This window comes from Niallia circulans, from assembly GCF_003726095.1.
In the GTDB taxonomy this organism is placed as follows: domain Bacteria; phylum Bacillota; class Bacilli; order Bacillales; family Cytobacillaceae; genus Niallia; species Niallia circulans_A.
This window is the reverse complement of the sequence record NZ_CP026031.1, coordinates 2,422,206-3,344,951: the sequence shown is the minus strand read 5'-3', so window position 1 is coordinate 3,344,951 and position 922,746 is coordinate 2,422,206. Positions and strand designations below refer to the sequence as shown.

The 922,746-nt window shown below is 35.5% G+C and carries 829 protein-coding genes, 23 tRNA genes, 3 rRNA genes, 1 other RNA gene, 10 pseudogenes, 9 riboswitches and 2 other annotated features (2 of these 877 running past the window's edge); of the genes and pseudogenes, 666 read left to right on the top strand and 200 right to left on the bottom strand.

Going from position 1 to position 922,746, the window contains the following annotated elements; genetic code table 11:
* From C2I06_RS16015 to C2I06_RS15955, 13 genes are all read left to right on the top strand, one after another.
* Window positions 1-299 carry the 3' portion of a nitroreductase family protein gene (locus C2I06_RS16015; protein ID WP_123258421.1) on the top strand. 703 nt of this gene lie to the left of the window's left edge, so the window shows 299 of its 1,002 coding nt (coding positions 704-1,002); its start codon lies beyond the left edge, outside the window; it ends in the stop codon at window positions 297-299.
* 131 nt (window positions 300-430) lie between these two features.
* Window positions 431-1,372, top strand: coding sequence for a glycosyltransferase family 2 protein (locus tag C2I06_RS16010; RefSeq protein ID WP_123258420.1), 942 nt, complete (start codon window positions 431-433; stop codon window positions 1,370-1,372).
* Between the two features lie 342 nt (window positions 1,373-1,714).
* Window positions 1,715-2,644: a glycosyltransferase family 2 protein gene (locus C2I06_RS16005; RefSeq protein ID WP_123258419.1), complete on the top strand. Its 930-nt coding sequence runs from the start codon at window positions 1,715-1,717 to the stop codon at window positions 2,642-2,644.
* 102 nt (window positions 2,645-2,746) lie between these two features.
* The gene (locus C2I06_RS16000; protein WP_123258418.1) at window positions 2,747-3,928 is read left to right on the top strand and encodes an O-antigen ligase family protein; all 1,182 of its coding nucleotides are present in this window, start codon (window positions 2,747-2,749) and stop codon (window positions 3,926-3,928) included.
* Window positions 3,929-3,941: 13 nt separating this feature from the next.
* Window positions 3,942-4,769 (top strand): polysaccharide pyruvyl transferase family protein, encoded by an 828-nt coding sequence (locus C2I06_RS15995; RefSeq protein WP_095332685.1) that lies wholly within the window; start codon window positions 3,942-3,944, stop codon window positions 4,767-4,769.
* A gap of 158 nt (window positions 4,770-4,927) precedes the next feature.
* On the top strand, window positions 4,928-6,484 hold the full coding sequence (locus C2I06_RS15990; RefSeq protein WP_176474240.1) for a lipopolysaccharide biosynthesis protein: 1,557 nt from the start codon (window positions 4,928-4,930) through the stop codon (window positions 6,482-6,484).
* Window positions 6,485-6,575: 91 nt separating this feature from the next.
* Complete coding sequence (locus tag C2I06_RS15985; protein WP_123258417.1) at window positions 6,576-7,607, top strand: glycosyltransferase; 1,032 nt, start codon at window positions 6,576-6,578, stop codon at window positions 7,605-7,607.
* Window positions 7,608-8,056: 449 nt separating this feature from the next.
* Entirely contained in the window at window positions 8,057-9,223 is a 1,167-nt protein-coding gene (locus tag C2I06_RS15980) for a nucleotide sugar dehydrogenase (RefSeq protein ID WP_123258416.1), read from the top strand.
* Window positions 9,224-9,394: 171 nt separating this feature from the next.
* The gene (locus tag C2I06_RS15975) at window positions 9,395-11,314 is read left to right on the top strand and encodes a heparinase II/III domain-containing protein (protein WP_164463723.1); all 1,920 of its coding nucleotides are present in this window, start codon (window positions 9,395-9,397) and stop codon (window positions 11,312-11,314) included.
* A gap of 662 nt (window positions 11,315-11,976) precedes the next feature.
* Entirely contained in the window at window positions 11,977-14,061 is a 2,085-nt protein-coding gene (locus tag C2I06_RS15970) for a BglG family transcription antiterminator (protein ID WP_123258414.1), read from the top strand.
* A gap of 15 nt (window positions 14,062-14,076) precedes the next feature.
* On the top strand, window positions 14,077-14,367 hold the full coding sequence (locus tag C2I06_RS15965) for a PTS sugar transporter subunit IIB (protein WP_095332703.1): 291 nt from the start codon (window positions 14,077-14,079) through the stop codon (window positions 14,365-14,367).
* 23 nt (window positions 14,368-14,390) lie between these two features.
* Window positions 14,391-15,776, top strand: coding sequence for a PTS ascorbate transporter subunit IIC (locus tag C2I06_RS15960; RefSeq protein ID WP_123258413.1), 1,386 nt, complete (start codon window positions 14,391-14,393; stop codon window positions 15,774-15,776).
* 24 nt (window positions 15,777-15,800) lie between these two features.
* Window positions 15,801-16,511 carry a transaldolase gene (locus tag C2I06_RS15955; RefSeq protein WP_206428001.1) on the top strand — a complete coding sequence of 237 codons (711 nt, stop codon included), beginning with the start codon at window positions 15,801-15,803 and terminating at the stop codon, window positions 16,509-16,511.
* 172 nt (window positions 16,512-16,683) lie between these two features.
* On the opposite strand, the gene C2I06_RS15950 is transcribed toward C2I06_RS15955, so the two are convergent.
* The 3 genes from C2I06_RS15950 to C2I06_RS15940 all read right to left on the bottom strand — a co-directional run bounded on the left by C2I06_RS15950 (window position 16,684) and on the right by C2I06_RS15940 (window position 20,092).
* Entirely contained in the window at window positions 16,684-17,217 is a 534-nt protein-coding gene (locus C2I06_RS15950) for a phosphoribosyltransferase family protein (RefSeq protein WP_206427975.1), read from the bottom strand.
* Between the two features lie 18 nt (window positions 17,218-17,235).
* Window positions 17,236-18,309 carry a solute carrier family 23 protein gene (locus C2I06_RS15945; RefSeq protein ID WP_047941938.1) on the bottom strand — a complete coding sequence of 358 codons (1,074 nt, stop codon included), beginning with the start codon at window positions 18,307-18,309 and terminating at the stop codon, window positions 17,236-17,238.
* Window positions 18,310-18,382: 73 nt separating this feature from the next.
* Window positions 18,383-18,484, bottom strand: a riboswitch (purine riboswitch).
* Between the two features lie 189 nt (window positions 18,485-18,673).
* Window positions 18,674-20,092, bottom strand: a complete 1,419-nt coding sequence (locus C2I06_RS15940; protein WP_123258410.1) for a PTS transporter subunit IIC — start codon at window positions 20,090-20,092, stop codon at window positions 18,674-18,676.
* A gap of 293 nt (window positions 20,093-20,385) precedes the next feature.
* Between C2I06_RS15940 and C2I06_RS15935 the strand changes: the two genes are divergently transcribed.
* From C2I06_RS15935 to C2I06_RS15915, 5 genes are all read left to right on the top strand, one after another.
* Window positions 20,386-21,402, top strand: coding sequence for a LacI family DNA-binding transcriptional regulator (locus C2I06_RS15935; protein ID WP_095332715.1), 1,017 nt, complete (start codon window positions 20,386-20,388; stop codon window positions 21,400-21,402).
* On the top strand, window positions 21,395-22,054 hold the full coding sequence (gene rpe, locus C2I06_RS15930; RefSeq protein WP_123258409.1) for a ribulose-phosphate 3-epimerase: 660 nt from the start codon (window positions 21,395-21,397) through the stop codon (window positions 22,052-22,054). Before C2I06_RS15935 ends, rpe begins: the two co-directional genes overlap by 8 nt.
* A 22-nt stretch (window positions 22,055-22,076) precedes the next feature.
* Window positions 22,077-22,991 (top strand): ribokinase, encoded by a 915-nt coding sequence (gene rbsK / locus C2I06_RS15925; protein WP_095332719.1) that lies wholly within the window; start codon window positions 22,077-22,079, stop codon window positions 22,989-22,991.
* A 327-nt stretch (window positions 22,992-23,318) separates the two neighbouring features.
* The gene (locus tag C2I06_RS15920) at window positions 23,319-24,962 is read left to right on the top strand and encodes a PTS transporter subunit IIBC (protein WP_206427974.1); all 1,644 of its coding nucleotides are present in this window, start codon (window positions 23,319-23,321) and stop codon (window positions 24,960-24,962) included.
* Window positions 24,959-25,798 carry an endonuclease/exonuclease/phosphatase family protein gene (locus C2I06_RS15915; protein ID WP_095332721.1) on the top strand — a complete coding sequence of 280 codons (840 nt, stop codon included), beginning with the start codon at window positions 24,959-24,961 and terminating at the stop codon, window positions 25,796-25,798. The genes C2I06_RS15920 and C2I06_RS15915 overlap by 4 nt, the downstream gene beginning before the upstream one ends.
* 135 nt (window positions 25,799-25,933) lie before the next feature.
* Here C2I06_RS15915 and guaD read toward each other — a convergent pair whose 3' ends face one another.
* Complete coding sequence (guaD, locus tag C2I06_RS15910) at window positions 25,934-27,301, bottom strand: guanine deaminase (RefSeq protein WP_123258408.1); 1,368 nt, start codon at window positions 27,299-27,301, stop codon at window positions 25,934-25,936.
* A gap of 158 nt (window positions 27,302-27,459) precedes the next feature.
* A riboswitch (purine riboswitch) is annotated at window positions 27,460-27,561 on the top strand.
* 182 nt (window positions 27,562-27,743) lie between these two features.
* Here guaD and C2I06_RS15905 point away from each other — a divergent pair.
* From C2I06_RS15905 to C2I06_RS15895, 3 genes are all read left to right on the top strand, one after another.
* Complete coding sequence (locus tag C2I06_RS15905) at window positions 27,744-29,102, top strand: solute carrier family 23 protein (protein WP_249928235.1); 1,359 nt, start codon at window positions 27,744-27,746, stop codon at window positions 29,100-29,102.
* A 25-nt stretch (window positions 29,103-29,127) separates the two neighbouring features.
* Window positions 29,128-30,132, top strand: a complete 1,005-nt coding sequence (locus C2I06_RS15900; RefSeq protein WP_095332725.1) for an aromatic ring-hydroxylating dioxygenase subunit alpha — start codon at window positions 29,128-29,130, stop codon at window positions 30,130-30,132.
* Between the two features lie 228 nt (window positions 30,133-30,360).
* Window positions 30,361-30,921: a transposase gene (locus tag C2I06_RS15895; RefSeq protein WP_123258407.1), complete on the top strand. Its 561-nt coding sequence runs from the start codon at window positions 30,361-30,363 to the stop codon at window positions 30,919-30,921.
* A 235-nt stretch (window positions 30,922-31,156) separates the two neighbouring features.
* Here C2I06_RS15895 and C2I06_RS15890 read toward each other — a convergent pair whose 3' ends face one another.
* Window positions 31,157-31,498: a hypothetical protein gene (locus tag C2I06_RS15890; RefSeq protein WP_095332729.1), complete on the bottom strand. Its 342-nt coding sequence runs from the start codon at window positions 31,496-31,498 to the stop codon at window positions 31,157-31,159.
* Between the two features lie 178 nt (window positions 31,499-31,676).
* On the opposite strand from C2I06_RS15890, the gene C2I06_RS15885 reads away from it, so the two are divergent.
* From C2I06_RS15885 to C2I06_RS15835, 11 genes are all read left to right on the top strand, one after another.
* A complete protein-coding gene (locus C2I06_RS15885; RefSeq protein WP_095332731.1) occupies window positions 31,677-32,177 on the top strand; it encodes a hypothetical protein in 501 nt (166 codons plus the stop codon).
* 893 nt (window positions 32,178-33,070) lie between these two features.
* Window positions 33,071-34,768 carry an NAD-dependent malic enzyme gene (locus C2I06_RS15880; protein ID WP_095332733.1) on the top strand — a complete coding sequence of 566 codons (1,698 nt, stop codon included), beginning with the start codon at window positions 33,071-33,073 and terminating at the stop codon, window positions 34,766-34,768.
* Window positions 34,769-34,858: 90 nt separating this feature from the next.
* Window positions 34,859-35,806 carry an AEC family transporter gene (locus C2I06_RS15875; RefSeq protein WP_095332735.1) on the top strand — a complete coding sequence of 316 codons (948 nt, stop codon included), beginning with the start codon at window positions 34,859-34,861 and terminating at the stop codon, window positions 35,804-35,806.
* 208 nt (window positions 35,807-36,014) lie between these two features.
* Window positions 36,015-36,245 carry a hypothetical protein gene (locus C2I06_RS15870; RefSeq protein ID WP_123258406.1) on the top strand — a complete coding sequence of 77 codons (231 nt, stop codon included), beginning with the start codon at window positions 36,015-36,017 and terminating at the stop codon, window positions 36,243-36,245.
* A 493-nt stretch (window positions 36,246-36,738) separates the two neighbouring features.
* On the top strand, window positions 36,739-37,974 hold the full coding sequence (locus C2I06_RS15865; RefSeq protein ID WP_123258405.1) for an MFS transporter: 1,236 nt from the start codon (window positions 36,739-36,741) through the stop codon (window positions 37,972-37,974).
* A 121-nt stretch (window positions 37,975-38,095) separates the two neighbouring features.
* Window positions 38,096-38,869, top strand: coding sequence for an IclR family transcriptional regulator (locus C2I06_RS15860; protein WP_095332743.1), 774 nt, complete (start codon window positions 38,096-38,098; stop codon window positions 38,867-38,869).
* 45 nt (window positions 38,870-38,914) lie between these two features.
* The gene (locus C2I06_RS15855) at window positions 38,915-40,153 is read left to right on the top strand and encodes a M20 family metallo-hydrolase (RefSeq protein WP_123258404.1); all 1,239 of its coding nucleotides are present in this window, start codon (window positions 38,915-38,917) and stop codon (window positions 40,151-40,153) included.
* A gap of 22 nt (window positions 40,154-40,175) precedes the next feature.
* On the top strand, window positions 40,176-40,961 hold the full coding sequence (locus tag C2I06_RS15850; RefSeq protein ID WP_095332747.1) for a dihydroorotate dehydrogenase electron transfer subunit: 786 nt from the start codon (window positions 40,176-40,178) through the stop codon (window positions 40,959-40,961).
* On the top strand, window positions 40,958-41,869 hold the full coding sequence (locus tag C2I06_RS15845; RefSeq protein WP_123258403.1) for a dihydroorotate dehydrogenase: 912 nt from the start codon (window positions 40,958-40,960) through the stop codon (window positions 41,867-41,869). The genes C2I06_RS15850 and C2I06_RS15845 overlap by 4 nt, the downstream gene beginning before the upstream one ends.
* 16 nt (window positions 41,870-41,885) lie before the next feature.
* On the top strand, window positions 41,886-43,439 hold the full coding sequence (locus C2I06_RS15840) for a dihydroorotase (protein ID WP_249928234.1): 1,554 nt from the start codon (window positions 41,886-41,888) through the stop codon (window positions 43,437-43,439).
* Between the two features lie 64 nt (window positions 43,440-43,503).
* Window positions 43,504-43,689: a hypothetical protein gene (locus tag C2I06_RS15835; protein ID WP_095332753.1), complete on the top strand. Its 186-nt coding sequence runs from the start codon at window positions 43,504-43,506 to the stop codon at window positions 43,687-43,689.
* 103 nt (window positions 43,690-43,792) lie between these two features.
* On the opposite strand, the gene C2I06_RS15830 is transcribed toward C2I06_RS15835, so the two are convergent.
* A complete protein-coding gene (locus tag C2I06_RS15830) occupies window positions 43,793-44,701 on the bottom strand; it encodes a helix-turn-helix transcriptional regulator (protein WP_095332755.1) in 909 nt (302 codons plus the stop codon).
* 77 nt (window positions 44,702-44,778) lie between these two features.
* On the opposite strand from C2I06_RS15830, the gene C2I06_RS15825 reads away from it, so the two are divergent.
* The gene (locus C2I06_RS15825; protein WP_123259169.1) at window positions 44,779-45,231 is read left to right on the top strand and encodes a VOC family protein; all 453 of its coding nucleotides are present in this window, start codon (window positions 44,779-44,781) and stop codon (window positions 45,229-45,231) included.
* A 175-nt stretch (window positions 45,232-45,406) separates the two neighbouring features.
* On the opposite strand, the gene C2I06_RS15820 is transcribed toward C2I06_RS15825, so the two are convergent.
* From C2I06_RS15820 to C2I06_RS15810, 3 genes are all read right to left on the bottom strand, one after another.
* Entirely contained in the window at window positions 45,407-46,006 is a 600-nt protein-coding gene (locus C2I06_RS15820; protein ID WP_123258402.1) for a class D sortase, read from the bottom strand.
* Window positions 46,007-46,027: 21 nt separating this feature from the next.
* On the bottom strand, window positions 46,028-47,689 hold the full coding sequence (locus tag C2I06_RS15815) for a glycoside hydrolase family protein (RefSeq protein ID WP_123258401.1): 1,662 nt from the start codon (window positions 47,687-47,689) through the stop codon (window positions 46,028-46,030).
* Between the two features lie 96 nt (window positions 47,690-47,785).
* The gene (locus C2I06_RS15810; protein WP_123258400.1) at window positions 47,786-50,617 is read right to left on the bottom strand and encodes an adhesive domain-containing protein; all 2,832 of its coding nucleotides are present in this window, start codon (window positions 50,615-50,617) and stop codon (window positions 47,786-47,788) included.
* Window positions 50,618-50,985: 368 nt separating this feature from the next.
* On the opposite strand from C2I06_RS15810, the gene C2I06_RS15805 reads away from it, so the two are divergent.
* The 4 genes from C2I06_RS15805 to C2I06_RS25105 all read left to right on the top strand — a co-directional run bounded on the left by C2I06_RS15805 (window position 50,986) and on the right by C2I06_RS25105 (window position 54,440).
* The gene (locus C2I06_RS15805; protein ID WP_123258399.1) at window positions 50,986-53,172 is read left to right on the top strand and encodes a UDP-N-acetylmuramoyl-tripeptide--D-alanyl-D-alanine ligase; all 2,187 of its coding nucleotides are present in this window, start codon (window positions 50,986-50,988) and stop codon (window positions 53,170-53,172) included.
* Window positions 53,173-53,177: 5 nt separating this feature from the next.
* Entirely contained in the window at window positions 53,178-53,393 is a 216-nt protein-coding gene (locus tag C2I06_RS15800; protein ID WP_123258398.1) for a hypothetical protein, read from the top strand.
* 461 nt (window positions 53,394-53,854) lie between these two features.
* Window positions 53,855-54,028: an aspartyl-phosphate phosphatase Spo0E family protein gene (locus C2I06_RS15795; RefSeq protein ID WP_123258397.1), complete on the top strand. Its 174-nt coding sequence runs from the start codon at window positions 53,855-53,857 to the stop codon at window positions 54,026-54,028.
* 274 nt (window positions 54,029-54,302) lie between these two features.
* A complete protein-coding gene (locus tag C2I06_RS25105; protein WP_164463722.1) occupies window positions 54,303-54,440 on the top strand; it encodes a hypothetical protein in 138 nt (45 codons plus the stop codon).
* A 72-nt stretch (window positions 54,441-54,512) separates the two neighbouring features.
* On the opposite strand, the gene C2I06_RS15790 is transcribed toward C2I06_RS25105, so the two are convergent.
* The 3 genes from C2I06_RS15790 to C2I06_RS15775 form a co-directional block, all read right to left on the bottom strand.
* Window positions 54,513-54,743, bottom strand: a complete 231-nt coding sequence (locus tag C2I06_RS15790; protein WP_123258396.1) for a substrate-binding domain-containing protein — start codon at window positions 54,741-54,743, stop codon at window positions 54,513-54,515.
* A 367-nt stretch (window positions 54,744-55,110) separates the two neighbouring features.
* Complete coding sequence (locus C2I06_RS15780) at window positions 55,111-55,839, bottom strand: SIS domain-containing protein (protein WP_123258394.1); 729 nt, start codon at window positions 55,837-55,839, stop codon at window positions 55,111-55,113.
* 60 nt (window positions 55,840-55,899) lie between these two features.
* A complete protein-coding gene (locus tag C2I06_RS15775; protein WP_123258393.1) occupies window positions 55,900-57,291 on the bottom strand; it encodes a nucleotidyltransferase family protein in 1,392 nt (463 codons plus the stop codon).
* A gap of 231 nt (window positions 57,292-57,522) precedes the next feature.
* On the opposite strand from C2I06_RS15775, the gene C2I06_RS15770 reads away from it, so the two are divergent.
* The 8 genes from C2I06_RS15770 (at window position 57,523) to C2I06_RS15740 (ending at window position 62,789) form a co-directional block, all read left to right on the top strand.
* Entirely contained in the window at window positions 57,523-58,236 is a 714-nt protein-coding gene (locus C2I06_RS15770) for a GntR family transcriptional regulator (RefSeq protein ID WP_123258392.1), read from the top strand.
* 343 nt (window positions 58,237-58,579) lie between these two features.
* Window positions 58,580-59,569, top strand: a complete 990-nt coding sequence (locus C2I06_RS15765) for an ROK family protein (protein ID WP_164463721.1) — start codon at window positions 58,580-58,582, stop codon at window positions 59,567-59,569.
* On the top strand, window positions 59,557-60,282 hold the full coding sequence (chbG, locus tag C2I06_RS15760) for a chitin disaccharide deacetylase (RefSeq protein ID WP_123258390.1): 726 nt from the start codon (window positions 59,557-59,559) through the stop codon (window positions 60,280-60,282). The genes C2I06_RS15765 and chbG overlap by 13 nt, the downstream gene beginning before the upstream one ends.
* Before the next feature lie 73 nt (window positions 60,283-60,355).
* On the top strand, window positions 60,356-60,550 hold the full coding sequence (locus C2I06_RS25100; RefSeq protein ID WP_164463589.1) for a hypothetical protein: 195 nt from the start codon (window positions 60,356-60,358) through the stop codon (window positions 60,548-60,550).
* The gene (locus C2I06_RS26020; RefSeq protein ID WP_164463720.1) at window positions 60,502-60,609 is read left to right on the top strand and encodes a PTS system mannose/fructose/sorbose family transporter subunit IID; all 108 of its coding nucleotides are present in this window, start codon (window positions 60,502-60,504) and stop codon (window positions 60,607-60,609) included. Before C2I06_RS25100 ends, C2I06_RS26020 begins: the two co-directional genes overlap by 49 nt.
* Entirely contained in the window at window positions 60,590-60,919 is a 330-nt protein-coding gene (locus C2I06_RS15750; RefSeq protein ID WP_123258388.1) for a PTS system mannose/fructose/sorbose family transporter subunit IID, read from the top strand. Before C2I06_RS26020 ends, C2I06_RS15750 begins: the two co-directional genes overlap by 20 nt.
* A gap of 119 nt (window positions 60,920-61,038) precedes the next feature.
* Window positions 61,039-62,334, top strand: coding sequence for a neutral/alkaline non-lysosomal ceramidase N-terminal domain-containing protein (locus C2I06_RS15745; protein WP_123258387.1), 1,296 nt, complete (start codon window positions 61,039-61,041; stop codon window positions 62,332-62,334).
* A gap of 80 nt (window positions 62,335-62,414) precedes the next feature.
* Window positions 62,415-62,789: a PTS sugar transporter subunit IIA gene (locus C2I06_RS15740; protein ID WP_164463719.1), complete on the top strand. Its 375-nt coding sequence runs from the start codon at window positions 62,415-62,417 to the stop codon at window positions 62,787-62,789.
* A 6-nt stretch (window positions 62,790-62,795) separates the two neighbouring features.
* Here C2I06_RS15740 and C2I06_RS25575 read toward each other — a convergent pair.
* Window positions 62,796-62,912 (bottom strand): annotated as a pseudogene (locus C2I06_RS25575) (AsnC family transcriptional regulator); the annotation flags it as partial.
* Window positions 62,913-63,033: 121 nt separating this feature from the next.
* On the opposite strand from C2I06_RS25575, the gene C2I06_RS15730 reads away from it, so the two are divergent.
* Window positions 63,034-63,450 carry a carboxymuconolactone decarboxylase family protein gene (locus C2I06_RS15730; RefSeq protein WP_123258386.1) on the top strand — a complete coding sequence of 139 codons (417 nt, stop codon included), beginning with the start codon at window positions 63,034-63,036 and terminating at the stop codon, window positions 63,448-63,450.
* A 283-nt stretch (window positions 63,451-63,733) separates the two neighbouring features.
* Here the strand turns inward: C2I06_RS15730 and C2I06_RS25095 are convergent, their stop codons facing one another.
* On the bottom strand, window positions 63,734-63,889 hold the full coding sequence (locus tag C2I06_RS25095) for a hypothetical protein (protein ID WP_164463718.1): 156 nt from the start codon (window positions 63,887-63,889) through the stop codon (window positions 63,734-63,736).
* Window positions 63,890-64,272: 383 nt separating this feature from the next.
* Here C2I06_RS25095 and C2I06_RS15725 point away from each other — a divergent pair, with 383 nt between their 5' ends.
* The 4 genes from C2I06_RS15725 (at window position 64,273) to C2I06_RS15710 (ending at window position 69,935) form a co-directional block, all read left to right on the top strand.
* Window positions 64,273-65,682, top strand: a complete 1,410-nt coding sequence (locus C2I06_RS15725) for an FAD-dependent oxidoreductase (RefSeq protein WP_123258385.1) — start codon at window positions 64,273-64,275, stop codon at window positions 65,680-65,682.
* A gap of 10 nt (window positions 65,683-65,692) precedes the next feature.
* The gene (locus C2I06_RS15720) at window positions 65,693-66,973 is read left to right on the top strand and encodes a citrate transporter (protein WP_123258384.1); all 1,281 of its coding nucleotides are present in this window, start codon (window positions 65,693-65,695) and stop codon (window positions 66,971-66,973) included.
* Between the two features lie 149 nt (window positions 66,974-67,122).
* Entirely contained in the window at window positions 67,123-69,255 is a 2,133-nt protein-coding gene (locus C2I06_RS15715; protein ID WP_123258383.1) for a hydantoinase/oxoprolinase family protein, read from the top strand.
* Window positions 69,256-69,266: 11 nt separating this feature from the next.
* On the top strand, window positions 69,267-69,935 hold the full coding sequence (locus C2I06_RS15710) for a hypothetical protein (protein ID WP_206427973.1): 669 nt from the start codon (window positions 69,267-69,269) through the stop codon (window positions 69,933-69,935).
* Window positions 69,936-70,685: 750 nt separating this feature from the next.
* On the opposite strand, the gene C2I06_RS15705 is transcribed toward C2I06_RS15710, so the two are convergent.
* Window positions 70,686-71,540 (bottom strand): MurR/RpiR family transcriptional regulator, encoded by an 855-nt coding sequence (locus tag C2I06_RS15705; RefSeq protein ID WP_123258382.1) that lies wholly within the window; start codon window positions 71,538-71,540, stop codon window positions 70,686-70,688.
* A gap of 566 nt (window positions 71,541-72,106) precedes the next feature.
* Here C2I06_RS15705 and C2I06_RS15700 point away from each other — a divergent pair.
* Together C2I06_RS15700 and C2I06_RS15695 are read left to right on the top strand one after the other, a co-directional pair.
* A complete protein-coding gene (locus tag C2I06_RS15700) occupies window positions 72,107-73,555 on the top strand; it encodes a DUF1565 domain-containing protein (RefSeq protein ID WP_249928233.1) in 1,449 nt (482 codons plus the stop codon).
* A gap of 941 nt (window positions 73,556-74,496) precedes the next feature.
* Window positions 74,497-74,817 (top strand): MazG nucleotide pyrophosphohydrolase domain-containing protein, encoded by a 321-nt coding sequence (locus C2I06_RS15695; protein WP_123258381.1) that lies wholly within the window; start codon window positions 74,497-74,499, stop codon window positions 74,815-74,817.
* Window positions 74,818-74,860: 43 nt separating this feature from the next.
* Here the strand turns inward: C2I06_RS15695 and C2I06_RS15690 are convergent, their stop codons facing one another.
* Window positions 74,861-75,844, bottom strand: a complete 984-nt coding sequence (locus C2I06_RS15690) for a LacI family DNA-binding transcriptional regulator (protein WP_123258380.1) — start codon at window positions 75,842-75,844, stop codon at window positions 74,861-74,863.
* 66 nt (window positions 75,845-75,910) lie between these two features.
* On the opposite strand from C2I06_RS15690, the pseudogene C2I06_RS15685 reads away from it, so the two are divergent.
* The 3 genes and pseudogenes from C2I06_RS15685 to C2I06_RS15675 all read left to right on the top strand — a co-directional run.
* Window positions 75,911-76,471: pseudogene (locus C2I06_RS15685) on the top strand (HAD-IIB family hydrolase); the annotation flags it as partial.
* A 208-nt stretch (window positions 76,472-76,679) separates the two neighbouring features.
* Window positions 76,680-77,510, top strand: coding sequence for a BglG family transcription antiterminator LicT (gene licT / locus C2I06_RS15680; protein WP_095329650.1), 831 nt, complete (start codon window positions 76,680-76,682; stop codon window positions 77,508-77,510).
* Window positions 77,511-77,756: 246 nt separating this feature from the next.
* Window positions 77,757-79,697, top strand: a complete 1,941-nt coding sequence (locus tag C2I06_RS15675; protein WP_123258379.1) for a beta-glucoside-specific PTS transporter subunit IIABC — start codon at window positions 77,757-77,759, stop codon at window positions 79,695-79,697.
* Window positions 79,698-80,014: 317 nt separating this feature from the next.
* Here C2I06_RS15675 and C2I06_RS15670 read toward each other — a convergent pair whose 3' ends face one another.
* Window positions 80,015-80,455, bottom strand: coding sequence for an Lrp/AsnC family transcriptional regulator (locus C2I06_RS15670; protein ID WP_123258378.1), 441 nt, complete (start codon window positions 80,453-80,455; stop codon window positions 80,015-80,017).
* A 121-nt stretch (window positions 80,456-80,576) separates the two neighbouring features.
* Here C2I06_RS15670 and C2I06_RS15665 point away from each other — a divergent pair, with 121 nt between their 5' ends.
* The 33 genes from C2I06_RS15665 to C2I06_RS15505 all read left to right on the top strand — a co-directional run bounded on the left by C2I06_RS15665 (window position 80,577) and on the right by C2I06_RS15505 (window position 112,144).
* The gene (locus tag C2I06_RS15665; protein ID WP_123258377.1) at window positions 80,577-80,993 is read left to right on the top strand and encodes a carboxymuconolactone decarboxylase family protein; all 417 of its coding nucleotides are present in this window, start codon (window positions 80,577-80,579) and stop codon (window positions 80,991-80,993) included.
* A 201-nt stretch (window positions 80,994-81,194) separates the two neighbouring features.
* Window positions 81,195-81,368: a YjfB family protein gene (locus C2I06_RS15660; RefSeq protein ID WP_082138312.1), complete on the top strand. Its 174-nt coding sequence runs from the start codon at window positions 81,195-81,197 to the stop codon at window positions 81,366-81,368.
* A 467-nt stretch (window positions 81,369-81,835) separates the two neighbouring features.
* Complete coding sequence (locus tag C2I06_RS15655) at window positions 81,836-82,594, top strand: IclR family transcriptional regulator (protein WP_123258376.1); 759 nt, start codon at window positions 81,836-81,838, stop codon at window positions 82,592-82,594.
* A gap of 152 nt (window positions 82,595-82,746) precedes the next feature.
* The gene (locus tag C2I06_RS15650; protein WP_123259166.1) at window positions 82,747-83,700 is read left to right on the top strand and encodes a sugar kinase; all 954 of its coding nucleotides are present in this window, start codon (window positions 82,747-82,749) and stop codon (window positions 83,698-83,700) included.
* Between the two features lie 21 nt (window positions 83,701-83,721).
* Complete coding sequence (locus C2I06_RS15645) at window positions 83,722-84,360, top strand: bifunctional 4-hydroxy-2-oxoglutarate aldolase/2-dehydro-3-deoxy-phosphogluconate aldolase (protein ID WP_123258375.1); 639 nt, start codon at window positions 83,722-83,724, stop codon at window positions 84,358-84,360.
* Between the two features lie 14 nt (window positions 84,361-84,374).
* Complete coding sequence (gene dgoD, locus C2I06_RS15640) at window positions 84,375-85,523, top strand: galactonate dehydratase (protein ID WP_123258374.1); 1,149 nt, start codon at window positions 84,375-84,377, stop codon at window positions 85,521-85,523.
* A gap of 85 nt (window positions 85,524-85,608) precedes the next feature.
* Window positions 85,609-86,919 (top strand): MFS transporter, encoded by a 1,311-nt coding sequence (locus C2I06_RS15635; RefSeq protein WP_123258373.1) that lies wholly within the window; start codon window positions 85,609-85,611, stop codon window positions 86,917-86,919.
* A gap of 378 nt (window positions 86,920-87,297) precedes the next feature.
* The gene (locus C2I06_RS15630) at window positions 87,298-88,110 is read left to right on the top strand and encodes a creatininase family protein (protein WP_123258372.1); all 813 of its coding nucleotides are present in this window, start codon (window positions 87,298-87,300) and stop codon (window positions 88,108-88,110) included.
* Window positions 88,111-88,136: 26 nt separating this feature from the next.
* Window positions 88,137-88,937, top strand: a complete 801-nt coding sequence (locus C2I06_RS15625; protein ID WP_123258371.1) for an ABC transporter ATP-binding protein — start codon at window positions 88,137-88,139, stop codon at window positions 88,935-88,937.
* Window positions 88,938-88,952: 15 nt separating this feature from the next.
* The gene (locus C2I06_RS15620) at window positions 88,953-90,290 is read left to right on the top strand and encodes an FAD-binding oxidoreductase (RefSeq protein ID WP_123258370.1); all 1,338 of its coding nucleotides are present in this window, start codon (window positions 88,953-88,955) and stop codon (window positions 90,288-90,290) included.
* 13 nt (window positions 90,291-90,303) lie between these two features.
* Complete coding sequence (locus C2I06_RS15615; protein ID WP_123258369.1) at window positions 90,304-91,152, top strand: ABC transporter permease; 849 nt, start codon at window positions 90,304-90,306, stop codon at window positions 91,150-91,152.
* Window positions 91,153-91,200: 48 nt separating this feature from the next.
* Window positions 91,201-92,196: an ABC transporter substrate-binding protein gene (locus C2I06_RS15610; protein ID WP_095329659.1), complete on the top strand. Its 996-nt coding sequence runs from the start codon at window positions 91,201-91,203 to the stop codon at window positions 92,194-92,196.
* Window position 92,197: 1 nt separating this feature from the next.
* A complete protein-coding gene (locus tag C2I06_RS15605) occupies window positions 92,198-92,449 on the top strand; it encodes a hypothetical protein (RefSeq protein WP_123258368.1) in 252 nt (83 codons plus the stop codon).
* Window positions 92,392-93,519 (top strand): amidohydrolase family protein, encoded by a 1,128-nt coding sequence (locus C2I06_RS15600; protein WP_123258367.1) that lies wholly within the window; start codon window positions 92,392-92,394, stop codon window positions 93,517-93,519. The genes C2I06_RS15605 and C2I06_RS15600 overlap by 58 nt, the downstream gene beginning before the upstream one ends.
* Before the next feature lie 21 nt (window positions 93,520-93,540).
* Window positions 93,541-94,779: an amidohydrolase family protein gene (locus C2I06_RS15595; protein WP_249928231.1), complete on the top strand. Its 1,239-nt coding sequence runs from the start codon at window positions 93,541-93,543 to the stop codon at window positions 94,777-94,779.
* A 51-nt stretch (window positions 94,780-94,830) separates the two neighbouring features.
* A complete protein-coding gene (locus tag C2I06_RS15590; protein WP_123258366.1) occupies window positions 94,831-95,067 on the top strand; it encodes a ferredoxin in 237 nt (78 codons plus the stop codon).
* A gap of 210 nt (window positions 95,068-95,277) precedes the next feature.
* Window positions 95,278-96,165, top strand: coding sequence for a hypothetical protein (locus tag C2I06_RS25315; protein WP_206427972.1), 888 nt, complete (start codon window positions 95,278-95,280; stop codon window positions 96,163-96,165).
* Between the two features lie 159 nt (window positions 96,166-96,324).
* Window positions 96,325-98,445, top strand: a complete 2,121-nt coding sequence (locus C2I06_RS15580) for a BglG family transcription antiterminator (RefSeq protein ID WP_123258365.1) — start codon at window positions 96,325-96,327, stop codon at window positions 98,443-98,445.
* 16 nt (window positions 98,446-98,461) lie between these two features.
* Window positions 98,462-98,902, top strand: coding sequence for a PTS sugar transporter subunit IIA (locus tag C2I06_RS15575; protein ID WP_095329663.1), 441 nt, complete (start codon window positions 98,462-98,464; stop codon window positions 98,900-98,902).
* The gene (locus C2I06_RS15570; protein ID WP_095329664.1) at window positions 98,902-99,168 is read left to right on the top strand and encodes a PTS sugar transporter subunit IIB; all 267 of its coding nucleotides are present in this window, start codon (window positions 98,902-98,904) and stop codon (window positions 99,166-99,168) included. The genes C2I06_RS15575 and C2I06_RS15570 overlap by 1 nt, the downstream gene beginning before the upstream one ends.
* Window positions 99,169-99,199: 31 nt before the next feature.
* The gene (locus C2I06_RS15565) at window positions 99,200-100,495 is read left to right on the top strand and encodes a PTS ascorbate transporter subunit IIC (protein WP_095329665.1); all 1,296 of its coding nucleotides are present in this window, start codon (window positions 99,200-99,202) and stop codon (window positions 100,493-100,495) included.
* 70 nt (window positions 100,496-100,565) lie between these two features.
* A complete protein-coding gene (locus C2I06_RS15560) occupies window positions 100,566-101,558 on the top strand; it encodes a phosphotriesterase family protein (RefSeq protein ID WP_095329666.1) in 993 nt (330 codons plus the stop codon).
* Between the two features lie 16 nt (window positions 101,559-101,574).
* Window positions 101,575-102,303, top strand: a complete 729-nt coding sequence (locus C2I06_RS15555; protein ID WP_095329667.1) for a creatininase family protein — start codon at window positions 101,575-101,577, stop codon at window positions 102,301-102,303.
* Between the two features lies 1 nt (window position 102,304).
* Window positions 102,305-103,018: a KDGP aldolase gene (locus tag C2I06_RS15550; RefSeq protein ID WP_123258364.1), complete on the top strand. Its 714-nt coding sequence runs from the start codon at window positions 102,305-102,307 to the stop codon at window positions 103,016-103,018.
* Window positions 103,019-103,021: 3 nt separating this feature from the next.
* Window positions 103,022-103,768 (top strand): SIS domain-containing protein, encoded by a 747-nt coding sequence (locus tag C2I06_RS15545; protein ID WP_123258363.1) that lies wholly within the window; start codon window positions 103,022-103,024, stop codon window positions 103,766-103,768.
* Between the two features lie 1,519 nt (window positions 103,769-105,287).
* A complete protein-coding gene (locus C2I06_RS15540; RefSeq protein WP_123258362.1) occupies window positions 105,288-105,965 on the top strand; it encodes a LexA family transcriptional regulator in 678 nt (225 codons plus the stop codon).
* Window positions 105,966-106,416: 451 nt separating this feature from the next.
* The gene (gene sda / locus C2I06_RS15535; protein ID WP_123258361.1) at window positions 106,417-106,587 is read left to right on the top strand and encodes a sporulation histidine kinase inhibitor Sda; all 171 of its coding nucleotides are present in this window, start codon (window positions 106,417-106,419) and stop codon (window positions 106,585-106,587) included.
* Between the two features lie 758 nt (window positions 106,588-107,345).
* Entirely contained in the window at window positions 107,346-108,464 is a 1,119-nt protein-coding gene (locus tag C2I06_RS15530; RefSeq protein ID WP_095329671.1) for an ROK family transcriptional regulator, read from the top strand.
* A gap of 30 nt (window positions 108,465-108,494) precedes the next feature.
* Window positions 108,495-108,908 (top strand): PTS sugar transporter subunit IIA, encoded by a 414-nt coding sequence (locus C2I06_RS15525; RefSeq protein WP_163185294.1) that lies wholly within the window; start codon window positions 108,495-108,497, stop codon window positions 108,906-108,908.
* 2 nt (window positions 108,909-108,910) lie between these two features.
* Window positions 108,911-109,390, top strand: coding sequence for a PTS sugar transporter subunit IIB (locus C2I06_RS15520; protein ID WP_095329673.1), 480 nt, complete (start codon window positions 108,911-108,913; stop codon window positions 109,388-109,390).
* Between the two features lie 83 nt (window positions 109,391-109,473).
* Window positions 109,474-110,262: a PTS mannose/fructose/sorbose/N-acetylgalactosamine transporter subunit IIC gene (locus C2I06_RS15515; RefSeq protein WP_095329674.1), complete on the top strand. Its 789-nt coding sequence runs from the start codon at window positions 109,474-109,476 to the stop codon at window positions 110,260-110,262.
* On the top strand, window positions 110,255-111,064 hold the full coding sequence (locus tag C2I06_RS15510; RefSeq protein ID WP_095329675.1) for a PTS system mannose/fructose/sorbose family transporter subunit IID: 810 nt from the start codon (window positions 110,255-110,257) through the stop codon (window positions 111,062-111,064). The genes C2I06_RS15515 and C2I06_RS15510 overlap by 8 nt, the downstream gene beginning before the upstream one ends.
* A gap of 15 nt (window positions 111,065-111,079) precedes the next feature.
* Window positions 111,080-112,144 carry an SIS domain-containing protein gene (locus C2I06_RS15505; protein WP_095329676.1) on the top strand — a complete coding sequence of 355 codons (1,065 nt, stop codon included), beginning with the start codon at window positions 111,080-111,082 and terminating at the stop codon, window positions 112,142-112,144.
* A gap of 121 nt (window positions 112,145-112,265) precedes the next feature.
* On the opposite strand, the gene C2I06_RS15500 is transcribed toward C2I06_RS15505, so the two are convergent.
* Window positions 112,266-113,225 (bottom strand): helix-turn-helix transcriptional regulator, encoded by a 960-nt coding sequence (locus C2I06_RS15500; RefSeq protein ID WP_095329677.1) that lies wholly within the window; start codon window positions 113,223-113,225, stop codon window positions 112,266-112,268.
* A gap of 88 nt (window positions 113,226-113,313) precedes the next feature.
* On the opposite strand from C2I06_RS15500, the gene C2I06_RS15495 reads away from it, so the two are divergent.
* From C2I06_RS15495 to C2I06_RS15475, 5 genes are all read left to right on the top strand, one after another.
* Window positions 113,314-113,844 carry a dihydrofolate reductase family protein gene (locus C2I06_RS15495; protein WP_095329678.1) on the top strand — a complete coding sequence of 177 codons (531 nt, stop codon included), beginning with the start codon at window positions 113,314-113,316 and terminating at the stop codon, window positions 113,842-113,844.
* 321 nt (window positions 113,845-114,165) lie between these two features.
* Window positions 114,166-114,822: a response regulator transcription factor gene (locus C2I06_RS15490; RefSeq protein WP_217279684.1), complete on the top strand. Its 657-nt coding sequence runs from the start codon at window positions 114,166-114,168 to the stop codon at window positions 114,820-114,822.
* On the top strand, window positions 114,819-115,751 hold the full coding sequence (locus tag C2I06_RS15485; RefSeq protein ID WP_123258360.1) for a sensor histidine kinase: 933 nt from the start codon (window positions 114,819-114,821) through the stop codon (window positions 115,749-115,751). The genes C2I06_RS15490 and C2I06_RS15485 overlap by 4 nt, the downstream gene beginning before the upstream one ends.
* 91 nt (window positions 115,752-115,842) lie before the next feature.
* The gene (locus C2I06_RS15480; protein ID WP_095329681.1) at window positions 115,843-116,766 is read left to right on the top strand and encodes an ABC transporter ATP-binding protein; all 924 of its coding nucleotides are present in this window, start codon (window positions 115,843-115,845) and stop codon (window positions 116,764-116,766) included.
* A gap of 31 nt (window positions 116,767-116,797) precedes the next feature.
* Complete coding sequence (locus tag C2I06_RS15475) at window positions 116,798-117,496, top strand: ABC transporter permease (RefSeq protein WP_163185299.1); 699 nt, start codon at window positions 116,798-116,800, stop codon at window positions 117,494-117,496.
* A 58-nt stretch (window positions 117,497-117,554) separates the two neighbouring features.
* Here C2I06_RS15475 and trmL read toward each other — a convergent pair whose 3' ends face one another.
* Window positions 117,555-118,025 carry a tRNA (uridine(34)/cytosine(34)/5-carboxymethylaminomethyluridine(34)-2'-O)-methyltransferase TrmL gene (gene trmL / locus C2I06_RS15470; RefSeq protein ID WP_047942050.1) on the bottom strand — a complete coding sequence of 157 codons (471 nt, stop codon included), beginning with the start codon at window positions 118,023-118,025 and terminating at the stop codon, window positions 117,555-117,557.
* Window positions 118,026-118,295: 270 nt separating this feature from the next.
* On the opposite strand from trmL, the gene C2I06_RS15465 reads away from it, so the two are divergent.
* The 4 genes from C2I06_RS15465 to C2I06_RS15450 all read left to right on the top strand — a co-directional run bounded on the left by C2I06_RS15465 (window position 118,296) and on the right by C2I06_RS15450 (window position 122,339).
* Window positions 118,296-118,781 carry a sigma-70 family RNA polymerase sigma factor gene (locus C2I06_RS15465; RefSeq protein ID WP_095329683.1) on the top strand — a complete coding sequence of 162 codons (486 nt, stop codon included), beginning with the start codon at window positions 118,296-118,298 and terminating at the stop codon, window positions 118,779-118,781.
* Window positions 118,782-118,930: 149 nt separating this feature from the next.
* Window positions 118,931-121,438: a bifunctional diguanylate cyclase/phosphodiesterase gene (locus C2I06_RS15460; RefSeq protein ID WP_164463717.1), complete on the top strand. Its 2,508-nt coding sequence runs from the start codon at window positions 118,931-118,933 to the stop codon at window positions 121,436-121,438.
* 145 nt (window positions 121,439-121,583) lie between these two features.
* Window positions 121,584-121,823 carry a helix-turn-helix domain-containing protein gene (locus C2I06_RS15455; protein ID WP_164463716.1) on the top strand — a complete coding sequence of 80 codons (240 nt, stop codon included), beginning with the start codon at window positions 121,584-121,586 and terminating at the stop codon, window positions 121,821-121,823.
* A gap of 30 nt (window positions 121,824-121,853) precedes the next feature.
* Window positions 121,854-122,339: a competence protein ComK gene (locus C2I06_RS15450; protein WP_123258357.1), complete on the top strand. Its 486-nt coding sequence runs from the start codon at window positions 121,854-121,856 to the stop codon at window positions 122,337-122,339.
* A gap of 233 nt (window positions 122,340-122,572) precedes the next feature.
* Here C2I06_RS15450 and C2I06_RS15445 read toward each other — a convergent pair whose 3' ends face one another.
* Window positions 122,573-123,019 carry a helix-turn-helix domain-containing protein gene (locus tag C2I06_RS15445; RefSeq protein WP_164463715.1) on the bottom strand — a complete coding sequence of 149 codons (447 nt, stop codon included), beginning with the start codon at window positions 123,017-123,019 and terminating at the stop codon, window positions 122,573-122,575.
* Between the two features lie 455 nt (window positions 123,020-123,474).
* Between C2I06_RS15445 and gnd the strand changes: the two genes are divergently transcribed.
* The 9 genes from gnd to C2I06_RS15400 all read left to right on the top strand — a co-directional run bounded on the left by gnd (window position 123,475) and on the right by C2I06_RS15400 (window position 130,558).
* A complete protein-coding gene (gnd, locus tag C2I06_RS15440) occupies window positions 123,475-124,371 on the top strand; it encodes a phosphogluconate dehydrogenase (NAD(+)-dependent, decarboxylating) (protein ID WP_123258355.1) in 897 nt (298 codons plus the stop codon).
* Window positions 124,372-124,479: 108 nt separating this feature from the next.
* Window positions 124,480-125,247 carry a PTS sugar transporter subunit IIC gene (locus C2I06_RS15435; RefSeq protein ID WP_123258354.1) on the top strand — a complete coding sequence of 256 codons (768 nt, stop codon included), beginning with the start codon at window positions 124,480-124,482 and terminating at the stop codon, window positions 125,245-125,247.
* Between the two features lie 24 nt (window positions 125,248-125,271).
* Window positions 125,272-126,141, top strand: a complete 870-nt coding sequence (locus C2I06_RS15430; protein WP_047942055.1) for a PTS system mannose/fructose/sorbose family transporter subunit IID — start codon at window positions 125,272-125,274, stop codon at window positions 126,139-126,141.
* 77 nt (window positions 126,142-126,218) lie between these two features.
* Window positions 126,219-126,632, top strand: coding sequence for a PTS sugar transporter subunit IIA (locus tag C2I06_RS15425; protein ID WP_095329689.1), 414 nt, complete (start codon window positions 126,219-126,221; stop codon window positions 126,630-126,632).
* A gap of 27 nt (window positions 126,633-126,659) precedes the next feature.
* Entirely contained in the window at window positions 126,660-127,154 is a 495-nt protein-coding gene (locus C2I06_RS15420; RefSeq protein WP_123258353.1) for a PTS sugar transporter subunit IIB, read from the top strand.
* 94 nt (window positions 127,155-127,248) lie between these two features.
* Window positions 127,249-128,241 (top strand): D-isomer specific 2-hydroxyacid dehydrogenase family protein, encoded by a 993-nt coding sequence (locus C2I06_RS15415; protein WP_095329691.1) that lies wholly within the window; start codon window positions 127,249-127,251, stop codon window positions 128,239-128,241.
* Window positions 128,242-128,280: 39 nt separating this feature from the next.
* Window positions 128,281-128,946 carry an HAD family hydrolase gene (locus C2I06_RS15410; protein ID WP_095329692.1) on the top strand — a complete coding sequence of 222 codons (666 nt, stop codon included), beginning with the start codon at window positions 128,281-128,283 and terminating at the stop codon, window positions 128,944-128,946.
* A gap of 38 nt (window positions 128,947-128,984) precedes the next feature.
* A complete protein-coding gene (locus C2I06_RS15405) occupies window positions 128,985-129,908 on the top strand; it encodes a phosphoglycerate dehydrogenase (RefSeq protein WP_095329693.1) in 924 nt (307 codons plus the stop codon).
* A 20-nt stretch (window positions 129,909-129,928) separates the two neighbouring features.
* Window positions 129,929-130,558 carry a bifunctional 2-keto-4-hydroxyglutarate aldolase/2-keto-3-deoxy-6-phosphogluconate aldolase gene (locus tag C2I06_RS15400; RefSeq protein WP_095329694.1) on the top strand — a complete coding sequence of 210 codons (630 nt, stop codon included), beginning with the start codon at window positions 129,929-129,931 and terminating at the stop codon, window positions 130,556-130,558.
* Window positions 130,559-130,619: 61 nt separating this feature from the next.
* Here the strand turns inward: C2I06_RS15400 and C2I06_RS15395 are convergent, their stop codons facing one another.
* Together C2I06_RS15395 and C2I06_RS15390 are read right to left on the bottom strand one after the other, a co-directional pair.
* Complete coding sequence (locus C2I06_RS15395; protein WP_095329695.1) at window positions 130,620-132,332, bottom strand: sensor histidine kinase; 1,713 nt, start codon at window positions 132,330-132,332, stop codon at window positions 130,620-130,622.
* The gene (locus C2I06_RS15390; RefSeq protein WP_095329696.1) at window positions 132,332-133,885 is read right to left on the bottom strand and encodes a response regulator transcription factor; all 1,554 of its coding nucleotides are present in this window, start codon (window positions 133,883-133,885) and stop codon (window positions 132,332-132,334) included. Before C2I06_RS15390 ends, C2I06_RS15395 begins: the two co-directional genes overlap by 1 nt.
* Window positions 133,886-134,101: 216 nt before the next feature.
* On the opposite strand from C2I06_RS15390, the gene C2I06_RS15385 reads away from it, so the two are divergent.
* From C2I06_RS15385 to C2I06_RS15290, 22 genes are all read left to right on the top strand, one after another.
* Window positions 134,102-135,775, top strand: a complete 1,674-nt coding sequence (locus tag C2I06_RS15385) for a type 2 periplasmic-binding domain-containing protein (RefSeq protein WP_095329697.1) — start codon at window positions 134,102-134,104, stop codon at window positions 135,773-135,775.
* Between the two features lie 199 nt (window positions 135,776-135,974).
* Window positions 135,975-136,829: an ABC transporter permease gene (locus tag C2I06_RS15380; RefSeq protein WP_095329723.1), complete on the top strand. Its 855-nt coding sequence runs from the start codon at window positions 135,975-135,977 to the stop codon at window positions 136,827-136,829.
* 13 nt (window positions 136,830-136,842) lie between these two features.
* Window positions 136,843-137,736 carry a carbohydrate ABC transporter permease gene (locus tag C2I06_RS15375; RefSeq protein ID WP_123258352.1) on the top strand — a complete coding sequence of 298 codons (894 nt, stop codon included), beginning with the start codon at window positions 136,843-136,845 and terminating at the stop codon, window positions 137,734-137,736.
* Between the two features lie 109 nt (window positions 137,737-137,845).
* Window positions 137,846-138,469, top strand: coding sequence for a YesL family protein (locus C2I06_RS15370; protein WP_163185341.1), 624 nt, complete (start codon window positions 137,846-137,848; stop codon window positions 138,467-138,469).
* 520 nt (window positions 138,470-138,989) lie between these two features.
* Window positions 138,990-139,808 carry a transporter substrate-binding domain-containing protein gene (locus tag C2I06_RS15365; RefSeq protein ID WP_095329699.1) on the top strand — a complete coding sequence of 273 codons (819 nt, stop codon included), beginning with the start codon at window positions 138,990-138,992 and terminating at the stop codon, window positions 139,806-139,808.
* Window positions 139,809-139,893: 85 nt separating this feature from the next.
* Entirely contained in the window at window positions 139,894-140,556 is a 663-nt protein-coding gene (locus C2I06_RS15360; RefSeq protein ID WP_095329700.1) for an amino acid ABC transporter permease, read from the top strand.
* Window positions 140,543-141,265, top strand: a complete 723-nt coding sequence (locus C2I06_RS15355) for an amino acid ABC transporter ATP-binding protein (protein WP_123258350.1) — start codon at window positions 140,543-140,545, stop codon at window positions 141,263-141,265. Before C2I06_RS15360 ends, C2I06_RS15355 begins: the two co-directional genes overlap by 14 nt.
* A gap of 42 nt (window positions 141,266-141,307) precedes the next feature.
* Window positions 141,308-142,138, top strand: a complete 831-nt coding sequence (locus tag C2I06_RS15350) for a sugar phosphate isomerase/epimerase family protein (protein WP_123258349.1) — start codon at window positions 141,308-141,310, stop codon at window positions 142,136-142,138.
* 119 nt (window positions 142,139-142,257) lie between these two features.
* On the top strand, window positions 142,258-143,100 hold the full coding sequence (locus tag C2I06_RS15345; RefSeq protein WP_123258348.1) for a PfkB family carbohydrate kinase: 843 nt from the start codon (window positions 142,258-142,260) through the stop codon (window positions 143,098-143,100).
* 91 nt (window positions 143,101-143,191) lie between these two features.
* Window positions 143,192-144,160: an SIS domain-containing protein gene (locus C2I06_RS15340; RefSeq protein WP_123258347.1), complete on the top strand. Its 969-nt coding sequence runs from the start codon at window positions 143,192-143,194 to the stop codon at window positions 144,158-144,160.
* A 180-nt stretch (window positions 144,161-144,340) separates the two neighbouring features.
* The gene (locus tag C2I06_RS15335) at window positions 144,341-145,078 is read left to right on the top strand and encodes a GntR family transcriptional regulator (protein ID WP_095329705.1); all 738 of its coding nucleotides are present in this window, start codon (window positions 144,341-144,343) and stop codon (window positions 145,076-145,078) included.
* Between the two features lie 340 nt (window positions 145,079-145,418).
* A complete protein-coding gene (locus C2I06_RS15330; protein WP_095329706.1) occupies window positions 145,419-146,903 on the top strand; it encodes an aldehyde dehydrogenase family protein in 1,485 nt (494 codons plus the stop codon).
* A gap of 282 nt (window positions 146,904-147,185) precedes the next feature.
* Window positions 147,186-147,716, top strand: coding sequence for a hypothetical protein (locus tag C2I06_RS15325; protein WP_095329707.1), 531 nt, complete (start codon window positions 147,186-147,188; stop codon window positions 147,714-147,716).
* 370 nt (window positions 147,717-148,086) lie between these two features.
* The gene (locus C2I06_RS15320) at window positions 148,087-150,087 is read left to right on the top strand and encodes a methyl-accepting chemotaxis protein (RefSeq protein ID WP_095329708.1); all 2,001 of its coding nucleotides are present in this window, start codon (window positions 148,087-148,089) and stop codon (window positions 150,085-150,087) included.
* Between the two features lie 217 nt (window positions 150,088-150,304).
* Complete coding sequence (locus C2I06_RS15315; protein WP_095329709.1) at window positions 150,305-150,769, top strand: hypothetical protein; 465 nt, start codon at window positions 150,305-150,307, stop codon at window positions 150,767-150,769.
* Window positions 150,770-150,969: 200 nt separating this feature from the next.
* Window positions 150,970-151,101 (top strand): hypothetical protein, encoded by a 132-nt coding sequence (locus tag C2I06_RS25845; protein WP_268877112.1) that lies wholly within the window; start codon window positions 150,970-150,972, stop codon window positions 151,099-151,101.
* A 48-nt stretch (window positions 151,102-151,149) separates the two neighbouring features.
* Window positions 151,150-151,326, top strand: a complete 177-nt coding sequence (locus C2I06_RS15310) for an ROK family protein (RefSeq protein ID WP_123258346.1) — start codon at window positions 151,150-151,152, stop codon at window positions 151,324-151,326.
* Window positions 151,323-151,499 (top strand): hypothetical protein, encoded by a 177-nt coding sequence (locus C2I06_RS25090; RefSeq protein ID WP_164463714.1) that lies wholly within the window; start codon window positions 151,323-151,325, stop codon window positions 151,497-151,499. The genes C2I06_RS15310 and C2I06_RS25090 overlap by 4 nt, the downstream gene beginning before the upstream one ends.
* The gene (gene argH / locus C2I06_RS15305) at window positions 151,499-152,965 is read left to right on the top strand and encodes an argininosuccinate lyase (protein ID WP_123258345.1); all 1,467 of its coding nucleotides are present in this window, start codon (window positions 151,499-151,501) and stop codon (window positions 152,963-152,965) included. Before C2I06_RS25090 ends, argH begins: the two co-directional genes overlap by 1 nt.
* A gap of 14 nt (window positions 152,966-152,979) precedes the next feature.
* Window positions 152,980-154,263 (top strand): sugar ABC transporter substrate-binding protein, encoded by a 1,284-nt coding sequence (locus C2I06_RS15300; RefSeq protein ID WP_249928230.1) that lies wholly within the window; start codon window positions 152,980-152,982, stop codon window positions 154,261-154,263.
* Window positions 154,264-154,322: 59 nt separating this feature from the next.
* Entirely contained in the window at window positions 154,323-155,240 is a 918-nt protein-coding gene (locus tag C2I06_RS15295; protein WP_095329711.1) for a carbohydrate ABC transporter permease, read from the top strand.
* A 20-nt stretch (window positions 155,241-155,260) separates the two neighbouring features.
* The gene (locus tag C2I06_RS15290) at window positions 155,261-156,079 is read left to right on the top strand and encodes a carbohydrate ABC transporter permease (RefSeq protein ID WP_061798203.1); all 819 of its coding nucleotides are present in this window, start codon (window positions 155,261-155,263) and stop codon (window positions 156,077-156,079) included.
* Window positions 156,080-156,230: 151 nt separating this feature from the next.
* Here the strand turns inward: C2I06_RS15290 and C2I06_RS15285 are convergent, their stop codons facing one another.
* Both C2I06_RS15285 and C2I06_RS15280 read right to left on the bottom strand, forming a co-directional pair.
* Window positions 156,231-157,481 (bottom strand): MFS transporter, encoded by a 1,251-nt coding sequence (locus C2I06_RS15285; protein WP_123258344.1) that lies wholly within the window; start codon window positions 157,479-157,481, stop codon window positions 156,231-156,233.
* Between the two features lie 43 nt (window positions 157,482-157,524).
* A complete protein-coding gene (locus C2I06_RS15280) occupies window positions 157,525-157,980 on the bottom strand; it encodes a CBS domain-containing protein (protein WP_123258343.1) in 456 nt (151 codons plus the stop codon).
* 189 nt (window positions 157,981-158,169) lie between these two features.
* Between C2I06_RS15280 and C2I06_RS15275 the strand changes: the two genes are divergently transcribed.
* The gene (locus C2I06_RS15275) at window positions 158,170-158,604 is read left to right on the top strand and encodes a MarR family winged helix-turn-helix transcriptional regulator (protein ID WP_123258342.1); all 435 of its coding nucleotides are present in this window, start codon (window positions 158,170-158,172) and stop codon (window positions 158,602-158,604) included.
* Between the two features lie 416 nt (window positions 158,605-159,020).
* Complete coding sequence (locus C2I06_RS15270) at window positions 159,021-161,390, top strand: immune inhibitor A domain-containing protein (protein ID WP_123258341.1); 2,370 nt, start codon at window positions 159,021-159,023, stop codon at window positions 161,388-161,390.
* 618 nt (window positions 161,391-162,008) lie between these two features.
* Here the strand turns inward: C2I06_RS15270 and C2I06_RS15265 are convergent.
* A complete protein-coding gene (locus C2I06_RS15265; RefSeq protein ID WP_095329714.1) occupies window positions 162,009-162,863 on the bottom strand; it encodes a helix-turn-helix domain-containing protein in 855 nt (284 codons plus the stop codon).
* 168 nt (window positions 162,864-163,031) lie between these two features.
* On the opposite strand from C2I06_RS15265, the gene gap (C2I06_RS15260) reads away from it, so the two are divergent.
* On the top strand, window positions 163,032-164,042 hold the full coding sequence (gene gap, locus C2I06_RS15260) for a type I glyceraldehyde-3-phosphate dehydrogenase (RefSeq protein WP_123258340.1): 1,011 nt from the start codon (window positions 163,032-163,034) through the stop codon (window positions 164,040-164,042).
* Window positions 164,043-164,494: 452 nt separating this feature from the next.
* Here gap (C2I06_RS15260) and C2I06_RS15255 read toward each other — a convergent pair whose 3' ends face one another.
* Window positions 164,495-164,692, bottom strand: a complete 198-nt coding sequence (locus C2I06_RS15255; RefSeq protein WP_095329716.1) for a YwbE family protein — start codon at window positions 164,690-164,692, stop codon at window positions 164,495-164,497.
* The gene (locus C2I06_RS15250; protein ID WP_095329726.1) at window positions 164,692-164,889 is read right to left on the bottom strand and encodes a hypothetical protein; all 198 of its coding nucleotides are present in this window, start codon (window positions 164,887-164,889) and stop codon (window positions 164,692-164,694) included. Before C2I06_RS15250 ends, C2I06_RS15255 begins: the two co-directional genes overlap by 1 nt.
* Window positions 164,890-165,069: 180 nt before the next feature.
* Here C2I06_RS15250 and C2I06_RS15245 point away from each other — a divergent pair, with 180 nt between their 5' ends.
* The 11 genes from C2I06_RS15245 (at window position 165,070) to C2I06_RS15200 (ending at window position 177,383) form a co-directional block, all read left to right on the top strand.
* On the top strand, window positions 165,070-167,124 hold the full coding sequence (locus C2I06_RS15245) for a metallophosphoesterase family protein (protein WP_141231337.1): 2,055 nt from the start codon (window positions 165,070-165,072) through the stop codon (window positions 167,122-167,124).
* 248 nt (window positions 167,125-167,372) lie between these two features.
* Window positions 167,373-168,485, top strand: a complete 1,113-nt coding sequence (locus C2I06_RS15240; RefSeq protein WP_123258339.1) for an iron-containing alcohol dehydrogenase family protein — start codon at window positions 167,373-167,375, stop codon at window positions 168,483-168,485.
* Window positions 168,475-169,653, top strand: a complete 1,179-nt coding sequence (locus C2I06_RS15235; RefSeq protein ID WP_123258338.1) for an aminotransferase class I/II-fold pyridoxal phosphate-dependent enzyme — start codon at window positions 168,475-168,477, stop codon at window positions 169,651-169,653. Before C2I06_RS15240 ends, C2I06_RS15235 begins: the two co-directional genes overlap by 11 nt.
* 1 nt (window position 169,654) lies before the next feature.
* Window positions 169,655-170,485: a transporter substrate-binding domain-containing protein gene (locus C2I06_RS15230; RefSeq protein WP_095329720.1), complete on the top strand. Its 831-nt coding sequence runs from the start codon at window positions 169,655-169,657 to the stop codon at window positions 170,483-170,485.
* A gap of 321 nt (window positions 170,486-170,806) precedes the next feature.
* Window positions 170,807-172,171, top strand: a complete 1,365-nt coding sequence (purB, locus tag C2I06_RS15225) for an adenylosuccinate lyase (protein ID WP_164463713.1) — start codon at window positions 170,807-170,809, stop codon at window positions 172,169-172,171.
* Window positions 172,164-172,676: a GNAT family N-acetyltransferase gene (locus C2I06_RS25085; protein WP_047942100.1), complete on the top strand. Its 513-nt coding sequence runs from the start codon at window positions 172,164-172,166 to the stop codon at window positions 172,674-172,676. The genes purB and C2I06_RS25085 overlap by 8 nt, the downstream gene beginning before the upstream one ends.
* Before the next feature lie 6 nt (window positions 172,677-172,682).
* The gene (locus C2I06_RS15220) at window positions 172,683-173,480 is read left to right on the top strand and encodes a transporter substrate-binding domain-containing protein (protein ID WP_235850250.1); all 798 of its coding nucleotides are present in this window, start codon (window positions 172,683-172,685) and stop codon (window positions 173,478-173,480) included.
* A gap of 14 nt (window positions 173,481-173,494) precedes the next feature.
* Window positions 173,495-174,172 (top strand): amino acid ABC transporter permease, encoded by a 678-nt coding sequence (locus C2I06_RS15215; RefSeq protein WP_047942102.1) that lies wholly within the window; start codon window positions 173,495-173,497, stop codon window positions 174,170-174,172.
* A gap of 12 nt (window positions 174,173-174,184) precedes the next feature.
* Window positions 174,185-174,925: an amino acid ABC transporter ATP-binding protein gene (locus C2I06_RS15210; protein ID WP_047942103.1), complete on the top strand. Its 741-nt coding sequence runs from the start codon at window positions 174,185-174,187 to the stop codon at window positions 174,923-174,925.
* Between the two features lie 3 nt (window positions 174,926-174,928).
* Window positions 174,929-176,071, top strand: coding sequence for an amidohydrolase (locus C2I06_RS15205; protein WP_275068615.1), 1,143 nt, complete (start codon window positions 174,929-174,931; stop codon window positions 176,069-176,071).
* The gene (locus C2I06_RS15200; protein ID WP_095329728.1) at window positions 176,064-177,383 is read left to right on the top strand and encodes an MmgE/PrpD family protein; all 1,320 of its coding nucleotides are present in this window, start codon (window positions 176,064-176,066) and stop codon (window positions 177,381-177,383) included. Before C2I06_RS15205 ends, C2I06_RS15200 begins: the two co-directional genes overlap by 8 nt.
* Before the next feature lie 66 nt (window positions 177,384-177,449).
* Here the strand turns inward: C2I06_RS15200 and C2I06_RS15195 are convergent, their stop codons facing one another.
* Window positions 177,450-178,340, bottom strand: coding sequence for an EamA family transporter (locus C2I06_RS15195; RefSeq protein WP_123258337.1), 891 nt, complete (start codon window positions 178,338-178,340; stop codon window positions 177,450-177,452).
* Window positions 178,341-178,718: 378 nt separating this feature from the next.
* On the opposite strand from C2I06_RS15195, the gene C2I06_RS15190 reads away from it, so the two are divergent.
* The gene (locus C2I06_RS15190; protein ID WP_095329736.1) at window positions 178,719-179,009 is read left to right on the top strand and encodes a hypothetical protein; all 291 of its coding nucleotides are present in this window, start codon (window positions 178,719-178,721) and stop codon (window positions 179,007-179,009) included.
* A gap of 54 nt (window positions 179,010-179,063) precedes the next feature.
* Here C2I06_RS15190 and C2I06_RS15185 read toward each other — a convergent pair whose 3' ends face one another.
* Window positions 179,064-179,336: a helix-turn-helix domain-containing protein gene (locus C2I06_RS15185; RefSeq protein WP_095329737.1), complete on the bottom strand. Its 273-nt coding sequence runs from the start codon at window positions 179,334-179,336 to the stop codon at window positions 179,064-179,066.
* 666 nt (window positions 179,337-180,002) lie between these two features.
* On the opposite strand from C2I06_RS15185, the pseudogene C2I06_RS15175 reads away from it, so the two are divergent.
* The 3 genes and pseudogenes from C2I06_RS15175 to C2I06_RS25080 form a co-directional block, all read left to right on the top strand.
* A pseudogene (locus tag C2I06_RS15175) lies at window positions 180,003-180,128 on the top strand (oligopeptide/dipeptide ABC transporter ATP-binding protein); the annotation flags it as partial.
* A 29-nt stretch (window positions 180,129-180,157) separates the two neighbouring features.
* Window positions 180,158-181,423 (top strand): M20/M25/M40 family metallo-hydrolase, encoded by a 1,266-nt coding sequence (locus C2I06_RS15170; RefSeq protein ID WP_123258336.1) that lies wholly within the window; start codon window positions 180,158-180,160, stop codon window positions 181,421-181,423.
* Window positions 181,424-181,831: 408 nt separating this feature from the next.
* Entirely contained in the window at window positions 181,832-182,005 is a 174-nt protein-coding gene (locus C2I06_RS25080) for a hypothetical protein (RefSeq protein ID WP_164463712.1), read from the top strand.
* Between the two features lie 107 nt (window positions 182,006-182,112).
* On the opposite strand, the gene araA is transcribed toward C2I06_RS25080, so the two are convergent.
* The 3 genes from araA to C2I06_RS15155 are packed head-to-tail and all read right to left on the bottom strand — an operon-like array spanning window position 182,113 to window position 185,899.
* Entirely contained in the window at window positions 182,113-183,531 is a 1,419-nt protein-coding gene (gene araA, locus C2I06_RS15165; protein WP_095329739.1) for an L-arabinose isomerase, read from the bottom strand.
* 40 nt (window positions 183,532-183,571) lie between these two features.
* Window positions 183,572-184,267: an L-ribulose-5-phosphate 4-epimerase gene (locus tag C2I06_RS15160; RefSeq protein WP_095329740.1), complete on the bottom strand. Its 696-nt coding sequence runs from the start codon at window positions 184,265-184,267 to the stop codon at window positions 183,572-183,574.
* Between the two features lie 21 nt (window positions 184,268-184,288).
* Window positions 184,289-185,899, bottom strand: a complete 1,611-nt coding sequence (locus tag C2I06_RS15155) for a xylulokinase (RefSeq protein ID WP_123258335.1) — start codon at window positions 185,897-185,899, stop codon at window positions 184,289-184,291.
* Between the two features lie 339 nt (window positions 185,900-186,238).
* Between C2I06_RS15155 and C2I06_RS15150 the strand changes: the two genes are divergently transcribed.
* Window positions 186,239-187,348 (top strand): GntR family transcriptional regulator, encoded by a 1,110-nt coding sequence (locus C2I06_RS15150; protein ID WP_095329742.1) that lies wholly within the window; start codon window positions 186,239-186,241, stop codon window positions 187,346-187,348.
* 153 nt (window positions 187,349-187,501) lie between these two features.
* Window positions 187,502-189,331 carry a hypothetical protein gene (locus tag C2I06_RS15145; protein WP_123258334.1) on the top strand — a complete coding sequence of 610 codons (1,830 nt, stop codon included), beginning with the start codon at window positions 187,502-187,504 and terminating at the stop codon, window positions 189,329-189,331.
* Between the two features lie 243 nt (window positions 189,332-189,574).
* Here C2I06_RS15145 and C2I06_RS15140 read toward each other — a convergent pair whose 3' ends face one another.
* Window positions 189,575-190,252, bottom strand: coding sequence for a hypothetical protein (locus tag C2I06_RS15140; RefSeq protein WP_095329744.1), 678 nt, complete (start codon window positions 190,250-190,252; stop codon window positions 189,575-189,577).
* Window positions 190,253-190,738: 486 nt separating this feature from the next.
* Here C2I06_RS15140 and C2I06_RS15135 point away from each other — a divergent pair, with 486 nt between their 5' ends.
* A complete protein-coding gene (locus tag C2I06_RS15135; RefSeq protein WP_095329745.1) occupies window positions 190,739-191,722 on the top strand; it encodes a ring-cleaving dioxygenase in 984 nt (327 codons plus the stop codon).
* 114 nt (window positions 191,723-191,836) lie between these two features.
* Here C2I06_RS15135 and C2I06_RS15130 read toward each other — a convergent pair whose 3' ends face one another.
* The 4 genes from C2I06_RS15130 to C2I06_RS15115 form a co-directional block, all read right to left on the bottom strand.
* A complete protein-coding gene (locus C2I06_RS15130; protein WP_095329746.1) occupies window positions 191,837-192,715 on the bottom strand; it encodes a VanW family protein in 879 nt (292 codons plus the stop codon).
* A gap of 77 nt (window positions 192,716-192,792) precedes the next feature.
* A complete protein-coding gene (locus C2I06_RS15125) occupies window positions 192,793-193,188 on the bottom strand; it encodes a hypothetical protein (RefSeq protein ID WP_123258333.1) in 396 nt (131 codons plus the stop codon).
* Window positions 193,189-193,224: 36 nt separating this feature from the next.
* Window positions 193,225-194,196, bottom strand: a complete 972-nt coding sequence (locus tag C2I06_RS15120; RefSeq protein WP_123258332.1) for a permease prefix domain 1-containing protein — start codon at window positions 194,194-194,196, stop codon at window positions 193,225-193,227.
* Window positions 194,189-194,524, bottom strand: a complete 336-nt coding sequence (locus C2I06_RS15115; RefSeq protein WP_095329748.1) for a PadR family transcriptional regulator — start codon at window positions 194,522-194,524, stop codon at window positions 194,189-194,191. The genes C2I06_RS15120 and C2I06_RS15115 overlap by 8 nt, the downstream gene beginning before the upstream one ends.
* 223 nt (window positions 194,525-194,747) lie before the next feature.
* On the opposite strand from C2I06_RS15115, the gene C2I06_RS15110 reads away from it, so the two are divergent.
* The 9 genes from C2I06_RS15110 to C2I06_RS15070 all read left to right on the top strand — a co-directional run bounded on the left by C2I06_RS15110 (window position 194,748) and on the right by C2I06_RS15070 (window position 209,593).
* Window positions 194,748-200,801 (top strand): lamin tail domain-containing protein, encoded by a 6,054-nt coding sequence (locus C2I06_RS15110; RefSeq protein WP_123258331.1) that lies wholly within the window; start codon window positions 194,748-194,750, stop codon window positions 200,799-200,801.
* Between the two features lie 492 nt (window positions 200,802-201,293).
* A complete protein-coding gene (locus tag C2I06_RS15105) occupies window positions 201,294-202,499 on the top strand; it encodes an ROK family transcriptional regulator (RefSeq protein ID WP_095329749.1) in 1,206 nt (401 codons plus the stop codon).
* 61 nt (window positions 202,500-202,560) lie between these two features.
* Window positions 202,561-203,817 carry an ABC transporter substrate-binding protein gene (locus C2I06_RS15100; protein ID WP_095329750.1) on the top strand — a complete coding sequence of 419 codons (1,257 nt, stop codon included), beginning with the start codon at window positions 202,561-202,563 and terminating at the stop codon, window positions 203,815-203,817.
* A gap of 97 nt (window positions 203,818-203,914) precedes the next feature.
* Window positions 203,915-204,847 (top strand): carbohydrate ABC transporter permease, encoded by a 933-nt coding sequence (locus C2I06_RS15095; RefSeq protein WP_123259162.1) that lies wholly within the window; start codon window positions 203,915-203,917, stop codon window positions 204,845-204,847.
* Between the two features lie 63 nt (window positions 204,848-204,910).
* Entirely contained in the window at window positions 204,911-205,672 is a 762-nt protein-coding gene (locus C2I06_RS15090; protein ID WP_095329812.1) for a carbohydrate ABC transporter permease, read from the top strand.
* 49 nt (window positions 205,673-205,721) lie between these two features.
* Window positions 205,722-206,735 carry a Gfo/Idh/MocA family protein gene (locus C2I06_RS15085; protein WP_123258330.1) on the top strand — a complete coding sequence of 338 codons (1,014 nt, stop codon included), beginning with the start codon at window positions 205,722-205,724 and terminating at the stop codon, window positions 206,733-206,735.
* On the top strand, window positions 206,732-207,724 hold the full coding sequence (locus tag C2I06_RS15080) for a Gfo/Idh/MocA family protein (protein WP_095329752.1): 993 nt from the start codon (window positions 206,732-206,734) through the stop codon (window positions 207,722-207,724). The genes C2I06_RS15085 and C2I06_RS15080 overlap by 4 nt, the downstream gene beginning before the upstream one ends.
* A gap of 41 nt (window positions 207,725-207,765) precedes the next feature.
* Window positions 207,766-208,599: a sugar phosphate isomerase/epimerase family protein gene (locus C2I06_RS15075; RefSeq protein ID WP_095329753.1), complete on the top strand. Its 834-nt coding sequence runs from the start codon at window positions 207,766-207,768 to the stop codon at window positions 208,597-208,599.
* 13 nt (window positions 208,600-208,612) lie between these two features.
* Complete coding sequence (locus tag C2I06_RS15070) at window positions 208,613-209,593, top strand: Gfo/Idh/MocA family protein (RefSeq protein WP_095329754.1); 981 nt, start codon at window positions 208,613-208,615, stop codon at window positions 209,591-209,593.
* A gap of 120 nt (window positions 209,594-209,713) precedes the next feature.
* Here C2I06_RS15070 and C2I06_RS15065 read toward each other — a convergent pair whose 3' ends face one another.
* The 3 genes from C2I06_RS15065 to C2I06_RS15055 form a co-directional block, all read right to left on the bottom strand.
* Window positions 209,714-210,172: a DinB family protein gene (locus tag C2I06_RS15065; RefSeq protein ID WP_095329755.1), complete on the bottom strand. Its 459-nt coding sequence runs from the start codon at window positions 210,170-210,172 to the stop codon at window positions 209,714-209,716.
* A 207-nt stretch (window positions 210,173-210,379) separates the two neighbouring features.
* Window positions 210,380-211,810, bottom strand: a complete 1,431-nt coding sequence (hpaB, locus tag C2I06_RS15060) for a 4-hydroxyphenylacetate 3-monooxygenase, oxygenase component (protein ID WP_095329756.1) — start codon at window positions 211,808-211,810, stop codon at window positions 210,380-210,382.
* 151 nt (window positions 211,811-211,961) lie between these two features.
* The gene (locus C2I06_RS15055) at window positions 211,962-212,675 is read right to left on the bottom strand and encodes a GntR family transcriptional regulator (RefSeq protein ID WP_095329757.1); all 714 of its coding nucleotides are present in this window, start codon (window positions 212,673-212,675) and stop codon (window positions 211,962-211,964) included.
* Window positions 212,676-212,836: 161 nt separating this feature from the next.
* On the opposite strand from C2I06_RS15055, the pseudogene C2I06_RS15050 reads away from it, so the two are divergent.
* The 10 genes and pseudogenes from C2I06_RS15050 to C2I06_RS15005 all read left to right on the top strand — a co-directional run bounded on the left by C2I06_RS15050 (window position 212,837) and on the right by C2I06_RS15005 (window position 220,358).
* Window positions 212,837-214,248: pseudogene (locus C2I06_RS15050) on the top strand (glycoside hydrolase family 1 protein).
* A 25-nt stretch (window positions 214,249-214,273) separates the two neighbouring features.
* On the top strand, window positions 214,274-215,593 hold the full coding sequence (locus C2I06_RS15045; RefSeq protein WP_095329759.1) for a PTS sugar transporter subunit IIC: 1,320 nt from the start codon (window positions 214,274-214,276) through the stop codon (window positions 215,591-215,593).
* A gap of 39 nt (window positions 215,594-215,632) precedes the next feature.
* Window positions 215,633-215,938 carry a PTS sugar transporter subunit IIB gene (locus C2I06_RS15040; protein ID WP_095329760.1) on the top strand — a complete coding sequence of 102 codons (306 nt, stop codon included), beginning with the start codon at window positions 215,633-215,635 and terminating at the stop codon, window positions 215,936-215,938.
* Window positions 215,939-215,962: 24 nt separating this feature from the next.
* A complete protein-coding gene (locus C2I06_RS15035; RefSeq protein ID WP_095329761.1) occupies window positions 215,963-216,280 on the top strand; it encodes a PTS sugar transporter subunit IIA in 318 nt (105 codons plus the stop codon).
* A gap of 163 nt (window positions 216,281-216,443) precedes the next feature.
* Window positions 216,444-216,833: an NAD(P)-dependent oxidoreductase gene (locus C2I06_RS15030; protein ID WP_275068547.1), complete on the top strand. Its 390-nt coding sequence runs from the start codon at window positions 216,444-216,446 to the stop codon at window positions 216,831-216,833.
* A 526-nt stretch (window positions 216,834-217,359) separates the two neighbouring features.
* Window positions 217,360-217,737, top strand: a complete 378-nt coding sequence (locus tag C2I06_RS15025) for a hypothetical protein (protein ID WP_095329762.1) — start codon at window positions 217,360-217,362, stop codon at window positions 217,735-217,737.
* 55 nt (window positions 217,738-217,792) lie between these two features.
* Entirely contained in the window at window positions 217,793-218,254 is a 462-nt protein-coding gene (locus C2I06_RS15020) for a GNAT family N-acetyltransferase (RefSeq protein WP_095329763.1), read from the top strand.
* 83 nt (window positions 218,255-218,337) lie between these two features.
* A complete protein-coding gene (locus C2I06_RS15015) occupies window positions 218,338-218,925 on the top strand; it encodes a restriction endonuclease (protein ID WP_095329764.1) in 588 nt (195 codons plus the stop codon).
* A 142-nt stretch (window positions 218,926-219,067) separates the two neighbouring features.
* The gene (locus C2I06_RS15010; RefSeq protein WP_095329765.1) at window positions 219,068-219,673 is read left to right on the top strand and encodes a hypothetical protein; all 606 of its coding nucleotides are present in this window, start codon (window positions 219,068-219,070) and stop codon (window positions 219,671-219,673) included.
* 43 nt (window positions 219,674-219,716) lie between these two features.
* The gene (locus C2I06_RS15005; protein ID WP_095329766.1) at window positions 219,717-220,358 is read left to right on the top strand and encodes a hypothetical protein; all 642 of its coding nucleotides are present in this window, start codon (window positions 219,717-219,719) and stop codon (window positions 220,356-220,358) included.
* A 204-nt stretch (window positions 220,359-220,562) separates the two neighbouring features.
* Here the strand turns inward: C2I06_RS15005 and C2I06_RS15000 are convergent, their stop codons facing one another.
* Entirely contained in the window at window positions 220,563-221,075 is a 513-nt protein-coding gene (locus C2I06_RS15000; RefSeq protein WP_164463710.1) for an MFS transporter, read from the bottom strand.
* Window positions 221,076-221,089: 14 nt separating this feature from the next.
* Between C2I06_RS15000 and C2I06_RS14995 the strand changes: the two genes are divergently transcribed.
* The gene (locus C2I06_RS14995; protein ID WP_123258328.1) at window positions 221,090-221,485 is read left to right on the top strand and encodes a hypothetical protein; all 396 of its coding nucleotides are present in this window, start codon (window positions 221,090-221,092) and stop codon (window positions 221,483-221,485) included.
* 221 nt (window positions 221,486-221,706) lie between these two features.
* Here C2I06_RS14995 and C2I06_RS14990 read toward each other — a convergent pair whose 3' ends face one another.
* The gene (locus C2I06_RS14990; RefSeq protein WP_095329769.1) at window positions 221,707-222,471 is read right to left on the bottom strand and encodes a CAP domain-containing protein; all 765 of its coding nucleotides are present in this window, start codon (window positions 222,469-222,471) and stop codon (window positions 221,707-221,709) included.
* A gap of 477 nt (window positions 222,472-222,948) precedes the next feature.
* On the opposite strand from C2I06_RS14990, the gene C2I06_RS14985 reads away from it, so the two are divergent.
* From C2I06_RS14985 to C2I06_RS14945, 9 genes and pseudogenes are all read left to right on the top strand, one after another.
* Window positions 222,949-223,887 (top strand): LCP family glycopolymer transferase, encoded by a 939-nt coding sequence (locus C2I06_RS14985; protein ID WP_095329813.1) that lies wholly within the window; start codon window positions 222,949-222,951, stop codon window positions 223,885-223,887.
* A gap of 296 nt (window positions 223,888-224,183) precedes the next feature.
* On the top strand, window positions 224,184-225,131 hold the full coding sequence (gene rfbB, locus C2I06_RS14980) for a dTDP-glucose 4,6-dehydratase (protein ID WP_095329770.1): 948 nt from the start codon (window positions 224,184-224,186) through the stop codon (window positions 225,129-225,131).
* A 202-nt stretch (window positions 225,132-225,333) separates the two neighbouring features.
* Window positions 225,334-226,335 (top strand): LLM class flavin-dependent oxidoreductase, encoded by a 1,002-nt coding sequence (locus C2I06_RS14975; protein ID WP_095329771.1) that lies wholly within the window; start codon window positions 225,334-225,336, stop codon window positions 226,333-226,335.
* Window positions 226,336-226,880: 545 nt separating this feature from the next.
* A complete protein-coding gene (locus tag C2I06_RS14970; protein ID WP_095329772.1) occupies window positions 226,881-229,004 on the top strand; it encodes a BglG family transcription antiterminator in 2,124 nt (707 codons plus the stop codon).
* 38 nt (window positions 229,005-229,042) lie between these two features.
* The gene (locus C2I06_RS14965) at window positions 229,043-229,351 is read left to right on the top strand and encodes a PTS sugar transporter subunit IIB (RefSeq protein ID WP_095329773.1); all 309 of its coding nucleotides are present in this window, start codon (window positions 229,043-229,045) and stop codon (window positions 229,349-229,351) included.
* A gap of 25 nt (window positions 229,352-229,376) precedes the next feature.
* A pseudogene (locus C2I06_RS14960) lies at window positions 229,377-230,665 on the top strand (PTS sugar transporter subunit IIC).
* A gap of 31 nt (window positions 230,666-230,696) precedes the next feature.
* Window positions 230,697-231,092, top strand: coding sequence for a tetratricopeptide repeat protein (locus tag C2I06_RS14955; RefSeq protein WP_095329775.1), 396 nt, complete (start codon window positions 230,697-230,699; stop codon window positions 231,090-231,092).
* 27 nt (window positions 231,093-231,119) lie between these two features.
* On the top strand, window positions 231,120-231,983 hold the full coding sequence (locus tag C2I06_RS14950) for a class II fructose-bisphosphate aldolase (RefSeq protein WP_095329776.1): 864 nt from the start codon (window positions 231,120-231,122) through the stop codon (window positions 231,981-231,983).
* Window positions 231,984-232,082: 99 nt separating this feature from the next.
* Complete coding sequence (locus C2I06_RS14945; RefSeq protein WP_095329777.1) at window positions 232,083-232,694, top strand: P-loop nucleotide/nucleoside kinase family protein; 612 nt, start codon at window positions 232,083-232,085, stop codon at window positions 232,692-232,694.
* A gap of 107 nt (window positions 232,695-232,801) precedes the next feature.
* On the opposite strand, the gene C2I06_RS14940 is transcribed toward C2I06_RS14945, so the two are convergent.
* Complete coding sequence (locus tag C2I06_RS14940; RefSeq protein WP_047944445.1) at window positions 232,802-232,987, bottom strand: type Z 30S ribosomal protein S14; 186 nt, start codon at window positions 232,985-232,987, stop codon at window positions 232,802-232,804.
* Window positions 232,988-233,162: 175 nt separating this feature from the next.
* Between C2I06_RS14940 and C2I06_RS14935 the strand changes: the two genes are divergently transcribed.
* Window positions 233,163-233,390, top strand: a complete 228-nt coding sequence (locus tag C2I06_RS14935) for a hypothetical protein (RefSeq protein ID WP_123258326.1) — start codon at window positions 233,163-233,165, stop codon at window positions 233,388-233,390.
* Window positions 233,391-233,517: 127 nt separating this feature from the next.
* Here C2I06_RS14935 and C2I06_RS14930 read toward each other — a convergent pair whose 3' ends face one another.
* Window positions 233,518-234,549 (bottom strand): NADH:flavin oxidoreductase/NADH oxidase, encoded by a 1,032-nt coding sequence (locus tag C2I06_RS14930; RefSeq protein WP_095329779.1) that lies wholly within the window; start codon window positions 234,547-234,549, stop codon window positions 233,518-233,520.
* Window positions 234,550-235,198: 649 nt separating this feature from the next.
* On the opposite strand from C2I06_RS14930, the gene C2I06_RS14925 reads away from it, so the two are divergent.
* From C2I06_RS14925 to C2I06_RS14905, 5 genes are all read left to right on the top strand, one after another.
* The gene (locus C2I06_RS14925) at window positions 235,199-235,897 is read left to right on the top strand and encodes an MBL fold metallo-hydrolase (RefSeq protein WP_095329780.1); all 699 of its coding nucleotides are present in this window, start codon (window positions 235,199-235,201) and stop codon (window positions 235,895-235,897) included.
* Between the two features lie 2 nt (window positions 235,898-235,899).
* Entirely contained in the window at window positions 235,900-236,466 is a 567-nt protein-coding gene (locus C2I06_RS14920) for a TetR/AcrR family transcriptional regulator (protein ID WP_123258325.1), read from the top strand.
* Between the two features lie 220 nt (window positions 236,467-236,686).
* On the top strand, window positions 236,687-237,403 hold the full coding sequence (locus C2I06_RS14915; protein WP_123258324.1) for a LytR/AlgR family response regulator transcription factor: 717 nt from the start codon (window positions 236,687-236,689) through the stop codon (window positions 237,401-237,403).
* Between the two features lie 246 nt (window positions 237,404-237,649).
* Window positions 237,650-238,366 carry an EAL domain-containing protein gene (locus C2I06_RS14910; RefSeq protein WP_095329783.1) on the top strand — a complete coding sequence of 239 codons (717 nt, stop codon included), beginning with the start codon at window positions 237,650-237,652 and terminating at the stop codon, window positions 238,364-238,366.
* Between the two features lie 397 nt (window positions 238,367-238,763).
* Window positions 238,764-239,486, top strand: coding sequence for a LytR/AlgR family response regulator transcription factor (locus C2I06_RS14905; RefSeq protein WP_095329784.1), 723 nt, complete (start codon window positions 238,764-238,766; stop codon window positions 239,484-239,486).
* 55 nt (window positions 239,487-239,541) lie between these two features.
* Here the strand turns inward: C2I06_RS14905 and C2I06_RS14900 are convergent, their stop codons facing one another.
* Window positions 239,542-240,558 carry a FecCD family ABC transporter permease gene (locus tag C2I06_RS14900; RefSeq protein WP_095329785.1) on the bottom strand — a complete coding sequence of 339 codons (1,017 nt, stop codon included), beginning with the start codon at window positions 240,556-240,558 and terminating at the stop codon, window positions 239,542-239,544.
* Complete coding sequence (locus tag C2I06_RS14895; protein WP_095329786.1) at window positions 240,558-241,595, bottom strand: FecCD family ABC transporter permease; 1,038 nt, start codon at window positions 241,593-241,595, stop codon at window positions 240,558-240,560. Before C2I06_RS14895 ends, C2I06_RS14900 begins: the two co-directional genes overlap by 1 nt.
* Window positions 241,596-241,788: 193 nt before the next feature.
* Here C2I06_RS14895 and C2I06_RS14890 point away from each other — a divergent pair, with 193 nt between their 5' ends.
* On the top strand, window positions 241,789-242,754 hold the full coding sequence (locus tag C2I06_RS14890; protein ID WP_095329787.1) for an iron-hydroxamate ABC transporter substrate-binding protein: 966 nt from the start codon (window positions 241,789-241,791) through the stop codon (window positions 242,752-242,754).
* Window positions 242,755-242,937: 183 nt separating this feature from the next.
* Here C2I06_RS14890 and C2I06_RS14885 read toward each other — a convergent pair whose 3' ends face one another.
* Complete coding sequence (locus tag C2I06_RS14885) at window positions 242,938-245,340, bottom strand: glycoside hydrolase family 2 TIM barrel-domain containing protein (RefSeq protein WP_123258323.1); 2,403 nt, start codon at window positions 245,338-245,340, stop codon at window positions 242,938-242,940.
* A gap of 299 nt (window positions 245,341-245,639) precedes the next feature.
* Window positions 245,640-246,794 (bottom strand): glycoside hydrolase family 88 protein, encoded by a 1,155-nt coding sequence (locus tag C2I06_RS14880; protein WP_095329789.1) that lies wholly within the window; start codon window positions 246,792-246,794, stop codon window positions 245,640-245,642.
* 287 nt (window positions 246,795-247,081) lie between these two features.
* Between C2I06_RS14880 and C2I06_RS14875 the strand changes: the two genes are divergently transcribed.
* A complete protein-coding gene (locus C2I06_RS14875; protein ID WP_123258322.1) occupies window positions 247,082-247,912 on the top strand; it encodes a hypothetical protein in 831 nt (276 codons plus the stop codon).
* Window positions 247,913-247,926: 14 nt separating this feature from the next.
* Here C2I06_RS14875 and C2I06_RS25310 read toward each other — a convergent pair whose 3' ends face one another.
* Both C2I06_RS25310 and C2I06_RS14870 read right to left on the bottom strand, forming a co-directional pair.
* Window positions 247,927-248,187, bottom strand: a complete 261-nt coding sequence (locus C2I06_RS25310) for a substrate-binding domain-containing protein (RefSeq protein WP_206427971.1) — start codon at window positions 248,185-248,187, stop codon at window positions 247,927-247,929.
* Complete coding sequence (locus tag C2I06_RS14870) at window positions 248,169-248,951, bottom strand: LacI family DNA-binding transcriptional regulator (protein WP_206427970.1); 783 nt, start codon at window positions 248,949-248,951, stop codon at window positions 248,169-248,171. Before C2I06_RS14870 ends, C2I06_RS25310 begins: the two co-directional genes overlap by 19 nt.
* A gap of 167 nt (window positions 248,952-249,118) precedes the next feature.
* Between C2I06_RS14870 and C2I06_RS14865 the strand changes: the two genes are divergently transcribed.
* Window positions 249,119-250,249: a DUF2264 domain-containing protein gene (locus tag C2I06_RS14865; RefSeq protein WP_249928227.1), complete on the top strand. Its 1,131-nt coding sequence runs from the start codon at window positions 249,119-249,121 to the stop codon at window positions 250,247-250,249.
* Between the two features lie 136 nt (window positions 250,250-250,385).
* Here the strand turns inward: C2I06_RS14865 and C2I06_RS14860 are convergent, their stop codons facing one another.
* On the bottom strand, window positions 250,386-251,306 hold the full coding sequence (locus tag C2I06_RS14860; protein ID WP_095329792.1) for an ArsR/SmtB family transcription factor: 921 nt from the start codon (window positions 251,304-251,306) through the stop codon (window positions 250,386-250,388).
* A 329-nt stretch (window positions 251,307-251,635) separates the two neighbouring features.
* Here C2I06_RS14860 and C2I06_RS14855 point away from each other — a divergent pair, with 329 nt between their 5' ends.
* From C2I06_RS14855 to C2I06_RS14820, 7 genes are all read left to right on the top strand, one after another.
* Window positions 251,636-252,931 carry an ABC transporter substrate-binding protein gene (locus tag C2I06_RS14855; protein WP_123258320.1) on the top strand — a complete coding sequence of 432 codons (1,296 nt, stop codon included), beginning with the start codon at window positions 251,636-251,638 and terminating at the stop codon, window positions 252,929-252,931.
* Between the two features lie 77 nt (window positions 252,932-253,008).
* Window positions 253,009-253,941 (top strand): carbohydrate ABC transporter permease, encoded by a 933-nt coding sequence (locus tag C2I06_RS14850; RefSeq protein ID WP_235850254.1) that lies wholly within the window; start codon window positions 253,009-253,011, stop codon window positions 253,939-253,941.
* 1 nt (window position 253,942) lies between these two features.
* On the top strand, window positions 253,943-254,812 hold the full coding sequence (locus tag C2I06_RS14845) for a carbohydrate ABC transporter permease (RefSeq protein ID WP_095329794.1): 870 nt from the start codon (window positions 253,943-253,945) through the stop codon (window positions 254,810-254,812).
* Window positions 254,813-254,826: 14 nt separating this feature from the next.
* Entirely contained in the window at window positions 254,827-255,504 is a 678-nt protein-coding gene (locus tag C2I06_RS14840) for a hypothetical protein (RefSeq protein ID WP_095329795.1), read from the top strand.
* A gap of 152 nt (window positions 255,505-255,656) precedes the next feature.
* The gene (locus C2I06_RS14835; protein WP_095329796.1) at window positions 255,657-256,919 is read left to right on the top strand and encodes a glycoside hydrolase family 27 protein; all 1,263 of its coding nucleotides are present in this window, start codon (window positions 255,657-255,659) and stop codon (window positions 256,917-256,919) included.
* 403 nt (window positions 256,920-257,322) lie between these two features.
* Complete coding sequence (locus tag C2I06_RS14825) at window positions 257,323-259,077, top strand: glycoside hydrolase family 35 protein (protein ID WP_123258319.1); 1,755 nt, start codon at window positions 257,323-257,325, stop codon at window positions 259,075-259,077.
* A gap of 65 nt (window positions 259,078-259,142) precedes the next feature.
* A complete protein-coding gene (locus C2I06_RS14820) occupies window positions 259,143-261,731 on the top strand; it encodes a LamG-like jellyroll fold domain-containing protein (RefSeq protein ID WP_249928226.1) in 2,589 nt (862 codons plus the stop codon).
* A gap of 114 nt (window positions 261,732-261,845) precedes the next feature.
* Here the strand turns inward: C2I06_RS14820 and C2I06_RS14815 are convergent, their stop codons facing one another.
* The 9 genes from C2I06_RS14815 to C2I06_RS14775 form a co-directional block, all read right to left on the bottom strand.
* Entirely contained in the window at window positions 261,846-262,712 is an 867-nt protein-coding gene (locus C2I06_RS14815) for a metal-dependent hydrolase (RefSeq protein WP_123258318.1), read from the bottom strand.
* 19 nt (window positions 262,713-262,731) lie between these two features.
* The gene (locus tag C2I06_RS14810; protein WP_095329801.1) at window positions 262,732-263,370 is read right to left on the bottom strand and encodes a hypothetical protein; all 639 of its coding nucleotides are present in this window, start codon (window positions 263,368-263,370) and stop codon (window positions 262,732-262,734) included.
* Between the two features lie 292 nt (window positions 263,371-263,662).
* Complete coding sequence (locus C2I06_RS14805) at window positions 263,663-265,369, bottom strand: adenine deaminase C-terminal domain-containing protein (RefSeq protein ID WP_095329802.1); 1,707 nt, start codon at window positions 265,367-265,369, stop codon at window positions 263,663-263,665.
* A gap of 13 nt (window positions 265,370-265,382) precedes the next feature.
* Window positions 265,383-266,441, bottom strand: coding sequence for an ABC transporter ATP-binding protein (locus tag C2I06_RS14800; protein ID WP_095329803.1), 1,059 nt, complete (start codon window positions 266,439-266,441; stop codon window positions 265,383-265,385).
* 12 nt (window positions 266,442-266,453) lie between these two features.
* Window positions 266,454-267,242, bottom strand: coding sequence for an ABC transporter permease (locus C2I06_RS14795; protein ID WP_047944426.1), 789 nt, complete (start codon window positions 267,240-267,242; stop codon window positions 266,454-266,456).
* A gap of 6 nt (window positions 267,243-267,248) precedes the next feature.
* Window positions 267,249-268,070, bottom strand: coding sequence for an ABC transporter permease (locus tag C2I06_RS14790; RefSeq protein ID WP_095329804.1), 822 nt, complete (start codon window positions 268,068-268,070; stop codon window positions 267,249-267,251).
* 4 nt (window positions 268,071-268,074) lie between these two features.
* Entirely contained in the window at window positions 268,075-269,022 is a 948-nt protein-coding gene (locus C2I06_RS14785; RefSeq protein WP_095329805.1) for a nucleoside hydrolase, read from the bottom strand.
* A gap of 17 nt (window positions 269,023-269,039) precedes the next feature.
* On the bottom strand, window positions 269,040-270,086 hold the full coding sequence (locus tag C2I06_RS14780; RefSeq protein ID WP_095329815.1) for an ABC transporter substrate-binding protein: 1,047 nt from the start codon (window positions 270,084-270,086) through the stop codon (window positions 269,040-269,042).
* A gap of 204 nt (window positions 270,087-270,290) precedes the next feature.
* On the bottom strand, window positions 270,291-270,611 hold the full coding sequence (locus C2I06_RS14775) for a Na-translocating system protein MpsC family protein (RefSeq protein ID WP_047944423.1): 321 nt from the start codon (window positions 270,609-270,611) through the stop codon (window positions 270,291-270,293).
* A gap of 653 nt (window positions 270,612-271,264) precedes the next feature.
* On the opposite strand from C2I06_RS14775, the gene C2I06_RS14770 reads away from it, so the two are divergent.
* Window positions 271,265-272,566 carry a GntP family permease gene (locus tag C2I06_RS14770; RefSeq protein ID WP_095329806.1) on the top strand — a complete coding sequence of 434 codons (1,302 nt, stop codon included), beginning with the start codon at window positions 271,265-271,267 and terminating at the stop codon, window positions 272,564-272,566.
* 15 nt (window positions 272,567-272,581) lie between these two features.
* The gene (locus C2I06_RS14765; RefSeq protein WP_123258317.1) at window positions 272,582-273,718 is read left to right on the top strand and encodes a glycerate kinase family protein; all 1,137 of its coding nucleotides are present in this window, start codon (window positions 272,582-272,584) and stop codon (window positions 273,716-273,718) included.
* A 57-nt stretch (window positions 273,719-273,775) separates the two neighbouring features.
* Here C2I06_RS14765 and C2I06_RS14760 read toward each other — a convergent pair whose 3' ends face one another.
* The 3 genes from C2I06_RS14760 to C2I06_RS14755 all read right to left on the bottom strand — a co-directional run bounded on the left by C2I06_RS14760 (window position 273,776) and on the right by C2I06_RS14755 (window position 275,741).
* A complete protein-coding gene (locus C2I06_RS14760; RefSeq protein WP_095329808.1) occupies window positions 273,776-274,801 on the bottom strand; it encodes a CdaR family transcriptional regulator in 1,026 nt (341 codons plus the stop codon).
* A 442-nt stretch (window positions 274,802-275,243) separates the two neighbouring features.
* Window positions 275,244-275,402 (bottom strand): hypothetical protein, encoded by a 159-nt coding sequence (locus C2I06_RS25075; protein ID WP_163188334.1) that lies wholly within the window; start codon window positions 275,400-275,402, stop codon window positions 275,244-275,246.
* Between the two features lie 75 nt (window positions 275,403-275,477).
* Complete coding sequence (locus tag C2I06_RS14755; protein ID WP_095329809.1) at window positions 275,478-275,741, bottom strand: SunI/YnzG family protein; 264 nt, start codon at window positions 275,739-275,741, stop codon at window positions 275,478-275,480.
* Between the two features lie 462 nt (window positions 275,742-276,203).
* On the opposite strand from C2I06_RS14755, the gene C2I06_RS14750 reads away from it, so the two are divergent.
* The 8 genes from C2I06_RS14750 to C2I06_RS25970 all read left to right on the top strand — a co-directional run bounded on the left by C2I06_RS14750 (window position 276,204) and on the right by C2I06_RS25970 (window position 288,873).
* Window positions 276,204-278,864, top strand: a complete 2,661-nt coding sequence (locus C2I06_RS14750) for a YhgE/Pip domain-containing protein (RefSeq protein WP_164463709.1) — start codon at window positions 276,204-276,206, stop codon at window positions 278,862-278,864.
* Window positions 278,865-279,849: 985 nt separating this feature from the next.
* The gene (treP, locus tag C2I06_RS14745) at window positions 279,850-281,250 is read left to right on the top strand and encodes a PTS system trehalose-specific EIIBC component (protein ID WP_095329816.1); all 1,401 of its coding nucleotides are present in this window, start codon (window positions 279,850-279,852) and stop codon (window positions 281,248-281,250) included.
* A 344-nt stretch (window positions 281,251-281,594) separates the two neighbouring features.
* Window positions 281,595-283,235: a sensor histidine kinase gene (locus C2I06_RS14740; RefSeq protein WP_123258315.1), complete on the top strand. Its 1,641-nt coding sequence runs from the start codon at window positions 281,595-281,597 to the stop codon at window positions 283,233-283,235.
* Window positions 283,236-283,242: 7 nt separating this feature from the next.
* Window positions 283,243-284,007 carry a response regulator transcription factor gene (locus C2I06_RS14735; protein WP_095259504.1) on the top strand — a complete coding sequence of 255 codons (765 nt, stop codon included), beginning with the start codon at window positions 283,243-283,245 and terminating at the stop codon, window positions 284,005-284,007.
* A 95-nt stretch (window positions 284,008-284,102) separates the two neighbouring features.
* The gene (locus C2I06_RS14730; RefSeq protein ID WP_123258314.1) at window positions 284,103-285,131 is read left to right on the top strand and encodes an ABC transporter substrate-binding protein; all 1,029 of its coding nucleotides are present in this window, start codon (window positions 284,103-284,105) and stop codon (window positions 285,129-285,131) included.
* Between the two features lie 24 nt (window positions 285,132-285,155).
* Complete coding sequence (locus C2I06_RS14725) at window positions 285,156-286,238, top strand: ABC transporter ATP-binding protein (RefSeq protein ID WP_123258313.1); 1,083 nt, start codon at window positions 285,156-285,158, stop codon at window positions 286,236-286,238.
* Between the two features lie 3 nt (window positions 286,239-286,241).
* Window positions 286,242-287,903: an ABC transporter permease gene (locus C2I06_RS14720; protein WP_047944411.1), complete on the top strand. Its 1,662-nt coding sequence runs from the start codon at window positions 286,242-286,244 to the stop codon at window positions 287,901-287,903.
* 274 nt (window positions 287,904-288,177) lie between these two features.
* The gene (locus tag C2I06_RS25970) at window positions 288,178-288,873 is read left to right on the top strand and encodes an excalibur calcium-binding domain-containing protein (protein ID WP_123258312.1); all 696 of its coding nucleotides are present in this window, start codon (window positions 288,178-288,180) and stop codon (window positions 288,871-288,873) included.
* An 87-nt stretch (window positions 288,874-288,960) separates the two neighbouring features.
* Here C2I06_RS25970 and C2I06_RS14710 read toward each other — a convergent pair whose 3' ends face one another.
* Window positions 288,961-290,349, bottom strand: a complete 1,389-nt coding sequence (locus C2I06_RS14710) for a PTS transporter subunit EIIC (RefSeq protein WP_095329819.1) — start codon at window positions 290,347-290,349, stop codon at window positions 288,961-288,963.
* Window positions 290,350-290,651: 302 nt separating this feature from the next.
* On the opposite strand from C2I06_RS14710, the gene C2I06_RS14705 reads away from it, so the two are divergent.
* The 10 genes from C2I06_RS14705 to C2I06_RS14660 all read left to right on the top strand — a co-directional run bounded on the left by C2I06_RS14705 (window position 290,652) and on the right by C2I06_RS14660 (window position 303,824).
* Window positions 290,652-291,851: an enolase C-terminal domain-like protein gene (locus tag C2I06_RS14705; protein WP_095329820.1), complete on the top strand. Its 1,200-nt coding sequence runs from the start codon at window positions 290,652-290,654 to the stop codon at window positions 291,849-291,851.
* Between the two features lie 117 nt (window positions 291,852-291,968).
* Window positions 291,969-292,685, top strand: coding sequence for a GntR family transcriptional regulator (locus C2I06_RS14700; RefSeq protein WP_235850255.1), 717 nt, complete (start codon window positions 291,969-291,971; stop codon window positions 292,683-292,685).
* Window positions 292,686-293,043: 358 nt separating this feature from the next.
* Window positions 293,044-294,708, top strand: a complete 1,665-nt coding sequence (locus C2I06_RS14695) for a type 2 periplasmic-binding domain-containing protein (protein ID WP_095329822.1) — start codon at window positions 293,044-293,046, stop codon at window positions 294,706-294,708.
* 121 nt (window positions 294,709-294,829) lie between these two features.
* On the top strand, window positions 294,830-295,786 hold the full coding sequence (locus C2I06_RS14690) for an ABC transporter permease (RefSeq protein ID WP_095329823.1): 957 nt from the start codon (window positions 294,830-294,832) through the stop codon (window positions 295,784-295,786).
* A gap of 16 nt (window positions 295,787-295,802) precedes the next feature.
* Window positions 295,803-296,684, top strand: a complete 882-nt coding sequence (locus C2I06_RS14685; RefSeq protein ID WP_095329863.1) for a carbohydrate ABC transporter permease — start codon at window positions 295,803-295,805, stop codon at window positions 296,682-296,684.
* Between the two features lie 68 nt (window positions 296,685-296,752).
* Window positions 296,753-297,883: a family 8 glycosyl hydrolase gene (locus tag C2I06_RS14680; RefSeq protein WP_095329824.1), complete on the top strand. Its 1,131-nt coding sequence runs from the start codon at window positions 296,753-296,755 to the stop codon at window positions 297,881-297,883.
* A 31-nt stretch (window positions 297,884-297,914) separates the two neighbouring features.
* Window positions 297,915-299,501, top strand: coding sequence for a glycoside hydrolase family 43 protein (locus tag C2I06_RS14675; RefSeq protein ID WP_095329825.1), 1,587 nt, complete (start codon window positions 297,915-297,917; stop codon window positions 299,499-299,501).
* A complete protein-coding gene (locus C2I06_RS14670; RefSeq protein ID WP_123258311.1) occupies window positions 299,494-300,099 on the top strand; it encodes a YesL family protein in 606 nt (201 codons plus the stop codon). The genes C2I06_RS14675 and C2I06_RS14670 overlap by 8 nt, the downstream gene beginning before the upstream one ends.
* 262 nt (window positions 300,100-300,361) lie before the next feature.
* Entirely contained in the window at window positions 300,362-302,116 is a 1,755-nt protein-coding gene (locus C2I06_RS14665; protein ID WP_141231340.1) for a sensor histidine kinase, read from the top strand.
* A gap of 112 nt (window positions 302,117-302,228) precedes the next feature.
* On the top strand, window positions 302,229-303,824 hold the full coding sequence (locus C2I06_RS14660) for a response regulator (RefSeq protein ID WP_095329828.1): 1,596 nt from the start codon (window positions 302,229-302,231) through the stop codon (window positions 303,822-303,824).
* Between the two features lie 118 nt (window positions 303,825-303,942).
* Here the strand turns inward: C2I06_RS14660 and C2I06_RS14655 are convergent, their stop codons facing one another.
* Complete coding sequence (locus C2I06_RS14655; protein WP_123258310.1) at window positions 303,943-304,614, bottom strand: NAD(P)H-dependent oxidoreductase; 672 nt, start codon at window positions 304,612-304,614, stop codon at window positions 303,943-303,945.
* 844 nt (window positions 304,615-305,458) lie between these two features.
* On the opposite strand from C2I06_RS14655, the gene C2I06_RS14650 reads away from it, so the two are divergent.
* A complete protein-coding gene (locus C2I06_RS14650; protein ID WP_047943829.1) occupies window positions 305,459-306,034 on the top strand; it encodes a TetR/AcrR family transcriptional regulator in 576 nt (191 codons plus the stop codon).
* Between the two features lie 34 nt (window positions 306,035-306,068).
* Entirely contained in the window at window positions 306,069-307,523 is a 1,455-nt protein-coding gene (locus tag C2I06_RS14645; RefSeq protein WP_371471514.1) for a DHA2 family efflux MFS transporter permease subunit, read from the top strand.
* A 94-nt stretch (window positions 307,524-307,617) separates the two neighbouring features.
* On the opposite strand, the pseudogene C2I06_RS14640 reads toward C2I06_RS14645, so the two are convergent.
* Window positions 307,618-308,357: pseudogene (locus tag C2I06_RS14640) on the bottom strand (SDR family oxidoreductase).
* 127 nt (window positions 308,358-308,484) lie between these two features.
* On the opposite strand from C2I06_RS14640, the gene C2I06_RS14635 reads away from it, so the two are divergent.
* The 7 genes from C2I06_RS14635 (at window position 308,485) to C2I06_RS14605 (ending at window position 316,909) form a co-directional block, all read left to right on the top strand.
* Window positions 308,485-309,387: an AraC family transcriptional regulator gene (locus C2I06_RS14635; RefSeq protein ID WP_249928225.1), complete on the top strand. Its 903-nt coding sequence runs from the start codon at window positions 308,485-308,487 to the stop codon at window positions 309,385-309,387.
* 268 nt (window positions 309,388-309,655) lie between these two features.
* Window positions 309,656-310,582 (top strand): ABC transporter permease, encoded by a 927-nt coding sequence (locus C2I06_RS14630; protein WP_047943831.1) that lies wholly within the window; start codon window positions 309,656-309,658, stop codon window positions 310,580-310,582.
* Between the two features lie 23 nt (window positions 310,583-310,605).
* Complete coding sequence (locus C2I06_RS14625) at window positions 310,606-311,523, top strand: carbohydrate ABC transporter permease (protein ID WP_123258309.1); 918 nt, start codon at window positions 310,606-310,608, stop codon at window positions 311,521-311,523.
* 24 nt (window positions 311,524-311,547) lie between these two features.
* Window positions 311,548-313,014 carry an ABC transporter substrate-binding protein gene (locus C2I06_RS14620; RefSeq protein ID WP_123258308.1) on the top strand — a complete coding sequence of 489 codons (1,467 nt, stop codon included), beginning with the start codon at window positions 311,548-311,550 and terminating at the stop codon, window positions 313,012-313,014.
* 70 nt (window positions 313,015-313,084) lie between these two features.
* Window positions 313,085-313,699 carry a DUF624 domain-containing protein gene (locus tag C2I06_RS14615; RefSeq protein ID WP_123258307.1) on the top strand — a complete coding sequence of 205 codons (615 nt, stop codon included), beginning with the start codon at window positions 313,085-313,087 and terminating at the stop codon, window positions 313,697-313,699.
* Between the two features lie 12 nt (window positions 313,700-313,711).
* Window positions 313,712-315,403: a sensor histidine kinase gene (locus tag C2I06_RS14610; RefSeq protein WP_123258306.1), complete on the top strand. Its 1,692-nt coding sequence runs from the start codon at window positions 313,712-313,714 to the stop codon at window positions 315,401-315,403.
* 15 nt (window positions 315,404-315,418) lie between these two features.
* Window positions 315,419-316,909, top strand: a complete 1,491-nt coding sequence (locus C2I06_RS14605) for a response regulator transcription factor (protein ID WP_123258305.1) — start codon at window positions 315,419-315,421, stop codon at window positions 316,907-316,909.
* A gap of 200 nt (window positions 316,910-317,109) precedes the next feature.
* On the opposite strand, the gene C2I06_RS14600 is transcribed toward C2I06_RS14605, so the two are convergent.
* Window positions 317,110-319,197 (bottom strand): GH92 family glycosyl hydrolase, encoded by a 2,088-nt coding sequence (locus C2I06_RS14600; RefSeq protein ID WP_338134259.1) that lies wholly within the window; start codon window positions 319,195-319,197, stop codon window positions 317,110-317,112.
* A gap of 12 nt (window positions 319,198-319,209) precedes the next feature.
* Window positions 319,210-320,238 carry a GntR family transcriptional regulator gene (locus C2I06_RS14595; RefSeq protein ID WP_095329837.1) on the bottom strand — a complete coding sequence of 343 codons (1,029 nt, stop codon included), beginning with the start codon at window positions 320,236-320,238 and terminating at the stop codon, window positions 319,210-319,212.
* 222 nt (window positions 320,239-320,460) lie between these two features.
* Here C2I06_RS14595 and C2I06_RS14590 point away from each other — a divergent pair, with 222 nt between their 5' ends.
* From C2I06_RS14590 to C2I06_RS14500, 20 genes are all read left to right on the top strand, one after another.
* Window positions 320,461-321,756, top strand: coding sequence for a glycoside hydrolase family 125 protein (locus tag C2I06_RS14590; protein ID WP_123258304.1), 1,296 nt, complete (start codon window positions 320,461-320,463; stop codon window positions 321,754-321,756).
* A 40-nt stretch (window positions 321,757-321,796) separates the two neighbouring features.
* The gene (locus C2I06_RS14585; RefSeq protein ID WP_123258303.1) at window positions 321,797-324,469 is read left to right on the top strand and encodes an alpha-mannosidase; all 2,673 of its coding nucleotides are present in this window, start codon (window positions 321,797-321,799) and stop codon (window positions 324,467-324,469) included.
* Window positions 324,470-324,657: 188 nt separating this feature from the next.
* On the top strand, window positions 324,658-325,854 hold the full coding sequence (locus tag C2I06_RS14580; protein WP_095329840.1) for an MFS transporter: 1,197 nt from the start codon (window positions 324,658-324,660) through the stop codon (window positions 325,852-325,854).
* Between the two features lie 163 nt (window positions 325,855-326,017).
* Window positions 326,018-327,127 (top strand): SDR family oxidoreductase, encoded by a 1,110-nt coding sequence (locus tag C2I06_RS14575; protein ID WP_095329841.1) that lies wholly within the window; start codon window positions 326,018-326,020, stop codon window positions 327,125-327,127.
* A 64-nt stretch (window positions 327,128-327,191) separates the two neighbouring features.
* Window positions 327,192-328,448 carry a CYP152 family fatty-acid peroxygenase CypC gene (locus C2I06_RS14570; protein ID WP_123258302.1) on the top strand — a complete coding sequence of 419 codons (1,257 nt, stop codon included), beginning with the start codon at window positions 327,192-327,194 and terminating at the stop codon, window positions 328,446-328,448.
* 174 nt (window positions 328,449-328,622) lie between these two features.
* Window positions 328,623-329,918: a helix-turn-helix domain-containing protein gene (locus C2I06_RS14565; RefSeq protein WP_123258301.1), complete on the top strand. Its 1,296-nt coding sequence runs from the start codon at window positions 328,623-328,625 to the stop codon at window positions 329,916-329,918.
* Window positions 329,919-330,069: 151 nt separating this feature from the next.
* On the top strand, window positions 330,070-330,198 hold the full coding sequence (locus tag C2I06_RS25840; protein WP_268877116.1) for a hypothetical protein: 129 nt from the start codon (window positions 330,070-330,072) through the stop codon (window positions 330,196-330,198).
* Window positions 330,176-330,832 carry a hypothetical protein gene (locus C2I06_RS14560; protein WP_141231341.1) on the top strand — a complete coding sequence of 219 codons (657 nt, stop codon included), beginning with the start codon at window positions 330,176-330,178 and terminating at the stop codon, window positions 330,830-330,832. Before C2I06_RS25840 ends, C2I06_RS14560 begins: the two co-directional genes overlap by 23 nt.
* A 77-nt stretch (window positions 330,833-330,909) precedes the next feature.
* Window positions 330,910-332,079 carry a hypothetical protein gene (locus C2I06_RS14555; protein WP_123258300.1) on the top strand — a complete coding sequence of 390 codons (1,170 nt, stop codon included), beginning with the start codon at window positions 330,910-330,912 and terminating at the stop codon, window positions 332,077-332,079.
* A 229-nt stretch (window positions 332,080-332,308) separates the two neighbouring features.
* Window positions 332,309-333,112, top strand: coding sequence for an undecaprenyl-diphosphate phosphatase (locus C2I06_RS14550; protein ID WP_217279731.1), 804 nt, complete (start codon window positions 332,309-332,311; stop codon window positions 333,110-333,112).
* 257 nt (window positions 333,113-333,369) lie between these two features.
* The gene (locus C2I06_RS14545; protein ID WP_095329847.1) at window positions 333,370-334,893 is read left to right on the top strand and encodes a BglG family transcription antiterminator; all 1,524 of its coding nucleotides are present in this window, start codon (window positions 333,370-333,372) and stop codon (window positions 334,891-334,893) included.
* A gap of 17 nt (window positions 334,894-334,910) precedes the next feature.
* Complete coding sequence (locus C2I06_RS14540) at window positions 334,911-335,381, top strand: PTS sugar transporter subunit IIA (RefSeq protein WP_095329866.1); 471 nt, start codon at window positions 334,911-334,913, stop codon at window positions 335,379-335,381.
* Window positions 335,382-335,423: 42 nt separating this feature from the next.
* Window positions 335,424-335,738, top strand: a complete 315-nt coding sequence (locus C2I06_RS14535) for a PTS fructose transporter subunit IIB (protein WP_047943848.1) — start codon at window positions 335,424-335,426, stop codon at window positions 335,736-335,738.
* 16 nt (window positions 335,739-335,754) lie between these two features.
* Complete coding sequence (locus tag C2I06_RS14530; RefSeq protein ID WP_123259159.1) at window positions 335,755-336,840, top strand: PTS fructose transporter subunit IIC; 1,086 nt, start codon at window positions 335,755-335,757, stop codon at window positions 336,838-336,840.
* A 57-nt stretch (window positions 336,841-336,897) separates the two neighbouring features.
* A complete protein-coding gene (locus tag C2I06_RS14525; RefSeq protein ID WP_123258299.1) occupies window positions 336,898-337,749 on the top strand; it encodes a class II fructose-bisphosphate aldolase in 852 nt (283 codons plus the stop codon).
* A 24-nt stretch (window positions 337,750-337,773) separates the two neighbouring features.
* Window positions 337,774-338,673 carry a ketose-bisphosphate aldolase gene (locus tag C2I06_RS14520; RefSeq protein ID WP_123258298.1) on the top strand — a complete coding sequence of 300 codons (900 nt, stop codon included), beginning with the start codon at window positions 337,774-337,776 and terminating at the stop codon, window positions 338,671-338,673.
* Window positions 338,674-338,920: 247 nt separating this feature from the next.
* Window positions 338,921-339,244 carry a PadR family transcriptional regulator gene (locus C2I06_RS14515; RefSeq protein ID WP_095329850.1) on the top strand — a complete coding sequence of 108 codons (324 nt, stop codon included), beginning with the start codon at window positions 338,921-338,923 and terminating at the stop codon, window positions 339,242-339,244.
* Window positions 339,237-339,797, top strand: coding sequence for an HAAS signaling domain-containing protein (locus C2I06_RS14510; RefSeq protein ID WP_095329851.1), 561 nt, complete (start codon window positions 339,237-339,239; stop codon window positions 339,795-339,797). The genes C2I06_RS14515 and C2I06_RS14510 overlap by 8 nt, the downstream gene beginning before the upstream one ends.
* Entirely contained in the window at window positions 339,790-340,587 is a 798-nt protein-coding gene (locus C2I06_RS14505) for a DUF4097 family beta strand repeat-containing protein (protein WP_123258297.1), read from the top strand. The genes C2I06_RS14510 and C2I06_RS14505 overlap by 8 nt, the downstream gene beginning before the upstream one ends.
* A gap of 171 nt (window positions 340,588-340,758) precedes the next feature.
* On the top strand, window positions 340,759-342,444 hold the full coding sequence (locus C2I06_RS14500; RefSeq protein ID WP_123258296.1) for a methyl-accepting chemotaxis protein: 1,686 nt from the start codon (window positions 340,759-340,761) through the stop codon (window positions 342,442-342,444).
* Window positions 342,445-342,665: 221 nt separating this feature from the next.
* Here the strand turns inward: C2I06_RS14500 and C2I06_RS14495 are convergent, their stop codons facing one another.
* Both C2I06_RS14495 and C2I06_RS14490 read right to left on the bottom strand, forming a co-directional pair.
* A complete protein-coding gene (locus tag C2I06_RS14495) occupies window positions 342,666-343,262 on the bottom strand; it encodes a hypothetical protein (RefSeq protein WP_123258295.1) in 597 nt (198 codons plus the stop codon).
* Window positions 343,263-343,386: 124 nt separating this feature from the next.
* Window positions 343,387-344,097: a GntR family transcriptional regulator gene (locus tag C2I06_RS14490; protein ID WP_123258294.1), complete on the bottom strand. Its 711-nt coding sequence runs from the start codon at window positions 344,095-344,097 to the stop codon at window positions 343,387-343,389.
* Window positions 344,098-344,290: 193 nt separating this feature from the next.
* On the opposite strand from C2I06_RS14490, the gene bglA reads away from it, so the two are divergent.
* A complete protein-coding gene (gene bglA / locus C2I06_RS14485; RefSeq protein ID WP_123258293.1) occupies window positions 344,291-345,730 on the top strand; it encodes a 6-phospho-beta-glucosidase BglA in 1,440 nt (479 codons plus the stop codon).
* Window positions 345,731-345,832: 102 nt separating this feature from the next.
* Here bglA and pepF read toward each other — a convergent pair whose 3' ends face one another.
* Complete coding sequence (pepF, locus tag C2I06_RS14480; protein WP_123258292.1) at window positions 345,833-347,641, bottom strand: oligoendopeptidase F; 1,809 nt, start codon at window positions 347,639-347,641, stop codon at window positions 345,833-345,835.
* A gap of 257 nt (window positions 347,642-347,898) precedes the next feature.
* Here pepF and C2I06_RS14475 point away from each other — a divergent pair, with 257 nt between their 5' ends.
* The 6 genes from C2I06_RS14475 to C2I06_RS14450 all read left to right on the top strand — a co-directional run bounded on the left by C2I06_RS14475 (window position 347,899) and on the right by C2I06_RS14450 (window position 352,038).
* Complete coding sequence (locus C2I06_RS14475; RefSeq protein ID WP_123258291.1) at window positions 347,899-348,417, top strand: VanZ family protein; 519 nt, start codon at window positions 347,899-347,901, stop codon at window positions 348,415-348,417.
* A gap of 30 nt (window positions 348,418-348,447) precedes the next feature.
* On the top strand, window positions 348,448-349,023 hold the full coding sequence (locus C2I06_RS14470) for a GNAT family N-acetyltransferase (protein ID WP_123258290.1): 576 nt from the start codon (window positions 348,448-348,450) through the stop codon (window positions 349,021-349,023).
* 183 nt (window positions 349,024-349,206) lie between these two features.
* Window positions 349,207-349,386, top strand: a complete 180-nt coding sequence (locus tag C2I06_RS25065) for a hypothetical protein (RefSeq protein ID WP_141231695.1) — start codon at window positions 349,207-349,209, stop codon at window positions 349,384-349,386.
* A 284-nt stretch (window positions 349,387-349,670) separates the two neighbouring features.
* Complete coding sequence (locus tag C2I06_RS14460) at window positions 349,671-350,246, top strand: hypothetical protein (RefSeq protein ID WP_123258289.1); 576 nt, start codon at window positions 349,671-349,673, stop codon at window positions 350,244-350,246.
* A gap of 464 nt (window positions 350,247-350,710) precedes the next feature.
* The gene (locus tag C2I06_RS14455) at window positions 350,711-350,914 is read left to right on the top strand and encodes a hypothetical protein (protein WP_164463707.1); all 204 of its coding nucleotides are present in this window, start codon (window positions 350,711-350,713) and stop codon (window positions 350,912-350,914) included.
* Between the two features lie 272 nt (window positions 350,915-351,186).
* A complete protein-coding gene (locus C2I06_RS14450) occupies window positions 351,187-352,038 on the top strand; it encodes an HAD family hydrolase (RefSeq protein ID WP_123259158.1) in 852 nt (283 codons plus the stop codon).
* A 215-nt stretch (window positions 352,039-352,253) separates the two neighbouring features.
* Here the strand turns inward: C2I06_RS14450 and C2I06_RS14445 are convergent, their stop codons facing one another.
* Entirely contained in the window at window positions 352,254-352,565 is a 312-nt protein-coding gene (locus C2I06_RS14445; protein ID WP_123258287.1) for a hypothetical protein, read from the bottom strand.
* 202 nt (window positions 352,566-352,767) lie between these two features.
* Between C2I06_RS14445 and C2I06_RS14440 the strand changes: the two genes are divergently transcribed.
* Together C2I06_RS14440 and C2I06_RS14435 are read left to right on the top strand one after the other, a co-directional pair.
* On the top strand, window positions 352,768-354,111 hold the full coding sequence (locus tag C2I06_RS14440; RefSeq protein ID WP_123258286.1) for a UDP-glucose dehydrogenase family protein: 1,344 nt from the start codon (window positions 352,768-352,770) through the stop codon (window positions 354,109-354,111).
* 243 nt (window positions 354,112-354,354) lie between these two features.
* A complete protein-coding gene (locus tag C2I06_RS14435) occupies window positions 354,355-357,483 on the top strand; it encodes an alpha-mannosidase (RefSeq protein ID WP_123258285.1) in 3,129 nt (1,042 codons plus the stop codon).
* Window positions 357,484-357,880: 397 nt separating this feature from the next.
* Here the strand turns inward: C2I06_RS14435 and C2I06_RS14430 are convergent, their stop codons facing one another.
* A complete protein-coding gene (locus tag C2I06_RS14430) occupies window positions 357,881-359,311 on the bottom strand; it encodes an alanine/glycine:cation symporter family protein (RefSeq protein ID WP_095329872.1) in 1,431 nt (476 codons plus the stop codon).
* Between the two features lie 391 nt (window positions 359,312-359,702).
* Between C2I06_RS14430 and C2I06_RS14425 the strand changes: the two genes are divergently transcribed.
* Complete coding sequence (locus C2I06_RS14425; RefSeq protein WP_095329873.1) at window positions 359,703-360,317, top strand: nitroreductase family protein; 615 nt, start codon at window positions 359,703-359,705, stop codon at window positions 360,315-360,317.
* A 52-nt stretch (window positions 360,318-360,369) separates the two neighbouring features.
* Here the strand turns inward: C2I06_RS14425 and C2I06_RS14420 are convergent, their stop codons facing one another.
* Window positions 360,370-362,130 carry a flavocytochrome c gene (locus tag C2I06_RS14420; protein WP_095329874.1) on the bottom strand — a complete coding sequence of 587 codons (1,761 nt, stop codon included), beginning with the start codon at window positions 362,128-362,130 and terminating at the stop codon, window positions 360,370-360,372.
* A gap of 220 nt (window positions 362,131-362,350) precedes the next feature.
* On the opposite strand from C2I06_RS14420, the gene C2I06_RS14415 reads away from it, so the two are divergent.
* Complete coding sequence (locus C2I06_RS14415) at window positions 362,351-363,175, top strand: aldo/keto reductase (RefSeq protein WP_095329875.1); 825 nt, start codon at window positions 362,351-362,353, stop codon at window positions 363,173-363,175.
* Window positions 363,176-363,245: 70 nt separating this feature from the next.
* Here the strand turns inward: C2I06_RS14415 and C2I06_RS14410 are convergent, their stop codons facing one another.
* Window positions 363,246-363,968, bottom strand: coding sequence for a 3-ketoacyl-ACP reductase (locus C2I06_RS14410; protein WP_123258284.1), 723 nt, complete (start codon window positions 363,966-363,968; stop codon window positions 363,246-363,248).
* 435 nt (window positions 363,969-364,403) lie between these two features.
* Here C2I06_RS14410 and C2I06_RS14405 point away from each other — a divergent pair, with 435 nt between their 5' ends.
* The 5 genes from C2I06_RS14405 (at window position 364,404) to C2I06_RS14385 (ending at window position 369,330) form a co-directional block, all read left to right on the top strand.
* On the top strand, window positions 364,404-366,005 hold the full coding sequence (locus tag C2I06_RS14405) for an alpha-glucoside-specific PTS transporter subunit IIBC (RefSeq protein WP_123258283.1): 1,602 nt from the start codon (window positions 364,404-364,406) through the stop codon (window positions 366,003-366,005).
* A gap of 12 nt (window positions 366,006-366,017) precedes the next feature.
* On the top strand, window positions 366,018-367,343 hold the full coding sequence (locus tag C2I06_RS14400) for a 6-phospho-alpha-glucosidase (protein ID WP_123258282.1): 1,326 nt from the start codon (window positions 366,018-366,020) through the stop codon (window positions 367,341-367,343).
* 108 nt (window positions 367,344-367,451) lie between these two features.
* Window positions 367,452-368,213: a MurR/RpiR family transcriptional regulator gene (locus C2I06_RS14395; protein WP_123258281.1), complete on the top strand. Its 762-nt coding sequence runs from the start codon at window positions 367,452-367,454 to the stop codon at window positions 368,211-368,213.
* A gap of 14 nt (window positions 368,214-368,227) precedes the next feature.
* Complete coding sequence (locus tag C2I06_RS14390) at window positions 368,228-368,899, top strand: YdeI/OmpD-associated family protein (RefSeq protein WP_123258280.1); 672 nt, start codon at window positions 368,228-368,230, stop codon at window positions 368,897-368,899.
* Between the two features lie 158 nt (window positions 368,900-369,057).
* Complete coding sequence (locus C2I06_RS14385; RefSeq protein WP_095329881.1) at window positions 369,058-369,330, top strand: hypothetical protein; 273 nt, start codon at window positions 369,058-369,060, stop codon at window positions 369,328-369,330.
* Window positions 369,331-369,343: 13 nt separating this feature from the next.
* On the opposite strand, the gene C2I06_RS14380 is transcribed toward C2I06_RS14385, so the two are convergent.
* Together C2I06_RS14380 and C2I06_RS14375 are read right to left on the bottom strand one after the other, a co-directional pair.
* A complete protein-coding gene (locus C2I06_RS14380) occupies window positions 369,344-370,585 on the bottom strand; it encodes an MFS transporter (RefSeq protein WP_123258279.1) in 1,242 nt (413 codons plus the stop codon).
* A gap of 51 nt (window positions 370,586-370,636) precedes the next feature.
* The gene (locus C2I06_RS14375) at window positions 370,637-371,104 is read right to left on the bottom strand and encodes a hypothetical protein (protein WP_123258278.1); all 468 of its coding nucleotides are present in this window, start codon (window positions 371,102-371,104) and stop codon (window positions 370,637-370,639) included.
* A gap of 183 nt (window positions 371,105-371,287) precedes the next feature.
* Here C2I06_RS14375 and C2I06_RS14370 point away from each other — a divergent pair, with 183 nt between their 5' ends.
* The 3 genes from C2I06_RS14370 (at window position 371,288) to C2I06_RS14360 (ending at window position 375,109) form a co-directional block, all read left to right on the top strand.
* On the top strand, window positions 371,288-372,562 hold the full coding sequence (locus C2I06_RS14370) for an ATP-binding protein (protein ID WP_123258277.1): 1,275 nt from the start codon (window positions 371,288-371,290) through the stop codon (window positions 372,560-372,562).
* A 167-nt stretch (window positions 372,563-372,729) separates the two neighbouring features.
* The gene (locus C2I06_RS14365; RefSeq protein WP_095329885.1) at window positions 372,730-373,920 is read left to right on the top strand and encodes a MalY/PatB family protein; all 1,191 of its coding nucleotides are present in this window, start codon (window positions 372,730-372,732) and stop codon (window positions 373,918-373,920) included.
* Between the two features lie 328 nt (window positions 373,921-374,248).
* Window positions 374,249-375,109, top strand: a complete 861-nt coding sequence (locus C2I06_RS14360) for a hypothetical protein (protein WP_123258276.1) — start codon at window positions 374,249-374,251, stop codon at window positions 375,107-375,109.
* Between the two features lie 60 nt (window positions 375,110-375,169).
* Here the strand turns inward: C2I06_RS14360 and C2I06_RS14355 are convergent, their stop codons facing one another.
* The 4 genes from C2I06_RS14355 to C2I06_RS14340 all read right to left on the bottom strand — a co-directional run bounded on the left by C2I06_RS14355 (window position 375,170) and on the right by C2I06_RS14340 (window position 379,675).
* Window positions 375,170-377,113 (bottom strand): ABC transporter permease, encoded by a 1,944-nt coding sequence (locus C2I06_RS14355; RefSeq protein ID WP_095329887.1) that lies wholly within the window; start codon window positions 377,111-377,113, stop codon window positions 375,170-375,172.
* Window positions 377,100-377,864 (bottom strand): ABC transporter ATP-binding protein, encoded by a 765-nt coding sequence (locus C2I06_RS14350; RefSeq protein WP_095329888.1) that lies wholly within the window; start codon window positions 377,862-377,864, stop codon window positions 377,100-377,102. The genes C2I06_RS14355 and C2I06_RS14350 overlap by 14 nt, the downstream gene beginning before the upstream one ends.
* Window positions 377,865-377,987: 123 nt before the next feature.
* On the bottom strand, window positions 377,988-378,989 hold the full coding sequence (locus C2I06_RS14345; RefSeq protein WP_123258275.1) for a sensor histidine kinase: 1,002 nt from the start codon (window positions 378,987-378,989) through the stop codon (window positions 377,988-377,990).
* Complete coding sequence (locus tag C2I06_RS14340; RefSeq protein WP_123258274.1) at window positions 378,986-379,675, bottom strand: response regulator transcription factor; 690 nt, start codon at window positions 379,673-379,675, stop codon at window positions 378,986-378,988. Before C2I06_RS14340 ends, C2I06_RS14345 begins: the two co-directional genes overlap by 4 nt.
* Window positions 379,676-379,866: 191 nt before the next feature.
* Between C2I06_RS14340 and C2I06_RS14335 the strand changes: the two genes are divergently transcribed.
* The 8 genes from C2I06_RS14335 (at window position 379,867) to C2I06_RS14300 (ending at window position 389,125) form a co-directional block, all read left to right on the top strand.
* Window positions 379,867-380,688 (top strand): methyl-accepting chemotaxis protein, encoded by an 822-nt coding sequence (locus C2I06_RS14335; protein ID WP_095329893.1) that lies wholly within the window; start codon window positions 379,867-379,869, stop codon window positions 380,686-380,688.
* 125 nt (window positions 380,689-380,813) lie between these two features.
* Window positions 380,814-380,915, top strand: a riboswitch (purine riboswitch).
* 163 nt (window positions 380,916-381,078) lie between these two features.
* On the top strand, window positions 381,079-381,687 hold the full coding sequence (locus C2I06_RS14330; RefSeq protein ID WP_095329891.1) for a xanthine phosphoribosyltransferase: 609 nt from the start codon (window positions 381,079-381,081) through the stop codon (window positions 381,685-381,687).
* A 1-nt stretch (window position 381,688) separates the two neighbouring features.
* Entirely contained in the window at window positions 381,689-382,996 is a 1,308-nt protein-coding gene (locus tag C2I06_RS14325; protein ID WP_095329892.1) for a nucleobase:cation symporter-2 family protein, read from the top strand.
* A 510-nt stretch (window positions 382,997-383,506) separates the two neighbouring features.
* Window positions 383,507-383,617, top strand: a riboswitch (SAM riboswitch).
* A gap of 140 nt (window positions 383,618-383,757) precedes the next feature.
* Window positions 383,758-384,774 carry a methionine ABC transporter ATP-binding protein gene (locus C2I06_RS14320; RefSeq protein WP_123258273.1) on the top strand — a complete coding sequence of 339 codons (1,017 nt, stop codon included), beginning with the start codon at window positions 383,758-383,760 and terminating at the stop codon, window positions 384,772-384,774.
* Window positions 384,774-385,436: a methionine ABC transporter permease gene (locus tag C2I06_RS14315; protein ID WP_047943633.1), complete on the top strand. Its 663-nt coding sequence runs from the start codon at window positions 384,774-384,776 to the stop codon at window positions 385,434-385,436. The genes C2I06_RS14320 and C2I06_RS14315 overlap by 1 nt, the downstream gene beginning before the upstream one ends.
* An 80-nt stretch (window positions 385,437-385,516) precedes the next feature.
* Complete coding sequence (locus tag C2I06_RS14310) at window positions 385,517-386,374, top strand: MetQ/NlpA family ABC transporter substrate-binding protein (protein ID WP_095329895.1); 858 nt, start codon at window positions 385,517-385,519, stop codon at window positions 386,372-386,374.
* A 12-nt stretch (window positions 386,375-386,386) separates the two neighbouring features.
* Window positions 386,387-387,595, top strand: a complete 1,209-nt coding sequence (locus C2I06_RS14305; RefSeq protein WP_123258272.1) for a M20 family metallopeptidase — start codon at window positions 386,387-386,389, stop codon at window positions 387,593-387,595.
* 348 nt (window positions 387,596-387,943) lie between these two features.
* A complete protein-coding gene (locus tag C2I06_RS14300; RefSeq protein ID WP_095329897.1) occupies window positions 387,944-389,125 on the top strand; it encodes a NupC/NupG family nucleoside CNT transporter in 1,182 nt (393 codons plus the stop codon).
* 33 nt (window positions 389,126-389,158) lie between these two features.
* Here C2I06_RS14300 and C2I06_RS14295 read toward each other — a convergent pair whose 3' ends face one another.
* Window positions 389,159-389,566, bottom strand: a complete 408-nt coding sequence (locus C2I06_RS14295; RefSeq protein ID WP_095329898.1) for a YkvA family protein — start codon at window positions 389,564-389,566, stop codon at window positions 389,159-389,161.
* A gap of 96 nt (window positions 389,567-389,662) precedes the next feature.
* The gene (locus C2I06_RS14290) at window positions 389,663-389,848 is read right to left on the bottom strand and encodes a hypothetical protein (protein WP_095329899.1); all 186 of its coding nucleotides are present in this window, start codon (window positions 389,846-389,848) and stop codon (window positions 389,663-389,665) included.
* Between the two features lie 66 nt (window positions 389,849-389,914).
* Window positions 389,915-390,016, bottom strand: a riboswitch (cyclic di-GMP riboswitch).
* Between the two features lie 847 nt (window positions 390,017-390,863).
* Here C2I06_RS14290 and C2I06_RS14285 point away from each other — a divergent pair.
* The gene (locus C2I06_RS14285; RefSeq protein ID WP_123258271.1) at window positions 390,864-391,346 is read left to right on the top strand and encodes a transporter; all 483 of its coding nucleotides are present in this window, start codon (window positions 390,864-390,866) and stop codon (window positions 391,344-391,346) included.
* A 412-nt stretch (window positions 391,347-391,758) separates the two neighbouring features.
* Here C2I06_RS14285 and C2I06_RS14280 read toward each other — a convergent pair whose 3' ends face one another.
* Both C2I06_RS14280 and C2I06_RS14275 read right to left on the bottom strand, forming a co-directional pair.
* Window positions 391,759-392,208, bottom strand: coding sequence for an AraC family transcriptional regulator (locus C2I06_RS14280; protein ID WP_123258270.1), 450 nt, complete (start codon window positions 392,206-392,208; stop codon window positions 391,759-391,761).
* Window positions 392,209-392,657: 449 nt separating this feature from the next.
* Complete coding sequence (locus C2I06_RS14275) at window positions 392,658-393,353, bottom strand: Crp/Fnr family transcriptional regulator (RefSeq protein WP_095329918.1); 696 nt, start codon at window positions 393,351-393,353, stop codon at window positions 392,658-392,660.
* 154 nt (window positions 393,354-393,507) lie between these two features.
* Between C2I06_RS14275 and ric the strand changes: the two genes are divergently transcribed.
* Complete coding sequence (ric, locus tag C2I06_RS14270; RefSeq protein WP_123258269.1) at window positions 393,508-394,197, top strand: iron-sulfur cluster repair di-iron protein; 690 nt, start codon at window positions 393,508-393,510, stop codon at window positions 394,195-394,197.
* Window positions 394,198-394,298: 101 nt separating this feature from the next.
* On the top strand, window positions 394,299-395,162 hold the full coding sequence (locus C2I06_RS14265; protein ID WP_095329924.1) for an NAD(P)-dependent oxidoreductase: 864 nt from the start codon (window positions 394,299-394,301) through the stop codon (window positions 395,160-395,162).
* A gap of 32 nt (window positions 395,163-395,194) precedes the next feature.
* Here C2I06_RS14265 and C2I06_RS14260 read toward each other — a convergent pair whose 3' ends face one another.
* Entirely contained in the window at window positions 395,195-396,283 is a 1,089-nt protein-coding gene (locus tag C2I06_RS14260) for an iron-containing alcohol dehydrogenase family protein (protein WP_123259157.1), read from the bottom strand.
* 174 nt (window positions 396,284-396,457) lie between these two features.
* On the opposite strand from C2I06_RS14260, the gene C2I06_RS14255 reads away from it, so the two are divergent.
* From C2I06_RS14255 to C2I06_RS14200, 11 genes are all read left to right on the top strand, one after another.
* Window positions 396,458-397,054 (top strand): AAA family ATPase, encoded by a 597-nt coding sequence (locus C2I06_RS14255; protein ID WP_095329920.1) that lies wholly within the window; start codon window positions 396,458-396,460, stop codon window positions 397,052-397,054.
* 312 nt (window positions 397,055-397,366) lie between these two features.
* Window positions 397,367-398,362, top strand: a complete 996-nt coding sequence (locus C2I06_RS14250; protein ID WP_095329921.1) for an acrylyl-CoA reductase family protein — start codon at window positions 397,367-397,369, stop codon at window positions 398,360-398,362.
* Window positions 398,363-398,384: 22 nt separating this feature from the next.
* Window positions 398,385-399,335: a nuclease-related domain-containing protein gene (locus C2I06_RS14245; RefSeq protein ID WP_338134258.1), complete on the top strand. Its 951-nt coding sequence runs from the start codon at window positions 398,385-398,387 to the stop codon at window positions 399,333-399,335.
* 707 nt (window positions 399,336-400,042) lie between these two features.
* The gene (locus C2I06_RS14235; RefSeq protein ID WP_123258267.1) at window positions 400,043-402,283 is read left to right on the top strand and encodes a GAP1-N2 domain-containing protein; all 2,241 of its coding nucleotides are present in this window, start codon (window positions 400,043-400,045) and stop codon (window positions 402,281-402,283) included.
* A gap of 127 nt (window positions 402,284-402,410) precedes the next feature.
* The gene (locus tag C2I06_RS14230; RefSeq protein WP_123258266.1) at window positions 402,411-403,844 is read left to right on the top strand and encodes an NAD-dependent succinate-semialdehyde dehydrogenase; all 1,434 of its coding nucleotides are present in this window, start codon (window positions 402,411-402,413) and stop codon (window positions 403,842-403,844) included.
* A 247-nt stretch (window positions 403,845-404,091) separates the two neighbouring features.
* A complete protein-coding gene (locus C2I06_RS14225) occupies window positions 404,092-404,418 on the top strand; it encodes a Na-translocating system protein MpsC family protein (protein WP_047943648.1) in 327 nt (108 codons plus the stop codon).
* A 119-nt stretch (window positions 404,419-404,537) separates the two neighbouring features.
* Window positions 404,538-405,308 carry an ABC transporter ATP-binding protein gene (locus tag C2I06_RS14220; RefSeq protein ID WP_123258265.1) on the top strand — a complete coding sequence of 257 codons (771 nt, stop codon included), beginning with the start codon at window positions 404,538-404,540 and terminating at the stop codon, window positions 405,306-405,308.
* Between the two features lie 71 nt (window positions 405,309-405,379).
* Entirely contained in the window at window positions 405,380-406,195 is an 816-nt protein-coding gene (locus C2I06_RS14215) for an ABC transporter permease (RefSeq protein WP_095329933.1), read from the top strand.
* A 44-nt stretch (window positions 406,196-406,239) separates the two neighbouring features.
* On the top strand, window positions 406,240-407,274 hold the full coding sequence (locus C2I06_RS14210; RefSeq protein WP_123258264.1) for an ABC transporter substrate-binding protein: 1,035 nt from the start codon (window positions 406,240-406,242) through the stop codon (window positions 407,272-407,274).
* Window positions 407,275-407,344: 70 nt separating this feature from the next.
* On the top strand, window positions 407,345-407,956 hold the full coding sequence (locus C2I06_RS14205; protein ID WP_095329931.1) for a cysteine hydrolase family protein: 612 nt from the start codon (window positions 407,345-407,347) through the stop codon (window positions 407,954-407,956).
* A gap of 97 nt (window positions 407,957-408,053) precedes the next feature.
* Complete coding sequence (locus C2I06_RS14200) at window positions 408,054-409,511, top strand: MFS transporter (RefSeq protein WP_123258263.1); 1,458 nt, start codon at window positions 408,054-408,056, stop codon at window positions 409,509-409,511.
* 939 nt (window positions 409,512-410,450) lie between these two features.
* On the opposite strand, the gene C2I06_RS14195 is transcribed toward C2I06_RS14200, so the two are convergent.
* Entirely contained in the window at window positions 410,451-412,133 is a 1,683-nt protein-coding gene (locus tag C2I06_RS14195; protein ID WP_164463706.1) for a methyl-accepting chemotaxis protein, read from the bottom strand.
* Between the two features lie 237 nt (window positions 412,134-412,370).
* Here C2I06_RS14195 and C2I06_RS25565 point away from each other — a divergent pair, with 237 nt between their 5' ends.
* From C2I06_RS25565 to C2I06_RS25060, 5 genes are all read left to right on the top strand, one after another.
* Entirely contained in the window at window positions 412,371-412,586 is a 216-nt protein-coding gene (locus C2I06_RS25565) for a cupin domain-containing protein (protein WP_249928224.1), read from the top strand.
* A gap of 74 nt (window positions 412,587-412,660) precedes the next feature.
* Window positions 412,661-412,876, top strand: coding sequence for a cupin domain-containing protein (locus C2I06_RS25560; protein WP_249928223.1), 216 nt, complete (start codon window positions 412,661-412,663; stop codon window positions 412,874-412,876).
* Between the two features lie 164 nt (window positions 412,877-413,040).
* A complete protein-coding gene (locus C2I06_RS14185) occupies window positions 413,041-414,777 on the top strand; it encodes a phospho-sugar mutase (protein ID WP_123258261.1) in 1,737 nt (578 codons plus the stop codon).
* A gap of 268 nt (window positions 414,778-415,045) precedes the next feature.
* Complete coding sequence (locus tag C2I06_RS14180) at window positions 415,046-415,387, top strand: single-stranded DNA-binding protein (protein WP_095329937.1); 342 nt, start codon at window positions 415,046-415,048, stop codon at window positions 415,385-415,387.
* A gap of 14 nt (window positions 415,388-415,401) precedes the next feature.
* Window positions 415,402-415,548, top strand: a complete 147-nt coding sequence (locus C2I06_RS25060; protein ID WP_164463704.1) for a hypothetical protein — start codon at window positions 415,402-415,404, stop codon at window positions 415,546-415,548.
* Window positions 415,549-415,782: 234 nt separating this feature from the next.
* Here C2I06_RS25060 and C2I06_RS14175 read toward each other — a convergent pair whose 3' ends face one another.
* Window positions 415,783-415,929, bottom strand: coding sequence for an anti-repressor SinI family protein (locus C2I06_RS14175; protein ID WP_095329938.1), 147 nt, complete (start codon window positions 415,927-415,929; stop codon window positions 415,783-415,785).
* A 24-nt stretch (window positions 415,930-415,953) separates the two neighbouring features.
* Window positions 415,954-416,042, bottom strand: a riboswitch (cyclic di-GMP riboswitch).
* A 233-nt stretch (window positions 416,043-416,275) separates the two neighbouring features.
* Between C2I06_RS14175 and C2I06_RS14170 the strand changes: the two genes are divergently transcribed.
* Entirely contained in the window at window positions 416,276-417,022 is a 747-nt protein-coding gene (locus tag C2I06_RS14170; RefSeq protein WP_095329939.1) for a WecB/TagA/CpsF family glycosyltransferase, read from the top strand.
* 39 nt (window positions 417,023-417,061) lie between these two features.
* Here C2I06_RS14170 and C2I06_RS14165 read toward each other — a convergent pair whose 3' ends face one another.
* Complete coding sequence (locus C2I06_RS14165) at window positions 417,062-420,682, bottom strand: alpha-amylase family glycosyl hydrolase (RefSeq protein WP_123258260.1); 3,621 nt, start codon at window positions 420,680-420,682, stop codon at window positions 417,062-417,064.
* A 370-nt stretch (window positions 420,683-421,052) separates the two neighbouring features.
* Between C2I06_RS14165 and galE the strand changes: the two genes are divergently transcribed.
* Together galE and gloA2 are read left to right on the top strand one after the other, a co-directional pair.
* Window positions 421,053-422,015: a UDP-glucose 4-epimerase GalE gene (galE, locus tag C2I06_RS14160; protein WP_123258259.1), complete on the top strand. Its 963-nt coding sequence runs from the start codon at window positions 421,053-421,055 to the stop codon at window positions 422,013-422,015.
* An 88-nt stretch (window positions 422,016-422,103) separates the two neighbouring features.
* A complete protein-coding gene (gene gloA2 / locus C2I06_RS14155) occupies window positions 422,104-422,493 on the top strand; it encodes an SMU1112c/YaeR family gloxylase I-like metalloprotein (protein WP_095329942.1) in 390 nt (129 codons plus the stop codon).
* Between the two features lie 273 nt (window positions 422,494-422,766).
* Here the strand turns inward: gloA2 and C2I06_RS14150 are convergent, their stop codons facing one another.
* A complete protein-coding gene (locus C2I06_RS14150; protein WP_123258258.1) occupies window positions 422,767-423,945 on the bottom strand; it encodes a CDP-glycerol glycerophosphotransferase family protein in 1,179 nt (392 codons plus the stop codon).
* Window positions 423,938-424,333, bottom strand: a complete 396-nt coding sequence (tagD, locus tag C2I06_RS14145; protein WP_095334292.1) for a glycerol-3-phosphate cytidylyltransferase — start codon at window positions 424,331-424,333, stop codon at window positions 423,938-423,940. Before tagD ends, C2I06_RS14150 begins: the two co-directional genes overlap by 8 nt.
* Before the next feature lie 534 nt (window positions 424,334-424,867).
* On the opposite strand from tagD, the gene C2I06_RS14140 reads away from it, so the two are divergent.
* Window positions 424,868-426,988, top strand: a complete 2,121-nt coding sequence (locus C2I06_RS14140; RefSeq protein ID WP_164463702.1) for a CDP-glycerol glycerophosphotransferase family protein — start codon at window positions 424,868-424,870, stop codon at window positions 426,986-426,988.
* An 83-nt stretch (window positions 426,989-427,071) separates the two neighbouring features.
* Here the strand turns inward: C2I06_RS14140 and tagU are convergent, their stop codons facing one another.
* Window positions 427,072-427,998, bottom strand: coding sequence for a polyisoprenyl-teichoic acid--peptidoglycan teichoic acid transferase TagU (tagU, locus tag C2I06_RS14135; protein ID WP_095334293.1), 927 nt, complete (start codon window positions 427,996-427,998; stop codon window positions 427,072-427,074).
* A 565-nt stretch (window positions 427,999-428,563) separates the two neighbouring features.
* On the opposite strand from tagU, the gene galU reads away from it, so the two are divergent.
* From galU to C2I06_RS14105, 6 genes are all read left to right on the top strand, one after another.
* Window positions 428,564-429,463, top strand: coding sequence for a UTP--glucose-1-phosphate uridylyltransferase GalU (gene galU, locus C2I06_RS14130; RefSeq protein WP_095334294.1), 900 nt, complete (start codon window positions 428,564-428,566; stop codon window positions 429,461-429,463).
* A gap of 317 nt (window positions 429,464-429,780) precedes the next feature.
* Complete coding sequence (locus tag C2I06_RS14125; protein WP_164463701.1) at window positions 429,781-433,665, top strand: PA14 domain-containing protein; 3,885 nt, start codon at window positions 429,781-429,783, stop codon at window positions 433,663-433,665.
* A gap of 507 nt (window positions 433,666-434,172) precedes the next feature.
* Complete coding sequence (locus C2I06_RS14120; RefSeq protein WP_095334296.1) at window positions 434,173-434,991, top strand: ABC transporter permease; 819 nt, start codon at window positions 434,173-434,175, stop codon at window positions 434,989-434,991.
* 16 nt (window positions 434,992-435,007) lie between these two features.
* Window positions 435,008-435,817, top strand: a complete 810-nt coding sequence (gene tagH, locus C2I06_RS14115) for a teichoic acids export ABC transporter ATP-binding subunit TagH (protein ID WP_095334310.1) — start codon at window positions 435,008-435,010, stop codon at window positions 435,815-435,817.
* A 161-nt stretch (window positions 435,818-435,978) separates the two neighbouring features.
* Window positions 435,979-437,532: a glycosyltransferase family 2 protein gene (locus C2I06_RS14110; protein ID WP_123258256.1), complete on the top strand. Its 1,554-nt coding sequence runs from the start codon at window positions 435,979-435,981 to the stop codon at window positions 437,530-437,532.
* A gap of 299 nt (window positions 437,533-437,831) precedes the next feature.
* Window positions 437,832-438,890, top strand: a complete 1,059-nt coding sequence (locus tag C2I06_RS14105; RefSeq protein WP_123258255.1) for a glycosyltransferase family 4 protein — start codon at window positions 437,832-437,834, stop codon at window positions 438,888-438,890.
* Window positions 438,891-438,953: 63 nt separating this feature from the next.
* Here C2I06_RS14105 and C2I06_RS25055 read toward each other — a convergent pair whose 3' ends face one another.
* The 4 genes from C2I06_RS25055 to C2I06_RS14090 form a co-directional block, all read right to left on the bottom strand.
* Entirely contained in the window at window positions 438,954-439,091 is a 138-nt protein-coding gene (locus tag C2I06_RS25055) for a hypothetical protein (protein ID WP_163186423.1), read from the bottom strand.
* A gap of 154 nt (window positions 439,092-439,245) precedes the next feature.
* On the bottom strand, window positions 439,246-441,615 hold the full coding sequence (locus C2I06_RS14100; RefSeq protein ID WP_123258254.1) for a SpoIID/LytB domain-containing protein: 2,370 nt from the start codon (window positions 441,613-441,615) through the stop codon (window positions 439,246-439,248).
* A 271-nt stretch (window positions 441,616-441,886) separates the two neighbouring features.
* Window positions 441,887-442,990 (bottom strand): LCP family protein, encoded by a 1,104-nt coding sequence (locus C2I06_RS14095; protein ID WP_095334300.1) that lies wholly within the window; start codon window positions 442,988-442,990, stop codon window positions 441,887-441,889.
* 130 nt (window positions 442,991-443,120) lie between these two features.
* Window positions 443,121-443,753, bottom strand: a complete 633-nt coding sequence (locus C2I06_RS14090; RefSeq protein ID WP_123258253.1) for a YigZ family protein — start codon at window positions 443,751-443,753, stop codon at window positions 443,121-443,123.
* Window positions 443,754-444,298: 545 nt separating this feature from the next.
* Between C2I06_RS14090 and C2I06_RS14085 the strand changes: the two genes are divergently transcribed.
* The 3 genes from C2I06_RS14085 to C2I06_RS14075 all read left to right on the top strand — a co-directional run bounded on the left by C2I06_RS14085 (window position 444,299) and on the right by C2I06_RS14075 (window position 447,452).
* Window positions 444,299-445,438 carry a sensor histidine kinase gene (locus C2I06_RS14085; RefSeq protein WP_123258252.1) on the top strand — a complete coding sequence of 380 codons (1,140 nt, stop codon included), beginning with the start codon at window positions 444,299-444,301 and terminating at the stop codon, window positions 445,436-445,438.
* 170 nt (window positions 445,439-445,608) lie between these two features.
* Entirely contained in the window at window positions 445,609-446,295 is a 687-nt protein-coding gene (locus C2I06_RS14080) for a response regulator (protein ID WP_095334303.1), read from the top strand.
* Between the two features lie 317 nt (window positions 446,296-446,612).
* Window positions 446,613-447,452, top strand: coding sequence for a DegV family protein (locus C2I06_RS14075; RefSeq protein WP_123258251.1), 840 nt, complete (start codon window positions 446,613-446,615; stop codon window positions 447,450-447,452).
* Window positions 447,453-448,013: 561 nt separating this feature from the next.
* Here C2I06_RS14075 and C2I06_RS14070 read toward each other — a convergent pair.
* On the bottom strand, window positions 448,014-448,970 hold the full coding sequence (locus C2I06_RS14070) for a hypothetical protein (protein WP_095334305.1): 957 nt from the start codon (window positions 448,968-448,970) through the stop codon (window positions 448,014-448,016).
* A 468-nt stretch (window positions 448,971-449,438) separates the two neighbouring features.
* Here C2I06_RS14070 and C2I06_RS14065 point away from each other — a divergent pair, with 468 nt between their 5' ends.
* The 34 genes from C2I06_RS14065 to C2I06_RS13900 all read left to right on the top strand — a co-directional run bounded on the left by C2I06_RS14065 (window position 449,439) and on the right by C2I06_RS13900 (window position 486,241).
* Window positions 449,439-450,938 (top strand): ATP-dependent helicase ComFA, encoded by a 1,500-nt coding sequence (locus C2I06_RS14065; protein ID WP_095334306.1) that lies wholly within the window; start codon window positions 449,439-449,441, stop codon window positions 450,936-450,938.
* Window positions 450,935-451,627, top strand: a complete 693-nt coding sequence (locus C2I06_RS14060) for a ComF family protein (RefSeq protein WP_095334307.1) — start codon at window positions 450,935-450,937, stop codon at window positions 451,625-451,627. The genes C2I06_RS14065 and C2I06_RS14060 overlap by 4 nt, the downstream gene beginning before the upstream one ends.
* 13 nt (window positions 451,628-451,640) lie before the next feature.
* On the top strand, window positions 451,641-452,054 hold the full coding sequence (locus C2I06_RS14055) for a TIGR03826 family flagellar region protein (RefSeq protein ID WP_095334308.1): 414 nt from the start codon (window positions 451,641-451,643) through the stop codon (window positions 452,052-452,054).
* A gap of 137 nt (window positions 452,055-452,191) precedes the next feature.
* On the top strand, window positions 452,192-457,318 hold the full coding sequence (locus tag C2I06_RS14050) for a hypothetical protein (RefSeq protein ID WP_123258250.1): 5,127 nt from the start codon (window positions 452,192-452,194) through the stop codon (window positions 457,316-457,318).
* A complete protein-coding gene (locus C2I06_RS14045; RefSeq protein ID WP_047944767.1) occupies window positions 457,315-457,611 on the top strand; it encodes an EscU/YscU/HrcU family type III secretion system export apparatus switch protein in 297 nt (98 codons plus the stop codon). The genes C2I06_RS14050 and C2I06_RS14045 overlap by 4 nt, the downstream gene beginning before the upstream one ends.
* Window positions 457,612-457,666: 55 nt before the next feature.
* Window positions 457,667-458,098, top strand: coding sequence for a flagellar export chaperone FliS (gene fliS / locus C2I06_RS14040; RefSeq protein ID WP_095330263.1), 432 nt, complete (start codon window positions 457,667-457,669; stop codon window positions 458,096-458,098).
* Between the two features lie 20 nt (window positions 458,099-458,118).
* Window positions 458,119-459,528, top strand: a complete 1,410-nt coding sequence (locus tag C2I06_RS14035; RefSeq protein WP_095330264.1) for a flagellin N-terminal helical domain-containing protein — start codon at window positions 458,119-458,121, stop codon at window positions 459,526-459,528.
* A gap of 165 nt (window positions 459,529-459,693) precedes the next feature.
* Window positions 459,694-460,131 (top strand): YaaR family protein, encoded by a 438-nt coding sequence (locus C2I06_RS14030; protein ID WP_095330265.1) that lies wholly within the window; start codon window positions 459,694-459,696, stop codon window positions 460,129-460,131.
* A 279-nt stretch (window positions 460,132-460,410) separates the two neighbouring features.
* A complete protein-coding gene (flgM, locus tag C2I06_RS14025) occupies window positions 460,411-460,665 on the top strand; it encodes a flagellar biosynthesis anti-sigma factor FlgM (RefSeq protein ID WP_095330266.1) in 255 nt (84 codons plus the stop codon).
* Between the two features lie 21 nt (window positions 460,666-460,686).
* Complete coding sequence (locus C2I06_RS14020; RefSeq protein ID WP_123258249.1) at window positions 460,687-461,172, top strand: flagellar protein FlgN; 486 nt, start codon at window positions 460,687-460,689, stop codon at window positions 461,170-461,172.
* Between the two features lie 11 nt (window positions 461,173-461,183).
* Window positions 461,184-462,833: a flagellar hook-associated protein FlgK gene (gene flgK, locus C2I06_RS14015; protein WP_095330268.1), complete on the top strand. Its 1,650-nt coding sequence runs from the start codon at window positions 461,184-461,186 to the stop codon at window positions 462,831-462,833.
* A gap of 45 nt (window positions 462,834-462,878) precedes the next feature.
* On the top strand, window positions 462,879-464,024 hold the full coding sequence (gene flgL, locus C2I06_RS14010; RefSeq protein WP_095330269.1) for a flagellar hook-associated protein FlgL: 1,146 nt from the start codon (window positions 462,879-462,881) through the stop codon (window positions 464,022-464,024).
* A 119-nt stretch (window positions 464,025-464,143) separates the two neighbouring features.
* On the top strand, window positions 464,144-464,593 hold the full coding sequence (gene fliW / locus C2I06_RS14005; RefSeq protein ID WP_095330270.1) for a flagellar assembly protein FliW: 450 nt from the start codon (window positions 464,144-464,146) through the stop codon (window positions 464,591-464,593).
* A complete protein-coding gene (csrA, locus tag C2I06_RS14000; protein ID WP_095330271.1) occupies window positions 464,593-464,826 on the top strand; it encodes a carbon storage regulator CsrA in 234 nt (77 codons plus the stop codon). The genes fliW and csrA overlap by 1 nt, the downstream gene beginning before the upstream one ends.
* Before the next feature lie 146 nt (window positions 464,827-464,972).
* Window positions 464,973-466,097, top strand: a complete 1,125-nt coding sequence (locus C2I06_RS13995; protein WP_123258248.1) for a flagellin N-terminal helical domain-containing protein — start codon at window positions 464,973-464,975, stop codon at window positions 466,095-466,097.
* A gap of 155 nt (window positions 466,098-466,252) precedes the next feature.
* Window positions 466,253-466,843, top strand: a complete 591-nt coding sequence (locus C2I06_RS13990; protein WP_123258247.1) for a DUF8042 domain-containing protein — start codon at window positions 466,253-466,255, stop codon at window positions 466,841-466,843.
* A 14-nt stretch (window positions 466,844-466,857) separates the two neighbouring features.
* On the top strand, window positions 466,858-467,865 hold the full coding sequence (locus tag C2I06_RS13985) for a UDP-N-acetylglucosamine 4,6-dehydratase family protein (RefSeq protein ID WP_123258246.1): 1,008 nt from the start codon (window positions 466,858-466,860) through the stop codon (window positions 467,863-467,865).
* 55 nt (window positions 467,866-467,920) lie between these two features.
* Complete coding sequence (locus C2I06_RS13980) at window positions 467,921-470,764, top strand: 6-hydroxymethylpterin diphosphokinase MptE-like protein (RefSeq protein ID WP_123258245.1); 2,844 nt, start codon at window positions 467,921-467,923, stop codon at window positions 470,762-470,764.
* A 20-nt stretch (window positions 470,765-470,784) separates the two neighbouring features.
* The gene (locus C2I06_RS13975; protein ID WP_164463700.1) at window positions 470,785-471,822 is read left to right on the top strand and encodes a TylF/MycF/NovP-related O-methyltransferase; all 1,038 of its coding nucleotides are present in this window, start codon (window positions 470,785-470,787) and stop codon (window positions 471,820-471,822) included.
* A 67-nt stretch (window positions 471,823-471,889) separates the two neighbouring features.
* On the top strand, window positions 471,890-473,314 hold the full coding sequence (locus C2I06_RS13970) for a CDP-glycerol glycerophosphotransferase family protein (protein ID WP_123258243.1): 1,425 nt from the start codon (window positions 471,890-471,892) through the stop codon (window positions 473,312-473,314).
* 24 nt (window positions 473,315-473,338) lie between these two features.
* On the top strand, window positions 473,339-474,346 hold the full coding sequence (locus tag C2I06_RS13965) for a glycosyltransferase (RefSeq protein WP_123258242.1): 1,008 nt from the start codon (window positions 473,339-473,341) through the stop codon (window positions 474,344-474,346).
* 34 nt (window positions 474,347-474,380) lie between these two features.
* Window positions 474,381-475,829, top strand: coding sequence for a CDP-glycerol glycerophosphotransferase family protein (locus C2I06_RS13960; RefSeq protein ID WP_123258241.1), 1,449 nt, complete (start codon window positions 474,381-474,383; stop codon window positions 475,827-475,829).
* A complete protein-coding gene (locus tag C2I06_RS13955; protein WP_123258240.1) occupies window positions 475,813-476,505 on the top strand; it encodes a CDP-alcohol phosphatidyltransferase family protein in 693 nt (230 codons plus the stop codon). Before C2I06_RS13960 ends, C2I06_RS13955 begins: the two co-directional genes overlap by 17 nt.
* 28 nt (window positions 476,506-476,533) lie before the next feature.
* Window positions 476,534-477,472 (top strand): ATP-grasp domain-containing protein, encoded by a 939-nt coding sequence (locus C2I06_RS13950; protein ID WP_123258239.1) that lies wholly within the window; start codon window positions 476,534-476,536, stop codon window positions 477,470-477,472.
* Window positions 477,469-478,125 carry an HAD family hydrolase gene (locus C2I06_RS13945; protein ID WP_123258238.1) on the top strand — a complete coding sequence of 219 codons (657 nt, stop codon included), beginning with the start codon at window positions 477,469-477,471 and terminating at the stop codon, window positions 478,123-478,125. Before C2I06_RS13950 ends, C2I06_RS13945 begins: the two co-directional genes overlap by 4 nt.
* 23 nt (window positions 478,126-478,148) lie before the next feature.
* On the top strand, window positions 478,149-478,874 hold the full coding sequence (locus tag C2I06_RS13940) for a cytidylyltransferase domain-containing protein (RefSeq protein WP_123258237.1): 726 nt from the start codon (window positions 478,149-478,151) through the stop codon (window positions 478,872-478,874).
* A 1-nt stretch (window position 478,875) separates the two neighbouring features.
* Complete coding sequence (gene pseG / locus C2I06_RS13935) at window positions 478,876-479,925, top strand: UDP-2,4-diacetamido-2,4,6-trideoxy-beta-L-altropyranose hydrolase (RefSeq protein WP_123258236.1); 1,050 nt, start codon at window positions 478,876-478,878, stop codon at window positions 479,923-479,925.
* Window positions 479,922-480,974 (top strand): pseudaminic acid synthase, encoded by a 1,053-nt coding sequence (pseI, locus tag C2I06_RS13930; protein ID WP_123258235.1) that lies wholly within the window; start codon window positions 479,922-479,924, stop codon window positions 480,972-480,974. The genes pseG and pseI overlap by 4 nt, the downstream gene beginning before the upstream one ends.
* 12 nt (window positions 480,975-480,986) lie before the next feature.
* Window positions 480,987-481,925 carry an SDR family NAD(P)-dependent oxidoreductase gene (locus C2I06_RS13925; protein ID WP_123258234.1) on the top strand — a complete coding sequence of 313 codons (939 nt, stop codon included), beginning with the start codon at window positions 480,987-480,989 and terminating at the stop codon, window positions 481,923-481,925.
* 30 nt (window positions 481,926-481,955) lie between these two features.
* A complete protein-coding gene (gene pseC / locus C2I06_RS13920; protein WP_123258233.1) occupies window positions 481,956-483,143 on the top strand; it encodes a UDP-4-amino-4,6-dideoxy-N-acetyl-beta-L-altrosamine transaminase in 1,188 nt (395 codons plus the stop codon).
* Window positions 483,144-483,253: 110 nt separating this feature from the next.
* Window positions 483,254-483,619 (top strand): flagellar protein FlaG, encoded by a 366-nt coding sequence (locus C2I06_RS13915; RefSeq protein WP_053215767.1) that lies wholly within the window; start codon window positions 483,254-483,256, stop codon window positions 483,617-483,619.
* Window positions 483,620-483,637: 18 nt separating this feature from the next.
* A complete protein-coding gene (gene fliD, locus C2I06_RS13910) occupies window positions 483,638-485,461 on the top strand; it encodes a flagellar filament capping protein FliD (RefSeq protein WP_123258232.1) in 1,824 nt (607 codons plus the stop codon).
* A 25-nt stretch (window positions 485,462-485,486) separates the two neighbouring features.
* A complete protein-coding gene (gene fliS, locus C2I06_RS13905; protein WP_095330289.1) occupies window positions 485,487-485,888 on the top strand; it encodes a flagellar export chaperone FliS in 402 nt (133 codons plus the stop codon).
* Window positions 485,888-486,241, top strand: coding sequence for a hypothetical protein (locus C2I06_RS13900; protein ID WP_123258231.1), 354 nt, complete (start codon window positions 485,888-485,890; stop codon window positions 486,239-486,241). The genes fliS (C2I06_RS13905) and C2I06_RS13900 overlap by 1 nt, the downstream gene beginning before the upstream one ends.
* A 48-nt stretch (window positions 486,242-486,289) precedes the next feature.
* On the opposite strand, the gene C2I06_RS13895 is transcribed toward C2I06_RS13900, so the two are convergent.
* A complete protein-coding gene (locus C2I06_RS13895) occupies window positions 486,290-487,459 on the bottom strand; it encodes a glucose-1-phosphate adenylyltransferase (protein ID WP_095322054.1) in 1,170 nt (389 codons plus the stop codon).
* Between the two features lie 868 nt (window positions 487,460-488,327).
* On the opposite strand from C2I06_RS13895, the gene hpf reads away from it, so the two are divergent.
* The 30 genes and pseudogenes from hpf (at window position 488,328) to C2I06_RS13750 (ending at window position 521,332) form a co-directional block, all read left to right on the top strand.
* The gene (gene hpf, locus C2I06_RS13890; protein ID WP_047943892.1) at window positions 488,328-488,876 is read left to right on the top strand and encodes a ribosome hibernation-promoting factor, HPF/YfiA family; all 549 of its coding nucleotides are present in this window, start codon (window positions 488,328-488,330) and stop codon (window positions 488,874-488,876) included.
* Between the two features lie 227 nt (window positions 488,877-489,103).
* A complete protein-coding gene (locus C2I06_RS13885; RefSeq protein WP_095330290.1) occupies window positions 489,104-489,553 on the top strand; it encodes an Lrp/AsnC family transcriptional regulator in 450 nt (149 codons plus the stop codon).
* 158 nt (window positions 489,554-489,711) lie between these two features.
* Window positions 489,712-490,023 (top strand): hypothetical protein, encoded by a 312-nt coding sequence (locus tag C2I06_RS13880; protein WP_095330291.1) that lies wholly within the window; start codon window positions 489,712-489,714, stop codon window positions 490,021-490,023.
* Between the two features lie 685 nt (window positions 490,024-490,708).
* Window positions 490,709-490,888 carry a hypothetical protein gene (locus C2I06_RS13875; RefSeq protein ID WP_412973421.1) on the top strand — a complete coding sequence of 60 codons (180 nt, stop codon included), beginning with the start codon at window positions 490,709-490,711 and terminating at the stop codon, window positions 490,886-490,888.
* 1 nt (window position 490,889) lies between these two features.
* Window positions 490,890-492,500 carry a gamma-glutamyltransferase family protein gene (locus C2I06_RS13870; RefSeq protein WP_123258230.1) on the top strand — a complete coding sequence of 537 codons (1,611 nt, stop codon included), beginning with the start codon at window positions 490,890-490,892 and terminating at the stop codon, window positions 492,498-492,500.
* Between the two features lie 24 nt (window positions 492,501-492,524).
* A complete protein-coding gene (locus C2I06_RS13865) occupies window positions 492,525-493,088 on the top strand; it encodes a chromate transporter (protein WP_123258229.1) in 564 nt (187 codons plus the stop codon).
* The gene (locus C2I06_RS13860; protein ID WP_123258228.1) at window positions 493,085-493,615 is read left to right on the top strand and encodes a chromate transporter; all 531 of its coding nucleotides are present in this window, start codon (window positions 493,085-493,087) and stop codon (window positions 493,613-493,615) included. Before C2I06_RS13865 ends, C2I06_RS13860 begins: the two co-directional genes overlap by 4 nt.
* A gap of 260 nt (window positions 493,616-493,875) precedes the next feature.
* Window positions 493,876-494,562 (top strand): GntR family transcriptional regulator, encoded by a 687-nt coding sequence (locus tag C2I06_RS13855; protein WP_249877893.1) that lies wholly within the window; start codon window positions 493,876-493,878, stop codon window positions 494,560-494,562.
* A 77-nt stretch (window positions 494,563-494,639) separates the two neighbouring features.
* Window positions 494,640-496,718 carry an alpha-glucuronidase family glycosyl hydrolase gene (locus C2I06_RS13850; protein ID WP_123258227.1) on the top strand — a complete coding sequence of 693 codons (2,079 nt, stop codon included), beginning with the start codon at window positions 494,640-494,642 and terminating at the stop codon, window positions 496,716-496,718.
* A gap of 547 nt (window positions 496,719-497,265) precedes the next feature.
* On the top strand, window positions 497,266-498,435 hold the full coding sequence (locus C2I06_RS13845; protein ID WP_123258226.1) for an extracellular solute-binding protein: 1,170 nt from the start codon (window positions 497,266-497,268) through the stop codon (window positions 498,433-498,435).
* Between the two features lie 60 nt (window positions 498,436-498,495).
* Window positions 498,496-499,626: an ABC transporter ATP-binding protein gene (locus C2I06_RS13840; protein WP_095330297.1), complete on the top strand. Its 1,131-nt coding sequence runs from the start codon at window positions 498,496-498,498 to the stop codon at window positions 499,624-499,626.
* A 4-nt stretch (window positions 499,627-499,630) separates the two neighbouring features.
* Window positions 499,631-500,494, top strand: coding sequence for an ABC transporter permease (locus C2I06_RS13835; RefSeq protein WP_164463699.1), 864 nt, complete (start codon window positions 499,631-499,633; stop codon window positions 500,492-500,494).
* 17 nt (window positions 500,495-500,511) lie between these two features.
* On the top strand, window positions 500,512-501,405 hold the full coding sequence (locus tag C2I06_RS13830; RefSeq protein ID WP_047943901.1) for an ABC transporter permease: 894 nt from the start codon (window positions 500,512-500,514) through the stop codon (window positions 501,403-501,405).
* Between the two features lie 186 nt (window positions 501,406-501,591).
* Complete coding sequence (locus C2I06_RS13825; RefSeq protein WP_095330300.1) at window positions 501,592-502,746, top strand: Gfo/Idh/MocA family protein; 1,155 nt, start codon at window positions 501,592-501,594, stop codon at window positions 502,744-502,746.
* A 19-nt stretch (window positions 502,747-502,765) separates the two neighbouring features.
* A pseudogene (locus C2I06_RS13820) lies at window positions 502,766-502,933 on the top strand (Gfo/Idh/MocA family protein); the annotation flags it as partial.
* A 774-nt stretch (window positions 502,934-503,707) separates the two neighbouring features.
* Window positions 503,708-504,640, top strand: a complete 933-nt coding sequence (locus C2I06_RS13810; RefSeq protein ID WP_095330301.1) for a Gfo/Idh/MocA family protein — start codon at window positions 503,708-503,710, stop codon at window positions 504,638-504,640.
* 410 nt (window positions 504,641-505,050) lie between these two features.
* Entirely contained in the window at window positions 505,051-507,570 is a 2,520-nt protein-coding gene (gene secA / locus C2I06_RS13805; RefSeq protein ID WP_095330302.1) for a preprotein translocase subunit SecA, read from the top strand.
* Between the two features lie 287 nt (window positions 507,571-507,857).
* A protein-coding gene (gene prfB / locus C2I06_RS13800; RefSeq protein WP_123258225.1) for a peptide chain release factor 2 occupies window positions 507,858-508,962 on the top strand; the annotation gives its coding sequence in 2 pieces (ribosomal slippage) (window positions 507,858-507,929 and window positions 507,931-508,962; 1,104 coding nt in all).
* 245 nt (window positions 508,963-509,207) lie between these two features.
* Window positions 509,208-510,188 (top strand): glycosyltransferase family 2 protein, encoded by a 981-nt coding sequence (locus tag C2I06_RS13795; protein WP_095330303.1) that lies wholly within the window; start codon window positions 509,208-509,210, stop codon window positions 510,186-510,188.
* A complete protein-coding gene (locus C2I06_RS13790; protein WP_095330378.1) occupies window positions 510,188-510,616 on the top strand; it encodes a GtrA family protein in 429 nt (142 codons plus the stop codon). The genes C2I06_RS13795 and C2I06_RS13790 overlap by 1 nt, the downstream gene beginning before the upstream one ends.
* Entirely contained in the window at window positions 510,613-512,298 is a 1,686-nt protein-coding gene (locus C2I06_RS13785; protein ID WP_095330304.1) for a DUF6044 family protein, read from the top strand. Before C2I06_RS13790 ends, C2I06_RS13785 begins: the two co-directional genes overlap by 4 nt.
* A 142-nt stretch (window positions 512,299-512,440) precedes the next feature.
* Window positions 512,441-513,241: an undecaprenyl-diphosphate phosphatase gene (bacA, locus tag C2I06_RS13780; protein WP_123258224.1), complete on the top strand. Its 801-nt coding sequence runs from the start codon at window positions 512,441-512,443 to the stop codon at window positions 513,239-513,241.
* A gap of 380 nt (window positions 513,242-513,621) precedes the next feature.
* The gene (locus tag C2I06_RS13775) at window positions 513,622-514,440 is read left to right on the top strand and encodes a YitT family protein (protein WP_095330306.1); all 819 of its coding nucleotides are present in this window, start codon (window positions 513,622-513,624) and stop codon (window positions 514,438-514,440) included.
* 672 nt (window positions 514,441-515,112) lie between these two features.
* On the top strand, window positions 515,113-515,799 hold the full coding sequence (gene ftsE / locus C2I06_RS13770; protein ID WP_047943910.1) for a cell division ATP-binding protein FtsE: 687 nt from the start codon (window positions 515,113-515,115) through the stop codon (window positions 515,797-515,799).
* Window positions 515,789-516,682: a permease-like cell division protein FtsX gene (ftsX, locus tag C2I06_RS13765; RefSeq protein ID WP_095330307.1), complete on the top strand. Its 894-nt coding sequence runs from the start codon at window positions 515,789-515,791 to the stop codon at window positions 516,680-516,682. The genes ftsE and ftsX overlap by 11 nt, the downstream gene beginning before the upstream one ends.
* A 216-nt stretch (window positions 516,683-516,898) precedes the next feature.
* Window positions 516,899-517,225, top strand: a complete 327-nt coding sequence (locus C2I06_RS25555; protein ID WP_249928222.1) for a coiled-coil domain-containing protein — start codon at window positions 516,899-516,901, stop codon at window positions 517,223-517,225.
* 50 nt (window positions 517,226-517,275) lie between these two features.
* Complete coding sequence (locus tag C2I06_RS25550; RefSeq protein ID WP_249928221.1) at window positions 517,276-517,563, top strand: coiled-coil domain-containing protein; 288 nt, start codon at window positions 517,276-517,278, stop codon at window positions 517,561-517,563.
* Window positions 517,563-518,297 carry a M23 family metallopeptidase gene (locus tag C2I06_RS25545; RefSeq protein ID WP_249928220.1) on the top strand — a complete coding sequence of 245 codons (735 nt, stop codon included), beginning with the start codon at window positions 517,563-517,565 and terminating at the stop codon, window positions 518,295-518,297. The genes C2I06_RS25550 and C2I06_RS25545 overlap by 1 nt, the downstream gene beginning before the upstream one ends.
* A gap of 217 nt (window positions 518,298-518,514) precedes the next feature.
* Entirely contained in the window at window positions 518,515-518,853 is a 339-nt protein-coding gene (locus C2I06_RS13755; protein WP_095330309.1) for an ArsR/SmtB family transcription factor, read from the top strand.
* Between the two features lie 295 nt (window positions 518,854-519,148).
* Window positions 519,149-521,332: a heavy metal translocating P-type ATPase gene (locus tag C2I06_RS13750; protein ID WP_123259154.1), complete on the top strand. Its 2,184-nt coding sequence runs from the start codon at window positions 519,149-519,151 to the stop codon at window positions 521,330-521,332.
* A 102-nt stretch (window positions 521,333-521,434) separates the two neighbouring features.
* Here the strand turns inward: C2I06_RS13750 and C2I06_RS13745 are convergent, their stop codons facing one another.
* Window positions 521,435-522,262, bottom strand: a complete 828-nt coding sequence (locus tag C2I06_RS13745; protein ID WP_095330310.1) for a manganese catalase — start codon at window positions 522,260-522,262, stop codon at window positions 521,435-521,437.
* A gap of 155 nt (window positions 522,263-522,417) precedes the next feature.
* Here C2I06_RS13745 and C2I06_RS13740 point away from each other — a divergent pair, with 155 nt between their 5' ends.
* Window positions 522,418-523,839 carry a S41 family peptidase gene (locus C2I06_RS13740; protein ID WP_095330380.1) on the top strand — a complete coding sequence of 474 codons (1,422 nt, stop codon included), beginning with the start codon at window positions 522,418-522,420 and terminating at the stop codon, window positions 523,837-523,839.
* Window positions 523,840-524,181: 342 nt separating this feature from the next.
* Here the strand turns inward: C2I06_RS13740 and C2I06_RS13735 are convergent, their stop codons facing one another.
* Window positions 524,182-524,544, bottom strand: a complete 363-nt coding sequence (locus C2I06_RS13735) for a winged helix-turn-helix transcriptional regulator (RefSeq protein ID WP_047943915.1) — start codon at window positions 524,542-524,544, stop codon at window positions 524,182-524,184.
* Window positions 524,545-524,739: 195 nt separating this feature from the next.
* Between C2I06_RS13735 and C2I06_RS13730 the strand changes: the two genes are divergently transcribed.
* The 25 genes from C2I06_RS13730 to zupT all read left to right on the top strand — a co-directional run bounded on the left by C2I06_RS13730 (window position 524,740) and on the right by zupT (window position 554,024).
* Complete coding sequence (locus C2I06_RS13730; RefSeq protein WP_095330381.1) at window positions 524,740-525,924, top strand: MFS transporter; 1,185 nt, start codon at window positions 524,740-524,742, stop codon at window positions 525,922-525,924.
* Window positions 525,921-526,760: an aldo/keto reductase gene (locus C2I06_RS13725; protein WP_123258223.1), complete on the top strand. Its 840-nt coding sequence runs from the start codon at window positions 525,921-525,923 to the stop codon at window positions 526,758-526,760. Before C2I06_RS13730 ends, C2I06_RS13725 begins: the two co-directional genes overlap by 4 nt.
* 619 nt (window positions 526,761-527,379) lie before the next feature.
* Window positions 527,380-527,595 carry a DUF3923 family protein gene (locus tag C2I06_RS13720; protein ID WP_095330312.1) on the top strand — a complete coding sequence of 72 codons (216 nt, stop codon included), beginning with the start codon at window positions 527,380-527,382 and terminating at the stop codon, window positions 527,593-527,595.
* Window positions 527,596-527,925: 330 nt separating this feature from the next.
* Window positions 527,926-528,372 (top strand): ribose 5-phosphate isomerase B, encoded by a 447-nt coding sequence (gene rpiB, locus C2I06_RS13715; RefSeq protein ID WP_095330313.1) that lies wholly within the window; start codon window positions 527,926-527,928, stop codon window positions 528,370-528,372.
* 236 nt (window positions 528,373-528,608) lie between these two features.
* A complete protein-coding gene (locus C2I06_RS13710) occupies window positions 528,609-529,472 on the top strand; it encodes a 6-phosphofructokinase (RefSeq protein WP_235850276.1) in 864 nt (287 codons plus the stop codon).
* A gap of 72 nt (window positions 529,473-529,544) precedes the next feature.
* Window positions 529,545-531,560: a transketolase gene (gene tkt / locus C2I06_RS13705; RefSeq protein ID WP_095330315.1), complete on the top strand. Its 2,016-nt coding sequence runs from the start codon at window positions 529,545-529,547 to the stop codon at window positions 531,558-531,560.
* Window positions 531,561-531,953: 393 nt separating this feature from the next.
* Window positions 531,954-534,008 carry a BglG family transcription antiterminator gene (locus C2I06_RS13700; protein WP_095330316.1) on the top strand — a complete coding sequence of 685 codons (2,055 nt, stop codon included), beginning with the start codon at window positions 531,954-531,956 and terminating at the stop codon, window positions 534,006-534,008.
* Window positions 534,009-534,035: 27 nt separating this feature from the next.
* Entirely contained in the window at window positions 534,036-534,503 is a 468-nt protein-coding gene (locus tag C2I06_RS13695; protein ID WP_095330317.1) for a PTS sugar transporter subunit IIA, read from the top strand.
* 15 nt (window positions 534,504-534,518) lie between these two features.
* Complete coding sequence (locus C2I06_RS13690) at window positions 534,519-534,818, top strand: PTS sugar transporter subunit IIB (RefSeq protein WP_123258222.1); 300 nt, start codon at window positions 534,519-534,521, stop codon at window positions 534,816-534,818.
* 32 nt (window positions 534,819-534,850) lie between these two features.
* Window positions 534,851-535,132, top strand: a complete 282-nt coding sequence (locus tag C2I06_RS13685; RefSeq protein WP_095330319.1) for a PTS sugar transporter subunit IIB — start codon at window positions 534,851-534,853, stop codon at window positions 535,130-535,132.
* Window positions 535,133-535,228: 96 nt separating this feature from the next.
* Window positions 535,229-536,506: a PTS galactitol transporter subunit IIC gene (locus C2I06_RS13680; protein ID WP_047943924.1), complete on the top strand. Its 1,278-nt coding sequence runs from the start codon at window positions 535,229-535,231 to the stop codon at window positions 536,504-536,506.
* Window positions 536,507-536,601: 95 nt separating this feature from the next.
* On the top strand, window positions 536,602-537,654 hold the full coding sequence (locus tag C2I06_RS13675; RefSeq protein ID WP_123258221.1) for a galactitol-1-phosphate 5-dehydrogenase: 1,053 nt from the start codon (window positions 536,602-536,604) through the stop codon (window positions 537,652-537,654).
* Window positions 537,655-538,686 (top strand): zinc-binding dehydrogenase, encoded by a 1,032-nt coding sequence (locus tag C2I06_RS13670; protein WP_095330322.1) that lies wholly within the window; start codon window positions 537,655-537,657, stop codon window positions 538,684-538,686.
* A 312-nt stretch (window positions 538,687-538,998) separates the two neighbouring features.
* A complete protein-coding gene (rpiB, locus tag C2I06_RS13665; protein ID WP_123258220.1) occupies window positions 538,999-539,445 on the top strand; it encodes a ribose 5-phosphate isomerase B in 447 nt (148 codons plus the stop codon).
* Window positions 539,446-539,543: 98 nt separating this feature from the next.
* Window positions 539,544-540,431 carry a 6-phosphofructokinase gene (locus tag C2I06_RS13660; RefSeq protein WP_123258219.1) on the top strand — a complete coding sequence of 296 codons (888 nt, stop codon included), beginning with the start codon at window positions 539,544-539,546 and terminating at the stop codon, window positions 540,429-540,431.
* The gene (gene tkt, locus C2I06_RS13655; protein WP_123258218.1) at window positions 540,428-542,440 is read left to right on the top strand and encodes a transketolase; all 2,013 of its coding nucleotides are present in this window, start codon (window positions 540,428-540,430) and stop codon (window positions 542,438-542,440) included. The genes C2I06_RS13660 and tkt (C2I06_RS13655) overlap by 4 nt, the downstream gene beginning before the upstream one ends.
* Window positions 542,441-542,668: 228 nt before the next feature.
* Window positions 542,669-543,862 (top strand): PDZ domain-containing protein, encoded by a 1,194-nt coding sequence (locus C2I06_RS13650; RefSeq protein WP_095330326.1) that lies wholly within the window; start codon window positions 542,669-542,671, stop codon window positions 543,860-543,862.
* Between the two features lie 366 nt (window positions 543,863-544,228).
* Window positions 544,229-545,581, top strand: a complete 1,353-nt coding sequence (locus C2I06_RS13645) for a cytochrome ubiquinol oxidase subunit I (protein ID WP_095330327.1) — start codon at window positions 544,229-544,231, stop codon at window positions 545,579-545,581.
* Complete coding sequence (locus tag C2I06_RS13640; RefSeq protein WP_123258217.1) at window positions 545,578-546,591, top strand: cytochrome d ubiquinol oxidase subunit II; 1,014 nt, start codon at window positions 545,578-545,580, stop codon at window positions 546,589-546,591. The genes C2I06_RS13645 and C2I06_RS13640 overlap by 4 nt, the downstream gene beginning before the upstream one ends.
* 15 nt (window positions 546,592-546,606) lie before the next feature.
* The gene (gene cydD / locus C2I06_RS13635; protein WP_123258216.1) at window positions 546,607-548,337 is read left to right on the top strand and encodes a thiol reductant ABC exporter subunit CydD; all 1,731 of its coding nucleotides are present in this window, start codon (window positions 546,607-546,609) and stop codon (window positions 548,335-548,337) included.
* Window positions 548,337-550,055: a thiol reductant ABC exporter subunit CydC gene (gene cydC / locus C2I06_RS13630; protein ID WP_123258215.1), complete on the top strand. Its 1,719-nt coding sequence runs from the start codon at window positions 548,337-548,339 to the stop codon at window positions 550,053-550,055. The genes cydD and cydC overlap by 1 nt, the downstream gene beginning before the upstream one ends.
* A gap of 331 nt (window positions 550,056-550,386) precedes the next feature.
* Complete coding sequence (locus C2I06_RS13625; RefSeq protein WP_095330331.1) at window positions 550,387-550,812, top strand: MaoC family dehydratase; 426 nt, start codon at window positions 550,387-550,389, stop codon at window positions 550,810-550,812.
* Between the two features lie 194 nt (window positions 550,813-551,006).
* Window positions 551,007-552,524: a flavocytochrome c gene (locus C2I06_RS13620; protein ID WP_095330332.1), complete on the top strand. Its 1,518-nt coding sequence runs from the start codon at window positions 551,007-551,009 to the stop codon at window positions 552,522-552,524.
* 187 nt (window positions 552,525-552,711) lie between these two features.
* A complete protein-coding gene (locus C2I06_RS13615) occupies window positions 552,712-552,921 on the top strand; it encodes a hypothetical protein (protein ID WP_123258214.1) in 210 nt (69 codons plus the stop codon).
* 293 nt (window positions 552,922-553,214) lie between these two features.
* A complete protein-coding gene (gene zupT, locus C2I06_RS13610; RefSeq protein WP_095330334.1) occupies window positions 553,215-554,024 on the top strand; it encodes a zinc transporter ZupT in 810 nt (269 codons plus the stop codon).
* 106 nt (window positions 554,025-554,130) lie between these two features.
* Here the strand turns inward: zupT and C2I06_RS13605 are convergent, their stop codons facing one another.
* Window positions 554,131-554,349, bottom strand: a complete 219-nt coding sequence (locus C2I06_RS13605; RefSeq protein ID WP_095330335.1) for a hypothetical protein — start codon at window positions 554,347-554,349, stop codon at window positions 554,131-554,133.
* 389 nt (window positions 554,350-554,738) lie between these two features.
* Between C2I06_RS13605 and rpiA the strand changes: the two genes are divergently transcribed.
* Window positions 554,739-555,425, top strand: coding sequence for a ribose-5-phosphate isomerase RpiA (rpiA, locus tag C2I06_RS13600; protein ID WP_123258213.1), 687 nt, complete (start codon window positions 554,739-554,741; stop codon window positions 555,423-555,425).
* Between the two features lie 238 nt (window positions 555,426-555,663).
* Window positions 555,664-556,899 (top strand): NADP-dependent malic enzyme, encoded by a 1,236-nt coding sequence (gene ystJ, locus C2I06_RS13595; RefSeq protein WP_095330337.1) that lies wholly within the window; start codon window positions 555,664-555,666, stop codon window positions 556,897-556,899.
* Between the two features lie 46 nt (window positions 556,900-556,945).
* On the opposite strand, the gene C2I06_RS13590 is transcribed toward ystJ, so the two are convergent.
* Window positions 556,946-558,277: a nucleobase:cation symporter-2 family protein gene (locus C2I06_RS13590; protein ID WP_123258212.1), complete on the bottom strand. Its 1,332-nt coding sequence runs from the start codon at window positions 558,275-558,277 to the stop codon at window positions 556,946-556,948.
* Window positions 558,278-558,429: 152 nt separating this feature from the next.
* A complete protein-coding gene (locus tag C2I06_RS13585) occupies window positions 558,430-560,076 on the bottom strand; it encodes a PucR family transcriptional regulator (RefSeq protein WP_123258211.1) in 1,647 nt (548 codons plus the stop codon).
* A 243-nt stretch (window positions 560,077-560,319) separates the two neighbouring features.
* On the opposite strand from C2I06_RS13585, the gene allC reads away from it, so the two are divergent.
* From allC to C2I06_RS13565, 4 genes are all read left to right on the top strand, one after another.
* Complete coding sequence (gene allC / locus C2I06_RS13580; RefSeq protein WP_123258210.1) at window positions 560,320-561,555, top strand: allantoate deiminase; 1,236 nt, start codon at window positions 560,320-560,322, stop codon at window positions 561,553-561,555.
* Between the two features lie 393 nt (window positions 561,556-561,948).
* A complete protein-coding gene (locus C2I06_RS13575) occupies window positions 561,949-563,178 on the top strand; it encodes a pyridoxal-phosphate-dependent aminotransferase family protein (protein ID WP_275068545.1) in 1,230 nt (409 codons plus the stop codon).
* A 191-nt stretch (window positions 563,179-563,369) separates the two neighbouring features.
* Window positions 563,370-563,587: a binding site (T-box leader), on the top strand.
* A 91-nt stretch (window positions 563,588-563,678) separates the two neighbouring features.
* Window positions 563,679-565,112, top strand: coding sequence for a proline--tRNA ligase (gene proS, locus C2I06_RS13570; RefSeq protein ID WP_123258209.1), 1,434 nt, complete (start codon window positions 563,679-563,681; stop codon window positions 565,110-565,112).
* Between the two features lie 220 nt (window positions 565,113-565,332).
* Window positions 565,333-566,328, top strand: a complete 996-nt coding sequence (locus tag C2I06_RS13565) for a TraX family protein (protein WP_249928219.1) — start codon at window positions 565,333-565,335, stop codon at window positions 566,326-566,328.
* Here C2I06_RS13565 and C2I06_RS13560 read toward each other — a convergent pair.
* The 5 genes from C2I06_RS13560 to C2I06_RS13540 form a co-directional block, all read right to left on the bottom strand.
* Window positions 566,284-567,162: a cation diffusion facilitator family transporter gene (locus tag C2I06_RS13560; RefSeq protein ID WP_123258208.1), complete on the bottom strand. Its 879-nt coding sequence runs from the start codon at window positions 567,160-567,162 to the stop codon at window positions 566,284-566,286. The two genes, C2I06_RS13565 and C2I06_RS13560, sit on opposite strands and share 45 nt — an antisense overlap.
* Before the next feature lie 196 nt (window positions 567,163-567,358).
* The gene (rsiV, locus tag C2I06_RS13555) at window positions 567,359-568,210 is read right to left on the bottom strand and encodes an anti-sigma-V factor RsiV (RefSeq protein WP_095330344.1); all 852 of its coding nucleotides are present in this window, start codon (window positions 568,208-568,210) and stop codon (window positions 567,359-567,361) included.
* A 12-nt stretch (window positions 568,211-568,222) separates the two neighbouring features.
* The gene (locus C2I06_RS13550; protein WP_123258207.1) at window positions 568,223-568,708 is read right to left on the bottom strand and encodes an RNA polymerase sigma factor SigV; all 486 of its coding nucleotides are present in this window, start codon (window positions 568,706-568,708) and stop codon (window positions 568,223-568,225) included.
* 181 nt (window positions 568,709-568,889) lie between these two features.
* The gene (locus tag C2I06_RS13545) at window positions 568,890-571,091 is read right to left on the bottom strand and encodes an MMPL family transporter (protein ID WP_123258206.1); all 2,202 of its coding nucleotides are present in this window, start codon (window positions 571,089-571,091) and stop codon (window positions 568,890-568,892) included.
* Between the two features lie 121 nt (window positions 571,092-571,212).
* Complete coding sequence (locus C2I06_RS13540) at window positions 571,213-571,842, bottom strand: TetR/AcrR family transcriptional regulator (protein ID WP_095330346.1); 630 nt, start codon at window positions 571,840-571,842, stop codon at window positions 571,213-571,215.
* 369 nt (window positions 571,843-572,211) lie between these two features.
* Between C2I06_RS13540 and adhE the strand changes: the two genes are divergently transcribed.
* Window positions 572,212-574,824 (top strand): bifunctional acetaldehyde-CoA/alcohol dehydrogenase, encoded by a 2,613-nt coding sequence (gene adhE, locus C2I06_RS13535; RefSeq protein WP_123258205.1) that lies wholly within the window; start codon window positions 572,212-572,214, stop codon window positions 574,822-574,824.
* 57 nt (window positions 574,825-574,881) lie between these two features.
* On the opposite strand, the gene C2I06_RS13530 is transcribed toward adhE, so the two are convergent.
* The gene (locus C2I06_RS13530; RefSeq protein ID WP_095330348.1) at window positions 574,882-575,907 is read right to left on the bottom strand and encodes an HD-GYP domain-containing protein; all 1,026 of its coding nucleotides are present in this window, start codon (window positions 575,905-575,907) and stop codon (window positions 574,882-574,884) included.
* Between the two features lie 246 nt (window positions 575,908-576,153).
* Between C2I06_RS13530 and C2I06_RS13525 the strand changes: the two genes are divergently transcribed.
* The 22 genes from C2I06_RS13525 to trxB all read left to right on the top strand — a co-directional run bounded on the left by C2I06_RS13525 (window position 576,154) and on the right by trxB (window position 598,533).
* A complete protein-coding gene (locus C2I06_RS13525) occupies window positions 576,154-576,441 on the top strand; it encodes a hypothetical protein (protein WP_217279708.1) in 288 nt (95 codons plus the stop codon).
* A gap of 213 nt (window positions 576,442-576,654) precedes the next feature.
* Window positions 576,655-577,521: an STAS domain-containing protein gene (locus C2I06_RS13520; RefSeq protein WP_095330349.1), complete on the top strand. Its 867-nt coding sequence runs from the start codon at window positions 576,655-576,657 to the stop codon at window positions 577,519-577,521.
* A gap of 12 nt (window positions 577,522-577,533) precedes the next feature.
* Window positions 577,534-577,767: a CsbA family protein gene (locus tag C2I06_RS13515; RefSeq protein ID WP_095330350.1), complete on the top strand. Its 234-nt coding sequence runs from the start codon at window positions 577,534-577,536 to the stop codon at window positions 577,765-577,767.
* Window positions 577,768-578,181: 414 nt separating this feature from the next.
* Window positions 578,182-580,161 carry an excinuclease ABC subunit UvrB gene (gene uvrB / locus C2I06_RS13510; RefSeq protein ID WP_123258204.1) on the top strand — a complete coding sequence of 660 codons (1,980 nt, stop codon included), beginning with the start codon at window positions 578,182-578,184 and terminating at the stop codon, window positions 580,159-580,161.
* Window positions 580,162-580,168: 7 nt separating this feature from the next.
* Window positions 580,169-583,045: an excinuclease ABC subunit UvrA gene (uvrA, locus tag C2I06_RS13505; RefSeq protein WP_123258203.1), complete on the top strand. Its 2,877-nt coding sequence runs from the start codon at window positions 580,169-580,171 to the stop codon at window positions 583,043-583,045.
* 353 nt (window positions 583,046-583,398) lie between these two features.
* Window positions 583,399-584,523, top strand: a complete 1,125-nt coding sequence (locus C2I06_RS13500; protein ID WP_123258202.1) for a DUF4097 family beta strand repeat-containing protein — start codon at window positions 583,399-583,401, stop codon at window positions 584,521-584,523.
* A gap of 109 nt (window positions 584,524-584,632) precedes the next feature.
* Window positions 584,633-584,986, top strand: a complete 354-nt coding sequence (locus C2I06_RS13495) for a phage holin family protein (RefSeq protein ID WP_095330354.1) — start codon at window positions 584,633-584,635, stop codon at window positions 584,984-584,986.
* Between the two features lie 199 nt (window positions 584,987-585,185).
* A complete protein-coding gene (gene hprK / locus C2I06_RS13490) occupies window positions 585,186-586,115 on the top strand; it encodes an HPr(Ser) kinase/phosphatase (RefSeq protein WP_095330355.1) in 930 nt (309 codons plus the stop codon).
* 46 nt (window positions 586,116-586,161) lie between these two features.
* Window positions 586,162-586,974: a prolipoprotein diacylglyceryl transferase gene (gene lgt / locus C2I06_RS13485; protein ID WP_095330356.1), complete on the top strand. Its 813-nt coding sequence runs from the start codon at window positions 586,162-586,164 to the stop codon at window positions 586,972-586,974.
* 21 nt (window positions 586,975-586,995) lie between these two features.
* Window positions 586,996-587,649 carry a pyrophosphatase PpaX gene (ppaX, locus tag C2I06_RS13480; RefSeq protein ID WP_095330357.1) on the top strand — a complete coding sequence of 218 codons (654 nt, stop codon included), beginning with the start codon at window positions 586,996-586,998 and terminating at the stop codon, window positions 587,647-587,649.
* The gene (locus tag C2I06_RS13475; RefSeq protein ID WP_095330358.1) at window positions 587,646-588,179 is read left to right on the top strand and encodes an acyltransferase; all 534 of its coding nucleotides are present in this window, start codon (window positions 587,646-587,648) and stop codon (window positions 588,177-588,179) included. The genes ppaX and C2I06_RS13475 overlap by 4 nt, the downstream gene beginning before the upstream one ends.
* 290 nt (window positions 588,180-588,469) lie before the next feature.
* The gene (locus C2I06_RS13470; protein ID WP_095330359.1) at window positions 588,470-589,654 is read left to right on the top strand and encodes an ATP phosphoribosyltransferase regulatory subunit; all 1,185 of its coding nucleotides are present in this window, start codon (window positions 588,470-588,472) and stop codon (window positions 589,652-589,654) included.
* The gene (gene hisG, locus C2I06_RS13465) at window positions 589,651-590,295 is read left to right on the top strand and encodes an ATP phosphoribosyltransferase (RefSeq protein ID WP_123258201.1); all 645 of its coding nucleotides are present in this window, start codon (window positions 589,651-589,653) and stop codon (window positions 590,293-590,295) included. Before C2I06_RS13470 ends, hisG begins: the two co-directional genes overlap by 4 nt.
* Window positions 590,296-590,314: 19 nt before the next feature.
* A complete protein-coding gene (gene hisD / locus C2I06_RS13460; RefSeq protein ID WP_095330361.1) occupies window positions 590,315-591,589 on the top strand; it encodes a histidinol dehydrogenase in 1,275 nt (424 codons plus the stop codon).
* Between the two features lie 17 nt (window positions 591,590-591,606).
* Window positions 591,607-592,194, top strand: coding sequence for an imidazoleglycerol-phosphate dehydratase HisB (gene hisB, locus C2I06_RS13455; protein WP_095330362.1), 588 nt, complete (start codon window positions 591,607-591,609; stop codon window positions 592,192-592,194).
* On the top strand, window positions 592,195-592,818 hold the full coding sequence (hisH, locus tag C2I06_RS13450; RefSeq protein ID WP_095330363.1) for an imidazole glycerol phosphate synthase subunit HisH: 624 nt from the start codon (window positions 592,195-592,197) through the stop codon (window positions 592,816-592,818).
* A 5-nt stretch (window positions 592,819-592,823) separates the two neighbouring features.
* Window positions 592,824-593,549, top strand: coding sequence for a 1-(5-phosphoribosyl)-5-[(5-phosphoribosylamino)methylideneamino]imidazole-4-carboxamide isomerase (gene hisA / locus C2I06_RS13445; protein ID WP_095330364.1), 726 nt, complete (start codon window positions 592,824-592,826; stop codon window positions 593,547-593,549).
* Window positions 593,550-593,575: 26 nt separating this feature from the next.
* Window positions 593,576-594,334: an imidazole glycerol phosphate synthase subunit HisF gene (gene hisF, locus C2I06_RS13440; RefSeq protein ID WP_095330365.1), complete on the top strand. Its 759-nt coding sequence runs from the start codon at window positions 593,576-593,578 to the stop codon at window positions 594,332-594,334.
* Window positions 594,331-594,972 (top strand): bifunctional phosphoribosyl-AMP cyclohydrolase/phosphoribosyl-ATP diphosphatase HisIE, encoded by a 642-nt coding sequence (hisIE, locus tag C2I06_RS13435; RefSeq protein WP_095330366.1) that lies wholly within the window; start codon window positions 594,331-594,333, stop codon window positions 594,970-594,972. The genes hisF and hisIE overlap by 4 nt, the downstream gene beginning before the upstream one ends.
* Window positions 594,973-595,178: 206 nt before the next feature.
* Complete coding sequence (locus tag C2I06_RS13430; protein ID WP_095330367.1) at window positions 595,179-596,696, top strand: tetratricopeptide repeat protein; 1,518 nt, start codon at window positions 595,179-595,181, stop codon at window positions 596,694-596,696.
* A 394-nt stretch (window positions 596,697-597,090) separates the two neighbouring features.
* Entirely contained in the window at window positions 597,091-597,447 is a 357-nt protein-coding gene (locus C2I06_RS13425) for a MerR family transcriptional regulator (RefSeq protein ID WP_123258200.1), read from the top strand.
* A 135-nt stretch (window positions 597,448-597,582) separates the two neighbouring features.
* A complete protein-coding gene (gene trxB, locus C2I06_RS13420) occupies window positions 597,583-598,533 on the top strand; it encodes a thioredoxin-disulfide reductase (protein WP_095330369.1) in 951 nt (316 codons plus the stop codon).
* A 266-nt stretch (window positions 598,534-598,799) separates the two neighbouring features.
* On the opposite strand, the gene C2I06_RS13415 is transcribed toward trxB, so the two are convergent.
* Together C2I06_RS13415 and C2I06_RS13410 are read right to left on the bottom strand one after the other, a co-directional pair.
* Window positions 598,800-599,129: a hypothetical protein gene (locus C2I06_RS13415; RefSeq protein ID WP_095330370.1), complete on the bottom strand. Its 330-nt coding sequence runs from the start codon at window positions 599,127-599,129 to the stop codon at window positions 598,800-598,802.
* Between the two features lie 67 nt (window positions 599,130-599,196).
* Entirely contained in the window at window positions 599,197-599,685 is a 489-nt protein-coding gene (locus C2I06_RS13410; RefSeq protein ID WP_164463698.1) for a nuclease-related domain-containing protein, read from the bottom strand.
* Between the two features lie 169 nt (window positions 599,686-599,854).
* Here C2I06_RS13410 and C2I06_RS13405 point away from each other — a divergent pair, with 169 nt between their 5' ends.
* From C2I06_RS13405 to C2I06_RS13385, 5 genes are all read left to right on the top strand, one after another.
* Window positions 599,855-600,313: an NUDIX hydrolase gene (locus C2I06_RS13405; protein WP_047943777.1), complete on the top strand. Its 459-nt coding sequence runs from the start codon at window positions 599,855-599,857 to the stop codon at window positions 600,311-600,313.
* A gap of 21 nt (window positions 600,314-600,334) precedes the next feature.
* Window positions 600,335-601,207, top strand: coding sequence for an RNase adapter RapZ (gene rapZ, locus C2I06_RS13400; protein ID WP_047943778.1), 873 nt, complete (start codon window positions 600,335-600,337; stop codon window positions 601,205-601,207).
* The gene (locus C2I06_RS13395) at window positions 601,204-602,160 is read left to right on the top strand and encodes a gluconeogenesis factor YvcK family protein (protein ID WP_095330372.1); all 957 of its coding nucleotides are present in this window, start codon (window positions 601,204-601,206) and stop codon (window positions 602,158-602,160) included. The genes rapZ and C2I06_RS13395 overlap by 4 nt, the downstream gene beginning before the upstream one ends.
* Before the next feature lie 66 nt (window positions 602,161-602,226).
* The gene (whiA, locus tag C2I06_RS13390; RefSeq protein WP_047943780.1) at window positions 602,227-603,171 is read left to right on the top strand and encodes a DNA-binding protein WhiA; all 945 of its coding nucleotides are present in this window, start codon (window positions 602,227-602,229) and stop codon (window positions 603,169-603,171) included.
* Between the two features lie 171 nt (window positions 603,172-603,342).
* Window positions 603,343-603,591, top strand: coding sequence for an HPr family phosphocarrier protein (locus C2I06_RS13385; RefSeq protein ID WP_095330373.1), 249 nt, complete (start codon window positions 603,343-603,345; stop codon window positions 603,589-603,591).
* A 122-nt stretch (window positions 603,592-603,713) separates the two neighbouring features.
* Here the strand turns inward: C2I06_RS13385 and clpP are convergent, their stop codons facing one another.
* Entirely contained in the window at window positions 603,714-604,316 is a 603-nt protein-coding gene (gene clpP / locus C2I06_RS13380) for an ATP-dependent Clp endopeptidase proteolytic subunit ClpP (protein ID WP_047943782.1), read from the bottom strand.
* Between the two features lie 319 nt (window positions 604,317-604,635).
* Here clpP and C2I06_RS13375 point away from each other — a divergent pair.
* Window positions 604,636-604,707: transfer RNA gene (locus C2I06_RS13375), tRNA-Arg, on the top strand.
* Between the two features lie 345 nt (window positions 604,708-605,052).
* On the opposite strand, the gene C2I06_RS13370 is transcribed toward C2I06_RS13375, so the two are convergent.
* The gene (locus C2I06_RS13370; protein ID WP_123258198.1) at window positions 605,053-605,526 is read right to left on the bottom strand and encodes a hypothetical protein; all 474 of its coding nucleotides are present in this window, start codon (window positions 605,524-605,526) and stop codon (window positions 605,053-605,055) included.
* A gap of 768 nt (window positions 605,527-606,294) precedes the next feature.
* On the opposite strand from C2I06_RS13370, the gene C2I06_RS13365 reads away from it, so the two are divergent.
* From C2I06_RS13365 to C2I06_RS13275, 18 genes are all read left to right on the top strand, one after another.
* Window positions 606,295-607,311, top strand: a complete 1,017-nt coding sequence (locus C2I06_RS13365; RefSeq protein WP_095330374.1) for a sugar-binding transcriptional regulator — start codon at window positions 606,295-606,297, stop codon at window positions 607,309-607,311.
* 54 nt (window positions 607,312-607,365) lie between these two features.
* Window positions 607,366-608,376, top strand: a complete 1,011-nt coding sequence (gene gap / locus C2I06_RS13360; protein WP_047943784.1) for a type I glyceraldehyde-3-phosphate dehydrogenase — start codon at window positions 607,366-607,368, stop codon at window positions 608,374-608,376.
* A 112-nt stretch (window positions 608,377-608,488) separates the two neighbouring features.
* Window positions 608,489-609,673 carry a phosphoglycerate kinase gene (locus C2I06_RS13355; protein ID WP_123258197.1) on the top strand — a complete coding sequence of 395 codons (1,185 nt, stop codon included), beginning with the start codon at window positions 608,489-608,491 and terminating at the stop codon, window positions 609,671-609,673.
* A 34-nt stretch (window positions 609,674-609,707) separates the two neighbouring features.
* Window positions 609,708-610,469, top strand: a complete 762-nt coding sequence (gene tpiA / locus C2I06_RS13350) for a triose-phosphate isomerase (protein ID WP_047943786.1) — start codon at window positions 609,708-609,710, stop codon at window positions 610,467-610,469.
* Entirely contained in the window at window positions 610,462-611,997 is a 1,536-nt protein-coding gene (gene gpmI, locus C2I06_RS13345) for a 2,3-bisphosphoglycerate-independent phosphoglycerate mutase (protein ID WP_047943787.1), read from the top strand. The genes tpiA and gpmI overlap by 8 nt, the downstream gene beginning before the upstream one ends.
* Window positions 611,998-612,022: 25 nt before the next feature.
* Window positions 612,023-613,318 (top strand): phosphopyruvate hydratase, encoded by a 1,296-nt coding sequence (gene eno, locus C2I06_RS13340; protein ID WP_095330376.1) that lies wholly within the window; start codon window positions 612,023-612,025, stop codon window positions 613,316-613,318.
* A gap of 1,081 nt (window positions 613,319-614,399) precedes the next feature.
* Entirely contained in the window at window positions 614,400-614,633 is a 234-nt protein-coding gene (gene secG / locus C2I06_RS13330) for a preprotein translocase subunit SecG (RefSeq protein ID WP_031540682.1), read from the top strand.
* 241 nt (window positions 614,634-614,874) lie between these two features.
* Entirely contained in the window at window positions 614,875-615,618 is a 744-nt protein-coding gene (locus tag C2I06_RS13325; protein ID WP_095330384.1) for an alpha/beta hydrolase, read from the top strand.
* A 66-nt stretch (window positions 615,619-615,684) separates the two neighbouring features.
* Window positions 615,685-617,976 (top strand): ribonuclease R, encoded by a 2,292-nt coding sequence (rnr, locus tag C2I06_RS13320; protein WP_420915969.1) that lies wholly within the window; start codon window positions 615,685-615,687, stop codon window positions 617,974-617,976.
* A gap of 119 nt (window positions 617,977-618,095) precedes the next feature.
* Complete coding sequence (gene smpB / locus C2I06_RS13315) at window positions 618,096-618,563, top strand: SsrA-binding protein SmpB (RefSeq protein ID WP_016203855.1); 468 nt, start codon at window positions 618,096-618,098, stop codon at window positions 618,561-618,563.
* Between the two features lie 159 nt (window positions 618,564-618,722).
* Window positions 618,723-619,081, top strand: a transfer-messenger RNA (tmRNA) gene (ssrA, locus tag C2I06_RS13310).
* A gap of 470 nt (window positions 619,082-619,551) precedes the next feature.
* Window positions 619,552-621,402 carry a BglG family transcription antiterminator gene (locus tag C2I06_RS13305; RefSeq protein WP_095330386.1) on the top strand — a complete coding sequence of 617 codons (1,851 nt, stop codon included), beginning with the start codon at window positions 619,552-619,554 and terminating at the stop codon, window positions 621,400-621,402.
* A gap of 60 nt (window positions 621,403-621,462) precedes the next feature.
* The gene (locus C2I06_RS13300) at window positions 621,463-621,909 is read left to right on the top strand and encodes a PTS sugar transporter subunit IIA (RefSeq protein ID WP_123258194.1); all 447 of its coding nucleotides are present in this window, start codon (window positions 621,463-621,465) and stop codon (window positions 621,907-621,909) included.
* Window positions 621,910-621,934: 25 nt separating this feature from the next.
* Window positions 621,935-622,237, top strand: a complete 303-nt coding sequence (locus C2I06_RS13295) for a PTS sugar transporter subunit IIB (RefSeq protein ID WP_095330388.1) — start codon at window positions 621,935-621,937, stop codon at window positions 622,235-622,237.
* Window positions 622,238-622,255: 18 nt separating this feature from the next.
* Window positions 622,256-623,680 carry a PTS galactitol transporter subunit IIC gene (locus C2I06_RS13290; RefSeq protein ID WP_123258193.1) on the top strand — a complete coding sequence of 475 codons (1,425 nt, stop codon included), beginning with the start codon at window positions 622,256-622,258 and terminating at the stop codon, window positions 623,678-623,680.
* Between the two features lie 167 nt (window positions 623,681-623,847).
* On the top strand, window positions 623,848-624,906 hold the full coding sequence (locus C2I06_RS13285) for a galactitol-1-phosphate 5-dehydrogenase (RefSeq protein WP_123258192.1): 1,059 nt from the start codon (window positions 623,848-623,850) through the stop codon (window positions 624,904-624,906).
* A gap of 67 nt (window positions 624,907-624,973) precedes the next feature.
* Complete coding sequence (gene araD / locus C2I06_RS13280) at window positions 624,974-625,669, top strand: L-ribulose-5-phosphate 4-epimerase (RefSeq protein ID WP_123258191.1); 696 nt, start codon at window positions 624,974-624,976, stop codon at window positions 625,667-625,669.
* A 454-nt stretch (window positions 625,670-626,123) separates the two neighbouring features.
* Entirely contained in the window at window positions 626,124-627,602 is a 1,479-nt protein-coding gene (locus C2I06_RS13275; RefSeq protein ID WP_123258190.1) for an aldehyde dehydrogenase family protein, read from the top strand.
* 83 nt (window positions 627,603-627,685) lie between these two features.
* On the opposite strand, the gene C2I06_RS13270 is transcribed toward C2I06_RS13275, so the two are convergent.
* Window positions 627,686-627,892: a YozQ family protein gene (locus tag C2I06_RS13270; RefSeq protein ID WP_095330393.1), complete on the bottom strand. Its 207-nt coding sequence runs from the start codon at window positions 627,890-627,892 to the stop codon at window positions 627,686-627,688.
* 413 nt (window positions 627,893-628,305) lie between these two features.
* Here C2I06_RS13270 and C2I06_RS13265 point away from each other — a divergent pair, with 413 nt between their 5' ends.
* The 5 genes from C2I06_RS13265 to arfA all read left to right on the top strand — a co-directional run bounded on the left by C2I06_RS13265 (window position 628,306) and on the right by arfA (window position 633,755).
* Window positions 628,306-629,661 carry an ABC transporter substrate-binding protein gene (locus C2I06_RS13265; protein WP_164463697.1) on the top strand — a complete coding sequence of 452 codons (1,356 nt, stop codon included), beginning with the start codon at window positions 628,306-628,308 and terminating at the stop codon, window positions 629,659-629,661.
* 61 nt (window positions 629,662-629,722) lie between these two features.
* Complete coding sequence (locus tag C2I06_RS13260; protein ID WP_095330395.1) at window positions 629,723-630,628, top strand: carbohydrate ABC transporter permease; 906 nt, start codon at window positions 629,723-629,725, stop codon at window positions 630,626-630,628.
* A gap of 2 nt (window positions 630,629-630,630) precedes the next feature.
* On the top strand, window positions 630,631-631,521 hold the full coding sequence (locus C2I06_RS13255) for a carbohydrate ABC transporter permease (RefSeq protein WP_171509911.1): 891 nt from the start codon (window positions 630,631-630,633) through the stop codon (window positions 631,519-631,521).
* A 27-nt stretch (window positions 631,522-631,548) separates the two neighbouring features.
* The gene (locus C2I06_RS13250; RefSeq protein WP_095330396.1) at window positions 631,549-632,160 is read left to right on the top strand and encodes a YesL family protein; all 612 of its coding nucleotides are present in this window, start codon (window positions 631,549-631,551) and stop codon (window positions 632,158-632,160) included.
* Window positions 632,161-632,240: 80 nt separating this feature from the next.
* Complete coding sequence (gene arfA / locus C2I06_RS13245; protein WP_095330397.1) at window positions 632,241-633,755, top strand: arabinosylfuranosidase ArfA; 1,515 nt, start codon at window positions 632,241-632,243, stop codon at window positions 633,753-633,755.
* Window positions 633,756-633,854: 99 nt separating this feature from the next.
* Here arfA and C2I06_RS13240 read toward each other — a convergent pair whose 3' ends face one another.
* From C2I06_RS13240 to C2I06_RS13220, 5 genes are all read right to left on the bottom strand, one after another.
* Window positions 633,855-634,601, bottom strand: a complete 747-nt coding sequence (locus C2I06_RS13240; protein ID WP_095330398.1) for an amino acid ABC transporter ATP-binding protein — start codon at window positions 634,599-634,601, stop codon at window positions 633,855-633,857.
* Window positions 634,602-634,616: 15 nt separating this feature from the next.
* A complete protein-coding gene (locus C2I06_RS13235) occupies window positions 634,617-635,276 on the bottom strand; it encodes an amino acid ABC transporter permease (RefSeq protein ID WP_095330399.1) in 660 nt (219 codons plus the stop codon).
* Between the two features lie 72 nt (window positions 635,277-635,348).
* On the bottom strand, window positions 635,349-636,125 hold the full coding sequence (locus C2I06_RS13230) for an amino acid ABC transporter substrate-binding protein (protein WP_123258189.1): 777 nt from the start codon (window positions 636,123-636,125) through the stop codon (window positions 635,349-635,351).
* Window positions 636,126-636,477: 352 nt separating this feature from the next.
* The gene (locus C2I06_RS13225; protein WP_123258188.1) at window positions 636,478-637,074 is read right to left on the bottom strand and encodes an MEDS domain-containing protein; all 597 of its coding nucleotides are present in this window, start codon (window positions 637,072-637,074) and stop codon (window positions 636,478-636,480) included.
* Between the two features lie 120 nt (window positions 637,075-637,194).
* Complete coding sequence (locus C2I06_RS13220) at window positions 637,195-637,386, bottom strand: hypothetical protein (RefSeq protein WP_095330402.1); 192 nt, start codon at window positions 637,384-637,386, stop codon at window positions 637,195-637,197.
* A gap of 254 nt (window positions 637,387-637,640) precedes the next feature.
* On the opposite strand from C2I06_RS13220, the gene C2I06_RS25965 reads away from it, so the two are divergent.
* From C2I06_RS25965 to C2I06_RS13185, 7 genes are all read left to right on the top strand, one after another.
* Window positions 637,641-638,798, top strand: coding sequence for a GNAT family N-acetyltransferase (locus tag C2I06_RS25965; RefSeq protein ID WP_123258187.1), 1,158 nt, complete (start codon window positions 637,641-637,643; stop codon window positions 638,796-638,798).
* Between the two features lie 169 nt (window positions 638,799-638,967).
* Entirely contained in the window at window positions 638,968-640,155 is a 1,188-nt protein-coding gene (locus C2I06_RS13210) for an aminotransferase-like domain-containing protein (protein ID WP_123258186.1), read from the top strand.
* Window positions 640,156-640,295: 140 nt separating this feature from the next.
* The gene (locus tag C2I06_RS13205; RefSeq protein ID WP_095258633.1) at window positions 640,296-640,829 is read left to right on the top strand and encodes an NADPH-dependent FMN reductase; all 534 of its coding nucleotides are present in this window, start codon (window positions 640,296-640,298) and stop codon (window positions 640,827-640,829) included.
* Between the two features lie 149 nt (window positions 640,830-640,978).
* A complete protein-coding gene (locus C2I06_RS13200; RefSeq protein WP_095330405.1) occupies window positions 640,979-641,575 on the top strand; it encodes a nitroreductase family protein in 597 nt (198 codons plus the stop codon).
* 129 nt (window positions 641,576-641,704) lie between these two features.
* Window positions 641,705-642,430, top strand: a complete 726-nt coding sequence (locus C2I06_RS13195; RefSeq protein WP_095330406.1) for a DsbA family oxidoreductase — start codon at window positions 641,705-641,707, stop codon at window positions 642,428-642,430.
* 247 nt (window positions 642,431-642,677) lie between these two features.
* Window positions 642,678-643,391, top strand: coding sequence for a GntR family transcriptional regulator (locus C2I06_RS13190; RefSeq protein ID WP_123258185.1), 714 nt, complete (start codon window positions 642,678-642,680; stop codon window positions 643,389-643,391).
* A gap of 239 nt (window positions 643,392-643,630) precedes the next feature.
* Entirely contained in the window at window positions 643,631-644,398 is a 768-nt protein-coding gene (locus C2I06_RS13185) for a MerR family transcriptional regulator (RefSeq protein ID WP_123258184.1), read from the top strand.
* A 61-nt stretch (window positions 644,399-644,459) separates the two neighbouring features.
* On the opposite strand, the gene C2I06_RS13180 is transcribed toward C2I06_RS13185, so the two are convergent.
* The gene (locus tag C2I06_RS13180) at window positions 644,460-645,920 is read right to left on the bottom strand and encodes an MFS transporter (protein WP_235973355.1); all 1,461 of its coding nucleotides are present in this window, start codon (window positions 645,918-645,920) and stop codon (window positions 644,460-644,462) included.
* A 153-nt stretch (window positions 645,921-646,073) separates the two neighbouring features.
* On the opposite strand from C2I06_RS13180, the gene C2I06_RS13175 reads away from it, so the two are divergent.
* Complete coding sequence (locus tag C2I06_RS13175; protein WP_095330409.1) at window positions 646,074-646,544, top strand: MarR family winged helix-turn-helix transcriptional regulator; 471 nt, start codon at window positions 646,074-646,076, stop codon at window positions 646,542-646,544.
* A gap of 18 nt (window positions 646,545-646,562) precedes the next feature.
* Here the strand turns inward: C2I06_RS13175 and C2I06_RS13170 are convergent, their stop codons facing one another.
* Window positions 646,563-647,210, bottom strand: a complete 648-nt coding sequence (locus tag C2I06_RS13170; protein WP_123258183.1) for a GntR family transcriptional regulator — start codon at window positions 647,208-647,210, stop codon at window positions 646,563-646,565.
* 162 nt (window positions 647,211-647,372) lie between these two features.
* Between C2I06_RS13170 and C2I06_RS13165 the strand changes: the two genes are divergently transcribed.
* The 9 genes from C2I06_RS13165 (at window position 647,373) to C2I06_RS13125 (ending at window position 657,752) form a co-directional block, all read left to right on the top strand.
* The gene (locus tag C2I06_RS13165; RefSeq protein WP_095330414.1) at window positions 647,373-647,678 is read left to right on the top strand and encodes a metal-sensitive transcriptional regulator; all 306 of its coding nucleotides are present in this window, start codon (window positions 647,373-647,375) and stop codon (window positions 647,676-647,678) included.
* A 12-nt stretch (window positions 647,679-647,690) separates the two neighbouring features.
* The gene (gene copZ / locus C2I06_RS13160) at window positions 647,691-647,897 is read left to right on the top strand and encodes a copper chaperone CopZ (RefSeq protein ID WP_095330411.1); all 207 of its coding nucleotides are present in this window, start codon (window positions 647,691-647,693) and stop codon (window positions 647,895-647,897) included.
* 82 nt (window positions 647,898-647,979) lie between these two features.
* Window positions 647,980-650,412 (top strand): heavy metal translocating P-type ATPase, encoded by a 2,433-nt coding sequence (locus tag C2I06_RS13155; RefSeq protein WP_176474204.1) that lies wholly within the window; start codon window positions 647,980-647,982, stop codon window positions 650,410-650,412.
* Between the two features lie 93 nt (window positions 650,413-650,505).
* Complete coding sequence (locus C2I06_RS25835; RefSeq protein WP_095330412.1) at window positions 650,506-650,631, top strand: hypothetical protein; 126 nt, start codon at window positions 650,506-650,508, stop codon at window positions 650,629-650,631.
* A gap of 1,439 nt (window positions 650,632-652,070) precedes the next feature.
* The gene (locus tag C2I06_RS13145) at window positions 652,071-652,949 is read left to right on the top strand and encodes an AraC family transcriptional regulator (RefSeq protein ID WP_163187841.1); all 879 of its coding nucleotides are present in this window, start codon (window positions 652,071-652,073) and stop codon (window positions 652,947-652,949) included.
* Window positions 652,950-653,058: 109 nt separating this feature from the next.
* The gene (gene melA / locus C2I06_RS13140; RefSeq protein ID WP_123258181.1) at window positions 653,059-654,576 is read left to right on the top strand and encodes an alpha-glucosidase/alpha-galactosidase; all 1,518 of its coding nucleotides are present in this window, start codon (window positions 653,059-653,061) and stop codon (window positions 654,574-654,576) included.
* A gap of 37 nt (window positions 654,577-654,613) precedes the next feature.
* Window positions 654,614-655,927 (top strand): ABC transporter substrate-binding protein, encoded by a 1,314-nt coding sequence (locus tag C2I06_RS13135; RefSeq protein WP_235850281.1) that lies wholly within the window; start codon window positions 654,614-654,616, stop codon window positions 655,925-655,927.
* A gap of 78 nt (window positions 655,928-656,005) precedes the next feature.
* Window positions 656,006-656,878, top strand: a complete 873-nt coding sequence (locus C2I06_RS13130; protein WP_123258180.1) for a carbohydrate ABC transporter permease — start codon at window positions 656,006-656,008, stop codon at window positions 656,876-656,878.
* A gap of 61 nt (window positions 656,879-656,939) precedes the next feature.
* A complete protein-coding gene (locus C2I06_RS13125; protein WP_206426436.1) occupies window positions 656,940-657,752 on the top strand; it encodes a carbohydrate ABC transporter permease in 813 nt (270 codons plus the stop codon).
* Window positions 657,753-657,907: 155 nt separating this feature from the next.
* Here the strand turns inward: C2I06_RS13125 and C2I06_RS13120 are convergent, their stop codons facing one another.
* Entirely contained in the window at window positions 657,908-658,771 is an 864-nt protein-coding gene (locus C2I06_RS13120; protein WP_095330421.1) for an aldo/keto reductase, read from the bottom strand.
* A gap of 79 nt (window positions 658,772-658,850) precedes the next feature.
* Here C2I06_RS13120 and C2I06_RS25050 point away from each other — a divergent pair, with 79 nt between their 5' ends.
* Complete coding sequence (locus C2I06_RS25050; protein ID WP_164463695.1) at window positions 658,851-659,132, top strand: hypothetical protein; 282 nt, start codon at window positions 658,851-658,853, stop codon at window positions 659,130-659,132.
* A 151-nt stretch (window positions 659,133-659,283) separates the two neighbouring features.
* Here C2I06_RS25050 and katA read toward each other — a convergent pair whose 3' ends face one another.
* Window positions 659,284-660,738, bottom strand: a complete 1,455-nt coding sequence (gene katA, locus C2I06_RS13110; protein WP_095330423.1) for a catalase KatA — start codon at window positions 660,736-660,738, stop codon at window positions 659,284-659,286.
* 379 nt (window positions 660,739-661,117) lie between these two features.
* On the opposite strand from katA, the gene C2I06_RS13105 reads away from it, so the two are divergent.
* The 3 genes from C2I06_RS13105 to C2I06_RS13095 all read left to right on the top strand — a co-directional run bounded on the left by C2I06_RS13105 (window position 661,118) and on the right by C2I06_RS13095 (window position 663,957).
* Window positions 661,118-661,648: a shikimate kinase gene (locus C2I06_RS13105; protein WP_095330424.1), complete on the top strand. Its 531-nt coding sequence runs from the start codon at window positions 661,118-661,120 to the stop codon at window positions 661,646-661,648.
* Between the two features lie 25 nt (window positions 661,649-661,673).
* Window positions 661,674-662,438: a type I 3-dehydroquinate dehydratase gene (aroD, locus tag C2I06_RS13100; RefSeq protein ID WP_095330450.1), complete on the top strand. Its 765-nt coding sequence runs from the start codon at window positions 661,674-661,676 to the stop codon at window positions 662,436-662,438.
* A gap of 145 nt (window positions 662,439-662,583) precedes the next feature.
* Window positions 662,584-663,957 carry an aldehyde dehydrogenase gene (locus C2I06_RS13095; protein ID WP_123258178.1) on the top strand — a complete coding sequence of 458 codons (1,374 nt, stop codon included), beginning with the start codon at window positions 662,584-662,586 and terminating at the stop codon, window positions 663,955-663,957.
* Between the two features lie 66 nt (window positions 663,958-664,023).
* On the opposite strand, the gene C2I06_RS13090 is transcribed toward C2I06_RS13095, so the two are convergent.
* Window positions 664,024-664,566, bottom strand: a complete 543-nt coding sequence (locus C2I06_RS13090; RefSeq protein WP_095330426.1) for a hypothetical protein — start codon at window positions 664,564-664,566, stop codon at window positions 664,024-664,026.
* Window positions 664,567-664,716: 150 nt separating this feature from the next.
* On the opposite strand from C2I06_RS13090, the gene cdaS reads away from it, so the two are divergent.
* Window positions 664,717-665,343: a sporulation-specific diadenylate cyclase CdaS gene (gene cdaS / locus C2I06_RS13085; protein WP_095330451.1), complete on the top strand. Its 627-nt coding sequence runs from the start codon at window positions 664,717-664,719 to the stop codon at window positions 665,341-665,343.
* 240 nt (window positions 665,344-665,583) lie between these two features.
* On the opposite strand, the gene C2I06_RS13080 is transcribed toward cdaS, so the two are convergent.
* From C2I06_RS13080 to C2I06_RS13070, 3 genes are all read right to left on the bottom strand, one after another.
* Complete coding sequence (locus C2I06_RS13080) at window positions 665,584-666,405, bottom strand: STAS domain-containing protein (protein ID WP_095330427.1); 822 nt, start codon at window positions 666,403-666,405, stop codon at window positions 665,584-665,586.
* A gap of 181 nt (window positions 666,406-666,586) precedes the next feature.
* On the bottom strand, window positions 666,587-666,880 hold the full coding sequence (locus C2I06_RS13075) for a spore coat protein (RefSeq protein WP_235850282.1): 294 nt from the start codon (window positions 666,878-666,880) through the stop codon (window positions 666,587-666,589).
* A 16-nt stretch (window positions 666,881-666,896) separates the two neighbouring features.
* Window positions 666,897-667,091 (bottom strand): spore coat protein, encoded by a 195-nt coding sequence (locus tag C2I06_RS13070; protein ID WP_095330428.1) that lies wholly within the window; start codon window positions 667,089-667,091, stop codon window positions 666,897-666,899.
* Window positions 667,092-667,326: 235 nt separating this feature from the next.
* On the opposite strand from C2I06_RS13070, the gene C2I06_RS13065 reads away from it, so the two are divergent.
* The 10 genes from C2I06_RS13065 (at window position 667,327) to C2I06_RS13025 (ending at window position 679,537) form a co-directional block, all read left to right on the top strand.
* Window positions 667,327-667,749 (top strand): YesL family protein, encoded by a 423-nt coding sequence (locus C2I06_RS13065; RefSeq protein WP_123258177.1) that lies wholly within the window; start codon window positions 667,327-667,329, stop codon window positions 667,747-667,749.
* Between the two features lie 53 nt (window positions 667,750-667,802).
* Window positions 667,803-667,964 carry a hypothetical protein gene (locus C2I06_RS25045; RefSeq protein WP_164463693.1) on the top strand — a complete coding sequence of 54 codons (162 nt, stop codon included), beginning with the start codon at window positions 667,803-667,805 and terminating at the stop codon, window positions 667,962-667,964.
* Between the two features lie 18 nt (window positions 667,965-667,982).
* Window positions 667,983-669,734: a sensor histidine kinase gene (locus C2I06_RS13060; protein ID WP_123258176.1), complete on the top strand. Its 1,752-nt coding sequence runs from the start codon at window positions 667,983-667,985 to the stop codon at window positions 669,732-669,734.
* Window positions 669,735-669,738: 4 nt separating this feature from the next.
* The gene (locus C2I06_RS13055; RefSeq protein ID WP_123258175.1) at window positions 669,739-671,280 is read left to right on the top strand and encodes a response regulator transcription factor; all 1,542 of its coding nucleotides are present in this window, start codon (window positions 669,739-669,741) and stop codon (window positions 671,278-671,280) included.
* A gap of 180 nt (window positions 671,281-671,460) precedes the next feature.
* Window positions 671,461-672,750, top strand: a complete 1,290-nt coding sequence (locus tag C2I06_RS13050; RefSeq protein ID WP_095330433.1) for an ABC transporter substrate-binding protein — start codon at window positions 671,461-671,463, stop codon at window positions 672,748-672,750.
* 146 nt (window positions 672,751-672,896) lie between these two features.
* A complete protein-coding gene (locus tag C2I06_RS13045; RefSeq protein WP_095330434.1) occupies window positions 672,897-673,796 on the top strand; it encodes a carbohydrate ABC transporter permease in 900 nt (299 codons plus the stop codon).
* 38 nt (window positions 673,797-673,834) lie between these two features.
* Window positions 673,835-674,707 (top strand): carbohydrate ABC transporter permease, encoded by an 873-nt coding sequence (locus tag C2I06_RS13040; RefSeq protein WP_235850283.1) that lies wholly within the window; start codon window positions 673,835-673,837, stop codon window positions 674,705-674,707.
* Window positions 674,708-674,769: 62 nt separating this feature from the next.
* Complete coding sequence (gene bglB / locus C2I06_RS13035) at window positions 674,770-675,873, top strand: beta-galactosidase BglB (RefSeq protein WP_123258174.1); 1,104 nt, start codon at window positions 674,770-674,772, stop codon at window positions 675,871-675,873.
* A gap of 29 nt (window positions 675,874-675,902) precedes the next feature.
* The gene (locus tag C2I06_RS13030) at window positions 675,903-677,882 is read left to right on the top strand and encodes a beta-galactosidase (protein WP_164463691.1); all 1,980 of its coding nucleotides are present in this window, start codon (window positions 675,903-675,905) and stop codon (window positions 677,880-677,882) included.
* A 368-nt stretch (window positions 677,883-678,250) separates the two neighbouring features.
* The gene (locus C2I06_RS13025) at window positions 678,251-679,537 is read left to right on the top strand and encodes a Gfo/Idh/MocA family oxidoreductase (protein ID WP_123258172.1); all 1,287 of its coding nucleotides are present in this window, start codon (window positions 678,251-678,253) and stop codon (window positions 679,535-679,537) included.
* Window positions 679,538-679,591: 54 nt separating this feature from the next.
* On the opposite strand, the gene C2I06_RS13020 is transcribed toward C2I06_RS13025, so the two are convergent.
* Window positions 679,592-680,572, bottom strand: coding sequence for a LacI family DNA-binding transcriptional regulator (locus tag C2I06_RS13020; RefSeq protein WP_095330439.1), 981 nt, complete (start codon window positions 680,570-680,572; stop codon window positions 679,592-679,594).
* A 218-nt stretch (window positions 680,573-680,790) separates the two neighbouring features.
* On the opposite strand from C2I06_RS13020, the gene C2I06_RS25040 reads away from it, so the two are divergent.
* Together C2I06_RS25040 and abc-f are read left to right on the top strand one after the other, a co-directional pair.
* On the top strand, window positions 680,791-680,928 hold the full coding sequence (locus C2I06_RS25040) for an RAxF-45 family protein (protein ID WP_164463690.1): 138 nt from the start codon (window positions 680,791-680,793) through the stop codon (window positions 680,926-680,928).
* A 287-nt stretch (window positions 680,929-681,215) separates the two neighbouring features.
* The gene (abc-f, locus tag C2I06_RS13015) at window positions 681,216-683,102 is read left to right on the top strand and encodes a ribosomal protection-like ABC-F family protein (protein ID WP_123258171.1); all 1,887 of its coding nucleotides are present in this window, start codon (window positions 681,216-681,218) and stop codon (window positions 683,100-683,102) included.
* Window positions 683,103-683,154: 52 nt separating this feature from the next.
* Here abc-f and C2I06_RS13010 read toward each other — a convergent pair whose 3' ends face one another.
* Window positions 683,155-683,856, bottom strand: a complete 702-nt coding sequence (locus tag C2I06_RS13010; protein WP_095330441.1) for a YoaK family protein — start codon at window positions 683,854-683,856, stop codon at window positions 683,155-683,157.
* A 315-nt stretch (window positions 683,857-684,171) separates the two neighbouring features.
* On the opposite strand from C2I06_RS13010, the gene C2I06_RS13005 reads away from it, so the two are divergent.
* From C2I06_RS13005 to C2I06_RS12995, 3 genes are all read left to right on the top strand, one after another.
* On the top strand, window positions 684,172-685,800 hold the full coding sequence (locus C2I06_RS13005) for a Na/Pi cotransporter family protein (RefSeq protein ID WP_171509906.1): 1,629 nt from the start codon (window positions 684,172-684,174) through the stop codon (window positions 685,798-685,800).
* Between the two features lie 289 nt (window positions 685,801-686,089).
* Window positions 686,090-686,671 (top strand): class D sortase, encoded by a 582-nt coding sequence (locus C2I06_RS13000; protein WP_095330442.1) that lies wholly within the window; start codon window positions 686,090-686,092, stop codon window positions 686,669-686,671.
* Window positions 686,672-686,916: 245 nt separating this feature from the next.
* On the top strand, window positions 686,917-687,819 hold the full coding sequence (locus tag C2I06_RS12995) for a glycine-rich domain-containing protein (RefSeq protein WP_095330443.1): 903 nt from the start codon (window positions 686,917-686,919) through the stop codon (window positions 687,817-687,819).
* Between the two features lie 68 nt (window positions 687,820-687,887).
* Here the strand turns inward: C2I06_RS12995 and hxlB are convergent, their stop codons facing one another.
* A complete protein-coding gene (gene hxlB / locus C2I06_RS12990) occupies window positions 687,888-688,445 on the bottom strand; it encodes a 6-phospho-3-hexuloisomerase (RefSeq protein WP_123258170.1) in 558 nt (185 codons plus the stop codon).
* Window positions 688,446-688,449: 4 nt separating this feature from the next.
* Entirely contained in the window at window positions 688,450-689,082 is a 633-nt protein-coding gene (hxlA, locus tag C2I06_RS12985; protein WP_123258169.1) for a 3-hexulose-6-phosphate synthase, read from the bottom strand.
* A gap of 176 nt (window positions 689,083-689,258) precedes the next feature.
* Here hxlA and hxlR point away from each other — a divergent pair, with 176 nt between their 5' ends.
* From hxlR to C2I06_RS12965, 4 genes are all read left to right on the top strand, one after another.
* Entirely contained in the window at window positions 689,259-689,633 is a 375-nt protein-coding gene (gene hxlR / locus C2I06_RS12980) for a transcriptional activator HxlR (RefSeq protein ID WP_095330446.1), read from the top strand.
* 285 nt (window positions 689,634-689,918) lie between these two features.
* Window positions 689,919-690,944, top strand: coding sequence for a LacI family DNA-binding transcriptional regulator (locus C2I06_RS12975; protein ID WP_123258168.1), 1,026 nt, complete (start codon window positions 689,919-689,921; stop codon window positions 690,942-690,944).
* Between the two features lie 57 nt (window positions 690,945-691,001).
* A complete protein-coding gene (locus C2I06_RS12970; protein ID WP_123258167.1) occupies window positions 691,002-692,666 on the top strand; it encodes a glycoside hydrolase family 13 protein in 1,665 nt (554 codons plus the stop codon).
* Between the two features lie 101 nt (window positions 692,667-692,767).
* Window positions 692,768-693,031, top strand: a complete 264-nt coding sequence (locus tag C2I06_RS12965) for a hypothetical protein (RefSeq protein WP_123258166.1) — start codon at window positions 692,768-692,770, stop codon at window positions 693,029-693,031.
* A 35-nt stretch (window positions 693,032-693,066) separates the two neighbouring features.
* Here C2I06_RS12965 and C2I06_RS12960 read toward each other — a convergent pair whose 3' ends face one another.
* Window positions 693,067-693,465, bottom strand: coding sequence for a hotdog fold thioesterase (locus C2I06_RS12960; RefSeq protein ID WP_171509903.1), 399 nt, complete (start codon window positions 693,463-693,465; stop codon window positions 693,067-693,069).
* Between the two features lie 176 nt (window positions 693,466-693,641).
* Here C2I06_RS12960 and C2I06_RS12955 point away from each other — a divergent pair, with 176 nt between their 5' ends.
* The 3 genes from C2I06_RS12955 (at window position 693,642) to C2I06_RS12945 (ending at window position 698,537) form a co-directional block, all read left to right on the top strand.
* Complete coding sequence (locus C2I06_RS12955) at window positions 693,642-694,091, top strand: MarR family winged helix-turn-helix transcriptional regulator (RefSeq protein ID WP_123258165.1); 450 nt, start codon at window positions 693,642-693,644, stop codon at window positions 694,089-694,091.
* A 26-nt stretch (window positions 694,092-694,117) separates the two neighbouring features.
* Window positions 694,118-697,243 (top strand): MMPL family transporter, encoded by a 3,126-nt coding sequence (locus C2I06_RS12950; protein ID WP_123258164.1) that lies wholly within the window; start codon window positions 694,118-694,120, stop codon window positions 697,241-697,243.
* Between the two features lie 256 nt (window positions 697,244-697,499).
* Window positions 697,500-698,537: an AI-2E family transporter gene (locus C2I06_RS12945; protein WP_095330456.1), complete on the top strand. Its 1,038-nt coding sequence runs from the start codon at window positions 697,500-697,502 to the stop codon at window positions 698,535-698,537.
* A 46-nt stretch (window positions 698,538-698,583) separates the two neighbouring features.
* On the opposite strand, the gene C2I06_RS12940 is transcribed toward C2I06_RS12945, so the two are convergent.
* Window positions 698,584-699,423, bottom strand: coding sequence for an undecaprenyl-diphosphate phosphatase (locus C2I06_RS12940; protein ID WP_095330457.1), 840 nt, complete (start codon window positions 699,421-699,423; stop codon window positions 698,584-698,586).
* A 268-nt stretch (window positions 699,424-699,691) separates the two neighbouring features.
* On the opposite strand from C2I06_RS12940, the gene C2I06_RS12935 reads away from it, so the two are divergent.
* Window positions 699,692-700,657, top strand: coding sequence for a PfkB family carbohydrate kinase (locus C2I06_RS12935; RefSeq protein ID WP_123258163.1), 966 nt, complete (start codon window positions 699,692-699,694; stop codon window positions 700,655-700,657).
* A gap of 303 nt (window positions 700,658-700,960) precedes the next feature.
* A complete protein-coding gene (locus C2I06_RS12930) occupies window positions 700,961-701,506 on the top strand; it encodes a hypothetical protein (protein WP_095330459.1) in 546 nt (181 codons plus the stop codon).
* A gap of 329 nt (window positions 701,507-701,835) precedes the next feature.
* On the opposite strand, the gene rpoN is transcribed toward C2I06_RS12930, so the two are convergent.
* Window positions 701,836-703,158, bottom strand: coding sequence for an RNA polymerase factor sigma-54 (rpoN, locus tag C2I06_RS12920; protein WP_095330461.1), 1,323 nt, complete (start codon window positions 703,156-703,158; stop codon window positions 701,836-701,838).
* 811 nt (window positions 703,159-703,969) lie between these two features.
* On the opposite strand from rpoN, the gene C2I06_RS12910 reads away from it, so the two are divergent.
* The 11 genes from C2I06_RS12910 (at window position 703,970) to C2I06_RS12860 (ending at window position 719,102) form a co-directional block, all read left to right on the top strand.
* On the top strand, window positions 703,970-705,142 hold the full coding sequence (locus C2I06_RS12910) for a trans-sulfuration enzyme family protein (protein WP_095330463.1): 1,173 nt from the start codon (window positions 703,970-703,972) through the stop codon (window positions 705,140-705,142).
* A gap of 39 nt (window positions 705,143-705,181) precedes the next feature.
* Window positions 705,182-706,657 carry a sigma-54 interaction domain-containing protein gene (locus tag C2I06_RS12905; protein WP_235850284.1) on the top strand — a complete coding sequence of 492 codons (1,476 nt, stop codon included), beginning with the start codon at window positions 705,182-705,184 and terminating at the stop codon, window positions 706,655-706,657.
* A gap of 81 nt (window positions 706,658-706,738) precedes the next feature.
* Entirely contained in the window at window positions 706,739-707,680 is a 942-nt protein-coding gene (locus C2I06_RS12900; protein ID WP_095330464.1) for a trigger factor, read from the top strand.
* A 22-nt stretch (window positions 707,681-707,702) separates the two neighbouring features.
* Entirely contained in the window at window positions 707,703-708,017 is a 315-nt protein-coding gene (locus tag C2I06_RS12895) for a thioredoxin family protein (RefSeq protein ID WP_123258160.1), read from the top strand.
* Window positions 708,018-708,802: 785 nt separating this feature from the next.
* Window positions 708,803-710,575 (top strand): ABC transporter ATP-binding protein, encoded by a 1,773-nt coding sequence (locus C2I06_RS12890; protein WP_123258159.1) that lies wholly within the window; start codon window positions 708,803-708,805, stop codon window positions 710,573-710,575.
* A gap of 4 nt (window positions 710,576-710,579) precedes the next feature.
* Entirely contained in the window at window positions 710,580-712,301 is a 1,722-nt protein-coding gene (locus tag C2I06_RS12885) for an ABC transporter ATP-binding protein (RefSeq protein ID WP_164463688.1), read from the top strand.
* 159 nt (window positions 712,302-712,460) lie between these two features.
* Window positions 712,461-715,358, top strand: a complete 2,898-nt coding sequence (locus tag C2I06_RS12880; RefSeq protein WP_123258158.1) for an insulinase family protein — start codon at window positions 712,461-712,463, stop codon at window positions 715,356-715,358.
* 286 nt (window positions 715,359-715,644) lie between these two features.
* The gene (locus C2I06_RS12875) at window positions 715,645-716,181 is read left to right on the top strand and encodes a hypothetical protein (RefSeq protein ID WP_123258157.1); all 537 of its coding nucleotides are present in this window, start codon (window positions 715,645-715,647) and stop codon (window positions 716,179-716,181) included.
* A 619-nt stretch (window positions 716,182-716,800) separates the two neighbouring features.
* Window positions 716,801-717,622: an amino acid ABC transporter substrate-binding protein gene (locus C2I06_RS12870; protein ID WP_123258156.1), complete on the top strand. Its 822-nt coding sequence runs from the start codon at window positions 716,801-716,803 to the stop codon at window positions 717,620-717,622.
* Entirely contained in the window at window positions 717,609-718,310 is a 702-nt protein-coding gene (locus C2I06_RS12865; protein ID WP_095330472.1) for an amino acid ABC transporter permease, read from the top strand. The genes C2I06_RS12870 and C2I06_RS12865 overlap by 14 nt, the downstream gene beginning before the upstream one ends.
* Before the next feature lie 57 nt (window positions 718,311-718,367).
* Window positions 718,368-719,102: an amino acid ABC transporter ATP-binding protein gene (locus tag C2I06_RS12860; protein ID WP_123258155.1), complete on the top strand. Its 735-nt coding sequence runs from the start codon at window positions 718,368-718,370 to the stop codon at window positions 719,100-719,102.
* Window positions 719,103-719,251: 149 nt separating this feature from the next.
* Here C2I06_RS12860 and C2I06_RS25035 read toward each other — a convergent pair whose 3' ends face one another.
* The gene (locus tag C2I06_RS25035; protein ID WP_123260638.1) at window positions 719,252-719,443 is read right to left on the bottom strand and encodes a hypothetical protein; all 192 of its coding nucleotides are present in this window, start codon (window positions 719,441-719,443) and stop codon (window positions 719,252-719,254) included.
* Window positions 719,444-719,885: 442 nt separating this feature from the next.
* Here C2I06_RS25035 and C2I06_RS12855 point away from each other — a divergent pair, with 442 nt between their 5' ends.
* The 3 genes from C2I06_RS12855 to C2I06_RS12845 all read left to right on the top strand — a co-directional run bounded on the left by C2I06_RS12855 (window position 719,886) and on the right by C2I06_RS12845 (window position 723,124).
* The gene (locus tag C2I06_RS12855; protein WP_095330474.1) at window positions 719,886-721,172 is read left to right on the top strand and encodes a methyl-accepting chemotaxis protein; all 1,287 of its coding nucleotides are present in this window, start codon (window positions 719,886-719,888) and stop codon (window positions 721,170-721,172) included.
* A 348-nt stretch (window positions 721,173-721,520) separates the two neighbouring features.
* Window positions 721,521-722,666, top strand: coding sequence for a rod shape-determining protein RodA (gene rodA, locus C2I06_RS12850; RefSeq protein ID WP_095330475.1), 1,146 nt, complete (start codon window positions 721,521-721,523; stop codon window positions 722,664-722,666).
* A 209-nt stretch (window positions 722,667-722,875) separates the two neighbouring features.
* Complete coding sequence (locus C2I06_RS12845) at window positions 722,876-723,124, top strand: DUF2573 family protein (protein WP_095330476.1); 249 nt, start codon at window positions 722,876-722,878, stop codon at window positions 723,122-723,124.
* Window positions 723,125-723,206: 82 nt separating this feature from the next.
* On the opposite strand, the gene C2I06_RS12840 is transcribed toward C2I06_RS12845, so the two are convergent.
* The 3 genes from C2I06_RS12840 to C2I06_RS12830 all read right to left on the bottom strand — a co-directional run bounded on the left by C2I06_RS12840 (window position 723,207) and on the right by C2I06_RS12830 (window position 724,150).
* Window positions 723,207-723,545 carry a spore coat protein gene (locus tag C2I06_RS12840; protein ID WP_095330477.1) on the bottom strand — a complete coding sequence of 113 codons (339 nt, stop codon included), beginning with the start codon at window positions 723,543-723,545 and terminating at the stop codon, window positions 723,207-723,209.
* 176 nt (window positions 723,546-723,721) lie between these two features.
* Window positions 723,722-723,994, bottom strand: a complete 273-nt coding sequence (locus C2I06_RS12835) for a hypothetical protein (RefSeq protein ID WP_095330478.1) — start codon at window positions 723,992-723,994, stop codon at window positions 723,722-723,724.
* Window positions 723,995-724,015: 21 nt separating this feature from the next.
* Window positions 724,016-724,150: a YuzL family protein gene (locus C2I06_RS12830; protein WP_082138326.1), complete on the bottom strand. Its 135-nt coding sequence runs from the start codon at window positions 724,148-724,150 to the stop codon at window positions 724,016-724,018.
* A 203-nt stretch (window positions 724,151-724,353) separates the two neighbouring features.
* Between C2I06_RS12830 and C2I06_RS12825 the strand changes: the two genes are divergently transcribed.
* The 29 genes from C2I06_RS12825 (at window position 724,354) to C2I06_RS12685 (ending at window position 752,729) form a co-directional block, all read left to right on the top strand.
* Window positions 724,354-726,726 (top strand): 3-hydroxyacyl-CoA dehydrogenase/enoyl-CoA hydratase family protein, encoded by a 2,373-nt coding sequence (locus C2I06_RS12825; protein ID WP_123258154.1) that lies wholly within the window; start codon window positions 724,354-724,356, stop codon window positions 726,724-726,726.
* Window positions 726,727-726,776: 50 nt separating this feature from the next.
* Window positions 726,777-728,531: an acyl-CoA dehydrogenase family protein gene (locus C2I06_RS12820; RefSeq protein WP_095330480.1), complete on the top strand. Its 1,755-nt coding sequence runs from the start codon at window positions 726,777-726,779 to the stop codon at window positions 728,529-728,531.
* A gap of 253 nt (window positions 728,532-728,784) precedes the next feature.
* Window positions 728,785-729,141: an arsenate reductase family protein gene (locus tag C2I06_RS12815; protein ID WP_123258153.1), complete on the top strand. Its 357-nt coding sequence runs from the start codon at window positions 728,785-728,787 to the stop codon at window positions 729,139-729,141.
* Between the two features lie 67 nt (window positions 729,142-729,208).
* Window positions 729,209-729,592: a glycine cleavage system protein GcvH gene (gene gcvH, locus C2I06_RS12810; protein ID WP_095330482.1), complete on the top strand. Its 384-nt coding sequence runs from the start codon at window positions 729,209-729,211 to the stop codon at window positions 729,590-729,592.
* A 229-nt stretch (window positions 729,593-729,821) separates the two neighbouring features.
* Window positions 729,822-730,175 carry a toprim domain-containing protein gene (locus C2I06_RS12805; RefSeq protein WP_082138325.1) on the top strand — a complete coding sequence of 118 codons (354 nt, stop codon included), beginning with the start codon at window positions 729,822-729,824 and terminating at the stop codon, window positions 730,173-730,175.
* A complete protein-coding gene (locus C2I06_RS12800) occupies window positions 730,172-730,483 on the top strand; it encodes a thioredoxin family protein (protein ID WP_095330483.1) in 312 nt (103 codons plus the stop codon). The genes C2I06_RS12805 and C2I06_RS12800 overlap by 4 nt, the downstream gene beginning before the upstream one ends.
* A gap of 193 nt (window positions 730,484-730,676) precedes the next feature.
* Entirely contained in the window at window positions 730,677-731,027 is a 351-nt protein-coding gene (locus C2I06_RS12795; RefSeq protein WP_163187803.1) for an SCP2 sterol-binding domain-containing protein, read from the top strand.
* 272 nt (window positions 731,028-731,299) lie between these two features.
* Window positions 731,300-731,405: riboswitch (SAM riboswitch) on the top strand.
* 147 nt (window positions 731,406-731,552) lie between these two features.
* Window positions 731,553-732,575, top strand: a complete 1,023-nt coding sequence (locus C2I06_RS12790; protein WP_095330485.1) for a methionine ABC transporter ATP-binding protein — start codon at window positions 731,553-731,555, stop codon at window positions 732,573-732,575.
* Window positions 732,572-733,240, top strand: a complete 669-nt coding sequence (locus C2I06_RS12785) for a methionine ABC transporter permease (RefSeq protein WP_095330486.1) — start codon at window positions 732,572-732,574, stop codon at window positions 733,238-733,240. The genes C2I06_RS12790 and C2I06_RS12785 overlap by 4 nt, the downstream gene beginning before the upstream one ends.
* A gap of 12 nt (window positions 733,241-733,252) precedes the next feature.
* Window positions 733,253-734,101, top strand: coding sequence for a MetQ/NlpA family ABC transporter substrate-binding protein (locus C2I06_RS12780; protein ID WP_095330487.1), 849 nt, complete (start codon window positions 733,253-733,255; stop codon window positions 734,099-734,101).
* Window positions 734,102-734,590: 489 nt separating this feature from the next.
* A complete protein-coding gene (gene sufC / locus C2I06_RS12775; protein WP_047942270.1) occupies window positions 734,591-735,385 on the top strand; it encodes a Fe-S cluster assembly ATPase SufC in 795 nt (264 codons plus the stop codon).
* A gap of 19 nt (window positions 735,386-735,404) precedes the next feature.
* Window positions 735,405-736,712 carry a Fe-S cluster assembly protein SufD gene (sufD, locus tag C2I06_RS12770; RefSeq protein WP_095330488.1) on the top strand — a complete coding sequence of 436 codons (1,308 nt, stop codon included), beginning with the start codon at window positions 735,405-735,407 and terminating at the stop codon, window positions 736,710-736,712.
* The gene (locus tag C2I06_RS12765) at window positions 736,712-737,941 is read left to right on the top strand and encodes a cysteine desulfurase (RefSeq protein WP_123258151.1); all 1,230 of its coding nucleotides are present in this window, start codon (window positions 736,712-736,714) and stop codon (window positions 737,939-737,941) included. The genes sufD and C2I06_RS12765 overlap by 1 nt, the downstream gene beginning before the upstream one ends.
* Window positions 737,931-738,368, top strand: a complete 438-nt coding sequence (gene sufU / locus C2I06_RS12760; RefSeq protein ID WP_095330490.1) for a Fe-S cluster assembly sulfur transfer protein SufU — start codon at window positions 737,931-737,933, stop codon at window positions 738,366-738,368. Before C2I06_RS12765 ends, sufU begins: the two co-directional genes overlap by 11 nt.
* Window positions 738,369-738,407: 39 nt before the next feature.
* Complete coding sequence (gene sufB / locus C2I06_RS12755) at window positions 738,408-739,805, top strand: Fe-S cluster assembly protein SufB (protein ID WP_095330491.1); 1,398 nt, start codon at window positions 738,408-738,410, stop codon at window positions 739,803-739,805.
* A 231-nt stretch (window positions 739,806-740,036) separates the two neighbouring features.
* A complete protein-coding gene (locus tag C2I06_RS12750; RefSeq protein ID WP_206427998.1) occupies window positions 740,037-741,041 on the top strand; it encodes an ROK family transcriptional regulator in 1,005 nt (334 codons plus the stop codon).
* A gap of 33 nt (window positions 741,042-741,074) precedes the next feature.
* Window positions 741,075-742,298 carry an MFS transporter gene (locus tag C2I06_RS12745; protein ID WP_095330492.1) on the top strand — a complete coding sequence of 408 codons (1,224 nt, stop codon included), beginning with the start codon at window positions 741,075-741,077 and terminating at the stop codon, window positions 742,296-742,298.
* A 27-nt stretch (window positions 742,299-742,325) separates the two neighbouring features.
* Window positions 742,326-742,706, top strand: coding sequence for a VOC family protein (locus C2I06_RS12740; RefSeq protein WP_095330493.1), 381 nt, complete (start codon window positions 742,326-742,328; stop codon window positions 742,704-742,706).
* Between the two features lie 23 nt (window positions 742,707-742,729).
* Window positions 742,730-743,290 carry a maltose acetyltransferase domain-containing protein gene (locus C2I06_RS12735; RefSeq protein ID WP_123259152.1) on the top strand — a complete coding sequence of 187 codons (561 nt, stop codon included), beginning with the start codon at window positions 742,730-742,732 and terminating at the stop codon, window positions 743,288-743,290.
* Window positions 743,291-743,314: 24 nt separating this feature from the next.
* A complete protein-coding gene (locus C2I06_RS12730) occupies window positions 743,315-744,112 on the top strand; it encodes an HAD family hydrolase (RefSeq protein ID WP_123258149.1) in 798 nt (265 codons plus the stop codon).
* A 131-nt stretch (window positions 744,113-744,243) separates the two neighbouring features.
* Window positions 744,244-745,002: an IclR family transcriptional regulator gene (locus C2I06_RS12725; RefSeq protein ID WP_123258148.1), complete on the top strand. Its 759-nt coding sequence runs from the start codon at window positions 744,244-744,246 to the stop codon at window positions 745,000-745,002.
* A gap of 121 nt (window positions 745,003-745,123) precedes the next feature.
* Window positions 745,124-745,771, top strand: a complete 648-nt coding sequence (locus C2I06_RS12720) for a bifunctional 4-hydroxy-2-oxoglutarate aldolase/2-dehydro-3-deoxy-phosphogluconate aldolase (RefSeq protein ID WP_123258147.1) — start codon at window positions 745,124-745,126, stop codon at window positions 745,769-745,771.
* Between the two features lie 2 nt (window positions 745,772-745,773).
* Window positions 745,774-746,778, top strand: coding sequence for a sugar kinase (locus C2I06_RS12715; protein ID WP_123258146.1), 1,005 nt, complete (start codon window positions 745,774-745,776; stop codon window positions 746,776-746,778).
* Window positions 746,779-746,799: 21 nt separating this feature from the next.
* On the top strand, window positions 746,800-747,630 hold the full coding sequence (gene kduI / locus C2I06_RS12710; RefSeq protein WP_123259151.1) for a 5-dehydro-4-deoxy-D-glucuronate isomerase: 831 nt from the start codon (window positions 746,800-746,802) through the stop codon (window positions 747,628-747,630).
* Window positions 747,631-747,644: 14 nt separating this feature from the next.
* Window positions 747,645-748,448 carry a gluconate 5-dehydrogenase gene (locus C2I06_RS12705; protein ID WP_095330498.1) on the top strand — a complete coding sequence of 268 codons (804 nt, stop codon included), beginning with the start codon at window positions 747,645-747,647 and terminating at the stop codon, window positions 748,446-748,448.
* 286 nt (window positions 748,449-748,734) lie between these two features.
* Complete coding sequence (locus C2I06_RS12700; protein WP_095330499.1) at window positions 748,735-749,580, top strand: DUF72 domain-containing protein; 846 nt, start codon at window positions 748,735-748,737, stop codon at window positions 749,578-749,580.
* Between the two features lie 86 nt (window positions 749,581-749,666).
* A complete protein-coding gene (locus C2I06_RS12695; protein WP_095330500.1) occupies window positions 749,667-751,025 on the top strand; it encodes a bifunctional metallophosphatase/5'-nucleotidase in 1,359 nt (452 codons plus the stop codon).
* A gap of 102 nt (window positions 751,026-751,127) precedes the next feature.
* Complete coding sequence (locus tag C2I06_RS12690; protein WP_095330501.1) at window positions 751,128-751,430, top strand: YunC family protein; 303 nt, start codon at window positions 751,128-751,130, stop codon at window positions 751,428-751,430.
* Window positions 751,431-751,634: 204 nt separating this feature from the next.
* Window positions 751,635-752,729, top strand: coding sequence for an HD-GYP domain-containing protein (locus C2I06_RS12685; protein WP_095330502.1), 1,095 nt, complete (start codon window positions 751,635-751,637; stop codon window positions 752,727-752,729).
* 52 nt (window positions 752,730-752,781) lie between these two features.
* Here C2I06_RS12685 and C2I06_RS12680 read toward each other — a convergent pair.
* A pseudogene (locus tag C2I06_RS12680) lies at window positions 752,782-753,740 on the bottom strand (M23 family metallopeptidase).
* 285 nt (window positions 753,741-754,025) lie between these two features.
* Here C2I06_RS12680 and lipA point away from each other — a divergent pair.
* The 5 genes from lipA to C2I06_RS12655 all read left to right on the top strand — a co-directional run bounded on the left by lipA (window position 754,026) and on the right by C2I06_RS12655 (window position 758,541).
* Window positions 754,026-754,940 carry a lipoyl synthase gene (gene lipA / locus C2I06_RS12675; RefSeq protein ID WP_235844501.1) on the top strand — a complete coding sequence of 305 codons (915 nt, stop codon included), beginning with the start codon at window positions 754,026-754,028 and terminating at the stop codon, window positions 754,938-754,940.
* 369 nt (window positions 754,941-755,309) lie between these two features.
* A complete protein-coding gene (locus C2I06_RS12670) occupies window positions 755,310-755,582 on the top strand; it encodes a YutD family protein (protein ID WP_047942248.1) in 273 nt (90 codons plus the stop codon).
* 307 nt (window positions 755,583-755,889) lie between these two features.
* Window positions 755,890-757,185: an EAL domain-containing protein gene (locus C2I06_RS12665; protein WP_095330503.1), complete on the top strand. Its 1,296-nt coding sequence runs from the start codon at window positions 755,890-755,892 to the stop codon at window positions 757,183-757,185.
* A gap of 22 nt (window positions 757,186-757,207) precedes the next feature.
* Window positions 757,208-757,645: a DUF86 domain-containing protein gene (locus C2I06_RS12660; RefSeq protein WP_095330504.1), complete on the top strand. Its 438-nt coding sequence runs from the start codon at window positions 757,208-757,210 to the stop codon at window positions 757,643-757,645.
* Window positions 757,646-757,764: 119 nt separating this feature from the next.
* A complete protein-coding gene (locus C2I06_RS12655) occupies window positions 757,765-758,541 on the top strand; it encodes a TIGR01457 family HAD-type hydrolase (RefSeq protein ID WP_123258145.1) in 777 nt (258 codons plus the stop codon).
* A 73-nt stretch (window positions 758,542-758,614) separates the two neighbouring features.
* Here C2I06_RS12655 and C2I06_RS12650 read toward each other — a convergent pair whose 3' ends face one another.
* Window positions 758,615-759,106: a phosphatidylglycerophosphatase A family protein gene (locus tag C2I06_RS12650; RefSeq protein ID WP_095330506.1), complete on the bottom strand. Its 492-nt coding sequence runs from the start codon at window positions 759,104-759,106 to the stop codon at window positions 758,615-758,617.
* A 192-nt stretch (window positions 759,107-759,298) separates the two neighbouring features.
* On the opposite strand from C2I06_RS12650, the gene yutH reads away from it, so the two are divergent.
* The 4 genes from yutH to thrB all read left to right on the top strand — a co-directional run bounded on the left by yutH (window position 759,299) and on the right by thrB (window position 763,998).
* The gene (gene yutH / locus C2I06_RS12645; protein ID WP_095330507.1) at window positions 759,299-760,300 is read left to right on the top strand and encodes a spore coat putative kinase YutH; all 1,002 of its coding nucleotides are present in this window, start codon (window positions 759,299-759,301) and stop codon (window positions 760,298-760,300) included.
* 421 nt (window positions 760,301-760,721) lie between these two features.
* A complete protein-coding gene (locus tag C2I06_RS12640) occupies window positions 760,722-762,020 on the top strand; it encodes a homoserine dehydrogenase (RefSeq protein ID WP_095330508.1) in 1,299 nt (432 codons plus the stop codon).
* Window positions 762,020-763,081, top strand: a complete 1,062-nt coding sequence (thrC, locus tag C2I06_RS12635; RefSeq protein ID WP_095330509.1) for a threonine synthase — start codon at window positions 762,020-762,022, stop codon at window positions 763,079-763,081. Before C2I06_RS12640 ends, thrC begins: the two co-directional genes overlap by 1 nt.
* The gene (gene thrB / locus C2I06_RS12630) at window positions 763,078-763,998 is read left to right on the top strand and encodes a homoserine kinase (protein ID WP_123258144.1); all 921 of its coding nucleotides are present in this window, start codon (window positions 763,078-763,080) and stop codon (window positions 763,996-763,998) included. Before thrC ends, thrB begins: the two co-directional genes overlap by 4 nt.
* A 51-nt stretch (window positions 763,999-764,049) precedes the next feature.
* On the opposite strand, the gene C2I06_RS12625 is transcribed toward thrB, so the two are convergent.
* Window positions 764,050-764,286 (bottom strand): NifU family protein, encoded by a 237-nt coding sequence (locus C2I06_RS12625; RefSeq protein ID WP_047942238.1) that lies wholly within the window; start codon window positions 764,284-764,286, stop codon window positions 764,050-764,052.
* Window positions 764,287-764,453: 167 nt separating this feature from the next.
* Between C2I06_RS12625 and C2I06_RS12620 the strand changes: the two genes are divergently transcribed.
* Window positions 764,454-764,777: a YuzD family protein gene (locus C2I06_RS12620; protein ID WP_047942237.1), complete on the top strand. Its 324-nt coding sequence runs from the start codon at window positions 764,454-764,456 to the stop codon at window positions 764,775-764,777.
* 205 nt (window positions 764,778-764,982) lie between these two features.
* Here the strand turns inward: C2I06_RS12620 and C2I06_RS12615 are convergent, their stop codons facing one another.
* Window positions 764,983-766,056, bottom strand: a complete 1,074-nt coding sequence (locus C2I06_RS12615) for an NAD(P)/FAD-dependent oxidoreductase (protein WP_123258143.1) — start codon at window positions 766,054-766,056, stop codon at window positions 764,983-764,985.
* Between the two features lie 225 nt (window positions 766,057-766,281).
* Here C2I06_RS12615 and C2I06_RS12610 point away from each other — a divergent pair, with 225 nt between their 5' ends.
* The gene (locus C2I06_RS12610) at window positions 766,282-766,518 is read left to right on the top strand and encodes a DUF1450 domain-containing protein (RefSeq protein WP_095330512.1); all 237 of its coding nucleotides are present in this window, start codon (window positions 766,282-766,284) and stop codon (window positions 766,516-766,518) included.
* A gap of 52 nt (window positions 766,519-766,570) precedes the next feature.
* Here the strand turns inward: C2I06_RS12610 and C2I06_RS12605 are convergent, their stop codons facing one another.
* Window positions 766,571-767,266: a DUF2225 domain-containing protein gene (locus C2I06_RS12605; RefSeq protein WP_338134284.1), complete on the bottom strand. Its 696-nt coding sequence runs from the start codon at window positions 767,264-767,266 to the stop codon at window positions 766,571-766,573.
* 307 nt (window positions 767,267-767,573) lie between these two features.
* Here C2I06_RS12605 and C2I06_RS12600 point away from each other — a divergent pair, with 307 nt between their 5' ends.
* Both C2I06_RS12600 and C2I06_RS12595 read left to right on the top strand, forming a co-directional pair.
* Window positions 767,574-767,939 carry a HesB/IscA family protein gene (locus C2I06_RS12600; RefSeq protein ID WP_082138323.1) on the top strand — a complete coding sequence of 122 codons (366 nt, stop codon included), beginning with the start codon at window positions 767,574-767,576 and terminating at the stop codon, window positions 767,937-767,939.
* A 173-nt stretch (window positions 767,940-768,112) separates the two neighbouring features.
* On the top strand, window positions 768,113-769,144 hold the full coding sequence (locus tag C2I06_RS12595) for a tyrosine-type recombinase/integrase (protein ID WP_123258142.1): 1,032 nt from the start codon (window positions 768,113-768,115) through the stop codon (window positions 769,142-769,144).
* Between the two features lie 407 nt (window positions 769,145-769,551).
* Here the strand turns inward: C2I06_RS12595 and C2I06_RS12590 are convergent, their stop codons facing one another.
* Window positions 769,552-770,121 carry a nucleotidyltransferase family protein gene (locus C2I06_RS12590; protein ID WP_123258141.1) on the bottom strand — a complete coding sequence of 190 codons (570 nt, stop codon included), beginning with the start codon at window positions 770,119-770,121 and terminating at the stop codon, window positions 769,552-769,554.
* 1,226 nt (window positions 770,122-771,347) lie between these two features.
* Between C2I06_RS12590 and C2I06_RS12580 the strand changes: the two genes are divergently transcribed.
* The 6 genes from C2I06_RS12580 to C2I06_RS12560 all read left to right on the top strand — a co-directional run bounded on the left by C2I06_RS12580 (window position 771,348) and on the right by C2I06_RS12560 (window position 776,054).
* Window positions 771,348-772,667 carry a hypothetical protein gene (locus tag C2I06_RS12580; RefSeq protein WP_164463687.1) on the top strand — a complete coding sequence of 440 codons (1,320 nt, stop codon included), beginning with the start codon at window positions 771,348-771,350 and terminating at the stop codon, window positions 772,665-772,667.
* A 400-nt stretch (window positions 772,668-773,067) separates the two neighbouring features.
* Window positions 773,068-773,274 (top strand): hypothetical protein, encoded by a 207-nt coding sequence (locus C2I06_RS25030; protein WP_164463685.1) that lies wholly within the window; start codon window positions 773,068-773,070, stop codon window positions 773,272-773,274.
* 335 nt (window positions 773,275-773,609) lie between these two features.
* Window positions 773,610-773,870 carry a hypothetical protein gene (locus C2I06_RS12575; RefSeq protein ID WP_123258138.1) on the top strand — a complete coding sequence of 87 codons (261 nt, stop codon included), beginning with the start codon at window positions 773,610-773,612 and terminating at the stop codon, window positions 773,868-773,870.
* Between the two features lie 79 nt (window positions 773,871-773,949).
* The gene (locus tag C2I06_RS12570) at window positions 773,950-774,666 is read left to right on the top strand and encodes a hypothetical protein (RefSeq protein WP_123258137.1); all 717 of its coding nucleotides are present in this window, start codon (window positions 773,950-773,952) and stop codon (window positions 774,664-774,666) included.
* 156 nt (window positions 774,667-774,822) lie between these two features.
* The gene (locus tag C2I06_RS12565; protein WP_123258136.1) at window positions 774,823-775,728 is read left to right on the top strand and encodes a glycerol kinase; all 906 of its coding nucleotides are present in this window, start codon (window positions 774,823-774,825) and stop codon (window positions 775,726-775,728) included.
* A gap of 116 nt (window positions 775,729-775,844) precedes the next feature.
* Window positions 775,845-776,054, top strand: coding sequence for a hypothetical protein (locus tag C2I06_RS12560; protein ID WP_123258135.1), 210 nt, complete (start codon window positions 775,845-775,847; stop codon window positions 776,052-776,054).
* A gap of 311 nt (window positions 776,055-776,365) precedes the next feature.
* Here the strand turns inward: C2I06_RS12560 and C2I06_RS12555 are convergent, their stop codons facing one another.
* Both C2I06_RS12555 and C2I06_RS12550 read right to left on the bottom strand, forming a co-directional pair.
* Window positions 776,366-777,187: a GIY-YIG nuclease family protein gene (locus C2I06_RS12555; RefSeq protein ID WP_123258134.1), complete on the bottom strand. Its 822-nt coding sequence runs from the start codon at window positions 777,185-777,187 to the stop codon at window positions 776,366-776,368.
* A 22-nt stretch (window positions 777,188-777,209) separates the two neighbouring features.
* Window positions 777,210-778,046: a hypothetical protein gene (locus C2I06_RS12550; protein WP_123258133.1), complete on the bottom strand. Its 837-nt coding sequence runs from the start codon at window positions 778,044-778,046 to the stop codon at window positions 777,210-777,212.
* Between the two features lie 194 nt (window positions 778,047-778,240).
* On the opposite strand from C2I06_RS12550, the gene C2I06_RS12545 reads away from it, so the two are divergent.
* From C2I06_RS12545 to C2I06_RS12520, 6 genes and pseudogenes are all read left to right on the top strand, one after another.
* The gene (locus C2I06_RS12545) at window positions 778,241-778,498 is read left to right on the top strand and encodes a helix-turn-helix domain-containing protein (RefSeq protein WP_249928305.1); all 258 of its coding nucleotides are present in this window, start codon (window positions 778,241-778,243) and stop codon (window positions 778,496-778,498) included.
* A gap of 202 nt (window positions 778,499-778,700) precedes the next feature.
* On the top strand, window positions 778,701-779,621 hold the full coding sequence (locus C2I06_RS12540; protein WP_123258132.1) for an HNH endonuclease: 921 nt from the start codon (window positions 778,701-778,703) through the stop codon (window positions 779,619-779,621).
* 299 nt (window positions 779,622-779,920) lie between these two features.
* On the top strand, window positions 779,921-780,511 hold the full coding sequence (locus C2I06_RS12535) for a recombinase family protein (RefSeq protein ID WP_123258131.1): 591 nt from the start codon (window positions 779,921-779,923) through the stop codon (window positions 780,509-780,511).
* Window positions 780,512-780,520: 9 nt separating this feature from the next.
* A complete protein-coding gene (locus C2I06_RS12530) occupies window positions 780,521-781,615 on the top strand; it encodes a hypothetical protein (protein ID WP_123258130.1) in 1,095 nt (364 codons plus the stop codon).
* A 155-nt stretch (window positions 781,616-781,770) separates the two neighbouring features.
* Complete coding sequence (locus tag C2I06_RS12525; RefSeq protein WP_164463684.1) at window positions 781,771-783,222, top strand: competence protein CoiA; 1,452 nt, start codon at window positions 781,771-781,773, stop codon at window positions 783,220-783,222.
* Between the two features lie 202 nt (window positions 783,223-783,424).
* Window positions 783,425-783,541: pseudogene (locus C2I06_RS12520) on the top strand (iron-sulfur cluster assembly accessory protein); the annotation flags it as partial.
* A 160-nt stretch (window positions 783,542-783,701) separates the two neighbouring features.
* On the opposite strand, the gene C2I06_RS12515 reads toward C2I06_RS12520, so the two are convergent.
* Window positions 783,702-784,694, bottom strand: coding sequence for an NAD(P)/FAD-dependent oxidoreductase (locus C2I06_RS12515; protein ID WP_095330514.1), 993 nt, complete (start codon window positions 784,692-784,694; stop codon window positions 783,702-783,704).
* Between the two features lie 333 nt (window positions 784,695-785,027).
* Between C2I06_RS12515 and C2I06_RS12510 the strand changes: the two genes are divergently transcribed.
* The gene (locus C2I06_RS12510; RefSeq protein WP_123258128.1) at window positions 785,028-785,735 is read left to right on the top strand and encodes a 3D domain-containing protein; all 708 of its coding nucleotides are present in this window, start codon (window positions 785,028-785,030) and stop codon (window positions 785,733-785,735) included.
* A 160-nt stretch (window positions 785,736-785,895) separates the two neighbouring features.
* Here the strand turns inward: C2I06_RS12510 and C2I06_RS12505 are convergent, their stop codons facing one another.
* Window positions 785,896-786,372, bottom strand: a complete 477-nt coding sequence (locus tag C2I06_RS12505) for a divergent PAP2 family protein (protein WP_123258127.1) — start codon at window positions 786,370-786,372, stop codon at window positions 785,896-785,898.
* Between the two features lie 468 nt (window positions 786,373-786,840).
* Between C2I06_RS12505 and C2I06_RS12500 the strand changes: the two genes are divergently transcribed.
* Window positions 786,841-788,343: a leucyl aminopeptidase gene (locus tag C2I06_RS12500; protein WP_123258126.1), complete on the top strand. Its 1,503-nt coding sequence runs from the start codon at window positions 786,841-786,843 to the stop codon at window positions 788,341-788,343.
* A 71-nt stretch (window positions 788,344-788,414) separates the two neighbouring features.
* On the opposite strand, the gene C2I06_RS12495 is transcribed toward C2I06_RS12500, so the two are convergent.
* The 3 genes from C2I06_RS12495 to C2I06_RS12485 form a co-directional block, all read right to left on the bottom strand.
* Window positions 788,415-789,428, bottom strand: a complete 1,014-nt coding sequence (locus C2I06_RS12495) for an alpha/beta fold hydrolase (RefSeq protein ID WP_095330527.1) — start codon at window positions 789,426-789,428, stop codon at window positions 788,415-788,417.
* Between the two features lies 1 nt (window position 789,429).
* Window positions 789,430-789,927 (bottom strand): hypothetical protein, encoded by a 498-nt coding sequence (locus C2I06_RS12490; RefSeq protein ID WP_095330529.1) that lies wholly within the window; start codon window positions 789,925-789,927, stop codon window positions 789,430-789,432.
* 65 nt (window positions 789,928-789,992) lie between these two features.
* Window positions 789,993-790,760: a glucose 1-dehydrogenase gene (locus C2I06_RS12485; RefSeq protein WP_095330531.1), complete on the bottom strand. Its 768-nt coding sequence runs from the start codon at window positions 790,758-790,760 to the stop codon at window positions 789,993-789,995.
* Between the two features lie 439 nt (window positions 790,761-791,199).
* Here C2I06_RS12485 and tnpA (C2I06_RS12480) point away from each other — a divergent pair, with 439 nt between their 5' ends.
* On the top strand, window positions 791,200-791,445 hold the full coding sequence (gene tnpA / locus C2I06_RS12480) for an IS66 family insertion sequence element accessory protein TnpA (RefSeq protein ID WP_095330533.1): 246 nt from the start codon (window positions 791,200-791,202) through the stop codon (window positions 791,443-791,445).
* Between the two features lie 13 nt (window positions 791,446-791,458).
* Here tnpA (C2I06_RS12480) and C2I06_RS12475 read toward each other — a convergent pair whose 3' ends face one another.
* The 4 genes from C2I06_RS12475 to C2I06_RS12460 all read right to left on the bottom strand — a co-directional run bounded on the left by C2I06_RS12475 (window position 791,459) and on the right by C2I06_RS12460 (window position 794,667).
* Complete coding sequence (locus tag C2I06_RS12475; protein ID WP_123258125.1) at window positions 791,459-791,965, bottom strand: DUF5412 family protein; 507 nt, start codon at window positions 791,963-791,965, stop codon at window positions 791,459-791,461.
* Between the two features lie 111 nt (window positions 791,966-792,076).
* A complete protein-coding gene (locus C2I06_RS12470; RefSeq protein WP_095330536.1) occupies window positions 792,077-792,850 on the bottom strand; it encodes a polymorphic toxin type 44 domain-containing protein in 774 nt (257 codons plus the stop codon).
* 343 nt (window positions 792,851-793,193) lie between these two features.
* The gene (locus C2I06_RS12465) at window positions 793,194-793,784 is read right to left on the bottom strand and encodes a DUF5710 domain-containing protein (protein WP_123258124.1); all 591 of its coding nucleotides are present in this window, start codon (window positions 793,782-793,784) and stop codon (window positions 793,194-793,196) included.
* Window positions 793,785-794,523: 739 nt separating this feature from the next.
* Entirely contained in the window at window positions 794,524-794,667 is a 144-nt protein-coding gene (locus C2I06_RS12460; protein WP_095330540.1) for a CopG family transcriptional regulator, read from the bottom strand.
* Between the two features lie 557 nt (window positions 794,668-795,224).
* On the opposite strand from C2I06_RS12460, the gene C2I06_RS12455 reads away from it, so the two are divergent.
* Window positions 795,225-795,446: a LexA family protein gene (locus C2I06_RS12455; protein WP_095330542.1), complete on the top strand. Its 222-nt coding sequence runs from the start codon at window positions 795,225-795,227 to the stop codon at window positions 795,444-795,446.
* An 89-nt stretch (window positions 795,447-795,535) separates the two neighbouring features.
* Complete coding sequence (locus C2I06_RS12450; protein WP_095330544.1) at window positions 795,536-795,745, top strand: hypothetical protein; 210 nt, start codon at window positions 795,536-795,538, stop codon at window positions 795,743-795,745.
* Window positions 795,746-795,939: 194 nt separating this feature from the next.
* On the opposite strand, the gene C2I06_RS12445 is transcribed toward C2I06_RS12450, so the two are convergent.
* The 9 genes from C2I06_RS12445 to C2I06_RS12405 all read right to left on the bottom strand — a co-directional run bounded on the left by C2I06_RS12445 (window position 795,940) and on the right by C2I06_RS12405 (window position 802,491).
* Window positions 795,940-796,320 carry a YuzC family spore coat inner layer protein gene (locus tag C2I06_RS12445; protein WP_095330546.1) on the bottom strand — a complete coding sequence of 127 codons (381 nt, stop codon included), beginning with the start codon at window positions 796,318-796,320 and terminating at the stop codon, window positions 795,940-795,942.
* A 161-nt stretch (window positions 796,321-796,481) separates the two neighbouring features.
* On the bottom strand, window positions 796,482-796,664 hold the full coding sequence (locus C2I06_RS12440) for an asparagine synthase (RefSeq protein WP_095330548.1): 183 nt from the start codon (window positions 796,662-796,664) through the stop codon (window positions 796,482-796,484).
* Between the two features lie 109 nt (window positions 796,665-796,773).
* A complete protein-coding gene (mnhG, locus tag C2I06_RS12435; protein WP_095330550.1) occupies window positions 796,774-797,136 on the bottom strand; it encodes a monovalent cation/H(+) antiporter subunit G in 363 nt (120 codons plus the stop codon).
* Window positions 797,117-797,404: a Na(+)/H(+) antiporter subunit F1 gene (locus tag C2I06_RS12430; protein WP_095330551.1), complete on the bottom strand. Its 288-nt coding sequence runs from the start codon at window positions 797,402-797,404 to the stop codon at window positions 797,117-797,119. Before C2I06_RS12430 ends, mnhG begins: the two co-directional genes overlap by 20 nt.
* On the bottom strand, window positions 797,404-797,880 hold the full coding sequence (locus C2I06_RS12425) for a Na+/H+ antiporter subunit E (RefSeq protein ID WP_123258123.1): 477 nt from the start codon (window positions 797,878-797,880) through the stop codon (window positions 797,404-797,406). The genes C2I06_RS12430 and C2I06_RS12425 overlap by 1 nt, the downstream gene beginning before the upstream one ends.
* Window positions 797,881-797,885: 5 nt before the next feature.
* Entirely contained in the window at window positions 797,886-799,358 is a 1,473-nt protein-coding gene (locus tag C2I06_RS12420) for a Na+/H+ antiporter subunit D (protein WP_095330555.1), read from the bottom strand.
* On the bottom strand, window positions 799,351-799,689 hold the full coding sequence (locus tag C2I06_RS12415) for a Na(+)/H(+) antiporter subunit C (RefSeq protein ID WP_047942219.1): 339 nt from the start codon (window positions 799,687-799,689) through the stop codon (window positions 799,351-799,353). Before C2I06_RS12415 ends, C2I06_RS12420 begins: the two co-directional genes overlap by 8 nt.
* Entirely contained in the window at window positions 799,689-800,114 is a 426-nt protein-coding gene (locus C2I06_RS12410) for a Na(+)/H(+) antiporter subunit B (RefSeq protein ID WP_123258122.1), read from the bottom strand. Before C2I06_RS12410 ends, C2I06_RS12415 begins: the two co-directional genes overlap by 1 nt.
* On the bottom strand, window positions 800,101-802,491 hold the full coding sequence (locus C2I06_RS12405) for a Na+/H+ antiporter subunit A (protein WP_123258121.1): 2,391 nt from the start codon (window positions 802,489-802,491) through the stop codon (window positions 800,101-800,103). Before C2I06_RS12405 ends, C2I06_RS12410 begins: the two co-directional genes overlap by 14 nt.
* A gap of 226 nt (window positions 802,492-802,717) precedes the next feature.
* Here C2I06_RS12405 and C2I06_RS12400 point away from each other — a divergent pair, with 226 nt between their 5' ends.
* Both C2I06_RS12400 and kapD read left to right on the top strand, forming a co-directional pair.
* Window positions 802,718-802,924, top strand: a complete 207-nt coding sequence (locus C2I06_RS12400; protein WP_123258120.1) for a hypothetical protein — start codon at window positions 802,718-802,720, stop codon at window positions 802,922-802,924.
* 381 nt (window positions 802,925-803,305) lie between these two features.
* Entirely contained in the window at window positions 803,306-803,923 is a 618-nt protein-coding gene (gene kapD, locus C2I06_RS12395; RefSeq protein WP_047942214.1) for a 3'-5' exonuclease KapD, read from the top strand.
* 43 nt (window positions 803,924-803,966) lie between these two features.
* Here the strand turns inward: kapD and kapB are convergent, their stop codons facing one another.
* Complete coding sequence (kapB, locus tag C2I06_RS12390) at window positions 803,967-804,356, bottom strand: kinase-associated lipoprotein KapB (protein WP_047942213.1); 390 nt, start codon at window positions 804,354-804,356, stop codon at window positions 803,967-803,969.
* A gap of 128 nt (window positions 804,357-804,484) precedes the next feature.
* Here kapB and C2I06_RS12385 point away from each other — a divergent pair, with 128 nt between their 5' ends.
* The gene (locus tag C2I06_RS12385) at window positions 804,485-805,000 is read left to right on the top strand and encodes a superoxide dismutase family protein (protein WP_095330563.1); all 516 of its coding nucleotides are present in this window, start codon (window positions 804,485-804,487) and stop codon (window positions 804,998-805,000) included.
* Window positions 805,001-805,150: 150 nt separating this feature from the next.
* On the opposite strand, the gene C2I06_RS12380 is transcribed toward C2I06_RS12385, so the two are convergent.
* The 5 genes from C2I06_RS12380 to C2I06_RS12360 all read right to left on the bottom strand — a co-directional run bounded on the left by C2I06_RS12380 (window position 805,151) and on the right by C2I06_RS12360 (window position 809,989).
* Window positions 805,151-806,425 carry an Nramp family divalent metal transporter gene (locus C2I06_RS12380; RefSeq protein ID WP_095330565.1) on the bottom strand — a complete coding sequence of 425 codons (1,275 nt, stop codon included), beginning with the start codon at window positions 806,423-806,425 and terminating at the stop codon, window positions 805,151-805,153.
* A 217-nt stretch (window positions 806,426-806,642) separates the two neighbouring features.
* The gene (locus C2I06_RS12375) at window positions 806,643-807,188 is read right to left on the bottom strand and encodes a polymer-forming cytoskeletal protein (RefSeq protein ID WP_095330566.1); all 546 of its coding nucleotides are present in this window, start codon (window positions 807,186-807,188) and stop codon (window positions 806,643-806,645) included.
* A 266-nt stretch (window positions 807,189-807,454) separates the two neighbouring features.
* Window positions 807,455-808,276: a MetQ/NlpA family ABC transporter substrate-binding protein gene (locus C2I06_RS12370; RefSeq protein ID WP_095330568.1), complete on the bottom strand. Its 822-nt coding sequence runs from the start codon at window positions 808,274-808,276 to the stop codon at window positions 807,455-807,457.
* A gap of 32 nt (window positions 808,277-808,308) precedes the next feature.
* Complete coding sequence (locus C2I06_RS12365) at window positions 808,309-808,986, bottom strand: methionine ABC transporter permease (RefSeq protein WP_061799039.1); 678 nt, start codon at window positions 808,984-808,986, stop codon at window positions 808,309-808,311.
* Window positions 808,976-809,989, bottom strand: coding sequence for a methionine ABC transporter ATP-binding protein (locus tag C2I06_RS12360; protein ID WP_095330570.1), 1,014 nt, complete (start codon window positions 809,987-809,989; stop codon window positions 808,976-808,978). Before C2I06_RS12360 ends, C2I06_RS12365 begins: the two co-directional genes overlap by 11 nt.
* A gap of 155 nt (window positions 809,990-810,144) precedes the next feature.
* Window positions 810,145-810,251: riboswitch (SAM riboswitch) on the bottom strand.
* 171 nt (window positions 810,252-810,422) lie between these two features.
* On the opposite strand from C2I06_RS12360, the gene C2I06_RS12355 reads away from it, so the two are divergent.
* The 5 genes from C2I06_RS12355 (at window position 810,423) to C2I06_RS12335 (ending at window position 814,558) form a co-directional block, all read left to right on the top strand.
* Window positions 810,423-810,683, top strand: coding sequence for a DUF1871 family protein (locus tag C2I06_RS12355; protein ID WP_095330572.1), 261 nt, complete (start codon window positions 810,423-810,425; stop codon window positions 810,681-810,683).
* 145 nt (window positions 810,684-810,828) lie between these two features.
* Window positions 810,829-811,329 (top strand): Lrp/AsnC family transcriptional regulator, encoded by a 501-nt coding sequence (locus C2I06_RS12350; protein WP_123258119.1) that lies wholly within the window; start codon window positions 810,829-810,831, stop codon window positions 811,327-811,329.
* Window positions 811,329-812,501, top strand: coding sequence for an aminotransferase (locus tag C2I06_RS12345; RefSeq protein WP_123258118.1), 1,173 nt, complete (start codon window positions 811,329-811,331; stop codon window positions 812,499-812,501). The genes C2I06_RS12350 and C2I06_RS12345 overlap by 1 nt, the downstream gene beginning before the upstream one ends.
* Window positions 812,502-812,713: 212 nt before the next feature.
* The gene (gene yugI, locus C2I06_RS12340; protein ID WP_095330578.1) at window positions 812,714-813,118 is read left to right on the top strand and encodes a S1 domain-containing post-transcriptional regulator GSP13; all 405 of its coding nucleotides are present in this window, start codon (window positions 812,714-812,716) and stop codon (window positions 813,116-813,118) included.
* A 216-nt stretch (window positions 813,119-813,334) separates the two neighbouring features.
* A complete protein-coding gene (locus C2I06_RS12335) occupies window positions 813,335-814,558 on the top strand; it encodes an ornithine--oxo-acid transaminase (protein ID WP_095330580.1) in 1,224 nt (407 codons plus the stop codon).
* A gap of 93 nt (window positions 814,559-814,651) precedes the next feature.
* On the opposite strand, the gene C2I06_RS12330 is transcribed toward C2I06_RS12335, so the two are convergent.
* Window positions 814,652-814,885 (bottom strand): DUF378 domain-containing protein, encoded by a 234-nt coding sequence (locus C2I06_RS12330; protein WP_095330582.1) that lies wholly within the window; start codon window positions 814,883-814,885, stop codon window positions 814,652-814,654.
* Between the two features lie 222 nt (window positions 814,886-815,107).
* Here C2I06_RS12330 and C2I06_RS12325 point away from each other — a divergent pair, with 222 nt between their 5' ends.
* The 4 genes from C2I06_RS12325 (at window position 815,108) to C2I06_RS12310 (ending at window position 819,015) form a co-directional block, all read left to right on the top strand.
* On the top strand, window positions 815,108-816,271 hold the full coding sequence (locus C2I06_RS12325) for an iron-containing alcohol dehydrogenase (RefSeq protein ID WP_095330584.1): 1,164 nt from the start codon (window positions 815,108-815,110) through the stop codon (window positions 816,269-816,271).
* Between the two features lie 194 nt (window positions 816,272-816,465).
* Window positions 816,466-817,812, top strand: a complete 1,347-nt coding sequence (locus C2I06_RS12320; protein ID WP_095330586.1) for a glucose-6-phosphate isomerase — start codon at window positions 816,466-816,468, stop codon at window positions 817,810-817,812.
* Between the two features lie 190 nt (window positions 817,813-818,002).
* Window positions 818,003-818,458 carry an IS200/IS605 family transposase gene (gene tnpA / locus C2I06_RS12315; RefSeq protein WP_095330205.1) on the top strand — a complete coding sequence of 152 codons (456 nt, stop codon included), beginning with the start codon at window positions 818,003-818,005 and terminating at the stop codon, window positions 818,456-818,458.
* 224 nt (window positions 818,459-818,682) lie between these two features.
* Window positions 818,683-819,015: a four-helix bundle copper-binding protein gene (locus tag C2I06_RS12310; protein ID WP_123258117.1), complete on the top strand. Its 333-nt coding sequence runs from the start codon at window positions 818,683-818,685 to the stop codon at window positions 819,013-819,015.
* 168 nt (window positions 819,016-819,183) lie between these two features.
* On the opposite strand, the gene C2I06_RS12305 is transcribed toward C2I06_RS12310, so the two are convergent.
* Both C2I06_RS12305 and C2I06_RS12300 read right to left on the bottom strand, forming a co-directional pair.
* Complete coding sequence (locus C2I06_RS12305) at window positions 819,184-820,173, bottom strand: potassium channel family protein (RefSeq protein WP_095330590.1); 990 nt, start codon at window positions 820,171-820,173, stop codon at window positions 819,184-819,186.
* 90 nt (window positions 820,174-820,263) lie between these two features.
* Window positions 820,264-821,139, bottom strand: coding sequence for a TetR/AcrR family transcriptional regulator (locus tag C2I06_RS12300; RefSeq protein ID WP_164463682.1), 876 nt, complete (start codon window positions 821,137-821,139; stop codon window positions 820,264-820,266).
* Window positions 821,140-821,701: 562 nt separating this feature from the next.
* Here C2I06_RS12300 and C2I06_RS12295 point away from each other — a divergent pair.
* From C2I06_RS12295 to C2I06_RS12285, 3 genes and pseudogenes are all read left to right on the top strand, one after another.
* Window positions 821,702-822,438: pseudogene (locus C2I06_RS12295) on the top strand (GTP cyclohydrolase II).
* 12 nt (window positions 822,439-822,450) lie between these two features.
* Window positions 822,451-823,551 carry a bifunctional diaminohydroxyphosphoribosylaminopyrimidine deaminase/5-amino-6-(5-phosphoribosylamino)uracil reductase RibD gene (ribD, locus tag C2I06_RS12290; protein ID WP_095330596.1) on the top strand — a complete coding sequence of 367 codons (1,101 nt, stop codon included), beginning with the start codon at window positions 822,451-822,453 and terminating at the stop codon, window positions 823,549-823,551.
* Between the two features lie 19 nt (window positions 823,552-823,570).
* On the top strand, window positions 823,571-824,137 hold the full coding sequence (locus C2I06_RS12285; protein ID WP_095330598.1) for a 5' nucleotidase, NT5C type: 567 nt from the start codon (window positions 823,571-823,573) through the stop codon (window positions 824,135-824,137).
* Window positions 824,138-824,269: 132 nt separating this feature from the next.
* Here C2I06_RS12285 and C2I06_RS12280 read toward each other — a convergent pair whose 3' ends face one another.
* Window positions 824,270-824,809: a chromate efflux transporter ChrA gene (locus tag C2I06_RS12280; protein ID WP_095330600.1), complete on the bottom strand. Its 540-nt coding sequence runs from the start codon at window positions 824,807-824,809 to the stop codon at window positions 824,270-824,272.
* Window position 824,810: 1 nt separating this feature from the next.
* Window positions 824,811-825,377 carry a chromate efflux transporter ChrB gene (locus C2I06_RS12275; protein ID WP_095330602.1) on the bottom strand — a complete coding sequence of 189 codons (567 nt, stop codon included), beginning with the start codon at window positions 825,375-825,377 and terminating at the stop codon, window positions 824,811-824,813.
* Between the two features lie 380 nt (window positions 825,378-825,757).
* Here C2I06_RS12275 and ade point away from each other — a divergent pair, with 380 nt between their 5' ends.
* Entirely contained in the window at window positions 825,758-827,494 is a 1,737-nt protein-coding gene (ade, locus tag C2I06_RS12270; RefSeq protein ID WP_123258115.1) for an adenine deaminase, read from the top strand.
* Between the two features lie 540 nt (window positions 827,495-828,034).
* Here ade and C2I06_RS12265 read toward each other — a convergent pair.
* From C2I06_RS12265 to gsiB, 3 genes are all read right to left on the bottom strand, one after another.
* Window positions 828,035-828,355 carry an 8-amino-7-oxononanoate synthase gene (locus C2I06_RS12265; RefSeq protein ID WP_095330606.1) on the bottom strand — a complete coding sequence of 107 codons (321 nt, stop codon included), beginning with the start codon at window positions 828,353-828,355 and terminating at the stop codon, window positions 828,035-828,037.
* Complete coding sequence (locus C2I06_RS12260; protein WP_338134291.1) at window positions 828,352-829,266, bottom strand: HD domain-containing phosphohydrolase; 915 nt, start codon at window positions 829,264-829,266, stop codon at window positions 828,352-828,354. Before C2I06_RS12260 ends, C2I06_RS12265 begins: the two co-directional genes overlap by 4 nt.
* A gap of 533 nt (window positions 829,267-829,799) precedes the next feature.
* Window positions 829,800-830,171: a glucose starvation-inducible protein GsiB gene (gsiB, locus tag C2I06_RS12255; RefSeq protein WP_123258113.1), complete on the bottom strand. Its 372-nt coding sequence runs from the start codon at window positions 830,169-830,171 to the stop codon at window positions 829,800-829,802.
* Between the two features lie 125 nt (window positions 830,172-830,296).
* Here gsiB and C2I06_RS12250 point away from each other — a divergent pair, with 125 nt between their 5' ends.
* Window positions 830,297-830,665 carry a type III secretion system effector protein gene (locus tag C2I06_RS12250; protein WP_095330610.1) on the top strand — a complete coding sequence of 123 codons (369 nt, stop codon included), beginning with the start codon at window positions 830,297-830,299 and terminating at the stop codon, window positions 830,663-830,665.
* A gap of 253 nt (window positions 830,666-830,918) precedes the next feature.
* Here the strand turns inward: C2I06_RS12250 and C2I06_RS12245 are convergent, their stop codons facing one another.
* Both C2I06_RS12245 and C2I06_RS12240 read right to left on the bottom strand, forming a co-directional pair.
* The gene (locus C2I06_RS12245) at window positions 830,919-831,668 is read right to left on the bottom strand and encodes an NADPH-dependent oxidoreductase (protein WP_123258112.1); all 750 of its coding nucleotides are present in this window, start codon (window positions 831,666-831,668) and stop codon (window positions 830,919-830,921) included.
* A gap of 161 nt (window positions 831,669-831,829) precedes the next feature.
* On the bottom strand, window positions 831,830-832,612 hold the full coding sequence (locus C2I06_RS12240; RefSeq protein WP_095330613.1) for an SDR family oxidoreductase: 783 nt from the start codon (window positions 832,610-832,612) through the stop codon (window positions 831,830-831,832).
* Between the two features lie 188 nt (window positions 832,613-832,800).
* Between C2I06_RS12240 and C2I06_RS12235 the strand changes: the two genes are divergently transcribed.
* From C2I06_RS12235 to C2I06_RS12215, 5 genes are all read left to right on the top strand, one after another.
* Complete coding sequence (locus C2I06_RS12235) at window positions 832,801-833,796, top strand: zinc-dependent alcohol dehydrogenase family protein (protein ID WP_123258111.1); 996 nt, start codon at window positions 832,801-832,803, stop codon at window positions 833,794-833,796.
* Between the two features lie 84 nt (window positions 833,797-833,880).
* The gene (tlp, locus tag C2I06_RS12230) at window positions 833,881-834,114 is read left to right on the top strand and encodes a small acid-soluble spore protein Tlp (protein ID WP_047942182.1); all 234 of its coding nucleotides are present in this window, start codon (window positions 833,881-833,883) and stop codon (window positions 834,112-834,114) included.
* Window positions 834,115-834,340: 226 nt separating this feature from the next.
* Window positions 834,341-835,324, top strand: coding sequence for a beta-ketoacyl synthase N-terminal-like domain-containing protein (locus tag C2I06_RS12225; RefSeq protein WP_123258110.1), 984 nt, complete (start codon window positions 834,341-834,343; stop codon window positions 835,322-835,324).
* Window positions 835,297-835,512 carry a hypothetical protein gene (locus C2I06_RS12220; protein ID WP_249928304.1) on the top strand — a complete coding sequence of 72 codons (216 nt, stop codon included), beginning with the start codon at window positions 835,297-835,299 and terminating at the stop codon, window positions 835,510-835,512. The genes C2I06_RS12225 and C2I06_RS12220 overlap by 28 nt, the downstream gene beginning before the upstream one ends.
* A 1-nt stretch (window position 835,513) precedes the next feature.
* The gene (locus tag C2I06_RS12215; RefSeq protein ID WP_123258108.1) at window positions 835,514-837,235 is read left to right on the top strand and encodes an ATP-binding protein; all 1,722 of its coding nucleotides are present in this window, start codon (window positions 835,514-835,516) and stop codon (window positions 837,233-837,235) included.
* A gap of 88 nt (window positions 837,236-837,323) precedes the next feature.
* On the opposite strand, the gene nspC is transcribed toward C2I06_RS12215, so the two are convergent.
* The 4 genes from nspC to C2I06_RS12195 form a co-directional block, all read right to left on the bottom strand.
* Window positions 837,324-838,463, bottom strand: a complete 1,140-nt coding sequence (gene nspC, locus C2I06_RS12210) for a carboxynorspermidine decarboxylase (RefSeq protein ID WP_123258107.1) — start codon at window positions 838,461-838,463, stop codon at window positions 837,324-837,326.
* Between the two features lie 10 nt (window positions 838,464-838,473).
* Complete coding sequence (locus C2I06_RS12205; protein ID WP_123259149.1) at window positions 838,474-839,673, bottom strand: saccharopine dehydrogenase family protein; 1,200 nt, start codon at window positions 839,671-839,673, stop codon at window positions 838,474-838,476.
* Window positions 839,674-839,935: 262 nt separating this feature from the next.
* Window positions 839,936-840,011: transfer RNA gene (locus C2I06_RS12200), tRNA-Ala, on the bottom strand.
* Between the two features lie 257 nt (window positions 840,012-840,268).
* A complete protein-coding gene (locus C2I06_RS12195) occupies window positions 840,269-840,961 on the bottom strand; it encodes an MgtC/SapB family protein (protein ID WP_095330622.1) in 693 nt (230 codons plus the stop codon).
* Between the two features lie 544 nt (window positions 840,962-841,505).
* Between C2I06_RS12195 and C2I06_RS12190 the strand changes: the two genes are divergently transcribed.
* The 29 genes from C2I06_RS12190 (at window position 841,506) to C2I06_RS12045 (ending at window position 857,094) form a co-directional block, all read left to right on the top strand.
* A 16S ribosomal RNA gene (locus C2I06_RS12190) occupies window positions 841,506-843,053 on the top strand.
* A gap of 355 nt (window positions 843,054-843,408) precedes the next feature.
* Window positions 843,409-846,344: ribosomal RNA gene (locus tag C2I06_RS12185) — 23S ribosomal RNA — on the top strand.
* 159 nt (window positions 846,345-846,503) lie between these two features.
* Window positions 846,504-846,620, top strand: a 5S ribosomal RNA gene (gene rrf / locus C2I06_RS12180).
* Together the 16S, 23S and 5S rRNA genes with 21 tRNA genes alongside form the textbook arrangement of a ribosomal RNA operon.
* Window positions 846,621-846,629: 9 nt before the next feature.
* Window positions 846,630-846,705 (top strand) — tRNA-Val (locus tag C2I06_RS12175).
* 21 nt (window positions 846,706-846,726) lie between these two features.
* Window positions 846,727-846,802, top strand: a tRNA-Thr gene (locus C2I06_RS12170).
* Window positions 846,803-846,808: 6 nt separating this feature from the next.
* Window positions 846,809-846,884, top strand: a tRNA-Lys gene (locus C2I06_RS12165).
* A 24-nt stretch (window positions 846,885-846,908) separates the two neighbouring features.
* A tRNA-Leu gene (locus tag C2I06_RS12160) sits at window positions 846,909-846,993 on the top strand.
* A 22-nt stretch (window positions 846,994-847,015) separates the two neighbouring features.
* Window positions 847,016-847,090, top strand: a tRNA-Gly gene (locus C2I06_RS12155).
* A 9-nt stretch (window positions 847,091-847,099) separates the two neighbouring features.
* Window positions 847,100-847,188: transfer RNA gene (locus C2I06_RS12150), tRNA-Leu, on the top strand.
* 16 nt (window positions 847,189-847,204) lie between these two features.
* A tRNA-Arg gene (locus tag C2I06_RS12145) sits at window positions 847,205-847,281 on the top strand.
* Window positions 847,282-847,289: 8 nt separating this feature from the next.
* A tRNA-Pro gene (locus tag C2I06_RS12140) sits at window positions 847,290-847,366 on the top strand.
* 14 nt (window positions 847,367-847,380) lie between these two features.
* Window positions 847,381-847,456, top strand: a tRNA-Ala gene (locus C2I06_RS12135).
* A 22-nt stretch (window positions 847,457-847,478) separates the two neighbouring features.
* Window positions 847,479-847,555 (top strand) — tRNA-Met (locus tag C2I06_RS12130).
* A gap of 13 nt (window positions 847,556-847,568) precedes the next feature.
* Window positions 847,569-847,645 (top strand) — tRNA-Ile (locus C2I06_RS12125).
* Between the two features lie 9 nt (window positions 847,646-847,654).
* Window positions 847,655-847,747, top strand: a tRNA-Ser gene (locus C2I06_RS12120).
* Between the two features lie 23 nt (window positions 847,748-847,770).
* Window positions 847,771-847,844 (top strand) — tRNA-Met (locus tag C2I06_RS12115).
* A gap of 3 nt (window positions 847,845-847,847) precedes the next feature.
* Window positions 847,848-847,924 (top strand) — tRNA-Asp (locus tag C2I06_RS12110).
* A gap of 8 nt (window positions 847,925-847,932) precedes the next feature.
* Window positions 847,933-848,008: transfer RNA gene (locus C2I06_RS12105), tRNA-Phe, on the top strand.
* Between the two features lie 36 nt (window positions 848,009-848,044).
* A tRNA-His gene (locus C2I06_RS12100) sits at window positions 848,045-848,120 on the top strand.
* 14 nt (window positions 848,121-848,134) lie between these two features.
* A tRNA-Gly gene (locus C2I06_RS12095) sits at window positions 848,135-848,208 on the top strand.
* Between the two features lie 5 nt (window positions 848,209-848,213).
* Window positions 848,214-848,290 (top strand) — tRNA-Ile (locus C2I06_RS12090).
* A gap of 9 nt (window positions 848,291-848,299) precedes the next feature.
* A tRNA-Asn gene (locus C2I06_RS12085) sits at window positions 848,300-848,374 on the top strand.
* An 8-nt stretch (window positions 848,375-848,382) separates the two neighbouring features.
* Window positions 848,383-848,473, top strand: a tRNA-Ser gene (locus C2I06_RS12080).
* Between the two features lie 2 nt (window positions 848,474-848,475).
* Window positions 848,476-848,547: transfer RNA gene (locus C2I06_RS12075), tRNA-Glu, on the top strand.
* A gap of 618 nt (window positions 848,548-849,165) precedes the next feature.
* Window positions 849,166-851,106 carry a 1,4-alpha-glucan branching protein GlgB gene (gene glgB, locus C2I06_RS12065; RefSeq protein ID WP_123258106.1) on the top strand — a complete coding sequence of 647 codons (1,941 nt, stop codon included), beginning with the start codon at window positions 849,166-849,168 and terminating at the stop codon, window positions 851,104-851,106.
* On the top strand, window positions 851,054-852,199 hold the full coding sequence (locus C2I06_RS12060) for a glucose-1-phosphate adenylyltransferase (RefSeq protein WP_095332538.1): 1,146 nt from the start codon (window positions 851,054-851,056) through the stop codon (window positions 852,197-852,199). Before glgB ends, C2I06_RS12060 begins: the two co-directional genes overlap by 53 nt.
* 23 nt (window positions 852,200-852,222) lie before the next feature.
* On the top strand, window positions 852,223-853,251 hold the full coding sequence (locus C2I06_RS12055) for a GlgC family sugar phosphate nucleotidyltransferase (protein ID WP_095332536.1): 1,029 nt from the start codon (window positions 852,223-852,225) through the stop codon (window positions 853,249-853,251).
* Window positions 853,248-854,702 (top strand): glycogen synthase GlgA, encoded by a 1,455-nt coding sequence (gene glgA / locus C2I06_RS12050; protein ID WP_123258105.1) that lies wholly within the window; start codon window positions 853,248-853,250, stop codon window positions 854,700-854,702. Before C2I06_RS12055 ends, glgA begins: the two co-directional genes overlap by 4 nt.
* Window positions 854,692-857,094 carry a glycogen/starch/alpha-glucan phosphorylase gene (locus C2I06_RS12045; protein WP_123258104.1) on the top strand — a complete coding sequence of 801 codons (2,403 nt, stop codon included), beginning with the start codon at window positions 854,692-854,694 and terminating at the stop codon, window positions 857,092-857,094. Before glgA ends, C2I06_RS12045 begins: the two co-directional genes overlap by 11 nt.
* Before the next feature lie 342 nt (window positions 857,095-857,436).
* Here the strand turns inward: C2I06_RS12045 and C2I06_RS12040 are convergent, their stop codons facing one another.
* Window positions 857,437-858,201, bottom strand: coding sequence for a TraR/DksA C4-type zinc finger protein (locus C2I06_RS12040; RefSeq protein WP_328588013.1), 765 nt, complete (start codon window positions 858,199-858,201; stop codon window positions 857,437-857,439).
* A gap of 269 nt (window positions 858,202-858,470) precedes the next feature.
* Between C2I06_RS12040 and C2I06_RS12035 the strand changes: the two genes are divergently transcribed.
* From C2I06_RS12035 to C2I06_RS12010, 7 genes are all read left to right on the top strand, one after another.
* The gene (locus tag C2I06_RS12035) at window positions 858,471-859,844 is read left to right on the top strand and encodes an isochorismate synthase (protein WP_095332528.1); all 1,374 of its coding nucleotides are present in this window, start codon (window positions 858,471-858,473) and stop codon (window positions 859,842-859,844) included.
* 1 nt (window position 859,845) lies between these two features.
* On the top strand, window positions 859,846-860,355 hold the full coding sequence (locus C2I06_RS25960; RefSeq protein ID WP_338134283.1) for a thiamine pyrophosphate-binding protein: 510 nt from the start codon (window positions 859,846-859,848) through the stop codon (window positions 860,353-860,355).
* Window positions 860,319-861,590, top strand: a complete 1,272-nt coding sequence (gene menD, locus C2I06_RS12030) for a 2-succinyl-5-enolpyruvyl-6-hydroxy-3-cyclohexene-1-carboxylic-acid synthase (RefSeq protein WP_338134290.1) — start codon at window positions 860,319-860,321, stop codon at window positions 861,588-861,590. Before C2I06_RS25960 ends, menD begins: the two co-directional genes overlap by 37 nt.
* Window positions 861,591-861,603: 13 nt before the next feature.
* A complete protein-coding gene (gene menH / locus C2I06_RS12025) occupies window positions 861,604-862,410 on the top strand; it encodes a 2-succinyl-6-hydroxy-2,4-cyclohexadiene-1-carboxylate synthase (protein ID WP_095332524.1) in 807 nt (268 codons plus the stop codon).
* 38 nt (window positions 862,411-862,448) lie between these two features.
* Window positions 862,449-863,267 carry a 1,4-dihydroxy-2-naphthoyl-CoA synthase gene (gene menB, locus C2I06_RS12020; RefSeq protein WP_095332522.1) on the top strand — a complete coding sequence of 273 codons (819 nt, stop codon included), beginning with the start codon at window positions 862,449-862,451 and terminating at the stop codon, window positions 863,265-863,267.
* Window positions 863,268-863,432: 165 nt separating this feature from the next.
* Window positions 863,433-864,908: an o-succinylbenzoate--CoA ligase gene (locus tag C2I06_RS12015; RefSeq protein ID WP_123258103.1), complete on the top strand. Its 1,476-nt coding sequence runs from the start codon at window positions 863,433-863,435 to the stop codon at window positions 864,906-864,908.
* Between the two features lie 61 nt (window positions 864,909-864,969).
* A complete protein-coding gene (locus tag C2I06_RS12010; protein ID WP_164463680.1) occupies window positions 864,970-866,172 on the top strand; it encodes an NAD(P)/FAD-dependent oxidoreductase in 1,203 nt (400 codons plus the stop codon).
* A 58-nt stretch (window positions 866,173-866,230) separates the two neighbouring features.
* On the opposite strand, the gene C2I06_RS12005 is transcribed toward C2I06_RS12010, so the two are convergent.
* Window positions 866,231-866,395 (bottom strand): DUF1540 domain-containing protein, encoded by a 165-nt coding sequence (locus C2I06_RS12005; RefSeq protein ID WP_082138439.1) that lies wholly within the window; start codon window positions 866,393-866,395, stop codon window positions 866,231-866,233.
* Between the two features lie 290 nt (window positions 866,396-866,685).
* Between C2I06_RS12005 and C2I06_RS12000 the strand changes: the two genes are divergently transcribed.
* The gene (locus C2I06_RS12000) at window positions 866,686-867,243 is read left to right on the top strand and encodes a beta-class carbonic anhydrase (protein WP_047944541.1); all 558 of its coding nucleotides are present in this window, start codon (window positions 866,686-866,688) and stop codon (window positions 867,241-867,243) included.
* Here C2I06_RS12000 and yidD read toward each other — a convergent pair.
* Complete coding sequence (gene yidD, locus C2I06_RS11995) at window positions 867,240-867,497, bottom strand: membrane protein insertion efficiency factor YidD (protein WP_204259848.1); 258 nt, start codon at window positions 867,495-867,497, stop codon at window positions 867,240-867,242. The genes C2I06_RS12000 and yidD overlap by 4 nt on opposite strands.
* A gap of 174 nt (window positions 867,498-867,671) precedes the next feature.
* Between yidD and C2I06_RS11990 the strand changes: the two genes are divergently transcribed.
* Window positions 867,672-868,145, top strand: coding sequence for an S-ribosylhomocysteine lyase (locus tag C2I06_RS11990; RefSeq protein WP_047944539.1), 474 nt, complete (start codon window positions 867,672-867,674; stop codon window positions 868,143-868,145).
* A 140-nt stretch (window positions 868,146-868,285) separates the two neighbouring features.
* Here the strand turns inward: C2I06_RS11990 and cls are convergent, their stop codons facing one another.
* Window positions 868,286-869,740, bottom strand: coding sequence for a cardiolipin synthase (gene cls / locus C2I06_RS11985; RefSeq protein ID WP_095332512.1), 1,455 nt, complete (start codon window positions 869,738-869,740; stop codon window positions 868,286-868,288).
* 335 nt (window positions 869,741-870,075) lie between these two features.
* On the opposite strand from cls, the gene C2I06_RS11980 reads away from it, so the two are divergent.
* A complete protein-coding gene (locus tag C2I06_RS11980; protein WP_095332510.1) occupies window positions 870,076-870,846 on the top strand; it encodes a sulfite exporter TauE/SafE family protein in 771 nt (256 codons plus the stop codon).
* A 66-nt stretch (window positions 870,847-870,912) separates the two neighbouring features.
* On the opposite strand, the gene C2I06_RS11975 is transcribed toward C2I06_RS11980, so the two are convergent.
* Window positions 870,913-871,170: a DUF6154 family protein gene (locus C2I06_RS11975; protein ID WP_047944536.1), complete on the bottom strand. Its 258-nt coding sequence runs from the start codon at window positions 871,168-871,170 to the stop codon at window positions 870,913-870,915.
* Between the two features lie 350 nt (window positions 871,171-871,520).
* On the opposite strand from C2I06_RS11975, the gene ytkD reads away from it, so the two are divergent.
* From ytkD to asnB, 5 genes are all read left to right on the top strand, one after another.
* Entirely contained in the window at window positions 871,521-871,994 is a 474-nt protein-coding gene (gene ytkD, locus C2I06_RS11970) for an RNA deprotection pyrophosphohydrolase (RefSeq protein ID WP_095332508.1), read from the top strand.
* A gap of 40 nt (window positions 871,995-872,034) precedes the next feature.
* The gene (locus C2I06_RS11965; protein ID WP_095332506.1) at window positions 872,035-872,826 is read left to right on the top strand and encodes an alpha/beta hydrolase family protein; all 792 of its coding nucleotides are present in this window, start codon (window positions 872,035-872,037) and stop codon (window positions 872,824-872,826) included.
* Between the two features lie 111 nt (window positions 872,827-872,937).
* Complete coding sequence (locus C2I06_RS11960) at window positions 872,938-873,180, top strand: DUF2584 domain-containing protein (protein WP_095332504.1); 243 nt, start codon at window positions 872,938-872,940, stop codon at window positions 873,178-873,180.
* 68 nt (window positions 873,181-873,248) lie between these two features.
* Window positions 873,249-873,408, top strand: a riboswitch (SAM riboswitch).
* A 316-nt stretch (window positions 873,409-873,724) separates the two neighbouring features.
* Window positions 873,725-874,915 (top strand): methionine adenosyltransferase, encoded by a 1,191-nt coding sequence (gene metK, locus C2I06_RS11955; RefSeq protein WP_123258101.1) that lies wholly within the window; start codon window positions 873,725-873,727, stop codon window positions 874,913-874,915.
* Between the two features lie 316 nt (window positions 874,916-875,231).
* The gene (asnB, locus tag C2I06_RS11950; RefSeq protein ID WP_095332502.1) at window positions 875,232-877,133 is read left to right on the top strand and encodes an asparagine synthase (glutamine-hydrolyzing); all 1,902 of its coding nucleotides are present in this window, start codon (window positions 875,232-875,234) and stop codon (window positions 877,131-877,133) included.
* On the opposite strand, the gene C2I06_RS11945 is transcribed toward asnB, so the two are convergent.
* The gene (locus tag C2I06_RS11945) at window positions 877,123-877,974 is read right to left on the bottom strand and encodes a C39 family peptidase (RefSeq protein ID WP_095332500.1); all 852 of its coding nucleotides are present in this window, start codon (window positions 877,972-877,974) and stop codon (window positions 877,123-877,125) included. The genes asnB and C2I06_RS11945 overlap by 11 nt on opposite strands.
* Before the next feature lie 414 nt (window positions 877,975-878,388).
* Here C2I06_RS11945 and C2I06_RS11940 point away from each other — a divergent pair, with 414 nt between their 5' ends.
* Together C2I06_RS11940 and C2I06_RS11935 are read left to right on the top strand one after the other, a co-directional pair.
* Window positions 878,389-879,192, top strand: a complete 804-nt coding sequence (locus C2I06_RS11940; protein WP_047944530.1) for an alpha/beta hydrolase — start codon at window positions 878,389-878,391, stop codon at window positions 879,190-879,192.
* A 14-nt stretch (window positions 879,193-879,206) separates the two neighbouring features.
* Window positions 879,207-880,301 carry a tetraprenyl-beta-curcumene synthase family protein gene (locus C2I06_RS11935; protein ID WP_095332498.1) on the top strand — a complete coding sequence of 365 codons (1,095 nt, stop codon included), beginning with the start codon at window positions 879,207-879,209 and terminating at the stop codon, window positions 880,299-880,301.
* 584 nt (window positions 880,302-880,885) lie between these two features.
* Here C2I06_RS11935 and mnmM read toward each other — a convergent pair.
* Together mnmM and mnmL are read right to left on the bottom strand one after the other, a co-directional pair.
* On the bottom strand, window positions 880,886-881,458 hold the full coding sequence (mnmM, locus tag C2I06_RS11930) for a tRNA 5-(aminomethyl)-2-thiouridylate-methyltransferase MnmM (RefSeq protein ID WP_095332496.1): 573 nt from the start codon (window positions 881,456-881,458) through the stop codon (window positions 880,886-880,888).
* Complete coding sequence (gene mnmL / locus C2I06_RS11925) at window positions 881,455-882,420, bottom strand: tRNA modification radical SAM protein MnmL/YtqA (protein ID WP_095332494.1); 966 nt, start codon at window positions 882,418-882,420, stop codon at window positions 881,455-881,457. The genes mnmM and mnmL overlap by 4 nt, the downstream gene beginning before the upstream one ends.
* Before the next feature lie 195 nt (window positions 882,421-882,615).
* Between mnmL and C2I06_RS11920 the strand changes: the two genes are divergently transcribed.
* Together C2I06_RS11920 and C2I06_RS11915 are read left to right on the top strand one after the other, a co-directional pair.
* Complete coding sequence (locus tag C2I06_RS11920) at window positions 882,616-882,879, top strand: YtzC family protein (RefSeq protein ID WP_123258100.1); 264 nt, start codon at window positions 882,616-882,618, stop codon at window positions 882,877-882,879.
* 13 nt (window positions 882,880-882,892) lie between these two features.
* Window positions 882,893-883,057 (top strand): glycogen biosynthesis protein GlgD, encoded by a 165-nt coding sequence (locus C2I06_RS11915; RefSeq protein ID WP_095332492.1) that lies wholly within the window; start codon window positions 882,893-882,895, stop codon window positions 883,055-883,057.
* A 51-nt stretch (window positions 883,058-883,108) separates the two neighbouring features.
* Here the strand turns inward: C2I06_RS11915 and C2I06_RS11910 are convergent, their stop codons facing one another.
* Window positions 883,109-884,314: an MDR family MFS transporter gene (locus C2I06_RS11910; protein ID WP_123258099.1), complete on the bottom strand. Its 1,206-nt coding sequence runs from the start codon at window positions 884,312-884,314 to the stop codon at window positions 883,109-883,111.
* 261 nt (window positions 884,315-884,575) lie between these two features.
* Here C2I06_RS11910 and C2I06_RS11905 point away from each other — a divergent pair, with 261 nt between their 5' ends.
* From C2I06_RS11905 to C2I06_RS11875, 7 genes are all read left to right on the top strand, one after another.
* Entirely contained in the window at window positions 884,576-885,154 is a 579-nt protein-coding gene (locus tag C2I06_RS11905) for a histidine phosphatase family protein (protein WP_095332489.1), read from the top strand.
* Between the two features lie 25 nt (window positions 885,155-885,179).
* On the top strand, window positions 885,180-886,346 hold the full coding sequence (locus C2I06_RS11900) for an amidase (protein WP_123258098.1): 1,167 nt from the start codon (window positions 885,180-885,182) through the stop codon (window positions 886,344-886,346).
* A gap of 583 nt (window positions 886,347-886,929) precedes the next feature.
* Window positions 886,930-887,598: an N-acetylmannosamine-6-phosphate 2-epimerase gene (locus tag C2I06_RS11895; RefSeq protein ID WP_123258097.1), complete on the top strand. Its 669-nt coding sequence runs from the start codon at window positions 886,930-886,932 to the stop codon at window positions 887,596-887,598.
* A 67-nt stretch (window positions 887,599-887,665) separates the two neighbouring features.
* A complete protein-coding gene (locus C2I06_RS11890; protein WP_123258096.1) occupies window positions 887,666-888,217 on the top strand; it encodes a GNAT family N-acetyltransferase in 552 nt (183 codons plus the stop codon).
* Window positions 888,218-888,823: 606 nt separating this feature from the next.
* Window positions 888,824-889,048 (top strand) — a binding site (T-box leader).
* A 53-nt stretch (window positions 889,049-889,101) separates the two neighbouring features.
* A complete protein-coding gene (gene leuS, locus C2I06_RS11885) occupies window positions 889,102-891,522 on the top strand; it encodes a leucine--tRNA ligase (protein WP_095332481.1) in 2,421 nt (806 codons plus the stop codon).
* Between the two features lie 138 nt (window positions 891,523-891,660).
* Window positions 891,661-891,966 (top strand): rhodanese-like domain-containing protein, encoded by a 306-nt coding sequence (locus tag C2I06_RS11880; protein WP_095332479.1) that lies wholly within the window; start codon window positions 891,661-891,663, stop codon window positions 891,964-891,966.
* 253 nt (window positions 891,967-892,219) lie between these two features.
* Window positions 892,220-892,402, top strand: coding sequence for a sporulation protein Cse60 (locus C2I06_RS11875; RefSeq protein ID WP_047944513.1), 183 nt, complete (start codon window positions 892,220-892,222; stop codon window positions 892,400-892,402).
* Window positions 892,403-892,457: 55 nt separating this feature from the next.
* Here C2I06_RS11875 and C2I06_RS11870 read toward each other — a convergent pair whose 3' ends face one another.
* Window positions 892,458-893,726: a BaiN/RdsA family NAD(P)/FAD-dependent oxidoreductase gene (locus C2I06_RS11870; RefSeq protein ID WP_095332477.1), complete on the bottom strand. Its 1,269-nt coding sequence runs from the start codon at window positions 893,724-893,726 to the stop codon at window positions 892,458-892,460.
* A 315-nt stretch (window positions 893,727-894,041) separates the two neighbouring features.
* On the opposite strand from C2I06_RS11870, the gene C2I06_RS11865 reads away from it, so the two are divergent.
* Together C2I06_RS11865 and C2I06_RS11860 are read left to right on the top strand one after the other, a co-directional pair.
* A complete protein-coding gene (locus C2I06_RS11865; RefSeq protein WP_095332475.1) occupies window positions 894,042-895,667 on the top strand; it encodes a putative polysaccharide biosynthesis protein in 1,626 nt (541 codons plus the stop codon).
* A gap of 86 nt (window positions 895,668-895,753) precedes the next feature.
* The gene (locus C2I06_RS11860) at window positions 895,754-896,476 is read left to right on the top strand and encodes a pseudouridine synthase (RefSeq protein WP_123258095.1); all 723 of its coding nucleotides are present in this window, start codon (window positions 895,754-895,756) and stop codon (window positions 896,474-896,476) included.
* Between the two features lie 145 nt (window positions 896,477-896,621).
* Here the strand turns inward: C2I06_RS11860 and C2I06_RS11855 are convergent, their stop codons facing one another.
* Together C2I06_RS11855 and C2I06_RS11850 are read right to left on the bottom strand one after the other, a co-directional pair.
* A complete protein-coding gene (locus C2I06_RS11855) occupies window positions 896,622-896,843 on the bottom strand; it encodes a DeoR family transcriptional regulator (RefSeq protein ID WP_016202849.1) in 222 nt (73 codons plus the stop codon).
* A 399-nt stretch (window positions 896,844-897,242) separates the two neighbouring features.
* On the bottom strand, window positions 897,243-897,704 hold the full coding sequence (locus tag C2I06_RS11850; protein ID WP_095332471.1) for an NUDIX hydrolase: 462 nt from the start codon (window positions 897,702-897,704) through the stop codon (window positions 897,243-897,245).
* A gap of 178 nt (window positions 897,705-897,882) precedes the next feature.
* Between C2I06_RS11850 and pepV the strand changes: the two genes are divergently transcribed.
* From pepV to C2I06_RS11820, 6 genes are all read left to right on the top strand, one after another.
* Window positions 897,883-899,301: a dipeptidase PepV gene (gene pepV, locus C2I06_RS11845; RefSeq protein WP_095332469.1), complete on the top strand. Its 1,419-nt coding sequence runs from the start codon at window positions 897,883-897,885 to the stop codon at window positions 899,299-899,301.
* Between the two features lie 24 nt (window positions 899,302-899,325).
* Window positions 899,326-900,186, top strand: a complete 861-nt coding sequence (gene dat, locus C2I06_RS11840; protein ID WP_095332467.1) for a D-amino-acid transaminase — start codon at window positions 899,326-899,328, stop codon at window positions 900,184-900,186.
* Window positions 900,187-900,525: 339 nt separating this feature from the next.
* Window positions 900,526-901,101, top strand: a complete 576-nt coding sequence (gene thpR, locus C2I06_RS11835; RefSeq protein ID WP_123258094.1) for an RNA 2',3'-cyclic phosphodiesterase — start codon at window positions 900,526-900,528, stop codon at window positions 901,099-901,101.
* Window positions 901,102-901,129: 28 nt separating this feature from the next.
* Complete coding sequence (locus tag C2I06_RS11830) at window positions 901,130-902,104, top strand: nuclease-related domain-containing protein (RefSeq protein WP_095332463.1); 975 nt, start codon at window positions 901,130-901,132, stop codon at window positions 902,102-902,104.
* Window positions 902,105-902,162: 58 nt separating this feature from the next.
* Window positions 902,163-904,310, top strand: coding sequence for a type I pullulanase (gene pulA / locus C2I06_RS11825; RefSeq protein WP_123258093.1), 2,148 nt, complete (start codon window positions 902,163-902,165; stop codon window positions 904,308-904,310).
* Between the two features lie 455 nt (window positions 904,311-904,765).
* Window positions 904,766-905,539, top strand: a complete 774-nt coding sequence (locus C2I06_RS11820; RefSeq protein WP_123258092.1) for a phosphotransferase family protein — start codon at window positions 904,766-904,768, stop codon at window positions 905,537-905,539.
* A 15-nt stretch (window positions 905,540-905,554) separates the two neighbouring features.
* On the opposite strand, the gene C2I06_RS11815 is transcribed toward C2I06_RS11820, so the two are convergent.
* Window positions 905,555-905,833 carry a YtzH-like family protein gene (locus C2I06_RS11815; protein WP_047944503.1) on the bottom strand — a complete coding sequence of 93 codons (279 nt, stop codon included), beginning with the start codon at window positions 905,831-905,833 and terminating at the stop codon, window positions 905,555-905,557.
* A gap of 228 nt (window positions 905,834-906,061) precedes the next feature.
* Here C2I06_RS11815 and trmB point away from each other — a divergent pair, with 228 nt between their 5' ends.
* A complete protein-coding gene (trmB, locus tag C2I06_RS11810) occupies window positions 906,062-906,700 on the top strand; it encodes a tRNA (guanosine(46)-N7)-methyltransferase TrmB (RefSeq protein ID WP_047944502.1) in 639 nt (212 codons plus the stop codon).
* Between the two features lie 141 nt (window positions 906,701-906,841).
* Here trmB and C2I06_RS11805 read toward each other — a convergent pair whose 3' ends face one another.
* Window positions 906,842-907,156: a PepSY domain-containing protein gene (locus C2I06_RS11805; protein WP_095332457.1), complete on the bottom strand. Its 315-nt coding sequence runs from the start codon at window positions 907,154-907,156 to the stop codon at window positions 906,842-906,844.
* 258 nt (window positions 907,157-907,414) lie between these two features.
* Here C2I06_RS11805 and C2I06_RS11800 point away from each other — a divergent pair, with 258 nt between their 5' ends.
* From C2I06_RS11800 to murC, 6 genes are all read left to right on the top strand, one after another.
* The gene (locus C2I06_RS11800; protein ID WP_095332455.1) at window positions 907,415-908,488 is read left to right on the top strand and encodes a M42 family metallopeptidase; all 1,074 of its coding nucleotides are present in this window, start codon (window positions 907,415-907,417) and stop codon (window positions 908,486-908,488) included.
* Between the two features lie 577 nt (window positions 908,489-909,065).
* Window positions 909,066-909,578, top strand: coding sequence for a DUF84 family protein (locus C2I06_RS11795; RefSeq protein WP_123258091.1), 513 nt, complete (start codon window positions 909,066-909,068; stop codon window positions 909,576-909,578).
* 146 nt (window positions 909,579-909,724) lie between these two features.
* Entirely contained in the window at window positions 909,725-910,039 is a 315-nt protein-coding gene (locus C2I06_RS11790) for a thioredoxin family protein (protein ID WP_095332445.1), read from the top strand.
* A gap of 324 nt (window positions 910,040-910,363) precedes the next feature.
* Window positions 910,364-911,164: a DUF1444 domain-containing protein gene (locus C2I06_RS11785; protein WP_095332453.1), complete on the top strand. Its 801-nt coding sequence runs from the start codon at window positions 910,364-910,366 to the stop codon at window positions 911,162-911,164.
* A gap of 402 nt (window positions 911,165-911,566) precedes the next feature.
* The gene (locus C2I06_RS11780; RefSeq protein ID WP_123258090.1) at window positions 911,567-914,239 is read left to right on the top strand and encodes a DNA translocase FtsK; all 2,673 of its coding nucleotides are present in this window, start codon (window positions 911,567-911,569) and stop codon (window positions 914,237-914,239) included.
* Window positions 914,240-914,497: 258 nt separating this feature from the next.
* Complete coding sequence (murC, locus tag C2I06_RS11775) at window positions 914,498-915,796, top strand: UDP-N-acetylmuramate--L-alanine ligase (RefSeq protein WP_095332441.1); 1,299 nt, start codon at window positions 914,498-914,500, stop codon at window positions 915,794-915,796.
* A 49-nt stretch (window positions 915,797-915,845) separates the two neighbouring features.
* On the opposite strand, the gene C2I06_RS11770 is transcribed toward murC, so the two are convergent.
* The gene (locus C2I06_RS11770; protein WP_095332439.1) at window positions 915,846-916,961 is read right to left on the bottom strand and encodes an aminopeptidase; all 1,116 of its coding nucleotides are present in this window, start codon (window positions 916,959-916,961) and stop codon (window positions 915,846-915,848) included.
* A gap of 240 nt (window positions 916,962-917,201) precedes the next feature.
* Between C2I06_RS11770 and C2I06_RS11765 the strand changes: the two genes are divergently transcribed.
* The 3 genes from C2I06_RS11765 to ytxJ all read left to right on the top strand — a co-directional run bounded on the left by C2I06_RS11765 (window position 917,202) and on the right by ytxJ (window position 918,629).
* Window positions 917,202-917,645, top strand: a complete 444-nt coding sequence (locus tag C2I06_RS11765) for a DUF948 domain-containing protein (RefSeq protein ID WP_095332437.1) — start codon at window positions 917,202-917,204, stop codon at window positions 917,643-917,645.
* 15 nt (window positions 917,646-917,660) lie between these two features.
* Complete coding sequence (locus C2I06_RS11760) at window positions 917,661-918,128, top strand: YtxH domain-containing protein (protein ID WP_095332435.1); 468 nt, start codon at window positions 917,661-917,663, stop codon at window positions 918,126-918,128.
* Between the two features lie 168 nt (window positions 918,129-918,296).
* The gene (ytxJ, locus tag C2I06_RS11755) at window positions 918,297-918,629 is read left to right on the top strand and encodes a bacillithiol system redox-active protein YtxJ (RefSeq protein WP_095332433.1); all 333 of its coding nucleotides are present in this window, start codon (window positions 918,297-918,299) and stop codon (window positions 918,627-918,629) included.
* A 60-nt stretch (window positions 918,630-918,689) separates the two neighbouring features.
* On the opposite strand, the gene pilM is transcribed toward ytxJ, so the two are convergent.
* Window positions 918,690-920,864, bottom strand: coding sequence for a cell division protein FtsA (gene pilM / locus C2I06_RS11750; protein ID WP_123258089.1), 2,175 nt, complete (start codon window positions 920,862-920,864; stop codon window positions 918,690-918,692).
* A gap of 277 nt (window positions 920,865-921,141) precedes the next feature.
* On the opposite strand from pilM, the gene C2I06_RS11745 reads away from it, so the two are divergent.
* Together C2I06_RS11745 and ccpA are read left to right on the top strand one after the other, a co-directional pair.
* Complete coding sequence (locus C2I06_RS11745; protein ID WP_095332451.1) at window positions 921,142-922,218, top strand: bifunctional 3-deoxy-7-phosphoheptulonate synthase/chorismate mutase; 1,077 nt, start codon at window positions 921,142-921,144, stop codon at window positions 922,216-922,218.
* 352 nt (window positions 922,219-922,570) lie between these two features.
* Window positions 922,571-922,746 carry the 5' portion of a catabolite control protein A gene (ccpA, locus tag C2I06_RS11740; RefSeq protein WP_095332429.1) on the top strand. The gene runs 823 nt beyond the window's last position, so only the first 176 of its 999 coding nucleotides appear in the window; the start codon lies at window positions 922,571-922,573; its stop codon lies off the right edge, out of view.

Genomic DNA, 922,746 nt, shown 5'->3' with positions numbered 1-922,746 from the left:
TGGCAATAAGTGTTTCTAATAGTACATTTTTGAGCCCTGTAGAAAGAAATGAGGCTTTTGTTGATGGTGGCCTATTTTCAATGTCAGTGATTTATGGCTTAGAACACGAAGGCTTAGCTGCTGTCCCGTTAAACGCGATGATGAATTCTAGGGATGAAAAGGATATAAGAAAGTTAATAGAAGTTGACGATTCTGAACAACTAATATTATTTATTGCAATTGGTGACTTTAAAGAAGAGACAATTGTTCCCGCCTCTGATAGAAAAAGTATTGAAGATTATACTATTTATATAAAATAAATGAATAGTATATCTTTACTTTCCATCAGGTAAAAAAGGATATTTTTTGCAACTATTACTTTCGAATAGTATTAAAAGTAATAGATAATAAACTCTTATATTATAAAAAATTATGCTAGTAGGGGCTAAAAATGAATTCGTTGATATCTATTGTAATACCACATTTTAATTCAAGTGATAGGATAGGAAAGCTCCTTAATTCACTAATGGTGAAAGAAAAGGATAATTTTGAAATTATTATTGTTGATGATAAGAGTAGTGTTACAGAAATAGAAAACTTAAAAAGAATTGTGAAGCAATTTCCTTTAAATATATCTTTGTATGAAAACCAAACAAATAAAAAAGGTGCCGGTGTTTGTAGAAATATCGGGATTCAAAAGGCTACTTCTCCATGGATTTTGTTCGCAGACAGTGATGATCATTTTACTGATAATTTCTATAAGTTTATAGAACCGTATTTAACAGCAGATTTTGATATAGTTTATTTTCCACCTACATCTCAAGATGAAAATGGTAATATAACAACTAGACACCTTTCTTATTCCAAACCAATCGAAGAATATTTGGAAACTAGGGATAGTAGTAAAATAAAATATCAAATACAAGTGGTTTGGTCAAAATTATTTAGAGCAGAAATGATTAAAAAACATAATATTACTTTTGATTCAACGTTAAGCAGTAATGATGTTATGTTTAGTTTAAAATGTGATTATTATTCAACTTCATTTACAGTTGATTCAAATACAATTTATAGTTGGGACTTTAATTCCAAAAGTATAACTAGTGCGATGAGTAAAGAAAAATTTTCGGATATTTTGGATGTATATATAAGAAAAAATAATTTTTTCAGAGAAAAGCTAAGTACTAAAGAATATAAAAATATAAGGAATTCTGCCATAAGACTTACTGGAATGGCACTTGTAAGGTATAAGTTTGGTTTATCTTATAGCTTAGGAATTTTTATTAAATTGCTTAGAAATAAACATATATTAATTAAACTATCAGACATTAAGATTAGTAGATTAAAAAATTTTTTAAAGAATAACCAATTTTATAAACAAGAAACTGACTAATAAAATTAGTGAAAAGAATTTCGTTTTTTAGGATACATTAGCGTTATTTATGAAAAAATGAAAATTCAAAAGTTATTTTTAAGAATAACACTAAATCGTAAGGATTTTAGATAGCAAGTGGATACACTTGGGAATAAATCAAATTGCGCAGCGACCTGCGCAACGGAAGAAAAGGATGCTCACAATTTGTTGTAATAGACGCATGAAAATCTAGCCTAAGAAAACTGCTACAGCTTTTTTTCGCGTCGTTTTGCTCATATAAGATTATTGTCAAAGTGCGATTAAGCTTTCTGGTAGATAGTGTTGCATCCAAAGCTTCTTTAGAAGATAGTGGGAGGATACATGAAAATACAGGATATTCATAAATACAAACTGCCCTATAACAAAAGGATCAAGGGATTAAATTGGATATTAAATAGATTCGTTATGGTTTCGGAAAATTTACTACTTCGCAAACAGCCAATTAAAAATTGCATAGGAAAAAGTAAAGGCGAAAAAAAAATCATTCTGTCAATGACGACCTATCCAGGGCGTAATAACATAGTCGGATGGACGATTAAGTCACTTCTGAATCAGAGTGTGCCGGTCGATCGGTTTATTCTATGGCTTGCAGAAGAACAGTATCCAGAAGAAGATATTCCGCAAGAAATCCAACAATATATGCAATATGGCTTAGAGGTTAGATTTTGTAACGATTTAAGGTCGCACAAAAAATATTATTATTCCATGCTTGAAAATCCAGATGCTATTGTAATTACAGTCGATGATGACGTTATCTATCCGGAAAATACGGTTGAAAAATTGTTAAGAATGCATAAAAAGTATCCCAATACAGTGATTTGCAATCAAGCACGTTGGATTGCAGTGGAAGGGGATCGACTTGCCCCTTATGTAAAGTGGAGAACAATGCTACCAGAAAAAGTTGAGCAGCCTAGTTATCGAATTTTACCAATCGGAGAGGGGGGCATCCTCTATCCACCTGGTGTATTATATAAAGATTTGTTTTCGGAAGAATTGCTTATGTCGCTAGCTCCATCGGTTGATGATCTTTGGCTAAAATTTATGGCTGTGAAACAAGGTACACGCGCCATGGTATCGGAGCCGGAGCAAAGGGGACTTTGCCCAGTTTGGGTGGTTGGACAGCCTTCTTCTTCGTTACAATCGCAAAATGTGCAAGGCGGAAATAACGATATTGCTATTGAAAAAATTATGAGACATTATCCGGAACTGTTTGCTATTTTACAAAATGATACATCTCGCTTTGTGAAATAATTACATATATAGACTTTTCTGGATAACGAAATCGTGTTAAGTTTATATTGATTTATAATATGGGGTTTGAATAGCAAGCCTTAATTTTGGTGAGGGAAAATAATGAACTTTAGAATAAAGAAGATTACCTCAACGGATTTAATAAGTTTAGTAATCCTTATTAGTTGTATAAATATTACCTTTTTAAATTCCATTTTTAGTGAAATGACTCAAATCCTTTTTTGGATAAGAATTGTTGCGATTATAGGACTTGTCATAAGAAATTTTTTTATTAGACATAAATACACAACTACATTTAAATGGCTAAGTGTATTTATTTTATTTTCTTTATTATGTACACAATTTGGTTATGGAAATGTTGGGTATGCGTTTAGATTGTTATCTATTCCATTCTTAATTTCGCTTTGTATCGATTCCTACCAGAAAAGTATTATTCCAATTTTGAGAATATGGAAAAATACTCTATGGGTAATTATTATTGCCGATGCATTATCAATGATATTATACCCAAGTGGATTATATAGCGATGACCTATACACTGAAAACTGGTTTTTAGGGTATAAGACGGCAAGATTAGTTTATAGTTTACCACTATGCATCATTACTGCATACTTGTCAGAAGTGAAAAATAAAAAAATTAATATAGAGAGTTATCTTGCCATTATAATTTCGGCAATATGTTTGTATCACTCTAAATCAACAGCAGCCAATGTTGGTATCCTATTGATAGGTGGGTTTTTTATTTTTTTTAACCTTAGTAAAATAATAAAGGGAAGCGAAAAAATTATATATAAAATTTTAAATTATAAAGTTTTTATTCCACTTTATGGACTGCTCGTTACTTTTACCATATTAATAGATCGGTCACCTATTATGCAGTATTTTGTTGTGAATATTTTAGGAAAAAGTCCGACGCTAACAACGAGGACATTCATTTGGGAAAGTTGTTTAAATGTGATTTCTTCCAGCCCGATATATGGAGTGGGTTATTTATATGCAGAAAAATATGTAGAGATAACAGGAAATGTGTTCGCAACCTCTGCCCATAATATGGTACTTAGCATTTTGGTGTCTACTGGAGTAGTGGGGCTACTTCTTTATGTTGCGATGGTTATAAGTGCAACAAAAAGAAAAAATGGTACGTATCAGCGGCATGAAGCGGTGTTAATTGCTGGTATTATTTCATTGTTAATAGTTGGCGTTACGTCTTCAACTTTGGTGTTTAGTGCTTTTGGTTTTGCTTTTTACATTTTATTAGGAATACCATTCAAAAAAAATATGTGATGGAGGACTATATGTGTCTAGGATAAAAAGATTTTTAATGAGAAATGAGCTGTCTATTGGATATAAGAAATCGCAAAAAAATAAAGTTAACCTAGAGTGGTGGAATAAAAAGCCCAATTTAGGTGATGGATTGGCAATTGTGATATATGATTGGATGCTTGATTATTACGGCTTGGACAAAGAACAAAAGGTAAATGGTACGAAGCATTTATTAACTGTTGGCTCATTGATTGGCATGGGTGGTTTTGATGCTACAGTTTGGGGAAGTGGAATCCATAGTGTCAGTAGTATGGAAGCAGTGGTAAAACAAAAAAAAAATAGAAAATATGATATCCGTGCAGTTAGGGGACCAATAACGAGATGGTTCTTGCAAGGCATCGGATATGAATGCCCGGAGGTATATGGAGATCCAGGTATATTGCTGCCTTTAATCTATAAGCCAGAAAATGTAGAAAAAAAATACCCGATTTCGGTGATATACCATATGTCTCAGAATGGAAAAGATGGAAACCGACGAGATGATTTGAATTATATCAATATAGAAACATACGATCATAAGTCTTTTTTGAACGATGTAGTTGCATCAGAGCTTGTTATTTCGTCTACTTTGCATGGTATTATTTTGGCAGAGGCCTATGGAGTTCCGGCTATTTTTTTAAAAAAGGGAATGGATCAGGAAATTATAAAGTTTTATGACTGGTACTTCTCAACAGGAAGAACTTCAGTTAAAATGGCTGAAACGCTAGATGAAGCTCTTAAAATGCAGGCAATGGAACTACCGAACCTATCGGAAATGCAGGAACAATTGATTGCTGTTTTTCCAAAAGATATCTGGAATTAAATTTAATAGTATTTATGGAAATATTACTGAACAGAATGATATATTTATCATTCTTTATATATGTTAACTAATATGTATTAACCATTACAATTATGTTGATTGTATTGATAATGAATTTTTTCAATTCACATGAAACGTAATTGAGGGGGATTTTACAAGTGAAAATAGAACGCACAAAAAATGCAACACGTAATATCATCTTTGGCGGTATTTTGAAGATATATCAAATTATTGTACCGTTTTTAATGCGTACAGCAATGATTTATTGGATGGGTATTGAGTATCTTGGTTTGAATAGTCTGTTCACGTCGATTCTTCAAGTGTTGAATTTAGTAGAGCTGGGAATAGGATCTGCCATGGTTTTTAGTATGTATAAACCCATTGCAGAAGATGATGAAAAAACCATCAGTGCATTGCTACGCTTATATCAAATATATTACCGTGTGATTGGGTGTATTATTGCGGTTGTAGGCTTGATAATTTTACCTTTTATACCGAGCTTGATTAGTGGTGAGGTACCTGGTGGATTGAATGTTTATATTCTATATCTATTAAACCTAGGAGCAACTGTACTTTCTTATTGGCTATTTGCCTATAAAAATAGCTTGTTAAATGCACATCAACGAAATGATGTGATAAGCAAGGTACAACTGTTTACAAACACTTTTCAGTACGGTTTACAATTGTTAGTTTTGTTTATTTTACAAAATTATTACTGGTATTTAATCGTTGCACTTTTTACACAGGCGATGACCAATATTTTAACTGCCGTTGTTGCTACGAAAATGTATCCTAATTATCGTGCGAAAGGTAGACTCGAAAAAACAGTAATTAGTCAGATTAACAAAAGGATAAGAGACTTGTTTACATCAAAGGTCGGTGCGGTAATTCTGAACTCTGTAGATACAATTGTGATATCTGCATTTTTAGGTCTTACCATGTTAGCTGTTTATCAAAATTACTATTACATTCTATCTTCTTTAATTGCCTTAGTCACTATTGTATTTAATTCATGTACTGCAGGTATTGGTAATAGTTTGATTAAGGAAACAAAGGAGAAAAACGTAGAGGACCTGAAAAAATTCACATTGATTATTGTATGGATTTCCGGATTCTGTACAGTTTGCTTGTTATGTTTGTATCAGCCAATTATGAAACTTTGGGTTGGAGAAAGATATGAGCTTTCTTTTATTGCTGTAATTTATTTTTGTATTTATTACTTCATATACGAAATAAATCAACTCCTAAATTTATTTAAGGATGCAGGAGGAATTTGGAATAAGGATAGATTCCGTCCTTTAGTAACAGCTTTGGCAAATTTGATAATGAATTTGATTATGGTTCAATTTTGGGGAATATATGGAATAATTTTATCCACTGTATTAGCTACATTGTTGATAGGTATGCCTTGGCTACTACACAATATTTTTAGCGAGTTATTTGATAAAAGCGATATGTGGCCTTATTTAAGAAAACTTTTTCGATATGTCATTGTAACAATTTTGGCGTGTATTTTGACTTATATCCCTTCTAGTTTGCTACAATTTTCAGATTTTACTACGCTTGTTACTCGCGGGATACTTTGTTGTATAATTCCCAATGTCATTTTCTATCTGGCATATCATAAACAGATAGAATTTCGTCAAAGTCTTCAGCTATTTGACAAAATGACAAAGGGTAAATTAGCCTTGGAAAAACGGTTGTTACGTTATTGAAATAGTAATGATTAGGGACTATATAAGGCTTATTATGTTTATACAAATTTTCAAAAAATACTGAGGCAAGAAGAAATAAGAAGGTGATGCAATGAAAAAGGAAAAAGTATCTTTTATTATTCCGGCATATAACGCACAGAAGTATATATTGGATTGTGTCACAAGGATTCTTCAGATTCCATATGAGGAGATTGAAGTGATTGTGGTAGATGATGGCTCTACAGATTTGACACTAGAAAAACTGAAGACTATTATAGATCATCGTCTTATGGTAGTCTCACAGAAAAATAGTGGGGTATCGGCAGCTAGAAATACCGGTATTCGAAAGTCAACTGGTAACTATATTGCATTTGTGGATGCTGATGATTTAGTGCTCCCCGAACAGTACAGTAAGATCTTGAACAGTGTAGGCTTTGATAAAGAGATTTACATGTTTGCATATGCTGTTATGAACCAAAAAATAGTGAGGAAAGTACCATTACCGCTCGAACCAGGTTGCTATAACGAGGCTGATGCAAGGTTACTTTGTGAAAGGCTTTACGATGAGCCTTTCTCTAAAAACTATAAAGCAACATATTTTGGCGGGAAGGTATATCAATACCTATTTTCGCGAAAATTTTTGCTTGATAATGAGCTTGCTTTTCCAATGAATATGAGGTTTGCAGAGGACTGTATTTTCTGTTTTTCTTGTTTTAGAGTAGTTAAGAAATTTGAAGTGTTGGCAGCAGAGTCCCCTTATCTGTACGTGGTATATAGTGAAAGTGCGAGTCACTCCTATAGGTCGGACTTTTGGAATGAACTGAAAAAATCGTACATGTCCGCCTGTAACCTTGCAGGAACTGAAGTCGGGCATAAGAATGAACTATATTTCCATTATGGTAATGAAGTAGTTCGTCGTACTGTACTGCATTTTTCCAATTGGAATCAGAAGAGGCAAGCTTTGGAGAAGATTCGTGAGGTCATGCAAGATCAGGAGTTCCTGGAGGCAGTAAAGGGAGTTCAGTTTGATAGTTGGACGTTTAAAGAACGTATGTTTCTGAGCTTGTATCGAAAACAGAAAGTGGAATTTGTCTACCTGATGATGAGGGTAAATAATATATTAAAAGAGTATTTAAAGAGATGAAGAACGATAGTATTACTCACGTTTAAGTAGATGATTTGTTCATCTTCTGACAAAGTGAGTGAAACATGAAATTCATGCTCTATCAGAGTTGAAGTTTACTGAAGTTCAAACTGGTTAGGTTTTATAAAATTAGATATCGGGCTTCTCAAAAAGACAACAAACAAATTAGATAAAGAGAAGGGAAAATGAACTTTCGCTATAGTTTCTTTTCTTAATTTTTATTGAAAGAAACAGGAATAATACTAATTAATTACTAGTTTACAAGTGAAGAAAACCCGCCAAAGGCTTGCTAGAGAAGAATATGGTTAGGTTAGAAAATGTTAGTAACAGGATTGATGAGAGCAAATTATTTGTGGAGAATATCAGGCATATTTCGAGAAGCAGTATACGCTTAAAAAATTTTTGTTTTTTATTTGAATACTAGTTTATCAAGGGAGAGATATAATTAAATGAAAATAACAGTTGCAGGCACTGGCTATGTTGGATTGTCTAATGCTATTCTTCTAGCTCAACATAATGAAGTTATAGCACTTGATATTATTCAAGAAAAGGTGGATTTGATCAATAATAAGAAGTCACCGATAATTGATAATGAAATTGAGGAATATTTAGCGACAAAGGATTTAAATTTGACAGCAACAACAGATAATTATGCTGCATTTAAAGACGCAGAATATGTAATTATATCTACTCCAACTAACTATGATCCGGAAAAAAACTATTTTAATACAAGAACGGTTGAAGCCGTAATTGCGAATGTATTATCCATTAATCCAGAAGCTATTATGGTTATCAAGTCAACTGTTCCTGTTGGATACACAGAGAAGATTAAAGAAAAGTTTGAAACGGATAATATTATCTTTTCACCAGAGTTTTTAAGAGAAGGTAAAGCACTATATGACAACTTGTATCCATCTCGAATTGTATTGGGAGAACAATCAGAAAGAGCAAAGGTGTTTGCTAATATGTTAGTCCAAGGTGCAATTAAAGAGAATATAGATGTTTTATTCACAAATTCTACTGAAGCAGAAGCTATTAAATTATTCGCTAATACATATTTAGCGATGAGAGTTGCATTCTTTAACGAACTCGATTCTTATGCTGAAGTAAGAGGTTTAGATTCAAAGCAAATTATTGATGGTGTAGGCCTAGATCCAAGAATCGGAACCCATTATAATAACCCTTCCTTTGGTTATGGCGGTTACTGTTTACCAAAAGATACAAAGCAGCTACTAGCTAACTATGCAGATGTTCCTAATAATATTATGACAGCAATTGTTGATGCTAATAGAACAAGAAAAGATCATATTGCAGAAATGATTATCAAAAAGAATCCAAAAGTTGTTGGTATTTATCGCTTAACAATGAAAATGGATTCAGACAACTTTAGACAATCAGCCATACAAGGTGTCATGAAACGTATTAAAGCAAAAGGTATTGAAGTGGTTGTTTATGAACCAGCATTGCAGGAAGAGACTTTCTATAATTCAAGAGTGATTAATGATTTCGATCAATTTAAAGAAATTTCTGATGTGATTGTTGCCAATAGATTATCTAGCGATTTAGCAGATGTTGAAGACAAGGTTTATACGAGGGATTTATTTAGTAGAGATTAGAAATAAAATTATAAAATACTCTTTACCAATATAGGTAGGAGTATTTTATTTTTATTAAATAAGACTAATACTGGGAAATAAAAGTAAATATTTAACGTTTAAATGTGAGAGTAATTATTTTGAGTTAATCAACAAATATAGAAATAATATAAAATGAATGGGAGGTTTGGGATGAAAATAAAAAAGAAATTTTCATATTTTGTATTAATTCTTATTATTTTTTTTAGTAGTGTAACCATCCATAGGGATAGCTCACAACAGAATAATGTTGAATATAAAGGAAAAAATAATATTTCTTCTTTAAAGGAACCAGCAGCACAAGTGATTATAAATGACCTAAAGAGAGTATCTCCTAATAAAAAGCATCCCAGACTATTAGCAACAAGTGAAGATTTTGAAAAAATAAAAGAATCTCTAAAAACTGATTCAAATTTAAAGCGTTGGTATAAAGAGCTGACAATAAATGCTAATAATTTATTAGAAAAGCCTGTGGTGACATATGAAAAATCAGATGGTGTGAGATTACTGCCAATTAGTAGAACTGTCTTAGACAGAACCCTAACATTGTCTTTAATGTATAGGTTGAGTGGTAATAAGTTATATGCTGAAAGAGCTTGGAAAGAGTTGGAGCGAGTATCTGATCGAAATAGGTTCTATGATTGGAACCCTGCACATTTTTTAGATACAGCTGAGATGGCTGCGGCAGTAGGAATTGGTTTTGATTGGCTTTATGATTATTTAAATCAGAACCAAAAGGATATTCTAAAACAGTCCATACTTAAAAAGGCACTTAATCCAGCACTTATAGTATATAATGATCAAAATAGTCAAGCTCAAATACCTACTTTTTGGAGAGATGGAAGTAATAATTGGAATACAGTTTCTAATAGCGGTATATTAATTAGTGCCTTGGCAATCGCAGATGAATCACCATTTACCGAAAGAATTACTGGTGAAATTATTCAAAAGTCTCTTTCTTCATTAAAAACTTCTTTAATGTCGTATGGTGACGATGGAGGAACGGAAGAAGGACCTGGATATTGGAATTATGCAACAAAATATTTGGCATTGCTTTTCTCCTCTTTAGAAACTTCTTTAGGTACAGATTATGAGTTTTCCAAAGTAAAAGGAATAGCCAATACTGGATATTATGCAATCTATACCAAAGGAAATAATGGCGCATTTAATATAGGTGATTCTCAAGAAGATAACTTTATTAAATCACCACAATTATTTTGGTTTTCTAATAAATTTAATAAGCCGGAATTGGCAGATAGTGTGCTAAAAACATATAGTCCTCTAAATATGATTTGGTACAGACCAAAAGAAGAAAAAAATTATCCCCTTCCATTAGACAAAATGTTCAATGGTAGTGCTGGTATTGTAACTATGAGAAGTTCATGGGATTCAAAGTCATCTTTTGTAGGCATACATGCTGGTGATAATCAAGCTAGTCATGGCGATTTAGATATAGGGACATTTGTAATTGATGCATTAGGTGAGAGATGGGCTATTGATCTTGGTATGGATAATTATAATCTTCCAGGCTACTTTGATAAGAAAAGCAAGCGCTGGAATTATTATAGGAAAAGAGCAGAGGGTCAAAATACACTAGTGATAAATCCAGATGAAGGTCCAGATCAAAATATTTTTGCAAAAGGAAAAATAATAGACTTTACTTCAAAGAAAAATGAGGCTAGTACCCTTATTGATATGACAGATGCGTATAAAAATGCAAAATCTATCCAAAGAAGAGCATCTTTGATTAATGATAGAAATGACATACTTATAGAGGATAATATTACATTAAGTACTCCATCAGAAATTTATTGGTTTATGCATACTCGAGCAAATATTGGTCTAAGTGTAGATCGAAAAACAGCTATATTGGTAATGGGTGAAAAATTCATTACAGTAACAATAAAGAACCCTTCTAATGCTAAATTCTCAGTAATGGATGCTAAACCATTATCTAGTTCGCTTGGTGAAAACCAAAAACAAAATAATAATATTAAGAAATTAGCTATTCATTTAGAAAATGTTAAGGAAACGCAGATTTCAATAGAGTTCGAGACCCAGTTTACTAAATAGCAGGCTGATAATCTGTAAACATAAAGAAATTCCTCTGCTACATTTATTGATGGACTCAGGTAGGAGGGAGCAGAGGATGGCATTCTAAGAGGTAAATCCTTCACAAAAACCGTTCCCTACATTCCAATCTATTAAAAAAAGCATCAACTATTTTCTATTCTCAGTTTTCTCTAGAAGTAGGGCAATCAAAACTAGTACAGGCGCAAATATTTCTTGATCTAATTGTTCACGACTCCTATAAAGCCCTGGTTTATGGCGGATTTTTGATGAAGGAACCTCATGGATTAAGCGTATCTATATAATTCTCACAGAAGTTAAAAATCGTATAACAAGGTATCTTATGCATAAAGATTCAGATAATACAAGCGGCCATTGGAACGAATATTGTTCTAATGGCTCTTTAATTACTTTGTATTTTTAATAACAGTAGCTTTTCCCCCGCACTTCCTGGCTCAGATATCCGTAAATAGTGGCTCAAACTCCTCACTGTCTGCTTGCTATACTCCCTCTTAATTAGAATTAGGACCTTCCATATAAGTAAAAAACAATAGACCCCAAAATCAATCCAATCTTGTTCAAACGAGCTAGCCACAATTCGGACCAAATGAATACGCTTTCTTTCGTTGGAATATTTTATACTGTACGTAGAAGGAGGTAGGAAGATGTTGGATCAGAGGGCGGCTGCTTTATTACAGGTATTAAAAAATTATGGTCCTCAAAGAATCAAGAGATTGGAAAAGGAGTTAGGGTGTACGCGGCGGCAAATTACGTATGATGTGAAGAAAATCAATAATTGGTTAATAGATCAGGGGATGCCCCCTATTAAAAATGATCGTTCAAAAGGGTTAATCTTTCCTAATCAATGGAAGGAACAGGAAGAAGGAAAGATACCGGTCGTAAAGACAAATACTTATATTGCTTCACCAACGGAAAGAAAAGGGTTAATTCTATTAAAAATATTTACGAATACAGAATATGTGTCTGTGAATCACTTCATTGATCTTCTTAAGGTCAGCAAAAATACGGTCCTTACTTCTATTAAAGAAGCATCTAAGCTCGCTGAACAATATCATGTAATTATTAAGTATACAAGAAGGCATGGTTACGAATTGGTTGGGGAGGAAGGTAATATAAGGTTTCTCATGATGCTTTGCATTTCAGAATTTATACGTTATGAGGAAGGATCTGAGCTATTAAAGGACTTATACAATCAAGAAAATGGCCAAGGGGCTTATGAACATAGTCACAAAAAGATTGCTGCTATTATAGCAGAAATGGAAAAACAGCTTGGCATTAAATACGTTGAAGAAAAGGTCCAAGAAGTAATCGTCTTTCTGCTTTTTCTTCTATTGAGAATACAAAAAGGAGGCAGTATTTTCTATCCAGATGATAGGAGAGAAATCATTGCGAACTTAAACGAGTATAAGGTTATTTCTGAAAAAGTCACCAAACTTGGCATTTCAAAGGAGACTGATGAACACCTTTATATAACAAGCGTTCTGATAGGATTGCAATGCAAGGATAGCCATCTAAACGAAGCTTCATTCTTAATGGAAAGGCAATTATTTGCGTTGACACAAGTAATCATTCAAGAATTCGAACTGCTAGCCTGTGTGTCGATTTCCAATCAGAAGGAGTTAGCTCACTCCCTTTATTATCATATTAGACCGGCTTACTATCGAATGTTATTTCATATTCCAATCGTCAATCCATTATTAAAGCAAATAAAGGAAGAATTTCCGGATTTGTTTGTGTTAGTAAAAAAGGCGCTCAAGCCATTAGAGGAATTCGTAAACCGTTCCATTTCGGAGGAGGAGGTAGGTTATATTACCTTGCATTTTGGTTCCTATGTGGATGCGGCAAATATTCAAGTGGATCTGCGTAAAAAGGCAGTCATTGTTTGCCCGAATGGAATGGGGACATCTAATATGCTCAAATACCAGATAGAAAAGCTTTTGCCAGAGGTAGAAATACTAGCTATTTATTCCCTAAGTGACTATGACTATCAAAGGGAAGATGAATTTGATTTGTTGTTTTCAACCATTCCTTTTCAAACAACAAAACCAATTATTATGGTTAATCCTATTTTAACAGCGTTAGATAAAGCGCGTATTCTTCAGGAATTTGATTTTCGTGTTCTCAGGAAAAAGGATTTAAAAGGAGTCAGCGTTAATCAAATAATGGAAGTCATCAAGCCTTTTACGACCATCCATAATGAAAATGGACTCTATGAAGCACTTTGTGATTTAGTAATGGGGCATACTGCTGCTCAGTTTAGGGGGTACAAACCAGTGATAAGTGATCTGTTAAAACGAGAATTGATTCAAATAAAAGATAAGGTAGATAGTTGGCAGGAGGCAATTCGCGTTGCTTCGTCACCATTGCTTGACATACAAGCGATAGAACCACGCTATATCGATGCAATGATTACCAATATTGAAAAGCTGGGCTCTTATGTTGTTCTCGCACCAAATGTAGCGATTCCACATGCGAGACCAGAAGAAGGGGTGAAAAAATTAGGCATGAGTCTACTTAAATTGCACGAACCTATTTCTTTTTCACCAGATGATCCAGAGAAAAATGTTCACTTGATTTTTGTATTGGCTGCTGTAGATAATCATTCGCACTTAAAAGCATTAAGTCAGCTAACAGAATTATTAGAGGAAGAGGAGAATATCGACCAAATGATAGAAATGACAGCAACTGAATCATTTCTCGAGCTTATTCAAAGCTATAGTGAATTATAAAGGAGATGTTTAACAATGATTACAATTGTAACCGTTTGCGGAAATGGGATTGGCAGTAGTTTAATGTTGAAAATGAAGATAGAAGAAATTTGTGCAGAATTGGGAATTCCAGCACAGGTCGAATCATCTGACTTTAATGGAGCCAAGGGAAGAAACTGTGACTTAGTCGTGACGATTGATGAATTAGCAAAACAATTTGATAGCACGGCGCAAAGAGTTTGTGTGGTAAGGAGCTATATAAATAAGAAGAAAATTAAAGCGGATGTCCAGGAAGTGTTGCAAGAGGTTGCTTCTAATAAAAAATAACATACGGTTGAGGGGGCTTTAAAATGGGCTTATTAACAAATGTTTTAGAATTTCTTAAGGATATTCTCTCAGAGCCAGCACTTTTAATAGGGTTAATTGCATTCATTGGCCTTGTTGCATTGCGGAAACCATTTCATAAAGTTTTAACCGGTACACTTGGTCCTATTCTCGGTTATATTATGCTGAGTGCAGGTGCATCCTTTATTGTTGCTAATCTGGAGCCATTGGGAGCAATGATAGAAAAAGGGTTTAACATCCAAGGGGTTGTTCCCAATAATGAAGCAGTAGTTGCTACCGCTCAAAAAATGCTTGGTGTAGAAACGATGTCGATTTTATTACTAGGTCTCATTCTTAATATCGTCATAGCAAGGTTTACAAAGTACAAATATGTATTTCTAACCGGTCACCATAGCTTTTTCATGGCTTGCTTGTTATCCGCAGTGCTAGGTGCATCTGGTTTATCAGGAGCATTACTCGTTATGATCGGTGGCTTTATTTTAGGCGCATGGAGTGCGATTTCCCCAGCAATCGGGCAGAAATATACATTAAAAGTTACGGATGGGGATGATATTGCGATGGGCCATTTTGGGAGCATCGGATACTATCTGTCTGCATGGGTTGGAAAGTTTGTGGGAAGTCCAAAGGATAGTACGGAGAAAATTAATATTCCGGAGCAATGGTCCTTTTTAAGAAATACAACCTTATCTACGGCACTAACGATGTGTGTTATTTATCTTATAGCAGCAATCGCAGCTGGTTCAGAATTTGTTAACACGCTATCGGACGGGGTGTCCCCTTATTTATTTGCTATTATGAGTGCTTTGAAATTTGCCATTGGTGTAACGATCGTTTATAACGGGGTGCGGATGATTCTTGCAGACCTTATTCCGTCCTTCCAAGGAATTGCTACAAGGATAATCCCAAATGCAGTTCCAGCAGTAGATTGTGCCGTCTTCTTCCCATATGCACAAACAGCGGTAATCATTGGCTTCATCTGTAGCTTTGCAGGAGGAATTATTGGAATGCTCATTCTTGGATTTGCTGGCGGTGTATTAATTATTCCAGGGCTCGTTCCTCATTTTTTCTGTGGAGCTACGGCTGGCGTCTATGGAAATGCAACAGGCGGAAGAAAAGGAGCAATGCTTGGTTCTTTTGTAAATGGGTTGGCACTAACCTTCTTACCTGCATTACTTCTCCCTGTATTAGGAGATTTAGGCTTTGCCAATTCTACGTTCGGTGATGTGGATTTTGCTCTAATTGGGATACTTCTTGGGCAAGCAGGAAACCTATTTACCACAGCTGGCATCTACGCGATTGTCTTTTTGCTAGTACTCATTTTAATTATTCCAAACTTCATTAAAACGAAAACTGTTACGATCAATCATGTCGATGAAGATACCAATATGTAGGAGTGAAGCAGAATGGATAAATTAATCGATCAATTAAACGTCAAAATCTATGCAGATGGAGCAGTATTAGCTGATATGTTAGAAGCATATAAAAGTGGAATCATCCATGGATTTACGACAAATCCAAGTCTAATGAAAAAAGCCGGTATTCAAGACTATGAAGCATTTGCAGTCGAAGCACTTCGCCATATACCAGATTTGCCAATATCTTTTGAAGTATTTTCCGATGACTTTGCCATCATGGAAAAAGAAGCAGAAAAGATAAATAGCTGGGGAGAAAATGTCTATATTAAAATACCAATTACGAATTCGATTGGGGAATCTTCTATTCCATTAATTCAAAAACTATCCAGTAAAGGAATGCAATTAAACATTACAGCCATTTTAACACTAGACCAAGTCGAAGAAACGGTTCAAGCCTTCAAATCTGGAACAAAGAATATTGTTTCCGTATTCGCCGGCAGAATTGCAGATTCAGGAATCGATCCTATCCCCACTATGAAAGAAGCTGCCAAAATATGCAGTAAAAAAGAAGGAACAGAGCTATTATGGGCCAGTTCGAGAGAGCTATTAAACATCATGCAAGCAGACGCATGTGGCTGCTCAATCATCACCTGCTCCCCAGACATCCTTAATAAACTAGCAAACGTAGGAAGAGACCTAAAAACTATATCCCTCGATACAGTAAAAATGTTTAATAAAGACATACAAGAACTAGGGTATTCCATTATTTAGCGGGACGGTTCCTCCTGATTTCTTTTTTTGGGGAGTATTGTAGAAGTTTCGGCGTTGTTTTTAAAGTGAATAAAATAATGAAGAGCCATTAGAACAATGTTTGTTCCAATGGCTGTTTTTCCTACACGATTTTTTTAATCCCTCACAAAACCATCCTCTGTATCCCAACCTATCAAAACACAGGCAACTTCTCTAAATAAACGATATCATCTCTTTCTGCAGCATCTCCTTCAGCAAGAATGGCAGCTTTGGAAACAACGATTCCTCCTGCTTTGGTAACTAGTTCTTCTAATACTCGTATTGACTCTCCAGTGCTAATGACATCATCAATTATGGCAATGCGTTTTCCTTTAATCTTGGCGGCGTCTTTTCCATCTAAACAGAGTAATTGTTCTTTTTGTGTGGTAATGGACACGACTTGATTGATTAGTGGTTCGTCCATGTAGGGTTTTACACTTTTTCGAGCAACGACATATTCTGGCATGTTTAGTTGTTTCGATAATTCATGGACGAGGGGAATTCCTTTTGCCTCAGCTGTTACTAAATAATCGATGTCTTTCAATTGCTCAGCTAAGAGGGAAGCGGCTGCAACGACGATTTCTGTATCGCCTAAAATAACAAAGCTTGCAATCTTTAAATCATTTGAAATAGGGATAATCGGTAACTCTCTTTTTACTCCAGCAACAGTAAGTGAATAAGTCTCCATCATAAATTCTCCTTTTTCTTAAACTCCAAAGAGTCCTAGTAAAAATTCCATCACAACGCCAGCTAATAACCCTAAAAATGGATCGGCAATGGCTGTTACGATGATAGTAATGGCTCCAACAATAGGGGAACTAGCTTCTGTACCAGTTAGTGCAGCTGTTGCATTGCCTGGTAATGTCACAATCGCCCCTAAGACGAAAAGGAAACCGGCAATGGATGAACTAGGTACATATTTTCCAATCTTCGGCAAAAGTTTGAAGAACAGGATCGCTGCCATGATGGCCATTGTTAGAACTCCTGCCCATACTGCATGGGGAGCAGAGGCAGTAGCGGAAATAATGATTTCCACAGGTCCTCCACCAAATAGAGAAGAGACCATATCTGCTAAACTACTAATAATCGTTAGCGTGTCAATATTTACATTTGCTCCGGCGATTTCTCCATTAATTTTTCCAAAGGCAATATTAGCACCAATATTCAAACAAACAAGAGCGAGTGCCCCGCGAATAACAGAAGGGTTGAGAATAAACTTTTGGAGCTTAAATTTATCTTCTGTTAGCATATTTGTTACAGTGGCAGATTCTTTTTTAGTGAAATGATAGACAATGCTAGAAAGCAGCACAGAAACAGTGATGGTATATACTAAGTCTTTTGAAATAATATAGGTTAATAAGGCACTAGCGAATGAAGTGACCCCAATCAATCGATCGTTTTTTGCCATATCCCAGGCAACCTTTGCGAGCATAAAACCAACACCAGCCATCATCCCATTTGTAATAACAGGACCAATCCAGGCAACGATTTGTTCCATCAATCCAAAAACACCTATAATAACTAATAAAAAGGCACCAAAAAAGATGGAAGAGAGCCGTTCGCGCATATTTTTCCCCATTGTTCCTGCAACTGTTATGGTTTCCGCCTGAAAGGAAATAACGGCAACATTGCTTGTTAAGCTATTCCCAGCAGCACCTACAAGAAAGGCAAGTGCGGTTGGCACGGACGCAAAGCCAAAAGATAGAGCCAGTAACCCTTGGGGCAATCCATTTAATACAACACTTAATGCTGCTAGTATGTCTTTTAGTATATCTTCCATTTTCCTTCTCCTTTACTATTTCCCGCAATGTCCTATAGAAAAAAACCGTTCAGCAAAGTAGAACGGTTTCTAGAAAAAGAAATTTTCCGTCCATAGTAGAGTGATTTAGGGCCACTCTGTAGAGACTCCCAGACCATATTACCGGGATTATACGGGGTATTTACGTACAATATTAACATTGTAACTTAAAAAGTTCGTATTTTAAATAAAAATTTTGAAAAAATAGAAGATAAGGACTTCTTTTAGCGGTAGAATCTGCTGAAGGATAGAATAAAGTAGTTTTGGCGATTTTTTTCTTACACTCCGTGAAAATAAAAATAGAATGTTAACCTTAAAACTTTATGGTTAACATCCTACTTTCTAGTTATGACACTTTCTTATCTGTATTTTGTTTCAATTCCATTTTCTCATTTTCTTTTCTCATTTGTTTAAAGTACCAGCCGAATAACAGGATATAAGCGATAAGCGCTAACACGGAGAATCCTATTAATTTGATATCCCAAGTATCGACAGCTTTCCCAAATAGAATAGCGAGCATTTTTTCAATTGGATCAGAGTCCACGGAAGAGAACAGGGAATCTGCATCCAAGCCATTAGGGAAATTCCCCATAGCTTTGGAGGTTTCCGTCACGAATTTAGCAATAAAAGTTGCTCCCCATAAGAATAAAGGAATTAAAATGGTTCCAATAATGGTCATGCGTACTACTCTTCCCTTTGTTACGATTAGAAGAGCTGGGGCTAATACAGTAAGCAGAATTCCTCCTAATGGAAGGACTGTATTGCCGGGAAGAAAGATAGCGACTAGCAGCAAGATTGGTGCTAAAATATTCGCTACTGCCCATAGTTCTGCGCGTGTCGCTAAGATTGGCCAGTCGATTCCTATCAATAATTTCCGACCTTTAAAACGCTTACTCATTTTCGATGTAATACCTTCGGATAAAGGACCAATAGCTGGGCCGAACCAGCTGCCAACTAAAGCAAATAGTTCAAGGGCAACAGCACCAGTAAAGGCTAAGGTGAAAATTTCTGCGACTGACAATTGTCCAAGAATACCGATGAATATCCCTAAGTAGGCACCAATTGCGAAATTACTGCCCCAGAAACCAATTTTTTTATTTAATGCTTCTGCATTAAAGTCAAATTTATCAATAAATGGTAAGCATATATCGATAAACTTGTTTAACACCATAACAAGTGGTGCGATTAGTAAGGATGGATGAGCGGTTGTTGTAATGTTGTTTTGGTCATAGCCTAAAAGCTCATTGATTGTAGGCTTCATTACATCTGCATTGATAAGCATTAATGCGTAAATAAAAGCTACGAATAATGTTGTTAAAATTAGATTATCATTAGAATAATACATAGTAAGAAGACCAATGACAGAGAGATTCCAAATATTAAATAAATCTACGTTTAAGGTTGCTGTTTTCTTAGCTATCAACATGAATACGTTTACTAAAAGGCATATAAAAGCGAAATAGAGTGTGTAAACAGATCCCCATGTGATCACAGCGAGTGGAGCCCATCCTAAATCCGTAACAGATAAGGCAACTCCCGTAGATTCTACAAAACTATTTAGCGCTGGTGAAAAAGCAGTAGTAAGCAAAGAAATAATTGCTCCCATACCTGTTAAGGCAATGGCCATTCTTAGGCCGCCTTCAATTGCTTTCGATATAGAAACGCCAACGATTAAAGAAAGAATCGTAATGATGATAAACATCATGGCAGATCCTCCTAAATTAATAAAGCCATTAAAAGCATCATTTAATTTCTCAAGAAACATTTGGCTTACCTTCCTTTTATGAAATTTACGTAATCGGTTCCGTAAACGGTTACTCAAAATATAACAGAATTTTTTTAAAGGTACAACTATTAATTTAAATTAGTTTTTTCAAGTAAAATCATTTTTGGAAGAATAATATGGAAAGGTAAGTAAACGGTTTCGTTTATAGGAGAGCCTTTTCGCTGGATTGATAAAAAGCGGTAAGTTTTTAAAATATATAATTTCAGTTGACATTATTTTTTTGGAATGATTAAATGAAAATAAGTAATCGGTTACGTAAATGAGGGATTAAGATGATAACAATCAAAGATGTTGCGAAAGAAGCAGGTGTTTCTGTTGCTACTGTATCAAGAGTTCTTAATAATAAAGGTGGCGCGAAGCCTGAAACAATTACGCATGTAGAAAATGTCATAAAGAAATTAAATTATAAACCAAATAAAATAGCCAAAAGTCTTTCGGAAGGAAGCTCCAATTTAATTGCGCTTCTTGTACCAACATTGAATAATCCCTTTTTTCCTGAGTTGGTTAGGGAAATTGAAAAGGTTGCAAATGAAAACGGTTATAATGTGTATTTATGTAATAGTGATGATGATCGCATGAAAGTGGAATATTATCTAGAATCCATGATTGACCACTATGTTAGTGGAGCCATTATAAATTCCCTTCATGTAGATGCAAGTGACTTAGCAGAATTAGAAAAACGCGGAATCAGAACAATTACAATTGACCGTGCAAATTTTGAACATCCATACTCTGCCATAACTGTTGATCACACTTTAGGTGCACAGCTGGCTGTTACTCATCTTATTCGAGATGAAAAATGTAATAATATTGTGTTTATCTCCGGACCTAAAAATGAGAAAAGTGCGATTGATCGTTTAACTGGATTCACGCTTGCTTTAAACGAGGCGAGGCATCCTGTTAAAACGCATATATGTTATGGGGATTTTGGAACCGCAAGTGGATATGAAAATACAAAGGCTCTCATTGAAAAGGGCCGTTCATTTGATAGCATTTTTTGTGCAAATGATGCAATGGCTATTGGCGCCATGCGTGCATGCCATGAGTTTGGCATTAAAGTACCAAGTGAAGTGAAGATTGTAGGCTATGATAATATTAGTCTTGCTTCCTATATGTATCCAACTCTTTCCTCTGTAGATCAGTGTAAAGAGGATATTGGCAGATTAGCGGTCAATGAATTAATCCAATTAATCAAAAATCCGAAGAATAAGCAGAAGCAATATCAATTGGAGCCAAAGTTAGTTATAAGAAATTCGTCAACAATTAATGGAGGAAGTATTAATGAATAAAATCGGACCATCTTTGATGTGTGCAGACTTAGGAAATTTAGAACAAAATATAAAAGAGTTAGATAAAGCGGGTGTTGATTTTTATCATATTGACATTATGGATGGGAAATTTGTTCCCAATTTCACATTAGGACCAGACTTTGTGAAAACGGTTCGCAGACTTACAACAACACCATTAGATATTCATTTAATGGTAGAAGAGCCAGAAAGGCATATCGACTTATTTGCAGAGTGTGGAGCAGACATGATTTCTGTACATCAAGAATCAACCAATGCTCTACATAGTGTATTAATGAAAATTAAAGAGAAAGGAATAAAAGCAGGAGTAGCGATAAATCCGGGAACTTCGCTTGAATTCCTTGATCAAGTATATGACTTAATCGATTATGTCGTAGTGATGACTGTAAATCCAGGATTTGCCGGCCAAAAATTTATTCCTTCTATGTATGAAAAGATCGCGAAACTAAATGGGAAGATAAAGCAGTATAACCGGGAAATTGAGATCCAAGTAGACGGCAATATTGGAGAGAGTACCATTCCAACATGCCAAGAAAATGGTGCGACGATGTATGTATTAGGAACAAGTGCTGTATTTAATAGTAATCATTCATTGGAAGAAAATGTTCGATTAACAAGAGAAATATTTAATTAAAACCAACTGGAGGAAGGCTAAAATGAATTATGATATCGTAGTTGTCGGCAGTATTAATATGGATATAATTGTAGAAGCACCGAAGTATCCAGCATATGGGGATACGATGTTTTGTGATTCGATTAAGATGCTGCCAGGGGGAAAGGGAGCAAACCAAGCTGTCTCTGTAGCGAAGCTTGGCAAAAAAACTTGTTTAGTTGGATCAGTTGGAAAAGATAGTGCAGGAAATCAATTGATTGAGAATTTACAGGCCAAAAATGTGGATACTAGTTATATTGTGAAAAGTGAAGAATCAGGCACTGGTACTTTTGTTGCGATTGTTGACAGTTCAGGTGAAAACACAATGGTTGGAACAAAGGGAGCAAATGATTCTCTATCAAAAGAAGATATCGAGAAGATATTTGCCCAAATAGATGCGAAAATTCTGCTCGTCCAATTGGAAACTAGCAAGGAATCTATCATCGCTGCGATGCAGGCTGCTAAAGAACGTGGAATGTATGTAATCCTAGATCCAGCACCTGCAGATGGAATCTTTGAGGAAGCCTTTCAATATGCTGACTTAGTAACACCAAACAAACAAGAAACAAAACGCATCACTGGAATTGATGTAATAAATAAAGAAACAGCACTAGAAGCAGCGAAAAAACTAAATGAAAAAGGCATTTCTGATGTCATTGTCAAAATGGGCGAACATGGAAGCTTAGTATACAAAAATGGAGAAGCAACAGTAGTAGATGCTATTAAAGTGAAAGCAGTGGATACAGTAGGAGCAGGCGACTGCTTTGCAGGTGCTCTTGCTAGTGCCTATTTAGATACGAATGATTTAGTAAAAGCGGCTAATTTCGCAAGCGTTGCAGCAGGAATAAAAGTATCGCGGAGCGGCGGCCAAGAAGCAATCCCAACTTTGAATGAAGTGGAAGGGTATTTGGTGAAGTAAGGATTTGGTTATATTAAAAAACTTGATAAAATCCTCATCCATAGTGGTGGGGATTTTTTAGTATGGTGTCAGGCACCACAAAAAGACAACCGGTCTTTTTTGTCCATAGGAGATAGACAGTTAGGTTAACAGAAGCAATTTATTTATCATTCTTTTTAAAAGCAGGATTTTTTCTGAAGGTGATTCCGCTTAATGCAATCGTTTGCGTTGTTTTTGCAATCGATTACTAAAATTATGAATATTTTTCTTGTAAAATGGTAGATATATTACTATAATCATAGATATGATTTAATGCAAACGTTTTAATTGGAAATAGGAGGGAACACAATGAAAAAGATGTTGTCATTTGAATTTTGGCAAAAATTTGGGAAAGCATTGATGGTAGTGGTAGCTGTTATGCCGGCAGCTGGAATTATGATTAGTTTAGGTAAGCTGATTGCCATGATCGATGCTTCTGTTTTTATCACAATTGGAAGCGTTGTAGAGAATATTGGTTGGGGGATTATTGGGAATTTACATATTTTATTTGCTTTAGCAATTGGTGGTTCGTGGGCAAAGGAAAAAGCAGGCGGGGCCTTTGCTGCGGGGATTGCCTTCTTATTAATTAATAGAATTACAGGCTCTATCTTTGGGGTCACAAATGAAATGCTATCTGAAGATGGCGCATTTACGCATACTTTATTTGGAACGAAGATTTTAGTAGAAGGATATTTTACAAGTGTATTGGAAGCGCCTGCACTTAATATGGGTGTTTTCGTGGGGATTATCTCCGGCTTTATCGGAGCAATTGTCTATAATAAATATTACAATTTCAGAAAGCTGCCAGATGCACTGGCCTTCTTTAATGGAAAACGATTTGTACCGTTTGTGGTTATCCTTTGGTCTGTTATCGTTTCCTTGATCCTTGCGGTGATTTGGCCAACGATTCAAACAGGAATTAACCATTTTGGACTGTGGATTGCGACTTCAAGTGAAAGCGCTCCAATCCTAGCGCCTTTTATCTATGGTACAGCTGAACGTCTACTTATTCCATTTGGTCTACACCATATGTTAACGATTCCAATTAACTATACCTCACTAGGTGGAACATATACGATCATGTCTGGTGTGATGGCTGGTAAGGAAGTATTTGGACAAGATCCACTTTGGCTAGCATGGGCAAGTGATTTAGTGAATCTACAAAATGCGGGTGATACTGCGGCATATAATCAACTGCTATCTTCTGTTACTCCAGCCCGTTTTAAAGTAGGGCAGATGATTGGTGCGACAGCAATTTTGATGGGTGTCGCTGTTGCAATCTACCGAAATGTAGATATGGATAAAAAGAAAAAATATAAATCAATGATTTTTTCCGCAGCCATCGCTGTCTTTTTAACAGGGGTTACAGAGCCTTTAGAATTTATGTTTATGTTTGCTGCTCCAGTACTTTACGTTGTGTATGCTATCTTACAAGGATTAGCTTTTGCTTCTGCGGATATTGTTCATTTACGTCTCCATTCCTTTGGAAACTTAGAATTGATCACACGTTTGCCGATTGCTTTTAAAGCAGGCTTGGGAGGCGACGTCCTAAACTTTGTAATTGTATGTATTGTCTTCTTTATAGTGAGCTATTTTATTGCGAATTTCATGATTAAGAAATTTAATTTTTCAACACCAGGTCGTAATGGTAACTATGAAAGTGATGCAGATTCTAACACCATAGAAGCTGGAAACGCTGGTCCTACTAACAGCCAAGTCTTAGAAATTGTCGACTTATTAGGCGGAAAAGCTAATATTACCGATGTAGATGCCTGTATGACAAGGTTGCGTGTTTCCGTAAAAGAGCTAGATAAAGTTGGCGATGAATCGTCATGGAAAGCAGCTGGCGCAATGGGCTTAATTAAGAAGGATGGCGGTGTTCAAGCTATCTATGGTCCAAAGGCTGACATTCTGAAATCGGATATTAATGACTATTTGGAGCAAAGTGAATGAAATTATTAACTTTAAATACCCATAGCTGGATAGAAGAAAGACCTTTAGAAAAACTGAAAGCGATCAAGGAGCAATTGCTGGCTGATTCCTATGATGTTATTTCCTTACAGGAAGTAAATCAATCGATGGATGCAGAGGAAGCGGAGGTGGATTCTTTTTTCATTGCCCCCAATCAAGATACAGTGATTAAAAAAGATAACTTTGCGTTTCTTCTCCAGCAGGAGCTGAAGAAAGAAGGGCTCAAATTTTATTGGAGCTGGGTTCCTAGTCATATTGGTTACGACCAATATGATGAAGGAATCGCCATTCTTACTCGATTTAAAGTAACAAATGCAAGAGGGATATTGCTGTCCCGCAAAGATGATTATACAGATTATCATACAAGAAAAGCCTTGGAAGTTCGTTTTCAAGCAAATAAAAAAAACTATTTAGTGTACGGATTGCACCTCTCTTGGTGGCAGGATGAAACCGGAAGCTATCCTTTCTTGTATGAATGGAACAAGCTTGTTGAAGCATGGGAAGTGGAAGCACGGGCAGGTGGATCTATCTTGTTGATGGGCGATTTTAATAACCCTGCCCATATCGAAGAGGAAGGGTATAGTGTTGTTTCCAAGCACCCCTATATAAAGGACGCTTTTCTAGATGCCACGCTCAAAAATGGCAGCCATACTGTGGAGAAGAGAATTGATGGCTGGGAGAATAATAGTGATCTTCTGCGGATTGATTATATCTTTGTTTCTTCTAATCTCTCTGTTTATTCATATGAAACGGTTTTTGATGGAAGAACAACGCCGGTTGTGTCTGATCATTTTGGGGTGAAGGTAGAGATAGGGTGACAGGCACCATAAAAAGACACTGTTTCTCTACAAAGGACACTTCGTATTAGCTTTTTTATTTAGTAGAAGCACCCTAATCAAACGTTTGATTAGGGTGCTTCATGCTATCTGATTGATTGTAGACTAATAGAATTCTCAAGAACGGGAGTGAACTTTCTCTCCTTGAACCCAAACTTCCGAGATATTATCTGGGCGTACGAGATAGAGGATCTTTTGGAAAATATCATCTAAATCTTCTGCTTCAGAGAAAATCGGTAATTTTGCAGTTGGTGCTTTTGTATCGATGATTTGTACATCCCATGTGTAGTTTTCTTGTAAACGTCCGATTGGCAGACTTAAGCTTTCACCACCGCCGGCAGTTGCTAAATAAAAGGCTTCATGAATAGAAATTCGGGAATCTGGAACGCCTCTTTCCTCTGCGGGAAGAGTTGGATTTACGCCATCTTCTAGCATTCTCGAGGAAACAACGGCCTGCTTCGCATTATCATAAAGACTTGGAGTGGCACCAGCGGAAATATCTGTACCTAGTCCGATATCAATTCCCATTGATTGAAATCGTTTTATGGGCAGTACGCTATTGGCGAAGTAAGCATTCGATAGCGGACAATGGCTGATGGCTGTGCCAGTTTCCGCAAATAACGCGGCATCGTTGTCATCTAAGAAGTTACAATGAGCCATAACCGATTTGTTGCCTAATAATCCAAAATCATGGAGAGCAAACGCATCATGCTTACCTAAGCGTTCTTTTACATAATCATGGGCCCAGTCACTTTCACTGCAATGGGACTGAATATGGGTATCATATTTCGCCGCCAACTTCCCAAGACCCTTAAGGGCTTCATCAGAGCAGCTTGGAATAAAGCGAGGTGTAACAACAGGATAAACACCTTGTTTCGTCTCTTTAGCTAACTCTTTCACAGCTAAAATAAATGACTCTGTATCAGCTAGAGCTGTTTTTGTATCAGCATCTCGGTAATAGGATGGATTTTGTTCTGGATCATCCATGACGACCTTACCTACTAAACCTCGTTGACCCTTTTCTGCACAGATTTTTGCTAATAACAAACTCGCCTCTTTGTGGACAGTTGCGAAATAAAGAACGGTTGTTGTTCCATTTGCGAGCAAGGTGCTTACTAAGTCTTCATATACTGTTGTGGCAAAGGATAAATCTGCATACTTCGCTTCTAATGGAAATGTATAGGTATGCAGCCAATCGTATAGTGGAATATCTAAAGCTGTACCCGACTGTGCCCATTGTGGTGCATGAACATGCAAGTCTACAAAACCAGGCAAGAAATATTGCCCCTCTGCTAAACGGTGGAAGTTAGCTTGGCCCTCATAAGTCTCCAACAAGGTGGAATATTCGGACTGTTCCGGTCCGACCATTTTTTTTATCATTCCATTGGTATCGATAAAGAATAAATAGTCTTTCAATATAGTTACTTTTTTGGGAGACTCACTAGAAAAAGCAGTTCCTTGAAAAATATGCGTATAATTGCTCATAAACACCTTCCTAATGTTCGTGTTTTGTGTTAATATAGTTATTGTAGCAAGTTGATAATTACTAGTAAATAAAAAAATTTATTGTGTATTTTAAAAAATGAAGTGAATGTTGATGGTGAGCTTGAAAGTTGCAAAAGGTTTCAGGTCGCTATAATATTCAAAAAAAAATAGTGTATTTTCATATAATCGTAGGGATATGGCCTACAAGTTTCTACCTGTTTACCGTAAATAAACTGACTATGAAAAGCAGAGATAAAATGGACATAACGCCCCTTTATAGGGAGATGTCTATTCTTGTCATACTTTGATTATAAAGGGCTCGAAGTGCATGCTTTTCTTTTGTTAAGGAAGGTATGTACTTCGAGCTTTTTCTGTTCGGTGAATTTACTTATTAACGAAGAAACAAAGATTATAGGAAGTATCATCAATAGGGGGTACTGGAATGGAGAAGATGGCAAAGGATTTGGAAGCAAAGGGGAAGATACAGGAAGGAAAAGAAGAAATTACTGTCGGCAAATCGATCTTTCTAGGAGTTCAGCAAATATTAGCGATGGATTTGTTTATCCCACCGATTATCTTGGCAGGTTTATTATCCTTTTCTGTACAGGATAGTTCATTGCTGATCCAAATGACTTTTATCGCATGTGGAATTGCAACGATTATTCAAGCAGGCTTTGCAATGAAGCTTCCTGTTATGCAAGGACCTTCCTTTGTACCATTAAGTGCACTTGCAGCAATTGGAACGACATCAGGAATTGGAGCGATGATAGGCAGCTTAATACCTGGTGCGTTAATTATTGCCTTACTTGGTTATCCGCTTAAACTCTATAGTAAAGTGGTTAGAAAAGTCATCCCGCCGATTGTTGCTGGGACCGTTATTGTGGTTGTAGGGATTTCTTTAATGCCGAGTGCGATTAATTCTATTTATACAGCAGAGGGTAGTTTTGGCGAAAATATCTTGGTTGCGACCGTTACAGCGGCTGTATTGATTTTCTGTATGTACGTAGGGGAAAAGGCTAAATCTAAATGGAAATATATAAAGGTAGTATCGGTTATCTTAGCGTTAGGATTAGGCTCGCTTGTTGCTTCTTTCTTCGGTTTAGTTAGTTTTGCCTCATTAGAAAATGCAAGCTGGTTTCAAATGCCAAGTCTATTTGCATTTGGAGCGCCACAATTCAATGTTCATGCCATTCTTGTTATGATTGTAGTTTATTTAATTGTCACTATTGAAACGACGGGAACATGGTTTACTGTAAGCAATGTAACGGGCGAAGAGCTGAATGATAAGCGTTTAAATGGCGGCGCATTTGGAGAAGGGTTAGGCTGTTTTGTCGGTTCTTTCTTTGGCGGAACACCAGTAACGGGCTATTCCTCTAATGCTGGTATTATTGCGATTACAGGAGTAAAGAGTCGTAAGCCAATTATTATGGGTGGAATTATGTTAGTTATTCTAGGAATGATGCCAAAGCTGACGAGTTTGATTGCTTGCATCCCTAGTGTGGTGATTAATAGTGTATTTGCGATTTTATGCGTAATCATTATGATGAATGGATTTAAAGTCGTGAAAGGATTGGAATTTACGGAGAGAAATATGATTGTTATTGGAGTTCCAATTATGCTTGCTTTATTTGCTGTGTTAATGCCGGCAAATGTGTTAAATGGCCTGCCTGAAATTGTAACTTACTTTGTATCATCAGGGACAGCTATAGGAGCCATTGCTGCATTAATCCTTAATCTAGTTCTGCCGCAAAAACAAGGAGAGCGTGTAAATACAAACAAGCCAACGGTAAATGTTAACTAAAAATAGGAACAGGAGAGGCGCGATTATGCAACAAGATAGACTATGGAATGAATGGCATCCAGTATGTAAAGCAGAGGAATTGCTGGATGATCCGAAACAAGTATTTGTGCTTGGGGAAAGAGTAGCCATTTTTCGAAATGAGAAGGGCGTTCATGCCTTTAAAGATTTGTGTATTCATAGAGGAGCGGCGCTTTCACTTGGTAAGGTGAAAAACGGGAATTTAGTTTGTGCATACCATGCTTGGGAATACGATTGTGCAGGAGCATGTGTCAAGATACCGGCATTGCCAAATGGACGAGCTATTCCAAGAAAAGCGAAAGCAACTGTTTATCATTGTGAGGAATATCTTGGACTTATTTGGGTGAATCTGGGGGACGATCCAGCACCGCTTATTTCTTATCCTGAATATAGTACAGAAGGATATCGAACAGCAATATGTGGTCCTTATGAGGTAAAAGCAAATGCACCGCGAATCATTGAAAACTTCCTTGATGTTTCTCATCTTATGTTTGTTCATGAAGGCTTGCTTGGGGATGAGGACCATGCGGAAGTGGTCGATTATAAAGTGGATTTTATTGATAACCGTTTTATTACAAGCAAAATTCCTGTCTACCAGCCCAATCCAGATGGACGCTCAAAAGGTGGATATGCCAATTATGTGTATGAAATTCTAAATCCAACAACTGCTCGTTTCACGAAAACAACAGATGGATCAGAAGACGCGTTGACGATTTTGCTTGTCGTCAATCAAGAAGATAACGAACAGTCGAAAGCCTTTATGCTGCTAACAAGAAACTATGATTTAGATAAACCAGATGAACCATTTATCGAATTCCAGGATAAAATCTTTTATCAAGATTTAGATATTGTTCAAAGCCAAAAGCCGGAATTATTGCCATTGGATCTACAGGCGGAATTGCATCTTAAGTCAGACGCCCTGACGATCAGCTACCGTAGATGGCTGCAGGAACTTGGGGTGGAGAATGGAACAACTCCTGGTGACAGGCACCATAAAAAGACAAAAAGCTAATTCTGTCTCTCTCTGAAGGACAAAGGGGAAGAGGGATCATTTTTTGATTTCTTTTCCTATTTTTTTGTCGGAAAATGGAGGGATTTTGTCTGGGAGGTAGAATGTTATATTTTAAGCTGCCTCTCTTTATCTTATTCCTAGGATACAGTTATAAGTCCCTTTGCTAATCTCCCTCGATTTTATCCTTCATAATATGCAAGCAAATTTCATAAAAAAGGAGGTTGTTCGTTGCCTAGAAAAAAGCGTGTTTGGTATCCTGGTGCTAGTTATCATATTACAAGTCGAGGTATTCGCCGTACTTCTTTATTTTTTGACGAGGAAGATCGTAAAAAGTATCTTCGATTGTTGACAGAAGTAATGGAGGAAAAGCCATTTATTCTGCAAACCTATTGTTTGATGACAAATCACATCCATCTTCAAATAAAAACCCTTCAACATTCCCCAAGTGACATTATAAGAACTCTTCATTTTAATTACGCGATATATTTCAATAAAAAATATGATTTTACAGGGCATGTGTTTGAAAGTCGTTATGGATCTGAGTTGATCACTTCTGCTCAATATGAATTAGAGGTCAATCGGTACATTCATCTTAATCCAATTCGAGCTGGTATCGTAGAACGCTTGGAAGAGTATCCTTGGAGCAGTTATTTTGACTATATAGAGGCCAAAGAGGGAAGTATGGTAAATTCAGAACGGATTTTTGCTTATTTTCCCGACCCCAAACCTGAGCAATATCTTCAATTTTTACATGCAAGAGGAAAAGAATCTGATCAATATCCAATTTAAGGTTTGCGATATTAGCTTTAGGATAGTTGAATAAGACCTTATTTGAAGAGTTTTTTCTTCTTTCTTTACTGTACTGATAAAACTATTAATTAAAAATGTCTGTTCACTTGGATAAGCTTTATAGCCTATATTAAAGAACAAAAAAATAATAAGCCTCATGCTTTTTTAATACCCAAACCTCCAAATAGTTGTATTTCTCCTCAAAAACAACACACTACAACAAAATTCTTATATCTTATTTTACTTTTTCGATGGCTATTATATCCGTTGTGGAAGTCAATATGATTTGATGCACTCCATTGCTATAATAAGTCGAGGCCCCCGCTTGTTCTCCTTTTTTCCAGCCATTTGATTTTATGGCTTTTACATATCCAAAGGGAATCCCGTGTTCTTCTGATGCATTTGACCATTTATATGTTTTTGAAGTTTCAGTTTCTCTTATCATTTCAGCACTTCTAGGAACTGGGAAGTCATAAAAATCTTTTGAAGGTGGATATGGAAAATAGATAAAGAAATAATAGCATCCTCCTATTAACAAAATAGTTAAAGCAAATGTTAGAAATAATTTTTTCTTCAAAATACTTCCCCTCTCTAAAGTACTTATATTTAAAAATCTAATAGATGTATTTATCCATAATGTTAATGTAAAAACGATTATTTATCTATGTTAGTTGGAGGAAATTTTCTTGCTTAATCAGTGTCCATTCCTCCTATTATTTTTGTTAAAATACTAGATAAAAATGGAGGTTTTTGCAGTGGAGAATTCCGGAAATTTTACAATAATTGTACCTAACGAGTTTAATTTTTTATTATATCTTTATAATTGGATTGATAAAAAGGAATTTCCTCATTTTGAAGTTAGGGTTGAAAATTTAGATATTAATGAAATTAAAAAAAATATTATTGAGCAATGGAACCTATATTTTGAACAATTACTTAATAATGGTGAGTATATTCAATATATAGAAGTGGAAAATTCACTTGCGGAAGAAGTCTTAGTAGGTTTAGATTCAAAACAAAAAGAAAATATTGTTAATCAGTATAATTCATGGTGGTATCATCAATCTTCCATTGGATATTATCAAATAATTGAAAAAGCTATTTCCTATCATAAAAAAATCAACCTGATAAGGTCTATTTTAAATATTGAAACTTATCCTTATTTATTAATAACTTATGACTCAATTCCTAAAGAATTTAGCGTAAATAATAGTGATTTTTATTTTATTTCTCAAAATAGTATATTAACTCTCTAAAAAACATAATATAAAAGTCGAGTGAGATTAACATTAAGCTCAATGAATATAACATTTGTGCACCTTATTAACACGAAGTGAACATTTAATTTATCGTATAAATATAGCTCTTGTTATATGATGAAAAAAGGTAACATTGAGACTTGCTTCTAATGCTCTTGGACAGAGCTCAATCATTACGTGAATGAAGGATTATTTTATAGTTTTTTGAACATATTAAAATGAAACGTGGGGATAATATTTATAACCACTTTATGTATTGCAAAAGTGATACAATTATGATCCTTCTACCTAGACTGGCATTCATGGACGTTGACGAGTAAATTTCTTCTTGTATGAAAAAGAATGAAGTGGAAATAGGTATTTTTTCGACAAAAGTTGAAGGCAGAAAACAGTCTTCATCAGGAGGCTGTTTTTTATAAAATTTTCATTCGACAATGAAGCAACTTAAATTTACCTTGTTCTCCTAATAAGGGGTAAAGAGTAAGCTGGAGGTAAAACCTAAAAACAAAGGTGCTAGATTGTTTCCACTAAAGATACATGGCTTCATTGTTTTTTTTTCTATAATGATAAAGCGGTACCATCTACGCGGCTACTAAAGTCCCATCCTTTTTCATAAACTTTTGTCTAAATCAATTCCTTGACAAGTATTTTTAGCAGGAGTATATTTGGTTACGAATTATAACTAGGGTAGAAAAAGTTATTAAAAAAAGAATAAGAATGACCTATAGATTAATGGAGAGAAGGGGGAAGAAGAAGTATTAGTTAACTATAGGAAGGAACGAGGCTTAATAAAACCTCGTAAGGAAAAGAAGTGTCGGAAATTATCTTGAATTAAAGATATCTTAATTTGAGAATTTCTGTTAACTTAAAAAAGAAAGAAGGAGCAAGACATGGCAATAGGTACAATTAGTAAACAAGATGTTATTCAAACAAATTTAAAAGGAAAACAGCTTTTATTAAATCCTTTTCTTAATAAAGGCGTAGCTTTTTCGAAAGAAGAACGTCAAGAGCTTGGTTTAAATGGTTTATTACCAACTCAAATTCTAACATTAGAAGAACAAGCAAAACGTATTTACGAACAATTTTCTGCCCAAACAAGTGATTTACGTAAAAACGGTCTTTTATATGATTTGTATAATCGAAACGTTGTTCTATTTTATAAAGTACTTCAGGATAACCTGAACGAAATGCTGCCCATTATTTACACTCCAACTGTTGGCGAAGTGATTCAAAAGTACTCTCATGAATACCATATTCCTGGTGGATTATACTTATCTATCGATAATATGGAGAACATGGAAGAAGCTTTTAACAATTTAAATATTCCTAGTGATGGAATTGATTTAATTGTAGTAACCGATTCAGAAAGTATTCTTGGTATTGGAGATCAAGGTGTCGGTGGTATTAATATTGCAATCGGTAAACTAGCTGTTTATACGGCAGCAGCTGGCATAGATCCTAGTAGAGTGCTTCCAATTGTGTTGGATGTGGGAACGAACAACGAAGCTTTAATTCAAGATCCATTATATCTTGGTAACAAGTTTAGTCGTGTTCGCGGCAAAAGCTATGATCAGTTTATTGAACGATTTGTGGAAAATGCATTGAAAACTTTTCCAGATGTTCTCCTTCATTGGGAAGACCTTGGTAATGTAAATGCTCGTGCAATCATGGAAAAATACAGTGATAAAATTCTTACTTTCAATGATGATATCCAAGGAACAGGTGCTGTTACTTTGGCGGCAATTATGTCTGCTTTAAAAGTTACGAAAGAGTCTCTTTCTGATCAGCGAGTTGTTATCTTTGGACCAGGTGCTGCTGGTATTGGGAACGCAGATCAAATGGTAGAAACAATGGTATTAGAGGGAGTTTCAAGAGAAGAAGCGTATAATCGCTTTTGGCCAATTGACTTCCGTGGGTTATTAACAGACGAAACAGCAGATGTTGTAGCATTCCAACAACCATATGTTCGTTCTGCAAAAGAAGTAGCAGATTGGGAAAGAAACGAGGAAAATATTATTCCGCTTCTAGAAGTTATTAGAAAAGTAAAGCCGACTATTCTTATTGGTACTTCTGGACAAGCAGGTGCCTTCTCTGAAGAGGTGGTAAAAGAGATGGCCAAGCATGTAGAGCGTCCGATTATCATGCCAATGTCTAATCCAACTCCATTAGCAGAAGCTACACCAGAAGACATTATTAAATGGACAGATGGGAAAGCACTAATTGCTACTGGTAGTCCATTTAAAGACGTGGAATATAACGGTGTCACATATGAAATTGGTCAATCCAATAATGCATTTGTATTTCCAGGACTAGGGTTGGGAGCAATTATTGCAAAAGCTGCTATTATTTCAAAAGGAATGTTTGCGGCCTCCGCAAATGCAGTTGCATCATTAGCTGATAGCAGCTCGCTTGGGGCATCAATTCTCCCTTCCATTGATAAATTACAAGAGGTATCTAAGGCCGTAGCTATAGCAGTAGCGGAAGCTGCAATCAAAGAAGGAATTGCGCAAGCGAAAATAGAGGATATAGAACAAGCGCTTAATGACTATATGTGGAAGCCAGAATATAAAACAATAACATTAAAATAAGACAAGTAAATAAATAGAATCGTCTTGCAATCACTGTAAGACGATTCAAACAGCTTAGAAACGAACAAAGGGAAAGTGAAGTGAACTACCATGTCTCTTGGGCATATATTTTTAGTATTAATCCCCATCTTTTTTACCATTATTTTAGGATATTTAGGTGGCTATTTAAACATTTTTAATGCTGATTCTTCTAAAGGTCTCAATACATTAGTAACAAAATTTGCATTACCAGCGCATTTATTTATTGGAATTACAACCACATCGAAGCAAACACTAATCGATCAATGGCCGTTTTTCTTAAATATGTTTATTGGTATTATTGGTTTTTATGTCATATTACTACTTATTTCGAAGTTTGTTTTTAAATATGATGTTACAAAAGCTTCGATGTTCTCGTTAAATTCTACGCAGCCGGCATTTGCCTTTATGGGGATTTCTGTGCTTGGTAGTTTATTCGGACAACAAGAAGTTGCTATTCCTATTGCGATTACAGGAATTGTGGTTAATGCCATTTTAGATCCTTTAGCAACAATTGTGGGGAATATTGGCGAAAGCAATAAAGGGAAAGCAAAGGATGAGAAGGGAAGCACAATAGGTATTATTTTACATGGATTAAGTGAACCACTTGCATGTATTCCATTACTAGCAGTTGTATTGACACTATGTGGTTTCCACTCACCAGAAATAATACAAAGTGCGCTTGATCAGATTGGCTCTGTAACATCTGGTGTTGCGTTATTTGCGGTAGGGGTAACCGTAGGTATTCGCAAAATCAATTTCCAAGGAGTTGCTTTTGGTATTTCGCTATTAAAAGTGATAGTGCTACCATTATTTATGATATTGGTTGCTCATCTAGTAGGATTAAACCACGCCGATACTGTAAAAGCTATTTTATTAGTAGCATTTCCAGGATCAGCCGTTGCAGCGATGATTTCAACTAGATTCGATTCGCTAACAACGGAAACAGCATCTTCTTTCGTGATTAGCACTATATTATCATTAATTACATTACCAATCTTTATAACCTGGTTAATTTAATTAATTTAATAAATGAAAAAGAAGCAGAAGGGGGACTTTTCTGCTTCTTTTTTTAATGGTGACAGGTACCATAAAAAGACAACATCCCACATCTGTCTCTCTCAGAAGGACAAGGGAAATGAATCATTTTAGGGAAAAACGACAGCCTCTTCCTCTAACCAAAATGCTAAGATAATATTAATCAGAATAAGGGAGGGGACTCATCATCATGTTTTTCCTAAAAGATGATGGATTTGAATATAGCAAGACACAGCTAAAAACAGAAGTAATCGATATACATAATTTAGAAGACGGCTTTACTCAATTACAATTAAGATTTACATTTGACTTTAACTCTGGAGCATTTTCTCATGAGGTAACTTGGTCTAACTATGATATAGAATCTAGTAGTGTCCAAATTGGAAAATCCCACCCTTTCTGGAGACATCACAGCCATTGAACCCGACATTTCATTTAGCTATCAAAAGATGGAGGAAAATCTTTATACATTTTATATTCACTTTGACAATGGAATGATTCATTCAAACATGGGAACAGACTCAGGGATTAGCCTTAGATTAATAGTTCATAGACAGTCTTTGGTAAAGTGGACAAGGCAGATAACCAAACTATTACAGTATTCATAATAATCCTTCCTCCCTCATCCCCATTCCAGATGAGGATATTTTTGCATGACTCATACTATGTTATAATATCTGAAAATAATATCTGAAAATAAAAAATATTGTCATATTTTCTGACAATATGATAGATTTCCAAAAAAGTTAATAGTATTATACGTTTATGCTACTTCATTTTGAAACATCGTTCCGTTCAGTGAAACAATGCGGTTAGAAGGACATATAAAGATTATTTTAGGAGAGGAGCAGGTTTTGATAGAGAGATGACAGAATAGAAGGGATCATATTTAAGTTAAGGGGAGGAGTTATTCAGTGAATATAAAAGCATATGAAAATTCAGAGGTACCGGAAAAGAAGATAACGGGTTATCAATGGAAAACGCTATGGTCTTCAACGGTTGGATATGCCATGGATGGGCTAGATATGATGATTTTGGCTTATACGCTGCCGCTCATTATTGCTTTTTTTGGCATTAATCAAGCGCAGGCGGGAAGCCTTTCTACCATTACATTGCTTGGAGCTGTAATTGGTGGAATTGTATTTGGAGTAATGGCGGATAAATTTGGGCGAGTACGGGTGTTTACTTGGACTATTTTAATATTTTCTGTTTTTACAGGTTTATGTGCTTTAGCTCCTAATTTAGAAACATTTGCGATCTTCCGCTTTTTAGCTGGTTTAGGGCTTGGGGGCGAATTTGGAATTGGGATGACGCTTGTCAGTGAGACTTGGCCGAAGAAATATCGCTCTCGTGCTACATCTGTTGTAGCGGTCGGATTTCAGTTAGGGATTGTTCTTGCAACTTTAACGGTATTGTTTATTGCACCGAAATTCGGGTGGCATGGTGTATTCCTTGCAGGGGTAGTACCAGCGATTTTTGCGTTTTGGTCCCGCAAAAATTTAAAGGAACCAGAGATTTGGACAAAACTTAAAGAAGAAAATAAAAATAAGATTGCCATTGGACAATTATTTGCTTCAAAGGAAACAACGAAGATAACGATTGGCTTAATTATCGCCACAAGTGTTCAAAACTTTGGCTTTTATGGCATTATGACGTGGATGCCGACGATGCTTGCTTCGGAACTAGGTTACAATTTTAATAAAACAACTTTATGGACGGTAACAACGATTGTCGGGATGATATTAGGGATTTTAATCTTTGGTTATTTGGCAGACAAAATTGGACGCAGACCATCTTATATCACTTTCCTGATTGCGGCGGCAATTATTGTTTGGGTCTATTTCCAAGTAACATCGACAGCAGCTTTATTGCTTCTTGGCGGCGTATTAGGATTCTTTGTAAATGGGATGATGGGTGGATATGGAGCCCTGCTAGCAGAGCATTATAATACAGAAGTCCGTTCCACTGCAGAAAACATTATTTTTAATGTAGGGAGAGCAATCGCGGGATTTGCGCCATTTATTATTGGTTATATTTCTCTTAATCATTCTTTAAGCTATGCACTTAGCTTATTGTCCGGTGTTTACATTTTATCTGCATTAGCATTTATCTTTTTAATTCCAGAATCAAAGGATAAAGAGATTGTTTAAGAATTAAGGTTACAATCTATATTTTAAGAGAGAAGGATGTTTTGATGGCACCTTCTCTTATTTTAAAAAAATGGAACATTGTTCCGCTCAGAGAAACTTATTTTAAAAGGGGAGACATGGCTTGGAATGGTTAAATCGTTTTACAGATGTAATGGACTGCCTCTCCTCTAATGCCAATATAGGGATGGGTGTCAGTGAACTTGCGAGAGAGACGGATTTAAGTAAGGGTACGATTCATCGAATGCTTACAAGTATGTGTGAACATCAGCTTGTTGTCCAAGATAAAACGACTAAACAATATTATCTAGGACCGAAAACGATGCTGTGGGGCAGTCAGTTTTTAAGGTTGCAGGATCCGATTAAACTACTGGGCAGATATGGGGAAAAATTATCTATTGAGACTAATCTCTATACCTTCATTTGTCGTTATCATGGAGGCGATGTCTATTGTGTCTACACTCATCAGCCATCAGATCTGCGCAATAAATATTTTGTTCATGTGGGACAGCGGATGCCAATTCATAGTGCCGCGGCAGCAAAAGTAATTTTGGCGTATCAAGAGGAAGCGATAGTTGAGAGAATGGTGCATGAGACACCCTTTGAAGCTACCACCCCCTATACGAAAACAAATCCTCTCGACATCAAAAAAGAATTAAAAGAAATCTATCATTCCCAACTAGCATTTTGCATTGAAGAATTGGAAATGGGGGTATCTGCTATTTCCGCGCCAATATTTTATGATGATAAAAAAACGAATGTCAGCATCAGCATTGTTGGCGAAAGTGACTATATCGCGATGCAGCAAGCAACATTAGTGAAACAAATAAACGAAGTGGCCAAAGAGGCAAGTGAACATATGAAATCTATGCATCTATTAAGTTCTATTCGCTTATAAAGAGAAGGGCGGAGCTCCGTGGCCCATAATCAAGGAGATAGAAAGATGGATCGAAAAAGAAAATATGAAGAACTGTTGAATAATATGAATCAATATAATTCGGGAACGAAAGGAATCACCAGAGTGGCCTTTACAAATGAGGAGCAGGCATGCAGTCATGCTTTTATGCGTTTGTGCAAAAATGAGGGTCTAGAAATTAGAATGGATTATTGCGGCAATATTATTGCGAGAAGAGAAGGAAAGCACAAAGATCTTCCGCCAGTTGTCATAGGATCCCATCTAGATACCGTTTACCAAGGCGGTAAATACGATGGCGTAGTAGGAGTTACAGCAGGTTTAGAAGTGATAAAACGCCTCAATGAACAAAATCTGGAAACGGAACATCCGATTGAAATTATTTCTTTCGCCTGTGAAGAATCGTCTCGATTCGGAGTATCAACGGTTGGCAGCAAGGCGATGGCAGGAACACTGCAAAAGGAGAAGTATCAACATCTGAAGGATAAGGATGGAATTACCTTTGAAAAAGCTCTTTCCCTTTGTGCCTTGCGATTTGATCAATTGGATTTGGCAAGCAGAGCGACAGAACGTTTTCAAGCATTCTTTGAATTACATATTGAGCAAGGTCCGATTCTGATGAATACCAATAAGAAAATTGGGATTGTAACAGGGATTGCCGCACCCGTCCGCTTCATTATTGAAGTAAAAGGCGCTGCTTCTCATTCTGGGACAACACCGATGAATATGCGCAAGGATGCATTGCTTGGGGCAAGTGAACTAGCGCTCGCTTTAGAAGAAGCAGCGAAAGAAGAACAGCATAACGGGACCGTCGCCACAATCGGGGTGCTTTCCATTCCAATGGGGGCGATGAATGTGGTGCCAGGTACAGTCGAAATGAAAGTCGATATTCGCTCCACTTCGACTGCCTCTAGAAATAAAGTACTCACCGCTCTTTTAAAAAAAATGGAGGATGTTCAGGAAAGACGAGGTTTAACGATAACTTCACAGGAGATTAGCAAGGAAGAGCCTGTTCAGTTATCAAAAGAGCTTACTCTTCAAATAGAAAAAATTTGTCTGGAAAAAAAGCTTCCTTATCAATGGATGCAAAGTGGCGCTGGGCATGATGCCATGAATATGACTTCCTTCGGTCCGGTTGGGTTAATCTTTATTCCGTCCTTAAACGGAATTAGTCATCATCCAGATGAACATACCGATTTAGACGATATTTTAATCGGTATTGATGTGTTAGAGGCAGCTGTATTACAGCAGGCAATAGCAGTGTATTAATTAAAGAAAGGAGAGAAAAAGGATGGCAGTGAAAGCAGAAATAATATTTAACAAGCAAGTAAGCAAGCGATATTTTCATTTAAAAGTAAAAGTTCCCAATCAGCAGCTATTCCCAGTTCAAGCGGGTCAATTTTTTCATATCAAATGCTGTGAAGGACCTAAGCCCTTGTTACGCAGACCACTTAGTATTTTTCGCATCAATGAAGCAGAAAGCACATTGGAGTTTCTTTATTTAGTAAAAGGGGTTGGGACGAAGGCTTTAGCGGAGCGAAAGTCGGAAGAGACGCTGGATATACTTGGTCCATTAGGGAAGGGATTCAGTATAGCGGAAGGAAGTGAAAATATTCTTATTGTTGCTAGAGGTGTAGGAATTGCCACCCTTTCCGCTCTTGCTTTCAAGCTGAAAAGTAAGAATATTTCGTGTTTTGCGATTGTCAGTGCTAGAACAAAAGAAGATTATTTAGTGGAAGCGGAGTTAAAGGCAGCTGGTGTGGAGGCTGTGTTTGTAAATGATGAAGCTGGAACGAGTGATCCTAGTTGTGTAAAACTTTTAGCAGAAACATGGATAAGTGAAAAAAAGATAGATAGTATCTATACATGTGGATCAAGAAGACTATCTAAATTAATGAAGGAATTAGCATATGAACATCGGCTTTTTGCGGAAATCGCCTTGGAAGAAAATATGGGATGCGGGATTGGTTCTTGCTATGGATGTGTCTGTCAGATTGAAGAAGAGGAACGCATCCGACCGGTCCGGATTTGTATGGAAGGACCAGTCTTTCCATTAGAAAAGGTGGTATTTGCATGAGTGGCTTGGAAGTAACATTAGGCAATCTTCATTTGAAAAATCCGGTTATGCCAGCGTCTGGAACATTTGCGGAACAAATGACTAATTATATTGATATTAATCAGATTGGGGCCATTATTCCCAAAAGCATTACCAAAAATCGGCGAACAGGCAACTCTACCCCTCGTATTTGTGAAACAAAGGCTGGTGGCATGATTAATTCGATTGGGATTCAAAGTGAGGGATTAACGTATTTTAAAGAAAAGACAATCCCCTTTTATGCAGCTTTTTCGACTCCTCTTATCCCTAGTGTGTCAGCAGACAGCATCGAGGAATTTGTGGAGGTTAGCGCAGAGCTCGGTGCTATGGACGAGGTGGATGCCATTGAATTAAATATTTCCTGTCCCAATTTGAAAAATAATGGGATGGCGTTTGGCATGGATCCATCCATCTCGCATGAATTAGTAAGCAAGGTACGAAAGACGACAAATAAGCCGCTCATTCCGAAGTTATCTCCTAATGTAACAAGTATTGTGGAGATTGCCAAAGCTTGTGAAGCAGCCGGCGCTGATATTTTAACAGTTTCCAACACATTTTTGGCTATGTCTATTGATGTTCATACTAGAAAACCGAAGATCAGCAATGTAATGGGCGGCTATTCCGGCCCAGCTATTTTGCCCCTCGTTGTCCGAATGGTTTACCAAGTGTATCAGGCAACTTCCCTTCCGATTATAGGATGCGGAGGCGTCATGAATGGAGAGGATGCCATCGAATTAATGCTCGCCGGTGCGTCCGCTGTACAAATTGGCACAGCTTCCTTCGTCGATCCAGAAGCAATGATAACGATCCGCAACGAAATGGAAGCCTATATGCAGGCACATGGAATAAAGGATATACAAGAGATTATTGGTGGAGTGGTGGTTCGGTAGTCGGATGTAGGGGTGTTTGGCTGATAAGCAAGGCGTTTTGGCTGATAACCCCCAAAGTTTGGCTGATATCTTCGCCGCATTGGTTGATCAATCGATTTTTTCATATAAAAAAGGAGTGGAGAGTATGTTGTGGGATCATGTTATTAAAAACGGCTATTTATATACCGGAAATGGATTTGAAAAAGGGCATCTCTATATTAAAGATGGAAAGATTGCGGCCATCACTCAGGATGAATTAGCGGGAGAAGTGCTAGAGGTAACAGATGGAGAAGGGTTATATGTGTGTCCGGGCTTTATGGATACCCATATACATTCAAGGGATCCAGGTCCAACGTATAAAGAAGATTTTTATTATAGCACCCAAGCTGCAGCGGCAGGTGGGATTACGACTGTGTTTGAAATGCCGAACACTAATCCTCCTATTAATAATGTCGAAAATTTTGAGAAACAAAAGAAAAATCTCACGGCTAAAGCACATGTGGATTTCGCTATATGGGGAATTTGCTTAGGGGATGCTAACCGAGAGGATATCGTTCCACTGCATCAGGCTGGGGTGATTGGCTTTAAGTTTTTCTGGGGCTATGCCATTAATAAAGAGACTTATCAGTTGATGTATAACTATAAGGATGGAGACAAAGGTGTCATTCCGCCGCTTTCAGATGGAGAGGTTTATAGTATTTTCCGAGAAGTTCAAAAAACGGGACAAATTCTTGCTATTCATGCGGAAAATAATCAAATAATCCAACGGTTGACAGAGGAAGTAGAAGCTTCTGGGAAAAGAGATTATGAGGCACTTCTGCAAGGACGCCCGAATTTAGCCGAGGAAATGACCATTCAATCTGGGATTGCATTGGCGAAAAATCTTGGCACTCGACTGCATATTCTTCATGTCAGTACAGGAGAAGGGGTAAAGCTAATAAGACAAGCGCAAACAGATGGCTATACAAATATTACATCAGAAACATGTCCGCATTATCTCTTTTTATCCAATGAGGATTATGAAAGAGTTGGTCCGCAGATGAAGGTATATCCGCCTATTAAATATAAAAAGGATCAGGAAGAGCTGTGGAGAGGGATTCAAGATGGTACCGTAACGGTTGTCTGCTCTGACCATGCTCCTCATACCGAAGAAGAAAAGGATGGCAGCTTATGGGATATCCCTGCTGGAATGTGTGGGGTTGAAACATTGGCGCCACTACTATTAAACGCAGTAAGTGAAGAGAAGATTTCTTTAGTCGATGCCTGCAAACTTCTTTCTGAAAATCCAGCAAAGCAATATGGAATCTACCCGCAAAAAGGGTCGTTACAAGTAGGAACCGATGCAGATATTACCATAGTAGATATGAAGAAAAAACATACCATTAAAAGAGAAGAGCTCCACAGCAAAAGCAAGGTAACAGCATACAACCAAACACCTATTACAGGAATGCCAGTCGCCACCATTGTCCGCGGAACAAAAGTAATGGAAAATGGGCAAATCATCAGCCAACCAATCGGAAGAATTGTGGTGCCAGGAGAGAATGAGAGGGACGGTTCTCCTTTCGAGCTTAAGAGCATAGGCGATTTGTGATTACTACTATTGAAGTTTTGTAGATAAAAAGACAGTATTGAAAAACAGGAGGAGAGCGGGATAAATGAATAAAAAAGAAAAGCTAGATTCTTTTATAAAACTATACGACCTAATCAACTTTTACTACGAAAACCGCGACCGCCCAGCAGATAGAGAATTCGACTTCTTTGAAGAAGTAAAAGTCAATTGTGAAACACTAGAGATTGATTACGATTCATTTATCAAGGAACTTCGATTGCAACGGTTGTGAGGGGAATCAGAGGGAAGGCTCTAGATTCCCTTTTTCTAAGGAAAGATATTACAAGACTTATAGTAATAGAAGTACCAATCCAGTTTTTCCTTAATAATCAACATTACTTATAAAGCTTCACTGTATCCTCCAAAAAATGTAAGTATTCAGCAATAAAAGCTTTAGGCTTTATAATTTTCACCTTATTACCGAATCCCGCTAAAAACTGGTAGGCAAATGGATTCATAGGCAATTCAATAGTGGCAAGATAACTTTCTGAATTCCCCTTGTTAACAGCGTTCTTGCCATATCTCTCGATAAATTGATCTCTGACTGCAACGTCTATCAATAGCTGTACATTAACTAAATCTTGTTTTTCATTATGTTGCTTTTCTGCTTCCAATACCTTATCGGTTCTGGGTATAAAAAAACCGCCTTTGTTGATATTAGTCATCCTCGTCAATTTAAAGGTTCGATAATCTTTCCGTTCTAAACTATAACCAAAAAGGTACCAATGCATTTCTCGCAAATGCATCTTATAAGGTTCTACAACTCTGGAAGTGATATTTCCTATTGAGTCTACATACTCAAATTTTACTAACCAGTTATTTTCCATTGCTTGTTTTATTAATAAAACATCTTCATCTATTTGACTTCTTCCTTTCCAATCATAAAAAGTTACATCTAGTTTTGGGGATATATTTGCACTGGTCATTCCTTTGATTTTTAGAATAGTCGTTTGAATTTCTTGATTTGTAATCAGTTGCTCAAAACCACCTAAAGCTACGAGTATATTTTCAATATCATTCTGATTTAGTAATCGTTTATCGAATTTATACTCATCCATTAGTGCATATCCACCTTCAGCACCATATTTCGCATAAATAGGGATGTTTGCATAGCTTAATGCTTCCATATCACGTTGAATCGTTCGTTTCGTTACATGAAAAAGTCGACTAAATTCTGATGCGGAAACAACTTCTTTTTGTAATAAGATCATTACTATTGATATAAGTCGCTCAATTTTTTTCATTTTCTCCCCCTATATACGACATATAGATGTCACTTATGTCCTATTATACTTTAAATATAAAAAGGAGGAATTAAATGATGAAAGCAATAAGTTATCTTCAATTTGGTGGAAAAGCAGAAGAAGCGCTGGACTTCTATGAAAAGGCATTACATGCAACAAATGTAAAAAAGGTGAGATTTGCCGCTTTTGTTCAAGATTCTAATGCTCCATTAACGAAAGAAGAGCAAAACATGATTATGGAATCTCGTATTGAGTTTTCAGGGAATATTCTAATGATTTCTGACGTTCCGCCTTTTATGCAAGCTATGACGGGTGAAATCATAAAAGGGAATACCGTCTTAATCAGTATTATTGATGCAGATCAAGATAGGAATCAGCAAATATTTGAAAAGCTTGCAGAAGGTGGTACTGTGATCATGCCGTTAGCTTCTACCCCGTGGTCAGCAAGTTTCGGAATGGTAGTGGATAAGTACGGGGTAACGTGGAAATTTAACAGTGAGGCGAGTAAATTTCTAGATAGTTTTAAGTAGGCGTCAAGAGACACAAAAATTGTACCAATAGTTCTATGTGAAACTATTTGAAAAAATGCGGGGGAGTATCGATGGTTGAACCTTAACATCTAGCTTGATTATTTCAACGATGACACAGCACAATATTCTACCGCATACGACACAAAGAAAAGGATTGTTTCAGTAAAAACTGAATTCACAATCCTTTTTTTTCTACTGGGTATGCATAAATAATAAATCTTTCAGGTGCATTTCCAATAAAATAAAATGGATAACAAGTCGTTACCACTAGAACTTCCTTTCCCATTTTCCTGATAACACTGGTATCATCCTCAGGAACAATTTCAGTCTCTTTAATCTCATAATGATACTTGCCATAAGGCATCTCCACAATAAATTGATCACCGATTGTTAAATCGCCAAAATCCCTGAAAACGGTGTCGCGATGTCCAGATAGTATAATTTGTTCACCTTGACCCGGAAGTACAGACTCTGATAGATGGCCAACCCCTTTACTTAAAGAATCAGGATCTGTTCCTTCAACGATTGCAAGCGATCTTTCTAACTTTGGTATTTTCAAAATACCGATGCTCTGCCCATAATCAAATGTAACTTGAGAAAAAGGATCTTTCTTCTTATCAGATCTATCTATTTTTATATTCTTATTATTTTCAATCAGTTCTTTAGCCTCAACAAATGCTATGTTTTGTGCATGTTCATTATGATAATATTGATAACCAAAGAAGATAAGTAAGCAAATTCCGGCAGCAATTAAGCAATTTCCTATGACTTTCATGCAAAGCTCCTCCTTATGGTATCAATTAGCAAGAAATGTGTGAAAGTATTGACAGTATCCTGATAAATAATGTTCAATGTCATCTATACGCATTCGAAATGAATGATGTCTAATAAAAAAACCACCTTTAATTCTGTTGGGATTTTTATAATACATTGCTAATTCAGGATAAAAGTAACCATTTCTTTGATATTCAGCACGTCTATGTATGGTATCTATTAATTTTTTTTCATCAAAAGATGTTAACAAAGAGGCATGATTCGTCTTCTTTAAATATTGGATCATATGATATGTAGCCATAGTCAATTCAAGAAAGGTAGGATATGTAGTTTTTCGATGATAGATAAAATCAAGCTTATCATTTGTATTTTTTAAACCGAACTCAAAATACTTCTTTTCAGGCTTATACTTAATTAATTCGTTTGTACAATAACTTAGCCAATGGTCATGATTCTTCCAATAATTGTTCGCGATGAAATAGTTAAAAGCATGTTCAACACACTCGATCCATTTTGGATTTTTATCTAATTTATATAACCTCATTAACGCAAAAGCTGCCTCTCCATCGTAATAAACAATACGATAAGCTTCTTTCACATTTAACGAAGGGTAATGTAATACGTGGATAAATTTCCCATCTGGTTGTTGTAATTCAACAATTCCTTTTGCCAACTGTTGGGCAGCCAGTAGGTAATGCTGATTCAAACCGAAAATCTCAAGGTATTTTGAAAGTGCAAGAATAGCAGCAGCATTTGCCCCTAATTTTATCTCAAAAGTATCCTCTTTAATTTGGTCAATGATATAGGCCTTTTGTCCATCTTTATACATTGCCTTATCGATTAAATAATCTAGTCCTCGTTCTATTGATTCTTTTAAAATAGGATCTGGAAAAAGCTCATAGGATTCTGTCATCGCATATAATGTACTTGCATGCCTTAGCATATTATAAAATTTAATTTCTTTATCAAAACATGAAAAATATCCATAAACAAACTTACCATATGGTTTACACATATTAATCAGCTGTTTTTGCGCACTTTGAATCATTTGTTTTAACTCATTTGCATCTAATTTTGTATCTCTTCTACCATTATCATACTCATCAGATTTAAGTGTGTAGCAAGAGTACTGATCACAATAAAAACCTTGCGTTGAAAATGTAGTGACAGCTGTTACCTTATTAAAATCAAGTTTGTTTAATCCCATTCGATGGCGAGATATATAATGCTGGATGTTTACTTCATCCAAATATCCTCTGTTTGTTTTTCCGTCAAGTTTTATCATCGAGTTACTGTTAAGTTCTTGTTCTAAAAATGCATAAGTAAAAGATGAATCAAAACTTATTCCTTTTCTAAAATAATTCTTTTTTGTATGAGTTATCATTTCAATAAAATCAATAATCGAATATGTTTTTCTATCATTAACCCAATCAACCTTGATATTGCAAAAATCCTTAGCCTCACCAAAGTATTTAATAGCCTGTTTAACTAATGTCTTCCAAGCCCATTCAAAATTTTGATGTGTAACATTAATTACATCTGCTCGCTTATTTTTAAATCCTACTGAAAGAAATAAGATACATTCCTTTTCTGTATTTAACTCAGCATATATTTCTGTTTCTTTTATATAATGATAAATTTTTTCTAAAGCTTCTTGAAAAGAACTTGTTAATGTTGTAAACAATGATCCTGCACCACCAATATCAACTTTGATTGTATTGTAATGAAGCAAGTGTATATATATGCATACATACACTTGCTTTTTTTCTATATTTTTGATCTATTGACGTTTTCTTCTACCAAAGATTCTCGATGCTATACCACTTAAAAGAGCGCCTATTCCAGCCAGACCATATGACCACATAGCAGTAGCTGTATTAGGTAGTTTTTGTGCTCCATTATTAGTATTTAAAATATATTCTTTGTTGTTATTCGTATCAGAGTTTGCATCGGCGTCAGAGTCAGCGTCGGCATCAGAGTCAGCGTCAGCATCCGCGTCGGCATCGGCATCGGCATCAGCATCGGCGTCGGCATCGGCATCCGCGTCGGCATCAGCATCGGCGTCGGCATCAGAGTCCGCATCGGCATCAGCGTCGGCATCAGCGTCGGCGTCCGCATCGGCATCAGCATCGGCGTCCGCATCGGCATCGGCATCGGCATCAGCATCGGCATCAGAGTCAGCGTCGGCATCGGCATCCGCGTCGGCATCGGCATCGGCGTCGGCATCAGCATCGGCGTCGGCATCGGCATCGGCATCGGCGTCGGCATCAGCATCGGCATCGGCATCAGCGTCGGCATCGGCGTCGGCATCAGAGTCAGCGTCAGCATCAGAGTCCGCATCGGCATCAGCGTCGGCATCGGCGTCGGCATCGGCATCAGCGTCGGCATCGGCGTCGGCATCGGCATCGGCGTCGGCATCGGCATCGGCATCGGCATCAGCATCAGCGTCGGCATCAGAGTCCGCGTCCGCATCAGCATCAGCGTCGGCATCGGCGTCGGCATCAGCGTCGGCATCGGCATCGGCATCAGCATCAGCGTCGGCATCGGCATCAGCATCCGCATCGGCGTCCGCATCGGCATCAGAGTCAGCGTCGGCATCGGCATCGGCATCAGCGTCCGCATCGGCATCGGCGTCGGCATCAGCGTCCGCATCAGCATCGGCATCAGCATCAGCGTCGGCATCAGCGTCGGCATCAGCATCGGCATCAGCGTCGGCATCAGCATCGGCATCGGCATCCGCATCGGCATCAGCGTCGGCATCAGCGTCGGCATCAGCGTCGGCATCAGCGTCGGCATCAGCGTCGGCGTCCGCGTCGGCATCAGCGTCCGCGTCCGCATCGGCATCAGCGTCGGCATCGGCGTCCGCATCAGCGTCCGCATCCGCATCGGCATCAGCGTCGGCATCAGCGTCCGCATCAGCATCGGCATCGGCATCAGCATCGGCATCGGCATCAGCGTCCGCATCCGCATCGGCATCGGCATCAGCATCGGCATCGGCATCAGCATCGGCATCGGCATCAGCATCGGCATCAGCGTCGGCATCGGCATCAGCATCGGCGTCGGCATCGGCATCAGCGTCGGCATCGGCGTCCGCATCAGCGTCCGCATCGGCATCGGCATCAGCGTCGGCATCAGCGTCCGCATCAGCATCGGCATCGGCATCAGCATCGGCATCGGCATCAGCGTCCGCATCAGCATCGGCATCGGCATCGGCATCAGCATCGGCATCGGCATCAGCATCGGCATCAGCATCAGCATCGGCATCGGCATCAGCATCGGCGTCGGCATCGGCATCGGCATCAGCGTCGGCGTCCGCGTCCGCATCAGCGTCCGCGTCCGCATCAGCGTCCGCGTCCGCATCAGCGTCCGCGTCCGCATCAGCGTCCGCATCCGCATCCGCATCCGCATCAGCGTCGGCATCGGCATCGGCGTCGGCATCGGCATCAGCGTCGGCATCGGCGTCCGCATCAGCGTCGGCATCGGCGTCGGCATCAGCATCAGCATCAGCGTCCGCATCGGCGTCGGCATCAGCATCAGCGTCCGCATCGGCATCAGCGTCGCCTTCTTCGTTAAATACAACAGTATCTGAATCTTCTAAGTTGCTTAATAATTGAGCATCGATAGTTGTGGTGCTTACACCAGCGCCCTGAATCGTAACAGAGCCTTCTACTCCTGCTGGCTTAGGAACAGTAGCATTTAATGAAACGGTTGTTTCTCCAATAACTTGAACACCTGCAAGATCATTAGCTATGTCAATCGAACCATTGAGTAGTTGATTGGATAGATCTTGAATAGGAGTAGTTAATGCTTGTACAGGAGTTAAAATAGGATCAATTAAAGAACCTGCAATACCAGATATTTCTAGTGCATTAATGGAATCAGTTAAATCATTTAATAGTTTAAGAACAACATCTTTAACAGCGGTTTCAAGATGGTTTCCTAATCCATCACTGAAATTAACAACTAGGCTACCGTCTGGATTCACCGTTACATCCACTTGATCTTCGTAAGCTAATAAATCTTCTAGAGCATCATTTATATTGTTTAGTGCCTCGATTGATGATTCTAACTCGTCTAATCCTTCAACGCTTACTAGTCGTCCAGTAATTGGATTGTTTACTAAATCACCAACTGATGAAACTAAAGTTGAAAATACATTATTTACACTGCCCATTAATAAATCTATTCCATTAGAAAGGGCAGGTAAGTTATCCATTGTAATTGGTAGAATCTCTACTCTTACATTTGCTGGTTCAGTTACTTCTAATTTTCCAGCAAGATCTGGCGCATAAAACACAGCTACTCGATCAGGATTAAACAACTCTGCATCTACTAATCCAACCCCAGATAAACCAAGAGCTAAGTTGTAATTATCTGTGTTTTCTGTTAATTCAGCTGTAACATCTACATCTGTTAATAACTGAACTTCTCCTAGACTTGCTGCGGATACAGTGTACTGTGGTTTGATTAATAGGTTTCCAATTGGGATTGATGGAAGACTACTAACTACTAATGTTGAAGCCACAACAGTTGAAACAAGAATTTTCTTCGTTTGTACTCGTTTACGTTTTTGGTGATTCCTTAAACTTTTCTTGTAATCAAATTCCTTCATTCTGTACCTCCTAAATTATGTATGATAATTACCTGTGAAACGTGGTTTTCCTTCACCCCCTTTCAGTTCCTTCATCCTAAAATAAGTGATTTTTCTGTAAATTACTAAAATATACCTATTTATCAGGACGAATTTCCGGATTATAGTAAATATACATTCACACAAAAAACCCAAAAAACACAAAAGACCAAAAAAACTAATAAAAAAAATAAGATGCTAAAGATATAAAAACATGAATTTTTCTAAAATTCAACATTTTTCGAAAGAATTAGTCATTTTTACCTATTATAGAATTTTTAACCATTTTATTAATTTAAATGAGTGGTTATTAGCAAAAAATAACCAAAATATTAAAAGGAGTGAAAGATTTGCAAGGTTTTAGTTCAAAAGAATTAGCTACTATACTAGAAGGTTACTATATTAAAGAGGTCGATAATTTTCATATTTTTAATTTTGAAATAGATCCTAAACGTCTTGAATCGGAAAAATGTGATCATACATGTTTTATTTCAGTGTCAAAAAAAAGATGGGAACTGGTTCATAAAAAAGAAACACAGTGGCGTGATGGAAATAGAGAGATTCTCGATCACTATCTAAAATGTGCCATCATTATCACAGAAGAACCGATAAAAGAATTAATTGATGAAAAGCCTCAACTTATCGTAAAGGACAGCTATAAAACTATTGCCAAATTAGCTAAAGCAGCAAGATTAAAAATGAACAATCCCGTTATCGCTATAACAGGGTCTGTTGGAAAAAGCTCAACCCGATTATTATTGGAGCATTTATTAAAGGGAGATGGAACGATTGTAGCTACACGAGGGAACCATAACACGCAAGTAGGAGTTCCATTATATGGATCGAAGCTTTCCAGTAATCCTGATTACGGTATTATCGAGATATCATTAAATGCTTTAAATAATCGCGGGAATCATTCTCTCACTATTCAGCCTGATATCTGTTTAGTTACCTCGATAGGAGAAGCACATCTTTCTACTTTGCATTCGACAGAAAATATTGCAAAATTTAAAGCAAGAATTTTTAAAGGCATGCAGCAAAATGGGATTGCGATTATAAATCATGACATCGGTAAAAAAGAATTTGATATTTTATATCATGCAGCCAAAGAAAAAACAGAAAAGATTTATACATATAGTCTATCTAATAAAAATGCAGACCTCTATTTAAAAAAATATAAGCAGAGGAAATATGATACGTTAGTAACATTTCATTATCAAAATCAAGATTATTGCTTTAGTATGAAATTGCCAAGCAATGGAATGATTGCAAATGCCTTTGGTGCAATTCTATGTCTTGCGAAAATGGGTCATCCATTTACTTCTTATCTAGAAAAGTTACAGTCCTTTAAATCATTAGATAAAATTATGGATCTAAAAACTTATCATACTGCTGATGGTCGGTTGATTGATGTTATCGATGATACACATAATGCAGCAATTCCATCGATGATTAATGCAATCCAAACATTTAAAGAAAAACAATGCTTTTACTCTGGAAATAAAATCTTAGTCTTAGGACAAGTAGCAGATTTAGGAAGTCAAGCTCAGGAGCTTCATGACAAACTTTTAAAGTACATATTGTCATCGGGGGCTGATTATATCTTTGGTCACGGATTATATATGAGGAAGGTCATAAAGTCTTTACCCGCTGAGAAGGTAGGAGGATGGTTTGATAATGCAAAGGATTTAGCCGAAAGAATTCCCTACTATTGCTCCAATGACTCGATCGTTTTATTAAAAGGATCTGTATCTGGAAGTGATTTCAGAATGACAAGCCATTATCTTCCTAATCAATTAAAACGCTCTAAAATGCAGTTATACCAGTATGATCCTCAAATAGTAGCTAATGCTATACAGCCAAGCTGGGGGGTAGAGGTATGGGATGCTAACACGAAAGAAATTAATTTCGTTAGAGGGCGGCAATCTACAAGATCACTGGAAGGATTAGGGCATTTACTGCTATTAGACTCCTTTAACCTTAGTACGGTAAACTTGAACGATGTTATTACGTTAGAAAAGTGGCCAACCAATATTGGATACTCAACAAATAAAAAGCCTTTTCAAAAAGGGACTAAATTTACTATCTTGGAACTCATAAATGAATTTATATTAACCCAACATCCTAGTGTTATCTATCAATTAGGAACATATTTTTATGGTGATGTGCAAAAAGCAATGAGGGTAGTTAATAAAAACGGGAGAGAATTAAATCTAAAGCCATCATCCTGTTATAATTTAACGGGTAGGTATAGAGTAAAAGAACAGCAAACATATAACCTTACCGATCTTAGAAAGCTTGGTTATTCTATATACAAAAAGAGGGATATAATAAATTTTTCTCCAACATTAGGAAGAATAAATGGTAATGAAATTAAAGGACTATGTTTCGGTGAGTTAAAGCTTTCATGTATTGCTTTTTATGAAAATTATATTATATCTGTCAGTGGTGTTAATACATATTCCGAATTAATCAACATCCTATCTAGCTCGTTACAAACTTTTGAGCGTAAATTACAAACTACTAACCAGGAGTGAGTTAAATGGACTCTCCCAACAAGGAAATTCCAAATATAGAGGAAATTAATAAAGAAATAGAAGAAGAACTCCAACAATTGCAACTACAAAACAATGAAACGAAAGAAAGCATAAATGAGCCCAGGTCATTCTTGAAACAAGCTTTTGACTTCCTAATCATATTGGCCTTAATCCTGATTATTATTGCAAATTTTGTTATTTTAATATTCAAATTACTTTGAAAAGTTCGCGACCTTGATGCTTGCTTCCATATAATAAAAATTGCTTAAATTCCTTTATGATATTTTATAAAATAGGGCTTTAATTTAATAGAATACCTGAAATTCCATAATAACAAATGCTAGGCAAATACTTTATTGGGAACCTATTTAGCGGTGGATAGATTAAATATATAAGAAGGAAAATTTGAAGCTGGTTGGTTCTATGTAGAGTGGAGTTATCTTATAGAAGAGGGAATAAAAAATATGGAGAAATGGGAGCACGCCAATTACTAAGGAATGTCTTAGTATATTGTGTGCTCCCCTTTTAAAAGCAGCAGTATATTTTACATGGCTTCTTAGATAAGATTAGTGTTCAGTATTAAAAAAAGATTGATTTATAACAATATGCAGAGACTGACTTAAATGGTTTTATAAAGTAATACAAAGATATTCTAAACCTATAATAATATGGAGGAATAGTGATGTATAAACTAAGAAATCAAATAGAACAAGTTAGAGAGGAAATGGAAAAATTAGCTTTAGTAGAGGGATTTAGTTCTCCAAATACTATTAAAAAGAGTATAGAGTTAGATGAATTAATATATAAATATCAACAAACGAAACAATGTAAGAAGGTTATAGTTGGCAGTTATTAAAAGAAGAGATAAGATAAATAAAAATTTTTGCTTTAGGATTTTTTTAAAATAAATATAGTGTGGAAAGAAGAACACATTAATAGATTTTTAAGCTATCATAATATAATAATTTATTATAGAGAACATCTTATTCTGAAAAATTCAGATGGACCAGGATGGCAAATGAATATTAGCACTAAGCGACTCAAGGCCTAAAAGAGTATTTCCTTAAAATATCAAATTCAAACGCAAACTAATAAGGCTGTAGGAAGACTCCCAACGATAAGGAAGCCTATTGAACTACAAGAATGATTTAATTAGTATCTACCAAATGTTCGGAAGCTGTTTTGTTCTACGTTTCGCTATTGTAACGAAGAAGTCGCGTATGGAGATGTCTGTTGCGCTAAACTATGCAGCGATGATTTATCGCTGAGTGAATTTTGTTTATTAAGGATTAAGTTAAACGGTTAAAAAGCCATGGTATTCCACTGGATGAACCTCCTTCCTACGTCCCCCTTATCACTAGATCCCCTGTATAAACTTTTCTGATCGCAGGAAATTCTTTACCAGCAAGTCGATCTAATAAACAGTTAATTAAATCTTCAATCATCCATTCAGTCTGATTTTGGATGCTAGATAAGGCAGGAGAGGTTGTCAGACAAATTGGGTGGTTGTCAAAACCAATGATGGAGAAATCTTTTGGCACAGAAACTCCATGTTTTTTTGCTGCTGACAATAGTCAGGCTGCTAAGAAATCACTGCCTGCAAGTAAGATATAAGGAATAATTAATATGTGGTGGTAATTAGGTATACCTGTAAGTGGGGAACTACAAACAAGTTCAGAAAAGTTTAGAAGTTGTACTTTTTAATATTGAAGAGGCTTTAAATCTGATTGAGAATAATGACTATAAAGATATATCGGAAGCTGGTTTCGATCTTTTCAGAAAGGATTCAAAAGACTTCAAGCTTTGGGATTTTTGGCTTGCTGTAATGAGAGGTAAAAGTAATAAGAGAGAGTGCTCAAAAGTTAGACTTTTGAGCACTCTCTTCATTTTCTTGGTTTATTTTAATAGCGTAATAAAGAAACACAAATTATGGATTACTTACCATTTTACATAATTTGAAAATATCTCATCATTAAATTGATCAGCCCCATCTACATTTGAACTCTTAAATACTGGAGGGGTAAAACCAGCTTCTATTAAAAGCTGTAGAGATTCAACGATGAGAGCTTGAGCAAGGAAGCATCCAACGGCATCTGAAGTAGCTCCAGAATAAATGTCGGAGTTTGAGATCCGGAAACCAGCATCACCGATAACAGCGCCATTATCGAGTACTACATCAGCAAGTTCATAAAGTTTTTTTCCGCTCTGGTGTCTTGAAGTTACACTTTGAGAATGTTTAATGCTCGTCATAGCAATGACCTTTGCTCCCTTTTTCCTTGCCTCTATAGCCATTTCAACGGGTACAGTATTTCTTCCTGAGTTTGATACAATCATAATTACATCTTTGTCTGATACTTCATGTAAATTTAAGTACGACTTCGCAAGTCCTTCGATTCTTTCAAGATAGGTGCTTTTATTTGGGCGTTCATGCAACATTAACTCTGGAGGTAAAATAGCTGTGACTAAGGCAAGTCCACCTGCACGATTATAAATCTCTTCGGCAATCATATGAGAGTGCCCAGAACCGAATACATAAAATCTTCCACCCGACTTAACAGCTTGTGAGATGAGGTTAGCACCTTCTATAATGGCTTCTTCTTGTGTTTCTTGAACTTCCATTAAAATATTGTTAAAGAATTTACTATAATCCGCAAATAATGATCCCATTGTTCTTCCTCCATTAAAAGTTTTTATTTTTGAATTTATTACTATGATAGCTTTTAAGCTTTACCATCCATAACGATGAGTGTCCCATCCTTTTTCAATTAGAGTTTGTTGGGCATACAATAACGTCTTAGATGGTATATCTTTCTCCACTGTAACACCTGATCCGATAACGCAATTACTGCCTACTTTAGTTCCCGGCATATATAGACTCAAAATACCGGTCCGAGTAAAGTCGCCAAAATAAACAGCATTTCCAAATTTCTCAGGAATTTCTCTTCTACCATTCACCTTTTGAGTTTGAGGCAGATCATCGAAACGAGTAATACCTACTGTGACTCCAGCAGCGATATCTGTTGATTCACCTATGATTCCGAATACTTCACCAAAATGTATAAAACTGACGTTATCAAAGGTAATACCGCTAAATTCTGCACAATGTCCAATACGATTTTTACTCCCAATGACGCTATCAGGACCTATCCTGCAAAAGTTTTCTATGCGACAATGAGAACCTATTACTACGTTTCCTTCTATAGTTACACCATTTTCAATTTTTGTATGATCTCCAATAATCGCATTTCCTTTTATCGTTACATATTTTCCTATTTCCACATGTTCTCCAAGCTTTATACATCCTTGAATATCAGCTGTCGGATGGATATTACAAGTCTCAGGAATATCATTATGTTGAAGTTTATTTGTCATAACCGATAGCGCCAGCTGATTAGCTTGCATTAGGTGCCAAGGCTTATCTATATCAATTACTCCATCTGTGACAGGATAGGATGAAACCGTATATCCTTCTTCTACTAACCATTGTAGACTTTGCTCAAATTCCATCTCGTGTTGTGGCATAACTCCTGTCGGTACATTTTTCATGAAACCTGGGTTATGGTGCAACATTCTCTTCAGCGCTTTTGTACTTAGAGCAAAGACGCCTATGAGTCGCTCTTGTACATAATGAGGACGAGGGTGACCATAAATATTCTGAACGCTGTTTCCGGTCCCTTTGGAAATTCCAAACCAATCAGGTGCAAATTCATTTGTTATAGGTTTAGATAAAATGAGTGTATCTACAGTATTAAGTTCTTTTTTATAGGCATCAACAAAACTAGTTAATCTCTCTAGAGTAATAAAGATATCTCCATACATGATCAACAAATGTTCGTCGTTAACGAGGGACACTACTTTTTCTAAACTATCTGCAGTCCCCTCAGTTACCGAGAGTTCAATAGTTTCAACTCCTTCAAAATCGCAAACAAGAGATTTAATTCTGCGTCCTAGATAACTAGTCACAATAATAATCCGGTCAAAAGACAAGCTCTTAAGATGGTTTACGAGATGAACGATATTTCCTTGGTTAGCTACTGGTAATGCTGCCTTAGGCCAATAATCATTATATGGCCACATTTTTTTTCCTTTACCTGCAGCCAATATAATAGCTGTTTTCACATCAATCACTCCGTATGTTTATTTAGTCAAAATTTAATTAAACCCTAAAAAGTAATGCATTACGTCCTTTAATTTTTTTAAATCTAATGAATCATATCCATCCATAAAGATTTACACCATAATTCGAATTTATACCTCCTTTATAAATTGATATATACCAATTCTCTTTAATTATTATAAAAATATGGTTATAATGTCAATAGAATAATCTTAAAAAAAGGAATGTGAAACATGAACAATAAAAAAACCCCTTTATATAAACAACTGAAAAAGGAAATTATACAAAAAATTGAAAGAGGGGAGTTGAAACCGGGTGATGTGTTACCACCTGAAAGAGAACTTGCAGAATTATTCGAAATGAGTCGCATGACGGTGAGGCAAGCTATTTCAGAATTGGTCAATGAATATATTCTCATAAGACGACACGGCAGCGGGACATATGTAGCTGAATCTAAAATTCCACAAGGCAGGCGTTTAAAGAGCTTCAGTGAAGACATGAGCGCGAGAGGACTGTTGCCCGGATCCAAGGTTCTAGAGAAAACAATAATTGTAGAACCTCCTGCAAACATGATTGCTGATTTAAAATCTGAGGGAAAGATTCTTATGCTGAAGCGTTTAAGATTGGCAGATTTGTATCCTTTAGCAATTGAAACAATAATACTGCCGATTGAAAAGTTTAATAATCTTGAAAGTAGAAACTTCGAGAACGAATCGCTATATCGAATCTTAGAGGATGAATACAGTATAAAGATTACAAAGGCTCAACAAAAAATCGAGGTAAGAATGCCTACTCCTCAGGAGTCAGAATTACTTGAAATAAACTATTCTGTACCCGTCTTTCATTTTAAACAGATAACCTTTGATCAAAATAATGAAATTTTCGAGGTTGCTCATTCAGTATATAGGGGAGACAGATATGAAATAAATACTGAAATTTATAGCTAGACTATGACTACGAATCCAAAATAAGGGATTCGTATTTTTTTTAAAATTAAATTGACAAAAATATCGGGCAAATATAAAATTTATATAAATTGGTTAATACCAATTTAAAATTGGTATTAACATCAAAAGATTTGTGCTCTTGTTATGTTATTGTCGATCTATGGCTCCATTTTTCCGTTTCCGGCCTGGCCATATAATTTGGTATTGATACTAGTTTTGGTCTATATCTTAGTTGGTTTTATTTTAGGATTAGTCCTAAAAAGAAAAACGCAAAACCTTGTACAGGATGTTAGCAAAATTATTAGTTCAGATGGTTCAGAAAAAATGTAGAAAAGGTGATAAAATGAGTGGTTTGTATGGATTAGTGGATATTGGAGGAACTAAAACTCTAATTGGAATAGCCACTAATGAAAAAATTATTGGCACACGTCAGTTGATGTCTAAAACTATAGAATCACCACAAATGCTGATAGATATTCTTATGAAAGAATTCGATTCATTAATAGCTGAAACGGACCATAAATATGGAAGGTTAATCTCGGTCGGTATAAGTGTTCCGGGGCCGTTAAATCGACAAAATGGAGTTATTCATTTCACGGGAAATTTAAAGTGGTCCAATTTTAAGATTGTGGAAGAACTAAGAAAAAGGCTCAATGATATTCCAATAATCATAGATGATGATGCTAACGCTGCTGGTATTGCAGAAGCGATTTATGGAGCAGGAAGAGGCTATAAGAATCAAATATATTTGACAGTCAGTACAGGTATTGGAGGTGCAATCATTATAGATGAAAAACTATATTATGGAAAACAAGATCTTGCGGGCGAAATCGGTCATATGACGGTATCACCAGACGGACCACCATGCTCCTGTGGGAATTTTGGTTGTCTAGAAGCTTTGGCTTCTGGAACATCTATTGCAAAAAAAGGGAAGCAATTATTGATTCAAGAGCAATCTCAAGTACTATTAGAACTTGCTGGTAAGAATTCGGTTACTGCTGAAATGGTTTTTGAGGCCGTTAGGTTGGGAGATCAAGCCTGTTTTTCTATCATCCAACAAACTTGCCGATATTTAGGGATTGGTTTGGCAAATATAATACAGATTTTCAACCCTGACGCGATAATTTTAGGAGGCGGAATTATGAATAATCAGTCAAAACTATTAATTCCATTAATAGAAAGTGAAATGAATCAACGCTTGTTCAAAATTCACAGGGGTCATATGGATCTTAAATTGGCTGCACTTAGCGGACAGAGCGGTTTATGGGGAGCATGGCATATAGCCAAAAATTTCCCTTCTAGTGCGGAGAGAAACTCATCATGCCATATTTAATAGTAAATGCTGATGACTTTGGTCTTTCAAAAGGAGTAAATTACGGAATTATTGATGCACATGTAAGTGGAATTGTTACATCAACAACGCTTATGGTGAACATGCCGGCAGCGAAACATGCCTCGAGCCTAGCAAAAAAATATCCTTCTTTGGGTGTTGGAGTTCACCTCAACCTAACGGCAGGTAAACCTATTCATCAAAATGTTCCATCACTAGTCAATCAAAAGGGATATTTCCATAGCAAGAAAGAAGTTTTAAACAAGGCAAAGGTAATTGAGATAGAAAAAGAACTTAGGGCGCAAATTAACGATTTTTACACTCTTGGATTGAATCCTACTCACATAGATACTCATCATAATTTACACGGCACAGAGCCAGTTTCTTCGATTGTAAAAGTTTTGGCTGAAGAGTACCGGCTGCCAATACGTCAATTAAATAAGGAAGATCCAGCGATAAACACTCTAGAGTTTTGTTCTAAATTCCATGATGATAATGCTTCTTATGAAACTTTATTGGATATTTTTGAGCGTGCAAGTGTGACCCCTTTAGAAATGATGTGTCATCCTGGTTTTGTTGATCAACAACTTTTAAATCACAGTTCTTATAACATACAAAGAATAAAGGAATTAGATATATTAACTGATCCCTTAACAATAACTGCCATTCAAAAAGCTAGGATCCAGTTAAAATCTTACAGGGAGCTCAGATGGTAATAATACTGTCTATATGCAGGACTTTTCAATTTTTACAATTATATGTTTTAAACCGAGTGGGGAGGATATGATATTGATCTCTTTTGGATTAATTTTAGTTAGCCATGGTGGACTTTCAAAAGGTCTTTTATCTTCGGTAGAAATGATTATGGGACCTCGAAGTGCAAAAAATGCTGAAACTAAAATTGATAAAAAATACTTAGAAGTATTTTCTGGAGATTGCAATTATTTCAGGTTTCATGGAACTACGAACGAATGCAAGCGTTAGTATGTGCATTTACTATGAAACCGATCATAGAAATGCTCTATAGGAGCCACTTTTGCTAAAGATGAAAATATCTTCGGGCCAATTCTTGCTCTTATTCTATTTAGCGTAGTTAATATTCCACTTAAATCGTACGGTATTAAAATAGGATATGAAAAAGGCGTAAACTTTTTAGTTGAAACTGAAAAGTCAGGAATTGTTCAAAGATATATTGCAATGGCAACGATGTTAGGGATTGTAGTTATTGGTGGTTTAATCCCGCAACTTGTACAATTAGCCACTCCTTACGTACTAAAAGTGGGAGGTGCAGAAATAAAGTTCCAGGAAATCTTTGATTGGATTTTATCTAGCTTTACTTCCCCTAGCTATTAAAGTTATTAGTTTCCTATTAATTAAGAAAGGTTTTAGTGCAATCAAAATTTTAATGGGAATGATTATTTTTTGTGTATTGGGTAAATAGATTGGTATTTTATAATGGATAAGGTGATCAAATGAATATTTATTGTGGATCAGTTAAAGTTGATATCACACCTACTGAAAGTAAGCTTTTAGCAGGTTATATGGCTACAAGACAATCTAAGGGAATTCATGATCCAATTTATGCACGAATTGTTGCAATCAGATCTCAACAGACTTTTATAATTCTAGTTAGCTTAGATTTGATTTGTATAGATCAAAACTATACAGTCGAACTTCGCAAAAAAATTTCAGACCAAACGAATGTTTCAAAAGAATGTATCTTTCTTCACGCTACGCATACTCATTCTGGTCCAGGGGGAACTATTCATGAAACATCTCCCATCTGGAGAGCATTTCCTGATTTATGGATGCCATACGATAGAATACTGGTAAATGAACAACATAAAAAAATTGTTGAGGCTGTTAAACTAGCATTGGAAAATTTAGAAGAATGTAAAGTTAGTATTTGTGAGGGGAAAGCCAGCGGCATTGCTGCTAATAGGATATCATCTGAAATAGAATATTCTTCAATTTTAAAAGTAATAGAATTTGAATATTGCAGTACGAACAAAAAGGTTATAGTGTATCACTTTGCATGCCATCCAACGATAATGAATAGAGACAACCTTCTAATTAGTGCTGATTTCCCTGGAGTAACTAGCTCTAATTTAGAAAATGAAAATAATGTAGAAATTGCATTATTTATAAATGGTCCGTCAGGTGATATTAGTACCCGTTTTACAAGAAAAGAGGCAAGTTTTTATGAAGTAAGAAGGGTAGGAACAGTATTATCAGCAGCGGTACTGGAATTATTAACTCACAAAAAACAAATCAAGGTTGATACCATAACTTCTAAAATAGAGAAAGTAGAATTGGGCCTTCGCAACATAGAAGATTATGCGCAACTGCAGCATAAATTGCACGAACTTAAACAAAAACATAAAATCCAAAGAGTAACAGCTGGAAACAACTGTGCCTATTTAAGAAAGATAGAATCAGAGATTGAAGGTGTTTCTGCATTAATCAAGAAATCAGGAGCGTTAGAAAATTCGTTAACCATTTCTACCGAAATACAAGTATTAAAGTTGGGTGAGATCTTATTTGTATCAATACCTGGAGAAATATTTAATGAAACTGGAACAGAAATAACTAATAACTACAATGGAGTACCAGTATTCATAGCTGGTAACACTAACGACTATATAGGATATATAGTACCAGAAGGCTACTATGCGAGTGACAGCTATGAGGCATATATGACGTTATTAGAAAAAGGATCCTCAGAAAAAATAAGAGACACAATACTCTATATGATGGACCAAGTGTAGGTGAGTATTTTACTCCATTAATGGCGCGATTGTTTAACAACACAAACAGAAAATGACCAAATTTTTTATAAAAAGCGTCCATGAAATATATTAAGAGTAAAAAAACAGGCTCTGTCCTCCGTTGGCAATATCCCTTCAACTGTGCGGGCTGTATCTCCAGTAAAGGTATTGTTACGACTCTTTTCAAAACAAAGCATGCCATTGGAAGTACATCTGACAATGGGGCAGAAATCTTAATTCATATTGGAATGGATACAGTCCAGCTAGAAGGTAAATACTTCATAGCACATGTAAAACAAGGAGGTAAAGTGAGTGCTGGTGACTTGTTATTAGAATTTGATAGGGAAAAAAATAGAGAAGAAGGATACAATCTGATTACTCCTGTTATTATTACAAACAGTGCTGATGTTAAACAAATCGATACGACAAGGGAAAGGACAGTAAGTGAAAAGTAAGTTGTCGCGTTCTGTTACAGACGGAGAAAATAAATTAATTCTTCTTCCAAGTTCACTCATCGATAATCGACTACTTTGGTTTAATTCATCGATTATTTTCTTATCAATTAAATCTATTTTCATTTTTAATAAAAAACCTCCATTTTCATTAATTTTATAAAGTGTTTAGAAGGAAAATATACCATTTTTAATGGGAATCTTTTATATTCTCCAGTAAAATTAATTCTACAAGGAGGTAGTAAGGATGGCAAGAATTAATGAATCAAAAAACGGTGAAACACCTTTTCAAAGACTCTTAGGATATAATGTAGATGTCTTAAATGGATGGAATCAATTAGGAGATGTGTTGGAAAAAGATTTGAATCTATCATCCCATCTAAAAGAACAAGTAAGAAGAACCTTAGCACAAAGCAATGGGTGTGAATATTGCAAGGCAAAGGGAAAACCTGAACCCCACCTGTTCGATGAAAAAACGTCGATTGCAGTAGGGTTTGCAGAAGCCTTTTTGAAGCAAAAAGGGGATATTTCAGATGCCCAATTTAATATATTGAAAGAGTATCTTTCAGAAGCGGAAATCAGTGAGCTTATTGCATTTATCACCTTTACTACCGCTTCCCAATATTTTGGCGCAATAATGAAATTAGAGCCTGTGACAATATAACAGATTCAGAGGGACGGTTCTGCCGCTTCCCTTTTGTCAATTAATGGCGAGGAAATTGGAGATAAATAGATATAAAGATAGAGAAACATACCGCCTAATGAGATTTTGTTATAAGCAATTAAGGCATTATCAATAGGAATGAAGCAAGCGCAAGTGAGGACAAGGAAAAAGGACCATTTTTATGGTTCTTTTTTTCTTTGTAAGTCAATTGGATCTCGTAAGATAGTGTCAGGTACCATACATAAAGGTCATACAGCTCACTAGTTAGTTTGTTGTATGGTCTTTATGCTAAAGCTAGAACCGTAACAAGAGCCGTTGTTCCCGTACTAGTGATGGTATCTCGAATATGGACAAAGCTAAATGTATCATTCTGTTTGCTATATAGACTAGACCAATGAGTTTTCCCGTTCCTTAAAGGCTTTATATTAAATAGGCTCATACGCTCTCACCTTTAGATTTCTTCCCATAGTACACTTCAAGAAGAATTTTACTAGATAGACAATATAGAACGGAATTAATTGTTTACTTTGGTTCTAATTTCTAAAACAAATTTTATTTTCAAATTGATTCAATATATTAGTAAAAAATATCCTGAAAATTGATACACCACGATTACATAATGTAATTTCTAGATTTTTAAACAGTGAATTTTTGTTAAAATAACCTTTCGTTTGTAAGGTTTCAATGGTTTTTAAATATTAATAATCAATCCTATACTAATTATATTATTTTTTGAATATTTTTTTCGCTTATATTGACATTTTTTGAAAGTAATGTACTATTAATAATGTAAGCGTAAACATTATGGGAGGTTGTTAATTGATGAAAATAAATAAAGTTGAAAAACACTATGATGTAATCGTTGTAGGTGGAGGCATGTCCGGTGTAATAGCAGCAATTGCATCAGCTAGAAACGGTGCAAAAACGCTGATTATTGATCAAAATGGCTACTTTGGAGGGACGTTAACTGCAAATGGCGTTGGACCAATGATGACTTTCTTTGCAGGGGATAAACAGGTCATTCTTGGGATTGGAGAAGAAATGGTTTCTAGATTAAAGAGAAAAGGGTATTCTCCTGGTCATGTATTGGATACAACAAATTATATCTCCTATGTAACTCCTTTCTCTGCAGAAGGTTTAAAAATTGTACTCGATGAGATGACAACAGAGGCTGGCGCAGATATTTTATTTCATTCATATCTAATTGACTTAAAAAGAAGTAATAATTTAATAGAAAGTATTCTTATTGCAAATAAAGACGGAATTACAAAATTTACAAGTGATGTTTTTATTGATGCAACAGGTGATGCAGATTTAGCTGTAATGGCAGATGTGCCATTCCAATTAGGTAGAGAAACAGACAATGCCATGCAGCCTTTAACAATGAACCTAAAGGTATATGGGGTTGATACAAATGAATTAAGAAGGACAGTCATAGAAGACCCCAAGAAATTCCCTCGCTTAAATAGAGACTTAAATGTTATGAAAAATACTGAAATTCTCTCATTCGTTGGATTTGATGAAGAGTTTAATAGAGCTAAAAAAGAAGGAAAATTAAACATCCCACGTGAAGATATTCTTTTCTTTGAAACGAGCACACCTGGTGAATTTATATTAAATACGTCGAGGATCATTAACGAAAGTGGCGTTTCTGCGGAGGGGCTAACAAGAGCTGAAATTATAGGTAGAAAACAATGTGAAGAATTGTACAAATTCTTAGTTGAATCCATACCAGGATTTAAAAATGCAAAAGTGGCATACACAGGACCAAGTGTTGGTGTTCGTGGTACACGCCAGATCAAAGGATTGTATACCTTAACAAACCAAGATGTTCTTGAAAATAGACATTTCAAATCAACAATTGCGCATTCTGGTTACCCAATAGATATTCATAATCCTAAAGGAGAAGGAACACTTTCTGTTCATGTGAGTCAAAGTAAGGAAATTGCTCATAATCAGTTTGACAAAAGCGTTTTCGATAACTATTACAGAATTCCTTTTGAAATCATGGTTACAAATGAAATTGATAATTTAATAGTGACTGGACGTTGTGTTTCGGCCTCTTTTGAAGCACAAGCAGCTATACGAACAACACCTACAATGACAGCTTTAGGGCAAGCTGCTGGCACAGCTGCATGGATTGCTTCGAAGCAAAAAGAAAGTGTTAAGGCAATTGATATTAAAATGTTGCAAGAAACTCTAATCTCACAAGGAAGTTATATCGAAATTTAGGAGGATTAAAATGGTAACCTTACAGTTAATTGGGATTTTAATAGTCTTCTTTACAATGGTTGGACTAATGATGACTAGGAAATTGCCGACAATCTTAGCTCTACCCATCATGGCAATTGCCATTTCATTAATTGCGGGCATACAGATCATTTCAAAAGATCCTGAACAATTTACTCTTGTAAAAGATGTATTAGAAGCAGGTTCAATGAGAATGTCCACAGCAATTTCAGGTTTAATCTTTGGTTCACTTTTTGGAAAAATCTTATCTAAAGTAGGTATAACCGAAACAATCATTAAAAAAGCTGCCGAAATGGCTGGTGATAAAGCCTTGCCTATCGCCCTATCTTTCCTTTTGGTATGTTCAGTAATCTTTGCCGCTAGTAACGGGTTAGGGATGGTTATCTTAGTAGGGACAATCATTATACCTATCATGATTTCCGCCGGTCTATCGCCGATGGTAAGTGGAATGATTCTATTATTAGCAAACGGTATTGGTGTAACCTTCTCAGTCTCTACTCTAGCAGTATATATTGATGTATTAGGATTAAATCTTAGTGAAGTTACTTCCTACTCGTGGATGGTAGGTATACCATTGATTGTTGTGTCCGTTCTAATGGTTGTCTATTATATTAAATTTAATGGGAAAAGACGTAAAGCTTGGGCGATGCCAACAAAGAAGAACAAGGGTGGACAAGTACGAAGTATTGCACTAATTTCACCAATTGTACCAGTTGTATTAGTTTTCGCATTCCAAGTTCCTTTAGTTGCATCAATTATTATTGGAATTATAGCAGCTCTAATATTAAGTACACCTAAGAATCCTATTCATGTAGTCAGCAGTGCGTTTGTTGAGGGTATTCAAGAAGTAGCCGGAGCGGCAGGACTAATGATTGGGATTGGATTCCTATTAAATGCAGTTATGTCTGCTGAAGTATCAGCAATTTTACAACCAGCAATTTCGTTAATGATTCCTAAAAATCAATTAATGTTCATCTTAATTTTTGGTTTACTTTCTCCGTTAGCCATTTATCGTGGGCCTTTAAACGTATGGGGATTAGGAAGTGGAATTCTTTCTCTTCTAGTTGCAGGTGGAATGAGTCCAGTTGCAGCAATGGTTGCACTACGTTTGAATAGTAACGTTCAAGCTGTTTGTGACCCAACTAACTCACACAATGTTTGGGTATCTGATTTTACTAAAACAGATGTGAATGAAATCTTAAAGAAAACGATCTTATGGATTTCGATTTCAACATTTATTGGCTTAGTATTCGCTTCATTCTTCTTGTACTAAAATCTTGTAACAAGATTAATGAAAGTTTGGTGTGATCCACTTACTCAAAGGCCATATTTTTGAGGGGCTTCAAGCCTTAGTAGTAAGGTTATGTTCATTAGCAACAATATAATTGAAAACAATATACTAATGGATAGAAGGTAATGATTATGACAAGAAAAGTAAGAATAGGAATTGACGTTGGCGGTACATTTACAGACGCTGTAGCAGTTGATAATGAAACATATGATGTAATTGCTAAATTAAAGATTCCAACAACCCATGAAGATGGTGTTGCACGAGGTATTGTGAAAATTATCCAAAAGTTATTAAGTGAGAATAACATTGATCCAGAAGATGTAATTTTTATTGCACATGGTACAACCCAAGCGACCAATGCTTTATTGGAAGGAGACGTTGCTAAAGTTGGAATTATTGGTATGGGAACTGGAATGGATGCTAGAACTGCTAAAAAAGAAACAGACATTAAGCAAATTGAACTTGCTCCAAATAAATATTTAGCTTCTGAACATACGTTTATAGATTCGTCGAGAATATCTAAAGAAGAAATTGAAAAGAGTATACAAGAATTAGTGAATAAAGATTGCCAAGTCATTGTAGCAAGCGAGGCATATTCCGTTGATGATTCAGAAAATGAACAAACGGTTATTGAAACTGCCCAAAATCAAAAGCTCTACGCTACAGGGGGACATGAAATCTCACAATTATACGGACTGAAAATGCGCACCCGTACTGCTGTTGTTAATGCATCATTGATTCCGAAAATGATGCAAACAGCAAATATGACAGAAACAGCTGTTTTAGATACGAATATTCAAACCAATCTGATGATAATGCGTTGTGATGGTGGTGTTATGAGTATTAATGAGGTAAGACAACGCCCCATTTTAACCATGTTATCTGGATTAGCAGCTGGTGTAGCAGGAGCGTTAATGTATGAAAAAGTAAGTGATGGGATTTTCTTCGAAGTAGGCGGAACAAGTGTTGATATATCCGTGATAAAAAATGGAAAAGTTATGATTAAATATGCTCAAGTTGGTGGACATAAAACTTATTTAAGATCACTTGATGTTCGTACACTCGCTGTAGCTGGGGGCAGTATGATTCGGGTCAAGGAAAATAAAATTGTCGATGTAGGACCACGTAGTGCGCATATTGCAGGATTAGAATATGAATGCTTCTGTGATAAAGATAACTTAGCAAACCCGTCCATTACATTTGTATCTCCTCGAGAGGGGGATCCAAATGAATATGTAATTATCGAAAGTGCTTCTGGACACAAATATTCATATACATTGGCTGGCGCAGCTAACTTGTTAGGCTATGTTCCGAATGGAGATTATGCCTTTGCTAAGGAAGAAAGTAATAAAATCGCATGGGATACTCTAGGGGAATATTTAGGGATTACTGGTAAAGAAGCAGCTGAACAAGTACTGAAATTGGCTATAGATAAATTAGATCCAGTAATTAATCAATTAATTGATGAGTATGAAATGGATAGAAATTTTATTACATTAGTTGGGGGAGGCGGTTCCGGTGCCATTGTTGTACCTGCACTAGCTAAATACTTTAATTACAAATGGAAATTAGCGAAAAATGCTCCCTATATATCAACAATTGGTGTAGCTTTAGCAATGGTGCGGGAGCAAATTGAACGTTCTATCACAAATCCCGATGACCAAGATATTAAGAAAATACGTGCAGATGTAATGGAAAAAATTATTAAATCAGGTGCTAAGGAAGAGACTGTCGAAGTAAATATTGAAATCGACTCTCAAAGAAATATCGTTCGTGCTGTAGCTACAGGTGCTACAGAGCTTCGTCAAAAAAACCTAGGCGCTACAGATGTAACTGAAAATGATTTAAAGAGAATCACTTCTGAAGCAATGGGGATAGAACCAACAAATGTTAGGTATATTGCTAATGTAGGTCGTTGGAATTTGATGGATGCCATCGTTATTAAGAAAAGATTTTTCTTTAAGGCAAAACAGACTAATGTTTGTTTAATAGATAGAGAAGGTGTAATTCGATTCAAACATAGCAATGCTCATTATTTGAAATTCCAAAAGTCACAATCAGATACTGATTTCTTAACATTTATTGATGAGCATACAATTTATTCAGATGCAAATGCAACAATCCCAAAAGTTTTTCTTTTTTATAAAGAAAAAATGTTGGATTTAACAGGAATGCAAACGATAGAACAATTGACTTCGATTATGGAACTTGAAACGGAGAATCTGACTCCAAATGATGAAATCATTGCAGTTGCGTACAAATAGGAGTGAATAAAATGGATTATTTCACAGATGAATTCCTTGCTTTTCTAGAATTAAAACAAGATATGCTCTTTCATAAAATACCAGAAAAAAAAATCCCTTATTATGTTCGAGAATCATTGAAAATCGGTAAAGTCATGTCCGGAAAGTTCAAAGGAAATATGATCAATCCATTATATTCAACAAGTAATATTTTGATTCAAATGGAAGAAAATGACGGAGCTTTTTTTAAAGTACAGCTAAGGGCACAGTTCGAAACGGATCGTAAAGGAAATAATTTGGTATTATTATATCGTAAATCGATTGAGGAGCTTGCTCGTGTAAATGGACTTAGTTATGATGAAATGGTAGAAATTGTATTGGTACATGAGTTTTTTCACTTTCTAGAAGGTAAGCAAATTAAGCATGTTGCAGAGCAACTGGAAACGATTGACTCATATACACTGCTTAACCTCGTAAGAAAGGCACATGTACAAAGAGCGAGTGAGATCGCAGCTAATGCTTTTGCAAAGGAATTCCTAGGGTTAAAATATCTACCAAACTTTTATGATTACCAATATTTATTAGAAACCAATAAAATGAATCCTCAAGAACTAGAGGAGGAATATCAAGAATATTTAAGAGTTTTCAAAACAACTGAAAGGCATTCAGTTGAGGAAAACTATCCAATCAATCCATTTTAATTTATTTGAAGGCATCCAAAAGCCAAGAAATAGCTTGTCGACAAAAAGATATTGGAGAAGTAAAAATGCATTTTCATGCGTTGCTTGGAGTGGAGGGGGTGAGACTCCTGTGGGATTAGCGAGACAGTCTGAGACCCTGCAGGCTGTAAGCCGAACGGCTCAGCGCGAGCCCCATGGAAAGCGAGCCCCCGGAGCGGAAAGTAACGTCTAAATTCAAAGAGATTAATAAATATACTTTACTCAAACTTCTATTTCCAAAATACAGGAGTTTGTCTACAGTCTGAGCCAAGAAAGTTGTTATAACAATTTTCTTGGCTTTTACTTTAATCAGGAGTTTACTTTAAAGCTACTTTCCGGTCAATTCCTGTATCATCAAAACCAGGAGTGTAGGAAAGTTGGAAAATAGATTACTAGGAAGTATTGAAGCTAGTGGCACGAAATTTGTTTGCGTAGATGGAAAACAGAAAATTGAGAGAAAGGATTAAATCTAGTCCCAATGTTAAAAAGTGAAGTAGATTGCTCTATGTACTTAAAGACTATGGAAGTGCAACGATTGGAAATTTTACCTTAGCTCAAAAGGTATGTAAAAAATGAAGGGGAAACCCTCTTTTTTATGAGGATAATTCTAGAATTATTTCAAAGATAAAGATTGAGGTATATTTTAGTCAGAGGTTTAGTACTACATAGCTACCCTATAAAAATAGGGGACCTATTTTTATAAGGTGATGCGTACTGAAATGGGATCGTTTGTTACCATTCATAAATAGCAGAGTCAGCAGACTGAAATGAATTAATGATCATATCACTGCTTAGCTTTCTTTGCCGTAGCCCACGATTATCCCGTAGAATTGTTGCGTAAATTATATCGAAAACAAGAGAAATCATAGGTGAATTTGTTATCACTAAGGAATTATTAGATGTTACAGGATCTGGTGTTATGAATTTAATATTTATTAAATCATTTGTTTTTGGATTATCATTGCTAGTAATTAATATTACTTTTACATCCTTCTTTTTAATTTTAGTAAGGAAAGGGATGATATCTTTACTAATTACTGATGGGACAACTGCGATAAGAATAGAGTCACTATTCATATTTTCAATAGCTAATTGTGCTTCCAGATTTTCCTTTAAGATGGTCACATCTAAGCCAATTTGCTTCAATTTAAATGCAAATTCTTCACTAATAAATGAAGTATTGTAAACAGATAGAATAAAGATTTTTCTTGATAACGTTAACAATGATGCAGCATCTTCAACATCTTTCGTATTTAATAGTGCACAGGTATTCGTTAACATTTTTTGATAATCTAATGTAATGTATTCAAGAAGGTTGGATTCATTAATTTCTTCTTCTTTTAACTTCTCTATCTGAGTATTACTTTGAGCGAGAGAAATCTTAAACTTGTTAAATCCCTTATATCCAATTTTTTTGCAAAATCTATTAATACTCGCTTCAGAGGTATTGGTTTTTTTTGCTAGATTGGTAATTGTATTGGTAATAACATAATCTGGATTTTCGATAACAAATTGGCCGATATCATACTCACTAGCAGTAAAAGTAGATTCAAGTGATTTTATCTTTAATAATACTGCTGATTGCATAACTTCACCTCGTTCCTTAGTAATAGTATAGCAATAAAATTAATCAATTTCATTTGAATAAATAATTAAAATGAAAATTGGAGATAAAACAACAATTATTGATTCTAATGTTTCATAACACTATTTATTTTTTACCTATACAGCATATTTTAAACGGATCTGTTCATTCTCTATAAGTATCAAATAATATGGGTAACTAGTCTACCAACACTCACAAGGGGAAAATAGTGTCGGCGAATAAATGGTAACTAAGTCAAAGGAAAAATTTTTAGATAAAGGGTAAACTTTATTTACGGTCGTTTCAAATATTGTGGTTTCTAATTGAAAATTCACTCCATATCAAGCAAGTAGTATTAAGCTATTTTTAACACGTGCTGTGTAGGGGAAAAGTGCCTATTCCTGTATTGGAAATCAGCATATTTTATGGATCGTATAGATTTTTGTGATAGAATTGTGACTGCTAAGATACGGTCATAAGCATTAAGGAAATAAATTGAAAAATCAGATGGCATCTATTTCATTTATCAAAACCATCTAAAAATAAAAAAACTTAGGGGGGAACAAATTTGAAAAAGGGGGTAGTTATCCTATTAGCTATTGTTGTTTTTGCCATGATATTAATATATGGTTTTATGCATATGACAGGGCAAACGGAGCATAAAAGGATAGAATCAAAAATAAAACAAGGGCAGGGAACTGGAAACCAATCCATTTATGTTTCTCCAACAGGAAATGATCGAAATGATGGAAGTAAGGAACATCCCTTTCAAACATTAAAAAAGGCGACAGATAAAGCGGTAGCAGGAACAACTGTTTATATACGTGAGGGTATTTACAAAGAACCGCTCACGGTTAAACATAGCGGAAAAAAAGAACTTCCGATTGTCTTTCAAGCCTATGACCAAGAGGAAGTAATAATTAGCGGTGTGGAGATGGAAGAAAAAGAAGAGGAGACATCTCTCATAACCATTCAGAATAAAAATTATGTTTCTATTAAAGGATTAATAATGGAAGACTTATCTACTAGTCTTGCTGATGAAACAGTAATGGGAATATATATAGCAGGGTCAAGCAGTCATATTGTGATAGAGAACAATGTAGTAAGAAAAATCAGCACCATGAACGAGGATGGGAATGCACATGGAATAGCAGTTTATGGAACAGAGGGAATTAAGAATATTGTCATTCGCAATAATGTGGTCCAAGATTTAAAGCTTGGAGCAAGTGAAGCACTTGTCTTAAATGGTAATATAGACGGATTTATCATTGAAGGGAATACAGTTCGTAATAATGATAATATTGGCATTGATCTAATTGGATACGAAGGCACGGGAAAAAAGGATGACTTCACCCGTAATGGAATGATCAGAAATAATATAGTATATAATAATTCTTCATTTGGTAATCCCGCTTATGGAGATGATTATAGTGCAGCGGGGATATATGTAGATGGCGGCAAAAATATAAAAGTGAAAGCTAATACGATTTATCTTAATGACCTTGGGATTGAGGCAACATCTGAGCATCGAAAGAAGTATGCAGATAATATTGAGATTACCCACAACATAGTTTATGAAAATGTTTATACCGGTATATCTATTGGGGGATATGACGAAGAGCGTGGCGGTACTACCAACACTATTATTGCAAAAAATATTCTCTATCAAAATGATACAAAGGGGTTAGAGGGGGGACAGCTGCTTTTGCAATATGATACGAAAAAGAATACCATCCAACAAAATATTATGACAAGTAGTTCTTCACAGTTATTTATCGTTAATGAATTTCAAAAAAATGTAGATAATCGACTAGTGAAAAATATTTATCATAAAGAAGAGAACAAACAGGGAAGATGGATCTGGAAAGAAGAAGAATATACAGATTTTATAGATTTTAAAGAAGCCTCCAACAGTGATAAGCAATCCATGTATATTGATCCAAAATATAAGAATCCCTTAAAGCATGACTTTGACTTGAAACCAAATTCCCCTGTTTACGATATTTTGAGTGAATGAGTAAGAAAGCAGGGGGGCTTCTGCTTTCCTTTTGTTTTATTGATTCCCATTTTATTCTAAGTGCTTTTTTGAACTACAGCTGACTGCTTGTGAAAGAATATGCACTTGGTTTTACACTCAATACCATTCAGAATGAAATTATACCTTTAAATAAAATAGTAATTTTGCAGTATATATAGCTAAAGTAAATGCAATCAGTCAGTAATATATGTAAGCAAGCAAACATTAAAGTTATGTAACGAATACAAATGAAATGGGGGCTTAAATAGTTGAAAACCATTTTTTTATTGAACTAGGGTTCTGACTTAGAACATGAAAGAATAGATACTTTAGTCAAAGAAATGTTAATGGCATTTAGGAACCTTGGATATGATAAAATCAACAAAAATATTCCTAAGAATTCAGATGTAAAATTAATCATAGATACTTTTGACATTAATAAAGAGAAACATATAGAAAACCTATATTAGCTAGAAGAGTTTTATATAACAGATAAGCAGTTTGAAAGATTTAAAGAAGAATTTACAAAGTTTAATGGACAGCATCTATATTGCAGGCCGAATCACAGAGGACATTACTATATACATATTAATAATATAGAATATACTGCACGATCGTTCGTTACAATTGACAATAAAGAAATTATACTAATAGATGATGAATCAACTGATAATGAGAAATTAAGAAGAAAGGTTTATCATTTACCTGAAAATTTTCAGTCACTTGAAATATCGCTAGATAAAGTACCCAACTACGAAGATAGAGAAAAAATAGTTCAAAAATGGATAAGCAAAATTATAAATTTTTAATAAAAAGGAATCTTATTTATTATTGTAATTCCTTTTAAAATAATGAATTCTCCTAGAAACTACCCTATTAAAACCATAAAAAATTTTCATTATTTTTGATAAACTTATAGTTGAATTGGAGGTTAGATGAGTATGAATGTAACGGAATTTCAGCAATGGGTAAAGGATTATTATGAAGGCAGAGGCTGGTCTGATCTAGACATATTTATTCGAATTGGCTTTTTAGCAGAAGAAACAGGTGAGGTAGCACGCGCTATAAGAGCTCTTGAAATTGGTAGAGACAGGCCAGATGAAGTAGTAGGCTCATATGAGGAAAATAAACAAGAGTTAACGGAAGAACTAGGTGATGTGCTGGGTAATTTAATAGTAATTGCCAACAAGTACAATATTCCACTAGAAGAAGTGTTTCAGTCACATAAAAAGAAACTATCTGATCGTTATTCAAAAGCTTAGCAAAAATAGTAAGTTTCACTTAAGGGGGACAATTCCAGTCTTCTTATGTCCCCCTTATCACTAGATCCCCTGTATAAATTTTTCTGATCGCAGGAAATTCTTTACCAGCAAGTCGATCTAATAAACAGTTAATTAAATCTTCAATCATCCGTTTAGTCTGATTTTGGATGCTAGATAAGGCAGGAGAGGTTGTCAGACAAATTGGGTGGTTGTCAAAACCAATGATGGAGAAATCCTTTGGCACAGAAACTCCATGTTTTTTTGCTGCTGACAATAGCCCGGCTGCTAAGAAATCACTGCCTGCAAGTATGCCATCATAATCAAAACGACCTGAAAACATTTCATCTCCTAGTCGTATTCCTTCTTCAATCGTAGAGTGTCCACTTACTTTCTGATGAATGCCACATGTTTTATTTAAGTCAAGATGCGCTTGCTGAAATCCATCCCATCTTTGCCGCTGAAGTGGCGTTTCTTCTTTATCCGCACAAAATAATAGGTTGCGGCGTCCTTCCTTCAGCAGGAGTTGGGTAGCATAATAAATGGCTTCTCTTTCATCAAGTGAAAAGACATCTAAATATGTTGTTTGGAGTGGCTCATTGCAAATAAGCAATAGTTTTTCTCTCGTTCGCTGCCTAATTTTCTTCTCGTCCAATAAAGTATGGGTGATAATTACTGCATCCAGTTCATTTTCTGCTAACTTATCATAAATGTCATATTCCTCCTCAATAGAATAAAAGGTTTGAAAAACGACAATCTTATAGCCAGCTTTTCTGCATTTTGCTGTAATCATGCTAACAAGTGGACTAAAATATGGGTGGTCAAGGTCAGGAATCGTCACACCAATTGTTTTGGTTGACTGTTTTCTAAGGTTAACGCCTTGTGCATTTCGCACAAACGACAACTTCTCAATCGCTTCCATCACTCTTCTTCGACTGTCTTCTGAAACATGAGGATGGTTATTGATCACGCGTGATACCGTAGACTTAGAAACAACGCTAAGCCGGGCTATATCTAGAATGGTAGCCATTTTATTATTCACCTCAAAAAGATTTGACCTGGGAACGTTCCCTGCGCTTCAAACCTTGGAACAGAGTTATGGGAAATCAATCAACAGGGAGAATTTTCACAGAATCAAGAGTGGGTGGAAGGAATCAAAAGGTCAGGATTTAACCATAGAGTGGTGGAAGAGCTTATTAATGAGTTAAAACAGGTATATGGGATTCAGCTGAAAGCACGAACACAGTTTGGGCAAAAACAGTTTAAAATGAATTATTATTATTTTATAGAAGATAGTGCGAGGGTTAAGTACGATCTTCCTATCATCAAACAATTAGCACAAAATAGTGGAATGAGCATTAATATTAACCGATGCAATCCATTAGCAGGGGATCCTGCAAATGCCTTTGATGTAGACTTTATTCCGCTAAATACAGGGAAACGTGCAGTAGCCGATTTCGTAATGAAACAGTTTAAGATTTCCGTGGCAAACACATTTGCGTTCGGGGATAGCGGGAATGATATCGAGATGCTTAAAGCTGTTGAACATGGCTATTTATTGAATAATGCCACCGAAGAAGCAAAACAATTGCATAATAGGATAACCCCAGAACCTTATGCCAAAGGGATTAAAAATGTTTGTATGCTACACTTTTAAAGGGAAATTACAGTTTTTTAAATCCAGCTGCCAATAAGGTATCTGGATTTTTTTCTGGAAAGGGAAAGTGCATTTAATTTAATTTTTGGATTGGATATTCCCTTCCCTCATATTTTGCGCTTTGATTCTTGTTGACACTCCATTTCTTTGTTCCTTATTATAGAAATAATAACGGAAAAATAGCAGAAATTAGAAAGGTGGTGCAAATTTGAAAGTAATTAAAGTTTTCAATAACAATATTATTAGTGTCATCAATAATCAGAACAAAGAATTAATGATAATGGGAAGAGGAATTGGATTTCAGGTAAAACCTGGAGATCTGGTCAATAAGAAAAAAATTGAAAAAATTTATACACTAGACAGCAAAGAAGTGTCGGAAAAATTTAAAACCCTGCTTCGTGAAGTTCCGATTGAAGTAATGGAAGTATGTGAAGAGATCATCCTTTATGCGAAAACGGTATATCATAAGAAATTAAATGATATTATTTATGTTGCTTTGACCGACCATATTAATTTTGCGATCCAACGAAAAAAGGATGGCTATGAAATTAAAAATGCTCTCATGTGGGAAACGAAGAAATTATATAAAGATGAGTTTGCTATTGGGGTGGAGGCTATTAAGATGATAAAGGAAAGACTTGGGATTGAGCTTCCTGAGGATGAAGCTGGTTTTATAGCTCTTCATATTCTAAATGCAGAGTTGAATGATGATATCACCAATATTATGTCTATTACCAAAGTCATTCAAGAACTTTTAACGATTGTAAAATATCATTTTAAGATAGACTTTGATGAGGAGTCGTTAAATTATTTTCGTTTTATCACGCACCTAAAGTTTTTTGCCCAAAGAATGCTCACTCGCACTTATATGGATAATGATGATGATGATTTATTTAATATCGTAAAAGAAAAACATCCAAAAGCCTTTTCCTGTTCGGTAAAAATTAATGATTATCTTAAAAAAGAGTATCATTATGCACCAACCAATGAAGAACTGCTTTATTTAACGATTCATATTGAAAGAGTGTGTCAGCGTTAAATTGTTCAAAATTTACATTTATCAAAAAAGAAAGGGTTTACATTTTAGTGGATTTATATTATATTGAAGGCAACAGCAAAATATCAGACCGTAATAGGGTTGTTACTGGTAAAGCAGGCAAAACCTAAGTCACTTATAATATGAGGCTCATGTCTTATATTGTAAGAGATTTAGGTTTTTTTGTTTTTCATGATTCGACACGATTTGAAAATTTTGCTAAATAATACATGTTGGAGGTGTACCATCATGAAATATGAACAACTAGCAAAAGACATAATACAAAATGTCGGCGGGAAAGAGAATGTAAAGAGCGTAACCCATTGTATTACACGTTTACGTTTTAAGTTGAAAGATGAAAGTAAGGCAAACACAGAGGTATTAAAAGACATGGATGAAATTGTAACCGTTATCAAAAGCGGTGGACAATACCAAGTGGTAATTGGAAATCATGTGCCAGATGTCTACAAAGATGTTGTGGCAGCAGGCGGATTTTCATCATCAGCCCCAGTAGATCCAGAGGATGAAAACCAAGAAAAACAAAGCTTGTTCAATCGCTTTATTGATATTATCTCAAATATTTTCTCCCCAGTTTTAGGTTTGCTAGCTGCAACAGGTATTATCAAAGGTTTTAATGCATTATTCGTGGCATTTGGCTGGATCAGTAATGTACCAGTAAATGCTCAGACAGGGGCAGTGGAGTCTACCTATGGAATCTATGCCTTATTAAATGCGATAGGCGATGGTTTCTTCGTATTTTTGCCAATCTTCTTAGGTTATACGGCAATGAAAAAGTTTGGCGGAACACCTATGTTAGGGATGGCTATCGCTACAGCTTTGGTACACCCAACTCTTGTGGATATCAAAGCGCTTGATCCAATTATGACAGTTTTTCAAGGAACACTATTTGAATCACCAATTCAAATCGAATTTTTAGGAATTCCCGTTGTTCTAATGACTTATACATCTAGTGTTATTCCGATTATCTTAGCAACATATTTTGCGGCAAAAGTAGAAAAATGGTTAGCAAAGGTCATGCCAGCGGTGGTAAAAAGCTTTTTTGTTCCACTATTCACCTTGTTATTGATTGTCCCACTAACATTCTTAATTATTGGACCTGTATCAACATGGGCATCAAATCTTCTTGGTCAAGGAACTTTATGGATTTATGAAACTGTTCCAGCTATTGCAGGTTTGGTCATGGGTGGTTTTTGGCAAGTATTTGTTATCTTTGGTCTTCACTGGGGATTTGCTCCAATCGGTTACAATAACTACCCCGTATTAGGCTATGATAATTTCTTGATAATGGCATTTGCAGCATCGTTCGCGCAAATTGGTGCCGTCTTAGCTGTTATGCTTCTTACTAAAAATAAAAAGGTAAAATCATTAAGTGTTCCAGCCTTTATTTCTGGTATCTTTGGTGTAACAGAACCAGCAATTTATGGGGTGACACTACCACTTAAAAAGCCGTTTATTATCAGTTGCATAGGCGCAGGTATAGGTGGGGCAATCATTGCGGTCATGAATGCAAAATCATATTCTCCAGGTCCACTAGGAATTTTCAAAATTCCTACATTGATCAACCCGGAAAATGGTGTGGATTCATCCTTTTGGGGTGCGATGATTGCGATTGGTGTTGCATTTGTATTATCATTCGTTCTTACATTATTGTTTGGTGGTATTAATAAACAAGTAAAAGAAGTGGTTAGTGAAGGGAAAGAATTAATGAAAGGAGTAAGAAATGAAGAAATAGTTAGCCCGATTTCTGGTGAACTAATCTCTCTGAAAGAAATTCCTGATCAAGTTTTTGCTTCCGAATCAATGGGGAAAGGCGTTGGCATTATCCCTTCAGCAGGGCGGGCTGTATCTCCAGTAAACGGTATTGTTACGACTCTTTTCAAAACAAAGCATGCCATCGGAATTACATCTGACAATGGGGCAGAAATCTTAATTCATATTGGAATGGATACAGTCCAGCTGGAGGGTAAATACTTCACAGCACATGTAAAACAAGGAGATAAAGTGAGTGCTGGTGACTTGTTATTAGAATTTGATATGGAAAAAATTAGAGAAGAAGGATACAATCTGATTACTCCTGTTATTATTACAAACAGTGCAGATTATAAACAAATCGATACGATAAAGGAAAGGACAGTAAGTGAAAAGCAAGTTGTCATTACGGCTGTTTAATCAATATTGTCCAGAATAAAAAAATTAAGCGTTTTCTAAGTTGGTGCAGCTGACATTAGCTAGATGGTAGTAGCGATTTTGTTAGAAGCGTTTCCTAAAGCTAATGTTTTAACGGAAGAAATTTAACTATTGATTAGAAATACTAATAAATAAGAAGAGGGAAGGTCACCATATGAGGGGAACCTTCCTTTTTCTAATCGTGCGGGAATAGTGGACAAATTTCCTCAATAACAAGTGCGTTCTTACCGCTCCATATAAAATAAACACTTTTATCCATTTTAAGGGGGCATATCTCCTTAAACAAAATCTAAATAAAATCAGTCTGAATCAATCTTTAAATTTGTATCCACCTTTGAAAAAATAAAATGCGTTACAGTGTGAGCAAAAGGATTTACATCTTCAATAAATTGTTCTGCTTTGGCAAATGTATCGAATTGCATTTTTAGCATATAGCAGGCATTTCCAGCAATTCTGTAACAAAACTCTACATTTGGCTGCTCCTCAATATACCTTTTAAAAGAATTATAATCACCATTTTTGACTGTTGCTTCAATAATACATTGAATAGGAAGTCCAAGTTTACTGTAATCCACTTCTAAAGTATACCTTTTGATTATTCCAAATGACTCCATTTGCCTTACGCGTTCTGTTACAGACGGAGAAGATAAATTAATTCTTCTTCCAAGTTCACTCATCGATAATCGACTATTTTGGTTTAATTCATCGATTATTTTCTTATCAATTGAATCTATTTTCATTTTTAATAAAAAACCTCCATATTTGTTAAGATTGTAAAGTGTATCTATAAAAAATGTGTCATTTTTAATGGGATCCTTTCATAATCTCCAGTAAAATTAATTCTACAAGGAGGTAGTAAGGATGGCAAGAATTAATGAATCAAAAAACGGTGAAACCCCTTTTCAAAGACTCTTAGGATATAATCTAGATGTCTTAAATGGATGGAATCAATTAGGAGATGTGTTAGAAAAAGATTTGAATTTATCATCCTATCTAAAAGAACAAGTAAGAAGAACCTTAGCACAAAGCAATGGGTGTGAATATTGCAAGGCAAAGGGAAAACCTGAACCCCACTTGTTCGATGAAAAAACGTCGATTGCAGTAGGGTTTGCAGAAGCCTTTTTGAAGCAAAAAAGGGATATTTCAGATGCCCAATTCAATATAGTGAAAGAGTATCTTTCAGAAGCGGAAATCAGTGAGCTTATTGCGTTTATCACCTTTACTACCGCCTCCCAATATTTTGGCGCAATAATGAAATTAGAGCCTAAGACAACTTAATAAATTCAGAGGGACGGTTCGGCCGTTTAATTAATGGCAAGAAGATTGGAGATAAATAGAAATAAAGATAGAGAAACATACCGCAAAAGGGGATTTTTATTATAAGCAATTAAGGTATTACCAGGCTCTAAGTAATAGATTGGTAAAAATTTGTTTACAGTTATGTCTGGCAGCCGATAACAAGAAGAGGTGGTGAAAAAAATGGATATTGCTGCATTATCAATAGGAATGAAGCAAGCAAGCTTATCGCAAAATGTCGGCATAGCTTTAACAAAAAAGGCAATGGATACCGCTGAACAGAATAATGATCAATTACTAAAAATGCTAGAAGCCCCCCATCCCACACTAGGGAAATCAATTGATCTTTCGGTTTGATATTGGTATCCACGCCAAGCAGGTGAGGGCAAGGAAAAGGAACCATTTTCATGGTTCTTTTTTCTTTGTAGGTCAATTGTATCTTTATTATATATATCTATCTTTTTTCTTTTTTGGAAAAATTTATGAAAATTACTTAAATAAAAAAATGGATAATTGATAAAAAAGGGTTCCACGTCTTGGTTTAAGTAAATTTATAAAAACAAGGAACAATAGTATAACGCAAGAAGCTTTTAGTGAGTTAATCCAACTCTCTGAAGCTTCTTTTTTCTGAAACAAACTATTTTATTGGTGGGGTGTTATAGATTTAAAATTGCTTTCAAAGGATTTATTTTAGCGATTATTTTTTTGTTAGCGATTCCACAAAACATATTGACACTGCAAATAAGGGGTGATATTATGTATCGGAATTAATCACATATATGATTTTACATCACATATGTGATGTAAAAGAAGGAGAGGATTGGATGTCAGTTAAATCTGCCGAAAGGGTTCTGCGAATTTTTGAACTACTTGCCCATTATCCGGATGGGTTATCAATTAAAGAAATTAGTGAGAAACTTTCATTCCCGCAAAGTAGTACATCTAATCTCGTGGCAACGCTTTTGGAACAGAATTATCTAAGTATAGATGTATTGAAGCGATTTAAATTAGGAGCAAAATTAGTTCACATTGGTACGCTTGCTATGGAAAATATGGATATATCTATCCAAGCTAAGCCATATTTGCAAAAATTAATGGAAAATGTTCAAGAGACTGTATTTATGGCAACGCTTGCTAAGAATGAATTAGTTTATGTCCAAAAAATAAACAGCAATCGCTCCATCCGTACAACTGCCCAAACTGGCTATCGTAAACCATTGTATAGCACGGGGTTGGGGAAGACCTTTTTAGCTAATATGTCAGAAGAAGAGAGAAAGCGGATTTTAGACCAGATTGAACTTGTTCCGATTACAGAGAAAACGGTGACAGACAGAGCGGAATTAGAAAAAGAGCTTTATCAGTATTCGATGATTGGATATACGATTGATGATGAAGAAGGAGAAGATGGATTGTATTGTGTAGCGGCACCTGTATTTGGACCAGGACGCAAGCTGGAAGCAGCAATAAGTGTAGCAGGCCCAAGGGAAAGAATGCTTAAACAAAAAGAAGAAGTAGTAGAAAGAGTTCTTTGGACAGCGAAGAAAATATCGGAAAGCATGGGGTATATTTTATCCCACACTTAACGGACAGTAAGACTCAACCTTAAGGTTATGAGACTTCGGGGGGGATTTGTTGCAATCGACTATTCATAAAGTTCCGAATGTTCAATTAACTTTCAGTGGGATGTAGCCCCAAACTGATGGAAGTTTCACTTTATAAGAAACGAGGCGAAGAGATGGATGTTATTAGCATCGGTGAGACGATGGTTTTATTTACACCTAACACACTCGGTAAAATCCGTTATGCAAATCAGTATACTTCAAGGATTGCCGGTGCTGAGACCAATACCTTGATTGGTTTAGCAAAACTAGGCCATCAGGCTGGCTGGATTAGCCGGCTTGGCCGAGATGAATTTGGCGAGATGATTTTAAATACAGTTCGAGGAGAAGGAGTAGACGTTAGCAAGGTAGTTATCGATGAAAAAGCACCAACAGGAATTCTCTTTAAAGAAATCTTGAATCAGGATGCTGTCAATATTTATTACTATCGCAAAGACTCAGCTGCAAGCAGGTTAGCGCCAGCTGATTTAGATAGAAACTATATAGCAAATGCGAAATACTTGTATCTTTCTGGAATTACTCCTGCCCTTAGTCTATCTTGCAGAAAAGCTGTGTTTGAGTCAATTAATATTGCAAAAGACAACGGGTTAAAAATAGTCTTTGATCCCAATATACGCAAAAAACTTTGGGATGATGAGGAAGCAAGAGAAGTCATTCTGGAGATAGGGGCGAAATCTGATATTGTCTTACCAGGTATAAGTGAATGCGAATTTTTATTTGGCACGAGGGAATATGAGAAAGCCATTCGATCCTTTCACGAGATGGGTGTGGAAACAGTAATTATTAAACTTGGAGAGAAGGGTGCCTATTACTCTACTACTGATAGCAAAGGATATATTGATAGTTATCCAGTAAAAACAGTAATTGATCCAGTAGGTGCAGGAGATGGATTTGCTGCAGGCGTCCTGTCTGGGCTGCTTGATAAATTAACTATCAGTGAAGCAGTAAAAAGAGGCTGTGCCATCGGGGCCATGGTTTGTTCTACTAATGGAGATATAGAGGGACTTCCTAGCAAAAGGGAATTAAATCAATTTTTTCAATCCGACTTAGTCGATGAAGTGAATAGATAATAGAAGGGAAGCGGTAATAAGATGAGTACACTTCAGAAAATTTTCGATCATAAATTAATTGCCATCATACGAGGGGCCGACCCTGAGGATACATTGAAAATTGTTAAGTCCTTATATGAAGGAGGAATAAGAGTAGTCGAAATTACGATGAATTCGCCGAAAGCGCTAACAGCCATTGAAAGGGCAGCCGACGAATTTGGAGACAGAATGGCGGTAGGCGCTGGTACGGTGTTAGATGCAGAGTCTGCGCGAAGTGCTCTGTTAGCTGGTGCTCGATTTATTTTATCCCCGACTTATAAAGAGGAAACCATCCGGATGACCAAAAGATATGGTGCAGTTAGCATTCCTGCTGCTTTCACTCCAACTGAAATTTTGGAAGCTTACGAGTCTGGAGGGGATATTATAAAAGTATTTCCAGCCACTGCTGTAGGTCCGAAGTTTATCAAGGATATTCATGGGCCATTGCCGCAAATACCATTGTTACCAACTGGCGGAGTGGATTTAACAAATGTGAAGGAATACTTAGAAGCCGGGGCTGCAGGATTGGGTATTGGTAGTTCGTTAGTAGACACAAGAAAGGAAATAACGGAACAATACTTACAAGAATTAACTGAAAAATCAAATAAATTTACGTTGTTAGCACAAAATTATTCATTATAAGGAGTGTTTTTTCTATGAAAATAACAGGCTATGAATTATTCACCGTACAACCACGTTGGTTATTCTTGAAAATCGAAACAGATGAAGGAATTGTTGGATGGGGAGAACCAGTAATTGAAGGGAAAGCGGCTACAGTCAAAGGGGCTGTAGAAGAATTAATGACGCATCTAATTGGGAAAGATCCATTAAGAATTGAAGATCACTGGAATGTCATGTATAGAGGAGGCTTTTATAGAGGCGGTCCGATTCTTATGAGTGCTATCGCTGGAATTGATCAAGCACTTTGGGATATAAAAGGAAAATACTATGATGCCCCAGTCTATCAATTATTAGGCGGAGCATGCCGTGATTCTATCAAGGTTTATTCATGGATTGGCGGAGATCGCCCGAGTGATACAGCAAGAGCGGCAAAAGAGTGTGTCGATAAAGGATTCCAAGCGATAAAGATGAATGCATCGGAAGAAATGCAATACATAGATTCCTATGAAAAGGTGAATAAAGTACTGGAAAACGTGGCAGCTATTCGTGCAGCTGTTGGCAAAAATATCGGGATTGGAATTGACTTTCATGGGCGTGTGCATAAACCAATGGCAAAAGTGCTAGCTAAAGCATTAGAAGAATTTAATCCAATGTTTATTGAAGAACCAGTATTACCAGAAAATAATGAAGCATTAAGAGAAATTGCGTTATTAACGGCTATCCCTATCGCAACAGGTGAACGTATGTTTTCGAGATGGGATTTCAAATCCTTATTAAGGGATGGATATGTTGATATTATCCAGCCAGATTTATCCCATGCGGGTGGAATCACGGAATGCAAAAAAATTATCAGTATGGCTGAAGCTTATGATGTAGCAGCTGCACCACACTGTCCATTAGGACCGATTGCATTAGCAGCTTGTTTACAAGTAGATGCAACAGCACATAATGCCGTCATTCAAGAACAGAGTCTAGGTATTCATTATAACCAAGGCAGTGATTTACTTGATTATTTAAAGGATCCAACAGTCTTTTCCTATGAAGATGGTTATGTGAAAATTCCGCAAGGACCTGGACTTGGAATTGAGGTTGATGAGGATGTTGTTCGTGAAATGGCGAAAACAGGTCATCAATGGCAAAATCCAGTATGGCGTCATCGTGATGGAAGCGTGGCAGAGTGGTAAGGATGCTGGTTGTACGGCAGGGAGAAACTCCCTGCCGTAGAAAGAAAAGGATCGATAGTGAAAAGGACGATAGGAGGACTAAGATATGAAGAACAAAGCAACAAAGGTTCGCTATAGTGTTGTGTTTATGTTATTTATAACGGTTATTATTAACTATATGGATCGAAGTAACATTTCGATTGCAGCTCCCTTTATTACAGAAGAGCTAGGATTAAGTTCCGTGACAATGGGTCTTATTTTTTCAGCTTTTGGTTGGACGTATTGCTTGCTTCAAATTCCAGGTGGCTGGATGTTGGATAAACTAGGGAACCGTAATACTCATGCAATTGGGATTGCAGGATTCTCCCTTATGACTTTACTCCAAGGATTTGCAAGCGGTTTCTTAGGATTGTTTATATTACGAGTAGGTTTAGGAGTGTTTGAGGCACCAGCATTCCCGACAAATAGTAAGGTTGCAGCTAGCTGGTTTCCGGAAAATGAACGTGCAAGAGCAATTTCCATTTACACGTCAGGTCAATTTATTGGACTAGCATTCCTAACACCAACCCTTATTTTCTTCCAACAAACGTTTGGATGGAGAGGCCTGTTTATTGTTACTGGTATTATTGGACTTGTGTGGGCCGTTCTTTGGTTCATTCTTTATCGCGATCCAAGCAAAAGTAAAAAAGTGAACAAGGCCGAACTTGATTACATTCAAGCTGGAGACGGCTTTGTTGATGCAGCTGCTGATAAAGCGGACAAACCGAAAATCGGAAAGAAAGATTTAGCAACCGTCTTAACAAGCAGAAAGCTTTGGGGAATTTATATTGGTCAATTTGCAGTTAGCTCTACCCTATGGTTTTTCTTAACTTGGTTCCCTACCTATTTAGTCGAGTATCGTGGCTTATCCTTTATTAAGACTGGATTTTTAGCATCCTTGCCCTTTATTGCCGCATTCATCGGGGTCCTTTCCGCAGGTTTCCTTTCCGACTTCCTTGTGAAAAAAGGAGTGTCTAGTAATAAAGCGAGAAAAACACCAATAATCGCAGGTTTAATCTTATCTACCTCCATTATCGGAGCCAATTACGTGGATAGTCCAACCTTAATTGTATTGTTCATGTCTATTGCCTTTTTTGGTAACGGTTTCGCCTCGATCACATGGGTATTCGTTTCTCTATTAGCACCAAAACGACTAATCGGCATTGCCGGCGGCGTCTTTAATTTTATTGGGGGAACAGCCTCCATTATTATTCCAATAGTCATTGGCTTCTTAGTAAAAGGAGGTAGCTTTGCGCCAGCCCTTACATTCATTGCCTGCATCGCATTAGTAGGCGCCTTATCTTATATATTCTTAGTAGGAAAAGTCGAACGCGTACCTGAACGAACAGACAATGACAAAATAATTAACATCTCTTAAGGAGCAGGGGATAGTTCCCCTGCTTCCTTTTTTAATTCTTCTATTATTGCTTATTGCTATTTTTTCCTAGTCCTCTATCCTCGCAACTTTACCTTTTGCGCCAACTGATGATAAATTTCTAAAACAGAAGGAAGATATCGAATGAAAAGCACCTCCTTCATCTATAAATTATCCCAATATTCAAATTTGTTCAAAGTATACAAAATATTATGAAAATATCCACAAAACTGCTAATGTTTATTTGCAAAGTAACCACTAATATAAATATTATGTTTATGTTAGTAAATATAACATCAGCTGTGATGGTGTGGCATAAAAAGTTAATTTTTGGATAAGTGTAAGGGGAAATTGTAGTTTTCTTAAAGGAGATGGGAAAAAATGTTACATAGAAGATATAGCGGTCATGCATTTGAAAAAAGGTTTTTACCTAGATTGACATCCAAAGAAATCAAGGAATTAGATAAGGAAAATGCACTTGTTATTTTGCCGATCGGTGCAGTAGAACAGCATGGACCACATTTGCCTGTTTATACAGATACATTAATAGGCGAAGGACTATTAGTGGAGGCATTAAATTTAATCCCAGATGAGGATGTTTGGGTTTTACCTTCCTTACCATATGGAAAGAGTACAGAGCATTTAGGGATGTCAGGAACGATAACATTATCGGCAGATACTTTACAGGCTGTCATTCGTGATATTGCGAAAAGTATACGAGAAAGCGGATTTAAAAAATTACTTCTGTTCAATACGCATGGAGGGAATCATGATCTTCTAAATATGATGGCAAGAGAAGTACGGATTGAAACAGGGATGAATGTCTTTCGACTAAACCCTGATTATTCGGTCATACATTCCCTTATTTCTGATAAGGAACAAAAGTATGGGATTCATGGAGGCGAGGTCGAGACGTCCATGGTGTTAGCGTTAAAAGAAGCATGGGTGGACATGGAACTTAGTCCAACAGAGTTTGTCCACTTACCTGAAGATACACAGCATTTATATTTGAAAGGAAACAGTTACTTTGCGTGGGTGATGAAGGATATATCGGAAACAGGAATTGCGGGAGATGCTGCTAGTGCGACCATTGAAAAAGGGGAACAGATTCTTCAATTAGTTAGTGAAAGCTTTGCCGGTGCTATTAAGGAAATGATTCGTTTCGATCTTCGTACAGTCAAAAGCACAATATAATTCGAAAACTCAGGAGGAGGTTCTGTATGCAAAATACCAATGTGATGGAAGGAAAAAAACTGCATCCTTTAAATGAAACGATTGTTCATCTCCAAAATGTTAATAAGGTTTATCCAAATGGGAAAACAGCCGTTCAAAATGTCAGTCTCGATATTGAACAAGGAGAGTTTGTATCCTTTGTAGGTCCATCGGGCTGTGGAAAATCAACGATCTTTAAAATGATTTCAGGATTGATTGAGCATACAGATGGAGAACTGACGATTCTAGGGAAGAGCCCTCATCAAGCTCAAAAGCAGAGCACAGATGTATCCTTCGTTTTTCAAGATGCTACTTTATTGCCTTGGAGAAATGTAATGGATAATATTTTACTTCCACTCGAATTCCAACAGATTCCAAAAAAGCGAAAAGAGGAAATGGCAGAAAAAGTATTGGAATTAGTAGGATTAAAGGATTTCCGCAAAGCTTTGCCAAGGGAATTATCTGGCGGCATGAAAATGAGGGTATCAATTGCCAGGGCGCTTGTGGCGAAACCGAAATTACTATTAATGGATGAACCCTTTGGCGCTTTAGATGAAATTACGAGACAAAACTTGCAAACAGAGTTGTTAAAAATATGGGGAAAGGAAAAAATGACCGTTCTATTCATTACCCATAATGTATTTGAGGCTGTGTATTTATCAACGAAAATTGCCGTAATGACCCCTAGTCCAGGAAAAATTGAAAATACAGTCGAAGTGGACTTACCCTTTCCGAGAAATGCTGAATTAAGAACTTCCCATCATTTTAGTGATATAGCAGCAAAGGTTTCTCATTATTTACAATTTTAATAGGTGGTGATTTTTATGTGGTTAGATAAATTAATAGAGTTAGTGGGAGAAGAGAAGGTCATTGTAAGTGATAACTTAAGAGAACGATTGTCTAAGGATTATTACTGGTATTCGCCCGTACTATTCGAAGAATTAAAGGATAAAGTAGCTGATTGTGTAGTAAAACCGACATCGATAGAAGAGATACGAGGGTTGGTAACTTTTGCAGTCGAAAATAAAGTACCTGTAACGATTAGAGGAGCTGGAACAGGTAACTATGGGCAGGCCATTCCCTTAAAAGGCGGGATTGTGCTCGATTTAACGAAAATGGATAAATTACTAGAATTAAAAGACGATACTGTCAAAGTACAGGCGGGAATGCGTCTTGGCGCATTAGAAAAAAACTTACGAAAACAAGGAAAAGAACTAAGGATTTATCCAAGCACTTTTATGACTGCGACAGTAGGCGGTTTCTTATGCGGAGGTTCAGGTGGAATTGGTTCCATTCGGTGGGGGAACTTATGGGATGGTAATATTCTAGGTGTGACGGTGATGACTTTTGAAGGCGAGCCGAGAATCTTTGAGGTAGTAGGAGAGGAAATAGAGGACTATATACATAATTACGGGACAACCGGGATTGTGTTAGAAGCTATTTTACCAGTGGAGGAGAAGCAAGAGTGGACCCAGCACATCATTTCCTTCCCGACCTTTAAAGAGGCGGTGAAATTTGGGGATGAGTTAGCCCATAAGGAAGAGATAATAAAACGTCTCGTATCTGTGTGTGAATGGCCGATTCCTTCTCACTTTCATTCGCTAAAAGATGTTCTTCATGAGGGGAAATCTATTACGATGCTAGAAATAGAGGAGTCCTGTTTGGATGCGTTACAAAGCTTAGTAGATAAATATAAAGGAAGCACGGATTTAATGATACCTGCTAACAACTATCATAAAGGTTTAAAGGTATCTGATTTTACATGGAATCATGCAACACTTTGGGCTCATAAGCATGGTGAGAATATGACATACCTTCAAGCCAGATTTAAAGTGGATCGTATTTTTGAACAGATGGATACATTGAGGGCGGAATTTGGAGAGGAGATTCAATTTCACTTTGAGTATATCAAGATAAAAGGAAAAATTACTCCTGCCTCCTTACCAGTCATACTCTATCAGTCAAAAGAAAGATTATATGAAATTATTGATTTCTGCCGAACGATAGAAGTGGAAATTAATGATCCACATACGTACTTACTTGGATTTGGCGGTTATAATCTGAAAATGGAAAAGATCTTAATGAAGAAACGAGAAAATGATCCTTTCGATTTACTAAATCCAGGTAAGATTCCGGTGAAACAAGAATCAGAGATTATTTAAAAGGAGGGATATTATGGAACAAGCATCACAAAAGGTTACCGAAGTGCAGATAATAGGAATAAAAACGGATAAAAAATGGACGAAAGCGTTTAGCGTTTGGATTCCCCCTTTGATTGTATTTGTATTGTTTATGCTCCTTTGGCAATACGGTACCGTGCTATTTCAAATACCACCCTATCTATTGCCGAAACCAACAGATATTCTTCAAGCTTCACTAGAGAACTGGGAGAACTTGCGAAATGCAGTGACTAAAACGATTACTGCTTCTATCATTGGATTTATTTTTAGTGTGATTGGGGGAGTCATTGCAGCAATATTAATGGCTAGTTCGAAAATGCTGGAAAGAAGCTTGTACCCTTACGCCATTCTTCTCCAGACGATTCCGATTGTCGCGATTGCCCCGATTATTGTTATCTGGTTCGGATCTGGAACAAATGCGATTGTCATTATTGCCTTTACGATTGGATTTTTTCCAATGCTGTCTAATACCTTAGTGGGTTTAAATGCAACAGATCGAGGAATGATTAATCTACTAACCTTGTACCAAGCGTCTAAATGGAAAATTATGTGGAAGGTCCGCATTCCTTTTGCCCTCCCTTATATTATGGCTGGGCTGAAAATCTCCTGTACCCTTGCTGTGGTTGGTGCAATTGTCGGAGAGTATATTGCGGGTATTGGCGGTGGAGACGGTGGGTTAGGCTATGCGATTACCGTTGCCTCTAGTCGCATGGAAACAGCCTACTTATTTGCCTGTGGAATTTCTGCGAGTATTTTAGGGATTGCCTTTTTCCTGTTGGTCAATCTATTGTCAAAATGGGTTTTAGGATCCTGGCATGAATCAGAAATGAAACGAGACAATTAATAGGTATGTGATTTTTTACTAGATAATCGTAAAGGGGGAAATTAGTGAATGAGGAAAATAAAATCATCCAAAAAAATTGGTGTGTTCATCACTGCCATGTCTATGTTGCTGCTTACGGCCTGTGGAGATGCGAAGGAATCAGGCGGAAGCTCTAAGGATGGAGAATTAATGAAAGCTAAATTAGTTACAAATTGGTTTGCTCAGCCGGAGCATGGTGGGAACTATGCCGCCTTAAAACAGGATTTCTATAAAGAAGAAGGACTTGATATGACGATTGAGCCAGGCGGTCCGCAAATTTCGTCTACACAAATAGTCGCTTCTGGCAAAGCCCAATTTGGTTATACGCAAGCAGAGGATGTTCTAATCGCCAGAGATAAAGGAATACCTTTAGTAGCAATTGGCGCAATTTTTCAAAAAAGTCCTCAAGTATTAATAGGGCATGAAGGTGCATTAAAGGATTTCAAAGATTTAGATGGTAAAACAGTATACACAGCACCAGGCAGTGGCTATTGGGAGTATATTAAGAAGGCAAATGACTTAGAAGTGAAGGATATGGCTTATACCGGATCATTGGCAACATTTATTGATGACCCTAATGCCGTCACACAAGGGTATGTTACTTCGGAGCCTTATGTTTTAGAGCAGGATGGAGTAAAAACAGACTACTTATTCATTCATGACTCTGGGTTTGAAACATATGCCAATGTTATTTTCACGACAGAAGATGTAATTAAAGATAATCCTGAATTGGTTCAATCCTTTATGAAGGCGACGACAAAAGGCTGGGAATATTACCGCGACCATTCAGACGAGATTAATCCCTTCTTAAAGGAGAAAAATCCTGATTTATCCATGGAATTAATGGATTATGGAGCGAAAGCGGAAGAAGAATTGATTTTTGGCGGGGATGCAAAAGAGCATGGATTTGGTTATATGTCTGATGAGCGCTGGACAATGCTCCAAGATGAGCTGCTGGATCTGGGCATTATTAAAAAGAAAGAAGATGTTTCAAAAATATTTACGAATAAATATTTAGGTGAATAAGATGAAAGATATTCAATTGATCAATGTTTCTTTGCCATTGCTGAATATAGAAAAGCTTTATACCATTGTGATTCAAAACGGCATGTATACAAAAGTAGAACCACAAACCCAAAAGCGGAATGGGAATTTTTCCGTATTTAAAGACATTTGGAGCAGTAAGGAAGATCATCAACCAATAATAGATATGGGGGGAGAATTCTTCTTCCCTCTTTTATTGATATCCATACCCATCTTGATAAAGCATTCTCTTTAGAAACGGTGCCGAATAAGTCGGGCACGCTAATCGAGGCAATTAGAAATTATAGCGGAAAAGCGGCGTCTTTTTCCAAAGAAGAAATAAAACAGCGAGTGATGAAAGGCGTGCTTCAAGCACTTTCGCATGGCACCACACATATACGTACACATGTTAACTTTGAATGGAATATATCGAATGAGTTGGCATTAAGCCATCTGCAAGCAGTACTGGAAGCAAGAGATTTATTAAAGTCGTATGTGTCTATACAAGTTGTTCCGATGTTCTCAGACCTATCGGTGAAGTCGGAAAGAGAACGAGATGTATTGAAAGAAGCGATTTCCTATGGGATAGATGGCATTGGCGGAGCACCACATTTGTCACCGAACGCAACAAAAGATATCGATCAGCTGTTTGAACTAGCCGCTAAATATGATAAGTTCGTTGATCTGCATGTGGATGAACAGGATAATCCGGAAGTTTGTACAATTGAAAGAATTATTGATAATACGAAGAAATGGGATTTTCAAGGAAGAGTAACGACGGGGCATTTATGCTCTCTGTCTGCTATGACAGAGGAAAAGTCCGATCGCATTATAGAAGAAATGGCTCTTCAACATATCTACGCTGTCACTTTGCCTGGTGCCAATATGTATTTGCAAGGCAGAGGAGATAAGGGAATCGTTCGAAGAGGAATAACGAGAGTGCGTGAAATGCTACAGAAAAAGGTCGGATTAGCGACAGCCTCCGATAATGTGAGTGATCCCTTTCATCCTTTTGGTCGATTTGATTTATTGCAAATAGGATTGCTCACTGCCTATACAGCACATTTGGCGAGTGAAGAGGAGTTGATAGCTGTTTTAAATATGATAACTCAAACTCCGGCTGCTATTTTTGGGAAAAAGGCCCATGGAATAAAAGAAGGAGGGATAGCTGAGTTTGTGTTATTCGATGCTACAAATATATATGATCTTTTTGCGAATCTATCTCCCGCGCGGTATGTATACAAAAATGGTGATTGGATTAGTAGCTCCCAATTCGAGCATCGATTCGGCGAAGGCGGTTTAAGTAGATTAGTAGAGCTGGGATAAACAGATGAATGGAGTGAGAAGATGATGCTTGATTTAGTTTTAAAAAATGCTCAGCTTCCTTTTAAGGAAAATCCTACTAATATAGGTATAAAGGATGGAAAAATCCACTCCATTTCATCAAGCAATTTAATGGGGAAAGAGGAAATGGATTTAGAAGGAAATGTGTTACTGCCTCCTTTTGTGGAGATGCACACGCATTTAGATACGGTGCTGACAGCAGGGGAACCTCGGTTTAATCAATCTGGTACATTGGGAGAAGCAATTGATATTTGGTCTGTCAGAAAGCAGTTGCTGACTAAAGAAGATGTGAAAAATAGAGCATTCAAAGCTCTTAAAATGTTGATGGAATATGGCGTGCTATATGTGAGAGCAGCAGTGGATATTTCCGATTCTGACTTAACAGCTTTGCATGCCATCATGGAATTAAGAGAAGAGCTGAAGTCATTCCTTTCTCTTCAAATAATCGCTTTCCCGCAAAATGGAATTATTTCTTGTCCGGAAAATCAAGAGCGGTTAGAAAAAGCAATATTACTAGGAGCTGATGCAGTTAGTGCAGTTCCGCATTTGGAAAATACGAGAGAGGAAGGAATTCAATCATTGGAATTCGCTTTTTCTCTAGCCAAAAAATATGAAAAAGAAATTCATATTTTTTGTGATGAAGTCGATGATGAACATTCTCGTTTCCTTGAAGTTGTCGCAAGCCTGACAATGCAGGGGAAAATGGAGGGAAAGGTAACCGCTAGCCACGCTAATGCCTTGCTTTATTATTCAGATACCTATGCCAACAAAGTCATGTCATTAGTGAAAAAGGCTCAAGTTACAATTGTCTGCTGCCCATTAGTTAACACTACGATGCAAGGGAGAACAGATGCTCATCCAAAGGGGAGAGGTATTACACGTTTGAAAGAGTTAGCGGAATATGGCGTAAATGTATGCATTGCCCATGATGATATCCAAACTCCCTTTTACCCATTCGGAAATGGCAATATCCTTCAAGCAGCTCACATGGCTCTTCATTTAGCACATATGACTGGAAGAGAGGAGCTGAAGCAAATAGTGAACATGATTACGATTAATGGAGCACGAGCTTACTCTATAAAGGATAAGTATGGGATTGAAGTAGGAAAAGAAGCGAATTTTGCCTGCTTTTCAGTAAAAGATGTATATGAGATTTTCTTTAAGCAACCAAAATGCAGGTATTTATTTAGGAAAGGAGCGTTAGTGGTAGAGACGGTGCCGGAGAGAACTAGCTGGAAATGAAAAGATTAGGAGAGGAAGCTTGAGCTAGAAATGGAGGGAAGGGGGATAAGAATGGCTAAATATGTAATGGTTGATAAGGATACATGTATTGCGTGCGGAGCATGTGGAGCAGCGGCCCCAGAGATTTTTGATTACGATGAGGAAGGATTATCAGAGGTGATGATAGATCATAATACAGGAACAGTAGCGTTAGCAGATGAATTATATGATGATTTATTAGATGCAGTTGATGGGTGTCCGACTGGGTCTATTTTGGTAGAGAATTGTCCGTTTGGTGAGGAGAGTTGATGTTTGTTAATGTGTTTATATTTTTTGAGTGTAGAGCTTCTGTTATGAGAAACTGAATTAAGGCATCCCTGTCTAAATTTAGATGGGGATTAAATTTTGTTTGTAAAGCCCAGTTATTAGTGAATAGGGTTGTTTTAAATTTATTAATAAGGTATAAATATAGATAACTACATAGAATTTCTAAGTATAGAAAAGAAGAGGACTGATACAATGACAAAAACAAAATGGCTCTTAGCTTTACTAGCTGCAATGGATATAACACTACTCATCATGCACTATACAGGCTATTATTTTATCTTTCTGCTACCAACTGGGTATATCCTCCCATTCTGTCTTAACATTCTGATTTTAGTTATAATGGGATTTCGTTCCACTCGTAGACGTTTCTTTTGGGGGATTATTATTTTAATGTTAAGTATTCCTATTTTACTTTTATACGCGCTAATGAATTCCCTTTTGGAAAACAATTATACGACCATTGATTCCCCTTATAACAGGCAGTCGTTAGTGATTGAACATCGGAACTTTACCCTTGGTGAAACCACTTATTCTTATGAATTCTACAAAACAAAATTCGGACTAATTGGCAAGCATCTGGAGGGTCAATCCATTAAAGTAATGGTTCGTTCTTCTGACATGGGAGATGAGGGAGATGAAAGTGCCATTGGGTGGAAAAACGCCCAATGGATTACAAAAGATATGGTTCGTTTTCCAACTTTAGAGGGAGAAAAGGATGTTTATTTAAATCCCACTTCTATCCGTAATAATCCTCTCCAAAATAAGAAGGAAGAAAACCAATCCTTTTCGTCAGAAATGAAGGAAAAGATTGAAACCTTTATGAAAATGGCTGAGAAGAAAGAGGATGGACAAGCGATAGAGATTAATGGTAATCGCTTAGAGGTTCGTTATGATAAATCAGCGAATGAAAGCTGGATAGAAGTTGAAAACGACAAGGAGTCAGGAGCGATCCCAAGACAGCAGTGTTCTCGGATAGTGAGGAATGAAGAGAACGGCTATTATATGCTGGAGGAATGTACACATAGATGGGAATATCGGTTGTATCCATTGGAGAATGGGGAAGAGCGTATATACAGATAAATATTTGTTTTCGGATCATGCTGATTAACGAGTACGATTTTGCACAAAAGCTGTTGATTATAATCGGTCTTTCCAGATAAATCGTTAAGAGGTAGAATCAAGCTAAGCAATTGCCCTTTATCTTTTTGCACATTTCTTAAGTGCGAGGAGGAATATGACATGTCATTAGATAAACGCAGTACTGCGATATTAATGCAACTCATCCATGCAGACTCGTATATGTCTGTGGAAGAATTAACAGAGAAATTAAATGTTTCCCGCCGAACCATCTATTATGATATAGAGAAAATAAATGACTGGCTCGAAAGCCTTGGAATCGACAAGGTGAAAAAAGTGCGGAGTGCGGGATTTATTCTTGCAGATCAAGTGAAAAAGCTTATTCCAACCAATATAAAGAGAGTACAAGCCTGGCATTATGAATATTCACAAGATGAACGCAAGGCATGGATTGCTATTTATATCTTAATGGGTGGAAAACGATATTTTTTGGAAGACCTAATGGAAAAAACTAGAGTTAGTAGAACGACTACTATTGAAGATATTAAATCTTTAAAAGCTGACATTCGCTCTTTTCATCTTCATTTGGATTTTGAGCGGAAGCAAGGATACACCATATCAGGGGATGAAACGGAAGTTCGGAGAGCAATTGGCTATTATTTATCGATTGCCATCCCCGTCCAAAACCACCATTCATTAGTAGCTGCTCTACAAATTCAACTTAGCGATGCCAAAAACAGTGAGCAACTTTTAACATTGCTAAAACAGGTTTATCATTTACTGTTCCAAAGCGAAAAAGAATTAAATATTAAGTTTACCGATAATATGCTTTACAGCTTAAGTTTGCGATTTATGTTATTTAGCATGAGAATAGCGCAAGAACAATATATAAAAATGGATGAAGTGGAAAAGGAAGTATTACGGAACACGAAAGCATTTTTGGTTGCAAAACAAATTTGCAGGGAACTCCAACGTATATTCCAAACAACCTTTCCTGAAGATGAGCAGATTTACTTAACCACTTACTTATTAGGGGCACGAGTTAATTATTCGGAAGAAGATTTAAATGATAATATCCTTTCAGAAGAATTAATGAAGGTTGCCAAAATAATGACGAATCAATTTCAAATCCTTGCCTGTACCTTATTCGATGATCAGGAAACACTGGTGAAAAATCTTGTTCTTCATTTAAAACCTGCTTTTTATCGAGTCAAATATGGACTTGATGTCGAAAAAAATATTGTTGACTCTGTTAAATCCCAATTTGAAGAGGTGTACTTCCTCACACAGAAAGTAATTGAGCCCTTCGAAAAGTTAATTGGGAAGCAGCTACCAGAAAATGAAATCGCTTATATTTCTTTTCACTTTGGAGGCTGCTTACGGAGAGCTGGGACAACATTAATTTCTAGAAAGAAAGCATTAGTCGTGTGTGCAAATGGGATTGGCACCTCTCAAATATTAAAACAGCAATTAGAAGGGTTATTCTCAACAATCGATATTACTGATTCTGTTTCCGTTAGAGATTATGAGGAGAAGAACTATCATGTTGATCTTATCTTTTCCACAACAGCGATTCAGAAAAAGGACACTCCAGTTTTTATCGTCAGTTCTATTCTATCGGATGCCGAAAAGGAAAGCTTATTAAAAAAGGTAAACGCTATCTTTAATAGCACGCAAAAGCAGCATCTTGCGACAAATAGAATTATCGATGTGGTGGAGCGATATGCAACGATACATCAAAAAGACGAGTTAATGAAGGAATTAAGACAATATTTAAATAGTCCAGATATGACGATAACCGAAGCCTATAAACCAAACTTATTTGATGTTTTAAAAGAAGAGCATATCCAGACAACTTTAAATGTTCCAAATTGGAAATCAGCTATTAAATTAGCGGCTCGCTCCCTGATAGAAGGCGAATATATTACGGAAGCATACCGAGATGCGATGATTTCAAAAATTGAAGAGTATGGACCTTATATTGTTATTTCACCAAAGGTAGCGATTCCTCATGCTAAACCAGAAGATGGCGTCAAAAAACTAGGCATCAGTTTATTGAAACTGGAAGAAGCTGTTTCTTTTTCAAATGATGAAAAGCATGATGTTTCCTTAATCATTACATTGGCTCCTTTGGATCAAGAATCACATCTCAGGGCTTTATCCCAATTAACAGGATTATTTTCCAAAAAAGACACAGTGAACAGATTAATCAAACTTCAAACAGCACAGGATATCTATCAATATATGAAACAATCCTTAATTGATCAGCAATTGGTTAACTAACATGGAGGTGTGATACATGAAATTTTTGGAGAAATCTCTAATTGCTTTAGATGTAGAAGCTGGATCACCGGAAGAGGCTATTATTAGCACGGGGAAGCTTCTAATGAATAGTAAACTTGTTGAAGAAACTTATATACATGCTATGGTGCGTTCATTTCAAACAAATGGCCCTTATTTTGTTCTTGCGCCAAATATAGCGCTACCTCACGCAAGACCAGAAGATGGTGTGAAAGAGGCATGTGTATCATTTGTCAGACTAAAGACACCAGTTAAATTTGGTCATTCTTTTAACGATCCAGTGAGGTTAGTATTCGCTTTAGGTGCTTCCTCTAGTACTGAGCATGTTACCGTGCTGCAAAAATTAACGGCACTTCTATCAGATCAAGAAAATGTAGAAAAACTGCTGAATGCACAAAGCTATGAAGAGATTAAACCATTAATAGGAGGACAAATCTAATGAAAATTTTATGCGTATGTGGATTAGGACAAGGAACAAGCTTGATTTTAAGAATAAATGTAGAAAATGTGCTGCGCCAAATGGGGATAGACGCAGATGTAGAGAATACAGACGTTTCCAGTGCTTCTGCCGAGCGTCCTGACTTTATCATTACAAGTAATGAACTATCCCAGTCATTAGCAGGACATTCCTCTAAAATCATTATCGTTAATAATTACTTTGATACAACTGAAATTAAAGCAGCTCTTGAAGCAAATATCGTTTAATAAATCCTAAATAATAGAGGAGGAACAAACAATGGAGGTCATTCAATGGCTAGCATCTAACTTCTTCGGAATCCCAGCAATTTTATTAGGCTTTATTGTGTTGCTTGGTTTGATCTTACAGAAAAAGAATACAAGCCAGATCATCAGTGGTACATTTAAAGCAATGATTGGTTTCTTAATCATTAATGCCGGTGCAGGTGTTATTACTGGTTCCCTTGGAGTATTTGAACCGATGTGGAGTGAAGTATTTGGGATTGAAGGAGCAGAATTTAGTTCCTTTATGGGGCAAGAAGCCTTCAATGCGAAATACGGCTCAGCAGTTACATTAGCGATGTTTATCGGATTTGTCATTAACGTGTTATTAGCAAGATTTACTCGCTTTAAATATATTTACTTAACAGGGCATATGATGTTCTGGACAACCATGATATTTGCTGGTGTCCTTATTGATACAACAACAAATATTCCATTCGCAGCTTTAGTTCTTATATTATCCGTATTTATGGGAATTTATTGGACCTTCCAGCCAGCTATTGTCCAGCCGTATATGCGGAAAATTACTGGACATGACCAAATAGCGCTGGGACACACTTCCGCGCTCGTTGCATTACTAGCATCTTGGTTTGGAAAGTGGTTTGGCAATAAAGAAAATGATGCGGAAAAAATCAAATTGCCAAAAGGTCTTGAATTTCTTAGAGACTCCAATGTTATTACTGCCCTGACAATGAGTATTCTCTTCGTAATAGGTGCTGTTATTCTGTCTCTAAAAGATACACCTGCTGCAGATGCTTTAGTTGCTCAAGCTGGCGATCAGAATTTTATCATGTATGCCATTATTCAATCCTTTACCTTTGCAGCTGGTATTGCTGTTGTCCTTTTCGGGGTGAAAATGTTTATTGGTGAGATTGTTCCTGCCTTCAACGGAATCGCTACGAAACTAGTTCCTGGTGCAAGACCTGCATTAGATGCACCTATCGTATTCACTTATGCTCCAAATGCCGTTATTCTTGGATTCCTTGGCGCATTTGCTGGCGGTATCATCTGGCTAATTATTTTAGGGCAAACAGTAGGATATGTGTTTGTGCCAACAATGATTGTACTATTCTTTCATGGAGCAACTGCTGGTGTTTTTGGGAATGCAACTGGCGGCGTCCGCGGCGCTCTAATGGGTGGCTTCATAACAGCAACCGTTGTCGCATGGGGACAATACTTAATGGTGAAAACGCTGATTGCTTCGACGATTCCAGATACCGCCATGTGGGCTGCGGATTCTGATATGTTCATCTTAGGACCATTATTCAGATTGATCGGGATGCTCTTTAATTAAATAACAATTATATAATCCGACATTGATTCATATGTCGGTTTTTCACTTAATCGATCAGGAGGTAAATGAAATGAGCTTTATTCGGACGTTAAGAGGAGATATTCAGCCTAAAGAGTTAGGATTTACTTATTCACATGAACATATTGTTTGCCGTCCAGCTTATTGGGCTGAAAGAGATGCAGATGATTTACTGTTAGATGATAAAGAAAAATCGAAAAAGGATGTGGCTGATTTCAAACGCCACGGTGGCCAAGCAATTGTCGATGCTACAGCCGTTGATTATGGTCGCGATGTGCAGGCGGTAAAGGAAATTGCAGATGAGCTGGATCTCCACATTATCGGTACAGCTGGTTTCAACAAGAGCTTTCTTTGGGATGGAAAGATTAAAGAGGAGCTCAAACCGCTTATTGGAAATTACGATACTTATGCAGAATGGATTGATCAAACAAGTATAAATAAACTAACGGATTTTGTCATTAGAGAAGTAGAAGAAGGACTGGAAGGCACGCCCTTTAAAGCAGGACAAGTGAAATTCGGGACAGGCTATAACCGAATTACTCCCTTAGAAGAGAAGACTTTACGTGCAGTAGCAAGGGCACATCATGAAACAAAAGCTCCAATCCATTCCCATACTGAAGTTGGCACGATGGCATTAGAGCAAATCGAACTATTAAAATCAGAAAATGTCAATCTGGAATTCTTAAGTCTAGGACATATGGATCGTAATCCAGATCCATCTTATCATGAAAAAATAGCGAAAACAGGAGCGCTTTTAAGCTTTGACGGGATAGCGAAAATCAAATATGCACCAGAGTCGCTAAGAATTGAGTGCATTCTACATTTAGTAGAAAAGGGCTATGAAAATCAAATCCTCATTTCTGGTGATACAGCTCGTAAAAGCTATTATAAGCATTATGATTACGGCTTAGGTCTCGAATACATTATTGCCAAGTGGGTTCCTAGATTCATCGAGGAAGCAAATCAAAAAGGCTTTAATGGGGAGCAGCTGGTTCATAAATTCTTTGTAGAAAATCCAGCGAGATGCTTTACATTTAAAAAATAATGAGCGAGGTGTAAGCATGCAATTCCAATACGAAAACTCATTCGAAGTGAAAGAAAAAATAATCGATAAAAAGGTCGCTATCTTACCAATTGGAGCCGTAGAGGCTCACGGCCCGCATTTACCATTAGGTACAGATAATCTTTTAGCGGAACGGTTAAGTGCAAAGCTCGCCGAACAAGTTAATGGATTTGTTTTACCGACGTTACCTTATGGACAGGTTTGGAGTTTAAAGAACTTCCCTGGCAGCATCAATGTATCGAATGAATCTTTAATTAGTATGCTATTCGATATCGGAGAAAGTTTATACCGTCAGGGCTTCCAAATTTTCGCCATGGTTAATGGCCATCTAGGAAATGCTTTTGCTATGAAAGAAGCAGCACGAAAGCTTTATGAAATTTACCCAGAGTTAATCGTACTCTATCTATTTTATCCTGGTACAAGCAAAGTTATTGCGGAAGTTAGAGAAACGCCAGCAAGTCATGGCACATACTTTCATGCAGATGAAATAGAAACATCCTACATGTTATATCTAGCTCCAGAGTTTGTTGCGATGGAGAAAGCATTGAATGATATGCCAGCCATTCCAATGATTGCCGATGTGACACCAACGCCTTGGGAGGAATTTACCGAAACAGCCGTTTTAAGTGATGCAACCTTAGCCCGTTCAGATAAAGGGGAAAAAATAATCAAGGTTGCTCTTCAAAACATGGTACAAATTATTGAAAAAATGAAAGAGGGCCGCTAACATGTTAAAAGAAAAGCTTTTTGATTTTGTTTTATTCAATTTTCTAGCAAAGGACAAAGAAAATGTACAGGACATCATGGAAGCTGGGAAAGGTTTTGTTGTTCCAGGAATCGTAGCGTCCGATTTTTCCAATAGGCAAGAAGGAGCGAGTAAGGTTAAAGAACTGAAGGAAGTAGTTGATATTGTCTCAATCGGCCTTGGCGGTGGCGGGGATCCTATGTATGCAAAACGAGTTCTCGACATAGCTGCTATTTCTAATCCGGGACATATTAATCAGCCATTTGAAAGTGCGGTTTATGCAAAAGGATTTCTAGAAGGAAATGGAGCCTCTCCCCAGCTTGTTAATGCATTAGTAAAACCAAGTGGAACCGTTGGAACAGTGAAATTAGCTTCTGGTATGGAAGTAAAGGTAGAGGAATTTGTAGAAATTGCGCTTGCTTTAGGCGTGGAGTCCATTAAATTTATGCCTCTATCAGGGGAAGTTCATTTAGAGGAGCTTGTCTATTTAACAAAAGTTGCTGCACAAAAAGGAATTCGCGGCATTGAACCTGCAGGCGGTATAAGTGCGTTCAATATAAAGACAATCATTGATGCAGTCAAGAAAATAGAAATCGAATTTTTTATGCCGCATATATTTGGTTCCACAATTGATCAAGCAACAGGGAAAACCATTCCGACGGAAGTTGCACAAATATTAAATAAACTGGGGGCTTAACTCATGCTAACGAACTATTTTGAAAAAGTAGCCAATCTACTACAGTTGGTTTTAGAAAAGGAAAAAGTACATTTACAACTGGCGGCAGAAAAAGTCGCAGACAGCATTGAAAATGATGGCATTATTCAATTATTTGGATGCGGACATTCCCATATCCTAACAGAAGAGGTTTTTTACCGCGCTGGTGGATTGGTACCCCTAAAACCAATTTTATTCGAACCACTAATGCTTCACGAAGGGGCAATGCGTTCTTCCCAGTTGGAGCGCAAAAATGATTATGCTCAAAACTTTATAGAGGAATATGAGATTAAGCCAAATGATATCGTTTTTGTGTTATCTACATCTGGACGAAATCCTGTCCCTGTTGATGTAGCACAATATGCGAAAGGAAAAGGCGCGTTTGTCATTGGGATAACTTCATTAGAATATTCCCAAAGCCAGCCTTCTCGTCATAAAAGTGGTAACCATCTTTTTAATTCAGTCGATTTAGTGATAAACAATCATTCGGCAAAAGGAGATGCTATCTTAAGCTACGATAAGGTGAAGGTGCCGTTTGCCCCAACTTCTACTGTTATTGGTGCGACTATCCTAAATAGTATCTTTGCAGAAGCAATTAAAATCATGGCAGATCATGATTTTGAACCACCAGTTTTCTTAAGTGGAAATATAGAAGGCTCGGACGATCATAATGAAGCATTAGTAAAAAAATACGAAAAAAGAATCCCGTTGTTAACCTTAAATGTAGAGTAAGGTACGGGCTTGAGACCACTGAAAATTCCTCTTTTTTGAATTTTGCCTTCAAAAGAAAAGCTGAAATATCTTGATGTACTAATTAATAAAAAAGAATAAACTTATAGGTATTTTTAAGGATAGATTAAGGAGGATAGTATAGATGCTATCCTCCTTAAATTATCAGATAAACCACAGCTTGCTGATAGGTGAGTTAACGATCCATTCCCCATAGATATAAATTGTAAAATGTTGAATTATAACAGATAAAAAAAGAAATATATGATGAGTTTTTTTATATTATGGTAATAAATGAGATTTATATGGTAAAATAGTCTGAAGCACCGTATTGAGGCAAGTTTAAAAGTACAATAAGGCTTTTTAAAAGGTCTTGCTCAATATGTAAAGTAAATATTCTCATGGATTTTCTCTTCATTATAATATGGGGAAACAAATAAAATAATTGATGGAATGATAAAGCTGTTTGTTTCCTTTAATCTGCTCTTCGGAGTAGTAATATTTTGTCTATTTTATGAATTATTATAAGGAACTTCCCTCCATAATCAAAAAATAACTATAATGAAGTGAGAAAGACCTGAAGAATTTAGGTGGTTACTTTAACTACAACTGTATGGTATGAATATAGTCAAGCTGTATCAGATTTAAGACTTCTGATTGATCCCTTTTTCTGTAAGAGATTATTTCTTCGAAAATAATAAATAAGTGGCTTTTCATTGTAATTGCTCAAAATTCACCTTTTGTTATTACAGTGTTTGCCAAGTTGTTACATATTTTTTACAAGCAGAAAGATTTCTGACTGTCTTGAAGAATTAAGTGTAATATAAAAAAAGGAGAGATTATAAATTTATCGCTTCTATTCCCAATGTTTTTATCTATTTAAGGATGGTGAAAACCGGAAATAAAAGAAAACATTGACAAATTGCTAATACAAAACAAGATGGAACACTCGTATATTTATTAGAAAAAGGTAAAAGCATTACTAATTATAGAAGGAAATTATCAAAAGAATTATTTGATATATAAATTGGTTTAATTACATGCGAAAGCAAGGGGATTGGAAACAACATATCATAAGTTATGTTGTCAGTTTCGTTTCATACCAAGTTATTAATTTAAGCACCATTTTAATTTTTGTAATGTTGCTAATTTTAAATTACTATAGTGAAAAAATATATCAAAATTTGAAAAGGAATGGGTTTATTAAACATAGCAAAAGGGTAAAATACAATGTTAAAAAATAAACAGATTGAGATGTATAATAAATGGTTACCTTATAATTATAAAGAAATAATTATTTTGTTACGGTAGTATAGATTTCTAATATAACTCTCCTGATGCTATTCAATATTTTATATAAAACCGAACCATTGTGCTAGAAAATGAAGTTAAATTTAGTAATTCACAGTTGGGGTGCACTAATAATTAGTTACTATAACTTATTATTAAGCCTAATAATGTTCTACAAATAATACTAAGAAATAAAAAGAAGATTATATTGAGATTAATTAAAGGAGTAATTATGGGTATCACTAAACGCAGAAAGCAGTTTTTAGAGGAAATTGTAAAAATTTATCAAGATACTCTTTTGCCGGTACATTATGAGACAATAGCAAATTCAATCGGGGTAAGTAAATGGACTGCATACGATGTTATGAAAGTATTAGAGAAAGATGGTTATTTAGAAAGAACGTATGTTAAAAATGAAAGTGATACAGGTCGTTCGATTGTAGTTTTTATTCCTACAAAAGAAGTTATTGATTTATATGTTAATGCTCAGAATCAATCCTCTTTAAAAGAAGAAAATTTAGATAATAAAGAAAGCATAAACATAAATATGGCATCAATGGAAAAGTATGTTGATAAAAAGATTTTGAATCGTATTGCAAATAAATTTGGAAATAGAAAGCTGACAACAGATACAAAGTTCTGTTGTTATTATTTAAGTAAACTAATTTATTTTCTAAACAAAGGCGGAGAAGAAACGAAAGGTATTACTGATTTTTCGATTTCTGCATCTAATAATCCGTATGTACAGATCTCCATTTTCGTTGGTTTATCTCTTGCTATTATTATGCCTGCTGAGAATAAAAGAAGTGATTTATCAACGAATGAATTGAGTTCTCAATTCTTTGAGTGTTTGGATAGACTAGAAGCGGATGAATTAAAGATGTTAGTTTTTTTCTTATCAGAGATTTAATTTAATTATAAATAGAAGTATAAATCAAATGGAATGCTTGGAGTATCTTATCGTTCATTTGATTTATACTGTTAAAAATATAAGGGAAGTTCTATTGCAACATGCAATCTTAATAGCACTATTTTTTCACTACTTTAAAAAATGAAAAAAATTTTCTCAAACTTTATTGGCAGTTTATTGGGTAGCGGTTAATATTATAGTATGTAATATACTATTTCAGACTTATTTAGGACTATAAGGAAAATCAGATTGAAAAATCCATGTTATTTAAATAGTTTTTTGGTTTTTTGGGTTTTTAGGGAGGGTATATGAAGAATTAGATAACGAGACTTTATCGCCAAGTGCTTAATCTTCATTTAAGAAGAAGTGTTCATCGGGATTATTAAAAGAAAATATAGAGAATAAAATAAGGGAAATAATTGAGTTTTTTGTGCTGAGTTTGGAGGGTAGTATGAAGAATTTAGATAGTGAAACTTTATTAGGAGTGTATCATAAGGCAATAGAACTTAATCTAAATAAGGCTTACATAGATATAATAAAAAGAGAATTAATTAAGAGAAAAGTAATAGTCGATAAATCTGATAATAATAGAAATAGTGAAGGATTGTATTTTTTTAAATAGTTATTTGGTCTTTTTGGTGTTTTTTAATATATTTTAATAACTGGTTTAAAATTTTTTGGGATAAAGAAGAATATATTTTGTTCTGTGCTTTTTCGAGAAATTATTGCTGGGTTCAAAAATTGAACTACGCTTGTTTTGCTTTCTTATCCAATAGATAGGAAAAAAATTAACGCCTTAAGCTACGATAAGGTGAAAGCATCATTTGCCCCAATTTCTACTGTTATTTTAAATAATAATTTGGCAGAAGCAATTGAAATCATGACAGATCATGACTTTGCACACCAATTTTCCAGTACGAATATGTAAGGCTCTCGCAAACATAATGAGGCATTAGTAAAAAAGTTAAAAAAGAGTCCCGTTATTCACCTATAAGTGGAAGAGTAGTAAGAAACGGGTGGCATATTATACATATAAAAATAGATGTAAAAAGAAATTCTCTAAGTTCTTTCTTTTAATAATTTCTTTACCGGAAATAGGGCTTCTCTCTACTTAATGAGAGAAGCCCTATTTCAGCATAGGCAATAAAGATAACCTCAAAATAAATGAAAGCTTCTTTCTTCAACTAGCGATAAGAAACTAAAAAGGGTTAATAAAATTAGTAGAACAATCAGAAAATTTTTAGAAAGATATTGAAATGTCAGAAAACTTATGTGATAATACAAATAATTAGTCCAGTAACAAAACTAATTAAAGGGAATAAGACATAATAGAAATTTTTAAGGATTTACAAACTAGTATTGGAGATAGGATAAAGCATTATGAAAAACAAAGTTGCAGCACATCATGACTTGATAAAAAAAATTAATCGGTCATTGATATTGGAAGAAATTAAAACAGAAAAGTTAATTAGCAGAGCTCAAATTGCAAAAAAATTATCATTAAGTAAGTCAACAGTTTCATCAATTGTGGAAGAATTGTTAGAAAAAAAATTAGTAATAGAGATGGGAGAACAAAGTCCTGTTAAGGGTGGTGGGAGACCTGCATTGATGCTAGGATATAACACGGATTCAGCTTATGGTATTGGATTAGATATTGATAGAGTAAGAATTTTAATCATTATTACCAATTTAGTTGGAAAGATAATCTTTAAAAAAAAGGTGAAATTAACAAATCAAGTAGAAGAAATTATCGGTATTGTCAAAGAGAGCATAAAAGAATCTGCTATACCCGAGGAAAAAATTCTAGGTATGGGCATAGGGGTACCTGGTAGAGCTAATTCAGAAATAGTATTTCGAGCAAAAGCTTTAAATTGGACTAATCTTAACCTTCATGAAATTTTCAAACCGCATTTTCCTTTTCCCACATTTATTAACAATGATGTCAATTGTGCAGGTTTAGGTGAAATGTGGCTGGATCCTTCAGGGATAAAAAATCTTTTATTTATTGAAATTGGGCAGAGTATTGGAAGCGCAGTCATTAACGAAGGGAATCTAGTATATGGTCATGATTACCAAGCTGGTGAGATTGCCTATCAAATAAGCCGGAGTGATTTTGAAAATGGCAAGTTTAACCTGATGGGAAAACCAGGTGTATTTGAATCAAAAATATCAGGAATTGCATTGGCAGAGTCAGGTTATTCCCCAGAAGTTTTGTTTCAAAAGTATTCTCATGGAGAGCAACAAGTAATTTCTATCGTAGATAGTTTTGTTATTGAACTATCTGTTTTTATTGCTAATGCTACAAATCTAATAAATCCTGAAAGAGTTATTATTGGTGGAGATGTTTCCGAATCGATGGATATCGTAATCAATCAAATAAGCGAATTAGTTACAAACCTTACTCCAATAAAAACAGAAATAAGTCTGGCTAGGCTTGGAGGGGATGCTGGGGCACTTGGTGCGATAGCATTTATGTTTAAACAGATAGAAAATCAGTAATACAAAAAGCACCTTATGGAGGGATGAATAGTGAGAATCATTATTGCAACACATGGTGAGTTAGCTAAGTCATTAATCGAGACTGCTGAATTAATTATAGGTACAAACCACCAAATGAGTTGTTTTTGTATGACAAAATCAAAATCTGGAGAAGTAGGAAAGCAGGAATTAACAGAGTTAATTTTTAGCGATACTTTAACAGATCTTGTTATTTTTACAGATGTGTACGGGGGAAGTGTTAATAATATTTGTTCTGAAATATTATTGAGTTTACCAGAAAATGAAACATTTCATTTAGTTTCGGGTGTGAATCTTCCTATGATTTTAACTACCATTATGACTTCTTATAACGAAGATTCAGTTGAAGCGATTTTAACTGAATCTATTAAAGAAGGAAGACATGGGATTAAATACATCAATGAATTAGTAAAAGGAGTGGTGTGAAAATGATTTCTTTATTCAGAATTGATGATCGTCTCCTCCATGGGCAAGTTGCTTTTGGCTGGTCACCTTCTGTTGGTGCTAATGTTATTCTTGTGGTAAATGACGAAGCGAAAAATGACAAAGTAAAAGCAATGGCACTCGATTTGGCTAAACCTAATAATGTGAAATTATATATTAGGGGAGTTGCAGAATCTGGAGAAATAATTAGTAAATTTGCTGAAGCGAAGAAAAGTAATGTATTAGTTCTGGTAAGAAATACGGATGATGCGTTAGAAGTTGCTAAGAACTCCCAAGGTGCCATAAGTGAGATCAATGTAGGGGGGCTAAGATACGAAGAAGGGAAGAAAAAGTTGACTGATTTAGTTGCAGTCAGCGAAAAAGATATTAACAACCTGAAACAAATAGAGCAACTAGGTATAAATTTGGATTTCAGAATATTGCCAAGAGATAAAAAACAATTATTCAGCGATTTACTAAAATAAAAAAATATTTCATCAAGATCTACGAACAATGGTCGTCATCATATCTAAGAAAATGGTAGTAAGAATAAGGGGAGGCGAGATTTTTGTTATATGAGGCAATATTATTGGGGTTAATAGCCGGTATAGGAATATTAGATAGCAGATTATTCGGAGTCTTGATGTTAGAACGCCCTTTAGTATTGGGTGCATTGGTTGGATTAGTTCTTGGTGATTTTAAGACAGGGATTATTATTGGCGCCCAACTAGAATTAATCTGGATGGGGATCGCTGGCATCGGTTCATCTACACCACCCGATGTTGTGACAGGAGGAGTCTTAGGTACTGCTTTTGCGATCATTTCTGGAAAGGGGCCGGAAGTTGCTTTGGCACTTGCAGTTCCTATTGCCGTTTTAGCTCAATCACTAGGTGTACTTGTAAGGGTAATTAATACTTATTTTGTACATAAAGCAGATCATTACGCCCAAAAAGCTGATTTTAAAAAAGTTACCCTCATGATGTGGATACCTATCTCTTTATTTTTCCTAAGTGTGTTTGTTCCAACCTTTTTAGCAATTTTATTGGGGGCAGATAAAGTTTCTTATCTAATTAATTCAGTTCCAAAGGTGATTTTAGAAGGAATGACTATTGCCGGAAACCTGCTGCCAGCCATTGGGTTTGCTCTCTTGATGGATATGCTGTTTTCTAAAAAAATGGCCGTATTTTTCTTTATCGGTTTCTTATCGGCATCATATCTAGAACTTGATGTTATGGCAATAGCGTTAATGGGTGTATGTTTAGCAATCCTATTAAACTTTTTCATTAATAATAACGATGCTGGAAAGAAGAAGGACGAAAGTAATAATTTAACGGAGGGAGAGATTAACTTTGAGTGAGGGGAAGAAGCTCAGTAAAAAAGACTTGCAAAGCGTTTTTTGGCGGTCATTTGCTCTGCAGGGTGCCTTTAACTATGAGAGAATGCAGAATCTCGGCTTTTGTTATACGATGATCCCAGTAATCAAAAGATTATATGAAAAGGAAGAAGAACAGGCACAGGCTTTAAAAAGACATTTGGAAATTTTTAATACAACACCAGTTGTTTCTCCAACTATTGCTGGAATTAGTGCAGCGATGGAGGAACAAAATGCAAATAATAAAGATTTTGACACTAGTTCGATTAATGCTGTAAAAACCGCACTTATGGGACCGTTAGCTGGTATTGGAGATTCATTATTTTGGGGAACATTGAGGATAATTGCCGCTGGTATTGGTATATCCTTTGCAGAGCATGGCAATTTGATTGGACCTATCCTGTTTTTACTGCTTTATAATGTTCCCAATATATTAGTAAGGGTTTTTGGATTAAAGTTTGGTTATTCTGTTGGTGTGAATTCATTGGAAAGAATTCAAAAAGAAGGTCTGATGGACAAAATTATGGCAATGGCTACTACAGTTGGATTACTTGTAGTGGGAGCAATGGTAGCAACTATGTTAAAAATCACCACACCATTGAAATTTAGCGTAAATGGTGCAGAAGTAGTAATTCAAGACATATTGAATCAAATTTTGCCTAATCTTTTGCCAATATTAGTAACATTTGTTGTCTTTTGGATGATTAGAAAAAAAGTAAGCATATCTAAGATGACAATTGCGACTGTTTTTATTGGAATAATTATACATTGGATTGGAATATTATAAAAGGAGAGATTATTAATGAATATTACAGATTATTTAAAAGAAACCCCAGCAAAAATGAAGGAAATAATTGCACTATCAAGTGAGTTGTTTTCTACTGTTAAAAAAGAGGAGATTAATAGAATTATTATTACAGGATCAGGAACTAGTTATCATTCAGGAGCGCAAGTTCAACAAAAAATGCGTGAGTTAACTGGATTATCTGTAGAAGCTTATTATCCTTTTCAAATTACAGAGGAATTATTAACAAAGGACACAAAAAATACTCTCTTTATTGGAATTTCGCAAGGGGGAAGTAGTTATTCTACCTTTAATTCTATGAAATTAGCAAAAGAGTCAGGATGTATTATAGCATCCATGGCGGGAACGGATAATGCACTAATTGATGAAATTGCTGATTATGTACTGACTGTTCAATGTGGGGAAGAGAAATCAGGTGCAAAAACAAAAGGATTTTATTGTACAAAATTAAATTTGCTTCTTTTAGCTCTTTATATTGGAGAAGAAAATGGGAAATTGAGTAGTGAGGAAACGAAGCAAGTGATAGAAATATTAAATAAAACGAGCGATGCCTTTATAGATATTTACTATTCTGCGGAAGAATGGGTGCAAAAGAATAGTGAAAAACTAAAAAATGCAAAAGAAATAAGAATTGTTGGTACCGATGAATTATATGGGGATACTTTAGAAAGTGCTTTGAAATTATTAGAGACGATGCGTGTTCCTGTAACGGGTTATGAATTTGAAGAATTTATTCATGGAATCTACAACGCAATTAATGAAGACTCTACAATTATATTCTTGCATACCGGAGAAGAGCCGAGAGTAAATAAATTAATTAGCGTCTTATCAGACTGGACAGATAATATCTATATTATTGGCAGTAAGGTAGAGGGATTTGAGGATAAGAATTTAGTAATAGAAAATGGAGATAATTATTTGTATCATTCATTTGTGTATCCAATAGCAGTGCAGTTAATATGTGCGATAGTCCCTGCTTTAAAAGGAATTAATCCAAGTATACCAAAAGATCCGAAATTCCATATGAAATTAGAAAGCAAAAAATTGAGCGGGAAAATATAAGAATCAGCAATAGTCAATCAGTAAAAGTCTATCTTTCTATCCTAATGAAAGATAGACTTTTTAAATTAAGCTCCTCTTCTATCGTTTCTTTCCCATCAGTAGCAACGCTCTCCTCCGTCCGCTACCGGTTATAAAAATCAACTATCTTCTTCGCCATTTGGTAAATTTCCTGTTTCAGCGGGGAAGGGGAGATGACTCTGATTTGATCGCCAAAGCCTAGAATATAGGCAATTGCTTCTTGTTCTGTATCACTGCGCAGGCTTACAGGGAACCATCCCTCTGCAGTTGGTGTTCCTATTCTTTCGATTTGCACAAAACGTGTGGTGAATTTCATTCTATGAATAATCGATGGTGATGCTTCCACTTCTACCTTAAACTCAGGAAGAGAGCTAATAAAAGTTTGTGTGGATTCCAGCCAATATTTCTCCAAATTGAAGTCCAGTGGTCTAGTAAAAGCTTCCTCTGTCATCACTAGGGACAGGAGTCTGGATGCTCGATAATTTCGTATCTTTTCGTCTGAGGAGGCAATTAAGTACCAAGTATTTCCTTTAGCTACTAATCCTAAAGGATTGACCATCCGAAAAATTACATTTCCATCTGCTCGCTCATATTGAATATGCAGTACTTTTTCTTTCCAAATTGCTTCTTGTATTATCTTAAAGGAAACAGTTTTTTTCGCTGGTTGTTTCCATGCGGTTGTATCTATATGAATTCGGTTCCAGACATCGAGGGAACGTTGTCGAAAAGCGTTCGGGAGTGCGGCAACCATTTTCTGGCGGGCATCATGCCATTCTTTTGCTAATCCGAGATCGGATAACAATTGAACAGAAGGAGAAATAAGCAAAGATAACATTTCATCATACTTTAATCCAGTTAAGTTCGTACGATACTGGTCAAGCAATGTCCATCCGCCCATTTTCCCTCTTTCTGCTACAATGGGTATTCCTGCTGTACTTAAAGCATCCATATCCCGATGGATTGTTCTTTCTGTAACTTCTAATTCCTTCGCTAATTCTTTTGTTGTCATTTTCCCTCTATTTTGTAACAGGAGCAAAATGGATATCAACCGATCAGCCCGCATATAATCACCTCTAAAATTTTATATATGACAAAAGGTGTCATTATTAAATATTATACTATAACCATCGAACATTTTAGGAGGAATGTATATGAAAAAACAGCGGAATATCGTATTATTTACGGCAACAAGTCTGGATGGTTATATTGCTGCAAAAGATGAATCATTAGAATGGTTATTTAAAGTAGAAGGCGAAGGAGATAATGGGTTTTCTGCATTCTACGAAACGATAGATACTATTCTAATGGGAAGAAAAACATATGATTGGATTATCAATCATACAAATGATTTTTCTTATAAAAATAAGGAATGCTATGTTTTTTCGAGACAGGAACACAAGGATACAGACGAGGTGACATTTATAAAGGATGACATCATCGAGTTTGCAAATAAATTAAAAAAACAAGAGGGAAAGAATATATGGATGGTTGGCGGGGGAGAACTATTACATTCTTTTCTTAAAGAGAAGTTAATAGATGAGTTCATTCTTACCATCGCCCCTGCAATAATTGGAGAAGGAATTCCTTTATTTAAAGAAGCTGATTATCAATTGGAATTGATCTTAAAAGGAACGAAATGTTATAACCAGTTTGTTGAGGTTCATTATGAAAGGAGAAGGTAAGAGATTGGGCTAAAAAAAGTTGAAATATCTAAAACCCGGTCCTTTTACTGCGCCCTGTTGTTAGATACATCTAACAACGGGAGGCGCAGTTTTTTTTGTCCAAATAGGATAGGAATGTAAGCAAAAGGAATCTTTTCTCACGTGTGCTTTTCGTAAATCTCCATATAAATGCCATTATTAATTTATACTACTTATAGTAGTATAAAAGGTAAATATATATTTTATAGAATAATTAGCTCTTATATGTAGGGAAATAAGAGAGGGGGAGTTTAGGTGCAAAAAACTATTTTACTTGTGGAAGATGATCTTGCGATTAGTGATATGGTAAAAAGATATTTACATAATGAAGGATTTAAGGTGGAATGTGTTTTTGATGGGAAGACGGCAGGACAAATGTTTAAGGAAAAGCGTTATGATTTGATTTTATTAGATATCATGTTACCAGAATTGAGTGGAATGGATGTTCTTCAAAGTATCAGAACAACTAGTTATATTCCTGTTATCATCATGTCAGCGAAAGACACAGAGATTGATAAAGCTTTAGGATTAGGGTTTGGCGCAGATGATTATATAACAAAACCATTTTCTATGATTGAACTAGCTGCAAGAGTAAAAGCAGCGATTAGGAGATCGACACAGTACGCTGACAAAAGTCGTGAAGAATCTAAGCCATCAAGGATGAAAGTCTATGAATTGGAATTAGATAAAGAAAATCATCGGGTATGGAAGAATGGTTTGGAAATTAATTTGACAGCGACAGAATGGAAGATTCTGCTTTTGTTTTTTAGCAACCAAAGGAAAGTGTTTACTAAGGAACAAATTTATCGTTCTGTTTGGAGCGATGATTATTTTGGTGATGATAATGTTATTAATGTCCATATGAGACGATTGCGCGAAAAAATTGAGGATAATCCCTCTGATCCTATTTATATCAAAACAATATGGGGGATTGGTTATAAGTTAGGGGAGTTTGAATGATTATCTGGATCAGTATTATTTTGGTTCTTCTTATTTTTAACGTGTATCAATATCGACAAAGGAAAAATCGGGATCAACATATAACATATATATCAAACAAACTGAAAAAAATTCTTCACATGCAAACAAATGAAAGAATTCTCGTTGTCTCAAATGATCAACAATTAAGAGATCTCCTTATAAGCATCAATAAAGTATTAGATGACCGTCACGAAAAGTCCCGAGAATTTATCAAAATGGAACATTCTATGAAGCGTATGCTTGCAAATATTTCCCATGACTTAAAAACGCCTCTTACTGTGATAGCCGGTTATATTGAAATGTTTCAGAAAGATTTTCCCATTACAGAAACAGAAAGAGTGCAATTATTAAGTCAGGTGCATGACAAAACAATGGAGCTTATTCAATTAATGAATACATTCTTTGATCTAGCAAAGCTAGAGTCTGGTGATAAAGAAATTCCCCTTGAAATAGTAAATTTATCTGAACTATGCAAGAAAAATATCTTAACATTCCATGATTGGATAAGAGCCAAAGGGCTAGAGGTAATGATTGATATACCTGATGAGTCTGTCTTTGCACTGGGAAATGAGGAAGCTGTAAATCGTGTTTTACATAACCTCCTTTCGAATGCGATCCGTTATGGTCTCGATGGGAAGGTAATTGGATTAAGCCTGCATTTTGATGAACAGCATGTATATATAGAAGTGTTTGATCGCGGGAAGGGAATCGACGAAGCTGACCAAGCGAATATCTTTGAGCGCCTATTTACACTTGACGATTCGAGGAATAAAGCATTTCAAGGCAGTGGTTTAGGGCTAACTATTACCAAAAGGCTTGTCGAAGAGATGAACGGAGAAATTTCTGTGCATTCTATTTCATATGAAAAAACTTCATTTTACATTACCTTTAGGCGAATGAATGGGTAAGGGAAACTTAAGGTTTTTGTAAGATTTAAGACAGAAAAAAGCAAGGGATAGGAGCTAAAATGAATACAGATAGTAAATGAGGAGGATTTAGATGGACTATGCTGTACGAACAAAAGATTTAACCAAAACAATACAAGGACGTGAAGTCGTATCCCAGGTTTCCCTTCATATTAAACAAGGAGAAGTATATGGATTTCTTGGTCCTAATGGTGCTGGGAAATCAACGATTATGAAGATGCTGACCAATATGATTAAGCCTACACAAGGAAGTATTACAATCTTCGGAAAGCCCCTTCTTCCGAATTCCTTTGATTACCTGACGAGAATTGGCAGCATGATTGAGTATCCAATTTTTTATGAAAAAATGACTGCTTTAGAAAATCTAGAATTACATTGTGAGTACATGGGTTATCATAACAAAAAAGCAATTAAGGAAGCATTAGAGTGGGTCGGTCTTGAAAATGTGGAAGCGATGAAACCAAAAGACTTTTCCTTGGGGATGAGGCAGCGTTTATGTGTTGCCAGAGCAATTATCACCAAGCCGGAATTATTAATTTTAGATGAGCCGATTAATGGGCTAGATCCAGCTGGGATTAAGTCAATGAGAAGATTGTTTAATATCCTTAATAAAGAATATGGAATGACCATTTTGGTTTCTAGTCATATAATCGGTGAAATTGAACAAATTGCAGACACGATTGGTGTAATAAAAAACGGTAAACTTATCGAAGAAGCAACGATGGATTCTATAAAAGCGAAAAATACAGATTATCTGGAGTTAGTAACAAATAATCAGCGCAAAGCAGCTTTTGTTTTACACAATAAATTGAATATGAATAATTTGAAAGTGATCGATGATGATGTTATTCGAATTTATGATACAGCCATTCTACCATCACAAATAACGAAAACGTTGATAGTAGAGGATATTGATGTGGAGTCTATAACAAAGAAACAAACCTCATTAGAAGAATATTTTATAAAGAAAGTTGGATTGGAAAAAATCAATCATTAATTAACTTTTAATGATAATAGGAGGATATATTTTGTTTCATTTAATCAAGCTGGAGCTTAGAAAACATAAATTAGGTTGGTTTATTAAAGGGGCTATTATTGCTAATATCGTTATTCTTGGGTTATTATGCATGATTACTTTCGAGCAAATAATGGAAGGAGAGGAATCCTTTCAAAGCTTTGCGGATTATTCCATGGTAGCTGGAACAATGGTTCGTGGCGTATTTGTTGTTTTTGCTTCTGTACTAATTTCGAAGGTAATCATAGATGAGTTCAAAAATCGAACTGCGCTTGTTTTGTTTTCTTACCCAATAGATCGGAAAAAAATAATGAGCGCAAAGATTGTCTTGATTTTTATCATGACATTCGTGACATTGATTATTTCTAATCTGTTTGTTGTATTGAGTTTTCTCGGGCTAAATCAAGTATTGCATCTAACAGTTGAAATGAATATAACGATCAATCAATTTCTTTCCGAGCTATTAAATATTTTGATGTTTAATGTGGCAACTGCTGGTGCATCGCTTGTGCCTCTCTATTTTGGGATGAGAAATTATTCAACCCCTGCAACAATTGGCTCCTCTCTGTTGATTGTCATGATCATGTGTTCCTCGATCGGGACGGACTTTTCCTTGGCTAATATTATTTATATCCCTATCGCTTTAACAATTGTTGCTATTGGCATTGTTAACATGACTATACGCAAGATGGATTCAATTGATTTACAGTAATTATTTCAGTCGCCAAGAAAACCAATGAAAAAAGGGAAGCAGAGGAGATTCTGCTTCCTTATTTTATTTGTGAATATCCTTGTTGTCGTAATGCTTCAAATACTAGTATTGCTGCTGTGTTGGAAAGGTTCAGGGACCGGATGTGTTCGGTCATTGGAATTCGTAGAAAATGGTCCTTATGTGTTTCTAGTAAGTCTTTTGGCAAACCCGTTGTTTCTTTTCCAAATATGAAATAATAGTCCTTTGATTGATCAGTGAAATCGTAGGCTGTATATGTTTTTTCTGCGAATGTCTCAATATAGTAAAATTCACCTTGATTTTTCACAAAAAAATCGTCTAATGAATCGTAATAGGTAATGTTTACGTTCTCCCAGAAATCTAGACCTGCTTGTTTGATCATCTTTTCATCGGTTGAAAAACCAAGTGGTCGAATTAAATGCAGAGCTGTATTTGTTCCTGCACAAGTACGTGCAATATTGGCAGTATTAGCCGGAATTTCAGGCTGATACAAAACAACGTGTATGGCCATGAATGTCACCTCTATCTATATTTTCCCCTTCGAATTATAGCATATTTTGGGCTAGCAGCAGACTTATTTAAACGATATCAGTCTCTTAAAATATTGCTATTTATCAAATAATCCTCACTCTAACTTCAAGTTAGACGTCAATTCTAATTATTACTTGTGTTTTTGGTATTTTAACTTATTTTTTCTTCAATCGAAAGTCACTCAATTTTTCCATAAAGTAAAGGTACCTAGGAATAAAAAGGAAAGGCGCTTTTCTGGAAGGAAACGAACGTGGAAGGGAAGAATTACGAGCAATTAGTGGAGGAGTTTACACCGATGATCCACCATATGATAAAAAAGTTGCTGATTTATAAAGATAAGCAAGAGTTTTTTCAAATTGGTTTAATAAGCATTTGGGAAACGATGAGTCATTTTAAAGAGGAAAAGGGTAAATACAGCAATTATTTATATCGACATATGCAAGGAAGATTTCTTGATGAATTGAAGCGGCGGACAAGAGAGGCAGAAAGAAATGCTTACCCAAGTGAGGAGTTCTGGGCGCTGATGGAAAGTCCTATTCTATACAGAGAAGAAGAGGACTACATAAAAGATCTTTGCAAGGAACTATCTGAAAGAGAAACAACTTGGGTTATTGCCACTTTTGTTCATCAGATGACTGTAGAAGAAATAGCACAGAACGAAAGAGTTTCGCCTTCTGCTGTAAAGTGGTGGCGCAAGGGAGCGAAGGAGAAGTTGAAGCGGATATTGGAATTCTAAAAAGAGCGAGAACTACCAACTATGAGAACCCTTTATAAGATGGACCATCCTCTTTCCATGAATAAACTGTCCAAGAATTCAATATAGTCCAAATCTTGCTGAAGCTATATAATGGATTGTATATGACCGTAGAAATTAGGGAGAGAGCAATGAATTTAGAACCATATATAAATGCAAGTCCTGATATTATTATTATAAAGGATAAAGAGGGTCGCTGGATGGAAGCGAATCGTAAAACATTGAAACTTTTTAATATAGAGGAATACCTAGGGAAAACAAACGAGGAATTAGGAGAGTTATATCCCCATTTTGCTGAATATGTGCCTGCCATTGTAAAAAGTGATCTTCAAGCGTGGAAGACAGGAAAACAGATAGAAGTAAAAGAGTCCATTTTCTTCTATAACCAAGAGCGTATATATGAGGTAATTAAGGTACCGATATTTGATTCAGCTGGAAATCGTCAAAATCTAATCGTATTTGGACGAGACATTACAAAATTAGAAAAAAGTGAACAAACGTATAAATCTCTATTTCTACATGATCCAGATGGAGTCTATACCTTGGATAAGAAAGGTAATTTTTTAGATGTTAATAAAGTTGCAGTAGAAATCAGCGGGTATACAAAGGAGGAATTAACGAGATTAAATTTCCGTGATTTAATCGTACCTGAACAACTTCCGAAAGTGCTGCTGCGTTTTGACAAGGTCTGTTGTGGAACGACTCAAGGGATTGAAACACAAATCATTCGAAAAGATGGGGAAATTCGAGATATCAAATTGACGACGATTCCTCTGAAGTTAAATGATCAAGTTATTGGTATACATGGAATCGCTCAAGATATAACAGACAAGAAAAACATAGAGGAACTGCAAAAGAAACAAAAGACTATTTTATCAAGAATTGCCGTGGGTGAACCATTAGAACAAATAATTGAAAATATTACTGAAAGTGTAGAAGATCTTACAAAAGGAATTTGTTCAATTATGTATTATGAAAAAGAGCATAATTGGCTGCGTTTTGGCTATAGTTCAAAGCTGGATTCTACATTCATAGAAAAAATTGATAAGTTTCCTGTAGGAGAGAATTTTGCCTCCTGTGGCCATTCAGCATACACGAAGGAATTAAAAATTGTTGCCGATATAGAAACAGATTCATCCTGGTCCAATTGGAAAGAAATCGCCTTAGCAGAGGGTCTGCGTTCCTGCTGGTCATTGCCCATTATCTCATCTAAAGACTCCTTATTAGGAACATTTGCTATTTATTATAAGGAACCGGTAGAACCAAAGGATTCTGACATTGAAATGTTGAAAGATTTTAGTCATTTGACAGGAATTGCATTGGAGCGCCATTTCCATGAAGAAAAAATTAAATATCTCGCAAATTATGATAGTTTAACAAATCTGCCGAATTTGCGTTATTTAAAGGAGATCTTCTCGCAGCGCTTACAAGAAACGAACCACCTTGCTGTTATGTTTTTAGATTTAGATAACTTAAAACCACATAACGATACTTTTGGGCATTCTTCAGGAGATAGGTTAATACAAGAAGTAGGGAAACGAATTCAAGACACCATTGGAGAAAATAATGTGGTGGCACGAATGGGCGGGGATGAATTTGTTATATTAATTAGTAAGTATACGAGCAAATCCAGCTTATGTGCATTAGCTGCTGAAATTCTCCAAGCAATTGAAGAACCGATCATTATAGATGGTCAAGAATTTTCCACCCATGGAAGCATCGGCATAAGTCTTAGTGGAGAACATGGCCAAACATTTGAGGAACTGATGAAAAACGCTGATATTGCTATGTATAGTATGAAGAAAGTGGGTGGCAATGCCTTTAATTTGTATGATCCAAAAATGAATGAAAATGCTGTCAGGGCTTTTCAGTTAAAGAGCAATCTAAAAAAAGCACTGAAAGAAAACGAGTTTGTTCTTTATTACCAACCTAAAGTGAATATAGAAACAGGTAATTTTATTGGAGTGGAAGCATTAATTAGGTGGATTTCCCCAGAGAAAGGGGTAATCAGTCCTGCAGCCTTTATTTCCCTAGCGGAGGAAAGTGACTTTATTTTACTGCTTGGTGAGTGGATTCTAAATAAAGCATGTGCTCAAATAAAAGAATGGGAAAAGTTAAATATAAAAATCCCCATTGCCATCAATGTATCGATTAAACAGCTCTTAAAACAAGATTTCGCTGCACTAGTGAGCAAAAAACTGAGGGAATATAAGATTTCTTCTGAATACCTAGAAATAGAAATAACAGAAAGTGTGTTATCTAACCATGAATCTCTCGTTCGAGATACGGTTTCTATATTGCGGAGCATGGGTATAAAAGTCTCCATTGATGACTTTGGAACGGGATATGCTTCCTTTATGTATTTAAAACAGTTTCAAGCAGATACGATTAAAATTGATAAGTCATTTATTAGTCATCTTCCTGCTAGTCAGGAAGATGCAGCCATTGTTTCAGCGATTATCATTCTTGCATCGGAATTAGGTATGAATGTGATTGCAGAAGGAGTAGAAACCCAAGAGCAGTCCGACTTCCTAAAAAGCAAAGGATGCACTAACCTACAAGGCTACTTATATAGCAAACCCCTTCCACCAAGCGAAATACTTTCATTTTTAACGGAAGCAGAGGGACGGTTCTTGTGAGGTCAATGACCTTCCATCGAACCGTCTTTTTTCTGTTTTTACAGTTAGTTCCTAAAAATTAACAAAATGTTAACAAATTCCTACCTATAGGAAGTTTTACTGGTTATTCATTTCCTTCATAATAGTTCTAAAGGAGGTGATAAAGTTGAAAACAAGAGGGGAAAAAAGTTGTATTGATTATAAATTACTTAAAGAGAGGAGGTTACAGAAAAAGCTCACTCAGTTTGAGCTTGCGGATGAAACAGGCTTACACTATGCTCACCTTGGACAAATCGAAAGAGGGCAAAAGGAACCGATAGTAAGTACCTTATATAAGATTTGTGAAGTACTTGATTTACAGCTGGATGCAGTACTTATTAAAGAGACAATGGAGGAACTAGATTAAAAAGTGTGTAAAAAAGAAGGAGTGTAAAGGATGAAGAAAGAGTGTATTTTAAATAAATATATTGCCAATGAACGGACGATGACCATCATGCCCATCGAAGCAATCGAATGTGACGCAGTGGTAAAAGAAGTAGATCGGACTGTGTATGTCAAAGAAACTCCCTTTGACATAATCAAGGAGAATCTATTAATTGGAGGTTCTGATTTTGATGGAAGACGTCGTTCCATTACATATAAATTAGGAATGCAGAAAAGACTGCCTATGCCAATTAACCCCCAAAGAAATATATATGCATTTCCCACCCATGCTCCTAGGCAATTTCACTGTCAATGGATCTTCACCGAGCATATCGATCACATACACCCAGTAAAGCACAATGAAAAATTTAAAAGCGCTATCATTTTTAAAAATGGAGAAAAAATCTTTACGGAAGTATCTCCCTATATCCTAGAGACACAGATGATCAAATCATGGAGGGTAAGAAAATCAATGGAAGATAGAAAGGATATCCGATAATAGGCTCTTATAATGAATAGCGGGTTTAAAGGAATAGGTTCCTATGAGGTCCCATTACTTATATGGAACAGTTTATCGCTATTTCCAAAGGATTAGAAAATGTCAAAAACCTAGCAGGAGAGGATATAAGAGAATAGGAGGGATGGTTCTACTGTTACCATGTTATAGGCACAAGATAGGACTGGAACCATTCCCCATTGGGTAACGAATGCCTGTACAAGAACCGTCGACCGTTACCGACTTTCAAAATCGCGTTTCATTCGAGCAATCATTAATAATTCGGCTGCATCTCGCTCATTTAAATTATTAAATATGGAAACTAGTTCTTTTGCTTCTTCTGTTAATGTTTCGTCGAGGGCGAGTTCATTAATGGATTCTCGTTCTTTTATGATACTAGTGCTGATGGATGGTTTGTCATCCTGGATTACTATATTTCCGCTTTTTAAGGATGAATCTCCTAAAAATTCCTCTCCAGCAAGCAACCAATCAGCAGAAACCTCAAATTCCTTCGCAATAGTATAGATGGCTTTAGCTCCAGGTAATGATTTCTTTTTCTCACTTTCCCAGTCTCCGACATTTCCCGAAGAGACCCCAATTCTTTTTCCGAAAGCAGCTTGTGATAATCCATGTTTTTCTCTTAATAATTTGATACGTTCCCCAATATGCTCAATCTTTTTCACTAATATTAAACTCCTTTCACACGAAAAAACGTATTTATACGAAAATTCGACTATTTTTGGTTGACTCGCTCGAAAAAACGTGTATAATTTGAATTAACAAATGATATTTGCCCACCGGTGTTCTAGCTAGTAAATGTCACTTTGTGAAAAAAATAGTAGTAAGTTTCCGGTAGTTACTAAGTTTTTAGAATGGACCAGAAAGTTGTAAGAGCTTTCTGACATATAAATAAGTTGCATTTATTTGGTACATCATTTTCTAGGATGCTCGATGAGCGTAGCAAATTAGTGAAGGGATAGCTATGCCCATTTATCTATTAACCTAGCAATTGTACACGAAAAAAAGTAGATTCATGCTTAAAATAATCTGCATGTAAGAATAAACAATAATGGCAATACTTTTTCAAAGTCACAAGCATTTACAAAGAATAAGCTGTTTGTAAACAAGGAGTGGTTTGATGCAAATTGGAATGATTGGTTTAGGAAAAATGGGATATAACCTTGCGTTAAACTTAGCAAACAATCATCATTCTGTCTATGGTTTTGACAAATCTAGTGATGCTAGAAATAGAGCGAATGAAAATGGGATACATATTGTGGAAAGTATAGATCAAATGCTTATAAATATGCAATCTCCAAGAGTGGTATGGGTGATGGTACCAGCAGGAAAACCAAGTGAAATCGTGATAGAAAAGCTGCTCGGAAAAATGAAAGCGGATGATATTGTCATTGATGGTGGAAATGCAAATTATAAAGACTCCATCCGCCGTGCTGCAGTAGCTGAGGAAAAGGGCATTTACTTCTTAGATGTAGGTACATCAGGAGGAATTTTAGGTGCCAATCAGGGAGCCTGTTTAATGATCGGAGGCAGACAGGAGATTTTTGAACGAATAGAACCAATATTTAAAAGTGTTTCTACTCAAGATGGTTACTTATATGCAGGAGAATCTGGCAGCGGTCATTTCTTAAAAATGGTTCATAACGGAATTGAATATGGCTTTATGCAAGCAATTGGTGAGGGATTTCAAGTGTTGAATCAAAGTCAGTATGATTTTGATTTAGCTAAAGTCGCTGCTGTCTGGAATAATGGTTCTGTCATTCGGAGCTGGCTTATGGAATTAATGGAATCCTCCTTCCAAAAAGATGCTAGACTCGAAAATATTCGTGGAATGGTAGCATCATCAGGTGAGGCGAAGTGGACAGTTGAAACAGCATTAGATTTAGAAGTTCCTGTTCCCATTATTGCTTTGTCCCTAATGATGAGAAACCGATCTTTGGAAGAGGATAGTTTTTCTGCGAAAGTGGTCGCTGCTCTCCGTAATGAATTTGGCGGCCACCGTGTGATTAGGAAGTAATTTTATATTTTATATAATTATTTCATATTTTTCTGCGGAAGGAGGCTAGTGTTGTAGTAGTTTGTGCAATTATGAACATTTTTAAAATATAAGGGAGTGATAAGACAAATGGCAACACTATCCATTGGTCAAGCACTAATAATCTCCATTTGGGTTGCAATCGTTATGTCCCGAGGGATAGGCTATGCAACTTTAACATTGCGCTTTAGCCCGTTAATGACAGGGTTAGTTGTGGGAATTGTAACAGGACATATAACAGAAGCAATGATTATTACAGCGGCAATTCAATTAGTTTATATGGGCGCAGTTGCGCCAGGAGGTGCATTGCCAAGTGAGCCTGCTATCGCGGCAGCTATTGCTGTAACAGTAGCTGTATTAGGGGATTTTACACCGGAAAAAGCAGTGGCTATCGCAGTTCCAGTTGGAATACTTGGTAGTTACGCTTATCAATTCCGCTTCTTTTTGAATACGTTTGCATTGCGAGTGTTAGATAAATATGCAGCAGATGTAAATGACAGAGGAATATTTACATCTGTCATCATTATCCCGATTGTCATAAGTTTCATTCTTTATGTTCCATTAGTGTTTATTGCTCTTTACTATGGAGCTCCGGTTGTTGCTGATTTTGTTAATTCAATTAGCGATGGTCCAATTATCCACGTGCTTGAAGTAGTTGGCGGCGGTCTTGCTGCTCTGGGTATTGCCGTTATTATGCATGTTATCGGTAAAAAGGAACTGCTTTTATTCTTTTTTCTAGCATACTTCATGAGTGTTGCATTAAAAGACTTACAGATTAATACGGTAACGTATGCGATTTTCGGTGCTATTCTTGCTGGTCTGTATGTATTATTCACGAGAGGGAAGGAAGCAGCTTAAGAACTTAAAAAGGTGGGTTGATTGATGAGCGCAGAAGAAAAGAAACAAAGTCCAGAGAATTACCCTGAGCCAATCACAAAAAAAGATTTGCTTAAGGCTTGGGCAAGATGGTGGTGGGCAAATGAAATCCCGCATACCTTTGATAGAATGGTGGCTCCTTCCTTTTTATTTGGAATGACGCCAATTCTGAAAAAATTATATAAAGATAAAAAAGATTTAAGCGAGGCGTACCAAAGGCACTTATTATTTTTTAACACGCAAGCCATTTGGGGCGGAGGTACATTGACTGGTATTACAGCATCCCTTGAGGAGTCACGCGCGAAAGCACTTGCTGAAGGAAAAGAGGAAGAAGCGCCGAGTCCAGACATGATCAACAATACAAAAGTAGGATTGATGGGTGCTCTAGCAGGGATTGGAGATGCGATTGACTCCGGTACTGTCCAATATATTTTTATAGCAATCGCCTTGCCATGGGCGATGGCAGGCAGTCCTCTTGGAGCATTATTTCCGTTCCTTGGTTTCACGCTCGTAACATTTCTTTATGGCTATTATTTTGTCAGAATGGGCTACGGGTTGGGACGTAATGCGGCCAAAGAAATTTTAGCAGGCAGCCGTATTAAAACGATGATTGATGCATTATCTGTTCTTGGATTGTTTATGATGGGCATCTTGGCAGGGTCCTATGTAAAAGTAAGCAGCTCACTATCCTTTACTCTATCAGAAAAACAATTTGTACTGCAGGATATTTTAGACTCGATTTTACCAGGGTTATTACCTTTATTAACCGTATTAGGTGTTTACTTATACTTTGATAAAAAAGGTTTTAATATCACCAAAGGATTATTATGGCTAACTGGTACATTAATTGTACTCGGTGCAATCAAAGTTTTATAAATCTATTATTTTTGAGAAGTGATTATATAGGTAAGGAAAAAATTGATTAGATTATCCCAAAGTAAAGGAGCAGGTGTATGGAAAATCGAGCAATTTTGGTGATTACACATGGGGAATTCGGCATCGAGCTCATTAAAAGTGCAGAAATGATTATGGGACCTCAGCGAAATTTACGAGCTTTAGCACTGCGCCCAGGTGAATCAGTAGATGATTTGCGAGAGGATGCAAGTAAAATAGTGCAAGAGAATGAGAAAAACGGCTTGGAAACCATTTTACTTGTAGATTTATTGGGCGGCAGCCCTTCTAATGTATCTTTATCGTTATTAAGCAAGTATGACTTACACATATTAACGGGAATCAATATGCCGATGTTAATTGAATTATTAACTTTCTACCAAACAGAAGAAGATGCCAATAATTTAATACAAACAGTGCAGGGAACAGGTACAAGTGGAATTCATCATTTGAATCGGAATTTCTTAAAGAAATAAATATTTAATGTGAAAAGGGAGGCCAGCATGGGGAAAATCAATTTAGTAAGAGTAGATGATCGCTTAATTCATGGACAAGTAATGACAAAATGGTCAAAAGGTTTGGGGACTAATGCCCTTTATGTTATTGACAACGAAACAGCATCTGATGAATTTATGAAAGATATTTATATAAATACAAACTCTTCTTCTGGATTGAAGATTCAGGTATACAGCAATCAAGAAGTAGTTGAAAAATGGAATAGCGATCAGTTTGGAAAAGATAATGTTGTCCTACTTTTTAAATATATTGCTAGTGTGAAAGAAGTTGTGGAACAGGGGTTACCTGTTACTAGGCTCAATATAGGAGGCGTTTCAAAAAAGGGAGAGGCACAATTTGTTATCCCCACCGTTGCGTTAACAGAAACAGACGTTGATAATTTAAAGTCGTTACATGCCAAAGGAATCGAAATATTTTTCCAAACGGTTCCAGACAGCAAAAAAGTTTCATTAACAGATGGATTAAAAACGATTAAAAAATAGATATGAAGGAATGAAAGTACCGTTTTCTCAAGGTGATTTCATTCCTTCCCCATATGTTCAGTAAGGCACAATTTAAGCGGAAAGGAACAAAGCAATGGCAAACAAAATTGCAATTGTAAATTCAAGTAGTTTTGGAGAAAGATTCCCTGATCAAATAGAACGTCTTGCAAGCATTGGAGAGATAAAAAGATTTACCTTCCCTGTAAATATTTCGGGAAAAGAGCTCGCAGAAAAATTGCAGGGGTTTACGATCATTATATCCAGCGTTACTCCTTTTTTTACGAGGGAATTCTTTGAACAAAAGGACGAAACACTGATTATTTCCCGTCATGGGATAGGGTATAACAACATTGATATAGAAGCTGCAACAGAAAAAGGGACGATTGTGACCATTGTATCTGCATTAGTAGAAAGGGATGCTGTGGCGGAAAATGCAGTTACTAACCTTTTAGCAGTAGTGAGAAAAACATATCCAGCAGCAACGGCAGCAAGAGAAGGCCGTTGGGCAGATCGAGCTCAATTTGTTGGACATCAAATCAATGGGAAAACAGTTGGTGTAATTGGATTAGGGAATATAGGAAGTAGAGTTGGCGAGATTTTCAAGGATGGCTTTAATGCTAGATTACTAGCATATGATCCCTATCAAACAAAAGAGGAACTGGAACAAAAAGGTGCGGAAAGTGTTTCTTTAGAAGAATTATTAAAACAGTCCGATATTATTTCATTAAATGCATTTGTTAATGAGGGAAGCTACCATCTTCTGTCTGATCACGAATTTTCTTTAATGAAAGAAGGGGTGTATATCACTAATACGGCACGTGGTGAATTGTGGGCGCAGGATGCTGTATTGCGGGCATTGGAGAGCGGCAAAATTGCAGGGCTCGCAACAGATGTTTTAGAAGGGGAACCAGTGGATAAAACCCATCCATTTTTCCAATATGAAAATGTTCTGGTGACCCCGCACACTTCCGCCTATACAATGGAATGCTTAAGAGGAATGGGAGAAAAAGTAGTGTCAGATATAGAAAGAACGCTTAAAAAAGAGAGACCGGACAATGTGGTCAATGTGGAGTTGTTCCAAGGCTGATTTGTCCCAGGCGTTTTATTGAATGAAAGGAGAATTAGTTTGGGAATTCCATCATTAGTTATTTTTGATATGGATGGCTTAATGTTTGATACGGAAAAGTTAGCCTATCGAGCGTGGCAAATGGCAGCTGCCCATTATGGCTTTTCTTTTGAAAGGACACTATTTGAACAGTTGATCGGCATAACGAATCAAGATATTATTCGAAAAATGGCTGATTATTATGGTCCAGATCAACCTGTGCAAGAGTGGCGAGCATACATGCGTTTAAAAAAGCATGAATTAGAATATTTGTTTATTAGAGAACCTCATTTTAAAAAAGCAGGATTGGACGAATTACTTTCCTTTTTAAAGTCTCAGGGCATAAAGATAGCTGTAGCTTCATCAAGTGCGAGAGAAGTAATTCATCGATTTCTAACTGTATCAGACACACTTGCTTTCATTGATTTATATGTTTCAGGAGAGGAAGTACCAAATGGAAAGCCAAGCCCTGATATTTTCCTTGAAGTCTGTACTCGATTAAAGGTGAATCCGAAAGAGGCTCTTGTATTGGAAGATTCCCCCGCAGGTATTCAAGCGGCCTATCTTGCTGGCATTCCAGCATTTTTTATCCCTGATTTTGTGAAGGAAACAGATATAATTCGTAAGCTCAAGCCAAAAATTTTTCGGGATTTAGCGGAAGTTGAACAATATTTACGATTCGTATAATACCTAAAAATTAGGAAACGAGAAAAGGAGGGAGACAAATGCCGAAAGTACTCATTACTCCCAGATCTTTTGGAAAACACAGTGAAGAGGCTAGCCGAATATTAACTGCTCATGGCTTTGAAGTGGTTACTAACCCATATGGAAGAATCATGACGGAAGAAGAAATGAAAAAAGAAATAGTGGATGTAGATGCAGTTATTGTTGGCGTGGATCCATTGAATGCTGATGTCCTAGCAGAGGCGAAACGGTTAAAGGTTATTTCAAAATATGGCGTTGGAACAGATAATATTGACATCGACTATTGCAAAGCCAACAATATCCCAGTAACGATTACTCGAAATGCAAACGCCGACTCTGTCGCGGATTTTACTTTCGCTCTAATGTTAGCGATTGCGAGAAGAATAGTAGAAATCGATCAATCATGCCGTGTAATGGATTGGAGCAAAAAAACAAGTATTGGTATATATGGAAAAACACTTGGTGTGATTGGGACCGGTGCAATTGGAAAGGGCGTTATTAAGAGAGCCCATGGCTTTGACATGGATATCCTAGCTTACGATGTTTGCCCAGATAATGAGTTCGCTAAAGAATACAAGGTGACTTATGTGGATTTGGAACACCTTGTGAAAGAAAGTGACTTTATAACTCTTCATCTACCAGCAACTCCAGAAACAAACAATTTATTTAGTGAGAAAGAATTCAGCATGATGAAGGAAACGGCTGTATTGGTCAACACAGCTCGCGGAGAACTGATTGATGAAGATGCCCTTTATAATGTTCTGCGGAATAAGAAAATTTGGGGAGCAGGAATAGATGTTTTCAAAAAGGAACCACCAGAAAAGAAGGAACTGCTGGAGCTGGATAATATGATTATCGGATCACATGCTGCTGCCTCTAGTGTGGATGCAGTCAATAAAATGAGCTTAATGGCAGTTGAAAATATCCTTGCTAATTTTAAATAAAAGGAAAAAGGTGATCTTTTATGGATAAAATAGAAGTTTTAACAAAAATGAAAGAGGAAAAGATTGTAGCAGTAATTCGAGCACAAAATATAGAACAAGGGCTGCGTGTAAGTGAAGCAATTCGGCAAGGCGGCATTAAATTTTTAGAGTTAACCATGACAATTCCTGGTGCATTGGATGTGATCAAAAAACTTGCTGATAAATATGCAGGAGAGGATGTAATCGTTGGTGCTGGAACAGTATTAGATCCGGAAACAGCAAGACTTGCTATTTTGGCAGGGGCAAAATTTATAGTAGGACCAAATCTGTCCCCGGAAGTCATTACGATGTGCCACCGCTACCGAGTCGCCGTTATGCCTGGCGTGATGTCACCAACCGAAGCACTAACAGCAATAGAACTGGGCGCAGATGTTATCAAAGTATTCCCGGGTGGAGCCTTTGGACCAAGTATTGTGAAAGATTTTAAAGGACCTCTTCCACAAGGAAACTTTATGCCAAGCGGCGGCGTTACCGTTGAAAACGCAGCTGAATGGATCAAAAATGGCGCCTACGCTATAGGAACAGGCTCCAGCTTAACAAAAGGAGCCGCTACAGGCGATTACGAAGCAGTAAGCCGCGAAGCAGAAAAGTTTGTAGCGATTGTGAAGTAGAGAAGCGGATGGACGGTTCTTGTGCGGGCAATATCTTCCATAAAAAACCGTCCTCTGCCATTTATAAAATCTTTGGTATTCGTACCTCTACCGTTGTCCCTTTTCCTAGCTTGCTAGTATAAGATAAACCATAGGATTCCCCATAAGCCAACTTAATTCGATGATGAACATTCTGTACGCCATATCCTGTAGTTTTGGTAGTTAGAATGGTTTCTAGTATTTCTGGTTCCATGCCAATGCCGTTATCCGAAATAGTAAATAGGAGATCATTATCTGCCTGTTTTCCAATAATCGTTACTATTCCTCTCTCTCTATCTTCTTTATGATCTATTCCGTGATTAATAGCATTTTCTACTAATGGTTGCAGTAATAGGTTAATCATCGTATGTCCAAGAATTTGGTCGTCCACAATGATTGAAAGATCAAAGGAATTACTGTGCATCATCTGCTGTATTTTCATATAAGAAATTGTATTTTCTATTTCGTCTTTAACTGTAATCATATTTTTCCCTTTGTTTAAGGTAGTACGATAAAATGTAGAAAGGAGTTGTGCCATCTCGCTAATGTCTTCTTGCCCTACAAGGATAGCCTTACTATTAATCAGAGAAAGACTATTATAAAAAAAGTGTGGATTGATTTGTGCCTGTAATGCTTTCATTTCATATTCTTGCTGAGCAATTTTACTTTTATAAACTTCATTAATCATCTCTTGCAGGTTGTGAACCATGTCTCCAAACTGTCCAATTACATCACCAATTTCATCTTGAGAGGAATGGGTCACAGTCACAGTTAAGTCTCCTTTTTCAATTTGCTTCATATTTGCTGCAAGCAACTCCAATGGCCGAACAACAACCTTTGAAAGAAAAAAAATAGAAAGATAAAGCGTAAAGATACATAAGATAATAACGATAATTACCCACGTCATAATAGGTGAAGTAGATTGAGATACGATATCAAATGGTCGAAATAAATAAGCTGTCCACTCGTTTGATTGAAATTTAGCACTTTTGAATACATATTCATTTTTCAGCGATCCATTATTGATTTTGTTTAATAACTCGTCTACAGAGAGTGTATAAGATTGTTTATTTTTATTAAAGTTTTGATGATTGTAAACAGGTTGCTTTTTCTCATCCAGAATAATGAGTCCATAGGAATTCTCAAATAGGTTGGATAATGGATTAAAGAAAGATTGATAATGGATATCCATGTAGACAATATTTATATTATTTCCATTATAATCAAATATTTTACTAGCCATTTCAAAAGAGTTTTTATCAGAAGAAACGAGTAAATGGGCGGAAGCATTTTTGATAACTTCCGGAAACCATTCTAATTTTTCTACATCTGTTAGAGGTCGAAGAAAGGTCCCATGTGGGAATAATGTATGGTTATTGCTATAAACTGTTATCCGATTGATATCGGTTTGTGAATTCTTTACATTGAAGATAAGTGGCTTGAGATGATCTCGATACATCGTATACATATCAAAGTTATTGTCATAATTAGCGGTTAACCCACTTTTTATATTTTGATTCCAAACAATTTGATTCATGGCATCATTATAGGAATTAATTTTATAATCGAGACTTAGAATAGCCTGATGTAAGGTTTCTTCTAAAACTTCCTTTTCTCGATTGATTAATAGTTTTTGAATTTGAAAATAGCAATAGCTTCCTAATGCAGTAACAGGCAACAAACTGGATAGAAGGCAGATTACCAATATTTTTCTACGATATTTTAAATCTTTAAACCATTGGGATAGTTTATTCATTAATTCGTCTTCTCTTTCGTATTTCCATTTGATTGTCTGAATTTTTCAGGGCTTAAACCAAAACTTTCGCGGAAAGTGCGGACAAAATAGGAAATATTCTGATATCCTACTTGCTTGCAAATATCATTGATTTTCATATTTGTATGAATTAGTAAGTTCTTGGCCGCATCCATTCGAACCTGTTTTATATATTTGTTGATCCCAGAACCGGTTTCTTGAATAAATACATCACTTAAATAACGCGGTGATAAGTATACTTTATCAGCAAGAATATTCAGGCTTAAGTCTTCAGCATAATGTTCATGGATATATTGCATTACGATATGAATGACATGTTTAGGTGACTTTTCCTTTTTCTCTAGGAAGGATAAGACACTCCTTTTTACTTCTTCTATTATTTGTTCTATTTCTGAAAAATGAGTGCATTTATAAATAGCTGATATTTTTTTATTTAATATCGTTTCTTTGTACTCCGGTAATGCATTACATAAAATCTGAAGCAGTCGTGAAAATAAATAACGTACATAAATATGCGATATTTGTTTTTTGCTTTGATATTTTTGAAAAAGGGCATCTAGGCTAAGTCGAAAGCTAAATGTATCTACATATTGAATGGCATTCTGTATCGATAGCAGCAAATTTTCATCCTGCTCTAAATATTCCTCTTGTTCAAACTTTCCACATTCAATCGGATAAAGATAGTTATCTTTATAGAAAAATCGATCTTCTAAATAATATTCGATTTGTTTAAATCGTTCAGGAATTTTCTCTGGGGCTTCTACTTCTTCACTAATAGAAAAATAACCATGTATCCCAAGAGCAGAGTGAATCTGCTGATGAATATTCTTGGCTATTAATCTTATTTCTGTATGCTCTATCGGCTTCTTTATTAGAAGTAATAATTGATAGGGATTTAGATGAAGATAGTCAAAAGACAATCCTTCCATACATTGCTTGATTTGTGCGAAAAGTAGGGAGGTCTCTTCTTTGAGCAATTTATCAAAGAAAGGTTCTTCAAATTGCATCAGTATCATTCGGCTGTATGCATATAAATAATCCATATCTATGAAAGGGTATTCATTTTTTAATGCATCTATGGAGGTGCCATTCAATAATCGATACAATAGATGGTTTTTAAGGAAAGCAATATTCGATTTTTCTTTCTTCAGCTCCTGATTTCGTTGTTCCATGTTTTTGATAACAGATGCTATCGTTTGTTTTAATTCATTTGGATTAACTGGTTTTAATATATAGTCAACGGCTCGCAGCGACAAAGCATTTTTGACAAAATCGAAATCGTCATGGCCGCTAAAAAAGATAAGTTGGATATTGGGATTTATAGATTTGGCCACTTTAGCTAAATCTATGCCATTGACAAAAGGCATTTTCACATCTGTAAATAAGATATCAATTGATTCTTTCTCTAATAAGTGGATGGCATCTTTTCCATTAGCTGCTTCTACTATATCGAGTTGAAAGTGAAATTTATCAAGAAGAAACCGAATAACGCTACGTTCGTCTTTTTCATCATCTGCTATTAATATACGATACATCGTAATACCTCCTGACTAAAATTCTAGTTGATTATAACATATTGTCTTTTTTTTTAATGGTCAACAGAAAAATTTCCGGAAAAAAGTACATGAAAACGGTTTATTTAATATATTCATCTCTTTGTTAATCCAGTAAACTTTAACTATATTTTGGCAATATGTAAGATTTCTTAAAAAACTTGTTTTTAACTTATATAAAAAGAGGGAGGACATTTTATGAAATACAAAACATTTTGTAAGCGTGCGGCATTTGGATTGATGGCAACTTCATTAACACTATCACTAGCTGCATGTATGGATAATTCTTCATCCGGTGAGAGTATGACAGAAGATGGGAAAACTATTATTAAAATGGGGCGAGTAACCGCAGCTAATTCTAAATTGCCTGAAGGAGACACCTATGAAAACAATGCGTACACAAGATTAGTAGAAAAGAAATTAAATGCTAAAATAGTGGATCAATTCGAAGCAGAAGGTGAGGACTACAATCGTCAAGTAGCACTTGCAATTGCATCAGGTGAGTTACCAGACATGATGCGTGTAGATAGTCGTGAAGAGCTAAAAGAGCTAGTGGAAAATGACCTAATTGCTGACTTGACAGAAGTATATGATAAAAATGCAAGCGATTTCATAGAAGAAGTTTATGGTACGTATGATAACAAAACGTTAGAAGCTGCTACATTTGATGGAAAATTGATGGCTATTCCAGGTACAATTGGCGATTCTGCACCAAATATAGTGTGGATTAGGAAAGATTGGATGGAAAAGTTAGATATTAAATTAGATGCAGATGGAGATAGACAAATTACTTTAGATGAGTTAGAAAGCACAGCAAAGGCATTTGTTGATAATGATCCAGGTGATACAGGAAAGCCAGTGGGTATACCATTTGCTTCTTGGTTAAATGCAGGTGATTACGGTGGAAGCGGCATGAATATGACTAGCATTGCCGGAGTGTTCAATGCTCATCCTCGAATGTGGTTAGAAGATAATAAAGGAAATATTGTCAATGGTTCTACAACTGAAGAGACGAAACAAGCATTAGGGGTAATGGCAGATTGGTTTAAAAAAGGTATCATAGATCCTCAGTTCGGAACAAGAACATGGGATGATATTATGGCGCTTGTTACTAATGGTCAAACTGGGATAGTTACGGGACCATGGCATATACCAGATTGGGGATTATCAACAGTAAGGGGAATGGATAAGAATGCTGAGTTTGCCGCATATGGAATAGAAGGAGAAAACGGAAAAGTAAATGTATTTCATAGTAACCCAACAGGTCAATTTATTGTTGTCCGAAAGGATTATGAGCATCCAGAATTAGCAATAAAAATTTTAAACTTATTCTATGATGAAATTGTAAATGCGGATGACTTACAGAAAGATTATCCAGAAATCTATAAATATGGCGAGTTAGCAGTGGACGGTTCCACAAGGCCATTTAATATCGAAGTATATAAATCCACAAATATTATAGATGAATATAAATATATTCAAGAAGCAGTGGAAGGGAAAATTTCCATAGATGATATTCCTACTGCTGGTTTAAAAATTGATACGAAAAGTATAATGGCATATCAGAAGGAACCAGAAGGAGCAGGGACTTCCGAGTGGGCAAAATATCATTCTAGAATGCTCGGAATGAGTTTGATTGATAAATTCACAAAAGAGGAGCAATTCAATTGGACTACTCCAGTATTTTTCGGTAACACCCCAACCATGGAGAAAAAGGGTGCTAATCTTTTGAAACTAGAAGAAGAAGATTTTATTAAAATTGTAACAGGTAATAAACCATTAGATTATTTTGATACATTTGTAGCTAATTGGAAGAAACAAGGAGGAGATGAAATAGCTGCTGAGATAAAAGAAGAGTTAGCTGATAAATAATATAAATTTAAAGCTGTTCTAATCATGGAATCCCTTTGTCAGGAAGGAAAGATATTATTAGAACAGCTGAATGGTAGGGAGGAATAATATGTTTCAGCAGCCGCATTTAAAAATAGAAAATGGTAAAAATTCATTACCTAGCGCTAAAAGGAAAAAATCAAAAAGAATAGTAACGAAAGAAGAGCTGTTTTATCATTCGATGTTGCTTCCTGGGATGATTTTTTTGATTATCTTTACGTTTGTCCCAATGTTTGGGGTAATCATGGCATTCCAGAATTATGTACCCGCAAAAGGAATAATGGCTTCAGAATTTGTTGGCTTCGAACATTTCAAGTATATGTTCTCTTTACCTGATATTGGGAAACTATTCAGAAATACAATTGTTATCGCTATTGGAAAAATCGTTTTAGGATCTCTGTTGGCTATTGTTTTTGCCATTTTATTAAATGAAGTCAGATTGAAACTGCTGAAGAAATCTATTCAAACAATTGTTTACTTACCACACTTTCTTTCATGGGTGGTACTAGCATCTGTGGTTGTTAATATGTTCAGCTTAGATGGAACAATCAATCAGCTTCTAGCCTTCTTTGGCATGGATAAGCAGAATTTCCTTGGAAGTAATAAACTATTTCAACCATTGCTGATAGGGACAGACGTATGGAAAGAGTTTGGTTTTAATTCGATTGTTTATTTAGCCGCATTAACTGCTATTGATCCTGGGCTTCATGAGGCAGCAAGCATAGATGGAGCGAATTGGTGGAAACGCATATGGAACATTACCCTTCCAGGTATGCTGCCAATTATCCTGTTGTTGGCCGTATTAAGTTTGCCTAACGTTTTAAATGCTGGATTTGACCAAGTGTATAATCTCTATTCCCCAATGGTATATGAATCAGGTGATATATTGGATACTTATGTCTACCGAGTGGGATTAATAGGGCGAGAATATAGCTTTGGTACTGCAGTAGGTTTATTTAAATCGGTAATTGGAATTATCCTGATTCTATCAGCAAATAATGCAGCAAAAAAATATACGGATCGCAAATTATTCTAGGAGGGGAGAACATATGATAGAAAATAAGAGCTTTTCTGCAAAATGTGGCAGATTAACTATTTATGCAATCGTTATTTTCCTTGCCCTTACTTGTTTGCTTCCACTGTGGAATATTGTAGCGATATCATTTAGCGGAGGCGATGCCGTAGCTAGTAATAAGGTTGGTCTAACACCAATTAATACGACCTTAGAGGCATATAAAATGATTATGGATGATAGTCAATTTTGGCGTTCCTTTGGTATTTCCATTCAGAGGGTAATTTTGTCCTCGGTTATTAACATGGTATTAATTGTTACAATGGCATATCCTCTTTCAAAAACCAAAAGAGAGTTTAGAGGTAGAGGAATCTATATGAATCTGCTTATTTTTGCCATGCTGTTTAATGGTGGAATGATTCCAACCTATTTGGTTGTTAAAAACCTTGATATGTTGAATACGATTTGGGCACTAGTTCTTCCAGGAGCTGTTCAGGTTTTCAGCATTATTCTTGTAATGAACTTTTTTATCGGCGTTCCCAAATCACTAGAGGAAGCAGCAATTATGGATGGTGCCAACCCATTGCAGGTACTGATTAAAGTATATATACCGATATCGATGCCTGCTTTGGCGACAGTTGCTTTATTTAGTATCGTCGGAAACTGGAACGACTTTTTCTCAGGATTGATTTATATGACAAAAGTAACTAATTATCCATTAATGACATATATCCAGTCATTGACAATCAGTATTGAGGAAATGCTAAAAGCTGGAGCAACTTCAAGTGACCTAGCAAATGCAGGAGAAGTATCTAATAAGAATCTTAATGCAGCAAAAATTGTTGTTTCATGTGTTCCATTGCTATTAATCTACCCAATCCTCCAAAAATACTTTATCACTGGTATTGTAGTAGGTTCAGTGAAAGAATAGCCTTATTGATTTGATTAAAAGAAAAAAGTAATGAGGTTATCGGTTTCATTAATTCTTGTAGTTTTAATGAAACCGATAACCTCTAATCTTTGGAAGGGAAGGATTTACAGTGAACAATATTTTTGAATGGAACGGACCCGTTTATCGATTTCTAGAAAAAATAGTTAATTTATTACTATTAAATGCTCTATTTCTTCTTTTTTGTTTGCCTATTGTCACAATAGGATCTGCACTAACAGCTATGTATTCGATAACAATAAAAATGGCTAAAAATGAAGATGTATCAATCGTTAAAGCGTATGTCGCTACCTTTCACAAAAACTTTAAACAGAGTACGATCATCTGGTTGATTTTATTAGCAGCCGGCATTATTTTGTATATGGATTACTATTACCTAAATCAATATAAAGGAAACTTGGTCTTTCTTGTTAAAGTAAGTCTAGGACTTTTTTCTTTTGCTTATATAATATTGTTTAGCTTTATATTTCCTTATGTTGCAAGATTTAAAAATTCAGTAAAGGATTCAATCATTAACACTTGGAAAATAGCGCTAGTTCACCCTTTTAAGACAATTTCCGTCCTAATGGTTACTGGGATTCCTATTATAGCTTTGGGAATATCGGTCTATTCCCTTTTCTTTCTTTTATACTTTAGTCTATTTATTGGTTTTTCCTTTTTTGCTTATATTAATACTCTTATCATTCTCCATATTTATGAAGGATATGAGAGGTGAAGAGGGAATAGTCCCTCTTTTTCGCCGCCCTTGTCGTTACTTGTCAAATGCCGTCAAACATGTCAAAAACCCTCGAAATATTTCGTCTTTTATTAGTTGTATCTCTATTTCCACAGTGTTAATATTAATTCTGAAAACGTTTTCTTCATGTTGATACATTACTATAAAAAGTTTGTTGACGCGATTCTCTATCTTTCAAGAGTATCTATTTAGGTATTCTTCTAACAAAATGTAGTGAATAAGGGAATATATTGATATTGAATTTTATAAAGTTTGAAAGTAGCTCTAAAAAAATAGTATTTACATCTTTTTTGAATAGTAAATGATCAAATAACTCGTCAATTGAAAGTTTATTGAAAATTTTCAGAAAAATTATTGACAGTTTTTATTTTCGATATTATTATAACGTTATATAACGTTACATAAATAACTTGGTATGTAACTTATATATATTTTAGTGAAAATTTTTAAAAGAATCGTTCAATGCTAAGAAAAATATTAATTAAAGGAGAGAGATTTAATGGGGAAATTAGTTGAGAAATTGTCATTAGTAGGATTATCTAGTTTGTTAGCCCTTTCCTTAACAGCATGTGGTTCGGCAAAAGAGACTTCCTCTAAAGCAGGGTTAGAGGGGCTTCGTGAAAAAGGAAAAATTGTAGTAGGTACAATGGCTGCGACTCCACCTTATGAATATCATCTAGTTGAAAATGGGGAAGACAAAATTGTTGGATCAGATATTAAGCTATTAGAAGAAGTAGCAAAAGACTTGAAGGTAGATTATGAAATTAAGGACATGGACTTTGATGGATTATTAGTAGCCATGCAGAGTGGAAAAGTTGATATGATTATTTCAGCAATGAGTCCTACAGAAGAACGAGAAAAAAATGCTGACTTTTCCAATGTTTATTATAAAGGACGAAATGTTATGATGGTTCGAAAAAGCAACTTGAATAAATATACAACTCCTGAAAGCTTAGCTGATAAAAAAATAGGCGCTATAAAAACATCTGTACAACAGAGTATTTTGGAATCAGAATTACCGAATGCAACCTTGAAGTTACTCGGAAAATCTACAGAACTTTCCTTAGATTTGGCGAACAATAAGGTTGATGCAGTATTAGTAGATATTCCTACTGCTACCCTACTTGCTAAGGGTAATCCGGATATTGTAGCAAGTGAAGTTTATTATGAAGACCCTTCAGCTGGTGCTGCGATTGCTTTACCTAAAGGCACAGATAAGGAAATAATGGATGTAATTAATGCTACGATTGATCGAGTAAAACCAGACTATGAACAATGGTTAAAAGAAGCGATGGATGGTGTGGAATTAGAAGAATAAGAGATAAGAAAGAGAGAATAGAAATATTTAGTCACAAAACATCTTCTAGAAATGAAAAATACCCTAAATATTGTAGGTGATAATGTTGAGTTTTTCTTTTTTAGAGCAGTACTATCCATATTTCCTAACAGGTATATATATTACTATTCTACTTGCTGTCATTGCTGTAGTTTTAGGAACTATTTTAGGAATTGCTTTAACCCTATTACGTAGGTCAAGGTTTAAGGTAGTAAAAATTATTGGTGATATATATGTGGAATTTATTAGAGGTACCCCTCTCCTTGCTCAAATATATATCATCTATATTGGAATTCCGTTGATATTTAAGGGATGGGATATACCGGATTTGATGGTTGGAGCAATTGCGTTATCTCTTAATGCGGCTGCTTACATTTCAGAAACGATTCGATCAGGAATTGAAGCAGTCAGTAAAGGACAAATGGAAGCAGCAAGAAGTTTAGGTATGAATCAAAGGCAGGCGATGTTTGATATCGTCCTTCCTCAAGCATTTAAAAATATTCTTCCTGCACTTGGGAACCAATTTATTGGCAGTATAAAAGATTCATCCATTGTATCCATAATAGGCGTAGCTGAACTTATGTATAAGACAACTATTGTTAGAGGAAATACAGCACTGGGGTTGGAGCCAATTTTAGTAGCCTCTTTAGGATATTTGATCATGACTTTTACATTAACGCAACTCCTAGGAGTGGTTGAAAGGAGATTGAAAGCAAGTGATCGACGTTAAAGGACTGCATAAAAGTTACGGAAATCATGAAGTGTTAAAGGGGATTGACGTAAAAATCAATAAAGGAGAAGTGGTTGTTGTAATTGGTCCTTCTGGTTCAGGAAAAAGCACTTTTTTGAGGTGTTTGAATTTGTTAGAACTACCGACAAGTGGAAGCATAAAGGTGGAAGAGCAGGAGATAACAGCTCGAAAGGTTAATATTGATAAAGTAAGAGAGAGAATGGGAATGGTTTTTCAGCAATTTAATCTTTTTCCCCATAAAACAGTTGCCCAAAATATTTGTCATGCTCCCATAAAAGTAAAAGGGATGAAGCAAACCGAAGCCCAAAATTTGGCCAAGGACTTATTAAAAAAAGTAGGACTGTTAGAAAAATATGATGCATATCCTTCCTCCCTGTCTGGTGGTCAGCAACAACGAATAGCTATTGCCAGAGCATTAGCCATGAAGCCGGAAGTAATGCTATTTGATGAACCCACATCTGCATTAGATCCAGAAATGGTTGGAGAGGTATTAGCAGTTATGAAGAATCTAGCTCAAGAAGGAATGACAATGGTAGTGGTAACACATGAGATGGGTTTTGCCAAAGAGGTTGGAGATCGTATTCTATTTATGGATCAAGGTTATATCATGGAAGAAAACAATCCAAAACAATTTTTCGGAAACCCAACTCATCCTCGAACAATTGATTTTTTATCGAAAGTATTGTAAGTATCTTAAAATCTATCAAGTTATATGAAAGGTGTGAGAGGAATGGCTTTAATTACTAGAGAACAAATAGCAGGAATGAATATTCATTATATGCGCTATTCTTTAGATTATTTTTTACAAGCACAAGTAAAAGCTGGGATTCAATCCATAGAGTTTTGGACTGGTGTACCTCACTATTATTTAGATCCTACGACTTATTCAGATTGTAAAGCCTTGAAAAAAAAGATTGATTCCTATCATTTAGAAATGAAAGTATTTACTCCTGAAAACTGTATGTATCAATTTCAGTTTGCCTCTCTGAAACCAGAGATTTTCGAAAAAAGCTTACACTACTTTACTAATGGTATAAAGGCTGCTGCTGAACTAGGTTGTAAAATAATGCAATGTAATTCTGGATGGGGATATCTAGATGAAGATCGAGAAGAGGCATGGAAGCGTTCTAGGGAAATGCTTTCGAAACTGGCTGATACTGCAAAGTCGGAGGGAGTTACACTTGCGTTGGAAAGTTTACGCCCAGAAGAATCTAATCTAGTTACAACATTACAAGATACTAAAAGAATGATAGAGGAAATTAATCATGCCAATGTAAAAGTTCTAGTAGATACTACTGCTATGGGGGTGGCAGGGGAAACCTTACAAGAGTGGTTTGATGTATTCGGTAGTAAGATTATTCATACTCATTTTGTGGACGGAAACCCATATGGTCATTTAGTTTGGGGTGATGGTAAGCATGACTTAGAACAGTTTCTTATTACACTTAAACAAAACGGATACGAGGGATACTTAGGGCAAGAAATCACAGATTCAAGATACTTTATGGATCCCGCAGCCCATGATTGTCGAAATATGAAAGAATTTGAGAAATATATGTAGAATTTATAAGATTTGCAAGTAATAGTCAGAATAGTATTGACAATAACATAAAGACAAATTAGTATAACGTTATATAACGTTATACTAATGAGGCTGATTAAGTGAGGTGACATGACATCATGAAGGTAATCGGATTGGGAGATAATGTCGTAGATAAATATGAACACATTCAGACTATGTATCCTGGAGGAAATGCACTTAATTTTGCAGTATTTGCAAAAAAATTAGGTGCAGAAGCGGCTTTTTTAGGAGCATTCGGTTCAGATTTAGAGAGCCAACATGTACAAGAAAGTATTACCGAAATGGGGATAGATATCAGCCACTGCAAATTATACAAAGGAGAAAATGGTTGTGCTCGAGTGACACTAAAAGATGGGGATCGAGTATTTTTAGGAAGTAATCGATGTGGGGTTTTAAGACAATTTGGTTTGAACTTAACGGAAGAGGATTATTCCTATTTAACATCTTTTGATCTAGTACATACGGGTTTGTATGGCTTTGCGGAAACGGAATTGCCAAAGATTAAACAGTTAGGAATACCAATTGGATTTGATTTTTCTTCTGATTTCACAATGGAGCAAGTAAGACGAATAAGCAAAGTAATCGATTATGCTTATTTTTCCTGTAGTCATATGAAACTAGATGACATTTTAAATTTATGCCTGAATGTTACTCATATAGGCTGCCAATTGGTATTGTGTACTTTAGGAGAAAAAGGGGCCATTTTATTTGATGGAAACAAATTTTATATGCAAGAGTCCTTCTTTGTGAAACCCAAAGATACGATGGGAGCAGGCGATTCCTTTATTACTTGTTTTATCTATCACTATGGAAAAGAAATTAAAGATGGAAAAACAGATACAGAGTCCATTATTAAAGAAAGTCTCAAAAAAGCAGCAGCATTTTCATCTGAACAATGTCTAGTTGAGGGATCATTTGGATTTGGCAAGAAATATACATAATGATTGATTTTAAGGTGGTGGTAGATAGGTAAATACTTCTTACATTTTTGAAATAAAAATCTATTAACTTAAAATATTGGAGGTAATCAAGATGGAACTTAATCAAATTATTGGATCAATTAAGGAAAGACAACCGAACATTAAAAGTGTGTTTTTTGTTGGATGTGGAGCATCTAAAGCAGAATTGTATCCTGCAAAGTATTTTCTAGAAGCTAATGCCAAAACTCTGCGTGTAAGTTTATATACAGCAAATGAATTTAATTATGCAACCCCAATTTCTGTTGACGATACAAGTATTGTTATTACTTGCTCACTAGGTGGAGCCACTCCTGAATCAGTAGAAGCAACAACAAAAGCAAAAGAATTAGGCGCACATGTTATTGCAGTAACACATGTGGAGGGATCTGCTTTAACAAAAGATGCAGGTTACATAGTATATCATGGATTTGAGGCTAATTATGCTGCTAAAATGGAGAAAATGACAAAAGTATTAGGATTAGCTACAGAAATACTTCATCAATATGAGGGTTATGAGAATTATGACAAAATGATAGATGGTTTCGGAAAAATTTATGAACTTATCGAAAAGGCTGCTTCCACAGTTTTACCAGATGCCAAAGCTTTTGCGGAAGCTTATAAAGATGATGAAGTAATTTACGTCATGAGTAGTGGAGCAACACATGAAGTGGCTTATTCCTTTTCTATCTGCTTGTTAATGGAAATGCAGTGGATTAATTCGGGGACATTTCATGATGGAGAATTTTTCCACGGTCCCTTTGAAGTGGTAGAAAAAGATGTTCCGTTCCTATTGTTGATGAATGATGGAAGAACCAGACCTATGGATGCAAGAGCGCTTGAATTTTTGCAGCGCTTTGATGCTAAAACAACTGTGGTAGATGCAAAAGACTTTGGGCTTGGTTCAGTTATAGCTTCTGAAGTAGTAGATTATTTTAATCCAATGTTAATTTCCGGTGTCTTGCGGGTATATGCAGAACAATTATCCTATATCCGTAATCATCCATTAACTAAAAGAAGATATATGTGGAAATTAGAGTATTAATGGCAAAGATATTTTGAACATCAAAAAGACTGTCTCAAAATCGTGTGACCATGATTTTGAAATAGTCTTTTTTCTTTTAAATGGAGGAATGGAATAGGCTAATAAGAAAAGAATTGTTTAAAATTAAAATAATAGTAAGATATAATAAAGAAAAGAAAGGTGAAAAGGAGGTAATAAAATTTGCTTAATAGTAACAGCTCTACTCCTTTATACATACAGCTTAAGCAAGCGATTGCAGATGATATAAATGATGGAATATATACGCATGGTGAAAAATTGCCAACTGAACCGGAACTTTGTGAAAAATATAAAGTAAGTAGAATTACTGTTCGAAAGGCGGTATTGGATTTAGTAAATGAAGGTTATTTAATTAAGAAACAAGGAAAGGGTACATTTGTTAATCATGTTAAGATAAAACGTGAATTAGTTGCTGTTAATGGTTATTCTGAATATATGAATTCCACTGGTAAAATGCCCAATCCTAAAATAATTTCTTATGAAGTAAAAGAAGTGAACAAAGAAATAGCAGAGAAATTAAAAATTGATACGAATAGTCCTGTTCTCGAGTTAAAGCGACTACTCCATTTAGATAATGAACCATTATTGCATGAAACTTCCACCTATTCCTTAGAGCTTTTTCCGGAATTAGACCGATACGTGGAAGAAAATAAATCTATGCATAAAATCCTAAACGAAATTTATGGAAGGATTCCTGCATTTAATAATAAGATATTAAATGTTATATTAGCTAATAGTGAATTGGCAGGTTATTTACAGTGCAATATTAGTGATCCTCTTTATCAATTGGAAAAAGTAGCATACAATAAAGATAAAGACCCCTTATATCACTCTCTCCTTTACTATAATGTAAATAAAGTAAGCTTTACCATAACAAGTGAATTCGAATCAACCGATTAGAGAATCTGTAGGGCGAATTATTCTAAAGACATTTTTCTTTAGCAAGTTTACAAAATGTATATATATGCATAGAACCATCTTTCATTAAATGAAAGATGGTTTACTATATAGAAAGAAAATAGGAATTAAAACAGCATAATTCTTGGGGGACAGAGAAGCATTCCCCTGTATAGTAGCTTGTCGTTTCTTGTCCAATGCTGTCAAACATGTCAAAAAACCTCGAAATATTTCGTCTTTTATTAGTTGTATCTCTATTTCCACAGTGTTAACATTACTTTGTAAGCGTTTTCTATCATTGGTGCCTAACCATTAAATTATCTACTTTTTAAGGAGGAATTCGATGAACCAACAGACTGTGGTTTTAAAAGAAAAGGTTGGAAAGTTCCTAAGTGGTAAGAAAAAGTTATTTATTAATGGTGAATTTGTGGAGAGTCAAACACAAAAAACGTTCGACAGTTATAATCCAGCGACAGATGAGGTTTTAGCAAGTGTATATGAAGCTGGTCCAGAAGATATTGATTTAGCAGTGAAAGCGGCACGGAAAGCTTTCGACGAAGGACCTTGGTCAAAAATGAGTGCTTCTGAGCGCAGTCGTCTTATGTACATACTGGCCGATTTGATGGAGAAAAACAGTGCGGAGCTTGCCCAGTTAGAAACGTTAGATAATGGGAAACCGATTCGCGAAACAACTAATGCGGATATTCCATTAGCCATTGAGCATATGCGCTATTATGCGGGTTGGTGTACAAAAATTACAGGACAAACGATTCCAGTTAATGGTCCATACTTTAATTATACACGCCATGAAGCGGTAGGAGTAGTTGGGCAGATTATCCCTTGGAACTTCCCGCTGTTAATGGCAATGTGGAAGCTTGGAGCGGCCCTTGCAACCGGATGTACAGTGGTATTAAAACCAGCTGAGCAAACGCCGTTATCTGCGCTTTATTTAGCGGAATTAATCCAGGAAGCGGGTTTCCCGGAAGGCGTTGTAAATATTGTTCCTGGATTTGGGGAAACAGCTGGCCAGCCGCTAGTTGATCATCCTTTAGTAGATAAAATTGCCTTTACTGGTTCTACCGAAGTTGGAAAAATGATTATGGCGAATGCCTCTAAAACATTGAAAAGAGTTACATTGGAGCTTGGTGGGAAATCACCGAATATTATCCTGCCAGATGCAGATTTAACAAAAGCTATTCCAGGTGCTTTTAATGGTGTTATGTTTAACCAAGGACAGGTATGCTGTGCTGGGTCTCGTGTCTTTATTCAAAAGAAACATTTTGATAATGTCGTTGCCGATATGGCAGATCAAGCGAAAAAAATGAAGCAAGGTGCTGGCATCCATGCTGATACAGAAATTGGACCGCTAGTTTCCGCTGAACAGCAGCAACGAGTTCTTGGTTATATTGAAAGAGGGTTAAACGAAGGCGCGCAACTAGTCGCAGGTGGTTTTAATCCACGTGAGGAAGGATACTTTGTTTCCCCAACTGTTTTTGCCGATGTACGCGATGAGATGACAATTGCCAAGGAGGAAATTTTTGGACCTGTTATTTCGGCAATGCCATATGACGATTTAGATGAGCTGATCAATCGCGCAAATAACAGCGAATATGGTCTAGCAGCAGGCGTCTGGACGAGAGATATTGCCAATGCTCACTACATCGCCAGCAAACTCCGCGCTGGAACCGTTTGGGTCAACTGCTATAATACATTCGATGCAGCTTCCCCATTCGGCGGATACAAACAATCAGGCATTGGACGCGAAATGGGCTCCTACGCCCTAAACAACTATACAGAAGTAAAGAGCGTATGGGTTTCTATGCAGTAAGGGAATCGAAGGGACAGTTCTTATTGCTTTTTGATTGCATGATATAGAAAGTAGTGGCTGACTCGAAAGTCGTTGAAGAACAACTTTTGAAGTCGGCTTCTTTTTGTTAATTTAGCAGGAGTAAAGGTTCCGGCCTCTGCTTTCACAAATGCTTCTAATGCTCCTATTTGATAAATGACTATATCATATTGGAAGAAAACTCCGTATAAATGTGTATTTCGTTTTCACGAAATGTAGGCAAAGGACATAGTAATAAAGAAGGAAGAAGGGAGGAAACATGTAATGAAGAACATTCTATTGATAGTCGCTCTAGCTCTGACCATTTTTGTTATTTACCTTATTACGATGCATCCAAATCCAACTAAAACTGTCTATATTCCTCCTACATCATCTTTGGAAGAAAGGGTATGTGAAGAAGTATCGGCACAATTTGGTGATTGCAAGCAAATTCTGTTGCTTGATGCGCAGTCCCGTATCGTTTTTGCGGAAAATAGTTCGGGGGTTGTTCCTGTGCTTACTAATAAAGAATTTACTGACTTTCAAAAAATTATTTATCCCATATTAGAATTTCAGGAGTTTCAAGAAGAGAAACAGGAGAGAGGATCCATTACCTGGCAGGCAAATAATAAGCTCGAAAAGGATTTATCCATTATTTATGGGTTTGCCGAAGATAATGCCAAAACGATCATTATTACTAGTGAGGGTAATGTCCAGCCAAATAAGTTTTTCCTTCAAGATAACCTCTGGGTATGGTATGCGACTTTCACGAAGGATAATGTTAAACTGCCAGTTGAAGTAGATATTTATGAATAAATGGAATCGTAGGGACATGCTTCCCTTAAAGAGTAAAGAAGCTTAGGAGCCTTCCTATGCTTCTTTTTTGGTTTATTTAGGGGATTTCCCACGGGAGCTATGTTGTACTGAAGCTACCAGTAAAAGCAATTTCTCATCCAGAGAAGTAATATCGCCAAGTAGAAAAACGCTTTATCAATGATGGCTGCTGGAAAATAAGAGGAGAGCGATAGAACCACCTCTGAGAACTAAAAGGAGCTTTGGTAGGAAAATGTCGAAAATGGTTGTCGAAAGTATTGATATACGTCAACTTTTGTCGATATGAATATTAAGAAGTAAAGTTATATGTTTTATGGCACTACAAAGAGTTATTTAAGGGAGATGAGGAAGAATGAAAAAAGGAAAAGACAGATCGATTAAAACAAAGTTTATTTTGTATTTTCTATTAATTGGTCTTATTCCAGTAATAATAGCCTCCAGCATTATTTATTATGTAAGTAGTAATAATGCGTTAAACAATGAAGAGGAATGGCTTGGTAATCAAACAGCCAATACAGTAGAAAACATGGAGGAATGGATTCAAAAACGATTGGATGAGCTTACGCTTATTTCGAAATCAGATACCATTATCAATGGAGATCTTGCAGCTCGGAGTAAACAAATTAATATTGTCAAAGAGCAAGATTCAACTTATGAATCAGTTGTAGTTATCGGAAAAAACGGGATGGTGGAAGCACATACAGACCCTAGTCTAGTTGGTAAATTAGACTTATCAAAAAGAGATTATTTTATCAAAGGGATAAAAGGAGAACAGAGTGTTTCGAATGTCCTTAAGTCCAATGCGACAGGAAATCGAGTTCTTGCAATAGCAACGCCGATCATAAATGCCCATAAAGAAGTAGTGGGGGTGGTATCTGCTACCGTTAACTTTGAAACCCTTATACAGGATTTTTTACAAAATGAAACTTCTCAAAATAAAAGCACATATCCTGTATTAGTTGATAGTAATAATATAGTTCAGTTTCATCCTAATGCTGACTTAATCGGTAAGACAATTGAGGAAGCTGGTTTTTCCAAAAATATAGGAACTATTTTCGAGAAGGGGAGAACAACAAGTGGAACTAAAGAGACAGAGCTGGATGGAGAAAAACAACTGGTTACTTATGCTCCCCTAAAAAGTGCAGGTTTAGGTATTTATTTATTTACTTCCTTGGATGATATATTAGAAATTACTAGTAGTATTAAGAACATTACGACCATTATACTTGCAGTATTTTCTGTGCTGATAATTGGGGTGGCAATTTGGATTGCAAACGGGATGACAAAACCAATCCGAAATATTGTTGCTCAGCTGCGTTTAGTTGCAGCAGGAGATCTTACAAGCAAGGATGTAGCTATCCAATCAAAGGATGAGATTGGTCAGTTAGCGGAAAATACGAATTCGATGAAACATAGCTTGCGGGAATTGATTAAACAGTTGAAGGAAAGCTCTGTACATACAGCAGAAACATCTGCGCAATTGGCTGTGAGTGCAGATCAATCCAATCAAACAAGTGTAGTAATAACGGAATCGATACAAGCTGTTGCTGAAGGAGCAGCCGATCAGGCGGAAATGGTGACTGAAAGCACAGAAGCGCTTGATGAAGTGGCACAAGGAGTACAGCAAATTGCAGAGGCTTCGGCGACTATCTCTGAAAAGGCCAGCTCAACATTGAATAAAGCCCAAACTGGTAAGGAATCTGTTGAAAAAAATATTACCCAGATGAATACAATTCAACAATCGGTTCAAAACTCAGATGAATTGACGAAATCACTTATTGTAAGATCACAGGATATTGTGAAAATATTGGAAGTTATTACTTCTATAGCTGATCAAACAAATCTGCTTGCGCTTAATGCGGCAATTGAAGCAGCAAGAGCTGGGGAGCACGGGAAAGGATTTGCAGTAGTTGCCGATGAAGTTCGGAAACTGGCAGAAGAGTCACAGCGTTCTTCTCAAGAAATTGCTGGGATAGTAACGAAAATTCAAGGGGAGATTAAACAAACGAGCGAATCAATGAATGCAGTCATGGATGAAGTTCAAAGTGGTGTATTGATTGCTAATAACTCAAGAGAACTATTTAAGGAAATCCTAGAATTGACTTATGAAGTTTCTGATAATATTACCAATATGTCTGCCACTTCGGAAGAGATTTCAGCAGGAGCAGAAGAGGTATCTGCTTCCTTTAATCAAATCTCTACTATTACTAAAAACACGAAGTCAAGTACACAAGAAGTGGCCGCAGCCTCAGAAGAACAACTAGCAGGAATAGAGGAAATTTCCTCAGCTGCCCAAAGCCTCAAAAACTTAGCAGCTGAATTAGAAAAAACGATTACAAAATTTACAATATAGGAAAAAAAGGGACGGTTCATCCGTCCTTTTTTATACTCTTTATGAAGGATGCAGGAGAATTTCTCTTGAGGATTTTATGGATAAAATTTAAATTTTTTGCAAATACTAACTTCAAACTTTTTCTGAAAACCATGGATTATATTCTCAGCATGTGTTGATTTCACTAAGATGTACACTAAATTTACTTTATCTATTAAAAAGGTGGCTGGGGAAAGATGTGAACAGGAAATCATTTGAAAAACTTTTATGGTCCATCGCTTTGCCTGGCTTTGGACAGCTGCTTAATAAGAAATATATAAAAGGAATTATTTTTATCTTACTTGAGTTAGTTGTGAACATACAAGCTAACTTTAATACAGCCATTATATTAAGTTTTCATGGACAAACTTCCGCGTCTTTAGAGGAAGTTAATCTAAAATGGCTTATGTTTTATCCGTGCCTTTATTTTTTTGCGATGTGGGATGCAGTAAGAGATGCTGATGAGAAAGGAGAAAATTCTCCTTTATTATTTCTTCCATTTGTGTTTGCAGCTTATTTTGTAACAGTAGGATTAATCTATTCATCAGAGGTTTTCCTATTTGGGCATCTAATCGGCCCTATTTTTTTACCAATGCTTTTTGTGTTACCAGGTGTAATCATTGGATTGGTCATAAGGAAAGTAATATATATATTTACGAACTGAAACGCCATTTTTTAAATGGTGTTTTTCTAATATTCAAGTAAAGGAATGAGGAAAACAACGATTCTTTAAAAGCGCCTCAACTAAAATAAAGAAAAGTTCACAAAAAATTTCGGAATATATACAAACATATTACTTTCTAGCCAATCATAAGCTTTTAAGAAGTAAGGAAGGTTTACTAACTGCCATGATTGGAGGAATGAATGAGTATTTTACAATCAGGAACTCCCACCTACTTAAAGATAATCAGTAAGAGAAAAGGACTGCAAGAAATTATCGAAGGAGATAATCTTTATTCAAAGAACAAGTTTGGCAAAAAGATTGAAGCTGAGTAAGCCGACTATATCAGCATTGGTAGATGATGGTGAAAGAAGGCTGGATTATTGAAAAAGAAAGTAAAAAGGCGGCAACAAAAGGGGAGAAAACCTGTCCATTTATTGTTTGCCAAAGAATACAAATATACGATTGGCATAGATATTGGAGGAACGACGACTGAAATAGCGATTATGGATTTGGAAAATTTATTCTGCACCGCAAAATCGACACACAAGAGGCGTTGAAGAGGAATTTTGTTCAATTGCTTGTTGATCAAGTAAATAGCATATTAGAGGAACAAAATAATAGTCATACAAAGGTGCTGTCTTTTACGATTGGTGCACCAGGAATGACGGATTCAGAAAATTTTATTTGCTCGCCGTTTACTCCATTTAGAGAGAGGAGTGAAGCAATATAATGCCAGACAGTAGATCGCAAGTCTATGTAAACCATATATTAGAACCCATCTATGATTTTACGAAACAACATTACCTTCCTTATTTATTAGAAATTAACATCGCCCATGCTACTATGCTAGCCCACCAAAAAATCTTAACAAAAGAAGATACCCAAAAAATCATTAAAGCGAATCAAGCACTATTAGCAAAAGGTTATCCCCAACACTATAATCCTCTTTATGAAGACTTATTTTTTATGCTGGAAGAAGATTTGAAAAAGGAAATCGGCGAAGTGCTTGTTGGAAATATGCATATTGCCTTTAGTCGGAATGATATGGATGCAACCATGTATCGAATGGTATCTCGAGAAAAGCTTCTGCAGTTTCTTACCTTACTTGTAGAGTTAAAAAAGGTATTGTTACGTTTGGCGAAAGAACATGAACTAACGATTATGCCAGCCTATACACATAATCAGCAAGCACAGCCTACTACCTTAGCCCACTATTTGTTAGCTATCGATAGTAGTTTACAAAGGGACTTGGAACGTGGTTTCGCGCTTTTAAGAAGAATCAATGAGTCTCCAATGGGAGCTGCTGCTTTAGGGACTTCTGGTTTTTCAATTGATCGTTCATTTGTGGCGATCCAATTAGCTTTCGATAAACCAATGGAGAATTCCTATGATTCTATTAGTGCCGCTGATTATATGCTGGAAATAGCTAGTGTGATCAAAATTACTTTAAGTACCTTATCGCGTTTTACTCATGATCTCTTGTTTTTTACGACAAATGAAGTAGAAGCAATCAGATTAGATAAAAGCTTAGTGCAAACATCGAGCATCATGCCTCAAAAACGAAACCCTTCATCTTTAGAACATACGAAATCTCTCATTAGCCGGACAATTGGGGAAGTAAATGCTGCTTTTATGATGTCCCACAACACACCTTTTGGGGACATCGTCGATATTGGGGATGATATCCAGCCTATTCTTATCAATGGCTTTTCTCATTCCTATCAAATTATCGAATTACTGACAGAAATTCTTAAAACGATGGAGGTAAATGTAGATAAACTCCTGACCCGTTGTTCAGAAGGCTTTTCCACCGTAACGGAATTAGCGGATGTACTGGTTAGGGAGTGCCAATTATCCTTCCGTGATGCCCATCAGATTGTCAGCATTTTGGTTCAGCGATTAGCTAGTACTGGGAAAAAAATAAAAGATGGTTCTGCTGAACTAGTCAAACAAATTTCTCAGGAGATATTAGGAACACATCTTCCTTTAACAGAAGAACAATATCAAACTGCGATTAATCCTTTTCATTTTGTTATGGTTCGCTCTGCTTTTGGAGGCCCTAACCCAAAAGAAACAGAGAGACAGCGAATAAGGTCCAGTCAAAAGCTTGCTGATTTTTCAAAAGAAGCAGCAATATATAGAAATAAATTTACTTCTTATAAGCAGCTGCTTCGCAATAATAACAAACTTGTTTAATAGGAGGGGTTCTATTGAAAAAGTTTTTAAGTGTATTTCTTTTTCTAGCCATAGCAATGGTTATTGTTGGTTGTTCAAAGGGAAAGGATTCTGGCGGGGAAGCAGATGGTACGGTAACTATTGAATATTGGCAATATGCCTATAAGGCGAAAGTGGATTTAATGGATGAGCTTATTAAAGAGTTTGAAGATAAAAACCCAGGAATTAAAGTAAAGCAGACAACTTTTCCATATGAGCAATACAATGAGAAGGTTGCTACACTAGTTCCAGCTGGAAGAGGTCCCGATGTTATCAATTTATATTATGGCTGGCTGCCAAAATATATTGATTCAGGCTATTTACAGCCTCTTCCTGAGGATGCATTTCCAGTGGATAAAATCGAAAGTGAATACTTCTCCTTAGTAAATGCAGCAAAATTGGACGATAAATATTGGGCCATTCCGACTGCGGTTCGTACTCTTGCCCTGTTTTATAACAAAGATCTTTTTGAAAAAGCAGGCTTGGATCCAAATAGTCCGCCAAAAACATGGGATGAATTAGTAGATTATGCGAAAAAACTGACAGTAAGAGAAAACGGAAAGCTTGAAACAGAGGGGATGGCGTATGAAATTGGTGCACAGCTGAACAACTGGTTTTATGATGCTCTTGTCTATCAAGCTGGCGGTCAAGGGTTGAGTGAGGATCGTAAGCAAGTTCTTTGGGATGATACACCTGCTGGTTTAGAAGCATTTACGTATTTAGTGGAATTCGGATCCAAACATAAAGTTGGCGAAAGTGGTTTTTATACAGATGATGTAACAGCATTTAAGACAGGGAATGCGGCGATGAATATTGACGGTTCCTTCCGTTTAGGTACATTGGCGACAGATGCACCTGACTTAAATTATGGGGTTGCGCCACTGCCATCTTATAAAGAAAAGGCCACACAATCTTCGTTCTGGGCAAATGGCATTACAGCTAAAGTAGAAGGAGAGAAATTAGAAGCTTCTAAAAAATTCTTAGCGTTTTTAACAAGTGATGAAGTGATGGAACGCTGGATTGACGAGGTAGGAGAATTGCCAGCAAAAGAAGCGGTCGCAACACAAGATAAATATGTAAACGATCCATTATACGGACCATTCATCGAACAGCTTCCATATGCCAATGCACAATTCTATGTCGACGAAACAGCACAAAGACAATATGTTATTGATGCAGTGAATGAAGTGTTGCTAAATGGAGTTTCAATTGAAGATGCCTACAATGATTTCGCAGCTAAGTCACAAAAGCTCTACGATGATTATTGGAGTAACAAGTAAAGATACTGAAATAAAGAAAGGCGGTAATCGTCTTTCTTTATTCAGAAAGGAGGGTTTTCATGTCTGGGAAGAACCATTCTGCCGTCCCAAAAAAGACTGCTAGATTTACGTTAAAGCAACAAAAATATATCTTTGTATATACATGCTTGCTGATACCTCTTCTTTTTTTTATTTCGATTCGGTTTTTGCCAACACTTTATACATTCAACATCGGGTTTCGGGAATGGGATATTCTATCAGAGGATAAACCATTTGTAGGGATGGATAATTATGTAGCCCTTTTTAAAGATGAAGTCTTTCGTAAATCACTAATAAATACATTTATCTATGTCGTTTTTGGTGTAGTAGGACAGCTGATGTGTGGATTAGGAGTAGCGCTGCTTTTGCAAAGGATTAATAAATTTGTCGGGGTATTTCGCGCTATTTATTTCATTCCCTATGTGACAAGTATTGTTGCGGTAAGCTGGGTGTTTAAATGGATTCTAATGAACAACGGCGTTGTGAATGATATTCTCATGAAGTTTGGGTTGGAAGCCCAGCTTTTTCTTAAATCACCTGATCAAGCAATTTATATTATTATCTTAACGATGATCTGGCAAGGTCTCGGTTTTCAAATGATTATTTTCCTAGCGGGCCTTGAAAATATCCCGAAAATATTCTATGAAGCTGCGGAAATTGATGGGGCAGATGGTTGGAAAAAATTTATTCATATCACCTTGCCGTTACTAAATCCAACCATTGTATTTTCCGCAGTTATTGGCAGTATTAGTTTCTTACAAACCTTTACCCAAGTGCAAAATATGACACAGGGTGGACCACTTCATTCTACTATATCCGTTGTTCTTTATATTTATGAATTAGCCTTCCAGCACTTTGATATGGGTCTCGCTTCTGCGGCAACAGTTATCTTATTTCTGATTATTTTAGTTATCACGATCATTCAAATGAAAGTTTTGACAAAGAAATTTGAGTACTAGTTTTTTATGGGGGTGAGGAGTTGAAGAAAAGAAGGTATTTAAAAAAATCAATCGTCTATATTCTCTTGACCGTTGGGGCTATCTTTATGCTGTTCCCTTTTATTTGGATGGTATCCACATCCTTTAAGCCGCCGACGGAAGTATATGGACTGAAGCTGCTTGCCGACCACCCTACATTGGAGAATTATCGGAAGATCATGGTGGATACCCTATTTAGTAAATGGTTTTTAAATAGTTTTATCGTGGCAGTGATTACTACTATAAGTGTTGCATTATTTGATACCCTTGTTGGTTATGTTATTGCTAAATTTTCCTTTGTTGGCAAGAGTATTATTTTCTTATTCATCTTAAGTTCCTTAATGATTCCTACCGAAATGCTGATTATTCCTTGGTATATCATGTCTACTGACTTAGGCTGGGTTGATACGTATTGGGGAATTATGTTTCCAGGCGTAATTTCTGCCTTTGGTATTTTTCTCATGAAACAATTTATGGAGTCTATTCCAGATGACTTACTCGATGCTGCAAGAATTGATGGCTTAAATGAATTTAAAATTTTCTTTAAAATCGCCATTCCACAAGTATATCCAGCATTAGCAGCGCTATGCATTTTCACATTTTTAGGAAACTGGAATGCCTATTTGTGGCCGTTAATTGTTATCGAGACAGAAGAAATGCGAACACTGCCAGTCGGCCTTGCCTTTTTCTCCGGTGAAAACCAAACTTACTGGGAAATCGTCATGGCAGGAGCTACCATCGCTGTTGTACCACTAATCATCGTCTTCTTAATCTTCCAACGCCATATTATTAAGGGGATAACGTTGACTGGGTTGAAGTAGGGGAAGTGAAAAAGAAGCTTTTCCAGTTAACCAAACTTGATTAAAGGCTGATCACAAGCATTAGAGGGAAGTAGTACAACTGTCCCTCTGCTGCCATTCCCATCTATACTTAGACAGATGGGAATTATTTATGATTATTGGTAGATGTTGATTAATGACCAGAACCCATTGCATCTACATGATGGACATGTTTGCTATTAATCCAGATGAATAACACAGAAACTAATACAAATCCAGCTCCAACAAGGAATGGTACAGATGGATTAAATATTTCTGCTAACTTTCCTGCTGTGTAAGGCGCAATGGCTCCACCTATAAAGCGCAAGAAGCTGTATGCTGCTGAAGCGGTAGATCGTTCTACAGGAGCAGCATTCATTACGGCAGTTGTAATAAGCGTATTGTTATTTCCTAATAAGGCACCAGCGAAAATAACTGCTGCGATGATAACCCATTGGGTTGTTGTCCAAATTCCCATAGCAACTAATACAACTGCAAACAAGGTTAACATGGCACACATTGATTTTACGGTTCCGAAACGTTCCTGCAATCTTGGTGCCATAAAAACAGAAGTGACAGCTAATAAAATACCCCAGCCCAAGAATACAAAGCCAAGTCCATGTTCGTCTAAGCCCATTACAAACGGTGCATAGGCTAACAACGTGAAAAATCCAAAATTATATAATGCTGCGGCAATCCCTAAAACAAGTAATGAGCGATGTTTTAATGCTCTAAACGGATCTGCCAAGGACGTTTTAGATTTAACTGTATTCGTTGTATTCATGGAAGTATTTTTTGGCATTAAAATGAAAATACCGAAAAAGGCAATAATCATTAAAACAGCTACCCCTAGGAAAGGACCTCTCCAGCTCATGGCTCCCAACCATCCGCCTAGTAGTGGACCGACAGAGATACCAAGTCCAATCGCTGCTTCATAAAGAATAATTGCTTTAGCAGTACCACTGTTTGAAAGAGATACAATTGCCGCTAATGCAGTTGCTACAAACAGGGCATTACCAAGCCCCCAACCTCCTCGAAGTCCGACAAGCGCCCAAATCCCATTTGATAGTCCGCCTAGGCAAGAAAAAATAGCAATGATAACAATTCCTAAAATAAGTGTCCACTTAATTCCAAGTCTGGAGGAAATCATCCCAGTTACCAGCATTGCTACAGCCATTACGGCATTATAGCTAGTGAAGAGTAACGTTACCTGGCTTTGGGAGGCATGAAGTTTCTCGGCAATAGCAGGAAGGATCGGATCAACGAGACCAAGCCCCATAAAGGCAATAATCCCCGCAAAAAATACAGCCCATACTGCTTTAGGCTGTTTTAATAAACTAGCTTCTGTTTTCGTATTTAAATTGTTTTTGGTTGAATCTGCTGATACAGATTGTGAAGATGACATTTCATTCTCCCCTTTATTTTTTTATTCCCTTTGTTTTTATAGACTAGATTAATTCTTTAAAAGAATTCCTTATAACATCACCGCGACTAATAATGCCTACTAAAACTCCATTTTTTTCAACGGGGACCTTTTTAATTTGCTTTTTACCTAACAGAGCTGCAATCTTTTCTAAATTTTCATCCCAAGACACTTTAATAACCCTTTTCTTCGCAATTTTCATTACGTTCAAATGTAAGAGACTTTGCAATCTATGTTCAAAATCTTCATCGTCCCCTTTAATAACAACAGTATAATAAATACTGTCGATAATATGATCATCATGTTTGCCAATGTATCGCAGTACATCTCCATCACTGATGAAACCGACAATCTCATTGCGGTCATTAACGATAGGAAGACCGCTAATTTTATACTGAATGAATTTTTCGATGACAGAACGGACGGTGTCGCCTTCTTTCACTTTATATACTCGGCTTACCATAATATCATGGGCTAGCATTTATCTGTCCCCCTTTTATTTTTTGGACAAGTAGTTGTATAAGGAAACTATATAATTGTATTATACAACTATATAACGAAACGTCAATTGTTTTTACGGAGATATGGATTCCCCTTCTTATTACAAATCTTTAATCAAGTATGCTATCATATTTTATAGAAATAATGGAAACGGTGAGGTAGTTAATCAATGGATGAACAATCGCTGGAAGAACTTGAAGTGGAATTATCTATACTGATACGACGGGTTACCCATACATCTTCTCATAAAAAAACTAGCAGCTTGGATCGGTCAGCTTATCTGTTGCTGCATGAAATAGTGACAGCAGGCCCTGCTGGTGTTAAAGCGCTTGCGATAGAATTTCAATTAGATGTTTCTACTGTAAGTCGACAGGCGGCTGCGTTGGAGCAAAAGGGCTATTTGCTGAGAATTCCTGATGAAACAGATGGAAGAGCTTATACTCTCCAGATAACTGAAACAGGATTAGAAGAATTTCAAAAGGAAAAAAAGTTTAGAAAAAGCAGGGTGGCGGAAGTGACCAAGGTTTGGACAGAAGAAGAGCGTGAGACTTTTGCTAAGTTATTAAAAAAATATAATCAGTCGGCGATGAATGTTCATCTATGATTGATTCAAAAAGAGAATAGGTATTTGAAGAAGTGTTTGCTTATGAGGGAAGGTATTTTCGCCTTCCCTCTTTTCTATTGGGAGAAAGTGTAATCGGAGGTTGTTTACGTTTTTTTCATGATTTTTAAAGGGAGACAGAGAAATGCTCCTTTCTTTTTTTTATTAATATTTTCATATAGTTTGAAAAGCAAAAGAAGGTTATTGCTGGGATTTAATGTTTGTTATTTCCTAGTTAAGACAGTGCTCTAATATATGGAGGAAGCACAATTAGAGATTAGTACGAGATTTGAAGTTTGAAAATAATCAATTTTCTGATATAAAAGTACTATTTTGCAAAAATAAAAAGGGGAATTGACTATCAATTTAGAATATTAAGTTTCGTAATATTACATATTGTGTTCAGAGGGGGATTTTTGGTGGTAAAGAAGAAACTCAAAAAAACAGCATTGGCAGCAGTACTTGGAATTAGTACTCTCTCACTAGGGTTATATAGTCCTCCTGAGAAAGCTGCTGCAGAAGCAGCGTATAAAGAGGTTGTCTCCAGTTACGGAGGAGCTCCTATTGATTTAGGCATTGCCAATGATGAACGGATTATTGAAATGCTGAAAAAAGAGGGAAAGTTGGCAAAGCATGCAAGCACTGGTGAAACGGAAAAAGCTTTACAAAAGTATTTACAAGGCAAAGCAGAAGGAGCTAAAAAAGAAACTAAGGATAAACTGCCGAAAGCCTTATCTAAATTAGAAACAAAGGGAGAAAACGAAACATCTAATCATAGTCTCCAAAAGGGAAAAGGAAATAAATTAGGACAGGCAAAGAAAAATACAGTGGAATCTGTCAAAGAGGAAGCATATGAAGGGGAAGTTCGTGAAGATAAGGTTCTCGTTTTAGCGATAGATTTTCCAGATTATAAAAAAAGCTCGATTACAAAAGATGAGACAGATATGTTCTATGAAGATTACACACATGAGCACTTCCAAAATATGATTTTTGGCGAAGATGGTTATGAAGGTCCGAACGGTGAAAATCTTGTCTCCATGAAACAATTTTATGAAGAGCAATCTGGTGGCAGTTATTCGGTAGAAGGGGAAGTTGCTGGCTGGTATACAGCTGATCATGAGGCCGCTTATTATGGAGGAAATTATCCTGGGGCAGATGATAGTGATGCGCGTCCTCGTGAATTAGTCTATGAAGCATTATCAAAAGCTGCACAAGATCCAAATGTAGACTTAAGTGAGTACGACGTATGGGATCGTGATGATTATGATGGCGATGGTGTATATAATGAGCCAGATGGAATTATCGATCATTTAATGGTTATCCATGCAGGGGTTGGTGAAGAAGCTGGTGGAGGAGCCCTAGGGGGAGATGCTATTTGGTCTCATCGTTGGAATTTAGGAAACCTAGTTGCAGTGCCAGGGGCTACATCTAATAGCGATCGTTTCGGTGGCTTACTTGGTGCATATGATTATACCATTGAACCAGAAGATGGTGCGGCAGGTGTTTTTGCGCATGAATACGGACATGATTTAGGTTTGCCAGATGAATATGATACGCAGTATACTGGCGGCGGTGAAGCTGTGGCTTACTGGTCTATCATGGCTAGTGGCAGCTGGGCCGGAGATGTTCCAGGAACGGAGCCGAGTGGATTTAGTGCATATGCCAAGGAATATTTGCAAGGCGCCCATGGGGGAAATTGGTTAAGCGGCACTACGTTAAATGCAAATGAAATTACAAGTAAAGGAACAGAACTACTGCTGGACGAAGCGGTAACAAAAGGAACAAATAATGACGCAGTGCGTATTAATCTTCCTGATAAAACAACAGATGTAAACACACCGGCAAGCGGGAAATATGAATACTTTAGTGGTAGTGGAAATAATATCGATCATTCCATGAAGACAGCAGTAGATTTGACCAATGCCACAAGTGCCGAGTTGACTTTTAAAACATGGTACGACATCGAGGCTGAATGGGATTATGCATCTATTAAGGTGAATGGTGAGACGATTAAAGGAAATATTACCACAACCGAAAATCCCAACGATCAAAATCCTGGAAATGGGATTACAGGCAGTACCAATGGTGAATGGGTGGATGGAGTCTTTGATTTAAGTGCATATGCTGGACAAAAGGTCGAAATTGAATTTAATTATTGGACCGACGTGGCAGTTGCTAATCCTGGTTTCTATGTAGATGATATCAAAGTAACAGCTAATGGAACGGAAGTATTAACAGATGGTGCAGAAGAGGATTCTTTCTTTGCATTAGAAGGCTTTAAAAAGGATGAAGGAAAATTCTATTCAAAACATTATTATTTATTAGAATGGAGATCACAAAATGGAGTAGATGAGGGTCTCGCGCATATTCGCCGTGGTGCTAGTCTTATGAGTTATGATCCAGGTCTTGTTGTTTGGTATGTGGATGAGTCATATAGTGATAACTGGACGGGAGCGCATCCAGGAGACGGTTATTTAGGAGTAGTTGATGCAGACCAACATACAAACTACTGGAGTGATGGAACTGTAGGAGCAACCCGTTATCAGTTAAATGATGCTGCCTTTAGTTTAGCTAAATCTAATAAAATGTTTTTAGATTATGCTGCTATTAACGGCACTACATTAAAAGATAATTTTACAAAACGAACTCCACTATTTGATGATAGTGCTGACTACAGCAACCAAGGAAATCTAGAAGCAGGCCGCAATATTCCATCGACCGGCTTGAAAATTCGCATAGTTGGTGAAAGCAAAGACGGAACAGTAGGAAAAGTATTATTATATAAATAATAATAAATAGAAGAGGCTGTCTGAAAAGCCCCTAATATAAAGCAAGAGGAGAAAAAGGCACGTTTTTCTCCTCTTGCTTTTCTATTCTGTTCTGTTGATTTCTATCCGAAAGTAGCTGGTGGATGCCTGCTACTTTCAATAGGTTGTGGACCAATGCCACAATATCAAACTCGACATGAACCTTATCGAGCCCCTGTGAATTAGGTAAATATGAATATATTGAAATTCCATTTATAAAGAATAAATGGAGAGCGTGGAATTAGCAGAATTAATTATAGAAAAAAGTAGCTGAGAAGAGAAAAAAACTCTTATTTAATGCCTATCACTCTGAAATTGCAGAACTGCAAAAAGACTATGAAGAATTATGGAAACAGTATTCAAGGCTATTAGACCACCTTGCAAAGTTGGTTGTACTTTTAGGATTTCGGGCCAATTTGGCCCCAAGTCAAATAAGGAATGAGCCACAGTGAAATGACGCAACATTCGCCGGGTTTGAGGAGCTCCTCAACAAGCTAATTTGAGGATTTTGCTACAAGGAAAATTCTTTAAAATGGGCAAGCGTGTGTACGCTTGCCCTGCTTGCCGATTAGCGAAAGAGGGATATTTACCCCTGCTTGGCTACAGATAACTTGCCAGTTTACGGGAAGTATTTCGGAATGATGTAGGGGACATTCCTTTTTTAGAAGTAAATTGCTTAATAAAATAGGTATCATACTCAAAGCCTGTCGAACGGGCAATTTCATTCAAACTCATGCCAGTATGGGTGAGTAATTCTTCTGCGACTTTTAATCGATAGGATAATAAATATGACATTGCAGTACAGTTACATCGTTTATGAAATAATTTATTGAGTGAAACACGGTTTAGGTGAGCACATTGTGTTAAATCATCGAGAGTAATTTTATTGGCGTAATTAGTGTGTATATATTCTAAAACCGTATCAACAGGAGACTGTCCATTTTCCGAATTTAAGCTTTCAATTAAGCTTAACATTTGAATAAGATTTTTTTTGATTCTGCAAACCCACAGTGAATCGCTTTGAGCAAATACTTCTGTTCCAATAATAAAAAACCAATCTAATAATTTTGGAAATGCTTTTGTGGTAATAAAGGGTACGCCTGTATGTGTGCTGTCTCTTTGAAATAAAGATAATCCTGTGTGTATTTTTAGATTGGGCATAAAATAATCTTCTGTTTTTGAAATTGGAATTGTACTAAGAAAATCTGGGTCAAAGCTGAACGATTGTGCTGATACTTTCTCTCTTTCAAAAACTTGTATCTCATCAGTTTGTGACAAACAGATTATCCCAGGTGCAGAAATTGCAATAGGTAGATTATTCAGCATTCCTTTTATACTCCCACTGGTGACAAATACTATAGTAAATCGATTCTGGTATGGTAACTCTTTAAAATTTTCTATGGCAAAGAAATCTATATTAACGATCCTTTTTTTATAGCGATCTATTTGTGGCATAATACTCTCCTTACAGATAGTATAGTTGAATGCTTCGTTTATTACATTGTACCAAAGAATCGCGAGATATAGAATATTGATGTAGCACAAGGGTAATATCATATTAACCAGCTTTTTACTATTAAAGTTATGTAAAATGATTTTAATTAACAAGGAGGAAAATAAATTATGGCAGTAAAGGTTGCAATTAACGGATTTGGACGCATTGGCCGACTTGCTTTCAGACAAATGTTCTCTGCAGAGGGTTATGAGGTAGTAGCAATTAATGACTTAACCAGTCCGCAGATGTTGGCTCATTTATTAAAGTACGATTCTGCGCAGGGAAGATATGCTTTAGCTGATAAGGTGGAAGCGAAAGAAAGTTCTATTGTGGTAGCAGGCAAAGAAATTGAAATTTATGCTCAAAGGGATCCTAAAAATCTTCCTTGGAGTAAGCATGACGTAGATGTGGTTTTAGAATGTACAGGATTTTTTACATCAAAAGAAAAAGCATCAGCCCATATTGAAGCAGGAGCTAAAAAAGTTGTTATCTCCGCTCCAGCTGGAAATGATCTGCCCACAATTGTTTATGGAGTAAACGAAAATGTTTTGAACAAAAATGATACGGTTATTTCAGCTGCTTCATGCACAACAAATTGTTTGGCTCTGATGGTTGATGTACTTGATGAATTGGCTCCAATTGAAAAAGGATTCATGACAACAATTCATGCGTATACAGGTGATCAAATGACTCTTGACGGTCCTCATGCAAAGGGCGACCTACGAAGAGCTCGCGCAGCCGCTTTAAATATCGTACCAACTTCTTCTGGTGCTGCCAAAGCAATAGGACTGGTAATTCCAAAATTAGAGGGGAAATTAGACGGTGTATCTCAACGTGTGCCAGTACCAGCTGGTTCAGTGACAGAGTTAGTCGCTGTCGTCAATAAGACGGTAAAGAAAGATGATATAAATACTGCTATGAAAGCGGCATCTTCTGATTCATTTGGATATACAGAGGAACAGTTGGTATCCTCTGACATAATCGGTATAACATATGGTTCATTATTTGATGCAACACAGACAAAGGTTACTTCACTTCCTGATGGGAAGTCTTTAGTGAAAGTTGTGGCATGGTACGATAATGAAAATTCGTATACAAGCCAAATGGTTAGAACAATTAAATATTTTGCTGAACTATAGTCTGTTGCTTAATAAGGTATGGCACTAAGAACTTGTGAGAAGTCCTCAATATCTTTTGCCTTTTAATACACGCTGGATTCTGCATTGGGAAGTTGGATCACTGCGTATTAAAAGCAAATGGCATTTTTGAGCTAAATCAAAGCCGCCATAACTTAGTAAATTAAGAGAGTGTAATTAATGCCCCCTCTTTTTGTATATATGCTTGCGGCTTTAGGACAGGAGGTTTTTATGTATTCAAAGTTGCTGTTTTATTTTGGGAAGGAACCGTTACCCAGCTGTAACGGTTTAGCCTAGATGAAGCTGCCATACTTTATAAATTCAAAATAAATATCAAAATGATGACCAGTCAGTGTGGTCATTTTTTATTCAACATCTTTCATGCAAAATTTGTGCAGGGATGTTTTTTTGTACTTTTTGTTCATTGGCAGCATATGGGACATCCCCTCCCTTTTTTATTTTTCTTTAATTAACTGTACACGGCCTACTTGTCCATCTTCTAGGCGAACCTTAATTCCATGGGGATGGGAGGGAGACTTTGTTAATATATCTTTTACAATGCCTGCTGTTCGTTTCCCGGTTCTTTGATCTTGTTTTAGTACTATTTCAACAGGTGTGCCTGGTGTTATGTCTTTGCGATTCTGACCGTTCATTATACACCCATGCGTTTTCTTTGGTTATTTGGCTTTTTTGTTAACTGGCTTTTCATTTTTTGCATTTTTTGATTGCCACTCAAACTTGCTTTTCCGCCTTGTCCTTGCTGTGCTTTATTTGCCAGCTGCTGCTTCATGGCTTCTTGTAAGCTAATTTTCTTTTTACCTTCTTGTTCCCTTGTCTGCTTATCGTTCATATCGCTCACGGATTTTTCCTCCATTATTATCGAAATAAAGTTCCTCCCTTATCATAACATCAATCGGGTGTCAGGCACCATAAAAAGACAGTAGCCAAAGGATGTTCACTTCAGAAGGACAATTTTTCTGCAAACATATTCTCTTCTTTTTCTGAATAGGTTGTAAGAGAACAGAAATGGATGGTGGTAACGATGGATCTGCCGGTTATTTTAGCTGGGCCATTGGTGCGCAGAGTGGAGGAAACATCAGCTTATCTTTGGATAGCTTTAAGTGGAAAATATCAATTGAACGCCAATCTATACGCGATTCACTTCAATCAAACGACAAAAGAGTTTGAATACCAGCCGTTTGACATTCAGTCGGATATACAAGTATGTCGATTAGGAAAAAACTTATATATTTATTTAATCAAACTTCAGCCTATCTCCCAAAATTTTCCCACCCAAACATTGTTAGGATACAATCTAGTATTTAAAAAAGGCGAAACAAGCTATGATTTAAGTGATTTTGGATTATTAGCAGCTGATAGTCCAGTCTCTATTTGTTATGGAAACTTACAATATCCCACTTTCTTCATACCAGCAACGGCTGAAAAAAACATCTTATATGGTTCTTGCCGTAAACTGCACGGAATTGGCAAGGATGCTCTTAGTCTCGGAGATGCCAAACTACAGGAGGAATACTTTCAGTTAGAAAAAAGGCCGAGTGCGCTCTTTTTGATAGGGGATCAAATTTATGCCGATGATGTTCCAGCGCCAGCTGCCCCCATTCTATTCGCATTAGGCAAGCTATTAATGGGCAAAGAAGAGCCTATAAAGGAATTGTGCGAGACAGAGGATGATAAAAATACTGCTTTTGATATTACCATCAGCCAGATAAATGGAAGACGAGAGATAATAAAGGAATACTGCCAATTTACTTCGCGAAAAGCGGATAATCACCTTCTGTCCATGGGCGAGTATGCAGCGATGTATATCTTAAGCTGGAATACAGAGATATGGGACATGGCAACCGGGGCTGGGTATTTAAAAGACTTCGATGACTATTTAGAAGATAACCAGATTCATATACAGATAGGGGCGGATCAGGCAAAAGAGTATGAAAGAAAAGTAAGCAGTCTAAAAAGAGCATACAGCCAGCAGCAAAAAGATATAACCTCATTCCAGCAATCTTTGCCAAAGGTACGCCGCTTGTTGGCGAATATTCCCACCTACATGATATTCGATGACCATGATGTAACAGATGATTGGAATATAACGAAAGAATGGCAGGAGAAAGTAGCTTGTTCTCCGCTTGGAAACCATGTTATCGCTAATGCACTAACAGCCTATTGGGCTTTTCAGGGATGGGGGAATAATCCAGCTGCTTTCCCAGCTTCCTTTTTTCGCAAAATAAGCAAGTATACCAAAAGACTAACCGTAAATACACAGACGTATACAGAGTGGCTGCATATGATGTTAACATTTCGTGCATGGAGTTTTGTTGCGCCAACCAATCCAAGAAGCCTTGTATTAGACACTCGGACAAAACGGGCCTATCCACAAGAACGAACCTATGTTGTGGGTAGTATGTTGAAACAGCGGACAAATGGCCCGAATTTAATCCGCAAAAAAGAATGGGATTATTTATCGGAACTCTTATTATCAAGTGGATGGCAGCAGCAAACACCGTTAGTCATTATCTCTGCTACCCCCTTATATGGCGTTCATTTGATTGAATCCTTTTTAAAAAATGTCATCATGCCCCTTACTGCGGTCCTTCCATCGCTACAAAAAAGCTTAGATTTAGAATGGTGGAAATTTAACGGCAGAGGATTCTCCTTTTTTCATCAACAAATAGCAGAATGGAACCCAAGTGAATGTCTTATTCTTTCTGGTGATGCTCATATGGCCTCTGCCATCGAAGTAGAAGTATATTTCCAGCAAGAACAAAAACGGATTCTACATCAATTTACAAGCAGCCCCATTAAAAATCAGTCTTTTGAAGGATTATCTGGTTTTACATTAAAAAGAATTCTCGAATTTAGACAAAGTCGTACGAAGGAAAAGAAAATATCCCGCTATTGCGGACATGATTATTTAATTCAAGAAAAGGAAGCAGATGTCCCTTTTCTGTGGAAAGAAATAATTGCCCATCAAGTATTGTCGAATGGTTCATTGATTGATACAAAGAATAATTTAGGCTGGCTAGCTTTCGATAAAAATGGGTTTAATCATCGTTTTTTAAGAAAATAATCAAGTTATTGTATAAAGAGCACTTCTTTTTTACTTCCTTTTGCATATTGCTATTGTAAAAGAAGAAAGGAAAAAGGAGAAAGAGCTCTTTTTTTTTAACTATTAGTCACTAGTCGATCTAAGATTTTTAAAGTTGCTATAGATTAGAAAATTCAGAAAAGTGCGGTTGCTAATTCCGAGTAAGTGTATTAGAATAATAGAAAATTAAACTCTTTACAAGATAAAGGGAAGGTTCAGGAGGTTAATCATTGATCGATTTAGTGCATCGTTTTGGCCCTCAAAATTATTATCATTATTCAGGAGTAATTAATACACTACCGAAGTTTTTGGAAGATAACCATTTACAATTTCCATTAGTAATTCATGGGGAAAAGTCGTGGCAGGCAGTTCAACCATATTGGCCCGAAACTGAATTTCAGCATCCCTATAAAAAAATTTTGTTTGCTGGTGAATGTAGCTATGAAGAAATAGACCGAATAGGGAGCGAAGTCATACACCATCAGCATGATGCCATAATAGGAGTTGGAGGAGGTAAGCTTTTAGATACGGTAAAGGCGGTAGCTAGTAAAGCAAAAATACCTTGTATCTTAATTCCTACATTGCCTTCCAACTGTGCTAGCTTTACTCCAATCAGCATTGTTTATTCTGCTGAAGGAGACCATCTTGGTACGATACGGCATAGTCAATCAAATTATATGGTAATGGTTGAACCAGAATTATTAGTAAATGCACCAATCGAGCATTTAACTTCTGGTATTGGTGATACCTTGGCTAAATGGTATGAAAGTAAAATTCGTTTTAATAAATTAACAAGTGAAGAAATATCCATTCTATTGGAACTGTCTCATACTGCTGCTAAGCAATGTCGAGATAATATTTTAAAATGGGGGGAAGCTGCTGTTCAAGCAGCTGAAGCTAAAAAGAGCAATGCAGATTTCTCCCGCATGATTGATACGATTTATGCAGTAGCCGGTCTTGTTGGTGGTTTAGGAGGGGAATTTGGGCAAAGCGTTGGCGCACATGCCTTTAATTACGGATATGTCAGTTTGGGGAAAAAGGGACATTTACATGGCAGTCTTGTTGCGTATGGAATATTATTCCAGTTGAGTTTAGAAGAAAATTATGAAGAAATAAAACAATTAGTTCCTTTATACAAAAAATTGAAGTTGCCAATATGCTGGAGAGATTTGCATTTATCCCCTGAGAAAGGGGACCTTGATAAAATGGCTGATCAAATCTTAAGACCATCCTCTAGAATTTATGCATTGCCAATGGAGCTAACCAAGCAAAGCGTAATAGATGGTCTGCAAAAATTAGAAGCATTTATTACGGAAAATGAGGTGGGGTTAAATGTATTTTGATTGCTCGGAACGTCTGGGAAAATTAAAGCCGAAATATTTAGTCGTTCAAAACAAACGGATAAAAGAACTCCAGCAATCAGCTAAGCAGGTAATTAATCTGGGAAGAGGAAATCCGGATCAGCCAACATTCCCCCGTATTGTGGAGTGTCTGCAAGAAGCCATCCATGATAAGAAAAACCATGGTTATCCACCATATGGAGGAAAACAAGTGTTTAAAGAAGCCATTGTGGCTTTTTACCGAAAGGAGTATGGAGCAAATCTTTCGCCTAATCAGGTGGCGATCATGAATGGTTCTACAATCGCCTTATCTGGGTTAGCACAATCCCTTTTAAACCCCGGGGATATCGCGTTAGTTCCTGTTCCTGGTTTCTTTGGGTACCAAGCGGCCGTTGAGTTGGCAGGTGGAGAACCGTTTTTCGTGCCGATTAGCGAGAAAAATAATTTTTTAGTTGATTATTCAAGCATCCCGGAGGAAGTCAGTCAAAGAGCGAAGATTCTATTTTTAAATTATCCAAATAATCCCACAGGGGCAAATGCCACAAGGAAATTTTTCGAAGAAACGATTACATATGCCAATAAATACGGAATTGCAGTCATTCATGATTTTGCTTATGCAGATATCTACTATACGGATGAAAAGCCAATCAGTTTTTTATCTATTCCTGGAGCAGTTGAAGTAGGAGTGGAAATTTACACCTTTTCCAAAACGTTTAATATGGCTGGTTGGCGGAGTGGATTTACGGTCGGGAATGAATCGCTTATTAAACATCTAAGCGCCTATTTACAAAATGCCGTTGGCGGTGTTTTTGGTGGAATACAGGATGCATCTGTGTTTGCTCTATTACATCAGCAGGCCGAACGTAATGCTTTAAGAGAGTTATATCATGAGCGGCAATTGTTAGTTGAATCTTTTTTTAAAACACTAGATTGGGAGTATGTTGCCCCACAAGGTACATTCTTCCTTTGGGCTAAAGTCCCGTTACCAATAAATTCGATTGAATTTGCCGACCAATTACTAGAGGAGGCATTGGTAGCCGTGGTTCCGGGCAGTATATATGGCAAAAACGGAGAGGGATGGATTCGCATTAGTTTGGTGACCTCTTTGGAACAATTGAAAGAATCATTTGAGCGAATAAAGAGATTTTTACTAAGGAAGCGGGGGTATTAAAATGAAGAACTTTCTAAAGCTTAATGCACTTCTTATTTTTGTTATTTCTATAAATCTATTAGCTGCTTGTAGTAATTCTACTAATTCTCAAGAAGAATCAACGAAAACTGCTAGTAAAAGCGAAACTTCAGATGAAAAAGTTATTCGCGTTGGCGCAACTGGTCAAAGTTTTCCAAACTCTTATCAAGAGGATGGAAAATTAATCGGATTTGATGTAGAAGTACTTGAAACGATTGCAAACAATTTAGGGTATAAAGTGCAATGGACACTGGCAGGCTTTGAAGGGTTAGTAGGGCAGCTTGGAGTTGGAAAACTGGATACGATTGCTAATGCCTTTGAATATACAGAGGAAAGGGCAGAACAATATAATTACTCGACAACTTATTCTTATACAAGTACAGGGATTGCTGTTCTTAAAGATAGTCCTTATGATTCTGTAAAAGATTTAAATGGACAAACAGTTGCTGGTGTATTGGGCTCAAATAAAATTAATGTACTAGAAGATTATGTGAAGAAAAACGGATTAGATATTGAAGTCAGACAATATGAAACAAGAGATGGTCCACAATCAGATACAATTAAGGGTGCTGTAGCAGGTTATGTCCAAGGAAAGCCAATTTTGCAAGCAACAATAAATAAATCGAAATTACCACTGAAAATATTAGAAGATGACTTAAAGAAATCAGAAATTGGTTTCCCGTTTGCAAAAACAGAACAGGGGGATGCATTAAGAAAAGTGTTTAATGCAGAAATAGAAAAGCTGAGAGCGGATGGAACACTAGCTGAAATCTCAGAAAAATATTATGCAGATGATATTACCTCTGAGGATTAACGAGAAGTTTAATTGATTAAGTAGAAGGAAAAGAATTTCTATTAAATAGTGTATAGGCTTCTTCGTGTAGAAGGAGCCTAATTACATTTTGCCGTTTTAAATTGCGAGTTTAGAACGTCTTTTTTTGCTCAATTATAAATGCCTGCAACACTAAAAAAATATAATCTAATAAATGCAATCAAATGAAAATTATAAATAATTGAAAAAAAGTGTGGGATTAACCACTTGGAATATGTTAGAATAGTCAATAATTCGGATTAGTTTTGTTGGAATTAATTATTTGATAATTTAAATAATATTGGTACTAGGAGAGGATAGGAAATGGGTTCACATGTAGTAGCTTTAAAAATGCTGCAGAACAATTTTAGTACAGAAGAAATGCGTTCTGTGTGGGATGATGAAAATAGATTACAGAAGATTTTGGATGTAGAAGCAGCATTAGCATTAGCAGAAAGTGAGTTAGGAATCATTCCAAAGGAAGCTGGAAGAGCTATAAAGGACGCTGCAAAGATAGAAAATTTTGATATTGAAGAAATTGCAAAGGAGTCTGCTAAACTAAAACATTCCTTAATGGCTACAGTTAACCATTTGCAGAAACTATCAGGCGATTATGGAGAATATGTTCATTATGGTGTAACAACACAGGATGTAACGGATACAGCGATGATTCTTCAATTGAAGGAAGCAGATGAAATCATAAGAAGAGATACAAAAAAAGTAGCAGAGCTTCTAATTGGTTTAGCATCTAAGTATAAGAAAACGCCGATGCCAGCAAGAACACACGGAATGCAAGGACTGCCAACCACATTTGGCTTTAAGCTCGCAGTCGTTTTGAGTGAGTTTGAACGTCATCTAGATAGATTAAAGAGCGTCCAGTCGCGTATTTTCACAGGTGTTCTTGCTGGTGGTGTTGGTACATACGCCGCTTTAGGAAGTATAGGACCAAAAATTGAAGAACGGGCATTAGAAATTTTAGAACTTAATGCGCCAAAGATTTGCTGGCATTCTTCACGTGACCGAATTTCGGAGTATGGCTCAGCGCTAGGGCTAATAAGTGGTTCATTAGGAAAGCTGGGAAATGAATTCTATAACTTAATGCGGACAGAAATCGACGAAGTGGAAGAGCCGTTTTCAGCAGGAAATGTGGGCTCAACTACGATGCCGCATAAACGTAATCCAGCTATTTTTGAAGGAATTGCCAGTCTAACAAAACCTATCTTACATAGTGTTGCCCTATTGCATGAATCATTAGTGATGGAACATGAAAGGGATGCGATGAGCTGGAGAAGTGAATGGATAGCTTTACCAGAAATTTGTTTATATTTATCCTCTCAATTGAAAAGTATGATAACCGTTCTTGAGGGGCTTGTAGTGAAGCCTGAGAACATGCTGAAAAACTTGGAACGATTAGGTGGACTGATTTTATCAGAACGTGTCATGTTTGCTTTATCAGAAAAAATAGGTAAACAAACTGCCCATCATCTTATATATGAAATCGCAATGGAATCAGCTGAACAAAAAATTCCATTTAAAAAATTACTTGGTCAGAATGAAAAGGTGGCTGCTGTATTGACAGAAGACCAAATTAATCAGCTATTAGATCCTAGTCAATATATTGGCTTAGCCAGTGAGAAGGTAGATGAAGTAATTGCTTCGATTAGAAATGGAGGGCTTTTAAGTGAGTAATTTATCTTTTCATCAAGCAACATCCAAAGATATTCCCGAATTACTTGATCTATCTCTAAGAGGATATGCCTCTATTCGAGAGTTGGGAATTCACTTTGCTGCTGCAACAGCAGATGTAGAATTGGTAGAAAAGAATATCAAGGAAAATATATGCTTCTATTTACGAGATGAAGGCAAAATGGTTGCAACTGCTTCTGTTCGCATGCCATGGAGCGGTCATCCTGGTCCGTTTGAAATTCCCCATATTTGGTGGGTTGCAGTTGCACCAGAAGAAAAAAGAAAAGGATATGCAAGCAAAATCCTTCATTATGTGGAGGAGAGTTTTTTAAGAGATACTCTTCATTGTCCATCTGTATCGCTTGGCACGGCGAAAGAGCATCCTTGGCTTAGAGAAATGTATGAAAAACGAGGATACAAAAAGGTTGGAGAGACGGATTTAGGGAAAGGCCATATTACAATCTATTTAGAAAAATTACTTTTAGCAAAATCATATAAGAAAAGGTAGGAATTGATAATGTTTAAGAAAATAACTGTAATCATGAGTATAGCATTTTTACTATTATTATCTGCTTGCAGCGGAACAGATAATAAAACTGAAAATGGGGAATCTTCGAAGGAGCAAAAAACACTTCGTGTAGGTTCAACCGCACAAAGTTATCCAAATGGATATGAGGAAAATGGTAAATTAGTAGGTTTTGATATAGAAGTATTAGAGAAAATCGCTGAAAACTTAGGCTATCAAGTGGAGTGGGTTAGATCAGACTTCGCTGGTTTAATGGGACAATTAGAAACAAAAAAAATTGATACAGTGGCAAACTTTGTTGCAGTTACAGATGAAAGAAGAGAAAAGTATCAGTTTTCAGAGCCATATGCGTATGCAGGTGCTACCATTGTTACAAATAAAGACAATGCATATGATAGTTTAGATGATTTAAAGGGCAAAACAGTATCCGGAGTATTAGGATCGAACAATGTGAAGAACTTAGAAAATTTTGATCCTGACATCATCCCTAAAACATATGAGAACCGAGATGGTGCAATGAATGATGCGATTAATAAACGTGTTGATGGTTATGTTAACTCTAAATCTTCTTTAATCGCAGAAATTGAAAAAGGGAATTTGCCATTGAAGTTTGTAGGAGAGCCGTTTGTGTATGAAGATGTTGCTTTTCCGTTCCTTAAAAATAAAGATGGAGAAGCTTTGGCAGAAGCATTTAATGCGGAAATAAAAAAATTACGTGAGGATGGTACCTTAACAGAAATATCGAAGAAATATTTTGCAGACGAGGATATCACCGTTAAGGAATAGTTTGGAGGTCCAGTATGAATCTTAATTTAGATTTTCCATATTTAGTTGATATATTACCAGAACTGTTGGAATTCATACCGCTTACTTTATTTCTTGCTGTTCTATCCATGGTTTTTGCGATCATTGGCGGATTGATTTTAGCTGTGATATCCAGATCGAATATTCCTGTATTAAAGCAGCTTGCTGCTGTATATATTTCGTTCTTTCGTGCCATTCCCACATTGGTTCAATTATTTTTAATTTACTATGGGCTGCCACAAATTTTTCCAGCTCTAAGTGCGATGACTGCTATAACAGCAGCAATCTTAGGGCTTAGTTTAAAACAAGCAGCGTTTTTGGCAGAAATATTTCGTGCTGCATTGAATTCAGTTGACAAGGGACAGGTGGAAGCTTGTTTATCAGTTGGTATGACAAAAGTGCAAGCCTTCCGGAGAATTGTTTTACCTCAAGCGACACGAAATGCTATTCCTGCAACAAGTAATATTTTTATTGGTTTAATTAAAGAAACCTCTTTAGCGTTTACTTTAGGAGTAGTGGAGCTTTTCGCGCAAGGGAAAATAATTGCTGCTAGTTCTCTTAAATTTTTTGAAACCTATTTGGCTTTAGCGCTGCTTTATTGGGTGTTAATTATTCTTGTTACCTTCGTTCAGCGGGCTATTGAAAAAAGAATGGAAAAACCGTATTTATCATAAAGGAGTAGTAGGATGATAGCTGTTACAAATCTAAAAAAGAGGTTTGGAGAGAACATAGTATTAGATGGTGTTAATTTACAAGTTAATCGTGGAGAAGTGTTGGCTATTATCGGCCCGTCTGGATCTGGAAAGTCAACATTGCTCCGGTGTCTGAATTTATTAGAGATGCCTGATGAAGGGACTATTCATATAGGCGAGACAAATGTAAATGTACAAAAAATGGGGCGGAAAGATATTCATCAACTTCGCCAAGAAACAGCGATGGTGTTTCAAAACTATAACCTTTTTAAGAATAAAACCGCCTTGCAAAACGTTACGGAATCCTTGATTGTTGCCAAGAAAATGAATAAACAAGATGCGGAGAAATTAGGGAAAGAACTTTTAGTGAAGGTAGGGCTTGAGGATAAGTTTCATCAATACCCTGCCACATTATCAGGCGGGCAGCAACAACGCGTGGGTATTGCTAGAGCACTCGCTGTTAAGCCGTATGCCATTTTATTTGATGAACCAACTTCAGCCCTTGATCCAGAATGGGTTTCAGAAGTGCTGCAAGTTATAAAAGATATTGCACAACAAAATACAACCATGATTATTGTGACCCATGAAATGAAATTTGCGGAAGAAGTGGCTGATAGAGTGATTTTTATGGCAGATGGAAATATCATTGAAGAGAATGAGCCGAAAGAATTATTTCATCATCCACAAAATATAAGAACAAAACAATTTTTAAAAACTTTAGAAAGAGATGAATAATAAATCATGAACATGTCTCCTGAACTATTAAACGATTTAATTGTCAAACGAAGATATTTGCATGAGCATCCAGAGCTAGCTTTTGAAGAATTTCATACAACGGAATTGATCAAAAAATGGTTAACAGAACAGGGTATTGCCATTGTTGAACTTGGTCTAGAAACAGGAGTTGTTGCGGAAATAAAGGGAGCGTTAGCGGGACCAACCATTGCTATTCGGGCAGATATTGATGCCTTGCCGATAATAGAAGAAACAGATGTTGCATTTAAATCAAAAAATGAAGGGAAAATGCATGCCTGTGGTCATGATTTCCATACAACTGCTATTTTAGGAGCAGCGATTCTAATCAATAGTCAAAAGGACAAATTACATGGAAATGTAAGATTTATTTTTCAGGCTGCCGAGGAAATTGCTCAAGGTGCAAAGAAATTTGTAGAAAAAGGAGCAATAGAAGGAGTAGAAGCTATTTTTGGAATGCATAACAAACCTGATTTGCCAGTAGGAACGATAGGGGTAAAATCAGGTGGACTTATGGCAAGTGTAGATAAATTTAGTTTAAGGTTTATCGGTGTCGGAGGTCATGCTGGTATACCACATCGTGCTATTGATCCGATTGTTATGGCTAGTCAATACGTAACAGCAGTTCAGTCAATTGTCGCAAGAAGAATGGATTTGTTTGATAATGTAGTAGTCAGTATCACAAGCATCCATGGAGGAAATACATGGAATGTCATTCCAGATGAAGTCAAACTAGAAGGTACTGTTCGAACATTTCAGCCTAAAGCTCGTGAGGCAGTTCCGACAATAATGAAAAAGCTAGCGGAGTCTATTGCAGAAGGAAATGGTGGTTCGGTTGAATTTGTTTGGGATGATTATCTTCCCGTGGTAAACAATCATCAAGATTATGAAGATATTGTGCGAACCACTGTTTTGGATGCAGGGTATAATGTCGTCGATGCTGTGCCAAGTGCCGGTGGGGAGGATTTTGCGTTTTATCAAAACTATATTCCTGGATTTTTCGTATGGATGGGAGTGGATGGACCCCAAGAATGGCATCACCCAAAGTTTAATTTAAAGGAAGATGCTATTAAAGTGGCCGCTGAATTTTTTGCTAAGCTCGCGGAGAATATTTTGAAAAATGACTGATTTAACAAAAGCAATAGTCGACTTGATTCAATCCTCCCCGTCTTATCAGGAGCTTACTAATGAGACAAAAGAGAATTTGGAAAAGGGAGTATTCGATTATTTTCTGTCGTGTTTTGCTAGTGTGAGGTTTGACATGAATTTTTCCACTGTTTTACATACTGCTATTTATCCTACTGAAGAGGGAGCAGCAGTAGTAGGCACTGATTTAAAGGTTCACCCATTTGATGCTTGTTTAATTAATGGGTATTCTGCACATGCATTAGATTTAGATGATGTTCATTCTGAGATTAGAGGACATCCGTCTGCGATTATTTTGAGCTTATTACATGCCCTAATAGAAAAGAAGCGTGATAGAGACCGCTTCTATGAAGCCTATTTAATAGGAATAGAGACGATGAAGTGCTTTGCACAACTATTAGGTGCACAACATTATGAAAAAGGGTTCCATACAACTGCAACTGCGGGAATTTACGGAGCAGTTGCAGCTGGAGCCCATTATTTACATTTCGACACAGAGAAATTCTCGCAAGCTATTAATTTATGCGTATCTAAATTAAGTGGTTCCCGAAGTCAATTTGGAACAATGGTTAAACCGCTGCATGCTGGTCTAACAGCCCAAAGTGCTTGGCAGATTCTTCATTTTGTTGATAAGGGAATTGTCGGAAGTGCTAATACCATTCAAGCTAAAAATGGTGTACTTTCTATGTATGTGGAGCAAAGCGGAAATCCATTCGAGGTTTTTGAAAAGTGGGGAGAACCTTGGACAATAGATAAACCAGGATTATGGTTCAAATTATATCCATGTTGTTCTGCAAATGCCCATGCCATTGAGGCCATTCAGAATATACAGGCACAAAGAAATTTTACTGTTGAAGAGGTTACTTCTGTCGATTTGTACTTCCCTCCCAATGGTGATGCTGCATTAGTTTACACTTCCCCAACGAATGGAGAACAGGGTCGTTTTAGTGTAGAATACTGTGCTGCTTTATTATTAAAGGGTGAAGCATTATCTATTGAAAATTTTTCTGTCAATCAAATTGCCGATGAAATTCAAGCAGGAATAAAAAAAATTCATCGAAAGTATGATCCCGCAATTCCAGTAAAAGAAATTAGTTATCCAAAAGGTAGATATTGTATAGCTAAAGTTATGTTAAAAGATGGTCAACAGTTGGTCTCTAGAGTAGATGCGCCGACAGGTTCACCAGGTAAGCCACTTAAAATGCAGGATTTAGCTAGTAAAGCGAACACATTATTAGGCGAACAAGCCAATACACTAAACAAGTACTTTGCTGCAGGAATAGAAGGCTGGTAACAGAGGGACGGTTTTTGTGAGGTCATTTGACCTACAAGAACCGTCTTTTTATTTAGGAGAGACTCCTTAATACTCCGTTACTATTTTTGCTTTGGAAAGCCTAACATTACTAAACGCGATTCCTCCTAATATTAGGGCAACACCGATCCATTGCAGCATGCCAACTTGTTCTCTTAAAACGAGTGCTGACATAGAGACAGCTACTGGAAGCTCAGAAGCTGTTAAGATAGTGCCAAGTCCTGGTCCAATTTGTGGCATTCCAATAGAATAGAGCAGAGGCGGAAGAACTGCACCGAAAACTCCAAGCAGCAATCCATATGGTGCTACCCCTATTAATGTGGAGAAATCCATTAAATAAACCGGTGGAAATACTAGAAAAACAACGAATAATCCACCTAAGGAAAGAAGCCCGCTCTTTAGGAGAGGAGCGGTGTTCTTTCCAACAGATCCGCTAAGAAAAATAAAAGTAGCAAAGGTGAAGGCAGAAAGTAATCCCCAACCGGCACCTTGCCAGGAAATATCCATGCCCCCTTCTAAAGAAATGCCTCCAGCGAGGACAGAGCCGAATAGAAGAATAATAATCGAGATGACCTTCTCCTTTGTAGGCTTTTTCTTATAAATAACCATTTCGAAAAGCGTGCCAATCCAAACAAATTGAAACAGTAAAATAATTGCAAGAGAAGCATTTATTGTTTGTAAGGATTGATAATAGAAAATTCCTGTCATCCCAAACGGGATACCAGATAATAAGAGTTTAATAGCTTGCATGCGCGTTACTTTATATTTCTTTGTAAATAATACAAGAATCCATGTAATGGCAGTACCAAATAAATATTGTGCTCCTGTTACTTCAGCTGCCGAAAATCCAGCAGCATAGGCAAGTTTAACAAATGTAGACAAAATTCCATAACAGCAGCCACCTAAAAAAACGATTAAAGCATAATTCCATTTCGCCAAAATAAATTTCCTCCTTTTCAACATAAAAAGCCACACAATTGTCAAAAGACAATCGTGTGGCGAAAATAGAGTTTCCTCTAGAAAAATCCACGTCCTACACAAGGTTTTATTATTACATTCCTCATATATTATAAGAACAAGCCTGCTCGTTGTCAAAGGGAAAGAGAGGGTAAGTTCTAGTGAGGACATCAAACAAAGGATAAAAACAAGAGTTAGAAACCTGTTAAGAAAAATATAAATTAAATTTTTTTAGCTAAAAAGGGAAGCGGAAGAACTTCTCTTGCTGCCTTTATGAAATATATGTGAATTAGTGAACAAATGAGATTTTTTTCTATCTATGTGGAGTACAATAAGGGGAGAAAAGAAATGGAGGAGTGAATGGAAATGTCTTCTGATTATCAAGCGTTTTTCGGTGTTGATGGAATTGTAAATGACTTTCATGTAAATCGGGTCCATAATACTAATTTCTATGGAGTAGGAGGAGATTATTCAAATGGAGTACATCTGCAAGTGCAGCTAAGTCCCAATCAATATTCAAATCTATTAAAATACGGATACTCAGGTAAAAAGAATAATGTCTATTTCGCAGTAAGATCCAATAATCTTGCCCATCTCTATGCGGCTTCTACAGAAGATATTAACAAACTTTTAGAAGTGATCAGTAATTAAGGTATGCAGAAGGACGGTTTTAGTGAGATCATCCGACTCACAAGAACCGTCCTTTTATATACCAATCTGATATATCTTCCTTGGTCTTCCTCTTGTAAGAGGAACTTCTTCGCCGATTATTTTGGCTAGTCCTTGTTCTTCTAAATTTGTCAGTATTCTTCTAGCATTTCTTGGTGTCATATTGAGCCATTCAGCTACATCGGAAGCAGTTATTGCATGTTTGCCAATGTTTTTTTGGATTGCGATCATTTTATTATTTGTGCTAATAGCGATATCTATTATTTTTTGAACCGAGTCTTTTGGGTCCAGAATAGCTTTTGCTTTCAAGATTGCCATGCCTCTATCTATGCTTTTTTCGAGCATACTATAGTAAATAATGAGCAAACTGAATTTCCGTAATAATGAAGTGTGGAAGGTTTATGTAAGATAGTCTTACCGTGTTTTTAATATGTGTTATTGACTTTGATAATTGGTCTCTCTATACTTTGATTAAAAGAATAATTAAGGGAATATTCTGATTTAATAAAAGGAGTCGAAAAATGTAAGATACCATTATACGTTTGCTGCGACTGATGATTCCTTTATCACACGTAAGCTCCAGTCAAAATTGAATCCTTCGATTTACGAATTTAGAAGTCACACTCCATCATAATGAAGGTAATCCCTTAGGAATAGAAATTTATAAGAATCGTCCGATGTTTTACAGCTTAGGTAATTTTATTTTTCAAAATGACACTGTACCAAATTTGCCAATAGACTTTTAGGAAAAAGATCAATTAAGTCATACGGATATGTCGCATCCAGTGGAATTAGGAAAGAGGTTTGCCGATTCTCTCCAATAATCAGGACATATTGTAAAGACTTGCTAAACTTTCTGAGCTATATGGTATGAAAATCACTCTAGAAGGAAATATAGCAATCATTTGTTTGAAAGATCATACACCTGTAATAATAATAGACAGAATATTTTAAAAATAAAGCTGAGACTCTATAAATCCTCCAGCAGGATGTGTATTTCACACAAGATGTCCAGTTGCAATGGATCGATGTAAGCAGGAAGTGCCTTCAAAATTACAAGTTAACGATAAACATGTTATTGCTTGTCATCTATATGATTGATTAAAAAGTGAGAGAGGGGTGTATATTTCATGACAAATATTGAGCACAAAACAGAGGGGTTAACCGAGAAGGTGGGGCAAGTATATAAATTACTTGCTGAGAATGAGCAAGTCCAAAAAGCACTCAAATTTTTAGAAGAGGATAACGAAGCAACAACCAAGGAACAAATTGAATTGACGGAAATAGAGGCACCAACCTTTGAAGAAAAGGAAAAAGGAGAATGGTATAAAAAGAGATTAGAATCGTTAGGTGTTCAAAAAGTAACTACAGATGAGGTAGGAAATGTTTTTGGTGTACTGACAGGAAGCGGGAATGGTCCTTCCTTAGTTGTTTGTGCTCATTTAGATACAGTGTTCCCAAAAGGGACAAATGTAAAGGCTGTCCACGAAGACGGATTAATCTATGCGCCGGGGATTTGTGATGATGGAAGAGGGTTAGCGGTTGTTTTAACGATTATACGTGCTCTTGCTGTGGCGGGGATAAAGACGGAAGGAGATCTTATTATTGGTGCCACAGTGGGGGAAGAAGGGCTAGGAGATTTAAGAGGGGTGAAATCATTATTTGAAAATCGGCAAGATATAGATGGTTTTATCTCGATAGAGCCTGGGGATCCAAGTCGTATCACTTATTTAGGCACAGGAAGCAAAAGATTTAATGTTTTATTTAAAGGACCTGGTGGGCATAGTTTTGGGAATTTTGGTATTCCAAGCCCTATTCATGCATTAGGGCGAGCCATTGCCAAAATTTCTGATCTAGCAACACCTGTTGAACCAAAGACGACGTTTAATGTAGGGATGATAAAAGGAGGAACTTCTGTTAATACGATTGCGGAGACAGCAGAGATGCTAGTTGATTTACGTTCGAATTCGCAAGAAGAGCTTGAAATAATCGAAAGTAAATTTTTACATTTGATGGAGCAAGCAAAGGAAGAAGAAAATGCTCGCTGGAATGTGGAAGCACAAGTTAGTCTTCAGATAGAAAAAGTAGGCGATCGTCCAGCAGGATCACAAGATAAAAATAGTGTAATTGTGCAAGCTGCTCGATGTGCGACAGTAGCGCTAGGTTTTGAACCGATCCTAGATCAGGCAAGTAGCACTGATTCGAACGTTCCTATTCATTTAGGGATTCCGGCCTTAACGCTCGGCGGTGGGGGCGAAGGTGGAGGATTCCATACACTGCAGGAGTATTATAACCCTACCGATGCTCATATTGGGGCACAAAAAATATTATTAACGATTCTCGGCTTAGTTGGATTAGAACAGGTTACCGCTCCACTATTGGAGAAAGGAAAATAATCTTAAATTGCTGCTAAATGGTCAAGTCCATCAAAAGAACACGGTATTCCCTTTGGATATGCAAGAGCCATACAATCATATGGATGAAAAAAGGAAAAACAAGAGGGAGCTTTGACTTATTATAGCTACGGAGAGCATCAAATTTTATCTTGATTTCTCTAACAGAAATAATAAGTATTGAAAAGGTAAAATAAGAAAATAAAGGGAAAGTGTAATGGGAAAAAGAGCTGTTTAGAATTGAGATATGGTTTTTTGTAAGTTTTCAATACATAAATCTAACCGACTACATAGAACGGAAAAAAATACAAGAATCGTCCAACAGATTTTTCCAAATAAATGAAACTAATTAGCTCTTTAAAACGTATTCTTAAGTAGCAATTGTTAAACAATAGATGTGGAGGTGTAAAAATGATATTTTTATGGTTATTTGCACCAGTGGTAATTGTGATGGGAATTGTGCTATTTTTCGCAAAGAAATCTGGAATGACAGCACCTGATGAAAATAAACAAGCGGACAAATTAGGAGAAGTAGTCCATTATAATCGAGTTAATTCAAGTAGTGGTCCAGGAGGAATGAGTTGAATAAATGAGAGCAAAAGAAGCAAAGGGACGGTTCTTGTGAGAATATATAATAATCACATGAACCGTCCTTTTTTTGGAGTTGAGCTAGAACCTTCCTTCCAAGGTCTTTACTTAATCACGACATATTCTAAATCAACTAGTTTTGCATAGGTGATAATTTGATCGGTTGTTAGGTTTAGAGAAACGACTGTATGATGGCCGCCGCCGTTTTCGATCCATGCCTTTACGCCCTCTTGAAAATTTGGTTTGATATTCCATAATACCCGAGCTACTGGGAGATTTGGGGCTGGAACGGTTGGTTCAAATGCGGATACTTCATTGATTAAAAGCTTGTAATGAGTACCGAAGTCAGCCATGGAAACAACAACTCCATCTCCTGCTTTTCCGTCAAATACTAATCGAGCTGGATCCTCGCGATTGCCAATCCCTAATGGTGATACAATAATTTTCGGTTTATTGCTTGCTAAAGTTGGATCGACTTCTAGCATATGTGATTGAAGTGCAGCTTCTTGGCCAACAGCTAATTCATAGGTGTAATCCTCCATAAAGCCTGTTGACTCGTTATGGCTCATTACTTTTAGAAGGCGATCAAGTGCAGCGGTCTTCCAATCACCTTCGCCGGCAAATCCATAGCCTTGTGCCATTAAACGCTGAACAGCAAGACCAGGGAGCTGTTTCATACCATATAAATCCTCAAAGTTTGTGGTGAAAGCATTGTATCCGCCTTCATCAAGGAAGCGTTTAATGGCAATTTCATAGCTTGCCTGCACTTTTACGCTAGCTTCCCAATCTTCCTTACTATAGCTTCCATAGTCAAAGTCATATAGTTTTTCATATTGTGCAAATAAATCATTTATTTCATTTTCGCTTACTTCATTTACATATTGAACAAGGTCACCGATTCCAAAGTAATCAACGGTCCAGCCAAATTTGATTTGCGCTTCGATTTTATCTCCTTCTGTCACCCCAACATTACGCATATTGTCGCCAAATCGTGCAACCTTAATTTGAAAGCTTTCGTTATAAGCTACGGCTACGTCCATCCAATCAGCAATTTGCTGCTGTACTTTCGCTCGTTGCCAGTGGCCAACCACTACTTTATTTTGTTTTTTCAAACGTGCATTAATGAAACCATACTCTCGATCCCCATGAGCTGCTTGATTTAGATTCATAAAGTCCATATCAATCGTATCCCATGGAATGCTTTCATTGTATTGTGTTGCTAAATGAAGCAAAGGCTTTTGTAATAGCTTAGTTCCGCGAATCCACATCTTCGCAGGAGAGAATGTGTGCATCCAGGTGATGACGCCAGCTACTTCATCCCGGTAGTTAACTTCTTTCATCATCTTTGTAATGGTATCTGCGCTTACTGCTAAATCTTGCAAAACAAGCGGATAAGGCAGTAGACCACTTTCATTTAAAGTGTCTGTCATTGTTTGTGCATGGGCTTTGACTTCCTTTAACGCTTCTTCGCCGTATAGATGCTGGGATCCTACAACAAACCAAAATACTTTATTAGTTGACATGCTATTTCCCTCTTTCTAATGATAGTTTTATAGTTAAATATTATTTTTGACCATAATAGGCATTCTTTCCATGCTTTCGTAAATAGTGTTTATCTAAAATACGCTGCGGCAATTCTTTGGAAAAATGATTTAATTCTCTTGTAAATAAATTCATCTTCGCCACTTCATCCAACACCACACTGTTCATAACAGCTGATTTAGCATCTTTTCCCCAAGTGAAGGGACCATGTCCATGAAGCAAAACGCCAGGGATAGCTAAGATGTCTAATCCCCGTTCTTCGAAAGTTTCAATGATTACTTTACCAGTCTCTGCTTCATAACCACGATCAATTTCTTCTTGTGTTAAAAAGCGAGCACATGGTACAGCACCATAAAAAGTATCAGCGTGTGTAGTTCCCAGAGCGGGAAGATCAAGTCCTGACTGAGCCCAAATAGTTGCCCAAGTGGAATGAGTATGCACAATCCCGCCGATTTCATGATAATGTTTATAGAGAACAGCGTGAGTAGCTGTGTCAGAGGAGGGGTTCAACGTTCCTTCTACAACATTTCCCTCTAAATCTATTACGACCATATCGCTTGGCTGCATTGTTTCATAATCAACCCCGCTAGGTTTAATCACGAATAAACCACTTTCGCGATCAATGGCGCTGGCGTTTCCCCATGTGTATTTCACGAGTCCCTGCTTAGGTAATTCCAAATTTGCGAGAAAAACTTCTTCTTTCAGCTTTTCTAACATGTAAATCCCTCCAATCATCCCTTAATGAATCAAATTTTCGATTGCAGCCTTTTCGATTGCTAACCCTTTTTTATAGCGTTCGATAAATTCTTCAAAGCCTTCTACGTCAAAGCGGTCTGGATAAATCGTTTGCTTATCTACTTCTTTAAATACTCTTTTGTCGAGATATTCTTCTAAACTATCATTCTCGTTATTATTTAACATATAAGAAGCAAGAATAGCGATTCCCCATGCGCCGCCATCTCCAGCAGTATCCATGACAGAAACAGGTGTATTCATCGCAGCTGCCACAATTTTTTGTCCCACAACAGGAGTTTTGAATAAACCACCATGTCCTAAGATGCTATCTATTGCCACATTTTCTTGCTGGGTTAAAATATCCATACCGATTTTTAAAGCTCCAAAGGCCGTAAAGAGATGGACTCTCATAAAGTTTGCTAAATTAAAATTGCTTTCTGGCGAGCGTACGAATAAGGGGCGGCCGCTTTCCAAACCAGTAATATTTTCACCTGAAAAATAGCCGTAGCTTAGCAATCCGCCACCATCTGCATCCGCTTTCAAAGAAGCGTTTAATAAAACATGGAACAATTTGTCCATTTCTACCTTTTGTCCCATTGCCTCTGAAAATTCGCGGAATAAGCGCATCCAGGCATTTAAATCACTCGTACAGTTATTGGCATGGACCATTGCAACTGGAGATCCATCTGGAGTTGTAACAATATCAATTTCTGGGTAAACGGCTGAAAGGTCTTTTTCTAATACAATCATGGCAAAAACAGAAGTTCCAACGGAGACATTTCCAGTCCGTTTCTTTACGCTGTTAGTTGCAACCATTCCTGTGCCGGCGTCTCCTTCTGGAGGACATAGGGGAATACCAGGTTGTAAATTCCGCGAACGATCCAGAATTTTTGCACCTATTTCTGTTAATTTTCCGGCTTGCTCTCCAGCAATAGCGACTTTTGGAAGGATATCCTTCAGTTTCCAAGGGTATTCTTTTGCAGCAATTAATGCATCGAATTGTTCTATCATTGATTCATTATAATCTTGCGTTGTTTCATCAATTGGGAACATACCGGAAGCATCGCCAATGCCGATGACCTTTTGACCAGTTAGTAACCAATGAATATATCCAGATAAAGTAGTAATATGGTCGATACGCGGAATATGCTGTTCATTATTCCAGATAGCTTGGTAAAGATGTGCAATACTCCATCTTTCTGGAATATTGAATTGGAATACATCAGTTAATTTTTTTGCAGCAGTACTTGTGGTAGTATTGCGCCAAGTTCGAAATGGAACAAGTAGTTCACCAGTATGATCAAAGGCTAAATAGCCATGCATCATCGCAGAAAAACCAATCGAACCAACTGTGCGAATAGTTACCCCGTAATTTCGCTCAACCTCTTGTTTCATTTCACTATAAGCGGTTTGCAAGCCAGTAATAATGTCCACTAAATTGTAAGTCCAGTACCCATCTTCTAAAAGATTCTCCCACTCATAACTTCCAGTTGCGATGGTTTCAAAACGGTTGTTAATTAAGACAGCTTTGATTCGCGTGGAACCGAATTCAATTCCAAGTGAAGTTGCCCCCTCAACAATATCTTGTTTGGTATTTGCTCGATTATTTTTCATATATTCCCTCCTTGACAGCGGTTTCGTAATCAGTGGAGATAATAGCCTTTATTAATATCATTTTTCTACCTATACTTTATAATGTGTACGTACATTTGTCAAATATATTTATAAATGTTCATACAAATAAAAAGAAGCAGTAATAGCCTTATTACTATTAATACTAGCCTGAAAATAAATTTATGTATGTTCGTATAAAAAATTGTCGGAAAAATATAATGTGATTAGTTGTGTGTAATTTGTATGCACTAATATGCATTGTTTTGTTTCTGTAGCAGTTATGCTAAAATATGACCATACAAATACCGGATGGCCATTACATTGAAGGAAGTGCATTAAATGAAATTAAAGTATCAGATCATCATTGATGATATAAAAAGTAAAATTCTTTCTGGAGATTATCAGGTTGGAGAACAAATTCCTACTGAATCAATCTTGCAGGAAATGTATAAAGTTAGCCGTCATACGGTGCGAAAAGCAATCTTGGAATTGTCCAATGACGGATTTCTCCGAAGTGAAAAAGGATCTGGTACCTATGTAAGTAACTACTATCAATTAAAAGGGAACGGAAAATCCAAAAGGAAAACAATTGGTGTTATTACCACCTATATATCTGATTATATCTTTCCTTCCATTATTCGAGGAATTGAAAGTCGGTTAAATGCAGAGGATTACTCTTTATTATTAGCAAGCACAAACAATGATGTGGAACAAGAAAAGAAGGCATTGGAGATGATGCTGGCATTTGGAGTAGACGGATTAATTGTAGAGCCGACAAAAAGTAATTTATACAATCCAAATATTGCTTACTATCTAGCCTTTAAAGAGCAAGACGTTCCATTCATTATGGTCAATGCCTATTATGAAGAACTAGAAGTGCCATTCTTCTGTCTTGATGATGTGAAATCTAGCTATCTTGCAACAAATGAATTAATCGCAAAAGGGCATACAAAAATTGGACTTATAGCGAAAATGGATGACTTACAAGGAAAGTTTCGCATGAAGGGATACATAAAAGCATTAGGAGAAGCAAAGCTGCGTTTTCAAGCAGAGCATGTTTATTCTTTTACAACCGAAACAAAGCCTGATTTAAAGGTGAAATTAAAGGAATTTCTACATGAAAATATGGACGGAATGACAGCGATTGTCTGCTATAACGACGAGGTAGCATTAGAGGTTGTTAATGTATGCAGAAAATTGAACATCGCCATTCCAGATCAACTCTCTGTTATTGGCCAGGATAATTCCTATATGGCTAAAAACGCTAATATCAAGCTGACAACCTTAACGCATCCCCAAGAAAAAATGGGACACGATGCCGCGGAATGGATTATTAGAAAACTACAAGGCAAAAAAGATTTAAAAAATGAAAACTATTACCAACCAGAACTCATCCAAGGAGAAACAGTGAAAGATCTGACAGAGGATGCAGAGGGACGGTTTTGGTGAGGGATGTCCTCGCTAAAACTCTCCTTTTGTGTCTTTTTTTACTGAAAGTCTTTCCTAAAAGGGAAAGATAGTATTTAATAGAAATATGGGTAGATATGGGTGAATATACTAAACTATCCATTTTTGTTGTGTTCAAAAATGAGGAGGAATGGCATGGGCTTTAAAGATGAATTAAAACATGAAATGCGGAATTTAACAAAGGATATAGAGAAAGAGGTTCAAAAGAGTTGGACCGTTCATTATAAAGGACATGTGATAGAAGTGATCAATCAAATGAAAGAAGAGTTGCTTATCATTGATGGGATAACGGTAGCTCAGAATAAACGGAAATCAATACTATCGCATATTATTCCTTACACAAAGCTATCGGGAGTCCTCACTTTGGAAGGTGGGAAAAAGCATAAAGTCTCTGTTAAAATTGGTGGCTACGTAAGTTTAAACTGCAGCATCAAAATTGATAATGAGACGATTCTGCAGGAATCCGAAAAACTTGAATTTCTGCCCTGGGATCATAAAGAGAAAATAGTTCCGTTTATTCAAAGACAAGTTCTAGAAAATAATAGAATAGTAGAAAATACTTTACCAGATGATACGTACTTTTTTGGAGAAGATAATCCACCATTGGAGCCAGGGTTATTTGATATCATCGTGAATGAACCGAAAACGCCGTTTTTTGTGAGTAAGCTGATGAAGCTTTTTAAAGAACAGCTGGAACAACCCACTATAAAAACAAGAAAGGCGACATATGATCAAATTATTTTTGACCATATTGCCATCTATCGAGATGAGCTTCTAGACCAGTTAGGACAAGCGGAATTGGATGAACAGATGGCACAGCAAGAGGCATTATGGCTATTAGAACATGCTGCACATAGAGATGTTGTTAAATTTGCTATTCTTGTTCTCGGGTTTACGAACTGTGAGGAATATCAGGAGCTTTTATATACAATCGGCTTACACGATGAGTTTACCCCATATGCTATATTCGCTATAAGAAGCGGAGGGAAGGGAGTAAATGATCAAATATGGAAACTAGTTCAATCTGTCCGAGGGATTGGTAAAATGACAGCGATTGAGCTAGTAGAAGCGAAGACGCCGGAAATGAAGTATTGGCTGCTTACAAAAGGATGTGAAAATAGGAAATTTGCTGATTTCCTAGCGCATCGTTGTGCAGTAAAGGGAGAGCTAGATGTTGCGCTCTACGAAGTGAATATTTCCAAGGAGCTATACACGGGAGCGGCTATGATTATAGAAGGCTTATTAGACGATGAAAATCAAGACGGCATGGATCAATATCCTTACGCCAGTGCTGTAATGACTCGCTTCCTTCACCACGCCACAACCCACTGTGAAAGCTTAGAGGATTTTTATCCGATAATGAAAATAAGCGAATTTGTTCATGCTGAAGATGACATTTGGGAAGAGCGATTAAATGGACAATGGAAGCAGCATGAACGCAAGGCAATTCAAGAAGCTGTTCAACCGTTTATAGACAACCCTAAATGGTCACAGCTGGCATTGGATGTATTACAATCGAGCGAGAAGGTAGATTTCCGAGCAATGGAGATAGCTCGATTCTATCAATTAGACATTACGGCACTATTATTTGAAAAGCTGAAGAAAGAGCCGACAAACAGTATATTGTATGGTGCTATCATGGAAACAAGGGATTTACAGTCTATTCAAGATCTTTGTGCCTTTGCAGAAACACATTTTTCTTTATCCAGTTTATCGCTGGAAGAACAGTATTGTCTAGAGTATATTATTCAAGATTTACATGAATTCGAGGGAATAGGGGCACCATTAGTTTACGCATCTCTAGAAACTAAAAATGAAAGCTTACGTTGGCTAGGATTAAGTGTGTTGGCAGAATGGTCGCCAACCTTTAGGCAGCTATCAGAAATACAGCATGCCCTTAAAACAATAATGAGCACAACAAAAGATAAAGAAGAACGGAGATTAGCCAAGCAGTTGTTGAAGTAGAACAGCAAAGAAGACGGTTCTAGTGAGGTCTATCCTTATTAGAACCGTCTTTTCGCTTCTTTTTCTTATGTTTTTTTAGAGATAAAGATTTCATTACGATTTGGAGCAATCTGAGCAGCAAGTACATATGGCATTGATAGGTCATTATTGGTTTAACTTGCAGAATACAACCGATTGCTGACTATTGAAATCGTAAAAACAATCGTCACTTTTTTCATCAAATCCACTTTCTGACACTTGTGTTCATTTCAGGTCTGTCTCTAGGAGGCTATATTGAAACTCCCATATTTCCTTATCGTTTAACTCATTCAAAGAGACTTCTAAGTTATTTCCCAAGAAAATTTTTTCGCCGTTGATAGCGACCACCATCGTCTGAAGGGGGTGATCCCCACCTATTTTTTTATATACATCACCAATACTCGGCATATCACCTTGAGTACTTTTTTCAGGTTGATCAGAATCGTCGCTCAATATATCACTATTTGCCAAATTTTTATTAAAATAATCTATAGAGTTACTGTCATTATCACGGCCTGGAATCATCAGTAAATATTCATTATGTTTGACTCCATTATGTTTTGTTGTGATTACTCCATCGGGTTCAACAGACGATACAATTTCAATTTCGTTTAATGAATAGCTGTCCATGTAATCGGGATTTGGATTTGTAATTAAGATATAGTCCCCTTCTTCAGCTTTTTTATCTTTGTGAAGTGTATATGCCTTATGGTTGAAAATAAAACTGTCAAGCTGTTTTGGTTTATATTTTTCAATTTTCGAGGCAATGGTTAAATGCTGGGTTAAATCTTTAAGTTTGATAAGATGGACGGACTTTTTGTATACAGGCTTCACAGAATATACCCTGTGCAACTCATTGTTAAAATATACAAATTGTCCTTTTCTTACTTGATATAGTTTCATGTCAAACTCTCCCTTCGGTGATCATTTATCTTATATAAAGTTTAGAACTTTCATCGAATAATACTGACAATGTTAACTTTCCCAAAAAGTTATGTGAATATTCTCCGTTCTATTAATAATCCCCTAAAATATAAAAGAAAACAAGAAAGAATATGTACTAGAACAATTATTTAAGAATCTCCTTTACGATTAAGGTAGTTTTCAAGACTTGTCCATAATTGTTTGATAAAATGAATGGAGACTTCCACTCAATTCTTAGATAAAATTAGTCAATCGTATTTAATAGAAGGCTACGTTAAGTTGGCTTATTTTTTGACGAATATGAATTTATGATGTTTATAAGGAAGCAGAAAATATAGTAAAAGAAAAACAATTGACCAAAATGCTATTAAGTGATAAAATTATTTCGAATTAAAGATATCTTAATTAAATATATTTTTTATATAAATATCTCAACTTCGAGATAAATAATAGGAGGAAATAATAATGAATGAGTTAAAAGGACTTCATCATATTACAGCAATTACAAGCAGTGCCGAAAAAATTTATGAGTTTTTTACCTATGTATTAGGGCTAAGATTGGTAAAGAAAACAGTTAATCAGGATGATATTCAAACCTATCATCTATATTTTACGGATGATGTCGGCAGTCCAGGTACGGATATGACATTTTTTGATTTTCCTGGCATACCAAAGGGAGTCCACGGCACAAATGAGATTTCCAAAACATCATTCCGAGTGCCGACAGATGCAGCTTTAGAATACTGGGTAAAACGCTTTGATAAGTATGAAGTGAAGCATAAAGGAATTCAAGAACAGTTTGGGAAAAAGACATTGTCATTTGTAGATTTTGATGACCAACAATATCAACTTATTTCGGATGAAAAAAATGCAGGAGTTGCATCAGGGACTCCATGGCAAAATGGACCTGTTCCATTAGAATTTGCAATTACAGGATTAGGACCAATATTTGTTCGGACTGCTTACTTGGAATACTTCCAAGAAGTATTAGAAAAAGTATTTTTAATGAAAGAAGTTTCTCAAGAGGGATCATTCCATCTATTTGAAATGGGAGAAGGAGGTAATGGTGCCCAAGTTATTGTAGAATTTAACACCATTCTTCCACAAGCAAGACAAGGGTTTGGTACCGTTCATCATGCTGCTTTTCGAGTAGAAGATCGTGGCGAATTAGATCAATGGCAAGAACGCTTGAGCAGCTTTAAATTGCCAAACTCAGGTTTTGTAGAGCGCTATTATTTCGGTTCTTTATATTCCAATGTTGCACCGCAAATCTTATTTGAATTAGCAACAGATGGCCCTGGATTTATGGGAGACGAGCCATATGAAACATTAGGAGAAAAATTATCCTTACCACCATTTTTTGAACCAAACCGTGAAAAAATTGAAAAGCTCGTAAGACCTATAAACACAGTGCGCAGTAATATAGAAATCGACAAAGAGTACTTGTAAAACAAACAGAGGGATGTTTCTATGGAGGTTAATGAACTTCAATAGGACCATCCCTCTTCTTATTTATAATGATATATATGTTGTTCTCACAAGAACCCTCCCTCTGTTTTTCCTCTATAGATAAGGAACTTTTCTAGGTTGATAAGAGATAGTTTCTGCTGAATAGAGTTCTATGAGTAAATGATGCCCTAACATTTTGGCTTGAATAAGGACGGGATGTTCGTAATTATTTTCAAAAACAAAATCTGGTCCGTCCCAGCTAACGGTAGCATCTCGCTTGGGAGGAACGTAAGAGATTTTTCTACTATGTGAATATCGTTGAATGATATTTAATCCCGCATTATCTACTGCATTAAATAGGGTAGAGGAAACTTGGCAAATTCCACCGCCAATATCTTCTGAAAATTTCCCGTTAATAATGACGGGTGCCTGTAAATAGCCCTTTTCCACGGTCCTTTTCCCGACAATTTGATTAAAAGAAAATTTTTCATTTGGAAAAATGACACTGTTATTAATCGCTTCAGTAGCAAGAGAAATATTCATACTCCGTTCTTTATTCCTCATGTTAAAAGATGTTATATATCTGCCTATTTTTTTGCGGCGAATACTTTCTAACAGCTCACTATCTACCTTAGGATAAATCACTTCTAGAGGATACCCTTTGTTACTAGAAATATCATTGAAATAATGTGCATACATTTGCTCTATAAATTTAACTCGATGCAGACGATAGCCAACTTCTTCAGGGACAATCCCTCCATACTTATTGACGGCAGCATCTTTGGGTGCGATATATACTTTTTTATCTATTTCCTCCATCACTTTATTGAACTCATCTGTATGGATAACAGGTAAACCAGGGGATTTCCATAAAAAAATTTCTTCTTTCTTATCTTTTGGTTGTGATATACTTTCTGTTGCTTTAATAATATCACCTGATAAAAGTACAGGATGGGAAAATAGCATCACTCCGAGTAAAAAATGAACATACATAAGAAATACCTCCGTAAAAATATCCGTTATCCATTAATATGTGTTTGTTTTTTTATTTAATGTACTTATTTGTAATTTTAATGTGGAAGTAGAGGTATTCGTTTGGAAGTTCGAAGATTGTAAAGAAGCAGAGAGACATTTTTGATGCTGCTTTGGCTGATATCCTCTCTGCTTTGGCTGATAAAATTTGAGTTTGGCTGATACCCCCGAAGTTTGGCTGATACCCCCCGGAGTTTGGCTGATACCCCCTGGAGTTTGGCTGATACCCCCTGGAGTTTGGCTGATAACCCTGAAGTTTGGCTGATACCCCCTGGAGTTTGGCTGATAACCCCCGGAGTTTGGCTGATAACCCCCGGAGTTTGGCTGATACCCCCTGGAGTTTGGCTGATAACCCCCGGAGTTTGGCTGATACCCCCTGGAGTTTGGCTGATACCCCCCGGAGTTTGGCTGATATCCTCTCTGCTTTTGTGCAACTATTCCTTCACAAACACCGCCATTGCTCTGTTTTCCTATCTATCTTTTTTTATAATGGTATAAGCACCGCTAAACATGGCCATTATCAGTCCGGCTATTGGGAAGATAATCCAATTGATATGCCAGTTTCCGTACACGAAGCCAGTAATTAAGAAAATGACAACAGCTAGTGGCCAGATAACCGCTGCAAAGGCGCCGATTACTTTATCCTCTGTTCTTTTTTCAAAGGAATAGTCTTCAACTTTTAACAGCTTTTCATATGCATCTTTTTTGCCGCCGCTAATAATAAATAGGTATACTGCTATTGCGATAAAGACTAGTAAAAGACAGACCGCATAAACTGCTGCTTGATCACTCATACCAGAGGTTATTAGTATTGCGATTGGGGATAAAATACATAATGCTACCCCGATAATTACTGAACGAAAAAAGATTGGCTGATATGCATCTTTTTCTGCTGTTATTTTCTTTTTTAAAGGAGTGGAAAGCTCAAAATTAGCTGCTTTTTCCATAAATTTATACTTTTCTAATAGCTGGCCACTATAAATAAATAAACTAACAGCAATTGCTACCAATAAAAGTAATTGACCAACACCGATTAAAGTGGCTGTGTTTTCGGTTATGCCGTTCAGCAATCCTTGATTATACAATTGAAGGAAGAGAATTAGCAGGGCGGAGCCAAGTATGCATAGCATCACACCTATTCCGATAAAATTCATTGCTTTTGTTGTTTTTTGTAAAAAAGTTGTTACCTCTTCTTCCGTAAGTTGGTGTTCTAGTGCTGTTTCCTCGGTTAAGGGAAGATCAAGCTCACTTAACAGTTCATCCATATTCCCAAATTCAGAAATGACAATACCTATTGCTTCATGTTCCAATTTTCCAGCCTTTTTTAATTCATTATATTTATCCTCCATATTTGAGAGCATTTCTTGCTTCAGTGTTTCCATTTCTAAAGTTTTTGGTAAGCTGGCAAAGACATTGTCTAAATAATTTATAATGCTATTCATTATATCCCTCCTTAATAAATAAGTTAATTACTTCCTGGGTTACGAACCATTCTTGGCATTTTTCCTGATAATATTTTCTGCCTTCTAACGTTATGGTGTAATAAGTCCTTCTTTTTCCGAATTCTCCTTCTTTGTAATAGGAATGAATATAGTTATTTTTGATTAATCGATTAAACGCAGAATAAAGGGTTGTTTCTTTAATAATGTACTTTTCGTTAGTCAATGTTCGTATATCTTTTGAAATTTCATAACCATAAGAATCCTTTTCTAATAGTAAAAAAAGAATGATGGTGTCATTATAGCCGCGAATGATATCACTGCTAATCAAAAAATCACCCCTTTCAAATACTTTATCTGTCATACTATGACTGTCGTAGTAATTATACTTTACCATATATACTACGACAGATGAAGTAAAAATGTTAAAAAATTCTGATCTCCCTTTCTTTACATAAATTTTATGTTTATTAATACTTGCTTAAAGGTTCCTTAAAATAGGACCTCTATGATTTTACTGAGTAGAATAATCACCTTAAGGGAGGAATAAGCTTGTGACTTTAAAAAAGAGGATAACAAAGAGGGCTTTTGTCATTTTTGTTATGGGGGTATTTTTCTTTTCTACATATTTCCCTATTTTTCCTGGTTTAACGATGTATGCGGCCGAACCAACTGGTAAAAAAGTAGAGGAGAATCCGCCAAACACAGCAGAAAATAACACGGTAGAAGCACCTGAAACTACAACCGACAAAGAGAAGGGTGAAATAGCCGAAGAAGAAAAAGAGGAGGAAAAGAATCAGCATGAAAATGAATCCTCATCTATTTCCAAAGAGAAGAAATCAACACCAACTGCTGAACAAAAGGAAGAATCAGTAATAAAGGAAGAGGATAAACCTCAAGAAACGGAAGAGAAGGAACCAGCAAAAGAGGAAATAACAAATGAAACGAATCAAAATCAGGAGAAAGCAGAGAAGAAACAAGAATCTTTTGATTACAAAAAACTACCGCCATTGCTTATTACCGAGCTAGCTCCTGATTCGAAAGGGACAGATAACTTTGAATTTATTGAGGTCTATAATAATACTAATCAGCCAATAGACTTAAATAGCTATTATTTTTATTACCAATACATAGGCGGTAATACAGCAGATAAAATAATGTCTATGCCAGAAGCAATACTAGCACCCCAAGAAACCATTGTTCTTTGGTTTAATGTCAAGGGACTTTCAGTAGAGGATTTCAACAAACATTTCAGCACTTCATTAACAGAACAACAAGTAATTTCCATTAAAGGGGATTTTTCAGATTTTGCCAATGGTGGTAATCGAGGTGTCCTCATAAAAAAACTTGCAGGGCAGGAAGTAGTGTCAGCAAACTATTTACCAGGTGAAACGGATAATACAGGTGCAGATGTTCATTATGCTTTTCCAACAGAAGGTACAGAGATGGTAAAGCAGGAAGTTAAGGCTGCCCCAACACCAGGTGCATTAAGTGATGGACAAGTACCAGCAGAGCAAGTTCCAGTGAATCCCGTAACTAAGGATACAGAAGCTCCCGTCATAACGCACGAAGCAAAAAAAAACATGAAAGCAGGAGAGGCAATTTCTATCGAAGCCACTATTGTAGATGATAGAAAGAATCCAACAGCTACTTTGTATTATCAAGGTGAAACAGATACAGAATTAAAAGCATTAGAGATGAAACAAGATTCGGCCCAACCACAAAAATTCACAGCCAGCATACCAAAAGAGGCTGCATTAGGCAAAGTAGTCTATTATCTGGAAGCTTCAGACGGCATGAATATGTCAAAAACATCCGAATATACAATCGAATTAGAAAAAGAACCAGAAAAAGAACCAGCGCAAGATACATATAGTGATCGTCCTCTTTTAATTACAGAACTTGCTCCTAATTCAATGGGAGGAGGCACAGATTATTACGAATACTTTGAGCTATATAATAATTCCAACCAAACATTGAACACAGCAAGTTACTCTTTCTACTATGTATATACAGATAATTCGAGAGAGCCGATTCTATTTCCATTACCAGCAACTGAAATAAAATCAAAAGAGAGGCTTGTATTCTGGTTTAATAACGGAAATAAAACATTAGCTGATTTTAATAAAGAGTATGGGACAAATCTTACAAGTAACGAAGTAGTAATGTTTACAGATCAAACATTCCCTGGTTTCGCTAATGGTGGTAATCGTGCTCTTGAAATCAAAGATGCCGAAGGGAATATCACGATCTCAGCTAGTTATTTAGGTTCTGAAAATGATAATAATGGCAAAGTGATTCATTATCAATTTCCTCAAACGGGAACGGAAATGGTTAAGTATAAAGTATTAGCAGATCCTACACCTGGGAAAATAGAAGCAGACCAAATTCCAACTAAGATAGTGGATCTACCTGATGTTCCGAAAGATACGGAACCACCGGCCATTTCTCATCAGGCAATGAAAACAGCAAAAGCATTTACGGCCGTTACAGTAGAAGCAAAGGTAACGGATAATGAGACAGCAAATCCAATTGTGACTTTACATTATAAAAAAGCACCGGATGAAAATTTTAAATCTGTATCTCTTTTAAAGGATACGCAAGGGAAATACTCAGCAACTATACCAGCAGCAGATATAGATGGAGACATTATTTATTATCTGGTAGCTAGTGATGGAATCAACGAAAGCAAAACCGAAGAATATACAATTTCGGTGGAGAAAACGGATATTGATTTTACCAAAGTTCCTAAATTGCTTATTACAGAAATAGTGCCTGATAGTGCTAATGTCGGGACTGCAGATGGCTATGAGTACATAGAAATCTATAATAATACCGATAAGGCAATAAACTTCAAGGATTATAAAATTCAATATCGCTATAATGCAGATCCTAATACAGATGTTGTCTGGCCATCTGTACCAGATGATACGATAATCGAACCGCAAGGCACTCTTGTCTTCTGGGTGATTAATTCTCAAAATGGGGATAAAACAGTAGCTGATTTTAATGCGAATTATGGCACAAACCTTGTCGAAAATAAAGATATTGTTCGTATTAAAAGTGATGGCATGGCCAATGGAAGTATGCGTGGTCTAGTAATTGCCACGAATACAAAAGAAGAGATAAATGTTGCTTATTATAATGATGAGGCAGCGCAATTAGATACGGCAATGAATATGGGCGTTCTTTATAAATTCCCGGAGGATGGCTCCACGCAATCAGTCAAAATTAGTTCGAAAACAAAACTAGGAACTCCTGGCTCCATAGAACCGTCACAAGTGCCGAACGAGCCAGTTCATGTAGAGGATGATACGGTTCCGCCAACTCTCATCAACGCTACGAATGTTCAAGAAATTCAGCAGATGAATGATTTAACCATTCGAGCAAAAGCAACCGATGACAAGGGAATTAAATCTGTGCTTTTGTATTATCGTACGAATGATCAAACAGATTATGAAAAAATATTATTAACAGTAGATGCGAGCGACAGCGAATATTATGCCACTATTCTATCTGCAGCTAACTTTATTGCGAAAGAGAAAATCGAATATTATTTCGTTGCCACAGATGGGCAAAATGAGGTAACATCCGAAAAATATGTCATTACTATTAAAAATGAAATAAACAATGCACCTATCTATTTAAATGTTAAAGATGATGATATTTTAACTGGAAAAGCAATCTTAAAAGCAGCATCCAAAGAAACAGCCGCTAGGGATGTAGAACTTTTTATTGATGGAAAAAAAGTAGAGGAAAGCACCTACAGCACATTAGAAACACAAGCTTATCTTGCTGTTGATATTAGCGGTTTGAATATGTATTTCAAAAATGCTATTACAATGGGAGAGGAAATAATCCACCTTTTGGATAAGGATAATAATTCTGATTGGAAAACGTTTACGATTCCGATTGACCCAAATAAATTAGCCGTCGGAGAAAATATTATTACCGTTCGCTCGGGGAATAAGGCTTCTCCATTCCAATTAGAAGAAAGTGAAGAAAATAGAGATGATTATAATCTAAGGAATGTAAGGTTAATTTTAGCTGATGGTACGGTCATTAGAGATCCACAAAAGGCTGATCCTTCTCAAGTATTTGATATGGGGGATGATGGCACGTATCGTCCATTTGAAGATTTTACTTTTACGATAACAGAAGAGCAGTCAAAAGCAAAAACCTATGTTTGGGATACGACGACTGTTTCTGATGGAGCTTACAGCATTAAAGCTACAGATAGTGAAAGGGAAACAACTGCTACTATAAAAGTAGATAATACTGCCCCAGTAATCAAAACAAATATAGAAGCTGAGAAAGAATATAAAGGTGTCTTTACCATTGAAGCGAGTGCAGTAGATGCAATTGCTGGTGTAGAATCACTGGAAGTAACCCTTGATGAGGAAGAGATTAAGGTACCATTTGATACGGCTTCTTCCAAGCTTGCTCCAGGCAAGCATACCTTAAAAATGGTCGCAATAGATAAGGCGGGCAATAAAGCAGAAGCGGATATTTCCTTCTCTGTTTCAAATGAAAATCCAAATAAGCCAGAATTAATAGCGCCAGCTAATAACACAGCAGCACCCGTCGATGGAGATCCGAAGTTGAAGGTAAAGGTAACGGATCCAACAAATGATTCGATGGATGTTACGTATTATAAAGGATATAAATATGAAGCATCGGATAGTAAAGTAAAATCATTTGAAAATGCTAGTGACACAGAACCACCAGTTGAGCTGGCACCAGCAGGGGAAAAGGCATTAACTGCTAAGGATGTTTCGGCGATTTCTTCCTTAGACGGAAAGTATCTAACAACGAATTCAAGTACTAAATTCCCTTATCATCGCTTTGAAGTAGCGCTTGATCCTTCTATTAGTAATCAAGATAAAGTGGAGCTAGTGTGGAACGGAAAATCACTGCAAGGAAGAAAGGTCTCCATGTATGCTTGGAGCATGCAAGAAAATAAATGGAAGCTGCTAACATATAAAATTGCTGGATCAGAAGATTTCACATTAAAAGCAGACGTCGATGTAAGGGCATTTGCTGATAAGACGAATAAAGTTAATGTGTTAATTCAAGATGAAATTCCAAGCACACCAGATGAATATGATTATACATTTGTTTGGATGTCGGATACGCAATATTATGCAGAGAGCTATCCATATATTTATAAGCGACAAACAGAATGGATTGCGGAAAAACAAGAAGAGATGAAAATTAAATATGTCATGCATACTGGTGATGTTGTCGACGAGTTTGATGATGAGAAACAATGGGTGTATGCCGATGAATATATGAGAACGTTAGAAGAAAACAAAATTCCATATGGCGTGCTTGCCGGAAACCATGATGTCAACCAATTATCAAATGACTACAAAGAATTCTCTAAATGGTTCGGAGAAGATCGCTTTAAAGATAAGCCATTTTACGGAGAATCTTACAAGAATAATCGTGGTCATTATGATTTGATTTCTGCGGGTGGAAATGACTTTATCATGGTATATATGGGCTGGGGAGTAAACGACGAGGATATGAAATGGATAAATGATGTACTAAAACAATATCCAGATCGTAAAGCCATTCTTAATTTTCATGAATACTTATTAGTTTCCGGAAATAGAAGCCCTATTGGGGAAGAAATTTTCCAGAAGGTAGTAGAGAAGAATGAAAATGTCTTTCTTGTATTAAGTGGACATTATCATGATTCGGAGACATTAATCAGTGAAGTGGATGATGATCAGGACGGGAAAGTCGATAGAAAAGTCTACCAAATGCTTGGCGACTATCAAGGTGGTCCAGAAGGCGGGCAAGGCTATATGAAACTACTTCATTTTGATCAAAAGAATAATAGAATTCTTATTAATACGTATTCACCATATTTAGATGATTATAATTTCTATGACCCAATAGAGTATCCATTGAAAGATGAATTGGCTATTGATTTAGATTTAACAGTCCAAGAGAAACAAGTTGCTACGGATTACTTTGCAGTAAATGTTTATACAAAGGAAGAAATCGGCAAGCAAGAAAATGTAGCAAGCGGCGAGATTGCAGAAATAGCATGGAAGAATCTAAAAGAAGGGCAAGTATATGATTGGTACGTAGTAGCTTCTGATGATTATACAGGATCAGTAACTTCTGATATTTGGTCTTTTGCCAAAGGACAGCCGACACCAGAAACTCCAACAGAACCAGGTGATGGAGGAAGCGAGAAGCCAACGGAGCCGAATCCAGGAGGAGATGATGGAGGAAGCGAAGAGCCAACGGAGCCGAATCCAGGAGGAGATGATGGAGGAAGCGAGAAGCCAACGGAGCCGAATCCAGGAGGAGATGATGGAGGAAGCGAAGAGCCAACGGAGCCGAATCCAGGAGGAGATGATGGAGGAAGCGAGAAGCCGACGGAGCCGAATCTAGGAGGAAATGATGGAGGAAGCGAAAAGCCAACACAGCCAAATCCAAGCGTTATCAATCAAAGTGAACCAAAAAATAATCAGTCCACCATACTCCCAAATACAGCTACAGAAAATTATACAATTATGCTGGTAGGATTAGTGTTATTAATTGGAGGAATGGTAGTTGCTTACTGGAGAAGAATACGTAGAGAAATATAGGATCTAGTTCCATTTATTCCTATTTATGGTTTAACTACAGGGAATTCTAATAATCATTTATTAATAAAAATAAAGAGCGGTAGAATCTATTTACTAAGACTATCGCTCTTTAACTATAAAATGTACTATTTTCATTATGATAATAATATATTGGAATTATCTACACTATCTTCACGAATATTTACCTTTCAGCTCCCTTACTTATTTCGTTCTATGATTAAAATCTAACGGTTATAAAAGGAGGCTAAAGAAATAAAAACAATTATTTGGATGGTTATGAAAAACATATTTACAACAGATCTGTTTATTTTTCTATACTTAATAACGACACTAGAAAAAGTAAGTTGATAGAATCTTCCATACACCACGATCCCCCATTCATTTCCTATAATACTCATCCTAGTCGAACTAATTTATATTTCATTTCAAGTAGAATTTTCATTTCTTTTTAAAGTCATTGGTAAAAGTAAGTAGAGGGAGAGGATTTCATTTGTGCAAAGAACAGGGGATTTAAAGCTCATACAAGAATTAAATCGATCCATTATTTTAGATACAATCCGAAAAAAAGGACCGATTTCAAGAAGTCAGGTTGCAAAAGAAATAAAAATAAGCCCTACTACCGTTACATCAGCTGTCAATGATTTAATTCGTAAAGGCATGGTAATTGAAGATGGTGTTGGTCATTCCAGTGGCGGGCGAAAGCCGGTATTGCTTCGCTTTAACCCGAGTAAGCATTCCATTATAGCGGTATCTATCACTAATTCTTATATTAAGATGGCTGATATGGACTTAGAAGGAAAAATATTAAGGAAGAACGTTCATCCAGTAAATCAGCTTCAAGGTAATGAGATTATTTTGCTTTTGATAGACTTATTGGAACAGTTTGTGGCAGGGAATGACCGATTAGAGTTTTGCGAAGGGATTTCCATCATAACTCCTGGAATTGTAGATTCCAACAACGGGATGATTGGTTATAACACCAAACTTAAGCTTTATGATGTTCCGCTAACAGAATTGATAGAAGAAAAATTTAACTTACCAACCTTTTTAGATAATGATGTAAATGCATTTGCGGTGGGAGAATATTATTTCGGTTCTTTTAACAGCTATAAAGATATCATGTATCTCACTATAGGAGATGGTGTAGGCTCCGGTTTGATGATTAATGGGACCATCTATCGTGGATTCAAAGGAAGCTCTGGAGAAATTGGGCATACAACTGTTGTCCCAGGTGGTTCAAAGTGTGAATGTGGAAACAATGGCTGTCTAGAAAACTATGTAAACTGGCCAGCTATTTATTCTAATATAGTTTCCTCCATCCTAACTAAAGGGCGTGATACGTTAATAAAAAATTTAATTGAAAATGACATCCGAAAACTTACCCCTGAAATTTTTATTGATGCAATTAAACGGAATGATAAGTTAAGTATCGAAATTCTTGATGAAATTATCAGTTATTTAGCGATTGCGATTTCTAATACGATTCACTTACTAAATCCCGAAATAATCATAATAAGTGGTGAAGTGGTACAGGATAATCCCTTATTTATCAAAAAGATAAGAGAGAAATTATCTGAAATGGTGATTCCTATATTAAAAGAGGACATAAACATTCAAAGTACTTCTTTGGGGTCGGATTTTGACTTATTGGGAGCGGCAGCGGTCATTCTTCAAGGAAAATTTCGTTTTCAATTATAAAGAGTGGATAGGTGATTTAAAGAATATTCAATCATTACTAAAGGGAAAGTGGAGGGGGATTATGAAAAAGTTATTAAGCCTTTGTATCTTTGTGTTGATCTCCATCATGCTTGTGGCATGTAGCGGGAAGTCATCGGGTGATGGAAAGAAAACGATTGAAGTTGCATTATGGGATGAAAATGTTAGTGATGCAGTTGATGCATCGATTGAGTCGTTCAAAAAAGAACATCCTGATGTGAATGTAAAAGTTACCTATACCCCGTTTGCGGAGTACTGGACAAAGTTGCGAACAAGTCTGGGCGGTGGCAGTGGCCCTGATGTTTTTTGGATGAATGGACCTAACTTTTACCAATATGTAACTTCTGATTTGATTAAAGATTTAGAACCATTTCTTCAAGGAGACGAAGAATTCGCCAAGGAAAATTATTATCCAGCCGTTGTGGATCTTTATTCCTATGAAGATAAACTATATGCTGCTCCATATTTTGTCGATTCTATTGGCCTATTTTACAACAAAAGATTGTTTGATGAAGCAGGCGTAGATTACCCTGATGAAACGTGGACTTGGGAAGACATAGAGGCAGTTGGCGAAAAGCTTACAAAACCAGATGAAGGAGTCTATGGCTATTTAAATCAAGTTGTGCGAAATCAATCAGGCTACTATAACTTAATGCATCAAGCAGGTGGTTATGTCATTAGTGAAGACAAAACAAAGTCTGGATTTGACACACCGGAAGCAAAAGAAGCATTTGCATTTTTGAATAGATTAATTGAAAAGAAGATTTCTCCGACCGTGAAGGCACAAATCGAAACAGATGCAGATCAGTGGTTCATGTCCCAGAAGGTGGCCATGACTCCAGAAATTTCTGTTCATGCAGCAGAGTATGAAGAGGTTCTTGGAGAGGATTTAGGGGTAGCGCCCCTGCCGAAAGGAAAAGTAGATACATCCATTGTCCATGGTATTGGATGGGCAATGAATAGCAAAACAAAAAATGAAGATTTAGCTTGGGAACTAATTAAAAGCTTATCTAATAAAGAAGGAACAACGGTGATGGCTAAGACAGGATTTGCTACACCAGCCCATATGGAAATTAGTAAGGTTTGGTTAGATTCTCTGCCAAATGTCGAATTACAAATATTCTTAGATGCGCTTGAAAAAGCAGTCCCTTATCCAGTTTCCGAAAAAACATCAGAATGGCAAAATATTGAAACAACGGAAATCCAAGGTGCCTTCTTAGGACAAAAATCGATTGATGAAGCTTTGGAGAAAATTGCTGCAGAAATGAATGCGATTTTGGAAGAAGAACAGAAGGATTAAGCTGGTTTTTAATGTAATTTCCCTTTTCATTGATTCCAAATGGAAAGGGAAGGGATGAAAAAAATCAAGAAAGAAGGGAGAGATACGATTGGAAACGATGGTAGTGAATAAAAAGAGTCCAGAGACTGTGGCAAGAAAGAGAAAGAAAAAGAAATTCAATCGTGAAGCTATTGCTGCTTATTTATTTATTGCTCCCACCATGATAGGGCTATTTATGTTTTATATTTTTCCTGCACTTGCCTCATTTGCTTTGTCCTTTACAAAATGGAATGGTATTTCCATGCCAGAATATGTCGGGGTAGAAAATTTGATCCAATTATTTACTGATTCTTCCTTTCTTCGTTCGATTGTTAATACAGCAGTATTTACCTTTGTTTCCGTTCCATTTACTGTCATTATTGCGATATTTATAGCAGTCATGCTGAATCAAAAAATAAAAGGCATTATCTTTTATCGTACCTTGTATTTCTTGCCAGTAGTTACGATGCCGGTCGCAGTTGGGATGGTATGGAAATGGCTATATAACACCGATTATGGCTTAATTAACTACATTCTAGGTATCTTTCATCTTCCGCAGCCATCGTGGTTATTTGACCCGAAGATTTCTTTAATATCCGTTATTATCGTCTACATATGGATGAGTGTCGGCAATAATATCATTTTAATCTTAGCGGGACTTCAGGGAATAGAAAAGACGTATTATGAAGCGGCCGACATTGACGGTGCTTCAAGGATTCGGAAGTTTTTTAGTATTACCTTACCGCTATTAACACCTACTATTTTCTTTGTTTTTATAACAGGAATGATTAGTTCCTTACAAGTATTCGACTTATTATTTGTCATGATTGGTAATAGTACAGCGCTATTAGAACCACTGCGTACGATTGTGTATGGCGTTTATGAATCAGGCTTTAAGTATGGTGAAATGGGTATTGCTTCTGCCCAAGCATTTATCTTGTTTCTTGCCATTCTATTGATGACCATTATTCAATTTATTTTCCAAAAGAAATGGGTTTATTACGATTCTTAATAAGGGGGGATTTACTTGAAGCGGGTTTCTAGACATTTACTGCTCATTATCGGAGCTTTTATCATGATTGTGCCATTTCTCTGGATGATTTCTACCTCTCTGAAATCCTTTGGAGAATCCATGCAAGTTCCGCCGACGATTATCCCTAAGGAATGGCATTTCGAGAATTATGGGAACGTCTTTGAAGCTGTGGATTTTTTAAAATACTATCTGAATACGATTATTCTCACTTTAGGTAGAACGATTGGTCAACTTGTTTTATGTTCTTTAGCTGCATTTGCTTTTGCACGTTTAAATTTTCCTGGGAAAAATGTTCTCTTTATTTTAATGCTGTCCGTGCTTATGGTACCCGCTCAAGTAATTTTAATACCAAATTATGCAACATTAACACAGCTGGGCTGGATTGACACATTCTTTGCTTTGATTGTTCCAGGCGTTTTTAGTGCCTATGGTACCTTTTTGCTGCGCCAATTCTTTATGGGCATTCCAAAAGAGTTGGATGAAGCAGCTAAAATTGATGGTTGTTCGTACTTTGGAATCTATTGGAGAATTATTTTACCAAATTCGACACCCGCCCTTACTGCTTTAGGAATCTTTACGATTCTCGCTGCATGGAATGATTTCTTATGGCCGCTTGTTATGACAAACTCTGAGTCAATGAGAGTATTGTCTGTTGGGATTTCCACTTTCTCAGGACAATATTCTACAGATTATCCGCTGTTAATGGCTGGTGCTGTCTTGTCCACGATTCCCATGCTGTTAATGTTTATTTTTCTGCAAAAGCATTTACTGGCAGGGATTGCACTTGGAGGGGTTAGAAGATAGATATTTAGAAAGAGAAAGAATTGATAAATAGAATAGGGAGTGTGTGTATATGTTAAAAGCATTAGTTATTGGCGCCGGAACGATGGGGAGTACTCATTCCTTCGCCTATTCAACCATGGATGATGTTCAATTAGTTGGAATTGTGGACAGAACCTTAGAAAAAGCGGAAGAATTGGCACGGAAATTAGGAGCTCAAGCATTTGCAAGCTATGAGGAAGCGATTGAAAGCCTTGGTGCTGTTGATGTTGTGTCCGTTTGTGTTCCCACTCCATTTCATAAGGAATATGTCAAAAAAGTAGCAGATGATTGTTTTCAAGTTGTTTGTGAGAAACCATTGGCTCGCAATTTAAAGGATGCTAAAGAAATGATCGACTATTGCAAGAAAAAGGGCGTGAAGCTTTTTGTAGGTCATGTCGTGCGTTTTTTCCCGGAATACCAGCGTGCAAAGCAAATGATAGAAGAAGGGAAAATTGGCAAGCCAGGTGTTGTAAATACGAAAAGAGGAGGCGGATTCCCATCTGCTTCTAGAGATTGGTATGCAGACTATAACAGCAGTGGTGGATTAGTGCTAGACTTAATGATTCATGATTTTGATTATCTACGCTGGTGCTTCGGTGAGGTAGAGCGAGTCTATGCCAAAAGTGCCCAAGGAAGAGCGATGGCAAAATTAGACTATGCATTAGTAACATTGCGCTTTGAAAGTGGAGTAATTGCTCATTTGGAAGGAACTTGGGCTCACCAAAATTTTGCAACAAAATTTGAAATAGCTGGAAAAGAAGGGGTTATTCACTATGATAGCTCGAAAGCAACTCCGCTTGTAAAAGGCATTAATCACAATAATACAGGTTCAGCTGGAGTCGCGGTGCCCGAAAGTCCATTAAAAGAAAATCCATATATAACAGAATTAAAACATTTTATTTCATGTATCAAGAATAAGGAGGAGCCGATAGTGACTCCTCTAGATGCTTATAAAGCAATGGAAATTGCGTTAGCTGCTATTGAGTCATTAAAGGAAGGAAAAGTAGTAGAATTGCGTAAACAAGAAATGGAGGTAAAACGATGAGAGTAGGAATTATTAGTTTTGCTCATGGTCATGCGTACGCCTATGCAGAGGCATTAAAGAAAAGCAAAGGAGTAGAGTTAGTAGGAATCGCAGATGACCAGGAGATTCGCGGTGCAGAAGCAGCGAAGAAATACAGTACCAATTACTATTCAAACTATGAAGATCTTTTAGACCAAGATATAGATGCTGTCATCATTACTTCCGAAAATTATAAGCATCATGAACATGTGCTTGCAGCAGCGAAGAAAGGAAAACATGTTTTATGCGAAAAGCCGATTGCGACAAATAGGAAGGATGCATTGGAAATGATGGAAGTTTGCAAAGAAAATAATGTATTCCTGCAAATTGCTTTTCCTGTACGCTTTAGTACACCAATAGTAAAAGCGAAACACATTATCGAGACAGGAGAACTTGGCAGTATTATTGCTATAAAAGGAACGAATCGCGGCACTAACCCGGGCGGCTGGTTTGTAGACAAAGAAAAATCAGGCGGCGGCGCCGTAATGGATCATACAGTTCACCTTGTGGATATTATGCGATGGTATATGAATTCAGATGTGAAAGAAGTATATGCAGAAGTAGATAATCTCTTTTCTGATTATGAGATAGATGATTGTGGGATCGTAACAATGGAATTTGAAAACAATGTGTTTGCTTCAATTGATTGTAGCTGGTCAAGAAATAAGACATTCCCAACATGGGGAGACGTTACATTAGAAATAATCGGGACGAAAGGAACATTGTCAGTAGATGCCTTTGCGCAGAAAAGTGAGCTGTACAGTGCAGAGGGAGCAAAATGGGATTATTGGGGAGATGATATGAACCAAGCTCTTGTAGAAGACTTTGTTACAAATGTGCAAAAGGGAATTGCACCTACTATAACAGGAGAAGATGGTCTAAAAGCAATGGAGGTTGCTCTGGCAGGCTATGAATCTGCGCAAAGCAAAAGGCCTGTTTTGATAGAAAAAATTGAATCGAATAATCAATAGAGATAGCTCTATGCAGGGATGCTATTTAGGGAGGAATAAAGATGCTAAAGGGGATTAATCAGTGGTGTTATCCCGATGATACACCATTAGAGATGGTATTTAAGTACAGTCGTGATGCAGGCTTTGATGCAATAGAGCTTAATGTAAGTATAGATGGCATTGGGCTTACGATGAATACGTCTAGAGAAGAAGCAAAACGAATTCGGAAAATGGCAGAGCATTATCGTTTACGCTTAAGCAGTATTTCTACGAATCTATTATGGAAGTTCCCTCTTTCTCATTATGATGAAAAGGTACGGGAACAAGGGAGAAAAGTGATTGAAAAACAAATAGAATTAGCCGGATATATTGGGGCAGACACTGTTTTAGTTGTCCCAGGGGTAGTTAATGAAGAAACGTCTTACCTTGATTGTTATAGGCGCAGTCAAGATGAGTTAAGAAAAGTTCTGCCATTAGCTGAAAAACACAATATTCATGTGGGAATCGAAAACGTATGGAATAAATTTTTGCTATCTCCACTCGAAATGGCCAGGTATATTGATGAGTTCCATTCCGATTATATTGGTGCTTATTATGATGTCGGCAATGCATTACAATATGGCTATCCAGAACAATGGATTTCCATATTAGGAGAGCGAATCCGAAAAGTTCATGTTAAGGATTTTAAATTGAACGTTGGGAATATTACTGGCTTTGTTCCATTATTAGCTGGGGATGTAAATTGGGAAAAAGTGTACCAAGCATTAAAGAACATAGGCTATAAGGATACAGTAACCGCTGAAATACCAGCCTATGCATTTGGGCCAGAGTATCTTGCCCAAGATACCTCCAAGCATCTGGATGTCGTGTTAAATCTGAAAAAGGTTAGTCCTTAGAGGAGTGTCCGCTATGAGAAAAGTTCGTGTAGGCTTTATAGGTGTCGGGGGAATTGGATCCGTACATTTGAAGAATATTGCTTTGATTGAACAGGCAGAAATGGCAGCGGTATGTGATATATCCGAAGACCAAGCAACAGCTGTAGGGAAGAAATATCAAATTCCAGCATATACAGATGTAGACAAGATGATGGAAGAGACTGCATTGGATGCACTTTTTATATGTGTCCCTCCATTTGCCCATGGAGATATCGAGGAAAAGGCTGCTAAAAAGGGCATTCATATTATGGTAGAAAAACCTGTTGGATTAAATCTGGATAATGTAAAGAGAAAATCTGCGGTTATTAAAGCTTCTGGGATTATTTGTGCTACAGGATACTGTTTACGGTACTTAGATACAGTGGCAAAAGCAAAAGAGTATCTACAAGGCAAACAAATTGCGATGGTTAACAGCTATTATTTAACAAAATTTGTTCCAACTCCATGGTATCGGGAACAATCCAAATCAGGTGGACAATTAGTAGAACAAGCCACACATATTTTGGATTTAATTCGCTATTTAGCAGGAGATATAGATAAAATCTATGCAAATATGAATCTATTGGTTTCAAAGGATATTCCTCATATTGATATACCAGATGTCACTTCGGTCAATTTCACTTTAAGGAACGGGGCAATCGGCCAATTAGGCTGCTCTTTTATACAACCAGATCACCGGATGGGTCTAGAAATTTTAGGGAAGAATTTCCGTGTTGCTTTTAACGGTTCCAATATAACGATTACAGATGAATTTTCAACTACTACGTATCGACCAAAGTTGAATTATTATGAGGCCCAGGATCGAGCTTTCATTAAAGCGATTGCTGCCAATCAGCCAGAATTAATCCTGTCATCCTATGAAAATGGTGTTCAAACATTAGCTGCTACCCTTGCTGCAAATGATTCTCATGAAAATGGAGAGCCTATTTCTTTAAGTAATTATTATTCTTTGTAAAAAGATTTCTATTGATAAAATGACAATATGACTTTTTTAGATTGACTTCCTATTTATAACCCCGTTCTAAAAGGAGAACGGGGTTATAAATATAGCAGATTTTAATGTGTGTCTTTTCTTTTAATAAGATTTTTCGATTAAGATTTGAGAGTGAATATGGTGTTCCATATGCTCATGATAATCTTGTATCAGCCACTCTAGTGTTTTATGCTGATTATTTCCTATGTCGCAAAGATTGGAAAGCTTTTCGACTGGGATGTTTTTTACAATGTGAATAATTTGTTTGTTGAGTGTTTGAAAAAGATTTATCATTTCATCAAGTGGTCTATCCTGATAATTTTGCATCTTAACCCAATGATTTTGGTCATATGATTGAATAGCATACACCGGTTCTTCATATTGAATTTTGATAAACCTTTCTATATTATTTATCGCTGAATCACAAAGATGCCCTAAAATTTCTTTTTTTGACCACTTGTTTGGCAAGGGACGATGAGAAGAACTATTTTCAGACATAGAGTTGAATTCTTCTGGTAATCTTTTTATCCAATAATTTATTCCCTCCATAACCTTTTGCATGATTCTATTCCTCCTTTTTTAAAAATTTAATATTCGATTGCCATCTGTAATAATCCTTTATTGTTCCTGAGTTAAAGTATGCCAGGATTTATTGACGAAAATAATGCGACGGCTGAATTTGGGAGGAAAAGGGAAGGGCGCTCATTAGTTATTAACCTTATGCAGAAGTGCTGCCCATATGTAGTCATTTGGGCAGCCGTTGATAATTCAGTCTGTCAAAAATTCATTAATTCTCTCTACATAATTACTTTTAGGGTAGTTATTATATAAAAATCCAGAAAGACGGACAGGATCACCAAAAAAATATCTTTCATATTGTGTCTGTCTTGTGCCGAAGGAGCTCATTGTTAAATCCCAAGCTAATCGAAAGATTTTATTGCGCTCATCTGCAGATCTGCACGTTGCTTGAAGATATTGATTTAAATCTTTCCCAACTTCTGAGTGAAACATTTTCTCTGTTGGCAGTGATACTAAACCGCTTGCGCCAATTAGTTGAAGGATTTCGGAAAAACGAGGATAAATTTTCGGGAAAATATTACTAGCAACTAGCAGGATGGTTTTGTTTGGAATCATAAATCCTTGGTCATTTAAGAGAGCATCGTTCTCTGCTTTTTCTAATAGTGCTTTCAACGTTTCTAATCCAATAATGATTTCTGCCATCTTTTCTTGGATGTGTTGATATTCGCCTACGTCAATCGTATTTATCATATTTTCCGCTAAGCCCAAAATAAACTCTGTTTTGACAATTTGCCTAGTAATAACTTGATGATAAGCAAATGAATTAAAAGAGCTTTGAGTTAAAAACATACTTGCGGTTTCTAGATCTTCATGGAAAAAAACACGTTCCCATGGAACAAGGACGTTATCAAATACAACAATAGAATCCATTTCTTCGAATCGTGAGCTTAATGGATAATCAATAGTAGATTCTCCTCCTACATAGGACTCTCTGCAGAGAAACTTTACTCCTTTAGTGTCTGAAGGTATTGCAAATGCAAATGCTTCCTCTTTTGCAAATCTGGGCGCCCCAAAAACCAAAAGTTCATCTGTAAGGCCTCCCTGTGTGGCTAGGAGCCGCGCTCCTTTAATAATTAGCCCCTTATTATTTTTCTCGATTATTTGGGCAGAGATTGGCTCGTTGGAATACTCTAGATACATACTCGAGCGATTAACTTGAGGAGTTATAAAAGTATGGGTAAAACTAAGATCCTTTTCTCTTGCCGATTCGTATAAGGATTGGATATGTTTTGGATAACAATTTTCCTTTCCTTCTAAAAGGGAAGCAGAAGTGGCAAAACTCATGATTACTGTATTTAAATAATCTGGGCTCCGTCCCATCATTCCTGCTGTTTCCTTAGCCCACCGTTCGATCATCCTTCTTCTTTTTCGCAAATCCTCTTTTGTCTTTGGCTGTAAGTATGACATACCTATAGAGTCCCCAGATAATGGGGACAAGAAAGTCATTTCCTCCTTTAAGTTAGGCTGACATTGTAAATCATAAAGAGAAGCTTTTGAATGTAGTATCCCTTTAAAAGCAGGATGGTTAGAGAGATCCTGGACTTTTTCCCCATCTAACCAAATTTCTGTAGATAAACTGCTGATTCGTGATAAATATGTCTTTCCATTCACTATTCCCATTTTTTTCTTCTCCCTTATTCATTAATAAAATGGATATAAACTATTTTATTATTTTATTAATGAATATAGTCCTCAGTTCTGGTTAAATGGGTAAAGATTGGAAATTTCCTTCTGATTTGGGATACTCCACACCTGCCCTCTTATTTCCTACTTAGTTATGAACAAAAACTGTTTCAAAAACAAAACTTTCGTGCAGATGGCGTGTGATGGAGTATTCGAATATTCTTCCATCTTCTAACTGAGCTAATTTTTCGATTTCCATCATGAAGGAGTTGTCTGGAATCTTTAGTAAAGAAGTATCTTCACTATTTGCTTTGTCTCCTCTAATCCAGACATGGGTGCTATGCGTTTTCAGCTTTAATTCCTCGCGTATATAATTATAGATGGATCCTTCTAGATGTTTTGGCTCTAGTCCAGTAATAATAGATAAAGGCATGTAAGTATGTTCCAGCGAATAAGGCTTATTATTAATATGCCGTGTTCGAATAATTCGATAAATATATTCGTCATCAATCTCAAGTTTTTTGGCAATTTCTAAGGACGGTTTTTCGATCGAAAAAAGAATGATTTTTGAGGAAATATTTTCTTTTCCAACAATGTTAGATAAACCTTCTGATGGACCTAATGCAATAGCTCCTCCATTAGTAGAAACCCCTTTTACATAAGTTCCGGAACCTCTACGTCTAACAACCATTCCTTCTTTTACAAGAATATCTAATGCTTTTTTTACTGTCAGTTTACTGCATTGGTAATAATCAGCAAGCGTATCCCCGTCAGGTAACTTTTCATTTATCTCATATTCGTTATTATTTATCTTATCTCTAATATCTGTATATATTTCCATATATTTAGGTAACTGACTCAAGTTAAATCCTCCATTTTATAACGGTTTTCATAATAAGTATACCATACAGTTAAAAACAAGTATATAAATCACAAAAGATATATACTTTTCATTAAAAGTATTTACTTATATTAAAAAGAGTGTTATAGTTTGTTCGTAAAGGAAAGAGGGAGGCATTTATTATGAAAGAAATGTTAACGTTTCCGAGTGGTTTTTGGTGGGGAACGGCTTGGTCAGCTGAGCAAGCAGAAGGTAGAGGTAATACAGGAAAAGCTGAAACAGTTTGGGAACATTGGTTTAAAACGGAACCATCACGTTTTTATCAGGGGATTGGACCTGAAGTAACAACTGATCATATAAATCGATACAAGGAAGATATTCAATTAATGAAGGAAACAGGGCATAATTCTTTCCGTATTTCCATCTCATGGGCAAGGATGTTTCCAGATGGTGGAGTAGGAGAAAGAAATCCAAAGGCTATTTCTTTCTATCGAAACCTTTTGACTGAAATGAATGAAAACGGTATCAAACCTTTTGCTAATCTTTATCATTTTGATATGCCGTATGTACTTCAAGAAAAGGGAGGATGGGAATCACGTGAAGTGGTTGAAGCATATGTAAATTATGCAGCTGCTTGTTTTGAAGAGTTTGGTGATTTGGTTTATCATTGGTTCACCTTTAATGAGCCGTTAGGACCAATTTTAGGAAGTTATTTAGAAGATTTTCATTATCCAAATTTAGTAGATTTCAAGCGTGGCGCACAGGCAGCATTTAATACTATATTGGCACATGCGAAGGCTATTCAATCTTTTAAGGAAAAGCAACTGCCTTCTAAGATAGGAGTAATATTAAACTTAAGTCCAACTTATCCGAGAAGCCAAAATGAGTTTGATGTAGAAGCAGCTGAAATTGCGGATGCCTTTTATACAAGAAGCTTTTTAGACCCCATGGTTAAAGGAACATTTCCAAAGAAATTGGTAAAAATATTGCAGGAATATAACCAGATGCCTTTATATGAAGAGAACGATTTAAAAGTAATTGCGGAAAATACTTCTCAAATTTTAGGGTTGAATTATTATGAACCAAGAAGAGTGAAGGCACGCCTGACAGAAATTAATAAAAAAAGCCCTTTTTTACCCGAATGGTTTTTTGAACTTCATAATATGCCAGGGAAAAAAATGAATGTGTACCGCGGATGGGAAATTTATGAAAAGGGTATCTATGATCTATGTATAGACATTAGAGATAATTACGGTAATATAGAAGCTTTTATATCTGAAAATGGTATGGGGGTAGCGAATGAAGAACGATTTCTTAATGAGCATGGACAAATTATCGATGATTATCGAATTGAGTTTATTAAAGATCATCTCGCCTATGTCCATAAAGCCATTCAAGCAGGCTGCCATATCAAAGGATATCATTTATGGACATTTATTGATTGCTGGTCATGGATTAATGCTTATAAAAATCGATATGGACTAGTTTCTCTTAATTTAGAGACACAAGAAAGAACAATCAAGAAAAGTGGAGAATTTTATAAAAAATGAGCAAGGACAACGGATTTGAGTACGAAACGAGTAAATTAGGATAAATAAAATAAAAAGGGTGGATAGATCATGAATAACTCAACAAAGCAAGGTATTGCAGATCGGTTTGCTTTTGTTGCACAAAAATTAGGAGCGCAGATTCATCTAAGAAGTTTGCGTGATGCCTTTGCATCGATTATGCCATTTATGATACTAGCTGGATTTATGACTCTAATTAATTATGTTATTTTAGAGCCAACTGGTTTTATGGGAAATTTGGTTAATCCTGATACTTTAACAACTTGGCAATCTATTGGGGTATCCATTGCTAACGGTACACTGAATATCATGACACTTTTAGTAGCTGTTGCCATTTCTTATCATCTATGTGTAAATAGGGGATATAAAAATGTAATAGCTCCAATCTTAGTTGTACTTTCTACAATGATAGTAGTTACACCATTGACAACGACTTTTTCACCAGAAGGATCAACCGAAAGCTTTCTTGTTTCTAATGTGATTCCTGTAAGTTATACAAGCGCATCAGGGATGTTTGTTGGAATTATCGTAGGGCTGCTTGCAACCGATTTATTTATAAAATTATCTTCAAATAAAAAAATGCAAATCAATATCAGTGGAAATATACCACCGGCAGTTATTAAATCTTTTAATGTGTTAATTCCAATTATGGTGAATGTTATCATCTTTGCAGTTGCATCCTTTTTATTAAATCAATTATTTAATATGGATTTTAATACTTTAATATCCACCATTATTACTAAGCCGTTAAGCTATGTGACAACCAGTTTACCAGGGTTCTTATTAATTACTTCTATCGCTAATTTATTTTTTGGATTCGGTATCCATCAGGCAGTTATTTCTGGAGCACTTTTGGATCCTTTTTTATTACAAAACATGCAAGATAATATGTTAGCATACGCTAATCATCAAGAGATACCCCATATAATTAATATGGCTTTTAAAGATACCTTCGCTGTTATGGGGGGATCGGGAAATACGATTTCATTGTTAATTGCCATTTTTATTTTTAGTAGACGTAAGGATTATAGAGATATATCGAAAATGTCCTTAACACCTTCTATCTTTAATATTAGTGAACCAATTATATTTGGGCTACCAATTGTATTTAACCCAATGTTAATCATTCCATTTGTTCTTGCTCCAATTTTTTCTTTATCAGTTGCCTATTTTGCGACAGCTGTAGGTTTAATAAATCACGTGGTTGTTCAAACCCCATGGACTACGCCACCGATTATTTCAGGATTCCTAGCTACAGGAGGTGACTGGCGAGCATCTATATTACAATTATTAATAATCATCATAACAGTATTTATGTATCTGCCATTTTTGAAAATAGATGAGAGAGTAAGTGCCATGCAGAATAAATAAGGAAATAAAACAGTCTATTCTATAGGAGGAGTGGTTTGTATGAAAAATATTTTATTAGTATGTAATCAAGGAATGTCTACAAGTTTTTTAGTAGAAAAAATGAAGCAGGCGGCAAAAGACCAGAGCATGGAGGTAAATATTTGGGCAGTTTCAGATGCAGAATTACATGAAAACTGGGAAAAAGCAGATATTATTTTATTGGGACCACAGGTAGGATATTTAAAAAGCAATACAGAGAAAGTAGTCGGTAATAGTATTCCTGTTACTGTCATTGATTTTGTTGATTATGGAAGAGTAAACGGAGCGGCAGTTCTGGAGACCGCTTTAGAAATGATAGAAAAATAGTTTATTAGATGGCGAGGGATAGGAATGGAAGGAATAGAACTAATTGCTTTTCAAATCATTGGGAATGTAGGAATGGCGAAAACAAAGTTTATAGAAGCACTAGCTCAAGCGAAAAATGGTGATTTTTCCAGTGCAGCTTCATTGATGAAGGAAGGATCAGACCTTTTGGTTGAAGGTCATAAAATTCATGGTGAATTAATTAAAAATGAGGCTGCGGGTAATAAAACAGAATTCTCCATTTTATTAATGCATGCAGAAGATCAATTTATGAGTACAGAAACAATTAAATTGCTCATTGCGGAAATGATTGAATGGAGGAAAGAACTAAGTATCGCTAACTGAAGTTGCCAATAAAAGATTTATTTTGAAGCATTTGCTAAGTAGGATAACTATATATTTCGAGACTTTCTAAGAGGGGGACAGATTTTTTGGTACCCCTTTTTTCACTCAATCAAATGGTCCCCATTTCCTACGCCATTGTTTTTAACCAATAGCTTACAATAGCTTGAGACTTCTAAGCACATCGGACATAGTCAGTGTACATGTACCTTTGAATCAGCAAACCAAACACCTGATCAACAAAGCTGCATTTAGAAAAATGAAGAAGACCGCTCTTTTTATCAATACAGCCCGCGGCGGGATTGTGCACGAAAGTGACTTGATTGCTGCATTAAAAAACAAGAACATTTCAGGTGCATGCCTGGATGTTTTTGAATCCGAACCGCTTCCTATTGACAGTGAGCTCCGGAATCTGGGTAATGTGATACTTACTCCCCATACAGCAGGAATGCCTGATGGTCGGAAATTTCATAAAAAAAGATATGACTTCTTTATAAAGAATATAAAACGTATAGAAAATGGAGAAGAGCCTGTTAGCAAGCTCAATCAGTTATAATCTGTTTGGTTTATAAATATGTGCTACCGACACGCTACTCCGAGAAAATTAGGTGTTCCGACAATTACGGACGATGCGGTAGCCAGTCAGGATAACCACAACAAATCTTTTATTCCTTCTAAATAATGAAAAGGGGACGCGACAGTACCGCTGAGTGGCCAGATTCTTCGCAAGCTTCACTAGATAGCAGCCGTACTATCCTCTTTACATTTCTATTATTTAAAATTATTGGTGCTACTTCCTCTTGAAGCTTGTTCACACATTCTCATTAAAGAAAAAAGACTGTTCCACTCCCCTCAAACCATCCCTCTGTTCCTAGTTTGCTAATTTCTTCCCTAGGAACACCCTCCTTTTGCTAAAACACTTTTCACTATCTTTTACTATTCAGTTTAGTTTAAGCTGTTTATAAAATATAGCATTTTTTCGTTTAATTTGGAAAATGCTATCTAGGGCAATACAATAGTAGATGAAACATAATCCTGGTTAATTCGTAAATACATAGAGACATTCTTTAGGAGGGAGTCAAATGAACAGGGAAATTATTTTTGAAGAGGATGCTGCAGTACTGAAGATAAGAGGATTAATGATGCTGTTCACTTTCAAGCATAAAGTGAAGCTGCCCTATAGAATGATTAAAAGTGTGTTTGTTGATTATTTTGATCCACCGAAATGGATGATTCGTATGCCTGGAACTTCTATTTCGCCGTTAAATATATATGAGGGCTCTTATAAATACCAAGATGAATGGTACTTTTTATCTTACGAAGGAAGGATTCCAGTCGTAATCATCGAATTGGATAACCATGAGAAGTATCGCTATGTCATTTTCCAAATTGAAAATCCAACAGAGGTGGCAGCTGAGCTGAGGAGGAAAATGGCGGAAGCGGAGGGACGGTACTACTGAGATATACCTTTAGTACGATCGGTCCTCTCAGGACTAAAGAGGGGGAAATATACAGGTGAAATGGCATATAAAGAAATTTAATGAGTTAACAAATGTGGAATTATATACGCTTCTGAAAGAGAGAACCGCTGTTTTTGTGGTGGAGCAAAATTGTCCTTATTTAGAGGTAGATGGAAAGGATTTAGAATCGTATCATCTTTTTGCTGAAAAACAGGGGGAGATTGTTGCGTATTTAAGAATTTTACCTCCAGGGGTGTCATATCCAGAGGCTTCTTTAGGGAGGATTTTTGTGAAGAAGGAATATAGAGGACAAGGGTTTGCAGAAGAGCTTGTAAGTCGCGGAATTGATTATACCAAGCAAGAGTTAAAAGAAGAGAGGATAAAAATCCAGGCACAGGACTATTTGCGGAACTTTTATCAGTCTTTTGGCTTTCAAGCCATATCTGAAGTGTATTTAGAAGATAATATTCCCCATATTGATATGTTATTAAACGGAAGAATGGCGCAAATTAAGTAACGGAGATTAGATTTAAATACCAAATGGCGGTATAAAAAGCAGCATTCCTGTTTACCCTTTAATAATGCAGGGAGTGTTGTGCAATGTTCTACATAGAGATTATAGTAGCAATTCTTTTAATCTTGGCTTTTATGAAATATTTATGGACGAAAAAAGAAAATGAATATCAGACTGCTCTACTGGCTAATCATATCGAGTCAAGTGACGAGTTAAAAAAGACTTTGGCGATGGGGCTTTATTTGAGGTTTTGTAAAGAGGAAGAAGACAAGGACTATTCTTCCATTTATTTAAAACAAGATCCTCTCCAATTTGAAAGGTTTGCTGCGGAAATTATGGAGAAGACAAGAGGCGGATCGACATGGGTGACTCCTCCAACAGGTGATTTTGGAGTAGACTTTGAACATGAAACAGAAAAAGGATTGTTTCTTGGGCAAGTAAAATGTTATCAAGAAGATTTACCATTTGATTCAATTGCCCTGATTCATTCGAATATAATCAAACGAGGAGCTCAAGGTGGATATGTTATTACAACAGGCAGCTTTACACCGGCAGCTTATGAATATGCCAAAGGATTAAATGTTGAATTAATCGACGGTGTTAAGTTTGTGGAAAGCTGGTTAAGTAGTTTGAGCAAAGCAGAAAAAGAAATGAAGGAATTATTACTCGTTTAAGGGAAGCAGAGGGACGGATCATCTGAAGTTATGTCTTCGGAAGAACCATCTCTATGCTTCTTTTTTAGATGTATTGGAAAATAGGAAAAAGGAATAATAATGGAAATGGTTCTGTCAAAAATGATTTGGAGGCGGATTTTTTATGAGGAAATTTACGTATGCTTTTCTAGCAGTATGTATGATATTGCTTGTTGCTTGTTCAGCAGATAAGGATAAAAAGGAAAATACGGATAATAACAAACAAGCAGATGAACAAAAGATGAATGTGGATAAAGGTCTTTCAAATGTTGAAATCACACTGCCAGCCTCTTTGTTTGAAGGGGAAGATATTGATTCCGTAATTGCCGATGTAGAAAAAGAGGGCATTAAAGTTACTAAAAATGAAGATGGTTCCCTTACCTATAAAATGTCTAAGGCAAAGCATAAAGAGATGATGAAGGAAATGGAAGCTTCTTTAGAAGAATCCATTAAGGAAATAAAAGAGAGTGATGATTATGTGTCGATTAAGGATATCACGCATAATAAAGCATTTTCTGAATTTACGTTAGTGGTTGATAAAAAGAAATATGAAGATAGTATGGATAGTTTTGCTATTTTTACCCTTGGAATAACAGGCATGATGTATCAAGTGTATAGTGGAGTAGACCCCGATGATTATCAGGTCAAGATTTTGACAAAAGACGAGGCTACAAAAGACGTTTTGGATGAAACTATTTATCCTGATGATTTAGAAGAAGATTCGAAATAAATAGAAGGTCGTTTTTAATATAGAGCAAGTAAGGAGAATGAACATGAAAAAGAATCTACCAAATACATTTAAGCTGTGTCTAACTAGTTTATTTATTATCACTATTCTTGGAGGATGTGGACAAGATACCAAGGATGTAAAAATGAAAGAGAGTGATGAAGCTCAAGAAGAAGTGCAGAAAAAAAAGTCAGATAAGAAAGAAGAAGCAAAGTCGAAGCTCGGCTCTCGAACCAATCCAGTCCCATTTAAGAAGACAGTAACGGTTGAAGATGAACTATATAATGACAAAGGGGAGTCCTTTCCCATAAAATTTGATTTAACTGTATTGGAAGTGACACGCGGAGAGGATGCTTATCAAAAATTGAAATCTATGAATGAATTCAATGAGCCTGCGCCAGATGGATATGAATGGCTTTTAGCGAAAACAAAAGTGAAGTTTACTGAATCGGCTACAAAAGATCTGTCCCTTTATATTGACGGAATAATGAATTTCGAAATGGTTAGTGAAAATGGGGATATATATAGTGGTGACATTCTCGGTACAACTGACCCTGAATTTAGTTATGAAATGTATGTGGGAAACGAAAAAGAAGGCTATATCTCTGGATTAGTGAAAAAAGGAGAAAAAGCGCAGCTACGCTATGAAGAGATGCTTGGAGGGAACGTGTTCTTAAACTTACAGTAAAGAAAAAGGAATCAGATTCTACTGATTCCTAGATGAAGCTTATTTCGATGTAGGATAGTGCTTATTGTGTTTGAGTGGCATTTGGTTGTGCCAAGATTCCATAAATGCCAAGACCAGTTATTGCCACTCCAGTAATCAATAGGACGGGGACGTTTTTCCGAAATAAAACTGTCGTCCAACCAAACAAACATTTTTATTGTCCTACTAGTCGCGTTTTTTTACATAAAATAATTTCGAATTGTTCACAGTAGTGCTGTTCTCCTGCTTTCCTCTACCTACATAATCTGGATACACTTGTCGCACGATAGTTGGTCTGGCGAAATATAGGCTTGTAAGGATGAGGAATAAACCAGAAATTCCAAATACCCAATATGCGGGTAGCCAATCAAAAAGAAAGCCAAAAAGAATTGCACCAATAGGAACTAAAGATTGCGCTCCGGTTCGAATTATGGAAAAAACTCTCCCTTTATATTCTTCTTCCACTTCTGTTTGCAACATTACATTGATTGGTGTATTTACAAAAATTTGAATAACACCTAAGAGTAGCATTAGGATGAAATAATAAATAAGTAGAAAAATAGAAGATAGGTGAAAAAGAATTGGTAGAGCAAAAATTATAAGAATAAGCCCCATTAAATTAGCACCGAACTTTGTAACTAATAACGGATAATTAATTTCTGGTCGAATCGATAAATAGAATGAAAGAAAAACAATCAAGGCTGTATTATCATATGAAAAAGCTAGAAGAACTTGGGTTAGTAGAAGTAGTAAAAGAGGAAAAACTCGGGAATATTATTCAAAAGTATTACAAGTCAGCAGAATGGACGAGAAAAGTGATAAACTTATCTCCTGAAGATTTACACAATAACCCTGATATGCTTAACAACCTATATTCCTATATAAATCGAGCTATAGATGCATTAAAACAAACCGTTGAAGATCCATCAAAAGATAGAAAAGGAGTAGCCAATTTAATTACAGAAGTAGCGATTCCGAAAACTGAATGGAATAACCTTAACGAGGAAATAAGACAGGTATTTCTAAAGTATATTGATGCGCATAAGAACAATGAAGAGAAGGTTAATCTTAGCTATTTAATAATGAGTTACATCGAGGAAACAGAATAAAAAAATCTATAACAATTAATTTTTTTTAAACAATAATAACTCATTTATAAATAGAAGAATAATCGATCTCGTTCTATTCAACATTAAATTCATTTTTTCGAGTTGCACACCAACCTATTTAATCAGAAAGTATAATTTATAACAAAAAAGACGCAACTAGCCTTGCTAATTGTGTCTTTTTTGCTTTCCTAGAAATGATAATGTTTTATCATTTGCTTTCCTTACTTTTTAACAAACATTTGTACCCATTCATAACCGCCTTCATCAAAACCAACACCGATATGTGTGTACTTATCATTTAGGATATTGGCACGGTGACCTTCACTATTCATCCAAGCGTTGACTACTTCTTCCGGTGAACGTTGTCCTTGTGCAATGTTTTCACCGGCTGACTCGTACGTAATTCCAAAGTCTCTCATCATGTCAAATGGCGATCCATAAGTAGGACTTGTATGGGAGAAATATCCCTTGTCATTCATATCTTTTGCTTTCATATCTGCTACGTTGTTTAATTCCGGATACGCTTGTAAAGCAGGAAGTCCTTGTTTTTTTCTTTCAGCGTTTGTTAAGTCGATAACTTCCGACACAAAGTTACTTGGTTCTTTTTTTGCTGTATTATTAGGTGTTGTTTGCGGAGCAGATTGTGCACCTGGTTGTGCGCCTTGATTTGCTTGTTGCTGCTCAGTAGCCTGTGGCTGTTGCTGTTGTGGAGTGGCTTTTTGCACTTGTTGTTTATTTGTTGCATTTGGATTATTTGAATCATACGTTCCGACAATTGTTCGAAATTCGTATTTAGCATTTTGTATTTTTACAGGTTGTGTATGCGGATATTTCTTACTATTTACATTTGTTTTTAAGCTAGAAATTGTAGAGTCATTATAACGATCCATATTCATATCTGAAGCTTCATGGTCATTATTATTACATCCTGCTAGCATAAGAAAACTCATGCATGCAAGGACAGAAAACGTATTTTTAATCTTCATTATATTTTCTCCTTTTGTATATAAAGTTTTTACCCTTTTATTTTTTCACCTTTAAATAAAATTACATATGGGAATTAGAGGGATACAGAGTGACAATTACCATGAATTGGTTGGTTCTGTTCACAGTAGAATGGTCTTTTTGAATACATACTAAGGATGGAAGTTAAGTATTAGATTAATTTGCAGCGATACGATTTAGCATTTTTTTAGTTAATTCAACAGAGATCATTTCCTATGTAGGATTTTATAGGGAAATAAACCAATCCATTTCCGCTAACAACTATAAAAGGATTGCAGCCTACTCTATTGGTCCTAGTATTACGAAGAAGCAAAATGAGTCTATTAAGGATAGGGTGGGACGGTTCTCCTGCTTTCTTGTTAGAAAATTTAGGAGAATCATCCTTATTTTCATCATTTTCTCATTTTTTTATAATAAAATGGATGAGCGAAAATTTAACAAGGAAAGTGAGAGCGAGAATGAGAACAAGGAAAAGCAAAAAGAAAAAGATATGGATTACTTTAGGAGTAATTATTGGAATACTTGTTATTGGATTAGGGTCTTATGTATTTTATCTATATCATAGCGTAGAAGAGACAGCAAACAAAATGTATAATCCTCTTGAGGGTGATTCGAATTTAGAAAAAAAAGCAAGAGAAGAAAAGCTTGATAATACAAAACCCATTTCTATTTTGCTTATGGGTGTGGATGAAAGAAAAGGTGATGTAGGAAGATCGGATACTCTCATCGTCATGACTTTGAATCCAAATAAAGATAAAATGCAGATGGTAAGTATTCCTCGTGATACAAAAACAGAAATTATTGGAGATGGGAGAGTAACAAAAATCAATTCTGCCTATGCTTATGGCGGGGTGAAAATGGCTAAAGATACAGTAGAAAATTTTACAGGTGTTAAAATGGATTATTATATCCAAGTAAATATGGAAGCGCTAAGTGATTTAGTTGATGCCATTGGGGGAATTACAGTTCAAAATGACTTGGATTGGATTGATGAAGGATATTATAAAAAAGGCTATCATTATAAAAAAGGAACTTTAACATTAGATGGTCCACAAACATTGGGATTTGTTAGAATGCGTCATTTAGATCCAAATGGTGATTTTGGTCGAAATGATAGACAAAGGGAAGTCATTACGGCTATTATTGACAAGGCCACAGGAATATCAACAGTAGCTCATTTTGATGAAATACTAGATGCCCTTGGAGTAAATGTAAAAACAAACATTACGTTTGATCAAATGATGACCATACAGAAAAATTACCGTGATGTGCGAAAATCTGTAGAGCAATATGAAGTAAAAGGACAAGGCACTCCTCCCGGACAAACCTATTATTTAAATGTTCCAGAAGAAGAAAAAACGAAAGTGCATGATATGTTGAGTGAGAATTTACAATAAAGAAGGATAAAAAGGTACTAGCTGAAAATAGCTAGTACCTTTTTTAGGGGGACAATTCTCCTGTCTCTGTCTTTGCTAAAAGGATGCAATGAATTGCAAATTACAAGTATAGGAATTTCTTTTTATAACCCAACCGCTCTTTCTTATATGGATGAACAAAAATCTGAAGAAAGCAGTGTTTTTTTGTTTGTCTATATTGGCAGGGAAATTTTCATTATAATAAATATAGACATACTGTATTCCAATAGTAAAGAGAGATAAATGCTTTATATATAAAAGAGAAGGAGGTAAGTGAAATGGCGAGAAAGAAGGTCTTAGTAACAGGTGGGGCAGGGTTTATTGGAGGAAATTTTGTTCAATATATGGTGAATAAATATCCGGATTATGAAATTTATAATTTGGATTTACTAACATATGCAGGTGATTTAATAAAGCATAAAACAATAGAAGGAAAGAAGAATTATCATTTTATTAAGGCAGATATTGTAGATAGAGATACCATCCTTGCTCTTTTTGAAAAAGAGAGGTTCGACTACGTAACACATTTTGCAGCAGAAAGCCATGTTGATCGCTCCATTACAAATCCAGAAATTTTTGTAAGGACAAATGTTCTTGGCACGCAAGTATTATTAGATGCGGCAAAAACAATTGGCGTAACAAAGTTTCTACATGTTTCAACTGATGAAGTATATGGAGAATTAGACTTCGATTTCACTTCTTTCTTTACGGAAGATAGCCCACTTCAACCCAATAGTCCCTATAGTGCAAGTAAAGCATCTTCAGATATGCTTGTTCGTGCCTTTCATCATACATATGGTTTGCCAATTAATATTACCCGTTGTTCGAATAATTACGGACCCTATCAATTTCCTGAGAAATTAATCCCCTTGACGATTTCTCGTGTTTTAAACGATCAAAAGATTCCTATATATGGAGACGGGAAGAATATTCGTGACTGGCTACATGTATTTGATCACTGTGCAGCCATCGATTTAGTGCTCCATAAAGGCGAAAATGGAGAAGTCTATAACATTGGTGGACATAATGAACGAACAAACTTAGAAGTAGTAAGAACCATTATAAACATACTAGGTAAGTCAGAAGATCTAATCGAATTCGTCCCGGACCGCCTCGGCCACGACAAACGATATGCCATCGATCCAACAAAAATAACAGCTTTAGGCTGGCAGCCAACTTTTACATTTCAAACCGGTATAGCCCAAACTATCCAATGGTATAAATAGAAGCAGAGGGGAGTATCTTCTGCTTCTTTTAGAGTGGATCATAAGGATGTTTGTGACTGAATAGGGAACAATATTTTCATGAGTTATATGGCTATTTATCCTTCCTTTTCTATTCCTGTGGTGCTCCGCAAGCAAATAATTTTTTTCCTGTAAGGCAATTGATATGATTAAGAATGACTTAAATAAGAAAGGATCTTGCAAAATGGCAAATTTAAATATACCTATATCCGTATTAAACCTTGCCCCGATTCGAGAGGGACAAACTTCTAAAGAAGCTATTGAATCAATGGTGGATTTAGCTCAAGCAACAGAGAAAATGGGCTATAAACGTTATTGGATTGCAGAGCATCATAATACATCTACACTTGTTAGTTCGGCAACTGCAATTCTTATTAAGCATACGCTTGAACACACAGACAGCATTATCGTAGGATCTGGCGGCGTGATGCTTCCAAACCATTCTCCATTAGTTGTTGCCGAACAGTTTGGAACGATGGCAACGATTTATCCAAATCGAGTAGATTTAGGACTTGGTAGAGCACCTGGAACTGATATGCTGACTGCGAGTGCATTAAGACGTTCGCAAAAGGATTCCGTCTATACCTTCCCAGAGGATGTTAATGCTCTTCTAACGTACTTTGGACCTGAAGAGGATCAAGGCTATGTAAAAGCACATCCAGGTGTTGGTACAAATGTACCGATATATATTCTTGGTTCTTCTACAGATTCAGCTTACTTAGCGGCAAGTCTAGGACTGCCTTATGTGTTTGCTTCTCATTTTGCACCGAGATATATGGCAGATGCAATCAAGATTTATCGTGAGCGTTTCAAACCTTCGAAGTATTTGGATAAGCCATATATGGTGGTTTGTTTAAATCTGATTGCCGCCGAAACAGATGAAGAGGCAGCTGTTTTACAGACGTCTACTCATCAATTTTTCCTAAATGTTGTGCGCGGAACACAAATGCCGCTTCAGCCACCAGTGGATAGTTTAGATGGTCTTTGGAATCCACAGGAAGAAGAAATGGCCAAATCCATGTCTAGCGTGACTCTTTTAGGAAGCAAAGATTCCGTTCGCAACCAGCTTACAGCTTTTCAGGAACGCTTTAATGTCGATGAAATTATGGCAGTTTCTTATATTTATGACCCTGAAAAACAGAAACGATCTTATGAAATATTGAGAGAAGTAGTAGAGGGAAAATAAAGGTTCAGCAATAAATTAAATCATAAAAAGGGTACTAGCTCCTGAAGCAAGTACCCTTTTTTATGATTATTATTTCTCTTTATCCTCTTTTTTCTTTTCTTGCTGTTTCTCTTTTTGTTCCTCTGTTATTTTAAAATCACGATCCACTGTTTTGTTTTTTAAATCTTCATTTTTAACCATCTATAACGCCTCCCTTTTTCTTATATATAGACGATTTGAAGCAGATTAAACGGTAAAGTAATAGGAAAAAGTGGGATTATTTGGGTTTTGAGGAAGCGGAGGGATGGTTCTCCCTTTTTTTAAATAACTAACATTTGAACTTTCTATTTATGATCCAGTTCGATTTTTCTGGACACTTTCTACGCCTACAATTATGTAATTTATCATATTTCATATTTTTTTGATAATGAGATAAAGATGCAATAACTATGCATATGAATAATTATTTAACCGCTTACATTTTTGCCAGTTAAAGTTGCAAAAACATATACTAAACTTCTTATAAACAGTTAATTATAATCAAATTATGAAAGGGGTTACTTTTCATGAAGGAACGCACAAAACAAGTATTGAAAAGACTTCTAACGGCAAATACGTATTTAACTTTAGAAGATTTAAGTAATGAATACCATATTAGCCAACGAACCTTGCGAAATGAATTAATGATAATTAATGAGTTTCTCCAAAGCAACAATTATTCACTGGTTACCACAAAAAGAGGGAAGGGAATGCAGCTTACTCTGGCACATAGAGATGCACAAACCTTATTGGAGCGAATGAATGCGGAAGGAACGAAAGAATATTACCATCCTGATGAGCGTTTCTTAGTATTACTTTTAGATATTGCTGATACTAGTAAGACCACTCTCTTATATGAAATGGAAGGACGCTTACAAGTATCTAAAAGTACAGTGGATGAAGATATGCGTAAGATTCGTCAGTATTTAAAAAAGTATGGTATTCAAGTCGTAAGTCTTTCGAAGCAAGGAGTTGTTTTACAAGGGGATGAAAGGTCTATTCGGTCGATGCTTTTTGATGTCATTAATAATCGGACAGATTTCGATTATATAACGCTATCGAGCAGAATGCCGAAGGAAATTAATTTTGAGACTAGGCTAGTATTAAACTATTTGGAAAGAGAACGGATAAAGATTATTGCACAATTGTATAACCAGCAATTGAAGCAGTTGAACCCAGATGTTAATCCTTTATATCATAATCAAGTTATCTTATTTTTAGCCATTTGGATCAGACGGATACATGATGGCAATACCATTAGTGATACGGTAAAAGGAAAAAGAGAATTAACGGAAGGGCAAATAAGAGATTTTATCGATCATATTTGTGAGCGCTTTAAGCTATATCCCTCCCTATCAGAAATGAAATATATTGCCTTTACGATTGAATCTTTTGATTCGAAAGATATGAGTAATTCACTTGATTGGGTTACAGCACAGCTATTGACAATTCAACTAATCACTCATGTGGAGAAAGTAACACTTATCCCTTTCTCTTTGGAAGAAGAAGATTTATATGAGGGATTGTATAAACATATTACAGGCTTACTCAGTAGAGCAAGGAATGACATAAAGGTATTCAATCCATTAAAAGAGACAATTAAGGAATCCTATAGTTGGATTTATCAAGCTGTAGCAGGATTTAGTAATCATATAGAAAGTTATATAAAGAAACCATTATCAGAGGATGAAATAGGCTTTTTGACTATTTATTTTTCTACATCGACAAGTCGGATGAAGCAAGAGGAGCAGTATATTTATCAAGCGGTAGTTGTCTGTAATCACGGTATTTCTACAGGAAGGCTGTTGGCGGCAAATTTAAAGGAGCAATTCAATATAGAGATAGTCACTGTTTTGAGTTCCTATGAACTGTCTTTTATCGACAAGTTAGATGTAGACATTATTTTCTCAACCATTCCGATTGAATATTCTAAGAAACCCTCCCTTTTGCTTAATCCTATATTAAGAGAAAGTGATAAAAAAGAGATTGATGCTTTCTTAGAACAAAATAAAGAAAAAAGAAGATTAGTGTCTAATGAAAGAGATGCAACCAAGATGCTGCAGGACATACTAACCTTAATGGAAGCGTGCGGTGCAAAGATAACAGCGGAGAGCTATCTGAACCTAGTAGATACCTTTAAACAACACCGCTTGAAATTTAATACAAGGGAGATTCAGCCAATGTTACAAGATATCCTCAGGGATAAGAATATTATACTCCATCAAGAATGTGAAGATTGGAAGGAGGTGATTGAGCGAGTCTCTCTCCCTTTAGTAAAGGAGCAAGTTATCGAAGCTAGATATATTGAGGCTATGATTCATTCTGTTGAAGAATACGGTCCTTATATTGTGATAGGGAAGAACTTGGCGCTTGCGCATGCTAGACCAGAAGACGGTGTGAATGAATTAGGAATTAGTGTGATGACATTGAAAGAACCAATTATGTTTGGAAATGAAGAAAATGATCCTGTGAAAATTATTTTTTGCTTAGCAGCTGTAGATTCTTACTCTCATCTAAACATAATGAAGAGCTTGGTTGATTTGATAAATGATAAACAAAAGGTAGAAAGATTAATCCATGCAGATAATCTAGCTATTTTTAAGCAAGAGTTGTTTGAAAAGAATTCATGCAATAAAAATGGACTTTGCTAATGCTATCAAACTATTAAAAAGTTAAAGGAGAATGCTAATTGAAAAAGTTAAATATTTTATTTGTCTGTGGTGCTGGGTTAGGAAGCAGCTTTGCGTGTCAGATGGCAGCGGAGGATGTGTTAAATAAACTAAAAGTAAATGCAAAATTAGATCACAGTGACATTTCCTCAAGCGCGGCAGCAAAACCAGACATTATTATTACGGCACAAAACTTCCAGACTCAATTCGAAAAGTTCACTATTGATCCTGCCAAAACTCACATCATCTATTTGAAAAATATTGTTTCAAAACAAGAAATTGAAGAAAAACTAACACCGATTTTACGAGAAAAAGGTGTGCTATCTTAATAAATAGGTAGAGAGAGGGATAAAAATGAGCGTCATAAACTTTATCATCCAAAATATCTTAACGCAAGCATCTATTACGGTCGCTTTAATTGCGATGCTTGGACTTATTTTACAAAAAAAATCGACTGGACAAATTATATCGGGCTCTTTAAAGACATTGTTAGGATTTATGGTTTTATCAGCTGGCTCCAGTATTATTGTAGGAAGTTTACTGTATTTCGGAGAGATTTTTACAGAAGGCTTTCATATGCAAGGGATTATTCCCTCCATAGAGGCTATTAATGGTCAGGCTATGAATGAATTGGGGTTAGGTCGCGATATTGCACTTACCTTTTTAGCTATATTTGTTTTTAATATTCTAATAGCTCGATTCACTAGATGGAAATATATATTCCTTACAGGTCAAGCGATATTATGGATGGCTACTATGACCACTGTTTTTGGATATTTTGCTGGCTTACGCGGATTAGCATTAATACTGGTAGGCGGTTTAATTGGAGGAATCTTTGCGGTCGCTATGCCGGCAATTGCTCAGCCATTTGTACGAAAAATTACGGGTATGGATGAGATTGCATTAGGGCATTTTTGTACAATTGGTTATGTTTTTGAAGCTGGGGTAGCAAAAGTATTCGGGGAAAAAGGCGAAAAGAAAAAATCAGTGGAAGATATAAAGCTGCCTTCTCAATTAGAATTTTTGCAAGATACGTATCTTTCCTTAATGACAGTGATGGTTCCTCTATTCATTATTACAGCTATTTTTGCCGGTGAGGAATTTGCTTCTACTTTTTCTGGAAGCACGAATTATATCATGTATGCATTCTTGCAATCCATCCAATTTGTAGTAGGAGTTTATGTACTATTATCAGGAGTGCGCTTGTTATTAGGGGAGATTGTCCCGGCGTTCAGAGGGATAGCTATGCGTGTTGTTCCAAATGCAAAGCCTGCGCTTGATTGTCCAGTTCTTTTTCCTTACAGTCCTAATGCGGTAATTGTTGGTTTTATTACGACTGTCATTGGATCAATCATTGCGATGTTTGTTCTTCCTGTCTTTGGTTTAGCGATGATTTTACCAGGGATATTAACCGCCTTCTTTGCAGGGGGACAGCAGGAATTTTTGGAAATCTAACAGGTGGAAGACGAGGTGCCATTATAGGAGGGATATTCCACGGATTTTTTATCACCTTATTACCGGCACTATTAGTAACCATTTTTAACTCTATGGGATTTGTCAATGCAACAGCAACAGATGTAGATACTGTAACAGTTGCTTTATTATATGCATGGCTGATTGGTCCATTAATGAAGGCCTTCTAAGAGGAATTAACTGGATTTGGAGGGAATGCTTATGTGGTTTAAAAGAAAATCAGAGATAAATAAAAACGAGAATACCATATCGAAAAAGAAGCTTACGGAGGATCAGAAAGAAGAATTATTAGGTTTTATATCGAGAAAATCAATAGAAGTACAGTCGTTGAATATTGAGAATCAGGCAAGGGTCTTTGAAGAAATAGGTTTAGCCTATTACGAGCTTGGTGATGAAGAGAATGCAATAGCTTCACTAGAAAAAAGTCTTCAGCTGAAAAAAACAATTGGAGAAAGCTTTAAAACATTATTAAAGCTATATAACAAGAAAAGAGCAGAAGCAGCGAAAAGTAATGATGTCGATAATTTACAGACTTTTTTGAATAAAATAGATCTGCTGATGCAAATTTCAAAAGATGTTACCCGTGGTGTTAAGTGATACTTATTTAGGGAGGAAAATCACAATATGTATACAACATTAAAAGAAGTTACTCGTAAAGCCGAGGCACTAAATTATACAGTAGGTGCCTTTAATGCACATAATTTAGAGATGCTGCCAGAAATGATACGGGCGGCAAAAGAAATGGGCGCACCTATCATTATCCAAACAAGTATAGATACGGCTAAATATATCGGGCATGAAAACATAGTAGCGGTTTGTAAGTCTATGGCTACTAAGGAGATGGTAGATGTAGTTCTCCATTTGGATCATGCACGTGATTTCAATGACATTAAAGAAGCGATAGATAAAGGGTTTACATCTGTTATGTTTGATGGTTCTCACTTGCCCTTTAAGGAAAATATTATGAAGACAAGTGTAGTAGTGGAATATGCTCACCAGCATGGTGTATCTGTAGAAGGAGAGTTAGGAACTATCGGGGGAACTGAAGAAGGAATTCATGTGGAGGAGAGTGACAAAATTTATACAGATCCGCAGGATGCTTTGAAATTCGTAAAAGCAACAGGAGTAGATGCATTGGCAATTGCCATTGGCACCAATCATGGACAATACAAATCAAAAACAGATGTAAATATACCGCTATTGAAAGAAATCAACAGATTAGTAGATGTACCTTTAGTTATTCATGGAGGAACAGGTGTAAAGGAAAACGATATTCACGAATTAATAAATAATGGTATTCGGAAGTTTAATGTAGGTACAGAATTACTGGTGACTTGGACAAAAACAGCAAAAAAATATTTTGATGAAACAAAAGAAAATAAATCCCTGCGACACAATATTATTCCATGTAATGAAGCTGTAAAGGAAATTGTAAAACATAAAATAGAAATTTTCATGAATAAGGAAGGGGCTATAAATAACGTCTAATAATTACCCAAAATATTGCTCCTTATTGCGAGAAGAGAGTACAAGTATTTAAAAAAGTACTCTTTTTTCTTGTATGAATAGTGGAAGAGGTGATTAGAAATGAATGGGGTCTTAATTTTATTAGCGGGTTATCCAGGAACTGGGAAGACCTTTCTAAGTAATATTATTAAAAAGAAGCTTGGCGGTTTAGTCAGGATTTCACCAGACGATATAAAAGAGGACTATTTCGATAGGTACGGCTTTCGTAATATAAAAGAGAAGCAGCAAATTGAAAGAATAGCATGGGAAAAATACTATGAAATAATGGAAAAGCAAATGAAAAGAGATAACGGTATTATTTCAGATTATCCTTTTAGCAATAAACAAAAAACTTATCTAGAAAAATTAAGCGGAAATTATAACTATAAAGTAATTACCATTAGGTTAATCGCAGATTTGGATATATTATATATGCGTCAGCAAAAACGAGACTTAGATCCAACTAGACACTTAAGTCATATAGTTAATTCTTATAAGAAGGGAGATTATTTAACTAATAGAGAAAAAGCAGATAACTTACTAACTTATGAAGAGTTCATAGAAAGATGTAAAACAAGAGGTTATAACACATTCAATTTAGGGAGACTTTTTGAAGTGGATGTGACCGATTATACTAATGTGAATTATACGGATTTAATAGATAATGTTGAAACGTACCTAAGTTTAGAATAGGAGCATATATATCATTGGGAGAAGCGACGAGAACGTTTTACTGTCTCTCTTTTTGAAGAGAACCACGAAAGGGAATTAGAAAACTATCCCCATGATTCTCCTCTATATTACCAGCTTGCTTTTTTTAGTCCAGGAATTTGGCCTTTGTAGGCTAATTCTCTTAAGCAAATCCGGCATAATTTAAATTTGCGGTATACAGAATGAGGTCTTCCGCATTGTTCGCATCGCGTATATTCTTGTACTTTATATTTAGCAGTACGTTTTTGTTTATTGATAAGTGCTTGTTTAGCCATTATTCAGCCTCCTTTTAAAATAATTATAAACTAATAATTATTTTAAATAAATAGGAGATTAATGGCAGACAGAGAGAAGGTTGCGTTCCCCATTATTACCATGGGAAACAGAAGAACCTCGGAGTACTTTCTATGAAACTCGGGTATAAATAATATAAATAGGGAGGTGACGCTGATGGCTGAGAATAAAGGGAAATCTACCTCGAATAAGACGCAGCTGAATATGGATAATCCAGAACAGTATCCTACAGAAAATGAAAGTTTATTTGATAAGTTTGAGATAGAGCAGACAGTTGATCCCATTCCAATGGAAGATTTAAAAGAAGAACAAAGAGAAGAAAAGGCAAAACATGACACCAAAAATACATCTTCAAGTGAAAAAAAGTATAAAACAGGTATGTAAAGAAAACGGAGGGATGGTTCTATAGAATCCTTATTTAATAGCAAGTCTAAATGGAAACAGAAGAACCTTCCCTCCGACTCCCCACAAAAAAGCACCCGAGATCATCGCTCAGGCACTTTGGGAATTTTTATCTTTTTGGAAAGGCAACAGCATATTGTTTTGGCATTTCTGTTTCTTTACGTAATTGTGTCGCTGCTTCGATTGTCCAATATGGGTTGCGAAGCATTCCTCTTCCTACTGCAACAAGGTCTGCATCTTCATTACCAATAACAGAGTTTGCTAATTCTGCTGAATCTAGTCTTCCAACAGCAATAACAGGCACATTTAGTTCTTGTTTAAATGCACGAGCTAGAGGAACTTGGTAGGCAACATGAGTCCCAGGTCTTCCAGCAGCTGCAATTGGGCCTTCTCCACCTGCGCTGACATGGAAAATGTCTACTCCAGCTTCTTCGTATTTTTTAGAAAAAGCAACACTGTCTTCAATATCGTATCCGCCTTCTACATACTCTTTACCAGAAACTCGCATGATTAGTGGCATGTCAGTCGGCATTTCTGCTTTCACCGCTTTAATGACTTCTACACCAAACTTCGTTAAATCTTGACCATATTCATCTGTACGTTTATTTGTATAGGCAGATTGGAATTGATGAATTAAGTATCCATGTGCACCATGAATCTCGATAGTATCAAAACCAGCTTTTATTGCACGGGCAGCTGTTTGGCGGAATTTTTCTACCATTTCTTTTACTTCTTCTGTTGTTAATTCTCTTGGAGTTTTTGATTTATCATCAAATGGAATAGCAGAAGCTGATACTGGTTGTGGAGCATCTTCTGCTTTTCTACCAGCATGTGCAATTTGTATACCCACTTTTGCGCCATATTGATGACAAGCATCGACAATACGTTTCAATGGTGCAATTTGCTCATCAGACCATAAACCTAAATCGTTATCTGTAATACGGCCATCTGGTTCTACATCAGTCATTTCAATAATGATTAATCCAGCACCGCCAATCGCACGGCTTACATAATGAACATAATGCCAATCCGTTGCAATTCCATCTTTCTTCTCCACTGAATATTGACACATTGGAGGCATTACCACTCGGTTTTTTAATTCTAATCCTTTATAAGAAAAAGGAGAAAATAGATCCTTCATATTCTTGCCTTCTTTCATAAAAAAAATATATGTTTATCTAAAAAACTTACCACCAGACACTTTTTAATTCAAATATTATGCTTTCACCAATGATTTATTATATACAAGATGCTGAAAATAAATCCTATTGATTGTTAGAAAAATGTTTTTTTTAATAGATGAAATCTTACATATTTTATGCATGATATAAATAAAATAAGTAAAGAGAAGAGTTGCTGTACAAATCACTATTGAAATATTAAAAATATACAGTAAATTTACAGTGTTACCTTTTATCTTATTAATATGTTGTTATATAATGAATACAATATATAGAAGCGGCTTAAATCTTTCAAAGTCGTAACATCACAGAATAAGATAATTGAATACTTGAGTTATTTATTGGGGGATGGAGATGATAAAGTGAGACTAGGTTCCATTATCTGTTTTTTTAAAAGACGCCATAAATTTAGCTATTACTCCAATAAGTGTGTACGTTGCGGCAAAAAAAGAGAGATTTAAAAGGATAACAAATCATAAGCTGTTTTTTTAGAATACTCTCGTATGATGAAGAGTATTTTTTTGTTTGAAAACAATGACTTGCTAAAACTAATGGCATTAGTTAAAATAAAACTAATACCATTAGTTTTCTAATCAGGAGGTTTGACTATTGAGAATTATCCACCATAATTATTTATATCAATTGACTTTTTTGCCAAGAATTTTTCCAGTGAACTGCTATCTCGTCGAGGAAGGGGAAGAATTAACATTAATTGATACAGCTTTGCCTTTTAGTTATAAAAAAATTCTCGCATTTGCTGAAAAACTGAATAAACCGATTACGAAGATTATTCTTACTCATGCTCATGGAGATCATATTGGATCATTAGATGCTCTAAAAGAAAGATTACCAGATGTGAAAGTCTATATATCTGTACGGGATGCTCGCATATTAGGCGGGGATCATACTATTGACAAGCAAGAGGAACCCTTTGTTTTAAAAGGCGGTTTACCTAAAAATATCAAGACAAATCCAGATGTGCTAATAAAAGAGGGGGATCAAATTGGTTCACTAATAAGTATTTCTTTACCAGGACATACACCAGGGAGCTTTGGTTTTCTCGATAAACGAGATACTAGTTTGATTACAGGAGATGCTTTTCATACAAGAGGAGGCTTTGCTATAAGTGGTCAATTTCGGTCTTTCTTTCCTTTTCCAGCAATGGCAACCTGGAATAAAGAGAAAGCCATTGAAAGTGCAAAGAAAGTGATGTCTCTAAATGTTAGTCTTTTAGCTACTGGGCATGGAGATTTACTCGAAAATCCACAGCCTTTGATAGAATCATTACTCCAAAAGGAAAGAGGATAAATATGACGCCAAGAGCAGGAATAACACATAATGATATTATTGTCACGGCAATCGAAATTGCCAATACGGAAGGATTAAAGGAAGTAACGATAGCTAATTTAGCTAAGCGGCTTCGGGTTAAATCTCCATCCCTTTATAATCATATCAAGGGGCTTCCCGATATTATGAATCTGTTAACATTGCGAGCATTAGAAAGTTTATATCAATTATTAAAGAAAGCAATAATGGAAGGGGGAAAAGAAGAGACTATCCATAATCTAAGTTTTGCCTACTTAACCTATGCTAGAGAGCAGCCAGGGCTCTACATGTTAACTATCGAGTCAGCATCGAAGAAAGGAGAGGAAATTCAAACAGCTGCAAATCAAATCATTCAATTATTAATAGAAGTATTAAAGCCATATGACTTAAACGAAGAAGAGACCATTCATGCCATTCGTGGGCTAAGGAGCATTCTTCATGGATTTGCCTCTATTGAAAATCAACAAGGATTTGGCATGCCGATAGAGGTAGATAAAAGCTTTCATTATTTGGTTTCTACTTTTATTGAAGGATTGGAAAAGCATTCATAAGTGCAAGTGGAAAGGGTCACTATTATAGTCGCCCTTTTTTTATGGCAAAAGTAGAAGGATTCACTAAAGACTTTTGTTTGGTTTAAAGAAAAGGAACATGTTAAAATAGTTCAGTTGCTTAACTATTTGCAATGATAAAAACATTGATTTTTGAGAAGAAGTTTTAAGAAAATAACTCTATCCTGTTGTATTTAATAGAAACATAGAGAAAGGAGTTACTATGTTAATTAGGGTAATGATTGCCGATAAAGATAAACGAGTGATTGCTCGTATTCGTTATTATTTAAAGGATCACAAGGATATAAAAATTATTGTCATGTGTGATAACGGCAATGATTTAGTTTATCAATATAAGAAGTGGAAGCCTGATTTGATAATAACAGAAGTCGATTTACCATCTATGAACGGACTGGAAGTCATGAAGCAATGTTATCAACTAGGGGACCAAATTCATTTTATTTTTTTAGCAGAAGATGAGAAGAATGCATTAGCAGCCTTGGAATTAGATGCTATTGATTTTTTGGTCAAGCCATTCAGAAGTTTTCGTTTATCTAAAGCTATTGAAAAAGCAAAACGAGTAATAGCGAGCAAGAGAGAAAGATATTCTTTCAACAATTTACCAGTTAAATATAATAAAGGCGTGTATTATATTAAAAAGGAAGAAATATATTTTATTGAAAAAATAGGCAAGAAATGTGTTATATATACGGACGCAGAAATAGTGGAGACTCGGGAGAATATCGGAGAATTATTACCGCAATTAGATGATACATTTTTTTTGTCGCATCGTTCCTATATTATCAATCTAGAAAAGGTGACAGAAATTAGTCCCTATAAGGAAACGTATATTGCTTATTTTGATGGAGTAAACAGACAAGCGAAAATATCAAAGTTGAAAATTAATGAGGTAAAGGAAAGAGTATCTTTGTTTTTATAAGCTAGCTAGTACTTTTATATCTTTTAAATAAAATTAAATATGTCGAAACATGGAATTTTATGTAGCTACTCTAAAATGACTAAAGTTCTGTTTAAAATGTATCTTTTTCATACAGAAATGACTAAAATTATGTCTAAATGGCGTTAAGTTCAATAGACAAATACTGACAGAATCGGTAAATTTACTTGTATGATTAGATAAATTTGAAAAATCAGGACTTTTCGTTTATTTTGGAGGATACCCTAAGTGGATATAATAACAAGATTAAAAAGCAAAAAGTTTTATCATGTATATCAGCCAATTTGGAATATAAAAGAATGGAAAATCATTGGATATGAATCATTGCTACGTATATCCCAAGAGCCAGACATCTCGTTAGAAGCTTTCTTCGCTGATGCGAGAAAAGAGAATTATTTATCTGAATTAGATACCTTTCTTATTAACGATACGATCGAACACTACCAGATACTTTCATCAAGAAGAAAGAAGCCACTATTTATCAATATATTTCCATCGACTATCATACATGAATCATTTGAATCATTAATTCTATCTTTACTAGAAAAATTCCCAGCCATGAATGGGAAGATTATCTTTGAATTAAATGAAACGGTATTAGAAGAAGAGCTATGGAATTCCCCTCTTTTTAAGGAGAAAATTGCCTTTCTAAAAGACAATCAGTTTCAAATTGCTTTAGATGATTTTGGGAAAGGAATAGCAAATTTTGAGAAAATCTTAGAGATTGCTCCTAGCTATCTTAAACTAGATCGCTATTTTTCCAACAATTTGGCTTTTTCTGCTGAAAAACAAAAACTGGTGCACTTATTATTGGATTTTGCGGATGAGAAGATGAAGGTCATCTTGGAAGGAATAGAAGAGGAAACAGATTTAGCGATGACTAAAGCATTGAAGGTTCCTTTTGGCCAGGGGTTTCTATTAGGAAAGCCGGAGATGTTGGTATAATTAGTTTTTAATGGATTATTTATTAAAAACAAGGACTAACATAAATGTTTTTTATAGAAAAAGCACGCTGCCGTATCATTGTGTTTAGATCTCAACTACTTACATGTGATCAAACATCTTATGGCAGCTTTTTTATATAAAGGAATCATAAAAAGTCGGAGAATCATAGAATGACATTGAAATTATGAATAAAATAAAGTTATATTTACATAAGGTTATATGAGGCATTTAAATAAGGGCTGTTGGATGAGTATCTATTACAGGGAAAAATACAGGGGATGCGATACTTTTTTGATTCTTCGTGCTGCATAGGTGATTCCGATAGTTTCATCAGTGAATAGGGAGTTAATGAGATGGAACATCAGGAGGTAGTTGTCTTATATAGAAAGGAGAAAGAATGGAAACGCTAACGATAGCGGTAGCTTGTATCGATTCGCCTATTAATTCATCTATCCATCATTTGATTGCTATCCATTCTAGTTTTAAAATAATAGGAGAAGCAAAGACTGGAGAAGAATTATTAGAATTAATTTATCGAGCGAAGCCTAATATTATAATTGTTGATTATGACTTACCATCTATCCATTCCACTATTTTTAATAGTGCCTATAAAGATTATCTCCCCGATTTCCAGCTTATTTTAGTAGGCAAGGATAAGAGAATGGCAATTGAAGCATTTAATTATTCAGCTGTTGGTTATTTGCAGAAGCCTATTATGGAATCATCCTTCCTATCCCTTTTATATAAAATAAAGGATTCTTATTCTAAAAGTAGAAGACAGATTCATACAGGGAAGGGAAAGCGGATCTTAATTAAATTAAGTAATCGATTTGTTTATATCCCAATAGAAGAAATTTTGTATATAGAAATAATCGCACGAAAAACAATGGTACATACAATCAAGAAGTCATATGAAACGTCAGAAACCTTTCTCTCCTTCGTAGACAGATTGCCGTGGTATTTTTATCGTACCCATCGTTCCTTTCTTGTTAATTTAAAGAAAATTGTTCGCATTGAATTATTCGGAGAATCCTATTTAGCCTATTTCTCTGGAACAGATAAGCGTGCAAACATATCAAAATTAAAAATACGAGAAGTCCATTCCTTGCTGATTCAATAAGAGGGGGATATTCTTTTACCATAAAAAGGGAAGCAGGAACCGTGGCTCTGCTTCCTTATTCTTTAATTAGAAGATAGATAAAATATGGAGCACCTAAACAGGATAGAACGAGCCCAACTGGTATTTCTGAGCCAACCATGAGACTTTTGGCGATGATATCAGATGTTAACAGGAGAAGTGCTCCTATTAGGGCCGCTATCGGCAGGAGTCGTTGGTGTTTTGGACCAACTAGCATTCTTGCTAAATGTGGTGCAAGAAGCCCTAAAAAAGAGATTCCTCCGCCAACTGATACACATGCTCCTGAAAGTCCGACAGCAAGCAGCAAAAGTAATCCTCGCTCTCTTTCAATCGAAACACCAAGACCCTTTGCCAGATTATCACCTAGCTGTAGTAAATTAATGGATTGGAATTTACTAATTGCAATTGGAACAAGAATAAGAATCCACGGTAAAAGGGCAAGAACATAACTCCAACTTGCGCTCCAAATACTTCCGGAAAGCCAAATTGTTGCTTGAGTAAAATCCCGGGGGTCCATCATCAATTGAAAAATGATGATTAAAGCACCGAAAGCAGCGTTAATGCCGATACCGACCAATACTAGGCGAACAGGCGTAACCCCATCCTTCCATGCAATGATGTAGATGAGTGCAGCAGCCATTAGAGCTCCGGCAAGTGCAAAAAATGGCATGATATAAACTGATAATGGACCTGCTTGAAAGGCACTTCCTTGAATAAAGAAGATATAAAGGATAACGGCAAATCCAGCTCCAGAATTGATGCCTATAATACCTGGATCTGCTAGACTATTTCGCGAAACCCCTTGTAAAATTGCTCCAGCAATCGCCATACCCATTCCTATTAAAACGGCAATTACAGAACGAGGTAATCGAAAGTTATATAGAATATTAAAGTTTTGAACAGTGCCTTTACCGGTAAAAGCTTCTATCATTTCCATCGGACTAATTTTTATGGTTCCCATATTTAGACTTAGAATAAAGACTAAAACGAGAGCAGTAAGTAAGGTGGTGCTAACAATATATATTTTTTTGTTCGCTAATTTTAAAGAAGACATTACAGACCCCTCCCTTCTCGACGTGCTAAATATAGAAAGAAAGGAACGCCAATTACCGCTGTTATCGCTCCTAATGGTGTTTCAAAAGGAGGGTGGATCAAACGGGCAACGATATCTGACAGCACTAACAAAAGAGCACCAACAACTGCCGAACAAGGAATAATTAATCGATAATCCGATCCTACAATAAAACGAACAATATGGGGAACAACGAGTCCTACAAACCCAATAGTTCCCCCGACTGCCACAGCAGCACCAGTTAAAAGCAAAACGACAATCGTCCCTAATAATTTCACTAGACCAACCTTTTGGCCTAAACCAGCAGCAATATCCTCACCTAAACTTAAAATGGTAATAGATTTACTAATGAAAAAAGCGAGAATTAGTCCTAGTATAGCTACAGGGATAAGTAATTTTACATTAATCCATTGTACTCCAGCTACTCCTCCTGCATACCAAAAGCTAATATCTTTTGCTACATCAAAGCGAAGGGCAATTCCAGTGGAAATGGAACCAAGAAAGGCACTAATAGCAGTACCAGCGAGTGCTAATTTCATTGGTGTTAATCCTCTTTTGGAGAGTGCGCCAATCAAGAAGACTAAAGCTGCCCCTAAACCTGCGCCAATGAATGCAAAGAGCATAATAGTCATATTGGAAACAGCAGACAGAAAAGCAAAGGCAATCGATACAGCAAACATAGCTCCAGATGTTACCCCCATTATAGAAGGGGAAGCGAGTGCATTTCTCGTCATCCCTTGCATAATGGCACCAGATACAGCAAGGCTTGCTCCGATAAAGGTTGCAGCAAGTGCTCTTGGCAGGCGTAAACGATAAACAATTTGATGAGCAGTGGACGTATTATCGAAATGAAATAGTCCTTGTATAACTGTTGATAGGTTAATATCGGCTACTCCTAAAATGATGGACATGCAAATAGAAAAGAAAAGCATTATAAGACCAATTATGAGAACCAAAGTGGCAGCTTTTGGTCTAAATATGGCAGCTTGATCATTTTCAATAGAGTTACTTTTACTCATGAGGAACCCACTTTCTTAAAATAGAGAGAAAAATAGTAAATAATAGTATGTAAATGGTTAAATAATAATGGATATCGGAAACATTTCAATTAATTTTACTATAAAATTAATTGAAAATCGATATTATTATTGAAAGTGATAATCGTTATCATTTATAATTTAAATATAACATAACCTATTAGGAGGATACGTAATGAATAACCGGAAAATGAAATCGGTATTATTTATTTGTTTACTACTAGTTTTCACTGTTCTTGCGGCATGTGGAAATAATAGTAAAGAAAATAACAATAAAGAAAATGGTGCTTCCCAAGAAACAAAGGAACGAACATTAACAGATGCTATCGGAAATGAAGTGAAAGTTCCGGCAGAGCCAAAAAGAATTATCGGTTCTTACTTAGAAGATGATTTAGTATCATTAGGGGTAACGCCAGTTGCTCAATGGTCCATTAGAGAAGGAAAAGGAGTTCAAGCTTATCTGCAAGACTCGTTAAAAGATGTTCCAACTATTGACTCTTCATTGCCTTATGAGGCAGTGTCCAGCTTTGCTCCTGATTTAGTATTAATGTCATCGGGCGCACAAGTAGAGGGAGCGAAATATGATCAATACGCGAAACTTGCTCCTACCTATGTTGTTTCAAAGGAAAATAATAACGACTGGCGCAAGAGACTTCAAACAATTGGAGAAGTAATTGGCAAAAAGGACGAGGCAGAAAAAGTATTAGCAGACTATGACCAAAAGGCAGAAGATGCAAAAGGGAAGATTCAAGCATCTATTAAGGATGAATCAGCAGCAGCAATCTGGCTTGTATCGAATAAATTATTTATTGTGGGAGAAAATGTATCAAGCGGAGCGGTTCTATATGGCGATTTAGGCTTGAAGGTTCCAGAAGTAGTAAAAGAAATATCCGCTACCGCAACAGGAAACTGGTCAGCTATTTCATTAGAAAAACTAGCTCAATTGGATGCCGATCATCTTTTCTTAATCAACAGTGATGGCGAAGGAGCAGAAGTGCTAAAAGATTCCTTATGGTCTAATATTCCAGCCGTGAAAAAAGGAAACATTTATGAATACGGTCCAGACACAAGCTGGCTATACTCGGGTCCAATTGCCAATACACAAATCATTGACGACGTAGTAGAAAGTCTAGTGAAATAAGCAGAGGGAACGTTCTTCGGAGGACTTTCTCCATAAAAAAGCCAAGTAGAAGTGGAAATACTTTTACTTGGCCTTTTATTTTTATGAAAAATGTTTAAAAAACGAATAATTTATCCTCTAGAGTATCTGCAAGCGGAAATCCAGTATATATGTTGCACTAGAGCTTCAGCAATATATTAATCGCTAATTAATTGTTTTTAAAGTAAATAAAGTATCTCTGATTCCATCTGTTTCCACTTTTACTTGAGTTTCACTATCCCCATTTTTTTGGACATAGATAACTAATTTACCATGATTTGATGTTCTAAAAGGCTCGGTGTAATCGGTTACGTCATCTAATTTTCCGTTTTCTATTCCTAAGAGTCTTCCATTTTGCACAGAAACGGCTACTTTCTGACTATAATCTGATAACTTTCCACTTCTATCTAGAAGGGAGCACTCTATTTGGATGACGTCCTGAGTTATATTAGGAAACACTGATTGTAAGACATTCTTATATATTTCTGGTATTTCCCATATATCTAATTTTAATTGTGCTGGGGATAAAACAGGGGCTAATTCCTCCGCGACTACTTTATCTCCTTTGTATCCCAAAGCTTTGATAGGAGACTCTGTTGCAGCTACATATGTAACAAAATAACCAAAGTCTTCATCAAACTTTAATGGTATCCTATTTCCATTTAGCTCTACTTCAACTTGCTCGCAATTGGAAAAACAGATGACCTCTACTTTTTCACCTATACAGTAATCCCACTTTTTCGATAGTTCCTTTATCTGAGAATGATTATTCGTATTAGTTTCTAATGGACGAGTAACTAAATAAATCATAGGTTCCTCTGTCCACCAGCTTTTCCGAAGAAAATAACGTGTTTTCTCATTTCCGGCTAAATCTAATACTCCTGCTGCGGATCCGTGTATGGGCCATCCATGAGCTTCTCCAAGATAATCGATACCAGTCCATAAGAACTGTCCTGATATATAAGAAGTATCTCGAACGATCTTCCATTGTGAATATCCATGTCCATTTTCGCTGCCTATGATTGGCTGGTTCGGGAACATTTTATGATGTTCCTCATAAAGATGCTCTTTATAATTGTATCCTATTAAATCGACTTCAGTTAATAAGCCAGTTTGGCTGGACAATTCTGGAAAAGCTGCAGCTAAAGTTACAGGTCTTGTATCATCAATCGACTTAACCGTTTTAATTAATCTATTGGCGATTGTTGTGAGTCTAGTAGTATCTGGCCTATTTGGATTATAAATTCTTTCTTGAGCTGGTTTGTTCGCATCATTATTACCTGTCATTTCTTCAAATAAAGGATTTGCATAGGGGTCATTAGGATAATCAATTTCGTTGCCAATACTCCATGCAATGATGGAAGGATGATTTCTATTTCTGATGATCATATTTTTTAAATCATCTTGGTGCCAATTTGGAAAATGATGAGCATAGCCTTCGATTTTAGGTGGATAAACATTATGCCCTTGCCACCATTTGTTTTTGGGGTTTTCCCATTCATCAAAGGCTTCATCAATCACTAGAAAACCTAGAATATCACATAGGGTATACAGTTCAGGAGCATGTGGGTTGTGAGCCATGCGAATTGCGTTACATCCCATTTCTTTTAACTTAGAAAGCCTTCTTACCCATACACTTACAGGCACAGCAGTCCCAAAGCAGCCAGCATCCTCATGAAGGCACACACCTTTTAATTTCATATTTTGGTTATTAAGGAAGTATCCTTTATTAACATCAAATTGAGAAGTTCTAATTCCTACGTGATTAGTATAGGCTGAATGGACTTTGTTGTCGTCTGCTTCATAATATAGATGAGTATGGAGCATATATAGATTTGGTTCATCAGTTGTCCATAATTTGGGATTATCTAGTTTTTCATTAAATGTAATATTCGACGTTTCCTGTGGATTTAGTTTTACTTTCTTTTCAAAACAATAGGTTTGTTCCCCATCGATAGAAACTAATTCGTTCACAACTCTTACATCACTAGCAGCAGGATATGTATTTGTGATTAAATGCTGAATACGAATGTTGGAGACATCTGTTTTGGTCTCTAGTGTAGAGAATGTAGTTCCGTATTTTGGGATATAAATGTAATCATGTATTTCCAGCCAAACATTTCTAGTAATCCCAGATCCGTTATACCAACGAGAATCAGCAATATCTGAATGGTCAACTCTTACTGCAATGACTAATTCATTATCTGGTGTATACGGAAGAATTTCTGTTAAATCAAAGGTAAAGGACGAGTATCCAGATGGTCGAATGCCATGATTGTATCCATTAATCCACACTTGAGCATTCTTATAAACACCATCAAAGGTCAATTGAACAACACTATTATCGATATTGGTAAAGTCTGTTAATGGGATATGACATCTGTACCAGCCAATTCCTCCAGGTAAATAACCAGTACCACTAGAATTATTTTTACTAAATGGCATGGTAATGCTCCAGTCATGTGGGACGGTTACGGGTTGCCAAGATTTATCCTCATAATCTTTTTGCCAAGCATTAGAATCATCGCCTTGAAAGAATAACCAGTTAGAAATTTTATAGTTTCTCATATTATGAACACTCTCTTTCGAAAAATATAATTTGTATATTGATACTTTTTCTTAAACTATTTTCTAATAGACCACTAGTTTTCAAGTGAGTAAGTGTTTTCTTTTTGACTCTTCCCCCATAATGATAGGAAGAGTATGATTTCTCATGCGATTCTCGTGTTACAGGATTGCTATGGTTTTTTTACCTTTCTGCAAAGAGCAGGAAGAATTGTCTTAGTAAATACTATATAGGTGTGGCACAGGATCAAAAATTGTTCTTTCAACAGCTTAAGCATTAAATTAAATTAAATTAAATTGTATTAAAGTACATTCCAAGAATCTCCTAACCAAAAGTTATTGTTAATACCATTGAGTGCATAGATACCTTGCGTAAAGAAGTAATCTCCGTAAATTAAGCCAGTATCTAAATTTTTTTTCTCTGGCCAATGACTTGTTCCGTGAATAATGAGTGCTTGATTTTGATCATCTTCTATTGTTGCTGCGTGTTCGTATAGTCGTTTTAATAAGTCCCTTCCGAAAGCTAAGTAAAATCTTTTTTCCTCCAAAGGTGCATATTGGGAAATTAATAAGGTGCCACAAGCAGCTATTGCAGAAGCAGAGGAATCTCGATAGTCATATTTCGTTCCATCAGTATGGGAAGGAATTCGAAAATCCCAAAGAGGAATAGGGTCATGTTGCAGGTGTAACGCGAAATGGTTCGTTACTTTCATTGCACTAGATAAGTAGCGTTCTTCTTTCGTATAATGATAGGCAATCGCAAAACCAAATATAGCCCAACTACATCCACGAGACCATGAACTATTTTTTGAATACCCCTGACCGCCAAGTTTTTCTATTAATTCACCTGTTAAAGAATTAAATCTAACCATTTGATGAACAGAACCATCGTTCCGAATAAAGTGCTTTAAGACCATATCGCAATGAGCTTTTGCAGCCACCATAAAGCGAGGATCACCGGTTTCTTCAGATGCCCAGAAAAGCAATCCCATATTCATCATGCTGTCAATGATAACAATGCCACTATTATCATTAGTCCCATGCCAATTGTTCCATGCTTTAAAGAAATGACCAGCACTATTAAAACGTGCGAGCAGCATATTAGCAGCAAGAAGTGCTGTATTCTTCGCTGTTTCATCAGCAGTTATTTGGTATCGGGCTAAGCTCGTGAGTGTCCACATAAATCCTATATCGTGATCCACTTTGTTTGGATTATTTAATAAGTAATCCATCTTATGCTCAAGCTGAATGGCTAAATTCTTGAAAGCGTATTCATTAGTCGCGTGATAGACATTCCACAAAATCCCAGGCCAAAATCCTGCTGTCCACCATTGAGGGCTTTCCTTATCATACTTACCCTGCTTTGTTGCATGAGGGAAGGATGCACCAATATCGATTGCATTTTTGGTCGTTTTCCTTTCGATAAAAGCACTAGCTTCCTTAATCCATTTGTCCATAAAATGTACGTCCTTTCGAAATTCGAGTTTGTTTCAAGTGGAAGAAGATGGTGTTTGCTCAAGATAAGAAAATGTAAATATTTTGTTATAATGATAGTTTACTACTTTTACTAAAAAAAACAATGCGTGATTTTAAAATGAACCCTTATTTATCAATGATAATTGTTGATTGAATCTGATCTTTAGGATTTTTTATGTAATAATCAAAAGTAAAAAACAGAAATTTTTGTAGTATTTGTACTAAAAAAACATTATAATTCAAAAAAGAATCAATGGAGGTGGATGTAATGCTTAAATTAAGTATCAGTGATAAATATGGAAATATAAAAAAGGGGAGGAATGATTATGAAGAGGAAAGTCACAACTTAGAAAGTGCTGGAGATACTATGTGCTATATTGCTTCCCAAGATTTTATATTTGAAGAGGGGGATGAGATTAATATATTTGTAGCACAGAAAAATCAATATTTGATGGTTAAGCTAGATGAAAGTCTGGATAGTACAATTGTCTTTATTCCAAGTCATAGCTGGACGTACAGAATAAACATGGAGCAAACGGCAAAAGAGGCAATGCCAGATCATCGTTTTAAGAGCAAAAGACATTATTTAGGTGTTAGATATGCGACAAATGAAGAGATTAGAAGATATCAGAATTGGGCATTAAATCCTCATGATCAAAAGGAGTTTTCAGGAGCTTATCCTCATGCGAGTGCAAATGTAGAAACTAGAAATGATGCAACATTCTTTGCGTGCAATGCAATAAACGGAATATATGCAAATAATAGTCATGGGTCCTATCCGTACCAATCTTGGGGAATAAATCGGCAGTCTGATGCAACATTGACAATTGATTTTGGTAGATTGGTTGAGGTAGATAAGATTGGTATAACAATCAGAGCAGATTTCCCTCACGATAGTTATTGGACCGAAGTTACCTTGCTATTTTCAGACGCATCAAGCGAAACATTCAGCTTGCAGAAAAACACAAGTCCACAATTTTTTTATTTTAAAAAGAGAGCGGTAACATATGTTCAATTAACAAACTTGGTCAAAGCAGAGGATGAGTCACCGTTTCCTGCTTTGACCGAATTTGAAGTATATGGAATAAATAAATTATAAGGAAGCAATTTTCCTTATTCACGTGGTTTAGCGGTGGAAGCCCTTTTGATTAATTCAGTAGTTAATATGATTCTGCGATCTATTTTTGGAGCGGAAATTCTTTGATTCAATGTCTCCATACCGATTTCCCCCATTTCTTCTGTGAAAATTCGTACGGTTGAAAGGGGAGGATTGGTATATTGACTGAACGCTAAGTCATTGATGCCAATAATAGAGATATCCGCTGGTATTTTTATATTATTTGCAGTTAACACGTTCATAATGCCAATAGCCATAGCGTCATTACCAGCAAGGATAGCAGTAGGAAGATTTCCCCCCATTTTGCCAAAGCTTGTCTAGCTAGATCTGTACCAGTTTCAGCTGATAGGTAAGTATTTGTTGCAACGAAAAAATATTTTTCGTCATAATATCCCAAATGTTTCATCATGTCTATGTAAGTGTTCGTTACTGGAGTGCGGTACGTACGATAGCCATATAAATTATTACTTTCTTCTGCACCTATAAAGGCTATTCTTTTATGTCCAAGTTCGAGCAGATGCTGCAATGCTAATTCGGCAGCATAAGAGAAATCGCTATTAACAGTATCGAAGTTGTTTAAAGGAAAATTTGTGCCGACAAAAACCACATTGTCATTTTTTGATAGTATCTTATCAATCGTAATTTTATCGAATTTTCCGATGCAAAGTACTCCATCAACATTGCTTAAAGAATCATTTAGATCAGAGTATTTCATTAAATAATAGCCAAGTTCTTGGGCTTTTCTTTCGGCTCCTATTCTTATAGACATATAATAAATATCATCTAACTCTTGTTCGCCAATACGCCACTGTATAATGGCAATGCTTTTTTGCTTTGCTTTTTGTTCCGCACTTTTCTTTTTCTTTTGTTTGTATTTTGTGTAGTTTAATTCTTCCGCAATTTCAAATATTTTACGTTTTGTGTCCTCCGTTACGGATAAATTTTTGTCCTGATTTAATACGCGAGAGACGGTAGAAATGGAGACACCAGCTTTTTCGGCAATATCTGTAATAGTGGCCATATGTAAATTCCTTTCAGTAATTCTTTTAATATAATAATATCTGAACTTTAGGAAAAAAACTACGATGTTTCCTGTTTATTTAGTCAAAAAGGAGAGGGATTTGGTTTTATCAATTTCTGAGCCAGATCAATGATAGAAAATTTTTAATGGAATGGAGAGTTTTACTTATGACGAGAAGAAAATGGTTAGAAGCAATGGATAAGATCGCATATCCAGTAATTAAGGCATTAAGTGAAGAGAAATTACATCAAGAATTGCCAACAGATTTTCATCCCGATCGTAAATCATATGGAATGTTAGAAGCTTTTGGACGAACGATGACTGGTATCGCTCCGTGGCTTGAGTTAGATTCTATCTCGGAATCGTCAGAAAGAAAGATGCAAAAGAGATATCGACAAATGGTTCTTCTGTGTTTAGATAAATCAACAAATCCATACTCTAAGGACTACATGAACTTTACCGACCCGGGTCAACCACTAGTTGATGCTGCTTTTTTAGCTCATTCGATTATTCGTGCGCCGAAACAAATTGGAGACGCGCTTCCAAAGTATGTGCGAGAAAATATTATTCTAGCACTAAAGTCAACGAGAAGAACAATGCCTCCTAATATGAATTGGAATCTTTTTTCTGCCATGGTAGAAGGAGCATTATATGTTCTAGGAGAGAAGGAATACGATTTGCTTCGAGTAATTTATGCTATTAGACTATTAGACGATTGGTATGTAGGGGATGGCGTTTATGGGGATGGTCCAGTCTTCCATTGGGATTATTACAACAGCTTTGTTATACAGCCGATGGCAATAGATTTATTAAATCTATTCTATCACCAAAGTAAAGAGCTGGAAAATTATCAGGAAAAAATGCTGCCAAGATTCATTCGTTATGCAGCAATTCAAGAAAGAATGATAGGACCTGATGGAACTTATCCTGTGATTGGCCGATCTAGTACATATCGATTTGGAGCATTTCAAGCTTTAGCTCAATCAGCATTGCAACATGCCTTGCCTGCTACAGTCACTCCTGCTCAAGTCAGATGTGGGTTAACAGCTATAATGGAAAAAGGAATGCAAGCACCTGGAACCTTTGATGAAAAAGGGTGGTTGTTACCCGGAGTATATGGACATCAACCTGCATTAGCGGAATCTTATATTGGCATTGGAAGCTTATATCTCTGTTCAGCAGTGTTTTTACCACTGGGATTATCTGAAGAAGACGCTTTTTGGAATGATCAGGATGAAGAATGGAGTAGTAAAAAAATATGGCAAGGGAAAGAGGGTGCGATTGATCAGAGCATTTAGAAGATTAAAGTGAGTCCAAACGAACGGTAAACGATTATTCGTAATATTGGCGTTTTTTTTGATGAACGTTTTTAAGGGGAGGTTTTCACCTCTCCTTTTTAGTCGTCTATTGTTCAGTATGTAACCAAACCCTAAATTAAAAGGGCTCTTCTTTATCTGTATAGTAAAACTTAAAATCAATGTTCTGATTATAATTTCCGAAGCCTTTACCGAATAGTGTGCATCCACCGACGTTTTCGGCATCTTCTTTGACTTCTATCCGAAGACTCCATACGCTTTTTTCAAGAGCAAGGCGATTAAAAGAAATCCATGTAAGCTGTTTTCCGTTTATCCAAACTCCATAATCAGTAATTCTAATTTTTAAATTCGTACCATACTGATTAAGTTTTGGTGACCACCAGTCTGGATTGTACTTTCCTTTCGTGTCAACGAAATCACCAGGGCTAGTCCACGTACCAATTTCCACATTATTCAAGGAAAATGTTATATCAGATGGCCAGACATTATTTCCCCCAGGAAATTCAGAGGAGATTTCTAAGTTTATATCAACCATTTCTAATTTATCTGTATTCTTTAAAGGATTAATGATTTTATATTCGAGAAAGCCTGTTGTAAACCATAATATTGCTGCATTAAATCGATCAGTATCCATAAAGTATTTAGGTTCGTCATACTCCCCGATAAGATGTTCTATACTGGCGATTCCGCAAGTAGGGGTAATAAGGTAATCGACATATTGTCCAATAGGAATAGAGGTTTCGTAAAATTCGAAAGCTTGAAATATTTTCTTTGGAAATTCAATTTCTATTAAATCGACTTTTAATATCGACTGCTTTTGTAGACCAGCCTTCCCAGGGATTTTTTCGGTTTTTATCACACCGGATTCCTCTAAGATTTTAATATGTTTTGCAACAACTGGATTACTCAAACCAAGCTCGTGTGCTAATTCCTTAACATTCATACGTTTGGTAGAAAGTAGTTTAATAATTTTAATGCGAACAGAGCTAGCGATAGCCTCAAGTATGGGCAGCGATTCTTCTGATAAGGTTATTTTCATTTTTGTTTTCCTCTTCTCCCAAAAAAAGTTAGTAGTAAGACTAATCGATCACAAGGATTATTCGATAATACAGAAAAAATAGTTATCTTTTAAAGTAATGTGTCAGAAAAAGTTAATCTTTGCCTATTATTTTACTAAAAAATTATTATTTTTGCTATTTACTTTTAATTGGTAAAAGCTTATCATAAAAACATGAAAGCGGAAACAATATTGTTAAATCAAAATATATATTGCAGTCCGAAATCATAATTAGCTTACTTTTTTTAGTAAAAAAGTTATTCTTTCAGTATGAGTAAGGAGAAAAAGTAAAAATCGGGAGGTCTCAACAAATGAAAAAATGGAAAAAACTAGGGTTTTCAGTATTGCTTGCTTCCACTACTCTCTTATCTACTGCCTGTGCAGGCGCCGCTAATTCTGATGCAGACTCAGGCGACGGCAAAACGACAATTGAATTTATGCATTGGGGCGGAGATGAAACTTTTGAAGGAGTTTACCAAGAAAGAATTGAAAATTTCGAAAAGGAAAATCCTGATATCAAAGTAAAAACGATAACCGTTGCCGATGATTATGATACAAAGCTACAGACCATGATTGCTGGTAAACAAGCACCGGATGTAGCACAAGTAGCAGAAAACGGTTCTGGTTTTGCATCCAAAAATGCATTTATAGATTTGACCGATAAAATTAAAGAAGCAAATATCGATATTGCAGCAACATGGGGAAGTGCTATTGATCTTTATACATTAGATAATAAAATTTTTGGTATACCAGATCGTGGCGGCTCTTCCCTTTTATACTACAATAAAGTTTTATTTGATGAAGCGGGAATTGAATATCCAAATGAAAATTGGACAATCGATGATTATTATAAGGCTGCAGAAACCTTGACAAAAGACACTAATGGTGATGGTGAAATTGATCAATGGGGAAGTACAGCAGGTGACTATCAATTAATTTGGGGCAACTTCCTGCGAGCAAATGGCGGAGCTGTAATCGAGGATGGCAAAGTTGTAATTGATTCAGCAGAAAACCAAGCAACCATCAAAGCGTATGATGAAGCTTTTAAAAAGTGGAGTGTCTCTTATCAAATTGCCGAAGATAAAGTTAACCGTTTTCAGGCAGGGCTTGTCGGAATGAATATGACAGGATTCTGGGATATGAATAGTAATGCAAAAGTAATTGGAGACAAATTTGATTACGGAATTGCCCCTATGCCGATTGGAACAGAAAAAACATCTTGGTCAACTGGTAGTGCATTAACTATTTCTACTCAATCTAGTGAGAAAGAACAAGAAGCATCTTGGAAGTTTATTGAATATATGGCTAGTGAGGAAGCGCAACAATTAGTAGGAAAAGGTTTGTATGACTGTCCTGCAAACTTAAAAACCTTAAATTCCGATGAGTTCTTAAATCAAAAGGTTGAAGGTCATGAGATTGATTTAAGTGCGATTCCGGTTGCCCAAGAACGTGTCGTGATTGATGAATTATTAATTGGTCCTTGGTATTCAGAAGCGACAACAGAAGCGCGTGCGAAAATTAAAGAAATGCTACTAGGGAACTTAACTCCTGAAGAGACTCTTTCTACACTGCAAAAGAATTTAACTGATATTGTTGCAAAATATTAAGTTAGTAGAGTGATAACTACTATGTGTGAGCGGTTTCATGGAGGGATCCTCACACATATCTCATGAGGGAGGCCAGAATGATGGAAGTGAAATTGGCAGAATCTACAATGTCCAAAATATCTAGTAAAGAGCACCGCGTTAAAATGAATAGAAGATGGTTCTTTATTTTCATCTCTCCATGGTTAATTGGGTTTCTTGGATTAACAGTAGGACCGATGATTTATTCGTTTATTATGAGCTTTACAGACTGGGATATGCTAACAAAAATGGAGTTTGTTGGACTGGAGAATTATATCAATCTATTTAAAGACCAAATATTTCTTCTAAGTGTAAAGAATACGTTCATTTATGCACTTATGAGTGTTCCGGTAAGCTTATTGGTTTCACTTGGTATGGCATATTTACTTAGCTTTAAATTAAAAGGCATGAGATTCTTTAGAACCTTATATTATCTACCTGCAATTGTTCCTATCGTTGCCAGCTCTATTTTATTTACCAATATTTTAGCTGCAAATGGATTGTTAAATAAAGTATTGGGTTACATTGGTATTGATGGTCCGGCTTGGTTACTTGAAAAAGGAGCTGTACTATATGGATTTGTCTTACTAGCACTGTGGGGTGTGGGAGGTACGATGGTTTTATTGCTTTCCGCCATTAACAGTATTGGGGACGAAATGTATGAAGCGGCAATGATGGAAGGAGCAAGCCGTTTGAAAATGTTTAGATCGATTACAATACCGCTGATTTCACCAGTTATCTTCTTCAATTTAATTACGGGGATTATTGGATCCTTACAAACATTCACCCAAGTGTATTTATTAACAGATGGTGGACCAGATAACGCCAGCTCCATGATTGTTCCTTATCTTTATAAAAATGCATTTTCCTATTATCGAATGGGATATGCTTCCGCGATGGCATGGGTCTTATTTGCGATCATTTTGGTTCTCTCCTTGATTGTCTTAAGATCATCCAAGATGTGGGTATTCTACGAAGAGGAGGTTAAATAATATGTTAGATAGACATTTAAATTTGCCGAAGAAAATAGTGGTGTACCTAGTACTTTGTTTCTTTGGTTTCATATTATTTGCCCCATTTTTATATATGGTTTCGATTTCGCTTGCGTCTCCGGAGACAAACATCATACAAAACTTCACCTTCTTTCCAAAGGAGTTTTATTGGAGAAATTTCATAGAACTATTTTCTAATATATTTGGGGGATCTCGCCCGATAGGGTTATGGTTCTTAAATACCATGTTTGTCGTTATTTTAAGTATTATCGGGCAGATATTTTCAAGTTCATTGGTAGCATACGGATTTGCTCAGATGAAATATAAGCATAAGAACAAATATTTTCTATTATTGTTAGCGACAATGATGCTTCCTGCTCAAATAACACTGATTCCAGTTTTTGTTATCTTTAGAAACTTAGGTTTATATAATACGTTGTGGCCGTTAATTATTCCACAATTTTTTGCTTCAGCATATAACGTTTTCTTTACAAGACAATTTATGACTGCCATTCCTGGTTCTCTTTATGAAGCAGCTGAGATGGACGGATTAAATAATTTTGGTATCTATCGGAAAATAGTATTGCCCCTCATCATGCCTGCGCTGGCGGCAATTGCCATCTTTACTTTTAATCATGCTTGGGGAGATGTAATGGGCCCATTAATTTATATTTCCGATTCAAGTAAATTTACCTTAGCTTTAGGTGCTGCGAATTTATCAGCATCCACAAACCCTACAGGTACACTTAATACGTCTCTTGTTATGTGTTTATCATTGCTTTTGTCAATACCACAAATTCTGTTGTATTTCTTTGGTCAGAAATATTTGTTCCAATTGAAATTGGGTGTAGGTAGCAGTGGAACGAAATAAGAAAGGAGTCACCTATGAAAAAAGACGAGTGGTTATACAGACTCTATCATTACTCTAGTTACTTTAACTATATTATTTGGTTATTTGAAATGAATATGCTCTTTTTGCTCATGAACTTACCATTCGCAGTATTAATTTTTATTTTGGATATACGCCTAGGGACTTTGCCTATCCTTTATCTTTCATCGGTGACTCTCGTTCCTTCCACCTATGCTGTTATTAGAACGTTGAAAGATGTTACAACTGAGCCGAAGGTTATGAAGAATTTCTTTATTCATTTAAAAATAGGATATAAAAGACTTTTGAAGCTGTCTTTAATATTGCTGTTTTTTTTATGGATTATGGTCGGAAATATCTTTATTACTGCACAACTGCCAAGACTCCAAGTACTTTTTTGGTTAAACATCCTTTTTCTATTAGTTCTTATTACATTTACGATTAACTTCCTAATTGTAATGGCGAACTGGAAGCAGACGATTAAAGAAACAGCCATCTTAACTATTAAATTAGCAATAGTAAAGTCTATAAGAAGTAATTTGAATTTTTTAATTTTGATAGGAACCTTTATTTTATTGAAACTATTTCCAATCTATTTATTGATGTTTGGGGCATCGGTAGCTATTCTGTTATGTATGATAAATTTTAAACCAGTAATAGACTTTGTAAATCGAGAAATAGAAGAAGCAGCTTAGAAAGAAATTATCTCAAGAAAGAAGTACTGTTTATCTGCGGAAATGGGATATCCAAGGTCTTTTTACATAGAGTATATTGAAGTGGTTAATTTATTCTTCTGTTATTATCATACTGTTGAAAACGTTATCAATATTCTTGAGGTGAAAATTATATGACATTTTTATATTTTGCTAAGACTCCACCTATGGGGTGGAACAGCTGGGATTGTTATGGTGCGTCTGTTAGAGAAGAAGAAGTGAGAGAGCATGCTTTATTTATGAGCAAGCATCTTAAATCATATGGATGGGAGTATATTGTAGTAGATATTCAATGGGCAGAGCCAGCTGCCAAATCGACTAGATATAATCAATTTTTCCCTTTGAATATGGATGACTATTCTAGATTAATTCCGGCAGAGAATCGCTTTCCTTCCTCTAGTAATGGACAAGGTTTTAAAGCTTTGGGGGAATATATTCATCAATTAGGATTGAAGTTTGGCATTCATATCATGCGGGGAATTCCTAGACAGGCTGTTCATCAAAATACGGCTATTAAAGGAACGGATAAACGAGCCAGAGATATTGCGTTGAATAATATTTGTCCTTGGAATTCGGATATGTATGGCGTAAACGTTGATTTGCCAGAAGGTCAGCTGTACTATGATTCGCTAATAGAGCTTTATGCTTCATGGGGTGTAGATTTCATTAAAGTGGATGATATCGCTTATTCAAGATTATATGATGATGCCCATAAAAAAGAAATTGCAGCAATTCGTAAAGCGATTGATAAAACCAAGCGACCGATTGTTCTTTCTTTATCTCCTGGTCCTGCACAGTTGAAAAATGGAACATTTTTGCAGGATCACGCCAATATGTGGAGATTAACGGATGATTTCTGGGATCATTGGGATGCGTTATATCGAATGTTTGATCGAGCAGCTGAGTGGGTTTCCTATGTTCGCCCGGGAAATTGGCCAGATTGCGATATGTTGCCATTGGGCCATATTGGGATTCGGGCTGTGGATGGAGGAGGGGGAGATAACTGGACAAGGTTTACAAAGAACGAACAGTATTTGTTGATGACCTTATGGACCATTTTCCAATCCCCATTAATGTATGGTGGAACATTGCCGGATATTGATGATTTTACTCTAAGCTTATTTACAAATGAAGAAGTACTAGATATGTATCGAACGCTGACATATCGTCGACAAGCTTATCGAGATGATAACTGGATCGTTTGGGAAGGACGAAGTGAACATAATGAATATATTGCCCTCTTTAATGTGGGTGACTCTAATCTTGAGATTCCTAGTGAGCTATCTAATAGATTTATTGGAGCGAATAAAGTAGTGAGAGATTTATGGGGGAATAAGGATACCTGCTTGGAAAAACAAATAGTAAATGCTCACGGGGCAATATTAATTAGAAAGTAGCAACATGGAATGTCTGCATATCATTGTCATCTTAAATTCTATAAACTGCTGAACAGTCTGCATTTCTAGCAAAATTACAGCCTTACTCTGTTAAAACAGTTAATAGTTTTTAAGGTGGTTCTTCTGAATTCCCTATTAACTCTACCATTTTAAGTAACCTACAAACAGCAATTGCCGCAGCTCTATCATGCCTGCCACACCAGTCACAAGTCAGTTTACTAGATGATTGAAAATCAACTAGAATCAAATCACTTTTTGCTTGGCAGAGAATCCATGAAGAAACATCTCCTGCATCTTGGTCACTGTGTGTTTTTAGATATTCCCTCCTATTTGCAAAAAGAAATAGAGAAGTACAAAAGGGCAAATACAATATTTTACTACTTAAATAGAGAGGTGTATAAAAATGAAGAGGTTTGAAATAAAGGATGATTTTTATCTAGATAATCAGCCATTCAAAATTATATCAGGTGCCATCCATTATTTTCGGGTGGTTCCAGAGTACTGGTTAGACCGCTTGGAAAAATTAAAAGCATTGGGCTGTAATACGGTAGAAACTTATGTTCCTTGGAATTTACATGAGCCGCATCAAGGAATATACGATTTTGAAAAAAGATTGGATGTACGTAAATTTATTCAACTAGCTGGTGATTTAGGCTTGTATGTGATTCTTCGTCCAGCTCCATATATTTGTGCAGAATGGGAATTTGGGGGATTACCGTACTGGCTGATTAAAGATCCAAGTGTGAAAGTTCGTTTTGAGAATCCGAAATTTATGGAAAAAATTAGTAGTTATTTTGCGCATCTTTTTCCTCAAGTTGTAGATTTGCAAATTACAAATGGCGGCCCTATCATTTTGATGCAGGTAGAAAATGAATACGGTGGATATGCCAATGATAAAAATTATATGGAGAGAATGGCGGACATGATGAAGAGTCATGGCGTAAATGTTCCGTTCGTCACCTCTGACGGACCATGGGGAGATATGTTAGAAAATGGTTCTATCCCGGAAACGGCTTTACCAACTATTAACTGTGGGTCAAAAGTGAAGGAACATTTTAAACGACTTAGAGCATTTCATGGCACAAAAAAACCACTAATGGTGATGGAATTCTGGATTGGTTGGTTTGATGCATGGGGAGATGTCATTCATCATACGACAGATGCAGAGGAATCTGCACACGAATTAGCCGATATTTTAGAAGAAGGATCAGTGAATATTTATATGTTCCATGGGGGGACAAACTTTGGCTTTACAAGTGGTGCCAATTATTATGAGAAATTGGCGCCAGATGTGACAAGTTATGATTATGATGCATTACTTACAGAATGGGGCGATATTACACCGAAGTATCGTAAATTTCAAGAAGTAATTGCAAAATTTACCACTATACCTGAAGTGCGTTTTTCAACAGAAATAGAAAAAATTGCTTATGGTGAATTAAAGGTACGGGCTAAAACATCCTTATTCCATAACCTTGATAAATTGAGCAAGAGGTTCCATCATAACTATCCACTGACAATGGAGGAGTTGAATCAAGGGACTGGATATATTTATTATCAAAGTCAAATTGGTAAGGCACGTCCAATTGAAGATTTTCGCTTGATTGAATGTATGGATCGAGCACAAATTTTTATTAATGAGAACCATATAGCCACGCAATATGATTTAGAAATAGGACAGAAATTAGAATTTGAATTAACAGAACCAAAAAATCAATTAGGCATTCTAGTGGAAAATATGGGGAGAGTCAATTATTCCGTAAAAATGAATCATCAAGAAAAAGGAATTCGGGATGGGGTAATCATCAATGGAGCTTTTCAAAGTGAATGGGATATCTATTCTTTACCCATGGATAATCTGAATAAATTAGACTTTGAAGCAACCTGGCAATCCGGGCAGCCAGCTTTCTATCAGTTTACATTTAATGCTTCGACTATAGGAGATACATTTATTGATTTAGAAGGATGGGGGAAAGGCTTTATAACCGTCAATGGGTTCAATATAGGTCGATTCTGGGAAAAAGGACCGCAGCAGCGTCTTTATATTCCAGATCCTCTCTTAAAGCAAGGTATTAATGAAATTATTGTTTTTGAATCAGAAGGTAAGGTTGGAGAGTCGATTACATTAACAGATTTGCCCAAACTTAGCAAAGACTAAGTGATCATGTTAGTAAACGACTTTTTATAAAACTAAAGTTCTTTATAAGTCCAAAGGAGGGAACAATGATAATTAACTCAAATAATTTGATGAAGATTGCCGCTCTGACTTTCATTACACTTTTTTCTCAGTACTTTATTGGACAAGAAGTATTAGCAAAGGAGAATTCCATTGATGATGCATTGATAGCAAGCTTTCATTTTGATGATCCGGTGAATGGGATTGTTGGTTCAGGAGCAAAGGCTGAAGTTCAAGGGAATCCTGTTTATGTAGATGCCCCACGTGGAAAAGCAGCAAAGCTGAGTGAAACCTTTTGGCTTCAAGTCAAAAAGAAAAACGGTAAGCCATTATTAAAAAGTAAAGACGAAATAACTATTTCTTATAATAGCAAACCGGAAGGAGGAAATGGTTGGGTATTTTATGCTTCCAGCGATGAAAAAACACAATCTTACCAACAGGAGCGTTATTTAGGGATAATGGATAAAACCAGTGATGTTATAGTAGAACGATACTATAATAAAGGTGCTCGACCAGGGAATAATCTAAGTGCCCCATCCAGTACTTCTTGGAAACATATTGATTTAGTAGTGAACAAAAATAGAACAACTATTTTTGTAGATGGTATACAGCAGGATACGAAGGAGAGTACGTATAAACTAAAAGATATTTTATCGGAGACTGGAGGAATTATTCAATTAGGAAAAGCGAATTGGGGCAATGGAGAGTACTTTCAAGGATTAATTGATGATGTGAAAATTTATTCAAGAGCTCTAACAGAGGAAGAAATTGAAACGAGTTATCTAGCAAGTGTAAAAGAAAGCCTAGCAGAAATTTATAATGAATATAAGGATACAGAGAAGGGAACCTTTACGGTAAGCACTTGGAATAATATAACTCGAGCTTTAACAAATGCTGAAGCACTCCTTGCACAAGAGCAAATAACCATTCAAGACATAAATAGGGCTAAAGCACAAATAGAGCAAGCTTTTCAATATGCAGCGCACGTTCGAGAAACAGTTGATTATTCGGAACTTGGAATCCCTGTAGGAGATACATGGTTGGATACAGAAGGAAATCATATTCAGGCACATGGGGGAGGCTTCTTACAACAAACAGCCCCGGATGGTAAACCAATCTATTATTGGGTTGGAGAGAATAAAATACACAATAGCGCAAACTTTTTTGCAGTGAGTTTATATTCATCAAGAGATTTGGTGAATTGGCAAAATGAAGGAAATATCTTGGACCAATTTTCGGAAACAGTACCTGGTGCTGAATTAGGATTACAGTATAGCAAGGTGGAACGGCCAAAGCTCCTTTATAACGAAAAAACAAAGAAATATGTATTATGGGGACACTGGGAGGATGGAAGTGGCTATTCCTCCAGTCAAATAATGGTGGCAACAGCTGATAAACCTGAAGGCCCCTATGTATTTCAAGGACATTGGCGTCCGGGAGGAACCGAAAGAAACTGGAGAAATAATAATGGATGGTATACAGATGAAGAATATTTTAAAGCTGGAGATAGGGAGCAAATACCAATCTCTGAACAAAACGATCCACAGAAATATGGTTATGTTTCGAGAGATTTCACTGTATTTCAAGAAGGAGATACCGCATACTTGATTTCTTCTGAAGGACATTCGATGAGAATCCACCGATTAAATGACCGTTTTGATGATGTAGACTTTACAACATATCCATTTTCATCATCAGATAGCAAAGATCCAGTCTTTGAATCCTATAACTTCTATGAAGGAGTTGGCCGAGAAGCTCCTGCCATCGTTCATGTGGAGAATGACGGATATTACCTAGTGACATCCGGTCAATCTGGATGGCTGCCAAATCAGTCAACGGTAGGATATACAAACGATATAACAAATCCCGATGGATGGACACCGCTAAAAGGAAGCGATGGACTTATCTTAGAGCATGCTGCACTTGGGAACAATAGTACGTATTATAGTCAATCTACCAATATTATGACGATCACTAAGCAAGATGGAACAAAACAATATGTATATATGGGAGATCGTTGGAATTCGAAGCAACTGGGCGATTCTAGATATGTGTGGCTGCCGTTAACGATTGACAGAGAAAATCATACTGCGTCCATGAAATACGCCACTGGCTGGAAAGTGAATGTGGAAGATGGAAATATCAGCTTGCCAGAAGGAATATCATTAGTTTCACAGGGGAAAACAGCATATGGTTCAAATGAAGAAGACCTTGAAAGACCAATTGAATTAGCGAATGATGGATATGATTTTAATTTAAGGACCTCAGGAGATAATACACATTGGTATCGCCCAGGTAATGCCCCATTTGATTATACTGTCGATTTAGAAGAAGCGTATGACCTTTCTAGAATAGATATTGCATTTCGATTATATAATGGATCGGAAATGTATTATCAATACAAGGTGTATGGTTCTAATAATAATGAGAATTGGGTTGAAATAGCGGATGAGTCCCAAAATACATGGGCAGGGTTTAAATCAACCCCTTTAAAAGGCAAATTTAGGTACGTTCGTCTATCAGTATCTGCAATAAAGCGTGTGAATGATAATAGTAATGGGAACTGGGCTAATGGGTTAGTAGAAGTGCAAGTATATGCAAAAAACGATAAGGAAAATGTAACGAAAGCAGAGTAGAAAAACACATACTGTGTGGATTATGAACAAAAAGACCAATCGTGGGAAATCCCGCCAATTGGTCTTTTTCCTGGTCTAGCATAGTACTATTTTGATAGCTGTCATAGGATAAGATTATTTATCTAAATACTCTCCTAAAAAAGATTCTCCATTTCGGTAAAAGCGTGGATCATAAATGCCGATTCTATTGTCGTCATCTACTACAACTACAAATGGCGACCATCTGTATAATGTTGCAGCTGCAGGATTTTCTGCAAATAGGTAATCAAGGTCCACTTCATCGCTTGAAGTAAGTCTGTCCACAAATTTAGCTTTTGTTAGAAGGGAATCATTAATGATATCGACCGTATCAGCATTTTTTCCGATAATGGTAAAATGCCAAGGGATAAAGCTGGCAGACAGCGCGACATCCTGATAATCCGTTTTATAGTTTTGGAATAAAATAGCACCCTGAAGAGATTGGATAGCGACATGAAGTGCAATTAGAATCCAGCCAATACGGAATAATACATGAGGATTTACTTTAGAATAAACTTTGGAACCAATAAAGGTTAGTAAAAAGATAAACCATATCACCAAATCCACAATCGGAACTGTTCCGAAAGTTAAACGAACAGATGAAAATGGTTCGAGATAACCTGTTCCCCATGCGTTGAATACATCACTAGTATTGTGGATGAAAACGGCGAGAAGGGCAATATAGAATGATTGAAATCCTTTTATTTTAAAAGCAAAACGGCTGATCATGTAAAAGATTAAAGCCCATATAGGAGCTAGAAAAATAGAATGGGTAATGCCTCTATGCCACATCTGATACTGTCCTGTAGTGTCCCAGAGCTGGGAGATAACATCAATATCAGGGATTTGGCTAGCGCCTATGGATGTAACAAGCAGGGCATATTTTTCTTTTCTAGTCATTTTTTCTTTATTAACACTTTTATAGATTCCTATACCAAATAAAGTATGTGTAATAGTATCCATATTTCCCCCGTTCTCACAATCAGTCCTTTAGTTTCTCCAATATTTCGATAAATAGTTCATTTTTGGTGGATGCTCTTTTATTCATTTTGACAAGGTGATACATTACAATGATAAAAAAGAAAATCCAAGTAAATAGCTGTACAATGAAAGCAAAGTCAGCATTGACGCTAATTTCTATACGGAATATCCCTGGGTGTTGAATGAAATACAACAGGATGCCAGCGAATAGAGTAGAAAAAATGGCCATAATGGTGGCAGGAAGGGAAACTGAGTTTCTTTGTGCCTTAAAGTAAGCTAGTAAGAGTTCTCTTTTTTCCTTCTCGAGTTTAGTGAATGCCTGTTTGATAAGCTCAAGGTTGTCTAAAAGATTATACTTCGGTTTAATGTCTTTCAAAAGATTTTGTTCCAGTCTTCTGCCGCCGTTTCCTCCATCATCAACCCATTCTAACAAACTTTTATAATGCTTCTTTTTCCAGCTTGTTTCACTATTAGACAGCAGATGCAAGAAGCTATCTAAAAGAAACATAATAAAAACAGAAAGAAGGATGGAGAAAATGCCATTGATGGTGGTTGGATTTAACACTTCCAGTGAACTGCCTATTGCCAGTCCCGCAAATAACACAACAAAAATAAAAGTAGCCCATAATATCCTGTTCATATAATCATCACCAATACATGTATAATTTAAGTAATCTTTAACTTTACTTCCATTATAGCAAGTTCTTGGTGGGAAACATAGAGACGTTCTTCTGCTTCCTCAAAAATAGAAGTGGAGAAATGTCCCATACTTATCATCTATTAAAAGAAGATCCTTACAGTTTCACAAACTGCAAATAAAAAAAGAGAATCCCCACAAAGCAAATTGTGAGAACTCTCTCTTGTACGTTCTATCAAGGGGTTAAAACAGAAAAGTTTTTCCTTCGCCAAAAATGACATCACAAGAAATGTCCTTATACTTCAAAGGAAACAACTTTGCCTTCGTTTACTGCAATTAAGCCGTGGTCTGTTATTTTTAGGGCTGGGCTTACTGGCAGGGACAGGGTGCTTAATGACATGATTACATTATAATGTTCGTAACCTAATGACTTTAAAGCATCTGTTAATTCTTCTACCTGTGATGCTATTACTTCTAAAGGTTCTTCCGATAGAATGCCTCCAACTGGTAGTGGCACCATGGAGAGGATTTTTCCATTATAGACACAGCAGATGCCGCCTTGGTTTTTGATTACTTCATTTGCAGCGAGCTGCATATCTGCTTTGTTTTTTCCGACTACTAATAAGTTGTGATTATCATGGGAGTAGGTGGTGGCAACAGCACCCTTTTTTAAAATATCTCCGCCAATTAAGCCATGTGCTTGATTGTTATTTTTCCCATAGCGTTCAAATGTTTTCACTAAACAATAAGCACTATTCATCCATTGTAGTTTGCCTTCTTCCACTGCAAGTGTATCTTGTCTTTCTTCTGTAAAAGTAGAGCCATTTTGTACATGAATCGTACGGACAGTCACCCTTTTTTTCTTTGTTTCGATAGGTACTTCAAAATCCTCTGCTTTTAAGGGAGCAAGCTTTACACTTTCATAGAAAGAGGCAGGGAATTGTTTGGAGACCGCTCTTTGCACATAAGGGAGGTCTCGGTCAAAAACTTTTTGGCCGATTTTATATACAGCATCAATGGAAAAGTCTGCGACATTACTCACCATTACAAAATCAGCTATTTTACTTGGGGCGATAACGCCTCTATCATACATTCTCATCCGCTGTGCAGGAGTATAGGTGCAAGCATAAATGGCGTCCTCCATGGACATTCCCATAGCAATAGCTTTCTTTAGCAAGACATTTAAGTGGCCTCTTCTTTGAAAAGAATCTGCCATTACATCATCTGTCACAAAACAAAAATGTTCTTTAACTGGATTTGCACTAAGATAGTCGATCACTTCTTTTGTCATCGATTTTTCTTGAATTTCTAAAAACATGCCAATTGCAATTCTTTCCATCATTCCTTCCACTGTCTGGTGGGTATGATCGGAGCCGACGCCAGCAAAAGCAATTCCTTGTAACTCATCATCTAATAGCTTAGGAACATGGCCTTCAATTATTAGTTCAGGATAGTTGCTGCGAACAAAGTCGAGAATTTGATTGGTTTTGCAATCTGGCTTTGTGAGAACATCATAGTAATTCATGATTTCGCCTAGGCATTTGATGGACTCTGTCTGCAGCAATTCTTCGATATCCTCTATTTCAATTGCGCCGCCGGTTGTTTCCATTGCAGTAGCGGGAACAGAGCTCGGAATGCCATAAAACATATCGACCACTTCATTTTTGCTTGCCTTAATCATTTCTTTTACCCCGGCAATTCCAAAAACATTGGCCATTTCATGGGGTTCTGGAACGATAGTTGTTACTCCATTCTTTATTAATCCATAGGAAAAGGTTGCAGGTGTAACCATCGTACTTTCAATATGCAAGTGAATATCAATTAAGCCTGGAATGATATAATTTCCATCAGCGTCAACCGTCTCTTTTGCTTGGAAAAATTCTCTTCCCTTTTTTCCGATATAAAAGAACTTTCCATCTTTAATCGCGATATTTTCTTTTCTAAATTGTTTAAAATAACTATTAAACACAATTCCGTTCAAAACGAGTGTATCTACTTGCACGAAAAACCCTCCTCTATTCCACTAGTACCATTTGATTCTGTGGAATAATTACCGTTACTTCTTGTCCGTTTTTAAATGGCTGAACCATTTCTTTATTAATCGTGAAATCACCGAGGGCTGTTTCTACCACATATTGATAGCTTCTGCCAAGGAATGTCGTAATTTTAATGATTCCCTTCATTCCATTCGTTGGGATAGCATCTATGCTTGGCTCCATCATAAAATCATCGGGACGAATGGCGCCAACTTTTTTATTGCGATTTTCCATATGTGCATGTCGATCAACCTTGAAGATCAATCCAGCCTTTTCAAGTTCGATATGATCCTTGTGATCTGTCCGTTTATCAAAAGAAATGAAGTTTTTAAAGCCGATAAAGTCAGCAACGAACTTTGTTTCGGGATATTGATAAATGGTCGCTGGGTCGCTCAACTGTTCAATGACTCCTTTATTCATAATGGCAACTTGATCTGAAATCGAGAAGCATTCTTCTTGGTCATGGGAGACGTAAACAGTAGTGATTCCTAGTTCTTGCTGAATTCTGCGAATCTCTACTCTCATATTGACCCTAAGGTTTGCATCAAGGTTACTTAGTGGTTCATCAAATAATAGAATATCAGGTTCGATTACTAAAGCTCTTGCGATTGCCACACGTTGTCTTTGACCACCAGATAGCTCGCTGGGAAATCGTTGTTCAAATCCCCTTAAGTTAACGATCTCCAGCATATTTAAAACGCGTTTCTCGATTTCCTTTTTGTTGATTTTTCGTAATCGCAAGCCAAATGCAATATTGTCAAAAATAGATAGGTGAGGAAAGAGCGCATAGTTTTGAAAAACAAAGCCGAAATTTCGTTTGTTCACAGGAACCTTTGTATAATCTTTACCTTCAAAAATAAATTTTCCTTTACTTGCTTCTAAAAATCCTGCAATTAAGCGCAATGTCGTTGTTTTTCCACAGCCGCTTGGACCTAACAGGGAAACAAGCTGTCCTTTTTCAATACTTAAATTAAAATCTTCTAATATATTTTTCTTTTCATATGCTACGGATACATTTTCTAAAGTAAATAAAGCCATTTTTATCCTCCATTATCTTTTCGTGAAATAAGACAATCCCATTAATCTTTCCACTACAAACATAAAGATAGCAGTTAAGAACATTAATAGAACAGAGATGGCTGCAACAGTAGGATCAAAATAATTCTCTACATAAAGCAGCATTTGAATAGGGAACGTACTGACACCGGGTCCAGTCATATAAACCGAAATATCCACATTGTTGAAGGACTCTAAAAAAGCAATCATGACAGCGGCGATAATGCCAGATTTAATGTTTGGCAATACAACACGAAAGAATGTACCAATTCGATTCGCACCAAGACTAAGTGCCGCTTCTTCTATGGAAAAATCAAAGTTTGCCAGACTAGAAGAAATGACGCGAATAATAAATGGCAGCATGATGACTGTATGACCGATAAATAAGGATAAATAAATAGGAAGGTTATAGGTCACAACAATATAGCGCAAAAACGAGAAACCTAGAACGATTCCTGGAATAAGAATCGGAGAAACGAAGATAGCATTAATGATCCCTTTGCCAGCAAAGTTAAAGCGGCTAAGCGCATAGGCTGCTGGTACACCAAGTAGTAATGCTAAAATGTTTCCTGCTATGGATACAATAATGGATGTTTTAAAGGTGCTTAAAAACATTTCCACTTTAAAAATATTCTCATACCATCTAAGGGAAAACTCTTCTGGAGGGAATTTCAGAATACTTCCACTCTCAAAAGAGGTAATCGATATTATTACAAGCGGCCCAAGTAAAAAAATAAAAACAAGGATCGTAAACAGGGCCAATCCTCTATGTTTTTCCTGCATACACGTTTACCCCTTTGGATTTAGTTTTTTCGCAACACCATTCATGATCGAAATAATGATAAAGGTACAAATAATCATTATAGTTGCCACAATAGAGGCAAGTTTCCAATCATTTAAGGTAATTGCATTTTGATAAAGAAAAGTGGAAATAACCCGTTGTTTTCCACCGAGCAAAGCAGGTGTAGTATATGCGGTAAAGCTGCCCACAAATACTAAAATACTTCCAATCACAAGGCCGGGAACACATAATGGCACAATGATTTTCATAAAGGATGCCATTTTGGAAGCACCAAGACTTTCTGCTGCGCGCAGTAAATCATTGTCGATATTCTCCATTACACCAACAAGCGTTACGATAATTAATGGAAGAAAAAGGTGAACTAAACCGATAATAATTGCATTAGGCGTATATAAAATATTTAAAGGTTCTTGAATAAGCCCTAGACTCAATAACGTTTTATTTAACACACCATTTTTCCCAATAATAATCATCCAGCTAAAGGAACGAACAACGGGACTTGTCAGCAATGGAAAAATCGTGAATAACAGGAGAACCGCTTTTCTTTTGCTAGGAAGCTTCGCGATATAATAGGAAACGGGAAATCCAATTAAAATACAGATAAAAGTTGTGAGTAAACTAACGCGTAAAGTAGTAAGAAGGATATCGATAAAGTATTTATCTTTAAAAAAGTCGATATATCCTTGCAAACTAAAGGATCCTCCGTCATTAAAGGTTGTCCCCATCATTGAAAGAATGGGTATTACTAAAAATATTGTTAAAAATAATACTCCTGGCAGTAAAAGTAAATATAAATATCGTTTCTTCAAGACGTCACTCCCTTTCCTCAAAGTGACCATTCAAAATGTCAATAAACATCTGGAAGAAGGCATCAGCATCTACTTGTAAGGAAATATGTAAATTTGCTTCTCTTTGTAGACGATTTTGAAAATCACAGACGAGCTGACCATCACATAATTCACTTCTTGTTTCAACATCGACAAAATACTTTTCTGTTTGTACTAGGCCTTTATTGAGGGCAATTCCTACAGCGAGTGGGTCATGCATAGCGCAAGCATGGACTCCGTACCGGTTAAAATATTTTTGTTGATAGTCATTTGTACTTTGAGCAATATAATCTTGTAAAGATTTATCCGTTATTAAATGAAGATGATCTTTCGTTAATAATGCTTTTCTTGTTACATCTAATCCGACTTGCGTGATAGCAGGAAAGCCTGCATGTAAGACGATTTTTACTGCTTCGGGATCGACATAGCTGTTAAATTCAGCAGTTGGCGTTACATTACCTGGACCTTTTACAACCCCACCCATAAAAATAACTTCTTTCACATGATTCGTAATTTGCGGACATTTTTTCACGGCTAAGGCTAAATTGGTTAAGGGGCCAGTAAACACTAATGTTACTTCGCCCGAAAAGCTTAAAATGGAATTGATTAAAAAGTCGGGAGCGAAGCCATCACTCACTGGATGAGTGACAGCTGTCTCCTTTAGTGCTCCGCCTAAACCATCTTCTCCATGTATGCGATGTTCGAAGAATGGTGCCCGTACGAGGGGGGTGGCAGCTCCTTTTATTACTGGAATATGATCTGCTTTTACTAAATCTAGTATTTTGCATGTGTTTGTTGTTGCTTGGTCCAGGGAGACATTGCCATTAACAGTTGTAATCCCTAGAATATCAAATGCTTTGCTTTTCACGGCTAGTAGAATACCAATTGCATCATCAATGCCAGTGTCTACATCTAATATCAGCTTCTCTTTCATGATGACCCTCTTTTCTATTATTGAACTAGCTCGCGGTTCCAGCGATCAATCCAGCCCTTTAAGTTATCGTTGATAAATTTCATATCTAATGTGTGCAAGCTAGTGATTACCTTTTCGCCATATGTTAACCCTTGTGCTTCTTCTTCTGTTAATTTGACTTGCGTATTAACTGGTGAATCTACTTTATTTTTAGCTGATTTTTCTTGTGCTTCTTTTCCTAAAATATAGTTGATGAATTTTTCTGATAGTTCTTTTTGGTCTGAACCTTTTACGATGTTTACTGTATTCATAACGGCATATCCACCTTCAGCAGGTGTAATAAATTCAGCATTAGGAACTGCTTCTTTTAAATCAGCAAAGTACATTTCCATGATTGGCCCAGCGGCAATTTCTCCTTGAGCAAACATATTTACATATTCAGAAGTTTGACCATATTCTTTTACAACGCTTGGCATTAAGGATTTTAATTGTTTAAAGGCTTTATCTTCGCTAAAAGTTTGTTCACCGCTAACTAAAGAAGCCACGTCTACCATCATTGGGCCTGTTGTAGAGGTAATGCTCGGGATTGTAATTTTTCCCTTTAAATCTGCACTCCATAGGTCTTTCCAAGAAGTAACGGGTTTTGCTACTTCATCTGGATTATAAGCAATTCCAAATTGCGCTATAGTGTAGGCAGGTCCATACTCTTCACCAAGTGGAGCTTTTGCCGTTTCATAAATATTGTCTAGATTAGTCAGCTTGCTGCGATCAATCGTTTCGAAAACTTTATCTTCAATTCCTTGCTGGGCGTAATAGTCGGATAAAAAGATGACGTCAACATCTGAATTTCCTTGTCTCACTTTGTTTAAGCGGTCTGCGTTATTACCTGTATCTAAAACGATTTCTACATTGTTCTCTTTTTCGAATGGGGCATAAATTTCACTGCGGAAGAAATCTTCATTAAAACCCCAAGTGGAAACAACTAGCTTTTCTTTTTTTTCTTTACTGTTTGATGTGTCATCGGAACTGCATGCTGCTAATAATAAAAAGGATGATGCGGCTACTGCACTAACTAATTTTTTCATTTTCATTTTAGAACCCTCCGAATGATTTAGTTTTTTAGGCTTTAGGAAACGATCTTTCTCGTAAGCTATAAATAATAAAAAAAGACAAGCTTAAATAGAATTATCCTTCTACTTAAGATTGTCTTTTCTTTGTAAACAAAGATTAAACTTATCTTTTGTATATAGTGGCGTTCTGCTTAGATAAATCCAAGAAGAAATCCAAGATTAATGTTTAGTTAATACAATGTTTGTAAAAGCAAGCTGTGTGAAAGAATCATAATCCCTAAGAATCGCTTCAATATTCCAATTTGTCGTTTCTTCTAGTTGTTCTTTTAGCTTTTTCTTAAAAAGTAAGGACAGATGAAAGTCAACCTCTTGTTTAAGGCTCGGTACTTCTCCTTCGAGAGCAGCAGATCGAGGGGCACGTGGATGCTTCGCTTGAAGTGTAATCACATTCTGATCAATCGTTACCTTCAATAATGTCGTTCCAGCACCAAACAAATCTTTTGAAATCTTATTGTATACCTGAGATAGAAATCTTTTCATTTCATTTGCATCGATGATAAATCACCTGCCAAACTTATTGATATTGGTTATTATACATATCATTTTTAAATAATTCAATAGAATGTGCGGATTTTGGCAAAAAAAATATAAATTTGTCGTTTGTAGAGGAAATAATATGGTAAAAAACGAACTATGGAGAGGTTTATGAAATGTGTTCTTCAGTTTCTCTATAGAGCATCATAGCAGGAACCGCTTAAAGGAAGAATGATTTTAATATTGATAAAATTTTATATATTCCTAACTTTAGTATATTCTCTTTTATTTTTCTAGTAGGAGGGAAGATTTTTTGACATTATTTTAGTGTAAGCGAGCGAGTAGTCATGATAGATTGTAATGTTGCATGAAGAAAATTCTTCTTTTTATAAGGGTGATAAAGAAACTGTTTATATATTTTTAACTTAGTTTTTGTGCAAATGAACAAGGAAATTTGGTTGGTTTATCAATTGTTAAAGGGCTTACAATACAATAAAATGAAACCGTATTCAAACGGTTCTATTTGCAATTGGTTTATAAGGGGTATACACCAATTTTAGTAATATTACCAAACAAGGGCAGAACAAAGGATGATTTTTGGAGAGATTCGAATGTAATAGACCGTTATTGTCAAGATTAATAGATTAGGAGGATTATTTATGGCAGCTGGGTTAGAAATTAGTTGGATTGGAGCTTTATGTGGTTTGGCGCTGGCAATCATTTTAATTTTGTTTAAGTTAGCCCCAACTTATTCCCTTATTTTGGGGGCGATTGTTGGAGCATTTATTGGTGGTGCTAATTTTTCAGAGACAATTACGATTTTAGTGTCAGGGACACAAAGTGTTCAAGGAACAGTTATCCGTATTATTGCTGCAGGGGTTTTTGCTGGTGTCATGATGGAATCTGGGGCAGCAGAAACAATTGCCAAGTTTATTGTTGATAAACTCGGTGGGACAAAGGCGATGTTATCTTTAGCATTAGCAACGATGATTATTACAGCAGTAGGAGTATTCATTCCCGTAGCGGTATTAATTGTTGCACCAATTGCTCTGTCTGTGGCAAACAAAATGGGTTATTCTAAGATTGCCGTCTTAGTCGCTTTATCCGGAGGAGGAAAAGCAGGAAATATTATATCTCCAAATCCTAATACAATTGCTGCTGCAGGCGGATTTGAGCTTCATGTTAATCAGGTAATGATAGGGGGACTAATTCCAGCTATTTTTGGTGTAATTGTCACAGTAGTCCTTGCATCGCTAATTAAGTATAAAGGAACGAAAGTGACAGATAAGGAGGCAGAAGAACTTGAAAATGCAAACACCTCCAATCTGCCGTCTTTATCTAAAGCTTTAATAACACCAATTATTGCTATTGTTCTATTGATGATTAGTCCAATAGGAGCATTGCTTGGAATAGATGTACTTACAAAATTGAACATTGACTCCTTGTTTATTTTGCCTTTTGCGGCAGTTGTCGGTACGCTGGCGTTAGGGAAAAAAGAAAAGCTGCTGGATTATTGTACAGCTGGCTTAAATAGAATGACACCAACCATTTTAATTATTATTGGTGCAGGTGCTATTGGTGGATTGATTACTGCTTCAGACTTGCCTTCACAAGTAGTTGCCTTAGTAGAATCATCTGGCATTTCTGGCACATTCCTTGCTCCAATTGCAGGAACTTTAATGGCAGCCGCTACAGCATCTACTTCAACAGGGGTTATTTTGGCAACTGGTTCATTCTCAGAAGCAATCTTGAATACTGGCGTAGCACCTATAGCTGCAGCAGTGATGACACATACTGGCGCTACGGTGATTGACCACTTACCACATGGAACTTATTTTCATGTTACTCGCAACGCTATGAATATGAGTATGGCAGACAGAATGAAAGTGGCAGGTTATGAAAGTATTGTTGGCTTAACCATGACTATTGTAGCAATTATCCTATACGGATTTATTTTATAAAAAGAGGTGGAAGCAATGGGGAAAACATTTTTATTAGCTCCTGATTCATTTAAAGAAAGTATGACAGCAAAAGAAGTATGTGTTGCTATGGAAGCAGGGATAAAAAGAGCAATCCCTGATGCAGAATGTATCCATGTTCCAATGGCAGATGGCGGAGAGGGGACGGTTCAATCACTAGTAGACGCTACAGGCGGTACACTAGTTATAAAGGAAGTTACAGGACCCCTTCATACACCAGTTTTAGCACAGTATGGTATTTTAGGAGACGGTAAGACTGCTGTCATTGAAATGGCATCTGCAAGCGGAATCCATCATGTTAACAAAGAAACAAAAAATCCCCTTATTACCACAACTTTTGGAACAGGGGAATTAATAAGGGAATGTATAGAGCAAGGCATTACAGATATTATATTGGGGATTGGCGGGAGCGCAACAAATGATGGCGGAACGGGTATGGCCGCTGCGCTTGGCTATAAATTTTTAGATAAAGATGGAAATGAATTGTTGTTTGGCGGCGGTTATTTAAATGAACTTAATACAATTGATTGTTCTCATGTTAACCCACAGTTGAAAAATGTGCATATATTGGTGGCATCGGATGTCACAAACCCATTGTGTGGAGAAAATGGAGCATCGGTTGTCTTTGGTCCCCAAAAGGGTGCTACTCCAGAGATGGTCCAAATTTTAGATAGAAACCTACGTCACTACGCTAACAAGGTGAAAGAGTATCTTAGAATCGATATAGTAGATACACCTGGTGCAGGCGCTGCAGGTGGCCTTGGGGCAGGTTTACTTGCTTTCACTCATTCAACGATGAAGAAAGGAATAGATATCGTAATTGAATATACCAATTTAAAGGAAAAGTTAAAAGCAGTAGATTATTGTTTTACAGGAGAAGGCGGCATTGATTTTCAAACAAAGTTTGGCAAAGCCCCATATGGAGTTTCACAAGCGGCTAAAAGTGTGAACCGTGACATTAAAGTAATCGCACTGGCAGGGTGTATTGGTCAGGATGTGGAAGTTTTGTACGAAGAAGGTTTCGATGCTATTTTTGGGATTGTCCCTGGAGCAGATTCGATTGACACTTTGCTGGCTCAAGGAAAAGAAAATGTTGCAAGAACGGCAGAAAGTATTGCGAGACTATTAAAATAGCCTTGCTGATGTCATGTTTTTTGTGGAAGCTGTTCCTTTGACTTAGGAGCAGCTTCTTCATTTGATACGACTAATTAACATAAAGATTAGTTCTAAAAGATCCAATATATTTTTAGGATCTTTCCCTGTAATTTTATAAATTCGATTTAATCGATAATTTAATGTATTTCTATGCACAATCAGCTGGCTGGCTGTTTCATTCATATTCATATTACAGTTAAGGTAAGCTTGGAGTGTCTTGATAAGTTCATCATTTGTTTCCAACAAGTCTGATTGAAGCGCTGTTTTTTTTATTTTTTGCAAAGAATATGATAAGTCAGCAATAAACTCACAATCAGCATAAAAAATGATTTTCTGATGAAGAAACAATCCTTTTAATACTTTTAATGCCAATTTTGTCTGAAGAAAACCTTCAGCAATTTTATCATTTATTTTGCTGACGGAAACAAAGATATCTTGATATTTAGCTAGATTATCTCGCAGCTCTTCCATGTTGTTTGGCTCTTGAACAACCACACATAGTGTATTTTGATAGGGCTGAAAGAAAGGGAAATCTTTTACTATAGTCTCATCAACGTTTTTCTGAAATTCTATATAGACTAGTTGGCTTGGTTTATTTAACTGAACATTATAGGATGATGCTTGGTCTATTAAATCTTTTGTATAAATAGTATTTGGATCTATTAATAAGTTGAAAAATTCCTGTTTTACATTCTTTCTCCTATTTTCTTTTTCCGAAGCAATACTCTGTTCGATTAATAGCAGAACGGTTGATTTAACTAGTTTTCCGAAAGGACTGGTTTCCTTTATCTCGCCGCTAATACCAACTACTCCTAATATAGACTCATTCCATTCAATAGGCAGATTAATTCCTTTCTTGACGAATTCTTCATCCTTTTCAATAGGAACGATTCTTTTTTGTTTGATGGCAGCAACTGCACCATGGTGGAGCGTGCCGATTCTTTCTTTATTGCCACTGCCAATGATAATGCCGGTTTTATCCATAATATTAATATTATATGGAATATCCTTCATCATTTTATTTACAATTTTTTGTGCCTGTTTGGGTGTTAATTCATACATTTTAATGGGCTCACCACCTTTTAATAAAGAAAGAAAAATACTTGCTATTGTATAGTTACATATGAGAATTAGACGTTTGAGCCTTTATATTGTAAAGGAACGGTCGAAAGCACTTCATTTAATGGAAATTAAAAGTAGAGAGAGAACAGCAAAGCAATTTAGTACTCTAAGTGATAATCATGATTTTCTATGCGGAATAAAATTTCCAGCCCTTTAAAGCTACTTGACGGATAAATCTTGGTTACCTCAATAGGAAGTTCGTTAATCACAAGCATAGTTAGATTCAATCCTTAATATTTATTGTATAGTCTTATTAATAAAATAAACTATACCATTAAATGATAGCGCGTTCAAATAAGAAAATCTCCTCTTTCCTTAAAAGATTGTTGGTAGCACATACTAAAAAAGGAAAGCGGAAAAAAACCGTCCCTCTGAGTTATAATCATGCTGTTGATACCCAGCCTAGCTTGCCATCTTTTTTATCAAGGAGTATCCTCCCACAGCTATCATCAACGATGAAAACTAAGTCTCCCGCTTGTACGGTTAAGATTTTTAAGAAAGGTAATATTAACTTCGAAAACTGGTAGTATATTTTAATCAATAGTTTCTCTTAACCTCAAGTAAACGGCTTTTATCCAAAAATACAAGTCAGCCAATATCGTGGCGATAAAGAATTTTATTCTTCCTTAATTAAATCCGTAATCTTGTCCTTCAAATTTCCGCTACTTGTAAAAATAATATAATGATCTGTTTTGGTATGTATAAGGACCCTGTCAGTGTTTCCATAAGGGAAACCAATTCTTATTCCGGTTATTTCTTTCCCAGCATAGGTTTCATCATTTGCTACTGCTGTTATATCTGATAAAGGGATTTCAATGGTGCATAGCTGCCATTTTATTTGTAACTTGTTATCATTTTTTGTTACTTTGACTTCCAACATTGCCCAATCACTCCTTTTAATATTTTACGAAGATGATGGACAAAAGTTTCATGTGATAAAGTAACTCTTTAAAAGAGTATGAACATACTGACGGGTCTTAACACAAAGTTTTATTGGCTTTATAACTTGGTGGGAACATGAAAGAGAAACGGAAATGGTGGAATAGAAATCAAAATTCAATGGTACTACAGTGTTTCTACTTAGAAGATTGTTTTGTATTGATTACTTGGACTTTGTATGAATTCCTTTATCCATAATGTTTTGTTGTATCACTTGAAGTGGTATCATAGAGAAATATTAGATTTTTCCAATATATACTAAGAAAAAAGAGGATGGATTTTAGGTGACTGCCGTTATTAAGATGATAGGGATTGCAGAAGGAAGCTTTTGTTTAAGATTAAATAAATCTTTCCTCTGAATGCTTTTCTATCCGGCTTCATAAACTAACGAAGGGTGATTTTTTTGAAGAATGTTTTTACTATTTACCGAAATGATTGGATTCGTATATTTAAGGCGCCTATTGCTGCACTTCTCATTGTGGCTTTAATGGTGCTGCCATCTTTATATGCGTGGTTTAATTTGGCTGCTTCGTGGGATCCATATTCGAATACGAGTGGGATAAAAATAGCAGTAACAAGTGAAGATGATGGAGCAGTTATTCGCGATTCCTCCGTCAATATTGGCGATGAAATTATTTCAAGCTTAAAGAAAAATGATAAGCTTGGCTGGGAATTTGTAAGTAAAGAAAAAGCGAAGGAGGGTGTTACAAAAGGAGAGTATTATGCAAGCTTGTACATACCTCATGATTTTTCTGCCAAGATTGCAACCATTTTAGAGGACAAACAAGTAAAGCCAGAAATTGATTATAGCGTAAATGAAAAGTTAAACGCAATCGCACCAAAGATGACTTCTACTGGTGCCTCGACGATTGTGCAGCAAGTAAAAGAAAACTTTATTCATACGGTAAGTGAATCCGTATTGGGTGTATTTAATGATGCTGGAATTAAGCTGGAAGAAGAATTACCGACGATTAGAAATATAGAAGAGAAAATTTTCGCATTAGAAAAAGAAGTTCCGAAAATAAATGAATTAGGAGAAAAAGTAGTAACACTGGAAGGTAAATTGCCTGAAATCAATAAACAAGCCCAAAAAATCTTAACATTAGAAGCAGCTTTTCCAGATATTAATGAAGCAAGTAAAAATATTCTGTTATTAGAAGAAAAGCTTCCGGAACTAGATAAGGTTGGAGAAGGCATTCTGGTATTACAGGAAAAGGCGCCAGAGATTCAAAAGCTAGCAGATGGCGTGATAGAGCTAGATGCTCATTTTGCTGACATTAGTGAAATGGTAACAAAAGCATTATCAAATGTAGAAGACATGCAGTCATTTCTGGAAACAGCAAGTGGTTCATTAGAGAAAATCCAACAAGGGATAAATAACGGGAAGCAATTAGCAGATACACTGCCGGCGTTTATCGATGCAAATGGGGAAGCGCTCGATGCGGTGGGACCAGTTTATAAACAAAATCTTCTTCTCCATCAAAAAACGGCTGATGCTGTTCATCAATTTGCTGGATTAGTTCAAAATGGTAATCTAACTGAAGAGGAAACAAAGACAAATGCAGTAGCTTTGCAAGCACAAGTGCAAACTAGTATCGATAGTTTAACACGTTCTATTGCATTATTTACTACTCTTAATAGTGCAACTCCAAATGGGGATGAGGCTCTTTTGTCTGAAATTAAAAACTTACAGGCATTACAAACCAATTTTCAGCAAGAAAAAGAGCTGCTACAAACGATACAGGCAGAGGATAAAGAAAAAGCATCCAGTTTATTGGCGTTGTCGCAAGAGGCAATCGAGCTTAGTACTACTCTAGTGAATCGCTATGACAAGCAAACAGAGCCAGCTATTCATCGTGCTTTAGAGGGGATAAAGGATTCGGCTCAAAATGCAATGAATGATTTGGAAAGTGCACAAGCGAATATACCAAAGCTAGAAGAGATATTAAAAAATACGGATGAGTCACTTGCCTTTGCGCAAGAAGAATTAACAAAGCTTCATTCTGACCTACCTACAATAGAAAAGAAGATTCATGAAACAACAAATCTTATCCAGAAAAATATGGATAAAGTTCTAGCAAGGATTAATGATGCTGCAGAATTTTATCAAAAATCTTTTCCAAGTCTAAAAGAGAAGATTCATGCAGCAGCAAGCTTTGTTCGTAATGATCTTCCGGCAGCTGAAAAAGATATTTCTAAAGTAGCTGCATTTATTAAAACAGATTTACCTAGAGTGGAAGAGGCTGTTCATAAAGCGGCAGATATGGTACAAAATGAATTGCCAAATTTAGAAGCGACCTTGACTAAAACGGCAGATTCTATCCGGAATTTTGAAGATGAGTATGATTTAGGAGAAATTATTTCCTTGTTGAAAAATGATATACAACAAGAAAGTGACTTTATATCTGATCCGATTGTATTAAATGAAAATTCGTTATTTCCTATTCCTAATTATGGATCAGCGAATTCGCCTTTTTATACAACCTTGAGTTTATGGGTTGGTGCCTTGCTGCTCATTTCTTTATTACGCGTGGATGTTCGAGATCCTGAAGGAATTTACACACCGAACCAAATTTACTTTGGCAGATGGCTAACCTTTGTCACAATTGGATTATGCCAGAGCTTAATTGTGACACTGGGAGATATGTTTATCTTAAAGGCATATGTAGCTGAGCCAGTTGCATTCGTATTGTTCAGCATGTTTATCAGCTTAGTATTTATGACAATTGTTTATACATTGGTTTCTGTTTTTGGCAACTTAGGTAAGGGATTAGCGATTATTTTTCTTGTATTGCAGCTATCTGGTTCTGGAGGAACTTTTCCTATTCAAGTTGCACCACCTTTTTTCCAAAAAATTAATCCCTACCTACCATTTACACATGCAATCAACCTATTAAGAGAAACCGTAGGCGGGATGGTAAAGGAAAAAGTATTATTTTCAATCAGCATGCTTATCATCTTTAGTGTAATTGCTTTGATTATTGCTCTATTTTTAAAAAAGCCATTGGCAAATGGAACAAGAAAAATGACAGAAAAGGCAAAAGCAAGCGAGATTATACATTAATAGTAACTACATGGGCAAGGAATCTCCCATAATGGAAAGCGAAGGACTGCTTCTACATATAGAACAGTCTTTTTTGCTTTTATTTTAAGAATAATGTAGTGCCTAAAAGGGTAAAAGAAGAAAGGTATCAGCTTTATTAGGTGTTTACGTTAATTATGTAAGGCTTCAAGGGAAACTGATGTTGGCTGAAAAAATTCGACTTTAGCTGAAAAGCCAGTGAGATTGGCTGAAAAAAAAGAAGATTGGCTGAAAAGCCCCCAGTTTTGGCTGATAAAAAAGAAGATTGGCTGAAAAGCCCCCAGTTTTGGCTGATAAAAAAGAAGTTTGGCTGAAAAGCCCCTAACTTTGGCTGATAAAAAAGAAGATTGGCTGATATGTCCCTAACTTTGGCTGATAAAAAAGAAGATTGGCTGAAAAGCCCCTAGCTTTGGCTGATAAAAAAGAAGTATGGCTGAAAAGCCCTCAGTTTTAGCTGATAAAAAAGAAGATTGGCTGAAAACCCAACAGATTTTGACTGATAAAACCCCATTTCGGCTAGAATTCTCTTATCTTTGCCATACTGGGAAGCATCTTTCCAGTAATTTCTCCTATATTTTACTACTCCTATGACGTAAACAGCTGATTGCTAATGGCTTCATTGTAAGTATTTGCTTTCCAAACTCAAACTATTAGAAACATCCTTAAAATATTATAGAAAAGAATAAATATCTTCTCCCTTCAGCTACGGAAGGTTGGCAGGATTTAATATCATCATTAAATACAATACGATTTTACTTGTTTTATAACTACTAATAGGATTTATATTTCAGAGACAAATGGAAAAAAATATCATTGTAAACGCATTACTTTTTCATTGACAACTTGTATATACATCTATATCATTAGTTTTATAACATGTATATACAAGATTCGACAAATATTTGCAAACGTTTTATTAGTTTTGGAATAGAATTCATCTTCATCATAGAATGGGAGGACGTAAGAAATGAGCATAGATAAACAGCAGGTTAGTAATATAATTGACGCGATTGGCGGCAAAGAGAATATTTCTGCTGCAACGCATTGTGTGACAAGATTGCGATTTGCATTAGCAGATGAAGGAAAAGTAGATAAAGAGAAGCTTGAATCAATAGATTTAGTGAAAGGGTCGTTTTCGGCAAATGGACAATTTCAAGTTGTAATTGGTCCAGGTACGGTGGAGAAGGTTTATAAAGAATTAATCAATCAAACGGGTGCATCCGAAGGGTCGAAAGATGATGTCAAAAAAGCCTCAGAACAAAATTTAAATCCATTACAGCGTGCTGTAAAAATGTTAGCTGATATATTTATTCCGATTTTGCCTGCAATTGTAACAGCTGGTTTACTAATGGGAATCAATAATGTCCTAACAGGTGAAGGTATCTTTTTTGAGCAATCGGTGGTTCAAGCATATCCACAATGGGCAGACTTTGCTAGTATTATCAATTTAATAGCTAATACAGCGTTTACTTTTTTACCCGGTTTAATCGGCTGGTCTGCAATGACTCGATTTGGCGGCAGTCCTTTATTAGGGATTGTGCTTGGATTAATGCTCGTTCATCCTGATTTATTGAATGCATGGGGATATGGAAGTGCAAAAGAAATTCCGACATGGAACATTTTTGGTTTAGAAGTAGAAAAGGTTGGCTATCAAGGTCAGGTTTTACCAGTCCTGCTTGCTTCTTATGTTTTAGCTAAATTAGAAATTTTCTTAAGAAACAGAATTCCAGATTCTTTTCAAATGTTATTCGTAGCACCTATTGCTTTACTTGTAACTGGTTTTGTATCATTTATTGCAATCGGTCCCATCACATTTTTTATTGGCAACTTAATTACAGATGGCGTTGTAGCAATTTTTGATTTTGCGCCAATTTTAGGTGGATTAATATACGGCGGATTATATGCACCGCTTGTTATTACTGGTATGCATCATACATTCTTAGCAGTAGATTTGCAGTTGATCGGAAGCACTGGCGGAACATTTTTATGGCCGATGGTTGCTTTATCCAATATTGCTCAAGGGTCAGCAGCACTTGCCATGTTGTTTATATTAAAAGATGAAAAATTAAAGAGTTTGTCAGTAACTTCAGCTATCTCCGCGTATCTTGGTGTTACGGAGCCAGCGTTGTTTGGTGTTAATCTGCGCTTCCGCTTTGCCTTTATTTCGGCCATTATTGGATCTGCTATAGCTGGTGCCTTTATTTCTATCCAAGCAGTAAAAGCACCTTCAATAGGAGTAGGCGGCTTGCCAGGATTCCTGTCCATTTTCCCTAATAATTGGGGAGCATTCTTCATTGGAATGGCCATTGTCATAATCGTCCCATTCCTTTTAACAATATTATTTGGAAAAGTGCGCAAGGCGCAATAAATAGTAGAGTATTTATAACAGAAGGTATCAATGATTCATATTGATATCTTCTGTTTTTATTTAAACATACCTACATAAATGATTAAGAAAGTGAAAAGAAATCTATGCTTCTTTTTATCTTATATGGTGAAGAATACATTAATATGCGACTTACAATATGATCCTGAAAGTCATATAATTCGCATAGAACAATCCTATTTATCTTGAATTGTCTCTTCTGCTGTTTTTGGTATTTAATAGTTTGTGAGTATCGTTTTTCAAATTACCTTTCCAATTTTTAATTATCTTGGTAAAGTAGTCGTAATAATAAGGAGTTAGTAAAGAAAGGTGGGTGAATCATTTTTTTGAAAACGTTTAAATTTAAAGATAGATTACGAAAGGAAATTATGGTAAGTTCGCTTATTACTATCTCGCTGGCTTCCTTGGTGATTTTTGGAGGACTATTTGGCTACTATTACTATTCAATCAACCAAGAAATAACAGAAGAAAGGGAAAGGATTACTAATCAGTATAAAAGTATAACTAGTTACCTTGATGAAAATTTAGAAATGTACAGCGAAACCATATTTGCAAGATATGTAGATGGAAAATTAACTGATAGAGATTTATATGAAGAGTATTATCACCTTCTAAGCAGAAAGGAAAGGAATATAAGAATTCGGTTATTATTATTGGATAAAAATAAAAATTTATTATTTGATAGCGAGAAGAAAGAAGATATTAGGTTGATCTATTTCTTAAATACGGTAGTAGATAATAATCCATTAGAGGAAAAAGTTATCCGTCGGATATTTATGACTCCTCAAAGAGAGCATACCTTATTATCCTTAAAAAAGATAAAGGAGGATTCCTATACGATTGGATATGCGGCTTTTTTAATGAATGGAAATGATTTTCTGCAAAACTCTTCAGGAAATGGAACCCAATATCTACTGTATGATAATTATCATAATGTTTTCTCCAGTAGCTCATTCGAATTTTTAAAAGGATCTTTAGAAAAAGTAAGTTCAGAAGTAAGGGATGGAAATTTTCAAAGTGAAGAAGAGAACTATTACTCCAAACATAGACTGCTGGAATCAAATATGAATTTAATTGTTTATAAAAAATTAGAATCACTAAACATATTATGGCGCTTTTCGTTTAGCATCGTCATGATTTTGGTTTTCTTTTTATTACTTTTTTCTCGTTATTCCTCTAAAAAGATCGCTTACAATAATGCTAGATATGTGGAATTTATATCCAATGAAATGAAAAAAGTAACAAATAATAAAAACTATCGCTTTAAGATAGAGTCAAAAGATGAATTCCAATTTTTGAGTGAAAATATAAATCAAATGCTCGATGAATTAGAAGAATTAAATCAAAATAACATTTCTTTACTAAAGGAAAATGTCATCTCAGAACGCAAAATGCTAGAGGCGCAATTTAATCCTCACTTTCTGTATAATACATTGGAAACGATACGAGTAGCAACTTATTATGATACAGAATTAGCTAACAAATTAATCTTAAATCTAAATACTATTTTGAGATATAGCATTTCCAAAATGAATGAAGTAGCAGCCATTAAAACCGATATGCTTTATATTAAAAACTATTTGGAAATTTGCAAAGAACGGTTTGAGCGATTTACGTTTGACATAACGATAGAGGAACAAACAGAGGAATTCCTCATTCCGAAATTGTTAATTTTGCCAATAGTAGAAAATAGTATGAAATATGGATTTAGAGATAGAAGAGATTTACATTTATCAATTAATATCGTCAGAACTGGGGAAAGTTTGACGATACAAATAAGCGATAATGGAGGAGGTATAGATGATAGTACGTTAGTTAAAGTAAATTCAAATGTATTTAAGAAAAGTGGGAACCATCATGGCCTATATAATGCAAAGAGAAGATTATTATTAATGTACCCAAATTCTTACTTCAAAGTAAAAAGTCCTGAGGAACATACGACTGTCATTATGAAAATCAGGGAGTGAGAGAAAAATGTACAGAGTTCTCATTATTGAAGATGAAAAATTAATAAGAAAATGGCTGCGTTATGGTTTTGATTATGAATCAGTTAATTGCGTAGTAATTGGAGAAGCAAGTGATGGGGAAGAAGGAATTGAACTTATAAATGAACTAAAGCCTGATATTGTCATTACAGATATTAATATGCCAAGAAAAAATGCCTTTCAAATGCTTGAAGAAACAAAATATCTTATTTTTTCAAAAATTATTGTCTCGGGATATAATGATTTTCCTAATGCAAAAAAGGCAATTTCTTATGACGCAGTTGAATTTATTGTAAAACCGATAAATGAATCAGAATTAAAAGAAGCTATCAGAAAAGCAGGGACAATGGTAGATATATTGAAACTGGAACAAAAGGAAAAGCAGAAAATAGACGATATGATTAAGGGGTTAGCACATTCATCTTTTGAGGGTCATTATGATCATTTAGTTAAGCAGATGATTCAATATATTGAGAAAAATTACGCAAAAAAGTTTACTTTTAATGCAGTGTCAAATGAACTGGGATATAGCTCATCTCTTCTTTATAAGAAATTTAAAGAGGAAACCAAACAAACTTTTAATGAATACCTGAATCAATATCGAATAAAAAAATCAATTGAAGAGGTTCAACGCGGAGAGTATAAAATTTATCAAATAGCTGAAAAAGTTGGTTTCACTGATTATAAGTATTTTAATCAAGTGTTTAAGAAATACACAGGATATACTTGTACTGAATTTTTGGAGAGAAAGTAGTGTAGAATTTTCTCTGAATTTATAGAATAGTACCATTTGAAAGCGTTTGCTTATATATTATCCTAAACATATCAATGATAAGGAGAGGATAATAAATGAAAAGATATTGGAAAATGTTGATTTTGGTAGTTGTTGGTGTATTAGCACTAACTGCTTGTTCATCTGAAGAGAAAGCGGGAGAAGGAGCATCGGATAAATTAGTTATTTACACACCAAATTCAGAAGGGTTAATTAATGCGACAATCCCTGCCTTTGAAGAAAAATATGGAATCAAGGTTGAGTTAATTCAGGCTGGTACAGGAGAGTTATTCAAAAAGTTGGAAAGCGAAAAAGACTCTCCAGTGGCGGATGTAATGTTTGGAGGAACCTATACTACTTATGCTCTTCATGGAGAATTATTCGAAGAATATGTTTCTGCTGAAAACGAAAATGTAATAGAGGAATATCGCAATACTAATGGGTATTCTACTCCATTTACTTTAGATGGAAGTGTACTTGTTGTAAATAAAGATCTGACAAAAGGAATGGATATTAAAGGATATGCTGATTTATTGAATCCCGAGTTAAAAGGAAAAATCTCTACAGCTGATCCAGTTAATTCATCAAGTGCATTTTCGCAATTAACGAATATTTTACTTGCAAAGGGCGGATATGATTCAGATGATGCCTGGAATTATGTAGAAGATCTCTTTACAAATATAGATGGAAAAATCAACTCTAGTTCTAGTAATGTATATAAAACAGTGGCCGATGGAGAGATGGCAGTTGGATTATCTTATGAAGATCCGACAGTGAAGTTATTGAATGATGGAGCGAATGTTGAAATTATTTATCCAGAAGAAGGTACGGTTTTCTTACCTGCAAACTCAGCGGTTGTGAAAAATGCCAAAAATATGGATAATGCGAAAAAATTCCTTGATTTCATTATTTCTAAAGATGTTCAAGAGGTACTTGCAAAATCAACAACTAATAGACCAGTTAGAGATGATGTAGAAATCGGAGAAAATATGAAGCCGCTTGCAGATATTAAGACATTAACAGAAGACTATGAATATGTTATTCAGCATAAGGATGAAATTGTCCAACATTATAATGAAATATTTGTTGATATTCAATCTAAATAATGAGAGGCCAGGAGGTGAAAGAGAATGAGTTTTATTAATATAGAGCATGCCAAAAAGGAATATGGAGGAGTAGCGGTAATTCCAGATCTAACCCTGAATATAAAGGATGGATCTTTATTTACCCTCTTAGGTCCATCTGGATGTGGGAAAACAACCTTACTGAGAATGATAGCTGGTTTTAATTCAATAGAAGGAGGAAACTTCTATTTTAATGAGAACAGAATAAATGATAAAGAACCAAGTAAAAGAAATATCGGAATGGTATTTCAAAACTACGCAATCTTTCCTCATTTAACGGTAAGAGAAAATGTAGAATTTGGTTTAAAACAAAGAAAACTTACGAAAGAGGAAATCCAAAAGAGGACGACTCAATATTTGAAATTAATGCAAATTGAGCAATATAGTGAGCGGAAACCTGAAAAATTAAGTGGTGGACAACAGCAGCGTGTTGCGCTAGCACGTGCATTAGCAATAAATCCTGATGTACTACTGATGGATGAACCGCTAAGTAACTTAGATGCTAAATTAAGACTTGATATGCGCCAAGCTATTAGGGATATCCAAAGAGAAGTGGGGATAACAACCGTATATGTTACCCATGATCAAGAAGAAGCCATGGCAATTTCAGATCAGATTGCTGTTATGAATAATGGAGTAATTCAGCAAATTGGAAGTCCGAAAGAATTATATCACCGCCCTGCTAATGAATTTGTTGCTACCTTTATTGGGAGAACCAATATACAAGAAGCGAAACTAGTTTCTACTGGAGATAGTGCCACAATAGAGTTCGAAAATGGTTTTAATCTTTCCTTTGATGAACTAGCCAGCGAACATAGTCAAAGAGTTAGAGTGAGTATTAGACCAGAGGAATATGTAAGAACAAAGCAAAATCCTGATACTATTCGTGGCGTAATAACTGATAGTGTCTACCTAGGAATGAATACGGAATATTTCATTCATCTTGATACAGGAGAAAATATTCAAGTAAGTGAAGAGTCAACATTTGAAGAAGATTTGAAGGCTGGGGATGAAGTCTGGCTGGAGATAAATAAACAAAAAATCAATATATTTACAGATGATGGTTCACGTAATTTATTGGGGGTGTAAATAATGAGAAACAAGTTTAAATTTAATATTTGGACCGGCTCCTCCTTATTTATCCTTCTTACTTATACCGTTTTCCTTATATATCCGGTATTAATGATTTTAATACAAGCATTATTTATAAATGGTTCCTTTTCATTAAAATACTTTGTTGAGTTTTTCTCTAAAAGTTACTACTCGGAAACATTAATCAATAGTTTTAAAGTTTCTATTTCTGCAACGTTCTTTGCGTTAGTAATTGGAATAACTTTAGCTTATTTATTTTCCATGTTTCAGTTTAAAGGAAAAAAAGTGCTGCAAGTATTAATTATTATAGCTTCCATGTCAGCACCTTTTATTGGTGCCTACTCATGGATCCTATTATTAGGAAGAAATGGAGTCATTACTAAATTTTTAGTGGAATATCTTCATTTTCCTCCATTTGATATTTACGGATTTTCTGGAATAACCCTAGTTTTTACTTTGCAGTTGTTCCCGCTTATTTTCTTATATGTTACAGGTGCCTTCAAGAGTATTGATAATTCGATTTTAGAAGCAGCTGAGAGTATGGGATGTACAGGAATAGCTCGGTTTTTCAAAGTGTTATTACCACTGTTGATTCCTACCATTTTAGCAGGAGCTTTACTAGTTTTTATGCGGGCGTTTTCCGATTTTGGAACCCCAATGTTAATTGGAGAAGGTTATCGAACTTTCCCGGTGTTAATTTATACGCAGTTCATTAGTGAGGTAGGAGGAAATGCAGCATTTGCAGCTTCTTTAGCTATTATTGCAATTGTTATTGCCTTAGTCATATTTTTAATTCAGAAATATGTGTCCAATAAAAATTCTTTTAGTATGAGTTCGCTTCACCCTGTGCAGCCCAAAAGTATGAAAGGATTTAAGAAACTTTTTGTTTATATAGTAGTTTATGGCATTGTATTTATTGCGATGCTGCCACAATTTTACCTGATGTATACCTCGTTTTTAAATACAAAAGGGATGGTATTTCAAGAGGGATATTCTTTTAATAGTTATATAGAAGCATGGGATAGAATGGGATCAGCGATAATTAACACGATAAGGATACCTTTCTTAGCCCTAGTAATCGTAGTTATTTTTGCTATCTTTATTTCTTATTTGGCGGTAAGGAAACGTAACCTATTTACATCATTGATTGATAGTTTAAGTATGATTCCTTATATTGTTCCTGGCACTGTTTTAGGGATAGCCTTATTAGCATCATTTAATACGGGAATAGGTGGAAGTGGAATAATCGCAATTACTGGTACAGCGTTTATTATGGTTATTTCTTTATCTATTAGAAGATTGCCGTATACGATAAGATCATCAGTAGCCTCCTTACAGCAAATTCCACCTTCTATTGAGGAAGCGGCTGAAAGTTTAGGCAGTAGCCGGTTAAATACTTTTATCAAAATAACCGTTCCAATGATGTTGCCTGGCATTATCTCTGGAGCAATATTGAGCTGGATTACCATGCTTTCAGAGCTTTCTACGTCCATATTGCTATATACGGTAAATACCAAAACAATGACAGTAGCAATCTATACGGAGGTAATTCGGGGGAATTATGGTATTGCAGCAGCACTGTCTACAATATTAACGATAATAACAGTTCTCTCTCTCTTAATATTTATGAAAGTATCTAAAAATGATAGTATTACGCTATAACTTTTGCCTATAGATTAACGAGTAGTTGTTTAAGAGAAGTAGATGCAAATCAAAGAGGCTCCCATCTCATCAAAACTGCGTTATATCGGTTTTGTGAGATTGGAGTTTTTTGTATTGAGATAGTAAAATTAAAAGGAATATGCAGATTTTGTCGAAAGAATTTTATAGAAATATAGGAAAAACTACCGATAGTAAATGGGTGGGATTTACTTCTTAATGACTACTTTTCAAGTTATAGGAAGAGGCTCCTAAATATAATTTTTTGGAGGACAGCATGATTGGCTTAGGACTTATAGGATTATTATTAATGGTATTTGCGCTTATTTACTTCGTTATCTATTTGCTTAAAAAGGTGAGAGGCAGAAATCCAATTCTTTCAAAGAAAATATTTTATTTTTCCTTAATTGGTGGTTTCTTATTAATGATTCTTTCGGCTTCTTTTCTTGATACAGGAACTCAAGGACAATTACAAGAAGTAGAGGGAAAGAATAGTAAATTAGAGTCAGAAGTAAAAGCATTAAAAACAAAAGCAAAAGAGCTTGAAGATAAAGTCGTAGAACTCGAATCAGATAAAGAAAAACTTTCAACTGAATTAAGTGATACAGAAGCTAAGCTCTCTGATAGCAAGGATCAAGATAAGGAATTTGCAGCATACAAAAAATCACAAGAAGAAAAAATCGCTAACTTAGAAAGTGAAAAGAAGGAGCTTGAAGAAAAAGTAAATAACTTAGAAGACAAAGTTGCTGCGGCGAACACGCCATCAAGTTCTTCAACAAAAGCTTCGAATTCAGGCAGTACCGCTAGTTCCAAAAATAATAATGCAACTGCTTCAACTGTTAATTCAGGCAATAATAATTTTGCTAATTGTACGGAATTAAGATCTGTCTATCCAAATGGGGTACCAAGCTCTCATCCTGCTTATCAGTCAAAAATGGATAGAGATAAGGATGGGTATGCTTGTGAGAGATAAGAAATCTTTCATTAATTAATACATATTTATCTATTCTTATGATTAATAGCTGTCTCTTTGTAGAGACAGCTATTTTAGTAGCTAGCATTAAAGCTTCTGTGTATCAGAAACAGGCTCATTTACATCATTAGTATCAGCTTTTTTAATCGTAAAGTAGGCAATCAAGAAAGCGGATCCGATGGCAATAATAATTCCAGCTATCGCATATGGGAAGTAAGGACCAACATAGGCAACTAGACTTACGATACTAGAAAGGATATAGCCATATATTCTCACTCCTGCAGCGGCAAAGAAGGTAGCGGCAATGGCACTTCCGATTGTACATGCAATAAATGCTTTTTTATTTTTAATTAATACACCGAATAAAGCAGGTTCTGTAATGCCGAGTAGTGCTGATATAGTTGCAGAAATGATAATCGATTTCTCCATTTTATTTTTTGCTTTAAAGAACATAGCAAAGGTCGCTCCAGCAATTGCCATATTGGTCATAAACATCATTGGCATTAACATATCATAGCCTTTATCGGCGAAGTTTTGCAGGGCGATTGGCGTGATAGCGTGATGCACTCCGAATACAATTTCAATGGGTCTTGCTCCTCCCATTACAACACCAGCTACTATAGGCGAAATATCAAATAAAAGTTCGATAACATAAGCCAATGCCTTACCGACATAACCACCCAATGGACCCGTGACAATTAAAGAAAAAGGAATAGCAATAAATAGAGCCAAAGTAGGTGTAAATACTGTGCGTAAAACATTTGGCATAAAACGGTCCACCCATTTGTGAATATGGCTTAATGCCCAAACTGAAAGGATAACAGGTATAACTGTACCAGAATAATTAATAACGGGAATCGGTAAGCCGATAAATTGGAATTGACTTATTTCTCCTAATTTAGCTGCATCCAATAAGGTTGGATACATCAGTCCTCCAGCGATGGCAATAGCTAAGTATTGATTGGTTTTAAAGATTTTTGCTGCTGAGGCTGCTAAAAAGAATGGTAGAAAGTAAAAGACACCGCTTGCAACTAAATCTAAAATAGTGACAGTTTCACTTTCCTTAGAAAGAATATTTAAGGCAATGAGTCCAGCTAATATCCCTTTTATCATTCCAGCTCCGGCAATAGCAGGAACTATTGGTCCGAAAACACCTGAAACAACATCTAGTAATCTTCCAAAAACTCCTTTTTTCTTGTCGCCTTCTTGTGCTTCTTGCTTATCTTCATCTAGTCCTAACTCATCGATGATTGCTGTATAAAATTTTTGGACATGGGTACCAATAATGATTTGGTATTGATCACTTTGTAATTGTTCTCCGATTACTCCATCCAGCTGTTTTATTTGCTCTCTTTTTATTAACGACTGGTCATATAAATCGAAACGTAAACGAGTCATACAATGCCAAACTTTTTTAATATTACTTTTACCGCCAACATATTCAATGATTTTTGAAATCGTGTCTTTTTCCCTCATAGTTTCATAGCATCCTTTCCTCTTACATAAATGCGGAAAATGTATAATTGCACTTTGATTTGACAAGGAAATCATAGCATAGCTCTTTAATTTTTGAAAACGGTTTAAAAATACCAAGATAATGATCTGGTCCTTATAAAATAAAGGTTTTTTCCGATTTGTTTATAAAATTGGTACGGTAAATTAACGTTATATTATGACTTGCCTAACCAAATTGACGCTGTATTTTTCCTATGTTTAAATTTAAGTATTGATTGGCTTTGATTTGACAAGAAGAAGCAAAGAGAGAGAAGGAGATTTTGGTGGAACCGACAATTATAACAGATATTAAATCTTTTGTAACCAATCCACATCGGCATAATTTAGTTGTCGTGAAAGTGGAAACTAATAAAGGGATTTATGGATATGGCTGTGCAACCTTTCAGCAGCGGCCTTTAGCAGTTCAATCCATCCTTGAGGAATATCTAAAACCCTTATTATTAAATAAAGATGCCAATCATATTGAAGATTTATGGCAGATGATGATGGTGAATTCCTATTGGCGCAATGGACCAGTAATAAATAATGCGATTGCCGGCATCGACATGGCCTTATGGGATATAAAAGCAAAGCTTGCTAATATGCCTCTTTATCAATTGCTAGGCGGAAAATCTAAAAATGCCATTGCCGCATATACTCATGCAGACGGATTAACACTCGATGAACTTTTCGCCAATGTTGATGAGTTAATCCAAAAGGGATATCGTCATATTCGTTGTCAGTTGGGGAAATATGGTGGGAAAAATCAAAAAATGCACTTGACGAACGAGCTAAGTGAAGGGGAATATTTTGATCCAGATATTTATATGACAGATGTCATTACTATGTTTAAGGCACTTCGTGAAAAATATGGCTATTCTATTCACTTCTTACACGATGTTCATGAGCGGTTATTTCCAAATCAAGCCCTTCAGTTGGCAAAAGAACTGGAACCATATAAGCTTTATTTCTTAGAAGATATTTTGCCGCCTGATCAAAATGAATGGCTTTCCCAACTAAAAGTACAATGTACGACACCTATTGCGACGGGAGAACTTTTTAATAATCCAATGGAATGGAGAAATCTAATCGTTAATCGACAAATTGATTATATACGCTGTCATGTTTCACAAATTGGTGGAATTACCCCAGCACTTAAGCTAGCTGCTCTTTGTGAAAATTTTGGTGTGCGCATTGCGTGGCATGGGCCTTCTGATATGACGCCAATTGGGGTGGCGGTTAATACGCATTTAAATATTCATCTTCATAGCGCGGCAATTCAAGAGATTCAGGAACCAGATGAAACGACAATGAAAATGTTCCCGCATGCGATAAAAGTGCATGAAGGTTATATTTACCCAATTGAAAGAGAGGGAATTGGCGTAGAATTTGATGAGGAAATGGCGAAGAATTACCCTGTTATCTATCGCAAACATGAATGGACACAAGCCCGAATACCAAACGGCGCTATTCATACACCATAATAGAAATGAAGAGAGAGGTCTTAGTAAAAGGGATCTGTCTCTTTCTTTTATTTTTAAGAAATAAATATATGTTAGAATGATGAGGCGGATGAAACTTATTCTGTTTGAGAGGTAAGAATGATGAAAAAAAGAGACTTTATAGCAGAAGATATTTTAAGTAAGATTTATCAAAATAAATATAAAGCTGGCGAAAAAATCCCAACGGAAAGAGAACTGGCAAGACATTATGATGTATCGAGATACACTATTCGTGAAGCACTAAAAAAGCTTGTGAATATAGGGTGTGTAAAAGTTATTCAGGGTTCAGGAATTTTTGTAAATGAGACACGGTATAAAAGCCCTTTAATATATAATTCACTCACAGAAAGAAAGTTTAAAGATATTCAATCAAAAATTATTTATTTTAAAAAAATAGAGGCAGATCATGCTTTAGAAAAAATATTTGACTTAAGTGGTAAAAAAACAAAAGTATGGGAGTATAAACGTGTTCGCATTGTGGATTTTCAAAAAATGCAAATAGAAACGACAAGACTTCCGTGTGTCTATTTCCCAGATTTAGAGGAGGAAGCAGTAAAAAACTCCGTTCATGAGTATGTCCAGCAATGTGGCTATCAAATCTCTCATTTTATTACTACCTATAGTGCCATAAATGTCAGTAAAGAAGATGCCGAGCTGCTTAACTGTAAAAAGGGTACGGCTGCTATGAAGATTTTTAATCGAGGAATTCTGCAGAATGGCACCGTATTTGAATATAGTGAGATGATAAACTTGGACTACTCCGTTTCTTATTTCACTCCGTTTAATCCATATAGTCACCAGTATAGGAAGAATTAGGAGGAAAATATTTGTTTTTTCCTCCTAAGGAATAGGACTAAAAAAAATGTCCTATTTATTTGTATATCAATAAAACAACCTTCAATACCTCCTTCACCACATCATTAAACCCTCTATAATTTTGGATAAAAAAACCAAAAAAATAAGACAAATTAAATATATCATGTCTTTTTTGTGTATTCTCTTTAGAATGTATGGATGAAAACATTGTTTACATTTGTTATGGTTGATGAAGAAAGCGTTTTCTTTATTAGAATGAAAAGGGGGAGATAAGGAAGACCTTGCTATCTTTTATTTTATATGGAGTATATACATTTCTTTATTCTTATTGGTTGAACAATTATCCGGAGGTGTACAGATGAAGAAGATAATATCCGTTTTATCTTTGTTTTTAATAGGTTTATTAGTGCTCTCAGGCTGCGAATCAGATAAGGAAACATCGTCTAATGTGGATGAAAATGGAATAAAAACTTTTACTGCATTTATGGCTGTGCCTGGTAAAGAATTACCGGATGATAATAGAATGATGAATAAAATTGCTGAAAAAATAGGAGCAAAAGCAGATGTTACGTGGTTAACAGGACAAACCGCTTCTGAGCGAATCGGGGTAATGATTGCAGGAGGTGAATATCCTGATTTTATTGATGGATCAGATGGTACAGCTGCATTAATCAATGCTGGTGCATTAATTCCATTAGAGGATTATTTAGATGATTATCCCAATATTAAAAACTTGTATACGGATGCTCAATGGAATCAAATTAGACATGAGGATGGACATATTTATATTATTCCGCAATTTGGTGTCGTTAAAGGGCAGAATATGGCAGTTAACCATAGTGATGAAGCATTTTGGATTCAAAAGCGCATTTTGGAATGGGCTGATTATCCTGAAATCACCACATTAGATGAATATTTTGATCTAATTGAAAGCTATCTTAAAGAAAATCCTACTTCAGAGGATGGCCAGAAGAATATTGGATTTTCCATTTTGTCTGATGATTGGAGATATTTCTGTTTAGAAAACCCACCGCAATTTTTAGCGGGATATCCTAATGACGGAGCTGCGGTTATTGATCCTGTAACAAAGGAAGCAAAAGTTTATGATCAAATTCCAGAAGCAAAAGAGTATTACAAAATCCTAAGTGAGAAATTTGCCAAAGGAATAGTTGATCCAGAAACTTTTACGATGTCTTATGATCAATATATTGCAAAAATTTCTTCAGGGCGTGTATTAGGAATGGTTGATCAATATTGGCAATTCCAGGATGCAGAAACTTCTCTTAAATCACAAGGTTTAGATCATCTAACTTATGTTCCGCTTGATTTAGTCTTAGATAAAAATGTTACACCGCAATATTTTAGTCCGCCAACATTGAATGTTGCAAATGGTCTTGGTATTAGCATTAGTAATAAAGATGTTGAGGGCTCCTTGAAGTTCCTAAATGACTTACTTGATCCTGAGGTGATGGTTATGAGAACTTGGGGAGAAAAGGGCGTTGATTATGAAGTAGATGATAAAGGTTTATTCTATCGAACCGAAGAACAACGTAAAAACGCAAAAAATCAGAATTACGTGACGAATAATTTTTCTGATTATAATTATTTCCCGACATACACTGGAATGCTGGAAGACGGAATCAATGCTGTATCTCCAGGTGAACAGCCAGATGAATTCTATGCTACTTTATCTGATTTGGATCGAAAAATTCTTGATGCTTATGGCTATAAAAAATGGACAGATTTCTTAACACCAGTGAAGGAAAATGCACCTTGGTATCCTATTTATTCAGCGACAAATGGATGGACTGCCAGCACACCAGAAGGAATTTCAAAAGAAAAAATGACGGAAGTAAAGCAGCAGTGGTTACCAAAAGTTATTATGACATCACCAGATAAGTTTGAAAGTGCTTGGGATGATTACATGGATGCTTACAATTCTCAAGTTGATGTAAAGGCCTATGAAGATGCCTTAACAAAGGAAGTACAACGAAGAATCGAAGTCTCTGAATCTAATAATTAAAAATGCTGGTAATGATTATTTAACGAAATATTGGGGTGCGCCCTGAAATATAGGACGTTTTCCCAATCCCTTTCGTATTAAGGAAAGGTGTGTGTAAAGGGTGCAGCAGGAGAAACCGGTAATGTTAGAAACTGTCGTACAGCCATCTCCGAAAAAGGTAGGTTCTTTAAAAAAATTATTTAAAAAATGTAAAGAGCAAAAAGAATTAGTGTTGTTATCTATCCCCTTTGTAATTTATGCATTAATTTTTTATTATGCTCCTCTTAGTGGCTGGTTAATGGCTTTTCAAAATTATCGGCCAGGAAGAGGAATATTTGAACAAGAATGGGTGGGGCTAAACAATTTTAAATTTCTCTTTTCTGATCCTACATTCATTAATGTAGTCCGTAATACGTTAGCAATGAGTATGATAAACCTAGTGCTAGGATTCATTTTTTCTATTGGATTTGCACTTCTATTAAACGAGGTAAGAAATAAAACAGTCAAAAAGTTTATGCAAACCGTTTCTTATCTTCCTCACTTTTTATCCTGGATTATCGTGACAGGAATTGTTATGGAAGTATTGTCTCCGGAAACAGGTATTATCAATCAATTATTGTTAGTTTTTGGCATAATTGATACACCTATTAACTTTTTTGCAGATCCCAAATACTTTTGGTGGATTGTAGGCTTTGCAAATGTATGGAAATCAACTGGATGGGGAAGCATTATTTATTTAGCGGCAATGGCATCGATTAATGAAGAACTGTATGAGGCAGCATCTATTGATGGAGCGAATCGCTTAAGAAAAATTTGGCATGTTACATTGCCGGGGATTAAACCAACTATCTTTATTCTCTTATTAATCAATATTGGAAATATATTAAATGCTGGATTTGAAGTTCAATATTTATTAGGAAATGGATTAGTGCAAGGAGTATCGCAAACAATTGATATCTTTGTTTTAAAATACGGAATTAGCTTAAATAACTATTCATTAGCTACTGCTGCTGGAATATTTAATGGAATAATTAGTCTTACCTTAATCTTCATTGCTAACCACTTAGCGAAAGCAGCGGGAGAAGAAAGACTATTCTAAAGGAGGATGGAGAGTGATGAAAAAGGTCTATTATTCTGATGTACTTTTTGATATTTTTAAATGGATTTTTTTACTGTTTTTTATTCTTGCAACACTGTACCCCATTTTAAATACGCTAGCAGTTTCCTTTAATGATGGATTAGATTCTATTAAAGGAGGAATTTACCTCTTTCCAAGAGAATTAACACTTGAAAACTATATAACTGTATTGAAAAAAGATACGCTTATCCAAGCTTCTATTATTACTGTTGCAAGAACGGTAATTGCTACAATCGTTCAATTATTTCTGACTGCTCTTTTAGCCTATATATTAAGCAGAAAGGAATTTGTATTTAGAAAATCTATTACATTGCTCTATATCTTTACTATGTATTTAAATGCGGGGTTGATTCCGAATTACCTTTTGATGAGTAAATTAGGATTGTTAAATAGCTTTTGGGTGTATATTATTCCGGGAATGATAAGTGCGTTTAATATGTTAGTTATCCGCACGTATATTAATGGATTACCGGAGAGTTTAGTGGAATCGGCCAAAATGGATGGTGCATCTCATTTTAGAATATTTATAAGTATTATAATGCCGCTATGCAAACCAGTTTTAGCAACAGTTGCATTATTTATAGCAGTATACCAATGGAACTCTTGGTTCGATGCGATGTTATACAATGGATTTAATGATCGATTAACTACATTACAATATGAATTAATGAAACTGCTTTCTTCTGTGACGAATCAAGGTGCAAATGCGGATTCTATGAAAAATTCGTCTTCTATGGTCACTCCTACATCAATACGAGCCGCAACAACCATTATTACAGCATTGCCGATTGTTTGTCTCTACCCCTTCTTACAAAAATATTTTATGAGTGGACTAACAATAGGTGGAGTAAAAGAATAAAGATGTTAAAAATAAGTGATGGAGGTGAGCTGCCTTACTATCAAAACGTGATAGTTCGGTAGATTAATATGGTTAAAGCATTTCAGACGGGGGAATATACTAATTTATTTAAAAAATATGGCTATCAAGAAGAGGAAATTAACAATCGCTTAGCGCTTATTTGGCAAACGTTATTTTTCGGAAAGGAGGAGGAACGAATTTATTATGAAACAGATAACCAGATGGGATATGTGGTAGATACGGGGAATAACGATGTAAGGACAGAAGGTATGTCCTATGCAATGATGTTAAGTGTGCAATTAGATCAAAAGGAAGTATTTGATCGGTTATGGAAATGGACAAAAACATATATGTGGATGGATTCTGGTGTTCATGCTAACTATTTTTCATGGTCTGTTTCACCCGAAGGAGTAAAAAATTCTTATGGACCAGCTCCCGACGGAGAAGAATTTTTTGCAATGGCATTATTTTTTGCTTCGCATCGCTGGGGAGATGGAGACGGAATCTTTGAATATTCAAAAGAAGCGAAAGATATTCTCCACTATTGCATCCATAAAGGAGAAAACAATGATGGCTTTCCAATGTGGAATCCTGAAAATAAGCTTATCAAATTTATTCCAGAAGTAGAGTACTCTGATCCTTCCTATCATTTGCCCCACTTTTATGAACTTTTTTCCCTATGGGCAAATGAAGAAGATCGTGATTTTTGGAAGGGAGCAGCGGAAGCGAGTAGAAGCTATTTGTTAAAAGCATGTCATCCAGTTACGGGGCTTACAGCAGAATATGCCGATTATGATGGAAATCCTTACTATGACAGCGAGCATTTCTACTTTTATAGTGATTCGTATCGGGTAGCGGCTAATATTGGCCTCGATTACGAATGGTTTGGCAAAGACGAAGAATTAAGAAATTGCGTGGCAAAGATTCAAAAATTCTTTTGCGAAACAGTCAAAGGAGAAGAGGATTACGTTTATGCTATAGATGGAACAAAGGTGGAGCAGAATGTGTTACATCCTGTTGGCCTATTAGCAACAAATGCGATGGGTTCCCTTGCAACAGAAGGAAAGTTTGATTATGCGAAAGACTGTGTAGAGAAATTTTGGAATACCCCCCTTAGAACGGGAGAGCGGAGATATTATGATAACTTTCTTTATAGCTTTGCGTTTTTATCGTTAAGCGGAAATTATAGAATATGGTAGTGCTATTTTTGAGAAGAAGGGATGATCGGCAGTGCAGACTTTTAAGAATCCAATTTTAAAAGGATTTTCGCCTGATCCATCTATTTGTGTAGTTGGAGATGATTATTATTTGGTTACATCCACTTTTTCTTATTTTCCTGGTGTTCCGATCTACCATAGTAAGGATCTTGTTAACTGGGAATTAATCGGAAATATATTGGACCGAAAATCGCAGCTTCCCCTATCAGATGTTACACATTCTCAAGGAATATTTGCACCTTCTATTAGGTATAACAAAGGAATTTTCTATATGATAACGACAAATGTTCCAAATGGTGGAAACTTTATTGTGACAGCAACTGATCCAACAGGACCCTGGTCTGATCCATATTATTTAGAAGGAGCAGCAGGAATCGATCCAAGTCTATTCTTTGATACAGATGGAAAAAGCTATTATGTAGGGACAAGGCCCAATCCCAAAGGAGTGCGCTACAATGGAGACTGGGAGGTATGGCTACAGGAAATAGATCTAAAATCTATGAAACTGATTGGAGTCAGTACAAAACTTTGGAAGGGTGCTCTAAGAGAGGCAATTTGGCCAGAAGGACCACATTTATATAAGAGGAACGGTTATTATTATTTAATGATTGCAGAAGGTGGCACTTCGTTTGAACATTGTGTCACGATTGCGAGAAGTGAAAAAATTGATGGTCCGTATATAGGAAATCCATGTAACCCTATTCTTACACATAGGCATCTTGGACGTGATTATCCTGTATGTAATGTAGGGCATGGCGACTTAGTGGAAACAGCGGATGGGCAGTGGTATATGACTTGTCTTGCAAGTCGTATTTTTGACGGATATAGCAATTTAGGCAGAGAGACATTTCTAGCAGAAGTAGTCTGGGAGAGTGATTGGCCAGTCATTAATCCGGGATTAGGAAGGTTAGCAAGAGAGCAGATGCACAGGCTGCCACTTTTTCCAACAGAAACAGTAAATCCCCGAATTCTGTTTGAACAACCTTTAGATAAGCGGTTATTATTTTTAAGAAATCCTGATATAGAAAAGTATGTTTTTGATGAAAGAGACGGTTGGTTAAGAATGTACGCTTCCCCACATACAATCGCAGATATTGCATCCCCTTCTTATATAGGGATTAGACAACAATCCATGTGGTATACGCTTAAAACGAGGCTGGATTTTACTCCGCAACAAAATGGGGATGAAGCCGGGCTTGTCATTCTGCAAAATGATCGTTATTCTATTCGCTTTGTCTCAGGATTGTTTGATGGAAAAAGAGAATTGAGAGTCATAACAAATTATAATGGGGAAGAGAAGCTGGAAGAACGTATAGTAGAGGATTCTCGTAATTTAACCTTAAAAATAAAAGGCGATTGTCAAAAACTCCATTTCTATTATTCTCAAGAAGATGGCGAGGAAATAGAAGTGGTGAAGAATATAGATGCACATATCCTAAGTACGGAAGTGGCAGGAGGATTTGTTGGTTGTACAATGGGAGTTTATGTAACTAGTAAATCGGATCTTACAAACAGTTGTTATGCAGACTTTCAATGGTTGGAGCAAGTAAACGAGGAAGTAGAGCTGCATGTAACAGAAAAGGTGAAACAGTATGAATAGGTTAATGAATGGCATATATATGAGGAGATTGACAAAGGTAGCTAATTTATTATATTTAAGTATTCTTTGGACAGTATTTTCGTTACCTATCATTACGATTGGGGCATCAACGGCTGCATTGTATTATGCAGCCCATCATGCTATTAGAGAGGAAGAGGGATATATATTTCAACAATTTTGGAAAGCGATGAAAAGTAGCTTTAAACAGGCTACTATTACTTGGGTATTTTTTGTAGCTGCCATTTCTGTGTTTTATTACAATAGTCTGTTTTTAGGAGCGCAAACAAATGGGAGTGTTGTATCTATAATAGGGCAAACAATATTTCTTCTGCTTATCCCTTTGGTATGTTGTTGTTTTATTTATGCTATCTCCTATATAGCGAGATTTCAATCCCCATTAAAAATTGTTTGGAAAAATGCTGCCATTTTAGCCATCAGCCATTTGCCTAAATCGCTATTTCTATTAATACTTCTAGTGTTTTTTATAGTTAGTATATGGTTATTACCAATATTAGTTGTAATCATTCCTGCATTTTTCTCCTATATAATAAGTCGCTATATGGAAACTATATTCTCCAGCTATTTGAAAGAAAAATAACAGGAGAGTGTGGGGGAAAGAAGAGGAATTAAGCACAGACTATAACTAAATCTTCAAAGAAATATAGCAATACTGATTTATATGAAAAAAATCTCTATCTAGTAGTAGTGAATAAATGGTAGAATACGCATTGTGGAAAACGCTTACAAAACAAATGGACCAGAAGTCGCAATCGTTTAATATTTCTGTCTGAGTATGGTAGATAATAGCCTTTAGCTTTACTATTTGTGTAGAGACTGGTTTGGAAGGATGGGAAAAAAATTTGCTTGCACTGCTTCTGAATAATATAAAAATAAAGAAAAAAATGGTACTAATTTATTTATTAGCTGTAGTGATTCCTATCGTTCTTACTAATTTAGTCATTATCCATTCCATTCGAGAAAATGAGGATATTCAAAAAAATAAATCAATGGAGATTACGATAGAACGGCTGAAATATCATCTTAATGAGAGCTTCAACGAGATTACGGAAGTATCCAATTATATTAGTAGAGATTTGAAAATCAACGAATTTCTTCAAAAAAAGTATAAAGATAATGTAGATTATTATAGTGACTATATTTCCCTTGTTCAAGAAAACATCATTAATAATTTTTATGTATCTCAAGCGTTGGAAAGTATAGAAATATACACTACTAATCCAACTATTATTAACGGTGGGGTTTTTTGGAATTTGCGAGCGGTCGAGCAAACGAATTGGTATAGAATTTACAAAGAGAATAATCATAATATGATTTTATATCCTTATTATGAAGAGAATAAGCAATTCCCACCAAAGTTAGAGTCGAATCGAACGATTAGTTTTATAAGAGAATTACCAAATAGAAGCAACGGATATAAAAGTATTGTAAAAATAAATATTAATTATTATCGATTATTGGCAAATATCAAAAATGAAGATACGAGTAATAATATTGTAATAGCATATAATGATCAGGTTATTTTTAGTAATCAGGGCTCAGAGAAAAAGAATACCATATTCCGAAAATTAAAATCAAAAGAAAAATCCAGATTTAATCTATCTGATTCTTTTCTAGCAATCAATGATCGATGGGATATCTATATATCTAATAATCAGATTAATATTTTTGATCTCATTGAGAACAAGAAAACCATACTCCTGGTGTTAATAATTTTTAATTTTCTATTTCCCACACTTGTTATTTTGCTTATTAATAAGTCCTTTCAAGATAGAATTGCTCTAACAGAGCAGCATTTATTGAAAGTAGAAAAGGGGATATTCGAAAGAATCAATATAAATGAAGGGAAAGATGAAATAGGTGATTTAATAAGGAGTTATAATTTCATGGTGGTTAAAATCGATGAATTATTAGGTGAAGTGTACAAAAAGGAGAGAGAACAGCAGAAAATAGAATTAGCCAAAACAAAAGCAGAGCTAAATGCGCTTCAAAGTCAAGTAAATCCACATTTTCTTTATAATACGCTTGATAGCATCAGAATGAGGAATTTACTAAATGGAGATCGAGAAAGTGCAACAGTTATTAATGAGTTAGCACAGTTATTTAGAAGAATGACCAAATGGAGTGATTCATATTTTGTTACTGTCGAGGAAGAATTAGCATATGTTCAAAGATACTTAAATATTCAAAAATATCGTTTTGTAGATAGATTGAACTTTTCTATCTATGTAGAAGAGGAATGCAAGGAGCATTATATTCCAAAGATGCTGATAGTAACTTTTGTGGAAAATGCCTGTATTCATGGGATTGAGAAAAAGAAAAATGGAGGAGAAATTAGCATCATCGTCTCTACACAAGAGAATGCTATTTATATTGAAATTTTAGATAGCGGAGTTGGGATGGATGCAAAGAGATTAAGGAAAATAAGAGAGGACCTTGAGAAAAATGATGTGACAACATCCAATTGGGAAGAGAGCACAGGAATCTTAAATGCCTATTTACGGTTAAAAATGCACTATCAAGAGGAAGGGGAATTAGAAATTGAAAGCCAAAATTACACTGGAACAGAAGTATACATTAAGTTACCCATTATATAGAGAGTAAGCTGGGAAAAGTATTTCTAAGGCAGGTGTTAATTACTTTTTCATTTAGTGTTTCTTTCACAAATTCATTTTGAATAGGAGAAAGATCATTTAGGAGGAATAAATAATGTTAAAAGTCCTTATTGTTGATGATGAGCCATATATTCGGGAAGGAATTAAAGTCATGATTGACTGGGGAAACTATGGTTTTGAACTTTGTTATGAAGCGGGAAATGGGGAAGATGCTCTTCAAATTATTCGAGACTATGAAGTGGACATTGTTTTTACTGATATAAAAATGCCTGTTATGGACGGACTAGAATTAATTAAACAAGTAAAGCAGAGTATGGATAAGGAAATAAGGTTTGTGATCTTAAGTGGATATTATGAATTTAAATATGCGAAGAAAGCTATTCAATATCGGGTTACTGATTACTTGTTAAAACCAATACAGGAAAAGGAGTTAATCGATTTACTAGAAACCATTAATAAACGATTTATAGTATTAAAGCGAAAAGAAAAAGAGGAAGAAAAAAAGAACAAGGCAATTAATGATTATCATTTAAAAAATATATTATATGATAAATTTACCTTAAAGGACATTGAATTTATCAAAGATAGATATGGAGATTTCAAAAACTATACCTTTATTAATATGGATGTTGTACAAGAAACTAGGCAGGAACGTGTTACAACAGATGAAAAAAAGGAGTGGAGAAATAAGCTGTATAAAGTCATAGAAAAAATGGTGCAGGAAGAGAACTTCCTTATTCTTTATGATATAGAAAATACAAACATGGAATACTCAGTAAGTCTTGTTTGGCAATGCAATCGTTCGGAGGTTTATAGAGCAAATTATATAGAGAAACTTCAAAGAAGATTAATAAGTGAAGTACCGTTCAGGGTGAAAATGTATATCGGAAATACAGTACAGAAAATAGAAGAACTAACTGATTCCTATAATAAAGTAGTTTTAGGAAAAGAATATGAATATTTTTATTGTGCCGATAAATCAATCATTTATTGCGATAATACACCAGTATTTTCTTTAGAGCAATATCACTTATCTCCAAAACGGATAAATCAATATATGGATAGTATATCAGAAAATAATGAGCAAAAAATAACCGTCATTGTTAAAGAAATATACGATGAATTTCAACGGAAATGTCTGCATCCTCAATTAATAAAAAACAATCTTACTCTGTTAATTTATCAATTAACAGATCTATGGAACAAGAATAATAAACCGAATTTTTCTAATGATGAGTCCTCGCTGTTTATTCATGATCAGAAGAATATTTTATCTGGAAAAATTTCAATGGATGAGTTTTTAACCTATTCATTACATTTTGCAAACTATTTATATAGTATCAGAAATTATTCATCAAAAGACATCTTAATTAAAATTGAAAGGGACATTGAAGAGCGCTATATGGAAAAATTGAGTTTAAGAAAATTAGGAGATAAATATAATATAAATAGTGTATATTTAGGCCAATTATTCAGTAAAAAATATGGAGTAGCGTTTAAAGATTACTTAAATGAATATAGAATAGAAAAAGCATGCCAGCTTTTAGAAGAAACAGATGATCGTATTTATCAAATAGCGACAAATATAGGTTTTCAGAATCCTGATTATTTTATAAAAAAATTCCTGCAAGTTAAGCATGTGACCCCTAGAAAATATCGTCTTATATCTAGAAGTATAAAGGAAGCGTAAAGAAAAGATGCATGGAGACAGTATAAATAAAGAACTAGTTATCCCTTTTTAACTCTCCCCGCATTGAATACATTCACTAAAGCGGGGAGAGTTTCTGTTAAGCAATTTTAAACAATACTTATACCCACTTCACCACATCGTCAAATTCTCTGCGTGTTTTTGGATATGGATCTTTCGCACGATAGCCGAATGCTACCATGACGGAAATACCTAAATGGCCATCTTCTAAAAGTCCTTCTTCATCTAATAACTGATTCATTTTTTCCATATGAAAGCCCTCTATAGGACAAGAATCGATGCCAATTTGGGCAGCAGCGGTCATCATATTTCCAAGCGCGATATAGGTTTGTTTGGAAGCCCAGTCAAATAAAGCACGATCGGTATCTAAGCGGAAATCCTCCTTTTGGAATTCTTTTATCCGTTCAATCATTTTTGGAATCACTCCAGCAGGAAGCTTGGATACATTGGTAAACTGTTCTTTTAAATAGGTAGAATTATAGGCTGTATCTAATTTTGTTCTAGCTAATAAAATCACAAAATGGCTAGCGGCTGGAATCTTTGTAGACGCTCCCCAAGATGATTGTTTTATTTTATTTAGCAATTCTGGATTTTCAATCACAAGAAATTTCCAAGGCTCAGTACCAAATGAGCTTGGAGAAAGACGAGCTGTTTCTAAAATAAACTTCATATCACTTTCAGGAATCTTCTTCTCTGGATCAAATTCTTTTGTAGCATGACGAAAATGATAGGCAGCAAGAATTTCCTGTTTTAACTCTTCTTTATTGCGCATAATTTATCTCCCTTCTTATATACCATCTGATTACCCAGTACTTCTTTAAGATAACCAATTTGTTTATGAGTATAGCATAGGAAATTATTGTGGTAAATCAGTCTGATTTCTCTTCATATATTTCCATTATTTGTGTATGACGTATATATAAGTTCCATTAATTTACAACAGGAAAGAGGAGAGTAGGCGAATGAAAAGCAAGAACACTGGCATATCTTTTTATTGCTTCTTAGTTTATTGTTGTCTTTATTCTAGCTAACATGATGCGGAAGTTATATGATGAAACAGGATTTAACATTGGAATTGGGAACGATTATCTCGGTTATAGTATATTAGCAAGTATATTTATCATCCCTTTAGTCGGATTGATATTCGGATTTAAAGGCGAAAAAAGTCGCTTGAAATACCTTTCTATTGTTGGAAACCTATTAGTATTCTTGACAGGGGGTCTCTTATCAATGGCTTTAATTGTTTATGACTTCCTACCACAATAAGCGGGATAAGTCTTCAGCCTGCTTTAAATTATCACTAGCATATCTTTCTTAAAATAAATACCCCCCAAAACAATTGGACGAATGTATTTTTACTATGTCCGTCTAATTGTTCTGGGGGCTATTTGGTTGAAATATTTATGCCAGTCACTTTTATGATGAAACAATTGTACCAGAAGGCATCTTGGTGAAGAATATAAATAAAAACCCTTTACTTTAAAAATAAGTAAAGAATCAGTAATTTTTGTATAAAAAAGAAGCAAAATCAGCTATTATCTTCTTGACACTTTTAGAATGCCACATTAATATTATGTAGACCAGTTGTTATAATAATTTTAAGAAGAGATGATCTAATGAAGAAAGGCAACAATAAAAAAGAAGCAATTCTAACTACTGCAACGAAACTATTTCAACTGCAAGGATTCCATGCAACGGGTCTTAATCAAATAATTGATGAGAGTGGTGCTCCCAAAGGCTCTTTGTATTATCACTTTCCAAACGGGAAAGAAGAAATTGCATTAGAAGCAATTAAGCGAATGCGAGAGCTAGTAGTAGAGAAAATGAAAGCAGACTTATATAGTGGGGAAACTCCTGTGGCTGCATTTCAACAACATGTGAATTCTATCGCAAATGAATTTGATCAGATGGGCTGCAGTGCACTTGAAGGCTTGCAAATTAGTTTGATTGCTTCTGAAACAGCGTTAACACATGAAACGCTGCGCTTGGCATGTGATGCTACTTTTACCGATTGGCAGGCGCTTTATACAAATAGGCTAGAGGACTTTGGCTTTGCAGAACCTCTGGCAAAGGAACTGGGTATTACGTTAAATGCAATGATAGAAGGTGGGTGCATGCTTGCTCTCACGAATAAGAGCAGTAACCCCCTGCGTTGCATTTCGAATCAAATAGCAGTGCTGTTAAAACAGTGATTTTTTTGGATTTAAAGGAGGAAAAGAAATGACAATGGATATTCCCGCTAAAGGAGAAACAATTGGGAAAACGGAGTTTAAGACGGTGCCGATTATTGCCTCCTTTTTAATTGCGGGCTTTATTGGATTATTTAGTGAAACGGCACTGAATATGGCACTAAGAACAATTATTACGGATTTTAGTATTAACGAAACAACCGTACAATGGTTAACAACAGGTTATTTATTAACACTTGGAATTTTAGTTCCTGTATCAGGACTTATTCTACAATGGTTTACGACAAGACAGTTATTTATTACTTCCCTTATTTTTTCGATTTCGGGAACGCTTATAGGAGCAATCGCGCCTACCTTTACAATTTTAATGGTTGCTCGTGTTGTTCAGGCAATTGGTACAGCACTATTATTACCGCTTATGTTTAACACAATTCTTGTGTTAATTCCACCGCATAAACGGGGGAAAGTAATGGGAATGATGGGGTTGGTCATTAGTTTTGCTCCGGCAGTAGGGCCAACTATTTCTGGGTTAATTCTTCGCTCCCTTACTTGGCACTGGATTTTCTGGATTTCCCTGCCACTGCTTGTGGTTGCGCTTGTATTCGGTAGTATATTTATGCAAAATGTAACAACATTAACGAAGCCAAAGATTGATATTTTATCGATTATTTTATCAACAATTGGATTCGGTGGTATTGTTTACGGGTTTAGTAATGCTGGAGAAGGCGGCGGATGGGGCAGCTTAGAAGTGATTATTTCTATTGCCATTGGACTAATAGCATTAATCTTGTTTGCTATTCGCCAAGTGAAAAGTGAGCAGCCGATGATGAATTTAGGTGCTTTTAAATATCCAATGTTTGTTATAGGTTTAGTACTTGTCATCATGATTATGATGGTTATGCTTTCATCCATGATTTTATTGCCGCTATATTTACAAAATGTGCTTGCATTAAGCACATTTACAGCAGGATTACTACTTCTGCCAGGTGGTTTAATTAACGGATTACTTTCGCCAATTATGGGAAGTCTCTTTGATAAATTTGGCCCAAAATGGTTAGTTATTCCTGGTCTTGCACTAGCAACTCTTGCATTATTTGGTTTCTCTACAATTGATATTGATACATCATCAGGTTTTATTATTGCTTTGCTGATTGTATTAATGATTGGTGTCTCTATGGTAATGATGCCGGCACAAACAAATGGCTTAAACCAATTGCCGCCTGAATTATATCCACATGGAACTGCAATTATGAATACGTTGCAGCAAGTTGGTGGAGCTATCGGAACAGCAATTGCTATTTCTCTTTTAGCTTCAGGTTCAGCGGAATATATAGATAGTGCTGCGACCGATTTAACCAACCCGTTAAGTCCATTGCTCGCCTTTACAGCTGGTGTACAAAAATCATTTAGCTTTGCGATTATTGTTGCAATCATTGGTCTAGTTCTATCGTTCTTTATCAAACGAGTGAAAGTAGACCATCCATCTCATTAATAGCAAAATAATATAATGAAAAATCGATTGGAAGAACATCGATTTGCACTTTTCAGTGTGAATCCGATTCTTTCAATCGATTTTTTTCTTACAATTAAACCATTCCACCATTAACGCGAAGGGTCTGACCTGTAATCCAACGAGCATCTTCACTCGCTAAAAAGGCGACAACTTTTGCGATATCGTCCGTTTCTCCGAAGCGGCCGAAGGCGTTTAGTTTTTTTAGGTTTTCTAATTGTTCAGGGCTTTTGCCATCCATAAACAGCTCGGTATTTGTAGGACCAGGTGAAATCGTGTTTATAGTGATTTTTTGGGACCAAATTCTTTTGCCAGCTGTCTTGTAATTTGTTCGACAGCTCCTTTGGTTGCTGCATATAGGCTGTAACCAGGGAACATCATTCCTGCTACAGAAGTGGAGAAATTAATAATTCTTCCATCAGCCTCCATATGCTGAAGCGCTTGTTGGCAAGCAAAATAAGTTCCTTTTACATTGATGGAGAAATGTAAATCAAATTCTTCTTCTGTTACAGCCTTTAATGGTATGGTGTGCATTATGCCAGCGTTATTAACAAGAATATCTATTTTTCCAAAGTGCTGAAGCGTTTCTATAAATAAACGTTCTACCTCTTTAACTTTACTGACATCTGCTTGAACTGCAATAGCTTCTCCACCTTTATTCACGATGCTTGCGACAACTTCTTTGGCTTTTTCTGAGCTACTTGAATAGTTAATTATCACCTTCGCCCCTAATTGAGCAAGTTCTTCTGCGATAGTTGCTCCTATTCCTCTCGATGAACCAGTTATAATAGCGACTTTATCTTGTAAATGCTTCATTTCTTCCTCCCATAGCTAATTATTAGTCTTTAGATAACATACTGTAATGATAAGAAAACTTTCAGCAAGAGTGATAGAAGATTTCTGTATAATCTTTGCCTAATTCTCCAAATAAGAGGTAAAATGTATGAAAAGTAGGGGGGATATGGTGAATAATAAAAATGAGTTAACGGATCTAGTAGAAAAACACTTTAAAACAGATGGTACACACGCAACAGAAATTAACCATCTAAGCATTGTACGAGCATCCACATTAACAGAACCGCTTCATTCTATTGTCGAGCCTTCTGTTTGTTTCATTATACAAGGTTCCAAAATAGTGATGTTGGGGGAGGAGATATTTCGCTATGATTCCAGCCAATATCTAGTTATATCTGTGCATCTGCCTATTCGCGGGAAAATAACAGAGGCTATGAAGGAAAAGCCATATTTATGTATTAGACTTGGATTTACGACAGAACAGATTTTAGAAGCAGTTGCTAATCATAAGGAAGTAGTTTCAGATCCTCCTAAAAGAGCGATGCTTGTAAATAAAACCACCTCTGAAATGTCAGATGCCTTAATTAGATTAATAAGGCTGCTTGATACTCCAAAGGATATCCCTGTGCTTGCGCCATTATATCAAAAGGAAATATTATATCGGATTTTACAGAAGGAGGATGGTGATCAGATAAAGCAATTTGCCATTTTAGGAACCCATGCCCAGGCGATAAAAGAAACCATTAAATTGATAAATCAGGCATATGCCCAGCCGCTTCGCGTAGAGGAACTAGCTAAAGCTGTGAATATGAGTCTTTCTTCCTTTCATCATAATTTTAAGTTGATTACGGGTATGTCTCCTTTACAGTTCCAAAAAATGATTCGTTTACAGGAAGCGCGCAGGTTATTGATAGCTGAAGGATTGGAAGCTGCAGAAGCAGCCTTTCAAGTTGGATATGAAAGTCCGTCGCAGTTCAGCAGAGAATATAGCAGAATGTTTGGCTTGCCGCCGAAAAGCGATGTGAAAAAATTACAAGATAATTGGAAATGAGGAAAACCTACTATTTGAAGCACAAATGGCAGGTTTTCTTTTTATGGTGGAAATCATTAAGTTTTCAGAAGTGGCTGTGATTGAGTACATATTAAGGATGTAACCTTATTTAAGATTTTGTTCATCATCTTTATATTCTAACTCCAAAAACATATAATTCGTTTAGTTTTTCCTATAATTTGTTTATTGGTTATCACCCTCTTCGATATTATAATTTAGCTATATAAAAAAGAAAGCGTTTTCTAAAAAAGGGGGGAGGGATAGAAAAATGGCCATGTTACGAAATTTGTGGAGAAATAAGGCCTTTTTGTTAATGGCATTGCCTGGAACTATATGGCTTATTCTATTTTTCTATATTCCGGTATTCGGGAATGTTGTAGCATTTAAAAATTTCCACTATTCAAGTGGCGGATTTTTTCAAAGCTTGCGGGAAAGTCCATGGGTTGGGTTTGATAATTTTAAGTTTTTATTTTCTTCCAATAATGCTTACTTGATTACAAGAAATACTGTTTTATATAATGTTGCGTTTATTGTGTTAGGGTTGATTTTTGCTGTTTTCTTGGCAATAGTACTCAGTGAACTGCGTTCTAAAAGAATGATTAAGATTTATCAAACTTCGATGCTATTTCCGTATTTTTTATCATGGGTTATTATCAGTTATTTTGTCTTTGCATTTTTAAGTCCAGATAAAGGTCTAATGAATAGTATCCTTACTCTTTTTGGTGGAGAAGAAATTAATTGGTATAACGAGCAAAAATATTGGCCATTTATTTTAATCGTCTTAGGAATATGGAAGGGTGTCGGCTATAATAGTGTCATTTATTTTGCGAGTATAATGGGAATCAACTCGGATTATTATGAAGCTGCGATGGTTGATGGGGCATCGAAATGGCAGCAGATAAAAAATATCACGATTCCGCAGCTAGTACCTTTAATATCTATTCTATCTATTTTATCCGTCGGCAATATCTTTAGAGCTGATTTTGGATTATTCTATCAAATCCCGAGAAACTCAGGTGCTTTATATGAAGTAACAAGTGTCTTAGATACTTATATCTATAACGGACTAACAAGTACAGGTGATATTGGGATGACAGCAGCTGCAGGTCTTTATCAATCAGTTGTCGGCTGTATTTTAGTAGTTCTGGCTAACTTCATTGTTCGCAAATTTGATGAAGAATCTGCATTGTTTTGAGGAAAGGAGGTCCAAATCATACAGTGAAAAAGAAAAAAATAGAGCATGTTCGAGTCCGAACCTTTAATCGAAAAACAAATATCTTTTTTAATATCATGGTAGGCTTGTTTGCCTTCTCTTGTATTTTCCCCTTCTTATTCGTAATTATTATATCGTTTACAAGTGAAACAGCCTTGATAACGAATGGATATGCATTGTGGCCAAGTGAGTGGAGTATTCAAGGGTACACATATTTAGCTGATTTAAAAACGCAAATTATTCAATCCTTGTTTATTACCGTATTTGTTACAGTTGTCGGAACCTTTATCAATGTTGCATTCACATCAACCTATGCATATGCCATCTCTCGGCCAAATTTTCGTTTTAAGCGATTTTTCACCATTTTTGCCTTAATTACGATGCTATTTAGTCCTGGAATGGTACCAAGCTATATTGTGATGACGAATATGCTACAGTTAAAAGATACCGTGTGGGCCCTTATTCTTCCTATGGCTTTAAGTCCGTTTAACATCATCGTGATGCGAACATTCTTTAGAAGACAGGTGCCAGAATCGATTATTGAATCTTCCCGTATTGATGGGGCAAGTGAAATGAGGATCTTTACACAAATTGTTTTACCATTAGCGGTGCCAGGAATTGCAACAATAAGCCTGTTTGCCGCACTAGGATATTGGAATGATTGGTTTAATGCACTGCTATACATTCAAAGTGATAATCTAATTCCACTGCAATACTTATTGATGAAAATCCAAAGCAATATTGATTTTATGACCCAAAATGCGGGCTTAAGTGGAAACTTATCTGGTGGCCTTGCCGCTATTCCAAAAGAGGCTACGCGAATGGCGATGGTTGTGATCTCTACCTTACCGATTGCGTGCAGCTATCCATTTTTTCAACGTTATTTTGTTAGCGGTTTAACAATTGGCGGGGTAAAAGAGTAAGTAAATAAAAGGGGGATATGGTATATGAAAATGAAGAAAAAAGTTCCTTTTTTGCTTGTATTGATGTATTTGATTGGCACTGTGTTAGCTGGGTGTAGTTTAAAAGGAAATTCAACAGCGGATAACAGTTCTAAAGAAGGTGTAACCACCTTATTAATGTATCAAATTGGCGATAAACCGGAAAATTTTGATGTGTTAATGGAGAATGTTAACAAGAAAACGGAAAAGGAGATTGGCGTTCGTGTTAATTTACAGTATATTGGCTGGGGAGATTATGAGAAAAAAATGTCTGTTATCGTATCTTCTGGTGAAAATTATGATATTGCCTATGCCAATAACTATGTAACAAATGCGCAAAAAGGTGCTTATGCAGATTTAACGGAATTACTTCCAAAATATGCGAAAGAAGCCTATGACATGCTGGATCCAGCTTATATTGAAGGGAATACAGTGAATGGAAAGCTTTATGCGTTCCCGGTAAATGGTAATGTGTACGCACAGACGATGTTTTCATTTAATAAGCAATATATTGATAAATATAATTTAGATATTTCTGATGTGAAAGGATACAAAGATCTTGAGCCGCTTTTGAAAGTGATAAAAGAAAACGAAAAAGACGTCATGCCATTTTCGGTTGGGCAAGGATTCCGCGTTCTCCCTAATATGGATTTTGTCTTAGGAAATGGCATGCCTTTTGCAGTGGATTTAAATGGAGATACCGCCAAAATTATTAATCAGTATGAAAATGATCAAATGCAAGAAAACTTGCGAATCATGCATGAATACTACAATAAAGGATATATTGCTAAAGATGCAGCAACAAGCAATACGGAATACCCATTAAATAGTGGTACATGGTTTGTTCGCCAAGAGACACAGGGACCGTATGACTATGGTGATACCCTTTTATCAACAGTGGCAGAGCAGCCAATAGTTTCCATGCCGATTACAGATCCAATTAAGTCTACAGCACAAGCGCAAATGGCAAACTTTGTTGTTTCTAGTAACTCCAAGAATAAAGAAAAAGCAGTAGAGTTCTTAGGTCTTCTAAATTCTGATCCAGAACTATTAAATGGGCTTATTTATGGGGAAGAGGGGAAGGCATGGGAAAAGACCGGAGAAAACAAAGTAAAATTATTAGATGGCTATAAGTCAAATAACCATATGGCAGCCTGGAATACAGGCAATAATAAAATTGTTTATGTTCAAGATTCTATTACTGATGAACAGATCAAAGAGCGAGATGAAAATATTGCCAATGCTACAAGCTCTCCAATTCTAGGCTTCACCTTTAATACAGATTCTGTGAAAACAGAAATCACCAATATTTCGAATGTAATGAGTCAATACCTTGATGGATTAAACACAGGAACTTTAGATCCAGATAAAGCAATCCCTGAATTAAATGAGAAATTAGAAGGTGCGGGGTATGAAAAAGTCCGCGAAGAAATGCAAAAGCAATTTGATGCATTTCAAGCCTCTAAAAACTAATCTTTAAAAGGTGCGTTAGCTCTAGTTAACGTGCCTTTTCTCATCATATAATAGAAAGGAGAAAAGCGATATGATTGCCTCTTTTTTGACTACTTTTTTTAACCGATTTTATGTAGTAGTAAAACTGAATCTGTATTTTTGGCTGCTGACTATAATGGGGGGGATTATTTTTGGTATTGGCCCTGCATTGTTAACGATTGTAAAGCTATCTTTAGAGTGCCGCTGGGACCATCAGGAATTAACATGGAAGAATGTTTTTTCTACCTTTAAGACTAGCTATAAACGTGGCAATTTCTCCTTTTACGGATTTTTGCTATTAGGTGTCATTTTAAGCTATAATCTTTATTTTTCCCTACAAATTAATCATTTGCTCTTTCTCATCATTGACTTCTTGCTTATTTTTGCCCTATTTTTAATGGCTATCAGCTTCCTGTTTTCGCTCTTTATTGAGGCACAATATGAAGCAGCGATAAAAGATGTATGGAAGCTGTCGTTTCTCTTGTTCTTTATGGACTTCTGGACACTCCTTAAACTAGGAGGGCTGCTCGCTGTCATTTCTGTTCTTACCTATTTTAATCCTGCCCTAATTTTATTCGGAAGTATCTCGCTATTTATCATACTAGCTAGCCTTATTTCCAATAAGCTATTTATAAGACTTAGTCAAAAACTCGTATATGTATCTTAAGGATGATGCTAATTGGGAAGTAAGTATTTTATTAATTCACTATTAAAAACATATTCTATTATCTTAATTTCTGCTGTTACTCTTTTTGCTTTATTAGTCAGCTATAATACAAGCCAGGATAAGCAAAGGACCGCAATCGATTCTGTTGAGAGGGTCGCTAATCAATTAGAAAATATTGTGACAGACAATGAGAAAAAGTTAGATAAAGTAGTTGCTAATTTAATGGCCAGCTCAGAGATGATCACAAGTATGTATCAGTATTTTGAGTTAGAACCAGCAGCATATTTACAAAAATCGTTAAGTGAGCAAAGAAATAATGCCTTTCTTTATCTTCCGCGCATCGTAACAGAGATGTATTACTTGGATGATGATATTGAATCGGTAACCATTTCATTAAATGATTATAAAGAAGTCTATTATTCAACGAAGGAAAACAAGGGAGGCAAGAAGTATTTCCATACTCCTATCCGCAACAATCAAGTAGTCTACCAAAAAGCAATAAAGGATCCCAATACTTTATCACAAATTGGAATTGTATCAATTGTTTTTAATGATAAAGAATTAGAACGGATTTTAGATAATGACAAAGAGAAAACGTCTCTTCAAGCAGCAATTATTTCTGATACAAAAAAACTAGTATACTATCAAGGACAATACAGACAAGACTCTGTGCTCCACCAAAAGATTGCAGCAAATTTAGAAGAGTCTTCCGTTATTAGTCTTAAGGATTTAGAAAAACAATATTATATTAAAAGTGTTCATACAAGCAATGACTTTGAGGTGCTCGCTTTCATCAGTAAAAAGGAAGTAATTAACGAATCGATGAAAAGTCTGTTTTTCTTTTTATTTGTTAGTGCTATTTTAGACGGTATTCTCCTTTTTGGGCTCCGAAAAACGTTTAAACGATATGTGATTCAAGTAGAAGATATTCAAAAAGGAACCAATCAAGTTTCAAACGGGAATATGGAAGTACGCATTGAAGAAAAGACGAAGCAAGGGGAGCTAAAAGATATTTCTCATAGTATCAATCAGATGTTAGATAGCATTAATCGCAATATTGAGGATATCTATAACTTAGAAATCAAACAAAAGGATGCTAATATGCGGGCGCTTCAGTCTCAAATTGATCCGCATTTTCTCTATAATACACTTGAGTACATTCGTATGTATGCGGTAAGTGAAGGGGCCGATGAATTATCGAATGTTGTTTATGTTTTTGGAAGCTTGTTAAGAAACAGCATCACCCAAGAGAAAATAGTTACAATCAGACACGAGCTCGAATTTTGTGAGAAATATGCTTATTTGTATCAAATGCGCTATCGGGATCGCATCGCTTACGGGTTTCAGATAGAAAAGGAGCTTGGAGAAATTAGCATCCCTAAATTTTCTATTCAGCCGCTGGTGGAGAATTTTTTTATACATGGGATTGATCATACAAGGAAAAACAATACAATTAGTGTAAAGGTCTCAAAGCAAGATGGGTATACCTGCATTTTAATCAAAGATAACGGAACAGGAGTACACGAAGATAAATTAAAGAAAATCAACGAATTATTGAAAACGCCTTCTTCAGAAAATCAGTTAGAGTCCTCTATAGGCATACATAATGTAAATGCAAGATTGCGATCCTTTTTTGGAGATACATACAGCATGAGGTTAATGACCAATCCATTAGGCGGATTAACAATCGAAATCTTGTTTTAAAAGGAGAGGATAGCTTTGTATAAAGTTCTGCTTGTTGATGATGAATATATGATTGTAAGAGGTTTGCAAAAGTTGATTCCTTGGGAGAATCTTGGATTTGAAATTGTCGGCACAGCAGGTAATGGCCAAGAGGCTTTTGAATTTGTAAAAAGACAAAAGGTAGATATTGTGATAACCGATGTAACCATGCCGATCCTTTCTGGGATTGACTTTCTAAAACAAGCACAAGAAGCGTCCATCTTTTTCCGTTTTATTGTGTTGTCTGGCTATCAGGAGTTTGAATATGTGAAAGAAAGTCTCCAGATGGGAGCAGAGAATTATTTAATTAAACCGATAAACAAAGAGGAATTAATCGAGACGTTAAAAAAGTGTATCAAGGAGTTTGAAGAGGAAAAGCTGCGAATCCAAGGCGAAAAATATTTATTTGCACATTTACTCAAACGCTGGGTACATGATGATATTGATTATATGGATTTAAAAAAGATGCTTGCTGCCTTTGATATAAGTACCGAGATGAAAAGGTATCAAGTGCTGATCTTTACCTATAAAAAGAAACTCCATGACCAAGTTCATCAGCTGTTACATACGAATAAAGATTTATATTTTTTTCATCATTATGAAGAAGACCAATGGATCGTTATCTATTTTGGAGGAAGATCGGGATTGGAGTGCTTAATGAAATCAATCCAAGTTCTATACTGCCAAAATAAAGTGACTTTTGGAATTGGGGAGGAAGTAAAGAAAATGGCTGATGTTTCCTTAAGCTATGAACATGCAAAGAGTAGTTTATATCTTTGTTCTTTTTATGAAAGACAGCAACAATCTATGGATACAGCAACCGCCAATGTTTTAAATGAAAATGTACCGAATATATCATTCTCGGCGTTTAAGAAGGCTTTAGGGATAAGAAATATAGAAACCATTCAAAAGGAAATTAAACAAATCTTTACGGAATTAATAGAATCTGCCGCTTCACCTGCATACACTCGTTACATTATCTTTCTGGTGTTCATGGATATTTATCGCGAGCTTGAGGTTCAGGATGAATTCATCTATGAAGAGATGGTGGAGAAAATAAATAAAGCTTGTTCTTTTAAAGAGCTGCAAATGATCATTAAAGATCTGTTGGACAATCTGAAGTATAAGAAGTTTAGAAGAGAATACAGCATGAATGTTCAAAATGTCCTCAAAATCATCCAAGAAGAATATCACGAGGATTTAACATTAAAAGCAATTGCCGAAAGGCTCCACTTAAATGTGATGTATGTAGGGCAGATTTTTAAGAAAGAAACCAATAAGAGTTTTTCTCAATATTTAAATCACTATCGCATAAAGCTAGCGCAGAATCTATTGCTGAATTCAGAGCTGAATATAAATGAAATCTCCGAAAAAATTGGCTATATGAGTCCAGGTTACTTTTATAAAAACTTTAAAAAATATTGTGGTATTTCTCCAAAAGAGTTTAGGGACAGCTATCAGCAATTATTTGAGCCGATTGATGAATGAGGAAGTAGATTTGAATATAAAGAAAACCTACCCTTTGGCTTGGGCGGCGCGGGTAGGTTTTTGGTGTGCTTTTATTTATAGGAGGGAGGCGCTGTCTGTCGACAAGGAATAAGGTAAATCTGTTTCTGCATAGTCTTTATTTGGCGGCACAATACCAAGCTGGAAGTCGATGGTGCAGCCTTTTATAAGTACGTCATGCTTTAAAAATAGCTTGTTGTAAATTTCATTGTTGACAGTAACCTGATGAACAAAATTAAATTGTGGCAGGTTGAATGCAGTTGAAATTTCGATTTTTTGTCATTTGGTAGATGTATTGTAACCTCATCAAAAATCGGCATTCCAATTACATATTCCCCTGTACCAGGGCAGATAGGATAAAAGCCCATACTGCTAAAAATAAACCAGCCAGACATACTGCCATTATCTTCATCACCAGGATAGCCAGTTGGACTACTAGAGAATAACTGGGTCATTAATTGTTTTAATAAAACTTGAGACGAAGCGGGATCACCAGCATAGGTAAATAAATAAGGTAGATGAAAACTTGGCTGATTGGATATGGCAACTTGGCCAAAATCAATTGCAGCCATTTCGCTCATTTCATGTATTTCCAATCGATAGCCTTTGGTATCAAAAATCGGCTCTTGATTGCACAGATCTACTAATTTGTTTCGAAAAGGTTCTTTTCCACCATAAGCATTTATTAATCCAGCGAAGTCGTGAAAAACAGCAAAGCTGCTTTGCCAAGCGCTTCCTTCTGCATAATCCTGCCCCCAGCTAAAGGAATTAAAGGGTTCTTCTACCTTGCCTTGTTTATCTTTGGCACGCATAAATCCCGTTTCTTTATGGAAGATATTGCGGTAATTATAAGCGCGCTTTTCGAAGGTCTTCCTTAGATCATCCTGTCCTAATTTTTTGGCTACTCTGCTTATGCAGAAATCACTATATGCGTAATCAAGTGTATGGTTTACACTTTCATGATGGCTGGAAGGAATGTAGCCATATGTATCATAATCTTCGATTCCTTGTCGGCCGTAGGTTCGCTTTGAACTTACGGTAGAAGCAGTTTTCACCATTGCTTCAAACAACTCAGGAATGATATCAAGAGCAATTCCTTTTTGCGACGCATCTGCAATAACAGCATCGATTAACGTACCCGGCATAAGTCCACGTTCATCGGGAGACAGCCATTTAGGGAGAAATCCCGTTTCTTTATAACTATTCAGAAAGCCTCTCAGCATTTCTTCATATTCTTCTGGAATAAGAAGAGAATAGAAAGGATAGACGGTTCGGAATGTGTCCCAAAAGCCGTTATTTGTATACAGGACACCAGGTTTTACACTTTTGCTTGTTGTATCATAATGAATCGGCTCGCCCTGTTGATTTATTTCATAGAATTTTTGCGGAAAAAGAAACATCCGATACATACAGTGATAGAATGTCTTAACAGTTGAAAAATCTTTATTCTTCACTTCAATTTTATTTAAGTAATGTTCCCAAGCTTCCTCTGCCCTTTCTTTGAGAGCATTAAATGAAAAAGGCGATAGTTCTTGACTTAGATTCCATTCTGCTTGAGCACTGCTTATAAAAGAAGTGGCAAGACGAGTTTCTAGCGGTTTGTCTTCGGTTAATAAGAAGCGCATCAAAAAGTGCTGGTCTTCGCCAGTTGCTGAAAGAGCGGAAGTAAACATCTTATTCTCTTGGAAAAAGCCAGTATTAACTTGATCGATGGGATGGCTAAAGGTCATGACAAAGTACATTTTAAAATCAGAATCTTCACAGCCAGCAAAATTGGAAACATATCCAGTTAGCTTGTTTTTCTCTATATCTAGTGAAACGTTTCCTTTGCCAGGAAGATGTAGAGATAAACCAGGTAGCTTTAAATCTCTATAAGCAGAACGAAGTATGGAGCCATATGTAGTAGGAACCAATTCATTCTTAATTCGGTAGCGTGCTTGCGTTATTTGTAAATAATGTGGTTGGTATACGGAACTTTCAGGTCGATAGGAACTTTGATTATGGTAAATATCGTCATGGTGAACGGCGCCTGAAAGAGGTGTTAATAATAAATGAGAGAAATCCCCCATCCATGGACTCGGCTGATGAGTTAACCGAAAGCCTTGAAAAACCCGATCACGCGGATGAAAAAACCAACTTCCATTTGTATGTTTCGTTTGCGGAACAAAGAAATTCATGCCAAAGGGAAAGCCTGTATAGGGAAGTGTATTCCCGTTTGAATAGCTATGTTGATTTTCTGTCCCTTGTCTTGTATCAATTAATTCTAGCATAGACACCGCTCCTTAATTAGTGGATTCTCTAATGATCATTTCAATAGGAATGACGACAGAATGAATTGCTTCTTTGTTTTCAATTAATTGAATAAGTTGTTCAGCTGCTTGATATCCGATCTCCTCGAAGCTTTGGGCAATTGTGGTTAATGCTGGGTCGACAAGTTCAGCTGCTTGAATATTATCAAAGCCAATAATCGAAAAGTCTTTAGGAACTTGATAGCCGTATCTTTTGATTTCTTTCATTAAATGAATTGCATTAATATCGTTTTCCGCTATCAGTCCTGTAATTTCTTCTTCCTTTAGCTGATGGATAAAAGCGCTGTTGTCCTCAGCTGAGAGCACTACTTTTGAACCATGATACGCGATATTCGCTTCGTGTATAGCTTTTAAATAGCCTAAATACCTTTCTCGAATAGTGGAACTTCTCTCTAAATTTTGTGTAGCATAAAAGACGATTTTCTTATGTCCTTGGTTAATTAAATGCTGTGCTGCTAGATAACCACCTTGCATATTATCAGAGGTAATAAAAGGAAATGGGATGCTTTCGATTTTCTTATCGAGTACCACTACCGGAAATTTCTCGAGATATAAGGTATAAAGAATATCTAAATGCGATGTTCCAGCCTCTGGATAAAGGAGAAGACCCGCATACATAGACGATATTTTTTTGGCATCAAGCTGGCTTAAGTAAGCATTTGTCTGGATTTGCACTGTATAGGGTGTGTTCGCGATAAAGCGACTAATGCCTTGTGCATAATCTCCTAGTCCCGGATTATTGGGAAAAGGAAGAATAAACAGAATAACATGGGAAGGAGACGGTTTTTGTTCGGCAACAAAGCTTCCTCTTCCTTGGATTCGTTCGATTAGCTCCTTGTTTTCCAGCTCGGTTAAAGCTCTCTTTGAAGTGATGCGGCTGACGTTGTATTGCTTAGAAATTTCTAATTCTGTCGGTACTTGATCACCTGGCTTTAAATGACCGGCTTGGATTTGTGCTAGTATGTCAGTGACAATTTTTTGATAAAGTGGTTCTTTTTTCATCATAAACTCCTTAAATGATATATCAAATTTATTATAACATGAAAATGCTTTCCGTAAATAGTAAAGCTAAGTAAATTTTATGAAGATAAATAGGAGAGAAGTTATATCCATTGATAGACAAACAATTTTTCATTAAATTAAGAAAAAGAAACACTAGACAATAAAGACGATTGAAATTAAAATGAGTTTAAATGATATATCAAATATGAGAGGGGTTAAAAAATGTCATATCAAAAAACAACGATGTCTTCGGTAAAAGAATTTATGAAAAGGATTACAGAAAAATGTGGGGATGAACATGCGGATTGGGCCGTTAATTTCAATACTTGCTTTGCCAATACATTAGAAACAACAGTTGAAAAGCTGGAGGATGGAACTACTTTTCTCCTTACAGGGGATATACCAGCGATGTGGCTGCGAGATTCCACTGCACAGGTAAGACCATATTTAGTATTGGCTGAAAGGGACGAAGAAATGGCTAATATGATTGCCGGTCTTATTGAACGACAATGTCAGTATATTTGTTTAGATCCTTATGCGAACGCTTTCAATAAAGAAGCGAATGGGGCAGGACATCAAACCGATTTAACGACAATGAATCCATGGATATGGGAAAGAAAGTATGAAATTGATTCACTGTGTTATCCAATCCAGCTTAGTTATTTGTTCTGGAAGGCAACAGGGAGAACAGATCATTTTAATCAGTCGTTTCAGGAAGCGGTCCAAAAAATAATCGAGGTATGGATGATAGAGCAAGATCATACGAATTCCTCCTATACATTTGAAAGAGTGACTGATCGACAAGAGGATACGTTAATAAACAAAGGGAGAGGGGCAGAAGTAGTGCCTACTGGAATGACCTGGTCAGGATTTAGACCAAGTGATGATGCTTGTACATATGGTTATTTAGTGCCTTCGAATATGTTTGCTAGTGTAGTTCTAGGTTATCTAATCGAGATTTATGAAGATGTTTTGAAGATAACGGAGCAAGTTCCTGCCTTTCAAAAACTCAAAGAGGAGATAGAAAAGGGGATTGAGGAGTTTGCTGTTGTACGCAATCAAAACGGTGAAGAAATTTATGCCTATGAAGTAGATGGAAAAGGCAACTTTACAATTATGGATGATTCCAATATACCTAATCTATTATCTGCCCCGTATCTTGGATATGTGGAGGAAAATGATGAAAGATACCGAGCAACACGCCAGACAATACTTAGTGAAGAGAATCCTTACTTTTATAAAGGGAAATATGCGGAAGGGATTGGCAGCTCCCATACACCGGAAAATTATATTTGGCCGATTGCTCTTGCGATGGAAGGTCTAACGACAGAGGATAAAAAGGAGAAAGAAAGAATACTAGACTTACTAGTAGCCTGTGATGGAGGAACACATTTAATGCATGAAGGCTTTGATGTGGATAATCCTACTCAATATACGAGAGAGTGGTTTTCTTGGGCAAATATGATGTTTTGCGAACTAGTAATGGATTACTTTGATATTCGAGTAAAGAAAAAATAAATGACAGGACAGTAAAGGAACTAGAGAGGAGTAGCTGAAGATGAAAAAAGTGTATATAGTATCCCATAGTCATTGGGATCGAGAATGGTATTTGCCTTTTGAACAGCATCGCATGCGATTGGTTCAGCTCATCGATGATTTATTAGAGTTGTTTGACACAGACCCTCATTTTAATAGTTTTCATTTAGATGGGCAGACAATTATTCTCGATGATTATTTGGAGATAAAGCCGCAAAACGAATGGAAGCTCAAAAAATATATTCAAGAAGGAAAATTAAAAATTGGTCCCTTCTATATTCTGCAAGATGATTTTTTAATTAGTAGTGAAGCAAATGTACGAAATATTTTAATTGGATTGCAAGAATGCCAAAAATGGGGAGCACCAGTTAAGTTAGGCTATTTCCCAGATACATTTGGGAATATGGGGCAGGCACCACAAATTCTTAAACAGTCTGGTATGGATGTGGCGGCGTTTGGGCGCGGGGTTAAACCTACGGGGGTTAATAATATTGTTATCAATGATGATCAATATAGTTCACCATATTCAGAAATGTGGTGGGAAGGCCCTGATAAATCCACTATTTTAGGCATTCTTTTTGCCAATTGGTATAGTAATGGGAATGAAATTCCTGTGGATGAAGTGGAAGCAAAGCAATTTTGGGATCAGAAATTAAAGGATGCCCTTCAATATGCATCTACAGATCATCTATTGTTTATGAATGGCTGTGATCATCAGCCAGTTCAAAAGAATATTACAGCTGCCATTGAAGCTGCCAATAATCTATATCCTGACATAACCTTCATTCATAGTAGTTTTGATGAGTATATGAAAATAATAAAACAAGACATTCCTGAAAATTTACATACAGTGAAAGGAGAATTAACTAGTCAGGAGACAGATGGCTGGTATACTTTAGCAAATACCGCTTCCTCTAGAGTATATCTGAAACAAAGAAATACAGATGTTAGTAGATTGTTAGAAAATATTGCGGAACCATTGGCTGCAATGGCCTATCAAAAGGACGGAAAATATCCCCATGAAATGTTTCAGTTTGCATGGAAACAATTGATGCAAAACCATCCCCATGACAGTATTTGCGGCTGCAGTGTGGATGAGGTGCATCGTGAAATGATGACTCGCTTTCATAAAGCAGAGGAAGTAGGTCAATTTATAAAAACAGAAGCTTTAACTATGCTTGCAGAACAAATTGACACGAGTGAATTTCCAGCTGGAAGCCGCCCTTTTATTGTCTTTAATACTGCTGGCAGTACAAAAACAGGTTTGGTTGAAATAGAGATAGAGTGGAAAAGGCTTCCCTTTTCGAGCGGACGTCCAGATGAATTGTATCGCAAGCTAAAAGCCGAAGAGTTTCCAGCAATGAAAGTAATCGATAAAGAGGGAGTGGAAGTTCCAGCAAGGGTTATCTATACAGATATCCGGTTTGGATATGATCTTCCAGAGGATCGTTTTCGTCAGCCGTTTATCGGTGCTTATGTGACTGTTGAGCTCCCATTAAACGAAATGAGTCCATTATCATGGCAAACCTATGCGTTGATAGAAGGAGAATCTCAGCAGCAAGAACACAAAAAAATTGTTCAGCAGCAAGGGCATCTTTTAGAAAATAACCATTTAAAGGTGCAAATAGAACAAAATGGTACATTGACTGTTTTGGATAAAGGAACAAATAGTATATACACAAACTTCCTCACTTTTGAGAATACGGGCGATGTTGGCAATGAGTATATTTACAAAATGCCAAAAGGAGATCAGCCCATTTTATCATCAGCAGGAAAAGCAGAGGTGGAGGTTATCGGTGATACTTTTGCATATGGAGAAGTGCTTTTAACACAAACAATGCTGATTCCAAAATCAGCAGATGAAAGGTTATTGGAAGAGCAGAAAGGGCTAATTGAATTTCGAGGCCGTCATGCAGGTCGTTCGAACAAGCTGGAAACATTGGAGCTGAAAACAAAAATAAGATTAGAGCGAAACAGTAATCAGCTTTTATTCGAAACATCATTTGCTAACCAAATGAAGGACCATCGCATACGAGTGCTCTTTCCAACAGGCATTCATGTAGAGGAGCATGAAGCAGACAGTATTTTCGAAGTAGTGAAGCGAGCAAATAAGGTAAGTTCCAACTGGGAAAATCCAACTAACCCACAGCATCAGCATGCATTCGTTAATTTACATGATGAGAATAGAGGGGTGACTGTTGCGAATTATGGACTGAATGAATATGAAATCATGGAAGATACTATTGCCATTACTTTGCTTCGAGCGGTTGGGGAATTAGGAGATTGGGGTTACTTCCCAACTCCAGAAGCTCAGTGCCAAGGAAATCAAGCAGTGAAATTTGCCGTAGGATTTCACGATAGCACGAACAAGCTGGAATCCTATCATGCAGCAATTAACTTTCAAATTCCTTTTTCTAGTGTGCAAACAGATATCCATAAAGGTGCATATCCGTCCATATATGAATTTATTCAATTGGACGGAAAAGCTTTTCGACTAACAGCATTTAAGCGGAGAGAAAACAGCAAAGAAATAGTTCTTCGAGGATACAATTTAACGGACGAAAAACAGCCTTTAACGGTGAAATATAATGGGAAATACCCAAGGAAATCTAATTTATTGGAAGAAATGAACGGAGAAATGTTCGATTCCAATCAAATGAACGAAGCGGAGATTTGTACATTTATATGGGAGTAATTTAGCAGTGAAAAACAAGGGGGGGAACACTCCTTGTTTTTTTATATAGGTTTCTTAAAAAGCTTGTCTTTGGATAGGGTTATGAAATATAGTACCAACTAGCCAAGTATTAATGTTTTAGACATTTTCAGATATAGTCCTTATGTTATAATTATATATCATCTTGGTTGGTGAAAGGAGTGTTGGTAATGAACACGAAAACAAATTTTCTCATTTTTTTATTGGCGGTAAGCTGTGGAGCTGTAGTAGCTAATATATATTATACCCAACCGATTATTCAATTTATTTCTACTGATTTACATATTGCTTCAAATATCTCTGGGCTGTTAACGACTTTAACGCAAATTGGATATGGTGCTGGCTTGTTTTTCTTAGTTCCCTTGGCAGATCTTTATAAAAGTAAACGAATCATTGTCTTGTTAATAGGGCTAACCATTCTTTCTTTAATTGGTGCTTTATTTTCGACAAATGGGATGATCTTTTTATTTGTTGTTACATTCATCGGGATTGGAGCAAGTGCTGCTCAAATGTTAGTGCCATTAACGATGAAAATTGTCCCTAAAGAACAAGCTGGGAATTATATCGGTAAAGTAATGAGTGGGCTTTTTATTGGAATTATGGTGGCGCGACCATTTTCAATCGCCGTTACTGACTGGCTTGGCTGGCGGATGGTCTTTCTTTTTTCTTGCCTTATATTAGTTACTATTTTGCTATTATTATTAAAATTTTTACCAGATTTTGAATTAGAATCTAATCTTGGCATAACGTATCCTGCTTTATTGCGCTCGATGTTAAGTGTCCTAAAAGAAACGCAGCCTCTCCAACAAAGGGCATTTTACCATGCTTGTATCTTTGCTACCTTTAGTCTGTATTGGACAGTTTTGCCCATCTTATTAAGATCCGAGTCCTTGCATTTTACTAATAACGAAATTGCCCTATTTGGCTTTGTTGCCATTGCGGGTGCATTGTTAACCCCATATATTGGAAAGTTAGGGGATAAGGGATATATTTACTCCATGACGAATGTATCAATGGTTCTAGTAGTTGTTTCGATTTTTCTTTTATTTTTTGTAAAAGATCATTCTATCTTAAGTATTGCACTTATTGTAATCTCTGGGATTATACTAGATATCGGTGTATCAGGAAATATGCTGTTAGGTCAAAAGGTTATTTTTAGCTTAAACCCGGCCATTCGAAATAGATTAAATGGGTTATATATGACCATTTTCTTCTTAGGAGGAGCGTTTGGATCATGGATCGGAAGCTATAGTTATTATCAATTCAGTCCGAATACGGCATTGCTTTTGGCGATAGCTTTTCCAATGCTAGCTCTCCTTGTTCATCTGAAAAAAGGAAAAAAAATATTATCTGAAGCCATGGGCTAAAGAGTAATCTAAAGAATGAAAGCATCCTTTTTGGGATATTTTTCATTCTTTTTTTATTGCTTTTACGGGTATATCTTCTATATGTCACTTCCATTCTTTTTCTGATTATTATTGCTGAATTACTAAATACTAAGCTTATTACTATTATATGGGAGGTATGATGATGAGCAGCAAGGAAAGAGAATATGATAAGAAAGTACTTCATTTAGAAAGCTTAAAGGAATTAAAAGATAGGAAGTTTCAGAAACTAGATGATTCAACGGGCAAGTGGACATTAAAAGAAATCAATGAACAAGTCATCGTAATTACAGGAGCTTCTAGTGGAATTGGACTTGTCACAGCGAGGATGGCTGCTTCTAAAGGAGCAAAGCTTGTGCTAGCAGCACGAAATGAGAATGCCTTGGAAAAACTGACTGCTGAGTTAAAAGAACAAGGAGCTTCCGTCGTTTATGTAAAGGCTGATGTGGGAAAAGAACAAGACGTTAAAAAAATTGCCGAGACAGCGCAAGAAACATTCGGGGGATTTGATACTTGGGTTAATAATGCAGGAGTGACGATATACGGATATGCCATGGATGTAAGCATTGAGGACATGAAACGAATGCATGATACTAACTATTGGGGTGTTGTCTACGGTACAAGGATTGCGATTAACCATTTCAAAGAGCGAGGGAATGCTGGTGCTCTAATTAATATAGGGAGCCTGTTCGGGGATAGAGGAACACTTATCCAGTCGACATATGCACCTTCGAAATTCGCTGTCCATGGCTGGACTGAAAGCATTCGAATGGAAGCGGAAAAGGAACAAATTCCTGTATCTATTACTTTGATTCATCCCGGAAGAATAGATACGCCATATGCTGAACATGCTAGAAGTTATTTGGATAAGCAGCCCACTCATAAAGGAATGATTTATCCTCCTGACGCTGTAGCAGAGGCAATATTATATGCGGCAGAAAATCCAATGAGAGATATGTATGTTGGTTCTCAAGCAAAATTATTAAATCTATTAGGTACATTATTACCACGATTTACAGACAAGTTAATGGAGAAATGGATTCCACCCACTCAATATAAAGATCAACCATCTAACAATCGTGAAAACAGTAATTTATATCAGCCAGGATATGGTTTACATGAAAGAGGAACTAATCAGGGATGGATTCGTTCTCGAAGTATGTACGTGAAAATGAGCAAGCATCCTATTCTTACAGCTGCTGCTGCCGTCAGTATTGGGATTATTTTTTTGACTAAAGGGAAAAAATCAAAGTAATAAGAAGCAGAATACTTGTTTTTCCTCTGTGAATGATGATGGAGTTTAGAAAGGAGAGTCAGAGATGCCGACCAATTCAATCGTACCTTCAGAAAAAGGATTAGATAAAACCATTTCCTTATTAAAGGAAGGATATCTTTTTATTAATAACAGAATGGATAAATTTAATTCTGATATATTCACAGTACGTTTATTAGGACAAGATGTGATATGTATAAGAGGAGAAGAGGCTGTAAAGATATTCTACGACTCCGAGAAATTTCAGCGCAATGGAGCAGCACCTAATCGGATTCAGCAATCATTATTTGGAAAGAATGCGGTTCAAACGATGGATGATGAAAAACATCTTCACAGAAAACTTCTATTTATGTCCTTGTTGACTCCTGAACATCAACAAAAGCTTGCGAATCTTACAACAGTCTATTTGGAAGAAGCAATAAAACAGTGGGAACAAAGGGATCAAATTGTTTTATTTGATGAAATAAAGAATATTTTATGTAAAGTTGCCTGTCAATGGGCAGGAGTACCTCTCGCGGAAGAAGAAATATCAGAGCGTGCTGATGATTTTATTGCGATGGTGTACGCATTTGGCGCCTTGGGCCCCGAGCACTGGAAAGGCAGAATAGCTCGTAATCGAGCTGAGCGGTGGATTAAACAAGTGATCGAAGTAGTTCGTGAGGGCAAACTGGAAACAGAACAAGGAACTGCCTTACATGAAATGGCTTTTTATAAGAAAATCGATGGAGCAAGGCTTGATCCGGAAATGGCGGCAATTGAGTTAATAAATGTGCTAAGACCAATCGTTGCGATTGCCACTTTCATTACATTTTCTGCTTTAGCTTTCCATGAATATAAAGAAGAAAGAGAAAAGCTTCGCACAGCTGATGACCGACATCTCGATATGTTTGTCCATGAAGTAAGGCGATATTATCCGTTTGGCCCTTTTCTTGGAGCTCGTGTCCGAACTAATTTTATGTGGAAGAACCAAGAATTTAAAGAAGGAACTTTAGTCTTATTAGATATTTATGGAACTAATCATGATGCACGTTTATGGGAAAATCCGAATCAATTTAATCCAGGTCGATTTGAAAATTGGCAAGGAGGATTGTATGATTTTATTCCCCATGGCGGTGGAGATCCAGCCAAAGGGCATCGATGTCCCGGAGAAGGAGTTACAGTCGAATTAATGAAGGTTGTTTTGCGAACTCTCGCAACGAAAATGGACTATAATGTACCAAATCAAGCTTTACATTATGACTTAAGTGAGATGCCAACATTGCCGAAGAGTGGATTTATTATGAGCAATATTAAAAAACGATAAGTAAATAAAGAGAGCTTGGCCTATTTATATAAGGCCAAGTTTTTTATTGTTTTTTTCTATGGATGAAAAATATGTCGAAGTACTCCTGTTATTTGAAAAAAATTGGTGAATTTTCTCATATATTTTCTAATAAATGGTACATTAGCGCTATAATTGTAATATCAATACGGAGAAATGGAAATAACAAGAGAGAAGGGAGAAATAATGGTTGGTGAAAGAATAAGGCAACTACGTATCCATAAACAGCTGACGCAAAAGGAATTAACGGAAGGGATTTGTTCTATCACTTATTTAAGCCGGATTGAAAATGGGCAAATCAATCCATCGCCAGAATTTTTAAGAAAAGTGTCCAAAAGACTGGGTTATGATTTAACAGAATTGAGTAGTCCGAATAGAGATGAAAAAACATTAGAGATCGTGGAAAAATATAAAAAAAGCGGAAAAATTACAGATGAAGACCTTTCTTATCTTCATATTCAAACATTAGAGTTAAACTCTACCAAAATAAATCTGAACCTTTATGGAGTTTTATTGAGATATTATACGACAAAAGGAGAAATAGAGCAGGCTAGGAGTATTTATAGCTTATCTAAACGATTTATTTCAGGTGAAATTAATGAAGGTTTAGAGGGAGAATACTTTTATTACTATCTCTCTTGTGGTAACTTCTTTTATTATCTTCAGGATTTTAATTTTTCAGTCCATTATTACACTAAAGCAGATCATTTATTAAAAGACAGGGATAGTTTAGATGCTGCGAAACTTTATTATAATCTTAGTTTGATTAAGCAAAGAACACACGCCAATCAAGAAATTAGTATGTATTACTCTAATAAGGCATATGAGATATTTGAAAAAAAGAAGGAAAAAGAATATATCATTACTGCTTTAATTACATTGGGGGTTCAATATCAGCTAAATAATGATTTAGATAATTCAATGGAATGTTTAAAAAAGGCAGAACATATTATCATGGAGAATAAAGAGCTTGAGAAACTTTCAAGTTTTAAAGGGATGATACAACATAATATTGGGAGAGTTTATGAGAGAAAAAAGGAATATCAGTTAGCAATAAAATACTATTTAAAGAGTATTAATATTTTTGAACAACCTTCACTAGATTTGCAAATTGTTCACCCGTTGAGAAGGTTAGTAGAAATCCACATAGAGTTAAAAGATTGGGTACTTGTGGATGAGTATTTAGAAAAGGCCCTTTCGATAACAGAAAAATTTCAGCTTAAGCATGATTATATTTTATTATGTTTATTAAGGTTATCGGTTAAGAAACTGCAAGGTAATGAAACTGCATATGAAAAGGGAATGCAAAAAATGCTAGACTCTGCAATTGAATTACATCAAGGTATTTTGATTAAACGAATAACAAAAGAACTGGGGAATCATTATTACGATAAAAAGGCATATAAGAAAGCAGCAGATTATTTAATGAAAGCATTAGAATATGAGGAATAATTGAAGTAGTAGGTATGTATAGTAAAATTTTAATAGAAAAAAATCTATTAAATGATAGAAAAAACAGTAGAATTTTACCTATTTTTATAAATAATCTATATAGTATAAAATTTTATTAACAAATAGATTAAAGAATAGGAGTGTATTAAAAATGAAAAAAATGATCGTATCCGTTGTGGTTCTTATTACTTTAACATTGGGTGTAAATCTTGGAAGTGCTTTGGCTGGGCATGAATGTCAACCAGGAGCACTTAGTATTGGAAATCTCGAAATGGAGTAATAGTGAAATGGTGGAGATGAATAATCAGTTGATGCAGCGAATTTTTGAAACATATCAAGATCAAATGAATCGTGATTATTTACAGCCATCAACTTCTCATATTGTTGCTTGTTCTATTGAAAAAAATCAAAAAAAATCACTGCGACCTAGAGAATGTCTTTTTCATAAAAACACATTAGCACAAATTTTATTTGAGGTAATCAATAAATTTGAGCCAGAATTTATAAGAGATATCTCCCCTGTAATTCTTAAACTAGATGAAAATGTAGTGATGGGAATTCCTTATAATGGTGTTTATAAGCTGGATTCTGAAAAGGAAATTTTTGTGCAACTAGATACAATAGAGTGTAAGCAATATAGTGATATTGCTATACACCAGAAACAATTAGGATTACATTCAAACTTAGGAATATCATATAAGCTTTTAAGACAAGACAAAGAGACATTGGACACATTAATAAAAGTAATGAAGAAATTAAATTATTATTTAACTATTCATGGAGGAGTAGAGTCAACCATTGCAATAGCTGACTTTATCTCCGAACAGCACGAAAAGAAATTATTATTACCTCCTTATCTTTTTATTCAATGGTTATATCCTACAACTAACTTTGGCGACACTTTAATTTCGTAAAATATTCCCAATCTTATAATATTTATAAGGCGAGTTTGCACTATTAGCATACCGCCTTTTTACTTTAGGAGGATAGTATGAAAACGAAATTTGGTATAGCTCTATTTCTAATTATCGTTCTAATGATTACTGTCACTACTAAAATTGGCCATTCAGAAAATAACCTTACGATGGAAGAGCTTAATCAGCCAGATTTTCTACATGATAAAGAGGCAGTTGTCTATTTCTCCACAACAACTAATCAAGATAGGAATAATGAAGGAATTAGTTACGCTGTTTTTATTGATGATAAAGGAAAAGCGAGTAGTTTTCAAATGGGTGGTTTAGAATTTGGAAGCATGGCGCTAAATAACCATCAGCTGTTGCTAGAGGATAAAAATACTATAAGGTTGATTGGAGAAAAGAATGCGGTAATCGATCTGAAATACCAACAAAACGGAGAACGAACAGGCTATTTGGAGAAACAGGATGTCTTTTTCTCTATTTATCGTTCTGGTAATGATAAAGAAAGGGATATATCCCATATTTATTGGGGAAATCAAAAAGGGTTTAAGGGTGGAAATCTCCCTTATTCTATAATGGCTTCGGGTTACACTAAGGATGAAATTCTCATTTTGACCAATGATGAAGAAGAAAAGGAATATGTCTTAAGGAAAGCGTCTTTGGAAAATAACCAATTAGAAATAAATGACATTAAGGGTTTGGAATTGGAAAAAGGATATGAGTATTCAGCATTGGCTCCTATCTTAAGTGACGAACTCCATTATTATGTTTTACTCTCAGAGATAACTAAAGATAAGAGCCAAAATACTGTTTTATTTCTCCTTAATAAGGTAACGTTGGAACAAACAAAAGTAGAGTTAAATTCAGGATATGTTGCCAATGATCCTGCAGCTGATTCCATGAATTCTAAAAATGCAGCTTATTTATGGAGGGATGTTTTTTTCTATGTTAACGGATTAGGAGAAGTTGTTGCGGTAAGTAAAGATGGAAAGGAACAGAATAAATTTCTGCTGGAGGATTTTCCGCAGAACGGAGCTTGTCATAATGAAGAAGTATATTTTGCAGGGGATTATTTATTTGCATTAAGATATGACGGTTCGCAAAAAGAGAAGTATTATCTGGAGAGCTACTCTTTGGAAAATGGTGAGAAGGTAGAAGAGAAAACAATTGCGGGATTAGATGACATCTTATCATCCGTAAAAGGAACTTCTATTTATTCTTATGATTTTAAAATATTAAAGTAAGAGCATAAGGGGAGAGCCTTATGCTTTTTTTACGAAGTTAGATGTAAAGTAGATTTTATCTAAAAAAATATCTGTTTTCCGAATATAAAAGGTTTTAAAACGATTACATTTTAGTAGAATAAGAGATAGAACAAATTGATCCCCTATATTTCCATCTCACTTTCCCGTATACTAGGAAAAAAGTAGATAAGTTGGAGGTTAAGTAGTGGATTTGCATGATTTTTTATTAATGGTAAAGTACTTTATTTTAGGAGCCATCCAAGGTATTACCGAGCCGATTCCAATTTCCTCAAGTGGCCATTTAATTATTGGCCAAAGGCTCCTAGGAATTGAACAGAGAGGCTTATCGTTCGAGATTATTACAAATACAGCTTCATTAATTGCGATTGTCTTCATTTACCGAAAGGATATCAAGCAATTAATAACACATAGCTTTTTGTATCTAAAAACGCGAAAGGAAAGGTATCGAGCTGATTTTCGATTCTCCCTGTATGTTATTATTGGAACCATTCCAGCTGGTGTGATCGGCGTACTGTTTGGCGATTATATTGCTGATTATTTCACCTCTTTTTATACTGTTTCCATTACACTACTAATTACAGGTATAGCTTTATGGATCATTCGAAATATGCGTGGTGTAAAAAGAGATGGGGATTTATCTTGGCGAGATGCTCTAATTGTTGGGTGTGCTCAAGTGATTGCACTTATACCAGGTATCAGCCGCTCAGGTTCCACTGTTATAGCGTCCATTGCATTGGGGATGAAACAAAGTACGGCACTGCGTTTTTCCTTTATGCTTTATATTCCGGTAAGTGTTGGAGGAGCTATTCTTGGAGTAACGGATATGATTAACAGCCCAGATATGAAAACTTTGGCATGGCCTTATTTCATTGCTTTTATGACGTCCCTTGTTTTTACTTATTTTTCTATGAAATGGCTAATGGGGATAATGGAAAAAGGAAATTTAAAATATTTTGCTTATTATTGCTTTATCGTTGGAACGATATTGTTAGTGGTAACTTACTTATTATAAAGAGAATAATAGACAAAGAAGAAAAGTGCAATAGGACAGCTATTGTGCTTTTTTTTTGTCTTTATGACGGCTATTTCAAAAAGAAAGGAAAAAGCTTTTATTGTAAAATCCCAAGTTCTTAACACAGCCGGAAAATCAGAAATAAGGAGTGCTCACTTTAATAGGGACATAACAATCAGCATTATTTTGTAATTGTGTATCCGCTTTCAGTCGGATAAGATATTACCATAGAAAGAAGAAAAGAGGTGAAGGATTTTGTGAGTCAAGTCATAAATGAGCGTCATCAGATGATTCTTACTATCTTACGAAGGGAGAAACGGTATGTGACAGCTGCAGAGTTAGCACAATCACTTAAAGTTTCTAAGAAGACAATATATAGAGATATCCAACAAATAGTTGATTCGAATTCAATGCCGTTTAGGATAATAAAAAAAGAAAACTTTGGTTATTACTTCCAGAACCATAAAGAACCTTTAGAAAAGGAAACGATTATATTTGATTATCCTGACGAACGACGTTTGAATTTACTATTATATCTTTTAGCCATTGCACCTGGTAAGACCTCCATTCAAAAAATATCGGAAAAGTACATCGTAAGTCAGAGCTCTATTCTCAATGATTTTAAACATATTGAAAAGGAATTAAGGTCCTATCATTTAAGACTATTAAGGACAAAGGAAGGAACCTTTATTAAGGGAGATAAACTATCTATTTATCGTTTGATGGCCGTAATTATTGAGAATTACTTAACTCAAATGGGAGACCCTTTTAGTCAATATGATATTCCTGATTCTATCAAAAAAGTAAAAGTAAAAAATAATCATTTAATAAAAATTAAGAGGCTGCTGCATGATATCCAAGTGAAGCATGATCTAAGCTTAGATCAGCCCTATTATTTAACCTTATTCTGCTCTCTTCTTTCGATAATAGAAAAACATAATAATAAGCTTTCATTAGATGAAGAAGAAGTAGTGTACGAAGAAATAGATGGAAATTCCGCTATTTATTGTATTTGTAAAGATATGATTGAGGAAATCGAAAATCAGTTTTCTCTTTCGTTAAAACAATATGATATTTATTCTCTTTATTATATTTTGAAAGCGTATAAACTTAATTCACGATTTTTATTAAACCAAGGTACTGAGCTATATCAAAATGCTCAGGTTGTTCTTTTAACAAAGAGGTTAATAGCAAGAGTGACAGAAAATAGCGGATATCGCTTCGATACAGATGATGAATTATTAGAAAGGCTAACATTGCATATGCATGCAATGTTATATCGATTAAGCCATCGAATCTATATAGTTAATCCAATCATAAAATCGATAGCAACTAATTTTTCCCATATATTTGGCTTAGTGAAGACAAGCATTCAACAATTAGTAGAAGAAGGACATTATGAAAAGTATATAACCGATGAAGAAATTGGCTATATTACTTTGTATTTTCAAATTTCGTATGATGATCATTTTGCTAATCAGATTCCTATATTGATTGAATGTACAAGTGGTATTGGCACTTCGCATTTATTAAGTGAAAAAATAAGAAGAACTTTTCCTGATATCCACATAAAGAAAATAATTGCCCAGCAACGAATAAAACAGACAGATTATGAAGATGTAGAATTAGTTATTTCTACTGTGAAAACACATAGTATCATTGATAAGCCTACTATTCTTGTGAGTCCTATTTTAAATCAAGAGGATAAGTTTAAGATAGATCAATTTATTAAGGACTACTACAATCAGCAGAGTATTATCGGTGAAAAAATAGAGAGGTAGGAGAGTTTAAAGTGGACATGAAAATAGAAGAGTTAGATTTTCATAAGGTTGTAACAGAAGATCTTATCGAGTTAAATTTACAAGGAACTACAAAGGAAGAAGTACTGAATGAGTTAACCGACCTCTTATATGAAAACGGTTGTATATCGAATAAAGAAGGATTTATAAAGGATGTGATGTATCGAGAAGAAGAAGGTATTACTGGATTGGAAAAGGGGGTAGCTATCCCCCATGGTAAATCAAAGCATGTACAAAAGACATCTATTGCAATTGGAAGAACCAAATCATTTGTAGAATGGGAATCGCTTGATGGAAATCCTATCAATATTATTATCTTATTTGCAGTTAAAGACACGGATAAAACCACTATCCATATTAAATTATTACAAAAGGTGGCTGTCTTATTAGCAGATGAAGAAACAATTAGTAAGTTCCAAACACTGCAGACAAAGAAAGAATTTTTAAAGCTATTAACGAAAAACGATTAAAGGGAATGTTGTTAAAAACTTATCAATTTGGAGGGAATCATGATGAATATTGTGGGGATTTCAGCTTGTACATCTGGTATTGCTCATACGTATATTGCGAAAGAAAAATTGATTAAAGCGGGTCAAGAGTTGGGACATAAAGTTCGAATCGAGACACAAGGAACTATTGGGATTGAGGATGAGTTAACAACTAAGGAAATAGAGGAAGCTGATTTGGTCATAATTGCTGCAGATATCAAGGTTAGTGGAAAAGAACGTTTTGCTGGGAAGAAAATTGTTGAGATACCTACACATATTGCTATAAAGGCACCGAAACAGCTTTACCAAAAGATTGACGCTGAACTAAATAAACAGTGAGGGGGTCTACTAGATGTTGAAGAAAATGCAAGTAAAAAAGCATGCTTTAACAGCCATTAGTTATATGTTGCCACTTGTTGTGGCATCAGGACTTTTAATTGCAATTGGGAATCTTACAGGTGGTTCGGTCATTGAAGATTATAAAGCTTCCTTTGATATTCCCTCAGCACTTGTTTCATTAGGAGTACTTGGAATGGGGTTATTAGCTCCTGTTATTTCAGGAGCAATAGCATATTCGATAGCAGATCGTCCAGGTATTGCTCCAGGGCTATTAATGGGATTGATAGCAAATGCCATTGGAGCAGGTTTTTTGGGTGGGATGCTAGGTGGTTTTATTGTTGGTTACTTTGTTTTATTTTTAAGAAAAAATTTAAAAGTACCAAAGTGGGCAGAAGGCTTAATGCCAATGATGATTATTCCTTTAATGTCGAGTTTAGTTATCGGATTACTTATGTTTTTTGTACTTGGCCTTCCGATTGTATGGGCAACAGAAGGGCTAACTTCTTTTCTAACAAGTATGCAGGGATCGATGAGATTTGTTTTTGGAGCAATATTAGGGGGAATGGCAGCATTTGATTTTGGCGGACCTGTTAATAAAGTAGCTTCCTTGTTTGCGGATGGTTTGCTATTAGAGGGCATATACGAGCCAGAAGCTGTGAAAATATTGGCATCAATGGTTCCCCCATTTGGTGTAGCCATTTCTTGGGGACTTTCTAAATTATTTCAGAAGAAACGATATACAAAATCGGAAGAAGATAACATCAAAATAGCTCTACCGATGGGAATATGCATGATTACAGAAGGCGTTATCCCGATTGCAGCAGTAGATATTGTAAGAGTTGTTGCTTCATGCACTATTGGAGCAGCCGTCGGAGGAGGGTTCTCTATGATGTGGGGGGTAGGATCTCCAGTTCCATCAGGAGGAATGTTTATTGTACCTGCGATGACACATCCAATTCTTTTTTGTGTGGCATTACTTATCGGGTCACTCATTACCGGAGTTATGCTGTTCTTATGGAAGAAGGAACCAACTGCAGAAATAGAAGAAACATCGAGTGAAGAGGAAGAAGTAGATTTATCAGATGTGAAGATTACATTTTAACCTGAAGGAAAGAACGCTTATTTTGCTAGAGTAAGTCAATAAAGGAGGGGACTTAGAATGTATGTTTCGATGAAGGGAATGCTTGCACGTGCCAACCAAGGGAAATATGCGGTAATGGCAATCAATTGCTTTAACCTAGAAACAGCTAAGGCAGTGATTGAAGCAGCACAAGAATTGAGAGCACCTATCATTGTAGATTTATTACAAGATCATTTAATGCAGCATTTTGGAAGTAAGTTATTAACAAGGCCAATTATAGAAATGGCAAATGCAGCAAGTGTAGAAGTTGCCATTAATTTAGACCATGGGCAGGATGTTGGATTCGTGAAGAGATGCTTAAGAGATGGATTTTCTAGTGTAATGATGGATGCTTCTCGTTATCCAATTGACGAGAATATAAGAATAACGAAAGAAATGGTAGAATTTGCGCAAAGCTATGATGCGAGCGTCGAAGGGGAAATTGGTAATATTGGTTCTGTTTCTAGGAACCAGATGACAGATGATGAAATGTATACGAATCCTGATTTATCCATTAGATATGCAAAAGAAACAGGGATAGACGCGCTAGCTATTTCTTATGGCTCTAGTCACGGGGATTATCCAGATGGTTATATTCCAGCTTTTCGATTTGATATTTTAGAAAAAATTAAAGGAGAAACTGGTATCCCGCTTGTACTCCATGGAGGATCTGGATGTGGAGAAGAAAACATTAGAAAGTCTATTTCATTAGGTATTAATAAGATTAATGTAGGCTCTGATTTTTTTAAAGCACAGATAAATAGTATAAAAAAAAACATGGTTGGAAACGAAATAGATTATTTTGATGTTATTCATCAAACGATTAAGGCTGGAAAAGACTTAGTTAAATATTATATTGAACTGGCAGGCTCTGAAGGAAAGTCATTATAAATTTAAAGAAAAGAGGAATATATTATGTTATTAAATATGAAGCAGTTATTAGAAGTAGCACAAAAACATCAATTTGCCGTTGGAGCATTCAATGTAGCAGATAGTAATTTTTTGAGAGTAGTAGTTGAAGAGGCAGAAAGCAATAATTCTCCTGCGATAATTGCAGTACATCCAACTGAATTAGATTTTGTCAAAGATGATTTTTTCTCTTATGTATTAACAAGAATTAAAAATAGCCATGTCCCATTTGTTCTGCATTTAGATCATGGCGGAAATATGGCTGATATTATGCGGGCGATTCATGTAGGCTTTAGTTCCGTCATGATTGATGGCTCCTTGCTTTCTTTAGAAGAAAATATTCAGTTAACGAAACAAATAGTAGAAGTGAGCCATTCACTGGGAGTATCAGTGGAAGGAGAATTAGGAACAATTGGAAATACAGGTACCTCAGTAGAGGGCGGGGTATCGGAGGTAATTTATACGAGACCTGAAGACGCCCAAGAATTTGTAGAGAAAACAGGGGTAGATACACTGGCGATTGCAATCGGTACTTGTCACGGTATTTATCCTAAAGATATGGAGCCAAAGTTGAGAATGGATATTTTAAAAGAAATTAAAGAAACGGTCGACATTCCTCTTGTATTGCATGGCGGCTCAGCTAATCCAGATGAAGAAATTGCAGAGGCTGTTCAGATTGGTATTCAAAAAGTGAATATCTCATCAGATTATAAGTACGCATTTTATAAAAAATGCCGTGAGATTTTAGCTGAAACAGAGCTTTGGGATCCTAACGCAATATATCCAGCCTGCATTGAGGCAGCTAAAGAAATAGTAAAATATAAAATGAATTTATTTCAATCCATTGGAAAAGCTGAAATTTACAGAGAAGAAAATGTGACGGCATGGCGTAGAGAATGGTTATAAGCAGTAGGAAGAGGGGAGATAATCCTCTCTTTTTTATAAGCGATTATTTTTTTGTCCTCATTAAAATGGTGCAGATATAGATTTCTGTGTATTTTTAATCGACTTTAAGAGAAATCTAAATATATTTTTTAATCAGTACCTTGCAATGAACAATACTAAATGGTATATTAATGGAAATAGGTATTATTTTTATTATAGTACTGTTTATTATAAGGTACTGGATGATGAATAAAGGTAGGTGAAAAAGATGAATGTACAGTTTAAAAAGGGTGTCTTAGAGTTATGTGTACTTGTTCTTTTAGATAAAAAGGACCGCTATGGCTATGAACTCGTTCAGAAGATATCCAATCAAATTGAAATTTCAGAGGGCTCTGTTTATCCCCTCTTAAGAAGATTAACAAAAGAAGAATATTTTACAACTTATTTACAAGAGTCAACAGAAGGTCCTTCGCGTAAATACTACAAGTTAACCGATAAAGGAAGAACCTATCTTAATGAACTTATTACGGAATGGAATGAATTTTCTAATGGTGTCAATCAATTAATAAAAGAAGGTGTAAATAATGACTAAAGAGCAATTTTTAAAACAGCTCCAAGCTGGATTAAAAAAGCTTCCGCAAGAGGAACGAAAAGATATCATCCATGATTATGAAGAACATTTTTTTATAGGCAAAGAAGATGGAAAAACGGAGGAAGAAATAGCCAAGTCTTTAGGATCTCCTCAGCAAATTACCAAAGAATTAATAGCTTCCTATCACCTTGAAAAGGTGGAGAAAAACAGAACAACGGGAAATATTCTACGAGCAGTATGGGCAGTTATTGGTTTAGGATTCTTTAATTTGGTTATTGTACTTGGACCGTTTGTTACCATAGCAGCCCTTATTCTATCTGGGTGGATAGTTGGTGTGTCTTTTATACTCTCCCCACTACTTGTTCTTGTTGACAGTGTTTTTCATCCAGGTAGTTTTGCGTTTTTTAAATTATTTATGACTATTTTGCTAGTGGGATTAGGAATTTTTCTTGTAATTGCCATGTATTACATTACAAGAATTTCTTCAAAAGGCTTCATCAATTATTTGAAATTTAATGCAAAATTAGTGAAGGGAGGCCAAAAGCATGATTAGTCTAAAAAAATTAATGGTCATTGGACTTGTTCTTGTTCTAATTGGCGGCATAGGGGCATTCCTAACATTCCGCGATAACAGTCTAGATATTCATGAAGAGAAAATATTTAAAGAAAATAATATAACTGGAATTGAAGTAGATTCCAATAATGCAGGGATTGAAATTATTCCCACAGCAGAAAAGGAAACAAAGGTTGTGTTGCAAGGAAAAGGTTCCTCTGAAACGAAGGGAAGTTTTACTGCCAAGGTAGTTGGGGAAAAACTTGTTGTAAATTGGAATGAAAAACAAATTAGCTTTTTTCAGATGAATTTTATAGATGAATCACTTACGTTAAAAATTCTTGTACCTGTGAAGGAATATAAATCTCTCCGCATAAATAATGATAATGGAAAGATTGATTTAGCGGACCTAATGGTTGAGCAAGTACAAGCAGAAAGTAATAATGGTCGTATCCATCTCCAAAATATTCAATCTAATAGTATAAAAGTAACCTCTGACAATGGCAGAGTATCGCTGGATCATGTAAGCGGAAGCGTGAAAGGAGAAACAAATAATGGGAGAATTTCGATGAAGACTGCCACATTAGATCAGGCGATACAGCTGGAAACAGATAATGGCAGTATCGAGATAGTGACAGAGAAGGAACCAACAAATGTCACGTTCGATGTTCAAGTTGATAACGGCAGCATCAATATTTTAGATAAATACAAAGGAAGTACCGTGATTGGAAACGGAGAAAATAAAGTAAAGCTGAAAACAAATAATGGGAAAATTAGGGTAGGAAATTAAAAAAAAGGCAGCTTTCTGAAGCTGTCTTTTTTTATCTGCAGATATAAATAAAAATTTTCTTGAGAAAAGAAAATTTGGTATCGCATACAAACTATATAAAAAATAAAAACCTCCGATATATAGAAAGGAAATGGACAAAAGAAAAAAGCTAGAAACATTCAGGGGGATAGAATGAAAATAAAATATCAATTGGCAATCATTTTCTTCATTTTAATTATTTCTTTGTTGGGGATTGGCGGATTTAGCAATATGAGTCTGCAGTCGCTAATTGCAAATAGTAAAGAACTGACAGAGGCAAAAGAAATTCAGCGTCTTGTTACTCATTTGCAATATCGTATTGCCGGAATTTCTAATGACGAGCGTGCCTTTCTTCTTACTGGAAATAAAGAATATAGTGACGGAATCAATGAGAAAGAATCAGACATTCATGATACTTTGAAAACAATGGAGACTTTATCTAATTATTATGAGTATAAAGAAGATATCCAAACGTTTCAATCCAGTCTACAAACATACTTAGCCACAAGTGACAAAGTGCCTGGTGCTTATGCCGAAGATCCATCTGCTGCAAAAAAACTCCATTTTGGGGATTTACGGACATTAAGGAAAGAAGTTTTAGATCCAGCAGTCAATGAATTAGTGGAACATATTAATCAAGATGTTATTCAGATAGAAGAACAAAATCAAAAAAATAATAAAATGACAAAAACGGTATTAATCGTAATTATCACCGTGGCAGCACTATTGAGCATTGTATTAGGTTTTCTGTTATTAAAGTCTATTTTACGACCATTAAATAAAATTAATAATCAACTTCAAAGTATTGCTTCTGGAGAAGGGGACTTAACACAGCGAGTAAATGTGAATGGGAAAAACGAATTTGGCCAATTAGCACATTCGTTTAACACATTCGTTGATTCTCTTCAAATAATGATAAAAAGTGTAGGGCAGACGTCTAAAAATGTTGCACAAGCTTCCGATGAATTAGCTTCCAGTATGGAACAATCGACTGTAGCGGTAGAGCAAGTGGCGGATGCTGTTCAAACCATTGCAGAGAATGGAAATAAGCAAGATTCACTTACCCAAAACAGTTTAATAGAAGTTAATAATTCCATGAAAAATATTAAGCATATGGCCCATACTGCCAACGAAGTTGCAAATGAATCCCTGCTAATTAAAGAAAAAGCAAAAGAAGGAGAATTGGCATTGACTGAAATGCAAATGCAGATGGAGGCCATTCATGCATCTGTTGATTTAGCAGGAGACGGATTGAAATCACTTGTTTTAAGTACAAATGAAATTAATGAGGTACTTGCAAGTATTCAAGATATATCTAATCAAACTAATCTGCTAGCATTGAATGCATCCATTGAAGCAGCAAGAGCAGGTGAACATGGAAAAGGATTTGCAATTGTAGCAGAAGAAGTTCGAAAGCTGTCCGAAATGACAGGTACTTCTGTAAATCAAATACACGATCTGATAAGCTCTATTCATGATCATTCTAGTACGACAGAAAAAAATATGTCTTTTGTAAAAGAAAATGTAGATAGTGGTACGAAATTATCTGATACTACAAATGAACATATCAAGGAAATCCTAAATCGAGTTGAATCCATCGCAGACCATATTAAAAAGATGGCAGAAACAACGCAAGAAATCACGGCAGAAGTACAAGAGGTGCAAGATTCAGTGGAAGAAATAGCCCAAACTTCTCGTGAGACATTGGAAAGAACTGAAAGTGTTGCAGCAGCAACAGAAGAACAAACTGCCTCATTCCAAGAAATAACAAGCTCAAGCATGGCATTATCCAAAATGGCAGAGGAGCTTCAGGAATTAGTGCACCGATTTAAAATCTAAGAAAGAATGTAAAAAAAAAGAGAAACTATGTGAGATTTTCTAGATCCAATTTAAAAAAGATCGAGAAATTAAGAGGCAAGGACCCGTGGGTTCTAAATAAATATAGGGCGAACAATTATACATGTATATTGTATAATTGTTCGTTTTTTATTTGGTATAAGTGGTAATTATCCGCAAGACTGCAATAAACTTTCCAGTGGGCGAGCACCAAGCTGCTTCATCTATTGATCTACTGCGTTAATAGGAGATGAATTGCTTTGCAAGTTTTCTCTCTCTTTTAAAAGTAAAAAGCTTATAAAGATTGTATTAACCAACCCTATTATTCCATAACACCATATCGGCATTATGATAGCTTCATACCAAAACATATTAATAAAGTATACACCCATGGCTATTAACAGTGAATTACTTATCAAAGTTAATAGGGCTTTTTTTACAGTGAAAAAAGAATATAACTTCCAAATAGCAATAATTAGCGAAACGATACTTGTCATAGCCAAAGACATTATCGCAATCGAGCGAACGTTTTGTTCTTGATGGAACAATTCTGCTGTAAATAAGAATTTTGTAAATAGATTGGTGATAAAATAAAAACTTGTTAGATAAATAGAACTAGCCAAAAATGAGATAGGTATCCATTTCAAATATATAAAAATGGTGTTTTTACTCCTGCTTGACTGTTTTCTCTTTTCCTGAATGGTTTCAGCAATTGATGTCACAACTATAATGAATACTAATAAATATAAATCATGTAATGGGAGTTTTCCTTTAAAGATGTCCATTAAGAAAAGAAAAGCATCCTTCAATTCCATTAACATTAACTATTCCAACCTTTCAATTATGTACTACCTGTTATACGAAAGGAAATATAGGAATGTTTCAATAATTATATATTTTTTCAGATTTAGGAAACTTTTCCTGATTAGCTATGTGTTACCTCCGTTAAAAGAAATGACTATTCGCCTGGATAAAGAATTGGGATTGCTCGTAATTATAGGTAACCTTCGAAAAGTCAAAAGGCTGACCATTAGTTAGATGAAAGATGCTTTCTACCAATAATTTAGGATCATCTTTTTCTAATCCCAAATAAGCAGCTTCTTCTGCCGTTAACTTCCCAACATGTAAATACACATCTGAAAAGCCTACTTTTAGCCCTAAGCCTTCTGTTATGTAATGAAAAATAGATTCTGCTACGATTTCTTTATTTAAATACGTAATGAAGGCCTTATTATACCAAGATTCCTCTAAACAAAGAGTTTGGCCGTTAATATAGCGAATTCTTTTGACATAATAAACATCTTCATGAAGCTCTATATTTAAATTTAGGGCAATTTCCTCAGTCGGTTTTCTTATCTCTAATTTGATTATTTTGGAGGTTAGAGAATAATCCTCTAAATCTTTTTTAAATCCTTGATTGGAAAGCAAGCTGATATAGCCTTTTCGATTCTGTCTTCTTACAAAAATTCCACTGCCTCTTACTTGAAAAATGATTCCCCTTTTTTCAAGAAGCTCCAGCGTTTTCGTAATCGTACTTTTACTAACCTCGAATTGCTTCATTAATGTTTCAATAACGGGCAGCTTACTGCCTTGCTTTAAGCCATGCTCTTCAATATATTTTTCTATTTCTTCTGCGATTTGCTGGTATTTTAACATATATATACCTCGATTATCTTAAACGTTATAGCTGGATTATAGCATATATAGGAAAAAAACTCATTTAGATTAATTGGGTATAAAAATATTATATTGTATTTATTAAATTATACCGATACAATTATAATATAAGTGTAATCCAAAAAAATAAAAAGAAAAGATAATTTAATAGCCTTAAAAAGGAGGAACAAGAATGAGCAAAATGCCGAAAGATTTTTTATGGGGTGGAGCATTAGCTGCACATCAATTTGAAGGTGGCTGGAATCAAGGCGGTAAAGGTCCGAGTGTAGTAGATGTTATGACAGCAGGTGCTCATGGAGTACCTAGGAAAATAACAGACTTGATTGAAGAAGAGCAATTTTATCCAAATCATGAAGCAATTGATTTTTACCATCGTTACAAAGAGGATATTGCCTTGTTTGCTGAAATGGGGCTAAAGTGTTTACGAACTTCCATTGGCTGGAGCAGAATTTTTCCAAAAGGGGATGAATTAGAACCGAATGAAGAAGGACTGCGCTTCTATGACCAAGTATTTGATGAATTACTTAAATACGGAATACAGCCAGTTATTACCTTATCCCATTTTGAAATGCCGTTACATCTAGCAAGAAAATATGGCGGTTTTAGAAATAGAAAAGTAGTTGATTGTTTTGTACGCTTTGCCGAAGCATGCTTCCATCGATATAAAGATAAAGTAAAATACTGGATGACTTTTAATGAAATCAACAATCAAATGGATGTTTCTAATCCGCTCTTTTTGTGGACAAATTCTGGAGTAACCGTCAAAGAAGGAGAAAATGCGAAAGAAGTGATGTATCAAACTGCTCATCATGAGCTAGTTGCAAGTGCATTAGCTGTGTCTATTGGTAAAAAAATAAATCCTGATTTCCAAATTGGAGCAATGGTTTCCCATATTCCTATCTATCCATTTTCTTCTAATCCAGAAGATGTGATGCTAGCGGAAGAAGAAATGAGACAAAGATATTTCTTCCCAGATGTGCAAGTTCGTGGATATTACCCTAGTTATGCCTTAAAGGAATTTGAACGAGAAGGCTATTCAATTACAATGGAGCCAGAGGATGCTGAGATTTTACATAATGGGACAGTTGATTATTTAGGATTTAGCTACTATATGTCCACTACCGTAAAGAGTGATGTGAAAAATAATAATTCAGGCGATATTGTTAATGGCGCCTTGCCAAATGCGGTTGAAAATCCGTACATCAAAGCAAGTGACTGGGGCTGGTCCATTGATCCGACAGGTCTGCGCTATGTGTTAAATCGTCTATATGACCGCTATCAAATACCTTTATTTATTGTAGAAAATGGGTTTGGCGCTATTGATACTGTCGAAGCTGATGGCTCTATTCATGACAAGGAAAGAATTGCCTACTTAAAGGCGCATATTGAAGCATTGGAGAAAGCGGTAATGTATGATGGAGTAGATTTAATTGGATATACACCATGGGGAATTATTGATATTGTTTCCTTTACAACAGGAGAAATGAAAAAACGCTATGGAATGATTTATGTAGATCGAGATAATCAAGGGAAAGGAACCATGAGCCGTTCGAAAAAAGCCTCCTTTTATTGGTATCAAGAAGTGATTAAGTCAAACGGGGAAAAACTGTAATAGAAAAAGGAAGGGGATATTTTCCTCTTCCTTTCAGTGTATAGTAAACTTTATTTTTAATGAAGTTAAATAGTTTACGAGAAACAGTTTTGTATTTTTCTATTAATAGCTTGCTTCTAATTCATCTATTAAGCTTCCAACATAGGCAACCGCTTTTCGGATTGGCTCAGGGGTAGACATATCCACATTTGCTAGTTTCATTAAATCGAATGGTTTTAAAGTGCCGCCGGCTTTTAAAACTTTTAACCAGCGCTCAACAGCAGGCTGTCCTTCTTCCTCAATCATTGCTGATACGGCAGTTGAAGCTGTAAGCCCAGCGGAGTACGTATATGGGTAAAGACCCATATAATAATGGGGTTGGCGCATCCATGTTAGGCCTGCTGCTTCATCTATTTCCACACTGTCTCCCCAGAATGATTTTAAGACATCGATATTTTGTTCACATAATACTTTAGCTGTAATCGGAGTTCCTTGTTCTGCTAATTCATAAACTTTTCTTTGGAGTGCCCCTTCTAAAATATGGGTAACAAAATTATGATAATACGTTCCTAGTGATTGGAGAATTACCCATCTTCTAATTTGATTGTTTGAAGATTGTTTCATAATATACTTGCTCAAAAGCATTTCGTTCATGGTGGATGGAGCTTCAATAAAGTATCGAGATGGACGGGTATTTGAAATAATTTGATTTTTGCCAGCAAGAGCAAAATGTCCAGCATGTCCAAGTTCATGTGCTAAGGTAAACGTATTACGCATTGAGTTATGCCATGTCATTAAAATGTATGGATGTACTCCATACGGGCTGGAGCAGAAGGCACCTGATCGTTTTCCATAGTTATCTGCTAAGTCTACCCAGCGGTCTTTTAAGCCTTTTTCCATTATTTCCATATATTCTGGTCCCATAATATTAAGCGCTTCTAAGATAAGCTTGGAAGCTTCCTCGTATGTAATTTTAGGATCATAGGATGTGTCGAGCGGAGCCTTTAAATCACAATAATGGATTTTTTCTAAACCTAATACACGCTCTTTTAATTTGGCGAATCTGCGCATATGAGGAGCCAATTCTGTAAGAATGGTATCCAATTGGTTATGGTACATTTCTTTTGTGACTTGTTGTTCTTGTAAAAGCATGTCTGTTACAGATTCATAGTTTCGTAAACGAGATTCTATTATTTGTTTTTTAACTTCGGTTCCATAGGTAGCCGCATATGTATTTTTATAACGGTTAAGACTAGCCGAAAAGGCTTCATATGCTTTTCTTCTTACTTCTTTATTTGCCGATTCTTCGTACTTTTCGAAAGAATTAAATGTCAAAGGATATTCTGTCCCGTCACTTGTTATAAAGGAGGAAAACTCCATATCTGATGTTTTACTTCTTTGATAAATCATATAAGGAGAACGCTGGATTTCACCAAATGCTGCTAATACTTCCTCTGCTTCAGGTGTTAACATATGTGGCTTCAAATCCATTAAGTCCGTTAGTGTTTTGGAAAAAAGCTGTAGTTCTTCTTCCTCGTTCAGGTATGTATTTATTTTATCGTTTGCAAGCGTAAGAATCTCTGAATTAATAAAAGAAAGGCTTGAGCTTACTTTTGCATAGAGGGAAGAAACAATTGCATCGTTCTCTTGATTGGAAGGATTAGATCCGTCTGCAGATTGCTTAAGGTTTGCATAAGTGAGAACGCTCACTAATCTTTCATCCAATGCATCTCGAGCTTTTAGACAATCTAGCAAGATTTTAGCATTTTGGTGAAGCTTCCCTTTAAATTGTGTTACAGTAGGAATATCTTCTTCGATCGCTTCTACTTCCCTTTTCCAATCTGCTTCGCTTTCGAATAAATCGCGCAAATTCCAGGTTTGTTCGAAAGGAACTTCGGAACGATAAAGTGTTTTTTCCATTTCTTTATTCATAAACATTCTCCTCTGCTACCTATTTATTTCGTTTTTCGAAACGATTAGTTTGATTATACAATAAAAAATTGAACTATAGGAATATTTTGTTTATTATATTTTTTAATGATAATTTGTAGAAGATAAAGATAAAAAACTACGCTTCTTATGATAAATAATTGTATAATGGTTAAAACTCACCATTTCGCCAAATTTTACATTTTAAGGTAAAAGAATGAATGCTGAAATTGGAATAAACAAAAAGGAATGAAAAGAAATTGCCCTTAAAGTTTTCACGAAAAAAAAGATTTTATTTATTATTTTTTATCTGCATTGTCTCCATGGTTATCATTTTTATGTTCTCCCATATGCCGTATGAAGAACAGGATATTAAGCCATTTTTACGAGATAAGATAGACCTGACAAATATTCCATTTCCCTCTATTACATTTGAGTACGATGGCCAGATTATATCTTCGGATTCTGACCCATATGGTTTTATCGAATTTTTATTTCGGAAAGCAGGGCATGTAATTGGTTATTGTCTCTTAACTTTGCTGCTATTTCTCACCCTCATGCAAACGAAAATCAAACGACCATGGGTTTATCTACTAAGTGGTGCTCTTTCTATTGCTTATGCATTAACAGATGAGTGGCACCAAAGCTTTGTCCCTGGTAGAACAGGCCATTGGCAAGACGCCATCATTATCGACGGAACTGGCGTTATATTAGGATTAGTCATTGGTTTTATTGGTACTATATTTTTTAAAAAGAGGAAAACGAAGGGAATGTTTTAGGGATTCCCAAAGACAGGAGAGGTGAAGTGATTGTACCAAGATAAAGAATTGATAGTAAGACCGATTAAAGAGGAGGATCTTTATCAGCTTTGGTCACTGGCATTTAAAGAAGAAAATCCTGAATGGAAAAAATGGGATGCTCCGTATTATGCACATAAAGCATTAAGTTATGAAGGATTCTTAAAAACTCAAAAAGAGCGCTTCTTAGAAAGAGATGATTACTGGGCAATTATTGTCGGGGAAGAACTAATAGGAACAGTTGGCTACTACTGGGAACATGAACCGTCCAAATGGTTAGAGATGGGAATTGTTATCTATAATCCAAACTACTGGAGTGGTGGATATGGAACGCGGGTATTGAAGCTATGGATCGACCATTTATTTAAGACCTTGCCATTAGTTCGAGTGGGATATACAACATGGTCAGGGAATGAGCGAATGATAAAGGTAGGAGAAAAGCTGGGCATGACAATGGAAGGACGCATGAGAAAGTGCCGCTACTATAACGGCGTATATTATGACTCCATACGGATGGGATTATTAAAAGAAGAATGGGAAGCATTTATAGACGGAAACAAATCAAATGCTGGAAAGATAAATAAATAAAATCAGTGTAATGGAAGATTACGTTAGGTGAAATTAGAAAGAAAATTAAGTTTTAGTACTCATGCTTTACCTATATTTTAATAGTATAATAGAAGAAAACAGGAATAAAAGGGCAAATTGTATAGAAGTACAGCATCATCAGAATCAAGTAAGTGTGGAAAATGAATGAATGGAGTGAGGTCCATGAAGAAAGAGGTTGGATACGTATTTTTCTGCCAGCATTGTGGATTGCCTCAACGTATTCCAGCGTTTGTGCTAAAAACGTACTTATGTGATGACATGGTAAAACAATTCTATTGCAATAATTGCAGCCGAGAAAATCTAATTCCTTCTTATATAAAAAAGCTGAAATCAGAATTATAGAACAAGGTCAAGTGGAAAATGCACTTGGCCTTTTTTTCTATGAAATTATAGGTGCTTCTGCATCCACTCTTCTTAGAATCATTTCAAGCTGTGGAAAATTGAAAGAGCCTTTTCTATTTTTTTATGAGTAATTACTAATAAATTGTACAAACTATTTAAAGTAGAGAAATAACTCATGGTCATAAGTAGACAAAAAACAGGTCTCTTTAACTCCGATTATTGGAGATTCTTAAACGTGCCTCTCCCTTCAATAATGGAAATTTTTTTAGGAGGAGATGAATAAAATGAACTACAAGGAATATTGGGATAAAATTAATGAAATAAATGGACAATTACATTCATTATATTCTTCCTATTGGGATAAATATTCAGATTTTTCTACATGGCAGTTTTGGATCATTCTTTTATCTTTATTAGTACCATTAATCATATTATATTTTTTGGTGGACAGAAGAAGATTATTTGAAATATTATTCTTTGGTTATACTGTCCATCTACTTTGGGCCTACATAGATCATGCTCTCAGTAGCGGGAATTATTTAATACATACACATTTCCTTTCTCCCGTCCTGCCGAGTGGATTAAATATTACAGGTTCCTTTCTACCAGTAGGGTTTATGCTAGTGTATCAATATGCAACGAATCGCAAGAAAAATTTTTATATTCTAACCGTGCTATTGAGTGCTGTATATACTTTTATATGCGCTAATATTGAAAAATCAATGGGCATGGTAACGTTTCATAGAGGAGTTAATGTTATTCATTTATTCCTTTTGGATTTATTTATTGTATTTGTAGCATATTGGTTTACTAGGTTATTGTTGAAATTTAGAATCCTCAAGAAAGACGAGCAGCAATAATGTTTATTACTAGCATGTATTTATAAGGCACATGCTAGTTTTTTTGCGTGTCCAGAAGAAGATAGGAAGGTGGAAAATCAAGAGAGTAGTAAGAAATGCGCTATGAAAAACTATGATTAAAAATGAAACGGAAAGGAGAAGTGAAAAAAGTGGCGTTCATAAACAAGATGAAAGCCAAAACGGAAGGGAGAAGTGAAAAAAAGTGGCGTTCATAAACAAGATGAAAGCCAAAACGGAAAGGAGAAGTGAACAAAGTGGCGTTCATAAGCAAGATGAAAGCTAAAATGGAAGGGAGAAGCGAAAAAAGTGGCGTTCATAAACAAGATGAAAGCCAAAATGGAAAGGAGAAGTGAACAAAGTGGCGTTCATAAACAAGATGAAAGCCAAAACGGAAGGGAGAAGCGAAAAAAAGTGGCGTTCATAAACAAGATGAAAGCCAAAATGGAAAGGAGAAGCGAAAAAAAGTGGCGTTCATAAACAAGATGAAAGCCAAAATGGAAAGGAGAAGTGAACAAAGTGGTGTTCATAAACAAGATGAAAGCCAAAACGGAAAGGAGAAGCGAAAAAAAGTGGCGTTCATAAACAAGATGAAAGCCAAAACGGAAGGGAGAAGTGAACAAAGTGGCGTTCATAAACAAGATGAAAGCCAAAATGGAAAGGAGAAGTGAACAAAGTGGCGTTCATAAACAAGATGAAAGCCAAAACGGAAGGGAGAAGTGAAAAAAGTGGCGTTCATAAGCAAGATGAAAGCCAAAACGGAAGGGAGAAGTGAAAAAAGTGGCGTTCATAAGCAAGATGAAAACCAAATATCACCGAAGAGCTACCAAAAGAGAGTTAACAGCTAACCCCTCCTCAACAAACTAATTGTAAACAATGCATTTGAGGGAAAACGCAACGAGGTGTATACTTGCCAATGAAGAATGTTAAAGGGGGAATTATTTTGTTACAAAAGCCAAAGGCTATTTTTCTAGATATGGATGGTACTATTTTAAATCATCAGAATCAGGTAAGCGTGAAGACAAAAGAGATTATTGATGATCTACGCAAGGATGGTCTATTCGTATTCATAGCTACAGGGAGATCTTTTGATGAAATTGAATCCGTCGTGCCAGAAGGATTTGAAGTGGATGGATATGTTTCTTCTAACGGCATGGCTGGTTACATAGGAAAGGAACCTATTTTTCAGCATACTCTACCTTTAGAATTAGTGGATACCATTATTAAAAAGGCAAGAGAGAATAAAGTATATTATGAGTTATTTCCATATGGGGACTCTCGAATGACATTAAGTCAGGATAAAGAGTATGTTATACAAGAGATTAGAGACCCGAAACCAGAAAGCGTAGGTATTAATGAGTGGCTTTCTCGAAAAGAAGCAATCAGTAGAAAGATTGCTTGGAAGAACACGGTTGAAGGAAAAGAGTTTTCCAAGTTCTATTTTTTTGCTCGAACAAAAGAACATATTAATCAATGGAAACAGGTGTTAGAAGATTTAAGAAAAGAAATCGATTTTACAGCATCTACTTCGTCCGCCCATAATGTGGAAGTAATGGTTGCCAACGTAAATAAAGCAACTGGGATTAAAGAGATGTTAGAAAGATTTAATCTTTCCGTAGAGGAGACTATGGGAATTGGAGATAGTGATAACGATATACAAATGCTTCAATTTGTTTCCATGCCGGTTGCTATGCAAAATGCTCCAGACCATATTAAAGAATTAGCAGCAGAAGTAACAGAGTTAAGCTGTGATGAAGATGGCGTTTGTCATTTCTTAACATCTCGATTCAAATAACAGATATGGTTCACTAAACGTATTCTTTGTTATTGTAAGTAAAAATCAAAACTTCCTTAAGGGACATTAGTCTAGTATTAGTGAGGATAATAGTAAAGGAAACAAACGGAATAAAAAGCAAAGTGATAAAACAGAAGAAGAAGGAAAGCCAGCTTTTAAAAAGCTGGCTTTCTTTCTTCTTAAAATACTTCGATTACAATTTTAATAAAAGTCAGCTATTTATTTGAATCCATCCAAGAGGAGTCAGACCACTTGGAAAACTTTTTAATTAGCTCAAGAATGAAGTAGTTAATCCATGTAATAACAGGAATGAAAAGTGGCAGCAAGGATAAAGGCGAATGACCAAAACCAAATAATCTTAATTCTTCATTAGAAATATATATAAACCATGTTAAACCTGCTAACACAACGCTATTCCCACAGAATGCAACGAATAGTGCCACCCATTTCTTCTGTGTTTTTGTGAGTGTAAAAATAGAGAGGACGGCAGAAAACAACAAAGATATAAATAGTAAGATAATGACCACTGATCCTTCCTCCATTGCTATTTTAGCTATAGTTTAGCATAAATTTCCTATTTTCCCCTTATAAATTAGATGGAAAATTTACGTTCCTTTACTAAAAATATAAAAAGATTAAATAGAGAAGAAATAATCAACCATTATACTAACTATATTACTATTTAAATCTTCCGAATTTGTAATCTTTTACATAAGGAGTTTTGTCAAAATGAATATCACAGTGGCAGGTACAGGATATGTTGGTTTAGTGACAGGAGTTTGTTTAGCAGAGGTTGGTCATAAGGTAACTTGTGTAGATCAAGAGCAAGAGAAAATTGTTCTTCTGAATCTAGGAATTTCGCCTATTTATGAACCCGAGCTAGATACACTTATAGAAAAAAATTTACAGGCCGGAAAATTAACTTTTACAACTGACTATAACAAAGCCTATGCGCAATCAGATGTTATTTTCATAGGGGTTGGGACGCCCGAAAATGAAGATGGGTCTGCTAACTTAAACTATGTTTTTCAAGTAGCAAAGCAAATTGCCATAAGTGTAAGGCGTGATTGTTTAATTGTCATTAAATCTACCGTTCCCATCGGGACGAATGACCGTGTTGAAACATACATAAAAAATCACTTAAAACATAAAGTTTCGATAGAGGTTGCCTCTAATCCAGAATTTCTTGCCCAAGGAAGTGCCATTAAAGATACACTGCATGCTTCACGAATTGTCATTGGGGTAGAAAGCGAAAAGGCTAAGAAGATTTTAACTTCTATTTATGAACCTTTTCAGCAGCCAATTTTAACGATGAATCGTCGCAGTGCAGAAATGGTAAAATATGCATCGAATGATTTTCTAGCTTTAAAGATCTCTTTTATCAATGACATTGCTAACTTATGTGAATCAGTTGGTGCGAATATTGAGGATGTAACAAGCGGAATGAGTTACGATGAGCGAATTGGGAAAAAATTTTTAAATCCAGGCATTGGGTATGGTGGTTCTTGTTTTCCAAAAGATACGAAAGCCCTGCATTGGCTTGCAGAAGAAGAAGGCTATGTTTTACGAACAGTAAAGGCTGCGATTGAGGTCAATGAGAAGCAAAAATTTAAGCTGATTTCGAAGGCGCGGAATGAATTTTCCTCTTTCAATGGACTGAAAGTAGCAGTATTAGGACTTACCTTTAAGCCTGGCACAGATGATTTGCGCGAAGCTCCTTCTATTCCCAATGTCCGCTTATTATTAAACGAAGGAGCAAAAGTACATGTTTATGATCCAGTAGGAGGAGAAAACTTTAAAAAGCTCTTTCCTACAGAGGTAGTCTATGAACAAACACCAGAGAAAGCACTAGAAGGAGCAGATATTTGCTTTATTTATACAGAATGGGCTGAAATTAAAGCAATCGATTTAACAATTTTTAAAGAAAAAATGAACGTACCATTTTTATTTGATGGTAGAAATTGCTTTTCACTAGAGGAAGCAAGTAAGGCAGGCATTAATTATTTCTCCATTGGCCGACCAGAGGTTAGAATGATAGAGCTTGAACCAATTAGAAGAGCAGCAGGAAGATAACGGTGTGAGGAATAAGAGAAATAGAACAACAAACAAAACCCTTCTTTTCTAAATAGGGTTTTGTTTGTTGTATAAAGAATAAACACGCATGTAAATGATTTAGGACAGGGAGTGTGACGAATTCAAACAGCTTGATAACCCCATCTCCGCCCCAAACTATTTTTTGGCATTGACTAAAGCGCCTATTGTTAGATAATAAAGATAATCAAAATTTTGAAAATTATCTTAATATGGAGGGGCTTTATGTTCTGGACAGAAAAGAAGTTGGATGCACGAATCAAGGAACTGGAAAAATATCGCTATCGAGAATCAATTTCCTTAGACTCCTTTTCGATGCAATTAGATGAAGAAGGAGAGATTGGGGCAAGACCACCAGAAAATGGGGAATGGGCTACCATCCATGTCGGAGATCATTGGGCAGGAAGGGATCATTATGCCTGGTTAAAGACAGAAGTAGCAATCCCTGTGAGCTGGAAAGGGAAACAAGTATTGGGGTATTTTGATTTTGGCATAACAGATGGTGGAACGAATTCAGGTTTTGAGTCGCTTTTGTATGTAAATAAGAAAATCTATCAAGGAGTAGATGCGAATCATCGGGAAGTTTTTCTCAAAGAGGAACATTGCGGCACAAATGTCAGCTTGATTTTTCGTTTGTGGTCTGGCTTAGAAGGTGGCGGTAAACCGTTTATTCAGGAGCATAAGATAAAGAAGGCAGAGATTGCCTGGCTAGACGAAGCGACAGATGATTTATACTATACAGCCAAAGCAATGATCCAAACCATACATATTTTAGATGAAAACAGACCAGAGTATCAGACGATCCTAACAGCATTAAATCGAGCATTTTATGAAATAGACTGGACAGAACCAGAATCGGATTTATTTTATGAATCTATTAACAAGGCAAATAACTATTTAAATGCAACATTAGAAAAGATGGACAAGCATGCAGCTGTAACGATTCATGCAATTGGCCACACCCATATTGATGTTGCTTGGTTATGGCGCTTGAAGCATACTCGAGAAAAAGCGGCACGTTCCTTTTCCACCGTATTGCGTTTAATGGAGAAATATCCAGAATACTTATTTATGCAGTCCCAGCCTCAGCTATACGCCTATTTAAAAGAGGATTATCCGGAAATTTATGCCCAGCTGAAAGATAGAGTAGCGGAAGGAAGATGGGAACCAGAAGGCGGGATGTGGCTGGAGCCTGATTGTAATTTGCCTTCTGGGGAATCCTTTGTTCGTCAATTACTGCATGGAACGAGATTTTTGAAAGAGGAATTTGGGGTAACGAGTAAGTATCTATGGCTGCCAGATGTCTTTGGCTATAGCTGGGCATTGCCGCAAATTCTTAAACAAGCAGGAATAGAAACTTTTATGACGACGAAGATTAGCTGGAATCAGTACAATCGAATGCCGCATGATACCTTTCAATGGCGAGGCATTGATGGAACAGAAATTTTGACCCACTTTGTGACCACACCATATCCGAACAGCAGAGGCTGGGCTTATGATTATAATGGAGAAATGCAGGCAGATGTGGTGCAGGGAGCTTGGGATAATTATAAGGATAAAAATATAACGCAGGATTTACTAATGTCTTATGGCTATGGAGATGGTGGAGGGGGAGTAAATCGGGATATGCTGGAAATGAGAAGACGGTTTGACCGAATTCCTGGTCTGCCTGCTGTTAAATCAACTAAAGCAGGCGATTATTTTGATGCCCTTCATGAAAAAGTGAAGACCACAGATGAATATGTTCATACATGGGATGGAGAGCTCTATTTAGAATTTCATCGAGGAACCTATACCAGCCAAGCATATAATAAAAGAAGCAATCGCAAACAAGAATTATTATACCGGGAGACAGAACTGCTTAGTGTCCTAGTTGGTGTATTAGCTTCTGATTGGACCATTTATCCGCAGGAAGAGCTGCATAAAGGCTGGACGATTTTATTACGCAATCAGTTCCATGATATCATTCCAGGTTCTTCGATTCGTGAAGTATATGAAGATAGTCTATTAGAATATGAAGAAGCAGAAGGACTGGCTAATAAAGCACAAAAGCAAGTATTAACGAGAATAATCGATTCAGATGTCTCTGATCAGTTTACCGTGATAAATGACTCTTCATGGATACGTTCCGGATTGGTGGAGGTGCCAGTTAAACTTGGACTAGAAGAGGGAGAATGGTCATCAGAAAATGGGAAAGTGCTGCAAGTTGAAAAAGTAAATGGAAAGTGGCTTATATTAGTGGAAAACGTTCCATCACATGGATTAGCTAATCTTTTATTTAAATCGTCTGAAAATCAAGGTGCGAATAAGCAGTCTGCTTTTGTGATAAATAATAATGGGATAGAGACACCTTTTTATCAAATTCTTTGGAATGAAAAGGGACAATTAACTCGTATATTTGATAAAAAGGCACAAAGAAATGTGTTAAAAGAAAATCAGGCAGGAAATGTCCTGCAAGTATTTGAAGATAAGCCATTAAGATGGGAAGCTTGGGACATTGATATTTTTTATCAAGAAAAGCATCAAGAGATTTCTACATTAGAGAAGATAGAAATAATTGAAAACAACTCCTTAAGAGCAGTAATAAAATTTGTGTGGACATATCACCATTCGAAGGTAGAACAAGAGGTAATTCTCTATGCTGAAAATCCTAGAATAGACTTTAAGACATCTGTTGATTGGCATGAACAGCATCAGCTATTAAAAGTGGCATTTCCTGTTGAAATTCGTTCAACGCAAGCAACCTATGATATTCAGTTTGGAAATGTACAACGACCAACTCATTGGAATACAAGCTGGGATTATGCGAAGTTTGAAACGGTTGGACACCAATGGGCAGATTTATCGGAGCAAGGTTATGGAATAAGTCTTTTAAATGATTGTAAATATGGCTATGACATCAAAGATTCCGTGATGCGTCTGTCCCTTATTAAGGCTGGTACTTACCCAGATTATTTACAAGATCAAGGAGCACATACATTTATTTATTCTCTTCTGCCACATCAAGGTGATTGGAGAGAAGGGAGAACAGTCCAAGAGGCATGGGATTTAAATCAGCCATTAAAAAGTTTGGTAGGAAAGCTACAATCACAAGATTTTTCTTTATTCCAAATAGCGTCTGATCATTGCTTTATCGATGCAGTGAAAAAGGCAGAGGATGAGGATAAAGTCATTGTTCGTTTACATGAATTTATGGGGAAAAGAGGAACAGTAGAATTAACCTCAGATGCTCCTATAAAAGGATGGCAGGAATGTAATCTTCTGGAAGGGAAAAATGGAGAGAAACAAGAAAATGAAATAATAACATTTGCCATAAAGCCTTATGAAGTTAAGACGTTTTTAGTGGAAATCTAAATGATTTAAGCAGACCCCAATTATTCGTCTCGACACTTAAGGATCTGCTTTTTACTTTTCTATTAATCTATCATGTGAGGATACCTAAATGGTGTTAATGTAGAGCCTTCTTCCTTATTTTTAAGGCATTCTCTAATTTTATAAGATCTTTTTGGATCTCCTTTAAATCAGAATGGCATTGATTCAAAAGTTTCTGTATTTCCTTCCATTTATTATTTGATGACATCTCTTACTCTCCTTACATATGGGTTATTAATACAAAATATGTGGAAGAGAAAAGATATATTCTTATGATAGTAACTTTCTTTTTGCAATGAATTCAAACTATAAATCTTTAAAACCGAGAATCAAAACTAGGCTGCCAATTTTGACAGCCTAGTCTATTTATCTTTAATATTTAAATGACTTGTTTTATCGATTTTTTCTTTCGCAAAGGCCATGCTTCTACTCCTCTAAGCCCCTTAATATCATCTCGAAAGAATACAGGTTCTTTTCCTAGTTTTCGTTGTTTCATATAATGATCAAGTGCTTTAAAGGCAATTGGCCCAAGAATTGCTATGGCAACTAGATTAATAAGAGCCATGATTGCCATCGTGAAGTCAGCTAAATCCCAAACAATTTGCAAACTAGCTACAGCACCAAACATCACCATTCCTAGAGCTATTACGCGATAGAAGATTAAGAACCCCTTGCTTTTACTAATAAACGACAGGTTAGCTTCCCCGTAGTAGTAGCAGCCGATGATGGAAGTAAAGGCGAATAGAAATATGGCAATGCCGAGAAATACTCCACCCCAAGCACCAAAATGCTCTGCCATTGCTGCTTGTGATAATTCAATGCCTGTTAAACCTGACCCATACGCATCTGAGGTAAGAATAATAAACGCTGTTGCAGAACAAACGAGTAAAGTGTCAAAAAACACTCCGAGGGCTTGGATAAACCCTTGTTTTGCTGGGTGGGATACAGATGCTGTTGCAGCAGCGATTGGATCTCCACCAATTCCAGCTCCGTTAGAGAATAGACCTCTTTTCACGCCATTCATAATAGCAGCAGCAATTCCGCCACCCACTACCTGTTCAATACCGAATGCACTTTTAAAAATTAATACTAAAACATGAGGAATCTCTGTAATATTGGTGATTACTACAAAGACTGCAAGGAGAATATAGCCTAAGGCCATAAAGGGAACGATAAGAGATGAAATATCAGCAATACGTTTAATACCGCCAAATACAACTAAACTTGTGAGAATGACTAAAGCAATTCCGGCAATGACAGGACTAATGCCAAATGAGTTTTCTAATGCAACTGCAATGGTATTACTCTGTACGGCATTGAAGGTAGTACCATATGAAAGAATCATCATGACAGCAAAAAGTGCACTCATCCACTTTTTGTTCAGTTGTTTTTTCATATAGTAGGCAGGACCACCTTTGAACCGTCCGTTGTCTTTTGCCTTATAAATTTGCGCTAGCGTATTCTCTACAAAAGAGCTAGCGCTGCCAAGAATAGCTACCATCCACATCCAAAATACTGCTCCAGGTCCTCCAATTGCTAAGGCAATGGCTACTCCTGCAAGATTGCCTGTACCAATTCGAGTACCTGCCCCTACGAAAAATGCTTGTAGAGAAGAAATTTGTTTTTTCTCTGTGTGTTCAGGTGGCTTCTCTTTTACCTTTAGTAAGCGGAACATTTCCTTTACATGCCTGATTTGTGCAAATTTCGATCCTATGGTGAAATATATTCCGAGGCCGAGCAAGACGGCTATCAAAACATACCCCCACAGTACTGTATTTCCACTTGCGATTAACTTTTCAATAATATTCACGCAACCCCTCCCAAAAATTTTATGGTTTCGATTATCTCGAAAAATGTTGGTCCTGTCAAATAATATTGGCCTATGTCACTGTCAAAAAACACAAAAGGGGATTTTTGTAATAAGCTGTATACCTTGTCATTACTAGTATCGAAGCAATTAACTAAATAATTAAATTTTTTTAAAAAATTTCGGATACTAAGGATAAAATGGGTGTTTTTGTGGACCAGTATAGCGTCTAATTTTATCTGTATGCGTTAGTAAATTATTTTGTTAATAAAACATTTATTAATGAGGCCTATATCCCATTGAAAAAGAATAAAATCATCATCTTTGACAATTGTTACTTACTAATGGTAAGTTAGTTCTTGAAAACAATTAACTAATTAGTTGGAGGTAGAATATGTCTCATTTAGAAGAAATAATGAAAAGCCGTAAATCGGTAAGAATATATGATTCAGCTCATAAAATAGAAAAAAAGGAATTGGAAGAAATTTTAGCATTAGCAACAAGTGCACCGTCTTCTAGTAATTTGCAGTCTTGGAGATTTATTGTAATCCAAGATCAGGAACTAAAAAAAGAGTTAAGAGAAATTGGCAATAACCAAGCGCAAATAGAAGATTCTTCAGCGATTATTGCTGTTTTAGGAGATACAGATGCTTATAGAAATGTGGAAGAAATCTATGAGAAAAATGTTTCCCTTGGCTATATGGATCAATCCATTGCAGATAGAACGATTAACAACACGCTAAGTTTATATCCCAATCAACCAAAACAAATATTAGCACAAATTGCTAGCTATGATGCAGGCTTAATTTCCATGCAGATTTTACTGCTAGCAAAAGAACGAGGGTATGATACCGTTATAATGGGCGGTTTTGATAAAGATGCATTTGCGAAACGTTTTGAGTTACCAGAAAACCAATTTCCGATTACCCTTATTGCAATAGGAAAAGCTGCTGCACCAGCTTTTAATACTAGCAGAATGCCGATAGAAAAAATTGCGAAATTTTACTGATTGAGAGAGAAAAAAGTGCCTTGATTCTAAAAAGAAAGAAGGCACTTTTGGGTTATTTTATTTCGATTGCAGAGGTTTCACCTGCTATACGGCCAAATACGATGATGTCAGCAACAGCATTTCCACCAATTCTATTTCCACCATGAACACCACCAGTAACTTCACCTGCAGCATACAGTCCTTTAATGATATTTCCTTGTTTATCTAAAACATGAGTTTTTGTATCAATTTTTAATCCACCCATAGTATGATGTATACCTGGAGTTACGGGAATTATATAGTATGGACCTTCTTCTAATGTTTGAGTGAGATGGACCCTGTCAAATTCTTCGTCTTTTTTATTTTTAACGTATTTTGTGTAATTTTTTAAAGTAGAAGCAATGGTACTGCTATCTATTCCTGCTGCCTTTCCTAAAGCTTCTATTGTTTCTCCTTTTATAGCATAGCCATCTTTAATATATCCTGCTAATGAGGCATTTTCATCAGCCATTTCTTGGTTTACGACGAGATATGCAACTTTATCTGTCTGTGCCAAAATGTTTTTCGAAACAACATCACGTGTCAATAATTCATTGGTAAATCTTTTTCCTTCTTTATTTACTAAAATGGCTCCGTCTCCGCGTAATCCTTCTGTAAATAAATAGCCTGTTTCTGGATCGGTTGTTGGATGAATTTGTATCTGATCCATATCTACGAGATCAGCCCCAGCCTTTTCTGCCATAGCAATTCCTGATCCTGTTGCTCCTGCATGATTTGTTGTTGAGAAACCTTCCAGATCTTTATTGTATTTAATAACCATTTCAGCATTTGCTCCAAAACCACCTGTTGCTAAAATAACAGATTTTGCATTAACCGTGAAGGAATTCTTATTTTTATCGGTAGCTTTTACTCCTACAATCGCTCCATCTTTTTTTATTAAACTATCAGCTGTAGTATTTAATAAAATGGGAGTATTTAATTTTTTCAATTTATTGGATAGAACCTCTACAATAACAGGACCAACTGGTGATCCATCTGCTGGCTGATGAATTCTTGGGTTCGTTTGCCCACCAGATAATGTTACCTTTGTTAAACCTGCTCCCATATCATTTAGCCATTTCAGTGCATCAGGAGCATTATCTACTAGAGTTTGTAGCAGTTTTGGATCATTTAAGTTTTTGCCGCCTTTCATCGTATCGTCAAACCATGTTTGTTTGTCGTCTTTAATTCCATCCGCTTCTTGGTATTTGGTGCCTGCCACATTCATTCCACCTGTTGCTTTATTTGTGTTTCCACCAATGATAGGCATTTGCTCTAAAATGACAACAGACTTACCAGCTTCGCTAGCCTTCACGGCTGCTGCAAGTCCTGCACCACCTGCACCTACTATAGCGACATCAACATCTAAGTCTTCCTGCTTTTGCTCTTCTACAATGACTTTATTTGCAGCATCTTTTAAGGCTTTCATATCGGCTCCCGACTTTTCTAACGCCTTTGTAACAGCTTCAATAATTCCGTTACTAGATTCACTTGCTCCTGATACAACATCCACTGCTAAACTTTGTGAGGAGATAATATCATTGGTTAATTGAGTAGTTGCCCCATCACTAATACTGCCTGTTTCTCCGTCTGCACTGATTTCAATTTTCTCAATCTTATCTTTTGAAACTGTTACTGTAGCTTTAATTTCTCCTCCATGACCAGTGGAAATGCCTTCGTATGTTCCCGCTTTAAACTTTGCTTTTTCTTCTGTATTCGTATTGTTGCTACAACCTGCTATTATCAGCATAAATATAGCTAGAAGAACAAATGCTATACTAGAAGATCTTTTCATAAAAATTTTCCCCTCTCTCTATATGTATTGTTCATTATTTCACAATGTCTATCATAAAGAACATGCTCAACTACTAGCTATCAAAATAATAATGTTCAAAATAAGTTCATAAGTATGTGGAGAATTTGTGAATCTTTAAAGGATAAGGAAATCGTACTTTTTGTAATTTATTTCTATTCGCGCTAAACTAAAAGAGAATTCGAAAAAGGAGTGTGGAAAGATGAATGTTGTTACATTAAATAATGGCTTAAAAATGCCTCAACTGGGGTTTGGCGTATGGCAGGTTCCAGATGAAGAAGCGGCTGTTGCTGTCAGCACTGCTTTTAAAGTAGGCTATACTTCCATTGATACAGCGATGGTATATCAAAACGAAGCAGGTGTAGGAAAAGCAATTAAAGAATCTTCTATTCCACGCGAAGAGTTGTTTATTACAACAAAAGTGTGGAACAGTGATCAGGGCTATGAGAATACACTAAGAGCATTCGATGAAAGTTTAGAAAGATTAGGGCTTGATTACGTCGATCTTTATTTGATTCATTGGCCAACCCCACAATTTGATGAGTATGTGGATACATATAGAGCACTAGAAAAATTATATAAAGATGGCAGAGTCAAGGCAATTGGTGTTTGTAACTTTGAAATTGAACATTTAGAGCGCATTTTAAATGAATGTGAGGTTAAACCTGTTTTGAATCAGGTAGAATGTCATCCATATTTAGCGCAAAATGAATTAAAGGAATTTTGCGCAAAGCATGATATTTTTGTAGAAGCGTGGAGCCCGCTTGATCAAGGGGGAGAAGTTCTTCAGGATGAAGTCATCACACAAATTGCAGAAACAAAAGAAAAGTCACCAGCACAAGTAGTACTGCGTTGGCATTTGCAAAATAATACGATTGTTATTCCGAAATCAGTGACACCATCTCGCATTGAAGAAAATTTCCATGTGTTTGATTTTGAATTAACAGAGGAAGAAATGAAACAAATTAATGAGCTAAACCGCAATAGACGAAAAGGTCCACACCCAAATGATATGAATAACCGATAAGAAAGAAAGGGAATAGTGCTGCTATATTTAATAGCAGCACTATTCCCTTTTCCAATTATATCTATTGGTATTAGAACGGGTTTGTTCCTAGTACTGTAGCTGTTTTTACATAGATTCTTGGATGCAGTTTTAATTGAGAAACAATCAGTTCTGCGATATCTTCTGGCTGCATGTATTTCTCTGCATCACCTTTGATTAAATCTGTTTTAACAGCAAGCTCTGTTGCAACTGTACTTGGTGTTAAGGAAGTAACACGAATATTATTTCTGCGTACTTCTTGTGCTAATGATTCTGTCATTCCGATTAGACCGAATTTAGAAGCACTGTATGCACTAGAAGTAGCAGCGCCATTTAAGCCATTTGTAGAAGAAATATTGATAATATCTCCGCCATTTTTTTCGATTAATTGTGGTAAAACTGCCTTTGTTACATAATATGGTCCCATTAAATTTACGTCGATGATTTGTTTCCATTCTTCTGGGTCCATATCTAAAAGAGATTGGAATTTACCAATTCCAGCATTATTGATTAAAATATCTGCTTTCCCTAGTTCGTTTGTTAAAGTAGAAATTGCTTGTTCTACTTCTTCTAAAGAGGATACATCAACTGTTGCATAAGCAGCTTTTACGCCAAGTGCTTCCACTTCTTTGGCTACTTCTTGTAATGCGCCTTCTGTACGAGCAAGTAAACCAATATTTACACCTTCATTTGCGAGTGCAACTGCTACTGCTTTTCCTATCCCTCTTCCAGCTCCCGTAATGAAAGCTACTTTTCCTTTTAAAGATTGTGCCATTAAAAGCAACTCCTTCCAATCATTGTTCAGTAAATAATACTTTGTCTATTTTAAGATTTTCTGCAGGTATTAGCAAGAAAGCCGCTTAGAGAAAAGATTTATTATCTATCATTCATATAATGTTTCTTCTCTCCAATTGGAATGGTTCTTGCCATCGAACAAATTTTGCCTAATATCCTGTTTATTATCTTTTTTCTGGCGAAAAATATACCTGCTAAAACGAGTACCATGCCATATGTATTTACATTTTGGAAAGGAAGGTCAAGTTTCCACTATCTCTAATTGTCGGGAATTTTCCCGATATTTGGGACGTTTATCTACAAATGACAGCGTTTACCTAAATGCTCGTGAGTTATTGAAACGGCTTTCATCTGGTGATTAAATAGAGATTGAAGTTAGCAAATACAAAAAAATAATTAAAGAGGGGTGATTTATATGATGCAAAAGCTTCAGAGATTTGGTGGAGCAATGTTTACACCAGTACTTTTATTTGCATTTTCGGGTATTGTTCTTGCTATTACTATTATGTTAAATAATCCCCAAATTGTCGGAAGTATAGCAGATGAAGGTACAACTTGGAATAGTATTTTAACTATTTTGGAAGATGGTGCATGGACAGTATTTAATCAGATGGAATTGCTTTTTGTTATCGGTATTGCACTTGGATTGGCTAAAACTGCTAATGCAAGAGCCGTGATGGAAGCAGTTGTTGTATATCTTACTTTTAATTATTTTCTATCAGGTATATTAGAATTCTTTGGACCAACATTCGGTGTTGATTTTAGTCAGGAAGTTGGCAGTACTAGTGGAATGAAACTAATTGCTGGCATAAAAACATTGGATACTGGAATTATCGGAGCAATACTAATTTCTAGTATAACGGTCTGGCTTCATAATAAGTATTTTGAAAAGAAATTACCGGAATGGCTTGGGATATTCCAGGGATCTACGTACGTCGTCATTCTAGGTTACTTTATAATGATTCCTATCGCAGTTGTTGTTGCATGGATATGGCCGATTATTCAATCTGGAATCGGTTCCCTTCAAGGATTTTTAGCTAGTTCAGGAACATTCGGTGTTTGGTTTTACCATCTTTTTGAAAGAGCATTAATCCCAACAGGATTGCATCACTTTATTTATACGCCATTTATGTTTGGCCCAGCAGTTGTAGAAGATGGAATCGTTAAATATTGGATGGGTAATCTTGGGGACTTTGCACAAAGTGCGGAATCACTAAAAACTTTGTTCCCAGCTGGTGGCTTTGGATTATATGGAAACTCCAAGATGTTTGCAGCACCAGGGATTGCATTAGCAATTTATTTCACAGCAAAAAAAGAAAAAAGGAAGAAAGTAGCTGCCCTTCTAATTCCAGCTACCTTAACAGCGGTATTGGCAGGGATTACAGAGCCACTAGAATTTACTTTCTTATTTGTTGCACCTGTATTATTTGCTGTTCACGCTGTCCTCGCAGCTACATTGTCAGCAACGCTATATACATTCGGAGTAGTGGGAGATATGGGTGGCGGTCTGATTGAAATAATGTCTAAAAACTGGATTCCATTATTCGGTAATCATTGGGATGTTTATGTAGCCCAAATCGTAATTGGGTTAATTTTTTCTGGTATTTACTTTTTGGTTTTCCGTTTTCTTATCTTGAAGTTTAACTTTGCTACACCTGGAAGAGAGACGGATGATAAAGAGGTTAAACTATATAGAAAGAAAGATTATCAAGAAAAACAAAAAGGCAGAGATAAAAAAGATGAGGTTGCAGTAACAGTTGTGGAGAACAGTTATAGAGAAAAAGCTGCGATATTTCTTCATGCTTTAGGTGGTACAGAGAATATTGAAACAATAAATAATTGTGCAACAAGACTAAGAATTAGTGTAAAGGATCCCAATCTAGTGATGCCTGATATTGCCTTTAGAGAGGGTGGTGCTCATGGAGTTGTTAGAAATAATAAAGGCATACAAATTATTGTAGGCTTATCAGTTCCTCAAGTGAGAGAAGAGTTTGAAAAGTTAAAAAATGAAGAATAGGAGAGATTATTTATGAAAAAATTTTCAATCACAGTAGCAGGTGGAGGAAGTACTTTTACGCCGGGAATTATATTAATGCTTTTAGAAAACCTAGATAAATTTCCGATTAGACAAATTAATTTTTATGATAATGATAAAGAACGCCAACAGCAAATAGCTGATGCGTGTGAAATAATTATTAAAGAAAAAGATCCTGAAATTACTTTTTTAGCTACAACGGAACCAGAGGAAGCCTTTGTGGATATTGATTTTGTGATGGCACATATTCGTGTAGGAAAGTACGCAATGAGAGAAAAGGATGAAAAGATACCTTTAAAATATGGGGTAGTTGGTCAAGAAACATGTGGTCCTGGTGGAATTGCCTACGGAATGAGATCCATCGGAGGCGTATTAGAAATATTAGATTATATGGAAAAATATTCGCCTAATGCATGGATGTTGAATTATTCAAATCCAGCTGCCATTGTTGCAGAAGCAACTAGAAAATTACGACCAAATTCAAAGATCCTTAATATTTGTGATATGCCGATTGGAATTGAAAATCTGATGGCAAAGATACTAGGTCTCCCTTCACGGAAAGATATGACTATCCGCTATTATGGTCTAAATCATTTTGGCTGGTGGACAGATATTCGTGATAAAGAAGGAAATGATTTAATGCCCAAATTGAAAGAGCATGTAAAGGATTATGGCTATGATTTAGCAAAAAATGAAGGACAACATGCAGATGAAAGCTGGCAATCTACTTTTAGAAAGGCGAAAGATGTGTATGCAGTTGATCCTGACACCTTACCTAATACGTACTTAAAATATTACTTCTATCCTCAAGATGAAGTAGAGCATACAGATCCTAACTATACAAGAGCAAATCAGGTTATGGATGGAAGAGAGAAATTTATATTTTCTCAATGTAATAGAATAGCAGAGTTAGGTTCTACAGAAGGTTCAGAGTTAGAAATAGACGAACATGCTTCTTATATCGTAGACTTAGCCCGTGCGATAGCATATGATACACAGGAAAGAATGCTTTTAATTGTTGAAAATAATGGAGCGATTCAAAACTTTGATCCAACTGCAATGGTAGAAATTCCATGTATTGTCGGAGTTAATGGGCCTGAACCGTTAGTACAAGGAACTATTCCTCGATTCCAAAAGGGATTAATGGAGCAGCAAGTAGCTGTAGAAAAATTGGTAGTAGAAGCTTGGGAAGAACATTCTTATCAAAAGCTTTGGCAAGCCATTACCTTATCAAGAACGGTTCCAAATGCTAGAGTAGCAAAACAAATTTTAGATGATTTAATGGAAGCAAATAAAGAATATTGGCCAGAACTTAATTAGTAGAGAGAAACAGGGTGCTTGAAAAAGGGCACTCTGCTTTTCTATTTATTAATGTTTTTCTGAATATACTATTATCCCTTATAATAAAGGCAAGGGAGGAAGTTGTATATGCTTAAAGACTTAATGAATAAATATTATGATCAACTCTCAGAAAATGATTTGTATGTGATAAATTATGTTCTTAATCATATAGAAGAATGTAAAAAAATGAGTATTTTAGAATTGTCTGAGGCATGCACTATTTCCAAGTCTTCCATTCTAAGGATGACTCAAAAAATAGGTTTTAGTGGTTATAGTGAGTTTAAATATTTTTTGAAGAATGAGCCCAAATCCTTTGAGCCAAATTTAGATTTTTTTACTATGCAAATGAAAGAAATAGAAATGACAAGAAAACTATATAAAAATATTGATACAGAAGCAATATATAATCAGATTAGAAATGCAGATACGATATACGGCTTTGCAAGTGGATGGGGTCAAAGAAATGCTTTGGAAGAAATGGCTCGGCAATTTATTTCTAATAATAAGAAAATCTACATCATACCCGCAGAAACAGAATTTGATTTTCTTTTAGCCAAAATGAAGCCAACAGATCTAGTTATTGTTATATCTTTAAGTGGAGATGTTAAAAATATAGTAGGTCAACTAAGACAATTGGCTGTTAAATCAATTCCTACCCTATCTATTACTTCTTTCAACAATAACCATTTAGCAACTTTATCTACATATAATATTTATTATGAATCCTTTATGCTAGGGAAACATTATGAGATTGAACATCGATCCCTGTTGGGGTTATTTACTGTTATTGATTCGGTTTATAGAGGTTATTTAGACTATTCAGTTCGAAAAAATGAAAGCAAAGATTAAAGAGGTGAACATAAATGGTAAAAACAATTGTCGATAAATTAAATTTAAAAAAATATAAAAAAATGGCGATTCTAAATCAACCAAAAGAACTGAATTACTTTGGGGAATTGGAAGCATATGATACAGAGCTTCAAGATAAATATGATGCTATATTCGCCTTTGTGCTAGACATGGCTGCAATGCGAGAAACGATTGATAAGATTATGCAGTCGAATTCGCTAAACAAGAAGGGATACATCTTTTTGGCATATCCAAAGAAAGGAAATAAAGTCTACTCTACTTTTATTCATCGTGATGAATTGTTTAAGGGACTAGATACGGATTCAGATGGGTATGTGGGAACGAATACAATAAAATTTTCACGAATGGTTGGATTGGATGAAGTATTTACCGTGATAGGTTTAAAAGAAGAGGAAAAAAGGACAACAAAGGATGCTTCCTCCAAAGCGAGTCAGCGTGTCAATGATTATATAGAAAAAATTCAAGCTATCGAAGATGATTTAATAAATACACCCGAGCTATTAGCCTTTTACCAATCTCTTACACCAGGTTATCAAAAGGAATGGGCAAGATATGTCTATAGTGCAAAACAAGAAGAAACAAGAGAAAAAAGAAAAGCAGAAATGAAGATGATCCTTCAATCTGGTTATAAAAGCAGAGATACCTATCGAAAAGAGCAGGGATAATAGGTTTCAGCAGTTTTTTTATTATCAGTTTGACTAAATAAAAAGGCGTGTTTCTTTTGGGAAAGCGCCTTTTTAAAACCCTCTCTTCAAAAAGTGTGGCATGACTTTCAAAGGAAATTCATAGATTAATATATATCTTTTTTGAAGGAGAGGACTATATGCGTTTTGCTAGACTAGCTGATCGCTTTTGGGACGGTATAACTTTGACCAATGTCAATCATAAAGGAATTATATATCCTTATTTTGCTTTTATGATTACTGCATTTCTTTTTGAATTATTTCTTATAGTGTTAATAGGAGTATCTATTTATTACTTTTATCAATGGAAGTATTATCCTGATGTACTCTTTTATATTGGATGCTGCATCCTCTTCTTGCTGCTTATCTTGACAACCATATCGATAAAATCTATCTATCTAAAGATTAAATAGGAGGCAGTAGCAATTAAATAACTTCCTGCCTTTTACGTAAATAATAATATAAAATGATACAGCAAATGGAGCAAAGCAACGATAATAATGCGATAAATCCATAGCCTGCCTGTTGTCCAATGACACCATTGCTTGTATAAAACAAACGATTTATCCCATCAATTATGACTCCAATTAGCAGGTTCCCGAACACACTGGCAATTCCCATTAGAGTAACAGTAAAGGTTATGGCTGTACCCGTTCCTTTCGGATACCTTTTGGCAAGCAATGCCATTACAGTCGGGTAAATGGGGGCAATTCCTATTCCGGCGATAGCAAAAAGAATCGCACCTTTTTCGCCGATGATAATGCCAGCAAAACTGCAAATGCCGGAAAAGGCAGCAAAGATCATGATGGAGAGTGTATAGCCGATTTTATCTGTTAGTGGGCCAAGAATTAGCCGTGAAAGCATAAAGAAGAGAAAAAACATAGATAACATACCAGAAGCTGTTTCCACATTCCATGAATACGCTTTAATTAAAAAGTTTACTAACCAGCCTCCGACAGCCAATTCAGATACCACCCCAAAGGAAAGTATCATGACAATAAGCCATGCAACTGGATCGCGAAGTAAAAATCGATATGACACTGATTCGTCATCACTAGTTTCCTCTTCTGGAAATTTGCCGAAGATAGAAGGGATGATAGGGAGAATGGCTAAAAGCAGCACAATAAAATACATTCCTCGCCAGCTTAATTCTTCGCCTGCGATTGTCCATTTCATCATCCAAGAGGCAATAATAGGTGCAACCATTGAGCTTAGTCCATAGAAAAAATGAGCGAGATTCATCATAAATCCCGTATTCTTTGTGAAAATTCGTGCTGCCATTATCCCCAGTCCGATTTCAAGCATCCCATTTCCAATATATAAAAGGAAATAGGAGGAAGAAAGAGTGAAATATATTTCGGAGAAATAAAGACAAATACCTGAAAGAGCCATTGCGGCGAAAGCAACAATTCCAGTCCATTTGATGCCAATTTTATTGGCTAAAGCGGCAGTAAAGGTACAAGCAATTAAATAGCCAAGTGAATTGATAGCAAGCAAAATTCCTGTTTGTGACTCACTTAAAAGAAAATCTGCTTGAATGATAGGGATAGCGGGTCCTTTAACGTTCTCTGATAATCCGAAAATGAGGAACCCGCCAAAAATAATAGCAAGTAAAACAGAATAATTAATTTTAGAATGTTTCTTACTAAAAGCGTTCAAGCGATTCATAGGTATCCTTCCTTTAACTTCAAAAATGTAACTAATGAGTTATGAAGACTATTATTTATGATAGCGTGATTGGCGAGATGGAAGATTGCTATCTTCGTTTGAATGATTATTGGTGTCCACATGATTACTTTTTTTGTGAAGGATTTTTTTAATCCCTTTAAACAATAGAGTAATAACTAGATAGATCCCAAAGAAAAGAAGAAACCCGTTAATCCCGGCCACAGCATCTGCGAACTCCATATTTCCTCGTCCTGTAATTCCTTGCTGAATTTCAATGGCAAATACTAATACGAGAATAAGTGTAAATGTATAAATAAAAGAAATACTCTTGATACTCCAAGCGGCTAACCGTTTAAAAATAAATTGAACAATAAAGAATGCAATAATTCCAATAAGGCCGATAATCCATAAATGCAAATCTTTGTCTGTGGCTTGCCAACCAAGAATAGCAGCAGCATCCATAATAATATCATGAAGAATATTAACAATTTCCGCGATAATTTTAAAAAAATCTACCATTGTGTCCCTCCCCTTTAATGTTTCCTTTCATTAGATTATACTGGACGATGGAAAATAATAAAACAGCAATTAATTATTCTATTATTAGCAAATGCGCTTCTAGTTAAAAAATGATAAGATAGGAGAAAAGATGTTCATTAAGACGAACGTATATAGAAATTATACTTTGAAGGGGCAATGTCTATGCTGCTTTGGAATCGTAATAGGCAAATAAAATCATGGGGACAAATTACGTTAGTAACAATCTCTATATTATTTACTACTTATCAATTTGTTATAAAGCACGAACCATTTTTCAATATTGATTTTTTCCTGTTTACGGTATTAGCATGGATTGTTGGCTGGAGGTATGATCTGTCCAAATACTATGAGAAGAAGGCTAAGGATAGTGAAGAAAGCTATCGACTCCTAATGGATTCATTACCTGAATCCATATTTATTCACTCCTTAAGGGAAAAGAAGTTAGTCTATGTCAATCATGCTGCTGTTAGAATGATGGGAGCATCTAGCGGCCAAGAGTTAATTAATCGATCATTTGGAGAGTTTGTCACAGCAGACTATATGGAACGGTGGAAAATGCGGCTGAATATTGCCTTAGAGAAAAAGAAACCGCTCTCTCCTATTGAATATAAAATGAAACGTGTTGCTGGAAATGATTTTTTCTATGAGGCCTCCTGTTTAGCGATAAAGTTAAATGGTGAAGATGTGATATTATCGATTGGAAAAGATATAACAGCTAGTAAAGAGCAAACGATGCATTTGCTCCAAAAGTCAGAAAAATTAGCGATTTTGGGAGAGATGTCTGCAGGAATTGCCCATGAAATTAGAAATCCATTAACCTCGATTAAAGGCTTTATTCAGCTAGCGAAGGCAGAAAATCCCCAAAATAAATATTTTGAAATTGTATTGTCAGAGATAGAAAGAATTAATGGGATTGTCGGCGAGTTGCTTTTTCTCGCTAAACCTACGGCGGATGTTTTTTTAGTTAAAGATATTCGTAATATTATTAAAGACGTTGTTACATTAATACATACTCAATTAAGCTTACATAATATTCAGATCAAAGAAGTATACGAATGGGACATTCCAATGATTTTATGTGAGGAAAAACGCCTAAAACAAGTATTTATAAACTTACTACAAAATGCTATAGAAGCTATGCCAAAGGGTGGATATATTTCTATTAAGGGTACGTCTCTCCAGGATGGCAATATATCGATAGAAATTATGGATCAGGGAGTAGGCATTCCGGACGAGAGATTAGGAACACTTGGTGAACCATTTTTTACAACGAAGGAAAAAGGGACAGGTCTTGGTTTAATGACCTGTTTCAAAATCATTGAAAGTCATAATGGCAATTTGAGCTTCCAAAGCGAGTTAAACAAAGGAACAAAGGCAACCATAATCTTTCCAGCCGCTACACAAGATACATTACTTGGTACAGTTTCCAAAGCATAATAGAAGCAGATGTAAACCTCCACTAAAATAGCGGAGGTTTATTTGGATAAAGGAAATAAGTTTGGCGTAAAAGGTAATAAACTTTAGATGGTAAAGATTCCAGTCGAGTTTTTTCCAAACACTCCATGTTATAATGACTTCAAACTAGCAAAAGGATGGTGGATGTAGTGATTAATAACTTTGATGAAGTAGTAAATCGGCGAAATACCTATTCGATTAAATGGGATGGTGGAAAAATTATTAAGGAGATGGGACTTACAGAGCGGTATGATGAAGAGACAATCCCCTTATTTACAGCAGATATGGATTTGCCCGTACCACAAGCATTAGTAGATGCATTACATAAAACGGTAGATAATCGCATATACGGCTATTCTATTTTTCCAGATGAGTACTATGAAGCAATTCAGCTTTGGTTTAAAAAAAGACATAATTGGGAGATAGACAGAGAATCTATTGTCTACAGTCCGGGAACAGTTCATGCAATTAATATGGCTGTGCGTGCTTTTACAGAAGCTGGAGATGGTGTAATCATTCAACGTCCAGTTTATCCGCCATTTACTTCGGCAATTGAAGGAAATGGCAGAGTGGTTCGGAATAATGCATTACTTCAAGACGAAGCAGGGTATTATACCATCGATTTTGCTGATTTTGAAGAGAAGGCAAAGGAAGAATCAACGAAGCTGTTTATTCTTTGTAATCCCCATAATCCAACTGGTCGCATTTTTACAGTAGAAGAACTAACTCGTTTAAATGAGATTTGTGTAAAACATAATGTGTTAATTATTGCAGATGAAATTCATGGGGATTTAATTAGACGTACACAGAAATTCACTCCAATTGCGATGGTAGCAGATAATCAGGATCATTTGATTACATGTACGGCAATTAATAAAACATTTAACGTGGCAGGACTTCACTGCACGAATTTAATCATTCCAAATGTGAAGCTGCGCAATGCATTTAATAAAGAAATGGGGCACCAATTGGCATCTCCTTTTACAATATCTGCGCTTATTGCGGTTTATAAGGAAGGAGAAGAATGGCTGGAGGAATTAAAGGAATATATTGACGGAACCATGGAATGGGTAAAGGCTTACATTGATGAAAATATGCCAAAAGTGAAAGTAACAATCCCAGAAGGAACCTATATCATGTGGATGGATTTCAGCGGATATGGAATAACGCCAGAAGAAGTGCATGAGCGTATTTATCATAAAGCCAATGTTTTACTAGAAGATGGCAGTATGTTTGGAGAAGAAGGAATTAATCATCAACGAATTTGTATTCCTTCCCCAAGACCGATAATAAAAGAAGCCATAGAAAGAATTGCAAGAGAGTTCGCAGATTTAAAATAAAGAGCGTAGCTTTTTTTCGAGGGTCTGATTATACTGATACTTTTAACAGGAATGAACTGGAAACAAATATACTTGTTTAGAAAAAGTATCTTTAATGATCAGCTCCTTTTCTTTTTGTGTGCTTTGATTAAAAGAATAGTTAACTATCCTAGTGTATAAACAGGGCATCAGCCGGAATTTATAGAGAAAGATTATGTTTTTTTACCATAAAAAGATTTTTTATAAAAGATGACGTATTCTTTACCAATAGCCTAAGGATAATATATAATAGAGAGGAAGGAAGTCCCTTTTTGGTGGACTTGCTATTATTTTTTACTAAATTGAAAGGATGATTTTTATTGTTATTCAACAGGCAGTACAAACCGAATTAATTAAAAAGTATTGGGAAATGTATGAAAGTAAGAAAGAGAGGACATATATCGTAAAGCCCTCGATGCCAATTATGTATTTTGGTAATAGTAAGAAATATTTTGAATCCCCTATCCGCATCATTACTGTAGGTCTAAATCCGTCTAGACGTGATTTCCCTGACCCTGACCCTTTCCAAAGGTTTCAATCGATGAAACGAGACCATCACTATCAATTCAATCAACAGTATATTACTGCACTTGACCAGTATTTTGAAAAAGACCCATATAAAGCATGGTATGAGCCTTCTTTTGAACCGTTATTGAATGGAATGAATGCAAGCTTTTATGGTAACAAAGAAAATACGGCATTGCATACAGATATTTGCTCACCGCTTGCTACTAATCCTACTTGGGATAGTTTAAGCAAAGAAGCAAAGAAAGATCTTCAAGCAGAAGGCGTGAAATTATGGCATGAGCTTATTGAATACTTACAGCCTGATGTAATCCTTATTTCAGTTGCAGGAGAACATCTATCAAAAATTCAGTTGGAAACAGAAAGTGATTGGGAGACTGTTTATACGGTTCCTAATTCCCGTTATTTAATTAATAGTAAGAAATTAAAATTAGCGGCTAAAACAGCTGATGTTTACTATGGCAGATCGGCAGAAATTCCATTTGGGCAAGTTTCACCGGAGAATAAGGTGAAACTTGGTGAATATATTAAGGCGATTACGGAGAAAAAAGATCAGCCTATTGATTTTAAAGCCTTTCACCATGCTATTTTAGAATCCGAACAACGAGATAATGAACTTTTTGGCTGGAACCAAGAAGCAAACTAATAAAAAGGGAATCAGGCTATCTGATTCCCTTTTTTATTTGAATGATAAGCGGTGATGCCTTTACAACGCCTCGCTAATGATCTTTTTATAATAAATAACGGAGAGAATTCCAAAGATGGAATACAGTACTGCATATAGCCCCATTACAATGAACATTGGTGCCCATAATTCCGATCCAAAGAAGAACCAGCCAGATTTGACAGCAAAATAACTATGAAGCAGGCCGATAAGTAATGGAATTCCAAAGTTAAATAGTTGTTTTGATTTAATCCCGTTTACTAAATCATTCTGTGTATAGCCTAGCTTACGGAGGATGGTATAGTTATACTTTTCTTCTTCTCCTTCGTCCATCTGTTTAAAGTAAAGGATACACCCTGATGTGATAAGGAAAGTTAGCCCAAGAAAACCGACAATAAACATCGCTAATCCCATAAATTCCTTTTGAGACTGGCTTGTCTCATAACGTGATAAAGTTTTCTGACTTTCAAAAGTTAGTTTTTGATAAATTTTATCAGCGTCTATAATATCTTGATCCTTATTAATATTAATCGCAATATAAAGAGTAGAAGGAGATTGAAGACTTTTATCCCTATTCTTTTCTACTAAATCAAAGACAGAAGAGTCGACAATTACGGTCATTAGTCCGCCGCTAGAAAAGTTAAAAGGAAGAATGTTCATTTCCTTCATTCCTAAATAACTTAATGGGATGGATTGGCCTTTTAACTCCATGGTAATCGAGCCTGTAGATTTTAATTGGATAAATTTTTCTAAGGTAGAACTATATCCATCAAAAAGTACTTCTTCTTTAGATAGATGAACATCATCTACATAGTCTTCACTAATAACCGGCAATTGCATCTCGCTGGTATCTTGTGCGAATCCCTCGGGAATATTAGCCAAGACTCCCTTAATATCAAAGATAGTCTGAATAACAGGAATTCTGTTTTCCTTATAAGCAATTTTTTGCTCTTTCAGTCGGCTTGTAAAAGCTTCTGCATCTTGGACATTGTCAAAGGTGAAATCGGCTGGAACATTTTGTTCTGCATTTTTTTCAGCAGAATAGTAAGATATATAGCTTAAACAAAGAAAGCCTAGTGCCAGCGCAGAAACGGTTGTTATAATTGTTAATAAAATAGCATTTGATTTCATCCGAAACATAATACTAGACAGGGAAAGTACTTGATTAATATTAATGTAGCCATTCTTACTTTTACGAATAAGGTTAAACAAAAAGCTGACAGATCCTTTATAAAATAGATATGTTCCGATTATAACTAGAGCGAGAATAGAAATCATAGCGAAAAACAATTCATTCATGGATTGAAAGTTGCCATTAAAAAGCTGGGACGAGATGTAGTAGCCGCTTATGATAAAAATAATTCCTGTAGCACCGATAATCATTTCCCATACAGACATTTTCTTTACTCGTGCTTCTGTTGAAGATGTAACCCGGAATAAGGAAAGAATCGTTTGGCCTTTAATGAAAATATAGTTCATTAACATAATGAGAACATATATGGCGCAAAAGACAATGACTGTTTGGACGAGAGCTTCTGGCGAAAAGTGAAGTTTCGCAATGCCTTGGACTCCGGTTACTTTGAATAGAATCATGATGGTTATTTTAGAAAAAGAAACGCCAATAAAAATACCGATAACAATAGATAGAAAATATAAAATGAAATTTTCCAGTGTTAATAAACGGAAAATTCTGCTTTTAGTCATTCCAATTAATTGGAAAAGTCCAATTTCTTTTCCGCGCCGCTTAATAAAAATCGTATTGGCATAGAGTAGAAAAATCGCAACAATTGCTATTAAAAGAATAGAGGCCGCTTTAATCGCAGCGCCACCTTTGACTGAATTTTCTACCACGTCCATCGATGGGTCATATTGTAAGGTTACAAAGGAAAAATAGAGGGACACGCTGAATACTAAGGCAAAAATATAAAGATAATAGTATTTTATATTTTTTTTGAGATTTCGAATAACAAGATTACTTACGGTCATTTTGCACACCACCCAAAATTCCCTGTGTTTTGATAATATCTTGGAAAAAGCGCTGTCTATCCTGGTCTCCTTTATAAAGCTGTGTATAAATTTGGCCATCTTTAATAAAAACAACTCGATTACAATAGCTTGCAGCGACTGGGTCATGGGTTACCATAAGGATGGTTGCACTTCTTGTTTGGTTTAAATGACTCAATTTATTTAATAAATCTGAGGCAGACTTAGAATCAAGAGCCCCGGTTGGTTCATCTGCGAATATAATACTTGGTTCATGGATGAAAGCTCTGGCTGCAGAAGTTCTTTGCTTTTGACCACCTGAAATTTCATTTGGATACTTATCTTTTATTTCGTAAATACCTAATTCTTTCGCTAAAGTATCAAAACGTTGATGAGCCTCTTTTTTGGGCGTTTTTGTAATCGATAATGGTAAAAGAATATTTTCTTTAACGGTTAAAGTATCGAGTAAATTATAATCTTGAAAGATAAATCCTAAGTGATTTTTTCGGAACTCTGCTAACTGCTTTTCTTTGAGACGGGTAATTTCCTTCTCTACGATTCGAATAGTTCCTCCGCTGGCTTGATCGATAGAAGAAAGAACGTTCAACAAGGTTGTTTTCCCTGAGCCAGAGGCACCCATAATACTGACAAATTCGCCTTTTTGGACGTTCAAATTTACGCCCTTCAGCACTTCTTGACGATTTGCTTTATTGCCATAACTTTTATGGACCTTTGAAGCAACTAAGATATCCATACTCCACACTCCTTTACATGATATATTAAGTATACAAAAAGTATTTTATCCATTCCCTCGATTTGACGAACAATTAAAAGAAGCATGTGACATTTTTGTCACGATGCCTCGCAGTCACTATGTTTAGTTATGAATTTGATTAAATTCATTGTTCTTCGGAAAAGTAAGGGTGAAGGTGGTACCTCTATTTAATTTAGAATGGACAGCAATATTGATTTTGAGTACATCTGCGATTTTTTTAGATAAATATAATCCCATTCCAGTAGCATAATTATTTTGGTGCTTGGAGGTGGAAGTAAAGCCTTTTGCAAAGATTCTTGGCAAGTCTTGCGGGCTTATTCCTATTCCATTATCGGTTATTTCTAAACAGTTATATCCGTCATTCTCATAGCTTCTTATGATAATATCTGATTCATTACTATATTTAACGGCATTACTCAATAGCTGCCTAATAATAAACGAAAGCCATTTTCCATCGGTTAATATCATCTTTTTCTGTAGTTCAATATCAAAACCGATTCCTTTTTGCATGCACCATGACTGTAATGTTTTTATTTCTTCGAAAAGAATCATTTCGATATCAACATTCTCTATGTAGAGATCATTTTGAATAAATGAAAAACGTTTTTGGTACAGTTGTTGATCTAAGAGATGGTGAATTCTTAACCATTCGAATGTCAAGGATGTCTTCATTTCCTGATTTTCAATAGCATCTATTAGTAAACGTAATGCTGTTAATGGTGTTTTTACTTCATGAATCCAAGAAAGCAATTCATCCTTTTCTAGTTCAAGCTGCTGAAGATTTTGATATCTTTCTATCTTTAATATGCTAGTTTGGGTTGTAAAGCTATCCGCAATTATTTTTTCAAAAGGTGTTTTTGCTGACGCTAAGGTTGTAAGATCTAAATCATCTTCTCGAGCAGAAAGGCTTTTATAAAACGTAGTCTCTTTCTGATAGCGGATAAAGCAGAAAATCACAAACAAGAGGATGCTAATAAAGCAAATATATATCATTGAATAAAAGGAAATTGTCTCATCAATAATGGACATAAATAATTGAAACAGCTGTAAAAAAAGAATAAAGAGAATCCAGCTTCTTTTTTCTACTAGAAATTTTCTGATCATAACGTGTCCTCTTCAATAGCCATGTAGCCTTGTCCAACTTTAGTTTCTATATTGCTTCCGAGAGAAAGTTCATCAAGTTTTTTTCGCAAACGATTTACGTTTACGGTTAGTGTATTGTCACTAACGAAGCGTTTATCGTTCCATAGTTCATTGATAAGATCATCTCTCGATACGATTTTATTTTTTTTGTCTAATAATATTTTTAAAATGAACATTTCATTTTTCGTTAACTCGATTTCCCCATTGACGGAGGTAACTGTATTTTTCTCAAAATCAATGGTGGCACCACACCAAGTTTTCAGAGAGGACTGCTCGATGTTGTAATTATAAACTCTTCGTAAGGTAGCCTGAATCTTTGCAATTAAGACGTCAAAGTGAAATGGCTTTTGGACAAAGTCATCGGCTCCCAGCTGCATCGACATCACCATGTCAGTTGGATGATCTCGAGAAGATAGGAAAATAATTGGGATATTGGAGTGGCTTCTAATCAATCGGCACCAATGAAACCCATCATATTTAGGAAGTTGGATATCGATAATGACTAAATCAGGTTTCTTTTCCGTAAATTCTTGCATTACATTATTAAAATCATGAATCCCAATCGCTTCGTAGGACCATTGCTCTAAACGTTCCTTTATTGCCTGAAATAACGTTTGATCATCTTCGATTAAAAGTATTTTAAACATGGAAATCACCACATATGAATAGGTTTTTATTCGCTTCTATTTGTGAATAATAAGAAGAGAACTACGGTCATTATAACATCTTAATTCCTAACAAAGGAGGGATGTGGAAGCGAAAATTAAAAAATCGCTAATATATGGAAGAGGTATGCTATTATAGTAAAGTGATTTTGACAGATTGGAGTGCAGCATCAGTGATTAAACAAGTAGAATCTTTAGAAGATATTATTCCCATTGTACCAATTATTAAAGCAGCAATACCAGCAGATCTTTCGATAGCCATTTGTGATAAAGAAAAATTTATCGCTTATTTTCCTGGAGAGATAATTAATTTACATATCAAAACAAATCAGCCCTTACAGTCTGATGAACCGCTGAGAGAGGCAATTCAGCTTAAGAAAACCTTAAAGCAGGAAGTACCGGCAGATTTTTATGGTTTTGAATTTATTGGCACTGCTTCCCCAATATTAAATAAAAAGGGAGAAGTAATTGGTGGAATAGCTGTTCAATTAAAAAGACAAACAGAGATACGGAATATTGTCGATCAAATAACAAAATCGTTAACACAATCGCAAAAGCATATTGATCATATTGCAGATGGGTCTCATTCTTTAGTAGATTTCTCAAAGATTCTTTTAGAACAATCAAGTGTTGCCGAAGAAAATATTAGGAAAACGAATGAAGTAGTATCTATCATAAAAAAAGTTGCAGATCAAACGAATCTATTAGGATTGAATGCTGCCATTGAAGCAGCGAGAGCAGGCGAGAAAGGAAGAGGCTTTGAAGTAGTAGCGAATGAAATTCGAAAATTCTCTAAAGAAACTGTCAGCTTTACACAGACAATTTCACAAACAATGGAACAAATAAAACAGACAACTCAGTCCATCAATGAATCGATTGGAAAAATTGCAGCTATCGGGGAAAAACAAGCAGATTCCATTGAACATACATCCGTCTTTATGGAAGAAATTTTAGAGATGGCAAAAAAGTTAAATGACTATTCTAATAAGCTATAGAATTAGTCTTTTTTAAGCGGCTTTTAGCAATTAATTATTCAATCACTAAGCCGGAAACTTTATCCATTAAAAAAATTTAGTTTTCATTTTCGAAAAAATCCGTTATAATCCATTATGTTGTCAAATAATCAATCGATAAATACACTCGTATAATAGCAGGAATATGGCCTGCAAGTTTCTACCAGATGACCGTTAATCATCTGACTACGGGTAAGCGTATAAAATGGAGATATACTGATCTATGCATAAATAGGGCAGTCTATTTTTGCTTTTAAAAGCACAGCCGCTTACTCTATGAGTAAGCGGCTGTGCTTTTTTTGTATTATTTAAGGATTAGTTAGAGCATTTATTGCTATTAGCTATCCTCCAAAAAAGGAGAGAGTCTAGTTAATGGAGTTATTGAAGAAGAAAATTGAAAAAGAAGGTATTGTGTTAAGTGATCATGTTTTGAAAGTAGATTCATTCATTAATCACCAAATGGACCCTCAGCTGATGAAGGAAATTGGCTTGGAGTTTGCTAGATTGTTTAAAGATGCTGGGATTACTAGAATCTTAACAATAGAGTCATCGGGTATCGCACCAGCTATAATGGCAGGTCTAGCATTAGATGTTCCGGTTATTTTTGCAAGAAAAAGAAAATCCCTTACTTTAACAAGCGATTTATATACAGCAACAGTTTATTCATTTACAAAACAAGAGTCAAATGAAATTACAGTTTCTAAAAAGTATATGCATTCAGATGACCATGTTCTTGTAATTGATGACTTTTTAGCAAATGGACAGGCTGCTTTAGGCTTAGCGAATATTGTCGAGCAGGCTGGTGCAACTGTTAGTGGAATTGGCATATTAATCGAAAAGTCATTCCAGCAAGGAGCAGATGATTTAATCGCAAAAGGCTATCGAGTAGAATCTCTAGCAAGAATTGCCTCTTTAAAGGGTGGAAAAGTAACATTTGCTGAACAGCGAATACATGATGGCATTTATGCAGGAGGATATTAAAATGGAAAAAATGTCAGTAAAAACATGGTCTGTAGGTCTGCAGCATGTACTAGCAATGTACGCTGGTGCTGTGCTAGTACCTTTAATAGTTGGTGGAGCATTAAAATTAACACCTGAACAGTTAACTTATCTTATATCGATTGATTTATTAACATGTGGTGTTGCAACATTGCTCCAGGTTTGGAAAAATAAATTTTTTGGAATTGGCCTTCCTGTTATGCTTGGCTGTACATTTACTGCAGTTGGTCCAATGATTGCGATTGGAAGTAAGCATGGAATAACGGCCATTTATGGTGCAATTATTGTTTCTGGTATTATTGTTGTTCTTATCTCTTCCATCTTTAGCAAGCTTGTGAAATTTTTTCCTCCGGTCGTAACTGGTTCTGTCGTTACAATTATTGGTCTTACTTTAATTCCTGTAGCATTTAATGATATGGCAGGAGGAGAAGGAAGCGCAGATTTTGGAAACATAAAGAACTTGGTACTTGCTTTTGGTGTATTAGCTATCATCATTTTACTTAATAGATTTACAACTGGATTTATCAAAACCATTTCTATTTTACTAGGAATTATCATTGGAACTGTTATGGCAGCTTTTATGGGAATGGTTCATTTTTCAGAAGTGGGGGAGGCAAAATGGATTCATGGTATTACTCCGTTTTATTTTGGGACTCCAACCTTTGATCTCACTTCCATTATCACGATGACTCTTGTTGCTATTGTGAGTTTAATTGAATCAACAGGTGTTTATTTAGCATTAGGAGATATTACTAATAAAAAGGTTTCGGAAAAAGATTTAGCACAAGGATATCGAGCGGAAGGAATTGCTTCTGTAATTGGCGGGATTTTCAACTCCTTCCCATACACGGCTTATTCCCAAAATGTAGGTTTAGTTCAATTAACAGGTGTAAAAACAAAGAATGTCATTTATGCAGCAGGAACCATTTTAGTTATTTTAGGCTTTATTCCTAAGATTGCAGCTATTACAACATTGATTCCAACAGCTGTCCTTGGAGGAGCTTCACTTGCAATGTTTGGGATGGTTGTGTCCTATGGTATTAAAATGCTAGGACAGGTCGATTTTAATCAGCAAGGAAACTTGCTCATTCTTGCTTGCTCGATTGGAATGGGGCTTGGTGTAACTGTTGTTCCAGAAATCTTTATGAAATTTCCAGAAAGCATCCGCATCCTCTTCCAAAGCGGTATTGTGGCAGGTGGGCTAACTGCGATTATCTTAAATATATTATTTAACATAATTCCCGGGTCTCGTGCCAAAACAGTACAAATGGAAGAAAAGACAGCAGCCTAAATAGCGGCGCTAAAACAAATAAATAAGACTTTCCAGAGAAAACGGGAAGTCTTATTTTGTTTAATCAAAAAGGCAAAAGTAATCCAATATAAGAATAAATCGAGAGAAATTACACTTTCTTTTTTATAAAAATTATTCCGATAAATTTAATTGCATTTAAGTTTTTTATTATATTGATATATATATGTCGATGATTATAGAAATAGGTTAAGAGAATATTCTGAGTGGATTGAAGTCGATGGTAAAGGAGCTTTAGTGTAATAAGAATAATTTATTATTCCGCATGTAAAAGCAATTAAACTCTATTATACCTTGGGGAAGTAACGAGCAATATGGAAAAAACTAATCGGAAAGATTAATAGGGATTTATATCAAGTGAATGTTTTATAAGAATAATTTATTTTATAACGAAGCATATATGCAAATAAAAAAATACAAAAACATAGTTGACAATTTATTTATCTAGTTTTATAGTTGTTATCAAATCTTACAAAATTACATAAAACATTTTTCTTATCCAGAGAGACGGAGGGACAGGCCCGAAGAAGTCTCGGCAGCGGATTTATATTAAACACCGTGCCAATTCCTGCAAATGCTAATTGTGCATTTGAAAGATGAGAAAAAGTAGTTTCTTTGTCTTATAAAGGCCCTGCTTTTTCTTTCTGGAAAGAAGAAGCAGGGCCTTTTTGCATTCACTAAAAGCCTGTTTCTTCTTGACAAGATACGTATGTTTTTAACCTAGTATAGGAGTTGAAGGGCAAATGATTGAATTTCAAAAGGTAGCCAAGACCTTTAAGCTTGGCAGTCGCGAAGTAAACGCAGTAAAGGATGTTTCTATCTCGATTGCACAAGGAGAAATTTTTGGGATTATTGGTTTTAGTGGTGCTGGAAAAAGTACTTTATTACGACTTGTGAATTTATTAGAAACACCAACAAACGGAAATATCCAAGTGCAAGGAGTAGATGTAGCCTCCCTATCACCAAAAGAGATTCGCAAGCTTCGCCGAAGAATCGGCATGATTTTTCAAAACTTTAATCTCTTTACATCTAGAACGGTAGCTGGCAATATAGCCTACCCATTAAAGCTAGCTGGTGTATCGAAAAAGGAAATAAAAGAAAGGGTGGCAGAGCTCTTGCAATTTGTCGGTTTATCCGATAAAGCAGACGACTATCCTGAACAGTTGTCAGGAGGACAGAAGCAGCGGGTTGGGATTGCACGTGCTCTTGCTACTTCTCCAGATATATTGATTTGTGATGAAGCAACTTCGGCCCTTGACCCAGATACAACAGGTGAAATACTACGTCTATTAAAAAAAGTAAATAAGGATTTAGGCATTACGATTTTATTAATTACACATGAGATGCATGTTATTCAAGAAATATGTGACCGAGTGGCTGTGATGGAAAATGGTGAAGTAATCGAGAATGGTTCTGTCTTTGAAGTATTCACAAATCCCCAACACTCGACTACTCAACGTTTTATTCAGTCTGTCCAGCAGGATCGTCCATCTGCTTCTTTATTGGCTGAATGGAGGAATAAGGGCGGCGATAAGTTATATAGAGTAATTTTTAAAGGAGAAATCGCTAGTGATCCAGTTCTTTCAAAGGTCACAAGAAAATTTAATGTCGATGTAAACATTGTTTATGGATCTGTGCGGGAATTGCAAGAGAAGTTTTATGGGAATCTTCTTGTTTCCTTTGAAGGCAGCAAGGAAAATATTAAAGAGGTTCTGCATGAATTAGAAGCATTAGTAACAGTTGAGGAGGTGCTTGTTTAATGAAGGTTGATTGGAGTACTTTTTGGCCGCGCATTGTGGAATCTACTGGAGAAACTATATTAATGGTTATTACCACTCTTATCTTAGGATCTATATTGGGCATTACGATTGGGTTACTTCTCTTTGTGACAAGGAAGGGAAATATTTTGGAAAATAAATTAGTTTTCCGTTTGCTCAATATCCTAATTAATATTATCCGCCCTATTCCCTTTATTATTTTCTTAGTGGCAATCAGCCCGTTAACAAGAGCAGTTGTGGGTACAACGATTGGGACTTGGGCAGCGATATTTCCTATGACTATTGCAGCCTCATTTGGAATTGCGAGAGTAGTAGAAAATAATTTAGTCAGTATTGATCCAGGAGTTATTGAAGCTGCTAAAGCGATGGGAGCAAGCCCTTTGCAAATCATTTTTACTGTATTAATTCCGGAAGCATTAGGACCACTGATTCTAGGATTAACCTTTGTAACGATCAGCTTAATCGATTTTTCTGCGATGGCTGGTACCGTTGGCGGAGGCGGACTGGGACATGTGGCGATGACATATGGCTACCAGCGTTTTGATGGCAGTGTTATGCTTGTTACCGTCATTATACTGATTATACTTGTACAAATTGCTCAATGGATTGGAAATACATTATCACGAAAAATAATGAGACGTTAAGACAGAACTTTAACGATGGGATATTTATCGCTTTATAAAGTTAAAATTATACAAAAATTACTAATTAAGGAGATGGAGAGATGAAAAAATATTTTGCAATTTTACTATTATTAACAACTATTTGGGCACTAGCTGCCTGCACGTCAGATAGTGCATCAAGTAAAGATAAAACAGTGAAGGTGAAAATAGGGGTGACGGGATCCGATGGAGAAGTCTGGCCGACTTTGAAGAAGAAGGCGAAAGCAGAAGGAATTGAAATCGAGTTAGTCGAGTTTTCAGACTATACTTTACCAAACCAAGCTTTAGAGAATGGCGATATTGATATTAATTCCTTCCAGCATATTGCTTTTCTAAGTCAGTTTAATGAAGAAAACAAAACAGATTTAACGCCCATAGGAACAACAGTGATTGCTCCTATGGGAATCTATTCAGAAAAAGTGAAAGATGTAAGTGAGATAAAAGAGGGGGACAAAATTGCTATTCCAGACGATCCATCTAATCAAGCGCGTGCTTTAAAATTACTTGAATCTGCTGGATTAATTACATTAGCTGATGATTTTGGATTATTTGGTGATCCATCTAAGATTGTAGAAAATCCAAAGAAGCTTGATATCTTGCCAGTTGTAGCTCAACAAACACCAAGAGTCTTACCAGATGTTGCAGCATCTGTTATCAATAATGGTGTCGCTGGTCAAGCAGGCTTTGATCCTGTAAAAGATCCCATTTATTTAGAAGATGCAGAGGATAAAAACGTATTACCATATGTAAATATCTTTGCGGCTCGTACAAAGGATGCGAATAACGAAACCTATCAGAAAATTGTTGAACTTTATCATGAAGAAGAAGTGGTGAAAGCGGTAGAAGCAGATACAAACGGTGGTTCGATTGTAGTGGACATTGCAAAAGATGAGTTGGCAAAACAATTTAAAGGACTTTAAGGAGGAGAAAAAATGAGTAATACATTATCTAGTCTTGATTTAATTAATGAATCCATTCAAACAAATAAGGAGCTTTATATTGAAACGAGTCAATTAATTCATGCAAATCCTGAGATTGGCAATCAAGAATTTTTTGCAAGCAAAAAGCATGTAGATATTCTAACAAATGCGGGATTTAAAGTGGAAATTGCCGTTGCTGGACATGAAACATCTTTTTATGCAGTAAAAGACAGTGGGATATCTGGCCCCACCATTACCTTTCTTGCTGAATATGATGCCCTTCCTGGTCTAGGGCATGCTTGTGGTCACAATATTATTGGAACAACAAGTGTTGCAGCGGGTATTGCCTTATCTCAAGTGCTGTCTGAAACTGGTGGGAAAGTAGTTGTTCTTGGCACACCTGCAGAAGAAGGAGGTCCGAATGGGAGTGCAAAAGGAAGCTTTGTGAAACATGGCTATTTAAAGGATGTTGATGTCGCTTTAATGATTCATCCTTCTGGACAAACATCGTTGACTAGTGAAACACTTGCTGTTGATCCTTTAGACTTTCATTTTTACGGAAAAGCAGCACATGCATCCGGATCACCTGAAAAAGGGATAAACGCTCTTGATGCCGTTATCCAATTATTCGTCGGCATCAATGCACTTAGACAACAGCTGCCTGATGATATCAGAATCCATGGGATTATAACAAACGGGGGAGATGCACCGAATATCATACCAGAATATGCATCAGCGCGATTCTATATACGTGCCGAAACATGGAAAAAAACAGAAGAGGTTGCAGCAAAAGTTCGTGCGATCGCTGAAGGAGCTGCTCTTGCCACTGGTGCGACTGTTAAAGTGGAAAGATTTCAAAATGAAGTGAAGGATTTTGTATTAAACCCAATTTTAGATGGAATCTTAAAAGAAGAATTAGAGGCAGTTGGAGAAACAGTTGTAACGGAAAGATCTCGGGGAAAAGGATCAACAGACGCTGGAAATATTAGCTATGAAGTTCCAACTGCTCATCCTCATATTAAAATAGGGCCAGACGACTTAATTGCCCATACGAACGAATTTCGAGAAGCCGCAAAATCAGCAACAGGAGATGCCGCCCTTGTTAAAGGAGCACAAGTCCTCGCAAAAACAGGCTATCGTTTGCTTTCAGATAGTGTGCTTTTAAATCGTGTGAATAAAGCATTTGAAGCAGCGAAAAAAGAAAAAGTAAACTCCATTTAAAATAGTTATTTTTGTTACTGGAAAGTTCAATAGCATACAGAAATGCAGAAGGCAATTTCAGAGGAGAATTTCCTGGAATTGCTTTTTATATTGCTATTTACCTAGATAAGTATTTGCAATGATATGAATTAAATATATTTAGATAATATTTAGAAAGATTTAAATTTTATTAATTTAACTTATTCTTCAATTAAAGGATGACATTGACCTAAATATAAGGTAACATCTAAAACTGTATATCGTTTTTAATGTATTAACAATGTTTTTTGAAGTTATATTAACTATATTGAGATAGTTTATATAAAGAGGAAAGGGTTGTTATTGCTTCTTATTTAGGAGGAATTTTCTATGTCGATTTTAGTTGGGATATTAGGTATCATTGTGACGATAGCTATTGCCTTTTTACTATCAAATGATAAAAAAAGGATTAATTTCAGAGCTATTCTCGTATTATTTGTGCTTGAATTTATTGTAGCACTAATAATGTTTAAAACTACAGTAGGACTAAAAATAGTAGAAGCTACATCTAACGGTGTCTCTAAAGTCCTTAACTATGGGTATGAAGGGGTAAATTTTGTTACTGGCGGATTAGTTCCAGAAGGCGGAAGTGTTTTTTTTATTAATGTTCTTATGATCATTATTTTTACTTCTACTTTATTATCTTTATTAACGCATATCAAAGTATTGCCTCTAGCAATTAAATATATTGGTGGAGCTTTGGCTAAGATTACTGGTTTATCAAAGGTAGTAACATTTAACAGCATTAACTCAATCTTTTTTGGTCAATCGGAAGCACTTCTTGCGATTAAAGGCCATTTAGATACGATAAATGCAAATAAATTATTTATTGTATGTACTTCTGCGATGGGGTCTGTTTCTGCATCTATTATGGGAGCCTATATGGAGATGATTCCTCCCCAATATGTACTAGCTGCAATGATTTTAAATGCATTATCTGCACTGATTATAGCGACACTTCTTGCACCAATTTCAAAAGATGAAGATGAGAGCATCAATGTAAAAGATGTCTCCAATACGAATTCTGTTTTTGGAGCAATCTCTGCAGGAGCTTTAGATGGTGGTCGTGTTGCTTTAATTGTTGCTGCAATGTTAGTTGCTTATGTTGGTTTACTGGCTCTAATTGACGGTTTCTTTACAAGTATTTTCGGCATCGGTTTTACTGGGATATTGGGTTATATTTTTGCACCGATTGCTTGGATAATGGGGATACCAGGAAGCGAAATTGTAACGGCTGGTTCTGTAATGGGTACGAAATTAGCTGCAAATGAATTTGTAGCAATGCTGCAATTACAGCCATTACTTGGAGAACTTTCAAACAAAACAGTAGGGATTGTGTCTACTTTCCTTGTATCTTTTGCAAATTTCTCTAGTATTGGAATTATTGCTGGATCGATTCAAGCAATTAATGCTAAAAAAGCAGATATTGTTGCGAAGTTCGGGTTGAAAATGTTATTAGCGGCGACACTTGCATCTATATTAACGGCTACAATCGTAGGATTATTTCTATAATAATGAAAAAGGGACTAAAAAATAGTCCCTTTTTCATTTATTTATTTTTTTATCTATTTCGGTTGTATCGACCTTATTCCCAAACCATTCAGTAAGTTTTAATCTTGCTTTTGATTTAATATCATCGTCAATGTACATAGCAACTTGGAATAATGCAAGTCCTAGTGCCCCTAAATCATCTGTATAACCTATACCAACTAGAAAGTCAGGGAGTAAATCAAGAGGAAGGATAAAATAACCTAATGCTCCAATAATAGTTGCTTTGACCTTCTTAGGTACATTTGGTTTTTGTAAAGTGTAATACAAGAGAAGCACCGCATAAACAACAGATGAACCGGCCTTTTTTCCAAACTTTGCAATTTTGGACCAGAATTTTTTCTCCGAATAATGCTTTCCTGCTACAGCAAGTTCTTTTTCCAATTTTTCTTTTGATTCTGCCATTATGAAAGCCCCTTTCCTAATGGTTTTCGCGCCTATTCATATAATGATTATATGCTTTTGTGTGGTATAAGTAAAATATTTACTGTTCGCCTTAGTCTATATACCAACTAAAGTAAGGAAGATACGAAGCCATCCAAAAAAGGAAACCCATAAGGGGATACTGATAAGCATACCGAAAAACAACCCCTTCCAAATATTACCTGTTTCTGGTAAAAAATAGTTTTGGTCGCTTACAACGATTGATTGCTTGATTAGTATTTCATCATTATTTTTTTGTTTCATCTTCTTTTTTCCCTTCATTTAAATCGTCGAAGGTGGATTCGGTAACTGGCTGGCAAGCGTAATGAATGTCATAACTTTTGCTATCATGTAGAAAAAATCGATCTTCGTTACCCCTAAGCCCCTATAGCTTTGCGTCATCACTTTTCAATGATTTTGCCCTTTCGTCGATTAGTCAGATTATTATAGTATAAGATTAGTACTTACTAGTTCATAATACCAGTATCAAAAGACCTATAGTTATCTTTATAAAAAAAGAAATGTCAAATGTTTTGTCGTAATTATAGGTTATTTATACTATATTAGGCATTTAAACTCTTTTTCCTCTATATATTATTTCTTTTTTTTATTTTTTTTCACATTTGATAATTGTTTATCCATTCAATGCCCATATAAAAAGAGGAGTTATTCAAAAAATATCCACGAGTGGAAGAAAATGATAAAGGAAGACTGAAACAATATCTTTTCCAATGCAAAGATTAAATTTACCATTCATGTAAGAGTAGAATTGGTATATTATTCTATTCGGGAATATCTAGAGAAGAGGGGAGAGGTGCAAAATCACGGTTTGAGACAGGGGATCATGGTCAAAGAAAGAAAAAGAGACATTTGGATTTCGACGTTCTTCTCCATTATTTAAGGGTTAATGTTACTATTCTAGTTGTAATAGTGATAAGGTGTATGCCTGATTGAGGTTTAATAAGGTAATATCGACGGATATTAGGAAAATTTCCCGGGAAACTTGTCGCTATTTCTGAATTTGTTTTAACTAACTCGTATAATTGTTCCTTATCGCTCTCTCCATTTTATTGAAGGAACATGGGGAAGTTACTGAGAATTGGCAATGTGGGGTTAGTAGGTTTTCTTTTCCATAAAAAATGGAAAGCGAATTTTGATATAAAGCAATAAGGAGATTCCTAATTAAGGGGCTTAGTAATTGCGGACAAGAAAATTATTTACTGCACCTCAAATGGGCTATTTACATAGAGTAATATAAAAGCTCGAAAGGGGAATAGTAATGTATTTTCAGCCGTATTCTGCTCATTATGGACAACAATCTTTTCTACCTCAATATAGGATGGTCAGTTTGCTAAAAGGTGGAGAATCTAGAATGACTCCGCCATCGATTGGAGGAGGGGCCGTTCCTCCTTCACCACCAAGCGGAGGTGGGATTTTGCCGCCGTTTCCAGGTGGAGAACAACCGCCTCCTCCAGTAGGTGGATCTCCAGCATATCCAGATGCACCGCCGATTGGAGGGGGGACAGACCCTGGATCACCACAATTAAACCAGTCACAAGCAAGCACTTCAACTGTTGAATCTATGTCTATCCGCCCCTGTATATTCCGCTTTACTTATATCTGGCTAGAAAATAGTAAAGGATTTTGGTTCTTTCCAACTCTTATTGGACGTCATTCTATTGCAGGATATCGTTGGCAAAAAAAATATTGGATCTATTATCGAACAGATACTAACCGTATTCGATCTTTTCAGTGTATTTAAGCTAGAAAGGGAAGTGTAGATGGGCATCTCCTATGTTGATAATCAAACAGAGTTTTTGTGGAATACAATATGGTGTAGCATGAGTGAAAGTTAGCGTGAATGATGAAAAAGTAGGTTCATAAGAAAGTTGAATGTAGAAACTTTAAAGGATGTAGAGGGAAAGTAACGATTATAAAGAGAAACAAGTGAAACATTTAATAGAGCCATGGTCTCTGTGCCACAAAAAGAAGGGGAACAGAGAAAAAGTCAAAGAGAAGAGCTCTCTTTGAATGAAATCCAAAAGAAAAAGTGCAAAAAGGTAACAGAGCCCCCTTTTCTCGTTGTGCCCAAAATTTAAATAAGGAAACGCCATTCTTTTATATAAAGACATCAAGCGAATACTCGTCTAATACCCTACTGTGCCCCTGCTCGGTTACTGTATAGGAACTAGTATTTCACACAAATGATCTTCAATCATTTGTGAAGTATATCTTTCTATAATTGGTTGTTCTTTTAATGATAGATTATTTCTTTCTATCTCAGAAATAATATTCCCCCAAAATTCACTGACTGCCTCTTTTGTATGGTCGAGCAAGAAAACAGCGTATTTCCCACCGGAAAATTCACCAACTTGAGCTGGTTTTGCTACCTTAAAATCATTTTCTACCACAATACAAACATCATAACGGCATTCCTCCTTAGGTGTGATTTCTGGGTTATCTTGCGGTATGCCGAGAATAATAGAATTATCAAATATGCCATTCAATTTTGCCCACTTTTTAAAGGATTCCATCAATTCTTTGTTTTGTTTTTCCCCATACTCCCCAACATTTCGGAAAAAAGCAATCCTTGATTTAGGTATTTCTTCAATAGTTATATTCATATTATAACCTCCTTCTTAGATAAGGTAATTCGAATTAAAATATTTTTCAAGTGAATTTTTAAAAGATTTTGACTTCAGAATGGTGTTCTTCTCCCAAGAAGTAATTCACTAGGATATTTAAACAGATATCTTTGTAGAGAAGATTATTTCAAAAGAAGCAAAAAGAATGGAAATGAGAGATGATTTTTGAAGCGCCTTTCTATTAATTAGAAAGGAAGGTTGTTCTATAAAAAAGGAAGAAATAATTAATTGGTGGGTGGATAACATTAATCTAGCTAACGATTTTAAAATCATTAATGATAGTTTATCAAATTTGGACATTGCGCGGAAGACATACAGCTTAGTAGAGTAGAAGAAGTTACTTGTGTAAAAGTGTTTCCTGCTTGGAAAAGGAGAAGGAATAGCTGCAATGAATATTTATTTGTTTTTCATTATTATAACGGGGGAAGTTATCCCCCTATTGATTGAAGCTTCCCTTTATTATGAATGAGAATTTGTTTGTTACCGATTAAGGTAAGAATGTCTTTGTCGGCAAGTTTTGCAAGTTTACGGCTGATTGTTTCTCTTGTAAGGCCAACATAGCTGGAGATTTCTTCTCTGGTGATAGGGAGGGTAATAAGAACAGTATTTTGATGTTCTGTCCCGAATTTCTCACAGAATTCAATAAGCATATCGGCAATTCTTACTTCTGGATCTTTCGTTGCTAATGTTCTCGCTAGATCTTCTGTATGAGATAAGCGTTTGGTAATCGTTTTTAGCAGTTTGAAAGAGATGTCAGGATTACTTAACATTATGTGATCAAAATCTTGTTTATTTAATACACATATCTTTGTATCTTCTAAAGCATGGCAGCTTAAGTTCATAACCATGTCATCATGAAAAAGATTGCTTTCTCCAAAGAAATCACCAGTCGTTAATAAATGAACGATTTGTTCTTTCCCCTGAATAGTTAACTTAGATAGCTTGACTTTTCCACTATGAATAATATAAAGAGAGGTGGAAATATCTCCTTCCTCTATAATCATCTCGCCTTTTTTAAATAGTCTATGATGAACAATATCTGTTATTTTTTTTATTTCTGAATCTGATAAGGAGTAAAATATAGGAACTCGTTTAGGACATGGGCTAACCATTTTTTGTTTCATTATTAACACCACCAGTCAATTTGTGTATTTTTTCACAATTAAAACGATGATTATCTAATTAAATTATAACAATCTTTAATCTGTGATTTCAATCCTATTTTCCTTTGTCTATATCTTCTATACTTTAGCTATTCTAATAAGGGAGAGTGTTCGTATGAATGCCATTTTTACAGAAGAGACGAAAACAGGTGATATCATTATTAAGTTTCCAGCAGCAAGTAAACTATTTAAAGAATATAAAATTGATTTTTGCTGTGGGGGAAATCGACCAATAGGGGAGGCAATTAAATCTTTACATTTAGAAGATAAGGATTTAGTAAAAGTCCTCAATATTATGTATGAACAGATGCAGACAACCGAAGAGATTGACTGGATGAATATACCATTAACTGACTTAGTGAGATATATTATTGATCATTACCATGCAAATACGAGAGATTTATTAGAAGAATTAGATGGATTTGTTAGTAAAGTCTATCGTGTGCATGGAGAGCGCGATTTACATTTGAAAGATGTGTATACCCAGTTTTATTTATTAAAGGACGAATTAGAACAACATTTACTTGGAGAAGAGCAGCGGATTTTTCCACAAGTAATAGAATATGAGGCGAGTAAGGAAGCAGAAAGTCTTGAAGCAGCTCGTGCGGAAATCTCGATATTGGAAGAGGAACATGAAGGAGCAGGGGGAATATTGAAGAAAATTCGCCAAGCTACGAATGATTATGAACTGCCACTGCATGCATGTAATACGTACCGATTAACCTATTTAAAACTAGAAGAATTAGAGAGCTTAACATTTGATCATATTCATCTAGAGAATAATGTATTGTTTAGAAGATTATAAACGGTAATTCTTCTTCCTATCCTATAACCACATTGACGTATTGTGATAAATAATATGGTAAAATGTGTATGACTATTGGATGGGAAGGATGGGATGATTGTATGAAAATAGGTTGGATAGGATTAGGAAATATGGGGATTCCGATGGCTTTGAATTTAATCAAGGCTGGTTATGAATTAACGTTCTATAATCGTACACCTGATAAAGGAAAAGAATTAATTGCTGTTGGTGCCAAACAGGCTGAATCGTTAACAGAACTAGTTGATAACAGTAACCTCATTTTTACAATGGTTTCAGACGATAATGCTGTGAAAAGCATCTATCTTGAAAATGGAATCTTGTCACATGCAAAAGCAGGAAAAGTATTTATTGATATGAGTACCGTTTCCCCACAAACGTCTCAATTCATTTATAATACTGCTTTAGAAAATGGAGTGAAGTTTCTTGATGCCCCAGTTTCAGGAAGTGTTCAACCGGCTAAGGAAGGAAATTTACTTGTTTTAGTTGGCGGCGAAGAAGAAGTTTACGAACAAGTGAAAGCTGTATTGGAGCCGATGAGCAAGCTTTCTATTTATCTTGGTCCATCTGGAGCCGGCAGTAATGCAAAACTTGCCATTAACTTATTATTGGGAATTACAGTACAAGGAATTGCCGAATCCGTTCTTTTTGCAGAAAACCAAGGAATAAAAAAAGAAGACATGTTAACTATTATTAATGAAAGTGCAGTCGGAACAGCAATTTCAAAAATGAAATCATCGTCTATTTTAAAGGATGAGTTTCCAGCAGCATTTGCCCTTAAGCATATGGCAAAAGATTTACGACTAGCAAGTGAAACGGCTGAATTAAATGCGATTGGAGCATCAGCCCATAAAACATATCAATCCGCTCTTGAAAATGGATTAGGAGAATTCGATGTAATGGCCGTTTTAAAAGAGTTAAAAGGAGATGGATCAACATCGCTATAAGCGATGTTGAATTCTATCTCCTTTTTCATTTTTTATACAGATTTGCTAGTTGTGAGACTTTCCAGGACGTTCATTGCCGCAATTACCTCATCTGCTCGATAGGAACCCATCAGCTGAAGCGACTCTTTTGGATTAACAGCATGTTCTGCAACCTTTTGTAGAGCTATTGCCTGATTATCTACAATATGTAAGTCTGCTAAATTGGTTGGAAAACCGAGCTGCTGATAATATGGCAGCAGTGCATCAATTTCATCGATGCGGTTTTCTAAAGCGAGCTGGACTAAAATACCATAGGCCACTTTTTGCCCATGAAGGATGGTGTGTGTTTCTTCGATAAAGCTTAATCCGTTATGAATAGCATGAGATCCAGACATTCTTCCATATCTCCCGCCGAATCCCCCTACTGTTCCTGCCAAAGTAATAACTGCTTCTACCGTCTTAGTAAAGCTCGCTGTAACCTTTCCAGCTTCACTGCTTTGAACAGCTTTTATACTATCCTTTAATAAAATATCACGGATGAAAACAGATTGGCTTAATGCAGCTTGGACAAATAAAGAGTGAGCTCTTTCATCGTTCGCATTTCGGATAATCGCTTCTGCTTCATACCACTTTGTTAAGGTATCACCAATTCCACTTTTTAAATAATCAATCGGCGCGTGAATTAAAAATGCAGGATCAACCACCGTTAAATAACTAGAGCGTCTATGATATGCTACTCTTTCAAACTCTCCATCTGGTGAATAAATGACACTTAATGGTGTGCTTGCTGCACATGTTCCAGCAACGGTTGGAATTAAAACAACTTCGATATTTAATTTATCTGCAACTGCCTTGGCAGTATCTAATATAATGCCGCCTCCTATGCCAATAATGACATCAGCTGCTCCACATAATGGGGCGATCTCCTCTATTGCCTGTTGCGAACTATAGCCTGCGTGCTGAATAATTTGCCAGTGTTCAGGAATGGAAGAGACATACTGACTATAGGCTTCAAATGATTTATAGCCCGTTATGATGGCAGGAGCTTGAAAAGGAGACAATAAATTATCTAACACCTTTAGGATTCCTTCTTTACAAATATATTGGTTCGGACCACTTCTAACGATGTCCTCTGGTTGAATTTGCATTTTTTTTCCTCCTTAGAGATAGTCTCTGTGAATAAATTATATTATTCTAAAAATTATACAACTTTCGGAAACCGAAAAGTAGGTATTTTTCAAAAAATTTTGTGCGAGAAGAAAAGAAGATTGATAAATTTGCTATAGTAAAAGAAGAATACACTATGGGGGAAGTTTATGATTATATGGATTAACGGAACATTTGGTTCAGGGAAGACGACAACTGCCTATGAGCTTGAGAAAAGATTAGAAAATGCATTTGTATTTGATCCAGAAAGATTCGGATATGTGTTAATGAAAAATATTCCACCTGCCTTACAAAAGGATGATTTTCAAGATTTTCCTCTTTGGAGAGAGACAAACTATTCATTATTAAAACAAATCACCAGCGATTACGATGGAATCATTATAGTACCGATGACCATTACGAATGAAGCATATTTTCATGAAATTATCTCGCGATTACAGAATGATCAAATTATAGTTAAACATGTTACACTGATGGCGTCAAAAGCTACGATCAAAAAACGATTACGCAGCAGATTAGAAGGAGAAGATTCTTGGGCATATAACCAAGCTGAATCACGACTAAAACAGCTAGAACTTCCTATTTTTAAGGAGCAAGTGGACACAAATGGTTTAAATATCGAGGAAGTAATCGAAAAAGTTGCGCAGGTTATAGGCTTAAAATTAAAAGATGATAAAAGAAATCCATTTAGAAAAAGAACGGATAGATTATGGAATAAATTAAAGGAAATTAGCTTATTTAAATAAAGAAATCAATGAATTTTGGTGATGGAATTGTTAGATATTACTCATAATGAAAGTTTTTCCGACTAGCGGGAAAATAGTTCTAATCTCTAGGATCCATGTAATAATATATGATCGAATAGGTCTCTTCTTAACCATTTTGGACTATGTACTTTTTGATTTTGCGATAGCATTTTATCAAAAAATATAGTCAGCCGAAAAAAATCACTCACATCTATAAGATAGAATTCACATTTTTACTATATTAATAGGGTAATTTCTTTGCTTTGACCTGCTATTTTTAAATTGATACTATGAGTACGAGGTGACTTAATAATGGAAAATAATTTTCAAGCAGTTGTAGTTGATAATAAAGATAGTAATTTTTCAGTAGAAACAAAGCGTGTTAGCGTAGAGGATTTATCTGCTGGTGAAGTAGTCATAAAAGTTCATTATTCTGGCGTAAACTATAAAGATGGACTTGCAAGCACTCCAGATGGAAAAATTGTTCGCACGTATCCCCATATTCCAGGAATTGATATGGCAGGGATAGTTGTGTCTTCAGAAGACAGTCGCTTTAAAGAAGGAGACCCTGTTATTGCTACTAGCTATGAAATAGGTGTATCTCATTCTGGAGGTTATAGTGAATATGCTCGTATTCCTGCAGATTGGATTGTCCCGCTTCCAGAAGGATTAAGCTTAAAAGAAGCAATGATTATTGGAACAGCAGGCTTTACCGCAGCTCTTTCTGTACAAAGATTGCAGGATAATGGTCTGAAGCCAGAGAATGGATCTGTATTGGTGACAGGTGCTACTGGTGGAGTTGGCAGCTTCGGTGTAGCGATGCTTTCCCAATTAGGCTTTAACGTTATCGCAAGCTCTGGAAAGAAAGAAGCAGAGGGCTATTTGAAAAGCATCGGAGCATCTCATATTATAGGCAGAGAAGATGTCTATAATGGTAAGATAAAAGCGTTGGACAAGCAAGAATGGGCAGGAGCAATTGATCCTGTCGGCGGTGAATCATTGGCAGCAATTATTAGTAAAATAATCTATGGCGGTTCGGTCGCAGTAAGTGGCTTAACAGGTGGTGGAGCTGTGCCGACAAGTGTATTTCCATTCATACTTAGAGGCGTGAATCTTCTTGGAATCGACTCGGTCTATTGCCCGATGGTAAGTAGACAAAAAATATGGGGAAGAATTGCAACCGATTTAAAACCAAAAAACCTTTCTTCCTTTGTGTATAAAGAAGTATCTTTACAGCAATTACCTGAAGAATTACCCAAAATATTAGAAGGCGGAATAACAGGCAGAATAATTGTTGCAGTTGAATAGAAAAAGAGGCTGTTCTTATAGAATGGCCTTTTTTAATAAAAAAGAAGGGATGAAACAAATTAGTATGCTCTATAAACCTCGGACATTTTCTCCAGAAATCCTCGTTTTACAATCCTTGGATCAACGTATGGAACTAGATTTAAATAAAAAACAGTACTTAGCTCATCTGAAAAAAGGCTTGGCAGGAGAAAAATTATTTGATTCCTTCACAGAAACTTTTTTGAGCGACTGTTATATAATCAATGATCTACTACTGCAAATAAATAACACTACTTTTCAAATCGATTCCACTATTATTAACTCTGATGAAATTCATCTTTTCGAAATAAAGAATTATGAAGGAGATTATTACTATCAAAATGATCGTATCTATACAATGAAGCATAAAGAAATTAGTAATCCGCTAAATCAAATAAGGAGGAATGAATCATTATTTCAACAGTTACTTCAAAAGCATGGTTGGGAAAATAAATCAATTACTTCTTCTGTTGTTTTTGTTAATCCCGAGTTTACCTTATACCAAGCTCCACTATCTTTACCATTTATTTTTCCAACGCAAGTCCAGCGATATTTAAAAAGGATGGGTCATCCTTCTAAAAAGCTGAACAAGTTTCAGAAGCAATTGGCTGAAAAACTAACAGCATTGCACATCGACAAATCTCCTTTTTCAAAAATTCCAATCTATGAATATAAAGAATTACAGAAAGGCATCTTTTGCAAAACATGTCATTCATTTAAAGTGGTAGAAATAGGAATGAAGGTAGTTTGTGAAGAATGCAGACAGGCAGAAACAGTCGAAGCAGCGGTATTACGCAATGTAGAAGAACTGAAATTACTTTTTCCTAATGAAAAAATAACAACCCCCTTATTATATGATTGGTGTAGAATCATTCATTCCAAAAAAAGAATAAGAAGAATATTAGTAAAACATTTTAAGCTAGCTGGAGTCAACCGTTGGAGCTATTTTGAGTAGTTTATAATCGAGTTAATAACATGTAAGCTGAAATAAAAGAAAAGAGCGTGCGTGAACACCTTCTTTTAGAAAAATTGCGATAAGAGAGGAGCGCTCTGTGCCCAAAAGCAGGAGACAGAAGGGAAAAGGGGAACAGAGAGGAGCGCTCTGTGCCCAAAAGCAAGAGACAGAAAGGAAAAGGGGAACAGAAAGGAGCGCTCTGTGCCCAAAAGCAAGAGACAGAAAGAAAAAAGGAAACAGAGAGGAGCGCTCTGTGCCCAAAAGCAAGAGACAGAAAGAAAAAGGGGAACAGAGAGGAGCGCTCTGTGCCCAAAAGCAAGAGACAGAAAGAAAAAAGGAAACAGAGAGGAGCGCTCTGTGCCCAAAAGCAAGAGACAGAAAGAAAAAGGGGAACAGAGAGGAGCGCTCAATTACCAAAAGCAAGAAACAAAAAAGAAAAAGGATACAGACTCCAGAACTTTTCTAGAATAGGCAATCACATATAGAATTTTCGTAAAAAAGCAGGAAGAATTTCTATATTTATTAGAAAAGTGGAGCGAAGTTGGTTTTTAAAAAAACAGCATGCCTGTATAATACAGATATTAGCTGTTTTTTATTTTTCGAAAATGAAATGAAAGTTGTTTTTTATATTGTAAATATAGTGATGAATATAGAAGCATTAATATAAACCTAACTTATACAATCAAGGAAAGAAGGAGGAGAGGATAATGGGAAAAAGCCTGATACAGCAGCAAATAGTAACTAGAGATAGTAAAGGTCTTTTTCTTACAGGTGATGAGTCTGATACTATAGTTTTCTCACCTAACGTGGAGGAAAGCTTCATCAAGAAATACCTAATTCCAATTAGTACGTATCATATGCCGAGTGAATTAAAGAAAAGCAGTGACAAAGAAATAGAGAATTATCCACCGCAATTTACTTTAATGCAGCCTGATACGGGAGAATTAGTGATAGGGAAATCTAGTTTTGCGCCTGCTGAAAGCCCAAAGCGAAAGAATCGCCTGTTTGTACATAATTATATTATTCCTGTAAGTAGAAAAGAGGAATGGATTCATAAACCCTCTCAAATTTTTCATATTGAACATTTTTATAGCTTGGAAGATATCGACAATCTAGGAGAAAAATTAGAAGAAATAGAATATGTCTCTTATACGAAAGAGAATATCTTTACTAAAAAGCAAGAACTGTTTCATGTTTTACAACTGGATGAAAAGAAATTCAAAGAATTATTATTTGCTTGTATTACGGCAGTTGCGGAAAAGAAAAGAGTGTATATATCGTTTCAGGCCTCACCTCATCTGCAGCATAAATATGCAATGTGGCTATTGGAACTATTATTTATATATATGCCGTATGAAACAAGAAGATTATTTGGTGCAACTACTTTTCATAATGAACCAGAAATATTAGAAAATATCCATGTAATGTTTGTAGAACAGGGATCCATTCGTCTCCGAAAAAGAGCCGTGGAAAACCAATTTACTTTTGATTTAAGTCAGGACAAAAGAAACGGCTTAAACTTTAAGGAAGAAGATCATGATTATCTTCATTTTGCTTTTGAAGCACTCGAAACTGCCACAGAGCTAGATGAATTTTTTGTTTACTGTGAACGGGCTTTAAAAGGATTGGATAAACAGAAGAAACTTGTTCTTCAATCATACAATGACTTATTTCTTCTATTTTATATGGAAAAACTAGATTATTATTTTTATGATAACGATAAAGTGGCGACATTGAAAATGCTGTATACTTTTCTGCAAAAAAATCATCGGGAAAAGCTCGAGCTTGTACATATTTTCAAACAAGTGCTCCATCGAGAAGAGCGGATGAAGGATGCTTCCATTGTTCGAGATTATCTGCGATTTGTTTTGGAAATCCAAAAGGTTGTTGAACATGTAGATGTTGTAGAATTTATTGTTAAAACGATTGCTTATTATGAAGGCGAAGATATTTGCCAATCACTATGGGAAATTCTTGGAAAATATCCAGAAACGTATCAGCAAGTTCTATCTTATATGAGTGATATTTTTTCTTACTCAGAGATTATTGAAGATTATTTAAAGCATGAATTCAGCTTTCAACATTCCTTATCCCAAATTTTAATTAATATCAAAAATCTATTGCATGTAAATTCTTCCTTTGAGCATAATGCAACGTTCTTAAAATCAACAAAAAATAGACTAGTGTATGAAGTGAAAAAAAGCAGCCATCCTATGGCCATTGTCTTTGAAATAATCGTTTATTTTCAAAGGTCTATTCCATTTGAATCATATAAGCGGATGGTACTGCCGGATGTAAAAGCACAGCTATTGGTACAATTACAGTTGGAAAAAGTAGATCTTGCCGATGTTAAGCAGTTTGGAGAGATATTTTTACAAGGCAAAGAGGAACGTAGTTTTGAGATAAAGGGCTGGGAAAAGGAGAAGTTTGAAGTATTAGAATTACTGTATACCTATTTCTATCTATCTCAGGAACAAACACAACATGTTTTTCGGATGGCAAGTGAACCAATTAAAGCAAAAGCAAGTGATTTAGCCCAAGAGATTACGAAAGACAATGGTCTTTTTAAGCCATATGAACGATTTCTCCTTCTGTTTCCAGGAGGAATGGAGGGCGTGGAGCATCGCCAAGTCTTTTCGTATATAGCGATATATGGTTCTGAAGATGAAATGCTTGATTATATTGAATGGTCCTTGAAAAAATTCGGGACAAGCCCAAGGTTCAATTATGCCTTAAAAGATTACTTAATTACCGATCGAAATTCTATTTGGAAGAAGAAAGAACGGAAAAGAGAATTAGCAAGTATACGATCTCAATCTTTGAAAAAACTTTTAAAGGAAGTTCGTGAACAAACGGCGAATCCAGGTGTAAAGTTTTTTCGCAAATATGGAATTCTTTTAATCGTTTTAATCATTCTTGGAGTTATAGGATATTTTTATGTGAATTAAGAGAAACGGAGCGTCTTTTTTTAATAAGATGCTCCGTTTTTTATAGGAGTAAGCAAGTCGGATTAAGTGGAATTATTGAAAATGTTTGTTATGATAGGGGAAAAACAGTTGAGAAAGGAGTATGAAAATGCAATATATTAATGGGGAATGGCGTCATTCTGCTTCAGGAAAAACTTATTCTGTCTATAATCCGGCAACTGCAAAGGTTATTGAAGAAGTGGCAAGAGGAGGAAAGGAAGACGGGCATCTAGCAATTGATGCAGCCCAAAATGCACTGCCTTTATGGGCGAAAAAAACTGCAAAGGAACGATCTATTTATTTAAAAACAGTAGCTGATAAACTGCGCGAACAAATCGAAGATCTCGCAGCAATTATTACAACTGAAATGGGAAAGCCAGTTGCAGAGGCTAAGGGGGAAGTAAATTTAGCAGCAGATTATTTGGAATGGTATGCGGAAGAAGGAAAACGTATCTATGGCGATACCATTCCTGCTAGTTCAGAAACAAAGCGAATTATTGTGCTAAGACAGCCAGTAGGAGTAGTCGGAGCAATTACTCCATGGAATTTTCCAATCGCCATGCTTGCTAGAAAAATTGCTCCAGCGCTTGCAGCAGGATGTACAGTTGTCCTAAAGCCAGCGGAAGCCACTCCTTTAACAGCAATAGAAGTAATGAAGATATTTCATGAAGTAGGACTACCAAAAGGTGTGTTAAATTTAGTTCATGGCGATGCGGCTCCAATCGGAGATGCGATGATGGAAAGACAAGAAGTTAGAAAAATCACTTTTACAGGTTCAACAAAAGTAGGGAAAGAGCTTGCAGCAAAAGCATCTGCTACAATGAAGAAGATCTCGATGGAACTTGGGGGCCATGCTCCTTTTATCATCTTTGCGGATGCAGATTTAGAAAAAGCAGCTGAAGGCGTAATTGCAAGTAAGTTTCGCAATGCAGGACAAACCTGTATATGCACGAATAGGATTTATGTTCAGAAAACAATTGCAGAACGCTTTTCTGATATTCTAGTAACAAAAATGAAAAATTTGGTTGTTGGAAACGGCCTACATCCTGAAGTAACCATTGGGCCACTTATAAACGAAGCAGCTGTTGCCAAAACGGAAGAGCATATTCAAGATGCTATCCAAAAAGGCGCTAAAGTCATCTATGGAGGAAAAAAACCAGCTGGCGAAGAATATGACAATGGCCATTTCTATGAACCAACAGTTTTATTACATGCTACTCATGAGATGAAAATTGCGACGGAAGAAACATTTGGACCAGTGGCGCCAATTTTTGAATTTGAAACAGAGGAAGAAGCCTTATATTTGGCTAATGATACTTCCTATGGATTAGCAGCATATTTTTATACAAAAGACATCTCTCGTGTATTTAGAATGTCAGAAGGCCTTGAATATGGCATAATTGGGATTAATGATCCGGTACCAACCACTGAACAAGCACCATTTGGCGGAGTAAAAGAATCAGGAGTCGGCCGCGAAGGTGGAAAGTATGGATTAGAAGATTATTTAGAGTATAAATTTCTTTCATTGGAATTAGATATCTAAACTTTTCTAAAAAATAGAGTTAGAATTTCTGACAAAATAGAAGAATGTTGTACAAAGATATGATATGATCCAATAAACAGAATATTCTATATTCTATATTTTATATAGATAGATTTGTTTTGCTTGTGTGCTGCGAGCTTTTGATAGGTTATAGAATGGCTTATTCGTTCTGCTATCTTTAGTGGGGGTGATAATTATATTAGTCGATCAGCTACCAAGAACTCTCGGAGAATTGAAGCAAAGCATCATGAAGGAAAACAATCTTGTCAATCAATTGATTTTTAAGGTTGGGCTAACTGAACAGCAGATTAGTTTAATCGATAATAAAATTATCATTATTGCTAAGCATAAGCGTATTCCTGTACTGGAAATTATAGAAAGTTCAAGTGATAACCTTGCGGAGATCATTGATCGTCTATTAATTGATAAATACAAGGAAATGCTTTTACGCAATTTAGAAGAAAAACTGCATTTCAAGGTGCAGCTAATATTAAAGGATTATGATTCCATGAGAGAGATTAGTGGAACAATTATTATGTTAGACAAGAAAATTGAATCCTATTTGGCTGGTTAAATGAACTCTTTGGAAGAGAGCAGGAAAACCGTCAGAATTAGACTGAGATACAACACTCAGGAAATTCTGGCGGTTTTTTTTATTAATAGAAATATTTTATGAAATGAGGGAGTTTTAGGGTGTATAAACTAGAAGTTCGCCATACGAATAAGATCTTTAAAAAAGAAGGAAAAGAAGTAGTAGCGTTGAGGGATGCCAATTTGAAAATCCAAGAAGGCAAGTTTATCAGCTTAATTGGACCGAGTGGTTGTGGAAAATCGACGTTATTTAATATCATCGCAGGCCTAATGAAGCCTACTACTGGGGAGGTAATCCTCGATGGCAAGAACATTGTTGGCAAGAATGGATATGTGGGCTATATGCTTCAAAAAGATTTGCTTCTACCTTGGAGAAGTATTTTGCAAAATGTCATATTAGGACTAGAAATAAAGGGTGTGAGTAAGAAAGAAGCTGTGGCAAGAGCTAAACCACTTCTTCAAAAATACGGATTAGGGGGATTTGAACATCATTATCCAGATGAATTATCTGGTGGGATGAGACAAAGAGCAGCATTATTACGCACCTTGTTATATGACCAAGATATTATTTTACTCGATGAGCCATTTGGTGCTTTAGATGCCCAGACACGATTATTGATGCAAACTTGGCTGTTAGATATTTGGTCTGATTTTAAGAAAACCATTTTGTTTGTAACCCATGATATTGATGAAGCTATTTATTTATCAGATGAAATTTATGTCCTATCCCCAAGACCAGGACGATTAAAGGAAAAGGTAGACGTATCATTAGCAAGGCCACGCAATCAAGATACATTATTGCATCCGGATTTCATTGCTTTGAAAAAATATTTATTTGCACTATTAAAGGAAGAAGTAGTATTAGCTAAATAAGATTCTTGAAAAGAGGAGGAACATAGATGAGAGATAATTCAGAGCAAATTATTTTGCCGCACAAAGTAAAAATGCAAGAGGTAGATACATTGCCGATTATAGAGGATGAGGAATTAAAGGAAAGAAGAAAGAAGCGAATAACGCTAATTGGGCAAGTTTTAATTGGTATTCTTTTCTTTATTTTATGGGAACTATTCACAAAGTGGAAAATAATCGATTCTTATTATTGGAGCAGTCCGACGATTATTTGGGAAACAGGCGTTATTGCTTTTACGGAAGGAACTTTATGGAGTGATCTTCTATACACTTCAGGTGCGACTATAATCGGCTTTCTTTTTGGCACATTTTTTGGTGCATTGCTTGGATTGTCCTTTTGGTGGTCCTATTTTTATTCCAGAATCGCAGAGCCATATTTAATTGCTTTTAACGCTATCCCTAAACTTGCATTAGCTCCGGTTTTAGTTATTCTTTTTGGGATTGGCTTCAGCTCAAAAGTTGTTCTGGCATTTATGATGACTGTGATTGTAACTGCTATTGCTGCACATAGTGGCGTGAAAAGTGTAGATGCTGATTTAGAAAGAATGCTTTTTTCCCTTGGCGCAAAAAAACATCATATTTTTACAAAAGTCGTTATTCCCTCTGCTATGCCGTGGATTGTCAGCAGTTTGAAAATTAATATTGCCTTAGCCTTAGCGGGAACAATCGTAGGAGAATTTATTAGTTCGCGACAAGGGATTGGCAGAATGATTTTGTACGCAGGACAAATTATGAATATAAATTTAGTATGGGTAGGAGTTGTTGTTTTATCCATATTATCAGTGTTGATGTATATAGGGACTGTTTGGCTGGAAAAGCGCTTATTAAGAGGAAAAGGATTGAGAGAGTAGTTCTATCCAGTTTAGATAAAGCATCAAATAGGGGGAAAGTTTACATGAAAAAAAATCGCTACTTTCATTTTGGAATTTATTTAATACTACTTTTAATTATTTTTAGCGGATGTTCCTCAACAAAAGGCACAAGTAGTAAAAAAGAGTCTGAGAATGGAACAAAGAAGCTTGTTATTGCTGAACCAGTTCATTTAATTGGCTATCTACCTTTATATGCAGCGATTCGGGAAGGCTTTTTTGAAGAAGAGGGACTAGAGGTTGAAATAATTACAGCAACAGGCGGTGCTCATGTTACTTCTGTAGTTAGTGGGGATGCATGGGGAAATATTGGTGGCCCAGAATCGAATCAAATGGCTAACACAGGAAATGCTGATCCTATTGTTTCTGTAGTAAATGTTGTAAATCGAGCCAATGTATACTTAATGGCGGATACAGAGCAAACAATAGCCAATACTAGTAAGGAGAAACTTGCTGATTATTTAAAAGGAAAAACCATTGCAGCAGGTCGCTTTGGCGGAAGTCCCAATTTATTAACGCGGTGGTTATTAATGGATGTCGGTTTAGATCCTGAAAAAGATGTCAAACTAGAAGAACCTGCAGATGCAAGTGCTGTCGTTTCATTAGTTGAATCGGGTCAAGCTGATATAGCGAATGGTGCAGAACCACAGATTACCGAAGGAATAAATAAAGGAGTTTGGGCAGAACCCTTTTATAGCTTTGCCAGTCTTGGTGACTACCCATATTCGGTATTAAGCGTGAAAAAATCAACAATAGAAGAAGAGCCAGAGACAGTAAAAAGCTTTGTCAGTGCAGTTATGAAAGGACTTAAGACGATTGATGAGGATCATGAATTGGCGATGGAAATTTTAAAACAAGAATTCCCTTCGACTGCGGAGGAAAGCTTGCAGGCTTCGCTTGATCGGGCTTATGCAGACAGTCTTTGGAGTAAGGATGGCTTTATTTCCGAAGAGGCACTTGCAAAACCAATGGAAGTTGTCGAAAAAACTGGAGTTTATACAAATGGCTATCAATACGATAAGCTAATTGACATGCAATTTGTGGATGAGCTTTCTAAATAACATGGATCATTTTGATGGGAATGCAAAAGAATACAGGAAGGTATAAATTTAACACGAAAGGATGAGGCTGATGAATCAACTAGAATGGAATCCCAAACATACTGCATTACTAATTGTTGATGTTCAAAATGATTATTGTCATAAAGAAGGAAGCTTAGCTCAGCAGGATTTAGATGTATCTATGGTAGATGAAATGATGCCAAATCTAAAAGACATGATCGCTTCGATGAAAGATATAAATGTGCCGATTATTTATATACAAACAATTCATGAGGACAGCACAGATTCAGAAACGTGGATTAAGCGACTAAAGGGAAAAAATCAGAAGGGGCTTTGCCGAAAGGATACATGGGGAGCAGAATTTTATCAATTGGAACCAGAGAAGAATGATGTTATCGTAATAAAACATAGATATAGTGCATTTATTAATACAAGATTGGATTCTGTTCTGAGAGCATTAAAAATTGAGACGCTGTTAATGGCAGGTGTTAGCACAAATATATGTGTGGAATCAACAGCAAGAGATGGTTTTATGCTGGATTATGATGTTATTTTCTTATCAGATTGTACGGCAGCCTTCTCAAAAGAGGCACATGAGATGACCTTGCAAACCATTAACCAGTTTTTTGGTACAGTTGCCACCAGTAAAGAAGTGGTTAAATCTATTCATGCTCTTCAGTAGAAAGAGAATAGCTTGATTGGAGGAAACGGGGGAGAAGTTTATAATACTCTCATTCCTCCTCTTTCGATTTGAATGCATAGCATAAAGGATGATTTAAATGACAAAAAATAAGCTGAGTTTTTTAGAAGTAAGAAAAGAACCATCAGCCTCGAGCCAAAAATTCCAATCCATACTTTTACTGCTATCTGTTTGTACGGGTGCTTTTTTGTCCCACTTTTCTGCTGGATTTGTCAATATTGCCTTAACCGATATATCCATTGATTTTTCGGCAAAGCTTTCTGTTACCCAATGGATTGTCAATGGCTATCTATTGGCGATTATGTTGTTTTTACCGTTGATGGGGAAACTAGCAGATCAGTTTGGAAAGAAGCGTATACATAATCTTGGCTATTTAGTTTTTGCGGCGGGAGCATGTGGATCCGCCCTGTCTTTCAATATTCCTATGTTGATTATTGCTAGAGTAATCCAAGGTAGTGGGGCAGCAATGCTTCAAGCAGTTAATATGGCAATTGTGACAGATGTTTATCCTGAGAAACATCGAGGAAAAGCCCTTGGGATTATCAGTACATCTGTCGGAATCGGAGCATTATTAGGTCCCTCTGTTGGTGGATTTTTTATCGAATCCTTTTCTTGGCATATCTTATTTTGGACTGTTGTTCCAATAAGTATTGGAGCCTATTTTTTAGCACAGAAATTTGTTCCAATTGACCGCCATTTTGAACATTCTAGCTTTGATTACAAAGGCAGTATCTATTTTGGGATAGGGATTGTTTCCTTTGTTTTTGTTCTCAACTCGATTGGCGAGGGAGCTTATAAGATCTATTTATTAGGGATTGCCTGTGTTAGTGTTGCCTGTTTTCTTTTCTTTTTCTTCCATAGTAAGAAGGAGGAGCACCCGTTTATCCAACCATCGATTTTCTCTTCCCCCATTGTGAAAGCCGGTGGATTAATCTTAATGACAAGCTATTGTGCAGCATTTGCTTCGACTGTTATATTACCTTTTTATTTACGAGGTGTTTTAGGCTTTTCTGCTGAGCAGTCAGGACTTTTATTAATGTGTTATCCATTGCTTCTGGCAGTACTTGGTCCTATTAGTGGATCGTTAGCAGACCGGTTTGGGGGAGAAAAGGTAGTCCTAGTTGGTTTAGGGCTTTTATGTATAACGATGCTTGGGCTGAGCTTCCTATCTCCTGGGACATCCTTACCTACATTAATCATATTGCTTTGTTTATTGGGGTTCTCGATGGGGATCTTAACATCGCCCAATTACAGCATAATGATGCTATATGTTCCCTTACAATTCTTAGGAATGATGAGCAGTACTATTGCCTTGCTAAGAAATATTGGAATGGTAATCGGGACAGCGCTAGCGATTACTTTTATGAATATGTGGTTAGATGGAACGATTACTGATTGGATGAATGATACAAGACGCTCGGAATTTGAGGCAGTCATGTTAGGCTTTCACTATTTATTTCTGCTTTTATTTGTTCTTCTGGTATTAATTGCTATTTATTTTGTTTATTCTGTCTGGAGAAAAAAGAAGGAGGAGTGAGGAGTGGAAGAAGGATGAAAAATTAATATTTATAGGGAATACTCGATGAAATGAATGGTGATTTTGGCTAAAAGTAGCGAGAAATTAGTCAAATACACCGGGGAATCAGGGGAAATAGGAGGGAATCAGCTAACCGGAGCGAGAAATCAGCCAAAGTAAGAAAATATCAGCCAACTGGGGCAGGAAATCAGCCAAAGTAAAAAAATATCAGCCAACCGGGACAGGAAATCAGCCAAAGTAAGAAAATATCAGCCAACCGGAGCGAGAAATCAGCCAAAGTAAGAAAATATCAGCCAACCGGAGCAGGAAATCAGCCAAAGTAAGAAATATCAGCCAACTGGAGCAGGAAATCAGCCAAAGTAAAAAAATATCAGCCAACCGGAGCGAGAAATCAGCCAAAGTAAGAAAATATCAGCCAACCGGGGCAGGAAATCAGCCAAAGTAAAAAAATATCAGCCAACTGGGGCAGGAAATCAGCCAAAGTAAAAAAATATCAGCCAACCGGAGCGAGAAATCAGCCAAAGTAGAAAAATATCAGCCGATCGGGGCAGGAAATCAGCCAAAGTAAAAAAATATCAGCCAACCGGAGCAGGAAATCAGCCAAAGTAAAAAAATATCAGCCAACCGGGGCAGGAAATCAGCCAAAGTAAAAAAATATCAGCCAACCGGAGCGAGAAATCAGCCAAAGTAAGAAAATATCAGCCAACCGAGGCAGGAAATCAGCCAAAGTAAGAAAATATCAGCCAACCGGGGCAGGAAATCAGCCAAAGTAAGAAAATATCAGCCAACTGGGGCAGGAAATCAGCCAAAGTAAAAAAATATCAGCCAACCGGGACAGGAAATCAGCCAAACCACAAATCATTATTCCATTCCCCTCAAAAAAACACCCGAAAAGTAATTTTTACGCTAACTTTTCGGGTCTTCTTGCTTCAAAAAAATTTAGTTTTCACTATTAAACTGAGACACAATTTTCATTAATTCATCTGCCATGCTGGATAAGGATTCAGCAGAAGCTTTAATTTCTTCCATCGATGCTGATTGTTCTTCTGTAGAAGCGGCAACTTCTTCTGTACTATTTCCATTTTCTTTAGCAAGAAGGGTAATTTCATTTGCAACCTCGACCACATCTTTAATCTGTATTGTGATGGTAGCAACTGTTTGGGCAACCTCTTCTATTTCTGGGGCCACCTTTTGAGTGTTGGACACAATGGTCGAGAAGGATTCAACCGTATTTGTTGAAATAGTTACTCCGTTCTTCGCTCGATCCATTGTCTCATTTAACATGGTGACTGCGTCGGATGTATCCTGCTGAATTCCATGTAAAGATTGGGAAATATCTTGTGCGGAAGCTTGAGACTGCTCCGCTAATTTACGAACTTCATCGGCTACAATGGCAAAGCCTTTGCCGTTTTCTCCTGCTCTAGCCGCCTCAATAGCCGCGTTTAATGCTAATAAATTTGTTTGCTCGGCAATATTACTTATTAACTCAATCATTTTTCCTATTTCTTGTGATCGGTCAGCTAAAGAAGCAATAATCGTATTGGAACGTTGTACAGAGTCATAAATGAATTTCATTTGTGTTAAATTATCTTCGATTTGTTTTGTGCCCTTTTCTGCATTTGTAAAGGCAGCTTGTGATAAGGCAGACACATGCAAAGAACGATCCTTAATCGCCTCTACTCCGGTTAAAATTGAATCTAAGGCAAGCGTATTGCCAGATATTTTAACAATTGCATGTTCATTGCTAGCAGCAATTGCCTGAATAGAGGAAGCAATTGCTGCAGACGCATTGCTTGATTGTTCTGCACTTTCATTTAATTGCTCTGCAGATGCTGCTACCAGATTTGAGCTTTCTGTCATGTTAACAATCATTTTTGCTAAATTCTCTTTCATTTGTTCAAAAGCTTCATTTAATTGATAAATTTCATCTCTGGATTTTATTGGGGATTTTGCTGTGTGTAAGTTCCCTTTTGCGACTTTTTGCATATTTGTTTTTAAATACTGAATTGGTTTCATAATAAGAGCTGATTGAAGGAAACCCATTACGATAGATAGCAACGTAACTAATACACTAAAAATAAGTACCAGCATCATTCTTTGTTCAGAATCTGTATGAGCTCTTTCAACCTCTGGATTCAAAATATCATGGGTCAGCCAAATATTAAAAGCTTCCGTTTGATCAGATAAGCTGTCAGATAATGTCGTAATCTCATCTAAAGCAGATGGAGAAGGGTTATTACTATTCATCAATGCATTCGCCTTATGAGTAAGTTCTTTGTTTAAAGTCTGTATATCCTTTAATCGCTTTACTGTTTCTGCCTCAGTAGAGATTTCTATCCCAGTGTTAACAAGCGTATCAATATTTGTGCTTGCGCCATTTACTCTATTTTTATAGGCATCAGTTCTATAAACAAAATAACCCCTTAAGTTTGAAATTTCTCTAGCTGCATTTGTCTGTATTTGTTCAGAAATAGAGCGTAATTCTGTTACGGTTTCAATTACATAATCATAAGTTTCTACTGTTTCTTTTGTACTTTTATAAGAATAATAGGACAGAATCATAAATAAAATAGAAACAATCAGAAAGCTTGCTAATAATTTATACCTGATGGAAATTTTCATACTGTTCGCCTTCCTTTTTTTAATGTAAATAATCCTCATATATCAAAATTAAAAGATACCTTGAATATTATCGACGGAAATTTGCTTGTTTTTAGTAGAAAATTCAAAAGTCGGAATAAAAAGAAAAGAGGTAATTATTTGAATTAATGGTTTTGTTGCTTCTATCAATAACTGTAGGAATGATTTAGGAAGAAGAGGGGTATACAGTAATATCAATTGACAAAGAGGTGTGCATCCATGGGGAATCCAGATATTACAATGTATTATTTCGAACAGAATAGATATATACCCAATCATCCTTATCTCCCAGCACTTCATTATAAAAGGGCTATGGAGAATAAGGAAGACGAAATGGAAAAGGTCTTTCAGCAAAATAATTGGAAAAATACCTGGTCAGGAGGAGTATTCTCCTATCATCATTATCACAGCAATGCCCATGAAGTTCTGGGATAAAAACAGGCTCTGCTTTATTACAAATAGGCGGAGAAGGTGGATCCAAGCTTATTGTAAAGAGTGGTGATGTCTTATTGCTTCCTGCAGGAACTGGTCATAAGAAATTATCTGCCTCTCCAGAATTTGAAGTGATCGGTGCATATCCAAATGGGGAAGATTATAATATAAAAACAGATGTAGAGAAAGACTTAGATGGTGTACAGGAAGAGATTGAAAGTGCATTTTTTCCAGCTGCTGATCCAGTCTATGGAGAAAACGGCCCGCTGTCAAAGATGTGGAGACAAAAATGATGTGCGTGAAATGGATCTAGGAATCTTATTGGGATAGGAACTACGACCTAATTGGTGAAGAGTGTTCCACAAGAATGGTTTTGAAAAAATCTTTACTTATATACATATTTTAGGTAATGTAAAGATATATGGTTAATTAATTTAAAGGTGGGAGAACAGCGACAATGGCTTATAAAGAGATCGTAGAAAAGTGGACAAGTTTTGCAGGATTAGAAGCGAACTTAAAAACGCAACTAACAGAATTACAAACATCTGATAAGTTGCTGGAGGACAGTTTTTATAAACATTTAGAATTTGGTACAGGCGGTATGCGTGGAGAACTAGGACCTGGTATTAATCGCATGAATATTTATACTGTTCGTAAAGCAGCAGAAGGATTAGGGAAATACATAGTAGAGCAAGGAGAAGAAGCGATGAAGCGCGGGGTAGCTGTAGCGTATGATTCTCGTCATCAATCTCCAGAATTTGCCCTAGAAGTTGCGAAAGTAGTAGGTAAGCTTGGAGTTAAATCCTATGTGTTTGAAGAGCTTCGTCCTACACCTGCATTATCTTTTGCTGTACGCTATTTAAATACATTTGCGGGAGTAGTGATTACCGCTAGTCACAATCCTCCTGAGTATAATGGCTTTAAAGCATACGGAGAAGACGGTGGACAACTTCCTCCTGAGGCTGCAGATATCATTATTAAATATGTAAATGAAGTCGAAGATGAGCTTACAATTGAAGTTTTAGAGGAAAAAGAGTTACTAGAAAAAGGTTTATTAACATATATTGGTGCAGAAGTAGATGCTGCCTATGTAGAACAACTAAAAACAATCCAATTAAATCGTTTGCCAGAAGCAAAGGATTTAAAAATTGTTTATACTCCATTACATGGTACTGGAAACAAGCCAGTCCGTGCTGGTTTAGAAGCGTTTGGATTTGAAAATGTAACAGTTGTGAAAGAACAAGAATTACCTGATGCTAACTTTTCTACCGTAAAATCACCTAATCCAGAAGAGCATGCAGCTTTTGAAATTGCGATTCGTTACGGCAAAGAAATCGATGCTGACGTTCTCCTTGCTACAGATCCAGATGCAGATCGACTAGGGGTTGCAGTGAAGGATACAAGTGGCGAATACACAGTTCTTACCGGAAATCAATTAGGTGCATTAATGCTTGAATACTTATTGTCTGAGAAAAAAGCAAAAGGAATGCTTCCAGAAAATGGCGTTGTCATTAAAACAATCGTTACCTCTGAAATCGGCCGCACGATTGCAAAATCTTATGGCATTCCAACTATTGATACTTTGACAGGGTTCAAGTTTATTGGAGAGAAAATTAAAGAGTTTGAACAAACACATGAGCATACATTCCTTTTCGGTTATGAAGAGAGCTATGGCTATTTAATCGGTGATTTCGTGCGCGATAAAGATGCTGTTCAATCTGCTATTTTTGCTGCAGAGGTTGCTGCTTATTATAAAGCAAAAGGATTAACGCTTCATGAAGGTTTACTAGAAATCTTTAAAAAGTATGGCTTCTACCAAGAAGGTTTAGAATCATTAACATTAAAAGGAAAAGATGGAGCAGAGCAAATTGCATATATTATGGATACTTTCCGTAAAGCTCCTATCAAAGAGGTTAAGGGCTTAAACGTTGTAGCAGTGGAAGACTATTTAACAAGTAAGCGTTCAGAAGGTCTAACAGAAACATTGATTGATCTACCAAAATCTAATGTAATTAAATATTATTTGGAAGATGGTTCATGGTTCTGCCTTCGTCCATCTGGAACAGAGCCAAAAGCGAAATTCTATTTTAGCGTAAATAGTTCTTCTTTAGAAGAAAGCACAAGTAAGCTAGAAGCACTGAAGCTAGGCGTAATGGAGCAAGTGAATGCAGTAATCGACGGATATAATAAATAAATTACCAAAACTCCTTCAAGATTGTTTGGGAAAAGCGAAGTGATATTCTTTTTCTAGACATTCGATGAAGGAGTTTTTTTATTGATAAAAATAAAAAAAGCAAAACTTTAAATTTGAACGTTATATCTGCTCCAAAACTTAAAAATCGCTTAGGCGAAATCTTCGTTTTCTTTATGCAAACACGCTCAAAACTGGAATTTTCGGCATTTTCCCTCTGCTCTAATTTATAGTATGATTTTACTAATTTAAGAGAGAAGGGAGGGAGAAGATGATCAATCAAGTTACTTTAGTAGGAAGGCTAACGAAAGATCCAGAACTGCGAGTAACACAAGAAGGAACTTCTATTGTCCATGTGACTGTTGCAGTAAATAGAAACTACAAGAATCAAGCTGGTGATTATGATGCAGATTTTGTGCAATGTACCTTTTGGAATAAGGTAGCGGAAAATACAGCTCAGTATTGTCATAAAGGCTCTCTAGTTGGAGTCGTTGGCCGAATACAGACAAGAAACTATGAAAATCAAGAGCGGAAAAAGGTCTATGTAACAGAAGTTATTGCTGAATCCGTACGTTTCTTGGACCCTAAAAAACTAGAACAAACCATTCCTTAAAGGAGGAAAACAAGGTGAATAATGTACCAGATTTAATGGTTACATTAATTAAAATGCAGGCAAAGACTAATGAAAAATTAGAACAATGTAATGTAAGAATAAAACAGCTAGAACATATTATTCAGATGGAAACTATCACTCGAACTTCCCCAACATCTTAAGACTTTCACCATATACACTACTCACACAAAAATTATCTTTCCGTTTCAAAGCTCTTTCTTTGAAACACCATCCTTTATTAGAAAAAATCAATACACACTTCGATTCTATTCCCCATTATTTAGTGTCCAATGTGACACTTTTTTTGTTTGCAGGTGAAGTGAAATAGAAAAGATACCTTAATAGATTAACTATTAAGGTTGAAACGCTACCATATTTTAAAATATTCTAACAATTTATTCGTTGCTATTTTCTAGTATTGTTAACATTGCACGAACTTCTTCTTGTGTTAAGCCCTGCTTTTTTGCCTCCGAGATAAGCGATAACCATTCACTATCCAAATTGCTTTCAGTTTGAATTTCGGTGGGAAACAAATTAATCATGATAATTAACCTCCTTATAGAATATAAGGTGGCCCAGCCATCATAGTAAAAAAATCTACCTTAGACCCGAAGCTTTGCGTCCCACCCTTTCAGATGGTTTGCCTTTATCTGTTAATTGTACAATAAAATTTTATCACTATTATCCAAAAGTTAATAACATTTTCATATGAAATCTTTCGACATATTCCAACATTTGTGTAGTGAATATTTCTTAATAAAGAGAAAAGTTTTACAAATTAGAAGTGCTACTTTGTAGAGGGATTGTTAGCTTGAATTGTTTCTAGTAGACAATTTTTATATAATAGAAAAGGGCTTTTTTAAAAAATTTCTCATTAGGGGATACAAAATGGATAAGAAATGGCTAGGAAATTTAAAAGTAAATGTTATAAGCTCAAAAGAAGCTATTACGTATATAAAGGAAAAACTAGACAAAAGAATAGCAACGGATGTTTTTTTTCTAAATGACCATGGATATAATATTGCCCAAAAGGACACAGAATATCGGGAAATGCTGAATAATGCTGATTTATTGTTAAATGATGGAATTGGTATTGAAATGGGAGCAAAGCTTTTCGGCTTTTCTTTTAAGGAGAATTTAAATGGTACAGATTTTATTCCGGCTTTATTTGCATCATTAAATGAAGAGAAGCGTAATCAACCATATCGAGTGTTTCTTTTGGGAGCTAAACCAGGTGTTGCCCAAAAGGCACAAGAGCGGCTGCAGCAAATATATCAAAATATTTTATTTGTAGGTAATCAGGATGGTTATTTCCCGAAAGAGAATACGGAAAATATAATTAGTCAGATTAATGAAAGTAAAGCAGATATCCTTTTAGTAGGATTTGGAATGCCGTTACAGGAACAATGGATTAATGAATATCGTTCAAAGCTAGAGAGTACGATTACGATGGCAGTAGGTGCTTTTATTGATTTTTCTTCCGGTGAAGTGACAAGAGCTCCTAAAATCTTTCGCGACCTCCGGCTTGAGTGGCTATATCGAATGGGAAAAGAACCGAGAAGATTATGGAAACGCAATGTCGTTGGACATGCCTCCTTTTTCTACTCTATTTATAAACAAAGAAAAATAAACTGAAAAATGCCTGATAAGGAAAAATCCTTATCAGGCATTTTCTTATTCATTTGCAGTGTGTTTCTTTCTTCGAATAAATATTACCGTTCCAATTACTAGCAGACCTAAACCGATTAAAATAATGTTATAAGAGTCAGTGGCAGTATTAGGAAGTGCTGCTATTCCATTCCCTTTGTTAGGAGTGGTTGAGGGTTCTGCTGCTTGTTTAGAACCCTGATTGTTGGAACCATCTGATCCAGGTTGATTCCCTCCATTATCATTAGATGTTGGAGGCGTTTCTGAATCCGTTTCTCCAGGAGTAGAAGGTACCTCTGGTTCTGTAGGGTGAGGCGGCTTTGCTTGCCCCGCATCTACTAATAAAACAGTTCCGCCGTCTTCTCTAGAAGGAATGGTTAGCGTAATTTTATTTTCACTAATAGAATATGTTTTACCAGAATATAAGTCTACTGCTTCTTTCATAAATGGAACCTCAAAGGTTGCGTCTGTCGCTGTTTCCTTCGTATTGAGAGCAACAAAAATTTGTTGATTTGTGTATTCGCGTTTAAAGACAGAATAACCTTCCGCGTCACTACCTGCTAGGTGAGTACGAGTCCCTTTGGAAAATATGCTGGAGTATTTTTTTCTAACATTTAATAGTTTTGTATAATGCTCCAGAACATCGTTGTTTTTCGTTAGATTCCAATCCATGTCATAGCGGTTATCATAGTAGGGATAATTATTTGCCCCTGACAGACCAAGCTCTTCTCCATAGTAAATGACAGGTTGACCTTTAGTCGTAATTTGCAATGCAGCTGCAAGCTTAAGCTTGCCAATATCACCATCTACAGATTCTAAAAAGCCATCTTCATCGTGACTACCTAGAAATTGCCCTAATGTGCCTGTGTTTGAAAGCTTATTGTTTCTCTCTTCTAACGCACTTTGGACACGCTCTATATGACCATTGGCAAAGTCACGTGCTAAATTCTTAAAATCAAAATCTAATAAGGAGTCCATCATCCCGCTATTTAAATAGCCTTGGTCATCATTCACTTGAGCTCCCCATGCTTCTCCAATTAATTTAAAGGTTGGCAAAACTTTTGTTAATTCATTTTTAAAGCTTGACCATGTTGTATTTTCAACGTGTTTTACGGTATCCACGCGGAAGTAATCAATGGTATTTCCTTTCACTGTCTTTGATTTTTCAATCCAGCTAGTTTGCCAATCTACAATTTGCTTCCTTACATCTGGATCCTCCGTTAAGAAATCAGGCAGTCCTGATAGCTCGCCTTGTACAGTATCTGTGCCGCCATCACGGAACATTCCAGCAAAACGATTTCTATCTTCAGCAGTAGGGAAGTTGGCGATTTTTCCATCATTTACGGCATCACTTGCTTTTAACCCATAGCCCGCATGATTTACGACAACGTCCACCATAATTTTTATTCCACGTTCATGGGCTGCATCAATTAGTTCATGGAAATCCTCCATTGTTCCAAAATGAGGATTCAATTTTTCAAAATTACTAGCCCAATATCCATGATATGCATAATAAGGAGTATCTGGGTTTTCATAGCGAACATCATACTGGATATTTTCTACTATCGGATTAATCCATATTGTATTGATTCCTAGATTTTCGAGATAATCTAGCTTTTTCGTAATTCCTTTAAAGTCTCCACCATGATAGGTCCCAGGTTTACTTGGATCATAGCCAATGCCATATGGATCATTATTTGCTGAATTTCCATCGAAGAATCGGTCTGTTAGCATAAAGTAAATTCTTGCTTCATCCCAGTCAAAATCATCTTTTCCCACTGATTGTCTTGCTTTAACCGTGATTTTTGCTTGATCGGTATGAGTGTTGCCATACAGATCAGTGATGTAAACGGGAATTTCTTTCGCCCCTGTAGTGGTATTTTGGTCAATGGCGATGGTAAGCTCCTTTAATTTTGGATCAATTGCTACTTTTTCTTTTCCGCCAATAGCGCGTAAATCAGCATATACTTCACGGATAGCTGTATTTTTGTTTGTTTGCCAATCAACGGAAAGGACGGCATTATCGTTATAAGTCACTTCTTTTGGAGTGATATCTGTAAGCAAGTCAAAATCTGCTTTTTCATAGACAAGCATAGATGCTCCATTTTCCGTATTATATGGATCAGTTACTTCTGTTTCGATGCCATCGATTGTTACAAAGAAAGAATAGGGATGCTTTCCTTCAGGGATATTTTCTATTGTATAGGAAAAACGCTCATTTTTTGCTTCATTCGTCATGTTATAACGTTTTCCATTAAATTGAAGTTCTACTTTTTCTATTTTATTCATTTCGTTTTTTGCATATAAATCTTTGTCTCTGTAGTAGAAGGTAGCATTTCCGTTTTCTAAAACGGGTCCAGTGACTTCAGGCACAATATATAGCTCCTCTTGACCACTTGTAACATAAACTTTTGTGATTAAATCCGATGTATTTAGAGGAATGTAACGATCGCCATTTCCTTCTTTAATAGCTGTATCCCAATTTTTGCCTTTTCGTAAAATAAATCCAACGCTTTGGGCGGCTTCGCTTACATTAATTGCTGCAGTCGCCATTCCATGAAGGTTGCGATCAAAATCAATTTGGTCATCTTTTACACCAGTTCCCCATACCCAGATATTCCAGTCTTTATAATCCAAATCAGGACGATCATACATAAATTGAATATGGCGCCTTACATAATCCCCTCCTTTTAAATCTTTTATCGCTTTAATAGCATCATCTTGTGCGTAGAAAACAGTTTCTACTCCTTCAATTATCCATGCTTCTGCAGCTTGTTTGCCATCAGCTATTTTAATAGAGTTCTGTATATCTTGCGCTTCCCAATTTCCTTTGCGAGGAATAATCGTTATTTCATTTTCTGGAAAAGAATAGTTCCCACTTGTAAACGTATAATTATTTGGCACTTCCTCTGTAAATGGAAAGCCATTATCAGGAATCCCACTGTTAAAAATCCATAAATCCCATTTCGTATAGTCTTCATCTAGACGATAATAGTTAATAGTGTACGAATACATATTGCCAACAATATCAATTTTCTTTTCTACCTTTTCCCCATCCTTTTCAGCAAGCAGGATAAAGGATTCATTAGTTTTTGCATTGTCTTGTATGGTTAGTCGGCCATCAACAATGTCGATCCCTTCTACTTTCTCTTTCACTGACCAAGTCAGCTCTGTTTCTTTTTGTGTACTGCCATCTTTATTAACTAGCGTCGCTTCTAATGGATAGGATTTACTTTTTTCAACCTTCCCCGGTATAGAATCAAGATTTAAGCCGGGAACAACGAAGCGACTATTGCCATCTTCCATAGTCTCATTGGCTGGATCTGTTATCCATTCATTATCAACAATAAACTTATATTGATAGACGCCGGCTGCAAGATTTGAAATAGAAAGGGACCAGCGATTATCTGTGTCCTTTTTCATGCTTAATGCTCCATTTTGCCAGTCAGTAAAGTTTCCTGCTACTTTCACTTCCTGTGCAGATGCATTGTCATAGGAGAATTGTACAGACTTATCAGCATTGACGATAGGAGAATCTAGTAAATTATCTGCTTTTGCCTTTTTACTTGGAAGATAACCTCCAAAGCTTGTGAAAATAAGAAGAAAAATTAAACATAGTGCGAGATAAGGATGTTTTTTCGTTTTCAAAAAACATTCTCCTTTCCATTTTTTTATGAGAACAGAAAGACTTCTGTTACTACCTATGTACTGCAAAGAAAACGATTGCTCTAATAGCATAAAGGTGAATTATTAAGAAAGTGAGTTCATGATGGGGTATTTGTGAAAACGTTTGCGTAAAATAGCAAAATAAGATGTTGTTGCTAGAATGATAGATAGGAAAACTTGAAAGCGGTTTCTTTATTTGGGTCTATTTAAAGATACTATGATTTTGTCTATTTGACAATAGTCTATTCCTTTTTTAGTGTCAATTTACGATTAATATCTTACAGTAAAAAAATTTACAAATAATGTGATAAAATAGAAGGGAGGATAAACTGTTATTAAAGGAGAATTATCTATGATATTAGTAGTAGGTGGGGCTGGCTATATTGGCAGTCATTTGGTTAAAGAATTAGTAGAGAAAGAAGAAGTGATCGTATTAGATAATCTTGCAACAGGTCACGAGGAAACAGTAGATTCCCGTGCTATTTTTGTAAAAGGAGATCTAGGAAATGCAGACGATTTAGAAGCGATTTTTTCTAAATATCCAATTAAAGCAGTTATGCATTTTGCAGCATATAGTCTAGTTGGAGAATCTGTTCAAGATCCATATAAATATTATGAGAATAATGTAGCCAATACATTAATGTTATTAAATGTTATGTTAAAACATAATGTGAAAAACTTTATTTTCTCTTCAACGGCGGCTACATATGGAATTCCAAAAGAAGAAATAATTGTAGAAACATCAGAAACAGCACCTATTAATCCTTATGGTAGATCAAAATTAATGGTAGAGCAAATTTTAGCTGATTTTCATGCAGCATATGGTCTTCATTATGTGGTTTTACGCTATTTCAATGCTGCTGGTGCTCATGTATCGGGTGAAATCGGGGAAAATCATGATCCAGAAACACACTTAATTCCTATTATTCTTCAGCAATTATTAGGAGAGAGAGAGTCTATTTCTGTCTTTGGCACAGATTATCCGACTGAGGATGGGACATGCATTCGTGATTACATCCATGTGACAGATTTAGCAAATGCTCACATAGCTGCATTAGACGCTCTATTAAATGGAACAAAAGAAGCAGAAACTTACAATCTAGGCAATGGAGTAGGCTATTCCGTCAAACAAGTAATTGAAATGTGTGAAAAGGTTACTGGCACAAAGGCAAATGTGATTTTAGGTGACAGAAGATCAGGCGACCCTGCAAGATTAGTTGCTTCCTCGGAGAAAATATTCAGCGAACTAGGCTGGAAAGCAGAAAGAGGATTAGAGACAATTATTGAAAGTGCATGGAAATGGCACAATAAATAATAGATAGAAGGCGAAGGAATCCAAACAGTTTCTTCGCTTTTTTTCTAGCATAATGATGTTTATTTTTTAACGGAAAAGGAGTTATAAAATGTTTAATATAAATAAGGTTCATCATATAGCGATTATTTGCAGCAATTACGAAGTATCAAAACATTTTTATGTGGAACTTTTAGGTTTTAAGCCTATAAATGAAGTATACAGAGAAGAAAGAGATTCTTATAAGCTAGACCTTTTAGTAAACAATATCTATCAAATCGAACTATTTTCCTTTCCTAATCCAAGAGAAAGACCAAGTTATCCTGAGGCTGCCGGCTTACGTCATATTGCCTTTGAAGTGAATAATATAGAAGAAACTGTACAGTATTTACAATCGAATAATATTACAGTTGAAGATATTCGGATCGATCCTTTTACGAACAAAAAGTTTACTTTTTTTGCTGATCCTGATGGGTTACCAATTGAATTATATGAGGCTTAATTAGAATGTGCTTTTCCCTTATATTGAGAAAGGGTACAAACAGTTTGTAAAATAAATTGCTTATCCTGAGAACTTAGTAATCTCCAGCTACCAGCTTTTATTTTCATATTTATCATCCTTTCTACTCTTTTTCTTATAGTTTATATATACCGCGTTTGTATTTATTGAAAACACTAAATTATCAACAAATGTTGACAAGTATTTCCCGAGAAATGTCGGCTTATAAAGAAGTGGCAGATTAACAATTGTTAATCTGCCACTTCTTTATATATATTATTGTTTTGTTAACCAGCTATTTATTGTTTGAACAACATTTTTACTAGAATTACCAATTGAATACGTATTCCACTCTTGATGGAAATTTGCTATTTTTTCCATTTTGAAAGATGAAAGATGAATAAATTGCACAATTTCTTCCGTTGAATAGGCAATAGGACCGGGAACTAGTTCATGATAAGGAACCCAAAAGCCTCGAGTTTTTCTATATTCATCTAAATCATATGGATAAAAAATCATGGGCTTTTGTAAAAAGGAAAATTCAAAAGGAATTGATGAATAATCGGTTATTAATATATCTGTAATAAATAACAAGTCATTTAAAATAGGATAATCAGAAAAATTATAAACAAAACCATTGTATTCACTAAAATCCATTTGATTAGTTATACTGGGATGAAGTCTCACGAGAAATATATAATCGAATTCTAATCTATCTTTTAAATAGGAAAAATCTAATCGAATTTGATTAGCTGATTCTTCTTCGTTTTCGCGAAAAGTTGGAGCATATAGAATGATTTTCTTATTTTTTAGATTAGGATATTTTTTATAAAAACTGGTTTTTATTTTTTCCATATGATCTTTATCAAAGAAAATATCAGTTCTAGGTATTCCTGTATTTAATATTTGCTGGGAGGAAGCAGAGAAAGCTTCGCAAAAGATAGCTGACATTTTATCTGATCCAGAGATAATATAGTCAAATTGTTTATAAACGGCTGCAAATCTTTCCTTGGCATTTTTGGAACGATCTTTGACACTTAAGTCATTCCATCCAAATGTTTTAATGGCACCATTGGCGTGCCAAATTTGTAGTTTTTTAACATTTTCTTTGAATGATACAGAAGATAAGAAACCGTAATAATTATCCAGCACAATCACTTGAGATGTTGCTAGATGAAAAATTCCTTTCAGAAAAGATAAAGGATACTTGGGAGAAAATAATAAAACCGGATCTGTTATCATTTTGTCATTAAAAAATCGATAGGTTTTATAATCAGCTAATAAAATACATGGGATGTTTGGATTGTTCTTCTTCAGTTCATCATAGAGATGAGTTGTATTTTCAACAAAAGACACACAAAAAACTATTTTCTTCTGTAAAGGAAATAGTTTTGCTATCTCAAATAGAAAAGAAAATAGTTTTAAGTATAAGTAAATGGCTAACTCTCTAACCATTTACTTTAAATAGGTCCTTTTTAATTTTTGTTGTAGAGATTCCAACGGTTCTTGGAAGATATACAACTTCACAATAATCTTTCAAGAAGTCAAATTTTCCTTCCCAATCGTCTCCCATAACGAAAACATCAATATTATGATCCACAACGTCTCTGATTTTTTGATCCCAATCATGCTCTGGAATTACTTCATCCACATAACGGATTGCTTCTAAAATCATTTTGCGATTATCGTAACTATGATATGCTTGTTTGTTCTTAATGGCATTAAATTCATCACTAGAAAGTGCAACAGTTAAGTGATCTCCCAACTCTTTAGCTCGTTTTAAAATATTTATATGGCCCCAATGTAATAAATCAAAGGTACCATAGGTAATAACTTTCTTCATTTTTTTCCTCCTACAATTATAGACAATTTAATAAGGATAGAATTATTAAAAGGCTAATTATTTAAGATGTGTCATTTGAAACACCTATAATAATTGTTCCATGTTTGAATGATGATTGTGAAATCGAAAAACTTTTTTTAGCTTTCCCTAATTATCTTATTTTAAAACTTTTTCCGCTTATTGACAAGTATCATCATTGCTTTGTCATAAAATGAAATATTTATGCAAAAATTGTTTAAAATAATAGTAAAGAATGTTTTCTTATCATTTATCAAATGAATGCATTTTATCCTTGTTTAGAATAGCGAAAAAAGGTGATTTTTTATTTATTCCTCTCTGCCATTATTTGAAGTTTTACAACCTTTATAAATGTTGCTCTCATGGTTGATTGAATTCCGGCACATTGTTATATATAATGTTGGTTAGGTGTTTTATAAGAGAATGGATGAATAAGAAGTTTGTCGGATAATGGATAAACTTTATAATTCAATAACTTGATTTAATGGAATTTGCATTTTGGAGAGGGGATTCTTAATGAGTGAATCTGGATTTAATCATAAACAAATACAAACGATCAGCATTATCCACAATATGCTCAGTATTCAATTTGGTTTTAAAACAAGTATCTTAGAGGATAATAAAGCATCGTTCCTCATTTTAAATAGAAAGACGGAAAATGAAAAATATCTGCCATTTCATACATTGGACGATGAAAATACGATTGGAAGTTATGAAGTTACCATTGATTTACATAAAGAAAAAGATTTTTTTGGACAATCTGGAGTATGGGATGTCTATATTGTTGTTGAGTCTGAAGAAGATGAATACAAACGATATCGTATCGTAAGTAATCGTCAAGAATTAAATTTGATCTACTATCAATATGCTGATATGGGCACTGTTTTTTATCCATATACAACTAATAAAATGAATCTTTCCCTGAAAACAACGAAAAGGTCTTTTATTTCGAAAGTAGAAGATGCTTATCTTAGTAAAGACGGTTTATTAAATATTAGCGGATATGTATTAGATACAAAGCTTATGGGCGCTAAACATGATATGAAAAAAACACTAATCATTACAAATCATTTAGATGATGAGCAGTATCGTCTTCCTTTAGAGAGTGTGACTAGAACGGATTTAACCGAATTATACGGGGATGGAATCAGAAATTATGATGATATTGGGTTTAAAGGCACCTTTTCTATAAAAGAATATTTACATACATCTGAATTAATCTATTTCCGATTCTATATAGAGCTTTCTTATATAGATAATGGTGAAGAGATAGTAAAGGTCAGTCCAAGATTAACATTCAATCCTTTTAATCCTCTGCAATCGCGAAGAGCTAAAGTGATCAGAATAGATGGAATAGATAGAAGAATTTTTATTAAAAAGACCAAGGTAAAGAGCTATCTTTCCGTCAAAGTATATGTTTACAATCGTTCGAAAGAATGGAAAAGTAGAATCAGAAGAAAATTGACTGATATTAAGAGAAGTCGAAAGATCAAAGCGTTATATAAAAAAGCATTTAAGTTGATGGGATATGCACCGGTTCGAAAAAAATCCGTTGTATTTGAAAGTTTTGCTGGAAAGCAGTTTAGCTGTAACCCAAGAGCAATTTTTGAATATATGCAGGATTCTAATCCTGAATATAAAATGTACTGGAGTGTTGATAAAAAGTACATGAAAAATTTCGAAGGAAGAAATTTAAATATAGTGCCACGCTTCTCTATTAAGTGGTTATTTATAATGGCTAGAGCCCAATATTGGGTGAGTAATAGTCGCTTACCATTATGGATTCCAAAACCAAACCATACAACCTATTTGCAAACTTGGCATGGCACGCCACTGAAAAAATTGGCTGCCGATATGGATGAAGTGCATATGCCTGGTACAAATACAGTTAAATATAAGAACAACTTTTTAAAAGAAGCATCTAATTGGGACTATTTAATTTCTCCTAATGCGTATTCTACGGAAATATTTCAAAGGGCTTTCGCTTTTAATAAAACAATGATTGAATCTGGATATCCTAGAAATGACGTGTTACATGTAGATAATACGGCAGAAAACATGGAAGCTTTAAAACAAAAATTTGCTTTACCAATGGATAAGAAGATTATTCTGTATGCACCGACATGGCGAGATAATCAATTTTATGGAAGAGGAAAATATAAATTCGATTTAGAATTAGATTTAAATATGCTTCGTGATCAGCTTGGCGATGAATATATAGTTTTATTGCGCATGCATTACTTAGTAGCTGAAAACTTTGACTTAACACCATACACTGGCTTTGCTTTTGATTTTTCAAATTATGAAGATATTCGAGAACTTTATTTAGTGTCGGATATTTTGGTAACAGACTATTCTTCCGTATTTTTTGACTATGCCAATTTAAGAAGACCAATGATTTTCTTTGTATATGATATTGAAGATTATCGAGATAATTTACGTGGTTTCTATTTTGATTTTGAAAAAACAGCCCCGGGTCCACTAGTGAAAACGACAGAAGAAGTTATTCAATCTATCAAAGAGGCAGAAGTTAACCCAATAAGTGATAAATTCAATACCTTCTATGACAAGTTTTGCTACCTAGAAGAGGGAAAATCTGCTGAAAGAGTAGTAGAAGAGGTTTTTAACAAAAGGTAATCATTAAAAAGTAAAACTTTAAGGCAATAAAAAAAGACCAGTTTAGGTCTTTTTTTATTGCCTTATTCTTATTCTTTTTCTCTTTATTTTACATCCAAGTGTTCTTTTAGCTCATTTTGAATTTTTGTTTTTTCTGCATCGTCTACAATTAAATACCATACTTTATCGATTGTTTGTCCAGTGCCTTTAATTGTAAGCTGCTCAATATTACCAGCTGCTGCTTTGTATTTAGATTGAATATCAATCATTTCATCGAAGGTAATATTTGTTTTGATGTTCTTACTTAACGCATCAAAGATTGAATCAAAATTTGTTAAAGAGCTTAAGCTAGCTCCTTCTTTAATAACAGCTTGGATAATCATTCGCTGTCTTAACTGTCTACCGAAGTCACCTCTTGGATCATCATAACGCATACGGGAGAATTTTAATGCCTTTTCGCCATCCAAATTAACTGGTCCTTTTGGAAAGTGGGTTCCTTGATAAGTGAAATCTAAATCATTATCTACCGTTACTCCGCCAACAGAATCAACAATATCTTTAAAGCCTTCCATATTGATTTGCATAAAGTAATCAATTGGTATATCGAGGAAGTTTTCTACCGTATCCATCGACATTGCAACACCGCCAAAGGCATATGCATGGTTAATTTTGTCTGTAGTACCATGCCCAACTATTTCAGTGCGAGTATCGCGCGGGATACTTAGCATTTTAACTGACTTTTTATCAGGATTTACCGTAAGGACAATCATTGTATCCGATCTTCCAGAGTCACCATCACGCTCATCGACACCCAGCATTAAAACGGAAAATGGCTCCTTGCTGCCAAGGTTTAAAGTGTCCGTTCTTTTGGTCGTCTGTCTATCAATCGGCTCATGCATATTATTAACAGCTGTGGAAAGGGAATTCCATACAGTATACAGATATATTCCTATCCCAATTATAAGGAGAAGAAGCACAATACCCGTAACCTTTAACCATGTTTTCTTTTTTTTCGGTTTATTTCTACTCATTTAACAATATCCTCCATATCTTGACAAAAAATGATAGTAAACTTATTTCAAGAATAGCAGAAATCATCTCTACTGAACATCTTTTTTAGTAACAATAAGAAAAGCAACATTGCCTTTCAATCAGTAATAATTAGCAAATTTATAGTCATTTGTTTATCACAGGTCTTTTGGAATGATTATTAAATGTTATGGATAAACTTTTTGTATATAATAAAGTTATGAAAAAGAGCTTAGTACTCTATTATTATGGGAACATGCAGTAATTATTATCCGGCAAAGCTAATCTTCCATGCGTAATATTTCGTAAAGATTGTTTAAATAACGAAAAGTATATGATAAATGTTCTATAATAGATGATGATACACTAATCCCTGAATGTATAGACGATCTTTAAAGGAGAAAAGTTGCAAAAAAATTAGGTTTTTGTTTATTTATGTGAAAAAATGGCGAAATAATGGGAATACCATCAAAAAGTGTAGCCATAGAGCTTTTAGTTGGATTGCAGTATACTAAAGATAGTAGCAAGAGACGCACTAAAAATTTATTTATAAGAGAGGTATTTTTTATGAGTAAAGTGAAAAAAGCGATTATCCCTGCTGCAGGATTAGGAACTAGATTTTTACCAGCAACGAAAGCAATGCCGAAAGAAATGCTGCCAATTGTGGATAAGCCAACCATTCAATATATTGTGGAGGAAGCTATAGCATCTGGGATTGAAGATATTCTTATTGTTACTGGGAAAGGTAAGAGAGCGATTGAAGATCACTTTGATAATGCCTTAGAATTAGAAGAAAATTTGATTGCAAAAGAAAAATTTGCCTTATTAGCAAAAGTGCAGGAATCTTCTAATGTGGACATTCATTATATACGGCAAAAAGAGCCAAAAGGATTAGGACATGCTGTTTGGTGTGCAAGAAACTTTATTGGCGATGAGCCATTTGCTGTATTATTAGGGGATGATATTGTTGATAATGACAAACCATGTCTAAAGCAATTGATGGATCAATATGATCAAACACTTTCTTCTGTGATAGGTGTACAGGTAGTACCTGACTCAGAAACCCATCGTTACGGGATAATTGACCCTTTACCGGATACAAAGAGAAGATATCAAGTAAAGAAATTTGTAGAAAAACCTGAGCAAGGAACTTCACCTTCTAATTTAGCGATTATCGGAAGATACATATTTACACCACAGCTATTTCATTTTCTTGAGTCACAAGAAGTTGGCACAGGAGGAGAAATACAACTGACAGATGCCATTGAGAAGTTAAACAAAATTCAGCGTGTTTTTGCATATGAATTTGAAGGAAATCGTTACGACGTGGGAGAGCAATTTGGTTTCATTCAAACAACGATTGAGTTGGGGTTAAAACGCACCGATATTAATTCACAATTAAGAAGTTATATATTAGAGCTTGCTGAAAGACTAAAAGAACAAGAAATGAATAAACTTTCTAAGTAATAACTTTTAGATAGTTTTTGGGAAATAAAATGAAAAATAGAGAAAACTGCCTTCTTAATAGGAGGCAGTTTTTTGTCATATAGTTAAATAAATCACTATGAATAAGTCTTATGGACTAGTTCTGGTGGATGGGTGAATTTTTATAAAAATAGCAATTTTGACAAGAATCGATAAAAAATAGATAATATTACCTACGAATTTTCGTCGAATCCTCTTAACATATTTACCATTTTACTAGATAATAGAATATAGAAAAAATAGATAGGAGTGAGTGGGAAATAGAAACTCGAGTATTTTGGAGAATAGCAGGTACAGCTTTGTTTTTATGTTTTCTTTTGTTGTTAATGTCACCCCAAACGAACATAAAAGCAGCAGAAAATACATGGTCCTCCAATTTTTACAATAATAAAAACTTATCAGAAACACCTGTTTCTAAATCGTATAACAATATAAGATTTAATTGGGGGAAAAACGAGCCTATAGCCGGAATAAACAAAGATAATTTTTCCGCTAGCTTTGAAAAAAATATAACTATTTCGGAATCACAAAAAGATTATTTTCTTCATACCTATGCAGATGATGGTGTGAGAATGTATTTGGATAATCAAAAGAAAATCGATCGTTGGACAAGTTCAAGTAGAAATTACTCAGCAGCACCAATGACTAATTTATCTGCGGGCAATCACACCGTAAAAACTGAATATTATGAAGGCGGAGGAAATGCTGTATTATTTGCAGATATGCTTCCTTTCGGTTCATGGATTGGTTACTTTTACAATAATGAAAAATTCAGTGGCAATCCGGAAGATGCCTTAGTATTTACACCAGATAAAAATGGCAATTTAAGCTTTGATTATCAGTATGGTAAGCCTAATGCTAAAGGAATTGGATCTAATCATTTTTCTGCTAAATTTTTTACCTATAAAAAATTGCCAGCAGGAAATTATATTTTACAAACAAAGCATGACGATGATACACGTATCTACATTGATGGGAAATTAGTTCTCGATAGTGATCGAGTTTCTCAAGATACTAGACTAATAAAGATTGAGAATAGCCAAGGAAAGGATGTCCATGAAATTCGAATTGAATATGTAGAGAAAACAGGAAAAAGTTATTTGCAATTTTCTCTAAAACCAGTTCAAGAAGCATTATCAACATCCACTTGGTTTGCGTCCTATTTTAATAATACAAACGTTTCAGGGAACGCTTTTGTTTCAACAGGAATAAAAGATATTAAATACAATTGGGGGAAAAGCGCGCCAAATGCTTCAACCAATAAGGACAATTTCTCAGCATCGTTTTATAAGCTTTTAAATAAAGGGGATTACTTTGTTTATACATTTGCAGATGATGGTGTACGAGCGAAAATTAATAATTCCATTTTGTTTGATCGCTGGACAGGCAGTTCAGGTAAAGCAAATAAGGCATTAATCACCAATCTTAACCAGAATAATAATGTGTTTCAGTTAGATTATCTTGAAAAGACAGGTAAGGCGTTTGTGAATGCAGATGTGCTTCCATTAGGACAATGGCTTGGGTACTATTATGCTAATACTAGTTTAAAAGGTGCCCCTGCAAATAAAACCTTAATAAAAGGGGACGGCAAAGGAGCATTTAGTTTTAATTATGGTAAGAATGCCCCAATGTCTGGTATACCAAAAGATAATTTTTCAGCAAGCTTTACAACTGCCTTAAGGCTTAAGCAAGGAGAGTATGTAATTCGTTCTGTCGCAGATGATGGCATTCGTATTTATGTGGATGATAAATTAGTCATAAATCGATGGACTTCTGCGAATGCCAAGGAAGATGCCATTAAAATTAAAATAAGCGATAGAAAGGAAGAATCAGATTCATCGAAAAGAAATATTCATTGGATTAGAGTTGAATATCTTGAGAAAACAGGAAATGCGAAATTAAACTTTGATATTAAACCTATTAATCAATTAGTTACAGGTCAAGAATGGATGAATATTTTTTATCCTAACCCCAGTTTATCTGGCAATGGAACAGTTATAGGTGGATTGAATTCAAAGAATAAAGTTTCAAGCATTCAGTATCATTGGAAAAAAGATGCTCCTGTAGTAGGGATGCCAAAAGATAACTTTTCAGCATCTTTTTTACGGAAAGTTTCGGGAAGCAATGATTATTTTGTTTCCACTTTTGCTGATGATGGCATTCGTGTAAAACTAGATAATAAGACGGTAATTGATCGTTGGAAGAATTCTAGCGGGACATTTGATAATGCTATTATTAAAGGGATAGGAAAAGGAGAACATATAATTCAAACAGATTATATGGAGAAAACAGGAAATGCATATGTATTTGCTGATATCCAGCCTTTAGGTAATTGGATAGCTTATTATTATAATAATAAAAATCTCTCTGGAGCTCCGGTTACCTCCAATGTTATCAATAATTCTAATTCAAATACGCTTACCAAGGATTATGGGATAAATGCACCGGTTTCAAAAATAAATAAAGATAATTTTTCAGCTAAATTTGTAACTGCTAAAAGGCTGAATGCAGGCGAATATGTTATTAGAGGATTATCTGATGACGGTGTAAGAGTATATATAGATGGTAAACTTATTGTTGATAATTGGAAAAATGGCTCCTATCGTGAAAAAGCAACAAAGGTAAAAATAGATAATGTAAATGGCGATAATGTTCACTGGATTGAAGTGAGATACTATGACAATAAATCAACGGCTAAATTCCAAGTCTCTATCCAGCCATATAATGAACAAAACATGATTGATGGTACTTGGTATGCAGAGTATTATCCAGAGGTAATAAACAAAAATCAATCACCTTCTTACAAGGTAACAGATTCAAAGAGAAATGTTGTTATTGGCGGAAAAGATTCTTTAAATAAAATCTATAATATCGATTTTAATTGGAAGAAAGGATCTCCTGATAGTGCTATTCCTTCTAACAAGTTTTCGGCTGTTTACAAGAAAGTGCTTAATGTTACGGAGAACAGTAATTACAATTTTAAACTGAAAGCAGATAACGGAGCAGTACTTGAGGTGGATGGAAAAGTACTAATCGATGCTTGGAATGGGAATATTGGTAAAACAAAAGAAGTAATTGGTTACTATCTACCAAAAGGGAAACATACTTTTGTGATTAAATATTATGAGGGAAGCGGCGATGCGCATCTTTCTTTTGATATGGAAAAATCAAAAGTAGTGACAAAAACTTATAATGACTTGAAAACTTCATTAAACGATGCTGTGAATATTCAACTTAGCAAAAATGCGCAAACAGATAAAAAGTATAAAGCATATATGAGAGAAGATGCCTTTGAATATGTAAGTAGCAAGAATGATTATGCTTTTGTTAAGAGCGGTACGTGGAATGTTAGAGGTGGGACCAGCAAAAATAGTTGGGTTATAGGTACCTTTAAAGGAGATTATAAAGTTACCATTCTATCAAAAACAGCTAAGAAAGACAGTGACGGGAAATACTGGTATGAAGTTGACTTTTATAAATATTCGGTGCCAGTAGGGAAAGTTAAACCCGATATAACACCGAAGTATACAGTTAAATATAATACGTGGGTAAACGCTAGTCCAACTGACATTAAATACTATATGAATCCAAGTAATTTTGAGAATGACAACAAGCAGAAACTACAATTTTTATTATTATCTTCTAGTGCGAATCTAAATTCAAAAGAAGTAAATGATAAAATACTTAAAAATAGAGGGATTCTAGCTGGAAAAGGAAGTTCATTCAATAAAGCGGGAGAAAAATATGGTATTAATGAAATTTATTTGATTTCCCATGCTTTATTAGAAACTGGAAATGGAACTTCAAGTCTGGCAACTGGTATAAAAGTTTCTAGTGTCGATGGAAAAAAAGTTACACCGAAAACAGTATATAATATGTATGGTATCGGGGCAGTGGATGGCTCTGCAGTAAAGAGCGGATCTGAATATGCATACAAGATGGGCTGGGATACTCCAGAAAAAGCGATTATAGGTGGAGCAGAGTTTATAGGGAAGAATTATATTAATAATGCAACATATAAACAAGACACACTTTATAAAATGCGCTGGAACCCTAGTAAACCTGGTGTACATCAATATGCTACAGATATAGGATGGGCAAGCAAACAAGTAAGCAGTATGTATAATTTATATAATATGTTAACTTCTTATCGTATGGATTTAGAGATACCTAAATATAAATAAAAGCGAATTAACAAGGTCAGAATACAAGTGTTCCGACCGGATTTAAAGTCAAAGCCAAACAATTACATGTTGATTGTTTGGCTTTTTATGGATAAGAAGGTTGTTTCAGCGAACTCTCCTGAAGCTGAGGTTGTGAATCGTAGTTTTAACCAATACCTTTTATTGGTTAAAACTTTCAAAATATAGGGTAGTAAAGATAGTATAAATACCTTGCTGTCACTACCTCTATCGGTAGTGGAATGAAAGGTATTTATGATAAGGTTTGAAATCTATCTTTTTTCTTTATATAATGTTTGATAGATTGTATGATCTAGGTTGAAATATTTCATTTCAAAATAAGCGGAAAGGATGTATAGTAATAAAGGCATTGCAATTTATGCTAACGTATGATTAATTTAAACAAGAAATAAACATTGTATTCCTCAAAATAAATATATATAGTGTAATCCCATTAATTTTGGTGAGAATAGATAATGGGAACAGCTTAAAGAAAGGTTCTATAAGATAATGGCTTCTATTGTTAAAGTATTAAAAGAGCAAGTTAATCATTTTCATTTAATTAGAAGATTATCCCTTTATGAGTTAAAAAGTGCTAATCGCAATAACTATTTAGGGATCTTGTGGGAAATAATCAATCCGGCAATCCAAATTTCGATTTATTGGTTTGTATTCGGATTTGTACAAAAAAGGCATGATGTAAAAGGTGTTAATGGAGAAACCTATCCCTATTTTATATGGATGCTTGCAGGTATTTTGATTTGGTTCTTTATATATCCTGCCATAACGAAAAGTTCTAAATCCATTTACACGCGTTTAAGAATGGTATCAAGGATGAATTTTCCATTAAGTGTTATACCTTCTTATGTCATTATGTCATTATTGTATCCACAATTATTATTAATGGTTCTAGTAATGATTATATATCAATTTATTGGGTATCCAATTTCCATATACTATTTGCAGATTCCGTATTTTTTATTTGCTGCAGTTATGTTTTTATTTGCGCTTGCATTAATAACTTCAACTATTTCTACCATTGTAAGAGATTTTCAAATGCTTTTACAATCTTTAATGAGGGTTCTTTTGTATCTAACTCCGATTTTGTGGCCTGCTAATCATCTAGGAGACAAATTTGAGAAAGTAATGCAGATAAATCCGGTTTATTATTTAATTGAAGGTTATCGCTATGCCCTTTTAGGACAAGGCTGGTTTGTCACAGAGCATCTAGGAATTACGATCTATTTCTGGAGTTTAGTACTTGTGTTACTTTTTGTTGGAACGTATATGCACGTTAGATTTAGAAAACACTTTATTGACTTTTTATAAAATTGGAAGTGGTTTAATGGAGAAATCAGTTATTGTTAAAAATTTAACAAAACGGTATAAATTATATGAAAATAGCAGCGATAAATTAAAGGATATTTTCTTGCCTAAAAGTTATGGGGAACCTTTTTATGCTTTAAGAGATATCAACTTTGAGGCAAATCATGGCGATGTTATTGGATTTGTCGGAGTAAACGGATCAGGTAAGTCTACTCTATCGAATATTATTGCAGGGATTGTTCCACCGACAGAGGGAACAGTAGAAATCGATGGACAAGCCTCTTTAATTGCCGTAGCTGCTGGTGTAAATAATGAACTTACGGGTAGAGAAAACATTGAATTGAAATGTTTGATGCTTGGTTTTTCGAAAGAACAAATAAAAGAGCTGGAACCAGGAATTATTGAATTTGCTGAATTAGGAAAATTTATTGATCAGCCTGTGAAATCATACTCTAGTGGGATGAAATCACGTCTAGGCTTTGCCATTTCGGTAAATACAAATCCAGATGTCTTAATAATTGATGAGGCATTATCTGTAGGAGATAAAGCTTTTGCTGAAAAGTGTTTAGCGAAAATGGATGAATTCAAAAAAAATGGAAAAACGATGTTCTTTGTCAGTCATTCGATTGGCCAGATGAAAAAATTCTGTCAAAAGGGAATATGGTTAGAACATGGTCAACTGAAAATGGAAGGGAAAATTGATGAAGTTATCCCTGCCTATGAAGAATTTTTAGCTAAGTATAAAAAGATGAATGATAAAGAAAAAAGGGAATTTAGAGAACAGGGCTTTAAAAAGCAAAGTGATCCCGAATATATTGGAAAAATATAGACCGCCAGATAAGGCGGTTTCTTATTTGTGTAAATTTGTTTTAGTTCGTAGAATATGTGGAATAATAATGGAAAATTACTTTTTCTTGGTATATGATGAATGATAGATATAATAGTAATTTATATATTGGAAAATACATATGGATTGGGGAGGTTAATGGAATGACTGAATCCTATAACCGAAATAGCTTTGAAAGAGAGAATAATATTCATTACAACACGGATGGATACTATGTATATGAAAAAAAAGCAAACATTTTAGGAATATTTAAGAAGAAAATGGACAAATTAGTTACAGTTGTTACTCCGGTATATAATGCAGAGGAAAATATAAAGAAAACGGTTGAATCTGTCATTAATCAAACAATGGATTTTAATCAAGTGGAATATATCCTTGTAGACGACGGATCGACTGATAATTCACGACCTATTCTGCTAGATTATGCTAAAAGATATCCAAATAGTATTAAAGTTGTTTTTCTGGAAAAGAACACCGGTACGCCTGGACATCCAAGGAATTTAGGAATAGAATTATCTACTTCTCCATATGTGACATTTTTAGATGCAGATGATTGGTTAGAAGAAGATGGTTTACAGACATTGTATTCTATTTTAAAAGAAACTAATGATGATTATGTGGTTGGGAAAACGATTCAGGTCGAAAGCAAATCAACAAAGATTGTTGGAGAACATGAATCATGCATGGAAAGAAGAAGTGTACTTCCTACTTCAATTCCCCATATCTTTCAACATTTAGGACCAAGAGCAAGAATGGTAAAAACATCTTTATTAAAGGAAAATAATATTAAGTATCCAGAAATGAAATTTGCTGAGGACAAGCAGTTTTTCATCGATGTTTTGGTCCATGCGCGCGCCATCTCCACTACAACCAAAACGATTTACTATTTAAATCGTTTGGATGAAAATAATGCTTCACTAACGAAACAAACTGATATCATGCATAAAATGGATACGAATATTAAAGTTATTAACTATGTTAAAGCAAAGCAATTGGATGAACAAATAGAAAAAATGATTTTAAATAGATTATATGAGTTTGACTGTATTACAAGATTTTTTAATAGACAGCATTTTTTCAAAAGCAAAAATAAGAGTGCCTATTTTAAAAAATTTGCAGAGGTAGTCGAAACAACAAAGGATTTAAAATATGATATAACAAATCAATTTTTCCATCATATCAATAAATCTGCTTATCAAATGTACCTAAATGGTGAATTTGACAAAATAGCGAAATTATTTATGTGGGATAAAAGTCAAAAAGTGAAGGAAGTTATTGTTAATGATAACTTACCATATATGATCACTCCTGTTGAAGGATATGAACATATAAGAGTATCAATGGCAGCTTTCTTTAAGGACGGAAGTTTCCAAGAAGATGGTTATACATTTAAATTCTATGTATATGGAGATTATACGGAGAATTTAAATGAATTAATTTTTCGAAATCGAAGCAATCCAGACGATCAATATTCCTTCTCTATTTCGAAAGCTGAAGAGTATCTCTATGAAACATTTTTACCTAACTCAGCATTAATACAGCTAGCAAAAGGAAGCTATGGAATCTTTATTAAATATAATGATTATCAAAAAGTAAGTATAAGCCGAATAGATCCTCATCAAAAAGTATTAGATAAAAAATCCTTTCATTTTTATACAACCGTTAACTCTAATTTAGGATTGAATGTTGGAAAATAGAAAGAAAACAGTGGCTTTTTTAAGTCACTGTTTTCTTACATGAAAAATCGTATACTAACTCTATTGAACGAACGATAATTGGTGAAAAATGTATTAATCAGTTGAAACCTTCTGGACTTTTATACGTCTTATATTATGATAGTAAACAAAGCAATTATTTTTATGTAATATAATTGTAAAAAAAGATAGTAAATTATAGAGACCAAGTATCTCATAAATGTGCTATAATAAATCTCGATATTGTAAGGAAAGACGGATGCCTACAAATGTGCGTTATTAAGGCATTAGGGAGGATCTATATGATTTATATAATGCTTGTTGTATGTTTTATCGCTTCTATCTTGCTTACTCCTGTAGTAAAAAAGCTTGCATTTAAATTAGGAGCAATGGATAAACCAGAACAACGTAAAGTTCATCAGAAAGTTATGCCTCGCATGGGTGGTTTAGCAATATATATAAGTTTTTTAATTGGAGCATTAATTATTAATCCGGATAAAGATTATCATTATCCTATTTTACTTGGTAGTGCGGTAATTATTGTAACTGGAATGCTAGATGATATTTATAATCTTTCAGCGAAAGTGAAATTTCTAGCGCAAACATTAGCAGCCGTGATTGTTGTTGTTTGGGGTGGAGTACAGGTAGAATTCATCAATCTTCCTTTTGGAGGTAAATTGGAGTTTGGGTTCTTAGATATTCCGATCACTATTCTGTGGATTGTAGGAATAACCAATGCTATGAACTTAATTGATGGATTAGATGGTCTAGCATCAGGAGTCTCTAGTATCGCATTATTTACGATTACTGGAATGGCTATGATTATGGGGAATGGGTATGTAATTGCTATTTCCTCTATCGTTTTAGCGGCCACATTAGGCTTTTTATTCTTTAATTTTTATCCTGCTAAGATTTTCCTCGGGGATACGGGTGCGTTATTTCTCGGCTATATAATAGCAGTTATGTCATTACTCGGATTTAAAAATGTAGCGTTAATTTCCTTTGTTATTCCTGTGATTATCTTAGGGGTTCCTATTTCCGATACGTTTTTTGCGATCATTCGTCGTTTAGTGAATAAGCAGCCGTTAATGGCGCCTGATAAATCGCATTTGCATCATTGTTTGTTAAATGTAGGTTTTACTCATAGACAAACAGTAATTATTATTTATGCAATGGCCTCTTTCTTTGGCTTAGTTGCTGTTATTTTTTCCCAAGCTAAGGTGTGGGGAGCCATTTTATTAATTGTTACAGTATTGTTGGTTATTGAATTAATCGTAGAGAAAATAGGATTGGTAGGGAAGAATTATAAACCTATCTTAAAATTTATCAATGATATAAGATATTCAGCAGAAAAAAAATAATGATTATAAAAGTCGGGAATGTCTCTAATAACGGAGACATTCCCGACTTTTATTATTATGCATTTACATCCATTCATTCTCTTTCTTGAGAGAAAATGAATCTATTTCTTCTCCTTCTTCATCATCAAGATGAAAGATCTCACTATCATAATGCTTTAAGTGTTCAGGAGTAACTTTATTGAAAATATTTAACTTTTTCATTTCAATCCCTCGCTTAACTACTTTAATACCAATAAAAATAGTATGTACAAATTTGCAAGCTTTTAATTCGATTTTCTATCTATTATTTAAGGGAGTGAATAAAAAAGAGCACAGAGGCTATGCTCCGTGCTCTATATAATAATTACCTTTTTGGCTATTTCACATTTTTCACATATTGTGCTGATACATAACCAGTGACTTTCCCATACTTAATTTTGTACCAAGAACCGCTTTTCGCGTATATGGTGACTTTCTTATTGTTTGGGATCGAACCAACCTTTTTGGAAGAGGTGGAAGCTTTTTGTCTAATATTAAGATTAGAAGCTTTTACAGTCCCTGTTTTTACTTTATATAAGGTGAACTTTTTCGTAACTGTACTCTTTAGTTTACTTCCATTTACAGACTCTACAGACACAGTGTAGCTGCCGTCTGCTGCTTTTCCAACACTCCAAGTAAAAGAATGGATTCCTGTCTTTAATGATTTATTAGAGGCTAGAGTTTTAACTACCTTGCCTTTACTATTCAAGATTTTTACTGTGGATGTTGCTGATTGATTGATATTAAAGCTAGTCTTTATCTTGTTACCTGCTGTATCATAGCTTGTTTTTACATCTTTTATTGTTGGTGCAACAGCTTTTTTAAGCGTGAAATTTTGTTTCTCTGTTTTTTCTTTTCCTATATTATTAACCGCTTTTATCGTTAGCGTATAAGTGCCATCTTTTACACTACGGACATCCCATTTATAGGAGGACGTACCGGCAGATAGAGACTTATTGCTAGCTAAAGTTTTCATTACTTTATTCTTGCTGTCCGAAATCGTCACCGTTACTTTAGATGGTTGATTGATAGCGAAGGATGCATTAATAGTATTGCCTTTCTGATCATATGCAGTTTTGATGGAACTAATACTAATAGTTGGCACTTCTATTTTTGCGACCTGGAAGGCAATGTTCGTTGTCACTTTATTATTCGCAATGTCCGTTGCTGTTATTTCAGCTGTGTAACTGCCATTATTCCAGCTTGAAGCATTAGTAGTATAATCGTAACTACCAGCTTGTAAGGCCCCATTGTTTAAAAGTGTAGCAACACTGTTTCCATCGTTATCTTTAATTGTTACAACAGTACTAGTTGCTTTTGTTAGGGTAAAGCCCACTTTAACCGTATTGTTTGCTTGATTAAATTCAGCTTTTCCTTCTTTTAGTTCAGGAACTGTAATTGCAGCAGTCTTACTGTATTCTGTAACTAATTGTGTTCCAGGATAATAAAACGCTAAGATTGTATTGTACTTCTGTCCAGCACTTGCGCGGTTATTTGCTCCATATTGGCTTAAACCAACACCATGTCCATATCCTCTTCCAGCGATGCTGTGTGTATCAACAGTAGAAGAGCTCTTTGTAATGAGATAGCTTTTTACATTATTTATGCCGATGATTGCTCTTACTTTCGATGCTGCCACATTTGCCTGTTTTATTTCTTGTAAAAGGAGTGCTCCTTTTGAATCTCTCTGATTTTTTACATAGAATTGAATGGAGATAGAACCTGTGCTTACTCTTTTCGTTGTAGAAGGGTTATCAAAAGATAAGGTAGGAACAGCGACAATTTTGATGTCTTTATCCTTATATCCATTATCATTTAACCATTTTTTTATATTCGTTGTAATGGTGCTGTCTTTTTCAGAAACTTTATTCCACCAAGCATCTGGGTTTGCTACATCATAATCTTGCATATTTATTTGGGCTTTCTGAACATTGAAGCTCCATGTATAGCTTGTATCAAACGAATCTTGTGCATTTACTAAATAAGCAAAATCATTGCCCCATACGTTTTTCGCCGAATCCATTACCCCGCCGTTACTTGCAGAGAAAACAGCGTCAATTAAGCGATTATTAAATTTTAGGACTTGGCCAGTTGTTGCTTCAACTGCTTGATCTGAATTAGGATGGGAATCATTTAAGCCACCATATACTTGATGGCTGATTGTATCTGTAATGGTTTTGCCGCCATAATTCCAAGAATATGTTCTTGCTGCCACTGCCTGTGCTTTTAAAGCTTCTATATTCCAGGAAGCAGGCATTTCACTCGGAACAACGCCTTTAAGATATTCTTCCATCCCAAGAGTGTTAACCGGGCGAACATAATTAGAACCATTTATCGTTTCCATCATAAAGGTAAAAGAACCTTTGTATTTTCTATTGTTAATTGTTAGATAATCATCAGGATTGGATGGAGCAAATGTTAATGAATCAGCTTCATAAAGAAAAGTACTTCCTTTATATAGCTTAAGTTTAGCTTGTTCTATTTTAAGGGTATAGGCTGTTGTATTGTTTAGGGAAATTTTTCCATCTGTCGTTTTATATGTTCCTGATGGTGCAATGCTAATTTGAGTTTTGTTTCCTAGATAATTTTTTAGCATAACATGTACTTGTGGTTCACTGCCGCTTGCTGCATAAGTGGGCTGTCCAAATGTAGGTAATAGAGAAATACATAAGATGAATGATAACAACAATGAGAATGTTTTTTTCAATATCGTTGCTCCTTTTATTTAATTGATGTAGATCTGTAATTTAATTGAAACCATTGGAACGATAGAAGAGTAAAACTTTCTTTCATCATGAAGCTAGTATGATTCTATCATACTTTTATACTATTGTTTCGTGGGTAATACTGGTATTTTAAGAGGTAAATAGTTTTGATAGAAGTCGAGTGAAGGCAAATATAGATGTAAGCAGAAGAAGTATAAATTTTTTGCAAAAAAAGACATACACCAGAAGATAAGTGTATGTCAGGTATAAAGATTAATTTAAAGTAGAAGTGTCTGTTGTAGTGCTTGTATTAGTATTAGTATTAGTATTTGATTCAGTGTCTACTGTTGTATCTGTATCCGTTGTACTGTTGGAGTCAGATTGAAGACTTTTAGTGATTCCTAAATGTTGCTGAAGAATCGATTTTGTTTCTGCTAATGCTGTTTCATCCAATTGATAGATGTATTTATTATCGACACGGCCGTCAGTTCCAGCTAGCGTTAGTGTCTCCACTTGTAAACCATTATCCGCAGTTGCATATGCAATTAAAGATTGCATATCGCTAAATGATAAGTCTGTTGTCATATTGCTTCCGATCGCTTCCATCACTTTTGAGTATTTGGTAATCCCTTCGATAGAGACTGCTTTTTTCATAATGGCTTGCATAATTAATTGTTGTCTTTTCCCACGTTCAATGTCGTTATCGATTTTTCTTGTTCGTGCAAGGGCAAGTGCTTGTTCGCCGTCCAATTCTTGATAACCTTTTTCAAGATGAATGGCGCCTGCTTTATCTTTTGAGTTTTGTTCTGTAAATGTTACTGGAACATCGACATCAATTCCACCTAATGCATCTACTACATCCATAAAGGCATCGAAATTCATTTTTACATAATAATCAACAGGAATATCTAGCAATTCTTCCACTGTGTCTAAAGTTGATGAAACTCCGCCGAAATAATGGGCATGGGTAATTTTATCAGAATAGCCGCGTTCCGGAATATATACATAGGAATCACGTGGGATGCTCAGCAATTTAACGGATTTTTCTTTTTCATTTAAAGTAGCAAGCATGAGAGCATCGGAACGAGAACGGGTTGTGCCGGATTTGCTCGATCTTTTCTTACTATCATCTACTCCAATGAATAAAATCGAAACGTCATCAATGTTTGGATCTACTTTTGTATCCCTTTTAGAATCACGGTCAATTGGCTCGTAAGAATCATCAGCCACTGATTTTGCCTTGGAATATAAGGTAGCTCCATAACCAATCCCTGCTAAGATAATAACCAGCAATGGGACAAAAATAAAAAGCTTAATTTTTTTTCGTTTCTTTTTCTTTGTATCCTTTATTAAAGTCTCTCTTGTATTATTTGCCATAAGTTTCTCCTTTTTGAATTAAGAAATAGCGGAATGAAATCATACATACTATCTTACCTCTATCACTCTTTAACGTAAATTAGTAGTTTATTTCTATACCAGGTATATTTTTGTATTAATTGTAAAAAATTCAAATGAGGGTTTCAGCGTACAAGGTGGCTTTTTCTTTTATAATACCTTGTCCATTCGTCAAGTCAGTTATCCAATCCTTATAAGTCTCCACCTCATCAGAATCTACAAAGACATCTATTTCGACATTTTCTAAATAATGGATATCTTTAATTTCATAGTTCTTTGAACGTAATTCATTTTCTATTTTACCAAGTAAGGGATACTCGATGGATACACTGATTATTTGCTTTAACTTTCTTTCGATAATACCGATATTTGCTAATCCTTCAGAGGTTGTTTTTCCATAAGCACGAATAAGCCCACCTGCACCAAGCTTAATCCCACCAAAGTAACGGGTAACAACGACTGTTGTATCTTTCAGTCCTTTTTTCTTCAGGACCTCAAGAATTGGTACTCCTGCGGTGCCACTCGGTTCCCCATCATCGTTTGCTTTTTGAATTTGATCATGCTCTCCAATTAAGTAAGCAGAACAATTATGTGTTGCCTCTTTATGTTTTTTCTTGATTTCTCCTATGAAAGCCTGTGCTGCTTCTTCTGTTTCTGTTCGAGCGATATGAGCAATAAAGCGTGATTTTTGAATAATTAGTTCATATTCTCCGTAGCTAGGCACAGTAAGATAGGAAGGAAGCATATGGGCAGCTCCTTTCTTTGTGTCTCTTTCCACTAATATTGGTTTGTTCGTTATATAAGCTTTTTTTTGTAACCATTTTCTATAAAAAAATAGTAGAAAATCGATAATTAGTCTTATTTCATTATAATTCGACATTGTTTATTGTTCAATTATTGTTCGCATTGTAATCAAATCTTAATATAGCGATTTAGCAAGCATGATATAATAAGTAAAACTCCATGCTCGAAAAGACCCGCTACATATGGTATGGGCTATATTTCATGGAGAGGCTTACGAGTCTTTGATTACAGGCGCTTTTATCTCTCTATTTTCTTTTACTTTGTTTTTTGTTTAGAATAGGATAAAATTATATTATTGCATTTTTACATACTTTTTCACAGTAATTCTTGATGTTAATAGGTCTTCGGACATGGTTTTATATAGGGTGATATATGTCTAAATAACGATTTTAATTTATTTTTCGATGAATTAAACATATTATTAACTTTCAAGCTAAAATAAGAATGGATGTTGGAAGGGTTTTAGCCTTTTTGGAGGAATTAAATATGTTGATAAGGAAATTTGACACAAAAACGTTAGATTATATTGTAGAACAAATGATTAAAACCGTTGGTTCAAGCAAAGATGAAATTTTTCGTATTGGAGAACAATGTCGACAAGATTATGAAACCCTTACCGAAGAATTAAAAGAAATGAAAGTTCTTGTATTAGAAACGATAGAAAAAGGAGACAAGCTAGAAATCCAGTCGCGGTTTGCCCGTAAACGCTTATCAGAAGTGAGTAAGCATTTTAATGAATACTCAGAAGCAGAAGTACGCGAAGCTTATGAAAGAGCACATACACTGCAAATGGATTTGAGCATGAATCGGCACCTAGAAAAGCAGTATCGAGAACGCCGCGATGATCTAGAGCGTCGATTGTTAGGTCTAGATGAAACAATTAAGCGGGCAGAACATCTGGTCACACAAATTTCTGTCGTGATGAATTATTTGGTTAGTGATTTAAAGCAAGTTGGCGAAGTAATCGAAGACGCCAAACAAAAGCAGGATTTCGGCTTGAAAATTATTGGTGCCCAGGAAGAAGAGAAGAAAAGACTTTCTCGAGAAATACACGATGGACCTGCACAAATGATGGCAAATGTAATGATGCGCTCTGACTTAGTGGAAAGAATATATAAAGAGCATGGGGCGAAAGAGGCCTTTGAAGAAATCAGAAATTTAAAAGTGATGGTACGAAGTGCATTATATGAGGTAAGACGAATTATTTATGATCTTCGTCCAATGGCTTTAGATGACCTAGGTCTTATTCCGACGCTAAAAAAATATTTGAAAACAACAGAAGAGTATCATGAATCAATTAAAATTGAGTTTGCCACCATTGGAAAAGAAACAAGACTTCCAAGCAAATATGAAGTTGCCATTTTTCGCTTAGTTCAAGAATCAGTCCAAAATGCTTTAAAGCATGCAGAAGCATCTAAAATCTCCGTAAAAGTAGAATTACAAATGGAGCAAGTTATCGTCTTAGTTAAGGATAATGGAAAAGGATTCGATAAGAATGAGAAAAAAGAAGAATCCTTTGGTTTAATTGGGATGAAAGAAAGAGTAGAACTACTGGATGGGGAATTAACCATTGATTCCAAACTTGGAGTTGGAACCATTATTATGATCAACGTTCCTATTAGATGATAAAAATGACTGTTTTCGAGAAGTATGTTATTTTAACCAAAATGATGTTTAACACTTTTGCGTTGAATGGAGTGGAGGATACTTGTCTGGATAGGAAAGCGAGAACTTCATTTTCCTACCAAAAATAACATTGGGACGAAAGCCTAAAGAAAATAAGGGAGGCGGAGCAGTTGACTACAAAGATAGTTATTATTGATGATCACCAATTATTTAGAGAAGGGGTAAAAAGAATTCTCGACTTCGAATCGAGTTTCGAAGTAGTAGCGGAAGGCGACGATGGTACACAAGCTATTCAGCTAATCGAAGAATACCAACCCGACGTAACAATCATGGATATTAATATGCCTACCATTAACGGTGTAGAGGCAACAAGACAATTACTAGAGAAATTTCCAGAGACAAAGGTCATTATCCTATCTATTCATGATGATGAAAACTACGTAACCCATGCCCTTAAAACAGGTGCGAGCGGTTATCTGCTTAAGGAAATGGATGCAGATGCATTGGTTGAAGCAGTTAAAGTAGTAGCAGATGGAGGTTCATATTTACACCCGAAAGTAACCCATAATCTCGTTAATGAATATCGCCGTTTAGCATTAGAGAATGCAAATTCGGATGAACATCATGTCCAAGTAGTAGAAATTAGAAGACCGTTGCATTTATTAACAAGACGTGAATGTGAAGTCTTACAGCTTCTTGCTGATGGAAAAAGTAACCGAGGAATCGGCGAGGCACTATTTATTAGTGAAAAAACGGTTAAAAACCATGTAAGTAATATTTTACAAAAAATGAATGTGAACGACCGTACACAAGCAGTAGTTGTTGCTATTAAAAACGGTTGGGTAGAAGTTCGTTAAGAAAAAAGGGGTTACCTAAATCACTTGTTGGTTTGAGGAAACTCCTTTTTTTAACGAATAGTTCTATTTTGGTGAAGTTGGTGTTTTCCTTGCGATTATATGAAAATGCGAAAGAATTAGAGGAAGTGATAGGGAAGAATTATTGCCATTCTAATCAACCTATAAAGTGAAAAATCTGTTATAATAGTTCCTTGCCATTTAAAATTCCATATAAATTCCTCTTTATGTGCATTATAATAGAATTAATAGATAATGCTAATAAACTTTTTTAGTTAAAATATGTATACAAAGAATAGATAAGGAAGGTAACTAATTGCATGAAAACAGCTATTGTTACAGATAGTACGGCCTATATTCCTAAAGAGGTGAGGGAGAAGTACAATATATATATGATCCCTTTGACAGTCTTCTTAGGGTCAGAAGTATATGAGGAGGAAAGAGAATTAACTGCATCTGAATTTTATGAAGCAGTTAGAAAGATGGACCTGCCTACTACTTCTCAACCAGCTATTGGAAAATTTGTAGAGCTATTTGAAGAACTATCTAAGAATTATGATGAAGTAATAAGTGTTCATTTATCAAGTGGAATCAGCGGCACTTATCAAGGAGCCATTACTGCTGGAGACATGGTCGAGGGCATTGAAGTATTTGCTTTTGATACAGAAATAAGCTGCATGGTTCAAGGCTTCTATGCAATAGAAGCAGCCAAATTAGTCCAACAAGGGAAAACCGCAGCAGAAATCATACCCATTCTGGACGAATTAAAACAAACAAGCAACGCTTATTTTATGGTAGATGATCTATCCAATCTCCAAAGAGGCGGCCGACTTTCCAGTGCTCAAGCAATCATCGGCAGTCTCCTGCAGGTAAAGCCATTGCTGCATTTTAAGGATAAAATAATCGTCCCATTTGAAAAAATCCGCACAAAAAAAAGAGCAATGAGGCGAATTGTCGAACTTCTCCGCGAAGAAACGAATGGAGGTAGCTACTACGCTGCCATCATCCACGGTAATCGTGAAGAAGAAGCAATAGAATGGAAAGCAGAATTAGAGCAAGAATTCCCCAATATCGAATTCTCTTTAAGTTACTTTGGTGCTGTTATTGGTACACACTTAGGAGAAGGATCAATGGGACTTGGCTGGATAAAGAAAAGATAATAAATGCTGTTTGGAATCCCGGTTCTTGGAAAAGAATCGGGATTTTTTTGTGGAAGTCGCAAGGAAAAATGAACGGGGAAGAGCGCCCCTTTTCATTCCTTCGTCATGACTAGCTTGTAAATCGTGTTAGTCAAGCATTTACAGCTTTGTATCCTCCCTTACTACATTCAGTCCAGTACCGCTGTAAGAACTTGACTAGGCTCAAGGTCCCTTCTTGATCCACAAGGTGGTATTTTTAAACTTCCCCTATCTTCCAAAATACCACCATTTTTTCTTCTCCGTATTCTCAGCTGCAGTAATCTCTTTACGAGCCACCAGCGTTTGGCTCATCGATTCTACGAGCAACCGGTACCTCTCTTATAAGCGCTTCTCTATGTATTCATGCTGATCAAGGATTTCTTCAATCAGCTGTTTATTAATCTCCATTTGTTGCTCTCGGAAGCTTTTGAAATCTTCCATTATGTAAAAACCCGTAAACATTGTTAAATCAACGTTTACGAGTTTTGGGGGTGTTCCCAAACTTTGATTTGGAAACGTTATTTTGTATGGTGTTGTATATTATTATAATAATTTTTTCCAATAATCTGCAATGCGCTCAAAAGTTTTTGCTGTTTTCTCTTTAACGAAGTTATTTGCTGCTTCGTAGTCTTTATCTTGTTTAGAAATACCTTTTGTAACAAACTTCGATAGCTCATCCTGCAATTTAGCAATGAGGACATCAACATCTGATTTATTTTGAAGCATTCCGAATTTTTCTTTATAACCTTCAATCATTTTGGAAATTTCTGCTTCTGTATAAGTGATTTTGCCTAGTTTATTTGTAATCGATAAATTATTTTTTTGTTTGGCATTTAAAGAAGATGCATCCATATGTCGTGTTTCATAAATCTTCGCACGCCCTTGATAAAATTTTTCTTCGATTGACTTATAACTCAATACACGTTTTTCATTTCGCTTTGTGTACTGTTCAATCAATTGGTGAAAGCCCTCTTTCGCATCGCCTGTAACATATTTCTCACTAAATAGTTGTAATGCAGCTGTTGAAGAGGCAAGTTCTAATTGTGCCTCAGCAGAAGTTAATTGCTGTGTAATAGGTTTGCTTCCAGATTTTATATCTCGGCCTTTTGGTGTAGCAATATCTAAATTATCTAAGCCATCCGTTATATCTACAAGTAGATTTTCAATTTCTTCAATATCCTTCGCATTCTTCCCATCAAAGATACCATTATCATTTAAATATTGACTGAAAATAAGCCATTGGTCTCGCGGACGATATGAAAAAATATCAGATGGGTCCTCTACTTGCTGAGCAAACATTTGTGCAATTTCTTCATCTGTCGCTGCTTTTAGGTGTTTGATTTCATCAGAGAATCTTAAAGTAAAAGCTTTTCCGTCACGCTCTACTTCAATTTCCTTTTTCCCACCTAGTGGCTGCCCCGTTAGTACATCTGTATTGGTCGATACTTGTTGCTTAAATTGTTCTTTTACTGCTCCTTCAAACAAAAGATTAATTTGCATAACGACACTCCTTTTTTATTACCAGTTAATATAAAAACTGAAAATTGGTATTATATTTTATATCGACTAACGATAAAAAATTTAAATTATGTAGTTACCAAATTGCAGTTTAGTAAACAAAAGCAATTGGTTTTATTCACTAGTCCTTTTTTATCAAATAGGCAGGAATTCAAATGGCAGTATAGAATAAATTCAGTATAAAAAAGAAAGGAAGTGAGCAGTTAATCGTAAACCAATTGAATATCCATATCGAGCGCTCCACTTAGAGGCCTTGCTCTCGAGCAATAGAGCTCATCATCCTAATATTCCATTTATCAAGGGAAGTTGGCAGGATACAGGGGGGAAAGGACGTGGATTTTCCACTTTGTTTTTTGCCAGGTGATGAATGCTTTATTCCGCATGATTAACGCCTATGGGACGGAAAACATTTTTTCTAAATTGATGTAAATCAGAACTAGGAGGAAAATAATGCGTTTTTATCAAAAGGACAATATATTACTCCCAACGAAAAGTAATTCCCCTCACTCTTTCCGAATCTCAAATGCTTCCCAAAACCAACTGATAACGCCGTCGCTTAATAGAGCTTATCCATTTAATCCACAACTCCAAGCCACGCTCCAAGGTAAAGCTTTACTACTAGCTGAACTCCCCTTCTCTGAACAAGAAATCCAAACACATTACGAAAATGGTTATTGCTCATATAGGAAAGGTGTGGAGAAAAAAGCACGCAATAAATATATTTGCATGCGTTGTGGCAATGAAAATCAGGAGTTATTTGCTACTTTTCCCTGCGCGCGCTGTCAGGAACACTGCACTTATTGTCGAAATTGCATCATGATGGGGAGAATAAGTGAATGTACCCCATTAATTACATGGCACGGACCAGAACGAGATCAAGAAACATCAAAGATCACTTTACAATGGAGCGGCAGGCTTTCGCAAGGACAGCAAGTGGCATCAGAGAAAATGGAGCATATTATCGAGGTACAATCGGAGCTCCTTATCTGGGCCGTTTGCGGCGCTGGGAAAACGGAGATTCTTTTTAAAGGAATTGAAAAAGCACTGCGAGATAATCAACGTGTATGTATTGCTACTCCTCGTACAGATGTTGTCCTCGAGTTGGCTCCGCGACTGCAGGAAGTTTTTCCGGAAATAAAGGTACTGCCTGTTTATGGTGGTAGTGAAGAACGTCATCAGTATAGTCCGCTAACCATTAGCACGACTCACCAACTTTTCCGGTTCCACCAAGCCTTTGACCTCATTATTTTGGATGAAATGGATGCATTTCCATATTCCGTCGATAAATCGCTTCAATACGCTGTGCAAAAAGCTAGGAAAGAACAATCGACACTTATTTATTTAACGGCGACTCCCAATAAAGGCTGGCAAGAAAAGTGCAAGCATAACAAAATACACTCTGTGACTATTCCAGCACGCTTTCATCAATATCCGTTGCCTGTTCCAGATTTTCAATGGTGTGGGAATTGGGAAAAGGGCTTGAAAAAGGATAAGCTGCCTGTCATGCTAGTTGATTGGATTCGAAAACGGGTTCCACACAATAAACCAATGCTTTTATTCGTGCCGAAAATTTATTATATGGAAAAAGTAAAAAAGCTGTTGCAGCCAATTGTTGATACGATTGAAACAGTTCATGCCGAAGATCCTGATCGAAAGGAAAAGGTACTAAAAATGCGTAATAAAGAAGTAAATTTGCTTGTTACCACAACGATTTTAGAAAGGGGCGTCACTTTTCCAAATGTAGATGTTGCAGTGTTAGGAGCAGAAAATCGGATTTTCACAGAGAGTGCCCTTGTACAGATTGCGGGAAGAGTAGGGAGGAAAAAGGAATTTCCAGATGGAACGATTACTTTTTTTCATTATGGAAAAACAAATAATATGGTATTAGCACGAAAGCAAATTAAGAGTAGCAATCAGGAGGCAAGAGAGAAGGGGATGCTTCTATTATGATTTGTGTGATTTGTTTAGCACCAGTTATACCGGAATTTAATTGGACCTATCTTTTCTCAAAAGAACCAGAATGTTATTTATGTGCCAGTTGTAAAGAGAAGTTAGCAGTAATAAAGGGAGATACTTGCCGAACTTGTGGCCGATCTCTGCAGTTGCTGGAATCTGTTCATATTAAGGATGGTATGTGCCATGATTGTCAAAAGTGGGAGGGCGTAGAGGAATGGAAAGGAATACTGCAATCCAACCAATCGTTATTTTTGTACAATGATTTTTTGAAAGAAACGATTGCACGGTTTAAATATAGAGGGGACTATCAAATTGCTGCAGCTTTCGTTTCATTTTTACCGAAGGATTTCGGAAAAAATAAAGTGGTGATGCCCATTCCATTAAGTGACGAACGTTTGTACGAAAGAGGCTTTAATCAAGTAGAGGCAGTTCTCTTTTATGCAAAAGTTCCTTACGTAAATGGTCTTGTGCGCACACATAGTGAAAAACAATCGAAAAAAACACGGAAACAACGATTACAGATAGAAAATATTTTTAAAATAGAGCAGAAAGAGGCTGTTATTGCTCAAGATATTGTTCTGGTGGACGATATATATACTACAGGTGCAACGTTACGAAATGCAGCGAAAGTGCTAAAGGAAGCGGGAGCAAAGTCCATCACTTCCTTTACGATTGCAAGATGAGGAGGAATCATAGATGGCTGAACTAGGGAATTGCCCAAACTGTGGCGATATATATGTGTTAAATAACATTCGAGATGTGTGTTTGAAATGCTATAAACAAGAAGAAGCAGATTATGAAAAAGTATACCAATATATTCGCAAAAAGCAGAATCGCACAGCACAGATGGATGATGTGGTCGAAGCAACTGGTGTAGAAAGAACGTTGATTTATAAATTTATTAAAAAAGGCAGAATCAAGCTTGCCCAATTCCCTAATCTTGGATATCCTTGTGCCAAGTGTGGAACGATTATTCGCGAAGGGAAGCTGTGTCATTCTTGTTTATCAGGAATACAGAATGATCTCAATGTGATGGAAAAAGAAGAAGAACGAAAAAGAGAAATTGAAGAACGAAATAAATCAGCCTATCGAGTATTAGATAAAAGGTAGAATAATTAAAAAAGTTTAATAGAATTATTTTTCTATTAAACTTTTTTAATTAAATTTTACCATTTTTCTTGAATAAATAAAGTTAGAAAGCATTGGGCCGATATAGTAAGAAGAATGTATTTTATGGGAGTGTTATTATGCAAATATCTAATAAAACCCAACTATCCAATGTAACAACCAATGAAAAACAATTAGAGCTTTTAAAAAATGAAACATATAATGCCCAAATTAAATCTCGGATTTCAGAAACTGAAGCGGTTGTCCAAATTAAAGGAAAAGACTTTAATGTGAAATTTGAAGAAACGATTCCCAAGGAAAATCGAGTTTCTGTCCAAATTAGTGATATGGATGGTGGTGAAATAAAAGTTAAAACAAACACCACTAAAACTCCTGACTTACCATCGAATCCTTCATCAGAGAAAATGATAGAAGATATGAGTATTTCAGAAAAAAGTAAAAATGAATTAAGAATGGCAACGGCTATTTTAGGAAAAAAGACTACTATAAATAGAGATATATTAGTTCAGTTAAATGCATTTTTGGAAGATGAAACAGGAACAATAGATGAAAAATTAGTTTCAATACGTGCTCTGGCAAGCAAAAATCTAGAGATATCAGCAGTTAATTTACGTTCTATTCATGCAGCAGTTAATGGAGAGCCTTTAAATGATATCATTACAAAAATAGCTAATGCGATAGACCCTAATTTTCAAAAAAATTTATCGGAAAATCAAGTAGAACATCATAATACAGTCTATGCTTTAAAAAATGAAACTAGTTCAAAACCAAATAATGCTTTGAGTAAATTAATAAGTGAATTATCTTCTTCAATCGAAACGGAAGCGGATATTCAGAAAGGAATAGAGCTATTACGTACAAAAATAAGCGAAAATCCACGGATATCGAAAGAGCATATAAAAAGTATTACACAAGCTATACAAGATTCTGAAAAACTGCAATCGATAGCCAAAACTAAAATAATGGATGTATTGACTAATATAAAAACAGGAAATTTACAAGAGTCTGCTACGGAATTGAATAAAGTAAAAGACCAAATTAAGCAAGAGTCAAACCTACAAAAAGCGATCCAAACGGTAAAAGAAACGATAGTCAACAATCCGAAAATGCCGCCGGAAGTAGTAAAACAGGTAGAACAGGCAGTAAGAGAAGCGACAATAAGCCAGCGTTTAGGCCAAGAAAGTGCAGGACGCGAGAAATTAGTGCAAGCAATCACAAAAGCGGAACAAGAAGTAACGGCCCAGCAAGCTAAACCAATAGCAACAGATAAAGCCGTGCAAGATCAATTGAACCAAACGAAAGACCAAATAAAACAAGAGTCAAACCTACAAAAAGCGATCCAAACGGTAAAAGAAACGATAGTCAACAATCCGAAAATGCCGCCGGAAGTAGTAAAACAGGTAGAACAGGCAGTAAGAGAAGCGACAATAAGCCAGCGTTTAGGCCAAGAAAGTGCAGGACGCGAGAAATTAGTGCAAGCAATCACAAAAGCGGAACAAGAAGTAACGGCCCAACAAACCAAACCAATATCAACAGACCAAAGCAAAGCCGTGCAAGATCAATTGAACCAAACGAAAGACCAAATAAAGCAAGAGCCAAATCTACAAAAAGCGATCCAAACGGTAAAAGAAACGATAATCAATAATCCAAAAATGCCGCCGGAAGTAGTTAAACAAGTAGAACAGGCAGTAAGAGAAGCAACGATAAGCCAGCGTTTAGGCCAAGAGAGTGCGGGCAGAGAGAAATTAGTACAAGCAATCACAAAAGCGGAACAAGAAGTAACGGCCCAACAAACCAAACCAATATCAACAGACCAAAGCAAAGCCGTGCAAGATCAATTAACTCAAACGAAAGACCAAATAAAGCAAGAGCCAAATCTACAAAAAGCGATCCAAACGGTAAAAGAAACGATAACCAATAATCCAAAAATGCCGCCGGAAGTAGTAAAACAAGTAGAACAGGCAGTAAGAGAAGCGACAATAAGCCAGCGTTTAGGCCAGGAAAGTGCCGGTCGCGAGAAATTAGTGCAAGCAATCACAAAAGCGGAACAAGAAGTAACGGCCCAACAAACCAAACCAATATCAACAGACCAAAGCAAAGCAGTACAAGATCAATTGAACCAAACGAAAGACCAAATAAAGCAAGAGCCAAACCTGCAAAAGGCAATCCAAACGGTAAAAGAAACGATAGTCAACAATCCGAAAATGCCGCCGGAAGTAGTAAAACAGGTAGAACAGGCAGTAAGAGAAGCAACGATAAGTCAGCGTTTAGGCCAAGAGAGTGCGGGCAGAGAGAAATTAGTACAAGCAATCACAAAAGCGGAACAAGAAGTAACGGCCCAACCATCCAAACCTATAGACCAAGGCAAAGCCGTGCAAAATCAATTGACTCAAACGAAAGATCAAATAAAACAAGAGCCAAATCTACAAAAAGCGATCCAAACGGTAAAAGAAACGATAGTCAACAATCCGAAAATGCCGCCGGAAGTAGTAAAACAGGTAGAACAGGCAGTAAGAGAAGCGACAATAAGCCAGCGTTTAGGCCAAGAGAGTGCGGGCAGAGAGAAGCTTGTGCAGGCATTGACTCGTGCTGAACAAGAAGTAACGGCCCAACCATCCAAACCTATAGACCAAGGCAAAGCAGTACAAGATCAATTGAACCAAACGAAAGACCAAATAAAGCAAGAGCCAAACCTACAAAAGGCAATCCAAACGGTAAAAGAAACGATAGTCAACAATCCGAAAATGCCGCCGGAAGTAGTAAAACAGGTAGAACAGGCAGTAAGAGAAGCGACAATAAGCCAGCGTTTAGGCCAAGAAAGTGCAGGACGCGAGAAATTAGTGCAAGCAATCACAAAAGCGGAACAAGAAGTAACGGCCCAACAAACCAAACCAATATCAACAGACCAAAGCAAAGCCGTGCAAGATCAATTGAACCAAACGAAAGAACAAATAAAGCAAGAGCCAAACCTACAAAAAGCGATCCAAACGGTAAAAGAAACGATAATCAATAATCCGAAAATGCCGCCGGAAGTGGTTAAACAAGTAGAACAGGCAGTAAGAGAAGCAACGATAAGCCAGCGTTTAGGCCAAGAGAGTGCGGGCAGAGAGAAATTAGTACAAGCAATCACAAAAGCGGAACAAGAAGTAACGGCCCAACCATCCAAACCAATATCAACAGACCAAAGCAAAGCCGTGCAAGATCAATTGAACCAAACGAAAGACCAAATAAAGCAAGAGCCAAATCTACAAAAAGCGATCCAAACGGTAAAAGAAACGATAGTCAACAATCCGAAAATGCCGCCGGAAGTGGTTAAACAAGTAGAACAGGCAGTAAGAGAAGCGACAATAAGCCAGCGTTTAGGCCAAGAAAGTGCTGGCCGCGAGAAATTAGTACAAGCACTCACAAAAGCGGAACAAGAAATAACAGCCCAACAAACCAAACCAATATCAACAGACCAAAGCAAAGCAGTACAAGATCAATTGAACCAAACGAAAGACCAAATAAAGCAAGAGCCAAACCTACAAAAAGCGATCCAAACGGTAAAAGAAACGATAACCAATAATCCAAAAATGCCGCCGGAAGTGGTTAAACAAGTAGAACAGATTCTTAACCAAGCAGATCAATTAAATGTAGCGTCCAAAGAGCGTATAAAAACTGCTCTTAATCAGGTTATCGATATGGATAATGCAAAAATTCCTAATGAAAAGAGTCCAGTTCAACAAAATGAGAGCAATAGAGAAGCTGCTAGGGCTAACGCGACAACTCAATTACAGTTGGATAGTATCAAACAAGCTGTTAAACAAATACAGAAGGAGCCTATTTTAGAAAAGGCACTGCATGATTTAAAGTCTGAGCTTCGCAAAAATGAAAACTTAAGTCCAGATAAAAAAGAAAAGATAGAAAAAGCAATTAATACTTCATTAGAGTTAAGTAGTAAAGGCAGAGAGATGGCATCTAGACAAAATATTTCTAAAGCTTTACAAGAAGTAGAAACAGCAATACAACAGGAAAATAAAAATTATGTAGAAGATAGTTCTCCAAAACAAGTGGAGATGGAAGAGAAACGATGGGATAGTCAGTTACAAGCCATGGGCATCTCATCAAAGGATATATTGGTAACAAAAATATCGCAAAAATTAGCAGAGGCAACACATGAGTTTAGAGATATAAAGAGAGAAATCTATCGGAATTTAGATAATGCACAAAAATTAATGGAAAAATATAAAGATTCAAGTATTCCGCAAGCATCCAAAATAATTGAAAGTACAATCGCTAAATTAGATCAAACAATTTTAAAAAGTGATTTAATGTTATATGCCGATATGCGTACCGAAAAACGATTACTCCAGGCAAGCTCACAATTAGCGGAGGCAAAAAAATATCTTTCTAATGGAAATACTGCCAAAGCAACTGAAATTGTTTCAGAGGTGAAGAAGATGGTTGAGAGTATTCAATATAAGCCATCTGAACAAAAAATTGTCCACTATGTTTCAAAAAATAGTGCGTTATTAGAAGAAGTATCTCCATTGAAAAGTTTGGTAAAACAATCTGAAGATATGGGGAGGAATTATATATTAGAAGGAGAAGAGCCTTCTTCACGACAAATGTATGAAAAAATCCGCTCATTCGGTTTAAATCGAGAGAGCGATGTAGCAAATAAACTAGTTTCAAGCCATACACCAACTAAAGAACAAGAAGATAATCTAAAGACAACATTATTGAAATTGGCAAGCAGTGAAAATTTAGGTGATGAAACAGTTAGCAGGCAGGCGGAACAGGCATTAAACAATATTAATGGTCAACAATTATTAAATAAGCAAGATTCATCTAGCCAATTGCAAAGCATGTTCTTTAATTTACCCATGCTGTTAGGCGAGAAAAATGAGAATATACAAGTATTTATCAATTCAAAATCAAAAGGAGAGCAGGTAGATTGGGAAAATTGCAATCTTTACTTTCTTTTAGAAACGAAGAAATTAGGGGATGTTGGAATTTTATTAAATGCGACAGATCGCAATCTATCTATCACCGTAAAAAATGATTTAGCAGATTTTGAAAAGAAAATGTCGCCGCTATCTAAAATTGCGGTAGATCGTTTACAAGAGATTGGTTATCAAGTTCAAAATATCCAATTTACGCATCTTACGAATCCTTCAGCTGAAGCAATAGAGAAAAAAGAGAATAAAAGGCTTGCAAGCGTTAATGAATTCATACAAGAGAAAGGAGTTAACTTACAAATATGAGCATGACAAGATATTATAATCAAAAAAATCGTTTTGAAAGAAATGGGCCAGTTGCAGCAGTATTAAAATATGACGATAAAAGTACTGCCCCTTCCGTTGTTGCACAAGGAAAGGGAGCAGTTGCTCAACAAATAATAGAATTGGCCCAAAAAAATAATATCCATATGCAAGAAGACTCCTCTCTTGTCGCAAATCTATTAGATATGGACTTAGGAGATAGTATTCCTCCTCAATTATATTCAGTAATAGCAGAAATTCTTCTATTAATTGAAGAAATGAATAAAAAATATTAAAGAAATTAAAAGTTGTTCCGATAAAAAAAACAGGAGCATTTGGAGGTGGAAAATCATGGCTAACCTTATTACAGAAGAAGTACTCTATCAAAAATCTCCACAAGAACTCACAGCGTTATTATACGAAGCATGCCTAAATAATTTAGAAGAAGCAATTGAAAATATAGAGAATAAAGATTATATCCTCGCGAATGTTAAATTAAAGAAAGCTAATGACATTGTCTGGAGACTTGGCGCTGGGATTAATTATGAGGCAGGAATTATCGCCGATCAACTAGACATGTTATATAACTATATAGCAGGAAAACTTATTGATGCCAATTTAAAAAAAGATATATCCATTATCCAAGAAGTTAAAACGATAGTAGAAGAACTGCTTGCAGCTTGGACTGCAAGCATGAAAGAAAAAACACCTAAGATAAATACTGGTCTTCGCCAAAAAACATTGGCATACGAAAAAAATATCATGACATATGATAAAAATTAAAACAAAAGGAGCATATTAAAATGAAAATTAATCACAATATTCAGGCGCTGAATGCTTACCGCAATCTATACCAAAACCAATTCAATACTTCCAAAAACCTAGAAAGATTATCTTCTGGTTTAAGAATCAATCGTGCAGCCGATGATGCAGCAGGACTTGCGATTTCTGAAAAAATGCGTTCGCAAATTAAAGGCTTATCTATGGCAGAACGCAACTCACTAGATGGTGTTTCTTTAATGCAAGTAGCAGAAGGAGCAATGAATGAAGTGCACTCAATGCTTCAACGTATGCGTGAACTATCTGTACAGGCAGCAAATGACACAAATACCGATTCAGATCGTAATTCCATTCAACAAGAAATTGATCAGCTGTTAAAAGAGATTGATAGTGTTGCCGCTAAAACTGAATTTAATACACGTAAGCTATTAGATGGTTCTAGTGCAGTTGATACACAATTCCTTGATGGAGAACAGGCAAAAACAAACTTAAAGCAGGTTCCTACAGTAGTAGATCCAACTTTGGCAACAGGCAAATACGAAGTGGCAGTTTCTGGAACTCCGCAATTTGTTAATACATTAAATCAACCAGGTGCGGGAATCAGTTCCTCAGATGTTCTTACAATGGATCCAGACAGTGACTTAGCATTAGGAGAATATTCTGTGGTGGTTACAGGATATCAGGATGATGGAACAAAAAGAAGCGCCAATATTGAAATTTTTGATCCAAGTGGATTTTCTATTGGCCAGCTTGCAGCAGTAGTAGGTGAAGATGGAAAAACTGAGACAATTGGAACAGAGACTGGCAAGAAAATAAAGATAGACACAGCACAAATTACTGGAAATGGTACAGCTAAAGTTCAAATAGAATCTAAAGTTACATTATCTGTTTCTAAAGTGAATGGTGACGATTCTACTACTCCAATTACTTTCTCTAAAGAGCTTATTACAAGAAATGGAGAAGTTGAGCACGGCGGATTGAAGCTATCTTTTGGAGCGAATGTTAAAGAGGGTTCATCACAATTTGATTTAACAAACAAAGCTCTAACATTCCAAATTGGTGCCAATACAAATCAGAATCTGAATATTGATATCCCGCAATTAAGCACTGTAAAGCTGGGGATTAATAATTTGAATATTCTTTCAAATGATGATGCAAGCAAATCAATTTTCAAAATCGACCAAGCGATTAACCAAATTTCTTCCATTCGTGCTAAACTAGGTGCTACCCAAAACCGTTTAGAGCACACAATCAGCAATCTGCAAGTAACAAATGAGAACTTAACATCTGCAGAATCTCGTATCCGTGATACAGATATGGCTCAAGAAATGACCGAGTTTACAAAAAATAATATCTTGAATCAATCAGCTCAAGCGATGCTGGCTCAAGCAAATCAATTACCAAATGGAGTTCTACAGCTTCTACAATCGTAATTATTAAATCAAAGCTAGTCCTGGTAAAAGATGGACTAGCTTTTTTCTTTCTATTTTATGATAATATAAATGCTATATGTGTGTAATAAATATAAAATTAACTACATTAACAATCTTCTCTTGGAAATCTAAATATATTTATAATTATGAAAGGGAGGTTTATATATGGAAGTACAAAGAGTATCGAGGACAAGTACGGATAAAATAAAAAGTAAAGATAATTTGCCGGCAGAGAGTATTTCTTTTCAAGAAGTTATTTCTAAAAATCGTCAACAGGCAGTTTATGACAAATTAACAAAATTAGTAGAAGAAATTGAGGGACAAGGGAAAAAATTATCGGAACACCGTACGGTAGATGATTTGCGCAGATACAAAAAAATGGTAAAAGATTTTATGGATGAAGCGGTTAACAATGCTTTGAAACTAGAAGAGCAGAGTGGTTTTAATCGAAGAGGAAGAACGAAAGTATATAAAATTGTTAAAGAAGTGGATAAAAAGCTGGTGGACTTAACCAATACCTTATTAGACAAAGAAAAAAACGGTTTAGATATATTACAATCAGTTGGTGAAATCCAAGGTCTTTTAATTAATATATATACTTGAATAAGTAATTAGAACTATTGCGGCAAGTGAATTCCCAGGAATTCTATGCTGCTTTTTTATTATATCGGGATATTTTGACTAAATTGAACATGAAATATGAATAGACTGGTTAGAATAGAAATAGGAATATCAGTCTAATTTGTATAAAAACAAGTTTTAGTCTTTAAAAGGAAAAATTTTGACCGATATAGAAGATAGAAGAATAAGAACTGAAAGATGAGTATAGTAAATTTCCATATATGAAACATAAGGTCAAATTTTCTGTAGAGGAGTGTAAAAATGAAAATTAATAATTATAATCCGGTAAATATGAATCCATATAAAAAGCAGATGGAAAAAAATGCAACTGCACAAAACATAAAAAAAGAAGACAAAGTGGAAATATCAAAAGCTGCGTTAGAACTTCAAGGTACACAAGATGAAGTAAGACTAGAAAAAATTCAAGAGCTAAAAAAGCAAATTAGTGAAGGAACATATCAAGTAGATTCAAAAGAAGTTGCTGAAAAAATTCTATCATTCTGGAAAAAGAGCTAAGGAAAGATAGGAGGATTTCGGATGCAGACCGAAAAGATTGAAGCTTCGTTAAAAGACATACTTTCCTTGCATGAAGATCTGTTGCAACTTTCTTTTGAAAAAAAAGACATCCTTATTAAAGGCGATACAGATCAATTAAGAGTAATCACAGGCAAAGAACAAAAGTATATTAAAGCTATTCAAAAAAAGGATCAAGAATTGCAAGTGAATTGTAATAATTTTTTAGGTAATGAATCAACGCAGACAACATTAAATGATGTTATAAAAATGGTTGACGATCAAACGAAAGAGATATTAATGGAAATAAAACAGAAACTGGTAGAAGTGCTGGGATTAATAAAAACGCAAAATGACACAAATCAACAACTTATTAACCAATCTCTGCAATTTATTGAGGTCTCTCTTGATTTATTAAAGCCAGATATAGACACATATAATTACAATCGGTCAGAGACGAAAAATCCTTATCAAAAAGAAGGATTTTCGATATTTGAATCAAAGATTTAGGAGGAGAATCAATGGTTTCAACCTTTATGGGCTTAGAAACTGCAAAGCGTGCTTTGACAACACAGCAATCAGCTATTGCTACAGCTGGGCATAATATTGCAAATGCTAATACATTAGGCTATACGAGACAAAGAGTAAGTTTAGCTGCTACACAAGGATTTCCTACAGTTGGTCAGAATAGTCCGGTAATGCCAGGTCATTTGGGGACTGGAGTTCAAGCTGATCAGGTTGAACGAATTAGAGATAGCTTTGTAGATATGCAATATCGCAAAGAATCTAGTAAATTGGGATATTGGGATTCGAAGGCACAAATGTTATCACAAATGGAAAATGTTATGGATGAGTTATCTGGAACAGGGATTTCGAATAGTATGGATCAATTTTGGAATTCCTTACAGGATTTAGCGACAGAGCCAGAAAATGAAGGGGCAAGAAGAGTTGTTAGAGAACGTGGATCTGCTTTGGCGGATACGTTTAAATATATGTATTCTTCTTTAAAAGCAATTCAAAAAGATAATAGAAATGAATTAGAAAATACAGAAGATAATATTAATAGTGTGTTGAAGCAAATTAATCAATTGAATCAGCAAATAGGTGCTGTGGAGCCTAATGGCTATTTGCCTAATGACTTATATGATGAACGTGATAGATTGCTTGATTCTCTTTCTACGATGATGAATATTAAAGTAGAAGCTAAGTCCAGCGGCGGATTAGCTCGGGCAAGTGCTGAGGGACTTTATGATGTATACATGGCAACACCTGAGGGGGATATCTTAACAGATTCTAATGGTCAGCCTATTAAACTAATAGATGCATCAACAAGAACAGCAAATGGCATCCATATCCAATTTGATAGTAGAGAAGAATTAGACAGCCCAGTTACCTCTTTTAAATTTTTTAAACTAAATGATGACCCGACTGCTAAAAGTAAGTTTGATGGAATAGAAACGGATGCTGATGCTGATGCTGCAAATGGTGTATATACTTTAAACGATTTCAAGGCCTTAAATAGTCAAGGGAAGCTGAAAGGCGTAATTGAAGGTTACGGTTATATGGAAGGCGGAGAAATAAAGGGCACATATAATGCTATGTTTGACGATTTAGATGAAATGGTCTATACGTTTGTAACAGCTTTTAATGAGGTTCACCGAAGTGGATATAGTTTAAATGAAATAGAAGATGGAACTGCCAAAGATATTGACTTCTTTAGTTTTACAGATAGCAATATAACAGCTGATAATCCAAAAGGAGCAGCTGGTAGTATTGTATTGTCCAAGGAAATTTTGGAGGATGTAGATAACATAGCAGCTGCTACAGAGTCCTCTGCTGGAAATGGAACAAATGCCTTAAACCTTTCAAAAGTAAAGGATTCGATTCTTGATTTTGGCGGGAATAAAACAAATGTCCAAGCCTTTTATCAAGGGGTTATCGGCAAATTAGGAGAACAAGCTTCTGAGGCAAATAGGATGGAAAAGACTTCAGGAATATTAAAGACTTCAGTTGAGCAATCAAGAATGTCTGTAAGTGGTGTATCAATTGATGAAGAGATGGTAGACTTAATCAAATACCAGCAGGCATATAATTCAGCGGCAAGAATGATTACAATCGTGGATGAAATGCTTGATAAAGTTATTAATGGAATGGGTGTCGGAGGAAGATAAAAACTTCTATTTCCTAACTAATTAAAACTAGGAGTGTAATAGATAATGAGAGTAACTCAATCAATGCTTACCAATAATAATATGAAATACATTAGTAATAGCTATAAGGATTTACAAAGGCTTTCTGATCAAATTACAACGGGAAAAAAAATAACTAGACCCTCTGATGACCCTGTTATAGCTATGAAAGGGATGCGTTATCGTACACAAGTATCGGAGATAAAACAATATCAGCGCAACCTTAATGAAGGATATAACTGGATGGAAAATGCTGATACAGCTCTAGATAGCTCGAATCAAATTTTAAAAAAAATTAGAGAATTGACAGTGCAAGCGTCAAATGATACGTATGATGAAACGGCACGTAAGAATATTGTCGATGAAATTACCACATTACAAGAACAGTTAGTAACATTGGCAGAAACAAAAGTAGGGGATAAGTATATTTTTAATGGAACTGATACAGCTTCCTCTCCCATGAATTTAAATCAAATAGATATGGAATTTGAGGGATTTCAAGCTGGTTTAGCAGATGGGTCTATTAATCCTTCTGAATATGTAATAAACTATCAAGGAAATAAATATACCTATGATAGTACAGATAATATGTTTAAAAATAAAAATGGCTCTTCGATTGAAATTGATGGAAATACAGGAGAAATAACATATACCTATCAAGAAGAATTACCATATAAAGATGGAGAAACAGTTGCTGCTGAAAAGAAAATAGATAGTGGAAGTATTGTTATTTCAAAAGATACTGCTGTTTCGACGAATTCAAATCAAGTGCTATTAGAAGTCTCAAAAGGTATATCTATCCCTGTTAACATAACTTCAAGTAATGCTTTTTCATTAGATATGTTTGGTGGAATTGAGGCAATTAAGAAAATGATCTTGGACCCCGATGCAACAGGCAAGGAAATTACTAAATCATTAGATGCAATTGATGGATATATAACGGATGTTGTTTCCACACAGTCTCAATTAGGAGCACAATTGAATCGTGCTGAAATGGTTGAAAGTAGATTGAAGAAGCAAGAGGTTGTTGCGAATCAAACACTTTCTGAGAATGAAAATATGGATTTTGAAGAAGCTGTGATGGGCTACTTAACACAGCAGCTGGTTCATAATGCATCACTTCAAGTAGGAGCGCAAATTATGCAAAGATCATTAGTAGACTTTTTACGATAAGCTGTCCGATTGGATAGCTTTTTTCCTTTATAATAGAATTATCTATAGATAGGATGGTAAACAGAATTTTTTTTAACTGGATGCAAATAATAAATTAAAATGAGAATGGTGGTAATAAAGTGGAAATAAAAACGAAATTTCATGGGAATGTTGCTATAGAAAAAGAAAAAATAATTCGATTTGAACAAGGATTACCTGGTTTTGAAGAGGAGAAGGAATTTTATATATTGCCTTTAGAAGGAGGAGCAGACCTTTTCGTACTTCAATCAGTAGCAACCCCCTTATTAGCTTTTGTCATGATAGATCCATTTTTGTATTTTAAAGAATACGCAGTGAAAATTTCCGATGAGGTAAAAGAGTTATTAAAAATACAAGATACAAAAGAAGTAGTCATCTTTTCTCTATTAACCATTAAAGAAGAGCTGAAAAGCATTACAGCTAATCTTCAAGGACCAATTGTCATAAATGATAGGCTGAAAAGAGGCAAGCAAGTCATACTAGTAGATTCAGATTATCAAACCAAACATGAACTTTTTCTTTTCAAGGAACAAAAGGAGGGTTCTAAATAATGCTGGTATTAAAACGGAAAGTAAATCAATCGATAAAAATTGCAAATGATATTGAAATAACAATCCTAGCAATTGAAGGAGAGCAAATAAAAATCGGAATCGAAGCACCGAAACATATTGAAATACATAGAAAAGAAGTCTATGTTGCCATCCAAAATGAGAATAATGAGGCGGGAATTGCCTCTGTTGATTTCGTAAAAAATCTTACTAATCAATTAGGAAAAAATAATTAGATTTTTATTGTTAATATACTAAACATAAATAATTTCCTGACGATATATTTAATAGAACGGCAATTCAAGAAGGCGGCCGACTTTTTGAAATGACCGGCTAACCACATGGATGTGGAACTATTTATATTCAGGGAGGAAAACAAATAATGATTATCAATCATAACTTATCAGCGATGAATACTTATCGCCAAATGGGTTCAAACCAAGTAAATGCTTCAAAATCTATGGAGAAATTATCTTCTGGTTTACGTATTAACCGTGCAGGAGACGACGCAGCTGGTCTAGCAATTTCTGAAAAAATGCGTGGACAAATCAGCGGTTTAAACCAAGCACAACGTAATTCTCAAGATGGTATTTCTTTAATCCAAACAGCTGAAGGTGCTTTAAACGAAACGCATTCTATTCTGCAACGTATGCGTGAACTTGCTACACAAGCATCTAACGATACAAATACAGATCAAGACCGTCAAGAGCTACAAAAAGAATTGAACCAATTAACTTCTGAAATCAACCGTATTGGTAACAATACTGAGTTTAACCAAAAGAAACTTCTTAATGGTTCACAAGCATTAAAAGATGGTGAGCGAGTTGCAACTGCTGGTAACACAGAAAGTGGAAATGGTTTACATTTACAAGTTGGTGCAAACTCACAACAAAACTTTACAGTAGACATTTTCGATATGCGTGCTGAAGCACTTGGTGTTGCTGGAACAGCAGGATCAACAGCCCAAATTGGTAAATCAGACCAAGTTGGACAAAAAAATACATGGGTAACTGGTGGTACAGCAGGAACTGAAGATTATTCTTCTGCTAGTGGAGCAACAGTTAAGGGAGCACCTAAAGTATTAACTGAAAATGGAACAACTGTGGGTGCAGAGCTTGTTGCAAAATCAGCAGATTCTAAATTTGCTTCAGGCGCTGCAAATAAACTTACTGATGCTGGTAACGCTACTGGTGCTGAAGTATATGCTTTAGATATCAGTGATCATAAAAAAGCTACTTCTGCAATTTCAACTATCGATGCAGCTATTAACCAAGTTTCTGCTGAGCGTTCTAAGCTTGGAGCATTCCAAAACCGTTTAGAGCACACAATCAGTAACTTAGGTAACTCTGCAGAGAACCTACAATCTGCTGAATCTCGTGTACGTGACGTAGACATGGCGAAAGAAATGATGGAAATGACTAAGTCTAACATTCTTTCTCAAGCATCTCAATCTATGCTTGCTCAAGCTAACCAACGTCCACAATCAGTATTACAATTATTAGGTTAATAATTATAGCAAATGACTACCGAGTTTTCGGTAGTCATTTTTTGTCTTAATATCTCTTCGATATCTTTCCTTCCATTATTTATCTTCTATTTCTTATTCAACTCTTTGAAATAATACCGATATAGTAAGTAGAATACGTTGTTGGGGGTTACTAAATGGAATTACATCTATCCAGTGAAATGCTTATTTATGAAAATAATGTGGATAACATAGAAATTCTTATACAAAAAATTAATGAAGACTTAGAAAAAAACAAATTATATTTTAGTCACTTAATTATTAATGGAAAAGAAGTTTATAGCGATTTTGAAGAACAAATTATGGAGCAAATCAATACAATTGAAAAAATAGAATTAGTAACGAAAACAATTGATGAATTTATTAATGACTTAACTGTATCTCTAAACGAATATAGTAACCGTGCTATTCCTATTATTAAGCAGCTTACAGAGCAGTTTTATCAATCCCCAACAGAAGAATCATGGGGGTTGCTTCAAGATTTATTAGAAGGATTAAGCTGGATATATAATACGATAAAAAGTATTAGTAATGGAGAATTAGATGAATATAAACAACAATTATTAGTAATAGCTAATCATTTGGAAATAGAATTACCTAATTTATTGGATGCAATGGAGAATCAGGATTTTATTTTAATTGGAGATATTATTTCTTATGAAGTTCTCCCTCAATATGAAGTAATTGTATCGATTACCGAAAAGACATTTCAAGTTATTAAAAAATAGAAAAGAGTAAAAAAATGTATAAAAATCTGTATTATAAAAAAAAGATTTTAATAATTGGTGGAACAGGAACAATTGGTAAGCAACTTTTAATGGAACTTCTAAAATGCAGTCCAGAAGTTGTTAGAGTATTTAGCAGAGATGAGTATAAGCAATTTGAACTGCAGCAAGAGTTGGGAAGTATATCTAATATTAGGTATTTAATTGGTGATGTAAGAGATCAACAGAGATTATTAATGGCAATGGAAGATATTGATTTTGTATTTCACTTAGCAGCAATGAAACATGTGCCTGCTTGTGAATATAATCCTTTTGAAGCAGTGAAGACAAATGTTATCGGAACACAGAATGTCATTCAAGCAGCATTAGATGCTGGTGTGAAAAGAGTCCTATTTACAAGTACAGATAAAGCGATTGCTCCTACTAATGCATATGGAGCAACAAAATTAACAGCGGAAAGACTTATTTCTGCAGCTAATTATCAAAAAGGACCCAAAAAAACCATTTTTAGTTCTGTGCGATTTGGAAATGTAATGGGTTCAAGAGGATCGGTTATCCCTTTGTTTAAAAAGCAGATTTTGAAAAAAGGGTATATAACTATTACCAACAAAGAAATGCTTCGTTATATGATGACTCCATCTCAAGCTATTTCGCTTATCCTTGAAGCAAATGAAAAAGCAATTGGTGGAGAAGTTTTTGTATTGAAAATGCCAATAATTAAATTAGGTGATTTAGCTGAGATTATAATGGAAGAAATCTCAAATAAATTCGAATTAAACAATAGAGTTGAAATAAAAGAAATTGGCTTAAGGCCAGGGGAAAAAATGTATGAAGAACTCATGACAGAAGATGAAATAAGAATTGCATACGAAACAAATAATATGTATATAATTCCTCCAACATATACCAAATACAAGATAGATCATGCTAGTTTTCTAATTAAAGAAATACCTATTGTTTCTAAAGAAAAAGCAATAGAAAAAGAAATATTGAGAAATTGGATATTAAAGGAAATGATTATCTGATTTGGTTTAACGAAAAACATTTTAATTAACAATTAATAATAAAGGATATGATAGTTTGAAAAGCAAAAATTTATCTGTTTTAAGAGAATATAATCCAAGTCTTTTCAATTTAATCAATATAGATTCAATAGAAGATGATGATACGAGTTATCAAGTAATTGAAACACGAACAGGAATTCCTACTATACAAGTAAATAAGGAAGGCCGTTCACGATTTGTTCATAGCAAATATGACCCGAAAAGTGAAGCGGAAAAATTTATTGAACAGTTCCAAGAGAATATGGGTGATTATGACCATGTATTATTCTATGGTGTTGGGTTAGGTTATCATATTGAGGCTTTTACAAAGCGTAATCCCATGTTTAAATTCTCTATTTATGAGCCTAAAATCAATATATTTAAATTATATGCTGAACATGTAGATATACCTTTATACAGAATAAAGAATATATTTGTCGAAACATCGAGAGAAGCGGGCCGAAATTTTTTAATAAAATTAACAGAAGAAATACAGGAAAGAATTTTATTAATTATTTTACCGAGTTATCAACAAATTTTTAAAGATGAATTTGCAGACTTTATGGAAGACTTTAAAATGGCAGTTGAATATAAAAAACAATCAATTTATATCGATACTAAATTTAGTACTAGGTGGACAATAAATAGCCTTTTAAATTTTTCTACAACGATAAAAACTCCAAACATCTTAAATCAAACATATAAAGAACTCTTTAAGCAAAAACCTTTAATCATTGTTTCAGCTGGTCCATCTTTAGAAGAAGAATATGAGAATTTAAGATATATAAAACAACATAAACTAGCCTATATTTTTGCTGTTGGTTCTGCTAATAAGGCGCTAATAGCTCAAAATATCATACCAGATGCAGTAACTACTTATGATCCTCAAGGTCATAATCATAATGTGTATTCAAGTATTATAGAAAAAGGTATTGAATCTATTCCTATGATATATGGTACGAGCGTAGGATTTGAAACGTTAAATTTATTCCAAGGTCCGAAGTTGCATATGTTTACAAGCCAAGATACTGTAAGTAAATATTATTTGCAAAATCAAAATGGAATGAACTTTGAATTTATCGAAGATGCTCCAACAATTGCTTCTGTGACATTCCAATTAGCAGCTAAATTAGGGTGTTCTCCAGTAGTATTTGTTGGTCAAAATTTAGCATACAGAAATAACCAATATTATTCTAAAGAAGTTCAGTATAAAGATCGAGGCAGGTCTTTTCAATTACAAGAAACTGATCGAACTAAGACTACTATTGTAAAAGATGTATATGGAATGGATATAGAATCCTCTCCTTCCTTCATTAATATGCTAGAGAACATGGAGTACTATATTGCAAAATATAAAAATGTCGAGGTAATAAATACAACAAATGGTGGAGCTGCAATCGCAGGCACTGAATTTATACCATTAAAAGATTTTACTAAAAATAGACTGCATTCTCCTGTGGTGCAAGAAAACTGGTTTAAAAATACGCAAAAAGAATATAGTGAAAATCACATATTGAAGTATATAAACAAAATGGAACAATCCATGGAGAATTTTCAAAAGTTATATAAGGAAATTCTAGTTGTATTAAGTGATATACAAAATAAACTAGTGAAGAAAAATGGTTCGCAACTTGCAAAGAAATTCCAGAAGTTTGATAAAATAATGAAAAAAATCATTATGAATGAGTGTTATATTACTTATATTTATCCGATAAATCGTTCTCATTTTCAATCATTAAGCTTAAAGGCTGCAAATATAAGAAAACAAAGTAATGATATAGAAAAAGCAAAAGTTTTAATTGAGTCTTTTAGACCGTTTTTAGAGAGATGTAATGAAACAATTGAGCGGATTACTGAACTTATTTTAAGGGAACATTATCAGCTATATAAAAATATAAATCATAAGTGTTATAAATATTATGATGTAAATAATGGATGTTTTAGTTTTACAGGACATGTAAAAAAGAGATATAGAAATAGTGGAATTTACTTATTTAAACAAGAAACTAATACAGATTACTCCACAATAAAGTTTAGATTTACCGGTAAGTATCTGCGACTTATAGGTAGAAAAGTCACAGACAATAGCTGTATACAAGTATTAATTGATGGTGAGGCTGTTAATAGCAGTACTAAAAATATTAGCGAAATTAAAGCTAGTGTTTTTGAAATTAGTAATCTTGAAAACCAAGAGCATCAGGTTGAAATCCGTTTATTAGAGAAATCTATATTCTGGTTTTTAGGTGTAGAAGTGGAAGAAAACGAAAGAGTACTACATGTAAATGAAGTAACTACGATAGATGAACTAGAAATCGGTAAAAAAATTCGCTGCCACTATACTGCAACATATAATAGAATTGGAACATTTGATAATCTTGGAAAAGAAACAGTTGATTTTATTCCAAACGAGTCAATGGGAAATCCGAATGGAGATTTTTATTTTATTATGGTAGATGAAGATGGAGCTAATAAAAAATTAATTGCTGATCGAAATATCCAAAATTCTGTAAGTTTTAAAAGGCTAAAAGAAGGTCTTGATCAAAATGTTCATATTGATAATTTATTGAATACAAGAATTCGGTTGCCTCAAGTTAATAGAGATATTGATGAATGGATTTTATATATCCAAAATTCAAATTTGAATAATACTATCGTAGCGAATGATGAAAATGTCTGGAATCATGAAAGAAATGTAGATAAGTCATATGGTTTACATAGTTTTATTGATCAAGAAGAAGGTAAATCAGCTGTATATAGCTATTATACAAACAACGAAATGAATATTTTTAAAGAAAACACGCTTTTTGAAATTGATGAAAAAGATATTCAGAGACTATGGGGTTTTAGACCAGTGCTAATTATAAAAAAAATAAAAGTATAAAATGAAAGATGGTAATCCAAGTGGAAAAAATCAAAGTGTTTATTTTCGGAACAGGATTGGGAGCCGAAAAAATCTTAAAATATATCAACGCAGATCAAGTATCAATTGAAGGATATATTGATAATAAAAAGTTAGTTGAAAAAGTGGAATATAATAACAAACAAATAATATCGCCAAATGATTTAGGACTATATGATTTTGACTTTATCATTATTGGAAGTTCTACTTACGCTGAGGAAATGCAAAATCAATTGCTGAAATTGGGAATTGATAATAAAAAAATAATCATCCCTTTGCGTCGAACAATGCAGCAAAAACAGTTTAGAGAATTCCATGTGAAAAAAAATCAAGAATATGAGAGATATAAAAAGGCCTTAAAACCTGAATACTTGCCTGAGATATTTAATGACTTTGGGCTATACTCTATAAATCAAGGTATTAGGGAAAGTCGAAAGATCAATTTAATGGAATATCCAGACTATGCCTTAAAGGGAAATGATTATGTTCGTTTATCTACTCTTGAATTATTATCACGCGAACTTGAATATAAGCAAGTAAAAGGAAGCATAGCTGAATTAGGAGTATATCAAGGCGACTTTACAAAAATTATTAGAGATCTATTCCCTCAAAAAAGATTCTATTTATTTGATACATTTGAAGGCTTTTCAGAAAAAGACATACATTTGGAAGAAATAAATAATTATTCTATAGCTAAAGCTGGAAGATTTGAGGATACTAATCTAGAAATTGTTTTGAAAAAAATTAAAAATCCAGACAATATTATTGTAAGAAAAGGCTACTTTCCTGAGACTACAATTGGATTAGAGGATGAATGCTTTTCCTTTGTCAGCATTGATGTAGATTTGTACCAGCCTACATTAGAAGGGCTAAAATATTTTTATAAGCGTTTATCAAAAGGTGGCTATATTTTAGTTCATGACTATAATTTTGATAAATATAAGGGTGTAAAAAGTGCTGTGCGAGATTATTGTGAAAATGAAAACATCAGTTATACTCCAATTAGTGATTATTTTGGAAGTGTTTTAATTACGAAATAGTTGCTTGAATAAGTCATATCCTTAAAATAAATACGTTAAACGTTATATTAATAGTGAAGGTGTATGTATGAAATTTAATATTATTATTTTTGGAACTGGTAGTAGTTCAGAGAAGCTCTTAGAGATTCTTGATTTTGCTAAGGTGAATATTATTGGCTTTAGTGATAATAACGAAAGTAAGCATAATTTAACCTTTCGAAACCATGTCATTTTTCCAGCTAGTGAAATAGTAAACCAAAATTTTGATTATGTCGTTATTGCAAGTCAATTCTCAAGTGAGATATATAGCCAATTATTAGATATGGGAATCCATCATAAAAAAATAGTTCCAATGGATATAGCTGTCCATCATTATAATATCACTAAAAAATATAATGAAATCTTAAAGTCTATTACTCTCGATAACAAACCTAGTGGTCGAAAAATAAAAATAGGCATTATAAATTACAATTATTCAAATAATAATGGATATGCTCTTTATAAGTATATGCCTAGAGAATTCAAGGGAAAATATGAAGTTTCTTTAATTGAGGAAAAAAATGTTGGAGATCTTATGGGATATGATGTGTTATGTACTTCACATTTCGATGGTATTTATGACGGCAGACATATAAATATTGAAATGTGGCATGGATTTCCTTTGAAAAAAATAGGATATATTCAAGAAAATAGAGCTACAGGAGATCTAATTAACCATATTAATCACCGCTCAGATCATACTCAATTGATTATGTCATATTCTCAACTTTATAATACTTTTTTTAATAGTTGTTTTCCGACTAACCCAAAAAAATATAAGATAACTGGGATGCCGAGAAATGATTTACTTTTTGAAGAAAATAGCTTGGGAAAATTGGAGAAAATAATAGGGATGGATCTAGACTCATCTAATATAGTATTTTATTTGCCAACATGGAGAAAAGGAAAGGACTTTAGAGTTGAAACTTATAAAGAATGGGAAAAACTTATAGGCTTTAAAGACGAAAGTACTAAAAAGTTATTAGAACTCTTAGAAGAAAAAAATCTTTACCTAATAGTTAAATTACATCCTAATGAGTATAATCAATTTAAAGATTTGGAGATTTTTAAAGAAAAAAGGGTATTTCTACTTTCAGAAGATATATTGAAGCAGAATAAAATACATCTATATGAAATATTAGGCTGCGGGAAACTATTAATTACAGATTATTCATCGATATTTTTTGACACTTTACTAATTGATTTACCAGTTATTTTTGCACCAACAGATTTGGATGAATATACAGAAAATAGAGGATTCATGTTAGAGCCTTATCAATATTTTACTCCTGGTCCTACAGTTAATAGTTTTGAAGAGCTTAAAAGTAATATTTATTCCTTAATAGATGGTAATGACCCATATGTCAATCATAGAGAGCAAATAAGGAATTTAGTGTTTAAGTTTTTGGATAATAAAGCTAGTCAGCGAGTATGGGAAAGTATTGATGAATACTTAATGGCAAAAAGCCTTTGAATTTATAAAAAGAGGTGAAGCTAATTGGTACAATTAACAGCTCTTATGTCAGTATATAATGGTGCAAAACATATCAAAGAGACAATTAATAGTGTTTTAAGCCAGTCTTTTACCGATTTTGAATTTATTGTTGTGGATGATGGCTCCAATGATGGAACAGCTGATATCCTCAAAAGCTATAAGGATTCTAGAATGAACGTTTTCTTTTTGGAAAAAAACGTTGGTATTCCAAAGGCATTGAATTTTGGCATCGATAAAAGTATCGGAGATTATGTAGTAAAAATTGATGCTGATGATATTCAAGATCCAGAAAGATTTGAAAAGCAGTTATCTTTTATGTTAGATAATCCTAAGATAATTCTATCCAAAACATCTTATCAGTATTTCCCGGATAATTTGGAAATAGAAAGAAGTCAAAGGTATAAGACATTTAAAAAGTACATAGAGCCATACAAAAACTCTACGTTGACTGAAGAAAAAATAGCTGAAAGATTAAAGTGGTTTTGTTGCATTCCGCATACAACTATGATGATTAAGACGGAAGTATTAAAAAGGTATCGTTATCGTAATCTTCCCTTGTGTGAGGATTATGATTTATTTTATCGATTAAATGAAGATAATTTATTGATGGGAAGTTTAAATGAGACCTTAGTAAACCAAAGAGTATCTATAAATTCCACAACTGTTCGGAAGAAAAACTTATTTGATGAATGTGTATATTTAATCAAAGAAAAACAATTAAATCAATTTAAAAACAATCAATCAATCTATATTTGGGGGTCTGGAGAATTTGGAAAGTCAGTATATGAGGTATTAGTTAAGCGAGGTTGGCATTTGAAAGGATATATTGATTCGAATCCTGAATTACAAGGGAAGCTTATTGATGGCATAGAAGTGTATTCACCCGAGATTATCGATAATAAAAAAATCAATAAAGTAATAGTTGCTTCTCAGCCAGGAATGTTTCAAATTATTGATTATCTTCAACAATTTGATTACCAATCAGAAGTGGACTTCATGGTATATAGATAAGAACACTATAAATACAAAAGGAAGAGATTATGCTTTGAAAAAAATAGGAATAGCTTGTACGAACATTTTCCATTATATACATCTTAAACGGATTGCTATAGAGCTTAGGAAAAATGAAATGGAAGTAATGTTTATCATTTATACTCCTAGACACGTAAATGGGCGATTTGAAAAGCTGGAAGAGTACTTTCAGAATAATGACATAAATTATTGTAGCTTTGAAGAGGTGTTTGGTAATCAAATTTCATTCGATATGATTATTGCCCCATATTTTTTACCAGGATTTCAATTATTGGATAATAAGATAATAAAAGTTAGATGTCTTTATGGTTATGCTAAGGACAGTTGGAATTATGCTGAATGGAATAAAGGGTTTGATCTGATTTTAAGTTATGGGCCGTATGCTGAGGAAAGATTAGCAAAGTTCAGCAAAGTTATAAATATAGGTCATCCAAGAAATAGAGAGAGTTATAAACAAGAACTACTAGATATACAAGGGAAGGCTTTTAGTAGAACATTAGTGAATAAGCCTGTTGTGGTCTATTGTCCTACATGGGCAGATTTATCATCTTTAAACCTTTTTAGTACCTCGCTTGAGAAACTAAAAGAAAATTATACAGTTTTAATAAAATTGCACCATGGTAATGTGCTTTCCGATAATAACATAAAAATGGATGAATTTCTAAAGTCAGAAGATGTCTTTATATTTGATGAACAGTATGACCTTTTTGATTTGTTGAGTCAATGTGATGCTGTAATCAGTGATCATAGTGGAGCAATTTTTGATGCAATGCTTTTTAAGAAGCCTATAGTATTGTTGGACCCTTATCAAAATAAGGGGAATACTGGATTTACCAATTTGCAAAATATGAAAAATATAGCGGTATACACAAAAGAAAAAGAGGATGAAAGTAACTTAGAAAGTCTTGATATAAAGGTCAGAAACATACTTCCTCATACACAAGATATAAATAAATTACTAGATTTGATAGAAACTTCTATGAAAAATGAAGAAGTTCCTTATTCTGGTCTTTTAAAAGAATTATATAGCTTCAATGATAGTAAAGCTCCTAAAAGAGCGGTAAATGCATTGAAAGAGATATTGGCTTCTACTGAAATACAATCGAAAGATGCTAAAGATTTTCATATATTAGATGATGAAAGGATTCATCATTTTATTCTCCGCAATAAAAATGATCATTTAACAATTTGGGGAGCTGGAGAAATTGGACAGGTTCTGTATTCTTGGATTACAGCAAAAGGCTTCAATATTTCTAGCATTTATGATTCAGATATAAATAAACACGGGAAATTGGTGCAGAACACTGAGGTCATTCCTCCGCAAGTAAAAGGAAAGATATTAATAACTGTTGCGAGCCATCAAAAAGAAATAATCTCTTTTTTAGAAAACGCTGGTTTAAGAAGTGGAGAAGATTTTATTTCAGTATTTCGGAGTGTAAATAGTAATGAAAATAGTCAGTAATTACAGGACGTTTAGATCTCGGTATGTAGTTCAGAAAAGAAGACCAGAAGAATATTTTTTTAATAAATACTACGCTCATTTAATTGATCCATTCTTTACAAAGCTTGTATATGATTTGCGGTTAAAACCAAATACAGTGACGATTATATCGGGCCTTTTAGGTGTTGGATCAGGAATATCAATGATGTTCCAACAATTAATATTGGCCGGAATACTATTGCAGTTACACCATATTATTGACGGAGCTGATGGGAATTTAGCACGATTAACTAACCAATGTACAGTATTTGGAGCAAAATTAGATGCATATACAGATCGGCTTGTAAGAGCTGTTGTTTTAATTGGAATTATTTTAGCAACAAATGAACCTATGTGGATAGATGGATTATTAATTTTGACATTTATTATTGATCATCTAGCAGTTCAAATCTATATATTGCCGTTTATTAGAAAATACGGAGTAATTCGGTCGAAATGGAAACAGTGGTTTTTAACTAGAGGGGTTATCCCTTCTTTTGATATATTTACTATTTATTTTTTGATTTCTTTGTTTGCAATCATGAACGAATTAGATATACTTATCTATCTATTAATAATTTTGAAGAATCTAGACTGGATTTATAGAGTATGGGAGTGTGTAAAAACTTCCATAATTTATAGAGGGAAAAAACTTTAAGAAATTAAATTTAGGAATGTGATATATATTGAATAAGATTCTAATAACGAGTATTTCAAGTAAAGTACCTTTAATAAGTTCAATCAGAGATTCTGCCAATTTAAAAGAAATATATATTATTGGTGCTGATATAAATGAACATGTTGTAGGAAGTCACTTCGTTGATGAGTTTTGGCATATGCCTAAACTCGCAGATATGTCTGTAAACGAAATACTTAATTTTTGCAAAAAAAAAGGTGTGAATATAATCTTTCCTACTAGAGATGGCGAATTGAAATACTTTGCCGAACATTATCAGGAGTTTAAGCAATATAATATCAGTGTGATGGTTTCTGATAAAAGAAGTATTGAAATAACGCAAGATAAATTCCTTTTTTTTAAAGAGTTACGCAAGATGGGATATCCAGTGATAGAAACAACAAGGGATATTAATGCTTTAAAATGCTCTACATTTGTAGTGAAAGAGAGATATGGATCAGGGTCTAAAAATATGCTTATAAATATAAATAAAGAAGATGCCATAAGTGGAGCAAATTATTTGGAAAGTCCCATCTATCAACCTTTTATTCAAGGTAAAGAGTATAGCGTAGATGTATATGTAAATAGGAATGGTAAAAGTAAAGGAGCAATAGTACGAGAAAGAGTAATGGTTGTGGACGGTGAATCACAAATTACTCGTACCATAGAGAACGAAAAGTTAACTAATTTGTCGATGAAATTAGCTGAAGATTTAGGGTTAAGTGGTCATGTTATGTTTCAAATTTTACTGGACAAGCATAATAATCCACAGATTATTGAATGTAATCCTAGAATAGGTGGGGCTTCAACATTAAGTATTAGAGCTGGTTTATCTAGTTTTCAATGGTTTATTTTAGAATCAAATAACGAGAATTTAGATAATTATCCGTTTATACAATGTAGCAAAGACTTGACATTAATTAGATATAAGAAGGATTTGATTTTGTGAAGGTGATAGTTTTTGATTTAGATGATACGCTTTATGATGAGCTATCATATGTAAAGAGTGGTTTTCGTGAAGTCGCTTCCTTTATTGAAAAAAAATATAATGTAGCTGCATTGGAAACAAATAAGTGGATGTGGTCACGTCTTCAAACACACGGAAGAGGTAGTATTTTTGATGATGTATTAAGAAATTATGGAATTTATACAAAGAAAGTTGCCAAAGAATGTTTATCGGTTTATAGAACGCATAAACCTAATATTGCATTGTCAAATAATACTTTGATATTTTTAAAGAGTATTTCTAGTTATCCTCTTTATATTGTGACTGATGGGAATAAAATTGTGCAGCATAATAAGATAGAAGCGCTAGGTCTTTATCCGATAATGAAGCATTGTTATGTAACTCATCGATATGGAAAAAAGAATGCGAAACCTTCACCATATTGCTTTACACATATAATGAGACAAGAAAAAGTAGAAGCTCAAGATATTGTTTATGTAGGAGATAACCCGAGAAAAGACTTTGTTGGCATAAAGCCTCTTGGCTTTAAAACAATTCGTATAATGACAGGGCAGCATAAGCATATTGAGATGCCAGAAGAATATGAGGCTGATGATCGGATAGAAACTTTGCAGGACTTAAAGTTTTTTCTGTAACAATAATTGTAAGGTGGTAAAAAATGAAGACGATTGTAATTATTCAGGCTCGTATGGGATCATCAAGATTACCCGGGAAAATATTAAAACCTCTTGGAGAAGTAAATGTTTTAACTTATGTAGTTGAAAGATGTAAAAGAATCAGAGGAATTGATCAAGTTATTATTGCGACTTCAACACTTGCTCAAGATAATATTGTAGAAGAATGGTGTTTAAAACAAAATGTTTTATGTTATAGAGGATCTGAAACGGATGTGCTTGATAGATATGTAAAGGCAGCACAACCATATCAGCCAGATATGGTAATGAGAGTGACTGCGGATTGTCCTTTTGTTGATTATAATCTAGGTAGTAAAATGATTGAGAAAATGACAAAGGATAGGAAAGACTTTATACGGATTAATGGTAACTTACCGAGAGGCCTGGCTGTAGAGTTATGTTCTTATTCTTCATTATTATATATACACCAGCATGGAAGGGAAGAACGACATAGAGAACATGTCACCTACTATGCTTATGAAAATCCATCTGAATTTACATGGACTGAGATAGAAGCTTTGAAAACAATTCAAGAGCCATCCTTAAGAATAACCTTGGATACGAATGAGGATTATGAACTTTGTTGTAAAATTGCCGATTATTTCTACAATGACACTTTAATATCAGCAACAGATGTCGTGAAATACCTCAAAGAACATCCAGATATCGCAAAAATTAATTCTCATATTAAACAGAAGCCGGTTATTTAATATGATAGAAGATGTTGTTATTCGAGCTGATGCATCTTATCTAATTGGTTCTGGCCATGTAATGCGTTGCCTTACTTTAGCCCATATGCTAAGAGAAGAAGGAATAAAAGTTTCCTTTATATGCAATAAGGCAGAAGGGGATTTGTCTGAATTAATTATTCAGCAAGGATTTCATGTATATTTAAATCTTATTGATGATAGTAAGAAAACGGATCATGTTGTAAAAATATTAAAAAAAGTAAATTGTGATTTACTAATAATTGATCATTATCAAATTGATATAAAATGGGAAAAAGAAATGCGTTTCAACTTCCCTAACATGAAAATTATGGTAATTGATGATTTAGCAAATAGAAAGCATGATTGTGATATCTTACTTGATCAAAACTATGTTAAGGATTTTATGACTAGATATATAAAATTAGTTCCAAAGGAATGCAAACAGTTATTAGGTCCAAAATATTTACTTTTACGACCAGAATTTTATAAAAAAAACTCAAGAAAACAAAAAAAAGATAAACAAGTTCTTGATATATTAATTTTTTATGGAGGCTCTGATCCAACAAATGAAACAGATAAAGCTATTAATGCCTTATCTGTTCTAGATACTTCAAAAATAAAAGTGCATGTAGTTACTGGACAATCTAATATTAATAAGGAACATATTAGAGAAAAATGTGAGATGAATGGTTATTACTATTATTTACAAATTGACTACTTAGCTGATTTAATGAGACAAGCAGATCTTTCTTTAGGAGCTGGAGGAGTAACCATGTGGGAAAGATGTTATCTTGGTCTGCCATCAATTGTCACAATAGTAGAAGAGAATCAAAGAGCATCGGTAGTTGCGGCTTCTCAGTATGGGGCAATTTGGAATATGGGCTGGCATATTGAAGTCAAAGAAAATGATTTATCTCACATGCTAGAAAATATTTTAAAAGGAAAAGAAAAGTTGGAAAAAGTTAAGGAAAAGGCAAGAAATCTGATGAATGTTAATGAAACATATGTAAAAAAACCTGTAATTGAGGCTATTATGGAGGAAAAATCATGAACAATGAAATAAATATTGCTGGCAGGATGATAGGGGAAAATCACAAACCATTTATTATAGCTGAAATGTCCGGCAATCATAATCAATCTCTTGAAAAGGCACTTCAAATAGTAGAAGCTGCAGCAGAAGCGGGAGTTGATGCTTTAAAACTGCAAACTTATACTGCAGATACTATGACATTAGATGTATATAACAGTGATTTTATGATTGATAATCCAGAAAGTTTATGGAAAGGCCAAACTTACCATGATCTGTATAAGAAAGCATACACTCCTTGGGAATGGCATAAAGAGATTTTTGAAAGATGTCATCAGTTAGGATTAATTGCTTTTAGTTCACCGTTTGACGAAACGGCAGTTGATTTTCTTGAAACGTTAGATGTCCCATGCTATAAAATAGCATCATTTGAAAATACTGACATTCCACTTATCCAAAAGGTTGCAAAGACAGGTAAACCAATAATCATTTCTACTGGTTTAGCAACTGCTGGGGAATTAGATGATACGTTAAAGGCTGCCAGGGATGCAGGAGCTAAAGATATAATTTTATTAAAATGTACAAGTACGTATCCAGCATCTCCTGATAATTCAAATTTATTAACGATTCCTCATATGAAAGATTTATTTCAATGTGAAGTAGGCTTGAGTGACCACACGATGGGAATAGGAGTAGGAGTAGCAAGTGTAGTTTTGGGAGCAACAGTCATTGAAAAACATTTTACTATTTCAAGATCTTCTGGTGGAACTGATGCTGCGTTTTCAATGGAACCTGATGAAATGAAGGCGTTGGTTTTAGAAACTGAAAGAGCATGGAAAAGCTTAGGGGAAATTAGTTATGGCCCCACTAAAGATGAATTGCCATCATTAAAAGATAGAAGATCTCTATATATTATTAAGGATATAGAAGAGGGAGAGGTATTTACTAAAGAGAATATCCGACCTATCCGTCCAGGGTATGGTTTACCTCCAAAACACTTACAAAGTATTTTAGGAAAAAAAGCGAAGAGTACTTTAAAAAAAGGAACTCCGCTTCAATGGGATTTACTGTAGAAAGGAGACATTATGAATATTCTATTAACAGGCGGAGCAGGCTTTATTGGCAGAGCTGTGGCAAAGAAGTTGCTGGCAGATGGACATAAAGTCTGGATTTTAGATGATTTATCCAATGGCAGTGAGAAAAATATTGAGGAATTTAAAGATCAACTGGAGGAATTCATTATTGGCGATATTAAGGATGAGGCATTGCTAGAGAAATTGTTTGCTAAAACATCCTTTGATATTTGCTATCATCTTGGAGCATCGATTAATGTCCAAGATTCGATTGATGATCCTCGAACAACTTTTAACAACGATACTATCGGGACTTTCTATGTATTGGAACAGTGTAGAAAAACCAACACAAAGGTTGTGTTTATGAGTACATGTATGGTGTATGATCAATGTACCGATGAAACAGGGATTACAGAACAGCATGCAATTAAACCAGCTTCTCCTTATGCAGGAAGTAAAATTGCAGCGGAAAATATGGTATTGTCTTATTATCATGCTTACGGTTTGCCAACTGTTGTAATCCGTCCGTTTAATACATATGGACCTTTTCAGAAAACTGGAGGAGAAGGTGGCGTAGTAGCTATTTTTCTGAAGAAAAAAATAGCTGGAGAGCAGCTTCATATATATGGTGAGGGAACGCAAACAAGAGATTTATTATATGTGGAAGATTGTGCAGAATTTGTTGTGAATGCTGGATATTCAGATGCTGTAAACGGAGAAATTGTAAATGCTGGCTTAGGAAGAGACGTTTCTATCAATGAACTGGCCCTTAAAATTGTTGGAGATTCGGACCGTATTAAACACATTGAACATATTCATCCGCAAAGTGAGATTCAAAAGCTTTTATGCAATTATGATAAGGCAAAACAATTATTAAATTGGAGCCCTAAGTATACCTTAGAAGCAGGATTAAGAGAAACGGAAGAATGGATTAAAAGTCACCTGATGTAAGGTGGCTTTTTTCCAAAGGAGGAAAATGAAATGGAATTAGCATTGTATGGAGGCCAACCAGTAAGACAGGAGTTTCTGTCATATGGCCAACAATGGATTACAGAAGAAGATGTACAGGCAGTTGTAGAAACATTGCAAAGTCCTTATTTAACACAGGGTCCTAAAATTGATCAATTTGAACAAGCGATAGCAGAATATGTCGGCACAAAATATGCCGTTGCTTTTATAAATGGCACAGCTGCTCTGCATGGTGCTTGTTATGCAGCTGGCATAGATAATGGAGATGAAGTCATTACGACCCCAATGACATTTGCAGCGTCCGCCAACTGTGTTCTTTATATGGGAGGAAAACCAGTTTTTGCGGATATTGATAAACAAACTTATAATATTGACCCAATTAATATCGAGAAACTGATTACCTCTAAAACAAAGGCAATTATTGCTGTAGATTATACAGGACAGCCGGCGGATTTAGATGGAATTAAAGCGTTATGTAAAAAGCATCATTTAGTTTTTATAGAAGACGGTGCACATTCGATTGGCGCTTCTTATAAAGGAGAAAAGGTTGGCTCTCAAGCTGATATGACGATGTTCAGCTTTCATCCTGTTAAGCATATAACGACAGGTGAAGGTGGCATTATTGTCACTAATTCAGAAGAATATGCAAAAAAACTTCGATTATTTCGGTCACATGGCATCACGAAGGATACTTTAAAAGGGGATGAGGGACCATGGAGCTATGAAATGGTTGATTTAGGTATGAACTACCGAATGACAGATATACAAGCTAGTCTTGGATGTTCCCAATTAAAAAGACTTGATAGTTTTGTGAAAAGACGCAGAGAGATTGCTAATCAATATACAGTTGCTTTTCATAACATTCCGAATGTAGTGGTACCTTTTCAAGAGGCAGCTGGTGAATCAAGTTGGCATTTATACATGCTTCGATTGCGATTAGAGAGTTTAAGGGTAGATAGAAAGACAATATTTGAAGCTTTACGTGCTGAAAATATAGGTGTTCATGTTCATTATATCCCAGTCCATACTTTAGCTTATTACCGAAACTTAGGATATAAGAAGGGAATTTGTCCTAACGCTGAACTCTACTATGAAGAAGCGATTACACTTCCTTTATTTCCGAAAATGACAGAGGAAGATGTGCAATCTGTAATAAAAGCTGTGCAGAAAGTAATAGGCTATTTTTCGAAAGAAAGGTAATTTTCCTTATTTATCCCATTTTATTTACAATTGAAATAACTTTTTGTTAATAAATGTTTAGAGTATCCGATATAAAAATTAAAGGATCTGATAGAGGAGCTGTTATATGGATGAAATTGGAGATGAATCAACAACAATCGACTATATCTAACTTAGTGAACTCAACCAGAAATGATAATGAAATTAGCTTAAATAATAGGGACTACACTAAATTGGTGGATACTCTTTCAGAAGAATCGACTAACATTCTGAAAAAAGAGAAAGCGGAAGAAATAGTAACGAGTATCAATGAATTTTTAAAGCCACATTATACTTCTATAAATTTTAAGGTCCATGATGAAACAGAACGCTATTATATAGAAGTCGTTGATAAAGCTACAGAGAAGGTTATAAGAGAAATTCCATCTAAAGAACTTTTAGACATCTATGCAAAAATGACAGAGTTTATCGGAATATTTATCGATAAAAAGCTTTAAATTACAGGAGGATTTATAATGAGTGTAAATTCAATAAAATTCACCGGTCTTGCCAGTGGACTTGACACACAATCGATTGTCGATTCATTAATGAAAGTGCAGCGTATGCCCCTAGACAAACTAAAACAACAAAAGCAAATTTTAGAATGGCAACGTGATAATTACCGAACAATGAATGCAAAATTAAAAGAGTTCGATACATTTATATTTGAAGGTATTTCCAAACAATCAAATATGATGAAAAGAACTGCTGTTTCTTCGAACAAGGATATAGTATCAGTAAGTGCAAAAGCGAATGCGGGGAATGTTTCCTATAATATCTCCGATGTTGTAATGGCAAAGTCCGCTAAAGTACAAAGTGCAAATAAAATTAGTAATAGTACGTTAGATCCTACCAAGAGTTTACTTTCCCAGCAAAGCAAACTCTCTGATGACTCAGGAATTCAATGGAAGGGAGAAAGTTTTTCACAGACTTTAACAGGACAAGGAGACGAAATATATCTAGGTGGTACTTCCTTATCTGGATTTCCTGATTCAATAACTGTCACAGGAGGGACCGATAAAACGTTTAAAGTTCAGCTGATAGAAGGAGATGCTCCAGAAAAAGGCACTAGAGCAGCTGATACTGTATATGTTAATCCAGCCACCGGAAAAATGACATTTGGTGAAATTCTTCCAGAAAATAGCACGGTAACAGTGAGTGGGGACAATCTTAAGAAGAACAGCTATATTGAGTTTGATATTCAAACAACAAATGAAGATGGTACAAAGAATAAGCAAAGTTTTAAAATTGATGGCTCCACTTCATTAAATAGTATGTTTAGTAAAATTAACAGTTCTAATGTCGGGATCAGTATGTTTTATGACACTGGTACAGATAAAGTAGTCGCCCAACGCACAGATACTGGTATACTAAATAATGGAGCAGAAGAAATTGAGTTTTTGGGAAAGGATGCAGAATTTTTTACTAAAACTCTGAATTTAACTGAAAAAACTGCTGGGTCTGATGCTGAATTCACTATTAATGGTTTAAAAACTACTAGAAAATCCAATACCTTTACAATGAACGATGTTACCTTTAATTTAAATAAAAATACTACTGCTGGTGAAAGTGTGAATGTAAATATTCAAACTGATACAGATAGTATTTTTGATACGATAAAATCTTTTGTAGATAAATATAATGAAACAATCGGTGCTGTTAATACAGAACTTACTGCTCAGCGTTATTCAGCTTTTCAGCCTCTTACAGAAGAACAGAAGGCGGCAATGGGTGAAAAGGAGATTGAGCAATGGGAGGAAAAGGCGAAAAGTGGCTTACTGAAGAGAGATCCCCTTTTAACCTCTGGTTTAAATAAAATGAGAAACTCCTTATATGCGTCTGTAACAGTTAATGATAAAACAAAAACAATTGAAAAATATAATCAGTTGGCTGAAATTGGAATCACTACTTCGAAGGATTATTTAGAACGTGGTAAGCTAGAAATTAATGAAGATAAATTAAAAGCAGCAATCGAAGATAATCCAGAAGCGGTATACCAGTTATTTATGGCGGATGGCCCAACAACTGATCAACAAGGATTAGCGAGAAGGTTAAGAACGGATATATCAGATACAATGAAACAAATTGAAGAAAAAGCTGGTAATACGTTTAAAACAGAATATAATTATACCATTGGTAAAGATATGCTGCGAATTGATGATAATATTGAATCAATGGAATATCGATTAAAGCAAATAGAAGATCGTTATTGGGCACAGTATAACGCAATGGAAAAGGCTATACAAAAATTAAATAATCAATCTTCGCAATTAACAGGCTTTTTTGCACAAAATGGATAATAATAACTTAGGGGTGAGTAAGTAGATGGCAGTTAATCAACCATACCAAACCTATAAGCAGAATGCAGTCAATACTTCGTCTCCCGGTGATTTGACTCTTATGCTGTATAATGGTTGTTTGAAATTTATTACATTAGCGAAAAGAGCTATTGAGGATAAAAATATTGAAAAACGAAATGAAAATCTGGGTAAAGCACAAAATATCATTAATGAGTTGATGATTACATTAAATTTAGAGATCGATATTTCTAAAAATATGCTCCAAATGTACGATTATATTTACAGAAGGTTAGTGGAAGCTAATACTAAGAATGATATTAATATATTAAATGAAGTCGAAGGTTATGTTATCGAATTTCGTGATACTTGGAAGGAAGTAATAAAAATAGCGAAAAAAGATATTGGACCTTCCAATGGATTAGCATAATGAGTCTATTAACTGACTATAAAGAGTGTACGAAAAAGCTGCTTGGACTTCTTACGATAGAGGAAGGAACGATAGAGGAAAGAGAAGCTGTTATAAAGGAAATAAATGATTTATTAGAGAAGAGGGAAGAACTATTAAATCAGCTTCCTTTATGGCCGAAGATTAATGAAGCAGATAAAAAGGAAATGATAGCTTCAGAGAAACTTCTGAATGACAAGATGTTTTCTTTGCAAGGGAAAATAAAAACAGATTTAAAGCAGCAGCAAGTGAGAAAGAAAAGGATTAATCAATATAATGATCCGTATGGTGGAAATATCTCTATAGATGGTATGTTTTATGATAAGAAAAAATAAAAAGGTTGTTGCCAATTAAGGCAACAATCTTTTTATTTAATATTATATTCAAATCACTCTAGACAACCCAACACGGGTCTGTTTATTCTCAATACTTTCACCGATCAAAATAATTTCTGAATCAGCATCCTTTGGTGCAATAATGCTGTGATCTCCCACTGTTACATTGCATGCTGTTACGCTTTTTTCAATGACAGCATTTTCGCCGATAACGGTTCCAGGTAGGAGTACGGAATCTTTGACGATTGCTCCTTTTCCGATAATGACATCATTGAAGATAACAGAGTTTTCAACAGTTCCATAAATTTCGCAGCCTTCACTGATAATGGAGCGATTTACGGTAGCGGAAGATTCGATATAGGACGGGGCGTAGCACTGTTCGTGGGTAAATACGGTCCAGTCTTTGTCATTTAGAAAGATATTGCTTTCCTTTGATAATAAGTCCATATTTGCTTCCCAGAAGCTGTCGATTGTCCCAACGTCCTTCCAATAACCTTTAAATGTGTAAGCATGTAGTTTGCGGTTATCTGTCAGCATGGCAGGAATAATATCTTTTCCAAAGTCCTTAGAAGATAATTCGTTCTTTTCTTCTTTTTGTAGATAAGATTTAAGCGTTTTCCATTTGAAAATATATACACCCATGGAAGCTAGATTTGATTTAGGATTAGATGGTTTTTCTTCAAAGTCGACGATTCGATTATTGGTGCCATCTGTGTTCATAATACCGAAACGATTTGCTTCCTCCCAAGGAACCTCCGTAACAGAAATTGTTGCATCTGCCCCTGTTTTGATATGCTGCTGCAGCATTAAATTATAATCCATTTTGTAAATATGGTCACCAGAAATAACGAGAACATAATCCGGGTTATACTGGTCAATATAGGATATATTTTGATAGATAGCATGGGCTGTACCATCATACCAGCGTTCTTCTGTACCACATTGGTATGGAGGGAGGATGCTTAGTCCGCCATCTCTGCTGTCCAAATCCCAATCTTTTCCGTCTTTAATGTAATTTTGCAGTACATGCGGCTGATATTGTGTTAATACACCAACAGTATCTATTCCTGAATTACGGCAATTACTTAATGTAAAATCAACAATACGGTATTTTCCCCCAAAGGGTACTGCCGGTTTTGCTAATTCTTCTGTTAGTTTTTTTAGTCTTGTCCCTCTTCCGCCAGCCAATAGCATTGCAATACATTTTTTATTCAAAATAGATCCCTCCAGTATGCGTTATCAAAGTTCATTTGTTAGAAATTCAAAAGAAAGTAATTTATTACTTATTTTACCAGGAAGATTTCAAATTTTAAGAACACTTCTTAAAAAAGCAAATGTTCTTTCCTTTCTTATCAAGTAGATCTATTTCGGCCTATAAACGATCGTCTTCCCACAACTTGTAATAGTACTCTTCCTCTTCCATTTCCTTTAGTTCTAATTCAGGCTGATTCTGTAAAATTGCTTCACTCATTCTTTTACCTCCAGGTTAAATTCTTAATGTGTTCATTGTAGCAAATATAAAACATTGAATTGTAAAAATATTTTGATTAATTTCGCTAAAACTCGACACCGACCGAATAAGTAATACTCATAATTCCATCTATTGTTAGGAATATAGGCTTCTTCTCATAGATTATGTCGAAATGTTTTTCAAAAGGGAGAATCTTTGTATAGATATTTAACTTCAATAGCCTCTACTTTTGAAATAGAAAATACTGGTTATACTAACACTTGCCTATCTTCTTTTTTCAAAGAACTAGTTCTTTTTACTAGGTGGTAATCAGTCACTTTATTTTCGTACGAGCTAAACGTTTTGATTATGGTGTATATATAACCGCTGTTAATCGATTTGAAACATTTTCTAACATAAAAATTTGTTGAAAATAATTTTTGATAGAATAATAGTAAGCGTTTGTATTTAAAAAGTTCACAATTTTGTCGAAATTTCTTATCGTTTTAGCAGGATTTTGCCAGGGTATGATAGAAATAGATAGTATAGTCAAAATAATTCCTTATATGGTATATTTTCATTTCCTATAAGGAAAAAATAAGACTTGCACTGGAAACTATAAAGGAGGAGTAACTTATGAATTTCAACATTAGAGGAGAAAACATTGAGGTAACTCCAGCAATTAGAGAGTATGTCGAAAAGAAAATCTCTAAATTAGAAAGATATTTTTCTGAATCACCAGATGCACAAGTAAATGTGAATTTAAAAACGTACAATGATAAAACATCCAAGGTAGAGGTTACAATTCCAATGTCCCAGTTGCTGTTACGTGCAGAAGAAGATCATATGGATATGTATGCAGCTATTGATTTAATCTCTGATAAATTAGAAAGACAAATAAGAAAACATAAAACAAAAGTAAATCGTAAGCATAGAGAAAAAGGAAATCTGAATGAACTATTTGGTTCTTACGAAAGCACACCAAATGTGGAGGAAGAAGAACAGGAGCTAGAAATTGTCCGCCAAAAACGCTTCAATCTAAAACCAATGGATAGTGAAGAAGCAATCCTGCAAATGGATTTACTAGGCCATAACTTTTTCGTTTATACAGACGCAGAAACTAACAACACCAATATCGTTTATAAACGGAAAGATGGGAAATACGGCCTGATTGAAGCTCAATAATAATGGATAAAGCCTGCAGTGATTACATTGCAGGCTTTATTCTATATGTTGATATAACACAAGAAAATTCGTTATCCCCCCAAGTCAATAGACAATTCAACTAAATATTCCATTCGTGCTTGTCATTTACTTTAGAAAGTTTGAAAATTCTAAAGAATACTTTCTTATTTCCTATCTACAAGCTATAATGAAACATATTTTATAAAGAGAAGATGCGTGGTGATTAAATGAAATTAGATGCAATAGATAAAAAAATATTAGAATTACTAACAGCAAATGGCAGACTTTCCTATGTGGAAATTGGCAAAGAGCTGCAATTATCTCGCGTGGCTATAAGAGAGCGAGTCAGCCAACTAATCGAAAATGGAGTGATTGAAAAATTCAGTGCTGTAATCAATTCGGAAAAAGTAGGCAAAACAGTTTCTGCTTTTTTTGAAGTAGACTGCGAGCCAGCTTCCCTCATTCAAGTAGCTCAAACACTAGCGGAAAATCCTGTGGTGGCTAGCTGCTATCAAATGACGGGGCCAAGCACCTTACATATGCACGTTCTCGTCGAAGACTTCGAAGCACTAGAAAGCTTTACAAACAACGAATTATATTCCTTAGAAGGCATCACAAGAGTGGAAAGCCATATTCTTCTAAGAAGGTTTAAAAGTAGAAATGGTTTAAAAATTTGAAGCAAATACCAAACAAAGATCAAATTTATTATGTTAATCTTTTGTTTGGTATTTTATTGTCTTCTTTTTTCCAAAGTCTATCCGAATTAATTTCCATAATTAAGAAAAAGCATGATAAAATACATGTATATTATAAAAATTAGAAAGGTTGTTTATATTTGGAAAATAAAATCAACACACCAAAAAAGTACAGTATAATTAGTTATATTGCTCTTGCCATTGGTATTATTTGTGTCTTTATTGTTTTTGTCACACCGACAAGAATAGCTAATAACGGAAATGCGGTTGGTGATTATATTACATTTATTCTTACGGGTACAGGGATCCTATTATCAATCATTGCAATGATGAAGAAAACAGAGAAAAAGGTAATCCCTATAATATCTTTCATATTTTCCTGTTCTTTGTTTATATTTTGGATCATCATTTTTATCCTCTTGTTTACTGGTCAAATTGATTTTGCGCCTTAAGAAGAAAAGAAATATTGCTTTCTTCTACTTGTCTATTGTCCTCCGCTTCCTGACGAAAAGCGGAGGATAATAGATAATTACTACAAACCTTCCTACAAACCTTCCTACACACCAATTCATATAAATGAATTACATGTCTTGCCATTACCAAACCTTCCTAGCAAATCGACCTTCTTAAATAGCTATATTGTGAAATATTGGAAACCTCATCGATTCTCTCCGAGAAATTCACAAATTAAAAAAAATCTCCAACAAAAAATATAAGTGTATGTACTTTCTTGAAATAATATTGATCTTTTTACATCCCTACTAATCTGAAGGGATTCAAGCAACTAAATTACTATAAGAAAATAACAGTAGTATAAAAATACTGAAAAAATAATGATTATTAAAAGAATTCACCTCACATGCTCTCTAGTAATTTCCCCTCTATACTTTGTGGAAAATATATTATTATTTCGGGAAAGTAAATATTAGAGGTACGAAAGGATTCTTTTGTTTTCTGTAAATGCAGAATATATATAATTATTAAATTTTTTAGAAAAATGACTAGAATTTTGTTTATAACTGTCTTATAATCATGAATATTAATTATTTTCTTTCGTTTGTTAATCAAATAAAGTGATTTGATTTCCTTCTGAAAGTTAAAATTGGATATTTTTACAAAGAGGGGAAGGTGAGATGATTGATCTCCATGATTATTAGAAGGTTATTTCAGCTTGTACTCTCCCTTATAGAGATATGTCCATTCCATACACGCTGTCCGATAGCAACAGATCTATGCAAACAAGCAAAGCCAGAGTGGCAAGAAGCAGAAGTAAATCACTTTGTTGCCTGTCATTATGTCGGAAAGGAATTGAATTAAGATGAAACTAGATTACTTGTATCACCCTTATCCTTCTCAGCGAAATACTGTTTTTGCAAAAAGGGGAATGGTTGCTACGTCGCAGCCTCTTGCTGCTCAAGCTGGTTTAGAGATTTTACAAAAGGGCGGAAATGCGATTGATGCAGCAATTGCAACAGCCGCGGCATTAACAGTAGTGGAACCAACTTCTAATGGAATCGGCGGAGATTCCTTTGCACTTGTATGGTTCAAGGATAAGCTGCATGGATTAAATGCGAGCGGACCTGCACCAAGCTCTATTTCCATTGATTCGTTAAAAGCAAAAGGGCTAGAAAAGATACCAACTTATGGCGTTATTCCAGTAACAGTACCAGGTGTTCCATCTGCCTGGGCGTCACTTTCAGAAAAGTTTGGGAAATTACCTTTGAAAGAAGCATTGGCACCAGCTATTCGTCTTGCTGAAGAAGGCTATCCAGTTAGCCCAACTCTCGGAAAGTATTGGAATCTGGCCTATAATCGCTTTAAAGAAAGTTTTCAAGGAGATGAATATACGCCTTGGTTTGATACGTTTACTCCTAATAGAAAAGCACCACAAATTGGGGAGATTTGGTCATCACCAGGTCATGCTTCTACATTGCGCTCTATTGCAGAAACAAATGCAGAGAGCTTTTATCGTGGGGAATTAGCTGATAAAATAGCACAGTTTATGAAAGAGCATAATGGCTATCTTCAAAAAGAAGATTTAGAGCGTTATTATCCTGAATGGGTGGAGCCAATTTCTGTTTCTTATAAAGGTTATGATGTTTGGGAAATCCCGCCGAACGGGCAAGGATTGGTCGCATTAATGGCACTTAATATTGCTAAAGGCTTCAAGTTAACAGAGAAGGATTCTGTTGATACATACCATAAACATATAGAAGCAATGAAGCTTGCATTTACGGATGGAAAAGCATTTATTACCGATGAAAAGGAAATGCCTCATACAGTAAAGGAATTATTAAGCGAAGAATATGCTGCTTTAAGAAGAAAAAAAATTGGCGACCAAGCCATTACACCTGAACCGCTATCACCTCCAAAGGGAGGAACGGTTTACTTAGCCGCAGCAGATGAAGAAGGAAATATGATTTCCTATATTCAAAGTAATTACATGGGCTTCGGCTCAGGAATTGTCATTCCCGGAACAGGGATTAGCATGCAAAACAGGGGGCATGATTTTTCCCTCGATCCAGCTCATCCCAATGCATTAAAACCGGGGAAAAGAACCTATCATACAATTATCCCTGGATTCCTTACGAAAGATAATAAGCCAATCGGACCTTTTGGGGTGATGGGCGGTTATATGCAGCCACAAGGTCATTTCCAAATTGTCACCAATACAATCGACTTTCATTTGAATCCACAAGCGGCTTTAGATGCGCCGCGCTGGCAGTGGACGGAAGGGAAGAAGATACTAGTAGAGCCGCATTTTCCTAACTATTTAGCTCAAGCACTTGCAAGGCGGGGACATGAGATTCAAACGGCTACAGAGTTTGGACATTTCGGCAGAGGACAGATTATCTGGAGAGATGAAGAAACAGGTGTATTAATTGGAGGAACAGAATCAAGAACAGATGGAACGATTGCCTCCTGGTAAAGCTGCAGAAAGGTTGTTGAGTTTATGACACATTGGCATCTATTTCTTGCTTTTTTTCGGGTAGGGATTTTAGGATATGGCGGTGGTCCTTCTTCAATTCCTCTTGTAAAAAACGAAGTAGTGGATAAATATAAATGGATGACAGATGATGAGTTTTCTGATGTTTTGGCATTAGGAAATGCGTTGCCAGGACCAATTGCCACGAAAATGGCTGGTTATATTGGCTGGCAAGTAAAGGGCGTATTCGGGATGATAAACGCTATTATTGCATCTGTTGTTCCGACGATATTATTAATGATTGTTTTATTAACTTTTTTAAATTCCTTTAAAGATAAGCCTTGGGTATTAGGAATGACAAAGGCTGTTGTTCCTGTGGTTGGTGTAATGCTAGGGGTATTGACAGTAGACTTTCTAAAGAAAGTAAATAGTCATTTTCGTCTGAAGATGACTATTGGGTTGATGGCCGCAAGTCTTATTCTTTTAGTCCTTCTCCAAATCCATCCCGCGATTGTCATTGGAGTTGTCATTGTCGTCTCTCTACTTAGCAAGAAGCAAAAAGAGGAAGTGAAAGAGGTGAAAGCGTCATGATTTTTTGGCATATTTTTTTGGCATTTTTTCTTCCGGGTATTCTTGGCTATGGAGGGGGACCAGCATCGATCCCTTTAGTGGAAAAAGAAGTGGTCGATCGGTATGGCTGGGTAACCGAAAATGAATTTAGTGAAATACTGGCAATGGGAAATGCACTGCCAGGCCCGATCGCGACTAAAATGGCAGGTTATATTGGATATCAAGAAGGTGGAATAATTGGTGCGAGTATTGGGGTTTTTGCAACGGTTGCACCGTCCTTATTATTAATGATTGCCTTATTACGGCTGTTAATGAATTTTAAAGATTCACCTAAAGTAAGTTTGCTGACAAACTTAGTGAGACCTGTGATTGCTGTCTTACTCGCCATGATGACGATTAGTTTTTTCCAGAATTCTTATCATGGAATAGGAATCTTGCAAACTGTATTTCTTGGAGCTGTCAGCCTGATTTTATTGGAAAAGGTTAAGGTTCATCCAGCTTATGTGATAGCGGGTTCTCTAGTGTATGGAGCAATATTCTTGGATTAAATGAAAATGCAGAAAAACTCCCTATTAATATGGGAGTTTTTTGATATTGTTAACGTTCATAGTTTAATGCAATTGAGATAATTTTAAAAATTTTAATTCTTCATTCCAAACTGCAACCGCCTATTTTCCCTATATCATAAAAATTTAAATAGTCAGAAATGCAAAATTAGTCTAATAAAAAGGATTGAAATTCCAAGGGAGTCCTTTTATAATGAAAATACGAACTACCATACTAGTATGATTAGAATACCGAGGAAAAGGTGAGTATAATCGTTTCGATTTGGAAAAAGGAAAATATCTCTACCAGAGATTTTGTGTATGAATCATTAAAAAATAGAATTACAGAATTAGAGTTAAAACCAGGGCTAAAGATTTCTGAACAAGAAATCGCAAGTGAGTTAAATGTAAGTCGTACGCCTGTAAGAGAGGCCTTCTTAAAGCTGTCACAAGAAGATTTGCTGGGGATATATCCGCAAATTGGTACGATTGTTTCCTTGATTGATTTAGAGCTTGTGGAAGAAGCAAGGTTTGTCCGGGAAAATATGGAGAAAGCAGTTGTGAAAGAAGCTTGTCAGGTTTTTAAACAAGAGCAGTTATTTAAATTGGAATCTAATATTGCCATGCAGGAATTATGCTTAAAAAATCAATCCTACCATCAATTATTGGAATTGGATGATCAGTTCCATCGTTTATTATTTGAGGGATGTAACAAGCTGAGAACTTGGAAGATGATTAGAAAAATGAATAGTCACTTTGACCGCTTGCGTGTGCTTCGAGTGGAATCCAATCTGGAATGGGATATGCTTGTTTCTCAGCATAAAGATATTTTTCAGTTTATAAAGGAAAAGAAAGCAAGTGAAGCAGAAAAACTAATAGGAATACATTTAAACTTAGTTAACTTTGAGAAAGAGGAACTAAAGAAGACGTATCCTGATTATTTTCGTTAAAATGAACAGAATCTAACCTAACCTTTTCACAGAATTTTAATCAATCTTTATTGGTTAATTATAGGAGGATTAAGTAAATGGAAAAAATGGTGGATAAAGAAAATCAACAATTCGTAACCAATAGTTATCATTGTTGGCTACAGTATCGTAAAATAGAAAACGCTCATCAATACAGTAATATCGCCTCTATGATTGGAATAGCAGAAGATACACCCATTATTAATTCTGCTGCAAGGGAACTCCAGAATGCAATTAAATCCATGTTAGACGTTAATCCAACTCTTCAACCATATACTTCAAAGAAAAGCTCTATTATTTTAGGTACATATGAAAGCGTTAACTTAAATGATTACGGAATTTCATCCACGTTATTTGATGACTTAAATGAGGAAGGCTATTTATTAAAAACCACTGAAGATAATAAACAGATGTTATTAATTGGAAAAACAGATAGAGGCGCATTATATGCAGCTTTTCATTTCTTAAGAATTTTACAGCAAGAAGAGCCGTTAATTGGCTTAGAAATAAAGGAAGCACCGCAGAATCAGTTGAGGATGATGAATCAATGGGATAACATGAACGGATCCATTGAACGTGGTTATTCTGGAAAATCAATCTTTTTTAATGATAACGATTTCAATGAGGATTTAACAAGGGTAAAGGATTATGCTCGTCTTTTATCATCTGTAGGTGTCAATGCTATTTCTATTAATAATGTTAATGTATGGAAGGTAGAAACGAAATTGCTTACAAAGGAGTTTTTACCTAAAGTAAAAGAGGTAGCAAATATTTTAAGGTCTTATGGAATAACTACCTATTTAAGTATAAACTTTGCTAGTCCAATAGAGTTAGGAAACCTGGCGACTGCTGATCCACTTGATAAAGAGGTAGAAAAGTGGTGGGCGAGAAAGGCAGAAGAAATTTATCGCTATATCCCTGATTTCGGCGGTTTTGTGGTGAAGGCAGATTCAGAGGGCAGACCGGGACCATTCAGTTATGGAAGAGGCCATGTTGAGGGGGCAAATGTTTTAGCACGAGCATTACAGCCTTTTAATGGAAAAGTAGTATGGCGTTGTTTTGTCTATAATTGCTTACAGGATTGGCGTGATAGAAAAACAGATCGTGCCAGAGCTGCGTATGATCATTTTAAGCCGCTTGATGGGCAGTTTCTTGATAATGTCATTTTACAAATTAAAAACGGACCCATGGATTTTCAAGTGCGGGAACCAATCTCTCCACTAATAGGTGCTATGAAGGAAACAAATCAAGTTGTGGAATTTCAAATTGCACAGGAATATACCGGTCAACAGAAGGATGTTTGCTATTTAGTACCACAATGGAAAGAGGTGCTAGATTTTGATACCTATTCGGATGGAGAAGGATCGACCGTTAAATCAATCGTAGCTGGCACACTTTATAACTATAGCCATAGTGGCATTGCTGCTGTCTCCAATATTGGCAATGATATAAATTGGACTGGAAATACTTTAGCACAGGCAAATCTTTATGGCTTTGGCAGATTAACATGGAATCCTGACTTAACGACAGAAACAATCACAAATGAATGGATTCAATTAACATTTGGGGAAAATCCAAAAGTTGCAAGTGTTGTTAAAGAGATTTTACTTTCATCATGGAACACATATGAAAATTATACTGCCCCCCTTGGTGTTGGCTGGATGGTTAATCCAGATCATCATTATGGTCCGAATGTTGACGGATACGAATATTCCAAATGGGGTACCTATCACTTTGCAGATCGTGATGGAATTGGGGTAGATCGTACAATGGAAACGGGAACTGGCTACGCAGGGCAATATTTTGGACCAAATGCACAACGATACAATTCTTTAGAAGATTGTCCAGATGAGCTTCTGCTATTTTTCCACCATGTCCCATACTTACATAAACTTAATTCTGGAGAGACGGTCATTCAGCATATTTATAATACCCATTTTCAAGGGGTAGAAGAAGTGGCGATGTTTATTAAGAAATGGCATGAATTAGAAGGAAAAGTAGAGGATTGGATTTTTAAAAATGTGCAAGAACGTTTACAGCTGCAGTTAGAAAATGCAAAAGAATGGTGTGATCGCATTAATACGTATTTTTATAGAAAATCAGGAATTGCCGACGAAAAAAATAGAATGATCTATTAATTAGTACCACTCTTCCCCGCAAAATCGACTTTTACACCTAAAGAAAACAAAGGTGGAGGAACAGCTGCGCTTAAAGACCAATTTGGTCACCTTTCAATTAGTGGGGGGCAACAACTCCACTGATTGATCATGTTTAATAGAGGAAGTTAAATCGTGAAAGCTAAAGCATCCAAAAAACCACCCTTTTTGAATAAAACAGATTCATTTAACAGTAGTTTTAAAACAAATCATTTCTCCCATTGTTTACACAGCGCAAAGATCTTTCAAAATAGAATCGTAAACTTTAAGCATAAATCTTACGATAAATAATAATTAAACTTCAAACTGCCATACTAGTATATTCTTCTTGAGTAAAAGAAGGATATAGAACGAATATCTTGAATTTGTATAATTGTAATCGTTTGCAATTATTTTAGCGTTATACGATGCCGAGGTTACTTAAAGGGGGTGATTCTTAGAAGGGGAAACAAAATACATCTTAGTCCAGTAACAATTCTGCATTTTTATTTGCGAGCATTAATAATACAGGAGAATTGGGGGGATTATTTTGAAAAAGCATAGATGGCCTTTTTTAACAATAATCATGACAATTAGTTTATTACTATCTGCATGCGGAGGAGCTGAAAAAAGTTCTGGAGGAAAAAATGGTAAAATAACGCTTACGATTTATTCGGCCGCTGGTGGAGATGAATACTATAAGGATATTGTTATACCGATGTTTGAAGAAGCAACAGATGGAAAATACAACGTGGAATATGGTCGAGGTACACCCCAAGAAGTAATCAACAAAATAAAAACACAAGGTAAAAATGGAACCATTGATCTAGTGGTGACTGGTTTAGATGGTCTTCCACTTGGCATTAAAGAAGGCTTATGGGAAAAGATATTACCCGAATACTCAGAAGAGACTCATTCTGCAGAATGGAATGAAATTGGTCAGGAGTATATTGATAAATTCGAAGGCTATGGTGCACCAGTTACAACTGGTTCTGGTGGTCCTATCTTGATGTATAACACAAAAACAGTTAAAAACCCACCGAAAACATATGAAGAATTAAGAAAGTGGATTAAAGAAAATCCAGGAAAATTTACATACCCTGCAGTTCCATCTAGTGGTCCAGCACGAGGATTCTTCTTTGGTCTTATTCAAGCAATGGGAGAAGATTTAAATAATCCAAGCTCATTAGATAAAACGTGGGATTATTTAGAAGAAATTGGAGAAACGATTGAATACTACCCAGCAAAAACATCTGACTCCTTTGATCTTCTTTATGAGGGAGCAGTAGATATTGTACCGCACATCCCATTCTGGTATGCGGATAATAAAGCGATTAAAACAATCCCGCCGCATATTGAAGCTGTGAAATTGGAGGATGCCAAACAAGTTATCGATTCTCAATTTTATGTAATGGTAAAAGATTTACCAGAAGATCGTAAAAATGCTGCGCTCGAGTTTCTAAAGTTTGCTACTTCGAAGGAAATACAAGCACAAGGATATGTTCGAGGCTTCCTTCCAGCAAATAGTCTAGCAACACCTGATATGCTAGAACCTAAATATCAAAAATCATATGAAACTCTAGTGGAGTCCGTAATGCCAGAGTTTAAAGAAGGCGACAAAATGAAAGTTCCAGACGGAGAATGGATACTATTCCCAGACTTAGAAGAGACCAATGAATTATACGGTCTTTGGGAAGAAAAAATTCAAGCACTCAAATAGGAAGTATTTTCCCTAGTCTCTTGTTTGCTAGAGACTAGGGAGAGAAGGAGGAGAATTAGTATGGAACAATCAGTATTGGCAAATACGGAGTCGGCAGCATCTAAAGCAATCAAGAATACGACAAGTACAAAGGTTGAAATCAAGAATTTAACAAAACAATTTGGTGAATCAACAGCTGTGAATAATGCGAATTTGACCATTGAAAGCGGCGAATTTATGACATTCCTTGGACCGAGCGGCTGTGGGAAAACAACTATTTTATCGATGGTATTAGGAACCCTTGAGCCGACTTCAGGAGATATTCTATTTAATGGCTCTCCGATTAATCATATTGCTATGAATAGGCGAGATATTGGCATGGTTTTTCAGAACTACGCTTTATTTCCTCATATGACTGTTTCTCAAAACATCGCATTTGGTTTAGATATGCGCAAAGTAGAAAAAAAGGAAAAAAAGCGCAGAGTACAAGAAGCAGTGGAGATGGTTCAGCTAAATGGACTGGAAAATAGATTTATTAAAGAGTTAAGTGGAGGACAGCAGCAGCGTGTTGCCCTTGCAAGAGCACTAGTTATTCGCCCAAAGGTTCTATTATTAGATGAACCATTAAGTAATTTGGATGCAAAGCTTCGTAAAGATATGCGAATTCAAATTAAAAAAATTCATGATGAACTAGCGATCACCACCATTTATGTAACACATGATCAAGAAGAAGCATTGTCGCTTTCCACCAAAATAGCAGTAATGTCTAAAGGGGAAATTCAACAGCTAGGCACTCCAAAGGAAATTTTCGGAAAGCCTAAAAATCACTTTGTTGCCAATTTCTTAGGCTACGCTAACTTTATTAAAGGAAAAATTGTCAGTAAAAATAATGATCACTTTATTTTTGAATCAGATGCAAAGCTTCGTTTGGAAATAAAAGGGGATGGTCGCCATCAGGTAGGGGATAGTGTACTTCTAACAATTAAGCCAGAAATGATTGAAATTGTCTCAAATGATCGAATCGGAGCCAATGTAATAGAAGGGGAGATATTGGTTGGGGATTATGTTGGAAGCACTACTGGCTATGAAATTAAAACCAAAGATGGTTCTATTTTGAAGACCAGTGTTTTAGGGCTGGATCCTTATAAGGCCCACCAAAAAGTAAAGCTATATTTGAATCCCGCTAAGATTATTATTTTGGATGAGGGGTGAAAACATGAATCATCAGGCAAAACCGAAAAAAAGTGATTATTTAATGCTTCTGCCGAGTCTGCTTCCAGTACTTTTGATATTTGTTTATCCCTTAATAAGAGGGATTATGATGACGTTCCAAGAAAATGGAACCTCTCATTTCACGATGGGTAACTATATTGAGTTTTTTACAAATCCAGATTATTATCAAACTATTTTTCGAACGCTTGCTTTAGTGATTCCAGCAGCATTTCTAGAGCTATTTATTGCTTTCGCGATTACCTATTATATAAGAGGAAAGATGAAGGGCAAAGGAATAATTGCCGGATTAATTATTTTCCCCCTTACATTAGGTTCCTTAATTATTGATATGGCGATTATTTCATTTTTCAAGCCAACAGGCTGGTTCAACACGATTCTTTTACAAATTGGCCTTATTGATGAGCCAGTCAGACTTGTCTATAACTATACTGGTGCATTTATTGCTTGTGTTATTTTGGGTGTGGCATTCCTTGCTACTAATTTCATCGGGATGATGGATTCCATTGACCCAAATTTAGAAAAGGCTTCCAGATCGCTTGGTGCCAGCGAATGGGTTACATTTAGACGAGTATTTTATCCACTTATTCGTGGTGGGGTTTTAAGAGTATTTGCTTTAAATATTATTATGCAGATTGGTGTGTATACCTCTGCCGTGATTGTAGGTAACCCTGCATCGGCAACCCGGACATTTGCTGTAGTTGCTTTCGAAGAGGCGATGCGAAACTTTAACTACAGTATGGCTAATACAGTTGCTGTAGTAATGGCAATTACGCAATTAGTAATCCTGGCAATTGTGTTTGCATTACGTAAACGAGGATTCGTCGGTTCAGCAAGTACATTTAAATAACAAAGAGGTGAGATGTAGTGAGAATTGTGGAGAATACCATAAAGGGTGGTATAAACAATCCTACGGAAGCAAGTGTACCTAAGAACAGTAAAGTGGCAGGATTACTCAAACTACTCTATAAATTTCTAACATGGCTTTTAATAATAGTATGTATTACCTCCATTATTGGGATGACGATCGCGGTATTATTAACTGCCTTTGGAACAGAATGGTATGGTACTTTCCTTCCAGCGGGGTACACAGTGGACTGGTTTGTTCAGGCTTGGCAGGTTTATGAAATAGGGCATTTTTATAAAATAACCTTACAAATTGTTGTAACTGCGACCATTATATCATTGTTGCTAAGTATTCCAACTGCATATGTATTGGGGCGTAAGTCATTTCCTTTTAAAGAAGGCTTGATTAGTTTCTTTCAGATGCCTTTTACCTTACCAGAACTTGTTTATGCTATACCTGTTGCTTCCATTTTTTATTCAACAGGTCTAGCGGAAACAATTCCTGGCTTAATATTAGTTAACTTAATTGTCGGTATTCCGTTTTCTGTTTTCATTTTGCTTCCATTTATGGAGTCGCTGGATCCAAGATTGGAATGGGCTGCTGAATCCTTAGGTGCAACTAAATTTAAATTATTTAGTAGAATTGTTATCCCGCAATTAGTCCCTGGGTTAACGGCTTCTGCCATTAATATTTTCATTCGTATGTTTAGCACATTTACCATTATCCTATTAATCTCCGGACCGAAGACACAGACATTAAGTGTCATGGTATTTAGTGTCCTTCAAGGAGCAGGTTCCCAGCCGCAGCCAATGCTTAATTCACTAGCATTAACATTAATGTTTCCCTTATTGTTATTTGCTTTTATAAGCTTATGGATTTCCAGCTTTACCCAAAGACGGCTTGGTAAAAAATAAAATGGTAATTCGCTGATTTCGAAAAAAATATTTATGTGAAATAGTCGCATAGAATTACTTAGAAGCATTTCAAACAAAGAAGACTGCTAGACTTATATGAAACGTTAAGAAGGTATTTCGAGGAGATTAACAATTCTAAATCTCTTTTAACAAGAATAAATAGATTAAGGAAAAGGAGAGGGTTTTGTGCTAAATGTAGCTATTATCGGTTCAGGAGCTATTTCATCTGCTCATATTGAAGCATATCAACAATTTCCTGAGCGCTGTAGGATTGTTGCCTTATGTGATTTGTATCCTGAAAAGGCAAAAAAACAGGCCGAAGAATTCCATTTGAATGCAACCGTGTACGAAGACTATCAAATGATGCTGGAGCGAACAGACATTGATTTAGTTTCGGTGTGTACGCCGCCTTATACTCATGCAAAAATTGCCATTGATTTTCTTGATGCTGGAAAAAATGTATTGGTGGAAAAACCAATGGCTTCTTCTTTAGAAGAGTGTGATGCCATGAATGCAGCGGCAGAAAGAAATGACAAGTTATTGTCCGTTATTTCGCAAAATCGTTTTCAAAGTCCAATGATGAAGTTAAAGAGCGTACTTGATACGAAAATGATGGGACCAATTGTCCATACACAGGTTGATTCCTTTTGGTGGCGCGGGCATAGCTATTATGATTTATGGTGGCGAGGTACTTGGGAAAAAGAGGGTGGTGGTTGTACCTTAAATCATGCAGTCCATCATATTGATATTTTTAAATGGATGAATGGAATGCCTTCAGAGGTAACTGCTGTGATGAGTAATGCCTCTCATGATAATGCGGAAGTAGAGGATATTTCTGTTGCTATTTGCCGTTATGATGATGGCAGCCTTGCACAAATAACAAGCTCTGTTATCCATCATGGAGAAGAACAGCAGTTAATCTTTCAGGGTAAAAATGCTAGAGTCTCCGTACCATGGAAAGTAAAAGCGTCTAAATCAAAGGGAAATGGCTTTCCAGTAGCGGATACAGAACTGGAAGAAAAAATTCAGCGCTATTATGAGCAGCTAGATGATATTCCATATGAAGGGCACCCTGGTCAAATCGATGATGTGTTAACAGCGTTGGAACAAGGAACAGCAGTGCTAGTAGATGGAGAACAAGGCAGACAAACACTTGAGCTTATTTCAGCAATCTATGAATCTGCGAGTACAGGGAAAACCATTAAGCTGCCATTAACAAAAGATAATTTATTCTACACAAGAGAAGGTACACAGACAAATGCAATTCATTTTTACGAAAAGAAAACAGCCGTTGAAAATTTTGAAGATAATGATATTACGGTAGGCGGTAAATATGAGTAATATGAAGGAGGAGAAAAATGTGAATAAAAATGATGGAATGAATTATGCGCCGAAAGGTCAAGTAAATAAGGTAGTCGAAGAAGGGGAATTTCTGTTTGCTGCGATTGGCTTAGACCATGGGCATATCTATGGGATGTGTAATGGATTAATAGAAGCAGGCGGCACGTTAGTAGCTGTTTATGATCCAGGTGCGACACGTTTCTAACGGAAAAGGTTAGACACTAAGGTTCTTTAATCACCTTAGGAGAACTGATTTCTCGATAGGTGGAATGAAGAGGTAACGCTCTGAAACGCCTACTCTAATACTCCGACATGCCATTTCTATGGTTAAATAGATTGGTATGAAGCTCGGTGAAGTCGGCAGAGAGATACCGTAAGTTGATAAGGGGCTTTCCTTGTCAATCACGAAAGCTGTCTAGCGGTAGATGGTGTATCCTATATGCCGGGAGTCCATAAAGTATCTATGGTTAGAATGAATAGGGATATACTGACAAATCTCCGAATGTACGGTTCTAGACATAAATGCTGTAGAAATGCAGCAGGTGGCAAAATTGCGATCGTATGGGTGGGTAAGTAAGAATCTGGATTATGAAAGCCCATAGCTTGTTACAGGCAAGTTATACATACAGGACCATAGGAGAGACCTAAGGATATATGGGAAGGATAGAGAAATTGGAACGTGGAAAGCGGAAGGATGTGGAGGCATTAACCTGCTTATGAAGCAGTTCTGTATATAAAGGGGAACAATCTAACCTATTAAAACAGATTAACCTTTCGTGAGAGTGGAGTCACAGTACCTATGAAACCATGATAATAAATGGGGGAGGGATAGGCTCTAGTTGGAAATTTCCAAGAATGCTAGATACATAATAAATAACACACGATTCTTTTGGAATTTTCAATGGAACGCCGTGTGAGATGAAAGTCTCATGCACGGTGTGAAGTGGGGGAAAAGCTGGAGATGGCCTCAAAGGTTTACCTATCACTATATGCTGAAAAAGTGCAAAAATTTATCCAAATCTATCCACAAGCAAGGGCAGCAGCGTCAGAAGAGGAAATCCTCCAAGATAAAACGATTCAGCTTGTAGCAAGTGCGAATATTCCAGTCCAGCGTGGCCCACTAGGGTTAAGAGTATTAGATGCTGGGAAACACTATTTTGTGGATAAACCTGCTTTTACTACAATGGCACAAGTCGAGCAAGCAAAGCAAAAGGTAGCAGAGACAGGTCTAAGATGGGGGATTTATTATAGTGAACGATTACATGTAGAAAGTGCCGTATTTGCTGGTCAATTAATAGAAGAAGGAGCGATTGGCCGGGTTATTTCTGTAATGGGCACAGGGCCACATCGTGCTAATGTAAATAGCCGACCTGACTGGTTCTTTGATCCAGAGCAATATGGCGGAATTTTAACGGATATTGGCAGTCATCAAATCGAGCAATTTTTGCATTATGCAAATGCGAAAAGTGCGAAAGTCCTCCATAGTACGGTTGCTAACTATCACTATAAGCAATACCCAGAATTTCAGGATTATGGGGATGCAACCTTGGTGGCAGATAATGGCGCTACCTTTTATTTCCGTGTCGATTGGTTTACTCCGGATGGGCTGGGAACTTGGGGAGATGGCCGTGTGACAATTATTGGGACAGAAGGCTATATTGAAGTGCGAAAGTATATTGATATAGCACGCAGCAAGGAGGGGAACCATTTATTTTTGGTAAATGGAGAAGGAGAAAAATACTATCAATTAAGCGGTAAAGTAGGCTATCCATTTTTCGGTCAATTTATTTTAGATTGCATAAATGGCACAGAAAATGCGATGACACAGGAACATGCCTTTACTGCTGCAGCATTATGTATTGAAGCACAGGAAAAAGCGATAAAAATCGAATAGGTCGATTAAAAGAGTGTTAGTGAATTGGCGATAGGCAAAACAAATAAAACGAGAGTGCAGAATAATATTCATGCCTCTCGTTTTATTTGTTTTGTGTCCGTTTGCTTGATAGAGTGCTTTGTTTTACTAGGTATAAGTTGTCACGCTATTGTGGAAATGGTAAGATGTATAGATGATACTAGTTTCATTTTAAAGAAAAATGGGTATTTAGCGATCATTTTTCTTCTATAATATATAGTATTACGTCAGTCTTATAGATAAATAATCAAAAAATGGATTTTAAAGGATGAAATCACAGGATAAGTTAACAAAGAAGACAAATATTTTTCATCTGTTTTTAATGATAAAAAGATAATCTTCCCAATAACTAGTGCGATTTCTCATTATAATAGAAAAAGGAGCGTTTTTTAATGCTTGGAATTTTAAATAAAGTATTTGATCAAAACAAACGCGATATTAAAAAATTAACTAAAATTGCGGATAAGATTGAATTGCTTGCAGATGAAACAGCAGCATTATCGGATGAGCAATTAAAGGGAAAAACAGAAGAATTCAAGGCGCGATTCCAAAAAGGTGAAACATTAGACGACTTATTGGTAGAAGCATTTGCAGTTGTTCGAGAAGCAGCAAAGCGTGTGCTTGGACTTTATCCATACCCTGTCCAGTTAATGGGGGGAGCATCCCTTCATGAAGGTAATATTTCAGAGATGAAAACGGGGGAAGGTAAAACGTTAACTGCGACAATGCCTGTATATTTAAATGCTCTCTCTGGTAAAGGGGTCCATGTTGTTACAGTCAACGAATATCTTGCTACTCGTGATGCGGCAGAAATGGGACAATTGTATAATTTTCTTGGCTTAACAGTGGGGCTTAACTTAAATGGCCTTTCAAGAGAAGATAAGCAAGCTGCTTATAATGCAGATATTACTTACGGAACAAATAATGAGTTTGGTTTTGACTATTTGCGTGATAACATGGTTCTTTATAATGAGCAGAAGGTACAAAAACCATTGTATTATGCTGTAATCGATGAAGTCGATTCTATTTTAATTGATGAAGCACGTACACCGCTGATCATTTCCGGTTCCGCGCAAAAATCAACACAGCTTTATGTTCGTGCCAACATTTTTGTCAGCAGCTTAAAACCAGAAAAAGATTATACGTATGATGAAAAAACAAAGGGTGTTCAATTAACAGAAGAAGGAATGTCCAAAGCAGAGCGTGTATTCCAAATTGAAAACCTCTTTGATGTTTCCAATGTTGCGATTAACCATCATATTACCCAAGCGCTAAAAGCCCATGCAAGTATGCATAAGGATGTAGACTATGTGGTTCAAGATGGCGAAATTGTCATTGTTGACCAATTTACAGGTCGTCTGATGAAAGGTCGCCGCTACAGCGATGGCTTGCATCAAGCAATTGAAGCAAAGGAAAACTTAGAGATTCAAAATGAAAGTATGACCCTTGCAACCATCACATTCCAAAACTATTTCCGTATGTACGAAAAGCTTGCAGGGATGACTGGTACAGCGAAAACAGAAGAAGAAGAATTCCGCAACATTTATAATATGAACGTTGTTGTTATTCCAACAAATCGTGAGATCGTTCGTGATGACCGCGCAGATTTAATCTATGCTTCTATGGATGGGAAATTTAGAGCGGTAGTGGAGGACATTGCGGAGCGCCACAAAAAAGGCCAACCAGTACTTGTTGGTACAGTTGCGATTGAAACATCTGAAATTATTTCTAAATATTTGACGAAAAAGGGCATTCCACATAATGTCTTGAACGCGAAAAACCATGAAAGAGAAGCGGAAATCATTGCAACTGCCGGAGAACAAGGTTCCGTCACAATCGCAACGAACATGGCAGGTCGTGGTACGGATATTAAACTTGGTGAAGGTGTAAAAGAATTAGGCGGATTAGCCGTTATCGGTACAGAGCGTCATGAAAGTAGACGTATTGATAATCAGCTTCGTGGTCGTTCTGGTCGTCAAGGAGATCCAGGGGTTACACAATTCTATCTTTCGATGGAAGATGAATTGATGCGCCGTTTTGGTTCCGATAATATGAAAAATATGATGACAAGACTAGGCATGGATGATTCTCAGCCAATTCAAAGTAAAATGGTCTCTCGTGCTGTAGAATCTGCCCAAAAACGTGTTGAAGGAAATAACTTTGACTCACGTAAGCAATTGCTACAATATGATGATGTTCTTCGTCAACAACGTGAGATTATCTACTCACAACGTAACGAGGTATTAACTTCGGAAAATCTGCGCTCTATTGTAGAAAATATGATTAAATCATCATTAGAGAGAAATATCCAAGCGCATACTCCAGATAATGCTGATAGAGAAAGCTGGGATTTACAAGCGATCGTGGATTATGTAAGTGGAAATCTTCTTAACGAAGGCGAAGTAGAAGTAAGTGATCTTCGCGGAAAAGAAGGCGATGAAATCGTTGAATTCATTTTTGCGAAAGTACTACAAAGCTATAATGAAAAAGAAGAGAAGCTTTCTCCTGAGCAAATGCGCGAATTTGAAAAAGTTATCGTGCTTCGTGCAGTAGACAGCAAGTGGATTGACCATATTGACCAAATGGATCAGTTACGCCAAGGTATTCACCTTCGTGCATATGGACAAATCGACCCGCTTCGTGAATATCAATCAGAAGGTTTTGCTATGTTTGAAGCAATGGTTATTGCCATTGAAGAAGATGTCGCTAAATATATCATGAAAGCAGAAATCCGCAATAATCTGGAAAGGGAAGAAGTGGCAAAAGGCCAAGCAGTAAACCCGAAAGAAGAAGGCGGCGACAAGAAACCAAAGAAAAAGCCAGCAGTAAAACAACTAGATATTGGACGTAACGCACCATGCTTCTGTGGAAGCGGCAAGAAATATAAAAATTGCCATGGAGCAAATTTATAAAAGAATTTCGTGAGCAGCCTATCTTTCCTTTTAAGGAAGGATAGTTTTTTTTTCTTGGTTTTGGTTTGCGGAGCAAGTTTGTAGGTGAAAGGGAGAGTCGCAAGTAAAGGTGGAGAAGCCGCAAGCATATAAAAAAAACGCACAACTATTTCTCTTTTTCCTCCAGTAAAAACATTATCCACCATGAAATTAACAGGAAAACATGCATTTTTTTGCAAAAAGCCATATAATACATAAAGGAAGTAGTAAACTACCTAGTACTATAATTTATATAAAGGGTGACATGAATGGAATTAGCAGATATTCGTAATGAGTTAGAAAAGATAAATGTAACACTAGAAAACTTTAGGGGGTCTCTTTGACTTAGAAAACAAAGAGGCACGTATTGCTATGTTAGAAGATGATATGCTTCATCCTGATTTCTGGAATGATCAGCAGGCTGCTCAGACCGTCATATCAGAAAGCAATGCATTAAAAGATCAAGTTCATGAGTTCTATAAATTAGTGGAAACTTTTGAAAATCTTGAGTTGACATATGAATTGGTTAAAGAAGAAGACGATGCTGAACTTCGTGCGGAGTTAGAAGAGGAGCTTACAGAATTAGTTGGTCGTTTAAGCCAGTTCGAATTAAATTTATTATTAAGTGGACCATATGATAAAAACAATGCCATCTTGGAACTTCATCCAGGAGCTGGTGGAACAGAGTCTCAAGACTGGGGCAGCATGCTATTACGTATGTATACAAGATATGCAGAGAAAAAAGGCTTCAAGGTGGAAACTTTGGACTATTTGCCAGGGGATGAAGCTGGGATTAAAAGTGTAACATTGGCAATTAAAGGCCATAATGCTTATGGGTACTTAAAAGCAGAAAAAGGGGTGCACCGTTTAGTTCGTATTTCCCCATTTGATTCATCTGGACGCAGACATACAAGCTTTGTTTCTTGTGATGTAATGCCTGAGTTTAATGATGAAATCGAAATCGAAGTGCGCACAGAAGATTTAAAAATTGATACGTACCGTGCAAGTGGAGCGGGTGGTCAGCATATTAACACCACGGACTCTGCTGTACGTATTACACATATTCCTACAGGGGTTGTTGTTTCCTGTCAAACAGAACGTTCCCAAATAAAAAACAGAGAAACAGCCATGAAGATGTTAAAAGCGAAATTGTATCAACGTAAAATTGAAGAGCAAGAAGAGAAGCTTGCGGAAATCCGTGGAGAACAAAAAGAAATCGGTTGGGGCAGCCAAATCCGATCTTATGTTTTCCATCCATATTCCATGGTGAAAGATCACCGCACAAATACAGAGGTCGGGAATACACAATCTGTTATGGATGGTGACCTTGATATCTTTATTAATGCTTATCTTCGTTCAAAAATTAATGCTTAATAAATGAAGCCAAATTCTGGATGGATTAGTATGTGCTAATCTATCCTAGAATTTGGCCTTTTTTATTGGGAGTTCAGGAAAATGTATCCGTTATCACTAGCTATTCACTATTTTTTACATATTTTTCATATAATTTTTTCCAATTTATGAAACTATTCTACAGTTTGTTCGTCTTACTTAAGTGGGATAATTTAAAAGGGATATTTTATTTTGAGCAATAAACGGAAAGAAAAGAGGTAGTACAAATGCAAAAAACAATATTAACCATTGCGGTACCATGTTTCAATGAGGAAGAGGTATTTGAGCAGACAATGGGGAATCTACGTACTGTTTTGCGCGATTTAATGGAAGAAAATTTAATCAGTGAACAAAGCCAATTATTGTTTATTGATGATGGCAGTAAAGATGCGACATGGGAGAAAATAGAAAATGCAACTTTGTTTGATCCTTTAGTTAGTGGAATTAAGCTATCAAGAAATTTTGGCCATCAGCGGGCACTATTAGCTGGTTTGGAAGAGGCTGTGAAGTTTTCAGATTGTGTAATAAGCATTGACGCTGACCTTCAAGATGACACGGGTGTAATCAGAGATTTCATCATAGAGTATTTAAAAGGCAATGAGATAGTTTATGGGGTAAGAAGTAAGAGAGAAACAGATACTTTTTTCAAAAGAAATACTGCCCAAGGCTTTTATCGTTTAATGGAGAAAATGGGATTATCCCTTGTTTATAACCATGCTGACTACCGATTATTAAGTAAAAGAGCGATTGAGGAAATGCTGCGCTTTAAAGAGTCTAACTTATTTTTAAGAGGGATTGTCCCTTTACTAGGCTTTAAATCAACAAAGGTTTATTATGAGCGAAAGGAACGAGCGGCAGGAGAATCCAAATATCCGTTCCGTAAGATGATTGCTTTTGCTTTAGATGGAATCACTTCTTTTAGTGTCAAGCCAATCCGACTTATTACCATACTAGGTTTCTTATTTTCTGTTATTAGCGTATTTGCTGGTGTATATGCCATTGTTCAAAAATTTATGGGACATACAGAATCGGGATGGACTTCTATAATGATTTCTGTTTGGCTGCTTGGTGGATTAATGCTAATGAGCATCGGTTTAATTGGTGAGTACATAGGAAAAATTTATGAAGAAGTGAAGCAGCGTCCACGTTATATTATTGAAAGCAATCTATGCAAAAAAATAGAAAAAAGATCAAAGGTACAATCTTGATGAAGGATAAATCATTTCTTATATTTTTAGTAGTTGGTCTTATGAATACTTTTATTGGTTTAACGATGATTTATTTATGCTTGACCGCCTTTCATTTCGATTATTGGGCCGCAACTTTTATAGGAAATGCAGTAGGAGCATGTGTGAGCTACTTTTTAAATAAGCGATTTACATTCAAAAGCAATGCCGCTCTAGGAAGCAGTGGACTTCGCTTTATTGCCGTAATTTTAGCCTCTTATCTGCTGGCATATAAAGCAGGATTAGTGCTGGTTGAAATGCTGCTTGGTGAATGGAACATTTTCGCTTCCTATACCGATGAAATCGCCGTTTTGTTTGGAAGTGGTTTCTATACTTTGTTAAATTATGCTGGACAAAAATATTTTGTTTTTCCAAAAAGATATCAACAAAATTCTAGGAGCGTCAAATGAATTATCTAAAAAGAGAAAGAAAGTTTTTTTATATAGCAATTGCCATTATTTTCGTATGGGTACTTCCTTATTTTGTGTTAAATGAAGATGCACATATGCGTGTACATGATAATCTAGATTCTAATTTAGGCTGGTATGAGGTGATGAAGGATAACGGAATTGCCTTCTCGCCATTACATACACCAGTGGAACAAATTATGAATGGGGAATTTTCACGAGACACCTATTATTCAGAGTATTATGCAATGGTGTTTCTATTTCAATTCTTGCCACCAGTCATTGCCTATGGCCTTTGCCAAGCAATAACACATTTTGTTGCTTTTATTGGCATGTATTTATTATTGAAAAAATATGTGATGAAAGAAGAGCATAATAAAGCTTATATCTTAACTATTGGTGTGGCGCTTGCCTTTAGCTTAACACCCTATTGGCCGTCAGGAATGCTTAGTATTCTTGGAATGCCTCTTGCTTTATGGAGTATGCTGAATATTTATAAGGGTGAAAGAAGCTGGAAAGATTTAGCCGTTTTAACGCTGCTTCCTTTCTTTTCCACCTTTGTTATCGGCTTTTTCTATTTCCTAGCTGTCATGGGACTGTTCTGGCTTTATGACTTTGTGCGGAATAAAAAAAGCAACTGGGCTTTATTTTTTGCTATTTTGTATATGACAATGGTTTATTTGGCAATCGATTATCGCCTTGTTGCTTCGATGATTGCCCCGATATCCGATGAATTAACGAACAGAGATGTATTTTACCAATCAAAGTTGGATTTTGTCCAAACCTTAAAGCTTGTAGGAAAAAATTATGTCATCAGTCATAATCAAGATCGTACCATTCATCAATATATTATTTTACCGGTGACTATAATTGGATTACTTTTTGTTCTTTTGAAAAAACAGTGGCGAGAAAATAAACTTTACATAGGTCTTCACCTATTGAATATTGTCTTATCCACATGGTATGCTTTTTGGTTTTTTGAAGGCTGGCAGCCATTAAAAGAGAAGTTTGGTATTTTAACAAGCTTCAATTTTGCGCGCTTCCATTATCTGCGCCCAATGATTATATATGTTTTATTTGCTCTTACCTTAAAAATGTTATGGAAGAACCGTAACATGGGACGAAAGTTAGTCTATGTACTGATTATTGGTCAATTACTTGTGTTAGTACCAACAAATGAACAAATCATGTACAAAAATCAACCAAGCTATAAAGCGTACTTTGCTACAGATCAGTTTACTGACATAAAGAAATACATTGGAAAACCGCTTGACCAATATAGAGTAGTGAGCATCGGTATTCATCCGAATATAGCACAATACAATGGCTTGTATACCCTTGATTCCTATAGCAATATTTATCCACTAGATTACAAGCTTCAATTTAGGAAAATAATAGAGCCAGAGCTTGATAAAAATAAAGCACTGAGAACTTATTATGATGACTGGGGCGGGAGATGCTATATTTTCGTCGATGAACTGGGCAAGAATTATCAATACTCAAAGCGATCTAATAAAGAAATCAATCATTTACAACTAAATGTTGAGGCGTTGAAAGAGATGGGTGGCCAATATGTTCTCTCAGCCGTTCCGATAAATAATGCAGCAGAAACTAATCTCACCTTTATGAAGGACTTTGAATCAAAAAATAGCAATTGGCATATTTATTTATATAAAGTGATGTGAAAGAGTACCTGACTTCTCCTAATCAAGAAGAAGTCAGGTATTTTTTTATTTTTGATTCTAGATAGGAAGGTAAAAAAATATATTAAAATGGACAGGCGTTAATAGCCACTTTTACACATACTGTTCTTATAGGAGGAGCTTCATGGAGATTATCATTGCTATTATATTAGGAATAGTGGAAGGATTAACCGAGTTTGCACCTGTTTCATCAACAGGACATCTTATATTGGTAGCACATTTACTGGAATTCACAGGAGAAAAAGCAAAAACATTTGAGATTATTATTCAGCTAGGAAGCATTCTTGCCGTTGTATTTGTATTTTGGAGACGGATTTTAAGTATTCTTGGAATGAAAAAATGGCAGACAGAAGAGGATGTTGGGACATTAAGTATTTTTCATCTCGCAATTGGCATTATCCCGTTTGGGGTAGGTGGCATCCTGTTCTATGATTTTATTAAGGAAGTGCTTTTTCGGTCAGGAACGGTCGTGATAACCCTTATAATTGGCGGCTTACTGATGCTTGCAGCTGAGAAATGGAAGCCACGTAAGCCTACAGCAGAAACACTTGATGAGGTTACTTATCGGCAAGCCTTTACAGTAGGAATGTTTCAGTGTTTTGCATTAGTACCAGGGTTTTCTCGTTCTGGAGCGACTTTATCTGGCGGGGTTCTTGCTGGAATGAGCCATAAAGCAGCATCTGAATTTACATTTATTATGGCCATTCCTATTATGGCAGCAGCGACAGGAAAAGACTTATTCGAAAGCTGGAATTATTTATCCCCACAGGATCTCCCTCTTTTCTTGACTGGATTTATCACCGCCTTTGTTGTTGCATTATTAGCGATCAAATTCTTCTTAAAACTAATCAATAAAATTAAACTTGCTCCTTTTGCCTACTATCGTTTTGTACTTGCCTTCCTCTTTTGGATTTTTATTTTATAAGCTTGAAAGAAAGACCTCGCATACATTTGATGTGAGGTCCTATATTCTATCCCAACTTTCCATAAATACGGAAAATAACGAACCCGTCTGAAGATGATTCCCGTTATTTCACTGCTTTACCACGCTAATTTGCCACCATTTACACTTCAAATAATAGATGATATACTCTCTGCTTGGAAGAATCATTTTGTTTTTTAGAAGCATAAAACTGGGGAAAGGTACATCGCTTCCTCTTTTTCATGTGGATTTTTTCTATAGAATAAGCTGATATTAAAACCATGTCATATTCTGGATTATACTCTTTATCATTAATAAAGATGTCGAATAAGAACACCGTGAAAATATGACATAAACTGACAAAAAAATAGAGGTGTAAAAAAATGAAATGGCGCGAATATATTTATGTGCTAATAGGGTCGGCTTTTGTCGCTTTATCCTTTAATTTATTTTTATTACCTAATAATATTGCATCTGGCGGAGTAAGTGGAATAAGTACTATTACGAAGGCGGTATTTCATTGGGAGCCAGCCTATGTTCAGTGGGCCCTTAATATTCCTTTATTTGTTTTAGGGGTTGTATTATTAGGAAGAAACTTTGGAGTGAAAACATTAATAGGTACCGTATTCTTGCCATTTGTTGTGTATCTCTCTAGAGGATTGGAGCCATGGACCAATGAACCATTATTAGCTGCGATATATGGGGGCATTGGTATTGGCCTAGGAATTGGCATTGTTTTTCGAGGCAAGGCATCTACTGGCGGCACAGATTTAGCCGCACAAATTATCAACAAATATACAGGCATTTCGTTAGGGAAATGTGTAGCTATGATCGATGGCGTAATCGTCATCACCGCTTCTATCGTCTTCAGTATTGAACAAGGTTTATATGCTTTAATTGCCCTATTTGTAACGAGCAAAACCATCGATTTTGTTCAAGTGGGCTTTGGCAGTTCCAAAATGACTTTAATCATTACAGATAAGCAAGAGGAAGTAAGAGAAGGGATTTTAAATAAGATTGACCGTGGTGTAACAAGATTAACAGCGCATGGTGGTTATACAGATTCAGAAAGACCTGTTTTAATGTGTGTCGTAGACCAATCCCAATTTATCAAGCTTAAGCAATTAGTGCAATCAATCGATGAAACAGCTTTTGTTGTTGTAACAGATGCTTCAGAGGTTCTTGGTAGAGGATTTAAATAAATTAATGAGAGTATCTTTTTTAGAGTTGATTCGTGAAATGGGAATTGGACTAAAAAAGATATTTTTTTGTGGGTTTTAACAGAAATAGGAAAAAAAGCTAGCCTGTTTTTGTCGAATTTTCTTTTTAACTCCTATAATGCAGATGAAATTAATTCTATGAACTTTTTTGGACACCTAAAACGCCCCCTTTCATTATGTAAATACTGGATATACCCAGTATATTTTTTAGGTATATATTACTATTTATCAAGAAAAATTACAGAAATAAAGGGGAAATAGGTCGATTTGTAGTACTATAATAATAGGAATTGTTGGCATATGATGAAATTGATAGTACTTTATGTTATGTTTGAAAAGAAAATGTAATAATTTTTTACATTAATTTGTCGTATTATGATGCTATAATAATTTAAGTAAGAAAAGTAACAACCTGCAACTATTTGCAGATTGTCATTTTTAGTCGGTTGAAACTTGTCGAATTTTGGTTTTTGAATCATATGGAAGAGTGGAAGGAATAAGTGAAAGAAATAAAGCTTATTGCTAGAGGATAAATTCATAAACCAAATCACTTCTACCATAACTCTTCAGTGATTCGTTTATGTTTTCAAACTCATATGTACCTTCTTCGCTTTTCAATAATCCATACAAAAAATAATTCAGGTGTGATAATAGATGATAGAAATGAAAAATGTAATGAAGAAGTATGCGAACGGTGTAATAGCCGCTAATGGAATAAATGTTAGGATTAATCAAGGTGAATTTGTTTATGTAGTAGGACCAAGTGGTGCGGGGAAGTCTACATTCATAAAAATGATGTATCGTGAGGAAAAGCCCACTCAAGGAAGTATCCGAATAAATGGTATTAATTTAGAAAAATTAAAAGATAAGAAAGTTCCGTTATTAAGAAGAAACATGGGAGTTGTCTTTCAGGATTTCAAACTCCTTCCTACGTTAACTGTATTTGAAAATGTGGCTTTTGCATTAGAAGTTATTGAAGAAAACCCAAAAAATATAAAGAAAAAAGTCATGGATACTTTAGAGCTAGTTGGATTAAAGCATAAGGCAAGAATGCTGCCAACAGAATTATCTGGAGGAGAGCAGCAGCGTGTTTCGCTTGCGCGCTCGATCGTTAATTCTCCGAAACTAGTAATTGCAGATGAGCCTACAGGTAATCTGGATCCCGAGACATCATGGGATATTATGAATATTTTTGAAACGATAAATAATAGAGGAACAACCATTGTAATGGCAACACATAATCGTGAAATTGTTAATACGATTAAGCATCGTGTTATTGCTATTGAGGGCGGCAGAATTGTAAGGGACGAAACGAGAGGTGAATACGGCTATGAAGGCTAGAACAGTAGCGAGACATACAAGAGAAAGTTTTAAAAGCCTTCTTCGTAATGGTTGGATGACATTTGCCTCTGTCAGCGCAGTAACGATCACATTAATCCTTGTTGGTGTATTTTTCGTTATTATGATGAATTTAAATCATGTAGCGACTTCCCTTGAAGAAAATGTAGAGATCAGAGTGCATATTGATGTGGCAGCAACGAAAGAAGAAAAAAACGCTCTAGAAGAAGAAATTAAGGCGATTCCTGAAGTTGGTAGTGTTATTTTCTCGCCTAAAGGAGAAGAATTGAACAACTTAATCACCAGTCTTGGAGAAGATGGGGATGCCTTTAAACTCTTTGAACAGGATAATCCGTTGAACGACGTATTTGTGGTGAAAACGAAAGATCCAGAGGATACATTAGCTGTAGTAAAGAAGATTGAGAAATTTGAACATGTTGCAAAAGTAAGGTATGGACAAGGAACGGTTGAAAAGCTGTTTAGCGCAATCAATATGAGTAGAAACGTAGGAATTGTCCTGATTATTGGTTTGCTATTTACAGCGATGTTCCTAATCTCTAATACAATTAAGATTACGATTGTAGCAAGAAGAAAAGAAATTGAAATTATGCGTTTAGTCGGAGCGACTAACTGGTTTATTCGCTGGCCATTTTTCTTAGAAGGTATGTGGCTGGGCCTCTTAGGGTCGATTATTCCGATAGCTGCGGTTAGCGCAATATATTACTATGCATATCAGTTCTTAAAAGCAAAATTAGCAGGAAGCTATATTAAAATTTTGGATTATACTCCATTTGTATTCCAAGTATCTACGTTACTCCTAGTAATGGGAGCGGTGATTGGAATATGGGGTTCCGTAATGAGTATCCGCAAGTTTTTAAGAGTGTAAAGTAGTCGTCGATAAATAAATTAGTCTTATGGTCAATAGCTTGAAGAGCGAGAACTACAGTGCTTCAAGCTATTATATTGGAAAAAATGCTACTTTAAAGAGATGTATTGGCAATTGTTTAGACGTGGGATTAAAGAAATAAAACTTATAAAAAGAGAGAAAACATCAGGTTTACCAATTTTAACGATTGGTATACGGGGGAGGAGCTTGTACTAAATGAAAAAGAAACTAGCAAAATTAACACTTGTATCTACACTAAGTGTAAGTAGTATGATCGCATATACATCTATTACGGCATCACCAGTATCTGCCCAAGGTTCACTCAGTGAATTGAATAAGGAAAAAAGTAATCTTGAGAATAAGCATAGCAACGTAAAGAAAAAACTAGATGATTCATCCAATAAATTAGGTGATATCCATTCCCAACAAGATTCAGTAGAAACAGAGATTAAAAGAATAAATACTTCTATCTCTAGTACACAAGTGAAAATCACAGAGAAAAAAGAACAAATTTCCACTACGAAAGAAGAAGTAAAAAATTAGAGAAGCAAATTGAAGAAGTAAAAGCAAGAATTGAAAAAAGAAATGAATTATTGAAGGAACGTGCAAGATCTTATCAACAAACGGGTGGTATGGTTAATTACCTAGATGTGTTAATGGGTTCGCAAAGCATCAGTGATTTCATTGATAGAGTTGGTGCAGTAGCAACAATCGTAGAAGCGGATCAAACAATCATTAAAGAACAAGAAGCAGATAAAAAGTTATTGGAACAATCAAAAGCTGAGCTGAAGTCAAAATTAAGCTCTCTTGAAACAATGCTTGCTGATCTTGAATCACTAAGTTCTCAATTGAACGCAGAGAAAAAGAAAAAGATAAATTAATGGCTCAATTGGAAAAAGAAGAAAATCACGTTCATGCAGAAATGCTCTCTTTAGAAGAGGAAGAACAGTTATTGAAGGATCAACAAGTGGCGATGGAAAAAGCAATCAAGTTAGAAAAGGAAAGACAAGCTGAATTAGCAAGACAAGCAGCAGAAGCAGAAAAACAAAGAAAAGCAGAGGAAGCTAAGGCTGCGGCTGAAAGAGCGGCTGCACAAAAACAAGCGGCTAATAATACAAAGGCTACTTCCAAAGCAGTTTCAAAGACAACTGCTTCATCTAATGGCGGAAGCAATTCTCCTGCATCCAAGCCAAAAACTTCTGTATCATCTGGCAGCTTTACCCGACCAGCAGGCGCAGGATATTTATCTTCAGGGCTAGGGCATCGTTGGGGTACTTTCCATGCAGGTGTTGATATTGCAGCGACTGGAACAGTTCCAATATACGCAGCTGCTGATGGCGTAGTTATTAGATCATATCCTTCAACCAGTTATGGACAAGTTATTTTTATTAGTCATTATATTAATGGTCAACAATACACAACCGTGTATGCACATATGAGAGAAGGCAGTCGTTTAGTAAATGCTGGCGATGTCGTTTCCAAAGGACAACAAATCGGTACAATGGGTAATACAGGTGATTCTACTGGTCAGCATTTACATTTCGAATTGCATAAAGGACCATGGAATCAAGCGAAATCAAATGCTATTAACCCAGTTGGAATTGTTCCATTGTAATAGATTAGTATAGTATTAGTTTATCCGAAATAAGGAGAGTTAAACATAATCTCTTTATTCTCCTATAACCTGACTTTATGGCGTTCATATTAAATGAACGCCATTGTTTTTTGTAGTAAGAACCGAGCTGAACAAGAATCATGTTACTACAGAAAGCAATCATTTCTATGCTATAATAGATGGAAAGGTTTGTAATAATGAAGGGGTAAGAATAGAGATGAGCGAATTTAATGAGAAAAAGGAATCAATGAATCCCATAAATAAGTCTGAATTGGATGAAGAAACATTATTTATTGTTTCTCAAACGTTTAAAGCATTATCAGATCCTACCAGAATAAAAATTCTCCATCTATTATCAAAAAAACAACATTCTGTTAATGAAATAGCGGAAAGCCTAAGTATGCTCCAATCCACGGTTTCTCATCAGCTTCGCTTCCTTAAGAATTTGCGCTTAGTTAAATATAAGCGCGAAGGAACTACGATGATTTATTCTTGTGATGATGAGCATGTAATGGGCGTGTTAAAACAAATGATTGATCACGCAAGACATCATTAAAAAAATACCAATTATCTAGACTGTAGATGCTTCTATATAATAGATAGATGCTGTACTGCCCCTAAATTGTTAGACATCAAATCTAACGATTTAGGGGTGTTTTTATAGCCGTTGCAGATTAGAGGTTTTTTGCTCTAGATTTGAATGGTTTTTTTATAAAAAATCAGAAAATAGATTGACACTTTTATTAGACTATTCATATAATATAAATATGAGTATATGAATAATTGTTCATATATTAAGAGTGGAAGCAATTGTGTATAATAAATTAAATTTAAAGAAAGTAGGGAAAGGAATGGAGGAAGAGAAGCAGCTACGGAAAAAAGAATTTATATTAGAAGGCTTAGATTGTGCAAATTGTGCAATGAAAATAGAAAATGGAATAGCATCCATTAATGGAGTTAGAGAATGCACGGTTAACTTTGCTACACAAACATTACAATTACAGGTGGATGAAATAGAAGAAAAGAGTATTTTAGCAAAAGCGGAAAAAACAATTTCAAGACTAGAACCACATGTGAAGATGGTAGAAAAGAGGAAAAAGGCTACTTCTCCATCTCCTGATCATTCGCATCATCACGAACATGGTCATGGTCATGGTCATGAGCATTCCCATGACCATGGTACAGAGAATATAAAGAGATTAGTTGGAAGATTAGTAGCGGGAACATTTGTTGCAGCAATTGGATTTTTTGCTCCTTTAACCGGAATAATGGAATTCGCTCTTTTCTTTTTGGCCTATTTAATTGTTGGAGGAGACATTTTATTTAGAGCGATAAAAAATATTTTACGTGGGCAAATATTTGATGAGCATTTTCTGATGTCTATCGCTACATTAGGAGCCTTTGCCATTCAGGAATATCCTGAAGGAGTAGCTGTTATGCTTTTTTATCAAATAGGCGAGTTATTTCAAGGGATAGCTGTCAATCGTTCTAGAAAATCGATTACTAGCTTAATGGATATACGACCAGACTATGCCAATGTAAAAGATGGATCTGAACTGAAGAAGCTATCTCCAGAGCAAGTGAACATTGGCGATATTATTATTGTGAAGCCTGGAGAGAAAATCCCGCTTGATGGGCGAGTGATAGAAGGAAGCTCTTCTGTTGATACATCCGCTTTAACAGGAGAGTCCATTCCGCGAGATATAGAAATTGGCAATGAGGTACTTAGTGGTTATATTAATAATCATGGTTTATTAACAATCGAAGTGACAAAGGACTTTGGAGAATCAACTGTTACGAAAATACTGGAGCTTGTTCAAAATGCCAGTAACCGCAAAGCGCCTACCGAAAACTTTATTACTAAATTTGCAAGATATTATACGCCGGTAGTTGTAATAACAGCTGCATTATTAGCTATCGTACCACCTCTCTTAATAAGTGGTGCTACTTTCTCAGACTGGCTGTATCGAGCCCTTGTCTTTCTTGTTATCTCTTGTCCTTGTGCGCTTGTTGTTTCGATTCCATTAGGATTCTTTGGCGGAATTGGCGCAGCTTCTAAAAAAGGAATTTTAGTAAAAGGAAGCAATTATTTAGAAGCTTTAAATGATGTGAAATATGTGGTTTTTGATAAAACTGGTACTTTAACAAAAGGAGTATTTGAAGTAGACTCCATTCACCCAGCACCTAGAATTACAGAAGAGGAAGTGCTGGAATATGCAGCATATGCAGAAGTGCATTCCAATCATCCAATTGCTGAATCCATTCGCAAAGCATATCAAGGACAGATCATAGAGGAACGCATTGGAGAATATCAAGAATTATCGGGTCATGGAATTTTGGTTGAGCTAGATGGAAAAAAAGTGTTAGCTGGTAATCAAAAATTAATGATCAAAGAAAATATCAATTATTTACCAAACGAAGAAGTCGGAACAGTTATTTATGTGGCAGCAGATCAAGAGTTCATCGGTTCTATTGTTATTTCTGATCAGATAAAAGAAGATGCAGAGAAAGCTATTCAACTACTAAAAGAGCAAGGAATTAAGAAAACAGTGATGTTAACTGGTGATGCTCAAAAGGTTGGCGCGAAGATTGGGTCTCTTTTAAAAATAGATGAAGTTCATGCAGAATTATTGCCACAGCATAAAGTAGAAGAAATCGAAAAGCTTGATCAGCATAAGCAAGCAAAGGAAAAAATTCTCTTTATTGGAGACGGTATTAATGATACCCCTGTTTTAGCAAGAGCAGATGTGGGAATGGCAATGGGAGGTTTAGGTGCTGATGCAGCAATAGAGGCAGCAGATATCGTCCTTATGACAGATGAGCCTTCTAAGATAGCCACTGCACTCTCTGTTGCAAAACGTACACGTCGAATCGTCTGGCAGAACATAATATTTGCACTAGGAGTTAAAGCAATCTTTCTCCTTCTAGGTGCATTTGGGATTGCAACGATGTGGGAAGCAGTTTTCTCAGATGTAGGTGTTACTGTACTTGCCGTTCTTAATGCAATGAGAGTATTGCAAGTGAAAGGGATATAAAGAGAGGATTTCGGAGAGAAGAATTGCATTTATTCTACTTCAAGGAAAAACGGAGCTAGTGTTTACGACTGGCTCCGTTTTTTTTATGAATGAAATTGTCTCCTATTTAAGATTAGGAGGAGTATTATGTTCAGCTGGAGGAGCAGGCTTTAATTTAGGTGCAGAACCAAATGGTGGTACATCTCGGACATATTGGAATGTCCCCATGCCATCCATGCTTGGTCCAGATGCCCATCTCCCCTTACTGCTTTCGTCTCCCATCGAATGATTAAGAAAGAGATAAGATACTTCTGTCTTTTCTAAATGTCTAGGGAAAGTGCTTGGTACAACTACGCCTTCTTTTTGCTCTAATTCGTAAATTGCGGCAAGCCATTGGTTTTGATGCATCGTGTCACGGGCGATTAGAAATGATAACATATCTTTTATGCCTCGATCATCGGTTTGCTCAAACAACCGGACTGCTTGAAGTCTACCTTGCGATTCTGCATTTAAATTTGCGCGCATATCTGCTAGTAGATTTCCACTTGCAGCTACATAACCTCCATTCCAAGGTACCCCTACGCTATCTTTGGGCATTGCGGCAAGTCCTGAAACAATCGCATGCTGCGGGTTCATTCCCCCAATAATAGCAGCCATTGCTGGATTTGTTGCAGCTGCTGTTTCAAGCTCGGTAACGGGCGCATCATCTAATAATCTTGCCACCATGGTTGATAATAATTCAATATGACCAATTTCTTCTGTTCCCGTATCTAATAATAAATCACGATATTTATCATTTTTTCTTGTTCCCCAAGCTTGAAATAAATATTGATTCATAACGGACATTTCTCCAAATTGTCCACCAATTAGTTCTTGTATTTTTTTCGCGAAAACTGGATCGGGTCTCTCCGGTTTTGCTTCATAGGCTAGCTCTTTAATGTGAAAAAACATTGGTTCCCCTCCTCATAAAATACTCTATATACTATGCAAGCTTTCTTTATAGGTACGTGTCCTGTTTAAAAAATAGTTTCAATCATAAATTGTCCGAGCCCTTCATATACATAAAAAAGGATAAATATATCGTGGTAGAAGAAGGGACGATTGCAATGAATCGGAAGTGGTTGGCTATTTATATGGCAGGCTCCTTATTAGCAGGATCAGGAATGACTTATATAGGAATAAATATGTTAGAAAAAAGACAGGAGGAACAATTAAATAATCAAACAATGGAGGCTGGTTCGCTTGATAAATTGGATAAAGCCTATCAAATAATCTTGCAAAACTATGTGGAAAATGTAGACAAGCAAAAGTTAGAAGATGGTGCAATAAGAGGGATGCTGGCTACATTGGAGGATCCATACTCTGTTTACATGGATCAAGAAGCCGCCAAGCAATTTGAACAAGCTCTTGATTCTTCTTTTGAAGGAATTGGTGCAGAAATTAGTATAGAGGAGGATAAAATGATCATAGTATCACCAATAAAAGGATCTCCAGCAGAAAAAGCAGGTATTAAAGCTCAAGATCAAATCATTTCGGTAAATGGAGAAAATGTAGAAGGAAAAGATCTTAATGATGTTATCGGCCAAATCAGAGGGGAAAAAGGATCAAAGGTAGAATTAGAAATAAAGCGAGCAACAGTCGATAAACCATTAAAAATGGAAATTGTCCGCGATGAAGTACCCCAAATAACAGTTTATTCTGATATCAAAAAAGATGGCGGAGAAAAGATTGGTTATATAGAAATTACATCATTTTCTAAAGATACTGCAAGTGAGTTTGAAAAGGAATTAAACAAATTAGAGAAGAATGGCATTTCAAGTCTAATTTTAGACGTGCGTGGTAATCCTGGTGGCTTGCTAACAAGTGTAAATGCAATCGTAGAACAATTTTTAACAAATAAAAAACCTTATGTGCAAGTAGAGAATCGAAATGGAGATCGTGAACAGTTTTATTCTGATTTGAAGAAACAAAAGGAATATCCAGTTGTAGTATTGATTGATAATGGAAGTGCATCGGCGTCCGAAATTTTAGCTGCTGCCTTAAAAGAGGGAGCTGGTTATCCGCTAATTGGCGAAAATTCATTTGGAAAGGGAACCGTCCAACAGCCTATATTAATGGATGATGGCAGTGAAATCAAATTAACAGTTTCTAAATGGCTTACTCCTGATGGAAATTGGATTCATAAACAAGGAATAAAACCCACTATCGATGTCGAGCAAACGGACTTATATCATACCCATCCTTTGCAGATTGTAGATTCACTTAAGCTGGAGGATAATGATGAGCAGGTTCAATACGCACAAGAAATTTTAACAAGCTTAGGATTTACAACAGATAGGCAAGATGGCTATTATAGTCCGCAAACAGAAGTAGCTGTAAGAGCATTCCAAAGCAAAAATGCACTGGAGGTTACTGGTGTAATAGATGGAAAAACAGCTGCAAAGCTGGAGGAAGCTGTTAGAACAGAAAAACAAAAAGACGAAAACGATATTCAATTACAAACAGCTATCCGCTATTTAGTTCATTAATAAAACGTGGTACACAAGGAGTTCAGCCAAATATAAAGCCGAACAATTATACGAAGATACTATTAGGTATATCGGATAATTGTTCGGCTTATTTTATTTAAAGAAAGAAGGTTTGTGGACATCACCCGCAGACTGAATACGCTTCGCCTTCCAGGGGCTGCACCTAAGCTTCATTATCACTGCATTGTCCATGATGATAATGTAGGTTCATAATATAGCCTGTCTTCTACACCTAAAGATACTGTGTTCTAAAACTTGCTCTCCGGTGCTGCAGCACAATGGAAAAAAGGGGTTTCTAGCTAAATTAGAAGATGTTCATCTTTGTCCACTCTCTATAATGTTTTATTTATTTAACACACTATCTTCCAGCATTAAGTTCTTATCTCCGTATATTTTTGTGATATGAGTATCTCCCCATTCACAAAGTGCATTTAAAATAGGCTCTAAACTTTTTCCATAGTCACTTAATTCATATTCTACTTTCGGTGGTATTTGTTGATAGATTATGCGATTAATAACACCATCTTCTTCTAATTCTCTTAATTGTTGTGTAAGCATTTTTTGCGTAATATTTGGCATTAATCGTTTTAATTCACTTGTTCTTTTTTTGCCATGTGTTAAGTGGCACAAAATCACACACTTCCATTTACCGCCGATTACTTCTAAAGTGGCTTCAACTGATATATTATATTTTTTATTTTCCATAATAACCTCCATTTTATAGGAACTTTTTTGTACCTATATTACCTTTAAGTTCCTACATTACAAAAAAGTACGTACTTTTCTATTTGTCTTATATGATTCATAATAACACTTGCCGGTTAAAATGCAAAACTACAAAAAATACCACTAGTGGTTAGCGATATATGTAAGAGGAGGAAAAGGAAGTTGAAGCAAAATATGAATACTTTTGCGTTAATAGCCTTGGCTGTTAGTGCTTTTGCTATTGGTACTACTGAATTCATAAGCGTTGGATTATTACCTTTGATTGCCGATGACTTTCGGGTAGGGATTACAACAGCAGGATTAACTGTTTCTATTTATGCACTGGGCGTCACATTCGGAGCTCCAGTTTTGACAGCCATTACCTCTAATATTTCACGAAAATCTTTATTATTGTGGATCATGATTGTTTTTATTATTGGTAATAGTATGGCTGCAATTGCTCCAAATATCACTATTTTACTGATTGCACGTATTGTATCAGCTTTTGCTCACGGTATATTTATGTCGATTGGTTCCACGATAGCAGCAGATTTAGTAGCGAAAGAAAAAAGAGCAAGTGCTATCTCTATCATGTTCTCCGGATTAACGGTTGCCACTGTAACAGGAGTTCCCTTTGGGACATTTATCGGTCAGCACTTTGGCTGGAGATTAGCATTTATCACCATTGTTATTATTGGAATCATAGCGTTTATCGCCAATAGTTTGCTTGTGCCAAGTAACTTATCTAAAGGAGGCCGAGCAACCTTTAAAGATCAGTTGCAGTTAGTTACAAATCCACGACTATTAATGCTTTTTTTAATTACAGCATTAGGCTATGGAGGAACATTTGTTGTTTTCACGTATCTTTCTCCATTACTGCATGAAGTAACTGGCTTTCAGCAAAATACAGTTGCTGGGATTTTACTATTGTATGGTGTAGCAATTGCCATAGGTAATATGATTGGCGGCAAGCTATCCAACAAAAACCCGCTTCGGGCATTATTTTTTATGTTTATTATCCAAGCTATTATCCTATTTGTTTTGTCCTTTACCCTTCCATTTAAGGTAATTGGCTTAATAAGTATTCTTTTCATGGGCTTATTAGCATTCATGAATGTTCCAGGGCTGCAGGTTTATGTAGTAATGCTAGCAGAACGCTATGTACCAAGTGCAGTAGATGTAGCCTCTGCTGTTAATATTGCAGCTTTTAACGCAGGAATAGCAATCGGTTCTTACTTGGGAGGAATAGTGACCAATTCATTGGGGCTTATCCATACTTCATGGGTAGGCGGAATTATGGTTATTGCCGCTATTATCCTGACTGGTTTCAGTTTAATTTTAGAAAAAAATTCATTGCAAAAAGGAGTAATAACACGATGAAAAACTTACAAGATACAATTCAACTAACAAACGGAATCAAAATGCCTTGGCTAGGATTAGGAGTATTTAAAGTGGAGGAAGGGCAAGTGCTTGTGGATGCTGTAAGCTCTGCAATTAAGAATGGCTACCGTAGTATTGATACAGCGGCTATTTATGCTAATGAAGCAGGGGTTGGCGAAGGCATAAAGAGGGGTATGAAAGAAGCAGGCATTACAAGAGATGATTTGTTTATTACCTCAAAAGTATGGACAGATGATTTAGGATATGAAGAAACAATAAAGGCATATGAAGTAAGCTTAGAAAAGCTCGGACTCGATTATTTAGATTTATATCTTATTCACTGGCCAAAAGAAGGAAAATATAAAGACGCATGGAAAGCGTTAGAAACACTATATAAACAAGGCAGGGTAAAAGCAATTGGAGTAAGTAATTTTCAAATCCATCATTTAGAAGACCTGATGAAAGATGCGGAAATGAAACCAATGATTAATCAAATTGAATTGCATCCAAGACTTACACAAAAAGAATTAATAGCGTATTGCCAAGAGCAAGGCATACAGGTGGAAGCATGGTCTCCATTAATGCAAGGACAATTATTCGATCAGCCGGAATTAGTGGAAATAGCTGCAAAACATCAGAAATCTGTTGCACAAGTAATTATTCGTTGGGACTTGCAAAATGGAATTATTACGATTCCTAAATCCGTTAAAGAGCACCGTATCATCGAAAATGGAAATGTTTTTGATTTCACGTTATCAAAAGAAGAAATGGCACAAATTGATGCCTTAAATTTGGATCAACGAGTTGGTCCTGATCCAGATAATTTCGATTTTTAATGGAGCATTAATCCCGTTTCGGAAAAGAAACAAATAAAAGTAGTACGAAAGGGTGGGACATAAGTATTTCAATCAAATATAGCCCCGAACAATTATACGTACACACTAAAAAAATTCGTATAATTGTTCGGGGTTAATTAAATTTAAGAAAGAAGGTTTGTGGTAATCACCCGCAGCCTGAATACACTTCGCTTTCCTTGAGGCGAGCGCCAAGCCTCCTCGTCACTACGTTCCTGCGGGTCCTTGGACTTTCTCGCAGCTCCCGTAGGAGTCTATGTGTATTCAGGCTGCTCTGTTTTTTTCTAGTAATTTTAGTTTGCTGAAAAACTAAATAATCTTTAAAAACGGAGTGAAATGGAACGAATTGGTTTCACCATTAAATTAGAGATTGTTCGTTTTATTCATTATATATTTTGTTTTGTCCAGCCACTTTTGAAAACATCTGAATAAGCATACAAATAAGTTCCAGCCAAATTAGTAATAATAACAGTTAATAAGTCATTATATCAATTACTTATATTCTAAAATTAGGGTGGAAATCAAAAAAATGTAACCTTTTCTCTTGAATTACCGTAATACAATTTGTGCAGAAATTAGTAATGAAGGAAGGAGAAAAAAGGTGAAACTCTGGTGGATTGCAAATGTTTTTTGGGTAGTCGTTTTTTCAATACTATCGATTATCATCGCAACAAGGCAAATAGATGGATCAGGGGCTGTGCAAACTCCTGAAATCAGAATTATTACATTTATAATTTTGGCCGTTCCATTTGTATTTATCCTTATAGTCCAATTAATTTGGTTTTATTTTATTCACAAAAGAACAAGACATTCTTAGTTCAGCTATCCTATGAATAAATAATTGTAATGCTTTCTTGTAAACTAATATATTTAGTTCACAAGAAAACATCCAAACAAAGAACGAGAGAATTTTAAAATTCATCGTTCTTTGTTTATTTTTAAATATTACTAAATACATTGGGTTGGACTAAAGTATGTTATCACACAAATTTCTATATGATCTGGGAATTGTTTAGGTATAGATCTTATTCCCATTTGTTTGTGGTTGAAAATTAATAAAGTTTTCACATGCAACCGAATACAAATAATAGTTTTTATGTTAGAATACATCTGAAATAGAACCATCTTATCTAGAAAGGATGAGTTTATGAAAATTGCAATAGCCAGTGATCATGGTGGATATCAGTTAAAGGAAGCAGTAAAAGCCCATCTTCATAATGCGGGGATGGAAGTAGAAGATTTTGGCTGTCATAGTAGAGAAAGTGTGGATTTTCCAGATTATGCAAAAAGTGTTGGTGCATCGATTGTGAATGGTGAAAACCAACTAGGTATTTTATGCTGTGGAACAGGAATAGGCATGAGTATTGCTGCCAATAAAATCACTGGAATTCGTGCAGCGGTTGTTGGTGATGTCTTCTCAGCAAAGGCAACAAGAGAGCATAATGATAGCAATATTCTTTGTTTAGGAGAAAGAGTGACTGGGGAAGGACTAGCGTGTTTAATAGTAGATACTTGGTTAAATGCAGAATTTTTAGGCGGCAGACATGAAAAGCGTATCAGTGGAATTAAAGAATTAGAATCATATTATTGTTAATAGTAGGACAAATTAACCTCGGATTTGTTAAATGAAACATATTATAACTTGTACGTACTATTAATAGGTTATACTAAATATGTATGGTTTATTCTTGGTAAGTTGTATGCTATAATGAGTTTGGAAAAATATATCACGGAGAAGAAAAGGGAAATTGGTCCTTTTTCTTCAATAAGTATGTACATTTTTCTGTATATTATTAGTTACTTAATAGCTTGTAAAGGTTAGGGGGTAAGGTGTTGAAGGTTGGTGTAATTGTCTTAGGTTGTTTGCCTTCGGGAGTAAAGCAAATTCTTCATCGCTTATATGAAGAGTTATCTTCTAAGCATCAACTATTTGGAATGGAAATAGATAGAAAGTCCGGTGAAGTCAATTATACAGAGATAAAAGAAGTGAGTGATTCACCATACTTAAGCCATACTATCTTAAAGGTAAGCGCTGCACCAGTAAATAATCTATGGGAACAAACATTTGCTCCAATGGATATGACTGTTGTATTGGGGGATGCGCAGGCAAAAGAAATATGGCAAACTTCTATAGCTGATAAAGAAGCGCTACGTACATTATTTGTCCCAGTTTCCGTCTATAATAATATTAAAGGAAATGATTGGACTCTAGGATATGATACCGCACTGAACAGTATTACTCAGAATGTGTTAAAGGTTCAAGATACCATTCATTCTCTTAAATATGATAAGCCAAGATTATTTGGTTTTTCGATAGAGGGTAACCCATCGACTAATATGCTGCAGGATATCTCTCTTGCGGTGGATGGTAACTATTTAGCAGTAGATTACGAGGAAGAGGAAATTACCACTTTATGTGATGCGATAAAGAAAAGCTATACATATACAAAAACATCTAATGTTCTAATATATAGCCAAGCTTTACAAGAGGTAATCGAAAATTCAGTTATTAGTAAGCTAGAGGTAGATTGGAAATATACAGAAATTGACGAAGCATTATGTATGGGAGTAAACCCAACAGCCATCGATCGAATCCTAGCAAATGAACTTGCGGATGAAGTCTTGCGATGGATAAAGAATAATTGCTTAACAGGTGAACTCACCGTTCAAAAGGATGGAATTCAATTTAAATAAACGCTAAGCCAAAAGAAATAAACTCTTTTTAATTTTGGCTAGCATTAAATAAATCAAAAAAGGATGAGGAAAATGAGTAATCAAGTAAAAACAGATATCGAACAATTAGCTATTAACACAATCCGTACTTTATCCATTGATGCAATTGAAAAGTCTAATTCTGGTCACCCAGGAATGCCAATGGGGGCAGCGCCAATGGCTTATACATTATGGGCTAAGGAAATGAATCATAATCCGGCTAATCCTAACTGGTTCAACCGTGACCGTTTCGTTTTATCAGCTGGACATGGTTCTATGCTTCTATATAGCTTGCTGCACCTTTTCAATTACGGTGTTACTGTAGATGACTTAAAGAACTTCCGTCAATGGGGAAGCAAAACTCCAGGACATCCAGAATTTGGACACACACCAGGTGTGGAAGCTACTACTGGTCCATTAGGACAAGGTATTGCGATGGCTGTTGGGATGGCAATGGCAGAAAGACATCTTGCAGAAACCTATAATAAAGAAAATTATCCAGTTGTTGACCATTATACGTACAGCATCTGCGGTGATGGTGATTTAATGGAAGGCGTATCTGCAGAAGCAGCGTCTCTTGCAGGTCATTTAAAATTAGGAAGACTAGTAGTATTATATGATTCCAATGATATTTCTTTAGATGGTGATTTAAATCTCTCTTTCTCTGAAAGTGTTCAAAAGCGCTTTGAAGCATATGGATGGGAAGTTATTCGTGTAGAAGATGGCAATGACTTAGCTGAAATTCAAGCGGCAATTGCTCAAGCGAAAAAATCAGATATACCGACATTAATTGAAGTGAAAACAGTTATTGGCTATGGTTCTCCGAATAAAGGCGGAAAATCTGCATCACATGGTGCACCACTTGGAGCTTCTGAAACACAATTAGCAAAACAAACATATGGTTGGGCATATGAAGAAGCATTCCACGTTCCAGCAGAAGTATCGGAGCATTATGCGGCACTAGCACAAGCAGGCGCAGAAAAAGAGAAAGCTTGGAATGAGCTTTATGAAAATTATAAAGCAGCATATCCAGAATTAGCTACTCAATTAGAAACAGCTATTAAAGGAGAACTACCTGCTGATTTACAAGAAAAATTACCAGAATTTAATGCTGGAGATTCTATGGCGACAAGAGATTCTTCTGGGAAAACAATTCAAGCAATTGCTAGTGCGGTTCCTGCTTTCTTCGGTGGTTCTGCAGACCTTGCTGGGTCGAACAAAACATTAATGACTAGTGAGAAAAATTTTGCCATTGATGGATATGCCGGCAGAAATATCTGGTTTGGTGTACGTGAATTTGCAATGGGTGCGGCATTAAACGGATTAGCACTGCATGGTGGAGTAAAAGTATTTGGCGCAACATTCTTCGTGTTCTCTGATTATTTGCGCCCAGCAATCCGCTTAGCAGCATTAATGAAATTACCAGTAACATATGTATTTACACATGATAGTATTGCTGTCGGAGAAGATGGTCCAACACATGAGCCTGTTGAACAACTTGCTTCCTTACGTGCAATGCCAGGGCTTTCTATCATTCGTCCAGCAGATGCAAAAGAAACAGCAGCTGCATGGCAACTGGCAATTGAAAGCACAGATACTCCAACAGCACTAGTGTTGACTCGTCAAAACTTACCAACATTAGATTTAACAAAAGCAGAAGCATACGAAGGCGTGAAAAAAGGTGCTTATACAGTTGTAGCTGGTAAAGAAGCTGCTCAGGCATTAATCTTAGCATCTGGTTCAGAAGTATCTCTTGCAATCAAGGCACAAGCGGCTTTAGCAGAAGAAGGAATTTCTGTAAATGTAGTAAGTATGCCAAGCTGGGATCGTTTTGAAAAACAATCTCTTGAATATAAAGAAAGTGTATTGCCAGAAAGTGTTCAAGCACGTGTTGCAATCGAGGCTGGTGCATCTCTAGGCTGGAGAGAATACATCGGTTCTAAAGGGGAGCACATTACAATTGATCATTTCGGTGCATCTGCTCCAGCAGATAAATTATTCCAAGAGTATGGATTTACTGTTGAGAATGTTGTGGCAAAAGTAAAATCATCTATCGCAAAAGCAAAATAATATCCGCAAGTTTCTAGGTGAAAAGGACAGAAGCTAATAACCATGTGAGATGGTTATTAGCTTCTTTTTTGTACAAAGAAAAAGAAGTAGGCGCCAATGAAAAAATAAAATTGTTAAATCTTGTCTTAGGAATCGATGTCAACTTTATCATTAGTTTAAGTAGCAAAAGTAGTTAAATACAGTCACAATAGAGAAATATGCTTCATGCTGTATATACATAATCAGATTAATCTTGGCAACAAGTTTGTATTTATGATAGAAGGAGAAAAGAAGGGGATTTGTGCAAGTTAATCACTTAGTGACACAATTCACAAACTAGTAATGGAAATGAAAACGGATACAATATCTTGTTTTTACATGCTACAATGAAATCAAGTTAAGAGGTGATAGATAATGTATCTTGACGAAAGAAGTAATATCTTATTAAAGGAAGTATTGAGTAATCCCGATACTTCTAACATAAAGCTAGAGAAAAAATTTCAGTTATCTAGAAGGCAAGTTAGTTACAGTTTTCAGAAGATTAATGATTGGCTTGAATCGAATAATTATCCAGCTATCAAAAGAACAAATGGCGGAAAATTCATTATTAGCCCAGTCATTATGGAATTATTCGCTGAAAAGACAGACGAACAAGTGGATAAACATTATATTCCATCTGAAACGGAAAGAGCTCAATTTATTCTATTGTATATTATCAGTAGCAATGAAGAGCTTTCCTTACTGCATTTTACTACCGCCTTAGGTGTAAGTAAAAACACGGTCCTTCGTGATATGAAAAATGTTCAGCAAATGATTGAACCATACGAGCTTGAAGTTAGTTATTCAAGAATGAAAGGATATGAATTAAAAGGAAAGGAATGGGATGTCCGAAAATTATTAGTGGAAGTATTGGAAAATATCTTATCGATTTATAATGGAGAAGTTTATATTCAAAAGTTTATTGATATATCAAAAGACAATCTGACAACGATTAAAGAAAGGCTTGCAGAAGTCGAAAGCAGTTTACACCTTCAGTTTATTGATGAACGAATTAATCTTTTGCCATATATTTTAGCAGTCATACTAAAGCGTATTCAACAAGGGAAAGTAATTCAAGATTTTTACCATATTGATTATCGCTCCTTGTCCGATACGAAAGAATTTATTGCTGCAGAAATCTTGATTAAAGATATGAAAGCTATTCCGAAAGAAGAGCATCTGTTTTTGACCTTGCAGCTGCTTACATCCAAAATATTATCTGCACAGTTTTTAGCTGATCACCAAATCCCAGAGCTGACGAGGGCCTTGGAACAATTTCTTCATACTTTTGAATATAAAGCGTGTATAGCCTTCAAGGATAAAGCGGCATTACTTGAAAGATTAGTTCTTCATATGAAGCCTGCTTATTATCGAATGAAATATAATCTAACGACGAATTACACGATGATGGAAAAAGTAAGCGAAGAATTTGAAACAATTCATTTTATTGTAAAGGATTCGATTTCTCCAGTAGAAGAATATATCGGCTGTCCCATACCAGAAAGTGAACTAATGTTCATCACCATCTTCATTGGCGGACATTTAATCAGCTCAGGAGAAACAATTCAGAAGAAGAAGAAAGCGGTCGTTGTTTGTCCAAATGGTGTATCGATATCACGCCTAATGGAAAGCACATTACGTGAGTTATTCCCTGAATTTTACTTTTATCATGCTTTATCTATTCGGGAATTTCAACAACTTAATTACCAAGTGGATATTATTTTTTCACCAGTGCCTTTGCAAACGGATACAAAGCAATTTGTCATTAATCGCATATTAACAGATTTTGAAAAAGTTCAGCTTAGACAAAGAGTATTAAGAGAAATATTTGACTTAAATACTAGTGTGATCAACATTGAACAATTAATGGGGAAAATTGAGAAATATGCTTCTATAAAAGATAAAGAGTCTTTGCGCAGTACGTTACAAGAACATTTCTCCATTACACCAGCTAATGATTCACAAGAACCAATGGCGAAGACAGATTTATCCCTTTCCTCTCTCTTAGCACCAAAAATGATTACCGTGGTGAAAAGAATAGAAGGTTGGCAGCAAGGAATCCAACTTGCAGCAGAAAAGCTGCTGAAAAATGGCAGCATCACAGAAAATTATATTGCAGAAATGGTGAAACAGTATCCTACAATGGTACAGCATATCTTACTAAGAAACGTAATAGCCATACCTCATGCAGGACCAGAAGATGGTGTAAATAATGTCGGCATGAGCTTATTAAAAATAGAAGAAGGTATTCCATTTAATGATAACGTTTGCGTCCATTTTATTGTGGTATTGGCATCTACAGATAAGCATAAACATCTTTATGCATTAAGACAGCTGATGAAGTTATCAAAAAATGAAGAAGATATCAGCAATTTAAAAAACAGTAATGATTCCAATCAACTATATGAAATCATTAAAAAATATTCTTAAAGTTAAGTGAAAGTGGAGGAGTTTAAAATGGCAGTTGCTTCATTTATTAAAGAAAGTTTAATAAACATCGGATTAAAGGTAGAAAATCAAGATGAGCTTTTCCATGCAATGTTCGAAAAGGCATATGAGCAAGGCTTTGTAAAAGAAACCTTTCTACCGAAAATTAAAGAGAGAGAATCGATCTTCCCAACAGGGCTCAGTGTCAATAATTATAGTATCGCTATCCCTCATACAGATCCGGAACATGTAGTGGAGCAATTTATCGCCGTTTCTGTTTTAGAAAAACCAGTATCCTTTCATTTAATGGAAGATAATACAAAAACAACGGAGGTGCAAGCTGTATTAATGCTTGGCTTAAATCAACCACATAGCCAAATTGAGGTTCTACAGGAGTTAATGCAGGTTATCCAAGTAGAAGAGCATCTTGAAAAGCTTATTCATGCAAAGGATAAATCAGATATAACATTATTATTTGAAAGCATTAAAATTTCATGAAAGGTGGTGATTAGATTGAACAAGCCAATAGTACTTGTGGCATGTGGTGCAGGGATTGCTACATCAACAGTTGTTTTAGATCATTTAGAAGAATTATTTAGACGAGAAAATCTAAAGGTAGAGCTTGTTCAATGTAAAATAGCAGAAGTGGCAAGTTTACAAGATGATGCATTTTTAATCATATCAACTACTATATTGCCTACAAAATATAAAGTCCCAGCAATCAGTGCTACTGCTTATATTAGTGGGTTAGGTATAGAAAAACTAGATAAAGAGATTCTAAGTTATTTTGAAAGAACAAGCAAAACAATCTAAATACGTTAAAAGAATGGAAGGGGATTTTAAAAATGAAAAAATATAAAATTTTAGTAGCATGTGGAGCAGGTATCGCAACTTCAACTGTAGTTTGTAATCGAGTGGAGAATTTGGTGAAGGATAACAATATTAATGCGGAAGTTATTCAATGTAAAATAGCAGAAGTAGCTTCAAAACAAAGTGAGGCAGATATTATCGTTTCAACTACTATTCTTCCTACAACTTATCAGATACCAGCAATTATAGCTACGGCTTATATCACTGGAATTGGAATGGAAAGTTTAGATAAAAAAATTCTCGATCATTTGAAATAAGAAGTTAAGTGAATTTGGATGAAATTTCTGTTAATTGTTATATAACAATTAACAGAAATTAAATCTAATATATAACAAAAGAGAAGAGGGAAAAATATGCAAAAGCTATTAGATGGCGTTCAGTATGTATTAAATCTTGGACCAACTGTAATTTTACCTATTGCTATTATTCTATTGGGTCTTGCATTTAAGACAGGCTTTAAAAAGGCATTAAAAGCGGGAATAACTATTGGGATTGGATTTGTTGGGATTAACTTAGTTATTGATTTGCTTGTTAGTACTCTAGGCCCAGCTGCACAGCAGATGGTTGAGCGTTTTGGATTGAATCTAACAGTAATTGATACAGGATGGCCCTCAGCAGCAGCTCTATCTTGGGCATCACCTGTTGCAGCAATTTTAATTCCGATTTGTTTATTTGCAAATATCTTTTTCTTATTAACAAAGATGACAAAAACTTTGGATATTGATATTTGGAATTACTGGCACTTTATTGCAGCTGGTGCAACTGGCTATATTGTAACAGATAGTTGGTGGTTTGCAATTTTATGTGCAATTATTTATCAATATGCTGTTCTGTTTGTTGCTGATAAAACGGCTCCTATGGTTCAAAAATTTTATGGGCTTGATGGAATTTCATTACCAACTGGTTCTACAGCGGCATTCGGACCAATTGGTATATTAGTAGGCTGGGCTATCGCAAAAATTCCAGGAATAAATAAATTAAATGCAGACCCTGAAACTATTCAAAAGCGTTTTGGAATTTTTGGTGAACCAATGATGATGGGCATAATCCTCGGTGCACTTATTGGATTACTTGCTGGTTATGATATCGGAAAAATATTACAAACAGGTATTTCAATGGGAGCAGTAATGTTATTAATGCCGCGTATGGTTAAGATCTTAATGGAAGGCTTAATCCCTATTTCAGAGTCAGCACGGTCATTTTTACAAAAGAGATATGGCGATAGAGAGATTTATATAGGATTGGATGCAGCAGTATCTGTAGGACATCCATCAGTTATGGCAACTGCACTTATTTTAGTTCCAATTACATTATTTTTAGCTGTAATCTTACCAGGTAATAAAGTGTTGCCATTTGGTGATTTAGCGACAATTCCATTTTATATTGCGTTTGTTGTAGGATCTCGTAAAGGAAATATCATTCACTCTGTTTTAGCTGGAATCGTAATGGTAGCGTTATCACTATATATGGCTACTAATTTTGCGGAGGTTCATACTCAGATGATTTCTGGTGCGCAATTTACTTTACCTGAGGGTGCTACCCAAATTTCTAGCTTAGATCTAGGAGGTAACTTATTTAACTGGTTAATCTTAAAATTCTCTGAAGCGGTTGCCTTTTTATTTGGAAAATAACTAGAACTTAATGAATAAAAGCAGATGATTTAAGCAATTATGCTGGTGCGTCTGCTTTTATTATGAAATGAAAATAAGAAATGGAGGTTTAAACGATGAAAGCAGCAGTTCTCCACGCTGAAAACAAAATTATTTATGAAGATATAGAGCTAGAATCATGTAAAGCCACAGAAGTTAAGGTCAAAGTAATGGCGGCTGGTATCTGCGGATCTGATACACATAAAATGACAAGTGTTTGGAAATATCCATTACCAGCAATAATGGGGCATGAATTTTCCGGAATTGTTACTGAAATTGGATCTAAGGTTACAAATGTAAAAGTTGGTGAAAGAGTTGTTGTCATTCCTTTTATACCTTGTAACGAATGTGAATATTGTCTAAAGGGACAATTTTCATTGTGTGAAAATCATGGAATGATAGGATCCCAATCTTATGGAGGATTTGCAGAGTATTGTAATGTTCCTGCTACGAATATTTTATCAATTGGCGAAATGGATTTTGAAGAGGCAGCAATGATTGAACCACTGGCAGTTGCTTTACATGGAGTATTAAATATTAAGCCGCATTTAGGTGATGTAGTCGCAGTCTTTGGTGCAGGAACAATTGGTATGCTCGTTATTCAGTGGTTAAAAATAGCCGGGGTTAAAGAAATAATAGCTATTGATATTTCCGATGAAAAGTTAGCAGAAGCAAGAGCATTTGGCTGTGAAAAAACTATTAATGCAAAAAAAGAAGACTTATATCAAAAAATAGATGAATATACCAATGGCCTGGGTGTAGATATAGCTTTAGAATGTGCAGGTTCAAAAATTACACAAGAACAATGTTTATTGATTACACGTAAGAAGGGAAAGATCGGATATTTAGGCATTGCATATTCTGATGTAACTTTATCACAAAAAGCATTTGAAAATATTTTTAGAAGAGAGTTAACCTTAAAGGGATTTTGGAATTCCTATTCAGCTCCTTTCCCTGGTGAAGAATGGACAAAAAGCATTACCTTTTTACAAAAGGGACAAATTAAGTTGAAAGATTTAATTTCTCATCGATTTCCTTTAGAAGATACTCAAGCGGCTTTTAATCTAATTATTAATCGTGAAGAGAACTATGGAAAAGTGTTAATTTTACCAAATGGGAGTGAGAATTAAATGAAAGCTGTAACAAAATTAAAATCCGGCTATGATGAAATGGAGCTAATCGAAATCGATGAGCCTTCTGCATATGACGATAAAGTAAAAATAAAAGTTGCATACACAGGGATTTGTGGATCTGATATTCACACCTTTAAAGGGGAATACAATAGCAAAAATACTCCTGTTGTCTTAGGACATGAGTTTTCTGGTGTAGTAGTGGAGGTTGGCAAAGATGTTACAAGAGTAAAAGTCGGAGATCGAGTAACAAGTGAAACGACCTTTACAACGTGCGGAGAATGTATCTATTGTCAAGAAAAGGACTATAATCTTTGTCCAAATCGAACAGGTCTTGGTACACAAGTAAATGGTAGTATGGCAGAATATGTGATTGCTAGGGAAGAGAGCGTTCATGTTTTAAACGAAAAGGTTAGTTTAGAAGCAGCTGCTTTAACAGAACCATTAGCTTGTTGTGTTCATGCCGCGTTAGAAAAAACAACGATTGCAGAAACCGATACTGTTTTAGTATTTGGTCCTGGTCCCATTGGATTGTTATTAAGTCAAGTAGTAAAAGCACAAGGCGCCTTCGTTATATTGGCTGGCATTACAAAAGATAGAAAGCGATTAGATCTTGCAAAGGAATTAGGAATAGATGTTGTCGTTGATCTTTTACAAGAAGATTTGAGCAAAATGGTTTACCAATATACGGATGGCTATGGTGCAGATAAAGTATTTGATTGTTCGGGAGCAGTTCCAGCTGTAAACCAAGGTCTTGCACTAACAAAGAAAAAAGGAACATTCGTTCAAGTAGGATTATTTGCAAAGAAAGCAAATGAAATCGATCAAGAGTCCATTATTCAACGCGAAATTAACTATATCGGCTGTCGTTCTCAAAAACCTAGTTCTTGGGATATTGCCCTGAAATTACTTGAAGATGGAAAAATCGATACAGATAAAATGATTACAAAGATCGTATCACTTGCTGAATGGCGCAATGGTTTTGAAAAAGTAATGGCTGGTGATGAGATAAAAGTTTTAATTGAATCTTAAGCAGCTGTCAGATAAAAAATACTCCTCTTCCATCATAAAAGTGGGGTATTTTTATCTGTTTACTTTATTATAAATTATCTTCCATCACTAGATGGCACAAAAGGTAAAACAATATTGAGGATGAAAACGTATACAGTCAACTAGGATTTATGTGATAAAATGAACATGCCAAAAGGAACTAACAGAATGTAATGGGCATGAGAGTTGATTGTTTCATGATTCTATTATTTGGTTCTTCCTGGAAGGAAATAATACGTCTTTTCCCATTCTGAATCCGATTAATAGAGTTGACTAATAGAAAGGATGAGGAGCATGAAGTTAGCTATTGCATGTGATCATGGTGGATTTTTGCTCAAGGAAGCAGTGAAGAAGTATTTATTAGAACAAGAAGTAGAAGTAGAAGATTTTGGTTGTCACAGTCGAGGAAGTGTAGATTTCCCAGACTATGCCAAAAAAGTGGGAGAATCGATTGTTAGAGGGCAAAATGATTTAGGAATTCTTTGTTGTGGAACTGGTATCGGAATGAGTATTGCGGCAAATAAAATAAATGGTATACGAGCAGCTGTAGTTGGAGATGTTTTTTCCGCGAAAGCTACTAGGGAACATAATAATAGTAATGTCCTATGTTTAGGAGAGAGAGTGACAGGAGAAGGTTTGGCCTTGCTAATAGTAGAAACATGGCTTCAGGCGGAATTTTTAGGTGGAAGACATGAAAGAAGAGTCGGAGCTATTGGGGAATTAGAGAAATACCTATGTTGATAGATCGATAAAGCTTATAAAGATAAAAGGATGGAAAACAGCTAATCAATAGAAATCTATAAGACTAAATAAATAACGGTAAACAGGGGGCATCCATTTTGAAGATAGGCATCATTATTGCAGGGCTACTGCCTGCAGGGGTAAAGCAGATTATTCATAAAATGTTTAATGAATGGACTCCAACTCATCAATTATTTGGGATTGAAGTGAATAAAGAAACAGGGAAAGCGGACTATCTTGAATTTATTGTGAATAATGATTCTCCCTATTTAAGTGATTCTGTATTGAAGCCATCACCATTAGTAGACAATATCAGATGGGAAGAAATCTGTTCTCCGATGGACAGTATAATTTTTATTGGCGATGAACAGGCAAAAGAACGATGGACGCAGACATTTGCAGCGAGCGAAACGATCCATTCCTTATATGTTCCTGTCTCTATTTATAATAATATCAAAGGTTCAGATTGGTCTTTAGGCTATGACACCGCAATTAATAGTATCACGCAAATGGTTCTGAAGGTAAAAGATACCATTCATTCGCTAAAATATGATAAACCAAGATTGTTTGGTTTTGCTATAAACGGGTTCCCATCGAATCATATGCTCCAAGATATTTCCATGGCGGTAGATGGTCATTTTTTAGCAAATACGGATGAATTAGAAGAAGTAGAGCTTTTATGCAATAAAATCGATAATAGTTTTAATTCTCTTCAAACTTCTTCTGTACTAGTTTATAGTCATTTAAACAAAGCAAGTGTAGAGAAGAACCTGATTCGCTCTTTAAATGTGGATTGGAAATACACGGAAATTGATGAAGCTCTGTGCATGGGAACCAATCCAACAACAATTGACCGAATTTTAGCAAACGAAATAGCGGAAATCATTTCATTATGGATAAAAAATGATAGTCCAACAGGAGAAATAGCAGTTAAAAAAGAAGGAGTTCTTTATTTAAATAAAAATTACGAAGGAATGATAGTATGACTAATACAGTTGTTGCAAATGTAGAAAAACTAGCAGTTAATACAATTCGAACATTATCCATTGATGCTATTGAAAAGTCAAATTCTGGTCACCCAGGAATGCCAATGGGGGCAGCACCAATGGCATACACATTATGGGCAAAGGAAATGAATCATAATCCGGCTAATCCTAATTGGTTTAACCGTGATCGGTTTGTCTTATCAGCAGGACATGGTTCCATGCTTCTTTATAGCTTGTTGCATTTATTTCAATATGATGTAACGGTTGATGATTTGGAAAATTTTCGTCAATGGGGAAGTAAAACGCCAGGTCATCCAGAGTTCGGCCATACTCCAGGTGTGGAAGCAACTACTGGCCCATTGGGACAAGGAATCGCGATGGCAGTAGGAATGGCAATGGCAGAAAGACACTTGGCAGAAACTTATAATAAAGAAAATTATCCAGTAGTAGATCACTATACGTACAGCATCTGCGGTGATGGCGATTTAATGGAAGGAGTATCGGCAGAAGCAGCATCTCTTGCAGGCCATTTAAAATTAGGTAGATTAGTAGTATTATATGATTCCAATGATATCTCGTTAGATGGTGATTTGCATCTTTCGTTCTCTGAAAGTGTTCCAAAACGTTTTGAAGCATATGGATGGGAAGTTATTCGTGTGGAAGATGGAAATAATATAGAAGAAATTCATAAGGCTATTATAAAGGCGAAACAATCAGATATTCCTTCTCTCATTGAAGTGAAAACCGTAATTGGATATGGTTCTCCAAATAAAGGCGGAAAATCTGCATCACATGGTGCACCGCTTGGAGCTTCTGAAACACAATTAGCAAAACAAACGTATGGGTGGGCATATGAAGAAGCATTCTATATTCCAGCAGAAGTATCGGAGCATTATGCGGCATTAGCACAAGCAGGCGCAGATAAAGAGAAAGCATGGAATGAACTTTATGAAAATTATAAAGCAGCCTATCCGGAATTAGCTGCTCAATTAGAATCAGCAATCAAGGGGAAATTACCAGCTGATTTGCAAGCAAAGCTACCTGAATTTACTGCAGGGGAATCGATGGCAACAAGAGAATCTTCTGGGAAAACGATTCAAGCAGCAGCGAAAGAACTTCCATTTTTATTTGGTGGCTCAGCTGATTTAGCAGGATCCAATAAGACGTTAATGACTGCTGAAAAGAACTTTGCTATCGATGGATATGCTGGTAGAAATATCTGGTTTGGTGTACGTGAATTTGCAATGGGTGCTGCATTAAACGGATTAGCACTACATGGTGGTGTAAAAGTATTTGGCGCAACATTCTTCGTATTCTCTGATTATTTACGCCCAGCAATCCGCTTAGCAGCATTAATGAAACTACCAGTAACATATGTATTCACACATGATAGTATTGCTGTCGGAGAAGATGGTCCAACACATGAGCCAATTGAACAATTGGCTTCCCTACGCGCTATGCCAGGATTATCGATTATTCGTCCAGCAGATGCCAAAGAAACAGCAGCAGCATGGCAACTGGCATTAGAAAGTACAGATACACCAACAGCACTAGTATTGACACGTCAGAACCTGCCGACTCTCGACTTAACGAAGGGAGAAGCCTACGAAGGGGTGAAAAAAGGTGCATACATTGTTTCCCCAGCTCAAGGAGAAGCGCAGGCATTAATTCTGGCAACAGGATCAGAAGTATCCCTTGCAATCAATGCACAAGCAGCTTTAGCAGAAGAAGGAATTTCTGTAAATGTGGTAAGTATGCCAAGCTGGGATCTTTTTGAAAAGCAATCTCCTGAATATAAAGAAAGTATTCTGCCAGAAAGCGTTCAAGCACGTGTTGCTATCGAGGCTGGTGCATCACTTGGCTGGAGAGAATATGTCGGAGCAAAAGGAGAATGTATCACCATTGATCATTTTGGTGCTTCAGCTCCGGCGGATAAACTTTTCCAAGAGTATGGATTTTCGGTGGAAAATGTTGTAGCTAAAGTGAAAGCTTCCATGGCAAGAAACTAAACATTAATGAATAAAAGCTAACGACTGTAATGGGTTGTTAGCTTTTTTAGTATAAAAAACTAGTATATAATTAGAAAAGCAGATAAAAAGATAGATATTTCTTCCACATAGTCTTTCTATTACCATATGAGTAGAATATAATAGATTTATACTATCAAAAAGATTAAATTCCTTTATTTCGAGGAATGAATAGATTGAAAGCTTATTGTAAGGATGGAGGAAGTTTTTATGTGGCAAGATTGGCTGCTTGAACTATTAAAAGGATTTGGTAAATTATTTTTGAATCCTGTTTTTTATTTATCATTTCTATTTGCCGCTTTTTTAGGGGTTTCTAGAGTGAAAAAAGAAAGAAGAAATTTCACAGTAAGAGCACAGGATGCTTATTTTGAACTGAGACAATTACTTCCACGAGGGATAATTGTAGGGCTATGTGTTTCTATTCTTTCAATTGGTCTTGTTTTAGTAGTTCCAATGGAATTTATTATTTTCACAGGAATTTTCACCATAATATTTGCTTTAATTGGAAAAACAAGAATATTATCACCTGTTTACACGGCTGGTCTAGGCATTATAGCAAGTAGTGTGTCTGTTTTTCTTGGCTTGGATTATTTCTTGTTTTCTAAAAGCAATCTTCAGCCTTCTGAGTATATTTTTCCAACGGCAATTATCTTATTAGGATTATTGATTATTTCCGAGGGAATATTTGTTCGTGGAAACGGAGTAAAAGGGACTTCCCCGCGATTAAAGAAAAGTAAACGAGGCCAAGTTATAGGTGTTCATTTACTTGAAAGAGCATGGCTCATGCCGGTGTTTTTATTTATCCCTTCAGGCGTACTGACAATTCCATTTGAATGGTGGCCTATGTTTACTATTGCCAATCAAACCTATTCTTTAATTTTCGTTCCATTCTTGATTGGCGCAAAGCTAGAAGTGCAAGGAGAGCATCCTATTGTTGCTATTAGAAATGTGGGGCGAAATCTAATTATCCTTGGTTCTTTTGTCATAGTAGGTGGAGCGGCAACTTATTTATACCCGCTTGCATCACTTGGTCTAGTGTTTGTAGCAATTATCGGTCGTGAATGGATTACCTCAAAACAGAGAAATAAAGAAAAAAACAGATCCTTTTATTTTTCTAGAAAAAATAATGGGGTAGTAATTTTAGGAATTGTACCAGATTCGCCTGCTGATAAAATGGGACTTAGAATTGGAGAAATGATTTCGAAAGTAAATAGTATTCCCGTTCAAGATAAAATTCAATTGTATAAAGCTTTACAGAAGAATTCTGCCCATTGTAAATTGGAGGTCTTTGATAGTCATGGCGAAATTCGTTTCGTACAAAGGGCTCTATTTGAGGGCGATCACCACGAATTAGGTCTGTTATTGATTCCGGATGAAAAAGTTCATGGAAATGAAGCAGTGTAAAAATGTACTGTCTGCTGAATGTTCAAGTAGATTTAATTTTGCTAATCATCTTAAGTAGAAAAAATAAATAAGCCAGCAAGAACCAATCCAAAATGGAGTTGGTTCTTTTTTATGTAAAAAACGCCACTGTGAAGATGGAAAAAAAATCCTTCTAAAAGTGTACACATATTACTTCCACCTCCTTATGTTAACATTATAATCATAGTGTTAATATCAGTATTCGTATATTTTGGATAAGTACATAAGTACTTAATAATTAGGGTATTAATAAAGAAGTATAGATAGTATCCATGATTAAAATCCAAAATATTAATATATAGCTTAAACTTGCTCAATATTTCACTAAGGAAAACAGGAGGGAGAAACATGGAGTTTGATACAGTCACCATTAGCAGGATGATTACAGCAATGACCCTTATCTTTCACATTATCTTTGCTACATTAGGGGTTGGAGTACCATTGTTTATTTCTATAGCTGAATTTATCGGTATTAGAAAGAAGGATAAGCATTATGAATTGCTAGCCAAAAGATGGTCGAGGGGATTTGTGATAACGGTTGCGATTGGAGTAGTAACGGGAACAGCCATTGCTCTACAGCTATCTTTAGTATGGCCAAACTTTATGCAGCTTGCAGGTAATGTCATAGCACTGCCACTATTTATGGAAGTATTTGCATTTTTCTTTGAAGCGATTTTCTTAGGAATTTATTTATATACATGGGATCGCTTTAAAGGGAAATATACGCACTGGCTATTAACATTACCAGTTGTAATTGGTGCAGGGATGTCTGCGGTTTTTATAACGACAGTAAATTCTTTTATGAACTCGCCTAATGGATTTACTATGGTCGATGGAGAATTTGTTGCGGTTAATCCGTTAAAAGCGATGTTAAACCCATCATCACCGACTAGAATTTTTCACGTCTTAGGAGGTTCCTATTTGACTGTAGCAGCTATACTAGCAACGATTGCTGCTATTGCGTTATTGCGAAACAAAGGTGCACGAGAATATCATAAAAAAGCACTAAAGATGACGGTTATCGCTATGTTTATCTTTTCCGTAATTACTGCATTAGCAGGGGATGTATCGGCCAAATATTTAGCCAAACATCAGACAGAAAAGCTAGCTGCAGCAGAATGGCTATTTGAATCAGAAGAGAATGCAGATCTCCTTCTATTTGGATGGTTGAATGATGAGAATGAGGTCGTTGGAGCGATTCGAGTACCTGGCTTTTTAAGCTTTTTAGCACATGGCGATTTTACGAGCGAAGTAACAGGGTTAGAAGCTACCCCAGAAGGAGAAAGACCGCCATTGGTCATCCACTATTTATTTGATTCGATGGTATCCATTGGATTCTTCCTTTTAGGAATCTCGTTCTTATATATTGTATTAGCTAGGTTTAAACGCTGGAACCAGCATAATAGATTAATGCTATGGTTAATCGCTATTAGTGGGCCGCTTGCCATGTTAGCTGTAGAACTTGGATGGGTTTTTGCAGAATTGGGAAGACAGCCATGGATAGTAAGAGGATATATGACTGTGGATGAGGCAGCTACATCATCTCCTTATATTTTGCAGATGTTTTTTCTATTTCTAGCACTGTATATAGTCCTTGGCACTCTATTTACGATCACCTTACGAAAATTATTTAAAGACAATCCAGCAGAACTGGAGTTAGAAAAGAACTACCCTGAATGGAAAGAGGGGATTGAAAAATGAGTTATGAGGTAATCGGGATTACGGTACTATGGTTATTTCTGTATGGCTATCTAATTGTAGCATCGATTGACTTTGGCGCAGGATTTTTTGCTTATTATGCAAAGATTACAAAGCAAGACCATATCATTAATCAAATCATTTCACGTTACCTATCACCAGTATGGGAAGTAACGAATGTGTTTTTAGTTTTCTTTTTTGTAGGTATTGTTGGTTTCTTTCCTTCTTCAGCCTATTATTATGGCTCCGCATTGCTGGTACCTGCAAGTTTTGCAATCGTTTTGCTAGCTATTCGCGGTTCCTTTTATGCTTTTGAAAATTACGGTTCTAAACAAAGTAATGTTTATATGTTTCTATATGGAGCGACAGGACTATTTATCCCAGCATCATTATCAGTCGCTTTAACGATATCAGAAGGAGGATATATTTCTGAACATAATGGCCAAGTTTCGTTAAAGTATTTCGAATTATTTACTAGTCCGCTAGCTTGGAGTATTGTTGCGCTAGCGATTGTATCTGTTCTATTTATTAGTGCAAGCTTTATTACTTATTATGCCTCAAGGGCAAAAGATCTAGCTGCACTTCAGTTAGTACGTAAATGGGCATTATTTTGGGCAACGCCAACCATTATTATGGCGTTGACAACAATGATTGCTTTAAGTCAGAGAAACCAAGTTAACTACGAAAATATGCTGGATTTATGGTGGGTATTTGGCTTATCAATGGGCTTTTTTATTATTGGGATCGGTCTATTATATATAGGCAGGAATTATGGGATTGCTTTTATTGCCATTATGCTGCAGTTTCTCTTTGCCTTTTTCGGATACGGAATGGCTAAATATCCTTATTTGCTCTATCCATACATCAATATTGAGGATAGTGCCACAAATCCATCCATGGCAATGGCGCTTATCATTGCCTTCATTGGAGGACTTTTACTGTTAATTCCGTCCCTAATATTATTGATGCGCCTGTTTTTATTCGATGCAGATTATGCCAAAGGAAAAAAATAAGAAGGCGGAATCATTATGCAAAATATAAAGAAAACAGTTTGGATGCATAAGAAAAAGATTTATTGTTTATTTGGACTAACCTTAATACTAGGATTTGCGATTGTTGCCCAGGCATATGTGATGACGTCCATTGTAGACGGTGTTTTCCTAAAAGAACAGTCGTTTTCAGCGATTATACCGTGGTTGCTGCTGCTGCTTATTATCCTATTTGTAAGGTCAAGTACCGATTATATAAGTAAACGAATTGGTGTTTCGATTGCGAGCAAGGTAAAAGGGGAAACACGAAAGAATTTATTAAAAAAATATGTTGCTAATTCTGTCCAGCTGAATGAAAAAGGACAGACAGGCGAAAAGGTAAGCATGCTTCTTGACGGTGTGGATGAGATGGATAGTTTTTATAGCCAGTTTATCCCCCAGGTTATGCAGAGTACCTTTGTGCCAATTTTAATGCTGCTTGTTATTCTTACTCAGCATGTGAATTCAGGGATTATTTTAATTGTTTCTGCCCCGTTTATTCCGATTTATATGATCGTAATTGGAATCAAAACCCAAAAAAAATCGGAGGAGAAGCTGGAAAAACTAGCTTCTTTTTCTGGTAAATTTTTAGAAACTTTACAAGGGCTAGTGACGTTAAAACTATTTGCTCAAACAAATCGGCAAAAAGGCGAATTAGAAAAAAGTAGTTTGAGCTTTCGCGATACAACACTAGAAATATTGAAGATTGCTTTTACACAATCCTTTGCACTTGAACTAATATCTATGCTAAGTATTGGAATTGTGGCTTTAGAACTTGCTATTCAATTAATTATTTATGAAAGTATTTCCTTTTTTACGGCTTTTTTGATATTAATATTGGTTCCAGAATTTTATACTTCCTTAAAAGAACTGGGTGTAACGTTTCATAATGGCAGAAGCAGCATGGGAGCGGCAAAAAAGGTATTAGAAGTGTTTGAAGAGGAAGATGAACCCACTTTATGGGGAAAGCAAACCTTTCCTAAGTGGAAAGTACCGCCAACCATTCAGCTTCATCAAGTTGATTTTGCTTATACGAATACTAACTTCCGACTACAGTCGATAACAGCAACTTTTTTACCTAAGCAGCAAATTGCCATTGTAGGCGCAAGTGGTGCTGGCAAGACAACCTTGCTTCACTTATTAGCAGGTATGATTACTCCTGAAAAAGGGACGATTTATATTAATCATGAAGCACTCACTAAATATACAGAAGCTGCTTGGTTAGAAAGGATTTCTTATATATCGCAAACTCCTTATATTTTTTCAGGAACGATTGGCGAGAATATTGCGATGGGAACGACAGAGGAAGTTGGGATGCAGGCAATTGAAACGGCAGCACAATTAGCGGGAATTGCACCACTAGTTAATTCATTAGAACATGGCTTTGATACTCGAATTGGTGAAGCTGGCAGAGGGCTTTCTAGCGGTGAAAAACAAAGAGTTTCGATAGCACGTGCTTTTCTGAAAAAGCCTCATATTGTATTGTTGGATGAACCAACGCGTGGACTTGACTTAGCTACTGAAAAAATCTTACAGCAGTCAATTCAAAAATTAAAGGAGACAGCTACGGTGATTACCGTTGCTCATCGTTTGCATACGATAAAAAATGCTGACCAAATTCTTTTTTTAGAAAATGGGAGACTCCAAGCTGTTGGGACACATGAATCATTATTAGAAATTTCACCTGCATATAAGGAGATAGTAATGATTCAAAAAGGGAGGGCACAGTAATGAGTGCGCTGCAGAAAATAATGAGATTAATGTTAATAGAGAAAAAAGACATTATTATAGCGGTAGTATGTGGTTTTATTGCTGGAATTAGCAGTGTCGGCTTATTTGCTGCAAGTGGTTATCTTATATCTAAGTCGGCATTAATTCCTCCCTTCTATACTTTAATTATATTAACTTCAACTGTTAAGTTACTTGGTCTTGTTAAAGCAGGAGCAAAATATGGAGAACGTCTTTCATCACATCGAGCAACTTTTACGATTTTAAGTAATTTGCGAGTGGCTTTCTTTGAAAAATTGACGCCGCTTATTCCGCAAATATTTCATAAATATAGAAGCGGAGATTTACTTGCGCGTGTAGTTGGAGATGTAGAAAGCTTGCAAAATTTCTTTTTAAGGGTGTTTTACCCACCGCTTGTGCTCTTACTTGTTTTTGTCAGCACGATCTTATTTACTAGTTTTTATTCCATCACCATTGCGCTGATTCTCTTACTTGGTTTTTTCTTGACGACAATTATCATTCCGGCACTATTTTCCTTAAAGCAGGTTAATATTAAAGGGAAAGTTAGGCATGCGCGAGGTGATTTATCCACCCATATTACAGAGGTGATGTATGGGTTTCGCGAATTAAAGCTGTTTCATCAATTACCATATAAACAACAACAGCTATTAAATCGTTCTGAATCGTATATCAATGAACAAAAACGAGAAAATTTAAATAAAGTATCGAGTCAATCATTTAATGGTTTTATCACGTTGGTTACAAGTTGGACTGTCATAGGAGTTGGAGCCTATTTAGTTGCGAATGGCATGCTTGAGGGGATATTTTTAGCAATGCTTGTTATGATTTCTTTAACTGTCTTTGAGTCTGCAGCTCCAATGGCTGTATTTCCAATTTATATGCAAGAAAGTAGAGATGCATCAAGTCGCTTATATGAAGTGGTAGAAGATCCTAGTTATAAAAAGAATCATAGTGATTCTGCTATTAATAAGTTATCTAGCCTTCCGCCATCATTAGAGTTTAAAGATGTGCAATTCACTTACATGGGGGATTGGCGCAGCACGATTCCTAACATATCCTTTACGATACCAGCTAGGTCAAAGACGGCAATTGTTGGTGCCAGTGGTTCTGGAAAATCGACTGTCCTTCAGCTGATCTTAAAGCTGCAAGAAGTAGATGCCGGAAATATTTATTGGGGAGAAGCAGATATAACATCTGTATCTGGTGAGGCTATATGGGAACAAACAAAAGTTGTCTTGCAGGAGAATTATTACTTTTATGGTACGATTCGTGAAAATCTTCAATTAGCTGCATCAGAACTTAGTGACACACAAATGGAAGCAGTATTAGCAAAGGTGCAGCTAGAACATTTTTCCCTAGATCATCGCGTATTAGAAAAAGGAGAAAATCTTTCAGGCGGAGAAAAACAACGCTTAGCTATTGCCAGAGCATTTTTGAAAAAAGGACATCTATGGTTATTAGATGAGCCAACCTCATCACTTGATGCACAGACAGAACAAACTATTTACAAAGAAATTTTTAAAGATGCTGATCAGGATACATTTATTATTGTCAGTCATCGTTTAAATGGCTTAGAGTCCATGGATCAAATTATTGTAATGGATCATGGCGAAATTATCGAGTGCGGTTCTTACAAGGATTTAATGGATAAGCAAGGTTATTTTTATCAAATGAAGGTACTAGAAGAAAGCTTGCTTTAAGGAAAAAATGAAAAGTTATTTGTTTTGAACTTTGCAAAAGATGGGAATAGAGAAACTGGCGGACCGAATCCATTGCATTAACTCACCGCTTGCCCTAGAAAGTGAAGTGTATTCAGTCTGCAGGTGATCTCCACTCCCATTACTTTTTCATGCGCTACATAGTATTTGTATCAATAACGTAACAATACTTTATATCAGAGGGTAAGCCCCGCTCTTAAGCCTCATAAATTTGATTTGCGGAAATGAAAGATTAGTGTAATCATTAATTGTGAACCCAGTTACATTGTTTTAGAGAAAAAACATTATTTACAAGAAGAAGAGGGAAGTAACGATGAAATTAGATGAATTTACAATCGGACAAACTTTTCAAACGAAGACGCTTTCATTAACGAAAGAAGAGATTATAAAGTTTGCAGAAGAATTTGATCCGCAGTATTTGCATGTAAATGAAACGAAAGCGAAAGAAGGAAGATTCAATGGCATAATTGCTTCAGGGATTCATACTTTAGCTATTTCCTTTAAACTATGGGTCGAAGAGGAGAAATATGGTGAGGATGTTATTGCCGGAACAGGGATGAATAACGTACAATTTATTAAACCTGTATATCCAGGTGATAAGTTGTATACGATTGTAAAAGTTCTTGAAAAAAAAGCCAATAAAAGTGCTACCGGTATTCTTACTGTATTGCTTAAGACGTTTAATGATAAAGAAGAGGAAGTATTTACAGGAGAATTATCTGTATTAATAAAACGATAAAAAAGAGGGAAATAGGCTGTCGATATACTCCTTATAAGAGTATTGGCAGCCTTTTTAGATTTTCCATTGTGACAGGTAAATGAAATTCTAACTTTTTTGTGAACTTATGCACAAACTATGTTTTTGGTGCTATACTTTGGTAGATGAAGGCACCTGAGCAATGAATAGAATAGGTGCTGTATGGAGGTAAAAAGATGAAAAAAAGAATAACATCTATGCTTATCTTAGTTTTTTCCCTAGTGCTTGTCCTTGCTGGTTGTGGAAACGACAAAGCAAGTAACACGCAAAAGCAAGAAAAAAAAGATAAGGGGGCAGAAACAGTATCAGGAGCGTCCAAAACTAGTTATACGCCATATGAAGAACTTAAAGACAGCTATGATATTATTATTGTTGGCGCTGGCGGAGCTGGAATGACAGCTGCGTTAGAAGCAAAGGCCAAGGGATTAAATCCAGTTATCCTTGAAAAAATGCCGGTTGCAGGAGGTAATACAACAAAGGCTTCTTCTGGAATGAATGCTTCAGAAACTAAATTTCAGAAAGAACAAGGCATTAAGGATAGTAATGATAATTTTTATGAAGAGACATTAAAGGGTGGTCATGGAACAAATAATAAAGAAATGTTACGTTTCTTTGTTGATCATTCTGCAAGTGCTATTGATTGGCTAGATTCCATTGGTATCCGGTTAAATAATTTAACGATCACAGGTGGAATGAGCGAAAAACGTACTCATCGTCCTGAAGATGGCTCAGCAGTTGGGCAGTACATTGTAGATGGATTATTGAAAAATGTGCAAGAAAAGGATATACCATTATTTGTTAATGCAGATGTGAAAGAAATAACAGTAAAAGACGGGAATGTAAATGGCGTCCATGTATTATTCAATCAAACCGATGAAAAAGAAATTGCTGCAAAAGCAGTTGTTGTCACTACTGGTGGATTCGGCGCCAATATGGAAATGATTAAAGAAGTAAGAAGTGATTTAGGAGACTATGTGACAACAAACCAAGCTGGTAGTACTGGTGACGGAATTAAAATGATTGAAAAACTAGGTGGGACAACCGTTGATTTAGATCAAATTCAAGTCCATCCAACTGTACAACAAGATGAATCATATTTAATAGGAGAAGCAGTTCGTGGAGAAGGTGCAATAATGGTCTCTGCAGAAGGAAAAAGATTTACAAACGAATTAGACACGCGTGATAAAGTTACTGCGGCAATCAATGAGCTTCCAGAAAAAGCGGCATTTTTAGTGTTTGATGCTGGGGTGAAATCTCGTGTAAAAGCTATTGAGCAGTATAAAAAAATGGGATTTGTATTAGAAGGAGAAACAGTCGAGGCTCTAGCGGAAAAGATGAATGTTTCTGCTGACGAGTTAACTGCCACGCTAGAAACATGGAATAGTGCTGTTAAAAATAAGGATGATCAAGCTTTCGGAAGAACAACAGGAATAGACAATGATTTATCCAAAGCTCCTTTCTATGCTATTAAAATTGCCCCAGGTATCCATTATACAATGGGAGGAGTAAAAATTAATACAAACACAGAAGTCCTTAATAAAGAAGGAGCGCCAATCCCAGGCTTATTTGCAGCAGGGGAAGTTACCGGTGGACTTCACGGAGAAAATCGAATTGGCGGTAATTCTGTCGCAGAAATAATTATTTTTGGTCGTCAGGCTGGTGTGAAATCTGCAGATTATGTAAAAGCAAAATAATCGATAGTACTGTGAAAGCTTATATTTCAGTTTCATTAGCCAATTAGGCTGATAGATAAAAGGTTCAAATCACTTTTGATTTGGACCTTTTATTTTGCTATTAAGATTATTGTCTTAAATAAATTAATTAGGGACATCGGACAATCTCTTGCTTTCATACGTTAAATGCAAAGGGGAGCTGTGGAAAATGAAAGACAATAGAGGAAAAGAAGTAATGATTGTGGTTTTAGAATTTTCACAAATGAAAAGATTTTTAATGATGGATATGGGAATCGGCACTTTGTCCTATTATTTAATTAAAATGATTAATGGCAATCTCCTTATTGATTTAATAGGAAGTACGATTATTACTGAGGGAGTTAAAAGAGTGTTTAAAGGGATAAATAATAAAAAATAAGACTATTACCTAGAAGATGGAGCTGATTTCGAAAAAACAAAGAAGGAAGGAAAGAAAGTGATCTTTTTGCGTATAATGTATTAAGTGATGTTAATGGTTAGGGAAGAAGGATAAAAAAAGCAAAAGATTAGCATAGAGATATGGATAATTCACCCATAATACATAATGTATAGATTGACGAATATTTGGAATTTAGATAAAATTTTTCCTGAGAGAAACATTTTTTAATGAAGAAATAAATTTTATATAAATGAAAAACACAGAAATATTATAGTAGATAAAGGGGGATTTAAATGCCCGAAAATTTATTAATTGCCTTTGGTTTAACATTATTAGCAGGCCTTGCTACTGGGATAGGAAGTGTCCTTGCTTTTTTTACATCCACCACAAACACAAAGTTTCTCTCTTGGATGCTTGGTTTTTCAGCAGGAGTAATGATTTATGTATCGATGATTGAAATTTTTGTGAAGGCAAAGGATGCATTAGTAGGATCATTGGGGATACAGACTGGGAATTGGCTTACGGTGGCGGGTTTTTTTGGTGGAATTCTCCTTATTGCCTTGATCGACAAATTTGTTCCAGAGCAAGGAAACCCACATGAATTAAAGAAAGTAGAGGAAATTAATAAATCTAATCTAAAAAGGACAGATCATTCTTTATTAAAGATGGGAAGTTTTACAGCATTGGCAATTGCTATTCACAATTTTCCAGAAGGAATTGCAACCTTTACGGCAGCTTTACAAGATCCAGGACTGGGGGTAGCAATTACTGTTGCCATCGCCATACATAATATACCAGAGGGGATTGCTGTGGCAGTACCCATTTACTTTGCAACAGGTGATCGAAAAAAGGCATTTAAACTTTCGTTTTTATCAGGATTAGCAGAGCCAGTTGGCGCATTAGTTGCTTTTCTCATCTTGATGCCATTTCTAAATGATGTTATGTTCGGTCTCATATTTGCAGCAGTAGCAGGAATCATGGTGTTTATTTCTTTAGATGAATTACTGCCAGCAGCCAAAAAATACGACGAAGGCCACTTATCCATATACGGCCTGATAGCAGGGATGGCTGTGATGGCAGTAAGTTTGTTATTGTTTATATAATGAAAAATTATATGGTCAATGTCCTTGAATACTGGATTGATTCAGCCGGAATCCACGCACCCGAAAGGGAAGTGTATTCCGGTTTTCGTTTTAATAGAATTCACCATTACTTCTTTTCTAATAAGTTGTTTTCCTTCTCCATTTTTTCCACTTCTAATTTCAATTTTTCTGTTTCTAATAAGAAATTTTCATGTTTTAATCTTTCCAGCTCTAACTGATCTTTTAGCATTGCTTTGTTGAGCTTGGCCCTTTTTTCTAAATGATCCGTGATAATTCCAGCTAGGGAACTCAAGAATATAGCTATTACAATCACAATAATAATCATCATATAACTCCCTTATATTGTTTATTAACAAATACGAAAAACGCATGAAAAAGTTTCAAATGAAAGACAAACGAACTATGACTCGGTAAATTGGAATTTTTTTTGCGGAATAACTAAGGAGGAAATGAAATCATTTAAAAGGGCACAAAAAAGGAAATCGGACAGTTCAAAAAATATAATGGCTTCTTTTTTTGAAGGAAAATATGATTATTGCAGCAAAAGCGATCTATAGGAGGAATGCAGATAAAATGGAACAAGTGAAAAATAAAGTGAAAGTATATTTAGGAGAAAATTTCTAAGGAAAATAGATGAAAGAGAAGGCGTTATCATCTATTATAGAAGGAGGATAACTATTTGGATGAATAAAAAAAAGTGTGTAGGTGAACAGAATGGAAAGACAGGATGAAAAAGTATTAGTCGGAGAAGCAGCAGTCATTCAATTTGTGAAAGATGGGATGACAGTCGGACTTGGCACGGGATCTACTGCCTATTATGTGATAAAAAAAATGGGAGAAATGATTAAGAAGGGGGTGGAATTAAAAGGTGTAGCAACGTCAAAGGCTACAGAAAAATTAGCCAGCGAATGTGGAATTCAGCTGATTGATATAAACGAAGTAGAGCAATTAGACATTGCTATTGATGGAGCGGATGAAATTGATGATAACTTCTTTGCGATTAAAGGGGGCGGCGGAGCATTATTGCGTGAGAAAATAATTGCCAGTGCTGCTAAAACCTTTATTGTAGTTGCTGATGGAAGCAAGAAAGTCCAATCATTGGGAAAATTCCCTCTTCCTATTGAAGTCGTACCTTTTGGTTATAAACATACAGAGAAAGCCATTCGAAAATTTGGCTGCAAAACAGCGATACGGCAGAAAGATGGCAAGCTCTTCGTAACAGATAACGGAAATTATATTATAGATTGTTCTTTTCCTACTATCCAAAACCCCACTCAATTACATCAAGACTTGAATAATATAGTAGGGGTAGTAGAGAATGGCCTTTTTATTAATATGGTAGACGTTTTAATTTCCATAAATGAGCAAGATCAAATCAGCGTGGAGCATAAGAACAGATAATTTTAGATATAGGGGATTTATGTAGATAAATTCCCTTGTAATGATGGTTTGATAAAGAAGAGTGGCAGTCTGTAGAAATGCTTTGGAACAGTTTTAAAGATATTCTTTATTTTTTCTTGAAAGCGTTTCTTTTTTTGTTTCTACGTTATATTATCGTAGATAGGGAGGGGAATCCTTATCTAGGAAATGCATCCAATGGAAGGATGCAATCATGTTACAGAAATAAGGGAGAGATAGAATGTCTTTACGAGAAGATGCTTTACATATGCATCAAGTCAAACAGGGGAAATTGGAAATCCATGCAAAAGTGGAAGTAAAAAATGCCCAAGATTTAAGTTTAGCTTATTCTCCGGGAGTAGCAGAACCATGTAAAGAAATTTTTGAGAATCCAGAAACTGTCTATGACTTTACCATGAAGGGTAATATGGTGGGCCTTATCACCAATGGTACATCTGTACTTGGTTTGGGTAATATTGGTGCTGAAGCATCTTTGCCAGTAATGGAAGGGAAAGCAATATTGCTTAAAAGTTTTGCAGGTGTAGATGCCTTCCCCATTGTTTTAAATTCAACAGATGTAGACAAGATAGTAGATGCAGTTAAACTAATGGCTCCTACTTTTGGTGCCATTCACCTAGAAGACATTGCTGCTCCACAGTGTTTTGAGATTGAAGAAAGATTAAATCAAGAATTAGCCATTCCAGTTTATCATGATGACCAGCATGGTACAGCAATTGTAGCTTTGGCAGGACTTCTAAATGCCCTTAAGATAGTAAAGAAAGAAATGAAGGATTTGAAAATAGTAATAAATGGTGCGGGCGCTTCAGGTATTGCTATTACAAAGCTTTTCAACTCTTATGGTGTAACTAATATGATTATATGTGACACAAAAGGGGCGATCTTTGCTGGCAGGACAGCTGGGATGAATCCAGCGAAAGAATCTGTTGCAGCTTATACGAATGTTAAGTTGACGAGAGGTACACTGAGAGATGTTTTAGTGGGAGCAGATGTATTTATTGGTGTTTCTGTAGCAAATACTTTAACGAAAGAAATGGTACAGACAATGAATAAGGATGCGATTATCTTTGCACTGGCAAATCCAGTACCAGAAATAAGTCCGGCACAGGCGAAAGAAGCGGGCGCGGTCATAGTTGGAACAGGAAGATCAGATTTTCCGAACCAAGTAAATAATGTATTGGCCTTTCCAGGAATTTTTCGTGGTGCTTTAGATGTTCGTGCAACCACTATTAATGAAGAAATGAAAAAGGCAGCAGCTGAAGCGATTGCAGGCTTAGTTGCGGATGCTGAGTTGAATGAAGATTATGTAATTCCAAGTCCCTTTGATCCTAGAGTTGCTCCTGCTGTTGCTTCTGCTGTGGCAAAAGCAGCAATGGAAACAAAGGTAGCAAGAATTCAAGTTAATCCAGAAGCTGTAAGACTGAAAACAATGAAAATGACGACTTTTGATAAAGAATAAAAGGATTGATGAAGAGGCTAGTTCCAAATGGGCAGCCTCTTTTTGTTTACAATGTATTTGTTTCGCCGACTTGTTTGCTCAAGAGAGAGACATTAGAGCTTTTCTTACTGGTTTTAACATTAAAAAGAAGATTTAATAAAATGGCAGCCAAACTTCCTGTGATAATCCCATCACTTACAATGATTCGTAAGGCGGAAGGAAGCTGGTCAAATAAATTAGGAACTGCTGTTGCTCCTAAACCGATAGAAATAGAGCAAGCCATGATTAACAAGTTAGCCTGATTGGTAAAATCAACTTTGCTCAGCATTCTTATGCCAGAAGCAACAACCATTCCAAACATAACAACGGTTGCTCCGCCTAACACTGGTGTGGGAATAATAGTGGCAAAAGCCGCAACCTTAGGAATAAAGCCTAAGAAAACAAGGATTCCTCCTGCGGCAATTACGACATTTACCGTTTTGACTTTTGATAGCTGAACAAGACCAACGTTTTGAGCAAAGGTATTATACGGAAAGGCATTAAATAGTCCACCTAAAGTAATCGCTAAACCCTCGGCACGATACCCACGCGTTAAATCCTTTTCACTTAGTGGCGTCTCCGTTATTTTGCTTAGTGCGAAAAAGACACCAGTTGATTCAATTACAATAACTAAACCGACAATTAACATGGTTAGAATTGGCCCAAATTCAAAGCTAGGTATCCCAAAATAAAATAGTTCAGGAAAATGGAACCAACTAGCTTCTTTTACTGGAGTAAGGTTTACTTTACCAAGAATAGCAGCAATAATAGTACCAGCAATAATTCCAATTAGGACGGCCAATGATTGCATAAATCCTTTTGTAAACCGGTTTAACAAAAGAATGAACAATAGGACGCCAAATGCCAAAAGCAAATTCTCAATGGAGCCAAAATCTTCGCTTGCTGCTCCTCCGCCCATATTTTTAATACCAGATGGGATAAGAGATAAACCGATAATAGTTACAACTGTTCCTATTACAACTGGAGGGAAGAGCTTGGTAATTTTGCTGAAAAAAGGAGCACAAATAAACATAAAAATCCCTGTAATAATAATGGCTCCATAAATAGCGGTGACTCCATAATTTGTTCCGATCGAAATCATCGGAGTAACAGCGACGAATGAACTACCTAGTACAACTGGCAAGCCAATGCCTAAATATTTGTTTTTCCAGGCTTGAAGCAATGTGGCAATTCCACATGTTAAAAGATCAATTGCAACAAGATAGGCTAGTTGTTCGCTTGTTAAATTTAAGGCTCTTCCAACTAATAGTGGAACAAGGATAGCACCAGCATACATAGCAAGAACATGTTGAAGACCTAAAGAAAAAATTCGAATTCCCTTTTTGTTATTTTGAGGCATTATAAACACTCCTTCTCCTTTGTTATTCATTCTAACGTATGGTGTTATATTTATTAACATAATAAGAAGTAAGAAGAAAGAAGTCATTGGTTAATTTATACAAAATATTTAGAAAATATAGATTATATAACTAAGACAAATGAAAAACTTCTTTAGATTTGGCTTTGTTTTTTTCTTTCATTCATTTTTAAAATTGATTTAATCCGAAAGGCAAAACGAAGGTGGAAGGTAGTCTCTGGATCCTTAAGACTTTTTCCTAAGAGATCCTCACATTTTTCTAAGCGATAAATCACTGTATTACGATGTACATAAAGACGTTTCGCTGTTTCAGAAATTTGGCAATGGGTCTCTAAGTAAACAGATAATGTATGGAGTAATATTTGTTCATCTTCTTGCTGATGATTGTTAGAGAAAGGTTGAAAAATATGATCATAAAATTCCTGCAGATCCTTTGTTGGAATGATTCTTAACATTTCAAAGGCATCCTTTGGTCGATGTATCTGGATAAAAGGAGTGTTTCCAGAAAGCTGTCCAGTATGTAATGCACTAAGCGCCTCTTGATAAGCATTAGGTAAATTTAACAGGCGCTGATAAACATTACTGATACCGAATGAAATACTTGTTTTAAATGTGTTCACAAGATGGGTTTGGATATTTTGTAAATAAGGAAGAATGGTTTTGTCTAGCTCATAAGAGGAATCGGTAACTTCCATGATAATAATACAATGATCCTCAATAAGAAAAAGCTGAGAAGCGAAAGGTGCCTTTTTTATTTCTGTTTCGATAAATTCAAATACATAATCTACCTCAACAGAATGCTGTGTGAAAGATTTATATTGATCGCCGCTATCCAATTTGCCAATTATTGCGATGGAAGCCTGTTCTTTTTTTAAGAAAAATTCTTTAGCTCTGCTTTCGATTTCCTCAGCAAAGCTAAACTTTCCTTCCATAAAGTGAGCGAAGAAATCATTTCTTGCTCTTCTAGTATATTGCTTCACTGTATTTTCCCTCATTAGCTCAAAAGAAAGCACATTAGTTGCTTGTTCAATCGTAAGAAGCAAGCTATGACCTTCCATGGGGATTTCTCCCAGAACAACTAAAAATGCTGGTTTTCTCATATGTGTATAAATGGGGAAAATTGTAAAAAATTCTTCTGTATTTCTACTCGAAAAGCAAGAGTATGGTGAGTTAGCTAATAAAAATTCAAACCCATTAGCATGGAGAGAGCTCAAAAAGTTATCGGTAGATGTTCGATTATGAGAAGAAGTGTGTATTTGAAAATGGGCATCTAGTAAAAAGATCGGCTTGTTAATCATTTGAGATAAGTCATCAATAAGCCTTTTTATCCCTTTCCCTTTCAGAATATGCTGCGTGAATTTCCGATGGGTTTCAAAGGCAGTGGTTAACTCTGCTGTTCTTTGACTCAACATATAGTTTAAAGAAGCATTAACGATTTCCCCTAGTGAAGTTTCTAAAGGTATTTCTAATAGGGGAAATCCTATTTCATTTGCGAATTGAATCGCTTCTTGTGGTATATGTCCTAAAAATCTCTTGGACTTAATTCCTAAAGCTGTACAATCCCTTTTATGCATACTTTTTATTAAGGAGAGCAGAACACCAGGATTATCTTTAAGATGATAGGCAGTAGTGACTAATAAATCGTTTGGGTTTAAGAAGTCCACGATATCAGGGGCATCCATCATGGTAATATGCTTAATTTCTTTATTTAATCCTCCGTGACCTGCAATTACTTGCACTTCTGCAAAGGCAGGTTTTTGTAATATCTCTGCTAATTTCAATTGTATCCCTCCCAAAGTAATCCGTGTAATCAAGAAGCTTCTTTAGTTAATTTATACAAAGTATTTAGACAATTCTAACATTTTATCTAATGAATTGCTAGCAAGTGATTATTAAAATAATGGATACATATATTAGTGCGTTTTAAGTAGTTTTAAATATTATTAGAAAATAACAAAAGGAAGGAGAGTTCTTTCTTTTTATTTTGAATGTAGGGAGAGTATCAGCAGAGAGGAGCGGGAGAAATGAAGACAACTATTGATATTGAAACAAAAGAAGTAGGGGACTGGATAGAATGGCTTGCCCGATTTGGGAAGACGAAAAATGGTGGAGTTACAAGACTTCTCTATGATGAAAATTGGCGCTTAGCCCAACATTCTCTTTTTCAAAAAATGAAAGAAAATGGCTTGAATCCTTATTTTGATGGTGTTGGCAACTTATTTGGCAGGTTAGCAGGAGTAGATCTAGAGGAGAAAGCCATTCTAACAGGTTCTCATATTGATACTGTTATAGATGGTGGAAAATATGATGGAGCCTTCGGGATTATGGCGAGTTTTATCGCTGTCAATTATTTGAAACAACATTATGGTAAACCAAAAAAGACAATAGAAGTAGTCTCTTTATGTGAGGAAGAGGGGAGTAGATTTCCTTTAGCTTTCTGGGGATCTGGATCGGTAACGGGAAAGTTTACTAAAAGTGATTGCGAAGGATTAGCTGACGCAAGAAATATTTCTTTTGCTCATGCTATGACATCGGCGGGCTTGCAGCCAGTTGAAAAACAAGTTAAGCGAGAGGATATTGAATGCTTTATAGAAATACATATAGAACAAGGGGCTGTCTTAGAAAAAGAGCAGAAGTCTATAGGGATTGTCTCTCATATAGTTGGACAAAGAAGATTTACGATCAAAGTTACTGGGGAGAGTAACCACGCAGGTACAACTCCCATGCCTTATCGAAAGGATAGTATACATCTTGCAGCGGAATTAATTACATATGCCATTAAACAAGTTACGGAAATGGACGCTCACTTAGTGGCGACAGTTGGGAAAATACAGGCAGTGCCTAATATTCCTAATGTGATTGCCAAAGAGGTTACTTTTACACTGGATGTCCGCCACCACCAAGAAGAAGTGCTAGATTACTATTGTGAGAAAATTTTTGCACATTTTAAAGAGAGATGTAAGACTGCTGGTATGGAAGTAGGATGGAATCAATGGCTGGATGTTAAGGCCGTTGCAATGGACGATAAACTAACGCAGCTGTCGGAGAGAATTGTGGAGGAAATAGATATCCCATATCAAAAAATGATTAGTGGTGCCGGTCACGATGCACAAATTTTCGGAACCTATTGCCCGACAGCGTTACTATTTGTTCCTAGTGTAAATGGGATCAGTCATTCCCCAAAGGAACATACAAATCTAGAAGATTTAAAAAATGGGGTTGTTGTTCTTATAGAATTACTACACCGTTTGGCTTATTGATTTTTTCTGAGATGAACGTACTTAAGGTGCAGGGAAGGCGGAAAGTGGAGTTCATGAGGTCGATGAAAGCCGAAAAGTAGGAGTGGAAAGAGGAAAGTGGAGTTCATGGGGTTGATGAAAGCCAAAAAGTAAGAGAGGAAAGAGGAAAGTGGAGTTCATGGGGTTGATGAAAGCCAAAAAGTAAGAGAGGAAAGAGGAAAGTGGTGTTCATGGGGTTGATGAAAGCCGAAAAGTAAGAGAGGAATAGGAAAAGTGGAGTTCATGGGGTTGATGAAAGCCGAAAAGAAGAGAGGAAAGAGAGAAGTGGTGTTTATGAGATTGATGAAGACCAAAAAGAAGGATCACGAAGCAAGCAGAGGGAATTACTAAAAGATAAGGAAAGGAAGTATCATAGTGACTTTTTTAGAACTAAACACACCCTTAAGAACGATTATGACACCAGGACCTGTTGAGGTTGATCCGAGAGTGTTAAGGGCGTTAAGTACACCTATTTTGGGACAATTTGATCCTGCATTTACATCTATCATGAATGATGTTATGAGAATGATTCAACAAGTTTTCCAAACTAAAAATCAATGGGCATATCCAGTTGATGGAACATCAAGATCTGGACTAGAAGCTGTATTGGCCAGTGTCATTGAGCCAGGAGATAAAGTGTTAATTCCAATTTACGGAAGATTTGGACATCTTTTGACGGAAATTTCTGAAAGATATGGGGCTGAGATTCATTTGCTTCAATGTAAATGGGGCGAGGTTTTTGATCCAGAAGTAATTATTGCAGAAATGAAAAGAGTGAGACCGAAAGTAGTTGCTCTTGTTCATGGAGAAACATCAACAGGGTGTATGCAGCCATTAGAAGAGGTCGGCAAAGCATGTCGAGAACAAGATATTCTCTTTATCGTTGACGCAGTTGCAACAATTGGAGGAGCCAATGTTCAAACAGATAATTGGTATATCGATGCAGTAATTGGAGGAAATCAAAAATGTTTATCAGTTCCATCTGGAAATGCCCCTATTACGTATAATGATCGAGTGGAAAAAGTGTTAAATGCACGGAAGAAAGTAGAAAGAGGAATAGCTACAGAAGTGGAGCTAGCAGAGATAAAAGCCCATGCCCCAATTCGCTCAAATTATTTAGATTTGGCACAATTGCAGGATTATTGGAGTCCGCGAAGGCTGAATCATCATACAGAAGCAACTACCATGTTATATGCTCTTCATGAAGGATTAAGAATTGTTTTAGAAGAAGGCTTGGAAAAGAGGTTTGCTCGTCATCAGTACCATGAACAAGCGCTCATGGAAGGAATAAAGGGAATGGGGCTTGAATTGTTCGGTGATAAAAGGTGGAAGCTGCCAACGGTAACATGCATTAACGTTCCAAAGGGGATTGATGCAGAATCTGTTCGTAGTATGATGCTTGAGCAATTTGGAGTAGAAATAGCCAGCTCTTTTGGTCCATTACACGGAAAAATATGGAGAATTGGAACAATGGGCTATAGCTGTCGCAAAGAAAATGTCTTATTCGTACTTGCGAGTTTAGAGGCATGCCTCATTAGCCATGGTGTAAAACTCCCTGCAGGCCAAGCACTGCAAGCAGCGCTAAATTTTTATTTAAGAGGTTAATAGATAAGGGTCCAGAGAAATACTTTCTATGCCTAAAAAGCATAGAGCTTAAAGAAAACACAGAGAAGCCATTCACTCCTTCTCCATTATCGAAAATAAAAGATATATGCCCTATCGGTTAAAAAGAATAAAAAAAATCTATATTGACAATAATGTTTCTATCCGATATGATTTTTCACAAAGAAATGAATAATGAAACTATAAAAAGGATTAGTATGCAGCAATGTCTATAAAAAGAGAGGGTCTAAATGCTGAAAGGACCTATAGGCTTACCTGTTGAACCTGCCTTTTTCGTTCTGTATCGAATAGACTTTGTTTAAGAAGATTCAGCGGTTCAATACCGTTAACATGGAAGAGTGTAAAGCTTTGCTTTGAATTAGGGTGGTACCGCCATTATTTGGTCCCTAATGAATAGCAACGCTTTTTTTTTATGGTCTTTTTCTAAGAAAGATCGCTTGAAATACGTTTAAAAACACAGATAAAATAGGAGGCCCTTTAAAATGGCGAAGGATTTTGTAAAAAGCATTACTAGCATGGAAGATGATTTTGCCCAGTGGTATACAGATGTAGTGACAAAAGCGGAACTAATCGATTATTCAAGTGTAAGAGGTTCGATGATTATTCGACCTTATGGAACAGCGATTTGGGAGAATATTAAAGAAGCATTAGATAAACGTATTAAAGAAACAGGGCATGAAAATGTTTATATGCCATTATTTATTCCAGAAAGCCTTTTACAACGAGAAAAAGATCATATTGAGGGATTCGCACCAGAAGTAGCATGGGTTACACATGGCGGAGACGAGAAACTAGCAGAAAGACTTTGTGTGCGCCCAACATCAGAAGTGCTTTTTGCAGAGCATTATAAAAATATTATTCATTCCTATCGTGATCTTCCTAAGCTATATAATCAGTGGGCTAATGTTGTGCGTTGGGAAAAGACGACACGTCCATTCTTACGTACTTTAGAATTTTTATGGCAAGAAGGTCATACATGTCATGAAACGGAAGAGGATGCAGATAGAGAAACAATTCAAATGCTTCAGGTCTATGCAGAAATATGCGAAAAGTACTTGGCACTTCCAGTGATCAAAGGGCGTAAAACAGAAAAAGAAAAGTTTGCAGGCGCGAAATACACCTATACGATTGAAAGCTTGATGCATGACGGCAAAGCATTGCAATCAGGTACTTCGCATAATCTCGGCGATGGCTTTGCAAAATCCTTTGGAATTCAGTTCTCGGACAGAGATGGCAACTTGCAGCATGTTCAGCAGACATCATGGGGCTTTACGACAAGAATCATTGGTGCCATGATTATGGTTCATGGGGATGACCGCGGCTTAGTCGTACCGCCAATGATTGCACCAACACAAGTGATGATCGTACCAATTGCCCAGCATAAGGAAGGGGTATTGGATTTTGCCTACGATTTACAGAAGAAACTAAGTAATTCGATCCGCGTTGGTATTGATGCAAGTGATAAAAAGCCAGGCTGGAAATTTAATGAGTATGAAATGAAGGGAATTCCTCTCCGTCTAGAAGTGGGACCAAAAGATATCGAGAAAAATCAAGTGGTTCTTGTGAGAAGAGATACTGGAGAGAAACAATTTGTCTCTATGGATGGATTAGAAGAAACAATTACACAATTATTAACGGATATCCAAGACAACTTGTTAAAGAAAGCCACAGATCATAGAGAAGAAAACACTCATACTGCTGTAAATTTTGATGAATTTAAACAGTTGACGGCAAAAGAAAAGCCAGGATTTATTAAAGCCATGTGGTGTGAAGATCAAGCGTGTGAAGATAAAATAAAGGAAGAAACAAGTGCAACATCTAGATGTATGCCTTTTGAGCAAGAAAAAATCGCTGACACTTGTGTATGCTGTGGCAAAAAAGCAAATAAATTAGTCTATTGGGCTAAAGCATATTAATATTTTTGCCTAAATCAAATGGATAGTAAAAACGAGCAATTTGGATCTCGAAAATATGAAGATGTTCTAATAAAAAAGCTGAAATTTATGTAAAGGTTGGTAAAGTAAGATCATCTACTTTACCAACCATGAAATTCTAAGTTTAAATATAAAAAAGCACTAAATGACAAATATAAAGCACCTAGTTGTATAGGTGCTTTTCTTCATTAAGGAGATGATCATGACTACTACTTTAATAAAAATAATAGCTTTAATTTTTATGCTAATAGATCATATAGGGGAATTTATCCCTGGTACTCCAGTATATTTAAGATGGGGAGGGAGAATAGCAGCACCGATTTTTATTTATTTTGTGATAATAGGTATGACTCACACCTCTAATAAACATCGATATCTCTTCCGTTTGTATATTGCTAGTGTTATCATGGCTTGCGTTAATGTGTTTATTAATCAAAATTATAATACGGGAGTAGGATTAACTAATAATTTTTTTGCGACATTATTTACGGTTGCATTGTTAATTTATGTAATCGATAAGAGAAGTTGGAGATATTTTAGTATCTACTTAATATGGCAGATGATAAGTACTGTGCTTTCTACCCTCATTACAGAAATATTTATATTAAATACAGCTCTGAGATATCCTTTTTATGGAGCTATATTTGGAAATGTAATATATGTAGAAGGGGGAATCTTGTTCGTTTTATTAGGTGTTGTCTTTTATTTATTTAGAAATAAAAAACAATTAGTAATAAGCTATTCAATTTATTGCCTTTTTATCTTTTTAGTATATAAAAAATGGGGAGGCAGTTTAAATCCGTTTTCACAATTTTTACTTCCGTTTGCAGACTTCCAATGGATGATGATTTTAGCTTTGCCATTGCTCTATTTTTATAATGGGGAAAAAGGAGTTGGCTTAAAATATTTTTTTATCTCTTTTATCCAATACATATTACCATTTTATATTTTATTGGAGGGGAAAAATAGTATTACTGTAAGCCAGCTCAATGAGAGTTGGCTATTTTCTCACTCTATACACAGCAATCAAAAAAAGCAAAGGACAGAATTAGCTATAGTGAGGAAAATTATTCCTTTTTATATTGTGGAATACTTACATAAGTCAATCTTCAGCTTTCTCCGTTATACTTCTAAATACTATTCATTCGTTTCTTTACTGGGTTTCTTCGTCTGGCTCAATATGGACATGAACCTCTAACACATTAAATTCATTTATTAAGGCATTTTCTACGGCTGAAGAGATATCATGGGCGTGAGTAATATCTAGCTGCTGGTTAACGGTAATGACGACATCCACGACTGGGTTATTGCCATAATTTCTTGCTTTAATTTCTTTAACAGCTTTAACGCCATCTGTATGTAAAATGGTCTTTTTATATTTATCAATCAATAAAACGTCAAAACCATCTGTCAGATAATGAGTGGTTTCTCGGAAAATTCCCCAAGCTGTTTTACAAATTAACAGGCCGACAATACAGGCCGCTAGCGGATCTAAAAATCCCAAGTTTAATTGTGCTCCAAAAATACCGACAGCAGTACCAAAACTAACCATCGAATCAGAAAAATTATCTTTCGCTGCTGCTTTTACAGCTTGGCTATTTATTTTTTTTCCCAATCGTAAATTGATCCGATAGACAAAGAACATAACAGCACCACAGGCGATAGCTGTATATGCTGCCACTAAATCAGGTGCTTGTCTAGAATGAGTAAAGAAGGAAGAGATTGCTTGGTATAATACTTGTAATCCAACACTCATCATAATAAAGGAAGCAATTAACGAAGCAACAGTTTCCGCTTTCCAATGGCCATAAGGATGGTCTTTATCAGCTGGTTTTTGAGATAGCCGCAACCCGATTAAAACGGCAACAGAAGCAATAATATCGGTGAAATTATTCCATCCATCTGCTTTTAAAGCTTGCGAATCAGTGCTATTTCCAATAATTAATTTCACTGATGCTAAAATAATATATGTAATAATGCTTAATATCGCGGCTCGTTCTCCGAGCTTTAAGTCTGCATATTTTTTATCCATTGCAAATGCCTCCTTAACTACCTCACTAATCATATCAAGTCACTATAGGGTGGGTCTAGAGCAACGTTTTTATACCTATCAACAAAAGTATGAGGAAGAGAAAACAGTTTGCCAGAGGAAAACTTTTCAATTATAAAAGAAGAAAAGTCAGAGGGAAAGAATAAATCCTCTCCTCTGACTTATCAATGATAACCAATTATCTTATATATAAATCACTTACTAAATAATCCTTTATCACATCGGATGGAATGGGAAATTCAACTGTCCCCATATACCCTGGTGCTACTTCGTATTCATTAAAGCAAATGACCAATTGATGCTGTTTGTTTATATAGAAATTTTGGTATGGATCGATTTTATCAAACCCTTCTGGATCGGTATCACTTTTTACAAAATAGCTTCCGATGTCTGCTTTCATTTGCTTGTTCATTTCATGTAAAATGTACGAACTGATAGCATCAATGTAAGAATCATCTTTAAATAGACTTGGTAATGTGATTAACAGTTCGTTTTGTTTATCGATCGTATCATAGCGAATAGATTCTGCAGCAGATGCTTTTGTTTCGATCGTATATCGACCAAGCGATAATAACAAATCATCATCTGTTTTAACGATATAGCCACTTTCGAGCGAGTAGTTTCCATTATCATTTGCTGTTTCTTGCATAAATTTAGAATAAAGCTCTTTTGATTCTTGAACGTATTGTTGGTTTAATGTCTGAGAAAGAGTTTTATTCTCTAAGCCAGTTACTTCAGGCGTTTTAATATCTAGCTCACTATTCTTCTTCGTTTCTTTCCATTCTGTTATTGTAACGACCTTAATGACTTTGTTTAAAAAAGGTATATCTGATAAGGTGCTTGCTGCTGCCGGACTTATATTGACCGTTGTAATGAATAAAAGGATGGAAGCAGCTAAGAAGATAGCGTTTTTTGAAATTCTTCTCAAAGTACGATATCGTTTAATCGATCTATGTGTCTGTTTCTCCAGTTCATTTGGTATGGGTATATTCAAATAATCCTTTTTCATCTTTTCTAATTTTCTATCCATTTTATTCCTCCACTATTTCATTTCTATACGAAGTATTTTTAGTGCCTTATAAAGTTTTGTTTTTACTGTATTTATATTTTCATCTAGTACAGAAGCAATTTCTTCGAGCTTTAAGTCTTCAAAAAAACGAAGAATCACAATGGTTTTATAGGATGGTGGAAGCTGATTCATTGCTTGTTCTAAATCTAAATTTTTGTAAGTATCGACAGAACTTGAAGCAAGCACTTCTAAACTGTCATCGTCTGCCACATACCAACGTTTCTTTTTTCGTAAAAAATCAAGAGAGGTTGTAGCGACAATTCGATAAAACCAACTTTTCATCATAGCAGTATCTTTTAATTGATGTTGTTTTCTTAACGCTTTATGAATAGAGTCTTGTACAATATCTAAGGCATCTTCTTGATTCCGTACATAAGAGTAAGCAAATCGATAGAAGCTTTCCTTCTGATCCATAATAAATGTAATTAACTCCGTTTCTTTTTTATTTTTGTTTAACATAGAAGAGCTCCTTTATGGAAGAAATACGTAATAACTTAAGTTTTACAAGGAATAGACGTATGGAAAGGGGATTTTGTTTTAAGAAAATCAAATAAATTAAAAAAAGGAAGGATAAAACGGAAAAGAGAGAAGAAAATCCTCCAAGCTTTCTGGTGAGACAGCACTTGGAGGAATAAATAATCTATTCTTTTTCTTTTACATGTAGTTTCTTGCTTGGCCAAAAGGCAGCATTTCCTAATAGGGAAGTTATTCCAGGCACTAAAAATGGTCTTACAATAAAGGTATCCAGCACAATTCCGATTGCAGTTATGGTTCCAAAATGGACAAGTACTTGCATTGGTAAAGTCGTTAGTACCATAAAGGTAGCGGCTAAAATGACTCCAGCAGAAGTAATAACGCCGCCAGATTCTGCTACACCTTCTTTCACCGCTTGTAAGAGAGGCTTTTCTTTGCTTTTCTTCCATATGCTTGAAATCATGAATATATTATAATCTTCTCCTAATGCCACAATAAATACAAAGGAGTATAGCGGAATTAAACCTTGAATTGCCTCTACTCCAAATCCATAGTGAAGGATAATCCAGCCCAATCCTAATGCGCTAAAATAGGAAAGCAGAACGGTCGCAATCAAATAGATGGTTGCCGTTATAGAGCGTAGATAAATAAGTAAAAGGATGGCAATCATGGCTAAAATAACAGGAATGATCATTTGCGCATCATCATTTGTTAATTCTCTTGTATCATATTGCTCTGCAGTAATTCCAGCAATCCAAACATTATCGTTCGCATTTTTGATTCCATTCTCCTGAAGCGTTTCTTCCAATGTTTCCCGAATTATTGGTAGTTTATCCATCGCTTCATTTGAATAAGGATTCGTTTGAAGCTCCACTGAATATTTGATTAAATCAGGATTCTTCTTTCCTGCTTCACTCTCTGAAACCTTTGCGATAAAATCTAATTGCTTCAAGGATTCCTCGACTTTTACAGCTTCTCCTTCGGTGTTAATAATAACCGATACGGGAGCAAGTTCCCCTGCATTAAAATGATCTTCAATTAAAGTATAGCCTTCTCTTGAGGGCATATCATCCGGAAATGAGGATAATAAGTCATACGTATACTCCGTTTTAAGGGAAAAAAGAGCAAAAATTCCAAGTAATATTGTCGTGAGAATCGTCACTTTCCATGGATGTTTTGTTACTACCTTACCAATCGCGGTTCCGAGTGATTTTCTTTTTTTCGCTGTTTTTTTAATGCCCTTTTTTGCTAATAATTCTTCTGTTCTAGGAACGAATGGATAAAAAGACAGTCTGCCGATAATAGCTAAAATGGCAGGGACAATACTTAAACTAGCTATCATCATTATGAGAATAGATATGCTAAATGGAATGGCAAATCGGTGAACTGCCCCATATTGAGCTAATAATAATGCAATGAGGGAGAAAAATACTGTTAAACCACTCATCGCCACGGCTCCGCCAGAACGTTTTAAGGCTTTTTGCATCGCAATTTCCTTTACTGATTCTTGTGTTAGTAACGTACGATATCTACTGATAATGAATAAACAATAGTCTGTACCAGCTCCAAAAAGCAATACGGTCATAATAGCAATGCTTTGAGAATCAAATTCAATCCACCTTGACTCACCTAAGAAGCCAAGTAAAGGACTGATAACTCCATAAGCGATTCCAACTCCGATTAGCGGGATTAAAGCTAATACTGGAGAACGATATATGACAAGCAAACAAATTAAAACTATCATGACTGTGCCAATGAGTAATGATAAGTCACCTTGGCTAAACAGCTCTGTCGCGTCAATAGAGATACCTACTGGACCGGTTGTTCTTGCGTGCAATTTTGTTTCGTCTTTTATAGAGGTGTTAAAAGGATTTTCTCCCCATAAGTCACTTGCAGCCGTTTCTAATTCCTGAATACCAGTCTTCAGTTCGCTTGTAGCTAAATTATTCTCAAATAAAAGCGGGAGAACGAATGTTGTTCCATCTTCAGAAATTTGTCGCTTTACTGCTTCTATCGGTAGTTGATGATAGGGAATAATCATTTCTTGATGGATTAGCGGTTTCTCTGTTAGTTGTTTGGTAAGCTCTTGGATTTGTTGTAAATCTTGATCAGATAATCCTGTTGATCGATACCAAGCAATTAATGCAGGTGTTCCTTGTTCATTGGGAAATTCCTCTTTCATTTTTTCCTCTGCCTGCTGTGATAAAGCAGTAGTGGGAATATTTCTAGCTAAATCATTTTTCTGTGAGCTAGCCTGAGGTAAAAACATGCTTACTATCCCGACAAGGAGAAGCCAGGCAATTAAAGTAATCCACTTTCCCTTTTTACTAGTTACTGCAGTAAAATATTGCTGAATATAATGTTTCATTTTTCCACTCCTTAAAGACGCAACTTATCAATCGATAAGTAAGATGTAAAACAAACTTATCACTTGATAAGTTGAGTATATAGTTAATACAGAAAGAAATGAAGTGTTTTTTACAAAATCATTACCTATCTACTAGGCCAAACAAAAATAAATGAACAATTAACTTTGCCTTTCGCTGGATTTCCTTTTTTTGTTGATTAGAAGATAGTTCTTTCATATAAGAAGGCTGCATCGCTGTTTGAATATATTGAAGAAACATCAAGGCAATTTCTTGGCTATTACTTTCTATTTTATTGTAGGAAATATTTGCATTGTTTTTTTCCTCTTGATCAAATACTTGTATAATGGGGTTCAAAAATCCTTCCTGCCAGCGAATTCTTAAATGTGTTTGGACATCAGCCGGCATTTCATGCTGTAAGTCATGAAACATTTGCATTAAATCCTCTTGATAATTTTCTAAAAAGTAAATAGCAATTTGATAGAGACATTCTTGAAGATTCTCGAATTTTTTCGTAATGTTTAAGAGAGCTTGTTCGGTTTGTTTTATAGACGCATTAATTACTTCTTTATAAATATCTTGTTTATTTTTGAAATGATGATATAAGGCTGGTTGTGTAATTCCACAATGTTCTGCAATCATTCTTGTACTAACCTTTCGATATCCTAATTCCATAAATAGCTGATAGGAAACATGGATAATGAACTGATAGGTATCATGATTGGTACTCGACCTAACTATTTTTTTATTCACATTGTAAACCCTTTCATTGTTGAATTTATCACATTTAATATTATAGAAAAAATAAGGGGATATTTCAAATTTGTATAAAATGTGAACGACATTGTGAAAATATGAACAAATTTATTTAAATAGGCTTGAAGGTTTTCACAAGTCGTTATATGATAAGCGTGTAAAGAAAAACTAACGAGAATTTGCAAACAAGCAACAAGAACTGTAAGTTGGTAGGAAAATTAAACTACTATATTAGTAGTTTTTCTTTAAAGAACAATTTGTGAAATATTTCACAAATTAACTGCTTTTATAAAGTGGTTTTTTCTTTAAAGTAATATGTGAAAAAATTCACATAATTATCATTCTCTATAATTGGAGGGATCTACGATGTCAGTTGTTGAAAAAGAAGTAAAAGGGAAAAATGAACAAGTTGATGTGCAAGCAGTTATTGATGAAATGGCTGTGAAAGGAAAAAGAGCACTAAAGGAATTTATGTCCTTAGATCAAGAGCAAGTAGATGAAATAGTAAAAGCAATGGCTCTTGCTGGCTTAGATAAACATATGTATTTAGCTAAACTAGCAGTAGAAGAAACCGGAAGAGGCATTTATGAAGATAAAATAACAAAGAATATATTCTCTACAGAATATATATACCACAATATTAAATATGATCGTACAGTTGGGGTAATAAATGAGGATCAACAAACAGGAATTGTCGAAATCGCTGATCCAGTTGGAGTGATTGCAGGAGTAACACCTGTTACAAACCCTACCTCTACTACAATGTTTAAAGCTATTATTGCTATTAAAACACGGAATCCAATTATTTTTGCTTTCCATCCTTCTGCACAGAAATGCAGTAGTGAAGCAGCTAGAATCTTAAGAGATGCAGCTGTAAAAGCAGGGGCACCAGAAAACTGTATTCAATGGGTTGAAAAACCTTCCATTGAAACAACAAAAGCATTAATGAACCATAATGATATCGCACTAATTCTTGCAACTGGTGGACCAGGAATGGTTAAATCTGCATACAGTTGTGGCAAACCAGCACTGGGAGTTGGAGCTGGTAACGTACCTTGTTATATTGAAAAAACAGCAAAAGTTAAAAGAGCAGTCACTGATTTAATTCTTTCTAAAACATTTGATAATGGAATGATTTGTGCCTCTGAACAAGCAGTAATCATTGATAAAGAAATCTATGAAGAAGTGAAAGATTTATTAGTTCGTAATAGCTGTTATTTCTTAAATAAAGAGGAATTAGCCAAAGTAGAAAAACTAGTAATTAATGAAAACACATGTGCTGTAAATCCTGATATCGTTGGTAAATCTGCTCATTATATCGCAGGATTGGCAGGAGTAAAAGTTCCGGAAGATACCAAAATCCTACTTGCGGAATTAGAGGGTGTGGGACCAAATTACCCGCTATCAAGAGAAAAATTAAGTCCAGTCCTTGCATGCTATAAAGTTGAATCAACAGAAGAAGGAATCAAACGTGCAGAAGAAATGCTAGAATTCGGCGGATTAGGACACTCAGCAGTTATTCACTCTGAAGATCCAAAAGTAATCGAAAGCTTTGCGCTAAGAATGAAAGCATGCCGAATTATTAACAACGCTCCATCTTCTCAAGGTGCGATCGGTGATATCTACAATGCTTTCATGCCATCTTTAACACTTGGCTGTGGATCTTATGGTAAAAACTCTGTATCTACTAACGTAACAGACATTCATTTATTGAATGTAAAAAAACTAGCAAAAAGGAATGTAAATATGCAATGGTTTAAAGTTCCATCAAAAATCTATTTTGAGAAAAACTCTGTACAGTATTTACAAAAAATGAAGGACATTTCTAGAGTGTTTATCGTAACTGATCCATATATGGTCAAATTCGGATATGTTGATAAATTACTTTATAACTTAAGAAAACGTTCAAATCTAGTGCAAGTAGAAGTATTTTCCGATGTAGAGCCAGATCCATCTATTGAAACAGTTGTTAGAGGAACAGAAATGATGGCTAAATTCCAGCCGGATTGCATTATCGCTCTTGGTGGGGGTTCTCCAATGGATGCAGCGAAAGGAATGTGGTTATTCTATGAACATCCAGATGAAGAGTTCTTTGGCTTAAAGCAAAAGTTCTTAGATATCCGCAAAAGAGTATATAAATATCCATCATTGGGTGGAAAAGCTAAATTTGTGGCAATTCCAACTACCTCTGGTACTGGATCTGAAGTAACATCTTTTGCGGTTATTACCGATAAAGAGCAAAATATTAAATATCCTTTAGCAGATTATGAGTTAACACCAGATGTAGCAATCATTGATCCGCAATTTGTGATGACAGTTCCACCATCCGTTACAGCAGATACAGGGATGGACGTACTAACACATGCTGTGGAGGCGTATGTATCAAATATGGCAAATGACTATACAGATGCATTAGCAGTTAAAGCTGTTCAATTGATCTTTGAATATTTACCAAGAGCTTATCGTAATGGAAATGATGAAGAAGCACGTGAAAAAGTGCATAATGCTTCTACGATCGCCGGTATGGCATTTGCAAATGCGTTCTTAGGAATTAACCATAGCTTGGCACATAAATTAGGAGCCGAATTCCATATCGCACATGGCCGTTCTAATGCAATTTTATTGCCACATGTTATCAGATATAATGCTGAGAAACCAAAAAAATTCATGTCATTCCCTAAATATGAATATTTTAAAGCAGATGAACGTTATGCGGATCTTGCTAGAATTCTTGGATTGCCGGCTAATACAGTTGAACAAGGTGTAGACAACTTTGTAAAGGCAGTAATCAGACTAGGGAAAGAACTGAATATTCCAATGAGTATTGCTGCACAAGGCGTAGATGCAAAAGAATTCGAAGCAAAAGTGGATTATTTAGCGGACCGGGCCTTTGAAGATCAATGTACAACAGCTAACCCTAAATTACCATTAGTTACAGAGTTAGCAGATATTTATCGTAAAGCCTATAAAGGGGTTTAAAAAATCCTCGAATAATAAAAATGGTCAAATCACTCGTGATTTGACCATTTTTATTATTCAATTTGCTAATCCAGTAATCTTTAAAGAGGAAGTCCTGCGTAAATCAATATAGGAATCCTTTAGTCGAATCAATGGTAAATGAGGTTCATTTTGATGAATAAAGATAATTTCTGCTGTTTCATTATTAGATAGCATGACTTTTTTAAAGAGCTGCTTCCTCATGATGAAATTGGTAAATGGAATAACAATAGCTGGATTTAAAGCATTTCCATAGGATTCACTCATTAATTCATCAATAGCTTCAATGTAGGTTTTCTTGTCTTTATACGTATTAGCAGTACACATGCTATTAAATTTGTCTGCAACGGAAACAATTTGGATCAAGAAAGGAATATCCTTTTCTGTACGCTGAGAGGGGTAGCCTCTGCCATTTATTTTTTCATGATGTAACAGAGCAGTTCGCGATATTAATATATCCAATTGTGGTACTTGAAATAAAATACTTTTTCCATAGATTGTGTGTTTTTGCATTTCTTTATATTCTGTTTGTGTTAAACGAGCAGATGCCTTTAAAATAGATGAATCCAACTTTAACATTCCGATATCATGAAATAATCCCATCTGACTAAGCAGATGGCATTGCTTTTTAGGCAATCCTAAAATCTTCCCAATAATGGCGGAAAGGATTCCAACATTTATACTATGCTGGTAAATATAATCATTCGGTGAGACTTCTTTATGAAGAATTTCTAAAATTGCTAATTCTTGAAGAGAAGAATCAATGATGTCTTTAAAGCCAGTTAAGAGTTTTTCCACCGTGCTGTTATCTTGTTCCATAATGCGATGGAAAGTTTCTTTTACCTCATCTAGCAAATTAGTAAATTCCTTATTATCGGAGGAGGTAGCGGTTTCATCTGTAGGTTCAATAACATCAAATGGATTAACCTGATGCTTTGTAAGTAATTCAACATGCTTCTTGGTTAAGATGGAGTCCTTTTTAAGTAGAAGTAAGCCTTCAATAGAGTTTGAATAAACATCCTTTTTTATACGATACCCAACAATATCCATAGTTCCTTTTCCCATATTAATTGTCTCCTTTACATAATGGCTATATATTGCTGCCTCGCATCCCCTTATTAGTAAATATTACCTTAGCTCCATCATAGATAAAACGGACTTTTTGACTAGTTATCGCACTTCTTATTGCCTATTTTAGTAGAAATTACTAGGGAGTAAGGCCTTCTGTATATTTTTCCTATTATAATAGCTATATATTTACCAAATAGAATAGAAGAAGATGCATAGATACATAGAGAGAGGAGCGGAAGGATGAAGAGGAGTCGAGTGAATAAAAATACATATTCTTTACATAAGGAAAAGAAATATCAACATCATATTAATTTCATTCATAATGAATTGAGGAATTATCGTACGATTGATATACCAAATCGTACGATAATCATTAAGAATCAGGATTTGGAAGATTGGATTGTGGAAGAGTTAAGTCCTGAAGAACTAGATGAAATTATTGTATTGCTAGAACAAGCTAAGAAAAGAGCATCTTCTGTGAAACCAATCTTTCAAGTGATTGCAACAAGCTTGTTAAAAATTACATAAGGATTCTGTTTTTAATAAAAGGCTTCTTGCTTGTTTCACTATGTGGAGAACTATATAATAGTATATATTTATCAATAAACACTAGACCGGATTTTAAGAAAAAGAGTAGAAAATCAAAATAGACAGTTGTGAATGCTTCTGTTATTGTATTGTAAGAAATAGCCATATAGAAACCTAATGAAGCCTTGTTTCTTGAATTAGGAGGAGAATTAGTTGGAACCTTGTATGCAAAGTTTATATACTTATTTAAATGACCATCTTGTTGATATGCGTAAAGAGTGGCTAAGCATGATAGAAAATAGTGATTCATCCTTTTATTCAGTCCATAAATCAGCAGAGAATATGGCAGAACTAATTACCGCCCATCAAACTCTTTTAGAAAATGTAATAAAGGTTTTTATTGAGGAAGAAGAAGTATATTCAGCAAATATTTCTGAATGGGCTCTTAAAGTTGCAGAAAAGCGGGCGAAAGACTTAGTACCAATTTTAGAATCAATTGAACAGCTTAACACGGTTAAAGGCATTCTTTTATCATATGTAGAGAAATTTTCTGCGGAGACTACTGCTCATTTAACAATTCCTACACTCTTTGAATGGATACGATTAATTCATTATGCATTTGATTTATTTGTAAATATTTTTATTGGTTCTTACGATAAATATAAATTTCAGCAATTAACGGCACAGCAAGAAACTATATATGAATTAAGCAGCCCAGTTATTCCAATTACGGAGGGAATTGGTGTTATTCCATTAATCGGCGATATTGATACAAAGCGAGCGCAATTAATTATGGAGAATACACTAAAGGAATGTAACGAGAAACGATTTAATCACTTATTTATTGATTTATCGGGTGTGCCCCTAATTGATACAATGGTTGCGCATCAAATTTTCCAAGTGATTCATGCTTTACGATTAATTGGTGTCAAAGGTTATCTTTCAGGATTAAGACCAGAGGTGGCACAAACAGCTATTCAACTAGGTGTAGATTTTAGCCAGATACCAATATTTAATAATTTAGCAAGTGCACTAGGGAAATTTGGATTAACGGTCAATGAAGTGAAATTTGTTAAATAGAGGTGTATATAGATGGGGAAATATATAGCTGCACTATTTTTCCCGTGCCTATTGGTAATCCTTTTTTCAAAAGCAACCTATTATCCAATTATTGGTTTAGTCTTAACCGTTGCTTTAATTGCTGCTTCGGTTTACAGAGGATATACGGATACATTTTTATTAATTGTCGTTGATGCTTTTTCTATGACTATTGGTTATATGATCAGTAGAAATTGGAAAGAGAGATTAGCAAGTAAGGATACTTAATAGAAGAAATATAAAAAAGAATAGAGAAGAAGAATGACTAAACGATTTTCCGTCGATAAAGAGGATAGGTATTTCGTATAGTCATTTTTTTATAGGGAAATGTTTTTCGTCCTAATCAAATTATGTTCAAAAATAAATCGAATGTTTGTTCTCTTTTTTGTGGTTTGAAATGGAAGGTTTGTGGTAGAATGATGTTATATTGATTACATAGGTAGGAATTAAAGAAAGAAATGGTTAAAAATCGTCTTTTCATTTTGTTGTTTTCCTTAATTTGTTGCTTTTTGTTTTTGCGGAGAATTTGAATCCTTAAAACAACAGAGTGTACGAAAATAGCTAATATCGTGGAGTATTAACATAAAGCAGCAATGGAATAGATGAATAAACAGGCGTGTGTATAGATCGGAGGATGGTTTAGTGAGTCATGATTTTGAATTAGTTTCGAAGTATACTCCTCAAGGAGATCAGCCAGAAGCAATCAAAAAATTAGTCTCAGGTATACAAGCAGGAGAGAAGATTCAAACCTTGCTGGGGGCAACTGGGACGGGTAAAACGTTCACCATAAGCAATGTGATTAAAGAAGTTAAAAAGCCAACATTAATTATTGCTCACAATAAAACCTTAGCAGGTCAATTATATAGTGAGTTTAAAGAATTTTTTCCTAATAATGCAGTAGAATATTTTGTTAGCTACTATGATTATTACCAACCAGAGGCTTATGTCCCGCAAACGGATACGTTTATTGAAAAAGATGCAAGCATTAATGATGAAATTGATAAGCTCCGTCACTCAGCAACATCTTCCTTATTTGAAAGAGATGACGTAATAATTATTGCCAGTGTATCTTGTATATATGGATTAGGTTCTCCAGAAGAATATCGAGAAATGGTTGTATCATTAAGAACCGGTATGGAATTGGAAAGAAATCAATTGCTTCGTAAATTAGTGGATATTCAATACGATCGAAATGATATTGATTTTAAACGGGGAACTTTTCGTGTCCGTGGTGATGTAGTCGAAATTTTCCCAGCGTCCCGAGATGAACATTGTATAAGAGTCGAATTTTTTGGAGATGAAATTGACCGGATTCGGGAAGTGGATGCATTAACGGGTGAAATTTTAGGAGAACGAAATCATATTGCTATTTTTCCGGCGTCTCACTTCGTAACAAGAGAAGAGAAAATGAAAATAGCAATTGAAAACATTGAAAAAGAATTAGAAGAACGCTTAGAGCAATTAAGAGCAGATAATAAATTATTAGAGGCTCAGCGTCTAGAACAACGCTCACGCTATGATTTAGAAATGATGCGAGAAATGGGATTCTGTTCAGGAATAGAAAATTACTCAAGACATTTAACATTAAGACCTCCTGGATCTACTCCTTATACATTGCTGGATTATTTTCCAAAAGATTTCTTACTTGTGATTGACGAATCCCATGTTACGTTGCCGCAAATTAGAGGAATGTATAATGGAGACCAAGCGCGGAAAAACGTATTAGTTGAGCATGGTTTCCGCCTGCCTTCAGCTCTTGATAACCGCCCATTAACGTTCGGAGAATTTGAGAAGCATATTAATCAAATGATTTGTGTTTCTGCAACACCAGGACCATATGAAATCGAACATACTCCTGTTATGATTGAACAAATAATCCGTCCAACTGGGTTACTTGATCCAACCATTGATGTTCGTCCAATTGAAGGACAGATTGATGATTTAATAGCGGAAATCCATGAGAGAATGAAACGAAATGAACGGGTATTGGTAACAACACTGACGAAAAAAATGTCAGAGGATTTAACAGATTATCTAAAAGAAATAGGGATAAAAGTACAGTATCTACATTCCGAAGTAAAAACATTAGAACGGATTGAAATTATTCGAGAGTTACGTCTTGGGAAATACGATGTATTGGTAGGAATTAACCTATTGCGAGAAGGCTTGGATATTCCTGAAGTCTCACTCGTTACTATTTTGGATGCAGATAAGGAAGGGTTCCTTCGTTCAGAGCGGTCCCTTATTCAAACGATTGGACGGGCGGCGAGAAATTCTAATGGCCATGTCATCATGTACGCTGATAAGATTACCCATTCCATGGAAGTCGCTATCAGCGAAACGAAAAGACGTAGAGAAATTCAAGAAAAGTATAATGAAGAACATGGAATTACCCCGCAAACCATTCAAAAAGGAATTAGAGATACAATCCGTGCTACGCAAGCAGCAGAGGAGCCTGAAGAGTATGGAACAACTACAAAACTTGATAAATTAACGAAAAAAGAAAAAGAAGCAATGATCGCACAAATGGAAAACGAGATGAAAGAAGCAGCAAAAGCATTAAACTTCGAAAGAGCTGCAGAACTTCGCGATTTACTGCTTGAATTAAAGGCTGAGGGGTGAGAGAACAATGGCAAAAGATAAACTTATCGTAAAAGGTGCACGTGCAAATAATTTAAAAAATATTGATATAACAATACCGAGAGATCAATTAGTAGTGATAACTGGTTTATCTGGTTCAGGAAAGTCTTCTCTTGCTTTTGATACGATTTATGCAGAAGGACAAAGAAGATATGTAGAATCTTTATCTGCCTATGCTCGGCAGTTTTTAGGACAAATGGATAAGCCTGATGTTGATTCAATAGAAGGCTTATCTCCTGCTATTTCTATTGATCAGAAAACGACAAGTCGAAATCCTCGTTCTACTGTGGGGACTGTAACAGAAATTTATGATTATTTGAGATTATTATTTGCGAGGGTAGGAAGACCAACTTGTCCAGAGCATGGTATTGAAATTTCTTCTCAGACAATAGAACAGATGGTTGACCGTATTCTCGAATATCCTGAGAGAACTAGACTGCAAGTACTTGCGCCGGTTGTATCAGGGCGCAAGGGAACACATGTGAAAATACTTGAAGATGTAAAAAAACAAGGGTATGTTCGTTTGCGCATCGATGGAGAAATGTTTGAAATTGGTGATGATATTTCTCTAGAGAAAAATAAGAAACATAATATTGAAGTAGTTATCGATCGACTTGTTGTCAAAGAGGGAATAACTGCTCGTCTGGCAGATTCATTGGAATCAGCCTTACAATTCGGGAATGGAAAAGTCATTATTGATGTGATGGGACAAGAGGAATTACTGTTTAGTGAGCATCACGCTTGTCCAATTTGCGGTTTCTCTATTAGTGAATTAGAACCAAGGCTATTTTCTTTTAATAGTCCATTTGGAGCTTGTCCAGATTGTGATGGTCTAGGAAATAAACTAGTTGTAGATGTAGATTTAGTTATTCCTGATTGGAATTTAACTTTAAAGGAAAATGCGATAGCTCCTTGGGAATCTATTAGTTCTCAATACTATCCACAGCTTCTTGAAAGTGTATGTAATCATTATGGAATTGACATGAATATACCTGTAAAGAACATTCCGAAGAATTTAATGGATAAAATCCTTTATGGATCTGGAAAGGAATATATCCATTTCCGCTATGAAAATGACTTTGGCCAAGTGAGAGAAAATGATATCCAATTCGAAGGCGTTATGAAAAACGTGGAAAGAAGATATAAAGAAACTAGTTCTGACTACATCCGTGAGCAAATGCAAAAATACATGGCAGAACAGCCTTGTCGCACATGTAAAGGATATCGCCTAAAGAAAGAGGCTTTGGCTGTTTTAATTAACGGACAGCATATCGGCAAAATTACTGAAAAATCAGTGGTGGAATGCTATGAATTTATGGAGAAGGTTGATTTAACAGATAAAGAAAAACAAATTGCTAACTTGATTCTTCGAGAAATAAAAGAAAGAGTTGGATTTTTAATCAATGTTGGATTAGATTATCTAACACTAAGTAGAGCGGCAGGAACTTTATCAGGTGGAGAAGCCCAAAGAATTCGTTTAGCAACACAAATCGGTTCAAGGCTTACGGGTGTTCTTTATATTTTGGACGAGCCTTCCATTGGGCTTCATCAAAGAGATAATGATAAATTAATCGATACATTAAGACAGATGCGTGATATAGGGAATACATTGATTGTTGTAGAACATGATGAAGATACCATGATGGCTGCTGACTATTTAATTGATGTTGGTCCAGGTGCGGGTGTCCATGGTGGCGAAATTATTTCTGTGGGAACGCCAAAAGAAGTAATGAATGATCCACAATCGATAACTGGTCAGTATTTATCTGGAAAGAAATTCATTCCACTTCCATTAGAGAGAAAACAAAGTGATGGCAGATATATTGAAATTACTGGGGCAAAAGAAAATAATTTAAAAAATGTAAATGTAAAAATACCGCTCGGAATGTTTATCGCTGTGACAGGGGTTTCTGGTTCAGGAAAAAGTACTTTAATTAATGAAATTCTTCATAAAGGCTTGGCTCAAAAGCTAAATCGTGCGAAGGCAAAGCCAGGTGCCCATAAGGAAATTAAGGGAATTGAACAATTGGAAAAAGTCATAGATATTGACCAATCCCCAATTGGTCGAACACCAAGATCGAATCCGGCGACTTATACGGGTGTGTTTGATGATATACGTGATGTTTTTGCGACAACCAATGAAGCAAAGGTACGCGGTTATAAAAAAGGACGTTTTAGTTTTAATGTTAAAGGTGGAAGATGCGAAGCATGCCGCGGAGATGGAATCATAAAAATTGAAATGCATTTCCTTCCAGATGTTTATGTTCCATGTGAAGTTTGTCATGGCAAACGATACAATAGGGAAACATTAGAAGTGAAATATAAAGGAAAAAACATCTCCGATGTATTGGAAATGACAGTGGAAGATGGTGTATCCTTCTTCGAAAATATACCGAAAATCCATCGTAAATTGCAAACAATTGTGGACGTTGGTTTAGGTTATATTAAACTCGGACAGCCAGCGACTACTTTATCAGGTGGAGAGGCACAAAGGGTAAAACTAGCGTCAGAATTACACCGTCGATCTACCGGAAAGTCTTTTTATATTTTGGATGAGCCGACAACAGGCTTACACGTTGATGATATTTCAAGACTATTGATTGTTCTTCAGCGACTAGTCGAAAATGGAGATACAGTACTAGTTATTGAACATAATCTCGATGTCATTAAGACTGCTGATTATATTATCGACTTAGGACCAGAAGGCGGAGATAAAGGTGGCACAATATTAGGAACAGGGACTCCTGAAGATATTGCCAATCTAAAAGGGTCTTATACAGGGAAATATTTAAAGCCGATCCTAGATAGAGAGCGGCAAAGAATGAAGAATAGTATCGAAGAAGCGGAAAAAATCGCTACAACTTAAATCAAGAGACGGGGAAAGTAGAAAAGCTGATGGAATTATTACCAACAGTTACCTGCCAGACCTCGTCTCTTTTTTCCTAACTTAAGGAGAAATTCTTCTGAATTAGAAACCCGCTACATAAAATAAAGAAGATCAGAAAGTATTCAAATTGAAACCTTTGCTGGGATGATTCCGTATTAACATATAGGAGTCCTTTCTGTTAATTAGTAATTTCAACCAATGATTGGCTTTGAAAGTGTCTTTTTTCTTTAATCTAATAGTCTTCACATTAGCAAATGGAAATAAGCGGTGTTTTAATGTTTTGTGAAAAGTACTTAAAAGAATAAAATCGTATTTTTTGAGGAGGATTTAAAGTGGCAGAAGAGAAAAAGCGAATTTTAGAATTAGTGGAAAGTGGAAAATTAACTGTTGATGAAGCGTTAAAGCTAATGGAAAAGGTTGATGAAGTGAATGAGAAAAAGTCTTTAAATGAAGAAGAAAAAATAATTTTAGAAGATTTTCAAAAAGAATCAAAGTTTCATGAAAAAAAGAAAGAAACGTCTTCAAATTATGGATTTAATTTTCAAGCAGCGAAAGATAAGCTTTTTGACATAGTTGATACAACCATAAAAAAGGTGAAGGAAGTAGACCTAGATTTAAACTTCGGTCATTTTGAAGAAGTTTCTCACATTTTTCAATTCAATAATATTGCTCCCAAAAAGTTGGATATCGATATTCCCAATGGAGAAGTAGAACTGATTCCATGGGATCAAGAGGAAGTAAGTATTGAGTGTAAAGCAAGGGTCTATCGAGTGAATTCTTTAGAGGAAGCAAAAAGAGTATTTCTCAAGGAAGTAGACGTAATAGTAGATAATGAGCGCTTAGTAGTGAAAACGAACCATAAGTGGATGAAAGTGAAAGCACAGGTTTATATTCCACAAATTTCATATGAATCAGCCATCATCCGTTTATTTAATGGACCAATTACTACGTTTGATGTTAAAGCGGAAAAATTGTATGCTAAAACAGCTAATGGTAAAATAACGCTAAAAGCTGGTGAAAACAAAAAAGTGGAGGCAGATGCTGCAAACGGCAGTATTAAAGTCGAAAAAGGAAAGATGGATAAACTGGATGCAGAAACAATAAATGGCTCTATTACGGTTGAGGGGTATTTCAATAAAGTTGATTTACAAGCCTTTAATGGCAGTATATCATGTGTGAACCATTCAGAAACCTGTGAAATCCTTGAGCTCCAAGGGACAACAGGAAGCATTGAAGTAAGTTTACCTGAAACATTAGCGGTCAGCGGTGAATTAAAAACGAATTTTGGTGGATTCAATGTAGAGTTAGAGGGAATACAAATAATAGAGGAAAAAAATGAAGTTCTGCAAAAAACGTTACAATTTAAATCAATCCAATCAAGTGAGCATCATACAAAAATTGAAGCTAATACTAAAACAGGATCGATAAAAGTGAAGAAAATTGAAAAAAGCAATTAATTTTAATAGAAGAAATGAATAAGATACAGGGACTTCAAGGTAAAATGTGGTTTTCTTCTGTATCTTAAATCAATCAGCTTCTTCTGTGTTTAAATGAGGAGTAATTGGAATGAGATGGATTATCGGAATACTGATTAATGCTATATTCTTTGTAGCATTAGCTGGATTATTTCAGGAACAATTTTATTTATCGGGAATAGGTGCGGCAATCGGAGCAAGTGTGATTTTATCTTTGCTAAATATTATTGTCAAACCAATTTTAATTTTATTGACGTTACCTGTAACAGTGTTATCGCTTGGGCTATTTTTATTTGTCATCAACGCTATTACGCTGTCATTAACAGACAGATTAATGGGAGATAGTTTTGAAATTTCGAGTTTTGGTATGTGTTTATTTTTTAGCGTTCTACTGTCACTTTGCAATATAATCGTTCAAAACACAGTTCTGCGAGGAAAAGAATAGAAAGCTGCCGGGTAAAGGAGTGGAGAAATGGCCATTGCTTTACCTAGCAGCTTTTCTTATTATTTTGACTGAATTCTAGCATATATTTAGTGTTTAATGCTAAAATAAGGTGAATATGGAATTCTAAAAAAACATACCTTAAACAGCTAATACTGTTTATAAAAAACTTAACAGCAGTGACCTTTAAAGGAGGAGCTTCATGGCAGCGAAAGTACTAATAAAAGATGTTATCGAAGAGTTTGATTTAGAAATTGTAAGTGGAGAAGAGGGAATTAATCGACCAATTACAGTTAGTGATATATCAAGACCAGGTCTCGAGATGGCTGGCTATTTTAACTATTATCCAGCAGAACGTGTTCAGCTGTTAGGGAAGACAGAACTGTCCTTTGCTGAACGATTAAGTGAGGAAGATAGGGCAAATCGCTTAACCAAGTTATGTAGTGATACAACGCCAGGAATTATTATTACTCGAAATATGGAGGTGCCTCCCCAATTAATAGAGGCATCAGAAGAATTAGCTGTACCTGTACTACGATCTAAGCATAAAACATCGCTTTTTTCCAGTCGTCTTACAAATTTCTTGGAAAGAAAATTAGCACCAACAACAGCGGTTCACGGGGTTCTTGTTGACATTTATGGTGTGGGCGTTTTAATTACTGGTAAAAGTGGTGTAGGTAAAAGTGAAACAGCACTTGAGCTTGTAAAACGCGGGCATCGATTAGTTGCTGATGATTGTGTGGAGATACGCCAAGAAGATGAGAATTTAATTGTCGGTAGTTCACCAGAGTTAATTGAACATCTATTGGAAATTCGTGGATTAGGGATCATTAATGTCATGACGCTTTTTGGAGCTGGGGCTGTTCGTACCCACAAAAAAATATCTTTAGTTATGTCTTTGGAATTATGGGAGCAAAACAAGCAATATGATCGTTTAGGTTTAGATGAGGAAAAAATGAAAATAATTGATACAGAAGTAACCAAGCTGACAATTCCAGTTCGTCCTGGCCGAAATTTAGCGGTAATTATTGAGGTCGCGGCAATGAATTTCCGTTTAAAAAGAATGGGTGTTAATGCAGCCGAACAATTCACGAATAAATTAAACAATGTTATATCTGACGAAAGAAAATAAATAAAGTGAAATGCTGTGAAAAACGTGAGAAATAGGAGGAAATCGAATGGAAGATATACAACCAATTGATCCAATTGCTTTTTCGTTAGGACCGTTTGATGTTAGATGGTACGGACTTATCATTGGCTTTGGATTGATTCTTGCTCTTGTTATTGCAATGCGAGAAGGGAATCGAAGAGGACTTGGAAAGGATGACTTTCCTGATTTAATGTTATGGGCAATCCCCATTTCTATTATATGTGCGCGAATTTACTACGTCATTTTTGAATGGAGCTACTATAAAGATCATCTAGGGGATATACCGAAAATTTGGAATGGTGGAATTGCCATTCATGGAGCTTTAATTGGTGCGATTGTGACTACTTATATTTTTACAAAGAAAAAGGGTATTTCCTTCTGGAAAATCGCGGACATCGCTGCACCTAGTCTAATCCTTGGACAAGCTATTGGCCGTTGGGGCAACTTTATGAATCAAGAGGCACATGGCGAAGAAGTTACACGTTCTTTTTTAGAAGGTTTACATTTGCCGAATTTTATTATCGATCAAATGTATATTAACGGCACTTACTATCATCCTACTTTTTTATATGAATCATTATGGAATATTGTTGGATTCGTAATTTTACTAGTTTTACGGAAAGTGAACTTACGTAGAGGAGAAATCTTTTTAACTTATGTTATTTGGTATTCAGTTGGAAGATTCTTTATCGAAGGAATGAGAACAGATAGCCTTATGATTGGTGATTTACGGATGGCTCAATTAATTTCATTAGCGTTAATTGTCATTTCTATTATCTGTATCGCTTATAGACGGAAAACGGGTCTTGCAAGTGAACGTTATTTAGATGCAAATGGTTAATCATGGAAAGGAATGTTTAGGTTGACTGGAAAGATTAATACAGCATTATTCGATTTGGATGGAACGCTAATAAATACAAATGAATTAATTATTTCCTCCTACTTACATACATTAAATCATTATTACCCAGGAAAATATAAACGAGTTGATGTCATTCCTTTTATGGGACCACCATTATTGGAAACATTTGAGTCGATTGATAAAATGAGAGCTCCAGAGATGATAGCAATGTATCGCTCCTATAATATTGCGAATCACGATAAGATTGTTACAATATTTGATGGTGTTTATGATGCTATTAAAGAATTAAAGCAAAGAGGCTTTAAGCTTGCAATTGTATCAACAAAACTTTCCGATGTAGTGGAAATGGGCTTGAAATTGACGAAGCTAGATGAATTTTTTGATGTAGTGGTTGCTTTAGATCATGTAACAATCGCTAAACCAGATCCCGAGCCGGTTCTCCTTGCTCTTGAAAAATTAAAGGCTTCCCCTGGCGATGCAATTATGGTTGGAGATAATAAACATGATATTTTGTCTGGGAAAAATGCAGGTACTTTAACAGCAGGTGTTGCTTGGACACTAAAAGGGAAAGAATTTTTGCAGGCATATAATCCTGATTATATTTTTGAGAATATGAAAGACATTCTTTCTATTCCTGAAGTACAACAAACATGAGAAAAACGACGAGATATCCGGTTAGTGGACCCAATTCCTTATGGCATGTTTATAAAACGGTTCCGTTTTTGAAAGTAATTAAAAATTTTATTGTTATTCAGACAGCAAGATATATGCCTTTTTTGAAAGTGAAAAATTGGATGTACCGAAAGCTATTAAAAATGCAGGTGGGAGATCAAACCTCCTTCGCCTTAATGGTAATGCTTGATATTATGTTTCCAGAAAAAATTAAGGTCGGCAAGAATACTGTCATAGGCTACAATACCACTATTCTTGCCCATGAATATTTAATAGAGGAATACAGACTTGGGGAGATTGAAATTGGCGATGAAGTCATGATTGGTGCCAATTCCACTATTCTTCCTGGTGTGACAATTGGTGATCGTGCGATTGTTTCTGCAGGTACATTAGTACATAAGAACGTCCCGGCAGGAAGCTTTGTTGGGGGAAATCCGATGCAAATCATTTATACCGCAGAACAAATGGAAGAACGTAAACGAAATGAGCCTTCCTATGTATTAGATGAATAAAGACAAAAACCTATCTGTCCGTTATTTCAAGAATAAGTTTCTAGAAGTAAGGAATAGATAGGTTTTTTTGAAAATGTCAGAATTAATAAAAAACAGTGAAATATAACGATAAATTGAATATACCGAAAGACTTTGTTTATAAGTTTCGTTGGATTTTTTAGAAAGATCTAATAAATGAAACTTTTCTCTTGACCTCAGTTCAGACGAAGAGTACACTAAAAACAACTCTTTAATTTGGTAGTATATTAGCGAACTAAAGCATTCGGAATTTTAAAACATGAGGTGTTATGATGAGCAGCTTATTTATGTTTGAAAAGCCATTAGGCATGAGAGATACATTACCAGCGATTTACGAAAGAAAATATAAAGTTAAACAAAAAATAGATACAGAAATAAAAAAATGGGGTTATCAATTTATTGAAACTCCGACATTAGAATACTATGAAACAGTCGGCACAGCGTCCGCTATTTTAGACCAGCAGCTTTTTAAATTATTGGATCAGCAGGGACATACACTAGTTCTTCGCCCAGATATGACCGCGCCAATAGCGAGAGTAGCGGCATCTAAGCTTCTATCAGAAGATTTGCCATTACGTCTTGCCTATAATGCGTCCGTGTTTCGAGCGCAGCAGCGAGAAGGCGGCAGACCGGCGGAGTTTGAACAAATAGGTGTTGAATATATTGGCGATAAAACCATTAGTGCAGATGGAGAAGGAATTTCTCTACTTATTTCCTCCCTTCAACAAGCAGGAGTGAAAAACTATCAAGTGTCGGTAGGGCATATTGGCTTTGTCCAATCATTTTTTCAACAAATTCTTGGAACAAAAGATAGAGTGGACAGTTTAACCAAATATTTATATGAGAAAAATTATGTCGGCTATCGTCAGCATGTAGAACAACTTGCTTTATCAAGTATTGATAAACAGCGCTTAAATGATTTCCTAACACTAAGAGGAAAAGAAGAAGTGATTGACCTTGCCTATCAGCTAATGGAAGGAGATCAAGGAAAGAAAGCAATCGATGATTTAAAACAGCTAAGAGATATCCTTGTAGATTACGAAGTGGCAGACAGAGTGACATTTGATTTATCACTTGTTAGTCATATGAGCTACTATACTGGCATTGTATATGAGGTATATGCAGAAGGGGTAGGCTTTCCTATTGGTAGTGGGGGCAGATATGATTTGCTATTAGAGAAATTCGGAAAAAACACTGGAGCAACTGGTTTTGCTATTCGAGTGGATCGACTATTGGAAGCATTAGGCACGGTCGCAAAAACAAACATGATCGAATGTATTTTATTTAGTAGTGAACGAAGAAAAGAAGCATTTCTATTAGCTCAAGAAAAAAGGCAAGCTGGCATCCATGTCATTACGCAAGATATTAATGGGGTGAAAGATGTGGATGCTTGTACAAAGCAGTATAGTGAAATCATACTATTGGTTGGAAAAAAAGGAGCGGAGGTGGCCAAATGAATGACATGCTAACTATCGCAATGCCAAAGGGAAGAATTTTCGAAGAGGCAGCCGATTTATTAAGAGATGCAGGCTTTCGTTTACCAGCAGAATTTGATGACTCCCGGAAATTAATTATAGAGGTTGAAGAAGAAAACTTCCGCTTTATCTTGGCTAAGCCTATGGATGTTCCTACCTATGTCGAGCATGGCGTTGCCGATTTGGGGATTGCAGGAAAGGATGTCATGCTAGAGGAAGAAAGAGATGTATATGAATTGCTAGATTTACATATTAGTGCCTGTTATTTAGCAGTAGCAGGGCTTCCTCATACAGAACTGAATGAAATTGCTCCTAGAATTGCAACAAAATATCCTAATGTGGCGGCAGCCTATTTTCGTGAACAAGGGTCTCAAGTAGAAATTATTAAGCTGAATGGTTCCATTGAGCTTGCACCAATTATCGGCTTAACTGATCGAATTGTCGATATTGTTTCGACAGGAAAGACACTTGCTGAGAATGGCCTAATTGAATATGAAAGAATCGTAGACATTACTTCAAGATTAATTGTCAATCCTGCAAGCTACCGATTGAAGGATAGACGAATTAGTGAATTAGTAGTGAGGCTTCAGCCGGTAGTAAAGTCGAAATTAAGTGTGAAATAACGAATAAGGAGTATTCTAGATGCGAATTGTGACAGATATAGAGAATATTAGTTTAAAACGCTCTGTTGATGCAGGTACGGAAGAACAGCGAAAAGCGGTTCGGGAGATTATGGGACAGGTAAAAAGAAGTGGTGACCAAGCTTTAATCGAATATACAAAAAAATGGGATGGAGCTGAATTGACAAGTCTTCGGGTGAAGAAAGAAGAGCTAGCAGCTGCTTACAATTATGTAGACAAGGAAATGGTTTCGATTATAAAAGAGGCGGCCGCAAATATTAAAGAATACCATCAAAAGCAATTGAAAACCTCATGGGATTTTACCCAAGAAAATGGCTCTGTTCTTGGTCAACGGATTCTCCCATTAGATTCCGTTGGTGTTTATGTTCCAGGGGGAACAGCAGCTTATCCTTCGTCTGTATTAATGAATGTCATTCCAGCATTAGTTGCAGGAGTTCAGCGGATAGTTATGGTCTCGCCGCCGAATGAAAATGGAATTCTCCCGAGTGCTGTTTTAGTAGCAGCTGATATTGCTGGGGTAAAGGAGATTTACAAAGTGGGGGGCGCTCAGGCTATTGCCGCATTAGCGTACGGGACGGAATCAATTGAGAAAGTTGATAAGATTGTCGGTCCTGGAAATATCTTTGTTGCCCTTGCCAAAAGAGAAGTTTTTGGCGATGTTGCTATTGATATGATTGCAGGACCAAGTGAAATTGCCATCATAGCTGATGAAACAGCAAGTGCAAAAGAAATTGCTGCAGACTTATTATCACAGGCAGAGCATGACGAAAGAGCTTCCTCTGTTCTCGTTACTACTTCCATTTTATTGGCTGAGGAAGTCTCTCGAGAAGTGAAGCAGCAGTTAAATGATTTGCCACGTAAGGAAATAGCGGAAAAATCAATTGATCAATATGGATTAATCGTGGTTGTAGAAACGTTAGATAAGGCTGTCGCTGTCATCAATACTATTGCGCCAGAACATTTAGAAATCATAACAAAAAATCCATACGTTCTCCTCGACCATATCCGTCATGCAGGATCTATTTTTATAGGAAGATATAGCTCAGAGCCAGTCGGGGATTATTTTGCTGGAACAAACCACGTATTACCTACAAATGGAACAGCAAGGTTCTCCAACCCACTAAACGTGGATGATTTCCAAAAAAAATCTAGTATCACACATTACAGTGAAGCAGCATTTAAAGAAAACGCTCATAAAATAGCCAAGTTTGCCCGCTTAGAGGGATTGGAGGCTCATGCAAGAGCCATAGAAGCGCGATATGACGACCTGGAATAATAAAAGGAGGAAGGAAAATGGCAAGGACAGCTGCAATTAGTAGAAAAACAGGTGAAACGAACATTCAGTTATCTTTTAATGTAGACGGAGAAGGAGTTTCTGAACTAGACACAGGTGTACCATTTATGAATCATATGCTCGACTTATTTACCAAACATGGTCAATTTAATTTAACAGTTCAAGCGAATGGAGATATTGAGGTAGATGATCACCATACAACAGAGGATATTGGGATATGTTTAGGATTGGCCATAAAAGAGGCGCTCGGAGATAAAAGAGGGATTAAGCGCTATGGGAATAGCTTTGTACCAATGGATGAAACATTGGCACAAGTGGTTATCGATTTAAGCAACAGACCTCATCTAGAATTCCGAGCAGAGTTTCCAAATGATAAGGTAGGAACCTTTGATACAGAACTGGTACATGAATTTCTCTGGAAACTAGCGTTAGAAGCTAGAATGAATCTGCACGTTATTTTGCACTATGGGAAAAATACCCATCATATGATCGAAGCGATCTTTAAAGCGATGGCTCGTGCATTAGATGAAGCCACGACGATTGACCCAAGAATTAAAGGAATTCCTTCCACGAAAGGAATGCTGTAAATGATCGGAATTATTGACTATGGAATGGGGAATTTGTTCAGCGTAAGTAAAGCATTAGAAAGATTAGGTGCTCCCTATTTTATTTCAGAGGATAAAGATAAATTACTTCAGGCAGATGCATTGATTCTTCCAGGTGTCGGAGCGTTTAAAGATGCAATGGAAAAATTAAAGAAGACGGGCCTATCTGAAATGATTTCTGTATTTGTTGATAGTGGGAGGCCTTTGTTAGGCATTTGCTTAGGGATGCAGTTATTGTTCGAATCAAGTGAGGAGCATGGATACAGTGAAGGGTTAAATTTACTACCTGGAAAAGTGGTTCGTTTTCCTGGCATTACAGAAAGTGGTGCGGCCTATAAGGTTCCTCATATGGGCTGGAATAAGTTGCATTTTAAAAGAGAGTCTTTGGTCACATCTGATTTGGAAGATGATTTCGTTTATTTTGTGCACTCGTATTATGCAGATACTAACGAGGGTGTTATTATAGCAAGCTGTTCCTATGATAAAGAGGTTCCAGCAGTAGTAGGAAGAAACAATGTGTTTGGCATGCAGTTTCATCCGGAGAAAAGTAGCAAATTGGGGATGCAATTATTAAGCAACTTTGCGAATTTAATACAGAAAGGATGAACAATATGACCTTCACTTTATATCCGGCCATTGATATGCGAGGCGGAAAATGCGTTCGTTTACAGCAAGGGAATTATGAAAAAGAAACAATTTATGGAGATTCACCATTTGATATGGCAAAAAGCTTTGTAGACCACGGTGCGAAGTGGATTCATATGGTTGATCTAGATGGTGCGAAGGATGGCAAGAAAGTAAATGATCAATTTGTCATTGATACAGCAACAAAATTAGGAGTAAAAGTGCAAATTGGTGGCGGTATTAGAAAAGAAGAAGATATTGTCCATTACCTTGAGAATGGGATAACAAGAGTAATAATTGGCAGTATCGCTGTTTCACAGCCAGACTTTGCGATGGAGATGATCCGCAAATATGGAAAGGGAATAGTGATAGGTATCGATGCAAAAAATGGATTTGTTGCGACACATGGTTGGCTGTCTACTTCAGAAGTAAAAGCAGTAGAACTTGGAAAACGCTTTGCAGATGCTGGGGCGGAAACTTTTATTTTTACGGATATTGCAACAGATGGAATGCTAAGTGGACCCAATGTTAAAGCGATTGAGGAAATGGCTCTGATAACGAAAAAAGAAGTGATCGCATCTGGCGGAATCAGCAGTATAAAAGATTTGAATCAACTAAAGAAAAGCGACTCTAGAGGTGCGATTATTGGTAAAGCATTATATGAAAAAAGATTCACGCTCCGAGAAGCGTTAGAACAATTGAATGGGAAGTAACTGGATATGGTGAGAGGAGTTTATTAATGTTAACAAAGCGAATTATTCCATGTTTAGATGTAAAAGAGGGACGTGTGGTCAAAGGAATTCAATTTGTTCAATTAAGAGATGCGGGGGATCCCGTTGAATTAGCGCGTTTCTATGATGAACAAGGAGCAGATGAGCTTGTATTTCTCGACATTTCTGCATCACATGAAGGTAGAAAAACGATGGTGGAGGTAGTAAAAGAAGTTGCATCAGAACTTGCCATTCCTTTTACTGTTGGAGGAGGAATAAACTCCCTAGAAGATATGAAGAAAATTCTGCGGGCTGGTGCCGATAAAGTATCTTTAAATACAGCAGCAGTGTTAAACCCTGCTTTGATTGAAGAGGGAGCTAATTTTTTTGGATCTCAATGTATCGTTGTTGCCATTGATGCTAAATATGATTCTGAGCTTGCCACATGGCGTGTCTATACTCATGGTGGTAGGAAACCAGTAAATAAGGATGTAATTACATGGGCAAAAGAGGCTGTGGCTTTGGGAGCAGGGGAAATATTGTTAACAAGCATGGATACGGATGGGGAGAAGAATGGATTTAACTTAGCATTAACCAAATCGGTAAGTGAGGCTGTTTCTGTTCCAGTTATCGCTTCTGGAGGAGCCGGTAACGCCGCTCATTTTGAAGAGGCATTTAAAATGGGCAAAGCTGATGCTGCACTTGCGGCTTCCATTTTCCATTATAAAGAAACATCCGTTTTGGAAGTGAAGAGCTATTTAAAGGAAAAAGGAGTGCTTGTACGATGAAATTAGATGAATTGAAATTTGATGAAAAAGGATTAATACCTGCTGTCGTACAGGATGTTGTGACAAAAGAGGTGTTAACCTTGGCTTATATGAATAAAGAATCATTAGAAAAATCCATACGCACCGGAGAAACATGGTTTTATAGCCGGTCTAGACAGGAATTATGGCATAAAGGAGGAACAAGTGGAAATACACAATCTATTGTAGAAATAAAATACGACTGCGATCAAGATGCATTAGTAGTGCTAATTCAACCGAATGGTCCCGCTTGCCATAATGGAACAACAAGCTGTTTTGTAGACAGCATGTATCAAAACAAAGCAAGGGATGTAATTTCAGCGGACTATCAAATTCTTGCTAATTTAGAGAAAGTTATTGAAGAAAGAGATATTAAGCGCCCAGAAGGTACCTATACAACGTATCTATTTGAAAAGGGGGTAGATAAAATTCTCAAGAAAGTTGGCGAAGAAGCGGCCGAAGTTATTATTGCTGCAAAAAATCGCGATGCAGAAGAATTGAAGTGGGAAGCATCTGACCTTCTTTACCATTTATTTGTCTTATTAAGAGAACAAAAACTGCCATTTTCTGAGATTTTGCAGGTGCTGGAAGCGCGCCATGAAGAAAAGACAGGGAAGTAAGCAAACTAGAGAATGGTTCATCTAGAGAGCCGCTCTCTTTTTTTGCTCCATCCATACATGTCTCCTTAAGTTAAATTTCCCCCTCTAAAAGTTTTTCCAAAAAGGCATTGACTCTTCTCGGATTTGTATTTAGTATGGTATACTTGTTGAGTTAATAGGAACTTTATAATGCAGCTTGATAAGGGAACATATATATTGGAGGATTTATGAATAAAAACTCAGATAGAGTACAACCAGTGGGTAAACTTATTACATTTAATCCTACAGGCGAATTTTATTTTAACAAAGGAATTAAGGCATATCATCAAAGAGATTATTATAAATCCCTTAAATATTTGCAAAGAGCACTGGCGTTAGAACCGGGAGAACCAATGATTGCATGTCAGCTTGCGGTCGTTTATGCAGATATTGGAGAATATCAAAAATCGAATGAACTTCTCCATGTTATTATTGAAGAATTAGATGAGGACATGGTTGAGTGTTATTATTTCCTAGCTAATAATTACGCCCATTTGGGATTTTTTAAAGATGCATATTATCATGCAAAACTATATTTAAGTTTGGATAAAGATGGGGAGTTTGTAGAGGATACAGAAGATCTTATGGAAGTGTTATCTCTCGAATCAGAGGAGCTCGAGGAAGAGGAAGCTAACGAGGAAGAAGATCTTATTACAAGACAGGAGCAGGCAAGGGCTTTGCTTGAATCTGGTAACTTTGCACAAGCTGTCGAAGCTTTAACAAAGATTATTCAAGATTATCCGGAATACTGGTCAGCATATAATAATTTAGCGTTAGCCCATTTCTATCTTGGACAATCGGAAAAGGCAAGTGAGATTTTGGAGCATGTTTTAACGAATAATATCGGAAACTTACATGCTTTGTGTAATAAACTTGTATTTGCTTATTATCAAAATAACGATAGACATGTGAAAGAAATGGCTGCTATTTTAAGAAAAATCAACCCTATTTCTATTGACCATCAGTTCAAACTAGGAACTACTTTCGCACTTATTGGTGAATATGATACAGCCTATTTTTGGTTGAAGAAGATTTATAAACAAGGATTTCAGGGAGATGGTTCTTTTTACTATTGGCTATCTTATGCAGCTTATTACACAGGAAATAAGCAAACAGCAAAGAAAGCATGGAAAAAGGTAATGGATATCCATCCAGAAAAAGAAGGGCAAGAGCCTTGGAATAACTCGGAATATACAATCAATGGATTTGAGGAGCATGTAAGCTCCATTCTCAAAAGATTTGAAAGCAGCCATGCTGAGGAGCGAATGTTTGCTACTTTTTTAACTTCTATATCTTCTCAAAAAGATAAGATTTTGTCTTCTTCTGTTTTTCAGCAAGAGAATGCTTTTACACAAATAGAAAAAAAATATCGTGATTTTGTGAAAAATGGCACTGAAATAGAGGATCCATTTTTATATGTTGCACATCATACAGCCGAACAAATTTATACCAACTATCATCCAATTGGTACGGAAGAAACTAGCTTATATTTATTATGGTTTTCAGCTATCATGGAAATGCAAACAGAAGGAGCTTTATTTAAAAATTGTATTGCAAGTGCAGCTGCTATTGATTATCTGTGGAGTCAATCTCGAGAGAAGAAGAAAACTCAGCAAGAAATTGCCAATAATTATGGACTTTCTACCTCTACTTTACAAAAATATATAAAATCAATGAAGAATTTTATGCAGCCCATCTATAACTAAGATTCCATTATTTTGATGTTTTATGCATTTATTGAATAAATAGTAGGAAGAAGCAGTTAGGAGTTGGACTGCTTCTTTTTTATAAGCTTTAAAAAGATGACACATTAAATATATAATAAAAAGAGTTATAATTAATCTAACGATATGATGCATGATATGAAGTTTTCCATATAAGTAAAACCCATTTATTATTGCTTATACAGATAAAGGAAAGGATGTAGAGTGTATATGGAATAGGGATGTAACACCAAATAAGAACATGCCAAACCGGTGTTTCATTTCAACATCAGACAATATTTATCCAATTTGTGACATTTTATCTCCCCTGTTTTAAAAGTAATTTGAATCGGTTCTTTCTTAAGTGAAAAGGTCCCAGTAAAAAGGAGAATTAGAAATGAAAATTGGGGAATTTGTAGCGTTGTTAAATACAACAAAAGATACTGTTCGGCATTATGAAGAGCTAAATTTATTAAAACCAAATTGGCAAAATAATAAAAAGGAATATAGTGATAAAGAAATCCTCGACTTTCAAGTGGTAAATGAGTTGAAAAAATATGGTTTTTCCTTAAAAGATATTCAGAAAATCTCTTCTTTAAAAGAGGCAGTGGATTATGGGGATAAGCAATTCATTGGCCAAGTTCATCAAATTTTAACGGGACAATTAGAGAAGCTGCTGCAAGAGGAAAATGAAATACGAGAACGTCGGCTGATTTTAGAAAATGAAGCAAAGAAATTAAAGAATTTATTATAATAATTTATGAGCAGATATTTGGACGGATAGGGGATTGTTTTATAGGATAGTAATAGATAATCATACTTATAATAATAAATGGACAATGTGGATTCTATCATCTAATAGGTAGTTAATGGAAAAGGAGTTTTTAAAATGACGGAAGAAAAAATTTATGATGTTATTATAATTGGAGCAGGTCCAGCTGGAATGACAGCTGCGGTTTATACATCTCGTGCTAATCTTTCTACATTAATGATTGAAAGAGGAATACCAGGCGGGCAAATGGCAAATACAGAAGATGTAGAAAATTTCCCTGGATTTGAAAGTATCTTAGGCCCTGATTTATCCAATAAAATGTTTAATCATGCGAAAAAATTCGGTGCTGAATACGCATATGGTGACATTAAGGAAATAGTGGATGGAAAAGAATATAAAACAGTAAAAGCTGGATCAAAAGAATTTAAAGCAAGATCTATTATTATTTCAACAGGTGCAGAATATAAAAAAGTTGGAGTTCCTGGGGAAAAAGAATTAGGTGGACGCGGCGTATCTTATTGTGCTGTTTGTGATGGAGCATTCTTTAAGAATAAGCGATTATTCGTTATTGGCGGCGGAGATTCAGCTGTTGAAGAAGGGGTATACTTAACTCGTTTTGCTTCCCAAGTTACCATTGTGCACAGACGTGACGAATTAAGAGCACAAAAAATCTTGCAAAAAAGAGCGTTTGATAATGAAAAAGTAGACTTTATCTGGAATCATACCATTAAGTCCATTAATGAAAAAGATGGCAAAGTGGGTAGTGTGACACTTGTTTCGACAGTAGATCAGTCCGAGCAAGAATTAGAGGCAGATGGTGTCTTTATTTACATTGGCATGGTTCCATTATCTAAACCGTTTGAAAGCTTAGGGATTACCAATGAAAATGGTTATATTGAAACAAATGACCAAATGGAAACAAAGGTGCCTGGTATTTTTGCAGCTGGTGATATTCGTGAAAAAACACTTCGTCAAATTGTTACAGCAACAGGAGACGGAAGTATCGCCGCGCAAAGTGCACAACACTATGTAGAAGAGCTAGCTGAAGAGTTAAAACAACAAGCATAAGAAAGTGTCATTGTGTTTTAATTGGAATGTAACAGTAGTGAAACATAGTTAGGGTATCATAGAAATAGAAATTGACCCCCTTTTAAGATATATTTTTTAGCATAGGCCCAAACATGGAGCCTATGCCTTTTTTTATGGATTTTACTCGATTTAGTAGGATTTGGCTGATAAATGTTATTTTTCGCGAATATCTGGAATGTTTTCGCGAATACTTTGCGCTTTTCGCGAATTTAAGAGGTGATTACGCGAATATAGTGTAAGTACTTCTATTCATTCCCAAAAATCTTTTGTAGGGTAATAAATTTTCCCTCGATTTTCACCTGTATAAGGTAATTCATCGAGACAAGAAGTCGATTGGCGGTATCTTTGGAAGAAATATGGACGAATTCACGAAATTCCTTACTGGTTATAGAAGGTTTGATTAAAAGAAAATAATCTTTCACTGCTTTAATAAGGGGTTTTTTATCAAATGCCGTGCAATGAACGCCTGTTATAATATCTTCTTTACTTAAATTGTATTTTTTCAATAAATTAGTATGGTCTGGAGTGTGATGCTTGTTGCGGGAATTTGGAGATTTTGCGAAGGCTCTTGTCATCGAGAATATTTTCTTTGTAATTGATCCCATTTTTCAAGAAAACTATGACTGTGGAGAACATGATTTTTTATCGAGGGATTGCCTTTATGATAGTAGAAGGTTTGGATATAATAACGATTGGCTTGATAGGAGGAATAGGAAAGTGGCGTTTTTGTAAGAACGATTCTAGTTGGCGCTTTAATCTTTTCATTTGAGAGAGGGGATCCAGGTAGCCCTCTTCTTGATTATTTCGAATTCGGGTAAATTGGTTTAAAGTTGTATCAAATAGTAATGTGCCTAAATAGTTTTTACAATCAATGATAATAAAAAAGCAATGTGTCAACAAGAGATAGTCTATTTGAAAATAAGATTTTCCATCGTATAAACGAAGATTATGAATAATAAAGCATTCCTTCTCAGGGATAAAATCGAGATAATAGGTTAGGTGCTTTTCTCCTTTATAGCCGCGTAAATAAATCGATACATCTTTTTTGATGGACGAATGTTTATCTCCGCGTTTTAAGAGTGCTTCTAATTTTCTTACCTTTAAATCCTTTTTAACAGGGTTAACATACAAGAGTATCCACATCCTTTTCTAAAGATATATAATCATTTCTCTATCAGGAATAAAGAATCCTTCATAATTGGAAAAGGCAATTTATTGTGGGGGCATGACAATAATAGTATAATAAAAGGAATGGATAAAAAGCAGTGCCTACATATAGAGAAAATTGGGGTGAATAATTTTGCAACGTGTGACGAATTGTTTGTTACTTAAAGATAATAAAGTCTTATTGCTACAAAAACCAAGACGTGGCTGGTGGGTAGCGCCTGGCGGAAAAATGGAGCCGGGAGAATCTGTTAGAGATTCCTGTATTCGTGAGTATAGAGAAGAAACAGGTATTTATTTACGAAATCCTAACATCAAAGGAATTTTTACCTTTATTATTAAAGAGGGAGATAAGATTATATCGGAGTGGATGATGTTCACCTTTTTCTCTACGAATGCAGATGGTGTCAATGTAGACGAATCAGCTGAAGGGAAAATTGTCTGGCACGATTTAGATGATGTGAAAAATTTGCCAATGGCTGAGGGCGATTATCATATTTTAGATTACATGATCCATGGAAATGGAATAATCTATGGAACATTTACTTATACACCAGATTTCGAATTAATTAGTTACCGATTAGATCCAAGCTAAAGATTTATAGGGGGAATTAAAATGGAACCACAAGTCGTAATCATCACAGGTATGTCAGGAGCAGGAAAAACAGTTGTTATTCAAAGCTTTGAAGACTTAGGCTTTTTTTGTGTGGACAACTTACCGCCTACACTTTTACCTAAGTTTCTCGAACTTATGAAAGAGTCGGAGAATAAGATGAATAAGGTTGCTCTTGGGATGGATTTGCGGGGGAGAGAATTTTTTGATGATTTGTTCACTGCACTAGATGATTTGGCAACTTCCTGGGTTGTTCCCAAGATCCTTTTTCTAGACGCTGATGACAGTGCCCTTGTTAGAAGATATAAGGAGACTAGAAGAGTTCATCCCCTTGCACCGGCTGGGCTTCCTTTAGAAGGAATTAAATTGGAACGAGAATTGTTAGAAGAGCTCAAAGGAAGAGCGCAAATTATTTATAATACATCACAAAGCTCACCGAGAGAACTTCGTGAAAAGATTCTAAAAGAATTCTCTGTTAATAAACAATCTATCTTTACTGTAAATGTGATGAGTTTTGGATTTAAACATGGACTTCCTATTGATGCGGATTTAGTATTTGATGTGCGTTTTTTACCAAACCCTCATTACGTTGAGCATATGAGACCGAAAACTGGATTAGACGTAGAGGTATCCAGTTATGTATTGAAATGGACGGAAACAGGCCAATTTTTAGAAAAAGTCATTGATTTATTAACATTTATGCTGCCTCAATATAAGAGAGAAGGAAAATCGCAGCTAGTTATTGCGATTGGCTGTACTGGGGGACAGCATCGATCTGTTGCATTAGCTGAGTATATCGGCCATCATTTTGAAAAAGAATATAATATTGCTATTGCTCACCGTGATATGGAGAGGAGAAAGGACCAACAGGCATGAGTGAAAAGGAACAGCCAAGAATTGTAATCATCGGGGGAGGAACTGGCCTTTCTGTGCTTCTGCGTGGATTGAAAAAGTATCCAGTAGACATAACGGCAATCGTAACAGTAGCCGATGATGGAGGAAGCTCTGGAAGATTAAGAGAGGATCTCGATATCCCTGCTCCTGGAGACGTTCGTAATGTGTTAGCCGCGTTATCGGATGTCGAGCCCTTAGTGGAGGAAATGTTTCAACATCGCTTCACGAATAGCAAAGATTTAGATGGACATTCATTAGGTAACTTAATCTTAGCGGCCATGACTTCCATTACTGGTAACTTTACCTATGCGATTCAAGAAATGAGCAAAGTACTTAATGTCCGTGGTAAAGTATTACCTGCGACTAGTCATAGTGTTATCTTAAATGCGGTAATGGAAGATGGATCGATTGTAATAGGGGAGTCTAATATTCCAGAGGCTGGGAAAAAGATAAAAAAAGTTTTCCTAACCCCCGAAGATTCTGAGCCGCTTCCTGAAACGATACATGCTATCGAGCAAGCCGATTTAATTGTGATGGGGCCTGGAAGCTTATATACTAGTATCTTACCAAACTTAGTCGTTCCAGAAATCAAAGCGGCAGTCCGAGAAGCGAAAGCGAAAAAAGTCTATGTGTGCAATATAATGACACAAGCAGGAGAAACGTCCGATTATACGGCAAGTGATCATGTGAAGGCACTATATGAACATGTAGAAAAGCCATTTATTGATACAATAATCGTGAACAAAACGAATATTCCTGCAAGTATACAACAAAGATATGATGAAGAAAAAGCAAAGCCTGTGGTTTTTGATATTAATCGGCTGGAACGGATGGATTTAGATGTAATAGCTGGTGATATCATTAAGCTTGATCAAGGTGTTATTCGCCATAATACTCTAGAAGTGGCGAAAATTCTCTATTCAATTATCGATTGAAAGAAGAGTAACTTTTTAGACAAGGTATTGGAACAATATACTCCGAGTCTATAAGGGGGGAAGGACATGTCTTTTGCTTCAGAAACTAAAAAAGAATTAACAACAATTGAAGCCAAAAATTGTTGTGGAAAAGCAGAATTATCAGCATTAATTCAAATGAATGGGACACTTTCCTTTTCTAACCAGAGGCTAGTTGTAAATATCCAGACAGAGAATGCAGCTATCGCAAGAAGAATTTATACGCTAATAAAAAGGTATTTTGATATCCCGGTTGAACTATTAGTCCGCAAAAAAATGCGTTTAAAAAAGAACAATGTCTATATTGTGCGAATTTCTAATCAAGGAAAAGAAGTGCTTGAGGAACTGAGCATTCTTAAAGAAGGTTTTGTGTTTACACATGAAATTTCTCCAGATCTTATTAAGAAAAAATGCTGTAAACGATCTTATTTACGCGGAGCCTTTCTAGCAGGAGGTTCGGTTAATAACCCAGAAACTTCTTCCTACCATTTGGAAATCGCTTCTTTATATAAAGAACATATTATTGCGCTTAGTGATTTAATGAATACATTTGGGTTAAAAAGTAAGACATTAGAAAGAAAAAAAGGTTTTATTGCTTATTTAAAGGAAGCAGAAAAAATAACCGAATTTCTTAATATTATCGGTGCCCATGGAGCGCTTCTTCGTTTTGAAGACATTCGAATTGTGAGAGATATGAGAAATTCAGTTAACCGTTTAGTCAATTGCGAAACAGCTAATTTAAATAAGACAATTGGGGCTGCATTAAGACAGGTTGAGAATATTCGTTATATTGATAAAACAGTCGGCTTACAAATTTTACCTGATAAACTTAGAGAAATTGCCGAACTTCGAGTTGCCTATCAAGATGTAACTTTAAAAGAATTAGGAGAAATGGTATCATCTGGTAACATCAGTAAATCTGGCATCAATCACCGTTTAAGAAAAATAGATGAAATTGCCGATGCACTTCGTCGTGGAGAAAAAGTCAATTAATAAGAATGGATAATATATCAAGAAAAGGTATATATTATCCATTTTTGTTTTTTAAAATTATTATCAGAAAAATTGTTCTAAACTGAATATTCTTTATGGTGAATCGAGCAAAAATTTCCTTTTCCTTGTATAATAGATATATTACTACATTGGTGAAGGGGAGGATGTTCGATGGTAGAGCAAGAGATTACAGTGGACTTAAAATCTGGACTTCAAGCACGACCCGCAGCTTTATTTGTCCAAGAGGCAAGTAATTATTTATCTGAAGTATTTATTGAAAAGGATGGAAGAAGAGTGAATGCAAAGAGTATTATGGGAATAATGGGTCTAGCTATTCATTCAGGGGCAACAATAAAATTAATAGTTGATGGCAGTGATGAAGTGGAAGCGCTTCAAAATTTAACAGGTTTATTAAAGTAAAGCTGCTTAATAATACTCTCCTAATGAAAAAGGCTGTTCCAAATAGGAAAATTTTATAGATGATATCCATCTATAGAAATCTAATTTGGAATAGCCTTTTTTAATTATTAAGAGTTTTTATATTAATTTTTCTTGTCTTCAAGTGAATTACGACTGATAACATGGTCAACTAAACCATATTCTTTTGCTCTTTCCGCAGTCATAAAGTTATCACGTTCTGTATCTCTTGCGATTACCTCCATTGGTTGACCAGTACGCTCAGATAAAATACCGTTTAATTTATCACGTAGGAATAAGATACGTTTAGCAGCAATTTCAATTTCAGTTGCTTGACCTTGTGCTCCGCCAAGTGGTTGGTGAATCATCACTTCACTATTAGGCAATGCATAACGTTTACCTTTTGCACCAGCAGCAAGTAAGAATGCACCCATAGAAGCAGCCATACCGATACAAATTGTTTGCACATCCGGCTTAATATACTGCATTGTATCATAAATTGCCATACCAGCAGTGATGCTTCCACCAGGGCTGTTGATATAAATAGATACATCTTTTTCAGGATTTTCTGTTTCTAAGAATAAAAGCTGTGATACGATAGAGTTAGCAACGTTATCATCGATAGCACTGCCCAGCATAATAATACGGTCTTTTAATAAACGAGAGTAGATATCGTAAGCACGTTCTCCTCTATTTGTTTGCTCAATAACTGTAGGGATTAAATTCATTTAAAATCCTCCTTTTTAATATCTGTTCGAAAAGCATAAGTATTTGTTTCTTCAGTCAGATGAAAAACATCTAAACTGTATGTATTCCTAATGATACACGGATGGTCAATTAAGGTCAAACGTTAAAGCTTGATTCCCTGAAAATATCATTCGACATCTTTTTCATTATTGGTGATATAGAAAGCTATTATCAAATACCATCTCTTTATTCCGGTTACAATCCTTTCTCCATGATACCCACTGCACCTTTTTTTAAACATCTTCTATTGCAATATACGGAATGTTCGCTTATAATATGAAAGCGTAACTTTAACATAATGCCCTCGTGGTGCAACGGATAGCACGTAAGATTCCGGTTCTTAAAATGGGGGTTCGATTCCCTCCGAGGGCGCTAAAATGTTGATAAATAAGGATTTTTTTGAGGAGTGTTTTTTTGTCCGGCTCTCCTCAAAAAATCCTTATTTTATTTCACTTTATTTGCTTTAACCAATCTCTCATAAAACTATTCACTTTGTCATTATTCAATAAAATAGATTTGTCCGTGTCTCCGAGGCAAGCACTCATATAATTTATATCGGAATATTAGATTCCCATAAAATAGTTTCATGTGTATGGCTAAACATATGTGGAGTGGTATGTACTCATTTGGAGTGGGGGCATATTTAATTATAATTTTAAATAAGAGTAATGGTTATAAAGTATCTGTAAACAGCGATACATAGTATATTTGTGTAAATTAATAAGCCTTAGTTATTTTGCTTTTCTCATACAAATATTGAAATCCATAAAGAAAAAATGCTTTATAAAAGAAATATAGGAAAAATTGTGTGTGATTTATTTTTACTAATCTATACAATTTTAATTTAGAGAATAACATTGTTAAAGGAAAGGTGAATATTACTCCACCAAACGCATTCAATAACAGGAACTTCACAAAACTTCCATAAGCCCATTTTAATGTGCATAAAGCCATTAATAACATTGGACCTATAAGGAAAGGAATTTCATTTTGCAAAGTGGAATGAGGAATATTATAAAAACTCCACCACTTAAGCCTTTTACCTATTTGAAGATCTAAGCTACACATAATAATACTAAAAATAGTGGCTGGGAAAAATCTCTTTATAGTTTGCTTACCTAGTAAAGGAATGGAAAGCCAAGATACAATAATCATAATAATGTTTAGTAACATCTGACTTTTTTTGGTCATAATAATCTCCTGTTAATTTTTTAGTTATTATAACTCCGTATTCACCTAAATATTCTGGGAAAAAACTTAAATAAGTCCTGCTCTTAGGAGTGGGGTATTTATTGTGAATTAAAAGGGATTTACTACACAATAAAGAAACCTCCTTAGTATATAGGGATAAAATGACCTGACTTTGAAATATTGTTGTAGCGGAAATAACAGTTTTTCACGAATAATAAAGTTATTTAAAAATGAAGAGCATTCATTATGATCTTGTCAGTTCTTCTTGAAATAACGGGAGGTAACAAAGGTGTATTCTCCTTTTTTTCATCATACATCAGGTGAGTAGTACCGATTAAACATTGGCTGGAAAAAAGGAAGTGTGGTTGATATCCGCATCATTAGGGCTGAAAAATCCAGAGTATGGACGTTTAATGCTAAAATATCCAAATTTTAACCGATTGTGCATCATGATGAAAGTTATTCTCATAAAATGATTAGTATAGTAAATGAAAGCTTTTATAATAAAAAAAGCATATTTAAAGCTGTATTTTCTTAGCGAATCAATAACATAAGTAATAATTAGTTTTTTCCAAATAATATGAAAAGATAGAACGACACTTTTTCGCCAAATTTAACAAAAAATAGACACATATCAGTTGAATTCATACTATACTGGTGTTAGAATTGTTCTTGTAGCAAGGAATTATTTTTTTGTAGTACCCGGGACGGAAAATGTCTATGTGGGACTTCTGACGACCACTGTAAGTGAAGGAGCGCATCAAAAGCATGGTTTCATTTATTGAGATTCAAAAAAGATTATTACCTGATTTACTTACAGTTATGCAAAAAAGGTACTATATTCTGCAATATATCAAGAATATGCAGCCTGTCGGAAGAAGAAGTCTGGCAGTGAGCCTAGGACTGACCGAAAGAGTCTTGAGAAGTGAAGTCGAGTTTTTAAAGGAGCAGCAGCTTATACATATTTCAAACATCGGCATGACAGTCACTTCGATAGGGGAAGAAGTGTTGGAAAGTCTTTCTAGTGTAATGAGAGAAGTAACGGGTATTAACGAAATGGAGCAGCTACTGCAAAGAAAACTAGGTATTAACCGAGTTATCATTGTAGCTGGAGACAGTGATCACTCTCCATGGGTAAAAAAAGAATTAGGACTTGCCACAGCAAATTGTATGAAATCTCTTCTAAAGGGAAATAATATCATCGCAGTTACTGGTGGGACTACTATGTCCTCTGTTGCAGAGGCACTGACGCCTAATATTGCAGATGGGGAATTATTATTTGTCCCGGCACGTGGTGGAATAGGAGAAGATGTCAAAAATCAGGCGAATACAATTTGTTCCATGATGGCAGATCATACTGCATCAAAACATCGGGTTTTATACGCTCCTGATGAGGTCAGCGAAGAAATGTACAAAAGCATTTCCACAGACCCTCGTATCAGCGAAGTGTTAAAACTCATTCGTTCCGCAAATCTTTTAGTTCACGGCATTGGCGAGGCGCTTACAATGGCGAATCGCAGAAATACCAGCAAAAGTGACCTAGAAAAGATTAAAAATGCAGAAGCTGTTGGCGAAGCATTCGGGTACTATTTTAATGAAGAGGGAGAAGTTGTCCACAAGGTACAAACAATTGGCCTTAGACTGGAAGACTTATCTACTGTACCTAATATCATCGCTGTAGCAGGTGGAGCATCGAAGTCAAAGGCTATTCGTGCTTATCTAAAGGAAGCACCAACTTCAACTATTTTAATAACAGATGAAGGAGCCGCAAAAAAGTTGATATAATGGGAAATCCCTTTATATATTTAATACTCTTAAAATTAGAGGAGGAAATTTACAATGACAGTAAAAGTAGGTATTAACGGTTTTGGACGTATCGGACGTTTGGCATTCAGAAAAATCATGGAAAACCCAGAATTAGAAGTGGTTGCAATTAATGATTTAACTGATACTAAAATGCTAGCACATCTTTTAAAATATGATTCATCTCAAGGAACTTTCCAAGGTGAAATCGAAGTACACGAAGGTTATTTCTTAGTAAATGGTCAAAAAGTTGTTACAACTGCTGAAAGAAACCCAGCTGATCTTAAATGGGGAGAACTTGGTGTAGATACAGTTATCGAATCTACTGGTTTCTTCACAACAAAAGAAAAAGCAGAAGCTCATATTCAAGCAGGTGCTAAAAATGTAGTTATCTCTGCTCCAGCAACTGGCGAAATGAAAACAGTTGTTTACAATGTTAACCATGATGTTCTTGATGGAACTGAAACAGTTATTTCTGGTGCTTCTTGTACTACTAACTGTCTTGCTCCAATGGCACAAGTTCTTCAAAACAAATATGGTATCGTATCTGGTTTAATGACTACAATTCATGCTTACACAGGCGACCAAAATACTTTAGATGCTCCACATCCAAAAGGTGACTTCCGTCGTGCTCGTGCAGCTGCTGAAAACATTATTCCTAACTCAACTGGTGCTGCAAAAGCAATCGGTTTAGTATTACCTGAATTACAAGGTAAATTAGACGGTGCTGCTCAACGTGTTCCAGTTAAAACTGGTTCATTAACAGAGCTTGTAACTGTTCTTGATAAAAAAGTTACAGTTGAAGAAATCAACGCTGCAATGAAAGAAGCTGCTAACGAATCTTTCGGTTACACTGAAGAAGAGCTTGTTTCTTCTGATATTATCGGAATTAGCTATGGTTCATTATTCGATGCAACTCAAACAAAAGTTATCACTGTTGGTGATCAACAACTTGTTAAAACAGTTGCTTGGTATGACAACGAAATGTCTTACACTAACCAATTAGTAAGAACTGTTAAGCACTTTGCGCAACTTGCAACAAAATAATTTCCCTTTATAAATGGAATTATGTGCGAGTTAATAAGCACCCCCTTTAATCTAACAGCGGAAACAACTTTGTTTCCGCTATTTTAAAAATATGCAGTGGAGGGTACCTATAATGAACAAGAAAACAATTCGTGATATTGATTTAAAAGGGAAAAAAGTATTTGTTCGTGTTGACTTCAACGTACCGATGAAAGATCAACAAATTACGGACGAAACAAGAATTCAAGCTGCACTTCCAACAATTAAAGAATTAGTTGAGAGTGGTGCAATTGTTATTCTAGCAAGTCACTTAGGACGTCCAAAAGGTGAAGTTGTAGAAGAGCTACGTTTAACTCCTGTTGCAAAACGCCTTTCTGAATTACTAGGGAAAGAAGTTGCTAAAGCAGATGAGTCATATGGCGAAGCTGTTAAAGCACAAATCAGCAAGTTAGCAGAAGGAGATGTTATCCTTCTTGAAAACGTACGTTTCAATGCTGGTGAAGAAAAAAATGATGCAGAGTTAGCAAAACAATATGCAGAACTTGCAGATGTATTTGTAAATGATGCATTTGGTGCTGCACACCGTGCTCATGCTTCAACAGAAGGAATTGCTCATCATATTCCAGCAGTATCTGGATTATTAATGCAAAAAGAACTAGATGTTCTTGGCAAAGCTTTATCTAATCCTGATCGTCCGTTCACAGCTATCATTGGTGGAGCGAAAGTTAAGGATAAAATTGGTGTAATTGAAAATCTTCTTGATAAAGTAGATAACTTAATTATCGGTGGAGGATTAGCTTATACTTTTGTTAAATCTCTTGGCCATGAAATTGGTAAATCTTTATTAGAAGAAGATAAAATCGATCTTGCTAAATCTTATATGGAAAAAGCAAAAGAAAAAGGTGTTAAATTCTATATGCCAGTTGATGTGATCGTTGCAGATGATTTCTCAAATGATGCAAACATCAAAGCTGTTTCTATCGAAGAAATCCCAGCTGATTGGGAAGCATTAGATATCGGACCTAAAACACGTGAAATCTATGCAGATGTTATTAAAAATTCTAAATTAGTAATTTGGAATGGACCAATGGGTGTATTCGAATTAGATGCATTTGCAAATGGTACAAAAGCAGTAGCTGAAGCACTTGCTGAATCTCAAGATACATATTCAGTAATCGGTGGTGGAGATTCTGCAGCAGCAGTTGAGAAATTTGATTTAGCAGATAAGATGAGTCATATTTCTACTGGCGGCGGTGCTTCATTAGAGTTTATGGAAGGTAAAGAACTTCCAGGTGTAGTGGCTTTAAACGACAAATAATATCTTTATAGATATGCATGAAAGGATGTTTAACATGCGCAAACCAATTATTGCAGGTAACTGGAAAATGAACAAAACACTTCCTGAAGCTGTTGAGTTTATCCAAGAAGTAAAAGCATCTGTTCCATCAAGTGAAAAAGTGGATACAGTTGTTTGTGCTCCTGCGTTATTTTTAGGGCAATTAGTAGAATTAACTGATGGCACAGATGTAAAAATCGGTGCACAAAATATGCATTTCGAAAAAAATGGTGCATTCACTGGCGAAATCAGCCCAGTTGCATTAGAAAATATCGGTGCAAAATATGTAGTACTTGGACATTCAGAGCGTCGTGAGTTCTTTAATGAAACAGATGAGTCTGTTAACAAAAAGACAATCGCTGCATTTGAAAATGGTTTAACTCCAATTGTTTGCTGTGGTGAAACACTAGAGCAAAGAGAAAATGGTGAAACAAATGACTTTGTTGCAACTCAAGTAACAAAAGCACTTAATGGTTTAACTCCAGAACAAGCAAAAGCAACAGTTGTTGCATATGAGCCAATCTGGGCAATTGGAACAGGTAAATCTTCTACTTCTGCAGATGCAAACGAAGTATGTGCACATATTCGTAAAGTAGTAAGTGAACAATTTTCACCAGAAGTTGCAGAAGAAATCCGCATCCAATACGGTGGCAGCGTTAAGCCTGAAAACATTAAAGAATATATGGCACAGCCAGATATTGACGGAGCATTAGTAGGCGGAGCTAGCCTAGAAGCTCAAAGCTTTTTAGCTTTATTGGAGGCAGGTAAGAATGAGTAAATCTCCAGTAGCTTTAATCATTTTAGATGGTTTTGCTTTAAGAAGTGAACGCATGGGTAATGCGGTAGCACAAGCAAATAAGCCTAATTTCGATAAATATTGGAATTCTTATCCTCATGCTACTTTAGTAGCTAGCGGGGAAGCTGTTGGTCTTCCAGAAGGACAAATGGGTAACTCTGAAGTTGGACATTTGAATATCGGTGCCGGCCGGATCGTATATCAAAGTTTAACAAGAGTAAATCTGTCTATAAGAGAAGGCGAATTTTATAAAAACGAAACTTTTGTTAATGCAATTAAGCATGTAAAAGAAAAAGGCAAAAATCTTCATTTATTCGGATTATTATCCGATGGTGGAGTTCATAGCCACATTGAGCATATGTTTGCACTTCTTCGTTTAGCTAAAGAAGAAGGAGTAGAAAATGTATACATTCACGGTATCTTAGATGGCCGAGACGTCGGTCAAAAGACTGCTGAAAAATATATTAAAGCTACACAAGAAAAAATCGCTGAATACGGTGTAGGTGAATTTGCTACTATTTCTGGACGCTACTATTCTATGGATAGAGATAAGCGTTGGGACCGAGTAGAAAAATCATACCGCGCAATGGTATATGGAGAAGGACCAGCATATTCTGATCCATTACAAGTAGTGGAAGATAACTACAATAACGGAATCTTTGATGAGTTCGTGCTTCCATCTGTTATCACAAAAGAGAACGGCGAACCAGTTGCAACGATTGAAGATGAAGATGCTGTAATTTTTTATAACTTCCGTCCTGACCGTGCTATTCAAATTTCGAATACATTCACAAATGAGGACTTCCGTTCATTTGATCGTGGAGAAAAACATCCAAAAAATCTTTACTTTGTATGTTTAACTCATTTTAGTGAAACAGTAAATGGGTATGTTGCATTCAAGCCAACAAACCTTGATAACACTTTAGGGGAAGTTCTTGCACAAAATGGCTTGACTCAGCTTCGTATTGCGGAAACGGAAAAATATCCACATGTTACATTCTTTATGAGCGGTGGACGTGAAGCAGAGTTCCCTGGTGAAAAACGTATTTTGATCAATTCACCAAAAGTGGCAACTTATGATTTAAAACCTGAAATGAGTGCATATGAAGTAACAGATGCGCTATTGAAGGAAATTGAGGCAGATAATTTTGATGCAATTATTCTAAACTTCGCAAACCCTGATATGGTTGGGCACTCCGGAATGCTTGAACCAACAATCAAAGCGATTGAAACAGTGGATGAATGTTTAGGAAAAATTATCACTTTAATTGAACAAAAAGGTGGTAAAGCTATTATCACTGCTGACCATGGTAACTCTGATGAAGTGGTAACACTTGAAGGAAAACCAATGACAGCACATACAACAAATCCAGTACCTGTTATCGTAACAGATAAAAATGCTGAATTACGTACAGATGGTATTTTAGGAGATTTAGCTCCTACAATGTTAGATTTATTAGGTGTTGAAAAGCCAGCAGAAATGACTGGGACATCTATTATTAAAAAATAAGATTATTTTAAAAGGAGAGAATATTATGCCTTATATTCAACAAGTATATGCTCGTGAAGTATTAGATTCACGTGGTAACCCAACAGTAGAAGTAGAAGTATTAACTGAATCAGGATTCTTTGGTCGTGCACTAGTTCCATCTGGTGCTTCAACTGGTGAATACGAAGCAGTTGAATTGCGTGATGGTGACAAATCTCGTTACCTTGGTAAAGGTGTTCTTAAAGCAGTAGAAAACGTAAACGAAGTAATTGCTGAAGCAATCATCGGTATGGACGTTACAGATCAAGTTGGAATCGACAGAACAATGATCGAACTTGATGGTACAGAAAACAAAGGTAAATTAGGTGCTAACGCAATCCTAGGTGTATCTATGGCTGTTGCACATGCTGCTGCTGAAGTAGTAGGTCTTCCATTATACCGTTACCTTGGTGGATTCAACGCGAAACAATTACCAACTCCAATGATGAACATCATCAACGGTGGTTCTCATGCTGATAACAATGTTGATTTCCAAGAATTCATGATCTTACCAGTAGGAGCTCCAACTTTCAAAGAAGCTCTACGTACTGGTGCTGAAGTATTCCATGCATTAAAAGCAGTTTTACATGCAAAAGGTTTAAACACTGCTGTAGGTGACGAAGGTGGATTCGCTCCAAACCTTGGTTCTAACCGTGAAGCATTAGAAGTAATCATCGAAGCAATCAAAAAAGCTGGATACGAGCCTGGTAAAGATGTATTCTTAGGTATGGACGTTGCTTCTTCTGAATTCTACAACAAAGAAACTGGTAAATACGATCTTGCAGGAGAAGGCCGTACTGGTTTAACTTCTGAAGAATTAGTAAGCTTCTATGAAGAATTAGTTAACGAATTCCCAATCATCTCTATTGAAGATGGTTTAGATGAAAACGACTGGGAAGGTCACAAATTATTAACTGACCGCATCGGTTCTAAAGTACAATTAGTAGGTGACGATTTATTCGTTACAAACACTAAAAAATTAGCTGAAGGTATCGAAAAAGGAATTGCAAACTCAATCCTTATCAAAGTTAACCAAATTGGTACTTTAACTGAAACTTTCGATGCTATCGAAATGGCTAAACGTGCTGGTTACACAGCAGTAGTTTCTCACCGTTCTGGTGAAACAGAAGATGCTACAATCGCTGACATCGCTGTTGCTACTAACGCTGGTCAAATCAAAACTGGTTCATTATCTCGTACAGACCGTATCGCTAAATACAACCAACTTCTTCGCATCGAAGACGAGCTTGGCGAGTTAGCAGTATACGATGGTCTTAAATCTTTCTACAACCTTAAAAAATAATTGAAGTTAAGTTTGACTTAACTTGATAAACACCCTGGCTTTAGGAGACCCCTTTATGCTAGGGTGTTTTTTGTTATATAGAGAATGTTTTTTTGTTAGAAGAGAGGGAGGATCCATCAGTGACATAAGCTGGCTGGGATACCTGAAAAAGGGAACAGAGAGCCATTGTCTGTGCCCACAAACAAGAAGAAAAGCTGAAAAAGGGAACAGAGAGCCATTGTCTGTGCCCACAAACAAGAAGAAAAGCTGAAGAAGGGAACAGAGAGCCGTTCTCTGTGCCCGCAAACAAGAAGAAAAGCTGAAAAAGGGAACAGAAAGCCATTGTCTGTGCCCACAAACAAGAAGAAAAGCTGAAAAAGGGAACAGAGAGCCATTCTCTGTGCCCACAAACAAGAAGAAAAGCTGAAAAAGGGAACAGAGAGCCATTCTCTGTGCCCACAAACAAGAAGAAAAGCTGAAAAAGGGAACAGAGAGCCATTGTCTGTGCCCGCAAACAAGAAGAAAAGCTGAAGAAGGGAGCAGAGAGCCGTTCTCTGTGCCCGCAAACAAGAAGAAAAGCTGAAGAAGGGAACAGAGAGCCATTCTCTGTGCCCACAAACAAGAAGAAAAGCTGAAGAAGAGAACAGAGAGCCGTTCTCTGTGCCCGCAAACAAGAAGAAAAGCTGAAGAAGGGAACAGAGAGCCATTGTCTGTGCCCACAAACAAGAAGAAAAGCTGAAAAAGGGAACAGAGAGCCGTTCTCTGTGCCCACAAACAAGAAGAAAAGCTGAAAAAGGGAACAGAGAGCCATTGTCTGTGCCCACAAACAAGAAGAAAAGCTGAAGAAGGGAACAGAGAGCCGTTCTCTGTTCCCGCAAACAAGAAGAAAAGCTGAAGAAGGGAACAGAAAGCCATTGTCTCTACTCTTAAACATAACGAACAACATATATCTTGTTTAAGAGGCTTCTCAATCATTAGCCACTGTCCCATGATGTATTCTACTAATTATTATGACAAAGACGCGACATACTATTGTGACAAAACATAAAATATGATACATTTAAACTAATGTAGGTTGGTTTTAATGGAGGTGTTTGATATGATACACACAGTTTTGATTACTTTATTGATTATCGTTGCGATTGCATTAATCGTAGTAGTACTTCTTCAAAATGGTAAGAGTGCTGGACTATCTGGAGCAATTTCTGGTGGTGCAGAGCAGTTATTTGGTAAACAAAAAGCACGTGGTTTAGAATTAATCCTTCACAATGCAACAATCGTTTTAGCAATTCTATTCTTTGTCTTAACGATTGCAGTTAGTTATTTTGATCTATAATAACGAGATTCGGTATAGATGAAAAAACCTGGCCAAGAAAGGTCAGGTTTTTTTTCGGAAAACAAATGGAGTTGTACATAAGATTTATAAAAGACCTATAGTATGAAGTAATCATATGACTGGATTCTTTCTTTTCTTTTTTACTAAAATAGAAGGATAGTTCTTTTTCAAATAAATTGGTCACTTTATATTATAGAATAGGGCGAAGGAGAAAATAATAAGACAAAGGAGCGTTTATCTAATGAAAATAGTAGAACAGAAACCATTAACCTTTAAAGGAGATAATAAACGTGCAGTGCTTTTATTGCACGGCTTTACGGGGAATACATCAGATGTACGCTTGCTTGGTAGATATTTAAATACAAAGGGCTACACCTGCTATGTACCTTTATATAAAGGACATGGAGTACCACCAGAGGAATTAGTGGAATACGGGCCAAAGGATTGGTGGAAGGATGTAACGGAAGCATACCAGCATTTAAAGGAGATGGGATTTGAAGAAATTGCTGTCGGAGGTCTTTCTTTAGGAGGGGTATTTTCCCTTAAATTAGGTTACACTGTACCTGTAAAGGGTATCGTAACCATGTGTGCTCCAATGTACATTAAAAGTGAAGATGTCATGTATGAAGGCGTACTTGAATACGCTCGTAATTATAAGCAGCGCGAGAAGAAATCAGAAGAAGTTATTGAGCAGGAAATGGCTCAATTTAAGCCAATGAATACATTAAAAGAATTACAAAATTTAATCAAAGAAGTAAGAGAATCGATTGATCTTATTTATTCACCAGTTTTTGTTATTCAGGCACGACATGATCAAATGATTGATACAAATAGTGCAAATATCATTTATGAAGAAGTGGAATCGATTCAAAAAGATATTAAATGGTATGAAAACTCTGGACATGTTATTACACATGATAAAGAAAAAGAACAAGTTTTTGAAGATTTCTATCAGTTTTTAGAAAAACTAGATTGGAATCAATAAGATGCAAAGGAGGTTTTTTGTTTGGAAGATATAATTAAAGAAAATGTCGAGAAGCTATTAACTTATATGAAAGATGAAGCCTATAAACCACTAACCGTGCAAGAGCTAGAAGAGGCTTTCGGAATAGAGGATTCTTCTCACTTTAAAGATTTTGTCAAGGCACTTGTACAGATGGAAGAGAAGGGGCTAGTTGTTCGGACAAGGAGCAATCGTTATGGATTACCAGAGAAGATGAACCTTATTCGGGGGAAATTAGCTGGTCATGCGAAAGGATTTGCGTTTGTTATCCCTGAAGAACAAGGCATGGATGATATTTTTATACCGCCTAATGAAGTTAAAACGGCGTTAAATGGTGATATTGTATTAGCACGTGTCACTTCGGAAAGCTCTGGCCAAAGAAGAGAAGGAACAATCGTACGAATTATCGAAAGAGGAGTCCAGCAAATTGTTGGTACATATTCAGAGAGCAAGCATTTTGGCTTTGTTATCCCTGATGATAAAAAAATCGCGACAGATATTTTTATCCCAAAAGGCAGCACAAAAGGGGCAATAGAAGGGCATAAGGTTGTCGTGAAATTAACTTCTTATCCTGAAGGCAGAAAGAATGCGGAGGGAGAGGTTGTTAAAATACTTGGACACAAAAATGACCCAGGTGTTGATATTTTATCGGTAATACATAAGCATGGATTACCACTTGCCTTTCCAGATAACGTGTTAGAACAAGCGAATAATGCACCAGATACGATTGATGAAGAGGAAATTGCCAATAGACGTGATTTGCGCAATGAAACTATTGTCACAATTGATGGGGCAGATGCGAAGGATTTGGATGATGCCGTTACAGTAACGATGTTAGAGAACGGTAATTATAAATTAGGGGTGCATATCGCAGATGTTTCTTACTATGTAACGGAAAACTCTCCAATAGATGTAGAAGCCGAGGAGAGAGGAACAAGCGTTTATTTAGTTGACCGAGTTATTCCAATGATTCCGCACCGTTTATCTAATGGAATTTGTTCTTTAAATCCAAAGGTTGATCGCTTAACTCTTTCTTGTGAGATGGAAATTACGTCTGATGGTGAAGTAGTTTCCCATGAAATTTTTCAAAGTGTCATTAAAACAACGGAACGAATGACATATGCTGATGTGAATTCGATTTTACATGATAAAGATGAAGAACTAAGAGCCAAGTATGAAGGGCTTGTCCCGATGTTTGAACGAATGGAGGATTTAGCAGCTATTCTGCGCAAAAAACGGATGACTCGTGGTGCCATTGATTTTGACTTTAAAGAATCTAAAGTAATTGTAGATGAAGATGGAAAGCCACAGGATGTTATTTTAAGAGAACGTTCTGTTGCAGAAAAACTAATTGAAGAGTTTATGCTTGTTGCCAACGAAACAGTCGCGGAACATTTTCATTGGATGCAGGTTCCATTTATTTACCGTATTCATGAAGATCCAAAAGAGGAAAAGTTAAGAAGATTTTTCGAGTTTATTACAAACTTTGGTTATATCGTGAAAGGTACTGCTAACTCTGTTCATCCAAGAGCATTACAAGAAATTATTGAGTCAGTACAGGGAACTCCTGAAGAGATGGTTATTTCGACTGTCATGCTGCGCTCCATGCAGCAGGCTAAATACTATCCAGAAAGCTTAGGGCATTTTGGTTTATCAACAGAATTTTATACGCATTTTACATCGCCGATTAGACGGTATCCGGATTTAATCGTACATCGTTTAATTCGTACGTATTTAATTGAAGGGGATATTAGTTCTGCTACACAAGAAAAGTGGAACAGCCGCCTAACAGAAATCGCTGAGCACTCCTCTAGTATGGAAAGAAGATCAGTAGAAGCAGAACGCGAAACGGATGAACTGAAAAAATCAGAGTACATGCTTGATAAAATTGGCGAAGAATATGATGGCATTATTAGTTCTGTTACGAATTTTGGTATGTTTGTGGAACTTACGAATACGATTGAAGGACTTGTCCATGTAAGCTATATGACAGATGATTACTATCGTTATGATGAGCGTCATTTTGCTATGATTGGCGAGCGAACAGGGAAGGTTTTCCGTATTGGAGACGAAATTACTGTTCGCGTTGTGAATGTGAACAAAGAGGAACGTGCCATTGACTTTGAAATAGTTGGAATGAAGGGGACTCGCCGCAGAGATCCGAAAAAAGAAGGGAAGGTATTTTCTACTGGCAGTGTCTCTCGTGCCCCGCGTAAAGGCAAATCAGAGAGAGATACGGATCGTAAAGGAAAAACAGGTGAATCAAGACGTAAAGGAAAGAATGAGAGAAAACACTTCGAGAATGCTCCAAAAGCAAAGAGAAAGAAAAAGAAACGCTAACAGATAAATAGATGCATTTATGCATGTGGTTTCTTTTAGATGAAGAAGCCACATGCAGAGGATGTTTGTATATTAAGCGTTCTTTTGATAAAATTATTGGCAGAGTAGGGGGAAGAGACATGCCAAAAGGTGAAGGGAAATTAGTAGCACAGAATAAAAAAGCAAACCATGACTATTTTATTGAAGAGACTTATGAGGCAGGGATTGTTCTCCAAGGAACAGAAATTAAAGCGATTCGTGCAGGAAGAGTAAATTTGAAGGAATCATATGCGCGGATTATTAATGGCGAGGTATTTCTATTAGGGATGCATATCAGTCCATATGAACAAGGAAATCGCTATAATCATGATCCATTAAGAACAAGAAAGCTTTTATTACATCGCAAACAAATTAATAAGTTAATCGGGGATACAAAAGAAGCGGGCTATGCTTTAGTTCCACTGAAACTTTATTTTAAAAATGGCTATGCAAAGGTTTTGATTGGTCTAGGTAAGGGTAAAAAGAACTATGACAAGCGGGAAACTTTAAAACGTAAAGAAGCAAATCGCAGTATTGAACGTGCTTTACGTGAAAGGCAAAAAATGTAATCCAAAACTTTACAATTGAAATACGCTCCAGTTATGTTATAATAATTTATGTCGATAAGACAACATAACTTTAAGCTCCTATTTCAGAGCTTCCGAAACGTTAAGCTTAAATGCTAAGAATCTTGTAATGTAACAATTACTTGATTTTATCCTTATAATGGGGACGCTACGGATTCGACAGGGATAGTTCGAGCTTAGGTTGCGAGTCGAGGGGATCGGCCTCGTTAAAACGTCAAAGCCTATAACTGGCAAACAACAAAACAACTTCGCTTTAGCTGCTTAATAGCGCTTAGCGGTTCCTCCCTCCATCGCCCATGTGGTAGGGTCAGGGACTCACTTTAAGTGGGCTACGCCGGATTCCACCGTCTGAGGAAGAAGGAAGAGAACAACCAGACTAGCTTATCGGACGCCTGTCAACAGGCAGAAGAATAAGCGAAATGCGAATATGTTGACTACACTCGTAGAAGCTTAAGTGCCGATATTTCTGGACGAGGGTTCGACTCCCTCCGTCTCCACCAAATACATATTTGGTGGTTTTTTATTTTTTATTAATACTACATACAATGGAATGTATTTTTCATTTCACTTTTATTTTTGGTCTAAAAAGATAGTGATTTCCGTATTATGGGAATTTCTGTCTTTTTATTTTTGGTTAAGCAGAAAGAAATTTAAATTGAGTGGAACTATGGTTTCTATAACATGTTTCCTTGTCGTTTATTAATTATGAGAGTCTTGCGTGTTATCATTCCTTTCTTCGTACTCCTCTTTTAATCTTTTCCATCAAAGCATTCCAATTCAATTCACTACTAGCAGCCAATACATTTGCACTTATCTCTACACGAAGTTTCGTTGTATCTATCATTAAAGTTTGCCATTATCATTAGGAAGAGTTTTGTTGTACTCTTTCCTTTCCTTACTAATAGGAAAAAGAACAAAATAGCGTGGAAGTGCTTTCTTTTTTATGATGTAGATACAGGAGGTATTCACTATGAGAGATAGATATACCAAGCTTCTTCACATACTTCAAAACTCAGATGGGTTTGTAACGGGAAATGATATTAGTGAACAGCTAAATATTAGTTCCAGAACAGTGAGAAATGACATTAAAGATTTGAATGATAACTATCTCATTGGGGCACGCATCATTTCAAATAAACGCCAAGGTTATCAACTTGAAGGTGAGTTAGTTGGTTTTAAACAGAGACATCATATTGAATTTGAGGAGCGTGCATTTTATATTGTAAAGGCACTTCTAGATACCAAGGAATGGACAACATACGAACAATTATCCCAAATGATTTATTTCTCTCCACAAACGATTCGGTCAGATATTCAACGAATTTCTCAAATGATTACCTCCCAAAAAAGAAATTTATCCGTGGAAGCATTAGTTTTTCAAGGGATTCGATTAGAGGGGGATGAATTTGACAAAAGATTATTACTTGAGAGTTTAGTAGAAAAAAACTTTATGACAATAAAAGAGCTGTATAAAGAATTATTAGTTCGTTTCGGTGGCTGGGTTTTAGAAGAAGAATTAAATTTACTGTCAACAGTGGTGATTGAGAATCTAAATAAGTATATTCACGATATTCCCACAGGGAAATTAAGTAGTTTGTTAGTGCATTTAATTATTGCGATATACCGTATCCGACATGGATATGAGATCCGCGAAGTAAAGGAAGTAGAGCAATCTTTAGATTATGAAGAATTTGAATTGGCATCTAAGATTTTAGAGGATGTTCAGGAGATATTCCAAATAGATATTGGAAATCAAGAGAAAATGTACTTTAGCCTACACCTAATAAGCCAGCGTATAATAGTTAGTTTTTATAATAATGAAACCAATATTCCTCAGGAACTGAAACAAGAGTTAGAAAAAAGCTTAGTTGATCTTGGGAAGCAATACGATTTTCGCTTTAATGAAGATCGCCTACTTGTGTCTGGATTACTTTTTCACTTAGCAAAAGCCCAATATCCTCTTCAATATCAGCTTTATGTAGAAAATCCTTATATTTCTCATATTAAGATGGAGTACTTATTAGCTTATCATATTGCAGTTCTCTTAGCACATCGTTTGGAGAAACATTTAACCTTTGTTGTGCCAGAAAGTGAAATCGGATACATTGCTCTTCATATTGCTGCACATATTGAACGAACAAAAAGAAAAAAAGTAAGAGTAGCAATCGTATCTGGAAGTGGGATTGGTGCTTCAATGATATTGAAGCAGAAAATTCAAAGACATTTTCTAGATATTGAAATTGCAGGAGAATATACCTTACAAATGTTAGATCAAATAGAAGAAAATATTTCATTAATTATTTCAACAATGGATGTGAAGAAGAATGGTATTCCCATTATTCATGTTAATGAGTTTCTGGATGAACAAGATTTAAAGAAAATAGCAGTAGCAATTAATCAGGGCTTTCTTGATCGGACTTTAAGTGAAAACCGATTCATTCTTTTAGATGAAAACAACAAACATGACTTCTTATTAAGATTAACAGAAAAAGTGAAAATGGAATATTTGTTAGATGGTATTTTAACAAGAGAAGAGATGTCGTCAACAGAAGTTGGGAATTACGTAGCTATGCCACATCCTATTGCAAGAACGGAAAATGAAGAAACGATGATTTATATAGCTATCAATCATAAACCTATCCCATGGGGAAAAACAAATGTGCAACTTGTCTTTTTGATTTTACCAAGTGAAGTAGATCGAGAAAATCACTATAAGGTTTTTAAACAACTTTATCAATTGGTTAAATCTAAAGATAAAGTTCAAGAGTTAATTCAAACAAAAGATTTTCAATCATTTATGGAGGTGCTGCACACTAATTAATAATTGGATTAACACAAGTGTTTATTATTTCATTAGAAATGTGAATGTGAGGAGACAATCATGGTTTTAGACTTAGTAAAAGTAAAATTAAAAGTAAATAGCTCTGAGGAAGTAATTAAGATTTTGGGAGAGATGTTATTAGAATCTGGTTATGTTACGGACACTTACATTGATGCAGTGCTTCAACGAGAGATGTCTTTGCCTACTGGTCTGCAAATTGGCCGTATTAATGTAGCTATTCCACATACAGACTCCACACATGTAAAGGAATCAACCATTGCTTTAGCAACCTTAGAAGAACCTGTCAATTTTCAATTAATGGCTGATCCTGCCCAGAAAGTTGATGTGAAATTAGTCTTCTTACTAGCAGTTAAAGAACCAAAAAAGCAAGTGAAATTATTAAAGCAGCTAATGGCTATATTTCAGAACGAAGAGCTTTTAAATAGAATGGAAAAGGCTGAAGATAGTCGAGTTATCTCTGATATTTTAAGTAGTGCTTTAGCTTAAATAAATTTGAATTGGGGGACTTTTAATGAAAAGTTACAACATATTGTCAGTATGTGGTTCAGGAACGGTTACGTCATCGATGGTAGCTGAGAAGCTGAAAGAGGAAATGGAGACTAGAGGCTTCCATGTTAGAACTACAGAAGCAAAACCAACAGAAGCTCTAAATTATGCTCAAAGTGGAAATTATGACTTAATTACACATACTAGTCCATTGCCAGTTGCGGATTATGGTATCCCAACCATTAGTGCTAGCAGCTGTTTAACTGGAATAGGTGAAGATGAGTTTTATGAGGAAGTGGAAAAAGTGCTTAAAGCGCTAAATAAATAATAGACTGGGGGAATGGGAATGTTTTTAGAAACGTTGAAAGAAGTTTTTGATACGTTTGGCGCTCCAATTATAGTTCCAATCATTATTTTTATTATTGCATTATTACTTAAAGTATCGATGAAGAAAGCATTTATTTCCGCTCTCTATGCCGGTATTGGATTACAAGGATTTACAATGGTTCTAGGCGCCTTTACACCAATTATTTCACCTGTAATTCAAAACATGGTTGATATTACTGGAATGGAATTAACAGGTTTTGATGTGGGATGGCAAGCCACAGCAATAGTAGGCTTTTCTACCGAACCGGGGATGATATTCCTAGCTGTTGGACTAATTTTGCAAACGGTACTATTCCTTGTGAAGTGGACAGATGTTTTCCAGCCATCAGACTTATGGAATAATTATTCCTATGTGATTTGGGGATCAATGGTTTATCTGGTCACAGATAATATGATTTTATCGATTGGATGTATGATTGTTCTTAACCTTTATAGCTTGTTGAATGCAGAGCTGATGGCAAGAAGATGGTCAAAATATTACAATTATCCAAATGCAACAATTATTGCGATGCATAATATTGAACCTACTATATTTGGAGTTTTAATGGATCCCCTTTTAAATAAACTGGGATTCCATAAAATCAAATTAAATCCAGCAACCTTGCAAAAGCGGTTAGGATTTTTAGGTGAACCTATTACTTTGGGGTTGTTTCTAGGAATATTCATTGGAGTATTAGGTAATTTAACAACATTAAATAGTTTGGATGCATGGGGATCCATTGCTTTAGTTGGAATTGCAACAAGTGCGGTAATGGCAATTTTCCCGCGCGTTGCGGGGCTTTTTGCTCAAGCATTTAGTCCAATTACAGAGGCAGCTAGAAAAAATACGGTCAAAAAAGAAAAAGGATCTAATCGAGAATGGTATTTGGCTGTCAATGATGCAGCAGGTTTTGGAGAACAAGCAACATTAATGACAGGAGTATTATTAATTCCAGTGATGGTATTTCTAGCGATGGTTCTTCCAGGAAATAAAGTGCTACCAGTTGTTGACTTATTAGCTATTCCCTTTATGGTCCAAGGCCTGGTGGCTATTTCAAATGGTAATATCGCTAAGATTATGGTCAATGGAGCTATCTGGTTTGGTCTTGGATTATACATGTGTACGTATACAGCACCCTTATTTACCGAAATTGCCAAAGACGTCGGCATTGCTTTACCAGCTGGAGCATTGTTAATAACAAGTTTTAATATACTGGGAAAGCCATTAATGGGATTAATTTTTTTAGCATTTTTAAGTCAGAATCCTATATTTATTGGATTAACGATTGTCGCTTATTTCATTCTATGGTTCTTTTTTAGAAAAAATAAAATGGCAATTTACGATTATTTAGATCGTCAAGCTGAGAAAAATTCTCAAGACAAAAAAACCTCTTCCGCAGCATAGATAGAGAGTTCTGCACTGTATTGGTGGCTAGTCAGCACGGAAGAATAAGAGGACATGAAAGTTCTCAAATGATTTCGAGTTGGCTAGGATACCGGATAAATGGGTGGAAATTACAATTTTATATAATTGCAGAAAGTGTCCATAAAAATAGAGAAAGGAGTTTGAAAATGCAACAAAAAATGCAAGCAGCAGTTTTATACTCATTGGGAAATATTCAAACAGAGTTAATAGACATACCGCAAATCAATGAAGATGAAGTTTTGATCAAGGTAGTTTATTGTGGTATTTGCGGTTCTGATGTACCGCGTTCTATGATAAGTGGAGCTCGGACATATCCACTTATTTTAGGACACGAGTTTACTGGAAAAGTCGCTGAAATTGGGAGAAATGTAACGAATGTAAAACAGGGAGATAGAGTGGTAGTTGCGCCACTTGTACCGTGTGGGGAATGTAAATTTTGTCAGGCAAGTGATTATGCACTATGTGAAAATTATAACATTATTGGAACGGGAAGTAATGGAGCGTTTGCTGAATATGTAAAAGTACCCCAAAGGCATGTTCTGCAAATTGATGATCGACTAAATTATGAAACGGCTGCAGGAGTTGAACCTGCTACAATTGGTTACCATGGCTTGCAAAAAGCACAAATTCAACCAGGTGAAACGGTAGTCGTAATGGGGTGTGGACCCATTGGACAGTTAACAATACAATGGGCAAAAATCTTTGGAGCATCTACTGTGATTGCGGTAGATATATTTGAAGAAAAACTTGAACTAGCTAGGGATTTAGGAGCAGATATTGTAATAAATGCTAAAGTATCTGATGTTGTTCAACAAATCCGCAAGTTTACTGATGGAGGAGCAGATGTTGTTGCTGAAACAGCCGGAAGTAAAATTACTCAGCAACAATCCATATTAGCAGCCAAGAAAAAAGGACGTGTAGTTTTTTTGGGTATTGCACATTCAAATCTTCCATTAGAAGAAGAGGCAATAGAGCATGTTCTTCGAGGTGAGATAAAAATTCAAGGTACATGGAATTCATATACAGCCCCCTATCCGGGGATTGCTTGGAAAGCAACTTTAGATTTCATGACAAAAGGCACTCTGAAATTTAAACCAATGATTTCTCATAAGATTACTGTTGATGAAGTTGGTGCCTATTTAAAAAAAATGGCAGATCGAACATTGAAATACAATAAGGTTTTAGTATCTTTTGGTGATAACTAGTAGTTGATAGATAAATTTTCGCAAAGTATAAAAAATAGGGAATCATTAAGAAGAGGTGAAAAAAACTATGCTTGAAAAATTAAAAGAACAAGTCTTAGAAGCAAATCTAGGTTTACCTCAACATCATTTAGTGACATTCACTTGGGGAAATGTAAGTGGTATTGATCGTGATTCGGGACTAGTTGTTATTAAACCAAGTGGAGTAGAATATGAGGACTTGAAGATAGGTGACTTAGTTGTAGTTGACCTTGAAGGGAAAGTAGTTGAGGGTCATTTAAAACCTTCATCGGACACTAGTACTCACATAGTGTTGTATAAAAACTTTAAAGATATCGGCGGAATTGTTCATACACATTCCCCGTGGGCTACTATCTGGTCTCAAGCAACTAAAGAATTGCCTGCTTTAGGTACTACACAAGCAGATACATTTTATGGTTCTGTTCCATGTACTAGAAGTTTAACAGAAGAAGAAATCAAAGGGGACTATGAGCGAGAGACAGGAAATGTCATTGTAGAAACATTTTATAAAAACGGAATAAATCCCAATGAAATTCCATCAGTTTTAGTATCTAGTCATGGTCCGTTTGCTTGGGGAAAGAATGCAAAAGAGGCACTTCATCATGCCGTTATTTTAGAGGAAGTATGCAAAATGGCTTATCATACACTTAATCTAAATCCGACTATTTCTTCTATGGATCAGCATTTATTAGATAAGCACTATCTTAGAAAACACGGAGCATATGCTTACTATGGTCAAAATTAACTTATAAAGAGAAAAGCTTCTATTCGAGGATATCCCGAACAATTTTATGTATAATTGTTCGGTTTTTTATTAAGTATAAAAATGTTTGTGCATTTAGTACTCCTACAAACTGAATATACCTTTTTTCATAGTGTGAGTGTCGAAACTCCCTCTCCAAATATTCGTGCGAACTAGTTTTCAAAATTAATTAGAGAAATAGTTGATAGAGGAGATATTTCCGTTATAGTAAACTCCGTTGTCCAGTTCCATCCTCTTTTCACAAAAAAAGTAGCTTTTCTAGATTAAACTCCTAGTAAAAAGTGTATAAGTTAATATAGTGTAACGGTATTTAAGTTATGGGGGTTAATAAGTCGCTCAAGAAAATCTAATTGTTTTTATCGTTCTCACTGTATATACCTTAACAACCTAATTCATACTAATGAAGTAAATAATTCCTACAAGGAGGAGTCGGAATATGCAAACAGAGCCAATTACTATACATGCCATTATTAACGGAGAGAAAGTACCAACTGAAAAGCAAGCTCCACGTGAAAATCCAACACATCCGGATGAAATTGTAGGATATGCACCTCTTAATACGCAAGAAGAAACGGTACTAGCGATTGATGCAGCTTATGATGCGTTAAAAGGCTGGGCTTGGACGGATGTAGATGAGCGGATCGAAAGAATGGAACGAGCTATTCAAAAATTAAAGGATGCAACACCTGAAATAGCTACTTTGTTATCTCGGGAACATGGGAAAGCTTTATATGATTCCAAAGGTGAAATAGCAATCTCTATCATGTGGATGGAATTTGCATGCAAGAATGTAAAGAAAGTTGTTGCTCCCCAAGAAAAAGAGCATGAAAATGGGAGAACAATCATTACATTTGATCCAGTAGGTGTGGTTTCCGCTATTTCTCCATGGAATTATCCTATTTCTTTATCCACTATTAAAATAGCACCAGCCTTATTAACTGGAAATACAATGGTTGTAAAACCAAGTCCATTTGCTCCTTTAGCTGTCAGTAAAGTAGTAGAAATTATCGCAGAAGAATTTCCTCCAGGTGTGCTCAATCTTGTCCATGGGGATGCAGAGGTAGGGGTAGAGCTTACATCGAATCCAAAAGTTGCAAAGATTGCCTTCACGGGTGGAACGAAGACAGCTAAGAGTATTATGAAGGCTGCTTCTGAAACGATTAAAAAGATGACGCTTGAGTTAGGAGGAAATGATGCCGCAATTGTGCTAGAAGACTTTGATGTAAATGATGAAAAAGCGATGCGAAGAATGGTTATTTCAAACTTCCTTACCGCAGGACAAATTTGTATGATAGCGAAACGCATTTATGTTCATCGATCAATCTATGATGCTTTCGTAGAGAAATATATCGAAGCGGCGAATAAGTGGATTCGCGTTGGCGATCCTTTTCATCCTGATGTGACGGTAGGCCCAGTAAATAATAAAAATCAGGTGAAATATGTTAAAAGTCTTGTAGAAGATGCAAAAAGTAAAGGAGCTAAAGTGATTCCATTAGGGGAAATCCTCAATCCCGAATTAATGGATAATGGATATTTTCTGCAGCCTACATTAGTATTAGGCGCTGATTTTCATGATCCAATTGTTGTAGAAGAGCAATTTGGACCGACTGTGCCAATTTTGCCTTTTGATGATGAAGAGCAAGTAATTGAGTTACACAATGAGAGCATTTATGGTCTAACAAGTTCTGTTTGGGGCGAAGAAGAACATGCAATTAAAGTTGCCCGTCGCATTGAGGCAGGCACAACAATGATTAATACTGCAGCTGTTCAAGGCTTGGATGTGCGATTCCCATTTGGCGGGGTGAAACAATCTGGAGTTGGAAGAGAGTATGGAGAAGAAGGATTAAAATCTTATGTGGAGACCCATGTAATTAATATCCCGAAAACACTTGAATTACCATATATTCCAGAGTAACAATTTCTTAGCAAGCATAGCATAGGCATGAAAAATAGAAAAAGGATGCTTTCTCTCAAAAGAATGCATCCTTTTTCTATTTGTTATTTAGTTCTTTTCTTCCCTATCTCTATATCCTCGCCATCCACATCATCAATTACAGCACCAATTTCTCCTTCTGTATAAGTATCAGTAGCTTGTTCATGAGTAGTTGCCAAGCCAGAAGAAAGTTGGTCTTTTTTTTCATAATCACTTGGATCAAACATGCGTCCTGCAACTTTTGTAGTTTGATCATTATTCTTTTTATTCAACAGAAATCCTCCTTTTTTGTAAATAGCTCCTACAGATGTATTTTCTTCTATATTGACCAAAATTACTCATACAATTTTGGAACTTTTCGATTTGACTTAGTAGTTCCAAAAGATGTATGGTCAAATATTTGTTAGATAAGCCTAGAAGAGACAGGGATAAACTCTTTTTTTAGTGATTAATTTTTGTGAACTAATATACATACATCCAAATTCATCACTTCTGATGGGTTGAAAAAAAACGCTTATTACATCCGTACATTTTTTTGAAAAAAATAAAAAAGTGCGTATAAGAATTACACATAAAAATTTGAGGATGGTAATATACCTATTTGTGAAAGCGTTTTAATTATCAGGAGGTGATCTTTGAAATACGTAAATTCAAAAATACAAAAAATCGAATGGGGGCAGAGATTATGGGGTTACCCAAAAAAGGCTTTTCCTATTTTGTAATTCTTCTGATGGCTGTTTTAGTTGTTGGTTGTTCGAATTCCTCTGGGGGAAAGGGAAGTGACAAGAAAGAGGTAGAAGCAGAGGTTACGACAGTTGGACCAGAAGATGGTGCGAAGTTGGATATGTGGTTATTCGTGGATTTACACCAAAAATTTTACACGGAAATGTTGAATAAATGGAATGAAACGAATCCAGATAAGCAAATTCAAATTAAATTTACTGTCTATCCATATGCAGATATGCATACGAAACTAACTTTATCCGTCCAATCAGGAGAAGGGATTCCTGATTTAGCAGATGTAGAAATTGGCCAATTTCCTAACTATTTAGATGGAGAAGTTCCATGGCTGGCATTAAACAGTTATGTAGAACCGTATAAGGCTGATTTGGTGACATCTCGATTAGATGCTTATGAAAAAGATGGCAACTATTATGGAGTACCGACACATGTTGGGGCTACTGTCATGTACTACAATACAGAGATTCTCGAAAAACATGGAATTGATTATACCAAAATTAAAACATGGGATGACTTTGCAGCAGCTGGTGAGAAGTTAAAAGAGGCTACTAATGGAGAAGTTTATATGACCTCTGTTGATACTGGCGGTGCGGATTGGCTGACATTAGCAATGTCGGAACACGGAGAATCTTGGGTAAAAGATCCATCCAATGCAAATGTGAAGCTGGATTCATTAAACAATATGCTAACAATGCAGCAAGGCTGGTTAGAAAGCGGGATTGCCGAAGTAACTCCAGGGGGACAAATTGATACAGAACAAGGCTATGCGACAGTGGCAAAAGGTGAAGTGGCTGCCTTCCCTAAAGCTATTTGGTATATGTCTCGTTTTACAGATTATATGCCAGAGATGTCTGGCAAATTTGCTATTGCCCCAGCACCTGTGTTTGAGGAAGGTCAAAAACGTTCAAATGGTGCAGGTGGTACAGGTACAGTCGTATATAAAGACTCTGAAAATGCTGAGCTAGCAGCTGAATTTATGACTTGGGCAAAGTTAACGGAAGAAGGCGGGGAACAAATCTGGAATATTCTTGGTTTTGATCCGGTTAATACAAAGGTTTGGACTAATAAAGATATCACTCATAATCCAGACAATGAGTATGTAAAGTACTTTGTTAATAATCCATTTGATACATTATTGGAAATTCAAGATGAAGTAAATTTGATTAAAACGGTGCCAATTACGACTACTATCAATGAAGTATTTAATTTAACCACTTTAAATGAGGTTCTAGAGAATGGTGCAAATGTAAAGCAAGCTCTTGAAGATGCACAAGCGGAGGTCGACTTTGAGCAAGAATAAGTGACGTCTTTAAGATTACCTTTACGAGGTAGTCTTAAAGACACTGACGAAAAGGAGAGGAATGAATTTGAAGAAGATCCAGGCTTTTTTATTCTCTCAGAAAATAGCACCCTATGTGTTTATATTGCCGTTTATTGTTAGCTTGTCATTCTTCTGGATATATCCAATGTATTCGACTATAGAGATGAGTTTTCATAATATTGGGAACGGATATAGCGAATTTGTTGGACTTGCAAATTATGAAAAGTTGTTAGGCGATAAGGTATTTCATATCGCTGTTAGAAATAGTGTTATCTATACAATATTAACGTTAATCATTTTAATTCCGATCCCTATGCTCTGCGCATTTTTATTAAATTCAAAAAGTGTAGTAGGGAAAAGAGTCTATAAATCGATTATCTATTTGCCAGCATTAGTTTCAGTCGTAGTAGCAGGTATTTTATTTCGCTATATGTTTAGTGAAATGGATTCTGGTCTCATGAACCAAATCCTTCATTTTTTTGGACTGGAGTCAAAACAATGGCTGAAAAATTGGGGTACGGGCATGTTTGCACTCCTTTTATTAGCAACATGGAGATGGATGGGAGTAAATACTCTATATTTTGAGGCGGGACTAAGCTCAATTGATGAGGTTCTTTATGAATCGGCAAAAGTAGATGGCGCAAATGCTTGGCAAAGATTTTGGCATATCACTCTGCCGTTACTTAAGCCGACAAGAATTTATGTGACAACCATCAGTATATATGCCGGATTAGCCATGTTTCTTGAAAGCTTTATGATATATGGAAGCAATAATTCTCCCAAAAATATTGGGTTAACGATTGTTGGTTATTTGTATAGAAGGGGAATTGAAAAGAATGATTTAGGATATGCCTCTGCTGTTGGCTTAGTATTATTAATTGTTGCTTTATCCATTAGCATGGTGTACTTGCTTTCAAGCGGCATGTTTAAAAAGGAGGCCAAATAAGTATGGGTAAGAATAATCATTTAGCAAGCTCCTCATTAGAAATTAAAAAAGGGAAGAAAGAAGGCAAAAATCCTCTAGTAAAAGTTTTAATTAACGGCTTTTTTATTATTATGTGTGCTAGTGTTGCCATCCCCTTTATCTCAGGACTGTTTGCATCCTTTCGCCCAGGCCAAATGTTAATTAGAAACGGCTTAAATCTAAACTTAGATTTTGAAAATTGGTCATTTATCAACTATAGCTATCTGTTTGATGGAAGTACTGGGTACTTGGACTGGTATAAGAACAGTTTGATTATTACCATTGTTTCGGTAGTTTTAACATTAATTATCTGTTATTTTGTTGCCTATGGCTTTGCGATGTACCATTTTAAGTTTAAAAACTTATTGTTTTTCCTCGTTATAGCAACAATGATGGTTCCCTTTGAAATATTGATGCTGCCATTATATAAGCAAATGATCAGTTTTGGACTAATAGACACCTATGCTGGCGTTATCCTTCCTGGATTAGTACATGCTTCAACCATTTTTTTCTTTAGACAATATCTTTCAGGCATCCCAAAAGAATTATTAGATGCAGGAAGAATCGATGGCAGTAGCGAGTATGGAATTTGTGTGCGCATTGTTATGCCAATTTCAAAACCTGCTTTTTCAGCAATGGCAATTCTGAGTTCTATGGGGGCATGGAATAGTATGTTATGGCCATTAATTGTTTTACGGTCAGCAGAAAAATTTACATTACCTATCGGGTTAAATACATTATTAACTCCTTATGGAAATAATTATGATGTCCTAGTGGCTGGATCTATTTTCTCTATTCTGCCTTTATTTATTTTGTACTTGATATTTAATAAGTACTTTGTAGAAGGTATGACAGCAGGCGCAGTAAAAGGATAAAGGAGCGGAGATAAGGAGGCGAGAGCGATGAAAATTAAATATGATTCACCTTTTTGGGAACGGATGGGAAAGCTCTATTCTATTATTGCTTTAAACTTCTTCTGGATATTGTTTAGTCTTCCATTAATTACAATTGGTCCATCCACTGTCGCACTCCATCGGTGTATGTTTTCTCTAATTACTGGAAAAGAAACGAATGTTTTTACAGAATTTTACCAATCATTTAAGACGAATTTTGTTAGAAATATGATGGCTGGATTGATTGTTGTTGGTTTTGGAATGCTGTTACTATCTGTACGTAATTTTTATTTTGAAATGGCAGCAAATACATCACTAACCATTTACTACTTTTATATTCTCTTAGTTTTTCTTTTTGGTTTGTTCTTTGTTACTGTCTTTCCAGTTTTATTAACATTTGATGGGACGGTTTTAGAGCTATTACGAACCGCATTTTTTATAGCAATTAAAAATTTACCAATGAGCATCTTGATGGTAGTAGTAGCCTGCTTAATCATTTATTTTTGCCAAATGTTGATTCCATTAGCCTTAATCGGAGTTTCCCTAATCGTGTTTATCAACAGCCATATTTATTGGAGAAAAATTGATAATAATTTAGTTATTGATGAAGATAATTTTTGATGATATCAATAGCACTTGTTTATTTCTGAAAAAATTCATTTATGTAAATCAAAATACATCGGAAAAGGAATGAGAGAAGTATGACTGAAAATATCAAAACTGCAAAAATGGTAATCGATAAATCTTTTAAAATATCGGAAATAGATTCCCGTATTTATGGTTCGTTTATAGAGCATTTAGGACGGGCGGTTTATGGAGGTATTTATGAGCCTGGACACCCTTCTGCGGATAAGAATGGTTTTCGTCAAGATGTAATCGAGTTAGTTAAGCAATTACAAGTTCCTATTGTGCGATATCCGGGAGGGAATATGGTATCTGCTTATAATTGGGAAGATGGAGTAGGACCAAAGGAAAAACGCCCGCGAAAATTGGAACTAGCATGGAATTCTATCGAAACCAATGAAGTAGGTACAAATGAATTTTTTGAATGGGCAAAACAAGTGAATTCGGAAGTAATGATGGCTGTAAATCTTGGAACGCGCGGCATTGATGCAGCCCGTAACCTTTTAGAATATTGCAATCTACCAGGAGGGACCTATTGGAGCGATTTGAGAAAAGAACATGGCTATAAAGACCCGCATAATATTAAAGTTTGGTGTTTAGGTAACGAAATGGATGGTCCATGGCAAATTGGTCATAAAACTGCCTATGAATATGGAAGACTAGCTGCCGAAACAGCAAAAGCAATGAAAATTGTAGATCCAAGCATTGAACTTGTAAGTTGCGGAAGCTCCAATACAGCGATGCCAACATTCCCTGAATGGGAAGCCACCTCATTGGATCAGACATATGATTACGTTGAGTATGTATCACTGCATACGTATTATGGTAATAGAGACAATGATACAGCGAATTTCCTCGCAAAATCATTAGATATGGATGATTTTATTAAAACAGTTATTGCAACCTGTGATTATATTAAAGCGAAGAAGAGAAGTAAGAAAAAACTTCATTTAAGCTTTGATGAATGGAATGTATGGTTTCACTCAAATGATCAAGATAAGCAAATAGAACCTTGGAGTGTAGCGCCACCACTTTTAGAAGATGTTTATAATTTTGAAGATGCATTGCTTGTAGGCAGTTTATTGAATTCTTTAATTAACCACTCAGATAGAGTTAAAATTGCTTGCCTTGCCCAATTAGTTAATGTTATTGCGCCAATAATGACGGAAACAGGTGGAGGGTCTTGGAAGCAGACTATTTTCTATCCATACTATTACACATCTGTTTATGGGCGTGGAACAGCAATCCAAGCGATTGTAGACTCACCAAAATATGATTCGACAGATTTTACAGATGTACCATATTTAGATCAGTCTATTGTCTATAATGAGGAGAAAGAGGAGCTTGTCATCTTTGCTGTTAATAGAAGCTTAGATAATCAATTAAATGTAGAGGTAGATATTAGGTCGTTTGAAGGATATTCCATTGTGGAGCATATAGTTCTTGCAAACGATGATCCTAAAGCAATTAATACACTTCACCAGGAAGCAGTTAAACCTGTTGCTTTTCAAGAATCTTATATGGAAAATGGCAATTTAATACTCATTCTGCCAAAAATGTCTTGGAATGTTATTCGGTTGGGAAGGAAGTAGTAAAAAAGGCAGGAAATTTAGAATTTTTAAAAAATAAAGTTGTGGTAATCAGCCTTAGACAGAAGAAACATCGCTTTCCAAGGGAGAGCGATGTTATTATTACTTCAAATTTCGACTCAAAAAAGCTTTTGTTCGAGGCGATTGTGGGTTTGTAAATAGGTTGATTGGCGGACCAGACTCTTCAATGACACCGTTGTCCATAAAGATGACTTTATTTGCTACTTCTTTGGCAAACCCCATTTCGTGGGTAACAACAACCATCGTCATTTTTTCTTTGGCTAAGTCTTTCATAACCTCCAATACTTCTCCAGTTAGTTCAGGATCTAATGCAGATGTCGGCTCGTCAAACAGTAAAATTTCTGGTTCCATCATTAATGCTCGAGCAATTGCCACACGTTGCTTTTGTCCTCCAGATAGTTTAGCAGGATAGACATTAGCAAAATTAGATAGACCAATTTTTTCGAGGATCGTCATACTTCTTTCTTGAAGGGAAGAAGCAGCTTCTTTCTTCACTAATTTTGGTGCAAGCTGAATATTGTCTTTTACAGTAAGATGTGGGAATAGATTAAAATGCTGAAAAACCATTCCCATTCTTGCTGTAATTTGTTTGACTTTTTGCTGCGGAGCATATATTCCATCTTTCACTAATTCGTCTCCAGAAACACGAATCGTTCCTCCATCGATTTTCTCTAAATCGACAAGACATCGGAGCATTGTGCTTTTTCCAGAACCAGAGGGACCAATAACAGCCACAACATCATTGTTATTGACATTAAAGGTAATCTCCTTCAACACTTCGACCTTATCGTATGATTTTTTTATATTCTCTATTTCAATGATTGCCATAAGTATCCGTCCTTCTTATTCAAATTTAAATCTGCGCTCCAGCCATTTAAATAATGCTGTTAATAGCAGGGTCATGATGAGATAAATAATTCCAGCAATGAAAAAGGGCATAATCGTAAAATCACGGTTTACTGCCGTTTGGGCAAAGTGCAGTAACTCAGGTACAGCAACAGCATAAAGCAAGGCTGTATCCTTCACTAGTGTGACAGATTCATTTGCTACAGCAGGAAGGGCAATTCGAAACATTTGTGGTAAAACAACGCGTGTGGTGGTTTGCCATTTACTTAAACCAAGCACTTGAGATGCTTCATACTGACCTTTATCAATTGCAAGTAAACCTCCACGGAAAATTTCGGCAAAATAGGCTGCATAATTCAAAATAAATCCTAAAGAGGCAGCGACAAAACGATCTAGGACTAAATATTCTCCAATTCCTGGAATCATTGGTAACCCAAAGCATATAAACAATAATTGCAGCAATAGCGGGGTACCGCGCATGATGTAAATATAACAGCTTGCCAGCCATGCGATTGGCTTGATGCTAGATCGGATGGCGAGTGTTAACAGGAAACCTAGTGGAATGGACACTACAATAGCAATAAGAAATAATAGGACGGTTGCTTGGGCTCCTTCTAACATTGGTTTTAGTATGGATATAATATAATCAACTGACATTTCTATTCCTCCAACAAAACAAAACAGGGTTTCGGAAAGAAATCCTGTTTTGTTTACGATTCATTTGCGATCTTAATTTAATACTTTATTTTCACCAAACCATTTTTCGGAAACTTCAGCGGCTGTGCCATCTTCATTCATCTCATCAAGTGCTTTTTGAAGCTTCTCTAATAATGCTTCGTTTCCTTTTTTAACCCCAATTCCGTACTCTTCTGGAGCAAGTGATTCATCAAGGATTTTAAAGGAATCTTGTTCTTTTGTCATATAGTAATCAATAACAACTTCATCAATGACAACTGCATCTAAACGACCTGACTTCAGATCATTTAATGCTAATACGTTATCGGAAAACTCGGTAACTTCCTTAATTTTTGATTTAATAGGACTACTATTTAATGCATCGGATGCAGAAGAAAGAGATTGGAGACCAACAACTTTTCCTTTTAAATCATCTAATTTGGTTATTTTTGAGTCCGCTAATGTTACAACAACTTGTGTATTTTTTAAATAGGGCTTTGTGAAAAGAACTTTTTCTTTCCGTTCATCAGTAATAGTATAGCCATTCCAAATTAAGTCAATCCGACCGCTGCTTAATTCTGACTCCTTTGTTTTCCAATCAATTGGTTGAAATTCAACTGACATATTCATTTTTTTTGCTGCAGCTTTTGCATAATCAATATCAAAGCCGACAATTTCATTATTGTCATCTCTAAACCCCATTGGAGCAAATTTATCATCAATACCAATAACTAATGTATCTTCCTTTTTATCTTTAGAATTGTTGGAACATGCTGTAAAAACGAAAAATACAGATGCCAAAATAACTAAATTAATTGCTAAACGTTTCATCTTGCGAAAGCCACCTTTATAAATTATGTTTTCAGTACAATAAATCTATAAAACTAAAAAAATCCTTTAGTTCGATAATATATTAGAGTGATAAACTAATGTATAAAATTTACCATACCAAAAAAGAGGTTGTCAATAAAATAATTTAACATATTAGTAGAGTAAAGGATTTCGTGGTGAAATATGTAAAAAGTTCGTACGAGCTTTTGGAGTCTAATGGGAATTATAGAGATCAGATTTAAAGTTTAATAGAAGTAAAAGATTGCAGGAAGAGGAATGGAGAATATGAAGGAGTAGGAGCAATTAATAAAGACTGTAATGGCTCCTACTCCGCTAAACGATTGATTACGTATCAATCAAGTTCAATTGTCGGTTTTTTATAAAAGGGTGTATCTGTTATGTATTTTTTTGATGACATAAGCTTATCACCTTTTAAAATATAAGGATGAGTCTCATGTAAGATAGTTTCTAAGGCATTTGGAATTTTCCATTCTTCATACGCACAAATTAATGGAAAGGAAATATGGTTGAAAGCGTTATCAACTATTTTCTCAAAATTTCCGATTAAATGAAAAGGCTCTTCCATCGTTGCCCATTCTACATGTGCCCATGAGCGAAAGGGAATACTTTGATCCAGATAAGGCTGAACCATTTTATTAAAATAATCTGTAATAGCTGATGGATGATAACTTCCACTTGAAAAGTAAAAATCTAAGCTATTTACATAATGAACCTGTTTTAATTGCGTGGATGTAAGTTTGGTTTTTAATTGTTCGAATATCCTTTTGAAATTTCGATCATTATCGATAAGGATTACATATTCTCTTGCTTCGATACCAGCATAAATAAAGGGAAGGACTTCTTCCATATAGTTTCGCATGCTTGTATAAAGGAATAAAACATGTAATCTTTCCTTCCCTTCAAGAAATTGCTTCTTTTTATTTTCCAATTATGCACCTCTTTATTAAAGAATAATTCCATTATAGAGGATTTTCATGGAAAGATACTGATTAAATAGGAAAAATAGTTAAATAAATGGATAAGATGAACATCTCACAGTTTGACAAAATTATCGTACTTTTTTCCACTTAAGAGAACCGCAGCCGTTATGAGGATGTGTGCTGGGATAAACTTTGTTTAATGTTTCTTTTAATTCAGGAATAGAGAGATTTTGTAGCATTTCAGAGGAGAGACCGCTACTGCAAACAATCTTTTGGATCAATATATTTTTAACGGTTTTCGATTTATCATAGTAAACCATTTTACATCCTCCTATTAATAAGTGAATTTGAGTGCACTAGAATAATAATTATTAAGTTTGCCGAAACTTTCTTTTATTATATAACAAATAATCGACTATTCATAGTGGTTAAGAAGGAATTAAAATAAACAATCGTATTTTTTTGTATGGCAAAATTTCTATTGAGGCGAGTGGAACCATTCGTTATAATAGGACAAAAGGATGAGAAGATTGAGAATTTTGAGTTTTTTCAGTATAGAAAAAGAGGTGTCTTAATGGGGGATTATCAAATAATATTATTTGACTTAGATGGTACGATTTCAGATCCTAAAGAAGGAATAACAAAATCTATTCAATATGCCCTACAAAAGCTTGGAAAAGAAGAATCTGATTTACGTAAACTAGAAAGATTTATTGGACCACCTCTACAAGAATCATTTATGGAATATTATGGTTATACTCAAACGATAACGGATCAAGCCATTTCCTATTATAGAGAGAGGTTTACGCAGTTAGGAATGTATGAAAATGAACTATATCCTGAAATTATTCCATTACTTGAAAGCTTAAGAGCAAAAGGCTGTATTATGATTGTGGCAACTTCAAAACCAACTATATTCGCAGAAAAGATTTTGAAGTATTTTCAAATAGAAACGTACTTTACCCACATAATCGGAAGTAATCTGGATGGTACTAGATCTTCGAAAACAGAAATAATTCAATACATATTAGATTTGTATCCTGCGTATAAGCCTGAAGAGTTTGTGATGATAGGAGATCGGGAACATGATATTATTGGAGCGAACAATGCAGGAATAGATTCAATCGGTGTTACTTACGGCTATGGGTCCTATGACGAGCTGAACAAAGTACAGGCAACATTTATTGCAGGAAGTATTTCTTCCTTAAAGGGTATCTTAATAGATAGGAAGCGAAAAGAGCGGATAAGGCTTGTGACAGAAGAAGATGTTCCGATTGTTCATAGACTAATGCTAGAAGCATTTGAAGATTATCGTTATAGCGAGGTACCTTCTAGTGCACTAACGGAACCAGCTGACAAATTTCTTTATGCTCTTAAAAATGGAACAGAGCAAGCAATCATATGTTGGATAGATGATGTTCCCCTTGGTTCTTCTCGTCTGCAGCTTCAAGATGATTCTCTCTATTTTTCCAGACTTTCTGTCATTCCGTCAGCAAGAGGGAAAGGAATAGCTAAAAAACTGCTAGCTTGGATAGAAGAATATGCCATCCAAAATGGCAAGCAGAAAGTAGTATGCAAAGTAAGAGCGAATGTCCTGAAAAATATCCAATTATACGAAAAAATAGGATTTGTTATAACAAAAGAAGAGACAGCTCCTAATCCTAATGGGCTGTCAGTCAAAGCGGTAACGATGGAAAAAAGGATAACAAAGATCACTCCATCCAAAATATAATTTTCTTTATAAGGCTATTCTCTATAGAAGAGAATGGCTTTTATTTTGCCATTAATCACTATTATCTTAAAAAACAATATATTCAAGAGTAGAACATTACTCTATAATAAATGAATATACTGAAAATTCCGCCTAATAGGAAGAGGGGAATAGACATAAGGAGGATAAAATGAATTATAAATTTGCTAATCGAATAGAAAGAGTAAAGCCATCAGCTATTCGCGAATTATTGAGATTAGGGGGAGATCCAGCAATTATTTCATTTGGGGGCGGATATCCGGACCCAGAAATTTTTCCTATTGAAAAATTAAGAAAGGTATATGATCAGGTTTTGCAAGAAGATGGAAAATTAGCGCTTCAATACACAGAAACAGAGGGGCTGACGTCATTAAGAGAAAAGCTCGTAAGTCGAGTAAAAAAGATTGGGATAAGCTGTAGTGTTGATAATCTTTTTATTATTCAAGGAGGTCAGCAAGGTTTAGATCTTGCAGCTAAAGCATTTATCGATAGAGGAGATATCATAATTACAGAGAATCCGACTTTTCTAGGAGCACTTGCTGCGTTTAATCCATATGAACCGGAATATGTAGGTGTTTCGATGGATGAAAATGGGATGCGCATGGATGAGCTTGAAGCAGCATTACAGAAGCATCCCAATGCAAAGCTTATTTATACGGTTCCTGAATTTCAGAATCCTACAGGTGTGACAATGAGCTTAGAGAGAAGAAAGGCCCTAGTAAGCTTAGCAAATAAATATAATGTGGTTATCGTAGAGGATAGTCCATATCGGGAATTACGTTATGAAGGGAAGGATTTGCCAGCGATTAAAAGTTTTGATACAGAAGGAAGAGTGATTCATATTGGCAGCTTCTCAAAAATTCTTAGTCCAGGTCTCCGTCTTGGTTGGTTAATTGCTAATCGTGATTTAGCGGAAAAACTAAGCCTATTGAAAATGGCTTCCGATACACAAAATTCAACCTTAAATATGTATGCAGTGAACCGATTTATGGATATGTATGATTTAGATGAACATATTGCCCATATTCGTGAAACGTATAAACAGAAAAAAGAAGTAATGTTCCAAACATTACATGAAACTTTTCCTCCTAGTATCATCTATACGAATCCACAAGGAGGATTGTTTACATGGCTTACTTTTCCAGAGCATATCGATACAAAAATACTCATGCAGGAACACAGTTTACCAATCGCTAAAGTGGCCTATGTTCCTGGAGAGAGCTTTTTCCCTAATAAGCAAGAGAAAAATCATTGCCGAATAAATTATTCTTATATGTCAGAAGAAAAGATTATAAAGGGAATTACAAATTTGGGGGAAATAGTCAGGGGCATTTGCTAGAACTTTTAATTAACATAAGGTACAAGTTAGTTACTTTTAATAACTTTTTGAATAATAGTAAGTGTTTTTGCTTGCAATTAAATAATCTCAGTATTAGGATAAAAAATGTAATAATATTTTAAAAATTTGGAGGTTAGATGATGAAAATTGGAATTATCTTAGGCAGCACTCGTCAAGGAAGAGTAAGTCCACAAGTTGGGGCATGGGTAAAGGAAATTGCTGACAAGCGTGGCGATGCCGAATATGAAATCGTTGATATTGCCGAATTTAACTTACCGTTTTTAGGTGCAGCTGAAGGACAAGAGAATGTTGCAGCATGGAATGAAAAATTAGCAAGCCTTGATGGTTTCGTATTTGTTGTAGCGGAATATAATCACAGTATTTCTGGCGCATTAAAAAATGCATTAGATTCTGCAAGAGAAGCTTGGAATAATAAAGCAGCAGGAATCGTAAGTTATGGATCCACAGGTGGTGCACGTGCAGCAGAACATTTAAGAGGAATTCTGGGCGAATTACATATTGCAGATGTTCGCGTTCATCCTACCCTTTCACTATTTACAGATTTTGAGAACTTTACAACCTTTAAACCAGCACCTCTGCATTTAGAAAATATGAATGCGATGCTTGACCAAGTAGTCGCTTGGAGCACTGCATTAAAAACCATTCGTGGATAATGCAGTACAGAGAGTAAGCCTTTTAAAGACTACTCTCTTTTTCGAGAAATATCGAAGAGGTAAAGCCTTGTAAAATTTTTTAGAAGTCATTTTAAGAATAAGACAAATGGGTAATATATAGAAGAAAAAAATTTTTACTGGAGGAAAAAATGAGTGCATTTTTAGAAGCAATAAAAAATCGTCGTTCCTATTATGGTATAAGCAAAGAAGCTGTTGTGTCGGATGAAAAAATCCAAGAAATAGTAAATGAAGCTGTGCTACATACGCCTTCTTCCTTTAATTCTCAAAGTTCAAGAGTGGTGATTTTATTACAGGAACAGCATGATAAACTATGGGATATGACAGCAAGTGAGTTAGAAAAAATTGTTCCTGCCGAGAATTTCTCTTCTACAAAAGAAAAAATAAATTCTTTTAAAGCAGGATATGGAACGATTTTGTTCTTCGAAGATCAGGAAGTGATAGAAGGACTACAAAAACAATTTGCCCTATATGCTGAGAATTTTCCCGTTTGGGCTAATCAAACAAATGCCATGCACCAATTAGTCATTTGGACAGCTCTGGAGGAAGTGGGATTCGGAGCTTCTTTACAGCACTACAATCCACTTATTGATGAGGCAGTACAAGGGGAATGGTCGATACCGCCTTCTTGGAAGCTTGTCGCCCAAATGCCATTTGGCAAGCCATTAGCAGAACCAGGAGAAAAAGAATTCAAGCCATTAGAGGATCGTGTGAAAATATATAAATAAGCCTGAAGGACTCCTGTAACAGGAGTTTTTCTATTGGTAAGAGATGGGCTGTGTGACCTAAAGCAAAATAGAAGTAATATTTCTATTGGTGTGATAGGATTATAGGATCATTATGAAGAAGGTGAAAAGATGAAAATCGAAGTATGGTCAGACTTTGTGTGTCCATTTTGTTATATAGGAAAACGCCGTTTAGAGATTGCTTTAGAGCAATTTCCTTATAAAGATCAAGTAGAAGTTGAATTTAAGAGCTTTGAATTAGATCCAAATGCTGAAGTCTACACTGGTAAAAGTATTCATGAAGCACTTGCTGGTAAATACAGAATGAGTATCGAAGAAGCCAAAAATGCTAATAACAATGTTGGAAGTCAAGCTGCAAGCACAGGCTTGAAATATGACTTTGATAATATGAAACCAACCAATACATTTGATGCCCATCGACTAACAAAGTATGCGAAAACGCTTGGAAAAGATAAAGAGCTAACCGAGCAGTTATTGCATGCCTACTTTACAGAAGGAAAACTAATTAGTGATCCAGATACATTGGTGGAAATAGGGAAATCAGTAGGATTGGAAGAGGAAGCTCAAAGACAAGTATTGGCTGATTCCACAAGCTTTGCTAATGATGTTAGAATAGACGAAGCGCTTGCTAGCCAAATCGGAGTATCTGGGGTCCCGTTCTTTGTAATCAATCAAAAATACTCTGTTTCTGGTGCGCAGCCTACAGAGACTTTCGAACGAGTGCTTGAACAAGTGTGGCAGGAAGACCATCCAGTCCCTAAATTTCAAGATCTTTCAGGAACAGATGCTGAAGGTGCTATTTGTACAGATGACGGTTGCGAAATTCCGAAGAAATAACCGATATTCGATAAGAATAAAAATAGAGAAGAGCAAGGGATAGTCGTATAAGAGACGGCTATCTCTTTTTGCTGTTTTTGAAGGCATTTTGAAAATAAGTATACGTTTTATAAAAAATGTACTATACTATAAATAGATATACTAAGGGTTAGTTTTAAAAGTATAGACTTTTAAATATAAATGTTTATAATTAAAATGGCGAATAACATATTTAGAATTATTTCTTCTTAATTAAGGTGGCTCGTGTATGAACAAGTATGAAGCAATTGCAGTCGAAGTAAAACGTCGAATTAAAGAAAATTATTACCCATTAGATCATCCAATACCGGATGAAATATCATTATCTAAAGAGTTTTCTTGCAGTAGAATGACAATGAAAAGGGCATTGGATAAACTAGTGATGGAAGGGCTGCTCTATCGAAAAAGAGGGCATGGAACCTTTATTGTGCAATCGGCTTTGCATACTAGCAGAGTAAATGTGTTAACAAATGAAATAACTGGCCTCTCCAAGCTATTGGATGGCGAAAAGATCGATAGTAAAATTATTAAATTTGAAGTCCATTTTCCTTCAGAGGAGGTTGCAGCCCATTTAGCGATAGATATTAAAACACCTGTATATTATATAATCAGATTAAGATCTGTAAATAATGAACCATATGTTTTAGAAATTACTTATATGCCAACGACAGTTATTACGGGATTAAATGATGATGTGTTATATGGATCGGTTTATGAGCATATTACTAAAAGATTAGGGTTAACAATAGCAGGGTCACATCGCAAAATAAGAGCATGTAAATCAATAGAATTAGATCATGAACATCTGGAATGTGAATTAAATGATCCAATTCTGGAAGTAGAGCATGTAGGTTATTTAAACAATGGTGTACCATTTGAGTATTCCTTTTCCCGTCACCGTTATGATAAATTTGAAGTAACAACTGTAAATTTAAAAAGATAAATTGATGGCTAACACTATAGGGGGAAATTTATTTAATCCGTTTTAATATCATTGGATACAAACAAGGGGAATGACGAAATCCTTTTCTCTAACTAATTAAATGAAAGATTGATTGTCTTTAATCAAAAAAAGTAGTTATCCTTCTATGTGATAACTACTTTTTTGTTTAAGTATGAAAAAAACTATTTGCATTAACGTTACGTTAATCTTTTATGATGGAATCGTCAGGAGATGAAAAGATGGAATATACCGTACAGGCATTAGGAAAGTTAGCGGGAGTAAGCACAAGAACATTACGATATTATGATGAAATTGATCTTCTCAAGCCGGCGAGAATCAATTCATCAGGATATCGAATTTATGGGCAAAAAGAAGTAGATAGATTACAGCAAATTCTTTTTTATCGCGAATTAGATGTTCCATTAGAAACAATAAAAAAAATGATGGCTTCCCCTTCTTTTGACGTCAAAGAAGCGTTAAAGGAGCATCACGAAAAACTTCTGGCAAAGCAAAAACAGTTAATACAATTGATTGGAAATGTCGAGAAAACGATGAAAACACTGGAAGGGAGAATGACAATGTCTGATAAAGAAAAGTTCGAGGGCTTTAAGAGTAAGCTGGTTTCTGATAATGAAGCAAAGTATGGGACAGAAATACGAGAAAAGTATGGCGATGAAATTATCGACCAATCTAATGCGAAACTCATGAATATGACTGAGGAAGATTACCGCCATATGATAGAGATAGAAAATAAGCTTTTTTCCACTCTTAAAGAAGCGCTAAAAGAAGGAAATCCTGCTGGGAAAAATGCTCAGAATGCTGCTGATTTACATCGCCAATGGCTAACCTTCAATTGGCCAGAATACAAGAAAGAGGCACATGCGGGACTTGCTGATATGTATATTGCTGATGAACGATTTACGGCATATTACGATAAAGTGCAAGTAGGTGCGACAGCGTTTTTACGTGAAGCTATTTTAATTTATACCGGTATGGCTTTTGATTAATAGCTAGTTAATGAAAAAAGCTCCTTGAAAAAATCAAGGAGCTTTTTTACCAAGTTATCGATTAAGAAGCGTTTCGAACTTTTTTTTCATCCGCTTTGCGCGATGCAGTATATCTCCAGCCGGTGAGAAGCAAACCAATGAAGCAAAGGCTGCTGGATACAAGAAATACGACATGCATACCGCTAAGAAAAATATCAGGTCTACCAGGAATCAGGGCGGTTACTCGGTATCCTGCTTTCATGCTCATAACTGAGAATAATATGCTTGTGGCAAGAGAAATACCAACAACCATTCCTAAGTTTCGAACAAGTGAATTAATACTTCCAGCTATTCCTAACTGCTTTCGCTCAACGGTTGACATAATGAGCGAATTGTTAGGGGATTGGAAGAGACCCGAACTTGCTCCAAGCATAATGATCCACAAAGCAAGGTTAGTTATAGAACTTCCTTCATGAAGAAATGTTAGGCCAATTTGTGCAACAATCATTACTAATAATCCAGCAAAAGTAATGGCCTGTCCACTAATTTTGTCCGATAATGAGCCGCTAATTGGAGCTACAATGGCCATCGTAATCGGAAAGAGCATTAGAATATATCCGGAATGTAATGCAGACATCCCAAGAATGTCCTGTGTGTAAAATGGTGATAGGATATTAAAACAGAAGTTAGCAATGAAAACAATAAAGGCACAAAAAATACTAATAGAAAAAAGTGGATTTTTAAAGATCGAGAGCTCTAGCATTGGGCTTTCTCTTCGATATTCCACCATGACAAAACTGATGAATGCAATCAAACCGATTAGGATAGAAGCAATAATCATCCAGTTGTTGTAGCCATATTGCTGACCAAGCAGTAAGCCGCCGATAAGGAGAATAATCGCAAGGCTGAATAATATACTTCCAGCTACATCGATTTTTGTCTTAGTTAGTGTCATATCTTTAGGCAAGGTCTTCCATGCTAGCGATATAGCAATAATACCAATTGGGATGTTAATCCAGAATATGTATTCCCATCCTAAACTCGAAATAATAATTCCCCCTAAGCTTGGTCCAGTAATACTTCCTAGAGAGACAAAGGTACCAATAAGACCTAGGGCTTTTCCTCTTTCCTTAACTGGAAAAATTTCCGTCACAATCCCTTGGCTATTTGCCATTGTCATAGCTGAACCAATTGCTTGGATAATTCGAGAAAAGACTAAAAAAGCAAGCGAACCACTCAAGCCACAAAGAAAAGAACCAATAATAAACAGAACAGATCCCCATTTAAAAACTTTGATTTTCCCAAAGACGTCCCCCATTTTTCCGAAAAAAAGGATAACGGTACAAATGGTTAGTAAATAACTAATCACAATCCATTGAGAGTTAGCAAAAGCAAGGCCTAATTCTTTTGAGATAGTCGGAAGCGCAATATTAACAATACTCGCATCGAGCGTCCCCATAAATGTGAATATATTTAAAACAATAAAAATGAGCCATCGGCGTTGATGACCTTCGTTTTTATTTTCAGTTACAGAAGCATGCAAATAATCACCTCATTTATTTAGTTGCATAAGCAACTATTATTGCTCTATTTTAAAATAAGTTAGTTGCATAAGCAACTATTATTTTGTATGCTACAATCAGTGATTTTAGTGTTCGCTTTTCAAAGCGAAACTATCCGAGGGGGGAGGAACATAGTGAGCGATATACCAATTGGAAGGATTATATCGATGATTCACAGGCAGAATCAGAAATTCCTTTCGAAGGAATTAAAACCTTATGAAATAGGAAATGGTGGGCAGCAAGCTTTTTTGAAAACAATTATTGCAAAACCAGGAATTAATCAAGACGAACTTTCCACTGTTTTAAAATTTGATAAAGCAACAACAGCTAGAGCGGTAAAACATCTAGAAAGCGTGGGATATATTGTTAGGCATACAGATGATAACGATCGGCGTGCCAATAATTTATATCCAACTACAAAAGCAATGAACATTTTTCCAGAGATACAAAAAGTGCTAGAAAGATTAAATAAAGAGATGACGAAACATCTAACGGAAGAAGAGGAACAGCAATTACTTTCCTTACTAATGAAAATTTACCCAGAATTAAGGAGTAATATGGTGACGACGAAGAAAGAAAAAAATGTGGAAAAAGAGGGGGAATAAAAAATTCCCCAGCTACTTTCATTGTTCTGCTAAATATTCGACCAAGCTTAGCCAATTATTCTCGATTAAGGTTGGAAGCAGGGAGGTATTTCCCTTTTCTATACATGCAATAATCTCTTGATGCTGTTCGATCGATTTTTTCCCATCAATAGTATTAAACTTTAATAATTCTAATCGCCGAATTTTAGGAAGAAGTCGTTCTAGAGCGATAACTATTTCTGGATTTTGAGATGCCTCTAAAATAACGGCATGAAATTGGTCGTCTTTTTGGATAGCTTTATACTTATCCTCAGATTTGAGTGCCTCACTAAATTCGTTATTAATGGCCTTCATTTTTTCGACCTCGGTAGAAGACAAAGTAATAGAAGCTAATTTAGCTGCTAATGCATGGAGGGCGGCAACGACTGTTAAGGCATGCATTGCTTGGTCTACTTCTATTAGGCTGACAATGGTTTCTGATCCTGGAGAAGTTACAATTAATCCTTCATCCTCCAATTTTTTGATTGCTTCTCGTACAGGGGTCCTGCTTACACCAAATTGTTCAGCCAGTGCCTTATCGTTAATTTTTTCCCCTGGTGTTAATTCAAGATGAATGATTGCTGATTTTAACTGTTCGTATACTTGATCTCTTAATGATTGACGTGGGATTTGCCTAATACTTTTCATAGCAATAATATATCATAATTTGGTTATATTAGAGAAAAAGAGTATTTTTCACTAATTTGTCATACTTTTTCGTTTACATTTATACTATACGGGGGTATGATATAAATATAGGATGAAATATGGAGGAAGGGGGTAGACTTATTGGAGAAGAATGAACAAGGAATGGACAATTGCCATATTACGAGTGACCGAAAAAGTCATCATTCAGATAAAGTAAAGCAAAATTTAGTCACTAGGCTAAACAGGATTGAAGGCCAGATCAGAGGCATAAAAGGGTTAATTGAAAAAGATACGTATTGTGATGATGTTATTACGCAAATTTCTGCGACTCAATCTGCTTTAAATAGTGTAGCAAAGATTTTATTAGAAGGACATTTAAAAAACTGTGTTGTGGAACGTATCCAAGAAGGCGACATGGAAGTAGTCGACGAGGTGTTAACAACTATTCAGAAATTAATGAAAAAATAAGGAGTGTTTTAAATGGAAAATGTAACATTAACAGTAGAGGGCATGTCTTGTAATCATTGTGTTAAAGCGGTAGAAGGAAGCGTAGGAGAGCTTAGTGGAGTTTCTGCTGTCAAAGTTCATTTAAAAGAAGGTCTAGTTGATGTTTCATACAATGAAAATGAAGTAACTCTCGACACGATTAAAGAAACAATTGATGAGCAAGGTTATGATGTAAAGTAATTTAAAGAGGAAATGTGCTGTTTTTTGCACATTTTTATTTTCAATAAAATATACCCTATATAGGTATAAGGAGTTTTGTGATATGGCGGAACAAAGTGTCATGAAAAGTAAAGAGCAAGTAAAGGAACAAACCTTTGAAATTACGGGAATGACTTGTGCTGCTTGTGCAACTCGTATTGAAAAAGGATTAAATAAAATGCAAGGTGTAGAAAATGCTACTGTAAATTTGGCGCTGGAAAAAGCGACAGTTAAATATAGGGAGGATGAACTCTCCCCAAGTGAAATTAAAGAAAAAGTGGAAGGGTTAGGTTATGGAATTGTTACGGAAAAAATTGAATTAGACATTTCAGGAATGACCTGCGCAGCATGTGCAACAAGAATTGAAAAAGGACTTAATAAAATGGCCGGGGTGAATAAAGCAACCGTTAATCTGGCTTTAGAAAATGCCACGATAGAATATAACCCAGCAACTGTTGTACCTGATGAACTAATTGGTAAAGTAACAAAGCTTGGTTATGGGGCAACGAAGAAAGAATCCAAACAAGCATCCATCAATCAAAAAGAAGCAGAATTTAAGAGACAAAAACGAAAATTTATCTTCTCGATGATTTTATCACTGCCTCTTTTATGGACAATGGTGGGCCACTTTTCCTTTACTTCGTTTCTGTATGTTCCAGATTTATTAATGAATCCATGGGTCCAAATGGCGCTGGCAACTCCTATTCAATTTTTTGTCGGGAAGCAGTTTTATGTAGGGGCATATAAAGCATTGAAAAATAAGAGTGCTAATATGGATGTTCTAGTTGCACTAGGAACTTCCGCAGCCTATTTTTATAGCGTTTATTTATCCTTTGAGACACTTGGACATTCTGGTCACCCTGTAGGGCTTTATTTTGAAACAAGTGCGATTTTGATTACCTTAATTCTATTAGGTAAATTATTTGAAACCAAAGCAAAAGGAAGATCTTCTGAGGCAATAAAAAAACTAATGGGGCTTCAAGCGAAAACAGCGGTTGTTATTCGCAATGGGGAACAAATGGAAATACCGCTTGAAGAAGTCGTGGCTGGTGAGATGCTACTTGTAAAACCAGGTGAAAAAATCCCTGTTGATGGAGAAATTATTGAAGGGCAGTCAGCCATTGATGAATCCATGTTAACGGGAGAGAGCATTCCAGTTGATAAACAGGCGGGGGACAACGTTATTGGTGCCACCATAAATAAAAATGGCTTTTTAAAAATAAAAGCAACAAAGGTTGGCAAAGAAACCGCGCTTGCACAAATCATTAAAGTGGTTGAAGAAGCACAAGGTTCTAAAGCGCCCATTCAGCGTTTGGCCGATCATATTTCTGGTATTTTTGTGCCTATTGTTGTGAGTCTTGCGCTGATTACTTTTCTTTTCTGGTATTTTATCATTACACCTGGTGATTTTGCGGAAAGTCTCGAAAAGCTAATCGCCGTTTTAGTTATTGCTTGCCCTTGTGCATTAGGGCTTGCGACTCCAACATCTATTATGGCTGGATCAGGAAGAGCGGCAGAATATGGGATATTATTTAAAGGTGGGGAACACCTAGAAATGACCCATAAAATTGATACGATTTTATTAGATAAGACAGGAACTGTAACAAATGGAAAGCCAATCTTAACAGATATAGTAACGGAATGGCAAGAAGAAGAATTACTTTCGTTAGTGGGAGCGGCGGAAAGCAAATCCGAACATCCCCTTGCAGAGGCGATAGTCAAAGGAATTACAGAGCGAGGGATTGTTCTGCGAGAAACTGCAGACTTTGAAGCAATCCCAGGCTACGGAATCCGTGCAAATGTGGATGGCCGTGAACTATTAATCGGAACACGCCGATTAATGGATCGTTACCGGATAAATGTCGGGAAAATTCTTCCGATGATGAAAGACCTGGAATCCCAAGGGAAAACAGCGATGCTTGTAAGTGTTAATGGCAAATATGCTGGACTTCTGGCTGTAGCCGATACGATTAAACAAACTTCTAAAAATGCCATTAAACGATTAAAACAGATGAACATTGATGTCATGATGATTACAGGAGATAACCAGCAAACAGCGGAAGCCATCGGACGACAGGCAGGAATTGACCATATTATTGCAGAGGTATTGCCAGATGGAAAAGCAGAAGCTGTGAAAAAACTACAGCAACAAGGAAAAAAAGTGGCAATGGTTGGAGATGGAATCAATGATGCTCCTGCACTAGCATTAGCGGATATCGGGATGGCAATTGGAACAGGAACTGATATTGCCATGGAGGCAGCTGATATTACACTTATCCGTGGAGATTTACAAGCTATTGCAGACAGTATCTTAATCAGTAGAAAAACGATAACAAATATTAAACAAAATTTATTCTGGGCTTTTGGCTACAATACGCTTGGCATACCAATTGCGGCAATTGGTCTGCTTGCGCCATGGCTGGCTGGTGCTGCAATGGCTTTTAGTTCCGTATCTGTTGTGCTAAATGCTCTTCGCTTGCAGCGTTTAAAACTGTAAGAGTAAAACAATTTTCTATTTGCTTCATAATCTTTGCCACTTTATCTCATACTAGAATAGTACGTAATTATTTCTAGCGGGAGGTAATGAATAATGGCGAAGCAAAAAAAGTCTGAAGTAAATAACCAATGGGCAACTGCTAATACAGAAGTTACAAATAAAAAGCAGCATAAAACAGCAACAGATAACCAGTGGGCTTCAACTAATAAAAAGCAATAAAATTTGATGAAAATAGGTTGGAACAAGTCTCTTTAAGTAAAAAAAGTGAAGTCGCCGGGTGTGATTTCACTTTTTTTACTTACTCTAAGAATTTTTTGCAAAATATTACCTCTTAATGAATAGCACGCAGCTATTAAAGGTTAGATCAGTTTTATTTTTAATATCTTTTCGTAAACAAGTAATTGCATTAAGTAAAGAGAGAATAAACTCTTATCTGGTATAATATTGAAGAATGATCCTATGAAGAATGGATATAGATCAAGCGAAGAAAATTTTTTAGATTCGTCTCAATAAATAATTTATCTAATCTTAAAACTTCCTATTTTTCCATATCTTAGATATAAATTTTTTTGAAATAATAAAAAATTTACATGATTAAGATTTTTAGTGGTGAATTTATAGAAAAAATTGTTTTTAAATGCACTTTTAGGTAAAGGAGAGGTATAGTTTTAATGATGTTAAACCCAGATGAAGAAAAAAACAAAAATTAAAAGAAATTGATCGACAACTACCTTGGTATTTAAGAATGGTTGGTCCATATTTTTTGGCTTGATATTTCCACCACTTTTATATATTTTTATATATTTAAATTTAAAAAAGTTAGATAAAGAAACATTAGAAGATCGTTTAATTTGGACTACATTAATTCTCTCAATATGGTTTTTGAAATTATTACCAAGGGATAATATTTTTTCAATTATCCTTATATTCATAGCTTTTGCTTTCTCAGCATAATAGTTATTAAATTTAGTGGAGGGCATTTAAAGGATAAAAAGTAACTATAAAATGGAGTAATACATTGATAAAACGATTAGAGAGATTCTATTGTACGTAGAGATTATGAGTGAATAAATAGAAATATCATTTTATCTAAAGAACAGGTAGTTTTTTTGGGGGATATTTCCGTAAGAAATAAATAGAACTCCAATTGTTAAGAAGGGCATATGTGCTTCCTATACAATTGGAGTCTTTTTATGACTTTCACATCTGCTTTAAAGATATATTTTGTCTTATAAATTGATTCATAGATTCCAATGTAAAATAACTAACTATCTTCCAGTCATTGATTCTATTTACCATTTATTTTTTTGATTAAGACGAATTTCGTTCATATTCAGGTAAATTCCGTCTTTAGACGTTTAGGAAATAACGAGAAAAATAGCTTGATAAAGATAATTATTCAAATACTTTGTAGCTACTTCTGGAACCTATCCGTTTAGTATATTCTTTTTGTTCTTCCCATTTTTTATTCACTATTAGCTTATGATTCCCTTTTCTTTTTTTAAGTTAGGATAAAAATAAGGATAAAGGGAAAATTTAAAATTTTCTAGAAATAATTAGCGATTTAAATTTAAAAGAATTAATAAGCATAGAAAAACAGCTTCAAAAGGTAACTGTCTGTCTTCTTTATTTAAAAAATAATGAGGGAGGAATACATAATGATAAACTCAGGTAGTTTATATCAAATTAGTAGCAGTAAAGGTTACCATCCTAAGGTTACTGCTTATTACTTCAAAGAGTGGGATGGATTTTATATGGCCTATCATACGCATTCTTCTATGGAAATTATGTATGTTATATCTGGTGAATGCCGGGTGGAGGTAGAAAGGCAAGATTTTCAAATGAAAAAGCACCAATTTATATTTATTGATAGTGATGTACCCCACCGTTTGATTGTTGAAAAAAATAAGCCTTGTAGAATGTTGAATTTGGAATTCGCATTAACTGAAATGAATCGTACATTTCCTCCTATTAATGAGCTTGCAGAAGAAAGCAAAGAATTACAAGAATTACTAGTAATGAAAGAGGCCTATCATTTTTTGAAAGATAGAAACGGTGTTTTTCACTCATTAAGAAATCTAGTGTTGGAGTTAGACAGTCAGATGAATGATACAAGCGACAATTATTTAATGGTTCATATACTTTTTACCCAGTTATTATTACTTATTGCAAGAAATGTAGTACAAGCTAAAAATGAATCCACACAGCTATCGAATCCATATTTAAAAAAGGTAATTGAATATCTTCATGAGAATTATGATTATGATATAAGAATAGAGCAGCTGTCTGCTATTACTCACCTTCACCCTAACTATATCCATCGAATTTTTAAGAAGGCAATGGGATGTACCATCATTGATTACTTAACCAAGATTAGAATAGAGAAAGCAAAAATGCTTATTACACAAACGGATATACCGATCACGAAAGTTGCTAGTTTTATTGGGATGAATAGTAGTCAATATTTTAGCAAGGTATTTAAAAAGCATATTGGTATAACTCCTTCAGCGCTAAGAAAGAAGGGGATCATAGACTAAATTTTAACAGGTTAGAATAGTACACAAAAATCTAAAGAAGAGATGAGATTTTTTAAAGCGTTTACATTTTGCCGATGTTAACATAAATATAACGAAAAGGAGGGTTAAAATGGCATTTAAAGTTACATTTATAGGCGCTGGAAGCATTGGTTTTACTAGAGGTCTATTAAGAGATTTACTCTCTGTACCAGAGTTTAGAAACATGGAAGTATCTTTTACTGACATAAATCAAGATAATTTGGCTATGGTAACGCAACTATGCCAACGTGACATTAATGAAAATGGTTTGAAAATCACTATTCATTCTACCACTAATCGCAGAGAAGCGTTGTTGGGTGCAAAGTATATTTTTAATGTGGTTCGTATTGGAGGACTGTCTGCATTTCAAAAAGATATTGAGATACCATTGAAATACGGAATAGATCAATGCGTTGGTGATACATTAAGTGCTGGAGGAATTATGTATGGTCAACGAGGAATAGCTGAAATGTTAGAAATTTGCAAAGATATTAAAGAGGTGGCAGAAGAGGATTGTCTTCTATTAAACTATGCAAATCCGATGGCGATGATAACATGGGCTTGTAATAAATATGGTGGTATCCGAACTATTGGCTTATGTCATGGTGTACAAGGCGGGCATAGACAAATCGCCAATGTATTGGGAATAGACAAAAATGACCTTGATATTATTTGTGCTGGTATTAATCATCAAACTTGGTATATCAAGGTGAGCTATAAGGGACAGGATCAAACTAGTAAACTATTGACTGCTTTTGAAAATCATCCAGAATACAGCCAAACAGAAAAAGTAAGGATTGATATGCTACGCAGATTCGGTTATTACAGTACAGAGTCCAATGGGCATCTCAGTGAGTATGTTCCATGGTATCGAAAAAGACCAGAAGAAATAAGGGAATGGATTGATTTAGGGTCATGGATTAACGGAGAAACTGGAGGGTATTTAAGGGTTTGTACAGAAGGGCGCACTTGGTTTAAAACTGATTTTCCTAATTGGTTAAAGGATCCTGCTCTTGAATATAAACAAGAGAATAGAAGTGAAGAGCATGGTTCCTATATTTTAGAAGGACTTGAAACAGGGAGAGTGTATCGGGGCCACTTTAATATGGTTAACAATGGAGTTATTTCAAACCTTCCAGATGACGCAATTATCGAAGCACCAGGCTATGTAGATAGAAATGGTATTAATATGCCTCTAGTTGGAGAATTACCACTCGGATGTGCAGCAGTATGTAATGTGAGTATTTCGGTACAACGATTGGCAGTGGAAGCTGCAGTGAGTGGGGATGATCAATTATTACGTCAAGCGATGATGATGGATCCACTTATTGGCGCGGTTTGTAATCCGAAAGAAATATGGCAGATGGTTGATGAATTATTAGTTGCGCAAGAAGAATGGCTTTCTCAATATTCAGAAGCAATTGCAGAAGCGAAAATTAGATTAAAATCTGGTAATCTTTTACCAACAAAAGAATATCGAGGAGCCGCAAGATTAAAAGTAAAAACAATTGAAGAAATGGAGAAGGATAGGGAAGCTGCAAATAAAAATGCAGGGGAAGCAGATAAAGCAAAAGAACGCCCCGTAAGTAAGCAGATAAAGGAGTTATAGTTTAGTTAACGGTAACTATAAGTTGGGAGGTAACTAGATGAAAATTAGTAATCCAATTAAAAGTGGGATTTGGATACTTTTAGTTATGTTTATTGTAATCGGTTGCAGCAATAATAGTACTTCCAGTGGTAAAACCAGTTCAGGAAATGGAAAATCAATTCAATTAACGATGCAAGCATGGGGAAATCCTGCAGAATTAAAAGTTTATCAGAAAGCAATTGATGGGTTTATGGATAAAAACCCTAATATTAAGGTGAAACTAGTTCCAGTTTCAAGTGATCAGTATGATCAAAAGCTAATGACTTCTTTACAAGGGAGTAAGGGGCCAGATGTGTTTTATGCACATGAGCCAACTATGCCGCAAATGATAGAGGCAGATGTGGTACAACCATTGGATGATTTTTTTAATAGTGAAGCAAGTTATGTGAACTTAAAGGAGTTTCCTGAAGGATTATTTGGTCCAGCAAGACAAGACGGAATTACCTATGGAGTTGCTCCAGATGCAAACCCGATGGTTATCTATTATAATAAGACCATTTTTAAAGAGGCTGGTCTAAAAACGCCACAAGAATATTATGAGGAGGGCAATTGGAACTGGGATACATTTATTGAAGTTACTAGTAAGATTAAGGAATCCGGAAAAGAAGGATTGATTATGGAAAACTGGCAGGGGCATTGGTATAGCTGGATTTGGTCAAATGGAGGAAGAATCTTTGATCAAAAAGGTAATTTTGTATTACCAGAAAATGAGAAAGCGAAGGAAACCTTTCATTTTTTACATGATTTAGTTTCCAATGGAAATGCAGTATATGCAGGTTCGCTACCACAAGGTCAAGGGGTTGATGCCATGTTTATGTCTAATCAAGTAGGTATGGTAGCAGGTGGTCGCTGGTTTACTCCCCAATTCGATCAAAATCCTAGTTTAGATTACGATTATATCTATTTTCCGAGTAACACCAAAGAAAAACAAGAAATGGTAAGTGTACCAGTGGCATATATGTCAGTAAATAAGAAAAGTGAACATTTGGAAGAAGCGATGAAATTTGTATCTTATTATGTTGGTAAAGAAGGGCAAGAAGCAAGAACTGGTAAAGGCGGAAATGCACTCCCATCTCTTCCTGCCGCAGATGAAAATGCATTAGAAGGTAATAGTGAAAAACATATGGAGTATTTATTTGATGGGCGGAATAATGGTTTTACACATGGTTCAAACTTTGCACGTGATGCCCAATTTGCAGGATTAACGACTGAAATATCGGAGACAATTGACTTAATGTTCCTTGGTAAAGAAGACGCTGATACTACTATTGATAAGGTAATTAAGATAATTAATCAGTATGTGGATAAATAATTCTATCTTTCTAAAAAGAGAGAATATACCAAGAAGATAAACCTTCTTGGTATATTTTCCTAAAGGGGTGTGGGGCAGTTGGCTAGAAAAAATGCGAATTTATGGGGTTTTCTTTTTATTAGTCCTCAGTTATTAGGGTTGCTGTTTTTTTCGTTAGTTCCATTAATCTATGCCTTTTATTTAAGCTTTACAGACTGGAGTGGATTTGGGAGTAGCAGCTTTATTGGAATATCTAATTATATTAATCAAATAAATAACCCTGATTTTTGGAAGGCAATGGTTAATACAATCTATTATATGTTTTTAGTTGTACCTATTGGAATTGCGTTAGCGCTAATTTTAGCTGTTGCCCTTAATAAAGTAAAAGGTAAAGCAATCTACCGTGTCTTTTTCTTTATGCCTGTAGTAACAAGTTCAGTTTCTGTAGGGATAATATTTATGTGGATTCTAAATGGAGATTTCGGTATTTTAAACGAATTGTTATCCTATATTGGGATAACTGGACCTCATTGGTTAACTGATACTAAGTGGGTAATACCTTCCATTGCATTATTAAGTATATGGTGGGGAATTGGATATAACATGGTAATTTTCTTGGCAGGACTACAAGGCATATCAAGGAGCTATTATGAAGCTGCAGAAATGGATGGGGCAAATGCTATTCAGAAATTTAGGCACATAACGTTACCATTACTAACACCAACTACCTTTTTTGTAACAATCATGACCATCATTTCTTCCTTCCAAGTATTTGACCAAGCATTTGTTATGACAAATGGTGGACCTGCAAAGGCAAGTTATACCATTGTCTTCCACATTTATGATCAGGCATTTGTTGATTTTACGATGGGAAAGAGTGCCGCTGCTTCCATGATATTATTCGTTATTATTTTAATCTTTACACTTATCCAATTTAAATTTCAAAAAAGGTGGGTGTTTTATGGAGAATAAATATGAATTAAATACTGGTACTAACTTTGACATCCCAAAAGCACGTAAGAGACGAACATTTATGCCAAAATTAGTTCTGCATTTTGTATTAGGATTTGGTGCATTAGTGATGATATTCCCGTTTATTTGGACGATCCTTAGTTCCTTAAAGGATATGTCCCAAATATTTGTTATTCCGCCAAAATGGATTCCTGACCCTTTTGTTTGGAGTAATTTTCTTAATTCTTTACAGGCAATGCCCTTTAATTTAGCGTATTTTAATAGCTTTTATATTACTGTTATTATCGTGGGCTTTACATTATTCACTGCTTCAATGGCAGCTTATGCCTTTGCAAAAATTAATTTTAAAGGTGCCAATCTTCTTTTTATTTTATTTCTGGCTACGATGATGATACCAAAGCAGGTTACAATGATTCCTTTATATTTGGTAATGGATAAATTAGGTTGGTTAGATACTCATTTAACATTAATTGTACCAGGAGCACTATTTAATGCTTTTGCAGTATTTTTATTAAGACAATTTGTTATGGGGATTCCAAAAGAGTTAGAAGAGGCAGCTATTATGGACGGTGCAGGATATGTTCGAATATATTGGAATATCATATTGCCATTACTTCGACCTGCTTTAGCTGCCATTGGTATTTTTACTTTTATGCAATCTTGGAATAACTTTCTTGATCCTTTGATATATCTGAATTCTCCTGAGAACTTTACTGTGCCTTTATTATTAAATTCTTTCAAAGGGTTATATACAGCTGACTGGTCGTTAATGATGGCAGGTACAGTCATATCTATTATTCCAGTATTAATTGTGTATATTATTGCACAGCGTCATATTATTGAAGGAATATCCATAACAGGCATGAAGGGATAAGTATATGGGGTTAATAATTTGATTGTTTGTTTTAATATATCTTAAGCTCCTGTAAAATCTTCTGCTGATAAATGCACAGAACTATATTGTGTTTGGTAGAGTGGTAGGAGGTTATACGCCTCCTACCATTCTATAATAGACTAAATATAGGGACATTATTTTGAAGCAGCTTCCTGCATTGCTTTAAACCGTTCGATATCATCAGGATTCCCAAAGCTCCGTTCGTTTGTATCGAGGGAAGTAATGGTTTTTATATCTTCTGAATCAAGTGCAAAACCAAATAAATCAGCATTTTCTATAATACGATGCTCATGAACAGATTTAGGAATAATGATGGTATCACGTTCTAAATGCCATCTTAGAATTACTTGAGCAACTGTTTTATTGTGTTTTTTAGCAATCTCCGTTAAAGCTGGTAAATTGAATAATCCATTCTTACCTTGTCCAAGCGGAGCCCAAGCTTCATGTGCAATATTGTGTTGTGCTAAGTAATTTCTTAGTTCCACCTGTTGGAAAAGAGGATGTGTCTCAACTTGATTTAGCATAGGGGTAATTCTTGCTGTTTCCGCTAATTTTTCTAAATGATGGATTTGGAAGTTGCATACACCAATTGCGCGAACTAACCCTTCTTCATAAAGATCTTCCATTGCTCTCCATGTTTCTTCAAATCCTGGTGCAGCCCAGTGAATAAGATAAAGATCTAAATAATCTAACTGAAGCTTCTTTAAAGATTCATGAAATGCCTTCTTAGTTTCTTCATAACCAAAATCTGTTACCCACACTTTTGTGGTGATAAACAATTCCTCACGAGAGACACCAGCAGCTTTTATCGCATTGCCTACAAATTCTTCGTTTTCATATCTTGTAGCGGTATCAATGGAACGATAACCATTTTTTATGGCAGTAAGGACACTTTCTTCACATTCTTTTGGATCTTTTACTAAGAAAACGCCAAAACCTAAATACGGAATTTCTACGCCATTGCTTAGTTTCTTTGTTGAATTGATTGATAATTCCATCTTTTCACCTCGTTAGAATATAGTTTTTCTATTTTAAGAGTAGCGCTTTCTTGAAGGATTATCAAATAATTGAGATGAAATGGATCGATTGTACGATGGGAAGTCGCAAGCAAAAAGCGGAAAGTCGCAAGCAAAAGGTTCGGAGTCGCAAGCAAAAAGCGGAAAGTCGCAAGCAAGAAGTTCGGAATCGCAAGCAAAAAGCGGAAAGTCGCAAGCAAGAAGTTCGGAATCGCAAGTAAAAAGCGGAAAGTCGCAAGCAAGAGTTCGGAATCACAAGCAAAATGCCGAAACTCGCAATTATATGCCAAAAGCAGCAAGCATTAAGGCAAATGCCGCAATGAAAATAATTCCGACAAAATAACTGCTACAGATTTATCATAAAAATACGTTTGTGTCTAATTCAAAAGGGGTACTGTATCAACAAACAACAGGTTGTAATCTTTTTAGTGTTACAACCTCCTCCAAATAGAAAAGAAAAACCCTCAAAAAAGAGGGTTTTTCGCCAATTATTATTATTTTACTGTTTCGGGAACACTTAGACCCAAGCCTTCAGCAACTTTTGTGCCGTATTCAGGATCTGCTTTGTAGAAGTGACCGATTTGACGAAGCTTGATTTCTTCTAATGCTACAGGCTTCATTGCACCAACAATGTTTGCGACTAATCTTTCGCGTTCTTCTGTAGTCATTAGACGATATAAATCTCCTGCTTGTGTGTAGTGATCATTATGATCATATGCTGCACTTTCGGCTACTCCAGATACTGCAAATGGCGTTGTTTTGTTTTCAGGTGTTTCTTTTGGACCACTAAAGCTATTTGGCTCATAATAAACAGAACCGCCGCCATTGCCATCAAAGCGCATTTGACCATCACGCTGATAGTTATTTACTTCGTTGCGAGGACGGTTAATTGGAAGGGCATTATGGTTTGCACCTACACGGTAGCGATGTGCGTCACTGTAAGCAAATAAACGGCCTTGTAGCATTTTGTCTGGTGACACTTCTACACCAGGTACTAATGTTCCAGGAGAGAATGTAGCTTGCTCCACTTCTGCAAAATAGTTTTCTGGGTTGCGATCAAGTACCATACGACCAACTTCGATTAACGGATAATCTTTTTGTGACCATACTTTTGTTACATCGAATGGATCAAAACGATACGTATCGGCATCCTCTAATGGCATAATTTGCACATAAAGTGTCCAAGCAGGAAAATCTCCTTTTTCTATTGCATTAAATAAATCTTCTGTATGATAATCAGGATTCTCTCCAGCAAGTTTAGCAGCTAAATTAACATCCAGGTTTTTAACCCCTTGTTCTGTTTTAAAATGATATTTAACCCAAACGCCTTCTCCCTCTTCATTTACCCATTTAAAAGTATGGCTTCCGAAACCATGCATATGACGTAATGTTGCTGGAATACCACGATCTGACATCAGGATAGTTACTTGATGTAAAGATTCAGGTGAATGAGACCAGAAATCCCATACAGCTGTTGGGTTTTTTAAATGTGTTTTTGGATCTCTTTTTTGTGTATGGATGAAATCAGGGAATTTAATGGCATCACGAATAAAGAATACAGGTGTATTATTACCAACGATATCATAATTTCCCTCTTCTGTATAAAACTTCACCGCAAATCCACGTGGATCACGAACAGTATCCGCAGAACCTAGCTCCCCTGCAACTGTTGAAAAACGGATAAACATTGGAGTTCTTTTTCCTACTTCAGATAAGAAGTTAGCTTTTGTGTATTTCGTTAAGTCATTTGTCACTTCGAAGTATCCATGAGCTCCAGCCCCTTTAGCATGAACAACTCGCTCAGGTACACGTTCTCTATTAAAATGAGCTAATTTTTCAAGTAAATGTACATCTTGGATTAATGTTGGTCCACGATGGCCAGCAGTAATAGAATTTTGGTTGTCCCCAACTGGTGCTCCCCAGCTAGTCGTTAATCGATTATTTGACATATAAAAAATCACCTCATAATTTAGTTCTTTAGCATATGTATATTATAATATCATCTATAATCAAAAAATCAATATAATTTTATAATAATTATAAATAAGTTCTAAAATAGTAATTTACAAATTGCGTTTAACCATTAAAACTATGTAATACTTGATAGGATTAGAAAATTGAAAAAATAGCTAATAGAGAAAAGAGGTGTATGAATGAGAATATAGGTTAGAAGAAGAACGGATTTTTCGAAAGAAGCTAGCCTTTATCCACTGCATTATATGTGAGATGAAACAGATTTATTCCGATAATCTGCTAGGATATAGACTCGATTTCCCTTATAATGAAAAGAAAGATTTTGCCGGATATAGTTATAGGGGGCTTCATTTCATGCTGCAGAATGAATCAATGAAAGAGAAAAGTATTTTTTTAATAGGGTTTATGGGAGTCGGAAAAACGACGATCGGAAAAGAATTAGCGAAAAAGCTTCAGCGCGAATTTGCGGATGTTGATCATCAGATAGAAGAAAAGTATAACATGACCATTCCAGAAATTTTTAGCCATTATGGAGAAGCTTTTTTTCGAAAAAAAGAAAAAGAACTAATTAAGGCGTTATCGGAACAGAAGGGGAAAGTGATTTCGCTTGGAGGAGGAGCTTTTCTACAAGAAGATATTCGCAATGTTTGTCTAGAAAAGGGGATTGTTATATATATCGATATGTCCTTTGAGGCATGGAAAAAAAGAATCCCATTTATTATTGATAGTAGACCTGTACTGCAAGGAAAGACTGAAGATGAAATAAAGGTATTGTTTAATGCGAGAAAAGAAATTTATAGGAACCACCATCTGAAAGTCACAACCGATGGAAACAAGGTAGAGGAAACTGTTGATACTATTATAGATTCTTTGGATATTACTTAGAAGAAAGCTGTTGGAGGGGAAAATGGTGAGTAAAAGCATAAAGGTAAGAGAGGTTATTATTGGAGAAGGAATCCCCAAAATTTGTGTTTCTCTTATTGGTAGAACAAAAGAAGAGCTAAGGGAAGAAGCAGCAGCCTTAAAGGAGCTGAGGATAGATATCCTTGAATGGCGTGCAGATTATTTCACAGAAATAAATAATAAAAAAAGGGTAATAGAAATGCTGCAGCAAGTAAGAGAAATAATTGGCAATATTCCTTTACTATTTACATTTCGTACAGCAAAAGAGGGGGGCGAAAGACAAATAGAGGAGCAAGAATATTTCTCGTTATACAAAAGTGTGCTAGAAACAGGACTGATTGATTTACTAGACATAGAGTTATTCATGGAGGCGGAAGCCATTAAAGAAGTTGTAAATATGGCCCATTCTAAACAAATTGCCGTTGTCGTATCTAATCATGATTTTGACAAAACACCATCTAAGGAAGAAATTGTTTCACGCCTACAAATGGCGCGCCAGCTAGGTGCTGATATTCCCAAAATTGCGGTCATGCCAAAATCAGTTAAGGATGTTATAGCATTATTAGATGCGACTGTTACGATGAAGGAAGAAGCCCCCAATCAACCGATTGTCACGATGTCAATGGGAGGAAAAGGAGCTGTGAGCAGGATGGCAGGAGAAGTATTTGGGTCTGCAATTACATTTGCTGCAGCAAATAAGGCATCTGCACCAGGACAAATTCCATTAGAAGAGTTGAGAACTATTTTAAATGTTTTACATAAAAGCTTATAACAAGGATTTCGTGTAAGAAACCTCATTCTTATACGAAATCCTTGTTGTTATTTTTTAACTGTGTTTTTTTAAACTTGCTTATAGGAAGAATTACTTGATACACTCATCATTAAAATAATACCCATTAAGGGAGCGTAAATAGAAAATGGAAGTAAATCAAAGATTAGAACAAACAAATTCATTCTATTCGACGCAAGCAACATTGCCCCTTGCTTTTCGAATAGAACAGCTGGAAAAATTAAAAAATGCTATTTTAGAAAAAGAACCTCTTCTTATAAAGGCATTGCAGAAAGACTTGGGAAAGCATCCTTTTGAATCCTATGCCTCTGAAATTGGCTTTGTACTTCAGAGTATTCGTCATACAAAGAGACACTTAAAGAGATGGATGAAGCCCCAAAAAGCAAAAAGTACATGGAGTCTATTTCCTTCAACGGGGAAAACTGTATATGAGCCATATGGAACGGTGCTTATTATCGGTCCATTTAACTATCCTTTTCAATTATTAATCGAGCCTTTAATTGGGGCCATCGCCGCAGGAAATTGTGCGATCTTAAAGCCTTCAGAGCTTGTACCAACAGTTTCAGCTGTTGTAACAGACATGATAAATAATATCTTTGAGCCTGCCTATATTAGTGCGGTAGAAGGGGGGATAGAAACGAATCAAGCATTGATACAGGCTAATTTTGATTATATTTTCTTTACAGGCAGTACGAAGGTAGGGAAAATTGTGATGGAAGCAGCGTCTCAGCACTTAACACCTGTAACGCTTGAATTAGGTGGGAAAAGTCCAGTAATCATCGATGAGACTGCAAATTTAAATATAGCGGCCAAACGTATTATTTGGGGAAAAACGTTAAATGCCGGACAAACATGTGTAGCACCAGATTATATTATGGTACATGAGTCAGTTAAAGAACCCTTGATTGCTGAAATGAAAAAGACACTAGGGAACTATTTTGGAGAAGAGATTGAAGATAAAGAAGACTTTGGCCGAATTGTGAGTGATCGACATTTTCAGCGTTTAATAGCAATGCTAGAAGCTGATCGGAAGACCATCCTTTTTGGCGGGAAGAACAATCGAGATACACGTTTTATTGAACCCACGCTACTGGATGCTACGTGGGATTCCGCAACAATGCAAGAAGAAATCTTTGGACCGCTTTTGCCTATTTTAACTTATACAAATCTAGATGAAGCAATGAAGTCGATTAGGAAGCTGGATAAACCGTTAGCACTCTACCTTTTTACAAACAATAAGGAAACAGAAGCAAAAGTGATTCGTTGCCTATCATCAGGAGGTGTTTGTATTAATGATGTGTTAACCCACATTGTCCCGCCTAGTCTGCCTTTTGGCGGTGTAGGCGCCTCGGGAATGGGAGCTTATCATGGTGAATACAGTTTTAAAACATTCTCTCATCAAAAAAGTATTCTTAGGAAAAGTACTAAAGTAGATATTCCGTTTCTTTTTCCACCATACACGAAAAGGAAAGAGAAGGTAATTCGCAAAGTACTTAAATAATAATGAAGTGAAGAACCCCAATGACATGTATATAAAAAACTGAAAGAGAGTGGAACTTCTTAAAGATTAGTTCCCTCTAAATTCAGTAATTCCAAAAGTCTGCTCATAATTATAGCCATTAAAATAAATATCTAAATCGTGGAAGTAGCGATGCAGATTCCGCATGGCGACACGATCATCTTTCTCTGCCACTATTTGAGCATTTGTGCTAATATCACTAATATCCTGCTTAATTTGCTCATTGTTAACCTTTATATTCTTTATAGCCTCAAGGATGGCTAAAGCTGCTTCTTTTTGTTTATCATAGTTTGTTGTTTCCAGTCTGCCCCAACCTAATGTTTCATTATAAAAATTATGCCATTTAGAAATAAAGGTGTGTCCACTTGTGCCATCTGCCAGAACAACCACTTCCTCATTGACCGGTGTATTGACCTGTTCTTTATCAAAGCTTTCTTCTGTCTCCGATGAAGCTTGTTTTACAACTGGACGGTCGTTTTCTTTCTGCATGGGGGATTTGCTGTCAAATAATGATTGGAAAATAAAATAGGAAGAAACTCCTATTGCGGTAACAGATAGTAAAATTATAATAGTCCAAGTCCAAAATTTCATATGTAAAATTTTGCCTCCCTAAGTAATATTCAACTATCAGTCTATCATTTGCGAAAAGGGAATACAATCATGCAAAACCCTTTGAATGATTATCTTGCTTGTATAAATTCATTAAAGCTGGACAAGGTAACAAAAAAAGGGAGTGTTGGTATGGAAGGAGACAACCATTTACCTAATGAGTTTAATCAGGAGATGCATCAATTATTGGAGGATTTAGAGGCGGAACTTAGCGAACTAAAAAATACGCTGGATGAAAAAGATTGCTGTATTTTAAACGATTTTGAGGAAGTAAATAAGTTATTTAAAAGTATTCATCATCGTGCAGCTACATTTTATTTACAATTATATTTAAAGCCATATACTAAGAATTTAGAAATCCTTACTGCTAGCGCCCAAGCTCTTTCTGATAAACGACATGGAGCGTTAATAGCTATTAAGCGTAAGGATTCTTTAGACAGATTGATTCATTCTGGAATCCCCTTACATGCAAAATTATCTGCTTCTTTACTAGAAGCAATTTTTTATCCTGGAAACCCATTGCACGATGGGGGAGTGTTAATCGAAGAGGATTCGATTATTTCTGCAGGCAATATATTTCCAACTGCAAGTAAATTTAACGGTAAGGATAAATTAGGAACAAGACATAGAGCAGCCATTGGGTTAAGTGAAATATCAGATGCATTAGTGATTGTTGTATCAGAGGAAACTGGGAGAATATCGTTTACATTGGATGGAGTATTATATCCCATTCAGCCAGGTGAGATAAATATAACCTAGCAGTATAGGAGTAGAATTAAAAAATTTGCATGGGGAAATACCATTCAAAAATAAAGAAACCTAAATACACGGTCGCCCTCCATAGAAGCTGTTAGAATGTCCGAATCCTTTTAGTATGAAGCGAACTAGCCTTCGCCTCTTAGGAAGCAAGGTGTATTCAGGTTGAAGAGTTGAATTTCAACTTATATTCAGATCACTATTTACAGATGATTACTATCTACAGTATTTTCAATAGAAACCTTAAAGAATATTCTTTAAGGTTTCTTGGAGGGTGCCTCTAGTTTCAGCATTTTTTTCAAAATGAATACCGGCATGCACCATTTTTTTTACTAACTCTGGTCTTAGTCCAGTAAGGATGGCATTACAACCCATCATAGAAATACCAGCTAATACTTTTTCAAAATAATCAATTACATCCATTTCCATTTTTGCTGTACCTGAAAGATCTATTACTAATGTTTGGATTTTTGAATCTGATATATCGTTTAAAACTTTCTCCTCAATTACTTTAATTCTATACGAGTCAATGGTACCGATTAATGGTAAGACGGAAATAGATTGTTTAATAGGAATAATGGGAACAGATAAATGTTCAACCATTTTTCTTTGTTTATTCAGCATCTCATCTTTATAATGCGTATAGCTAAGGAAAAAATTATTTAAAAATTGATCTATCTTTTCATTAAATAATTTTTCCATGCCATAATAATCCTCGCGATTATGAATGATATCCTTATCCTCATCAATCATTCTAATAAAATGCCATAATGTTCTTCTGATGGCTTGAACCCATTCTAGCTTTAACTCTAAGGTCAAAGAGTGTTTAGCCCATGCAATTCCTTCTACTTTGGCAAAAGAAATTAAATCTGCCTCTTGTTGATCTACTGTGTAAAATATCAATTTTTTGGCGTTTTTTAATAAATCAATATTGCCTTTATTTAATATATCAGTAATTTTTATCGATACGTTTGTTGCTTCTGTCAGTAATTTTTGATTGAAGGTGTTCCCATTCTCATTAATGAAATTTTTTAATTCGTCCTTTATGTACATTATTGTGTTCATTTTCGTTACTCCCATGGATTCAATTTAAGTATGAAAAATACTAAACTACACAAATAATAGTTTTTAATAAAACATCTTTACCCTATTATAAACATATTTAAACCTCAAATATTAAAATATTGATTTAAAGTTTAAAAAAGAAGGAGATAAGCTGACTATATCACTTATCTCCTTTTTTTATTTATTTTACTAATTCTAATGATTGGTCTAATTTTTCTTTATCATGCTCTAATTGTTTATCCACATCATAGGCATAGTACATATTATTTTTAATCATATAGTTGGCGATTTTAGCATGATTGTCAATCGCTTCATTGAGTTGTTTCTTAAGGATTTCTCTTACTTGTGGAGAAGCTGTCTCTGTTAAGGCAACGGCGTACGTTCTTACCGTTGCTTTAGCAGAAACCAGTAGCTCCGTAGCAATTAACTCATCACTCATTTTTCCAGTGGCCTTTAATTTATCCATGAAACTCATTCTAATCACCTTCCCTTTATTGTTTTAGAATTTGCTGCAGTTCTTTGATTGCTTTCTCTGAACTGGATACATCATTATCTAGAATTGCTTTTAAAGTATCATCTTCAACCAGGGATTGTAATGCATAGGATTTTACTAGACAACTCTGTTTTAACGTCAGTACTTCATGTAATTCTAACGTTTCATGTATTGCTAATTTAGTAGAAGCCATGTTTCCTCTTCCTCCTCCTGTTGGACTTGTCTTTTCTGTACTTGATATAGCCGCAATTGGATAGATTTAAACCAATTGCGTATCCGATAGGAGTGAAATGAGCCGGTTAATTATTTCTAGAATTGGGATATTATAGAAATTTTTCGATTGATTTTCCTTATCTTTACACTAGGATATGTAAAGGCTTACAAAATTAGTGTACAATAGTTAAAAATATAATAAGGGAGATGGGAGATTGGTACACAGTTTAACAAATGGTGTCTATAAGTTTTGTGAATGGGTAACGCGACTAGCTTATGTAAATTTACTATGGATCTTCTTTACAGTTTTAGGATTGGGATTTTTTGGATGGATGCCAGCAAGTATTGCTCTGTTTTCCATTACAAAAAAATGGGTGAATGGGGAAAATGATATCCGCATTTTTCCTCTATTTTGGGCCAGCTATAAACAAGATTGGTGGAAAGGTAATATTCTTGGGATGATTTTCATGCTTATTTTTTTGTTGCTTTATTTGGATTTTTGGATTATTGGTATATTGGATGGCCCCACAACACTTCTTCTTTTTTTTATTTTTGGATTATTTCTTTTTTTAGTACGACTTTTTTATATCTTCTACCAGTTTATACATACTACGATCTCAAGTTGTTACAGTGCATAAAATATGCATTTGTTATCGGATTTCTACGGCCTGCCCATACAGTAGGAATCTTTATGGCTGTATTTAGTATAGCTTTTCTGGCATCACTTCATATAACGCTTCTTCTATTCTTTAGTATTAGTACCCTTGCATTTGTTATTACCTGGCTGGCGTGCAAAGCTTTTGGCAGTATTGATCATCGTTTAAAGAAAGTGACCCAACAAAGGATTGGTTAAAAGGAAAAGGGGTTAACGATGAAACATTTCATTTTATCTATTTTAAATAAATACCGACAGTTAAAAATAAAGAAAAAGCTGACGTTAACCATTTTATTCATAATGGTTGGTTCTCTATCCTTTTTATTAATTGGATTTCAATATGCCTTTCATGTATATGATCAATTATATTATCAAAAGACAACAGAAGCATTGCATATGTCATCCAAGCAACTAGAAAAGGAATTAAAAAGTATTGAGGAAGTTTCCTTTTCCCTTATGACAGATAATAAAATTCAAACCATTTTATCGGAAATAAAGCTGGATTCCAATCCATATCAGCGATATCAGCTGGAAAATCAGCTTTGGGATCTGCTGACAGAGTATGTAGGATCTTCAAAATATATACATTCGATTCATATATTTGATGCTAATGGGAGGGAATATCGAGCTGGCGGGTATACATCATCCATTATTTCGAACAAAAAGGAGAAATGGATCGAGATAGGAGAAAGAAAAAAAGGAGCTAATCAGTGGGTAACAGAGACAGACAGCAATAAGATCTTTGCTATTCGCAAAATCAGAACCCATCAGAACTTGAGTTTAGATAATTTAGGCACACTCCTTATTCAAGTCAATGTAGATAAAATTGTAGAAGACAGTGTATCAGAAAATAATAAAGTGACAAGTAATATGATGATTAGCGGAGAAGATAATCAATTCTTTTATAAAGGAATATTCAAAGAAATAGAAAATATCCCCTATTTGCCGAATCAGAAGGTCGGCTATGAAATTCAGTCAATAGGCGGTCAGAAATACTTTATTACCCATACTTCTTCCTCCTATGTTAACTGGGTTTATTGGAATATTGTGTCATTTGATTCGATTATTGCAAAAGTGCAAACAACAAAATACACTATGCTGGCGATTTTCTTTTTGCTGAACTTAGTTGTTTTATTTATGGCAATCGTTTTTTCTAGTAAACTGACAAAGCCGATAGAACAGTTAGTGTCTGCGATGAAAAATGTCCAAAAAGGAGATTTATCCATAAAAAATACATTGCAGCCTATGCAAGCGAAAGATGAGATCGGCATTCTTACTGATCATTTTATCTTGATGATTGAACGTATTAATACATTAATCAAAGAAAACTATGAGAAACAATTATTAATTAAGGATACAGAATTTAAAGCATTACAGGCACAAATAAACCCCCATTTTTTATACAACACATTGGAATCGATTAATTGGCAGGCAAAGATGAATCGGCAAACTGATATTTCCAGTATGGTGGAGTCATTGGGTTACTTATTGCGGAATGCCATTAGTGCAAAAAATGATGCAGTTCTGTTAGAAGAGGAGATATTTATTGTAGATCATTATATAAGAATACAAAAATATCGATATGGTGACCGCTTAATTTTTCATAAAATGATACCTCCAGAGACGAAGAATTGCTATATACCTAAATTGATGATTCAGCCGCTCGTAGAAAATGCTATTCATTATGCACTCGAACAGATGATAGAGCCTTGCAAAATAACGGTCCATGCTGTTCTTAGAGAAAATAATTTGCATATTACAGTAGAGGATAATGGACCAGGAATGGAGGAGGAATTATTAGCAAAAGTTAGAAAGCAGGAAGTAAGAACAAGAGGAACTGGAATCGGCCTCTATAATATTGATTCACGGATAAAGCTTCTATACGGTGAGGAATTTGGTTTAATAATTAAAAGTAAACGAGGAACAGGAACACAAGTACATCTAATTATTCCAAATAAATGGCGGTGAGAACATGTATAGGGTAATTCTAGTAGATGATGAAAAAATCATTTTAGATGGCATTTCTAGTATTATTGACTGGGATATGTTACATACAAGGCTCGTGGGTAAGGCTGCCAATGGGATAGAAGCCTATCAATTAATTAAAAATTTACAGCCTCATATTGTTATTAGTGATATAAAGATGCCGGGATTAAATGGCATTGAGTTAGTTTCTAAAATTAAAAAGGAATATCCTTCTATCCATTTTATCCTTCTATCTGGATTTTCCGAATTTCATTTTGCGAAAAAAGCAATGGAGTATGGAGTTAAACATTATTTATTAAAGCCTTGTAACGAAAAGCAAATTATGGAAGCGATCCAACAGACGATTAGTGAAATTCGGATTAAAGAAAAAAGAAAGCGTTACTTGCTAGAAATGAAAAAGAAAATGGATACTGTGCAGCCTTTTGTAAAAAAGCAATTGCTGACAGAGCTTGTTACTAGTAAAAAATCAGAAAAAAACGTTTTAGCCTATTATCAGAGAATTTTTCATACTAGATTAGAAGATAAGAAAGTTTGTGTTGTGCTGTTTCATCTCGAAGGAGATTTTAACTATGAACATTTATTTATGTTAGAGAATGTTGGAAGCGATATTTTTGGATCACCCATTTTTTCGTCTAATATCGGAGAATATATATTGTTTCTAGTAGATGAAAATAATGGACAGGAAGAATTACAAGAGAGAATTGAAGAGATCCGTAAAAATTTCTATGCTGTCTACGAAATGGATATGACGGTTGCCGTGAGTGGAGCAGGTCCTATTACATTAACGCGAAAACTTTATCAAGAAGCGCTTGAATGTCTAAGTCATCGTTTTTATTTAGGAGAGGGAAGCATAATAACAAAAAAAGATATTCAGCAGGAACAGGAAATAAATAACTTGGAATTTGGGGATTTACCATTGTTTTTAGAAATAAAATCAGGAAATTGGAACAAAGTAAAGCAAGAGATGGACGATATATTCCAGCAAATTGCGGTTAAAAGAGATCCAATTCATTTGACAAGAACCTATGTTATTCAACTTTTTCTCACCATGATCCAAGCATGCTGTGCAAAAAGCCTGTCTGACTATATGGGGAAAATCACCTATTTACTAGAAGTGGATAGTATTCAGGCCATGAAGGAGTTTCTACTCCATCATACAAAGGAAATCACCTTTATCTATTATGAAAAACATAAATCTTCTCAGTCGCATATAATCGAGCAAATGAAAGAAATAATTAATAGTGAATTAAGCAATCCAGCCCTTTCCTTAAAGTGGGTTGCCAAACAGGTTTATATGAATGCAGATTATTTAGGCAAATTATTTAAGCAAGAAACAGGGGAAAAGTTTTCGACATATGTGACGAAAATGAGAGTGAATAAGGCAATGGAAGAAATTCAGAAGACGGATGATGTAAAAATACTAACACTGGCAGAAATGATTGGATTCGGTGATAATCCGCAATACTTTAGCCAGGTATTTAAAAAACATACTGGCTATACTCCTTCTGAATATAAGAACGCACGGTAGAAAAGCTCCTCATCTCTTTGAGAAAGAAGAGATGAGGAGCTTTTTTACTGATGGATTTTCTAAAATGAATACCTCTGTTTTTTAAACAGGATTTCTCTATTTTTTATATTCCATCATGTGATAATAACAATTAAAATCATAATGAAAGCACTTACAATAAAGAAGGAAGAGGGGGATTTGGTGAGGAAGATTCTCATTTTAGCCTTAAGTCTGTTTGTGGTAACAGCATTTAGCGGTTGTAGTGCATCTAGCAGTAACGAATCAGATGGAAAAAATGGCAGCGACAAGATTACCATCCGGTTTGCGTGGTGGGGTGGACAGCCTCGTCATGATTACACAACAAAAGTTATTGAGATGTATGAGAAGGAAAATCCTAACGTGAACATCGAGCCAGAGTTTGCTAACTGGGATGATTATTGGAAAAAGCTAGCTCCGCAGGCTGCAGCAAACCAATTACCTGATGTAATTCAAATGGATATGGCCTATTTATCTCAGTATGGAGAAAAAGGACAATTGGAAGATTTAACACCTTATCTTGAAAATGGAACAATAGATACAGCAAATATTCCTGAAAATAATATTTCAGGAGGAAAAATTGATGATAGCCTTTATGGGTTACCTGCAGGTGTGAACGTATTATCTGTTATTTCAAATGATCGCTTATTAAAAGAGGCTGGAATTGAGTTTGACAGCCAAACTTGGTCATGGGATGACTACGAAAAAACAGCCTTGCAGCTACAAGAAAAACTAGGAATCTATGGTTCGAATGGGATGCATCCCCCAGATGTATTCTTCCCATATTATTTAAGAACACAAGGGGAGCGTTTTTATAAGGAAGATGGTACAGGGTTAGCTTACAAGGATGATCAATTATTTATTGATTACTTTGAAAGACAATTGCGCTTAATCGAGGCAGATGCATCGCCAACTCCAGATGAACAAGCACAAATAAAAGGGATGGAAGATGACTTTATTGTAAAAGGTGCTACTGGATTTACATGGAATTACTCTAATCAATACTTAGCATTTTCTCAATTAACCGATGATTCACTTACTATTAACTTCCCTCCAGCACAAGAAAGTGCCTTATTCTTAAAACCAAGTATGTTATTCTCTATTCCGAAAAGTTCGAAGGTAAAAGAAGAGGCAGCAAAATTTATTGATTACTTTGTGAATAATGTGGAAGCAAATAAATTGATTAAAGGAGAAAGAGGGGTACCAGTTTCTACTGAAGTATCTGAGGCAATCAAGCCAGAGTTAAGCGAGTCAGAAACAAAAATTGTCGAATATGTGGAAGCTGCGGCACAGCATGCAACCGAGGCAGATCCGCCAGATCCAATTGGAAGCGCAGAAGTAATTAAATCACTGAAAGATGTTTCTGATCAAATATTATTTAAACAAATTAAGCCAGCAGAAGGGGCAAAGAAATTTAGAGAACAAGCAAATGAAATTCTAGGAAGAAATAAATAGGGAGCTGCTTAACCACACTATTGAAGCACATAATTTCGTTAAATCATAATATGTAAAACTTGAACTAGGCAAAAAACATATGCACGAAAAGTTCTATTTTGAATGATTCGTGCTTTATTTCTGATTAGAAAGGAGTTGGATTCGAAATGAAATCACGTGCATTAAAAGATAATTTATCCGGATACGCTTTTATATCACCATTTATTATTGGATTTACGACATTTACCGTTGTGCCGATGCTTATTTCCTTATACTTATCCTTTACTAATTATGATTTATTTACAACCCCGACATGGATAGGGCTTGGTAATTATAAAGAAATGTTCTTTGGAGATGAAAAGTTTTGGAAATCATTAAGTGTTACTTTTTATTATGTACTTGCAGGTGTTCCTCTTCGTTTAATGTTTGCTTTATTTGTAGCGATGCTTTTAAACCAAAACATGAAAGGAATAGGGATTTACCGCGTACTTTTTTATCTTCCATCGATTATCGGAGGTAGTGTGGCAGTTGCGATTATGTGGCGTAATATTTTTGGAAACGAAGGAGTAATCAATGCGTTATTGTTCTTTATGGGGATTGATAAGAAAATTCTGTGGTATCAAGATCCTACAAGCGCGTTATGGACATTGATTCTACTTGCTGTATGGCAGTTTGGTTCTTCCATGCTTATCTTCCTGGCAGGGCTAAAAAATATTCCGCCAACATACTATGAAGCGGCAAGTGTAGATGGCGCAAATGCCATTCGCAAATTTTTCAAAATCACATTACCACTCTTAAGCCCCATTATTTTCTTTAATTTAGTCATGCAAACAATATCTGCCTTTATGACTTTTACACCAGCTTATATTATTTCAAAAGGGGAGGGTGGTCCTTTAGATGGTACTTTACTATACCCGCTTTATTTATTCCAAAAAGCATTTAACTTTTTCCAAATGGGATATGCATCTGCCATGGCCTGGGTAATGTTGATTATCGTAGGTCTCACCACACTCATTCTATTTAAAACATCATCCTTATGGGTTTATTACGAGTCAAAGGAGGATTAATAAAGGTGGAGACAATTAAACAAGCAACAAATAATGTTATCGAACCAGACATCAGGCCAACAATAGAAAAGAAAAGGAAAAAAATCAGACCGAAAAAAATACTTTTTCATCTGATTACTAGCATCATTGCTATTATCATGCTCTATCCTGTCATATGGTTAATTGTGAGCTCCTTTAAAGAAAGTTCTTCTATCTTTGTTACTGCTCATTCGCTTATTCCGGAAAAATTTATTTGGACCAACTATGCAGATGGATGGCAGGGAATTGCTGGACAGTCCTTTGGTACTTTTATTAAAAACTCTTTGATTATTGTTGGACTTTCCACCATTGGCGCGGTAGTTTCGTCTGCGCTAATCGCTTATGGATTCGCGAGAATTCAGTTTAAAGGCAAAAGCTTTTGGTTTGCATGCATGATGGTGACGATGATGCTTCCACATGAAGTATTAATGATTCCTCAATATATCATCTTTGCCAAAATAGGCTGGATAAATAGTTTTAAACCAATCGTTGTTCCACAGTTTTTTGGGCATGCCTTTTTCATCTTTTTAATTGTCCAGTTTATTCGTACCATCCCTGTAGAGTTAGATGAAGCAGCTAGAATAGATGGATGCGGCCGCTTTAGTATCTTCTTTCGCATCATATTACCTTTGATAACACCGGCGTTAGCTACCTCTGCTATTTTTTCGTTTTATTGGAAATGGGAAGATTTAATCAATCCGGTTTTATATTTAAATAAAGCAGAATTATATCCAGTTTCCCTAGCTTTAAAATTATTTTTAGATACAGAATCAGCATCAAATTGGGGAGCAATGTTTGCCATGTCTGTTGTCTCATTATTACCAGTTATTTTGATATTTTTCTTATTCCAAAAGTATATTGTGGAAGGTATCAGTACAAGTGGCTTGAAATAGCACTGGGAAAAGAAATCTTTATAACTGAACATTTTCTTTATTCTTTACATGGAGGGAAAGAGATGGTTGATACAGGACTTTTGTTAGAAAAACAAAAAGTGGTTGGTTCGATAGAAAAGTTGATGGAGAATTTAGCGAGTATTAAAGATCAAACAGGTGAGTACTTACTACATTTTGATGGAGTTGTGGTGGATGATAAAAGCTGGGAAGTATGGAATTGGCCACAGGGTGTAGGCTTATATGGAATCTATAATTATTGGAAAATATCGAATGATCAAAAGGCAAAGCAAATAATCACAGAATGGTATTACCGAAGATTAAAAGAGGGAGTTCCACCTAAAAATGTCAATACGATGGCGCCTCTGCTTACCTTGGCATACCTCTATGAAGATACAAGGGATCAAACGTATTTACCTTATTTAGAGAAGTGGGCTGACTGGGTGCTATATGAAATGCCAAGGACAAAAGAAGATGGACTTCAGCACATGACCTATGGACCTGAAAATAAAAATCAGCTATGGGATGATACACTAATGATGACTGTTTTACCTCTTGCAAAAATTGGAAAACTGCTTCGTAACCAAATGTATATAGAAGAAGCGAAAAAGCAGTTTCTTATTCATACAAAATATCTTTGTGATCGAAAAACAGGATTATGGTTCCATGGCTGGACGTTTGAGGAGGATCACCATTTTGCAGAGGCTCTATGGGCACGAGGTAATTGCTGGATTACCATTGCTATTCCTGAAATAATCGATTTGCTTGAACTGCCAAAGGGAGATTTCTTTCGTGAATATTTATTAGAGACACTAACTAGGCAGATAGAGACATTAAAAGAATATCAACATGAAACAGGTATGTGGCATACCTTGATTACCGACCGATCCTCCTATTTAGAGGCATCCGCCACGGCTGGCTTTGCGTACGGAATATTGAAAGCAGTTCACAAAAGGTACATTGGCTCGGAATATAAAGAGATTGCTTTAAAGGCAGTACAGGCAATTATCCAAGAAATAAATGAACAAGGTGCTTTACAAAAAGTATCAGTAGGAACTGGAATGGGAGAAACACTGGAATTTTATCGCCAAATTCCGATGACTACGATGCCATATGGACAGTCATTAGCTATTTTATGTCTATCCGAATTTTTATACACTTATTGTTAGCAGACAGTTATAAAGAGGAGGAAATAAATTTGCAAAAGCTATATCATGGTGCGGCTTTCTATCCTGAGCTATGGGATCAAAAAATTATAGAAGAAGACATCCAACTAATGAAAGAAGTAGGAATTAATGTGGTGCGTATAGGTGAATTTATTTGGTCCTTTATCGAGAAAGAAGAAGGAAATGTGAATGTATCTTTTTTGAAAGAAGTGATTAAGAAATTGAAAGATAATGGTATTGATACTATCCTCTGCACACCGACTGCAACACCACCAATTTGGATGTCCTATCAACATCCAGAACGTATGCATGTAGATAAAAATGGTACTATTATGAGCCATGGAGCAAGGCAGCACGTTTGTACAAATAATGGCTATTTTCGTGAAAAGGCAGCCATTATTACGGAGACACTGGCAAAGGAGTTAGGAGAGATGCCTGGTATCATTGCCTGGCAGTTAGATAACGAATTTAAATGTCATGTTGGAGAGTGCTTTTGTGATACTTGTAAATCTGAATGGCATCGTTGGCTAAAACAAAAGTATGAAACGATTGAAAATTTAAATGTAGCATGGGGCACACAAATATGGAGCCAATACTATCAAACATTTGAACAAATTCCACAGCCTAAACAAACACCTTTCTTGCATAACGCATCTTTATCAACAATGTATAAATTATTCACACATGAGAAAATAGCAGAGTTTGCAACAGAGCAAGCAGCTATTATTCGTCAACATTCAAATGCGCCTATTACACATAATGCAACAGTCTTTTTTGATCTGGATCAAGCATTGTTGTTTGAAACTCTAGATTTTGCCTCTTTTGATACATATGCGGTCCAGGAAAATGCTAGTTCCTTTATGATGCTGTGTGATTTGTATAGAAATATAAAGAAAGATAGACCATTTTGGCTGATGGAAACAAGTACTTCTTTTAGTGCCTCACTGGAAAGATATGCAAACCCACATTTAGATGGTTATTTGCAGGCAGAAGCAGCATATGCTTATGCTGCAGGAGCTGAAGGTTTTTGCTACTGGCTTTGGAGGCAACAGCGAAGCGGTTGTGAGATTTCTCATAGTTCTGTTATTAGTGCTTGGGGAAAACCAACAATTGGTTATAAAAATGTATTAGAAGTAGAACGAATTCGAAAAGAATTAGAACCGCTTCTGCTTCGGACGAAGCCAAAGCAAGCAGAGGTGGCGATTTGCTATTCGGACCGGGCTAAAGCCTATTTTCAAACAGAGCCATTTAATGGAGTTCAATATAAACAGATGTTAACGAGTTTTTATGAACGCTTCCTTTCTTTAGGGATTCAACGTGACTTGATTATGGAAAAAACAGACTTAGACGATTATAAACTATTGTTTACCCCATTTAATCCTTATCTTTCAACAGAGTATATAAAAAGAGCTGAAACATTTGTTGAAAAAGGAGGAATATGGATTGTCGGCCCCCTTACCGCAGGACGTACGAGTGAACATACTATCCATACGAATTGTGCACTTGGCGAGCTCGAAAAGGCAGCAGGTACGGAGGCTTTATTTACAAATCCATTAGATGGAACGAATACAATAGGGGAAGCGTTTGGAATCACGGCAGAGTTAGGCTTATGGAGCTCAATTTTTAATACTGATAAAGGAGGAAATATTGGCTTAATCAAAGAAGGACTTGGTGCTGGAAGGGCATTTATCAAAGAGACTAAAAGGGGCAAAGGGAAAATAGTCATGCTTGGCAGTTTGCCACTTGGCAAATCAGGAGAAGAAATGCTTGAGGCATTAATTCAACATTATGCAGAAACAGCAGCTATTAAAAGGGAAATAAAAGCCACTCCTGGAACGGTTCTTATCCCGAGAGTTGGAGGGAATGCCACCTACTGGTTTGCGATAAATATGGATGGAGGAACTGGTGAAATAACCGTACCAGAAAATAGTTGGGAATGGGAAAGTAAGAAAAAGTTAGAGGAGGGAACATATAAAATTCCGGCATATAGCTACAAAATAATAAAGTCCTAAATATGATGATTATAGCTCCTAATAACCAAGTAGTATTAGGAGCTAGCAATTTAACTATGTTGTATTTTTTTTTAAGGATATGACAAAAGGATACTTTTAGAAGATTGATATTTAGGGATAGTTCCTTTATAATCAAAATAACAACGTTGTTATTTTGGTTATTCTCTCTATTTTTTGATATCCTCAATTGTAGATGGTGCACATCAGATAGCTTCATTATTTATCTATAAAATGTAATCGTTTTCTTTGTGTGTGTTCCGTATATGCAAAGTTTCTGATGATTATTGATGTGGCTAAAAACAAAAAAGAGTTCATTTAGTTTATGTTAGGCAATAAGCAAAATGGTTAAACAATAAGGAGGAAAAATCATGAAGAAGAAAACATATGCATTAGTTGGTACAGGTGGACGGGCAGAATTTTTTTATGGAGCAATAGCGCGGGATTTTCGAGATACGGCCGATTTAGTAGGTTTTTGTGATTTAAATCAAACGAGAATGGCTTATGCCAACCATCTATTAGAATCAAAGTATAATTATAAAAAGGTACCAACATATACAGCAGATCAATTTGAACAAATGCTGAAAGACCAAACCCCAGATTACTGCATTGTTACAACAATGGATCGCACCCATCATACATATATTATAAAGGCGATGGAATTGGGATGTGACGTTATTACAGAAAAGCCATTGACGATTGATGAAGAAAAGGCACAGTCTATTTTAGATGCAGTGAAACGTACAAATAGAAAACTACGAGTAACTTTTAACTATCGCTATGCTCCCCATAATACCAAAATTAGAGAATTAATTGAAGATGGAGTAATTGGAGATGTGCATGCTGTACATTTTGAATGGCTACTGAATACAGAGCATGGAGCAGATTATTTTAGAAGATGGCATCGAGATAAACGGAATAGTGGCGGCTTGCTTGTTCATAAATCAACCCATCATTTTGATCTTGTTAATTTCTGGCTGCAGTCCTATCCAGATACTGTTTTAGCAATGGGGGACTTGATGTTTTATGGAAGAGAAAATGCGGAGAAACGTGGGGAAACTAAGTTTTATCAAAGAGCTTATGGCAGTAAATATGCAATATCGGATCATTTTGCCTTACACTTAGAAAAAAATGAACACTTAAAGGAAATGTATCTGAATGCCGAAAAAGAAGATGGGTATCAGCGAGATCAAAGTGTGTTTGGAGATGGCATTAGCACCGAAGACACATTAGGATTAATAGCTAAGTTTAAAAACAAAGCAATTCTTACGTACTCTTTACATGCTTATGCACCGTGGGAAGGGTTTAATGTTGCCTTTAATGGAACAAAAGGAAGAATTGAAATGAAAGTAATCGAAAAATCGTATGTTAATTCTGGTGGGAATAAAGAGGAGGAAGGGGCGCTATCCTCCATGAGTATAACTGTTCATCCAATGCTAGGAAAGCCTTATGAGGTAGAGATTAATGAGGGGGAAGGGGGGCATGGCGGTGGAGATCCTGTTTTACTTCGAGACATTTTTGGGGAACCAATCGAGGATCGGTTTCATCGTGCCGCCACCCATATTGACGGCGTGAAATCTATCTTAACAGGAATTGCCGGAAATATTTCTATAAAAACTGGCATGCCGGTAAAACTAGATTCATTGGTGAGATTTTAGATAAAGTGATAGTTTGTAAGAGGAAATTTCTAATTTCATAGAAGTCTCCTCTTTTTATCTAGGATAATTTGTGCAGGAATTTGTAATTTTTAATTCTGGTTCCATAAAAATTTTAGTTTCTACTTCTTCGTCATTAATCACTTTCATCAATATTTCAATCGTTTTTTTACTAATTTTGTCTAATGGAACTCCGACTGTCGATAAGGGCATATCAAAATGCTCTAGTGCTGGAAAGTTATCATAACTAATAATAGAAATATCATTTGGTATGGATAGTTTAGATTCAGAAATAGCTTGAAGAGCACCGCGCGCAAGATCATAACTTCCTGTAAGAATGGCAGTTGGCCGTTTAGGTAAAGTAAGTAATTGCTTAGCAGCCTCATAACCGTCATATTGATCAAAATTATTCACTCGTATTTTTTGAAAAGAAAAAGTCGGTAATTCTAACTCTAAAATCGCCTCTTCAAAACCCTTGACCTTTTCTTTTTGCAGTTCATCACTTTCTACATCTCCAATATAGCTAATATAATGATGACCAATCTTATGAAGATATTGTACCGCATGATAAGTTGCTTTTTGGCGATTTACATCAATAACAGGATAAGGCGTTTGCTTATTTGCTAGTCCATGCATAACAATAGGAACAGCTGAATGAGAAGAAACAATGGATTGACTAGTATCAAATGCTAGTATGGCATCTACTTGATAGCGGCTGAAGATTTTTAAAGCAGACTCTACTTCATTTATAGATATCAATGTTGTATAAGAAAGCTCCTCCAATTCCTTGTTAATAGTTGTAATAAGCTTTGAGAGAACGGTTTGTTCAATGGTAGGCCAAACAACACCAATAGTAAAAGATTTTTTGGAAACGAGGCTTCTTGCTGCAATATTGGGTTGGTAACCTAATTCCTTAGCAACTGCCATAATGAGATCCTTCGTAGGTTTTTTTACTAATGGACTATCGCGAAGTGCCTTTGAAACAGTGGAATAGCTTACTCCCGCGCTTTTAGCTATATCTTTAATGGTGACACTCATCTTCACCCCTCCGATTCATTCATAAATAAAAATAACAACGTTGTTTTCATATTATTATATCGACTGCTTTGCCTTTTAACAAGAAGGCATCTTCGATAGAAAGATACTTGATAAATTAGTGAATATTATTTTGATTCGAAGTTTACTGATTTTTCTTGTGAAGTATGTCTGATAAAGGTATAATAAATTTATCATACAAAGAAAAGAGGTGGGAAAGGATGTTAAGTTCAACCGTTTTAGTGCAAGGTTATATGATGGAAAGTCTCTATATTAACCGTGCGAAATTTGCGATTGTAGTTGTTAACGGGATAAGTGTGCCCTTTTTTAAACAACTAAATAGCAAATTAAAACGGTGAAAACATCTCTTACCCACATCTATATGGACGGTAAAAGGAGTGCATTTTCATGCGCTCCTTTTTGCATGGATTTTCGAAAATCAGAAGTCTTTAGAAAAGTACATGGAAATTTTTTATAGCCATAGATGTAGCAGGTTATATGGATAGAAAAGAGGATAGGTCTTTTCTATAGCAGATAAGTCATGGAGAAATTGTTTTCCATGGCTTTTTGTGTTGCTTTAAATGGACTGGAATCGTCCGTTTAGAGGTTGGGAAAAGAGATAATCATAACAAAGGAGAGCGGTAAAATGATTATTTGCAGCGTAAATAAGATAGCGAAAATGTATGGAGGAAACACGATATTTGAAGATATTTCTATAGAGATCAAGGATAAGGAAAAAGTAGGTCTTGTTGGCAGAAACGGAAGTGGCAAGACAACCTTGTTTAGGCTTCTAGCTGGGAAGGAAACACCAGATGCTGGGCAAATACATTGGAAAAAAGGCATGAAAATTGGGTATTTAGAACAAATACCAGAATTTAAACCAGAATGGATGGCAAAAGATGTTTTAAAGCAAGCATTTTCAAATCTAGTTATCATCGAAGAGAAGATGAAACAGATGGAGCAGGAAATGGCGAAGGACAACTCTCCAAGCCAATTACAGCTTTTAATCGAGGAGTATGGAAAACTGCAAGAATTTTTTACAAATGCTGGCGGGTATGAGATGGATGCCAAGATTGAAAAGATTGTAAACGGGTTAAATATTCAGCATTTAGTAAACAAAAAATATGGAGATTTAAGTGGAGGAGAACGAACTAAAATTGGTTTAGCCATGATTCTTCTGGAAGAACCAGATTTCCTTTTATTAGATGAGCCGACAAACCATTTAGATTTAATGGCAGTGGAGTGGCTAGGAAGGTTTCTTCAAGATTATAGTGGAACCATTTTACTTATTTCACATGATCGCTACTTTTTAGATGAAGTAATTCAAAAAGTTATCGATTTAGAGGATGGAGAAGTAACGACCTATCATACTAATTTCACTAATTTTACGAAGGAAAAGGAAGAAAGGCTTTTAAGAGAATTTCAAGCATACGAGGAACAGCAAAAGAAAATCAAGAAAATGAGGGAAGCGATTAAACGCTTGCGCGAATGGGCCAATCGTGCCAACCCGCCTAATGAAGGACTTCATAAGCGTGCGCGAAACATGGAACGGGCTTTAGAGAGGATGGAAAAATTAGCCCGTCCAATTATTAATAGAAAGAAAATGAATTTTGAAATGGAATCAAGTGATCGAAGTGGGAAGGACGTAATTCAACTTCGCAATGTTTCAAAAAGTTTTGGAGGGCAAATCTTATTTAAAGATGTACAGATAAAGATTAGCTACAAGGATAGGGCAGCTATTATTGGAGAGAATGGTACAGGGAAATCAACTTTATTAAAAATGATTCTTCAGCAAATCAAGGCAGATGAAGGAGAAATCAAGATTGGAAGTAATGTTAAAATCGGTTATCTTTCTCAGCATACCTTAACAGAAATGGAAGGAGAAACAGTTATCGAGGCTTTTCGAAATGCAGTATCTGTGACAGAAGGGGAGGCACGACATATTTTAGCGCAATTTCTCTTTTATGGATATTCTGTTTTTCGAAAGACTGCCAATTTAAGTGGCGGAGAAAGAATGAGGCTACGATTAGCCCAGCTGATGCATCAAGAAATTAATCTGCTTGTTTTAGATGAACCAACGAATCATTTAGATATTGATTCTCGTGAAGTATTGGAAGACGCTCTTGAGAATTTTGATGGTACTATACTGGCTGTTTCCCATGATCGCTATTTTTTAAATAAGCTTTTTCAGAAGATTTATTGGATTGAGTCACAAGAGATTCAATGCTATGAAGGAAATTATACGTATGCACGAGAAAAGTCACAGGAAAGGAAAAGGACACAAGTGCATATAGACGAAACAATAACATCGAAAAAAAAGATGCAGCCGATTAAGAAAAGCCAAAGAACCGAATCAGCCGTTAATCTAGTGGATTTGGCAAATGAACTAGAAGGATTGGAAAAGAAGATTTCAGAAGTAGAGAGAAGAATAGAAACAGAGACGGAATGGGAGAGCTTAGCACAATTTTTATCGGAAAAGGAAGGGCTGGAAAGAAGATGGGAGGAACTATATAGCCTTATGAATAGCAAATAAAAAGGAGAAAGGCTGCCGATAATCAGCCTTTCTCCTTTTTATTTCACATTAATTATTTTGCACAACGCTTACGAATATATCCTTTATCTTTATGATAGAGAACTAATGCAATAATTAAAATGATGGCAGATATCCAGATAGCTTTAGTGCCAAATTGAGAGGTTGTAAACGTTCCTAGTAACGCTCCGAAAATAAAAGAGCCGATTATAAGGGAAAACTCTTTAAATTGGGTTCTTGCCTCTTGACTTTGCTTGATAAAAGCAGCATAAGCCGCTTGCGTCGCAGTTCGTAAATTACCTGTAGTCATTGTAGAATTATAGGCCCATTTATCGAGTTTATTAAAAGTAGATATTTGTAAGGATGATACAAAGGAAATACTTGTTGTCACAATAATGTTTGGTACAGATGCCGGCAAGAAGCCGACGATAATTAAGACAATACATTCCAATATTAGAATCGACCGTCTATAGCTGTATAAGATCTCTCTTAAAGAAGGAATCTTCACAATTTCTGAGACTAGCACTCCTAAAACAAAAGCTATTAATGGGGGAATATAATGAAGGGATTCTCTCCATTCGCCAGTTGCTGCGTTCACTGCAAACAAAACAATATTCCCTGTTTGCGCATTGGCGAATACGCCGTCCCTGCTAATAAAAGTATACGCATCTAAAAAGCCGCCAACCATTCCCAATAAAGCGGCTAAGAATACGGAATTAGAAGATAAAGAGGGAATTGGTTTTAATTTATCAATCATGGTATTACGCTCCTTGCAAGATAATTCTTTCCTGAAATCTATAAGGAAAAACATTACTATCTTAACATAAAACATTTCAAGAGGAATTGGATAAAAACCGAATTTTTTATGGATTTATATATTAAACGCTTTCTCTGTGTTTTAAACAAAGTAAAAAATGTCAATTATTCTTTTAAAAATTAAATGTAAATTTTTCGTAAACGATATTAATTTCATGTAAATAATATTCAAGGATAGTGTAAATTCTTGTCGAGTGTTGTTATGATAACTTGGTATCTGTCTTAACAGTATAAGGATTTAGGGGGGGACAAACATTTGGAAATAAATTATCAAGAGATGATCTTCCAGTTTCTTGGAGGGTTAGGGGTATTTCTTTTTGGTATTAAATATATGGGAGATGGTTTGCAGAATGCTGCAGGTGATCGTCTTCAAGAAATTTTAGACCGGTTTACGACAAACCCGTTTATGGGAGTATTGGCTGGGATTTTTGTAACGGTCTTAATTCAGTCCAGCTCAGGAACAACAGCCATAACGGTAGGATTAGTAAGTGCTGGCTTCATGACCTTACGCCAAGCCATTGGGGTTATTATGGGGGCAAATATAGGTACGACGGTTACGGCTTTTATTATTGGAATTGATATTGGAGCATATGCCTTACCAATTATTGCAGCGGGTGCTGTTCTTTTATTCTTCTTTAAAAATACAAAAATTACTTCATTAGGACAAGTTGTATTTGGTTTTGGAGCATTGTTTTATGGATTAGAATTAATGAGTACAGGCATGAAGCCGTTACGTTCTTTAGAAGCATTTCATGAATTAACAGTAAATATGAGTAACAATCCAATTTTAGGAGTAGTAGTTGGAACAGTCTTAACATTAATTGTTCAAAGTTCTAGTGCCACTATTGGAATTTTACAAGAGTTATTTGCAACCGATGCTATATCGCTGAAAGCCTCTTTACCAGTATTATTTGGAGATAATATCGGAACAACAATTACAGCAATTCTTGCTGCCATTGGTGCTTCTGTAGCTGCAAAAAGAGCGGCGATGGTGCATGTACTCTTTAACATTATTGGGACAGTGATATTTGTAATAATTTTGGTGCCATTTACGCATTTTATTTCGTATTTACAGGGTGTTCTTGGATTAAATGAACCAATGACAATTGCCTTTGCGCATGGGATATTCAATGTATCCAATACAATTATTCAATTTCCTTTTATCTTTGCACTAGCTTGGCTTGTGACAAAGTTAATTCCTGGAGACGATGGAGCAATTATTACGAAGCCTCAGCACTTAAATACAACATTTATTGAGCATTCTCCTTCGATTGCTTTAGGACAAGCAAAGGAAGAGCTAGAGAGAATGAAGGAATTCTCGATAAAAGGTTTAGAAGAAACATTTAAATATTTGCAGACTGGAGAAAAGAAATATAAAGAAAAAGCACTGCAATACGAACAAGGGATAAATAATTTAGATAAAGAAATTACCAAATATTTAGTCGAACTTTCATCTAAAGCTCTTACACCTCATGAAAGTGAAGAATTTTCTATTTTAGTTGATTCTATTAGAGATATTGAAAGAATCGGGGATCATATGGAAAATATCGTAGAGCTTGTAGAGTATAAAATCAATAAAAAAGTAGAATTTTCAGCAGATGCAAAAGTAGAATTAGAAGAAATGTATGATTTTACAGTGGAAACGCTAAAAACTTCATATGAAAGCTTTTTTGCAAATGATAAGGAGCTTGCTAAAAAAGCTATTACGAATGAAGAAGAGATTGATAAAATGGAGAAAAGATATCGAAAAAAGCATATCAGTCGCTTGAATGAACGAAAATGTAGTGGGGATGCAGGAATTGTTTTTGTCGATATCATTAGCAATCTAGAAAGAGTAGGAGATCACGCTGCAAATATAGCAGAAGCGATAGCTGTTTCTAAATAAAGATAGTATTGGATCACATCGTTCATTTACATGTGGTCCTTTTTTTAATAGACATTAATAGATTACGAAATTCTCTATTTCAATTGATAAATTTACAATTGACTAATATAAATTTCACATGATTAAGTTATCTTTAGTATAAGTAATTACCATTTATACAATAGTAGAGAAGGAAAGCTATTGCCAGATACTGTAACAATAGCTTACAATTTAATCAAAGTAGCAATAGTATTGTTCGTAATAAGAAATAGTTGTTTTAATAAACTATAAAAGAAAGGCATAGGATGATATGAAGTGGACTAGATGGTTATCCCTCCTGCTTATATTAGGTGGAGTACTTTTTATTGGATATGGCGTTTGGAATATTATGGATACGAAAGCGCAAACTAAGAATTCTTTATCCGAAGCTAAGGCAGCCATTAACAAAGGGAATGAAAAGTGGGTGGATAAAGAAAGTAAACGTTTTGTCCCATCTATTGGAGATGCTGTTGGACTATTAAAGATCGACAAAATTGATGGGGAATTACCAATTGTAGAAGGAACAGATCCAGATGATTTGGAAAAAGGGGTTGGACATTATAAAGGCAGCTTCTATCCAGATGAAAATGGACAAATCGTCTTATCGGGCCATCGTGATACGGTCTTTAGGAGAGCAGGAGAATTAGAAATAGGCGACGAGCTTAAAATTGTTTTACCATATGGAGAATTCTCTTATCAAATCACTGCCACTAAAATAGTCGAGGCCGATGATCAATCAATTATTACACTAGATGATACACAAGAAGAACTTATCCTGACAACATGCTATCCATTTCGCTTTGTTGGCAATGCACCGCAGCGTTATATTATTTATGCTAAAAGAATAGAGTGATTATACCAATTCTTAATTCCCATAACAAGGGAATTAAGAATTTACACATATTATTTTATGCGTACACCACTTAGCCATTAGTGGTGTATTTTTTATAAGCTTCTAGTTAAATGTTTTAATATTAATAAAATATTAAAAAAATGTAAAGGCGGAACTTTACATAATAAAGTTCGTATTATTAATCTCTAATTTAATCTTTATAAATTAGATAATGCCGTTAATTGGAAGGGGAGAGATGAGATGGCATGGCATGGCTGCTTCTACTTACCGTTATTATGATTTGGATTATTCTATTTTTGCGCACAAGACTCACCTTTAAATTTGGCGCATCTCCTAAAGTATTAGAGATTCAGCCAATTAAAGGATTAAAAAAACTAAGTGATGACCTAGAACAATCTCTTACTAGAAGTTATATGGAAAATGTAGAAGAACGAGTAAGGAGAGAGAACAAGTTAAGAGAAAATGAGTATGAATGGCGCTTACTTGATTTAAAACGATATTTTGTTTTAACCTCTCTTTTAAAAGAATCTCCTATGTTTAGTGTGAAAGTTGATGAATTATGGCATCAGATGCTCATGTTTACCCGAGAATATAAGGATTTCTCCCATAAATACTTAGGCTCAACTCTCCATCACAGTCCTAATGTAAAAGGGAAATCTAATCCTGATTTACGAGGATTTTTTGATTGGGTTTATGCAGAACTTTTTCTTATAAGAAAAGAGAATATCTATTTATATAAGGGATTTTTTCGATATCCTGTTCATCCAACTATTATCGAAGACTTTAAAAACTTATCTGAAGACGAATTATTTAATCGATATTTTAAAACGGATACGAAATATCATACTACTATTTATGCGCTGATTACCGCTATGAAAAAATCGGTAAAGAAGGTTAGAGATTATCAAAAAAGTACCATCTATGACAAAATGAAAAAAAGTAAAAGGGAACAAAAATTCAATTCCATGCTTGTTCCTTATTTATCTGTATCTTATTTTCATTACGCAGAATTTTCCAGTTATATGAAAATGAGTAGTGATAGTTCAGCAAGCTGCACAAGCTGTGGAACTGGATCGGTATTCTGTTCATCAGACAGCTCTTGCTCCTCTGATAGCTCCTGTTCAAGCTGTGGTGGAGGTTCTGATTAGTAAAAGAAAAAGGATAGATTTAGCATATGAAGGATGCTTTATCTATCCTTTTCTTTTTTTAGAAAAATCTATTCTAAATTAGCATGCTTCCCATACATTTTACTGGAATCTAATTCTTTTATTTCCATGTATTTTAAAATTACACTATCCAAGACGATAAGGAGTAACTGTTCGAATAAGGAACCCATTGGCTGAATACTTTTCGCTTCATTATTTTCTCGATCTTTTGGTGAACCAGGCATTTTAATAACTTGATCAACCAGCTTCCCAATAGTAGAATCAGGAGAAATAGTTAGGGCTATAATATTTCCACCAATACTTTTTGCTTTTTCTACGATGGTTATAATACTTTTTGTTTCACCAGAACCGGTTCCTACAATGAGAAGATCACCCTTTTCATAAGTAGCAGTAACCGTTTCTCCAACAACGTAAGCATCAATTCCCATGTGCATCATTCGCATCGCAAATGATTTAAGCATAAACCCAGAACGGCCAGCTCCATAAACGAAAACTTTTTTTGATTGAAGAATACGTTCGACAAGCTTTTCTAAGTCCTCATTTGCAATAAGTGCTCCTGCCTCCGTTAATTCTTGAATGACTTGGTCAAGATAATCGCTTGTTTTCATTTACTTATCCTTGAGCAATTAGTTCTTTAAATTTAGATGCAGCTTCACTTAAGTTCTCTTGGCTAGTAATTCCTCCGCCAACTATAACTAAATCTGGTTGAGCAGCAATCACTTCTGGCAATGTTTCTAGTTTAATGCCACCTGCAACTGCAGTTTTAGCATTTTTGACAACACTCTTAATTGCTTTTAAATCTTCAAAAGAGTTTTTACCAACTGCTTGTAAGTCATATCCAGTATGAACACAAATGTAATCAACACCAAACTCATCAAGTTGTTGTGCGCGTGTTTTAATATCTTTAACAGCGATCATATCGACAAGAATTTCTTTGCCAAGCTTTTTCGCTTCAGCAACAGCACCTTTAATGGATTCGTCTTCAGCAACAGCTAAAATAGTGACAAGGTCAGCACCAGCATTAACCGCTTGGCTTACTTCATAACCAGCTGCATCCATAATTTTCAAGTCCGCTAATACAGACAAATTAGGAAAAGCTTCTTTTAATTGCTTAACAGCGTGAAGACCTTCATTTATTACTACAGGTGTACCAATCTCAACGATATCAACATATTGTTCAACCTGAGAAACAACCTCGATTGCTTGTGGTATATTAACTAAATCTAATGCTAATTGTAATTTCATTTTGATTAGCTCCTTTTCTTTTTTTCGTTTTATCTTGCACAAAGAAGACTGAAATATGTCTAATTTCTGTACAACCGTTATTATACGTTTTATAATCCATTTAAGTAAGTACGCACTTTTTTTTTATATAGTGTCTAAAAGTATACTAAGTATCATTTAAGGAAAGAGGAATGATGATGGAACGAATGGCAGGCAAAGAATTTAATTGTGAGAAAGAACTAACCTTAAGCATAATAGGCGGAAAATGGAAAATGCTAATCCTTTGGCATTTGGGTAAAGAAGGAACAAAGCGATTTGGTGAACTAAAAGCTTTAATTCCCGGAATTACACAGCGTATGCTTGTCAACCAATTGCGTGAGTTAGAAAATGACTATATAGTAAAACGAGTTGTCTATCCAGTTGTCCCTCCAAAAGTAGAATATTCCTTAACAGATGAAGGGAAATCGCTTATGCCCATTTTAGATGCTATGTATAGCTGGGGACGAAATTATATGGATACGGTACTTGAAAATCCTCCGATGATAAAGGAATTAGAATCGATAGACAAATAATGTTAGGATAATAAATTGACTGATTTTTTTCTAGAGAGTCAATAATGAATGAGAATATATGTGACAACATAGGCACAGAGAGTGATTCTCTGTGCCTATACTGTAAAAAAAGGGAATATAAATCCTGTCATCTAAATATTTTTTATTGATATAAAGCTCTTCCTATGGTATATTCTACATATGTTAGTGCAATCGTTTGCACAAAAGGTGAATGATAAAACAATTTTTTTAATATAAAATGATAGCGTTTACCATTGTAGTGCTGAAAATAACGGAGGGGAAAGTATGGCAGTAACCATTAAAGATGTTGGTAAATTAGCAAATGTTTCTCCATCCACTGTTTCAAGGGTACTGGCGAATCATCCGAAAATAAGTGATGAAACGAAGCGCAAAGTCCGGGAAGCAATGGAGGAATTAGGATATCATCCGAACCTTCAAGCAAGAAGCTTAGTAGTTAAGAGTACGAAAACAATCGGAATTGTCATGCCACACTCGACAGAGAGAGTGCTAGAAAATCCATTTTTTCCAGAAGTTTTAAGAGGTATCAGCTTGGAAGCAAGAAAAAGTCAGTTTGGCATTTATTTAACAACTGGGGCATCCGAAGAGGAAATATTGCAGGAAGTAATCGAGATGGTACAGGGAAAAAGGGTAGATGGCATTATTCTATTATATAGTAAAACGAATGACAAAATTATGGATTATCTTTTACTAAATAAATTTCCATTTACTGTTATTGGGAGACCCTATCAAAATGCTGAAAGAATTACATTTGTGGATAATGATAATGTGTTTATTACGAAACAAATTACCGAGTACTTAATTCAATTAGGTCACCAGAAAATTGCCTTTATTGGAGCCAATATGGAAATGGTTTTTACGATTGATCGTTTGAAAGGTTTTAAGCAAGCATTAAAGGAAAATGGAATTGCTTATCAAAAAGAATTAATTATTTATGATAAGGAATTAGTGGATCGAACAAAAGAGAAGCTTATGGAGATTTTGAATTTGGAGAGTCGACCGACAGCGTTTGTTGTCTCAGATGATTTTATTGCGATTGAATTAATTAGCTATGCAGAGGAACTTTCCATATCTATTCCAGAAGATTTATCCATTGTCGCATTTAATAATATTTCAACTGGTAAGTATATGAAGCCTTCCTTAACAAGTGTCGATATTAATATTTTTCAGCTTGGTGTTGAAGCAACCAAATGCTTACTAGATGATATTAAATATCCTAATGCTGTAACTAAGCGAATTACCGTACCTGCGAAAATGGTGGAAAGAAACTCTTGTTGTCGAGTAGCGGAATAAAACAACCTTTAATGTGGTAATAAAACAGAAATTAGATGTAGAAAGGGAGAAATTATAGTGACTCAAAAGTGGTGGAAAGAGGCAGTAGCTTATCAGATTTATCCTAGAAGTTTCATGGATTCAAATGGAGATGGAATAGGGGATTTAAAGGGAATTATAACTAAATTAGATTATTTAAAAGAACTTGGGATTGATTGTATTTGGATTTGTCCAATGTATAAATCGCCAAATGATGATAATGGCTATGATATTAGTGATTATCAAGATATTATGGATGAGTTTGGAACAATGGATGATTTTGACTTGCTTCTATATGAAGTACATCAACGTGGCATGAAGTTAATTATTGATTTAGTAATTAATCATACAAGTGATGAGCATGAATGGTTTGTAGAATCTCGGTCTTCCTTAAATAATCCGAAAAGAGACTGGTATATTTGGAGAGATGGAGTAGATGGGAAGGAGCCGAACAACTGGGAAAGTATATTTGGAGGCTCTGCTTGGAAACTGGATGAGGCAACTGGACAATATTTTATGCATATTTTTTCAACAAAACAGCCAGATTTAAATTGGGAAAATGAAGAAGTAAGAAAAGCTCTATACAATATGATTAATTGGTGGCTTGACAAAGGTATTGACGGTTTCCGAATTGACGCCATCAGTCATATTAAAAAAGAAGAAGGATTAAAAGATATGGATAATCCACTAGGCTTAGACTATGTCCCATCTTTTGATAAGCATATGAATGTAGAAGGAATTCAACCATTTTTAGAAGAGTTAAAGAATGAGACATTTGCTAAATATGATATTATGACGGTCGGAGAAGCCAATGGTGTAAAGGTGGAAGAAGCAGAGCTATGGGTTGGAGAAACAAAAGGGAAATTTAATATGGTTTTCCAATTTGAACATTTAGACTTATGGGATAACGAAAAAAATTATGGCGTCGATGTTATGGAATTGAAACAGGTTTTAAATAAATGGCAAAAGGGTTTAGAAAACAAGGGATGGAATGCTTTGTTTATTGAAAACCATGACAAAGCAAGATCTGTTTCTACATGGGGAAACGATAAGGAATATTGGAAAGAAAGCGCCAAGGCGTTAGGAATGATGTATTTCTTTATGCAAGGAACTCCATTCATTTATCAAGGGCAAGAAATAGGAATGACAAATGTTCAATTTCCTACGATAGAGGAATATGATGACGTGGCAACGAAAAACCTGTATAAATTGAAACGGGAAGAAGGATTTAGTCATAAGGAAGTAATGGAGATTATTTGGTCTACTAGCCGTGATAATTCCAGAACTCCAATGCAATGGTCAAGTGATGAATATGCTGGTTTTTCTGATCATACACCTTGGATGGGAATGAATCCAAACTATTTAGATATCAATGTGGAAAGTCAAAAGCAAGATCCAGATTCTATCTATCATTTTTATAAGAAGATGATAGAGTTGAAAAAATCAGGTCCAATTTTAACATATGGAACTTTTGATTTAGTGGATGAAGAGAATAAACAGGTTTTTGCTTATACTCGGACCCTAGATGATAAGAAGATGGTGATCATTTCTAATTTATCAGCAGAAGAGGCAGTGTTTGAAAATCGTGTCGTCGAATTGGAGCATGAAAATCTACTGTTAGCAAATTACCCAGTTGAAGAACATGAGCCAACTACTTCTATTTCATTGAAACCGTATGAAGCAAGATTGTATACTTGTAAATAAGATATAGATAAGAGAAAAGTGCACGTAAAAATCAATTTGCTGATTTTTACGTGCACTTTTTGTGTTGATTGGAAAAATAAGCGCTGAATGGGGGGAGAAAATTGAAGAAATCAGCCAAAGAGAGGGAGGAATCAGCCAAAGAGCCGAAATATCAGCCAAAAGGAAGAGAGAATCAGCCAAAGAGCCGAAATATCAGCCAAAAGGAGGGAGGAATCAGCCAAACTCCTGAAATATCAGCCAAAAGGAAGAGAGAATCAGCCAAACTCCTGAAATATCAGCCAAAGGGAGTGGGGAATCAGCCAAACTCCCGAAATATCAGCCAAAGGCAAGGAGAAATCAGCCAACCGCCCACAAATATCAACTAAAATGAAATTTCACCTCCCAATTCCTTAAAAACAACCTATTTCTCTAAAGAAATTACTGCCAGCGTACACCGTGAGATGCATATTAATTCCTTTTTATCATTCGCTAATTTAATTTCGTAAACCATACTGGATTTTCCTTGATGAATAACTGTAGCAGTTGCGGTTACAAGACCTTCTTTTACCGAGCGAATATGGTTTGCGTTTATTTCTTGGCCAAACACCGCTTGTTTTTTGGGATCAATTAGACTAGCTGCCCCAATGCTTGCAGCAGTTTCTGCTAAAGCTACGGAAGCTCCGCCGTGTAGATAGCCGAAAGGTTGTTTTGTTCGTTCATCTACTGGCATCGTCGCAATGCATACCCCATTTTTTACTTCAACAATATTGATTCCTAGACTTTCCATAAGTGTATTTTTCATTGAGATATTTGTAAACATATTCTTATTCTCCATTAATTTTTTACTTATTATAGCATAATCAATTAATGGAGGAAGTATTGCATTCTTAGTGCTATTGTTATTTCTTTTTTGGCATGAAAATTTTGTATTGACATAAAAATAAAAATAAAGTTAAAATGTTTAATAGTTAAACCCTTTAACTAAATAGATGTGGGGTGAATATTATTAATCGAGCAGAGATAAATCAGATTATTGATCGATATGTAAGTATAAATTTTTCTGTTAATCGTAAATTTGATCAGTTAATTAGACAAGAAATAGGAGATGTTCTAACAACAGAACAGCATTTTACAATGCGCCATATCAACAATGTGGAAGTATGTACATCTACAGAGCTTGCGATTGTATTTGGGGTGAAAAAAAGTGCCATTACTCCGATCATTAACCGCTTAGTTGAAAAGGGATGGGTTGAGAGAACAAGAGATGAAAAGGATAGGCGTGTGATTTATTTAACTTTAACTCCAGCAGGAAAAGTGATATTTGGCGAGATGGAGAAAAAAATTCAAAGTGTGATTGTGTCTGTTATTTCACAATTTGATCAAGCTGAAATTCAAAACTTTATAGACACGTATGCCAAGCTAGATAGATTAATTGAAGAGAAATAAAGAATAGAAGCTGGAGGGGAATAAAGTTGAATGCTATTTTAAAAGGAAAATGGTTTATCCTAGGAGCGTGGATTATCGCTATAGTCGGCTTATTTATAATAGCTCCAAATATGGGAGATTTAGTGAAGGAAAAAGGGCAGATTACCATTCCTGATGAGTATTCTTCTTCTGAAGCTGGAAAAATTCTTGATGAGATTCAGAATCAGAAAAATGCAGGAGAACAGTCAACAGTGGCATTAGTTTTTCATAATGATAAGAAGTTGACGGAAAAAGATATTGCGGAAGCGAAAAAAGCAGTGGATGCATTAGAAGCCAATAAGAAAAAGTTAGGAATTACAGATATACTTTCCTCGTTTGAAAAGGAGGAATTAAAGGACCAATTGGTTTCAGATGATGGAAAAACCATCCTCACATCATTGACTATTAGTTGGAATGATAGAGAAGCGGAAGAGGTTAGCGACGCATTATATAAAACAATTGAAAAATATGATGTGGATCACTATTATACCAGCAACTGGATGATTGATCAGGATTTAGTAAATAGTTCTCAAGAGGGATTAAAGAAGACAGAAGGAATCACGGTTGTCTTCATTCTGGCTGTATTGTTAATTGTTTTTAGATCGGTAGTTGCGCCATTTATTCCTTTAATTACAGTAGGACTTACATACTTAGCGTCCCAATCTATTGTATCTATTCTAGTAGATAAATTTAATTTCCCACTTTCTACGTATACTCAAATTTTCTTGGTTGCTGTTCTCTTTGGAATAGGGACGGATTATTGTATTCTACTATTAAGTAGGTTTAAAGAGGAAATGATGCGTCGGGAAAGTATTTGGGAATCGATAGTAGAAACATACAAAAATGCAGGAAGAACGGTCTTTTTTAGCGGTGTTGCAGTAATGATTGGTTTTGCCGCGATAGGATTTTCTAAATTTGTGCTTTACCAATCTGCCTCAGCCGTAGCAGTAGGGGTAGCTATTTTACTCATCGCCTTATTTACGGTTGTACCAATTTTTATGCTGTTATTAGGGAAGAAATTATTTTGGCCATCTAAAGGGTCGGCAGAGCATGGAGATAGCAAAATTTGGGAAATAGCAGGTAATTTCTCTATAAAAAGACCGCTGCTATCTTTATTGGTTGTAGCATGTATTTGTGTTCCATTCCTTGTTACTTATGATGGTGATATTTCTTTTAATTCTTTAGAAGAAATTGGGGATGATTATTCTTCGATAAAAGCATTTAATGCAATTGCGGACAGCTTTGGACCAGGAGAGTCCATGACAACAACGGTTATTTTAAAAAATGATGACGAATTAGATACAATAGAGTATTTATCTTTAGCAGATACGATTACAAATGAATTAGCTAAAGTAGATTTAGTCGATAAAGTTCGGTCTGTAACGAGACCAATGGGAGACTCCATTGAAGATCTTTATATTTCTAATCAAGCGAAATCCTTGGAAGAAGGTTTGGGCCAAGGAAAAGAAGGAATTGATCAAATAAGTAAGGGGCTTCACAGTGCCGGAGATGAACTGCAAAAGTCAGGACCACAGTTGAATGATGCAGCAGATGGGATTAATGGGCTCATTAAAGGCACAAATGATGTGAAATCTGGTTTGGGAGAAATTCAAACTAATTTAGAAAAAATTGAACAAGGCATTCGCCAAGGGTCTGCTGGTTCTGATCAAATAAAGTCAGGATTACAACAGGCAAAAACAGGGGCAGAAGCACTGTTGAATGAGCATAATAAATTACAAGCTGGATATAAAGAGGCAGAGAAGGGTCTATCCGCTATTCTAGGGGAATATCAAAAAATCAGTTCAGGTTTAGAGCAATTAGCACAAGGCCTAAATAAAGTCCCAAAAGAATCATTTGGTTCCTTAGAAGGAACTTATGCTGGAATAGCTGATAACCCAGCATATAAAGGAATTAAAGCAGGATTTTTAGGAGCACAACAACAATTACCCGTAATTAGTGCTGGTATCGATCAATTAAATTCAGAGTTAGCTAAATTACAAACAGGCATAAGTAAAGCGAATGCAGGCTATACAGAAATATTAAAAAATCAAGCAAATATTTCAACTGGACTGCAGCAATTACTAGATGGCATTGACCAACAGCAAAAGGGATTAGACCAATTAGCAGATGGTCAAGGGCAGATCGTGAACAATATGCCTAAATTAACGAATGGATTAAGTAGTATTAATGATGGGCAAAAGCAATTACTAGATGGCTTTAATAATATAGGTGGTCAGATTGGCCAATTAACGGATGGATTATCACAAAGTGCTGAAGGATTAGATCAAGTATCAGATGGCTTAGGTTCTGCTACGGATTATTTATCTGGATTATCTAAAAACGAAACAAACAGTTTCTACATTCCAGATGAAGTATTAGCGAGTGATGAATTTAAAGGGGCTTTAGATACGTACCTATCCCCAAATCGCAAAATCATGACATTTGATGTTGTATTCTCCGACAATCCATATTCAAATGAAGCAATTGATCAAATTGATAGGATAAAAGATAGGGTTGATCAAGTAACAAAGGGAACTAAGCTTGAAAATGCGGAAGTTGCTGTTTCTGGTATTACTAGTACCAACGCAGATCTTCGCACAATGTCCAATGCCGATTACACAAATACTGTTATTTGGATGATGATTGGGATTTCGATTGTTTTAATCTTTTTATTCCGGTCTATCATTATGCCAGCTTATATTATTGGATCGTTAATTTTAACATTCTATACAACACTTGGAATAAATGAGGCAATCTACGTGAATCTGCTTGGTTATTCTGGGATCAGTTGGGCAGTACCATTCTTTGGATTTGTTATTTTAGTAGCTTTAGGTGTGGATTATAGTATTTTCCTTATGGATCGATTTAATGAATATAAGAATTTAACGATAAAAGATGCGATGTTAGAAGCAATGAAGAAGATGGGAACAGTCATCATTTCTGCGGCTATCATCTTAGGGGGAACATTTGCAGCGATGATGCCATCAGGAATGTTATCTTTATTACAGATAGCGAGCATTGTATTAGTTGGATTATTCCTATATGCATTTATCATCTTGCCATTGCTTATACCTGTTCTTGTAAAGAATTTTGGAGAAGCAAACTGGTGGCCATTTAAACGAGTAAAGGATTAATAAGCAAGAGGAAGGCATTTAGGGGGATAACCTTAAAGCCTTTCTTTTCATATGGACTGTGATTTTGTCGCAATTGGAAATTGGATAAAGCAGAATGGATTAAATGGAAATTTTTCTTTAGATAATGGAATTGAAATTAATCTGTGAAAAAACAAACATTTTTTCTTGTTATTTTTCATTTTTGGATTAATAATAAAGGATAAAGAAAGGAAATTTTATTGTAGTTAGGTATTTTAAATCGTCAGGAGTCTTATGCATGGAGATGTTGCTTCATTTTTTTCAAAAAAAAGCAGTAAAAAGATTTTTAATTTTGTTTTTAATTGGTTTGATCCTTTACTTTGTACGTAGTATGGTAAATCTCATTTTATTTACTTTTATATTTTCTTACTTAATGGATCGACTTGTTCAGTTTTTTACAAGCAAATTTGCGATAAAACGAACGATTGCAGTTATTTTGCTATATTTTACTGTGTTATTTTTGCTCATATATGGGATTTCCACCTATTTACCTGTTGTCATCCAGCAAATCTCGATTTTGGTTATCCAAATCACAGACTTTTATATGCAGCCACATGACAATGCAGTCTTGAATTTTATAGTTAATACAATAAATAATCTTAGTGTAACGACCTATTTACATCAGGGCTTTACCTTTATATTTAAGTATTTTACAAATATATGGGGAAATCTGCTTCAAGTGTTTATGGCGATAGTATTAAGCCTATTCTTTTTGTTGGAAAAAGAAAGATTACGGGTGTTTGCTACTCGTTTTCATACAAGTAAAATAGCATCCATTTATTTTGAATGTAAATATTTCTGTAAGAAATTTGTGGCAACCTTTGGAAAAGTAATAGAAGCACAATTTATAATCGCTCTTATTAATTGTGTGTTAACGACCACTGCTTTGTATTTCTTAGGCTTTCCTCAATTATTTGGATTAGGTATTATGATTTTCTTACTAGGTCTAATACCAGTTGCCGGGGTTATTATTTCCTCTATCCCATTATGTATTATCGGTTACACGGTCGGAGGAATATCACATGTCATTTCAATTGTTATCTTAATTGTGGTAATTCATGCGCTTGAAGCATATATATTAAATCCTAAATTAATGTCTTCTAAGACCGATTTACCAGTTTTTTTCACATTTATTGTTTTAATATTTTCCGAACACTTCTTTGGAGTATGGGGATTAATTGTAGGAATTCCGATTTTTATATTCTTGTTAGATATATTAGAAGTGAAGAGTGAAAAACAACGAAAAGAATCCATAAAGAAAAATAGGTGGACATAAACAAAAAGTCATCTCAGAGGAGATGACTTTTTGTTTATAAATATTATTAAATAAACACAACAATGATAATGATAGCAAGCACAATACGATAAATCGCAAATGGTGTTAATTTAATTCGATCGATTAGCTTTAAGAAGAATCGTATAGAAATTAATGCGAAAATAAACGCACTGATAAATCCAACGATAAAGAATGGGAGAGCAGCAGATGTGATGTATTCCCAATTTTTTAGTAAAGAGATAAAGCTTGCACCAGCCATAATCGGTACTGCCATGATAAAGGTAAAGTCAGCTGCTACCCGGTGGCTTAGCCCCATCAGTACACCGCCAGATATCGTTGATCCAGATCTTGAAAAGCCTGGCCATAGGGCGATACATTGAAATAAACCAATAAAAAATGCTTGCTTATTTGTAATTTGATCCAACGAAGTCGTGGTTGGTTTCTTCTTCTTTTGCGTAAAGTCTGCGATAATCATTAGGATTGCACCCACAATTAAAGCATATATAACCGTTTTAAAATTAAATAGATGTTCATCTATGTAATCATTAAAAAGAAGTCCTAAAACAGCAGCTGGAATTAACCCAATAATAACTTGTATTAAGCTTAATTTATGTCCGACTACTTTTTCACCATTAATTGTTTTTTTCAAACCAAGAATATTTAAGAAACGATCTTTAAAGATGATTACTACTGCCAAAATCGATCCTAATTGAATAACAACTTTAAAGGTATTAGCTACTTCAGGTGAAAAAATTTCCCCTGACTTTAACCATAAATCATCGACTAGTATCATATGTCCAGTTGATGATACAGGTGCAAATTCCGTCAAACCTTCTACTATGCCCAAAATAAAGGCAACTATTAAATCCCATAAATTATCCAACATTTTTTCACTCCTATTTTATCCATTCATTCCCAAATTATATTCTTACTCGAAAACATACGCCTATCTATCATATCAAAATTTTAGCAAAAGCTGAATGATATATTGAATATAAAATTAGACTTAGTTGTAAATTCCATTTTTTTGATGGAAAAATACATAAAGTATAACGTAGAAAGAAATACAGAAGTTTCATTAATTAATATTAGCGAAAGAAATAAAAGAAGATATACTAGAAAGGTAGAAAAAGATAGAGAGGAAGAATCACGAAATGGAACGAAAAGGAATCCTGTCTCTTGGCGATGCGTTTATCGATTATGTTTCACAATCGAGTGATAATAATTGTTTTGAAAGAAGTTTAGGGGGAGCTTCTGTGAATGTTGCAGTACATATCAGTAGATTTGCTATTCCTAGTTTTTATCTTACGAAACTAGGAAGTGGAGAAGATAGCCAATTTGTCGAAAAGGAAATGTTAAAAGAAAAAATAAATCTTAAAGACAGCGTTCGTACACCAACCAAGCAAATATCGAAAGTATATGTTCATTTAGATGCATCTGGAGAGAGAGAGTTTCATAAATATGAAAATGAAACGCCGAATGAAGTGGTATTAGAATCAGATCTTAAGGAATCATCTTTTGAAAATAAATCGATCTTTTATTTTGGTTCTGGGACACTCTTTCATCCAAGTGCAAGAGTAGCAACAAAGAAGGCGATTGAAATCGCAAAGAAAAAAGGATTAATCATTGCTTTTGATGCAAATATTCGGATTAAAAGATGGAATAATGAAGAGGAATGTAGACAAGTGATCATGGAATTTTTGTCTTTTGTAGATATCCTAAAAATGTCAAAAGAAGAACTTCTCTTTTTATTAGAGATTCAATCGGTAGAGAAAGGCTTAGCAAATTTGGAGAAGTTCCAAATACCTTTCAAGTTAATTACTTTGGGTGAGAAAGGGGCAATTGGACAATTATACGAGGAAAAAGTCCAAATGGCTGGAAAGGTGATAAAGGCAATAGATACGAATGGTTCAGGCGATGCGTTTATGGCAACGATTCTTGCTTGTATTTATGAAAAGGGATTTCCAGCTTGTAAAAAAGAGATGGAGTCTTATATAGATCAAGCCAATAGGTTGGGGGCAATAGTAGCAACAAAGGTTGGTTCCTTGCCGATTCTTCCAGATTACCAAATGATTATGGGAAGAGCTGAATCACCATTACTCAATGAGAACGAAGTATAGGGAAATTGTGGTTACACAGATACTGTGCTAGAGTTGAAAACTGGCAAAGAAAGCATGATTTTTTAAATAAGGCACACTTACTTATAGAGAATTATTATCTTTCTAAGTAAGTATGCTTTTTATGTAACTTTTTTAAGTCTAAAGACGTAGATAAAAATAATACAAGAGTTTGTTTCCAGTCGGCGGTTAACTCTATATGATATCAAAGAGGAGTCTTAAAGATTATAACTTTTGCTTAAAAGTGTTTACAAAGGAAGCAGCTATTTCGATAAGAAAATTATAATGTGAAGGAGGGGTGTTTGTGTGACTGAAAGAAATGTATATATTATTTTAACGGATACAGGCACTTTATTTACACGTTGTATTAAATTTTTTACAAGAAAGCCCCATAATCATGCATCTATTTCTTTTGATCCGCAATTAAATGAAGTTTATAGTTTTGGAAGAAGAAAGCCAAGCAATCCATTTATCGGGGGATTTGTGAAGGAAAATGTGCAGCATAGTTTTTTTCGAAACAGTAGGTGTATTATTTATTCCATTTCTGTGACGCAAACACAATATGAAAAAATGAAGAATAAAATTGAGCAGATGGAGAAAGAACAAAGCAATTATCGATACAATTTACTTGGGCTTTTATTTATTTTACTAAAAATCCCATATAATCGTAAAAATGCTTATTTTTGTTCGCAATTTGTTGCATCGATTTTGCATGACAGTGGTGTTCTATTTTTTAATAAGCCTCCATGTTTAATGACCCCTTATGATTTATTAGATGAATACAAAATGCAAAAAGTCTATGAAGGGAAATTACATCAATACCCACTCGTTTTTCAAATAGCAGTAGCTTAAGCCATTATTATTTATTATCATTTTCTAATGTAAGTGAATGTTTAATGGGACCGGATAGTTGTAAGAGTGCTGATAAGAGGCAGCACTCTTTTTTTGCACTTATTTCTAAGATACAACACTTTGGTAAAACGACTTTAAGCAGAAAAAATATGAAAGAAAACTCAATCCTAGTTGTGAAGTCTCAATCAATAAAGGATTTATTAGCAAGGAGCTGTATGTTGGCAAAAAAGTGATGAATCCTCACTAAAAAGGCTCTTTCTTTAGATTCACTTCTTATATTTATATAAAGGAGCTCAAAAGAATGCAGTCTTTTAAGCAAAAGAAAAAAACTAATATCTTTTTCGTTTAGATGAACTTGGAATTCCCATTTCAACGCGATACTTTGTAACAGTACGACGAGCGAGGAGGATCCCTTCGTTCTCTAGTAATCTAACTATTTGCTGATCTGAAAAAGGTTTTTGTTTATTTTCTTCTCTAATGAGTTTTTCCATTTTTTTCTTAATGTCAAAGGATGATTCTGATTCGCTGTTTAAACCATCAATGCCTGTTGTAAATAAGTTTTTTAATAAATATAGTCCGTGGTTAGTTTTAATAAATTTATTACTTGTCACTCTACTGATTGTTGATTCATGAAAACCAGTTTTCTCTGCGATATCTTTCAATTTCATAGGCCTCAAGCGACCTAACCCAAATTGAAAGAACTCATTTTGTATTTCGATAATGGCATTGCTGACTTGGAAAAGGGTTTGTTTTCTATGGGTAAGACTGTTAAGCAAGAGCATAGCATCTTGATATTTCTTCTTTAGATACTCACTGGACTCATGATTATTTAAACTATTTTTATAATACTCGTTGATTGATACAGTAGGTAAGAATGTATCGTTGATTTTAATAATTAATTTGCCATTAACATTTTCAATAATTATGTCAGGTATAACATATTGTGTGAGATTTTTACATTCAAAAAATTGTCTACACGGTTTTGGGTCAAGAGTAGCTATGTAATCTGCGGCGTTTTGAATTTCATTTACGCTGACATGTAGTATCTTGGCCAACTTAGGATAGCGTTTGGCAGCTAAATCTTCTAAGTGATTTTCTACAATAGAATAAGCTAGTGATTGGTTTTGTTTATTTGCTCTCATTTGAATTAATAAGCAGTCCATCAGATTTCTTGCCCCCACACCAATAGGTTCAAGTGTTTGTAAAAGGTTAATTATCCTATTTACTTCATTTTCGCTTACAGATAAATAATAAGAGGCATCAGCTGAATTGATTTCTAAGTAGCCATCTGTATTCAAATTTCCAATAAGAAATTTGAATATTTTTATTTGAAGAGGGGATAAATTTTTTAATAACATAATTTGTTCGATTAAATATTCCTCTAATGAGATTCTTGTATCTGAATAAAAATCAAAAGGATCATATTCTGTATCTTTGTTGTAAGAATAATTGGAAGGGGTGTGATGACAGTTGAATATATTTTCAATTGAACTTTCTGATATTTCTAAGATGGGATTCTCAATAGTCTTCAATTGAATAAAATCAACTAACTCCTGTGATGAGTACTGCAATATGTCAATTGCTTGTTTAAGTTCAGGTGTTAATTTAAGTTTCAATGTTTGAGATTGGGATAAATCAAATCCTATTTGCATAGTTTTCACCTATTCAAAAAAATTTTTATCACTTATCTGTAACTGTTAAAAAATATTGAATAATCTGACTTTTGTTTTCAAAAAAATGCTCTTGAAAAGAGAAATTGCTTTTAAATTTTGAATTTCTTATAAATAAATATCACCGTAATCGGATTGGAAATTTTATAATTTAATTTTCTAGTATATTGGTTAATCGGCCTATTCGGTATAAATATTTCTATCAATATAACTGAAATAATTAAAATTTTCAAGAGTAATATTATTTTGTTTTATTATTTTAATATTCTATTTAAGTACAATAGCAGTTACATTATTTTTAATGAATCCATGGCTTAATGTGTTTTAAATGCAAGTGTTGAATTTTCTTCTTATTGTTAATAGGGAGAGAACAAAACATTTTATATGATTGTTTAGTTTTTTCTTCCGTTTCATCTTTTCCTAAAATCTTTTGAGTGCCCCTGTTCATTGGCCAACTTTGCTTTGTTGGTGTCTTTTTCGCATATGAAACAACAGAAAAAGCATGAGGATATCCAAAATAAATGTGCACCAACTACAAAGACAAATTTACTTTCTTCTTTATAGTTCCTCTCAAAAATAATCGATGCAGCATTTTCGTTGTTATCTGATCCAAAAGAAATTTGTCTTAGTTGATATCATTTTTCTCATGGTTGACATAAGTGCTTTTCAAGCATGAGAAAGAGTAATAAAACTGCCAATGAAATATCTAGTTCTACTGGGAATTTAAAAAAATAAAAATTTAAAAATATTGGCACGGATATTGCAAGGATAATTAATGAAAGGAGATTAATATATGAATTGGAAAGATTGCACAACCTTAATTCACGGTCAGCCAGATCATAAGAAAACAGGTCCTATTGTAACGAAGATTATTCCTGCTGTTGGGTATTCCTTTCCTGATACAGAAACTGCAATAGCAACTGTTTCAGGTGAAATTAAAGGAACCTATTACGGAAGATATGGAAATCCAACAACAAATAATCTCCAAAAAAAAATTGCCTCTTTGGAAAGGGGGGAGGCGGCTCTTGGGGTTAGTAGTGGGATGGCGGCGATATCAAGCACCTTATTAGCATTTCTTCAATGTGGGGACCATGTAATTTGCACGAAAGATGTTTATGGAGGAAGTTATAAGTTTCTAAGAACTTTGGCTCCAAGATTTGGTATAGAAACAGATTTTGTTGACTGTACTAATTTACGAGAAGTCGAGCAGGCAATAAAGATTAACACAAAAGTTTTATTTATCGAAACACCATCAAACCCTTGTCTCACAATCTTAAATATTCGTGAATTAGCTGATCTCGCACACTCATATAATATTAAAGTCATTATTGATAATACTTTTATGACTCCCTATTTACAACAGCCTTTGAAAATGGGAGCAGATTTGGTTGTTCATAGTGCTACTAAGTATTTGAATGGCCATGGAGATGTAATTGCAGGTTTTATAATTGGAGATTTAGAGTCCATCCAATTTATTCATCAAAATATAGTTGGAGATTTAGGTCAAGTATTGAATTCCTGGGACTCCTTTCTTATTGATAGAGGTTTGAAAACACTAGGCGTAAGAATGAAGCAGCATTGCCAAAGTGCAATGATGATTGCAAAATTCCTGGAAACTCATCCTTCTATTGAAAAAGTATATTATCCTGGATTAACTTCACATCCACAACATGCACTTGCTAAAGCGCAAATGAAAGATATGGGGGGAATGTTATCGTTTGAAGTGAAAGGGGGATATTGTGCGGCAAAGAAATTTATTGATTCTTTGCAATTGGCACTAATTTCTTTTAGTTTAGGTGATCCTGAAACACTTGTTCAACATCCAGCCTCTATGACTCATGCTTCTATGCCGCAGATGGAGAAATTAAAATGTAATATTACTGACGGCTTAATTCGATTATCTACTGGTTTAGAGGAGACAGAAGATATAATTTCTGATTTACACCAAGCACTATCACAGATATAGTATTTTACAAGTAGTTAAATACTAAAGGGGTGTGAAAAGGTGAAATTAGAAAGACTTTCGCATTTAATAAATATTGTAAAGAACGTTGAGTATGAAGTCAGACACGAAATGGGATTTGACGAAATGGTACAGAAATTCTCTGAATCTCTGAAATTTGATGTAGTGGTGCATGATGAAAATGGCGAAATAATAAGCGGAACAGGGCGCTATCAAAATAGTTTTGGTGATGGAAGAAATAATGTAGTAGTTCAAAGAGTTTTGAATAATCTAGAGCCTTATGTTATTTATGATTCAAAGATTAGTGAACTTGGCTGTAAAAATTGCAAATATAATAATGAATGTGTTGGATATGGAGCGATTGCCTATCCCATAAAAGATCAAGATAGTGTGATAGGAGTTATTAGCATTATAGGTTTTTCAAATGAACACAAAGAAAAAATAAGATTGAATCTTGAAAATTACATGTGCGAATTAATCGATTTCAGCAAGGAACTGGCAACAAAATTAAATATGCTACAAGCACCTTATCATAATAGACTAATAAATAGTGATGAAGTTAACTTTAGAAGTATTATTGGTAATGAAACAGGCCTAAAGAATCTAATTCAAAAAGCTAAGAAAGTAAGTAACAGCCTTTCCACTGTATTAATCAGAGGAGAGAGCGGTACTGGAAAGGAATTAATAGCACGTGCCATTCATAATGAAAGCTATAGGAAGAATCATCAATTTATAGCAATAAATTGTGCTGCAATTCCAGAAACCTTGCTTGAAAGTGAATTGTTTGGTTATGAAGGAGGCTCCTTTACAGGTTCGAAAAAAGAAGGAAAAAAGGGAAAGTTTGAACTGGCGGACAAGGGGACAATATTCTTAGATGAAATAGGGGATATGCCAATTTCTTTACAGCCAAAGTTATTACGTGTCTTACAAGAAAGAAAAATTGAACGTATTGGTGGAAAGTCCTCAATACCAATAGATGTAAGAGTCATTGCAGCAACACATCGAAATTTGGAAGGCATGCTACAAGAAGGAAGATTCAGAGAAGATTTGTATTACCGTTTGAATGTTATTCCATTATATACGATGCCACTCCGTGAGAGACAATCAGACATTACTCTATTTTGTAAATATTTTATTCGGAAACATTGTCAGCTTTTAAACAAGGAACAAATGAAGCTCGATCCTAATTTAGAGAAATGGTTCCTTCAATATGAATGGCCAGGGAATATAAGACAATTGGAAAATGCCATAGAATATATGGTCAATATGGCCGAATCGGATATCATTGGTTTTCATGATTTACCAGATTATCTTCAAGAAACAGCTGGTATGCAAAATGTGCGATTAAGTTTGGAACAAATGATTGCTCAATATGAGAAAAAGATACTACAAAGTTATTTTGTTTTAGAAGATTATAAGAAAGATAAAGGGAAAGTGGCAGAGGAATTACAAATTTCCCTTGCGACATTATACAGAAAACTAGATAAATATGATTTTTGTTTTGATGATTCGAAATAAAGTGAATTTATCATTTTACGATAGTTTCATTCTTACTAATAGATTGAAACCTTCGAAAAACTTATAAGGATGTGTTGATTTTTGTTTAGATCAAAAATAATTAAAGTTGAAGATTTCAGAACAATTGAAATATTTGATTTACCTACACAAGCACTTGAGGTAAAGAACAAAATTATCCAATCTTTATCTAAAGTAGTTAATAAGTATTCAGAATATGAAGAAGTAGCTGATTATGTAAAAAAAGGAGATCTAGTTACGTTAAATTTGGCAAGTGCTACTGAAAAATTCAATAAGAAAAGTCTCCCAGTGGTAGTAGGGTCCAATTTATTTAATAGCTCGTTTGAAGAGCAAATTGTCAATATGATTCCTAATCAGATGGAGTTAATTAAATTAAACGGAGATATTATTGAAACAATAGTAACGAAGATTGAAAGAAAAAAAATACCAGAGTTAACAGATGAATTAATCAGAGAAGAGAATATTGACGGCGTTTTAACTGTAGAAGATTACAAAGATTATTTATTTGACACAATCGTAAGTCAGCAGGTGTCTGAAGTAGCTGAAAAAGTTATCGATAGGGTAATGGAAATTTCAGAGTTCGAAATTAGCAAAGAGGACATCAATCGACTATTTGAAGGCGATGTTTCTAAGATGACTTTTCTTAGTCAAGAAGAAGGGAAAGTTTTAGAGGAAATGACGGAGATGGAAATTGGGCAAAGAATTGGCGAGCCCTCATTGGCAGCATTTGAGGTAGAATATAAAAATAATAGATACCCAAATTACCTTAAAAGAGCGCTAATAGGGTTGTCGATTGCACAAGATGATAATGTAACTTTCAATGAATCTACCTATGAATCATCATTTGAAAGCAGCGAATATTATAAAAACTATTCTTTAAGTGAATCAAAGAAGTTATTCCCATATTTCAACTATTTAACCTATTCCTATTCAGCTTATGCACATGAAAAGATAGCTGGCTTTTTTAAAGAAGCTTTTGAACAAAATAAATTATTAGTAAAATAAAAGTGAAAATGGAGGGACGATTATGGCAATCAGAAAAGGAAATAATAACAATTTTGATCAATTAACTAGTGAGGGATTTGCGTTAGTTGATTTTTATTCAGATACATGTAATCCATGTAAGATTTTAGCAGTGATTTTAGAGGAAGTGGATAAAGATTTACCTTTTATTAATACTGTTAAAGTTAATATTACTGATGAAAAAGAAATGAGTGAGAAATTTGGCATTATGGCAGTACCTACTATCGTCTTCATGAAAGATGGGGAAGAGGTAGAACGTCATATAGGAGTATTGAGAGAGGAAGAAATAAAAGAAAAAATCTCAAAATACTACTACTAAAGTTGTATTGTTTAGTTGTTAATAGATATAGGAGTACGAGTTATTTTAGCAGTTCATGTGGTCGCTGCGCTTGTAAATATTCGAAAATCCCAACTTGAATAAGTTTTTAATCAATTATTCGAGTTATTTATACAGTGATATACTGCACCCAAAATGTTAGAGAAGAAAGTCTAACTTTTTGGGTGTTTTATTTTAAGAATAAGCAATAAAACCACCGCTTAATTCGGAATATGTATTCATTATTAAAGCTTCTAATTTCAGTATTTCTCATAATTGATAATCACTTCTTTCATGGTTGAGAAAGTGACAGCTGAATTTTTTATAGCTTTACAAAATTTACTTAAAAAACACATAGGTAATATTAAATACATATAATCATCAAGGTGTAATATTGAGAATTTTTTGTTTATTATAAAATTTGGCACAATTATTGCATTGATATATTAATAAAGAGGTAGTAATTTACAAGGAGGAGGAAGTATCTAAAGGAATCGACGAATAGCTTTGCAGTAGCTATTACCTTCGTCATGAAGTAATGTTGGAAAAGTTATAACGGGTTTAGGAGTAGAAGGCGGTAAATTAAAACAGAGTAAAAATATTATTAGAGAATCTCTTTTGAAGTGCAGGATGTCTTTTTAATCAATAATCACTGGAAAAATTAGAAGAAAATGGAGTTATTTCTTTGATCTTTGGCCACTCCTTACAGCAAGGAATGAAACTGTAAAAAAATAATTTTTAATTCATCTTCTAAAATGCTTTTTTGGTAAAGTTGGGGGGATAATCGAGTGTCAGTACCTTTAAAGACGAATAAAAAGATGGCTATAGTTACTGAGAAAAAGCCGGGGAATTTAGATAAAGGAATTTGGAAAAGGTTTATAAAGCTAATCTGGAAATCACACCTTCCGTATGTATGGATACTTGCCTATATCCTTATCATGATGTTTGCAGTAAAAATTGGCATTATGGTGCCCTCATATACTGCAGAATTATTTAACGGCAATGTTAGTGTTACCCTTGTTACGTCGTTAGTGTCCGCAACGATTCTTTCAAGCTTGATTGGGCAGCTGTCTAGTATAGCACAAGGAATTGCTGAGGCCAAAATTGATATGAATCTAAGAAAAATGCTTTGGAAAAAAATGTTGTGCCTTCCAGTCGAGTTTTTTGATAAAAGTAAACCAAGAGAGATGGTAAGCCGTATTACAACTGATACAGGAATAATAAGCAGTTTAGTTATGCAGACGTTGATTGGAGAAATTACAACACTTTATCTCACCTATGAAACGGCAAAACAGCTTGCCAATTATGACATTAAATTGATGTATTCGATATTAGTAGTTATACCAATTCTAATTATAATTAGCATCGTTTTTGGAAGATTACAATTTAAAACAAAAAGAAAAGAGCAGTATAGAGTATCCAGACTAACCCAAGTGCTAGCTGAATTAGTGTCAAATGTACCGCTGATTAAATCTTTTGCTAAAGAAAACAAAGAAAATGAGCGGGGAAAAGCTGCAATTGATCAATTATATAAGGCGAGTATATCCAATGGGATGATTGGCATACTTTTTACTCCAGCACTTTCCCTTGTCACATTGGGACAGACAGTGTTGATTGTAGTAATTGGGATAACCCTTTTGAATAATGGTGAGATTACTACGACAATGTGGACAGCGTATTTTCTCTATGTGGGAAATTTAACGACTATTATTAATTCGAAAGCAGGAATTTGGACGCAGATTAAAACAGCACAAGGAGCCACAGATAGAATCAGCAGACTTTTAGAGCAAGCAGAAGAAGAATATTATACAGGAAAAGATGATGATCTGCTTCAGGGAGATATTATGCTTCATAATGTTTCCTTCAATTTTGGAGAACAGCAAGTCTTAAAAGATATTTCATGCAATTTTAAAGCAGGAAATATAACGGCATTAGTTGGTTTAAGCGGTTGTGGAAAAACAACCATTTTAAATCTTATAGATAGGTTTTATGCTCCTTTAGAGGGTGAGATAACACTAGGAAACCAAAATATTAATAGCTTTTCTCTCAAACATTATCGTCAATCCATTGCATATGTTTCCCAAGATAGTGGGATCATGTCCGGTACGATAAGAGAAAACCTTCTTTATGGAATCAAACGTGAAATAAGGGAGGAGGAAATTATTCAAGCCGCAAAACTCGGAAATGCCTATGAATTTATTGAAAAGTTAGAGAGTGGCTTGGATACTGAGGTAGGAACTATGGGGAATAATCTTTCGGGAGGGCAAAAACAACGGCTTGCAATTGCGAGAGCTATTTTGAAAGACCCGAAATATCTTTTGCTGGATGAAGCAACTGCAAATTTGGATGCTAATACAGCAGACCAGGTTTTAACTGGACTGAAAAATTTAATGAAGGGGAGAACTGTCATCATGGTCACTCATGATTCAAAGTCCTTGCAAGTTGCTGATGAAATAATAGTTTTAGAAAGTGGAAGAGTTTCTGCTTTCGGTACGCATGAAGAATTGATAGAAGCAAATGCCTATTATCGCGCAATGATGGAGAAGCATGGAGAGGAGTGAGATGATGAGTAGTTCTAAAACAACGTTAAAAATGAAGTGGAAACCATTTTTGAAGATATTTGCAAAAATAAAAATACCATGGATTTTATATATTTTATCATTTTTATCGGGATTATCCCTAACATGGATAGCTTTAAAACTAGCTCCAATTCAAACTAAAATACAAATAGGCAAATTTTTTGAAGATAATGCAATTTATGTTTTTGTCGGACTGACAATTGCCACTATTTTGGCGAGAATGGTTCAAAGTGGAGCAGAACTTTTTGGAAATGAAAAAGTAAATCGTAGTTTAAGATTTGTTCTTTTAAACAAAATTCTAAAAACAACGATGAAGGTGGTTAACGAGAAAAAGCAGGGCGGCTTGGTTTCAAGAATAACGAACGATGCAGCTACTGCAAGTGATGCAACAAGTATCGTAACTCGTATTTTTGCTTCTCTATATAGTTTTCTCGGAGCTTTAGTCGGTATGTATTCATTAAATCCAACCCTTACATTTACGTATGCATTAATGATTCCTTTGGTATTTTTCATATTTTGGCTTATCGGTCGTCTTCAATTTAATATCCAATATAAGATCTTTCATACCTATGGTGTAATGACAGATTACTTTTCAGAACATCTTATTAATATGAAGCATATAAAAGCTCAAGCTACAGAGGATGAGGAGCTGAATGATGGAATTGAAGCAATAAAAACGAGGTATAGGGCAGATCTATATAAAACCTTTATGGGGGGAATTCAAGCAGTAGTTGGGAACCTAATAACTACATTCTCTATGATTATTATTTTTGCAGTAGGAGCCTATTATGTTAGGAATGGGACGTTTAAAACGAGTGATTTAGTTACTTTTAACAATCTATCAATGATTATGCTGCCAGGCTTATATGAACTATTGTCGCAATTTCAGACAATTAAGGGAGCACAAGGCGCCACTGCAAACATTGCAAATCTCATGGAAGCAGAGGAAGAACAGGTCAAGAGAAAAATCGCAATTGGACCAAGCGAAGAAGATATTATTTTTAAAAATGTGGCCTTCGGCTATAATGAGCACCAAATCTTACATGATGTAAGCTTTACTGTTCCAAAAGGAAAGGTAACTGCCATTTTAGGTGGGAATGGTGCTGGAAAATCAACCATATTCAATCTCATTACCAGATATTATGAACCGACAGCAGGATCAATTATGTTCGGCTCGCAGGACGTAAAAGATATCCATCTAGATGAATGGAGAAGGACAATGGTGTATGTTTCACAAAGTAGTCCTATTCTATCTGGTACTATTAGGGACAATATCCTTTATGGAGCTAGAAGAGAAGTATCCGAGAAGGAACTGATCAGAGCTGCAACACTTGCAAATGCCTATGAATTTATTCAAAGCTGTCCAAGTGGTTTTGATACAGATGTTGGGGAAGCAGGAAGCAGGCTGTCGGGTGGTCAAAAGCAGAGGATTGCTATTGCAAGAGCTCTCATTCTCAACCCTGATTATTTACTTTTAGACGAGGCAACTAGCAATTTAGATACAAAATCTGAACGATACATCAATGAAGCGCTAGCTAATTTAATGGATGGGAAGACGATTATTAAGATAGCACATAACTTACAATCCGTTCAAGGTGCAGATAACATTGTCATTATTGATAACGGCCATGTTGTAGCAGAGGGAACACATAATGATTTGTGTGAGAAAAATGCCTATTATAAAGGCTTTGTTGATTTGCATAAGTGAAGTGGATAGTTTGATAGATAAAGAATTTTAGAAAAAAAAAGACTTAATAAGAACTATGGATTATTGCAGGTGGAATAACTTTATTATTTAAGAACAAGTGAATTCTAGATACAAGTGGACGTATGGAAATTAGACTTTATAACAACTGGAGGGCTAACATTGGAGGAATATAACGGTTTTCGTATAGAACAGAAAGAATATATACAAGAAATTAACGGAAATGTCTATATAATGACGCATGTAGGAACTGGCGCAAAGGTAATATGGGTAAATAATGATGATGAGCATCAGGGATTTTCGATTGGTTTCCGTACACCAGCAATGGATGATACAGGTGTTTTTCATATTTTGGAGCATTGTGTACTTAGTGGTTCGAAGAAATATCCAGTTAAAGAACCTATAGTTGAATTGATGAAAGGATCGATGAAAACATATTTAAATGCTTCTACTTATCCTGATAAAACACTGTTTTCTCTTGCAAGTGTAAATAAGAAAGATTTTTCGAATATGATGGATGTATTTTTAGATGCGGTTTTTTTTCCGAAGTTACATGAACAAAAGGAAATTTTCCTTCAAGAGGGATGGCATTTAGCTTATAGTGAGGAAACGAATGAGCTTATATACAAAGGAATTGTTTATAACGAAATGAAAGGTACCTTATCTTCACCACAGCAACGTTTTATACACTCCTTATTTAAAGCTTTATATCCTTCTTTTCCTCATGCCAATTTTTCTGGCGGAGATCCGAAGGAGATTACAAACTTAACTTATGAAAAGCTTTTGGAAGCTCATCGAGATTATTATCATCCTTCCAATAGTCTTCTTTATCTTTATGGGGCTATGGACATTGAAGAGAGACTACAGCAGCTGAATGAAGTGCTTGGTCAATTTGAAAGGAAAGAGAATAAGCCTTTAGCACTTGATAAGATCTTCGAAGGAGAACGGAAAGAATTTACTAGCGAGTATCCGATTTCTGAAAAGGAGATAGAAGAAGAAAATACCTTCTTAGCTTTTGCGTGTAAGGTGGAGGAAAAAGCTGATGAAAATTTGGGTATCACTCTAAATGTTTTAAATAAAATTTTGCTGGAAGGAAATTCAGCAATTTTAAGAAAAAAATTACTGGAAGAAAAACTAGGAAAGGATGCCTTTGGTTTAGTTGATTCTTCCCTTAAATATCCGCTTTTTGCTATTTGCTGCAGTAATGGGGATGCCGAAAACAAAGACATGTTTATCAAGATTGTCCAGGATACTTTGCGAGAATTAGTGGAGAAGGGGATAGATAAAAAGTTAATCGAAGCTGCTATACTATCAACTGAATTTGAGTTAAGAGAAGCAGACTATGGTACCTTTCCAGAAGGGTTATTTCATGGCATTAACGCCGCATCCAATTGGGCTGCAGGTAAACCACTTATTAAAGCCTTCCAATATGAAGATAGTTTGGAAACAGTAAAATCTGCATTGAGCGAGCCATATTTTGAAAGGTTTATTGAAAATTACTTATTAAATGGGAAGCAATCTGCTATCGTAGTATGCAAGCCGTCAAAGCAACTTTCTAATATAGAATATTTACAGGAACAAGTAAAATTGAAGAGGATTAAAGATGGTATGAAAGAAGCAGATTTACAAGCCTTAATTCAAGAGAATGCTGAACTGAATAAATTTCAATCTATATCTGATAGTGATGAAGCAAAAGAGACATTGCCTACTCTGCTGTTGTCAGACATTGACCCAAAACCAGCTGATCTGCCTTTGCAGGAAATAGAATGCAACGGTTCTAAGGTTTTATTCCATGATATTTATACAAAAAAAGTAGTTTACTATAATCTCTATTTCGATGCAATAAATGGAAAAGATGATATTTCCTACTATAGATTATTTACTGAATTGTTAGGAAAATTAGGAACTTCAGAATATACTAGTGAGGCGCTGGCAAGCGAAATTGCAATGAAAATTGGGATAGTCTCATTCGAAAACTATTTGTACTCTAGCAGCGTTGATACCTGCCTTCATAAAGTAGCGGTTAAAGTCAGAACAATGGAAAAAAATATGGAAAAATCTCTGAAACTTGTTCATCATATTCTAACTGAAACCGAATTTGATAATAAGAAAAAAGTGAAAGAGCTTATCGGCAATCTAGTGAGCAATATGAAAATACAATTAAATAGTAATGGTAATATGTTTGCGGCTATTCGAGTTAATAGTAGTTTAACGGCATTAGGTTATATCAATGAACACTTAAGAGGAATTTCTTTCTATCAATTTCTCGTAAAATTGGAAAAGGATTTTGAACAAAGGTATGACTCATTTATTCAAAAAATGAAGGGAATTGCTAATAACCTATTTTGTCGAAAAAATTTAGTTGTTGGATTAACCGGTGATTTGGATGCGATGAAAGTGTTTTCTAATGCCTTTTTAAACTTCGATTTACCAGATGGGAACAAAGTAGAGACTTTTGAATTTCAGATAAATAATGATATCAGCAAGGAAGCATTTACGAATAGTAATTCCATCTTATATGTAGTACAGGGCGGTAATCTAAAAAAAATGGGTTATGAATTTTCCGGGCAGATGCTGGTGCTAGCAAAAATACTGAATTTAACCTATTTATGGAGAAATTTGCGAGTTTTAGGTGGTGCATATGGTGGAGGGATAAACATCTATATGAATGGTAATATATTTTTTTATTCTTATCGCGACCCCAATTTGCTTGAGACAGTAGATATTTATAATACAACAAGTGATTTTATAATGGATTTAGATTTACCAAGATCAGAATTGCAGAGGTATATTATCGGCACAATAGCAGATCTAGATAACCCGATGAATGCAAGGATAAAGGGAGAACAGGCAGAAACAAATTATTTTATAAATAATACTTATGAACAACGACTAAAAGTAAGACAGGAGGTTATAAATACTACAATTGATGATTTAAGATCTTTAAGTGAAATGTTTAAAGCTCTTCTGGGAAAACAATCATTATGTGTAGTTGGGAATGAAAGAAAGATCGCAGAAAATAATCAATTATTTGATTATTCATATCCTTTGTTTTCCTAATCCCATTGAAGATAATCAAAGTAGAATGAACAAAGAGAATGATAGTAAAAGTCCTTCAAGCAGTCGAAACGCTAAAATTTTTTTTAGCTAATGCAATGGAGCACCGCTTTTCGAGGAAAACATTACTTCTATCTTAATCAGAGAGGCTATTTTGAGAAAAAATAAAGAATATTCATTCTTTCTATATCATGCAGCTACAGTCAGTCGTAAAGAAGTTTAGTGATATTAATAACGAGTTTATAAAGTAACAAACAAATTTACAAGTTAAGAGATATGGAGGCAGATTATGAAGAGGAAAAAGAAATTTAACCTAACGTTTCTAGTATTTTGTTTAATTCTAGTACTTGCAGCCTGCAGTTCACAAAATAAAGCGGGAAGTAATACTACTGATAAAGCACCTGTTGCAAAAGATAAATCGACGGAGGAGGTTACTAAAGATAACGTTAGTGATCCAGCGTCTATAGATTCGGAGTCTAACGGGAAGGATGCACAAACGAAGCCACTTGCAGATATGACGCTTGACGATTTAACGGAATATTTCAAAAAAGTAAATTTAATCAAAGAAAACAGCGAAACTTCTAAATTATGTTGTATTGGTTCAGATACAATTAATTATAAAGATGTAAGCGTTGAGGTATATTGGTATGATTTAAAGAACATGAATGAAACACTTCAAAAGGAATATGAAGGTGCGAAAAAAGATGGCTACGTTACACTAGGAAATAGTCAAGTTTTAGTGCAAGTACATGGACCATTTGCAGTAAATGCCAGTGCTTCTACAAAGGCTGAAGAATTTGTAAATGCAGTTAAGGAGCTTAAATAGCATAATAAAGTAACAGAGCAATCATTTTCTGTTTAATCCCCCCAGCTAGATATATTGGGGGGCTATTGTTATCTCCGTTTAGCGCATTATTATTGCTGATTGAAGCTTGAATTAATTTTGAATCATTTTAATAGGTATTCCTTTAACACAACCTCGACAATTCCTCACACTGAAATCACATAAAAAAACTCCAAGTGAAATAATTCCGACTTCGAATTTCACTTTGATTCCTAATCTTATCAGTAGTTTGAGAATGTACTACTGTAGTTATTGATCCGTCTTGCTATGTTTAATTTCTCTCTCTAAAAATTACGATCAACTTCATACAATTACTCATATTTTAGGAAGCATTTCACTATAATATCCTTTTAAATGCTTTACTAACTAGAAACTATTAAATGCTTAATGAATAAAAAAATGTAATTTAAAAACAAAGTTGACTGGAGGGATAAGAAAGAGGTTTCCCTGTTTTTTTTGGTATCAAATGGATATAATCCACATGGTTAATGTCAGAACTTTTGGTGAAAATAAAAAGGAGAATCAATGCTTTGACAAATGGTAATCCCCTATACTATGATAGCTATTGCTGACAAGTCTTATCGGAATAAGGAGGAATAATATGAGAAAATTTAGTATATTGTTAAGTTTATTAGTAAGTCTTACCATTGTATTAGCTGCTTGTGGTAGCAATTCAGATAAGGGATCAAAAGATTCTGCAGATAAAAAAGCTGATAACAACACTGATTTATTGGCACAAATTAAAGATAAGGGCACATTAATAGTTGGTACGGAAGGTACATACCCTCCCTTTACTTTTCATGATAATTCTGGGAAGTTAACTGGATTTGATGTGGAAATTTCACAAGAAGTGGCAAAACGTTTAGGCGTGAAAGCAGAATTTAAGGAAACACAATGGGATGCTATGTTTGCAGGCCTTGATGCAAAGCGTTTTGATATGATTGCGAACCAAGTAGGGATTAATGATGAAAGAAAAGCAAAGTATGCATTTTCTGATCCTTATATTTCTTCTGCTGCTGTTCTTATCACAAGAGAAGATTCAGATGTGAAAAGTTTTAAAGATATGAAGGGATTAAAGTCAGCACAATCATTAACAAGTAATTATGCGGAAATCGCCAAAACGAATGGCGCAGAGCTAGTTGGAGTGGATGGGTTTAATCAAGCGATTGAACTTCTTAATGCCAAACGAGTAGATGTTACCGTTAATGATAAATTATCTTTCTTAGATTTTAAAAAGCAAAAACCTGATGTAAAAGTTAAAATTGTCGATACTGCTGATGATGTAGCGCATAGTGGTTTAATGTTTAGACAAGGAAATGATACGTTAGTTGAAGCGGTAAATAAAGCACTTAAAGAAATGATTGATGATGGTACGTATAAATCAATATCTGAGAAATGGTTCGGAGAAGATGTACTTAAATAGCATTTTTACTGACCCAGAAGCATTCCAACGATATTATGATATAGCAGTTAGTTCCCTTCTCCCTTTGGTGAAGGGGGCTATTTTATATACGATACCACTATCCATTATATCCTTTATTATTGGGATAATTTTAGCTGTATTAACCGCTTTAGCTAGATTATCCAGTATAAAAATTTTTAAAGTGATTGCTGGAATCTATGTTTCCATCATTCGCGGAACACCATTACTCGTACAGCTTTTCATTATTTTTTATGGGTTGCCCAATGTTGGTATTACGCTCGAACCTTTTGTAGCAGCTATTATAGGTTTTTCATTAAGTGTTGGAGCGTATGGATCGGAAATTGTGAGAGGATCCATTTTGAGTATCCCTAATGGGCAATGGGAAGCTGGCTATTCCATTGGGATGAGCTATGTTCAAAATTTAAAAAGAATTATTTTGCCACAGGCTGCACGTGTTTCGATTCCACCATTATCTAATACATTTATCAGTTTAATTAAAGATTCGTCTCTAGCAGCCTTAATTCTAGTAACAGAAATGTTTCGAAAGGCACAGGAAATCGCAAGTACGAATTATGAGTTCTTATTGCTATATTCAGAGGTAGCCCTATTGTATTGGCTTATTTGTTTCCCTCTTTCTATTATCCAGCAAGGACTGGAAAATCGATTCGGCCGTCACTTGAGTAAATAAAAAAGCTTCTATTAGGCAGGAAGACTAAAATAATCGATAGAAGAAGGAGCGAGCATCATGATTTCAATTAAAGGGTTGTCCAAGCACTTTGGCGATTTACAAGTATTAAAGGACATAAATTTAGAAGTGGAAAAAGGGAAAGTCATTGTTGTTATTGGTCCTTCAGGATCAGGAAAAACGACGATGCTTCGATGTTTAAACATATTAGAAATACCAACTAGTGGTCATATTACAATAGAGAATAAGCAATTGGATTTCTCGACGAAAGTAACGAAAAAGGCTATAACAGATTTTCGGAAATTAACAGGTATGGTTTTTCAAAGCTACAATCTTTTTCCCCATAAAACTGCCATTGAGAATGTGATGGAAGGTCCCATCACGGTGAAAAAGCAATCAAAAGAAAAGACAAGAATGAAAGCGGCAGATATACTAAATAAAGTAGGACTGGGGGATAAAATCGACTTTTACCCATTTCAACTGTCAGGCGGGCAGCAGCAGCGAGTTGGCATTGCCAGAGCGCTTGCGATGGAACCAGAAGTAATGTTATTCGATGAACCAACATCTGCGTTGGATCCAGAGCTTGTTGGAGAAGTTTTAAAAGTAATAAAACAACTTGCAAATGAAGGCATGACGATGATTATCGTTACACATGAAATGAAATTTGCGAAAGAAGTTGCGGACGAAGTGATTTTCATGGATGGTGGCTATATTGTAGAGAAAGGTAGCCCTCATGAAATCTTTTCTGAGCCACAAGAAGCAAGGACGCGACAATTTCTTCAATTAATTCAATAAAAAAAAGAGCTGATCAGGAATATCTCAAAAGCGAGAATTAATCTGAAACAGCTCTAAACAAAAGGGGGAATTACACTTTGTAGTATCATTGTGGACCCCTTTTTCTTTTTTTATACATAAAAGAGTAAATTATTTTTAAAAAAATAAAGTCAATGTTCATCATGGATTTTCTTATGGATGACCTCTTCTTCTAATAAACTAATGAAGGCTACTAACACCCCTGAAATCAAGGAGGCAATAGTAAAAACGGATAAACCAGTCAGTATATAAAAAAGAGTCGTCGCAAAGACAGTCAACAAACAACAATGGATGATGGAGTTTACATATAAGGTGTTTTTCATTTAGAACCTTCTTTCCGCTAATCTTTATAATGTAGTATATGTCCGAATGATGAAATATACTACCGCTAAAAACGCAAAAGGATGATTGCCCTTTTTTATCGATAAAGGGGATAAGCCCTCACTGATTTTATAAAAAAGCATATCTAATAAGTATAAAGAATAGCTTGTATCACCTTCTTAGAAGCTGAATGCACAGCATATTCTTTATACCGTAACCCCATAACCTCCTCTCACTTTGGGTATAGCCGTACGTTTGGCTATACTCCTTTTTTTTTAGAAAAGGATAAAAATTGCTTAAATACACTATTTTTTGTAAAATGGGTATAAACAACTATTTTTTGTTTGTGATATCTATGTATATAGATCTTATTACATAATTTATAGGGTTTTACGCGATATAAGAACAGGTATATATAACTATTAAATTAGAAGGGGAACTCATATGAAGAAACGAAGTATTTTTCGCAGTTTACGTACAAAAATGATTGTCATTATCTTTTTTGCTACATTATTTAGCACCATGATATCCTTTAAGCTTAATGAGATGATTCTGGAAGCCGGCGTCTTCCCACAAGAATTCAGTATTTTTGTTAATACTGTCATTAATTTAATTTTTGTAACAGTGATTGTTGCATTATTTACACGAAGAATCATAATTTCTCCTCTTAAGAAATTATTGTATTCAATAAAGAAAATTACAGAAGGCGAATTAGAGATTGAAATTCATAAAACTTCTAATGATGAAATTGGCCAACTAACAGATGCGTTTATTTTGATGAAAGAGTTTATTCGCAACTTAGTACAAAAAGTGAATGAAACATCTGAACACATAAATGCTTCTGCCGAAAAGCTGACTGCTAATACAGTAGAAACAAACCATGTATCAGAGCAGATTTCAGCTGCCATTCAAAGTGTTGCTGCTGGTTCTGAAGAGCAGACAAAAGGAATGGATTTCATTGTTGATTCGGTTGCTGTTGTGAATAATGAAATTAAAGATATTGCGAAGAATACAGAAGATATGGTGAAAAGCACCCATAATACTGTATTGAAAGCTAAAGAAGGACAAGCAGTTGTTGATAATACTGTAACGCAAATGAGTTTAATTCAAAATTCAGTGCAAGAATCGAATGACTCTATTGTATTATTGCAAGAGCGTTCCCAGGAGATTGGTCAATTCTTAAATGTTATAACAGAAATTGCTGATCAGACAAATTTATTGGCATTAAATGCAGCCATCGAAGCTGCTAGGGCTGGTGAAGCAGGAAAAGGCTTTGCAGTAGTAGCAGAAGAAGTAAGGAAATTGGCAGAACAGTCCAATCAGTCCGCTAAGCAAATCGCAGTTCTAGTGAGTGAAATTCAAAAAGATACTCTATCTTCTGTTAAAACAATGAAACGAGTGACAGAGGAAGTAAAAGACGGCATTAATATTACCAACGATACTAAAGAAAAGTTTACGATAATTTCGGAATCAATGTTATCCATGAGTCAGCAAATGGAAAGTATTTTAGAGGCTGCACATAATATTTCTACGAATATAGTTGAGGTTGCAGGTTCGGTGGATCAAGTTAGTGGCATTGCTAAGGAAAACAGTCAAAATTCAATGAACGTGTCAGAAGCCTCTCAGGAACAATTGGCGGCAATGGAAGAAATTACTTCTTCTACTAAATCATTAGCTAAAATCGCAGACGATTTAGTGGAGTTGACGAAAACGATACATGTAGAAGCTTAAATAAGAGAGTGGTCAAAGTAGTAGTTAACATCCCAGAATATTTTTCTAGGAGTGGAGCTATTTTGATCATTCTCTTTTTTTGGGGGAAAATAAAAAGAGTAAGTTATATGACATTTTAAACAGTTTTTTATTAATTTGGTTAAAGTTAGAAATCAAAATAAATAATTTTATAAAAATGATTGTCGAAAGTTGTTATTTCATGCAAATACAAATATAATGGAGAATTGTAAATGTGTGTGTGTGACCCTATTCATTTGGGGGTAAATATAAAATGGTAAAAAATGATTATTTATGAATTGAAGAATGATAACCTGTTAAAAGTTTTACTGAACAAGGAGCAATGACAAAATGTCCCCAAAAAATTCATCGAAAATAGATTATACACTTGTTCTAATATTAATGCTTCTATGTTTAACTAGCCTTATTGCTATATATGGAGCAAACTCATCCTATGTGTTAAAGCAAGTTATGTATTATGTAGTTGGTATAGGTATTATTATTGGAGTAATTCGTTTAGATTCGGATCAGTTGAAGAAACTGACCTGGTATCTGTATGCTTTTGGTCTTTTCTTATTGGTATTGCTTATATTAGCACCGCCCAGTATTGCCCGAGAAATTAATGGTGCAAAAAGTTGGTTCACTTTACCTGGTTTTTCTCTGCAGCCTTCTGAGTTTGTAAAGGTATTTTTAGTACTGGCACTATCGAGAATCATTGTAGATCATCAGGAAAAGTATATAGTAAAGACGATACAAAGTGACTTTTTTCTCTTATTTAAAATTGGAGCTGTAACAGCATTTCCGCTTCTTCTTGTCATGAAGCAGCCTGATTTGGGAACCTCCTTAGTTTTTCTTGCTATTATGCTGGGGATGATTTTTATATCTGGTATTTCGTGGAAGATCTTGACGCCGATTTTTTCTAGTTTTGCTGTGATTGCAACAGCTGTCCTATACCTTGTTATTTGGCATCCAGATTGGATCACCATGTATTTTGGAGTGAAGGAGTATCAGATGGGAAGAATTTATTCCTGGTTAGATCCCTATACATACCAAAGTACAACGGGTTACCACTTAACCCAGTCTTTGCTTGCAATTGGTTCGGGCCAGACAACAGGAAAGGGTGTTGGCACAAGTGAAGTAGTGCTTCCAGAAAATCACACTGATTTTATTTTTAGTGTAGTCGGCGAGGAATTTGGCTTCATTGGAGCAAGTATTATCATTAGTTTATTTTTCTTGCTTATTTATCACATAACAAAAGTGGCCTTAGAAACAAAAAATACTTTTTATACATGTATGAGTGTAGGGATTATTAGTATGCTTTGTTTCCATGTTTTCCAAAATATTGGGATGACGGTAGGGATTCTTCCTATTACCGGGATACCACTTCCTTTTATAAGCTATGGAGGTAGTTCTTTGATGGGAAATATGCTTTCGATGGGATTGATTTTTTCCATTCGATATCATTATAAAAAATATATGTTTTCTAGTGATGAATAACGGTTTTTATGTAACGACAAAAAGAGGCTGACAGGGAAGCAGCCTCTTTTTGTGTATTCTTTCTCGATTCTTTAAATGAGGGGGAAAGAAAAGGAAAGAATATTAATTATGGGAAGTTAATGATATTGATAATCATTATCATTAGGTGTACTCTTATAATAAAACAATTCCATCAGGTTGTCAATGAAAATAGAAGGGAGAGAAGAAAATTGGACGAGAAATTTCAAGAGGAATTTGACTCCTTGTTGAGTAATTATACGGAATTACTTCTTGGAGAAGAAAATGAGGAATTAAAGGAAAAAGTGCAAGTATGGATGCTCTATACTTATATGTCCAAAAATATGCCAGGCTTAGTAAAGCATTGGAATGCTAAATTCCCTGATGGGAAACAAACAATTGTTCAAATTGTATCAGAAATTAAAAAAATGAATGAGATAAGAAAACAAAATCAAAAATAAAACATATGCTATAAAGAAAGCTGGACAAAGTGTAAAAATACCACCCATAACGATGTCGTTTTGGGTGGATAAAATGAGGGTTTTACTGAATAGTGGTGTTTCCATATGGAAATTGGTTACTGTATCCTTTGAATTGTTGATAAGATTGCTGGATTTTTTGTTGCTCAGCAGCTTCAAGCTTATACCATCCTTTTTGAAACATTAAATCATACAATTCTCTTTGCATATTTTGTGTTTCGGTAAAAATGGATAATAAATCTTGATAAAATGTTTCATTACTGGCTTCATTTAAAGCTGTTGAATAAGCATCCGTCATGTATTTTTCTGTTGAAAGCATGTCGTTTGTAAAATCGCGATCATTCATTTGCGGTGTTTTTGGAACCTGTGACTCAGGATTTTGAATTGGTTTTTGTTGATCCATTTTCTTTTTCCTCCCTCATAAAATCATTGTTTTAGTAAGATGATTGCTTATTCAAAGTCCTTTAAGAAGAATAGGTGCTCATTCTACAAAAGGCAGAGTCAACTTAAAAAGGTTTGGCAATCTCTTTAGCAGAATGAGCAAATTGAATAAACAATCACTAATTTTTTCGTTACAATCTATTGCTGTTGCTGTGCCATTGGCTGACTGTTAGCATCTAAGTGACTAAGTATTCTTTCATAGTGATGCTGATGCATTTGTCCACATTTTTCAAGCTGTGATTTAATCGTTGGATCTTGGGCATGTTGAGCAAAAAAATGCGCTTTTTTCATTGCTAGTAAATTCCAAGAAAGCATATCTGTTAAGTAAAGGGAATCTTTGACTGTTACCATAACAGGTGGTTTCATCATCATCCCGTTAGGTTGAGTCATATTATTTTGTTGTTGCTGCATCAAAATCTACCTCCTGTTAAACTATTGCTTTTTATATTGATTATTTTGACTGTTAACTTTTCCGCCACCATCTGTTTCAACTGTTGGACCAGCGTTGCCTTTTACACTTGCCGCACTAACTCCTGCTTTAGAAGGGTTCTTCTTAAGACGAGCCATTTATTTATACACCTCCCTTTACTCATTCCTTACTAGCATTTCCTATTTTTTTTATTTAATGAGTACACAGCATGGAGAAAAAACGAATAATTTGCCACAATTTTTGTTAAAAATTACGTCACTTGGACGTACAAAGAGTAATGGTGTGTTTTAGAGCCATTTGAATTCCATCAAATTTTAATACATTTTTTCAAGGAGGATGCATGGTGAAAGAGATAAAATCAGCTGCGGTTATTGGTTCTGGAGTTATGGGGGCAGCGATTGCAGCACAATTTCTTAATGCAGGAATTTCTACGGTTCTGCTGGATATTGTACCAACTAAGTTACTATCCGAAGAAATAGAAGCAGGACTGACATTAAAAGATGAGGTTGTGAGGAATCGATTTGGCAGGCTTGCTATTGAAAGAATGAAGTTAGAATCCCCAAGCCCGCTTACATCTTTAAATAATTTAGCGCAACTAACAATTGGGAATCTAGAAGATGATTTTGACTTATTAAGAGAATCGGATTGGATTGTAGAAGCAATTATTGAAGATATGCAAATAAAGAAGGGGCTCTTTAAAAAGATAGATCAATACCGTAAAAAAGGATCTATTATCAGTAGCAATACTTCTGGTATATCGATTAACCAGATGAAAGAAAATCTTTCTCCAGATTTTCAAGCACATTTTTTAGGTACACACTTTTTTAATCCACCCCGTTATATTAAATTACTTGAAATCATTCCTACTAAAGTTACCGCCCCAAATGTTGTAAAAACCATCAGTCAATTTGCGGAAGAAGAATTAGGAAAGGTAGTAGTAAAAGCGAATGATACTCCTAACTTCATTGCAAATAGGATTGGCTCCTTTGCTTTTTTAAATATTGTGAAAGAAATGATAAAGGAAGATTTAACAATCGAAGAAGTTGATCAATTAACAGGTCCACTAATTGGTCGTCCGAAAAGTGCCACCTTTCATACATTAGATATGGTTGGTTTAGATACTTTTTATCAAGTAATTCATAATATGCAAGGGAAAATGAATGATACAGAAGAAATAGAGATGTATCAAATTCCTGCTTTATTAGAAGAAATGCTCAAGAAAAAAATGTTGGGCAGAAAGGTGCAAAAGGGATTTTACCGAAAAACGGAAGAAGGGCTGCAAGTTCTTGATTATCATACGTGGACATACAAAAATTTGACTGGAACAAAAAAGAAAGCAGATCATCGATCGCTTCCTCTATTCTTAGAAGAAAAAAATCCAAAAGCACAATTTCTCTGGAAAGGAATAGCCCCATTTTTACTATATTCAGCCAAAATGGTTGGGGAGATTTCCGATTCTATTTATGAGATAGATCAAGCTGTTCAGTCTGGATTTAATTGGAGGAATGGGCCGTTTCGTTTATGGGATGAACTAGCACTAAAAGCTACAGTAGAACGAATGGAAAAAGATTCACGGGAGATACCTGGATGGATTAAAGAAATGTTGGATCAAGGATTTGAATCTTTTTATAAAGTGATTAATGGAGTAGAACATTATTACCATCAAGGAAAATATCTGCCAATTCCAAAAAGCGTGGACCAAATATGCATACAAGAATGGAAGAAGCAAAGAGGCGTGCTTCTTTCCAATGATGGAGCAAGTTTAATGGATATTGGAGACGGAGTATTATTACTGGAATTACACAGCTCCAATATGAGCATTGGAATGGACATTCTTGTGATGATTGATAAGGCGATCGAAAAAGTAGAGTTAGAAGCATATAAAGGACTGGTTATTGGCAGTGAAAAAAAGAACTTTAGTCTTGGGGCTAATTTAGCTTTAATGCTATTAGAAGCTCAAAATGAGGATAATGTAGAGCTGCAGATAGCCGTCCGCCGTTTTCAGCAAGCAATGAAGCGCATAAAATATTGCCAGAAGCCAGTTGTAGCTGCCCCTTATCAAAGAACATTAGGAGGAGGAGCAGAAATTTGTCTGGCGGCAAATAAGGTGCAAGCATCGTTAGAAACGTATCTTGGACTAGTAGAAACAGGGGTAGGCCTTATCCCTGGCGGTGGAGGAACAACAGCCTTATATTGCAATAAATGGAAGGAAAATCAACAACTTTTACCAGAAGAAATGCTGCAGCTTACTGCAGAAGTATTTCAGACCATTTTGACTGCTAAGGTAGCTACCTCTGCCGTTCAAGCGAAAGAACTAGGCTTCTTAACAGAGAGAGATGGGATAACTAATAATGATCGATTTTTATTAAGAGATGCTAAAAAAGCGGTTCTACAATTAGCGGATGAAAAGTTTCAAGCGGCTAAAAAAGAAAAGATTATGGTTACAGGTAAAATGGGTTATGACTTCTTAATGCAAGAAGTTGATAAGCTCAAAAAAATAGGTTTTATCTCCGAATATGATGCCGAGATTGCCAGCAATCTTGCTATAGTTCTTACTGGTGGCAGTGTAGAATTTGGTGCATTAGTGGAAGAGGACTATTTATTAAATTTAGAGAGAGAAGCGTTTATCCAATTAATACAACAGCAGGAGACGCAAAAAAGAATGCTCTATCTATTGCAAACAGGAAAACCATTAACGACGAAAAAGGAATAACATTTTTATCATAAAAATTAAGTGGTGGAGAAAGGAAGGATAGGATTACTATGCAAAAGGGTGGGAGTTTTTTAACGGAACAGGTCACCGCAGACGCAATTTTTACCCCAGAGGATTTTACAGAAGAGCATGAGATGATTGCAGAAATGACAAGTGAGTTTGTTCAGAAAAAAGTACTACCTCATTTGGCAGAGATGGAAAATCATCAATTTACAATAACAAAACAGCTGATGGAAGAGGCAGGGGAACTGGGTCTGTTAAGTTCAGATATCCCAGAACCATATGGTGGTTTGGGTTTAGATAAAATCAGTACAGCCATTATTTCAGAAAAAATGGCTGTTGCAGGCGGATTTTCTGTAACCCATGGGGCTCATATAGGGATTGGTTCATTACCAATTGTTTTATTTGGTAATAAGAAGCAGAAGGAAAAATATTTACCGGATTTAGCCGTTGGTAAAAAAATCGCCTCCTATGCGTTAACGGAGCCTTCAGCGGGATCCGATGCTCTTAGTATAAAAACAACAGCAGTTTTAAATAAGGAAGGGACACACTATTCACTTACTGGCGAAAAACAGTGGATTACCAATTCAGGAATTGCCGATATCTTTATCGTCTATGCAAAAGTAAACACAGAACATTTTACTGCATTTATTGTAGAAAAAGACTTTCCAGGTATTTCAATAGGGAAAGAAGAAAATAAATTAGGAATCAAGAGTTCTTCCACCTGCGCCGTTCGTTTTGATCAAGTAGAAGTACCAGTGGAAAATGTGTTAGGAGAGATTGGAAAAGGTCATTTAATCGCATTAAATATTTTAAATATTGGTCGCTATAAGCTTGGTCTGGGAGCAATTGGTGCTAGTAAAGAAGCATTAAAAAAGACGATTGCTTACACGGATAAGCGAGTGCAGTTTTCTGTTCCATTATCTCATTTTCCGCTTACGCTTGAAAAGTATGCAACAATGGCCTCCTATATTTATGCGGCAGAAAGCACTGTCTATCGTACAGCAGGATTACTGTCTACAGCAATGGATGAAGTAGATGCAGATATAGAATGGACGATAATGGCGAAAATCATAAATGAATATGTTATAGAGTGTAGCTTAAATAAAATTTTTGCATCGGAAGTATTAGATATGGTAGTAGATGAATGTGTGCAGCTACATGGTGGCAATGGATTTATGGAAGATTTTGATATCGCTAGAATGTATCGTGATTCACGTATCAACCGCATTTTTGAAGGAACAAATGAGATTAATCGCTTATTAATCCCTCCTACCTTGGCTAAAAAGAGTGTCAAAGGAGAAATCCCGTTATTGGCACTAGCAAAAATGACGGAAAAGGAAATGCTCTCCTTTCTACCGGAAGAGCCAGATGATAAGTTATTATCCCAAGAAAAGATGCTTCTTTCCAATACTAGAAAAATCAGTTACCTACTATTTGGAATGATGCTGAAAAAATATAAAGAAAAATTGGAAGAGCAGCAAGAGATAATGGTTAATCTAGCAAATATTTTTAATGCGGTATTTGCGATGGATTCTTGTATTCTAAGAACGGAAAAGGCAATGGGGAAAAATGAGCAAGAAGAAAAACAAAAAATATTATATACCGAAATATATTGCCAAGAGGCTTTTCAGCAAGTAATCACAGAGGCGATAGATACGTTAGCCTATATGCTAAGCGGTGATGAACTAAGATTAGCACTATCTGTATTAAAGAAATATACTAGATACACACCAAAGCCAATCATTGCAAGGAAAAGAGAGGCTGCCAAACATTTATTAACAGCTGGAGAGTATCTTGGGTAAGGCGTAATCATAAATAGTCAAACAGGTTCTTCTGAAATAAACGAATCAGAAGAACCTTCTTTTTAGTCAATCGAATGAGGGATTCACCTAGTTTGATTCTGTCGTAATCTATCCTACTTAAAGAAATAGCTGAAAAATGCAAGAAAGGAAATAACAGTTGGCACAAGTGGGCACTGATTGAAGTTTTACTTTATATCAAATTGTGATAATATTTAGTTGAATGTTTCAAAATACATAGATTATGGGTGATGGAATGAAAGTTACTTTTTATTGGTATCCAAAATGCTCAACTTGTCGCAAGGCGAAAAAGTGGCTGGATGAAAATCATGTGTCATATGAAGAAGTACATATTGTGGACAATCCTCCTTCTCGTGCGTTATTAGAGGATTTGTATAAAAAAAGTGGCCTTGAAATAAAGAAATTCTTCAATACTTCAGGTCAGAAATACAGAGATCTTGGATTAAAGGATAAAATGAAGGAAGCGTCGGATGAGGAATTATTAGATTTGCTTGCTTCTGATGGCATGTTAATTAAACGCCCTTTAACTACAGATGGAAATAAAGTAACATTAGGCTTTAAAGAAGAGATGTTTAAAGAAAGTTGGGCTTAAGCGACCTGCTTTTTTTAATAGTAACTCTGTTTAACAGAGTAAAAATGATAAATACGGAGGGGTTATAATGGCAGTACCAAAGGATTTGCGATATTCAAAAGAACATGAATGGGTAAAAGTTGAAGGAGATAACGCACGTGTAGGTATTACATATTTTGCACAATCTGAATTAGGCGATATCGTATTTGTTGAACTACCAGAAGTAGGCGATGAAGTAACAGCAAATGAACCTTTTGGAAGTGTGGAATCTGTTAAGACAGTTTCTGAATTATATGCTCCTATCAGCGGAAAAGTTGTTGAAGTTAACGAAGAGCTTAGTGACAATCCGGAATTTGTGAACGAATCTCCTTACGAAAAAGCATGGATGGTTGTTATTGAGCCAAGTGATAAAGCAGATATTGAGGAGCTTATGTCAGCAGAGCAATATGAAGAAATGACAAATGAAGGCTAATTGAATAGTATAGGATGGGATATAGATATTCCAACCATTTATAAATCCAAACAGGTATATGGAGATGTTTAAAAAAATTTCCGTATACTTGTTTGTTTTTTTTATTGTTAGGAGAATATATAGGGGCAATATGTCTTTCCTATCACCGATATATACCAGAAAACCTACTTCTTTCTCTTCCTGTTTGAATATGTTAAAGTAAATGAAATAACTCCTTTAGGTGATCAATATGAAAAAAGTAATCATTGTGGAAGGTAAATCAGACAAACAAAAAGTAGAGAAGATTGTGCGTGAACCAGTCGATATTATTTGCACGAATGGAACAATTGGAGTTTCAAAGCTGGATGAATTACTAGACGAGCTAATGGATAAAGATGTGTATATCTTAGTGGATGCTGATAAGTCAGGAGATAAGATAAGAAAACAGTTTAAACGAGAACTTCCGGAAGCAGAATTCCTTTATATAGATCGCAAATATAAAGAAGTTGCTGCCTCTCCTGAATGTCACTTAGCAACCCTATTATTACAAGCTGATATTGAGATTGAAGCAAAATATTTAGATACAAGGATGAATGGATTATGATAGATTGGAACCTCGATCAATGGGAGAAGCAAGTAAAGGATACAGACGCTGCCTTTCTTTACTTGTATACTCCTCTTTGCGGTACGTGTATGGTTGCATCAAAAATGTTGACAGTATTGCATACAATGAAGCCAGAGTTGAATTTAGGAAAAATGGATTTAAATTATGCCCCCGGTTTAGCAGCAAAATATGAGGTAGAAAGTGTTCCCTGTCTAGTTATTATGGAAAAGGGGGAGTTAAAAGAAAAAGTATATCGCTTTGAATCAGTCCCTCATTTAGTAGAAGTTATCCAAAACTATATAAAATAGGCAGGACATGGACATTTTCATGAAAGGGCTATATTAGTGTGCCAATTCCATAAACGGATGCTGCCCTTAAAAAGCTAGCATGGTTAAAAGCATCAATCGCCTTTTTTATAAAGATTACTTTTAAAAAAGGTTTTTTTCTGCTGCTGCAAGAATAAGTAATATAAGATTGTTCGGCAGAAAGTAGGAGATGCTTTTGCAGGATTGGATGAAATGTTTTGTAGAAAAGCTGAATCGGAAAGAATCGTTAAAACCATTATTACGAAACGCTTCGCTTTCCTTAGTGTTAACATGTCAAAATGAGTCCTATTATATGGAGCTTAAGAACAATCGCTTTTCATGGAGAAGGATGAAGGGTGAGGATAATCCAGATATATGGTTAACGGGGGATATGACTAGTATTAGCCTCGTTATGGAAGGCGAGATTCTTCTTAGAGAAGCGAAAAAGAATGGATCTATTCAATTAGAAGGCTCCTTAAGGAAAATCCTCTTACTTGAATCTGTGTTTTTCTTAAGCCATTCACGTTCAGTTCCCCACACTGGATAAAAGGAAGGGAATAGTTTTGTTGTTTACCTGGAATCCGCCTTTGCTAACAAAAAGTGAAGTGTATTTCGGGTTATTTTTTTGAAGGGATTTGCCCCAAATTCGATTTAAATCCAAGTTTTCTCATTGAATTAATTATGTCAGAAAATCTTCCTTTTTTTTAATTGAAAATTCAGAAAAGAAATTATGTTAAAAAAGGTGTTGACAGTCATTTCGGGAAGTGGTAAATTACATCTATCATATTAACGATTTTTACATTTCATATAAATAATGAACTCTTATCAAGAGAGGTGGAGGGATGTGCCCTATGAAACCCGGCAACCGTCAGTATACTGAAACGGTGCCAATTCACACAAAGCGTTAGGCTTTGATAGATGAGAGAAAGGGATATTATTCATAATAAAAACCTTTCTGCTCTTCTTGCAGAAAGGTTTTTTTGTTATCTGGAATGATATGATATGCTTTGTTAAAAGCTATTTTAATATAGTGAACGATAGAGTGATTTTAAAAAAGAAGTAGGTGAACACATTGATTAATGTAAACTCAGTAAAAAAGATATACTCCTCAAGAAGTGGGAAGGTCACTGCGGTTGATCACGTGGATTTAACCATCGATTCAGGAGAGATATTTGGGATAATCGGATATAGTGGTGCAGGTAAAAGTACATTAATCAGAATGTTGAACGGATTGGAGATTCCTACTGCTGGAAGTGTGTCGGTTGCAGGTCATGAAGTTTCTACAATAAAAGGAAGTAAACTTCGTAAGGCGAGACAAGAAATCAGTATGATATTTCAACATTTTAATCTGCTATGGTCAAGAACCGTAAAAGAAAATATTGCTTTTCCTTTAGAAATAGCAGGCGTAAAAAAATCAGCAAGAGATAAGAAGGTATTAGAGCTCATCAAGCTGGTTGGATTAGAAGGACGAGAAGATGCTTATCCTTCTCAATTAAGTGGTGGGCAGAAACAGCGGGTTGGGATAGCAAGAGCACTTGCTAGTGATCCGAAAGTACTTCTCTGTGATGAAGCAACCTCAGCATTGGATCCACAAACAACAGATGCCATCTTAGATTTATTAGTAGACATTAATAAACGTCTTGGTCTAACAATTGTATTGATTACCCATGAAATGCACGTTATTCGCAAGATTTGTCATCGAGTGGCAGTGATGGAAGACGGGAAAGTAGTAGAAACAGGACCGGTGATTGATGTCTTTAAGCAGCCAAAGAAAGAAATTACGAAACGGTTTGTTCAACAAGTAATTGAACCAGAAGAGGCGAAAGATACGATTGAACACTTAATAGCGCAATATAAAACAGGCAGCATTGTCATGCTGGGATTTGTCGGCGAAAGTGCTGAGCAGCCTGTAATCACTAATCTCATTCGGACTTTTGCGGTTTCGGTGAATATCATTCAAGGGAAAATTTCGCCAACACAGCATGGATCCTATGGAACATTATATATTCATTTAGATGGAGAGAAACAAGAAATAGAAAAAGCTATTCAATATCTTCATGCGCAAGAAATTAGTGTGGAGGTGATTGAAGGATGATGGAAAGATTATTGCCAAATGTAGATTGGGAAATAATGTGGAATGCCACGAAAGAGACCTTATTTATGACTGGATTCTCGATTATTTTTACTTTTATACTTGGAATTATACTTGGAATTACGCTGTTTTTAACAGATAAAGGGAATATGTGGAATAATGTATTTTTTAATAGAATCATCAGTGCAGTCGTGAATATTTTCCGATCCATTCCTTTTATTATTTTATTAGTTCTATTAATCCCGCTAACGACTTTGCTAATCGGGACAATGATTGGACCGAAAGCGGCGTTGCCTTCCTTAATCATAGGTGCTGCTCCGTTTTATGCAAGACTTGTGGAAATTGGTCTTCGAGAAGTGGATAAAGGTGTTATTGAAGCGGCAAAGTCAATGGGAGCAAAACCAACCACTATTATCTTTAAAGTTCTTTTGCCTGAATCTATGCCAGCACTTGTTTCAGGAATTACGGTAACTACCATTGCACTAGTAGGATCAACCGCAATGGCTGGAATAATTGGTGCCGGAGGGCTTGGGAATTTAGCTTATTTACAAGGATTTCAACGGGGTAATGGTGATGTGACGCTTATTTCAACTGTTATTATTTTAATCATTGTTTTTATTATCCAATTTATTGGTGATTTTATAACAAAAAAAATAGACAAAAGATAAGGAGAAAAACACATGAAAAAATTATGGTCTTTACTGATTGCATTAACATTTATATTTGTTCTTGCGGCATGCGGCAGCTCTAATGATGATAGCAAGGAAAACGGGGGTTCTAACACTGACAAAGGATCAACTAAATTAGTAGTAGGTGCTTCCAATGTACCACATGCTGAAATTTTGGAAAAAGCAAAACCAATTTTGAAAGAAAAGGGAATTGATTTAGAGATCAAAACGTTCCAAGATTATGTATTGCCAAATAAAGCTTTAGAATCAAAAGAAATTGACGCAAACTATTTTCAGCATATTCCATACTTGAACCAACAAATTAAAGAAAATGGTTATGATTTTGTAAATGCTGGTGGAATTCATATTGAGCCGATGGCTGTTTTCTCTAAGAAATATAAGAGTTTAGATGAGCTTCCGGATGGAGCAACCATTATTTTTAGTAACTCTGTTGCTGAACATGGCCGTGTACTGTCTCTTTTAGAAAAAGGTGGATTAATTAAGCTTAAAGATGGAATTGATAAAGTAAATGCAAAGATTGAAGATATTGCGGAAAATCCGAAAAATGTTAAATTAAAAGCAGATTATGAGCCAGCGTTACTTCCACAAATTTTTAATAATAATGAAGGGGATGCAGTTGTTATTAATGCCAACTATGCATTAGATGCTGGCTTAAACCCTGTGAAAGATTCTATTGAAATCGAAGGAAGCGAATCTCCATATGCGAATATCATTACTGTTCGTAAAGGAGACGAAAAGCGTGAAGATATTAAAACTTTAGTAGAAGTACTGCATTCTAAAGAAATTCAAGATTTCATTAATAAAGAGTATAAAGGTGCAGTTGTACCGGTTAGTAAATAATAAGTAAGAAGATGTTCCTATAAAAGATCAAACATACAGTATATATCCAATTGAGAATTAAATTGATTCTATTAATAATGGATATAGCATGTGTAGATGTCTTTATAGGAACATTTTTTATTTTTGTATGATCAAATAGTATTTAACGGAAGCCTCTTCCAATAAGTACTAGGGCTAAATTTATTTCGTGTATAAATACTAAAACGAAACTGTTCAAGTGATATACTTTAGAGCTATCGGTATCGTTTTTGCCAGTGAATTGTTCGCTACCGTAATAAGGAGAAAAATTATTTTAAAGAAAGCAAACTCATGCGAATTTATGAGGAATCAAGCGTATTTATTTGTTTCATGCGAATTTTCCTTATGGAACGGGAAGCAATAGGTTGCTATCAGATTTTATTTGTTATAAGATTAGAATGATAATAAATTGATAATGAAGTTTCGACAATTTTGTGAACAAAACTTCTTTTTACTATGGAGGTATATAATATGAGTCAACCTAAATTAGTCATTAATGATTTACATGTTTCAATCGAAGAAAAAGAAATTATTAAAGGTCTTAACTTAGAAATAAAGGGTGGAGAAATTCACGCAATCATGGGGCCAAACGGAACTGGTAAATCAACATTATCTTCTGCAATCATGGGTCACCCAAAGTATGAAGTAACAAGCGGTGATGTAAGTCTTGATGACGAAGATGTATTAGAAATGGAAGTAGATGAGCGCGCTCGTGCAGGTCTATTTTTAGCTATGCAATACCCGAGCGAAATTAGCGGTGTAACAAATGCTGACTTCTTACGTTCTGCTTTAAACAGCCGTCTAGGTGAAGGGAATGAAATTTCCTTAATGAAATTTATCCGTAAAATGGATGATAACATGGAGTACCTAGAAATGGATCCAGATATGGCACAACGTTACCTAAATGAAGGGTTCTCTGGCGGGGAGAAAAAACGTAATGAAATTCTTCAATTAATGATGTTGAATCCAAAAATTGCGATTTTAGATGAAATCGATTCTGGTTTGGATATCGATGCATTGAAAGTTGTTTCTAAAGGAATTAACAAAATGCGTGAAGAGCGTAAAGAAGAGTTCGGATGCTTAATTATCACTCACTACCAACGTTTATTAAACTACATCACTCCTGACTACGTTCATGTAATGATGCAAGGTCGTATTGTTAAATCTGGTGGTCCTGAGCTTGCTCAACGCTTAGAAGCAGAAGGATATGACTGGATTAAAAAAGAACTAGGTATTGAAGACGAAACTGTTGAACAAGAAGCGTAATTGTTAGGAGGATTGACCAATGACAACGGATATTAAATTACCATTTGACCAAGAGTATCTTTCCTCTTTTTCGAAAGATATGAATGAACCTTCTTGGCTGACAGAGCTGCGTGTAAATGCTTTACAACAAGCAGACGCTCTTCCAATGCCAAGACCGGACAAAACCAATATTAAAAACTGGAACTTTACCCAATTTGAAAAGCATATTGTAAGCAGTGAAGATTTTTCAGATGTAAGTGATTTACCGGAACAAGTAAAAGCACTAATCGATTTAGAAAAAAATAAAACACTTTATATCCAAAGAAATAACCGTCCAACTTTCTTAGCTGTTTCTAATGAATTAAAAGAAAGCGGCGTTATTTTCACTGATATTTTTACAGCTGCAAGAGAATATAGTGACTTACTGCAAAAATACTTTATGAAAGATGCTGTAAAGATAGATGAGCATAAATTAACGGCTTTACATGCGGCTCTTTTAAATGGTGGAGTATTCTTATATGTTCCAAAGAACGTAGTAGTGGAAGAACCAATTCAATCCATTTTCTTACATGATGACAAAGAAGCGAACCTTTTTAACCATGTTATTGTAGTGGCTGAAGATAATAGCTCTGTTGTTTATGTAGAAAACTATGTTTCTACTGTGGATCCTGAAGAAGCAGTATTCAATATTGTGACAGAAGTAATTGCCAATGCCAATGCAAAAGTTCAATATGGTGCTGTTGATAATCTAGCGCATGGTGTTACTACGTATGTAAATCGCCGTGGTGTTGCAGGTCGTGATGCTAAAATTGAATGGGCATTAGGCTTCATGAATGACGGTAATACGATTTCTGATAATACAACATACTTGATGGGTGATGGCTCATATGGCGATACGAAGTCTGTAGTAGTTGGACGAGGCGATCAAAAACAAAACTTCACTACGAAAGTAGTTCATTATGGTAAGAGCTCTGAAGGTTATATCTTAAAGCATGGTGTAATGAAGGATAAAGCTTCTTCCATCTTTAACGGAATTGGTAAAATTGAGCATGGTGCAACGAAAGCAAACGCGGAGCAAGAATCTCGTGTTCTAATGTTAAGCGAAAAGGCTAGAGGCGATGCGAACCCAATTCTATTAATTGATGAAGATGATGTAACGGCAGGACATGCAGCATCAGTTGGTAGAGTAGATCCTTTACAATTGTATTACTTAATGAGCCGTGGTATTCCACAACATGAAGCAGAAAGATTAGTTATTCATGGTTTCTTAGCTCCTGTGGTAGAACAATTGCCAATTGAAGGTGTGAAAAAGCAATTAGTTGAGGTAATTGAAAGGAAAGTAAGATAATGGATAGCAAACATATTCGTTCTTACTTCCCAATTTTAAACCAAGAAGTCAACGGACATCCATTGGTTTATCTTGATAGTGCAGCTACCTCTCAAAAGCCAGTTCAGGTAATTGAAACAATCGAGAACTACTATCGAGAATATAATTCCAATGTTCATCGTGGTGTTCATACCTTAGGCACTAGAGCGACAGATGCTTATGAAGGAGCAAGGGAAAAGGTGAGAAAGTTTATCTCTGCTTCTTCCATCGAGGAAATTATTTTTACTCGTGGTACGACAACGGCGCTGAATACAGTTGCACAAAGCTATGCGATGGAAAATGTAAAAGAGGGGGATGAAATAGTCATTACCCCGATGGAGCATCATAGTAATATTATTCCTTGGCAGCAAGTTGCCAAAAAAACAGGAGCAACACTTAAATATTTGCCACTGCAAGCAGATAGAACAATTGCCCTTGTTGATGTTGAAAATACAATCACCCCAGCTACAAAAGTAGTTTCCATTGCCTATGTTTCAAATGTTCTAGGGGTTATCAATCCAATAAAGGAAATAGCAGCTATTGCTCATAAAAATGGAGCTGTGCTCGTTGTAGATGCTGCACAAGGAGCTCCACATGTAAAAATCAATGTGCAAGATTTGGATTGTGATTTCCTTGGATTCTCTGGACATAAAATGTGTGGTCCAACAGGAATTGGGGTACTTTATGGAAAGAAACAACTTTTAGAAAATATGGAGCCAATTGAATTTGGTGGAGAAATGATTGATTTCGTCGGATTATATGAGTCAACTTGGAAAGAACTCCCATGGAAGTTTGAAGCTGGAACACCAATCATTGCAGGGGCCATCGGTTTAGGTGCAGCCATTGATTTTCTCGAAGAAATTGGCTTGGAGAATATAACCGAACATGAGCATAAATTGGCAGCATATGCGATGGAGAAAATGTCTTCTATTAATGGTTTAACTATTTATGGACCGCAAAACGCAAATAACCGCGCTGGCGTGATCACCTTTAATATTGAAGATGTTCATCCACATGATGTTGCAACAGTATTAGATGCTGAAGGAATTGCCGTACGTGCAGGACATCACTGTGCACAACCATTAATGAAATGGCTAAATGTTTCTGCAACCGCTCGAGCAAGCTTTTATCTTTATAATTCAGAAGAAGATGTAGATAAGCTTGTGGAAGGGATTGGCAAGACAAAGGAGTATTTTAGCGATGTCTTTTAATAACTTAGATTCACTTTATAGAAGTGTAATTATGGATCACTATAAAAACCCTCGGAACAAAGGAGTTCTTGAAGGCAGTTTGACTGTCAACATGAATAACCCTACTTGCGGGGACCGCATCCTTCTTACAATGAAAATTGAAGATGGAATTGTCGCAGACACAAAATTCGATGGAGAAGGTTGTTCCATAAGCATGTCTTCTGCATCCATGATGACACAAGCGATTAAAGGGAAAACAGTCGAACAAGCGTTAAAAATGTCTGAGTCATTCTCTGAAATGATTCAAGGCAAAGACTACCCAGATGATATGGACTTGGGGGATATTGAGGCACTTCAAGGTGTTAGTAAATTCCCAGCTAGAATTAAATGTGCAACATTAGCTTGGAAGGCTATGGAAAAAGGCGTAAATGAAGGATTAGATTCATAATTTACTACCAAGGTTGCATGTAGAATGGAGGAAAATGAAATGGCAAAAAAGATGCCCGAAATTGGGGATTATAAATATGGATTTTCAGATAAAGACGTTTCTATCTTTCGTTCTAAACGTGGATTAACGAAAGAAATCGTTGAAGAAATTTCAAAAATGAAGGCTGAACCACAATGGATGCTAGACTTCCGTTTGAAAGCGTTAGAGCATTTTTATAAAATGCCAATGCCACAATGGGGCGGTGATCTGTCTGCTTTAAACTTTGATGAAATTACGTATTATGTAAAGCCATCAGAGAAAACTGAAAGATCTTGGGATGAAGTTCCAGATGAAATCAAACAAACATTTGATAAGCTTGGTATTCCAGAAGCTGAGCAAAAATACTTAGCAGGTGTATCTGCTCAGTATGAATCTGAGGTTGTTTATCATAATATGCAGGAAGATCTTGAGAAAATGGGAATTGTCTTCAAAGATACAGACTCTGCATTAAGAGAAAATGAAGATATTTTCCGTGAGCATTGGGCAACTGTTATTCCACCTACGGATAATAAGTTTGCTGCTTTAAACTCAGCTGTATGGTCTGGTGGATCTTTCATTTATGTTCCAAAAGGAATTAAAGTAGACACACCATTACAAGCATATTTCCGTATTAACTCTGAAAATATGGGACAATTTGAAAGAACGTTAATCATCGTGGATGAGGGCGCAAGTGTACATTATGTAGAAGGTTGTACAGCACCAGTTTATACTACGAACTCTCTTCATAGTGCGGTTGTTGAAATCATTATAAAAAAAGATGCATATTGCCGTTATACAACGATTCAAAACTGGGCAAACAATGTATACAATCTAGTAACAAAGCGTGCAGTTTGTGATGCGAATGCTACCATGGAATGGATCGATGGAAATATTGGTTCTAAATTAACAATGAAATACCCTGCTGTCATCTTAAGAGGTGAGGGAGCAAGAGGAATGACGTTATCTATCGCTCTTGCTGGTAAGGGACAACACCAAGATGCTGGAGCAAAAATGCTTCACTTAGCTCCAAATACATCATCTACAATTGTTTCTAAGTCTATTTCGAAACAAGGCGGAAAAGTAACATATCGCGGTATCGTTCACTTTGGACGTAAAGCAGACGGTGCTCGTTCTAATATCGAATGCGATACATTAATTATGGATAATAAATCTACTTCTGATACAATTCCTTATAATGAAATTTTAAATGATAATATTTCATTAGAGCACGAAGCAAAAGTTTCAAAAGTATCAGAAGAACAATTATTCTACTTAATGAGTAGAGGTATTTCAGAAGAAGAAGCAACAGAAATGATCGTAATGGGCTTTATCGAGCCATTTACAAAAGAATTACCAATGGAATATGCAGTAGAGATGAACCGTTTGATCAAGTTCGAAATGGAAGGCTCTATCGGTTAATATATCCAGTTAAGAAGGCGAACCATTGAGGTTCGTCTTTTTTTATTTTTGTTAGGAAGAAAACGTTTTTAGCTGCATAAAAACTATATTGCATTCCCAAAAGTAGTGTGTTATATTAGCCTCAAGAACTTATTAAAGTAGTTTAATAAGTTTTATTTTGTTCACTTATTAAATATCTTTAATAAGTTGAATCGAAAGGAGGGGAATAAAGTGGATGCAACTCCCAAATCTATGAAAATTATTATCCAGCAAAATATTCGTCAATTTCTTTTAGCCAATGGAAGTGCTACGAAGGTGGAGCTGAGTGATAAATTAGGAATTAGTTTTCCTACTATTAGCAAATTTACGGCACAGATGGAAGAGGATGGAGAATTACTGTCAGCGGGTTTAGATGATTCGAGTGGCGGCAGACGAGCAAAGCGGTATACATATAATCCTGAATATATGTTAGGGTTAGCCATTTTTTTAGAGAAGACCGAAACCAATTATATTGTGTTTAACTGCCTGGGAGAAGAGAAGGAGACTGGTAAAATTTCCAGTGCGTTAAAGGATGACAATGTAAAATTACTGATCGAGTATGTGGAAGCGTTACAAATGCAATATCCAAAGATTAGCTCTATTTCTATTGGTGTGCCTGGTTCGGTTGATAATGGACGAATCATTTACAGTCCTGATTATGAATATCTTCATGATTTTGATTTAAAGGGATACTTAGAAAATTATTTTTCGATCCCCGTGGTCATTGAAAATGATATGAATGCAGCAGTATTAGGTTATCAAGATCAGCAGGAGAAAAAGAACGATAAATCACTTGTTTATCTCTATTCTGGCCAAAATGGTCCAGGAGCTGGAATTATCGTAAATGGAAAGATTGTACGAGGGAGTACTAATTTTGCAGGGGAAGTATCCTTTGTACCGCAATATAATAACCGAAACTTTGGACAGACCTTTACAAATGGAAAAGTATTCTTTTCAAAGGAAGATGAAGTTGATGCCATAAGTAGACTAATTGCTTCCTTTGTGGCAATTATTAACCCGCATGCGGTTATTTTCTGTAATGATGAAGTCACTCAAACCACAATCAACCATATCAAACAACAAAGCTCCACCTATATTCCGGCAGAACATCTTCCTGAATTTAGAATGAGTGACTGGAAGCAAGATTATTTATATGGATTACAACGACTTGGACTCGATTTAATCATTACAGGAATAAGTAGTAAAACAAATGAATAGTTTGCAAAATGCTTACAGAGTGGGGGTTAACTATTGGCGACATTTTTTTTAGTAATCATCTATTTGGCTTTTATCAGTTTAGGTTTGCCAGATTCTTTATTGGGAGTGTCATGGTCTTTAATGCAAGTGGAATTTAAGGCACCCCTTGAAACTGCAGGAGTACTTTTTATGACAATTGCAGGGGGGACGATCATATCCAGCTTTATTAGCGGTACGGTGCTGAAAAAATTTGGAACTGGAATGGTTACATTTGTAAGCTGCTTTATGACAGCGGGAGCTCTATTAGGGTTTCATTTCGCACCATCGATTGTATGGCTGTTCATTTTTGCCATCCCGCTGGGCTTAGGTGCAGGTGCTGTAGATACAGGTTTAAACAACTATGTAGCAAGCCATTACAAGGCGCATCATATGAGCTGGCTTCATTGTTTTTGGGGAGTTGGAGCTACGCTTGGACCAATTATTGTGGCTCAGTTTATATCTAGAGATAATTCTTGGCGAAGTGGTTATTTTGCCATCGCAAGCATTCAATTTATTCTAGTTGTCATTTTGCTTTTCACACTTCCCTTATGGAAAAAGATAGAAAAAGTCCCTAAACAGGTGCACGAAAATAAAATAGAAGAGTCCACTAGTACATTGGATGAAGCATATTTGGAAAATCAAAAACCTTGGCAAATAAGAGGGGTTAAGCTAGCTTTACTTGCATTTTTATTTTACTGCGGGGCGGAAGCAGCAGTTGGGCTTTGGGGAAGCAGCTTCCTCGTAAATGTTAAAAATTTATCGATAGATGTAGCAGCCAAATGGGTTTCCGTGTTTTATGCAGGAATAACCATTGGAAGATTTATTACAGGCTTTATTACATTAAAAATGAGTAATCAAAGATTGATAAGATGGGGACAAATAATTGCGTTAGTTGGGGCCATTCTATTATTTTTGCCATTCCCTGTTCTTTTTTCACTGGCAGGCTTTATTATGATTGGTTTAGGTTTAGCACCGATATTTCCATGTATGCTGCATGAAACACCACTACGTTTTGGACAGAAGCATTCCCAAACCATAATGGGGTATCAAATGGCTATTGCCTATACAGGCAGTACCTTTCTTCCTCCCATTCTCGGATATGCTGCAGCAAAATCAACAATAGGAATTTTCCCTTTTGTTATTGCAGGTTTTATTGCCATGATGCTATGGGGATCGGAAAGGTTAAATGGAGTATTGCATATAAGAGAGATAAAAAAGGATACCGCGAGTGTGAGTTAAGTTAATTAAAGAAGGAGTGACAGGAACATGAAAATAGAACATGTTGCAATCTGGGTGAAAGATTTAGAAGGAATGAAGACATTTTATACGACCTATTTTGAAGGGACAGCAAATTCGAAGTATCAAAATATAGAAAAGAAATTTGAATCCTATTTTATATCGTTCAAGGAGGGAGCTCGCTTAGAACTTATGCGTAAAGCGGGGATAGATAAGTCTGATTCAGATGATAGAGTTGGCTGGGCGCATATTGCTATTTCATTAGGAAGCAAAGAAGCAGTTAATCAACTGACGGAACGATTACAAAAGGATGGCTTTCTGCTAGTTAATGGGCCTCGTCTAACAGGGGACGGCTATTATGAAAGTGTGATAGAAGATCCAGAAGGAAATCTTATAGAGTTGACGGTCTAATGCGGATAGAAGGGAACAAAAAAGTGAAAACAGAAAAAGAAAAAATGGTAAATGGAGACTTCTATAATCCAGCAGATCCAGAATTAATGAAGGATCGAAATAATGCGCGAAAGCTAACAAGAATATTTAACGAATCCATTGAAACAGAAGACAATATACGGTCCGTCCTATTAAAACAATTATTTGGTTCCACAGGAACTAATATATTCATAGAACCAACCTTTCGTTGTGACTATGGATATAACATCCATGTAGGGGAAAACTTCTTTGCTAATTTTGATTGTGTGTTTTTGGATGTTTGTGAGATTAGAATTGGGGATAATTGCTTCATCGCCCCGGGAGTACATATTTATACAGCGACACATCCTTTAAATGCTCAAGAAAGAATAGCAGGAATTGAGTACGGAAAACCGGTGAATATCGGAAATAATGTCTGGATGGGAGGAAGAGCAGTTATCAATCCAGGGGTAAGCATTGGAAATAATGTGGTGGTTGCATCTGGTGCAGTTGTAACAAAGGACGTACCAAATAATGTTGTTATTGGTGGAAATCCAGCAAGAATTCTTAAAAAAATAGTTGAGTAGAATAGGAGAGTTGGAGGAAAGCGAATGATTAAATTAGTGCTGACAGACATGGATGGAACATTTTTAAATAATAATGGGGATTTTGACCGAGAATTGTTCAAAGAAGTAAAGAATCTAATGAAAGAAAAGGGAGTAGCTTTTGCTCCTGTTACTGGTAAGCAATGTGAACGGGTTGAAGAATTATTTGGTGAAGATGCGAAAGATATGTGGATTCTAGGGGATAGCGCCACCCGCATCAAGCATAATGGTAAATTTGTTTATGAATCGCTGATAAGCAATGAATTGGGTCAAGCGATTATTCAGTTGCTAGAGGAAATAAGTCTAAATCATACTATTATTGCTTGTACGAGAAGTGGTGCAGTTATAAAGGATAGCGTTATCCCGGAAGAAGCTGCTATTGTAAGAAAATCTTATACACAAGTGAGAAAGGTATCAGACTTTAAAGAAATAACAGAAGATTTCGTAAAGATAACAATTCATGATTCAGAGCTTAAATGTTTTGAAACAAGAGAAAAATTATCATCCTTTTTTGAATCTGCTTATATTGTAGCATCTGAGGCAGCTTGGATTGATATAGCCAATGTAAATGTTCATAAAGGGACAACAGTCGAGCATTTGCAACAATTATTAAATGTTACCCCTGAAGAAACAATGGCATTTGGCGATAGCTATAATGACATAGAACTTATGAGTCGCAGTATATATAGTTTTGCTGTTCGGAATGCCGTAAAGGAATTAAAAGAGACAGCTAATTTCATCACTCGCTCAAATGAAGAAGATGGTGTAATGAGAACAATCATTCAACTGTTATCTCTTTTATAGATGGGAGATAGAACCAATCTGTTTTGATAAAAATGACAAGAAGTGAATTCTAAATATGATTTTAGGAAGAGAAGACTTTTCATTTCTCCTCTTTTCGTATATAATTTCTTTATTGGAAAAGAGGGTGTATAATGGAGAAAACAAAACCTTATGGGACTGTTCTATTAAGAGCTGCAAAAATTATGGATTATCTCTCAGAAAATCCTAATCAAACATTGCAGAACATTGCTCAAAACACAGAGATGACAACTTCAACTACTTTGAAAATATTGGACACTTTATTGTTAATTGGCTTTGTTAGTAGAGATAAAAATAAAAATTATCGATTAGGATCTAAACTTATTCGATATGCCAATCAAGGTGTGGATCAGCTGGACTTAGTAGAGCTGACATTGCCTTATTTAGAAAAACTGCAAAAGTTAATTGATGAAACCATTCATTTAGGTGTACTTGTGGATAATGAAATTTTATATGTAAACAAGCTAGAGGCTAAACATCAGACAATAAGAATGTCTTCAAGGGTTGGGATAACAAGGCCCTTGTACAGTTCAGCAATGGGGAAGGCGGTCCTTGCAGAGCTGGAAGAAGAAGAATATTTAAATTACCTAAAAACAACTCCTTTAGTTCCATTTACAGAGCATACGATAACCAATTCTTTAAAGCTTGCATCAGAATTACAGAAAGTGGGAGAGACTGGGATTGCTTTTGATGACGAAGAAATGGAAAAGGATATCTTCTGTATTGGAGCATCTTTAAAAAAAGATGGAAAAATCATTGGAGCATTTAGTGTAAGCATGCCGAAATATCGGCTTACAGAAGAATTTAAAAAACAAATAATAAAGGCTATCGTCGAAACGAAAAATGAGATAATGCAAGTTGTGACTCATTAAATCGTTTCGGCGATTTTTTTATTTAATGATTAGCGTTTACATTTTTCAAAAAAGTATGTATAATCAAGATAAGTTTCTTAATAATAAAATTGTATTTCTAAATAAGAAAAGAGTGGTAGAGATGAAACGAGTTGAAACGTTACGGCGCTTAAAGAGTGCTGGGGTGATTGCAGTAGTCCGCGGGAACAGCAAGGAAGAGGCAGTAAAGGCAAGTAATGCAGTGGTTCAAGGTGGCATGAAGGGAATCGAATTAACTTTTACGGTTCCTAATGCTGATAAAGCCATTAGTGAATTAGTAGAGTTGTATCAGAATGATTCTAATATTGTAATAGGGGCAGGTACGGTGTTAGATGTAGTAACTGCTCGTTTAGCTATCATGGCTGGGGCAGAGTATATTGTCAGCCCAAACTTTGATAGAGAGACAGCAGAACTATGTAATCTTTATCAAACTCCCTATCTTCCAGGATGCTTAACGATAACAGAAATGAAAGAGGCATTAAAGGCAGGAGTAGATATTATCAAACTGTTCCCAGGCAGCGCCTATGGGCCAAGTATTGTATCCGCTTTTAAAGCGCCAATGCCTGAAGTTAATATTATGCCGACAGGTGGAGTAAGCTTAGAAAATATGGAAGACTGGTTTAAAGCAGGAGTAGTAGCAGTTGGCGTAGGAGGAAATCTATTAGCGCCTGTAGCAAAGGGAGATTTTACGAAAGTTACAGAGATTGCTAGTCAATATATGGAGAAATTTCATCAAATAAAAGGAGCATAAATATGGGAAGGGTAGTTACTTTAGGTGAAATCATGCTTCGTCTATCCACTGATTCTGGTGTGCGAATTGCCCAGGCTGATAATTTTTGTGCACATTATGGCGGGGGTGAAGCCAATGTCGCTATTTCACTTGCCAATTTTGGTCACGATGTCTACTTTGCTAGTAAAATTCCAGACAATGGCTTAGGAGAAGGTGTAGTAAAGCATTTAAATCGTTATGGTGTTCATACTAACTTTCTCTTAAAAGGAGGATCTAGGTTAGGCACTTATTATGTGGAGGCTGGAATTGGTGAACGAGCAGCCAATGTCATTTATGATCGTGCAGGTTCAAGCTTTGCCGAAATGACAGAAAGTGAATGGGAAAAAGAAGAACTGTTTAATAACGTAGATATCTTTCATATTTCAGGAATTACACCTGCGTTATCCTCAAGTTGGAAAAAAACAACCATTTCACTCATAGAAGCCGCAAAAGAGGCTGGCTGTAAAATCAGTTTTGATATTAATTATCGAGGAAAATTATGGTCTCAGAAAGAAGCAGGTGAGACAATTTCTGAAATATTGCCACTGGTAGATTACTGTTCAGCTGGCATGCTTGATGCTCTCTATTTGTTAGGAATTCCGGAGGCAACTGAACAGGAGAATGAATTAGTTTACTACTATCAAGAAATACAGAAGAAATTTCCTGCTATCTCTGTTTTATATTCCACAAAAAGAACGGTGGTATCTGCTAGTTGCAATGAATTAATAGGAACATTATGGATGGATGATCACTACTATGAATCTCAAAATCATGTAATTAATCCAATCGTTGATAGGGTAGGAGCAGGTGATGCTTTTTCCGGTGGAGTTCTGCATGGAATACTAGCCCAAAAAAGTCCACAGGAAATGATTGACTTTGCGACAGCTGCATCCGCTTTGAAACATACAATTCATGGTGATTGTAATCAATTTAGCGAACCAGAAGTCAACAGCTTTTTACTAGCTGGCTCTGGAAAAATAAATCGATAGGAGTGTAGAAAAATGCAAAACATGGAAACTCGTTATACACATAGCCCAGAGGATATTCGTCATTACTCTACAGAACAATTGAGAAAAGAATTTTTAGTAGAAAAGGTGTTTGTGCCAGGGGAAATTAGTTTAACGTATACACATAACGACCGTATGATTTTTGGCGGAGTTACGCCGACCGATAAATCCTTAGAAATCATTTTGGATAAGCAATTGGGTGTGGAATATTTCTTGGAACGCCGTGAGCTGGGAGTTATTAATATCGGTGGTCCGGGTTATATCGAAATCGACGGAGAAAAAGAAGAAATGAAAAAACAAGATGGATACTATATTGGCAAAGAAACACGTCATGTTGTTTTTTCTTCCGAGGATCCAAACAATCCGGCTAAATTTTATATTAGCTCCGTACCAGCACATCATAAATATCCAAATGTAAAAATTAGTATTGATCACATTAAACCAATGGAAACTGGAGAAGCCTTAACATTAAATCAGCGTAAAATTTATCAATACATACATCCAAATGTATGTGAAAGCTGCCAATTGCAAATGGGCTATACTATCTTAGAGCCTGGAAGTGCATGGAATACAATGCCTTCTCATACACATGAAAGACGCATGGAAGCATATGTTTACTTTGATATGGAAGAAGATACACGTATTTTCCATATGATGGGGAAACCTGATGAAACAAAGCATTTAGTTATGAGCAGCGAACAAGCTGCTATTTCACCGAGCTGGTCTATTCATTCTGGGGTTGGTACCAGCAATTATTCTTTTATCTGGGCAATGTGTGGCGAAAATATCACTTATACCGATATGGATATGATACCAATGGATAAATTGAAATAAGAGGAGAGAAAGCAATGGCATTCACGATGGATAAATTCCGCATTGATGGAAAAGTAGCCTTAGTTACAGGTGCAATATATGGAATTGGTTTTGAAATCGCAAGCGCTTTATCAAAAGCAGGTGCGAAAATCGTGTTTAATTCCTTAAACCAAGAATCTGTCGACCAAGCACTTCAAAGTTATCAAGAAGCAGGAATCGAAGCAAAAGGCTATGTATTTGATGTTACAGACGAACAGGCCGTGCAAGCTGCGGTTGTACAAATTAAAGAAGAGGTTGGTCCCATTGATATTTTAGTTAACAATGCTGGGATTATCAAGCGTGTACCAATGGTAGAAATGTCTGTAGAAGATTTCCGTCAGGTAGTAGATGTAGATTTGAATGGACCATTTATTGTTTCCAAAGCAGTTATACCTGGTATGATTCAGAATGGCGGCGGTAAGATCATCAATATCTGCTCCATGATGAGTGAATTAGGCAGGGAAACAGTCAGTGCATATGCTGCTGCTAAAGGTGGGCTAAAGATGCTGACAAAAAATATCGCTTCTGAATATGGAGAGTACAATATTCAATGTAATGGAATCGGGCCAGGTTATATCGCTACACCACAAACTGCCCCATTACGCGAAAAGCAAGCAGACGGATCCCGTCATCCATTTGATCAGTTTATTATAGGGAAAACGCCTGCAGCCCGTTGGGGAAATCCTGAAGACCTAGCTGGTTCAGCTGTATTTTTAGCATCTGAAGCATCGAACTTCGTGAATGGTCATATTCTCTATGTAGATGGTGGTATACTGGCATATATTGGTAAACAGCCTTAAGAAGGATAAGCAATCGTGCTATTTCAATCAATAAAGAAATGATATTTTTACTAGTTCAATAGCTGAAAGTATCTGTACATGTTTTAAATTTATCTTAGAGGTTCCACTAAATCGGGTGACTGATTTAGTGGAACCTCTTTTTCTTTTAACTTAGTTATTTATGGTGATTATGATATGATAATTAATATAAGAAATAAAAAAACAGTTATATTCTTGGAAATGAAGTTAGTGTTTTTCTCTATGTAAGTATTGCTTTGAGAAAAACAATGTAATAGAGGTGATTTTATTGATTCATATTGGATTAACAGGCTGGGGAGACCATCCGAGTCTTTATGGAAAAAATACTTCATCACAAAATAAGTTAATGGAATATGCCGGTTATTTTCCTACTGTGGAAGTGGATGCTTCTTTTTATGCTGTGCAGCCAGTCCGGAACGCGGAGTCTTGGGTAAAGAAAACACCTGACTCTTTTCAATTTATCGTAAAGGCATTTCAAGGAATGACAGGACATAACCGTGGAGATATTCCTTTTTCCTCGAATGGTGAAATGTTTGCTGCATTTATCGATTCCTTAGTTCCGTATAGAAAAAGTGGCAAATTAGCGATGGTTTTATTCCAATTTCCTCCTTGGTTTGATTGTACAAAGGATAATGTCCAATACTTAAGAGCATGTAGAAAAAGGATGGAAGATATTCCTTGTGCACTTGAATTTAGACATCAATCATGGTTTGATTCCAAATATCGAGCAAGTACCCTTCAGTTTATGAAGGAAGAGAATTGGATACATAGTATTTGTGATGAGCCTCAAGTAATGCCGGTTTCAATTCCTACAGTTCTAGAAGCGGTTGGCGAAGATAAAGTGCTCATTCGGCTTCATGGAAGAAATTATTACGGGTGGCAGCAAAATAATAATCCAAATTGGCGAGAAGTTCGCTATTTATATCGGTATAATACAGCAGAATTAAGTGAGTGGGCTGAAAATATTCGCCTGCTTGAAAAGCAATGTAAAAATATTTATGTGCTCTTTAATAATAATTCTGGTGGAGATGCGGCTGACAACGCAAGAGAAATGATTGATTTATTAAAAATAGAATATACGGATTTAGCTCCAAGACAATTGGATTTATTTTAACTGGCAGAAGAGTGAAGAAGAATATTTCTGCTATAGAATAGATAATTGTCTAAAAAAGAGAAAATACAAATAAGGAAGGCGAGAAGATGGAAGTCATCCATATATATCATACTAATGATTTACATAGCCATTTTGAAAATTGGCCAAGAATTTATGAATTGCTGCGTGAAAGAAAAAAATGGCATAAAGAGGCTGGCGAAGCTGTTTATTTATTTGATATAGGTGACCATTTAGATTTGTCTCATCCTTATACGGAAGCAACTAAAGGTAGAATTAACACACAGCTGTTAAATGAAGAACACTATGATGCAGTGACAATTGGGAATAATGAAGGAATTACATTGTCTTATGAAGGATTAGATCATTTATATGATGAAGCAAAATTCGATGTAATTGTTGCTAATCTCTACAAACATAATGGGGAACGTCCTGATTGGGCAATTCCTCTTCAAATATTTAAGACAGCTAAAGGAACAAAAATTGGTGTTATCGGTATTACGGCCTATTTTGAAAAGTTATATGAGCTTTTAGGATGGAAATTGACAGATCCAATAGAAGAATTATCTAAGCAATTAGAAAAAGTCAGAGGAAAAGTTGATATTATTGTATTGCTTTCCCATTTAGGGATAAATGACGATGAGATGATTGCAGCTAATTATCCAGAAATAGATGTGATTCTTGGTGCACATACCCATCATATTTTCCATCAAGGAAAAATAATTAATAATAATCTTCAAGGTGCTGCTGGTAAGTATGGTTATTATCTAGGTCATATTGAATTAAAGGTCAATGCTTCCAAAAAAATAATTGATAAAAAAGCCATATTATATGAAACAAGTAAGTTGCCGATTGCAAATAAAGAAGAAGCCATTGTGGAAAATTATTACCAGCAAGGGAAATTAGCTTTATCAGAAAAGGCAGCGACGATTGATGAGTATTTATCTAGAGAAGCGCTAGCAGAAATGCTCTGCGAAAAATTAATTTCGTGGTGTCAATCGGATTGCGCAATAGTAAATGAGGGCTTAATTTTAGATGGATTGCAAGCAGGGGATATCACTTTCTTTGATTTATTATCGATTTGTCCACATCCGATTAATCCATGTAATGTGACATTAACTGGAGCGGAATTGAAAGAAATAATACTTGAAATGAGATCCGACAAGTGGGAGACAATGCCTGTCAAGGGCCTTGGATTCCGGGGAACTTTAATGGGGAAAATGATTGCAGCAGGAATTACGCATGAGATAATCGGAGAAAGAGAGCAGTACTATATAAATGCAAAGGAAATACAGGCAGATCAGAATTATGTTGTCACAGTACCTGATATGTTTACATTCGGTAATTTTTTTCCAGCTATTTATCGTGCAACAAAGAAAGACTATTTTCTTCCTGAATTTATGCGTAATATTCTTGCTGACACTTTACAAAATAGGATAAAAGCGTAAGAGGCAATTTTTTCATTTCTTAAATAAAGAAGAAAACACCGATTTCTCCTCTCTTGAATATACTTATTAGGAAGGGACAGAGAGGAGTGAGCACAGAGTATTATGATTGATGTGTATCCTGTTGATATCAATGGACATACTTTTATTGCGGTCTCGGTATTATTGCCTAAAACTACTTTGCTTGCTGTGAAAAATGATAAAGGCTATATCATGTGCGGTGCCTTAGATGTGGCATTGTTAAATGATAAGCTGAAAGACCGGAAAATCATCGCAGGCAGAGCTGTTGGTGTGAAAACGATTGAACAACTGCTAAATGCACCATTAGAGTCTGTGACAATGGAAGCAGAAGCATATGGAATTCATAAAGGGATGATTGGAAGAGAAGCATTATTGAAAATGGTATAAAGGATAAAGAGATAAAGAAGGTTTAACGAATTAGAGGGGTATTGCCCCTTTTCGTTAAACCTTCTTTTTTGGAAGTGAAGGAAATAAATATCCCTGCATTTGGACTATTTTTTAAAATTTAACTTTTCTTTTATAGGTATAAAGAAACAAAAGCAAAAGTACGATATAATAGATACTATATAAATTATTAGGAGCTATTAAAGCATGAGACTAGTTGGGACAAAGAATATAAAAGAAGGTGCAATCTTAGCTAAGCCTATATTAAATGATCGCGGAAGAGTGTTAATAAATAGTGGGATAAGATTAGAGAAAAAGATGATTAAAAGGCTGCTTGACTTTGGTATTAGCTATGTTTATTTAGAAGATAAACATACAAAGGATATTAAAGTGAATGATGCCATATCTGAGCAAGTTAAGATGGAAGCGATGCAAACTATTGAGAAAAGTTTTGATATGATAAAAAGTGCAGATGCTGATGATATTTCGATGGTGATGGAGAAGAATACACCTATTTTTAAGAAATTGGTTGAAAAAGTACTATTGGAATTAAAAAATCATGAACATCTTTCTTCCGTTATGTCGGATGTTTATCTATATGATAATTATATTTTTTCGCATAGCTTAAATGTGACTATTTATACGTTAGCATTAGGTTTAGAGTTAAAACTTCCGCCGAAGCAGATGGAAATCCTAGGGCTTGGGGCTATTTTACATGATATTGGTAAAATGAAGGTTCCGTTAGAAATTCTCCTCAAACCAGGATCGTTAACGGCAGAAGAATTTGAAATTATAAAAAGTCATGCAGAAGCAGGCTTTGAGATGCTAAGAAAAGTGGAGACACTGCCTTTACTTGTTAGTCATTGTGCCTACCAGCATCATGAGCGCTTAAATGGGTCTGGTTATCCGAGAGGCATAGAAGCAAAAGATATTCATTTGTTTGGAAAAATTATTGCTGTAGCAGATGTTTTTGATGCCATTACATCCAATCGCGTCTACCATGATGCATTATTACCACATGAAGCATTAGAGATTTTATATACGGGTTCAGGCTATCTATATGATGCGAAAATTGTCGAAGCATTTAGAAGAGCGATAGTCCTTTATCCTAATGGATTAAGTGTTATGCTAAGCAATGGAGAAAAAGGGATTGTATGTAAACAAAATAAGGGAATGAATGAAAGACCAATTGTACGAATTGTGGAAAGAGAGGGGAAAGAAATTCCTCCATATGACTTGAATTTAAAGGAAGATCTCTCAATTGTCATAACGCAATGTGATTCCCTCCAAAATCCTTTGTGAACATATAGGCGATAAGAATGGAGCTATATATCCTTATCGCCAAGTAAGTAATTTATTTTTTCTTTCTTGATTTTATCTTTTCTTGTCTTTCCCATAATCGTAAGTGTGCGTACGGATCATAGGACCATTCTGTATAGCCGTTATCTTTATAGATACCATAATGTAGATGAGGAGGGAATTTTCCAGAAGTTCCTGGTGGTCCATACCCTGAACTTCCAACTCCACCAATAATCATCCCTGGCTCTACGACCATTCCAGCCTGAATCTCTTTTGAGAATCCATTTAAATGAGCAAAATAATGATAATTATTATTAATATCTCTTATTCCGATTCGCCATCCGCCGTAATTATTCCAGCCTTTCATTTCTACAATCCCATAGGAAGTCGCTTTTACAGGGACTCCATAGTCCGCAAAAATATCTGTGCCTTCATGAATTCTTTTTCCTCCCCAGCCACGGGCGTCCCCCAAGTACTGCGATAGCTATGATCACTTCTTAAGGGCAGAGGAAAGGCATGATCATCTAAATTTAATCTACCAAAGTGGTTGTAAATGGCTGCTTTTCCCATTATGATACTAACAGTTTTATCCCTTTTATAGTAGTTCCATAATCCGATTTTAAAGTTATCCTCATCAATGCCATATTGACTTATATAATTGGAGAATGCGGAAAGGATATCTTCATCATTAAATCTATCTGCTTTTCCATCTCCATCACCGTCAGCACCAAGGCCTCCAAATAAAGGAATGGTTAAAGGGTTATTATCCTCTGGATTGGGATTAATAATACCAGCCCATTCTTCCTTCGTAAAATAAATCCCAGTGTATCCCTTTGCCTTAGGGATATCTTTTCTTGAGGAGCGAATGTTACGCTCATATTGATCGACAGCAGCTATATAATACCAAGGAATTTGATATAATGCTTCTATTTTTTTATAAAGTTCCATCCTTTTTGTGTATGGGTCAGTCATTTTTTCATTAGCAAATGTGACAGTGTTAGGTAGTAAAAACATAAGAATAATGATTATAAATATTAACCTGTGCAAAAGATTAGTCCCTCCCTTCTTATTCTGTCGTTATATTTTGTGACTTATATCAAAAAAAATAATTATCAATTAATGGTAATCATTTTAAATGAATAACTTGTAGAGGCATTTCCATTATGTTAAAGTGACAAATGAAGAAGAGACAATCCTTTTACTGTGTATAACATACAAAAAAATTTGAGGAATAGCTGTTATACAATACTGTTTTTTAAGTAAAAATGATGAAAATTATTTTACTAGGAGATGAATGTGGTGTCAGAAAAAAAACAAGAATATTTGCGCAAACCTGAATGGTTAAAAATTAAATTGAATACGAATGAAAATTATACAGGTTTGAAAAAAATGATGAAGGAAAAGCAGCTCCATACAGTCTGTGAGGAAGCAAAATGTCCAAATATTCATGAATGTTGGGCAGTTAGAAGAACAGCTACATTTATGATTTTAGGAGCTATTTGTACAAGAGCCTGTCGTTTTTGTGCAGTTAAAACAGGATTACCGACTGAATTAGATTGGCAAGAGCCAGAAAGAGTTGCTGATTCTGTGTTTGCAATGAACTTAAAGCATGTGGTTATTACTGCTGTTGCAAGAGATGACTTAAAAGACGGCGGAGCAGCTGTATTTGCAGAAACTGTTCGTGCTATTCGCAGAAAAAATCCATTTACCAGCATTGAAGTATTACCATCCGATATGGGAGGAGTAGAAGAAAACCTACGATTATTAATGGATGCTAAACCAGATATCTTGAACCATAATATTGAAACTGTAGAAAGATTGACCCCTAGAGTCCGTGCAAGAGCAAAATATCATCGTTCTCTTGAGTTTTTACGAAGAGCAAAAGAGATGCAGCCTAATATTCCTACTAAGTCTAGTATTATGGTTGGCTTAGGCGAAACGAAAGAAGAAATTATCGCCACAATGGATGATCTTAGAGCAAATAATGTGGATATTATGACTATTGGCCAATATTTACAACCAACTGTCAAACATTTAAAAGTACAAAAATATTATCATCCAGATGAATTTAAAGAGCTAAAGGAGATCGCTTTAAGTAAAGGATTTAGCCATTGTGAAGCAGGTCCATTAGTTCGTTCTTCATATCACGCAGATGAGCAAGTAAACGAAGCGAAAAAAAATCAGCAAATGGCTGAACATGCAAAAGAAGCATAAATAAGAATAAGGCTAAAGGGATAAGTTTTCCACTGAAGGTAAGCTCAGACTATTATACGGAAATACTAAAAATATTTCGTATAATGGTTTGAGTTTTTTTATTCATGCAGAATTAATTAAGAATATTAGCCCGTATTCAAAAGGGATTTAACAGTATAAAATAAAAATTCTGTATTTTATAGGAAGATTTTATTGTTAGTGCTATGTAAATATCTTTGCTAAGGTTATAATGATAGTGAGTAATGTTATAATTGGACTATTTATCTAAGATCCAAATAATTCAACTAATCATCAGTGAAGTTAAAATGCAAGCTGCACGGATGGAAGTTTTACATTAAGGAAATATATACAGGTTTTGAGGTGATACGATTGGTTTGTATTAATAACCATTGTTATGAACTGATTGAAGAAAGAAAATCAGGTTTTAATGAAGAAGCATTTAAAAATAGATATAGTGACATATTAACGAAATACGATTATATTGTCGGAGATTGGGGTTATGGACAATTAAGATTACGTGGCTTTTTTGATGATCATAATCAAAAATCAAGTTTTGATACGAAAATAAGCACATTAACGGAATATTTATATGAATATTGTAATTTTGGCTGTGCCTATTTTGTCGTAAAAAAAACAAAATAATAAGGTTATCCTTTAGTTTGATCTTGAAGAAGGAGCTTCCATTCAGAAAGAAAACAAGAAATGGACTGGCTTGGCGAATGGAGAAACTGTTTTGTTAATTTACTTGTCTTTAATATGTATAAGTAAGCCATCTAACTCAGTTTCTTAAGCAAAGCCATGAATGTTTTTCTTTACCATTTGAATTCCCAATGCGCTTTTTGCATCTAATTGTAAGTCTTGTAGCAATAGAAGTAAGGAAAAGGCCATCTATAGAGAATTAATTTGCTTTAATGACAGAAAAAGTTGGCATTTTGAGAGGAATGGGGCTATGAAATATCAAGAGAATATCTGTTCAAGGTTATTTAATTGGGGAAAGTTACTTCTTCCGACAGAACTTATTAAGTATTTTCCTCCATCATTTGTAATACGAGACCCTATTATTCATCAAGTCCAAAAAGCGATGATAAGAGGATATGAGGTAGCTGTTATTGTATTGGATATATCGAATTTACATAGAATAAAGCAGCAATTAGAAGCAAATGATTTTTTGCAATATATTCGATTGCTAAAAAAATCATTTGGCAAAACGATACAATTAAAAGCTTCTAATGAAATCATTGCGATTCATGATTATAATCCGAACGGTTTAACTATGTTTATGAAATGGGAACAAGGATCCGAATGTTTACCAGTGCTAGATGGATTAATTAAAGATATTATACATAATGTAGAAAATGACTTTCGTAAAATTGGGAGCATTCCGCCTGTATTCAGCACAGGATACATGTTTATTGAGAATAAATATACCTATCTTTCTGATGCTATTCAAACTGCATATGAATTAGCCCTTGCAATGGCACATAAAAGATCTGATCCGGAATTCAATAAATTAGTCTATACTTTGGGGAATATAGTGGCAAACAAAAGCATTCGATTACTGGCACAACCAATTATGGATGTAGAGACAAATAAAATTCACGCTTGTGAAATGCTGACAAGAGGACCTGAAGGAACACCGTTAGAAAACCCGCTTCAACTTTTCTCTTTAGCAAGGCAAACGAAGTTTTTGTATGATCTTGAAATGATTGTTCTTGAAAAGGCCTTTGAACAAATTCAGCAAACAAAATGGAGGCACAATATCTTTATTAACTTTACACCTGTCACAATCGGCAACCAAAGATTTATTAAAGATATAAAGAGCGTAATTCGTAGGTATAAAGAAATTTCCCCGAAAAAAATAACAATTGAAATTACCGAAAGAGATTCATTTGAAGGGTTAGAGCATTTTGCTAATAATCTAAAAGTATTAAGAATGCTTGGTTTTTTAATTGCAGTTGATGATACTGGCGCGGGTTATGCTAGTCTGAATTCCATCAGTGAAATCATGCCAGATATTATTAAGATTGACCGTTCTGTAATCCAGAATATTGATAAAAATTCCGTAAAGGAATCGATGCTACAAGGACTTCTTCTTATTGCAAAAGAAGTGGGATCCGTTGTGGTGGCAGAAGGGATTGAAAATGCAGAGGAAGCCTCTATTTTATCAAAAAATAAAGTGGATTTAGCTCAAGGATATTTTTACGCCAAGCCTACTAGTCTTAGTAATCATTTACAAATCTCATAGTATGCGGAAGGAGTTAGGGAATATGTATTTTGTGGACCGAGAAAAAATAGAAGAACAGTTAAACTATTACCACGAGCTCATTAATCAGTTTGAAACGCAAGAAACGTGGAATACATTTCTTGAGAAAGTGGCACTTGAAAGATTGACACATATGATGATTGAAGTCATCTTGGATGTTGGAAATAGTATGATTGATGGTTTTATTATGAGAGATCCGGGCAGTTATGACGATATTGTTGATATACTTATTGATGAAAAAGTGATTACTATGGAAATAGGAAATGACATAAAGGAACTCATTCTTTGGCGCAAACAGCTTGTACATCAGTATACCAATATTGATCATAAGGGATTGATTGCAGTATTTGAAGCGAAGCTGCTCTCTATAAAAGCCTTTGCCCCATCTGTAAAAGAATATTTAATTCATGAGTTAGGACCTGTTTCTGCATTTAGAAATTAGATGATTTTTAAAGGAATTGTTTTTGATCAAATAATGAATAAGTTTCATACTTAGAAAAAACAACGTGCTTTTTAAAATAGTTCCTGAATTAATACATAGCATGGAAAGGATTTTTCTAAATGAAAGCGTATAAAGGATATTTAATAGATTTAGATGGAACCATGTATCGGGGAACAGAGGTAATTGAAGAGGCAGCTGAATTTGTTAAGCGATTGATTGCTGCACAAATTCCCTATTTATATGTGACCAATAATTCAACAAAAACACCAGAACAAGTGGCACAAAAGCTACGGGAGTTTCAAATACCGGCAAAAGCGAGTGAAGTATTTACTTCCGCTATGGCTTCTGCCAATTATATTGCTGAAAAATCCCCTGGAGCAAATGTGTTTATGATTGGGGAAAAAGGACTTCAGCAAGCACTAGAAGAAAAAGACTTGAAGTTAGCTGAGGATTCAGAAAATGTTGATTATGTAGTCGCTGGACTTGATCAACAGATTACCTATGAAAAACTTACAGTAGCATGCTTAGCAGTCCGAAATGGCTCACAATTTGTCATTACAAATGGAGATACGGCTTTGCCAAGTGAGCGAGGATTATTACCTGGAAATGGTGCCTTAACTTCTGTTATTTCGGTAAGTACTCAGCGGCAGCCTGTTGTTGTTGGTAAACCAGAATCAATTATTGTGAATCAAGCAATCAAATTATTGGACTTGCCGAAGAAGGATGTCTTGATGGTTGGCGATAATTATCAAACGGATATTATGGCAGGCATTAATGCAAAGATGGATACGCTTCTCGTGCATACAGGAGTTACAACGAAAGAGCAACTAAGCGGCTATTCTGTTAAGCCAACCTACACGGTCGACAGCTTAAGTGACTGGGATATAAAAAAATAAAAAATAAGGACATAAAAAGAGGACGATTCACCACTGTTTAAAGCGTGGGAAAGGTCCTTTTTTACATGGTGACTTATTCTTCCCCTTTAGCACGGTGAGCTAGTCTACTTGAAGCTGCTGCTGCAATAGCACCGACAATATCGTCTAAAAAGGTATGACATTCACCAGTACTCTTATCATTTAACCTTTGTAAAATGCCTGGTTTCAATTTATCTACATAGCCATAATTAGTAAATCCGATGGAACCATACACGTTTACAATCGAAAAAGCAAGCACTTCATCTACTCCATAAAGCCCTTCATCTGTTTCGACAATTTCTTGAAGGGGAGATTCCAGTAGTTTTTTTTCGGCGAGTACATCTAATTGTATCCCTGTGATAACGGCATTTTGAACCTCTCTTTTCGAAAGAACACGTTCAACATTATGAATACAGTCCTCCATTTGTAAATCTTTATGATATTTCTCTTGTAAGAGATAAACAAGCTTCGCTATGTCTTCAATATCGACTCCACGTTCATGTAGCCACTTTCTGGCTGTTTTTTCTGTTAGGTCCTTTAATGACATGAACTTCACCTTTTCTTTAATTATTCACTATGTATTCACAGTGTTTATTATTATATGCATGATGGCTGCTAAATGTTCCTAACAGCTATTGTTTCCATAATTGGGGCAATTCATTAATTGAATCCTCTTAACAAGTTTTAACATTCCTTCTCATATACTTCTAACAGAGAGAAAAACGAGGAGGAAAAGACATTGATTAAGAAAATCTTATCTACAAAGTATGGAATTGATGTAGAAGAAGAAACAAGAGTCGGTCATTATGAAGCTTGTATAAGCAAAGGAAAACTCTATACCATTGTTCCAGTTGGAAATATAGAGGAAGAAGAACTAACAGAAAGAGATCAAATTGCTGCACATATCTATCAGATTGGAGATAAACATGTCAGCATGTTATTAGAGTCAAAAGAAGGAAACAAACATACTGAAATGAATGAGCAACTTTATTGTGTGCTTTTGAATGATCGACTACGTCCCTTTCAGTCTCGGAAATTAGGGAGGAAACTGGGGAAGTTTCATTTTAGAGGCAGAACTGTACCATTTGGTGTCCAAAAAATAAGTAGAATGGGGCAGTGGAAGAGCATGTGGGAACAAAGGTTGGGACAATTGGAGGGTTTTTGGAACAGTATGTTATATAAACAGCCAGAAAGTGAATTCGATCAATTATTTTTAGAATCTTTTCCATATTATATGGGAATTGCTGAAAATGCCATTCAGTATCTTGTCGATACAGAGCTAGATGATGATCCAACTGCTGTAGATAGCGGAACGATTTGTTATAACCGTTTTACAAAAGACACATGGGCAGGGGAATATTATATTAAAAATCCATTTGATTGGGTATTTGATCATTGTGGAAGAGATCTTGCTGAATGGACAAGAGATCGATATTTTCGAAATATCAAAACATATCATCGAGAAGTGAAGACGTTTTATGAGGAGTATCAAAGCGTTATGCCTCTAAGTTCTTTTGCATGGAGATTAATATATGCAAGGCTTTTATTTCCCATTCATTATGTGGAATGTATCGAAAATTATTATTCAGCTATACAGGAGGCAGACCGTCTATTTCTAGAAGAACGGTTAAAGAAAATGCTTAGTCAGTCGAGAGATTTAGAATTATTTTTGAAAGAATTTTTTGACAACACAGAAGTGGCAGTTAAAACATTGAAAATCCCAATTGTTTCCTGGTTGTAAATAATTGGTTTAAAGCGGAAAGCATAAATAGTCAGGATATAAGTGTTCAAAACAAAGAAAAATCCTAACAATTATATGGAGATATTCATGAGAATTTCGTATATTGTTAGGTTTTTTTTTTGAATACAGTATGTTTTCCATGGAGTGAGCGCCGAGCGCTTTGTTGATTCACTTTCTTGAAAAATCTAAATATACATAAAATTTATAATTTTCCTTTTGGAATTATAGCTTCTTCCTATATAATGGATTCATTAAGTAAACGAGCACAGTTATTCTTTTTAAAAGGGAGAAGTATTCTTATTCATAAAAATTTTAAAAGAATGTTTAAACACCCCTTGTAAAAAAAGGAATCAAACACTATAATGTCTACTATATAAAGACAGTTGTTCTCGTAAAAAGAACATCAACGGGAGGTAAACAGATGGAGGCAATCTCAATTGGACTACTCGGATTAGGAACTGTTGGATCGGGCGTTGTAAAAATTATTGAGAATCATCAAGATAAAATTATGCATCAAGTCGGCTGTCCAGTGAAGGTAAAAAAAATTCTCGTCAAGAATGTAAAGAAAGAACGAGAAGTAGAGATTACAGATGATATTCATTTAACAGTTGAGGCTAATGATATATTAGATGATCCTGAAATAGATGTGGTAATAGAAGTAATGGGTGGGATTGAAGAGACAAGGAACATCCTGTTAAAAGCCTTAAAAAATAAAAAACAAGTAGTAACGGCAAACAAGGATTTAATGGCAGTACATGGAGCAGAGCTATTGCAAGCTGCTTCCCAAAATAATTGTGATTTATTTTATGAGGCAAGTGTTGCTGGAGGAATTCCTATTCTAAGAGGTTTAGTAGACGGGTTAGCTTCTGACCGTATCATTAAATTAATGGGAATTGTGAACGGGACAACTAATTTTATTTTAACAAAGATGAGTCAACAGCAAAGACCGTATGAGGATGTTCTATTAGAAGCGCAAGCATTAGGTTTTGCGGAAAGTGATCCCACTTCTGATGTCGAAGGGCTGGATGCAGCAAGAAAAATGACTATTTTGGCAACATTAGGCTTTTCAATGAATATTGGCTTGGAAGATGTAAAGGTACAAGGCATAACGAATGTAACAGATGACGATATACAGTATGGAAAGCAGTTAGGATATACAATGAAACTCATTGGCATTGCTCAAAGGCAGGAAGAAAAAGTAGAAGTTAGTGTCCAGCCTACTTTTATTGTCGACAGCCATCCATTGGCAGCTGTTAATAATGAGTATAATGCTGTGTATGTATATGGAGAAGCGGTAGGAGAAACGATGTTTTATGGTCCTGGTGCCGGAAGCTTACCAACTGCAACAGCCGTTGTATCGGATCTAGTTAATGTTTTGAAAAATATGCGCTTGGGCGTTAATGGAAAAGGTGCAATTGCTCCACAATTTAAAAAGAAGCTAAAAGAGCCAGACGAAATGTTTTCTAAATATTTCTTACGTCTGCAAGTAGTGGATGAGGTTGGAGTATTTGCAGAAATTACATCCATCTTCTCCCAGCATGGAGTCAGCTTTGAGAAAATCCTCCAGTTACCAGTAAAGGAAAAAGGATTGGCAGAAATAGTCTTAGTAACACACCATGCGTCTTTATTAAACTATGAGAATATTTTATTAGAATTAAGGGACTTATCATCTGTTCGAACAGTTAAAAGTTCTTATCGAGTTGAAGGAGGAACAAAGTAATGAGATGGAAGGGTCTTTTAGAAGAATATAAAGAATATTTACCAATAAATGAATCGACACCAATGTTAACACTAAATGAAGGAAACACTCCTTTAATTAAGCTGGAAAAGTTGTCTGAGGAATGGGGCGTCGAGCTATTTGTCAAAACGGAAGGAACTAATCCAACTGGCTCCTTTAAAGATAGAGGAATGGTCATGGCTGTAGCTAAAGCAAAGGAAGAGGGAAACTCTACCGTTATTTGTGCCTCTACAGGAAATACGTCAGCTGCAGCTGCTGCCTATGCTACACGTGCAGGGATGCGCTGTATTGTCGTTATACCAGAAGGAAAAATTGCGATGGGAAAATTGGCACAAGCCGTTATGTATGGTGCTGAGATTATTGCGATTGAAGGGAATTTCGATCAAGCATTACAAATGGTACGAAAAATTAGTGAAACAGAACCCGTTGCACTTGTTAATTCAGTGAATCCGTATCGTTTAGAAGGACAAAAAACAGCTGCTTTTGAAGTCTGTGACCAATTAGGAGAAGCGCCAGATATATTGGCAATTCCTGTTGGTAATGCCGGAAATATTAGTGCATATTGGAAAGGCTTTAAAGAATATCACGAAAAAAAGCAGACTGGACTACCGAAAATCCATGGCTTTGAGGCGGCTGGAGCAGCAGCGATTGTTCATAATCGCGTATTTGAGAATCCAGAAACAATTGCTACTGCCATTCGAATTGGTAACCCTGCTAGCTGGCAGCTGGCTGTTCAAGCACAAGAAGAGTCCAAGGGAATTATTGATGAAGTAACAGATGAAGAGATTATTGCTGCATATCGTACAATTGCTGCAAAAGAAGGGGTATTTGCTGAGCCAGGTTCTTGTGCATCGATTGCCGGTGTTTATAAGCATATTCAAAATGGAAAAATTCCTAAAGGAAGTAGAATAGTAGCGATTCTTACAGGAAATGGCTTGAAAGATCCGAATACAGCGATCGATGTAAGTCCAATTAAGCCAGTAGTACTGCCTAATGATGAAAAAGCAGTAGCTAATCACATTAAGGGAGTCGTTCATATATGAACGAAGGAGAGATGCTGCTAATTAAAGTCCCAGCGAGTACTGCTAATCTCGGGCCAGGCTTTGATAGTATTGGACTAGCATTAAATTTATATTTATCATTGGAAGTTGTTCAAAGTGACTGTTGGGAGGTTATTCCGTTAACAGAGGAATTGAAGGAATTTCCTAGTGATGAAAGTAATTTCATTATTAAAACAGCGATCGAGGTGGCGGAATCATTTCATACTATTCTTCCTCCATGTCAAATAAAAGTGGATAGTAATATTCCTTTAGCAAGAGGACTAGGATCTAGTGCCTCCGCTATTGTGGCAGGAATTGAACTAGCAGATCAAGTCGGTAATTTACAACTGACTAAACAACAGAAATTTGCAATTGCCTCCAAAATGGAGGGGCATCCAGATAATGTTGGGGCAAGTATTTTCGGAGGATTAGTTGTTGGTTGTCAATTAGGAGAAGAAGTAGATGCAGAAATTATTCATTCGATAGACTTGGAAGTACTAGCAGTGATTCCAGAAGAAGAGCTATTAACAAAGTCTTCTCGAGGAGTTTTACCGAACTCTCTTTCTTTTGCTGAAGCTGTTTCAGCAGGTGCAATATCTAATCTATTAGTTGCAGCACTGCTTACAGGCAATAGCAAACTTGCAGGAAAAATGATGAAAAAAGACAAGTATCATCAGCCATATCGGAAAGAGTTAGTACCGCACTTAGAGATCATAGAAGAGCATGCTTGCGATCTAGGTGCTTATGGAGTGGCTTTAAGTGGAGCGGGACCGACAGTGTTATGTTTTGTAGAACCTGGAAAAATGAATACGTTAATAGATGGATTAGCAGTGAAATTACCTGATATGCGTTTCCTCCCCTTGGAAATAGACAAGAAAGGGAGTACTTGCTCCGGAGCACTTGCAACAGAAGTTAAATAAAAAAGAAAGAGGATGCGATTGCATCCTCTTTCTGTATTTTCTCATAAAAAATTAAAATACTTGTTCCACTTCATAAACGCCTGGTACTTCCTCTAATAACGCACGTTCAATACCAGCTTTTAAAGTAATAGTAGAACTTGGGCAGCTTCCGCAAGCACCTAACAAGCGTAGTTTTACAATGCCATCCTCTACATCCACTAATTCACAGTCTCCACCATCTCTTAAAAGGAATGGACGTAATTTATCTAGTACTTCTTGTACTTGTTCTTTCATTTCCACTTCTTGCATACATATCGACTCCTTTCCTATTATTTATTATAATCACATTAGGATGAAAAATCTATAATCAAGAAACACGAATTAAATAAACAAAAAATGGATATATAATAAAAACCCTATAATTATGGAAAAATAAAGGATAGGCAAGCTTGTCTATCCAATGGAGGAGAGTTTATTTGAAAAAGGAAATTGAAGTTAGTATTTATGGTGCAGAACAAATTTGTGCAAGCTGTGTTAACCTGCCATCTTCTAAGGACACATATGAATGGCTCCAAGCTGCATTAAGTAGAAAATTTCCAGAGCAGACTTTTCAGATTAAATATTATGATATTTTTCAAGCAAATTATACGGAAGATAAAAATAAATTCTGTCAGAAAATTATAGAGGAAGATTTATTCTATCCAGTAGTAGTAATTGAGGGAGAGATTGTAGGCGAAGGTAATCCGAAGTTGAAGAAAATTTATGCGGAATTTGAGAAATACGGCTATACTAGTGCTTAATGGTTAAAGTGTATTCATTCCTTAAGTAATAAGGGAGTAGACTGAATACACATCACTATCGATCGAATAGGAAGTATATTCAGTCTAGAAGGATAACTATAACTCTTGTTATCCATACAAAATCAATAGGAAATGTTATTGGTAGTTTTCTGTTGTCCGGCGTTATCTAAAGCTGGAATATTTATGACATGCTCATTTTCTTTTACTAGTGATTAATTTTATTTTTATTATTTTTATCTTTCCATAACACTCCATGTTTAATTAAGCGTGGAATTCTTCCTGTTAAAGCAGTCTTGGCAATAAGGCCGAAACCGGCTTTTTTCCCTAATGATCCTAAGACTCCTTTCAGCTTGATTGGCGGCATATAATTGGGTAGTACTTTTCCTTGCCATCGAGATATTAAAACAAAAGCAATTTGTTCTGCCTGTCCTTCTGCAAGCTGTGCACTGGGGGGATGAGAAAGGCTTGCGCAATCACCAACTACGAAAACATGCTCATTATCAGGAAGATGGTGATGCTTGGATAAGATAATGCGTCCTTTTTTATCTTTTTCCACGTCAAGTTCTCGCACAATTTTATTTGGTTGAATGCCAGCTGTCCAAATAATACAGTCATAATGGTGGGGGCTTCCATGATTATAAACTGTATTTTTTTTTATACAAGTAATGTTGCTATTTTTGATAAGATTAACCTTTTTATCTGTAAACCATCGTTCTACATAGTTTCTTACTTTTTTAGGATAAGAAGATAATATGGTATTTCCACGATCCAATAGTGTTATTTGCAGGCTGCTACTTTCAGCTAATTCTGCTGCTAATTCAACACCGCTTAAGCCGCCGCCAATAATCGCTACCTTTGCCCCTTGAGGCAAGCTATGGAGATGCTTATGTGTTCGTTTAGATTTATTGATGGTTTGAATACTATGAGTGTTTTCTTTAGCTCCCTCGACTTGGTGATAATTATCCTCACAGCCAAGTCCAATAATCAAATCATCATAATCGATCGGATTTCTCCCCGCCAACCAAACTTTATTGTTTTCCAAATCAATTTTTTCCACTTCTGCTTGTATCATGCTTACTTGAGGGTGTTTAGGAAAAGGGATTTGTAGGCTTTTATCCAGTACAGTGCCAGCTGCAAGAGCATAATATTCGGTTTTTAGAAAATGAAATGGGACCTTATCTATTAATATGACCATAAAGTTATATGGTAAATGAGGTATGATAGAGGATAAAACACGCATACCACCATAACCGCCGCCTAATATTATTAATTTTTTCATTTTTTCCCCCTTAGTGTACTCATGAGAATATCTATTCTTTAAAAATTAGTTCGTAAATTTGGATCTTCTCCTTTTAGAGTATATTAAAAGGTTAGGATTGTTTATTCTTCATTATAGAAGGAAAATGACTTTCCCCTTTACAGATAAGAAAGGAAGTATGAGATTAGACAATTTTTGCGTTCACCACCAAGAAAAACCTGTATAATTCAGAGGGAGGTGAGGTGTTTGTTTAAACCGCTAATTGAATTTTGTGCGAGTAACCTAGCATCAGGCGCATATGAAGCGAAAGAATGCCTTGAACAGGATGATTCTTTAGATGTGATTGACTATGGTTGTTTGAGTTATTGTGGGCAATGCGGGGATTCGTTATTTGCGTTGATAGATGGTGAAGTAGTAAAAGGGAAAGATACAAAAGAGCTTGTTGAAAATATCTATCAGCATTTGAAGGAGAATCCATCATAAAACCGCTTATATCAGTGTGATAAAAAATTTTATTCACTGATATAAGCGGTTTTTAGATGAAGGTTTTTTGACTGTCTCTTAATTCCTGCCAGCTTTCTTTAGCTAGCTTTACAATTTGTGTTTCCACTGTTCTACTCTGCTGCTCAATTACTTTTGAATAAAATTTTGTAGCTTTTTCAAGATTATCAGTCCGCTTGGAAAGATCTGCTATTAAATAAATGGTTCTTAATTCTGAAACAGGAGTTCCCTGATAGTCACCAACAGAATAGGAAGTTTCATATTCTGCTAATGCAAGGGATATAAAACGCTTCTCTTGTTCTTGATTATTTAACATACGATAATGCCATGCAATCCGTAGGTGGAGTCCTGCAAGGATAATATGCTTATCCTTCCGTAAAGAAGCGCAATAAGCAGCTAATTTATACGTTTTAATACTATCCTCTATGTTACGTTCTTCTCCAAAGGAATGTGGAATCCAGTGGGAACATACTTTTTCGATTAGTATCTTTTTACTTTCTGGAGAAAAATAAGAAACCGTATCATCACTAAAAGAAAACCCGCAAGCAGGGCAGACATTTATATAATAAAGGAGTGGATTATGCTCAGCATAGACAGGAAAGAAATCTGTATCTAAATGTTTCAATTTGACAAATCTTGAACGTAATTTTTTTGTTGTAAATTTAGTTTGACAAAGCAAACAGGTACATTGCTTATCAAATAACGGTTCGATTTTGTTCAAATTTCTCACTCCCTTTGTTGTTAGGTAAAAAGGCTAGATGTTTATATATTTTATTATACCTTATTGTGAGTAATATTCCCTATAAAAATTTTACAGATAGGTGAAAAGTCTATATTATGTTAAGAAATCTCTTTAAAGTGGGAACAGCAAACGATAGTAATGTTCTAATCGAAAAATACTTGAAGAATGTTAGTACAGATTGTCAAATAGACCTGTTTTGTTCCCATCTTTTACACAGATCCCTTTAGTTGAGTAGTTTTGATTAGCGGTATATAATATAATAAGAAGTAATAATAGGACGAAAGGAGAATGAACAGTGACAGAAGAAATTGTACACATAACAGAAGCCGCTGCTCTTCAAATAAAAGAAATGATGAAGGCGAACGATGAAGAAGGTTCCTATTTAAGAGTTGCCGTAAAAGGTGGAGGCTGCAGTGGTTTATCTTATGGAATGGGCTTCTCACCAGATAAAGAAGAAAACGATCAACTTTTTGAGCAATATGGCATTCGTGTGTTAGTTGATCAAAACGATGGTCCTATTTTAAAAGGAACAAAAATTGATTACAAGCAATCCCTAATGGGCGGAGGATTCACCATCGACAATCCTAATGCGATTGCTTCATGTGGCTGCGGGTCTTCTTTCCGTACAGCAAAAGTGGCTGGAACACCTGAGGAGTGTTAAGAACAAAGAGCTGAATAATAATGTAGTGGGATTGTGGATTACGCACAAAATCTGAGTGTACACAATCTAGAAAATGTGTATTAACAATCCCAATTATGCGGAATCGGGGTTGTGGATTACGAGCCTTCTCGATTAGTTAATGTCGAAAACATAACTATTGAGGAGGATTTTTTATGTCATTAAATAAGAGAGTTAGGAAGAAGCCAGTAGGAAAAATGGCTAATCAAAAGGAATACCCAAAAATAACAATGGAGCAGGCAATAGACCTAGTTGTTGCAGGTAAGAGTGCTGAAGGGCTAAGACAGAGAACCTTAAAGGATTATAAGAAAGATTGGAATTACTTCGTTACTTGGCTTTACAAAAACTACGAGATAGAATCTGTAGACGAGTTATCACCACAAATTTTTAGAGACTACATTAACTATCTGAAACATGATGCCCCTAAGTATGATGGACACAAATATATTAAAAGTGAGCAAGGAATAGGATTGTCTGATACGACGATTAATATTCGTTTGAGGGTATATAGGGCAATGTTTAATTACTTGGAGCGAGAGGACTTAATAGAAGTGAATCCTATGACAAATGTAAAACAGTTACGACAAGACATAGACCTAACAAATTGTTTTACCGATGAAGAGGTAAAAGAAGTACTTAGACAGCCTAATCAAAGAGATTATGTAGGTTATAGGGACTATGTAGCTATGATTTTACTTTTAGATAGCGGCATTAGAGCAAATGAACTTTTAAGCTTACGAATTGGAAATGTAGACTTTCAAACTAGGTTTATTACACTTGCTGGTGAAAAGAACAAGAACAGAAAACCTCGTATTGTGCCTATTTCAGCACATACAGTAAAGTTATTGATACAATTAGTTAGTGAAAATAAAAAGCACTTCACCACAGATAGAATCTTTCTTTCTTCCTATGGAGAGCCGTTGGGACAGAATAACTTTAACAAGCGTTTAAAGTATTATGCTGATAAGGCTGGCATAAAGGGAAAAAAGGTAACAGCTCACGTATATAGGCATACATGGGCCAAGAACATGACACTGAATGGCTGTGATGCATTTACACTTCAAAAAATGGGTGGATGGTCGGATATTCGAACTATGAGAAGGTATATTCAGATGGATACGGATGACCTAAGGAAAAGTCATGATGAGTTCTCTCCAGTGATGAATATCGTTCGAAAGAAGCTATAAAGTTTATTTTTAATCATTAAATGTAATACCTAAGAAGGAAAAGTGAAGCAATAGATTGTTTATTGTATCTCTTTTCCTTTTCTTTCTATTCCAAGTACGAACATTACTGTTTATATCGGGGGAGGGTATTTTACAGTTAATAGAATATAGAGCTATTTTGGAAACGTCTAAATACTTCTAGACAGAAAAATTTTTCTTTTTTATTTTTGCGATACGAATGGAATCAAATTTTCATTCCTAGAAGGGGAGGACAATTTCTAAGTTGTTTTCTACCATATTTTCTGGTCCTAAATAAATACCGTATTCTTTATTGTATTTTTCATAGGTCATTATTCTTCTTATATTAACTATTTTTTTTTAGTAGGTTTAAAAGTATGATGATTATTCGCTGTATAGCAAGTTCGTAATCAATTAATATGATGGACTTTTATCTTATGCCAAATAGACTTCCAATTCTTCTTTATAATCCGCTCCTCGTAAATTACAGCAAGTTCTTTTGTTTCAGTAAAATAGGGGGTCGGTTTCAACTCTAAATTGATAGCATCATCTAATCCCCAAGGAGCAGTAAGAATTAAATTATTTTCCTTGTCGAGCGTTACTCCTAAAGCTGTCGCAGTTTCTGGAAACTTTGAAATAGCATCTTCAGAAGAAGTATAGGAAGGAAGATTATTAATGATGTGCATTCTTGCTTCATTTTTCACAGACCAAGGTATATTAGGCATAAGTTTTATCAATTTTTTCTCTAATTCCTTTTCAAAATTCTCATCGATGTTTTTGTCATCAAAATATATTACATCAACATCTGGGGTCTCTGTTCTTTCGTTAAAACTGTGCAATGTGTCCCAGATTTTTGAACGCACAAATCCTGCACATATCCACCAATCAGGCAAATTAAGTGTGCTTGCAATCTTTATAATCTTCATCATTTTTTCATCGCTTTGGATTAGATTTATTACATCTTCATCGTTTTTTAACATCTTATTTTATCCCCCTTAACAAGAACGTACATTCTCATATTAACAGATTAAAGTGCATAAAGGGAGAGTTTTCCATTAAAAACTTCAATTAAATTTTAAAAATCTAATAACAAAAAGCAACAATATTTACGAGAACAGCCAAATATAAAATTAATAAGGGGATAGTTTACAATTTTATCTATTTTATTAAAAACGATATTTAATAAGAAAATATCCAGATGGAAAATCCTAATATATATAACTACGATTCAAGTTAAAACTATTTTTGAGAACCAGATCCGTTTATTATTATTTTTCTATACATTAATTCCTTGTCTCTGCTTAAATTAACTAATTCGTTCTCGTACATTGATAACATAGGGACGGATACTTTTATTTCATTTGCTATTGTTTTAAGCTTAATTCTTTGAGCCTCTCTAACTATTTTATACTTTCTTCGTAGACTTAAACCGCTGGTAATAAACTTATCTAACATTACTTCACCGCTTTCTTCTTAATAATTCCCTTAACCATAAAGTGTTTGGAACTTAAGATGTTAAGTAGTTTTGGCTGAAAATAATGAATGCTTTTAAATAGATATCATTATTTTATCATTTATTTAAATTGAATCTTTGTAATCATTACAGTTACTAATGGATTGGAAAAAAGTTAATTACAAAATAAACTGTTTTATGGGATGTGTTAGAAGATTATTATGTTTTAGGACATAAGAAGAGATTTACTGATAATCTGATGGAAGTGAAGTGCTACAATATGTTGTGATTAAACGCAAATAAATGCCCTAGAGAAGCCTTCGGAGAATAATAGATATAAATCACATAAACCAAATATTAAATAGTGTCAAATATGAACTGCTAAGAATACTAGGAAAAATCGAGTAGAGACTTGTCTCTGCTCTTTCTTTAATTAAAAACTATTCTTTTGTCTAAAAACCCACCTTTTATGACGTACCTATATAAATAGAATTTCCTATTCGATGATACTCTAATTTTATGACTATTAACAGTAAGGAGTTTAATAGTTAAAAGATACTATTTATAAGGGTATGTCATAAAAGGTGGGTTTTTAGAAAATAGGAAGGATTTTACTGATGTTTAGGATGTGTATTAAAAAGTCCTCAATTAGATTGGACAAAAATATATAATTTTTCTGCTTATTATCACATTTATAAGTGAAGTAGAGCGATTAGTTAGCTAAAAGCTGTCCTATTAAGAGATATAAGGAGAATGATAATAATGACAACAATAAATATTATTGATGCACCTTGTGGGAGAGGGAAATCGTCTTGGGCAATACAGTATATGAATGAAGCACCAGTATTCCCACATAAGTTTATATATGTAACACCTTTCTTAGAACAAGTAACAAGAATTAAGGAATCAGTGAGAAATAGAAGTTTTTATGACCCATTTGCTTCAAATGAAAAAACAAAGTTAGAAGACTTACATAGGCTATTAGGAGAAGGAAAAGATATATGTACCACACATGCTCTGTTTCAGCTTGCTAATGAGGAAACTAGAGAGCTAATTCGTATAAATGGTTATATATTAATTTTAGATGAGGTATTAAACGTTATAGAACAAATACCTCTAAGAAAAGATGATTTAAAGCTATTGGAAGATGCCAGAGCTATAAAAATTGTTGAGAAAGACAGAGGGATAAAATATATTGAATGGAATCCAGAAACATCCCACTTTGATACCAAGTATAATAAAATAAAGCAAATGGCATTATCGGGTAATCTTATGTATTGTGATAACTCAGCACTCATATGGAATTTTCCATGCGAGATTTTTTCATATTTTCAGCATGTTTTTGTTCTTACATATCTGTTTAAAGGGCAAATTCAAAAATCGTATTATGATTTACATGGAATAAAATATAAGTATTTGTCTGTTATTGAAGAAGAAGCAAGATATGAGTTAGTACCTTACGATTGTAGGATTGATGTAGATAAAGAGGAGCTGAGAAGCCTAATAAATATCTATGAGGGGAAACTCAATGATGTAGGAGATAGGAGAAATAGTCTTTCCAAAAGCTGGTTCGAGAATAGAGAATATAAAAATGCTATTAATACTTTAAAAAATAATACTAGAAACTACTTTATGAATATTTTAAGGGTCAAAGCTAATGAAGTGTTATGGACTACCATACAAGGCGCAAAAGGAAAAAATAAAAAAGGAAAGTTAATGTTAAAAGTTGCTCCACATGGTTATGTAAGTTCATTCATCTCAATGACTTTGAGAGCTACAAATCAATTTAGGGATAAGCGTAAACTTGCGTACTTAGTAAACAGATATATTAATCCTGTAGAGAAGATGTTTTTTAAACAATATGGTATAAGCATAGATGAAGATACTTGGGCGCTATCAGAGATGATACAGTGGATTTGGAGAAGTGCTATTAGGGATGGGGAATCAATTGATATCTATATACCTAGTAAACGTATGAGGCAATTATTTCAACAATATTTAAATAGTTATTGCTTTGAAGAAGTTCCTCAAGAAGTTATCTCTTCGGAATCACCAAGTGATTGGAATTTATAACTTAGGATGAAGAACGTACTAAGCCCAAATTATTTAGATAGAAAAAAGTTGATATAAAAAAATTTTTCCTTAAAGAAAAAAAGTAAGAATAAGAGATAGGACTAAAATAAATAAATTAATTAGTTATATAATTGGAAGAAATCAGTAAGTCTATAGTGAATCGGCTTGCTTTTTAAAAGCGAAGCTTTTAAAAAGACACTCACAACACGCCAGTTTTGTGAGTGCAAGTCCCTCGAAGAGGGACATAGTAAAAAATAAACAATACTATTTTATCTAGCACTTATTTTTTTCCTGATATAATAATTATTCTACATTGGTAGAGGGAATTCCCTCTACTTTTTTACAATTTTTTTCTGTAGTATAGAGGAAAAATAGAGGATAGGTTAGAAGGGGAGCATTAATGAACCCAATAAAGTTTATATATTATGTCTGTATTCTGAATATATCTTGCCTAGTAGGATTTACGTATATGGAACTTGCTTATTTAGTATTAATTAAGCACTTTTCTTCAACCTTGAATGTATTGTTGCTTATACTTGCTTGGTTATTAAATATTAAATTTAATCCAGTGCTGCGTGAATGGATTAAAAAATGGTTTGGTAAATGATTTTATTAATCAATAACAAATGCTAATTGAATCGTTAGAGAAACTTTTGTAAAAATCAATAAGTTGACAATTTTTAGTGTGTTTTTTCTAGGTCATTTTTAGAGTTAAGAGCTTCAAGATTGGCTTGTATATATTTATACGCTTAATATGGTTTTTTAGCTAAATAAAACATACATTTTATTCAGAGTAGCTAGATAAATATTCGTATTAAAACTCTGGTAAATAAAGAGTTAAGAACAGTAACATAAGATTAAAGTTGTTTCTAACCAATGATTTGCTGGCGAAAGTTGGTTTATTGACAAGAAACTATATGGAGAATAAAAGAAGGTGTCATTATGATTTGGAACTACCGAGTGATGAAATATAAAACAATCATTGATGAAGAGGAAGTTTTTAAGCATAAAATTATTGTAGTTCACTACGGGGACGATGGTAGTATTATGGGATGGGTTGATAGTGGGCATACACAACTGGAGTGGGAAAGCTATAATGATTTAGAAACTACAGTAGGTTGGTTAAGTTATGCATTTGACAAGCCAGTTCTTGTATTAATGGAAGATGAGAAGCTGGTAGAAGAGAAAGTTGATAATCTTTAATTAGTTAGTAAGTTGTTCATTATATGTATTAATATGGTAAAATAACTCTATAAAATGGAAAGGTGGAGTTAAAAGCCAGATGAAGAGTCCAGCGTATATGCTATACGAAATACTAAAAGAAGTAAATCAGCAACCACTTACAAGACAGTCTAAATATAGGGATACTTGGGGGAGCGTTTTGGATATTGACAAAGACGATACTATAGGTTTGTTAACTTCAATATCGATAATAATAGATAATTTGGCGAAGACTAAAGTGTTTATGGAAAATAATGATTATGATGAAGAAGACTATAAGTTTATTGAAAAGATAGAACGAGCATTGGGTTACGTCGATACTGATGGAAATATGGAACGATTTGTTAATAATATAGATAGTGAGACTGTATCTGTACTAAAATATATTGCAAGAGATATGAATAAAGATGAAAGATTTAATTATCCAGAGGCTAATCTTGAAGAAGTAAAATCACTCATAATAGAAGTAGATAATTTAATGGACAGTATTGTTAGTTCTAATTTACCTAAAGATATCCAATCTCTCTTGTTCAGAAACTTAACTTCAATTAGGGAAGCATTATCTTCTTATAAAGTTGGTGGGATTCAAAGTATAAGAGATGCATTGGAAAGAACTTTAGGTTCGTTAATGATAAACCACGAAAAAATTTCTTCTATAGCAAACGAGACACCTATGAAAAAAACATATTCCCTTTTAGATAAGCTTAATGCCATTGTTTCTACAGGTGTTGGTATGAAAGAATTGCTTGCTCCAGTCATGCAATTATTGATTAAATAGATTAAGCTTTAAAAGTGCTAATTCGATGCATAATTTACTTTTTGAAAGTGAACATTTTTATTTATATCATTATCCAAAAAATCTAAATTTATATTGATTATAAGACCTTCGAACTAGTACTATTAAACTAATAGAACAAGTTGGAGGTTTTTTACATTGGAAACTAAAGTAGCATATTTATCTACTTCGAAGTTAGCAACTAAACATAAGAAATCAGTAAAAGAAATGTTTAATATATTGCTGGAAAAAGAACTGGTAGAAAAAGAGGAAGAGAATTGGATGTTAACTAAAAAAGGAGAGAGTATTGGTGGAATAATTAAAAAGCATTTTAAAGCGGGAGAGTACATAGCTTGGGATGTCGAAAGGATAGAAGAAATATTAATTAAATCAACCAATGATGAAACTTATATAAATGCTACTACAATAAGTTCTCATTTTGGTATAAGCAGAAATAAAATAAACCCTATCTTTGCAGAACTAGGATTTATAGAGAAGGAAGGAAATGGATGGATAGTTACTTTACTAGGTGAAAAAAATGGAGGTAAACAGTTAAAGTATGATAGAACTGGTATTCCTTTCGTCAATTGGAAGAAATCAATATTAACCCACAAGGCAGTTCTTGAGGCTATAGAAGCAATAGGTACGAATGAGAGTAAAAAAAATGAAACTCAGGTAGAAACTAATAATGTTAATCATCATAGTATAACATTTAGGGATAAATTTGAAGCAACATATAGGACAATGGATGGTCATTATGTACGTTCTAGAGCAGAAGTTTTAATTGACAATTGGTTATACATGTACGGAATCGTTCATGCTTATGAAAGAAAGTTGCCAATTGAACAAGAGGCGTATTGTGACTTTTATTTACCATCTGGAAGAGTATATATTGAATACTGGGGACTAGAAAACGATGCTAAATACAAGCAAAGAAAAGAACGAAAATTAGAAATCTATAAAGAAAATGGTTTTAATCTGATAGAAATACAAGATGCAGATATAAAAAATCTTGATGATATTCTACCAAAAAAGCTGTTAGCTTATGGGGTAAGAATGAACTGATTCAGTAGCTCGTTGTTTTAATTTCCAGCGATTGATTTTTATAAATAAGTAAGTAGTACTTACAGAAAATAGTATTAATTACAACCAAACAAGAAAGGAATATAGGTAGTGTATGATTGACTTTTTCATCAATAGATAACTCATATTTAAATAAAATGGCTTTAACGCTAGGTTTAGCATTCTTTGGAGTACTGTTAGCGGCAATCGTAATTGGAAGGTTATTATTGCTGAAAATCCCAAGAGGGTTGGTGTCCAGAATAATGGGTGTATTAGGAGCGGTAGGATTTATATTCTTAATTGCTTTTTTAGCCGATAGACTTTTCTAAACGAGAATACTGTCTTTAATCAAAAGAAAGAAGAACCACTCTGACTCACAAACAGACAATGGTTCTTCTTCTTCTGATGATTAATTCAGTTGAATATAGACACTATTGGTCTTACTAAATGTGTTGCAGAGAACACTTAGTAACAGCCATTACTAGGTGTTCTTATTATTTTACTATTTAGCAATATTTGTGTCTAGTACACAATGGCAAGGACACTCTAAAAATGAAGAAACAACAAGTTTGCTAAAATGGATGAAAAAACAGTACAGAGTTTCCTATTAATATAAAACTATATATTATTTGCTCAAAAGTTAGTTTGTTTGGGAGGAGATTTTATTATATATTGTTACCTCTCCTAAAAATTGACTTATAGGATAGGGAAGGTTTTTTGTTAATATTCTTTTTATATCATCCATTGTTAACGAAAACCACTCACCTCTGTGGTTAAGATATTTAAAATGATTCTTTAGCAATTCATCTACTATATCAGCAAATTCACAATATATAGTAGCTATTAACTTTGTTTCAGAAGGTGTATTACATGCAATTTGTGAAAGACGTCGATTTGGTTCAACGCTTCTACCTATTTTTATTTTATTTTGGCATTCGATTAGGTAGATAAAGGCTGGATTGCTAGGATACATTTCAGGTATCGTTTGGCATTTTTCATTATTTAAATTTTTATATCTGTAATCTATCTTCTTATTATGCTCTAATGCTTCTTCTACTAATGCTAATAAATTACCGTTGTTTATTGGATATTGTTCTGTCCGACTATAACCAAAATGCGCATCTTGCTTAAACCAATCAACACGCGGAATCCATTGAAATACTTTTTTTCCTCTAATATTAAAATCAGTGTAGTTAAAGTGGACTGATGCGAAATATGCATTGCATTTCTTCGATGAGCTAGTTATATAGCAATTTAACGATAATGAGATGCTGTATAAATTAGAAAAACTACCTTTAAATATATCGATTTTTAAATCATTAAAATTTGTAGTGTGAATGGGAGATTCATTGTTGATAAAGTCGTCAAAATAGTTATGATATAGTAAAAATTTTAAATCAGGATTAGCTTTTTTAAAAAAATATCTGTATTTATTCATTCTGCTATATTCTTTAGGTAACAAAAAAAACACTCCTTCCAGTAAATTATTCTTGTATAGCAGTGACTATACCGTTATCTAGATATATGTACCGATTGCCGTAATAAACCCATTGCTCATGAATACCACTACTTGTAGTTGTTTTGTTAATATCCATGGGTTCTCCCCATGTAGAATTTCTTACTTCATCCGAAGTCATCTGTAATGAGGGACGTTCTATTATGTTCTCTTCTAGAAATTTTACATTTTCTGCGTATTCCTTGATTTCTTTCCAGCCAATAGTATGATTTTCTATATATGAATGAATTTCTTTCTCTAGTATTCCATCATAATTAGAACTAATTTTTGATAAATATAATAAATATTTATTAATATCTGGAGAGTCCTTATCAAATTCTATTCTAGCTTGAATATAATTTTTTGCGCTTGAAGTATTTTTAATATGAGTTAGTTGATTGATTTTTTCCAAACTAGATTCAAAATCCTCTTTATGTACTAATTCAATTGCTTCTTTTAAATTCTTTTCTGATATTTTTTTGTCATAAACTTCTTGTTTCTCAGTCATTTCTTCTATCAAATTATTAATATCTTCTCTGAATTCTCCATTATAATTAGTTGATAAATCCATATTAAGTTCGTCAATATTCTTAGCAAAATTTTGTTCTTTATCCTTCGATTTACTATAAAATAATTGTCCATTAGCATAGTGTTTTAATAACAATGTCTCTTTATAATCAGAAGGGAGTTTCGATAGGATTTCGTTAGCCTCTTCCCAGTTATTTTCTTTTAAAAATTCGATTGCCTTTTCAAACTTAGCTTCTTTGCCACATCCCGCAAGTAAAAAGATGAGTAGAAAGATAATAAAATATGATGGCTTTTTCATTAATTGCACCTCTAGATAATTTTTTATTTATAAGTATTCATACTGATAGTAGTTTTAATACAGCACCTTCCCTTCTTTTGAACTAATACTATAGTCTACAATTTTATTATAACAAATAATAAATGGTTTGTAGACTATAGTACGTGGAGTGCAAGGTTTTTAAATTGTGTAATTGTCTAAAAAGGAGATTTCTCTTGAAGGAAATTAAGGCAATTATGATTGGAAATGTATTAAAGTTAATTAGAAAAGATAGGGGTTTATCGCAAGAGGAAATAGCTGGTAGAACAGGTTTAGATAGAACATATATAAGCATGTTAGAGAGAAATATAAAGCAACCATCTATTACAACCATATTTTTATTAGCTGAGGCTTTAGATATTAAGCCATCTGAGTTCGTAGCAGAACTGGAAAAAGAATATAGAAATTACTTAATAAAAAGAGATACATATTAAGGAAGTCTCCAGTCACAATTTAATTCTGTGGCATAGGGACTTTTTATTTTATGGTTTAACCTTGTTCTTTTGATATGTTAAGTTAATATTAATATACCTAGTAGCATCGTATTTTTATTTATTAATAGGAGAAAAAAGGGGCAATTAGATTATTTAAGAAATGTATATAGAAAAGAGTAATGTCTTATTAGGGGGAAGTTTTATGAGCAACTTTATAGTTATGCAAGGACACACATATCAGGAAGAAAAAGATTTAGGAATTATTTGGTCTCCACAGAAAGATAAAGGTCAGAAAGTACCGCATTCATGGAAGCGTATGAAAGAAGTGAAAAAAGGGGATAGAGTGTTTCATTATGTAAAGGGGAACATTGTTGCTATTAGTATAGCGAGTGACAACTGTAAAGAAGAAAGTAAACCCCAAAGTTTGAACGGACTGAGTAAGTGGAGTAATGAGGGTTATTTAGTGAATTTAGAATATCACCAATTAGATGAGCCGATTAATATACGTCAAAGGTTTAATGAAATAAAGCCATTATTGCCAGTTAAATATTCACCTTTTCAGGAGGATGGTAATGGGAATCAAGGATATTTATATCCATGTAATGAAGAACTAGCTATAAAACTTCTTGAAATGATTAGTGAATTGAACATTTATCAAGTAAATGAGGAACAGCTAGAATTATCGATTGATGCTGTTAGAAGAACTGAACATAATCCCTTAATTCCAATAATAGTTGAAACAGAATCAGTAATGAAAACAAAAATTAGATTGGGGCAGCAAAAATTTAGGAATGGTATGTTTCCATTATGGAAAGGTCAGTGTGCATTATGTGGTATTAAACTACCCGAGGTATTAAGAGCAAGCCATTCAAAACCTTGGAAAGATAGCACAAATGAAGAACGGTTAGATCCGTATAATGGGTTATTACTTTGCTGTAATCATGATGCACTTTATGATAAAGGCCTTATCTCCCTAGATAAAAGAGGAAATTTACTTATCTCTTCTAAAATAAGTAAAGAAGAATATGAAATTTACGTATTAGTTGAAGAAACTAAGGTGTCTATCTTTCCTGAAAATAAGGAATATTTCACTTGGCATAGAAAAAATATTTTTAAAAATTGACAATTAAAAAAATGAAAAAAAGATACAACGGATTGTTTGTTATATGATAATAAATCAAAGAGGCACCTCTATTGGGTGTCTCTTTGATGATTTTATGGGTTCAATTGATATAAACGTTTATTATATTTAATGGAACTTTCAATAAATATAATTCGTATTAGAATTACGACATTCTTATTGGACTATTGTAGTAGGTTGTTGTGTATCATTTGACTACACCGTATTGATACAAAAATGATAGATTGATATAATTGTTCTAACGATGTCTCATATACATGTATCAAAAAAGAGGTGGGAATATGAAATATGGCTATGCACGTGTGTCATCTTCAGGTCAACATTTAACAGCACAAATTAAGCAACTGCAAGAAGCTGAATGTGAGTCTATTTTTAAAGAAAAGGTTAGTGGAAGAAAGACAGAAAATAGAGAGCAGTTTAAACTACTCTTAGAGACAGTAAAGGATGGAGACACAATTGTTGTAACCAAGTTAGACCGATTTGCGAGGAGTACTAAGGATGCTTTGGATACTATTGACTACATAAAAAGTAAAGGTGTCTCGCTTATAGTATTGAATATGGGGGGAGATAAGTTAGATACAGGAACAGCAATTGGAAAGCTGATGGTTACTGTTTTATCTGGCATAGCTGAATTCGAAGCAGATTTGATTAGAGAAAGACAAATCGAGGGGATTGAAGAAGCTAAGAAGAGAGGAGTATACAAAGGACGACCAAAGAAATATACAGAGAAAAACGCTAAATTAAAGCATGCTTTAGAGTTATTTAATAGCAGAAACAATGAAGGAGCAAAAATAAAGACAGTAAAAGACATTGAAGCAATAACTGGTATTAGTAGAGCGACAATATATAGGGCTATAAAAGAACAATTATAAGGAGCAAATATGATAAAAACAATATTTCATCAAAATGAACCTTATTTAGTAGTTGATGAAGAAGCTATTGATAGGGATAAAGTGAAGATTCTTAACTATCCGAACGAGTTTACTTTTAATGTACTTTCGAACCAAGTAGCAGCAGTAATAACAAGAACTCCATTTAGAGATATTAGGCTTGAACTTGAAGAAGAAGATATGGTATCAATTAAGATTTCATCTCCTTGGAAGTTGGGGTTTAAACAAAATATCTACTTACATAAGGAAAAGATAGAAGAAGAATTTATACTTTCTATTGATTTTTCATGGGATATAGAGAAATGGAAGAATATTTTTAGTGCAGAAGAGTTACTAAGTAAGTTGAGAAAATGGGCACTTGGTAGTAGTGGAAGTAGTTGGATTGCTGATATAGATGGATTTCAAGTAGATTTTATATGTGCAGCTGATGCCAATCAAGATAATATAGATAACTACTTAACTTTAGTAAATAGAATGATGGAAAATGCGATAGTTCAGCTCTTAAATGATAATAAAGAAGGTATGCTAACCACTATCTTTGATTTCCCAAAACATGTTCGTGTTCCCTGTGAACAATATCTTATTTATTTTGCAGAATTCTTGAAAGATATAGGTGTTAAAGCTACTACAGAAATAACCCATGAAGCTGGTAGCGTACTTTTTACAGTAGTGCCTGACTCAAGGGAAATAGCATTATCGAGTATTCAAGAAGCATTAGAATTATATTTGCAGTTGCCCTCAATATTAAATGATATGGCATATATGAACTATCCTAGCGAACCCCAAAATCAACAGTTAATGGCTAATGTCCAGCACTTTAAAAGTCAAATAATGCTTCTAAATGCTACTATACAACTGCAGTCTCAAACTATTGGACAACAACAAATCATGATAGACCAACAAAAAAGGTTATTGGATGCTTCAATTCTTCAAACGTCTCTTATCGCTGAATCAATTTCACAAGAAGAAGAGGATAAAGAAGAAATATTTGGAGGAGCTATGTCATTAACAAAGTTAGAGGGCAAAGGGTTTGAGGTTAATATTGCCAATATATATAGATGGTTAAAACAACGTCTAAATAATTAAAGCTAAAATTCAATCGGTTAACACATGGAGACTAATTAAAACAAGAGGATATAACGAAATAATTACTAAAAGCAACAAAGGACTCATTCATAACGAAATCTAGGCATCCTTATTTATATTAGGAGATTATAGGTGAATTATGCTCAAAAATAAAAGTGTGGAGTGAATTTTATATGATAAGATGTGTGACTGAGGGGAAGAGCATATTTGCGTCAGAATGCGAGGATGAAGCAACTAGAGTATTATCAAGGAATGGTGAGTTATTGTGTCCAAACTGTCTTAAAAAGGTAAGATATAATAATGGACCAATAAAAGGTGCATATTTTTCTCATCTTCCTAAAGCTGAATGTGTTGTTACAAATTATGAAAAGGAGACGAAACAGCATTTGCAAGGTAAAGACATTTTATACAAATGGCTGATAAGTCGATTTCCGAATGCCAAAGTAGATTTGGAAGTATATATTCCAGAAACCCATCAAATTGCTGATATATTAGTAACTCACACCTCTGGAAAACTAAAAGGGTCAGTATGGGCTTTTGAATTTCAACATAGCTCACTATCCTCAAAAGATTGGTTAGATAGGCACAATCTATATAGAGCAGCAAATATACAAGATTTTTGGATTCTTGATGCAGATGTATTTCTATTGTATTCTAATTCAAAAGACTTATATATCCAAAAAGCTCGACGTCGTAAAGACCCTGTAGAAACAATTTTTAATACAACAGGTTTTTGCTATTACTTAAAATTAGATAATCTTGAAGTTACTATTGATTTTTCATTTCGGTATGAAGATATTAGGGGTGAAGATAGGTATGGTCGAAAATTTCCTCCACAAGAGTATAAATTTCATTCCCCATTAGAGCATTCTTGTAAATTAACTGATATAAAGTTCTTATACAACGAAGAGTTTAAGTATAGCTCAATGACCTATACAGAAATCATTAATGGAAGTAATATTAGGTTTGATACTATGATTAGAAAATTTGAGAAGAAAAAACAACAAAAATGGGAGGATGAGCTTCAAGTTAGAGCGAGAAGTAAAAAAGAATTTCTTGAAAAAAAGTATGGGGAGAATTTTTCAAGTTATATGTGGTCCTTTATGAAGGCAAATAGAGAAGATATCAAGTATGATGTTTACGAGCTATCAGAAGAGGAGTTTGTTACCAAATATGAAAAATATGCAGTAAAACTTCAGAATTTCGGAGAAGAAATACTAAAGATGGAAGAAAGAAAGACGACCAATCATAATATTATACTAGAATTGTATGAAAAAAAAGAAATACTAAAGATTACTTTTCTTGAAGAGCAGCACTCTGTTGAGGATTTCTACTCAAATAAGTATTCAAAACAGATAGACATTATTAGTTATGTGCTTAGTGAATATGATTCTTTATTTGAAGAACTAATTTCACTTAATCCAAAAGTAATCAGTAATTTACTAAATGACATTAATTGGAGAATCAATCCTTATAAAAGCAATCCTACGAAATTTGATTATGCATTTGAGTATCGACGCTTTGAGACAAAAGAAGAAGTCGACGATTTGATTTCAGAAGTTAAGAAGAGATTAAGTACCCCTTTTATTGATATCTCAAAGTTGTAATAGTAAATAATTGTTTTTTTGTCAAAAAGGTAATTTGATAATCAGTATGAAAATGGCAAGATGGTATTTCTTGTTTAAAAGTAAAACTTTGGTTATAATCCAGTTATCGACATTAACAATCATATAGGATTGCAATCAACAATCATGATTGCAATTCATAATCCCTAAAAACAACTACAAACATTGATATAACAACATTCTCAAGCAATCCCTAATGGGCGGAGGATTCACCATCGACAATCCTAATGCGATTGCTTCATGTGGCTGCGGGTCTTCTTTCCGTACAGCAAAAGTGGCTGGAACACCTGAGGAGTGTTAAGAACAAGGTTTAAAATTTGAATACCGCTGCGTCATGAACACCTTATTGGTCTTCATGACGCAGCGGTGTTTTTGTTTCATTAAAAAAAGACTGAATGTAATCAGTTGTTTTTCAAAACATTTAAAGAAAACAAAAGATTATCATTAGTCTTTAGAAACGTCTATTTAAACAAAGAAGTACTGTGAAGAGGCTGTACGCGAGCTTTTGGATCCATATATGTTTTAGCGTTATTGACAGCTGTAGGGGCTTCTCCGAATCCTGTCGCTATTAATTTCACTTTTCCATCATATGTGCATATGTCTCCAGCTGCATAGATACCTGGAATATTTGTCTCCATTTTGCTGTTAACAACAATAGAGTTCTTTTGAATATCAAAGCCCCATTCCTTAATTGGGCCTAAAGAAGAAACAAATCCATAGTTTACAATGACTGCATCTACATCAATAATTTCTTTTTCCTGTGTTGTTACATTTTCAAGAATCACTTGTTTGATTTCCTCATCTCCTACTAATTCTGAAGGAATATATGGAGTTTTAATGTTTACTTTTGAATTTTTAAGGTTTTCTACACTATGTTCATGGGCACGGAATTTATCACGTCTATGTGCTAAATAAACAGTATCAGCTATAGGCTCTAGCATTAATGCCCAGTCAACAGCAGAATCTCCACCACCAAATACCATTACCCTTTTCCCTGCAAACTGATTTAAGTCATTGATAAAGTAATGAAGATTTTTTCCTTCATATTCTTTCGCTTGCTCCAACTCTAATTTACGAGGTTGGAAAGCTCCGTTTCCAGCTGTAATAATAATAGTTTTGGAGTAATGGACTTCTTTATCAGTAGTAATTTTGAATATACCATCACCTTGTTTCTCCACTGTTTGAACAGCTTGTTCTAGTACGATAGACTGTTCAAATTTTTTCATTTGCTCTTCTAAATTATCGACTAACTCTTGAGCACGAATTTTTGGAAATCCAGCAATGTCATATATATATTTTTCGGGATAAAGTGCTGTAAGCTGACCGCCAAGGGTAGGGAGACTCTCAATAATTTTAACGGTTGCTTGTCTCATCCCTCCATAAAAAGCAGTGAACATGCCTACAGGTCCACCACCGATAACAGTAATATCATAAATGGTTTGATTTTCTTCCAATTTTCCTAAACCCTCCTAATAAAGATCAATTCTACAAGCTATCATATCATAATGATTATGATTTCTCACTTTTTAAATCTTCCAATTTTGAAAGATATCTAGGCCACCATCCTACTCATAAATTTTATAAAATATAAAATTTTCAATTTTTAACTTTTATTGGTAATGGTATAATTCAGAAAAATAATGTAAAAATTATCGATTAGAAGCTTTTAATCGATATTTTTTTGTATTTTTTTGGTATTTTACTAGGGGGAAAGTTCTGGTTTTTACCTTTTTATGAATAAATTCTTTGAATATGGGAAATGAATAGTTTTGGGAGGAGTGAAAAATATGAATTTTTATAAAAAGTTTTTTAGAAGAGTAGGAATGGTTCTACTTTTTATGGCAGCACTACTAACCACGTTCCAATCGATTTCAGGTGTTAAGGCGAGTTCGATAAATTTAAGTACTAACGAACATGCTCAGGTAAGTAAGAATCCAGATCATATTGATCATACAATAAAGCAAATGAGTGTAGCATTAAAAAGCTTTAAAAAGGCATTGGCGGAAAAAACACAAATTTCATCCAGTAAAGAGGTTGCAGGTAAACCACCTTCACTAGAAAATATGAAAGATTGGTCACAATATCCGACAAAGCGAGTGATCGCAACAGGCTATACAGCTGGATATGAGTCAACTGGCAAGAATCCAGGCCATCCACAATTCGGTATTACTTATTCAGGCGTAAAAGTAAAAAGAGATTTATATAGTACCATTGCTGCTGATACTAGTGTATTTCCAATTGGAACTATTCTTTTTATCCCTGATTATGGATTTGGGGTTGTCGCCGATACTGGTTCAGCCATTAATGGCAATAGATTAGATTTATACTATGAAACCGTACAAGATGTATATAGTCAATGGGGCAAGAAAACAATAGATGTATACATAGTGGAAATGGGTAAAGGCAAACTAACAGAAGAAACGTTAAGTGCATTAAATGAAGAAGAATCTATGCAAGTATTCCGTCAACAGTATACAAAAGCAGAAAACAAATAATTACATACTTAATTAACAAGTAAAAAGGATATCCTAAAATCAAAGTCCTAACAAAAAATTGTTAGTTGATTTTTAGGATATCCTTCTTTTTTTAGAATAAATATAACTGCTTTTGAATAGCTTAAACAGTTTTTATTTGGATTTATTCATAAAGGGAAGGTTAATAAATTAGCATATGTAAAACAAGCGTCAATACAATTCCGGTTAGTCCACCAAAAAATACTTCTATCGGTTTATGTCCTAACAATTCCTTTAATTCTTTTCTTTTTTCCTGTTCTGGTTTGTTTTGCCACCCTTTTGCATCATTTAAAAACTTATTAAAATCGTTTACTAAGCGATTTAAAACAATTGCTTGTTCTCCTGCCTGTCTTCTAACACCTGTAGCATCAAACATTGTGATTATCGCAAAAATAGCAGCAACCGCAAAGATCGGTGAATCAAAGCCTGTTTGCAGAGCCACACCAGTAGACAGAGCAGTTACAGCTGCTGAGTGAGAACTTGGCATTCCTCCTGTACTTGTTAACAAAGACCAGTCAATTTTTTTTGTAACAAAATAAGTGATTGGCACTTTGACAAATTGCGCAAAAAAGATTGCAGCCAAACTTGCAAGTAAAGGAAAGTTAGCTAGTAGTTCCATAAAAACACCTCATCATTCTGTGAAAAATATGTACTTTTAGTATGTATACCTTATTTAACGCATTATTAATCTTTCATATAAGGAGAATTAATGGAAATAAGGAGGTAGACAGTGGAGTTAGATATAGGGTAAAAATGAATTTTATTCTGTGTTATTTGCTTTCAAAGCCATGGAAAAACAAAATGCGATTCATTTTTAAATGGGTGAGAGCAATTTTCAATGCTCACTTTGCTTTTCCACTTATCTTATTATAACATAACCAAATATCGAGCTTTCTACTTAAATTCGAAAAAACTTTTTATATTTTGGTATCTATTATAAGAAAGTTGTTTTTCAAAATAAATTATAGCTCATCTTTAGGAATGCAGCTTTATCATTTAGAATTGAATGATGTAAATTTAATTAGATATACGAAATGATAAATAAATTCGTTATAATAGAAGAAGAAATAGAATGGAGGAATTGATTATGTTTTCATATCAGAAAGAATGGGATTTTCAAAATAATCATGAAAGTATTATTATTGGATTATTTGATAAGTCTATTAAATTAGAAGGTCAGCTGCAATTACTAGACGAACAGTTTGAAGGAGAATTAAACAGTTTAGTAAAAGATGGAGATATTTCAGCAAAGAAAAAGTCCGTTACGGTGATACATACTTTTGGAAAAATTGGAGCAAAAAGAATTATTTTTGTTGGATTAGGAAAAAAGAAAGAACTTTCCTTTGATGAGTTAAAAGCAATCTTTGGAGCAACTTTCAAACGTATTACTAGTGAAAAGTGGGTGGAAACAGCTGTATACTTAGATTCCTTTATATCAGAGGAAAATGATGCACAAGATGTTGCTCATGCATGCAGTGAAGCGTTTGGTCTTGCTACCTATGAGTTTTCAGGTTATAAACAAAAATCAAATGAACCAGAAAAAAAGATTACAGAAATTACGGTTTATAGCCATGCAGAGCAAGAGGAAGTTTTGTCATCGCTAACAGTAGGGTATGTATACGGACAGGCGACAAATTCTGCACGTACGCTAGTTAACTTGCCAGGAAATATGTTAAAAGCAGCAGATCTAGCTAATTATGCACTAGAATTAGCAGAAAAATATGGCTTTGAGGCAGAAATATTAGAGAGAGAAGATATGTTAAAGCTTGGTATGGGGGCAATGCTTGCTGTGAACCAAGGTTCGACAGAGCCTCCTAAAATGATTGTGCTGAAATACCAGGGAAAAGATAACTGGGAAGATGTCATCGGCTTAGTCGGAAAAGGGATTACGTTTGATACAGGTGGCTATTCTATTAAGCCAAAAACAGGTATTGTCGGTATGAAAACGGATATGGGCGGTGCGGCAGCAGTTCTTGGAGCAATGGAGATTATTGGAGAATTGAGACCAGAACAAAATGTCGTTGCAGTTATTCCATCTACTGATAATATGATAAGTGGTAATGCGTTTAAACCAGATGATGTTATCACATCAATGAGTGGAAAAACAATTGAGGTATTAAATACAGATGCAGAAGGTCGCTTAGTTTTAGCAGATGCAGTAACTTACGCAAAACATCATGGCGCTGACTACCTTGTAGATGTTGCAACCCTTACAGGTGGAGTAATTACTGCTTTAGGAATGGAAACGACAGGTGCAATGACAAATAATGAATCTTTATTTGAACAAGTGTTAGAAGCTTCCTATGAAGCAGGGGAACAAATGTGGAGACTGCCTATTTTCGAGAGTCATAAGAAATTAGTGCGCAATAGTCCGATTGCAGATTTAAATAATTCACCAGGTGCCGCTGGTCATGCAATTATGGGTGGGGCCTTTATCGGCGAATTTGCAGAGGAAACACCATGGGTGCATTTGGATATTGCTGGAACGTCTACCCAAAGTAAAGCTACTGATTTAGGAAATCCAGGCGGAACAGGCGCTATGACTAGAACATTAGCATTGTTTGTGGAAAGATTTGAAAGTACAAAGTAGAAAGTTTTATTAAAATATAATATAAAAAATTACAGACCCCATTTTATTAATTTGATGGGGTCTGTAATTTTTTATAAGGGGGTGCTGTGCGCTTGCAGCCACTTTTCCATTGGTTCTGGCATATGGGAACTCGCAACGAGACCAGCATGCCCGCCCTCAAATAAAACAAAGGATTTATCTTGACTTGAAACAAGATCCATAATTGGTTCGCAGAGAGAACTTGGAACAAGTGGATCATTCTTGGTGGAAAATACGAGTAAATTAGAGTGAATGTTCGCCAAATCAACCTCTTCCCCGTTGATTGTTAATCCACCCTCAATCATCTTATTGTCCCTGACATAGTCATTCATAAGTTGTTTAAATGTTGCACCAGCTACAGGGATATGATCAAGTGTCCATTTGTTCATTCTTGCCCATTTTTCCGAGTATTTATCTTCGCCAGAACGATTCAAAAGTGCTAAATAATGACTGAATGACAGGGGAGCAACAAGTAACCTAGTACCATATTTAACCGATTCAGGAGGAACAATTCCCATTTTATCGATTAATTCCTCAAGGTGCAGTTCATTTTCGCGAAGGGCATTCAGCCACTTATCATAGTCCGGAAAATCGGAAAAATTAATTGGAGACACGGCAAGAATTAAGTTTTTAATATAACGATTATCTAATGCGGCAAATATGCTGGCAAGTGTTCCTCCTAAACAAAAACCAATGACAGTAAAGGAATCGGAATTAGCATGTCGCATCGCTCGTTTAAAACCTGGTTGAATATACTTTGTTATATAATCATCAATGGTTAAATGACGATCTTCATATGCAGGGATTCCAAAATCAATTAAATACGTATCATACCCTGCGTTATTAAATGCCTCAATTAAACTCATGGAGGGACCTAAATCAAGAATATATGGTTTATTTACGATCGAATAAATAAGGAAAATCGACTCTTTATATTTTCTTTCTTTAGAAGGGTAATACCATAAAGTTGCTTTGTTTTTTTTCCAGATGGCATATTTTTCTGACTGTCCAACGGCAGGATCGTACGATAAGGTATGAATAAATTTAGCTATACTTTTTTTTGCCATATTATATCGCCTGATTGGAAAAAGTAGAAAAGCTGAGTTCGTCTTTTTGTGAATCCAATTGTTGTTTTGCTTGTGTCAATTCATTTTGAAGTGTGGAAATACGTTGTTCTTGTTCAGTAATAATAGTTGTCAATTGATTAGAGTAATCATCAGAAGGATTCATGTTTAGTTGTTCTATTAATTGTTTGACTTCTTTCATCATTGTCGTTAATTCAAATAACTGATCATCAAGATTATCGATTTTTTCTTCTGATTGAAGAATTAATTGGGTTGCATTTGCAAGGTCTGTTTTAGTAGGTAGATTCATATAATTACTTAATTGCTCTGTATAGGTTTGAATTCGATCTATTTTGTTTGTTAATGGATTTGTTTTTGAAGTCGTGAAATCAATGATGGACATTTGATTTAAGCTTTTTTTAATACGGTTATTTAACTGATATTGTAATAATGTTCCACCTTTCTTTAATAACTCATAAAAATCGATTGTAACGTGTGCCATTTTCCTATCCCTCTTTCTTTTCTTTTTTAGTGAACATCCTAAAGTCTATTTAAAGACTCACTTTTTTATAAACTGGAGGAAAGTCCACCATCAATGGCAATTGTTTGTCCAGTGATATAATTGGAAGATTCTCCAGCCAAGAGCAGAATAATTCCATCTAAATCACTTAATTCCCCTAAGCGCCTTGCTGGAATTCCAGCAGTAATTTGTTTTTTATAATCTTCTAAGCTAGTCGTAATACTTGTAGGGAAAAATCCTGGCGCAATCGCATTTACTTGGATATTATATCGAGCTAACTTAATAGCTAATTCTTTGGTTAATGTAATGAGTGCCCCTTTACTAGTGTTATACGCGATTGCATCTAATAAGTGTGGCGGAGTTCCGTTAAATGCAGTAACAGAAGAAATATTAATTATTTTTCCCTTTTTTTGTTCTACCATTTTTTTTGCAGCTGCCTGTGAAAATAAAAAAGAGCCTTTGAGATTAACATCCAGTACTTTATCCCATTTCTCTTCGGGATAATCAAGAAAAGGTGCCATCCAGGAAGTTCCGCTGTTATTAATTAAGATATCTATTGTTTGGAATTTGGCGATTGTTTGACTAATAACATGGTCTATATCCTCTTTTTTGGATACATCGCATGGAAGGGCTAATACCTTTATCCCTTTATCTTGTAATTTAGCAGCAGTTTTTGTACACTGTTCTAAGTTTCTGGAACAAATGACAATATTAGCTCCAGCTTCACCTAGTGTTTTAGCCATTTGTTCTCCTAACCCTCGACTCCCCCCTGAGATAATTGCCGTCTTATTCGTGAAATCAAAAAGTGAATTCATTTTCTTTACCATTCCTCCTGCGACATCTATTCCATATAGTATAGACAAGCAATGACCTAAGCGTGAATAAATTAATGGAATTACCTATGCCTATCCTGCCTTTTTTATCAACAAAAAAGCATTTATTTATTTATAAAATTAGGTCAAGCTTATTTCTGGGGGATAACATTAGATTATAAGATTGACCCTGCTATATAGTCGCAAGAAAGAATATAAATTATAGGAGGAAATCAAATGAATATATTTTTTTAATTGCAACGTTAGTAGGGTTAGTTTGGTTTTTTACGATTTTTTTTAAGAGTATTAAGAAATTTAAAAACACACAATGCTAAAATGTTTAGCATTGTGTGTTTAATAGTAAGCGTAATATTCTTCCCACATGTTCATACACCATAAATTTTGAAATAATCTCTTCAAAAATATTTGAGGAGGATTTTTCATGACTAGAATCCATAATTTAGAACTACGAAAAAAACGGGAACAAAGAATTTCTGACTACAAATCTAGTGGTCAATCCCAAGTTAAATGTTGTGAGGACAATGGGATAAGTTATCAGCAATTTGGATATTGGAAGAAAAAGATTAAAGATCAAAGTACGGAGAAAATAAATAATTCTTGGGTTCCAGTAATCATTGAGGAACCTAGAACTTCACCAACTAGAGACATATCATCTTCTCTTTTATGAATTAATAACAATTCTAATGTTCTAATCTTTGCCGAGTTAACCCTCGAAGAGCGTTTGGATCATGTCTATAATCGTAAGTGTCTTTATGGATATTTAACTTCTCCTCACCGATTACTACTTGGTCGTTCGTTACCCATTCCACATATGGATCATAATCGAATCGATTAAAGTAAATGGTTTTTTCCTTATTCTTATTTAAATCAACCAAGACTGCTTTTGCATTCTCACCATAAATACCGGTAAAATGATAAGTTTTTATAGAGTATTTACCGTTTGGCGATACAATATTAGTATTCATTTCTCCGGACGGGAGATAATCCAAATTATAATATTGATTGTAGTAGAGAATGCCAGTAACTACTAAAAAAGAAAGAGTAAAGAAAAATGTTTTTCGAGGGAATAGGTATTTCCCTTTTTTCCATTTAACCATTTTTACAAATAGGACAACAAGAAAAATTATAGATACTAGTGATATGATAAAAAATGATAGAAATAAGGCCAAATATAATATTTCATTCATTATAGTTCACTCCCAATTCCTCAATCTTAATCTTAAAGATTTTATAATAACGATGTTAATTAACATTTCAAACAGGTTCTCTTCTCCTTAGTAAATTTTAAAAATTACAATTTACTTTTTTTGAAATGAATTAGCGTGATCATATCCCCTTCTAATTGCATCTTTCGCTTGAGCATCATCCGGTTTCTGATTTTTTCCTAATCCAACCAAATCTCCGCCAATCAAAAGTACTGTTTTGTTAAAAACAACCCTACCTGTATATCCGTAGTTGTAATTACCTAACCACTTACTATTATGAGTTTCAGTACTTCCGTTCGGTAAAACCATTGAGAAAGTTTTATACCAAGGAGAAAAACCCTTGACAACTTTGTAATCCCATGCTCCACCTTCTCTTACCTTACCAACCCAATATGCTCTAGCTATGGTTACTCTACCAACAGTATTGATACTATTAACAGCTCTGTAATTTTTGTCCATCATAGTCTTTACATCGAGAACTGTAGCCATAGTAGAGATTGGTCCAGAAAGACCAAGGCTTTTCTCTATTTGATAATTCTGGTAAACCTTTTCGGTAATTTCTTCATCGGGTAAAAATGTTATTTGTAAATTCTCATCGTACCAAGCTATACCTTCGCCAACAGCGAAATTTGCTGATTCAATTCTCTTCTTATAATCATCAAATAGCGATGAATCAATCTCTAAGTTGTTGGCATCTTGACTGATAATCAGTTTTTTATCATCATTTAGACTTATTAATTCTTTATTCAAAAGCATATTATGCAATTCTTCGATAGTTTTTACTTCATTAGAATTATTGGCTAGTGCTGGAGTGGATAGTAACAAGAAACCAAACATTAATGCTAATGCTAGTGCGATTTTTTTCAAATCCTCATCTCCCTAGTTTGTTTTTTGGAGAAGAGAACCTGTTTCAAATATTCATTCTTGTTTAAGGATGGGGATTCGAGGTGAGAAAATACTATAAATCTATTTTAATACCAATATAGTCATGCGTCTACCAAAATTGTTATTTTTTTCAAATATATATATTTATTTAAGATAAAGTCACTTTCCTCAATATGGAAATGTGTTTTTTATCTCATTTAATGAGAGTCCAATCTCTTTCTAAAATGCCATTTTAGCCTTGAAATAAAGTTTGATTAAAAAATGTTATTGACTCCTTATTTATCTTCGCAACTTTCTTCAAAACATCGTATCTTTATTTTATTACTTAAAAACTCATATATGTTTGGCCGCTTAATGTAATTGATTCTTTAATTTGATAAAATTTCATTTTATTTAGTTGTTCTAGAGTACTAACACAGAATCCAACCCCTGGATTATCCTCAAATAATGAAAAATCTCCTTGCTTCATTTCACAAAAAGGACAATGATTCATTAAATACCCATTTCCCATCATCTTCGTATAATCCATATTCACATAACCTTCAGAAATATTTTCCATGTGTTTGGCAGCCTGTTTGTCTATAAACCTAATATATGATACAAATGAAGGTTGCTCTATTTTATCCCATACCCAATCTCTTTCTAAATCTTCAGTATCTAAGGAATAGTATTCATTTAGAAAAATAGAAAAAACCGGAATCCTCTTTTTGCATTTCCAACAATCTATAACAGTTTCGGCTATAAAATATTCATTAGCTTTTATATCATTAATAGTAAGATACCACTTTTGAAAGTCATTTAGGTTTACCCCTTCTGGAATATACCAACTTTTCAATTTTGGATCCCACTTTGCTCCATTGCTTTTAACTTCTTCTTTTTCTGAATAAGGGATACTTAAGTATATTCTTTTATTCATTTCTTCACCTTCATATTAATTAATAGAGAAAGTCTATACTTGCTAGTTAAGTATTTGATCGCTCACATTATAGAAAGAATAAATTTGAAATTTCGACCAAAAAAGAGAAACTTATCTACTTAGAAGAACTTTTATAATTGAGTACTTAAAAAAATATGTTAGTGTATTATTCGTTAAAGACAATTAACATAGGCAAGTTATATCTCTTCTGCTTATTTTAATTTTTCTTATAATTTCTTTCAATTTAATTTTTCTTATAATTTCTTTCAATTTAATTTTTTATAAACCAATCTAGTAATTTAGTTAACAAGTTTAAATTAAATATATATAATAGTAAAAACTTTCTTCTTATCTTCTAATAACCATGTAAATTAGGCTATTTTGTTGAACTAGTAAGAAAGATTTTTTAATAGCATTTTCGTTTATTTATTTAAACTAATGTTTAATTTATTTTTTCGATATTTTTTTCTCTTTTTTTAAAATTCTATACTTCCTATTATATGTTTCAATTTAGGATTTAGGACAAATACGCTGTTCTCTTTTATTTTTAATATTTCACTGAATATATTTCTCCTTACTGTACAATTGCAATCTAATTTCTTGTAGTCAATAAAGAACTTTTCTTTTTTATATTACATTGTGCCTTCTTCTGATAGGAAACGCTTTGTACTATGTCCAAACGAATTAACATGCTCTATCACAAATTCCCCATTTTTCATATAAATTTTTAATTTTCTCATCATGTTTCTTCCTTAAAATGAGCCAAAGCTAATTCCCTAAAATAAGCAGACATAGATTTTAAATCGCTCTCTTTAATATCGCTCTTTATTTTGCCCCATATATCGTCAGGAAGGGTTATAGACACCTTTTTAGTAACTCCCATAGACGGACGCCCCACATTTTCCTTTCATATTTTCTGTAGAGTACCATAATTTAAAATATCAGTATAAAAGTTACGGTTTTTACTTTTCTTGTTATTAATCCTATAAATCGGTATATTCTATGAACGTAGTAAGAAGAGTTCTATTTAGTTTAATAGCAAAATCAAAATCCAACCAAATCTCTTTTTTGTTAATAAATAGCTTAGTAGTGGATAGTATATAGTAAATGGAATTAAGAATGGTATAACCTTCTTTAAATTCTATAACAAAATACCTTAACAGAGTTTAATCAAAATTGAGCAAAAAAATTGTCAACGCATAAATGGATAATAAATCAGTGAGAACAGATAGTGAAATAGATAAAAGTTTCACATCTTTATTTTATCTAAAACCAATTATTTCTAAAAAAAATTTATGTTAATATTAATATAACTCTTGAAACAGTTTAATTTTATATATATTTATTAATGCTTTAATTTTTGCACACATCATAGGTATATAGAATTATTTTTTTTGCAATTTTACACAATTATTATAAGTAGAGAATGGAGTTAGTTTAATGTTTTTAGATAAAAATACCATTACAGAAATTTTAAGGTACATTTATGATTATTCTTGTACAAATGGTTATCCGCCTACCCAAAAAGAAATAGGGGATCAGATTGGAGTATTAGCACCTTCAAGTGTACACAAACATTTAAATTATTTAATAAAACATGAATTTATCAAAAAAAACCCTTCGAAAATGAGGACTATTATTTCTAGAAATTTAGCTATATAAGGCGATAGCCCAGTCCAAAAGAGGGACATTCGCATAGAAAATAGAGAAAAGAAATAAGTCTAAAATGAGAGTGGAGGTAATGTTGAAGAATGTATGGATACCCTTATCAGTATCAATATCCACAACAAGATTCAAGAGCCTGGTTTGCAGCACCCTTTGTGGGTGGTTTATTAGGAGGAGTAATAGGAGGAGCTTTAGTTAGACCAAGACCATTTTATGGTCCTGTCCCATACGGCCCTGTTCCGTTTGGTCCAGCTCCGTTTGCTCCGGGACCATATGGACCGTATCCTTATTACTAAAAAATTCATCAGCTGGATGGAAGAATAGCTGTTTTTGGTAAAAAGGTACAATTCATTATATAGCAATGCTTGCAAGGATTATAATCTTGACACAAAGCATTTAAGAAAAATAAAATTCACTTATTCTTTATCGGATTATTTCAGGCAGTATGATATACCGCCTGAAATAATCTTTTATGAACAATTTAAAAATGCTAACGCCATCTCAATTGAACAGATAAGAAGCAGCAATAGGGTGGTTTATTTTTATGGTCGAAATTTAATGTGATCCCATCAGGAGTATAGGCTACTGTAGGGGTTTCTTTTACACCAATTGACTTAATTAATTGCTCTACTGTTTCCGTTTTAGATAATTGAGCGGCATTCATGAGATTTTTGGAAAAGTCAGGAGAGTTAGCTAACTTTTTTAAACAGGTTTCTACATCAGGCAATAAAGATAGGGTATCCTTAGCAGAGTCGATGAGTTTAGAAGGATTCGCTTCTGGGAGTTCTCGAAAATAGAGAGGATAATGAAGATATGGGTGGAATGCTGCTAAAGTAGGGATTTTACGATGATAATATCGAGCGTGGTACATAGTAGCCATTCCTTTCATGCATAATCTTATTTCTTATATACTATTCCTTATCAAGGGAATTTATGAATAAGAAAAAGACTTGAAATCACAAAAGGAAAAAAGATCCTGTTTGGATATCAAGTCTTTAAAGTGTGCAGAACTTTAAGATGTTTTGTTTAATACTAAAACTTATTACGGTGTTCGATTAGATCAATTGTTCCTAAGACGACATGTGCTAGTCCAAATCCAAAGACTGTATTGGAAATCATGGAATCGACTTTACGATTTTTCTTCATGGCAATGCCGGCAGTTGTAACGGCTGTTCCAAGAACAGTAGGGATTAATCCTTCACGTATATTTTTCATTTTATTGTACTCCTGTTCTGTATTAGTCCAATGACAGGACAGGAATATTATTTGCTTTTGTTTGAAAGCTTATCCTGCATTACATTGGGTCTGCAGGGAAATGATGGTTTTATTTGCTTTTCGCAGCAGCGTCTCTCGCTTCTTTTAAATCATCTCTTATCGTTTCATCTGCCATTGGTATTTTTCTGTTATAAGCAGAGCGAATAATAAGTTGTCCCGCAACTGGAGATGTTAAGAAAATAAAGGCGATTGCAAGAATTAAACGAGAATTAAAAATTTGTTCCGACTGAAAAAAATAGAGACAAGCACCAAGAAGGATAAACATGACTCCTAGCGTTGCGGATTTAGACGCTGCGTGACTTCTTGTATACACATCTGGTAATCTTAATACGCCAATGCTTGCAACTAGACTTAATAAGGATCCTAAGAGAATAAGAATGGCTATAATAATGCTAATGATTGTCTCGGTCATTTTCGATTATTACTCCTTTCTCCAGATACTTAGAAAAAGCTACCGTACCAATAAAGGCTAAAATACCAATGAGAAGAATAACTTCCAAAAAGGCCGAAGTTTTTAACACTATTGATAAAATAGCAGTAATCGCAACAAGGTTGATTCCGATAGCATCTAGAGCGACTACTCTATCGGGAGTAGAAGGTCCCTTTACGACTCGATAAATAAATAAAATCGTCGAGATAGAAACAATAAATAAAGATATATGCATAATGGTCTGGAACATCAAATACTCACCTCTTGTATGGCTTTTTCAAAGCTATTTTTAATACTGCTGATAGCGGCCTCTTTATCGCTAATATCCATTGCATGAATATATAGGATTTTATTATCTTCTGAAATATCCACTACAAGCGTTCCAGGTGTGAGCGTGATAAGATTACAAAGTATCGTTATTTCCCAGTCTTTCCTTAAATCGGTTTCTAGGGCAAAAATACCCGGCGTTACTTTTAACCTTGGCCGAAGAATGATTTTTAACACAGCGATATTGGAAAGTACTAATTCTCTTAGAAAAATACCTAAAAGTTTAAATATAGAAACAACTCGATATAAATAAAACTTATCGGAGAAAAATCTTCTTGTAATAAATATAAGAATCAATCCGATAATAAACCCGATTAGAAACGTATCTGGAGCGAAGGAGCCTTTCAGAAACATCCAAATAAAACTGATTACAAAATTTAATAATAATTGAAATGCCATTGTCATCACTCCTTTAATACGGCATGGATATAGTTTTCCGGTTGCAATAAACTTTCAACAGCGAGTGAAATATATGGTGAGATCATCTCTGTGCCAATTCCGATTAGACAGGAAAGAAGGACTAGTATACACCCGGGTAGTAAAAGTGTTTTTATAGACTTTATAGTAATATTATCTGATTCCTCTCCCCAAAAACCTTTAACAAATATCTTGATAACAGATAGTAATACGAGGAGACTCGATAGCACAACAATAAAACTTCCCATATAATTCCTTTCTTCAAAGGCTCCTTGAATAATGAGTAATTTACCAATAAATCCACTTAATGGCGGAATACCTGCAAGGCTAAGTGCGGCAAGAAAGAAGGTCCAAGTCAGTAAAGGGTATTTCTTCATCAAGCCACTCATATATTTTAAATTGCTAGTTCCAGTAATATAAATCATGATTCCAATTAATAGAAACAGCGCTCCTTTAATAATCATGTCATGTAAAAGGTAGAAAATCGCTCCATTTAAGGAAGTGCTATTAAAAATAGAGAATCCATACAAGATAACACCAATTGCCGTAACGATATTATAAATAATAATTTTTTTGACATCATTATAGGCAATTGCTCCAATTGCTCCTAAAATAATGGTTAGAAGAGACAGGATGCCTAATAATGTAAAGACATAAGAATCCTCATAGAAGAAGAGGGAGTACGTCCGGGCAATCGAATAAACTCCAACTTTTGTTAATAACGCTCCAAATAATGCAAGTATCGGTATGGGAGCGGCATAATAAGATCCTGGAAGCCAGAAAAATAACGGGAAGAGAGCCCCTTTTAATCCAAAGACGATTAAGAACAGGACAGCTATGACCGTTAATATGCCTGATCCACCCACTTCACTGATTCGCTCTGAAATAGACGCCATGTTTAAAGTTCCAACAACAGAATAAAAATAGGCAACGGCAATAACGAAGAGTGCGGAAGCGACAACATTTACAATAATATATTTTACTGTTTCTCTTAATTGAATTTTTGTATTTCCAAGAACAAGTAGTACATAGGAAGCCATTAACATTACTTCAAAAAATACAAACAAGTTAAAGATATCGCCAGTTGAAAACGCACCAATAACACCAACTAAGAGAAATTGAATCATAGCGTAATAAAAGTAATTTTCTCTTTCTCTATCGATTCCCTTAAAGGAGTAGAGGATACAACAAAAGGCGATTATATTTGTTGTTAACACAAGAAGTGCTGATACCATATCTGCTACAATCGTTATCCCAAACGGAGCATCCCAATTACTTAAATTTACTGTTTGAATTCCCTCATTTTTGATTTTATCTATCATAAATAGCACAATTATAATCGAAACACTAGTGCTCAATAAGGAAATAATCCGTTGTAAGATGGTCTTCTTATAAAAGAAAATCAAAATGATTCCTGTGAGTAAAGGAATTAAAATTGGAAATAGAATTAAGTTACTCATGCTTTTTCCCTCTCAATTTCTCCAAATTATCAGTCCCTAATTCTTGATAAGTTCTGTAGGCAAGTACTAATAAGAAGGAAGTGACACCAAAGCTAATAACAATCGCAGTTAATATTAATGCTTGGGGTAACGGGTCAGAATAACTGTCAGCATGCTGCCCTAAGAGTGGCGCAGCACCTTTCTTTAAGCCACCCATCGTTAATATTAGTAAATGAACCCCATGGCTAAGAAGGCCAGTTCCGATAATAATGCGCAATAGACTCTTAGAAAGAATTAAATACGTCGCACACATAAATAAAATGCCGATAATGAATGCCATTAAGAATTCCATTAGTCATCCTCTCCAATCGTTTGAATAATGGTCATTGTAACTCCTACTACTACTAAGAAAACCCCAAGATCAAACAGTGCAGCAGTGTGAAGGGACGTTTCTCCTAATAAAGGCAAGTGAGCATGTTTATTAAAAAAGTGCGTTAAAAATGGTTTGTCATTTAATACGCCAATCATTCCTGTTAAAGTGCTTATCAGCAATCCTATTGCAGTAACATAGATAAAATTAACCGGAAAGATTTTCTTTACTACTTTTAAATCATAAGCTATCAGCAATAGAACTATTGCTCCACTTGCCATTAATCCACCGATAAAGCCTCCGCCTGGCGTATAGTGACCAGCAAAAAAGAGATCAACTGCATAGAGGAGTATTAAAAAAACAATGACTTTTGTAATGGTTTGTAAAACTAAATTATTTATTTTCATTTTTCTTTCCTCCCATTCTCAAAGTGATCATCGAATAAATACCAATAGCAGCAATAGCTAGTACTGTAATTTCAAAAAGTGTATCAAAACCCCTGAAATCCACTAAGATAACATTTACCATGTTTTCTCCTGCCGCTTTTGTATACGTATTCTCCACATAAAATTGAGAAATGGAATCGAATAGTTTCGTGCTATAGGAGGCAATCGCAATGATCATCACTACGAGTCCAACTAGTACAGAAATGATTGCATTGGATAATTTGAAAGGAATACTTTCCTTTTTTCTAGCATTTCTAGGTAAATGGTAAAAACACAATAAGAATAAAGCAACGGAAACTGTTTCAATAACTAATTGTGTTAAAGCAAGATCAGGTGCGCGAAATACTACGTAAAATAATGATACGGTATATCCGACTGCTCCTAAAAGAATAATAGAAGTCAAACGAGATTTAGCGAATAATATAGCGATGGTGGAAATCACCAGAACAAGCGACAGCACGACTTCATATCCACCAATTGGTGCTAGTCGGGAAGTGTTTATTGTAAAGCCATCCTTTATAAATAGAGTGTAAGAAAGGATTAGAATAAAGAAAGAAAAGATATAAATGAGATAGGTACGCAAGGAACCTGTCATATATCTGTTTGTCAGCTTGTTAAATCCATTTTCTGTTTCGCCAAATAACCAATCATATATTCGATTCCAAATAACAGGAATGGCTTGATAGATAACAGACCATTTTCCTACAGTTAAATAGAGAATTATTCCAAACACAATGACCCCAATCGTCATAAATAACTCAGGTTCAAATCCATGCCAGTGATAGATATGCAGATCATAAACGCCTCCGCCATAAATAGATGTAATAGCAGGAGAAAGAATGGTATTGGTTAGAAGCCCAGGAAATAATCCAAATATGACAACAAGGGATACTAAGATAATGGGTGAAATAAGCATACCCATTGGTGCTTCATGTGGTTTAGCCGATAATTTTTCTGGTTGGTATTTTCCAGTGAAAGTCTTAAATACAAGAATCATGCTATAAACAAATGTAAAGATACTGCCGACCCATGCAATGACAGGTAATAGAACTCCCCACGTATCTAGGTTAAACATTTGGAAGTCAAGAATATTTAACATACTTGCAAAGAACATCTCTTTGCTCAGAAATCCATTAAATGGCGGGATACCAGCCATAGACAGCGAGCCAATTAATGCGATAGCAAATGTGATTGGCATAATCTTCATCAGGCCGCCTAAACGACGAATATCTCTTGTCCCAGTTTCATGATCAACAATTCCAACCATCATAAACAAACTTCCTTTAAAGGTTGCATGGTTGACAAGATGGAAGATTGCAGCAGCTGTGGCAATGTAATAAACACTTTCATTGTCATAGTGGACACCAGCAGCTCCAATCCCTAGTAAAGACATAATCATTCCGAGCTGACTGATTGTTGAGTATGCTAGAAGACCTTTTAAGTCTACTTGTTTTATTGCCATAAAAGATCCATATATTAGAGTAACAATCCCGACAAGTGATACAATCCACAGCCAATAACCAGACACTGCAAAGACAGGACTTAAACGGGCCACAAGATATATACCAGCTTTAACCATTGTAGCGGAATGCAAATAACTGCTGACAGGTGTTGGAGCTTCCATTGCATCAGGCAGCCAAATATGGAATGGAAATTGGGCAGATTTTGTAAATGCACCAAGTAAGATACAAATCATCCCTAAAATAAATAATGGATGAGACATAATAGAATCTTGTTGAACAGAAGTAATTATTTCTGAAATAGTAAAGGATCCGGTCATTAGGTAAAGTAGAACAATTCCTGCTAATAAGGAAAGACCACCAAATACGGTAACAACCATTGATTTGATTGCGCCATATCGCGAGTTACTTCGATTATTCCAAAAACCTATTAAAAGAAACGAAGAAATACTGGTAATTTCCCAGAACATATAAAGCACAATGAGATTATCAGATAAGACAACACCGAGCATTGCTCCCATGAATAATAGAAGATATACATAGAAATGATTGACCTTCTCTTTGTTTTTATCCAAATAATAAATGGAATAGAGAATAACAAGAGAACCGATTCCAGTTATTAATAATGCAAATAGCATGCCGAGACCGTCTAATTTTACGGCAAAATCAATTCCTAGTGATGGAATCCATGGGATTGATTCTACTTTTGTATGTAAATTTGAGGTTGTCCCAATGTTTCGGCAAAAATAAATAAACAATAGCAAAGGAAGTGGAAGAACAAACCATCCAGTATGTATTTTTTTCATAAATTTAAATGTGATAGGTATTAATAGGGTGTATAAAAATGGTGCAAGTACAACCCAGTGAAGTATAGACAATTTAACCCCTCCTTAATCTTTTCTAAATAAACGCTTGAAAATGACTGAACATGTTAAAGTATAACGCAAAAAAAAACGCTCTGCATACAGGAAACAAGAAATTAAGTTAAGGATCAACCTTTCTATTAAATAGGTAGAAACATGGTCTAAAATAGGAAAAATTTTTTTATTTTTTTGTGTAAAACACCCACCTTTTTGCTCAAACTAATGGTGAGGTGGTATATACATGCATTTAAAAACAAAGGTCTATATTTCCATATGTCTATTTTCTCTAGGTCTTTTTGTTGGAATTTTATTGGACAACTTCCAAAAAAGAGAGTTTTATTCACTGGAGGAACTTCTTTTCATAGAAGAGACAAACTCTCCTTTTTTTGATGAAACGATGATTCCTTTTCAACCAAGAGAATATATCAGGATAATCGCAGAAGAATAATGCAGCGAAAAGGGACAGCCGTTTATTAATGGTTGTTCTTTTTTTATGTTCTGCAGTAGAAGGAAAAATATGTGTAAGGGGAAAACTTGTTTATTTCGTAAATATCCAAATGGAAGCAGTCTTTCGTATTCCCAAACTATATTTAAAAAGGAGAGCCATCCTGTAGTTTTTTACGTTGCATTTCTGCATAGAATCAATAAATGGATCTGATAAATTAATGAAAAAAAATAAAGATAAAATACAGAAAATTAAAAAGGTTAAGTGATATTCTGTTATAATATAGATATATATAAAACAGCTAGCTTATCGAGATGAATAGAAGGAAGAACGGTTTAGACAGGATGATTCATGTGAAATATCGATAAAAAAGAAGGTGAAAGAATGGAAAAGCAACAGTATTTATTTATTGACTTTGAATTCACCATGCCAGAGAAAAGTAGTAAGTTTAAGGGGTTTTATCCAGAAATTATTGAGGTTGGTATAGTAGCCGTTGTTGGTGATACCATAAGGGAACAGTTTTCTTCATATGTAGTACCCCGTAAGTTTTCAACCCTTTCAAGGAGATGCAAATCTTTTCTACATATTTCACAAGAACAAGTAAATAACGGGATATCTTTATACGATCTAATGAAAAAGCTTGAGGCAATTTGTAACGGATACCAAAATATTATTGTTACATGGGGAAACATGGATATGAAAGTGCTAAAGGATAATTGTCATAAAGCACAACTTCCCTTTATACTATCTTGTAAAGAAGTTGATTTATCGATGGAATATAAGCGGTTTTTTGGTGATAAAAACCAAACAGGCTTATGGAAAGCAGTTAGGGAATATGGCAGAGAGGGAACTGGGAAACATCATCGTGCTTTAGATGATGCCTTAACCACTTATCATATTTTTAAACTCGTTGAGCAAGATAAGAAGTACTTGGGGAAATCTAATCAACCAACCATTGGAGACTTAATTGATATGTCTAAATTATTTAATAAGTTTGCATAAAAAAGACGAAGAATACATTCCTCGTCTTTTTTGTTATTTTCATCTAAACGATTTTATAGTATTCTGCATTAAGTATTTCCAAGTTTTTTAAACTTTGAATAGCGAAAGCAGAATCATCTTCTTGAAGCTCTTTACGCATTTTTTCGATAGCAGTTTGTAGAGAATCATTATAAGAAGGAATGGAGTCTTCTTTATATAGCTTGACCATTTTCTTTGGAGCATTCATCTGTTCTCGGTAAGAAAGGGCTTTTCTTTCATGGAAAATATCAACTATGGCCTCTTTTGGCTGATGCAAATCTCCTTGCATCGGATGCTTTAAGACCGCAAGAACCCGTACTAAATAACTTTGAGGACGAATCTCTGTAATTTCCCCGATGTATTTTCCAGTTTTATAAAAGGCGGTGACGATGGAACCGATAGCTAGTTCTGACAATCTAATCCCTCCAGATTTTCTTTCCTTTTATAGTATCATAAAGGCTATAGTTTGATAAACGAGAATAACTGCATAATAAGGAGTCTTTTTTCAAATATTAATACCAAACCGTCCATGGAGGAAAAAAGATGAAAAAACTGAGTTTATTAGTGCTGATAACCATTTTCCTAACCGGCTGTGCGGAGGGGGAAGTGACAAAAGCAGAGGTAGAAATGTTTAATGATGTGGGAGACTCTTTAGGAACAATTAAATTGCAGGAGCAGGCTGACGGAGTAAAATTATCTTTAAACTTAAAAGGTCTAACTCCAGGAATCCATGGTATTCATATACATGAAACAAATAAATGTGATGCTCCAGATTTTCAATCGGCAGGCAATCACTTTAATCCAGATAATAAAGAACATGGTTTACTTCACCCAGAAGGTGCCCATGCGGGTGATTTACCTAATATCTTGGTAAAGGAAGATGGAACTGCAAAAGCTGAGCTAATGGCACCACAAGTAACCCTTAGAGATGGAAAAAATTCATTATTCAGCAAAAAAGGGACTTCAATCGTTATTACCGAACAACAAGATGACGGAATGACTCAACCTGCAGGGGATTCAGGCGAAAGAATCGCATGTGGACCGATTAAAAAGAAATAATACTAGAAAAAAACAGGCGACTTTTGGAGTCTCCTGTTTTTTTTTTCATTGATTCATTTTTCAGGTGCTGGAACAAAACGAAAAATTGTTCTGGGATTTTTGAGATTGAATGTTTATTTTTTTACGAAAAAGAATCTTAGTCGCCTTGTCTTACTGAAATGTTTGTACGAGAATAAAAATATTCAAAGCGACAATTAAAATAGCCATAACCCAAGAAATAACTGTAATCCATTTTGTATTGACCAGGTTTCCCATAATACGTTTTGAACTAGTAAACATTATTAATGGAATAAGAGCAAAACCAATTCCAAATGATAAGATTACTTGACTTATTACTAGTGCAGTTGTTGGATTAATACCTAATGCAATGACAGCAATAGGGGGCACCATTGTAATAAATCTTCTTACGTATAATGGAATGCGAAAATGAATAAATCCCTGCATAATCACATCTCCAGACATCGTTCCAACAGATGAACTGGATAATCCAGCAATTAATAAACCTAGGCCAAATAAAGTAGCTGAAATTGGATTTACTAACTGTCCGAAATAGTTAAAAGCTACATCTAAATCTTCCACAAATAATCCATTTTTATGGAATAATGCACTAGAGACGATAAGCATTGCTCCATTAATAAATCCTGCAATCAACATGGCAATAAGGATATCGATAAATTCAAAGCGGAAAATTTGCTTTTTTTCTTTATCCGTTTCCCCAACAATTCTATTTTGTGTTAATGCAGAGTGTAAGTAAATTGCATGTGGCATTACTGTAGCTCCAAGGATACCAGCAGCTAAAATTACGCTATCTAATCCATCAAATTGTGGAGTGAATAACCCGTGTAATAAAGATGGAACATCTGGCTTCGCAAAGAACATTTGTACAATAAAAGAAAGGACAACAATAAAAAGCATCCCAGTAATTCCTGCTTCTAGAGAACGGTATCCCCGTCTTTGTAATTCAAGAATGGCAAAAGATCCAACAGCAGCAATCAGACTAGCTTCCAGTAAAGGAATACCAAAAAGAAGATAAATACCAAGTGCTGCACCAATAAACTCTGCTAAATCTGTTGCCATAATGACAAGCTCACCTTGTATCCACAAACCGATAGACACAGGCTTGGGAAATTCCTCTCGAGCTACCTCTGCTAAATTTTTACCAGTAGCAATACCTAATTTTGCTGATAAGGATTGAATAATTAACGCCATTATATTTGAAAAAAGAATAACCCATAATAATAAGTACCCATATTTTGATCCAGCAGCAATATTTGTTGCGAAGTTTCCTGGATCAATGTAGGCAATTGCCGCAATGAATGCTGGTCCTAAAAAAGGAAGGATTCTTTTCCAGCCTTTAACTTCCTCGCTAAACACACTTTTTGCTGATTTAGAATGATTTTTTTCTAAAGATCGATTTCTGTCCATTTTTCTCACCTAATTTTGCTTTGGTTTAAAAAGTTTCGTTAATGCAACTTTTATATAAAAGATATTCCTAAATTAGAAAATTGTCAATCTATTTGTGTTAATTAATTTATAGGGAATTTTGTCAATTTGATTAGAGCATTAGTTGAGGAAGAATGGGAGTGTAGAAGAAAGTATATAAAAATACCTAGCTGAGTCACCAGCTAGGTATTATAAGCTATTATTTTACTTCTTGTGCACCAGTTACTTCGCCATCTATTACAGCAGAAGATTTAAATGCATCACTTTTGTAATAAACATTACCGTCAACTTTTGCAGTAGCATCAACAGTAAACCCATTAGCTTCTACATAAACATCACCAACAAATGTACCACCTTGGATTTTGAAATTTTCACTTTGGACAGTCATTTTAGGAGCTGTTAAAGTGAAGGAATCAATAATATTATGGTCTTCATCTTGTGTATAAAGAGCAAGTTTACGATAGATTGGATTAGCAGCATCATTTTTATCGTGGAATTCACCAGCTACTAAGATATCACTGTCTACTTTTAAATCTTGAAGTGTTGCAACAATCCAAGTTCCATCAGCACTTAATGCTTTCACTAGTGGATCTGCTTCATTTACGATGGAAGCCGTTGTTACTACATCAGCTGATTGCTCTGCTTTTTTCTCTTCTTTCTTTGGTTCTGTGTCTGTATTTCCACAAGCAGTTAAAAGTGCTCCTGCTAAGATGGAAGCTAGTAAAACTTTTGGTGTAATTTTCATGATCAGTTCCCCCTATAATCTTCTTTATGTTGTATTGTGAATGGATTCACAATACAACATTATATTAACACACAGTTCACTGTTGTAGAGGGGAGAGGTGTGACTAATTTGTGAAAGAAATATGGTGAATATGTGACTTTATTTTAATAATCAGAAAATTAACAAAGGACCTTTTCTTCCATTAGTTACTCGTTTTGCATAAAAAAAGAGCGAGGTTTGTTGGGGGGAAATTCCCAACAAACCTCGCTAACTGCAAAATCAGTTTCTTAATTCATCCACTCTGGTTTACCGAAGCCTTTGAATTCCTTATCAATTACTTTTTCGAATTCTGCTGACTCAACAGCAGCTTTTATATCTTTAGCGAAAGGAGCGTCGATATCTTTCGTATTAACAACAACACGGTTACGATATTGATCAAGCATATTTTCTAGTTTTAGTGCGTCTAATAAGTTCATTTTTGCTGCTAGGGCGAAGTTGCCTGGTACAGCGGATAAATCTACACTGTCAACTGCACGAGGTAATTGAGCCGCTTCAATTGTTTCAAATTTTAGATTTTTTATATTCTTTGTCACATTTTTTTCAGATACAGTAAGTGGATCGGCAGCTTGATCAATTTCAATTAAACCTGCTTCTTCTAAAATTAAGAAAGCACGCGCCGCATTGGTCGGATCGTTAGGGATAGCAATTGTTGATCCATCTGCAATTTCTTCTAAACTTTTAAATTTATTGGAATAAATACCCATTGGTGCAGTTGGAACAGAAATTAGTTCAGATAACTTTATGTTATTTTGTTGAGCAAAAGATTCCATATAAATTTTATGTTGGAATAGATTCGCATCAATACTACCGTCGGCTAGTGCTTTATTTGGCTGCACATAATCTGTAAACTCTGTAACTTCTACTTTATAGCCTTTCTCTTCCAAAATAGGTTTAATAGCCTTTTTAACCATGTCTGCATAGGGACCAGAAGTTGCACCAATATTAATTTCCTTTTTCTCTCCTGTATCTGCATTGTTTTTGTCTTGTCCGCAAGCACTAAGTACAGTAAATGATAATAATAATAGAATTCCTATAAGTATTTTTTTCATTGTCTTTTCCTCCTATTAACTTAAAGTGATTATTAACGCTTATCCAATGTCTTGGATATTTTATCCCCAAAGAATTGAATGATTTGAACCAAGCAAATGAGAACAACGACAGTCGTAATCATGACAGTATTATCATAGCGATAATAGCCATATTGAATGGCAAGATCACCTACACCGCCGCCGCCGACTATTCCAGCCATAGCAGAATAGGCAATTAAATTGATAATGGTAATAGTGATTCCTTGAATAATTCCAGGTCTTGCTTCTGGTATCAAGACTTGCCAGATAATCATCCATGGGGATGCACCGATAGCGACAGAAGCTTCAATAACTCCTTTATCAATTTCGCGAAATGCTTGTTCCACTATTCTCGCAAAAAAAGGAATCGCAGCAACAGATAGGGAAACAGAAGCAGCAGTAGGACCAATCGTTGTGTTAGTAATCCATTTTGCCAATGGTAAAAGGGCGATTAGTAAGATAATGAAAGGGATAGACCGCACCATGTTTACAACAAAGCCTACCGTGTTTTTTAATAGTGTGTTTTCGAGAAACAATCCTTTATCTGTTACAAATAAGAGGATTCCGATCGGTAAACCCACAATAATAGCCACAACAATAGAAATGCCAACCATATATAAGGTTTCAAAAAACGCTGAATTTAAGTCAGGAAGTAACTCGATCAAATAATTCCAATCCAGACTAAGAGGCATGATATATCACCTCCACATTTTGGGTGCGATCTTTAATATACTGTATCGCTTTTACAATTTCATTTTCTTCCCCTGTTAATTCCATGATAAAAATACCAAGGGGATTATTTTGAATATATTCGATTTTTCCATGAAGTATATTTCCCTTCACCTGATAGTGCTGAAAGGCGTCCGAGATAATTCCCTCTTCCGCGATGGCACCTTGAAAGGTAACCTTAATGATTTTCCCTTTTCTTTCTTCTAATAGGTGGTTAGGTAATTCAAATTGAAGAATGCTATTTACAAAGTTTTTAGTAAGCTCCTGTTTTGGGTTTGCAAACATATCGTAAACTGAACCTTCTTCCACTACCTTCCCTGCTTCCATGACAGCCATTCGATCACAAATATCTTTTACAACCTCCATTTCATGGGTGATTAGAACGATGGTTAAACCAAGTTCCTTATTAATTTTTTTTAATAACGCAAGAATGGATTTTGTTGTAGTTGGATCAAGTGCAGACGTTGCTTCATCACAAAGAAGCACGGTTGGATTATTTGCAAGGGCTCTAGCGATTCCCACTCTTTGCTTTTGTCCTCCACTTAATTGGGCAGGAAAGACATCTTTCTTATCTGCCAGCCCCACCATATCAAGCAACTCTAATACCCGTTTATGTATTTTCTTAGAAGGTAAATTAGCTGCTTTAAGAGCAAAAGCAATATTTTCATATACCGTTTTACTACTAACAAGGTAAAAATGTTGAAAAATCATGCCGATTTTTAAGCGAGCGGCTCTTAATTGCTTTTGATTTAACTTTGTTAAAGAAATATTATCGATGATAATTTCTCCACTGGTGGGCTTTTCTAATAAATTTAGACAGCGAAGCAGAGAGCTTTTACCAGCTCCGCTATAGCCGACAATTCCAAATATTTCGCCTTTTTTAATTGATAAAGAAACATGGTCAACACCAATAACTTGTTCTTTTTTTGTTTTATATATTTTGACCAAATCATTTACTTGTATCATTAGAAAATACTATCCCCCTTTGCTAAAAACGCAATATTTTGTAACATTATTTTAAAACCTTTATCAGTTAAGATTGGCGAAAATTCCTTTCGTTAAGTCTGGGAAATAAAAAAAACTTCTTTCATTTTGAAAGAAGTATCGTATTAATTATACCGATCTTATCTTTCAGAATAAGTCATTCTGCAGGAGTTAGCACCTTCCTTTAGGAAAGGAGGTTGCTGGATGTCATCGGGCCTGTTCCCTCAATCTCTCTTGATAAGTAATTATGGAATTTTCACTAAATGAATAATAAAGCTAAAATACTGAATTGTCAATAAAAATTTACCTTTTTAAATGGTGAGAATGGAGGGGGTGCTCTTTATTTCTGTTATCTTCTTCAGAAGGAAATATGATAGAATGGTTTTTGAACAAATGGAACGAAAGGTGACAACGGATGAATAGTCAGGAAATTAATTTTGAATGTGTGCGTTTATTAAATGAATGGGACCCATTTTCAATAGGAGAGGGCAATTACGATACTGAAATTGCGGATATTCTTCAAGCGATGCATGATGTTGATTTGGAAGATGATCTGGCAGCTTCTATCCAAGCTATCTTTGAATTTTCTTTTGAAGAAAAACTCCCTTTAGAGGATTGCATGGCAATCTCGCGTAAACTTTTATCGCTAAAACGAAACAGTTCTTGCTCTTTTTAGAGAGTCAAATAAATTTTTTCTTTATATAGAAAATACAGCAAATAAATTGCATACAAATTTGCTGTTGAAAAATGAAATTAGTACATTAAATTTAGTGATAATTTGATATAATGAGAATATTTAAAAGGCGAGCAGGAGGATGGACATGAAATTAACAAATAAAGAAATTGAAATTGCAGAAATTCTAGAAAAAGATGCAAGGATTTCTGATGAAGATATAGCTAAGATGATTGGGGAAGATTTAGAAAAGACAAAAGAAATGATTGCCAAATTAGAAGAAGTAAATGTAGTGGTACGTTATACATCTATAGTAGATTGGTCAAAAGTGGAAGGTCATGAAGGCGTAACTGCAATGATTGACGTTAAAGTAACACCTAAAAGAGGGGTAGGCTTTGACGAGGTTGCTCAAAGAATTTATCGCTTTAAAGAAGTTAAATCATTATATTTAATGTCCGGAGCATATGATTTATCAGTTATTATTGAAGGCAAATCGATGAATGAAGTAGCGAGATTTGTTTCGGAAAAACTTTCTACATTGGATTCAGTTATCTCAACAACGACTCATTTTATTTTAAAACAATATAAGCATGATGGAACAATATTTGAACCATCGGATGAAGACAAAAGAATTGTGGTGTCACCGTAATGAAACAAACAAAAAGTTATATTGCACAAAAGGTTGAGGAAATGAAACCATCTGGAATACGCAGATTTTTTGATTTAGCATCCGGTATGGAAGGAGTTATTTCCCTTGGGGTAGGAGAGCCAGATTTTGTTACCTCTTGGTCAACAAGAGAGGCAGCGATTTTATCACTAGAGCAAGGGTATACCTCTTATACGGCGAATCCAGGCTTAATCGAGCTTCGAGAGGAAATTAGTCATTATATGCAAAAAAGATTTGCGGTATCCTATAAGCCATCTTCAGAAATCATTGTAACTGTTGGAGCTAGTCAGGCAATCGATATCGCTTTACGAGCCATTCTGAACCAAGGAGAAGAGGTTATTGTTGTTGAACCATGCTTCGTTTCTTATGCACCGTTAGTAACGCTTGCAGGAGGGGTTCCAATTGCGGTTCAAAGCTTAAAGGAGAATGATTTTAAAATCAAGCCTTTTCAATTAGAAGAAGTAATTACGGAACGAACAAAAGCCATTATGATTTGTTCGCCGAATAATCCTACGGGATCCACACTTTCTCAAGAAGAGCTTGCAGCAATTGTGGCAGTAGCAGAAAAGCATGACTTGCTTATTCTTTCCGATGAAATATACGCAGAGCTTTGCTATGATGATGAATATACAAGTACAGCAGCAATAGAGGGAGCGTGGAAACGTACTATTCTCCTTTCTGGTTTTTCAAAAGGATTTGCCATGACTGGCTGGAGACTAGGGTTTGTTTGTGGACCAGAGGAATTAATTCAAGCAATGCTCAAGATTCATCAATATAGTTTAATGTGTGCACCAACGATGGCTCAATATGCGGGACTAGAAGCATTGAGAAGTGGTGAAAACGATGTGGAAGAAATGAAGAAAAGCTACCGGCGCAGAAGGAATTTTATCGTTCAATCTTTAAATGATATGGGGTTAACTTGTCATATTCCTGGTGGAGCTTTTTATGCGTTTCCTAATATAACAGCAACAAAAATGAATGCTGAGACATTCGCAGAAAGACTGCTGATGGAAGAAAAAGTAGCAGTTGTTCCAGGAAGTGTATTTGGTGAAAGTGGCGAAGGACACGTTCGTTGTTCCTATGCTACATCATTGCAACAATTACAAGAAGCTATGAAACGAATGAAGTGTTTTGTCGAAAAATATTCTAAATAGAGGCTAAAAGAGGTGTTTCGAATAGATGGGAATCCCATCCTTTCAAATGCCTCTTTCTTATTTAAGCAGGTTCGTAAAAGTCATAGTTTAAGCAAAAGATTAACGGGAATTATAACAGTGAAATAAATCCTTTTGTAAATATGGCGATATTGTGATATAATCTTATAATGCATATAAAAGGAAAATTAATATAAACAATTAGGAGTGTTCTCATGTCAGATAAAATTGAAGTTGGAAGTGTTATTAAAGGAAAGGTAACAGGTATTCAACCTTACGGTGCGTTTGTTTCTTTAGACGAAAATACACAAGGTTTAGTTCATATTTCAGAAGTAACCCATGGTTATGTAAAAGATATTAATGAGTTTTTAAAAGTTGGCGATGAAGTGAACGTTAAAGTTCTTTCCATTGACGAAAATGCTGGTAAAATTGGTCTTTCTATCCGTGCAACAGAAGAAGCACCAGCACAACCAGAAGCTGCTAAAGCAAAAAAACCTCGTCCTAAACGTCAAACAGCTGCTGTAGTTGAAACAGAAAACGTACAAGGATTTAATACGTTAAAAGATAAATTACAAGAGTGGATTGATCAATCTAACCGCGACGATTTAATTAAAAAATAATTTCTTATAAAGGGCTGTCCGATGTGAATTACACATAGGGCAGCCTTTTTTGCGTTTTCATAGGGAGAACTAATGTGGCTAAGTTAGGGTTTATTATGCCAAGAATGAATTTTTAGAAAATACAAATAAGATTCTATCCATCCGTAGAAAAATCAGCTAAAGTGAATAGTATAGATATTTACTTACATTATACATTAAATTGGAAAGGATGATTGAATGGTACATGAAGTTAATAAATCTATCTCACTAATGGAGCAGTCGGAGAAATATGGAGCAAAAAACTATAATCCACTGCCAATTGTCATTTCAGAAGCAGAAGGTGTCTGGATTACTGATCCTGAAGGAAATAAATATATGGATATGCTAAGTGCTTATTCAGCATTAAACCAAGGTCATCGCCATCCTAAAATAATTCAAGCATTGAAGAGACAAGCGGATCGTGTAACCTTGACTTCTCGAGCTTTTCATCATGATCAATTAGGTCCCTGGTATGAAAAGATTAGCTCTCTAACCAAAAAAGAGATGATCCTCCCGATGAATACAGGTGCTGAAGCCGTAGAAACTGCTATCAAAGCAGCAAGAAGATGGGGATATGACCGTAAAGGAATAGAAAAGGACAAAGCAGAACTCATTGTGTGTGAGGGGAATTTTCATGGAAGAACATTGGGAGCCGTTTCTCTTTCCTCTGATGAAGAATATAAACGCGGATTTGGACCATTGTTACCGGGGGTTAAAACGATTCCCTATGGAGATATTGATCAATTACAAGAAGCAATTACAGTAAATACAGCGGCATTTATTGTAGAACCAATTCAGGGGGAGGCTGGTATTATCATTCCACCTCAAGGTTTTATGGAAGAAGCCTATCAACTATGTAAGGCTAATAATGTTTTGTTTATTGCCGATGAAATTCAAACAGGACTGTCAAGAACAGGTAAATTATTTGCGAGTGAGTGGTACGGTATTGTGCCAGATATGTATATTTTAGGAAAAGCGCTTGGAGGAGGAGTCTTTCCTATTTCAGGTGTTGTGGCAGATAAAGATGTATTAGGTGTTTTTAATCCAGGCTCTCATGGATCAACCTTTGGAGGAAATCCAATGGCGTGCGCTGTATCAATTGCAGCTATAGATGTAATCATAGAAGAGGATTTGACCAATCGTTCGGCGCAATTAGGCGAATACTTTCTTCAAAAGTTATCGGAAATAACAAATCCAATTATAAAAGAAATACGGGGAAGAGGATTGTTTATAGGGGTTGAATTAAAGGTTGAGGCTAGAGCTTATTGTGAAAAATTAAAAGAAGTAGGATTGTTATGCAAAGAAACCCATGATTCTGTCATTCGCTTTGCTCCACCATTAACGATTACGAAGGAAGAGTTAGATTGGGCGATAGAGCGTATAAAGCAAGTATTAAATGAGGATAGCCCAGGGCTAAACTAAATAAATAACTCTAAAAAAAATCATTCCTTACAAAAAAGCCAAACAATCAGCAAGTGGAATTGTTCGGCTTTATTTTTGTTTATCCATTTTTATCTATCTAGCTGTCTTTGGCATAGACTCCCTTTCAGCAGCGGAAAAGGGTTTAAATAATAAACCAAGGTTTATTAAACCTGCAATTCCGACTAAACCGTAAATAATACGAGAAATAACGGATCCTTGGCCGCCAAATAGTGTTGCCACTAAATCAAATTGAAAGAAGCCTATTAATCCCCAATTTATTGCTCCTATAATCGTTAATATTAATGCAATTCTTTGGATTACGCTCATTTTATGTCCTCCTTAAAAATATAGTGGAAATCTTTCTTATTTTTAGTAGAATTCACGAAAGTATACATTTAGAAAAATAAACGAATAATGAATGATGGAGAAAACATATACTATTTGCCAGCACTAAGCTCAATCCTTTGATTTTCTTGTAAGTTTGATTAATAATAATCGTACAATTAGTATTTTTTTTACTAATGTAAAAACAGAATGGGAGGCATTCATTTGGAAAACTTTATTTTTTATAACCCGACAAAACTTATTTTTGGTAAAGGGCAATTGGCACAATTAAAAGATCAACTAGCTTCCTATGGCAAAAAAATCCTCTTAGTGTACGGAGGAGGAAGTATTAAAAGAAACGGTCTATATGATAATGTAATGACCATCTTAAAGGAAAATGGAAAAGAAGTATTTGAACTATCTGGTGTAGAGCCAAATCCTCGATTAACTACTGTACAACGTGGAGTTGATATATGCAAGACAGAAGGAATTGATTTCATTTTAGCAGTTGGTGGAGGAAGTGTTATTGACTGTACCAAGGCCATTGCCGCAGGAGCTAAATTTGATGGGAACCCTTGGGAATTCATCACGAAAAAAGCAGCGCCTAAAGCAGCGTTACCGTTTGGAACAGTTTTAACACTTGCGGCAACTGGTTCTGAAATGAACTCTGGCTCTGTTATTACTAATTGGGAAACACAAGAGAAAGTTGGCTGGGGTAGTCCATTTACATTTCCGGTATTTTCTATTTTAGATCCCGAAAATACATATACAGTTCCTAAAGATCAAACAATATATGGAATCGTGGATATGATGTCACATGTGTTTGAACATTATTTCCATTTAGAAGAACACACAGAATTACAAGATTATATGTGTGAATCTGTATTGAAAACGGTCATAGAGTTTGGTCCTAAACTTGTAAATGACTTAGAAAATTATGAATATCGTGCTGCGATATTATATTGTGGAACGATGGCTCTTAATGGTATGCTCAATATGGGATATCGTGGTGATTGGGCTACCCACAACATTGAACATGCAGTTTCTGCAGTATATGATATTCCCCATGGTGGAGGACTTGCTATTCTTTTCCCTAATTGGATGAAGCATAATTTAGCTGTAAAACCAGAACGCTTTAAGCAATTAGCTGTTCGCGTATTTGGAGTAGATCCAGAAGGAAAAACAGCGGAAGAAGCTGGTCTAGAAGGAATTGAGAAATTACGTGCATTCTGGAATGAGCTAGGTGCACCTTCTCGTTTAGCTGATTACGACATTGATGATAGTAAACTGGAGTTAATGGTTGAAAAAGCAATGACGAATGGTGGATTTGGCCAATTTAAAATGTTAGATGCAGAGGATGTTTTAGCAATTTATAAAGCATCATTATAAAAATGCAGAAAGACGAGCAAACAGTTCGTATGTTTGTTCGTCTTTCTGCAATAGAGAAGAAATGGAATAATTGGTGAATAAATTTAAAAAAAATAGTTTGTATCCGTTTTCATACCGAGTTCTTTCTTGATTACTTTTTCTACTTCCGATAAAGTGGAAGAGGAGTATAAATTAAATATATTGGAGGATCATTTATGACACACGTTCGTTTTGATTACTCAAAGGCATTAAGTTTCTTTGGAGAGCACGAAATTACATATTTAGAAGATGCAGTTAAAGTTGCCCATCATTCCTTGCATGAAAAAACTGGACAAGGAAGTGATTTTTTAGGATGGATTGATCTACCTGTAGATTATGATAAAGAAGAATTTGCGCGAATTCAAAAAGCAGCAGAAAAAATTAAAAGCGACTCAGAGGTTTTACTTGTAATCGGTATTGGTGGTTCTTACCTAGGAGCACGTGCTGCAATTGAAATGTTAAATCATAGCTTCTATAATTCTTTATCAAAAGAAAAGAGACAAACACCACAAATTATCTTTATTGGAAAAGATATTAGTTCCACTTATATGAGTGATGTAATTGACTTCCTTGGAGATAAAGATTTCTCTATTAATGTTATTTCTAAGTCTGGAACAACTACAGAGCCGGCGATTGCTTTCCGTATTTTCCGTAAATTACTGGAACAAAAGTACGGAGTAGAAGAAGCGAGAAAGAGAATTTATGCTACTACTGATAAAGCAAGAGGAGCTTTAAAAACTCTAGCTACAGAAGAGGGCTATGAATCATTTATTATCCCAGATGATGTTGGTGGACGCTATTCTGTTTTAACACCAGTTGGTTTATTACCAATCGCTGTCAGCGGCGCTGATATTACAGCAATGATGGAAGGGGCAGCAGCAGCTAGAACAGATTTCGGTACATCTGAATTAAAAAATAACATTGCCTATCAATATGCTGCAGTTCGTAACGTTCTTTATAACAAAGGAAAAACAATTGAAATGTTAATTAACTACGAGCCAGGATTGCAATACTTCTCTGAGTGGTGGAAGCAATTGTTTGGCGAAAGTGAAGGGAAAGACCAAAAAGGTATTTATCCTTCTTCAGCTAACTTCTCAACCGACCTTCACTCCTTAGGACAATATGTGCAGGAAGGCCGTCGCGATATTTTTGAAACAATTGTTAAAGTTGACAAACCGCGTCATGAATTAGTTATCGAAGCAGAAGAAAATGACTTAGACGGACTAAATTACTTAGCTGGACAAACTGTTGATTTTGTTAATAATAAAGCATTTGAAGGTACGTTACTTGCACATACAGATGGCGGTGTGCCAAATCTAGTTGTAACAATACCAGAAATGAATGAATATACATTTGGATATCTTGTGTATTTCTTCGAAAAAGCTTGTGCGATAAGTGGATATTTATTAGGCGTAAATCCATTTGATCAACCAGGGGTTGAAGCATATAAAGTAAATATGTTTGCTTTACTAGGTAAACCTGGCTTTGAAGAGAAAAAAGCAGAGTTAGAAAGTCGTTTATAAGTTAGAATAGATTGAGCTGTCGATATACTCGTATTTGAGTATTCGACAGCTTTTTTATTTACTCTTTTTAAACCACAGGCTCTGCCTGTGTGAAAATAAAACTTGTAGAGTCGTATTAGAAAAAAACTCCAATCGTTATAATAGAAGATGGCCGTCAAACCAACTTCAAATAACGAGAGGAGTTCTGCTCATGTCGAGCGACAATAGTTTATCACATACAAGATGGAATTGTAAGTATCATATCGTATTTATTCCCAAATACAGAAGGAAAGTAGTATATGGGAAATTAAGAAAAGATATAGGTGCTATATTGAGAAAACTATGTGAAATGAAAGATGTAGAAATAATGGAAGCACATGCCATGCCAGATCATATACACATGCTGGTAAAAATACCACCGAAAATGTCTGTTTCGTATTTCATGGGATATTTAAAAGGTAAAAGTTCATTGATGATCCATGATAGACATGCAAATTTAAAATATAATCATGGAAATCGAACGTTTTGGGCGAAAGGATATTACGTAAGTACGGTTGGATTAAACGAAAAAACAATTGCAAAGTATATACGAGAGCAAGAAGCAGAGGACCGTTTGCGAGATAATATGAGCAAACGAGAATACGTCGATCCATTTAAAGATAAGTAGGGAGAGTAAACGGTTGGCGGTCAATTTAGAGGTCCCTTTAGGGGCTTCGTTGGTAAAGTGCCCTTATAGGGCGAAATTAAAACCGCCGGTTCTACCGGCGGATACTTACTTTTTCTTTGAATTTTAGGAAAATATACAACTCTATTCATTTTTAATCCAAGATGTTTAAAGGTTTTGAGAGAGGTTAAATAAAGAGAAAGGGGTAATAGAAGGAGGAAATAGGAATGCTTGTTGAAAAAGAACAATTATTGATTAAATCATTACAGGAATGCATGATTGTTTGTAATCATTGCTTAAATGAATGCTTAGCGGAAGAGCGGGTAGCACCAATGCTTGATTGTATTCATATGAATAGGGAATGTATTCAATTTTGTAGTTACTTAGAGCAGGCAATCATTAGAAAATCTCCATATGCAAAGGAATTTGCAGAAATTTGCCTTTCTGTTTGTGAGGATTGCGCAAATGAATGTAAGAAACACGACCATCGTCATTGTCATTATTGTGCAGAAATTTGTAAAGAATGTATAGAAGCATGTAAAACATTTTTAGAATCATAGTAGGTTGTTATAAAGGCTTGTTTGAAGAGAGGGAAAATTGGTTTTTCGAGGGGGCAGCTCGAAATAAACTTATGCGAGCGACTGCCTCGAAAAACCATAATTTTAAAAGAAGAATTTTTCTTCTCCGCTTTCATGACTACTTTCTGTACTCATCAGCTAACTAGGTTTCTAAGTAATAATTATTAACTCATCCTTTTCTTCAAACTCAAATGAAGGCTTTGGATTTAGATAACTAGTGCCCCCACGTTTGACTCCTAATAGTAATTTACCCTCTGCTAATAAAAAATTGTTTAAAGTCAGATAATCAACTAATTCTTCCTGAATATTTTTCAAAGGAATAAACTGAAGCTTTTTATCCTTCAATTGATGCAAAAGTTCTAAAAATGCAATCATCGTATCTTGTGAATTTAAGCTGTTGTGCATAACAAAGCTCGTAAGGCTGTTTGTTTCAATTATCTCATCGGCACCAGCTCTTTTAGCATTTTGTATTTGTTCAGCAGTAAGTATTTCAACGATGCACGGTACTTTTGCGTTTAGTCCTTTAATAGCAAGTAAAGTCAAAATAGAGTGCATATCTGCTTGTAATTCTTCTTTGGTTTGATCAGCTGTTAAGATGACCTTACTAGCAGTCATGATATTCGCTTTCAACAGGACATGATCTAAATTAGAATTTCCTTTTACGAAATGAATAGTTTCTGGAACTGGATTTGTTGCTAAGGACTCATCGATTAAAGTGATCGGAATCTTTTCGCGATCTTTAATGATGGAATGAATGATTAGTTTGGACCGTTCATTCCAGCCGACAATTATCAAGTGGTTTTGTCCTCTATAAGTGGTTTTCCCTTCCAAATATGCGTTTTGTTTAGCTACTGCTGCTGTTGCCAATGTTACTAAATAGGTAGAGAGAAATCCTACTCCTGTTAAGATTAATAGCATGCCGGTTATTCTCCCAATAACGGTAATAGGTGCATAATCCCCGTATCCAACGGTAGAGGTAGTAATAATAGCCCACCAAATTCCTTCAAATAAAGTGGGAAATGTTTCTGGTTCAACTAATGTGATAAAGCAACCGAATAGGATAATAATAGTTAGGGAAATCGATAAAACACGAATACTTAATGGTAATCTTAAAAATCTTGAAAGGATAGAATTAGGCAAAGTAAACACCTCCTATTAGTTGTTATCCTTTGCATTATTGACCAATAAAAAAACTTTCATAATCAATGAAAGTTTTTTAACAGGATATTTTTAAAGTTGGATATGATAAAATGAAGCAATTGTTTTTTGTTCTTCTTCAAAGTTTTTATAGTCGTTCAAGTTAGAGAGCATGCCTTTAATTATGGGTAATCTTGGTTCATCAGCATGAATCTCTGTCATTAATACTTCTAGTGTTATTTCTATCTCTTGTTTATTCGCTACATGCTCACTCTTACGTTGGATAGAGGCGATAGCATCTAGTATATCTTGATGACCATGTTCCATAAAGTTAATTTTAGGCTTTTTAATGATATATTTTAGAAAAGAAGTAGAAAAGAGTGGATTCTCATTATTTTTGTCCATATCCGTTATGATGGAATCTAATCTTTTTAATAAGTAGATGGAAATATCCCTTGTTGAGACATTTATAGGCTCTAAAATCACAAGTTTTAAAAAAGAATGAATAAGACCATCTTGGATCATAAGCAAATCTAAAAGGAATTGCTTTTTCTCTTCCCCGTAAATAGAATGGAGTCCTTTGAGATTATAACTTTGAAGCTCTGACTGCATTTTTACTAACAGATCTTTGATAGAATTATTTAAGGGAATAGCTTGTTCTTTTGATTGCATAATAATAAATTCTTTGTGTTTTAAAGCATGATTAAACATAAAGGTAAGCTGATCCATGTATTTTTCTCGAGCAGGGATTCGCTTTTGACTTATTTCTTCCATAGCGGTAATCAATTCATCGTAGTAATATTGCATAATTGTATAAAGAAGAGAGTCTTTCGATTTAAAGTATAAATAAAAGGCTCCTTTTGATATACCGCAATCACTGGCAATTTCTTGCACTGAGGTAGAAGAAAATCCCTTTTGAGCAAAAAATTTTATGGCAGAATCTATAATTATTTTTTCTTTTTCTTTCACGTAATTTCCTCCTGGACGTATAGGGAGTACACCTTGACTTATTGGTCATCTTTTTCTAATATATATGACTAATCAGTCAAATTATATAGTAAATGAAGGGAAAAATCAATGTATAGAGCTTTGCTTCTTCTTGACTGAAGGGAGTAGTTGCGAATTGTGCGAAAAAGGGATTTGCTATATGATTATAATCATAAAAAGATGAAGGTTGAAAGTTGAGTAATCCAATTGGTTTATGTTAATTAAATCGAGCTGATTTCTTGACGAGCGTATCTTATGATAATAAACTTACTTACGTATCGTAAGTATCAGTTTATTGTCAAAAAGATATTTAAAAAGGAAAGGTACATTTTTATGCGTTGCTTGAAGTGAAAAGGGGGAGACTCCTGTGGGATTACCGTGAGCCCCACGGAAAGCAATTAGATTCGAAGAGATTAAATAAATAGATCATAAATAAACAGCTATTTCTAATATCTAGAGGTTTGTCTATCGTTTTATAATCTAAAATTTTATACCGATAAGAAATATAAGTAAGAATATAACAGAAGATAAAGGAGATTTTGTAATGGATCAAAATGTTATCGATCTTCTTCAAAATAAGATGGAAATAATCGCATTTAATGAAGAACAGAATTTAAGTTTAGTCGGACCAGTAAAATTGCCAGTTCAATTGGACGATCAAGTTGTGACATTCCAATGGTACACATGGTTACCGATAAAGAAGGATGAAACGAAAGAGGAAGTGCTTCGCTCTTTACCGAATTTACATTTAGCGGATTATCAACAATCCTCTGTTTTAGTATACGGTGACTTTAAAAATGCAGAAAATGCATTAATACGTATGCATAGTATATGTCATACTGGCGACATTTTTGGTAGTAAACGTTGTGATTGCGGATATCAATTAAAAGAATCGATGCGTATGATTGTAGAGAATGGAAATGGAGCTCTCTTTTATTTAGCTAATCATGAAGGAAGAGGTATTGGGCTATTTACTAAATCCCTTGCTTACCTTTTACAAGAAAATGGTCTAGATACTGTGGAGGCAAATCTCGCATTAGATTTCCCAGATGATTTAAGAAGTTATGAAGCACCGATTAAAGTTCTTCAAGCACTACGACAAAAACCAGTTAAATTAATAACTAACAATCCAAAGAAGCTTGATGCACTAAAAAAACTTGGTCTTACAGCAGAAGAAAATATTCCCTTATGGGGGATGTCTCATCCTATAATGAGAATTATTTAAACACGAAAGTGAATAAATCTGGTCATATTCCCTTGAAAAATACAGTGACCATTTAAGGAGAATAAGGTATGAAACATGATCAAGATTACATGAGACTCGCATTAGACCTTGCAGCATCTGCACTTGGTAAGACAAATCCCAATCCAGTTGTCGGAGCTGTCATTGTAAAGGACGGCGTAATTGTCGGAACTGGTCTCCATCGCAAAGCAGGAGAGCCACACGCTGAGGTCCATGCTTTTAAAATGGCTGGAGACCACGCAAAAGATGCAACTCTTTATGTGACGCTAGAGCCATGCTCACACTATGGGAAAACACCACCTTGTGCACTTTTAGTGAAAGACTCTGGAGTCAAAAGAGTGGTAGTAGCGACAGAAGATCCCAATCCGCAAGTTGCAGGACGAGGTATTAACATCTTGAGGGAAGCAGGAATTGATGTTGAAGTTGGTGTTCTAAAAAAAGAAGCCCAGCAATTAAACGAACGTTTTATTCATAATATGATACATGAAAAACCTTTTGTTATATCTAAGGTAGCAATGACATTAGACGGCAAAATTGCTACCCATACAGGACATAGTCAATGGATTACAGGAGAAGAAGCAAGAAAAGAAGTGCACTTTTTAAGAAATGAAGTAGATGCAATCTTAGTTGGTGTTGGTACTGTGCTCGCTGATAATCCTAAATTGACAACTCGATTAGAGGGACCAGCAAAGAATCCAATTCGGATTATTTTGGATGCCAATTTAAGAACACCTCTAGAGGCTAATATTACTGATTGTAGGGAAGCAAAAACAATCATTGCTACAAGTGCTACCCTTCAATCAGAGAAAGCAGCTGCTTTAAAAGAAAAGGGTGTAGAATTATTCACAGTTCCTTCTATTCAGGGAAAATTAGACTTGGAGATAGTTTTAAAGGAAATATATAAACGTGGAATTACAGATATTCTTCTGGAAGGCGGAAGTGAAGTAAATGCAAGCTTTATGCGTCAACGGCTTATTCAGAAGTATTTAGTATATATTGCTCCTAAAATAGTAGGCGGTGCCAATTCCTATACACCATTTAAAGGAGAAGATATTGATACAGTAGATGAAGCAGTTCCCTTAAGATTTGAAAAGACGGAATGGGTGGGTAAGGATATGAAAATAACAGCTTATCCCGATATAATTAATTAGTATTTCTGTGGAGGAAATAATGAAGTTTGGTTTTGATATAGACGATACACTTATCAATTTAAGACAACATGCTTTTGAACTTTATAATCATAAGTTACAGAAAAATATTGCATTAGAAAACTTCCATGCATTAAAAACGGTTGAAATTCACGAACCATTTGGATTAAATGCTACTGAAGGAAAGCAGCTTTGGAACACTCTAAGGGAAGAAATTTATTTTACAAATTGTCCTCCTTTTCCAGATTCCATTGAAGTGCTAAATGAACTTGTTAGTAATGGTCATGACGTTTATTATATTACAGCACGGAAAAAACAATTTGCCGAAAAGACGAAAGATTGGATGAAGAAAGTAGGATTTCCGGTAATTGATAGTCATTTTTTTTGTGGGATGGAAGATCATGAGAAAGTTTGTATCATTCAGGAGCTTCAATTAAACTACTATTTTGATGACAAACCCGCTGTTCTAGAAACTCTTCAAGGGTCTCCCACACGGCTTTATGTGAAGGATCATCCCTATAATCAACATTTAGAGTTGAATAGAATAAAGGACTGGAAACAGTTACGAGCTTTGTATGAAAGTAAATAGGAAAGAAATAGCCTGAGTGCCTCATTTCAGGCTATTTCGTATATTAATTTACTTTCATAGCTCATGTATTCTATCATATGGTTCTTTTAAAGAGTTTTTTGCTTTTGGTAATTTTGGTAAATGCCCTACCCTTTAGCTTATGTGAGGAGCAATAAATCCTCCGTATAGAAAGGCTATTATTATAACTAGGGCAGGATGCACCTTCCACTTCTGCAGTAATAAAAAGGCAATGACAGCAATGCAAACAGATTGAATGATACCGATGGAATGATAGGAATCTTGAAACATTTCATAGGTTAAAACTAGCATTAATGCTGTTATTACAGGCTGTACAAGAAGCGTCATGCCTTTGACAATCTTCGAATTTTGATGTTTTTTCATTAATTTTAATAAGAAAATAAGAGCAACTGCCGAAGGGAGAATAGTGGCCAATAAAGCAACAATAAACCCAGCCCATCCTCCAACTCCAAAGCCTACATATGCAGCTATTTTGGTAGCAATTGGTCCCGGCAGAGCATTAGCAAAAGCGAGCATATTGGAAAATTCAATGTTGGATAACCAATTATATCGATTAACTATCTCCTCATACATTAAAGGAATGGAAGCTGGACCACCGCCATAACCTAATAAATTTGCCACAAGAAAACTGAGGAAAATACTTACAAAAATCATCTTATATGCCTCTTTCTTTTTTATGTAGAAGTTTATCTTTTAATTTAAAATGAAATGCTCCATAGATAAGAAAAATAAGTACAACAATACCTGGATGTATGGCAAATACTTGTAGTAAAAGAAGACAGACAAGTGTTAATCCAATTCCAGCATAGATTCCTAAGCCTTTGACCGCTTTTTCTCCAAACTCATATGCCATTAAGCCAAGCATAACGGCAATAACTGGAACGACTGCTCCAATCATACTTGTTATTATTGGTGAATGACTGAGGATAGATATAAAGGAAAATAAGAATACCATTGCTAAACAAGTCGGTAGTATATGGGCAATTACGCTTACAATTGCTCCGATTATCCCTTTTTGATGATAACCTATATAGGCAGCTAATTTTGTGGCAATAGGTCCAGGAAGTGTATTCGCAATTGCTAAAGCATCCCCAAATTCATCATTAGCCATCCACTTATATTTTGTTACTGCTTCGTGACGAAACAGAGGAATAACAGAAGGACCACCACCAAAGCCGAAAATGCCAGCCCGAAGCATGCCTAGAATTAAATCTTTATACATAAAGATATATCTCCTTTCTTAACAACTCTAACGATAGTAACGACACGTAATTATCTTACCACTAATTTTATATTTTGTTTAAGGAATATAGAAAGCATGTATATGTTTTATTACTCTTACTCATTGAAACTTAAACCAACATATATTAAAATAATAAAAATATATTTAAGTTATTATCATCTAGCTTTCGTAAATAATTCTTCATTATACCCTTTCTATTTTGGTTATTCTTTGATTTACTTCAGGAATTAAAGTTCTTTTAAAGTAAGTTTGTGAAAGAGTTTTTAAGAAAATATAAAATAGTTTCATCTCTTTTTAAGAGGTAATGTATTAATGATAAAAATTTGAATATTCAGAATAAAAATGAGGGGGATTCAGACTTGAGAGCTAAATTGGAAAAAAGAATTAGAATTGCTGCCAAAAAAGAGCCAGCTGATATAGTAATTACGAATGGTAAAATTGTTAATGTTTTTACAGGTGAACTAATGGACGGGGATGTAGCAATTGCAGATGACAGAATAGCAGGAATTGGGAGCTATCAAGGAAAACAAATAATTGATGCCGAAGGTAAATATATCGTTCCGGGCCTCATTGATGGCCACGTACATATAGAAAGTAGTATGCTTACACCGCAGGAATTTACCAAAATATTATTATTGCATGGTGTAACGACTGTTATAACAGATCCACATGAAATTGCAAATGTGGCAGGGGCAGCTGGGATTCAATATATGTTGGATGCCTCGGAAGATCTTCCAATAGATATTCGCGTCATGTTACCATCTTGTGTTCCTGCAGTTCCAGAGGACTCAAATGGAGCGACGTTATATGCAAAGGATTTAGCACCATTTTATTCACATGATAGAGTACTTGGATTAGCAGAAATAATGGACTTTCCCTCTGTATATGAAACGCAGTCAGATATGATAGATAAATTTATTCTGACAAAAAAACATAATCGTTTAATGGATGGTCATGCTGCTGGAATTGAGCGAGAGAAATTAAATGTATATAGCGCAGCTGAAATTAGAAATGATCATGAAGCAACGACACTGCAAGAAGCAAAAGATCGGCTAGATTTAGGGATGTACCTAATGATAAGAGAGGGAACGGTTGCGAAAGATTTAAAGGCTTTATTACCTGCGATAACCCTTAGAAATTCACGAAGATGTTTGTTTGTAACAGATGATAAATTGGTAGATGATTTAGTAGAAGAGGGGAGTGTGAATTATAGCGTACGATTAGCGATAGAAGAAGGATTAGATCCGATTATTGCTATTCAAATGGCCACCATTAACGCTGCCGAATGTTTTCAGTTAGATTCAATTGGGGCAGTTTCTCCAGGTTACCGCGCAGATCTTCTACTTTTAGATAATCTTGAGGAATTTTCCATTCATAGTGTATATAGAAACGGTCAATGTGTGGTGGAAAAGGGAAAATTAAGAAGAGAAGTTCAACACTTTAAGTCATCCTATTTGGATACGAATTTACCGACGATAAATTGTGCAAAATTGTCATCAGCTGACTTAAAGCTGCCATTAACTTCTGAAAGCTGCCATATAATTGAAATTATTCCTAATAGTATTGTAACGAAGGAAGTAATCGAAAAGGTACAAATGGTAGATGGCTATTTTCAGCCATCATTGGAAAAGGATCAACTAAAACTTGTAGTAGTAGAGAGACATCATCAAACAGGGAATATTGGAAAAGCGATTGTGAAAGGGTTTGGCTTTAAAAGAGGTGCAATTGCCACGACCATTTCTCACGATTCTCATAATATTGTTGCAGTTGGCACAAATGATCAGGATTTACTTTCTGCTATTCATGAGTTACAAGAAATAAAGGGAGGTATAGTTGTAGTATCAGAAGGTAAAGTAGTTGCGGCACTTCCCTTACCAATAGCTGGATTGATTTCTGATCAAGATTATTTAACCGTGTACGAACAACTAAAAATATTAAATCATAAGGTCCAAATTCTGCAAGGGTATGATACTTTTAATCCATTCTTGACCTTATCCTTTTTATCATTAACTGTAATTCCTGCCTTGAAATTAACGGATAAAGGATTATTTGACTTTCAATCATTTTCCTATAAAGATGTATCTCTTAATCTATAATAGTTTTTTATTTTTTAATCTTTTGTTCATTATTTGTTCATAATTATTCGGTATTCTATAAACAGGTTAAGAGTTTCCCCTCTTAAAATATATTTTACCCGAAAGAGATTTCGGGTTTTTTTCATACTTAAATTTAACTCGGGGTAAAAATTACGATACTTTCCATGAGTAATAATAAATTGCATGTTTAAAATTGCTAAAAAAAGAGAATAATTTTATAAAGGTATACAAATTAATAATATAAGCAAGGAACTTATAAGAAAAGCAGTAATAATGAAAGCGTTTTCTGATATAATAAATGTATAGATCTACTTACTAATAAGGAGTGGATAACGATGGAAGAACAAACAAACTTTTTTAATGGACTTAAATGGGGAGTCATTATTAGTATCCCATTATGGGTTTCATTTTTGGGATGGCTAAAGTTACTTATTAATTTTACGTAAATATGGAAGTCTAGGTAAAGGCTATTAGGATATAAGGATAAGAAATGAATAAAAAAGCATCGAAAACCAATTATGCTTTCGATGCTTTTTTGTATTAAGCTTGTGGGATTGGAGGGTCAATTCCTAGCACTTTTTCGCCGTTAACTGTTAACCAAATATAGTAACGGTCAATTTCTTTACCAAGGATTTTTTCGATTTTCGCGATAACTTTTTCTTGAACATCAAAAGAAATCTGGGCAGTCTGTTCACCTAGTGGTACATTTTTAAGTCCGAGTGCATCTGCAATTTGTCTTGCTTGATCATAAGAGACTTCGATGTATTTGTCATACTCAGGTAAGTAAGCAGCTTGAGCAGGCTTTACTTGAAAGGATACAATTAATACTACAGCTAATAAACTCCATACTAATTTTTTCATAAGCTCTCTCCCTTTTCATATTTAATTATTTCTTCTTTTAGTGCTATAAAAGTATCGACCACTTTGGGGTGATACATAGTACCCCGGTTATTTAAAATTTCTTGAAAAGCTTCTTCGGCAGATTTACCTTTTTTATATACTCTGTCTGTAGTCATTGCATCAAAGGAATCAACAACCGATATAATTGCAGATTCGATGGTAATCTCATCTTTTTTCAGACCTTTTGGATAACCTTTTCCATCATATCTTTCATGATGCTGTTCAACAATTAAGGCAATCTCATTTAATAGAGGGATGTTCGTTTCTTCTAACAGCTGTCTGCCAAATGTGGTATGTTTTTTCATAATTTCCCATTCTTCACTAGTTAACTTACTAGGTTTTTGAAGGATTTCTAAAGGGACTCTAACCTTGCCAACATCATGAAAAAACGAAGCGAGATTTAAAAGTGTAATTTGTTTAGTGGACAATTCAAGTGCTTTCCCCACCAACATGGAATAATGTTTTATTCTTTCACAGTGATCAACGGTATAGCCATCTTTCTCCTCAATGGAAATGGCTAATTCCATTAAATCTTTTGAAAGTTTGCTATAATTATGAAAAACTGGCTGACTTGTTACATATATAAACTCAGTTTCTTCCTGAGAATGAAAATTGGTAAATTTCTTTATGGGACTCTCAGAGAAAGATTGTCCAGTATTTAATTCAATTGTTCTTTCATCTGTATGATAAAGTAATTTTCCAGAGAGTATATATATAAATTCAAGACCAACCCAATTTTCTTCCGGTCCAAGCGCCCAACTAGAACCGGGTTGTAATCTATGATAGATTACTTCGGTCCCATCTCCAGCGGCCATTAACGAAATTTGGAGACCTTTAAAATAAACGGTTTCTATAAACTCACCTGCATTCATGATGCCCACGATTTTACTCCCTCTCTCTATTTACAATAAAATAGATTAATATAATCTATAAAAATCTCAATTATAGTTATTTTAAATCATAAATAATGTTATTTTAATAGGTATATTAGATTATATTATATTTATCGTGTTAAAGGGAGTGATCAACGAATTTTGTAAAACTTAACAAAAATATTTTATCAAATGTTTTATGGGAATAATAGCATTAAATTACAAATTTCCTGAACAAAGATATAATATGGAAAAGAAAAGGATGGGAAAAGCGTTTTTTGATATTTATTAAGTGCTAACAAATATCAAAATCAAATCTTTTGAATAACTTTTCTGAATAAAATATGATATAATATAATAATGTAAAAGGACTGACCTAATACAAAGATTTGATCTTGTACAGGTCAGCCCCTTAAATGGTTGTTGCTCAGTTTTTATCCTTCATTACTTTAGTTAATTAACTTGTTTTGGTGGAATTTCTATTTGATTGTTACCCATATCCTACTATGGGTGAGTGGATATTACTGTATCCATTAATTATTGTCGTTACGTGAATTTCCACCTTTTCGACCAATTTCTTGGTAGAATTCTTTGTCGTGGTTTTCAGAAGTAGCTTCTCCACCCTTTTTACCAATTTCTTGGTAGAATTCCTTGTCATGGTTTTCAGAAGTGGTTTCTCCACCCTTTTTACCAATTTCTTGGTAGAATTCCTTGTCATGGTTTTCAGAAGTGGTTTCTCCACCTTTTTTACCGATTTCTTGGTAGAATTCTTTGTCGTGGTTTTCAGAAGTAGCTTGTCCACCTTTTTGTCCGATTTCTTGATAAAAATCCTTGTCGTGATTTTTAGAAGTAGCTTCTCCGCCTTTTCTACCTGCTTCTTCTCTGCTCATTTTGTTGTCTGCCATTTCTATCACTCCTATTAAAGATTTTTAATTAACGTTACATTGGTTATATAGCCGAATTTGAACATAATAAACATAAATATATATTTTTTTAGTGTAGAAAATTTTGGTAAAGGGGATAAATGTGAATGAAAGTTACGAGAGAAAAATTTATGAACGTAGTAAAGGTTGCGGAAGAATTAGGGTGCAAGGTTGCATATGATTCGACAAAAAAAATTAGTTTTAATACAAATATGTATATAACAGTTCCTTATCAATTTTCATTGGAAAATATCTATGCACTTGCACATGAAATTGGCCATGTTATTGATTATGTGAATGGCGACCTTGATCATGATAAGTGGTTGCATGATTGGTCTTATCGTGTAAATGCAGAGATGAGTGCATGGGTTCATGCCTATAAAATATTAGAGAAGAATGCAGTGCCGTTACATCATTGGCAGACACATGTAAATGCTAAACTAGCGAATTATTTTATTCTTCCAGAAGTAATCTAAGCTGATACAAAAAAAGAGAAGCAGTTATTCCTCTTCCTTTAGTGAAGGAGAGGAATAACTGCTTTTTTTAGATGGAAGAAAAGATAGTATCTCAAGGGATAAATTAAGAAGTTTTTGACTCTATATCGCGAAATGGATGGTGCGTATGTTAGAAAAAGGGCTACTTTTGAAATAAGTTTTCCTAAATAAAATAAAAAAATAGCTATTACAAAACGGGTATATGAGAACCATTTTAATAATAGCTACTTTCATTTTAATTGTTATCTTGCATATCTTTCGCTAGGAATCCTTGTTGTTTAATCATTTTAGCATTACTTGGGTAGTAGGATTTATCATAGAAGTTTGCAATGCGATTGGTCCATCCCGCTGGAGTTTCCCCTCTGTTCTTTAAATACTCGCTATATGTTTCATTATATTTTTCAAGCAGTTCCTGTTGATTTCTATCATACTTTTCTTCATGAAGAACAGCTTCCAAAGGTAATCGAGGTTTTAATCCTGGATCTCCATCAGGGTATCCAAGGCAAAGTCCGGCAATTGGAATGACATAGCTAGGTAATTGCAAGAAGTCAATTACCTGCAAAGAGTTTCGTCGTATACCACCTATGGGAACTGTTCCTAACCCGAGTGATTCGGCAGCAGTAATGGCATTTTGCATAGCCAGGCCAACATCTGTCGCCCCAATTAAGAGTGTATCAACATCTTCAATTGCTTTAAATGCTTTTCCTTCCATTTCACTAGCTAGCTTTGCTCGATAGAAATCAGCACAAAATATAAGAAAGACTGGAGCATTTTCAACATGCTTTTGATTCCCGCATAATTCAGCTAAATGTCTCTTTCTATCCTCATCACGAACCAAGATAGCTGTAACATGCTGTCCATTAGTCCAAGAAGGGGCACTTTGTGCTGCTTCTATAATTGAATGCAGTGTTTCTAAACTTATTTCTTTATCTTGATATTTACGATAAGATCGATGTTTTTTTAAATGTTGTATGATTTCATTCATCTATAAATTCTCCCTTTTTTCGCATTTTCTTTATTCTAGCATAGCACAAAGAAAAAATGTCTCTTTGAGTTCGGTAGAGTCATGATATCTACATATGAGATGGATAAATAGCTTTTAACCTATAAAAAAACCTACCAGATAATAGGTAGGTTTTAGGAATTTTATAAGAGAGATTCAGCTCCATCTATATATACTTCTGTTCCAGTAATATGATTAGATAAATCAGAACTTAAGAAATAAACTAGATCAGCTACTTGCTGAGCGCTTCCGGATTGCTGGGCCAATGGTTGGTTCCCGTCGGGATATTCAACAGGGATGGTTATTTCTTTTAAGTGTTCTTCATCTTTAAAAGTATTCTTTTCTATATTTGTATCAATTGCTCCAGGGCATATCATATTTACTCTTATTTTGTATTGAGCTAATTCTAATGCTGCCATTTTTCCAAATGCGACTTGACCAGCTTTCGATGTACTATAAGCAGACATTCCGAAGTTTTTAAAAATGCGATTTCCATTAATACTGCTTGTTATAATAATACTGCCCCCATGGGTTTTCATATGGGGAATGCTATATTTAACAGTTAAAAAAGTACTTTTCAAATTTGTTTCAATGGTTGTATCCCATTCAGAGGGTGTAAGATCTTCGATAGAAGACACAGCTCCGTTAATTCCCGCATTAATAAAAACCGTATCTATTCTATTCCACTTTTTTACGGTTTCCTCAATAGCTTGTTGAATGGAAGGAGGTTCTGCGACATTCGCTTCTAAGGAGATCGCTTCTTGACCTTTTTTATTAATTGTTGCTTTCACTTCTTCTAGATCATCAGCATTTAAGTCCACTAGCGCTACTTTCATTCCTTTATTTGCAAGTGAGATGGCTGCTGCTTTTCCAATCCCCGAAGCTGCACCGGTAATTATTGCTACTTTATTTTCAAGGTCATTCATTTTAGTATCCTCCTCGATCAATATCGCTAATGATATTGTTATTATGATAGATATAAGATACTAATATCCATTTTTAATGAAATAGAAACGTTTTATGAGTTGGTAAGTAAATAATAAAAATTTTAATACTAAATTTTCGAAAAAATTGATTGGATTCGGTAATATGGAGAGAAAGGAGATGATTTTCATTGAAAGCGATGATAATTGAAGCATTTGGTGATTCTACGGTATTTAAGCTGAAGGAAATAGAAACACTTGATTTATTGCCAGATCAAGTACGTATAAAGGTAAAAGCTACCAGTGTCAATCCTATTGATCTTAAAGTGAGAGGTGGAGCGGTACCGGGAGTTTCTCCGGCTTTTCCCGCTATTTTACACGGAGATGTAGCGGGTGTTATTGAAGAAGTAGGAGAGGCAGTACCATCCTTTCAAATTGGCGATGAAGTATATGGATGTGCTGGCGGTTTTAAGGGAATGCAAGGTGCATTGGCTGAATATATGATTGCTGATTATCGACTCATAGCACATAAACCAAGAAATATCACCATGGAAGAAGCAGCTGCAATCCCCCTTGTTGGGATAACAGCATGGGAATCTTTATTTACTAAAGGTTGTTTAAAGAAAGGAGATAAAATCCTTGTTCACGGTGGAGCAGGCGGAGTAGGTCATATCGCCATTCAGCTCGCTAAATGGGTTGGAGCCGTTGTCTCTACAACCGTTTCAACCATGGAAAAACAAGCGATTGTTAAAAAAATAGGTGCAGACCATATTATTAATTATCGAGAAGTATCAGTGAGAGAATATGTTGATAAATATACAGCTGGAAAAGGCTATCCGCTGATCTTTGATACTGTCGGCGGTAGAAATCTAGACCATTCATTTGAAGCAGCTGCTTTAAATGGAAGTGTTCTAACAATTGCTGCTAGATCCACACATGATTTAACTCCTTTACATTCGAAAGGGCTTTCGTTACATGTAACATTTATGCTTCTCAAGATGCTTAATGAGGATTCGCGAATAGAGCATGGGAATATTTTACGCAATATTACGAAGATAGTAGAAGAAAATAAGTTAAAGCCCTTCCTTGATAAAAAAACATTTTCTTTCGAGGAAATAAGTAAAGCGCATGAATATCTAGAATCAGGCAATGCTGTCGGAAAAGTAGTGCTTGTAAATAAATGGTAGGATACATTTGTTGAGAAGCTTTGTATAAAAAATTCCGTAGATAACCAAAATACATACGTAGTGTATTAGGAAGGAGGAATCATCATGAGTTATCAAAAGCCCAACCCTGATAATCGTTCTGATAATGTAGAAAAATTACAGGACATGGTACAAAACACGTTAGAAAATATTGATAAAGCGGAAGAAACGCTGGTAAATGCTAGTTCTGATGAAAAAGAAATGATTCAACAAAAGAATAAAAGAAGAGAAGCTGCAGTTCAGTCGTTTAGAGAAGAAATCCAAGATGAAGCATCTGATAGAGAAAATGGGTATCAGTAAGTAAAAAGGATTAGAATAGGCTGCACGTTAGATTTTAACTTTATAAGATAGAATAAAGCTAATTATTTTGTACTTGAAGAAATTAGCCGATTTATCTTATAAGGTGGAAATGCTTTCGTGCAGTTTTTTATTTGTTTTGTGGCAATTTAGAAATTTCTCGGAATTTACTGCTGTAAAACGATTTTCATAGTAATATATATATGAATACTTTTATAGGAGAATTAAGATGAAAGCAGTTATTACTGGAATGGGAATAATAGGAGCAGGATTTTCCAATATAGTAGAGTTTATGACAGTGCTTCAAAGTAATAAAAGTATGTTGAAACAGGAGAAATATGAAGGGAAATACATATACACAGGTAGAGTGAAGGAAGAGCAAATAAACAAGGTACATAAAAGGCAAGAAAAAATGTCTAAACCTGTTCGAATGATTCTCCATGCATGTAAAGAAGCAATAGAACAGGCCAATATAAGCGTTAGAGACTATCGAACAGCAGTCATTGTCGGTTCTTCGGCTGGTGGCTTAGCAGAAATCAGTAAAGCTACTTTTTCTTTGGAAAAAGGCAAGAGGCTTTCTCCTTATACTATTGGAAATATGAATGCTAATTCTCTATCTTCTAGTATTAGTGCTTATTTGCAGTTAAATGGTATAGCATTATCATTGGCAAATAGTTGTACATCGGGTATAGATGCATTAAATTTAGCGAGAATATTAATTGAGTCAAACCAAATTGATGTTTGCATAGTTGGTGCTAGTGATGAATCAATTTGTGATCCTATAATAAAAGGGTTCCTTCCACATCGTGTTTTACAAGCTGGAAATAAACCTCAACCCTCCTTTGGGCCATTTTCAGGTGGGAAAGGATTTTCGATTTCGGAAGGAGCAGGTGTTTTAATTGTTGAAAATGAGCAAGTCGCCATTCAGCGTCATGCATCCATATTAGGAAAAGTAGAAGCTACAAGTGTAACACAGGACGCTATCTCTCCTTTTCAGTCAGACTCAACAGGTTTGCTTATGGAAAAAGCAGTTGCTGAATGTTTACAGGAGAATATGCCAACCTACATAAATAGTCAGGCTTTAGGAATAATGGAAAATGATCATATTGAAATCGGTGTATATAAGAGGTTTTTGAAGGATCTAAGATTCCTATTACATCCATTAAGGGAACGGTCGGGCATGCTATGGGAGTTTCGCCGCTTTTTCAAATAATAGCTTCTTTAATAAGTATCAAAAAAAGCTTTATTCCTGCAACCATAAGTCAGGAAATAAATGATTATTATCGAGATTATCCAATAGTGACACAGCTAATTACAGAAGATGTTGATCGCGTTTTAGTAACAGCACATGGATATGGAGGAAATAATGGGTGCGCGATGATAACAAAAGGAGGAGCATAAAGTGGAAGCTATATTATTATTGATGGTTTCGTTAGTTCCACTCATTATTTCTGTGACTATTATTTTTTATTCACAGTCTCAATTAACAAAAGCCTTATCTCTTTTCTTATGTATGCTCTCCTTCTGGCAAATGGATATCGCAGTTTTATATGCAGGAGATTTCTTAAGTCAGGGGACAATCGAACTCTTATTTAAAATATTCCGGCTAGGAACCATTTGTATAATGCCAGTTATGTATTATTTTTCATATTACTTAGTAAGTGAACATAAAGAGTTTAAACGATTTAGAGTATTGTTTAATAAACCATTTTTATACGTTTTAATTTTATATAGTTTATTTGCCTATTTTATTAATTTTACTAGCCTTGGTGTGAAGGATTTTATTATAATCGATGGAAATTTACTTTCATCTAAGTATATTCTCCCGATTTACGGAAAGTGGAATGTATTATTCATCTTAAATATTGTTTTATTATATTTGAACACTATCATTTTATTGGTGATTTCCTTTAAAATTAGGGATCCCATTTATAAAAGCTTTTATATCAAATTTGTAATCGCTGTTTTAATCATCTATATTAATGGTGTATTTAGTGGTTTTATTTTTATTCCATTATTTTTCTCTAGTTTTAACTCTTTGATCGCGGCCGTTATTTTATTTTTAAGCTTTTTTCAAATGCAATCGACACACTTGAATAATATGAATGCAGAGTTATCGAGGCAAAGTGAGTTACTCGAAGCTATTATGGATATAAACCCGAATTATTTATTAGTTAAAAATAAGAAGGAACAAATAGTAAAGATGAATCCGTCCTTCTTAGAACTATTATCGCTTGAAAACAATAATTGGTTAGGGCGTCCATTTTCTTATATAGAAAAACGTATTAATATGGAGACAGACGAACCACATCGATTTGTCGATAGCAGCGGGAAGAACTATTTTATTACTTGGGGGAAAAAAGAACTTATACATAGTACTGGAGAAGAATATCATATTTATTTTGGACATGATATTACGGATCAGAAGCATAATGAACAACTAATGATTTCTTCTGAAAAATTAAAAGTGGTAGGAGAGATGGCTGCTAGTGTTGCCCATGAAATTCGAAATCCGTTGACAACTATTAGAGGGTTTATCCAGCTTTTGAAGGAAAAAAACGATGCATCGGGTTATGAAACGATATTACTAGATGAAATTGATCGGATTAATGAAGTCTTAAAAGAGTTGCTTATACTTAGTAAGCCTGAGGCGAAAGCAAATGATAATAATGCTCTTCCGAGTACAAAAGTATTTTTAGAATTAAAAAATCTAAAAGTCCTATTTCATGCTCTGGCTAATGAACAAAATAAAGAGATCATCTTAGAAAATAGGGAGAATAAAGAATTAATAGCTTCTATTGATAATTCTCAATTTAAACAAGTTTTATTAAATATATTGAAAAATAGTATAGAGGCAGTTGCACCTCAAACAGGGAAAGTGAAAGCGATACTCGACCAAAAAGATGATTTTTGTAGAATTAGAATAATTGATAATGGAGACGGAATAAGTAAAGAAAGGCTAGCTAGGATTGGAGAACCATATTATACAAGCAAAGAAAAAGGAACTGGAATAGGCTTAACGATATGTCTAAAGCTTCTCAAGCAAAATAAGGGAGATATGGTAGTGAAAAGTAAAGAAGGATGGGGAACTGCAGTTACCATTGTCTTACCTTGTTTTCTTTAAAGTGGTATAGAGAGTTGAAGTAACAAATAAAAAGCGGATGTTTAAGGAGAAAACCTCTTTTAAACATCCGCTTTTAGAATCGTTTCAATTAAGATAAGCGATTACTGTAATCTTCGAAGACAAACTGGCGAATAACTTTTAAGCCTTCTTCTTCATTATAAGAAGCAATAGAAGGTAAATTAACACCGTTAAACATATGGTTTTTAACCATTGTATAGTGGGCCATGTCACAGAAGACAATTTTATCGCCAGGCTTTAGTGGCTCTTTGAAAGAGTAATCCCCAATAACATCTCCGGCTAAGCAGGTCATGCCGCCAAGTCTATAGGTATATTCATTTTCGCCAGGCTCTCCAGCATCAATAATATTAGGTCGATAGGGCATTTCAAGTACATCTGGCATATGACAGGTTGCTGATGTATCAAGTATAGCAATATCCATTCCATTATGAACAATATCAAGGACAGTGGATACTAAGTAACCTGTATTCAAAGCAATAGCTTCACCTGGTTCTAAATAAACATCTACATTATATTTTTCTTTTATAAATAATATGGATTCAACTAAAGTTTCAATATCATAATCTGGACGAGTAATATGATGTCCTCCACCAAAATTAATCCACTTCATTTTTTTTATATATTCGCCGAACTTCTCATCGACTACTTTTATCGTGCGTTTTAAAGTATCCGAATTTTGCTCACACATCGTATGAAAATGAAGTCCATCTATTCCATCTAATTCTTCTGGATTAAAGTTATCCAAGGTAATACCGAATCGAGAGTATGGAGCACATGGGTTATAAAGCTGTGTCTCAATTTCTGAGTATTCAGGATTGATTCGAAGACCTACATCAATTTTCTTCTCAGCATTTTGCACCTTATCTTTAAACCGATTCCACTGACTATGCGAATTAAAGACGATATGGTCAGTATATTGAAGTAATTCATCAAACTCGCTTTCGGCATATGCAGGTGCATACGCATGTACTTCTTTTCCCATTTTCTCATAGCCAAGTCTAGCTTCGAATAACGAACTGGATGTTACTCCTGCTAAGTATTTACCTACTAGAGGAAATACAGAATGCATGGAAAAACCCTTTAATGCAAGTAGAATTTTTGCTCCTGTACGTTCCTGTACAGACTGTAAAATTTCTAAGTTTCTTGTTAAAAGACGCTCGTCCACTACGTAACTTGGTGATGGAGCTTGTGTAAAATCAATCTTTTTCATTTCATTCCTCTCAATCTATAAGAGTTGGAGAGAAGTTCTCCTGCCATGGTAATCCATATTTATTTAAAGCATCCATGAATGGATCTGGATCAAATTCCTCTACATTGTATACGCCTGGACGCTTCCATTGACCTTTCATGATAAGCATGGCACCAATCATCGTTGGAACACCAGTTGTATATGAAATTGCTTGAGATCCTACCTCGCGATAACACTCTTGGTGATCACAAATATTATATACATAATAAGTTTTAGGCTTTCCATCTTTTGTACCTTGAATGATACAGCCAATATTAGTTTTTCCTTTTGTTCTTGGTCCAAGTGATGCAGGATCAGGAAGAATTTCTTTTAAAAACTGTAATGGGATAATCTCTTTTCCTTCATAATTGATTGGTTCAATAGATGTCATTCCAACATTTTCAAGAACCTTTAAGTGGTTTAGATAATTATCAGAGAAAGTCATCCAGAAACGGATTCTCTTAAGTCCTTTAATATTTACTGCTAATGATTCTAGTTCCTCATGGTATAAAAGATAAATATTTTTAGGACCAATTTGGTCTAAATCATATTCTCTTTTTTCAGAAAGCGGTGGTGTTTCGATCCATTTGCCGTTTTCCCAATATCTTCCGTTCGCTGTAATTTCACGAATGTTGATTTCTGGATTAAAGTTTGTAGCAAATGGATAGCCATGGTCTCCACCATTAGCATCAACAATATCAATATAATTAATTTCATCAAAATGATGTTTTTGTGCATAAGCCGTGAAAACACCTGTTACTCCTGGATCAAACCCACTTCCAAGAAGAGCAGTTAAGCCAGCTTCTTCAAATTTTTGCTTATATTCCCATTGCCATTTATATTCAAATTTAGCTGTTTCAGGTGGTTCATAGTTTGCAGTATCTAAGTAATGTACCCCTGTAGCTAGACACGCATCCATTATAGTTAAATCTTGGTATGGTAAGGCAACGTTGATTACGATTTCTGGTTTAAAGCTATTGATTAACTCAATTACTTCTTCCGTTTTATCGGCATCTACTTGGGCAACAGAAACCTTTGTTTTGCCACCATCAATTTTATCTTTAATTGCTTCACACTTTGAAAGTGTTCTGCTTGCAATGCAAATTTCTTCGAATACATCCGGTACTTGACAGCATTTATGTGCGACAACACTTGCCACTCCGCCAGCACCAATAATTAATGCTTTTCCCAACATGAATAACCTCCTTTAATACTACCTAAAAAATTTCAATAAGGCTGATTATACATAATGTGCGTCAAATAATCTATATAATCCAGTAAAATATAAAAAAAATTTAATGAAAATTTATAGACTGGAAATCCAGTTGTAAAGTTAGGAGAGAATAGAAGGGCTTTAGCAAATGATTTATTGTGGGAACAAGAGGATACTTTTCCCCTTTTGTGAAAAGAAAATAAAAAAAACGACTATTGTCGTCGTTAGAGTATGAAAAATATGGTGGAGACTATCGGGATCGAACCGACGACCTCTTGCATGCCATGCAAGCGCTCTCCCAGCTGAGCTAAGCCCCCATAATAATATCTATATACATTATACAAAATTAAATAAAAACTTCAAGTGGTTGAATGAATTATTGAATTGGAATGAATAGAACACTATATTAATCTAATCGATTAGCTTAGATTTATTTAGAATTATAGAGCTGAAAAATTTCAATATAATGAAGGAATATATGTAAGGGTATGTCTATTACCTACTATTATAGGCTGGATAAAAGAAGATGGTTCAAATGAGGAGTATATGAACCTTCTTCTTTTTAATGATTGAATCAATTTAAACTCTCTATTTCAATTTCCTTCACACCATGAATTTCAGAAATATCTCTATAAACATCAGTTATTTCTCTTTTTTGATCAACTATGATAATAAGGTAAATTGAATGTTCTCCCGTTTCTAAGTCTTTAATTCGTATATGTTTTATTCCTGTTCTTAAATTACGTATCGCTTTAATAATAGTTGAGACGTTTTCTTTTTGATCAGCTTTTAGTTTTACTTTAATTTCTTTTTCTCTCAGCTGACGAGGACCAATCATACTCATAAAAATTGGTATGAATTTAACACTAATTAATAGAAGAGCGACACCAATTAAAGCTTCTACATAATAACCAGCTCCAACGGCAATACCTATGCCTCCTGCTCCCCATATTAATGCTGCTGTAGTTAATCCGGAAATACTATCATTTCCTCTTCTAAGTATAACTCCAGCACCTAAAAAACCGATCCCAGAAACAATTTGAGCCGGTAAACGCAAGGGATCCATTTGGATGTTAACTTGATCACTACCAGGGAATTTATAGGCTGCTTCAATCGAAATAATAGTTAATAAGCAGCTAACAATACTTATTACAAGACTGGTTTTTAGACCAACAGGTTTACGTTTAATTTCTCGCTCTAATCCTATGATCAATCCGAGACCAGCTGAAATACCTATTTTTAATAAAAAATCTATATTGATATCCATCTATGTTTCCTCTCCTGTATTTATTTATTGTAGTCAAGTGTCGTGGTTGATTATTAATTCTCACTATATAAAGAACAGGAAATTAAACAAGGCTACAATGTGCAAGGGAAAAAAATCGAAATACAATCTTACGATTTTTAAAAACCTAAAGTATAATATCCTATAATGGTTTATTGTAAACACTAAATATTAATAAAGTGTATGTTATTTGAAGAAAAACATTCTTCTTATAGAAATGATACTTCTTTTTAATTATGAAATATTTTTAAAAAAAGTATTGACGGTTAAATTCAAACAATGTTATATTAATATCCGTCGCTGAAACAACACGAAATGTTAAAGTAAATGACGAAAAAGATTTTAAAAAAACTATTGACAATGAAAGTTGATAGATGTTATATTAGGAAAGTCGCTTCTTGAGTGACTAACTAAATTGCTCTTTGAAAACTGAACAAACAAACGTCAACAATAATCGTTTTATAACTAACGTTATAGAACAAAAAGTAACAAAAAGCTAGAGTTTAGCAATGAGCTAATCAACTCTTTATTGGAGAGTTTGATCCTGGCTCAGGACGAACGCTGGCGGCGTGCCTAATACATGCAAGTCGAGCGGACTTTAAAAGCTTGCTTTTAAAGTTAGCGGCGGACGGGTGAGTAACACGTGGGCAACCTGCCTGTAAGACTGGGATAACTTCGGGAAACCGGAGCTAATACCGGATAATCCTTTTCCTCTCATGAGGAAAAGCTGAAAGACGGTTTACGCTGTCACTTACAGATGGGCCCGCGGCGCATTAGCTAGTTGGTGAGGTAACGGCTCACCAAGGCGACGATGCGTAGCCGACCTGAGAGGGTGATCGGCCACACTGGGACTGAGACACGGCCCAGACTCCTACGGGAGGCAGCAGTAGGGAATCTTCCGCAATGGACGAAAGTCTGACGGAGCAACGCCGCGTGAGTGATGAAGGTTTTCGGATCGTAAAACTCTGTTGTTAGGGAAGAACAAGTGCAAGAGTAACTGCTTGTACCTTGACGGTACCTAACCAGAAAGCCACGGCTAACTACGTGCCAGCAGCCGCGGTAATACGTAGGTGGCAAGCGTTGTCCGGAATTATTGGGCGTAAAGCGCGCGCAGGCGGTCCTTTAAGTCTGATGTGAAAGCCCACGGCTCAACCGTGGAGGGTCATTGGAAACTGGGGGACTTGAGTGCAGAAGAGAAGAGTGGAATTCCACGTGTAGCGGTGAAATGCGTAGAGATGTGGAGGAACACCAGTGGCGAAGGCGACTCTTTGGTCTGTAACTGACGCTGAGGCGCGAAAGCGTGGGGAGCAAACAGGATTAGATACCCTGGTAGTCCACGCCGTAAACGATGAGTGCTAAGTGTTAGAGGGTTTCCGCCCTTTAGTGCTGCAGCAAACGCATTAAGCACTCCGCCTGGGGAGTACGGCCGCAAGGCTGAAACTCAAAGGAATTGACGGGGGCCCGCACAAGCGGTGGAGCATGTGGTTTAATTCGAAGCAACGCGAAGAACCTTACCAGGTCTTGACATCCTCTGACACTCCTAGAGATAGGACGTTCCCCTTCGGGGGACAGAGTGACAGGTGGTGCATGGTTGTCGTCAGCTCGTGTCGTGAGATGTTGGGTTAAGTCCCGCAACGAGCGCAACCCTTGATCTTAGTTGCCAGCATTCAGTTGGGCACTCTAAGGTGACTGCCGGTGACAAACCGGAGGAAGGTGGGGATGACGTCAAATCATCATGCCCCTTATGACCTGGGCTACACACGTGCTACAATGGATGGTACAAAGGGCAGCAAAGCCGCGAGGTCGAGCAAATCCCATAAAACCATTCTCAGTTCGGATTGTAGGCTGCAACTCGCCTACATGAAGCTGGAATCGCTAGTAATCGCGGATCAGCATGCCGCGGTGAATACGTTCCCGGGCCTTGTACACACCGCCCGTCACACCACGAGAGTTTGTAACACCCGAAGTCGGTGGGGTAACCTTTTGGAGCCAGCCGCCTAAGGTGGGATAGATGATTGGGGTGAAGTCGTAACAAGGTAGCCGTATCGGAAGGTGCGGCTGGATCACCTCCTTTCTAAGGAAAATGGAATTTACATTCCATCAAAGGTTGTTGACGATTTGTTGTTCAGTTTTGAGGGAGCAATTCCTCAAAATGAAAGGCTTAATAAGCCTGATTGTTCCTTGAAAACTAGATTATGTAAGAACCAAGAAAGAAACCGAGTAATCGCCATCTTAGATTCTCTATTTTAGAGAATTACTTCTTTGGAAAGTAGTCGTATTAAACGAATACTCCTTCAAAGATTGGAGAGCAAAGAGAAGCAAGTAGGTCAAGGAAGCGACCGAACGAGCACTGGAGCGTACGACAGTACGTGAGGTGCAGAGTGAAGAAGCTGACGAAGAGATACGCCGCTTATCTTTGGTCGAAACTAAGTTAAGTTAGAAAGGGCGCACGGTGGATGCCTTGGCACTAGGAGCCGATGAAGGACGGGATTAACACCGATATGCTTTGGGGAGCTGTAAGTAAGCTTTGATCCAGAGATTTCCGAATGGGGAAACCCTCTATCCGTAATGGGATAGAATCTTTACCTGAATACATAGGGTACTGAAGGCAGACCCGGGGAACTGAAACATCTAAGTACCCGGAGGAAGAGAAAGCAAACGCGATTCCCTGAGTAGCGGCGAGCGAAACGGGATTAGCCCAAACCAAGAGGCTTGCCTCTTGGGGTTGTAGGACACTCTATATGGAGTTACAAAGGAACGGAGTAGACGAATCGATCTGGAAAGGTCAGTCGTAGAAGGTAAAAACCCTGTAGTCGAAACTTCGTTCCCTCTTGAGTGTATCCTGAGTACGGCGGGACACGAGAAATCCCGTCGGAAGCTGGGAGGACCATCTCCCAAGGCTAAATACTCCCTAGTGACCGATAGTGAACCAGTACCGTGAGGGAAAGGTGAAAAGCACCCCGGAAGGGGAGTGAAATAGATCCTGAAACCGTGTGCCTACAAGTAGTTAGAGCCCTTTTATGGGTGATAGCGTGCCTTTTGTAGAATGAACCGGCGAGTTACGATTACATGCGAGGTTAAGTTGAAGAGACGGAGCCGCAGCGAAAGCGAGTCTGAATAGGGCGAAATAGTATGTGGTTGTAGACCCGAAACCAGGTGATCTACCCATGTCCAGGGTGAAGTCCAGGTAACACTGGATGGAGGCCCGAACCCACGCACGTTGAAAAGTGCGGGGATGAGGTGTGGGTAGCGGAGAAATTCCAATCGAACTTGGAGATAGCTGGTTCTCTCCGAAATAGCTTTAGGGCTAGCCTCAAGATTTAGAGTATTGGAGGTAGAGCACTGTTTGGACTAGGGGCCCCCATCGGGTTACCGAATTCAGACAAACTCCGAATGCCAAATACTTATTCTTGGGAGTCAGACTACGAGTGATAAGATCCGTGGTCAAGAGGGAAACAGCCCAGACCACCAGCTAAGGTCCCAAAGTATACGTTAAGTGGAAAAGGATGTGGAGTTGCTTAGACAACCAGGATGTTGGCTTAGAAGCAGCCACCATTTAAAGAGTGCGTAATAGCTCACTGGTCGAGTGACTCTGCGCCGAAAATGTACCGGGGCTAAACGTATCACCGAAGCTGTGGATTGACATCTATGATGTCAGTGGTAGGAGAGCGTTCTAAGGGCGTTGAAGCTAGACCGTAAGGACTGGTGGAGCGCTTAGAAGTGAGAATGCCGGTATGAGTAGCGAAAGATGAGTGAGAATCTCATCCACCGAATGCCTAAGGTTTCCTGAGGAAGGCTCGTCCGCTCAGGGTTAGTCGGGACCTAAGCCGAGGCTGAAAAGCGTAGGCGATGGACAACAGGTTGATATTCCTGTACCACCTTTAAATCGTTTGAGCAATGGGGGGACGCAGGAGGATAGGGTAAGCGTGCTGTTGGATTAGCACGTCCAAGCAGTTAGGCTGGTAATGAGGCAAATCCCATTACCACATAAGCGGAGCTGTGACGGCGAGGGAAATATAGTACCGAAGTTCCTGATTCCACACTGCCAAGAAAAGCCTCTAGCGAGATTTAGGGTGCCCGTACCGCAAACCGACACAGGTAGGCGAGGAGAGAATCCTAAGGTGAGCGAGAGAACTCTCGTTAAGGAACTCGGCAAAATGACCCCGTAACTTCGGGAGAAGGGGTGCTCTTGCGGGTGCAAGCCTGCGAGAGCCGCAGTGAATAGGCCCAGGCGACTGTTTAGCAAAAACACAGGTCTCTGCGAAGCCGCAAGGCGAAGTATAGGGGCTGACACCTGCCCGGTGCTGGAAGGTTAAGAGGAGGGGTTAGCACGTTAGTGCGAAGCTCTGAATTGAAGCCCCAGTAAACGGCGGCCGTAACTATAACGGTCCTAAGGTAGCGAAATTCCTTGTCGGGTAAGTTCCGACCCGCACGAAAGGTGTAACGATCTGGGCACTGTCTCAACGAGAGACTCGGTGAAATTATAGTACCTGTGAAGATGCAGGTTACCCGCGACAGGACGGAAAGACCCCGTGGAGCTTTACTGCAGCCTGATATTGAATTTTGGTACAGCTTGTACAGGATAGGTAGGAGCCTTGGAAGCCGGAGCGCTAGCTTCGGTGGAGGCATTGGTGGGATACTACCCTGGCTGTATTGACATTCTAACCCGCACCCCTGATCGGGGTGGGAGACAGTGTCAGGTGGGCAGTTTGACTGGGGCGGTCGCCTCCTAAAAAGTAACGGAGGCGCCCAAAGGTTCCCTCAGAATGGTTGGAAATCATTCGTAGAGTGTAAAGGCACAAGGGAGCTTGACTGCGAGACCTACAAGTCGAGCAGGGACGAAAGTCGGGCTTAGTGATCCGGTGGTTCCGCATGGAAGGGCCATCGCTCAACGGATAAAAGCTACCCCGGGGATAACAGGCTTATCTCCCCCAAGAGTCCACATCGACGGGGAGGTTTGGCACCTCGATGTCGGCTCATCGCATCCTGGGGCTGTAGTCGGTCCCAAGGGTTGGGCTGTTCGCCCATTAAAGCGGTACGCGAGCTGGGTTCAGAACGTCGTGAGACAGTTCGGTCCCTATCCGTCGTGGGCGTAGGAAATTTGAGAGGAGCTGTCCTTAGTACGAGAGGACCGGGATGGACGCACCGCTGGTGTACCAGTTGTCTTGCCAAAGGCATCGCTGGGTAGCTATGTGCGGAAGGGATAAGTGCTGAAAGCATCTAAGCATGAAGCCCCCCTCAAGATGAGATTTCCCATAGCGCAAGCTAGTAAGATCCCTGAAAGATGATCAGGTTGATAGGTCAGAGGTGGAAGCGTGGCGACATGTGGAGCTGACTGATACTAATAGATCGAGGACTTAACTAAAATGAAAAGCGGAAATGCCTGTTTATGGCATTAGAGCTGAACAAAATGATTACTTGTTTCTTTCTTCTTACCATAATCTAGTTTTCAGGGAATAATTTTCTAAAATTATACTTGAAAAAGTCTCAAAAACATGTATAATAAAATGTGTCTTGAGAAAAGTCTGGTGGCGATAGCGAGAAGGTCACACCCGTTCCCATACCGAACACGGAAGTTAAGCTTCTCAGCGCCAATGGTAGTTGGGGGTTCTCCCCCTGTGAGAGTAGGACGTCGCCAGGCGTTATATATGGAGGATTAGCTCAGCTGGGAGAGCATCTGCCTTACAAGCAGAGGGTCGGCGGTTCGATCCCGTCATCCTCCACCATTATTTTGACGATTATTATATGCCGGTTTAGCTCAATTGGTAGAGCAACTGACTTGTAATCAGTAGGTTGGGGGTTCAAGTCCTCTAGCCGGCACCATCTAATGAGCCATTAGCTCAGTCGGTAGAGCATCTGACTTTTAATCAGAGGGTCGGAGGTTCGAATCCTCCATGGCTCACCATTAGTAAACTTAAAATAGTATTAAGCGGGTGTGGCGGAATTGGCAGACGCACTAGACTTAGGATCTAGCGCCGCAAGGCGTGGGGGTTCGACTCCCTTCACCCGCACCAATTTATTATCAGTTAAATACATGCGGAAGTAGTTCAGTGGTAGAACACCACCTTGCCAAGGTGGGGGTCGCGGGTTCGAATCCCGTCTTCCGCTCCATAAAACAATGCCGGGGTGGCGGAACTGGCAGACGCACAGGACTTAAAATCCTGCGGTAGGTGACTACCGTACCGGTTCGATTCCGGTCCTCGGCACCATTGTTTTTATATTAATGCGCCCGTAGCTCAATTGGATAGAGCGTCTGACTACGGATCAGAAGGTTATGGGTTCGACTCCTTTCGGGCGCGCCATTATATTTCGGGAAGTAGCTCAGCTTGGTAGAGCACTTGGTTTGGGACCAAGGGGTCGCAGGTTCGAATCCTGTCTTCCCGACCACTATTCTCATACATGGGGCCTTAGCTCAGCTGGGAGAGCGCCTGCCTTGCACGCAGGAGGTCAGCGGTTCGATCCCGCTAGGCTCCACCAATTTTATAATTCTTAATATGATGGCGGCGTAGCTCAGCTGGCTAGAGCGTACGGTTCATACCCGTGAGGTCGGGGGTTCGATCCCCTCTGCCGCTACCATACATATTACCATGGACCTTTAGCTCAGTTGGTTAGAGCAGACGGCTCATAACCGTCCGGTCGTAGGTTCGAGTCCTACAAGGTCCACCATATTATTGAGGAGGAATACCCAAGTCCGGCTGAAGGGATCGGTCTTGAAAACCGACAGGCGGGTCAAACCGCGCGGGGGTTCGAATCCCCCTTCCTCCTCCATAAAAATTAAATTATAATATTATCGCGGGGTGGAGCAGTCTGGTAGCTCGTCGGGCTCATAACCCGAAGGTCGCAGGTTCAAATCCTGTCCCCGCAATCTGGTCCGGTAGTTCAGTTGGTTAGAATGCCTGCCTGTCACGCAGGAGGTCGCGGGTTCGAGTCCCGTCCGGACCGCCATATAAATTGGCTCAGTAGCTCAGTCGGTAGAGCAAAGGACTGAAAATCCTTGTGTCGGCGGTTCGATTCCGTCCTGAGCCACCATTTTAGTGCAATCTAAAATGAATAATATGTATAATGGCGGCTATGGCGAAGTGGTTAACGCATCGGATTGTGGCTCCGACACTCGTGGGTTCGATTCCCACTAGTCGCCCCATTAAAATAAAATATGCGGGTGTAGTTTAATGGTAAAACCTCAGCCTTCCAAGCTGATGTCGTGGGTTCGATTCCCATCACCCGCTCCATATATGGGCCTATAGCTCAGCTGGTTAGAGCGCACGCCTGATAAGCGTGAGGTCGATGGTTCGAGTCCATTTAGGCCCACCATAAAAATATTCCGCAGTAGCTCAGTGGTAGAGCATTCGGCTGTTAACCGAACGGTCGTAGGTTCGAGTCCTACCTGCGGAGCCATTTTTTTTGGGGAAGTACTCAAGAGGCTGAAGAGGCGCCCCTGCTAAGGGTGTAGGTCGCGTAAGCGGCGCGAGGGTTCAAATCCCTCCTTCTCCGCCATTGGCCCGTTGGTCAAGTGGTTAAGACACCGCCCTTTCACGGCGGTAACACGGGTTCGAATCCCGTACGGGTCATAAAAAACTGATAGCATTTGCTATCAGTTTTTTTATTTCTTATAAGATAAGGTTCTTTTTGATAAATTCTCTATAGTTAAGGAGACCTTATAAGTTTGTATCAATTAAAATTTTCCGCTCCTTAGATTTTCTTCCCATTTATCCTCACTTGTAAATAATCTATTCCCTGGATTCTTTAAATCAAAGTCAGAAAGAAATCCAGTATCGGGACCTCTAAACAGATCAGTTGCTAGATTTTTTTATCTGGTGCTTCAAAAAAAAGGTTGATTTCTTTCCCTATTTGTTCTTTTAAATATTCTTCTTCCCTTTTACTTATTATCCTTATCCTTCCTTATGTTAGACATTTATTTTAGAATTCTCTTCATAAAAAAACTATGTTAAAAGTTCACAATCTAAATGAGTCAATTAAACATAAAAAGATTTATAGTATCATAAAATTTTAAAAACAAAAAAGGATTTCCCTTCTATTGATAGAATATTAAAATTAATCAAATTAAATTAAATGACTAATTTTTTAGCAAGGAATACCGTAAATTGTTTTAGAAGCAAAAAAAAGGGAATTGCAATGTACAAAGTGTAAAATTTACACACTTAATATTATTTGTAATAGAAAGTAGGATGACAGTGGAGACAGTATATCCAACAGAATTTCAACTACATTTATTTCACGAAGGAAACTTATTTGAGAGCTATAGATTATTTGGATCTCATATTCATCATAAAAATGGAGAGATTTATACCAGTTTTTGTGTTTGGGCTCCAAATGCTCTAAGTATTCAATTGGTTGGGGATTTTAATAATTGGAATGGTGAAGGTTATTCCCTTGAAAAAATTAATAAGGAAGGTGTGTGGCTTCTAAATGTAGAGAGGGATTTAACGGGTGTTATGTATAAATATAAAATAACTGCACCTGATGGAAGAGTATTTCTTAAGGCTGATCCTTATGCTTTTCTTTCCGAGGTAAGACCTAATACAGCTTCCATTGTTTATTCCTTGGAAGGTTATAAGTGGAACGATACAAAATGGAAACAAAAAAAGACAAAAAAGAACTATTTAAATGAACCCCTTGCTATATATGAAGTCCATTTAGGATCATGGAAAATCCATGAGGATGGAGATCTTTATACCTATAGAGAACTTGCTGATGAATTAATTCCATATGTTGTGGAACAAGGATTTACTCACTTGGAAGTGCTGCCCTTAGTAGAACATCCACTCGATATCTCCTGGGGATATCAAGGTACAGGATACTATTCTGCAACAAGTAGATTTGGAGAGCCAAAGGATTTGATGTATTTCATTGATCAATGTCATCAACATGGGCTCGGCGTGATATTAGATTGGGTACCTGGACATTTTTGTAAAGATGAGCATGGTCTTTATCAATTTGATGGAACTAGTCAATATGATTATAAGAATCCTGTGGATAGAGAAAATTATGTTTGGGGAACAGCCAATTTTGATTTAGGAAAAAATGAAGTCCAAAGCTTTTTAATTTCAAATGCAATTTTTTGGATGGAATATTTCCATGTAGATGGATTTAGAGTTGATGCTGTTTCTAATATTATTTATTGGCCAAATTCACATGAAAATAGCGTGAACCAATTTGGAATCGATTTCCTCCAAAAACTGAATCAAACAGTTTGTCAATACGATCCAACGGTTCTAATGTTTGCAGAGGATTCTACTGATTGGCCTCAAGTAACTGCACCAGTTCATTATGGTGGCATTGGATTTCACTACAAATGGAATATGGGCTGGATGAATGATATTTTAACCTATATGGAAACTGATTCAGTTAATCGAAAGCAAGTACATGATAAAGTCTCCTTTTCCCTACATTATGCCTTTTCCGAAAATTTTGTTTTACCATTTTCACATGATGAAGTTGTTCATGGAAAGAAATCGTTAGTAGATAAGATGCCAGGAGATTATTGGCAAAAGTTTGCTCAATTCCGACTCCTCTTAGGATATATGATGGCACATCCAGGAAAAAAATTATTATTTATGGGAAATGAATTCGCACATTTTGCTGAATGGAAGGATAAAGAACAGTTAGATTGGATGCTGCTAGATTATGAGATGCATCAAAAAGCAAATGAGTATATGAAGGAATTACTAAAAATCTATAAAAGGTCCAAACCTTTGTATCAGTTGGATCATATCAATGATGGCTTTGATTGGATTGATGTAAATAATAGAGAACAGTCTATCTTCTCGTTTATACGCAAGGCAGAAAAAGAAGAAGATTATTTAGTCGTCATTTGTAATTTCACTTATCATACATATGAAAATTACAGAGTCGGCGTTCCTTTAAATAACTCTTTCCGAGAAATATTAAATAGTGACACTGATAGATTTGGTGGAGCTAATTATATAAATAAAAAGGTAATAAAAGCAGAAAAAGTAGAGTTTCATGGAAAACCTTATTCTGTTCAACTAACGATACCAGCTTTCAGTATAATCATTTTACGTCCAGTTCAACACCGGAAGGGGAGAAAGGGAAATGGGAAAGAAACGGTGCGTCGCAATGCTATTAGCAGGAGGAAAGGGGAGTAGACTTTATTCCTTAACAAAAAGTCTAGCAAAGCCAGCAATCCCTTTTGGAGGTAAATATCGAATTATCGATTTCACTTTAAGTAATTGTTCCAATTCGGGAATAGAAACTGTTGGCGTCTTAACGCAATATCAGCCGCTTGTTTTAAACTCATACATTGGAATAGGAAGTGCATGGGATTTAGACCGTGTTAATGGAGGAGTAACCGTATTACCTCCATATAGTGAGTCATCAGAAGTGAAATGGTATACAGGAACAGCAAGTGCTATTTATCAAAATCAGAACTACTTGTCTCAATATGATCCTGAATATGTTCTTATTTTGTCAGGAGACCATATTTATAAAATGAATTATGAAGAGATGCTTGAATATCATATAGATAAAAAAGCAGACGCTTCTATCTCTGTGATTCAAGTACCATGGGAAGAAGCGAGTAGATTTGGAATTATGAATACAAATAAAGAGATGAACATTGTAGAATTCGAAGAGAAGCCTAAACATCCAAAAAATAATTTAGCTTCGATGGGAATCTATATTTTTAAATGGCGTGTTTTGAAGGAATTACTTGTAGAAGATAATTTAAATAAAAATTCTTCCCATGATTTTGGAAAGGATATTATTCCTTTACTCATAGAAAAACAGAAAAAGGTGGTTGCTTATCCATTTAAAGGGTATTGGAAAGATGTTGGAACTGTTCAAAGTCTATGGGAAGCAAATATGGATTTATTGGATGATAATTGTGAATTAAATATATCTGATTATAATTGGAGAATTTATACAGTAAATCCCAATCATCCACCACAGTATATTTCTAGTGATGCACATGTGAAAGAGTCGATGGTGAATGAAGGGTGTATTATTAGTGGCAATTTAGAGAAAACAATTGTTTTTCAAGGTGTTACTGTAGGAGAAGGGACAATTATTCGGAGTTCAGTTATCATGCCAGATGCGAAGATTGGTAATAATGTTTATATTGAAAAGGCTATTGTCCCTTCTGACATAACCATACCAGATGGAATGGTCATTAAACCAAAAAAAGACTCAAATGAAGTAGTCCTTGTAACAGAAGAAATGGTTAATGAAGTGATTTCCTAACAAACTAGATAGGAGGGATTAAGATGATAAGATCTATGCTGGGCATTATTGATGCAACAACACATAAGGAAGATTTAGAAGAATTAACTTCACATCGCACACTTGCTGCACTTCCGATAGGCGGACGGTACCGTTTAATAGATTTTGTCCTTTCCAATATGGTGAACTCTGGAATAGGTAGTGTTGCAATTTTTCCAAAGTATCAGTATCGCTCGTTAATGGATCATTTAGGATCGGGAAAAAACTGGGATTTAGATAGAAAGAGAGATGGATTGTTCTTTTTCCCGGCATCTTTGACCGAAACAAATACAGATGGAATAGGTTCTTTTAATCATTTTGCGGCAAATATGGATTATTTTCAGAGAAGCAAGCAAGAATATGCTCTAGTTGCAAATTGTTTTACTGTGTTTAATATGAATTTTAATCCTGTATTAGAGCGGCATCTCTCTTCTGGCTGTGATATAACGGAGATTACGAATAATGGAAGTTCATTAGAAATATATCTAATTAAGAAATCAAAGCTAATTGATTTAATAGAAACAAGAGCAGTTACAGGTTATACATGTATGAATGATGTTGTGTTAGATATGAATAATCAGCTAAAAATATGTGAATATGAATATAACGGCTATGCCGAAAAAATAGATTCAATATCTAGTTATTTTCATGTAAGTAAAGATATATTAAAAGCCAAAGTCTGGAATCAGCTTTTTATAAAAGAAAGACCAATATTTACAAAAGTTAAAGATGAACCACCTACACGATATACAAGTACAGGTGAAGTGAAAAACTCCATGATAGCAAATGGATGTTTTATTGAAGGCGATATTACAAATAGTGTTATTTCTCGAGCGGTTAAGGTTGGAAAAGGTTCAAGCTTGAAAAATTGTATTATTATGCAAAAGTGTACAATTGGGGAAAATTGTGACCTAGACTCGGTTATTTTAGATAAAGATGTGGTTGTAGAAAGTGGTACTGTGATGATTGGTACTGCTAGTTCTCCCTTTGTAGTTAGAAAAGGAACAGTGCAAGGAGCGTTGATGAATTCGTGAGAGTATTATTTGCAGTTTCAGAATGTGTACCATTTATAAAATCAGGGGGACTGGCAGATGTAGCTGGTTCTCTTCCTAAAGAGTTAAAGAAGCAAGGTACGGATGTAGCAGTAATTATGCCAAAGTATCAAGATATTCCAGCCCATTTACTTGCTAATGTTAAGAAAAGATGCTATTTCTTTGTGCAAGTAGGTTGGCGAAATCAATACTGTGGAATTGAAGAATTAGAAGTAGATGGAATTACTTTTTATTTCATTGATAATGAATGGTATTTTAAGAGAAGTGGTTTATATGGTTATGGTGATGATGGAGAACGCTTTGCATTCTTTAATCGAGCCGTACTAGAGAGTTTACCCTATTTAGCTGACTATCCTGATATTATTCATTGCCATGATTGGCATACAGCTATGATTCCTTTCTTATTGGATGTAGACTATAAGTGGAAAAAAGAATATAGCAATATTAAGACTGTATTCACCATACATAATCTTCAGTTTCAAGGAATATTGCCAAGAGAGGTTCTTGGTGATTTATTCAATCTAAACGATTATTACTTCACAACAAATAATCTTGAATTCTACGGAAATGTTAATTTGATGAAAGGGGGACTTATCGCTGCTGACAAGATAACGACAGTAAGTCCTACCTATAAAAACGAAATTCAAACAGAATATTATGGTGAGAAGCTGAATAATGTATTAAAGCAGAGAGAGCCGGATTTATATGGAATTATAAATGGGATTGATGAAGAAACATATAATCCAGAAACAGATCCGGTAATTGCAGCAAATTATACAGTTACTTCTTTAGATAAAAAGCAAGAAAATAAGCGATTCATCCAACAAAAATTTGGATTGAAGGAAGATCTAGAAATTCCAATCATTTGTATGATTACTAGATTAACTAGTCAAAAGGGATTAGAATTAGTTAGACATATATTTCATGAAATAATGGAAGAAGATGTACAGTTTCTCGTATTAGGAACAGGAGATCCTGAATTTGAGAACTTTTTCCGTGAGATGGAATATACGTATTCTGACAAATGTAAAGCTTATATTGGCTTTGATGAAAATTTAGCCCATCAGCTGTACGCAGGTGCAGACTTGTTTTTAATGCCTTCCAAATTTGAGCCTTGTGGATTAGGGCAGCTAATTGCTTTACGATACGGGAATATCCCTATTGTGAGAGAGACAGGAGGGCTGAATGACACTGTTTTCTCTTATAACGAATGGACAGAGGAAGGAAATGGATTCAGTTTCACCAATTTCAATGCCCATGATATGCTATACACGATTAGGAGAGGCATTCACTTTTATAAAGAGGAAAAAGAGGTATGGCATAAGTTAATGAAGAATGCCATGTCGATGGATAATAGCTGGGCTCAATCTGCATTTAAATATAATCAGTTATATGCAGAGCTTATTTCGAGGAGTGAATCCCATGTTTTCTAATAAAGAACGCTTTAAAAGATATTTTTTACAAAGGCTTGAAATGACTTATGGAAAGACCTTTGAAGATACAACAAGTAGTGATCATTTTCAAACGTTAGGGCATATGATTAGAGAATATGTAAGCTCAAATTGGATTCAGACGAATGAACAAAGTCGTAACAATAACGGGAAACAGGTATATTATCTTTCTATTGAATTTTTATTAGGAAGATTGCTTCATAATAATTTAATTAACTTAGGTATTGATCAAGTTGTTATCGAAGGTCTGGGAGATCTTGGAATTAACTTTTTTGAAGTGGAAGATATGGAACACGATGCGGGATTAGGCAATGGTGGATTAGGAAGGTTAGCAGCATGCTTTTTGGATTCTTTAGCTACATTAGACTTACCAGGGCATGGTATGGGGATTCGTTATAAACATGGTTTATTTGAACAACGAATTGTTGATGGATACCAACTTGAATTGCCAGAACAATGGCTAAAGCAAGGCCAGGTTTGGGAAGTTCGAAAGGAAGACTTAGCTGTTGATATTTATTTCTGGGGAAATATTGATATGTATGAGAAGAATGGAAAGTTACAGTTTCGGCATCTAAATGCCGAAACTGTAACAGCAGTTCCCCATGATGTACCGGTCATCGGCTATCATACAACGACTGTTAATACATTAAGGCTATGGAATGCTGAACCATCGTCCTTAGTCGCAAAAGATGTAAAGGATATAATGCGTTACAAAAGAGAAACAGAATCGATATCTGGCTTTTTATATCCAGATGATTCCAATGATGAGGGAAAGATCTTACGGTTAAAACAACAATACTTTTTAGTTTCTGCAAGCTTGCAATCCATTATTCGAAATTATAAGCAACAATATAAAAATATTAGTGAAATGCATCACTATATAAGCATCCATGTAAATGATACACATCCCGTTTTGGCAATCCCGGAGCTAATGAGAATATTAATGGATGAGGAAGGATTAGGCTGGGATGAAGCCTGGAAAATTACTACAAATACTATTTCTTACACCAATCATACCACGTTATCTGAAGCATTAGAACAATGGCCAATCTATATATTCCAACCCCTGTTACCCCGAATTTATATGATAATCGATGAAATAAATGAACGTTTCTGTATGGAATTATGGAAAAAGTACCCTGGAGATTTTTTGAAAATTGAAAAAATGGCGATAATTGCCCACGGCATGATTAAGATGGCTCATTTAGCATTAGTTGGTAGCTATAGTGTAAATGGAGTAGCGGAAATCCATACTGAGATTTTGAAGAAAAGAGAAATGGCTGATTTTTTTACCTTCTATCCAGAAAAGTTTAATAATAAAACGAATGGAATTACACATAGAAGGTGGCTAATAAAGGCTAATCCTAAGCTTACAAACTTAATTTCTAATACAATTGGTGATAAATGGGTCGATCAGCCAGAATTATTAAGGGAATTATTAAATTATCAAGAAGATGCTAATTTACAAGAAAATCTCGCAGTAATTAAGCAAAGTAATAAGGAAAGACTTGCAAAGATAATTAAGGAGAAGAATGGAATTCTTGTAGACCCTTCCTCTATTTTTGATGTTCAAGTAAAGAGACTGCATGCATATAAAAGACAATTATTAAATATTTTGCACATTATGTTTCTTTATAATAAATTAAGAGAAGATCCATCCATTGATATGGAGCCTAGAACGTTTATTTTCGGAGCAAAGGCATCACCGGGATATTATTATGCAAAAAAGATAATTAAATTAATTAATACAGTTGCCCATAAAGTTAACAATGATAAAAGAATACAAAATAAATTAAAGGTTGTTTTTATAGAAAATTATCGAGTTTCCTTAGCGGAACATATTTTTCCAGCTGCTGATGTAAGTGAGCAAATATCTACCGCAAGTAAAGAAGCGTCAGGCACTGGTAATATGAAATTTATGATGAACGGTGCATTGACACTTGGAACAATGGATGGAGCAAACATTGAAATGCATGAATTAGTGGGAGATGATAATATTTTCATCTTTGGGATGAACGCAGATCAAGTATTAGAGCTTTATCAAAATGGTGGCTATAGTTCTCGAGAGTATTTTTATCATGATGATAGAATTCATGAAGTAGTGAATCAATTAAAAAATGGTTTTTATGATCATCCAGTGGGTGAATTTGATCCTATTTTTGATTCTTTACTAATAGAGAATGATCAGTTCTTTGTATTAAAAGATTTTAATTCTTATGCAAGCATTCACGAAAAGGTGAACCAGACATTTAAGAATAAACGAGGCTGGCTGCGAAAAAGCATTGTAAATATTGCGATGTCGGGACATTTTTCAAGCGATCGAACAATAAAGGAATATGCAGAGGATATTTGGCGTATAAAACCTTATAGTTAATTGTTTAGGAGCAGGTCGGAGGAAAGGAATCCAACCGAATATAAAACCGAGCAATTTTACGGAGATGCTAATAAGTTTCGTATAATTGTTTGGTTTTTTAATTCATTTAAATAAAGAAGGTTTGTGGTTTCATCCATGTCTGAGACACCTTGTTTTCTATGGGGCGAGCGGTGAGTTCTCCTGTTAGACCACACCGTTCTCACGCCATTCCCATAGAATTCTTCGAGCATACAGGCTGGTTTATTTTCCGACTCCTTTATTATCCAATAAAGTTCCCAACGAAAATTAAACCAAAAATATTCACCTTCACTTATTGAACCTTTAGTTTTATCTAAAAGTCTCTTATTCCTCCTCGTCTTCTGTATCCTCCTCTATATATCCATCTGATTTATGGTATGGAACATCACCAAAGGGAGCTTCAATTCCTTCCTCATCTAATGCTTGTTCATATTTTTCTTGATCTTTAGATGGATATACTGCTCTTTCTGTTCCATCAATATTTGTAGCTGTAAAGTTTTCATAATCTTCCGGGAAAGTATCATCGTCGTTCTCTCTATCGTAGAGACTGTCATAATCTTCGAAATCACCTCGTAAATCTGAGGGCGTTTCCGAAGTTCCATAGCGAGCTACCTCTTGAAAACTATCATCGTAGTCTCTAACATCGCCAGTATCATAATGACGAAATTCATTGCCATGAGCTAATTCTAGAATATCTTCCTCTATAGGTCGATCATTTGGAATAGTTTGTTCATCACTATATTCTTTTAGCGTAAGAGCTGTCGGAATTGCTTCTAATCTTTCGTAAGGAATTTCTTTACCTGAAACCTTACAAATTCCATAAGAACCGTCTTCTATTGCCTTTAAGGCGCTATTAATTTTTTGTAATTCAGATTGGTCATGTTGTTCTAAGGCAGAATCTTTTTCTCTTTCATATAATTCTGTTCCTAGATCTGCTGGATGGTTATCATAACTGGATAATTCTCCAACTGATTCCAAGGCATTTTCTTCACTTGCGTATCCGTTTGTTCTATCTAGTAAAGTTGCTTTTCTGTCTTCTAATTCTTTTTTTAAATGATTTATTTGTTCTGTTGATAACAAGGTAAACACATCCTTATCTGTTCCTACTATTAGTATATATAGACAACCTGTTCATAAATTTCCCTGTTTTATGGTTATCAAACCTAGTTTTCCATTTGTGCAGCCTTTTCTTAAGAAAAATAAATAGTTGAAAAGTGCATTAAGAATTCACTATGATTGACATAATATTAAAGACAGGTGTATCGTAAAATATGCTAAAATAATAAGTGGCGTATATCTTTGAACCAATATAATCAAGGCTTATATTCTTGATTAGTTTTAGGGGGATTTACAAAGGGATGAATGATAGCAAAGGAATAATGGTACAAACAATAATAAAGGAAAGTGATTCTCCTACTGTCTTAGTTAGTGAAGTGAAGAAGCTAGAAAAGAAAATAGATATTCTAGAGTTCTTTTCCAATTACAGCTCCTATAAAGGAAAACGTTTTTTTTGGAAGGATCCTTCTGAAAAAAACATGCTTGTAGGAATAGGCATTTGTGAAGGGATTGAGTATTCATTAGGGGAAAACTCTTATTCATTTGTAGAAAAAAAATGGAGGCAGCTGTTAGATGATGCAATAGTATTTAACAAATACAATGAAATAGGGATCGGACCAGTCCTTTTAGGTGGTTTCTCCTTTGATCCATTAAAAGAGAAAACGCATGTCTGGGATGGCTTCGGGGAAGCCCATTTTTACGTACCTCAATTTATGTTAAGTGAAATAAATGGAAGTCAATTTATTACTACAAATATAATGATTCCATCAGATAAACAGGATCATGCAAAAGCGGAGTTAAAAAAGCATTCTATTGTGTATCGAAGAGCAGAAGCATCTCCTCCTTCTTTACCTTTAATTGAAATGATTACTGAGATCGATCAAGAAACATGGAAGAATAAAGTTAATAAAGTAATAAATGAGTTAAATGAAGATTTAAAAAAAGTAGTGTTAGCACGTGCTAGTCAAGTGCATTTTTCTAATGACGTCGAGACAGAGTTTGTGCTAAAAAATTTAATACAACAACAAAGCAATGGTTATATATTTGCCTTGGAAGCAAAGAATAAATGTTTCATCGGAGCTTCTCCAGAAAGATTGGTAAAAAAAGAAGGTCCAACTGTTTTTTCTACCTGTCTGGCCGGGTCAATTGCGAGAGGAAAAAACAAAGAAGAAGACGATGCGCTTGCGCAAGCCTTGCTTTCGGATTCCAAAAATAGAGAAGAACATAATTATGTTGTTAAAATGATAAAGAATGCTATGGAGGAAGTCTGTAGTACGGTAGAAATGCCATTAAACCCACAAATCTTGAAGATGAGAGATATTCAACATCTTTATACTCCAGTTAGCGGGAAGGTAAAAGAAACAGAATCCCTAATTTCCTTCATACGCTTATTGCATCCAACTCCAGCTCTTGGTGGATTTCCTCGAGAGGAAGCCTTAAAGGTTATTAGAGAGGTAGAAGGATTAGATAGAGGGATGTATGGTGCTCCTATCGGTTGGCTTGATTACCAGGGCAATGGAGAATTTGCAGTAAGCATCCGTTCTGGCTTAATAGATGGCAATGTTGCAACAATTATTGCAGGATGCGGTATTGTTGCTGACTCTGATCCAGAATCTGAGTATATAGAAACTGCAATTAAATTTAAGCCAATGCTAACTGCGTTAGGAGGAAAATAAAATGAGTCATCAGCAACAGTTAACTGCCTATTTGGATGCGCTAATATCCGAGTTGGTAAAAAACGGGGTTGAACATGCTGTTATCAGTCCAGGATCAAGATCAACCCCCATCAGTTTATTGCTTGCAGAAGAAGAGGATATAAAGCTTCATGTTCATATTGATGAAAGATCAGCTGCCTTTTTTGCTTTAGGAATAGCGAAGGCGTCTAAAAAACCAACTGTATTAGTATGTACATCTGGTACTGCCGCTGCAAACTATTTTCCGGCAATTGTAGAGGCGAAGATTTCTCGCATACCATTAATCGTACTGACGGCAGATCGGCCCCATGAACTTCGAGATGTGGGAGCACCGCAGGCGATTGATCAATTAGATCTTTATGGAAAGCATGTTAAATGGTTTATGGAAATGTCTACACCTGATAATAGTCCAGGTATGATAAGATATGCTAAAACGGTGGGGCTAGAGCGGTGGCGATGGCAAAACAGCATCCTAGCGGTCCAGTGCATGTGAATATTCCATTGAGAGAGCCATTAATCCCTGATTTAGATAATTTAGAACACTATCGTCGAGAGGATCAAGAATCAAGGTCTATTCAGATTAAAACTGGGGAGTTTACGATTGATGATTCCTATTTTCATGATTTAGCAGCAAGTTTGGAAGCTAAAGGGGAAAGAAAGGGAATTATCATCTGCGGAGAGATGGATAAAGAGAACTTTTCTTTGAAAATACTGCAATTGGCAGAAAAAACAGGTTTTCCGATTATAGCTGATCCACTTTCCCAACTACGAAGTAAGAGTGCGGACATGGAAGTTGTCATCGACACATATGATACGTTTTTGCGAAATGAAAGGATTAAATCACTATTAAAACCGGATATTGTTATTCGGTTTGGCAGTATGCCGATTTCTAAACCATTAACTATTTTCTTACGAGAAAATGAAAGAGCAAAACAGATTGTAATAGACGGGGGAAGCGGCTACCGTGATCCTAATCAGCTGACAACAGAAATGGTTTATTGTGAAGAAGGTTATTTTTGTGAGAAGCTTACATCGTTTGTTTCTCCTTGCTCAATAAATCACTATTTAAATAAATGGATAGAAATCAATGAGATAACCAAAAAGGAATTAACAAAAACAGCAGAAATTCAAGAAATGAGTGAAGCGAAGCTTTTTCATTGCTTGGGTGAAATGATTCCGAATGATGCCGTTTTATTTGTAGGTAATAGTATGCCCATTCGCGATTTGGATACTTTTTTTCATAAACAAAATAAAAAGGTAACTATTATTGCAAATAGAGGAGCAAATGGCATTGATGGGACGATATCTACTGCTCTCGGAGTAGGGGTTATTAAGCAGCCGCTCTTTTTAATTGTAGGGGATTTAACCTTTTTCCATGATTTAAATGGTTTAATTCTTTCTGAGCTATATCAGCTTCCAATCACTGTCATATTAATAAATAATAATGGGGGCGGAATCTTTTCATTTCTTCCTCAAGTAGAACTGCCGAGACATTTTGAATTATTATTTGGAACGCCTCTAAATATTGACTTTAAGCATGCAGTGGAAATGTACAAGGGACAATATAAGCTTGTTAACAGCTGGGACAATTTACAAACATTATTCCAAGATAGTGATTTCACGAAAGGCTTACGAGTATGGGAAATACAAACCAATCGGGAAAATAATCTATTAGAACATCGGCAAATGACGAATCGGATTCTAAAGGTGTTAGATCAATTAGATTAAAAAGGTGAAGCCTATGTTTATCAAACTAAAGGATATAAGCTATCATGTAACGGTTGAAGGAGAAGGAGAACCTCTTTTATTATTACATGGTTTTACTGGGGATAGTGGTACTTGGATTCCATTTATTCCTTTATGGAAGAAGAAGTATACGGTTATTACGGTCGATATTATCGGTCATGGAAAGACAGATTCGCCGGAAGAAATAGAAAAGTATACTATGCAAGAAAGTGTCACTCATTTAAAAGCGCTCATTGATCATCTTCAATTGGCTACTGTTCATTTATTAGGTTATTCGATGGGTGGTAGGTTAGCGTTAGCATACTGTATGAATTATCCTGAGACAGTGAAAAAACTTATTTTGGAAAGTTCCTCTCCCGGCTTGAGAACGGATATAGAGAGAAAACAAAGACGAATACAAGATGAGAAATTGGGAGACTCTATCCTTGAACAAGGAATAATAAACTTCGTGAACAAATGGGAGGAAATCCCATTGTTTAAAAGCCAAAAGATACTGAGTGAAGATGCAAAGCAAGCAATAAGGAAGCAACGGCTGGCTAATAACCCAGTTGGATTGGCAAATAGTTTAAGAGGGATGGGGACAGGTGCACAAAATTCGTATTGGTCCTCTCTTTCTCGCTTATCAATAGAAACATTGTTAATTACAGGAGAACTTGATCAAAAGTTTTGTCAAATCGCTGAAGAAATGGTTGACTGTAATAAAAAAATAAAGCATTTAACTATAAATGATGCTGGTCATGCAATTCATGTGGAGAAACCAGAAATTTTTGGTACAATAGTATTGGAGTTTTTAAGGAGCTGAACATAGATGTTCAGCCCTATTAATAAGGAGGAAAAAGAATGACAGTGGAATGGGTAGCTGGCAGACAATATGAAGAAATCATTTATGAAACATATAATGGTATTGCCAAGATTACAATTAATAGACCTCATGTACATAATGCATTCACGCCAAGAACCGTTAGTGAATTAATTGATGCGTTTGCAATGGCAAGAGATGACAGTAATGTAGGAGTTATCATTTTAACTGGTGCAGGCGATAAAGCATTCTGTTCTGGTGGAGATCAAAAAGTTAGAGGTCATGGTGGATATGTAGGAGAAGATCAAATTCCCCGCCTAAATGTCCTTGATTTACAACGTTTAATCAGAGTTATTCCTAAGCCTGTCATTGCGATGGTAAAAGGATATGCCATTGGTGGAGGACATGTGCTGCATATTGTCTGTGATTTAACGATTGCTGCAGATAATGCTATTTTTGGACAAACTGGTCCAAAGGTAGGTAGCTTTGATGCTGGTTACGGTTCTGGTTATTTAGCAAGAATCGTTGGCCATAAAAAAGCTAGGGAAATTTGGTTCTTATGCCGTCAATATAATGCCCAAGAAGCACTAGATATGGGATTAGTAAATACGGTAGTACCGTTAGAAAAGGTAGAAGAAGAGACGATTAAATGGTGTGAGGAGATTTTAGAGAAAAGTCCAACTGCCCTTCGTTTCCTAAAAGCTGCCTTTAATGCAGATACAGATGGTTTAGCTGGTATACAGCAATTTGCTGGTGATGCAACTTTGCTTTACTATACAACAGATGAAGCAAAAGAAGGAAGAGATTCCTTTAAGGAAAAACGCAAACCTGATTTTGGACAATTCCCGCGTTTTCCTTAATGGAAAAGGATGAATGAAAAGTTAGCTATCCAAGAGATGGAATCGCAATTCATTCATATTAATTAATAGATACAAGGGTGACACTCGTTTTTAGCAATGGTGTTTTAATGGACATGCTAATAATAGTGTCACCTTTGTTTGTATAGAAAAGAGGGATAATAAATTATGACAGAAATACTTCCGAATTTTATTAAAAATAGAGCGCATTTAACACCAGATAGAGAGGCAATTGTATTTAAAGAAGAAAGACTAACATTTAAAGAATTATATGAAAAGGCTTATTACCGTGCAGGGATTTGGTCGGCCATTGGAGTAAAGGACACAGATTATGTGGGGTTTCTTGTTAAAAGTGATTTAGAAACTGTACTGCACTTATTTGCTATGCAAATTATTGGAGCAAAGGCAGTCCTTCTTAATAATCGCTTAACAGCGAAAGAAATGGCTTATCAAATAAACGATGCGAAAGTTTCCTATTTAATCTCAGAAGAAGCGTTTAAAGAGAAGGTAGCTGTGCTTGAAGAAGAGAAAGAATTGACTGTATTTTATAAAGAAAATATAACAGAAAGTACCTACATAGAGCCAATAGAAAAGGATCAAGTGTCATTAGAGGAAACTTGTACGATAATGTATACATCAGGAACAACCGGACTTCCCAAGGGAGTTATTCAATCTTACGGTAATCACTGGTGGAGTGCCGTGGGAAATACGTTGAATGCAGGCCTATATGAAAAGGATACCTGGTTATGTACAGTCCCATTATTTCATATCAGCGGATATTCGATTTTAATGAGAAGTATCATTTATGGGATGAAAGTCGTTTTACATGATTCCTTTGATGTAAAGAGGGTATTAGAGGATTTATCGAAAGAAAAAGTAACGATTATATCGGTTGTCACCACGATGCTAGAGCGAATTGAAAAGGCAGCTCATGATAAGTTTCCACCCTATTTCCGGTATATGCTTTTAGGTGGGGGACCAGCCTCAGTAGAACTGCTGACTCGATGTATGAATAAAGGGATTTCTGTTTATTATTCATATGGAATGACGGAAACTGCCTCACAAATTGTCACCCTCTCGCCAGAGGACAGTATTAGAAAAATAGGTTCAGCCGGAAAGCCACTGTTTCCCGCCCAATTACAAATTGTTAATCAAGCAGGACATTGTTTAGGATCAAATGAGATAGGCGAAATTAAAGTGTGTGGACCAAATGTATCAAAAGGCTATTTAAATAAAGAGAATCATTTACAAGATGGCTGGTTTTTTACAGGAGATATAGGGTATATAGATTCTGAAGGATTTCTCTATGTGTTAGATAGACGGTCTGACTTAATTATTTCGGGTGGTGAAAATGTTTATCCAGCAGAAGTCGAAGCTGTACTGAATGAAATGAACGGGATAAAAGAAGCGGCAGTGATTGGAGTTCCAGATGAAAAATGGGGGCAAGTACCGATTGCGTTTATCGTAACAGATGAAAGAATACAAGAGAATACAATTATCGAACAATGTACAAATGTTCTAGCAAAATATAAAATCCCCAAAAGAGTATTTTTTATATCAGAAGTCCCACGCAATGCCTCAGGAAAAATAGTCAGAAGAGAATTAAGAAAATGGATAGAGGAAAAATCGGACTTTTCTTTGTAATTTTAGCTAGTTCATGATGTTGTGCCTACTAGTGAAAAAATTCAATGAAAGAAGTGTACGTATGAGCTTATATCATGGATCATTATATTGGCCAACAACGGTTCAGGAAAGACCCGTTTATCCAAAGTTGAATAATCATGTTACTTGTGATGTGCTTATAATAGGAGCTGGAATGTCAGGGGCCTTATTAACCTATATGCTTGCAAAGGAATCGCTTCAGGTGATTCTTGTGGATAAAGGTAGTGTTGGCAATGGAAGCTCTGCTGCCAACACAGGGCTATTGCAGTATTCTAATGATAAAATGCTGCATTCCTTTGCAGAAAGTATTGGGGAAGAAGACGCAGTTCGATTTTACAAATTATGTTTTAATGGGATGGAGGAATTGAAAAGTATCGCAAGTTCCTTACACGAAGATGTCCAATTTGTAAATAGACAAAGCTTATATTACGCAAGTACAGATGCTGACGTACTTTCTCTAAGAAAAGAATATGAGATGCTTCAAAAGTATAAATTCCCAGTAGAATTTTTAGAAAAGGATATGATTTATAAAGTATATGGATTTAATAAACATGCTGCAATAAAAACAAGTGGGGACGCAGAAGTGAACCCAGAAAGGTTTGTAATTTCCTTAATAAAAGAGGTTGCACAAAAGAGCAATGTTCAAGTTTTTGAAAACACAGAAGTTTCAAAGCCTCAGAATAAAGATGGCTGCTGGTTGTTTAACAACGGCGATTCAAGTATACAGGCCAAGCATGTCGTGTATGCAACTGGGTACGATTTGGATAACTTTGCAATAGACATACCTACAAAAATAAATAGAACGTTTGCAATCGTAACGAATCCGGTCTCCTCTTTTCCACATTGGGAGGATCGATGTTTAATTTGGGAAACAAAGCGTCCGTATTTCTATATGCGAACAACTCCGAATGGAAGGATAATAGCGGGTGGTTTAGACGAAGAAGCAAGGGAAGCGCCAAGAGATGAACAGATTTTGCAACTATATGCGGATAGATTATTAGTTCGTATTAAAGAGCATTTTCCCCATTTGCAACTAAAAGCTGACTATGTATATGGCGCAACATTTGGGGAATCAAAAGATGGAATTCCTTTTATTGGTGAACATCCGCAACATAAGAATTTATATTATTGTTTAGGATTTGGAGGAAATGGTACTGTTTACAGTGCTTTCGGTTCGAACATACTAAAGGATTTAATAATAAAGGGGAAGCACCCTGATGCTGATTTGGTACAATTGGATAGATAAAAAAGGAAGGGAATCCCTAGTAGTTTTGAGTGGGATTCCTTTTTCATTTCCATAAATTTTAGCTTAAGCTATTTTCAGGTTCAAATGTTTTACAATCTGTTTCATAACTCGTATCCGCATGTTTTCCCACATTACTTACAACATAAATTTGGTCGGCTCCGCAACGGTTTCCTTTTTCCCAAAAAGTACAATTCCTTACTTCACAAAGAACGTCTTTTGCCATAGAATACCACTCCTTTTCTTAAGTTATTTATCAAAAGTCTTTTTAGAAGATGTCTTCGATTTGCACATAGGATGCAATGAAACTGATAACAGTCCCATTGTACCTTAGTATTAGAAGGTTGGAGGAATTACATACACAGGGCGAATGAAAAGAAGTACCAATGTTGGAAAGTATCATGTATTTCAAATTTGTATATTATGCAAATTTTCATTACTATTAATAAGGAGACTCTTTCTTTAAAACAGAAATTATTTGTATTTTATGAATTGAATTTTTTAAGGAGTGCAAAAATGAGCCTATTACAAGATATGTTAGTCTATAATGAGGAATTTGTAAGGGAACAAAAATATGAAAAATTTATTACAGGTAAATTTCCCAATAAAAAAATGGTGATTCTAACTTGTATGGATACAAGATTGTTAGAACTTTTGCCACAAGCATTGAATCTTTCTAACGGAGATGTGAAAATTATAAAAAATGCAGGTGCTGTAGTTGTGCATCCATTTGGAAGTATTATGCGAAGTATTTTGGTTGCAGTGTATGAGCTGCAAGCTGATGAAGTAATGGTAATAGGTCATCATGACTGTGGAATGAGTGCTTTGCATTCAGATAGCATGGTGGAAAAAATGAAAGAAAGAGGCATTTCAGACGAAACATTTGCAACTTTACAACATTCTGGTATTAATCTAGAAAAATGGTTAACAGGTTTTGATTCTGTATCAGATAGTGTTACCCATAGTGTAGAAATGATTAAAAGGCATCCGCTATTGCCAAGTGGTGTTCCAGTTCATGGGTTAGTGATTGATCCAAAGACTGGAAAATTAGACTTGGTAATAGACGGTTATTAATGTTTTTCTTTTGATGAATGATGATGATTTCTACAGTGCCAATCTTCTGGTACTGGATCCAGACCACCTGGATGAAAGGGATGACATTTAAGAATTCGTTTAATGGTTAAGTATCCTCCTTTAAAAGCGCCAAATCTTTGAATCGCTTCTAAGCCATAACTAGAGCAAGTTGGATAAAAACGGCAAGTTGGCGGCTTTATAGGAGAAATTACTTTGCGGTAAAATTGGATAATAAATAAAAAGATGTGTTTCATTATGCTATGTCCTCTCCTTCTTTGCATGTAGTATAACATGGGTGGAGAGAGGAGTAAAAGTAATCACTATCTAACACAAAATTCCCACTGGGAAAATATTATATATATTAAGTTGATGAAATTACTCGGTTTTTTAGATATAATAGAGATAGAAGAAGAAAGGGAGATGACTTTATGCCTTCAGTTGAAAGTTTTGAATTAGATCATACTGCCGTAAAAGCCCCATATGTAAGACATTGTGGTGTACACAAAGTTGGTAGTGATGGAGTAGTTAATAAATACGATATTCGTTTCTGCCAGCCAAATAAGCAGGCAATGAAGCCAGATGTTATTCATACGTTAGAGCATCTACTTGCCTTTAATTTACGCGCACATGTAGAGAAGTACAATCATTTTGATATTATTGATATTTCACCAATGGGCTGCCAGACTGGCTACTATTTAGTTGTAAGTGGGGAACCAACCGTTGAAGAAATTATCGATTTATTAGAGGCAACGATGAAAACAGCAATTGAAATTACTGAAATTCCAGCAGCTAATGAAACACAATGCGGTCAAGCAAAACTTCATGATTTAGAAGGTGCAAAAAAGCTGATGAATTTCTGGTTAAGCAAAGATAAAGAAGAATTAAAACAGGTTTTTGCTTAATAATAAAGAAATAAATATTCCAACCAAATAGAAACCCAAACAATTGTACGGAAACGTTAATGAAAAATTCCGTATATTGTTTGGGTTTTTTATTCATAAAATAAATTTATCTTTAAAACATCATAACCAAATTTTAAGCTCTATAAAAGTGGACTAAGAAGCCTTGAAAATGATTCTTTGAAACGAATCCATAAGGACCTTTTTGAATATTGGTCGGCAGTTAAATTTGTGGATAAGTCCATGTCCTTTAAGAAATCCTCTGTTAGTTCATTAGCAATCTGTTCACTATAAATAAAGGCATTTACTTCAAAGTTAAGTCGAAAGCTTCTCATATCGATATTAGCCGTTCCGACTGAAGCGATTTTCCGATCGACTAAAATAGTTTTTGCATGGATGAATCCATTTTCATATATATAAATCTTTGCCCCTGCTTTTAACATTTCTCCAATATAAGAATAAGTGGCCCAATAAACAAACATATGATCCGGTTTATTAGGAATCATAATTTTAACGTCTATCCCTGAAAGAGCTGCAATTCTCAAGGTATCCAGCAAACTGGCATCAGGAATAAAATAAGGTGTTTGGATATAAACACTTTCTTTTGCCGATGTGATCATTTTTATATAACCATTTTTAATTTGTTCCCACTCTGAATCAGGTCCGCTTGAAACGATTTGCATGCCGATATTACCAATAATTTCTTCGATCTTACCAGGAAAATATTCAGGAGAATATTGAATTTCGTGGAGATGAGAAGCTTGATTCCAATCAAGAATAAATCGTGTTTGAATGGCATAGACAGCTGTACCAACAATCCGTAAGTGGGTATCTCTCCAATATCCAAATTTCGGGTGGAGTCCTAAGTATTCATCGCCAACATTAAAGCCGCCGATATAGCCGATTTTCCCGTCAATAATTCCTAACTTTCTATGATTGCGATAATTTAGTCGTAAATTGATGAGATGAAATTTACTTGGGAAAAAAACCTCAACAAAACCACCAGCTGCCCGCAGCTCTTTAAAAACTTTTTTACGTAACGTTCTTGAGCCTAGCTCATCATATAATAAGCGTACTTCTACTCCTTCTTTTGCCTTTTCAACAAGTAAGCTAATAAGATCTGAGCCGATCCCATCATTCTTCAGAATATAGTATTGTAAATGAATAGATTTTTTAGCATTTCTGATATCTTCAAATAATTGATCGAATTTTTTATGACCATCTGTAAATATCTGAACAGCATTATTCTCCGTAAGTACGGCATCATTATTAAATAAATTCATATAAATAAGATCTTGGTTTTTTCTAATGACTTCATTTGTTGTCCGCAATTGATTTGAACTTATTTGCAACAGTTGAGAAGCTAATATTGGCTCTATGCCAAGTTTTTTTCGTCCATCCCATTGAAATAGTTTTCTATTTCTTAGATTTTGTCCGAAAAGTAAATATAAGATAAACCCAAGAATAGGGATAAAGGTCAGCACCATTAGCCATGCCCATGTTGCAATAGGGTCTTTTCTTTCGAAGAAGATAACAAGAAAAGCAAAAATGATATTAAGTATAATAATTACACTTAAAACAATTGAATAGATGTGCATCGAATTTTGTCCTTTCTCACAAAAAAAGCAATAATATGTGCGATAAAATAAGATAGAATGTGTATATGACTGCTCTAAAACTAATATCCTGTATAATTATAGGGTAAAAGGGTAAAACTTTGTACTATTTTGTATTTATTTTAAATAAGAAGAATTTCCCTTTTTTCTTTAATGTGATAATGTAAAGATAAAACAAGAAGTATTTACTTAATAAATAATTAACAAAGTTGTTTGTGCAAGATATATTATTTTTACCTCAAGACTGCTGATTTAAATTTCACCAAAGATTTAAGCTTTATGTTGGAATGGAAAACGAATTAAAGTAAGGAGCTTTTATGGAAGAATTACATCTTGGTATGCTACTCTTTTTAATTGGTGCTGGATTTATTGCAGCATTTATTGATTCCGTAGTTGGCGGCGGTGGACTAATCTCATTGCCTGCACTATTATTCACAGGACTTCCGCCACAGATTGCGTTAGGAACAAATAAACTTGCTTCCACTATGGGCTCATTAACAAGCTCGCTCTCTTTTATAAGGAATGGAAAAACAGATAAAAAGTTACTATCAAAACTCTTACCTCTTTCCATTATTGGTTCTGCAATTGGAGTTTATGTAGTACAAAAAATCCCATCAGAATCACTAAAGCCGCTGATTCTTGCTGTTTTAATTATGGTGACCATTTATACTCTTACGAAAAAAGAATGGGGATTACATTCTACATATAACGGGATGACGAAAAAGAAACTCTTGTTTGCTCTATTTATTGTACCATTAATAGGATTCTATGATGGTTTTTTAGGAGGAGGAACTGGTTCGTTCTTTTTATTTTCCTTTCTCCTGATGGGATTTGATTTTGTCGAATCTGCGGGAAATGCTAAAGTTCTTAACTTTGGAAGTAATCTTACAGCACTTATTGTTTTTTTATGTTATGATTCTGTGTATTATTTATATGGAATAGTGATGGGGATTGCTATGATTTTTGGAGCATACATTGGCTCTAAAGTAGCTATTGCAAAAGGGTCTAAATATGTAAAAATATTATTTGTCTTGGTCTCAGCTACTTTGATTGGGAAAAACATATTTGATTATATAACAAATCCATAATAAAAAAGGCTGTTTGCTATCCTAAACTTTTGTGTTTGGGATGTCAAACAGCCTTTTTATAGAAAATTAATGGAGATTTCGATGGGTAAAGATTGGGTTATTCGGTTTTCGATAATCTTCACTTGCGAATTTACCCTTTAAACTTTCAATTAAATAAAGACCCATTAAATCATATAATTCTTGTTCATTTAATTCTTGGATGATATGTAATAAATCTTCTCTACTCATTTCCTCTAAAAAAGCAAAGGCAAGCATATCGATATCTTCTTCATCACCAGTTAATTTATTTTTATATAAGTTATATAGTTCATCTACAATTTTCATTATTGTTTCCTCCTAGTTTTCAGCCAGTTTTAAATGTAACCGTTTTATTTAACCGTATTATATATGATAACATCCTATTATTACTAGTTATTATGTGAACATTATGTTAAAGAATGATACAAAAATTCATAAGCCTTTCTAATTACATTACGTGAAAATTCATCCTGAAAAATAAATATCATTAAGAAAACTGTCTTCTATAAAAAATATACCCTATTTTAGTGGAAAAAACTCCAGTTTCAATGGTAGTATTTGCTATGATAATAATAGACAGTAAATCAGGTTAATGACAGCTGTTTGCTTTAGTATGCAAGCTACTTATATTAATAATACATAATAATGGAGTAGGTATGGAAATATTTTATGATCAAAATAACAATTTAGTGAAACTTTCATTCGTAAAAAATGAATGGAATGAAGAATCAAGACATGTATTAGTTATCTGCCAGTATAAAGATCAATGGTTATTAACAAAACATAAGGAACGTGGATTGGAGTTTCCAGGTGGAAAGAGAGAAATGGGCGAAACTACAATTCAAGCAGCACACAGAGAAGTGATGGAGGAAACAGGTGGCATTATAAAAAGTATGAAATGGATTGCGACCTATCAGGTTTTTGGGGAGGTTCCTTTTTTGAAGGATGTATTTTTTGCAAGAATCAGTCACTTAACCTCCAAAGAGGATTATCTTGAGACAGATGGACCTGTTTTGATTACCGGCAATATAATAACAAAGCGATGGAATGAATCCTTTAGTTTTATTATGAAGGATGAGGTCATCCAATTTTGTATAGCTTATATTGAAAATGAATTATTAAGCAAATAGAAGGGGTAATATAGGAGAAAAAAGGAAAGGAGCAAATAGTATGCAAAATGGCGATATGATAGAGAAAATTCGATTTCCATCTCCTAATCCTTCCATAGATTTATTTTTAGTTACTTATTATGTCGATGGTCTAAGAGTAAAAGGAATGCTCGCTTCTCCAAATGATGGGAAAACGTATGATGGCTTTCTTTATCTAAGAGGAGGCATAAAAAATGTAGGCAAAGTCCGTCCTGGAAGAATTATTCAATTTGCTTCCGAAGGCTTTGTAGTGTTTGCTCCCTTTTATAGAGGCAATCAGGGTGGTGATGGAAATGAAGATTTTGCAGGAGAAGATAGAAATGATGCTATAGCAGCATTTACACTCCTTAAGAATTTATCGAATGTGCAGGATGTTCATGTATTTGGGTTTTCAAGAGGAGGGGTAATGGCTCTATTTGTAGGTATATACTGCCCTGTAAAATCAATTGTTACATGGGGCGGTGTAAGCGATATGTTCTTAACATACGAAGAACGGAAAGATTTACGTAGGATGATGAAACGAGTGATCGGGGGAACTCCTTCTAAGTATCCAGACAGATATGAAGAAAGAACTCCGCTTTATCAATTAGAAAAAATAAATGCTCCTACTCTTATTATTCATGGGAAGCTGGACAAAAATGTTTCGATTAATCATAGTCTCAAATTAGAAGACAGATTAAAACAACTGGGAAAAGAAGTAGACTCTTGGTATTTTCCAGAGTTAACTCACTACTTTCCTCCAGCTACAAATCGAAAAGTGGTCACTTCCTTAACCAGTTGGATGAAAAAACAAACGGAAAGGATGGTAAAATAAAAAGTAAGCTTTATTATCTTAGTTGATGTTCCGATTTCATGGTCATGCAAGGAGCCTTGATTGCCGGTAACATATTACGAAAGAGAAAAAAATAGAGAAGGGGAATGAAAAATGGGCATGCCTTTAGAATTAAATACAATGATTGTGACAAAAGGAAAAGAAATAAGATTAGAAGAAAATTTATTTTTGTTAGAAAAAGAAGATTATCGTTTATATCCAATGAATATTCCGTTAGAGGTAAGAAGAACAAAAACAGCTGAGATATCGGGGATTGCTACGATTGAAAAATTACAATGGGAAAAAACTAAAACATCGATCACTTATAAATTGATTTCATTAAATTCAACAAATTAATTAATAAAGTTAAAAATGATTGACATGTATTGATGGATTAAGCTATCATTTTACCTTGAACGGATACTCTCTTATCCTGAGCTGGTGGAGGGACTGGCCCGATGAAACCCAGCAACCTACTATGTGAAGAAAATTACTGAATCATTCATGTTTACATGTAATGGGACAGACATTCTCTTAGGAAAGGTGCTAACCTGAAGCAAGGAATTTTTCCTTGAACGATAAGAGTGAAAGGTGCGAATTGATTTTACTAGGAGCCTTTTCACTAATGAAAAGGTTTTTTGTGTAAAATGAATTATTTATCTTTTATAAAAATGTATATTTTTAGATGTGTGTTTTTATTAGAAACAAAAATCTTCGTTATATATATTATATTTTTAAACATTTTTAAAGTTTTACATATAATAATGCACGGAATTGACTTCGGATAAAAACGCCATTTTTACTTCATACTATCTAGGGAATGAGTACCGTATCAAGATAAGGTTAAGGAGTGCAGGAAGAAACCTCACTCTACTTTTTTCTAAAATAAGGAGGAAATCAGATGTCAACAAAACGTCGCTTGTTTACTTCTGAATCGGTAACTGAAGGTCACCCAGATAAAATTTGTGATCAAATTTCAGATGCTATTTTGGACGCTATATTGGCTAAAGATGCTAATGCAAGAGTTGCTGCTGAAACTTCTGTAACAACAGGTCTAGTACTCGTTGCAGGTGAAATAACTACTTCTACATATGTGGATATTCCAAAAATTGTTCGGGAAACGATTAAAGAAATAGGGTATACACGTGCAAAGTATGGATTTGATGCAGAAACAAGTGCAGTATTAACTTCTATTGACGAGCAATCCGCTGATATCGCATTAGGGGTAGACCAAGCTCTAGAAGCTCGTGAAGGTAAGATGACGGATGAGGAAATAGAAGCAATTGGTGCAGGAGATCAAGGCTTAATGTTCGGGTTTGCATGTAATGAAACAAAGGAACTTATGCCTTTACCCATTTCGTTAGCACATAAATTATCAAGAAGACTAGCTGAGGTTAGAAAAGAAGAAATCTTACCTTATCTACGTCCAGATGGTAAAACACAAGTTACAGTCGAATATGATGAGAATAATAAACCAGTGCGCATTGATACAATTGTAATTAGCACACAGCATCATCCAGAAGTGACATTAGAACAAATTCAACGCAATATTAAGGAATATGTAATCAATCCTGTTGTACCAGCTGAATTAATCGATGAAAACACGAAGTATTTTATTAATCCTACAGGACGCTTCGTGATCGGCGGACCACAAGGAGATGCTGGATTAACTGGACGTAAAATCATCGTTGATACATATGGTGGATACGCACGACATGGCGGTGGAGCGTTTTCTGGAAAGGATCCAACAAAAGTGGACCGTTCCGCTGCTTATGCAGCACGTTATGTAGCAAAGAATATTGTCGCTGCAGGATTAGCTGATAAAGTAGAAGTACAATTAGCATATGCAATCGGTGTAGCGCAGCCAGTATCTATTTCTGTTGATACATTTGGTACAGGGATTGTTTCAGAAGATAAGCTAGTAGAAGCAGTACGTGAAAACTTTGACCTTCGCCCAGCAGGAATTATTAAAATGCTCGATCTTCGCAAACCAATATACAGACAAACAGCCGCTTACGGACATTTTGGCCGTACGGACATCGATCTGCCATGGGAACGTACAGATAGAGCAGAGCTAGTAAAAAAGCAGTAGAAGCATAAAACTTGAGAAAGAAGTTACAAGAAAGTGTAACTTCTTTCTTTTTTTTTTCGTCTAATACTTAATGATGACAATTGTATTACATGTATAAAAAATAAGGATGGAAATGCTAATAACTGATTTATATATTTACACTATTTATGTTAAAATAGAAGACTAAGTGAAGTTTTTATGAAACTTATTACCTATTAACATCTATTCTATTTAAGCGTATAGTAAAAAATTGATTATGGTTCTGCTATTAGAACAATGAGTTAGTTATAGATGTCTCAATGCATGTAGGAAAAGAAATGGAGAAGGTGAGAGCAATATGTGTGGTTTTGTTGGCTGTGTACATGAAAAAGCACAGAACTTTCAAGAAGAACAAAAAGAACTATTTGCAGGAATGAATCGTGTTATAACACATAGAGGTCCTGACGATGAAGGATATTATTATGATAACCACATTCAATTCGGTTTTCGCCGATTAAGTATTATCGATATTGAAAGTGGGCATCAGCCTTTAACATATGAAAATGAACGTTATTGGATAATCTTTAACGGAGAAGTATATAACTATTTAGAAATAAGAGAAGAGTTAGTGAAGGCTGGATTGACCTTCCAAACAAATTCAGATACAGAAGTAATTATTGCTTTATATAGCCATGAAAAGGAAAAAGCGGTTGAGAAATTGCGTGGAATGTTCTCTTTCATCATTTGGGATAAACAAGAAGAAACATTATACGGAGCACGCGATCCGTTTGGGATTAAACCATTCTTTTATTTTGATGACGGAGAGAAAACATACTTTGCTTCTGAGAAGAAAAGTATATCATTAGCATTAGAAAGTGATGTTATCGATTATCGTTCTCTACAACATTATTTAACCTATCAATTTGTTCCTGAGCCTTATACGATGTCAGAGGGAATTAAAAAGCTAGAACCAGGCCATTATTTTACCAAAAAAATTGGTGAACCTATGGAAATCAAACGCTATTGGAGAGCATCCTTTAAACCTGTTGTAAAGCAAGAGGACGAGTATACAAAAGAAATTAAAGATGTACTGTTTGATAGTGTGAAAATGCATATGAGAAGTGATGTTCCTGTTGGATCATTCCTTTCAGGAGGAATTGATTCATCCATTATTGCTAGTATTGCTAAGGAATTTCATCCAAACATTAAAACATTTTCTGTAGGATTTGAACATAATGGATTCAGTGAAATCGATGTAGCAAAAGAAACAGCTGATAAATTAGGATTAGAAAATATTAGTTATATTATTTCTCCGCAAGAATATATGAACGAAATTCCGAGAATTATGTGGCATATGGATGATCCTTTAGCGGATCCAGCTTGTGTACCCTTATATTTCGTAGCACGTGAAGCAAGAAAACATGTAACAGTTGTTCTATCTGGAGAAGGTGCAGATGAGTTATTCGGCGGATATAATATTTATCGGGAACCACAATCTCTTGAAGTGTTTAATAAAATTCCGAACGTCGGAAAAAAATTGTTGCGAGCTGTAGCAAATATTCTTCCAGAAGGCGTGAAAGGAAAAAGTTTCATTGAACGCGGAGTTACACCAATGGAAGAAAGATATATTGGAAACGCAAAAATGTTCTCTGAGTTGGAAAAAGAAAAACTACTTTCTGTCTATAACAATGGTTTGCATTATCGTGATATTACAAATCCATTATATGAAGAAAGCAGAGGATATGATCCTGTGGATCGTATGCAGTTTATTGACATTCATACGTGGATGCGTGGGGATATTTTATTAAAAGCGGATAAAATGACGATGGCTCATTCTCTAGAATTACGCGTACCATTTTTAGATAAAGAGGTCTTTAAAGTTGCTTCTAAAATTCCTACTTCCTTAAAAACAGCGGATGGTACAACAAAATATATTTTACGAAAAGCAGCAGAATCCTTTGTCCCAGAGCATGTACTAAATCGTAAAAAGCTAGGTTTCCCTGTTCCAATTCGTCATTGGTTAAAAGATGAAATGAATGAATGGGCGAAAAACATTATTAAAGAAAGTGATACAGATCACTTATTAAATAAATCAGTTGTTCTTCAGTTGCTAGAGGACCATTGTCAAGGTAAAGCAGACAATAGCCGTAAAATATGGACAGTATTGATGTTCATGGTTTGGCACAGTATTTATATTGAAAAAAAATATTCCTTCGAAAAGGAATATTTAAAAGAAGGAAAGGTAGCAATTAAGAATTAATCGTAATTGCTTGACTTCCCATTTGCACCCAGGATTCTTCAAAATCCTTTATGGGTGCTTTTTTGTTTTTTTCTCCTGTAAGTGGATCATTAAAGTAGATAGATGTTTCATCATAGCCAGTAATAAGAACCGAATGCTCTGAATAAGTTATTTTTACAGTTCCGCTTGGTGTATTCCATGTCCGAAATTGGCTCTCTGGTAACTTTTTGAATGTTGAATTTGTAATGACCCATACTGGTCGATTATTCGATAAATGATTTTTTATTTCTTCAAAATCAGATCCGGTGAAATCGACAATAGAGTCTGGTAAATATTTCTCCGCTAATGCAGCAATTGGTTTATGGTATACACCTAAACCTGGACCGTTTAATGAGTATATATCCCCAATAAATCCATCATTCGGATGTCCATAATAGATTTTACCGTTTGCTCTTGTATAGGGAGTAGTATCTTTTTTAATTTGTTTTGCTAGCGTCATTTTATCGACATCTACATCTACATATTGAAGCAGCATAGCAAGACTTGTTACCTCACAGCCTCGTGGAAGTTCAGGTAACTGGTTTATAATAGGAGCATCTAATAATACAGATTCTTTTATTAAATTTGTTTCCTCTTTTATGGATAAGAGGGCTTTTCGAGTATTTTGTGTGGCAAACTCCTTCGCATAAACAATTGCTTGATAGCCGTCTCTATTTATAAGTAGAAAACTAATTGCAATCATGGCGAATATCGTAAATAAATAGAGACTTTTTACAAAGATGCTTAGTTTATTTCTTACTAATAAATATAATAAGAAAAATAAAGTAATCAATGAAATTACTATTATTGTATTTGATTCCATTTAGTTATCACCTAATCAATTTCTTTATTAAATTATATCGGCTTGAAAAAAAGTTCTTTTAGAAAATATATAAATTGTCACAAAGTTTCCTTTCTTTTAGTTAATTTTGGAACTTTTAAGAAACGTTATCCATTCTTTCGTTCCTTTTCCCTATTTTTCGACAAAAGAAACCTTTTTTAGTATACCATTTATTTTGATAAATGATGAGGTTTGTATTATAAAGGTACATTTCTAAGTTATTTGCTATAATTAAAGTAACTTTGGATCATAATAAAAAAAGCTGATCTTCGTCTATTCGCATTTATTATTAATAAGTTATATTACAAATAAAATCTTTATTTTTTTCATAATTTGCTGGTTTGTTAAAGTTGAATAAAGCCAATTTAGATTTTTACATGGGATGGAGGAGCTTTTATGTGGAAATGGGAAGCTGAGGGAAACGCGAAAGCGGTCATTGTTATTGTTCATGGAGCAATGGAGCACCATGGTAGATATGGCTGGCTTATCGAAATGTTTCGGTTAGCTGGTTTTCATGTTGTAATGGGAGATCTTCCTGGACAGGGTATGACAACTAGATCTGATCGAGGACATATTGATTCATTTGATGAATATACAATAGAAATTAAAGACTGGATTCAAGCTGCCTATCAATTTGATCTGCCTATTTTTTTATTGGGGCATAGCATGGGGGGCCTTGCTTCTATTAGACTTCTCCAGCAGGAGAAATTAAAAATAGCAGGCTTGATTTTATCTTCACCATGCTTAGGGTTGATTAATTACCCCTCCAAGTTGATGAGTTTAGTATCACTTCTCTTGAATAAAGTGGCCCCAAAGCTAAGAGTTAATTCCGGTTTAACGATTGATATGGCAACTCGTAATGCAGAAGTAAGAGAAATTGATTCAAATGATACTTTATATATAACGAAAGTTTCTATCAGATGGTACCGTGAATTGATTAATGCAACAAAGAAAGCCTTTGAAGACATCGCCAATACGCAAGACTTGCCACTTTTGCTTATGCAAGGCGGCGGCGATTTAGTTGTAGATAAAAAAATGGTAAAAACCTGGTTCAATATGATACCATTATCTGAAAAGAGATATAAAGAATGGCCAGAGTTTTATCATGAAATTTTTAATGAACCAGAAAGAGATGAAGTTTTTGAATACACGAAGGATTTTATCAATAGTCAATTGAAAGCAATTGGTTATATTGTATAAGCGAGGTTTTTTATATGTCAGTTCCAAAGATGCCAATAACATTAATGTCAAAAGTTTACTTAAAGGTTTTTCCAGTTGTCCATCAAGAATTGAGCTATTGGGCGCAAAGAGCAGAGAGTATTCCTAATTTAGAATTAAGAAAACAAGCATTAGCAAGTATTGAGAATAAAACATTTCATTGTGAAGGTGGTTCCATCATGGCCCTAATTGCCATGAGCAAGTACAAAGAAGTGATTAAATTTATTGTAGCCTACCAAACGATAAGTGATTATTTAGATAATCTTTGTGATCGAAGCACTTCGCTTGATCCGAAAGATTTTTCTGCTTTACATGAATCAATGGAACACGCTTTAACTGTTGGAGCTAAACCAAGTAATTATTATCGTTATCGAGAGGATCAAGATGACGGAGGCTACTTATATGATTTAGCTAAGACATGCAGAGATACACTAGCAAAGCTACAGAATTACGGAAGCATTAAGGAACAGCTTTTAGAATTATGCCGCTACTACTGTGATTTACAGATACATAAACATGTGATAATGGAAGAACGAATTCCTCGATTGAAATTTTGGTTTGAAAAAAATAAAAATCATGTCCCTAAAATGGAGTGGTATGAATTTTCTGCTTGCTCTGGCTCGACTTTAGGAATTTTTTGCTTAGTCTCTTATGCATTTCGGGATGATTTTGATGATTCTTATCCAGCACTAATTCGAGATGGATATTTTCCTTATATCCAAGGACTACATATCTTACTAGACTATTTTATCGATCAAGAAGAGGATAAAATAGGTGGTGACTTAAACTTTTGTTTCTATTATAAAAATGAAGAGGAATTATTTAATCGTCTAAAGCATTTTGTAACAGAAGCCGATCGCCATACTAATAAACTTCCTCATCAAAAATTTCATAAACTGATTAACCGAGGTTTATTAGGCGTCTATTTATCTGACGAGAAGGTAAATAAGCAACGAAATATCCGCAAGCTTGCCAAAAACATGATTAGGACATCTGGTCCAATCGGCTATTTTTTCTATCTGAACGGAAGAGCTTATAGAAAGTTTCAAAAAGTAATACCGAGTGGAGCATTAAGAGCATTGAGCAAATAAAATAAGGGTGAGACATAAGTATTTCAACCCACAATATAACCCCGAACAATTATGCGTGCATATTAGGAAATATTCGTATAATTATTTGGGGGTTTTTATTTATTTTAAGAAAAAAGGGTTGTGGTAATCACCCGCAGACTGAATACACTTCGCTTTCCATGGGGCGAGCGCCAAGTCTCCTCGTTCCTGCGGGGTCTTGGACTTTCTCGCAGCTCCCATAGGAGTCTACGTGTATTCAGTCTGCTCTGTTTTTTTCTAGTAATTTTAGTTTGCTAAAAAACTAAATAAGCTTTAAAAAAGGAGTGAAATGGAACGGAGGATACTCGACTCCTGCGGGAAGCAGAGCAAAGCCTAAGCCCCCACAGGCTTTAGCCGAGGAGACTTAGGTTGCTCCCCGGCGCATCGTGTGTCTGTAGTGTAATGGAACGAATTGGTTTCACCACTGAATTAGAGATTGTTCGTCTTTATCCAATATATATTTTGTTTTGTCCCATCCTCATTTTGTTGCAGCGGGTATTGAGCTTCTTTCCACAAGTATGTCAGTAGTTTCATTCCATTTCATTTCATTTGAATTAATATTGTGACTATCTTTTCTCAATTGCGATAATAAAAGGCGGATTATTAATGCCGTTTATAAACTGATAACGAAGCACATGAGCTTCCTGTTGATTTATATTTTCAACATAGGTAATAAGTTTGTCCCGTTCAATAGCTCCCTCTGGATGGCCATGATAAATCACTAATACAATAATCCCTTCTTTAGACAGGATTTGAAGTAGCTGTTCGATTGCGGCAATAGTTGTTTCAGCCTTTGTGACAATCGACTTGTCTCCACCAGGTAAGTAGCCTAGATTAAAAACAGCTCCTGTGACTTTTCCGTGGTACTGAGAAGGAATCACATCCATTATATGCTCATGTCCGCACAAATGAAGAGAAGCAGCTTCTTGCAATGCTTGATTAATTAGCTTGTCCTTTGTCGCCAGTAAAGCAGCTTCTTGAATATCAAAGCTGAATACCTTTCCTTTGTTTCCAACAAGATTGGCTAAAAAAACGGTATCATGACCATTTCCCATTGTAGCATCAATTGCAATATCTCCTTTCGATATTGCTTTTTCCAATAATTGATGAGCAAATGGAATGACTCTGTCTAACTTCATTGTGTCACCTTCTTATTTGCCTGATAGAATTTACCTTGCCAGCTATTGCGGCTTTTTAATTCTGCATCAATTTTGTTTAATACTTCCCATTTATTTACACTCCACATTGGCCCCACCATTAATTCAATTGGTCCATCTCCAGTAATTCGGTGAATAATCATTTCTGGTGGTAATATTTCTAATTGATCGCAAACTAATGATATATATTGATCAAATGTTAAAAATTTCAGCAGGCCCTTTTCATATTGCTTGACCATTGGAGTTCCCTTTAATAAATGAAGCAAATGGATTTTAATTCCTTGTACGTCTAGCTCGCTAACGCTTTTGGCTGTTTCCATCATCATTTCGTTCGTTTCCATTGGTAAACCATTAATAATATGGGAGCAAATACGAATATTATGCTTTCTCAGCTTATTAACGCCTTCCACATATGTTTGAAAATCATGAGCCCGATTAATAAGGTTTGCGGTTTTTTCATGAACCGTCTGAAGACCTAGTTCTACCCATAAATAAGTACGTTCATTTAGTTCTGCTAAATACTCGACAACATCATCTGGTAAACAATCTGGGCGTGTTGCGATAGATAGACCAACAACATTTTCCTGCTTAAGCACCACTTCATATTTTTCGCGCAGTACATCAACAGGAGCATGAGTATTGGTGTACGCTTGAAAATAGGCCATATACTTTCCGTCTTTCCATTTCGTATGCATCTTGTTTTTTATATCATGGAATTGCTTTTCAAGGCTATCAACACGATTGCCAGCAAAATCGCCAGAACCAGCTGCACTGCAAAAAGTGCATCCTCCATGTGCTACAGTACCATCTCTATTCGGGCAATCAAAGCCGCCATCTAGGGCAATTTTGAAAACTTTGTGACCGAATTCATTTCGAAGATGATAATTCCATGTATGATATCTCTTATTATCAGAGGCAAATGGGAATGGGTTATTCTGATTCATATCAGTGTAACCTCCTAAGTAATTTTAATTCTTTTTTTGTCATTTCCACCTAAGCATTTTAACATGACTCAGTTCTTTATCCAACAGAATTTCTTCATCAGTTAAGAAAAGGAAGTAATAGGAGAGGAACAATAGACAGATACTACTTGTGAAGCAATCTGCTTCTAATTGAAAAGATTGTTGGGAGGTTATTATTTGGCTACTCGCGATTCCATGAACGACTTACTACAAAGATGTAATGATGTAATCAATTTTGCAGAACAGCAATATGAAGCAGCAAGACGTCAGGAACATTTTAATGATACGGAATATACGGATGCACAAATGCAATTAGAGAATATTTACAATGATTTGCACACGATGGATCGCAGTGCAAACCAGCAGCAAAGAGAAGAACTGCATCGCATGCGATTACTGATAGAGCAAATGCAAAATCAAATGACATTAAGACTGCATTAAGAGGGGGATTAAAATGGATAAACGTTCGAAGAAAAATAATCCAGAACAAAAAACACGTAATGGGATAAATAATCAGGATATAGAGCTGGGGAAAGATGTTGATCTAATTAAAGCCGCCAAAAAGAAATATGAGAATTCTGGAGGTCAACCAGCTAAATCCAAATCAAGACAAGAATAATTTATTAATAAAAAATGTCCCAACGGTATGAAGACTGTTGGGACATTTATATCAATTGGTTTTAGGCGTTAACTTAGAAGCTTCTTTTGTGGGATAATCATAGAAAAAGGCTGTAAACAAGCTAATTACAAGTAGCACGACTAATATAGGCACAAGCAAAGTCATACCACTGCTGTCAACAAGCATTCCCCCGACAAGTGGACCAATCATTCTTCCACCAGTTGCTGTACTGTTTACGATTCCTTGGAAAAAGCCTTCTTTCCCTTTAGGAGCCAGCTTATCAGCAATGGTCGGTACTGCTGGCCAAATAAGCATTTCTCCGATTGTTAAGATTATCATCGCCGCAAGAAAGCCAGTAAAGTATTCTGCTTTTCCTACAATAAGGAAGGAAACAATAAAAATACCGATTCCAATAAGCATTTGTTTCTTTATAGATGTACATACTTTTTTGGTGAAAAAAGAAATCAGCGGTTGGCCGAACACAATGAGACCACCATTAACAGCCCATAATAAACTATATTGTGTTAAAGGAATACCTAACTCCTGTGTATGGGTGGAAATGGTAGCTTGCCATTGAACATAGCAAATCCAGCACAATAAATATCCCAATCCTAAAATACCGAGTGAATACATAGCGGGACTGCCTTTTAACAAATGTCTTCCTTTTCTTTTAGAAACCGTACCAGTAGTAGAAGGAAGGACATCTGTTTTTACTTGAATGTTTTTATAACTAAAGAAGGCAATAAGGAAAAATACCCCATACATAAGGGTGTTGGACAAGAAGATTAATTGGAACGAATAAGAAGCGATAAATCCACCAATTGCTGATCCTAGTGCCACACCAACGTTTTGCGCAACATAAATACTATTAAAAGCTTTTCTTCCTCCCTCTGGCCAAACATTCCCTGCCATTGCGTACATGCTAGGATATATAATACCTGATCCAAAACCAGATAACGTAAAGAATGTACAATAAGCTTCCCAATTGTGGAAAAGAGTCAATCCTAGTAAAGAAAAGGCGGTTAAAGAGATCCCTAATAAGATGGATAGATATCCCCCTAATTTATCGTAAAGAATGCCTCCGATTAAATTACCGATAACACTTGCTCCAGAATTAAGCATAAGAATAAAACCTGCAACCGTAAGTGTTTTTCCTAAATGCTCATGAATGTATATACTATTTAAAGGCCAAAGTAAGGAAGATCCTGTAACGTTAACAGCCATTCCAATAACTAAAAGCCATAGAGAACGAGGCATAATAATGCTCCTTTTCAACTTTATTCTTAAATACCAAAATAAGTGTAGTTGCTTTTTAACAAACCTGCAATAGAATAGTATCCATTTTTTTAAAGGCGGAATTTTCTGATAGAAAAGCGCGATAAAAAGCGTTTTTGAAAGGTAAATTAGGATGAAAAGTCGATAATAATCATTTTAATATTTAATTTATTTGAAAAATAAGTATTTTTCTAATAAAGTAGTAATAACCCCAAAATTAAGCATGGAGAAAGGATAAAATAAATGACAAAAATATGTTTAATAAGGCATGGAGAAACAGATTGGAATGCACTGGGAAGGATTCAAGGAAAAACGGATATCCCATTAAATGAAAATGGAAAGAAGCAGGCAGAACAATGCCGTGACTATTTAAAGCATTCAGATTGGGATGTCATTGTTACAAGTCCTCTTAAAAGAGCAAAGCAAACAGCGTTAATTATAAATGAAGCTTTGCAACTAGAAGTGGTAGAAATGGATGAATTCATGGAGCGCAGTTTTGGCGATGCGGAAGGGAAAACAAGAGAAGAACGAGCGATTCTTTATCCAGATCATCACTATCCAAACCAGGAATCAAGAGAAGCCCTTGTCAAAAGACTAACTGGCGGCCTAGAAAAAATTCTTTGCCGGTTTCCAAACGAAAAAGTATTACTAGTTGCTCACGGTGCAGTTATCCATACATTATTAACCATAGTGTCAGAAGAATCTCTCAAAATAGAAAAATATTTATCAAATGCTTGTATTAGCAATATTCAGTATAAAGAGAAGCGCTGGGAAGTGAAAAATTACAACTTGGTCGATCATTTAGTGGAGATACATGAATAGGAATGATTGGAAGGGGATTTGATCAATGAGTGATTTTGGTGCATACATAGATAAAAATATTTCATTGAAACCAATGAAACGAGGAAACTTGGACGGGTTGACTTTCGCTGTAAAGGATGTTTTTGCTATTAAAGATTATCTTTCCTCGGCTGGGAATCCAGATTGGCTTTCTAGTTATCCTCCTGCTAAAGAAACAGCACCTGTGATTACTAGCTTGCTGAATAATGGTGCCCGGCTGCAAGGTATAACAATCACAGATGAATTGATGTATAGTTTAAATGGAGAAAATTTTCATTACGGAACTCCAGTTAATCCTAAGGCCCCTAATAGAATTCCAGGTGGATCCTCCAGTGGTTCAGCTGTAACAGTTGCTGCAAAACGGACAGATTTCTCTTTAGGGACAGATACAGGAGGATCGATAAGAATTCCATCTTCTTATTGTGGAATTTATGGAATCCGCCCTTCCCATGGAGCAGTGAATATAGAAGGAGTAATCCCTCTTGCAAAAAGCTTTGATACCGTTGGATGGATGGCAAATGACGCAGAAATTCTAAATGAAGTTGGAAAAGTGCTTTTGCCTGCCCAAAGAGACGGCTCTTTTACGAGATTTATCATGGGAAGTGATGCATGGGCATTGGCAGACCAAGAAGTTCATAAAGCCTTTGCTCCTTTATTGGAGAAATTAAAACAGTCGGTACCTAATTATACAACAACGGTTATAGCAGAAGAAGGTCTGCAAGAGTGGTCTGAGGTCTTTAGAATGCTACAGGGCAAAGAAATTTGGCAGGAGCATGGAGAATGGATTCAAAAAGTAAAGCCTACGTTTGGGCCAGGCATAGCAGAAAGATTTAAGTGGGCGAGTACAATAAAAGACGAAGATTTAGCACCATATCATCAGTTGAGACGTAAAATTCAGCAAAGAATGGAAGAACTGCTTAAAGATGACGCAGTTTTGATCATTCCTACAGCTCCAGGAATCGCACCTCTTTTAAATCTACCTGTTTATGAATTAGAAGAAAGAAGAAAGCAAACCTTTCAGTTGTGCTGTATTGCAGGATTAACGGGTTTCCCCCAAGTGAACATACCATTAACTACAAGCAATGGAGTACCAGTAGGTCTTTCTCTTATAGCTAGTAGAAATCAAGATAGAAATTTACTTCGATTAGTAGCTGAGTGGGTAAAGAAATGGTAATGATATAACCTTAAAGGAAATATAGGCATATCTATAGAGGAAGCAGATAACCTAGTTATTTACAAATTTTTATTCAAGCTTAGCGAATTTTTGGTAATCTATTTGAAGCAGTTCTGAAACTATAAAAACAAAAAAGGGCGAGGAATTCTTTTTTGGGGGCAGGCATTTTAGGGAACACTGCTGTAGACGCACGAAGTAAATTCATAAAAAGTATGGTACTGAAATGATTACTGATTCTCATATGCAGGCAATGTCTGCAACAACGCTAACCAAATAGAAAATTACTATTAGTATCTCAGTAAGTGGCAGTACCAAAGATACTATTGATGCTTTAAATATTGCCAAAAACAATGAGGTTAAAATTATATATTACGCACATTAACATTCTCCCATTACAAAGATTTCAGACTGTTGTTTTATTAACAGGCGGTAGAGAAACTGCATTTCAAGACGGTTTCATGTCGGCAAGTTATGCAATGGGGTTGCACATCGGTTAAAAGAAATAGCATTAAAATATAGAGAAGCTACTGCAAAAGCAGTGGTTGATAAAGCATACTAATATATTCAAGAGAGGAGTAATTTGATGATTGAGAAACTAAAGGGAGGTTTAATCGTTTCTTGCCAAGCATTGGATTCTGAGCCATTACATGGTTCAGAATTTATGGCTGCAATGGCGCTTGCTGCAAAAATAGGGGGAGCTGTAGGAATCAGAGCAAACGGTTACTCGGATATCAAAAGAATTAAAGAGAAAGTAGATTTACCTATTATAGGGATTCTAAAAAAACATTATCCAGGCTATGATGCATTTATTACCACAACTAAGGCAGATGCACAGCTTGTGGCTGATGCGGGCGCCGACATTATTGCGATAGATGCAACCGACCGTTCAAGGGCAGAAGATCTACAGGAATTAATTGATTTTATAAAGGATAACCTTAACAAAAAAGTTATGGCGGATGTTTCCACTCTAGAGGAAGGTATACGTGCAGAGACTATGGGTTGCGATTTCGTTGGTACTACCCTAGCTGGATATACAGTGAAAACGCAACATTTGAAAAATGGTCCAGCCTTTGAATTATTAGATAATCTTGTTAAAGCAGTAAACGTTCCTATCATAGCTGAGGGGAGAATTGAAACCCCAGAAGATGCCAGAAAGGCATTAGAGCTTGGTGCTTTTTTTGTTGTAGTAGGTGGAGCAATTACACGTCCTCAGGAAATAACTAAACGATTTGTAAAGGGTATGAACAGCTAAGAAATATATATAAGGTGTCTTGTCGTGATTTAAGATAGACAATCAATTATAAAAGGAGCTGATTCAAATGAAAAGAATTCCACTTAGTATGGTGATAAAAGATTTGTCGCATATTCCTCAATACCCGCTTCCAGCTGAATTTCGAATTAGGTTATTTGAAAAAGGTGATGAACATCATTGGGCATTTGTGGAGGCGAGTGTAGATGAATTTGAAAGCGAAGAAGCTGCTTTAGCGCATTTTTATAAAGAATTTGGACCATATATTGATGAAATGACAAATAGATGCTTGTTCATCGAGAATAAAAATGGAGAAGTGATTGGAACAACAACGGCATGGTATGGTGACTTAAAAGGAGATGGAGAAATAACAGGAAGAATTCATTGGGTAGGAATTGTCCCTGCATATCAAGGACAGAAACTCTCCAAACCTTTACTAAGTGCGGCGATGAATATCTTGGCTAAATATCACTCAAAAGCATACCTTACATCGCAAACAACAAGTTACCAAGCGGTTAATATGTACTTAAACTATGGGTTTAAGCCGTTTATCACTGCTCCGAGCTGTCATGAAGCTTGGTCCTTATTAGAGGATACTTTAGAGCGAAAAATATTAAAGTGAGCCAATGTCAAAATTTAAGTAGCTATATTTGGATCTGATTAATCCGTATTTTGGAAAATTTAACGGTTGCTTTCCACTAAAAATGCTCAAGTAGTCTTTAATTGTAAACTAAACTATTGAAATAGGTAAGGAGTTAGCTGCAATAAGAATAATATATGTGATTAAATTGTGAAAGCAATGGAAATAATGAAAACAAGTTGAGAATTGGCGTTATTAGTGTAGGTCAAATGGGTACCTATCATGCTGAAATTGAAAAAAGCTCCCACAAGTAGAATTTGTTGCTTTGTGTGAATACAATGACAAAAGAAGAAGCTGAGGTTAGAGAAATATTTGGTTACAAGGTTTATAAAGAGTGTAAACACTTGTTAGACAGATATTGATTAGTATGTATCGATTCTTAAAGAGCGGCTGATTCGATTGAACGTTCTAGTAACGAAGGTCAAAGGTGGGTTTTCATTGAAAATGAAAATGGCAAAATTCTAATGAATGTTTGACTATAATTAAGTTGCAAAACGACTAATTTGATTTCTCTTATTAATATGTACTTAATCTGAAAACTACTTGCAACATACATTAAAATACAATACAATAAAAAACATATATAAGTAATCAACAAGGATAAGGAATAGTAAAGATGCCCTTTTGAAAGAAGAGAACTGACGGATGGTGCAAGTCAGTCAAAAACATCTTGAACTCACCTTTGAGTTGCAAGTGTGAACTTTTAGTAATGCTTGCCGTACACCTGCGTTAAAGGATAATGAAGCGAGTGATTTATTCACTAATTGTGGGTGGTACCGCGGGAGATTATACATAATGCCTCTCGTCCCTATTTGGGATGAGCGGCTTTTTATTTTGGTCAAAACAACTTTATGGGAGGATTTAAGATGAGTTTTAATCATCAGAAAATAGAACAGAAATGGCAAAAGTTTTGGGAAGAAAACAAGACTTTTAAAACAAGTGAAGAAAAAAGCAAGAAAAAGTTTTATGCTTTAGATATGTTTCCATACCCATCTGGAGCAGGACTGCATGTTGGGCATCCAGAAGGCTATACAGCAACAGATATTCTCTCGCGTATGAAAAGGATGCAGGATTTTAATGTTCTTCATCCAATGGGGTGGGATGCATTTGGTTTACCTGCAGAACAATATGCGCTAGATACTGGTAACCATCCAGCTGAATTCACACAAAAAAACATCGACACATTCCGCCGTCAAATTAAATCATTAGGCTTTTCCTATGATTGGGATCGCGAAATTAACACAACAGATCCAGAATATTATAAGTGGACACAATGGATTTTTCTCAAATTGTATGAAATGGGCTTAGCTTATGTCGATGAAGTAGCAGTAAATTGGTGTCCAGCATTAGGAACGGTTCTAGCTAATGAAGAAGTTATTGATGGTAAGAGTGAACGTGGTGGACATCCAGTAGAAAGACGTCCGATGCGTCAATGGGTATTAAGAATAACAGCATATGCTGATCGTTTGTTAGAAGATTTAGATGAAGTAGATTGGCCAGAAAGTATTAAAGAAATGCAAAGAAATTGGATTGGGCGTTCAGAAGGAGCAGAAGTTACCTTCCGAATTGACAATCATGATGAGTCATTCACTGTCTTTACAACAAGACCAGATACATTATTTGGTGCAACTTATGCTGTGCTTGCTCCTGAACATGCTTTAGTAGAGAAAATTACAACTTCAGAGCAAAAGGCAGATGTAGAAGCTTACTTAGAAAAGGTTAAAAGTAAGAGTGATTTAGAAAGAACGGACTTAGCGAAAGAGAAGACGGGTGTATTTACTGGTGCTTACGCGATCAATCCAGCAAATGGCGAAAAAATGCCAATCTGGATCGCTGATTATGTCCTTGTCAGCTACGGTACAGGAAGTATTATGGCTGTACCTGCACATGATGAAAGAGACTATGAATTTGCTAAAACATTTGGTTTACCAATTAAAGAAGTGGTAGCTGGAGGAAATGTAGAAACAGAGGCCTATACTGGTGATGGGGAACATGTAAATTCTGATTTTCTAAATGGTTTAAATAAAGAAGAAGCTATTATCAAAATGATTAATTGGTTAGAAGAGAAAGAAATAGGAACGAAGAAAATCACTTATAGACTTCGTGATTGGCTATTTAGCCGCCAGCGTTATTGGGGTGAGCCAATTCCTATTATCCATTGGGAAGATGGCACAATGACAGGTGTTCCAGAAGAGGAATTACCATTGACACTTCCAGAAACATCTGAAATTAAGCCATCTGGAACAGGTGAATCTCCGTTAGCGAATATTTCAGAATGGGTAAACGTAGTTGATCCAGTTACTGGCAAAAAAGGCAGACGTGAAACAAATACCATGCCGCAATGGGCTGGAAGCAGCTGGTATTACTTGCGTTATATTGATCCGAAAAATAACAAGCAGATTGCTGACCCTGAGAAAATTAAAGAATGGCTACCAGTTGATATGTATATTGGTGGAGTAGAACACGCTGTCTTGCATCTTTTATATGCACGCTTCTGGCATAAAGTACTTTATGATTTAGGTGTTGTTCCTACGAAAGAACCATTCCAAAAATTATATAATCAAGGAATGATCCTCGGTGAAAATAATGAAAAAATGAGTAAATCAAAAGGAAATGTCGTAAATCCAGATGAAATTGTAGCTAGTCATGGTGCAGATACACTTCGTCTGTATGAAATGTTTATGGGACCATTAGATGCTGCAATTGCATGGTCAACAAATGGACTTGATGGTTCAAGAAGATTCCTAGATCGAATTTGGCGATTGTTAGTTGATGATAATGGAGAGCTTACTTCTAAAGTTCAAGATATAGAGGAAATGAAGGCGCTAGATAAAATTTATCATCAAACAGTGAAAAAGGTAACAGAGGATTTTGAAGCACTTCGCTTCAATACGGCCATTTCGCAAATGATGGTGTTTATCAATGAATGTTATAAAGCAGATCGTATTCCGAAGAAATATGTGGAAGGATTCGTGAAGTTGCTTTCTCCAATTTGCCCGCATATTACTGAAGAGCTATGGCAGATCATTACTGGTTCTAATCAATCCATTGCCTATGAAGCATGGCCTGCATATGATGAAGCAAAATTGGTTGATGATGAAGTCGAAATTGTCATACAAATTAACGGTAAAGTGAAAGCGAAACTAATGGTTCCAGCGGATGCTAATAAAGATGCGTTAGAGCAGATTGCTATGGAAGATAGCCAAGTTAAAGAGCAGATTGATGGCAAGCAAGTACGTAAAGTTATTGCCGTTCCTGGTAAATTAGTTAATATCGTTGCAAATTAAAAGGGAGAGGCTGTCTTTTTTGACAGCCTCCTCTTTCGGTCAATTAGGCAGACTAATTGCATAACATAGTCATTTAATCTATATTACAATGAGAGAAACTATATACACAGTATAAAAGGTGATAATGGAGGAAATAAAATGGATACGATAAAAACAATTACTACTGAGGAATTAGAGGAAAAGCTGACTAATGAAGAAAAGCTAGAATTAGTTGACGTTCGGGAAGACGAAGAAGTAGCAGAAGGAATTATTCCTGGAGCAAAACACATTCCGATGAATAGCATCCCTGAAAATTTAGATTACTTTTCAAAAGATAAAGAATATATCATGATTTGCCGCTCAGGTAGACGAAGTGAAAATGTATGTTACTATTTGCAAGACCAAGGCTTCAAAGTGGTAAATATGGAAGGCGGCATGCTAAATTGGCATGGCAAAACAGTTTAAAGGCTGATAGCTAATATAAGCGAAAAAGCTTAAAGATAAGGTATTATTCTCCTTTATTCTTTGAGCTTTTTTATATGGACTTCGTTTACATAACTTAAATGAAAGCTAAAAGTGTCTACACTCTGAAAGTATAAGAATAGCTTGCTAAGAAATTCAAAAGAAAGTTAAAAGTTTTTATAGAATTGATTGAATAGTAAGAATTTTGTCTATCCTTTAACTATAACCTACAAAATAATAGGGAGAGGAAGAAAAGATGATTAAAGTAAAATTATTTGATCAAGAGCACGAGAAGGATCTAGAATTACAGATGAATAAATTTTTACAGAAAATAGATGAGAAGAAATTAATCGATATCAAATACAATGTCGCAGCCATGCAAGAGGATGAGGAGGATCAAATCTATTGTTTTTCCTCCATGATTATTTACAGAACTTAATTAGAGAAAAATAAAAAGCAGAAGTGCCTGTATGGAAAGCACCTCTGCTTATTTTTTATTCACTTTTAGCAACTAAAGCAGCATTGACACCTGCCAGCCTTCCTGTTACAAAAGCTGATGTAATATTATAACCTCCAGTATATCCGTGAATATCTAATATTTCACCACAGAAGAACAATCCTTCCGTCATTTTCGATTCCATTGTCTTAGGAGCAATTTCCTTTATAGATACACCACCGCCAGTGACAAAAGCTTTTTCTATCGGTAACGTTCCGTTTACATCAAAGGTGAAAGCTTTACATAGACCAACAAAGACTCTAATTTTATCTTGAGAAATAGTTGCACATGGAGCTGCTGGATCGATATTTGCTAGCTCCAGCAAATATAATAAATATCGTTCTATTAATAGACCTTTTAACGTATTTTTAATTGCTTTCTTTGGTTCAGTTTTCAGCAATGTCATTGTATCTTGAAAAAGCTCTTCTTCTTTCTTATCAGGAAATGAGTCAATGGAAACTTTCACTTCCCCTAAATTCCATTTTTTCTTTGCCTTCACGACAAATTGGCTGCATCGTAATACGGCTGGACCACTAATGCCAAAGTGGGTGAATATCATATCCATTTGATGGGTAATAATAGGTTTGCCTTTCGGGTTAAGTACACTTAATGCTACATCTCTTAGTGAAACCCCTTGTAAGGTTTTATTTTGAATAAATGCTTCTTTCGAAGTGATAGGTACTTCTGTTGGAAATAAATCCGTTATTGTATGCCCTGCTTTTTTAGCCCATGCATATCCATCCCCTGTTGAACCAGTATGTGGTACAGATTTGCCACCAACTGCAATGATCAGTGACTTACAGGTTTTAGTTTCACCATTTTGTAGAATCACCGTTTTTGTTTTATTTTCATGATAGTTTACTGTCTTTACTGGGGAATTGGTCTGAATAGTTACCCCTAATCTATCTAGTTCGCTTAATAAGGCATCTACGACTGACTGTGCTTTGTTGGAAACAGGAAACATTCTGCCGTGATCCTCTTCCTTTAAAGCAATCCCCAGCTTTTCGAAAAAAGCGATAATATCTTCATTGTTAAATTCAGAAAATCCACTGTAGAGAAAACGCCCATTTCCAGGTATATGCTTTATGATTTCCTCTATTGGAAGCCTATTAGTTACGTTGCAGCGTCCTCCACCTGAAATGGCTAATTTTCTGCCAAGCTTATTTCCTTTATCAATTAGTAATACTTTCGCCTGTTGTTCTGCCGCTCCAATTGCGGCCATTAATCCTGATGGTCCTCCGCCAATCACGATTACATCATATTGCATATTACATCCTACTTTCTTGAAAAAGTGTCGTTTTCTTTGTTATTATTTTAGTTTGTATCTATCTATCTTATAAAGGAATATGTCTGTTAGCCACTAATTTTAAAAAAGGGGATTCTTTCCTTTTATAGTAATCCATAACCGCATCATGCTCTTTATTAAAAGTAGCGTTTCTTTTTAAGAAAGGGTACACTACTAATAGTGTGTTAGAAAATGTTCATATTTACTTTTAATCGAATATATTTTATTACCTATTTTCGTGGTAAAATACTTATTTGTGTAACGTTTTAAGAGAGCTTCGTTTAAGGAAGGGATTTTATGTCATCAAAATTGCTTAAAGGCACATTTATTTTAACACTTGGGACCATTATATCCAAAGCGTTAGGGTTATTTTATGTTATACCATTCAATATGATTGTCGGAAAACAAGGGACAGTGCTATATCAATATTCTTATGTAGCTTATACTATTGTAATAAGTATTGCAACAGCTGGTATTCCATTGGCTGTAAGTAAATTTATTTCGAAATATAATGCAATGGGAGAATATAAAGTAGGAAGAAGATTATTTAAGTCAGGATTAGTGATCATGCTGGCAAGTGGGGTCCTGTCTTTTTTAGCTTTATATGCAGCAGCTCCCTTTTTAGCAGGGCTTATTATATCAGATGATGACTTGACCTCAACCGTAGGGCAGGTTACAACAGTTATCCGTGCAGTAAGCTTCGCATTGATTGTCGTTCCATTTATGAGTTTAATCAGAGGCTTTTTTCAAGGGCATGATGCAATGGCACCTTCAGCTGTCTCGACAGTAATCGAGCAGATTGTTCGGATTGTTTTCTTACTTGGCGGATCAGCAATTGTTCTGTTTATATTAAAAGGAAAATTGATTACTGCAGTCAGTATTTCCGTTTTTGCAGCATTTGTCGGTGCAATAGGTGGACTTGCTGTGCTGTTATTGTATTGGCGAAAAAGTAAAGATGAGTATGATAATCTTTTATTATATGATAAAGGCATGCAGACAGATATTCGTCTGCGCTCTATGTATAAAGAAATTCTCTTGTCTGCTGCTCCATTTGTTTTCGTGGGAGTGGCGAATCCGTTATTTCAGGCAATCGATACCGTTACTTTTAACCGTGCGATGAGTAGTATTGGGCTAAGTTCAATCTCTGAAACTGCCTTAAATATTTTTAATTACCAAACCCATAAAATCATTATTATTCCCGTATCGCTTGCAACTGGTTTTTCGATGGCATTAATTCCAATGATTACAAGAGCCTTTATAAAAGAGGATCATACCGATCTTGCCACAAACTTAAATCAAACTTTCCAAGTCTTATTATTTATTACGTTGCCCGCATGTATTGGTCTTTCTGTTCTAGCAGAGCCAGTGTATCGGTTGTTTTATGGGACAGAAGATCTTCTAATGGGTGCAGAAGTGCTAAGATTGTATGCTCCTGTTGCCATTCTTTTTTCCCTTTATCCAGTTACCGCGTCCATCTTACAAGGGTTAAATGAGCAACGATTTACTATATTAAGTTTATTAGTAGGGATTTTAATTAAATTAAGTTTAAATATCCCGTTTATAGAAAGATGGGAAACAAATGGCGCTATCCTTGCAACTTCATTAGGGTATACAGTATCTATCCTCATTAATTTAGGGGTAATAAAGGCATACGCAAATTATTCCTATAAAATAGTTATTCGAAGAAGCATTCTCATCATTGGATTTTCGGTAATGATGTATATTGTAACAAATATTGTCTATTCATTACTCCGGTTATTTTTATCAACAGAGTCCGTTGTAGCTTCTTTATTAATGGTTGTTATTGTAGCTATTTTTGGAGTTCTCATGTACGTATATTTAGCTTACCGCTCTAAATTGATTTATCGCATTTTTGGAGAGCAAGCTAATAAAATAAAACAAAAATTAAGACTTCCTTTTTAATTTAGGAGAAACAGTAGGAAGTAAGCTTTTAAATAATAGGAAAAGAGCCTTTAAAAATAGAAATAATAGATAGAGGTTGAGTTTATATGCGAATAGATAAAATGCTCGCTAATTTAGGGTACGGAAGTAGAAAAGAAGTGAAAATGCTCCTGAAAAATAAGGCAGTAAAAGTAAATGATGTAATTATTAAAGATGCTAAGCATCAAGTAGATCCGGAAAAGGATGAAGTATCGTTAAATAATGAAATAGTCGAATACAAAGAGTTTATTTACTTAATGATGAATAAGCCACCTGGCATTATTTCTGCAACTGAAGATACAAGAGAAGAAACAGTGGTAGACATTCTGCAAATAGAGGATTCCGTTTATAATCCATTTCCTGTAGGAAGGTTGGATAAGGATACAGAAGGCTTACTTCTGCTCACAAATGATGGCAAATTAGCACATCGTTTATTATCTCCCAAAAAACACGTTCCGAAAACGTACTTTGCCGTTATAAGTGGGAAAGTAGGCGAAGAGGATATCGAGGCATTTAAAAAGGGCGTTGTTTTAGATGATGGATACCTTACGAAGCCTGGTCACCTAGTAATATTAAAAGCTGGCGAAACTTCTGATATTGAACTAACGATTTCAGAAGGGAAATTTCATCAAGTGAAAAGAATGTTTGAAAGTGTTGGGAAAAAAGTTGTTTATTTAAAGCGGATTTCCATGGGACCATTGGAACTGGATGAAACACTAGAGCTTGGAGAATATCGGGAGTTGACAGAAGAAGAAATAGAGCTGTTAAGAAACTATGAAGTAAATAATTAGAATATGGCTATAATAGCTCATATTAGTGGAGTAAAAGTAAAAACCTTACTTGGATTTTAGGAAAATATCAATCCTTTCCTGAAAATCTAGTAAGGTTTTTGCTTTTTATTAAACAAATTTTAAACTTAAGTTCGTTCCATTCGTTTTAGGATGTCATTTTTACTTTTTTTCTAGTTGTTGTCCATTTTCCACGACTTGGACTTTGTACCAAGTCATTATAAGCTAACACATTCAAATCTCTTTGAATCGTTCGCGGAGTAATACCAAATTCCTCCACTAGCTCTTGTGTTGTGACAGTTCCACGCTTACTAATAAACATGTAGACGGATTTGATACGGTTTAACATCCGGTTAGTTGAAGGTTTCAATAAACCACTCCCTATCCTTTTTTCAAACCTTTGGCAAATTCCAGCGACCGACAGCTTATTTGAAGAGTAAAATCTTCAAGCGTATGTAATTTTCTTTTCCACAGACAACCCCTTTTCAACTGGTTAAATAAATAGTGAAATAGTTAATAGAATGAAATTCTATATAAATATTGTACCCCTATTTACTAATATATTCTACATTATTTGCGTTAATTTACAAAATATTTGCTTATTTATGTATTTATTTACCACCCCCTGCAGGGTTTCTTTACATTCATCATATGGGATTTATGTTTATGATATGAATAAAAATGCGAAAAGTTAGTAAATAACTTTCTTTCCCGATTTTTGTGGTTGATAAACCAAATGAAATAAAAAAATAAAACGGGATAAGGTTTTTTAAATTCTCTTTAAATTCTTTTTAAAGTCTTCAATCATTCTTCTATGGCTGCCGACCATTTTTTCTGGTAGTTCATCTAAATTGAAATATCGGAGACTGAATGCCTCCTCTTGATCATTTTTGAGCTTTCCTTCATATTCTGAAGTGCAGTAGGCAGTTGTTACGGTGTAAAAAGGGTCCCCATTTGCGGCCACCGCAAAATAATCTTTCCCAGAATAAACGGATAATAATTGAAGATTCGTTATTTGCAGACCCGTTTCTTCGAAAACTTCTCGTTTTGCTGTTTCTTCTGTGCTTTCTCCTAATTCCATTAATCCACCAGGTAAACCCCACACATGTTTAGGATGTTTTCTCTCTTGCAAAAGTACTTTCTGATCTTTATCGAACAGGATAACTACTGCTCCAACAAGAATAATAGGCATTTTTCCGACAAGCTTTCTTAAATCTTCTACGTATCCCAATTAAATACATTCCTTCCATATGCTAGATTAAATAAGTATAGCTTTGTTTTTAATAAAAGGTATACTATACTTAATGATAATTTAGTGGAATAGGGATTTAAAGCTTTTATTTTTCATATAAAGCGTTTTATGATATGTTTTTCCTATAATATATTTATAAGCTTGCAAGGAGGCAGCTATGAGTTCAATTGATTGGTTAAATGAAGTACATAATCGTAAAGATAGTTTTATTAAGGATTTGCAAGGGCTGTTGCAAATTAAGAGTGTATTAGATGAAGAAAATGCAACAGAGGATGCACCTTTTGGAAAAGGTGTGAAAGAAGCATTAACCTATATGCTATCCTTGGGTGAAAAAGATGGTTTTGTTAGTAAGAATGTAAAAAATGTTGCTGGACATTTACTTTATGGTGAGGGAACAGAAAGCGTTGGGGTTCTTTGCCATGTAGATGTTGTTCCTGAGGGAGATGGATGGACAAGTGATCCTTACAAGGCAGAGATTCGCGATGGGAAAATATTCGCAAGAGGCGCTTTAGATGATAAAGGCCCTACAATGGCTGCTTACTATGCAATGAAAATTGTGAAGGAGCTGCACCTTCCCTTAACGAAAGAGGTTCGAATGATTATTGGAACCGATGAAGAAAGTGATTGGAGATGTGTAGAGACTTATTTTCAAGAAGAAAGTATGCCTACAATCGGCTTTGCTCCTGATGCAGATTTTCCGATTATTTATGCGGAAAAAGGAATTTCTGATTTTGACATTGTACAAAAATACACGGAAGCATCTAGCGATTCGGGTGAAGTTAAAATTCTCTGTTTTTCATCAGGTAGAAGATATAATATGGTCCCAGACTTTGCGCAAGCTGTGTTAGAAGTCAAAGAAGGAGAGCAAACGGAGATTATTCAACGATATCAAAATTATTTGAAACTTGAAAATATCCCTGGCCGCTATTTAGTTGACAATGGCGATTTAGTATTAGAATTAGAGGGAGTTTCAGCACATGGTCTAGAGCCTAATAATGGCATAAATGCTGGATTAAAGCTGGCTGATTTTCTCGTAGAGTTAGAATTGGATGAAAAAGCGGACCATTATTTTCAATTTGTAAGAAACTTCTTTGTGAATGACTCTAGAGGGAAAAAACTTGGTATCGATTTTGAGGATGAGATAACAGGAGAGCTGACATTAAATGCTGGGATATTGGATTATCAGTCAGATCATGGTGGGAAAATAGGACAGACAGTACGTTATCCTGTTACCAATGATATGGATCAAACAAAAGAAAAATTAATAAAATTACTAGCAGAACATAATTTCAGCTTGGAAAATTTCACGGATTCTAAACCGCATTATGTAGAAAAAGACTCTGAATTAATTCAGACACTAAGCAAAGTCTATGAAGAGCAAACTGGTGAAAAGGCGAAGCTTTTATCAATTGGTGGAGGCACTTATGCTAGGTCGCTAGAAAAAGGAGTTGCTTTCGGACCACTCTTTCCAGGAAGAGAAGATATTGCGCACAAAAAAGATGAATATATGTATATAGAAGATTTGTTGAAGGCAACTGCTATTTATGCACAAGCAATATATGAATTAGCTAAATAATGTTTTATTAAAGGAGAAGAGAAAATGAGAATGGTGTTAATGAATGGGGAGTTTATACCAAGAGAACAAGCGAAAGTAGATATTGAAGATAGAGGTTATCAGTTTGGCGATGGGATATATGAAGTAATCCGTGTGTACAATGGTAAAATGTTCATGGCGAAGGAACATCTAGAACGATTATCTGCAAGCAGCGAGAAAATAGGCATAGCTATTTCTTATTCCATCTCAGAATTAACTAATCTTTTAGAAGAGTTAATTGCAAAAAACTCATTAAGCACCGGTATCCTTTATATGCAATTCACAAGAGGCGTGAGCCCGCGAAATCATAGCTACCCAACAGAAGCAGTTACTCCAACCTTTGTAGCTTATACTAAAACATTAAATAGACCACTTGATAATCTGGAAAATGGTGTCAGTACCATTACCGTAGAAGATATTAGATGGTCACGATGTGATATAAAAAGTTTAAATTTGCTTGGAAACGTAATGGCGAAACAAAAAGCTGCAGAAGCAGATTGTTATGAAAGCATCCAGTATAGAGAGTTATCTGTAACAGAAGGTAGCTCTTCAAATATTTGGATTGTTAATGGCGAAAAGATTCAAACACACGAAGCAAATCAATTTATATTAAATGGAATTACTAGACAAAAAATTATTCAAATATGTGGCGAAAATGGGATTGAGGTTGAAGAAAAGGCATTTTCTATCGAAGATTTAATCGATGCTGACGAAGTTTTTTTATCCAGTACAACTTCCGAAGTAACACCAATCGTTTCTGTGAATAATGTCCCCGTCAAGGAAGGGGAAGTTGGAGAAATGACAAAAAAACTCCAAAATTTATTTGTTGATGCAATCATTAGTGAGTGTGGACAAATAAGCAATTAGTTTTTGCTTATAAAAATAAAAAAGAGTTGTTTCAGGCTGGCTAATAGCTATGTTTCTGAGACAACTCATTTTTTTAAGAAAGTAATTCAATGGAAAGTAAGGTATAGTAAGCATATATATTTCTAAAATATCGTACACAGATACGGTTAAAATTAATCCGATAGGTTATATAATAGAATAAAGTTACTAGGAGCTATAACAAAACAAAGACAGGCTGTTCTCCGTAAAGTATGTTTCTTATAAAGGAAATACAAGGCCGTGCGTTAAGAGAGGCCAGAATTTAATGAATTTTATGAGGAAATAACAATCTGGAGAAAAAAGCTAAAAGGAAGATTAGATATGAAGACAACTATTCCTCATTACTTTATTGGTATTAAGCCAGATGTACAAGTTATAAATGAAATAGAAAAGATACAAAAAGAGTTACAACTAAAATTTCCTTTTAAGAAATGGGTGCATCCTTTAGATTATCATATTACACTTGCCTTTTTAGGAAATGCCTCCGATGAACAAAAGGAAAAGTTACATGTTCTTTTAAATCAATCATCTCCTTTAAGTACTAATTTTCAAATACATATAGATCATTTGGGTGTTTTCGGTCAGCGACAAAATCCGCGGATTTTCTGGGCAGGGATGAAAGAAGAGCAGAAACTGGTTGAGTTAAGAAATCAGGTCTTTGCTGTAAGCAGCAAGGCTGGTTTTCAGTTAGAAACACGGCCATTTCATCCACATTTGACTTTAGCGAGAAAATGGAAGGAAGACACCATCTTTTCAGAGCGGGAGTTAAACGAGTTTTCAATGCCTAAAAATTTTATTTCTAATGTTGATAGCATTCATCTGTTTCAAACACATATGGATAAAATACCCAAATATGAGATAATAAATAGTTACAGCTTTCATAATTACAAGCAATAGAAACATTGTAATATAGGGGGGGAAAAGCTTGGCGCAGTTAATCAAATTGCAAGATTATGTTTCACGATATGAGCAGAACATCGTCTTGTATCCATCACGTTTTGTTCGTTTAAAAAAACAACAGTGGACAGGATTAAAGAGAGCTTTTGATACTAAAGACAGAAGTCTCTTTTACATAGAGAATCCAATAGAAGACAACTGGTTAATGGAAAAACCGACTTTGCTGGAAAGAGTAAAGAAAACCATCTTAAATCGAAATAAGTTGGAAGATGCAGAAACGGCAAAAATAAATGAAAGCGAAAAAAAGGAAGAAGATGAAGAAGAACTAGACTTCGATTACGATGCCAAAAAATATAAACATCCACAATCAATCGATGAGTTAAAACAGCAGTTTCTAAATCAATTATTTGAATTTCAGCTCAAATGGGCCAGTTCTACGCTCACAGAAATGTCAAAAGTAAAAAAAACACTTTATTATGATGATTTATTAAAATATTTCTTGCAAAGATTCCCAGATACCTTTTTGGTTCTCTATCAACCGCTATTTCAATTGAAGAATGCTCCTGTTGAATTGGACACCATTATAGTTACACCAACAGATGTTTGGTGTATACATGTTCTTGAAGCAGAGAACTCAGCCGTCTTTGTTGGTTCGAATGATAAATTTTGGCTTAAAAAAAAGGGGGATAAGGAGAAAAAGATTCTTAGTCCTGTCATATCTATAAACAGAACAGAGAAAATTGTAAAGGGTATTCTAGAAAAGTATGACATTACTTTACCTGTACAAAAAGTAATCCTTACCCGAAATGGCTATGTTGATTTTCCAGCACCACCATATGATTTGAAAATTATCGAAAAAAGAAACTATGAAGAATGGTTTCATAAAATGAGAAATAACCATTCACCAATTAAAGCAATTCAATTAAAAGCAGCAGAAAGTCTTTTACATTATGGTTTGACGAATGCAAAAAGAAGGTATGAATGGGATACAGAGGAATCATAAGCAATAATGGGGAAGTTGAGAATAGATAGATGTTCATGAGAAAAGGGAGTTGAGGGATTTGTTATCGATAAGAAGGAGTTTCTTTGCCTATTTAGATGAAATGTCAATAATAACTGTTCTACTTCCCTATTCGTATTTCCAAGGGGAATCAACATCATTTATATTAAGAGGGACTAATCAAGCTACTAATCTTGTGATTGAATCCAAAGAAAAAATGCAGCATTTCGTCAAGTACAAATGCCGTACGCATAATAAGATACAGATCGGGCAAAAATATGAAGTCGAAGATGGAAATAAAGGTGTGACAGATTTACAGATAGGTGCGGTTATCAGAACACCTTTATTTGATGAGGAGTTTTATTATGATGGACCACTAGGTGTTCATTATGCTTCCGATCAGTGCACTTTCTATCTGTGGGCTCCCACTGCCCAACAAGTGAAATTAGTGCTGCAATCTCCAGATCCATCTAGTAAGGAAAGACGGATTGTAGAGATGGAAAGACAAGAAAAAGGTGTTTGGAAAACAACCTATTTAGCAGATTTGGAAGGTTATTATTACAGCTATCTAGTCCTTATTAACTTGGAATGGAAAGAAGCGATTGATCCATATGCTGTCGCTGTTTCTGTAAATGGGGAAACAGGAGTAATCGTTGACTTAAATAAAACCAAAAGGCAGAAACCAGCCTTGCCGCCGTTAGAACAGGATGTAGATAGTATCATCTACGAAGCGCATATACGCGATTTAACGATACATCCTGACAGTGGAATTCAGCAAAAGGGCAAATATGTTGGAGTGGCAGAATTGAATACGCAAACGCCCCAAAACAATCTGTCAGGGCTAACCTATATTAAAGACTTAGGCGTCACCCATATAGAGTTCCTCCCAGTACATGACTTTGAAGAAATTGATGAGCTAGAGGTGCTAAAAAAATACAATTGGGGCTATAACCCTTCCCATTATAATGTTCCAGAGGGCAGTTACTCAACAAACCCAATGGATCCTTATGTAAGAATTAATGAATTGAAAGAAATGATTCATGCTGTACAGGAACAAGGCATTCGTGTCATTTTGGATGTTGTATATAATCATGTCTATAAAAAGGAAGATTCCTCTTTTGAAAAAATCGTTCCAGGTTATTACTTCCGCTATGATAAGCATGGTATGCCAGCAAATGGAACTGGAGTAGGGAATGACATTGCTTCTGAACGATCGATGGTAAGGAGATTTATTGTCGATTCCGTTCGTTTTTGGATAGAGGAATATCAAATAGATGGATTACGTTTTGATTTGATGGGAATACTTGATTGCCAAACAATGAATGAAGTCCGGACAATTTGTGATAATGTTGATAAGAGCATCTTAATTATTGGAGAAGGCTGGGATCTTGCAACCCCCATCAATCATGACAAGAAAGCCATTATTGCTAATCAACAATCATTGCCTAGAATTGGCCAGTTTAATGATCAATTTAGAGATAAAATAAAGGGGAGCACCTTTGATAAATATGATCGAGGGTACGCGCTTGGAAATAAGCAATATAAAGGAGAAATTGCTGAATTATTAGCTGGTAGCGTTGGAATCTATAAAGAAGGTGGCATGTTTTTTGAACCAGGGCAATCTGTAAACTATGTAGAATCACATGATAATCATACCTTATGGGATAAAATCGATATTTGCTTTCCAGATGCATCAGATGAAGAAAAGAGTAAAAAACACCGACTGGCAACTTCTCTTGTTCTTCTAAGTCAAGGAATCCCTTTCTTGCATTCGGGACAGGAATTTTTTCGCACAAAATTTGGTGTGGAAAATAGTTATCAATCGCCTGATGAGATTAATCAGTTAGATTGGAATAGAAAAGACCAATTCTTAAGAAATGTTGACTATATAAAAGGATTAATTTCCCTAAGAAAAAATAATCGTGCTTTCCGGTTACGATCTGTGGAGGAAATCCAAAAACATGTAACTATAAATCAGCAAGCAAATGAAGTTATCCAGTATTGTTTAAATGATTTGCAGCAATTTGGAGAATGGAAAACTATCATCGTATTGATAAATGGTAATGATTCTGCAGAGAAAGGCTTTTGTCCGGAAAATGAATGGAAGATACTTGTGGAAGACGGAATTGTATATGAAGAGGACTATCCAACAATACATGGAGACAGCCTAATAGTTAATCCAAGTAGTGTAACGATACTTGCCAAATAGCATGCTATTTGGCAAGTGAGAATACTATTGCCTGAATAGTGGGAATTTAACGAGAGATGTTCTTAATAGGAGAATCCGATATTTTTTAAGAGAAATATTTATTTTAACTGGAGATTCACTTGACTAAAAAATGAAATAAGAGATAATATTTAAATGAGAAACTTTCAATTAAAAATAAGTATTTAAGTAAAATTTAATATAAAATGATTGGAAATATTGGATACATAGTATAATTGTATGGATACTATGTCCTTTTTCTTTTTTATCTCATTAAATTTTAGGCACATATGTGCTAGTTAAAGATTGATAGCTGTACGATGAGTATAATTTACTATAATTGATGAATAGCTAATAACCATTTTTGTTTGTTCTTCCTACAAATTTAGGACAAAAAAGACTCAAACAGGAATTTCTCATCTTTTTTTTGGAGCATAATATATAGTAGGTGAACAATTTTGGAACATTTATTAGGGCAAGATTGGGAAATAACTCCTGCAGGTGGAGAAACAGGCGAAGCCTTTTTTGCACAAAATAATGGACAGAAGCTTTTTTTAAAACGAAATTCTTCTCCATTTTTAGCTGTGCTGTCAGCAGAAGGAATTGTCCCAAAACTTGTTTGGACAAAAAGATTTGAAAACGGAGATGTTTTTACTGCCCAGCAATGGCTGATTGGTAGAGAATTTAGTCATTCGGATATGACGGATGAAAGAGTAACCATGTTACTCAAAAAAATTCATACCTCTAAGCCTTTATTAGAGATGCTCAAAAGACTGGGTAAAACATCTTTTCATCCTGAAATGATTTTGTCAGTCATAAAAGCAGAAATAGACGATGAATTAAAAGATAACGAAGATATCATTCGATATATCCAATTTTTAGAGGATAATCTTCCGTTTATCAAAACAACAGAGCATGTCGTTTGTCATTGTGATGTAAATCATAACAACTGGCTGCTTTCTGAAGACAACCAGTTGTATTTAATTGACTGGGATGGTGCAATGATTGCAGATCCAGCCATTGATTTAGGTATGTTACTTTATTGGTACATTCCAAAGGAAGATTGGAAAAATTGGTTACATACTTATGGGTATGAACTTACCGATCATTTATCCTTAAGAATGAAATGGTATGTTATTGCTCAAACGATTAATTCCATACGTTGGTATAAGAAAAAAGGCCGATTTAGCGAAATGCAAAAATGGATGCAATTTTTACATGACATTGATTAATCGTCCATTTATCTTTTAAGATAAATTGTTAATTCCATCTACCCATTGCGACAATTGGTCTTGGTGTGAATGAATATGATTGTCTAAATTGGAGGCATTGACTCCTTGCTTGCTGTAAAGGTGTACTTCCTCTAAAATCGGAAGGATATTTTGATCAATTTGATCATTGGTTCTTAAAGAAGTAATCAATCTTTCGATCTGTTCGCATTCTGCTACAGATCCACAGCAATCTGTTTGTTGATTACTGAGAATATCGGCTAATAATGCTAGTTGATGCTCATGGTTTATAGGCATACATAGAACACCCTTTCTATAGGTTCTAGTATGAAAAGAGTAAAATCATTCTTTTCAAATACCAGTTAAGGAATTCACTTATAGGTTGTGAATTCTTTTTTTCTTTATACAAATGTTCCTAATGTAAATTTATCCTTCAAAAAAATCAATTGCCAAGAAAAGAGTATTGCATCGATGTATAATGCATGATATTGTTTGAAACGATAGTTATTAATAAGGAGTGTCCACATGCGATTAAGACATAAACCATGGGCGAAAGATAAATTAAGTGCATATCCGCAATATGTTATCCAAACCCCGGAAGATTGGAAAGGGAAATGGGATCAGGCATTTAGTCAAAAAGGGCCGATCCATATTGAGATTGGTACTGGAAAAGGTAGATTTATCACAGAAATGGCAAAAGCAAATCCTTCTATTAATTATATTGGCGTAGAACTTCAGGAAAGTGTCATTGTTTCTGCGTTAGATCGATTAATTGAAGCAGAAGTACCAAACTTGAAGTTAATGAATATAAATGCAGAAAAGCTTAAGGATTATTTTGAAAAAGGAGAAATTGCACGAGTTTATTTAAATTTTTCCGATCCTTGGCCAAAAACAAGACACGAAAAACGAAGACTTACGTATAAAACGTTCTTGGATTCATATCAATCAGTTCTCATTGATAAAGGGGAAGTGCATTTTAAAACAGATAACCAAGGGTTATTTGAATACTCTCTTAAGAGTTTTTCTGAATATGGTATGCTTTTAAAATATGTAAGCCTTGATTTGCATAATAGCGATTATGAGGGCAATATCATGACTGAATATGAAGAGAAATTTTCCAATCGAGGAAATAGAATTTATCGTTGTGAAGTGCAATTTAAATAAGAGTAAAAGAGGTTGGAGACGTAACCTTTCCAGCCAAGATATACCCAACCAATGATACGAAGATTTCAAAAATATTTCGTATCATTGGTTGGGTTTTTTTTATTCTTTTAAAATTGCTTTGTCCCAGCTGCTAAAATACAGTTAGGTTAATTGATTAACATCAAGAATCCTGCCTGTCTCACTATCTGAAATGAATTCATATACTTCTTGTGTGTCACCGTTCATGCGAGTGATACCACCTCTATAAACGGTAAGGGAAGATGCTTGCGTATGAAGTATTTCCTTCTCCATATTTATCCAAGATCCGTTAATCGGTCCCTTTTCTTTAAAAGCAGTTTTAGCTAAAGATAAGACCTGGTCACCCGAAAGACTACTATTTTTAACAATGACTTCTTTCACGATATAGCTTGCGGCTAGTCCTGCCACAACACCGCCTATGATATGTTTCCAATTCATAATAGAACTCCTTATGTTTTGTGTCGTATTTTTTTGTATTAGGCTAAATACTTCGAGCTACAAAAAAGTAGATATTGTTATTATAACTAATTTATATGATAGAAGAAATGATTAGCCGATTTCTGCCTGAGTACTGGTTCTAAGTTTTAAAGTGGATAATTTCTAATTGGTTAGAGGAAAGTAGTGGTATGCAGTTAGATATTTCGGTACAATAAATATATTATCAAAATACATAGTAATTAAAGGGGTTTAACTAGAATGGAACAACAGACATTAGATATGTTTCGAACATTAACGGAACTTCCGGGAGTAGCTGGAAATGAACACCAAGTTCGAAAATTTATGAAAGAACAATTAAGTCTTTATACAAATGAAATCGTGCAAGATAACCTTGGCAGTATTTTTGGGGTGAAAAGAGGAACGGAAAATGGACCAACTGTTATGGTTGCCGGACATATGGATGAAGTTGGTTTTATGGTTACTGCAATCACGGATAACGGAATGATTCGTTTTCAGCCTATCGGTGGCTGGTGGAGTCAGGTCCTTTTAGCACAAAGAGTACAGATTATAACTAATAAAGGACCTGTTACTGGGGTAATCGGTTCGATTCCTCCACATCTATTGGACGAAGCATTAAGAAGTAAACCAATGGATATAAAAAATATGCTGATCGATATCGGAGCGGATGATAAGGAAGATGCATTGAAAATTGGGATTAAGCCTGGTCAAATGATTGTGCCAATTTGTCCATTTACGCCAATGGCTAATGAAAAGAAAATTATGGCAAAGGCCTGGGATAATCGTTATGGTTGTGGTTTAGCGATTGAATTGTTAAAGAATCTTCAAGGAGAGGAGATTCCGAATATCTTGTATTCTGGGGCTACTGTGCAAGAGGAAGTAGGTCTTAGAGGAGCTAGAACTGCAGCTAATATGATTAAGCCAGATGTATTTTATGCTTTAGACGCAAGTCCTGCAAATGATGCCTCTGGTGATAAAAATCAATTTGGTCAGCTTGGAAAAGGAGCATTGTTACGCATTTATGATGCCACGATGGTTATGCATAAAGGGATGAGAGAATTTATTTTAGATACAGCGGAATCTAATAATATTGCCTACCAGTACTTTATTTCACCAGGCGGAACGGATGCGGGACAGGTTCATATTTCAAACAATGGTGTACCTAGCGCTGTTATTGGCATATGCTCACGTTATATTCATACAAGTGCTTCTATTATCCACATCGATGATTATGCGGCAGCAAAAGAACTGGTAACTAAATTAGTAAAAACAACGGATCATACAACCATCGAAACACTGCGTGCAAATCAATAATAACCAAAACTATTTTTAAAATAATGCATATAAAAAATTTAATCAAAGAGGGTGGGACAAAGCAAAATAAATAATGGATAAAGACGAACAATCTCTAATTTAGTGGTGAATCCAATTCGTTCCATTGCGTTACAGACACTCCCTTTCCGCGGGGAGCAACCTAAGCCTCCTCGGCAAGCCTGTGGGGTCTTAGGCTTTGCTCTATTTCCCGCAGGAGTTGAGTGTCTTCCACTCCATTTCACTCCGTTTTTAAAGAGTATTTCGTTCCAACGTTTTTTTCAAAAGAAAATAAATGGAGCAGACTGAATACACGGAGACTCCTATGGGAGCTGCGAGAAAGTCCAAGACCCCGCAGGAACGAGGAGGCTTGGCGCTCGCCCCATGGAAAGCGAAGTGTATTCAGGCTGCGGGTGATTACCACATACCTTTTTTCTTAAAATAATAAAAAAACACAAACAATTATACGAATTTTTTTTAGTGTGTACGTATAATTGTTCGGGGTTAGATTTGGTTGAAATGCTTATGTCCCACTCTCTTTTTATAAACTATTTTGTCATGATATTAGGAGTGAAGCAAAGTGAAAGTTTGTATTGGCACCAATAATAAAGCAAAAGTAAAAGCAGTAAAAAACTGTTTAGAAAAAGATGCGGCTATAGAGTTTGCTACATTTAATGTGAGCTCTGGGGTAAGCGAACAGCCATTTTCAGATGAGGAAACGATCAAAGGGGCCGTTAACCGAGCGAAGGCTGCATTGCAGGAAGGGGCCGGCGAGATAGGGATTGGCTTGGAAGGAGGCGTCCACCGAACAAATGACACTCTCTTTTTAACTAATTGGGGAGCGCTTGTTTGGAAGGATGGAACCACCTATATAGCTAGTGGAGCAAGAATTCCGCTACCAAAGGAAATTGAAACAAAACTAGTTGCAGGAAGAGAACTAGGTCCGGTTATGGATGAATATGTCCAAAAAGAAAATGTTCGCTCAACAGAAGGTGCTATAGGAATCTTCACAAACGGCAGGATTAATAGGACAGCAATGTTTGAACATGTTGTTGAATTGCTTCTAGGTCAAATGGAATATCAAAGAAAATAAGAGCTAGAGGGACTTTAGAAATTAGCTCAATTTAAGTAGAAAATGCTTGATAAAAATGAAGCAATAGGAAAGCATATTAGTAGTGAGGAAGCTATAATTCTGATACTATTTATGAAAGGGTACATATTATGAAGGGGGCATTTACATTGAAACATTTACAATCAGCAGAAGAATTTGCAGAGCTTAAAAATAGTCCAGAGAAACATATATTTCTTTTTTCAGCAGAATGGTGTGGAGACTGTCGTTTTATCGAACCATTTATGCCAGAAGTTGAAGCGAAATATGATCAATATACATTTATACATATCGATCGCGATAAATTTATTGATACTTGTATAGAGCTAGATGTATTTGGTATTCCAAGCTTTATCGCTTTTGAAGGCGGGAAAGAACTTGGTAGATTTGTAAGCAAAGATCGAAAAACACAGGAAGAAATTGAAAAATTTATTGAATCTTTATAAAGAAAATAATAAGTGAGAGAATGATTTAGCTTATTCTCAACACGGAACAAGACCGTGGAGGCTTATTAAGTCTACAAAGCATCAGTAGCGAGTTTGTTCTTTATTTGCTGTAATAGTAAAAAAGTGTTTGTCTTATAAAAGGTTGTCTCCTATATAAAATGTAGCTTGGAAAAGGACGGAGTTCACTGCTATATTTTAAGCGGAGATAACCTTTTTCCATTGATTACAAGAAAAAACTGCCTATTAAAAAGATGATTATCGAATCATTTAGAGTATAATAAATAGGAAGAAATTGAAGAGGACGGAAGTGAAACAAGCATGAAAATGACAAGTAAAAAAATGAAGGATATGCTTATCCAACGAATAAGTAATGAGGATCGAACTTTTTCATTTGATAGTAAAAAAGATCAAGTACGAATAGAGAGTAAAGCAACAGGAAAGGGAGTTACCGTTTCCTTGCCTGAAATAATTGCAAAATGGGAAACAAAAAAAGAAAAAGCAGTCGACGAGATTGTTTATTATATTGAACAGGGCTTAGGAGCAATCGAAAAAGATGGAGAAATAGAAGGAAAAGAGAAAAAAATATTTCCTGTGATTCGTTCCACTTCTTTTCCTCAACAATCAAATGAGGAAATTCCCTTTATAACAGATGAGCATACGGCAGAAACTAGAATTTATTATGCTTTGGATATGGGGAATACCTATCGCCTCATTGATGAGAAATTGATGGAAAAAGAAAATTGGTCTGCCACTTCGATTAAGGAAATGGCTCTTTTTAATGTTAGGTCTTTATCCACAAATGTAAAAGCAGATAGTGTTGCTGGTAATGTTTTTTATTTTTTAAACAGCAATGATGGCTATGATGCAAGTCGAATATTAAATGATGCCTTTTTAAAGGATATGTATGAGCAGCGTGAAGGCACAATGACGGTAGCTGTTCCCCATCAAGATGTACTAATTATTGGTGATATTCGAAATGAAACAGGATACGATATCTTAGCTCAAATGACGATGAGTTTCTTTGCAAGCGGAAGAGTTCCCATTACAGCACTATCTTTCCTATATGAGGATGGCGAATTAGAACCTATATTTATTTTAGGCAAAAATAAAAAAAGAGAAAGATAATAGGGACAATGTAATCAAATCGATTTATAATTTACTTTTGAATGACATCTAATTGAAATATTTTTATACTAAAATAACAATTATATGGATGGAAAAGCTAGAATGTTTCTATAAGTTCCCTGTTTTAACCTAATTAAAAAGAGAGACTTAATGAAAGAGGCAATTAGGATATACAAACTTTCAAAAGGTGTCTCTTTTTTAATTGCTATGATAAATGTATCTAGTCTAGTTATAGAACCAGAGTTGTTGGAGTGTTGGCAATAAAAAAGAACAAAGAGGAAAATTTATCTTTGTTTAACTTTCTGCTAAAGAGGGAAAGGGAGAGTTGTTAAAAATAGTGCTCCCAATTCTGAACATAACTGTTAAAATAGTAATGAGATTGGAAAGAAAGAGTGATTACGTGTGAATTGGTTCAAAAAAGTATTTAAACAGTTTGCTAGTGAAGAAGAGGAGCTGAACCAAGTTGAAGAATCGGTTGAAGTAGAACAGCAACCGAAAATGGAGTCTACGGCATGGAAGAAAGAAATAGATTCAAAGATTATTTATCAATATCCGAAAGGGAACTTTCGCTTTCCGCTAATTCCAGATGAAGAGAAAGATGATAAGAAAGAGACGGATAGAAGGAAGAGAAGAGAACCTAGGCAAGCCTTCCATGAAAATAGGCGTGAAAACGATCAACCATATAAACCTCCATATGTAGAACAGACGAAAAGTGACCAGAAGGAAGACAAAGTATCCAATACATATAGTACTAATCGTCCTTTCAAACCTACAGAAGTTGTTTCTCCGATATATGGATATAATCGTCCAGAAAGGAAAGAGACAAGGACAACGGAATCGCGACCAATAATAGAAAAAAAAGTTGGAATTTCGAAAGAAGCGAACAGTAACCAGAAAGAACAAAAGGAAATAAGAGTAAATGAAGAACTACTAACATTTGCTGGAATGAATGATGAGCTAGCTGAATCACAAGAAGCGAAGAGGAATTTAGAGGCGGCAGAACTGCAAGAAGCAGAAAGAGTTGTAGAGTCACCTGAACTTCAAGAAGCGGAAAGTAACATAGAGTCGCTAGAACCGCAAGAATCTGGACAACAACATGCTAATGAGGAGACAGTTGAACTGCATAAGGCTGAGACAGCTGTTGCGCAAGAAACGGTAACAGTGGACAGTATAATGGAGCAAGATTCATCTCTTTCTATAAAAGCTGAGGAATATTTTCATGAAGAAATAAGTTCTAAAGCTGATAGTGCACTAGAGGTAGAGAATATTGCTTCTCTAAGCATTTTTGCCAGCGAAGCAGAAATGGAAGTAAATGAGCAGGAAGAAAGTTTAATAGACGTTCAAGAACTTAATGATGATCAATTATTGTTAAAGTTTGAAGAAGTGGAAGTAGTAGAAGAAGCTTATCAGGAAAATGATGAAGCAATAGTAGAAGAAAAGAAGGAAGAAGTTTCCCAGGGGAAAATAGAGGAGAAGAAGACATCTTCCCGTAAAGGTCCTTTACCATTTAATGTGTTGATGCTAAATAAAGACAGAAAACGATTGGCAAATCAAAAAGTCGAGAAAAAAATATATGAGGAGCCAGAGTCACAGTCGAAGGCAGAAGTTGTAGTTCCGTCTATGATAGAAAAAGAAGATGAGGAACAAAATGACTTACCTTATTACGTTTTTCCCGAAGAAAATTTATTGAATCCACCTATTTTGCAAATAGAAAAGGATGGATGGATTGAAGAGCAGACTATGCTGTTAAATGATACATTTACCAATTTTAATGTTCATGCAAAGGTGGTAAATGTTACACAAGGACCTTCTGTAACACGCTATGAGGTACAACCAGAACCAGGAGTAAAGGTTAGCAAAATTACCAATCTTTCTGATGACTTAAAATTAAGTTTGGCTGCAAAGGATATCAGAATTGAGGCGCCGATTCCTGGAAAGCATACAGTAGGAATTGAAGTTCCAAACCAAAAAAGTCGCCCTGTACTTATAAGAGAGATTTTGGAGAGTGAAGAATTTAAAAGTTCAACATCTCCTTTGACGGTAGCAATGGGTTTGGATATTTCAGGAAAACCAATCGTTACAGATTTACGCAAAATGCCACATGGATTAATAGCTGGAGCAACCGGATCTGGAAAAAGTGTATGTATTAATACAATGCTTGTGAGCTTACTATACAAAGCAAAGCCAGAGGAATTAAAGCTATTATTAGTAGATCCTAAAATGGTTGAATTAGCGCCATATAATTATGTTCCCCATTTAGCAAGTCCTGTTATTACAGATGTAAAGACGGCAACTGCTGCACTAAAATGGGCTGTCGAAGAGATGGAAAGAAGGTATGAGCTATTAGCACATGCTGGTGTTAGAGATATTACAAAATATAATCAATTAGCGGAAGAACATAAAAGATATAGTGAGAAATTACCATATTTAGTGATCGTAATTGATGAGTTAGCCGATTTAATGATGATGGCACCTGCGGATGTAGAAGAAGCGATTAGTAGAATAGCTCAAAAAGCAAGAGCGTGTGGGATTCACCTATTAATTGCTACACAAAGACCATCAGTTGATGTTATTACGGGATTGATTAAGGCAAATGTTCCAACACGAATTGCGTTTTCTGTTTCCTCTCAAATTGATTCACGTACCGTCATTGATATTAGTGGTGCCGAGAAGCTTTTGGGTAAAGGGGATATGCTATTTTTAGAAAATGGAACATCAAAGCCCGTTCGATTGCAAGGTACATTTGTATCAGATGAAGAAATTGATCAGGTAGTGGCACATGTTAGGAAAGAAAGAAAACCAGAATATTTATTTGAACAAGAAGAGCTGTTAAAAAAAGTTCAAATGTCTGAAGAAGAAGATGAGTTATTTTATGAAGCTTGTGAATTTATTATTGAACAAGGTGGAGCGTCTACATCTAGTCTGCAAAGGAATTTCAAGATAGGATATAACCGAGCAGCGAGATTAATTGATATGATGGAAAAGCAGGGGTTTATATCAGAAGCGAGAGGCACAAAGCCTAGAGACGTATTAATAACAGAAAATGAATTGCTGTTATTACAGGAAAATGAATAAGTAGGAAAAAGGATTACTTCGTAAACTGCTGCCATACATTGGAATTATACTGTTCCATAGTTTTTCATCATGAAAGATGGTATAATGTATAAATGTGAAATAAAAAAAGGAAAAAAAAGTTAGTATATTATCGAAACATGATTAATTAGTTGAATGAGAAAAATAAAGTGAACAAAGTTGCATACATAAATGCAATGAGCAAATTGAATGAGGATATCATATACTGTTAAAAGATATGCGTAGTTGGAGGTTCTTTATATGACTATTTACCACTTCGTAGGTATAAAAGGGTCGGGTATGAGTGCATTAGCACAAATTTTACATGATATGGGTTTTGAGGTACAAGGCTCTGATGTGGATAAAAGATTTTTCACTCAGATTGCTTTAGAACAAGCTGGAATAAAAATTCTTCCTTTTCAACGTGAAAATATTCAACCAGGAATGAATGTTATTGTAGGAAATGCATTTCCAGATACACATGAGGAAGTTGAAGAAGCAGTAAAACTGGGTCTTCCAGTGATTCGATACCATCGTTTCCTAGGAGATTTTATGAAGCAATTTACAAGTATAGCTGTAACTGGAGCACATGGAAAGACATCAACAACTGGTTTGCTTTCCCATGTAATGAAGGGGGCAAAGCCGACAGCGTATTTAATTGGTGATGGTACAGGGAAAGGGGTAACTGGAGCAGAATATTTTGCTTTTGAAGCATGTGAATATCGAAGACATTTCTTATCCTATTTCCCTGATTATGCATTGATGACCAATATTGATTTTGATCATCCAGATTATTTTGCCAATGTGGATGATGTTTTTTCTGCCTTTCAAGAGATGGCATGGCAAGTAAAAAAAGGAATTTTTGCTTGTGGGGATGACGAACATTTACAAAAAATTCAAGCAAAAGTACCAGTTGTATTTTATGGATTTGGAGATGAAAATGATTTCCAAGCGAGAAATGTGGAGAAAACAACTGAAGGTACAACTTTTGAAGTTTATGTACGTAATACGTATTACAATACCTTCTCCATTCCGACATTTGGGGACCATAATATCTTAAATGCTTTAGCTGTTATTACGCTTAGTCATTATGAGGAACTAGATGCGGAAATCGTTAAAGAGCGCTTAATGACATTTGAAGGTGTAAAACGAAGATTTACAGAAAAGACAATTGGTACACAGGTTATTATCGATGATTATGCTCACCATCCTACGGAAATAAAAGCAACGGTGGAAGCCGCTCGCCAAAAGTATCCAGATAGAGAAATTGTTGCTGTATTCCAGCCACATACATTCTCTCGTACTCAAGCATTTCTTCAAGAATTTGCTGATAGTTTAAATTTAGCAGATTCTACTTATCTATGTGATATATTTGGTTCCGCCCGTGAGAATCATGGAAAGCTAAGTATTACAGATTTAGCTGATAAGGTACCTGGAAGCAAAATTATTTCAGAAGAGACAGTTTCTTCTCTGAAAGAACATGATAATAGTGTAATCTTGTTTATGGGCGCAGGAGATATTCAAAAATATCAAAGTGCTTATGAAAAAACATTAGGCTAATAATAAAAGGGGATCAGAATTTAAAAATTCTGATCCCCTTTTTCATAGGTTACTTTAAATTTTCTGGATTTAATACTTCTAATTCTGGAATAACAAACTTACCATCTTTTCTTATAAGTACATCATCAAAGTAGATTTCCCCACCACCATAATCAGGACGTTGAATATTTACCATATCCCAGTGGATATTGGAATCATTGCCGTTATAAGCATCATCATAGGCTTGGCCAGGTGTAAAGTGGAAGCTTCCATCGATTTTTTCATCGAATAAGATATCTTGCATTGGATGAAGAATATATGGATTTACTCCAATAGCGAATTCGCCAATATAACGAGCGCCTTCATCTGTATCCAAAATTTTATTTAATCTTTCGGAGTCATTAGATGTTGCTTCGATAATTTTTCCATTTTCAAACTTCAGGCTGACATTTTCAAAAGTGAATCCTTGATAAGGGGAAGGTGTATTATAGGTTAGTACACCATTGATAGAATCACGTACAGGTGCCGTATAAACCTCGCCGTCAGGAATATTCATTTGACCAGAGCATTTGATGGACGGAATATCTTTAATAGAGAAAGTTAAGTCAGTGCCAGGACCAGTTAAGCGAACTTTGTCGGTACGATTCATTAATTCTACAAGATTATCCATTGCTTTATCCATTTTTCCATAATCTAGGTTGCACACGTTGAAATAAAAATCTTCAAATGCATCGGTGCTCATTCTCGCAAGCTGTGCCATGGATGGGCTTGGATAACGAAGAACTACCCATTTTGTGTTTGGTACACGAATTTCTCTATGTACCTTTTTGCCAATGGTTGCACCTTCAATCTTCATTTGTTCTGCAGGAACGTCTGCAAGCTCATTAATGTTATCACCAGCTCGAAGCCCGATGTATGCATCCATATTACTCATGACATTTGCTTCGAATTGGGCCATCATTTCATATTGTTCTGTTTGAGCGCCTAAAAGCAAGGAGCGATTAATATCATTATCTTTCAGTGAAACAAAAGGATAACCACCAGCTGCATATGCTTCACGCACAAGCGCTTTTACAAGTTCCTTTTGAAGTCCAAAGTTTTCAATAAGAACTTTTTCGCCTTTTTGTAAGCGAATGGAATAATTAATTAAGTTTTTTGCTAGTTGATCAATTCGTGGATCCTTCATATGTACCTCCAAAATATTAAAAAAATGTGATAACTATCTTATTGTACCCGAAAATATTTTTTCCTTAAATAAAAAAACTCAAAATAGAAAAAATAAGGAAGAAAGATTATTTGCTTCGATTGTATAGTTACTCTTGCTAAAGAATCATTTGTTTCTGAAAGTTTTTCCAATTATAATAAAACTAAGGTTTTAGCAAACGCGAATCTGGGAAAAGACCAATAAAGTGGAGGTGCGATAAATATGATAAATCTTTTATACTTAAGTGTAGCTTTAATAGCTATTGCGTTTACGGTTCTTGTCATTTATGTTGCGAGAACATTGAAGTCCTTACATACTACACTGGATAGTGTTTCTAAAACACTTGTCGGGTTAGAAAGGCAACTGGATGGCGTCACAAGAGAAACAACTATTTTATTGCAAAAAACGAATGATTTAGCTGCAGATATTCAACAAAAATCTGAAAGTTTAAATTCTGTGGTTGACGCAGTAAAAGATGTTGGTACGAGTGTACAAGGGTTTAATCAATCGGTACAAACGATTACCAATAATGTAGAAAACACCCTTGTAAAAAATCAAGATAAAATAGCTCAAATTGTTCAATACAGCAAGGTGTTTATGAATATTAGAGATCAATGGAGAGCTAAGAAGGCTGAACAAAACCGAACACGAGTAAGAAGTAATTAAAAGGAGGATGTTAAGATGAAGCGAGAACAAGAAATAATTCATGCAAATGAAAGCTCAAGTTCAAAGGATTTTCTATTAGGTGCTCTAGTAGGTGGGGTTGTCGGAGCAGCAACTGCTTTATTTCTTGCGCCAAAGCCTGGAAGAGAACTGCTTCATGATTTAAACGGACAAGCTGGCATACTCAAGGAAAAAGGGATTGAGTTAACTGATACGGTCAAAGAAAAAGGCTCAGAGTTTATTTCTATTGCTAAAGATAAAACAGATCAACTTAGTAATGCTGTTACCAAAACATCTGCTGAAATTATGGATAAAGTAAAAAAAACAAAAGGGCAAGAAAATATGTCAGCCCGTTTTGATGAGCTAAAAGAAGAAGCATCTGATTTAAGCTCAAGCTTAAAAAATGCTGAGTTTGATGAAATTCAGCAAAAGTTAGAAGAAACAAAACGTGCATTTGATGAAACAGAAAGTAAATATAACCATTAAACATTATTTTTGTATAAAAGCGAGATAAAGTATACAGTCTATATACACATTGCTTTCTGCATTCAATGAGAACCAAATCTTTTAGAACAATGCAAGAAAGAAAAGGTATATAGACTGTTTTTTTATATGTCATGGGATAAACAAATAGATAAAGGGTGATTTTTAGGTATGGAAATAATAAAGACTATCGAAAAGATCGAAGAGTTAGTTCAGAACAAAGATGCTTTTTGGTTAGTTAAACATAGTGTAACATGTCCAATTAGTGCGAGAGCTTTCGATGAATATAAGCAATATGCAAGCGGAAATAATGCAGTAGATACTTATTATTTAACTGTGCAAGATGCACGAGATGTTTCTAATTATATTGCTGAAAAATACGAAGTAAGACATGAATCACCACAAGCATTGCTTTTTGTTCATAATAATATTGTTTGGCATGCATCCCATGGACAGATTACTGCAGCTTCTTTACAAAAAGCTAGCGAAGAAAATAAGTTATAAAGATTCGATAAAAAAGGAATTCAGAAGGAGTGCATTCTGAATTCCTTTTTGGGTAAACAATTAATTATTCATAGAAGGGCTTTTCGTTTTAGCTGGCCAAACAATCGATAATTTATCCCCTTTTTTTATAGGGGTCAAAAACGTAGCTTGTTCGCCGTTACGCAATAGCTGAAAAGATCCTCCGCCACTTTGTGGCATATTGATATCAACAAACGCAAATAAGTCCTGAAATAAAAAGCCTTCAAATGGTTTCTGCTCGATACGAATATCATCCCCACTGAATAAGAGATCTTCCATTTGGAGGAGTTGTCCTCTTCTTTGTATTTGTGCTAGCTGCTTTGTAAGTGTAATCTTTTTGTCATTAAAATAAACTGGAAGTACTTGATACATTAAAATTTGTTTTCTTTCTGCTAATTCTTGAACAGTTGGTGTTTTTCTTTTTTCCAAGATAACTTCATCCTTGTGACTAAGCAATTGGTTTAATCGGCAAGGAAGACCATTTTTAACAACCTTCCCAGAGAAAGCAGGAAGGACAGTCTCTTTGCCGTTAATCAACAGTTGGAAAGGTCTTAACTCCGCTATTAAATTCGTTAAATGGAGCCCTTCTAATGCTTCTTGAATAGTAGTGTCTGCTTTATATTCAATGATATCTTTGTCAGCAATCAGATGCTCAGGGGAAACAGGGTTGCCATTGCAAAGAATTTTGGTATGAAGCGTATAGCTTTTATTATTGATCTTTATTTCTTTGTCAGATTCAGCATCTAGTAAGTCCTTTATTTGAACGATGGCTTGTTCTCCATCCCTGCCACGATAAACCGTTAATGTTTCGCCATCTTCTACTGTATCTTCTAAAGAGCAAGGGACATCTTTTCTTAAAATAGTGGGTCCTTCACCATGACTTCCTGGTATGGTAATTTTTTGATTATTGATTGTAACAATCATTGCATTACCTGGCTTTCCGTATAATTGGTTCATTCGAATGCCAGAGGCTAAAATACAATCCCCAACGGTCAATTTATTTACCTCAAACAGTCTTACAGGCTGCTCATTTATATAAACTGTTTTGTATTGGACTGGCGATTTTTCAGCAGCGATAGCAATTCCGACTGGTGTAACAAGCTCGGGCCCTAAATGGAAATTTTCCTCAAATGTAAGGTGAGTAATGGCATCAATGCCTCTAATGGCAACCCGGTTAGAAGGCAGATTAAGCATTTCCGCCATTTTTTGTTGTAAAGCTGGCGTTTGGCTTCCACCACCAACAAGCATTACAGCTTTAGGGGATTTATGATTGTTTAATGAAAGAATCTCCCGGCAAATCGTATCTGCTAATTTATCTAAAGCTGGTTCAATTTCCTTAATTACTTCTTCCTTATGCAATTCTGTTGTAAAGCCAAGAATATCCGAAATAGAAATCTGATCTTTTTGAGATAATTCTCTTTTTGCCTTTTCGGCTAATGGAAAGTCCAATAAATACGCATCGCTGATTGCTTCTGTTATTTCATCTCCAGCGACAGGTACCATTCCATAGGCAATGACGGTTCCAATATCGGTGATAGCTATATCTGATGTTCCTGCTCCAATGTCTACTAAAGCTACATTTAATCTTCTCATCGATGGAGGAATAAGGACATTAATGGCAGCAATGGGCTCTAACGTCAATGCCTGCATTTCTAAATTTGCTCGATGCAAGGCAGCGATTAATGATTCAACTACTACTTTAGGCAAGAAAGTTGCGATAATTTCTACCTTCGCTATTGAACCTTGCTGATCAATTAAGCTACCCATAGCTTGATCATCTAAAGAGTAGTGAAGGACGGAATAGCCCACACAATAATAAAATTGACTTTTATCTCGCTCATTTTTTTCTGCGACAGTGCTTTGTGCCTGCTGTACAGCTGTTAACTCCATATGTAAAATATCTTCTTTTGTAATGAGTGGCTTTCTTTCTATATTCATTTCATAAGCAGCCCGTTCAGTTTTTAAGGCTCTTCCAGCAGCTGCAACACTCACTCTTTCTAAAGGTCCATGTTTGATTTCTAACTGATCTTTTATTTCTTTAATAATTTTGGAAACAGCTAACACATCATGTATTTGACCATCCAACATTGCTCTTTCTGTATGTTCGATGGATAATAAATCAGCTACATGATAATTATCCTCTTTTTTTTCTAAGATAATTCCGACAACTGATCGAGTACCAATATCTAATGCAAATAGTTTTTCATGTTTTTGCATAGAAAACACCTTCTTTTTATTTAAAGATTGTTTATAAAATATAAATTAAAATAGATTATAGTGAACCAATTATCTAACTTCTTTATAAAAAATTGACACTTTAGCACTTAAAAGCGTTTAAGCATTAAATAAAATTAGTGACAATGGGATAAATATGATTTATAATTAACCCAATTAAGAGAAATGTAACATATTTTTGCATTTGTATAAAGAATCTAAGCAAATAGTGTAAAGGAAATTACATGGATTTGTGCTTTTAATGAAGGGATGAGTGATTGTGAGTAATAAGGAATTAGAAGAATTACGTAATCGAGTGGATGAATTAAATTTAGAAATTTTAGAAAAAATTAATGAGCGGGCAAGCCTTGTGCAAAAAATTGCCCAAACAAAAGTTACCCACGGTGCACATCGATATGATCCTGTTCGCGAAAGAAAAATGCTTGATCATATCTTAAATAAAAATGATGGGCCATTTGATAATGGGACAATTTCTCATTTGTTTAAGCAAATTTTCAAAATGGGCTTACAATTACAACAAGAAGATGACAGTAAAGCGTTATTAGTATCTCGTAAGAAAAAAGCAGAGGATACTATTGTTGATATAAAAGGAACAAAAATTGGTGACGGTACACCTAAATTTGTGTTTGGGCCATGTTCAGTAGAATCATATGAACAAGTTGCTCAAGTGGCAGCGTCCGTACAAGCTAAAGGATTAAAGCTTCTTCGTGGTGGCGCATTTAAGCCAAGAACATCTCCATATGATTTCCAAGGACTTGGTGTAGAAGGTTTGAAAATCTTAAAAAGAGTGGCAGATGAATACGATTTAGCAGTAATTAGTGAAATTGTTAGTACGGAACACATTGAAACAGCGTTAGATTATATTGATGTTATTCAAATTGGTGCTCGTAATATGCAAAACTTTGAGCTGTTAAAAGCTGCTGGAAGTGTAAAAAAACCAATTCTATTAAAACGTGGTTTAGCAGCAACGATTGAAGAGTTCATCAATGCTGCAGAATATATAATGTCACAAGGAAATGATCAGATTATCCTCTGTGAACGTGGTATTCGTACGTATGAACGGGCAACAAGAAATACATTAGATATTTCTGCTGTTCCAATTTTAAAACAAGAAACACATCTTCCTGTCTTTGTTGATGTAACACATTCAACTGGCAGAAAGGATTTATTATTACCTTGTGCGAAAGCAGCTTTAGCTATTGGGGCAGATGGAGTAATGGCAGAAGTTCATCCAGATCCTGCTGTCGCATTGTCTGATTCAGCACAGCAAATGGATATTGACCAATTCGATGAATTTTACCGTGCGTTACAAGCTACACCATATGTAAATGCATAAAAATATGATTATCATTACCTCGTAATTGTTTAGAAATAATTACGAGGTTTTTTATTTTTTTATAATGAATTTGATAGTATGACAAATTCATTTATATTTTTCCTCATTTTATGGTAAACTGAATGGAAGAATGCTTAATAAAAAAATTTTTTTGCTAAAAAAGCGAAAAAAAGTCGTTTTTTTTGAAAAAAAATGAAAGCTTGTCATTGCGGGTTTTCCTGCTATATCGTATCATTAGTACATACTTAGACAAGATTAGCTAAATTGGGAATCTTTTATGATTAAGAAAGTAGCTTCTTGCCATAAAATAATAGAAAGAAATAGTTCGACTAAAAGGAGTGTAAAAATCACAATGAATATCACAATATATGATGTCGCAAGAGAAGCTAGTGTTTCTATGGCAACCGTTTCCCGTGTTGTTAATGGAAATCCAAACGTTAAGCCAACAACAAGAAAAAAGGTATTAGAAGTTATTGATCGCTTAGGATATCGTCCAAATGCTGTTGCAAGAGGGCTAGCAAGTAAGAA

Coding starts and splice junctions, on each gene's coding strand:
- C2I06_RS16010 (WP_123258420.1), top strand. CDS start 431: ATGAATTCGTTGATATCTATTGTAATACCACATTTTAATTCAAGTGAT.
- C2I06_RS16005 (WP_123258419.1), top strand. CDS start 1,715: ATGAAAATACAGGATATTCATAAATACAAACTGCCCTATAACAAAAGG.
- C2I06_RS16000 (WP_123258418.1), top strand. CDS start 2,747: ATGAACTTTAGAATAAAGAAGATTACCTCAACGGATTTAATAAGTTTA.
- C2I06_RS15985 (WP_123258417.1), top strand. CDS start 6,576: ATGAAAAAGGAAAAAGTATCTTTTATTATTCCGGCATATAACGCACAG.
- C2I06_RS15980 (WP_123258416.1), top strand. CDS start 8,057: ATGAAAATAACAGTTGCAGGCACTGGCTATGTTGGATTGTCTAATGCT.
- C2I06_RS15975 (WP_164463723.1), top strand. CDS start 9,395: ATGAAAATAAAAAAGAAATTTTCATATTTTGTATTAATTCTTATTATT.
- C2I06_RS15970 (WP_123258414.1), top strand. CDS start 11,977: ATGTTGGATCAGAGGGCGGCTGCTTTATTACAGGTATTAAAAAATTAT.
- C2I06_RS15965 (WP_095332703.1), top strand. CDS start 14,077: ATGATTACAATTGTAACCGTTTGCGGAAATGGGATTGGCAGTAGTTTA.
- C2I06_RS15960 (WP_123258413.1), top strand. CDS start 14,391: ATGGGCTTATTAACAAATGTTTTAGAATTTCTTAAGGATATTCTCTCA.
- C2I06_RS15950 (WP_206427975.1), bottom strand. CDS start 17,217: ATGGAGACTTATTCACTTACTGTTGCTGGAGTAAAAAGAGAGTTACCG.
- C2I06_RS15945 (WP_047941938.1), bottom strand. CDS start 18,309: ATGGAAGATATACTAAAAGACATACTAGCAGCATTAAGTGTTGTATTA.
- C2I06_RS15940 (WP_123258410.1), bottom strand. CDS start 20,092: ATGTTTCTTGAGAAATTAAATGATGCTTTTAATGGCTTTATTAATTTA.
- C2I06_RS15935 (WP_095332715.1), top strand. CDS start 20,386: ATGATAACAATCAAAGATGTTGCGAAAGAAGCAGGTGTTTCTGTTGCT.
- rpe (WP_123258409.1), top strand. CDS start 21,395: ATGAATAAAATCGGACCATCTTTGATGTGTGCAGACTTAGGAAATTTA.
- rbsK (WP_095332719.1), top strand. CDS start 22,077: ATGAATTATGATATCGTAGTTGTCGGCAGTATTAATATGGATATAATT.
- C2I06_RS15920 (WP_206427974.1), top strand. CDS start 23,319: ATGAAAAAGATGTTGTCATTTGAATTTTGGCAAAAATTTGGGAAAGCA.
- C2I06_RS15915 (WP_095332721.1), top strand. CDS start 24,959: ATGAAATTATTAACTTTAAATACCCATAGCTGGATAGAAGAAAGACCT.
- guaD (WP_123258408.1), bottom strand. CDS start 27,301: ATGAGCAATTATACGCATATTTTTCAAGGAACTGCTTTTTCTAGTGAG.
- C2I06_RS15905 (WP_249928235.1), top strand. CDS start 27,744: ATGGAGAAGATGGCAAAGGATTTGGAAGCAAAGGGGAAGATACAGGAA.
- C2I06_RS15900 (WP_095332725.1), top strand. CDS start 29,128: ATGCAACAAGATAGACTATGGAATGAATGGCATCCAGTATGTAAAGCA.
- C2I06_RS15880 (WP_095332733.1), top strand. CDS start 33,071: ATGGCAATAGGTACAATTAGTAAACAAGATGTTATTCAAACAAATTTA.
- C2I06_RS15875 (WP_095332735.1), top strand. CDS start 34,859: ATGTCTCTTGGGCATATATTTTTAGTATTAATCCCCATCTTTTTTACC.
- C2I06_RS15870 (WP_123258406.1), top strand. CDS start 36,015: ATGTTTTTCCTAAAAGATGATGGATTTGAATATAGCAAGACACAGCTA.
- C2I06_RS15855 (WP_123258404.1), top strand. CDS start 38,915: ATGGATCGAAAAAGAAAATATGAAGAACTGTTGAATAATATGAATCAA.
- C2I06_RS15850 (WP_095332747.1), top strand. CDS start 40,176: ATGGCAGTGAAAGCAGAAATAATATTTAACAAGCAAGTAAGCAAGCGA.
- C2I06_RS15845 (WP_123258403.1), top strand. CDS start 40,958: ATGAGTGGCTTGGAAGTAACATTAGGCAATCTTCATTTGAAAAATCCG.
- C2I06_RS15835 (WP_095332753.1), top strand. CDS start 43,504: ATGAATAAAAAAGAAAAGCTAGATTCTTTTATAAAACTATACGACCTA.
- C2I06_RS15830 (WP_095332755.1), bottom strand. CDS start 44,701: ATGAAAAAAATTGAGCGACTTATATCAATAGTAATGATCTTATTACAA.
- C2I06_RS15825 (WP_123259169.1), top strand. CDS start 44,779: ATGAAAGCAATAAGTTATCTTCAATTTGGTGGAAAAGCAGAAGAAGCG.
- C2I06_RS15820 (WP_123258402.1), bottom strand. CDS start 46,006: ATGAAAGTCATAGGAAATTGCTTAATTGCTGCCGGAATTTGCTTACTT.
- C2I06_RS15810 (WP_123258400.1), bottom strand. CDS start 50,617: ATGAAGGAATTTGATTACAAGAAAAGTTTAAGGAATCACCAAAAACGT.
- C2I06_RS15800 (WP_123258398.1), top strand. CDS start 53,178: ATGGACTCTCCCAACAAGGAAATTCCAAATATAGAGGAAATTAATAAA.
- C2I06_RS15795 (WP_123258397.1), top strand. CDS start 53,855: ATGTATAAACTAAGAAATCAAATAGAACAAGTTAGAGAGGAAATGGAA.
- C2I06_RS15780 (WP_123258394.1), bottom strand. CDS start 55,839: ATGGGATCATTATTTGCGGATTATAGTAAATTCTTTAACAATATTTTA.
- C2I06_RS15770 (WP_123258392.1), top strand. CDS start 57,523: ATGAACAATAAAAAAACCCCTTTATATAAACAACTGAAAAAGGAAATT.
- C2I06_RS15765 (WP_164463721.1), top strand. CDS start 58,580: ATGAGTGGTTTGTATGGATTAGTGGATATTGGAGGAACTAAAACTCTA.
- chbG (WP_123258390.1), top strand. CDS start 59,557: ATGCCATATTTAATAGTAAATGCTGATGACTTTGGTCTTTCAAAAGGA.
- C2I06_RS15745 (WP_123258387.1), top strand. CDS start 61,039: ATGAATATTTATTGTGGATCAGTTAAAGTTGATATCACACCTACTGAA.
- C2I06_RS15740 (WP_164463719.1), top strand. CDS start 62,415: ATGAAATATATTAAGAGTAAAAAAACAGGCTCTGTCCTCCGTTGGCAA.
- C2I06_RS15730 (WP_123258386.1), top strand. CDS start 63,034: ATGGCAAGAATTAATGAATCAAAAAACGGTGAAACACCTTTTCAAAGA.
- C2I06_RS25095 (WP_164463718.1), bottom strand. CDS start 63,889: ATGAGCCTATTTAATATAAAGCCTTTAAGGAACGGGAAAACTCATTGG.
- C2I06_RS15725 (WP_123258385.1), top strand. CDS start 64,273: ATGAAAATAAATAAAGTTGAAAAACACTATGATGTAATCGTTGTAGGT.
- C2I06_RS15720 (WP_123258384.1), top strand. CDS start 65,693: ATGGTAACCTTACAGTTAATTGGGATTTTAATAGTCTTCTTTACAATG.
- C2I06_RS15715 (WP_123258383.1), top strand. CDS start 67,123: ATGACAAGAAAAGTAAGAATAGGAATTGACGTTGGCGGTACATTTACA.
- C2I06_RS15710 (WP_206427973.1), top strand. CDS start 69,267: ATGGATTATTTCACAGATGAATTCCTTGCTTTTCTAGAATTAAAACAA.
- C2I06_RS15705 (WP_123258382.1), bottom strand. CDS start 71,540: ATGCAATCAGCAGTATTATTAAAGATAAAATCACTTGAATCTACTTTT.
- C2I06_RS15695 (WP_123258381.1), top strand. CDS start 74,497: ATGAATGTAACGGAATTTCAGCAATGGGTAAAGGATTATTATGAAGGC.
- C2I06_RS15690 (WP_123258380.1), bottom strand. CDS start 75,844: ATGGCTACCATTCTAGATATAGCCCGGCTTAGCGTTGTTTCTAAGTCT.
- C2I06_RS15675 (WP_123258379.1), top strand. CDS start 77,757: ATGAAATATGAACAACTAGCAAAAGACATAATACAAAATGTCGGCGGG.
- C2I06_RS15670 (WP_123258378.1), bottom strand. CDS start 80,455: ATGAAAATAGATTCAATTGATAAGAAAATAATCGATGAATTAAACCAA.
- C2I06_RS15665 (WP_123258377.1), top strand. CDS start 80,577: ATGGCAAGAATTAATGAATCAAAAAACGGTGAAACCCCTTTTCAAAGA.
- C2I06_RS15660 (WP_082138312.1), top strand. CDS start 81,195: ATGGATATTGCTGCATTATCAATAGGAATGAAGCAAGCAAGCTTATCG.
- C2I06_RS15655 (WP_123258376.1), top strand. CDS start 81,836: ATGTCAGTTAAATCTGCCGAAAGGGTTCTGCGAATTTTTGAACTACTT.
- C2I06_RS15650 (WP_123259166.1), top strand. CDS start 82,747: ATGGATGTTATTAGCATCGGTGAGACGATGGTTTTATTTACACCTAAC.
- C2I06_RS15645 (WP_123258375.1), top strand. CDS start 83,722: ATGAGTACACTTCAGAAAATTTTCGATCATAAATTAATTGCCATCATA.
- dgoD (WP_123258374.1), top strand. CDS start 84,375: ATGAAAATAACAGGCTATGAATTATTCACCGTACAACCACGTTGGTTA.
- C2I06_RS15635 (WP_123258373.1), top strand. CDS start 85,609: ATGAAGAACAAAGCAACAAAGGTTCGCTATAGTGTTGTGTTTATGTTA.
- C2I06_RS15630 (WP_123258372.1), top strand. CDS start 87,298: ATGTTACATAGAAGATATAGCGGTCATGCATTTGAAAAAAGGTTTTTA.
- C2I06_RS15625 (WP_123258371.1), top strand. CDS start 88,137: ATGCAAAATACCAATGTGATGGAAGGAAAAAAACTGCATCCTTTAAAT.
- C2I06_RS15620 (WP_123258370.1), top strand. CDS start 88,953: ATGTGGTTAGATAAATTAATAGAGTTAGTGGGAGAAGAGAAGGTCATT.
- C2I06_RS15615 (WP_123258369.1), top strand. CDS start 90,304: ATGGAACAAGCATCACAAAAGGTTACCGAAGTGCAGATAATAGGAATA.
- C2I06_RS15610 (WP_095329659.1), top strand. CDS start 91,201: ATGAGGAAAATAAAATCATCCAAAAAAATTGGTGTGTTCATCACTGCC.
- C2I06_RS15605 (WP_123258368.1), top strand. CDS start 92,198: ATGAAAGATATTCAATTGATCAATGTTTCTTTGCCATTGCTGAATATA.
- C2I06_RS15595 (WP_249928231.1), top strand. CDS start 93,541: ATGATGCTTGATTTAGTTTTAAAAAATGCTCAGCTTCCTTTTAAGGAA.
- C2I06_RS15590 (WP_123258366.1), top strand. CDS start 94,831: ATGGCTAAATATGTAATGGTTGATAAGGATACATGTATTGCGTGCGGA.
- C2I06_RS25315 (WP_206427972.1), top strand. CDS start 95,278: ATGACAAAAACAAAATGGCTCTTAGCTTTACTAGCTGCAATGGATATA.
- C2I06_RS15580 (WP_123258365.1), top strand. CDS start 96,325: ATGTCATTAGATAAACGCAGTACTGCGATATTAATGCAACTCATCCAT.
- C2I06_RS15575 (WP_095329663.1), top strand. CDS start 98,462: ATGAAATTTTTGGAGAAATCTCTAATTGCTTTAGATGTAGAAGCTGGA.
- C2I06_RS15570 (WP_095329664.1), top strand. CDS start 98,902: ATGAAAATTTTATGCGTATGTGGATTAGGACAAGGAACAAGCTTGATT.
- C2I06_RS15565 (WP_095329665.1), top strand. CDS start 99,200: ATGGAGGTCATTCAATGGCTAGCATCTAACTTCTTCGGAATCCCAGCA.
- C2I06_RS15560 (WP_095329666.1), top strand. CDS start 100,566: ATGAGCTTTATTCGGACGTTAAGAGGAGATATTCAGCCTAAAGAGTTA.
- C2I06_RS15555 (WP_095329667.1), top strand. CDS start 101,575: ATGCAATTCCAATACGAAAACTCATTCGAAGTGAAAGAAAAAATAATC.
- C2I06_RS15550 (WP_123258364.1), top strand. CDS start 102,305: ATGTTAAAAGAAAAGCTTTTTGATTTTGTTTTATTCAATTTTCTAGCA.
- C2I06_RS15545 (WP_123258363.1), top strand. CDS start 103,022: ATGCTAACGAACTATTTTGAAAAAGTAGCCAATCTACTACAGTTGGTT.
- C2I06_RS15540 (WP_123258362.1), top strand. CDS start 105,288: ATGGGTATCACTAAACGCAGAAAGCAGTTTTTAGAGGAAATTGTAAAA.
- sda (WP_123258361.1), top strand. CDS start 106,417: ATGAAGAATTTAGATAGTGAAACTTTATTAGGAGTGTATCATAAGGCA.
- C2I06_RS15530 (WP_095329671.1), top strand. CDS start 107,346: ATGAAAAACAAAGTTGCAGCACATCATGACTTGATAAAAAAAATTAAT.
- C2I06_RS15520 (WP_095329673.1), top strand. CDS start 108,911: ATGATTTCTTTATTCAGAATTGATGATCGTCTCCTCCATGGGCAAGTT.
- C2I06_RS15505 (WP_095329676.1), top strand. CDS start 111,080: ATGAATATTACAGATTATTTAAAAGAAACCCCAGCAAAAATGAAGGAA.
- C2I06_RS15500 (WP_095329677.1), bottom strand. CDS start 113,225: ATGCGGGCTGATCGGTTGATATCCATTTTGCTCCTGTTACAAAATAGA.
- C2I06_RS15495 (WP_095329678.1), top strand. CDS start 113,314: ATGAAAAAACAGCGGAATATCGTATTATTTACGGCAACAAGTCTGGAT.
- C2I06_RS15490 (WP_217279684.1), top strand. CDS start 114,166: ATGGTAAAAAGATATTTACATAATGAAGGATTTAAGGTGGAATGTGTT.
- C2I06_RS15485 (WP_123258360.1), top strand. CDS start 114,819: ATGATTATCTGGATCAGTATTATTTTGGTTCTTCTTATTTTTAACGTG.
- C2I06_RS15480 (WP_095329681.1), top strand. CDS start 115,843: ATGGACTATGCTGTACGAACAAAAGATTTAACCAAAACAATACAAGGA.
- trmL (WP_047942050.1), bottom strand. CDS start 118,025: ATGGCCATACACGTTGTTTTGTATCAGCCTGAAATTCCGGCTAATACT.
- C2I06_RS15460 (WP_164463717.1), top strand. CDS start 118,931: ATGAATTTAGAACCATATATAAATGCAAGTCCTGATATTATTATTATA.
- C2I06_RS15450 (WP_123258357.1), top strand. CDS start 121,854: ATGAAGAAAGAGTGTATTTTAAATAAATATATTGCCAATGAACGGACG.
- gnd (WP_123258355.1), top strand. CDS start 123,475: ATGCAAATTGGAATGATTGGTTTAGGAAAAATGGGATATAACCTTGCG.
- C2I06_RS15435 (WP_123258354.1), top strand. CDS start 124,480: ATGGCAACACTATCCATTGGTCAAGCACTAATAATCTCCATTTGGGTT.
- C2I06_RS15430 (WP_047942055.1), top strand. CDS start 125,272: ATGAGCGCAGAAGAAAAGAAACAAAGTCCAGAGAATTACCCTGAGCCA.
- C2I06_RS15425 (WP_095329689.1), top strand. CDS start 126,219: ATGGAAAATCGAGCAATTTTGGTGATTACACATGGGGAATTCGGCATC.
- C2I06_RS15420 (WP_123258353.1), top strand. CDS start 126,660: ATGGGGAAAATCAATTTAGTAAGAGTAGATGATCGCTTAATTCATGGA.
- C2I06_RS15415 (WP_095329691.1), top strand. CDS start 127,249: ATGGCAAACAAAATTGCAATTGTAAATTCAAGTAGTTTTGGAGAAAGA.
- C2I06_RS15405 (WP_095329693.1), top strand. CDS start 128,985: ATGCCGAAAGTACTCATTACTCCCAGATCTTTTGGAAAACACAGTGAA.
- C2I06_RS15400 (WP_095329694.1), top strand. CDS start 129,929: ATGGATAAAATAGAAGTTTTAACAAAAATGAAAGAGGAAAAGATTGTA.
- C2I06_RS15395 (WP_095329695.1), bottom strand. CDS start 132,332: ATGAATAAACTATCCCAATGGTTTAAAGATTTAAAATATCGTAGAAAA.
- C2I06_RS15390 (WP_095329696.1), bottom strand. CDS start 133,885: ATGTATCGTATATTAATAGCAGATGATGAAAAAGACGAACGTAGCGTT.
- C2I06_RS15385 (WP_095329697.1), top strand. CDS start 134,102: ATGAAATACAAAACATTTTGTAAGCGTGCGGCATTTGGATTGATGGCA.
- C2I06_RS15380 (WP_095329723.1), top strand. CDS start 135,975: ATGTTGCTTCCTGGGATGATTTTTTTGATTATCTTTACGTTTGTCCCA.
- C2I06_RS15375 (WP_123258352.1), top strand. CDS start 136,843: ATGATAGAAAATAAGAGCTTTTCTGCAAAATGTGGCAGATTAACTATT.
- C2I06_RS15365 (WP_095329699.1), top strand. CDS start 138,990: ATGGGGAAATTAGTTGAGAAATTGTCATTAGTAGGATTATCTAGTTTG.
- C2I06_RS15350 (WP_123258349.1), top strand. CDS start 141,308: ATGGCTTTAATTACTAGAGAACAAATAGCAGGAATGAATATTCATTAT.
- C2I06_RS15345 (WP_123258348.1), top strand. CDS start 142,258: ATGAAGGTAATCGGATTGGGAGATAATGTCGTAGATAAATATGAACAC.
- C2I06_RS15340 (WP_123258347.1), top strand. CDS start 143,192: ATGGAACTTAATCAAATTATTGGATCAATTAAGGAAAGACAACCGAAC.
- C2I06_RS15330 (WP_095329706.1), top strand. CDS start 145,419: ATGAACCAACAGACTGTGGTTTTAAAAGAAAAGGTTGGAAAGTTCCTA.
- C2I06_RS15325 (WP_095329707.1), top strand. CDS start 147,186: ATGAAGAACATTCTATTGATAGTCGCTCTAGCTCTGACCATTTTTGTT.
- C2I06_RS15320 (WP_095329708.1), top strand. CDS start 148,087: ATGAAAAAAGGAAAAGACAGATCGATTAAAACAAAGTTTATTTTGTAT.
- C2I06_RS25845 (WP_268877112.1), top strand. CDS start 150,970: ATGAGTATTTTACAATCAGGAACTCCCACCTACTTAAAGATAATCAGT.
- argH (WP_123258345.1), top strand. CDS start 151,499: ATGCCAGACAGTAGATCGCAAGTCTATGTAAACCATATATTAGAACCC.
- C2I06_RS15295 (WP_095329711.1), top strand. CDS start 154,323: ATGTCTGGGAAGAACCATTCTGCCGTCCCAAAAAAGACTGCTAGATTT.
- C2I06_RS15285 (WP_123258344.1), bottom strand. CDS start 157,481: ATGTCATCTTCACAATCTGTATCAGCAGATTCAACCAAAAACAATTTA.
- C2I06_RS15280 (WP_123258343.1), bottom strand. CDS start 157,980: ATGCTAGCCCATGATATTATGGTAAGCCGAGTATATAAAGTGAAAGAA.
- C2I06_RS15275 (WP_123258342.1), top strand. CDS start 158,170: ATGGATGAACAATCGCTGGAAGAACTTGAAGTGGAATTATCTATACTG.
- C2I06_RS15265 (WP_095329714.1), bottom strand. CDS start 162,863: ATGCCACAAATAGATCGCTATAAAAAAAGGATCGTTAATATAGATTTC.
- gap (WP_123258340.1), top strand. CDS start 163,032: ATGGCAGTAAAGGTTGCAATTAACGGATTTGGACGCATTGGCCGACTT.
- C2I06_RS15255 (WP_095329716.1), bottom strand. CDS start 164,692: ATGAACGGTCAGAATCGCAAAGACATAACACCAGGCACACCTGTTGAA.
- C2I06_RS15250 (WP_095329726.1), bottom strand. CDS start 164,889: ATGAACGATAAGCAGACAAGGGAACAAGAAGGTAAAAAGAAAATTAGC.
- C2I06_RS15245 (WP_141231337.1), top strand. CDS start 165,070: ATGGTGGTAACGATGGATCTGCCGGTTATTTTAGCTGGGCCATTGGTG.
- C2I06_RS15235 (WP_123258338.1), top strand. CDS start 168,475: ATGTATTTTGATTGCTCGGAACGTCTGGGAAAATTAAAGCCGAAATAT.
- C2I06_RS15230 (WP_095329720.1), top strand. CDS start 169,655: ATGAAGAACTTTCTAAAGCTTAATGCACTTCTTATTTTTGTTATTTCT.
- purB (WP_164463713.1), top strand. CDS start 170,807: ATGGGTTCACATGTAGTAGCTTTAAAAATGCTGCAGAACAATTTTAGT.
- C2I06_RS15215 (WP_047942102.1), top strand. CDS start 173,495: ATGAATCTTAATTTAGATTTTCCATATTTAGTTGATATATTACCAGAA.
- C2I06_RS15210 (WP_047942103.1), top strand. CDS start 174,185: ATGATAGCTGTTACAAATCTAAAAAAGAGGTTTGGAGAGAACATAGTA.
- C2I06_RS15200 (WP_095329728.1), top strand. CDS start 176,064: ATGACTGATTTAACAAAAGCAATAGTCGACTTGATTCAATCCTCCCCG.
- C2I06_RS15190 (WP_095329736.1), top strand. CDS start 178,719: ATGGAAATGTCTTCTGATTATCAAGCGTTTTTCGGTGTTGATGGAATT.
- C2I06_RS15170 (WP_123258336.1), top strand. CDS start 180,158: ATGACAAATATTGAGCACAAAACAGAGGGGTTAACCGAGAAGGTGGGG.
- C2I06_RS25080 (WP_164463712.1), top strand. CDS start 181,832: ATGATATTTTTATGGTTATTTGCACCAGTGGTAATTGTGATGGGAATT.
- araA (WP_095329739.1), bottom strand. CDS start 183,531: ATGTCAACTAATAAAGTATTTTGGTTTGTTGTAGGATCCCAGCATCTA.
- C2I06_RS15160 (WP_095329740.1), bottom strand. CDS start 184,267: ATGTTAGAAAAGCTGAAAGAAGAAGTTTTTCTCGCAAATTTGGAATTA.
- C2I06_RS15155 (WP_123258335.1), bottom strand. CDS start 185,899: ATGAAAAATAATCGAGCAAATACCAAACAAGATATTGTTGAGGGGGCA.
- C2I06_RS15150 (WP_095329742.1), top strand. CDS start 186,239: ATGAAATTAAAGTATCAGATCATCATTGATGATATAAAAAGTAAAATT.
- C2I06_RS15145 (WP_123258334.1), top strand. CDS start 187,502: ATGGGCTTTAAAGATGAATTAAAACATGAAATGCGGAATTTAACAAAG.
- C2I06_RS15140 (WP_095329744.1), bottom strand. CDS start 190,252: ATGAAACTATATCAAGTAAGAAAAGGACAATTTGTATATTTTAACAAT.
- C2I06_RS15135 (WP_095329745.1), top strand. CDS start 190,739: ATGAATGAGTTAAAAGGACTTCATCATATTACAGCAATTACAAGCAGT.
- C2I06_RS15130 (WP_095329746.1), bottom strand. CDS start 192,715: ATGTATGTTCATTTTTTACTCGGAGTGATGCTATTTTCCCATCCTGTA.
- C2I06_RS15120 (WP_123258332.1), bottom strand. CDS start 194,196: ATGAATAGCATTATAAATTATTTAGACAATGTCTTTGCCAGCTTACCA.
- C2I06_RS15100 (WP_095329750.1), top strand. CDS start 202,561: ATGAAAAAGTTATTAAGCCTTTGTATCTTTGTGTTGATCTCCATCATG.
- C2I06_RS15095 (WP_123259162.1), top strand. CDS start 203,915: ATGGTAGTGAATAAAAAGAGTCCAGAGACTGTGGCAAGAAAGAGAAAG.
- C2I06_RS15090 (WP_095329812.1), top strand. CDS start 204,911: ATGATTGTGCCATTTCTCTGGATGATTTCTACCTCTCTGAAATCCTTT.
- C2I06_RS15085 (WP_123258330.1), top strand. CDS start 205,722: ATGTTAAAAGCATTAGTTATTGGCGCCGGAACGATGGGGAGTACTCAT.
- C2I06_RS15080 (WP_095329752.1), top strand. CDS start 206,732: ATGAGAGTAGGAATTATTAGTTTTGCTCATGGTCATGCGTACGCCTAT.
- C2I06_RS15075 (WP_095329753.1), top strand. CDS start 207,766: ATGCTAAAGGGGATTAATCAGTGGTGTTATCCCGATGATACACCATTA.
- C2I06_RS15070 (WP_095329754.1), top strand. CDS start 208,613: ATGAGAAAAGTTCGTGTAGGCTTTATAGGTGTCGGGGGAATTGGATCC.
- C2I06_RS15065 (WP_095329755.1), bottom strand. CDS start 210,172: ATGCAAAAGGTTATGGAGGGAATAAATTATTGGATAAAAAGATTACCA.
- hpaB (WP_095329756.1), bottom strand. CDS start 211,810: ATGGGAATAGTGAATGGAAAGACATATTTATCACGAATCAGCAGTTTA.
- C2I06_RS15045 (WP_095329759.1), top strand. CDS start 214,274: ATGAATAACTCAACAAAGCAAGGTATTGCAGATCGGTTTGCTTTTGTT.
- C2I06_RS15040 (WP_095329760.1), top strand. CDS start 215,633: ATGAAAAATATTTTATTAGTATGTAATCAAGGAATGTCTACAAGTTTT.
- C2I06_RS15035 (WP_095329761.1), top strand. CDS start 215,963: ATGGAAGGAATAGAACTAATTGCTTTTCAAATCATTGGGAATGTAGGA.
- C2I06_RS15025 (WP_095329762.1), top strand. CDS start 217,360: ATGAACAGGGAAATTATTTTTGAAGAGGATGCTGCAGTACTGAAGATA.
- C2I06_RS15015 (WP_095329764.1), top strand. CDS start 218,338: ATGTTCTACATAGAGATTATAGTAGCAATTCTTTTAATCTTGGCTTTT.
- C2I06_RS15010 (WP_095329765.1), top strand. CDS start 219,068: ATGAGGAAATTTACGTATGCTTTTCTAGCAGTATGTATGATATTGCTT.
- C2I06_RS15005 (WP_095329766.1), top strand. CDS start 219,717: ATGAAAAAGAATCTACCAAATACATTTAAGCTGTGTCTAACTAGTTTA.
- C2I06_RS14995 (WP_123258328.1), top strand. CDS start 221,090: ATGAAAAAGCTAGAAGAACTTGGGTTAGTAGAAGTAGTAAAAGAGGAA.
- C2I06_RS14990 (WP_095329769.1), bottom strand. CDS start 222,471: ATGAAGATTAAAAATACGTTTTCTGTCCTTGCATGCATGAGTTTTCTT.
- C2I06_RS14985 (WP_095329813.1), top strand. CDS start 222,949: ATGAGAACAAGGAAAAGCAAAAAGAAAAAGATATGGATTACTTTAGGA.
- rfbB (WP_095329770.1), top strand. CDS start 224,184: ATGGCGAGAAAGAAGGTCTTAGTAACAGGTGGGGCAGGGTTTATTGGA.
- C2I06_RS14975 (WP_095329771.1), top strand. CDS start 225,334: ATGGCAAATTTAAATATACCTATATCCGTATTAAACCTTGCCCCGATT.
- C2I06_RS14970 (WP_095329772.1), top strand. CDS start 226,881: ATGAAGGAACGCACAAAACAAGTATTGAAAAGACTTCTAACGGCAAAT.
- C2I06_RS14955 (WP_095329775.1), top strand. CDS start 230,697: ATGTGGTTTAAAAGAAAATCAGAGATAAATAAAAACGAGAATACCATA.
- C2I06_RS14950 (WP_095329776.1), top strand. CDS start 231,120: ATGTATACAACATTAAAAGAAGTTACTCGTAAAGCCGAGGCACTAAAT.
- C2I06_RS14945 (WP_095329777.1), top strand. CDS start 232,083: ATGAATGGGGTCTTAATTTTATTAGCGGGTTATCCAGGAACTGGGAAG.
- C2I06_RS14940 (WP_047944445.1), bottom strand. CDS start 232,987: ATGGCTAAACAAGCACTTATCAATAAACAAAAACGTACTGCTAAATAT.
- C2I06_RS14935 (WP_123258326.1), top strand. CDS start 233,163: ATGGCTGAGAATAAAGGGAAATCTACCTCGAATAAGACGCAGCTGAAT.
- C2I06_RS14930 (WP_095329779.1), bottom strand. CDS start 234,549: ATGAAGGATCTATTTTCTCCTTTTTCTTATAAAGGATTAGAATTAAAA.
- C2I06_RS14920 (WP_123258325.1), top strand. CDS start 235,900: ATGACGCCAAGAGCAGGAATAACACATAATGATATTATTGTCACGGCA.
- C2I06_RS14915 (WP_123258324.1), top strand. CDS start 236,687: ATGTTAATTAGGGTAATGATTGCCGATAAAGATAAACGAGTGATTGCT.
- C2I06_RS14905 (WP_095329784.1), top strand. CDS start 238,764: ATGGAAACGCTAACGATAGCGGTAGCTTGTATCGATTCGCCTATTAAT.
- C2I06_RS14900 (WP_095329785.1), bottom strand. CDS start 240,558: ATGTCTTCTTTAAAATTAGCGAACAAAAAAATATATATTGTTAGCACC.
- C2I06_RS14895 (WP_095329786.1), bottom strand. CDS start 241,595: ATGAGTAAAAGTAACTCTATTGAAAATGATCAAGCTGCCATATTTAGA.
- C2I06_RS14890 (WP_095329787.1), top strand. CDS start 241,789: ATGAATAACCGGAAAATGAAATCGGTATTATTTATTTGTTTACTACTA.
- C2I06_RS14885 (WP_123258323.1), bottom strand. CDS start 245,340: ATGAGAAACTATAAAATTTCTAACTGGTTATTCTTTCAAGGCGATGAT.
- C2I06_RS14880 (WP_095329789.1), bottom strand. CDS start 246,794: ATGGACAAATGGATTAAGGAAGCTAGTGCTTTTATCGAAAGGAAAACG.
- C2I06_RS14875 (WP_123258322.1), top strand. CDS start 247,082: ATGCTTAAATTAAGTATCAGTGATAAATATGGAAATATAAAAAAGGGG.
- C2I06_RS25310 (WP_206427971.1), bottom strand. CDS start 248,187: ATGGCTATTGGCATTATGAACGTGTTAACTGCAAATAATATAAAAATA.
- C2I06_RS14870 (WP_206427970.1), bottom strand. CDS start 248,951: ATGGCCACTATTACAGATATTGCCGAAAAAGCTGGTGTCTCCATTTCT.
- C2I06_RS14865 (WP_249928227.1), top strand. CDS start 249,119: ATGACGAGAAGAAAATGGTTAGAAGCAATGGATAAGATCGCATATCCA.
- C2I06_RS14860 (WP_095329792.1), bottom strand. CDS start 251,306: ATGAAAATAACCTTATCAGAAGAATCGCTGCCCATACTTGAGGCTATC.
- C2I06_RS14855 (WP_123258320.1), top strand. CDS start 251,636: ATGAAAAAATGGAAAAAACTAGGGTTTTCAGTATTGCTTGCTTCCACT.
- C2I06_RS14850 (WP_235850254.1), top strand. CDS start 253,009: ATGATGGAAGTGAAATTGGCAGAATCTACAATGTCCAAAATATCTAGT.
- C2I06_RS14845 (WP_095329794.1), top strand. CDS start 253,943: ATGTTAGATAGACATTTAAATTTGCCGAAGAAAATAGTGGTGTACCTA.
- C2I06_RS14840 (WP_095329795.1), top strand. CDS start 254,827: ATGAAAAAAGACGAGTGGTTATACAGACTCTATCATTACTCTAGTTAC.
- C2I06_RS14835 (WP_095329796.1), top strand. CDS start 255,657: ATGACATTTTTATATTTTGCTAAGACTCCACCTATGGGGTGGAACAGC.
- C2I06_RS14825 (WP_123258319.1), top strand. CDS start 257,323: ATGAAGAGGTTTGAAATAAAGGATGATTTTTATCTAGATAATCAGCCA.
- C2I06_RS14820 (WP_249928226.1), top strand. CDS start 259,143: ATGATAATTAACTCAAATAATTTGATGAAGATTGCCGCTCTGACTTTC.
- C2I06_RS14815 (WP_123258318.1), bottom strand. CDS start 262,712: ATGGATACTATTACACATACTTTATTTGGTATAGGAATCTATAAAAGT.
- C2I06_RS14810 (WP_095329801.1), bottom strand. CDS start 263,370: ATGAACAGGATATTATGGGCTACTTTTATTTTTGTTGTGTTATTTGCG.
- C2I06_RS14800 (WP_095329803.1), bottom strand. CDS start 266,441: ATGGCTTTATTTACTTTAGAAAATGTATCCGTAGCATATGAAAAGAAA.
- C2I06_RS14795 (WP_047944426.1), bottom strand. CDS start 267,242: ATGCAGGAAAAACATAGAGGATTGGCCCTGTTTACGATCCTTGTTTTT.
- C2I06_RS14785 (WP_095329805.1), bottom strand. CDS start 269,022: ATGAAAGAGAAGCTGATATTAGATGTAGACACTGGCATTGATGATGCA.
- C2I06_RS14780 (WP_095329815.1), bottom strand. CDS start 270,086: ATGAAAAAATTAGTTAGTGCAGTAGCCGCATCATCCTTTTTATTATTA.
- C2I06_RS14775 (WP_047944423.1), bottom strand. CDS start 270,611: ATGAAAAGATTTCTATCTCAGGTATACAATAAGATTTCAAAAGATTTG.
- C2I06_RS14770 (WP_095329806.1), top strand. CDS start 271,265: ATGGCAGCTGGGTTAGAAATTAGTTGGATTGGAGCTTTATGTGGTTTG.
- C2I06_RS14765 (WP_123258317.1), top strand. CDS start 272,582: ATGGGGAAAACATTTTTATTAGCTCCTGATTCATTTAAAGAAAGTATG.
- C2I06_RS14760 (WP_095329808.1), bottom strand. CDS start 274,801: ATGTATGAATTAACACCCAAACAGGCACAAAAAATTGTAAATAAAATG.
- C2I06_RS14755 (WP_095329809.1), bottom strand. CDS start 275,741: ATGTTGGAAGTCAAAGTAACAAAAAATGATAACAAGTTACAAATAAAA.
- treP (WP_095329816.1), top strand. CDS start 279,850: ATGAGCATAGATAAACAGCAGGTTAGTAATATAATTGACGCGATTGGC.
- C2I06_RS14735 (WP_095259504.1), top strand. CDS start 283,243: ATGTACAGAGTTCTCATTATTGAAGATGAAAAATTAATAAGAAAATGG.
- C2I06_RS14730 (WP_123258314.1), top strand. CDS start 284,103: ATGAAAAGATATTGGAAAATGTTGATTTTGGTAGTTGTTGGTGTATTA.
- C2I06_RS14725 (WP_123258313.1), top strand. CDS start 285,156: ATGAGTTTTATTAATATAGAGCATGCCAAAAAGGAATATGGAGGAGTA.
- C2I06_RS14720 (WP_047944411.1), top strand. CDS start 286,242: ATGAGAAACAAGTTTAAATTTAATATTTGGACCGGCTCCTCCTTATTT.
- C2I06_RS25970 (WP_123258312.1), top strand. CDS start 288,178: ATGATTGGCTTAGGACTTATAGGATTATTATTAATGGTATTTGCGCTT.
- C2I06_RS14710 (WP_095329819.1), bottom strand. CDS start 290,349: ATGAGGGAAAAAGACACGATTTCAAAAATCATTGAATATGTTGGCGGT.
- C2I06_RS14700 (WP_235850255.1), top strand. CDS start 291,969: ATGATGAAAAAAAGAGACTTTATAGCAGAAGATATTTTAAGTAAGATT.
- C2I06_RS14695 (WP_095329822.1), top strand. CDS start 293,044: ATGAAGAAGATAATATCCGTTTTATCTTTGTTTTTAATAGGTTTATTA.
- C2I06_RS14690 (WP_095329823.1), top strand. CDS start 294,830: ATGTTAGAAACTGTCGTACAGCCATCTCCGAAAAAGGTAGGTTCTTTA.
- C2I06_RS14685 (WP_095329863.1), top strand. CDS start 295,803: ATGAAAAAGGTCTATTATTCTGATGTACTTTTTGATATTTTTAAATGG.
- C2I06_RS14680 (WP_095329824.1), top strand. CDS start 296,753: ATGGTTAAAGCATTTCAGACGGGGGAATATACTAATTTATTTAAAAAA.
- C2I06_RS14670 (WP_123258311.1), top strand. CDS start 299,494: ATGAATAGGTTAATGAATGGCATATATATGAGGAGATTGACAAAGGTA.
- C2I06_RS14660 (WP_095329828.1), top strand. CDS start 302,229: ATGTTAAAAGTCCTTATTGTTGATGATGAGCCATATATTCGGGAAGGA.
- C2I06_RS14655 (WP_123258310.1), bottom strand. CDS start 304,614: ATGCGCAATAAAGAAGAGTTAAAACAGGAAATTCTTGCTGCCTATCAT.
- C2I06_RS14650 (WP_047943829.1), top strand. CDS start 305,459: ATGAAGAAAGGCAACAATAAAAAAGAAGCAATTCTAACTACTGCAACG.
- C2I06_RS14645 (WP_371471514.1), top strand. CDS start 306,069: ATGGATATTCCCGCTAAAGGAGAAACAATTGGGAAAACGGAGTTTAAG.
- C2I06_RS14635 (WP_249928225.1), top strand. CDS start 308,485: ATGAAAAGTAGGGGGGATATGGTGAATAATAAAAATGAGTTAACGGAT.
- C2I06_RS14630 (WP_047943831.1), top strand. CDS start 309,656: ATGGCCATGTTACGAAATTTGTGGAGAAATAAGGCCTTTTTGTTAATG.
- C2I06_RS14620 (WP_123258308.1), top strand. CDS start 311,548: ATGAAAATGAAGAAAAAAGTTCCTTTTTTGCTTGTATTGATGTATTTG.
- C2I06_RS14615 (WP_123258307.1), top strand. CDS start 313,085: ATGATTGCCTCTTTTTTGACTACTTTTTTTAACCGATTTTATGTAGTA.
- C2I06_RS14600 (WP_338134259.1), bottom strand. CDS start 319,197: ATGCTAGAATTAATTGATACAAGACAAGGGACAGAAAATCAACATAGC.
- C2I06_RS14595 (WP_095329837.1), bottom strand. CDS start 320,238: ATGAAAAAAGAACCACTTTATCAAAAAATTGTCACTGACATACTAGCA.
- C2I06_RS14590 (WP_123258304.1), top strand. CDS start 320,461: ATGTCATATCAAAAAACAACGATGTCTTCGGTAAAAGAATTTATGAAA.
- C2I06_RS14585 (WP_123258303.1), top strand. CDS start 321,797: ATGAAAAAAGTGTATATAGTATCCCATAGTCATTGGGATCGAGAATGG.
- C2I06_RS14580 (WP_095329840.1), top strand. CDS start 324,658: ATGAACACGAAAACAAATTTTCTCATTTTTTTATTGGCGGTAAGCTGT.
- C2I06_RS14575 (WP_095329841.1), top strand. CDS start 326,018: ATGAGCAGCAAGGAAAGAGAATATGATAAGAAAGTACTTCATTTAGAA.
- C2I06_RS14570 (WP_123258302.1), top strand. CDS start 327,192: ATGCCGACCAATTCAATCGTACCTTCAGAAAAAGGATTAGATAAAACC.
- C2I06_RS14565 (WP_123258301.1), top strand. CDS start 328,623: ATGGAAATAACAAGAGAGAAGGGAGAAATAATGGTTGGTGAAAGAATA.
- C2I06_RS25840 (WP_268877116.1), top strand. CDS start 330,070: ATGAAAAAAATGATCGTATCCGTTGTGGTTCTTATTACTTTAACATTG.
- C2I06_RS14555 (WP_123258300.1), top strand. CDS start 330,910: ATGAAAACGAAATTTGGTATAGCTCTATTTCTAATTATCGTTCTAATG.
- C2I06_RS14550 (WP_217279731.1), top strand. CDS start 332,309: ATGGTAAAGTACTTTATTTTAGGAGCCATCCAAGGTATTACCGAGCCG.
- C2I06_RS14540 (WP_095329866.1), top strand. CDS start 334,911: ATGAAAATAGAAGAGTTAGATTTTCATAAGGTTGTAACAGAAGATCTT.
- C2I06_RS14535 (WP_047943848.1), top strand. CDS start 335,424: ATGAATATTGTGGGGATTTCAGCTTGTACATCTGGTATTGCTCATACG.
- C2I06_RS14525 (WP_123258299.1), top strand. CDS start 336,898: ATGTATGTTTCGATGAAGGGAATGCTTGCACGTGCCAACCAAGGGAAA.
- C2I06_RS14520 (WP_123258298.1), top strand. CDS start 337,774: ATGTTATTAAATATGAAGCAGTTATTAGAAGTAGCACAAAAACATCAA.
- C2I06_RS14515 (WP_095329850.1), top strand. CDS start 338,921: ATGAATGTACAGTTTAAAAAGGGTGTCTTAGAGTTATGTGTACTTGTT.
- C2I06_RS14510 (WP_095329851.1), top strand. CDS start 339,237: ATGACTAAAGAGCAATTTTTAAAACAGCTCCAAGCTGGATTAAAAAAG.
- C2I06_RS14505 (WP_123258297.1), top strand. CDS start 339,790: ATGATTAGTCTAAAAAAATTAATGGTCATTGGACTTGTTCTTGTTCTA.
- C2I06_RS14500 (WP_123258296.1), top strand. CDS start 340,759: ATGAAAATAAAATATCAATTGGCAATCATTTTCTTCATTTTAATTATT.
- C2I06_RS14495 (WP_123258295.1), bottom strand. CDS start 343,262: ATGTTAATGGAATTGAAGGATGCTTTTCTTTTCTTAATGGACATCTTT.
- C2I06_RS14490 (WP_123258294.1), bottom strand. CDS start 344,097: ATGTTAAAATACCAGCAAATCGCAGAAGAAATAGAAAAATATATTGAA.
- bglA (WP_123258293.1), top strand. CDS start 344,291: ATGAGCAAAATGCCGAAAGATTTTTTATGGGGTGGAGCATTAGCTGCA.
- pepF (WP_123258292.1), bottom strand. CDS start 347,641: ATGAATAAAGAAATGGAAAAAACACTTTATCGTTCCGAAGTTCCTTTC.
- C2I06_RS25065 (WP_141231695.1), top strand. CDS start 349,207: ATGAAGAAAGAGGTTGGATACGTATTTTTCTGCCAGCATTGTGGATTG.
- C2I06_RS14460 (WP_123258289.1), top strand. CDS start 349,671: ATGAACTACAAGGAATATTGGGATAAAATTAATGAAATAAATGGACAA.
- C2I06_RS14440 (WP_123258286.1), top strand. CDS start 352,768: ATGAATATCACAGTGGCAGGTACAGGATATGTTGGTTTAGTGACAGGA.
- C2I06_RS14435 (WP_123258285.1), top strand. CDS start 354,355: ATGTTCTGGACAGAAAAGAAGTTGGATGCACGAATCAAGGAACTGGAA.
- C2I06_RS14425 (WP_095329873.1), top strand. CDS start 359,703: ATGTCTCATTTAGAAGAAATAATGAAAAGCCGTAAATCGGTAAGAATA.
- C2I06_RS14420 (WP_095329874.1), bottom strand. CDS start 362,130: ATGAAAAGATCTTCTAGTATAGCATTTGTTCTTCTAGCTATATTTATG.
- C2I06_RS14415 (WP_095329875.1), top strand. CDS start 362,351: ATGAATGTTGTTACATTAAATAATGGCTTAAAAATGCCTCAACTGGGG.
- C2I06_RS14410 (WP_123258284.1), bottom strand. CDS start 363,968: ATGGCACAATCTTTAAAAGGAAAAGTAGCTTTCATTACGGGAGCTGGA.
- C2I06_RS14405 (WP_123258283.1), top strand. CDS start 364,404: ATGATGCAAAAGCTTCAGAGATTTGGTGGAGCAATGTTTACACCAGTA.
- C2I06_RS14400 (WP_123258282.1), top strand. CDS start 366,018: ATGAAAAAATTTTCAATCACAGTAGCAGGTGGAGGAAGTACTTTTACG.
- C2I06_RS14395 (WP_123258281.1), top strand. CDS start 367,452: ATGCTTAAAGACTTAATGAATAAATATTATGATCAACTCTCAGAAAAT.
- C2I06_RS14390 (WP_123258280.1), top strand. CDS start 368,228: ATGGTAAAAACAATTGTCGATAAATTAAATTTAAAAAAATATAAAAAA.
- C2I06_RS14385 (WP_095329881.1), top strand. CDS start 369,058: ATGCGTTTTGCTAGACTAGCTGATCGCTTTTGGGACGGTATAACTTTG.
- C2I06_RS14380 (WP_123258279.1), bottom strand. CDS start 370,585: ATGAATCGCTTGAACGCTTTTAGTAAGAAACATTCTAAAATTAATTAT.
- C2I06_RS14375 (WP_123258278.1), bottom strand. CDS start 371,104: ATGGTAGATTTTTTTAAAATTATCGCGGAAATTGTTAATATTCTTCAT.
- C2I06_RS14370 (WP_123258277.1), top strand. CDS start 371,288: ATGCTGCTTTGGAATCGTAATAGGCAAATAAAATCATGGGGACAAATT.
- C2I06_RS14360 (WP_123258276.1), top strand. CDS start 374,249: ATGATTTTTATTGTTATTCAACAGGCAGTACAAACCGAATTAATTAAA.
- C2I06_RS14355 (WP_095329887.1), bottom strand. CDS start 377,113: ATGACCGTAAGTAATCTTGTTATTCGAAATCTCAAAAAAAATATAAAA.
- C2I06_RS14350 (WP_095329888.1), bottom strand. CDS start 377,864: ATGGATATCTTAGTTGCTTCAAAGGTCCATAAAAGTTATGGCAATAAA.
- C2I06_RS14345 (WP_123258275.1), bottom strand. CDS start 378,989: ATGATCAGAAAATTTCTAGTAGAAAAAAGAAGCTGGATTCTCTTTATT.
- C2I06_RS14340 (WP_123258274.1), bottom strand. CDS start 379,675: ATGTTTAAAATACTTTTAATCGAAGATGATCAAACGTTATTTCAGGCA.
- C2I06_RS14330 (WP_095329891.1), top strand. CDS start 381,079: ATGGAGTTATTGAAGAAGAAAATTGAAAAAGAAGGTATTGTGTTAAGT.
- C2I06_RS14325 (WP_095329892.1), top strand. CDS start 381,689: ATGGAAAAAATGTCAGTAAAAACATGGTCTGTAGGTCTGCAGCATGTA.
- C2I06_RS14320 (WP_123258273.1), top strand. CDS start 383,758: ATGATTGAATTTCAAAAGGTAGCCAAGACCTTTAAGCTTGGCAGTCGC.
- C2I06_RS14315 (WP_047943633.1), top strand. CDS start 384,774: ATGAAGGTTGATTGGAGTACTTTTTGGCCGCGCATTGTGGAATCTACT.
- C2I06_RS14310 (WP_095329895.1), top strand. CDS start 385,517: ATGAAAAAATATTTTGCAATTTTACTATTATTAACAACTATTTGGGCA.
- C2I06_RS14305 (WP_123258272.1), top strand. CDS start 386,387: ATGAGTAATACATTATCTAGTCTTGATTTAATTAATGAATCCATTCAA.
- C2I06_RS14300 (WP_095329897.1), top strand. CDS start 387,944: ATGTCGATTTTAGTTGGGATATTAGGTATCATTGTGACGATAGCTATT.
- C2I06_RS14295 (WP_095329898.1), bottom strand. CDS start 389,566: ATGGCAGAATCAAAAGAAAAATTGGAAAAAGAACTTGCTGTAGCAGGA.
- C2I06_RS14290 (WP_095329899.1), bottom strand. CDS start 389,848: ATGAAACAAAAAAATAATGATGAAATACTAATCAAGCAATCAATCGTT.
- C2I06_RS14285 (WP_123258271.1), top strand. CDS start 390,864: ATGTATTTTCAGCCGTATTCTGCTCATTATGGACAACAATCTTTTCTA.
- C2I06_RS14280 (WP_123258270.1), bottom strand. CDS start 392,208: ATGAATATAACTATTGAAGAAATACCTAAATCAAGGATTGCTTTTTTC.
- C2I06_RS14275 (WP_095329918.1), bottom strand. CDS start 393,353: ATGAAACAAAAAATGGTTAGCCCATGTCCTAAACGAGTTCCTATATTT.
- ric (WP_123258269.1), top strand. CDS start 393,508: ATGAATGCCATTTTTACAGAAGAGACGAAAACAGGTGATATCATTATT.
- C2I06_RS14265 (WP_095329924.1), top strand. CDS start 394,299: ATGAAAATAGGTTGGATAGGATTAGGAAATATGGGGATTCCGATGGCT.
- C2I06_RS14255 (WP_095329920.1), top strand. CDS start 396,458: ATGATTATATGGATTAACGGAACATTTGGTTCAGGGAAGACGACAACT.
- C2I06_RS14250 (WP_095329921.1), top strand. CDS start 397,367: ATGGAAAATAATTTTCAAGCAGTTGTAGTTGATAATAAAGATAGTAAT.
- C2I06_RS14245 (WP_338134258.1), top strand. CDS start 398,385: ATGGCCTTTTTTAATAAAAAAGAAGGGATGAAACAAATTAGTATGCTC.
- C2I06_RS14235 (WP_123258267.1), top strand. CDS start 400,043: ATGGGAAAAAGCCTGATACAGCAGCAAATAGTAACTAGAGATAGTAAA.
- C2I06_RS14230 (WP_123258266.1), top strand. CDS start 402,411: ATGCAATATATTAATGGGGAATGGCGTCATTCTGCTTCAGGAAAAACT.
- C2I06_RS14225 (WP_047943648.1), top strand. CDS start 404,092: ATGAAGGAAAACAATCTTGTCAATCAATTGATTTTTAAGGTTGGGCTA.
- C2I06_RS14215 (WP_095329933.1), top strand. CDS start 405,380: ATGCAAGAGGTAGATACATTGCCGATTATAGAGGATGAGGAATTAAAG.
- C2I06_RS14210 (WP_123258264.1), top strand. CDS start 406,240: ATGAAAAAAAATCGCTACTTTCATTTTGGAATTTATTTAATACTACTT.
- C2I06_RS14205 (WP_095329931.1), top strand. CDS start 407,345: ATGAATCAACTAGAATGGAATCCCAAACATACTGCATTACTAATTGTT.
- C2I06_RS14200 (WP_123258263.1), top strand. CDS start 408,054: ATGACAAAAAATAAGCTGAGTTTTTTAGAAGTAAGAAAAGAACCATCA.
- C2I06_RS14195 (WP_164463706.1), bottom strand. CDS start 412,133: ATGAAAATTTCCATCAGGTATAAATTATTAGCAAGCTTTCTGATTGTT.
- C2I06_RS25565 (WP_249928224.1), top strand. CDS start 412,371: ATGGGGAATCCAGATATTACAATGTATTATTTCGAACAGAATAGATAT.
- C2I06_RS14185 (WP_123258261.1), top strand. CDS start 413,041: ATGGCTTATAAAGAGATCGTAGAAAAGTGGACAAGTTTTGCAGGATTA.
- C2I06_RS14180 (WP_095329937.1), top strand. CDS start 415,046: ATGATCAATCAAGTTACTTTAGTAGGAAGGCTAACGAAAGATCCAGAA.
- C2I06_RS14175 (WP_095329938.1), bottom strand. CDS start 415,929: ATGATTAATTTGTTTCCCACCGAAATTCAAACTGAAAGCAATTTGGAT.
- C2I06_RS14170 (WP_095329939.1), top strand. CDS start 416,276: ATGGATAAGAAATGGCTAGGAAATTTAAAAGTAAATGTTATAAGCTCA.
- galE (WP_123258259.1), top strand. CDS start 421,053: ATGATATTAGTAGTAGGTGGGGCTGGCTATATTGGCAGTCATTTGGTT.
- gloA2 (WP_095329942.1), top strand. CDS start 422,104: ATGTTTAATATAAATAAGGTTCATCATATAGCGATTATTTGCAGCAAT.
- C2I06_RS14150 (WP_123258258.1), bottom strand. CDS start 423,945: ATGGTTAGAGAGTTAGCCATTTACTTATACTTAAAACTATTTTCTTTT.
- tagD (WP_095334292.1), bottom strand. CDS start 424,333: ATGAAGAAAGTTATTACCTATGGTACCTTTGATTTATTACATTGGGGC.
- C2I06_RS14140 (WP_164463702.1), top strand. CDS start 424,868: ATGAGTGAATCTGGATTTAATCATAAACAAATACAAACGATCAGCATT.
- tagU (WP_095334293.1), bottom strand. CDS start 427,998: ATGAGTAGAAATAAACCGAAAAAAAAGAAAACATGGTTAAAGGTTACG.
- galU (WP_095334294.1), top strand. CDS start 428,564: ATGAGTAAAGTGAAAAAAGCGATTATCCCTGCTGCAGGATTAGGAACT.
- C2I06_RS14120 (WP_095334296.1), top strand. CDS start 434,173: ATGGCTTCTATTGTTAAAGTATTAAAAGAGCAAGTTAATCATTTTCAT.
- tagH (WP_095334310.1), top strand. CDS start 435,008: ATGGAGAAATCAGTTATTGTTAAAAATTTAACAAAACGGTATAAATTA.
- C2I06_RS14110 (WP_123258256.1), top strand. CDS start 435,979: ATGACTGAATCCTATAACCGAAATAGCTTTGAAAGAGAGAATAATATT.
- C2I06_RS14105 (WP_123258255.1), top strand. CDS start 437,832: ATGATTTATATAATGCTTGTTGTATGTTTTATCGCTTCTATCTTGCTT.
- C2I06_RS25055 (WP_163186423.1), bottom strand. CDS start 439,091: ATGAAAAAGTTAAATATTTTCAATAAAGTTACTCCTGAACACTTAAAG.
- C2I06_RS14095 (WP_095334300.1), bottom strand. CDS start 442,990: ATGGCAAATAATACAAGAGAGACTTTAATAAAGGATACAAAGAAAAAG.
- C2I06_RS14090 (WP_123258253.1), bottom strand. CDS start 443,753: ATGCTTCCTTCCTATCTTACTGTGCCTAGCTACGGAGAATATGAACTA.
- C2I06_RS14085 (WP_123258252.1), top strand. CDS start 444,299: ATGTTGATAAGGAAATTTGACACAAAAACGTTAGATTATATTGTAGAA.
- C2I06_RS14075 (WP_123258251.1), top strand. CDS start 446,613: ATGAAAACAGCTATTGTTACAGATAGTACGGCCTATATTCCTAAAGAG.
- C2I06_RS14070 (WP_095334305.1), bottom strand. CDS start 448,970: ATGCAAATTAATCTTTTGTTTGAAGGAGCAGTAAAAGAACAATTTAAG.
- C2I06_RS14065 (WP_095334306.1), top strand. CDS start 449,439: ATGCGTTTTTATCAAAAGGACAATATATTACTCCCAACGAAAAGTAAT.
- C2I06_RS14060 (WP_095334307.1), top strand. CDS start 450,935: ATGATTTGTGTGATTTGTTTAGCACCAGTTATACCGGAATTTAATTGG.
- C2I06_RS14055 (WP_095334308.1), top strand. CDS start 451,641: ATGGCTGAACTAGGGAATTGCCCAAACTGTGGCGATATATATGTGTTA.
- C2I06_RS14050 (WP_123258250.1), top strand. CDS start 452,192: ATGCAAATATCTAATAAAACCCAACTATCCAATGTAACAACCAATGAA.
- C2I06_RS14045 (WP_047944767.1), top strand. CDS start 457,315: ATGAGCATGACAAGATATTATAATCAAAAAAATCGTTTTGAAAGAAAT.
- fliS (WP_095330263.1), top strand. CDS start 457,667: ATGGCTAACCTTATTACAGAAGAAGTACTCTATCAAAAATCTCCACAA.
- C2I06_RS14035 (WP_095330264.1), top strand. CDS start 458,119: ATGAAAATTAATCACAATATTCAGGCGCTGAATGCTTACCGCAATCTA.
- C2I06_RS14030 (WP_095330265.1), top strand. CDS start 459,694: ATGGAAGTACAAAGAGTATCGAGGACAAGTACGGATAAAATAAAAAGT.
- flgM (WP_095330266.1), top strand. CDS start 460,411: ATGAAAATTAATAATTATAATCCGGTAAATATGAATCCATATAAAAAG.
- C2I06_RS14020 (WP_123258249.1), top strand. CDS start 460,687: ATGCAGACCGAAAAGATTGAAGCTTCGTTAAAAGACATACTTTCCTTG.
- flgK (WP_095330268.1), top strand. CDS start 461,184: ATGGTTTCAACCTTTATGGGCTTAGAAACTGCAAAGCGTGCTTTGACA.
- flgL (WP_095330269.1), top strand. CDS start 462,879: ATGAGAGTAACTCAATCAATGCTTACCAATAATAATATGAAATACATT.
- csrA (WP_095330271.1), top strand. CDS start 464,593: ATGCTGGTATTAAAACGGAAAGTAAATCAATCGATAAAAATTGCAAAT.
- C2I06_RS13995 (WP_123258248.1), top strand. CDS start 464,973: ATGATTATCAATCATAACTTATCAGCGATGAATACTTATCGCCAAATG.
- C2I06_RS13990 (WP_123258247.1), top strand. CDS start 466,253: ATGGAATTACATCTATCCAGTGAAATGCTTATTTATGAAAATAATGTG.
- C2I06_RS13985 (WP_123258246.1), top strand. CDS start 466,858: ATGTATAAAAATCTGTATTATAAAAAAAAGATTTTAATAATTGGTGGA.
- C2I06_RS13970 (WP_123258243.1), top strand. CDS start 471,890: ATGAAATTTAATATTATTATTTTTGGAACTGGTAGTAGTTCAGAGAAG.
- C2I06_RS13955 (WP_123258240.1), top strand. CDS start 475,813: ATGAAAATAGTCAGTAATTACAGGACGTTTAGATCTCGGTATGTAGTT.
- C2I06_RS13940 (WP_123258237.1), top strand. CDS start 478,149: ATGAAGACGATTGTAATTATTCAGGCTCGTATGGGATCATCAAGATTA.
- pseG (WP_123258236.1), top strand. CDS start 478,876: ATGATAGAAGATGTTGTTATTCGAGCTGATGCATCTTATCTAATTGGT.
- pseI (WP_123258235.1), top strand. CDS start 479,922: ATGAACAATGAAATAAATATTGCTGGCAGGATGATAGGGGAAAATCAC.
- C2I06_RS13925 (WP_123258234.1), top strand. CDS start 480,987: ATGAATATTCTATTAACAGGCGGAGCAGGCTTTATTGGCAGAGCTGTG.
- pseC (WP_123258233.1), top strand. CDS start 481,956: ATGGAATTAGCATTGTATGGAGGCCAACCAGTAAGACAGGAGTTTCTG.
- C2I06_RS13915 (WP_053215767.1), top strand. CDS start 483,254: ATGAAATTGGAGATGAATCAACAACAATCGACTATATCTAACTTAGTG.
- fliD (WP_123258232.1), top strand. CDS start 483,638: ATGAGTGTAAATTCAATAAAATTCACCGGTCTTGCCAGTGGACTTGAC.
- fliS (WP_095330289.1), top strand. CDS start 485,487: ATGGCAGTTAATCAACCATACCAAACCTATAAGCAGAATGCAGTCAAT.
- C2I06_RS13900 (WP_123258231.1), top strand. CDS start 485,888: ATGAGTCTATTAACTGACTATAAAGAGTGTACGAAAAAGCTGCTTGGA.
- hpf (WP_047943892.1), top strand. CDS start 488,328: ATGAATTTCAACATTAGAGGAGAAAACATTGAGGTAACTCCAGCAATT.
- C2I06_RS13885 (WP_095330290.1), top strand. CDS start 489,104: ATGAAATTAGATGCAATAGATAAAAAAATATTAGAATTACTAACAGCA.
- C2I06_RS13870 (WP_123258230.1), top strand. CDS start 490,890: ATGAAACTAGATTACTTGTATCACCCTTATCCTTCTCAGCGAAATACT.
- C2I06_RS13865 (WP_123258229.1), top strand. CDS start 492,525: ATGACACATTGGCATCTATTTCTTGCTTTTTTTCGGGTAGGGATTTTA.
- C2I06_RS13860 (WP_123258228.1), top strand. CDS start 493,085: ATGATTTTTTGGCATATTTTTTTGGCATTTTTTCTTCCGGGTATTCTT.
- C2I06_RS13850 (WP_123258227.1), top strand. CDS start 494,640: ATGGAAAAAATGGTGGATAAAGAAAATCAACAATTCGTAACCAATAGT.
- C2I06_RS13840 (WP_095330297.1), top strand. CDS start 498,496: ATGGAACAATCAGTATTGGCAAATACGGAGTCGGCAGCATCTAAAGCA.
- C2I06_RS13835 (WP_164463699.1), top strand. CDS start 499,631: ATGAATCATCAGGCAAAACCGAAAAAAAGTGATTATTTAATGCTTCTG.
- C2I06_RS13810 (WP_095330301.1), top strand. CDS start 503,708: ATGGCCTCAAAGGTTTACCTATCACTATATGCTGAAAAAGTGCAAAAA.
- secA (WP_095330302.1), top strand. CDS start 505,051: ATGCTTGGAATTTTAAATAAAGTATTTGATCAAAACAAACGCGATATT.
- C2I06_RS13795 (WP_095330303.1), top strand. CDS start 509,208: ATGCAAAAAACAATATTAACCATTGCGGTACCATGTTTCAATGAGGAA.
- C2I06_RS13790 (WP_095330378.1), top strand. CDS start 510,188: ATGAAGGATAAATCATTTCTTATATTTTTAGTAGTTGGTCTTATGAAT.
- C2I06_RS13785 (WP_095330304.1), top strand. CDS start 510,613: ATGAATTATCTAAAAAGAGAAAGAAAGTTTTTTTATATAGCAATTGCC.
- bacA (WP_123258224.1), top strand. CDS start 512,441: ATGGAGATTATCATTGCTATTATATTAGGAATAGTGGAAGGATTAACC.
- C2I06_RS13775 (WP_095330306.1), top strand. CDS start 513,622: ATGAAATGGCGCGAATATATTTATGTGCTAATAGGGTCGGCTTTTGTC.
- ftsE (WP_047943910.1), top strand. CDS start 515,113: ATGATAGAAATGAAAAATGTAATGAAGAAGTATGCGAACGGTGTAATA.
- ftsX (WP_095330307.1), top strand. CDS start 515,789: ATGAAGGCTAGAACAGTAGCGAGACATACAAGAGAAAGTTTTAAAAGC.
- C2I06_RS25555 (WP_249928222.1), top strand. CDS start 516,899: ATGAAAAAGAAACTAGCAAAATTAACACTTGTATCTACACTAAGTGTA.
- C2I06_RS25545 (WP_249928220.1), top strand. CDS start 517,563: ATGGCTCAATTGGAAAAAGAAGAAAATCACGTTCATGCAGAAATGCTC.
- C2I06_RS13755 (WP_095330309.1), top strand. CDS start 518,515: ATGAGCGAATTTAATGAGAAAAAGGAATCAATGAATCCCATAAATAAG.
- C2I06_RS13750 (WP_123259154.1), top strand. CDS start 519,149: ATGGAGGAAGAGAAGCAGCTACGGAAAAAAGAATTTATATTAGAAGGC.
- C2I06_RS13745 (WP_095330310.1), bottom strand. CDS start 522,262: ATGTTTTTTCACATTAAAGAGCTAGCCTATGAAGCAAAACCGGAGAGA.
- C2I06_RS13740 (WP_095330380.1), top strand. CDS start 522,418: ATGAATCGGAAGTGGTTGGCTATTTATATGGCAGGCTCCTTATTAGCA.
- C2I06_RS13735 (WP_047943915.1), bottom strand. CDS start 524,544: ATGGAAAATAAAAAATATAATATATCAGTTGAAGCCACTTTAGAAGTA.
- C2I06_RS13730 (WP_095330381.1), top strand. CDS start 524,740: ATGAATACTTTTGCGTTAATAGCCTTGGCTGTTAGTGCTTTTGCTATT.
- C2I06_RS13725 (WP_123258223.1), top strand. CDS start 525,921: ATGAAAAACTTACAAGATACAATTCAACTAACAAACGGAATCAAAATG.
- rpiB (WP_095330313.1), top strand. CDS start 527,926: ATGAAAATTGCAATAGCCAGTGATCATGGTGGATATCAGTTAAAGGAA.
- tkt (WP_095330315.1), top strand. CDS start 529,545: ATGAGTAATCAAGTAAAAACAGATATCGAACAATTAGCTATTAACACA.
- C2I06_RS13700 (WP_095330316.1), top strand. CDS start 531,954: ATGTATCTTGACGAAAGAAGTAATATCTTATTAAAGGAAGTATTGAGT.
- C2I06_RS13695 (WP_095330317.1), top strand. CDS start 534,036: ATGGCAGTTGCTTCATTTATTAAAGAAAGTTTAATAAACATCGGATTA.
- C2I06_RS13685 (WP_095330319.1), top strand. CDS start 534,851: ATGAAAAAATATAAAATTTTAGTAGCATGTGGAGCAGGTATCGCAACT.
- C2I06_RS13680 (WP_047943924.1), top strand. CDS start 535,229: ATGCAAAAGCTATTAGATGGCGTTCAGTATGTATTAAATCTTGGACCA.
- C2I06_RS13675 (WP_123258221.1), top strand. CDS start 536,602: ATGAAAGCAGCAGTTCTCCACGCTGAAAACAAAATTATTTATGAAGAT.
- C2I06_RS13670 (WP_095330322.1), top strand. CDS start 537,655: ATGAAAGCTGTAACAAAATTAAAATCCGGCTATGATGAAATGGAGCTA.
- rpiB (WP_123258220.1), top strand. CDS start 538,999: ATGAAGTTAGCTATTGCATGTGATCATGGTGGATTTTTGCTCAAGGAA.
- tkt (WP_123258218.1), top strand. CDS start 540,428: ATGACTAATACAGTTGTTGCAAATGTAGAAAAACTAGCAGTTAATACA.
- C2I06_RS13650 (WP_095330326.1), top strand. CDS start 542,669: ATGTGGCAAGATTGGCTGCTTGAACTATTAAAAGGATTTGGTAAATTA.
- C2I06_RS13645 (WP_095330327.1), top strand. CDS start 544,229: ATGGAGTTTGATACAGTCACCATTAGCAGGATGATTACAGCAATGACC.
- C2I06_RS13640 (WP_123258217.1), top strand. CDS start 545,578: ATGAGTTATGAGGTAATCGGGATTACGGTACTATGGTTATTTCTGTAT.
- cydD (WP_123258216.1), top strand. CDS start 546,607: ATGCAAAATATAAAGAAAACAGTTTGGATGCATAAGAAAAAGATTTAT.
- cydC (WP_123258215.1), top strand. CDS start 548,337: ATGAGTGCGCTGCAGAAAATAATGAGATTAATGTTAATAGAGAAAAAA.
- C2I06_RS13625 (WP_095330331.1), top strand. CDS start 550,387: ATGAAATTAGATGAATTTACAATCGGACAAACTTTTCAAACGAAGACG.
- C2I06_RS13620 (WP_095330332.1), top strand. CDS start 551,007: ATGAAAAAAAGAATAACATCTATGCTTATCTTAGTTTTTTCCCTAGTG.
- C2I06_RS13615 (WP_123258214.1), top strand. CDS start 552,712: ATGAAAGACAATAGAGGAAAAGAAGTAATGATTGTGGTTTTAGAATTT.
- zupT (WP_095330334.1), top strand. CDS start 553,215: ATGCCCGAAAATTTATTAATTGCCTTTGGTTTAACATTATTAGCAGGC.
- C2I06_RS13605 (WP_095330335.1), bottom strand. CDS start 554,349: ATGATTATTATTGTGATTGTAATAGCTATATTCTTGAGTTCCCTAGCT.
- rpiA (WP_123258213.1), top strand. CDS start 554,739: ATGGAAAGACAGGATGAAAAAGTATTAGTCGGAGAAGCAGCAGTCATT.
- ystJ (WP_095330337.1), top strand. CDS start 555,664: ATGTCTTTACGAGAAGATGCTTTACATATGCATCAAGTCAAACAGGGG.
- C2I06_RS13590 (WP_123258212.1), bottom strand. CDS start 558,277: ATGCCTCAAAATAACAAAAAGGGAATTCGAATTTTTTCTTTAGGTCTT.
- allC (WP_123258210.1), top strand. CDS start 560,320: ATGAAGACAACTATTGATATTGAAACAAAAGAAGTAGGGGACTGGATA.
- proS (WP_123258209.1), top strand. CDS start 563,679: ATGGCGAAGGATTTTGTAAAAAGCATTACTAGCATGGAAGATGATTTT.
- C2I06_RS13565 (WP_249928219.1), top strand. CDS start 565,333: ATGACTACTACTTTAATAAAAATAATAGCTTTAATTTTTATGCTAATA.
- C2I06_RS13560 (WP_123258208.1), bottom strand. CDS start 567,162: ATGGATAAAAAATATGCAGACTTAAAGCTCGGAGAACGAGCCGCGATA.
- rsiV (WP_095330344.1), bottom strand. CDS start 568,210: ATGGATAGAAAATTAGAAAAGATGAAAAAGGATTATTTGAATATACCC.
- C2I06_RS13550 (WP_123258207.1), bottom strand. CDS start 568,708: ATGTTAAACAAAAATAAAAAAGAAACGGAGTTAATTACATTTATTATG.
- C2I06_RS13545 (WP_123258206.1), bottom strand. CDS start 571,091: ATGAAACATTATATTCAGCAATATTTTACTGCAGTAACTAGTAAAAAG.
- adhE (WP_123258205.1), top strand. CDS start 572,212: ATGTCAGTTGTTGAAAAAGAAGTAAAAGGGAAAAATGAACAAGTTGAT.
- C2I06_RS13530 (WP_095330348.1), bottom strand. CDS start 575,907: ATGGGAAAAGGAACTATGGATATTGTTGGGTATCGTATAAAAAAGGAT.
- C2I06_RS13525 (WP_217279708.1), top strand. CDS start 576,154: ATGAAGAGGAGTCGAGTGAATAAAAATACATATTCTTTACATAAGGAA.
- C2I06_RS13515 (WP_095330350.1), top strand. CDS start 577,534: ATGGGGAAATATATAGCTGCACTATTTTTCCCGTGCCTATTGGTAATC.
- uvrA (WP_123258203.1), top strand. CDS start 580,169: ATGGCAAAAGATAAACTTATCGTAAAAGGTGCACGTGCAAATAATTTA.
- C2I06_RS13495 (WP_095330354.1), top strand. CDS start 584,633: ATGAGATGGATTATCGGAATACTGATTAATGCTATATTCTTTGTAGCA.
- hprK (WP_095330355.1), top strand. CDS start 585,186: ATGGCAGCGAAAGTACTAATAAAAGATGTTATCGAAGAGTTTGATTTA.
- lgt (WP_095330356.1), top strand. CDS start 586,162: ATGGAAGATATACAACCAATTGATCCAATTGCTTTTTCGTTAGGACCG.
- C2I06_RS13475 (WP_095330358.1), top strand. CDS start 587,646: ATGAGAAAAACGACGAGATATCCGGTTAGTGGACCCAATTCCTTATGG.
- C2I06_RS13470 (WP_095330359.1), top strand. CDS start 588,470: ATGAGCAGCTTATTTATGTTTGAAAAGCCATTAGGCATGAGAGATACA.
- hisG (WP_123258201.1), top strand. CDS start 589,651: ATGAATGACATGCTAACTATCGCAATGCCAAAGGGAAGAATTTTCGAA.
- hisD (WP_095330361.1), top strand. CDS start 590,315: ATGCGAATTGTGACAGATATAGAGAATATTAGTTTAAAACGCTCTGTT.
- hisB (WP_095330362.1), top strand. CDS start 591,607: ATGGCAAGGACAGCTGCAATTAGTAGAAAAACAGGTGAAACGAACATT.
- hisH (WP_095330363.1), top strand. CDS start 592,195: ATGATCGGAATTATTGACTATGGAATGGGGAATTTGTTCAGCGTAAGT.
- hisA (WP_095330364.1), top strand. CDS start 592,824: ATGACCTTCACTTTATATCCGGCCATTGATATGCGAGGCGGAAAATGC.
- hisF (WP_095330365.1), top strand. CDS start 593,576: ATGTTAACAAAGCGAATTATTCCATGTTTAGATGTAAAAGAGGGACGT.
- hisIE (WP_095330366.1), top strand. CDS start 594,331: ATGAAATTAGATGAATTGAAATTTGATGAAAAAGGATTAATACCTGCT.
- C2I06_RS13430 (WP_095330367.1), top strand. CDS start 595,179: ATGAATAAAAACTCAGATAGAGTACAACCAGTGGGTAAACTTATTACA.
- C2I06_RS13425 (WP_123258200.1), top strand. CDS start 597,091: ATGAAAATTGGGGAATTTGTAGCGTTGTTAAATACAACAAAAGATACT.
- trxB (WP_095330369.1), top strand. CDS start 597,583: ATGACGGAAGAAAAAATTTATGATGTTATTATAATTGGAGCAGGTCCA.
- C2I06_RS13415 (WP_095330370.1), bottom strand. CDS start 599,129: ATGACAAGAGCCTTCGCAAAATCTCCAAATTCCCGCAACAAGCATCAC.
- rapZ (WP_047943778.1), top strand. CDS start 600,335: ATGGAACCACAAGTCGTAATCATCACAGGTATGTCAGGAGCAGGAAAA.
- C2I06_RS13395 (WP_095330372.1), top strand. CDS start 601,204: ATGAGTGAAAAGGAACAGCCAAGAATTGTAATCATCGGGGGAGGAACT.
- whiA (WP_047943780.1), top strand. CDS start 602,227: ATGTCTTTTGCTTCAGAAACTAAAAAAGAATTAACAACAATTGAAGCC.
- C2I06_RS13385 (WP_095330373.1), top strand. CDS start 603,343: ATGGTAGAGCAAGAGATTACAGTGGACTTAAAATCTGGACTTCAAGCA.
- clpP (WP_047943782.1), bottom strand. CDS start 604,316: ATGAATTTAATCCCTACAGTTATTGAGCAAACAAATAGAGGAGAACGT.
- C2I06_RS13370 (WP_123258198.1), bottom strand. CDS start 605,526: ATGACCAAAAAAAGTCAGATGTTACTAAACATTATTATGATTATTGTA.
- C2I06_RS13365 (WP_095330374.1), top strand. CDS start 606,295: ATGGTTTCATTTATTGAGATTCAAAAAAGATTATTACCTGATTTACTT.
- gap (WP_047943784.1), top strand. CDS start 607,366: ATGACAGTAAAAGTAGGTATTAACGGTTTTGGACGTATCGGACGTTTG.
- C2I06_RS13355 (WP_123258197.1), top strand. CDS start 608,489: ATGAACAAGAAAACAATTCGTGATATTGATTTAAAAGGGAAAAAAGTA.
- tpiA (WP_047943786.1), top strand. CDS start 609,708: ATGCGCAAACCAATTATTGCAGGTAACTGGAAAATGAACAAAACACTT.
- gpmI (WP_047943787.1), top strand. CDS start 610,462: ATGAGTAAATCTCCAGTAGCTTTAATCATTTTAGATGGTTTTGCTTTA.
- eno (WP_095330376.1), top strand. CDS start 612,023: ATGCCTTATATTCAACAAGTATATGCTCGTGAAGTATTAGATTCACGT.
- C2I06_RS13325 (WP_095330384.1), top strand. CDS start 614,875: ATGAAAATAGTAGAACAGAAACCATTAACCTTTAAAGGAGATAATAAA.
- rnr (WP_420915969.1), top strand. CDS start 615,685: ATGAAAGATGAAGCCTATAAACCACTAACCGTGCAAGAGCTAGAAGAG.
- smpB (WP_016203855.1), top strand. CDS start 618,096: ATGCCAAAAGGTGAAGGGAAATTAGTAGCACAGAATAAAAAAGCAAAC.
- C2I06_RS13305 (WP_095330386.1), top strand. CDS start 619,552: ATGAGAGATAGATATACCAAGCTTCTTCACATACTTCAAAACTCAGAT.
- C2I06_RS13300 (WP_123258194.1), top strand. CDS start 621,463: ATGGTTTTAGACTTAGTAAAAGTAAAATTAAAAGTAAATAGCTCTGAG.
- C2I06_RS13295 (WP_095330388.1), top strand. CDS start 621,935: ATGAAAAGTTACAACATATTGTCAGTATGTGGTTCAGGAACGGTTACG.
- C2I06_RS13290 (WP_123258193.1), top strand. CDS start 622,256: ATGTTTTTAGAAACGTTGAAAGAAGTTTTTGATACGTTTGGCGCTCCA.
- C2I06_RS13285 (WP_123258192.1), top strand. CDS start 623,848: ATGCAACAAAAAATGCAAGCAGCAGTTTTATACTCATTGGGAAATATT.
- araD (WP_123258191.1), top strand. CDS start 624,974: ATGCTTGAAAAATTAAAAGAACAAGTCTTAGAAGCAAATCTAGGTTTA.
- C2I06_RS13275 (WP_123258190.1), top strand. CDS start 626,124: ATGCAAACAGAGCCAATTACTATACATGCCATTATTAACGGAGAGAAA.
- C2I06_RS13265 (WP_164463697.1), top strand. CDS start 628,306: ATGGGGTTACCCAAAAAAGGCTTTTCCTATTTTGTAATTCTTCTGATG.
- C2I06_RS13260 (WP_095330395.1), top strand. CDS start 629,723: ATGAATTTGAAGAAGATCCAGGCTTTTTTATTCTCTCAGAAAATAGCA.
- C2I06_RS13255 (WP_171509911.1), top strand. CDS start 630,631: ATGGGTAAGAATAATCATTTAGCAAGCTCCTCATTAGAAATTAAAAAA.
- C2I06_RS13250 (WP_095330396.1), top strand. CDS start 631,549: ATGAAAATTAAATATGATTCACCTTTTTGGGAACGGATGGGAAAGCTC.
- arfA (WP_095330397.1), top strand. CDS start 632,241: ATGACTGAAAATATCAAAACTGCAAAAATGGTAATCGATAAATCTTTT.
- C2I06_RS13240 (WP_095330398.1), bottom strand. CDS start 634,601: ATGGCAATCATTGAAATAGAGAATATAAAAAAATCATACGATAAGGTC.
- C2I06_RS13235 (WP_095330399.1), bottom strand. CDS start 635,276: ATGTCAGTTGATTATATTATATCCATACTAAAACCAATGTTAGAAGGA.
- C2I06_RS13230 (WP_123258189.1), bottom strand. CDS start 636,125: ATGAAACGTTTAGCAATTAATTTAGTTATTTTGGCATCTGTATTTTTC.
- C2I06_RS13220 (WP_095330402.1), bottom strand. CDS start 637,386: ATGGTTTACTATGATAAATCGAAAACCGTTAAAAATATATTGATCCAA.
- C2I06_RS25965 (WP_123258187.1), top strand. CDS start 637,641: ATGGGGGATTATCAAATAATATTATTTGACTTAGATGGTACGATTTCA.
- C2I06_RS13210 (WP_123258186.1), top strand. CDS start 638,968: ATGAATTATAAATTTGCTAATCGAATAGAAAGAGTAAAGCCATCAGCT.
- C2I06_RS13205 (WP_095258633.1), top strand. CDS start 640,296: ATGAAAATTGGAATTATCTTAGGCAGCACTCGTCAAGGAAGAGTAAGT.
- C2I06_RS13200 (WP_095330405.1), top strand. CDS start 640,979: ATGAGTGCATTTTTAGAAGCAATAAAAAATCGTCGTTCCTATTATGGT.
- C2I06_RS13195 (WP_095330406.1), top strand. CDS start 641,705: ATGAAAATCGAAGTATGGTCAGACTTTGTGTGTCCATTTTGTTATATA.
- C2I06_RS13190 (WP_123258185.1), top strand. CDS start 642,678: ATGAACAAGTATGAAGCAATTGCAGTCGAAGTAAAACGTCGAATTAAA.
- C2I06_RS13185 (WP_123258184.1), top strand. CDS start 643,631: ATGGAATATACCGTACAGGCATTAGGAAAGTTAGCGGGAGTAAGCACA.
- C2I06_RS13170 (WP_123258183.1), bottom strand. CDS start 647,210: ATGAAAAGTATTAGGCAAATCCCACGTCAATCATTAAGAGATCAAGTA.
- C2I06_RS13165 (WP_095330414.1), top strand. CDS start 647,373: ATGGACAATTGCCATATTACGAGTGACCGAAAAAGTCATCATTCAGAT.
- copZ (WP_095330411.1), top strand. CDS start 647,691: ATGGAAAATGTAACATTAACAGTAGAGGGCATGTCTTGTAATCATTGT.
- C2I06_RS13155 (WP_176474204.1), top strand. CDS start 647,980: ATGGCGGAACAAAGTGTCATGAAAAGTAAAGAGCAAGTAAAGGAACAA.
- C2I06_RS25835 (WP_095330412.1), top strand. CDS start 650,506: ATGGCGAAGCAAAAAAAGTCTGAAGTAAATAACCAATGGGCAACTGCT.
- C2I06_RS13145 (WP_163187841.1), top strand. CDS start 652,071: ATGATAAACTCAGGTAGTTTATATCAAATTAGTAGCAGTAAAGGTTAC.
- melA (WP_123258181.1), top strand. CDS start 653,059: ATGGCATTTAAAGTTACATTTATAGGCGCTGGAAGCATTGGTTTTACT.
- C2I06_RS13135 (WP_235850281.1), top strand. CDS start 654,614: ATGAAAATTAGTAATCCAATTAAAAGTGGGATTTGGATACTTTTAGTT.
- C2I06_RS13125 (WP_206426436.1), top strand. CDS start 656,940: ATGCCAAAATTAGTTCTGCATTTTGTATTAGGATTTGGTGCATTAGTG.
- C2I06_RS13120 (WP_095330421.1), bottom strand. CDS start 658,771: ATGGAATTATCAATCAATTCAACAAAGAAACTAAGCAATGGCGTAGAA.
- C2I06_RS25050 (WP_164463695.1), top strand. CDS start 658,851: ATGGATCGATTGTACGATGGGAAGTCGCAAGCAAAAAGCGGAAAGTCG.
- katA (WP_095330423.1), bottom strand. CDS start 660,738: ATGTCAAATAATCGATTAACGACTAGCTGGGGAGCACCAGTTGGGGAC.
- C2I06_RS13105 (WP_095330424.1), top strand. CDS start 661,118: ATGCTGCAGAATGAATCAATGAAAGAGAAAAGTATTTTTTTAATAGGG.
- C2I06_RS13095 (WP_123258178.1), top strand. CDS start 662,584: ATGGAAGTAAATCAAAGATTAGAACAAACAAATTCATTCTATTCGACG.
- C2I06_RS13090 (WP_095330426.1), bottom strand. CDS start 664,566: ATGAAATTTTGGACTTGGACTATTATAATTTTACTATCTGTTACCGCA.
- cdaS (WP_095330451.1), top strand. CDS start 664,717: ATGGAAGGAGACAACCATTTACCTAATGAGTTTAATCAGGAGATGCAT.
- C2I06_RS13080 (WP_095330427.1), bottom strand. CDS start 666,405: ATGAACACAATAATGTACATAAAGGACGAATTAAAAAATTTCATTAAT.
- C2I06_RS13075 (WP_235850282.1), bottom strand. CDS start 666,880: ATGAGTTTCATGGATAAATTAAAGGCCACTGGAAAAATGAGTGATGAG.
- C2I06_RS13070 (WP_095330428.1), bottom strand. CDS start 667,091: ATGGCTTCTACTAAATTAGCAATACATGAAACGTTAGAATTACATGAA.
- C2I06_RS25045 (WP_164463693.1), top strand. CDS start 667,803: ATGGCTGTATTTAGTATAGCTTTTCTGGCATCACTTCATATAACGCTT.
- C2I06_RS13060 (WP_123258176.1), top strand. CDS start 667,983: ATGAAACATTTCATTTTATCTATTTTAAATAAATACCGACAGTTAAAA.
- C2I06_RS13055 (WP_123258175.1), top strand. CDS start 669,739: ATGTATAGGGTAATTCTAGTAGATGATGAAAAAATCATTTTAGATGGC.
- C2I06_RS13045 (WP_095330434.1), top strand. CDS start 672,897: ATGAAATCACGTGCATTAAAAGATAATTTATCCGGATACGCTTTTATA.
- bglB (WP_123258174.1), top strand. CDS start 674,770: ATGGTTGATACAGGACTTTTGTTAGAAAAACAAAAAGTGGTTGGTTCG.
- C2I06_RS13025 (WP_123258172.1), top strand. CDS start 678,251: ATGAAGAAGAAAACATATGCATTAGTTGGTACAGGTGGACGGGCAGAA.
- C2I06_RS13020 (WP_095330439.1), bottom strand. CDS start 680,572: ATGAGTGTCACCATTAAAGATATAGCTAAAAGCGCGGGAGTAAGCTAT.
- C2I06_RS25040 (WP_164463690.1), top strand. CDS start 680,791: ATGTTAAGTTCAACCGTTTTAGTGCAAGGTTATATGATGGAAAGTCTC.
- abc-f (WP_123258171.1), top strand. CDS start 681,216: ATGATTATTTGCAGCGTAAATAAGATAGCGAAAATGTATGGAGGAAAC.
- C2I06_RS13010 (WP_095330441.1), bottom strand. CDS start 683,856: ATGATTGATAAATTAAAACCAATTCCCTCTTTATCTTCTAATTCCGTA.
- C2I06_RS13000 (WP_095330442.1), top strand. CDS start 686,090: ATGAAGTGGACTAGATGGTTATCCCTCCTGCTTATATTAGGTGGAGTA.
- C2I06_RS12995 (WP_095330443.1), top strand. CDS start 686,917: ATGGCATGGCTGCTTCTACTTACCGTTATTATGATTTGGATTATTCTA.
- hxlB (WP_123258170.1), bottom strand. CDS start 688,445: ATGAAAACAAGCGATTATCTTGACCAAGTCATTCAAGAATTAACGGAG.
- hxlA (WP_123258169.1), bottom strand. CDS start 689,082: ATGAAATTACAATTAGCATTAGATTTAGTTAATATACCACAAGCAATC.
- hxlR (WP_095330446.1), top strand. CDS start 689,259: ATGGAACGAATGGCAGGCAAAGAATTTAATTGTGAGAAAGAACTAACC.
- C2I06_RS12975 (WP_123258168.1), top strand. CDS start 689,919: ATGGCAGTAACCATTAAAGATGTTGGTAAATTAGCAAATGTTTCTCCA.
- C2I06_RS12960 (WP_171509903.1), bottom strand. CDS start 693,465: ATGTTTACAAATATCTCAATGAAAAATACACTTATGGAAAGTCTAGGA.
- C2I06_RS12945 (WP_095330456.1), top strand. CDS start 697,500: ATGGAGATGTTGCTTCATTTTTTTCAAAAAAAAGCAGTAAAAAGATTT.
- C2I06_RS12940 (WP_095330457.1), bottom strand. CDS start 699,423: ATGTTGGATAATTTATGGGATTTAATAGTTGCCTTTATTTTGGGCATA.
- C2I06_RS12935 (WP_123258163.1), top strand. CDS start 699,692: ATGGAACGAAAAGGAATCCTGTCTCTTGGCGATGCGTTTATCGATTAT.
- rpoN (WP_095330461.1), bottom strand. CDS start 703,158: ATGCAAATAGGATTTGATTTATCCCAATCTCAAACATTGAAACTTAAA.
- C2I06_RS12910 (WP_095330463.1), top strand. CDS start 703,970: ATGAATTGGAAAGATTGCACAACCTTAATTCACGGTCAGCCAGATCAT.
- C2I06_RS12895 (WP_123258160.1), top strand. CDS start 707,703: ATGGCAATCAGAAAAGGAAATAATAACAATTTTGATCAATTAACTAGT.
- C2I06_RS12885 (WP_164463688.1), top strand. CDS start 710,580: ATGAGTAGTTCTAAAACAACGTTAAAAATGAAGTGGAAACCATTTTTG.
- C2I06_RS12875 (WP_123258157.1), top strand. CDS start 715,645: ATGAAGAGGAAAAAGAAATTTAACCTAACGTTTCTAGTATTTTGTTTA.
- C2I06_RS12870 (WP_123258156.1), top strand. CDS start 716,801: ATGAGAAAATTTAGTATATTGTTAAGTTTATTAGTAAGTCTTACCATT.
- C2I06_RS12865 (WP_095330472.1), top strand. CDS start 717,609: ATGTACTTAAATAGCATTTTTACTGACCCAGAAGCATTCCAACGATAT.
- C2I06_RS12860 (WP_123258155.1), top strand. CDS start 718,368: ATGATTTCAATTAAAGGGTTGTCCAAGCACTTTGGCGATTTACAAGTA.
- C2I06_RS25035 (WP_123260638.1), bottom strand. CDS start 719,443: ATGAAAAACACCTTATATGTAAACTCCATCATCCATTGTTGTTTGTTG.
- C2I06_RS12855 (WP_095330474.1), top strand. CDS start 719,886: ATGAAGAAACGAAGTATTTTTCGCAGTTTACGTACAAAAATGATTGTC.
- rodA (WP_095330475.1), top strand. CDS start 721,521: ATGTCCCCAAAAAATTCATCGAAAATAGATTATACACTTGTTCTAATA.
- C2I06_RS12840 (WP_095330477.1), bottom strand. CDS start 723,545: ATGGATCAACAAAAACCAATTCAAAATCCTGAGTCACAGGTTCCAAAA.
- C2I06_RS12835 (WP_095330478.1), bottom strand. CDS start 723,994: ATGCAGCAACAACAAAATAATATGACTCAACCTAACGGGATGATGATG.
- C2I06_RS12830 (WP_082138326.1), bottom strand. CDS start 724,150: ATGGCTCGTCTTAAGAAGAACCCTTCTAAAGCAGGAGTTAGTGCGGCA.
- C2I06_RS12825 (WP_123258154.1), top strand. CDS start 724,354: ATGGTGAAAGAGATAAAATCAGCTGCGGTTATTGGTTCTGGAGTTATG.
- C2I06_RS12820 (WP_095330480.1), top strand. CDS start 726,777: ATGCAAAAGGGTGGGAGTTTTTTAACGGAACAGGTCACCGCAGACGCA.
- C2I06_RS12815 (WP_123258153.1), top strand. CDS start 728,785: ATGAAAGTTACTTTTTATTGGTATCCAAAATGCTCAACTTGTCGCAAG.
- gcvH (WP_095330482.1), top strand. CDS start 729,209: ATGGCAGTACCAAAGGATTTGCGATATTCAAAAGAACATGAATGGGTA.
- C2I06_RS12805 (WP_082138325.1), top strand. CDS start 729,822: ATGAAAAAAGTAATCATTGTGGAAGGTAAATCAGACAAACAAAAAGTA.
- C2I06_RS12800 (WP_095330483.1), top strand. CDS start 730,172: ATGATAGATTGGAACCTCGATCAATGGGAGAAGCAAGTAAAGGATACA.
- C2I06_RS12785 (WP_095330486.1), top strand. CDS start 732,572: ATGATGGAAAGATTATTGCCAAATGTAGATTGGGAAATAATGTGGAAT.
- C2I06_RS12780 (WP_095330487.1), top strand. CDS start 733,253: ATGAAAAAATTATGGTCTTTACTGATTGCATTAACATTTATATTTGTT.
- sufC (WP_047942270.1), top strand. CDS start 734,591: ATGAGTCAACCTAAATTAGTCATTAATGATTTACATGTTTCAATCGAA.
- sufD (WP_095330488.1), top strand. CDS start 735,405: ATGACAACGGATATTAAATTACCATTTGACCAAGAGTATCTTTCCTCT.
- C2I06_RS12765 (WP_123258151.1), top strand. CDS start 736,712: ATGGATAGCAAACATATTCGTTCTTACTTCCCAATTTTAAACCAAGAA.
- sufU (WP_095330490.1), top strand. CDS start 737,931: ATGTCTTTTAATAACTTAGATTCACTTTATAGAAGTGTAATTATGGAT.
- sufB (WP_095330491.1), top strand. CDS start 738,408: ATGGCAAAAAAGATGCCCGAAATTGGGGATTATAAATATGGATTTTCA.
- C2I06_RS12750 (WP_206427998.1), top strand. CDS start 740,037: ATGAAAATTATTATCCAGCAAAATATTCGTCAATTTCTTTTAGCCAAT.
- C2I06_RS12740 (WP_095330493.1), top strand. CDS start 742,326: ATGAAAATAGAACATGTTGCAATCTGGGTGAAAGATTTAGAAGGAATG.
- C2I06_RS12730 (WP_123258149.1), top strand. CDS start 743,315: ATGATTAAATTAGTGCTGACAGACATGGATGGAACATTTTTAAATAAT.
- C2I06_RS12725 (WP_123258148.1), top strand. CDS start 744,244: ATGGAGAAAACAAAACCTTATGGGACTGTTCTATTAAGAGCTGCAAAA.
- C2I06_RS12720 (WP_123258147.1), top strand. CDS start 745,124: ATGAAACGAGTTGAAACGTTACGGCGCTTAAAGAGTGCTGGGGTGATT.
- C2I06_RS12715 (WP_123258146.1), top strand. CDS start 745,774: ATGGGAAGGGTAGTTACTTTAGGTGAAATCATGCTTCGTCTATCCACT.
- kduI (WP_123259151.1), top strand. CDS start 746,800: ATGGAAACTCGTTATACACATAGCCCAGAGGATATTCGTCATTACTCT.
- C2I06_RS12705 (WP_095330498.1), top strand. CDS start 747,645: ATGGCATTCACGATGGATAAATTCCGCATTGATGGAAAAGTAGCCTTA.
- C2I06_RS12695 (WP_095330500.1), top strand. CDS start 749,667: ATGGAAGTCATCCATATATATCATACTAATGATTTACATAGCCATTTT.
- C2I06_RS12690 (WP_095330501.1), top strand. CDS start 751,128: ATGATTGATGTGTATCCTGTTGATATCAATGGACATACTTTTATTGCG.
- C2I06_RS12685 (WP_095330502.1), top strand. CDS start 751,635: ATGAGACTAGTTGGGACAAAGAATATAAAAGAAGGTGCAATCTTAGCT.
- C2I06_RS12665 (WP_095330503.1), top strand. CDS start 755,890: ATGAAATATCAAGAGAATATCTGTTCAAGGTTATTTAATTGGGGAAAG.
- C2I06_RS12660 (WP_095330504.1), top strand. CDS start 757,208: ATGTATTTTGTGGACCGAGAAAAAATAGAAGAACAGTTAAACTATTAC.
- C2I06_RS12655 (WP_123258145.1), top strand. CDS start 757,765: ATGAAAGCGTATAAAGGATATTTAATAGATTTAGATGGAACCATGTAT.
- C2I06_RS12650 (WP_095330506.1), bottom strand. CDS start 759,106: ATGTCATTAAAGGACCTAACAGAAAAAACAGCCAGAAAGTGGCTACAT.
- C2I06_RS12640 (WP_095330508.1), top strand. CDS start 760,722: ATGGAGGCAATCTCAATTGGACTACTCGGATTAGGAACTGTTGGATCG.
- thrC (WP_095330509.1), top strand. CDS start 762,020: ATGAGATGGAAGGGTCTTTTAGAAGAATATAAAGAATATTTACCAATA.
- thrB (WP_123258144.1), top strand. CDS start 763,078: ATGAACGAAGGAGAGATGCTGCTAATTAAAGTCCCAGCGAGTACTGCT.
- C2I06_RS12625 (WP_047942238.1), bottom strand. CDS start 764,286: ATGCAAGAAGTGGAAATGAAAGAACAAGTACAAGAAGTACTAGATAAA.
- C2I06_RS12615 (WP_123258143.1), bottom strand. CDS start 766,056: ATGAAAAAATTAATAATATTAGGCGGCGGTTATGGTGGTATGCGTGTT.
- C2I06_RS12595 (WP_123258142.1), top strand. CDS start 768,113: ATGTCATTAAATAAGAGAGTTAGGAAGAAGCCAGTAGGAAAAATGGCT.
- C2I06_RS12590 (WP_123258141.1), bottom strand. CDS start 770,121: ATGTTAAAAAACGATGAAGATGTAATAAATCTAATCCAAAGCGATGAA.
- C2I06_RS12580 (WP_164463687.1), top strand. CDS start 771,348: ATGATAATAATGACAACAATAAATATTATTGATGCACCTTGTGGGAGA.
- C2I06_RS25030 (WP_164463685.1), top strand. CDS start 773,068: ATGAACCCAATAAAGTTTATATATTATGTCTGTATTCTGAATATATCT.
- C2I06_RS12575 (WP_123258138.1), top strand. CDS start 773,610: ATGATTTGGAACTACCGAGTGATGAAATATAAAACAATCATTGATGAA.
- C2I06_RS12570 (WP_123258137.1), top strand. CDS start 773,950: ATGAAGAGTCCAGCGTATATGCTATACGAAATACTAAAAGAAGTAAAT.
- C2I06_RS12550 (WP_123258133.1), bottom strand. CDS start 778,046: ATGAAAAAGCCATCATATTTTATTATCTTTCTACTCATCTTTTTACTT.
- C2I06_RS12540 (WP_123258132.1), top strand. CDS start 778,701: ATGAGCAACTTTATAGTTATGCAAGGACACACATATCAGGAAGAAAAA.
- C2I06_RS12535 (WP_123258131.1), top strand. CDS start 779,921: ATGAAATATGGCTATGCACGTGTGTCATCTTCAGGTCAACATTTAACA.
- C2I06_RS12530 (WP_123258130.1), top strand. CDS start 780,521: ATGATAAAAACAATATTTCATCAAAATGAACCTTATTTAGTAGTTGAT.
- C2I06_RS12510 (WP_123258128.1), top strand. CDS start 785,028: ATGAATTTTTATAAAAAGTTTTTTAGAAGAGTAGGAATGGTTCTACTT.
- C2I06_RS12505 (WP_123258127.1), bottom strand. CDS start 786,372: ATGGAACTACTAGCTAACTTTCCTTTACTTGCAAGTTTGGCTGCAATC.
- C2I06_RS12500 (WP_123258126.1), top strand. CDS start 786,841: ATGTTTTCATATCAGAAAGAATGGGATTTTCAAAATAATCATGAAAGT.
- C2I06_RS12495 (WP_095330527.1), bottom strand. CDS start 789,428: ATGGCAAAAAAAAGTATAGCTAAATTTATTCATACCTTATCGTACGAT.
- C2I06_RS12490 (WP_095330529.1), bottom strand. CDS start 789,927: ATGGCACACGTTACAATCGATTTTTATGAGTTATTAAAGAAAGGTGGA.
- C2I06_RS12485 (WP_095330531.1), bottom strand. CDS start 790,760: ATGAATTCACTTTTTGATTTCACGAATAAGACGGCAATTATCTCAGGG.
- tnpA (WP_095330533.1), top strand. CDS start 791,200: ATGACTAGAATCCATAATTTAGAACTACGAAAAAAACGGGAACAAAGA.
- C2I06_RS12475 (WP_123258125.1), bottom strand. CDS start 791,965: ATGAATGAAATATTATATTTGGCCTTATTTCTATCATTTTTTATCATA.
- C2I06_RS12465 (WP_123258124.1), bottom strand. CDS start 793,784: ATGAATAAAAGAATATACTTAAGTATCCCTTATTCAGAAAAAGAAGAA.
- C2I06_RS12460 (WP_095330540.1), bottom strand. CDS start 794,667: ATGGGAGTTACTAAAAAGGTGTCTATAACCCTTCCTGACGATATATGG.
- C2I06_RS12455 (WP_095330542.1), top strand. CDS start 795,225: ATGTTTTTAGATAAAAATACCATTACAGAAATTTTAAGGTACATTTAT.
- C2I06_RS12450 (WP_095330544.1), top strand. CDS start 795,536: ATGTATGGATACCCTTATCAGTATCAATATCCACAACAAGATTCAAGA.
- C2I06_RS12445 (WP_095330546.1), bottom strand. CDS start 796,320: ATGTACCACGCTCGATATTATCATCGTAAAATCCCTACTTTAGCAGCA.
- C2I06_RS12440 (WP_095330548.1), bottom strand. CDS start 796,664: ATGAAAAATATACGTGAAGGATTAATCCCTACTGTTCTTGGAACAGCC.
- mnhG (WP_095330550.1), bottom strand. CDS start 797,136: ATGACCGAGACAATCATTAGCATTATTATAGCCATTCTTATTCTCTTA.
- C2I06_RS12430 (WP_095330551.1), bottom strand. CDS start 797,404: ATGTTCCAGACCATTATGCATATATCTTTATTTATTGTTTCTATCTCG.
- C2I06_RS12425 (WP_123258123.1), bottom strand. CDS start 797,880: ATGGCATTTCAATTATTATTAAATTTTGTAATCAGTTTTATTTGGATG.
- C2I06_RS12420 (WP_095330555.1), bottom strand. CDS start 799,358: ATGAGTAACTTAATTCTATTTCCAATTTTAATTCCTTTACTCACAGGA.
- C2I06_RS12415 (WP_047942219.1), bottom strand. CDS start 799,689: ATGGAATTCTTAATGGCATTCATTATCGGCATTTTATTTATGTGTGCG.
- C2I06_RS12410 (WP_123258122.1), bottom strand. CDS start 800,114: ATGAAAATAAATAATTTAGTTTTACAAACCATTACAAAAGTCATTGTT.
- C2I06_RS12400 (WP_123258120.1), top strand. CDS start 802,718: ATGCATTTAAAAACAAAGGTCTATATTTCCATATGTCTATTTTCTCTA.
- kapD (WP_047942214.1), top strand. CDS start 803,306: ATGGAAAAGCAACAGTATTTATTTATTGACTTTGAATTCACCATGCCA.
- C2I06_RS12385 (WP_095330563.1), top strand. CDS start 804,485: ATGAAAAAACTGAGTTTATTAGTGCTGATAACCATTTTCCTAACCGGC.
- C2I06_RS12380 (WP_095330565.1), bottom strand. CDS start 806,425: ATGGACAGAAATCGATCTTTAGAAAAAAATCATTCTAAATCAGCAAAA.
- C2I06_RS12375 (WP_095330566.1), bottom strand. CDS start 807,188: ATGAAAATTACACCAAAAGTTTTACTAGCTTCCATCTTAGCAGGAGCA.
- C2I06_RS12370 (WP_095330568.1), bottom strand. CDS start 808,276: ATGAAAAAAATACTTATAGGAATTCTATTATTATTATCATTTACTGTA.
- C2I06_RS12365 (WP_061799039.1), bottom strand. CDS start 808,986: ATGCCTCTTAGTCTGGATTGGAATTATTTGATCGAGTTACTTCCTGAC.
- C2I06_RS12360 (WP_095330570.1), bottom strand. CDS start 809,989: ATGATACAAGTAAATGATTTGGTCAAAATATATAAAACAAAAAAAGAA.
- C2I06_RS12355 (WP_095330572.1), top strand. CDS start 810,423: ATGAATAGTCAGGAAATTAATTTTGAATGTGTGCGTTTATTAAATGAA.
- C2I06_RS12350 (WP_123258119.1), top strand. CDS start 810,829: ATGAAATTAACAAATAAAGAAATTGAAATTGCAGAAATTCTAGAAAAA.
- C2I06_RS12345 (WP_123258118.1), top strand. CDS start 811,329: ATGAAACAAACAAAAAGTTATATTGCACAAAAGGTTGAGGAAATGAAA.
- yugI (WP_095330578.1), top strand. CDS start 812,714: ATGTCAGATAAAATTGAAGTTGGAAGTGTTATTAAAGGAAAGGTAACA.
- C2I06_RS12335 (WP_095330580.1), top strand. CDS start 813,335: ATGGTACATGAAGTTAATAAATCTATCTCACTAATGGAGCAGTCGGAG.
- C2I06_RS12330 (WP_095330582.1), bottom strand. CDS start 814,885: ATGAGCGTAATCCAAAGAATTGCATTAATATTAACGATTATAGGAGCA.
- C2I06_RS12320 (WP_095330586.1), top strand. CDS start 816,466: ATGACACACGTTCGTTTTGATTACTCAAAGGCATTAAGTTTCTTTGGA.
- tnpA (WP_095330205.1), top strand. CDS start 818,003: ATGTCGAGCGACAATAGTTTATCACATACAAGATGGAATTGTAAGTAT.
- C2I06_RS12310 (WP_123258117.1), top strand. CDS start 818,683: ATGCTTGTTGAAAAAGAACAATTATTGATTAAATCATTACAGGAATGC.
- ribD (WP_095330596.1), top strand. CDS start 822,451: ATGAAACATGATCAAGATTACATGAGACTCGCATTAGACCTTGCAGCA.
- C2I06_RS12285 (WP_095330598.1), top strand. CDS start 823,571: ATGAAGTTTGGTTTTGATATAGACGATACACTTATCAATTTAAGACAA.
- C2I06_RS12280 (WP_095330600.1), bottom strand. CDS start 824,809: ATGATTTTTGTAAGTATTTTCCTCAGTTTTCTTGTGGCAAATTTATTA.
- C2I06_RS12275 (WP_095330602.1), bottom strand. CDS start 825,377: ATGTATAAAGATTTAATTCTAGGCATGCTTCGGGCTGGCATTTTCGGC.
- C2I06_RS12265 (WP_095330606.1), bottom strand. CDS start 828,355: ATGAAAAAATTAGTATGGAGTTTATTAGCTGTAGTATTAATTGTATCC.
- C2I06_RS12260 (WP_338134291.1), bottom strand. CDS start 829,266: ATGAATGCAGGTGAGTTTATAGAAACCGTTTATTTTAAAGGTCTCCAA.
- gsiB (WP_123258113.1), bottom strand. CDS start 830,171: ATGGCAGACAACAAAATGAGCAGAGAAGAAGCAGGTAGAAAAGGCGGA.
- C2I06_RS12250 (WP_095330610.1), top strand. CDS start 830,297: ATGAAAGTTACGAGAGAAAAATTTATGAACGTAGTAAAGGTTGCGGAA.
- C2I06_RS12245 (WP_123258112.1), bottom strand. CDS start 831,668: ATGAATGAAATCATACAACATTTAAAAAAACATCGATCTTATCGTAAA.
- C2I06_RS12240 (WP_095330613.1), bottom strand. CDS start 832,612: ATGAATGACCTTGAAAATAAAGTAGCAATAATTACCGGTGCAGCTTCG.
- tlp (WP_047942182.1), top strand. CDS start 833,881: ATGAGTTATCAAAAGCCCAACCCTGATAATCGTTCTGATAATGTAGAA.
- C2I06_RS12225 (WP_123258110.1), top strand. CDS start 834,341: ATGAAAGCAGTTATTACTGGAATGGGAATAATAGGAGCAGGATTTTCC.
- C2I06_RS12220 (WP_249928304.1), top strand. CDS start 835,297: ATGGGAGTTTCGCCGCTTTTTCAAATAATAGCTTCTTTAATAAGTATC.
- nspC (WP_123258107.1), bottom strand. CDS start 838,463: ATGAAAAAGATTGATTTTACACAAGCTCCATCACCAAGTTACGTAGTG.
- C2I06_RS12195 (WP_095330622.1), bottom strand. CDS start 840,961: ATGGATATCAATATAGATTTTTTATTAAAAATAGGTATTTCAGCTGGT.
- glgB (WP_123258106.1), top strand. CDS start 849,166: ATGACAGTGGAGACAGTATATCCAACAGAATTTCAACTACATTTATTT.
- C2I06_RS12060 (WP_095332538.1), top strand. CDS start 851,054: ATGGGAAAGAAACGGTGCGTCGCAATGCTATTAGCAGGAGGAAAGGGG.
- C2I06_RS12055 (WP_095332536.1), top strand. CDS start 852,223: ATGATAAGATCTATGCTGGGCATTATTGATGCAACAACACATAAGGAA.
- C2I06_RS12045 (WP_123258104.1), top strand. CDS start 854,692: ATGTTTTCTAATAAAGAACGCTTTAAAAGATATTTTTTACAAAGGCTT.
- C2I06_RS12035 (WP_095332528.1), top strand. CDS start 858,471: ATGAATGATAGCAAAGGAATAATGGTACAAACAATAATAAAGGAAAGT.
- C2I06_RS25960 (WP_338134283.1), top strand. CDS start 859,846: ATGAGTCATCAGCAACAGTTAACTGCCTATTTGGATGCGCTAATATCC.
- menD (WP_338134290.1), top strand. CDS start 860,319: ATGGCAAAACAGCATCCTAGCGGTCCAGTGCATGTGAATATTCCATTG.
- menH (WP_095332524.1), top strand. CDS start 861,604: ATGTTTATCAAACTAAAGGATATAAGCTATCATGTAACGGTTGAAGGA.
- menB (WP_095332522.1), top strand. CDS start 862,449: ATGACAGTGGAATGGGTAGCTGGCAGACAATATGAAGAAATCATTTAT.
- C2I06_RS12015 (WP_123258103.1), top strand. CDS start 863,433: ATGACAGAAATACTTCCGAATTTTATTAAAAATAGAGCGCATTTAACA.
- C2I06_RS12010 (WP_164463680.1), top strand. CDS start 864,970: ATGAGCTTATATCATGGATCATTATATTGGCCAACAACGGTTCAGGAA.
- C2I06_RS12005 (WP_082138439.1), bottom strand. CDS start 866,395: ATGGCAAAAGACGTTCTTTGTGAAGTAAGGAATTGTACTTTTTGGGAA.
- C2I06_RS12000 (WP_047944541.1), top strand. CDS start 866,686: ATGAGCCTATTACAAGATATGTTAGTCTATAATGAGGAATTTGTAAGG.
- yidD (WP_204259848.1), bottom strand. CDS start 867,497: ATGAAACACATCTTTTTATTTATTATCCAATTTTACCGCAAAGTAATT.
- C2I06_RS11990 (WP_047944539.1), top strand. CDS start 867,672: ATGCCTTCAGTTGAAAGTTTTGAATTAGATCATACTGCCGTAAAAGCC.
- cls (WP_095332512.1), bottom strand. CDS start 869,740: ATGCACATCTATTCAATTGTTTTAAGTGTAATTATTATACTTAATATC.
- C2I06_RS11980 (WP_095332510.1), top strand. CDS start 870,076: ATGGAAGAATTACATCTTGGTATGCTACTCTTTTTAATTGGTGCTGGA.
- C2I06_RS11975 (WP_047944536.1), bottom strand. CDS start 871,170: ATGAAAATTGTAGATGAACTATATAACTTATATAAAAATAAATTAACT.
- ytkD (WP_095332508.1), top strand. CDS start 871,521: ATGGAAATATTTTATGATCAAAATAACAATTTAGTGAAACTTTCATTC.
- C2I06_RS11965 (WP_095332506.1), top strand. CDS start 872,035: ATGCAAAATGGCGATATGATAGAGAAAATTCGATTTCCATCTCCTAAT.
- C2I06_RS11960 (WP_095332504.1), top strand. CDS start 872,938: ATGGGCATGCCTTTAGAATTAAATACAATGATTGTGACAAAAGGAAAA.
- metK (WP_123258101.1), top strand. CDS start 873,725: ATGTCAACAAAACGTCGCTTGTTTACTTCTGAATCGGTAACTGAAGGT.
- asnB (WP_095332502.1), top strand. CDS start 875,232: ATGTGTGGTTTTGTTGGCTGTGTACATGAAAAAGCACAGAACTTTCAA.
- C2I06_RS11945 (WP_095332500.1), bottom strand. CDS start 877,974: ATGGAATCAAATACAATAATAGTAATTTCATTGATTACTTTATTTTTC.
- C2I06_RS11940 (WP_047944530.1), top strand. CDS start 878,389: ATGTGGAAATGGGAAGCTGAGGGAAACGCGAAAGCGGTCATTGTTATT.
- C2I06_RS11935 (WP_095332498.1), top strand. CDS start 879,207: ATGTCAGTTCCAAAGATGCCAATAACATTAATGTCAAAAGTTTACTTA.
- mnmM (WP_095332496.1), bottom strand. CDS start 881,458: ATGAAGTTAGACAGAGTCATTCCATTTGCTCATCAATTATTGGAAAAA.
- mnmL (WP_095332494.1), bottom strand. CDS start 882,420: ATGAATCAGAATAACCCATTCCCATTTGCCTCTGATAATAAGAGATAT.
- C2I06_RS11915 (WP_095332492.1), top strand. CDS start 882,893: ATGGATAAACGTTCGAAGAAAAATAATCCAGAACAAAAAACACGTAAT.
- C2I06_RS11910 (WP_123258099.1), bottom strand. CDS start 884,314: ATGCCTCGTTCTCTATGGCTTTTAGTTATTGGAATGGCTGTTAACGTT.
- C2I06_RS11905 (WP_095332489.1), top strand. CDS start 884,576: ATGACAAAAATATGTTTAATAAGGCATGGAGAAACAGATTGGAATGCA.
- C2I06_RS11900 (WP_123258098.1), top strand. CDS start 885,180: ATGAGTGATTTTGGTGCATACATAGATAAAAATATTTCATTGAAACCA.
- C2I06_RS11895 (WP_123258097.1), top strand. CDS start 886,930: ATGATTGAGAAACTAAAGGGAGGTTTAATCGTTTCTTGCCAAGCATTG.
- C2I06_RS11890 (WP_123258096.1), top strand. CDS start 887,666: ATGAAAAGAATTCCACTTAGTATGGTGATAAAAGATTTGTCGCATATT.
- leuS (WP_095332481.1), top strand. CDS start 889,102: ATGAGTTTTAATCATCAGAAAATAGAACAGAAATGGCAAAAGTTTTGG.
- C2I06_RS11880 (WP_095332479.1), top strand. CDS start 891,661: ATGGATACGATAAAAACAATTACTACTGAGGAATTAGAGGAAAAGCTG.
- C2I06_RS11875 (WP_047944513.1), top strand. CDS start 892,220: ATGATTAAAGTAAAATTATTTGATCAAGAGCACGAGAAGGATCTAGAA.
- C2I06_RS11870 (WP_095332477.1), bottom strand. CDS start 893,726: ATGCAATATGATGTAATCGTGATTGGCGGAGGACCATCAGGATTAATG.
- C2I06_RS11865 (WP_095332475.1), top strand. CDS start 894,042: ATGTCATCAAAATTGCTTAAAGGCACATTTATTTTAACACTTGGGACC.
- C2I06_RS11860 (WP_123258095.1), top strand. CDS start 895,754: ATGCGAATAGATAAAATGCTCGCTAATTTAGGGTACGGAAGTAGAAAA.
- pepV (WP_095332469.1), top strand. CDS start 897,883: ATGAGTTCAATTGATTGGTTAAATGAAGTACATAATCGTAAAGATAGT.
- dat (WP_095332467.1), top strand. CDS start 899,326: ATGAGAATGGTGTTAATGAATGGGGAGTTTATACCAAGAGAACAAGCG.
- thpR (WP_123258094.1), top strand. CDS start 900,526: ATGAAGACAACTATTCCTCATTACTTTATTGGTATTAAGCCAGATGTA.
- C2I06_RS11815 (WP_047944503.1), bottom strand. CDS start 905,833: ATGCCTATAAACCATGAGCATCAACTAGCATTATTAGCCGATATTCTC.
- trmB (WP_047944502.1), top strand. CDS start 906,062: ATGCGATTAAGACATAAACCATGGGCGAAAGATAAATTAAGTGCATAT.
- C2I06_RS11805 (WP_095332457.1), bottom strand. CDS start 907,156: ATGAATTGGAAACATATCATAGGCGGTGTTGTGGCAGGACTAGCCGCA.
- C2I06_RS11800 (WP_095332455.1), top strand. CDS start 907,415: ATGGAACAACAGACATTAGATATGTTTCGAACATTAACGGAACTTCCG.
- C2I06_RS11785 (WP_095332453.1), top strand. CDS start 910,364: ATGACAAGTAAAAAAATGAAGGATATGCTTATCCAACGAATAAGTAAT.
- murC (WP_095332441.1), top strand. CDS start 914,498: ATGACTATTTACCACTTCGTAGGTATAAAAGGGTCGGGTATGAGTGCA.
- C2I06_RS11770 (WP_095332439.1), bottom strand. CDS start 916,961: ATGAAGGATCCACGAATTGATCAACTAGCAAAAAACTTAATTAATTAT.
- C2I06_RS11765 (WP_095332437.1), top strand. CDS start 917,202: ATGATAAATCTTTTATACTTAAGTGTAGCTTTAATAGCTATTGCGTTT.
- C2I06_RS11760 (WP_095332435.1), top strand. CDS start 917,661: ATGAAGCGAGAACAAGAAATAATTCATGCAAATGAAAGCTCAAGTTCA.
- ytxJ (WP_095332433.1), top strand. CDS start 918,297: ATGGAAATAATAAAGACTATCGAAAAGATCGAAGAGTTAGTTCAGAAC.
- pilM (WP_123258089.1), bottom strand. CDS start 920,864: ATGCAAAAACATGAAAAACTATTTGCATTAGATATTGGTACTCGATCA.